The sequence below is a fragment of the Brevibacterium sp. W7.2 genome, assembly GCF_018137945.1.
In the GTDB taxonomy this organism is placed as follows: Bacteria; Actinomycetota; Actinomycetes; order Actinomycetales; family Brevibacteriaceae; genus Brevibacterium; species Brevibacterium sanguinis.
In genome coordinates this window covers 2,808,600-3,731,345 of the sequence record NZ_CP073089.1, presented here as the reverse complement: position 1 = coordinate 3,731,345, position 922,746 = coordinate 2,808,600, and the positions used below count along the sequence as shown (strand labels likewise).

At 68.2% G+C, this 922,746-nt stretch carries 801 protein-coding genes, 9 tRNA genes, 6 rRNA genes, 1 other RNA gene, 8 pseudogenes and 5 riboswitches (2 of these 830 running past the window's edge); of the genes and pseudogenes, 494 read left to right on the top strand and 331 right to left on the bottom strand.

The features are described from left to right. The 6 genes from J9315_RS16790 to J9315_RS16765 all read left to right on the top strand — a co-directional run. A protein-coding gene (locus J9315_RS16790; RefSeq protein WP_198500186.1) for a sensor histidine kinase crosses the window boundary here: on the top strand, window positions 1-1,136 show its 3' portion. Its footprint begins 106 nt before the window's first position; 1,136 of the gene's 1,242 nt are visible here — the last part of the coding sequence; the start codon falls outside the window, past its left edge; it ends in the stop codon at window positions 1,134-1,136. Further along, window positions 1,129-1,761 carry a response regulator transcription factor gene (locus J9315_RS16785; protein WP_198500187.1) on the top strand — a complete coding sequence of 211 codons (633 nt, stop codon included), beginning with the start codon at window positions 1,129-1,131 and terminating at the stop codon, window positions 1,759-1,761. Before J9315_RS16790 ends, J9315_RS16785 begins: the two co-directional genes overlap by 8 nt. Window positions 1,762-1,899: 138 nt before the next feature. Further along, the gene (locus tag J9315_RS16780) at window positions 1,900-2,694 is read left to right on the top strand and encodes an ATP-binding cassette domain-containing protein (protein ID WP_249120956.1); all 795 of its coding nucleotides are present in this window, start codon (window positions 1,900-1,902) and stop codon (window positions 2,692-2,694) included. A gap of 143 nt (window positions 2,695-2,837) precedes the next feature. Next, window positions 2,838-3,002 (top strand): hypothetical protein, encoded by a 165-nt coding sequence (locus J9315_RS16775; RefSeq protein ID WP_171006963.1) that lies wholly within the window; start codon window positions 2,838-2,840, stop codon window positions 3,000-3,002. An 88-nt stretch (window positions 3,003-3,090) separates the two neighbouring features. Further along, window positions 3,091-3,273: a hypothetical protein gene (locus J9315_RS16770; protein WP_211978434.1), complete on the top strand. Its 183-nt coding sequence runs from the start codon at window positions 3,091-3,093 to the stop codon at window positions 3,271-3,273. A gap of 16 nt (window positions 3,274-3,289) precedes the next feature. Next, a complete protein-coding gene (locus J9315_RS16765; protein WP_211978433.1) occupies window positions 3,290-3,691 on the top strand; it encodes an NUDIX domain-containing protein in 402 nt (133 codons plus the stop codon). Here the strand turns inward: J9315_RS16765 and J9315_RS16760 are convergent. Both J9315_RS16760 and J9315_RS16755 read right to left on the bottom strand, forming a co-directional pair. Continuing rightward, on the bottom strand, window positions 3,684-4,703 hold the full coding sequence (locus J9315_RS16760) for a serine/threonine dehydratase (protein WP_211978432.1): 1,020 nt from the start codon (window positions 4,701-4,703) through the stop codon (window positions 3,684-3,686). The genes J9315_RS16765 and J9315_RS16760 overlap by 8 nt on opposite strands. 158 nt (window positions 4,704-4,861) lie before the next feature. Further along, entirely contained in the window at window positions 4,862-6,202 is a 1,341-nt protein-coding gene (locus tag J9315_RS16755) for an MFS transporter (RefSeq protein ID WP_211978431.1), read from the bottom strand. 337 nt (window positions 6,203-6,539) lie between these two features. Here J9315_RS16755 and paaZ point away from each other — a divergent pair, with 337 nt between their 5' ends. Then, window positions 6,540-8,573, top strand: coding sequence for a phenylacetic acid degradation bifunctional protein PaaZ (gene paaZ / locus J9315_RS16750; RefSeq protein WP_211978430.1), 2,034 nt, complete (start codon window positions 6,540-6,542; stop codon window positions 8,571-8,573). A 16-nt stretch (window positions 8,574-8,589) separates the two neighbouring features. Here the strand turns inward: paaZ and J9315_RS16745 are convergent, their stop codons facing one another. From J9315_RS16745 to J9315_RS16725, 5 genes are all read right to left on the bottom strand, one after another. Continuing rightward, window positions 8,590-9,948 carry an MFS transporter gene (locus J9315_RS16745; RefSeq protein WP_249120955.1) on the bottom strand — a complete coding sequence of 453 codons (1,359 nt, stop codon included), beginning with the start codon at window positions 9,946-9,948 and terminating at the stop codon, window positions 8,590-8,592. A gap of 154 nt (window positions 9,949-10,102) precedes the next feature. Beyond that, window positions 10,103-10,876: a TetR/AcrR family transcriptional regulator gene (locus tag J9315_RS16740; protein ID WP_211978428.1), complete on the bottom strand. Its 774-nt coding sequence runs from the start codon at window positions 10,874-10,876 to the stop codon at window positions 10,103-10,105. A gap of 57 nt (window positions 10,877-10,933) precedes the next feature. Further along, on the bottom strand, window positions 10,934-12,229 hold the full coding sequence (gene paaK, locus J9315_RS16735; RefSeq protein ID WP_211978427.1) for a phenylacetate--CoA ligase PaaK: 1,296 nt from the start codon (window positions 12,227-12,229) through the stop codon (window positions 10,934-10,936). 106 nt (window positions 12,230-12,335) lie between these two features. Then, window positions 12,336-12,872: a hydroxyphenylacetyl-CoA thioesterase PaaI gene (gene paaI / locus J9315_RS16730; RefSeq protein ID WP_249120954.1), complete on the bottom strand. Its 537-nt coding sequence runs from the start codon at window positions 12,870-12,872 to the stop codon at window positions 12,336-12,338. A gap of 180 nt (window positions 12,873-13,052) precedes the next feature. After that, complete coding sequence (locus J9315_RS16725) at window positions 13,053-14,741, bottom strand: stealth family protein (RefSeq protein WP_211978426.1); 1,689 nt, start codon at window positions 14,739-14,741, stop codon at window positions 13,053-13,055. Between the two features lie 371 nt (window positions 14,742-15,112). Here J9315_RS16725 and paaA point away from each other — a divergent pair, with 371 nt between their 5' ends. From paaA to J9315_RS16680, 9 genes are all read left to right on the top strand, one after another. Continuing rightward, window positions 15,113-16,114 carry a 1,2-phenylacetyl-CoA epoxidase subunit PaaA gene (gene paaA, locus J9315_RS16720; RefSeq protein ID WP_211978425.1) on the top strand — a complete coding sequence of 334 codons (1,002 nt, stop codon included), beginning with the start codon at window positions 15,113-15,115 and terminating at the stop codon, window positions 16,112-16,114. Next, window positions 16,111-16,428 carry a 1,2-phenylacetyl-CoA epoxidase subunit PaaB gene (gene paaB, locus J9315_RS16715; RefSeq protein WP_211978424.1) on the top strand — a complete coding sequence of 106 codons (318 nt, stop codon included), beginning with the start codon at window positions 16,111-16,113 and terminating at the stop codon, window positions 16,426-16,428. The genes paaA and paaB overlap by 4 nt, the downstream gene beginning before the upstream one ends. Window positions 16,429-16,439: 11 nt before the next feature. Continuing rightward, window positions 16,440-17,417, top strand: a complete 978-nt coding sequence (gene paaC, locus J9315_RS16710) for a 1,2-phenylacetyl-CoA epoxidase subunit PaaC (RefSeq protein WP_198500203.1) — start codon at window positions 16,440-16,442, stop codon at window positions 17,415-17,417. A gap of 5 nt (window positions 17,418-17,422) precedes the next feature. After that, window positions 17,423-17,947 carry a 1,2-phenylacetyl-CoA epoxidase subunit PaaD gene (gene paaD / locus J9315_RS16705; protein WP_198500204.1) on the top strand — a complete coding sequence of 175 codons (525 nt, stop codon included), beginning with the start codon at window positions 17,423-17,425 and terminating at the stop codon, window positions 17,945-17,947. A gap of 1 nt (window position 17,948) precedes the next feature. Beyond that, window positions 17,949-19,058, top strand: coding sequence for a 1,2-phenylacetyl-CoA epoxidase subunit PaaE (gene paaE, locus J9315_RS16700; protein WP_211978423.1), 1,110 nt, complete (start codon window positions 17,949-17,951; stop codon window positions 19,056-19,058). A gap of 86 nt (window positions 19,059-19,144) precedes the next feature. Further along, entirely contained in the window at window positions 19,145-20,311 is a 1,167-nt protein-coding gene (locus J9315_RS16695) for a thiolase family protein (protein WP_211978422.1), read from the top strand. Window positions 20,312-20,436: 125 nt separating this feature from the next. Then, complete coding sequence (locus J9315_RS16690) at window positions 20,437-21,168, top strand: enoyl-CoA hydratase/isomerase family protein (RefSeq protein WP_249121093.1); 732 nt, start codon at window positions 20,437-20,439, stop codon at window positions 21,166-21,168. Window positions 21,169-21,218: 50 nt separating this feature from the next. Continuing rightward, complete coding sequence (locus J9315_RS16685) at window positions 21,219-22,073, top strand: 3-hydroxyacyl-CoA dehydrogenase family protein (RefSeq protein WP_282959881.1); 855 nt, start codon at window positions 21,219-21,221, stop codon at window positions 22,071-22,073. Between the two features lie 16 nt (window positions 22,074-22,089). Next, a complete protein-coding gene (locus J9315_RS16680) occupies window positions 22,090-22,866 on the top strand; it encodes an enoyl-CoA hydratase/isomerase family protein (RefSeq protein ID WP_211978419.1) in 777 nt (258 codons plus the stop codon). Between the two features lie 4 nt (window positions 22,867-22,870). On the opposite strand, the gene J9315_RS16675 is transcribed toward J9315_RS16680, so the two are convergent. The 6 genes from J9315_RS16675 to J9315_RS16650 all read right to left on the bottom strand — a co-directional run bounded on the left by J9315_RS16675 (window position 22,871) and on the right by J9315_RS16650 (window position 27,587). Further along, window positions 22,871-23,611: a TVP38/TMEM64 family protein gene (locus tag J9315_RS16675; protein ID WP_249120953.1), complete on the bottom strand. Its 741-nt coding sequence runs from the start codon at window positions 23,609-23,611 to the stop codon at window positions 22,871-22,873. Between the two features lie 42 nt (window positions 23,612-23,653). Then, complete coding sequence (locus J9315_RS16670; RefSeq protein WP_211978418.1) at window positions 23,654-24,262, bottom strand: DUF998 domain-containing protein; 609 nt, start codon at window positions 24,260-24,262, stop codon at window positions 23,654-23,656. A gap of 74 nt (window positions 24,263-24,336) precedes the next feature. Further along, window positions 24,337-24,762 carry a MarR family transcriptional regulator gene (locus J9315_RS16665; protein ID WP_211978417.1) on the bottom strand — a complete coding sequence of 142 codons (426 nt, stop codon included), beginning with the start codon at window positions 24,760-24,762 and terminating at the stop codon, window positions 24,337-24,339. Between the two features lie 163 nt (window positions 24,763-24,925). Continuing rightward, a complete protein-coding gene (locus J9315_RS16660; RefSeq protein WP_198500212.1) occupies window positions 24,926-25,096 on the bottom strand; it encodes a hypothetical protein in 171 nt (56 codons plus the stop codon). Between the two features lie 25 nt (window positions 25,097-25,121). Continuing rightward, window positions 25,122-26,495, bottom strand: coding sequence for an OFA family MFS transporter (locus tag J9315_RS16655; protein ID WP_211978416.1), 1,374 nt, complete (start codon window positions 26,493-26,495; stop codon window positions 25,122-25,124). Between the two features lie 342 nt (window positions 26,496-26,837). Further along, the gene (locus tag J9315_RS16650) at window positions 26,838-27,587 is read right to left on the bottom strand and encodes a SurA N-terminal domain-containing protein (RefSeq protein ID WP_211978415.1); all 750 of its coding nucleotides are present in this window, start codon (window positions 27,585-27,587) and stop codon (window positions 26,838-26,840) included. 114 nt (window positions 27,588-27,701) lie between these two features. Between J9315_RS16650 and J9315_RS16645 the strand changes: the two genes are divergently transcribed. Next, complete coding sequence (locus J9315_RS16645; RefSeq protein WP_211978414.1) at window positions 27,702-28,070, top strand: VOC family protein; 369 nt, start codon at window positions 27,702-27,704, stop codon at window positions 28,068-28,070. Window positions 28,071-28,133: 63 nt separating this feature from the next. Here the strand turns inward: J9315_RS16645 and J9315_RS16640 are convergent, their stop codons facing one another. Then, window positions 28,134-28,700, bottom strand: coding sequence for a dihydrofolate reductase family protein (locus J9315_RS16640; protein ID WP_211978413.1), 567 nt, complete (start codon window positions 28,698-28,700; stop codon window positions 28,134-28,136). Between the two features lie 115 nt (window positions 28,701-28,815). Here J9315_RS16640 and J9315_RS16635 point away from each other — a divergent pair, with 115 nt between their 5' ends. Next, entirely contained in the window at window positions 28,816-30,015 is a 1,200-nt protein-coding gene (locus J9315_RS16635; protein WP_211978412.1) for a M20 family metallopeptidase, read from the top strand. A gap of 101 nt (window positions 30,016-30,116) precedes the next feature. Here J9315_RS16635 and J9315_RS16630 read toward each other — a convergent pair whose 3' ends face one another. Next, window positions 30,117-31,796 (bottom strand): BCCT family transporter, encoded by a 1,680-nt coding sequence (locus tag J9315_RS16630; RefSeq protein ID WP_249120952.1) that lies wholly within the window; start codon window positions 31,794-31,796, stop codon window positions 30,117-30,119. 168 nt (window positions 31,797-31,964) lie between these two features. Continuing rightward, the gene (locus J9315_RS16625) at window positions 31,965-32,939 is read right to left on the bottom strand and encodes a flavin reductase (RefSeq protein WP_249120951.1); all 975 of its coding nucleotides are present in this window, start codon (window positions 32,937-32,939) and stop codon (window positions 31,965-31,967) included. A gap of 116 nt (window positions 32,940-33,055) precedes the next feature. On the opposite strand from J9315_RS16625, the gene J9315_RS16620 reads away from it, so the two are divergent. The 8 genes and pseudogenes from J9315_RS16620 to J9315_RS16590 all read left to right on the top strand — a co-directional run bounded on the left by J9315_RS16620 (window position 33,056) and on the right by J9315_RS16590 (window position 38,678). Continuing rightward, on the top strand, window positions 33,056-33,754 hold the full coding sequence (locus J9315_RS16620) for a GntR family transcriptional regulator (RefSeq protein WP_211978410.1): 699 nt from the start codon (window positions 33,056-33,058) through the stop codon (window positions 33,752-33,754). Further along, window positions 33,751-34,404 carry an amino acid synthesis family protein gene (locus tag J9315_RS16615; RefSeq protein WP_211978409.1) on the top strand — a complete coding sequence of 218 codons (654 nt, stop codon included), beginning with the start codon at window positions 33,751-33,753 and terminating at the stop codon, window positions 34,402-34,404. Before J9315_RS16620 ends, J9315_RS16615 begins: the two co-directional genes overlap by 4 nt. Further along, complete coding sequence (locus J9315_RS16610) at window positions 34,401-34,952, top strand: amino acid synthesis family protein (RefSeq protein ID WP_211978408.1); 552 nt, start codon at window positions 34,401-34,403, stop codon at window positions 34,950-34,952. Before J9315_RS16615 ends, J9315_RS16610 begins: the two co-directional genes overlap by 4 nt. Window positions 34,953-34,960: 8 nt before the next feature. Beyond that, window positions 34,961-35,776 carry an alpha/beta hydrolase gene (locus J9315_RS16605; protein WP_249120950.1) on the top strand — a complete coding sequence of 272 codons (816 nt, stop codon included), beginning with the start codon at window positions 34,961-34,963 and terminating at the stop codon, window positions 35,774-35,776. Next, a pseudogene (locus J9315_RS16600) lies at window positions 35,773-36,744 on the top strand (aldehyde dehydrogenase family protein); the annotation flags it as partial. The gene J9315_RS16605 and the pseudogene J9315_RS16600, both read left to right, overlap by 4 nt. A gap of 74 nt (window positions 36,745-36,818) precedes the next feature. Then, window positions 36,819-37,253 (top strand): aldehyde dehydrogenase family protein, encoded by a 435-nt coding sequence (locus J9315_RS17535; protein ID WP_249121091.1) that lies wholly within the window; start codon window positions 36,819-36,821, stop codon window positions 37,251-37,253. A gap of 4 nt (window positions 37,254-37,257) precedes the next feature. Beyond that, complete coding sequence (locus J9315_RS16595; protein ID WP_211978407.1) at window positions 37,258-37,455, top strand: tautomerase family protein; 198 nt, start codon at window positions 37,258-37,260, stop codon at window positions 37,453-37,455. 176 nt (window positions 37,456-37,631) lie between these two features. After that, window positions 37,632-38,678, top strand: a complete 1,047-nt coding sequence (locus tag J9315_RS16590; RefSeq protein WP_198500223.1) for an LLM class flavin-dependent oxidoreductase — start codon at window positions 37,632-37,634, stop codon at window positions 38,676-38,678. A 282-nt stretch (window positions 38,679-38,960) separates the two neighbouring features. Here J9315_RS16590 and fdhA read toward each other — a convergent pair whose 3' ends face one another. Both fdhA and J9315_RS16580 read right to left on the bottom strand, forming a co-directional pair. Beyond that, window positions 38,961-40,175, bottom strand: coding sequence for a formaldehyde dehydrogenase, glutathione-independent (gene fdhA / locus J9315_RS16585; protein WP_137826460.1), 1,215 nt, complete (start codon window positions 40,173-40,175; stop codon window positions 38,961-38,963). A gap of 523 nt (window positions 40,176-40,698) precedes the next feature. Continuing rightward, the gene (locus J9315_RS16580; protein WP_198500224.1) at window positions 40,699-41,631 is read right to left on the bottom strand and encodes a LysR family transcriptional regulator; all 933 of its coding nucleotides are present in this window, start codon (window positions 41,629-41,631) and stop codon (window positions 40,699-40,701) included. Between the two features lie 166 nt (window positions 41,632-41,797). Between J9315_RS16580 and J9315_RS16575 the strand changes: the two genes are divergently transcribed. The 3 genes from J9315_RS16575 (at window position 41,798) to J9315_RS16565 (ending at window position 47,172) form a co-directional block, all read left to right on the top strand. Beyond that, complete coding sequence (locus tag J9315_RS16575; RefSeq protein ID WP_211978406.1) at window positions 41,798-43,096, top strand: aromatic ring-hydroxylating dioxygenase subunit alpha; 1,299 nt, start codon at window positions 41,798-41,800, stop codon at window positions 43,094-43,096. Then, the gene (locus J9315_RS16570) at window positions 43,093-44,490 is read left to right on the top strand and encodes an iron-sulfur cluster-binding domain-containing protein (RefSeq protein ID WP_211978405.1); all 1,398 of its coding nucleotides are present in this window, start codon (window positions 43,093-43,095) and stop codon (window positions 44,488-44,490) included. Before J9315_RS16575 ends, J9315_RS16570 begins: the two co-directional genes overlap by 4 nt. Before the next feature lie 117 nt (window positions 44,491-44,607). Next, window positions 44,608-47,172, top strand: coding sequence for an FAD-dependent oxidoreductase (locus J9315_RS16565; RefSeq protein WP_211978404.1), 2,565 nt, complete (start codon window positions 44,608-44,610; stop codon window positions 47,170-47,172). Between the two features lie 179 nt (window positions 47,173-47,351). Here the strand turns inward: J9315_RS16565 and J9315_RS16560 are convergent, their stop codons facing one another. Then, window positions 47,352-48,800 carry an MFS transporter gene (locus J9315_RS16560; protein WP_211978403.1) on the bottom strand — a complete coding sequence of 483 codons (1,449 nt, stop codon included), beginning with the start codon at window positions 48,798-48,800 and terminating at the stop codon, window positions 47,352-47,354. Window positions 48,801-48,837: 37 nt separating this feature from the next. Between J9315_RS16560 and soxR the strand changes: the two genes are divergently transcribed. Further along, window positions 48,838-49,323: a redox-sensitive transcriptional activator SoxR gene (soxR, locus tag J9315_RS16555; protein ID WP_211978402.1), complete on the top strand. Its 486-nt coding sequence runs from the start codon at window positions 48,838-48,840 to the stop codon at window positions 49,321-49,323. A gap of 89 nt (window positions 49,324-49,412) precedes the next feature. Here the strand turns inward: soxR and J9315_RS16550 are convergent, their stop codons facing one another. Next, window positions 49,413-50,096, bottom strand: coding sequence for a YoaK family protein (locus J9315_RS16550; protein ID WP_211978401.1), 684 nt, complete (start codon window positions 50,094-50,096; stop codon window positions 49,413-49,415). A 411-nt stretch (window positions 50,097-50,507) separates the two neighbouring features. Here J9315_RS16550 and J9315_RS16545 point away from each other — a divergent pair, with 411 nt between their 5' ends. Together J9315_RS16545 and J9315_RS16540 are read left to right on the top strand one after the other, a co-directional pair. Then, entirely contained in the window at window positions 50,508-52,331 is a 1,824-nt protein-coding gene (locus J9315_RS16545; protein ID WP_211978400.1) for a gamma-glutamyltransferase, read from the top strand. Further along, on the top strand, window positions 52,331-53,038 hold the full coding sequence (locus tag J9315_RS16540) for a GntR family transcriptional regulator (RefSeq protein ID WP_211978399.1): 708 nt from the start codon (window positions 52,331-52,333) through the stop codon (window positions 53,036-53,038). Before J9315_RS16545 ends, J9315_RS16540 begins: the two co-directional genes overlap by 1 nt. A gap of 36 nt (window positions 53,039-53,074) precedes the next feature. Here J9315_RS16540 and J9315_RS16535 read toward each other — a convergent pair whose 3' ends face one another. From J9315_RS16535 to J9315_RS16525, 3 genes are read right to left on the bottom strand one after another with little or no spacing between them, the layout of a single operon-like run. Then, window positions 53,075-53,566, bottom strand: a complete 492-nt coding sequence (locus tag J9315_RS16535; protein ID WP_211978398.1) for an SRPBCC family protein — start codon at window positions 53,564-53,566, stop codon at window positions 53,075-53,077. A 60-nt stretch (window positions 53,567-53,626) separates the two neighbouring features. Beyond that, on the bottom strand, window positions 53,627-53,992 hold the full coding sequence (locus J9315_RS16530) for a metalloregulator ArsR/SmtB family transcription factor (protein ID WP_211978397.1): 366 nt from the start codon (window positions 53,990-53,992) through the stop codon (window positions 53,627-53,629). A gap of 38 nt (window positions 53,993-54,030) precedes the next feature. Next, the gene (locus tag J9315_RS16525; protein ID WP_211978396.1) at window positions 54,031-55,407 is read right to left on the bottom strand and encodes an MFS transporter; all 1,377 of its coding nucleotides are present in this window, start codon (window positions 55,405-55,407) and stop codon (window positions 54,031-54,033) included. Between the two features lie 85 nt (window positions 55,408-55,492). On the opposite strand from J9315_RS16525, the gene J9315_RS16520 reads away from it, so the two are divergent. The 3 genes from J9315_RS16520 to J9315_RS16510 all read left to right on the top strand — a co-directional run bounded on the left by J9315_RS16520 (window position 55,493) and on the right by J9315_RS16510 (window position 58,688). Beyond that, the gene (locus J9315_RS16520; RefSeq protein WP_198500235.1) at window positions 55,493-56,041 is read left to right on the top strand and encodes a CGNR zinc finger domain-containing protein; all 549 of its coding nucleotides are present in this window, start codon (window positions 55,493-55,495) and stop codon (window positions 56,039-56,041) included. 272 nt (window positions 56,042-56,313) lie between these two features. After that, window positions 56,314-57,750 (top strand): amino acid permease, encoded by a 1,437-nt coding sequence (locus J9315_RS16515; protein ID WP_198500236.1) that lies wholly within the window; start codon window positions 56,314-56,316, stop codon window positions 57,748-57,750. Beyond that, window positions 57,747-58,688: a universal stress protein gene (locus J9315_RS16510; RefSeq protein ID WP_198500237.1), complete on the top strand. Its 942-nt coding sequence runs from the start codon at window positions 57,747-57,749 to the stop codon at window positions 58,686-58,688. Before J9315_RS16515 ends, J9315_RS16510 begins: the two co-directional genes overlap by 4 nt. Window positions 58,689-58,702: 14 nt before the next feature. Here J9315_RS16510 and J9315_RS16505 read toward each other — a convergent pair whose 3' ends face one another. The 4 genes from J9315_RS16505 to J9315_RS16490 all read right to left on the bottom strand — a co-directional run bounded on the left by J9315_RS16505 (window position 58,703) and on the right by J9315_RS16490 (window position 62,067). Next, window positions 58,703-60,484 (bottom strand): hypothetical protein, encoded by a 1,782-nt coding sequence (locus J9315_RS16505; protein ID WP_198500238.1) that lies wholly within the window; start codon window positions 60,482-60,484, stop codon window positions 58,703-58,705. Between the two features lie 111 nt (window positions 60,485-60,595). Beyond that, the gene (locus J9315_RS16500; RefSeq protein WP_198500239.1) at window positions 60,596-61,555 is read right to left on the bottom strand and encodes an acetamidase/formamidase family protein; all 960 of its coding nucleotides are present in this window, start codon (window positions 61,553-61,555) and stop codon (window positions 60,596-60,598) included. 6 nt (window positions 61,556-61,561) lie between these two features. Continuing rightward, window positions 61,562-61,711: a hypothetical protein gene (locus J9315_RS16495; RefSeq protein ID WP_198500240.1), complete on the bottom strand. Its 150-nt coding sequence runs from the start codon at window positions 61,709-61,711 to the stop codon at window positions 61,562-61,564. A 74-nt stretch (window positions 61,712-61,785) separates the two neighbouring features. Further along, window positions 61,786-62,067, bottom strand: a complete 282-nt coding sequence (locus tag J9315_RS16490; RefSeq protein WP_137826198.1) for a hypothetical protein — start codon at window positions 62,065-62,067, stop codon at window positions 61,786-61,788. Between the two features lie 227 nt (window positions 62,068-62,294). On the opposite strand from J9315_RS16490, the gene J9315_RS16485 reads away from it, so the two are divergent. The 8 genes from J9315_RS16485 (at window position 62,295) to J9315_RS16450 (ending at window position 70,633) form a co-directional block, all read left to right on the top strand. Next, entirely contained in the window at window positions 62,295-63,575 is a 1,281-nt protein-coding gene (locus tag J9315_RS16485; RefSeq protein WP_198500241.1) for a CaiB/BaiF CoA-transferase family protein, read from the top strand. Between the two features lie 4 nt (window positions 63,576-63,579). Then, on the top strand, window positions 63,580-64,116 hold the full coding sequence (locus tag J9315_RS16480) for a dihydrofolate reductase family protein (RefSeq protein ID WP_198500242.1): 537 nt from the start codon (window positions 63,580-63,582) through the stop codon (window positions 64,114-64,116). A gap of 218 nt (window positions 64,117-64,334) precedes the next feature. Then, the gene (locus J9315_RS16475) at window positions 64,335-65,255 is read left to right on the top strand and encodes a hydroxymethylglutaryl-CoA lyase (protein WP_198500243.1); all 921 of its coding nucleotides are present in this window, start codon (window positions 64,335-64,337) and stop codon (window positions 65,253-65,255) included. Between the two features lie 13 nt (window positions 65,256-65,268). After that, window positions 65,269-66,510 carry a CaiB/BaiF CoA-transferase family protein gene (locus J9315_RS16470; RefSeq protein ID WP_198500244.1) on the top strand — a complete coding sequence of 414 codons (1,242 nt, stop codon included), beginning with the start codon at window positions 65,269-65,271 and terminating at the stop codon, window positions 66,508-66,510. 103 nt (window positions 66,511-66,613) lie between these two features. Beyond that, window positions 66,614-67,678, top strand: a complete 1,065-nt coding sequence (locus J9315_RS16465; protein ID WP_232623801.1) for a tripartite tricarboxylate transporter substrate-binding protein — start codon at window positions 66,614-66,616, stop codon at window positions 67,676-67,678. After that, window positions 67,675-68,268, top strand: coding sequence for a tripartite tricarboxylate transporter TctB family protein (locus J9315_RS16460; RefSeq protein ID WP_198500245.1), 594 nt, complete (start codon window positions 67,675-67,677; stop codon window positions 68,266-68,268). Before J9315_RS16465 ends, J9315_RS16460 begins: the two co-directional genes overlap by 4 nt. 14 nt (window positions 68,269-68,282) lie before the next feature. Beyond that, a complete protein-coding gene (locus tag J9315_RS16455) occupies window positions 68,283-69,797 on the top strand; it encodes a tripartite tricarboxylate transporter permease (protein ID WP_211978395.1) in 1,515 nt (504 codons plus the stop codon). A gap of 38 nt (window positions 69,798-69,835) precedes the next feature. Further along, complete coding sequence (locus tag J9315_RS16450) at window positions 69,836-70,633, top strand: helix-turn-helix domain-containing protein (protein WP_249120949.1); 798 nt, start codon at window positions 69,836-69,838, stop codon at window positions 70,631-70,633. Between the two features lie 25 nt (window positions 70,634-70,658). On the opposite strand, the gene J9315_RS16445 is transcribed toward J9315_RS16450, so the two are convergent. Then, entirely contained in the window at window positions 70,659-71,312 is a 654-nt protein-coding gene (locus tag J9315_RS16445) for an SRPBCC domain-containing protein (RefSeq protein WP_211978394.1), read from the bottom strand. Between the two features lie 107 nt (window positions 71,313-71,419). Between J9315_RS16445 and J9315_RS16440 the strand changes: the two genes are divergently transcribed. Then, the gene (locus tag J9315_RS16440; RefSeq protein WP_211978393.1) at window positions 71,420-72,178 is read left to right on the top strand and encodes an aldolase/citrate lyase family protein; all 759 of its coding nucleotides are present in this window, start codon (window positions 71,420-71,422) and stop codon (window positions 72,176-72,178) included. 19 nt (window positions 72,179-72,197) lie between these two features. Here J9315_RS16440 and J9315_RS16435 read toward each other — a convergent pair whose 3' ends face one another. Both J9315_RS16435 and J9315_RS16430 read right to left on the bottom strand, forming a co-directional pair. Further along, the gene (locus J9315_RS16435; protein ID WP_211978392.1) at window positions 72,198-73,370 is read right to left on the bottom strand and encodes a zinc-binding dehydrogenase; all 1,173 of its coding nucleotides are present in this window, start codon (window positions 73,368-73,370) and stop codon (window positions 72,198-72,200) included. Window positions 73,371-73,528: 158 nt separating this feature from the next. After that, the gene (locus J9315_RS16430) at window positions 73,529-74,350 is read right to left on the bottom strand and encodes a hypothetical protein (protein ID WP_211978391.1); all 822 of its coding nucleotides are present in this window, start codon (window positions 74,348-74,350) and stop codon (window positions 73,529-73,531) included. Between the two features lie 119 nt (window positions 74,351-74,469). On the opposite strand from J9315_RS16430, the gene J9315_RS16425 reads away from it, so the two are divergent. Together J9315_RS16425 and J9315_RS16420 are read left to right on the top strand one after the other, a co-directional pair. Continuing rightward, a complete protein-coding gene (locus J9315_RS16425) occupies window positions 74,470-74,883 on the top strand; it encodes an MmcQ/YjbR family DNA-binding protein (RefSeq protein WP_249120948.1) in 414 nt (137 codons plus the stop codon). A gap of 68 nt (window positions 74,884-74,951) precedes the next feature. After that, a complete protein-coding gene (locus J9315_RS16420) occupies window positions 74,952-75,803 on the top strand; it encodes an aldo/keto reductase (RefSeq protein ID WP_211978390.1) in 852 nt (283 codons plus the stop codon). Window positions 75,804-75,818: 15 nt separating this feature from the next. Here J9315_RS16420 and J9315_RS16415 read toward each other — a convergent pair whose 3' ends face one another. Genes J9315_RS16415 through J9315_RS17590 form a run of 5 tightly spaced genes read right to left on the bottom strand, consistent with a single transcriptional unit; the run spans window position 75,819 to window position 80,760 of the window. Then, the gene (locus J9315_RS16415) at window positions 75,819-77,336 is read right to left on the bottom strand and encodes a tripartite tricarboxylate transporter permease (RefSeq protein ID WP_211978389.1); all 1,518 of its coding nucleotides are present in this window, start codon (window positions 77,334-77,336) and stop codon (window positions 75,819-75,821) included. A gap of 9 nt (window positions 77,337-77,345) precedes the next feature. Continuing rightward, complete coding sequence (locus tag J9315_RS16410) at window positions 77,346-77,948, bottom strand: tripartite tricarboxylate transporter TctB family protein (protein ID WP_211978388.1); 603 nt, start codon at window positions 77,946-77,948, stop codon at window positions 77,346-77,348. A 16-nt stretch (window positions 77,949-77,964) separates the two neighbouring features. Then, window positions 77,965-78,993, bottom strand: a complete 1,029-nt coding sequence (locus tag J9315_RS16405; RefSeq protein WP_211978387.1) for a 4-hydroxythreonine-4-phosphate dehydrogenase PdxA — start codon at window positions 78,991-78,993, stop codon at window positions 77,965-77,967. A gap of 8 nt (window positions 78,994-79,001) precedes the next feature. Next, on the bottom strand, window positions 79,002-79,973 hold the full coding sequence (locus tag J9315_RS16400; RefSeq protein WP_211978386.1) for a tripartite tricarboxylate transporter substrate binding protein: 972 nt from the start codon (window positions 79,971-79,973) through the stop codon (window positions 79,002-79,004). 58 nt (window positions 79,974-80,031) lie between these two features. Continuing rightward, on the bottom strand, window positions 80,032-80,760 hold the full coding sequence (locus J9315_RS17590; RefSeq protein ID WP_211978385.1) for a GntR family transcriptional regulator: 729 nt from the start codon (window positions 80,758-80,760) through the stop codon (window positions 80,032-80,034). 151 nt (window positions 80,761-80,911) lie between these two features. Here J9315_RS17590 and J9315_RS16390 point away from each other — a divergent pair, with 151 nt between their 5' ends. Next, the gene (locus tag J9315_RS16390) at window positions 80,912-82,102 is read left to right on the top strand and encodes a CoA transferase (RefSeq protein WP_211978384.1); all 1,191 of its coding nucleotides are present in this window, start codon (window positions 80,912-80,914) and stop codon (window positions 82,100-82,102) included. Between the two features lie 70 nt (window positions 82,103-82,172). Continuing rightward, complete coding sequence (locus tag J9315_RS16385) at window positions 82,173-82,964, top strand: enoyl-CoA hydratase (RefSeq protein ID WP_211978383.1); 792 nt, start codon at window positions 82,173-82,175, stop codon at window positions 82,962-82,964. Window positions 82,965-83,055: 91 nt separating this feature from the next. Here J9315_RS16385 and J9315_RS16380 read toward each other — a convergent pair whose 3' ends face one another. From J9315_RS16380 to J9315_RS16345, 8 genes are all read right to left on the bottom strand, one after another. Continuing rightward, window positions 83,056-83,940, bottom strand: coding sequence for an NAD(P)-dependent oxidoreductase (locus J9315_RS16380; RefSeq protein ID WP_211978382.1), 885 nt, complete (start codon window positions 83,938-83,940; stop codon window positions 83,056-83,058). Between the two features lie 25 nt (window positions 83,941-83,965). Beyond that, a complete protein-coding gene (locus J9315_RS16375) occupies window positions 83,966-84,769 on the bottom strand; it encodes an SDR family oxidoreductase (RefSeq protein ID WP_211978381.1) in 804 nt (267 codons plus the stop codon). Beyond that, window positions 84,766-85,710 (bottom strand): TIM barrel protein, encoded by a 945-nt coding sequence (locus J9315_RS16370; protein WP_211978380.1) that lies wholly within the window; start codon window positions 85,708-85,710, stop codon window positions 84,766-84,768. Before J9315_RS16370 ends, J9315_RS16375 begins: the two co-directional genes overlap by 4 nt. Window positions 85,711-85,759: 49 nt before the next feature. Beyond that, window positions 85,760-86,515: a GntR family transcriptional regulator gene (locus J9315_RS16365; RefSeq protein ID WP_211978379.1), complete on the bottom strand. Its 756-nt coding sequence runs from the start codon at window positions 86,513-86,515 to the stop codon at window positions 85,760-85,762. Next, window positions 86,512-87,309 carry a triose-phosphate isomerase family protein gene (locus J9315_RS16360; RefSeq protein ID WP_211978378.1) on the bottom strand — a complete coding sequence of 266 codons (798 nt, stop codon included), beginning with the start codon at window positions 87,307-87,309 and terminating at the stop codon, window positions 86,512-86,514. Before J9315_RS16360 ends, J9315_RS16365 begins: the two co-directional genes overlap by 4 nt. Before the next feature lie 3 nt (window positions 87,310-87,312). Next, entirely contained in the window at window positions 87,313-87,768 is a 456-nt protein-coding gene (locus J9315_RS16355) for a ribose-5-phosphate isomerase (protein ID WP_211978377.1), read from the bottom strand. Beyond that, on the bottom strand, window positions 87,765-89,699 hold the full coding sequence (locus J9315_RS16350; protein WP_211978376.1) for a dihydroxyacetone kinase family protein: 1,935 nt from the start codon (window positions 89,697-89,699) through the stop codon (window positions 87,765-87,767). The genes J9315_RS16355 and J9315_RS16350 overlap by 4 nt, the downstream gene beginning before the upstream one ends. A 90-nt stretch (window positions 89,700-89,789) precedes the next feature. Continuing rightward, window positions 89,790-91,445, bottom strand: a complete 1,656-nt coding sequence (locus J9315_RS16345) for a PucR family transcriptional regulator (protein ID WP_211978375.1) — start codon at window positions 91,443-91,445, stop codon at window positions 89,790-89,792. A 112-nt stretch (window positions 91,446-91,557) separates the two neighbouring features. Between J9315_RS16345 and pxpA the strand changes: the two genes are divergently transcribed. From pxpA to J9315_RS16305, 8 genes are all read left to right on the top strand, one after another. Then, window positions 91,558-92,301 (top strand): 5-oxoprolinase subunit PxpA, encoded by a 744-nt coding sequence (gene pxpA / locus J9315_RS16340; RefSeq protein WP_211978374.1) that lies wholly within the window; start codon window positions 91,558-91,560, stop codon window positions 92,299-92,301. A 96-nt stretch (window positions 92,302-92,397) separates the two neighbouring features. Next, a complete protein-coding gene (locus J9315_RS16335; protein WP_198500267.1) occupies window positions 92,398-92,637 on the top strand; it encodes an acetyl-CoA carboxylase in 240 nt (79 codons plus the stop codon). A 67-nt stretch (window positions 92,638-92,704) separates the two neighbouring features. Then, a complete protein-coding gene (locus tag J9315_RS16330; RefSeq protein ID WP_211978373.1) occupies window positions 92,705-94,057 on the top strand; it encodes an acetyl-CoA carboxylase biotin carboxylase subunit in 1,353 nt (450 codons plus the stop codon). Then, window positions 94,054-94,962 (top strand): carboxyltransferase domain-containing protein, encoded by a 909-nt coding sequence (locus J9315_RS16325; protein WP_211978372.1) that lies wholly within the window; start codon window positions 94,054-94,056, stop codon window positions 94,960-94,962. Before J9315_RS16330 ends, J9315_RS16325 begins: the two co-directional genes overlap by 4 nt. Then, complete coding sequence (locus J9315_RS16320) at window positions 94,959-95,948, top strand: biotin-dependent carboxyltransferase family protein (protein WP_211978371.1); 990 nt, start codon at window positions 94,959-94,961, stop codon at window positions 95,946-95,948. Before J9315_RS16325 ends, J9315_RS16320 begins: the two co-directional genes overlap by 4 nt. Before the next feature lie 139 nt (window positions 95,949-96,087). After that, entirely contained in the window at window positions 96,088-96,729 is a 642-nt protein-coding gene (locus tag J9315_RS16315; RefSeq protein ID WP_249121090.1) for a hypothetical protein, read from the top strand. Window positions 96,730-96,894: 165 nt separating this feature from the next. Continuing rightward, the gene (locus J9315_RS16310; protein WP_211978370.1) at window positions 96,895-98,424 is read left to right on the top strand and encodes a PepSY domain-containing protein; all 1,530 of its coding nucleotides are present in this window, start codon (window positions 96,895-96,897) and stop codon (window positions 98,422-98,424) included. Window positions 98,425-99,016: 592 nt separating this feature from the next. Continuing rightward, the gene (locus J9315_RS16305) at window positions 99,017-99,499 is read left to right on the top strand and encodes a MarR family transcriptional regulator (RefSeq protein ID WP_211978369.1); all 483 of its coding nucleotides are present in this window, start codon (window positions 99,017-99,019) and stop codon (window positions 99,497-99,499) included. Between the two features lie 78 nt (window positions 99,500-99,577). Here J9315_RS16305 and J9315_RS16300 read toward each other — a convergent pair whose 3' ends face one another. Next, the gene (locus J9315_RS16300) at window positions 99,578-100,819 is read right to left on the bottom strand and encodes a glutaminase (protein WP_211978368.1); all 1,242 of its coding nucleotides are present in this window, start codon (window positions 100,817-100,819) and stop codon (window positions 99,578-99,580) included. A gap of 211 nt (window positions 100,820-101,030) precedes the next feature. Between J9315_RS16300 and J9315_RS16295 the strand changes: the two genes are divergently transcribed. From J9315_RS16295 to J9315_RS16235, 13 genes are all read left to right on the top strand, one after another. Continuing rightward, window positions 101,031-102,107 (top strand): pirin family protein, encoded by a 1,077-nt coding sequence (locus tag J9315_RS16295; protein WP_211978367.1) that lies wholly within the window; start codon window positions 101,031-101,033, stop codon window positions 102,105-102,107. An 86-nt stretch (window positions 102,108-102,193) separates the two neighbouring features. After that, the gene (locus tag J9315_RS16290; protein WP_211978366.1) at window positions 102,194-102,568 is read left to right on the top strand and encodes a GNAT family N-acetyltransferase; all 375 of its coding nucleotides are present in this window, start codon (window positions 102,194-102,196) and stop codon (window positions 102,566-102,568) included. 10 nt (window positions 102,569-102,578) lie between these two features. After that, window positions 102,579-103,112, top strand: coding sequence for a carboxymuconolactone decarboxylase family protein (locus tag J9315_RS16285; protein WP_198500276.1), 534 nt, complete (start codon window positions 102,579-102,581; stop codon window positions 103,110-103,112). 156 nt (window positions 103,113-103,268) lie between these two features. After that, window positions 103,269-104,585 (top strand): Nramp family divalent metal transporter, encoded by a 1,317-nt coding sequence (locus tag J9315_RS16280; protein ID WP_211978365.1) that lies wholly within the window; start codon window positions 103,269-103,271, stop codon window positions 104,583-104,585. A gap of 386 nt (window positions 104,586-104,971) precedes the next feature. Then, window positions 104,972-106,171 (top strand): DNA (cytosine-5-)-methyltransferase, encoded by a 1,200-nt coding sequence (gene dcm, locus J9315_RS16275; RefSeq protein WP_249120947.1) that lies wholly within the window; start codon window positions 104,972-104,974, stop codon window positions 106,169-106,171. A 34-nt stretch (window positions 106,172-106,205) separates the two neighbouring features. Next, entirely contained in the window at window positions 106,206-108,893 is a 2,688-nt protein-coding gene (locus J9315_RS16270) for a Z1 domain-containing protein (RefSeq protein ID WP_211978364.1), read from the top strand. Next, on the top strand, window positions 108,890-109,867 hold the full coding sequence (locus J9315_RS16265) for a PD-(D/E)XK motif protein (protein ID WP_211978363.1): 978 nt from the start codon (window positions 108,890-108,892) through the stop codon (window positions 109,865-109,867). Before J9315_RS16270 ends, J9315_RS16265 begins: the two co-directional genes overlap by 4 nt. Further along, entirely contained in the window at window positions 109,864-111,783 is a 1,920-nt protein-coding gene (locus tag J9315_RS16260; protein ID WP_211978362.1) for a hypothetical protein, read from the top strand. Before J9315_RS16265 ends, J9315_RS16260 begins: the two co-directional genes overlap by 4 nt. Then, window positions 111,783-112,667 carry a hypothetical protein gene (locus J9315_RS16255; RefSeq protein ID WP_211978361.1) on the top strand — a complete coding sequence of 295 codons (885 nt, stop codon included), beginning with the start codon at window positions 111,783-111,785 and terminating at the stop codon, window positions 112,665-112,667. Before J9315_RS16260 ends, J9315_RS16255 begins: the two co-directional genes overlap by 1 nt. Continuing rightward, on the top strand, window positions 112,667-113,434 hold the full coding sequence (locus tag J9315_RS16250; RefSeq protein ID WP_211978360.1) for a hypothetical protein: 768 nt from the start codon (window positions 112,667-112,669) through the stop codon (window positions 113,432-113,434). The genes J9315_RS16255 and J9315_RS16250 overlap by 1 nt, the downstream gene beginning before the upstream one ends. Then, a complete protein-coding gene (locus J9315_RS16245; protein ID WP_349251969.1) occupies window positions 113,431-113,859 on the top strand; it encodes a very short patch repair endonuclease in 429 nt (142 codons plus the stop codon). Before J9315_RS16250 ends, J9315_RS16245 begins: the two co-directional genes overlap by 4 nt. Window positions 113,860-114,123: 264 nt before the next feature. Then, window positions 114,124-115,119: a hypothetical protein gene (locus J9315_RS16240; RefSeq protein WP_211978358.1), complete on the top strand. Its 996-nt coding sequence runs from the start codon at window positions 114,124-114,126 to the stop codon at window positions 115,117-115,119. Continuing rightward, complete coding sequence (locus tag J9315_RS16235; protein ID WP_211978357.1) at window positions 115,116-116,087, top strand: hypothetical protein; 972 nt, start codon at window positions 115,116-115,118, stop codon at window positions 116,085-116,087. Before J9315_RS16240 ends, J9315_RS16235 begins: the two co-directional genes overlap by 4 nt. Window positions 116,088-116,097: 10 nt before the next feature. On the opposite strand, the gene J9315_RS16230 is transcribed toward J9315_RS16235, so the two are convergent. Further along, complete coding sequence (locus tag J9315_RS16230) at window positions 116,098-117,285, bottom strand: DUF2891 family protein (protein WP_249120945.1); 1,188 nt, start codon at window positions 117,283-117,285, stop codon at window positions 116,098-116,100. 77 nt (window positions 117,286-117,362) lie between these two features. On the opposite strand from J9315_RS16230, the gene J9315_RS16225 reads away from it, so the two are divergent. Genes J9315_RS16225 through J9315_RS16215 form a run of 3 tightly spaced genes read left to right on the top strand, consistent with a single transcriptional unit; the run spans window position 117,363 to window position 119,264 of the window. Next, window positions 117,363-118,346 (top strand): cation diffusion facilitator family transporter, encoded by a 984-nt coding sequence (locus J9315_RS16225; protein WP_211978356.1) that lies wholly within the window; start codon window positions 117,363-117,365, stop codon window positions 118,344-118,346. 55 nt (window positions 118,347-118,401) lie between these two features. Then, window positions 118,402-118,872 (top strand): XRE family transcriptional regulator, encoded by a 471-nt coding sequence (locus J9315_RS16220; protein WP_211978355.1) that lies wholly within the window; start codon window positions 118,402-118,404, stop codon window positions 118,870-118,872. Further along, complete coding sequence (locus J9315_RS16215; protein ID WP_211978354.1) at window positions 118,869-119,264, top strand: hypothetical protein; 396 nt, start codon at window positions 118,869-118,871, stop codon at window positions 119,262-119,264. The genes J9315_RS16220 and J9315_RS16215 overlap by 4 nt, the downstream gene beginning before the upstream one ends. 27 nt (window positions 119,265-119,291) lie before the next feature. Here the strand turns inward: J9315_RS16215 and J9315_RS16210 are convergent, their stop codons facing one another. Beyond that, the gene (locus tag J9315_RS16210) at window positions 119,292-122,390 is read right to left on the bottom strand and encodes a DEAD/DEAH box helicase (protein ID WP_211978353.1); all 3,099 of its coding nucleotides are present in this window, start codon (window positions 122,388-122,390) and stop codon (window positions 119,292-119,294) included. 39 nt (window positions 122,391-122,429) lie between these two features. Then, window positions 122,430-123,239, bottom strand: coding sequence for a LuxR C-terminal-related transcriptional regulator (locus J9315_RS16205; protein ID WP_211978352.1), 810 nt, complete (start codon window positions 123,237-123,239; stop codon window positions 122,430-122,432). A gap of 170 nt (window positions 123,240-123,409) precedes the next feature. Here J9315_RS16205 and J9315_RS16200 point away from each other — a divergent pair, with 170 nt between their 5' ends. The 4 genes from J9315_RS16200 to J9315_RS16185 all read left to right on the top strand — a co-directional run bounded on the left by J9315_RS16200 (window position 123,410) and on the right by J9315_RS16185 (window position 126,517). Beyond that, window positions 123,410-125,008, top strand: a complete 1,599-nt coding sequence (locus J9315_RS16200) for an AMP-binding protein (RefSeq protein WP_249120944.1) — start codon at window positions 123,410-123,412, stop codon at window positions 125,006-125,008. 22 nt (window positions 125,009-125,030) lie between these two features. Further along, window positions 125,031-125,699, top strand: coding sequence for a multidrug transporter (locus J9315_RS16195; protein ID WP_249120943.1), 669 nt, complete (start codon window positions 125,031-125,033; stop codon window positions 125,697-125,699). A gap of 291 nt (window positions 125,700-125,990) precedes the next feature. Continuing rightward, window positions 125,991-126,275 (top strand): GlsB/YeaQ/YmgE family stress response membrane protein, encoded by a 285-nt coding sequence (locus J9315_RS16190; RefSeq protein ID WP_198500289.1) that lies wholly within the window; start codon window positions 125,991-125,993, stop codon window positions 126,273-126,275. Between the two features lie 53 nt (window positions 126,276-126,328). Continuing rightward, on the top strand, window positions 126,329-126,517 hold the full coding sequence (locus tag J9315_RS16185; protein WP_137826597.1) for a CsbD family protein: 189 nt from the start codon (window positions 126,329-126,331) through the stop codon (window positions 126,515-126,517). 181 nt (window positions 126,518-126,698) lie between these two features. Here the strand turns inward: J9315_RS16185 and J9315_RS16180 are convergent, their stop codons facing one another. Together J9315_RS16180 and J9315_RS16175 are read right to left on the bottom strand one after the other, a co-directional pair. Next, a complete protein-coding gene (locus J9315_RS16180; protein WP_211978350.1) occupies window positions 126,699-127,868 on the bottom strand; it encodes a pyridoxal phosphate-dependent aminotransferase in 1,170 nt (389 codons plus the stop codon). Window positions 127,869-128,091: 223 nt separating this feature from the next. Next, window positions 128,092-129,543 (bottom strand): FAD-binding oxidoreductase, encoded by a 1,452-nt coding sequence (locus J9315_RS16175; protein WP_211978349.1) that lies wholly within the window; start codon window positions 129,541-129,543, stop codon window positions 128,092-128,094. Between the two features lie 171 nt (window positions 129,544-129,714). Between J9315_RS16175 and J9315_RS16170 the strand changes: the two genes are divergently transcribed. Then, window positions 129,715-130,110, top strand: coding sequence for a cupin domain-containing protein (locus J9315_RS16170; protein WP_198500292.1), 396 nt, complete (start codon window positions 129,715-129,717; stop codon window positions 130,108-130,110). Window positions 130,111-130,172: 62 nt separating this feature from the next. Here J9315_RS16170 and J9315_RS16165 read toward each other — a convergent pair whose 3' ends face one another. From J9315_RS16165 to J9315_RS16150, 4 genes are all read right to left on the bottom strand, one after another. Next, window positions 130,173-130,793 (bottom strand): TetR/AcrR family transcriptional regulator, encoded by a 621-nt coding sequence (locus J9315_RS16165; protein ID WP_198500293.1) that lies wholly within the window; start codon window positions 130,791-130,793, stop codon window positions 130,173-130,175. Between the two features lie 48 nt (window positions 130,794-130,841). Continuing rightward, complete coding sequence (locus tag J9315_RS16160) at window positions 130,842-131,936, bottom strand: Zn-dependent alcohol dehydrogenase (RefSeq protein ID WP_198500294.1); 1,095 nt, start codon at window positions 131,934-131,936, stop codon at window positions 130,842-130,844. Window positions 131,937-132,001: 65 nt separating this feature from the next. After that, window positions 132,002-133,456: a cytosine permease gene (locus tag J9315_RS16155; RefSeq protein WP_211978348.1), complete on the bottom strand. Its 1,455-nt coding sequence runs from the start codon at window positions 133,454-133,456 to the stop codon at window positions 132,002-132,004. After that, window positions 133,453-133,662 (bottom strand): hypothetical protein, encoded by a 210-nt coding sequence (locus tag J9315_RS16150; RefSeq protein WP_198500296.1) that lies wholly within the window; start codon window positions 133,660-133,662, stop codon window positions 133,453-133,455. Before J9315_RS16150 ends, J9315_RS16155 begins: the two co-directional genes overlap by 4 nt. A 170-nt stretch (window positions 133,663-133,832) precedes the next feature. On the opposite strand from J9315_RS16150, the gene J9315_RS16145 reads away from it, so the two are divergent. Continuing rightward, window positions 133,833-134,714 (top strand): carbon-nitrogen hydrolase family protein, encoded by an 882-nt coding sequence (locus J9315_RS16145; RefSeq protein ID WP_211978347.1) that lies wholly within the window; start codon window positions 133,833-133,835, stop codon window positions 134,712-134,714. 24 nt (window positions 134,715-134,738) lie between these two features. Here the strand turns inward: J9315_RS16145 and J9315_RS16140 are convergent, their stop codons facing one another. After that, entirely contained in the window at window positions 134,739-135,386 is a 648-nt protein-coding gene (locus tag J9315_RS16140; protein ID WP_211978346.1) for a TetR/AcrR family transcriptional regulator, read from the bottom strand. A 156-nt stretch (window positions 135,387-135,542) separates the two neighbouring features. Between J9315_RS16140 and J9315_RS16135 the strand changes: the two genes are divergently transcribed. From J9315_RS16135 to J9315_RS16120, 4 genes are all read left to right on the top strand, one after another. After that, window positions 135,543-137,045, top strand: a complete 1,503-nt coding sequence (locus tag J9315_RS16135; protein ID WP_249120942.1) for an APC family permease — start codon at window positions 135,543-135,545, stop codon at window positions 137,043-137,045. Next, entirely contained in the window at window positions 137,042-138,715 is a 1,674-nt protein-coding gene (locus J9315_RS16130) for a N,N-dimethylformamidase beta subunit family domain-containing protein (RefSeq protein WP_211978345.1), read from the top strand. Before J9315_RS16135 ends, J9315_RS16130 begins: the two co-directional genes overlap by 4 nt. Further along, on the top strand, window positions 138,712-139,065 hold the full coding sequence (locus J9315_RS16125; protein ID WP_211978344.1) for a cupin domain-containing protein: 354 nt from the start codon (window positions 138,712-138,714) through the stop codon (window positions 139,063-139,065). Before J9315_RS16130 ends, J9315_RS16125 begins: the two co-directional genes overlap by 4 nt. Window positions 139,066-139,203: 138 nt before the next feature. Further along, window positions 139,204-140,400 carry an aminotransferase class I/II-fold pyridoxal phosphate-dependent enzyme gene (locus tag J9315_RS16120; RefSeq protein WP_211978343.1) on the top strand — a complete coding sequence of 399 codons (1,197 nt, stop codon included), beginning with the start codon at window positions 139,204-139,206 and terminating at the stop codon, window positions 140,398-140,400. A gap of 19 nt (window positions 140,401-140,419) precedes the next feature. On the opposite strand, the gene J9315_RS16115 is transcribed toward J9315_RS16120, so the two are convergent. Beyond that, on the bottom strand, window positions 140,420-140,962 hold the full coding sequence (locus J9315_RS16115) for an AAA family ATPase (protein ID WP_211978342.1): 543 nt from the start codon (window positions 140,960-140,962) through the stop codon (window positions 140,420-140,422). Window positions 140,963-141,140: 178 nt separating this feature from the next. Here J9315_RS16115 and J9315_RS16110 point away from each other — a divergent pair, with 178 nt between their 5' ends. Then, complete coding sequence (locus J9315_RS16110) at window positions 141,141-141,824, top strand: DUF1345 domain-containing protein (protein WP_249121089.1); 684 nt, start codon at window positions 141,141-141,143, stop codon at window positions 141,822-141,824. Window positions 141,825-141,867: 43 nt separating this feature from the next. Here J9315_RS16110 and J9315_RS16105 read toward each other — a convergent pair whose 3' ends face one another. Then, entirely contained in the window at window positions 141,868-143,259 is a 1,392-nt protein-coding gene (locus tag J9315_RS16105) for a lipase family protein (RefSeq protein WP_211978341.1), read from the bottom strand. A 432-nt stretch (window positions 143,260-143,691) separates the two neighbouring features. Between J9315_RS16105 and J9315_RS16100 the strand changes: the two genes are divergently transcribed. After that, the gene (locus tag J9315_RS16100) at window positions 143,692-144,786 is read left to right on the top strand and encodes a Zn-dependent alcohol dehydrogenase (RefSeq protein WP_211978340.1); all 1,095 of its coding nucleotides are present in this window, start codon (window positions 143,692-143,694) and stop codon (window positions 144,784-144,786) included. A 66-nt stretch (window positions 144,787-144,852) separates the two neighbouring features. Here the strand turns inward: J9315_RS16100 and catA are convergent, their stop codons facing one another. The 4 genes from catA to J9315_RS16080 all read right to left on the bottom strand — a co-directional run bounded on the left by catA (window position 144,853) and on the right by J9315_RS16080 (window position 148,126). Beyond that, the gene (gene catA / locus J9315_RS16095) at window positions 144,853-145,722 is read right to left on the bottom strand and encodes a catechol 1,2-dioxygenase (protein WP_211978339.1); all 870 of its coding nucleotides are present in this window, start codon (window positions 145,720-145,722) and stop codon (window positions 144,853-144,855) included. A gap of 33 nt (window positions 145,723-145,755) precedes the next feature. Continuing rightward, a complete protein-coding gene (catC, locus tag J9315_RS16090) occupies window positions 145,756-146,031 on the bottom strand; it encodes a muconolactone Delta-isomerase (protein ID WP_211978338.1) in 276 nt (91 codons plus the stop codon). 62 nt (window positions 146,032-146,093) lie between these two features. Next, complete coding sequence (locus tag J9315_RS16085; protein WP_211978337.1) at window positions 146,094-147,194, bottom strand: enolase C-terminal domain-like protein; 1,101 nt, start codon at window positions 147,192-147,194, stop codon at window positions 146,094-146,096. Further along, window positions 147,191-148,126, bottom strand: a complete 936-nt coding sequence (locus J9315_RS16080) for a LysR family transcriptional regulator (RefSeq protein WP_211978336.1) — start codon at window positions 148,124-148,126, stop codon at window positions 147,191-147,193. Before J9315_RS16080 ends, J9315_RS16085 begins: the two co-directional genes overlap by 4 nt. 379 nt (window positions 148,127-148,505) lie before the next feature. On the opposite strand from J9315_RS16080, the gene hutU reads away from it, so the two are divergent. From hutU to J9315_RS16040, 8 genes are all read left to right on the top strand, one after another. Then, window positions 148,506-150,263, top strand: a complete 1,758-nt coding sequence (gene hutU / locus J9315_RS16075) for a urocanate hydratase (protein WP_198500312.1) — start codon at window positions 148,506-148,508, stop codon at window positions 150,261-150,263. Further along, on the top strand, window positions 150,263-151,513 hold the full coding sequence (gene hutI / locus J9315_RS16070) for an imidazolonepropionase (protein ID WP_211978335.1): 1,251 nt from the start codon (window positions 150,263-150,265) through the stop codon (window positions 151,511-151,513). Before hutU ends, hutI begins: the two co-directional genes overlap by 1 nt. 17 nt (window positions 151,514-151,530) lie before the next feature. After that, window positions 151,531-152,847, top strand: a complete 1,317-nt coding sequence (locus J9315_RS16065; RefSeq protein WP_198500314.1) for a YjiH family protein — start codon at window positions 151,531-151,533, stop codon at window positions 152,845-152,847. A 78-nt stretch (window positions 152,848-152,925) separates the two neighbouring features. Beyond that, on the top strand, window positions 152,926-154,611 hold the full coding sequence (gene hutH, locus J9315_RS16060) for a histidine ammonia-lyase (protein ID WP_211978334.1): 1,686 nt from the start codon (window positions 152,926-152,928) through the stop codon (window positions 154,609-154,611). A 1-nt stretch (window position 154,612) separates the two neighbouring features. Continuing rightward, entirely contained in the window at window positions 154,613-155,839 is a 1,227-nt protein-coding gene (locus J9315_RS16055; RefSeq protein WP_211978333.1) for an allantoate amidohydrolase, read from the top strand. Next, window positions 155,836-157,254: a formimidoylglutamate deiminase gene (locus tag J9315_RS16050; RefSeq protein WP_198500317.1), complete on the top strand. Its 1,419-nt coding sequence runs from the start codon at window positions 155,836-155,838 to the stop codon at window positions 157,252-157,254. The genes J9315_RS16055 and J9315_RS16050 overlap by 4 nt, the downstream gene beginning before the upstream one ends. Before the next feature lie 3 nt (window positions 157,255-157,257). Beyond that, window positions 157,258-158,034, top strand: coding sequence for an IclR family transcriptional regulator (locus tag J9315_RS16045; RefSeq protein WP_198500318.1), 777 nt, complete (start codon window positions 157,258-157,260; stop codon window positions 158,032-158,034). Window positions 158,035-158,220: 186 nt separating this feature from the next. Continuing rightward, the gene (locus J9315_RS16040; protein ID WP_198500319.1) at window positions 158,221-159,921 is read left to right on the top strand and encodes an AarF/UbiB family protein; all 1,701 of its coding nucleotides are present in this window, start codon (window positions 158,221-158,223) and stop codon (window positions 159,919-159,921) included. Window positions 159,922-159,951: 30 nt separating this feature from the next. Here the strand turns inward: J9315_RS16040 and J9315_RS16035 are convergent, their stop codons facing one another. Further along, the gene (locus tag J9315_RS16035; RefSeq protein ID WP_198500320.1) at window positions 159,952-160,332 is read right to left on the bottom strand and encodes a VOC family protein; all 381 of its coding nucleotides are present in this window, start codon (window positions 160,330-160,332) and stop codon (window positions 159,952-159,954) included. 60 nt (window positions 160,333-160,392) lie between these two features. Next, window positions 160,393-160,743, bottom strand: coding sequence for a hypothetical protein (locus J9315_RS16030; protein WP_198500321.1), 351 nt, complete (start codon window positions 160,741-160,743; stop codon window positions 160,393-160,395). A 143-nt stretch (window positions 160,744-160,886) separates the two neighbouring features. On the opposite strand from J9315_RS16030, the gene J9315_RS16025 reads away from it, so the two are divergent. Together J9315_RS16025 and J9315_RS16020 are read left to right on the top strand one after the other, a co-directional pair. Then, entirely contained in the window at window positions 160,887-161,192 is a 306-nt protein-coding gene (locus J9315_RS16025; RefSeq protein WP_198500322.1) for a nucleotidyltransferase domain-containing protein, read from the top strand. Then, window positions 161,182-161,538, top strand: a complete 357-nt coding sequence (locus J9315_RS16020) for a HepT-like ribonuclease domain-containing protein (protein WP_198500323.1) — start codon at window positions 161,182-161,184, stop codon at window positions 161,536-161,538. The genes J9315_RS16025 and J9315_RS16020 overlap by 11 nt, the downstream gene beginning before the upstream one ends. On the opposite strand, the gene J9315_RS16015 is transcribed toward J9315_RS16020, so the two are convergent. Both J9315_RS16015 and J9315_RS16010 read right to left on the bottom strand, forming a co-directional pair. Continuing rightward, window positions 161,535-162,746, bottom strand: a complete 1,212-nt coding sequence (locus J9315_RS16015; protein ID WP_232623807.1) for a methyltransferase domain-containing protein — start codon at window positions 162,744-162,746, stop codon at window positions 161,535-161,537. The genes J9315_RS16020 and J9315_RS16015 overlap by 4 nt on opposite strands. Before the next feature lie 48 nt (window positions 162,747-162,794). Next, window positions 162,795-164,243, bottom strand: coding sequence for a deoxyribodipyrimidine photo-lyase (locus tag J9315_RS16010; protein WP_198500325.1), 1,449 nt, complete (start codon window positions 164,241-164,243; stop codon window positions 162,795-162,797). 159 nt (window positions 164,244-164,402) lie between these two features. On the opposite strand from J9315_RS16010, the gene J9315_RS16005 reads away from it, so the two are divergent. The 3 genes from J9315_RS16005 (at window position 164,403) to J9315_RS15995 (ending at window position 167,690) form a co-directional block, all read left to right on the top strand. After that, complete coding sequence (locus J9315_RS16005; RefSeq protein ID WP_198500326.1) at window positions 164,403-165,854, top strand: amidohydrolase family protein; 1,452 nt, start codon at window positions 164,403-164,405, stop codon at window positions 165,852-165,854. Beyond that, window positions 165,851-166,561 carry a sulfite exporter TauE/SafE family protein gene (locus J9315_RS16000; RefSeq protein WP_198500327.1) on the top strand — a complete coding sequence of 237 codons (711 nt, stop codon included), beginning with the start codon at window positions 165,851-165,853 and terminating at the stop codon, window positions 166,559-166,561. Before J9315_RS16005 ends, J9315_RS16000 begins: the two co-directional genes overlap by 4 nt. Window positions 166,562-166,628: 67 nt before the next feature. Then, complete coding sequence (locus tag J9315_RS15995; RefSeq protein ID WP_198500328.1) at window positions 166,629-167,690, top strand: LacI family DNA-binding transcriptional regulator; 1,062 nt, start codon at window positions 166,629-166,631, stop codon at window positions 167,688-167,690. Between the two features lie 28 nt (window positions 167,691-167,718). Here the strand turns inward: J9315_RS15995 and J9315_RS15990 are convergent, their stop codons facing one another. The 5 genes from J9315_RS15990 to J9315_RS15970 all read right to left on the bottom strand — a co-directional run bounded on the left by J9315_RS15990 (window position 167,719) and on the right by J9315_RS15970 (window position 171,788). Then, window positions 167,719-169,104, bottom strand: a complete 1,386-nt coding sequence (locus tag J9315_RS15990; RefSeq protein ID WP_198500329.1) for a solute carrier family 23 protein — start codon at window positions 169,102-169,104, stop codon at window positions 167,719-167,721. A 169-nt stretch (window positions 169,105-169,273) separates the two neighbouring features. After that, entirely contained in the window at window positions 169,274-169,783 is a 510-nt protein-coding gene (locus J9315_RS15985; protein WP_198500330.1) for a hypothetical protein, read from the bottom strand. A 69-nt stretch (window positions 169,784-169,852) separates the two neighbouring features. After that, window positions 169,853-170,668 (bottom strand): methyltransferase domain-containing protein, encoded by an 816-nt coding sequence (locus J9315_RS15980; RefSeq protein WP_198500331.1) that lies wholly within the window; start codon window positions 170,666-170,668, stop codon window positions 169,853-169,855. Window positions 170,669-170,793: 125 nt separating this feature from the next. Further along, window positions 170,794-171,153: a DoxX family protein gene (locus J9315_RS15975; RefSeq protein ID WP_211978332.1), complete on the bottom strand. Its 360-nt coding sequence runs from the start codon at window positions 171,151-171,153 to the stop codon at window positions 170,794-170,796. Next, on the bottom strand, window positions 171,150-171,788 hold the full coding sequence (locus tag J9315_RS15970; RefSeq protein ID WP_211978331.1) for a TetR/AcrR family transcriptional regulator: 639 nt from the start codon (window positions 171,786-171,788) through the stop codon (window positions 171,150-171,152). The genes J9315_RS15975 and J9315_RS15970 overlap by 4 nt, the downstream gene beginning before the upstream one ends. A gap of 115 nt (window positions 171,789-171,903) precedes the next feature. Between J9315_RS15970 and J9315_RS15965 the strand changes: the two genes are divergently transcribed. Continuing rightward, window positions 171,904-173,169: an Nramp family divalent metal transporter gene (locus J9315_RS15965; RefSeq protein ID WP_249120941.1), complete on the top strand. Its 1,266-nt coding sequence runs from the start codon at window positions 171,904-171,906 to the stop codon at window positions 173,167-173,169. Window positions 173,170-173,255: 86 nt separating this feature from the next. Here the strand turns inward: J9315_RS15965 and J9315_RS15960 are convergent, their stop codons facing one another. Beyond that, on the bottom strand, window positions 173,256-174,776 hold the full coding sequence (locus tag J9315_RS15960; protein WP_211978329.1) for a lipase maturation factor family protein: 1,521 nt from the start codon (window positions 174,774-174,776) through the stop codon (window positions 173,256-173,258). 132 nt (window positions 174,777-174,908) lie between these two features. On the opposite strand from J9315_RS15960, the gene J9315_RS15955 reads away from it, so the two are divergent. The 6 genes from J9315_RS15955 to J9315_RS15930 all read left to right on the top strand — a co-directional run bounded on the left by J9315_RS15955 (window position 174,909) and on the right by J9315_RS15930 (window position 181,403). Continuing rightward, on the top strand, window positions 174,909-175,571 hold the full coding sequence (locus tag J9315_RS15955; RefSeq protein ID WP_211978328.1) for a hypothetical protein: 663 nt from the start codon (window positions 174,909-174,911) through the stop codon (window positions 175,569-175,571). A 225-nt stretch (window positions 175,572-175,796) separates the two neighbouring features. Then, entirely contained in the window at window positions 175,797-176,048 is a 252-nt protein-coding gene (locus J9315_RS15950) for a BatC protein (RefSeq protein ID WP_211978327.1), read from the top strand. After that, window positions 176,045-177,253 carry a cupin domain-containing protein gene (locus J9315_RS15945; RefSeq protein ID WP_211978326.1) on the top strand — a complete coding sequence of 403 codons (1,209 nt, stop codon included), beginning with the start codon at window positions 176,045-176,047 and terminating at the stop codon, window positions 177,251-177,253. Before J9315_RS15950 ends, J9315_RS15945 begins: the two co-directional genes overlap by 4 nt. A 20-nt stretch (window positions 177,254-177,273) precedes the next feature. Continuing rightward, window positions 177,274-178,224 carry a sucrase ferredoxin gene (locus tag J9315_RS15940; RefSeq protein ID WP_211978325.1) on the top strand — a complete coding sequence of 317 codons (951 nt, stop codon included), beginning with the start codon at window positions 177,274-177,276 and terminating at the stop codon, window positions 178,222-178,224. A gap of 4 nt (window positions 178,225-178,228) precedes the next feature. Next, window positions 178,229-178,894: a metal-dependent transcriptional regulator gene (locus J9315_RS15935; protein ID WP_198500340.1), complete on the top strand. Its 666-nt coding sequence runs from the start codon at window positions 178,229-178,231 to the stop codon at window positions 178,892-178,894. A gap of 543 nt (window positions 178,895-179,437) precedes the next feature. Further along, a riboswitch (SAM riboswitch) is annotated at window positions 179,438-179,548 on the bottom strand. Window positions 179,549-179,666: 118 nt separating this feature from the next. After that, window positions 179,667-181,403, top strand: a complete 1,737-nt coding sequence (locus J9315_RS15930; RefSeq protein WP_232623808.1) for a thiamine pyrophosphate-dependent enzyme — start codon at window positions 179,667-179,669, stop codon at window positions 181,401-181,403. Between the two features lie 53 nt (window positions 181,404-181,456). Here the strand turns inward: J9315_RS15930 and erm are convergent, their stop codons facing one another. From erm to J9315_RS15900, 6 genes are all read right to left on the bottom strand, one after another. Beyond that, a complete protein-coding gene (gene erm / locus J9315_RS15925) occupies window positions 181,457-182,554 on the bottom strand; it encodes a 23S ribosomal RNA methyltransferase Erm (protein ID WP_198500341.1) in 1,098 nt (365 codons plus the stop codon). A gap of 428 nt (window positions 182,555-182,982) precedes the next feature. Beyond that, window positions 182,983-183,441: a VOC family protein gene (locus J9315_RS15920; protein ID WP_211978324.1), complete on the bottom strand. Its 459-nt coding sequence runs from the start codon at window positions 183,439-183,441 to the stop codon at window positions 182,983-182,985. A gap of 26 nt (window positions 183,442-183,467) precedes the next feature. Further along, window positions 183,468-184,064: a DUF308 domain-containing protein gene (locus J9315_RS15915; RefSeq protein WP_198500343.1), complete on the bottom strand. Its 597-nt coding sequence runs from the start codon at window positions 184,062-184,064 to the stop codon at window positions 183,468-183,470. Window positions 184,065-184,127: 63 nt separating this feature from the next. Beyond that, on the bottom strand, window positions 184,128-185,318 hold the full coding sequence (locus J9315_RS15910) for a slipin family protein (protein ID WP_249120940.1): 1,191 nt from the start codon (window positions 185,316-185,318) through the stop codon (window positions 184,128-184,130). Between the two features lie 166 nt (window positions 185,319-185,484). After that, entirely contained in the window at window positions 185,485-186,306 is an 822-nt protein-coding gene (locus tag J9315_RS15905; RefSeq protein ID WP_198500344.1) for an aspartate/glutamate racemase family protein, read from the bottom strand. After that, on the bottom strand, window positions 186,303-186,992 hold the full coding sequence (locus J9315_RS15900; protein WP_198500345.1) for an HAD domain-containing protein: 690 nt from the start codon (window positions 186,990-186,992) through the stop codon (window positions 186,303-186,305). Before J9315_RS15900 ends, J9315_RS15905 begins: the two co-directional genes overlap by 4 nt. Window positions 186,993-187,346: 354 nt before the next feature. On the opposite strand from J9315_RS15900, the gene J9315_RS15895 reads away from it, so the two are divergent. After that, window positions 187,347-188,048: a helix-turn-helix domain-containing protein gene (locus J9315_RS15895; RefSeq protein WP_198500346.1), complete on the top strand. Its 702-nt coding sequence runs from the start codon at window positions 187,347-187,349 to the stop codon at window positions 188,046-188,048. A gap of 29 nt (window positions 188,049-188,077) precedes the next feature. On the opposite strand, the gene J9315_RS15890 is transcribed toward J9315_RS15895, so the two are convergent. The 3 genes from J9315_RS15890 to J9315_RS15880 all read right to left on the bottom strand — a co-directional run bounded on the left by J9315_RS15890 (window position 188,078) and on the right by J9315_RS15880 (window position 192,185). Then, window positions 188,078-188,479 carry a VOC family protein gene (locus tag J9315_RS15890; protein ID WP_198500347.1) on the bottom strand — a complete coding sequence of 134 codons (402 nt, stop codon included), beginning with the start codon at window positions 188,477-188,479 and terminating at the stop codon, window positions 188,078-188,080. A gap of 83 nt (window positions 188,480-188,562) precedes the next feature. Continuing rightward, the gene (locus tag J9315_RS15885) at window positions 188,563-191,133 is read right to left on the bottom strand and encodes an HNH endonuclease signature motif containing protein (RefSeq protein WP_211978323.1); all 2,571 of its coding nucleotides are present in this window, start codon (window positions 191,131-191,133) and stop codon (window positions 188,563-188,565) included. Between the two features lie 656 nt (window positions 191,134-191,789). Continuing rightward, complete coding sequence (locus tag J9315_RS15880) at window positions 191,790-192,185, bottom strand: thioesterase family protein (protein WP_198500349.1); 396 nt, start codon at window positions 192,183-192,185, stop codon at window positions 191,790-191,792. A gap of 172 nt (window positions 192,186-192,357) precedes the next feature. On the opposite strand from J9315_RS15880, the gene J9315_RS15875 reads away from it, so the two are divergent. Beyond that, window positions 192,358-193,599: a CaiB/BaiF CoA-transferase family protein gene (locus tag J9315_RS15875; RefSeq protein WP_232623810.1), complete on the top strand. Its 1,242-nt coding sequence runs from the start codon at window positions 192,358-192,360 to the stop codon at window positions 193,597-193,599. Between the two features lie 118 nt (window positions 193,600-193,717). After that, a complete protein-coding gene (locus J9315_RS15870) occupies window positions 193,718-194,467 on the top strand; it encodes an IclR family transcriptional regulator (RefSeq protein ID WP_198500350.1) in 750 nt (249 codons plus the stop codon). Window positions 194,468-194,572: 105 nt separating this feature from the next. Here J9315_RS15870 and J9315_RS15865 read toward each other — a convergent pair whose 3' ends face one another. Further along, complete coding sequence (locus J9315_RS15865; protein ID WP_249120939.1) at window positions 194,573-195,436, bottom strand: methylenetetrahydrofolate reductase; 864 nt, start codon at window positions 195,434-195,436, stop codon at window positions 194,573-194,575. Between the two features lie 265 nt (window positions 195,437-195,701). On the opposite strand from J9315_RS15865, the gene J9315_RS15860 reads away from it, so the two are divergent. After that, window positions 195,702-196,922 carry a glycine cleavage T C-terminal barrel domain-containing protein gene (locus J9315_RS15860; protein WP_198500351.1) on the top strand — a complete coding sequence of 407 codons (1,221 nt, stop codon included), beginning with the start codon at window positions 195,702-195,704 and terminating at the stop codon, window positions 196,920-196,922. Between the two features lie 154 nt (window positions 196,923-197,076). Here the strand turns inward: J9315_RS15860 and J9315_RS15855 are convergent, their stop codons facing one another. The 3 genes from J9315_RS15855 to J9315_RS15845 form a co-directional block, all read right to left on the bottom strand. Further along, on the bottom strand, window positions 197,077-198,075 hold the full coding sequence (locus tag J9315_RS15855; protein WP_211978322.1) for an LCP family protein: 999 nt from the start codon (window positions 198,073-198,075) through the stop codon (window positions 197,077-197,079). 34 nt (window positions 198,076-198,109) lie between these two features. Further along, a complete protein-coding gene (locus J9315_RS15850) occupies window positions 198,110-199,093 on the bottom strand; it encodes an SDR family NAD(P)-dependent oxidoreductase (RefSeq protein WP_211978321.1) in 984 nt (327 codons plus the stop codon). 64 nt (window positions 199,094-199,157) lie between these two features. Continuing rightward, window positions 199,158-200,339: a UDP-N-acetylglucosamine--N-acetylmuramyl-(pentapeptide) pyrophosphoryl-undecaprenol N-acetylglucosamine transferase gene (locus J9315_RS15845; RefSeq protein ID WP_211978320.1), complete on the bottom strand. Its 1,182-nt coding sequence runs from the start codon at window positions 200,337-200,339 to the stop codon at window positions 199,158-199,160. Between the two features lie 73 nt (window positions 200,340-200,412). Between J9315_RS15845 and J9315_RS15840 the strand changes: the two genes are divergently transcribed. From J9315_RS15840 to J9315_RS15825, 4 genes are all read left to right on the top strand, one after another. Then, the gene (locus J9315_RS15840) at window positions 200,413-201,087 is read left to right on the top strand and encodes a response regulator transcription factor (protein WP_211978319.1); all 675 of its coding nucleotides are present in this window, start codon (window positions 200,413-200,415) and stop codon (window positions 201,085-201,087) included. Continuing rightward, window positions 201,084-202,460: a HAMP domain-containing sensor histidine kinase gene (locus J9315_RS15835; RefSeq protein WP_211978318.1), complete on the top strand. Its 1,377-nt coding sequence runs from the start codon at window positions 201,084-201,086 to the stop codon at window positions 202,458-202,460. Before J9315_RS15840 ends, J9315_RS15835 begins: the two co-directional genes overlap by 4 nt. Before the next feature lie 76 nt (window positions 202,461-202,536). Beyond that, window positions 202,537-202,842 carry a nucleotidyltransferase domain-containing protein gene (locus J9315_RS15830; protein ID WP_211978317.1) on the top strand — a complete coding sequence of 102 codons (306 nt, stop codon included), beginning with the start codon at window positions 202,537-202,539 and terminating at the stop codon, window positions 202,840-202,842. 43 nt (window positions 202,843-202,885) lie between these two features. Next, on the top strand, window positions 202,886-203,194 hold the full coding sequence (locus J9315_RS15825; RefSeq protein WP_211978316.1) for a HepT-like ribonuclease domain-containing protein: 309 nt from the start codon (window positions 202,886-202,888) through the stop codon (window positions 203,192-203,194). A gap of 61 nt (window positions 203,195-203,255) precedes the next feature. On the opposite strand, the gene J9315_RS15820 is transcribed toward J9315_RS15825, so the two are convergent. Then, complete coding sequence (locus tag J9315_RS15820) at window positions 203,256-203,987, bottom strand: class I SAM-dependent methyltransferase (protein ID WP_211978315.1); 732 nt, start codon at window positions 203,985-203,987, stop codon at window positions 203,256-203,258. Further along, on the bottom strand, window positions 203,984-205,438 hold the full coding sequence (locus J9315_RS15815) for an APC family permease (protein ID WP_211978314.1): 1,455 nt from the start codon (window positions 205,436-205,438) through the stop codon (window positions 203,984-203,986). Before J9315_RS15815 ends, J9315_RS15820 begins: the two co-directional genes overlap by 4 nt. Before the next feature lie 189 nt (window positions 205,439-205,627). Here J9315_RS15815 and J9315_RS15810 point away from each other — a divergent pair, with 189 nt between their 5' ends. Together J9315_RS15810 and J9315_RS15805 are read left to right on the top strand one after the other, a co-directional pair. Further along, the gene (locus tag J9315_RS15810; protein ID WP_249120938.1) at window positions 205,628-206,929 is read left to right on the top strand and encodes a potassium transporter TrkG; all 1,302 of its coding nucleotides are present in this window, start codon (window positions 205,628-205,630) and stop codon (window positions 206,927-206,929) included. A 52-nt stretch (window positions 206,930-206,981) separates the two neighbouring features. After that, the gene (locus J9315_RS15805; protein ID WP_198500354.1) at window positions 206,982-207,716 is read left to right on the top strand and encodes a TrkA family potassium uptake protein; all 735 of its coding nucleotides are present in this window, start codon (window positions 206,982-206,984) and stop codon (window positions 207,714-207,716) included. A gap of 59 nt (window positions 207,717-207,775) precedes the next feature. Here the strand turns inward: J9315_RS15805 and J9315_RS15800 are convergent, their stop codons facing one another. Beyond that, window positions 207,776-208,576 (bottom strand): hypothetical protein, encoded by an 801-nt coding sequence (locus J9315_RS15800; protein WP_211978313.1) that lies wholly within the window; start codon window positions 208,574-208,576, stop codon window positions 207,776-207,778. Next, complete coding sequence (locus tag J9315_RS15795) at window positions 208,577-209,509, bottom strand: ABC transporter ATP-binding protein (protein ID WP_211978312.1); 933 nt, start codon at window positions 209,507-209,509, stop codon at window positions 208,577-208,579. It lies immediately after the preceding gene. 43 nt (window positions 209,510-209,552) lie between these two features. Here J9315_RS15795 and J9315_RS15790 point away from each other — a divergent pair, with 43 nt between their 5' ends. After that, window positions 209,553-210,197, top strand: a complete 645-nt coding sequence (locus J9315_RS15790; protein WP_211978311.1) for a TetR/AcrR family transcriptional regulator — start codon at window positions 209,553-209,555, stop codon at window positions 210,195-210,197. A gap of 49 nt (window positions 210,198-210,246) precedes the next feature. Here the strand turns inward: J9315_RS15790 and J9315_RS15785 are convergent, their stop codons facing one another. From J9315_RS15785 to J9315_RS15770, 3 genes are all read right to left on the bottom strand, one after another. After that, window positions 210,247-210,543, bottom strand: a complete 297-nt coding sequence (locus J9315_RS15785) for an antibiotic biosynthesis monooxygenase (protein WP_211978310.1) — start codon at window positions 210,541-210,543, stop codon at window positions 210,247-210,249. 126 nt (window positions 210,544-210,669) lie between these two features. Continuing rightward, window positions 210,670-211,920 carry a formamidase gene (fmdA, locus tag J9315_RS15780; RefSeq protein ID WP_211978309.1) on the bottom strand — a complete coding sequence of 417 codons (1,251 nt, stop codon included), beginning with the start codon at window positions 211,918-211,920 and terminating at the stop codon, window positions 210,670-210,672. Between the two features lie 762 nt (window positions 211,921-212,682). Beyond that, window positions 212,683-214,065, bottom strand: a complete 1,383-nt coding sequence (locus tag J9315_RS15770; protein ID WP_211978307.1) for a site-specific DNA-methyltransferase — start codon at window positions 214,063-214,065, stop codon at window positions 212,683-212,685. Between the two features lie 39 nt (window positions 214,066-214,104). Here J9315_RS15770 and J9315_RS15765 point away from each other — a divergent pair, with 39 nt between their 5' ends. Then, window positions 214,105-215,616 carry an FAD-dependent oxidoreductase gene (locus J9315_RS15765; protein ID WP_249120937.1) on the top strand — a complete coding sequence of 504 codons (1,512 nt, stop codon included), beginning with the start codon at window positions 214,105-214,107 and terminating at the stop codon, window positions 215,614-215,616. A 5-nt stretch (window positions 215,617-215,621) separates the two neighbouring features. On the opposite strand, the gene J9315_RS15760 is transcribed toward J9315_RS15765, so the two are convergent. Together J9315_RS15760 and J9315_RS15755 are read right to left on the bottom strand one after the other, a co-directional pair. Next, the gene (locus tag J9315_RS15760; protein WP_211978306.1) at window positions 215,622-215,882 is read right to left on the bottom strand and encodes a hypothetical protein; all 261 of its coding nucleotides are present in this window, start codon (window positions 215,880-215,882) and stop codon (window positions 215,622-215,624) included. Between the two features lie 105 nt (window positions 215,883-215,987). Continuing rightward, the gene (locus tag J9315_RS15755; protein WP_198500362.1) at window positions 215,988-217,439 is read right to left on the bottom strand and encodes a helix-turn-helix transcriptional regulator; all 1,452 of its coding nucleotides are present in this window, start codon (window positions 217,437-217,439) and stop codon (window positions 215,988-215,990) included. Between the two features lie 183 nt (window positions 217,440-217,622). Here J9315_RS15755 and aceA point away from each other — a divergent pair, with 183 nt between their 5' ends. Next, on the top strand, window positions 217,623-218,906 hold the full coding sequence (gene aceA / locus J9315_RS15750; protein WP_211978305.1) for an isocitrate lyase: 1,284 nt from the start codon (window positions 217,623-217,625) through the stop codon (window positions 218,904-218,906). Window positions 218,907-219,058: 152 nt separating this feature from the next. After that, on the top strand, window positions 219,059-220,663 hold the full coding sequence (locus tag J9315_RS15745) for a malate synthase (protein WP_211978304.1): 1,605 nt from the start codon (window positions 219,059-219,061) through the stop codon (window positions 220,661-220,663). A 156-nt stretch (window positions 220,664-220,819) separates the two neighbouring features. On the opposite strand, the gene J9315_RS15740 is transcribed toward J9315_RS15745, so the two are convergent. Next, the gene (locus tag J9315_RS15740; protein ID WP_211978303.1) at window positions 220,820-221,425 is read right to left on the bottom strand and encodes a DinB family protein; all 606 of its coding nucleotides are present in this window, start codon (window positions 221,423-221,425) and stop codon (window positions 220,820-220,822) included. 89 nt (window positions 221,426-221,514) lie between these two features. Here J9315_RS15740 and J9315_RS15735 point away from each other — a divergent pair, with 89 nt between their 5' ends. Further along, window positions 221,515-222,474, top strand: a complete 960-nt coding sequence (locus tag J9315_RS15735; protein WP_211978302.1) for a YafY family protein — start codon at window positions 221,515-221,517, stop codon at window positions 222,472-222,474. Window positions 222,475-222,518: 44 nt separating this feature from the next. Continuing rightward, on the top strand, window positions 222,519-222,908 hold the full coding sequence (locus J9315_RS15730; RefSeq protein WP_140955366.1) for a universal stress protein: 390 nt from the start codon (window positions 222,519-222,521) through the stop codon (window positions 222,906-222,908). 65 nt (window positions 222,909-222,973) lie between these two features. Here the strand turns inward: J9315_RS15730 and J9315_RS15725 are convergent, their stop codons facing one another. Further along, the gene (locus tag J9315_RS15725) at window positions 222,974-225,901 is read right to left on the bottom strand and encodes an FAD-binding and (Fe-S)-binding domain-containing protein (protein WP_249120936.1); all 2,928 of its coding nucleotides are present in this window, start codon (window positions 225,899-225,901) and stop codon (window positions 222,974-222,976) included. A 332-nt stretch (window positions 225,902-226,233) separates the two neighbouring features. On the opposite strand from J9315_RS15725, the gene J9315_RS15720 reads away from it, so the two are divergent. The 6 genes from J9315_RS15720 to J9315_RS15695 all read left to right on the top strand — a co-directional run bounded on the left by J9315_RS15720 (window position 226,234) and on the right by J9315_RS15695 (window position 231,943). Beyond that, entirely contained in the window at window positions 226,234-226,449 is a 216-nt protein-coding gene (locus J9315_RS15720; protein WP_140955364.1) for a hypothetical protein, read from the top strand. A 376-nt stretch (window positions 226,450-226,825) separates the two neighbouring features. After that, complete coding sequence (locus J9315_RS15715; protein ID WP_211978300.1) at window positions 226,826-227,830, top strand: inositol monophosphatase family protein; 1,005 nt, start codon at window positions 226,826-226,828, stop codon at window positions 227,828-227,830. 152 nt (window positions 227,831-227,982) lie between these two features. Further along, window positions 227,983-228,972, top strand: coding sequence for an ABC transporter substrate-binding protein (locus J9315_RS15710; protein ID WP_211978299.1), 990 nt, complete (start codon window positions 227,983-227,985; stop codon window positions 228,970-228,972). A 37-nt stretch (window positions 228,973-229,009) separates the two neighbouring features. Then, the gene (locus tag J9315_RS15705) at window positions 229,010-230,098 is read left to right on the top strand and encodes an iron chelate uptake ABC transporter family permease subunit (protein ID WP_249120935.1); all 1,089 of its coding nucleotides are present in this window, start codon (window positions 229,010-229,012) and stop codon (window positions 230,096-230,098) included. Window position 230,099: 1 nt separating this feature from the next. After that, complete coding sequence (locus tag J9315_RS15700) at window positions 230,100-231,191, top strand: iron chelate uptake ABC transporter family permease subunit (protein WP_211978298.1); 1,092 nt, start codon at window positions 230,100-230,102, stop codon at window positions 231,189-231,191. Then, entirely contained in the window at window positions 231,188-231,943 is a 756-nt protein-coding gene (locus J9315_RS15695) for an ATP-binding cassette domain-containing protein (RefSeq protein ID WP_211978297.1), read from the top strand. Before J9315_RS15700 ends, J9315_RS15695 begins: the two co-directional genes overlap by 4 nt. A 63-nt stretch (window positions 231,944-232,006) precedes the next feature. On the opposite strand, the gene J9315_RS15690 is transcribed toward J9315_RS15695, so the two are convergent. Further along, on the bottom strand, window positions 232,007-232,504 hold the full coding sequence (locus tag J9315_RS15690) for a hypothetical protein (protein ID WP_211978296.1): 498 nt from the start codon (window positions 232,502-232,504) through the stop codon (window positions 232,007-232,009). 60 nt (window positions 232,505-232,564) lie between these two features. After that, window positions 232,565-233,452 (bottom strand): type II CAAX endopeptidase family protein, encoded by an 888-nt coding sequence (locus J9315_RS15685; RefSeq protein WP_211978295.1) that lies wholly within the window; start codon window positions 233,450-233,452, stop codon window positions 232,565-232,567. 22 nt (window positions 233,453-233,474) lie between these two features. On the opposite strand from J9315_RS15685, the gene J9315_RS15680 reads away from it, so the two are divergent. Beyond that, on the top strand, window positions 233,475-235,337 hold the full coding sequence (locus tag J9315_RS15680) for an amidohydrolase (RefSeq protein WP_198500373.1): 1,863 nt from the start codon (window positions 233,475-233,477) through the stop codon (window positions 235,335-235,337). Window positions 235,338-235,492: 155 nt separating this feature from the next. Here the strand turns inward: J9315_RS15680 and J9315_RS15675 are convergent, their stop codons facing one another. Then, window positions 235,493-235,978 (bottom strand): DUF1990 family protein, encoded by a 486-nt coding sequence (locus tag J9315_RS15675; protein WP_211978294.1) that lies wholly within the window; start codon window positions 235,976-235,978, stop codon window positions 235,493-235,495. After that, window positions 235,975-236,571 (bottom strand): TetR/AcrR family transcriptional regulator, encoded by a 597-nt coding sequence (locus J9315_RS15670; protein WP_211978293.1) that lies wholly within the window; start codon window positions 236,569-236,571, stop codon window positions 235,975-235,977. The genes J9315_RS15675 and J9315_RS15670 overlap by 4 nt, the downstream gene beginning before the upstream one ends. 257 nt (window positions 236,572-236,828) lie before the next feature. Between J9315_RS15670 and J9315_RS15665 the strand changes: the two genes are divergently transcribed. The 17 genes and pseudogenes from J9315_RS15665 to J9315_RS15585 all read left to right on the top strand — a co-directional run bounded on the left by J9315_RS15665 (window position 236,829) and on the right by J9315_RS15585 (window position 257,896). Further along, window positions 236,829-238,667 (top strand): AMP-binding protein, encoded by a 1,839-nt coding sequence (locus J9315_RS15665; protein WP_211978292.1) that lies wholly within the window; start codon window positions 236,829-236,831, stop codon window positions 238,665-238,667. Further along, a complete protein-coding gene (locus J9315_RS15660; protein ID WP_211978291.1) occupies window positions 238,664-239,443 on the top strand; it encodes an SDR family oxidoreductase in 780 nt (259 codons plus the stop codon). The genes J9315_RS15665 and J9315_RS15660 overlap by 4 nt, the downstream gene beginning before the upstream one ends. Beyond that, window positions 239,440-240,783: an acyl-CoA dehydrogenase family protein gene (locus J9315_RS15655; RefSeq protein ID WP_211978290.1), complete on the top strand. Its 1,344-nt coding sequence runs from the start codon at window positions 239,440-239,442 to the stop codon at window positions 240,781-240,783. The genes J9315_RS15660 and J9315_RS15655 overlap by 4 nt, the downstream gene beginning before the upstream one ends. Further along, window positions 240,780-241,862, top strand: a complete 1,083-nt coding sequence (locus tag J9315_RS15650; protein WP_211978289.1) for a phosphotransferase family protein — start codon at window positions 240,780-240,782, stop codon at window positions 241,860-241,862. The genes J9315_RS15655 and J9315_RS15650 overlap by 4 nt, the downstream gene beginning before the upstream one ends. 207 nt (window positions 241,863-242,069) lie before the next feature. Beyond that, window positions 242,070-243,422 (top strand): MFS transporter, encoded by a 1,353-nt coding sequence (locus J9315_RS15645; protein ID WP_249120934.1) that lies wholly within the window; start codon window positions 242,070-242,072, stop codon window positions 243,420-243,422. Between the two features lie 199 nt (window positions 243,423-243,621). Further along, window positions 243,622-243,731, top strand: a riboswitch (glycine riboswitch). Between the two features lie 142 nt (window positions 243,732-243,873). Then, window positions 243,874-246,807: an aminomethyl-transferring glycine dehydrogenase gene (gene gcvP, locus J9315_RS15640; protein ID WP_211978288.1), complete on the top strand. Its 2,934-nt coding sequence runs from the start codon at window positions 243,874-243,876 to the stop codon at window positions 246,805-246,807. After that, the gene (gcvT, locus tag J9315_RS15635; RefSeq protein WP_211978287.1) at window positions 246,807-248,036 is read left to right on the top strand and encodes a glycine cleavage system aminomethyltransferase GcvT; all 1,230 of its coding nucleotides are present in this window, start codon (window positions 246,807-246,809) and stop codon (window positions 248,034-248,036) included. The genes gcvP and gcvT overlap by 1 nt, the downstream gene beginning before the upstream one ends. 92 nt (window positions 248,037-248,128) lie before the next feature. Next, entirely contained in the window at window positions 248,129-248,527 is a 399-nt protein-coding gene (gcvH, locus tag J9315_RS15630; protein WP_198500382.1) for a glycine cleavage system protein GcvH, read from the top strand. Window positions 248,528-248,741: 214 nt separating this feature from the next. Further along, window positions 248,742-250,343, top strand: coding sequence for an L-serine ammonia-lyase (locus tag J9315_RS15625; RefSeq protein WP_198500383.1), 1,602 nt, complete (start codon window positions 248,742-248,744; stop codon window positions 250,341-250,343). A gap of 261 nt (window positions 250,344-250,604) precedes the next feature. After that, window positions 250,605-251,843 (top strand): MFS transporter, encoded by a 1,239-nt coding sequence (locus J9315_RS15620; RefSeq protein ID WP_211978286.1) that lies wholly within the window; start codon window positions 250,605-250,607, stop codon window positions 251,841-251,843. Window positions 251,844-251,845: 2 nt separating this feature from the next. Beyond that, window positions 251,846-252,628: a cyclase family protein gene (locus J9315_RS15615; RefSeq protein ID WP_198500384.1), complete on the top strand. Its 783-nt coding sequence runs from the start codon at window positions 251,846-251,848 to the stop codon at window positions 252,626-252,628. A gap of 11 nt (window positions 252,629-252,639) precedes the next feature. Continuing rightward, complete coding sequence (locus J9315_RS15610; protein WP_232623884.1) at window positions 252,640-253,626, top strand: fumarylacetoacetate hydrolase family protein; 987 nt, start codon at window positions 252,640-252,642, stop codon at window positions 253,624-253,626. Between the two features lie 125 nt (window positions 253,627-253,751). After that, window positions 253,752-254,363, top strand: a complete 612-nt coding sequence (locus tag J9315_RS15605) for a TetR/AcrR family transcriptional regulator (protein WP_198500385.1) — start codon at window positions 253,752-253,754, stop codon at window positions 254,361-254,363. Between the two features lie 438 nt (window positions 254,364-254,801). Beyond that, a pseudogene (locus J9315_RS15600) lies at window positions 254,802-254,909 on the top strand (L-serine ammonia-lyase, iron-sulfur-dependent, subunit alpha); the annotation flags it as partial. 376 nt (window positions 254,910-255,285) lie between these two features. Further along, window positions 255,286-255,780, top strand: a complete 495-nt coding sequence (ectA, locus tag J9315_RS15595; RefSeq protein WP_282959862.1) for a diaminobutyrate acetyltransferase — start codon at window positions 255,286-255,288, stop codon at window positions 255,778-255,780. Window positions 255,781-256,009: 229 nt separating this feature from the next. Further along, window positions 256,010-257,299, top strand: coding sequence for a diaminobutyrate--2-oxoglutarate transaminase (ectB, locus tag J9315_RS15590; RefSeq protein WP_211978285.1), 1,290 nt, complete (start codon window positions 256,010-256,012; stop codon window positions 257,297-257,299). Window positions 257,300-257,494: 195 nt separating this feature from the next. Further along, window positions 257,495-257,896, top strand: a complete 402-nt coding sequence (locus J9315_RS15585) for an ectoine synthase (RefSeq protein ID WP_211978284.1) — start codon at window positions 257,495-257,497, stop codon at window positions 257,894-257,896. 360 nt (window positions 257,897-258,256) lie between these two features. Here J9315_RS15585 and J9315_RS15580 read toward each other — a convergent pair whose 3' ends face one another. Continuing rightward, a complete protein-coding gene (locus J9315_RS15580) occupies window positions 258,257-259,744 on the bottom strand; it encodes an alanine/glycine:cation symporter family protein (RefSeq protein WP_198500389.1) in 1,488 nt (495 codons plus the stop codon). A gap of 626 nt (window positions 259,745-260,370) precedes the next feature. Here J9315_RS15580 and J9315_RS15575 point away from each other — a divergent pair. Beyond that, window positions 260,371-261,186, top strand: a complete 816-nt coding sequence (locus J9315_RS15575; RefSeq protein ID WP_198500390.1) for a glycerophosphodiester phosphodiesterase family protein — start codon at window positions 260,371-260,373, stop codon at window positions 261,184-261,186. 52 nt (window positions 261,187-261,238) lie between these two features. Here J9315_RS15575 and J9315_RS15570 read toward each other — a convergent pair whose 3' ends face one another. After that, window positions 261,239-261,811: a hypothetical protein gene (locus J9315_RS15570; RefSeq protein WP_211978283.1), complete on the bottom strand. Its 573-nt coding sequence runs from the start codon at window positions 261,809-261,811 to the stop codon at window positions 261,239-261,241. Window positions 261,812-262,180: 369 nt separating this feature from the next. After that, the gene (locus J9315_RS15565; protein ID WP_211978282.1) at window positions 262,181-262,681 is read right to left on the bottom strand and encodes a DUF2000 family protein; all 501 of its coding nucleotides are present in this window, start codon (window positions 262,679-262,681) and stop codon (window positions 262,181-262,183) included. 49 nt (window positions 262,682-262,730) lie between these two features. On the opposite strand from J9315_RS15565, the gene J9315_RS15560 reads away from it, so the two are divergent. Beyond that, window positions 262,731-263,507, top strand: coding sequence for an AraC family transcriptional regulator (locus tag J9315_RS15560; protein ID WP_211978281.1), 777 nt, complete (start codon window positions 262,731-262,733; stop codon window positions 263,505-263,507). Between the two features lie 14 nt (window positions 263,508-263,521). Here the strand turns inward: J9315_RS15560 and J9315_RS15555 are convergent, their stop codons facing one another. Next, complete coding sequence (locus J9315_RS15555) at window positions 263,522-263,992, bottom strand: pyridoxamine 5'-phosphate oxidase family protein (RefSeq protein WP_211978280.1); 471 nt, start codon at window positions 263,990-263,992, stop codon at window positions 263,522-263,524. Between the two features lie 177 nt (window positions 263,993-264,169). Here J9315_RS15555 and J9315_RS15550 point away from each other — a divergent pair, with 177 nt between their 5' ends. After that, the gene (locus J9315_RS15550) at window positions 264,170-266,569 is read left to right on the top strand and encodes a DUF255 domain-containing protein (RefSeq protein ID WP_211978279.1); all 2,400 of its coding nucleotides are present in this window, start codon (window positions 264,170-264,172) and stop codon (window positions 266,567-266,569) included. 25 nt (window positions 266,570-266,594) lie between these two features. On the opposite strand, the gene J9315_RS15545 is transcribed toward J9315_RS15550, so the two are convergent. Next, a complete protein-coding gene (locus J9315_RS15545) occupies window positions 266,595-268,298 on the bottom strand; it encodes an ABC-ATPase domain-containing protein (protein WP_211978278.1) in 1,704 nt (567 codons plus the stop codon). Between the two features lie 96 nt (window positions 268,299-268,394). Between J9315_RS15545 and J9315_RS15540 the strand changes: the two genes are divergently transcribed. The 4 genes from J9315_RS15540 (at window position 268,395) to J9315_RS15525 (ending at window position 271,834) form a co-directional block, all read left to right on the top strand. Continuing rightward, complete coding sequence (locus tag J9315_RS15540; protein ID WP_211978277.1) at window positions 268,395-268,904, top strand: toxin-antitoxin system HicB family antitoxin; 510 nt, start codon at window positions 268,395-268,397, stop codon at window positions 268,902-268,904. Further along, on the top strand, window positions 268,892-269,740 hold the full coding sequence (locus J9315_RS15535; RefSeq protein WP_211978276.1) for a DUF4097 family beta strand repeat-containing protein: 849 nt from the start codon (window positions 268,892-268,894) through the stop codon (window positions 269,738-269,740). Before J9315_RS15540 ends, J9315_RS15535 begins: the two co-directional genes overlap by 13 nt. Window positions 269,741-269,900: 160 nt before the next feature. Then, the gene (locus J9315_RS15530) at window positions 269,901-271,007 is read left to right on the top strand and encodes an ATP-binding cassette domain-containing protein (RefSeq protein WP_211978275.1); all 1,107 of its coding nucleotides are present in this window, start codon (window positions 269,901-269,903) and stop codon (window positions 271,005-271,007) included. Continuing rightward, window positions 271,004-271,834: an ABC transporter permease gene (locus J9315_RS15525; RefSeq protein ID WP_211978274.1), complete on the top strand. Its 831-nt coding sequence runs from the start codon at window positions 271,004-271,006 to the stop codon at window positions 271,832-271,834. Before J9315_RS15530 ends, J9315_RS15525 begins: the two co-directional genes overlap by 4 nt. Window positions 271,835-271,912: 78 nt before the next feature. On the opposite strand, the gene J9315_RS15520 is transcribed toward J9315_RS15525, so the two are convergent. Then, the gene (locus J9315_RS15520) at window positions 271,913-272,758 is read right to left on the bottom strand and encodes an amidohydrolase family protein (protein WP_211978273.1); all 846 of its coding nucleotides are present in this window, start codon (window positions 272,756-272,758) and stop codon (window positions 271,913-271,915) included. A gap of 553 nt (window positions 272,759-273,311) precedes the next feature. Between J9315_RS15520 and J9315_RS15515 the strand changes: the two genes are divergently transcribed. Beyond that, window positions 273,312-275,462 (top strand): TRAP transporter fused permease subunit, encoded by a 2,151-nt coding sequence (locus J9315_RS15515; protein ID WP_211978272.1) that lies wholly within the window; start codon window positions 273,312-273,314, stop codon window positions 275,460-275,462. A 158-nt stretch (window positions 275,463-275,620) separates the two neighbouring features. Continuing rightward, a complete protein-coding gene (locus J9315_RS15510) occupies window positions 275,621-276,613 on the top strand; it encodes a TAXI family TRAP transporter solute-binding subunit (protein ID WP_009377359.1) in 993 nt (330 codons plus the stop codon). Between the two features lie 39 nt (window positions 276,614-276,652). On the opposite strand, the gene thiC is transcribed toward J9315_RS15510, so the two are convergent. Beyond that, window positions 276,653-278,443, bottom strand: coding sequence for a phosphomethylpyrimidine synthase ThiC (thiC, locus tag J9315_RS15505; protein WP_063250392.1), 1,791 nt, complete (start codon window positions 278,441-278,443; stop codon window positions 276,653-276,655). Then, window positions 278,440-278,550: riboswitch (TPP riboswitch) on the bottom strand. (Overlaps the previous gene by 4 nt.) Before the next feature lie 427 nt (window positions 278,551-278,977). Then, window positions 278,978-280,285, bottom strand: coding sequence for a M18 family aminopeptidase (locus J9315_RS15500; protein ID WP_063250393.1), 1,308 nt, complete (start codon window positions 280,283-280,285; stop codon window positions 278,978-278,980). Window positions 280,286-280,389: 104 nt separating this feature from the next. Between J9315_RS15500 and J9315_RS15495 the strand changes: the two genes are divergently transcribed. After that, the gene (locus J9315_RS15495) at window positions 280,390-281,886 is read left to right on the top strand and encodes a DUF1684 domain-containing protein (RefSeq protein ID WP_249120933.1); all 1,497 of its coding nucleotides are present in this window, start codon (window positions 280,390-280,392) and stop codon (window positions 281,884-281,886) included. A gap of 90 nt (window positions 281,887-281,976) precedes the next feature. Here J9315_RS15495 and J9315_RS15490 read toward each other — a convergent pair whose 3' ends face one another. Further along, window positions 281,977-283,974 (bottom strand): M13-type metalloendopeptidase, encoded by a 1,998-nt coding sequence (locus J9315_RS15490; RefSeq protein ID WP_162909101.1) that lies wholly within the window; start codon window positions 283,972-283,974, stop codon window positions 281,977-281,979. Window positions 283,975-284,027: 53 nt separating this feature from the next. Here J9315_RS15490 and J9315_RS15485 point away from each other — a divergent pair, with 53 nt between their 5' ends. Both J9315_RS15485 and J9315_RS15480 read left to right on the top strand, forming a co-directional pair. Further along, the gene (locus J9315_RS15485; RefSeq protein ID WP_211978271.1) at window positions 284,028-284,600 is read left to right on the top strand and encodes a low molecular weight protein-tyrosine-phosphatase; all 573 of its coding nucleotides are present in this window, start codon (window positions 284,028-284,030) and stop codon (window positions 284,598-284,600) included. Window positions 284,601-284,674: 74 nt separating this feature from the next. Then, window positions 284,675-285,307: a copper resistance protein CopC gene (locus J9315_RS15480; RefSeq protein ID WP_211978270.1), complete on the top strand. Its 633-nt coding sequence runs from the start codon at window positions 284,675-284,677 to the stop codon at window positions 285,305-285,307. A gap of 362 nt (window positions 285,308-285,669) precedes the next feature. On the opposite strand, the gene J9315_RS15475 is transcribed toward J9315_RS15480, so the two are convergent. The 5 genes from J9315_RS15475 to J9315_RS15455 all read right to left on the bottom strand — a co-directional run bounded on the left by J9315_RS15475 (window position 285,670) and on the right by J9315_RS15455 (window position 290,546). Beyond that, window positions 285,670-286,383, bottom strand: coding sequence for a GPP34 family phosphoprotein (locus J9315_RS15475; protein WP_211978269.1), 714 nt, complete (start codon window positions 286,381-286,383; stop codon window positions 285,670-285,672). Window positions 286,384-286,589: 206 nt separating this feature from the next. After that, a complete protein-coding gene (locus J9315_RS15470) occupies window positions 286,590-287,288 on the bottom strand; it encodes a response regulator transcription factor (protein WP_211978268.1) in 699 nt (232 codons plus the stop codon). Further along, the gene (locus J9315_RS15465; protein WP_211978267.1) at window positions 287,288-288,895 is read right to left on the bottom strand and encodes a histidine kinase; all 1,608 of its coding nucleotides are present in this window, start codon (window positions 288,893-288,895) and stop codon (window positions 287,288-287,290) included. Before J9315_RS15465 ends, J9315_RS15470 begins: the two co-directional genes overlap by 1 nt. A 76-nt stretch (window positions 288,896-288,971) precedes the next feature. Further along, entirely contained in the window at window positions 288,972-289,496 is a 525-nt protein-coding gene (locus J9315_RS15460; protein WP_211978266.1) for a hypothetical protein, read from the bottom strand. A gap of 114 nt (window positions 289,497-289,610) precedes the next feature. Continuing rightward, the gene (locus tag J9315_RS15455) at window positions 289,611-290,546 is read right to left on the bottom strand and encodes a LysR family transcriptional regulator (protein ID WP_211978265.1); all 936 of its coding nucleotides are present in this window, start codon (window positions 290,544-290,546) and stop codon (window positions 289,611-289,613) included. A gap of 77 nt (window positions 290,547-290,623) precedes the next feature. Between J9315_RS15455 and J9315_RS15450 the strand changes: the two genes are divergently transcribed. Continuing rightward, window positions 290,624-292,381, top strand: coding sequence for an FAD-binding protein (locus tag J9315_RS15450; protein WP_211978264.1), 1,758 nt, complete (start codon window positions 290,624-290,626; stop codon window positions 292,379-292,381). A 2-nt stretch (window positions 292,382-292,383) separates the two neighbouring features. Here J9315_RS15450 and J9315_RS15445 read toward each other — a convergent pair whose 3' ends face one another. Then, window positions 292,384-293,319, bottom strand: coding sequence for an AraC family transcriptional regulator (locus J9315_RS15445; protein ID WP_211978263.1), 936 nt, complete (start codon window positions 293,317-293,319; stop codon window positions 292,384-292,386). A 168-nt stretch (window positions 293,320-293,487) separates the two neighbouring features. Here J9315_RS15445 and J9315_RS15440 point away from each other — a divergent pair, with 168 nt between their 5' ends. The 8 genes from J9315_RS15440 (at window position 293,488) to J9315_RS15405 (ending at window position 304,609) form a co-directional block, all read left to right on the top strand. Next, complete coding sequence (locus tag J9315_RS15440) at window positions 293,488-295,149, top strand: bifunctional 3-(3-hydroxy-phenyl)propionate/3-hydroxycinnamic acid hydroxylase (protein ID WP_211978262.1); 1,662 nt, start codon at window positions 293,488-293,490, stop codon at window positions 295,147-295,149. Then, entirely contained in the window at window positions 295,146-296,309 is a 1,164-nt protein-coding gene (locus J9315_RS15435; protein WP_211978261.1) for an alpha/beta hydrolase, read from the top strand. The genes J9315_RS15440 and J9315_RS15435 overlap by 4 nt, the downstream gene beginning before the upstream one ends. 184 nt (window positions 296,310-296,493) lie before the next feature. Further along, window positions 296,494-296,736 carry a hypothetical protein gene (locus J9315_RS15430; RefSeq protein WP_211978260.1) on the top strand — a complete coding sequence of 81 codons (243 nt, stop codon included), beginning with the start codon at window positions 296,494-296,496 and terminating at the stop codon, window positions 296,734-296,736. Further along, entirely contained in the window at window positions 296,733-298,403 is a 1,671-nt protein-coding gene (gene kdpA / locus J9315_RS15425) for a potassium-transporting ATPase subunit KdpA (protein WP_211978259.1), read from the top strand. The genes J9315_RS15430 and kdpA overlap by 4 nt, the downstream gene beginning before the upstream one ends. A 1-nt stretch (window position 298,404) precedes the next feature. Further along, entirely contained in the window at window positions 298,405-300,591 is a 2,187-nt protein-coding gene (gene kdpB, locus J9315_RS15420; protein ID WP_211978258.1) for a potassium-transporting ATPase subunit KdpB, read from the top strand. Window positions 300,592-300,684: 93 nt separating this feature from the next. Next, a complete protein-coding gene (gene kdpC, locus J9315_RS15415) occupies window positions 300,685-301,278 on the top strand; it encodes a potassium-transporting ATPase subunit KdpC (RefSeq protein WP_211978257.1) in 594 nt (197 codons plus the stop codon). Further along, on the top strand, window positions 301,278-303,932 hold the full coding sequence (locus J9315_RS15410) for a DUF4118 domain-containing protein (RefSeq protein ID WP_211978256.1): 2,655 nt from the start codon (window positions 301,278-301,280) through the stop codon (window positions 303,930-303,932). Before kdpC ends, J9315_RS15410 begins: the two co-directional genes overlap by 1 nt. Continuing rightward, on the top strand, window positions 303,929-304,609 hold the full coding sequence (locus J9315_RS15405) for a response regulator (RefSeq protein ID WP_211978255.1): 681 nt from the start codon (window positions 303,929-303,931) through the stop codon (window positions 304,607-304,609). Before J9315_RS15410 ends, J9315_RS15405 begins: the two co-directional genes overlap by 4 nt. Before the next feature lie 180 nt (window positions 304,610-304,789). Here the strand turns inward: J9315_RS15405 and J9315_RS15400 are convergent, their stop codons facing one another. Next, complete coding sequence (locus tag J9315_RS15400; RefSeq protein WP_101624399.1) at window positions 304,790-306,028, bottom strand: MFS transporter; 1,239 nt, start codon at window positions 306,026-306,028, stop codon at window positions 304,790-304,792. 409 nt (window positions 306,029-306,437) lie between these two features. Here J9315_RS15400 and J9315_RS15395 point away from each other — a divergent pair, with 409 nt between their 5' ends. Beyond that, window positions 306,438-307,493 carry an LCP family protein gene (locus tag J9315_RS15395; RefSeq protein ID WP_009377310.1) on the top strand — a complete coding sequence of 352 codons (1,056 nt, stop codon included), beginning with the start codon at window positions 306,438-306,440 and terminating at the stop codon, window positions 307,491-307,493. Between the two features lie 151 nt (window positions 307,494-307,644). Here the strand turns inward: J9315_RS15395 and J9315_RS15390 are convergent, their stop codons facing one another. The 5 genes from J9315_RS15390 to J9315_RS15370 form a co-directional block, all read right to left on the bottom strand. Beyond that, the gene (locus J9315_RS15390; RefSeq protein WP_009377308.1) at window positions 307,645-307,986 is read right to left on the bottom strand and encodes an HIT domain-containing protein; all 342 of its coding nucleotides are present in this window, start codon (window positions 307,984-307,986) and stop codon (window positions 307,645-307,647) included. 113 nt (window positions 307,987-308,099) lie between these two features. Next, the gene (locus J9315_RS15385) at window positions 308,100-308,306 is read right to left on the bottom strand and encodes a hypothetical protein (RefSeq protein ID WP_009377306.1); all 207 of its coding nucleotides are present in this window, start codon (window positions 308,304-308,306) and stop codon (window positions 308,100-308,102) included. After that, window positions 308,299-309,123 carry a hypothetical protein gene (locus tag J9315_RS15380; protein WP_081590981.1) on the bottom strand — a complete coding sequence of 275 codons (825 nt, stop codon included), beginning with the start codon at window positions 309,121-309,123 and terminating at the stop codon, window positions 308,299-308,301. Before J9315_RS15380 ends, J9315_RS15385 begins: the two co-directional genes overlap by 8 nt. A gap of 258 nt (window positions 309,124-309,381) precedes the next feature. Beyond that, a complete protein-coding gene (locus J9315_RS15375; protein ID WP_197464193.1) occupies window positions 309,382-310,863 on the bottom strand; it encodes an MDR family MFS transporter in 1,482 nt (493 codons plus the stop codon). 5 nt (window positions 310,864-310,868) lie between these two features. Continuing rightward, window positions 310,869-311,234: a DoxX family protein gene (locus tag J9315_RS15370; protein ID WP_009377301.1), complete on the bottom strand. Its 366-nt coding sequence runs from the start codon at window positions 311,232-311,234 to the stop codon at window positions 310,869-310,871. A gap of 232 nt (window positions 311,235-311,466) precedes the next feature. Between J9315_RS15370 and J9315_RS15365 the strand changes: the two genes are divergently transcribed. After that, on the top strand, window positions 311,467-311,889 hold the full coding sequence (locus J9315_RS15365; RefSeq protein ID WP_223289975.1) for a helix-turn-helix domain-containing protein: 423 nt from the start codon (window positions 311,467-311,469) through the stop codon (window positions 311,887-311,889). 107 nt (window positions 311,890-311,996) lie between these two features. Here J9315_RS15365 and ykgO read toward each other — a convergent pair whose 3' ends face one another. The 3 genes from ykgO to J9315_RS15350 all read right to left on the bottom strand — a co-directional run bounded on the left by ykgO (window position 311,997) and on the right by J9315_RS15350 (window position 314,325). Then, on the bottom strand, window positions 311,997-312,119 hold the full coding sequence (ykgO, locus tag J9315_RS15360) for a type B 50S ribosomal protein L36 (RefSeq protein ID WP_009377295.1): 123 nt from the start codon (window positions 312,117-312,119) through the stop codon (window positions 311,997-311,999). A gap of 78 nt (window positions 312,120-312,197) precedes the next feature. Further along, window positions 312,198-313,853 (bottom strand): phosphoglucomutase (alpha-D-glucose-1,6-bisphosphate-dependent), encoded by a 1,656-nt coding sequence (pgm, locus tag J9315_RS15355; RefSeq protein ID WP_211978254.1) that lies wholly within the window; start codon window positions 313,851-313,853, stop codon window positions 312,198-312,200. A gap of 145 nt (window positions 313,854-313,998) precedes the next feature. Further along, a complete protein-coding gene (locus J9315_RS15350) occupies window positions 313,999-314,325 on the bottom strand; it encodes a rhodanese-like domain-containing protein (protein ID WP_144589196.1) in 327 nt (108 codons plus the stop codon). A gap of 298 nt (window positions 314,326-314,623) precedes the next feature. Here J9315_RS15350 and J9315_RS17620 point away from each other — a divergent pair, with 298 nt between their 5' ends. Beyond that, window positions 314,624-315,403 (top strand): pyridoxamine 5'-phosphate oxidase family protein, encoded by a 780-nt coding sequence (locus J9315_RS17620; RefSeq protein ID WP_131248588.1) that lies wholly within the window; start codon window positions 314,624-314,626, stop codon window positions 315,401-315,403. 90 nt (window positions 315,404-315,493) lie between these two features. Here J9315_RS17620 and J9315_RS15340 read toward each other — a convergent pair whose 3' ends face one another. From J9315_RS15340 to J9315_RS15315, 6 genes are all read right to left on the bottom strand, one after another. Continuing rightward, complete coding sequence (locus J9315_RS15340) at window positions 315,494-316,957, bottom strand: (2Fe-2S)-binding protein (protein WP_211978253.1); 1,464 nt, start codon at window positions 316,955-316,957, stop codon at window positions 315,494-315,496. After that, window positions 316,954-317,337 (bottom strand): (2Fe-2S)-binding protein, encoded by a 384-nt coding sequence (locus J9315_RS15335; RefSeq protein WP_009377286.1) that lies wholly within the window; start codon window positions 317,335-317,337, stop codon window positions 316,954-316,956. Before J9315_RS15335 ends, J9315_RS15340 begins: the two co-directional genes overlap by 4 nt. Next, the gene (locus tag J9315_RS15330; RefSeq protein WP_100227434.1) at window positions 317,334-318,599 is read right to left on the bottom strand and encodes an FAD-binding oxidoreductase; all 1,266 of its coding nucleotides are present in this window, start codon (window positions 318,597-318,599) and stop codon (window positions 317,334-317,336) included. The genes J9315_RS15335 and J9315_RS15330 overlap by 4 nt, the downstream gene beginning before the upstream one ends. A 13-nt stretch (window positions 318,600-318,612) precedes the next feature. Next, window positions 318,613-319,380, bottom strand: a complete 768-nt coding sequence (locus tag J9315_RS15325) for a GntR family transcriptional regulator (RefSeq protein WP_211978252.1) — start codon at window positions 319,378-319,380, stop codon at window positions 318,613-318,615. A gap of 35 nt (window positions 319,381-319,415) precedes the next feature. Next, window positions 319,416-320,423, bottom strand: a complete 1,008-nt coding sequence (locus J9315_RS15320) for a proline racemase family protein (protein WP_211978251.1) — start codon at window positions 320,421-320,423, stop codon at window positions 319,416-319,418. Window positions 320,424-320,526: 103 nt separating this feature from the next. Continuing rightward, window positions 320,527-321,456, bottom strand: a complete 930-nt coding sequence (locus J9315_RS15315; protein ID WP_211978250.1) for a dihydrodipicolinate synthase family protein — start codon at window positions 321,454-321,456, stop codon at window positions 320,527-320,529. Window positions 321,457-321,621: 165 nt separating this feature from the next. Here J9315_RS15315 and J9315_RS15310 point away from each other — a divergent pair, with 165 nt between their 5' ends. The 4 genes from J9315_RS15310 (at window position 321,622) to J9315_RS15295 (ending at window position 326,282) form a co-directional block, all read left to right on the top strand. Then, entirely contained in the window at window positions 321,622-323,142 is a 1,521-nt protein-coding gene (locus J9315_RS15310) for an alanine/glycine:cation symporter family protein (RefSeq protein ID WP_063250417.1), read from the top strand. A 160-nt stretch (window positions 323,143-323,302) separates the two neighbouring features. Next, window positions 323,303-324,589, top strand: coding sequence for an FAD-dependent oxidoreductase (locus J9315_RS15305; RefSeq protein WP_211978249.1), 1,287 nt, complete (start codon window positions 323,303-323,305; stop codon window positions 324,587-324,589). A gap of 78 nt (window positions 324,590-324,667) precedes the next feature. Continuing rightward, on the top strand, window positions 324,668-325,519 hold the full coding sequence (locus J9315_RS15300; protein WP_227006988.1) for an ABC transporter permease: 852 nt from the start codon (window positions 324,668-324,670) through the stop codon (window positions 325,517-325,519). Then, complete coding sequence (locus J9315_RS15295; RefSeq protein WP_211978248.1) at window positions 325,512-326,282, top strand: ABC transporter ATP-binding protein; 771 nt, start codon at window positions 325,512-325,514, stop codon at window positions 326,280-326,282. The genes J9315_RS15300 and J9315_RS15295 overlap by 8 nt, the downstream gene beginning before the upstream one ends. A 108-nt stretch (window positions 326,283-326,390) precedes the next feature. Here J9315_RS15295 and wecC read toward each other — a convergent pair whose 3' ends face one another. Further along, window positions 326,391-327,650, bottom strand: coding sequence for a UDP-N-acetyl-D-mannosamine dehydrogenase (gene wecC, locus J9315_RS15290; protein ID WP_211979340.1), 1,260 nt, complete (start codon window positions 327,648-327,650; stop codon window positions 326,391-326,393). 406 nt (window positions 327,651-328,056) lie between these two features. Between wecC and wecB the strand changes: the two genes are divergently transcribed. Continuing rightward, window positions 328,057-329,160 carry a UDP-N-acetylglucosamine 2-epimerase (non-hydrolyzing) gene (gene wecB, locus J9315_RS15285; protein WP_211979339.1) on the top strand — a complete coding sequence of 368 codons (1,104 nt, stop codon included), beginning with the start codon at window positions 328,057-328,059 and terminating at the stop codon, window positions 329,158-329,160. A gap of 34 nt (window positions 329,161-329,194) precedes the next feature. Here wecB and J9315_RS15280 read toward each other — a convergent pair whose 3' ends face one another. After that, on the bottom strand, window positions 329,195-330,859 hold the full coding sequence (locus J9315_RS15280; RefSeq protein WP_249120932.1) for a glycosyltransferase: 1,665 nt from the start codon (window positions 330,857-330,859) through the stop codon (window positions 329,195-329,197). Between the two features lie 649 nt (window positions 330,860-331,508). On the opposite strand from J9315_RS15280, the gene J9315_RS15275 reads away from it, so the two are divergent. From J9315_RS15275 to J9315_RS15210, 14 genes are all read left to right on the top strand, one after another. Further along, window positions 331,509-333,395, top strand: coding sequence for a polysaccharide biosynthesis protein (locus tag J9315_RS15275; protein ID WP_201671732.1), 1,887 nt, complete (start codon window positions 331,509-331,511; stop codon window positions 333,393-333,395). Further along, on the top strand, window positions 333,392-334,429 hold the full coding sequence (locus J9315_RS15270; RefSeq protein WP_211978247.1) for a hypothetical protein: 1,038 nt from the start codon (window positions 333,392-333,394) through the stop codon (window positions 334,427-334,429). Before J9315_RS15275 ends, J9315_RS15270 begins: the two co-directional genes overlap by 4 nt. 272 nt (window positions 334,430-334,701) lie before the next feature. Then, a complete protein-coding gene (locus tag J9315_RS15265) occupies window positions 334,702-335,694 on the top strand; it encodes a glycosyltransferase (protein WP_211978246.1) in 993 nt (330 codons plus the stop codon). After that, window positions 335,691-337,433, top strand: coding sequence for a glycosyltransferase family 4 protein (locus tag J9315_RS15260; RefSeq protein WP_211978245.1), 1,743 nt, complete (start codon window positions 335,691-335,693; stop codon window positions 337,431-337,433). The genes J9315_RS15265 and J9315_RS15260 overlap by 4 nt, the downstream gene beginning before the upstream one ends. A 23-nt stretch (window positions 337,434-337,456) precedes the next feature. Beyond that, window positions 337,457-338,311, top strand: coding sequence for an ABC transporter permease (locus J9315_RS15255; RefSeq protein WP_201671718.1), 855 nt, complete (start codon window positions 337,457-337,459; stop codon window positions 338,309-338,311). Then, complete coding sequence (locus J9315_RS15250; RefSeq protein ID WP_249120931.1) at window positions 338,298-339,674, top strand: ABC transporter ATP-binding protein; 1,377 nt, start codon at window positions 338,298-338,300, stop codon at window positions 339,672-339,674. The genes J9315_RS15255 and J9315_RS15250 overlap by 14 nt, the downstream gene beginning before the upstream one ends. Further along, complete coding sequence (locus J9315_RS15245; RefSeq protein WP_249120930.1) at window positions 339,671-340,561, top strand: DUF6270 domain-containing protein; 891 nt, start codon at window positions 339,671-339,673, stop codon at window positions 340,559-340,561. Before J9315_RS15250 ends, J9315_RS15245 begins: the two co-directional genes overlap by 4 nt. Window positions 340,562-340,785: 224 nt before the next feature. Then, on the top strand, window positions 340,786-342,609 hold the full coding sequence (locus J9315_RS15240) for a hypothetical protein (RefSeq protein ID WP_211978243.1): 1,824 nt from the start codon (window positions 340,786-340,788) through the stop codon (window positions 342,607-342,609). After that, a complete protein-coding gene (locus J9315_RS15235) occupies window positions 342,606-343,523 on the top strand; it encodes a hypothetical protein (RefSeq protein ID WP_211978242.1) in 918 nt (305 codons plus the stop codon). The genes J9315_RS15240 and J9315_RS15235 overlap by 4 nt, the downstream gene beginning before the upstream one ends. Window positions 343,524-343,525: 2 nt before the next feature. Beyond that, window positions 343,526-344,350, top strand: coding sequence for a hypothetical protein (locus J9315_RS15230; protein WP_211978241.1), 825 nt, complete (start codon window positions 343,526-343,528; stop codon window positions 344,348-344,350). A gap of 278 nt (window positions 344,351-344,628) precedes the next feature. Then, on the top strand, window positions 344,629-346,269 hold the full coding sequence (locus J9315_RS15225; RefSeq protein ID WP_211978240.1) for a hypothetical protein: 1,641 nt from the start codon (window positions 344,629-344,631) through the stop codon (window positions 346,267-346,269). Beyond that, a complete protein-coding gene (locus J9315_RS15220; RefSeq protein ID WP_211978239.1) occupies window positions 346,257-347,375 on the top strand; it encodes a glycosyltransferase family 4 protein in 1,119 nt (372 codons plus the stop codon). Before J9315_RS15225 ends, J9315_RS15220 begins: the two co-directional genes overlap by 13 nt. 221 nt (window positions 347,376-347,596) lie before the next feature. Then, window positions 347,597-348,463 (top strand): ATP-grasp fold amidoligase family protein, encoded by an 867-nt coding sequence (locus tag J9315_RS15215; protein WP_211978238.1) that lies wholly within the window; start codon window positions 347,597-347,599, stop codon window positions 348,461-348,463. A gap of 208 nt (window positions 348,464-348,671) precedes the next feature. Continuing rightward, window positions 348,672-350,237, top strand: coding sequence for a hypothetical protein (locus tag J9315_RS15210; RefSeq protein WP_249120929.1), 1,566 nt, complete (start codon window positions 348,672-348,674; stop codon window positions 350,235-350,237). Between the two features lie 27 nt (window positions 350,238-350,264). Here the strand turns inward: J9315_RS15210 and J9315_RS15205 are convergent, their stop codons facing one another. Together J9315_RS15205 and J9315_RS15200 are read right to left on the bottom strand one after the other, a co-directional pair. Continuing rightward, window positions 350,265-351,227: an LCP family protein gene (locus J9315_RS15205; protein ID WP_211978237.1), complete on the bottom strand. Its 963-nt coding sequence runs from the start codon at window positions 351,225-351,227 to the stop codon at window positions 350,265-350,267. 301 nt (window positions 351,228-351,528) lie between these two features. Further along, window positions 351,529-352,926, bottom strand: coding sequence for a cation:dicarboxylase symporter family transporter (locus tag J9315_RS15200; protein ID WP_211978236.1), 1,398 nt, complete (start codon window positions 352,924-352,926; stop codon window positions 351,529-351,531). Window positions 352,927-353,066: 140 nt separating this feature from the next. Here J9315_RS15200 and J9315_RS15195 point away from each other — a divergent pair, with 140 nt between their 5' ends. Then, entirely contained in the window at window positions 353,067-354,821 is a 1,755-nt protein-coding gene (locus J9315_RS15195) for a sensor histidine kinase (protein WP_063249991.1), read from the top strand. Beyond that, window positions 354,811-355,515, top strand: coding sequence for a response regulator (locus tag J9315_RS15190; RefSeq protein ID WP_211978235.1), 705 nt, complete (start codon window positions 354,811-354,813; stop codon window positions 355,513-355,515). Before J9315_RS15195 ends, J9315_RS15190 begins: the two co-directional genes overlap by 11 nt. 63 nt (window positions 355,516-355,578) lie before the next feature. Here J9315_RS15190 and J9315_RS15185 read toward each other — a convergent pair whose 3' ends face one another. Then, window positions 355,579-356,985, bottom strand: a complete 1,407-nt coding sequence (locus tag J9315_RS15185; protein ID WP_211978234.1) for a trehalose-6-phosphate synthase — start codon at window positions 356,983-356,985, stop codon at window positions 355,579-355,581. Between the two features lie 369 nt (window positions 356,986-357,354). Here J9315_RS15185 and J9315_RS15180 point away from each other — a divergent pair, with 369 nt between their 5' ends. The 21 genes from J9315_RS15180 (at window position 357,355) to J9315_RS15080 (ending at window position 379,565) form a co-directional block, all read left to right on the top strand. Then, window positions 357,355-357,627, top strand: coding sequence for a GlsB/YeaQ/YmgE family stress response membrane protein (locus J9315_RS15180; protein ID WP_009380367.1), 273 nt, complete (start codon window positions 357,355-357,357; stop codon window positions 357,625-357,627). Between the two features lie 309 nt (window positions 357,628-357,936). Beyond that, on the top strand, window positions 357,937-358,485 hold the full coding sequence (locus J9315_RS15175; protein WP_232254169.1) for a TetR/AcrR family transcriptional regulator C-terminal domain-containing protein: 549 nt from the start codon (window positions 357,937-357,939) through the stop codon (window positions 358,483-358,485). 136 nt (window positions 358,486-358,621) lie between these two features. Beyond that, complete coding sequence (locus tag J9315_RS15170) at window positions 358,622-359,674, top strand: acyl-CoA dehydrogenase family protein (protein ID WP_211978233.1); 1,053 nt, start codon at window positions 358,622-358,624, stop codon at window positions 359,672-359,674. Continuing rightward, window positions 359,671-361,059 (top strand): bifunctional PIG-L family deacetylase/class I SAM-dependent methyltransferase, encoded by a 1,389-nt coding sequence (locus J9315_RS15165; RefSeq protein WP_211978232.1) that lies wholly within the window; start codon window positions 359,671-359,673, stop codon window positions 361,057-361,059. Before J9315_RS15170 ends, J9315_RS15165 begins: the two co-directional genes overlap by 4 nt. Further along, window positions 361,059-361,820: a glycosyltransferase gene (locus J9315_RS15160; RefSeq protein WP_063249997.1), complete on the top strand. Its 762-nt coding sequence runs from the start codon at window positions 361,059-361,061 to the stop codon at window positions 361,818-361,820. The genes J9315_RS15165 and J9315_RS15160 overlap by 1 nt, the downstream gene beginning before the upstream one ends. Window positions 361,821-362,022: 202 nt before the next feature. After that, window positions 362,023-363,516, top strand: coding sequence for a hemolysin family protein (locus tag J9315_RS15155; RefSeq protein ID WP_249120928.1), 1,494 nt, complete (start codon window positions 362,023-362,025; stop codon window positions 363,514-363,516). After that, the gene (locus J9315_RS15150; protein ID WP_211978231.1) at window positions 363,513-364,538 is read left to right on the top strand and encodes a hemolysin family protein; all 1,026 of its coding nucleotides are present in this window, start codon (window positions 363,513-363,515) and stop codon (window positions 364,536-364,538) included. Before J9315_RS15155 ends, J9315_RS15150 begins: the two co-directional genes overlap by 4 nt. Before the next feature lie 397 nt (window positions 364,539-364,935). Then, window positions 364,936-366,120 (top strand): NADP-dependent malic enzyme, encoded by a 1,185-nt coding sequence (locus J9315_RS15145; protein ID WP_211978230.1) that lies wholly within the window; start codon window positions 364,936-364,938, stop codon window positions 366,118-366,120. Window positions 366,121-366,952: 832 nt separating this feature from the next. Beyond that, entirely contained in the window at window positions 366,953-369,490 is a 2,538-nt protein-coding gene (locus J9315_RS15140; RefSeq protein WP_249120927.1) for a SpaA isopeptide-forming pilin-related protein, read from the top strand. Window positions 369,491-369,600: 110 nt separating this feature from the next. After that, entirely contained in the window at window positions 369,601-370,992 is a 1,392-nt protein-coding gene (locus tag J9315_RS15135) for a SpaH/EbpB family LPXTG-anchored major pilin (protein WP_211978228.1), read from the top strand. A gap of 118 nt (window positions 370,993-371,110) precedes the next feature. After that, window positions 371,111-372,052, top strand: coding sequence for a class C sortase (locus J9315_RS15130; RefSeq protein WP_211978227.1), 942 nt, complete (start codon window positions 371,111-371,113; stop codon window positions 372,050-372,052). Between the two features lie 152 nt (window positions 372,053-372,204). Next, window positions 372,205-372,678 carry a sigma-70 family RNA polymerase sigma factor gene (locus J9315_RS15125; RefSeq protein ID WP_282959860.1) on the top strand — a complete coding sequence of 158 codons (474 nt, stop codon included), beginning with the start codon at window positions 372,205-372,207 and terminating at the stop codon, window positions 372,676-372,678. Next, window positions 372,675-373,343, top strand: a complete 669-nt coding sequence (locus tag J9315_RS15120; protein ID WP_211978225.1) for a zf-HC2 domain-containing protein — start codon at window positions 372,675-372,677, stop codon at window positions 373,341-373,343. Before J9315_RS15125 ends, J9315_RS15120 begins: the two co-directional genes overlap by 4 nt. A 79-nt stretch (window positions 373,344-373,422) precedes the next feature. After that, a complete protein-coding gene (locus J9315_RS15115) occupies window positions 373,423-373,941 on the top strand; it encodes a hypothetical protein (protein WP_211978224.1) in 519 nt (172 codons plus the stop codon). Between the two features lie 74 nt (window positions 373,942-374,015). Then, on the top strand, window positions 374,016-375,095 hold the full coding sequence (locus J9315_RS15110) for a glycosyltransferase family 2 protein (protein ID WP_211978223.1): 1,080 nt from the start codon (window positions 374,016-374,018) through the stop codon (window positions 375,093-375,095). After that, window positions 375,092-375,928, top strand: a complete 837-nt coding sequence (locus J9315_RS15105; RefSeq protein ID WP_211978222.1) for a hypothetical protein — start codon at window positions 375,092-375,094, stop codon at window positions 375,926-375,928. The genes J9315_RS15110 and J9315_RS15105 overlap by 4 nt, the downstream gene beginning before the upstream one ends. Before the next feature lie 69 nt (window positions 375,929-375,997). Then, window positions 375,998-376,456, top strand: coding sequence for a DUF3151 domain-containing protein (locus tag J9315_RS15100; protein WP_211978221.1), 459 nt, complete (start codon window positions 375,998-376,000; stop codon window positions 376,454-376,456). After that, complete coding sequence (locus J9315_RS15095) at window positions 376,453-377,208, top strand: class I SAM-dependent methyltransferase (RefSeq protein WP_211978220.1); 756 nt, start codon at window positions 376,453-376,455, stop codon at window positions 377,206-377,208. Before J9315_RS15100 ends, J9315_RS15095 begins: the two co-directional genes overlap by 4 nt. A 191-nt stretch (window positions 377,209-377,399) precedes the next feature. Continuing rightward, window positions 377,400-378,002 (top strand): hypothetical protein, encoded by a 603-nt coding sequence (locus J9315_RS15090; protein WP_211978219.1) that lies wholly within the window; start codon window positions 377,400-377,402, stop codon window positions 378,000-378,002. Between the two features lie 165 nt (window positions 378,003-378,167). Next, window positions 378,168-378,698 carry an RES family NAD+ phosphorylase gene (locus J9315_RS17585; protein WP_349251968.1) on the top strand — a complete coding sequence of 177 codons (531 nt, stop codon included), beginning with the start codon at window positions 378,168-378,170 and terminating at the stop codon, window positions 378,696-378,698. A 270-nt stretch (window positions 378,699-378,968) separates the two neighbouring features. Beyond that, window positions 378,969-379,565: a MarR family transcriptional regulator gene (locus tag J9315_RS15080; protein ID WP_211978217.1), complete on the top strand. Its 597-nt coding sequence runs from the start codon at window positions 378,969-378,971 to the stop codon at window positions 379,563-379,565. 135 nt (window positions 379,566-379,700) lie between these two features. On the opposite strand, the gene J9315_RS15075 is transcribed toward J9315_RS15080, so the two are convergent. From J9315_RS15075 to J9315_RS15050, 6 genes and pseudogenes are all read right to left on the bottom strand, one after another. After that, window positions 379,701-381,932 carry an efflux RND transporter permease subunit gene (locus J9315_RS15075; RefSeq protein ID WP_211978216.1) on the bottom strand — a complete coding sequence of 744 codons (2,232 nt, stop codon included), beginning with the start codon at window positions 381,930-381,932 and terminating at the stop codon, window positions 379,701-379,703. Between the two features lie 149 nt (window positions 381,933-382,081). After that, complete coding sequence (locus J9315_RS15070; protein ID WP_009380325.1) at window positions 382,082-383,563, bottom strand: catalase; 1,482 nt, start codon at window positions 383,561-383,563, stop codon at window positions 382,082-382,084. Window positions 383,564-383,829: 266 nt separating this feature from the next. Then, window positions 383,830-384,207, bottom strand: coding sequence for a fluoride efflux transporter CrcB (gene crcB, locus J9315_RS15065; protein ID WP_009380322.1), 378 nt, complete (start codon window positions 384,205-384,207; stop codon window positions 383,830-383,832). A 167-nt stretch (window positions 384,208-384,374) separates the two neighbouring features. Further along, a pseudogene (locus tag J9315_RS15060) lies at window positions 384,375-384,812 on the bottom strand (CrcB family protein); the annotation flags it as partial. Between the two features lie 192 nt (window positions 384,813-385,004). After that, window positions 385,005-385,334 (bottom strand): nuclear transport factor 2 family protein, encoded by a 330-nt coding sequence (locus J9315_RS15055; protein WP_063248929.1) that lies wholly within the window; start codon window positions 385,332-385,334, stop codon window positions 385,005-385,007. 69 nt (window positions 385,335-385,403) lie between these two features. After that, window positions 385,404-386,159: an SDR family oxidoreductase gene (locus tag J9315_RS15050; RefSeq protein WP_211978215.1), complete on the bottom strand. Its 756-nt coding sequence runs from the start codon at window positions 386,157-386,159 to the stop codon at window positions 385,404-385,406. A 125-nt stretch (window positions 386,160-386,284) separates the two neighbouring features. Here J9315_RS15050 and J9315_RS15045 point away from each other — a divergent pair, with 125 nt between their 5' ends. The 4 genes from J9315_RS15045 to crtI all read left to right on the top strand — a co-directional run bounded on the left by J9315_RS15045 (window position 386,285) and on the right by crtI (window position 391,124). Next, window positions 386,285-387,001, top strand: a complete 717-nt coding sequence (locus J9315_RS15045) for a TetR/AcrR family transcriptional regulator (RefSeq protein ID WP_119296797.1) — start codon at window positions 386,285-386,287, stop codon at window positions 386,999-387,001. Window positions 387,002-387,094: 93 nt separating this feature from the next. Continuing rightward, window positions 387,095-388,618: an SDR family oxidoreductase gene (locus J9315_RS15040; RefSeq protein WP_063248932.1), complete on the top strand. Its 1,524-nt coding sequence runs from the start codon at window positions 387,095-387,097 to the stop codon at window positions 388,616-388,618. Further along, window positions 388,615-389,526 (top strand): squalene/phytoene synthase family protein, encoded by a 912-nt coding sequence (locus J9315_RS15035; protein ID WP_119296796.1) that lies wholly within the window; start codon window positions 388,615-388,617, stop codon window positions 389,524-389,526. The genes J9315_RS15040 and J9315_RS15035 overlap by 4 nt, the downstream gene beginning before the upstream one ends. Next, window positions 389,526-391,124 carry a phytoene desaturase family protein gene (gene crtI, locus J9315_RS15030; RefSeq protein WP_211978214.1) on the top strand — a complete coding sequence of 533 codons (1,599 nt, stop codon included), beginning with the start codon at window positions 389,526-389,528 and terminating at the stop codon, window positions 391,122-391,124. The genes J9315_RS15035 and crtI overlap by 1 nt, the downstream gene beginning before the upstream one ends. A 142-nt stretch (window positions 391,125-391,266) precedes the next feature. Here the strand turns inward: crtI and J9315_RS15025 are convergent, their stop codons facing one another. Genes J9315_RS15025 through idi form a run of 5 tightly spaced genes read right to left on the bottom strand, consistent with a single transcriptional unit; the run spans window position 391,267 to window position 395,411 of the window. Next, on the bottom strand, window positions 391,267-392,946 hold the full coding sequence (locus tag J9315_RS15025) for an FAD-dependent oxidoreductase (protein WP_211978213.1): 1,680 nt from the start codon (window positions 392,944-392,946) through the stop codon (window positions 391,267-391,269). Further along, window positions 392,943-393,305 carry a lycopene cyclase domain-containing protein gene (locus tag J9315_RS15020; RefSeq protein ID WP_211978212.1) on the bottom strand — a complete coding sequence of 121 codons (363 nt, stop codon included), beginning with the start codon at window positions 393,303-393,305 and terminating at the stop codon, window positions 392,943-392,945. The genes J9315_RS15025 and J9315_RS15020 overlap by 4 nt, the downstream gene beginning before the upstream one ends. Continuing rightward, complete coding sequence (locus tag J9315_RS15015) at window positions 393,302-393,655, bottom strand: lycopene cyclase domain-containing protein (RefSeq protein WP_211978211.1); 354 nt, start codon at window positions 393,653-393,655, stop codon at window positions 393,302-393,304. The genes J9315_RS15020 and J9315_RS15015 overlap by 4 nt, the downstream gene beginning before the upstream one ends. Next, window positions 393,655-394,860 (bottom strand): cytochrome P450, encoded by a 1,206-nt coding sequence (locus tag J9315_RS15010; RefSeq protein ID WP_211978210.1) that lies wholly within the window; start codon window positions 394,858-394,860, stop codon window positions 393,655-393,657. The genes J9315_RS15015 and J9315_RS15010 overlap by 1 nt, the downstream gene beginning before the upstream one ends. Then, window positions 394,857-395,411 (bottom strand): isopentenyl-diphosphate Delta-isomerase, encoded by a 555-nt coding sequence (idi, locus tag J9315_RS15005; protein ID WP_211978209.1) that lies wholly within the window; start codon window positions 395,409-395,411, stop codon window positions 394,857-394,859. Before idi ends, J9315_RS15010 begins: the two co-directional genes overlap by 4 nt. Window positions 395,412-395,591: 180 nt before the next feature. On the opposite strand from idi, the gene J9315_RS15000 reads away from it, so the two are divergent. Then, the gene (locus J9315_RS15000) at window positions 395,592-396,878 is read left to right on the top strand and encodes an adenylosuccinate synthase (protein WP_211978208.1); all 1,287 of its coding nucleotides are present in this window, start codon (window positions 395,592-395,594) and stop codon (window positions 396,876-396,878) included. A gap of 352 nt (window positions 396,879-397,230) precedes the next feature. Here J9315_RS15000 and J9315_RS14995 read toward each other — a convergent pair whose 3' ends face one another. Then, window positions 397,231-398,502, bottom strand: coding sequence for an Nramp family divalent metal transporter (locus J9315_RS14995; RefSeq protein WP_232252554.1), 1,272 nt, complete (start codon window positions 398,500-398,502; stop codon window positions 397,231-397,233). A 169-nt stretch (window positions 398,503-398,671) separates the two neighbouring features. Between J9315_RS14995 and J9315_RS14990 the strand changes: the two genes are divergently transcribed. Continuing rightward, window positions 398,672-399,340 carry a GntR family transcriptional regulator gene (locus J9315_RS14990; RefSeq protein ID WP_101624453.1) on the top strand — a complete coding sequence of 223 codons (669 nt, stop codon included), beginning with the start codon at window positions 398,672-398,674 and terminating at the stop codon, window positions 399,338-399,340. Between the two features lie 58 nt (window positions 399,341-399,398). Continuing rightward, window positions 399,399-400,241 (top strand): DUF1989 domain-containing protein, encoded by an 843-nt coding sequence (locus J9315_RS14985; protein ID WP_101624454.1) that lies wholly within the window; start codon window positions 399,399-399,401, stop codon window positions 400,239-400,241. 149 nt (window positions 400,242-400,390) lie between these two features. Here J9315_RS14985 and araA read toward each other — a convergent pair whose 3' ends face one another. The 3 genes from araA to J9315_RS14970 are packed head-to-tail and all read right to left on the bottom strand — an operon-like array spanning window position 400,391 to window position 404,267. Beyond that, window positions 400,391-401,899: an L-arabinose isomerase gene (araA, locus tag J9315_RS14980; RefSeq protein ID WP_211978207.1), complete on the bottom strand. Its 1,509-nt coding sequence runs from the start codon at window positions 401,897-401,899 to the stop codon at window positions 400,391-400,393. A gap of 51 nt (window positions 401,900-401,950) precedes the next feature. Next, the gene (locus tag J9315_RS14975; protein ID WP_197907830.1) at window positions 401,951-402,661 is read right to left on the bottom strand and encodes an L-ribulose-5-phosphate 4-epimerase; all 711 of its coding nucleotides are present in this window, start codon (window positions 402,659-402,661) and stop codon (window positions 401,951-401,953) included. A gap of 52 nt (window positions 402,662-402,713) precedes the next feature. Beyond that, window positions 402,714-404,267: an FGGY-family carbohydrate kinase gene (locus J9315_RS14970; RefSeq protein WP_349251967.1), complete on the bottom strand. Its 1,554-nt coding sequence runs from the start codon at window positions 404,265-404,267 to the stop codon at window positions 402,714-402,716. Between the two features lie 353 nt (window positions 404,268-404,620). On the opposite strand from J9315_RS14970, the gene J9315_RS14965 reads away from it, so the two are divergent. The 15 genes and pseudogenes from J9315_RS14965 to J9315_RS14895 all read left to right on the top strand — a co-directional run bounded on the left by J9315_RS14965 (window position 404,621) and on the right by J9315_RS14895 (window position 421,047). Continuing rightward, window positions 404,621-405,565, top strand: a complete 945-nt coding sequence (locus J9315_RS14965) for an aldose 1-epimerase family protein (protein ID WP_180960635.1) — start codon at window positions 404,621-404,623, stop codon at window positions 405,563-405,565. Between the two features lie 32 nt (window positions 405,566-405,597). Continuing rightward, window positions 405,598-406,605 (top strand): LacI family DNA-binding transcriptional regulator, encoded by a 1,008-nt coding sequence (locus J9315_RS14960; RefSeq protein ID WP_211978206.1) that lies wholly within the window; start codon window positions 405,598-405,600, stop codon window positions 406,603-406,605. A 232-nt stretch (window positions 406,606-406,837) separates the two neighbouring features. Beyond that, complete coding sequence (locus tag J9315_RS14955) at window positions 406,838-408,247, top strand: sugar porter family MFS transporter (RefSeq protein ID WP_101624457.1); 1,410 nt, start codon at window positions 406,838-406,840, stop codon at window positions 408,245-408,247. A gap of 473 nt (window positions 408,248-408,720) precedes the next feature. Continuing rightward, window positions 408,721-409,365, top strand: a complete 645-nt coding sequence (locus tag J9315_RS14950; RefSeq protein ID WP_211978205.1) for a hydrolase — start codon at window positions 408,721-408,723, stop codon at window positions 409,363-409,365. Window positions 409,366-409,470: 105 nt separating this feature from the next. Next, window positions 409,471-410,238: an SDR family NAD(P)-dependent oxidoreductase gene (locus tag J9315_RS14945; protein ID WP_211978204.1), complete on the top strand. Its 768-nt coding sequence runs from the start codon at window positions 409,471-409,473 to the stop codon at window positions 410,236-410,238. Window position 410,239: 1 nt separating this feature from the next. Next, window positions 410,240-411,466 (top strand): annotated as a pseudogene (nhaA, locus tag J9315_RS17515) (Na+/H+ antiporter NhaA); the annotation flags it as partial. Next, entirely contained in the window at window positions 411,461-412,153 is a 693-nt protein-coding gene (locus J9315_RS14935; protein ID WP_282959879.1) for a thioredoxin domain-containing protein, read from the top strand. The pseudogene nhaA and the gene J9315_RS14935, both read left to right, overlap by 6 nt. Next, complete coding sequence (locus J9315_RS14930) at window positions 412,150-412,893, top strand: SDR family NAD(P)-dependent oxidoreductase (RefSeq protein WP_211978201.1); 744 nt, start codon at window positions 412,150-412,152, stop codon at window positions 412,891-412,893. The genes J9315_RS14935 and J9315_RS14930 overlap by 4 nt, the downstream gene beginning before the upstream one ends. A gap of 37 nt (window positions 412,894-412,930) precedes the next feature. After that, window positions 412,931-414,430 (top strand): cytochrome ubiquinol oxidase subunit I, encoded by a 1,500-nt coding sequence (locus J9315_RS14925; RefSeq protein ID WP_211978200.1) that lies wholly within the window; start codon window positions 412,931-412,933, stop codon window positions 414,428-414,430. Next, complete coding sequence (locus tag J9315_RS14920) at window positions 414,427-415,503, top strand: cytochrome d ubiquinol oxidase subunit II (RefSeq protein ID WP_211978199.1); 1,077 nt, start codon at window positions 414,427-414,429, stop codon at window positions 415,501-415,503. The genes J9315_RS14925 and J9315_RS14920 overlap by 4 nt, the downstream gene beginning before the upstream one ends. Beyond that, complete coding sequence (locus J9315_RS14915) at window positions 415,500-415,862, top strand: hypothetical protein (protein ID WP_211978198.1); 363 nt, start codon at window positions 415,500-415,502, stop codon at window positions 415,860-415,862. The genes J9315_RS14920 and J9315_RS14915 overlap by 4 nt, the downstream gene beginning before the upstream one ends. Then, window positions 415,852-417,804 carry an ATP-binding cassette domain-containing protein gene (locus tag J9315_RS14910; RefSeq protein ID WP_211978197.1) on the top strand — a complete coding sequence of 651 codons (1,953 nt, stop codon included), beginning with the start codon at window positions 415,852-415,854 and terminating at the stop codon, window positions 417,802-417,804. The genes J9315_RS14915 and J9315_RS14910 overlap by 11 nt, the downstream gene beginning before the upstream one ends. After that, entirely contained in the window at window positions 417,801-419,411 is a 1,611-nt protein-coding gene (locus J9315_RS14905) for an ATP-binding cassette domain-containing protein (RefSeq protein ID WP_211978196.1), read from the top strand. The genes J9315_RS14910 and J9315_RS14905 overlap by 4 nt, the downstream gene beginning before the upstream one ends. A 132-nt stretch (window positions 419,412-419,543) precedes the next feature. Next, window positions 419,544-420,419, top strand: a complete 876-nt coding sequence (locus J9315_RS14900; protein ID WP_211978195.1) for a helix-turn-helix domain-containing protein — start codon at window positions 419,544-419,546, stop codon at window positions 420,417-420,419. A gap of 79 nt (window positions 420,420-420,498) precedes the next feature. Further along, window positions 420,499-421,047: a VOC family protein gene (locus J9315_RS14895; protein ID WP_211978194.1), complete on the top strand. Its 549-nt coding sequence runs from the start codon at window positions 420,499-420,501 to the stop codon at window positions 421,045-421,047. On the opposite strand, the gene J9315_RS14890 is transcribed toward J9315_RS14895, so the two are convergent. Continuing rightward, window positions 421,023-422,279 (bottom strand): helix-turn-helix domain-containing protein, encoded by a 1,257-nt coding sequence (locus tag J9315_RS14890; protein WP_249120925.1) that lies wholly within the window; start codon window positions 422,277-422,279, stop codon window positions 421,023-421,025. The genes J9315_RS14895 and J9315_RS14890 overlap by 25 nt on opposite strands. Window positions 422,280-422,384: 105 nt before the next feature. Here J9315_RS14890 and J9315_RS14885 point away from each other — a divergent pair, with 105 nt between their 5' ends. Then, window positions 422,385-424,205: an NAD(P)/FAD-dependent oxidoreductase gene (locus tag J9315_RS14885; RefSeq protein ID WP_211978193.1), complete on the top strand. Its 1,821-nt coding sequence runs from the start codon at window positions 422,385-422,387 to the stop codon at window positions 424,203-424,205. Between the two features lie 159 nt (window positions 424,206-424,364). Here the strand turns inward: J9315_RS14885 and J9315_RS17510 are convergent, their stop codons facing one another. Further along, window positions 424,365-425,294: a hypothetical protein gene (locus J9315_RS17510; RefSeq protein ID WP_249120924.1), complete on the bottom strand. Its 930-nt coding sequence runs from the start codon at window positions 425,292-425,294 to the stop codon at window positions 424,365-424,367. Between the two features lie 467 nt (window positions 425,295-425,761). Further along, entirely contained in the window at window positions 425,762-426,283 is a 522-nt protein-coding gene (locus J9315_RS14875) for a TetR/AcrR family transcriptional regulator (protein ID WP_211978192.1), read from the bottom strand. Window positions 426,284-426,383: 100 nt separating this feature from the next. Between J9315_RS14875 and J9315_RS14870 the strand changes: the two genes are divergently transcribed. Beyond that, a complete protein-coding gene (locus J9315_RS14870; protein WP_249120923.1) occupies window positions 426,384-427,937 on the top strand; it encodes an MFS transporter in 1,554 nt (517 codons plus the stop codon). A 77-nt stretch (window positions 427,938-428,014) separates the two neighbouring features. Here J9315_RS14870 and J9315_RS14865 read toward each other — a convergent pair whose 3' ends face one another. Genes J9315_RS14865 through J9315_RS14855 form a run of 3 tightly spaced genes read right to left on the bottom strand, consistent with a single transcriptional unit; the run spans window position 428,015 to window position 431,302 of the window. Next, window positions 428,015-429,544, bottom strand: a complete 1,530-nt coding sequence (locus J9315_RS14865; RefSeq protein WP_211978191.1) for a tripartite tricarboxylate transporter permease — start codon at window positions 429,542-429,544, stop codon at window positions 428,015-428,017. Window position 429,545: 1 nt separating this feature from the next. Then, window positions 429,546-430,223: a tripartite tricarboxylate transporter TctB family protein gene (locus tag J9315_RS14860; RefSeq protein WP_211978190.1), complete on the bottom strand. Its 678-nt coding sequence runs from the start codon at window positions 430,221-430,223 to the stop codon at window positions 429,546-429,548. Then, window positions 430,220-431,302: a tripartite tricarboxylate transporter substrate-binding protein gene (locus J9315_RS14855; protein WP_249120922.1), complete on the bottom strand. Its 1,083-nt coding sequence runs from the start codon at window positions 431,300-431,302 to the stop codon at window positions 430,220-430,222. The genes J9315_RS14860 and J9315_RS14855 overlap by 4 nt, the downstream gene beginning before the upstream one ends. 238 nt (window positions 431,303-431,540) lie before the next feature. On the opposite strand from J9315_RS14855, the gene J9315_RS14850 reads away from it, so the two are divergent. From J9315_RS14850 to J9315_RS14830, 5 genes are all read left to right on the top strand, one after another. Then, a complete protein-coding gene (locus J9315_RS14850) occupies window positions 431,541-433,883 on the top strand; it encodes a S9 family peptidase (RefSeq protein ID WP_211978189.1) in 2,343 nt (780 codons plus the stop codon). Window positions 433,884-434,140: 257 nt separating this feature from the next. Continuing rightward, a complete protein-coding gene (locus J9315_RS14845) occupies window positions 434,141-435,124 on the top strand; it encodes an ABC transporter substrate-binding protein (protein WP_211978188.1) in 984 nt (327 codons plus the stop codon). Between the two features lie 168 nt (window positions 435,125-435,292). Beyond that, window positions 435,293-436,288, top strand: a complete 996-nt coding sequence (locus tag J9315_RS14840) for an ABC transporter permease (RefSeq protein WP_198500486.1) — start codon at window positions 435,293-435,295, stop codon at window positions 436,286-436,288. Between the two features lie 3 nt (window positions 436,289-436,291). Next, the gene (locus J9315_RS14835) at window positions 436,292-437,083 is read left to right on the top strand and encodes an ABC transporter ATP-binding protein (RefSeq protein WP_198500487.1); all 792 of its coding nucleotides are present in this window, start codon (window positions 436,292-436,294) and stop codon (window positions 437,081-437,083) included. Window positions 437,084-437,761: 678 nt separating this feature from the next. Continuing rightward, window positions 437,762-439,978 (top strand): BCCT family transporter, encoded by a 2,217-nt coding sequence (locus J9315_RS14830; protein WP_211978187.1) that lies wholly within the window; start codon window positions 437,762-437,764, stop codon window positions 439,976-439,978. 64 nt (window positions 439,979-440,042) lie between these two features. Here J9315_RS14830 and J9315_RS14825 read toward each other — a convergent pair whose 3' ends face one another. From J9315_RS14825 to J9315_RS14815, 3 genes are all read right to left on the bottom strand, one after another. Next, complete coding sequence (locus tag J9315_RS14825) at window positions 440,043-440,480, bottom strand: MarR family winged helix-turn-helix transcriptional regulator (protein WP_211978186.1); 438 nt, start codon at window positions 440,478-440,480, stop codon at window positions 440,043-440,045. Next, a complete protein-coding gene (locus tag J9315_RS14820; RefSeq protein ID WP_211978185.1) occupies window positions 440,477-440,902 on the bottom strand; it encodes a hypothetical protein in 426 nt (141 codons plus the stop codon). The genes J9315_RS14825 and J9315_RS14820 overlap by 4 nt, the downstream gene beginning before the upstream one ends. A gap of 119 nt (window positions 440,903-441,021) precedes the next feature. Further along, the gene (locus J9315_RS14815; protein WP_249120921.1) at window positions 441,022-442,068 is read right to left on the bottom strand and encodes an SUMF1/EgtB/PvdO family nonheme iron enzyme; all 1,047 of its coding nucleotides are present in this window, start codon (window positions 442,066-442,068) and stop codon (window positions 441,022-441,024) included. A gap of 164 nt (window positions 442,069-442,232) precedes the next feature. Between J9315_RS14815 and betC the strand changes: the two genes are divergently transcribed. The 3 genes from betC (at window position 442,233) to J9315_RS14800 (ending at window position 446,687) form a co-directional block, all read left to right on the top strand. After that, a complete protein-coding gene (gene betC / locus J9315_RS14810) occupies window positions 442,233-443,864 on the top strand; it encodes a choline-sulfatase (RefSeq protein WP_211978183.1) in 1,632 nt (543 codons plus the stop codon). A gap of 136 nt (window positions 443,865-444,000) precedes the next feature. Then, the gene (locus tag J9315_RS14805; protein ID WP_211978182.1) at window positions 444,001-445,401 is read left to right on the top strand and encodes a TIGR01777 family oxidoreductase; all 1,401 of its coding nucleotides are present in this window, start codon (window positions 444,001-444,003) and stop codon (window positions 445,399-445,401) included. Window positions 445,402-445,454: 53 nt separating this feature from the next. Further along, window positions 445,455-446,687 carry an ABC transporter permease gene (locus tag J9315_RS14800; RefSeq protein WP_211978181.1) on the top strand — a complete coding sequence of 411 codons (1,233 nt, stop codon included), beginning with the start codon at window positions 445,455-445,457 and terminating at the stop codon, window positions 446,685-446,687. A gap of 186 nt (window positions 446,688-446,873) precedes the next feature. Here the strand turns inward: J9315_RS14800 and purL are convergent, their stop codons facing one another. Continuing rightward, entirely contained in the window at window positions 446,874-449,240 is a 2,367-nt protein-coding gene (purL, locus tag J9315_RS14795; RefSeq protein ID WP_211978180.1) for a phosphoribosylformylglycinamidine synthase subunit PurL, read from the bottom strand. Between the two features lie 235 nt (window positions 449,241-449,475). Between purL and J9315_RS14790 the strand changes: the two genes are divergently transcribed. Then, a complete protein-coding gene (locus J9315_RS14790) occupies window positions 449,476-450,387 on the top strand; it encodes a rhodanese-related sulfurtransferase (RefSeq protein WP_211978179.1) in 912 nt (303 codons plus the stop codon). Here J9315_RS14790 and J9315_RS14785 read toward each other — a convergent pair. Further along, window positions 450,360-450,974, bottom strand: coding sequence for a hypothetical protein (locus J9315_RS14785; RefSeq protein ID WP_211978178.1), 615 nt, complete (start codon window positions 450,972-450,974; stop codon window positions 450,360-450,362). The genes J9315_RS14790 and J9315_RS14785 overlap by 28 nt on opposite strands. Window positions 450,975-451,047: 73 nt before the next feature. Between J9315_RS14785 and J9315_RS14780 the strand changes: the two genes are divergently transcribed. Beyond that, complete coding sequence (locus J9315_RS14780) at window positions 451,048-451,521, top strand: MarR family transcriptional regulator (protein WP_211978177.1); 474 nt, start codon at window positions 451,048-451,050, stop codon at window positions 451,519-451,521. A gap of 27 nt (window positions 451,522-451,548) precedes the next feature. Here J9315_RS14780 and J9315_RS14775 read toward each other — a convergent pair whose 3' ends face one another. Next, window positions 451,549-452,550: a DUF1731 domain-containing protein gene (locus tag J9315_RS14775; RefSeq protein ID WP_211978176.1), complete on the bottom strand. Its 1,002-nt coding sequence runs from the start codon at window positions 452,548-452,550 to the stop codon at window positions 451,549-451,551. A 439-nt stretch (window positions 452,551-452,989) separates the two neighbouring features. On the opposite strand from J9315_RS14775, the gene J9315_RS14770 reads away from it, so the two are divergent. From J9315_RS14770 to rrf (J9315_RS14760), 3 genes are all read left to right on the top strand, one after another. Then, a 16S ribosomal RNA gene (locus tag J9315_RS14770) occupies window positions 452,990-454,517 on the top strand. 394 nt (window positions 454,518-454,911) lie between these two features. Continuing rightward, window positions 454,912-458,022 (top strand): 23S ribosomal RNA (locus J9315_RS14765). 136 nt (window positions 458,023-458,158) lie between these two features. Continuing rightward, window positions 458,159-458,278: ribosomal RNA gene (rrf, locus tag J9315_RS14760) — 5S ribosomal RNA — on the top strand. The 16S, 23S and 5S rRNA genes sit together here, the layout of an rRNA operon. 305 nt (window positions 458,279-458,583) lie before the next feature. On the opposite strand, the gene J9315_RS14755 is transcribed toward rrf (J9315_RS14760), so the two are convergent. Together J9315_RS14755 and J9315_RS14750 are read right to left on the bottom strand one after the other, a co-directional pair. Continuing rightward, on the bottom strand, window positions 458,584-459,726 hold the full coding sequence (locus J9315_RS14755) for an MFS transporter (RefSeq protein ID WP_211978175.1): 1,143 nt from the start codon (window positions 459,724-459,726) through the stop codon (window positions 458,584-458,586). 3 nt (window positions 459,727-459,729) lie between these two features. After that, on the bottom strand, window positions 459,730-459,960 hold the full coding sequence (locus J9315_RS14750; RefSeq protein WP_151929171.1) for a hypothetical protein: 231 nt from the start codon (window positions 459,958-459,960) through the stop codon (window positions 459,730-459,732). Window positions 459,961-460,053: 93 nt separating this feature from the next. Here J9315_RS14750 and J9315_RS14745 point away from each other — a divergent pair, with 93 nt between their 5' ends. The 7 genes from J9315_RS14745 to rrf (J9315_RS14715) all read left to right on the top strand — a co-directional run bounded on the left by J9315_RS14745 (window position 460,054) and on the right by rrf (J9315_RS14715) (window position 468,376). Next, a complete protein-coding gene (locus J9315_RS14745; RefSeq protein WP_031742339.1) occupies window positions 460,054-460,449 on the top strand; it encodes a MerR family transcriptional regulator in 396 nt (131 codons plus the stop codon). A 24-nt stretch (window positions 460,450-460,473) separates the two neighbouring features. After that, window positions 460,474-461,007 (top strand): N-acetyltransferase, encoded by a 534-nt coding sequence (locus tag J9315_RS14740; protein ID WP_031742338.1) that lies wholly within the window; start codon window positions 460,474-460,476, stop codon window positions 461,005-461,007. An 81-nt stretch (window positions 461,008-461,088) separates the two neighbouring features. After that, window positions 461,089-461,382, top strand: a complete 294-nt coding sequence (locus J9315_RS14735) for a helix-turn-helix transcriptional regulator (RefSeq protein WP_211978174.1) — start codon at window positions 461,089-461,091, stop codon at window positions 461,380-461,382. Beyond that, complete coding sequence (locus J9315_RS14730) at window positions 461,379-462,620, top strand: type II toxin-antitoxin system HipA family toxin (protein ID WP_211978173.1); 1,242 nt, start codon at window positions 461,379-461,381, stop codon at window positions 462,618-462,620. Before J9315_RS14735 ends, J9315_RS14730 begins: the two co-directional genes overlap by 4 nt. Window positions 462,621-463,088: 468 nt before the next feature. Continuing rightward, window positions 463,089-464,616 (top strand): 16S ribosomal RNA (locus J9315_RS14725). A 394-nt stretch (window positions 464,617-465,010) separates the two neighbouring features. After that, window positions 465,011-468,120, top strand: a 23S ribosomal RNA gene (locus tag J9315_RS14720). A gap of 136 nt (window positions 468,121-468,256) precedes the next feature. After that, a 5S ribosomal RNA gene (gene rrf / locus J9315_RS14715) occupies window positions 468,257-468,376 on the top strand. Between the two features lie 74 nt (window positions 468,377-468,450). On the opposite strand, the gene J9315_RS14710 is transcribed toward rrf (J9315_RS14715), so the two are convergent. After that, window positions 468,451-468,915: a GNAT family N-acetyltransferase gene (locus J9315_RS14710; RefSeq protein ID WP_211978172.1), complete on the bottom strand. Its 465-nt coding sequence runs from the start codon at window positions 468,913-468,915 to the stop codon at window positions 468,451-468,453. Window positions 468,916-469,075: 160 nt separating this feature from the next. On the opposite strand from J9315_RS14710, the gene J9315_RS14705 reads away from it, so the two are divergent. Continuing rightward, a complete protein-coding gene (locus tag J9315_RS14705) occupies window positions 469,076-470,137 on the top strand; it encodes a DoxX family protein (protein WP_249120919.1) in 1,062 nt (353 codons plus the stop codon). 107 nt (window positions 470,138-470,244) lie between these two features. Here J9315_RS14705 and J9315_RS14700 read toward each other — a convergent pair whose 3' ends face one another. After that, entirely contained in the window at window positions 470,245-471,441 is a 1,197-nt protein-coding gene (locus tag J9315_RS14700) for a DUF6882 domain-containing protein (RefSeq protein WP_211978171.1), read from the bottom strand. Window positions 471,442-471,644: 203 nt separating this feature from the next. Between J9315_RS14700 and J9315_RS14695 the strand changes: the two genes are divergently transcribed. The 3 genes from J9315_RS14695 (at window position 471,645) to J9315_RS14685 (ending at window position 477,655) form a co-directional block, all read left to right on the top strand. Beyond that, window positions 471,645-473,378 carry an ABC transporter ATP-binding protein gene (locus J9315_RS14695; RefSeq protein WP_211978170.1) on the top strand — a complete coding sequence of 578 codons (1,734 nt, stop codon included), beginning with the start codon at window positions 471,645-471,647 and terminating at the stop codon, window positions 473,376-473,378. A 1-nt stretch (window position 473,379) separates the two neighbouring features. After that, on the top strand, window positions 473,380-475,665 hold the full coding sequence (locus J9315_RS14690; RefSeq protein WP_249120918.1) for an ABC transporter ATP-binding protein: 2,286 nt from the start codon (window positions 473,380-473,382) through the stop codon (window positions 475,663-475,665). Window positions 475,666-476,140: 475 nt separating this feature from the next. Beyond that, a complete protein-coding gene (locus J9315_RS14685) occupies window positions 476,141-477,655 on the top strand; it encodes a hypothetical protein (protein WP_211978169.1) in 1,515 nt (504 codons plus the stop codon). A gap of 108 nt (window positions 477,656-477,763) precedes the next feature. Here the strand turns inward: J9315_RS14685 and purQ are convergent, their stop codons facing one another. The 10 genes from purQ to purD form a co-directional block, all read right to left on the bottom strand. Beyond that, window positions 477,764-478,495, bottom strand: a complete 732-nt coding sequence (gene purQ / locus J9315_RS14680; RefSeq protein ID WP_211978168.1) for a phosphoribosylformylglycinamidine synthase subunit PurQ — start codon at window positions 478,493-478,495, stop codon at window positions 477,764-477,766. Then, entirely contained in the window at window positions 478,495-478,749 is a 255-nt protein-coding gene (gene purS / locus J9315_RS14675; RefSeq protein WP_137826828.1) for a phosphoribosylformylglycinamidine synthase subunit PurS, read from the bottom strand. The genes purQ and purS overlap by 1 nt, the downstream gene beginning before the upstream one ends. 91 nt (window positions 478,750-478,840) lie before the next feature. Next, window positions 478,841-480,253 (bottom strand): FAD-dependent oxidoreductase, encoded by a 1,413-nt coding sequence (locus tag J9315_RS14670; RefSeq protein WP_211978167.1) that lies wholly within the window; start codon window positions 480,251-480,253, stop codon window positions 478,841-478,843. Window positions 480,254-480,369: 116 nt separating this feature from the next. Next, a complete protein-coding gene (locus J9315_RS14665) occupies window positions 480,370-481,224 on the bottom strand; it encodes an ABC transporter permease (protein WP_232623832.1) in 855 nt (284 codons plus the stop codon). Between the two features lie 2 nt (window positions 481,225-481,226). Continuing rightward, window positions 481,227-482,132 (bottom strand): ABC transporter permease, encoded by a 906-nt coding sequence (locus J9315_RS14660; RefSeq protein ID WP_211978166.1) that lies wholly within the window; start codon window positions 482,130-482,132, stop codon window positions 481,227-481,229. After that, entirely contained in the window at window positions 482,129-483,289 is a 1,161-nt protein-coding gene (locus J9315_RS14655; RefSeq protein ID WP_211978165.1) for a spermidine/putrescine ABC transporter substrate-binding protein, read from the bottom strand. The genes J9315_RS14660 and J9315_RS14655 overlap by 4 nt, the downstream gene beginning before the upstream one ends. Further along, the gene (locus J9315_RS14650; RefSeq protein ID WP_211978164.1) at window positions 483,282-484,424 is read right to left on the bottom strand and encodes an ABC transporter ATP-binding protein; all 1,143 of its coding nucleotides are present in this window, start codon (window positions 484,422-484,424) and stop codon (window positions 483,282-483,284) included. The genes J9315_RS14655 and J9315_RS14650 overlap by 8 nt, the downstream gene beginning before the upstream one ends. A 50-nt stretch (window positions 484,425-484,474) precedes the next feature. Beyond that, window positions 484,475-486,076 (bottom strand): amidohydrolase, encoded by a 1,602-nt coding sequence (locus J9315_RS14645; protein ID WP_211978163.1) that lies wholly within the window; start codon window positions 486,074-486,076, stop codon window positions 484,475-484,477. 123 nt (window positions 486,077-486,199) lie between these two features. After that, window positions 486,200-487,696: an aminobutyraldehyde dehydrogenase gene (locus J9315_RS14640; protein ID WP_211978162.1), complete on the bottom strand. Its 1,497-nt coding sequence runs from the start codon at window positions 487,694-487,696 to the stop codon at window positions 486,200-486,202. 322 nt (window positions 487,697-488,018) lie between these two features. Next, window positions 488,019-490,295 (bottom strand): phosphoribosylamine--glycine ligase, encoded by a 2,277-nt coding sequence (purD, locus tag J9315_RS14635; protein ID WP_211978161.1) that lies wholly within the window; start codon window positions 490,293-490,295, stop codon window positions 488,019-488,021. 33 nt (window positions 490,296-490,328) lie between these two features. Between purD and J9315_RS14630 the strand changes: the two genes are divergently transcribed. Genes J9315_RS14630 through J9315_RS14615 form a run of 4 tightly spaced genes read left to right on the top strand, consistent with a single transcriptional unit; the run spans window position 490,329 to window position 494,171 of the window. Further along, on the top strand, window positions 490,329-491,354 hold the full coding sequence (locus tag J9315_RS14630) for an asparaginase (protein WP_211978160.1): 1,026 nt from the start codon (window positions 490,329-490,331) through the stop codon (window positions 491,352-491,354). Between the two features lie 2 nt (window positions 491,355-491,356). Next, on the top strand, window positions 491,357-491,758 hold the full coding sequence (locus J9315_RS14625; RefSeq protein WP_198500518.1) for a sterol carrier family protein: 402 nt from the start codon (window positions 491,357-491,359) through the stop codon (window positions 491,756-491,758). Continuing rightward, window positions 491,755-493,197 (top strand): aldehyde dehydrogenase family protein, encoded by a 1,443-nt coding sequence (locus J9315_RS14620; protein WP_211978159.1) that lies wholly within the window; start codon window positions 491,755-491,757, stop codon window positions 493,195-493,197. The genes J9315_RS14625 and J9315_RS14620 overlap by 4 nt, the downstream gene beginning before the upstream one ends. 50 nt (window positions 493,198-493,247) lie before the next feature. Beyond that, on the top strand, window positions 493,248-494,171 hold the full coding sequence (locus tag J9315_RS14615) for an EamA family transporter (RefSeq protein WP_211978158.1): 924 nt from the start codon (window positions 493,248-493,250) through the stop codon (window positions 494,169-494,171). Window positions 494,172-494,226: 55 nt separating this feature from the next. On the opposite strand, the gene J9315_RS14610 is transcribed toward J9315_RS14615, so the two are convergent. After that, a complete protein-coding gene (locus J9315_RS14610) occupies window positions 494,227-495,231 on the bottom strand; it encodes a universal stress protein (RefSeq protein WP_198500521.1) in 1,005 nt (334 codons plus the stop codon). Window positions 495,232-495,396: 165 nt separating this feature from the next. On the opposite strand from J9315_RS14610, the gene J9315_RS14605 reads away from it, so the two are divergent. Genes J9315_RS14605 through purM form a run of 3 tightly spaced genes read left to right on the top strand, consistent with a single transcriptional unit; the run spans window position 495,397 to window position 498,492 of the window. Further along, complete coding sequence (locus J9315_RS14605; protein ID WP_211978157.1) at window positions 495,397-495,861, top strand: hypothetical protein; 465 nt, start codon at window positions 495,397-495,399, stop codon at window positions 495,859-495,861. Between the two features lie 44 nt (window positions 495,862-495,905). After that, the gene (purF, locus tag J9315_RS14600; RefSeq protein ID WP_211978156.1) at window positions 495,906-497,387 is read left to right on the top strand and encodes an amidophosphoribosyltransferase; all 1,482 of its coding nucleotides are present in this window, start codon (window positions 495,906-495,908) and stop codon (window positions 497,385-497,387) included. A gap of 1 nt (window position 497,388) precedes the next feature. Beyond that, window positions 497,389-498,492 carry a phosphoribosylformylglycinamidine cyclo-ligase gene (gene purM / locus J9315_RS14595; RefSeq protein WP_211978155.1) on the top strand — a complete coding sequence of 368 codons (1,104 nt, stop codon included), beginning with the start codon at window positions 497,389-497,391 and terminating at the stop codon, window positions 498,490-498,492. Between the two features lie 75 nt (window positions 498,493-498,567). Here purM and J9315_RS14590 read toward each other — a convergent pair whose 3' ends face one another. Next, window positions 498,568-498,795, bottom strand: coding sequence for a DUF3073 domain-containing protein (locus J9315_RS14590; protein ID WP_137825870.1), 228 nt, complete (start codon window positions 498,793-498,795; stop codon window positions 498,568-498,570). A gap of 128 nt (window positions 498,796-498,923) precedes the next feature. Here J9315_RS14590 and J9315_RS14585 point away from each other — a divergent pair, with 128 nt between their 5' ends. The 3 genes from J9315_RS14585 to J9315_RS14575 all read left to right on the top strand — a co-directional run bounded on the left by J9315_RS14585 (window position 498,924) and on the right by J9315_RS14575 (window position 501,383). Next, entirely contained in the window at window positions 498,924-499,739 is an 816-nt protein-coding gene (locus J9315_RS14585) for a hypothetical protein (protein WP_198500525.1), read from the top strand. Window positions 499,740-499,899: 160 nt separating this feature from the next. After that, window positions 499,900-500,475, top strand: a complete 576-nt coding sequence (locus J9315_RS14580; RefSeq protein WP_211978154.1) for a hypothetical protein — start codon at window positions 499,900-499,902, stop codon at window positions 500,473-500,475. 2 nt (window positions 500,476-500,477) lie between these two features. Further along, window positions 500,478-501,383 carry a hypothetical protein gene (locus J9315_RS14575; protein ID WP_211978153.1) on the top strand — a complete coding sequence of 302 codons (906 nt, stop codon included), beginning with the start codon at window positions 500,478-500,480 and terminating at the stop codon, window positions 501,381-501,383. Here J9315_RS14575 and J9315_RS14570 read toward each other — a convergent pair. Continuing rightward, the gene (locus tag J9315_RS14570; protein WP_249120917.1) at window positions 501,304-502,239 is read right to left on the bottom strand and encodes a LysR family transcriptional regulator; all 936 of its coding nucleotides are present in this window, start codon (window positions 502,237-502,239) and stop codon (window positions 501,304-501,306) included. The genes J9315_RS14575 and J9315_RS14570 overlap by 80 nt on opposite strands. A 71-nt stretch (window positions 502,240-502,310) precedes the next feature. Here J9315_RS14570 and J9315_RS14565 point away from each other — a divergent pair, with 71 nt between their 5' ends. Both J9315_RS14565 and J9315_RS14560 read left to right on the top strand, forming a co-directional pair. Then, window positions 502,311-503,348 carry an EamA family transporter gene (locus J9315_RS14565; RefSeq protein ID WP_211978152.1) on the top strand — a complete coding sequence of 346 codons (1,038 nt, stop codon included), beginning with the start codon at window positions 502,311-502,313 and terminating at the stop codon, window positions 503,346-503,348. A gap of 76 nt (window positions 503,349-503,424) precedes the next feature. Beyond that, on the top strand, window positions 503,425-504,729 hold the full coding sequence (locus tag J9315_RS14560; RefSeq protein ID WP_211978151.1) for a hypothetical protein: 1,305 nt from the start codon (window positions 503,425-503,427) through the stop codon (window positions 504,727-504,729). Here the strand turns inward: J9315_RS14560 and J9315_RS14555 are convergent. Genes J9315_RS14555 through J9315_RS14545 form a run of 3 tightly spaced genes read right to left on the bottom strand, consistent with a single transcriptional unit; the run spans window position 504,713 to window position 508,812 of the window. Next, the gene (locus J9315_RS14555) at window positions 504,713-506,056 is read right to left on the bottom strand and encodes a DUF418 domain-containing protein (protein WP_249120916.1); all 1,344 of its coding nucleotides are present in this window, start codon (window positions 506,054-506,056) and stop codon (window positions 504,713-504,715) included. The two genes, J9315_RS14560 and J9315_RS14555, sit on opposite strands and share 17 nt — an antisense overlap. A 51-nt stretch (window positions 506,057-506,107) precedes the next feature. Continuing rightward, the gene (locus J9315_RS14550) at window positions 506,108-507,598 is read right to left on the bottom strand and encodes an NAD(P)/FAD-dependent oxidoreductase (protein WP_211978150.1); all 1,491 of its coding nucleotides are present in this window, start codon (window positions 507,596-507,598) and stop codon (window positions 506,108-506,110) included. Window positions 507,599-507,636: 38 nt separating this feature from the next. Further along, complete coding sequence (locus J9315_RS14545; protein ID WP_198500531.1) at window positions 507,637-508,812, bottom strand: hypothetical protein; 1,176 nt, start codon at window positions 508,810-508,812, stop codon at window positions 507,637-507,639. A gap of 53 nt (window positions 508,813-508,865) precedes the next feature. Between J9315_RS14545 and J9315_RS14540 the strand changes: the two genes are divergently transcribed. Beyond that, on the top strand, window positions 508,866-510,569 hold the full coding sequence (locus tag J9315_RS14540) for a dihydroxyacetone kinase subunit DhaK (protein ID WP_198500532.1): 1,704 nt from the start codon (window positions 508,866-508,868) through the stop codon (window positions 510,567-510,569). Window positions 510,570-510,609: 40 nt separating this feature from the next. Here J9315_RS14540 and J9315_RS14535 read toward each other — a convergent pair whose 3' ends face one another. Both J9315_RS14535 and J9315_RS14530 read right to left on the bottom strand, forming a co-directional pair. Continuing rightward, a complete protein-coding gene (locus tag J9315_RS14535) occupies window positions 510,610-511,281 on the bottom strand; it encodes a TenA family protein (protein WP_198500533.1) in 672 nt (223 codons plus the stop codon). Beyond that, window positions 511,278-511,382: riboswitch (TPP riboswitch) on the bottom strand. It overlaps the preceding gene by 4 nt. A 7-nt stretch (window positions 511,383-511,389) precedes the next feature. Then, complete coding sequence (locus tag J9315_RS14530; RefSeq protein ID WP_211978149.1) at window positions 511,390-512,400, bottom strand: alpha-L-glutamate ligase; 1,011 nt, start codon at window positions 512,398-512,400, stop codon at window positions 511,390-511,392. Between the two features lie 112 nt (window positions 512,401-512,512). On the opposite strand from J9315_RS14530, the gene J9315_RS14525 reads away from it, so the two are divergent. Next, entirely contained in the window at window positions 512,513-512,875 is a 363-nt protein-coding gene (locus J9315_RS14525) for a VOC family protein (RefSeq protein WP_198500535.1), read from the top strand. 60 nt (window positions 512,876-512,935) lie between these two features. Here the strand turns inward: J9315_RS14525 and J9315_RS14520 are convergent, their stop codons facing one another. Then, complete coding sequence (locus J9315_RS14520) at window positions 512,936-513,877, bottom strand: alpha/beta hydrolase (RefSeq protein WP_211978148.1); 942 nt, start codon at window positions 513,875-513,877, stop codon at window positions 512,936-512,938. Window positions 513,878-513,970: 93 nt separating this feature from the next. Between J9315_RS14520 and J9315_RS14515 the strand changes: the two genes are divergently transcribed. From J9315_RS14515 to J9315_RS14500, 4 genes are all read left to right on the top strand, one after another. Further along, window positions 513,971-514,525: a HutD family protein gene (locus tag J9315_RS14515; RefSeq protein WP_211978147.1), complete on the top strand. Its 555-nt coding sequence runs from the start codon at window positions 513,971-513,973 to the stop codon at window positions 514,523-514,525. A gap of 298 nt (window positions 514,526-514,823) precedes the next feature. Then, window positions 514,824-516,224, top strand: coding sequence for a hypothetical protein (locus tag J9315_RS14510; protein ID WP_211978146.1), 1,401 nt, complete (start codon window positions 514,824-514,826; stop codon window positions 516,222-516,224). A gap of 208 nt (window positions 516,225-516,432) precedes the next feature. Next, a complete protein-coding gene (locus J9315_RS14505) occupies window positions 516,433-517,602 on the top strand; it encodes a Cmx/CmrA family chloramphenicol efflux MFS transporter (RefSeq protein WP_211978145.1) in 1,170 nt (389 codons plus the stop codon). A gap of 20 nt (window positions 517,603-517,622) precedes the next feature. Continuing rightward, window positions 517,623-518,468, top strand: a complete 846-nt coding sequence (locus tag J9315_RS14500; RefSeq protein ID WP_211978144.1) for a DNA-formamidopyrimidine glycosylase family protein — start codon at window positions 517,623-517,625, stop codon at window positions 518,466-518,468. Window positions 518,469-518,785: 317 nt separating this feature from the next. On the opposite strand, the gene J9315_RS14495 is transcribed toward J9315_RS14500, so the two are convergent. Then, the gene (locus tag J9315_RS14495; RefSeq protein ID WP_198500541.1) at window positions 518,786-519,709 is read right to left on the bottom strand and encodes a LysR substrate-binding domain-containing protein; all 924 of its coding nucleotides are present in this window, start codon (window positions 519,707-519,709) and stop codon (window positions 518,786-518,788) included. A gap of 206 nt (window positions 519,710-519,915) precedes the next feature. On the opposite strand from J9315_RS14495, the gene J9315_RS14490 reads away from it, so the two are divergent. Beyond that, window positions 519,916-521,454 carry a DASS family sodium-coupled anion symporter gene (locus tag J9315_RS14490; protein WP_198500542.1) on the top strand — a complete coding sequence of 513 codons (1,539 nt, stop codon included), beginning with the start codon at window positions 519,916-519,918 and terminating at the stop codon, window positions 521,452-521,454. Between the two features lie 20 nt (window positions 521,455-521,474). Here the strand turns inward: J9315_RS14490 and J9315_RS14485 are convergent, their stop codons facing one another. Beyond that, window positions 521,475-523,379: a primary-amine oxidase gene (locus tag J9315_RS14485; protein WP_198500543.1), complete on the bottom strand. Its 1,905-nt coding sequence runs from the start codon at window positions 523,377-523,379 to the stop codon at window positions 521,475-521,477. A 122-nt stretch (window positions 523,380-523,501) separates the two neighbouring features. Between J9315_RS14485 and J9315_RS14480 the strand changes: the two genes are divergently transcribed. The 4 genes from J9315_RS14480 (at window position 523,502) to J9315_RS14465 (ending at window position 528,381) form a co-directional block, all read left to right on the top strand. After that, entirely contained in the window at window positions 523,502-524,161 is a 660-nt protein-coding gene (locus J9315_RS14480; protein ID WP_198500544.1) for a TetR/AcrR family transcriptional regulator, read from the top strand. Between the two features lie 5 nt (window positions 524,162-524,166). Continuing rightward, on the top strand, window positions 524,167-525,099 hold the full coding sequence (locus J9315_RS14475; RefSeq protein WP_198500545.1) for a helix-turn-helix domain-containing protein: 933 nt from the start codon (window positions 524,167-524,169) through the stop codon (window positions 525,097-525,099). A gap of 276 nt (window positions 525,100-525,375) precedes the next feature. Continuing rightward, window positions 525,376-526,842 (top strand): APC family permease, encoded by a 1,467-nt coding sequence (locus J9315_RS14470; protein ID WP_282959858.1) that lies wholly within the window; start codon window positions 525,376-525,378, stop codon window positions 526,840-526,842. Between the two features lie 123 nt (window positions 526,843-526,965). Further along, a complete protein-coding gene (locus J9315_RS14465) occupies window positions 526,966-528,381 on the top strand; it encodes an aldehyde dehydrogenase family protein (protein ID WP_198500547.1) in 1,416 nt (471 codons plus the stop codon). A gap of 202 nt (window positions 528,382-528,583) precedes the next feature. Here the strand turns inward: J9315_RS14465 and J9315_RS14460 are convergent, their stop codons facing one another. From J9315_RS14460 to J9315_RS14450, 3 genes are all read right to left on the bottom strand, one after another. Further along, window positions 528,584-530,560, bottom strand: a complete 1,977-nt coding sequence (locus J9315_RS14460) for an HNH endonuclease signature motif containing protein (RefSeq protein WP_249120915.1) — start codon at window positions 530,558-530,560, stop codon at window positions 528,584-528,586. 210 nt (window positions 530,561-530,770) lie between these two features. Next, window positions 530,771-531,304 carry a hypothetical protein gene (locus J9315_RS14455; RefSeq protein WP_140955678.1) on the bottom strand — a complete coding sequence of 178 codons (534 nt, stop codon included), beginning with the start codon at window positions 531,302-531,304 and terminating at the stop codon, window positions 530,771-530,773. Window positions 531,305-531,552: 248 nt separating this feature from the next. After that, complete coding sequence (locus J9315_RS14450; protein WP_211978143.1) at window positions 531,553-533,439, bottom strand: FAD-dependent monooxygenase; 1,887 nt, start codon at window positions 533,437-533,439, stop codon at window positions 531,553-531,555. A gap of 176 nt (window positions 533,440-533,615) precedes the next feature. Between J9315_RS14450 and J9315_RS14445 the strand changes: the two genes are divergently transcribed. Both J9315_RS14445 and J9315_RS14440 read left to right on the top strand, forming a co-directional pair. Further along, window positions 533,616-534,296, top strand: coding sequence for a GntR family transcriptional regulator (locus tag J9315_RS14445; RefSeq protein WP_211978142.1), 681 nt, complete (start codon window positions 533,616-533,618; stop codon window positions 534,294-534,296). 179 nt (window positions 534,297-534,475) lie between these two features. After that, window positions 534,476-535,609 (top strand): annotated as a pseudogene (locus J9315_RS14440) (IS1249 family transposase); the annotation flags it as partial. A gap of 96 nt (window positions 535,610-535,705) precedes the next feature. Here J9315_RS14440 and J9315_RS14435 read toward each other — a convergent pair. The 3 genes from J9315_RS14435 to J9315_RS14425 form a co-directional block, all read right to left on the bottom strand. After that, window positions 535,706-535,781 (bottom strand) — tRNA-Phe (locus J9315_RS14435). Window positions 535,782-535,849: 68 nt separating this feature from the next. Next, window positions 535,850-535,923: transfer RNA gene (locus J9315_RS14430), tRNA-Asp, on the bottom strand. A 37-nt stretch (window positions 535,924-535,960) separates the two neighbouring features. After that, window positions 535,961-536,033, bottom strand: a tRNA-Glu gene (locus J9315_RS14425). Between the two features lie 166 nt (window positions 536,034-536,199). Here J9315_RS14425 and J9315_RS14420 point away from each other — a divergent pair. Together J9315_RS14420 and ybaK are read left to right on the top strand one after the other, a co-directional pair. Continuing rightward, entirely contained in the window at window positions 536,200-536,547 is a 348-nt protein-coding gene (locus tag J9315_RS14420) for a metallopeptidase family protein (RefSeq protein WP_137825195.1), read from the top strand. A gap of 243 nt (window positions 536,548-536,790) precedes the next feature. After that, entirely contained in the window at window positions 536,791-537,297 is a 507-nt protein-coding gene (gene ybaK, locus J9315_RS14415; RefSeq protein WP_137825194.1) for a Cys-tRNA(Pro) deacylase, read from the top strand. A gap of 36 nt (window positions 537,298-537,333) precedes the next feature. Here ybaK and J9315_RS14410 read toward each other — a convergent pair whose 3' ends face one another. Continuing rightward, complete coding sequence (locus J9315_RS14410) at window positions 537,334-537,945, bottom strand: YigZ family protein (protein ID WP_211978141.1); 612 nt, start codon at window positions 537,943-537,945, stop codon at window positions 537,334-537,336. 119 nt (window positions 537,946-538,064) lie between these two features. Between J9315_RS14410 and J9315_RS14405 the strand changes: the two genes are divergently transcribed. Next, a complete protein-coding gene (locus J9315_RS14405) occupies window positions 538,065-539,429 on the top strand; it encodes an aspartate aminotransferase family protein (RefSeq protein WP_211978140.1) in 1,365 nt (454 codons plus the stop codon). Between the two features lies 1 nt (window position 539,430). Here the strand turns inward: J9315_RS14405 and J9315_RS14400 are convergent, their stop codons facing one another. Next, complete coding sequence (locus J9315_RS14400) at window positions 539,431-541,062, bottom strand: amidohydrolase (RefSeq protein WP_211978139.1); 1,632 nt, start codon at window positions 541,060-541,062, stop codon at window positions 539,431-539,433. 60 nt (window positions 541,063-541,122) lie between these two features. Continuing rightward, window positions 541,123-542,832, bottom strand: a complete 1,710-nt coding sequence (locus J9315_RS14395) for a thiamine pyrophosphate-dependent enzyme (RefSeq protein WP_211978138.1) — start codon at window positions 542,830-542,832, stop codon at window positions 541,123-541,125. Between the two features lie 115 nt (window positions 542,833-542,947). On the opposite strand from J9315_RS14395, the gene J9315_RS14390 reads away from it, so the two are divergent. The 6 genes from J9315_RS14390 to J9315_RS14365 all read left to right on the top strand — a co-directional run bounded on the left by J9315_RS14390 (window position 542,948) and on the right by J9315_RS14365 (window position 550,312). Further along, window positions 542,948-545,797 carry a beta-eliminating lyase-related protein gene (locus J9315_RS14390; RefSeq protein ID WP_211978137.1) on the top strand — a complete coding sequence of 950 codons (2,850 nt, stop codon included), beginning with the start codon at window positions 542,948-542,950 and terminating at the stop codon, window positions 545,795-545,797. 30 nt (window positions 545,798-545,827) lie between these two features. After that, window positions 545,828-546,187 (top strand): UBP-type zinc finger domain-containing protein, encoded by a 360-nt coding sequence (locus J9315_RS14385; protein ID WP_137825188.1) that lies wholly within the window; start codon window positions 545,828-545,830, stop codon window positions 546,185-546,187. Window positions 546,188-546,214: 27 nt separating this feature from the next. Beyond that, window positions 546,215-546,463: a DUF2630 family protein gene (locus J9315_RS14380; protein WP_137825187.1), complete on the top strand. Its 249-nt coding sequence runs from the start codon at window positions 546,215-546,217 to the stop codon at window positions 546,461-546,463. Beyond that, window positions 546,460-548,313: a GMC oxidoreductase gene (locus J9315_RS14375; RefSeq protein ID WP_211978136.1), complete on the top strand. Its 1,854-nt coding sequence runs from the start codon at window positions 546,460-546,462 to the stop codon at window positions 548,311-548,313. The genes J9315_RS14380 and J9315_RS14375 overlap by 4 nt, the downstream gene beginning before the upstream one ends. Before the next feature lie 252 nt (window positions 548,314-548,565). Further along, window positions 548,566-549,027, top strand: coding sequence for a GNAT family N-acetyltransferase (locus J9315_RS14370; RefSeq protein ID WP_211979327.1), 462 nt, complete (start codon window positions 548,566-548,568; stop codon window positions 549,025-549,027). Between the two features lie 283 nt (window positions 549,028-549,310). Beyond that, entirely contained in the window at window positions 549,311-550,312 is a 1,002-nt protein-coding gene (locus J9315_RS14365; RefSeq protein ID WP_211978135.1) for a hypothetical protein, read from the top strand. A gap of 15 nt (window positions 550,313-550,327) precedes the next feature. Here J9315_RS14365 and J9315_RS17505 read toward each other — a convergent pair whose 3' ends face one another. The 6 genes from J9315_RS17505 to J9315_RS14335 form a co-directional block, all read right to left on the bottom strand. Beyond that, complete coding sequence (locus J9315_RS17505; protein WP_249120913.1) at window positions 550,328-550,807, bottom strand: protein-tyrosine phosphatase family protein; 480 nt, start codon at window positions 550,805-550,807, stop codon at window positions 550,328-550,330. A 5-nt stretch (window positions 550,808-550,812) separates the two neighbouring features. Next, the gene (locus tag J9315_RS14355; protein ID WP_211978134.1) at window positions 550,813-551,595 is read right to left on the bottom strand and encodes an amino acid ABC transporter ATP-binding protein; all 783 of its coding nucleotides are present in this window, start codon (window positions 551,593-551,595) and stop codon (window positions 550,813-550,815) included. Between the two features lie 6 nt (window positions 551,596-551,601). Continuing rightward, on the bottom strand, window positions 551,602-552,393 hold the full coding sequence (locus J9315_RS14350) for an amino acid ABC transporter permease (RefSeq protein WP_198500565.1): 792 nt from the start codon (window positions 552,391-552,393) through the stop codon (window positions 551,602-551,604). A 134-nt stretch (window positions 552,394-552,527) separates the two neighbouring features. Continuing rightward, on the bottom strand, window positions 552,528-553,358 hold the full coding sequence (locus tag J9315_RS14345; protein ID WP_137825181.1) for an ABC transporter substrate-binding protein: 831 nt from the start codon (window positions 553,356-553,358) through the stop codon (window positions 552,528-552,530). A 242-nt stretch (window positions 553,359-553,600) separates the two neighbouring features. Next, the gene (locus tag J9315_RS14340; RefSeq protein ID WP_137825180.1) at window positions 553,601-555,037 is read right to left on the bottom strand and encodes an MFS transporter; all 1,437 of its coding nucleotides are present in this window, start codon (window positions 555,035-555,037) and stop codon (window positions 553,601-553,603) included. A 131-nt stretch (window positions 555,038-555,168) separates the two neighbouring features. Beyond that, on the bottom strand, window positions 555,169-556,380 hold the full coding sequence (locus J9315_RS14335; protein ID WP_211978133.1) for an MFS transporter: 1,212 nt from the start codon (window positions 556,378-556,380) through the stop codon (window positions 555,169-555,171). 151 nt (window positions 556,381-556,531) lie between these two features. On the opposite strand from J9315_RS14335, the gene J9315_RS14330 reads away from it, so the two are divergent. Continuing rightward, window positions 556,532-557,947, top strand: coding sequence for an MFS transporter (locus J9315_RS14330; RefSeq protein ID WP_211978132.1), 1,416 nt, complete (start codon window positions 556,532-556,534; stop codon window positions 557,945-557,947). A gap of 10 nt (window positions 557,948-557,957) precedes the next feature. Here J9315_RS14330 and pcaC read toward each other — a convergent pair whose 3' ends face one another. From pcaC to J9315_RS14305, 6 genes and pseudogenes are all read right to left on the bottom strand, one after another. Continuing rightward, complete coding sequence (gene pcaC / locus J9315_RS17500; RefSeq protein WP_232623894.1) at window positions 557,958-558,335, bottom strand: 4-carboxymuconolactone decarboxylase; 378 nt, start codon at window positions 558,333-558,335, stop codon at window positions 557,958-557,960. A gap of 144 nt (window positions 558,336-558,479) precedes the next feature. Continuing rightward, a pseudogene (locus tag J9315_RS17495) lies at window positions 558,480-559,250 on the bottom strand (alpha/beta fold hydrolase); the annotation flags it as partial. A 14-nt stretch (window positions 559,251-559,264) separates the two neighbouring features. Then, window positions 559,265-560,620 carry a lyase family protein gene (locus J9315_RS14320; protein ID WP_211978130.1) on the bottom strand — a complete coding sequence of 452 codons (1,356 nt, stop codon included), beginning with the start codon at window positions 560,618-560,620 and terminating at the stop codon, window positions 559,265-559,267. 55 nt (window positions 560,621-560,675) lie between these two features. Further along, a complete protein-coding gene (pcaG, locus tag J9315_RS14315; RefSeq protein ID WP_211978129.1) occupies window positions 560,676-561,248 on the bottom strand; it encodes a protocatechuate 3,4-dioxygenase subunit alpha in 573 nt (190 codons plus the stop codon). After that, on the bottom strand, window positions 561,241-562,041 hold the full coding sequence (gene pcaH, locus J9315_RS14310) for a protocatechuate 3,4-dioxygenase subunit beta (protein ID WP_211978128.1): 801 nt from the start codon (window positions 562,039-562,041) through the stop codon (window positions 561,241-561,243). Before pcaH ends, pcaG begins: the two co-directional genes overlap by 8 nt. A gap of 17 nt (window positions 562,042-562,058) precedes the next feature. Continuing rightward, complete coding sequence (locus tag J9315_RS14305) at window positions 562,059-563,255, bottom strand: 4-hydroxybenzoate 3-monooxygenase (protein ID WP_137825174.1); 1,197 nt, start codon at window positions 563,253-563,255, stop codon at window positions 562,059-562,061. Window positions 563,256-563,525: 270 nt separating this feature from the next. Here J9315_RS14305 and J9315_RS14300 point away from each other — a divergent pair, with 270 nt between their 5' ends. Both J9315_RS14300 and J9315_RS14295 read left to right on the top strand, forming a co-directional pair. Beyond that, entirely contained in the window at window positions 563,526-564,581 is a 1,056-nt protein-coding gene (locus tag J9315_RS14300) for a YeeE/YedE family protein (protein WP_211978127.1), read from the top strand. Beyond that, window positions 564,578-564,802: a sulfurtransferase TusA family protein gene (locus J9315_RS14295; protein WP_211978126.1), complete on the top strand. Its 225-nt coding sequence runs from the start codon at window positions 564,578-564,580 to the stop codon at window positions 564,800-564,802. Before J9315_RS14300 ends, J9315_RS14295 begins: the two co-directional genes overlap by 4 nt. A gap of 1 nt (window position 564,803) precedes the next feature. Here the strand turns inward: J9315_RS14295 and J9315_RS14290 are convergent, their stop codons facing one another. Further along, window positions 564,804-565,595, bottom strand: coding sequence for a class II glutamine amidotransferase (locus J9315_RS14290; RefSeq protein ID WP_211978125.1), 792 nt, complete (start codon window positions 565,593-565,595; stop codon window positions 564,804-564,806). Between the two features lie 28 nt (window positions 565,596-565,623). Between J9315_RS14290 and J9315_RS14285 the strand changes: the two genes are divergently transcribed. From J9315_RS14285 to J9315_RS14275, 3 genes are read left to right on the top strand one after another with little or no spacing between them, the layout of a single operon-like run. Next, window positions 565,624-566,157 (top strand): O-acetyl-ADP-ribose deacetylase, encoded by a 534-nt coding sequence (locus J9315_RS14285; RefSeq protein WP_211978124.1) that lies wholly within the window; start codon window positions 565,624-565,626, stop codon window positions 566,155-566,157. Between the two features lie 10 nt (window positions 566,158-566,167). Then, window positions 566,168-566,521, top strand: coding sequence for a VOC family protein (locus tag J9315_RS14280; RefSeq protein ID WP_211978123.1), 354 nt, complete (start codon window positions 566,168-566,170; stop codon window positions 566,519-566,521). Window positions 566,522-566,537: 16 nt separating this feature from the next. Further along, a complete protein-coding gene (locus tag J9315_RS14275; protein WP_211978122.1) occupies window positions 566,538-567,203 on the top strand; it encodes an SDR family oxidoreductase in 666 nt (221 codons plus the stop codon). A gap of 2 nt (window positions 567,204-567,205) precedes the next feature. On the opposite strand, the gene J9315_RS14270 is transcribed toward J9315_RS14275, so the two are convergent. Beyond that, entirely contained in the window at window positions 567,206-567,943 is a 738-nt protein-coding gene (locus J9315_RS14270; protein WP_137825167.1) for a GTP pyrophosphokinase family protein, read from the bottom strand. Window positions 567,944-568,076: 133 nt separating this feature from the next. Between J9315_RS14270 and J9315_RS14265 the strand changes: the two genes are divergently transcribed. Beyond that, complete coding sequence (locus J9315_RS14265) at window positions 568,077-568,637, top strand: dihydrofolate reductase family protein (protein WP_211978121.1); 561 nt, start codon at window positions 568,077-568,079, stop codon at window positions 568,635-568,637. A 3-nt stretch (window positions 568,638-568,640) separates the two neighbouring features. Continuing rightward, window positions 568,641-568,904 carry a DUF2277 domain-containing protein gene (locus J9315_RS14260; protein ID WP_211978120.1) on the top strand — a complete coding sequence of 88 codons (264 nt, stop codon included), beginning with the start codon at window positions 568,641-568,643 and terminating at the stop codon, window positions 568,902-568,904. Window position 568,905: 1 nt separating this feature from the next. Here the strand turns inward: J9315_RS14260 and J9315_RS14255 are convergent, their stop codons facing one another. Next, window positions 568,906-569,679 (bottom strand): IclR family transcriptional regulator, encoded by a 774-nt coding sequence (locus tag J9315_RS14255; RefSeq protein WP_137825165.1) that lies wholly within the window; start codon window positions 569,677-569,679, stop codon window positions 568,906-568,908. A gap of 133 nt (window positions 569,680-569,812) precedes the next feature. Between J9315_RS14255 and mdlC the strand changes: the two genes are divergently transcribed. From mdlC to J9315_RS14235, 4 genes are read left to right on the top strand one after another with little or no spacing between them, the layout of a single operon-like run. Continuing rightward, window positions 569,813-571,393 (top strand): benzoylformate decarboxylase, encoded by a 1,581-nt coding sequence (mdlC, locus tag J9315_RS14250; protein WP_211978119.1) that lies wholly within the window; start codon window positions 569,813-569,815, stop codon window positions 571,391-571,393. A gap of 32 nt (window positions 571,394-571,425) precedes the next feature. Next, window positions 571,426-572,889 (top strand): benzaldehyde dehydrogenase, encoded by a 1,464-nt coding sequence (locus tag J9315_RS14245; RefSeq protein WP_211978118.1) that lies wholly within the window; start codon window positions 571,426-571,428, stop codon window positions 572,887-572,889. 43 nt (window positions 572,890-572,932) lie between these two features. After that, window positions 572,933-574,183, top strand: a complete 1,251-nt coding sequence (locus J9315_RS14240; protein ID WP_211978117.1) for an aromatic acid/H+ symport family MFS transporter — start codon at window positions 572,933-572,935, stop codon at window positions 574,181-574,183. Further along, window positions 574,180-575,328 carry a PrpF domain-containing protein gene (locus J9315_RS14235; protein WP_211978116.1) on the top strand — a complete coding sequence of 383 codons (1,149 nt, stop codon included), beginning with the start codon at window positions 574,180-574,182 and terminating at the stop codon, window positions 575,326-575,328. Before J9315_RS14240 ends, J9315_RS14235 begins: the two co-directional genes overlap by 4 nt. Window positions 575,329-575,343: 15 nt before the next feature. On the opposite strand, the gene J9315_RS14230 is transcribed toward J9315_RS14235, so the two are convergent. The 7 genes from J9315_RS14230 to J9315_RS14200 all read right to left on the bottom strand — a co-directional run bounded on the left by J9315_RS14230 (window position 575,344) and on the right by J9315_RS14200 (window position 583,901). Further along, a complete protein-coding gene (locus tag J9315_RS14230) occupies window positions 575,344-578,178 on the bottom strand; it encodes an ExeM/NucH family extracellular endonuclease (RefSeq protein ID WP_211978115.1) in 2,835 nt (944 codons plus the stop codon). A gap of 148 nt (window positions 578,179-578,326) precedes the next feature. Beyond that, window positions 578,327-579,217 carry an endonuclease/exonuclease/phosphatase family protein gene (locus J9315_RS14225; protein ID WP_211978114.1) on the bottom strand — a complete coding sequence of 297 codons (891 nt, stop codon included), beginning with the start codon at window positions 579,215-579,217 and terminating at the stop codon, window positions 578,327-578,329. Next, on the bottom strand, window positions 579,214-579,891 hold the full coding sequence (locus J9315_RS14220; protein WP_211978113.1) for an HAD family phosphatase: 678 nt from the start codon (window positions 579,889-579,891) through the stop codon (window positions 579,214-579,216). The genes J9315_RS14225 and J9315_RS14220 overlap by 4 nt, the downstream gene beginning before the upstream one ends. Beyond that, the gene (locus tag J9315_RS14215; protein ID WP_211978112.1) at window positions 579,888-580,991 is read right to left on the bottom strand and encodes an ABC transporter ATP-binding protein; all 1,104 of its coding nucleotides are present in this window, start codon (window positions 580,989-580,991) and stop codon (window positions 579,888-579,890) included. Before J9315_RS14215 ends, J9315_RS14220 begins: the two co-directional genes overlap by 4 nt. Then, the gene (locus J9315_RS14210; protein ID WP_211978111.1) at window positions 580,988-581,890 is read right to left on the bottom strand and encodes an ABC transporter permease subunit; all 903 of its coding nucleotides are present in this window, start codon (window positions 581,888-581,890) and stop codon (window positions 580,988-580,990) included. Before J9315_RS14210 ends, J9315_RS14215 begins: the two co-directional genes overlap by 4 nt. Then, entirely contained in the window at window positions 581,875-582,762 is an 888-nt protein-coding gene (locus J9315_RS14205) for a spermidine/putrescine ABC transporter permease (RefSeq protein WP_211978110.1), read from the bottom strand. Before J9315_RS14205 ends, J9315_RS14210 begins: the two co-directional genes overlap by 16 nt. After that, window positions 582,759-583,901 (bottom strand): extracellular solute-binding protein, encoded by a 1,143-nt coding sequence (locus J9315_RS14200; RefSeq protein WP_211978109.1) that lies wholly within the window; start codon window positions 583,899-583,901, stop codon window positions 582,759-582,761. The genes J9315_RS14205 and J9315_RS14200 overlap by 4 nt, the downstream gene beginning before the upstream one ends. 256 nt (window positions 583,902-584,157) lie before the next feature. On the opposite strand from J9315_RS14200, the gene J9315_RS14195 reads away from it, so the two are divergent. After that, entirely contained in the window at window positions 584,158-584,949 is a 792-nt protein-coding gene (locus J9315_RS14195) for a GntR family transcriptional regulator (protein ID WP_211978108.1), read from the top strand. 103 nt (window positions 584,950-585,052) lie between these two features. Here the strand turns inward: J9315_RS14195 and J9315_RS14190 are convergent, their stop codons facing one another. After that, the gene (locus tag J9315_RS14190; RefSeq protein WP_211978107.1) at window positions 585,053-588,484 is read right to left on the bottom strand and encodes a bifunctional proline dehydrogenase/L-glutamate gamma-semialdehyde dehydrogenase; all 3,432 of its coding nucleotides are present in this window, start codon (window positions 588,482-588,484) and stop codon (window positions 585,053-585,055) included. Window positions 588,485-588,627: 143 nt separating this feature from the next. Here J9315_RS14190 and J9315_RS14185 point away from each other — a divergent pair, with 143 nt between their 5' ends. Next, a complete protein-coding gene (locus J9315_RS14185) occupies window positions 588,628-590,208 on the top strand; it encodes a GntR family transcriptional regulator (RefSeq protein WP_211978106.1) in 1,581 nt (526 codons plus the stop codon). Window positions 590,209-590,228: 20 nt separating this feature from the next. Here the strand turns inward: J9315_RS14185 and mgtE are convergent, their stop codons facing one another. Further along, window positions 590,229-591,560, bottom strand: a complete 1,332-nt coding sequence (gene mgtE / locus J9315_RS14180) for a magnesium transporter (RefSeq protein WP_211978105.1) — start codon at window positions 591,558-591,560, stop codon at window positions 590,229-590,231. A 224-nt stretch (window positions 591,561-591,784) separates the two neighbouring features. On the opposite strand from mgtE, the gene udk reads away from it, so the two are divergent. From udk to J9315_RS14165, 3 genes are all read left to right on the top strand, one after another. Beyond that, window positions 591,785-592,393, top strand: a complete 609-nt coding sequence (gene udk, locus J9315_RS14175) for a uridine kinase (protein WP_249120912.1) — start codon at window positions 591,785-591,787, stop codon at window positions 592,391-592,393. Window positions 592,394-592,467: 74 nt separating this feature from the next. After that, window positions 592,468-593,934 carry an HNH endonuclease signature motif containing protein gene (locus tag J9315_RS14170; RefSeq protein ID WP_211978104.1) on the top strand — a complete coding sequence of 489 codons (1,467 nt, stop codon included), beginning with the start codon at window positions 592,468-592,470 and terminating at the stop codon, window positions 593,932-593,934. 83 nt (window positions 593,935-594,017) lie between these two features. Beyond that, complete coding sequence (locus J9315_RS14165) at window positions 594,018-594,572, top strand: hypothetical protein (RefSeq protein ID WP_137825149.1); 555 nt, start codon at window positions 594,018-594,020, stop codon at window positions 594,570-594,572. 46 nt (window positions 594,573-594,618) lie between these two features. Here the strand turns inward: J9315_RS14165 and J9315_RS14160 are convergent, their stop codons facing one another. Beyond that, the gene (locus tag J9315_RS14160) at window positions 594,619-595,089 is read right to left on the bottom strand and encodes an SRPBCC family protein (protein ID WP_211978103.1); all 471 of its coding nucleotides are present in this window, start codon (window positions 595,087-595,089) and stop codon (window positions 594,619-594,621) included. 79 nt (window positions 595,090-595,168) lie between these two features. Then, a complete protein-coding gene (locus J9315_RS14155) occupies window positions 595,169-597,091 on the bottom strand; it encodes an FAD-dependent monooxygenase (RefSeq protein ID WP_211978102.1) in 1,923 nt (640 codons plus the stop codon). A 185-nt stretch (window positions 597,092-597,276) separates the two neighbouring features. On the opposite strand from J9315_RS14155, the gene J9315_RS14150 reads away from it, so the two are divergent. Genes J9315_RS14150 through J9315_RS14125 form a run of 6 tightly spaced genes read left to right on the top strand, consistent with a single transcriptional unit; the run spans window position 597,277 to window position 603,629 of the window. Then, window positions 597,277-598,746: a fumarylacetoacetate hydrolase family protein gene (locus J9315_RS14150; protein ID WP_211978101.1), complete on the top strand. Its 1,470-nt coding sequence runs from the start codon at window positions 597,277-597,279 to the stop codon at window positions 598,744-598,746. After that, window positions 598,728-599,432, top strand: a complete 705-nt coding sequence (locus J9315_RS14145) for a GntR family transcriptional regulator (RefSeq protein ID WP_249120911.1) — start codon at window positions 598,728-598,730, stop codon at window positions 599,430-599,432. The genes J9315_RS14150 and J9315_RS14145 overlap by 19 nt, the downstream gene beginning before the upstream one ends. Next, window positions 599,429-600,934 (top strand): 5-carboxymethyl-2-hydroxymuconate semialdehyde dehydrogenase, encoded by a 1,506-nt coding sequence (gene hpaE, locus J9315_RS14140; RefSeq protein WP_198500571.1) that lies wholly within the window; start codon window positions 599,429-599,431, stop codon window positions 600,932-600,934. Before J9315_RS14145 ends, hpaE begins: the two co-directional genes overlap by 4 nt. 11 nt (window positions 600,935-600,945) lie before the next feature. Then, window positions 600,946-602,058 (top strand): 3,4-dihydroxyphenylacetate 2,3-dioxygenase, encoded by a 1,113-nt coding sequence (hpaD, locus tag J9315_RS14135; RefSeq protein WP_211978100.1) that lies wholly within the window; start codon window positions 600,946-600,948, stop codon window positions 602,056-602,058. Window positions 602,059-602,067: 9 nt separating this feature from the next. Beyond that, window positions 602,068-602,853, top strand: a complete 786-nt coding sequence (locus J9315_RS14130; RefSeq protein WP_211978099.1) for a fumarylacetoacetate hydrolase family protein — start codon at window positions 602,068-602,070, stop codon at window positions 602,851-602,853. Beyond that, on the top strand, window positions 602,838-603,629 hold the full coding sequence (locus tag J9315_RS14125) for an HpcH/HpaI aldolase/citrate lyase family protein (protein ID WP_211978098.1): 792 nt from the start codon (window positions 602,838-602,840) through the stop codon (window positions 603,627-603,629). Before J9315_RS14130 ends, J9315_RS14125 begins: the two co-directional genes overlap by 16 nt. 38 nt (window positions 603,630-603,667) lie before the next feature. Here J9315_RS14125 and J9315_RS14120 read toward each other — a convergent pair whose 3' ends face one another. Then, on the bottom strand, window positions 603,668-605,554 hold the full coding sequence (locus tag J9315_RS14120; RefSeq protein WP_211978097.1) for an LPXTG cell wall anchor domain-containing protein: 1,887 nt from the start codon (window positions 605,552-605,554) through the stop codon (window positions 603,668-603,670). 370 nt (window positions 605,555-605,924) lie between these two features. On the opposite strand from J9315_RS14120, the gene J9315_RS14115 reads away from it, so the two are divergent. Together J9315_RS14115 and J9315_RS14110 are read left to right on the top strand one after the other, a co-directional pair. Then, the gene (locus tag J9315_RS14115; protein WP_249120910.1) at window positions 605,925-607,622 is read left to right on the top strand and encodes a PrsW family intramembrane metalloprotease; all 1,698 of its coding nucleotides are present in this window, start codon (window positions 605,925-605,927) and stop codon (window positions 607,620-607,622) included. Then, window positions 607,619-608,809 (top strand): MarP family serine protease, encoded by a 1,191-nt coding sequence (locus J9315_RS14110; protein ID WP_198500576.1) that lies wholly within the window; start codon window positions 607,619-607,621, stop codon window positions 608,807-608,809. The genes J9315_RS14115 and J9315_RS14110 overlap by 4 nt, the downstream gene beginning before the upstream one ends. Window positions 608,810-608,822: 13 nt before the next feature. On the opposite strand, the gene J9315_RS14105 is transcribed toward J9315_RS14110, so the two are convergent. From J9315_RS14105 to upp, 3 genes are all read right to left on the bottom strand, one after another. Next, on the bottom strand, window positions 608,823-609,764 hold the full coding sequence (locus J9315_RS14105) for an endonuclease/exonuclease/phosphatase family protein (protein ID WP_211978096.1): 942 nt from the start codon (window positions 609,762-609,764) through the stop codon (window positions 608,823-608,825). Between the two features lie 72 nt (window positions 609,765-609,836). After that, window positions 609,837-610,598 carry a winged helix-turn-helix domain-containing protein gene (locus J9315_RS14100; RefSeq protein WP_198500578.1) on the bottom strand — a complete coding sequence of 254 codons (762 nt, stop codon included), beginning with the start codon at window positions 610,596-610,598 and terminating at the stop codon, window positions 609,837-609,839. Window positions 610,599-610,833: 235 nt separating this feature from the next. Further along, complete coding sequence (upp, locus tag J9315_RS14095; RefSeq protein ID WP_198500579.1) at window positions 610,834-611,472, bottom strand: uracil phosphoribosyltransferase; 639 nt, start codon at window positions 611,470-611,472, stop codon at window positions 610,834-610,836. A 60-nt stretch (window positions 611,473-611,532) separates the two neighbouring features. Between upp and J9315_RS14090 the strand changes: the two genes are divergently transcribed. From J9315_RS14090 to allB, 12 genes are all read left to right on the top strand, one after another. After that, window positions 611,533-612,090 carry a tRNA adenosine deaminase-associated protein gene (locus J9315_RS14090; protein ID WP_211978095.1) on the top strand — a complete coding sequence of 186 codons (558 nt, stop codon included), beginning with the start codon at window positions 611,533-611,535 and terminating at the stop codon, window positions 612,088-612,090. Between the two features lie 59 nt (window positions 612,091-612,149). Further along, the gene (locus tag J9315_RS14085; RefSeq protein ID WP_211978094.1) at window positions 612,150-612,587 is read left to right on the top strand and encodes a nucleoside deaminase; all 438 of its coding nucleotides are present in this window, start codon (window positions 612,150-612,152) and stop codon (window positions 612,585-612,587) included. A 58-nt stretch (window positions 612,588-612,645) separates the two neighbouring features. Further along, window positions 612,646-612,736 (top strand) — tRNA-Ser (locus J9315_RS14080). A 250-nt stretch (window positions 612,737-612,986) separates the two neighbouring features. Beyond that, on the top strand, window positions 612,987-614,468 hold the full coding sequence (locus J9315_RS14075; RefSeq protein WP_232623839.1) for an NCS2 family permease: 1,482 nt from the start codon (window positions 612,987-612,989) through the stop codon (window positions 614,466-614,468). Window positions 614,469-614,661: 193 nt separating this feature from the next. Next, window positions 614,662-616,107 (top strand): FAD binding domain-containing protein, encoded by a 1,446-nt coding sequence (locus J9315_RS14070; RefSeq protein ID WP_211978093.1) that lies wholly within the window; start codon window positions 614,662-614,664, stop codon window positions 616,105-616,107. Next, the gene (gene xdhB, locus J9315_RS14065; protein ID WP_211978092.1) at window positions 616,104-618,449 is read left to right on the top strand and encodes a xanthine dehydrogenase molybdopterin binding subunit; all 2,346 of its coding nucleotides are present in this window, start codon (window positions 616,104-616,106) and stop codon (window positions 618,447-618,449) included. Before J9315_RS14070 ends, xdhB begins: the two co-directional genes overlap by 4 nt. After that, complete coding sequence (xdhC, locus tag J9315_RS14060; RefSeq protein WP_349251966.1) at window positions 618,446-619,231, top strand: xanthine dehydrogenase accessory protein XdhC; 786 nt, start codon at window positions 618,446-618,448, stop codon at window positions 619,229-619,231. The genes xdhB and xdhC overlap by 4 nt, the downstream gene beginning before the upstream one ends. A 40-nt stretch (window positions 619,232-619,271) precedes the next feature. Next, window positions 619,272-620,558: a guanine deaminase gene (gene guaD / locus J9315_RS14055; RefSeq protein ID WP_211978091.1), complete on the top strand. Its 1,287-nt coding sequence runs from the start codon at window positions 619,272-619,274 to the stop codon at window positions 620,556-620,558. Between the two features lie 113 nt (window positions 620,559-620,671). Next, window positions 620,672-621,472 (top strand): TIM barrel protein, encoded by an 801-nt coding sequence (locus tag J9315_RS14050; protein WP_211978090.1) that lies wholly within the window; start codon window positions 620,672-620,674, stop codon window positions 621,470-621,472. Continuing rightward, window positions 621,469-622,446: a 2-hydroxy-3-oxopropionate reductase gene (locus J9315_RS14045; RefSeq protein WP_282959878.1), complete on the top strand. Its 978-nt coding sequence runs from the start codon at window positions 621,469-621,471 to the stop codon at window positions 622,444-622,446. The genes J9315_RS14050 and J9315_RS14045 overlap by 4 nt, the downstream gene beginning before the upstream one ends. Further along, window positions 622,446-624,242 (top strand): glyoxylate carboligase, encoded by a 1,797-nt coding sequence (gene gcl / locus J9315_RS14040; RefSeq protein ID WP_211978088.1) that lies wholly within the window; start codon window positions 622,446-622,448, stop codon window positions 624,240-624,242. Before J9315_RS14045 ends, gcl begins: the two co-directional genes overlap by 1 nt. Window positions 624,243-624,356: 114 nt before the next feature. Further along, window positions 624,357-625,742: an allantoinase AllB gene (allB, locus tag J9315_RS14035; protein ID WP_211978087.1), complete on the top strand. Its 1,386-nt coding sequence runs from the start codon at window positions 624,357-624,359 to the stop codon at window positions 625,740-625,742. Between the two features lie 89 nt (window positions 625,743-625,831). On the opposite strand, the gene J9315_RS14030 is transcribed toward allB, so the two are convergent. Both J9315_RS14030 and J9315_RS14025 read right to left on the bottom strand, forming a co-directional pair. Further along, the gene (locus J9315_RS14030; protein ID WP_211978086.1) at window positions 625,832-626,299 is read right to left on the bottom strand and encodes a peroxiredoxin; all 468 of its coding nucleotides are present in this window, start codon (window positions 626,297-626,299) and stop codon (window positions 625,832-625,834) included. A 2-nt stretch (window positions 626,300-626,301) separates the two neighbouring features. Beyond that, window positions 626,302-627,441 (bottom strand): glycerate kinase, encoded by a 1,140-nt coding sequence (locus J9315_RS14025; RefSeq protein WP_211978085.1) that lies wholly within the window; start codon window positions 627,439-627,441, stop codon window positions 626,302-626,304. A 200-nt stretch (window positions 627,442-627,641) separates the two neighbouring features. On the opposite strand from J9315_RS14025, the gene uraD reads away from it, so the two are divergent. From uraD to aceE, 4 genes are all read left to right on the top strand, one after another. Beyond that, entirely contained in the window at window positions 627,642-628,136 is a 495-nt protein-coding gene (uraD, locus tag J9315_RS14020; protein ID WP_249120909.1) for a 2-oxo-4-hydroxy-4-carboxy-5-ureidoimidazoline decarboxylase, read from the top strand. Beyond that, the gene (gene uraH, locus J9315_RS14015; RefSeq protein ID WP_198500594.1) at window positions 628,133-628,456 is read left to right on the top strand and encodes a hydroxyisourate hydrolase; all 324 of its coding nucleotides are present in this window, start codon (window positions 628,133-628,135) and stop codon (window positions 628,454-628,456) included. Before uraD ends, uraH begins: the two co-directional genes overlap by 4 nt. Before the next feature lie 146 nt (window positions 628,457-628,602). After that, window positions 628,603-629,487, top strand: coding sequence for a factor-independent urate hydroxylase (gene pucL, locus J9315_RS14010; protein ID WP_211978083.1), 885 nt, complete (start codon window positions 628,603-628,605; stop codon window positions 629,485-629,487). A 112-nt stretch (window positions 629,488-629,599) separates the two neighbouring features. Beyond that, window positions 629,600-632,365 carry a pyruvate dehydrogenase (acetyl-transferring), homodimeric type gene (aceE, locus tag J9315_RS14005; RefSeq protein ID WP_211978082.1) on the top strand — a complete coding sequence of 922 codons (2,766 nt, stop codon included), beginning with the start codon at window positions 629,600-629,602 and terminating at the stop codon, window positions 632,363-632,365. Window positions 632,366-632,368: 3 nt separating this feature from the next. Here the strand turns inward: aceE and J9315_RS14000 are convergent, their stop codons facing one another. After that, window positions 632,369-633,154 (bottom strand): IclR family transcriptional regulator, encoded by a 786-nt coding sequence (locus tag J9315_RS14000; RefSeq protein ID WP_211978081.1) that lies wholly within the window; start codon window positions 633,152-633,154, stop codon window positions 632,369-632,371. A gap of 156 nt (window positions 633,155-633,310) precedes the next feature. On the opposite strand from J9315_RS14000, the gene J9315_RS13995 reads away from it, so the two are divergent. The 3 genes from J9315_RS13995 to J9315_RS13985 all read left to right on the top strand — a co-directional run bounded on the left by J9315_RS13995 (window position 633,311) and on the right by J9315_RS13985 (window position 636,937). Next, window positions 633,311-634,690, top strand: coding sequence for an NAD-dependent malic enzyme (locus tag J9315_RS13995; RefSeq protein WP_211978080.1), 1,380 nt, complete (start codon window positions 633,311-633,313; stop codon window positions 634,688-634,690). Between the two features lie 91 nt (window positions 634,691-634,781). Continuing rightward, window positions 634,782-636,131 (top strand): aldolase/citrate lyase family protein, encoded by a 1,350-nt coding sequence (locus J9315_RS13990; RefSeq protein WP_211978079.1) that lies wholly within the window; start codon window positions 634,782-634,784, stop codon window positions 636,129-636,131. After that, on the top strand, window positions 636,128-636,937 hold the full coding sequence (locus J9315_RS13985; RefSeq protein ID WP_211978078.1) for a bifunctional allantoicase/(S)-ureidoglycine aminohydrolase: 810 nt from the start codon (window positions 636,128-636,130) through the stop codon (window positions 636,935-636,937). The genes J9315_RS13990 and J9315_RS13985 overlap by 4 nt, the downstream gene beginning before the upstream one ends. Before the next feature lie 106 nt (window positions 636,938-637,043). On the opposite strand, the gene mqo is transcribed toward J9315_RS13985, so the two are convergent. After that, window positions 637,044-638,519, bottom strand: coding sequence for a malate dehydrogenase (quinone) (gene mqo / locus J9315_RS13980; RefSeq protein ID WP_211978077.1), 1,476 nt, complete (start codon window positions 638,517-638,519; stop codon window positions 637,044-637,046). A gap of 116 nt (window positions 638,520-638,635) precedes the next feature. Then, window positions 638,636-640,423 carry a sigma-70 family RNA polymerase sigma factor gene (locus J9315_RS13975; RefSeq protein WP_211978076.1) on the bottom strand — a complete coding sequence of 596 codons (1,788 nt, stop codon included), beginning with the start codon at window positions 640,421-640,423 and terminating at the stop codon, window positions 638,636-638,638. 454 nt (window positions 640,424-640,877) lie between these two features. Here J9315_RS13975 and J9315_RS13970 point away from each other — a divergent pair, with 454 nt between their 5' ends. Beyond that, window positions 640,878-641,954 (top strand): histidinol-phosphate transaminase, encoded by a 1,077-nt coding sequence (locus tag J9315_RS13970; protein ID WP_211978075.1) that lies wholly within the window; start codon window positions 640,878-640,880, stop codon window positions 641,952-641,954. Further along, window positions 641,954-643,336 (top strand): FAD-linked oxidase C-terminal domain-containing protein, encoded by a 1,383-nt coding sequence (locus J9315_RS13965; protein ID WP_211978074.1) that lies wholly within the window; start codon window positions 641,954-641,956, stop codon window positions 643,334-643,336. Before J9315_RS13970 ends, J9315_RS13965 begins: the two co-directional genes overlap by 1 nt. Here J9315_RS13965 and mmuM read toward each other — a convergent pair. After that, the gene (mmuM, locus tag J9315_RS13960; RefSeq protein WP_211978073.1) at window positions 643,314-644,273 is read right to left on the bottom strand and encodes a homocysteine S-methyltransferase; all 960 of its coding nucleotides are present in this window, start codon (window positions 644,271-644,273) and stop codon (window positions 643,314-643,316) included. The genes J9315_RS13965 and mmuM overlap by 23 nt on opposite strands. A gap of 21 nt (window positions 644,274-644,294) precedes the next feature. Here mmuM and tgt point away from each other — a divergent pair, with 21 nt between their 5' ends. After that, window positions 644,295-645,545, top strand: a complete 1,251-nt coding sequence (tgt, locus tag J9315_RS13955; protein WP_211978072.1) for a tRNA guanosine(34) transglycosylase Tgt — start codon at window positions 644,295-644,297, stop codon at window positions 645,543-645,545. Here tgt and J9315_RS13950 read toward each other — a convergent pair. Further along, the gene (locus tag J9315_RS13950; protein WP_249120908.1) at window positions 645,536-646,306 is read right to left on the bottom strand and encodes a queuosine precursor transporter; all 771 of its coding nucleotides are present in this window, start codon (window positions 646,304-646,306) and stop codon (window positions 645,536-645,538) included. The genes tgt and J9315_RS13950 overlap by 10 nt on opposite strands. Continuing rightward, a complete protein-coding gene (locus tag J9315_RS13945) occupies window positions 646,287-648,947 on the bottom strand; it encodes a M3 family metallopeptidase (protein WP_211978071.1) in 2,661 nt (886 codons plus the stop codon). The genes J9315_RS13950 and J9315_RS13945 overlap by 20 nt, the downstream gene beginning before the upstream one ends. Window positions 648,948-649,046: 99 nt before the next feature. On the opposite strand from J9315_RS13945, the gene J9315_RS13940 reads away from it, so the two are divergent. Further along, window positions 649,047-650,108 (top strand): AI-2E family transporter, encoded by a 1,062-nt coding sequence (locus tag J9315_RS13940; protein ID WP_211978070.1) that lies wholly within the window; start codon window positions 649,047-649,049, stop codon window positions 650,106-650,108. A gap of 18 nt (window positions 650,109-650,126) precedes the next feature. Here the strand turns inward: J9315_RS13940 and J9315_RS13935 are convergent, their stop codons facing one another. Then, a complete protein-coding gene (locus tag J9315_RS13935) occupies window positions 650,127-650,360 on the bottom strand; it encodes a hypothetical protein (protein WP_211978069.1) in 234 nt (77 codons plus the stop codon). Window positions 650,361-650,496: 136 nt separating this feature from the next. Then, window positions 650,497-651,489: an alpha/beta hydrolase gene (locus J9315_RS13930; protein ID WP_211978068.1), complete on the bottom strand. Its 993-nt coding sequence runs from the start codon at window positions 651,487-651,489 to the stop codon at window positions 650,497-650,499. Window positions 651,490-651,632: 143 nt separating this feature from the next. On the opposite strand from J9315_RS13930, the gene J9315_RS13925 reads away from it, so the two are divergent. Then, window positions 651,633-652,655, top strand: coding sequence for a helix-turn-helix domain-containing protein (locus J9315_RS13925; RefSeq protein WP_211978067.1), 1,023 nt, complete (start codon window positions 651,633-651,635; stop codon window positions 652,653-652,655). A gap of 221 nt (window positions 652,656-652,876) precedes the next feature. Here the strand turns inward: J9315_RS13925 and J9315_RS13920 are convergent, their stop codons facing one another. Further along, window positions 652,877-655,054 carry an HNH endonuclease signature motif containing protein gene (locus tag J9315_RS13920; protein WP_211978066.1) on the bottom strand — a complete coding sequence of 726 codons (2,178 nt, stop codon included), beginning with the start codon at window positions 655,052-655,054 and terminating at the stop codon, window positions 652,877-652,879. A 585-nt stretch (window positions 655,055-655,639) separates the two neighbouring features. Here J9315_RS13920 and J9315_RS13915 point away from each other — a divergent pair. From J9315_RS13915 to J9315_RS13900, 4 genes are read left to right on the top strand one after another with little or no spacing between them, the layout of a single operon-like run. Next, window positions 655,640-656,212 (top strand): GNAT family protein, encoded by a 573-nt coding sequence (locus J9315_RS13915; protein ID WP_211978065.1) that lies wholly within the window; start codon window positions 655,640-655,642, stop codon window positions 656,210-656,212. Beyond that, the gene (locus J9315_RS13910) at window positions 656,175-656,963 is read left to right on the top strand and encodes an HAD family hydrolase (protein WP_249120907.1); all 789 of its coding nucleotides are present in this window, start codon (window positions 656,175-656,177) and stop codon (window positions 656,961-656,963) included. The genes J9315_RS13915 and J9315_RS13910 overlap by 38 nt, the downstream gene beginning before the upstream one ends. Before the next feature lie 15 nt (window positions 656,964-656,978). After that, window positions 656,979-657,158 (top strand): hypothetical protein, encoded by a 180-nt coding sequence (locus J9315_RS13905; protein ID WP_211978064.1) that lies wholly within the window; start codon window positions 656,979-656,981, stop codon window positions 657,156-657,158. 19 nt (window positions 657,159-657,177) lie between these two features. Further along, window positions 657,178-657,642, top strand: a complete 465-nt coding sequence (locus J9315_RS13900; RefSeq protein ID WP_211978063.1) for a DUF779 domain-containing protein — start codon at window positions 657,178-657,180, stop codon at window positions 657,640-657,642. A 68-nt stretch (window positions 657,643-657,710) separates the two neighbouring features. Here J9315_RS13900 and J9315_RS13895 read toward each other — a convergent pair whose 3' ends face one another. The 6 genes from J9315_RS13895 to J9315_RS13870 form a co-directional block, all read right to left on the bottom strand. Continuing rightward, window positions 657,711-659,060 carry an alkylhydroperoxidase domain protein gene (locus J9315_RS13895; protein ID WP_211978062.1) on the bottom strand — a complete coding sequence of 450 codons (1,350 nt, stop codon included), beginning with the start codon at window positions 659,058-659,060 and terminating at the stop codon, window positions 657,711-657,713. After that, complete coding sequence (locus J9315_RS13890) at window positions 659,057-660,250, bottom strand: LLM class flavin-dependent oxidoreductase (protein WP_249120906.1); 1,194 nt, start codon at window positions 660,248-660,250, stop codon at window positions 659,057-659,059. Before J9315_RS13890 ends, J9315_RS13895 begins: the two co-directional genes overlap by 4 nt. A 79-nt stretch (window positions 660,251-660,329) precedes the next feature. Next, entirely contained in the window at window positions 660,330-662,120 is a 1,791-nt protein-coding gene (locus J9315_RS13885; protein WP_211978060.1) for an ABC transporter ATP-binding protein, read from the bottom strand. Further along, entirely contained in the window at window positions 662,117-663,043 is a 927-nt protein-coding gene (locus tag J9315_RS13880; RefSeq protein ID WP_211978059.1) for an ABC transporter permease, read from the bottom strand. The genes J9315_RS13885 and J9315_RS13880 overlap by 4 nt, the downstream gene beginning before the upstream one ends. Next, the gene (locus tag J9315_RS13875) at window positions 663,040-664,152 is read right to left on the bottom strand and encodes an ABC transporter permease (protein WP_344251404.1); all 1,113 of its coding nucleotides are present in this window, start codon (window positions 664,150-664,152) and stop codon (window positions 663,040-663,042) included. The genes J9315_RS13880 and J9315_RS13875 overlap by 4 nt, the downstream gene beginning before the upstream one ends. Before the next feature lie 2 nt (window positions 664,153-664,154). Beyond that, entirely contained in the window at window positions 664,155-665,870 is a 1,716-nt protein-coding gene (locus tag J9315_RS13870; RefSeq protein ID WP_211978057.1) for a TIGR04028 family ABC transporter substrate-binding protein, read from the bottom strand. A gap of 216 nt (window positions 665,871-666,086) precedes the next feature. Between J9315_RS13870 and J9315_RS13865 the strand changes: the two genes are divergently transcribed. The 3 genes from J9315_RS13865 to J9315_RS13855 all read left to right on the top strand — a co-directional run bounded on the left by J9315_RS13865 (window position 666,087) and on the right by J9315_RS13855 (window position 668,374). Then, window positions 666,087-666,806, top strand: a complete 720-nt coding sequence (locus J9315_RS13865) for a VOC family protein (RefSeq protein ID WP_211978056.1) — start codon at window positions 666,087-666,089, stop codon at window positions 666,804-666,806. Further along, entirely contained in the window at window positions 666,794-667,456 is a 663-nt protein-coding gene (locus J9315_RS13860; protein ID WP_198500621.1) for a VOC family protein, read from the top strand. Before J9315_RS13865 ends, J9315_RS13860 begins: the two co-directional genes overlap by 13 nt. A 132-nt stretch (window positions 667,457-667,588) precedes the next feature. Beyond that, window positions 667,589-668,374, top strand: coding sequence for a DUF3152 domain-containing protein (locus tag J9315_RS13855; protein ID WP_232623842.1), 786 nt, complete (start codon window positions 667,589-667,591; stop codon window positions 668,372-668,374). Window positions 668,375-668,436: 62 nt separating this feature from the next. On the opposite strand, the gene J9315_RS13850 is transcribed toward J9315_RS13855, so the two are convergent. After that, window positions 668,437-669,096, bottom strand: a complete 660-nt coding sequence (locus J9315_RS13850) for a MerR family transcriptional regulator (protein ID WP_198500622.1) — start codon at window positions 669,094-669,096, stop codon at window positions 668,437-668,439. Between the two features lie 123 nt (window positions 669,097-669,219). On the opposite strand from J9315_RS13850, the gene J9315_RS13845 reads away from it, so the two are divergent. Continuing rightward, window positions 669,220-669,690 (top strand): DUF4188 domain-containing protein, encoded by a 471-nt coding sequence (locus tag J9315_RS13845; protein WP_198500623.1) that lies wholly within the window; start codon window positions 669,220-669,222, stop codon window positions 669,688-669,690. Between the two features lie 149 nt (window positions 669,691-669,839). Continuing rightward, window positions 669,840-672,386: an ATP-dependent Clp protease ATP-binding subunit gene (locus J9315_RS13840; RefSeq protein WP_198500624.1), complete on the top strand. Its 2,547-nt coding sequence runs from the start codon at window positions 669,840-669,842 to the stop codon at window positions 672,384-672,386. A gap of 121 nt (window positions 672,387-672,507) precedes the next feature. On the opposite strand, the gene J9315_RS13835 is transcribed toward J9315_RS13840, so the two are convergent. Beyond that, the gene (locus J9315_RS13835) at window positions 672,508-673,293 is read right to left on the bottom strand and encodes a YidC/Oxa1 family membrane protein insertase (protein ID WP_198500625.1); all 786 of its coding nucleotides are present in this window, start codon (window positions 673,291-673,293) and stop codon (window positions 672,508-672,510) included. Window positions 673,294-673,623: 330 nt separating this feature from the next. Next, entirely contained in the window at window positions 673,624-673,926 is a 303-nt protein-coding gene (locus J9315_RS13830) for a hypothetical protein (protein ID WP_198500626.1), read from the bottom strand. A gap of 127 nt (window positions 673,927-674,053) precedes the next feature. Here J9315_RS13830 and J9315_RS13825 point away from each other — a divergent pair, with 127 nt between their 5' ends. Together J9315_RS13825 and J9315_RS13820 are read left to right on the top strand one after the other, a co-directional pair. Beyond that, window positions 674,054-674,713: an ATP-dependent Clp protease proteolytic subunit gene (locus J9315_RS13825; protein ID WP_211978055.1), complete on the top strand. Its 660-nt coding sequence runs from the start codon at window positions 674,054-674,056 to the stop codon at window positions 674,711-674,713. Then, window positions 674,713-675,294, top strand: a complete 582-nt coding sequence (locus J9315_RS13820; RefSeq protein ID WP_211978054.1) for an ATP-dependent Clp protease proteolytic subunit — start codon at window positions 674,713-674,715, stop codon at window positions 675,292-675,294. The genes J9315_RS13825 and J9315_RS13820 overlap by 1 nt, the downstream gene beginning before the upstream one ends. 148 nt (window positions 675,295-675,442) lie before the next feature. On the opposite strand, the gene J9315_RS13815 is transcribed toward J9315_RS13820, so the two are convergent. From J9315_RS13815 to J9315_RS13805, 3 genes are all read right to left on the bottom strand, one after another. Next, window positions 675,443-675,784: a helix-turn-helix transcriptional regulator gene (locus J9315_RS13815; RefSeq protein ID WP_211978053.1), complete on the bottom strand. Its 342-nt coding sequence runs from the start codon at window positions 675,782-675,784 to the stop codon at window positions 675,443-675,445. A 252-nt stretch (window positions 675,785-676,036) separates the two neighbouring features. Next, complete coding sequence (locus J9315_RS13810) at window positions 676,037-677,077, bottom strand: CNNM domain-containing protein (protein WP_211978052.1); 1,041 nt, start codon at window positions 677,075-677,077, stop codon at window positions 676,037-676,039. Next, entirely contained in the window at window positions 677,077-678,423 is a 1,347-nt protein-coding gene (locus J9315_RS13805) for a hemolysin family protein (RefSeq protein WP_140955727.1), read from the bottom strand. Before J9315_RS13805 ends, J9315_RS13810 begins: the two co-directional genes overlap by 1 nt. 255 nt (window positions 678,424-678,678) lie before the next feature. Between J9315_RS13805 and J9315_RS13800 the strand changes: the two genes are divergently transcribed. Beyond that, entirely contained in the window at window positions 678,679-679,707 is a 1,029-nt protein-coding gene (locus tag J9315_RS13800; protein ID WP_211978051.1) for an iron-siderophore ABC transporter substrate-binding protein, read from the top strand. Here the strand turns inward: J9315_RS13800 and J9315_RS13795 are convergent. Then, a complete protein-coding gene (locus J9315_RS13795) occupies window positions 679,637-680,710 on the bottom strand; it encodes a WYL domain-containing protein (RefSeq protein WP_211978050.1) in 1,074 nt (357 codons plus the stop codon). The genes J9315_RS13800 and J9315_RS13795 overlap by 71 nt on opposite strands. 107 nt (window positions 680,711-680,817) lie before the next feature. Between J9315_RS13795 and J9315_RS13790 the strand changes: the two genes are divergently transcribed. Continuing rightward, window positions 680,818-681,213: a RidA family protein gene (locus J9315_RS13790; protein ID WP_140955730.1), complete on the top strand. Its 396-nt coding sequence runs from the start codon at window positions 680,818-680,820 to the stop codon at window positions 681,211-681,213. Here J9315_RS13790 and J9315_RS13785 read toward each other — a convergent pair. The 5 genes from J9315_RS13785 to J9315_RS13765 all read right to left on the bottom strand — a co-directional run bounded on the left by J9315_RS13785 (window position 681,155) and on the right by J9315_RS13765 (window position 685,228). Continuing rightward, window positions 681,155-681,685: a MarR family transcriptional regulator gene (locus J9315_RS13785; protein ID WP_211978049.1), complete on the bottom strand. Its 531-nt coding sequence runs from the start codon at window positions 681,683-681,685 to the stop codon at window positions 681,155-681,157. The two genes, J9315_RS13790 and J9315_RS13785, sit on opposite strands and share 59 nt — an antisense overlap. Next, a complete protein-coding gene (locus tag J9315_RS13780) occupies window positions 681,685-683,166 on the bottom strand; it encodes an Ig-like domain-containing protein (protein ID WP_198500630.1) in 1,482 nt (493 codons plus the stop codon). Before J9315_RS13780 ends, J9315_RS13785 begins: the two co-directional genes overlap by 1 nt. 172 nt (window positions 683,167-683,338) lie before the next feature. Then, window positions 683,339-683,434: signal recognition particle sRNA small type (gene ffs, locus J9315_RS13775), an RNA gene on the bottom strand. A 55-nt stretch (window positions 683,435-683,489) separates the two neighbouring features. After that, the gene (locus tag J9315_RS13770) at window positions 683,490-684,803 is read right to left on the bottom strand and encodes a DUF6596 domain-containing protein (RefSeq protein ID WP_198500631.1); all 1,314 of its coding nucleotides are present in this window, start codon (window positions 684,801-684,803) and stop codon (window positions 683,490-683,492) included. Further along, the gene (locus tag J9315_RS13765; RefSeq protein ID WP_198500632.1) at window positions 684,803-685,228 is read right to left on the bottom strand and encodes a YciI family protein; all 426 of its coding nucleotides are present in this window, start codon (window positions 685,226-685,228) and stop codon (window positions 684,803-684,805) included. Before J9315_RS13765 ends, J9315_RS13770 begins: the two co-directional genes overlap by 1 nt. Window positions 685,229-685,509: 281 nt before the next feature. Here J9315_RS13765 and J9315_RS13760 point away from each other — a divergent pair, with 281 nt between their 5' ends. The 3 genes from J9315_RS13760 to J9315_RS13750 are packed head-to-tail and all read left to right on the top strand — an operon-like array spanning window position 685,510 to window position 688,585. Beyond that, window positions 685,510-686,580 (top strand): hypothetical protein, encoded by a 1,071-nt coding sequence (locus tag J9315_RS13760; protein ID WP_198500633.1) that lies wholly within the window; start codon window positions 685,510-685,512, stop codon window positions 686,578-686,580. A 44-nt stretch (window positions 686,581-686,624) separates the two neighbouring features. Next, entirely contained in the window at window positions 686,625-687,389 is a 765-nt protein-coding gene (locus tag J9315_RS13755) for an ABC transporter ATP-binding protein (RefSeq protein WP_198500634.1), read from the top strand. Next, complete coding sequence (locus J9315_RS13750; protein ID WP_198500635.1) at window positions 687,386-688,585, top strand: ABC transporter permease; 1,200 nt, start codon at window positions 687,386-687,388, stop codon at window positions 688,583-688,585. Before J9315_RS13755 ends, J9315_RS13750 begins: the two co-directional genes overlap by 4 nt. 110 nt (window positions 688,586-688,695) lie before the next feature. Here the strand turns inward: J9315_RS13750 and J9315_RS13745 are convergent, their stop codons facing one another. Then, window positions 688,696-690,213 carry an MFS transporter gene (locus J9315_RS13745; RefSeq protein ID WP_198500636.1) on the bottom strand — a complete coding sequence of 506 codons (1,518 nt, stop codon included), beginning with the start codon at window positions 690,211-690,213 and terminating at the stop codon, window positions 688,696-688,698. 101 nt (window positions 690,214-690,314) lie between these two features. On the opposite strand from J9315_RS13745, the gene J9315_RS13740 reads away from it, so the two are divergent. Continuing rightward, window positions 690,315-691,244 (top strand): helix-turn-helix transcriptional regulator, encoded by a 930-nt coding sequence (locus tag J9315_RS13740; RefSeq protein ID WP_198500637.1) that lies wholly within the window; start codon window positions 690,315-690,317, stop codon window positions 691,242-691,244. A 61-nt stretch (window positions 691,245-691,305) separates the two neighbouring features. After that, window positions 691,306-691,393, top strand: a tRNA-Ser gene (locus tag J9315_RS13735). A gap of 117 nt (window positions 691,394-691,510) precedes the next feature. On the opposite strand, the pseudogene J9315_RS13730 reads toward J9315_RS13735, so the two are convergent. From J9315_RS13730 to J9315_RS13715, 4 genes and pseudogenes are all read right to left on the bottom strand, one after another. Then, a pseudogene (locus J9315_RS13730) lies at window positions 691,511-692,644 on the bottom strand (IS1249 family transposase); the annotation flags it as partial. A 457-nt stretch (window positions 692,645-693,101) separates the two neighbouring features. Next, window positions 693,102-694,691: a SpoIID/LytB domain-containing protein gene (locus tag J9315_RS13725; RefSeq protein WP_211978048.1), complete on the bottom strand. Its 1,590-nt coding sequence runs from the start codon at window positions 694,689-694,691 to the stop codon at window positions 693,102-693,104. Window positions 694,692-694,821: 130 nt separating this feature from the next. Next, on the bottom strand, window positions 694,822-695,355 hold the full coding sequence (locus tag J9315_RS13720) for a type 1 glutamine amidotransferase domain-containing protein (RefSeq protein ID WP_198500638.1): 534 nt from the start codon (window positions 695,353-695,355) through the stop codon (window positions 694,822-694,824). Between the two features lie 230 nt (window positions 695,356-695,585). Then, the gene (locus J9315_RS13715; protein WP_198500639.1) at window positions 695,586-696,176 is read right to left on the bottom strand and encodes a TetR/AcrR family transcriptional regulator; all 591 of its coding nucleotides are present in this window, start codon (window positions 696,174-696,176) and stop codon (window positions 695,586-695,588) included. Window positions 696,177-696,393: 217 nt separating this feature from the next. Between J9315_RS13715 and J9315_RS13710 the strand changes: the two genes are divergently transcribed. Then, entirely contained in the window at window positions 696,394-696,891 is a 498-nt protein-coding gene (locus tag J9315_RS13710; protein ID WP_211978047.1) for a hypothetical protein, read from the top strand. Here the strand turns inward: J9315_RS13710 and J9315_RS13705 are convergent. After that, window positions 696,881-697,840 (bottom strand): NADP-dependent oxidoreductase, encoded by a 960-nt coding sequence (locus tag J9315_RS13705; RefSeq protein WP_198500641.1) that lies wholly within the window; start codon window positions 697,838-697,840, stop codon window positions 696,881-696,883. The genes J9315_RS13710 and J9315_RS13705 overlap by 11 nt on opposite strands. Before the next feature lie 189 nt (window positions 697,841-698,029). Between J9315_RS13705 and J9315_RS13700 the strand changes: the two genes are divergently transcribed. Together J9315_RS13700 and J9315_RS13695 are read left to right on the top strand one after the other, a co-directional pair. Next, complete coding sequence (locus J9315_RS13700; protein WP_198500642.1) at window positions 698,030-698,428, top strand: YciI family protein; 399 nt, start codon at window positions 698,030-698,032, stop codon at window positions 698,426-698,428. Between the two features lie 135 nt (window positions 698,429-698,563). Next, complete coding sequence (locus J9315_RS13695) at window positions 698,564-699,238, top strand: DNA alkylation repair protein (RefSeq protein ID WP_140955552.1); 675 nt, start codon at window positions 698,564-698,566, stop codon at window positions 699,236-699,238. Window positions 699,239-699,299: 61 nt separating this feature from the next. Here the strand turns inward: J9315_RS13695 and J9315_RS13690 are convergent, their stop codons facing one another. The 3 genes from J9315_RS13690 to J9315_RS13680 form a co-directional block, all read right to left on the bottom strand. Beyond that, a complete protein-coding gene (locus tag J9315_RS13690) occupies window positions 699,300-699,671 on the bottom strand; it encodes a transcriptional regulator (protein ID WP_198500643.1) in 372 nt (123 codons plus the stop codon). A gap of 29 nt (window positions 699,672-699,700) precedes the next feature. Beyond that, window positions 699,701-700,120, bottom strand: coding sequence for a hypothetical protein (locus tag J9315_RS13685; protein WP_198500644.1), 420 nt, complete (start codon window positions 700,118-700,120; stop codon window positions 699,701-699,703). Between the two features lie 131 nt (window positions 700,121-700,251). Beyond that, window positions 700,252-700,701 (bottom strand): NAD(P)H-dependent oxidoreductase, encoded by a 450-nt coding sequence (locus J9315_RS13680; protein WP_198500645.1) that lies wholly within the window; start codon window positions 700,699-700,701, stop codon window positions 700,252-700,254. A gap of 42 nt (window positions 700,702-700,743) precedes the next feature. On the opposite strand from J9315_RS13680, the gene J9315_RS13675 reads away from it, so the two are divergent. The 3 genes from J9315_RS13675 to J9315_RS13665 all read left to right on the top strand — a co-directional run bounded on the left by J9315_RS13675 (window position 700,744) and on the right by J9315_RS13665 (window position 702,983). After that, complete coding sequence (locus J9315_RS13675) at window positions 700,744-701,658, top strand: Sir2 family NAD-dependent protein deacetylase (protein WP_232623845.1); 915 nt, start codon at window positions 700,744-700,746, stop codon at window positions 701,656-701,658. Window positions 701,659-701,678: 20 nt separating this feature from the next. Next, window positions 701,679-702,257, top strand: coding sequence for a TIGR03085 family metal-binding protein (locus tag J9315_RS13670; RefSeq protein ID WP_140955476.1), 579 nt, complete (start codon window positions 701,679-701,681; stop codon window positions 702,255-702,257). Window positions 702,258-702,500: 243 nt separating this feature from the next. Beyond that, entirely contained in the window at window positions 702,501-702,983 is a 483-nt protein-coding gene (locus J9315_RS13665; RefSeq protein WP_198500646.1) for a DUF4190 domain-containing protein, read from the top strand. A gap of 99 nt (window positions 702,984-703,082) precedes the next feature. Here the strand turns inward: J9315_RS13665 and J9315_RS13660 are convergent, their stop codons facing one another. The 8 genes from J9315_RS13660 to J9315_RS13625 form a co-directional block, all read right to left on the bottom strand. Next, a complete protein-coding gene (locus J9315_RS13660; protein ID WP_198500647.1) occupies window positions 703,083-704,705 on the bottom strand; it encodes a polyamine aminopropyltransferase in 1,623 nt (540 codons plus the stop codon). A gap of 58 nt (window positions 704,706-704,763) precedes the next feature. Further along, window positions 704,764-705,192 (bottom strand): DUF350 domain-containing protein, encoded by a 429-nt coding sequence (locus tag J9315_RS13655; protein WP_198500648.1) that lies wholly within the window; start codon window positions 705,190-705,192, stop codon window positions 704,764-704,766. Between the two features lie 118 nt (window positions 705,193-705,310). Then, on the bottom strand, window positions 705,311-705,856 hold the full coding sequence (locus tag J9315_RS13650; protein ID WP_198500649.1) for a hypothetical protein: 546 nt from the start codon (window positions 705,854-705,856) through the stop codon (window positions 705,311-705,313). Further along, on the bottom strand, window positions 705,856-706,476 hold the full coding sequence (locus J9315_RS13645; protein WP_198500650.1) for a DUF2617 family protein: 621 nt from the start codon (window positions 706,474-706,476) through the stop codon (window positions 705,856-705,858). The genes J9315_RS13650 and J9315_RS13645 overlap by 1 nt, the downstream gene beginning before the upstream one ends. Continuing rightward, window positions 706,476-707,099 (bottom strand): DUF4178 domain-containing protein, encoded by a 624-nt coding sequence (locus J9315_RS13640; protein WP_232623846.1) that lies wholly within the window; start codon window positions 707,097-707,099, stop codon window positions 706,476-706,478. The genes J9315_RS13645 and J9315_RS13640 overlap by 1 nt, the downstream gene beginning before the upstream one ends. 43 nt (window positions 707,100-707,142) lie before the next feature. Continuing rightward, window positions 707,143-708,183 carry a GNAT family N-acetyltransferase gene (locus J9315_RS13635; protein WP_198500651.1) on the bottom strand — a complete coding sequence of 347 codons (1,041 nt, stop codon included), beginning with the start codon at window positions 708,181-708,183 and terminating at the stop codon, window positions 707,143-707,145. Between the two features lie 83 nt (window positions 708,184-708,266). Continuing rightward, window positions 708,267-708,461 (bottom strand): hypothetical protein, encoded by a 195-nt coding sequence (locus J9315_RS13630; protein ID WP_198500652.1) that lies wholly within the window; start codon window positions 708,459-708,461, stop codon window positions 708,267-708,269. Then, window positions 708,461-709,150: a DUF1707 domain-containing protein gene (locus tag J9315_RS13625; RefSeq protein WP_198500653.1), complete on the bottom strand. Its 690-nt coding sequence runs from the start codon at window positions 709,148-709,150 to the stop codon at window positions 708,461-708,463. The genes J9315_RS13630 and J9315_RS13625 overlap by 1 nt, the downstream gene beginning before the upstream one ends. A 140-nt stretch (window positions 709,151-709,290) precedes the next feature. Here J9315_RS13625 and J9315_RS13620 point away from each other — a divergent pair, with 140 nt between their 5' ends. From J9315_RS13620 to J9315_RS13550, 15 genes are all read left to right on the top strand, one after another. After that, window positions 709,291-713,007, top strand: a complete 3,717-nt coding sequence (locus J9315_RS13620) for a DNA polymerase III subunit gamma and tau (RefSeq protein WP_198500654.1) — start codon at window positions 709,291-709,293, stop codon at window positions 713,005-713,007. Between the two features lie 5 nt (window positions 713,008-713,012). Then, window positions 713,013-713,609 carry a recombination mediator RecR gene (gene recR / locus J9315_RS13615; protein ID WP_137825126.1) on the top strand — a complete coding sequence of 199 codons (597 nt, stop codon included), beginning with the start codon at window positions 713,013-713,015 and terminating at the stop codon, window positions 713,607-713,609. 214 nt (window positions 713,610-713,823) lie between these two features. After that, window positions 713,824-714,444, top strand: a complete 621-nt coding sequence (locus J9315_RS13610) for a hypothetical protein (protein WP_198500656.1) — start codon at window positions 713,824-713,826, stop codon at window positions 714,442-714,444. Beyond that, a complete protein-coding gene (locus J9315_RS13605; RefSeq protein WP_198500657.1) occupies window positions 714,444-714,701 on the top strand; it encodes a helix-turn-helix transcriptional regulator in 258 nt (85 codons plus the stop codon). The genes J9315_RS13610 and J9315_RS13605 overlap by 1 nt, the downstream gene beginning before the upstream one ends. Before the next feature lie 211 nt (window positions 714,702-714,912). Then, window positions 714,913-716,232: an aspartate kinase gene (locus tag J9315_RS13600; protein ID WP_137825063.1), complete on the top strand. Its 1,320-nt coding sequence runs from the start codon at window positions 714,913-714,915 to the stop codon at window positions 716,230-716,232. Further along, complete coding sequence (locus J9315_RS13595; protein ID WP_140955485.1) at window positions 716,229-717,281, top strand: aspartate-semialdehyde dehydrogenase; 1,053 nt, start codon at window positions 716,229-716,231, stop codon at window positions 717,279-717,281. Before J9315_RS13600 ends, J9315_RS13595 begins: the two co-directional genes overlap by 4 nt. Window positions 717,282-717,425: 144 nt before the next feature. Continuing rightward, a complete protein-coding gene (locus J9315_RS13590) occupies window positions 717,426-718,493 on the top strand; it encodes a zinc ABC transporter substrate-binding protein (RefSeq protein ID WP_140955486.1) in 1,068 nt (355 codons plus the stop codon). Next, window positions 718,493-719,458: an ABC transporter ATP-binding protein gene (locus tag J9315_RS13585; protein WP_249120905.1), complete on the top strand. Its 966-nt coding sequence runs from the start codon at window positions 718,493-718,495 to the stop codon at window positions 719,456-719,458. The genes J9315_RS13590 and J9315_RS13585 overlap by 1 nt, the downstream gene beginning before the upstream one ends. After that, complete coding sequence (locus J9315_RS13580) at window positions 719,455-720,369, top strand: metal ABC transporter permease (protein WP_140955487.1); 915 nt, start codon at window positions 719,455-719,457, stop codon at window positions 720,367-720,369. The genes J9315_RS13585 and J9315_RS13580 overlap by 4 nt, the downstream gene beginning before the upstream one ends. Window positions 720,370-720,379: 10 nt before the next feature. Next, the gene (locus J9315_RS13575) at window positions 720,380-721,282 is read left to right on the top strand and encodes a metallophosphoesterase (RefSeq protein WP_140955488.1); all 903 of its coding nucleotides are present in this window, start codon (window positions 720,380-720,382) and stop codon (window positions 721,280-721,282) included. 55 nt (window positions 721,283-721,337) lie between these two features. Further along, window positions 721,338-723,674: a transglycosylase domain-containing protein gene (locus tag J9315_RS13570; protein WP_211978046.1), complete on the top strand. Its 2,337-nt coding sequence runs from the start codon at window positions 721,338-721,340 to the stop codon at window positions 723,672-723,674. 186 nt (window positions 723,675-723,860) lie between these two features. Further along, on the top strand, window positions 723,861-724,016 hold the full coding sequence (locus tag J9315_RS13565) for a hypothetical protein (protein ID WP_171007136.1): 156 nt from the start codon (window positions 723,861-723,863) through the stop codon (window positions 724,014-724,016). A gap of 30 nt (window positions 724,017-724,046) precedes the next feature. Beyond that, window positions 724,047-724,520, top strand: a complete 474-nt coding sequence (locus tag J9315_RS13560) for a RidA family protein (RefSeq protein WP_140955489.1) — start codon at window positions 724,047-724,049, stop codon at window positions 724,518-724,520. Beyond that, the gene (locus J9315_RS13555) at window positions 724,510-725,484 is read left to right on the top strand and encodes a hypothetical protein (RefSeq protein WP_140955490.1); all 975 of its coding nucleotides are present in this window, start codon (window positions 724,510-724,512) and stop codon (window positions 725,482-725,484) included. Before J9315_RS13560 ends, J9315_RS13555 begins: the two co-directional genes overlap by 11 nt. Next, window positions 725,481-726,245 (top strand): MBL fold metallo-hydrolase, encoded by a 765-nt coding sequence (locus J9315_RS13550; RefSeq protein WP_140955491.1) that lies wholly within the window; start codon window positions 725,481-725,483, stop codon window positions 726,243-726,245. The genes J9315_RS13555 and J9315_RS13550 overlap by 4 nt, the downstream gene beginning before the upstream one ends. Before the next feature lie 157 nt (window positions 726,246-726,402). On the opposite strand, the gene J9315_RS13545 is transcribed toward J9315_RS13550, so the two are convergent. Beyond that, window positions 726,403-727,080, bottom strand: a complete 678-nt coding sequence (locus J9315_RS13545) for a Crp/Fnr family transcriptional regulator (protein WP_137827074.1) — start codon at window positions 727,078-727,080, stop codon at window positions 726,403-726,405. Between the two features lie 199 nt (window positions 727,081-727,279). Between J9315_RS13545 and nth the strand changes: the two genes are divergently transcribed. Further along, window positions 727,280-728,020, top strand: coding sequence for an endonuclease III (nth, locus tag J9315_RS13540; RefSeq protein WP_211978045.1), 741 nt, complete (start codon window positions 727,280-727,282; stop codon window positions 728,018-728,020). Then, the gene (locus J9315_RS13535) at window positions 728,017-728,790 is read left to right on the top strand and encodes a CoA pyrophosphatase (RefSeq protein ID WP_249120904.1); all 774 of its coding nucleotides are present in this window, start codon (window positions 728,017-728,019) and stop codon (window positions 728,788-728,790) included. Before nth ends, J9315_RS13535 begins: the two co-directional genes overlap by 4 nt. Before the next feature lie 365 nt (window positions 728,791-729,155). Here the strand turns inward: J9315_RS13535 and J9315_RS13530 are convergent, their stop codons facing one another. Further along, window positions 729,156-729,563, bottom strand: coding sequence for a phage holin family protein (locus J9315_RS13530; protein WP_140955493.1), 408 nt, complete (start codon window positions 729,561-729,563; stop codon window positions 729,156-729,158). A gap of 114 nt (window positions 729,564-729,677) precedes the next feature. Further along, on the bottom strand, window positions 729,678-731,612 hold the full coding sequence (acs, locus tag J9315_RS13525; RefSeq protein ID WP_198500663.1) for an acetate--CoA ligase: 1,935 nt from the start codon (window positions 731,610-731,612) through the stop codon (window positions 729,678-729,680). Window positions 731,613-731,901: 289 nt separating this feature from the next. Between acs and J9315_RS13520 the strand changes: the two genes are divergently transcribed. The 6 genes from J9315_RS13520 to J9315_RS13495 all read left to right on the top strand — a co-directional run bounded on the left by J9315_RS13520 (window position 731,902) and on the right by J9315_RS13495 (window position 739,597). Beyond that, window positions 731,902-735,126: a hypothetical protein gene (locus tag J9315_RS13520; RefSeq protein ID WP_211978044.1), complete on the top strand. Its 3,225-nt coding sequence runs from the start codon at window positions 731,902-731,904 to the stop codon at window positions 735,124-735,126. A 218-nt stretch (window positions 735,127-735,344) separates the two neighbouring features. Next, window positions 735,345-736,352, top strand: coding sequence for a septum site-determining protein Ssd (ssd, locus tag J9315_RS13515; protein ID WP_211978043.1), 1,008 nt, complete (start codon window positions 735,345-735,347; stop codon window positions 736,350-736,352). Then, window positions 736,349-737,518, top strand: coding sequence for a TadA family conjugal transfer-associated ATPase (locus J9315_RS13510; RefSeq protein ID WP_211978042.1), 1,170 nt, complete (start codon window positions 736,349-736,351; stop codon window positions 737,516-737,518). Before ssd ends, J9315_RS13510 begins: the two co-directional genes overlap by 4 nt. Further along, complete coding sequence (locus J9315_RS13505; RefSeq protein ID WP_198500666.1) at window positions 737,515-738,204, top strand: type II secretion system F family protein; 690 nt, start codon at window positions 737,515-737,517, stop codon at window positions 738,202-738,204. The genes J9315_RS13510 and J9315_RS13505 overlap by 4 nt, the downstream gene beginning before the upstream one ends. 6 nt (window positions 738,205-738,210) lie before the next feature. Continuing rightward, complete coding sequence (locus tag J9315_RS13500) at window positions 738,211-738,858, top strand: type II secretion system F family protein (RefSeq protein WP_198500667.1); 648 nt, start codon at window positions 738,211-738,213, stop codon at window positions 738,856-738,858. A gap of 142 nt (window positions 738,859-739,000) precedes the next feature. Then, the gene (locus tag J9315_RS13495; protein WP_198500668.1) at window positions 739,001-739,597 is read left to right on the top strand and encodes a GNAT family protein; all 597 of its coding nucleotides are present in this window, start codon (window positions 739,001-739,003) and stop codon (window positions 739,595-739,597) included. A 136-nt stretch (window positions 739,598-739,733) separates the two neighbouring features. On the opposite strand, the gene J9315_RS13490 is transcribed toward J9315_RS13495, so the two are convergent. Beyond that, on the bottom strand, window positions 739,734-741,092 hold the full coding sequence (locus J9315_RS13490) for an MFS transporter (protein WP_232623848.1): 1,359 nt from the start codon (window positions 741,090-741,092) through the stop codon (window positions 739,734-739,736). Window positions 741,093-741,306: 214 nt separating this feature from the next. Continuing rightward, entirely contained in the window at window positions 741,307-742,341 is a 1,035-nt protein-coding gene (locus tag J9315_RS13485) for an MBL fold metallo-hydrolase (protein WP_198500669.1), read from the bottom strand. Window positions 742,342-742,440: 99 nt separating this feature from the next. Between J9315_RS13485 and J9315_RS13480 the strand changes: the two genes are divergently transcribed. The 4 genes from J9315_RS13480 to J9315_RS13465 all read left to right on the top strand — a co-directional run bounded on the left by J9315_RS13480 (window position 742,441) and on the right by J9315_RS13465 (window position 744,599). After that, window positions 742,441-743,358 carry a LysR family transcriptional regulator gene (locus J9315_RS13480; RefSeq protein WP_198500670.1) on the top strand — a complete coding sequence of 306 codons (918 nt, stop codon included), beginning with the start codon at window positions 742,441-742,443 and terminating at the stop codon, window positions 743,356-743,358. 170 nt (window positions 743,359-743,528) lie between these two features. Then, window positions 743,529-743,912, top strand: a complete 384-nt coding sequence (locus J9315_RS13475; protein ID WP_198500671.1) for a DUF4244 domain-containing protein — start codon at window positions 743,529-743,531, stop codon at window positions 743,910-743,912. A 1-nt stretch (window position 743,913) separates the two neighbouring features. Beyond that, a complete protein-coding gene (locus J9315_RS13470; RefSeq protein ID WP_198500672.1) occupies window positions 743,914-744,285 on the top strand; it encodes a TadE family type IV pilus minor pilin in 372 nt (123 codons plus the stop codon). Further along, window positions 744,282-744,599: an Rv3654c family TadE-like protein gene (locus tag J9315_RS13465; RefSeq protein WP_198500673.1), complete on the top strand. Its 318-nt coding sequence runs from the start codon at window positions 744,282-744,284 to the stop codon at window positions 744,597-744,599. The genes J9315_RS13470 and J9315_RS13465 overlap by 4 nt, the downstream gene beginning before the upstream one ends. A 93-nt stretch (window positions 744,600-744,692) precedes the next feature. On the opposite strand, the gene J9315_RS13460 is transcribed toward J9315_RS13465, so the two are convergent. Then, window positions 744,693-746,969, bottom strand: a complete 2,277-nt coding sequence (locus J9315_RS13460) for a DEAD/DEAH box helicase (RefSeq protein ID WP_198500674.1) — start codon at window positions 746,967-746,969, stop codon at window positions 744,693-744,695. 41 nt (window positions 746,970-747,010) lie between these two features. Here J9315_RS13460 and J9315_RS17490 point away from each other — a divergent pair, with 41 nt between their 5' ends. From J9315_RS17490 to J9315_RS13440, 4 genes are all read left to right on the top strand, one after another. Then, the gene (locus tag J9315_RS17490) at window positions 747,011-749,071 is read left to right on the top strand and encodes a class I SAM-dependent methyltransferase (protein WP_232623849.1); all 2,061 of its coding nucleotides are present in this window, start codon (window positions 747,011-747,013) and stop codon (window positions 749,069-749,071) included. Between the two features lie 135 nt (window positions 749,072-749,206). Then, window positions 749,207-752,041, top strand: a complete 2,835-nt coding sequence (gene topA, locus J9315_RS13450; protein ID WP_198500675.1) for a type I DNA topoisomerase — start codon at window positions 749,207-749,209, stop codon at window positions 752,039-752,041. Window positions 752,042-752,356: 315 nt separating this feature from the next. Further along, window positions 752,357-752,650 carry a BrnT family toxin gene (locus J9315_RS13445; RefSeq protein WP_198500676.1) on the top strand — a complete coding sequence of 98 codons (294 nt, stop codon included), beginning with the start codon at window positions 752,357-752,359 and terminating at the stop codon, window positions 752,648-752,650. Continuing rightward, window positions 752,637-752,987, top strand: a complete 351-nt coding sequence (locus J9315_RS13440; RefSeq protein ID WP_198500677.1) for a ribbon-helix-helix domain-containing protein — start codon at window positions 752,637-752,639, stop codon at window positions 752,985-752,987. The genes J9315_RS13445 and J9315_RS13440 overlap by 14 nt, the downstream gene beginning before the upstream one ends. A gap of 312 nt (window positions 752,988-753,299) precedes the next feature. Here the strand turns inward: J9315_RS13440 and J9315_RS13435 are convergent, their stop codons facing one another. Continuing rightward, the gene (locus J9315_RS13435) at window positions 753,300-754,034 is read right to left on the bottom strand and encodes a lipoate--protein ligase family protein (RefSeq protein WP_198500892.1); all 735 of its coding nucleotides are present in this window, start codon (window positions 754,032-754,034) and stop codon (window positions 753,300-753,302) included. 262 nt (window positions 754,035-754,296) lie between these two features. Here J9315_RS13435 and tmk point away from each other — a divergent pair, with 262 nt between their 5' ends. After that, window positions 754,297-757,224: a dTMP kinase gene (tmk, locus tag J9315_RS13430; RefSeq protein WP_232623850.1), complete on the top strand. Its 2,928-nt coding sequence runs from the start codon at window positions 754,297-754,299 to the stop codon at window positions 757,222-757,224. Then, window positions 757,221-758,378 carry a DNA polymerase III subunit delta' gene (locus J9315_RS13425; RefSeq protein ID WP_198500678.1) on the top strand — a complete coding sequence of 386 codons (1,158 nt, stop codon included), beginning with the start codon at window positions 757,221-757,223 and terminating at the stop codon, window positions 758,376-758,378. Before tmk ends, J9315_RS13425 begins: the two co-directional genes overlap by 4 nt. A 69-nt stretch (window positions 758,379-758,447) precedes the next feature. On the opposite strand, the gene J9315_RS13420 is transcribed toward J9315_RS13425, so the two are convergent. Further along, window positions 758,448-759,539, bottom strand: coding sequence for a M20/M25/M40 family metallo-hydrolase (locus J9315_RS13420; protein WP_232623851.1), 1,092 nt, complete (start codon window positions 759,537-759,539; stop codon window positions 758,448-758,450). Window positions 759,540-759,818: 279 nt separating this feature from the next. Here J9315_RS13420 and J9315_RS13415 point away from each other — a divergent pair. Beyond that, window positions 759,819-759,891: transfer RNA gene (locus J9315_RS13415), tRNA-Thr, on the top strand. Between the two features lie 334 nt (window positions 759,892-760,225). After that, window positions 760,226-760,627 carry a hypothetical protein gene (locus tag J9315_RS13410; RefSeq protein WP_198500680.1) on the top strand — a complete coding sequence of 134 codons (402 nt, stop codon included), beginning with the start codon at window positions 760,226-760,228 and terminating at the stop codon, window positions 760,625-760,627. A 106-nt stretch (window positions 760,628-760,733) separates the two neighbouring features. Here the strand turns inward: J9315_RS13410 and J9315_RS13405 are convergent, their stop codons facing one another. From J9315_RS13405 to J9315_RS13390, 4 genes are all read right to left on the bottom strand, one after another. Beyond that, window positions 760,734-762,254: a hypothetical protein gene (locus J9315_RS13405; RefSeq protein WP_198500681.1), complete on the bottom strand. Its 1,521-nt coding sequence runs from the start codon at window positions 762,252-762,254 to the stop codon at window positions 760,734-760,736. Between the two features lie 73 nt (window positions 762,255-762,327). After that, on the bottom strand, window positions 762,328-763,194 hold the full coding sequence (locus J9315_RS13400; RefSeq protein WP_198500682.1) for a M48 family metallopeptidase: 867 nt from the start codon (window positions 763,192-763,194) through the stop codon (window positions 762,328-762,330). A gap of 222 nt (window positions 763,195-763,416) precedes the next feature. Continuing rightward, window positions 763,417-763,908, bottom strand: a complete 492-nt coding sequence (locus J9315_RS13395; RefSeq protein ID WP_198500683.1) for an HD domain-containing protein — start codon at window positions 763,906-763,908, stop codon at window positions 763,417-763,419. Between the two features lie 21 nt (window positions 763,909-763,929). Further along, a complete protein-coding gene (locus tag J9315_RS13390) occupies window positions 763,930-765,246 on the bottom strand; it encodes a C45 family peptidase (protein ID WP_211978041.1) in 1,317 nt (438 codons plus the stop codon). 191 nt (window positions 765,247-765,437) lie between these two features. Here J9315_RS13390 and J9315_RS13385 point away from each other — a divergent pair, with 191 nt between their 5' ends. After that, window positions 765,438-766,322, top strand: coding sequence for a hypothetical protein (locus tag J9315_RS13385; protein WP_211978040.1), 885 nt, complete (start codon window positions 765,438-765,440; stop codon window positions 766,320-766,322). A gap of 9 nt (window positions 766,323-766,331) precedes the next feature. On the opposite strand, the gene J9315_RS13380 is transcribed toward J9315_RS13385, so the two are convergent. After that, window positions 766,332-766,724, bottom strand: coding sequence for a hypothetical protein (locus tag J9315_RS13380; protein ID WP_211978039.1), 393 nt, complete (start codon window positions 766,722-766,724; stop codon window positions 766,332-766,334). 362 nt (window positions 766,725-767,086) lie between these two features. Here J9315_RS13380 and J9315_RS13375 point away from each other — a divergent pair, with 362 nt between their 5' ends. After that, a complete protein-coding gene (locus J9315_RS13375; protein WP_198500687.1) occupies window positions 767,087-768,295 on the top strand; it encodes an acetyl-CoA C-acetyltransferase in 1,209 nt (402 codons plus the stop codon). Window position 768,296: 1 nt separating this feature from the next. Further along, window positions 768,297-770,459 (top strand): 3-hydroxyacyl-CoA dehydrogenase NAD-binding domain-containing protein, encoded by a 2,163-nt coding sequence (locus J9315_RS13370; RefSeq protein ID WP_211978038.1) that lies wholly within the window; start codon window positions 768,297-768,299, stop codon window positions 770,457-770,459. Between the two features lie 97 nt (window positions 770,460-770,556). Here the strand turns inward: J9315_RS13370 and J9315_RS13365 are convergent, their stop codons facing one another. Continuing rightward, window positions 770,557-771,705 (bottom strand): putative glycolipid-binding domain-containing protein, encoded by a 1,149-nt coding sequence (locus tag J9315_RS13365; RefSeq protein ID WP_211978037.1) that lies wholly within the window; start codon window positions 771,703-771,705, stop codon window positions 770,557-770,559. A gap of 136 nt (window positions 771,706-771,841) precedes the next feature. On the opposite strand from J9315_RS13365, the gene J9315_RS13360 reads away from it, so the two are divergent. Further along, window positions 771,842-772,762, top strand: a complete 921-nt coding sequence (locus tag J9315_RS13360) for an NADP-dependent oxidoreductase (RefSeq protein WP_211978036.1) — start codon at window positions 771,842-771,844, stop codon at window positions 772,760-772,762. A gap of 42 nt (window positions 772,763-772,804) precedes the next feature. On the opposite strand, the pseudogene J9315_RS13355 reads toward J9315_RS13360, so the two are convergent. Next, window positions 772,805-773,098: pseudogene (locus J9315_RS13355) on the bottom strand (TetR/AcrR family transcriptional regulator); the annotation flags it as partial. A 251-nt stretch (window positions 773,099-773,349) separates the two neighbouring features. On the opposite strand from J9315_RS13355, the gene J9315_RS13350 reads away from it, so the two are divergent. Further along, window positions 773,350-774,813 carry a hypothetical protein gene (locus J9315_RS13350; RefSeq protein ID WP_198500691.1) on the top strand — a complete coding sequence of 488 codons (1,464 nt, stop codon included), beginning with the start codon at window positions 773,350-773,352 and terminating at the stop codon, window positions 774,811-774,813. A 189-nt stretch (window positions 774,814-775,002) separates the two neighbouring features. On the opposite strand, the gene J9315_RS13345 is transcribed toward J9315_RS13350, so the two are convergent. Next, window positions 775,003-775,599: a TetR/AcrR family transcriptional regulator gene (locus J9315_RS13345; RefSeq protein ID WP_198500692.1), complete on the bottom strand. Its 597-nt coding sequence runs from the start codon at window positions 775,597-775,599 to the stop codon at window positions 775,003-775,005. 113 nt (window positions 775,600-775,712) lie between these two features. On the opposite strand from J9315_RS13345, the gene J9315_RS13340 reads away from it, so the two are divergent. The 4 genes from J9315_RS13340 to cls all read left to right on the top strand — a co-directional run bounded on the left by J9315_RS13340 (window position 775,713) and on the right by cls (window position 782,353). Further along, complete coding sequence (locus J9315_RS13340) at window positions 775,713-777,326, top strand: carboxyl transferase domain-containing protein (protein ID WP_198500693.1); 1,614 nt, start codon at window positions 775,713-775,715, stop codon at window positions 777,324-777,326. 8 nt (window positions 777,327-777,334) lie between these two features. After that, window positions 777,335-779,392, top strand: coding sequence for an acetyl-CoA carboxylase biotin carboxylase subunit (locus J9315_RS13335; RefSeq protein WP_198500694.1), 2,058 nt, complete (start codon window positions 777,335-777,337; stop codon window positions 779,390-779,392). A gap of 59 nt (window positions 779,393-779,451) precedes the next feature. Next, on the top strand, window positions 779,452-780,624 hold the full coding sequence (locus J9315_RS13330) for an acyl-CoA dehydrogenase family protein (protein WP_198500695.1): 1,173 nt from the start codon (window positions 779,452-779,454) through the stop codon (window positions 780,622-780,624). A gap of 241 nt (window positions 780,625-780,865) precedes the next feature. Beyond that, window positions 780,866-782,353, top strand: coding sequence for a cardiolipin synthase (gene cls / locus J9315_RS13325; protein ID WP_198500696.1), 1,488 nt, complete (start codon window positions 780,866-780,868; stop codon window positions 782,351-782,353). A 108-nt stretch (window positions 782,354-782,461) separates the two neighbouring features. On the opposite strand, the gene J9315_RS13320 is transcribed toward cls, so the two are convergent. The 4 genes from J9315_RS13320 to J9315_RS13305 all read right to left on the bottom strand — a co-directional run bounded on the left by J9315_RS13320 (window position 782,462) and on the right by J9315_RS13305 (window position 786,458). After that, window positions 782,462-783,796, bottom strand: coding sequence for a DUF2254 family protein (locus tag J9315_RS13320; protein WP_198500697.1), 1,335 nt, complete (start codon window positions 783,794-783,796; stop codon window positions 782,462-782,464). Window positions 783,797-783,889: 93 nt separating this feature from the next. After that, window positions 783,890-784,663 (bottom strand): DUF899 domain-containing protein, encoded by a 774-nt coding sequence (locus J9315_RS13315; RefSeq protein ID WP_198500698.1) that lies wholly within the window; start codon window positions 784,661-784,663, stop codon window positions 783,890-783,892. Window positions 784,664-784,823: 160 nt separating this feature from the next. Next, window positions 784,824-785,645 carry an HAD-IIA family hydrolase gene (locus J9315_RS13310; protein ID WP_198500699.1) on the bottom strand — a complete coding sequence of 274 codons (822 nt, stop codon included), beginning with the start codon at window positions 785,643-785,645 and terminating at the stop codon, window positions 784,824-784,826. A gap of 204 nt (window positions 785,646-785,849) precedes the next feature. Further along, window positions 785,850-786,458: a TetR/AcrR family transcriptional regulator gene (locus J9315_RS13305; protein WP_198500700.1), complete on the bottom strand. Its 609-nt coding sequence runs from the start codon at window positions 786,456-786,458 to the stop codon at window positions 785,850-785,852. Between the two features lie 186 nt (window positions 786,459-786,644). On the opposite strand from J9315_RS13305, the gene J9315_RS13300 reads away from it, so the two are divergent. From J9315_RS13300 to J9315_RS13255, 10 genes are all read left to right on the top strand, one after another. Next, window positions 786,645-787,841 (top strand): MFS transporter, encoded by a 1,197-nt coding sequence (locus tag J9315_RS13300; RefSeq protein ID WP_211978035.1) that lies wholly within the window; start codon window positions 786,645-786,647, stop codon window positions 787,839-787,841. Between the two features lie 86 nt (window positions 787,842-787,927). After that, a complete protein-coding gene (locus J9315_RS13295; protein WP_211978034.1) occupies window positions 787,928-788,545 on the top strand; it encodes a MaoC family dehydratase in 618 nt (205 codons plus the stop codon). An 11-nt stretch (window positions 788,546-788,556) separates the two neighbouring features. After that, window positions 788,557-789,360 carry a CoA ester lyase gene (locus J9315_RS13290; protein ID WP_211978033.1) on the top strand — a complete coding sequence of 268 codons (804 nt, stop codon included), beginning with the start codon at window positions 788,557-788,559 and terminating at the stop codon, window positions 789,358-789,360. Window positions 789,361-789,384: 24 nt separating this feature from the next. Continuing rightward, window positions 789,385-790,050 carry a peptide deformylase gene (locus J9315_RS13285; RefSeq protein ID WP_211978032.1) on the top strand — a complete coding sequence of 222 codons (666 nt, stop codon included), beginning with the start codon at window positions 789,385-789,387 and terminating at the stop codon, window positions 790,048-790,050. Window positions 790,051-790,130: 80 nt separating this feature from the next. Then, on the top strand, window positions 790,131-791,294 hold the full coding sequence (locus J9315_RS13280; protein WP_211978031.1) for a hypothetical protein: 1,164 nt from the start codon (window positions 790,131-790,133) through the stop codon (window positions 791,292-791,294). A 114-nt stretch (window positions 791,295-791,408) separates the two neighbouring features. Continuing rightward, window positions 791,409-791,939, top strand: a complete 531-nt coding sequence (msrA, locus tag J9315_RS13275) for a peptide-methionine (S)-S-oxide reductase MsrA (RefSeq protein WP_211978030.1) — start codon at window positions 791,409-791,411, stop codon at window positions 791,937-791,939. After that, entirely contained in the window at window positions 791,940-792,788 is an 849-nt protein-coding gene (locus tag J9315_RS13270) for a nitroreductase family protein (protein WP_211978029.1), read from the top strand. Then, window positions 792,785-794,071, top strand: a complete 1,287-nt coding sequence (locus J9315_RS13265; protein ID WP_211978028.1) for an MFS transporter — start codon at window positions 792,785-792,787, stop codon at window positions 794,069-794,071. The genes J9315_RS13270 and J9315_RS13265 overlap by 4 nt, the downstream gene beginning before the upstream one ends. Before the next feature lie 450 nt (window positions 794,072-794,521). Beyond that, window positions 794,522-798,211, top strand: coding sequence for an efflux RND transporter permease subunit (locus J9315_RS13260; protein ID WP_211978027.1), 3,690 nt, complete (start codon window positions 794,522-794,524; stop codon window positions 798,209-798,211). Between the two features lie 29 nt (window positions 798,212-798,240). Continuing rightward, window positions 798,241-799,002 (top strand): CPBP family intramembrane glutamic endopeptidase, encoded by a 762-nt coding sequence (locus tag J9315_RS13255; RefSeq protein WP_198500895.1) that lies wholly within the window; start codon window positions 798,241-798,243, stop codon window positions 799,000-799,002. 316 nt (window positions 799,003-799,318) lie between these two features. Here the strand turns inward: J9315_RS13255 and J9315_RS13250 are convergent, their stop codons facing one another. Beyond that, on the bottom strand, window positions 799,319-799,963 hold the full coding sequence (locus J9315_RS13250) for a VOC family protein (protein ID WP_137824873.1): 645 nt from the start codon (window positions 799,961-799,963) through the stop codon (window positions 799,319-799,321). 184 nt (window positions 799,964-800,147) lie between these two features. Here J9315_RS13250 and lysX point away from each other — a divergent pair, with 184 nt between their 5' ends. From lysX to J9315_RS13235, 3 genes are read left to right on the top strand one after another with little or no spacing between them, the layout of a single operon-like run. Further along, window positions 800,148-803,357, top strand: coding sequence for a bifunctional lysylphosphatidylglycerol synthetase/lysine--tRNA ligase LysX (lysX, locus tag J9315_RS13245; RefSeq protein WP_198500709.1), 3,210 nt, complete (start codon window positions 800,148-800,150; stop codon window positions 803,355-803,357). A 2-nt stretch (window positions 803,358-803,359) separates the two neighbouring features. Then, window positions 803,360-804,064, top strand: a complete 705-nt coding sequence (locus J9315_RS13240) for a DUF998 domain-containing protein (RefSeq protein WP_198500710.1) — start codon at window positions 803,360-803,362, stop codon at window positions 804,062-804,064. Next, window positions 804,054-805,034 (top strand): alpha/beta fold hydrolase, encoded by a 981-nt coding sequence (locus J9315_RS13235; RefSeq protein ID WP_198500711.1) that lies wholly within the window; start codon window positions 804,054-804,056, stop codon window positions 805,032-805,034. Before J9315_RS13240 ends, J9315_RS13235 begins: the two co-directional genes overlap by 11 nt. Before the next feature lie 46 nt (window positions 805,035-805,080). Here J9315_RS13235 and J9315_RS13230 read toward each other — a convergent pair whose 3' ends face one another. Further along, window positions 805,081-805,569: an inorganic diphosphatase gene (locus tag J9315_RS13230; protein ID WP_198500712.1), complete on the bottom strand. Its 489-nt coding sequence runs from the start codon at window positions 805,567-805,569 to the stop codon at window positions 805,081-805,083. 147 nt (window positions 805,570-805,716) lie between these two features. Between J9315_RS13230 and dacB the strand changes: the two genes are divergently transcribed. The 3 genes from dacB (at window position 805,717) to tilS (ending at window position 809,462) form a co-directional block, all read left to right on the top strand. Continuing rightward, a complete protein-coding gene (gene dacB / locus J9315_RS13225; protein WP_232623854.1) occupies window positions 805,717-807,306 on the top strand; it encodes a D-alanyl-D-alanine carboxypeptidase/D-alanyl-D-alanine-endopeptidase in 1,590 nt (529 codons plus the stop codon). Next, window positions 807,303-808,319: a zinc-dependent metalloprotease gene (locus J9315_RS13220; protein WP_198500713.1), complete on the top strand. Its 1,017-nt coding sequence runs from the start codon at window positions 807,303-807,305 to the stop codon at window positions 808,317-808,319. The genes dacB and J9315_RS13220 overlap by 4 nt, the downstream gene beginning before the upstream one ends. A gap of 219 nt (window positions 808,320-808,538) precedes the next feature. After that, the gene (gene tilS / locus J9315_RS13215; protein WP_232623855.1) at window positions 808,539-809,462 is read left to right on the top strand and encodes a tRNA lysidine(34) synthetase TilS; all 924 of its coding nucleotides are present in this window, start codon (window positions 808,539-808,541) and stop codon (window positions 809,460-809,462) included. A gap of 563 nt (window positions 809,463-810,025) precedes the next feature. On the opposite strand, the gene J9315_RS13210 is transcribed toward tilS, so the two are convergent. Continuing rightward, window positions 810,026-811,297, bottom strand: a complete 1,272-nt coding sequence (locus J9315_RS13210; protein WP_198500714.1) for an amidohydrolase family protein — start codon at window positions 811,295-811,297, stop codon at window positions 810,026-810,028. Between the two features lie 304 nt (window positions 811,298-811,601). On the opposite strand from J9315_RS13210, the gene J9315_RS13205 reads away from it, so the two are divergent. The 15 genes from J9315_RS13205 (at window position 811,602) to J9315_RS13135 (ending at window position 828,217) form a co-directional block, all read left to right on the top strand. Further along, window positions 811,602-812,843 carry an MFS transporter gene (locus tag J9315_RS13205; RefSeq protein WP_198500715.1) on the top strand — a complete coding sequence of 414 codons (1,242 nt, stop codon included), beginning with the start codon at window positions 811,602-811,604 and terminating at the stop codon, window positions 812,841-812,843. Window positions 812,844-812,920: 77 nt separating this feature from the next. After that, window positions 812,921-813,472 carry a hypoxanthine phosphoribosyltransferase gene (gene hpt / locus J9315_RS13200; protein WP_009380922.1) on the top strand — a complete coding sequence of 184 codons (552 nt, stop codon included), beginning with the start codon at window positions 812,921-812,923 and terminating at the stop codon, window positions 813,470-813,472. Window positions 813,473-813,643: 171 nt separating this feature from the next. After that, window positions 813,644-815,809, top strand: a complete 2,166-nt coding sequence (gene ftsH, locus J9315_RS13195) for an ATP-dependent zinc metalloprotease FtsH (RefSeq protein WP_198500716.1) — start codon at window positions 813,644-813,646, stop codon at window positions 815,807-815,809. Next, window positions 815,809-816,423: a GTP cyclohydrolase I FolE gene (folE, locus tag J9315_RS13190; RefSeq protein ID WP_211978026.1), complete on the top strand. Its 615-nt coding sequence runs from the start codon at window positions 815,809-815,811 to the stop codon at window positions 816,421-816,423. The genes ftsH and folE overlap by 1 nt, the downstream gene beginning before the upstream one ends. Before the next feature lie 3 nt (window positions 816,424-816,426). Next, window positions 816,427-817,341 (top strand): dihydropteroate synthase, encoded by a 915-nt coding sequence (folP, locus tag J9315_RS13185; RefSeq protein WP_211978025.1) that lies wholly within the window; start codon window positions 816,427-816,429, stop codon window positions 817,339-817,341. After that, a complete protein-coding gene (gene folK, locus J9315_RS13180) occupies window positions 817,338-818,246 on the top strand; it encodes a 2-amino-4-hydroxy-6-hydroxymethyldihydropteridine diphosphokinase (protein WP_211978024.1) in 909 nt (302 codons plus the stop codon). The genes folP and folK overlap by 4 nt, the downstream gene beginning before the upstream one ends. Before the next feature lie 13 nt (window positions 818,247-818,259). Further along, window positions 818,260-818,721 (top strand): DUF3180 domain-containing protein, encoded by a 462-nt coding sequence (locus J9315_RS13175; protein WP_198500720.1) that lies wholly within the window; start codon window positions 818,260-818,262, stop codon window positions 818,719-818,721. Beyond that, window positions 818,718-819,188 carry a PH domain-containing protein gene (locus J9315_RS13170; RefSeq protein WP_198500721.1) on the top strand — a complete coding sequence of 157 codons (471 nt, stop codon included), beginning with the start codon at window positions 818,718-818,720 and terminating at the stop codon, window positions 819,186-819,188. The genes J9315_RS13175 and J9315_RS13170 overlap by 4 nt, the downstream gene beginning before the upstream one ends. Window positions 819,189-819,190: 2 nt before the next feature. Then, window positions 819,191-821,038 carry a PH domain-containing protein gene (locus J9315_RS13165; RefSeq protein WP_211978023.1) on the top strand — a complete coding sequence of 616 codons (1,848 nt, stop codon included), beginning with the start codon at window positions 819,191-819,193 and terminating at the stop codon, window positions 821,036-821,038. Next, window positions 821,035-821,931, top strand: a complete 897-nt coding sequence (locus J9315_RS13160; protein ID WP_198500723.1) for a DUF2520 domain-containing protein — start codon at window positions 821,035-821,037, stop codon at window positions 821,929-821,931. The genes J9315_RS13165 and J9315_RS13160 overlap by 4 nt, the downstream gene beginning before the upstream one ends. Window positions 821,932-822,046: 115 nt before the next feature. Next, a complete protein-coding gene (gene lysS / locus J9315_RS13155; RefSeq protein WP_198500724.1) occupies window positions 822,047-823,606 on the top strand; it encodes a lysine--tRNA ligase in 1,560 nt (519 codons plus the stop codon). A gap of 4 nt (window positions 823,607-823,610) precedes the next feature. Further along, a complete protein-coding gene (locus tag J9315_RS13150; RefSeq protein WP_171006995.1) occupies window positions 823,611-823,856 on the top strand; it encodes a hypothetical protein in 246 nt (81 codons plus the stop codon). Further along, window positions 823,822-824,157, top strand: coding sequence for an Lsr2 family protein (locus J9315_RS13145; protein WP_137824891.1), 336 nt, complete (start codon window positions 823,822-823,824; stop codon window positions 824,155-824,157). Before J9315_RS13150 ends, J9315_RS13145 begins: the two co-directional genes overlap by 35 nt. A 694-nt stretch (window positions 824,158-824,851) precedes the next feature. Beyond that, on the top strand, window positions 824,852-827,386 hold the full coding sequence (locus J9315_RS13140) for an ATP-dependent Clp protease ATP-binding subunit (RefSeq protein WP_137824892.1): 2,535 nt from the start codon (window positions 824,852-824,854) through the stop codon (window positions 827,384-827,386). 252 nt (window positions 827,387-827,638) lie between these two features. Continuing rightward, window positions 827,639-828,217: an amino-acid N-acetyltransferase gene (locus J9315_RS13135; RefSeq protein ID WP_198500725.1), complete on the top strand. Its 579-nt coding sequence runs from the start codon at window positions 827,639-827,641 to the stop codon at window positions 828,215-828,217. 35 nt (window positions 828,218-828,252) lie between these two features. Here the strand turns inward: J9315_RS13135 and J9315_RS13130 are convergent, their stop codons facing one another. After that, complete coding sequence (locus J9315_RS13130) at window positions 828,253-829,344, bottom strand: A/G-specific adenine glycosylase (protein ID WP_332839544.1); 1,092 nt, start codon at window positions 829,342-829,344, stop codon at window positions 828,253-828,255. A gap of 195 nt (window positions 829,345-829,539) precedes the next feature. On the opposite strand from J9315_RS13130, the gene J9315_RS13125 reads away from it, so the two are divergent. Next, window positions 829,540-830,214, top strand: a complete 675-nt coding sequence (locus J9315_RS13125; RefSeq protein ID WP_198500898.1) for a hypothetical protein — start codon at window positions 829,540-829,542, stop codon at window positions 830,212-830,214. Window positions 830,215-830,219: 5 nt separating this feature from the next. Here the strand turns inward: J9315_RS13125 and J9315_RS13120 are convergent, their stop codons facing one another. From J9315_RS13120 to J9315_RS13105, 4 genes are all read right to left on the bottom strand, one after another. Then, window positions 830,220-830,612 (bottom strand): VOC family protein, encoded by a 393-nt coding sequence (locus tag J9315_RS13120; protein WP_232623857.1) that lies wholly within the window; start codon window positions 830,610-830,612, stop codon window positions 830,220-830,222. 152 nt (window positions 830,613-830,764) lie between these two features. Next, window positions 830,765-832,123 carry a DNA repair protein RadA gene (gene radA / locus J9315_RS13115; protein ID WP_198500727.1) on the bottom strand — a complete coding sequence of 453 codons (1,359 nt, stop codon included), beginning with the start codon at window positions 832,121-832,123 and terminating at the stop codon, window positions 830,765-830,767. A gap of 86 nt (window positions 832,124-832,209) precedes the next feature. Continuing rightward, window positions 832,210-832,977: a type I methionyl aminopeptidase gene (gene map / locus J9315_RS13110; protein ID WP_198500728.1), complete on the bottom strand. Its 768-nt coding sequence runs from the start codon at window positions 832,975-832,977 to the stop codon at window positions 832,210-832,212. A gap of 71 nt (window positions 832,978-833,048) precedes the next feature. Next, window positions 833,049-833,309, bottom strand: coding sequence for a hypothetical protein (locus J9315_RS13105; protein WP_198500729.1), 261 nt, complete (start codon window positions 833,307-833,309; stop codon window positions 833,049-833,051). On the opposite strand from J9315_RS13105, the gene J9315_RS17485 reads away from it, so the two are divergent. Beyond that, window positions 833,273-833,572, top strand: a complete 300-nt coding sequence (locus J9315_RS17485) for a MerR family transcriptional regulator (protein WP_198500900.1) — start codon at window positions 833,273-833,275, stop codon at window positions 833,570-833,572. The two genes, J9315_RS13105 and J9315_RS17485, sit on opposite strands and share 37 nt — an antisense overlap. 26 nt (window positions 833,573-833,598) lie before the next feature. On the opposite strand, the gene J9315_RS13095 is transcribed toward J9315_RS17485, so the two are convergent. Beyond that, complete coding sequence (locus J9315_RS13095) at window positions 833,599-835,155, bottom strand: aldehyde dehydrogenase family protein (protein ID WP_198500901.1); 1,557 nt, start codon at window positions 835,153-835,155, stop codon at window positions 833,599-833,601. 108 nt (window positions 835,156-835,263) lie between these two features. Then, entirely contained in the window at window positions 835,264-836,415 is a 1,152-nt protein-coding gene (locus J9315_RS13090) for an FAD-binding oxidoreductase (protein ID WP_232623858.1), read from the bottom strand. Window positions 836,416-836,549: 134 nt separating this feature from the next. Between J9315_RS13090 and J9315_RS13085 the strand changes: the two genes are divergently transcribed. From J9315_RS13085 to J9315_RS13065, 5 genes are all read left to right on the top strand, one after another. Beyond that, on the top strand, window positions 836,550-837,425 hold the full coding sequence (locus J9315_RS13085; protein ID WP_198500731.1) for a LysR family transcriptional regulator: 876 nt from the start codon (window positions 836,550-836,552) through the stop codon (window positions 837,423-837,425). Window positions 837,426-837,493: 68 nt separating this feature from the next. Next, on the top strand, window positions 837,494-838,138 hold the full coding sequence (locus J9315_RS13080; protein WP_198500732.1) for an XRE family transcriptional regulator: 645 nt from the start codon (window positions 837,494-837,496) through the stop codon (window positions 838,136-838,138). A gap of 4 nt (window positions 838,139-838,142) precedes the next feature. Further along, window positions 838,143-838,745, top strand: coding sequence for a class I SAM-dependent methyltransferase (locus tag J9315_RS13075; RefSeq protein ID WP_198500733.1), 603 nt, complete (start codon window positions 838,143-838,145; stop codon window positions 838,743-838,745). A gap of 298 nt (window positions 838,746-839,043) precedes the next feature. Further along, window positions 839,044-839,220 (top strand): hypothetical protein, encoded by a 177-nt coding sequence (locus tag J9315_RS13070; RefSeq protein ID WP_198500734.1) that lies wholly within the window; start codon window positions 839,044-839,046, stop codon window positions 839,218-839,220. A 165-nt stretch (window positions 839,221-839,385) separates the two neighbouring features. Then, window positions 839,386-839,706 carry a putative quinol monooxygenase gene (locus J9315_RS13065; protein WP_198500735.1) on the top strand — a complete coding sequence of 107 codons (321 nt, stop codon included), beginning with the start codon at window positions 839,386-839,388 and terminating at the stop codon, window positions 839,704-839,706. Between the two features lie 10 nt (window positions 839,707-839,716). On the opposite strand, the gene J9315_RS13060 is transcribed toward J9315_RS13065, so the two are convergent. Next, a complete protein-coding gene (locus tag J9315_RS13060; protein WP_198500902.1) occupies window positions 839,717-840,025 on the bottom strand; it encodes a biopolymer transporter Tol in 309 nt (102 codons plus the stop codon). A gap of 69 nt (window positions 840,026-840,094) precedes the next feature. Here J9315_RS13060 and J9315_RS13055 point away from each other — a divergent pair, with 69 nt between their 5' ends. Further along, a complete protein-coding gene (locus J9315_RS13055) occupies window positions 840,095-840,637 on the top strand; it encodes a hypothetical protein (RefSeq protein WP_198500736.1) in 543 nt (180 codons plus the stop codon). A gap of 4 nt (window positions 840,638-840,641) precedes the next feature. On the opposite strand, the gene J9315_RS13050 is transcribed toward J9315_RS13055, so the two are convergent. From J9315_RS13050 to J9315_RS13030, 5 genes are all read right to left on the bottom strand, one after another. Then, the gene (locus J9315_RS13050; protein ID WP_232623859.1) at window positions 840,642-841,490 is read right to left on the bottom strand and encodes an energy-coupling factor transporter transmembrane component T; all 849 of its coding nucleotides are present in this window, start codon (window positions 841,488-841,490) and stop codon (window positions 840,642-840,644) included. Further along, window positions 841,474-842,976 carry an ABC transporter ATP-binding protein gene (locus tag J9315_RS13045; protein ID WP_198500737.1) on the bottom strand — a complete coding sequence of 501 codons (1,503 nt, stop codon included), beginning with the start codon at window positions 842,974-842,976 and terminating at the stop codon, window positions 841,474-841,476. Before J9315_RS13045 ends, J9315_RS13050 begins: the two co-directional genes overlap by 17 nt. Then, complete coding sequence (locus J9315_RS13040; RefSeq protein WP_198500738.1) at window positions 842,976-843,605, bottom strand: ECF transporter S component; 630 nt, start codon at window positions 843,603-843,605, stop codon at window positions 842,976-842,978. Before J9315_RS13040 ends, J9315_RS13045 begins: the two co-directional genes overlap by 1 nt. A 25-nt stretch (window positions 843,606-843,630) precedes the next feature. Continuing rightward, window positions 843,631-843,739, bottom strand: a riboswitch (TPP riboswitch). Window positions 843,740-843,811: 72 nt separating this feature from the next. Then, entirely contained in the window at window positions 843,812-844,774 is a 963-nt protein-coding gene (locus tag J9315_RS13035) for a universal stress protein (RefSeq protein WP_198500739.1), read from the bottom strand. A gap of 201 nt (window positions 844,775-844,975) precedes the next feature. Further along, window positions 844,976-845,515, bottom strand: a complete 540-nt coding sequence (locus J9315_RS13030; RefSeq protein WP_198500740.1) for a DUF4916 domain-containing protein — start codon at window positions 845,513-845,515, stop codon at window positions 844,976-844,978. A gap of 323 nt (window positions 845,516-845,838) precedes the next feature. Here J9315_RS13030 and J9315_RS13025 point away from each other — a divergent pair, with 323 nt between their 5' ends. The 4 genes from J9315_RS13025 to J9315_RS13010 are packed head-to-tail and all read left to right on the top strand — an operon-like array spanning window position 845,839 to window position 850,149. After that, window positions 845,839-847,335: an MmgE/PrpD family protein gene (locus tag J9315_RS13025; RefSeq protein WP_198500741.1), complete on the top strand. Its 1,497-nt coding sequence runs from the start codon at window positions 845,839-845,841 to the stop codon at window positions 847,333-847,335. Then, complete coding sequence (gene prpB, locus J9315_RS13020; RefSeq protein ID WP_198500742.1) at window positions 847,335-848,240, top strand: methylisocitrate lyase; 906 nt, start codon at window positions 847,335-847,337, stop codon at window positions 848,238-848,240. The genes J9315_RS13025 and prpB overlap by 1 nt, the downstream gene beginning before the upstream one ends. Then, window positions 848,237-849,358, top strand: a complete 1,122-nt coding sequence (locus tag J9315_RS13015) for a bifunctional 2-methylcitrate synthase/citrate synthase (RefSeq protein WP_198500743.1) — start codon at window positions 848,237-848,239, stop codon at window positions 849,356-849,358. Before prpB ends, J9315_RS13015 begins: the two co-directional genes overlap by 4 nt. A gap of 2 nt (window positions 849,359-849,360) precedes the next feature. Continuing rightward, window positions 849,361-850,149 carry an enoyl-CoA hydratase/isomerase family protein gene (locus J9315_RS13010; protein ID WP_198500744.1) on the top strand — a complete coding sequence of 263 codons (789 nt, stop codon included), beginning with the start codon at window positions 849,361-849,363 and terminating at the stop codon, window positions 850,147-850,149. 46 nt (window positions 850,150-850,195) lie between these two features. On the opposite strand, the gene J9315_RS13005 is transcribed toward J9315_RS13010, so the two are convergent. Further along, window positions 850,196-850,894, bottom strand: coding sequence for a hypothetical protein (locus tag J9315_RS13005; RefSeq protein WP_198500745.1), 699 nt, complete (start codon window positions 850,892-850,894; stop codon window positions 850,196-850,198). A 157-nt stretch (window positions 850,895-851,051) separates the two neighbouring features. Here J9315_RS13005 and J9315_RS13000 point away from each other — a divergent pair, with 157 nt between their 5' ends. From J9315_RS13000 to glpK, 5 genes are all read left to right on the top strand, one after another. Further along, complete coding sequence (locus J9315_RS13000; protein WP_198500746.1) at window positions 851,052-851,813, top strand: hypothetical protein; 762 nt, start codon at window positions 851,052-851,054, stop codon at window positions 851,811-851,813. Between the two features lie 30 nt (window positions 851,814-851,843). After that, window positions 851,844-852,809: a Ppx/GppA phosphatase family protein gene (locus J9315_RS12995; RefSeq protein WP_198500747.1), complete on the top strand. Its 966-nt coding sequence runs from the start codon at window positions 851,844-851,846 to the stop codon at window positions 852,807-852,809. 157 nt (window positions 852,810-852,966) lie between these two features. Then, entirely contained in the window at window positions 852,967-854,691 is a 1,725-nt protein-coding gene (locus J9315_RS12990; protein WP_198500904.1) for a glycerol-3-phosphate dehydrogenase/oxidase, read from the top strand. Window positions 854,692-854,739: 48 nt separating this feature from the next. Then, entirely contained in the window at window positions 854,740-855,462 is a 723-nt protein-coding gene (locus J9315_RS12985) for an MIP/aquaporin family protein (RefSeq protein ID WP_198500905.1), read from the top strand. A 104-nt stretch (window positions 855,463-855,566) separates the two neighbouring features. Further along, window positions 855,567-857,099 (top strand): glycerol kinase GlpK, encoded by a 1,533-nt coding sequence (gene glpK / locus J9315_RS12980; RefSeq protein ID WP_198500748.1) that lies wholly within the window; start codon window positions 855,567-855,569, stop codon window positions 857,097-857,099. Window positions 857,100-857,192: 93 nt separating this feature from the next. On the opposite strand, the gene J9315_RS12975 is transcribed toward glpK, so the two are convergent. Continuing rightward, the gene (locus J9315_RS12975; RefSeq protein ID WP_198500749.1) at window positions 857,193-857,726 is read right to left on the bottom strand and encodes a GNAT family N-acetyltransferase; all 534 of its coding nucleotides are present in this window, start codon (window positions 857,724-857,726) and stop codon (window positions 857,193-857,195) included. 104 nt (window positions 857,727-857,830) lie between these two features. On the opposite strand from J9315_RS12975, the gene J9315_RS12970 reads away from it, so the two are divergent. Together J9315_RS12970 and proC are read left to right on the top strand one after the other, a co-directional pair. Next, the gene (locus J9315_RS12970) at window positions 857,831-858,892 is read left to right on the top strand and encodes a sugar phosphate isomerase/epimerase (RefSeq protein ID WP_232623860.1); all 1,062 of its coding nucleotides are present in this window, start codon (window positions 857,831-857,833) and stop codon (window positions 858,890-858,892) included. A gap of 102 nt (window positions 858,893-858,994) precedes the next feature. Beyond that, complete coding sequence (proC, locus tag J9315_RS12965; RefSeq protein ID WP_198500750.1) at window positions 858,995-859,831, top strand: pyrroline-5-carboxylate reductase; 837 nt, start codon at window positions 858,995-858,997, stop codon at window positions 859,829-859,831. Between the two features lie 6 nt (window positions 859,832-859,837). Here proC and J9315_RS12960 read toward each other — a convergent pair whose 3' ends face one another. Beyond that, complete coding sequence (locus J9315_RS12960; protein WP_198500751.1) at window positions 859,838-860,731, bottom strand: LuxR C-terminal-related transcriptional regulator; 894 nt, start codon at window positions 860,729-860,731, stop codon at window positions 859,838-859,840. Window positions 860,732-860,842: 111 nt separating this feature from the next. On the opposite strand from J9315_RS12960, the gene J9315_RS12955 reads away from it, so the two are divergent. Beyond that, complete coding sequence (locus J9315_RS12955) at window positions 860,843-861,184, top strand: DUF485 domain-containing protein (RefSeq protein ID WP_198500752.1); 342 nt, start codon at window positions 860,843-860,845, stop codon at window positions 861,182-861,184. Further along, window positions 861,181-862,797 (top strand): cation acetate symporter, encoded by a 1,617-nt coding sequence (locus J9315_RS12950; protein WP_198500753.1) that lies wholly within the window; start codon window positions 861,181-861,183, stop codon window positions 862,795-862,797. Before J9315_RS12955 ends, J9315_RS12950 begins: the two co-directional genes overlap by 4 nt. A 303-nt stretch (window positions 862,798-863,100) precedes the next feature. On the opposite strand, the gene J9315_RS12945 is transcribed toward J9315_RS12950, so the two are convergent. The 3 genes from J9315_RS12945 to J9315_RS12935 all read right to left on the bottom strand — a co-directional run bounded on the left by J9315_RS12945 (window position 863,101) and on the right by J9315_RS12935 (window position 866,843). After that, window positions 863,101-864,156: a DUF559 domain-containing protein gene (locus J9315_RS12945; protein ID WP_198500754.1), complete on the bottom strand. Its 1,056-nt coding sequence runs from the start codon at window positions 864,154-864,156 to the stop codon at window positions 863,101-863,103. 628 nt (window positions 864,157-864,784) lie between these two features. Further along, the gene (locus tag J9315_RS12940; protein WP_198500755.1) at window positions 864,785-865,447 is read right to left on the bottom strand and encodes a TrkA family potassium uptake protein; all 663 of its coding nucleotides are present in this window, start codon (window positions 865,445-865,447) and stop codon (window positions 864,785-864,787) included. Then, on the bottom strand, window positions 865,440-866,843 hold the full coding sequence (locus tag J9315_RS12935; RefSeq protein WP_232623861.1) for a potassium transporter TrkG: 1,404 nt from the start codon (window positions 866,841-866,843) through the stop codon (window positions 865,440-865,442). The genes J9315_RS12940 and J9315_RS12935 overlap by 8 nt, the downstream gene beginning before the upstream one ends. Window positions 866,844-866,915: 72 nt before the next feature. On the opposite strand from J9315_RS12935, the gene J9315_RS12930 reads away from it, so the two are divergent. The 14 genes from J9315_RS12930 to ccsB all read left to right on the top strand — a co-directional run bounded on the left by J9315_RS12930 (window position 866,916) and on the right by ccsB (window position 881,250). Then, window positions 866,916-868,112, top strand: coding sequence for an acetoin utilization protein AcuC (locus tag J9315_RS12930; RefSeq protein ID WP_198500756.1), 1,197 nt, complete (start codon window positions 866,916-866,918; stop codon window positions 868,110-868,112). Window positions 868,113-868,261: 149 nt separating this feature from the next. Then, window positions 868,262-868,360: an AURKAIP1/COX24 domain-containing protein gene (locus J9315_RS12925; RefSeq protein WP_005504750.1), complete on the top strand. Its 99-nt coding sequence runs from the start codon at window positions 868,262-868,264 to the stop codon at window positions 868,358-868,360. 76 nt (window positions 868,361-868,436) lie between these two features. After that, the gene (locus tag J9315_RS12920) at window positions 868,437-868,682 is read left to right on the top strand and encodes a glutaredoxin family protein (protein WP_198500757.1); all 246 of its coding nucleotides are present in this window, start codon (window positions 868,437-868,439) and stop codon (window positions 868,680-868,682) included. Window positions 868,683-868,744: 62 nt separating this feature from the next. After that, on the top strand, window positions 868,745-869,437 hold the full coding sequence (locus J9315_RS12915) for a redox-sensing transcriptional repressor Rex (protein WP_198500758.1): 693 nt from the start codon (window positions 868,745-868,747) through the stop codon (window positions 869,435-869,437). After that, window positions 869,434-871,929, top strand: coding sequence for a glutamyl-tRNA reductase (hemA, locus tag J9315_RS12910; protein ID WP_232623862.1), 2,496 nt, complete (start codon window positions 869,434-869,436; stop codon window positions 871,927-871,929). Before J9315_RS12915 ends, hemA begins: the two co-directional genes overlap by 4 nt. Next, window positions 871,926-873,539: a uroporphyrinogen-III synthase gene (locus tag J9315_RS12905; protein ID WP_137825359.1), complete on the top strand. Its 1,614-nt coding sequence runs from the start codon at window positions 871,926-871,928 to the stop codon at window positions 873,537-873,539. Before hemA ends, J9315_RS12905 begins: the two co-directional genes overlap by 4 nt. 1 nt (window position 873,540) lies before the next feature. Then, a complete protein-coding gene (hemB, locus tag J9315_RS12900) occupies window positions 873,541-874,524 on the top strand; it encodes a porphobilinogen synthase (RefSeq protein WP_137825360.1) in 984 nt (327 codons plus the stop codon). Continuing rightward, window positions 874,521-874,988 (top strand): MarR family transcriptional regulator, encoded by a 468-nt coding sequence (locus J9315_RS12895; protein WP_137825361.1) that lies wholly within the window; start codon window positions 874,521-874,523, stop codon window positions 874,986-874,988. The genes hemB and J9315_RS12895 overlap by 4 nt, the downstream gene beginning before the upstream one ends. Then, complete coding sequence (gene hemL / locus J9315_RS12890; protein ID WP_211978022.1) at window positions 874,985-876,337, top strand: glutamate-1-semialdehyde 2,1-aminomutase; 1,353 nt, start codon at window positions 874,985-874,987, stop codon at window positions 876,335-876,337. The genes J9315_RS12895 and hemL overlap by 4 nt, the downstream gene beginning before the upstream one ends. Then, window positions 876,334-876,975 (top strand): histidine phosphatase family protein, encoded by a 642-nt coding sequence (locus tag J9315_RS12885; RefSeq protein ID WP_137825363.1) that lies wholly within the window; start codon window positions 876,334-876,336, stop codon window positions 876,973-876,975. Before hemL ends, J9315_RS12885 begins: the two co-directional genes overlap by 4 nt. Then, window positions 876,972-877,568, top strand: a complete 597-nt coding sequence (locus J9315_RS12880; protein WP_140955507.1) for a TlpA disulfide reductase family protein — start codon at window positions 876,972-876,974, stop codon at window positions 877,566-877,568. The genes J9315_RS12885 and J9315_RS12880 overlap by 4 nt, the downstream gene beginning before the upstream one ends. A gap of 5 nt (window positions 877,569-877,573) precedes the next feature. Then, on the top strand, window positions 877,574-878,329 hold the full coding sequence (locus J9315_RS12875) for a cytochrome c biogenesis protein CcdA (protein ID WP_137825380.1): 756 nt from the start codon (window positions 877,574-877,576) through the stop codon (window positions 878,327-878,329). Beyond that, window positions 878,329-880,083 carry a cytochrome c biogenesis protein ResB gene (locus J9315_RS12870; RefSeq protein WP_249120902.1) on the top strand — a complete coding sequence of 585 codons (1,755 nt, stop codon included), beginning with the start codon at window positions 878,329-878,331 and terminating at the stop codon, window positions 880,081-880,083. The genes J9315_RS12875 and J9315_RS12870 overlap by 1 nt, the downstream gene beginning before the upstream one ends. Before the next feature lie 141 nt (window positions 880,084-880,224). After that, entirely contained in the window at window positions 880,225-881,250 is a 1,026-nt protein-coding gene (gene ccsB / locus J9315_RS12865) for a c-type cytochrome biogenesis protein CcsB (protein ID WP_140955508.1), read from the top strand. 644 nt (window positions 881,251-881,894) lie between these two features. Here ccsB and J9315_RS12860 read toward each other — a convergent pair. After that, window positions 881,895-882,329, bottom strand: a complete 435-nt coding sequence (locus J9315_RS12860; RefSeq protein ID WP_140955509.1) for a PLDc N-terminal domain-containing protein — start codon at window positions 882,327-882,329, stop codon at window positions 881,895-881,897. Window positions 882,330-882,485: 156 nt separating this feature from the next. Between J9315_RS12860 and J9315_RS17480 the strand changes: the two genes are divergently transcribed. Then, window positions 882,486-883,007 carry a DUF4229 domain-containing protein gene (locus J9315_RS17480; RefSeq protein WP_232623864.1) on the top strand — a complete coding sequence of 174 codons (522 nt, stop codon included), beginning with the start codon at window positions 882,486-882,488 and terminating at the stop codon, window positions 883,005-883,007. A gap of 72 nt (window positions 883,008-883,079) precedes the next feature. Here J9315_RS17480 and J9315_RS12850 read toward each other — a convergent pair whose 3' ends face one another. The 3 genes from J9315_RS12850 to J9315_RS12840 all read right to left on the bottom strand — a co-directional run bounded on the left by J9315_RS12850 (window position 883,080) and on the right by J9315_RS12840 (window position 886,213). After that, window positions 883,080-884,012 (bottom strand): 1,4-dihydroxy-2-naphthoate polyprenyltransferase, encoded by a 933-nt coding sequence (locus J9315_RS12850; protein ID WP_140955510.1) that lies wholly within the window; start codon window positions 884,010-884,012, stop codon window positions 883,080-883,082. A gap of 70 nt (window positions 884,013-884,082) precedes the next feature. Beyond that, the gene (locus tag J9315_RS12845) at window positions 884,083-885,285 is read right to left on the bottom strand and encodes an AMP-binding protein (protein WP_232623865.1); all 1,203 of its coding nucleotides are present in this window, start codon (window positions 885,283-885,285) and stop codon (window positions 884,083-884,085) included. Window positions 885,286-885,295: 10 nt separating this feature from the next. Beyond that, window positions 885,296-886,213 (bottom strand): 1,4-dihydroxy-2-naphthoyl-CoA synthase, encoded by a 918-nt coding sequence (locus tag J9315_RS12840; RefSeq protein WP_198500760.1) that lies wholly within the window; start codon window positions 886,211-886,213, stop codon window positions 885,296-885,298. A gap of 91 nt (window positions 886,214-886,304) precedes the next feature. Between J9315_RS12840 and J9315_RS12835 the strand changes: the two genes are divergently transcribed. Then, window positions 886,305-887,390: an o-succinylbenzoate synthase gene (locus J9315_RS12835; protein ID WP_198500761.1), complete on the top strand. Its 1,086-nt coding sequence runs from the start codon at window positions 886,305-886,307 to the stop codon at window positions 887,388-887,390. A 6-nt stretch (window positions 887,391-887,396) separates the two neighbouring features. Here J9315_RS12835 and J9315_RS12830 read toward each other — a convergent pair whose 3' ends face one another. Together J9315_RS12830 and J9315_RS12825 are read right to left on the bottom strand one after the other, a co-directional pair. Then, entirely contained in the window at window positions 887,397-888,104 is a 708-nt protein-coding gene (locus tag J9315_RS12830) for a sensor domain-containing protein (protein ID WP_211978021.1), read from the bottom strand. Between the two features lie 104 nt (window positions 888,105-888,208). After that, window positions 888,209-889,747: an alpha/beta hydrolase family protein gene (locus tag J9315_RS12825; protein WP_211978020.1), complete on the bottom strand. Its 1,539-nt coding sequence runs from the start codon at window positions 889,745-889,747 to the stop codon at window positions 888,209-888,211. Between the two features lie 59 nt (window positions 889,748-889,806). Between J9315_RS12825 and menD the strand changes: the two genes are divergently transcribed. Beyond that, window positions 889,807-891,573, top strand: coding sequence for a 2-succinyl-5-enolpyruvyl-6-hydroxy-3-cyclohexene-1-carboxylic-acid synthase (menD, locus tag J9315_RS12820; RefSeq protein ID WP_249120901.1), 1,767 nt, complete (start codon window positions 889,807-889,809; stop codon window positions 891,571-891,573). Between the two features lie 167 nt (window positions 891,574-891,740). On the opposite strand, the gene J9315_RS12815 is transcribed toward menD, so the two are convergent. Together J9315_RS12815 and J9315_RS12810 are read right to left on the bottom strand one after the other, a co-directional pair. Then, entirely contained in the window at window positions 891,741-893,228 is a 1,488-nt protein-coding gene (locus J9315_RS12815) for an HNH endonuclease signature motif containing protein (RefSeq protein WP_211978019.1), read from the bottom strand. Between the two features lie 64 nt (window positions 893,229-893,292). Further along, window positions 893,293-894,657 (bottom strand): isochorismate synthase, encoded by a 1,365-nt coding sequence (locus J9315_RS12810; RefSeq protein ID WP_198500765.1) that lies wholly within the window; start codon window positions 894,655-894,657, stop codon window positions 893,293-893,295. A gap of 137 nt (window positions 894,658-894,794) precedes the next feature. Here J9315_RS12810 and J9315_RS12805 point away from each other — a divergent pair, with 137 nt between their 5' ends. Genes J9315_RS12805 through J9315_RS12795 form a run of 3 tightly spaced genes read left to right on the top strand, consistent with a single transcriptional unit; the run spans window position 894,795 to window position 897,840 of the window. Further along, window positions 894,795-895,487: a demethylmenaquinone methyltransferase gene (locus tag J9315_RS12805; protein ID WP_198500766.1), complete on the top strand. Its 693-nt coding sequence runs from the start codon at window positions 894,795-894,797 to the stop codon at window positions 895,485-895,487. Next, a complete protein-coding gene (locus J9315_RS12800) occupies window positions 895,484-896,785 on the top strand; it encodes a geranylgeranyl reductase family protein (protein ID WP_211978018.1) in 1,302 nt (433 codons plus the stop codon). The genes J9315_RS12805 and J9315_RS12800 overlap by 4 nt, the downstream gene beginning before the upstream one ends. A gap of 44 nt (window positions 896,786-896,829) precedes the next feature. After that, the gene (locus tag J9315_RS12795; RefSeq protein ID WP_211978017.1) at window positions 896,830-897,840 is read left to right on the top strand and encodes a polyprenyl synthetase family protein; all 1,011 of its coding nucleotides are present in this window, start codon (window positions 896,830-896,832) and stop codon (window positions 897,838-897,840) included. Window position 897,841: 1 nt separating this feature from the next. On the opposite strand, the gene rarD is transcribed toward J9315_RS12795, so the two are convergent. Continuing rightward, the gene (gene rarD / locus J9315_RS12790; protein WP_211978016.1) at window positions 897,842-898,765 is read right to left on the bottom strand and encodes an EamA family transporter RarD; all 924 of its coding nucleotides are present in this window, start codon (window positions 898,763-898,765) and stop codon (window positions 897,842-897,844) included. A gap of 175 nt (window positions 898,766-898,940) precedes the next feature. On the opposite strand from rarD, the gene J9315_RS12785 reads away from it, so the two are divergent. Both J9315_RS12785 and J9315_RS12780 read left to right on the top strand, forming a co-directional pair. Further along, window positions 898,941-900,353, top strand: a complete 1,413-nt coding sequence (locus J9315_RS12785) for an FAD-dependent oxidoreductase (RefSeq protein WP_211978015.1) — start codon at window positions 898,941-898,943, stop codon at window positions 900,351-900,353. 11 nt (window positions 900,354-900,364) lie between these two features. Continuing rightward, window positions 900,365-901,294, top strand: coding sequence for a RelA/SpoT domain-containing protein (locus J9315_RS12780; RefSeq protein WP_211978014.1), 930 nt, complete (start codon window positions 900,365-900,367; stop codon window positions 901,292-901,294). A 1-nt stretch (window position 901,295) separates the two neighbouring features. On the opposite strand, the gene J9315_RS12775 is transcribed toward J9315_RS12780, so the two are convergent. After that, the gene (locus J9315_RS12775; RefSeq protein WP_249120900.1) at window positions 901,296-902,081 is read right to left on the bottom strand and encodes an alpha/beta hydrolase; all 786 of its coding nucleotides are present in this window, start codon (window positions 902,079-902,081) and stop codon (window positions 901,296-901,298) included. A 45-nt stretch (window positions 902,082-902,126) separates the two neighbouring features. Between J9315_RS12775 and J9315_RS12770 the strand changes: the two genes are divergently transcribed. After that, entirely contained in the window at window positions 902,127-902,735 is a 609-nt protein-coding gene (locus J9315_RS12770; RefSeq protein WP_211978013.1) for a TetR/AcrR family transcriptional regulator, read from the top strand. An 18-nt stretch (window positions 902,736-902,753) separates the two neighbouring features. Here the strand turns inward: J9315_RS12770 and metE are convergent, their stop codons facing one another. The 3 genes from metE to J9315_RS12755 form a co-directional block, all read right to left on the bottom strand. Then, window positions 902,754-905,075, bottom strand: a complete 2,322-nt coding sequence (metE, locus tag J9315_RS12765; protein WP_211978012.1) for a 5-methyltetrahydropteroyltriglutamate--homocysteine S-methyltransferase — start codon at window positions 905,073-905,075, stop codon at window positions 902,754-902,756. A 38-nt stretch (window positions 905,076-905,113) separates the two neighbouring features. Beyond that, window positions 905,114-906,199: a methylenetetrahydrofolate reductase gene (locus J9315_RS12760; RefSeq protein WP_211978011.1), complete on the bottom strand. Its 1,086-nt coding sequence runs from the start codon at window positions 906,197-906,199 to the stop codon at window positions 905,114-905,116. 121 nt (window positions 906,200-906,320) lie between these two features. After that, on the bottom strand, window positions 906,321-906,812 hold the full coding sequence (locus tag J9315_RS12755; protein WP_211978010.1) for a YajQ family cyclic di-GMP-binding protein: 492 nt from the start codon (window positions 906,810-906,812) through the stop codon (window positions 906,321-906,323). A 159-nt stretch (window positions 906,813-906,971) separates the two neighbouring features. Here J9315_RS12755 and J9315_RS12750 point away from each other — a divergent pair. Further along, window positions 906,972-907,053: transfer RNA gene (locus J9315_RS12750), tRNA-Tyr, on the top strand. A 159-nt stretch (window positions 907,054-907,212) separates the two neighbouring features. Continuing rightward, window positions 907,213-907,764 carry a DUF1992 domain-containing protein gene (locus tag J9315_RS12745; protein WP_211978009.1) on the top strand — a complete coding sequence of 184 codons (552 nt, stop codon included), beginning with the start codon at window positions 907,213-907,215 and terminating at the stop codon, window positions 907,762-907,764. 28 nt (window positions 907,765-907,792) lie between these two features. On the opposite strand, the gene J9315_RS12740 is transcribed toward J9315_RS12745, so the two are convergent. Then, on the bottom strand, window positions 907,793-908,989 hold the full coding sequence (locus tag J9315_RS12740; RefSeq protein WP_211978008.1) for a M20 family metallopeptidase: 1,197 nt from the start codon (window positions 908,987-908,989) through the stop codon (window positions 907,793-907,795). Continuing rightward, entirely contained in the window at window positions 908,986-910,158 is a 1,173-nt protein-coding gene (locus J9315_RS12735) for a hypothetical protein (RefSeq protein ID WP_211978007.1), read from the bottom strand. Before J9315_RS12735 ends, J9315_RS12740 begins: the two co-directional genes overlap by 4 nt. A gap of 227 nt (window positions 910,159-910,385) precedes the next feature. On the opposite strand from J9315_RS12735, the gene J9315_RS12730 reads away from it, so the two are divergent. From J9315_RS12730 to J9315_RS12720, 3 genes are all read left to right on the top strand, one after another. Further along, a complete protein-coding gene (locus J9315_RS12730) occupies window positions 910,386-911,186 on the top strand; it encodes a glycerophosphodiester phosphodiesterase family protein (protein ID WP_137825452.1) in 801 nt (266 codons plus the stop codon). 148 nt (window positions 911,187-911,334) lie between these two features. Further along, window positions 911,335-911,407 (top strand) — tRNA-Thr (locus J9315_RS12725). 35 nt (window positions 911,408-911,442) lie between these two features. After that, a tRNA-Met gene (locus tag J9315_RS12720) sits at window positions 911,443-911,516 on the top strand. Window positions 911,517-911,903: 387 nt separating this feature from the next. On the opposite strand, the gene J9315_RS12715 is transcribed toward J9315_RS12720, so the two are convergent. The 3 genes from J9315_RS12715 to J9315_RS12705 form a co-directional block, all read right to left on the bottom strand. Further along, window positions 911,904-912,326: a DUF1232 domain-containing protein gene (locus tag J9315_RS12715; protein WP_211978006.1), complete on the bottom strand. Its 423-nt coding sequence runs from the start codon at window positions 912,324-912,326 to the stop codon at window positions 911,904-911,906. An 82-nt stretch (window positions 912,327-912,408) separates the two neighbouring features. Next, window positions 912,409-913,542, bottom strand: coding sequence for a DUF998 domain-containing protein (locus J9315_RS12710; protein ID WP_211978005.1), 1,134 nt, complete (start codon window positions 913,540-913,542; stop codon window positions 912,409-912,411). After that, window positions 913,535-915,274 carry a condensation domain-containing protein gene (locus J9315_RS12705; RefSeq protein WP_211978004.1) on the bottom strand — a complete coding sequence of 580 codons (1,740 nt, stop codon included), beginning with the start codon at window positions 915,272-915,274 and terminating at the stop codon, window positions 913,535-913,537. Before J9315_RS12705 ends, J9315_RS12710 begins: the two co-directional genes overlap by 8 nt. Window positions 915,275-915,334: 60 nt before the next feature. Between J9315_RS12705 and J9315_RS12700 the strand changes: the two genes are divergently transcribed. Continuing rightward, the gene (locus J9315_RS12700) at window positions 915,335-916,117 is read left to right on the top strand and encodes an alpha/beta hydrolase (RefSeq protein ID WP_211979315.1); all 783 of its coding nucleotides are present in this window, start codon (window positions 915,335-915,337) and stop codon (window positions 916,115-916,117) included. 29 nt (window positions 916,118-916,146) lie between these two features. On the opposite strand, the gene J9315_RS12695 is transcribed toward J9315_RS12700, so the two are convergent. Beyond that, the gene (locus J9315_RS12695) at window positions 916,147-917,220 is read right to left on the bottom strand and encodes a LacI family DNA-binding transcriptional regulator (RefSeq protein ID WP_140955519.1); all 1,074 of its coding nucleotides are present in this window, start codon (window positions 917,218-917,220) and stop codon (window positions 916,147-916,149) included. Between the two features lie 214 nt (window positions 917,221-917,434). Here J9315_RS12695 and J9315_RS12690 point away from each other — a divergent pair, with 214 nt between their 5' ends. The 4 genes from J9315_RS12690 to J9315_RS12675 all read left to right on the top strand — a co-directional run. Further along, window positions 917,435-918,895, top strand: a complete 1,461-nt coding sequence (locus tag J9315_RS12690) for an aldehyde dehydrogenase family protein (protein WP_249120899.1) — start codon at window positions 917,435-917,437, stop codon at window positions 918,893-918,895. Between the two features lie 66 nt (window positions 918,896-918,961). Continuing rightward, window positions 918,962-920,893, top strand: coding sequence for a 3D-(3,5/4)-trihydroxycyclohexane-1,2-dione acylhydrolase (decyclizing) (gene iolD / locus J9315_RS12685; protein WP_211978003.1), 1,932 nt, complete (start codon window positions 918,962-918,964; stop codon window positions 920,891-920,893). Next, window positions 920,881-921,669: an aldolase/citrate lyase family protein gene (locus tag J9315_RS12680; RefSeq protein ID WP_140955521.1), complete on the top strand. Its 789-nt coding sequence runs from the start codon at window positions 920,881-920,883 to the stop codon at window positions 921,667-921,669. The genes iolD and J9315_RS12680 overlap by 13 nt, the downstream gene beginning before the upstream one ends. A 52-nt stretch (window positions 921,670-921,721) precedes the next feature. Further along, window positions 921,722-922,746, top strand: the 5' portion of a protein-coding gene (locus J9315_RS12675) for a Gfo/Idh/MocA family oxidoreductase (protein ID WP_211979314.1). The gene runs 226 nt beyond the window's last position; only the first 1,025 of its 1,251 coding nucleotides appear in the window; the start codon lies at window positions 921,722-921,724; its stop codon lies off the right edge, out of view.

The following is a 922,746-nucleotide window of genomic DNA, read 5'->3' as shown; positions in this document are numbered from 1 at the left end:
GCTTCGCGGGCACCGCGGTCTTCTACGCCGTCGTCATCCCCTGGCCTGAGGCGCTGCTGGCGCTCGCCCCCTTGGCCGTCATCGTCGTCGCCTACTCGGTGCTCGTCATTCCCGACTGGCCGCCGCCGAACCGCGGGCGCGCCTATGTCCTCATCGTCATCGTCTGCTTCGTCGTCGCCACGATGCTGACTCCCTACGGCGCCTTCATGTACTTCTTCGCCCTCGGCCACATCTGGATGTTCTCCGGCGGACTGCGCGAAGTGGTCATCGCCTTCATCGTCCTCGCCGCGGGACTCACCGCGGGGATCGGCATCCGCACCGGAGGTCTCGATCCCGTCGATGTCTTCCTCCAAGTGGTGGTCCCGTGCGCGGCGAGCTTCGCCATGGGGCTGTGGATCGATCGGATCATCAGGCAGAGCGAGGACCGTGCCGAGCTGCTGCGGACGCTGCGGCGCACCCAGGACGAGCTCGCCCGCGCCCATCACCTCGCCGGGGCGGCGGCGGAGCGGGAGAGGGTCGCCCGCGACATCCACGACACCCTCGCGCAGGGCTTCACCTCGATCGTCCTCCTCTCCGAAGCCGGACTCGACCAGGTGCGCCGGCCCGCCGAGGCGGAGGCAACCCTGCGCGCGATCCGTCGGGTCGCCCACGACAACCTCGGCGAGGCCCGAGCGCTCGTCCAGTCCGGCCAGCAGCGGTGGGACGACTCCGCGTTCCTCGGGGCGCTCGAGCGCACATGTGCCCGAGCGCAGACGGTGAGCCCCGGCCGGATGGAGGTGCGGGCCGTCATCGACCAGTCCGCGACCGGACTCGACGTCAATGAGAAGATCATGGTCCTCCGCGGCCTCCAGGAGGCACTGGCGAACGTCCTCAAGCACGCCGAGGCCGCCTCGGTGACGGTGACCTTCACCGCTGATGAGGACACAGCGCGCCTGAGCGTCAGCGACGACGGCATCGGCTTCGATCCCGCCGCCGACCGGGGCGCGACCGACGGACACGGCCACTTCGGACTGCCCTCGATGCGGCAGCGCGCCGCCGAGATCGGCGCGGACCTCGCCATCGCCTCCCGGCCCGGGCAGGGCACCCGCCTCGACATCACGGTCGCGCGCACCGGAAGTGAGGACGGACATGCCTGATGTGCGAGTGATCCTCGCCGACGATCATCCGGTCGTGCGCAGCGGCCTCGTCGCGCTGCTGGCCGCGAAGGACGGCATCGACGTCGTCGCCGAGGCGGGTGACGGGCAGGAATGCCTCGCCGCGGTGGCGCGCCTGAGCCCCGACGTCGTGCTCATGGATCTGCGGATGCCCCGCCTCGACGGGGCCGCGGCGACCGCGGCGATCACCTCGGCGCATCCGGCGACGAAGGTCGTCGTCCTCACCACGTACGACGAGGACGCCGACATCGTCCGCGCGGTCGAGGCCGGTGCGGTCGGCTATCTCCTCAAGGACAGCGGTGCCGACCAGATCGTGCGTGCGGTGCGGGCTGCCGCGCGCGGGGAGACGGTGCTCGCGCCGCGGATGGCGACGACCCTGATGAACCATCTGCGCGCGCCGTCCGGGCCGGCGCTGTCACCGCGGGAGATCGAGGTCCTCGGCGGGGTCGGCGAGGGATTGAGCAATGCCGAGATCGGCAGGCGCCTCCACATCACCGAGGCGACGGTGAAGACCCATCTCGTGCGCGCGTTCGCGAAGCTCGGCACGCAGGATCGGACGCGCGCGGTGCTCGAGGCGATGCGGGCTGGGTACCTCCCCGGACCGTAAGGTCGCGGGCGGGGTCGGTGCCGCCCGCCGAGCCTTCCATCCACGATGCGGAACACGATCGCGGAAACGGTCGACCGCCTCGGCGATCGTCGGTCCTAGACTCGAACCGACCGTGACCGGACGATGAAAGGCGGCGCCGTGGCCGAAGCAGTCCTCGATCTGCGCGCAGTGACGTTCCGGCGCGGGGCGACGAAGATCCTCCACGGCATCGACCTGCGGATCGAGCGCGGCGAGCACTGGGTGCTGCTCGGGCCGAACGGGGCAGGGAAGTCGACGATCCTCTCGTTCGCCGGCGCCCAGGTGTTCCCGACCTCGGGGACCGTCGACGTCCTCGGGCAGCGGATGGGCCGGGTCGAGCTCGCGGCCCTGCGCCGGCACATCGGCCACGTCAATCCGCGCCATCCGCTGCGGTCGAACCTGCCCGTCCGCGACGTCGTCCTCACCGGTCTGACCGGGACGATCGAGCGACCTCTGCGCTGGGAGCCGACCGCCTCCGACCTCGCGCGCGCCGCTGCGATGCTCGCCGAGGTGGGGCTGACCTCCCGTGCCGACGCCGGGTGGCAGGTGCTGTCCCAGGGGGAGCGGGGTCGCGCTCTCGTCGCCCGGGCGCTCATCGCCGACCCCGAGCTCCTCCTCTTCGACGAGCCGACCACCGGACTCGATGTCGCCGCCCGCGAGCAGCTGCTCGAGACGATCGATGCCCTGTCGGTGACCTCGCCGGAGCTCACCACGCTGCTCGTCACCCATCATCTTGAGGAGATCCCCGAGACGACCTCGCACGCCGTGCTCATCTCCCGCGGCAGGCTCACGGCCGCTGGACCGATCGACGCGGTGCTCACCACCGAGGCGGTCTCGACGGCGTTCGAGCACCCGATCGCGGTCGGGCACGCCGACGGACGCTGGTCGGCGCGAACGGTGCGGGCGCGAGTGTGACGACGCTCCCTGCCTGACGACGCGGCTCACCTCTCGGCACGACCCGCGGCGATCCGACAAGGGGTCTGGCCAAGCCGGCCGCGGACGGGCAGACTGTGGGCACGGGCATGCTCAGCCCGACACGCAAGGGAAGTGAGGACGCCATGGGACACCACAAAAACAACGACGAACTCCGCGAAGAGCGCTTCGAGCAGGAGCAGCACCGCCAGGATCTGCGCGACGAGGTCTTCGCCGAGACGGACGGCGACGTCGACGACTCGGGTTCGCAGGATGAGCGCCGCAAGGAGGGGCTGCCGGCAGAGGAGTGACTGACGTCCGCCCCGGGGTGGGTCACCTCGGGGCGGGTCACCCCGCAGCGCATTGCGGCCGGCTGCCGCGGCGACCTAGGCTGGACTCATGAAGATGAGCACAGTCTGGAGCGTCGTCGGCGCGGTTCTCGCGATCATCATTGCCTGGTGGCTCGTCAATGCCGTGTTCTCGATCGCCTGGTTCCTCGTCAAAGCCCTCATCGTCGTCGCGGTCGCGACCGTCGTCTACGCCTTCCTCAAGGGCGCATTCCGCGCGAAGGACCGGCAGTAGCCGCACCCCGGCACCCGTGGAGACCATTCGCGCGGCCAGCGTCGTCATCGTCGACGAGCATGCTCGTGTGCTGCTCGTCCAGCGCGGCCGGGATCCCGGCCGCGGAAAATGGTCGGTGCCCGGCGGCAAGTGCGAGGCCGGGGAGACCTTCGCCGAGGCGGCCGCCCGGGAAGCGCGCGAAGAGACCGGTCTCGACGTGCGCGTCGACCGCGAGCTCTGGTCGCTGACGATCCCCGCGGCAGACGGCCGCGAATACGACGTCCACGACTTCGCGGCCACCGTCATCGGCGGCGTTCTTCAGGCCGGTGACGACGCCGCCGACGCCCGCTGGTTCACCAACGCCGAACTCGACGCCCTCGACCTCACCGATGACCTCGCCGGTTATCTGCGTCGGGCGCGGGTCTTCGACCCTAGGTGAGATCGCCGAGGCCGGTGTTCGCTCCGCAGAGGACGACCGCGACCTTCTCGCCGGGTTCCGGCGTGTACCCGCCCGAGCTGTGGACCCCGGCGAGCGCGGTCGCCGCCGCGTGCTCGACGACGAGTCGGTGCTCGGCCCACAGATGACGGCGGGCCGCGATGATGTCCGGATCGCTGACGAGCACCGAGGTGACGAGGTCGGTCTGCGCCGCCGCGAGTGCGAGCGGCGTCGCGCACCGTGCGCCGAGGGAATCGGCGGCGACGGAATCGACGGTGACGTCGACGGGAGCACCGGCCTCGAGCGCGGCATTGAAGGCGCGCGACCCCTGCGGTTCGACCGCAACCGTGCGCACCCCGTGGAACGTCGCCGCCGTCGCGACCCCGGCGAAGAGTCCGCCCCCGCCGACCGAGACGACGACGGTGTCGAGATCGGGCACCTGGGCGAGGATCTCCGTGAACACCGTGCCGGCGCCCGCGGCGATGAGCGGATCGTCGTACGCATGGGACGCCAGCGCTCCCGACGACTCAGCGAACTCCGCGCAGGCCGCGGCCGCCTCGGCGTACTCCGATCCGACGAGCCGGACATCGGCGCCGTAGGACCGCAGCCGGTCGACCTTGACGGCCGGGGCGGTCTCGGGCACGAAGACGGTCGCCCGCACCCCGGCCTCCCGGGCGGCCCACGCGCACGCGAGGCCGGCGTTCCCACCGGAGGCGATCGTCACCCCGGCGGCGGGGAACGAGCCATCGTCGAGGTGGGCACGGATGAAGTTCTGCGCACCGCGGGCCTTGAAGGTCCCCGTGTACTGCATGAACTCGAGCGCGAAGTAGAGCCCGGCGGCCGCGGGGTCGGCGGTCGGCAGCGCCACCCACGTCGCCCCGGTGTCGGTCTCGGCCTCGGGGCGACGGCCGTGCTGCGCGGCGGCCACGGACACCGCGCGCACGCGACCGGTGATCCGCTCGGCGGCCGCTTCGATGTCGGGATAGTCGAGCCGGGTGCGGGTGGGCTCGGTCATGGGCGCCTCCTCGGTGATCGTCACTGACGTGTCTCTCCACCCTAGACGCACGGGATCGAATCGCGGATCGGGCCGGGTGCTGAGGTGGCACGGCTACGGTCGGCCGCCTCGGCGCAGATCACGCTGTGGGCGAGGATCCCGCTGTGGACGATCCCGCGTCAGTGGTGCTTGGGCACGCGCAGCGGGGTGCCCTTCGTCTCCTTGACGAGGCTGACGCCGATGAGCGAGATGACGCAGACGATGGTGAGGTAGATCGCGATCGACAGGGAGTTGCCGGTCCGCGCGAGCAGGGTCTCTGCGATGGTCGGGGCGAACGCGCCGCCGAGGATCGCGCCGAGCGCGTAGCCGATCGACACGCCCGAGTACCTCACCTGGGGCGGGAACATCTCCGCGTACATCGCCGACATCGGGCCGTAGCTCAGACCCATGCCGACGGTGAGGACGAAGATGCCGATGCCGTACATCCAGATGTTCGCAGCGTCGATCATGAGGAACGTCGGGATGAGCCAGAGGATGAGGAGGATGTAGCCGATCTGGAAGGTGCGCACGCGCCCGAGCCGGTCCGACAGCGCCCCGCCCCACATCGTGAAGATCAGCCAGCCGAAGCTCGCGAGCGTCGTCGCCAGCAGCACCGGCGCGCGGTCGAGGCCGACGGTGCCGCCCTCGGCGATGGGGCGTGAGGCGTAGGCGGCGAAGAACGCGATGATCATGTAGCCCACGGCGTTGTTGCCGATGAAGATGATCGCCGAGAGCACGACCTCCTTCGTGTTCTTCCTGAACAGGGTGCCCAGCGGGGCCGAGGATTCGGCGCGGCGCTCGGCGAGTTCGGCGAAGACGGGGCTCTCCTCGACCTGTTTGCGGATGTAGTAGCCGACGAGGACGAGGACGACGGAGAAGAGGAACGGGATCCGCCAGCCGAAGCTCGCGAACTGCTCGGGCGTGAGGACCGTGGTGAGGATCCAGATGACGCCGGTCGCGAGGATCATGCCCACGGGCACGCCGATCTGCGGGTAGGCCCCGAAGATGCCGCGCTTGGCATCGGGGGCGTGCTCGACGGAGAGCAGCGCCGCCCCGCCCCATTCGCCGCCGGCGGAGAATCCCTGGAGGATCCGCAGGAGGGTGAGCAGGATGGGGGCGGCGACGCCGATCGCCGCGTACGTCGGCAGCAGACCGATGAGCGAGGTCGCCGCGCCCATGAGGATGAGTGTGAGGACGAGCATCCGCTTGCGTCCGATCCGGTCACCGAGGTGGCCGGCGATGATCGCGCCGAGCGGGCGGAAGAGGAACGAGATCCCCAGGGACGCCCACGCCATGATCTGGCCGAGCGCCGGATTGTCGGCGGCGAGCGGACCGAAGTACTGCACCGAGAGGATGAGGCCCGCGGCCTGCGCGTAGATGAAGAAGTCGTACCACTCGATGGTGGTGCCGACGAGGGTGCCGGCGAGGACTTTGCGCTCCTCGCGGGTGATCGGCGTCGCCGATGGTGTCGTGGTGGACATGGGTGATCTCTCCGTTGAAATCCGGGGCCCGCAGGTCGCAGGGTCCCTGCCGGTCTCCGGTGAGCGGCGAGGAGGCGACCTTTGGTGACTGTTTGGTCAGTTAATACGGATGATCATAGTCCACCGAGGTGACCCGCACCACCCGCGTTAACCCCGATGACAATTACCGACCGATTGGTTAGTATATGGACTGATCGGTGAGCTCGGACACACATTCCGGGCCAGGTTCGGAAACCATCACGTCCGGGCCGCGTTCGGGTGCGGATCCGGGCGCTGAACAGTCGACAGCGGCGACGGGGCACGAGCGGCCCCGAGCGTCGAGAATGCGGGAGACCCCATGACCGAGACCCTGAGCTCCTTTGCCGCCGGCACCTGGCACACCCCGGCCGACGACGCCGGGGCGCGCGATGTCCGCGATGCGACGAACGGGCAGCTGCTCCACCGCGTGTCCTCCGACGGCATCGACTTCACCGCCGTCGCCGACCATGCGCGCCTCGTCGGCCTCCCCGCCCTGCAGAAGCTGACGTTCCACCAGCGCGGCGTCATCCTCAAGCAGCTCGGCGCATACCTCATGGAGCGCGCGAAGGACTACCACGAGATCTCGTTCACCACGGGCACGACGAAGCGCGACGCGTTCGTCGACATCGAGGGCGGCATCGGCACGCTCTTCACCTACTCGGGCGTCGCACGCCGTCAGATGCCGAACACGACGGTCCTCCTCGACGGCGATGTCGAGCGCCTGTCGAAGAACGGCACCTTCGTCGGCCGCCACATCCTCACCTCCCGTCAGGGCCTGGCGCTGCAGATCAACGCGTTCAACTTCCCCGTGTGGGGCATGCTCGAGAAGTTCGCCCCGATGTTCGTCGCAGGTGTCCCCGTCGTCGTCAAACCCGCGACCGATTCCGCGCACCTCACCCGCGCCGTCGTCGCCGACATCATCGCCTCCGGACTCCTGCCCGAAGGGGCGGTTCAGCTCGTCACCGGCGACATCTCCCCGCTCTTCGACGAGCTCGCCGAACAGGACACGATCGCGTTCACCGGCTCGGCCGGCACCGCCCGTCGCCTCGCGTCGCTGAACTGCGTCACCGAGCGCGGCACCCGCTTCTTCGCCGAGGCGGACTCGCTCAACTTCTCCCTGCTCGGTCCCGATGCCGCTCCCGGCACCCCGGAGTTCGATCTCTTCGTCGACGGCGTCGTCGCCGAGATGACCGTCAAGGCCGGGCAGAAGTGCACCGCGATCCGCCGCACCTTCGTTCCCGCCGAGCACGCCGAGGCGGTCGGGGAGGCCCTGACGGCGAAGCTCGCCACCGTCACCGCGGGCGATCCGCGGGAGAGGTCGACGAAGCTCGGCCCCGTCATCTCCGACAAGCAGCGCGGTGACGTCCTCGACGCCGTCGATGAGATCGTCGCCGGCGGCGCCCACCTCCTCACCGGCGGCCGCGAGGCCTCCGATGCCCTCGCCGCCGAGCTCGGCGGATCGTTCATCGCCCCGACCGTCCTCCAGGCCGACGACTCCTGGGTCGACGCCGTCCACGACATCGAGGCCTTCGGTCCGGTGACGACGCTCATCACGTACTCGACCCTCGCCGAGGCGGTCGACCTCGCCGCGCGCGGGCGCGGGTCCCTCGTCGGTTCGGTCGTCACCCACGATCCCGCGTTCGCCGCGGAGTTCGTGCGCGCCGTCGCGCCGTGGCATGGTCGCATCCTCGTCCTCGACCGCGATGACGCCGAGGAGTCGACGGGACACGGGTCCCCGCTGCCCACCCTCGTCCACGGCGGGCCCGGCCGCGCCGGCGGCGGCGAGGAGATGGGCGGTCTGCGCGGCGTCACGCACTTCATGCAGCGCACCGCCGTCCAGGCCTCCCCGGACATGCTCACCGCGATCGGCGGGGAGTGGGTGACGGGAGCGGAGCGCCGCCTCGGCGACCATCCGTTCACGAAGTCGCTGGCGGACCTGCGCATCGGCGACGCCCTCGAATCGGAGTGGCGGGAGGTCACGCTCGAGGACATCGCGCACTTCGCGGAGTTCACCGGGGACACCTTCTACGCGCACACCGACGAGGAGGCCGCAGCGGCCAACCCGTTCTTCCCGGGTCGCGTCGCCCACGGCTACCTCATCGTCTCCTTCGCCGCCGGCCTCTTCGTCCAGCCGGATCCCGGCCCGGTGCTCGCGAACTACGGACTCGAGGGCCTGCGCTTCGTCACCCCCGTCTCCCCAGGTGACAAGCTCAAGGTGACGCTCACGGCCAAGCGCATCACCCCGCGCGAGACCGACGAATACGGTGAGGTCCGCTGGGACGCCGAGGTCGTCAACCAGGACAACGAGCCCGTCGCGAACTACGACGTCCTCACCCTCGTCGCGAAGGAGTGAGGGCAGGCGCGGGTGCTCAGGCCCGCGCTTCGTCCTCGGCGGGGACCTCGGGATTGCGGATGCCGGCCAGGGACACGAGCCCGCCGGCGATGAGGAGGACCGCCACGAAGACGGCCGCGCGGTGGAAGCCGGTGAGATCGATGGCCCCGCCGACGATGACGCCGACGATGGCGATGGTGATGAGGCCGGCCACGCGCGAGATCGCATTGTTCACGGCACTGGCGATGCCGCTGCGCTCCTCCGGGATCGCCCCGAGGACTGTCGAGGTCAGCGGGGAGACGGTGGCGGCGAGTCCGAGGCCGAAGACGATCATCGCCGGCAGCACCTGCCACCAGTAGTTGAAGTCCTCGCGGACGAGGAGCAGCATGAGCGACCCGACGCCCATGAGGATCGGACCGAGCGCCATGAACAGGCGCGGACCGAAGCGTCCGGCCAGGCGGCCGCTCGTGGAGCTGAAGAGGATCATCATGATCGTCGTCGGCAGGCTCGCGAGACCGGCGGCCGTGGCCGTCAGCCCGGCCTCCTCCTGGAGGTAGATGGCGACGACGAAGCCGTTGAGCGACAGGGCTCCGTACATGAGCGTCGTCGTGATGTTGCCGACCCAGAAGTTCCTGGCTCGGAAGAGATCGAGCGGCAGGATCGGATCGGTCACCCGCCGTTGGCGCAGCAGGAACAAAAGGAAGAGGGCGGCCCCGCCGAGGAGGGTGATCGGAATGAGCGGATTGCCCCACCCCAGCCGGGGCTGTTCGATGAGGCCGAAGACGAGGCCGCCGAGTCCGAGGATGGAGAGGATCGCCCCGAGGATGTCGATGCGGGCGTCCGGGCGGTGGGGCGGATCGGGCACCTTGCGCAGCAGCCACAGCGTGATGGCGATCGGGACGACGTTGATGAGGAACGCGAACCGCCAGCTCGCGAAGTCGACGAGGACACCGCCGATGAGCGGGCCGACGATCATCGCGCCGGTGGTCAGCGCGGTCCACGTGCCGATGGCCTTCGCGCGGGCAGCACCGGAGAAGTGGGCGCTGATGAGTGCGAGCGAGCTCGGCACGAGGAAGGCCCCGGCGGCACCCTGGAGCATCCGTGCGATGATGAGGATGAGCGGGTCGGGGGCGAGCGTGATGATCACCGAGGCGATGCCGAACCCGATGAGGCCGATGACCATCACCCGGCTGCGCCCGTAGGCGTCGCTGATGGAGCCGGCGACGAGCATGATGGCCCCGAGCGTGATGAAGTAGCCGTCGACGACCCACTGCTGGGTGACGAGCCCGCCGCCGAGTTCACGGTCGATCGCGGGCAGGGCGACGTTGACGATCGTGCCGTCGAGGAACGCCACGAACGAGGCGAGCACGGCGATCCACAGGATGCGAGAAGTCACCCTGTCAGAGTACGCCCTGAGGCAAGGCTGTTTGAGTTCTGTCGTGGCGCGTGACGTGGTGCGACTCGCACCCCGGACTTCAGGTCGCAGAGTGTCGATTTTTCTGCCCGCCATCGACACTCTGCGACCTGAAGACGGCGGATTCGCGGCTGCCTCACTTCGGGGGCGGGGCCTCCAGGCCGGTGAACGCCATCGCCGTCACTGCCTCGGCGATGGTCTCGGGGTCCACGGGGTAGCCGGGGCGGTACCACTCGGTGATCGAGTTGACCATGCCGAAGAGCAGGCGGGTGACGAGGCCGGGCGGGAAGTCCGCGCGGATGCCGCCCTCGGCGATCGCCTCGGCGACCAGCGCCCGGATCTTGTCGTCGATGCCGCGCCGCTGTTCGAGGGCTTCGCGTTCGACCTCGGAGTTGCCGCGCACCCGCAGGAGGAGGGTGACGGAGTGGTGGTATTCGATGAGAATGAGGACGCTGGCGTGGACGGCGAGCCGCAAGCGCTCGAGGGCGTCGGTGTCGGTGCGCCGGCTCTCGGTCTCGACCGCCGAGTCGAGGGCGCTGATGCCGCGGTTGATCGCCAGCCGCAGCAGCTCCTCCTTCGACTTCACATGGTGGTAGATCGCCGACTTCGTGATCCCGAGCTCGCGGGCCACGGTGTCCATCGACGTCCCGTCGTAGCCGCGGAGGACGAACACCTCGGTGGCCTTGTTGATGAGCGTCTCCCGGTCGTAGCCGGGACGGCCACGGCGCGGACGCGACTGTGTGGCCGCCTCGGCGACGATGCCACCGGCACCAGCCCCGCCAGCGGCACTCCCACCGGCACCAGCCCCGCCGGCGGCCTCATCGACAGGACCCCTGCGGGCAGCCGGAGGCACGACGGCCTCCTCAGCCGAGGTCGGCTGAGTCTGTGCAGGTGACGGGCTCTTGGACATGCGCACCAGTCTAATCAGCGAGGCGAGGCCGCTGCCGCGACACGGGTCACATCCGCCTCAGCGGATGTTCTCGCGGCGGTCGATGATGCGCTTGAGCTTGCCGACCGAGCGCGGCAGTGACCCGGGATCCTTGACGTCGACGGTCGAGGAGACGCCGAGGCGCTCCTTGATCCGCCGCGCCACGCGGCTGCCGAGCCCCTCACGTTGGGTCGCGTCGACGCCCTCGCGGCACTCGACCTCGACGGTCACCTCGTCCATCCGGCCCGGGCGGGTGAGGACGAGCTGGAAGTGCGGGCTGAGGTGCTCGAACTCGAAGAGCACGGACTCGACGTTGGCGGGGTAGACGTTGACGCCGCGGATGATGATGAGGTCGTCGGAGCGGCCGGTGATGCGGGAGATGCGGCGGAAGTTCGGGTGGGCGGTGCCCGGCAGCAGGCTCGCGAGATCGTGCGTGCGGTAGCGGATGATCGGCAGCGCCTCCTTCGTCAGGGAGGTGAAGACGAGTTCGCCCTCCTCGCCGTCGGGCAGCACCTCGCCGGTGAAGGGGTCGACGATCTCGGGGTAGAAGTGGTCCTCCCAGATCGTCGGGCCGTCCTTGGTCACCGCGGATTCGCAGGCGACGCCGGGGCCCATGACCTCGGAGAGGCCGTAGATGTCGACGGCGTCGATGTCGAAGGACTTCTCGATCTCGCGGCGCATCTCGTCCGTCCACGGTTCGGCGCCGCAGATCGCGACCTTGAGGCTCGTCGAGGTCGGGTCGATGCCCTGCCGGTGGAATTCGTCGAGGATCGTGAGCAGGTAGGTCGGGGTGGCGGTGATGATGTCGGGCTGGAAGTCCTGGATGAGCTGGACCTGGCGCTCGGTCTGTCCGCCGGAGATGGGGACGACGGTGAAGCCGTGGCGTTCGGCCCCGTGGACGCCGAGTCCGCCGGTGAAGAGTCCGTATCCGTACGCGTTGTGGAGCATCTGGCCGGGGCGTCCGCCGGCGCCGATGATCGAGCGGCGGATGAGGTCGCTCCACACGTCGAGGTCGTTCTGCGTGTATCCGACGACGGTCGGCAGTCCGGTGGTGCCCGAGGAGGCGTGGATGCGGGCGACGTTGTCGCGGGGGACGGCGAAGAGCCCGAACGGGTAGTTCTCCCGCAGGTCCTGCTTGCTCGTGAACGGCAGCTTCGCGATGTCGTCGAGACTGGTGATGTCCGCGGGAGTGATGCCGAGCTCGTCGAAGGCCTTCCGGTAGAAGGGGACCTTCTCGTAGACGGTGGACACCGTGGTCGTGAGGGTGGCCAGCTGATGAGCGCGCAGCTCATCGAGGCTCATCGTCTCACCGGCGTCGCTGGCGGTGGCGGTCATCGTGGTCTCCTGGCGGGTGTGTCGAATGGCGTGTGGATGTCCTGGAGCGCCGAGGTGGCGGCGCGTCGCGGGCGGCACCGGGTGAGCGCGGTCCGCGGGGTGAGGGTCAGGGGGCGGCGTCGGGCTTCGGGGCAGGAAGGGTGCGGGAGCGGCCGCGGTAGACGGCGATCGTCTCGTCGCCGCGCTTGACCTCGACGTCGTAGATGCCGGAGCGGCCCTGCCGGACGACCTCGCGGCCGTGGGCGACGAGTTCGTCGCCGACGCGGGTGGGCTTGAGGAAGGTGATGTCTCCGCCCGAGGCGACGGTGACCGATCCGGGGTAGTTGCAGGCCATCGCGAACGTCGTGTCGGCGAAGAGGAAGATGTAGCCGCCATGGGTGATCTCGTGCCCGTTGGCCATGATGTCGGTGACCGTCATCGAGCACTGCGCCCATCCGGGTCCGTGATCGTCGAGAGTGATCCCGAGGTGCTGGGAGGCGCGATCGTTGGCGTACATCGCCGCCGCTCCCGTGTGCGCTTCATTGCCGATGCCGGGCGCGGTGCGCTCGGGTGAGCCGGCTGTGCTCGCCGAGGCAGCCGGAGCCGGGGGAGCGGCCGTGTTGGTGCGGGCGGTGTTCGTCGCGTCGATGTCGGCATGTGCCATGTCGGGCTCCTCCTCGAGTCGCTGCGCTGCGAGGCGCGGGCAGGGTCGCCGTCTCAGAGGTGCCGCACGGCGGCATGAGAATAAACGACCATCTGGTCAATAAATATCGTTGTGATCGGCGTCTCTGTCAAGTCAGCGAGGAGGTGGCTGCACCCCGAGTATCGCTGACGGACGACGCTGTCACTGGTTCGCGACGGAGCTCTGCTGCTGAGACCCCGATGCCTGAGAACTCTGCTTCTCGAATGAGCTCGGCAGCGGGAACTTCTCCGAGAGGAACCAGTGCATGATCTCATCGAGGTGCTCCTGGGCCTCAGGGGTGGAATCCGTGTCATTGAGGCAGAGGACATCGAGGTTTCTCCGCCGCAGCAGTCGACGCATGTAGAGCTCGGCGTCGGGCCGCGAGATGTCCATGTAAGCGTAGCGAATGGGCGAATCGATCGCCTTGCCCCGTGCGTAGGCGTGGAAGTGATAGAGCGCCGAGGAGATCGAGTAGTCATCGGGATGCCGGAACTTCGACTGGGCGACATGGTCGAACAGCTGTTGATACTCGGCTTCGAAGTCGGACATCACCGACTTCAGCTGCGGGTGGGGTGTGTGCTTGAACTTGTTGCCGACCCGCCGACCGTGCTCGTTGAGCATGAAGTCACGCCCGTGTTTGGCCGCCGACAGCACCGGCATGTCCCGTGCGCTCGCCTCGGAGAGGTCGAGTGGGGCCGTCGACGGGAAGAAGCGGGACAGTCCGTTGCCGGTGAAGAAGAGCTCTGGGCTGGTGGGGCGCATGAAGAACAGGTCGTCATTCATGTAGATGTACTTCTCGCTCAGCCCCGGAATGTGGTGCATCTGCGATTCGATCGCGTGCGAATTGAAGACCGGGAGGTTGCCCTGGTCGGAGAAGATGTCCTTGTGGTCGATGACCGTGATCTTGGGGTGATCGGTGTCGAGCCAGTCAGGGACCTGGGCGTCGGTGATGAGATAGATGTGGTTGACCCAGCTCGCGTAGGCCTCGACCGACCGCAGTGAGTAGAGAAGCTCCTGCCGATCGGCGAAGCGCGATTCCGAGACCGCCGTCTCGTTGATCTGTCCCTCGCTGAGGTCGCCTTGGGCGCGCAGCTTCTTCGCTCGCCATTCGGGGTCGGAGCCGTCGACCCAGGTGTAGACGAGATCGACGGGGTCCGGAACGCCGTAGAGATCGGGGGCATCCGGCAGGATCGTGTGGTTGTCGTTGGCCAGGGACGCAGCCCAGACCTCGGGAGTGAAGTATTCGACGAGGGTGCGCGGCTGCTTCGCCACTCGGTGCAGGGTCCCCGGAATGTGCGTCGACCCGTCCACGCGTCGGCGTCGGGGCCCGAGGTCGGTCCATGCTTCGACGATGACGCCTTCGAATCCGGTGCTCAGCACGCGTCCGTTCGGCGCGACGACGCGGCGGTGGAGAATCATCGTCGCCACGGCGAAGGGGTCGCGGCGCTGTTTGCGCGGACTCGCCGACGCCCACGAATAGTATCGGCGGTACTGCGTCCAGCCCTCCGATGCCCGCAGCGAGGTGAGCGCCTCGAGTGCGTGCCGGGTCTGTGACTGCGGAATGACCAACCGCGCGCGATCCCGCGCGCGCCGCGGAAGCTCGACGAAGTCGACGCCGGCCGCTCTGAAGGCCGATCGCACGGCATCGAGGTTGCGCTGCTGAGCGGCGACGCTGTTGTGGACTTCGGTGGCGACGACCTGTGGTTGATGCGCCAGACTCGGCCGGAGCGTGGTGCGGATCCGCTGCTGCCAGTCCTTCTCGCCGTGACGGACCTCCGACAACCACAGCTTCTGGTCATTGCTGAGGAGATCGATCGCCTTCCTGCGAGTCCGCCGAGCGAGGATTCTCATCGCTTTACGACGACTGTTCACTGGCAGTACCTCCGCAGGTCATTGTCACGTCACTTTCAATTTAATGCGAAGTCATCTTTGCACCGCGGATTGACACGGGCAAATCAGATGTAGTGGATCACAGGAATAGTCGGAGTCAGAGCTGTAGTCCGACAGGAAGGGCCGGAAAGCAGCAATACTTGCCGACTGCTGGCGGCTGCCCATGCTCCCCGAGGTGGATCCCGCTCGATATTCGGCACGGAATCGAGCGGGATCCACCTCGGCGGGCATCCTGGGCGCAGGGTGCCCTATTGCGTGCGGGCGTGGGGTATGCCACACTGGTGGAGAACTTTACAGAACAAATGGTCAGTAAATGGTCCGATGGAGTGGTCATGACAACTGAAGCACAGCTCGAGGCGCAGTTCGCCGACACGATCGAAGCCAAGGATCGCATCGAACCGCGCGACTGGATGCCCGAGGCCTACCGCAAGACGCTCATCCGGCAGGTCGCGCAGCACGCGCACTCGGAGATCATCGGCATGCAGCCCGAGGGCAACTGGATCACCCGCGCCCCCTCGCTGCGCCGCAAGGCGATCCTGCTGGCCAAGGTCCAGGACGAAGCCGGCCACGGCCTCTACCTCTACTCCGCCGCCGAGACCCTCGGCGCCAGCCGCAACGAGCTCACCGAGAAGCTCATCGCCGGCAAGCAGAAGTACTCGTCGATCTTCAACTACCCGACCCTGTCGTACACCGATGTCGGCACGATCGGCTGGCTCGTCGACGGCGCCGCGATCTGCAACCAGGTGCCCCTGTGCCGGACCTCCTTCGGCCCCTACGGTCGCGCGATGATCCGCGTGTGCAAGGAGGAGTCCTTCCACCAGCGCCAGGGCTACGAGCTGCTCATGACGATGATGCGCGGCACCGACGAGCAGCGGGAGATGGTCCAGGAATCTGTCAACCGCTTCTGGTGGCCGGCGCTGATGATGTTCGGACCTCCCGACGACGACTCCCCGAACACCGCGCAGTCGATGGAGTGGGGCATCAAGACCCACACGAACGACGAGCTGCGCCAGAAGTTCGTCGACATGTCGATCCCGCAGGCCGAGGCCCTCGGCGTGACGTTCCCCGACGAGAACCTCAAGTGGAACGAGGAGCGCGGCCACTACGACTTCTCGACGCCGGACTGGGACGAGTTCTGGTCCGTCGTCAAGGGCAACGGTGCCTGCAACGACCAGCGCATCGCCCACCGCAAGCGCGCGTGGGACGAGGGCAAGTGGGTCCGCGACGCCGCGCTCGCCTTCGCTGAGCAGTCCGCCGAGGCGACCGCCGCCTCAGCCCCGTCCGGCACTGAGACCCCCGCCGCCGGCACGATGACCGAGGAGACCGCGAAATGACCGACACCACCTCGGCGAACACCCCCAGCGCCCGCGGAGAATGGCCCCTCTACGAGGTCTTCGTCCGCGGCAAGCGCGGCCTCAACCACGTCCACGTCGGCTCCCTCCACGCCCCCGACGACCAGCTCGCGCTCCGCCATGCCCGCGACGTCTACACCCGCCGCAACGAAGGCGTGAGCATCTGGGTCGTGCGCTCGGCCGACATCACCGCGTCGAGCCCCGACGAGAAGGACCCGATGTTCGCCCCCAGCGGCGACAAGGTCTACCGTCACCCGACCTTCTACGACATCCCCGACGATGTCCCGCACATGTGAGTGACGAGCAGATGACGAACGAACCCAACGCCCCCAAGGTCCACGTCGAACACGACGAGGCCGGCACCACCGTCGACCACGACTCGCACGAGAGCGCTTACTCCGGCCTGCTCGTCAACGACGCCCACTGGGCCTTCGGCACCGACTTCGAGGACCCGCTGGCCGGCGTCGACACGACCGTGCCCGAGGGCGTCGACCCGGCCGCGCTCGCCGCGTACTGCCTCATGCTCGGCGACGACGCCCTCGTCTTCTCCCAGCGCATCTCCGAGTGGTGCTCGAACGCCCCCGACCTCGAGGAGGACATCGCGCTCGCGAACATCTCCCTCGACCTCCTCGGTCAGGCCCGTCTCCTCCTCGCCCGCGCCGCCGCTGCCGACCCGAGCCTCGTGCCCGCGCTCCCGGCCTCCTCGCCGGTGCCCGACGAGGACCGACTCGCCTACTTCCGCGACGACATGGCCTTCCGCAACGTCCGGCTCGCGGAGGTGCCCAACGGTGACTTCGCCGAGGCGGTCGCGAAGATCCTCATCTACTCGACCTGGCGCCTGGCGATCTTCGAGCGCCTGACGGACAGCCGCGACTCCGTGCTCGCGGCGATCGCGGCCAAGGGCGTCAAGGAGATGTCCTACCACCGCGACTTCTCCGCCCGCTGGGTCCTCACCCTGGCCCGCGGCACCGAGGAGTCCCGGACCCGGCTGCTGGCCGCCCTCTCCGGCCTCTGGCCGCTGTGGGCCGAGCTCTTCGAGACGCACCCGACCGAAGCGGCCGTCGCCGCGGCCGGCATCGGCGTCGACCCCGCCGCGGTCGAGGACGAGGCCGGGGTCATCCTCGACCAGGTCTTCGCCGCCGCCGGCATCGACCGTCCCGACCGCGGGGCGCTCGCCGGCGTGCGCGGCAAGAAGGGCCGCGACGGCCTCCACACCGAGGCGCTCTCGCGCATGCTCGCCGAGATGCAGGTCGTCGCTCGCGCCCACCCGGAGGGGCAGTGGTGACCGCGATGCCCCTGACCCCGCTCACCGACGGCGCCGAGGCGGTCGACCGCGCCCGTGCCGCCGCCGCTCGCGTCACCGACCCGGAGATGCCGATGCTCACGCTCGTCGACCTCGGCGTGCTCCGGGACGTCACCGTCGAGGACGATCACGTCGTCGCGACGATCACCCCGACCTACTCGGGCTGCCCGGCGATGGCGACGATGCGCGATGACCTCCAGCGCGAACTCCAGGACGCCGGCTTCCCCGATGCGGAGATCCGCGTCTCGCTCACCCCTGCATGGTCGAGCGACTGGATCACCGAGGAGGGACGGGCCGCCCTCGCCGGTGCCGGGATCTCCCCGCCCGGGCAGGCTCCCCGTCGCCAGGGTCCGGTCGCCCTCACCCTCATGCCGACCCGCCGCGCCATCGTCTGCACCCTGTGCGGATCCGACGATGTGGCACTGACCTCGGAGTTCGGGCCCACCGCGTGCAAGGCGATGTACCAGTGCCGCACCTGCCTCGAACCCTTCGAACACGTCAAGGAGATCTGAGATGACCGACACGCTCGGTGCGAACGCGCCGACCTCCGCCGCCTCTCAGTCCGGTGACCGCACGGGCTTCCATCCGCTCACGGTCGCCTCCGTCGACCACCTCACCGAGGACTCCGCGGCCGTGACCTTCGACGTGCCCGCCGACCTCGCCGATCTCTTCGACTTCGCCGCCGGCCAGTCGCTCACCCTGCGCCGGATCATCGACGGCGTCGAACACCGCCGCACGTACTCGATCTGCGCCCCGGCGGGCACCGCCCCGCGCATCGGCGTGCGCGAGATCCCCGACGGACTCTTCTCCCGGTGGCTCGTGCGCGACGTCCGCCCCGGTGAGACGATCGACGTCCAACCGCCCAGCGGCAGCTTCCAGGCCGATCCCAGCCTCGGCGGGAAGCACCTGTGCATCGCCGCCGGCTCCGGGATCACCCCGATGCTCTCGATCGCCACGACCGTGCTGGCGAACCCCGAGGCGTCGGTGACCCTGCTCTACGGCAACCGGTCGACGAACACCGTGATGTTCGCCGAGGAGCTCGCCGACCTCAAGGACGCGCGCAACCAGCAGCTCGACCTCGTCCACGTCCTCTCCCGCGAACCCCGCGAGGTCGACCTCTTCTCCGGCCGCCTCGACGCCGACAAGCTGCGGCAGCTGCTGACCATGCTCGTGCCCATCGACGACGTCGACCACGTGTGGCTGTGCGGGCCCTTCGGCATGCTCAGCGACTCCCGTGCTGTCCTCGATGAACTCGGGGTGCCGAAGGAGAAGGTCCACTTCGAGCTCTTCTACGTCGACGAGCCCCCACCCGAGGTCGTCCACGCCGACAAGGTCCTCGAGGGGGCGACCTCCGAGGTCACGGTCATCCTCGACGGACGACGGACCACCTCGGCGATGTCGCAGGGCAAGACGATCCTCGACTCCGCACAGGAATCGCGGTCGGACCTGCCGTTCGCATGCAAGGGCGGCGTGTGCGGAACCTGCCGGGCCAAGGTGTGCGCCGGTGAGGTCGACATGGTCCGCAACTACGCCCTCGAGGACGCCGAGGTGGCCGCGAACTTCGTGCTCACCTGCCAGACGTTCCCCGTCAGCGACGACGTCACCATCGACTTCGACTCCTGAGCCCGATTCCGCAGAGTGACCCGTCCGGACGTCCGGACGGGCACCGCGCTACGATCATCACGTCTGACCCGAGAATAAGGAGCACCATGCCTGAGGCTTTCATCCTTGACGGACTGCGCACCCCCATCGGCCGCTACGGCGGAGTGCTCGCTGATCAGCGGCCCGACGATCTCCTCGCCACGACGCTCAAGGCCGTCGTCGACCGCACCGGGATCGACCCGGCGGACATCGACGAGGTGATCATGGGGGCCGCGAACCAGGCCGGTGAGGACAACCGCAACGTCGCCCGCATGGCCGTGCTGCTCGCCGGACTGCCCGTCTCCGTGCCCGGCTTCACCGTCAACCGCCTCTGCGCCTCGGGCCTGACCTCGATCATCCAGGGGCGGGCGATGATCGCCGCCGGCGATGCCGACGTCGTCGTGGCCGGCGGTGTCGAATCGATGACCCGCGCCCCGTGGGTGACCGAGAAGCCCTCGCGGGCCTGGGCGAAGCCCGGCAAGACCTTCGACACGTCGATCGGCTGGCGCTTCCCCAACCCGCAGTTCGACGCGGACACGACGCTGTCGATGCCGGAGACGGCCGAACGCGTCGCACAGCGCTGGAACCTCACCCGCGAAGAGCTCGACGCCTTCGCCTACGCCTCCCACCAGAAGGCGCTCGCGGCACAGGCTGCGGGGAAGTTCGACCCGGAGATCATGCCCGTAGGCGACGTCACCGCCGATGAGGGCCCGCGCGCCGACACGACCCCGGAGAAGCTCGCGAAGCTGCGCACCCTGCACGGCCCCGACAGCGTCATCACCGCCGGCAACTCGTCGTCGCTCAACGACGGTGCGGCCGTGACGATCCTCGTCTCCGACCGCTACGCGGAGAAGCACGGCCTCGACCCGCGCGCCCGCGTCGTCGCCGGCGCCAGCGCCGGAGTGCCGCCGGAGATCATGGGCATCGGTCCCGTGCCCGCCTCGGAGAAGGCGCTTGCGCGCGTCGGCTGGAGCGTCGACGACCTCGACGCCGTCGAGCTCAACGAGGCCTTCGCCTCCCAGTCGCTCGCCTGCATCCGCGACCTCCACCTCAACCCGGAGATCGTCAACGAGTTCGGCGGGGCGATCGCGCTCGGCCACCCGCTCGGCGCCTCGGGCACCCGCATCACCCTCACCCTCCTCAACCGCCTCGAGCAGGGCGAGGAGAAGCGCGGACTCGCGACGATGTGCGTGGGCGTCGGGCAGGGCTCGGCCGTCCTCCTGGAACGCGCATGAGCGAGACGACCGGCGCGGGCGCAGGGTCCACGGCGCACCCTGGCGAAGGGTCCGCGGCGCACACGGGCGCAGAGTCCGCCGCGGGCGGGGACTCTCCGCTGCTCATCGAGCGCGGGGAGAACCGGATGATCGTCCGGCTCAACCGCCCCGAGGTGAAGAACGCCATCGACCTGACGATGGTCGAGGCCCTCCACGAGGTGTGCGCCGAGCTCGAAGCACACCCGCAGGTCGCGATCCTCACCGGCACCGGCGGGACGTTCGCCGCCGGGGCCGACATCGGACAGCTGCGCGAACGCCGCCGCGACGACGCCCTGGCCGGGATCAACTCGAAGATCTTCAGCCGCATCCTCGACCTGCCGATGCCCGTCATCGCGCTCGTCGACGGCTACGCCCTCGGCGGCGGGGCCGAACTCGCGTTCGCCGCCGACTTCCGCATCGGCACCCCGAGCACGAAGATCGGCAACCCCGAACCCGGCCTCGGCATCCTCGCCGCCGCCGGTGCCGCCTGGCGCCTGCGGGAGCTCGTCGGGGAGCCGCGGGCCAAGGAGATCCTCCTCGCCGGACGCACCCTCAACGCCGATGAGGCCAGGGCCATCGGTCTCCTCAACGACGTCGTCGACCCCGATGAGCTCGAGGTCGCCGGGGAGGCGCTCGCCGAGCGGATCGCGAGCTTCGCGCCCCTGGCCGTGCGGCTGACGAAGTCGGCGTTCCACGCCCCCCGTGAGGCCCACCCCCTCATCGACAACATCGCCCAGGCGGTGCTGTTCGAAACCGACGAGAAGTACGCGCGGATGGATGCGTTCCTCGCCCGCCGCGACGCGAAGAAGCAGGCGAAGAGAGAGGCTGCAGACGAGTGAGCGACGAGACGACGACCCCCGCCGGACCCGGAACCGCAGTCGCTGGGACCGTGCCGGCGACCGCCTCGGCGAATGACCGCGCCCAGGTGCCCGACACTGTCGGCGTCTACGGCGGAGGACGGATGGGGGCGGGCATCGCTCACGCCTTCGCCACCGCCGGGGCCCGCGTCATCGTCATCGAGAGCACCGAGGACACCGCGGCCGCGGCCCGTGAGCGCGTCGACGCCTCGATCGCGAAGTCCGAGGCCAAGGGCATCGCCGTGCCCGGCCGGGTCGACGTCGTCCGCGACCCGACCCTCCTCGACGAGGCGCTCCTCGTCGTCGAGGCCGTGCCCGAGGACGCCGAGCTCAAGCGCACGATCCTCGCCGCGATCGCGAGGTACGCCCCGGCGGCGAGCATCGGCACGAACACGAGCGCTCTGTCGATCGACGAGCTCGCCTCCGCCCTGCCGCGCCCGCAGGCGCTCATCGGCCTCCACTTCTTCAATCCCGTGCCCGTGTCCGACCTCGTCGAGATCGTCGTCGGCTCCCAGACCTCACCCGAACTCGTCGCCGCGGCGACGAACTGGGTCGCGGCCCTCGGGAAGACCCCGATCACGGTGACCGACTCGCCCGGGTTCGCCTCCTCCCGCCTCGGCGTGGCACTCGCCCTCGAGGCGATCCGCATGGTCGAGGAGGGTGTCGCGAGCGCCGCCGACATCGACACCGCGATGACGCTGGGCTACCGGCATCCGGCGGGCCCGCTGAAGACGACGGACATCGTCGGCCTCGACGTGCGCCTCGGCATCGCCGAGCACCTCGAACGCGAACTCGGACCCCGCTTCGCCCCGCCCCAGCTGCTGCGCGACAAGGTCGCGGCCGGGGAGCTCGGACGCAAGACCGGCAAGGGCTTCTACGAATGGTGACCTGGAGGAACAGCCGATGACCGAGATCAGACTCAATGTCCGCGGACCGCTCGCCGAGATCGTCCTCGACGGACCCGACTCCCGCAATGCGCTGAGCGCCGACAACCTCGGTGAGCTGGCCGCAGCCGTCGGCAAGGTCGCCGAGGCGACGCCGGGCATGCGCGCCCTGCTGCTGCGCGGGGAGGGGAAGGTCTTCTCCTCCGGACGCGACATCTCCGCCGTCGACGTCGCCACCGACGATGCGTATGCGTTCCTCGAGGAGTCGTTCACCCCGGTGTTCCGCGCGATCCGCCGCCTGCCGATCCCCGTCGTGGCGCAGGTCCAGGGGGCCGCGCTCGGGCTCGGCTTCGGCATCGCCGCGGCCGCCGACATCATCTACGCTGCCGATGATGCGAAGTTCGGCTCGCCGTTCGCCGCGATCGGCGCGATGCTCGACTCCGGCGCCCACCACGTGTTCCTCGACCGCGTCGGCTACCACCGGACCATGGATCTCATCGTCACCGGTGACTTCATGACCGGCGCCGAGGCGGCCGCCACGGGGATCGTCTCCCGTGCGGTGCCCGCGGCCGAGCTCAGTGACTTCGTCGCTGAGAAGCTTCAGCGCATCGTCGCCGGACCCGCCGAGGCGTATGCGATGGAGAAGAGCTTCGTGCAGAAGCTCGTCGACGACCGCCCGCGCATCGCCGAGGTGCTCGAGGCCGAGGCGAAGCTGCAGGAAGCGGCCCGGCAGACACCGGACTACGTCGAGGGATTCCGCGCCTTCCAGGAGCGTCGCACCCCGAACTTCGGCTGAGCCGTCACTGCGGCGAGGCGCTGCCCGGGTCCGGTCCCTCGGGCGGTGGCGCGGGGTCGGGGTGCCGGGTGCCGCGCCAGCGCCGGAAGGACACGATCGTCAGGCCCCCGACGAGGAGCCACGCCACGCCCACGGCGATGCCGTTGGGGATCGTCGGGTCGCCGATGAACGCCCCGATCGCGACGAGGGAGAGCTGGCCGGGCAGGGATGAGATGACGGTGGCGATGACGAACGTGCGATTGTCGATCCCGAACGCCCCGCTGCCGTAGTTGACCGGCCAGTACGGGAAGCCCGGCATGAGCCGGAGTGTGGCGACGGCGTAGAGGCCACCGCCGTGGAGCTGGGATTCGACCGCCTCGGCGTGGGAGCCGAGCATCTTGGCAGCCGTCTGCCGCCCGAGCACCCGGGCGATCCAGTATCCGGCCCACCCGCCGAGGACGACGCCGATCATCGACAGCAGCGTGCCCAGCGGCAGGCCGAACGCGAGGCCGCCGGCGACGGCGACGATCGTCACCGGGATCGGGGTCGCCGCGACGACGGTGTAGAGCAGGACGAAGAAGCCGGCGCCCCAGACCCCCGCCTCGGCGATGTCCTCCCGGAGGTCACCGGGTCCGGGAAGGTGGACGTTGAGGACGAGCCACAGCCCGGCGAGGATGACGAGCGCGAGAGCGAGATTGCGCAGGATCGAGCCCCAGGGAAGGCGCGGGCGACCGCGCCTGGCGGGTCCGGGATTCGTCAGCGGCACGGGTCGAGTGTACGCCTCGGTCCCGGGCGGTCCCGCCTCGGCTCACACGGCCAGGAGTGCGAGGCCGACGGCGACGAGGGAGTAGAAGACGCTGACGGAGAGGATGAAGATCCGCTCGGAGATGCCGAAGACCTTCGGCCGCAGGACCGTGACGATGAGGACGAGGACGCTGATAGCCAGGGAGAGCGCCGCGATCCAGCCGATGACGGTGAGTGCGGTGCCGAGCCACGCGGGTCCGGCGGCGGTGAAGAAGCGCGAGAAGTTGCCCATGCACGCGTAGCTGATGGCGAACCATGCGATCGCCAGTACGTAGTGGAGGCGGCCGATGAGCGTCGGCGCCTCACCCTCGAGGGTCGTCGGGGCGAACGGGAGGACGGCGAAGATCACGGCGAGGACGATGAGGGCGACGACGATGCCCGTGGCGTCCGGCCAGTCGGGGACGCCGGTGGCCACCGCGGCGGCGAGCAGTGCCCAGAAGATCGCGGTCAGCCACGTCATCACGCTGCTCAGCCGCCTGGTCGGACCGACCGCGTAGTCGCTGACGGCATGGCCGACGATCGTGTAGTCGCTCGGCACGAGGTGCAGGGCGATGAAGACGCCGAGGCGGGCGAGGCCGAAGACGAGCGCGAGAAGGGCAAGGGTCAGTGCCATGGGTGCTCCTGAGGATCGGTGTGGGGGCGGGGTGCGGGAGGCGCAGCTGGTCAGCCGGCGGGAGGCGCGGCCGGTCAGCCGTCGGGGTGGCGGATGGTGCGGACCTCGTCATGGAGGTCGCGGATCGTGCGCGCGAGGTCCTGCGGATCGAGGCCGATCGCGCGGGCGTTGTCGTCGAGGGAGGTCCCGAGCAGGCGACCGCAATGGTCGGCCTTGGCCGCTCCCGCCTCGGTGAGGTGGAGTTCGCGTCGATTGCCCGAGCCCTTGGCTGCCTGGTTGTCGACGAAGCCGGCGCGAAGGAGGGCCTTGACGATGCCCGATCCGGCCGCCTCGGTGACGCCGAGCGCCGTCGCCAGGGTCCGTCCGGTGATGCCGGGATGCTGACCGAGGATGACGAGGGCGACGTACTGGTTGTAGGTGAGGCCCTCGGGCGCGAGGATCCGCTCGGCCGACCGGTCGAGGGTGCGGACGAGATCGTGGAGTTCGAAGGCGAGGTCCATGGCACTAAGTTAAGCACTTAAGTTAATGGCTCGCAAGGGGGTCCACTCGATGGGCTCACGGAATGCGACAGCGGCCCCGCCGCGGATGCCGGATCCGGGGCGGGGCCGCCTGTGAGGTGGGGCTGTGTGGTTCGGTGCTGTGCGGTTCGGTGCGGGCCCGGCGTCAGCCGGTGAAGATCGCGACCGCCCTGATGACGGTGAGGGTCAGCCCCCAGGCGAGGCCGCCGACGACGACGACGGTGAGGCCGGTGCCGATGACCTTGTACGCGCCGCCGGTGGGCGACTGCGGGGAGCCCTCAGCGGGAACCGATGACCACGATTCTGATGCGCTCATGAGTCTGTCTCCTTCCTTGAGTCGGTCAGTCGTTCTTCGGGGCGGTTGCCGTCGACGGGTTCGCGCCGCTCGACTCCGGTTCGAGGTACTTGTCGTTGACCGGGCGGACGAGGAGGTTCGCGACGAAGCCGATCGCCAGGGCCCCGACCATGATGAACATGCCCGGCGTGTAGAGCTCGGGTCCGGTCCTGCCGGCCTTGTCACCGGCCTCGACGACCGAGTTGACGATGAGCGGTCCGGCCACACCGGCGGCCGACCAGGCGGTGAGCAGGCGACCGTGGATCGCACCGACCTGGTAGACGCCGAAGAGGTCGCGGAGGTAGGCGGGGATCGTCGCGAAGCCGCCGCCGTAGAAGGAGATGATGAGCAGGGTGGCGACGACGAAGAGGACGATCGACCCGCCGCCGAAGAGTGCGACGACGAGGTAGAGGAGCGCACCGCCGCCGAGGTAGATCATGTAGTTGTTCTTCCGGCCCAGGTAGTCCGAGGTCGTCGACCACACGAAGCGACCGGCCATGTTGCCGATCGAGAGCAGGCCGACGAAGCCGGCGGCCGCAGCCGCGGTGATGCCGAAGTAGGCCTGGATCATCGGGGCGGCGTTCTCGAGGATGCCGATGCCGGCGGTGACGTTGAGGAAGAGGACGATCCACAGCAGCCAGAACTGCGGGGTGCGGATCGCGTTCTTCGCCGAGACGTTGCCCGTCGTCTGCAGGGGCTTCGCCTTGATCGTCGAGGGGTCGAATCCCTCGGGCTTCCAGTCCGGGTGCGGCACGCGGATGACGTAGGCGCCGGCGGCGATGACGACGGCGTAGACGACGGCGAGGGTGAGGAACGTCGGTGCGAGGCCGGCGACGAGGTTCTGCGGCTCGGAGCCGCCGCCGTAGAAGGCCATGAGCGCGTTCGACATCGGGCTGGCGATGAGCGCACCGCCGCCGAAGCCCATGATCGCCAGGCCCGTGGCGAGGCCCGGGCGGTCCGGGAACCACTTCATCAGCGTCGAGACCGGCGAGATGTAGCCGATGCCCAGTCCGATGCCGCCGACGAAGCCGTAGCCGAAGTAGACGAGCCACAGCTGGCCGGTCATGATGCCGAGGGTGGCGATGAGGAAGCCGCCGACCCAGCAGGAGCCGGCCGCGACCATCGAGGCGCGGGGCCCGGCCTTCTCGACCCAGGTGCCGAAGATCGCCGAGGAGATGCCGAGCATGAGGATCGCGATCGAGAAGATCCAGCCGATCGAGATCTCACCGGCGTCGAAGCGCGACATGAACGGGATCTTGAAGACGCTGAATGCGTAGACCTGGCCGATGCACAGGTGGATCGCCAGTGCTGCCGGCGGCATCAGCCAGCGGTTGAAGTCCATCGGCGCGATGATCGCCGAGCGGGAGAGTACGGAAGCCATGAGGACCCTTTTCGTCTGCGCCGCGTCCCCGGTCGCCGACGTCGGCGACCGGGGACGCGGATTGCTGCCAGCGGTTCCCGAGAACCGCGTTCGTCCCATACAGACTAGAGGCCTCTCACTGATTTTGCGAGATCCTGAAAGACATTCCCCAGAATCGTTGGAATCCGTGACCTACGGGCAGGTAGTTGAAACCTCCATGATGGCGGGGATCCGCGGGATGTCGGGGATCCCCGCCGAGGTTGTCCTCAGGTGGCCTTGTGCGCGCGGATTCCGCAGCGCCTCAGTCGACGGTGACAAGAGACGTTTCCGTGCGGGCGACAGGGCGGGGTGTCCCGGTCGGGCTCAGAGGTTGATCGTCACGTCGCCCTGATCCTGCAGCTCCCCGGCGTACTGCTGGGTCGCCTCGTTGGCCTTGTCGCTCCTGACCTGCTCCTCGAGCTGCGGGCGCATCTCGTCGATCGAGGGCACCTGCGCCTCCTGACCGGTCTGCGCGGCCATCTGCTCCTGCTGGTCCTTCGCCTGCTGGTAGGCCGCCCCGACCTCCTCGTCGGTGACCTCGAACTCTCCGAACTCGTCGGCGATGAGGCCCTCGATCTTCAGCTGGGTCTTCATCTCCTCATTCACCCGCGCTTCGTCCATGCCCTGGTCGTTCATCGCCGAGAGGAACTTCTCGGTGCTCATCTGCGAGGCCTGGGCGGTCTCGTCGAGGGCGGTGGCGACATCGTCGTCGGTGACCTCGATGCCGCGCCTGTCGGCTTCCTGCTTCAGCAGTTCGGTGCTCACGAGGTTGTCGGCGGTCTGCTGCTTGAGTGCGGCCTCGTCGACGGGCTGTCCGCCCTGCTGGGCGGCCATCATCATCTGCCCGTACTGGGTTTCGTAGAGGGGGACGAACTCGTCCTTCGTGATCTGCTCGCCGTTGACCTCGGCGACGACGTCGGGGATGTCGTCGGTGTTCGGCGCCCCGGCGTCGCTCTGCTCGGCGGCCGGGCTCGTCGGGGCGGCCGACGGGTCGTCACCGCTGGTCCCGCAGCCGGCGAGCGCGACGACGGAGACGGATACGGCGAGTCCCACCCACCACTTGGACTTGACCACAATCACTCCTGCGAATCGATTCAGCCCACCACGCTAACAGGCCGGGATCACTGCGGCCTGTGCGCACGCGGTCACAGCCTGGGCGCGCGGTGAGTGCGCGGCTAGACTGCAGGCATGACCGAACCCACGGAAACCCAGTTCCGCGGAGTGTTCCTCACCTGCGCGGATGTGGAGACCACGGCGGCGTTCTACCGGGACATCGCGGGACTCGCTCTCACCGCGGCCGGTGATGAGGAGTACAGCTACCAGCGCATCGACGTCGACGGGATCCAGATCGCCCTCCACGACGCCGAGGCGTTCGCCGACTACACCTCGCCGCCGCACCCGGCCTCCAACCTCACCCACCTCTACTTCCGCATCGCGGACCGCACGGCGTTCCTCGACCGCCTCGACGCGGCCGGGATCATCCCGGTCGCGGTCGACGACGTCGTCGTCACCGTTGCGGACCCGGACGGCCGGAAGGTGATGTTCGGGACGGCCTGACCGCCTCGGCGCGGGACGTGTCCGCCTGGGCACGGAACGGACGGAGCGACGAACGAGGCCGGATCACAGGCTCGTCGGGACCTCTCCGGTCGGGGCGTAGGCGGAGTAGACGACTCCGCTGCGGTGGAAGGGCCGGGAGTCGAGCAGGGAGAGCTGCGGCTGCGGGTGGCCGTCGGGGAAGAAGCCGCGTCCGCGCCCCTGCCACACGGGGTGGACGAACATCCGGTACTCGTCGACGAGGCCGGCGGTGATGAGCTCGTGGGCGAGCGTGATGCTGCCGGTGATGATGACGTCGAGGCCCGGTTCGCTGCGCAGGGCCGCCACCTCGAGGAGCGGTTCGGTGATGACCTCTGAGTTCGTCCACCCAGGTTCGGTGAGCGTCGAGGAGACGACGACCTTGCGGACCTTGTCGAGGTGGGCGGCGATGCCGGTCGTGTCGTCGGTCTGCTGCGGCCAGTAGCCGCGGAAGTCCTCGAACGTCTGCCGGCCGAGCAGGAGGATCTGCTCACGCGCGGACTGCGCCATCAGCTCGGCGACGAGCTCGTCGTCCTGGGCCTGCGGGTCGAACCAGTCGTCGAGCATCTCGACCCGTCCGTCGAGGGTGACGTTCTGCGTGATGATGATGCGCACGGTGGACTCCTTCGTCAGTGGCCCGGCGGGGCGTGTGCCCATCACGCTACGCACCCGGTGAGCGGGCGTAAAGACCCGGGCGACGGTGTCGTTCGGCCCGACTAGGATCGGGTCCATGACGACCCCCGACTTCCGCGCCGAGGCGACCGCCCTCCTTCCCGATCTCGTCACCCTGCGTCGCACGCTCCACGCCCACCCCGAGCTCGGCACGCAGCTGCCCTTCACGCAGGCCGAGGTGCTCCGGGCGCTTGCGGGGCTGGGACTCGAGATCACGACGGGGGAGTCGCTCACCTCGGTGGTCGCCGTCCTCCGCGGCCGGCGCCCGGGACCGGCGGTCCTGCTGCGCGGGGACATGGACGCCCTCCCGGTGACCGAGGAGACCGGGCTCGACTTCGCCTCGACGAACGGGTCGATGCACGCGTGCGGCCACGATATGCACACGGCCGGACTCGTCGGGGCGGCCCGGCTGCTCGCCGCCCACCGCGACGAGCTGCCCGGCTCCGTGATCTTCATGTTCCAACCGGCCGAGGAGAGCGAGGGCGGGGCGGAGCCGATGATCGCCGAGGGCGTCCTCGAGGCGGCCGGGGTGCCCGTCGTCGCCGCGTACGGCATCCACGTCGAAGCCGACGTCCGCGGCCGCTTCGCCACCCGCGGCGGTCCGCTCATGGCCGGTTTCGCCGACCTCGAGATCACCGTCCACGGCGCCGGGGGCCACAGCTCCCAGCCGCAGGCGACCCGTGACCCGGTGTCCGCGGTCGCCGAGATCGCGCTGGCGCTCAACACGATGACGACGCGTTCCTTCGACATCTTCGACCCCGTCGTCGTCTCCGTCACCCAGCTGCAGGGCTCGGCGGCGAACAACGTCATCCCCGACACCGCGTCGCTGGGAGCCTCGATCCGCTTCCTCTCCGCCGCATCGCTCGCCCTGCTCGAGGAGCGGATCACCGAGGTGGCCGAGGGCATCGCCCGAGCGCACCGGTGCACCGCCTCGGTGGACTTCGCAGTCGGGTTCCCCGTCACCGTCAACGACCCGGGTGAGACCGGCGTCGTCCTCGGACGCCTGCGGGAGCTGTTCGGGCAGGAGAGCGTCACGGTCCTCGACCACCCGCGGATGGGATCCGAGGACTTCTCCTACGTGCTCGAGCGGGTGCCCGGTGCCTTCGTCTTCCTCGGGGCGACCCCGGACGGGATCGACCCCGACGCGGAGACGAACCATTCGCCGAGGGTCCAGTTCGACGACGGACTGCTCGGCGATCAGGCCGCCGCACTCGCCCACCTCGCCTTCGCGCGGCTGCGCGACGAGGCGGGCGACTGAGCGACGAGATCGCCACTTAACGGCGAGACGGACGGTTATAACCGGCGGTCTCGGAGCGAAGTGGCGATCTCGGTGGATGGAGAGCTGGGGAGCGGGGGAACTCAGGTCTCGTCGGCGACGGCCAGCGGCGGCTCGAGATCCCGGCGCCGCACCGTGCGGTAGGCGTCGAACGTGTGGTCCTCGTGCAGGGTCTTGACGATGCAGATGCCGAGCAGCGCGACGATGACGGCGAAGGGCAGGGCCGAGAGCATCGCCGCCTGCTGGAGGGCGGCAAGACCGCCGGCGAAGAAGAGGACCATCGCCGTCGTGCCCGTGAGCGCGCCCCAGACGGTGAGCACCCAGCGGCTCGGTTCGAGCGTGCCGCGCGAGGTGAGCATGCTGAGCACGAAGGTGTTCGCGTCCGCCCCGGAGACGAAGTAGAGGACGACGAGGATGATCGCGATGACCGAGGTCAGCCCGGTCCACGGCAGCTGCCCGAGGGTCTCGAAGAACGCGGAGTTGACGTTGGCGGCCGCGGCCTGGCCGATCTCCCCGCTGCCGTCCATGTCGAGCTTGATCGCGGTGCCGCCGAAGACGGTGAACCATGCGAAGAAGACGAGGCTCGGCACTCCCATGACGCCGAGGACGAACTCGCGGACCGTGCGGCCCTTCGAGATCTTCGCGAGGAACACCCCGACGAAGGCGCCCCAGCTCAGCCACCACGCCATCATGAAGTACGTCCAGAACTGGTACCACTCGACATCCCCGGAGGCGAGCGGCGTGAGGAGGCTCGTCGTGAAGAACTCGCCGAGGTACTGGCCGGTCGAACGGAAGAAGAGGTTGCCGATGAACCCGGTCGGGCCGACGATGAGGACGAAGAGGCCGAGGAAGATCGAGAGCACCGCCGTCGTCTGGCTGAGGAACTTGATCCCCTTGTTGACCCCGGACAGCGCCGACAGCGTGAAGACGACGGTGATGCCGAGGATGATGATGATCTGGACGAAGAGCTCGTTGGGGATCCCGAAGACCCGGTTGAGGCCCTCGGAGATCTGGGAGGCGCCGAGGCCGAGCGACGTCGTCGTCCCGAAGAGCGTGGCGATGACGGCCATGATGTCGACGACCTTGCCCGGCCACCGGTCCATCGCGCTGCCGAAGAGCGGCTTGAGCATCGGGGAGATGAGCCCGGTGTTCCCGCGCTTGTGCGTCGAATAGGCGATCGCGAGCCCGAAGACCCCGAACACCGCCCACGCGTGCGGACCCCAGTCGAAGTACGAGTACTGGAGGGCGACGACCGCCGCCTGCGTGGTGCCCGCCTCGGCGAGGTCGTGCGGGGGAGTCGTGAAGTGCGAGATCGGCTCGGCGACGCCGTAGCTGATGAGCCCGATGCCCATGACCGCCGAGAGGATCATCGCCAGCCACGCCCACGTGCTGAACTCGGGACGGTCGTCCTCGGCGCCGAGGCGGACCCGACCGAAGCGGCCGAAGCCGAGGTAGACGAGGAGGCCGATGCAGCCGAGGGTGACGACGAGGTAGGACCAGCCGACGTTCGCGGCGACCGCGTTCATCGCCGTCGTCATCGTCGTCGACATGCCCTCGGGTGAGATCACGCCCCACAGGGTGAAGGCGGCGACGCCGGCGATCGAGATCCAGAACACCGACCCCGGCCGGTGGCGCAGGGCGTTGGCCTCGGCCATCGCCGGGGAGATCCCGGCATCGTATTCCATGCCGCCGCCGGGCAGCTGGGCGTGGCGGTGCGGGGGGCCTGATGAGGGGTCATCGGCGGGGCCGGGGACGTGTTCCATGGCGAACTCCACTTCCTTGTGAGTCAGTTCTTCGGGACTTCGGTGATCGGTCTGCGGGTGGTGCTGGTGGAGCTGCGGTGCTCAGGGGAGTGGGTGAGGGGGTGCCGGCGGGGACTCCGGATGCGGCATGGAGGGCTCGGCCGGTGGGGACGGCCGGTGGCATGACTCTCAGTCGAGGGACTTCAGGTCCTTGCTGTCGAAGAACTTGCCCGCCTTGTAGATCATCGGGGAGTCCTCCGAGGTCTCGGCGCTCTTGACCCGGCCGATGAAGACGGTGTGGGTGAGCGCCTGGAAGCGCTCCTTGATCTCGACCTCGATCGAGGCGGCCGAGCCGTCGATGAGCGGCGAGCCGCCGGCGGCGGGATGCCAGTCGAGGGTGGCGAACTTGTCGGGGGCCTTCGAGGCGAAGACGCCGATCGTGTCCCGCTGGTTGCGGCTCATGATGTTGATGCCCATGTGCGTCGAGCGGAACAGCGCCGGATACGTCGACGAGGTCTTCTGCACGCAGACGAGGACGAGCGGCGGGTCGAGGGAGACGGAGTTGTAGGAGTTGACGGCGAGACCGCGGGGCCTGCCCTCCTCATCGGTCGTCGTGACCACGGTGACGCCGGTGATGAACTGCCGGTTGAAGGCCTTGAGCGAATCCTTCGTCGGATTGCCCGTGAGGTCGGCGGTGACGACGTCGTCGGGGGCGACCTCGAACGCCGAGGACAGTGACTTCAGCCCGAGGTCGGCCAGCAGCTCGTGGGCGTCCCACGTCACCGTCTCCCGTGCGATCCGGTCGCCGTCGAGGGTGATGAGGTTCGAGCCGTGGGTCGTCACCTGCTGCCCGGTCGGCGGGATGTCGCCCATCGGCTCGGTGAACGTGCCGACGGAGTGCCAGTAGATCGCCCCCTCATCGTCCTCGATGAGGATGTGGTCGATCGTCGTCGTGAGATCGGGGAACGCGGCGCGGATCTCCGCGATCTCCTCCTTGATCGCTGCGGCGTCCTTCTCCTGTCCGGAGTTCGTCGAGACGCGGACGTAGTCGTCGGTGACGAGGGCGTCGAAGGCGTCGAGGTCATCGGTGTCCCAGACGGCGTGCCACGCGTCGCTGATGGTCTTCTTCACACCACTGAGGGCGGCATTCTGTGTTTCTTGCATACCAGAGACCATAGAATGGTCGACATGCATCCGTCAACAGATTCAGAAAACTCAGTGAAATCAAGGTTTCAATCATGCTGTTGACATGCTCGCATGTATGCAAGTAGATTTCTTGTATGCAACAGATCTCCAGCGACGCACAGACCGAATCGTTCCTCGACCGGGTCCGCACGCTCATCCTCAGCGACGGGTACGAACCGGGTGACATGATCCCCGAATCGACGCTCGCCGAGTCCTTCGGCGTCAGCCGCACCCCGGTCCGCGAGGCCTTCAAACAGCTCGAGCGCGAGGGTCTCGTCGAGATCCGGCCCCGGGTCGGAACCTTCCTCCGCCAGCCCAAGCGCCGGGAGATCGTCGAGCTCTTCCAGCTCAAGGAGTCCCTCGAGGGCCTCGCCGCGAACCTCTTCGCCAAGCGCGGGGCGATCCCCGAGCTCGCGATGCTCAAGGACAACTCCGACGCCTCCGACGCCGCGGCGCTGGCCGAGGACGCCGAGACCTACGCCCGGCTCGTCCACGAATTCCACTGGGCGCTCGTCCGCGGGGCCGACAACCGCAAGCTCACCGAGACGTACGAGCGCCTCATGCACCAGCTCGCCTACCACCGCATCGTCCTCAAGGCCGTGCAGCGGCCGGGCCGACTGAGCGAATCGGTCGGCGAACACCATGCCGTCATCGACGCGATCGAGAACAAGGACGCGATCGGCGCGGAGATCGCGATGCGCGAACACGTCAGCGCCTCCTCCCGTGCGGCCCTGCTCTCCCTGACCGAACAGGACCGGCAGACCGCCGGAGCCGGCACCGAGGAGGCGCAGTGAGCGCGGCAGCCCCGACCGAGAATCTGCCCGCGTCGTTCGACGACCTCGCCCGCCGCCTCGGCGTGCGCTCTCTCACCGTCCACCGCGAGGAGATCCTCTCCGAGGCCGGCACCGACCTCGATCGCCCGCTCGTCCAGGCGGCCGCTGTCGCCGTCGTCCCCAACCCGTGGATCGGGGAGGGGCCTGCGGCCGACCTCGCCGCCGCGACGCAGGAGCTCGCACCCGTGCTCGCGAAGGTGCTCACCGACCGTCTGCTGGCGGCCATCGGATCCGCCGAGGCGGTCGAGGCCTTCGGGAAGGGTGCGGTCGTCGGCACGGGCGGGGAGCTCGAACACGCCGGCGCCCTCATCCACACCCCGTACTTCGGCAACATCATGCGCGAACTCCTCGCCGGCACCTCGGTGCTCTGCTTCGCCGACGGCCGCGGACCGGCCGGGACGACGATCCGCGTGCCGCTGTGGCACAAGACCCACGCGACCTCGCGCGACCACTACCAGTCGATCGAGGTCGCCCTCCCCGACGCCCCTCACGCCGACGAGATCTGCGTGATCGCCGCGGCCTCGAACGGGCCCCGGCCCTTCGCCCGCATCGGCGACCGTCGCACCGACGGCGCCGTGACCACCGACATCCTGAAAGGACTCATCTCATGAAGGTTCGCAAGATCACCACCATCGTCGAAGACGTGCTCACCGAGGGCGGACGCGACGTCAACCCGATCACCCGCGTCGCCGCCGTCGCCGCGGTCATCGAGAACCCGTGGGCGGGACAGGGCTTCGTCGACGACCTCGGGCCCGGCATCGACGCCACGGCCAGCGACCTCGGTGCCCTGCTCGCCCCCCGCGTCATGGAGGCCCTCGGCGGGCAGCTCGAAGCGTACGGGAAGGCGGCGATCGTCGGACTCGGCGGAGAGATCGAGCACGGCTCCGCCCTCATCCACACGCTGAAGTTCGGTGACCACTTCCGCACGGCAGCCTCGGCGAGCACCCTGCTGCCCGCCGTCGAGAAGCGCGCGGACGCGGGAGCGACGTTCGACATCCCGCTCAAGCACTTCACGGATGCGACGATCCGCTCGCACCACCAGACCTTCGAATGGCGCGTCTCCGATGCCCCGCACGCCGACGAGATCCTCGTCGCGCTCGCCGGTGCCACGGGCGGACGGCCGCAGGAGCGGCTCGCCCCGCTCTCGGCGGACAAGTAGTCGGCGCGATGACGGCTGAGGATGCGGGCACCCCCGTCGTGCTCCTCCACGGGGTCGGTCTCGACCGGACCGTGTGGGCGCGCGTCGAGGACCGCCTCGACCGCCCGACGGTCGCCCTCGACCTGCCCGGGCACGGGGAGCAGCCGCCGCTGACCGCGCCGACGACCCTGGAGGACATGGCCGCCGACATCGCTGCGCGCATGCCCGCCGGTCCCGTCCACCTCGTCGGGTTCTCCCTCGGCTCGCTCATCGCGCAGCAGCTGGCGGCGACGCTGCCCGGGCGCGTGCGCACCCTGACGTGCGTGAGCTCCGTGGCCGCGCGCACCGCCGAGGAGGCCGCGGCGGTCCGGGCCCGCCTTGAGACCGCGTACGAGGACTTCGCGGGCAGCATGGAACGGGCGCTCGACCGCTGGTTCCCCGCCGGGGAGAGCCCGGAGACCGCGGACTGGCGGGCGGAGACGCGAGCGGTCCTGCTCGCCAACGACCCCGACTCCTACCGGCACGCCTATGCGGTCTTCGCCACCGGCGACCGCGCGATCGCCCCGCGGCTGCCGGCGATCACCGCCCCGACCCTGGCGATCACCGGGGAGCAGGATCCCGGGTCGACCCCGGACATGAGCCGTCGCCTCGGCGCGCTCATCACCGGCACCGAGGTGGTCATCGTTCCCGAGGCCCGCCACATGCTTCCCGTCACCCATCCCGAGACGCTCGCCCGCCGGGTGAGCGCGCTCATCGACGACAGTGCTGTTCCCACGGATCGCAGTGCTGTCCTCGACGACGGCAGTGCCGTTTCCCATGACCACAGCGAAAGGAGTCAGCGATGACGCTGCGACTCGACCACTTCATCGGCGGGGAGCACAGCGCCCCGGCCGACGGCGGCTACCTCACGAGCACGAACCCGGCGACGCTCGAGACCCTCTACGAATTCGCCCGCGGCACGGCGGCCGACGTCGACCGGGCCGTCGACGCCGCCTCGCAGGCCTTCTCCTCACGGATCTGGCGCCGGACGACACCGACCCAGCGGGGGCACCTGCTGCGGCGGTTCGGCGACCTCATCACGGAGAACGCGGACGAGCTCGCGCGGCTCGAGAGCCAGGACAACGGCAAGCTCCTGCGGGAGATGGTCGGCCAGCTCGCCGGGCTGCCCGAGTACCTCTACTACTTCGGCGGGCTCGCCGACAAGGTGCAGGGGTCGCAGATCCCGACGAACTCGCCCGAGGTCATCAACTTCACGCAGCGGGAGGCGCTCGGCGTCGTCGGGCTCATCACCCCGTGGAACTCGCCGATGACGCTGACGCTGTCGAAGCTCGCACCGGCACTGGCGGCCGGGAACACCGCGGTGATCAAACCGAGCGAGTACACCTCGCGCACGATCCTGCGCCTGGCCGAACTCGCCGATGAAGCCGGGTTCCCCGCCGGCGTCGTCAACGTCGTCACCGGCCTCGGCGCCGAGGCGGGGCAGGCGCTCGTCGACAACCCGAAGCTCGCGAAGATCTCCTTCACCGGATCGACGCGCACGGGGTCGGCCATCGCCTCGGCGACGGCGGGACGGTTCATCGGCTCGACCCTCGAACTGGGCGGGAAGAGCCCGAACATCGTCTTCGACGACGCCGACGTCTCGAACGCCGCGATGGGCGTCATCGCCGGCATCTTCGCGGCCGCCGGGCAGACGTGCATCGCCGGGTCCCGGGTGTTCGCGCAGCGCGGGATCTACGACGAGTTGCTCGAGAAGGTCACCGCCCGGGCCGCGTCCATCGTCATCGGCGACCCGATGGCCCCGGAGACCGAGCTCGGGCCGCTCGCCTTCGAAGCGCAGCTCGGCAAGGTCAAGGAGTACGTCGACCTCGCGTCTCCGAGGGCGGACGGATCGCCTACGGCGGGGACCGGCCCGACGTCGACCTCCCCGGCTACTTCTTCCAGCCCACCGTGCTCACGGACACGACGAACGACATGCGCGTCGTCCAGGAGGAGATCTTCGGACCCGTCGCCGCGGTCATGCCCTTCGACACCGAGGAGGAGGTCCTCGCACTCGCCAACGACACCCACTACGGGCTCGCCGCCGGGGTGTGGACCCAGAACCTCGCCCGCAGCATGCGGATGTCCCAGCAGCTCGAGGCCGGCACGATCTGGATCAACATGTACCGCGCGATGTCGCCGATGTCGCCGCGGCAGGGGTTCAAGAACTCCGGGGTGGGCATCGAGCACGGCATCGAGTCGATGCACGAGTACACGCGGCTCAAGAGCATCTGGATCAACACGGACGAAGGCCCGGTCGCCGATCCCTTCGTGCTGGGGAGGTGAGGACATGCCGCTCATCGACATCTCGATCGGCCGGGGCCGCACGCCCGAGCAGCTGCGCGCCCTCATCGCCGGCGTCCACGACGTCGCCGCCCACACCACAGGTGCTGCGGACGAGAACATCACGGTGATCGTGCGCGAAGTCGACAAGGAGCTCTGGTCGCGGTCGAACACGACGATCGCCGAACGCGAAGCCTCCGCCTGACCTGCTGACAGCGGTGGGACGGGCCTCCGGCGGCCGCCTCGGCGAACTCATCACCACGACCACACCACCCCGCTGAACCCTCCACCACCTCGGCGAACCGACCACAACGACAGCACCCCGCTCACCTCACGAGCAGAGATCCGCCAGGCGCCGCCTGCGGATGGAAAGGACCAACGATGCGCTTCTCGCTCTTCCTCCACATGGAACGCTGGGACGACTCGATCAGCCCCGAACAGCACTGGGCCAACCTCGTCGAACTCGTCAAGATCGCCGAGGCCGGAGGCTTCGGCACGGTGTGGATCGGCGAACACCACTCGATGGAGTACGTCTCCTCACCGAGCCCGATGCCGCAGCTCGCCGCGCTCGCCGCGCAGACCTCGACGATCCGGCTGGGGTCGGGCACGATCATCGCCCCGTTCTGGCACCCGCTGCGCGCCGCCGGCGAGGTCGCGCTCCTCGACGTCATCAGCGGTGGGCGCGCCGAGGTCGGCATCGCCCGCGGCGCCTACCAGTTCGAGTTCGATCGGATGGCCGGCGGCATGCCCGCGGCCGACGGCGGTGAGTACCTGCGCGAACTCGTGCCCGCGATGCGCGCCCTTCTCCAGGGCGACTACGCCCACGACGGCGAGCACTGGCAGTTCCCCGTCTCGACGGCGGTGCCCAAGCCGGTGCAGCAGCCGACGCCGCCGATCTGGCTCGCCGCCCGCAGCCCCGAGACCCACGACTTCGCCGTCGCCAACGGCTGCAACGTCCAGGTCACACCGCTGATGAAGGACGACCGCGAGGTCGAGGACCTCATGAACAAGTTCGAGACGGCGCTCGCCGCCCACCCCGAGGTCGAGAAGCGCCCGGAGATCATGGTGCTGCGCCACACCTACCTCCACTCGCCCGAGGACCCGGAGGGCTGGAAGGTCGGGGCTGCCGGCATCAACAAGTACTACCGGACGTTCTCCGCGTGGGCGTTCGGGAAGAAGGACCCCGTCGACGGCTTCCTCGACCCGACCCCCGAGGAGCGCTTCGCCGACCGTCCCGAGTTCGAACTCGAGTCCCTCCACCGGTCGGCGATGATCGGCACCCCCGCCGAGGTGACCGAGCGGATCAGGCACTACGCGGACCTCGGCTACGACGAGTACAGCTTCTGGTCGGACAATGCGCTCAGCCACGAGGAGAAGAAGGCGTCGCTGCAGCTCTTCATCGACGAGGTCGTGCCGAACTTCAGGTGATCGGGGCTGTCGGGGCGGGTGCGCGGTGCAGGTTGATGCGTGTCGCTGCGACGTGCCCCGGCTCCCGGGCGCTCGGGTACGTCTGTGCTCGGCGTGAGCCCGCGCGCGGAGTGAGCTCAGGTGCGGCGTGCCCCGGAGGTGGATCCCGCTCGATTTCTGCTCCGGAATCGAGCGGGATCCACCTCGGGGACGTGCTCGGTCGTGCGAAGCCCAGCAGCCCTGCCGACCCGCAGCCCTTCTGACCAAGGGCCGCAGCCCACCCGCGACTGCGGCCTCAGCCCGTCACGCGCTGATGAGGCCGTGGGGGTCGAGGACGAACTTCTTCGCGACGCCCGAGTCGAAGTCGGCGTAGCCCTGTGGGGCGTCCTCGAGCGAGATCGCCGTGGCGTTGACGTTCTTCGCGATCGAGACCTTGTCGTGGAGGATCGCCTGCATGAGGCCCCGGTTGTACTTCATCACCGGGCACTGGCCGGTGACGAAGACGTGCGACTTCGCGAACCCGAGGCCGAAGCGCATCGACAGCGAGCCCTCCTTGGCCGCCTCGTCGACGGCCCCCGGATCACCGGTGACGTAGAGCCCGGGGATGCCGAGGCTGCCGCCGGCCCGCGTGATGTCCATGAGCGAGTTGAGCACGGTCGCGGGTGCTTCGTGCCCCGCGTCCTTGCCGTGTCCGCGGGCCTCGAAGCCGACGGCGTCGATGCCGCAGTCGACCTCAGGGGTGCCGAGGATCTGCTCGATCTGGTCCTTCGGGTCGCCCTTCGAGACGTCGACCGTCTCGCAGCCGAAGCTCCGCGCCTGCGCCAGACGGTCCTCGTTGAGGTCGCCGACGATGACGACGGCGGCACCGAGGAGCAGCGCCGAGGTGGCCGCCGCGAGACCGACGGGACCGGCGCCTGCGACGTAGACGGTCGAGCCGACCTGCACTCCCGCCCCGACGGCGCCGTGGAATCCGGTGGGGAAGATGTCCGAGAGCATCGTGAGGTCGAGGATCTTCTCCATCGCCTGCTCTTTGTCCGGGAACTTCAGGACGTTCCAGTCCGCGTAGGGGACGAGGACGTATTCGGCCTGTCCGCCGACCCAGCCGCCCATGTCGACGTAGCCGTAGGCCGAACCGGGACGATCGGGGTTGACGTTGAGGCAGATGCCCGTCTTGCCCTCCTTGCAGTTGCGACAGCGGCCGCACGAGATGTTGAACGGCACCGAGACGAGGTCGCCGACCTTGACGAACTCGACGTCCCGGCCGACCTCGACGACCTCACCGGTGATCTCGTGCCCGAGGACGAGGCCTTCGGGAGCAGTCGTGCGGCCCCGGACCATGTGCTGGTCGGAGCCGCAGATGTTCGTGGCGACGGTCTTGAGGATGACGCCGTGGTCGACCTTCCGGCCGACGTTGGCGGGATTGACGCCGGGGCCGTCCTTGAGGACGAATTCCGGGTACTCGGTGTCGATGACCTCGACCTTGCCGGGACCTGCGTAGCTGATTGCCCTGTTGCTCATCCTTGAGCCTCCGTTCGGAGCTGATGGTGAGGACGTGATCGGCGGGAGAACCGATCGGCCTCCTGAAATATCAGTCTTGTATCAGACGTGCTGTCAGTCTTGCCGGGCGTCTCCGTCCGTGTCAATACCCCAGTTCGGACTGTGCGACTCCTCCCAGGACCTCGCCGAGTCGCCGCGACGCGCGGCGCGGCGCACCCTGCCCGGCAACCTGACTTGGCGGTCGCGGCGACGGTCGGCCGCCTCGGCGCGTGGGGTCGGCCGGTGCGTCATCGGCCAGGTATTCCTTTGACGCCCTCGACCGACAGATACGCCCTGCGCTAACGGCGTATTTGTCGGTTCACCGCGTCGAAGCGTCAGCGGGCGGCAGGTGACGGCGTATTTGTCGGTTCAGGGCGTCGGTGTGGGGCCGGAGGAAGGCTGCGCTCGCCTCCTCGCACGGGGTCGCACTGCGCGCAATCGTTGCGGGCTGGACCGGCCTCCGCGCAGCCAGCCGTCCCACGCAACCGCCCACACCCCCGCGCTCTCAGTCGGATTCGCCGAGGCGGGTGGCGAGGATCCGCTGGGACGTCGCGCGCAGGTGGCGGAGGGATTCGCGGATGAGCGGCGAGCCGCGGCTGCCGGTGCGCACGGCGGCGATGATCCTCCGCGAGAGCCGGGCCGTGCCGGTCAGCCGCACGCGCCTGACGTTGTCCTCACCGGAGAGGTTCGCGAGCCGGGGGACGAGGCTGACCCCGATGCCGGCGCCGACGAGCGCGGCCGAGGTCTCCCACTCGACGGACTCGTGCGCGATCGTCGGCGTCAGCCCGGCCGCGGTGAACGCGGCGATGAAGAGCGCGTGGTAGGGCGAGCCGGGCACCGCGGTGATCCAGTCCTCGCCGGCGAGGTCCGAGAGATCGACCGCGTCGAGGCCGGCGACCGGGTGGTCGGAGGGCACCATGACATCGAGCGGATCGTCGAGGAGGTCGACCTTCTCGAACCGCGCGTCGTTCTCCGCCCGAGTGTCCCCGCGCGGGGAGACGACGACGGCGAGGTCGATGCGCTCGGCGACGAGGAGGTCGAAGCAGCGGCTCGGACTCGCCTCGATGACGTGGACCCTGACCTCCGGATGGGTGGTGCGCAGGTTGGCCGCGAGCGGGGCGAGGAGATTCGCCGAGGCGGTCGAGAACCCGCCGATTCCGAAATGGGAAGGCGCCTGGTCACCGGCGGTGAACGAGGAGGCGCGGATCTCCTCCCACACGGAGATCAGCCGGTCGGACCGGCGGACGAGATAGCGGCCCGTGGCCGTCAGGCGCAGGCCGCGCCCGTCCTTGGTGAGAAGCGTCATTCCCAGCGCATTCTGGAGGTCGCGCAGCTGCGCGGACACCGCCGAGGGGGAGTATCCGGTGAGCTCTGCGGTGGCCGCGATCGTGCCCGCTTCGGCGAACGTCCGCAGCGTGATGAGACGCGGATCAAGCATGCTGACATTATGCACCGATTCCGCACGTTGATCTCCAGAATCTCGCGCTTTTCCCGCAGTGTTCGCCCGGTCTATCGTGACATCAGCGAGGCGGCGGGGCTGGGCGATGGGTCGGCCACGCCCGAGGGGCCGCTCGCCTTCATGAGCGCATCAAGGGAGATCGGAATTGACCGCTACCAACCTGGCACCGACGAAGAAGGGATTCCCCGCGGGGATCAGCGAGGAGAGGCTCGATGAGATCCGCCTCCTCCTCGACACCAGGCGCCAGGGCTTCTCACTCGAAGCCCCGTTCTACACCGACGACCACCTCTTCAACCTCGACATGCAGGGCATCTTCGGCCGGCACTGGGTCTTCGCGTGCAGCGTCGCCGAGATCCCCGAGCCCGGTGACTACATCACCGTCGACCTCGGGCCGTACTCGCTCATCGTCCTGCGCACCGACGACGGCGGGGTCAACGCCCTCCACAATGTCTGCCGCCACCGCGGCGCCCGGGTCCTCACCGAGTCCTCGGGCACGACGGGCAACCTCGTGTGCGGTTACCACTCGTGGACGTACTCGCCCGACGGCGAGCTCATCCACGCCTCGGCGCCGGGGGAGATGTCCTTCGACAAGGCCTGCTATGCGCTCAAGCGCGCCCACGCGAAGGTCGTCGCCGGCCTCGTCTTCCTCTGCCTGGCCGAGGAGCCGCCGGAGGACTTCGCCGAGGTGGCCGACCTCTTCGCGCCCTACGTCGGTCCGCACGAGCTCGCGAAGACGAAGGTCGCCTACCAGCAGAACATCGTCGAGGAGGGCAACTGGAAGCTCGTCATGGAGAACAACCGCGAGTGCTACCACTGCGACGGCCACCCCGAGCTCGCGTGCTCGCTCTTCCCGACGTGGGGGCTGAGCGACGAGACCGTGCCCCCGCACCTGAACGAGGTGTGGGAGCGCAACCAGCAGGCCCAGGCCTCGCTCGAGTACCGCTGCCGGCGCTACGGCCTGCCCTACGAGGTCATCGAGGAGCTCGACACCCGGGTCGCCGGCATCCGGATCTCCCGGGAGTCCCTCGACGGGGAGGGCGAGTCGTTCTCCGCCGACGGGCGTCGGCTCGTCAAGAAGCTCCTCGGCGATCTGCCCGACTTCCGGCTCGGGCGGTGCTCGATGCACCTGCAGCCCAACAGCTGGTTCCACCTCCTCGGCGACCATGTCATCACCTTCGCCGCGTTCCCCATCAACGCCCACCAGACGCTCGTGCGCACGACGTGGCTCGTCGCCGATGACGCGGTCGAGGGCGTCGACTACGACCTCGAGACGCTCACCCACACGTGGAAGCAGACGAACCTCCAGGACAAGGCGTTCGTCGAGCTCTGCCAGCAGGGCGCGGCCAGCCCGATGTACGAGCAGGGCCCGTACATGAAGAGCGAGTACCAGGTCGAGGCCTTCATCAACTGGTACGTCGGCCGGATGCGGGAGCACGTGGAATGAGGTCGCTCGCCGACCCGACCATCCCGCTCGCGCAGCGGATCCGCGGCCTCGAGATGCCGTGGAACCGGGTCCTCGGCTCGACCGCGGGCCCGGCCGGTGCCGCCACCGCGCTCGGACCGTGGCATCCGCAGGAGTTCACCGCCGAATGCGTCGAGACGATCCCCGAGGCCGGGGACATGATGACGTTCGTCTTCCGCCGCACCGACGGCGCACCGCTGGCGTTCCGGTCGGGACAGTACGTCAACATCGACTTCCCCATCTACGGCGCCGAGGCGGAGCCGGAGTCCCGCAGCTACTCCCTGTCCTCGGCGCCCACCGAACCGTGGACGTTCTCCGTGACGATCAAACGCGATGACAACGGACTCGTCTCACCGTGGGCGCACGAGTCGATCAGGCCGGGCACGGTGCTCGAGATGCTCGGTCCCGTCGGCGCCTTCCACCTCGCCGACTGGGACCGGCGGGCCCGCTACCTGCTGCTCGCGGCCGGGGCCGGGATCACCCCGCTGATGTCGATGATCCGCACGATCCACTCGCTGCCCGGGCAGGCCGACGTCATCCTCCTCTACCACGGGTCGGAGCCCGACCGCTTCGCCTTCACCGACGAGCTCGACTTCCTCGAGAAGGCCGACTTCCGGATCCAGGTCGTCTACTGCCTCGGCGATCGGGCGCAGTCGGCGTCGGCGGAGGCGTGGACGGGACGGACCGGTCGGCTCTCGGCCGAGCTCCTCGACGAGGTCGTCCCCGACGCCAACGGCCGCCAGGTCTTCGCGTGCGGACCGGAGGGCTACCTCAACACGGCCACGGAGTGCCTGAGCCGGGTCGGCGTCGACGACACCTCGGTCTTCATGGAGTTCTTCTCCGGTGACCGGGCGACCCGCCTCGAATACGCCGAGGAGGTGGCGCTGGCCGGAGAGATCGCCGGGGAGATCGCCTCGTCGACCGAGGAGTACTGGGAGCAGCAGCCTGCGGCGTTCGACCTCTACGAACCCGAGTACGACACCGAGGGCGCAGTCGAGACCGGCGGCGTGCCCCTCGAGGCCGTGCCCGCCGACGTCGAGACCACCCCCGACAGTGCAGATGATGGCGAAACGAGACCCGCGGACCCGGACAGCTTCGCTACCGTGGGAGAAGGCGAACTCACCATGGCCTTCCTCCGCACCGGGGTGAATGTCCGCATCGCCCCGGAGGCCAACATCCTCGAGGCCGCACGGCGGGCCGGGGTGCGGATCGGAGCGAACTGCCAGGAGGGCATGTGCGGTTCGTGCAAGGTCGTCAAGCTCGACGGGGAGGTCGACATGAACCACCAGGGCGGCATCCGAGCCCGCGAGATCGACGCGGGGAAGTTCCTTCCCTGCTGCTCGACGGCGACGACCGATCTCGTCATCGACGCCTAGGCCACCGTGTCCACGGTCCCGGCACCCGCCTCGGCGCGGGACGGGACGGGGCGACCACCTCGGCGAACACATCACCACACCTGTCCATCGCAGCGTCACCACAGCAAGGAGAACCCAGTGTCGAATTCCTCACCGCGGGTCGTCATCATCGGAGCGGGCATCGTCGGGGCGAACCTCGCCGATGAGCTCGCGCAGTTGGGCTGGACGAACACGCTCGTCATCGAACAGGGGCCGCTGTCCATCCCCGGCGGATCGACCTCGCACGCCCCGGGACTCGTGTTCTCGTCGAATCCGTCGAAGTCGATGACGGAGTTCGCGCAGTACACGATCGCGAAGCTGACGTCGCTGACCGGGCCCGACGGACGGGGATCGTTCCTGCCCGTCGGCGGCCTGGAGATCGCGACGACCCCCGAACGGCTCGCCGACCTCGACCGGCGGGCCGGCTGGAACCGCGCGTGGGGCGTCGACGCCGAGGTGGTCGACGCCGACGAGGCGGTGCGGCTCTTCCCGATGCTCAACCGCGACATGGTCTCAGGCGGACTCTTCACCCCCGGCGACGGCCTGGCGCTGGCGGCGCGGGGCACACAGCTCGTCATCGAGCGCGCCCAGGCCGCCGGGGTCGAGTTCCGCGACCGCACGGTCGTCACCGACATCGAGCATGCCGGGGGCAGGGTCGCGGCGGTCATCGCCGGCGACGAGCGGATCCCCGCCGACATCGTCGTCTCGTGTGCGGGGTTCTGGGGACCGAAGATCGGGGCGATGGCCGACACCCCGATCCCGCTGCTGCCGCTGGCCCACCAGTTCGCATGGTCGACTGAGGTCCCGAGCCTCGTCGGGAAGAACGAGCTGCCCAACGGTGCGCAGGCACCGATCCTGCGCTACCAGGACGAGGACCTCTACTACCGGGAGTGGGGCGAGCGGATCGGGATCGGCTCGTATGCGCACCGACCGATGCCCGTCGACCTCGACGAGCTGCCGGCGTACGACCCGGACGAGATCACGTCCGAGCGGATGCCCTCGTCCCTCACCTTCACCCCCGAGGACTTCGAGCGCGAGTGGGAGCTCAGCCGGCAGATCCTTCCGGAGCTGGCGCAGACCGACATCCAGCGCGGGTTCAACGGCATCTTCTCCTTCACCCCCGACGGCGGGTCGCTGGTCGGGGAGTCCCGGAACGTCAACGGCTTCTTCGTCGCCGAGGCGGTGTGGGTCACCCACGGGTGCGGCGTCGCGAAGGCCGTCGCCGAGCTCATCGCCCGCGGGCACTCGTCGACGGACCTGTCCGGGCTCGACCTCAACCGTTTCGAGGACGTCCAGACGACACCGGAGTACGTCAGCGAGACCTCGCAGCAGAACTTCCGCGAGATCTACGACGTCCTCCACCCGCTCCAGCCCCGGGTCTCACCGCGCGACGTGCGGCTCAGCCCGTTCAACGAGCAGCAGAAGAAGCTCGGGGCGGTGTTCCTCGAGGCCGCGGCGTGGGAGCGCCCGCACTGGTACGAGGCGAACGCCGCGCTGCTCGACGAACTGCCCGAGGAGTGGCGGGCCCCGGAGCGGGAGGCGTGGGCCGACCAGTTCCATTCCCCGATCGCCGCCGTCGAGGCGTGGAAGACGCGGACGAACGTCGCGATGTTCGACATGACCCAGCTCAAACGCTTCGAGGTCAAGGGTCCCGGGGCCGGCCGGCTGCTGCACGGGCTGACGACTTCGTCGATGCTGCGCAAGCCCGGGGCGGTGAGCTACACGCTGCTCCTCGACGAGGCCGGCGGCATCACCTCGGACATCACGGTGGCGATCCTCGACGAGGAGACCTACCAGGTGGGGGCCAACAGCAACATCGACCTCGCCTACATCTCCCGGGCCGCGCGGCGGCAGACCGAGGAGGACCCGAGCCAGTGGGTGACGGTGCGGGAGACGACGCCGGGCACGTGCTGCATCGGCCTGTGGGGACCGCTCGCCCGCGACGTCATCGCCGCGGTCAGCGACGACGACCTCTCCGATGAGGGGCTCAAGTACTTCCGGACGAAGCCCATCACGATCGCGGGGATCCCGGTCACGGCGATGCGGCTGTCGTATGTCGGGGAGCTCGGCTGGGAGCTCTACACCTCGGCGGATCTCGGGCACCGGCTCTGGGATGTGCTGTGGGAGGCCGGACAGGAGTTCGGGATCATCGCCGCCGGTCGGGAGGCGTTCAACTCGCTGCGGCTGGAGAAGGGCTTCCGCTCCTTCGGCACGGACATGACGAGCGAGCACGAACCCGAGCAGGCCGGTCTCGGCTTCGCCGTCAAAGCGTCGAAGACCGATGACTTCGTCGGGAAGTCGGCGCTCGCGGCCCGTGCCGCGGCGGCGGAGAAGAAGCTCACCTGCCTCACCCTCGACGAGCCGAGCGACATCGTGCTCGGCAAGGAACCCGTCTACGTCGGGCGGTCGGACGGCGACGGTGGTGCGGCGGGTGGCGGTGCTGCGTCGGGGTCGGGTGCGGCCTCGGGCTCAAGTGCGGCCGACGGGTACGTCACCTCGGCGGCGTACGGGTACACGATCGGGAAGGCGATCGCCTACGCGTGGCTGCCGAACACCCTGTCCGTCGGTGATCCCGTCGAGATCGAGTACTTCGGGCGCCGGGTGCCGGCCACCGTCACCGCCGAACCCCTCTACGACCCGGAGATGACGCGCCTGCGCGGGTAGTGCGCGAACCGGCGCGCTCCGCCTGTGAGCGCTCGTTCCACACTTCGCGTGAAAATCGCGTCCTCGGAGGGCCGTTTTTCACGCGAAGTGTGGAACCAGGGTGCGGGGGCTCCGCGCGGCGGTGTTCTGCGCGCGAAGTGCTGAACGACGGCGCCGAGGTGGTGGAGCGGGACGGGCCGTCACCTCGACGAGCGGGTGCGGAAGGTGAGCACGGCGATGACGGCGCCGACGGCACCGAGGGCGGCAAGACCGGCGCCCATCGTCGTCGACCCGCCCGCACCGGGACCGCCGACAGCGACCAGCACGCCGACGAGGGCCGAAGCGATCGCGTTGGCGATGAGCTCCGCGGTGCCGAGGCCCGCGGCCGCCTTCGAGCCCTCGACGGGGTCGTCGCTGCTGCTCATCGCGGCGACGTTGAGGTGGGGGAAGGCGAGGCCGATGCCGGCTCCGGCGACGACGAGACCCGCCGCCCAGACCCACGCGATCCAGGTGCCGGTGACGTGCTGCGTGACCGCGAAGACGGTGAGACCGGCGGTCACGAGGATCGGCCCGAGCACCATGAAACGGCGGGCGAGGCGGGGGCTGTCGACGCTCGCGCTGACGATCTGGACGAAGCTCCAGCCCACGGAGATGGCCACGCCGAAGACGGCGGCGACGAACGGGGACATCCCGATGAGCTCTTGGCCGAACTTCGGCAGGAAGATCTCGATCATCGCCGCGGAGGAGAGGATGCCGAGGACGAGATAGATCCACTTGAGCGGGTTCCCGCGGCGGTAGGCGAGGTGGGGGAGCACCGACGACGGCGAGCGGCGGTCGATGAGGACGAAGCCGACGACGAGGCCGACGCCGAGGACGAGGGCGACAGAGGTCGGCAGGCCGACGGGGACGACCGCCGCCGCGCTGAAAGCCGAGGCCGCGAGGACGAGCACGGTGAGGGAGGCGTACGGCAGCGGTCCGAAGTCGGGGTGATCTGCGGAGCGGCCGGGCAGGCTGCGCAGGGCCATGACTCCGAGGACGAGCGACATGATCGTCAGCAGCCAGAACGCTCCTCGCCAGAAGTCGAACTGGGCGAACAGTCCGCCGACGGCCGGGCCGACGAGGGTGCCGAAGCCCCACATCGCCGAGACGAGCCCGGTCGCGCGGGTCCACAGCCTGCGGGGGAGGGCGTCACGGATGACCGCGTAGCCGAGACCGGCGAGCAGACCGCCGCCGGCGCCCTGGATGATGCGGGCCCCGACGAGCAGCTCCATCGTCGGTGCGAGGGCCGCGCCGAGCGAACCGACGGAGAAGAGCATGAACGCGAAGAGGTACGCGCGGGCGGCACCCCAGGCTCCCAGTGTGCGGGCGACGAGCATCGAGGTGAGCACGGACGCGACGAGGAAGGCCGTCGTCACCCAGGCGAAGTAGCGTTCGCCGCCGATGTCGGCGATCGCGGAGGGCAGGAGGGCGGCGGTGACGAAGGTGTTCATCGCGTAGACGGCGACACCGCCGGCGAGTACGAGGGAGGCGGTGAGATGGTCAGGGCCGAAGAGTTCGCGCCAGCTGCCGGTCTCGCTCGGCACGCTAGTCGCCGGATCGGGAGTCATCGTCGGGTCGGAGGCGGTTGAGGGCCTGTCGTCGTCTCTCATATCGGCTACGCTAAAACCTCAACCAAAGTTGAGGTCAATGATGGATGTGAAGAATTCTCACGACGTGAAGCCCTCGCCCACCGATCTGCTCTCGGTCGGTGAGGTCGCGAGGCGCGCGGGCGTTGCCGTCTCGGCACTCCACTTCTACGAGCGTCAGGGGCTCATCTCCGCGACGCGGACGTCCGGCGGTCAGCGGCGCTATGCGAGGCACGTCATCCGCAGGGTCTCGGTGATCCAAGTGGCCAAGCGGATGGGCATCCCTCTCGTCGAGGTCGCCGAGGTGTTCTCCGACCTGCCGTCGGACCGGATGCCCGGCAAGGCGGACTGGCGACGGATCAGCGAGCGCTGGCGCGGCAGGCTCGAGGCCAGGCGCAGGGAGATCGAGCGGATGGAGAGCGAACTCGTCGAGTGCATCGGGTGCGGATGCGTGTCGCTGAAGAGCTGTCGCGTGCTCAACCCCGATGACGAACTCGGGACGAGCGGCTCGGGCCCCCGGCTGCTGCCGGAGATCCCGGCGGAGTGAACGGGAGACGGCTCACGCGACTGACACGGTGACGGCTGCGGCCCGGCCCGCCTTTCACTATTGCGACCGACGAACCCGGCCTGCGCGGATCAGGCGGCGACCGCCTCGGCGAGGGTGCGGCGATGCATCGCACGGTGGCCGATGACCGCGGCGACGGCGATGATGACGGCGACGAGGGCGATGCCGATCCACTGGTTGATGAGCAGGGAGGCGGCCCCGGCGAGGGCGCCGATGAGGATGAGCGCGACGGCGAGGCCACGGCGGATCCAGTTCGTGCTGTCGCCGCCGGCGAGCCGAGAGTCTGCGGCGAGACCGACGATCGTCGAGGTGACGACGACGGTCGTGACGTCGGCGATCTTCATCCGCCGTGCCGCGGCGGCCTGCGCGCCCATGAGCGTGGAGAGCGCCGAGGTGAAGATCGTGCCGGCGGCCCCGAGAGCCGGATCGGGAACAACGGCGACGTAGACGGACAGCGCCGCGCAGCCGAGCGCGACGAGCGTGAAGATCAGCGTCGTCCGGTGGTGCCAGGCCTCGCCGCGACGGCCGAGGATCCGTCCGCCGAGTGCCGCGCCGACCATGAAGAAGGCGAGCGCGAGCGCCGGGCGGAGGACGGGCAGGTCGTCGGCGCCGGTGAGCGCCATGCCGAGGATGACGACGTTGCCGGTCATGTTCGCGGTGAAGATCTTGTCGAATCCGAGATAGCCGATCGCGTCGACCATCCCTGTCGAGAAGGTGAGGACGAGGAGCATCGCGAGGTCGAGGCGGCGATTCATTGCGCCCCTTTCGTCGGGAGGGGTCCACGCGCAGGGGCGGGTCCGCCTGCCGGGAGGGGTCCACGCGCGTGCTCTCGCACGCGCGTGGGGGTGAGGGTGAGTCGTACGTGTTGTCGTCTCATTGCTGAGCCGGCACTTGTTCGGCCAGGTCATGGCCGGCCGAGCACGCGGCTCTTTCGACTGGCGCGGTGCCTGCGAGTTGCGCAGTGCCGGGCACAGACGCGGGCCGGCTGGGAACCGGCCCGAAACGGGTCTCCCACGGTGCGGGAGACCCATTGGGTTTGTATACAAAAAGCATAACCGTCGATAGATTGTATGCAAACGGAAGGCCGGAAACGATCTCCCGATTGCCTACGATGGCCTCAAGGCCGAATTCCCGACGCGCCACCGGTTCCACGGAGGAACACCGATATGACCTTTACCGCGCCCGCCGCGTTCACGACCCGCCCGACGCTCGAAGGCCACTTCGGAATGTCGGCATCGACGCATTGGCTCGCGACCGCCTCGGCGCAGGCCGTCCTCGAACGCGGCGGCAACGCCTTCGACGCTGCGGTGGCCGGAGCCTTCGTCCTCCACGTCGTCGAACCCCACCTCAACGGACCCGGCGGTGACATGACGGGGGTGTTCGCCACGGCCGATGACCCGTCCTCCCCACAGATCCTCATGGGCCAGGGCCCGGCTCCGGTGGCTGCGACCATCGAGCACTACCGCGGTGAGGGGCTCGACATGGTCCCCGGAGCGGGTGCCCTCGCCGCTGCCGTGCCCGGCTCCGTCGACGCATGGCTCGCCCTCCTCGAGGACCACGGCACCTGGGAGCTCGCCGAGGTGCTCGCCTACGCGATCGACTACGCCGAGAACGGGCACCCCGTCCTCGCGCGGGTCGCCGGAACCATCGAACGGGTGCAGGAGCTCTTCACCGACCATTGGCCGACCTCGGCGCAGCTGTGGATGCCCGAGGGCCGGATTCCCGAACCCGGAGAGATCATCGTCAACCCGGCCTACGCCGAGGTGCTCCGACGGCTGATCGCCGCCGGTGACAGTGCTGCCCCCGGTGAAGGCGCGGAGGCCCGGGCCGCGCGGGTCCGTGCCGCCCGGACGGAGTGGAAGACCGGATTCGTCGCCGAGGCGATCGCCGAGTTCGTGCGGACCCCGCACCGCCATTCGACCGGCGGTGACCACGCCGGAGTCCTCACAGTCGCTGACATGGCCGGTTTCGACGCAGGATACGAGACGCCGGTGACGATCGACTTCCGGGGATATGAGATCGCGAAGATCGGACCGTGGGGACAGGGACCGGCACTGCTCCAGGCGCTGACGATCCTCGACGGATTCGACGACGACCGCCTCGACCCATCGACGGAGATCGGCGCCCACACGATCCTCGAAGCCCTCAAACTCGCAATGGCCGACCGCGACGCCTACTACGGAGACGCCGCTGTCGACCTCGACTGGCTGCTCAGTGACGAGTATGCCGCGAGCCGCCGCGACCTCGTCGCCGACACCGCCTCGGCGGAGTTCCGACCAGGGCCGAACCGGGCCGGCGAGGCTCCGACGTTCACCCCGCCGCTCGTCCCCGAAGGCGCGGACCGGGAGGAGCTCAGCAGAGCGGGAATCGGTGAGCCGACCGTCCAGAAGAACGGAGTCAACAACGGCGACACCTGCCACATCGACGTCGTCGACCGCTGGGGCAACATCATCTCCGCCACGCCGTCGGGAGGGTGGCTGCAGTCGTCGCCGGTCGTGCCCGAACTCGGCTTCTGCCTCGGCACGCGCCTGCAGATGACGTGGCTCGACGCGGACTCGCCGTCGGCGCTGACGCCGGGCAAGCGCCCGCGGACGACCCTGACGCCGACGCTCATCTCGCAGAACGGGCAGCCGATCATCGCGCTCGGCTCCCCGGGCGGCGACCAGCAGGAGCAGTGGCAGCTGCTGATGATCCTCCGCATGCTCGTCGGCGGATACGCGCCCCAAGAGGCGATCGACGCTCCGGCTCTGCACACGACGGCGCTGGCCGGCTCGTTCTGGCCCCGCACCTGGGTGCCGGCGGGCGCCGTCGTCGAGGACCGCCTCGGCGAGGACGTCATCGCAGGACTCATCGAGCGCGGACACGCGGTGACACGGGCCGGCGACTGGGAGCTCGGCCGGCTGTCATGTGTGACCCGCGAACCGACGACGGGCACGCTCGCGGCGGCGGCGAATCCGCGCGGTGCCCAAGGCTACGCGGCGGGGCGATGATGAGCGGCTCGAGTGCCGCCGCCGTCGGTGCGCTGCTGCGTCACGACATCATCGCCGGTGTGCTCCCACCCGGCACGAAGCTGCGGGAGGCGGCGCTCGCCACCCACTACGCGGTGTCTCGCATCCCCATCCGCGAGGCGCTGCGGGCGCTCGAATCCGAAGGGCTCGTCGAATCCCGGCCGTACGTCGGCAGCGTGGTCGCCCCTTCACCGGTCGACGACGCCGAGGACCTCTTCGAGATCCGCAACGTCCTCGAATCCGCGACAGCACGGAAGGCGGCGAAGCGGGCGGCAGCGCAGAGCAGCGGCGGGGCGACCGATGCGCAGTGGCTTCGGGTGCGCAAGGAGATCACGGTGATCCTCGACGACGGTGATGCCGTGATCGCGCAGCAGCGTTTCGACGCGCTCGCCGAACTCAACATGCGCTTCCATTTCGCCATCGCCGAACTCAGTGGAAGCCTGTCACTGACCAGCCTGCTGCGACAGATCTCGGGCAAGATCGAATGGCTGTATTCGCTCAACGTCACCACCCGCGGGTCGCAGGCGTGGTCGGAGCATCGGGGGATCCTCGCCGCCGTCGACGCCGGTCAGGAGGCAACCGCCGCTGACCTCATGTCCATCCACGTCTGCCGGAGCCGTGATGCGTACTTCGCGATGGTGGCCGAGGCCGCCGACCGCTCCCGGGAGAGCCCTGCCGCCGGCAGCTGACTCTCCCGGGAGCGGTCCCGGGCATGCCTCCTCTGCTCACCCCGCCTCGGCGAGCAGGGCGTCGAGCTTGTCATAACCCTCGACGATTCCGGTCTCCATACCGGAGGCGACCATGCCGTCGCGGGACTCGACGGAGTCGAAGATCGCCGTCGAGCTCAGCCGGGTGCGTCCGTCGCCGAGGTCGGTGAGCGTGAGGATCTCGAGGCTCACGGCGTCGGGGAAGCCCTCGTACGTGAAGGTCTGGACGATGCGCTCGTTCTCGCGCACATCGTGGAACGATCCGAAGAATCCGTACTCGCCGTTGTCGTCGGTGGAGACGTAGCTCCAGTTCCCGCCGGTCGTCGGATCCCATGCGCGGATCGTGTTCGTGGTCTCGGCGGGGCCGTTCCACTGCATGAACAGCTCCGGGTCGACGTGCGCCCGGAACACCTTCTCCGGCGGTGCCTGGAAATCGCGGGTGATCGAGACGGTCTGGACGCCCTCGGGCGCCTCGATCCTCGTCGTGCTGAAATCGGTGTCGGTGGTCATGTCATGCTCCTTTGCATCAGTGTCGGTCGGTCGTTTCCTGTGGTGTGGTCGTACTGGAGATCAGCTCGCCGAGGCGGTCCCCGGGTTCGCGTCCTCCCCGTCCTCGTCCGCGGTCATCGCGTCGAGCACCGCGTCGAGGCGCTGGTAGCGCTCCTCGGCTTGGCGCTGGTATCGCTCGATCCATTTCGTCATGAGATCGAAGACGTTGTCCTCGAGGTGGACCGGTCGACGCTGGGCATCGCGGGAGCGCGTGACGAGTCCCGAGTCCTCGAGCACCTTGAGATGCTTCGACACCGCCTGGACGCTCACGTCGTAGGGTTCGGCGAGTTCGCTCACCGTGGCATCGGCCACGCTGAGCCGGGCGACGATGTCCCTGCGAGTGGGGTCCGACAGTGCCGCGAACACCTTCGACAGCTGGTCGGTCACCGCACCTCCTCCGGCTGCAGTCGACGGTGAACAGTTTCTCAACCATTCGGTTGATTGCAACGGTAGGACTGCGCCGGCCTGTTGTCAACCATTTGGTTGAATAAAGGGTTAGCCTTCGTGCGCTGAGGTTCGGAGGCAGCGATGTTGATCCGGGTCGCTGTCTTCGGCAGGCGCGCGGCGAACCACAGCGACACGACTATGGCGAAACCGCTGGCGATCCAGAGCACTGGCTGCACGCCCAGGGACGTGACGCCGATCGCGGCCAATCCGGCTCCCAGCGGCAGAGCGCCCCAGCTGATGACCCGCGACGCCGAGTAGACGCGACCGAGCAGGTTCAGCGGTGTCGTCCGCTGGCGAACGACGGAGACGATGATCCGCCAGACTGTCGACCCGGCGCCCGCGATGATGATTCCGGCGGCGATGACCGGAACGGGGGCGCCGAGCGCAGCCGGGAGGACGAGGCCCGCAGTGCCCACGGTGTCAACGAAGAGGAGGGCGGCAGGAGGCAGCAGTCGTTCAAGCCGCGAGGTCAGCATCGAAGCGACGATGCCGCCACCGGCCATGCTCGCGAGGAGCAGGCCGTACGCTGCCGGCGAGAGGCCGAGGGGGCCGGGTGACACGGCGAAGAGAACGAAGACCGATGTCCAGGCGCCCCACACCACACTCATGGCGGCCGTCAGCACGGTGAGTTCGCGCTGAAGCCGATGGTTCCAGAGGAAGCGCATTCCGCCGAGGACTCCGCGCGGAGGTGTGGTGCTGCCGGCTGATTGCTGTCCGTGATCCTTTCCTGCGTCATCGGCGGTGGAGGCGGCCGGAAGTCGGGAGGGATGATTCGATGCCAGGCGATTGTCGCTGCTGAGCGTGATCGCCAATCCCACCGCGGCTATCGCCGCCAGCGCGTAGAGACCCGACCCGACTGCGGTGGCCGCAAGGCCCGACAGTCCGATGAGGAGCCCGGCGAGCGGGGGTCCTGCGAGCTGGTTGGCGACATTGATCGTCGCCTCGAGCCTGCTGTTGGCCGCGGTGAGCTGCCCCTTATCGACTGTTCGGGGGACGGTGGAGATCAGGGCTGTGTCGACGAGTGTCTCTGCGACGCCGTAGACGAACGCGGCTCCGACTGTGAAGGCGAAGGTCGCGAAGTCGGTGGTGAGCGAGACGGCAAGAGCGGCCAATGCAAGGACTCGTGCGACGTTGACGGTGACGAGCAGCGTTGCCGGAGAGGCTCTGTCGACCAGCCATCCAGCGTGGAGTCCGAAGAGGGGCCAGGCGATCGTCGCTGACACGGTGACCAGTGCGACCTGCCCCGGCGGGGCACCTGCGGCCACGGCGATGAGCGGCAGTGCGGTAACGGTGATTCCGTCACCGAGGTTGGCGGCACCCGAGCCTGCCCAGAGCCATCGAAATGATGCGCGCATTCTAACCACCTAAATCTCGTTTGAAGGTCAAGTCTTCTCCGAACGTCCTAACCAGTCAAGAGTCTGTGAGTGGTAAAGTTGGCGCATGGACTTCGAGCATGTCGGAAACGCCCACTGCTTCGAGCTGGTGAACTCGGTGCCGAACCGCCAGGACGGTGGAGACCGGGACTGGCTGTGCGACGTGGATACCGCCGAGGCATGGGCGCAGACGCTCGGACTGGGGCCGGTGCAGCGATTGACCCGAGACGAGCTGGCCAGCCTGCGGTCGTTGCGCGAGAAGATCCATGCCGTCTTCACGGCGGTCGTGAGCGACGTCGATATCCCTGTGGCTGAACTCAACGCGGTGACCGAGGCTCACGCGGCGGGGCTATCGCGGTACGGCTATGCGCCGACATCCACCGGAATCGCTCGAGCCTGGCCTGATGTCTGGGATGCAGAATCTCTCACCGCGCTTTTCGCTGAATCCGCCATCGAGGAGCTCAACGGTCCTCGGCTCGACCGAGTCAAATCGTGTCCGAACTGCCAGTGGCTCTTCGTCGACACCTCGCGGAACCGAAGTCGACGGTGGTGTTCGATGCGCACGTGCGGGGGGCGCGACAAAGCCCTGCGGCACTACCGGAAGACATCGGGCTGAGCTCGGCCATCATGCGGCGGCGCAGTCGGCTGCGGGACGACGCGCTGGTCGACGATCCGCACCTGCGGTGGCGTCCGCTGACGGATCGTGAACCGGCGCTCAACTGAGCCGACCCGCGGGGACATCGCATCAATTCGCCTCCAGCGCCCGCCGAGCGGGCCGCGGTCGGCTAAGGTCTGCAGAACAGAAGTGACTTGCGCGGCCTGCTGTGACCGATCGGCGGTTCGGCGTCGCGCCCTGCAACAACGACGACGACGTCGGGAAGGACAGTCATGAGCTCTCTGCGACAACAGCTCTTCCGAGTGAAACCGGTGCCGCGCGACAGTGAGGAGGCCGGCAGCGACCTCAAGCGCACGATCGGACTCTTCTCCCTGACGATGATCGGCGTCGGATCGACGATCGGCACGGGCATCTTCTTCATCCTCTCCGAATCGGTGCCCGTCGCCGGTCCCGCCGTCATCTGGTCGTTCGTCATCGCCGGCGTCGTCGCCGGTCTCGCGGTGATCTGCTACGCCGAACTCGCCGGCAGCGTGCCCGTCTCCGGATCGTCGTACTCCTACGCCTACGCCACCCTCGGTGAGCTCCCCGCGATGGGCGTGGCTGCGTGTCTCCTCCTCGAATACGGCGTCGCCGGTGCCGCCGTCGCCGTCGGCTGGTCGCAGTACGTCAATCAGCTGCTCTTCAACCTCTTCGGCTTCCAGATCCCCGATGCGCTCGCCTACGCCCCCGAGGAAGGCGGCATCGTCAACCTTCCCGCGATCCTCCTGCTTGCGATGTGCTGCTTCCTCCTCGTCCGCGGCACCGGCGAATCGGTCGTCGTCAACACGATCATGGTGTGCATCAAGGTCGCCGTTCTCGTCTTCTTCATCGTCGTCGGCCTCACCGGCTGGAACTCCGACAACTTCGCGAACTTCGCCCCCTTCGGCCTCTCCGGAGTCGTCTCCGGTGCCGGCATCATCTTCTTCAGCTACGTCGGCATGGACGCCGTCGCCACGGCCGGCGATGAGACGAAGAACCCGAAGAAGACGATGCCCAAGGCGCTGATCTCCGCGCTGCTCATCATCACCACCGTCTACGTCCTCGTCGCCGTCGCCGCCCTCGGCGCACAGCCGTGGGAGGAGTTCGAGGGGCAGGACGCGGGGCTCTCGGCGATCCTCGAGAACATCGTCGGCTCGACGTGGCCGGGCACCGTCGTCGCCGCGGGTGCTGTCATCTCGATCTTCAGCGTCACCCTCGTCTCGATCTACGGTCAGAGCCGCATCCTCTTCACGATGTCGCGCGACGGGATGATGCCCAAGCTCTTCCAGGACGTCAACCCCCGCACGCTCACCCCGGTCAAGGGCACGATCGTCGTCTCCGTCGTCATCGCCATCCTCGCCGGCTTCATCCCGATCAACTTCCTCGCCGAGATGACGAGCATCGGCACCCTCGTCGCCTTCGTCGTCGTCGCGCTCGCCGTCATCATCCTCCGCGTGCGCGAACCGAACCTCGAACGCGGCTTCAAGGTGCCCTTCTACCCGGTCCTGCCGATCCTCTCGATCCTCGGCTGCCTGTGGATCATCAGCAGCCTGCGCCCGATCACGATCGTCGTGTTCGTCGTGTGGACCGCCGTCATCATCGGCCTCTACCTCGTCTTCGGCCGCAAGAGCTCGGTCCTCGGCAAGCAGATGGCCGCGGCCGACCGCGATGCCGCAGGAGGTCAGCGATGAGCATCGTCGTCGGTGTCGCCCCAGGTCAGGACAATACCTCGGCGGTCGAACTCGGAGTCGTCCTCGCCCGTTCGTACAGCAGGTCGCTGACGCTGGTGTCGGTGAGTTCGACGGCATGGCCGCCGAACCGGGACAAGATCGATCAGGAGTTCCAGTCCTACATCCGCACCGTCGCCGAGGCGTCTCTTGAGGAGGTGCGCCCGCTCGTTCCCGACGACATCAGTACCGACTATGTCGTCCACGCCGCCCGCTCCTCCCGGCGCGGTCTGCTCGAGGTCTGCCGTCGCGTGGGAGCGTACCGGCTCGTCGTCGGCTCGGCCGCCGACGGCAGGGACGGGCGGATCACGCTCGGCTCGGTGACCAACGGCCTCCTCCACAGTGCGGAGCTGCCCGTCGTCCTCGCCCCCATGGGATTCCGCGCCGAGGCGGGGGCCAAGCTCAAGCGGATCACGGCGGCCTACAGTGGGTCGACCACCTCGGCGGAGCTCATCCTCGGTGCCGCGTTCGTGTCCCAGGAAACCGGGGTGCCCTTCCGCATCGCGTCGTTCGCTCCGCGTTCGCGCGTGCTGTCGGCGGCGAGCATCGGGCTCAACGCCGAGGCGGGGATCGTCGACGAGTGGACGAAGGTCGTCCGCCGCGACACCGATGAGATCCTCTGCTCGATCGACCAGCTCCACATCAACCCGGGGGAGACGGAGGTCGCGATCGGCACCGGCCCGAACTGGGCGGCCGCGCTCGAGAGCATCGGCTGGGAGCATCCCGAGGTGATGATGCTCGGGTCCTCGGGGCTCGGCACCCTCAAGCGGGTGTCACTCGGCAGCCACGCGATGCGGATCCTGCAGAACTCCCCGGTCCCCGTCGTCGTCGTTCCCCGCCGTGCCAAGGCCGGCTACATGTCCCAGGCGCGCGACCGCACGGACCTCGGCGGGGAGGGGTAGTCCGGTCCGCGGCGTCAGTATTCGGATTGGTACCAGGCGCGGCGTTCGAGGAGCTCGGCGCGGAATGTCGATGTCAGCAGGCGGGGATCGGGGATGTGCACTCGGGAACCGGGGCCTCTTGGGTGTCCGAGTGCCGCAAGAAGGGTGTCAGCCCGCTGGCTCGGCGCCGACTTCGCACCGAGGTGGCTCTGCAGGTCCTTGATGCGCAACGGGGTGCGACCCGCGGTCGATGCGAAAAATGTCTCATTGATTTCCCCTGCGATCCAGAACAGTGCCGCGAGCAGCGCCGGATCGGAGAACCGGCGCCGGAAGACGGTCGGTTCACGGCGGGCCACCTCGGCGAGGATGCGGAAGGCGACGGTGGCGAACTCCGGGTCGCCGAAGAACTCCTGTGCCGTTGTCGTCACCTGAGGCAGAAGAGGGCGGAGCCGATCGACGACATCGTCCGGGATGCCCGTGGCATCGAAATCCTCGGTCGGCAGCGGGTCGATGGTGAGCGAATCGAGGTTGGCTCTGCCCCCGACGGTCTCTTCGAGAAGGGCGAGTTGCCGTGTCGCGAACTGCTCGTCGGCGACGAAGCGCGCCTGCAGTGCGTCGATGAGTTCCGGCGGCAGATCGACACCGTCCGGCAGCTCGGCGAAGGGGAAGCCGATCGTGTCAGGCTCCGCCCGTCCGGTGACGAGGCTGACGTAGTCGGCACGTCCTGCCTCGATAGCGTTCAAGGCATTCTGCGTGAAGCCGGGATCGACGCCGGAGCGTTCGTTGGCGTACTGGACGAGCGCTGTCAAGGTCGTCGGCATCGACAGCATATATGCGTCATCGGCGACGACCTTGCGGGGATAGAGATCATGGAGGATGCGGTCGGTGAAGCTGCCCGACCAGCGCAGAGGATCGTTGTTGCCGTAGTTCGCCTGGAATTCTAGGAGCAAGTCGGCGTGCCTGAGCTCGTCCCCAGTGAGGTCTGCGGCCCACGGCGAGGCGGCGAAGTCGTCGGCGATCTCCTTGATCTCCTCGGGCGTCCACTCTTTGAGGTCGTACCCGATTCCGCCGGTGGGCATGAGTCTGAGCATCCAGGTCAACATCGCGCGGGTGCCAGGCCAGGTTTCGGTTGCCGGTGCTGGAATGATGGTGTCGCTCATGTCGAGGGCCTCGATGATTCGAGCCCGCGCATCGGCAGGGCTGAGCTCGACCCGGTCGACGTCGATCTCTGGGTTGACGGCGATTCCCGACATCACGGTGTCAAAGGACTCGGGCGTGAGGTAGGCGTCCTCGATGAACGGGGCCCCGCTGCGTTCGATGCCGATGGCGAGCGTGCACGACCGGGCCGCCGTGCTGATCTCGACGACGATCGTCTCTTCGATGAGCACGGGCGAGACGATCGCCGCAGCCCTGCGCGGGGTGACCTCGTCGATGCGTCGGACCCATTCGGGCTCCCGGCGATCGGCCGGTGGCAGCTGCCGTCTGATGCGTCGGCGGAACAGTTCGTCGTCGATCATCTCCGCCCATATGCGCACCAGCGACTCGGTTTCCTGACCGGCAGGGTCGAGCATCGACAAGGCGATGTCCTGGAGCCTGCTCAGGTCGCCGACATCGGGAATTGCCCTGTTGATCCGGTTGGCCTCTCGGAAGTCGAGGTCGGTCCCGGTGTCCTCACCATCGCTGCCGACGATCGCTGCGACCAACGTGCTCGCCAGTTGCAGGAGCGGGACCGGATCGGTCGGATCGGCGGTTGCCTCGGCAACGATGCGGATGAGGTCGAAGTCCGCGGGGCCGTGGGGTCCAGGAGGTCGGGCCATGCCCACACGCTACGCGATCGGGGCGGGCAGATGCGAGACTTCGGGGGGACCGGCTCGCGTCCGGGTGACCTGCGAATTGGTGCTCCGGTTCGGCGTGAGGGGACAAGGGAATCAGCCGAGCACCGATCTGGGGAGTCGATGCACGGTGACGGCTCCTTTCGGAGTCATCGGGTGCAGAGGGTCGGGCGCGGTGGATCCGGTCGGACCGCCGAGTTCGGAATCGGCCAACGCGCTCATGACCACGTAGGCATCGGCTGACGACCAGCCATGGTCTCCGACGAGGAAGTCGAACATGTCCTCGTAGCCGCGGGCGATCGATTCCTGCACCGGGTCGCCGAGTCCCACGAAGATCCACTCATCGGTGGTCTCGATCCGTGGCGCGCGCAGATTCGTCATCGTCGACCCTTGGTGGTCTCTGGCGCGCAGGAGATCGATGGAGACGATGGCCGTGCCCTGCGCCTCGATCGCCACGAATGAGGATTCTCCCCGGGCCATGAGCGCATGAATGTCGCCGATGCTCAGCAGGGCGCCGGGAACTTCGACCGGCAGGTAGACCGTCGAGCCCGGCTTGGCATCCGTGAGGTCCATGTTCCCGCCGAATCCGTAGCTGGGCATGATCGTCGAGCCTGTCCCGACCGCCGGTGCGGTTCCAATGCACCCGATCATCGGCTCGACGGGCGCCGTGAGCGAATCCGTGAGCACCACCTCGGCGCCGTTGATCGGTATCCGGTACGCTCTGGTCTCGCCTCCCATCCTGTTCGCAAGGGCGCCCGTCCCCGGCAGGTAGACCGACCACCCGTAGTCACCGAGGTCGATCCGGTGGATGGTCACGGCGAGCGTATCGCCGGGTTCGGCATCCTCGACGAAGACCGGCCCGGTCACCGGGTTGATCGGTGCCGTGACCGCCTCCAGGCTGCCGCGCTCATGGATCTGCGCATAGGCCGCGTCGTCGGTTTCGAATCCGATCGTCTCCGAGGTGCCCGGACGGATGGTCAGAGCAGGCTCGGCCTGGGCGTCGAATGCCGGTTTTCCGAAGGATCTGTCCAGGAGATGGGTTGGTGAGTCGGGCATGGTCACTCAGCCTCCTTGTGAAAGCGATGTTGGGAAGGGTGCTGAGATCCCGGCACCCTTCTTGCGATAGATGAAGAATACGATGGCGCCAAGAATGAGCCATGCCAGGCCGTCGATCAGCACGAAGCCATGCATCAAGGTGCCCTCCGAGATCACCGGGCTATCTCCACACTCAGTGATCCGGGGCCGTGCCGATCGTCGGCACAGCCCCGGATCACGTAAGCGCGACGTCAGTCGGTCTCGGGCTGCTGCGTCCCGCCGAATCCCTCGTCCTCGCTCTCCTCGAGGCGTCGACGGTCCTGCCCGTCGCCGAGGCCGTCGCCCTCGGGTCGGCCCGCCTGCTGTCCGTCGAGGCCGCCGACGCCGCCGCGGTCGCCCTGCGGCTGCCCGCCGGTGTCCTGCTCGCCGAACTCGGACTGGCTGCCCGGACCCGGATGGCCCTGCTGTGACTCCTGCGGATCCTGTCCCTGCTCGGAGTTGAAGCCGCCGTTGCCGAAGTTCTCCGATGTCATGTCCCACTCCTTCTCTGGTGTCGAACCGTCGCACTGTGCGACATGTTCGTCAGTCTTGGCCGTCTCCTCCAATTCGGCAAGGAGGTTTGTGCAATACTCATCGAACTCTGAGTTTGCGGACACGCAGGACTCCGCGCCCGCGACCATGACCTGGCACCATGGGAGGTCAAGCGACCATCGTTCGCCCGGCGGCGCCTGTCGCGGCCGCCCGAGAACAGGAGCCACCCATGACTACCAGACGCCTCCCGCTCGACGGTGTGCGAGTCCTCGAACTCGGCAACTACATCGCCGCGCCGACCGCCGGGCGCATGCTCGCCGACTTCGGCGCCGAGGTCATCAAGGTCGAACGTCCCGGCACCGGTGACGAACTGCGCAACTGGCGGCTGGCGGCCGGCACGACGTCGATGCTCTACCGCACGATCAACCGCAACAAGAAGTCCGTCACCCTCGATCTCCGCACCGAGGCAGGGCGGGAGGCCGTGCTCGAACTCGTCCGCCGCAGCGACATCGTCCTCGAGAACTTCCGACCCGGCACCCTGGAGAAGTGGGGGATCGGCCCCGACGTCCTCGAAGAGGTCAACCCCGAACTCATCCTCGTGCGCATCTCCGCATTCGGTCAGACCGGCCCGCTGTCGGCCCGACCCGGCTTCGCCGCCGTCGCCGAGGGATACTCCGGCTTCCGCGAACTCGTCGGCGACCCCGATCGCCCGCCCGTGCGCGTGGGCGTCTCGATCGGCGATTCGATCGCGGGCATGCAGGCGGCCTTCGGCGCCGTGATGATGCTCTTCGACCGTCAGCAGCAGAGGATCCACGGAGCCGCCGAGGCGGTCGTCGGATCCGAGACCGGCTTCGAAGGAGAGGGCCCGCTCGCCGACCGCACGGTCGACGTCGCGCTCAACGAGGCGATGTTCTCCGTCATGGAGTCCCTCGTGCCCGACTACTCCGCCTTCGGCGAGGTGAGGACCCGCACCGGCGGTCGCATGGAGGGCATCGCACCGTCGAACGGCTACCTCTGCGCCGGTGGGAAGTCCGTCGTCATCGCCGGCAACGGCGACGGCATCTTCACCCGCCTCATGGCCGCGATCGACCGCCCCGACCTCGGTGCTGACCCCGACCTGCAGACCAACGCCGGACGGTGGGCCAGACGCGACGAACTCGACGAGGCGATCGGCGCCTGGTGCGCGACCCGCGAGGTCGACGACGTCGTCGCCGTCCTCGACGCCGCCGGGGTGCCCGCGGGGCCGATCTACACGGCCGAGGACCTCGTCGCCGACGACCAGCTGCGCGCCCGCGGAATGATCCAGCACCTCGACGTCTCCACCGGCGAGGAGACGCTGACCGACGTCGCCTTCCCCGGGATCACCCCGGTCATCGGCACCGCCTCGCTGCCGATCGATCACCTCGGCCCCGACCTCGGCGAACACACCGATGAAGTCCTCGCCTGGCTCGGACTGAACCGCCCGGACGACGACGGCGGCGGCACCACCGAACAGACGGACGCGGACTGAGCCCATGGCCGCGCTGCGCTACGCCATCAACGTCACCATCGACGGCTGCGTCGACCACCGCGAGGGTGTCGTCGACGAGGAGCTCCACCGCCATCACGCCGAGAACCTCCTCCGCGCCGACGGTCTCCTCTTCGGCCGGACCACCTACGAGATGATGGAAGCGGCCTGGCAGAACCCCGCACCCGAGATCGCCGACGACCCCTTCGTCCAGGCGATCAACGCCGCGCAGAAGTTCGTCGTCTCCCGCACCCGCACCGAGGTCGGCTGGAACTCGCGGCTCATCACCGGTGACCTGAGGACGGAGATCGAACGCCTCAAGGCCGACTCGACCGACGGCATCGCCGTCGGCGGCGTGACTCTGCCGGCAGCGCTGGCGCAGCTGGGACTCATCGATGAGTACCAGTTCGTCATCCACCCCCGCGTCGCCGGCCACGGACCCTACCTCTTCGCGGGCCTCGAGCCGCGACTCGACCTCGACCTCATCGGACGGTCCGAGCTCGGATCCGGCGCTGTCGTCCTCGACTACCGCCCGAGACGCTGAGCGAGGCCGACCGGCCCAGACGCCGAGCGTCGCAGCCTTTTCCCGAAGAACGGGAACTGCGACGATGAGTTTCCCGTTAGCTCTCACATACCGACCGCTGCGTCTTCCCCGTGTGCGCAGGGCTATGGTAATCCTGACACCAGCACGCGACGAGGCGTGCAGTACCAGGCATTCCGGCCGGCCGTCCCGCTGACCGGGAGCCACCCCGAAGGAGTCTCATGGTTCGGCCGACCGCGGTCCACATCCTCGATACGACGCTGCGCGACGGCCTCCAGATCGAGTCGACCATCGTGCCCACCGACGTCAAGGTCGAACTCGCCGAACGGCTCATCGCCGCAGGCCTCACCCAGCTCGAAGTCGGCTCCTTCGTCAACCCGAAGAAGGTCCCGCAGATGGCCGACACCGACGACGTGCTGCGCCGCCTCCAACCCTATGAGGACCAGGGCGTCGAGCTATTCACCCTCGTCTTCAACCTCAAGGGAGCCCAGCGGGCCGTCGACGCCGGGGCGAAGAACATCAAACTCGTCGTCTCCGCCTCGGAGGGCCATTCGCAGGCGAACTCCGACGCCCCGATCGCGCAGGCCACCGAACGCCTGCTCGCCGCCGCCGACTACGCCACCGAGCACGGACTCCGCTGGGACATCACCACGGCCGTGAGCTTCATCTGCCCCTTCGACGGCATCACCGACTCAGGCCGCCTCGTAGAGGTCCTCCGTCCCTTCGTCGACGCCGGCGCGCACAGCATCGGGGTCGCCGACACCATCGGCAACGCCAACCCCTCGCTCGTGGCCGCGAACACCTCGGCGGTCATGGGGGCCTTCCCCGGCAAGCCGGTCAGCCTCCACCTCCACGACACGTACAACTTCGGTATGGCCAACGTCATCACCGCCCTCGACCTCGGCATCGAGAACTTCGACGCCGCGATGGGCGGCCTCGGCGGATGCCCGTTCGCCCCCGGTGCCGCCGGCAACATCGGCACCGACGACCTCGTCCACCTGCTCCACCGCGAAGGGGTCGCCACCGGCATCGACGTCGACGCGCTCGCCCAGGTCCGCGCGCCGCTGACCGCGGCCGTCGGCCACGACCTCACCTCGAGCCTGTCCCAGATCCCCGCGGTTCCCGCGAGCCTGACGAGCTGATCGGGGCCGGGCCATGAGCGCAGAGGACACGACCACGAGCACCGAACCGCTGCCGCTCGAGGGCATCCGCGTCATCGAGTTCTCCCACATGGTCATGGGGCCGAGCTGCGGGATGATCCTCGCCGACCTCGGCGCCGAGGTCATCAAGATCGAACCCCGCGGAGGCGGCGACAAGACCCGCTACCTGCCCGGTTCGGGCTCGGGGCTTTTCCCCGCGTTCAACCGCAACAAGCGCAGCGTCCAACTCGACATCGCCGAGGCGGTCGACCGCGACATCGCCCTCACCCTCATCGACTCCGCCGACGTCGTCCTCGAGAACTTCCGCGTCGGACGGATGGAATCCCTGGGCTTCGGCTACGAGGAGCTCTCCGCGCGCAATCCGCGCCTCATCTACTGCTCGCTCAAAGGCTTCCTCACCGGTCCGTACGGTGAGCGGACCGCCCTCGACGAGGTCGTCCAGATGCTCGGCGGGCTCGCCTACATGACCGGGCCGCCCGGCCAGCCCCTGCGCGCGGGAGCGAGCGTCAACGACATCATGGGCGGCATGTTCGGGGTCATCGGGATCCTCTCGGCGCTGCGAGTCCGGGAGCGGACCGGCCACGGGCAGGTCGTCAACTCCGCGCTCTTCGAGAACAACGCGTTCCTCGTCGGCACGCACATGGCCCAGGCGCAGCTGAGCGACGAACCACTGCGGCCGATGCCCACCCGCCGGGCGACCTGGGCGGTCTATGACATCTTCCGCGACCGGGACGACAGCCAGGTGTTCGTCGCCGCCGTCAGCGACGGACAGTGGCGCGACCTCTGCGACGAATTCGGACTCACCGAACTCGCCGATGACCGCGCCCTGGCCGACAATCAGGGGCGGGTTGACAACCGCGACCGGATCCACCGCGTCCTCCAGGCCGCGCTGTCCCACCTCAGCCTCGACGAGATCGTCGAGAAGTGCACGCAGCGCGGCCTCCCGGTCGCTCCCGTCAACACGCCCGCCGATCTCACCGCCGACCCCCACCTCGTCGCCTCCGGGGCGCTCGCGGCGACAGCGCTGCCGACCGGTGAGCGCGTCGACGTGCCGCTGCTGCCGCTGACCTTCGACGGTGCGCATCTGCCGAAGCGCAGCGACGTGCCCGCGCCGGGAGAGCACAACGGAATCTACCGCGACGGCGAGCCGGAGACGGCACACGACCGCGATGACGACGTACCCGACCGCGAGGAACACGCACCCGACCGCACCGAGGAGAGGGTGCAGTCGCCATGAGTGATGCGGTCATGGACTCGGACAGAAGCAGGCTCGGACTCGGACAGAAGCAGGAAGGACACTGCAGGCGACTGCAGCCGGTGAAGGAGTGGCAATGCGATCAATGGAGATCACACGTCGGACAGGGACGACGGGCGGCGCGGCGACCGCCTCGGCGCCGAGACGGGGGAGGAGACGCTGGCTTGGGATCGGTGCCGCGGTGGCGACGACGGCGCTCGTCCTCTCGGGGTGCCAGGGCAAAGCGCAGCCGCCCGGTGAGAGCGGGGACTACCCGAGCGGCCCGGTGACGGTGACGGCTCCGGCCGAACCCGGATCGGGATGGGACACGACCGCGCGCGCCGTCGTCGAGGCGCTGCAGCGCGACGAACTCGTCACCTCGCCGCTGCCGGTGCAGAACCGGCCGGGCGGCACGGGCTGTTCGTGGCTGACGACGATGATGCAGCAGGACAAGGGCAAGGACGACCAGATCGCCATCACGTCGCTGGCGAGCCAGACGATGAAGGCGCGGGGACTGTGCGAGTACGGCCCCGAGGATGCCACCCTCATCGCCACCCTCTACGTCGAGGACTTCATGGTCGTCGGCCCGAAGGACGGCGACATCAAGAACCTCGAGGACCTCGTCGCCGCACTCAAGGACGACCCGCAGAAAGTCACCGTCGCCGCAGCCGGTGACGACACGCTGCCGTTCGCGCTCTTCGCCCAGGCCGCCGGGGTCGAGCCCGCCGACGTCAACTTCGTCAACTACGACGGCGGCGGCGAGCAGACGACGGCGATGCTCAACGGCGATGCGAAGGTCGCGATCGCCGGGCTCAGCGAGTTCCGGTCCGTGCTCGAAGCCGGCGACATCGTCCCCCTCGTCACATTCGCGCAGCAGCCGCTGGCGGCTCCCTTCGACACGGTGCCGACGGCGATGGACTCCGGGTACGACGTCACCCTCGGCAACTGGCGCGGGGTCTACGGTCCCGCGGACATGCCGCAGACCGCCGTCGACTACTGGGCGACGACGCTCGAGGAGATGAGCACATCGCCGACCTGGGAGGACACGGTCAAGAAGAACCAGTGGGCACCGGAGTTCAAGACCGGCGAGGACGCGCAGGCCTACGTCAAGGAGGCCGCGACCACCGTCGACGAGGGTGTCAAAGCCACCGGCATCGGTTCGGAGAAATGACCGCGACGAGACGCGACCTCGTCACCGGGGTCGTCGTCGCCGTCATCGGCGTCATCTACTACATCGCGACGTTCTCCATCCAGGAGACGACCGACATCGTCACGCCGCGGACGTTCCCGGCGATCGTCGGGGCAGGGCTGATCATCCTCGGTCTCTTCCTCGCCGGTCAGGCCCTGTGGCAGGGGAGGACGGCGGCCGCAGACGCGGCGGCTGCTGACGCTGTGCCTCGAGACGGGGTCACGGCAGACGCAGCCCCCGGCGACACGACAGCCGCAGACGCGACGCCGGCAGACACGGCACCCGGCGACACGGCGCCCGAACCCGCCTCGGGTGTCGTCCTCCCCGCGCCCGAGGACCCGCCGGCCCGCAGGGTAGTGCTCCAGTTCGCGCTCTTCTTCGTCTACCTCGCGATCGTCATTCCCGTCGGCTTCCTCCTCTCGACGGCGGCGTTCCTCATGGCGGTGACGAGCCTCTACGCCCCGGAGAAGTGGATCCGCAACCTCCTCTACTCGGTGCTGTTCTCCGTCATCATCTACGTCGCCTTCGTCTACGGGCTGCAGGTCTACCTGCCCGTGGGAATCCTAGGGTAGAGGGAGGCACGGACATGGACACTCTCAGCGACCTCGCCGGCGGTTTCGCCGCAGCGGTGCAGCCGGCCAGCCTCGCCTTCGCCCTCCTCGGCGTCCTCCTCGGCACCGTCGTCGGCGTTCTGCCCGGCATCGGACCGATCTCGGCGATCGCGATCCTCATCCCCGTCTCCTTCGGCATGGAGCCGGTGCACGGGCTCATCCTCCTCTGCGGCATCTACTACGGGTCGATGTACGGCGGGTCGATCACCGCGACCCTCATCAAGACCCCGGGTGAGGTCGCCAGTGCGGTGACGGCGATCGAAGGCTACGAGATGGCCCGCCGCGGTCGGGCCAAAGCCGCGCTCGCGACCGCGGCGATCGGGTCGTTCCTCGCCGGCACGCTCGCCATCGTCGGGCTGACGTTCCTCTCCCCGCTGCTCGTCCAGCTCGCGAACTACTTCGGCGCCACCGAGTACTTCCTCCTCATGGCCACCGCCCTGCTCCTCGCCTCGACGATGTCGGCGGGGTCCCGGGCCAAGGCGCTCATCTCGATCTTCATCGGTCTTGCCGTCGGTCTCATCGGCCTCGACTTCCAGACGGGACTGCCGCGCCAGACCTTCGGTGTCGGGCTCCTCTCCGACGGCGTCGACTTCACGATCTTCGCGATGGCGCTCTTCGCGATCCCCGAGGCGATCCGCAACCTCGCCCTCGGGCGCGGGGCGAAGGAGGAGATCCAGAGCTTCGGCAGCGACAAGTGGATGACCAGGGAGGACTGGCAGCGCTCGGCGGGACCGTGGGCGCGCGGGTCGGTCCTCGGCTTCATCATCGGCGTCCTGCCCGGGGTCGGGCCGTCGCTCGCGTCCTTCATGTCCTACATCATGGAGAAGCGGATCTCGCGGCGGAAGCACGAGTTCGGGCACGGGGCGATCGAAGGCGTGGCCGGTCCCGAGGCGGCGAACAACGCCGGCGTCGGCGGGGCGATGATCCCGCTCTTCAGCCTCGGCATCCCGGGATCGGCGACGACGGCGCTGCTCCTCTTCGTCTTCACGATGTACGGGCTCCAGCCGGGACCGCTGATCTTCCGCGACGATTCGGCGCTGATCTGGACGATCATCGCGAGCATGTACATCGGCAACGTCGCGCTCATCATCCTCAACCTCCCGCTCGTCGGCGTCTTCGTCAAACTGCTCAAGATGCCCAAGGAGATCCTCTTCTCCGCGATCCTCGTCCTCGTCGTCATCGGCGCCTACGCGATCGAGTTCAGCCTCTTCGGCCTTCTGCTGCTCGGCATCTTCGGGGTCATCGGCTACCTCATGGAGAAGGGCGGCATCCCGCTCGCGCCGTCGATCCTCGCGCTCGTGCTCGTGCCGCTCCTCGAGGACAACTTCCGCCGGATGCTCCAGATCTCCGGCGGTTCGGTCGCGCCCCTGTTCACCCGGCCGGTGTCCCTGGCGATCATCATCCTCATGCTCGCCGGCATCATCGGTCCGTTCCTCTTCCGCTGGTGGGTGCGCCGGCGGAAGCTCCTCGCCGACGTCAGCGTCGGCTGACCCGACCGCACACCGTCAGACACGAGAGGCAGGCTCCCATGGCACGGTCCATCGACACGGCAGAGGCGAACCCCATCGCCGAGGTGCGCGCCGGGCCGGACCCGGACCCGCCCGACGGCGGCAACCGCAGGTCCGCGGAGGCCTCGCCGGTCGGTGAGGCCCAGGAGGTCGGGGTGATCGCCCGCAGTGCGGCGATCCTCACCGCCCTCCAGGACTCGCCGCTGACCGCCGCCGAGGTGTGCCGACGGCTCGGGTACTCGAAGTCGACGACCTACCGGCTGCTCGCCGACCTGCGCACCCACCGGTTCATCGTCCGCGACCCCTCGGGTCTGCTGCGGCTGGGACCGTTCCCCGGGCGGCGGAGCATCGCGACGACGAACTCCGTGCTCGAGCACCTGCGGACGCGGGCGAGCGAGTCCGTGCAGCTGTGGGTCCGCGTCGGCGAGGACCGCGTGTGCGTGCGCAATGTCGAAGCCGACCACGAGCTGCGGGTCACGCGCAGCGTCGGCACGATCCTCCCGCTCGTCGACGGCGGGTCCGCGGCGCTCGCCCTGTGCGGGCCGGGCAGCCCGCAGGAGTTCTACGCGACGAAGCAGGCCCGGGTCAAGGGGACCGCCTCGGCGAGTGTCGCGTTCACGGTCGGACCCACGGTCTTCGCGCTCTGCGTGTCCTATCCGCTCTCCCGCGAACCCGACAACGTCGCCGGGGCCTACCGCGGACTGCTCACGAGTGCCGCGACCGAACTGAAGTCGCTGCTCGACGGCAGCGAGGAGCTCAACGTCCTCCGCGACATCGCCCGCCTCTCGGTCGGAGCGGCCCGCGGCGGGCCGCGGTGACCCCGTCAGTGAACTCGGTGCCGGGTCAGCTGTCGTCCTCGCCGAGGTAGAACGCCGTCGTGCGCTCCGCGGCGGCGCGTGCCTCGTCCGCAGGGGTGCCGGCCAGCCGGGACGCCTCGGCCCAGCGATCGCTGACGATGCGGATGAAGTCGTGGGCGGGTTCGGCGTCGAACGTCGCCGCGTCGCGGGGCTCATCGCTGCGGGACTCGAGGTAGAGGGCGAGACCGAGGAAAGAGAGGTCCCAGCCGACCCCGCCGGCACCGGGACCGAACTGCGTCCAGAAGTCGGCGTCGGCCTCGGCGGTGAAGCGGTGTTCGAGGGTGAGCCGGGAGTGGTGGCCGTCCTTGGCCATGCGCACGGCGACCTCGCTCTCATCACCGGCGCTCTCCCACGTCAGGGTGAAGGATTCGCGGGGTTCGCAGGCCGTGATCGTGCCCTCGGCGTTGTCCTCGACGACGTAGCGGCCGCCGAGCCGGAAGTGACCGGCCACGGGCGCGAACCACTTGCCGAGGCGCTCGGGATCGGTGCACGCCTCCCAGAGGTTCTCCAGCGAGGCGGGGAACGTCTGGGTCAGCGACTGCGCGGTGTGCCGGAGGCCGTCGGCGACGTCGACGGTGAGGGTTCGGGCGACGGAATCGGGTTGGGCGGCGATGATCTCGTCATCCGTGCGGTGCGCCATGCGTGCTCCTTCGGGTCGGTCGCCGGTGGTCGGCGCTTCTCATCATAGGCCCGCCCGGATCGCGGTCGTCGCCACCCCTCGGCGCCGGGGTGTGGTTCGATGATCCCATGACTGCTGCACTCGAGACCCATCGCGCCCGCCTCGGCGACGGGGCGATCTACAACGGCCTGTGGATGATGTCGGCGGCCCCGGAGCTCGCGACGATCGGGGCGGCGGCCGGGTTCGACTACGTGTGCCTCGACCTCCAGCACGGTCTCGCCCGGGCCGGTGACGTCGTGCGCCTGTCCGATGCCGTCCGCGCGCACGGAACCGCGCTCGTCACGGCCCGAGTCGCGGCGAACCGGTTCACGGAGATCGGGCTGCTCGCCGACGCCGGCATCGAGGCGATCATCATTCCCCTCATCGATTCGGTTGCCGACGCCGAGGCGGCCGTCGCCGCGCTCGACTACCCGAGCCGCGGTGGGCGCCGATCGTGGGGTCCGACCGCGGAGATCCTCACCGGCCAGGTGCGGGACTCCCGAGCCGCCCGTCCGCTCCTCTTCGTCATGATCGAGACCGCCGAGGCGCTCGCCGCCGTCGAGGACATCTGCGCGGTGCCCGGCGTCGACGGGGTCTACGTCGGCCCGGCGGACCTCGCGTTCGCCGTCGGCACGGTACCGGGCCGGCCCAACGACGCCCACGCCGAGGCGCTCGTGCGCATCCGCACCGCCGCGGACGCCGCCGGCATCGTCCCGGGCATCCACTGTTCGACCGGGGCGGAAGCCAAGTTGCGGGAGGAGCAGGGGTTCCGGTTCATCACCTCGGCGAGTGACATCGGGGCCGCTGGCCGGGCGCTGCGGGAGGATCTCGAGGCCGCCCGCAGCTGACACCGGCCGGAGTCTGCGGTCAGCGGCGGAGATCGACGACGGTGCGCAGGCCCGGGGTGGGGTGGGCGAACTCCGCCGACAGATCGTTGAGCCCGATGGGTCCGCCGAGGATGTCGTCCCAGGGCAGCGCCGAGCCGGCGGCGGCGAGGAAGTCGACGGCGGCGGTGAGGTGCCGGGGTTCGTAGTTGTGGACCCCGGTGATCGTGCGCCATCCGCGGACGATGTGTTCGGGGTCGACGGGGACGTGCGGGCCGGGCGAGACGCTGCCGACGAGGACCGCGGTGCCGCCGATGCCGAGCGCGTCCAGGCACGTCCGGACCCCCGCCTGAGCGCCGGAGAGTTCGATGGCGACGTCGACGTCGGCAGGGGTGTCCCCGTCACCGGTGACGAGGACGTCGGCGCCTGCCGCAGCGGCGAGGGTGCGACGGTCAGGGGCGGGATCGAACGCGGCGACCTCGGCAGCACCGCGTGCCTTCACGGCCGCGACCGCGGCGAGCCCGAGCATCCCGAGGCCGTTGACGAGCACCCGCCGTCCGGCCAGCTCTCCGGCGGCGTCGAGGGCGGCCATGACGGTGGCCACCGCACAACCGGCGGTCGCCGCGACGGCATCGGGCACGTGGGCGGGCACGGGAGCGACCGCGACTCCTGCGGGCAGGAGGATGTGCGACGCGTAGGTTCCCGACAGGGCCCAGCCGGAGTCGGTCGCTTCGTGGCCGACCTTGGCGACCGCGGCGCATTTCGCGCTCAGTCCGCGCCGGCAGTTCTCACACGCCCCGCACACCGAGGTGACGGCGAAGACGGCGCGCTCGCCGACGGTGAGATCGCCTCTCGTCGCCTCGATGACGCCGACGCCCTCATGGCCGAGCACCGACGGGCAGGCACCGGAGCGATGGCCGGAGACCGTGTGGCGGTCAGATCCGCAGACGGTTGCGGCACTCAGGCGCACGAGGCTCTCCCCGTCGGCGAGGACCGGGATCGGCAGGGTCTGCCGGTCGAAGCGATCGCCGCCGAGCCAGACGAGCGCCTCGGCGGTCGTCGCCACCGGGCCGGAAACAGGGTCAGACGCGGCGGCGGGGAGATCCGCGGTGCGATCCGCAGAGGGTGCCGGGGTCGCGGAGGCAGTCGGGGCGGTCCGGGTCGCGGTGGCGCGGCGGCCGGCGCCCGCAGTCGCAGTCGAGGTCTGGTCGTCCATAGACGACCAGTTGACCAACCTCGGCGTGACTTGTCTACACAAGTCGCCCGAGTTCACGTCCGCGCCACGATGATTTCATGCGCCGTTGTGACAGTTCACGGCCTGGCGTCATCGCCTGATCCACCACTGCGGGCCCGGTGTCCCGGCAACGCCTCGGCTCAGTGAACGACGGGTTCGTCGCGCGATTCCTCGGGAGAGACCATCCCTGTTCGCGCAGCTCTCACCCGTGCGGTGATGACAAGGGCGAGCCCGACAACGATCATCGTCATGCAGGTGACGAACACGGCGAAGGGAAAACCGACATGCGTCGTCGTGAATTCGACGCCGGTCACGGTGTCGCCGTGGCACTTCAGATACGGCAGAAGATAGTTGGAATCGATTCCGAAACCGAGGATCTCCTCACCCTGAAACGAGGACGGGCAGACGGGCGAGCCGTCACCGGAGTTCGACGCCCGATACCACGCCGCGTACTGGGCGAGGATGCCGAAAGGACCGATGACGCACGCCGCCATGAGCAGCCCGACGCCCCACCTGGCCATCCGCCCTGCGGATCGAGGCGCTCCCCACGTGACCAGCGCTTTCACGGCGACTGCGCAGAAGACACCGAAGAGGGCGACAGTGCTGATCACAGCAATCGCGATCGCGAAGAATGTGAGAATCGAGAGATTGCTGAACTCCGTGACGCCGAAGCCGCCGTCGGAGAACGTAGCTTCGCACGCATAGCCCCACACCCCGCGGCTGACGATCTCCATCTCCTTCACCTGGCCCATCGAGGCGAGGTCCGCGCACACGACGTCGACTCCGCGACTGCGTGCGTCGGAGAGTTCGACGAAGGAGAGAAACGACTGCACGGCACCGAGAATCACGGCGACGACGAATCCGAGGCCGGGCAGCAGAAAGCCCCATTGGAGCAGGGTCAATCGGGGCAGCCTGCGCCGGTTCTCCGGTCCGGTCTGCCGCACGTCGCGCTTCCTTCTCACGAGCTCACCCTAGCCGACGCTGACGCCCGGTCCCGAGGACGCTGCCGCGGATTCCCGAACCCCCTGACCTTGCGGTCCACGGGCCCCGCGCCCCGCCTCGGCGGGAGTATCGTGAGGACATGGCGCACGCGCAGATGTTCGACGACGATGACCCGGTGCTCGCGCGGTTCCGGACGCTCGCGCTCGGGTATCCCGCTGCGCAGGAGAAGGTCTCGCACGGTCGCCCCGCGTTCTTCACGAAGAAGGTCTTCGCGTACTTCGGCGGCACGGAGAAGCACGTGACCGGACAGCTGGAGCAGCATCCGCACGCCGTCCTCCTCCTGCTCGATCCCCTCGACGCCGAGGTGATGCTCGAGCGGAACGACACGTTCGTCCCGATGTACCTGGGTCCCACCGGATGGATCGGCATCGACATCGACGATCTTTCCGACGAGGAACTCCGCGAGCTGCTCACCGATTCGTACCGCAACACCGCCCCGACGCGTTTGGCTCGGCTCGCCGAGGCGGAGCCGGAGGCGGACTCGCAGTCCTGAGACGGCGCCGACTCCTGCGGGTGACGGAAACGGGTGCGGTCGTGCGCTGACGGTCGTAGGGTGGAAGCATGACTGAATCCGGCAACGGCACCCCGATTCCCACCGTCGACCTCAACGATGGACGCCCGATCCCGCAGATCGGCCTCGGCACCTACGCGATGACCGGTGACGAGGGCGTTGCGGCGATCGACGCCGGCATCGCCGGCGGCTACCGACTGCTCGACACCGCGGTCAACTACCAGAACGAACGCGAAGTCGGTCGTGCGATCGCCGAGAGCCCCGTCGCCCGCAAGGACCTCTTCGTCACGAGCAAGATCCCCGGCCGCCACCACGGCTTCGACGAGGCGATCGCGAGCACCGAGGAATCCCTTGCCCGGCTTGGCCTCGACCATCTCGACCTCCACCTCATCCACTGGCCCAACCCCAGCGTCGGCAAGTACGTCGACACGTGGCGCGGCCTCATCGAACTGCGCGATCGCGGACTCGTGACGTCGATCGGCGTCTCGAACTTCACCGCGGACATGCTCACCGAGCTCATCGAAGCCACCGGCGTGACCCCGGCCGTCAACCAGGTCGAACTCCACCCGTACTTCCCGCAGACCGCGCTCGTCGACTTCCATCGGTCGATCGGCGTCCAGACCGAATCGTGGTCACCGCTCTACCGCGACGGCGGGCTGTTCGCCGAAGACCCCATCACCGAGGCGGCGGCCGCCCACGGCGTCGAACCGGCCCAGGTCGTCCTGCGCTGGCACGTCGAGATCGGCAGCATCCCGATCCCGAAGTCCGCGAACCCGGCCCGCCAGCGGACGAACGCCGACATCTTCGGCTTCAGCCTCACCCCCGCCGAGGTGGTCGCGATCTCCGGACTCGAGCGCGGCCGGATGAAGGACCGGGACCCGCTCACGCACGAAGAGATGTGACCGGTCGCCCGGGCCTCAGCGGGTCACGGTCTCCCGCGCCTTCGCATCCGCCCGCCGGGTCCGCAGGTTGCGGATGACCGCGGCGACGAGCGGGTAGGCGAGTGCCACGAGGGCCGCGAGGGTGAGGATGAGCGAGAGCGGCTGCTGGAACATGATGAGCAGGCTGCCGTTGCCCAGCGCCGAGGTCTGCACGAGGTACTTCTCGAGCAGCGGGCCGAGCACGAGGCCGAGGACGAACGGTGCGGCGGGGAAGTCGAAGCGCTTCATGAAGTAGCCGAGCAGCCCGGAGAAGAACACGATCCACAGGGTGAACATGTTGTTGCCGAGCGCGAAGGCCCCGATGAAGCTCATCATCAGCACGATCGGATAGAGGTAGACGTAGGGGATCCGCAGGATCTGCGCGAACACCGGCGCCATCGGCAGGTTGAGCACGAGCAGGATGAGGTTGCCGAAGAAGAAGCTCACGAGCAGACCCCACACGAGGTCCGGCTCCTGCTGGAAGAGCAGCGGGCCCGGCTGCAGACCGAAGATGACGAACGCCCCGAGGAGGACCGCCGTCGTGCCGCTGCCGGGAATGCCGAGGGCGAGGGTCGGGATGAAGCTCGCGTTCGCGGCCGCATTGTTCGCCGCCTCCGGAGCCGCCACCGCTTCGGGTGCGCCCTTGCCGATGAACTGCCGGAACCGGCTCACCTGCTTCTCGACACCGTAGGCGAGGAACGTCGCGAGCGTCGCCCCGGCGCCGGGCAGGACTCCGACGGTGAAGCCGAGCCCGGTGCCGCGCACCGTCGACGGGAACGCCCGCCGCAGCTCCTCCTTCGTCACGAGCAGATCCCGGAAACCGGCGCGGATGGGCTTCTCCCCGCCTCGGCGGATCTGGTGGAGGACCTCACCGACGGCGAAGATGCCGATCATCACGGCGACGAAGTCGAGGCCGGAGAGGAGATTGACGCTGCCGAACGTGAACCGGGCCGTGGAGAATCCCGAGGCGACCCCGACCATCGACACGAGCAGCCCGGCCGCGGCCATGGTGATGCCGCGCAGGATGTTCTCCCCGGCGAACGACACGATCGTCGCCATGCCGAGGAGGATGATCGCGAGGTTCTCGGCCGGACCGAAGTTGAGGGCGAACCGGGCGATCGGCTGGGCGAGCGCGATGAGGCCGATGAGGGAGACGATGGCGGCGAAGAACGATGCGAGCGCCGAGATCGCCAGCGCCGCGCCGGCTCTGCCCTTCCGCGCCATCTGATAGCCGTCGATCGTGAGCACGACGCTCGAGGAGTCGCCGGGCGTCGAGATGAGGATCGAACTGATCGACGACCCGTACTGGGACCCGTAGTAGATGCCGGCGAGCATGATGAGCGCGGTCACCGGGTCGAGGGTGAGGGTGACGGGCAGGAGGATCGCGACACCGGTGGTCGATCCGAGGCCGGGCAGCAGGCCGATGACGGTGCCGAGCAGCACGCCGACGAAGCACCACAGCAGATTCTCCGGGCTGACTGCGGTCTCCAGCCCGAGCATGAGATTGTCGATCATGAGCACTCCTCAGATCAGGCCGAGCATCCCCGTCGGCATGGGAACCGAGAGGACGAGGCCGAAGACGATGTAGACGAACACGGCGGCCCCGATCGTCGCCGCCGCCGAGGTCCACCACTTCTGCTTCTCCACGACGATGAGGAGGAAGAGGATCGCCAGGGACAGCGCGATGATGAGGCCGAGGACCGGAACGAGGGCGAGAGCGACGCCGAAGGTCGCGAAGATGACGAACGGCGCGCGGTTGCGCTGCTTCTCCGTGCGACCGAACGTGTCGACCTCGTCCCCGTCGGCCGAGACCGCCTCGGAGGCGGAGTCGATCGACTCCGCGGCCGTGGCCTCGATGTCCTCGACGGCGGACATGATCCGTCCGCCCGAGGTCCCGACGCGGGCGAAGAAGAGACGGAAGATCTCCGCCACCGAGGCGAGGAAGATGAAGGTGCCGGTGAGGAACGGCAGCAGCCCCGGCCCCACCTCGCCGCTGTCGACGCTCAGCCCGTAGCCGATCCCCATGACCGCCGCCACGGCGCCGACGACCCCGAGGATCGCGGTGCCGATGACGTCGGAGACCTCCGGTCTGTTGCGCGGCGGATTCTTCGCGGTGACCGTGTTCATGTCTCCTCCATTCCGTTCATCGCGTCTGCGCCGGCGCCGAGGCGGTCGCCCCGGTCGTCGGGGCATCCGCGGTGGCCGCGTCCCGGCGCGAGGCGGCCATCGCCACAGCGAGGTCGAACGCGTGCTGACTCGGGCTGAGATCGGCGGTGCGGGTGCCGACGATCCCGTGCGCCGTGCCGTGGGCGGGCGTGGCGATGGGGATGGGCAGACCCCCGTGGACGGTCACCCCCTGGTCGAAGCCGAGCAGCTTCATCGCGATCTGCCCCTGGTCGTGGTACATCGTCACGACCCCGTCGTAGTCGCCGCCGGCGGCCCGGCCGAAGAGCGTGTCGCACGGGAACGGCCCCTCGACGTCGATGCCGCGGGTGCGCGCCAGCTCGATCGCCGGGGCGATGTCCTCGATCTCCTCCCGCCCGAACTTCCCGCCCTCGCCGGCGTGCGGGTTGAGCGCGCAGACGGCCAGCCTCGGTGTCGGGGTCCGCGTCTCCCGGACGACGCGGTCGAGGAGTTCGATCGTCTCGAGCACCCGGCCGGCGCGGATGCCCGCGGCGATCCGGGACACCGGCACATGGGAGGTGACGCGGGCAGTGACGAGCGAGGAGATGAAGTTGAGTTCGGAGGTGAAGCCGGTGAAGCCGATGCGCTTGGCGAACCACCGCAGCTCATCCTCCTCGGTCATCCCGGCCTGCCCCATCGCGCCCTTGTTGAGCGGGAGGAAGAGCACCCCGTCGGCGCGTCCGGCCGCCCACAGGTCGAGCGCGGTGCCGAGGTCGGAAAGCGCCCGCTCGCCTGCTGCCGTGCTCACCACTCCGGGCGGAATCTCCGGACCGTCATAGGCGGTGCCGAGGAACTCGATGGCATCGACGTCGGGGATGCTCACCCCGGCGGTGTCGGCGAAGGCCGCGAGCTCCTCGGGCGTCGCGGTGATGAGGACGTCGGCCCGCGCGCGGTTCTCCGGGTCGGCGAGCAGCCGGGCGAGGAGCTCGGGGCCGACCCCGGAGAGGTCGCCGGGCACGAAGACGAGGCGAGGGAGTGTCGCGGTCATCTCGGCGCTCACTGTCCGATCGCCTCACGCAGCTCCTGGTCGTTCTCCCCGAGGTACGTCGTGAAGTCGTCCCCGTAGGCGACATTGGGCTGCATCATGTTGTCCTCGATGTACTTCGTGTACGCCTCGGACTCCGCGAACTTCTGCGACTGCTCGATCCAGTACTGCTTCGCCTCGTCGGGGATGTCTCCGGGGGCGATGACGCCGCGGAACTGGGCGAACGCGACATCGATGCCCTGCTCCTTCGCCGTCGGGATGTCCTTGAGCGCGTCGTACTCGTAGCGCTCCTCGGCGGCCGCGCACAGCGGTTTGAGATCGCCGGACTCGAGCTGACCGGAGACCTCGCCGGGGTTGACGGAGATCGCCTCGACCTGACCGCCGAGGACGGCGGTGATCACCTCGGCGCCGGATTCGAAGGGCACCCGGTCGAACTTCGCCCCGGTCGCCTTCTCCATGAGCGTGAATGTGATGTTGTCGAGGCCGGTGGCACCGGAGATCGCGACGACCGTGCGCTCGTTCTGCGCCTTGTCAGTGAGGTCCGAGCACGTGTTGAGCGGGGAATCGGCCTTCGTGACGATGAGCGTGTAGTCGTCGCCGAGCTTCATGATCGGCGTGAAGCTCTCGTACGTGAACTCGACGTCCTGGGTCGCCGGCAGGGCGAGCATCGCCGTCTCCGTCGCCAGCAGGTAGCTCGGGTCCCCGCTGCGACCGAGGAACTCCGAGTACCCGACCGCGCCGGAGCCGCCGTCGATGTTCTGCACGGTGATCGTCTTGCCGGTCGCCTCCTCGAGTCCCGAGGCCGTCGCGCGACCGGCGATGTCGCTGCCGCCGCCGGCGGCGAAGGGCACGATCATCGTGACATTGCCGGGGGGCTCGTACCCGCCGTCGGATGAGCCCGAGGACCCCTGACCGCACGCGCTGAGGGCGAGCGTCAGGGTGCCGGCCACGGCGGCAGCGGTGAGCAGTTTCTTCGAATGCATGTCCATCTCCTTTGACAGAACGTCCAGATCGGTGGTGCCGGTGGTGCCGGAGCGAGGGTCACTCCGCGGTGGGCAATGAGGCACGCACCTCCTCGAGCCAGCGGTCGGATTCGGGAGTCGCCCCGTCGAGGCGGTCGACGACGTCGATGAGGAACGAGAGGTTCCCGTGGTTGTCGAGTGCGGTCTCGATCTCGTCGATGTCGCCGCGCAGGATGACCTCGAGCATGTGGGCGTGCCGAGCGACGTTGCCGTCGAGATCCTCGATCTCCCGGCGCGCCTGGTTATTCAGGGCCATGCACATCTGCAGCTGCATCGCCATCGCCCGGTACGTCGATTCGATGCGGGCGTGGCCGGCGAGGCCGACGACGGCGTAGTGGAACTCGAAGCCCGCCGCGACCATGTCGCCCTCGGACCCGGAGTCGGCGATCTCGCGCATCGTCTCCAGTGCCGCCTCGCACCGGGCGACCCGGTCGGGGACGAGGGTCGGCAGGGCGAGGCGCAGCGCCATCGACTCGAGTTCGCGGCGCAGGGTGGCGATCTCGAAGACGTCGTGCTGGGTGATCGACATGATGCGGACCCCCTTGCGGGGAGTGTGCTCGACGAGTCCGGTGTGGGCGAGTTCCTTGAGCGCCTCGCGCAGCGGCGGACGGGAGATGCCGAGCTCTGCGCACAGGCGCTCCTCGACGAGACGCTCACCGGGAAGGTAGTTGCCTTCGAGGATGGTGCGTTCGAGAGCCTGCCGTGCCTGCACCGACAGGCTGGGCTGGGAGGGAAGGAGAGTCGACACTTTTGAATAGATCCTCTTTTGTATACAGTAGCGCAAAGACTGTAACGCGGATCACAGTACGAATCAATGGGGTGTTTCGGCGAAGTGTCGCCTCGCAGCGACTCGGCGGCAGGTGATTCCTACAGGATCGATGGCGATGTGAGGAGATCTCATGAACGAGGATGCGACAGGCGGGGGAGCGCTGGCCGGGGTGACGGTCCTCGAGCTCGGGGTCTTCATGGCCGGGCCGTTCGCGACGATGCAGCTGGCCGACCTCGGCGCCCGGGTCATCAAGATCGAGAACCCCGACGGCGGCGACCAGACGCGGAGCACCGGACCGTACGTCAGCGGTGAGAGCGTGCCGAACATGCTCCTCAACCGCAACAAGGAGTCGATCACCCTCGACCTCAAGGACCCGACCGGTCGGGAGGCATTCATGCGCCTCGTCGAGCGCGCCGACGTCGTCGTCGAGAACATGCGACCGGGGGTCATGGCCCGCCTCGGCACCTCGTACGAGGAAGTGGCCGCGCGCAACCCCCGCATCGTCTACGCCTCGGCGTCGGGCTGGGGGCAGGACGGGCCACTGGCGCCGCTCGCCGGCCTCGACATCATGGCGCAGGCCCGCAGCGGGCTGATGAGCATCACCGGGTTCCCCGACTCCCCGCCGGCGAAGGTGGGGGTGCCGATCTGCGATCTCACCGCCGCGATGTACGTGGCCCTCGCCGTCACCGCAGCACTCGTCGAACGGGACCGATCCGGTCAAGGCCAGCACATCGACGTCTCCCTCTTCGAAAGCGGAGTCTCCTACGCCGTGTGGGAGGCCGCCGCGTACTTCACGGACGGGACGATCGGGCGCCCCAACGGCTCGGCCCACCAGAACCAGGCGCCCTACCAGGCGGTCCACTCCGCCGACGGGTTCGTCACCGTCGGGGCGAACACCCCGCGGAACTGGGAGCGGTTCTGTGCCGCCCTCGGACTCGAGGACCTGCTCGACGACGCGCGGTTCGGCCAGTCCTACGACCGTCTCACCCACCGGGAGGCCCTCATCGCCCGCATCGAGGAGAAGACGCAGGCGATGACGACCGACGAGATCGTCGAGGTCCTCAACGCGGCCGGGGTTCCCTGCGCGCCGATCAGCGACTACGGCGAGGTCTTCACCGACGACCATCTGCAGGCCCGCGACTTCTACTGGGACTCCGACCATCCGGTCGCGGGAACCGTGCGGCAGATCGGCTCGCCGATGCGCCTCTCGCGCACCCCCGCCCGTCGCGGTCCGGCCGGCCCCTCCCTCGGGGCCGACAACGCCCTCCTCGACGACCTCGGGTTCACGCCCGAGGAGCTGACGAAGCTCAGGGGACAATGAGCGAGACGACTGACGAGCACCCGGATCCAGCGTCCCGGGTGACCACGACGACGAGCGAAGGAGCTCGACCATGACCGACCATGCCCCCGACACGGCCACCGAGGACCTCCTCGTCGACCTCGACGACGGCGTCCTGACGATCACCTTCAACCGACCCGCGGCGCGCAACGCGATGACGTGGGACATGTACATGGGCCTCGCCGAGGCGTGCGAGGAGGCCGACTCCGACGCGGCGGTGCGCGTCATGGTGCTGCGCGGCGCCGGTGACAGGGCGTTCGTCGCCGGCACCGACATCGCCCAGTTCACGGACTTCGACGGCCCCGCCGGCGTCGCCTACGAACACCGGATCTCCGAGGTGCTCACCCGCCTGCGCGCCGTCGACGTGCCCGTCATCGCCGCGATCGACGGCTACTGCGTGGGCGGGGGACTCGGCATCGCCGCGTGCGCGGACCTGCGGGTGGCCTCGCCGACCTCACGGTTCGGGGTGCCGATCGCCCGCACCCTCGGCAACTGCCTCTCCGGGGACACCCTGAGCCTGCTCATCGAGCTCCTCGGCCGCGGCCGCGTCGTCGACATGCTGCTGCGCGCCCGCTTCATCGAGGCCGACGAGGCGCACACCGCCGGGTTCCTCGGCCTCGTCACCGCCGATGTCGATGCGGCGGCGGCCGAGTGGGCGGAGACGCTCAAAGGGCACGCCCCGCTGACGATGTGGTCGGTCAAGGAGGTCGTCCGACGCCTCTCGGACTCCGGCGGGTCGATCGACGACGCCGATGTCATCGAGCGGATCTACGGCTCCGAGGACTTCCACGGCGCGGTCCGCGCCTTCATCGCCAAGACCCCGTACGAGTGGACGGGACGCTGAGCCTGCGTCACTGAGCCTGCGTCGCTGAGCGGCCCCCGGCGACCGGCGGCCCTCAGTGACCGGCGGCCCCTCCCGCACCCGGCCGCGTCACTCACTGCGGGTCGTAGGTGCGGATGACCTGCGAGTCGTCGCGGCGGGCGAGTCCGGCGTCGGCCGCCTCGGCGAACTTCCTCCCGGCCACCGGCAGCAGGGCGAGGTCGATGTCGAGGTCGGCGGCCACCTCGGCGACGAGATCCGTGTCCTTGACGAAGATGCTCACGGCACTGGCGACGGGGGCCTCGAGGCCCTCGAGCATGCGCGGCCCGCGGTCGCCGAGCATCCACGACTGCCCGGCACCGGCGGTCATCGCGGCGAGCACGGACTCCTCGTCGAGGCCGAGCCGATCCGCCAGGGACAGGGCCTCGGCGGCGGCGACGATGTGGACGGCGCACAGCAGCTGGTTGACCGCCTTGTACGCCTGACCGTCACCGACCCGCTCACCGCAGTCGATGAGCGTGCCGAGTGCTTCGAGCACGGACCGGCGCGACTCGAGCACCGCGGGCGGACCGGAGGCGAGGAGGCGCAGGGTGCCGGACCGGACCCCGGCGATGCCGCCGGTCACGGGCACGTCGAGGACGGCGATGCCGTGGGCGGCGGCGGACTCGGCGGCACGGCGCACGGCGTCGGGGCCGACCGTGCTCATGATGACGAGCACGGACCCCTCAGGCATGAGCGCGAGCAGTCCGGGGGTGTCGGTGCTCGGGTCGCCGGTCAGGGCGGCCTCGAGCTGCGCGCCGTCGGCGACCATGACGATGACGGTGCCGGCCGTCGCCGCCGACAGCGGCTGCGCTGCAGTCGTCAGCCCCGCGGCGGCGGCACGCTCCCGCGGACCGGGGAACGGGTCGACACCGGTGACGGTGAGACCGGCGGCGTGCAGGCGCAGCGCCATCGGCAGGCCGATGGCTCCGAGGCCGAGGAACGTCACGTGATCGGACATGGATCCTCCCGTGGATCGGTGGGGTCTAGTGGAAGTAGAGGCCTCCGTTGATGCTCAGCGTCTGGCCGGTGATGTGGCCGGCGCCTTCGCTGATGAGGAACGCGACGGTCGCGGAGACGTCCTCGGGCACGGAGATGCGCCCGAGCGGAGTGGCCGCCCCCATCGCGTCACGGCGCGCGTCGTCGAGGGGACCGCCCATGATGTCGGTGTCGACGGGTCCCGGGGCGATGGTGTTCGCGGTGACCCCGTGCGGCCCGAGCTCGAGGGCGACCCCGCGCATCAGCCCGATGATCCCCGCCTTCGCCGCGGCGTACGCGGTCTTCGAGAACGTGCCGCCGCCCTTCTGCGCCGTCACCGAGGAGAGGCCGACGATCCGGCCGAGCCCGTTGGCCGCCATGATCCGGCCGAACGCCTGGGTGACGAGGTGGGTGGCCGTGAGGTTGTTCGCGATGACCCGGGCCCACTCGTCGTCGGTGATCTCGAAGTAGGTCACTGAGGAGGAGACACCGGCGAAGTTCGCGAGCGCGACGATCTGGGGCAGGTCGGATTCGAAGGCGGCGGCCGCCTCGGCGATGGCCGTCGAATCGGTGACGTCGACGCCGGCGCCGCGTGCCGCGATCCCGTGGGCCGCGGTGAGCTCGGCGGCGAGTGCCGTGGCCTCGTCCTCCAACCGGGCGATGAGGCCGAGGTTCCAGCCGGCTTCGGCGAGCCGGTGGGCGGTGTGCCGGCCGATGCCGTTGGCGCTGCCGACACCGGTGAGCACGGCGGTCCGCTCGGCGGGGAACGCGGGCCCGGGCTGGGCCGATCCTGTCTGGGCGGATTCGGTCATGGGGTGACACCTTTCGTCGACGGCGCGGCGGGGCGGGGTGAGGTCGCGAGCAGGCCTTCGAGGTACGTCCGGTTCTCCGCACAGACGCCGAGGCTGTCGCCGCCGTACTGCTCCATGAGGAACGGCCCGTCGAATCCGAGCTCGACGGCGCGGGCGACCATCGCGCGGTAGTCGATGAGGCCGTCGCGCAAGGTGGTCGGATGGGCGGTGAACCACGAGCCGTCGGCGGCTTCGTCGCGCTGGTAGTTCTTCATGTGCCAGTAGTTCGCGTACGGCAGTGTCGCCTCGTGCATCTCCCGCCAGTCCTCGATGGGCCGGTGGAGGCGGATGAGGTTGCCGATGTCGGGGTTGAGGCCGACGGTGTCGAGCCCGATCTCCTCGATGAGGCGGACGGCGGAGGCGGCGGTGCCGAGGTAGGTGTCCTCGTACATCTCCAGCGACATCGGCAGCCCCACCTCGGCGGCATGACGGCCGAGCTCACGCAGCCGGGTCACGGCGAGCGCGCGGACCTCGGGATCGTCGGGGTCGGTCCAGCCCGGTGCCGTCCAGAACCACAGCGCCCGCTTCTGCGCGGGGGTGAAGGGCTGGTGGAGTCCGGTGGAGAAGACCCGGCAGCCGAGTTCCGCGGCGGCGTCGATCGTCCGGTGGGCGTAGGCGAGGTTGTCCTCGCCGTGGACGGGGTCGATGACGGACCGGCGCTGGACGTGGACGGCGGCGAAGTCGATGCCCGCCGAGGCGGCTGCGGCGGCCATGTCGCCCCGCCGCTGCGCGGTGAGGTCGCCGGGTCGGATGTGGCTGTCGGCGATCTCGAGGGCGGTGAATCCGAGACCGGCGACGGTGTCGGCGACGTGCTGCCAGGCCGTGGGGTCGGCATCGTGGAGGGCGAGGCCGTCGCGGTCGACGGGGGAGAAGCCGTGCATGCAGCAGGCGATCATACTCATGTGTCCTCACTCTTCTTCATGCCGGGACTCCTCTTCGTCCCGGGCCGGGTCAGGCGTCGGGTGGCTGCGGGTCCTCGACGAGGGCGCGGTGGGCGACCATGCGCAGGTGGTGGCGCATCGCGGCCTCGGGGGCGGTGGGGTCGGGGGAGGCGAAGGCATCGAGGATCGCGCGGTGTTCGGCGATCGCCTCGTCGACGTCGGTGATGCCGTGGGGCAGGGCCTGGCGCAGGCGGTGGACCTGGGCGCCGAGGTCGGACGACATCTTCATGAGGTACCGGTTGCCGCAGCCCTCGAGGATGACGCTGTGGAAGGCGCGGTCCTTCGCGTAGTAGTCCTGGGCGGCGGCGACTTCGATGCGGCGGGCGGCGTCGGGATCCTCGGCGGAGTCCGCGGCGGTCTGCGCGGCCTCGCGGACGCGGGCCCCGGCCTGCTCGTGGTCGGCATGGGCGTCCTCGAGCGCGCGGAGGAAGACGTCGTCGGCGGGGGTGGCGAGTCGTGTCGCCGCGGTCTCGATGGTCTCACGGGCGACGAAGAGCTCGTCGAGCTGTCCGCGGTCGAGGGGCGGTGCCACCCGGTAGCCGCGGAGGGCTTCGCGGACGACGAGGCCGGTGCGCTCGAGGTCGACGAGGGCTTCGCGGACCGGGGTCGGGGAGACGTCGAGGAGCCGGGCCAGGCCGTCGATCGACACGCGTTCGCCGGCGGTCAGCTCACCGGTGAGGAGGATCTCGAGGATGTGGTCGTAGACGTGGTCGCGCAGGCCTCGCCTCTCGATGTCGGGGCGGCGGATCTCGGGGAGTGAACTCATGGGGACAGCTTAATGACGTCGGGAAGCTCGTCGAGGATCGCCGGGATCGCTGCCGGGTCGTGGGCGAAGCGGCCGAGGAAGAGGCCGTCGACGGCCGCCCCGAGGCGGGTGAGCAGGCCGGGGCGGGCGCTGCCGCCGTAGATGAGACGGAAGTCGAGGCCGGGGTATTGGGCGCGGGTGCGCGAGCGCACGACGGTGCACACCGCGGCGATGTGGTCGACATCCGCCGGTTCGGCGGCCCCGATCGCCCACACCGGTTCGTAGGCGATGACGACGGTGAGCGGGCGGGGGAGGTCAGCGGTCGCGGTCGGCAGTGCCGAGCGGATCTGGACCATCACCTCGGCGGCGGCCTCCTCAGCCGGGACCGCGTCGACCTCCCCGACGCAGAGGACGGGGATGAGTCCGTGACGCAGGGCGGTCGCGGTCTTCTCCCTGATGAGGCCCTCGGTCTCGGAGAAGTGACGGCGGCGCTCCGCGTGTCCGATCTCGGCGAACCGGCACCCGAGTTCGGCGAGCACGGCGGCCGAGACCTCGCCGGTCCAGGCCCCGGAGTCGCGGGCGGCGACGTTCTGCGCGCCGATGAGCACGGGGCCCGCGACCTCGAGGCACGCCGGGATCGAGGGGAACTGCGGGAGGAGGAAGAGCCCTGCCGCACCCGAGGTGAGCGCCGGGTGATCACGGGTCAGTGCGGTCACCTCGGCGAGCCAGTCGAGGGTCCGCCGGTGGCCGAAGTACATCTTCAAGCTGGTGCCGAGGAGCCGATCGGGCAGGGGAGAGGTGACCGCGTCGTCCATGGGTCAGCGGGACTCGTACGCGCTGATCTCGGCGACCTTGTCGTTCGAGGCGCTCGTCGGGTCGAACGTGTAACCCATCCACTCGCGTGCCAGGCGCCGGGCGAGTTCGACGCCGATGACGCGCTGGCCCATGCAGAGGACCTGGGCGTCGTTGGAGAGCACGGAGCGTTCGACGCTGAAGGAGTCGTGGGCGGTGGCCGCGCGGATTCCCTTGACCTTGTTCGCCGCGATCGCCACGCCCAGTCCGGTCCCGCAGATTAGGATCGCGCGGTCGGCGTCGCCGCGGGCGACGATCTCCGCGGCGGCGGTCGCGATCGAAGGATAGAACGTGTGCGACTGTGCGTCGACGCCGACGTCGGTGACCGCGGAGATGCGCTCATCGGCCTCGAGGTCGGCCTTGATGACCTCTTTATAGTCGAACCCCGCATCGTCGGAGCCGACGACCACTCGCAGTGTCATGATCGGGTTGCCTTTCGTTCGGTCGGTGCCAGGGGCGGTGATGTCGTCAGTGGGGCGGCGCGGCGGGTGAGCTCCTCGGCGACGACCGAGGCGATCATCGCCAGCGAGACCGCGCCGGGGTCGGGGGTGCCGAGGCTCTTGTCCCCGTGGGAGCGGGCGCGGCCGCGGCGGGCGACGAGGTCGGCGGTGGAGTCGGCGCCGCGGTCGGCGGCATGGGCGGCGCGGGAGGCGGCCGCGGCGATGAGGGGAAGCGGGCTGGTGCTGTCTGGGGCGGTGTTGTCCGAGCTGGTGGTGTCCGGGGTTGTGCTGTCCGGGGCGACGCTGTCCCGGACGGGTGCGGCGGCTTCAGCGACCGCCTCGGCGAATTCGTCGGCCAAGGGGGCCAGGGCATCGACGAGGGTCTTGTCGCCGACCTCGACCCTTCCGAACGCGCGGACGTCGTCAAGGGTCGTCGCCAGCACCGCGGCGACGCCCTCGGGGGTGGGGTCGTCGTCGACGGCTGCGGCGAGGGAGTTGAGGATGCGGCCCCAGATGGCGCCGGAGGTGCCGCCGCCGACGTCGGCCCAGGCCTCACCGGCGACGCGGAGAACGGCGCCGGCCGACTGGTCGTGGGCCGCGGCCGCTTCGGCTTCGAGGGCCGCGGCCTTCGAGCCACGCTGCATGCCGATCCCGTGGTCGCCGTCGCCGGCGATGCTGTCGAGGTGTCCGAGGTCGTCCGCGGCGTCGTCGACGGTCACGGCGATGCGAGTGAGGACCGCTGCGATCTCCCGGCCGAGCGCCCGCGACCGGGCGGTGGGGCGGGGACTGCCGGCATCGCCGCCTGCCGCCGCTGCCGGCGCGGACGTGTCGGGCGCGGCGGTGTCTGGGGCCGCGGCGTCTCGATCTCCCGCGTCTGCCGTCGTCGCGTCGTCGTCCTCGACTCTCTCGTGGGTGAGGCCGAGGGCGCCGCGGGTGAAGGCCGCCGAGGAGCAGGGGGCGTCCCAGAGGGGCGCGAGTTCGTCGTCGAGCCACACGAGGGTGAGGGAGAGGCCGGCCATGTCGAAGCTCGTGCAGAACTCGCCGACCTCGGGGTCGACGATGACGAGTCCGGCCTCGCGCAGGAGCGGGTCGATGAGCCCGTAGAGGAGGTAGAGCTCCTCGTATTTCACGGTGCCCAAGCCGTTGAGGATGGGCACGACCCGTCCCGAGGTCACGGGCGCCTCGGCGAGGAGTCGGGTGACGAGGAGATCGGCGAGCTCCGATGCGGTGGGGAGGGGGACGTCGTCGATGCCGGGTTCCCCGTGGATGCCGAGGCCGACTGCCATGCGGCCGTCCGGGACGGTGAAGAGGGGAGCGTCGGCGCCGGGCAGGGTGCAGCCGGAGAAGGCGACGCCGATCGAGCGGGTGCGGTCGTTCGCCGAGGCGGCCAGGCGTTCGACCTCGGAGAGGTCGAGTCCCGCTTCAGCGGCGGCGCCGGCGATCTTGAAGACGGCGAGGTCACCGGCGATGCCGCGGCGGCGGTCGATCGCGTCGGCCGGGGCGCTGAAGATGTCGTCGGTGACGACGACGGTGCGGGTGTCGATGCCCTCGGCGCGCAGCTGCTCCTGGGCCTGGTCGAAGTTGAGGACGTCGCCGGCGTAGTTGCCGTAGCTGAAGAGGACGCCGCGGCCCTGGTCGCTCGCGCGGGCGACGGAGAGGATCTGCTTCGTCGACGGGGAGGCGAAGACGTTGCCCATCGCCGCGCCGTGGGCGAGGCCGGGGCCGACGAGGCCGGAGAACGCGGGGAAGTGTCCGCTGCCGCCGCCGATGACGAGCGAGACGGTCGGTGCGGGAGCGCGGGTCGAGCGCACGACCCCGCCGGGCACTGCGCGCACCCAGCGCGCGGCGGCAAGGCTGAGTCCGCGTGACATGTCGGCGACGAAGTCATTCGGGTCATTGAACAATCGGGCCACGAGCTCCCCTTCGAACCAGTTCCTATTTCAAAGATCCTATAGGATTATTCGCCGGACGCAAGACCCGGGGGTTGCGCGGACGTCGACGCGTCAGGGCATCAGCGACAGTGCGACTGCGCAGATGGTGCGATCCTCCCCGCTCGCCAGATCCATCCCGAGTGCATCCTCGAGCTCTCTGCGGTGTGAACGGGCTGTGTTCCGATGGGCGCCGAGCCGAGCGGCCGCCCGAGCCACGGACGGCGAATCGACGAACGCCGCCAGAGCGTCGAGCAGAGCGGTTTCGTCTCTGCGCCCGCGAATCGGACCGAGCACTGCCTCGGCGATCGCTGTGGAATGGGCGGGCGGCACGAGGAGGCCGAGGTCGCGCAGCCGTGGCGGGCCGACGAAGCGAACTCCGGCAGATCCTCGGTGTGAGGACGGCGCAGGGGCCGCATGCTCGGGCACATCGTCGTCAGGGCTCGCCGGATCGACGTGGAGACCGACGAACAGTGACAGCGCCGAGGTGTGACGCACGGCTTCGCTGACAAGCACGCTGTCTCCGGCTTCCGCATTCACCGCCTCGACGAGTTCGTCGAGATGGGTTTCGGATTCCCCAGCCTCACGGCCGTTGCGGGCAGCGGGCAGGCCCGCTGCGGCCGCGGTTTCCGAGCCGTTCCGAAGTGGGTCGGTCGGCTTCGACGCCGACCACCGCACCGCGGAGAACGGGGCCAGCAGGAGCAGCACGGTGCGCTCGGTCTCCACCGGGAAGACGACGACGTGATCGTGGAGAATCCGCATCAGGCGCCAGGTCAGGAGGTGACGGCGGATGGGACTCCGAGCGCGGACGCTGAGCATTCGCATGCCCGTCGTGCTGTCGACGCCGAGGTCCGCGAGCGCTGTCATGATCTCCGCGGATGCGTGGCTGCCCGTCTGCCGCAGGGCCGCGAGAAGAGCATCGGACTTCTCGCTCCGCGGCAGACCGATGCTCAGACTGCGAGCGAGCACCATTCCCAGGATCGCGGCCGCAGGCGTGAGTGCGGTGCGCAGTGTGGTGGGAGTGAACACCGGCGCCGGAGTCCCGGACTGCACTGTGCTCGGCGGCGGACTGTCGAGGCAGTGCAGGTGCCATTGCTCGTCCTCGCCGATGTTGAGGGGCAGCGAGAGCAGGGGAGCGGAGTCGGACTTCCTCCCTGCGGAGCGGTCCGAGCCGGGCATGCGGTCGGTGGACACGAAGACGGCGTCCTCATCGTCGACCACGCGCAGAGCATGTCCGATGCGAGACGCTACGCGTTCGAGCAGCGGGGCGAATTCGAGACCGTCGGCCGCAAGCTTCGTGCACTCCTCGGCGATCGACCAGGCGTGGTGCGATGCCTGGTGCTCGTCCTCGGAGAGCGCGCGGAGGACGAGGTTCTGGAGGCGGAGAAACGGCACATCGGGCGGGACGAGCAGAATCGGCAGACCGCGGGCGTCCGCGGCATCGATGAGTCCGTGCGGCACCTGCTGGTGCGGCTTGCCTTCTCCGAACGCGATCGCCGCCGTGCCGGCGGCGACCAGCCGTTCGACATAGCCGTCCCAGATGCGAGCATCGTCGAAGTTGAGCGCCATTCCGGTGGTGAGGACGAGCGTGCCCGGCGTGAGGTAGGCGGCGGGATCAATGGACTCCGTGGCCACAGCGGCGCCGATCGCCGTCTGGAGGCGCTCCTGTGAACTCGGGGTGGCGAGTTCGAGGCGGAGCATCGGGTCGGCGATGAGGTCGATGAGTCTCATGCGCTGAATCTACGAGCACTGTGCACTGTGCACAATAATCTGCGGCGAATTTGATCATCGGCGTGGTGCAGGTCACATCCGGTTTCCATACGGTTGTGCCAGGAGGTCACCGATGACGAAGACAATCAATGCCGATCTCGGCGAAGGAATCGGTCTGCACGCATTCGGCAACGATCCTGAGCTGATGACGCTCATCGACGTCGCCAATGTGGCATGCGGGTTCCACGCTGCCGACCCGCACATCATCAACACGACAGTCGAACTCGCAGCGGAGAACCAGGTGAAGGTGGGAGCGCACCCGGGGCTGCCCGATCTCGCCGGATTCGGGCGCAGACCGATGGTGCTCAGCGCCGACGAGGTCGAGGACATCGTCACCTACCAGGTCGGGGCGCTCTCGGCCTTCCTCGACCGACACGATCTTCGGCTCAACCACATCAAACCTCACGGGGCGCTCTACGGCATGGTCGGCCGCGACCCCGAGCTCATGGCCGCGGTCGCCCGAGTCGCGCTCGTCCACGGCGTCCCGATCTTCGGATTGGCGAACACCGCGCACAAGACCGTCTGCGACGAGCTCGGCGTTCCCTTCGTCGCCGAGATCTATGTCGACCTCGGCTACGACGCCGAGGGCAGACTCGTCATCGAACGCGCTCCCCAGCCGGCAGTCCCTGCCGAGGCCGCTGCGCGGATCACCTCGGCGATGACAGACGGCACGATCCGCGCCAACGACGGAACGGAGCTCACCGTCGATTTCGACAGCGTCTGCGTGCACTCAGATCCTGCCAATGCCGCCGAAGTCGTTCGGGCAGTCAGAGCCGCCATCGACGCCGCCGAGGAAGAGGATGCCGACAGCCGCTGACGGTCCTCGCAGATTCCCAGACCCCTCTCCAGACATTCCCCACCCAATCGGACGCTGACGTCCGGCCAGTGAAGAACAACGAAAGCAGGAACCGACATGGCTGAGATCATCTCCCCACTCCCCGGTGTCTTCTACCGGAAGCCCGCCCCCGGAAAGGACGACTTCGTCGAGATCGGCGACACCGTCGAAGCGGGACAGACGATCGGAATCGTCGAGATCATGAAGCAATTCACCGAGGTCAAAGCGGAGACCGCCGGTACCGTCGCCTCCTTCAACGTGGAGAACGAGGGCACGGTCAACCCGGGCGACGTCATCGCCGTCATCGACGAGGCCTGAGGCCGCCCGGGTTCCTATCCCGGCCGATCCCGAGAATTCCCATCCACCCAGAGCTGGAGACCCTCTCATGGACCACCTATTCATCGCCAACCGTGGCGAAATCGCGGTGCGCATCATACGCACCGCCCGACAACTCGGAATACGCACGACCCTCGCCGTCAGCGAGGCGGACACGGACTCCCTGGCCGCTCAGATGGCCGATGACACCGCACTCGTCGGTCCCGCACCGGCCACCGCTTCCTATCTCAACGGAGAAGCCGTACTGAAAGCCGCCCGCGATTCCGGTGCCGACGCACTTCATCCCGGCTTCGGCTTCCTCTCCGAGAACGCCGACTTCGCCCAGATGGTCAGCGACGCCGGGATCATCTGGGTCGGACCCGATCCGGAGTCGATCCGCCTGATGGGCAACAAGGCCGCGGCTCGCGCAGCGGCCGTCGACGCCGGCGTCCCCACCCTCGCCGGGTCCGATGGCGCGCTCGCCGCCGACGCCGACGTCACGGCGATCGCTGCGGAGATCGGGTATCCGCTCGTGGTCAAGGCATCGGCAGGCGGAGGCGGCCGCGGCATTCGTCGAGTCGAGTCGGCAGAGCAGCTGTCCGGAACGATCGACATCGCCCGGGCAGAGGCCGCCGCGGCATTCGGCGATGACGCTCTGTACATGGAGCGCTTCGTCGACCGCGCCCGACACGTCGAAGTCCAGGTCCTCGGTGACGGGGAGCGGTACATCCACTTGGGTGACCGTGACTGCTCGATGCAGCGACGCCAGCAGAAGGTCATCGAAGAGGCAGAGGCGCCGAGTCTCCCCGACCACGTTCGTGACCTCATCCGCTCGTCGTCCGTCGAGTTGGCACGGCGGTCAGGCTACAAAGGGGCGGGAACCGTCGAGTTCCTCTACGACCCGGCTCGCGAGACCGCCGCCTTCATCGAGATGAACACCCGTCTGCAGGTCGAACACCCCGTCACCGAATTCGTCACGGGAATCGACATCGTCGCCGAACAGCTGCGGATCGCCGAGAGCCGCGGACTGTCGGTCACGCAGGACGAGGTCGCCTTCGACGGGCACGCGATCGAGGTGCGCATCAACGCGGAAGACCCCGCACACAACTTCATGCCGTCGCCGGGGACGATCACCGCACTGCGTTGGCCGGACGGGGAGGGAGTGCGGATCGACTCCGGCTTCGTCGAAGGCGGAGTCGTCGCCCCCTTCTACGATTCGATGCTCGCCAAGCTCATCGTGCACGCGCCGAACCGCGACCAGGCCATTGCGAAGATGCAGCGCGCGCTCGACGACACCGAGATCGACGGGGTGAAGACCACGGTTCCCCTGCTGCGCGCGCTCATCGCCCGCGAGGAATTCGCCGCCGTCGACCACTATTCGACCTTTGTGGAATCCGCCGACATCCTTCTGGAGACGCTATGACCACGACCATTGAACTCGGACCAGCCCGCTACACGTTCGGAGGCGACGAATTCCTCTTCGTCGAGGTGTCGGAGGAGATGAGCCTGCAGGCCAACTTCCGGGCGATGCTCATCGCCAGGACCCTCGCCGAACGCATCGACGGGGGAGAGCTGCCCGGGATCGTCGAACTCTGCCCCGCCAACGCCTCACTCCTCATCCGGTTCGACCCCGACGTCATCGCCCCGGGCACGCTCGAGGCGGCCGTCAGAGAAGTCGAGGAGTCGGTCATCCATTCCGACACGACGACGCTGGAGACGCGCATCGTCGAGGTCCCCGTCTGGTACTCCGACCCCTTCACCGCCGAGGTGGGCGAGCGTTTCCGTGAGGGCTACCACCAGGACCCGTCCGGCACCGATCTCGACTATGCGGCCGCCGTCAACGGCTTCGCCGGCGCCGACGAGTTCATCCAGGCCCACCACTCCTCGCCGTGGTTGGTCACGATGGTCGGCTTCGTGGCAGGGCTGCCGTTCATGTATCAGCTGGTGGACCGCGACCATCAGCTCGAAGTCCCGAAGTACTTGGCCCCGCGCACCGACACTCCGAAACTGACGATCGGGCACGGCGGGTGCTTCTGTGCCCTCTACTCCGTGCGGGGAGCAGGCGGATACCAGATGTTCGGAGTGGCCGCGGCGCCGATCTTCGAACCCGAGCAGAAGGGCCCTGACTTCGCCGATTTCATGATCTTCTTCAAGCCCGGAGACATCGTGCGCTTCCGCCCCATCGACGAGGCCGAGTACAACGAGATCCAGAAGGAGGTCGACGCGAACACCTATGCGTTCAAGCAGGCTGCGGTCACCTTCGACCTGGAACGGGCACTGGCAGAAGGACCGGCGTACAACGCAGAACTCCTGGAGGCACTGAAGTGAGCGCGACGACACCCTCAGACCGAGCGACCTTCGAGGTCCTCACCCCCGGCCTGTCGACGACAGTTCAGGATCGGGGCCGCTTCGGCTACTACAACGTCGGACTGCCGCAAGGGGGATCCCTCGACAACTACTCATCGCAGGCGGCGAATATGCTCGTGGGCAACTCGCCGGACGAAGCGGTCCTCGAATGCACCTACATGGGTGCGAACCTGCGCTTCGACTCGGCCGCCACGATCGCCGTGACCGGAGGCGACATCGATGTGACGGTCAACGGCGAACCCGCACCGACATGGCAGACGGTGGAGGTTCCCGCCGGGGGCACCGTCGAATTCGGCATGCTGCGCTCCGGGGCTCGCTTCTACATCGCCGTCCACGGTGGTGTCGATGTGCCCGTCGTGCTCGGCTCACGGTCGACCTATCCGCTGGGGCAGATGGGCGGATTCAACGGCCGCAAACTCGAAGCGGGAGATGTGCTGCCGATCGGCGCGGGCAGCGGTGAGGCTCCGAACAGAACCGTCGTCGAAGAAGCGGCGCGGCCGTCGTTCGCCAAACAGCAGGATGTGCGCATCCTCATGGGCCTCTACGATTTCCGGCTGACGGAGACGGGCAAGCGCAACCTCGTCGAGGGCGAATGGGAGCTGACCCCGGTCGCCGACCGAGCCGGCCTGCGCTACAAGGGGCCCGGAGTGGAGTGGGTGGAGCGCGAGCAGCCCTTCGGCGCGGGTTCCGACCCGTCGAACATCGTCGATGCCGGCTACGCCGTGGGTTCGATCCAGATCCCCGGCGGCACGCAGCCGATCGTCCTTCACCGTGACGCCGTCTCAGGCGGCGGCTATGCCATGGTGGCCACGGTCATCAGCGCGGATATGGATCTCGTCGCCCGGGCCACTCCCGGCACGAAGACACGGTTCGTCGAGGTGACGATGGAGGAGGCGCTTGCCGCGCGCAGAGAGTACAAGGATGCCGTGGCGGCGCTGTGGGAATGAGGCGCTGTGGAAATGACAGAGTCGACGCTTCTGCCACCAGGCTCATGCGGAGCCCAATGCGCCTTGCATCCCGGGCATCGCACCCCGGCAGTCGGGTGAGAACGGCCGGCTCACTCGTGTGACAATGGTGGGCGTGAAGATGGACAGGCGCCGCCAGCGCGCCCTGCGGGGCACTGCTGCCGCGGTTGCCGCTACCTTCCTCGCGCTCACCTCTCACATCCTCGGCGGTGGGTCGATGCCGACGCTCATGGGCATCGTCGCCCCGCTGGCGCTTTCGATGCTCGTCTGCGTGCTCCTCGCCGGGCGGCGGATGACCCTGGCCCGACTCGTGCCCTCGGTCTTCGTCAGCCAGGGCCTCTTCCACGGTCTCTTCTCCGTCTTCACCCCGATGCATCCGATGGCGATGGGCGCCACCGCCGTCGAACGCCAGGCCATGGACCATGCGGGCATGGACGGCTCGGGGGCGATGGCGGGACAGATGGCCGCCTCGGCGGGACAGATGAGCCAGATGCATTCGCACTTCTCCGTGCCGATGACGATCATGCACTGCGTGGCGGCGATCGCGACGATCGCCCTCATCTACTGGGCCGAGACCCTGCCGGTGCGGCTGCTCGCCTTCGTCCGCCTCGTCGTCCGCGCCCTCGTGCCGGCCCTCGGCACCGTTCGCGCGCTGCCCGAGCGCCCCCGTCTGGCCGTCCCGGTCAGCGATTTCGTGCCCCCACCGCTGGGCGTGCTGCGCTCACCGGTGCTCAGGCGCGGACCCCCGCTTCCGGCTTTCTGATCACTGACCTCCACGGCTCGGCCGCCCTGCCCGATGCCGTGGCATCGCCGTGCCACGACCGACTCTGTGCCACGGTGCTGCCGCGCGTGCCCGGGACCGCCGTCGAGCCGGCGAAGCGCGCCCGAATGCGCCCTTCGCCGACCATTCCACACAGAAAGCTTGACCATGACAGGACTGTCATCACCCCTGCCCGAAAACTCGGGCACCGCCACCCAGCCGCCCACCCGGCGGCCCGCTCCCGACCGCCGGCAGCCGTGGTTCTCCTCGCTCCTGCGCCGCCTGCACTTCTACGCCGGCATCCTCGTCGGCCCCTTCATCCTCATCGCCGCCCTCAGCGGTGCCGTCTACGCGATCAGCCCGCAGATCGAGCGGGTCGTCTACGCCGACGAACTCACCGCCTCGACGGAGGGACCGGCGCTGCCGCTGTCCGACCAGGTCGAATCCGCGAACGCCTACATCGGGGAGGGTCAGACGATCGCCACCGTCCGTCCCGCCCCGGAACCGGGCATGACGACCCGGGTCATGTACGAGGACCCGACGCTCGACTCGAGCGACTACCGGACGATCTTCGTCGACCCGACGACCGCTGAGGTGAAGGGCGACCTTCCCGTGTACGCGGCGTCGAGCACCCTGCCGGTGCGGACGTGGATCTCCCGCCTCCACACCGACCTCCACCTCGGCGACGTCGGGCGGTACTACAGCGAACTCGCCGCCTCGTGGATGGGGATCATCGCTGCCGCGGGCCTGTGCCTGTGGATCGTGCGGGCGCGGAAGGCGAAGAAGATCAGCTCGATGCTCAAGCCCTCCCGCAAGCACAAGGGGCTGCGCCGCACCCTGTCGTGGCACGCCTCGACGGGTGTGTGGATCGCGGTCGGGATGCTCTTCCTCTCCGCCACCGGGATCACGTGGTCCCAGCTCGGCGGCGGGAACGTCGGAGCGCTGCGCGAAGCACTGAACTGGACGACGCCGTCGGTGTCGACGGAGCTCAGTGAGGATCCCGGCACCGAGGCAGACGCCGGTGGCGCTCATGCCGGCCATGGTGCCGCATCCGGGGGCACCGAGGCGGCTCCGGCCGGCACCCCGAATCCGGCGGACTTCGACATGATCTCCTCGATGGCCGAGAACGCCGGCTTCACGACGTCGTACATCGAGATCGTGCCGCCGGCCGATGCGGACACCGCGTGGCTCGTCGAGCGCTATCAGCACAACTACCCGGACAACACCGGCACGGTGTCCGTCGCCTACGACATGGCGACGATGGCCGAGACCGACCGCGTCGAGTTCTCCGACTACGGGGTGGCGGCGATGCTCACGAGTGTGGCCATTGACCTCCACATGGGGACGCTGTTCGGTCTGCCCAACCAGATCGTCCTCTTCGTCCTCGCCCTCGGCATCGCCTCGATGGTCGTGTGGGGATACACGATGTGGTGGCAGCGCCGACCCAAGCACGACACCTCGCGCCGCTTCGGGATCGCTCCGGCCCGCGGAGCGCTCAAGCAGGCGCCGTGGTGGGGTGTGGCTCTCGTCGTCCTCGCCGCCGTCGGCATCGGACTCTTCCTGCCGCTGGTCGGCCTCAGCCTCGTCGCGTTCCTCGTCCTCGACGTCATCCTCGGGCTCCTCGCCCGACGGAAGGTGCGGGCACAGTCCGGTGCCGGGAAGGAGATGGCACCCGCGTCGCGGAGCTGGCCTGAGTAAGGAAGCGGACGACTGCCTCGGCGGGGGAACCATCCCTCGCCGAGGCGGTCGGTGCTTTGCGGGGGAAACCGAAGGCGTCTTGTGAGAAATCCGTGGTGAGAGGCGCACGCGCAGACGCATTTCCCTGGACAGGGCAGAATCTGTGGATATGCTGGGAGAGAACTCTGACGTGCGGCGTCCGCCCGGACGCCGCACGTCAGCCCAAAGCGGGGAAGGTGCGGGGATGCATCGGGTTCGCTCGTGGGGCTGCCGGAATTCTTCGGGGAACTACGCCCGTCGGAATGCCGAACAGTTCCATTGAACAATGAAAATGTTGCTGAGGCAACAAATGTTGAGAAGAGTTCATCTCCGCCATCATCCTCACCCCACAAGCGGGATTGCTGGTTATCCGCAAGTGGGATTGCCGATTCGTCATCACAGTGCCGTGCCCGAATGTCTGCAGGAGTTGTTATGTTCTCTTCCTCCCATGCCGCTCGAAAGTCGCAGCACCGCGCCTCGCAGCCGGTGTCCTCCACCTCCCTGCCAACGGACGTCGTCCGCGCACGACACAGATCCTCGACCCGGAGCCGAATTGCCGGGTCGGGGGTGGAGCATGACTGAGACGACCCCAGTGAGCACGATCCTCAAGAAGATCGCTCCGATCCAGATCGCCGCCTGGCGCCTCATGATGGAGAAGCATCAGGACTTCATCGTGCGATTCTCCGCCGGCTTCCGCGACCGCCATGACCTCACCGTCAACGAATTCGACGCGCTCATCAACACTCCGCCGGACGAGCAGATCCGCCAGCGCGATCTGCTCCAGCTCATGGTGCTCAGTCGCAGCGCCCTCAGCCGTCTGCTCCGCCGGCTCGAAGCCCGCGGTCTCGTCACACAGACCCCGGATCCCGAGGACCAACGCGGGGTGCTCGTCGAACTCACCGAGAAGGGGTTCGCGCTCCGCGACGAGGCGGCGCAGACGAACGCTGAGATCATCCTCGACGGGTTCTCCGGGCTCACCGACGCCGAAGCCGATCAGCTCTTCGCGCTCGTCAGCAAACTCAAACCGCTCAAGCCGCAGGCGATCGCACCGGAGTGAGCCAGCGCCTCGGTGCCGCCCCCGCGCCGCGCTGAGGCACCGCGAGAAACCGGCGCCTCAGGCGGCGGTCCCAGCTGTTCAGGCGGCGTCGAAGGGACGGTTGCCGTCGCCCATGTCCGGGTCGGGCAGCTTCGACTCGGGGTCGAAGAGCCCGACCTCGAGTCCGTCGAGGGTGAGCCGGCGCATCGCCTCGAGCACCATGCGGCGACCTACGTCGGTGAATGCGTCGACCCGGCTGACGTCGACGACCACGGTGCCCGACGGCGGGGCGGTGCCGTCGAGTTCGTGGAGGATCGCCTCGGCGCCGCTGAAGTTCACGGTGCCCTGGAGGTCGACGGTCGTCGTGTCCCCGTCCGTGCGGATGTCGCGCAGCGCCCGCGATCCCGTCGTCTCGACCTCCATGAGATGGAAGCCCATGTCCTTGGACATCCGGCTGAAGAGTTCGACGCCGCGCACACTGTTGCCGTGCTCGTCGAGTCGCGGGGAGAACGCCCCGAGCCCGATCTGGCCGGGCAGTGCGCCGAGGAGGCCCCCGGCGACCCCGCTCTTCGCGGGGATCCCGACATCGCTGAACCACGAGCCCGCCGCGTCGTACATGCCGGCCGCCGCCATCGCCGACAGCGTCTGCCGGGCCACGGGCTTCGCGATCACCCGTTCCCCGGTGACCGGTTGGACGCCACCGGTGGCCAGGGTCGCGGCCATCGTCGCGATGTCGGAGACCGTGACGAGGATCGAGCACTGCGCCGTGTAGCCCTCGACCGCCTCGTGGGCGTCGTCCTCGATGATCCCGTAGTTGTGGAGCATGTGCGCGATCGAGAGGTTCCGGTCGGCGGTCTCGAGCTCCGATTCGTAGATCGTCTCGTCGATGCGCAGCTGTCGGCCGGCCAGCGTCGAGAAGAACGCGAGGGCCCGCTCGACCCGCTGGTCCCGGCTCGCTCCCTCGCCGACGAGGAGGCTGTGGGCGGTGATCGCGCCGGCGTTGATCATCGCGTTCTTCGGCCGGTAGGTGCCCGTCTCCAGGGAGAGCTCGTTGAACGCCTCACCCGAGGGTTCGATGTCGATGCGGCCGTCGACGAAGGTCGTGCCCCGGTCGGTCAGCGCTGCCGCGTAGGCGAAGGGCTTCGACATCGACTGGATGGTGAACTCGACGTCGCTGTCGCCGGCGGCGTAGGTGCGTCCCTCGACCGTCGTCAGGGCGACGGCCAGGCGGTCGGGATCGGCGGAGGCGAGTCCGGGGATGTAGTCCGCGACGGCGCCGCGGTCGTCGTCGCGCAGGTCGTCGAGGATCTCGTTGAGGTAGTCGGGAATGGGAGTGCGCATGGGTCTGCCTCTCTGCGATTTCGGCCCGGCGGGCCGCCTCTGTACGCAACCTTACATGTGTGGGATTGTTGAGATCGCAACGACTTCGACGCCCTTCCCGCGCCGAGGTGGGACCGATGTGACCCCTGGTGGCACCATAGAGGCAACCTCGGTCGGGTCGACCGCCTCGGCGGGGGAGGATCTGTCGGAGCAGGCAGGAGTGGAGGTGTCCATGAGCAACGTCGAGACCCGCCCGGACCAGGTGGTCTGCCGGTCAGGCGGCTTGCCGGGTCCGCAGTGCGATCAGCAGGGCCGGGCTCCTGTCGAGATCATCACCGCCCGTGACGTTCCGCTCGGCGGACCGCGGGCGATGACCGTCCGCCGCACGCTGCCGCAGCGGCAGCGCTCCCTCATCGGCCCGTGGTGCTTCGTCGACCATTACGGTCCCGAGGACGTCTCCCGCTCGGGCGGGATGGACGTCGCCCCGCACCCGCACACCGGTCTGCAGACCGTGAGCTGGCTCTTCGAGGGCGCGATCCAGCACATCGACTCCGGCGGCAATGCCGGGCTCGTGCTGCCCGGCGAAGTCAACCTCATGACCGCCGGTCGCGGCATCTGCCACTCCGAGGTCTCGACGGAGGAGACGACGACCCTCCACGGCGTCCAGCTGTGGCTGGCACTGCCCGACTCCTCACGGCACCAGAAGGAACGGGCATTCGAGCACTACGCTCCGCAGGTCAGAGCCGTCGACGGCGGAGAGCTCCTCGTCTTCCTCGGTGAGCTGTGGGGCGAGTCGTCTCCGGTGACGACGCATTCGCCCCTCCTCGGCGCGGAGATCCGGCTGAACCCCGGGGCGAGCATCGATCTGCCGGTCAATCCTGAGTTCGAGCACGGCCTCCTCGTCGACGCCGGCGACGTCGCGCTCGAGAACGTCGCCCTTCCGGTCGCCGCGATCGGCTACACGGGGGTCGGGCTGAATGAGCTGCGCATCGCCAACCGCGGCGAGACACCGGCCCGCCTCGTCCTCCTCGGCGGAGAGCCGTTCACCGAGGAGATCGTCATGTGGTGGAACTTCGTGGGCCGCAGCCACGAGGAGATCGTCGAGTACCGGCAGGAATGGCAGGACCATTCGGACCGCTTCGGCGTCGTCGAGGGCTACGTCGGTCGCGGCGGGCCCGGTCGCAACGCCGAAGGATTGGGCCGGCTGCCTGCTCCCGACCTGCCCGAGACCCCGATCCCGGCGCGGAAGAACCCGCCGCCGCAGGTTCAGGGCGGGGAGGACGAGACGTTTGAGGAGACGCAGTTCTGAGCGGCTGAGCGCCCACCCCATCCCGATCCCCGGACACCTAACCAGCCGACCACTCACCCCGCACCACCGACACAAGGAGAAGAACGATGAACGATGCACTCAAGGACTCCACCGGAGAGGACGTCACCGTCGAACTCGACGAGGCGGGTCTCGCCTACGACATCAAGGTCGCTGACGGGGAGGTCGCCGGTCGGGCGCACTACCTCGTGGGAGCGAAGGACCCCAACGAGCGGATCTTCTATCACACGACCGTCGATTCGAAGTTCGGCGGCCGCGGACTCTCGAAGATCCTCGTCAACGAGGCGCTCAAGGACGCGCGGGAGAAGGGCGAGACCGTCGTCGCGATCTGCCCGCTCTTCGTCAAGAAGCTGCAGGAGTCCGGCGATGAGTACATCGCCGAGGGCGGCAAGATCCGCAACCCCACGGGCGCGGACTTCGATCAGGTCAAGCAAGAGGCCTGAGCGCAGCGGAATGCACGCGAACAGACCCTTCATCGACAAGGCCAATCCCGAGATCTACAAGGCCGCCGTCGCCGCCGCGCAGGCGACCCGGAAGGCGGCGGTGGCCGCAGGCCTCGACGTCGCGCTCATCGAGCTCGTCAACTCCCGTGTGTCGCAGATGAACAGGTGCCACACGTGCCTGAGCATCCACGTGCCCGCCGCGCGGAAGGCCGGGGTCGACCAGCTCAAACTCGACATCCTCTCCGCGTGGCGGCATGCGGAGATCTTCAGTGATGTCGAACGCTCTGCCCTGCTCCTCGCGGAGTCGCTGACGGACCTCAGCGTTCCGGTCGACCATGAAGCGGTCGCCGCCGAGGTGGGACAGCATCTGAGCACGGAGCAGATCTCAGCGATCGAATGGGTCGTCACGCTCATCAACGCGTTCAACCGCATCTCGATCGCGAGCAACCATCCCACTGTCGGGGGTAAGCAGCTCGCGGCGATGCTCGCCGCCGGGGGCGGAGCGCCGCCGAGCTCCGGCGGAACGAAAGCCGCGGACGACTGACCTGCGCAAGACTGACCTGAGCACGCCTGACGCGCCCAGCCTTTGAGACCGTCGGGGCACCGGCGGTCGGCTCCGGGCACACTGATGGTCGCACCTCGGCGCATTTCCGGCCGAGGGGCGACCGTTCTGCGCCGACCTGAGGAAAGTCACGAGAGAATGCCAGCCGAACCGACACCGCCGTCGACCACCGAGCCCGCGACCGCCTCGGCGCCGGTGAACCTCACCGCACGCCTGCGGCTCATCGGACCGGGGATCGTGCTCGCGCTCGCGAGCGTCGGGGCCTCGGACATGATCACGACGATGAACTCCGGGGCCGAGTACGGTCTGGCTCTCATCTGGGTCTTCACGGTCGGGATCGCCCTGAAGTTCGTCCTCTCCGAAGCGGTGTCGCGGCTGCAGATGAGCGGTGACCGGTCGCTGCTCTCCCACCTCACCCGGTTCGGGGGACGACTGTTCCCCGCGCTCTTCCTCATCGCCGAACTCCTCGTCGGACTGTTCTTCGGCGCCGGCGTCGTCGCCGTGAGCGCGAACATCCTCCAGGCGATCTTCCCCGTCCTGCCGTTCTGGCCGACGGCGATCGTCGTCCTCCTCTCCGCGGCGATCCTCGTCGGGATCGGCCGCTACGGCATCGTCGAGAAGGCGATGATGGGCTTCGGCATCATCATGTTCTTCGGGATCATCGCCCTCGCGTTCTCCGTCTTCCAAGGTCAGGGTGCCCAGGAGATCGCTGCGGAGACGATCGTGCCGGTCTTCCCGCAGACGTCGATCATCACGGTGATGTCGCTCATCGGCGGGGTCGGCGGGGCGACGGGGATCCTCGCGTACTCGTTCTGGATCCGGGAGAAGTCGTGGCGCAGTGCCGACTGGAAGCCCGTCGTCCGCCTCGACCTGCTCATCAGCTACGGTCTCGTGTTCGTCTTCGCCGTCGCGATGAGCGCGGTGGGCGCGTTCATCCTGTACGGTCAGGGCTTCACGATCGCCGACAACGACGCCCTCTTCGCGATCGCCGACAGTCTCATCGCCTCGATCGGCGACGTCGGGCGGCTGATCTTCCTGCTCAGCTTCCTCGCCGTCGTCTACACGAGCGTGCTCGGCGGGTTCTCCGGCATCGCCTACGTCACCGCCGACTGCATCCGCGTGCTCCGCCGCTACCCGCACCAGGACGAGGCGCGGTACGAGATGTCGGCGACGTCGATCGAGTTCCGCGTCGTCCTCGTCTACCTCAGCGTCGCGACGCTCATCATCATGGGCCTCGGCAGGCCCGTTACCCTCGTCCTCGTCTACGCCGCGATCAGCGCGTTCATCCTCCCCGTACTCGCGCTCGCCCTCCTCGTCATCCTCAACCGCTCCTCAGTGCCGGTCTCCCTGCGCAACAGCTGGTGGTCGAACGTGCTGCTGGCCGTGTGCCTCGGCCTCTTCGGGTTCCTCGCCGTCCTCCAGGTCATCGAGTCCGTATCGGGGTTCGTGGGGTAGGGCGGCGAGGGGTCGGCGTCCAAGTGGAAAAGCACGCGTTTGCGGTGTCGGCGCCGGCGCAGATCATTCCATGCAGGAACTGTCCTCAAGAGGTCGGTTTCGGCAGGGAAGCGGCATTCGAGGGCAGGACGGCGCGGATACCTGTTCCAATTCGGAACAGAAGTTCTGCACCGATTGACGCCAGTAGCAGAGCTTTCCGGCTGTGTCAGTGTCAGGTGCCATGCTCTTGACCAGACGTCCGAAACCTTTGGTCTGATGAGCTGCGAACGCTCGGTGAAAGCTGCGTAGCTGGGTGAAGTTCGATATGCTGCAGAGCAGATGCGTGGGGCGAACGTCTCGGCGGTCGACGTTGGCTGTAGTGTGCTGGTGAGGAAGGTTGGTGGAATGTGATCAGGTACAAGCTGGGTGAGTTCTTCTCGGGTCCCGGGGGGATGGCGCTTGGTGCCCACCATGCAGTGGACCCAGAGCATGGCGGTGATCCCGACCTGGTCGGTCGGGTGAAGGTCGAACATGCGTGGGGTGTTGACTATGATCGGGACTCGGTTTTCACTTACATCGCCAATATTCCGGGCGCATCAAGCGCGAGCATGCATGCCGAAGACGCGCGCGTGATGGCGTCGTCTGAACGGCTTGACCAGCTCGGCGATATCGACGGATTCGCATTCGGATTTCCATGCAACGACTTCAGCCTCGTCGGAGAGCACAAAGGGCTGGCGGGTGATTACGGGGGTCTGTACCGAACTGGACTGGAAGTCCTCGTGGCAAAGCGACCCAAGTGGTTCGTAGCGGAGAATGTCAGCGGAATACGGTCGGCTAATTCAGGAACAGCCTTCAAGCAGATCCTTCACGATCTGTCGATGTACTCGGATGACGGTGAACCGGAGTACATGCTGACCACTCATCTGTACAAGTTCGAGGAATACGGTGTCCCGCAGAAGCGTCACCGCGTGATCGTCGTCGGAATTCACAAGTCCCTGGCCGCAATGGGCATAGAGTTCAGAGTTCCAGCTCCGACCCACGGCCCGGGGCGCGGTTCGAAGTTCGTCACAGCAGGACACGAGTTGGGAAGGGAATTTCCGCCCGGCACCACCCACATGGATCAGACACGGCAATCGCCACGGGTTGTGGAACGTCTCAGCTATATCAAACCTGGCGAAAATGCCTTCACCGCTGCGGAAAGGATGCCAGCGGACCTGCGTCTCAACGTTCGCGGCGCGACCATCAGCCAGATCTACAAGAAGCTGCGCGAAGAGGAACCTTCCTACACAGTCACCGGATCGGGAGGAGGCGGAACCCACATGTATCACTGGGCGCAGAACCGGGCGCTTACGAATCGAGAGCGTGCGCGCCTGCAGACATTTCCCGACGACTTCCAGTTCCACGGGCGGCGAGATTCCGTGCGCAAACAGATCGGTATGGCAGTCCCAGTGCGCGGAGCTCAAGCGATCTTCGCCGCCTTGTTCAAGAGCTTGAATCATATCCCGTACGACAGCATTGAACCGAATATCGCAAGCACCACTGTCCGTAGAGACTCGACAGCCATTCGAGGCCAAGAACTCATGACGCGTCCCACTCGAATGTCCTGAACACGAGCTGAAAAGAAGAAGGGAATCCGCCGCCGTGGATAACAAGAACCGGTCTATCGTCGAAGAATATCTCGAAGGCCGCCTTCATCACATGAACTTCAATGACGCGGTCAAGCAAGTAAACGAAAAACTCGGTGACCTGATAGATGACATGGACGAGATTCTTCAGGCGATTGTTCGGGAGCGCGAGGAGCAGGTTACAGCATTCACGAAGCTCACTGAAGTGGGGATATCGCGCCGTCAGGATCTGCGAGAGGTCGGCTGGTATACCGGAGTAGAAGGCGACGGCGTCTGGAGCGCATTGAAGGAGCTGATGGAGAATGGGGGACTTGGCAAGGCCCTCACGTCCATCGATGCCTCGTCGGACGAAATTGTCGCAACTTTGGCGGAGCCCAAGGTCGACGGGGACAAGAGGCTCGGCTTGGTAGTCGGCAACGTTCAGTCAGGAAAGACGGCGAACTATTCAGCTGTCATAGCAAAAGCACTGGACTCCAAGTATCAATTGGTGCTGGTTCTGTCGGGAGTGCACAATAACCTTCGGAAGCAGACTCAACAACGGCTGGATCGTGATCTCGGTGTCATCGAGAACTCTCGGGACTGGTACCAGTTGACGAGCGACGAGGCTGACTTCGGTACTGCGTGTATCACGAACGCATCTGCGATCGCCAGAAACAACAAACGCATTCTCGCGGTGGTGAAGAAGAACGGCAGCCGTTTGCGCAACCTGCTGAATTTCCTTCGCGCAGTTGACGAGGAGACCAAGAAACGGTTGCCCATTCTCATCGTGGATGATGAGTCTGATCAGGCGACTCCGGACTCTTCACCGGACAAGGATTCAGACCCAACGGCCATCAATCAGCTGATGCGTGAAATCTGGGCGGAGGTTCGCAACGGAACCTATGTCGGATATACCGCAACTCCTTTCGCCAATATATTCATGGATCCGAACTCCCAGCAGGGCAGTAAATTGGAGGAGCTTTACCCTAAGGACTTCCTGCATGTCATGCCTACGCCGGCAGAATACTTCGGGGCTGAGCGCATCTTCGGCCTAGGAGAAGTCGCCGATGAGAAAACCGATGTGCCTGATGTTGTACGAACGATTCCACAGGACGAAGTCGAAATCCTGGTGCCGAAAGGCAAAGGCGCGGACCTTTCATCCCAAGTCGTGACGCGGTCGCTGGGAGAGGCAATCAGGTGGTTCGTCGTGGCGTCCGCTGTTCGACGGGTGAGAGGGCAGACAGAGAAGCACTCGACGATGCTCATCCACACCACGCATAAGACGGAGCCCCACTTCGCCATGCGCGAAGCTGTTGAAGAGTTTCTCGAGCCTATTCGTCAACTCGCTCTGAACGACGACGTTGAGTCATTCCGGGAAGTGTTCACAAAGGAGATGAGCCGCGCTGGACATCTCTTCCATGGGGACGCATCTACGTCAACATGGAAACATGTTTCACGAGAGATACCTGCGGTGCTTCACAGCCTGAGAGTGGCGGTTGATAACAGCAAGGCTGAGGATTTCGAACGACTTTCGTATCCGGACGATCAACCGCAGACCGTCATTGTGATCGGTGGTGGCACACTTTCCCGTGGACTGACTCTCGAAGGCCTTTTCGTCTCATATTTCTGTCGAACATCGAACACATACGACACGTTGCTGCAAATGGGGCGCTGGTTCGGCTACCGCAAGGGATACGAAGACCTGCAGCGAATCTGGCTGAGTCCAGGATTGGACCTTGATTACCGTTTCTTGGCCTCTGTCGAATCCGATCTGCGCAACGACATGGAGCTTATGACCAGACTCGGGCAGACTCCCGCCGAGATCGGGGTGCGTGTCCGCCAGCATCCTGGTCGCTTGCAGATCACCAATCCGTCGAAGATGAAGCATACTGACCGGGTTGCCGTTGATTTCGAAGGCTCGCGGATGCAGACAACGCTCTTCGACGTGTCCGATGAGGATGTCCTTCGAACGAACGCTCGCACGACTGAATCGCTGATCAATCGGATCTCTCCGTACCAGCTGAGTCCTGAGCGCCAACTTTTCAGAGATGTTCCCCTCGAAGAACTGACGGAGTTCTTCAACGACTTTACGGTGCACGAGCGCTTTCGCGAGCCCTTTGCCGATGCCGTCAAATGGGCGGCGGACAAGCTCCCAGATACTCCCTGGAACGTCGTAATCGCCTCTGGAAAGGGAGTCGACTTCATTACGGGCAACGGAGTGAAGATCGGTTCGATCCAACGCGCTCCGATCCAGAAACCGGATGAAGAAGTCAATGCCGAGGCCATCAATATTCGCGCGTTGATGAGCGGTGAGGACATCGTTTCCGACATCAGGTTGGACGGCAGACTCAAATCCCTCAAAGACGAGCGTGGGTCCAGTCGCCTCAGCAATAAGGCGCAGTACGATCTGCGCAAGGCATCCGACGGCGCAGATGGTCGTGGCCTGCTGGTCGTGTACCCAGTCAGTCGCTTCTCAAAGCCGGACCCCGACAGTAAGGAGCGAATGCCTATGGACGACGCGCTTCGCGCCGTCGACGAGAAGCTGGTAGACGACGGCCTTCCTCCGATGTTGGGGATTGCAGTAATCGCTCCTTTCGACAGCGCTGGAAAGGTGAAGGACAAGGGCACTTTCATCGCGGTTCAGCCGATCTTCAACGACCATGAAGAGCCTGTAGTCGAGCTCACCGTCGATGCGGAGAAGGACTTCGAAGGCGATCCGAGATGAGCGCCGGGGAGTATTTCGAAAGAGCTTTGAAAGAGGGAGGGGCTCTCGGCTGGCAACAGGCTCAAGTTCTGCCTGTCAACGGCCTCTCTGCTCCAAGACGGGCTTGGTTGGGGGTCGACGTCGATTCGCTGTCAGTTGCCTACTTCGAGGTGGATGACCCTGGGGAAGTCAGCTTCTCAGTGAGTCAGGTGATCAGCGTCCAAACGGTGGAAGTCAACGAAGCCGAGACCCGCGAGACGGTGTCCACGGTCAAACTTACTTGCCTTGAGAATCGACTCCGGGAAGTGTTCTACGTCTTCATCGACGAGACTCTTTCACGCCTGGAGAACTGCCAGTCTGTTGTCCAAGTGATCAGATCTTCGGCAGAAGAATGGCGGAGCCTGTTACAGGTTGCTCGAGGCGGCCTGGACGTCTCTACTGCCGCTGGAATATACGGGGAACTGGTCTTCTTGGAGGATGGGTGCCGGCAGGTCGGACCCGAAATGCTGGGGTGCTGGCAGCGCACACCTCAGGACGTACATGATTTCGTAGGAAATTCGGCGCGTGTCGAAGTCAAAACATCGTCCTTTCAGTCGCGAGCTGTCGTCGGAATTCATGGGCTCCGGCAGATGGAGCCTCCCGTGGACGGCACGTTGACGCTTGCCGTAGCTGAAATCGGGAAGCACAGCGGAGAAACTCTCGACGCGATCGTCGATCGGTTGCTCGACCTCGGGGTCAATGCCGACGACCTGACCGAGAAACTTGCCGATTCGGGATTCGTCCGAGGAATGCCCGGAGCTGCGGACTGGAAATTCGAAGTGATCGAGACGAGGTTCTGGGAGATCACCGACGAATCGCCGGTTCTGCGCCGTTCCGCAGTTTCCGGAGTTGTTGCAGACGCCGTCTCAGAGGTCACCTATTCGCTGTCGCTCAGCGCCTTGGGCGACTGGAGTGGCGAATTCGATTGGCACCGATTGAAGGAGATCCGCGGATGAGGTTTCGGCAGCTTTCGCGATATTCGAAACCGCGCCGTCCGGGGGACCAGACAAGTGGGGGGCGCGGCAAGCTTCTTCGCGCGACTGCGGACCTGACGAGGATCGAATTGCTGATTCGTGAGACGCTTCAGAACTCGTGGGATGCTCGAGAGGAAGATTGGTATCCGGCCTACGGCGTCAGACTCGATCGATTGGACAAGTCAAAACGTGTTCTCCTTCTCGACCATGTGTTCACTGATCTGCCCGAGTCTCTGGAGCAGATTCGAGCGAGTTTGAGCTCGCCTGATGTTCACGTTGTCGAGATCTATGACAGGGGGACGACTGGACTCGACGGCCCATTCCGTGCTTCGGAAGAGGCCGTTGACGGAATGCCGAATAACTTCAACTCGTTCGTCTTCGACATCGGAACGACAAGTGATTCCGAAGTCTCCGGTGGAACTTTCGGCTTCGGAAAGACTGCGACGTTCGAAGTCTCAAAGGCCCACAGCGTCGTGTATTGGTCGCGGTGCCGCGGGCTCGACGGCGAACTCGAGTATCGGCTTATCGCGTCGTCCTTGCATGACGATTATGCGGAAGGCGGCAAGCGCTACACCGGAGCCCACTGGTGGGGTGTTGCGACGAATGACGATGTGGTGCCATTGCGAGGACATCAAGCTGAGGAACTCGGCAATGCTCTGTTCCAGAAGTCGTTCGGAGAGGACGAGACCGGAACCTCAATCCTCATCATCGACCCGGAGATATCATTCACCGGCGACAGCGATGGCCCCTTGAACGAACGTACGCCAGTGCGAACCGACGAACAGGGCGATGAATTGATTCAGCAGGTGTCGGATGCACTTGCCTACAATGCATGGCCGAAGACGATCTCTGCGGACGGCGTTCACCCTCCGATGATCTTCGAACTGTTCCGAAATGACCAGTCGCAAGAGGTCGCGGCGAAGATCAGAAGCAGTTGGTCTCGGTGGGCCGACGCGCTCATTCAGGTGCGGAGGCATCAAGAGCAGCAGAGCGAAGAGACGATGCCTGAGCGGCCGGCTGGAGTCATAAGAGAAGTGACCGAACCTATTTCACTTCGTCCACGGTCATTGAACGCGACTCGTGAAGAGGTCTTCGGAGATCGAACGGACACTGTGGTCGGTCATCTCCACCTCGTTTCGAGCATCGGTGAGACAGGTCCGCAGGTTAACTCTGTTCCGAAGAACAAGCTCTGCATGATGCGTTCCGGAGCAGAACTGGTAGTCAGATACGAAGAGTTCGCTGACAGTGAAGACGACGGTCTTCAGTGGCATGGGGTGTTCAAGCCGACTCCCCAGTGCGATCGACATTTCTCTGCGACCGAACCTTCTACTCATGACAGTTGGAATCCTCGCGCTGCTGAGAAGGAGGTCTCCACCTACGTGGTCGAGAAGGCCCTGCAGCAGGTGCGTCTCAAGACCAGGAAGTTCCTTTCTGATTCAGGTACTGAGCAACGGGATGGAGAACGGTCTGTTCGAATGGTTGCACTGGCTTTGCGCTCCTTCATGCCTCTAGGCGAAGGCCCTGACGAGGAGCTGGTCGGAGGTACTGGCCCGAGTGGCAGACGTCGGAGTAGCAAGCGCCGCGCAGACCCTGGCGCGTTCCTGACCGTGATGAGCGCTGAACCTCTCGAGCAGGGCAATGGTCAGCAGATGTCGATCATGCCTGAATCCAAAGCTGGGAGAACGACGATCTCTGCAACCGCGATGGTCTATGCGAAGACTTCCGAGGGCCGAATGCTCCTGAACGACAGCGAGATTTCGGTCTCCTGGTTCCCCCACGGAGGACCACCGGTGTCCGGAAACAGATGCGCTCTAGAGGCGGGACGACCTGTTCGATTGGAGCTCCGCACCCTGGTTCCTATGGCGTTGGAAGTCGACCTGAACGCTGAGGAGGCCTGATGGCGAAGGTAGTTCTCTACCCGTATCGGAGATTCCAAGCGGCTGATGTGACTTGGAATGATTGGGTGGCTTCGCTTGATGGGAGAGTCGTTCGCATCGAGGAAGTCGCTGACAGCTGGGATCCCAAGACGCAGCTCAGATTCTCTATGGAAGCGAGCATCAGGTCGGTTTCGCTCGAATCGATAGGAGGCGGAAGGCCCAAGCTCGTATTGACTGCCGCCAGCCACGACTGTGCCTCGACCTTCAGCGCTTCGACAGACTTCATCACGTCGGGCGAATCCTTGACTGCGGGCACTGAGGTAGTGGTACCCGGAAATGCCATTGCGCAGTCCCTCGAACTCAACGCTCGCATTCTGCTCGCTGTTCCGGGCCCATCTGGCACGAAGACATTGAGCCGACGCATAGTTTCCGAGATTCCGTCCACTCGTGTCGCGTTGGACTCAACCGTGGAAGGATTCCCAACATCGGCATACTCGTTTGAGAAGCACAAGCTACCCGAAGCGCCGTGGCGTCTCGCGATTTCGGCTGAAGATTTGGAATCCCCATTCAGCCACTCGGTGCGTCTGCACCTCAACGAGGACTATGCGGCAGTGAGGGGGCTTATCGACGGAAGCCCTAAGAAGCATGTCGAACAGGAATTGACTGCGACTATTGCTCGCGTTCTGATCGGAACAGTGGCGCGGTTGGCAGCCGACGACGCGCAGAACCGAAGCCTGGACGCGGTAGCCGCGGAGTTTCCCGACTCTTTGGCCGCCGGCGCTCAGGTGGCGGCGAACAGGTACCTTCGGAAATCCTTGGACGCGGCAGCCTCGGATTATCGGAAGCGTCCAGAGGGATTTGAGTACGCGATCTACGGCGGCGTCGGTTCGCTGAAGGGGACGTGATGAGGGAATTCATCCTGCTTCCACGACTTGATCCGCTGATCGCAGAGCAGCGCCGGAGCTCTGTCCAATCGCTCGAGCAGGGCCATGAACTGTTCAGCATGGTGGACTTCCACGAAGCTCTCGCTGATCCGCATGCATTTCCGCCGACTGGAGGTCGTCAGGTAGATCCGACCGATCTTCTCGCGCTTCGTGAGCGATGTCTGCACGCCGTGGAGTCTGCTGAGACGCTGGAAAGGGCGCGATTCGCCCAGTCCTTCGACATTCGCATCGGAAGGATCCTGTACGAATTCGGAGTGGAATCCGTCAGCGACATGGGGCACCCGCGAGTGTGGAACTTTCTCACTCTGATTCTCCTCCCGGATATCGCAATCAAGCGAATCTTCGTAGGAAAGACGAACGAGGAGATTGCCCGAACGAGTTCCGCAAGTCGCTTGACCGGCGGAGACCGTCGGCACGTCCTGCAGCGCCTGTGGCGCAGATGGAAGGTTTTCGGTCCGGATCTTGTCGAACGCCAGAAACTGACAGAGGATGATTATGTCGCGCTTTTGGAAAGGCGCCTGACCTTGGGGCAGAGTCGCGTGGCAGTGACTGCAGCGGAGGCGATACTCAGCTCGTCCTTCACCGGCAGTGCGCGGCGAGAGTACACGCGAATCCTGATGCGAAATCTTATTGCCCTCTCCGGAGTCGTCCACATCGGTGACGATGATCCCGAGCATCTCGAGGAAGTGTTCAATCATCTGCATGAACAGACTCTCGAAATGATGTGAGCTCGGTGGTTGACTCGTGGGCCTCATCGGAGCATGCTCGGCGAACGATGCGTGCGAACAGGCGCCGAGACACCGGCCCGGAAATGCGGGTTCGTCGCGCCCTGCATCATAAGGGACTGCGGTATTTCGTTGATCGCGCTCCTATCAAAGGGCTCCGTCGTCGTGCTGATCTTGTCTTCCCGAAAGCGCGTATTGCTGTTTTCATCGACGGCTGCTTCTGGCACGGATGCCCGCACCACTTCGTGGAGCCTAAGACCAACGTCGACTATTGGAGAGCCAAGATCGATCACAATGTGATGCGTGACAGAGAAACCGACAGTCGTCTGGAAGCTGAGGGATGGATTGTTATTCGAATCTGGGAACATGAACAGCCTGCAGTGGCAGTTGACCGTATCATAGCGGCATGGTCACAACGGCGAAGCTAGACACATGGGACTCTTCGGGAACAGAATCGGACGATTGAAATACGGTCGCGGCCCACGTCGCGGGTTCCGGAGACCTGCGACGTCGCATGTGCGACTGCTCAGCCGAGTACGAGGACACTGACGCGGCCCGCTGATCGCTGTTGCGACTCGCAATCACGGCAACCAACGATTTCCAAGGTCGGAGGTTCGTTTGTTGAGAAGGCGAAGAGAAGCGTTCTGTAGGATTCCTCTGTTCGCGTCCGTGCCGGAGGCCATGATTGTGTCATGGATGAGTACAGGTTCATGCCCGGTTCGGACTTCCTGGGGCATTTTCGGTTGGAACCTCCCATAGCCGGCGCCGAGTTGATCGGCGTGACTCTTGGAGTCGATTCGCGTGCGCTGTGCACGTGGCTCGCGGGCACGGACGACGGTTTTGATGCGCCTCCTGCGGATGTCGCAGCCGGACACCTTCGGCCTGCGGCCAGTCCAGTCACCGTCACTCTCCAGGACAAGGAGGCTGGGGTTGTCCAAGTATGGGACATTCCGAATCCGATGGAAGGTGCGTCCTACCGTGTACTGCCTGAAGGCCACCTCTTTGCATGCGCCTACTATCTGACGATCATCGAAGAGAGCTTTCGCCGGAGAGCAATTGTCTACGACCGCAACAGTGCCATTGTCACGATGGGGTCGTTACGCGTTGAAGCCGATGACGTTCGAACAACAGGAGACGGTGCCATCTGGGTAGCCAACAAGGCGATTATCTTCGAAGATTTCTGGATCCCTGTCCCTGGTCTGGAACGCTTTTCCGCTGATCTGAAGCTCCAGTGGGAGCCCAATGAAGGTCTGCGATTCAGCCCGGGGCCCATGTCAGTTCTCGGCGACGGTGTAGTCTTCTTCGACCACGAGCACGGCGCACCATACCTCAGTGCTGATGAGAGTTGGTTGGCGGATCAGCCCGATGCTTCCGGTTGGGTTCTCCACGACCCCGAAACTCAACGATGGGGATTCGTCGAACTTGAAGCTGCCGGACAGTTGTATGTGACTCTTGGATGGATGGCCTTCCACGGCAGATGGAAGCCCTTCTCGAAGGGGTCGATTCCAGTTCCATTCGCGTCGCCGATGGAGAGCACCCATGTCGAATGCGATGCATCATCCGTCCACGTCTGGATAGGGCAGCGGTGGTATTCGTTGACTCTCAGCGACCTCTTCGACGACAGCATCAAATCGGTCGCTCCGAGGCTGCCAGATGTCGCGCCGGAGGAAGAGGAACCGGCGCAATGATCGCTGACCAAGTAGAGGCGCAATTCGGACCTGGTCGGCAATTGCGGATTCCACAGATGAGCCGCCCTTATCCGGGCCTCTCACTGGACGTTGTCGATGTGACGGGCGGACCGCAGGGAAGCTTGCTTGCAACGTGGGTGGATGCTGTCGAGCGACGGGAGCTCGACCGACTGACCAGCGGCCACGTCATACCGTCGGAACGTACCCGCATTCACTTGGAGGTTGTAGCTCAATACCTTCCTACAGGAGAGATAGCCGCTCAATGGGCGATCTGGACCGACGAGCCAATGCTCGAGTACCGGGTTCTGACAGAAGGAAAACTTCTCGGGTTCACCCGAGAATCAGTCGATCGCGACAACGTCTTCGTCTTCGAAACTGACGGCACCAAAACCCGGTCGGGCCGCCTCAACCCAGGCGTCACGGATGTCGGCATACTGAGCGACAGCGCGATCCTCATCGCCTACGATCGGTACTTCGAAGATGACCAAGGTGTAGTGCTCGGGCTCGCCATGTACACCACCACATTTGAGAGGACAGATTTCGGAGACGGTGCGGGATACCTGCCGGCCAAACTCGCGATCGGCGAGAACGAGGTGACGTTCTGGGACCGCAGCAGTTCGACCATCATGTCTTCGAAGCAGAATCGACCCATCTGGCCCGATCTGAGTCGACGGTTACCCGGCCGTCTCGAACCGGAGTGGGTTTTGCACACGCCCGGAACCAACCGATGGGGTCTTGTCGAGCAGACAGTATCGGGGCCCGTGGTCGTGCTCGGGTACGTCGAAAATGTCCGATGGACGACAGTGGGCGAACTCAAGGTCCTGGAGTCGGAGCGGTTCGCTCATCAGGCGTCCAAGGTCTTCTGCGACACGGAGACATTGAGCTGGTGCGCCGGACGGAAGTGGTATTCCATGTCGATTGACGAGATGTTCAGAGATCTGCGCGCCGAGTCGGAGCCCGGCGGCTGAACACTCACTGTCACCGCTCCCGCAGCTCGAGCGCCTCCCACGCGAACGTCGCCACCCAGTGCGACGACATGTACTCATCTGACACGGCAGCCCCAAGCCCTGGTGCCATGAGCGCATCGACACGGGTCAGCATACCTTTGGCCAAGGAGTCGAGGTCTGGCCTGTCGTGTCGTTGGGCAATCGCCTCGAGCTGTGGAGCGAGCCTCATGATCGAAGCCGCGACCGACAGCCCCAAGCCATAGAGGTGACTCTGCTGACCGTCGGTAGGGTCGAGCACCTCGACCGGTGAGAGCGCAGGCGACTCGGGGGACAGCTCCGAGAGGAACGCCGGCAGCCACACGGCGAGCTCATCCTCGGTGAGGATCTCCGACATCAGGTCGGCCTCGCACAGTCCCGCCGAGAGGAAGTCCTGACCGCTGCGCTCCTGACGGAAGTTCCATGCCTCGTCCTGGGCATAGAAGCGTCGCGCCGCACCCGCGATGACATCGACGACGTCCCGACGACCCTCTGCGCGAGCGCCGAGGAGGATCCGACGCAGACCGAACGCAGTGTTGGAATGCACCCCGTGCCGAACAGGCTCGGGAACCTTCGGCAGCCACGCGACCACGAGATCGAACACCGTGTCCGCGAGAACTTGCGCGCCCTCGGCTAATTCGCGCAGCTGCGGGTCCGAGCTGGTCCGCAGCGCCTCGACGAGTTCGACCGCCCACGCCCATCCGTACGGCCGTTCCCACCCCGGATGGTCGCGCAGGAACGCGGCCTCCGCAGTGAGTTTCACGGCACTGAGGTGCAGCTGCAGCAGCTCGATCGCCTCGTCGCGCCACGGCGCGTCCTGCGCCGCCTCGGTGTCGAGGAGCTTCACGAGCAGATAGTGCATGTGAACGCTCGAGTGCCAGTCGAACGAGTTCGCGAACGCCGGGTGCTTCTCGCTCGCGGGCACGATGTCGGCAAGGCTGTTCGCCACGTGATGCGCCGCGTAGGGATAGTCCTGCGTGATGTTCGTCAGCGCGACCTGCGCGAACGGATGAACGAAATCGGCGGGTGCAGTCATGCGGGAGTCCTCTTCGGCTGGGGTAATCCAACTGTAGTCGAGTGAAGTCGGATGAGCCGACCAGACCAGCAAGCGTCGTTGACGTGAAACAGCCCCTCCGCCGAGGCGGTCGGACGTAAGCTGGTCCCCAACGGTTCGACCGCCCACCGAGAGGACGCTGCCATGACGAGTTCGACCGCAGGGAGCCCTGCCGCCCAGGCTGTGTCCCTCCTCGAGGTTCGGGCATGACCGCGAGCACTGGCGGCGTCGATACGGAGGCCCACAAGGCCGCCGGCGGCAGCTGGCTCACCGTCATCATCGCCTTCGCGGCGAACCTCGCCGTCGCGATCGCGAAGACGATCGCCGCCGGCATGACCGGCTCGGCTGCTCTCGTCGCCGAGGCGGCCCACTCCTGGGCCGATGCCGGCAACGAAGTGTTCCTCCTCATCGCCGAACGCAAGTCCTCCCGCCCCGCCGACGCCAAGCATCCCCTCGGCTTCGGGCGCGAGGCCTACGTGTGGTCGATGTTCGCGGCGTTCGGCATCTTCACGGTCGGCTCCGCCGTCTCGATCTGGCACGGGGTCCAGTCGCTGTTCTCCCACGAGTCCAATGACAGCAACTACCTCGTCGGGTACATCGTGCTCGCGATCTCGTTCGTCCTCGAAGGATTCTCGTTCCTGCAGTCGGTGCGCCAGGCCAGAGGCCGGGCGGCGGAACTGCGGCAGCCGGTCCTCCGCTATGTCCTCAAGGGCTCGAACCCGACGTTGCGGGCGGTCTTCGCCGAGGATGCCGCGGCCCTCATCGGACTCGTCATCGCATTCCTCGCCATGTTCCTTCACCAGATCACCGGCATCGCCGCCTTCGACGCGATCGGTTCGATCCTCGTCGGCATCCTCCTCGGGATCGTCGCGATCGTCCTCATCGACCGCAACCGCCGCTACCTCGTCGGCGAGAACGTCACCCCGCGCATCCGCGACATGATCCTCCGCGCCCTCCTCGAGGACAAGGACATCGTCGAAGTCACCTATCTCCATGTCGAATTCGTCGGCTCGGGCAAGGTCTACGTCGTCGCCGCCGTCGACCTCGTCGGCGATGCGAAGGAGAGCCAGCTCGCGGTGCGCCTGCGCACCGTCGAACGCCACCTTGAGGAGAACCCCATGGTCCAGGAAGTCGTCCTCACCCCGTCGGCTCCCGGGGAGAAGCCGCTCGTGCCGCTGACGGTTGACTGAACACATCTCCCAGAACTGCTGGAACTGCTTTATAGCATGTAGCTATATTTGATTCATGGGACGGTTTGACTCCGACGATGCACGCGATCTCGTCCGGACCGCTCGGCTCGATGCTGGGTTGACGCAGACAGAGCTCGCCGAGCGCGCCGGTATGCGTCAGCCGACGATTGCCCAGATCGAATCGGGCAGTCGGAAGATCTCTTCGGAGATGCTGGAACGGATCCTGCAGGCAGCCGACTATCGACCGGCGCTCGCCCTCGAACGAGTCGTCAGTCAGGTGCGGGACATCGCATCGGAACTCGGTCTGCGCAACGTCAGGGTGTTCGGGTCGGTGGCACGCAACGAAGACGGCTATGACAGCGATATCGACCTCGTCGTCTCCGCCGACGATGGGGTGGACCTGTTCGATCTGGCGTATTTCGGTGAGCGGGTCCGCCAGATCACCGGCTTCCCCGTTGACGTCGTCGTCGACAACGGGCCCGTGCCACCGGGCTGGGACGTCCTGCGTGAGGCGGTTCCGGTATGACCGGCCCCGACTCGTCCAGGCACGATTACTCGGCCGGGCGGCGCCGCAGTCGACGGAACAGCCCGAACTTCGACCGCGAGAACATTCGGGAGGAGCTGGCTCGAATTCTCCAACGCGCACAGGCCGTCGCCTCGACCCCGCGCCATGAGTTCGTCGACGGGGCGCCGTCCTACGATGTCGCGAGCATGGTGATCATTCGCCTGGCCTCATTGACTGAACGTGCAGAATTCGCTCCGTGGCTTGACGAATTGACCCCGATGGAGGTCACCGCGATCAGGGCGACCCGGAACATTGCCGCCCACGCCGGGTATACGGCAGTGAACAACGAGGTCTTCTGGAACGCTGTGACAGTTCGTGTTCCGGAGATCATCGGCCGTCTGCTCAAACGCTGAAGTTCGAACGATGTTCCCGCCTGACCCTCACCCGTCGAAGAGATCCCGGATGTCGTCTGCGGTGATCTCCCTGCTGAACGCCTGACCGTCGCCGCCGGAAGCCCCCGCCGCCGGCCCACCCGACGCCCCCGACCCTGAACCCGAACCGGGCGCCACCTCGTCGCCCTCACTCATCAGCGAGTCGAAGAGCTCCGCCTTCCGCCGCTGCAGCCCGAGCACCTTCTCCTCGATCGTGCCCTCGGTGACATAGCGGTAGACGATGACGTGCTTCGTCTGCCCGATCCGATGCGCACGGTCGATCGCCTGATTCTCCGCCGCCGGATTCCACCACGGATCCATGAGGAAGACGTAATCCGCCTCGGTGAGGGTGAGACCGAACCCGCCGGCCTTGAGACTGATGAGGAACACCGGCGCCGCCCCAGCCCGGAACGACTCGACGACCTCGGCGCGATTGCGGGTCGACCCATCGAGCACGACGGAGGGGACACCGCGACGATCGAGCTCCTCGGCGACATGATCGAGGAACGACGTGAACTGACTGAACACGATCGACCGATGCCCTTCGGCAACGACCTCGTCGAGGTGGTCGAGGAGCGCAGTGAGCTTGCTCGAGGGCACCGCGGCGTGCTCGGCATCGACGATGCGCGGATCGAGTGCGAGCATCCGCAGCAGGGTCAGCGACCGGAAGACGATGAACCGCTGCCGGTCGTAGTCGGATTCGATGAAGCCGAGGATCTTCTTCCGCTCCTTCTGCAGGATCCGATCGTAGAGCTTCCGGTGCGCGGCCGAGAGCTCGACGGTGATGACCTGCTCCTGCTTCTCCGGCAGATCGGCGGCGACGAGGTCCTTCGTCCGGCGCATCATGAACGGCCGGATCCGTCGCTGCAGACGCTGCATCCGCCCCGGATTCTCCCCGCCTTCGATCGGCCGCACGTACTCCTCCTCGAACCGGTGCGGCGAGGGGAAGAGACCGGGTGCGGTGATCGCGAGCAGCGACCAGACGTCGCGCAGCGAATTCTCCAAGGGCGTGCCCGTGAGCGCGAGGCGGAACGGCGCCCGCACCGCCTTCGCCGCCTGGTGGACCTGCGAGGACGCGTTCTTGACGAACTGCGCCTCATCGAGGATGAGCCCCGCCCATTCCAGGCCGGCGATCTCGTCCTCATCGAGGCGGAGGATCGCGTACGAGACGACGATGACATCGGCACCGGCGGCCACCTCGGCGACGGACGTGCCCCGCTTCTTCGTCGACTCCCGGACGACGCGGACATCGAGGTCAGGGGTGTGCATCCCGGCCTCCTGGGCCCAGACCGGGACCACCGAGGTGGGGGCGACGACGAGGAACGGCGGCTCGGTGCCGGTGGCCTGACGACGCGCATGGGCGATGAGCGCGAGCGTCTGCAGGGTCTTGCCGAGCCCCATGTCGTCGGCGAGGATCCCGCCGAGGCGGCACCGGTGCAGCAGCGCGAGCCAGCGGAACCCCTGCACCTGGTACGGCCGGAGGGTGACCCCGTTCAGGTGCGGCACCGGGGTGGCGGGAAGCCGGTCGAGCTCGGTGAGTGCCTGCGCGGACTCCCGCCAGGTCACGGCGGGTTCGGCCTCGTCGGCGAGGTCCTCGAACTCCGACCACAGACCGACGTGGAGGCGACTGATCTTCGGGGCGCCCGGTTCCCATTCGGGGATGAGCTCCGCCTCGGCGAGGAGGGCCTTGATCCGGTCGAAGACGGGCCGGTCGAGGGTGAGGAAGGTGTCGTCGACGACCTTGATCTTCTTCGCCCCCTTCGCGAGCGCGGTGAAGAGCGTGGCGAAGGGGATCGGCTTGCCGCCCACGGTGATCTGGAAGCCGAGGTCGAACCAGTCGTTCTTCTCCGACTCGACCGAGGTGATATTCACGCTCGGATCGCCGCCGAGCTCACGGTACGGCTGCCGCCTGCCGCGGGTGATGACCGTGACGTGGTCGATCACCTCGAGGCCGGGGAGGATGTTCGCGACGAAATCCGCGGTGTCGGCGTCGTCGAGGTCGACGTCGGTCGGGGTGGTGGGGAACTCGGTCCCAGGGTCGGTCAGCGCGAACCGGGCGAGGTGGGTGCTCACCTCGGCGAGGACCGCGGCTTCGTGCTCGTGGTCCCGACGCTCCTCGCCGAGGCGGTTGTCGCGGAGGCGGTCGACCGGCCGGACCGGGAGCCTGCGACGCGGCCCCGAGTACTCCCAGTACCAGCGCACGCTCAGCCGGTCCGCGGTCCCGAAGGTGAGGAAGAGAACGAGACGGGGGTCCCTGAAGTGCGGAAACGTCACGGAATCATCGGAGCTCACGACCTGCGCGGAGGTGCGCAGCAGTGGGTAGTACTCCGCGAAGAACTCCTCGGACTCGGCGGCGGGAATCGTGATCGGGCCGGGGGAGGAGAAGACCGGCAGCGCCGAGGCGGTCGTCGGCGCCGCCGCCGGCGCGAGGGTGACGGTGAAGCCGGTGCGGGTGTCGACGCCGAAGAATCCGTGCGTCCAGATCGGCTTGGCCAACCCCGTGGCGAATTCGCGCTCATCGATCGTCACCTGCGGTTGGACGCGGAGGCGACCGGGCACCCGGGCGACGTCGATGAGGGCGTTGGCACTCCGCCCGATGCGGACGTCCATGCCCTGGTTGACGCCGACGAACGCGATCCCGAGTTCGGCCCCGTGGGCGAAGATGTCCCAGATCAGCGGGGTGTGGAAATCGCCGAGGTGGTACGGCGCACCGTCGGGCGTGAAGTCGGTCTTGTCGCGGGTGCGCAGGCCCGCGAGCTGGGAGAACCACTCCTGATGGCGCGGGTCGACCCCGAACTGCGTGGTCATCCGGTCGATCGTGCGCCACGTCAGCGACTTCTTCACCCAGTTCCCGGACTCGCTGAGGACGAGCGGCCGGATCGCCAGCGTCGGGTTCGCCCGCGGACTCACGGCATTCCGCGTCAGGAGCACCGAGCGCTGCGGTTCGTACCACGTGCGGGGCACGACCTCGATGAGCTCGAATCCGAGGGCCACGGGCGTGTGGTCCTGCGGCGTCACCTCGGCGAAGGAGGCGAACGTCGTGCGCCAATCGGTGGGAACGCTCTCAGACCGCCGAGGCTGCGGCGAGGTCGGACGATCGATAGGCACGACCCCATCTTCTCACCCCGGCCTGACACGGGGCCGCTGCTACGGCAGCAGGCCCGTCTCCTGCGCCTCGATGACCGCGGCGTACCGTGTGCGGGCGTTGAGCTTCGCCATGAGCGCCTTCATATACGCCTTGACGGTGAGCACGGTGAGACCGAGCGCCTCGGCGACCTCCCGGTTCGTCATGCCCGTCGCCACGAGCGCGAGGACATCGGTCTCCCGCTCGGTCAGCGACACCGGCACCGTCGGCTCACGCCTCTCCGGCAGCGCGAGTCCCTCGGCGATCTCGCGCAGCTCCCGGCGCAGGCGACCGTCGGTGACCGCGGCACTGAGTGCCCGCAGCTCCCCATGGACGGCGCGGATCCGGGTAAGCAGAGCGCGGGCCGCCTCGGCGTCGCTCTCGAGCCGCTGCGCACGGGCGACGATGAGCGCGTGCTCGAGTTCGCGGGCTTCGTCGGTCAGGGTCGAGAGGATGCGGTCGGCGATGACGGCGTCGCTGCGGAACGCGGCATAGAGAACGACGGTGGTCTCACGGTCGACGACGACCGGGGCCGCAGCGATCGCCCGCAGGCGCTCAGCCCGGATCACCCCGTCGTAGTGGTGGGAGATCGCCTCCGAGGCGACATAGTCGGCCACGGCCAGAGGCCGCCGCAGGGCGACCGTGCGACCGCCGAGCCCCGCATCGTAGGACAGCGTGACACCCGGAAGCGCACCGACGGTGGGGCCGAAGAAATGGGAGAGGAGCAGACCGCGGGAGTCGTCGACCACCCCACCGAAGGCGAGGTCGACACCGGTGCCGGTGCGCACGCGATCGAGCGACCGTCGAATGCGCTCGTCGTGCTCCGTGCCCATCGCCGCCCCGTCCTCGCCTCATCGCCTCGGCAGCAGCCACTGCCCACTTCGGAGGGTAGTCAACGATGCGCGCCTTGCCTAGTCTCGCTTCAAACGTCTCGCTTCACCGGCGCACGGGACCACGGTGCCGTCGAGACAGGACGATGACGACCGAGACTGAGGAGAGCGCAATGAACGAGGCAATGACGACCGGGCAGGTGGACGAGGACGTCGCGGCGGCGCCCGCCCCGTGGCAGGACCATCCCGACATCGTGGCCGAGGTCGAGGAGCTGCGCCGCCGATTCTCGGTGGCCGATCTCTGCCTCGCCGAGGTGCTCTGTGACAGCCGTCCGGCAGCCGACACCGCGTTCGTCTGCGTCGACGAGCGACTCGACCCCTACCGCCTCACGTTCGGCGAACTCGCCGATCGCTCCCAGCGCCTTGCCGCACTGCTCCGCGAACTCGGCGTCGGACGCGGATCGCGAGTCGGTGTCCTCATGGAGAAGACGCGGCAGCTGCCGATCGTCCTCATGGCACTCTGGCGCCTCGGCGCGGTCGAAGTCCCCCTGTTCACCGCCTTCGCCGGACCGGCGATCGCGACCCGAGTGACCGGGGCCGATGCCGTGCTCATCGTCGCCGACGCCGCCCAGCAGCCCAAACTCGAGGGCATCGATGTTCCCGTGCTCGGGACGGGTGCCGACCTCGACCGGGAGATCGCTGCACGTCAACCGCTCGAGTCCGCCGAGGCGATCGGCGGGGACGGTCTGTTCCTCCAGCTCTACACCTCCGGCACCACGGGCACCCCCAAGGCCGTGGGGGTCCCGGGCTCGGCGCTCGCCGCGTTCATCGCCTACATGCGCTACGGTCTCGGCGTCGCCGAGGACGATGTGTTCTGGAACGCGGCCGATCCCGGCTGGGCATACGGCCTCTACTACGGCATCGTCGGACCGCTCGCGATCGGTGTGCCCAACATCCTCTTCGCCGGCGGCTTCGACCCCGCGACGACCGGGCGCCTGCTCGACGAGCTGCAGGTGTCCAACCTCGCAGCCGCGCCCACCATCTACCGGGCACTGAAGAAGACGGGCATCACCGCTGCCGCACCCCTGCGCGCAGCCTCCTCGGCGGGAGAGCCGCTGACGGCAGACGTCGTCGACTGGGCACCGGGTGCGCTCGGGGTGACGGTGCGCGACCACTGGGGGCAGACCGAGCAGGGAATGGCCATCGGCAACGCGTGGGACGCACGTCTGCGCTCCACGGTCGCCGACCGGTCGATGGGGCAGGTGCTGCCCGGGTTCGTCGCCGGCACGACCGGCGGGTCGATCACCCTCTCGGTCGAGGACAGTCCGCTGATGTGGTTCACCGGCTACGTCGACGCCCCGCGCCAGACGGCGGAGCGCTTCAGCCCCGACCGCCGGTGGTATTTCACCGGGGATATGGGCCGTGCGGAGGGACCGGACTTCTTCTTCGCGTCCCGCGACGACGACATCATCCTGGCCGCCGGCTACCGAATCGCCCCGTTCGACATCGAGAGCATCCTCGTCACCGACGACGCCGTCATCGAGGCTGCCGTCGTCGGGCGCCCGGACGAGGTCCGCGGCGAGGTCATCGAGGCATTCGTCGTCCTCGGGGAGTCCGCGGGCACCGACGATCTGGTCACGCGGCTGCAGAACGCCGTGCGCACCACGTACGGCGCACACGCGTATCCGCGCCGAGTCCACATCGTCGACGAGCTGCCGAAGACGCCGAGCGGGAAGATCCAGCGATTCGTCCTCCGAGATCTCGAAGTCTGAGCTGCCCCGTAGGATGGTGGGGATGACGGATGCAGCGCGCGACAGATCCCACACCCCCACTCCTGCGGTGCTCGGGGCCCTGCTGCTCGCGACCGCGCGCACGACCGACCCGGCATCGACCGACCCTGGACCGGCGGGCACGGCGCCGACCGACGCCGCTGGACGGCTCGAGGCGCCGGATGAGACGATCCTCGCCGAGGTGGAGGCGACGCTGTCCGCCCAGTTCCCCGATGATGCGGCACTCGTCGCTCGCACCGTCACCGAGGTGGCCGAGGCGATCGGCTCCATCCGCCGTCGTGACGCGAAGCCCGGTCTGACCGCGGCACGCTACGACGCCGAGCGCACCGCACTGCTGCGCCACCTCGGGATCGGCTCGGGCAAGGGCGCGAGCGTCTGGCCGCCGACGAGCCAGACCGCCGTGCAGCGGTTCGGATCGTGGAACGATGCGCTCACGGCGGCGGGACTGGCGACGAGCAGCACGGGCCGGGCGAAGGGGCAGCTGCGCTTCGACGCCGCTGCCTACGATCGGGCGATCGCGGCGTTCGTCGCCGACTGCGAATCCCGCGGCGTCGGCGCCACGTACAAGGAGTACGGGGAGTACGCGACGGCGCACAAGGGCGAGGTGCCCTCGGCCGCCGCGGTGCGGAAGTTCTACGGAAGCTGGAACGCAGCGCTCGCCTCGGCGACCTGACCCGATCGCGGGACCGCCGCCGCGGCGGGATCGACAACATCGATTTCTGCCCGATCTGTCGGCGGCGACGGCCTGACCTCGACGGCCGCATGCCCCGTGATCGCGGGGCACACGCCGGGAAACGCCCGACCGCGTGATCCGACACGGCAAGTTCACCTGGGTGAAACTCCGGGAAAAATCCTTGAAAAATGTGCGTGAGGTTTGTAGTGTCACTGCGTCTGTACAGGTGGAATGGAACCAAGCAGGCCTGCCGGTCTGCAGGCTCCGTTCCCTAGAGAGAAGGATGGAAACATGGTTGTCATCGGCTGGATCATCGTCGGACTGCTCGCGGGAGCGCTCGCGAAGCTCATTCTGCCCGGCAAGCAGGGTGGTGGCTGGATCAGCACCATCATCCTCGGTGTCATCGGCGCCTTCGTCGGTGGACTTCTCTTCGGCCTCTTCGGCGGCAAGGGAATCGGCGCAGTCTTCTCGGATCCCTGGTCGTGGGGTTCGTTCTTCATCGCCGTCATCGGCGCGATCGTGTTCTCGTTCATCTGGGGACTGATCATCAAGAACCGCAGCAAGAACGCTGCCTGACCACGATCCGGTCTCTTCCGGATCACCTGTTGGAACAACGAAAGGAAATCGCCATGAGCGCGAAGGACAAGTTCGACAACAAGGCCCAGGAGCTCAAGGGCAAGGCCAAGGACGCCACCGGCAAGCTCATCAACAACGAGCAGATGCAGGCCGAGGGCAAGGCCGACCAGGCCGCCGCCGGCACCAAGCAGGCCGGTGAGAAGCTCAAGGATACCGCGAAGGACGTCACCGACCGTCGCTGAATGACGGGCGCTGATCTCTGATCAGTGCGTCCTGGCTCCGGTGATCGCACACCGGGCACCGACCCGGTCGCGCCGTGTCTTCCGCGGCGGTCCGGGCAGCGCAGGGGCGAGTGCACTTAAGTGCACTCGCCCCTGTCGCGTTCTCGGCCTGCTGAAGTCACAGCGTCACTGCGCCACCCTGTCACCGCGTCGCGGCGAAGTCCGCGAGGCGTCGGCACGCCTCCCTGATCGTCTCCGGGGACACGGCGAACGTCAGCCGCAGATAGCCCTCCCCGGCGGGGCCGAATGCCGACCCGGGAATCGTGGCGAGCCCGTGGTGCCTCAGCAGCTCGAGTGCGACGTCCCACGAGCTCAGACCCCAGTCCTTGACGTTGGCGAACGCGTAGAACGTCGCCTCGGGGCGCAGCACGCTCATTCCGTCGATGGCGTTGACCTCGTCGACGATGAGGTCACGGCGCTGCGCATACGACTCGACCATCTCTCCCACCACCGACTGCGGGCCGGTGAGCGCGGCGATCGCCGCCTCCTGGACGAAGCCCGGCAGACTCGAGGTCAGCCCCTCCTGGAGCAGCGGCATCGGTGCGATGAGATCGGCAGGGGCGATGACGAACCCGCACCGCCACCCCGTCATCGCGTAGGTCTTCGAGAAGCTGCCGATGACGAGGTGCCGATCGAACCCGGGCCGCACCTCGGCGATCGAGGTGAACGTCGCATCGTCGAAGACGATCTCGTCGTAGACCTCATCGGAGATGATCGTGAACCCGAACTCCTCGGCGAGGTCGACGATCCCCTCGAGATCGCCCCGATCGATGACCGAGCCGAGCGGATTCGACGGGGAGTTGAGGATGATCGCCGCGGTCCGCTCGGTGACGGCGGCCCGGACATCCTCGGCGCGGACCTTGAAGCCGCTGTCCTCGTGCACGGGCACGGGCACGGCAAACGCGCCGAGGCGGTGGATCTGACCGCGGTAGTTCGGGAAGCTCGGATCGGCGATGATGACCTCCTGCCCGGGCGAGACCGTGGCATCGAGGGAGAGGGTGAGCGCCTCCATCGCCCCGAAGGTGACCATGACGTTCTCGACGCCGACCGGCCGTCCCCAGCGGGCCGCGTACTTCTCCGCGATCGCCTCGCGCAGCCCCGGGATCCCGGCATTGGCGACGTAGCTGGTCTCATTGTTCTCGATCGCCCGGATGCCGGCGGCCTTGATGTGCTCCGGCGTGGGGAAGTCCGGTTCGCCGACAGTGAGCTTGACGGCCTCGGGGTGATCGAGCGCGAGGTTGAACATCCTGCGGATGTCCGAGGCCGGGTACGTCTGCGCCATCGGCGAGATGCGCTGGTCCGGGGTCGTCATGGTCGCACTCCTTCATCGTCGCTGCCCTCTCACTGAGTCTGGCAGATCTCAGCCCGGCCGTGTGACAGCAGCACGGCCCGCGCCGCGCCGCCGTTTCCCGGACGCAGAGTGTCGATGATCGAGTCCGAAATCGACACTCTGCGTCCGGAGAGCGGCAGAGGTGCACCGCACACCTCAACCCGCCGCCGGATTCTCTGCCTGGAACGACCTGAAGTCGGCACCGCTACTCCGCGAGGCCGGCGAGCCGCGCGCCGAAACGGGCGAGGAGACTCGTCCGCTGCGCGTCGGTGATGCGCTCCCACTCATCGGCGAGGTTGAAGATCTTGTACATCGACCGGATGCCGAGCCACCGGATCGGCTCGGGCTCCCACTGCCCCGAGACGTGGTCGTTCCACGGCAGGGCGGTCAGCGGCGTCGGCGTGCCGGCCGCCCGGTCGAGCAGCGTCTTCGCCGCCAGATGCGTCGCCGTCACCCCGTGTCCGGCATACCCGCGCGCCACGCCGATGCGCTGTGCGGGGTCGAAGAAGATTCCGGCGCACCAGTCGCGCGTCACCCCGAGTGCACCCCGCCACGCGTGGGCGACCTCGACGTCGAGGGTCGGGAAGAGCGAGGACAGGCGCGTGCGGAGCAGGTCGACCACCTCGGCGGGGACCCGTCCATCACCGGGCAGGCCCGAGCCGAAGGCATACGGCGCACCCCGGCCGCCGAGGGCGATCCGATCATCGGCGGTGCGCTGGGCGTAGATGAAGGTGTGCGCGGCATCGCCGAGGCACTCCCTGCCCTCCCAGCCGATCTGCTCCCACGCCTCGGCCGGCAGCGGCTCGGTGGCGATCATCGAGGAGAACACGGGAATGACCTGGCGGCCCTCGAGGCCGGGCAGGTCTCCGGCGACGGTGTCGGAATACCCTTCGAGGCAGACGAAGATCGTCTCCCCGCTGACCGGGCCGCGTTCGGTCGACACGAGGCCGGTGCCGATGTGCCGGGCCCGCGTGCCCTCGCAGATCGTCACGCCGCGCTCGCGCAGAACGCGGGCGAGTCCTTCGGTGAGGAGCGCCGGGTCGATGCGCGCGGTGCCGGGCACGAAGACGCTGCCCTGCGCGTTGTCGACGTTGATCCTCGCCCGCGTCTCGGCGGCGTCAAGGACCTGCATGTCCTCAGGCCCGTACCCGAACCGGCGGTTGCCCTCGACGAGGTCGTGGAGGCGGGCCATCCCTGCCGCGGACTGGGCGACGTCGATGTGCCCGCCGCGCACCGCCTCGGCGTCGATGCCCTCGGTCTCGAGCACGTCGAGGACCTCGTCGATCGAATCGAAGAGCGCGGACTGGAAGGCCCGGACGCTCTCGACGCCGGTCCGTCGGGCCGAGCCGACCGGGCCGTCCGGGTCATCGATGACGGCGCGGTCGACCGCCTCGGCGAAGCGGGCCCGATTGCCGGGCATGAGCGTGGAGAGCCACCCGCCGTTGCGGCCCGAGGCGCCGTAGCCGACCGTCTTCGCTTCGATGACCGTGATCGCCCAGTCGGGGTGGGCCTGGCGGGCGCAGTAGGCCGACCACAGCCCGGTCATGCCGCCGCCGACGATGACGAGGTCCTGCTTGGCAGAGGGGAGTGGGGTGGGGATGGGCGCGGCCGGCGACTGCGCCAGCCAGAACGACGCCTCACCGTTGAGGTAGGTCAATGGAGCTCTCCTGATCGAGTGCGCCCGCCCGCTGCGAGCGTACGGATTCAGTTCTATCCCATGGCTAGTCGTGCTGTAAACAGCAGCTGGACGTCGTATTGGCATATGTAATCGCCGAGGCGGCTCCGAATTCCGTGCTCGTGTTCCGGTTCCGCTCGCTACACTGGGCGCATGAGCGCAACGGAGCCGATCGACACGACCACCTACCCCCTCGACCACGAGCCGATCGAGGAGTGGCAGCGCCTCGACCCCGCCGGGACTGACGCGCCCGGCGACGCTGGGGCGCCCGCCGCGGAAACGACGACAGCGTTCGCCGAGCTCGGAACGATCGGCGACGTCGACTACGGACTGTGGGAGATGAGCACGGGCGCGATGCGCGATGTCGAGGGCGACGAGGTCTTCCTCGTCATCTCCGGTGCCGGTCGCATCGAATTCGACGACCCCGCGCAGGAGCCGGTCGTGCTGGCACCCGGCTCCCTCGTCCGCCTGACCGCCGGGATGAAGACGCGGTGGTACATCGACAAGTCACCGCTGCGGAAGCTCTTCATCGCCCCGAACGAGGGGTGACTCCGAGCCCGGCTCGCGGACAAGGCTGACGCCGACCCTCAGGCTGCAGACGACACCAACCCTCAGGCCGCCTCGGCGATGAGGGATTCGATCGCAGCGACAGCACCGGTGATCGCGAGCTCGAGACCCCTGGCCGAACGGTCATCATCATCCCCGAACGGCGCCGCACGCTGCAGGTGCGGGACCGCATGATCGCCCGGCTGCCACATCGGCACCGGGGCACCGCGATCGAGCGCCGATCCGAGGACGACCGCGTCGAGCATCGAGACGACGTCGACTTGGTCCTCGGCGGGGATGCCGATCTCGTCGAGGATCGCGAACGCGACCTCGTAGATCCGCAGCGTCGGCAGGTCGTCGACCGGGGAGCCGACGAGCAGCGGCATCGCGGCGGGCAGCTTCGCCATGTTCGCCCGGTAGCTGCGGATCCACGCCCGCAGCCGGTCCTGCCACGGGGCGCCCTCCGCGGTCGCCGCACGCAGGTCGATGCGACCGTAGAGCGCCTCGCGCATGAGGTTGATGATCTCGTCGCGACCGCCCCGGACGTGGTGGTAGAGCGATGACGGGTTGACCCCGAGCTCCTTCGCGATCCCGGGAATCGTGAAATCGTGATCGCGCTCGACCAACGTCAGGGCCGCCTCGGCGATGATGCTGGGGGAGAGGATGTTCTTGCTCGGTCGCGCCATGGCGCCATTCTCTCAGAGCGTCGCGCATCCCCTCCCGTCAGGAGGCGGTCAGTGGACGATGACCGTGCGGCCCTGAGCCCCCGCGCGCATCGCGTCGAAGGCCGCATTGGCCTCGTCGAGGCCGACCCGATCGGTGATGAGGCGGTCGATCGGCAGCTTCCCCGCGCGGTAGAGCTCGGCGAGGAGCGGGAAGTCGCGACCGGGAACCGTCGACCCGTAGTTCGAGCCGACGAGCCGCTTGCCCTCTTCGGCCAGGAGCAGGGCGTCGACGGAGACCGGATCGTCCTCCGGGGGCAGTCCGACGACGACGGCGGTGCCGCCGGGCATCAGGCACTCAGGCATCTGCTCGATCGTCTGGCGCCGGCCGATCGCCTCGAACGCGTAGTCGACGCCGGTCCCGGTGAGCGCGGCGACCTCGGCGGCGAGGTCGGGTCCCGATGTCAGCGTGTGCGTGGCGCCGAACGATGACGCGAGGCCGAGCGCCTCGTCGGAGATGTCGGCGGCGATGATCGGGTTCGCCCCGGCCAGGGCGAGGGACATGATGATGCTCAGCCCCACCCCGCCGGCGCCGATGACGAGCGCCGAGCGGCCGGGTTCGACCGCGGAGTCGTTGACGACGGCGCCGAAGCCGGTGGCGATCGAGCAGCCGATGAGGGCGGCGACGTCGAAGGGGACGTCGTCGGGGATCTTCACCGCCGCCTGCTGCGCGACGACGGTGTACTCGCTCATCGACCCGACGGCGAGGTACGGGTAGACGGGGGCATCGTCCTGCGCGAACGCCGTCGTCCCGTCGGGCAGGAGCCCGGCCGAGGCGCCGCTGCCCGTGCACACCCACATGCGGCCGGCGCGGCAGGCCGCGCAGTGCAGGCAGGGGTAGAACCAGCTGAGGACGACGTGGTCGCCGACGTTGAGGTCGGTCACGCCCTCCCCGGTGGCGACGACGGTGCCGGCTCCCTCGTGGCCCATGACGGTGGGACTCGGCAGGTTCCAGTCGCCGTCGAGGACGTGCCGGTCGGAGCCGCACACCCCCGAGGCGCCGAGCTTGACGAGGACCTGGCCGGGACCGGGGTCGCGGACGACCACCTCGGCGATGGTGAGGTCGGGTCCGGCGGTGTGGATGGCGGCACGTGAAGCGGTGGGCATGTCTCTCCTTGGTGGTGATGGCGCATGGTGCGGTGGGCTGGAGGGCTCGCCGAGGCGGTCGGTCCTCAGCGGGCCGGATGCCGGGAGGCGTAGGCGACCCGGAAGATGAGGAGGTAGATGAGGCCGGCGACGAGTGCGGCGGGCAGGGCGGCGGTGATGACCGAGAACGCCGGTGCGGTCTCGAGCGTGACGGGGTTGTAGAGCCACACGTAGAACGCGGCGCCGGCGATCACGGCGACGATGCCCGCCCAGTTGACCCCGCCCGTGTACGCGTAGAGCCGGCCGTGCCCGCCGAGGTGGAGCTCGCGCAGGTCGATGTGCTGGCGGCGGAGGACGAAGTAGTCGGCGAGTGCGACGCCGCAGATCGCGGTGAGGAAAGCGCCGGAGAACGACACGAACACCATGAACTGCTCGTACATGAACTGGGGGAAGAACGTCATGATCGCGGGCAGGACGAAGAAGGCCGCCGTGAGCGCCTTCCACTGCACCCGTCTCAGCGCGTGACCGGCGGACTGGCGGATCGCGAGGATCGTCGAATAGACGATCGAGGACATCGACGTGATGTTGGCGAACCCGATGAACGCGAGCACGGCGACCCCGAGGACAGGACCGCCCAGCGGCACCATCCAGTACGTCGGATCGGAGTCGCCGATCGTCAGGGCCGCGGCCATCCCGACGGCCTGGGCGATGAGGGTGGCGAAGAACAGGGCGCCGAAGGCGGGCCAGACGGCTGCTCGGCGGCTCTTCGTCATCCGCGCGAGCGAGCCCATGACCGGGTACCACGAGACCCCGACGCCGACGTTGAACTCGACGGCGACCATGAAGTTGAGCGTCGGATCGTCGAACGGCGCGAGCGGGGACGCGTCCCGCAGGGTGTCCCACGAGGTGGTCGCCACGAGGACGATCATCATGACGACGGTGATGATCGCCAGCCCCGGGGCGACGAACTTGTTGAACTTCCCGATCGTCACCGGACCGCGGGAGAGGACGAACCACGCGATGCCGATGGCGACGAGGCCGCCGATCGTCACGAGCGGCCCGTACTGATCGAACTCCGCTCCGACGAGCGTGCCCGCGACCTGGCTCGTCGCGCGCCCGGCCATGACCGCGAGCAGAGACGACCAGCCCATCTCCGTGACGAGGATGATCGTGAAGACGATGAGGCCGACCCCGACGACGCCGAACGCGCCGCGCAGCAGTGTGTACTGCTCGGAGCCGTAGCGCTGGGAGGCCGGCACGGAGGCGAGCACCATGAAGCACAGGCCGATCGCGTTGCCGATGATCATCGCCGCCACACCGTCGGCGAACCCGACGAGCAGGGCGGTCGAGCCGCCGACGAGGAACGCCCACGTGGCGATCGCGAGTGCTGTGTTTACCCACGTGAAGTCCCAGCCCGACCAGGTCCGCTCGGATTTCAGCAGCGGGAACGTGCCGTAGATGCGCTCCTGCTGCAGTTCGCGGCTGACCGGGTCCTCGGCGGCCGTCGCGGACCCGGCCGTGTGATCCGGTGCCCCGTTCACAGCGCCACCACCAGCAGGCCGATGAGGCAGGCGGCGACGGCCGACCCGGTGTAGACGGTGAGCTCTGTCGCCGACAGCGGCAGACGCGAGGGATCGGCCGCCTCGGTGGATTCGACGATCGCGATTCTGCGCTCGATCTCCTCGGCGACGGCGGGTGAAGTGCCGTTCGCGGCCATGGTGGACGCGAACTCGCTGTGCGGTGTCATCGGTGACTCCTCGGGCTCTCGGTGGCGGGTCGAGGGCAGCGGCTGCGATGCGCTCGACGAACCGGACGGCCAATAAACCAAATCCGATTTGGTTTATAATTGTCACTGACCGGCGAAGGTGCCGTCAATGGTGGCGGGAGGAAAACTTCCGCGCGGAGAGGGGATGCTCCATGAGCGAACAGCGCACACCGGGACGTGTGGCCAGTGCGAGCCCGGCCAGCGCGGGTCCGGCGGGCGCGGGTCCGGCGGTGGCGATCGGGATCGTCCAGGCGGCCGCCCGCATCGACGACATCGACGGCAACCTGCGGACATTGCGGCGCGGAGTCGCGGAGGCACGGGACGGCGGCGCCGAGGTGGTGGTCACGCCCGAGCTCTTCGCCACCGGCTATGACCCGGCTCGGGCCTGGACCCATGATGGGGAGCGGGTGCGGGAGGGACTCGCCGGCATCGCCGGTGACCTCGGTGTCGCGCTCGTCGCCTCGAGCGTCGACGAGGTCGGTGCCCGCCGGTTCATCGCGGCCTCGTTCTTCGACGACTCCGGCACCGAGCTCGCCCGGGTCCACAAGCGTCATCTCTTCGACATCGAACGCGACTTCTTCACGCCGGCCGACCGCTGCGGCGACCTCGTCGACTGGCGGGGCATGCGCTTCGGCATGGGCATCTGCTACGACATCGAGTACCCGGAGTTCGCCCGCGCACTCGCCGAGGCGGGAGCCGAGGTGCTGCTCGTGCCGACCGCCGTGCCCGCATCCTCCGGTGACGAGCCCCGCGACCCGGCCCTCGCGTTCTCGCCGACGCAGACCTCGACGCTGCTCGTGCCCGCGCGGGCCCTCGAGAACGGTCTCGCGATCGCCTATGCCAACCACAGCGGCGAGGGCTTCACCGCCCACAGCTGCCTCGTCAACCCCAACGGCCGCATCGTCGGCCTCCTCGACCGCGGCGCCGGCGTCGCCGTCACCGTGATCAGCGCGGCGGAGATCGCCGAGGCGCGAGCCCGCAACCCCTACCTCGCCGACCTCAGGCGCCTGCGCGGCCGAGGCGCTCGCCCCTGAGCCGCGGACGGTCGCCCGGTGACCTCAGCCGGGCGACCCCGACCCGCGCGCAGGTCCGCCCGCCCGGGCGACCACCTCGGCGATCGTCTGCGGGTCGGAGATGACGAGGCGGAGCTGCACCTTCGCGATCGTCTCAGGAGGGACGTCGGGGGTGTCGTGGGGCCAGAACATCGCTTCGTTGGCCACAGCGTCGAAGAGCTCGAGGACGGCGTCGGGGTCCTCGGCGATGAACTGGCCGGCGGCGATGCCATCCCGGAGGACCGCGTCCATCGTCGCCCGGGCGGCGTCGACGGCGGCACCCCAGGCGGGGAACTTCTCACCGAGGGCCGGCGGCAGGCGGAAGAGCCAGCGCGTGTCGAACTCCCCGCCGAGCTCGATGGCCATCTCATCGCGGAAGAGCCGGAAGAGGTCGACGGCCGGATCGTCGGCGGTCCGTGCGAATCCCCCGCTGAGCAGGGGAGAGGCCGACACACGGGCCGCGATGAGCTCACGGCCGATCGCCTCCTTGCCCGCGAAGTAGTGGAAGAGCGAGGGCTGCCGGATGCCGACCGCCTCGGTGATCGCCCGCGTGCTCGCCCCCTGGTAGCCGAGTTCGGAGAAGAGGCGGGCCGCTTCGCGCAGGATGCGCTCCCTCGTGTCGCCGGTGCTGCTCGCATTCGTCGGCCGCGCCATCGCCGTCCTCTCGTGGTCGTCGTCTCGACTCAGCCTAACGGCTCTTCCCAGGGAACCTATCGGGTGATAGATTATCGTTCAACCTATCGACTGATAGGTTAATTCGCCGGGCGCAGCGCCGCGCCCCGACCCCATCTCCTTCCGAAGGGACGCACCGTGGCTCTCCCTCCCGCCGACACCGCACCGAACCCGATCGTCCGCACTCGCGGCATCGGCACTCCCGGACTTGTCTTCTTCGTCCTCGCGGCCGCCGCGCCGCTGACGATCCTCGCCGGCTTCGTGCCCCTCGGCATGCTCGCCGGCGGGGACGCAGTCGTCCTCGGCTTCTTCTATCCCGGTCTCGTCTACCTCCTCTTCGCCGTCGGCTACACGACGATCGCCCGCCACGTGCCCGGCGGCGGGGCCTTCCTCACGTACATCGCCGCCGGCCTCGGCGCCCGCACCGGCTCAGTGGCGGGAATGGTCGCCTACGTCGGCTACCTCGGCGGACAGATCGGATTCACCGCCTCGGCGTCGGTCTTCGCGTCCCTGACGATCGAGGGGATCACCGGTCTGGCGATCCCGTGGCTGCCGATCGCCCTCGTCATCACCGGCGCCGTGCTCATCCTCGGCCTGCGCCGGGTCGGGGTCGGCGCGATGACCGTCGCCGTCCTCCTCGTCGCCGAGGCGGCGATCCTCGCGATCTTCGCCGTCGCCGTCCTCGCCCAGGGCGGCTACGAGGGGCTGACGCTCACCGCCTTCGCGCCGGAGAAATGGGTGAGTGCGGCCCTGCCCGGCGTCTTCGTCCTCACCTTCGTCGCGTTCGTCGGCTTCGAGCAGACGACGGTCTATCGGACCGAGACCCGCAACCCCAACCGCACGATCCCCCGCGCCACCTACCTCGCCGTGACCGTCCTCTTCCTCGGCTACACCTTCGGTGCCTGGGTGATCCTCCAGGCTGCCGGGCAGTCCCGCATCGACTCCCTGCTCGCCGGCGATCCCTCCCAGCTCGTGTTCTCACTCAATGACGAATTCGTCGGCACGGCGATCACGCCGATTATGCTCGTGCTCGTCGTCACGAGCTTCTTCGCAGGAGTGATCGCACTGCAGAACACCTCGTCCCGGTACCTCGTCAACCTCGCCCGCGGCGGCCTCATGCCCGCCGGCCTGTCCCGGCTCGCGTCCTCGGGAAGCCCGCTGACGGCGAACTTCGTCCAGACCGGCCTCGTCCTCATCGTCCTCTGCCTCTTCGCCGCCGTCGGCGCCGACCCCTACACGCAGATCGTCACCTGGACGAACACGCCGACGATCATCGCCGTCCTCCTCCTGCAGATCCTCACCTCGCTCTCCGTCGTCGTCTTCTTCCGGCGCCGAGGCGGTGGAGAGCGGGCGTGGAACCGGATGATCGCCCCGCTCGCCTCCGCTCTCCTCCTCACCCTCGCGCTCATCCTCCTCATCTCCCAGATGGGCGCCCTCACCGGACTCGGCCCGGCCGGCAACGCCTGCGTCATCGCCCCGCTCGTCCTCGCCGCGGCCTGGGGTCTCCTCCGGGCCAACCGGATCGACGCGGCGCGGGCGACGCTGGCGACCCTCGGCGCCGACGCCGCGATCGACCCCGACACCCCCAACCCTGACTCCAGCCCCGACCCCCACCCCGACCGAAAGGACCCCACCCCATGAGCGCACGCATCGACTACGCCTGGTCGACCCCGAGAGGGCTCATCGAACGCCCCGGCGAATACCCCGACACCACCGAACTCTGGGGCTACAGCGACCGGTTCGCCTACCGGTCCGGGGAGACCGTCGACCTCCGGGTGCACACGACGGCGGAGACCTTCGATGTCGCGATCATCCGCGACGGCGCCCGCCCCGAAACCGTCTTCACCGCCACCGGCCTGCCGGGAACACGGCAGGAGACCCCCGCGGACGCGTACGCGAGCGGGTGCGGGTGGTCGAGCTCGCTGCAGGTCGAGCTGAGCGCGGACTTCGCTCCCGGATACTACCTCGTCGTCTTCTCCACGACCGATGACCACGGTCGCGACGTCGAGCACGAGTCCTTCTTCATCGTCCGCCCGGCCGGTCCCGCCGACGTCGACGTCCTCCTCGTCCACGCCACCTCGACGATGCTCGCCTACAACGACTGGGGCGGCGGCAACCACTACCGGGGGCTGCCCGACGGCGACCGCAACGACATCCCCTCCCCGTACTCGTCGATGCGGCGCCCGATCGCCCGCGGCATGCTGCGCAAACCGGTCGGCGCACCCCGCAACGCCCACCTCGACGTCAGCGTGCCGATCGGTTGGGAGCCGCGGCATCCGACGTACGAATGGGCGTGGCAGCGCGGGTACTCCCGCCACCACAACGACGCCGGCTGGGCGACCTACGAGCGTCCGTTCACGGTGTGGGCCGAGGACCAGGGCTACCGGGTCGGTCACATCACCCAGGTCGAACTCCACGCCGAACCCGACGTGCTCGACGGGTACGGCTGCGTCGTCATCGTCGGCCACGACGAGTACTGGTCGTGGGAGATGCGCGACACCCTCGACGCCTACGTCGAGGCCGGCGGTCACGTCGCCCGGTTCGGCGGCAACTACGTGTGGCAGGTCCGCCTCGACCTCGATGAGGGCGTGCAGACGTGCTTCAAGGACCCGACGGCCGACCCGATCGCCGAGACCGACCCGAGCCGGCTGACGACAGCGTGGGATGCCCCGGCGATCGGCCGACCGGGGGCGGCGACGATGGGCCTGACCGGGCTCGGCGGCGCGTACATCCGGTACGGCTCGGCGGTGCCCCGCGGCAGCGGCGGCTTCACCGTCTACCGGGAGAACCACTGGTCACTGGCTGGCACCGACCTCTACTACGGCGACGTCTTCGGCCAAGCGCCCCTGTGCATCGCGGCCTTCGAGGTCGACGGCTGCGACTACACGTTCCGCCACGGCCTGCCGTATGCCACCGGCGATGACGGGGCACCGGAGAACCTCGAGATCATCGCGATGGCCCCCGCGGTCTCCGGCGGGGAGGACCGGTGGGGCGGCCGCGTCCCGATCGGGGCGCCCGCGGCCGAGCTCGCCGATCTCTTCGCCGGCATCTACCCCGACGGCCCACCCCCGCACCACCAGGGCAACGGCTACGGCTCGGCGATGATGGCCGCGTTCACCCGCGGCGACGGTGAGGTCTACTGCGCCGGCACGACCGACTGGCCCTACGGCCTGGCCGCGAACGACCCGTTCGTCACGACGATCACCCGCAACGTCCTCGACCGCTTCATCGGTTCCGGGACCACCGGCGCCGCCCACGCCGCCGAACTCCACGCCGCCGAACACACCGCATCAGAGAAGGAGACCTCATGACTGCCACCGTCCAGACACTCACCGAGGCGGCCGACCGGGCCGTCATCCCCGACCTCGCCGACTACGACGCCCACTCCGAGGGGTGGACGGAGACGGAGTTCCGGGTCGAGACCGGGCCGACCAGCGTCGCCGGACGCTGGGCGGGCGAACCCGGCTGGGTCGAGTTCGACTCGTGGCCGTACCGGGAATTCTGCGTCATCGTCTCCGGTCGGGTCGCCGTCGAGAGCCGCGATGGCACCGAGCGCTTCGAGTACGGCCCCGGTGAGGCGTTCACGATCCCGCAGGGCTTCGCCGGGCGCTGGGTGACGCTCGAACCGACGCGGAAGGTCTTCATCGGCGTCACCGAGTGAGGACCCCTTGACGCGGTCGTCTATCGTGTGAGGAAGGCGCCGCCCACTGCTCCGCGCGGAGTGCGTCGCCTCCCACCAGCTGCACCACCGTTCCTTCCGGCATCGCTGCCGGGGAGCGGGCGTTCGAAGGAGCCGCCGATGAAGACTGCCCAGCGACTGAATGACCTCGGCACGGAAACCGCTTTCCGCGTCGCCCAGGCCGCCGCCGATTGGAAGGCGCAGGGGAATCGGGTCTATCCGTTCCACCTCGGCGATCTCGATTTTCCGATGGCTCCGCACATTGTCGAGGCGATGAACCGGGCGATCACGGACGGCAGGACCGGGTACTGTCCGGGGCCGGGGATCCCCGAGCTGCGGGCCGCGCTCGCTGAGGACATCGGATCCCGGCGCGGTCTCGACATCGATCCCGCCGAGGTGGTCGTCACCACCGGGGGCAAGCCGGTCATCACGAAGTTCCTCCAGGCGGTCATGGATCCCGGTCAGTCCGTGCTCTACCCGAATCCCGGATTCCCGATCTATGAGTCGCAGATCGAATACCTCGGCGGGCGGGCGCTGCCGTACCGGTACGTGCCGACCGCCGACGGGTTCGCCATCGACCTCGACCATCTGCGGGCCTCGATCGACGAGACGACGGTGGCGATCATCTACAACGATCTGCAGAATCCCATCTCCGCGGAGTCGACGCCGGGGGAGCGGGAGGCGATCGCGCAGATCGCCGCCGAGCATGACCTCTGGGTGCTCTCCGATGAGGCGTACTTCGAGATGCGCTACGGCGGCGAGTCCGCGTCGATCGCCGCCCTGCCGGGGATGCGCGAGCGCACCGTCATCCTCTACACGTTCTCGAAGAAGTTCGCGATGACCGGGTCCCGGCTCGGGTGTGCGGTGGCCCCGAAGGAGGTCGCCGAGGCGATCTCGACGATGAACACGAACGACGAATCGTGCACGACCCACTACGTCCAGTGGGCGGGGATCTCGGCGCTGCAGGGTCCGCAGGAGCCCGTCGCGGAGATGCTCGACGTGCTCCGCGCCCGCCGCGACGCCGCGTGCTCGCTCATCAACGCGATCCCCGGCATGGAGGTCGCCGTGCCGGAATCGACGTTCTACATCTTCCCCGACGTCACCGAGGCGATGGCGAGCAAGGGGATCGCGACCCTCTCCGACTTCTCCACCCAGGCCCTCCACGACACCGGGGTCTCGTTCTGCACCCGCGAGCACTTCGGTCGCCCGCAGCCGGGGGAGGAGCAGAAGTACATCCGGCTCGCCTACTCGGGCATCGGCGAAAGTGACATCGTCGAGGGGCTGACGAAGCTCAGGGAGTGGGTCGAGGCCGGATGAGCCCAGTGCAGCAGCGTCGTCACCGCAGGCGGAACGTCGCCGTCCCCACGGCGTCGCGGACAGCGGCGAGCGTCTGCTCCGAGGTCTGAATGCTGCTGTCGATGACGTGGTCCTCCAGCTCGCCGAGGTGGCTGAACTGATCCCACATCGTCGTGATCGGCTCCTCGTCGGTGAGGTCATCGGGACCGGTGCGCGCGGTGGCGCGGTCGAGAGCGACCTCTCGGCTCGGACGGAGGATGAGGTAGTGGACGGGCAGAGGATCAGGGTGCCGGGTGAGAACCCGGAAGTGATCGAGCATCCACGGTCCGACGATCCCATCGACGATGACGGTGTAGTCGCCCCGCGCGTAGATCGCGGCAGCGTGGACGATGACCTCCATGACCGTGTGGTTCTGCGCCTCGGACTCCGGCAGGTAGGGCGGGATGGCGCCGGCGGCGATGAAATGCCAGAAGTCGTCGGTGTGCAGGTGGACGGACCGTGGGAAATCGTGCGCCAGGGCGCGGGCTGTCGTCGACTTCCCGGCTCCCGGAGGTCCGGCGAGGATGATGACGTCGGCGCTCATGGTCGTCAGTGTACGGTCCGCGGCATGTCAGAGCCGAGTGGCTGACGGAACCACCGGGTGCTGGTCGACTAGGGTGAGTTGACCAGCCGACATCGAGTGAACCGGAGCCGTCCTGCGCCTGCGACCCCGCCACAGCCAGATCATCACGATCTCCGATGACACGCGCTCATCGGTGAGCATGATCCCCGCCCTGCTCGTCGGGGTCGTCGTCATCGTCGGTCTCGGATTCTCCCCTTTCGGCGCCGATTCAGCCGGTTTCGTCGATGCGACGCAGCGACTCATCGCCGTCTTCCTCGTCGCGTGGCCGGTGTACGCGCTGGTCTACCTCCTCTGGACCCATGCCGGACTGCAGGACCTCACGGAGACGGAGCTCACCGTCCACTCGCGCTGGGCCATCGCACGCAGGCGCCGCTGGACGTCGATCCTCTTCGGCGGCGGCGGTGCCGTGTCGTGGACGCTCGTCGCCGCCTTCGTCGCCATCATGCTCAACGTCTACCTCGTCACCCTCGGATCGAGCGAGGAGACCGTCATCGCCGGTGCCCTCGGCGTCGCCAACGTCATCGCCTCGTGGGCGGTCATGGTCTACTCGTTCGCCCTCGACTACATGCGCCTCGACCTGCGGGACGGCGGAAGCCAGGCGGCACGCCACCTCGAGTTCGACATGGAAGAGGATCGGGCCTTCAGCGACTACCTGACGTTCTCCGTGCTCACCTCGACGATGACGGCGGCGCTGCCGGGCCGAGCCATCACCCGCGCCGGGTGGAGACTCGTGCGCACCAACGTCATCGTCGCGTTCGCCTTCAACTCCGTCGTCGTCGCCACACTCGTGTCGATGATCCTCTCCTACGTCATGGAGGCGTAGCCGAGCCTCCGGCCGGCTCGGATGCTCGGCTGAGCCCGCGGGATCAGAGCCGCCAGCAGCTGTTGAGCGGTGACCGACCGGCGAAGGTCGTCGACGTGAACGCCTCGACGCGCGGCAGCGAGGCGAGGTACCCGCCGATGTGCGTGGGCGCGAGATTGTCGGCGAAGGTCACCGACCTGCCCGCATCGCACCAGGCCGCGGCGAGCCCCCGGCCCTGCGCGAAGGGCACGACGTCGTCGAGGCGGCTGTGGTTGACGAGGACGGGAATGTCCGGGATCGCCGCCGTGCCCAACCGCTGCTCGTCGAGGACTGCGGTGAACTCCTCCTCGACGAGCTGCTGGAAGTCCCCGCCGTTCTTCGTCAGCGTGCTCGTGTCGACGAAGGCGTTGGTGAGAACGGCTTCGACCGTGCACTGGCCGGCGGCGCGCTCGACCGTCTCCTGGCCCTGCTCGTTGAGGTGCTCGCTGAGGTCGATGCTCGCCTGCTCCGCGAACGAATCCGCCCCGAAGAGGAGGAAACCGGTGTAGACGCCCGAGAGGCTGCCGACGGCGTCGTTGAGGTCGGTCGGAGCGGCCCCCGCCGAGGCGGAGGTGAGGTTGAGCTCGGGCGCCCACTCCGCGGCGAGTTCGAGGGCCGCCGCCGTCGCCTGCCCGCCCTGGGAGTAGCCGCGCAGCTGCAGCTGCGTCTCCGCATCGATGCCGCTTCCCTCGACCTGTTGGACGGCGCGGGCGGCGTCGAGCACGGCTCGGCCCTCTTCGACGCGGTTGAGGTAGCGGTGCGGACCCTCGGTGCCGAGTCCGATGTAGTCGACGACGATGACCGGACGGTCGGCGGCCAGCGCCGAGGTCACCCCGATGCCCTCGTACTCCGTGCCCATGCTCAGCTGTCGGCTGGGAGCGCACTTGTCGGCAGTGCCCTGCGTGCCCGGGGCGATGACGACGGCGTCCTGCGCCGGGCCGTCGGAGTTCGCGGGGCTGAGCAGGGTGGCGGTGGCGGCACGGGCAGTGCCGCGTTCGTCGGTGGTGCGGTACATGAACGTCGTCGTCTTCGCGTTGTGCCTGATGAGCCGGACGGGGTCGAGGTAGAAGTCGGATTCGGCCTGCCTGACGACTGCGCCGTTCTCCTCCGGCAGCGTGGCGGGAGTCTCATAGAAGTCCGCGGGGACACCGGATGCCGGGAGGTCCTCGACGGCGGCCGCGTATTCGACATCGGCGACGGTGATCTCGTCGGAGGATTCGACGACCGACCGTGCCTGTTCGACGCTCACTCCGGCGGGAACGCTGCTGCGATCGAGTTCGGCGGGATCCTCGGCGGCCCGCTCGTCATTGAGGCGTTCGGCTTCGGCGTCCGTCGTCGGAACGGGGTCGGCGGCGTGGGCCGGGGTCGCGATCGTGCCCACCGCCAGCGCGAGGCCGGCGACTGCGGCGGTGCCCATCGTGGTCAGTCGTCGCAGGGGCGGAGTCATTGTCGGTCGACGTGTGCTCATAGGTCTGCATTCCTGTTCTGTCGTGGATCTCGGCGGTGAGAGTGCGCGAACAGCCGACCGCCCGGGCTTCGGTGGAGCCGCGGGGGTCGACCAGGACGGGGTGCCCGTATGGTGACCGGCGCCACACATCCTACCGAACAGAACGACTGATCGGTAGTAAGTCCTCGGTCGGCCCGGTAAGCCCATCGCCCCGCGGCAGGGGCCGCGCACCGACTGATCACCGGCAATTCATCGACACTGACCCTGATCGGGCGTACGCTCAAAATCGGGTGCCGACCGTTGTGTCACTGCTCTGCCTGCGTGATCGTCGGCTGGTCACCGCGAACCGGCGGACGTCATCGCCACCGGTTCGATCACCGCCACGATTGCAAAGGAGCAACCATGCGAGCATCTGTGTCCGAGGGCGTCGGCGCACCGTTCACCACGCGGGACGTCGACATCGACGAACCGCGCGAGCGCGAGGTCCTCATCGATGTCAGGGCGTCGGGTCTCTGCCATTCCGACCTCCACATCGTCGAGAGCGGCTACGGCTTTCCCTTTCCCGCCGTGTTCGGCCATGAGATCGCCGGAGTCGTCGAGGCGGTCGGCTCCGAGGTCACGACGATCGAAGTCGGCGACCACGTCGTCGGCTGCCTCATCCAGTTCTGCGGGGTGTGCACGACGTGCCTGTCGGGGCGCACCTACGAGTGCCCGAACCCGCAGGCGACGGTGCGCGGACCGGACGAACCGTCGCGCCTGAGCGCCGAGGACGGCACGGCGATCGCCTCGGGGTGGGGTCTCGGCGGCTTCGCCTCCCAGGCGCTCGTCCACGAGAACCAGCTCGCCGTCGTCCGCGACGATCTCCCGTTCCCGCAGGCGGCGATCATCGGGTGCGCGGTCGTCACCGGGGCCGGATCGGCGATCAACACCGCCGGTGTGCGCGTCGGCGATTCCGTGGCCGTCATCGGCACCGGCGGGGTGGGGCTCAACGTCATCTCCGGCGCGCTCCTGGCCGGAGCCACGCACGTCATCGCCATCGACATCATCGACGCGAAGCTCGAGGTCGCGAAGAGCTTCGGCGCCACCGAGGTCATCAACTCCTCACAGGTCGACGCCGTCGAGACCGTCAGGGAGCTCACCGGGGGAGGGGTCGACCACGCGTTCGAGGTCATCGGACTGCCGGCCACCCAGGAGCAGGCGATCGCGCTGCGCCGCGTCGGCGGGCACGCCTACCTCATCGGCATCGCCAAGCCCGATGCCACGGTCACCCTCGACACCTCGCTCGCCGCCCTCGTCAGCCATGCCAGTGTGCAGGGCGTGAGCATGGGATCGACGAACCTCAAACGCGACATCCCGATGTACGCCGACCTCTACATGCAGGGGCGGCTCAACCTCGACGGGCTCATCAGCCAGGAGATCTCCATCGACGACGTCGACGAGGCCTACGACAAGCTGAAGAAGGGCGAGGTCATCCGCTCGATCATCACGCGCTTCTAGACGCTGACGGCCGCCTCGGCGATATTCCCCGCCGAGGCGACCGTCAGCTCAGCGCGCGAGGAGTCCTCAGGCGGGATCGAGGACGAAGTCGTAGACGGTGACCTCTCCCTCGCCGTCGGGGTTCGGCTGCGGATCGAGGAGGAGCTCGGGCTTGACCGCCGAGGCGATGTCGTCGTCGTTGTGCGGATCGCCGGGGAAGTAGAGCTGCGAGGTGATGAGCTGGTGGTCCGGCGCATGCACCTTGAAGTGCAGGTGAGCCGGCCGCCACGCATGCCACCCGGCGGCCGCGATGAGCTGGCCGCAGGCCCCGTCGGTGGGGATCTGATAGGGCGCGGGCCGGATCGTGTGGATCTCGTACTCGCCGTTGTCATTGGCCGTGAACGTCCCCCGCAGGTTCCACTCCGGCAGTCCCGGCGCGAACTGCGAATAGAAGCCGAGATTGTCGGCATGCCAGAGCTCGAGCTTCGCCCCCGGCAGTGGAGTGCCGTCGACCGCGGTGACCTGGCCCTTGAAGACGAGCGGTGTCCCCGGTTCGTCCTCGCGCATCGGGATCGTGCCGTTCCACTCCAGCTCCGGTGAGCCGCCGAGGTAGTACGGCCCTTCGATCGTCCCCTTCGACCCCTCCCGGTCGGCATTGGCGACCTCTTCGACGGAGTGCTCGAGCCACACGTCGAGGAAGAGCGGCCATTCGCCGTCTTCCCCGACCTTGATGAGCCACGCCTTGAACGCGTTGTACTCCTCGTAGCTCAGCTGCTCCTCGATGACGAGGTCGTTGAGCGCCTTGATCGCCTTGCCGGCGAGGAGGGCGACGCGCTCCTGGTCGACGGCGGCGGTGCTGCCGCCCTGCGCCTGCCTTTCGCGGAAGCGGGCCGAGGCGTTGGCGCCGGATTCGGCGGCCTTCGCCGTGACTTCGGACTGGAAGCTGTTCTCGGACATTGTCTCTCTCCTTCGGGTGATGTGAGTGCGGTGTCAGATGTGGGAGGGGTGGGTGGCCAGGGGTGTGACATGGATGCGCATGTGCGGGAAGAGCGGCAGGCCGCTGAGCAGCTCATGGAGTTCGTCGTTGTCGGTCACGTCGAAGACCGAGTAGTTCGCGTACTCCCCGACGATGCGCCAGATCTCCTTCCACCGGCCGTCGCGTTGCAGCTCCTGGGAGTAGGCCTTCTCGCGGGCGAGCAGCTCCGTCGTCTCTGCCGCGGAGAGGTCGGTGGGAAGGGTGACGTCCATTCTCACGAGGTACAGCATGGGAGGCTCCTTCGGTTGTCGACTCTGCGTCGTCGTCGGGCGGGACAGCGGAGTCGGGCGGGTCAGTCGATGCGGTAGTGGGCGAGCTTGTCCTCATCGACGACCGTGCCGACCCCCGGGTCGGTGGGGGCGGCGACGCGACCGTCGACGATGCGCAGCGGTTCGGCGGCGAGGTCGTCGGCCATGTCGAGGAAGTTCGAGAGCTCCGCGGGGTAGCGCGAGGAGTGCTCGAAGGCGGCACCGAAGGTCACGGTGGCGATGCTCCCGAGCTGCGTGTCGATCTGGTTGCCCATGAGGACGTCGAGGCCGAGCGCCTCGGCGAAGGCGAGGATCTTGCCCGACTCCGTGAACCCGGTGCGCGCAGTCTTGATCGACAGGGCGCTCGCCCCTCCCGTGTGGATCTCCCGGGCCGCCGCGCCGAGATCGGGTGCCGACTCGTCGGCGACGATCGGGATCGGGGAGGTCGCGACGAGGCGCCGGCGGCCGAGCACCTCGGCGGCGTCGTCGGGCTCCTCGAAGAACCGCAGATCCGCCCCGGGCGTGGCCGCGAGCATCTGTGCGGCCTCGGTGGCCGTCCACCCGCGGTTGGCGTCGAGGTAGAGGAGGACATCGGGGCCCACGGCCTCCCGCAGCGCGGTGACGAGGTCGACGTCGACGCCGACCGGGCGCCTGCCGACCTTGATCTTGAACGACCGCACCCCGTGCGTGTCGATGAACGCGAGCGCCTCGTCGACGACCGCCTCGGTGGGGGCGAACCCGAGCATGTGGGTCACCGCGAGCGACTCGCAGTACCCGCCGAGGAGCCGGTGCACGGACACTCCGGCCGCCTGCCCGATGAGGTCCCAGAGGGCGACGTCGATGCCGCCCTTCGCGGTCTGGTTGCCGACGGTGCGGCGCAGGTGGGCGTGGATGCCGGCCCGGTCGAGGGGATCGGCGCCGAGGAGCGCCTCGGCGAAGACGCCGTCGATGACGGCGATGACGGAGGCCAGGGTCTCCCCGTACGTGTAGGGCCGGGGCGGGATGTCGGCGCAGCCGGTCAGCCCGTCGTCGGTGTGCAGGCGGAGCAGGACGTGCTCGATGTGGTCGACGGCGCCGCTGGCGAACGCGAGCGGTTTGCGCATGGGGATGCGGTAGGGCACGGTCTCGACGGCGGTGATCCTCATGACGCGTCCTCCTCGGCGATCGCCGCTGCGACAGGGGGCTCGGCGATGGCCGCGGCGACGACCTCGGTGATGATCGCCGTCATCCGCTCCGTCGCCCGGGAGTCGTCATCGGCCCGCCGGGCCAGGGAGAGCTCGGTGCGCGGGGCGTCGACGATGGTGCGGAATTCGACGCCGGGGATGGCCAGCGCCGAGGCGGTGCCGGGGACGATCGCCATGCCCAGTCCCGCGGCGATGAGGGACATGAGCGTCGAGGTCTGGGATGCGCGGATCGCGTAGTCCGGGGTCCGGCGGTGAGCGCCGAGGAAGTTCGCCGTCGTCGTCGACATCACCGAGGTCTCCGGGTAGCCGACGAGGACGCGGCCGCTGATGTCGGCGGCCGTGATCGCGTCGGCGTCGACGAGGTCCGAATCCGAGGGGAGTGCGGCGATGCAGGGTTCGGAGCCGATGGTCTGGCACTCAAGCCCCGTCGCCGGGGTGGTGCCGCGCAGCAGGGCGATGTCGACGGTGCGGTCGAGCAGCTGGGTGACGAGCTGCGGGGTGATCATCTCGCCGCTCACGCTCAGCTGGAGGCGGGGTGCCAGCGCCGCGGTGCGGCGCACCACCTGCGGCATCACCCCGTACGTCGTCGAGCCGGTGAAGCCGAGGCGCAGCGGGCCCTGGAGTCCGGAGCCGATGAGACCGACCTCGGTGCCGAGGGTGTCGAGTTCGGCGAGCACCCGCTCGGCCTCCTCGAGCAGGTGGGCGCCGGCCGGGGTGACGGTGACCGAGCGCGTCGTGCGGTGGAGCAGGGTCGTGCCGAGCTGGCGTTCGAGTTTGCGGATCTGCTGCGAGAGGTAGGGCTGGGCGAGGCCGAGGCGCTCGGCGGCCCGCCCGAAATGGCGTTCCCTGGCGACCATCGCGAAGTTCTGCAGCTGGCGGGTCTCGAGCATCATGCCCGCACGGAGGTGAGCGGGCCGCGGGTCGGCGCGGCGGGCGTGGGTGGGATGAACATCGTCGTTCCTCTTCCAGTGATCTCGAGGGTTCTCCGTCAGACTATGCGCGGGCACAGGACTTTTAAAGAACCGATTTCGTCTTGATTGAGACTCCACAGTTATCAATGAACAGCCGGCGGATAGTGTCCGAAATATCGGACAGAACTTGAGCCAGACCACTTCCGTCCGTGCTCCCAGCGGACACAATGGAAGGGTAGTCAAAGACGATTCGGCCCCCACGGCCTCTCGCCGTCGGGCCGCGATCGGGAATCCACTCCGTCGGACACACCGGTCGAACTGAGCTCAGGTCCCCCTGCGGGACCCCACGAAAGGGAATCCCATGACCGCCACGTCCGAAACCGACGCCGCGACCACCTCGGCGACCACACCGTCGTTCACCCAGCACGACCCCACCCGGGTCATCCGCGCCGACCGCGGACCCGAGATCACCGCGAAGAGCTGGCAGACCGAAGCCGCGAAGCGGATGCTCATGAACAACCTCGACCCCGAGGTCGCCGAACGCCCCGAAGACCTCGTCGTCTACGGCGGCACCGGCCGTGCCGCCCGCTCGTGGGAGGCCTACGACGCGATCGTGCGGACGCTGGACGACCTCGAAGACGATGAGACGCTGCTCGTCCAGTCCGGCAAGCCCGTCGGCGTGCTGCGGACCAACGAATGGGCACCGCGCGTGCTCATCGCGAACTCCAACCTCGTCGGCGACTGGGCGAACTGGGAGCACTTCCGCGCGCTCGAAGCCGAAGGCCTGATGATGTACGGCCAGATGACCGCGGGCTCCTGGATCTACATCGCCACCCAGGGCATCCTCCAGGGCACGTACGAGACCTTCGGGGCGATCGCCCGCAAGCGCTTCGACGGGACGCTGGCCGGCACCCTCACCGTCACCGCCGGCTGCGGCGGCATGGGCGGCGCCCAGCCGCTGGCCGTCACCCTCAACGGCGGGGCCTGCCTCATCATCGACGTCGACCGGACCCGCCTCGACCGCCGCCAGGCCAAGCGCTACCTCGACGAGGTCGAGACCGACCTCGACACCGCGCTCGCCAAGGTCATCGAGGCGAAGAAGAACGGGCAGGCGCTCTCCGTCGGACTCGTCGGCAACGCCGCCGAGATCCTCCCGCTCATCCTCGACCGTCCCGAAGCCGCCGAGGTCGACATCGTCACCGATCAGACCTCGGCCCACGACCCGCTGTCCTACCTGCCCCTGGGCGTCAGCCTCGACGACTGGCAGACCGAAGCCGAGCAGGACGCGGAGAAGTTCACGCTGCGCGCCGAACAGGCGATGGCCGCCCACGTCAAGGCCATGGTCGAGTTCCAGGACCGCGGCGCCGAGGTGTTCGACTACGGCAACTCGATCCGCGACGAAGCGCGCAAGGCCGGCTACGACCGCGCGTTCGCGTTCCCCGGCTTCGTCCCCGCCTACATCCGTCCCCTCTTCTGCGAGGGCCTCGGACCGTTCCGCTGGGTCGCGCTCTCCGGTGACCCGAAGGACATCGAGGTCACCGACGCCGCCCTCAAGGAGCTCTTCCCGGAGAACGAGTCCCTGCACCGCTGGCTCGACGCCGCCGCCGAATACGTCGAGTTCGAGGGACTGCCGGCCCGCATCTGCTGGCTCGGCTACAAAGAGCGCCACCAGGCCGGTCTGCTCTTCAACCAGCTCGTCGCCGAGGGCAAGGTCTCGGCCCCGATCGTCATCGGCCGCGACCACCTCGACTCCGGGTCCGTCGCCAGCCCCTACCGGGAGACCGAGTCGATGCTCGACGGCACGGACGCGGTCGCCGACTGGCCGCTGCTCAACGCGCTCGTCAACACCTCCTCGGGCGCCACGTGGGTCTCGATCCACCACGGCGGCGGCGTCGGCATCGGCCGGTCCATCCACGCCGGACAGGTGTCCGTCGCCGACGGCACGGAGCTCGCGGCGAAGAAGCTCGCCCGCCTGCTCACCAACGACCCCGGCATGGGCGTCATCCGCCACGTCGACGCCGGCTACGACCGCGCCGTCGAGGTCGCAGAGGAGCGCGGCATGCGCATCCCGATGATCCCCGAACTCGACGTCCGCGACGAGGAATCGGCAGCCCAGTGATGAAGCTCCTCACCGGCATCAGCGAACTCGTCACGAACTCGGACCCCACCGAGCTCATGGCCCGCCCCAGCCTCGGCGCGGGAGATCTCTTCTCCCTCACCGACGCCGCGGTGATCATCGACGGTGAGACCATCGCCTGGTCCGGTCCCGCCGCCGAGGCGGACGCCGCCCTGGCAGCGCTCCTGCTCACCGCCCCCGACGCCGAGGTCGAGACCGTCGACCTCGGCGGGCGGGCGGTCCTGCCCGGCTTCGTCGACAGCCACAACCACCTGATCTTCGCCGGTGACCGCTCGGCGGAGTTCGCCGCCCGGATGGCGGGGGAGAAGTACTCAGCCGGAGGCATCGCGACGACGGTCGCGGCGACCCGCGCGGCCAGTGACGAGGAGCTCGAGGCCAACCTTGTCCACCTCCTCGACCAGGCCACCCGGGCCGGCACGACGACGTTCGAGATCAAGTCCGGCTACGGACTCGACCTCGCCGACGAGATCCGGGCGCTGGAGATCATCGGCCGCCACACCCCGGAATCAACGCTCATGGCAGCCCATGTCGTGCCGCCGGAGCACAAGGACGACCCGGAGGCCTACGTCAGCCTCATCATCGACGAGATCATCCCCGCCGCGTCCGGCCTGGCGAAGTGGATCGACGTGTTCTGCGAAGAGGGCGCGTTCGACGAGGACCAGACCCGGCGGATCATCGAGGCCGGCGTCGCCGCGGGACTGCGGCCGCGCCTCCACGCGAACCAGCTCACCGCCGGTGGGGCGCTCCAGCTCGGGGCCGAACTCGGCTGCGTCTCCGTCGACCATGCGACCTTCGCCTCCGATGAGGACCTCGCCGTCCTCGCCGCCGCGGGCACCGTCGTCACCCTCCTGCCCGGCGTCGAGTTCTCGACCCGTCAGCCCTACCCCGACGTCCGCCGCTACCTCGCGGCCGGGGTGCGCATCGCGATCGCCACCGACTGCAACCCCGGGTCGTGCTTCACCAACAGCATGCCCTTCTGCATCGCCGTGGCCGTGCGCGATATGCACTTCACCGTCGACCAGGCCGTGTGGGCGGCGACCGCCGGCGGCGCCCACGCCCTCGATCGCACCGACATCGGCCACCTCGGTGCCGGGGCCCGGGCCGACCTCACGGTCCTCGACGCCCCCAGCCACCGGCACCTGGCCTACCGGCCCGGCGTCCAGCTCGTCGACCGCGTCTACCGCGGCGGCCAGCTCGTCGCCGACAACCGTCCGACCACCTCGGCGGACTGAGGATTCGAAGGAGAATCATGACCACCCCGACCACGCCGTCCCGGACGAGGCCCGCCGGCACCTGGCGGTTCTTCGCCTACAGTGCCATCGGGATCGTCATGTTCTTCGTTCCCGTCACGATCGCCGGGGTCTCGACGATCCCGCTCGACCACATCGTCACCGCCATCCGCACCTTCGCGGGCCCGGTCGTGCCGTTCATCGTCCTCGCCCTCATCCTCCTCGGCGCCGTTCGCCCCTTCGTCACCGGGACGTGGAAGTCGTCGGTGACGAAGGGGATCTTCGCGGTCCTCGGCGTCGTCGGCCTCGTCGTCGCCGTCCTCATTCTCACGGTCCCGCCCGCGTGGCTCGCCGCCGAGGACATCGGTCCGTTCCTCTGGGACAAGCTCGTCATCCCCGTCGGCCTCATCGTCCCCGTCGGCGCGATCTTCCTCGCCCTCCTCGTCGGATACGGGCTCATGGAGTTCATCGGCGTCCTCGTCCAGCCGATCATGCGCCCGGTGTTCAGGACGCCGGGCCGCTCGGCCATCGACGCCGTCGCCTCGTTCGTCGGCAGCTACTCCCTCGGTCTGCTCATCACCAACCGGGTCTACAAGGAGGGCAAGTACACGGCGCGGGAGGCCGCGATCATCGCGACCGGGTTCTCGACCGTGTCGGCGACGTTCATGATCGTCGTCGCCAAGACGCTCGACCTCATGGACCACTGGCTCCTCTACTTCTTCTTCACCCTCGTCGTCACGTTCGTCGTCACGGCCATCACCGTCCACCTGCCGCCGCTGCGATCGATCCCCGACACGTACTATCCGGGGGCGACCCCGCAGCCGGAGGAGAAGGTGACGAAGCACCGCTTCCGCGTCGCGTGGCGGGAGGCGAAGGCGACGCTCGCCGAGACGCCGAGCCTCGGCCGCAACCTCTGGCTCAACTTCCGCGACGGTCTGCTCATGGCCGCCTCGATCCTGCCCTCGATCCTCTCCGTCGGGCTCATCGGCCTGCTCCTGGCGAAGTACACGCCGATCTTCGACTGGCTCGGATGGATCTTCGTGCCCTTCACGTGGGTCACGCAGCTGTCCGATCCCGTGCTCGCCGGCAAAGCCTCGGCGCTCGGCCTCGTCGAGATGTTCCTGCCGGCCACCCAGGTCGCCGGCTCCGACGACCTCGTGCTGCGCTTCACGATCGCCGTCGTCTCCGTCGCCGCGATCATCTTCTTCTCCGCGATGGTGCCCTCGATCCTCGCCACGGAGATCCCGATCTCCGTCGGCGCGCTCGTCATCATCTGGTTCGAACGCGTCGTCCTCACCATCCTCATCGCCGCCCCGCTCGCCCACCTGCTGCTCTGACAGCGACTACGCTGTGAGCGCCCGCCCCACCGACCATCCATCCGCCATCTGTTTCCCGCCCCGACGAAAGGCCCCTAGATGTCCGCTGTCATCGATCTCGATCCCGATACCCTCACCTTCGCCGACGTCGTCGACGTCGCCCGCCACGATGCGAAGGTGGCCCTGAGCGAGACGACCCTGGCTCGCGTCGGGAAGTACCGGGAGGCGATCGATGCGCTCGCAGCGGCGCCGAAGCCCGTCTACGGCGTCTCGACCGGTTTCGGGGCGCTCGCCCAGCGGCACATCCCCGCCGAGCTGCGCACCCAGCTGCAGAAGTCGCTCATCCGCTCCCATGCCGCCGGTGTCGGCGCACCCGTCGAACGCGAGGTCGTGCGGGCGCTGATGCTCCTGCGCGCCCGGACGCTGGCGACCGGGCGCACCGGTGTCCGCGCCGAGGTGCTCCAGACCTACGTCGACCTGCTCAATGCCGGGATCACCCCCGTCGTCCACGAATACGGGTCCCTCGGGTGCTCCGGTGACCTCGCGCCGCTGTCGGCGTGTGCGCTCGTCGTCATGGGCGAGGGCGTCGCCGAAGGTCCCGACGGCGTCGCCGGACCTGCCGACGAGATCCTCGCGCAGGCCGGGATCACGCCGGTCACGCTCGCCGAGAAGGAGGGGCTCGCGCTCGTCAACGGCACCGACGGCATGCTCGGCATGCTCATCATGGCGCTCACCGACCTCGAGAGCCTGCTCACCGCCGTCGACGTGTCCGCGGCGATGAGCATCGAAGGGCTCTTCGGCACCGACGCCGTCTTCGCCCCCGAACTCCACTACCCGCTGCGCCCCCACGACGGGCAGGCCGCCTCGGCCGCCAACATGCTCGCCGCCCTCCACGGGTCGGGCATCACCGCGAGCCACCGGGACTCGACCCACCTCGTCCAGGACGCGTACTCGATGCGCTGCGCCCCGCAGGTCAACGGCGCCGCCCGGGACGCCGTCGCCTTCGCCACCCAGGTCGCCGAACGCGAGCTGCGGGCCGCGATCGACAACCCCGTCGTGCTCACCAACGGCATGGTCTCCTCGAACGGCAACTTCCACGGCGCCCCGCTGGCCCACGCACTCGACTTCCTCGCGATCGTCGCCGCCGATGTCGCCTCGATGGCCGAACGCCGCACCGACCGCCTCATGGACGTCGCCCGCAACCAGGGGCTGACCCCGTTCCTCGCCGACGACGCCGGAGTCGACTCCGGTCTGATGATCGCCCACTACACGCAGGCGGCCATGGTCTCCGAGGCCAAGCGCAATGCCGCCCCCGCCTCGGTCGACTCGATCCCGTCCTCGGCGATGCAGGAGGACCACGTGTCGATGGGCTGGTCGGCGGCGCGCAAGCTGCGCACGGTCGTCGACAACCTCGCCAGCGTCATCGGCATCGAGCTATACGCGGCGTCCCGCGCCTGCGACATGCGCGAGGCTGATCCGGCCCCGGTCACCGGCGCCGTCATCGCCGCACTCCGGGAGACCGTGCCCGGCCCCGGCCCCGACCGGTTCCTCTCCCCGGAGCTCGCCGAGACCATCGCAAAGGTCAAGGACGGGTCCCTCGTCACCGCCGCCGAGGCGGTCACCCCGCTCACCCACACCGTCACCGCAGCCGCCGGCACGTGGCAGCCCGTGGGCGGCGGCCCGGCCGTCAACGATCCCGACTTCACCGCGCTCGGCAACCTCGAGGCCGCCGCGGAGGCCTCGGGCACGGCCGCGGCGACGACCGAGTACCACGAGGACAAGTGAGATGAGCGACGTCGTCTCCCTCCTCACCCAGATCGCCGACACCGGTCGGGATCCGCGCGGACCCGGGTACCAGCGGCCCGGGTTCTCCGCCACGGAACGGGAGCTGCGCACGTGGTTCCTCGCCGAGGCGGACCGCCGCGGTCTCGACACCGAGATCGACGCGAACGGCATCACCTGGGCGTGGGCGACCGAACCGGGCGACGACGCCGTCGTCACCGGCTCCCACCTCGACTCCGTCCCCGGCGGCGGGGCGTTCGACGGACCGCTCGGGGTCGCCTCGGCGCTCGCGGCCTTCGATGACCTCAAGGCCTCCGGGGCGCTCGACGCGGCCGGCCGACCGCTCGCGCTCGCCGTCTTCCCCGAGGAGGAGGGGTCGCGGTTCGGGGTCGCGTGCCTCGGTTCGCGGCTCATCACCGGTGCGATCGACTCCGACCGGGCCCTCGGCCTCCGGGACGCGAACGGCGACACCTTCGCCGATGTCGCGCGCGGCTACGGCCTCGATCCCGCGCGCATGGGCGCGGACCCGCAGCGGCTGCAGGGCATCGGCTCGTTCATCGAACTCCACGTCGAACAGGGCATCGGACTGGCCGGCACTGATCAGGCTGTGGCCATCGGCTCCTCCATCATCGGACACGGTCGGTGGCACTTCGCGTTCGCCGGCCAGGGCAACCACGCGGGGACGACCCCGATGAGCCACCGCGCCGACCCCGTGGTCGCGGCCTCCCGCGTGATCGGCGACATCCCGACCCTAGCGGCCGCCACTGACGCGACAGCCGTCGCCACCGTCGGGCGCACCCTCATCCACCCGGGCGGGACGAACGTCATCGCCTCGGCCATGAGCTTCTGGCTCGACATCCGCCACGAGGACGATGCCGTCGTCGAACAGGTGCTCGAGGCGATCACCGCCCGCGCCCGGGACCACGCTGCGGACACCGGTGTGAGGGTCGAGGTCTCGCAGGAGTCGTACTCTCCGACGACGCGCTTCACCGCCGCGCTCAACGACCGGCTGCGCGCGGTGCTCCCCACCGCCCCGATGCTGCCCTCGGGGGCCGGTCACGACGCGGGCATCCTCGCCCCGCACGTGCCCTCGGCGATGCTCTACGTCCGCAATCCGACCGGCGTCTCGCACGCGCCGGAAGAGGCGTGTGAGGACGATGATGCGCGGGCGGGCGTCGACGCCCTCGTCGCCGTCCTCGAGAGCGAACTCGGCGTCGGCGGTGACCGATGAGTACCGCATTCTGGTGCGAGTCGGCCTGGGTCGATGGCGCGGTCGCCACCGGCGTCCTCCTCACCGTCGATGACACGGGCACGCTCACCGCGGTCGACACCGGCATCGCCGTCGCGCCGGAGGGCGCCGAGGTGGTCCCCGGCCTCGTCCTGCCCGGCGGAGTCAACGCCCACTCCCATGCGTTCCACCGGATGCTGCGCGGCCGCACCCACGGTGACGGCGGCACGTTCTGGACGTGGCGGGAGGTCATGTACTCGATCGCCGGCCGACTGACCCCGGAGAACTACGAAACCGTGGCCCGGGCCGTCTTCGCGGAGATGCTCGCCGGCGGATACACCTCGGTCGGCGAGTTCCACTACGTCCACCACGCCCCCGACGGCACCCCCTACGGCAGGGATGCCGGCTCATCCCCGCACGCGATGGAGCGGGCGCTGGCCCGGGCGGCCGCCTCGGCGGGCATCCGTCTCCGCCTCCTCGACACCGCCTACCTCACCGGCGGCATCGGCGCCGATCTCACCGCCGAGCAGGCGCGCTTCGGCGATGGGACGATCGCCGGCTACCTCGAGCGTCATGCGCGGCTCGGCGAATATCTCGCCGCCGAGTTCCCCGTCGGTGCGCCCGGGGAGAGCTTCGTCCACCTCGGTGCCGCGATCCATTCGGTGCGTGCGGTGGCCGCCGCGGATCTGCCGCGCTTCACCGAACTGTCCGGACCGCTGCACGTCCACCTCTCCGAGCAGCCCGCGGAGAACGAGGCGTCGGTCGCGGCGTACGGGACGACGCCGACGCAGGTCCTCGCCCGGGCCGGAGTCGTGAGCGAGAGACTCTCACCCGTCCATGCGACGCATCTGTCCGACGCGGACGTCGCGACCCTCGGGCAGAGTGGGACGACGATCGTCATGTGCCCGTGCACGGAGGCCGACCTCGCCGACGGGATCGGTCCGGCCCGGGAGCTCGCCGAGGCGGGGGCGACGATTGCGCTCGGCTCCGACCAGCACGTCGTCCTCGATGCCCTGCGGGAGACGCAGGGACTCGAGGCCGGGGAGCGGCTGCGCAGCGGCCAGCGCGGCCGGTTCTCTCCGGCCGAGCTCATCGCGGCTCTGACGACCGGGGGTGCGCGCAGCCTCGATCTGCCCGTCGGCGAACTCGTCCCCGGGGCGGCGTGCGACTTCATCGCCGTGGCCACCGACAGCATGCGGACGATGGGGTCACTCGGCGAGCAGATCGTCCTCACCGCCACCGCCGAGGACATCCGCATGACGGTGAGCGGCGGCATCGTCCGCATCCGCGACGGCGTCCACACCGAGCTCGGTCCGATCGCCGATCTCTACGCCGCGGCGTTCGCTGCCCTGGGAATGACGACGGCTGTATCCGGGACGCGTGTGTCCGGGACGCATGCGTCCGGGACGGCTGGCTGAGTCGTGGCTGAGGTTCCCGCGCTGCGCCGCTCGGTGGCGATCCTGCGGCACCTGGCGGCGTCGAACCGGGCGATCTCCGCGGGTGCCCTCGTGCGCGCCCTCGACCTGCCGCGCTCGAGCGTCTACGAGCTCCTCGCGGTCCTCGAGGAGCTCGGCCTCGTCGTCCGCACCGAACCGGGGTTCGTCCTCGGGCCCGGGGTTCACGAGCTCGGCAGCTCGTACCTGCGGATGAATCCGCTGCAGCGGCTCGCCCAGCCCGTCGTGCGGCAGCTCGCCGAGGACACGGCGGCGACGGCCCAGCTCGCCGTCATCCGCGGGTGGGAGACGGTCTACGTGCTCAAGGAGCAGTCGCTGAAGTCCGTCGCCGTCGTCACCGCGACCGGGGTGCGGATGCCGAGCTATCTCACGGCCACCGGGCGGGCGATCCTCGCCCAGTTGCCGAAGTCCGAGGTGCTCGCGATGTTCCAGTCCGAGTCCGCCTTCGTCACCCGCACGGGCCAGGGGCCGACCTCGGTGCGGCAGCTCGGCGCCCTGCTCGCGCAGACCAGGCGTGCCGGGTGGGCGATCGAACACGGGGAGGTGACGCCGGGCATCTCGACGCTCGCCGCCCCCGTCTACGATGTGCTCTCCCGCCCGATCGCCGCGATCGGCCTCTCCGTGCCCGCGCCCGAAGCGCCGGCCCCCGGAGCCGGTGAGGCCCCCGCGACGCCCGCAGTGCCCGACGATCTCGTCGCCCAGGTCCTCACCGCCGCCGCCGAGGTCACCGCGAAGCTGCGCTGACCGCGAACCTGCGCTGACCGCGTTCGCCGCGCACCGCCTCGGCGATTGTCCTTGCTGACATCAGACACCGATGCTGACATCCGGCACCGATGCTGACATCCGGCACCGATGGGCGGCGGTTACACTGTGCCCACCCCAGACCGCAGCGGAGCCGATGGAGGGTTCGCGCGAGACCCAGGAGCAGGCATGGAATCCCCACATCTGACAATGTTCGGCAGCGACGCCGGACGCGCTCGGGAGATCCTCGAGGTGCTCGCGCGCTACGGCATCGCCGAACGATCCGCGCGCACGCTCGCCGCCGCGGACGGCAGCACGAACCTCGCGACGCGGTTCGCCGATCCCGACCTCGTCAAACTCGCGCCCGGTGCACGGCTGACCGCGGCCTTCACCGAACTCGGGACGACGTGGATCAAACTCGGCCAGTCGCTGAGCATGCGCGGCGACCTCGTCGGCGCCGATATCGCCGAGGCGCTGTCCGGGCTCCAAGCCGAAGTGCCCGCCGATCCGCCGGGCAGGGCGAAGGAGCGGGTCGAAGCCGACCTCGGTGCCCCGGTGAGCGAGCTCTTCACCTCCTTCGACGTCGAGCCCTTCGCCTCGGGATCGGTGGCGCAGGCGCATCACGCGGTGCTCACCGACGGCACCCCGGCCGTCGTCAAGGTCCTCCACTCCGGTGCCGAGGAGAAGGTCCGCGGCGACCTCGACCTCATGAAGAAGGTCGCGCGGTTCGTCGAATCCGCGGACCCGGAGCTCGCGCGCTTCAACCCGGCGCAGATGGTCGACGAGTTCGCCGAGATGATGAGCCAGGCGATGGACCTGACCAACGAGCTCCGGGCGATGCAGCGTTTCGCACGGGAACTCGACGAACTCGACTGGCTGCTCGTGCCCACGCCCTACCCGGAGCTCAGCGCGACAGGGGTGCTGACGATGGAGCAGATGCCGGGCGTTCAGACGAAGACCAGCGCGGATGTCACGGGCGCCGGGTGGAGTGTCGACGATCTCACGAAGCACGTGACGAACGCGTGGATGACGATGATCTTCGACAACGGCCTCTATCACGCCGACCCGCACCCGGGGAACTTCCTCATCCCCGATGCCGAGCACGTCGTGCTCCTCGACTACGGGGACGTCGGCTACCTCGCCGGCCCACGGCGCAACGACGTCATCCGCCTCCTCACGGCCGTCGTCGGACGTGACGTCTCCGACCTCACCGACATCCTCCTCATCGTCTGCAACGCCCCCGCCTCGACGGACGTCAAAGACCTCGAGATGGCCGTCGACAAGTGGATGGCGCAGTACCTGCCCGAGGACACGGCGTCGACGGACATCGACCTCAACGCCGCGATGACCGCGTGCATGCAGCTGCTCCACGACAAGGAGTTGAGCTTCCCGAGCGACCTGGCGATGCTCGTGCGCGTCATGGGGCGGCTCGAGGGATTCGGCATCCAGCTCGGCAGCACCGTGACGATGGAGGAGTACCTCGGGCCGTACCTGCGTGAGCACATGATCAGGGAGAACAGTCCGAAGAAGATGCTCGAGCGGCTCGTGCGGTCGACGACGAGCTGGACCCGGATGGCCCGTGAGCTGCCCCGCGACATCGAGATCCTCGTTCAGCAACTGCGCAAGGGCGAGACGCGGTTGGAGATCAACCTGCGCGACCCCGAGGAGCTCACCGACAAGCTCATCGACGGCCTCATGGCGTCGTCGTCGTTGCTCGCCGCCTCCCAGCTGCTGGCGAACCGGACGGGACCGACGGTCAAGGGGGTCTCGATCGCCGGTCTCGCCGCGGCCGGGGTCTCCGTGGTGACGTGGCGGAACCTCACGGTCCGGCGCAACAGTCACATCACCGTCACCGAGGAGCTCATGAAACTGGCCCGCCGCGTGCGGTGAGACCGCCAAGGCTGCTTCGCGCCGCGCCGCTCAGAGATAGGGCCGCGTGATGAGCTCGAGGTAGTGGCCGGCCGGGTCGAGGAAGTAAACGCCGCGACCGCCGTGTTCGGTGTTCGTCTCCAGCGGGCGCGTCCGCTGCGGATCGGCCCAGAACTCGAGGCCGCGCTCCCGCAGCAACGCCATGGCACGGTCGAATTCGTCGTCGGTGCAGAGGAACGCCATATGCACGGGCGAGATCTCAGACGGCGGCGGGGGAGCGGCGAACTGGAGCATCACTCCGCCCGTGAGCATGATGTTGGAGAAGACGCCCCACGACTGGGTGTGCTCCGCGCCGAGGATGTCGACGTAGAACTGTGCGGACTCGACCGGGTCCGTGGCGGCGATGATGGTGTGGTTGAACGTGGCTGACATGTGGGAATGACCTGACTCTGTGATGTGCGTGGGGCGACTCAGCCGTGGGATCTCAGGCCGTCACCGGCCGTCGTCGATGAGGGTGAGCAGCTCTTTCGCCGCCTTCTCGATCTCGCCGTGCTTGTACTCCCCGGCGCGCGATTCAGCGGCGATGACACCGGCCCGGTGGACGACGACGAAGTCGCCGTACGGGAACGAGTAGGCCTTCTTCGTGCGCGGGTCAGCCGATTCGTCGATGCCGAGGTGCCACTTCGCGTAGGCGTCCCACCCGTTGTCGGAGATGAAGACGTCCTCGTCTTCGGCGCTGGGGCGATCCTTCGACCAGTCACCGCGATCGTTGCGATCGACCTTGCCGTCTCGGATGAGGGTGCGCGCCTGTTCGACGCCCTGGGTGTTCACTGCGATCGACATGCGGGTACTCTAACGCGCCCACCGGGCACTGACCACCCTGCAAGCTGTGGCTGGGGTCCATTGAACTGTCGGTCCGGTCAAGGCGTCTCCCGCCGATGAGAGTTGTCTGGCGGCGCGTGCCAAGGGGTGAGAGAATTGACGACGTGAGCGGTGACCTGCCTTTCGACGAAGTTGCCATCGCACGTGTGTGCGAGCAATTCGGTGTCGCACGTCTGAGCGCATTCGGCTCGGTGCTCCGAGACGACTTCGATTCTGAGACCAGCGACGTCGACTTTCTTGTCGAGTACAAGCCGGACGCAGACCTGACGTTCTCGTCCTACTTGGCATTGCGCGCAGAGCTGGAGGCAATCGTCGGTCGACCAGTGGATCTCGTGGATGTCCGCACGCTCCGAAATCCCTACTTCACCCGAAATGCACTGTCGACATCGCGCGAAGTCTATGCCGCCTGAGACCGGGGCATATCTGTGGGACGCCCTCGAAGCCGCTGAGTTCGCGCAGTCAATCGCAGAGAAATCCTCCCGCCGTGAGTTCTCCGACGATTGGATTCTCCAAGCGGCCGCAGAACGCAAGTTGGAGATCCTCGGCGAAGCGCTCAACCGGATTCGCCAGACCGATCTTCCGACTGCTCTGCGCATCCCATCGGTCAACGAGATCATCGCCACCAGACACGTCATCGCTCACGGCTATGCGACTGTCGACTCCGAACGGGTCTGGAGGATGATTCGGGACGACCTTCCCCAGCTGATCGTCTCACTGAGGAATCTCCTGGAGGAGTTCGGACCCCCGCCGCGCTAGACCGCTCCCGCCCGGCGGCGCAGGAGGACTGCGACCTCGAGGTGCTTCGTGTGCGGGAACATGTCGAAGACGCGGGCGCGGGTGACTTCGTAGCTCGGCATCCGGTCGAGATCCTTCGCCAGGGTGAGCGGATTGCAGCTCGAATAGACGATGTGCTCGACCCCGGAGGTCTCGAGCGCGGTCGACAGCCGCGACCCGATCCCTCGCCGAGGCGGGTTGACGATGATCGCGTCCGGGCGCTCCCCGGCACCGAGGCGGGCCTCCGCGACCTCGGTGGCATCCCCGGCGATGAACTCCGTGATGTCGTCGACGCCGAGTTCGACGGCACTGAGCTTCGCCGACTCGATCGCCTGGTCGCTGATCTCGATGCCGGTGATGCGCCTCGGCGCCAGCCTGCCATCGTCGCTGCCGGCCGCACTCCACAGGGCGAAGCCGCCGACCCCGCAGTAGAGGTCCCACAGTGCGGCCGGTGCGATCTCGTCGACCCAGTCCGCGACCTGATCGCAGAGCGCGGTGGCGACCCCGGTGTTCGTCTGGAAGAAGCTCTGCGGCCGCAGGTGGAGGTCGACGCGCTCGAGGTTCATCCACAGCGACTCACCGACGAGCATGACCTCGCGGCTGCCCTCAAGTGCGGCCTTGTGCTCGGGGAGGAGGTTGACGGAGACGACGGACGCCTGCGGGATCGCCGCGCGCAGCGTCGCGGTCCGGGAGGCGATGACCTCGAGCCCGAACTGCGAGCGGACGACGAAGCGGACCATGAGCTCCCCCGAGGGCGCCGCGGTGACGTGGACGAACTTCAGCTCGCCTCGGCGGGCGGAGACATCGTAGGGGTCGAGGCCGGTCGCGTCGAGGAAATCGGCGAGCACGGGGATGACGGCGCGGATCGTCGGCACCTGGATCCCGCAGTCGCGCAGGTCGACGCCGTGGAAGTCCCCGTCGAGGATGCCGAGCGTCACCGCACCCGCGACCCCTCCGACGGCGAGCTTCGCCCGGTTGCGGAAGTCGTGGTCGGGACCCGAGGCCGCCGGCAGCCACGCGGCGGGGGCGTGGGCGGCGAGGACCTCCCGGCACCAGGCCTCCTTGTCCGTGATCTGCTCGTCGTGCGGGGTGCCGAGCAGCGCGCACGACCGACACCGGTCGGCCTCGAAGTAATGGCAGACCAGGCGTCCGTCCACGGTCGTGGCAGGAGCGAGCGGCAGCGTGGTCATGCCTGCCATTTTACGCGGCACCATCGCCGGCACCCGGCGGGAGTGGGCTCAGTCCTCCGCGGTCGCGCTCTTCATCGCATCGTAGGCGGCGAGCGCGGCATGACGGGACTCGCCGAGGTCGACGAGCGGGTCGCCCGCGTCCCCCGACGCACCGAGCCATCGCCTCACGTACACCCCGTCGGGGTCGAAGCGGATCCGCTGCCGTTCGGGATTGAAGACCCGGAAGAAGGGGGAGGCGTCGGCACCGCACCCGGCGACCCACTGCCAGGACACGGGATTGTTCGCCTCATCGGCGTCGACGAGGGTGTCCCAGAACCACTGTTCCCCGGACTGCCAGGCCAGCAGCAGGTTCTTCGTCAGCAGGCTCGCCGTGACCATCCGGACCCGGTTGTGCATCCACCCGGTCTCCCACAGCTGCCGCATCCCCGCGTCGACGAGGGCGATCCCCGTCCGGCCCGCCTGCCATGCGTGCAGCGCCTCGTCATCGTCCTCGTAGGGGAAGTGCGCGAACTCCGGCCGCATCGGCCGCCAGTCGAGGTCGGGCACATGGTGGGTGAGGTGCCACGCGAACTCCCGCCAGTACAGCTGCCGCACCCACGCCTGCCGATCCGCCGCCCCGACATCGGTGAGGTCCGCGACGGCGGTGAGGAGCTGCCGCGGCGAGACCTCACCGAAGCGCAGGCGCGGCGACAGCGCCGACGTCCCCTGAGGATCACCGGGGACGTCCCGGTCCTCGGCGTAGCCGTCGATGCGCTCGCCGAGGCGGTCGAGCGCCTCCGCGGCAGCGACGACCCCCGGTGTCCAGTGGGCGGCCACGGTGTCCGTCCACCACGGAAACCCGTCCTGGTCGCCGGAGGCCGGATCACCGGCCACGGCGTCGAGCAGGCGAAGGTCGGCGACGCCGGTGAGGAGGTGGGGACTGTCCTGCCGGACGCGGGCGAGACGCTCGGCGGTCGCAGCGCTCGGCGACTGCGCCTCGATGACCGGCAGCGGCGGGTCGACGGGGATCTCCCGGGCGGCGTTCCAGAACGGGGTGAAGACCTTGTAGTGCTCACTCGCCGAGGACGGCGTGACCTCCCACGGTTCGACGAGGAGGGCGCCACGCGAGCCCTCCGCCGCGATGCCGCGAGCGCTCAGCGTCCCGGCGACGACCTCGTCGAGGGCGCGGGAGGCCGGGGCGTACCGGCGTGACCAGCGCACCGTCGTCGACCCGAGGCCCTCGGCGACGTCGGGAATGATGTCGGCGGCATTCCCCGCGGCGAGGAGCAGCGGGATGCCGAGCGACTCGAGTTCCCCCTCGAGGACCCGGAGGGATTCATGGGCCCACCAGCGCGCTGCCGCCCCGAGCGGCCGCGGCCCGCGGCCCTCGGCATCCCGGGTCTCGCGGATCCAGATCGCCACGACGTCGCCGGCTTCACGGGCGGCGGTGAGCGCTTCGTGGTCGGCGACGCGCAGATCATCGCGGAACCAGACGAGGGTGAGAGGGTGGGAGGCCATGACAGGGATTATTGCACTGTCACCGTCATGGTGAGTGCCGTTGACCGACGCGATTCGGAGGCCTACAATTGAATGAACCAAATCGATTTGGCCACGATCGTACGGCACCCCGAGATCCCGCGATGCTGCGGGTCGGACCGCCAGAGCCCGAAGGACGATATGAATCCCCTGCGCACCCTCGACGACACTGCGACGCTCCTCGTCCCCGAACAGCTGCTGCTGCCGACCGGACCGCAGCGGGATCACGCCGTGCTCATCGAGAACGGCCTCATCGCCGCGGCCGGTCCGACCGCCGAGCTCGCAGCGACCGCCGCCGGTCGCACGGCTCGGCGGATCGAGCTTCCCGGCCGCCTCCTCATGCCCGGCTTCGTCGATGCACACCATCACCTCTCGCAGTCCTTCGGCAAATCCCTCGTCTTCGGCGAACCCTCGGAGATCTTCTCCCGCGTGTGGGTGCCGATGGAGGGGCAGATGGATGCCGAGGCCCTCGACGTCGCCACCCGGTTGGCCGCATGGGAGTCCCTGCGCGGCGGCTTCACCACGGTCGTCGACGCCGGAACCCGGGCCGCCGCCGACGTCGGAGCGATCGCCGAGGCGACCGTCGAGGTCGGGATGCGCTGCGTGCTGGGACTCATCGGCAACGACCTCGGCGGCGGGGTGCGCACCGCGTCCGTGCCCGAGGTGACGGCAGCGGCTGCCCACCATCTGAGTCGCTGGGAGTCGATAGAGCTCGTCCACCCGTCCCTGGCGGTCTCGATCCCCGAGGTCGCCTCCGATGAGGCGCTCATCGCCTTGGCGGGGCTCGCCGGTGAGGCCGGCGCCGTCCTCCAGACCCACCTCAACGAGCACCTGGCGGCAGTCGAGCGCTCCCTCGTCGCCGGTGGCGAGCGACCGCTGGAACGTCTCGCGCGCCTCGGCGTGCTCGGTCCGCAGCTCCTCGCCGCCCATGCGACGCTCCTGACTCCGCGAGAGATCCGCCTGCTCGCCGACACCGGCGCGGCGATCGCCTACAACCCGGTGGCGAGCTCGTGGAAGGGCAATGCCGTGGCGCCCGCCCTCCTCCTCCACGAACTCGGGGCCCGGCTGGGGCTCGGCACGGACGGCACCCGCTCCGATGCCTTCCGCCTCCTCGACGCCGCCGAGACAGCCCAGCGCCTGACCGCCGGCCTCGCCGCGGGAGATTCATCGACCGGCGGCGGGTGGACCTGGCTCGAGCTGGGCCTGCGCGGGGGAGCCGACGCCGTGGGCCTCGCCGGGCGAGTCGGCGAGATCACCCCGGGGGCCTACGCGGACCTCCTCGTCGTCGACCTCGAGACGCCGGAGTTCGCGCCCTCGTGGGACCTGCCGTGGGAGCTCGTGCGCCTGGGCAATCGCGACCAGATCGAGGCTGTCATCGTCGGCGGTCGTCTGCGCCTCGAGCGCGGATGGCCGGTCGACTGGGACGGACGTGCTCTGCTCGGACGGGTGCGGGAGATCGCCCAGCGGGTCGTCGAGACCTCGCCGATCACCCGCGTCGACCCGCTCTCGGCCGACCATCGCGCTGCGTGGGTGAGAGAGCATGCCGCCGACGCGGCGCGGGCCACCGCGCACCCTGTCGAGGTCGCACAGTGACGCTCCTCGCCCTCGGCATCATCGCGGGCACCGTCCTCGTCTCGGCGTTCGTGCAGGGCTCGACGGGCATGGGGTTCGCGATGATCGTCGCCCCGGTCGTCAGCTTCATCGACCCGAGCCTCATCCCCGTCATGCTCCTCGTCCTCATGATCCCCTTGAATCTCTACGTCGCCGCGCGCGAGCGCAGCGCCATCGACTGGCACGGCGTCAAGTGGATCAGCGTGGGGCGCTTCGCCGGGACCTTCGCGGGATTGTGGATCCTCCTCATCGTCAACCTCCAGCAGCTCTCGCTGCTCATCGGCTGGTCGACCCTCGTCGCCGCCGTCATCGCCCTCCTCGCTCCGAAGTTCACCCCCAACCGCACGGTGCTGGCCTCCGTCGGCCTCGTCACCGGGGTCACCGAGACCTCGACCGGCGTCGGCGGACCGCCGTATGCTCTGGCCTACCAGCACAGTCCCGGTCCGGAGCTGCGGTCGACGGTGGCTGTGTGCTTCCTCGTCGGCGAGGTCATCTCCCTCGTCGTCCTCGCCATCAGCGGTCAGGTCACGGGCGCCACGCTGCAGACGACGCTCATCATGCTGCCCTTCCTCGCCATCGGCTCGTTCATCAGCCGCTACGTCCACCATCGCCTCGACGGCCCGGTGCTGCGCTACATGGTCCTCGGCTTCGCGATCATCTCCGGTGCCATCGTCATCATCCAGGCGTGAGAGCCGACGGCGCTCGGCCGGGACCATCCGCTCCGGGCTGCGCGACCCCGTCCAGTACGCTGAACCCATGTCAGCACCCACCCGGCGGCCCCGCGCCACGATCGCCGATGTGGCCCGTGAGGCCGGCGTCTCCCGGACGACCGTCTCCCATGCGCTCAACGGCCTCGGGAAGGTCAACCCGCAGACCCGCGAGCGGGTCCGGGCCGTCGCAGAGGCCCTCGACTACCGTCCGAGCGTGCGCGCCCAGGGCCTGCGCAAAGGCCGGTCTCGCGCGGTGGCCCTCCTCTCGTCGATGCCCGCAGCCGTGTCGGCTGGGCCCTCCCAGCTCGGCTTCTTCACCGAACTCGCGATGAGCTGCGCCCGCACGGCCCTGCTCAGCGGCTATGTCTTCGTGCTCGCCCCACCGGCGGACGGCGACAGCCCCGTCGACCGGCTCGACATCGACGGAGCGATCCTCCTCGAACCGGAGGCCGACGATCCGATCGCCGCGGCGCTGACCGCTCGCGGCATCCCCTTCGTCACGATCGACGGACCGGAAGCGGTCGACAGCCCCCAGGCACGCGCCTCGGTCGATCTGCATCACACGCAGACCGCGACGCTGCTCATCGATCACCTCATCGCCCAAGGGGCGCAGGCGCCTGCGCTCATCGTCGGCACGAGCGATCGCGGGGCGCAGGTCGCCGCCCGCGACGTCTATCTCTCCGCGGCGGCCGCCCACGGCTTCACCCCGATCATCGCCGAGGCGGATGAGGCCGACGGCGAGGACGGCGGAGCCCGGGCCGCCGCCGAGGTGCTGGCCGACCATCCGCGCATCGATGCCCTGCTCGTGCCCATCGACACATTCGCCGCCGGAGCGGTGCGGGCGGCCGCCGAGGCGGGACGCCGGGTCGGCAGCGACCTGCTCATCGCCACGCGCTATGACGGTCTGCGGGCACGCACGAGCACGCCGCCCCTCACTGCGGTGCATCTCGGACTCGATGCCGTCGCTCAGAGTGCCGTGGAGTCGCTGCTGTCCGTCCTCGACGCCGAACCCGAGGAGGCGAGCGAGCCTGCCACGGCGGAGCCGCCGGCACCGACCCTCATCCCGCGGGCCTCGACGGCCGGCGGGATGAGCGCCGGCGGGGCATGAAGGCCGGTCAGCCGCCTCGGCGCAGGAATCAGATCCGATAGTCGCCCGGTCGCTGTTCGAGCGCGCTCGGGTCGTCAATGGGGGTGCGCGCCTTGGGATGGCGATTGCGCTTGCCCGTGTGATGGAAGAGGAGATTGAGGAGGACGGAGACGAAGGCGGCCATCGCCACGCCGCTGCCGAGCAGTGAGGCGACGTTCGGCGGGAACTGGGAGTACATGCCGGGGATGAGGACGGGCAGCAGTCCCGCGGCGAGACCGACGGTCGCGGTGATGAGGCTGCCGGTCTGAGTGAAGTCGACCCGGGCGAGCATCTGGATGCCGAGCACCGCGATGATCGCGAAGACGACGACGGCGGTGCCGCCGACGACGGCCGGCGGGATCCCGTTGAGGATGCGGGCGAGCGGGCTGAGGCCGATGAGGATGAGGAGGATGCCGGCGAACGCGGTGACGTAGCGGCTGCGGACCCCGGAGGCGCGGACGATGCCGACGTTCTCGCCGCTGGTGACCATCGTCGGAGTGCCGAAGAGGCCGCCGGCGAGTGTGACGAGGCCATCGGCGCGGATGAGGCGGGGGACGTCGCGGCTCGGCTCGACCTTCTTCTCGACGATCTCGCCGTTGATGATCGTCTGTCCGGTGGCCTCGGCCATCGAGGCCAGCGCCCACAGGAGCATGGGGATCGCCGCGATGAGGTCGAAGGTCGGAGGACCGAAGGGGAAGAGCGTGGGCACGGCGACGACAGGACCGTCGAGCTGGCTCCCGAACGTCGTCATTCCCATGAACCCGCCGACGACGGTCCCGCCGACGAGGCCGATGGCGATCGAGAGCCGGCCGGCCATGCCGCGGAGGAAGCGGAAGGCGAGCACGGTGATGAGGATCGTGATGAAGCCGAGGAAGAGGTTGCGCGGGTCGCCGAACGAGTCGCTGCCGGGTTCGCCGACCATGAGTCCGCCGGTGACCTGGATGAGGTTGATGCCGATGACGACGACCATGATCCCGATGACCAGCGGAGGGAAGAATTTGAGGAGTTTGACGAAGAGCGTCACGGCGACGATGTAGAAGACGCCGGTGATGAGGACGGCGCCGACGGCGGTGGAGGGGTCGGTGTCCTGGCTGATGGTGATGAAGAGGATCGTCGCGGCCCCGCCGGGAAGCATGACGAAGGGCAGGCGCACCCCGATCTTCCAGACGCCCACGGACTGGAGGATCGAGCCGAGTCCGGAGAAGACGAAGACCGCGGAGAGGATCGCCGAGGTGGTCCCCGCCGGCAGCGACAGCGCTGAGGCGATGAGGAACACCGAGGAGATCGGTGTGGCGACCATGACGAGCACATGCTGGATCGCGAACGGCAGGAGGCTGTGCACCGGGCGCAGCCTGTCGACGGGGTGGATCTCTGAGGCAGTGGTGTCGGCGGACATCGAATCAGTTCTCCTTCGCTCGTGGCTTCGTCGTCGAAGCCCATCGCGTCCAGCGCCGAGGCGCACGAGTGGCCTGTTCACTGCTGCGGCCAAATCGATTTGTTCAATCGTGCACGGGCAGCGGAGAACTGTCAAGGAGAATTCTTCAGGCGGACGTCCGCCCGCCGGCTCACAGGAGGGCGAAGCTGAGGATGAGGAAGAGCGCGAAGGAGATGACGGGGGCGAAGATCGCGACGGCCGTGGCGATGATGCCCTGCGTGCGGCCGCGGTCGGCGGCGGTCGCGATGATTCCCATGACGAGGCCGCTGAGCCCGGCCAGCGTGCACAGGCCCTGGAGGGCGAAGAGGGTCGTGCCGAGCACCGTCAGCCACGCCGGTGCGTCGGAGAAGTAGCGTCCGTTCGCGGCTTCGGCGGGCCCCGCGGTGGCCCCGAGGATCATCGAGGCGATGAGGGAGAGTGCCGCAGCGCCGACGGTGAGTCCGAGCGCCCACTTCCCGAGCCGCGGCGACGGCGCACCCACCGGGGCGGACCCGGGCACTGGGTCGACAGGGCCGGGCACTGGGTTGACAGGGCCGGGCACTGGGGCAGACGACGTGCGGAGGGCGGAGGGTGCGGCCGGCATCTGCGCGGCCAATTCGTCATCGGTGGGCTGCGGAAACGAGAAGTTCGGCGAGGTCATGTCCCCGACGCTACGGAACCGCGATCCCGGGGCCCAGACGGCTTCCCAATGGGTGGGGTCGGGATATCCTCACTCCTTGATCGCGGCGATGAGGAAGCGCTTCTGCGTCACCTCGATCGGGCGGCGCTCGGCGGCGAGGCGCTCCAGACCGCCGAGGTGGTCGCCGACGACGAAGTCGGGCACGTCCCACGGCACGTACGCGAGGTACTCGATGACGGCCTCGACATCGGTGAAGCGCATCGTCCCCTGCCAGCGGCGGGCCGCCTCGACGCGCAGCCCCTGCTCCTCGACGGCGTCGACGCACGGTTCGAGCTGGATCTCCGGATGCTCGGGCTCCCCGCCGAACCAGTTGCGGAACTCGATCGCCTCGGTGCCGTCGACCTGCTGGGTGAGGAAGAGTCCGCCGGGGGAGAGGACACGGGCCACCTCGGCGATGTCATAGCTCTCGTGCCGGTTCATCACGACGTCGAAGGAGGCATCGGGCCACGGCAGCGGCTCGCCGTCGCCGCTGTCGTAGTCGCTGACCTCGATCCCGAAGGGCTCGAGCGCGGCGGCGGCCACCGGCACGTTCGGCGCCCAGCCCTCGGTGGCGACGATCGAGAGGTCGGGCGCGGTCCCGGGGTGGCGGCCGCGGAAGCGTTTGACGAGGGCGATGAGGCGCTCGCCGCCTCCCGTGCCCATGTCGAGGACGGTGCTCGCGTCGTCCCAGGCCTCGAGGCACATCGTGTCGAAGTCCCACGGGGGATCGTCGGCGACGAGGCGGCCCTCGAGGGCGGTGAAGTTCCACCCGGTCATGGCGGCGGTCTCGTGGATCCAGGTCCACCGGGAATGGCGTTCGGCCGGGGATTCGGCGCGAGCGCGGCTGCTGTCGGCGAATTCGGGCATTTCCACACTCCTTCGTCTGGCGTGGCGGCCGTCACTTCGAGCCTAGCCGAGTCGTCGTGCGATCCGAAGCACCGCAATGTTGCAATCGGTTCACGGTCGTCACGACAGTTCCGCGGGCGGCGAGCTCACACGAGGAAGCACCCGATGAGGACGAGGACGGTGAGGGCGAGCATGCCCAGGCAGTTGAGCCAGAAGTCCCGGCCCGTGTAACCGGCTCGGAGGTGGGCGCCTGCTGCGGTGAGGAAGTAGACGACGAGCCCGGCCATCGCGGCGAGTCCGACCCCGGGAATCCAGAAACCGGCGATGAGACCGGCGACGGCGGTGACCTTGACGACGGCGAGCACCCACCACCAGTCCCGCGGCAGGCCCACCCCGTCGAGGCAGGCGGCGATGAACGCCGGCGGGCGGAACGTCATCGCCGCATCGCCGGCCACGATGACGGCGATGACCGCGACCGGCCACCACGGATCGGGCAGCAGCGTCACGGCGTCCTCCGGAAGCGGGTGTGGAAGGCGATGATGTCCGACAGCGCTGTGACCGCGTCGGCGGCGCTCATGTCGCTGGCCGCCCAGCGGAAGATCACGCCCATGTAGGAGTCGTAGAGGGCCGCGGCGCTCGCCCGAGCATTGTCCTCACTGATCCCGATCGACACGAGGTTGTCCCGCAGGGCCGCCTGCAGATCCCGGGCGAGGCCGTCGAAGACCTGCGGTCGACCGTGGATGCGGATGAGCGCGGCCGCATAGTCCCGGGAGAGGTCCTCATGGGCGGCGAAGAACTCGAGGAACGGCAGGAAGATCCCGAGCAGATGGTCCTGCACCGCCGAGGCGGTGCCCGTGCGCGCGATCGTCGCCGGGACCTCCGAGGTGCCGTCCTGGAGCTGCCCGATCCACCGGTCGTAGCACGCGATGAGGAGAGCGTCCTTGTCCCCGACCGCCATCACCCGGCCCACGGACACCCCGGCAGCCTCGGCGACCCTGCGGATGGTCGTCGCCCGGTATCCCGCGGCGAGGAAGAGCTCGGCGGCGGCCGTGACGATCCGGTCCTCGGTCCGTCGGCGCTGGAGTGAGCGCGGGGATTCCGCGGCGCGCGGAGAATTTGAGTGAACACGTTCACTGGACATGGCTCCACGATACGCCGCCTGTGCGCGGGTGCCAAGGCGCCGAGGTGAATGCTCGGTGACGATGCTGCCGACCGTCCGGGTTGCCGGCCGATGAAAGTTAATGTACCTTAACTTTATGCGCAGGACCTCTCCGTCGGCTCACACTGCGAGCCCCACGACCCCACGGGCGCGGCCCCGCTCGTCGCTCGTGCTCCTCCTCGGTCCTGCCTTCGTCGCCGCCGTCGCCTATGTCGATCCCGGCAATGTCGCGGCCAACCTCACGGCCGGCGCGCAGTACGGCTACCTCCTCGTCTGGGTGCTCGTCGCCGCGAACCTCATCGCCGTCCTCGTCCAGTACCTGTCCGCGAAGCTCGGACTCGTCTCCGGGCGGTCGCTGCCGGCCCTCCTCGGCGATCGCCTCGGCCGGAGGTCACGGCTCGCGTACTGGGGGCAGGCGGAGATCGTCGCGGTCGCCACCGATCTCGCCGAGGTGGTCGGCGGTGCCATCGCCCTGAAGATCCTCTTCGACGTGCCCCTCCTCCTCGGCGGGGTCATCGTCGGCGTCGTCTCCCTCGTCCTCCTCTCCATCCAGTCGACACGCGGGCAGCGTCCCTTCGAGTTCGTCATCATCGGCTTCCTCGCGATCATCGCGATCGGCTTCCTCGCCGGACTCGTCGTCGGCGACGTCGACTGGGGGCAGGCCGCCGGAGGCCTCGTCCCGCAGCTCGAGGGCACGAACTCGCTCGTGCTCGCCGCCTCGATGCTCGGGGCCACGGTGATGCCGCACGCGATCTACCTCCACTCCGCCCTCGCCGTCGACCGGCACGGGATGGTGCCGCGGGCGGAGATTCCGCGACTGCTGCGGGCGAACCGGTGGGATGTCGCGCTCTCCCTCGTCGTGGCAGGCTCCGTCAACATCGCGATGCTCCTGCTCGCAGCAGCCGCGCTGCGCGGGGAGTCGGGCACCGACACGATCGAAGGGGCGCATGCGGTCGTCACGGCCAACCTCGGCGAGGTCGTCGGCCTCCTCTTCGGCATCGGCCTGCTCGCCTCCGGGCTCGCCTCCTCAGCGGTCGGATCCTATGCGGGGGCCTCGATCATGCAGGGTCTCCTGCGCATCGACGTGCCGATCGTGTGGCAGCGGGCGGTGACGATGCTCCCGGCCCTCGCCGTCCTCGCGATCGGCGTCGACCCGACGTGGGCGCTCGTGCTCAGCCAGGTCGTCCTCAGCCTCGGGATCCCCTTCGCGATGGTCCCGCTCGTGCGGCTGACGAGGATGCGCACGGTCATGGGCGAGTTCGCCAACGGGCGGGCGATCACGGTCGCCGCGCTCGCCGCCGCGAGCCTCATCATCGTCCTCAACGTCGTCCTCATCGCCCTCCTCGTCGCCGGCATCGACTAGGTCGAGGAGCCGGGCACCGCACCTGAGGCCCGCCTCGGCGGAGGTACATTGGCGGCCCCGCAGGGAGTCAGCGACCCCGCGGGGAGTCAGCGGTCGCGCAGCGATACGGGCCGGACGATCGTCACCGGGTCGGAGCGGACCCACCACGGCACGGGCTCGCCCGCCGCCCGCGCCGCGCGCCGCTCTTCCCGTGTCGCATACCGGTAGGTGAACATCCGGGCGCGGATGAGGGCGGGAGCCTCCCCGTCGAACGGGTCGGGGCCGAGCAGCCGACGGATGAGCGGATCTCCGGTCGCGAGGCGTTCGAGGAGCACGAGGAACCAGGAATCCCGGTAGTCGCCGAGGGCGGCGAACCACATGAGCCAGTCGAGCCGCAGATGATAGGGCGCGACGATGGGTCCGCGCCGGGTGACGTCACCGGGCTTGCCCTTGAAGACGTATTCCTTCCACCCGTGTGTGCCCGAGGGGTCGAGCGTGCCTTCGATGGCGATCTCGTGGCGGGTCTCCGACATCGACCCGAACGCCCCGTACGCGTTGCCGAGTCCCCAGCGGTTGAAGTGCGCGTTCATCAGCTGCCGCGGCGAGAAGAGGTTGCGCAGCGCCGGGATGTTGAGGATGGCCTGCCAGATGACGAACGCGGTGGTGAGGAGCACCCACCACAGCGGGGACGGCGGGTAGGCAGCGGAACTGCCGGCCGCCTCGGCGATCGTGCTGACGGCGGCGTCGATGCCCCACTCCGGCCACGGCCCGCCGATGATCCAGCGGAGGAAGGAGTCGCTGATGCCCGCGCACGCGAGCAGGATCGTCGCCCAGTTGAGCCACGCGTAGTTGCCGGTGATGACGAGCGCGAGCTGGGTGATGATGATCGCGGTCGCGGCGAACGAGGCGATGGGCTGGGGGAGGAAGAGCAGCCACGGGGCGATGAGCTGGACGATGTGGCTGCCGAGCGTCTCTCCCTTGTGCCACCATGTCGGTTTGAGGTGGGCGCTGCGGCTGAGCGGACCGGGCATCGGCTGCGTCTGATGGTGGTAGTTCATCGCCGTGAGGTCGCGCCACGAACTGTCCCCGCGCATCTTGATCATCCCGGCGCCGAACTCGACGCGGACGGTGAACCACCGCAGCAGGAGGATCATGAGCAGGGGCGGGGCGACCGCGTGGGAGCCGAGGAACCCGACGAAGAACCCCGCCTCGAGGAGCAGGCTCTCCCAGCCGAAGCCGTAGAAGCGCTGCCCGATTGCCGAGATCGAGAAGTAGAGCCACCACATCATGAGGAACACGGGAATCGGTGCCCACGCGGGACCGGCCTGGGGGAGGCCGACGATGACGGTGAGGGCGAGGACGATGCCGACGGCGCAGACGATGCGGAGGTTGCGATCGGAGTACGGAGTGCGTCTCCAGCGGAAGAGGCTCGGGGCCTGCCGTGCCGTCGTCAGGGCGATGAAGCGCGGCGCGGGGAGGAGGCCGTGCTCGCCGAGGAGGGGCGGAAACTGGTTCCAGGCGTTGACGAAGGCGATGAGGAAGAGGACCGCGAAGCCGCGTTGGAGGATCTCGCGGGCGATCGTGTAGTCGCCCGCGTCGAGCAGGGGAAGCAGAGCGGTGACGTCCACGGGATCCTCCTCGCCTCGCAGGTGCCCTTGCAGTCGACTATCGCGCGAATCGGGGATGGGGGCAACAGCGAAAAGCGGCTATTGTCGGGGCTGAGGCGCGATCCCCGCGCTCATCACACCCCAGGAGGCATCATGAGCGATCATCCCCAGAAGACCAAGGAGTCCATCCTCGGCCATCCCGCTCCGCGCGACATCGAGTGGAAGCACTTCATCACGATGTGGGAGAACTATGCCGATCGGGTCGAGCAGGAGTCGGGTGACCGCCTGGCGGTGAACATGAACGGCCACCGTGTCGTCTTCCGCCGTCAGCACGACGGGCTCGTGAGCATCGAGGACGTCGAACGCGCCCGTCACCTCTTCGCCGCCCACGAATCGACCGAGGGCGAGGGGCACCTGTTCGTCGTCACGCTCACCGACGAGGACGCGCGCTTCTACGACTTCGACCTGAGCGCCCATGATGTCGAGGTCGACCAGCACGAGCACGAGAAGAACCCGGACTCCCGCGGCCACCACATGCGCACGGTGGAGAAGAAGACCGGTCGTGACGACAAGCAGGACCTCGACCGGTTCTTCGACGACCTCGTCACCGAGATCGACAAGGCCGCGGCGGGACGCGACTTCGTCCTCCTCGGCCACGGCACGGGAACCTCGAACGCCGCCGACGACTTCGAGAAGTTCCTCGCCCACCGGCACGAGCCGCTGCACGAGCACATCATCGCCGCAGGCGTCATCGACCTCAGCGCCGCCGGTGAGCCGGAGATCGAGAAGAAGGCGCAGGAGCTCGCCGGACGGTGACTGTCTTCGTGCTGCGCGGACTGCCTCGGCGCTGCGGAGACGGCATCGGACCGGGCTGGGTGAACTCGGCGGAAATCCTTGTCCGCCCTGTTCACAACGGCGGGTTTGACACGTAGCCTGTCAGCAAGGCGGCTCGTCCCAACCGGGGACGACGCTGGCCCGCTCCCGGCCAGATCTCAGTGCCGATCGGGTGCCGCCGATGCCATGCGATATCAAGGAGGAATCATGACGGAATCCAACTTCGATCCCAACGAAACCGAAGGCCCGGCCGACGGCGGTGCCGCGGGCACGCCTGGCGTTCACGACGGCGGTGCTGACGGTGGCGCCGAGGGTCCGGCCGACGGCGGAGCCTCGGGCACCCCGGGTGTCCAGGACGGTGGCGCCGACGGCGGTGCCGAAGGTCCGGCCGACGGCGGAGCCTCGGGTGAACCCGGTGTCCACGACGGCGGTGCCGACGGTGGAGCCGACCGGTCTTGAGCAGTCCCACCACTGAGGTCCAGCACCCCGACGCCGCTGCAGGCGCCGGGGTGCTGGAATCCCGGCTCATCGACTGCTCGCGCGAGACCTTCGCCAAGGACTACTGGGGCAGGCGGGCGCTGCTCAGTCGCGGAGTCTCCGACTTCTCCGACCTCTTCTCCTCCCGCGCCGTCGACGAGCTCATCTCCGCCCGCGGCCTGCGCTCCCCGTTCCTGCGCGTCGCCAAGGACGGCGCGACCCTGCCGACGGCGTCCTTCACCTCCCCGGCCGGGGTCGGCGCGACGATCGGCGACCAGCTCGACGACACGAAGCTGTGGAAGCAGTTCCATGCCGGAGCGACCCTCGTCCTCCAGGCTCTGCAGCGCACATGGGAGCCCATCGGCGAGTTCTCGAGCGCGCTCAGCCGCGAACTCGGCAACCCGGTCCAGGCGAACGCCTACATCACCCCGCCGCAGAACCAGGGCTTCGACGACCACTACGACGTCCACGACGTCTTCGTCCTCCAGATCGAGGGCACCAAACGGTGGGTCATCCACGCGCCCGTCTTCGATGCGCCGCTGCGCGACCAGCCGTGGACCGACCGACGCGAGGCCGTGGGCCGGGCGGCGCAGACCGACCCGGTCATCGACGCCGTGCTCGAACCCGGTGACGCCCTCTACCTGCCGCGCGGCTGGCTCCATGCCGCCACCGCCCAGGGCGAGGTCTCCATCCACCTCACCCTCGGCATCCACAACTGGACGCGGTACGGGGTCGCCGAACAGCTCGCGCAGGCGGCGCTCGCCCAGCTCCAGGACGATCCCGCGATGCGGGCGAGTCTGCCGCTCGGGGAGAGCCACCCGAGCCCCGAGGTCCTCGAGGCGATCCGCCAGGCAATGGTCTCCGCGCTCACCGCGGCTGACCCCGGTCCGAGCATCGACCGGATCAGTCGGTCGCAGGCCCGCCCCGCGCCCCTGGGTCCCCTCGCCCAGCATGCGGCGATGCGAGACCTCGACGACGCGTCGCCGCTCACGCTGCGCGCCGGCCTCGATGCCACCCTCGAGGGGAACCGCCTGCGCACCCGGATCGGCTGGTTCGACTTCAGCGACGCCGAGCTGCCCGTCGTCCGCACCCTCCTCGACGGCGATCCGGCGTCGGTCGCCGACATCGGTCGGCCGTTGGCGGAGCGGCTGCTCGCTGCCGGTGCGCTCGTGCCCGCGCTCGGCTGAGCACTGGGGTTGAGGTGACGATGAGCGAGGTCCGGGGCTTCCGCTGCTCGAACGCCGCCCGTGACCGCGGCGACAGCATCGTGGGCACGGCCCCGCGGGGGACGTACTGGGTGCTCATCGAACACCGAGGCGGCTGGCCGATCAACGGCTTCGAGGGCCTCGACATCGACTGGCGCGTGCGGTCCGAGGTCTTCTATGCCGCACAGTCCCTGCGCGCCCGCATCCTCCTCATCCGCCGACCCGGACGGCGCACCCGCGGTGGGCCGGGTGTCTGGGGTGTCATGCACCTCGAGGGTCCCGGCCGCCTCCACCAGATGTGGGGAGAGTGGGAGGACGACTCCGACCTCCTCGCGATCGTCGAGGCACTCGAGGCCTGTGCCGCGCAGTCCGAGACCTTGCAGTCCGAGACCTCACAGTCCGAGACGGGATTGCTGCCGCCGGTCGTCCTCGTCTGCGCCCATGGGCAGCACGATGTCTGCTGTGCGGTGCGTGGGCGACCCGTGGCCGCCGTGCTCGCAGAGCGGTGGCCGGATCTCGTGTGGGAGTGCACCCACGTCGGCGGGGATCGGTTCGCGGCGAACATCCTCGTCGTGCCCGACGGCGTCTACTACGGGGATCTCGATGAGGACACCGCGGTCGACGTCATCGCCGGGCACCTCGCCGATGAGATCGACGGCTTCCACCTGCGCGGCTACACGGATCTCAACTCGCTCGAACAGGTCGCCGTCGCCGCGGTGCTCAAGGAACGGGGCCCGGCCGGACGCTTCGCCTACGGGATCGGCGGCGTCGACTCGGCCGACGGGGTGTGGACGGTGCGGGTCATCGATCGGCGGACCGCCTCGGCGAACGTCGACGTCGACATCACGGTGTCCCGGTCGGACCCGCACTTCCTCACGTGCCGCGGCGTCGAACGCGCCGTCGCCAACGTCTTCACCGTGGTCGGGATGCGTCCCGGCGATCCGCTACGCTGACGACATGCGCGCAGGGGAAGTGTCGGAGGTCAGCCAGGACTATCTCAAGGCGATCTGGTCGGCACGCGAATGGGGCGGGGATCCGATGACCGCGACCGAGCTCGCGCAGCGCTTCGGGACGACGAAGGCCAACGTCACCGAGGTGCTCAAGCGCCTCGACGACCTCGGCCTCGTCAACCGGGTGCCCTACCGGCCACCGGAGCTGACGGCGGCGGGGGAGGAGATCGCGGTGGCGATGGTGCGCCGGCACCGACTCATCGAGACGTTCCTCGTCGAGTCGCTCGGCTACAGCTGGGACGAGGTCCACGATGAGGCGGAGGCGCTCGAGCATGCGGCATCGGACCTGCTCATCGACCGGATCGATGCGTTCCTCGGCCACCCCACCGCGGACCCCCACGGCGATCCGATCCCGGGATCCGATGGGGCTGTGCAGTGCCATGACTCCTCGCTTCTCCTCGCCGAGGCGGTCCCCGGGTCGTACGAGGTCCTGCGGGTCTCCGACGCCGACCCCGAGGTGCTCGCGACCCTCGCCGAGGCGCGCGTGCGCCCCGGCTCGACCGTCGTCGTCAGACGCGCGGCCGCGGGCGGGACGGTCGAGATCGCCGTCATCGGCGCCGCCGGCACCTCCGTCATCGACGCAGCCGCCGCCTCGGCGGTGTATCTGGCCTGAGCGCGCCCCCTCAGGATTCCGGCACGTACTCGAAGACGGCGCCGAGGCACTGCGGAAGGTATGGCGGCGATCAGCCCCTGCGGTGAGGGAACAGCCGCTCCCCATAGAGCAGACACAGAGTCGTGGCATCCCGCGGAGAGAACTCTTCGTCGAGGACGAGCCGCGGCCACGGCTGCCACAGCACTGACTCATACGGAGTGCCCGGCAAAGATCGTGGGTGCGTGACCTGGCGACGGTGCGGGTGCGACGTGAACGCGCTGGCCTCGATCGATGTGAAGGTTCGGAACAGCGATTCGTAGAGGACCGGCGTGAATCCGTCGTCTCGAGCGGCGGTCGCAACTGTCACCCACGCGGGAACTCCCAGGGGTCGACCCTCTTCGAGAGTCGTCCACATCACCGCTTTGATCCCCGCCGGACGAGGATCAGGCGAATGGCGAATGAGGACTCGGCACCAGTGCAGAGCGTCCTGCGGGGAGAAGTCGGTCCACATGTCATGGCGTTCTGGCAGCATTGTGCGGCCTTTCTCGGGTGACGGGCCACCCGGATCGAGTCTTGCCCTGCCGTGCGGCGCGGGCCCGTTCTTCCCCTGGGGCACCCGGTCGATGACGGGTTGCCGTGTGGCCGGCCAGGTACCGTTGGCCACAGCTCGCGAACGTGATACCGATGCTATCCCACCCCACTGTCACGGTCAGGTCACTCACCGACAACCCTCTTCAGAAGTTCGAAAATCAGGACTAGGCTCGAAGACAACGTCGAAAGTGAGGGACAGATCATGGCGCGAACAGTGGCTGACGACCTATGGCACATGCTCATCCAGGCCGGCGTGAAGCGATGCTACGGAATCGTCGGGGACGCACTCAATCCGACGATCGATGCACTCGCCCGACACCCGGAGATCGAGTTCATCCACGTCCGACACGAGGAGTGGGGCACGTTCGCCGCCTCGGCGGACGCCCAGCTCAGTGACGGTCCCGTCGTCGTCTGCGGCACGGCAGGCCCCGGTGTCACCCACCTCCTCAACGGCCTGCTCGACGCCTTCCATGAGATGGCCCCGGTCATCGCGATCGCCGGTGACGTCGAGACGAACATCATCGACACCGAGGCGATCGAGGAGGTCAGTCCGTACGACCTGTTCCGCACGGCCTCGCTCTACACCGGTCGCGTCGTCAACCCGACCCAGGCGCGCGCGGTCTTCCAGCAGGCGATCACCGTCGCCACCGAGGAGCACGGTCCCACGGTCATCGCCCTGCCCGGTGACGTCGCCCATGCGAAGTCGCCGCTCGCAGAGCCCGCGGTCTACGCCTCTTCCCGCGGTTCTGTCCTCACCCCGCACGACGAGGACGTCCAGGCCGTCGCCGATCTCATCAACGGCCACGACCGGGTCTTCCTCTTCGGCGGCAACGGCACGGCCGGGGCCGTCGACCTCGTCAAGCAGCTCTCCGACAAGGCCAAGGCGCCCGTCGGCTTCACGCTCAAGGGCAAGAACTGGCTCGAGGCCGACAATCCCAACGCCGTCGGCATGACCGGCCTGCTCGGATACGGGGCGGCGGCCGACTGCATCAAGCACGCCGATGTCATGCTCATGCTCGGGGCCGACTTCCCGTTCCCCGACTTCCTCGACCGCGGTCACGCGGCGATCGTCCAGGTCGACAACACCCCCTCCCACCTGGGTCGTCGAGTGGCACTCGAGCTGGCGATCCCCGCCGACGTCGGCGTCTTCCTCGAGAAGCTCCTCCCGCTCATCGAGCCGAAGCGAAACGACGAGTTCCTCCGCACCGCACAGCACGTCACCGAGAGCTGGCGGAAGCGCCTGCGCCACTACGTCGACGGGGGCGAGAAGCGCTCGCCGATCCGACCCGAATACCTCGCGTCCGTGCTCGACGACCTCCTCGACGACGATGCGATCGTCACCGCCGACACCGGCACCTCGGTGATCTGGGTCGCCCACCAGATGAGCTTCGGCGGTGATCGGTTCCAGTTCGGGTCGTACTCATGGGCGTCGATGGCCGACGCCTCGCCGTATGCGTTCGGGGCGACCAAGGCGCTGCCCGGACGGCAGGTCGTCGCCCTCTGCGGGGACGGCGGGTTCTCGATGCTCGGCCTCGGCGACCTGCTCACCGAGCGCCAGCACAGGTCGCCGATCGTCCACGTCATCCTCAACAACGAGGAGCTCGACTTCGTCAACATCGAACAGCAGGAGGCCGGGTTCCGACCCTGGGGCACCGAGTTCCCGGCCGCGAACTATGCGGCGATCGCCGAGGGATTCGGCGTCAAGGGCATCCGCTGCGAGGACCCCGCGCGCCTGCGCGACCAGATCGCCGAGGCGCTCGCCCACAAGGACGGACCGGTCGTCGTCGATGTCGTCGTCGACAAGCGCGCGCTCGCCCTGCCGTCGACCATCAACGCTGACCTCGTCGGCAAGTTCACTCTCAGCGTCTTCAAGCGGGCCCTCCGCGGGGAGATCCCCGAGCTGTGGGACGAGGCGAAGGACAACATCAGGCTGCTGTGAGGGCGGAACAGCCCTGCGGGTCCACCCGATCCGGATGGACCCGCAGGGTCGGCTCACCCCTGGCGGCGCGGCAGGTTCCAGCGCGGCTGCGGCTGGGACCTCTTGCCGTGCTGGGGCATGTAGCCGCGCTCGGCCTGGAGATGAGCCTTGTCATGGCTCTTCGCCGAGTTGTCGGCACCGGGGATCGGAGCCTCGAGCCGAGCCGGCGCCTCGGCGCCGACAATGGGCATCTCCCCGGTGATCACCGGCTGGGATCCGGTGATCGGGGCGGACTCCGCGACCGCCTCGGCGAGGGATTTCTGGTCTGCGGGCTTCTTCGCTCCGCTGCCGTTCTTCTTCTGCATTGTCTCTTCCTTTCCTTGTGCCGTCGTCGGCGTGGTGGTCCTGTCAGCGGCCAGCGCCGTATAGAGTCCGGCCCACTGTGCGGGGGTGAGTTCGCGTGGCAAGGCGTCTCCTCTGATGTCGTTGCGGTCCATGGTCGATTGCAGGTGGGGTCGATCGGTGAGCTTCATGTGCGTGAGGATCCCTTTCATTCCGCGTCCGCGACCGGTGAAGGCCGCTCGGACGAACTGCTGGTAGGAGGCCCGATCCCGGTGCGGGACCAGTCCGGTCGCGAGGCGTTCGACGGTGAGCAGGCCGCCGTCGACGCTCGGTCTGGGGGTGAACGCGTGCGCGGGCACGCGGGTGATGAGGCGGAAGTCGAACCACGGACTCCACTGCGCGGTCATCATCGTCGATCCGCCGATCCCGGCGCGCTTGCGCGCGACCTCCCACTGCGTGAGCAGGATCGCCGACTGCCACGTGCGGGCACGGAGCAGGCGCCGGAGGATGGGCGTCGTGAGGTGGAAGGGCAGGTTGCCGACGACCACCTCGGCGTCGAGGTCGGTGCTCAGAGCATCGGCGTGCCTGACGCGGGCGCGGGGGAAACGGTGGGCAAGGGTCTCAATCCTCGTTTCGTCGATCTCCACGAGCGTGAGCGGTCGGCCGAGCCGGTCGAGCTCCGCAGTGACCGCTCCGGCCCCGGGTCCGATCTCGAGGATCGAACCGCTGGTGGCCCGGGCGAGGCCCGCGATCGTGGCGATGGTCTGGCGTGAATGCAGGAAGTTCTGGCCGAGTTCGTGTCGGCCGCCTGCCTGGGAATGGGGTCGCATGATGTGGCGCTCCAGAAGTGGAATGGAGAGCACCCAAGGCTGCGCGCTGCGTCGTCGCTGGTGACAGCGGTTCAGCGGAGGCCCGGATGCCGATGGTCTTCCGGGAGGACAGCGCGCAGCAGCGTTATCGGTGACGAACCGATCCGATGGATCGGGAGTTCCTGACGGTGTGGCTGTCGGGGACAGTCACGAGGGACCGCCTCGGCGAGGTCGGCGGGGAGTCGGGCCCTGAGCCGGGCTCAGCGGCGGACTCGGTCGAACGACCGGAGGAGGTGAGGAACGTGCGCGCTGTCAGGCGCGGCGGTCACGGATGTAGGCGATGCCGGACGCAGTCACTGCGCAGCGAATCAATGTACCCATGGTCATCAAGCTAGCACAGGTCCGCGCACGGGGGCCAGGGTGATCGCCGAGGTGGCCGGCGGTCGCGATCATTCCGCAGCGTCGGGACCGGTACCGGCCTCGCGGCCGTCGGCGTCCGGATCCGGTGCGACGAGGTTGAGCTGCCACGACACCCCGTACCGGTCGTTGAGCCACCCGAAGGGCCCGAATCCGTAGTCCCCGAGCGGCATGAGCGCGCGCCCCTCCTCGCCGAGGAGGCCGGTCCACAGTCGGTCGAGCTCGGTCTGCGAGGTCACGCGGTAGAACAGGGACGTCGACGGGGTGAAGTCGAAGCCGTGCCGGACCGAGCTGTCGATGATGGCGATCTGCTCGTCGGCGATCGCGAACCGCGCGAGCCGCACCTTGCCGGCCATGCCGGGAGTCTCCGGCCCGTACCGGTCGATCATGAGGAGCTCACCGCCGAAGAGGTCGATGTAGAAGTTCAGGGCCTCCTCGGCGCGGCCGTTCTGGAACATGAGGAACGGGGCGAGCTGCTGGATGTCCGACATCGGTGAGGGTCCTGTCGCTGAGGGAGTCATTCGATGACTTCGCCGCTGATGATCTCTCCGCCGCCGTCGCCTCGGCGGTTGATGTGCGGGTCGGCGGCGATGCGGGCTTCGAGTTTCCGCAGGCGCCAGCCGAGCCAGACGAGGGCGATGCCGACGAGGGCGATGAAGATCGAGAGGGTGACGACGAGGGCGGCGATGCCGGCCTCGGGGGCGAAGAGGAAGAAGCCGCCGATGACGATGCCGACGACGCTGATGATCGTCAGCAGCCACCACGCACGCACGCCGAGCTGGCGCACGAAGACGGAGATGCCGATGCCGAAGGTGCTCACGGCGATGATCGTCAGGCCCGCGAGGACGGTGACGACGGCGGCGAAGAGCATCGGGGCGAGGAAGACGATGACGGCGAAGGCGAGCATGAGGATCGTCCGCAGGATGCGACCGCCGCCGCGGGTGCCGCGCGGGGCGAGGACGAGCGAGGTGATCGCGATGAGCGCGACCCAGCAGGCGAAGATCCGGGCGACCACCTCGGCGGTCGCGCCGGGCCAGACCATCATGAGGACTCCGACGGCGAGGGCGATGACGCCATTGACGATGACGGCGGTTCCGGTGCGTTTGAGGTCCATGGACCAAGCGTAGTCAGCGGGGATGGAAGGAGTCTGAACGCTGGGAATCCGGGACGGTCTCGGTCACGTCGGCTGGCGGTGGTCCCTCGTCACCGAGTCCCAGCCGACGACGGGCGGCGGTGTGGGTTCGGAGCCGACGGCCGGTCCGAAGCACGGTGCCTGGGCGGGAGGTGCAGGTGTGTCCGCCGAGGCGGTCGGCTCGTCTGCGCTCTGTGCCTCGTGATCCTGCCCGTCCTCGTCGCCGGCGTCGGAGCGCACCGACTGCGACAGTGCGCGGACCATGCTGTCGAGCTCCTCGAGGGAGTAGCCGGTCGTCTTCATGAACTCGGCGATGGTGATGTCGCGGGTGCCGGTCAGCCCGGTGAGCCGGTCATGGTCACCCGCTGCGGTGTCGATCGCCTCACGGACGCGCTCAGCGACCGGTGCGTCTGAGTCAGCCGAGTGGTCCGAGCCGTCCGCGCTGTCGGCGGCACGGCTCTGACGGTCCGCCGGCCTCGGTGAGTTCGATTCGAGGAAGCGGAGCAGTTCGACGGGGAACGGCAGGACGAGTGTCGAGTTCCGCTCGGAGGCGACTTCGACGATCGTCTGCAGGAGCCGCAGCTGGAGGGCTGAGGGCGTTTCCGACATCGCGCTCGCGGCCTGGGCGAGTTTGTTCGACGCCTGGAGTTCGCCGTCGGCGACGATGATGCGCGAGCGGCGTTCGCGTTCGGCTTCGGCCTGCCGGGACATCGAGCGCTTCATCGCCTCGGGCAGGGCGACGTCCTTGATCTCGACGCGATCGATGTGGATGCCCCAGTCGACGGCGGGGCTGTCGATCATGATCGCCAGACCCTGGTTGAGGCGTTCGCGGTTCGTCAGCAGGTCGTCGAGTTCGCTCTGGCCGATGATCGACCGCAGCGAGGTCTGGGCGACCTGACCGACGGCGAGCCGGTAGTCCTCGACGTCGACGATCGCGCGGCGCGGGTCGACCACTTTGAAGTAGATGACGGCGTCGACGCGGACGGTGACGTTGTCGCGGGTGATGCCGTCCTGTGCGGGGATCGGCATCGTGATGATCTGCAGGCTGACTTTCTGCAGGTGATCGACGAACGGGATGATCGCGGTGAGCCCGGGATCCCGCGCATCGCTGGTGACGCGGCCGAAGCGGAAGACCACGCCGCGTTCGTACTGTTTGACGATCTTGAGGCTGTTGCCGAGCGTGATGGCTCCGACGGCGACCAGTCCGAGAAGGATGTAGAGGAACAACATCGTCATCGCCCCCTTGCGACGCTTGCTGGTCCTTTCAACGGTAGCACCGCTCTGGTCAGATGAACCCATCTCATCTACAATGCCCGGCGGATTGTCGACAGGTGTGAAGATTCGGCGGTGACGTGAATCCGCCGCTCACGCAGAGGTGCGGAGTCAGGCAGCGGGGGCGGAGTCAGGCAGCGGCTTCGCGGGCGAGGAGACGACGCCCTGCTGGGTAGGCGGCCAGGGACTCGGGGAGGCGGATGCGCCGTCCCGAGGCATAGGTCGCGATGATCTCGCCGAGGCGGACCTCGGGTTCCGCTCCCACCTGACCGTCGGCGGTCACGATGGGGATCTGTGCCGTGGCGGTCTCGACGCCGAGGCGGCGCAGCGTCTGCTTGGCCACGGGCACGGGGGAGTCGAAGAGGGTGATGCCGGCGCGGGCGGCCATGATCCGGTCGGCGACGAGTCCGTAGTGCGTGCACCCGAGGACGATCGCCTCGGTGCCGGGGTCCATCTGGGCCAGAGCCGCGTCGATGGCGGCGTCGATCGTCGGCATGTCCGCGTCGTTGATCGCCTCGGCGAGTCCGGGGCAGGCGATCTTCGCCACCGTGAGGTCGCCGGCGAAGGAGTCGATGAGGTCCTGCTGATAGGCGCTGCCGGTCGTTGCCGGGGTCGCCCAGATGGCGAAGTCCTCGCCGGTGCCGGCCGCCATCTTCACGGCGGGCACGGTTCCGATGACGGGAATCGTCGGTTCGTAACGGGCCCGGACCGCGTCGAGGGCCTGCACCGAGGCGGTGTTGCAGGCGATGACGATCGCGTCGGGTTCCCAGTCGGCGAGCACCGCCGCCGAGGCGAGGGCCCGCTCTTCGAGGGTCTGCGCGCTGAGGCTGCCGTAGGGGGTGAAATCGGGGTCCATGGCGAGGACGAGGTCGGCCTGCGGGGCGAGGCTGAAGAGAGCGTCGGCGGTTCCGAGGAGCCCGAGACCTGAGTCGAGCAGTCCGATGCGCGTCATGATTCCTCTTTCGCGGCGGAATCGGTGGGGGCATCGCCGCGGGAGGGAGCGTCCGCCTCTGCGGCAGTGTCGTTGTCGCTCTGGTCCTCGCGGATGTTCGAGTCCTCGCGGACGATCGGCTGCGTGCGGGGGTGCGCGAAGTCCTTGATCTCCTTGAGGTGGGCGCGGGTGAGCCCTTGGGCGAACTCGGGGGCGATGATCTTCAGGCGGTCGGAGGAGTAGCGGTCGACGAAGTACCGCCGTGTCGTCGGGGCGGCGAGATCGTCGTCGACCCACACGGCCTTCTGCGGTTCGTGGGTGTCGAGCCAGTCCTCCATCGCCCGCGCCTTCCACCACAGCTGCGGGTCGTTGGCGTAGCGGTTGTGGGTGTCGTCGGGCATCTCGATGACGTCGAAGGAGTTGCGCATCCCGAACTTCGGTTCGAGCTCGGTCTTGCAGCGCTGCGACCACGTCGAGAGCCAGACGATGTCGACCTCATGGGTCTCGACGAGGCGATCGAAGAAGGCGATGACCGACGGTCGGTAGTGGAGTTCGTAGTCCCACGCCTGGAGCTTCTTGCGCCCTTCGGTCATGAGGCGCAGCGCCGGCACGGGGTAGGAGTTGAGCACTCCGTCGACATCGAGGAAAACGGTGACGTGGCGGGCCTGCCGACGCGCCGAGACCGGCGACGATGATGCAGCTGCCATCGTTCCTTCCTGTGTCGAGGGCGACCCGGTAGCCTGGCGGCAGGTCTGTGATCGGATCAAGATTCTGTCATCTGATCCGGAATCTTTGATCCCAATCAGAATACCGTTCGAAGCTGAGGACTGAGGAAGTCGGGGCGCCGTGCACCGAGACGAGCTGGCATGTATCGCGAGGTGAGGATCCCGCGACTCCGTGCGGTGCTGTGGGTGTCCGGCCCTGATGTGGGAAGGCGTCCTTTGTTGTCCGATGGGATTGACCGATCGGTGGCGGAGAACGGGACAACGGCGACCGGGACAACGGCGTCGGACCATGGCGAGGACGGCGTCACGGCCGATGTCATCGTCCCCGATGGGTGCATGGATCTCATCGCCCTCGACTCCGGAATCGTCATCGCAGGTGCAGATTCCACCGCTCGCCGAATTGCTCCTGCGCGGAACCCCGCGGTTGGTCTGCGCTTCGATTCCGGCGTTCTGCCGCAGCTGCTGACGATTTCGGCCGCGGAACTCGCTGACCGCGTCACCCCGCTCGGAGACGTCGTCCGTCTGAGGCCGTTGACATCGGGATCGCGCGGTACCGGTCCGATGATGTCCGCCGCGCCCACGTCGAGCACTCTCGCCGAGGTGGCTCGAACGTGGGTCGACGGTGCGTCAGGTCTCTGGAATGACCGCGGGTTGCCGGGTGGCGACGGGGGCACGCAGGCTGCGGTGTTCGGAGAGAGCGTGGAGAGGCTCGTCCGACTAGGCGAAGCACTCGTCCGCGGCACGGAGATCGATCGGCGCCCGCTCGACTTGGCGACTGCCCTCGCTTTCTCTCCGGAGGCGCCGGCATCGACGATCGCCGAGGTGGCCGCCGACTTCGCCTATTCCCCGCGGCAGCTGCGGCGGCTCTCAGGAGCGTGGTTCGGGTATGGGCCGAAGCATCTCGCGAAGATCCTGCGGTGGAGGACTGCCCGCGAACTCCTGGATGCGGGCCACACGCGCACGAGCGCGGCGGTCCGTGCCGGTTATGCCGATGCCTCCCACTTCTGGCGGGATGAGCGCTCGCTGCTGGGTCGGTGAGAGCCTGAGTTCAGGTCAGTGCGTGGGATTCAGTTCTGCGCTGCGAAGAGGTCGATGGTGTTCCCGTCGGGGTCGGAGATCACGGCGTAGCGCTGTCCCCAGAAGGCGTCCCAGGGTTCCTTGACGACTGCGGCCACCGGGTCGCCGTCGTCGCTGCCCTCGGTGAGCTGGGCGAATGTCGCATCGACGGCCTCGGCGGTGGAGCAGTCGAAGGCGAGTGACATCTTGTGGCCGCCGGTGGGCCACGTCCACTGGGGGTCGATTCCGAGCATGACCTCTTCGGTGTCGAGGAGGACACGGAGGCCGCCAGTCGAGAGCTCGGAGTGCGGTGCTTCCGAACTTCCGTCGACGAGGTTGAGGCCGAGAGCCTGATAGAAGGCCAGTGCCTTGGCCATGTCTGCTGTCACGATGGAGATGGCGTCGAGTTTCATACCGACAACGCTAGGGCCGAGGCGCCTGGCTGGGCATGAATGATTCGGCCATGTTCGGGGTGAACCAGATTCGAGGCAGCGGTTCAGAAGGGTGGGGGTTCGCCGTTGTCCCAGACCCATTCCTGTTTCGCGGGGTTCTTCCATCGGATGCCGCCTGCTCGTGGCATCCACCCCGGGGTCCCGTCCTCGCCACCTGCCGGCCCTGGGCATTCGGGTCCGGTGCGCACTTCGCCATGGGGCGGCGTTGAATCTGGTGGGTCAACGACCAGTGGTGGGATGCCGGGAACATCGAGATCGTCATCGAGGTTGCTCACGCCGGGACTGCTCATGCCGGGACTGCTCATGCCGGGACTGCTTGTGAATGGGTCGTCCGGGTCTCCGGCGAGGCTGTTCGTGTCGGAAACATCGGGGCGGCTGACAGTGACGGGGTGATCGCTGGCGCTGCTGGTGGTGCCGGTGCTGCTGGTGAGGGTGTTGATGAGGCGTGCGTTCTCGACGTTGACAGGGTTGTCCCCTGGGCGTGCGGTGACGCGGGTGCCGTGGGCGAATGTGTACTCGGCGATCCCCGGGGTGCTCATTTGCACGGTGAGGAGCCGGTCGGTCTTCTGCTGGTGGTGCTGTTTGCAGAGGGGGTGGAGATTGCCGAAGACGGTCAGGCCACCGTCGTCCGGGTTGTCGTGATTGAACGGGTCGATGTGGTCGATTTCCGCGGTCGCGGCACGGCGACGGCATCCGGGCACAGTGCACCATTGCCATTGCGCGGCCAGCGTCGTTCTCACGGGTGTGGGGATGTGGTACGTCTTGGCTTTCGCGTTGATGGGGGTGCCGGTGGCGGGATCGGTGAGGATTCTGGTCCAGGTACGGCAGGTCCCGGCGATGAGTCGGGCTTGGTCAGCGGGCAGAGGGGTGCCGTCGGGCAGGGTGCCGGGCAGATTGCTGTGGCCGGAGAGGGTGGTGCAGGGCACGGAGATGAGCATGCGTGCTTGCATGGCCATCCAGTAGGGGCTGGTGGGCGCTTCGAGGGTGAGGGAGAACAGAGATCGGCCCTGGTCGTCGAGTCCGGCGTCGGTGATGCGGGTCAGAGCCGCCCGCAGCGCGGCACTCGGTGACCGCGGCGGCGGTGGCGACTCTTCGTCGGATGTGTTGCCGTCGTGGCCAGCTATCGCGGAGATTTTTGGTGCTGATGCCGTGGCATGATCGTCCGAATGACTCAAACCGACTTCGGCATCCTCGGTGGGTGCTGTCTCAGTGGCGGCGGCGACCGCCTCGGCGGTGGTGTCGTCTGTCGGGCCGGCGTTGCCGGGAGGAACCTCGTGGTGGGGCAGGCCTGCTGCGTCGGCGGCAGCGGTGATGGCGGTGGCGATGTCGTCCATCGTGGCGGCGGTGTCGAGGTCGAGAGGAATGCTGCGGTCCGCGGTGGCTCCGGTGTCGGTGTCGTGGGCGCGGATGGTCAGGTTCAGGCGCGGGGTGGTGCTGGTGAGGATGTCGAACATGAGGGCATCGATGCTGCGGACGTCCTCGATGACGGAGTCTTCAGGCAGTTGGTCGGCGAATGCGGTGGTGTTGCCGGCGCGGATGGCTTTGGCGAAGGCTTCGATGCGCAGGTAGCAGGCGTGGAGTTCGAGGGCGGATCCGGTGAGCATCAGGCATGCGGTGCCGTCGTCGTGGGTGGTCAGTGACACTCGTCGGCGCTGATGGGCGGTCTGGGTGCGGTCGTCTGCCGGTTCGATGACGTTGATCTTCAGGGACAGTGACTTCCTGAAAGTTTGGATGGTCACGTCGGGGCGGCGGTGGCACAGGTAGTCGTCGATGAGGGGCAGGTGGCGGAAGGCGACGTTGCCGCAGAGGCGGGTCGCTGCCAGGGCGTGCTCGATGGTGAAGTCTCCGGCTTGGCAACGAGCGTGGAATTTCGGGAGGCCGTGGATGAGGGTCATGGCGTCGGTGACGTGGCTGTAGGTGTGCGCGATGGTGGTGCCGCGGATAGCGGTGAGTTCGGCGATGTCTTCGGCGTGGGAGTAGGTGTGGACCCAGGCGTTGAAGGTGCGGTCGGGGGCGAAGCGGGGAAATCCGGGCAGCGCTGGTGACGTGGGCTCCTGGGCCTGCGGGTCCGGGGTGGAGTCGTCTGCCGAACTGGCCTGCGAGTCGGTGCCGACCTTGCCCGCGCTATCGGGGTCGGTTGTCGCGGGCGCATCGGGAGAAGGTGGTGCGCCGGCAGCGGAGGGTACACCGGTTGCGGGACGGTCGTCAGTGCTGAGGACGCCGGTGCCACCGGCAGCATCGTTCCGACCACCGGGAGCATCATCGCCACCACCGAGAGCGGCTTCTCCGTCACCGGTGTCAGCGTCGCTGTCGGTCTCGTCGTCGGTGACCCAGTCGGCAGTGCAGCCCTGAGCTCGGGCGAAGCGGCGGACGGTCTCGGTGAAGGCGGCGTGTTCGTAGGGGGTGCCGGGACGGGGATTGAGGAGATTGAGGTGGGTGATCGTGTCGGTGAGGAAGAGGCTGGCGGTGGTCTCGAGCGCGGCGAGTTGGGCCTGGTCGCTGGCGGCGTAGACGGTGAAGGCCGCGGCGTAGGGGGAGGAGGCGTCGATGTCGACACGGGCCGGAAGAGGGCCAGGCGTGTCCCCGGAAGGAGCGGATGCGATTGTGTCGGTCACTGGGTTTCACCTGTCTTCCCACGTCAGCGTGGCTGATGACAATAGTGTAGTTCACGTCACATCCGATGTCAATGGGTAGTTCGAAACTCGTTCGAACGGAAGATTCATTCGTTTCGTTGTGCTCAGTGATTTTCAGGCGCGAAAATCATCGTCGTGAGGTGCTGTGAAGGTGTGCTCAGCGATCGTGTGTGGCGCCGTGAGAACGTGGCAGCGTGCGAGCCGATCCGGGGGCTGTGCCGTGATTGTGAGGCCTCTTAGGCGAGCCTGATGAGAGTGCGAGCGGGAGCGAGCAGGGGCAGCGGATTCCTCCTGAGCAGGGATCCCTCAATGCGTCGGCCGAAGGCCCGCACTCGATTCAGCTGCCCTGCTCGTGTTCACTCTGCTCGCGGTGCGTCGCGTCGGCTCGTCGAGGGCCGAGCGCATCGGTCCCTCGTGGCAGTTCTGGCCCGCTGATTCGCGCGGGCGCGGCAATGCTCCGCAAGGCCGCCATTCCGCGTTGCCCCGCAGGGCCGCCGTTCCGCGCGATCGCCGCCGTTCCGCGTTGCCCCGCAGGGCCGCCGCTCCGCGCAGCCGCGCTGCAGCTCCCCGCACCTGCAACTCTGTACCGCGCAGCCGCAACCCTGCCCCGCCCGCGCAAGTGCAGCGAAGCCGCTGCCCTACTCCGCGAGGTAGGGCTCGAAGACGGCGCGGACCTCGTCGGTGAGGGGAGTGGGCCGGCCGGTCTCGCGGTCGATGTGGACGAGGACGACGTCGGAGTCGAAGACCTTCCGTCCGCTCTGGTCGCCGCGGGTGCTGATCGTGAACGACGAGTTTCCGATCTTCTTGACCACGGCGGTGAGCTTGAGCTCCGGGCCGTACATGACGGGCACGAGGTAGTCGATCGACTGGTGGGCGACGAGCAGTCCGCCCGAGGTGATGTGCGATGCCCTGACGTGGTGCATCCAGCGGACCCGGCACTCCTCGATGAGTGTGATCATCCGGGCATTGTTGACGTGGCCGAGCAGATCCTGATCGGACCACCGCACCTCGGGAGAGTACTCGAACGTCCTCACGGCCACCCCTTCCGTTCCTGTCGGGCACGACACTTCGCGTGTCGGCAACGACGATTACTTCGCCTGTCGGCAACGACGATTCCGCCGCTGTGCGTCATTGTCGAAACTGATCGAACGTTCTACAGTAAATCAGGATCTGTCGGCGAAGGTGAAATCGACGAAAGGGAGATCAATGGAGATGCCACCAGGAGCGGGCCCGTCGAGCGCAGGAGCAGGCTCGGCGAGCGCCGACGACAATGACGCGAACCGTGCCCCCGCGACCTCATACGGCACAAACCCTGCCCCCACCACCCCGTCCCCCGGCATGCTCGCCGGGGTGCGCGTCCTCGACCTCGGCGGTATCGGACCGGGTCCGTTCGCGACGATGATGCTCGCCGACCTCGGCGCCGAGGTGATCCGCCTCGACCCGCCGACGAGCATCGGTCAGCCGATGAATCCCGTCCTCGACCGGGGCAAGCGCTCGGTGACCGCGGACTTCAAGACCGCCGAGGGCATCGCGCTGGCCAAGGCGATCGCCGCCGGCAGCGACATCGTCGTCGAGGGCTTCCGGCCCGGCGCTGCCGAGCGCCTCGGCCTCGGGCCCGACGACCTGCGCGCTCTCAACCCCGCCCTCGTCTACGGGCGGATCACCGGCTACGGACAGGACGGCCCGAAGGCCCAGAAGGCCGGCCACGACCTCGGCTACATCGCCTCGACGGGACTCCTCGCCCAACTCGGCCGCGCCGACGGACCGCCGCAGTTCCCGGCCAATCTCCTCGGCGACTTCGGGGGAGGGGGCATGCTCCTCGTCGTCGGCGTGCTCGCCGGCCTCACGCATGCCCGCGCCACCGGCGAGGGCACCGTCGTCGACGCCGCGATGGTCGACGGCGCCAACCTCCTCTACGCGATGATGCACGGGTTCGCCGCGATGGGCATCTGGCGCCACGACGCCCGCGGCCGCAACCTCCTCGACTCCGGGGCGCCGTTCTACGACGTCTACCCGACTGCCGACGGCAGACACCTCTCCGTCGCCTGCATCGAGCCGCCGTTCTTCGCCGCGTTCGTCCGCGCGCTCGACCTCGAGGACGATCTCCCCGAGCCGCTGGGCACCCTCGACCACTGGAACCCGCAGCACTGGCCGGCCCTGCGCGCCCTCATCGCCCCAGCGATCGCCGCCCGCAGCCTCGCCGAGCTCGACGACCTCTTCACCGGTGTCGACGCGTGCGTCGAACCCGTGCTGACGATGGCCGAGGCGAAGCACGACGAGCACAACCGGGCCCGCGGTCTCTTCGCAACTGATGCCGCCGGTGTCGACCAGCCCAGCCCCGCCCCGAGGTTCGGTGGCACGAGTGCCCCGGAGCCGCCTCGGCGCGCTCCGCAGATCGGGGACGACACCGCCGCGGTCGCCGCGGAACTCAGCGCAGACCGCACGTGACCTGCAACGCAACCGTGTGCCAATCGTGACCTGCGGCCCAAATCGGGTGCGGTAGTGTGAATGGCGCCGGAGGGTCGAGAACCGCCCGGCGCCCCTTTCCCCGACGGAGCGAAGCAGTATGAGCAATGGGACCCAGTCGATCGATCGAGCCGCAGAGATCTTGTCGCTGGTCGTCAAGGCCGACGACCCGATCTCGTTCACCGAGGTGGTCGAGGCCACGGAGCTCGCCCGGTCGACCGTCTCCCGCCTGCTCTCCGCGCTCGAGCGCAACGGCCTCGTCGAACGCAACGCCGAGGGTCACTTCCGCGGCGGCTCCCTCTTCGCGACGTACGCCTCCCGCTTCGATCGGGTCGAGGCGCTCGTCGCCGCCGCCGACCCCATCCTCCAGCGTCTGAGCGAGGAGACCGGCGAGACCGTCAACCTCGCCGTGCCGAGCTCGAACGCCGTCGTCCAGATCGCGCAGGTCGACTCGACGTACGTCCTCGGGGCGACGAACTGGGTCGATGTGAAGGTGCCCTCCCACGCCTCGGCGCTGGGGAAGGTGATGTTCGCATTCCGCGCGATCCCCGTGCCGACGGGGCGTCTCGAACGCCTCACCCCGCGCACGCTCGGATCGCGGAAGGAGCTGCTCGCCGACCTCGCCGAGGTGCGCGACCGCGGGTTCGCGATCGTCCACGAGGAGTTCGAGCCGGGTCTCGACGCCCTCGCCGCCCCCGTGCTCGGCACCGATGACCAGGTCATCGCCGCCGTCGGCATCTCCGGCCCGACGATGCGCATCGCCGAGCACCACGACCGGTTCGGTGAGCTCCTCATCGCCGAGGCGGGGCTGCTGTCCCGCAGCCTCAAACGCAAGGTCAGCCACCGGTAGGCTCGGCGGGGAGGTGCGGGCGTCGTCCCGCACCGAGGCGGTCGATCGTGTCGTCCGGAAGTGCGGTCGACGACTAGAACCTCACCGATTCAGAACCTCACCGGCTTACGACGTCACCGAGGCGGGATCGGGGTCGCCGAGCAGCTCGAGCTGCCTGCGTCGCCACGCCTCGGTGTCCTTGACCTGGTTGAACGTGTAGATGTGCAGTCCCGAGACCCCCATGTACGGGTCGGCGAGGACGGGGGAGAGGCGGTCGAGGAACTTCCGGGGGTTGTAGCCGCCGGGCTTGGCCATCCGGGTGAACGTCGCCGTGTTCTTGCGCAGGAACCGCGTCGATTCGCCGACGCCGATCTTCGTCGCGACCTTGGCGAGCTTCGCGAGCTCGACCTTGCCGGCGATGCCGAGGATGAGGGGCATCTCGATCCCGCGCGCCCGCACGCGGGCCAGCCACGTGCTGACGATCCCCGGGTCGAAGCAGAGGTTCGAGACGATGTGCGTGGCGTAGTCGCGCTTGTCCCACATCGCCTGGACGGTGACGTCGTCGGGGATGAGCGGGTGTGACTCGGGGTAGGCGGCCACCCCGATCTGCGAGATCGGCGGGGCGAGGCTCGTGAGGTCGATGAGGAGGTCGAGCGCACTCGCATAGCCTCCGGCCGGCGGCGTGGCATCCCCTGCGGGAACGAAGATCGTGTCGATCCCGGCGCGCCCGAGGCGATCGATGATCTCCTCGAGCTCGGTCCGGCCCTGGACCATGCGGGCGGCGATGTGCGGCACGGCGGTGTAGCCGCGGGCCTGGAGCGCCTCGGCGGTGGACAGGGTCGCATCAAGGCCCATGCTCGTCGATGCGGTCACCGTGATCGTCCGACCTGGGGCGACGTGGTCGCTGATGCGGTCGACGATCCCGGCAGTGGGGAGGACCTCGTAGCGGGCGGACTTGAGAAGTGTGCGAAGAGCGGACACGGACACCATTGTCTCCTTCCGGCGGGGCAGGGACCCGATCGCGGCGGCAGCCGATCCGCCGTCTTGCGCGCCGGCCAAATTACCGGTCGGAAGTCCTTGCTTCTGCTGTGCCGACGATTCTACACTCAAATCACCCATAATATGGGAGTTGAGTTCCATAATATAAAACTGTGGAAGCAGGGGGAAACCCATGGACAACAATGTTCCAACCGTTGATCAGAGCGACAGAGGCGTCCCGATCAACCTGAGGCAGTCCGGCCCGACCCCAGTGGAGATGCTCATCGACACCCGCGTGCGGAAGTCCCCGTACTGGGAGCTGTCGATGGAGCAGGGGTGCTGGCGGGCATCGATCTACAACCGCATGTACCACCCGCGCGGCTACATCTCCCGTGAGGACGGCGGGATGATGGCCGAGTACCAGCCCCTCGTCAACGACGTCACCCTGTGGAACGTCGCCGTCGAACGGCAGATCCAGGTCAAGGGCCCCGACGCCGAGGCGTTCGTCAACTACGTCATCACCCGTGACGCGACGAAGATCCCGGTGATGCGGGCCCGCTACGTCATCCTCTGCAACGAGCAGGGCGGCATCCTCAACGACCCGATCCTCCTCCGGGTGGCGATCGACGAGTTCTGGTTCAGCCTCTCCGACACCGATCTCATGCTCTGGCTCCAGGGCGTCAACGTCGGGAAGAAGTTCGACGTCACGATCCAGGAGATCGACGTCGCGCCCGTGCAGGTCCAGGGCCCGAAGTCAGTCGACGTCATCGCCGATCTCGTCGGCGACGAGGGGCGCGACCTCCCGAGCTACGGCCTCATGGAAGCCCAGGTCGGCGGCCACGACGTCATCATCTCCCAGACGGGATTCACCGGGGAGAAGGGGTACGAGATCTACCTCAAGGACGCGACGAAGTACGCCGAGGACATGTGGAACGCTGTGCTCGCCGCGGGCGTGCCCTACAACCTCCGCGTCGTCGCCCCGAGCCACCACCGGCGGATCGCCGCGGGCATCCTCTCGTGGGGCCAGGACATGGACTTCGAGACCCTGCCGTTCCAGGTCAACCTCGGCTATCAGGTGCCGCGGAAGAAGGAAGCCGACTACATCGGCAAGGCACGGCTCGAAGAGGTCCGCGAGCAGATCGAGGCGGGCGACCCGCCGTATCGGACGCAGCTCGTCGGACTCGTCCTCGGCGGCAATCCGATCACGGACTACGCCCCGGACTTCTGGCTCGTCAGCGAGGATCCCGAGTCCGATCCCGTCGGCTACGTGACCTCGCCGTGGTACTCGCCGGAGCTCGAGTCGAACATCGCGATGGCTCACGTGCCCGTCGGCAAGGCGGAGCTGGGCACCGAATTCTGGGTGCACCTGCCCGAACCGTATGCGGACACTCCCGGAGTGCCGGTGCGCGCCGAGGTGGTCGAGATGCCGTTCCGTCCGAGCGTCAACCCCAACCAGCGTGAACGCCTCAAGGTCAGGGGACTCGACGCCGCGATCTGAGCCGGCGCTCCCGGACAGTCCGGCAGGCTGTCCCACCGATCCGGGCGCGGTCACTGTGCGAGAAGCCGGTGGCCGCGTTCGCACGTCCGACAGGCGGGCTCTCGACCTGTGGGCCGGTCCTCAGACCGCGGCGTCACTCAGCCCGTGACCTGCCTCAGCCCGTGACCGGAACGTCCTTCCTGATGTCGGCGAACAGCGTCGCGGCCTCGGGAGAGGGCACCACGCGGTTGGGATCCTCAGGGGCGGGCTGCCACGGCATCGTCACGACCGTGATCCGGTTCGCATCGACCTGCGCGAGGCGGGTGAAGACCGACGCCAGGGCCGCTGACGTGCCCAGGTCGCTGTCGACCGTGAGTGCCTCGGCAGCGGAATCGGCGAGGTCGAGGACCCGGTCCGGGCGGGTGAGGAGGTTCTGCTCCCTGACCCGGTCGACGATGGCGGCGATGACCTCCTGCTGGTGGGACAGGCGGGAGATGTCCGAACCGTCGCCGATCGAGTGCCTGGCCCGCGCCCAGGCCAGGGCCTGCCTGCCGTCGAGGACCTGGTCTCCCGCCGGCAGGTCGAGGTCGGCCGCGGTGTCCTTCATCGGCGCGTCGAGGCGGACGGGCAGACCGCCGATCGCGTCGATGACGGAGGCGAAGCCGTCGAAGTCGACGAGCGCGAAGTGCTGGATCGGCACCCCGGTGAGCTCTTCGGCCGCCTGCACCGAACACGCCGGTCCGGCGTTGAGCGCCGAATTGATCATCATCGTCGTGCCGGACGCTCGGCCGGTGCACTGCGGGGCCTCGACGAGGGTGTCGCGGGGAATCTGCACGGCGGAGATCCGCGAATCGTCCTGCGAGAGGTGAACGAGGAGCATCGAATCGCTGCGCTGGGCCCCGTCGTCCTTCCCGTAGCGCTCTGTGGTCAGTTCCCGCGAGTCGGAACCGAGGACGAGGATATTCAGCCCGGGCCCGTCCTCTTCGGCGAGCGAACTCGTCAGCAGCGGCTCGGTCCGGATCCTCTCCTCGACCCGGTTGAGGGCGATCACGGCGCTCCCTGCCAGCAGCAGGATCAGCGCCCCGCCGATGATCGCCGTCCTCCGCGTCCAGCGCAGCCGGCGCGATGACGAACGGCGGGGTGAACGGTGTGACGGTGGGCGATGGTCTGACATGGTCTCGTCCTTTCGCGGTGATGGTCGGGGCTGGTCAGCGCTCATAGCCGAGCGGTTTGACGGGCTGGCGCTGGACCCATTCCCAGGTCCTCTCCAGCCCGTCACGCAGGCTCGTCGTCGGAGCCCACCCGGTGAGCTCGCGGGCCAGCGAATTGTCGGAGAGCAGACGGTCGACTTCGCTGCCGGCGGGACGGATGCGCTCTGCGTCCTGCTCAAGGGCCACCTCGGCGCCGGAGATCTCGACCAGACGGGTGATGAGGTCGCCGACGGAGATCTCGTGTCCGGTCCCGAGGTTGAGGGTGCGACCGATGGCCGCGTCCGCGGCGGCGATCGCCATGAAGCCGGCCGCGGTGTCCGTGGCATAGGTGAAGTCCCTCGTCGGCGTCGTGGAGCCGATGCGCAGGGTGCGGGCTCCGGCATGGATCTGCCCGAGGATCGCCGGGATGACGGCGCGGGCGCTCTGCCGGGGACCGTAGGTGTTGAACGGTCGGCAGACGGAGACGGGGGTCTCGAAGCTGTGGAAGTACGACATCGCCATCATGTCGGCGCCGATCTTCGACGCCGAGTACGGTGACTGCGGCTGCAGCGGATGGTCCTCGCTGATGGGCACGGTGATCGCGGACCCGTAGACCTCGCTCGTCGACGTGTGCACGAGGCGGCGGACATCGTGACGGCGGACCGCCTCGGCGACATTGCGGGTCCCGGCGATATTGGTCTGCAGGTAGGAGTCGGGGGCGACGTAGCTGTACGGAATGCCGATGAGGGCGGCGAGGTGGAAGACCGTGTCCGCCCCGGCCACGACGCGCGAGACCTGATCGGCGTCCCGGATGTCGCCGCCGACGAGTCGGACGTCATCGAGGAGATGGGCGATGTGGCCGTTCTCGCCGTAGGGCTTGTAGTGGGCGAAGACGGTGACGTCCGCTCCGGCGCTGAGGAGCGATTCGACGAGGTGGGAGCCGATGAATCCCTCGCCGCCGGTGACGACGACGCGGCGGGAGGAGAAGAAGCTGGTGTCCATGATGAGTCCTGTTCTGATTCGTGATCGATGGTGCGGGGTGGGAAGGGGTGGGGCGGCGCAGAGCTCAGCGCCGCGGGGCGGGAAGGAGCGCGAGGAGCGAATCGGCCAGGGTGGCCGCCGCCCTCGCGTGGATCGAGTCGGCGGTGCCCCCGGCCGCCTCGCCGCGGTCCCTGTTCCGGAGTTCTCCGGTCCGGGCGAGGAGGTCGGTGATCGCCGCGTCGAGGCGGGAGGGGCTGAGCTCGTCCTCGGCGATGACGTCGGCGAGGCCCTGCGACCGCAGGTGGTCGGCATTGGCCTGCTGATGTCCGCCCGCCGAGGTGGTCAGCGGCACGAGGACCGCGGGAAGTCCGAGATGCTCGAGCTCCGCGACGGTCGAGGCGCCTGCGCGGGCGACGATGAGATCGGCGGCGGCATACGCGAGGTCCATGCGGGAGAGGTAGTCGACCGTCGTCACCGCGGTGGAGTCGACGTCCCTGGCGGCTGCGGCGCCGGTCTTGATGAGGAAGTGGATCCCCGGGTCGCCGTTCCGGGCGACTCCGAGCTCGAGTGCGGCGTCGTTGACGGCCTGTGCGCCGAGGCTGCCGCCGGAGACGAGCACGAGGACGCCGGATTCGGGCACCCCCAGCTGCTTCCGCGCGCGGGTGCGCAGCGACCGGCGGTCGAGGCCGACGAGCGCCGGATCGATCGGCATTCCGGTGATCGCCGCCGCCCGCTGCCCCGCTGTGCGCGACACGGCGGCGAACCCCCGGGCGGCGGCGGTGCTGCTCACCGCCACCTCGGCGCCGAGGCGGGCTGCGGTGCGATTGGCGAGGCCGGGCACGCAGTTCGATTCGTGGACGAGGGCCGGCAGTCCGAGCAGCCGTGCGGCGATGAGCGCCGGCATCGACGGGTAGCCTCCGGTTCCGAGGACCGCCTCGACCCCGGCGCGGCGCAGGGCGCGAGCGCTGCGCATGACCGCCGCGGACAGCGTCCCCGGCAGGGTGAGGGCCGAACGCGGACCGGTGAGACCGTGGATGCGCGAGGTTTCGAGGTGATAGCCCCGCGCGGGGACGATGCGGTTCTCCATCCGGTCGTCGCTGCCGAAGAAGATGACGTGATGACCGCGTGCCCGGAGTTCGTCGGCGACGGCCAGCCCGGGATAGATGTGTCCGCCGGTTCCGCCTGCGGCGATCGCGATGGTCCGGGGGCGGTCCGCGCTCGAGGTGCTGATGTGCCCGTCGTGCCGGGCGCTGCTGAGGATGCTCATGCCCTCAATGGTGGGAAGGGGACATAAGACGGATATAAGAGCAGCGGATGCGGCCGGTCCTACGATGGGGTGCATGAGAATTGCGATCGTCGATGACGAGCCCCGGATCGTCGAGGCCGTCTCCGCAGCGGTGGCACTCGCCGGGCATGAGACGCTGAGCGCCGGCAGCGGGGAGGACGCGCTCGTCCTCATGGCCGAGCACGACGTCGATGCTCTGGTCCTCGACGTCTCGATGCCGGGTCTGTCCGGGCTCGCCGTCGCCAGGGCGCTGCGCGCGGCGGGGGACCGGCTGCCGATTCTCATGCTCACCGCCCGCACGAGCGTCCGCGACCGCGTCGACGGTCTCGATGCCGGGGCGGATGACTACCTCACGAAGCCCTTCGACATGGAGGAGCTGCTCGCTCGCCTGCGCGCCCTGCTGCGCCGCGTCGACGATCCGGCCGCCGCGCAGCTGCGATTCGGCGATCTCGAGTTCGATCCCGGTGAGCGGACCGGTCAGCGGGGAGGTCGGCGGATCGACTTCACCGCCACCGAGGCGGCCATCCTCCGGCTCCTCATCACCGCCCCCGACCGGGTCTTCACCCGCGCGCAGATCGCCGAGGAGGTCTGGGACCGCACCTTCGACCCGGGATCGAATTCGCTGACCGTCTACATCGGCTACCTGCGGCGCAAGCTCAACGCCGACGGGGACGAACCGCTCATCCAGACGGTCCAGGGACTGGGCTACCGGCTGGGGGTGCGCGCATGAGGGTCCCCCTGCGCCGGCGCCTGGGGCTGACGCGCGCTCTCACCCTCACCGTCGCCGCGGTCATCGGCCTGCTGCTCGTCCTCGCCCTGCTGGGCGCGTACTGGCTCGTCTCCCGGGAGAGCTATCGGAGCCTCGACCTCACGCTCGTGCGGTCGGCGAATGCCGTCGTGCTCGAACAGCGGCAGGGTGAGGAGATCCCGACGACGACGGACTGCCGGTGGTTGGGCGCACCCGCGTGCACCGAGGTCGCCGTCACCGGTGACCCGGTCCCGCCCGGCGGTCTCGTCCTCCCCGACGACCGCGCCGCGATCGCCAGCGGCGAGGCGCCTCCGGAGTTCCACACCGAGACGATCGCCGGTGCGCACTACCGCCTCTACACCGCACCGCTGGCGGATCGGTCCGGCACCGTCACCGTCGCCTACCGGGCCGACAGCGTGGAGACCTCGCTGCAGCGCACACGGTGGCTGTTCCTCGCCCTCGGCGGAGCGAGCGTGCTCGCCAGCCTGCTCATCGGTGCGCTGGTGTCGCGCGCGCTGCTGCGGGATCTGCGGTCGGTGACCTCGACCGCCGAGGCGATCGCGGAGAGCCGGGACACCGAGCTGCGGCTGAATATGCCGGGCACCGACGAGCTGGCTCAGCTCGGACGGTCCTTCGATTCCATGGTGGCCGCGCTCGACACCTCGCTGCAGGCCCAGCGGCAGCTCGTCGCCGACGCGTCCCACGAATTGCGGACGCCGCTGACCGCGATCAAGGCCAACGCCCAGTTGGCGACGAACCCGCAGCTCGATCAGCGCCGCCGCGAGTCGGCCGAAGCGAACCTTCACGAGGCGATCGACGAGATGTCCGGTCTCGTCTCCGATGTGCTCGACCTGGCGCGCGGTGCCGAACCCGATCCCTTCGTCGAGCCCCTGCGCCTCGACGCCGTCGTGGAGTCGGCAGTGACCTCACTGCGCGCGGCCTGGCCGGAGCGCACGATCCGCGTCGACGTTCCCGAGGTCGTCATCGTCGGCAGCGAGCCGGATCTCGGGCGCTTGGCGGGCAACCTCGTCGCCAACGCCCTCAAGTACTCCCCGGGGGCCGTCGACGTCACGGGCGTGCTCTGCGGACCCGACGGGCACGCGGCCGCAGCCGACTCGGCGGACAGTGTGATGCTCCGGATCAGGGACGAGGGTCCCGGCGTCTCCGTTGAGCACCGCGAGCGGATCTTCGACCGCTTCTATCGCGCCCCGGACAGCGGAGGGCAGACCGGCTCGGGGCTCGGACTCGCCGTCGCCCAGCAGATCGCGGCGGCCCACGGAACGCGCATCGTCGCTGACTGGCCGGCCGCGGGCGGCACGCTGATGAGCATTCGCTTCCCCCTCGCCGCCGTGTGAGACCGGTGCGGCCCTCAGCGGCGGGACGAACACCGAATCTCTCGCCGAGTCGTGCCAGATCTGCCAGACTGTTGGTATGAAGCCCGCCGACCGACTGGATATCGAGGCGATTCGTCGTGCGTGTGAGCGCTACGGCGTGAAACGGCTTCGGGTGTTCGGCTCGTATGCCACCGAGAAGTTCGATCGCGAAACGAGCGATGTCGACTTCCTTGTGGTCTTTCAACCCGGGCGTGAGAACGTCTACCATGACTACTTCGATCTGAAGTTCGAGCTGGAGAGAATCGTCGGCAGACGAGTCGACCTCGTAGTCGAGCGTTCTGTGAGGAATCCATTCTTCAGGGCATCCGCTTTCGCCAATGCACAGGACGTCTATGCGGCCTGAGGCAGGGGCGCACCTGTGGGATGCGGCGGACTCGGCCACGAATGTGAGGGACTTCGTCGACGGCAGGACCGAGACCGAGTTCAACTCCGACCTTGTCCTCCGGTCGGCGATCGAGCGTCAGCTGGAGATTCTCGGAGAGGCTCTGAATCGGCTGCGGAGGGACGACAGGGAGACGTCAGAGAGGGTGCCGGGACTCGAGAAGATCATCGGAATGCGGAACATCATCGCTCACGAGTACGGGAACATCGATTACGAGATCGTGTGGCGAGCATCGACGACCGATATCCCCGCGCTGGTCCCTCTACTCGTTGAACTTGTCGATGAAGCTCGGGGCGCTGCCGAAGCACAGTAGCTGAAATGACGTCATCGACCGGTTCGCGAAGTCGACGGTCCTGCCCACATGACTGTGGCGCTCACCGCCCCGGCTTGGTCCACTCGAGCGTGTACCTGAACCCGACCCTGTGCCGGAACCGCGCGCCGGGCAGGTGACGGCGGGCCGCCTCGGCGATCTCATCGAACGTCATCGTCGGATCCGTCACCGGGAACGGGTCGCGCGGACCCGCGGACGTGGGAGGGTTCCCGTCCGGTCCGCCGACCCGGTCGTCCCCTCGCCGAGGTGGGGCGTTCTTGACCATGCCGATGAGCGGGTTCGTCACGACCGAGATCCCCTCCCAGAGGAAGTCCCGGGGAGTCGCCGAGAGGGCGAGGCCGACGATGAGGAGCCGACCGCCGGGGGTCAGGAGGCGGGCCGCCTCGGTGAAGGTCTCCTCGACATCGAGGTGATGGAGCGCGGCGACCATCGTGATGAGGTCGATCGGCTCCGGTTCGGTGCCATGAGCTTCGGTGCCATGAGCTTCTGTCCCGGGATCGAGGTCGCGCAGCTGGGCGGCATCGATGGTGACGTTGCCCAGGCCCGCGCAGCGCCGGAGCGAATCAGCGCGCATCGCCGCCGAGGTGTCGGTGCCGTGGACGTGCCGGAACTCCCCGGCCAGTCGGGCCAGGAGTGCGCCCTGCCCGCAGCCGACCTCGATCGCACCGCGCCTGCGAGCAGGCAGGCTGGCAACGATCCATGGGTGGAAGTGGTCGTTGTGGCTCCACGGGAACCGGTCGTTGAGCCGTCGCAGCGTCCGGGCGAACGGGGTCACCGCCGCATCCGCGCCTTGACCTTGGACAGCAGCTCCGCCTCGGCGTTGGGCCCGGCCTTGACCCCACCGGGCAGACGGAACATGTAGAAGACGCCGACGATGAGCCAGGCGGCGAACATCACCCACGACTGCCAGGCCAGCTGCGCGGAGAACGGGGTGATCGGCAGGTAGAGGACGAAGAGGACGAGGGTGAGGATCGCCGAGATCACCCCGATGACCATGCCGCCGCTGCCGCGCCCGCCGATGCGCAGGGGACGGGCCATATCCGGTTCGTTCCGCCGCAGCACGATGAAGGCGAGGCTGACGAGGAAGTAGGCGATGACGATCGCCGGGGAGCCGGCGTCGACGATCCAGCCGAGCGCCGCCGCCCCGAGGAACGGGGCGAGGGCGGAGAGGACGCCGATGAAGATGATCGCGTTGACCGGGGTCCGGTACTTCGGGTGGAGCCGGCCGAACCAGGCGGGGATCATCCCCGCCACGGCCATCGCCCACATCAGCCGCGAGGAGCCCATGAGGAACGCATTCCACGAGGTGATGATGCCGGCCAGGCCGCCGGCGATGACGATCTGGCCCCAGACCGGGGAGCCGAACATCGCCGAGAGCGCATCGGCGGTGACGAGGTCGTGGGCGGTCAGCTCGGTGGCGGGGATCGCCAGCGACGTCATCCAGATGATGACGATGTAGAAGACGATCGCCATGAGCACCGAGATGACGACGAGCTTGCCGATCTTCGCCGCCGGCAGCTTGATCTCCTCGGCCGACTGGGGGATGACGTCGAAGCCGACGAAGAGGAATGGGACGACGGCGACGACGCCGATGAAGCCGGCCGCCCCGCCGGTGAACAGCGGTTCCGTGTTCGCCGGATCCCCGCCGACGATGCCGCCGGTGAGCAGGAGGAGGGCGACGATGATGAGGAACGAGACGACGAACGTCTGGACGAGGGAGGCAAGTCGGACGCCGCGGATGTTGATCCACGCGATGACGATCGCCGTGACCGTGCCGATGAGCGCCCACGTGAGGTAGACGTCCTCGCCGGCGATCGTCCACAGCTTGATGTACTCGAGGTCGGGGAAGAGGTAGAGCGCGGTCCGCGGGACGGCCACGGCCTCGAACATGACGACGCTGATGTATCCGCCGGTGATCGCCCACGACCCGAACAGCGAGATCTTCGGGCCCATCGCCCGGATGAGGTAGTTGTGCTCGCCGCCGGCATGGGGCATCGCGGCGACGAGTTCGGAGTAGACGGTGCCGACGAAGCACATGATGATGCCGCCGACGGCGAACGCGAGGATCGCCCCCAGGGTGCCCGCCCCGGTCAGCCATTCGCCGGTGAGGACGACCCAGCCGAACCCGATCATCGCCCCGAACCCGATGAACAGCGCATCCACCGTGCCCAGCGCCTTGACGAAGCCGTGCCCCCGGTCCTCGGTCTCTGTGTGCTGAGTGCTCATGACTCGCCTTCCTCATCGTCGGTCCATGCCCCACCGAGGTGGCCGGCAGCAGTGCCGATCCCGTGGGTATCTGCACAGTAACAGCACAGGGAGCGTCTACCCGGCGGTATGACAGGGATTTCCCACGTCCGCCGAGGCGGGTGCTAGATTTCCTCTGTGCACAGCACACATCGAAATGCGATCGTCCGAGTGGTCACGGGGTACCTGTCCGCGCTGATCGTCGGGGCCGGTCTCCTCATGACTCCCGCCGCGACCGTGGCGCCGGGCGGGATCTCCCTGCTGTCCGGACTCTTCACGGCGACCTCGGCGCTCAGCGTCACCGGCCTCGTCGTCCTCGACACCGGGCAGGACTTCACCTTCTTCGGCCAGCTCGTCATCCTCATCCTCATCCAGGCCGGTGGGCTCGGCGTCATCCTCCTCACCACGCTGCTCGCCCTTGTCATCGCCGGGCGCGCCGGACTCAAGCTGCGGCAGTCGGTGGCCTCGGAGACGAAGAGCTCCGACATCGGCGGCGTCATGCCGATGGTGCTGCGCATCACCGCGCTGACGCTGAGCACCGAATTCGTCGTCGCCGTCCTACTCTACCTCCGGCTGCGCTGGTACTACGGCGAGGCGAACGGCGACGCCGTGTGGAGCGCGATCTTCCATGCCGTCTCCGCGTTCAACAACGCCGGCTTCGGCCTCAACCGCGACAACCTCATGGCCTACGTCGCCGATCCGTTCATCACCGGACCCATCGCCCTGTCCGTCATCCTCGGCGGCCTGGGCTACCCCGTGCTCATCGAGCTCTTCCGCAAGTACCGGTTCCCGCTGACGTGGAGCATGACGACGCGCGCCGTCGTCGTCGTCACCCCGATCCTGCTCATCTCCGGCACGATCTTCATCGGCGCGATCGAATGGAACAATCCCGGCACGCTCGGCCCCCTCGACTGGTGGGGCAAGATCCAGGCCGCGGCCTTCCAATCGACGATCACCCGCACCGCGGGATTCAACACCATCGACATCGGGCAGATGCACCCGGCGACGTGGTTCGGGATGGACATCCTCATGTTCATCGGCGGCGGTCCCGCCGGCACCGCGGGCGGTGTGAAGATCACGACCTTCGTCGTGCTCGCGGCGATGACGTGGACGGAGATCAGCGGCGGTCGCGCCGTCAACCTCTTCGGCCGTCGGGTCTCCCGCTCGGTCCACCGCCAGGCCACGACCGTCATCGTCCTCGGTCTCGGCCTCATCGTCGTCTCGACGATGGCGATCATGCTCGATGCGCAGGAGCTCGGGTTCGACCGGATCCTCTTCGAGGTCGTCTCGGCGTTCGGCACCGTGGGCCTGTCGACCGGGATCACCGCGCAGCTGCCGCCGTTCAGCCAGGCCGTCCTCATCGTCACGATGATCTTCGGTCGCCTCGGGCCCGTCACCGTCGCCTCGGCGCTGGCCCTGCGCAACCGCCCCATCCGCTACGAACTGCCGAAGGAGCGCCCGCTCATCGGCTGATCGCGCTCGCCTCCACTGACACACGTCCGCATCGCAAGGAAAGGACACCGCAATGAATGAGAAGACCTGGCTGGCCCGCTCCGCCGCCTTCTTCGCCGGCGACTCCGAGCCGATGGCCGAAGCCGGGGCGGTCGCCGTCATCGGCCTCGGTCGCTTCGGCGGCTCGCTCGCGCTCGAGCTCGCCAAGCACGGAGTCGACGTCATCGGCATCGACAACGACGAGGCGGTCGTCGCCGAATACGCGGACAGGCTCGCGTTCGCGACGCGAGCCGATGCCACCGACGAGGTGGTCCTCCGTCAGCTCGGCATCGACGAGGTCAGCCGGGTCGTCATCGCGATCGGCAGCGACCTCGAGGCGAGCATCCTCGCTGCCTCCCGCATCCTCAAGATCGGCTGCCAGCACATCTGGGCCAAGGCGATCAGCGAGACCCACGGCGAGATCCTCCACCAGCTCGGGATCAAGAACGTCATCCGGCCCGAGAACGACATGGGGCGCCGGCTCGCGCACCTCATCCGCGGCCACATCTCCGACTTCCTGCCCATCGACGACGACTTCGTCCTCGCTCGCACGACTCCGCCGGTGCGCGTCGCCGATGTGCCGCTCGCGAGCCTCGGCGTGCGGGCCACGTACGGGGTGACGATCGTCGCGGTCAAACGGGCCGGCAGCAGGCAGTGGGACATCGCCGACCGCGACATGACCCTCTACGCCGACGACGAGATCCTCATCGCCGGCCACCCCCGTGAGGTCGAGCGGTTCAGCGAACTCGACAAGGATACGGACAACTGAGACTCGGGGTGGGGTGAGGCCGGTGCCTCGCGTGGGGCGAAGCCGCTCGGGTGGGGTGGTCAGAAGTCCCGTCGCCGCAGCCGCCACGCGGCGAGGATCCAGCCGATCGCCACCCACGCTGCGAGGACGATCACCGCTGGGACGATGCCGAGGAACTCCGTCGACCCCGCCTCGGCGGCACCGCTGATCGTGTGGACGGCGGCCAGGGGCAGCACGGGCGCAACGACCGCGGCAGCGCCGGCCGGCAGCCAGCCGGCGAGCATCGAGGCGACGATGAGGCCGAGCGCGCCGAGGACGCCCGCCGCCATCGACCCGAAGGCGAAGGCGGCGAACGCGGCGAGCAGAGCGAAGACCACGGGCATGAGCGCGCTGCCGAGGAGCAGCCGGAGATGCTCGGGTGAGACCGCCGCAGTCAGGGTCTCCGACCAGCTCGCACCGGTCAGCGTGGCCGCGAGGGCGACGGCGACAACGGTGAGGGCGAGTGCCGCGATCACCGCGGTGAGCACGGTGACTGCGGCGATGACGAGGGCCTTGGCGGTGATGACCGCGGAGCGGCGGGGCAGGCGCAGGAGCGCCTCGGTGATCGCGCCGGTGCGGAACTCGATGCCGACGAACCACGCGGCGAAGACGACGAGGACGATCGCCGCGACATCGACGCCGAGCACGCTGGCGGTGAGGACATCGGTCAGCGGGGCGCGGTCGAGCGCCGTTCCCTGCGTGACGGGGAAGCTGAGGATGAAGACGGCGGCGGAGACCGCAGCGAGCACGACGGCCGTGCCGCCGAGCATGCGCGGGGCGCGCAGGGCCTGCAGCTTCGCCCATTCTGCCGATGCGGCGCGGGCTTGCGGGGTTGTCGACATTCAGCGTGCCTTCCGGGTGGTGGTGAGACGGAGGAAGACCTCTTCGAGGCCGGGTTCGTCGAGGCGGAGCTCATCGAGGTCGACGCCGAGGCGGACGCTGTCGCGGAAGATCTCGCGCGGTTCGGCGTCGGCGATGACCGCGCCGGTTCCGTCCGGGGTCGGCGTGCTCGGTCGGCCCGCCGCCGCTTGGCTGGCCAGCAGGGCAGAGAGATCGGGACCGCGGACGACCACCCCGGCCTGTGCGTGGGAGACGAGGTCGGCGAGCGGGAGGTCGGCCACGAGGCGACCGGCGCGGATGATGACGACGTGGTCGGCTGTGAGCGCCATCTCGGTGAGCAGGTGGCTGGAGAAGAGGACGGTGCGCCCCGAGGCGGCGAAGCGCTTGAGGAACGTCCGCATCCACGTGATCCCCTCGGGGTCGAGGCCGTTGAGCGGTTCGTCGAGGAGGAGCACCTGCGGGTCGGTGAGGATCGCGGCGGCGAGGCCGAGGCGCTGGCGCATGCCGAGCGAGAGCGCGGAGATGCGACGGGTCGCTGCGGACTCGAGCCCCACCTCGGCGAGGACGGCGGCGATTCTCGTCGTGCGCTCGTCGCCGGTCAGGCCCGAGAGCCGGGCCGCCCACTCGAGGTGCGCGTCGACGGTGAGGCCGGGCAGGAGGCGTTCGGTGCCGAGCAGCGAGCCGGCGACGGTGGCGGGGTTGGGGTGATCGCTCAAGGGTGCACCGGCGACGAGCGCGGTCCCCGCGTCGGGAGCCGTCAGCCCGAGGATCATCTGCAGGGTCGTCGACTTCCCGGCGCCGTTGGGGCCGAGGAAGCCGGTGACGTGGCCGGGCATGACGTCGAAGCTGAGATCGTCGACGTCGGTCGCCGTCCCGAAGCGCTTCGTCAGACCGCGGACGCTGACACCCGCATCGTCGTTTTGCAATATGTTCATACCGCAATAGTGATACAAGTTGATCGTATTGTAAAGTGGCGGAATGCCGAAGATCGTCGACCATGCCGCCCGCCGCACCGAGATCGTCCACGCGCTGTGGCTCGTCATCTACACCCGGGGGATCGATGCGGTGACCTTCAGGGCCGTCGCCGATGCCGCGGGGATCTCGATCGGTCGCGTCCAGCACTACTTCCCGTCGCGTGAGGCGCTCGTCCTGGAGGGGTGCCGGCAGCTCGTCGCCGGGGCCGAGATCGACGACGAGGTCGAGGCCGTTGACGAGGCCGGGGACGTCGCGGGAACCGATCCGGTCGATGCCCTGCGGACGTTCGTGCGCGCCTTCATCCCCGCTGGTGAGGCGATGCGGGTGGGGGCGTCGGTGTGGTTCACGTATGTCGCGAAGGCCGTGGGCGACCCGCTCATCGCCGAGATCGTCGTCGACAACGATCGGCGGACGGCGGAGGCGGCGACCCGGCGGGTGGCGCGGGTGCTCGCGCGGGGGAGCAGGTCCGGGCAGGTCGCGTTGGGCGCTGAGTCGGCAGAGTCAGCCGCCGAGGCGGCGGTGCGGCTCGTGGCGCTCGCGAAGGGTCTGGCTCAGGACGTCATGCTCGAGGTGCGGACCCCGGAGGCGGCCTACGACATCCTCGACCGCGAGATCGCCGGCATCGCCACCGCCTCGGCGCAGGACTGAGCCGACGAACGGCGCCGTTCGTCAGCTCAGTCAGAGGTGAAGTGTGGTGTCAGTCTCCGAGGTCGACGACCTCGAATTCGAGGAGCTCCGCCGCGCTCGAGACGGGTGCCTGACCGTTCGACTCGTGGGCCGAGGATCGGTTGGCCTTCCAGTTCTCGAAGTCCTCCTTCGTCGCCCACTGCGTGTAGACGAAGTAGCGGTCGCCGCCGGCCGTGGGACGCAGCAGCTGGAAGCCCTCGAAGCCGGGCGCGCTGTCGACGGAGTGCTTGCGGGCGGCGAAGCGCTTCTCGAGTTCCGGGCCGGCGTTCTCGGGAACCGTGAGGGTGTTGATGGCGACGACGGACATATCTGCTCCTCCGTGGGGTCGGCGATGAGTGTCTGTCCTCCCGACCCTACGACCGCACCCTGGATCCACGCTGGGTTGTCCGGATGCGGTCGCCGTGCGTCTCGCGCCGACTCCACGCGCTGACTCTCACGGGGTGGTGCGTGCGGCGCCGATGCCCGGGTCGATCTGCACGGGGCCGTCGGAGTTCGGTGTGACGTCGAAGTCGAAGATCGCGGTGGGCAGGTAGACCGTGGCGCACGAGTTCGGGATGTCGACGACCCCGGAGAACCGTCCCTCGATCGGGGCGGCGCCGAGCAGCAGGTACGCCTGCTCGGGGCTGTAGCCGAACTTCGTGAGGTAGTCGATCGCGTGGAGGCAGGCCCGCTGGTACGCCAGCTGCGAGTCGAGGTAGCGCTGCTCGCCGTCGAGGGTGACCGAGGTGCCGGAGAACGCCAGCCACTCCGAGTACTGCGGGTCGGAGTTGCCGGGCTGGAAGATCGCGTTCTCGCTCACCCCGTAGGTGTCCATGCCGCCCTTGATGAGGTCGACGCGCAGATCGATGAATCCGCCCATCTCGATGGCGCCGCAGAACGTGATCTCACCGTCGCCCTGACTGAAGTGGAGGTCGCCGACGGAGAAGTTCGCACCGTCGACGAAGACCGGGTAGAACACCCGGGTGCCCTTCGTGAGGTTCTTGATGTCCTGGTTGCCGCCGTTCTCCCGAGGCGGGGCCGTGCGGGCGCCCTCACCGGCGACCCGGTCGAAGTCCTCCCCGGTCAGCGACCCGAGGATCGCGCCGTTGGGCTCGGGCGGCAGGGCCAGCGGTGGTTCCCGATCGGGGTCGGTGGCGATGAGCGCGGCTTCACGGGTGTTCCATGTCCCCAGCAGATCGGCGCTCGGGGCCGTGCCCATGAGGCCGGGGTGGACGATTCCGGTGAAGGACACGTGCGGGACGTGGCGCGACGTCGCCGTGCCGCCGGAGAAGTCCCAGCACGCCTTGTAGGCATCGGGGAACTGGTCGACGAGGAACGAGCCGCCGTTCTCCTTCGCGAAGATCCCCGTGTAGCCCCAGCCCTGCCCGGCGAGCGGACCCTCCTCCTGCGGGATCGGTCCGACGTCGAGGATGTCGACGATGAGCAGGTCACCGGGCTTCGCCCCTTCGACGCCGACCGGTCCGGAGAGGGCGTGGACGATGTCGACCGGCGCATCGCGGACGTCATCGGCGCTGTCGTCGTTCTTGATGAACCCGTCGAACCATTCCCGGCAGTCGAGCCGGAACGATTCCCCGGGCTTGACGTGGACGGCCGCGGGAATGTCCGGGTGCCAGCGGTTGTGGCCGGTGATCTTCTGGTCGGTGAACGGCTTGGTCGAATCGAGGGGAAAGATGACGTCTGGCATGGCGTGTCCTTTGCGTGGAGTCGACAGTGACGGGCGGCGGTGCAGGACGGTGCTGATGGAGCAGCTGGGCGGTGCAGGACGGCGGAGCGGCGGCGAGCGGTGTCAGGCGCGTGGGAGGGTCTGGTGCCGAGGATCTTGGCTCACCCGCCTCGGTGCGCGTGGTGAACCGGGCAGACGATCGACGACGGGAGGGGCGTCTGCGGTCCGTGCGGTCGCATCGAGGAGTCGGTGGGCCGTGGTGTTCCCCGCGCCGAGGTGGGGCGAACTCACCACCGACCGTGCCGTCCCAGCGCAGCGGGGGCAGGCGATCGTCGACGGCTTCTCGAGCATGGGGAAGGTCTGCTCGGTGTCGCCGCACGCATCGCAGCGGTAGACGTATGTGGGCACTGCATCACCCCTGACTTCGCTGGTGGAGGGCCTGATGTGACCGTACAAGCATTCTGTCAGCGCGGCGAGAGCCTGGGAAGACCTGTTGGGACATTCGCAGCGCGAGTGAGCGGCCGCCTCGGTGCGGGAGAGTGGCCGCGCCAGGGCGGGAGCGTGGCCGCGCCAGGGCGCCCGCTCACCGATTTCGCTGAAATCGAGGACGCAGAGTGTCGATTTCAGCGCCTCGAATCGACACTCTACGACCTGAACTCTCGCGGGGAGGCATCTGCGCCACCTCCACAGCGAGTGTGCGCCACGTCCATGGCGATTTGCGCGCAGATTCCACCCCCAGCCTGGCGCAGAACACCAGCAGCGGCCCGGGAAGCGGCGCGGAGGTCAGGAATCGGCGATGGTGACCTCGGTGAAGGTCAGTCCGGGGGCGAGCTCGTCGGCGGCGCGGCGGATGCGCTCGGCGGTGAGGTCGCTGATCGTCGCGAAGCCGCCCGCGCGTGCGCTGTTGCTCGCAGCTCCTGTGCCAGCCGCGCTTGCTCCCGCCGCAACTGCGGCCTCACCGGTGTCCGCAGCCCCAGTGTCCGCGGCCCCAGCCCCGCCTGCCCCTGCGCCGCTGCCGTCGCCCGCCTCACCCGACGCGCGCACGCCGCGGCCGCCGCATTTGCCGCGCAGCTTCTCTGGGAGCTGGACGAGGACGAACGACCGTCGTCCCTCGTCACGTCGGTTGGCCTCCATGACCGCCTGGGCCGTCGTCCCGGAACCGGCGAAGAAGTCGAGGACGATGGCCTCGGGGTCGAAGAACGTCTGTGCGGTGATGAGCGTCTTGACGAGGTCGACGGGCTTCGGATACCCGAACACCCCGCCCAGACCGAGGTCCTCGAGGTCGTTCTGCCCGCCGAGGGCCTTGATGATCGAGTAGAGCTTCGAGCTCGCGAGCTCGTACGGCGTCACCCGCACCACCGCGTGCTTGCCGGGACCCCAGGGCCGGAGGATGTACTCGCCCGAGGCCAGCTTCGCGTCCACCTCGGCGAGCTTCCGCTCACCCTTGACCGCGCGGATGTCCTCGTACATGAGCCGCCGCTCCGACCCGCGCGCATACCGGCCGAAGCTCGCCCGCAGCACATCGGTCTCGACGAGCATCTTCCGCCCGTCGATGACCTCGACCTTCGCCGGGGCCTTCTTCTCCGTGAGGAACGCCCCCGCCGCGCGCGCGTCCCGACCCCACACGTGGATGTAGTCGTGCCCGCGGACGAACGACGGGGAGTTGCCGCCGCCCTTCGCACGCTGGTGGATGAGGGTGCCGAGCGAATTCGCCTCCCCGAAGACCTCGTGCCCGAGCAGCTGCGCCCACGCGCTCTCCCCATCGTCGAGGTGGAGGTAGAGCACGCCGTCATCGCGCATGAGCTCCCGGGCGAGGATGAGCCGCGGAGCCATGAAGTCGAGCCAGCTGCCGTGATCGTAGCCGTCGTCCTTGTACGCGTGCGCGTTGCCCGTGTTGTACGGCGGATCGATGTAGACGACCTTGACCCGGCCCCGATGCGTGGCGAGCAGCGACTGCAGCGCGGGCAGATTGTCCCCGACGACGAGGAGGTTCTCGTGCGGGTCGGGCACGTGGGTGCGCAGGCTGTGCTCATCCGTCCCCGGCAGTCCCGCGCCGAGGCGGCCGCCGGGAACCGTGAACCCGGCCCCCGGCGTGCGGCTCAGGTGGTGACCGAGCGCGAACGACTCCTCTTTGCCGGGCCAGGTCAGGGCGGTCACGGTCGTCATCACCTCGCTTGATCGTCTCGACGGTGCCAAGATGGCTGTATGAGTATTTCACGAGTGGCAGCCGTCGGCGCAGGCATCATCGGTGTGGCTCTCGCCCGTGAGATCACCCGCCGGTTCCCGGACGCCGAGGTGACGGTCCTCGACCGCGCCGACCGCGTCGCGGCCGCCCAGAGCGGGCACACCGCGGGCATCGTCCATGCGGGACTGACGGAGGCGCCGGGCACGCTCGAGGCGAAGCTCGCCCGCCGCGGCCTCGAACTCCTCATCCCCTACGCCGCCGGGCAGGGGATCGCGCTGCGCGAGTGCGGGCAGCTTGTCATCGCCCAGGACACCGATGAGGTCGAACGCCTCGAGGACCTGCTCACCCGGGCCGAGAAGACCGGCGTGCCCGGGGTGAGGGTGGTCGATCGAGCCGAGATGCGCGAGATCGAACCGCAGGCCAGGGGCGTGCAGGCCCTCTACTCACCCCATACCGCGATCACCGACTATCGCAGCCTCGCCGAGGCGCTCGCCGCCGACGTCCGGGAGGCCGGGGGCCGCTTCCGCTTCGGCACGGAGGTCACCGGCATCGACGTCATGAGCAACGAGGTGCGGGTGCGCGCCCGCAACGCCCCGACCGACGACGAGGACGGCTCTGAGTCGAGCGAGACCGGCTATTCGACCGACCTCGAGACCATGCCCGGCGAACGGCCTCACACCGACGACGACCAGGTCGTCGACCGGCCGCGCACGTATCGCGGTGACGACGGAGAGCCGCAGGTCGAGGCCGGCAGGGGCGGACGCGGCGGCCGGCTCGGGGAAGAGCTGCACCGCCGGTTCGGGGACAAGGACTGGTTCCGCAGCGCCGAGGACAAGATCGACGAATGGACCGGCACCAAACCCGTCGACCGGAACCGGCCGACCCCGCCCGCGGAGTTCGACGCCGGGGTCTTCGACCTCGTGTTCGTCGCCGTCGGGCTCCAGTCGGATCGGCTCGCCGCCGCGGCCGGCCTCGACCCCGAACCCCGGGTCGTGCCGTTCGCCAGCAGCTATTCGCAGCTGGTGCTGCCCGCCGCCGAGGCGGTCCACGGGATCATCGGCTCCGTGCCCGACCCGGATGATCCCCTCGAGGAGACGATGCTCGTGCGCACCGTCGACGGTGCGCTGCTGCTGGGCCCGACCACGCATATCGCGCTCGGTCGCAATGCCGGGTCGGCCCGTGACATCGACTTCGGCGACCTCGGCTCGTCCTTCGGGTTCTCCGGATTCTGGAAGTTCGCGAAGCGCAATGTGCGCTCCGCGGCCGAGGGTGTGCGGTCGGCGACGAGCACCTCGGCGCTCGTCGAGCGGATCAGGCGCTTCGCTCCCGATCTCGACACGGCGGAGATGACGGCGGGACCGCGCGGGATCCGCGCCGCGACGATCGATGCCAAGGGCGACCTCGTCACCGGACTGACCGTGACCACCCGCGGCCGACTCACCCAGGTCCGCAGCGTGCCCGCATCAGGGGCGACGATGGCGCTCGCGATCGCCGAGCACATCGTCGAGCGCGCGCAGGCAGCGGGGCGCTGAGGGGCTCAGCCCTCGGAATCGCGCTTGCTCGTCGACCGCAGGGCACAGATTGCGGCGAGGGCGATCCCAGAACCGATCGGCGCGCCGATCATCGTGGGAAGGACCCGTTGGAAGCCTTCGCTCATGCTGCCCGTCAGCATGCCGATGATCGGCCACGCCACGACGGGAACCAGGCAGATCCCGATCCAGGTGAGGACGAAATCGATGGGGCGTTCGGGCCGTGCGGTGAAGAACCGCCGCAGCGCGCCTGTCTCGGACGAGGACACCGCTCAACCTCCTCAATGCTCGGGCCCACCAGTGTAGTTGCAGGTCAGAGGCCGATCAAGGATCTCGTCGAACGCGCGCAGGCTGCAACCGGGCGCTGAGGCGGCTCAGCCCGAGTGGCGTTCGAGGAACTCGAAGACCTCGGTGTCGTCGACGCCGGGGACCGCACCGGGTGGGACGGCGGCGAGCAGCGAGGCGTGCATCTTCGCCGACGGCAGCGAGTTGTCCTCCCACTTCGCGGCGAGGTCGTCCGGGGCCGTCCGGCAGCATGAGGGGTCCGGGCAGCGCGACTGCGAACGGATCGGCGACTCCCGACCCTCGAACCACTTGACGTGGGCGAAGGGGACGCCGACGCTGATCGCGAAGTCACCGCCGGGCAGCACCCGGGCGGTGCACCAGAACGAGCCCTGCGGGGTGTCGGTGTACTGGTAGTACGGGCTGAACCGGTCGGCGACGCGGAACACCGTGCGCGAGGTGAAGCGCTTGCACGCGAACTGCCCTTCGATCGCCCCGAGCGGATCGGTGGGGAACGGCAGGCCGTCGTTCGAGTACGCCTTGTGGATCGTCCCCGAGGTGTGGACCTTCATGAAGTGGACGGGCAGGTCGAGGTGCTCGGTCGCGAGGTTGGTGAACCGGTGCGCCGCGGTCTCGTAGCCGACGCCGAACATGTCGCGGAGGTATTCGACGGACAGCTGCCGCTTGCGCTTGGCCTCGGTGAGCACGGGCACGGCCTCACTCTCCGGCAGCAGCACGGCTGCGGCGAGGTAGTTCGCCTCGACGCGCTGCTGGAGGAACTCATGGAAGTCCTTCGGCGAATCATGGCCGAGCACATGCGGGGCGAGGCTCGTGAGCAGGTGCGTGCGCGGATCGAATGCGGCATCTGCGTTGGGCAGGTAGATGCGGCGGTTCGCCGTGTCGGAGATCGACCGGGTCGAACTCGGCAGATCCGAGACGTAGTGGAGGCTGAAGCCGAGCTTCTCGGCGATCGTCGCCGTCTCCCGCTGCGACACCGTTCCCGATTCGTACCCGGCGAGGCTGAGCAGCTCGGCGGCCTGCTTCTCGAGATCGGCGAAGTAGTTGTTCTTCTCGCGCATCATCTCCCGCAGCTCCCGGTTGGCCCGCCGAGCCTCCTCCGGGGTCGCCGCTCTCCGGGTGAGCACCTCGGCGAGCTGCCGCTGAAGTCCGACGATCGCCTCGAGCGCATCCTGCGGCAGGGACTTGATGCGCACCTGCGGCAGGCCGAGCGAGGAGTACATCGGCGAGGCCTGATTGCGTTCGGCCTCGAGCTCGAGCGCCTGCCGACCGTCGACGGGAGTCGGGTCGATGAGCTCGGCGACCTCGGTGCCGAGCGCCGCTGCGATCGCGGCGAGGAGCGTGACAGAAGTTTCCCGCTTGCCGTTCTCGATCGTCGAGATCTGCGAGGCCGCACGCCCCACCCTCTCCCCGAGCTCGCTCAGCGTCATCCCCGCCTGTTTGCGAAAAAATCGGATTCTTCTGCCGATGCTGAGGCTGTCGACGGGCTGGTCGAGATCGGTTCCCTGCGTCTGTGTGCTTGTCACAACGGCCTCCGAGGCGTCGAATCGGCGAGTGATGCGCGAGTGTGACCAGTATGACAGAACTGAGATTTTTCACCAATGGGAAAAGCGCAGAATATTCTTCCCACTTTCCTCTGTCGCACCCCTTGCGGCCCCACCAAGATGGATGACACGAACCACCTCGGCAAGCAATCAGGAGTGAGAACAATGAGCGCCAACGAACTGCACGACATCGAAGCGATCCGCCGCGACTGGGCGACCAACCCCCGGTGGCAGGGAGTCGCCCGCGAGTACTCGCCCGAGGATGTCGTCAAGCTGCGCGGATCCGTCATCGAGGAGCACACGCTGGCCCGTCGCGGAGCCGAGAAGCTCTGGGAGGAACTCCACGATCTCGACTTCGTCAACGCCCTCGGCGCGCTCACCGGCAACCAGGCCGTTCAGCAGGTCAAGGCCGGGCTCAAGGCCATCTACCTCTCCGGCTGGCAGGTCGCCGCCGACGCGAACCTCTCCGGCCACACCTACCCGGACCAGTCGATCTACCCGGCGAACTCGGTGCCCGCGGTCGTCCGCCGCATCAACAACGCCCTGATGCGCGCCGACCAGATCGAGCATGCCGAAGGCGTGCAGACCGTCGAGGACTGGATGGTCCCGATCGTCGCCGACGCCGAGGCCGGCTTCGGCGGCCCGCTCAACGCCTTCGAGCTCATGAAGGGCATGATCAACTCGGGTGCGGCCGGTGTCCACTGGGAGGATCAGCTCGCGAGCGAGAAGAAGTGCGGCCACCTCGGCGGCAAGGTCCTCATCCCGACCTCGCAGCACATCCGCACCCTCCAGTCGGCCCGCCTGGCCGCCGACGTCGAGAACGTCCCCTCGGTGATCATCGCCCGCACCGATGCCGACGCCGCGACCCTGATCACCACCGACGTCGACGAGCGCGACAAGCCCTTCCTCACCGGGGAGCGCACCGCGGAGGGCTACTACAAGGTCCGCAACGGCCTCGAGGCCTGCATCGCCCGCGGCAACGCGTACGCTCCGTACTCGGATCTGCTGTGGATGGAGACGTCGCTGCCGGATCTCGAGATCGCGAAGCAGTTCGCCGAGGCGATCCATGCCGAGCACCCGGACCAGATGCTCGCGTACAACTGCTCGCCGTCGTTCAACTGGAAGAAGCACCTCGACGACGACACGATCGCGAAGTTCCAGCGCGAACTCGGTGCGATGGGCTACAAGTTCCAGTTCATCACCCTCGCCGGCTTCCACGCCCTCAACTACTCGATGTTCGACCTCGCCCACGGCTACGCCCGTGAGCAGATGAAGGCCTACGTCGAGCTGCAGGAGCGCGAGTTCGCCGCCGAGGACCGCGGCTACACCGCGACGAAGCACCAGCGCGAGGTCGGCACCGGCTACTTCGACCTCGTCTCGACCGCCGTCAACCCGGAGGGCTCGACGCTGGCCCTGTCCGGGTCGACCGAAGAGGCTCAGTTCCACTGAGCCGATCCGGCCCACAGACTCGGCGCGGATCGACGGTGTTTTCACGGGGTTTGCACCGCCGATCCGCGCCGGCACCTCCTACTTCCCCAGCCCCGCACCATCACCATCTCATCAGTCCCGCACAGCACTCACGACGAGTGAGGAGAAGTCCCATGTCACGCATCACGATCAACGCCCCTCTCGACTCCGGTTCCGACGCGATCCTCACCGCAGACGCGCTCGACTTCGTCGCCGACCTGCACGAGAAGTTCGGTGACCGCCTCGGCGCTCTGCTCGCCAAGCGCGACAACCGTGCGGCCGTGATGAACGACGGCACGCTGCCCCGGTTCACCCCCGACTACGCAGCCGTCCGCGCCGACCGCACCTGGCAGGTCGCCGGGTCGACGAGCGCCCCGGGACTCGAGGACCGCCGCGTCGAACTCGTCGGCCCGGTGACCGAACCCGAGGTCGTCGCAGCGCTCAACTCCCAGGCCAAGGTGTGGCTCGCGGACTTCGAGGACTCGACGTCCCCGACGTGGGCGAACATGATCGGCGGTCAGCACGCCCTGTACCTCGCGATCCGCGATCGGCTGCCCGGGGTGAGCAACCGCAACCAGCCGACGATCGGCATGCGCCCCCGCGGCTGGCACCTGCCGGAGAAGCACCTCATCGTCACCGCTGAGAGCGGCGAGCAGTCGCCGGCGATCGGGGCGCTCGTCGACTTCGGCCTCTACTTCTTCCACAATGCGAAGCAGCTCATCGACTCCGGATCGGGACCGTACTTCAACCTCCCGAAGCTCGAGTCCTCGCTCGAGGCCCGCCTGTGGAATCAGATCTTCGTCTTCGCCCAGGAGGCACTCGGCATCGACCAGGGCACGATCCGCGCGACCGTGCACATCGAGACGATCGACGCCGCGTTCCACATGGAGGAGATCCTCTGGGAGCTGCGCGACCACTGCGCCGGCCTCCAGGCCGCCGGCTGGGACTACCTCTTCTCCGTCGTCAAGAACCTCCGCCACTCCCCGGAGTTCGTCCTCCCCGACCGGGAGCGCCTGACGAACGCGCTGCCGCTGATGAAGGCGTTCACCGACCGCCTCGTGTGGACGTGCCACCGCCGCGGAGCCCACGCGATCGGCACGATGAGCAACCTCATGACCGACCACCCGGACGAGGCCTTCGTCGCCTCCGAGTTCGCGCGGATGCGCGAGGACAAGGCCCGGGAGGCCTGGCAGGGATTCGACGGCACGTGGGTGGCCGATCCCGGCCTCGTGCCCGCCGCGCTCGCCGTCTACGATGCCGCCCTCGGTGAGCGTCCGCACCAGTTGGACAACCTGCGACCCGACGTCCGCGCGTGCGCCGAGCATCTCCTCGACATCACCGGTCTCGAGCCGATCGTCACCGAGGAGGGGGTGCGGGTCAACATCCGCGTCGCCATCGGCTACCTCAACGAGTGGCTCGGCGGCAACGGCAACGTCGCGCTCGAGAACCTCCTCGAGGACGTCTCGACCGCGGAGATCTCCCGTTCGCAGATCTGGCAGTGGATCCACCACGAGGTGACCCTCGACAACGGACAGCAGGTGACCCGTGAGCTCGTCGAGCGCTACCTCGGTGAGGAGCTCGCCGTCCTCGAGCAGCAGCCCGCTGACCACCTCGCCGAGGCGGTCGAGATCTTCCGTGCCAGTGCCCTGACCGACGAGTTCCCCGAGTACCTCACGGTCCCGGCCTACACCGAGCACCTCGTCGACCGGGTGGCCAAGGGCGCCGTCCACGCCGCCTGAGCCCTTCGGCTCGACCGGCCCCGTTCAACCGGCCCGGTTCGACCGGCCCGCACAACTGAAGAGCTCAGCCCCGATCCGCATCGGCACCCTGAACCCGTCCGACTCGTCCTGCACAGCGAGTCGTCACGGGGCGCGGGTGCCGATGTGCGTCGGGGCTCAGCTCTCGTCTCCGCCCCAGCCCTCCGGCGGCCACGGCTGGCCCTCGGCCTGGGCGTTGAGCTGGTAGGAGATCGCACCGTCGAGGGATTCGCGGATGATGTCGGCATGACCGGCGTGCCGGGCGATCTCCGTCGTCAGGTGGTTGAGGATCCAGCGCAGACTCATGTCGAAGTCCGGCGGCATCCACGGATTGGCCACGGTCACCCGTGTGTCGAGGTCGATGCCGGAGTCCGCGACGTCGCGGCGGGCGGCGGCGATCTCGGTGACGGCGCGGTCGAAGGCGGCGAGCACCTCGGCGAGTGTCTGGTCCGGCAGGGTCCCGCCGTCGAATGAGCCGGAGAGCCCGAGCTCCGCATTGAACGCGGCGTAGTCGGCCTCGGTGGGGACGAAGTCCGGACGGCGGACCTGCTGCAGCCAGCTGTAGACGACCTGGGCGCTGTGGGCGAGCAGCCCCATGATCGACAGGGCGCTGACCGTGGGCGTGCTGCGCGCCTGCTCCTCGGTGAGGTCGAGGGCGGTGAGCCGCAGCTGCCCGCACTGCTGCTCGAGGAACGAGAAGAGGGCGTCGGCTTCGGTGGTCACGGACGGGGCGAAGAACGGCATGGCTGACTCCTTGGCGGTTGAGCGGTCGGACAGTTGGCACTGATCGAACACCACAAGCGTCTGCGGTTTTGCGGACATATGATGTCCGCATGCGAACCGAGGTCAGACTGCTGCGCATGCTCGCGCTGCTGAGCTCCGGGCGCGGTCTCACCGCGGCCGAGCTCGCCGCCGAATTCGGCGTCACCACACGCACGGTGCGCCGGGACATCACGGCGCTGCGTGATCTCGGGTATGCCATCGACGCGGCGCCCGGCGTCGCCGGCGGCTACCGTGCGCACAGCCGGACCCTGCTCCCGCCGCTGCAGCTGGCGGCCGGGGAGGCGATGGCCACCGGCCTCGGACTCGCCCTCCTGCGCGGGGCCGGACTGAGCACGGCGACCGCCGAGTCGGCCGGGCGGAAGCTGACAACGATGCTGCCGCCGACGATGGCCGCGACGGTCCGTGCCGTCGAGACCGCGGTCACCGTCGCCCCCGGCCACGCACCCGACGTCGACCACGAGACCGTCGTGACGATCGCCTCGGCGATCTCCTCCCGCCACCGCGTGACGTTCGCGTATGCGAAGCCGTGGACCGACGCCGAGGCGGAGCAACGTCGCGTCGAACCCGCCCAGCTCGTCGTGCTCGGGGCCCACTGGTACCTCTTCGGCTGGGACCTCGACCGCGAGGACTGGCGCGTCTTCCGCCTCGACCGGATGAGCGCGGTCCGGGCGACGACGTTTCCGATCCCGGCCCGCACGGTCCCCGACGCCGAGGCGGCCGTCCGGCGCGCCGTCACCGCCGCCGCGTACGAGCACACGGTCATCCTCGACGTCGATGCTGTCAAGAGCGAGGCCGAGTCCTGGTTCCCGACCCGGGCCGCGACGATCACCGAGGTGCCCGGCGGTGTGCGCATCGAGTTCGGGGTCACCGACCTGCGATGGGCGGCCGCGCTGACCGGGAGCATCCCCGCCGCCTGCCGGATCATCGCGCCCGGTGAGCTCATCGCCGAACTGCGCGCGCTGCGAACCCGGGTCGACGCGATGTGCAACGCCGAGGTGTCCGGGAAGTGACCGCGCGGTGAACCGCCCGTGCGGTCATCCATATACTTGAACCCATGACGATACTCATCGGCTATCTTCCTGCCCCGGAGGGCGAAGCGGCACTGCGTGCGGGATTCGCGGAGGCGGCACTGCGCTCCTCGAGCGCGGTCGTCGTCAACTCCCAGCGACGCGGAGCCAGCGGCGCTCCCACCGAGATCGACCAGGACGACATCGATCGCATCGTCGCCCTCGGCGAGGAGTCTGGTGTCGCCGTCAGCGTCCTCCAGCCCGACCACGAGGACGACGTGCCGGGCACCCTCAACGACCTCGCCGCCGAGCATGACGCCCAGCTCATCGTCATCGGGCTGCGGAAGCGCTCGGCGATCGGGAAGTTCATCCTCGGCTCACAGGCTCAGCGCATCCTCCTCGAAGCCGAAGTCCCCGTCCTCACCGCGAAGGCCTGAGTCTCACCGCAAAGGCCTGAGTCTCACCGCGAAGGCCTGAGCCCGACTGTCCCCGGAGGCACAGCTCACGGGCGGGGTGTGTCGAGGCCGTGACCCCACGCGAGGAGTTCGGCGAGTGAGACGCCCTGAGCGTCGCTGAGATCGGCGATCTGCGTGCGGCACGAATAGCCGTCGGCGAGGACGACGATGAGCTCGCGGTCTGCTCCGCCTTCTGCTCCGCCGTCGCCTGCGTCGCGCAGCGCCGGGAGCAGGGCCACCTCGGCGACGGCGACCGAGGTCTCGTAATGGCCCTCCTCGACTCCGAAGTTCCCCGCCAGCCCGCAGCACCCGCCGAGGAATCGCGCCGTCGCCCCGGCCCGGGAGAGCAGCTCGCGATCGGCGGCGGTGCCGAGCACCGCGGACTGGTGGCAGTGCGGCTGCACGGTCGCACTCACCCCGCGCAGATCCGGCAGTTCGGCTCCGACGGAGAGGAGGAACTGCGCGAGCGTCTGCACGCGCGATCCGACCCGGGCGGCGGCCTCCCCGCCGAGGAGTTTCTGCGCATCGTCTTTCAGCGTGGCCAGACACGAGGGCTCGACCCCGACGATGGGAACGTCGCCCGTCGCATCGAGGGCCGCGATGGTCTCACCGAGGTTCGTCCGCGCGACATCGAGCTGACCGGTGGAGATGAGCGGCAGACCGCAGCACACCGTCTGCTCGACGACCCGGACCGTGACGCCGGCGTGCTCGAGGACCGCGACGGCCGCACCGAGGATCCGCGGGGAGAAGTGATTCGACCATGTGTCCGCGAAGAGGACGACCTCGCCGAGGCGGTCCGCACGGGCCGCGGCGCCCGCACGGGATCTGCCCGCCCCCGCCTCGGCGAGGGAGGACCACCACGACCGGAATGTCGTCGACGCGAACACGGGAATCGTCCGGCGGGCGTCGATCCCGGCCAGCCGCTTGCCCACCGTGCCGATCCCGGGCAGCCGCGCCACCCGGTTGACCAGGGACGCGAGCGGGGTCACGGCCCGCGCCAGCTGCGGGAGGAACCCGAGCGAGTAATGCGAGCGCGGCCGCAGCCGTCCCCGGTAGGACTGGTGGAGGACCTCGGCCTTGTACGTCGCCATGTCCGTGCCGGTCGGGCATTCGCTGCCGCACGCCTTGCACGACAGGCACAGGTCGAGCGCCTCGGCGACGGCGGGGGAGTCCCACGCGGTGGCGAGCAGATCGCCGGAGACCATCTCCTGGAGCACCCGTGCCCGGCCCCGCGTCGAATGCTTCTCATCCCGTGTGGCCTGGAACGACGGGCACATGGTCCCACCGGTCGCGGCGGAATCCGCGCGGCATTTGCCCACCCCGGTGCACCGGTGGACGGCTGAGGCGAAGCCGTCGGCGTCCCCGGGATAGGCGAACGCGAGCTCACCGGGGAGCCGCTCGCGCTCGGGCAGCCGGGTCAGCCGGATCGCTGCGTCGAGCGGATCGGGATCGACGATGACGCCGGGGCCGAGGAGATGCCGCGGGTCGAAGAGCTCCTTGACCGCGCGGAAGAGGTCGATGACCTCGGGCGGGTAGAGGAGCGGCAGCAGCTCCGACCGGGCCCGTCCGTCGCCGTGCTCGCCGGAGACCGACCCGCCGTAGCGGGCGACGAGCCGCGTCGCGGCGACGAGGAAGTCCCGCATCACCGTCGTCCCGCCGGCCGCCTCGAGCGGGAAGTCGACGCGCATGTGCAGGCACCCGTCCCCGAAGTGCCCGTAGGGGATGCCCCACAGACCGTGCTCGTCGAGCAGATCCATGAGATCCCGGAGATAGTCGCCGAGGTGCTCGACCGGGACCGCGGAATCCTCCCACCCCGCATGGGCGTCCCGTCCGTCGGGGGTGCGGGAGACGAGTCCGGCCCCGTCGGCGCGGATCGCCCACACCTCGGCAGCGGCCTCGGCATCGAGGACTGCGGCATCGCCGGCACGCGCCTCGGCGATGAGCCGCTGCGTCTGACCGGCGAGCACGGCCTCGTCGTCGCCGGTGAGTTCGACGACGAGCCAGCCCGCGCCGTCCGGCAGCGCGGGAACCGCCTCGGCGCCCTTGGCCGCGACGACGCGATCGAGCATCCGCGAATCGAGCCCTTCGCACGCGGTGACGGGGAAGTCGCTCAGCAGCGGCGCGTCATGGGCGGCGGCGACCATGTCCGGGTACCCGAGGACGACCGCTGCGGTGTGGGCCGGTTCCCTGACGAGCTGCATCTTCGCCGCGAGCACGATGCCCCACGTGCCCTCGGAGCCGGCGAAGGCGCGACGGACGTCGAAGCCGTTCTCCGGCAGCAGGGCCTCGAGTCCGTAGCCGGAGACCTGCCGGGAGAACGTGCCGAGATGGGTGCGGATGACGCCGAGGCGGTCGGCGACGAGCGCGTGGAGGCGCGGGAAGAGCGCTTCCGGGTTCGTCTCGTCGAGGTCGACGATCGTGCCGTCGACGAGCATGACGGTGAGCGCCAGGAGGTTCGCGCCGGTCCGGCCGTAGCCGAGCGCGCGCGGGCCACACGCGTTGTTGCCGATCATGCCGCCGATCGTGCAGCGCGTGTGCGTCGAGGGGTCGGGTCCGAAGCGCAGACCGTGGACCCGGGCTGCCGCCTGCAGGGTGGCGTGGACGCAGCCGGGCTCGACCCAGGCCGTCTGCGCGGCCGGATCGAGGTCGAGGACCGCGGTCATATAGCGGGAGAAGTCGAGGACGATCCCGGTGCCGATCGCATTGCCGGCGATCGACGTGCCCGCACCCCGACTCGTCACGGGCACGCCGAGGCGGCGGGACACCGCGAGGACCGCCGCGACGTCGTCGGCACCCCGCGGGAAGACGATGGCCGCCGGCACGAGACGGAAGAGCGAGGCGTCGGAGGAGTAGGCGGCCCGGTCGGCGGGATCCGCCGTGACCTCGAGACCGGCCCGGGCGAGTTCGGCGACGATGTCCGCGACGGCGGGAAGAGCGGCAGACTGCCCGGTGAGCGGGCGCTCCGAAGTCGTCATGGTGTGCATTCTGCCACCGTCAGCGCAGGCGATCGAGTGCACCGAATGGGCAAATAGCGTTGCCATAAGGTGCAATTGCACTCCGTTACCGTTTTGTAACTATTCGGTGGAGCATAAGCTCCCCCGCTTCCAGTATTCGGGAAAAATTGGCGTCGCATAGGCGTCGTGGTATTTAATGGAAGGACATTTTCCTGTGGCGGTGGGCCACATGTGCAGGCAAGGAAAGAACAATGTCACGTCGCGCTCGTGAATTAACAGTAGATCAGACAGCCCTGGTTGCGGCTGTGAGGAGAATTTCCCGACAGCGGACCAAGATCAACACGAATTACGTCATGTCGATCCTCCGCGCTCGCGAGGAGGGAGCGACCTTCGGCGCCATCGCCGAGGCCGCCGGCACCTCGTCTCAGGCGGTGCAGGAGATCGTGCGGCGTCATGGTCGCGTCAAACGCGCAGAGAACTCTGGTGAGAAGGCCGGATCGCAGGCCGGAGCGGCTGGCTCCGGTGCCTCGGTCCCGGCCGCTGAGACATCGGCCGTCGCTGCCGAGTGAGTCATGTGAACGCGTGAAGCGCGGGGCCGCCGTCGGCGACCCTGCGCTCGCGCGCGCTCTCCGGCGCCCGGTGCGGCGCGGAGGCGGCACCGCGGGATGCGGAAATCGACAGTTCCCATGTATTGTCCCGGAATAATCTCTCCGAGTTTTCCGAATTGATATTTACACGGTAAAGCAGGATTAATTCTCGGCGTTAAACTAACCCATTCCGCTGGACTTTGAGTGGACGGAAGCTGAGCGTTCGATCCATGTCAGGTGAACGATAGCGTCGCGGAGATTCCGCGCGTCCGAGAATTTCCGATTGTGATGATCGTGTGACATTCGGCGGGCTCGGGCGGCCCGGCATGCGCGTGCGACCGCGCGTTAAGGTGGCCGCATGACAGCATCCGGTTCGCTGCCGCGCAGCCTCTCCGATCACCCGCTCGTCCGCATCGCGGCAGATCTCTCCGTCATCGCCTGGGAGCAGATGTCCCAGTGGCGTGCCGTCCTCGGCGCCGACCTCGATGCCTCGGTCGTCGACACGAAATCGTCTCCGAACGATCTCGTCACGGCCGCGGATGCCCAGATCGAAGCGCTCGTGCGCGGATATCTGCGCGCCGTGCGCCCGGGTGACCTGATGATCGGCGAAGAGGGCGCCGAGGCGATCGGCCCTGTCGACTTCTTCGGCCGCGTCCTGCTCGGGCGGCTGAGCTTCTTCGACCCCGGAGCCGGCGCGCTCGTCGCGGCCGACCTCGATGGCGATCAGCAGCTCGAGTGGCACGTCGACCCCATCGACGGCACGGTCAACTTCGTGCGCGGCATCGAGCACTTCGCGTTCTCCGTCGGCGTGCGCCGCGGTGCCGACGCGAACTTTGAGGGCACTGACCCTGAGGCCGCTGTGCCCGGAAGCGAGGACGAGGGCTGGCTGATCGGGCTGGTGGCGTCCCCGGGACTCGGGGCGACCTGGCTGGCCGGCCGCGGACACGGTGCCTACCGCGTCGACGGCCGCCTCGTCGATCGGCTCCCGGAGCCCGGCGACTCCGCTGCCGTGATTCCGGCGACCCGTCTGACCGGTGAGCCTGCGGGCTTGAGCGGGAGACTGCTCGCGACGGGATTCGCCTACACGGAGGAGGGGCGGGCGGCCCAGCTGGCGAAGCTGCCCGAACTCCTCTCCGGCTACAACGACATCCGCCGGTGCGGATCTGCGGCGATCGACCTCTGCATGGTCGCCGAAGGCAAGGTGACGAGCTACGCCGAGCGCGGACTCGGGATCTACGACTACGCCGGGGGAGCGCTCATCGCCGAGGAGTCCGGCGCTGCTGTGCGCCGGGGAGGCAGTCGCGGCGCGACCGCTGCCGCGGATTCGCCCGCCGAGCTCGACCGCCTCCTCGCCGTGGTCTGAACCCTGCCGGAGTCTGAGGATCCCCGCGCGGGAAACTGTGACCTGAATAACGCAATATCGACGTCGTCTATTTCTTGAAGCTTAGGCTAAGCTAATGCGCAGATGGTTCACATCTGACCACGCACGCTGTCCCCTGAAGGAAGTAGAACACGATGATCTCGACCCGCCTCCGCCTCGGTGCCGCTGTCGGCGCCCTGGCCCTGGCCCTGTCCGGTTGCGCTGCCAGCGCCGAATCCAGCGAGCAGAGCACCTCGGGTGCCGGCACCGTCGAGGTCGAGGACAACAACGGCACGCAGACCGTGACGACCCCGCCGACCTCCGTCGTGGCCACGGACAACCGCACGTTCGAGACCCTCGACTCGTGGGGCGTCGAGCTCAGCGGCGCCGCCGTCAGCCTCATGCCCGAAGGCCTCTCGTACACGACGGACGAGACCATCAAGAACCTCGGCAACCACCGCGAACCCGACCTCGAGCAGGTCGCTGCCGCGAAGCCCGACCTCATCGTCAACGGGCAGCGCTTCGCCCAGTACCACGACGACCTGCAGAAGCTCGCTCCCGAGGCCGTCGTCCTCGAACTCGATCCGCGTGACGACCAGTCCTTCGACGAGGAGCTGCGCCGCCAGACGACGACCCTCGGCGAGGTCTTCGGCAAGCAGGACGAAGCAGCCAAGCTCGTCGAGGACTTCGACGCCTCGATCGAGCGCGCGAAGGCCGCGTACAACGGCAGCGACAAGGCCATGGGCCTCATCACCACCGCCGGCGAGATCGGCTACTCCGCACCCGGCGTGGGACGCACCGTCGGCCCGGTCTTCGACATCCTCGATCTCGAACCGGCCCTCGAGGTCGAAGACGGCAGCGATGTCGACAAGGGCGACGACGTCTCCGTCGAGGCGATCGCCCAGTCGCAGCCCGACCTCATGCTCGTCCTCGACCGCGACGCCTCCTTCGCTCCCGACGAGCGCGAGAAGGGCTCGGCCCCGGCGGCCGAGGTGCTCGAGAAGTCCGAGGCGCTCAAGGACGTGCCGGCGATCAAGGACGACAAGATCGTCTACTTCCCGCAGGACACCTACCTCAACGAGGGCATCCAGACCTACACCGAGTTCTTCAACTCCTTCGCCGACAAGCTCGAAGCGGCGAAGTAAACCGGCAGGCCGCCGCGGCACAACGGGAAACGGCAGGATGACGACACCAGAGAACACGTCCCGGTCACGGGTGACGGCGACCGCCTCGGCAAATGGGGATTCCCCCGCCGAGGCGGTCGCCGCCGTCGCCGGTCCACGCCCCATCCGATCAGCCGGGTCCACCGGCACCGCGGGCGGGAACCGGCTGCTGAGCTGGAAGCTCGTGCTCGCGACGATCGGGGTGCTCGGGCTCATCGCCGCCTCCCTGCTCACCGGGGTCTACGACATCTTCGGCGCCGCCGACGGTGCGGAGATGTTCCAGATCACCCGGGTGCCGCGCACGATCGCGCTCATCCTCGCGGGCGCGGCGATGGCGATGTGCGGACTCGTCATGCAGCTGCTCACGCAGAACCGCTTCGTCGAACCGACGACGACCGGCACGACCGAGTGGGCGGGCCTCGGCCTCATGCTCACCGTCATCATCTACCCCGACGCGACGATCGTGCAGCGGATGATCGGCGCGATCCTCGCCGCATTCATCGGCACGATCGTCTTCTTCCTCTTCCTCCGCCGCGTCTCGCTCAAGTCCTCCCTCATCGTCCCGATCGTCGGGATCATGCTCGGGGCGGTCGTCGGGGCGGTCTCGACGTTCATCGCGGTGCGCACCGACATGCTCCAGAGCCTCGGCATCTGGTTCGCCGGCAGCTTCACCTCGATCCTCCGCGGCCAGTACGAAGTCCTCTGGATCGTCGCCGTCGTCGTCGTCGCCGTCTTCATCACCGCCGACCGCTTCACCGTCGCGGGCCTCGGCAAGGACATCTCGACGAGCATCGGACTCAAGTACAACCAGGTCATCCTCATCGGCACGATCCTCGTCGCGATCGCCACCGGCGTCGTCACCGTCGTCGTCGGCTACCTGCCGTTCCTCGGCCTCATCGTCCCCAACGTCGTCTCGATGGTCCGCGGCGACGATCTGCGCTCGAACCTGCCGTGGGTGTGCCTGCTCGGCATCGCGATCGTCACCGTCTGCGACCTCATCGGCCGGGTCATCATCGCCCCGTTCGAGGTCCCGGTCTCACTCATCCTCGGCATCGTCGGCGCGGCCGTCTTCATCGCCCTCCTCCTGCGTCAGAGGAGGCGCGGCTGAAATGAGAGACACGAGCATGAACGCCCCCGACCCCCGTCCCCGGCTCAGCGCGGAAACGGTCCCGGGCCCCGCCTCGGCGCCCAGGACGACACCCCGGCACTCCGGTGCGCTGACGACCCCACGGGCCCGGCGCCGGTACTGGACGATCATCGCAGTCCTCGCCGTCGCCGCGATCGCGATCGCCTTCGGGCTCCTCGCGTGGGACAACCCGCTGCCGATCACCGACGAGGGATTCTGGCTCATCGCGGGCCTGCGGGGGCGCAGCCTCGTCGTCCTCATCATCGTCGCCCTCTGCCAGGCCTTCGCCACCGTCGCCTTCCAGACGGTGACGAACAACCGGATCATCACGCCCTCGATCATGGGATTCGAGTCGCTCTACGTCGCGATCCAGACCTCGGCGATGTACTTCTTCGGGGTCACCGCCATCGTCGAACTCCGCGGCCTCGTGCCCTTCACCGTCCAGCTCGTCGTCATGGTCGGGCTCTCGCTCGCCCTCTACGGCTGGCTGCTGTCGGGGAGGTACGCGAACGTCGAGGTCATGCTCCTCGTCGGCGTCGTCATCGGCGGCGGGCTGGGATCGGTGGCGACGTTCATGCAGCGGACCCTGACGCCGAGCGAATTCGACGTCCTCTCCGCCCGCCTCTTCGGGTCGATCGCGAACTCCGACGCCTCGTACCTGCCCGTCGCGATCCCGCTGTGCCTGGTCGCGTGCGCGGCGATCTACCTCCGCTCCTCGCGCCTCAACGTCCTCGCCCTCGGGAAGTCCGTGACCGGCAACCTCGGGCTCAGCCATTCCCGCGAGACCATCACGATCCTCTTCTTCGTCTCGATCCTCATGGCCGTGTCCGTGTCGATGATCGGGCCGATGATCTTCCTCGGGTTCCTCGTCGCGATGCTCGCCTACCAGCTCTCCGACACCTACGACCACCGGTACGTCCTGCCGATGGCCGCCCTTCTCGGGTTCGTCATCCTCGGCGGCGCGTACTTCATCCTCAAGAACATCTTCTACGCCGAGGGTGTCGTGTCCATCATCATCGAAGTCATCGGCGGAGGCGTGTTCCTCTTCGTCATCATGCGGAAGGGTCGACTGTGATCACACTGTCCGGCGTTGCCAAGAACTACAGCGAAGCCACGCAGATCGGCCCCGTCGACCTGCAGATCCCCGCCGGCGGGGTGACCGCCCTCGTCGGCCCGAACGGGGCGGGGAAGTCGACGCTGCTGACGATGATCGGGCGCCTCCTCGGCCTCGATGCCGGAGCCATCGAGGTCGCCGGGTTCGACGTCGCGGCGACGAAGTCGAAGGATCTTGCGAAGATCGTCTCGATCCTGCGCCAGGAGAACCACTTCATCACCCGGCTGACGATCCGCCAGCTCGTCGGCTTCGGCCGCTTCCCGTACTCGAAGGGCCGGCTCACCGTCGCCGACGAGGAGATCGTGTCCCGGGCGATCGACTTCCTCGAGCTCGGCGAGCTCGAGGACCGGTTCATCGACGAGCTCTCCGGCGGCCAGCGGCAGCGCGCTTACGTCGCGATGGTGCTCGCCCAGGACACCGACTACGTCCTCCTCGACGAACCGCTCAACAACCTCGACATGAAGCACTCGGTGCAGATGATGCAGCACCTGCGCCGGGCGGCCACGGAGATGGGGCGCACGATCGTCATCGTCATCCACGACATCAACTTCGCCGGCCACTATGCCGACCACATCTGCGCGGTGAAGAACGGCGCGGTCGTCGAGTTCGGAACGCCGGAGGAGATCATGACCACCGAGGTGCTCAGCCGCGTCTTCGACACTCCCGTCGAGGTCGTCGACGGTCCGCGGGGGCCGCTTGCCGTTTACTTCTGAGGGGGACTGCCCTTAGCGCCGCCCTCAGCGGGGCCGTTGTTCTCGGGCTTTCGCGCGTCTCCGTCAGCGGTTCGCGGTCGGAGCGGTCGCCTCGGCGGGGGCGGGGATCGAGGTCCGCACGGCGAGGATGACGAGGGCGATGAGCCCGACGATGAGGAGTCCGTCGGCCGCGATGTAGGCGAGATGGAGTCCCGACCCGCCGTCGTCGACACCGGCGAGGACGGCATCGGTGCGCTCGTTGAGCAGCGGTCTGATGGCCGCGACCTTGACGATGAGGACGCCGATGACGGTGCAGGTGAGCGCCCGGAACGCGGTGCCGACACCGTCTTTGAGGATCGCCCAGAGCAGGACCGCGGCGATGACGATCTCCACCCAGTTCATCGCCGTGAAGACGAGGCGGCCGATGCCGAGCCCGAGCGGGATCGTGATGCCCGGCGCCTGGAACTTCAGCGGCGCCTCGATGAGCGAGATGCCGATGATGAGGCCGAGCCACACGGCCGGCAGCACGACGCGCGCACCCGCGGACAGTCGCGAATCCTGGGGACCGAGAACATTGACCATGCCCAGGATTCTACTCCGCGTAGAAAACCGGTCGGCTTGTGTCTCACAGGTCGACGGCGGTCAGTTCGCAGCGGTCGGCGAACCGCCTCGGCGCCGCCAGAGGATGACGCCGAGGACCAACGCGCCGAGCGCGAAGAACGGGGTCGACGCGAGATCGGGGAACGAGAGGTTGTCGGGATCGGCGACGTCGCGGAGGCCGAGGCCGCGCTGGCCGACGGCGAAGAAGACGACGTTGTAGCCGCCGTGCACGCCGATCACACCCCACAGGTGTCCCTGGATGATGACGAGGAGGGCGGCGAAGAGCGCGAAGACGATGACGAAGAGCGCATAGAGCGGGGTCATCGTCGGATTGCCGAGGTGGAGGGCGACGAAGAGGAGCGCCTGGACGGCGACGGCGGGCCACAGTCCGATCCACCACGCCGTGCCGCGCAGGAGGAAGCCGCGGGAGACGATCTCCTCGCCGGCGCCCTGGAGGACGTAGGTGAGCAGGTAGAGCAGTGCGACGAGGACGAGTGCGGCGCCGCCGGGCATCTCCGCCGGCTGGGTGGGCCGGACGAGGTCGCTCGACCAGGCGATCGCGGTGCCGAGTCCGCTGATCGCCGCCCCGAGGAGGAGGCCGGTGGCGAAGGCGCCCCAGCGCGGTCGGCTCAGACCGATCGACGCGAGCCCGACCCCCAGACGCGCCCGCAGGTAGATCGCGATGACGGCGACGGTGCCGAGCACGCCGACGAGATAGCCGATGGCGCGGGCGGAGGCGTCGGTGAGCGACCACGGCAGCGGGTCGATGACCCCGGCGGCGAGGAACGGGATGAGGCCGATCGCGTTGAACGCGAAGCCGAAGACGGATAGCACGGCGGCGATGATGAGGATCTCGGTGACGCCGAGCACGCGGCGGGGGAGTCGAGCGTCGGAGGCGGCCGCGGGGATGGGGAGGGGAGGGGCGGTCATCGGCCCATCATAGACTGAGCGCATGCGTCTGTTCTCCCACGCCGTCGTGCGCACTCTCGACCCTCCCGCGCCGACTCCGACCGCACCGGCGGACGCGATCCTCGTCGACGGGGGAACGATCGTCGCGATCGGGACGCGGGACGAGCTGCTCGCCCTCGCGACCGCCGGAGCCGAGGCGGCGACAGGGGTGCTGACCTCGGACGATGGCGGGGCGACCGCCTCGGCGGGGGCCGCTGCGGGGGTCGAGGAGATCGACTGCGGGGGACGGGTCATCCTCCCCGGCCTCGTCGATGCGCACATGCACTCCGTCGCGTATGCGGCCTCGCTCGTCGACCTCGATCTGTCGGGGACGACATCGCTCACCGAGGCGGTCGCAGCCATCCGCGAGCGCGCGCAGACCCTGCCGGTGGGCACCTGGGTGGTCGGCTCCGGCTGGGACCTCAACCGCTGGGCGGACCCGCGGTATCCCGACCGCGCGCTGCTCGACGCCGAGGTGCCCGACCACCCGGTGGCGATGTGGTCGATCGACCTCCACACGGTGTGGGCGAACGGGCACGCGCTCGAGATCGCCGGCATCGACGAGGCGACCCCCGATCCGTCCGGAGGTGAGATCGTCCGTGACGCCGAGGGCATCGCCACGGGTCTCATCAGGGAGGACGCTGCGGATCTGCTCATTCGCTTCATCCCGGAGGTCTCCCGGGAGGAGCAGGTCGAGATGCTCGACCGGACGCAGCGGCTCTTCCTCTCCCTCGGGCTCACCGGGATCCACGACTTCGACGGCATCGCCTCGACGCTGGGGTGGAACGATCTGCGCGAGGCCGGCCGGCAGGACATCCGGGTGACGAAGTTCCTCCGCGGGCCCGAGGTGCCGTGGGCGATCGAGACCGGGTGGCAGACCGGCGGCGGGGACGACTGGCTGCAGCACGGCGGGCTCAAACTCTTCGCCGACGGGGCGCTCGGCTCGCACACGAGCCACATGTCCTCACCGTTTCCGGCACCGGAGCCGGCCGGGGTGGGCGTCCACGGCGCCGAGGCGCGGGAGGCGGCAGCCGATTCGGCCGTCGCGTCAACCGGTGCGGGGACGGCGGCGCCGGTGGCCGAGACCCACCTCAACTACGGCATCGCGCAGATGAGCGAGGACGAGCTCTTCGAGCAGGCGCGGATCGCGACGGAGGCGGGGATCTCCGTGGCGATCCATGCGATCGGCGATCAGGCGAACCATCATGTGCTCGGCGTTTTCGAGCGGCTGCGGCCGATCACGCTCTCAGTCGAGGCGCGTCTGGGCAGGCGCCTGCGGCACCGGGTCGAGCACGCGCAGTTCATCCAGCCGGCTGATGTCGCGCGGTTCGCCGCCCTCGACGTCACCGCGTCGATGCAGCCGCGCCACTGCATCTCCGACCTCCACCTCCTCCACCTCATCGACGAGTCCGCGCAGCTTGCCGCGTATGCGTGGCCGGATCTCGTGCGGGCCGATGCCGCGGTGATCTTCGGCTCCGACGGGCCGGTCGAGCATGCGAATCCGTTCGCGGCGATCTACGCGGCGATGACGCGGGCCGACATCGCCGGCGATCCGACGACGACGTTCCAGCCCGAGCGGCGGATGTCGGCCGTCGAAGCGCTGCGACTGCACACCCGGGCACCTGCGGTCGCCGCCGGCCTGGGCGAGCGGCGGGGACGGCTGGCACCGGGCATGGATGCCGACTTCATCGCCGTCGACACCGATCCGTATGTCGCCGACGGCCTCATCGACGCCGAGGCGCCGGCCGGTCCCGTCGGTCTGCTCGGCTATGTCTCGGAGGCCGCGCTCTTCGCCCACGCCGAGGCGATCCGCGACACCCGTGTCACCCTCACCGTCGTCGGCGGCGAGGTCAAGCACTCCGCGTGAGGCGCGCTGGCTCGGGAGGCGCGTCGCCACGCCGGCTCATGTCGGCCAAAAGTGAAATTGCCACTCGACTGGTCGAGCGCATTTGCACTTCTGGCCGACAGACACCGCGTGTCGCGCCGCGCCGCCGCTCATGGTTCGTCACCGACCGCCGCCGCTCACCCCGCCGCCCGCTCCACCAGCCGCTCGAGGGCGGCGGCGTAGCGGGCGGCCATCATCTTCTGGGAGGCCACCGACACGGGTTCGACCGCCTTGAGCAGCGGGTTGCCGGGCACCGACCGTGCGGTGATCGAGGCGATGAGGCGCTCGTCGTCATCGATCGAGACGAGGAACGTCTCCACGCCCGTCTCGAGATGACCGGGCAGCGTGCGGTAGACGAAACCCGCCTGCCGGTCGGTGTCGATGACGTCCTCGACGATGCACGAGCCGACCGGCACGATGAGGTCCTCACCGCGCAGCCGCCTCGGCGGGGCGGGCCAGAGCGGATTGAGCCAGAGGTCGACGATCATCCCCTGACGCACGGGCCGCTGCGGGCGGACGATGACGCCGGCACCGGCCTGCAGCTGCCACGAGAGGATCGCCTCGCGCGCGATCGGGAAGCCTGCGGCCGGGCCGATGTCGCGGATGTGCTCGAGAGCGTTCACGGCGCCACCCCGGCCGCGTCGCGGCAGATGTCGCCGTAGCGGGCGGCGACCCCCTCGGCGTCGAGTTCCCCGCCCGGGCGATACCACTGCGCGACACCCGTGCAGATCGTCGTGATCGCCCGCGCGGCATCCCGCGGGAACGGCGTCGTGAACACGCCCGCGGCCACGCAGGCGGCTACGGCATCGTCGAGGAGCTTCTGCTGGCGGTCGCGGGCGGCGATGTGGGACTCCCTGGCATCGGCGGGCAGGCTGCGGATCTCACTGAACGCGATGAACGCGATGTCGGCCTGGTGGGCGTGGAAGAGGAGGAGGTTCTCGACGAGGCGGTCGAACCGCGAGAGCGGATCCTGCGGGCCGTCCGCGAGCGCCGCAGTGCTCCGCGCCCACAGATCGGACATGGCCAGGCGGTCGATCTCCGTCAGGATCGCCTGCTTCGAGGCGAAGTGATGGTAGAGACCGGGCACCGAGAGGCCCGCGGCCTGCGCGACCTGGCGGATCGAGGTGCCGTGGAAGCCGCCGCGGACGAAGCAGTCGAGAGCAGCGGTGAGGAGGGGAGGGAAGAGGGGAGTGTCGTAGGTTCTCCAGGCGGCCACGTCGTCATCCTTGTCTTGAGCCGGCGGGTGGGGCGCCGGCGAGCGTGCGCGAAGCAGCCCGAATCCGGTGCTGCCTCCGACACCAATCTACGTCCCCGGTGCCCGGTCGGCGGAGTAGGGGAGCAGGAATGTCGCCGAGGCGGTCCGGCGGATCCGAGAACGACCCTTGTGCCGGACCGGAATGTGACCTAAGCTACATCAGTAACCGAGCGAGCGCTCGGTCGGGCAGGTGCCCGAGACTGCGAAGTGGAAGTTCGATGACGAGTCAGCAAAGCGGATCAGCCCTCAGCGCTCCCGTGTGGACGCAGCTCTACCCGGATCGCGTCGACGTCGACCTCGACGTCCCCTGGGAGTCGGTGGCCCACGCGTGGAACGCCCGGGTCGCCGCCGCCCCCGCCCAGACCGCCGTCCTCTACCGCGGACGGGCCATGACGACGACGGAGGTCGACACCGACGCCGAGGCGCTCGCCGCGGGCCTGTTCGACCTCGGCTGCCGGGCCGGGACGATCGTCGGCTTCTACCTGCAGAACGTCCCGCAGTTCGCCATCGCGCTGCTCGCGGCGTGGAAGATCGGCGCCGTCCCGCTCGTCCTCAACCCGATGTACCGCGGACGTGAGCTGTGCGCCCTCATCGACGACTCCGGGGCCGCCGGCCTCATCTGCGACGCCTCCGACGCCGAGGCGGTCACGACGACCCTGTCGGGCAGCTCCGTCTCGTGGGTGCTCACGACGACCGACGACGAGTACGCCCCGCCGGCTGTCGATGACAACGCCTCTGCGGCCGGGACCGAAGTCACGCCGCCGACCGCGGCGGTGAACAGGGCTGCGATCACCGCGATCGCCTGGGCAGACCTCCTCGACCGCCACCGCCCCGCCTCGGCGAACGGCACCGCCGACCCCGCCGCCTCGGCGGGCTCATCCGAGCACCGGGCCGACCTCCTTCCCGGACTCGACGATCCCGCGCTGCTCACCTACACCTCGGGGACGACCGGCCCGGCGAAGGGGTCGGTCGCCACCCACTGGAACGTGCTGTCCGTCGCCCTCGGGTACGGGCAGTGGCTCGGCCTCGATGATGGTGACGTCATGCTCGCCGTCGCGCCCCTCTTCCACATCACCGGCGCCGTCGCGTGCGCGGCGACCTCCCTCGTCTTCCCCGTCGCCCTCGACTTCATCGGCCGTCCCGACGCCGAGTCGATCGTCTCCGCCGTCCGCGACGACGGCGTCACCGTGACGATCGGATCGATCACCGTCTTCAACGCGCTCCTCGAGCACCCGAGCGCTGCCGCAGCCGACTTCGCCTCCATCCGGTACCTCTATTCCGGCGGGGCACCCGTCCCACCGGCCACGGTCGAGCGGTTCCGGGAGCGGTTCGGGCACTACATCCACAACATCTACGGGATGACGGAGACCGCCTCGGCGGTCATCGGGGTCCCGCCCGACACCGCCGCGCCGGTCGACCCGGCCACGGACACGCTCGCGATCGGGGTGCCGTTCCCGGGCCTGAGCGCCCGCGTCGTCGACGTCGCCACCGGCGCCGTCATCACCGACGGGACCGCCGGCGAACTCGAACTCCGCGGACCCCAGGTCACCCCCGGCTACCTGCACAACCCCGAGGCGAACGCGCGGGCCTTCGACGACGGCTGGCTGCGCACCGGCGACGTTGCCGTCATCGACGATGCCGGGTGGATCTACCTCGTCGACCGGATCAAGGACCAGATCAACGTATCCGGGTACAAGGTGTGGCCGCGCGAGGTCGAGGACGTCCTCTACGAACATCCCGCCGTGCTCGAAGCCGCCGTCGTCGGCCAGCCCGACGACTACCGCGGCGAGACCGTCGTCGCGTTCGTCTCGCTGCGGGCCGGGGAGACGACGACGCCGGCCGACCTCATCGCCTTCGCCAAGGAGCGCCTGGCAGCGTACAAGTATCCGCGCCGCGTCCACATCATCGGCGACCTGCCGAAGACCCACACCGGCAAGATCCAGCGACGCCTGCTCCGCGATTCCGGCACCGAGGCGGCCCCACCACCGGACACAGCCGCAGACCCGGCCGGCTCAGCCGGCCCACCGACATCGACCACGACAGAGGAGACATCATGACCGAACCCACGAGCGGCCGCCGATTCGACGGTGAGATCGCACTCGTCACCGGCGCCAGCCGCGGCATCGGACTCGGCATCGCGCAGCGCCTGGCCGCCGAAGGCGCGACCGTCGTCCTCACCGCCCGCAAACCCGACCCCCTCGCCGAGGCGGTCGCAGCCTTCCCGGAGGGCACCGCGGTCGGCATCGCCGGGAAGTCCGACGACCCCGCCCACCGCGCGGAGGTGTTCGACACGATCGCCGAGCGCTTCGGCCGCCTCGACGTCCTCGTCACCAACGTCGGCATCAACCCCGTCTACGGGCCGACGATCGACATCGACCTCGACGCGGCGCGGAAGATCCTCGACGTCAACGTCATCGGCACCCTGGCCTGGGTGCAGGGCGCCGTCCACCACCCCGCGCTGCGCTTCCGGGAGAACCGGGGGCGGATCGTCAGCATCTCGTCAGTCGCCGGAATCGTCCCGAGTCCCGGCATCGGGTTCTACGGGATCTCGAAGGCCGCGGTCTCCCACCTCACGCAGACCCTCGCCGTCGAGCTCGGCCCCGACATCCGCGTCAACGCCGTGGCCCCGGCCGTCGTCAAGACCCAGTTCGCCGCCGCCCTCTACGAGGGCCGCGAAGCCGAGGTCGCACAGACCTATCCCGCCGGTCGCCTCGGCACGCCCGAGGACATCGGCGCGGCCGTCGCCTACCTCGCCTCCGCTGACGCCGACTGGATCACCGCCCAGGTGCTCACCGCCGACGGCGGACTCGTCACGGCAGGGGGAACGGCATGACCGCGCTGCCCCCGGACGTCGAAGCGCTGCGGGTGCGCACACGGGACTTCATCCGCGACATCGTCATCCCCGCCGAACCGCGACCCGGCGTCTACCTCGCCGAGGAGGTGCTCTCCGACCTGCAGGCACAGGCCAAGGCCGCCGGTGTCTTCGCCCCGCATGTGCCGACCGAATGGGGCGGCCAGGGGGTGCCGATCGAGCACTGGTCGCCGATCTTCCAGGAAGCCGGCTACTCGCCGATCGGTCCCGCCGTGCTCGGCTGCATGGCCCCCGACGAGGGCAACATGCACATGCTCGCCCGCATCGGCACGCCCGCGCAGCAGGAGCGGTACCTGCGTCCGCTCGCGGCCGGCGACATCCGCTCGAGCTTCGCGATGACCGAACCCCATCCCGGTGCCGGGTCCGATCCCTCGGCCCTGGCGACCCGGGCGGTGAGAGACGGCGACGACTGGGTGATCACCGGCGACAAGCGGTTCATCTCCGGCGCCGAGGTGTCCGGCTTCTTCATCGTCATGGCCGCCACCGACCCGACTGGAGGCACCCCCGCCGAGGCGGCTGCCGGGTCCGGGTCTGCGCAGGAGCGGCGCGGGCAGGCGGCGACGATGTTCCTCGTCGACCGCGACACCCTCGGCGTCGAGGTCGGACGGTCGATCCGCACCGTCGATCGCACGATCGCCGGCGGGCACCCCTATGTCCGCTTCGATGGTGTGCGGGTGCCGTCGTCTGCCGTCCTCGGCGAACCGGGCAAGGGGTTCGCGTACGCGCAGGTCCGCCTCGCCCCGGCGCGCCTGACCCATTGCATGCGCTGGCTGGGCCTGGCCCGGCGCGCCCTCGACATCGCCCTCGACCGGGCGGAGCACCGGGAGGTGTTCGGCGCGGTCCTCGCTCGTCAGGGGCTCGCCCAGGAGCTCATCGCGCAGTCGGTCATCGACATCGAGACCGCGGACGCGATGATCACGAAGACCGCCCTCGTCCTCGAGGGCGACCAGGCCGAGGCGAACTCGCTGTCGTCGATCGCGAAGGTGTACTGCTCCGAAGCCGTCTACCGCGTCATCGACCGGGCCGTGCAGCTGACCGGCGGGGACGGAGTCTCCGACGAGCTGCCGCTCATCCAGTACCTCAACGAGGTGCGGCCGTTCCGGATCTACGACGGGTCGACCGAGACGCACAAGTTCGCGATCTCCCGCCGTGCGTCCTCACGGCGGCGCCGAGAGGTCGCCGCCGGAGCCCCGCGTCAGGACGTCGTCGCCGGGCCCGAGGCCGCTGGCGCTGACGATGGCGGACCTGACTCGGCCGGGCCGGAGGCCGCTGATTCTGCCACGGCGGAGGTCGCACGATGACCGCGCAGCTCGTCGATGTCGTCGAGACCTCGGCCCAGGCCGCCGAGCTCGACGCCCCGCCGCTGCTCGTCCTCGACGCGGTCACCGACCACCTCGATGCCCGCGGCATCGGCACCGGGCCCGTGCGGTGGGAGCGGATCGGGGAGGGCCAGTCGAACGTCACGTTCCGGATCCGCCGCGACGACGTCGACATCGTGCTCCGGCGCGGGCCGCGTCCGCCGATCCCGCGCTCGACCCATGACATGGTCCGCGAGGCGAGGATCCAGACCGTGCTCGGCGGGCAGGGCATCGCGGTGCCGACGATCGTCGACGTCTGTGAGGACGAATCCGTCCTCGGCGTGCCGTTCTACCTCATGGACTTCGTGTCCGGAACCGTCGTCACCGACACCCTGCCGGCCGTCCTCGAGAGCCCGGACCGGCGCCGTCGGTTCGGCGAGGCCCTCGTCGACCAGTTGGCGGCCCTCCACGACGTCGACGTCACCGTCCCCGCGGTCGCCGACCTCGGCCGACCCGAGGGCTACCTCGAGAGACAGGTCGCACTCTTCTCCTCCCTGTGGGAGAAGAACACCCGGCGTTCCCTGCCCGCGGTCGGCCGCCTCGGCGCCTGGCTCGAGGCGAACCGACCGGACACGCAGCGTCATTCCGTCGTCCACGGCGACTATCGGGCGGGCAACGCGATGATCGCGGTGCAGCCTCCGGTCGCCGTCGCGGCGATCCTCGACTGGGAGATGTCGACGCTCGGGGATCCGCTCGCCGATCTCGGGTACTTCCTCGCAACGTACTCCGACGGGAGGCATCCGCGCACGGTCATGGACCTCACCCCGGTGACCGGGCAGCCCGGCTTCCCCTCGCGGGCCGACCTCACGGCGCGCTACCGGGACCGGACTGGCCTCGATCTCACGTGCCTGCCGTGGTACCAGGCGCTCGCCCTGTGGAAGGCGGCGATCTTCTCCGAGGCGATCTACACGCGCTGGCTCGCCGGTGAGGCCCCGGCGGCCGGTGACTTCACGGGCACGCTCGAACACGGGGTGCCCGCCCTCCTCGACGCGGCATCGGAGGTGGCGGCGACGCTGACGTAGCCCGCGCACGACCGCACCCTCACCACCTCGGCGCCGCTGCCGCACATCACCACCGCGGTGCGCCAACATCGCCGGGCACCACCTCGGCGCGCACCACCTCGGCGCCGCCGTACACCACCACCACGGCGATCCTCCGCGCCCTGAGCACACCGTGCTCGGGCGGGGGCGGCGGCCGACCGAACCGGAACACCCAGTGGAAGGACAGACATGACCGCACAGATGGCGGGGACGACGGTGTCCCTGCGCGAGAAGAGGAAATCGGTGGCGGCGAGCACCGTCGGCAACATCCTCGAATGGTACGAGTGGAGCGCCTACGCGGTCTTCACACCATTCATCGCCGCCGCGATGTTCAACAGCGAGGACAGCGTCTCGGCGGTGCTCGCGACCCTCGGCGTCTTCGCCGTCGGCTTCCTCATGCGACCCCTCGGCGGGATCGTCTTCGGGCGCATCGCCGACCGGAAGGGGCGCAAATTCGTCCTCATCACGACGATGCTCATCATGGCGGCGGGATCGCTCATCATCGCCGTCATGCCCGGCTACGCGCAGATCGGCGCCGCGGCCTCGTTCATCCTCCTCCTCGTGCGCGTCGCCCAGGGCTTCGCCCACGGCGGGGAGTCGGCGACGGCGAACTCCTACATCGCCGAGATCGCCCCGGCCCACCGCCGCGGCCTCTGGGGCAGCATCGTGTTCATCGCGATCTTCGGCGGCTCCGTCCTCGCCTACACCGTCGGCGGAGCAGTGACCAACCTCTTCTCCGCGGACGCCGTGTCCGAGTGGGCGTGGCGGATCCCGTTCGCCCTCGGCGCGCTGCTCGCCCTCGTCGCCCTCTACATGCGGCGCGGAATGATCGAAAGCGACGTCTTCGCAGCCGCGAGCGCCGGCGGTCAGGACGGCGCCGCTGCCGCAGTCGGGAGCGCGGGTGCCGGTGACGCCTCTGCCGGTCGTTCCGTCACCGAGGCGGCTCCGCTCGATCGCGGGCGCGTGACCCGGTCGATCATCCTCGTCGTCCTCATGACCTCCGGCATCACCGCCGCCCACTACACCTGGTCGTCCTATGCCTCGACGCTCGCGATCACCGAGCGCGGCATGGATCCGCAGGCGGCCTACTGGGCGACGGTCGGGGCGCAGGTCATCGCGCTCATCTCGCTGCCGTTCTGGGGTGCGCTGTCCGACCGGATCGGCAGACGACCCGTGCTCATCGGATTCGGGGTCCTCATGGCGGTCCTCCAGTACCCGCTCATGGGCATGATCACCTCGGCGGGATGGACGCTCTTCGCCGCCTCGGCGATCGCCCTGCTCGTCGTGTCGATGGCAGGCGCCCTGCTCTCGGCGGTGCTGTCCGAGGCGTTCCCGACGAAGGTGCGCACGCAGGGGATCGGCTTCGCCTACTCCGTGTCCGTCGCCGTCTTCGGCGGCACCGCGCCCTACCTCAACGGGCTCTTCAACTCCCTCGACCTCCGGTGGCTCTCGAGCGGCTGGGTCATCCTCCTGTGCCTGGCCACGATCATCGCGGTCGCGCTCCTGCCCGAGACGAAGGGAAAGGATCTCGGCGAGATCTGACCCGACACCACCCGAAGGGTGCTCTGCGCGGCGATTGCGGCAGAGCACCCTGCGGGGTGCCGGGAGACCCGCGCCGTCACGCGGATGGGCGGCCGTGCGGGACGGCTGCGGCAGGTGCTCGCGTCCGTGAGCGCGCACCCCGGTTGTCGCCGCGTGCTCCGGGTCATACAATGGGTGCGGACAATTTCATACGCCGTTACGACATGACGTGGGAGAGCTGCCGGAGCTCCGCAAGGAACTCGCCAGGGCAGCGCCGTAGGTGCAATTCCCTCCCCGGGAAACTCTCAGGCCCAGTACCACCGAATGCAGGCATATCTGGAGGACTGCCGCACGCCGCCGCGCAACCCGCGACCGCGTCGCTGCAGAGCAGATCCGACAGATCGGGGAGGACTCTGCACCGCTCAGTGCGTCCTCCCACCGGAGGGCGCCGGACCGAAGGACCAGAACGGCAATGACCAGTTCACTCGCCCACACCACGCAGGCGACGGGAGACACGGCGCGACCGTTCTCCGACCGTCACATCGGCCCCCGCGCCGACGACACCGCGGAGATGCTCGCCGAACTCGGCTATGACTCCCTCGAAGCACTCTCCGAGGCGGCCGTCCCCGCCTCCATCCAGATCGACGGCCTCGATCTGCCCGGCGGCAGGACCGAGACCGAGGTGCTCGCCGACCTCCGCGACCTCGCCTCCCAGAACGTCATGCGCAAGCAGATGATCGGCCAGGGCTACTACGACACGGTCACCCCCGCCGTCATCCGCCGCAACCTCGTCGAGAACCCCGCCTGGTACACGGCATACACCCCGTACCAGCCGGAGATCTCCCAGGGCCGCCTCGAAGCGCTGCTCAACTTCCAGCAGGTCGTCGAGGACCTCACCGGCCTCGACATCGCCAACGCCTCCCTCCTCGACGAGGCCACCGCCGTCGTCGAGGCCGTCCTCCTCATGCGCCGGTCCGTGAAGAAGGGCTCGACGGTCGTCCTCGACTCCGAGCTCCACCCGCAGGTCATCGCCAACGTCCACGTCCGCGCCCGCGCGCTCGACTTCAACGTCACCGTCGCCGACCTCTCCCAGGGGCTCGTCGGCGAGGACATCTTCGGCATCGTCTGCGCCCAGCCCGGCACGACCGGCGTCATCCGCGACTTCTCCGCCGCAGTGGCAGGCGCGCACGAGCGCGGCGCCCTCGTCACCTTCGACTCCGACCTCCTCGCCCTCACCCTGCTCAAGGACCCGGCCTCGCAGGGGGCCGACATCTCCGTCGGCTCGGCCCAGCGCTTCGGCGTCCCCCTCTTCTTCGGCGGACCGCACGCGGCGTTCATGGCCGTGAAGTCCTCCCTCCAGCGCCAGCTGCCCGGCCGCCTCGTCGGCGTCTCGAAGGACGCCCAGGGCAAGCCCGGCTACCGCCTGGCCCTGCAGACCCGTGAGCAGCACATCCGCCGTGAGAAGGCGACGAGCAACATCTGCACCGCCCAGGCCCTGCTCGCCAACGTCGCCTCGATGTACGCCGTCTACCACGGCCCCATCGGCCTGACCCGCATCGCCTCCCGCATCCACCGCCTCGCGCAGGCGTTCGCGACCGCCGCCGACACCGCCCCCGGCGCCGAGGTCGTCTCCCGGGAGTTCTTCGACACCGTGGCCCTGCGCGTCGCCGACGCCGAGGCGGCCCGCGCCGTCGCCGAGGCCGCGGGCTTCAACATCCGCGTCATCGACCCGACGACGGTCGGCGTCTCCTTCGGCGAATCCCACACCGTCGCCGATGCCAACGGCCTGCTCGAGGCCCTCGGCATCATCGCCCGGATCGATGCCGATGACTACGAGGCCGCCTCGGCGGGGACCTTCGGGGCCAACCAGGTCCCGGCCCCGCAGTTCGCCGCCGACCTCCACCGGGACACCGAGTTCCTCACCCACCCGATCTTCAACACGCACGGCTCCGAGACGTCGATGATGCGCTACCTGCGCACCCTGGCCGACCGCGACCTCGCACTCGACCGGACGATGATCCCGCTCGGCTCGTGCACGATGAAGCTCAACTCGGCCATCGAGATGGAGCCGATCACGTGGCCGGAGTTCGCGACGATCCACCCGTTCGCCCCGATCGAGCAGACCCAGGGATGGCGCACGCTCATCGGCCGCCTCGAGGACTCCCTCGTCGAGGTCACCGGCTACGACCGGGTCTCCCTCCAGCCCAACGCCGGCTCCCAGGGTGAGTTCGCGGGCCTGCTGGCGATCCGCCTCTACCACCGTGAGAGCGGCAACCCGCAGCGCACCGTCTGCCTCATCCCGCAGTCGGCCCACGGGACGAACGCCGCCTCCGCGGTGCTCGCCGGTCTCGAGGTCCAGGTCGTCGCGACCGCCGAGGACGGGTCGATCGACCTCGACGACCTCGATGCGAAGATCGAGAAGAACGGCGACCGCCTGGCCGCGATCATGATCACCTACCCGTCGACGCACGGCGTCTTCGAGTCCGAGGTCCGCGAGGTCTGCGACAAGGTCCACGCCGCCGGCGGTCAGGTCTACGTCGACGGCGCGAACCTCAACGCCCTCGTCGGACTGGCCAAGCCCGGCGAGTTCGGCGGCGACGTCTCCCACCTCAACCTCCACAAGACCTTCTGCATCCCCCACGGCGGCGGCGGTCCCGGTGTCGGTCCGGTCGCGGTCCGCGAGCACCTCGCCCCGCACCTGCCCGGCAACCCGGTCAACCCCGACCTCGTGTCCGGGGACATGTCGACGACCGACCTCCCGGTCTCCGGATCGCTCTACGGCTCGGCCGGAGTCCTGCCGATCAGCTTCGCGTACCTTGAGCTCATGGGCGGCGAGGGCCTGCGCGAGGCGACCCGGGCGGCCCTCCTCGGCGCGAACTACATCGCGAAGAAGCTCGGCGACGTCTTCCCGGTCCTCTACTCGGGTGAGAACGGGCTCGTCGGCCACGAGACGATCCTCGACCTCCGGGAGATCACCGCGAAGACCGGTGTGACCGCCGAGGATGTCGCCAAGCGCCTCATCGACTTCGGCTTCCACGCCCCGACGCTCGCGTTCCCCGTGCCCGGCACCCTCATGGTCGAACCGACCGAGTCCGAGGACAAGGTCGAACTCGACCGGTTCATCGAGGCGATGCGGACCATCCGCGCCGAGATCGACGCGATCGGCACCGACTACGAGTACGCGGAGTCGCCGCTCAAGGCGGCCCCGCACCCGGCGACCGTCGTCATGGACGACTGGGACGGCAAGTACTCGCGCGAGACCGCGGTCTTCCCCGTGCCCGGCCTGCGCCTGACGAAGTACTTCCCGCCGGTCAGCCGCATCGACGGCGCGTACGGCGACCGCAACCTCGTCTGCTCCTGCCCTCCGCCGGAGGCCTTCGAGACCACCGACACCGAGGAGAAGTGATGACAGAGACCGACACCCAGGCAGCCGGCCAGATCAAGGAGACGCCGCTGCATGATGCGCATGCGGCGCTCGGGGCGAGCTTCACCGACTTCGGCGGCTGGGACATGCCCCTGAAGTACGGTTCCGAACTCGCCGAACACCGCGCCGTGCGCGAAGCGGCGGGGATCTTCGACCTCTCCCACATGGGCGAGGTCCGGGTCACCGGCGCCGGTGCCGCGGCCTTCCTCGACTACGCGCTCGTCGCGAAGTACTCGACGATGAAGGTCGGCAAGGCGAAGTACGGGGTCATCGTCAACGCCGAGGGCTACCTCCTCGATGACCTCATCACCTACCGGATCGGTGAGGAGGAGTTCCTCATCGTCCCCAACGCCTCGAACACGCCGGTCGTCGTCGCCGCCCTCACCGAGCGTCTCGAGAATTTCCTCACCGAGGTCGAGCCTGGCGCGGACGTGCGCATGGTCGACGAATCCGGGGACACCTCCCTCATCGCCGTGCAGGGACCGAACTCGCAGGACATCATCCTCACCGCCCTCGACAAGGGTGCCGACGGAACCTTCGGACCGCGGACCACCTCGGCGGATGCGGCCGATGACGCCGAGACGCGCACGGTCGGCGAGGCCGTGGCCGAACTCGGCTACTACGCGTGGATGCCGGTGACGATCGCCGGCATCGACCTCGTGCTCGCCCGCACCGGCTACACCGGCGAGGACGGGTTCGAACTCTACGTCCCCAACATCGCCGCGACCCGCCTGTGGGACACGCTGATGACCGCCGGTGCCGGCCACGGGCTCGTGCCCGCGGGCCTCGCCGCCCGCGATTCGCTCCGCCTCGAAGCGGGCATGCCGCTCTACGGCAACGAGCTGACGCTCACGACGACGCCGTTCGACGTCGGCCTCGGCCGGATGATCGGCTTCAAGACCAAGGGCGATTTCGTCGCCCGCGAAGCACTCGCCGCGCTCGGGGAGACCGAGCCCAGCCGCGTCCTCGTCGGGCTCGTCTCCGAAGGCAGGCGCGCCGCGCGGTCGGGATCGGCGATCATCTCCGACGGTGCGGAGGTGGGTGTCGTGACCTCGGGGCAGCCCTCGCCGACGCTCGGCCATCCCATCGCGCTCGCATTCGTCGACCGTGAGCTCAGTGATCCCGGCACCGAGGTGGCCGTTGACATCCGCGGCAAGTCGCACGATTTCACCGTGGTCGAACTGCCGTTCTACAAGCGTTCGGGAAACTGATGCTTATCGACCAGTGAGACTTGTCCGGATGACTCGTACACTGGTCACACCTGCTCGCCACAACCGCTGTCCCACAGCAGAAAGGGAAGATCATGGCTGATCTGCCAGCACTTCCGAAGGACTTCTCCTACTCCGCCGAACACGAATGGGTCAACCAGGGTCCCGACACCATCGCCGGACAGACCGTGAAAATCGGCATCACCGCGGTGGCCGCCGACGCCCTCGGCGAGGTCGTCTACCTCAACCTGCCGAGCGTCGGCGACGGCGTCAAGGCCGGGGAGACCTGTGGTGAGGTCGAGTCGACGAAGTCGGTCTCCGACCTCTACTCGCCCGTCGGCGGCGAGGTCACCTCGATCAACGAGAAGGTCCTCGACTCCCCGGGTCTCGTCAACTCCGATCCCTACGGCGAGGGCTGGCTCTTCGAGGTCAACGTCGACGAGGTCGGCGTCGTCATGGACGCCGACAGCTACGCGAAGAACAACTCGCTGTAACGCGTTCTCGCCGCCTCGTCGTCGCTGGTGACGGCGTCGGTGGCTCAGCAGTGTGACATACCGACGGGGTCGGTCATATCCGAAGAAGTCCGGATGGGACCGACCCTGTCGTCTGTCCGAAACGCCCTCCCCTCACCCCGTCATCCCGCCCCGTCGTCTCGCCCCCTTCTTCCCTGTCACGAATGCTCCCTCCTCAAGAAACGGTGGACCCACCATGCCACTGAGCGTCTTCGATCTCTTCACCGTCGGCATCGGCCCCTCGAGTTCGCACACCGTCGGCCCGATGCGCGCGGCCGTGAGCTTCCTCGATCTCATCGGCGATGACCTCGACTCCGTCGCGAGTCTGCGCGTCGACGTCTTCGGCTCGCTCGCCGCGACCGGCGCCGGCCACGGCACCTTCGACGCGATCCTCCTCGGCCTCGAGGGCTGCCGCCCCGACGCCGTCGACGGCAACGAACTCACCGCCCGCCGCACCCGGATGGCCGAGACCGGTGAGATCATCCTCGGCGACTCGACCGGCAACGGCGTCGAACTCGAGTTCACCGAGGCTGACATGGTCAAACGCCCACTGACCGTGCTGCCGCGGCACACGAACGCCCTCACCCTGGCCGTCTTCGACGAGGCGGGTCAGACCCTGGCCGAGGAGACCTACTACTCCGTCGGCGGCGGCTTCGTCACCTCGGAGACCGAGTTCGTCGAGAAGGAGCAGGCCGCCGAGGCGCTCGTGTCCACCGAGACCGCGCTCGCCGAAGCGGCTGCCGACGAGGGCGTCGCGGCGCTCACCGACGATTCGCTCTACGTCGAGGACGCCGACGATGCCGATGAGGGGTTCGACGACGATCCCGATGACCCGTCGAATGCCGATGAGGATCAGGAGTTCGCCGTCGCCGAGGCGGTCGTCGACGCCGAACTCGAAGCCGCGAGCGAGGAGCTGCCCTTCCCGTTCCACTCCGGCGTCGAACTCCTCGAGCAGTGCCGGACCAATGAGCTGTCGATCGCCGAGCTGATGCTCGCCAACGAGCGGACGATGCGCGACGAGGACGAGATCCGCCACGGCCTCCTCCACATCTACTCCGTCATGGAGGAGTGCGCGTCGAACTCGCTCGACCGGTCGGGTCACCTGCCGGGCGGGCTCAAGGTGCGCCGACGCGCCCACGACTGGTACCTCAAGCTCAAGGCCGAGGATCCCGACCGCGATCCGAAGTTCTACCTCGAATGGGTCAACCTCGTCGCGATGGCCGTCAACGAGGAGAACGCCTCGGGCGGTCGGGTCGTCACCGCCCCGACGAACGGCGCGGCCGGCATCATCCCCGCCGTCCTCCACTACGCGCTCAACTACGTCGACGAGGTGACCGCCGGGGGAGAGGCCGCCAAGCACGACGCGATCATGACGTTCCTTCTCACGGCCGCCGCGATCGGCGTCCTCTACAAGGAGCGGGCCTCGATCTCCGGCGCCGAGGTGGGCTGCCAGGGCGAGGTCGGATCAGCCTCGTCGATGGCCGCCGGGGGATTGGCCGCGGTCATGGGAGGCACCCCGGAACAGGTCGAGAACGCCGCGGAGATCGCGATGGAGCACAACCTCGGGCTGACCTGCGACCCGATCGCCGGACTCGTCCAGGTCCCGTGCATCGAACGCAACGCGATCGCCGCGGGCAAGGCGATCAACGCCTCCCGGATGGCGCTGTGGGGCGACGGCCAGCACCGAGTCAGCCTCGACGAGGTCATCGAGACGATGCGCCAGACCGGTGCCGACATGTCCTCGAAGTACAAGGAGACCGCGCTCGGCGGGTTGGCCGTCAACGTCGTTGAATGCTGAGGACAGAGCGCTGAGAGCAGCGAGTTGAGGGCAGCGGACTTGCGGGCGGCGTGCTGAGGACGGCCGGTAGCGCGGGGGCGTCCGCCTGTCGTTTGTGGTCACAGAACCAAGGAGATGGAGCCGATTCGCACCGTCGGCCTCGGTTCTGTGAGCACAAACGGGGCGGCAGCCTCGACGCGAATACCGCACCCCTCGGGAGGATATTGACTTCTAAACTGGACGTACGTACAGTTGGAGAACTTTCTTCCACAGAAGGACTCAATGATGCATTCTTCTTACAAATGGGTCGTGCTCTTCGGCTCATTCATCGTCTACCTCTTCGATGCCCTCGAGATCTCGATCCTCTCGTTCGCCATTCCTGCCGTCTCTCAGGAGTTCGGCCTCGAACCGTTCCAGGCTGGACTGCTGGCGACTGCGACGCTGCTCGGCATGGGTGTGGGCGGCCCGCTCATGGGCTGGCTCGCCGATGCCAGGGGGCGCAAGACCGCGCTCATCGTGTGCCTGACGATCTTCGTCGTGCTCACCAGTGCTGTCGCCCTCGCACCGAGCTACGCAGTATTCCTCGTGCTGCGGTTCTTCGCCGGGATCGGCCTTGGCGGTGTGTGGAGCATCCTCTCCGCGTTCGTCCACGAGGCATGGCCGCCGGAACGCCGGGGAATCGCCGTCACCTTCGTCCTCTCCGCGTTTCCATTCGGCGCGCTCGTCGCCGCCCAGCTGAGCGGTCTGCTCCTCCCCGACTGGCGCCTCCTCTTCCTCATCGCCGGCCTCGGCGGAATCCTGCCCCTGCTCATCATCGTCTTCCTCTTCGTCGAATCCGCGGTCTGGCGCACCGATCGTCAGAAGGCTGCCGCGGAACCAGGCGGTCAGGAGACTGCGGCGATCGGTGAGATCTTCACTGGTCCGCAGTTGCGGATCACCATCATCGCCAGCTGCGTCGCGGCCCTGGCCTTCATCAGCTACTACGGGGTGACCACCTGGCTGCCGAGCTATCTCGAGCTCGAACGCGGACTCGACGCGAAGGCGGTCGGGCAGTACATGACCTGGCTCAACCTGGGAATGTTCGTCGGCTATCTCGTCTTCGGCTGGCTCGCCGACAAGGTGGGCAAGCGGTCCGCGCTGGTCGCCTCGCTGCTTGGCGCGGGAGTGCTCATGCCGGTCTACGGCCTCGTCACCGATCAGTCCGCGCTGCTGTGGCTCGGGCCGCTCTATGCATTCTTCATGACGTTCGCCGGCCTCTTCGGCCCCTACCTCGGCAGCCTCTATTCGACCCGGATGCGGGCCACCGGCGCCGGATTCTGCTTCAATGTCGGACGGGGAATCTCGGCCTTTGCCCCGATGATCTTCGGCGCCATCGCGGCCGTCGCCTCGTTGGCGGCAGGACTGGTCATCAGCGGCGGACTCTTCCTCATCGCCTCCGTCCTTGTGCTCTTCCTCCCCAAGATCCCCAACGACCACAACCGCGCACAGGATGCGCCCGCGACCGCACTGCAGAAAGGCTGACAATGCCCGAGATCATCGACCTCTCCGTCGCTCTCACCGCGGGAATCGCCTCCGACCCGCCCGGTTACGAGCCGAAGATCACCTACATCGACCACCAACAGTCGGCCGACGATGTAGTCGCTTTCTTCCCCGGCGCCTCGACAGAGGATTTGCCCGACGGTGAGGGTTGGGCGATCGAGAAGATCGAGGCGAGCACCCACACCGGCACGCACCTCGACGCTCCCTACCACTTCGCGACGACGATGGACGACGGTCAGCGTGCTATCACCATCGACGAGGTGCCGCTGGAGTGGTGCTTCCAGGACGGAGTCAAGCTCGACTTCCGGCACTTCGACGACGGCTACGTCGTCACCCCCGACGACATCGACGCCGAGTTGGAGAGGATCGGATATAAGATCAAACCGCTCGATATCGTCGTCATCAACACTTCGGCGGGCGTCCGCTACGGTGCGGAGGACTACGTGTCGAAGGGCTGCGGCATCGGACGAGAAGCGACCCTGCACCTGCTGCGCCAGGGTGTTCGCGTCACCGGGACCGACGCGTGGAGCTGGGATGCGCCGTTCGTCTTCACTGCCGCCCGCTTTGCCGAGGACGGCGATCCGAGTGTCATCTGGGAAGGTCACAAGGCCGGCCGGGAGATCGGCTACTGCCACATCGAGAAGCTGCACAACCTCGAATCGTTGCCGCCCTTCGGCTTCCGCATCTCGTGCTTCCCGGTGAAGATCGATGCGGCATCGGCGGGGTGGACCCGAGCAGTGGCGATCGTGGAAGGAGGCGGAGAATGAGGTTGGCATCGATGATCGTCGGTGGTCAGCGCCGGTTCGGCCGGTTTGACCCCAGCGGTGCCGGGACCAGTCAAGCCGAATCTGGTGGGGGCAACCTCGGCAGCTTTGCACCGCTTGAGCGTGGTCTCGACCCGCGCATGCTGCTCGACCCGGATGCGGAATCAGCCCTCGCGTTCGACCGTTCGGTTCAGGTCGACGCAGGCGAGCCGTTCGAGGTGCCGGTGCCAGTCGCTTCGGTAAGGGACTTCATCACATTCGAACAGCACACGGCGGGTTCGCTGCGGGCGGTCTCAGGCACGAGCGACATCCCGTCAGCCTGGTTCGAAGCACCGGTCTTCTACTTCACGAACCCGCACGCGCTCATCGGCTCGGGGCACCCGGTGCCGATGCCGCCGGGCAGTGAGCGTCTGGACTTCGAACTCGAGGTTGCCGCGGTGATCAGCCGCGACGGCTTTAACCTCAGTGTCGACGAGGCGTGGGACCACATCTTCGGATTCACCGTGTTCAACGACTGGTCGGCCCGTGATTTGCAAACGCGTGAGATGAAGGTCGGGCTGGGGCCAACGAAGGGCAAGGACACGGCGACCACGGTCGGTCCGGTGGTCGTCTCGCTCGGCGAACTCGCACCTCGGCGTCAAGGTGATCGCTTCGATCTGCGCATGGACGTCGCCGTCAACGGCACGCCGATCGCCGCCGATTCGCTGGCGAACATGGCGTGGTCGTTCGCCGAGCTCGTCGCCTACGCAAGCCGAGGGACCTGGGTGCGACAGGGGGATCTCATCGGCAGCGGCACCGCCGGTGGGGGCTGCCTCGCCGAATTCTGGGGATGGTACGGACAGGATGTGCTGCCGGCCATCGGTGTGGGCGACACCGTGACGATGACCGTTGAGGACATCGGCACGATCAGCAATCAAGTCGTCGCCGGACCCGAACTCCACCCGATTCCCGAAGCGCGGCGGATCCCGTGGAAGCAGCCGCCGCTGCCTGAACAGGGTTAGGGGGAGCGGGGTAGGGCGATTCAGCGACGCCGGCAATGCAGGGATGGGAGCCACTTAGGGAATCGCCTCGGCGACGGTTCAGTACCTGCGCATGGGTGTCTCCTCTCAGATGAGACACTGGGTCAATGGCTGCAGTGAATCGCAAGGACCTCGCTCTCCAAAGTGCTGAGAAGATCTTCGCCGACTTCGGCTACGACCGTGCGACAATGCGGATGATTGCCGACGACGCGGACCTCAAGCTTGCGCTGCTCACCTACCACTTCACGACAAAGCTCAATCTCTACCGGGCGGTCTTCGAGGAACATCAACACCTCAATGAGCTGCGCCGGGAGCGGCTGCGGGAGGTCGATCTTGCAGCGCCCCAAGCACTGGAGGAGATCGTCGATGCCTTTCTCGTTATCGGCGATGCCGCCGAGGAAGGAGTCCGGAAGGAGCGGTATCTCAAGCTTGTCCTGCGTGAGGCCGCGGATCCGCGCGCTTACGAGCGCGGCATCATCGCGGACCTCTTCGATCCGATGGCCGCAGAGTTCATCGAGGCGCTGGGAGCGGTTCTGCCCGGGAAACCAAAGTCGTTCGTTCGGTGGGACTATCTCTTCTCGGTCGGGGCACTGATCATGTCCAATTCCGATGACCGGGCGCGCGCGCTCGGTGGCGGCGAAAGCGACGCCGTTCATCGCTTAGAGCACCTCAGGGAGTTCATCGTTGCGGGCCTGCGAGCCGGTACAGCCGGAAGCTGAATTCGTGCGGAAGAGGGTAACGCCGGACGCAGGGCTCGCGCTCGGAAGGACAGTCGTCGCTCAGCTGGCCCTATCGCGGGTGAGCAGTCTATGAGCTGGCGGGTCGCGGCTTCGACCCGAACCGGATTCTGGCTATCGAGTGCACCGGAGTGCACCACCTGAGCGACGTTGTCTTCTCGACCGTCGCCGTAAACGACGGAGCGGTCGAAGTTGGCGGCCCCGCCGTGTTCTCGCGGAGAGAATCGAGCTCGGACTTCTTCAATGCGACGAAGTCCTCGAGTCCGGGGAGTCGACGTCAATGCCGTTGTTGCCAAGCACGTGGGCTTCGTGGCCACCGGCATTCTCGCGACGATTCCGGAACGCCTCTCTACGCGACCAGGTGAAGTTGACCGCGCAATTCACGGAATCCGGACACCCGAAAGGCGGCCACAGGGGTACAGCCTCGACGAGGTCATCGAGACGATGCGCCAGACAGGTGCCGACATGTCCTCGAAGTACAAGGAGACCGCGCTCGGCGGGCTCGCCGTCAACGTCGTCGAGTGCTGAGGACAGAGCGCTGAGGGCAGCGCGCCGAGGGCATCGGGCTGCGGGCGGCGTGCTGAGGACGGCCGGTGGCGCGGGGGCAACAACCTCGGTGGGGTGACCGTGGACGGGACTGCAACGTCTCGGTCGGCGGATCGCCGTTCCTCATTCGGCTGGAACTCGTGTTCCACGTCTTGTGAAATGTAACGAACGGATAACGAAGGGTGCTTCGCCACGCAGCCGTAGTGGTGAGCACGACGATCCCCAGAGATGCCACGGGGAAACCCCGGGACCGCCTCGGCGAGGTTCTTATCCCCACCCCCGCGCTGCGGGTGCGGAATCGGGGTGAAATCGCCGAAGTGAGATTGACGCTCATGCTCATCTCGTTAGGTTTGTGGGCGTGAGAAACGCACTCGCTCAACCGAAGACGGAAACCGACGTCCGCCCTCCCTCGCTCGAGGACGGACAGCATCTGTGGCGGCTGGCGAAGGACTCGGCCGTGCTCGATCTCAACTCCTCCTACTCGTACCTGCTGTGGTGTCGTGACTTCGCGGACACCTCGGCGATCGCCTGGATCGACGGCGAACCCGCAGGGTTCGTCACGGGCTACACCCGTCCGGACAACCCGGACACCCTGATGATCTGGCAGGTCGCCGTCTCCGAGGCGTTCCGCGGACGCGGTCTGGCCTCGACGATGCTGCACGCGCTCGCCGACCGGACCGGAGCGCTGCGGCTGGAGACGACGATCACCGACGACAACGCGGCCTCGAACCGCCTGTTCCAGGCGTTCGCCGAGCAGCGCGGAGCCGGGCTCGACCGGCGCCCGCTGTTCACCCCGGACCTCTACCCGGACGGCCACGACACCGAATACCTCTACGAGATCGCCCCGCTCTGAGCGCGAGTCGGGACCGGCCCCTCCTCTGATGGAGTACGGGGCGTTCCTTTGTCTGCTCGACTCCAGCTCTCAACGGACGATCTCCCGCGGACCTCGTACGGGTGGGTCCGCACCCGCAGGCTGACCGGCTCAACTCTGCACCTCGCAGGCTGACCAGCTCAGCTCTGCACCTCGCAGGCGCGCCCTGCATCCGCAGTCGAATCTGCACCATGTCGAAAGGAATCATGCGATGACTGACACCACGACGACCACCCCTGACATCTTCGAGACCCGCGAATCCGCGGTGCGCGGCTACTCGCGTTCGTGGCCGGCGACCTTCGCCAAGGCCCAGGGCCCGCGGCAGTGGGACGAGGACGGCAACGAGTACCTCGATTTCTTCTCCGGGGCCGGTGCCCTCAACTACGGGCACAACAACCCGGCGCTGATGAACCCGCTTGTCGAATACCTCCAGTCCGGTGCCGTGCTCCATTCGCTCGACATGAAGACCCCGGCCAAGCGGGAGTTCCTCGAGACGTTCGAGAAGCTCATCCTCGAGCCGCGGGGACTCGACTACACGGTGATGTTCCCCGGACCGACGGGGACGAACACCGTCGAGGCGGCGCTCAAGCTCGCCCGCAAGGTCACCGGTCGCCAGCACCTGCTCTCGTTCACGAACGCGTTCCACGGCATGACCCTCGGCTCGCTGTCGGTGACCGGCAATTCGATGAAGCGCGAGGGTGCGGGCATCCCGCTGACGAACAGTTCGAAGATCCCCTACGACGACTACTTCGACGGGGAGACCCCCGACTTCCTCTGGCTCGAGAAGGTCCTCGAGGACTCGGGCTCCGGAGTCGACAAACCGGCGGCGATCATCGTCGAGACGGTCCAGGGCGAAGGCGGTGTGCGGGCGGCTCGGGCCGAATGGCTGCGGGAGCTTTCGGCGCTGTGCAAGAAGCACGACATCCTCCTCATCGTCGACGACGTCCAGGCCGGCTGCGGTCGCACCGGCACGTTCTTCAGCTTCGAAGACGCCGGCATCGAACCGGACATCGTCTGTCTGTCGAAGTCGATCTCCGGGTCGGGACTGCCGATGGCGCTCACCCTCTTCCGTCCCGAACTCGACGCGTGGGAGCCCGGTGAGCACAACGGCACCTTCCGCGGCAACAACCCCGCGTTCGTCACCGCGACCGCGGCGCTGAAGAATTTCTGGGCCGACAATGCGTTTCAGAACGAACTCGCCGACACGATCGCCCACCTCCACCAGCGCCTCGACGCCATCGCCGCGAAGGCCGAGGGCGCGACGGTGCGCGGACGCGGTCTCCTTGCCGGGCTGCTCTTCGACGACCCGGAGGCGGCAGGGAAGATCGCCGCCGAGGCCTTCGCCACCGGCCTCCTCATCGAGACCTCGGGCCCGCGCGACGAGGTCGTGAAGATCATGCCGCCGCTGACGATCACCGAACACGATCTCACCGCCGGACTCGACATCCTCGAAGCCGCTGTGCTCAAGGTCGCCCCGGCCGCGACGCCGGCGATGGCCTGAGCCTTGCCGGCGCCTCGCTCGAAGCTGGGGGAGCGGGCCCGCTCGTGGAGGGACCGCCTCGGCGCCGTGGGCTGGATCGCCTGCGGAGGACGACCTCGGCTGGAACGGACTGGACCGCCTCGGCGATATCGGGGTGAACCGCCTCAGCGAGGAGCTCAGGGATACGACCCCACTGACGATACGAAGGGACACGATATGTACGTAGTCAATCGCGATGACCTCAACGGAACCGACCGGGACGTCCAGTCGGAGACGTGGCGGAGTCGGCGGATGGTGCTCGGCCGGGAGGGAGTCGGATTCTCCTTCCACGACACCGTCATCTACGCGGGCACCCGCTCGACGTTCCACTACCAGAACCACATCGAAGCCGTGTACTGCGTGCAGGGCGACGGCACGCTCACCGACGAGGAGACGGGCAAAACGTACCCGCTCACCGACGGGACGATGTACCTGCTCGACGGGCACGAAAAGCACACCGTCGTCGCGAACACCGAGCTGCGCATGGCCTGCGTGTTCAACCCGCCGGTCACCGGCCGCGAAGTCCACGACGAGAACGGCGTCTACCCGCTCATCATCGGGGAGACCGCCGCCGTCTGAGTGTCCGGTGGTCGGCCTGCTGGCGTCCGGGGGCGCGGTCGGACGGCCAGTTGGCTTCCCCGCCGGTGGCATCAGGCCGACCTGCTGGCGTCTCGACCGACTGCGGCTCCCTTCAGTTTGAGGGGCTCACGTTTTGGCGTGAGCCCCTCAAACTGAAGTGAGCCCAACCCTGCGAACCGGCGGCTCGAACTCTCTGCTCGGCCTCACGGCCGGGCCCTACCCACGAAAATGGCCAGTCTGATCTGAGATGGACACATATTTACCTGTCCATCTCAGATCAGACTGGCCAATTCGATGCCGAGGTTGAACCGAGAGGCGCGGGGGAGGCTGGTTGAGCCCGCCCCCCCGCGGCCCCTCGCCTCACTGGGTCTTCGCTGCCTTCTTGGCGTCCTTCTTCGCGTCCCAGTAGGCGCGGGTGGTGACCTCGTCGGAGCCGTCCCAGGCGTCGATGCCGTCGACGCCGGGCAGGTCGTCGCGGTTGAAGACCGGCTCGAGGCCCTGCTTGCGCTGGTTCGTGTAGTTCTTCAGCACCTTGAGCGCGATCCCGCCGAGGAGGAAGACGGCGACGAGGTTCGTCAGCGCCATGACCGACATGAACACGTCGGCTGCGGACCACGCGAGCGGCAGGGCGATGACCGAGCCGGTGAACACGGCGGCCATGACGATGATCCGGTAGATGATGATCGCCGGACGCGCGTTCTTCTTGAACAGGTAGGAGATGTTCGCCTCGCCGTAGTAGTAGTTGCCGAGGATCGAGGAGAACGCGAAGAGGAAGATCGCCACGGTGAGGAAGTGGACCGCCCACGAACCCAGCTGGGAGGCCAGCGCGGTCTGCGTCAGCGACGCACCCTGCGCCTCGTCGTAGACGGGGTTGGAGAGCAGGACGATGAACGCGGTGATCGAGCAGACGAGGATCGTGTCGAAGTAGACCCCGAGGCTCTGCACGAGGCCCTGCTTGGCCGGGTGGGAGACCGACGAGGTGGCGGCGGCGTTGGGCACCGAACCCATGCCGGCCTCGTTGGAGAAGAGACCGCGGCGGATGCCCTGGAGGATGACGATGCCGATGCCGCCGCCGACGACGGATTCGATGCCGAACGCGTTCCTGATGATGAGCATGATCATGTCGGGCACCTCGGTGATGTTCATCGCGACGACGAGAACACCGAGGAAGAGGTACGCGACGGCCATGACCGGGACGATGACCGAGGACCAGGCCGAGATCCGCTGCACTCCGCCGAGGAAGACCGCCCCGGTGACGAGCGCGAGGAAGATGCCGAGGCCGACGGGCAGCCAGAAGCTCTGCGTGGTGTCGATGTTGAGGCTCGTGGCCGTGGCGTCGACGATCGAGTTCGCCTGCAGCGAATTGAAGACGAGGCCGTAGGTGACCGTGATGATGACGGCGAAGAACGCTCCCATCAGCGGCTTCTTCAGTCCCACGCTCATGTAGTAGGCGGGGCCGCCGCGGTAGGAGTCCTTGTCCTTGACCTTGTAGAGCTGGCCGAGCGTCGACTCGACGAAGGCGGTGGCGGCACCGAAGATCGCCATGAGCCACATCCAGAAGACGGCTCCCGGGCCGCCGATGGAGATCGCCAGGGCGATGCCGGCGATGTTGCCGGTGCCCACGCGGGAGGCGGCGGAGATCCAGAACGCCTTGAACGACGAGATCGACTTCGTCCCGTCCTTGTTGCTGCCGGGGCTCTCGCCAATGACGCGGAACATCTCCGGCAGCAGTCGCAGCTGGACCATGCCGGTGCGGATGCTCAGGTAGAGGGCGACGCCGATGAGGACGACGATGAGCACCCACCCGAGTCGGTCATTGACGAATGCGATGAGGTCTTCGAGGGACATGCCGATCGTTCCAATGCTTGTGCGGTGTTGTGCGTTTTCACAACTCATTGTGCCACCACTCACATCATCGGGTGCGCGGCAGGGGCGTGCGCAGTGCGGCAAGAGGGATTGCATCGCCGAGGCGGTTCGCCGCGACCGCGTCCACCCCACTTCAGACGTGGTACTATTCCTGTGATCTGCCGCACTTCGAAAGACCTGTACCGTGCCGACGACGCTGACTGGGATTCCTGCTCCCTGGGCCGCAATCGCCCGTTCCCCTGTGGAGGAGTCTCGTTGAGGACCGTTCGTCGCGCGCCCGCCGCTGAGCCTGATGCTCGCGGATCCGCCGGTTCAGCATTCGTGCGCCCACGCACCCTGTCGCGTTCGCCCTCCTGTCCCGCACCGAGGCGGTTCGCCGTCACCGCGCACCGAGGCACTCAGCGCGGGGTTCCCTGGGGCAGATCCGTGCACAGCGAACTCCCGACGGAAATCAGCCGACTCCGATCCCGGATTCACCGGCACGCAACCCTGACAACACCCGGGCATTGCCCGCAGCGCCTAGGATAATCCGCAATCGCCCTTGAGGTAACACGTTGACGGCTCCACCGGCACCGCCTCGGCGAACATCCCCATAAGGAGTACCCACCATGCCGATCACCGTTCTCACCCATCCTCCCGCAGGCGGCGTCAGGACCCCGGTCCCGCCGCTCGTCATCGCGCACCGCGGCGCGTCGCAGGGGTGGCCGGAGAACACGATCCCGGCGTTCGTCGCCGGCATCGACCAGGGCGCGGACATGATCGAGGTCGACGTCCACATGAGCGCCGACGGCGAACTCGTCGTCGTCCACGACATCACGTTCGATCGCACGACCGATGTGCGCACGGTCTTCCCCGACCGCGCCGACACCCACGTCTCCCAGATGACCGCTGCCGAGATCGCCCGGCTCGACGCGGGCAGCTGGAAGCACGAGGCATTCGTCGGTCTGCAGGTGCCGACCCTCGCCGAGGTGCTCGCCCTCGTCCATACGACGCGCACCGGGCTGCTCCTCGAGGTCAAGCATCCCGAGCTCTACCCCGGGATCGCCGAGGCGATCGTGGCCGCCTGCGACAACGTGCCCGACTACCTCGACCGGTCGCTGGCCGCGGGGCTGCTCGTCGTCCAGTCCGCCGACTGGGACTTCGTCCGCGAGTTCCACGAGCTCGCTCCCGAGGTGCCCGTCGGGCTCCTCGGCCGTCCGACGCCCGAGCAGCTGCGGGACTTCGCCGCGTGGGTCGATCAGATCAACCCCGAGTACGTCGACGCCGACGCCGAGTACCTCACGCTCATCCACGAGCTCGGCATGTCGAGCCTCGTGTGGACGATCGACGCCGTGCCCGACATGGAGACGGCGATCGAGAACGGTGCCGACGGCATCATCACGAACGTGCCCGACGTCCTCGTCGAGGTCGTCGAGGAGCTGTAGCCGGGCGCACAGATTTATGCACAAGCGCCGGGAGTCTATGTGACGCAGCGGCTCAGGGAATGAAGCGGTTGGGCGATGCGGTCGCGAGTCTGCTGCGCAGCTGGGGCCCGACGATGCCGAGGTACGTCGCGCCGATGACGTAGCCGGCGAGCGCGCAGAGCAGAAGCAGGATGTCGCCGATGCCGGTGCCGATCGTGTCGAATCGCGTCGCCGTGGCGAGGATGCACAGATGCATGCCGCAGACGAGTGCGACGAACCCGGCGATGCGGTAGATCGTCGTCGCGGTGCCTCCCGGTGGGAACTTCTCGTAGGCCCTGAGGGCGACGATGGCGACGAGAAGTCCGAGGAACGCGACCGCGGACACCAGCGCCGAGAGTGCGATCCCAGACGAGTCCCAGTCGAAGGCCGTTGCCATCATCGAAGAGAGAAACGGACTGAAGACGAGCACGAGCACGGTGGCGATGAGGGTCAACCCACTCGCCCGGTTCGCTGGCACGGGCTGATTCGGCACCGCGCGTCGGTCGGCCGTTGCCGATTCGTGAGCTCGGCGGAGGACGGCGGCTGCAATGAGGAAGGGAACGATGAGCGTCGCCGCGTACGGGAACGGCTGCCCGATGGTCCACACCCAACTGTCCTGAGATGCTGGAACCAAGCTGTAGGCCGCCTCGGCGATTCCGGAGATCCCGTACGCGGCGACGATGACGACGGTGACGAGATTCGCGGCAGCGGCGGTTCGCGGCGAACGATGAGGACGGCGGCGACCAGGGCGATCAGCGCGAAGGCACAGAGCGCATACCCCGACCATGCCCCGAGGTCGGAGCTGAGCGTTGCCGTCTTGAGCGAGCAGAACGCCGTCCACGCGATGAGGTGGATGGCGAACGCAGCGAGGAGAGGTGCGATCCGACTCGACGGCAGCCGCGTTCGGGTCGGGGAAGTCTCAGCCATGCGGCTATCGTCTCACGGCGCTCCTCGCCGAGGAGGCGTCTCGGCAACGTCACGGGTGCATGCGTGCGCCCTTGACCGTGCGGTCGACGGCGTTCTTCGGTCCGTGCAGGGCAACGCCGACGAGATTGAGGTCGACGGCGGCGACGGAAGCGACGGCGGCGCGGTTAGCGGCGTCATGGCCGGTGGCGAACAGCTCTTCCGTGTAGACGGCGAGCGGAATGCCGCGGTTGACGGCCTTGGTGCGGATCGAGGCGAGCCGTGAAGCGTCCGCGGTCATGACCATGACGGGTTGGCGCAGCATGGGCAGATAGTCGTTGCCGTCGGCGTCTCGGTAGCGGTCTCCGACGAGGTCGTCCGTGTTCGTCGCGACTCCGGAGATGAGGAACGCCGTGACGTTGAGCTCTTGCCAGGGCAGCAGGTCGTCACGGAGGACGACGACGACCTTCGTATCGAAGCGCACCGCCCTCTCCGGGGCGCTCGACGGTTCGGGTGCGGTCGCCTCGGCGCTGGAGTCGGTCGGTCTCTGATGCAGGGTATCGGTGGTGTCCATGCCTCCAGACTCCACGGGCGAGGTTGTCCGAGTCTTGTACATTTGTTGCATGGCCGAGATGATCCGCGCTTGGCACCCGCCGGTGCCGCTCGTGCAGGAGGTCCTCCATGCCCGGTTCGAGCACCACGCCTACCCGTCGCACACTCACGATTCATGGGCGGTTCTGCTCGTCGACGACGGCGCCGTGACCTATGATCTCGACCGCCATGACCACCTCGCCACTTCGGCCGCCATCACCCTGCTGCCGCCGCGGGTGCCCCATGACGGGAGGTCGGCGATACCGGAGCGCCCGTTTCGCAAGCGCGTCCTCTACTTGGAGGCGGACTGGCTGCCGGAGGATGCTGTCGGCGCTGCGGCGGACTCACCGACGCTGACCGGCACCGACGTCCTCTCCGCCGTCGAGGATATCCACGCGTCTCTGGGCCACCCGGCGGATGTGCTCGCCGCCGAATGCGGGGTGCTCGCGCTGCGTGACGTCGTGCTCGGTCATCTGCGGTCCCCGGCTGACGTGTGCGCTGACGTTCCGCTCGCCCGGCGGCTCCGTGACATGCTCGATGACCGTCTGCTTGAGACCGTCACCATCGCCGAGGCGGCTGCCGAGTTCGGGGCCAACCGCAGTCACCTCGTCCGAGTCTTCACGAACGCCTACGGCATCGCTCCGCACCAGTACGTCCTCGGGCGCCGGGTCGACCGCGCTCGCCGGCTCCTGCTCGCCGGCCTCACGCCCACCGAGGTGGCCACGGCGGTGGGGTTCCATGACCAGTCACACCTCACCAGGCATTTCCGGCGGACTCTGGGCGTGACACCGGGGGCCTTCGTCGCATGAGGTGAGGGGGCGCCTCACTCCCGTGGGGCGCGCTGGGTGCCCGTCAGCGGGGAATCCCAGGTCCCGGGCTCGGTCACGGGGAAGCGGCGGCCGGTGACCTCCTCGGCGAGGATGCGCACGAAGCGATTCTTCTTCCCCGCCTGCCACGGGGTGACGTCGAGGGAGATCGTGTCGAGCAGCTCATCGGTGCGGTTGATCGGCTTCGCCGTGCCCTTGACGACGACGCTCCACGCCTCCCCGGCCTCAGGGTCGAAGCCGTCGACCTCGAAGGCCACCTGCGGGTGGTCGTGGATCGCGTCGATCTTCGTGCCCTCCCCGGAGCGGAAGACGATCGACGAATGTTCGAGAGCGTAGTTGACGGGGAAGATCTCCGGGTGGAGGTTCTCACCCTCGCCGACGATGACGGCGAGGCAGCCGATCGTCGTGCTGCGCAGGCTCTCCCAGGCTTCGTCCGCGTCGAGGACCATGTTCGGATCAGCGTTCATCGCGTTGCCTTCCCTTCGGCGCGGGCGGCGGGACGTCGGAATCGCTCGCCATCGCCGCGCTTTTCTACAGAGTGTAGAAGAGTTGGCGGAGGAGCGATAGAGCATGCCGCGATGCGACCTCAAGAGTCTCGAAGTCGCCCCCTCGCGGTCTCCGGCGCGAAGTGAGAGGGTGGAGACATGGCCAACGAACTTGCCGCATCGACGAGCCCGTACCTCCGCGCCCATGCCGACAATCCAGTCGACTGGCGGATGTGGACGAAGGAGTCCCTCGCCGAGGCGGCCCGCCGCGACATCCCCCTCCTCATCTCGATCGGCTACTCCACCTGCCACTGGTGTCACGTCATGGCCCACGAGTCCTTCGAGGACCCCGCCGTCGCCGAGATCATCAACGCCGGCTTTCTCCCCATCAAGATCGACCGCGAAGAGCTGCCCGACGTCGACTCCCACTACATGAACGCCCTCCAGGCGATGCGCGGGCAGGGCGGCTGGCCGATGACGATCTTCGCGACCCCGACCGGCAGCCCGTTCTACGCCGGCACGTACTTCCCGCCGTCCCCGCGCGGCAACGTCCCCTCGTTCACGCAGGTCCTCGACGCGGTGTCCCAGACGTGGACGGACCGCCGCGCCGAGGTGACCGAGATGTCCCAGCGCATGGACCGCGGCCTGGCCGACATGGCCACCGCCGTCACCGATGCGATCCCCGCCGAGGCGGCTGCCGAGGCCCTGACGCCCGAGGAGCTCGACGCCGCCGCCTCGGCGCTGCTCGACTCCTACGATCCGGCGTGGGGCGGATTCGGCACTGCGCCGAAGTTCCCGCCGTCGATGAACCTCATGCAGCTGCTCGCGACGTTCGTCCGCCACGGCGGAACCACCTCGGCGAGGGCGACGGAAGGGCTCGCCGTCCTCGGCGCCGACGGCCATCTCACCGGCGAGCTCGCTCTCGACTGCCTCATCGCCGCCCGCAGCACCTTCGCCCACATCGCCTCCGGCGGCATGCGCGACCAGGTGCGCGGCGGCATCGCCCGCTACAGCGTCGACCGGCAGTGGTTCGTCCCGCACTTCGAGAAGATGCTCTACGACAACGCTCTCTACCTGCGGGCAGTCGTGCGCTGGGCCGAGGTCGAACGCGCCCTCGACCCGGCTTCGAAATGGCTCGCGCTCGCCGAGCGGGAGCTCGCTGACACCGCCGATTTCATGATCGCCGACCTCACCGCCGGGGACCGGTTCATCGCCGCCCTCGACGCCGATTCGCCCGGCACCGACGGGCGGCTCGAAGAGGGGGCCGCCTACGTCGTCACGCAGGACGAATTCGCCGAGGTGGGCGGGGTGGGAGTGCTCCAGCTCGTCGATTCCCCGGCGGGCGCAGACCTGCCCGGCCTCGTCGTCGCGGCCCCGCGGATCGTCGACTGGCTCGGCATGGACGATGTGCCCTTCGACGCCGACCATCCCGCACCGTGGGCGACCGACGCGACGCAGGCGCAGGTCACAGCATTGCGGACGCTCCTCGACGCGCGGCCGCAGCCGGCCAGGGACGAGAAGACGATCACCGAATGGAATGCGCTCGCCATCACCGCACTCGCCGAGGCGGCCCTCTACTCCCATCCGAGTGCGGCGTCGACGGCGTGGGGGAGCGTCGCGACGATCTTCTGGGAGTCGATGGTCAACCGCTTCATCACTGGTTCCGGCGATATCGAGTCCGAACCCGCCGAGATCGTGATTCCTGACGTGCGCGACCTGCCGGTGCGGCGCAGCTTCACCGGTGCCGATCCGGGCCCGGGGGCGGCGGGGTTGACGGACTGGGCGCAGATGATCGTCGCCGGTGCCACCGTGCTGCAGCTGCGCAACGCGGGCCTCGCCGAGGGTGCCGGCAAGCGAGCCGACACCGGTGTCGCGCTCGACGACACCCTTCTCACTCCGGCCGGGCTCGCCGAGCTCGGCACCGAAATGCTGCGGAGGTTCACGAACTGGGACGCCGAGGAGGAGGCCGGGCGCGCGGCACCGGTGGCCGGAGCAGGTGCTTCGGGCGGCGGCGACGATGCCGCCCGGACTCTCGAGGTCTTCGACGCTGAAGCCGACGACATCCTCGGCGTGCGCGGATCCGACCCCGTCGACAATGCCACGCCCTCGGGGCGCGCGGCCGCTGCGGAGGCGATGCTGCTGTTCGGCGAGCTGGGAGTCGACGGCGGCACTCCTGCTCGGAGCCGCCTCGGCGAGACGAATCCGCCCGTTGATCAGTCCGAGGGAATGCTCACGAGCAGCCAGGCGATCGATGTGCGCGATCGTCTGCTCGGGGTCTACCGGGCGCTGGCCGGTCGGGCGCCGCGCGGAGCCGGGCATGCGCTGTGGCAGGCCGAGCGCGCCCTTGCCCCGGTCCGGGTCGCCAGTCGCGACGACGCTCTGCTCGCGCTCGCCGCGAAGCACCCCGCGGTCACCCTCCTCACCGACTCGACCGGTGTGCCCGGGCCCGAAGGGGACGAGATCCCCGTGCCCGAGGGGGCGGCGATCGTGTGTCGCGGCACGGTCTGCTCGCTGCCGGTGACGACGACGGCGGAACTCGCCGCGCTGCTCGACGGGTGAGGGCGAGGGGTGAGGGCGAGGCCCCTCATTCGGGGATGAGGCTGAGCCCCCGGTAGCGGTTGAGCGCGGCGGCCATCTCCTGTGCGCGCGGCCGGGCGACGTGACCGGGATGCTTCCGGTGCCCGGTGAGGCCGTCGATGCCCTGCGCGTCGAGCATCGCCTCGATCTCCGCGAGCGCCTCGACGACGGAGACCTTCCCATCGAAGATCCTCGCCATGTACTCGAGCGACTCGGCGATGCCGTTCGTCTGCTCGGGGTCGACGAGCTGGGAGACGGCGGCGAGGTCGATGAAGCTCTTCCCGAACTGGATGAGGTCGAGCCCCTTCGCCTTCGCCGTCTTCGTCTTCCCCGCGGGATGGAGGGCATCGGCCGTGGGGATCCGCGGGGGCGGATCGCCGAAGACATCGGGCCCGGCGTCCGAGCTCTCGATGGCCAGCTGATCAGGCGTGACGCCGACGAGTTCGTGGGCCTGCTGCGTGACGTCGGCGGGCACGTAGGCATTCATCGCGATGACGAGGTCGGCGACTTCGAAGAACGCACTCGACCCGCCGGCGACGAGCACCGTGGAGACCCCGCGCTCCCCGAACAGGGGACGAACCCGGTCGACGAACGGGGTGATCGGCTCCCGGTCGGCGGGGATGAGCGCGCGCATCCGCTCATCGCGGATCATGAAGTTCGTCGCCGAGGTGTCCTCGTCGATGAGGAGGGAATGCGCGCTCGCCTCGACGGCTTCGACGAGGTTCGCCGCCTGTGAGGTCGAGCCGCTGGCGTTCGTCGTCGAGAAGAATCTCGTGTCCGTGCCGGATGGCAGATTGTTGATGAACGGTGAGATGTCGTCACCGGTCACTGCGCGTCCGTCCTCGGCCCGGATCGCGGTGGCCGTCGGCTCGGTGATGACCCATTCCCGCCCGTCACCGGCGACGTGCGGATAGACGCCGCGCTCGAGCGCGCGCAGAATCGTCGATTTGCCGTGGTACCCGCCGCCGACGATGACGGTGACACCACGGGGGATCGCCATGCCCGTGACCCGGCGTCCGCTCGTCAGGTCGAACGTGCGCTCGAGGCTCGCTGGGCTGCGGAAGGGCACGGCAGCCGCAGCGTCCATGGGTCGATCCGAATCACCCGAGCGGCGGGGCAGGAGCGCGCCGTTGCCGACGAAACCGACCAGGTCATCCTCGCCGAGGCGGTCCCGCAGCTCCGTCTGATCGCGCAGGAGCTGCACGTGGTCGGCCAGCGTCTGGCCGTCGATGTTGTCGTAGAGGAACATCGCCCGGGCGAGATCGATGACGTCGCGGGTGACGGTGTCGGCGGCCTGGTGACCGAGGATGCGGCGTCCGCGGGCAGGCAGATTGACGAGCAGGCGGGCCTCGAAGCCGTCATCGTCGATGATGACGTTCGTCCGTTCGAGCACCTCCTGGCCCGGGCGGCCGAGGTTGATCGACCGCCCATGGTCGCGCCGGATGACACCACTGCCCACCCGCAGGAGGTAGTCGGAGGCGGCGATCCGATCGAGGCGGCCGGTCGTGAGGTCGGCGGGGAACCCGGCATCGGCGCGTTTGACGCGCGCGCGCACCTTCGACGGAGAGGCGAAGGGATCGACCTGGACGCGATCGACGATGAGGGTGACCGGGCCGAACGTGTACTGCCCGGTGATCTGCTTGTAGTTGCCGTAGCTCTTGCCGTCGAGACGATGGAGGGTATCTGCCAGCTGCGATCGTTGGGGACTCATCTTCGCCATGCTACGCGACAACTGTCGTTGCGCACCGAGAAATTTCTGGTGTCATCGGCCTTGCATGTGACACCATAATGGTGTCACAATGGATCCATGAACATCACGCGCCATGTCGAGCAGCTCCAGAACCAGCTCACCGCCGCAGCCGCAGCCGGCGATGACACCACTCGCGATGTCGCCGAGCGACTCGTCACCGCCCTCGAACCTGCGGCGCGCGTGACGATTCTCGATGCGCTCACCGATGCCAGTGCGGAACTCACCTCGGCGATCGCCCCGGCCGTCATCGATGTCCGCCTCCGCGGGCGTGACATCGACTTCGTCGTCGACGGGCTGCCCGCGCCTCGGGGCGACGAGGACGATGCGACGATCGCGCAGCCGGGGGCTGAACAGGCCGCCGCCGACGTTCCCGTCGACCTCGACGACGCCAGCACCTCGCGGACGACGCTGCGGCTGCCCGACTCGATCAAGGCGCGCGCGGAGCAGGCGGCGAAGGCCGAGGGCATCTCGCTCAACGCATGGCTTGTCCGTGCCGTCGCCGCAGGTCTCGACACTCGCGGCACCGAGCGAACCCGAACCAGCAGAATCTCAGGATGGATGCGATGACTCAGTACACGACCATGACACGACCGGCGATCACCGTCGACATCCCGGCCGGCGCTCTCCTCGTCACCGCAGGTGAGCGCGACGGCGTCGACGTCACGATCGAACCGACGAACCCCGACCGCGCCGTCGACCGCGAGGCTGCCGAGCGGATCTCCGTGACCGAGGGCGAGGGCACTCTCGGCATCGTCGGGGAGAAGCGGCTCCTCCTCGGCGGCAAGGGCTCGGCAGATGTCCGACTGGAGGTCCCCACCGGGACCGACCTCGACGTGGCGATCGGCGCGGGATCCATCCGGCTGCGCAACCACGTGGGCGCCGTGAGAGTGAAGGCCTCCGCCGGCGACGTCACGGGTGACACCATGGTGTCACTCACGGCGAAAGTCAGCGCGGGAAGCCTCGCGGTCGACGAGGTGACCGACCGCGTCGATGTCCGACTCTCCTCCGGGGATGCCCAGCTCGGACGGATCGGCGGGGAGGCGCACATCAGGTCGGCCCACGGGTCGATCCGCGTCGGCGAGTTCGCCGGCACGGGAGAGCTCGCCACCGCGACCGGCACCATCAGCCTCGACAGCGTCGACGGCGATGTCAGGGCCGCCTCGGGGCACGGCTCCGTGCGGGTGCGCCGGGCCGGCAGCGGCCGCCTCGATCTCGAATCGTCGTTCGGCACCATCGAGGTCGGCGTCGCGGCCGGCGCGCCGGTGTGGATCGACGCGGACTCGAAGAACGGAGTCGTGCGCACCGACCTCGAAACCGACTCCGGACCGCTCGGCGACGAACTGCCCGTCGAAGTCCACGCCCACACGAAGTTCGGCGACATCATCATCGACCGCGCCCAGTAGCCCATCCCACCGACCTCCCCGAGGTCGAACCCATCAGCCGCTGTCGCGGCACATCATCACAGCGCACCAGGTCAAGCGACCGGGCGTGGCGTCGTGCACCCGAAAACAGGTCGGCGCACCGCCGCCGGCCCCCAGAAGACCATGAGAACAAGGAGGATCCATGTCGGATCTCGCCACCGAATCCGGAACCACACCGACGACCAGACCGGCCATCAGCGTCCGAGACCTGCGGAAGGCCTACGGCGACAAGACCGTCCTGGCAGGCATCGACCTCGAGGTCGCCCGCGGCGAGGTCCTCGCCCTGCTCGGTCCCAACGGGGCCGGGAAGACGACGACGGTGAACATCCTCTCCACACTGCAGCGCCCCGACAGCGGACGCGCCGAGGTGTTCGGTCGTGACGTCGTGTCCGCAGGGGCCGATGTCCGCCCGCTCATCGGTCTGACCGGGCAGTTCTCCGCCGTCGACGGTCTGCTCACCGGCCGGGAGAACCTCGCCCTCGTCGCTGCCCTCGCCCACCTTCCGGCAGCGGAGCAGAAGGCGCGGGTCGACGAGATGCTCGAACGCTTCGACCTCGGTCCCGCGAGTCGACAGCAGGCATCGACGTACTCCGGCGGCATGCGCCGCAGACTCGACCTCGCGATGACGCTCATCGCTCGGCCGAGCCTCGTCTTCCTCGACGAGCCGACGACCGGCCTCGACCCGCGCAGCCGCCGCACGATGTGGGACATCGTCGGCGAGCTCGTCGCCTCCGGGGTGACGATCTTCCTCACGACGCAGTACCTCGACGAAGCCGATGAGCTCGCGGATCGCATCGCCGTCCTCGACGGCGGGAAGATCGTCGCGAACGACACCGCGGACGGGCTCAAACGGCTCATCCCCGGTGGTCGCATCGACCTCGCCTTCGCCTCGGCGGCCGATCTCGATCGAGCGCAGAGCCTCTGGCCGCAGGCCGCCGGCCGGGCCGAGGCGCTCGCGCTCTCCGTCCCCGGTGATGGGGGAGCGGCACACCTGCGGCAGGTCCTCGGCGGATTGGAGTCCGCCGGCATCGAACCGCGCGGACTCACCGTGGAGACCCCCTGCCTCGACGACGTCTTCTTCGCTCTCACCGGGCACGGGGCACGCACGGCCGGTGCCGATGCCGGCCCGAGCGACACCGGAGACGGCGAGGTCGATGCGGCCGCGGATCCGGTGGACAGCCTCGGCGAGAGGACTGATGGCACCCACCCGACCGGCACCTCGACACGACACGGAAGGACCGAACGATGACTCAGACCCCCACGACACCGCTGACCGCGGCAGCTCCTGAGCCGGCGCGCCACCCGATCCGCTGGGCATGGGCGGACACGGCGACGATGGTCAAGCGGCAGTTCGTCCACGCGGTGCGCTACCCGGTGTTCATGTTCCTCGTCGGTGCCCCGATCGTCATCCTCCTGCTCTTCGTCTACGTCTTCGGGGGAACCCTGGGGCGAGGGCTCGGCGGTGATTCCGGTGACTACCTCGCCTACGTCATGCCCGGCATCATCGTGCTCACCTTCGTCGGCGGCATGCAGCTGACGGCGCTGTCGATGTCGCAGGACATGAACGAGGGGATCGTCACCCGGTTCCGGTCGATGTCGATCTCGCGCGGCGCGGTCATGGCCGGTCACGTCATCAGCAATGGCCTGCAGCAGGTCGCTGCCGTCCTCCTCGTCCTCGGTCTGGCGCTCATCCTCGGCTTCCGGCCGGCGGCGGACGGACTCGACTGGCTGGGCCTCGTCGGCTTCTGCCTCCTCCTCATCGTCTCCCTCGGCTGGCTGTCGGTGGCACTCGGCGTCATGGCGAAGTCGGTCGAGACGGCGAGCAATGTGCCGATGCTCTTCATGCTCCTGCCGATGGTCGGCTCCGGGTTCGTGCCCACGGACACGATGCCGCGCTGGATGCAGATCTTCGCCGACGCCCAACCGTTCACGCCGATCATCGAGACGATCCGCGGACTGCTCATGGGCACGCCGCCCGGCAGCAGCTGGTGGATCTCGTTGCTCTGGATCGTCGGCCTCGGCGTGCTCGGCTATGTGCTCGCCCGGGCGGCGTATGAGAGGCGGGCCGCCGAATAGGGCGGGTCGGCGACGGGATCGTCCCCGGCGATTCTCAGTCCGTTCCGGACGGGTGCCGGGTCAGCTCGTGCGGGCGCGTCATCCGAGGTAGAAGTCGGCGGCGTTGGACCAGAAGACGGCGTCGAGTTCTGCGGGCGTGAGCACCTCGCGGACGAGGTCGAAGTCGGAGTCGGCGAACGGGCGGCGAGCCCGCGTCGACGGCAGATCGGTGCCGACCATGAGCGCGGACGGATCAGTGTCGACGATGCGGCGGATCGCCTCGGCGGGGTCGAGGTCGACCCGACCGAACCCGGTCGCCTTGACGTTGACGCCGCGATCGACGAGGCGGAGGAGAGTGTCGACGCCGTCCCGGTGCATCCCGAGGTGGTCGATGCTCACGGCCGGCAGAGCCGCGATCCGGGCGGCAAGATCGTCGTCGATCGTGCGCGCGTCGATGTAGAGCTCGGTGTGCCAGCCGGCGAGGTCATGGACGCGGCGGGCGAAGCGATCGAGGTCGCCCAAGCCCGCCGAGCCGCCGCGGGCGACATTGAAGCGCAGGGCGCGGATGCCGGCGGCATCGAGGGCGAGGATGCGCTCGTCGCTCGTGTCGGCAGGCAGCTGCGTGACTCCGGCGAAGGTCGGGCCGAGCTGCTGCAGCGCCTCGACGAGGTAGCCCTGGTCGAAGGCCTGGAACGACCCCGAGACGATCGCGCCGCCGGCGACGGCGACGGAGGAATCGCTGAGGCCGGAGGTGGGCTCGGCGTCGGCGGGGTCACTGGTGCCGGCGTCGGGGGTGCCGCGTCCACTGTCGCTGAGTCCACCGACGCGCGCGACGTAGTCGGCGACCGTGAACGGGTCGGGCAGATACCCGTTGTTCTCGACGAGCGGGTGCGCCGGGTCGATGATGTGGAAGTGCGCGTCGAAGACCTGCTGAGTTTCGGCCATGGTCCCAACCTACACAGGAGCTGGGTGACGTCTGCGCCGCTCGTTCAACAGTTGGCGTGAACATCGACGGGTTGCGTGCGGCAGTGGCCGCTCGTTCAACAGTTGGCGTGAAAAAGTGATCCCCGAAGACGACTTTTTCGCGGCAAGTGTTGAATGACGCCCGGTGCCGACATCGACGCGCAGCTCACGCTTGCACTGCACGCGCCCAGTGCGCTCACCCACTCCACACCCACCCCGCCGGCACCCACTCAGTCCCGAATAGCGGCACCCTGCGTAACGATCACGCTAAATCCCGCCCCGATCGTCCCGATCCGCCGGAACTGGCGGGTCCTCTCGGTATATTGTGAGTCAACTCACATTCTCAAGTGCGGTGACCAGCGCCGGTCGACGCCACGAGGAGGTGAGCCGACCCGTGCCGACCGACCACCACACGCCACCACACCACCATCGCCCCACACCATCGCCCCACACCACCACCGCCCCACACCACCACCGCCCCACACCACTTGCACACCACCCCATCCGCCAGCCCAGAGAGACCGAAGGGACACCGATGTCCGAGCGTCCGTCCGCGACTGCCACCAGTCCGCTTCCCCAAGCGAACGTCGACGACCTCATCGCCCAGTACGACGAGGAACTCCCGCAGCGCAGGCTCACGCGCCGACTCGACCTGGGTGTGAGCATCGTCTGCTTCCTCATCTCCCTCTACGTCCTCAACCAGGTGTTCTTCCCGCTCCGGCAGGGCAACCAGTACTACCTCATGTGGTTCCTCGCCTTCGTCCTGCCTCTCGTCTTCATCTGCTACCGCCCCGGGTTCGGCCGGCGGAAGGAAGCGGGCGCGCATGCAGCGGAGGCCGCTGCGGAGGCGACCACCTCGGCGCCGGGGACGGCACGGAAAGCGAAGCCTGCCCGCACCACGGACAACCCCTCGGTCATCGACTGGATTCTCGTCGTCCTCACCTTCCTCACCTGCGCCTACCCGGTGCTGCCGTTCTTCTCCGGCGGGTTCAACGAGTTCCTCAACCGGCAGGGCTCCCTCGACCCGCTCGACGTGACGATGGGCGGCATCCTCATGCTCCTCATCCTCGAGGCGACGCGGCGGACGACCGGCCTCATCCTCCCGATTTTCTGCGTCGTCTTCTTCCTCTACAGCTACTACGGGGCCTACATTCCCGTCGGCTGGCCCGGCGCGCACGCGGGACAGAACTTCGACCAGATCATCAACGCGCTCTACAACGACGCGTCGGGCTTCTACGGCATCCCGCTCGACGTCGCCGCGACCTACATCGTCCTCTTCACGATCTACGGCGCGGTGCTCGACAAGACGGGCGCGGCGAACTTCTTCATCGACCTCTCATTCTCACTCTTCAAGAAGTCGAAGGCCGCGCCGGGACGCACGGTCGCGCTCTCGGGCTTCCTCCTCGGCACGGTGTCGGGGTCGGGCACGGCCACGGCCGTCTCGCTCGGCGCGGTGACGTGGCCGGTGCTCAAGAAGGCCGGCTACCCGAAGGAGAATGCCGGCGGCATGCTCGCGGCCTCGGGCATCGGCGCGATCCTCTCTCCGCCGACCCTCGGCGCCGCGGCCTTCATCATCGCCGAGCTCCTCAACGTCTCCTACGGCCTCGTCCTCCTCTGGGCGGTCGTGCCCACCCTGCTCTACTACCTGGGGATCTTCCTCGCCATCGAGATCGACTCGCGCAAGATCGACGTCGACTACCGCCCGCCGCCGGGCCTGCGCTCGTGGCCGATCCTCAAGAAGGGCTTCTACCACTTCATCTCGCTCGGCATCATCGTCGTCTTCCTCGCCCTCGGCATGGCCCCGTTCAAGGCCGTCGTCTACGCGACGCTCGTCGGCATCGGCTTCGGCGTCATCGAGATCGTCCTCACCCACCGCGGGCAGCCGACCGCGATCCTTCGGGCGATCTGGGACGTCATCTTCGGTGCCCTGTCGACCGGCATCCGCTCGGTCCTGCCGGTGACGAGCGTGTGCGCGGCCGCGGGCATCATCGTCTCGACTATCACGAAGACCGGGCTCGGCCAGGTCATCTCCGACATCCTCGTCAAGGGCGCGCAGGCGATCTCGACGAACCCGACCGCCGTCCTCGTCTTCACGTGCATCTTCGCCGCGATCGCCGTGACCGTACTCGGTCTCGCGGTGCCCGTGACCGCCTCGTTCATCATCAGCTGGGTCATCGTCGGTCCGGCCCTCATCACCCTCGGCGTCCCCGAGGCGGCGGCCGCGATGTTCATCTTCTACTACGCCGTCCTCTCCGAGGTGTCCCCGCCGACCGCGCTCGCCGCCGTCGCCTCCTCGGCGATCACCGGGGGCCGGGTCATCGCGACGATGTGGCAGGCGTGCAAGTACGCGATCCCCGCCTTCCTCGTCCCGCTCGCCTTCACCTTCACCCCCGAAGGCGCCTCCCTCGTCGCGCAGGGCGGATTCCTCGGGGCCCTGTGGACCGGTGCCGTGTCCGCGTGCGCCGTCGCCGCGCTCGCCGCCGGGGCCGGCGGCTGGATCATCCGCCGAGCCGGCTGGCCCGAACGCGTCCTCTGCTTCATCGCCGCCGGCGCGCTCCTCTACCTCCAGCCGCTGTCGATGACCATCGGCTTCGCCGCCCTCGCCCTCGCCGTCATCGTCCACCTCGTGCTCCGACGTCGACCTCGGAGTCCGCAGGACACCCCCGCCGAGGCGGCCCACCCATGACCTCGCACCTGACCTCCCAGCCCGGTGCGGGGACCGGACGGCCCAGCCGCCCAACCGCCGACGCCAACTGCTGGCACCAACCGCTGGCCCCCGATCGTCCACTGAAGCCGCTGTCACCAGACCTCTACTGAGACACCCACTGAGAAAGGGAAGAGCCCATGAAGAGAACGAAGATGTTCACCGTCACCGCGGCCGCGATCGCCGCGGTCCTGGCCCTGAGTTCGTGCGGCGGCAAGCGCGAGAACACCCCTGCCGCCGAAGGCGGGGACGGCTGCACGGCGGCGTCGGGCCAGATCACGATCGCCACCGGCAATTCGACGGGCGTGTACTACGTCCTCGGCGGCGGTCTCGCGCAGCTGATCTCCGACAACACCGAGCTCAAGGCCACCGCCGCCGAGACGGGAGCCTCGGTGCAGAACCTCCAGCAGCTGGCGAAGGGCGACTACGACATCGCGTTCTCGCTCGCCGACACCGCAGCCGATGCCGTCACCGGCAACGCCGACTTCGACAAGCCCGAGGAGATCTCGGCGCTCACGCGCATCTACGACAACTACACGCACGTCATCGTCCGCAAGGATGCGAACATCAAGTCCGTCGAGGACTTCAAGGGCAAGACGATCTCGACCGGGTCGCCGAAGTCCGGCACCGAGGTCATCGCCAACCGCCTCATCGAATCCGCGGGCCTCGCCGACGGTGATGTGACGAAGCAGCGGCTCGACCTGGCCAAGACGGTCGACGGGATGAAGGACGGGACGATCGACGGCATGGTGTGGTCGGGCGGTCTGCCCACCGCAGGCGTCACCGACCTCTTCACCTCGAACGGCGGGGACGTCGAGTTCGTCGACATCTCCGGGCTCGAGAGCAAGATGAAGGAGCTCAACCCCGTCTACGAGGTGGCCGAGATCCCCGCCGACACCTACAAGGGCGCGGGCACGGTGAAGACGATCGTCACCCCGAACGTCCTCATGGTCCGCAACGACATGGATGAGGGCACGCAGTGCGCGCTGACGAAGCTCATCTATGACAAGAAGGCCGACCTCGAGAAGGTCCACGCGGCCGCGAAGGACATCACACTCGACACTGCGGTGCCGCCGGAGCCGATCACACTCGCACCCGGCTCGCAGAAGGCCCTCGACGAGCTGCAGAAGTGAGGGACTGAGTCACCCGACGCTGGCAGCGCCCCCGGCGCCTCAGCCTCGGCGGGGGCCGACCGTCGGCTCGGGAAGGTACACCTGGGCCCCGCGCTCGAGGAACTCCCGACTCTTGGCCTGCATGCCCGCGATCGCGGCCTGCGCCTCGGCGCTTCCGTAGGTGTCGCGGATGTCCTGGGAGATGCGCATCGAGCAGAACTTCGGCCCGCACATCGAGCAGAAATGCGCGGTCTTCGCCGGTTCGGCGGGCAGGGTCTCGTCGTGGAATGCCTCCGCTGTCTCCGGGTCGAGGCCGAGGGCGAACTGATCGCGCCAGCGGAACTCGAACCGCGCCTTCGACAGTGCGTCGTCACGGGCGCTCGCCCCGGGATGTCCCTTCGCGACGTCGGCGGCGTGCGCGGCGATCTTGTACGTGATCACGCCCGTCTTGACGTCCTCGAGGTCGGGCAGGCCCAGGTGCTCCTTCGGGGTGACGTAGCAGAGCATCGCGGTGCCGTAGCGGGCGATCTCCGTGGCCCCGATCGCCGAGGTGATGTGGTCGTAACCGGGAGCGATGTCCGTGACCAGCGGACCCAAGGTGTAGAAGGGCGCGCCGTCGCACAGCTCCTGCTGCCTCTCGACGTTCTCCCGCACGAGGTGGAGCGGAATGTGGCCGGGACCTTCGACCATGACCTGGACGTCGTGGGCCCACGCGCGCTTCGTCAGCTCGGCGAGGGTGTCGAGTTCGGCGAACTGTGCGGCGTCGTTGGCGTCGGCGATCGATCCGGGACGCAGCCCGTCGCCGAGGGAGAAGGCGACGTCGTACTGGGCGAAGATCTCGCAGAGCTCGTCGAAGTGGGTGTAGAGGAAGTTCTCCTCGTGGTGGGCCAGGCACCAGCCGGCCATGATCGAGCCCCCGCGAGAGACCATGCCGGTGACCCGGTCCGCGGTGAGCGGGACGTAGCGGAGCAGCACGCCGGCGTGCACGGTCATGTAGTCGACGCCCTGCTCGCACTGTTCGATGACGGTGTCGCGGTAGATCTCCCAGGTGAGCGCTTCGGCGTCGCCGTCGACCTTCTCAAGCGCCTGGTAGATGGGGACGGTGCCGATGGGGATCGGGGAGTTGCGGATGATCCATTCGCGGGTGGTGTGGATGTCGTTGCCCGTCGAGAGGTCCATGAGGGTGTCGGCACCCCACTTCGCGGCCCACTGGAGCTTCTCCACCTCCTCGGCGATCGAGCTCGTCACCGCAGAATTGCCGATGTTCGCGTTGATCTTGACGAGGAACGCCTTGCCGATGATCATCGGTTCGGACTCGGGATGGTTGATGTTCGACGGGATGATCGCCCGGCCTGCGGCGACCTCGGAGCGGACGAGTTCGACGTCGCACTGCTCGCGGATCGCGACGTAGCGCATCTCCGGAGTGATGATGCCCTTCCTGGCGTAGTGCATCTGCGTGACGGTGCGTCCGTTCTTCGCTCGCCGAGGTGACCGTTCCGGACCCTGCCACTGCTGAGAGGGCGCCCCGCGACGGACGGCGGCTCGGCCGTCGTCTTCGATGAGGTGTCCGCGCGCCTCGTAGGTCTCGGTGTCGTCGCGGTCGTCGATCCAGGGCGCGCGGTGCGGCGGAAGCCCGTGTTCGGGAACGGCGCCGGGGCCGACGGTGCGGTAGACGTGGACGGGTTCGTTGGGGCGGCCGTTCGTGTCCTCGAGGTCGATGCGGGTGACCGGGACGCGGATGCCGTGCTCGCTGTCCTCGACCCAGGCGAGCGAATGCGAGGGGTACTGCTCGAGGGAGTAGTCCTCGGCGGGCGTGGTGTTTTCGGGTGTGTCAGGGGTAGGCGCAGTCATCTGCGATCCTCTCTTCCTCCGCCGGTATCAACCGGATCAGGTTCAACGGTCTCGAGCGGCCTTAGCCCGATCTCAGCCTCCTGCCGGAGGCCCCCGTGGGGTCACACAACGACTATCACAGTGTGCGCGTCGCCACAAAACAGCGCGTCTCGTCGACCGCCCGTCGACCGTTCGGCGACCACCTCGTCGACTGTTCGGCGGCCGCCTCGTCGACCGCCTTGTCGACGGTTCGGCGGCCACCTCGTCGACCGCCCGGCGACTGCCGATCGCCCTCGATCACCGCGTACCCGGTCGCGCTCGATCAACGCGGCGGGAGAAAATCGATGCTCCCGCGAAGTCGGTCGCTCTCGATCAACGCGCAGCCGGAATTCCGCGTCTTGGGCGACGCGGAATTCGGGCCCAGCGTGGATCGAGGCTGGAAGTGTCGGCTGCGCGTGGATCGGCGTACGGAGTGGCGGCGCCGATCCCGCCCGGACCGACGCCAGAGAGCGCCGATCTCGCCCGGACCGACGCGTGGAGTGCCGGCGCCGGCCCCTACGCTCCCTGGAGGAAGGCCTTGGCGGCGGCACCGAGGGCGACGACGTCGCTGATCGCGCACATCTCCCGCGCCGAGTGCATCGAGTAGAGCGCCGGTCCCACGTCGACGGTCGTCATCCCCATCCGCGTCGCCGTCAGCGGTCCGATCGTCGACCCGCACGGCACGGAGTTGTTCGACACGAAGTCCTGGTACTCGACCCCGGCCGCAGTGCACGCCTTAGCCCACACCGCGGTGCCCACGGCGTCGGTCGCATACCGCTGCTGCGCATTGTGCTTGAGCAGCGGTCCTCCGCCGAGTCGGGGCCGCACCTGCGGGTCGTGCCGCTCCTGATAGTTCGGGTGGACGGCATGACCGGCGTCCGAGGACACGCACACCGACCCGGCCAGCGCGGCGAGGTGGTCGCTGCGCGTCGCGTCGGGGTAGAGGGAGGCAACGATGCGCTCGGCGACGTCGGCGAGGAACGGTCCGCTCGCCCCGGACCGAGAGTTCGACCCGATCTCCTCGTGGTCGAACCCGGCGAAGAGGGCGAGGTGGTCGAGCGCCTCGGCGTCGAGCCCGACCATCGCGGTGACCCCGGCGTGGACGGAGAGGAGGTTGTCCAGCCTCGGCGAGGCGAAGAACTCGTCCGCGGCACCGAAGAGCGCAGGCTCCTGGACGGGGATCGTGTAGACGTCGTGGCCGACGATGAGCTCGGGGTCCACCTCGGCGGAGGCGGCGAGGAGCTCGAGGACGTCGGCCTCGGCGAGATCAGCAAGACCGACGATCGGGGTCGTGTGGCGCTGCTTGTCGAGGGTGAGGCCCTCGTTGACCTGCCGGTCGAGGTGGATGGCCAGCTGCGGGATGCGCGCGATCGCCCCGGTGCGCGCGAGAACGACGGTGCCGTCGGCGAGGCTGAGGCGCCCGGCGAACGCGAGCTCCCGGTCGAGCCACGAGTTGAGCAGCGGCCCGCCGTAGATCTCGACGCCGACCTGGCGCACCCCGGCGGTCGTGAACTCCTCACCGGGCTTGAGCTTGAAGGCGGGGGAGTCGGTGTGCGACCCGAGGACGCGGAACGGCGGGATCACCGAGGTGGTCTCTGTCGGGGTCATCCACGCGATGATCGCACCGTCGCGGACGACGAAGTATCCGCGGCCGGGTTCTAGCGCCCAGGAGTCGCGTTCGTCGAGCCGGTGGAAGCCGGCGGCGCCGAGACGGTCGGCGGCGGCAGCGGTGGCATGATAGGAGCAGGGAGAGGCAGAGACGAATTCCGAGAGATCGGCTGCGACCTGCGCGTTTGCTGTCTGGTCGGTGGGAGGAGTGCTCATTTTCTCAGCCTATCCTTTGCGGTAGCTTTGATCACAGGTGCTTTGATCACAGCTCCGAAGCGGCAGACGCGGGACGACGAATGAGATTGCGAGGGGACTTCGACGTGAACCAGTTCGTGGCCGAATGGAACACCTGGCGGGACTCGCGGAACTCGTCGTTGGCGACCCCCTTCGGCTGGCTCAGCGTCGTCGGCCTGCACTGGCTCGATGAGGAGTCGACCTGGCCCGACGCCCCCGGCACCTTCACCGTCGACGACGACGGCTGGGTGCGCCTCGCGCTCGACCCGAGCACGAAGGCCGGCCCCGCCGCACAGACTTTGGACCTCCTCTCCCGCCCCGCCGAGGACAGATCTACCGCTGAGGACGGAGCTTCCGCCGAGGACGGAGCTACCGCAGGGGAGGCCCCCGCCGACGACTCGCCCCAGGTCAGGGTCGAGGACACCGGTTTCAGTGCGAAGCTGCCGCCGGGCGGTTCGCTCGGCTGGTTCACCGTCGGGCACGTGCTCTACGAGCTCATCGACCGCGGTGGGCGGATCGGTGTGCGGATCCGCGACGCGAAGTCGCCGCTGCTGAGCAAATTCGTCGAGGTCCCCGTCTACGACCCCAACCGTGAGTTCGTCTTCCTCGGTCGCTTCACCCCCTATGAGCAGCCGCAGGCACAACCGGTCTCCACCGCGCAGGAGGGTCTCGAGCTGACGACGACGGTCGTCGGCGAGGTCACGTTCACCGGCCCCGACGGCGAGGTCACGCTCATCGCCTCCGGGTGCCCGGCGACCGGACTCCAGCTCGACTTCCACGATGCCACGAACGGGAGGACCACCTCGGCGTGGCGGACCCTCGATCTGGGCATCCCCAACGCCGACGGATCGCTCGTCGTCGACTTCAACCGCGCGGTGAACTACCCGTTCGCGTTCTCCGCGTTCGCCACGTGCCCGGCTCCGGTGCCGGGCAACGTCGTGCCCTTCGCCGTCACCGCCGGAGAACGGCGGCCCCCGTTCTTCTACTCGGAGGCCGGCATCAATGTCCCCTTCCTCTTCTACCGCTGGTGGGACGAGGCGAGCGCCGAGGCGACCCGACCGTGGTACGCGCGTTTCGGCCTCGACATGACCGTCCTCAACCCCAACGAGGATGAGATCGACCAGTCGCTCGTCGGCTTCGACGGGGTCGCGATGTCCGGCGGCGATCTCGCCCCGCTCACGCGCAAGGCGCGCTCGCGGTTGGTCAGGGTCGCCACCGATGCGCTCACCTCACGGCTGCCGGTCATCGGGATCGGGGCGTTCGCGGAGTTCGTCATCACCGCCCAGCGGGAGCTGCGCGACCAGCAGGGCCACACCGAGGCGACCCCCGAACCGCCCGCGACGACACCCGGTCGGGTGCCGATCGTCATGAACAACGAACTCGACCCTGCCTCGGTGGGACTCGACGTCGTCGGCACCGACTCGACCGGACTCATCTACGCGGAGGCGGACATGACGCTGCCGCTCGAATCGACGTACCGCGAGATCGGCGAATTCGAGGCGGCGCTGGCGGCGAAGGCGCCGATCGGCAGCTGGGAGGAGTTCGACTTCCGCGTCGTCACGATGGTCCGCCGGCACCGATAGAGGCGCGGCGACCCCGATTCCGGCAACCCTCCGGCGCTCGGCAACCCCGCGCAGGGTTGCCCAGCGCCCGGAGGGTTGTCGGGACGAGACCTACCAGATGGTCACGCGGGCCTCGGGCGCGAGGTACATGGCATCGGACTCGCTCACGCCGAAGGTGTCGTGGAAGGCCGTCATGTTCTTCACGACCTGGTTGCACCGGAACTCCTCCGGCGAATGCGGGTCGATGCTCAGCCTGCGGACGCGCTCCTCGGTGCGCATCTTCGTCCGCCACGCCTTCGCCCATGCGGCGAAGAACTCCGCGGCCTCCGCTTCGGTGGGGGTGCGGCCGAGTTCGAGTTCGAGCGCCTTCCACCCGATCGACAGTCCGCCGAGGTCGCCGATGTTCTCTCCCACGGTGAGTGCCCCGTTGACGTGCTGACCGGCCTCGAGACCGGCGGGAACGAGCGCGTCGTACTGGTCGATGAGGGCCTTCGTGCGCTCCTCGAAGCGCTCCCGATCCTCGGCCGTCCACCAGTCGACGAGGTTGCCGTCGCCGTCGTAGCGCGAGCCCTGATCGTCGAAGCCGTGTCCGATCTCGTGGCCGATGACCGCGCCGATCGCCCCGAAGTTCGCCGGCACCGAACCCTCGGCGTCGAAGAACGGAGGCTGGAGGATCGCGGCGGGGAAGACGATCTCGTTCATCACCGGGTGGTAGTAGGCGTTGACCGTCTGCGGGGTCATCAGCCACTCGGTGCGGTCGATCTCCCCGCCGATGCGCGTGATCTGGCGGGCGTGCTCGGCTCGGGCGGCGCGGCGGACGTTGCCGACGAGGTCGTCGGCGGCCATCTCTGCCGGGTACTCGCGCCACTTGACCGGGTAGCCGACCTTCGGCGTGAACTTCGAGAGCTTGACGAGCGCCCGCTGCTTCGTCTCCTCGCTCATCCAGTCGAGTTCGGTGATCGACTTCTCGTACGCCTTGATGAGCATGTCGACGAGGTGGTCGATCGCGTCCTTCGCGGCAGGCGGGAACTCGGCTTCGACGTAGAGCTTGCCGACCGCCTCGCCGAGGAGGGACTCGACGAGCCCGACCCCGCGCTTCCAGCGGTCCCGCAGCGCCGGAGTGCCCGAGAGCGTGCGGGAGTTGAAGTCGAAGTCCTCTTCGACGATCTCGTCGGTGAGCAGGGACGCCGTCGAGGTGAGCACCGACCATCGCAGCCACACCTTGAGCGTCTCGAGGTCGGTGTCCTCCCACACCTGGGCCATGCCGGCGACGTACGAGGGCTGGCCGACGACGACGGTCTCGAGTTCGCCGTCGATGTCGGCGGCGACCGCGGCGAACCACGCATCGAAGTCGAACCCGGGGCCGAGCTCGCGCAGCTGCGCGAGCGTGTGCTTGTTGTACGTCTTCTCGGCATCACGGGTGGCCACGCGGTCCCAGTGGTGGCGGGCGAGTGCGGTCTCGAACGCCATGACCTTCGCGGCCACCTCGGCGTCGGTGATCCCCGCAGCCTCACCGAGGCCGGCGAATCCGGACATCCTCTGCACATGCGCGAGGAACTTCTCCCGCACCTCGGCGAAGTCGTCGTTGAAGTAGTAGTCCTCGTCGGGCAGGGAGATCCCGGCTTGGACGAGGTAGAGGGCGTAGATGTCGGAGTCCTTGGCGTCGGCGGTGACGTACCCGCCGAGCAGCCCCCCGATGCCCTCGGTCTCCAGCCGCCCGAGGAGGTTCGCGAGCTCCGCCTTCGACTCGGCTGAGTCGATGGCGGCGAACGTCGCCTCGAGCGGGGTGATGCCGAGCTCGTTGATCCGCTCGAGGTCCATGAACGAGGAGAAGAGGTCCGCGACCTTCTGCCCCTCGCCGCCGGCCTCCTGCGGGTCGTCGACGACGGAGCGGATGATCGAGCGCACCTTCGTCTCCGCGGTGTCGAAGAGCTCGCGCATGGCTCCGTCGCCGGCGCGGTCGTCGGGGATCGTGAACGCGTCGATCCACCGCCCGTTGATGTGGCGGAAGAGGTCGTCCTGCGGGCGCACCGACTCGAGGGGAGCGATGTCAGCAGAGGCTCCCGCGGACTCGGGATTCACCGGTGACGTCGAGGTGTGAGAAGTCATGGTGCAACAGTATCGTGGACGGTGGCCTTGTCCCCTGAGTGAGGAGTGAGAGTATGGCTCTGCCGTCCGTCGTGTTCGTGTGCACCGGCAACATCTGCCGGTCCGTCACCGCCGAACGCGTCCTCGAACGTCACTTGGAGACCATCGGCGCCGAGGCGGTCGTCGACTCAGCCGGCATCAGCGACGAGGAGGAGGGCAACCCCATCGACCCCCGGCAGGCGCGGGTGCTCGCCGCCGCCGGCTACCGCACCGACGACCATGCCGCCCGGCAGATCACCGCCGAATGGCTCGCCGACCGCGACCTCGCCGTCGCGATGACCGCCCGCCACTACCGCGCCCTTGAGCGTCTCATCGCCGACCTTCCCGCCGAGGCGCGCCCGGAGCTGCGCATGCTGCGCGAGTTCGACCCCGAGGCGTCGGTCGACCCCCGCCGAGGCGGGACGGCGGATCCGTACGGGAGCGGGGGCCGCCTCGGCGGGGGAGACGATGACGCACCCGCTCCTGACGTCGCCGACCCGTGGTACGGCGGCCGGTTGACAGATTTCGAAGAAACTCTTGAGACAATGGTGAGGTCCGTGCCGGGAATCACAGATCACCTGCACGTCGTCGCCGGGCAACCTCGGTGATACTGACACCAGGGACGAGGTTGCCGGCCGGCTGGGCGTCAAGGCACCCGAACATCGTTGAAGGAGAAACTCGCATGACTCGCACACAGTGGTCCGCTCTCAGGCTGGTCTTCGCCGCACTCATCGTCGCCGCCCTGAGCGTCGTCGCGGCGGCACCGGCCAGCGCCCACGACCAGCTGATCTCGACGAACCCCGAGAACGGGGCACAGCTCGACAAGCAGCCCGAGTGGCTCGAGATGAACTTCTCCGGCGAGATCCAGGCCGTGGGCTCCGAAGTCATGGTCAAGGTCGACGGCACCGACGTCTCCGCAGGTGAGCTCACCGCCGAAGGCAAGAAGCTGTCCGTCGCCCTGCCCGACAACCTCAAGCCCGGCGCGTACACCGTCGTGTGGCGCGTCGTCTCCTCCGACGGCCACCCGATCTCCGGCAACTTCGCGTTCACGATCGGCGACGCCGAGGGTGCCGGCGGCTCCGTCGAGCAGACGACGCAGGCAGGTCTCGGCGGCGCTGTCGTCGACGAGCCGGGTCAGAACACCGAGACCCGCGGTGAGATCGGCGAATCGACCGGCAGCGACACCGGCATGTCGATGCCGATGATGGTCCTCCTCGGCGTCGGTGCCCTGGCGATCATTGTCATCGTCGTCCTCCTCATGCGCCGCAAGGCCCAGGGCCTGCCCGGCACGAAGGACGACACGACGAAGGACTGACGCACGAGTCGTGGCGTGGTGCGCCGCGCCGCTCCGTGCGGCGCGGCGCGGGCGATGCGGCGCAGGGCGCGGCGCTCGAAGCGTCGCGGCCAAACGAAGCGGCATGTCATACCGCGCTCGAAGCGTCGCAGGGCGCGTGACGCGGCACAAAGCGCACTGCGAGGCACACCAGGTCCCCGGATGAACGCATTCGGGGACCTCGTGCATTCACGGACGCCTGTCGATCCACGCGGAGCTCGAATATCGATGCGTCCGCGAATCGCGGCTCGCCCGATCCACGCGGGGCCGGAAATCCGCGTCGCGGGCGACGCGGAATTCGTGCCCGGCGTGGATCGACGGTGGTGAGGCGAGGCGCGGTCGGCTCAGCTGTCCGGGCCCGCGGAGGCGCGGGCGACGCGGGCTCCGGTCGCCCGGTCGCGCGCGGATGCCGTGCTCGACGTGTGCCTCGCCGAGGCGGCCGCCGCCTCGACGATGTCCCGCACAGGTTCCGACGCCCACGCTGCCATCGCGACCTGCTGGGCCACCTGCGCATCCCAGGTCAGGGGCGGGGAGACCTCGTCGGCCGCCTCGGCGGCATGGAGGAGGGCGATGATCGTTTCGGTCCGCACATCCGGCTGGGCCCCGCCATCGAGGACCGCGGTGAGCGCTGCCCGCAGCCGCTCTTCCGGGCCCGGGTCGACGACCTCCCACGACGAGGTGGGGAAGAGGCCGAGGAAGCGCGAGCGGTGATGGTCGAGGATGCCGTGGTTGCCGAGCCGGACGAGGAGGACATCGTCGAGGCGGGGGAGCAGGATCGGCAGCGCCGAGGCAAGCGGACGCTCCTTCTGCCCGAGGAGTGCGATCGCGTTGACGAACATCGGATCGGTGGGGCGAGGGACCTCGGCCGGTCGGATGAACGGCGAACTCGGATCGGGTCCGGGGAGGATGTCGACGAACCCGGCCTCGGCGAGGTCGACGAGAAGGGCGCCGGTGAGCGCGGACTCGAGGCCCGGGGTGATCGTGGGGACCTTCCCGCTCTCGGGCAGGAGGAGCAGCATGAGGTCCTCGCTGATGAGGAGGGTGCGGCGAGCGGTCATCGTCGGGTCCTTCGTCCGTGGGCTGGAGGGCTGGTGTACGTGGGCTGGAGTGCGGGTCTCCGTGGGCTGGTGGGTGAAGCGGCGCGGATCGAGTGCAGCGGCGTCCGCGTTCCGTGGGAGTCAGTGTAGCCTCCTGCCGGTTCGGTCCGAGGGAAGATCGCGGGAGACCCAAGGCTCATCGCGGAGACACAGTTGGTCGCAGAGTCTCAGGGGCGGTCGCGTCGGGTGTCGGGTCGCTCATGGTCGTCTCCCATTCGTGCAGGGGGAAGACCGCCCTCTCCGCGGGCGAGGGCGATCGCGTCGCTGCGCCGGCTCACTCCGAGCTTCGCGAAAAGCGAGTTGATGTGGGACTTCACCGTCGAGACTCCGAGGAACAGGTGCTCGGCGATCTCTGGGTTCGTCGCTCCTTCGGCCATGAGCCGGAGGACATCGGCCTCTCGCACCGTGAGTTCGGGGAACCGTTCGTGCAGCGAAACGGGGTGGGCTTCGGGGAGGCCGGCGACGACCCGACCGGCGATGCGCGCATCGAGCGGAGTGCCTCCGGCCGCCGTCGCCCGGATCGCGGCGATCATCTCCTCCCGGCCGGCATCCTTCGTGAGAAATCCGGCGGCCCCGGCTCGCAGCGCCGAGTCGATGCTCGCATCGTCGCCGAAGGTGGTGAGCACGAGAACCCGCACCCCCGGACAGGACTGCGCGAGCCGCGCGGTCGCCTCCGCCCCGCCGAGGTTGGGCATCCGCAGGTCCATGAGCACGACGTCCGGGGTGAGCTCCTCGGCGAGGGCGACGGCCTCGATGCCGTCGGAGGCTTCGCCGATCACCTCGATGCCCTCGGCGAGGGAGAGCACGGTGACGATGCCGTCGCGGACAAGGGCCTGGTCGTCGGCGACGAGGACGGTGATGCTCATCATTCGGCTCCCACCTGGGTGGTGGACGCATCGGGCGAAGCGGGGTCCACGGCAGTCGAGGGTGTGAGTGGGATCCACGCGGTGGTCTCGAAGGTCCGTTCGTCGACGAGGTGTCCGTGCGCTCCGCCGCCGAGTGCCTCGCAGCGCTCCCGCATGCCGCGCAGCCCGAATCCGTTGGGCCCGCTCGTCGCGGCGGCGACAGCACCGGGCGGAGTCGAGGCAACGGGCGAGGTCGAGACGCCGGTGATAGTCGTGGCACCGCTGGGAATCGAGGAGTCTGAGGGAGCTGGGAATGTCGGCGAATCACCGACGACGGGGTTGCGGGCAGTCACGCGGACGACCGGGACGATGTCGGCTGCGGAACCGTTCATGCTGTGCCCGCGCGTGGCGGGCCCGGAGGCGCCAGCGTCCCGGGTCCCAGCTTCGCCAACCTCGGCGTCCTCGACTCCAGCGTCGCCAACACCGGCATCCTCAACCGCCGGGCCATCAGCTCCGGGCCCGAATGGTCCCCGGTCGATCCGTACCTCGAGGGTGACCGGTCGGCCGGGGGCATGACGGCGGGCGTTGGTGAGCATCTCCTGGACGGCGCGCAGCAGAGCCTCGGTGCTCGACGGGCTCAGCCGCTCGAGAGCCCTGGCCTGACTGTCCGGCACAGCGCCGTCCTGCCCACTCGGCGCAGCCCCGGCCGGCCCTTCAGGCACAGCCTCACCCTGCCCCTCCGGCAGCGTCGATTGAACCTCACCGCCGCTGTCCCGGTGGGCGCGCAGCAGTTCGCGGGTGCCGTCGAGCAGATCCTGCTGCGGCGTTTCGCGGAGCGCCGCGACGGCTCGGCGCGATTCGCCGAGGCCCTCGGCGGCCAGCCCGCGGGCCCGGTCGATCCGGGTCTCGAGTTCGCCCCAGCGCCTGGCCTGCGCCAGAGCGGCGGCCGCATCGAGCTGGAGCGTCAGCGCACCCAACGAGTGCGCGAGCACGTCGTGGAGATCGCGGGCGATCCGGGCGCGTTCGGTCAGGGCGGCCGTCGTCGCCCGTTCCCTCTGCAGGGTCAGCTGTTCCTCGAGAAGCTCCCGCGCCTGCCTCTCGGACTGGATGCGACCGGCACGCAACCGGGTGAGCAGCCCCACCCCGGCGCCGACGAGGAGATTGATGATCACGAGCTCCGTCGGCGCCCCCACGACGAGAGCCGACACCGTCAGGCCGCAGACGTCGGCGACGATGGTCAGCGTCACGAGGATCACCGAACGGTCGGACCGGCGCAGGAGTCGGACGAGCCCCGCGATCGCCAGGGGCACCATCGTCGTCTCGGGGGCGAAGGCCAGAGCACACGCCATGACCTGGGAGACGACGAGGAGCAGGGTGCCCGTCGTGTGCTGCCTCGGCGAGGCCTCCCGGTAGTCGTCGGTGAGCGCCCCGAGGAACATCTCCGCCACCCACAGGGCGACCGCCGCGAGAGCCGCCGCGCGCAGTGCGGGTCCGGTGACCTGCCAGGAGTTGACGGCGAAGAACACGCCGAGCACGATGCCGAGGCCGAAGGTCAGCGCCTTCGCCTGGCGGGATCGAAGCCGGATGCCTCCGCGCACGTCGTGACGGCGGGAGGGATCCGGCTTCATGGCGGCGATCATACCGCACCCCGGTGCGTCCGAGTCTCCACTGACGATCATGTCGACCGGCTCGGGATCAGCGGGGTCACTGCCCGCTCTGGGCGGCAGCGGGAACGGTGTGCGTGAGGCCCGAGTGCGCCCGCTGGACGGCGATCTGGGTGCTCGTAAGACGGGCGAGGCCGAGCGAGATGAGGAACAGGCCCGTGACCGAGACGAGCTGAGGTGAGATCAGGGCGGCGATCCCCACGTTCATGCCGATCCGAACGATGATGAAGCCGATCCACAGGCCGACCCCGAGCCAGCCTCCCCGGACCCGGACCTGGCCTGCGGCATCCGTCTCGACCGCGGAGAGCCTGCCCATGACCCATCCGCCGGCCAGCGAGACGAGGACGGTGAGCGCGATGACGAGCATCGCCGAGACCAGCGAGGCTTTGCTGCCCTGCAGCTGGAGCGGCAGACTTGCTACTCCGATGATGATGACGACCACGGCGATGCGCGTCATCCTCGCGGCGCTGCGCCAGCTGAGCTGACGGAAGAGGATGAGAGCGAGCACCACTGCGATGAGGAGGACATCGACGATCGACATCCAGGGGACGGTGGAGAGATTCATGACTGGGCCTCCAGACGGGCGACGGGATCGCCCGGTGCGATCCACTGCCCCCATCCTTCGCCGCGCCGCCGCCCACGCGAACCACCCGCGGGTGGAGATCCGGGTGGAGAAGCCCTAGACCTCCATCCGCACGTACCGGGCGAGCTCGGAATCAGCGGCGGTCAGTGCCCGTGCCGTGCTCAGCACCGTCCTCTCCATCGCCGAGGCGGCCGCCGTGGGCCGGACGTCCGCGCGGGAGGCGAGGCTGACGATGCGGGAGAGACCGGGATCGACGAGGCGGATCGACCGCAGGCGGGGCCGGTCGACGAGGACCATGGCCGGGACGATCGCGAGCCCGAGTCCGCGTTCGACGAACCGGATCGCCGCATCCATCTCGACGCCTGCGACGACGACATCGGGGGTCAGTCCCGCCGCCTCGAATGCCGCCGAGGTGGCCTCCCGGAGGTCGTACCCGTGATGGAAGACGACCTGCGGACGGGCGGCTACCTCGGCGAGGGTGATCGTGTCCCCATCGTCCCCGTCATCGCAGGCGGTGATGACGACGAGGTCCTCGCGGAGGACCTCCTGCATCTGCAGCCTGGGTGTCTGCGCGCCGAGGTCGACGGTGCGGGTGATGAGCGCGAGGTCGAGCTGCCCGGCGCCGAGGGCCTCGACGAGTTCGCGCGAGCCCTTCTCCACGACCTCGAGCTCGATCCCGGGATGCTCGGCATGGAACCGGCTGAGCGCCTCGGCGACGAGGCTCACGCACAGCGTCGGGGTCGCGCCGAGGCGGACCCGGCCCTGACGCAGACCGGCGAGCTCGTCCATGTCGAGGCGGATCGCCTCGGCGTCGGCGAGCATCCTTCGCGCGGTCGGCAGCAGGGCAGCCCCGGCCGCGGTGAGCGTGATGTGACCGCGGGCGCGGTGGAAGAGCTCGGCACCGAGCTCCTTCTCCAGCGTCGAGATCTGCCGGGACAGGGACGGTTGGGCGAGGTGGAGGGTCGCGGCGGCCTTCGTGAAGTGCCCGGTGTCGGCGACCTCGACGAAGCTCGCGAGCTGTTCGAGATTCATAGCAATAGCGTATCGCTATCGTGTTGAGTCAAACAATGCATTGGACGTATCGAATAGGCAATCCTAACGTGGAACGCATGAGCAGAGAACAGGGCAATGCCCGAAAGAGAGAACACTCGCTGTCGACCTCGGTGCTCGTCATCGGCACCGGCGGCTCCGGCCTCCGCGCGGCCATCGAGGTCGCCGAATCGGGCGCCGACGTCATCGCCGTGGGCAAACGGCCGAAGTCCGATGCGCACACCTCGCTCGCCGCAGGCGGAATCAACGCCGCCCTGTCGACGATGGACCCCGAGGACTCGTGGCAGCAGCACGCGGCCGATACGATCAAGGAATCCTACGACCTCGCCAACCCGCGCACCGTCGAGATCGTCACCCAGGGCGCCGAACAGGGCATCGCCGACCTCGAACGCTACGGCATGAACTTCGCCCGCGAAGAGGACGGGCGGATCTCCCAGCGCTTCTTCGGCGCCCACACCTGGCGGCGCACCGCCTTCGCCGGGGACTACACGGGACTCGAGATCCAGCGCGCGCTCATCCACCGCGCCGAAGAGCTCGACATCCCCGTCCTCGACACCGTCTACATCACTAAGCTCCTCGTCGCAGACGGCCGGATCTTCGGCGCCTACGGCTTCGACCTCGTCGACGGCACCCGGTACCGCATCCACGCCGATGCCGTCATCCTCGCCGCCGGCGGACACAACCGGATCTGGCGGCGGACCTCCTCGCGCCGGGATGAGAACACCGGCGACTCCTTCCGCCTCGCCGTCGAAGCCGGCGGCCGTCTCCGCGACGCCGAACTCGTCCAGTTCCACCCCTCGGGCATCCTCGAACCCGAGAACGCCGCCGGAACCCTTGTCTCCGAGGCCGCCCGCGGCGAGGGCGGCATCCTCCGCAACGCCCTCGGCGAGAGGTTCATGGAACGCTACGACCCCGAACGGATGGAGCTCTCGACCCGTGACCGGGTCGCGCTCGCCGCGTACACGGAGATCGCCGAGGGCCGCGGGACGGAGAACGGCGGCGTGTGGCTCGACGTCTCCCACCTGCCGCGCGAGACGATCATGACCCGGCTCCCGCGCGTCTACCAGACGCTCATGGAGACCCAGATGCTCGACATCACGACGAGCCCGATCGAGATCGCCCCGACCGCGCACTACTCGATGGGCGGGGTGTGGGTCGACCCCGTCGACCACAGCACCGACGTCGAGGGACTGTGGGCCATCGGCGAGGCCTCGTCCGGTCTGCACGGGGCCAACCGCCTCGGCGGCAACTCCCTCATCGAGCTCCTCGTCTTCGGTCGCATCGTCGGCCGCTCCGCCGTCGCGTACTCCGATGAGCTCGAAGCGCAGGTGCGGTCCCAGGAGTCCCTCGCCGAGGCGCGCGCTGAGATCGATGACCTGCTCGCCTCCGATGGGGCGGAGAACGTCCGGGCCCTGCAGCGCGAGGTCCGCAACCTCATGACCGAACACGCCGGCGTCGTCCGCGACGAGGCCGGTCTGCTGGCCGGACTCGAGAAGCTCGCGGCGATCGAGGAGCGCATGGCCGGCGTCGGCATCCACCCTGACATCGCCGGATTCTCCGACCTCGCCCACGCCTTCGACCTCAAGTCCTCGGTGCTCGCGGCCCGGGCGACCCTGGAATCGGCACTCGAACGCCGGGAGACCCGCGGCTGCCACAACCGCAGCGACTTCCCGGAGCTCGATCCGGAGCTCACGGTCAATCTCGTATGGTCACCGTCGACCGGTGTCGTCCGGGAGACGATCCCGGCCGTCGACCCCGAGGTCGCCGAGCTCATGCACACCGGTGAGATCAGCCAGGAGGGCAAGCTCGTCGAGTGAGGTCACCGCCCGGCGCGGGTCTGCGAGGGCTGTTCGCCGAAGACGCGCCGGTAGGCGGCGGCGAAGCGGGAGGGATGCGAGAAGCCCCACCGGAACGCGATGTCGCTGATCGGCTCCTCCCCGGCGAGGATGTCCGCCCGTGCCGCATGGAGACGCTCCTGCTGCACATGGTCGAGCGGGGAGGTGCCGAGCTGTTCGCGGAATGCCCGTTGCAGGGTGCGCACGCTCAGGCCGGCCGCCTCGGCGATGTCGGTCACGGTCAGCGGTTCGCCGAGGTGGTCGGCGATGTGATCGAGGGCCAGCCGCACCCGCTTCGTCGTCGCCGGACCCGCGCTCGCCGCGGAGTCCTCCGCAAGCCCGAGGTCGGGGTGGCCGAGGACGAGCTGGGTGAGGAGGAGGTCCTCGACGGATTTCGTCATCAGCTCAGGCATGTCACCGCCGGCACGGCCACCGGACACGAGTCCCTGGAGGACCCCGAGCCACGCGCCGAACCCCGGGCCCAAAGGCAGGGAGTGGCTGCGGAAGCGGGGCGACGGAGGTGCCGCGCGACCGAGCACGGACTGGCTGTGGGCGCGCAGCACCGCGGGGTCGACGCGCAGGTGGATCTGGTCGTACTCGGCGCCCAGGGGCATCCGCACCCGGGCGCCGGGGAGGAGGATCGCGGCACTCGAGGCGGGGGCGACGGGGATCGAGTCGGATCCGATGTCGACGCGGGCACTGCCTCGGCGGGCGATGAGGAAGCCGAGGTAGTCCTCGTGTTCGGGCAGGTCGACCCTGACCTCGGTGCCGAGGGAGAACTGGAGGATCCGCAGCCGTTCAAGGTCGAGCTTCCAGACTTCGGGCGCGAAGGAGCCCTCGTCGACGCCGAGCAGCCGGTGCGGGCTCAGCGAACGACCGACGTCGCGTTCGAACTCCCCGACGCCTGCAGGCTTGGTCACCCCGGTCATGGTCCCCGATATTACCGCGCGGGTGTTGCGCAGCTCACAGATTCGTGTCGCAGATCGGACAGCGGTGTCGCACATCGTGTCGTCGGGGGCGTGAGGGATTCCTATCGTGAGGACACGGTTCTAGAGAGAACCTGCCATGTCAGACACGAAGGAGTGCCCATGAGCACCACCGATCAGCGCACCGTCGGAAGCGATCCCACCGAGGCGGCCGCGTCGACGACCTATGACGTCGCCGTCGTCGGCTACGGTCCCTCGGGACTCGTCCTCGCCTCGGCGTTGGGCCGGCGCGGCCACCGCGTCGTCGTCATCGAACGCTGGAAGACCCTCTACGGGCTCCCGCGGCTCAACCACATCGACGGGGAGGTCGCGCGCATCATCCAGAACGTCGGCGACGTCGAGGTCGCGCTCAAGGGATCCGCCCCGGCCGACGAATACGTCTGGCGCAACGGCGCGGGCGAGAAGCTGCTCACCGTCGACTGGTCGGGGGAGTCCTCGGGCTTCGCGGCGCACTACACGATGTACCAGCCCGACATCGAGGACGCGATCGACGCCGACGTCCGCACCCGCGACAACGTCGACGTCCTCCAGGGGTTCAAGGGCATCGACTTAAGCCAGGACGCCGACGGCGTGACCCTGCGCGTGCGCCCGTGGTCGCGGGACGATGAGACCGCAGCCGACCACGGTGAGGACGACCTGATCATCCGCGCGAAGTACATCGTCGGCGCCGACGGGGCGAACAGCTTCGTGCGCACGGCGCTCGGCATCGACCGCGACGACCTCGAATGCAACGACGTGTGGCTCAACCTCGACACCGAGAAGGTGCGCGATCTGCCCGAGCGCTTCGACGTGAGCACCCAGTTCTGCGACCCCCTGCGCCCGAACATGTCCATGCCCATCGGGCCCGGGCGGCAGCGCTTCGAGGTCGCCGTCCTGCCCGGTGAGAACCCGGAGGAGGCGCTGACCGAGGAGCATGCGTGGAAGTGGTTCCGCGAACGCCATGACCTCGGTCCCGAGGACGTGCGCATCCTCCGGCACATCGTCTACGTGTTCTCCGCCCGCACCGCGCACCGGTGGCGCGACGGCCGGGCCTTCCTCATCGGGGATGCCGCCCACACGATGCCGCCCTACATGGGGCAGGGCGCGTGCTCGGGCATGCGCGACGGGCTCACGCTCGCGTGGAAGCTCGACCTCGTCCTCCGCGGGCACGCCGACGAGGCCTTCCTCGACACGTACGAGGAGGAGCGTCGCCCCCACGTCGCCGCGATCCAGGCCGGAAGCATCGCGCTGGGTAAGATCGCGAACATGCTCGACGTCGATGCCGCGAAGGCCCGCGATGAGGCGTTCTTCGCCGGTGAGACGCTCGATGCGCCGCCGTTCCCGACGATCGAGTCCGGGTACCTCGCCCGCGGTGAGCAGCCGTATGCCGGCACCCTCTCCCCGCAGGGCAGGATCGCCAAGGACGGTGCCACGGCGCTCTTCGACGACATCATCGGCAACGGCCTCCACCTCGTGACCTCGGGTGATCCCGCGACCGTGCTGTCGGCGGAGCAGTTCGACCGCCTCGCCGAGGTGGGGGCCGCCGTGGTCTCGACCGCGCCGGGCACCCCGTGGTCGGTGACCGATGTCGACGGCACGTACCGCGACTACTTCGCCTCGACGGACTCAGAGGTGTTCATCGCCCGCCCCGACTTCGTCGTCTTCGGCACCGGGGCGATGGCCGATGCGCCGGCCCTCGTCGACGACATGATCGCCCAGCTGCGCTCGGGTGGGCAGGATGCGGCGGCGTCGCGTTCGTCACTCGCCGAGGTGGGGGTGCGATGACGCGAGCCGACCATCCGAGCAGCGGGGTGTGGCGCCGACCCGATGTGTGCACGTTCGCGGCACACGCTCCCGACGAACACGGCGGCGAGCGGCACGGCGCAGACCAGCCAAGCGCTGAGCTGCGCAAGGAGCTCGACGCGCACTGGCGGGCCATGCCCGCCCAGCGGCTCCTCGACGGCGGCATGGTCCACGGTGACGTGCTGCGCCTGCAGGCCGCCACCGACTCGGGACAGCGGTGGGACGAAGCGGCCGAGCGCCTCGGCGAGGCGCAGGTGCTCCGCGCCGAGGCGGCCGCCGGCGAGGGCCGCTCCCGCACCGCGATCGACGCCTACCGGGCCGCGGTCGCCGACTTCCTCTTCGCGCAGATGCCGCTGCCCGACGGCGACCGGAAGTCCGCGCTCTACTCTCGGGCCAGGGCGGCACTGACCGCGATCACGCAGATCCCCGCCTCGTACCTGCAGCGCATCGAGGTGCCGTTCGCCTCGGGCTCCCTTGTCGGCTGGCTGCGCGTGCCCGCCGAGGCGCGGGCGAGCGTCATCGTCTTCGGCGGTCAGAGCGGCTGGGGTGCGACGTACTACCGCCTCTCCGATGCGCTCGCCGACCGGGGGATCGCCACGCTCATGGCCGAAGGCCCCGGTCAGGGGGAGAGTCGGCTCGTCTCCGGCATCCACCTCGACGTCGACGTCCCCGCTGCCTTCTCGCGTTTCGTCGACGCCCTCGAGGCCGTCCCCGAGCTCACGGGGCGGCCCGTGGGGATCTGGGGCAACAGCCTCGGCGGGACCTTCGCCGCGATCACGGCCGCGGCCGACCATCGGATCACCGCGACCGTCGTCAACGGGGGATTCGCCGCCCCGACGCTGCTGCCGTTCCAGACCTTCCGGGAGCAGGCGGCGATGCTCGGCTCCGACGACGAGGCGGCGATCGAGGCGAACTTCGCCCGCCTGGCCTTCGACCCGGAAACCGACCGGGTCAACGGCGGGATCCTCGTCATCCACGGCGGTGCCGACCCTCTTGTCGACCGGGAGGACCAGACGCCGTTCCTGAAGGCGAGCGAGGACTCGACCCTCCTCGAATGGCCGGCCGGGGACCACACGATCTACAACGACAGCGAAGCACGCACCGCCGCGGTCGCCGACTGGCTCGCCGACCGCCTGAGCTAGGGCGCAAGCCAGGTCGCAACGCCCGATCCTGGAGGTGTCAAAAGTGCGTTAGGAGGTGTTAAGACGGTGTCAAGATCGGCCCCGACGGCCTCGGGGCGCATGTGAGATGGGTGAGTACCGCACGACGGCGCACTGCGCCGCCGTGCACTGATCGCCAGCTCACGAGAAACCGAGGCCCCACCGTATGGATGCCCCCTTCGCCGATCTCCTCTTCCTCCTGCTCGCCCTCGCGACGATCGTCGGGCTCGTCGCCCTCGCGAAGGTCTTCGAGAAGGTCACCGCCGAGAGCGCGAGAACCGCGCGCGCCGCCGACCCGACCACCCCCGGCACCCAGCCGGGCGCAGGTTCCCCCGGCTTCCAGCCGGGAGCAGGCTCCCCCGGCTCCCAGCCGACCACCCCCGGCACCACGGGGGAGGCCCGCGCATGACCTGGCTGACCGGCATCACTCAGATCCTCCTCGTCCTCGGCCTCCTCGCGGCCGTGCATGTGCCCTTCGGCAACTACATGGCCGGGGTGTTCCTCTCGACCAAGGACACGAAGGCCGAGTCGCTCTTCTACCGGCTCACCGGCGTCGACCCGAAGTCCGAGCAGCGGTGGAAGACCTACTTCCTCTCCGTCCTCGGCTTCTCCCTCGTCTCCATCGCCGTCCTCTACGGTCTGCTCCGCCTCCAGGAGTTCCTGCCCCTGTCCAACGGCAAGACCGCGGTCGCGCCCGACCAGGCATTCAACACCGCGATCTCCTTCGTCACGAACACGAACTGGCAGTCCTACTCCGGTGAGGCGACGATGGGCTTCCTCACGCAGATGGCCGGCCTCGCGGTGCAGAACTTCGTCTCCGCCGCCGTCGGCATCGCCGTGGCCGTTGCCCTCATCCGCGGGCTTGCGCGCCAGCGCTCGCTGTTCATCGGCAACTTCTGGGTCGACCTCACCCGCACCGTCATGCGCATCCTCCTGCCGATCTCCGTGATCTTCGCGATCCTCTACATCGGCCTCGGCGTCATCGACAACCTCACCCCCGACCAGGTGGTGCGCACCGTCGCCGGCGGTGCCGAGGCCACGCAGACGATCCCGGGCGGGCCGGATGCCAGCCAGGAGGTCATCAAGCACCTCGGCACGAACGGCGGCGGCTTCTTCAACGCGAACTCCGCGCACCCGCTCTCGGCCCCGAACGCCCTGGTCAACCTCGCCAACGTCTTCCTCATCCTCCTCATCCCCTCCGCCCTGCCGCGCACCTTCGGCGTCATGGTCGGCAGCCGGAAGCACGGGTGGGCGATCCTCGGGGTCATGGCCACGTTCTTCGTCCTCTCGCTCACCGCCGTCATCCTCACCGAGACCACCCTGTCCACCCCGGCCACCGATGCCGCCGGGGCGGCGATGGAGGGCAGGGAGACCCGCTTCGGCGTCATTCCCTCGGCTTTCTTCGCGGTCTCGACGACCCTGACCTCGACCGGTGCCGTCGACTCCTTCCACTCGAGCTACTCGGGGATCGGCGGCGGGGTGCTCATGCTCAATATGATGCTCGGCGAGATCGCTCCCGGCGGGGTCGGCTCGGGCCTCTACGGCATGCTCGTCGTCGCGATCGTCGCGGTCTTCGTCTGCGGCCTCATGGTCGGCCGGACCCCGGAGTTCCTCGGCAAGCGGATCGGCCGCACGGAGATCACGCTCGCCTCCGCCGTCATCCTCATCACCCCCACCCTCGTGCTCGCGGGCACGGCCGTGGCGACGATGTGGCCCGGTGCCGCCGACTCGATCCTCAACACCGGCAGCCCCCACGGCCTCTCCGAGATCCTCTACGCCTTCACCTCGGCGGCGAACAACAACGGATCCGCGTTCGCCGGGCTGAACGCGAACACACCGTTCTTCAACACCGCCCTGGGTCTGGCCATGCTCATCGGCCGGCTCGCCCCGATCTGCGCGGTCCTCGCCCTGGCCGGTGCGTTCGCCGCCCAATCCACCGCCGAGGCGACCCCCGGCACCCTGCCCACCCACCGACCCCTGTTCGTCGGGGTCACCGTCGGCGTCGGACTCATCGTCAGCGCCCTGACGTTCCTGCCCGTCCTCGCCCTCGGCCCGATCAACGAAGGACTCCTCTGAGATGAAGACCGACCTGTCCACCACCTCCACGCCCCACCTCGTCGAGGACACCCCGACGCCCGCTCCCGGCGCAGACCACCGGACCACGGCGACCCACCGGCCGACGAGCACGGGCCGTTCGATCACCCTGCCCGCCCTCGCCCAGGCCACCGTCCTCGGGCTGAGGAAGTTCGACCCCAGGGTCGCGTGGCGCAACCCCGTGATGTTCCTCGTCGAGATCGGCGCGGTCGTCACACTGGTCCTCGCGATCGCCGATCCGACCCCGTTCACGTGGGCGATCAGCGTGTGGCTGTTCCTCACCTGCGTCTTCGCCAACACCGCCGAGGCGCTCGCCGAGGGCCGCGGCAAGGCGCAGGCCGACTCCCTGCGGGCGAGTCGGGTGAGCGCGAACGCGACCCGCATCCTGCCCGGCGGCGCCCGGGAGACGATCCCCGCCTCCCAGCTGCGGGCCGGGGACACCGTGCTCGTGACCGCCGGTGAGGTCATCCCCGGCGACGGCGACGTCGTCGAGGGGGCCGCGACCGTCGACGAGTCGGCGATCACCGGCGAATCCGCGCCTGTCATCCGGGAGGCCGGCGGCGACCGGTGTGCGGTGACCGGGGGGACGAAGGTCCTCTCGGATTCGATCACCGTCTCCGTCACCGCGAGCCCCGGGGAGTCCTTCCTCGACAAGATGATCGCGATGGTCGAAGGCGCGAGCCGGCAGAAGACCCCCAACGAGGTGGCCCTCGGCGTCTTCCTCTCCGTGCTCACCCTCATCTTCATCCTCGTCGTCGCCACCCTCGCCCCGATCGCGGCGTTCTCCGGCGCCCCGCAGTCGCTGACGGTGCTCATCGCCCTCCTCGTCTGCCTCATCCCGACGACGATCGGGGCGCTGCTCTCGGCGATCGGCATCGCCGGCATGGACCGGCTCGTCGCCGCGAACGTGCTCGCGAAGTCCGGTCGCGCCGTCGAGGCCGCCGGTGACGTCTCGACGCTCCTGCTCGACAAGACCGGGACGATCACGATGGGCGACCGGCAGGCCACCGACTTCGTTCCCTTCGGGGAGACCACCGATGAGCAGATCGCCGAGGCGGCCCGCCTGTCCTCGCTGGCCGACGAGACCCCGGAGGGCCGGTCCGTCGTCGCCCTGGCCGAAGGCGAGTTCCGCATCGACGAAGCCGGACTCGAGGCCTTCCCCGACGCCGAGTTCATTCCGTTCTCTGCCGCAACCCGGCTCTCCGGCATCGTCCTCCCCGCCGAGGTGGGCGCCGGGTCCCGCACGGTCGTCAAGGGAGCGGCCCGGGAGGTCATCGCGTGGGCGATCGACCGCGGCGCGGACATCCCCGCCGAGGCGAGTGCTGAGGTCGAACGCATCAACACGGGAGGCGGCACCGCCCTCCTCGTCGCCGAAGCCGTCGACAGCGCCGCCACCGACACGACCGTCGCGAACGGCACGACCGCCTCGGCGCGGGCCCGGGTCCTCGGGGTCATCGACCTCCGCGACATCGTCAAGGCGGGCATGGCCGAGCGCTTCGCCCAGCTGCGGGCCATGGGCATCCGCACGGTGATGATCACCGGGGACAACGAACTCACGGCCCGGTCGATCGCGAAGGAGGCCGGGGTCGACGACTACCTCGCCGAGGCCACACCCGAGGACAAGCTCGCCCTCATCCGGTCCGAGCAGGCAGGCGGTCGGATGGTCGCGATGACCGGGGACGGGACGAACGATGCGCCCGCGCTCGCGCAGGCCGACGTCGGGGTCGCGATGAACACGGGCACGACCGCGGCGAAGGAGGCCGGCAACCTCGTCGACCTCGATTCGGATCCGACGAAGCTCATCGACATCGTCCAGGTCGGCAAGCAGCTGCTCATCACCCGGGGTGCGCTGACGACGTTCTCGATCGCCAACGACGTCGCGAAGTACTTCGCGATCGTGCCTGCGATGTTCCTCCTCGCCTTCCCCGGACTCGGGGCGCTCAACATCATGGGCCTGCACAGCCCGGAGTCGGCGATCCTCTCCGCGGTGATCTTCAATGCGCTCATCATCCTCGCCCTCATCCCGGTCGCCCTGCGCGGGGTGCGGTTCAAGGCCGCGACCGCCTCGGCGCTGCTGGGCAAGAACCTGCTCGTCTTCGGGCTCGGCGGGCTCATCGTCCCCTTCATCGGGATCAAGCTCATCGACCTCGTCATCAGCCCGTTCCTCTGACCGGTCACCACACCCCCGTCCGCGGCGGCCGGGTCTCACGCCGCCGCGGCGCCCCATCAAACCCGCATCCGCACCTCACAGTCAGGACCTCCCATGCTCATCCGTCAGGCCTTCACCGGGCTCCGGGCCCTCCTCGTCTTCACCCTCCTCCTCGGCCTCGCCTACCCGCTGGCGATGGTGCTCATCGCCACAGTCGTGCCCAGCCAGGACTCGGCGATCCGGAACGCCGACGGCGTGGTCGTCGGCTCCGCGCTCATGGCCCAACCGGTCACCGGCGACGACTGGTTCTACCCCCGGCCGTCCGCCGGGGACTACGACGGACTGTCCTCGGGCGGGTCGAACCTTGCGGCGACGAACCCCGAACTCGTCACTGCGATCACCACGCGGAGGGCTGAGATCGCCGAGCGCGAAGGCGTCGATGAGGCCTCGATCCCCGCGGATGCGGTCACCGCCTCGGCGTCCGGTCTCGATCCGGAAATCAGTCCTGAGTATGCTCGACTGCAGATCGCTCGGGTCGCCAAGGAGACCGGGCTGAGCAGGGAGGAAGTCGAGACGATGGTCGAAGCCAACACGAAGCAGCCGCTGCTGGGCTTCATCGGCGTGCCCCGCGTCAACGTCGTCACCCTCAACAACGACCTCGCGAACAACACCGGCGCCCGCATCGACCTCGCGGATCCCCAGAACTGATGGGCACACCTCGGCGGGGGAAGCTCACGGTCTTCCTCGGGTATGCACCCGGAGTCGGCAAGACCGTCGCGATGCTCGAAGCCGCCGCCGGGGCCAGGGACGCCGGCCGGGACGTCGTCGTCGGCATCGTCGAGGACCACGGTCGCGCCCACACGGCCGCGCTCGCGCAGGGATTCGAGACCCTCGACCGCGCCCAGGTGCCCTACCAGGGACGGACCTTCGAGGAGCTCGACGCCGAGGCGGTCATCAATCGGGCCCCGGAACTCGTCGTCGTCGACGAACTCGCCCACACGAACGTGCCCGGGTCGGGGGAGCGGGAGAAGCGCTGGGAGGACGTCGCGGCGATCCTGGCCGCAGGCATCGACGTGTTCACCACCGTGAACATCCAGCACCTCGAATCCCTAGGCGACGTCGTCGGGTCGATCATCGGCCGCGTCCAGCACGAACGGGTCCCCGACCCGTTCCTCCGCACCGCCGACGAGATCGAACTCGTCGACATCTCCCCGGTCGCCCTGCGCGCCCGCCTGTCCGAGGGCAACATCTACGCCGCGGCGAAGGTCGATGCGGCGATGTCGAACTACTTCCGCCTCGGCAACCTCACCGCGCTGCGCGAACTCGCGCTGCTGTGGTTGGCCGACCGCGTCGACGAAGGCCTCGAGGAGTACCGGGACGCCAAGGGCATCCGCGACACGTGGGCCGCCCGCGACCGCATCATCGTCGCCGTCACCGGCGGGGCCGAATCGGTCACCCTCATCCGCCGCGGCCTGCGCATCGCCGGGCGGGTGGCCGGGCGCGAACTCCTCGTCGTCCACGTCGTCGAACCCGACGGCACCCGTTCGGCCACGGCCCCTGACCTCATGCGGGCCCGCGAACTCGCCGAGGGCAACAACGCGACCTGGCACACCGTCGTCGGCGACGACGTCGCGAAGGCCCTCGTCGAGTTCGCCCGCACCGTCAACGCCTCCCAGATCGTCCTCGGCGTCTCCCGCACCCCCTGGTACGGCCGCATCTTCGGTCCCGGCGTCGCCGGCCGCGTCATCAGCACCGCCGCCGACATCGACGTCCACATGGTCACCCACGCCCAGGCCGCCCGCGTGTGGCGGCCCAGCCGGGAGACCCGGCCGGCCAACCCGATCTCGAAGGTGCGCCGGATCGCAGGCTGGGTCATCGGTGCGCTCGCCCCCTTGGCGCTCACCGCCCTGTTCATCTCGCTCGGCCCCGGGGCGGCGTCGCTGAGCATGAACTTCCTCAGCTTCATCACCGTCGTCGTCATCGTCGCCCTCATCGGCGGACTGTGGCCGGCACTCATGACCGCGCTGCTCGGCACCGCGCTCATCAACTGGTTCTTCACCCTGCCCATCGGCTCGTTCACGATCGCCGAGGTCGAGAACATCGTCGCGCTCATCATCTTCATCGCCGTCGCCGTGGCCGTCGCCACCGTCGTCGACCTTGCCGCCCGCCGGTCGCGGCAGGCCCAGGCCGCCGAACACGAGGGCTCGGTGCTCAGCGAACTCGCCCGGTCGATGATCGCCGAGGGCGACAGCCCCGACTCGATGGTCGAGAACATCCGCACGACCTTCGTCCTCGACGGCGTGGCCGTGCTGACGAAGGATGAGGCCGGTGCGTGGGCGGTGACCGCCTCGGCGGGGGAGCCGGTGACCACGCGGGCCGAGGCGACCGAGACCTTCGACCTCGACGACGACACCGCCCTGATCCTCAAGGGCCAGCCGCTCAGCGCCGGCGAACAGCGGATCCTCGACGCCTATGCGGGCCGGCTGCTCCGTGTCCTCACCGAATCCGAACTCGCCGCGACCCGCTCGCGGGCCCGGGAGCTGTCGGCCGGCAATGCCGTGCGCACGGCGCTGCTCACCGCGGTCTCCCATGACCTGCGCACCCCGCTCGGGGCGATCAAGGCCGCCGCCTCGACGCTCATGCTCGAGGAGATCGAGCTCAGCCCCGAGGACGAACGGCTCATGCTCGCCACCATCGACAACGGCACCCAACGGCTGGAGAAGCTCATCGACAACCTCCTCGACATGAGCCGCATCCAGTCCGGTGCGGTGACGATCTCGACATCCCCGGTGCCCGTGGCCGATCTCGTCTCCTCCGCCCTCGCCGAGGTGGGGGTCGACGAGGTGCCGAACGACGTCACCGTCGACATCGAACCTGATGCGTGGGTCGACGTCGACTTCGGGCTGCTCGAACGGGTGCTCGTCAACATCGTCGAGAACTCGCTCAAATACGGTGGGGGAGCGCCGGTGACGATCGATGCCTCGACCGGCGCCGAGGCGGTCTACCTGCGGATCGCCGACTCCGGTCCCGGGGTGAGCGACGAAGCCCTGGAGACGATCTTCACCCCGTTCACCCGCCTCGATGAGTCGAATGCGAAAGGACTGGGCCTCGGGATGGCCGTGGCACTGGGGCTGTGCCGGGCGATGGGCATCGACCTGACCGCCGAGCACACTCCCGGCGGCGGGTTCACCGCGGTGCTCACCTTCCCCCGGTGCGCACAGACCGCCTCGGCGGACGGTGTTGACCCCGCACCGGCGGAGAACGACATGATCGGCAGGGTCCCGGGAGCCGCCTCGGCGAGAGACGACGAACTGCCGGCAGGAGCCGATGACGAACTGCCGGCAGGGGGACGGGGCCGATGAAACGAGTGCTCATCGTCGAGGACGACACGGATATCGCCACGGCTGTGGGGATCGGTCTGCAGGCGAAGGGACATGAGGTCGTCGTCGCCGGCACCGGTCGGCGGATGAACGAGGTGCTCAGCGAGTCCGAGATCGACGTCATCCTCCTCGACCTCGGGCTGCCCGACGTCGACGGGATGGAGCTCATCGCCCAGGTGCGGCGGTGGAGCGAGGTTCCTATCGTCGTCGTCTCGGCCCGGCACGATTCGCACGGGAAGATCGCGGCCCTCGACGCGGGTGCCGATGACTATGTGACGAAGCCGTTCTCGCTCGGCGAAGTGCTCGCCCGGTTGCGGGCGATCGAACGGCGCACGGGGAAGACGGGGGAGACCGGTCTCGTGCGCACGGCCGATGGTCGCGTCGTCATCGACCTCGCCGCCCACCTCCTCGAGGTCGAGGGCGAACCGGTGCACCTCACCCCGATCGAGTGGAAGATGCTCGAGGTCTTCGTCAAGCACAAGGGCGCGCTCGTCGAAGCGCAGACCCTGCTCACCGAGGTGTGGGGGCCGGAGTTCGGCAAGGAACGGAACTATCTGCGCGTCTACATGTCGCAGCTGCGCTCGAAGCTCGAGGCCGATCCGGCGCGCCCGCAGTACCTCCACACGCAGATGGGCATCGGCTACCGCTTCACCCCGTAGGTTCCGGAGCGATTTGCTGGTCACTCCACCGAGGTGCCCTTTGACTTGCTGGTCGCTCCACCGAGGTGGCTGGGCTGATTTCGGCCGCGCCACCTCGGCGCCGTGACCAGTGATTGTCACGCCACCTCGGCGCAGTGACCAGCAAATCGCCAGGCCGGTCTCCCAACCCGCCCGGCGGCCTCACTCCTCGACGCGGGCCCTGCGGCGGTCCTTCTCGATGCGGACTTCGTGGCTCGACCGCGACGGGTTGAGCAGCTTGAGTAGCGAGAGCGCGAGGATCGCCCCGAGCACCGCACAGCCTGCGGGCAGAAGCATCGCGGTGTGCGCCCCGTAGTGGTCGATGAGATTGCCGGCGATCGCCGACCCGAACGCGACGCCGAAGCCGAGCGAGGTGCCGAGCCACGCGAAGGCCTCGGTGAGCCGCCTCGGCGGGGCGAGCTGCTGGATGACGGAGTTCGCGCCGACGAGGCTCGGCGCGATCGTGAAGCCGACGATGAAGAGGATGAGGCCGAAGGTGAACATGTCGCGGGCGAGCAGCATCGTGCACGTGCCGATCGCCAGCAGCGAGACCGTCACCCCGAAACGGTGGTGGGTCGCGGAGTTCCAGTTCCTCGCCCCGTAGATGGCACCGGAGATGAGGGATCCGAGCGCGAACGCACTGAGGAGGAAGCCGGCGAGCGACTTCACGCCCTGCTCGTCGGAGAACGCGACGGCGATGACGTCGATGGCGCCGAAGTTCACGCCGAGGAAGACGTTGACGATGATGATCGTGAAGATCCCCGGGTTGGAGAAGACGTGGCCCTTCGCCTCGGTGGATCGTTCGATCGGAGGCGGCTCGGTCGACTTCTGGATGTAGAGCAACGCGGATCCCACACCGGCGGAGATCATCGAGAGGATGATGCCCGCGGGCGGCCACACGGCGGTCGCGAGCACCGTGGCGAGCACCGGTCCGGAGACGAAGAGCAGCTCGTCGGCGACGGATTCCCAGGAGAACGCCGTCTGCAGCTGGTTCGGCGAGTTCACGAGGTGCGACCAGCGCGACCGCACGAGCGATCCGACGGAGCCGACAGTGGCGCCGCCGATGCCGGCGAAGACGAAGGTGAGACCGACCCACCAGTCGAGGTAGACGGAGACGATGAGGAGGGTGAGCGCGATGAGGTGCGTGATGACGATGGGCACCATGACCTTCGCCTGGCCGCGACGGTCGACGAGGCGCGCGATCCCGGGACCTGCAAGGGCTTGGACGATCATGTACACGGCGGCGACGATGCCTGCCAGGCCGTACGAACCGGTGACGCCTTGGATGAAGAGGACGATCCCGAGTCCGAGGACGGCGATCGGCATCCGTGCGACAAGACCTGCCAAGGAGAACTTGAGAGCACCGGGAAGCGACAGAATTTCCCGATAGTTTGTGAACATCAGACGAGTCTATCTCCGCCCTTGCGACCCGCAACCGCGGATCCCGCAGGTTGAGTGGCATCTCACCCTGCGATCTCGCCGGGATCCGTCGCCGTTCCGTCCTCTTCCGTCGGATCCTTCTGCTCTCGGTGCGGAATCCGTGCCCGGCGTCGTAGGTGGACATCCCCTCGCCGAGGTGGTCCTCCGACCGGCATTGCCCCTTGCCGACCCGTCCCTCCAGGACGCCTGACGGCCCCCGCCGCAACCGGCTCCCGACCCGGCAAGCAGCCCTGCCATCAGGGGTTCGACAGGCCACGCGAATCGGCAGAGTGGGTCATCGGGACGTCATCGGACCCCTATACAATGAGCGGGATTGCCCACTCTCCTCTGCCGGCCCCTGCGCCGCCCCGAACCCAGATCCGGAGCGCCGATGACGGACAACAACCCGTTCGATGACATCTTCACCAACGACAACGACAGTGAGGAATCCCGGCGACCGCGACGGAAGAAGAAGCGCGTGTGGCGCAAGGTCCTCGTCGGCGTCCTCGTCGTCGTCGTCCTCGGCGTCCTCGGTGTCGGTGTCTACCTGTGGAACGTCGGTCGGTCCTTCGACGACAATGCCAATCAGCTCAGCGATGAGCAGGTCTTCGGTTCGCAGCGCCCCGAGGCGAAGAATGAGGAGGGCGGAACGAACATCCTCCTCCTCGGCTCCGACGAGCCGATGAAGGACGTCGACGTCAACTCCTCGCGCGGCCTGCGCTCGGACTCGATCCTCGTCATGCACCTGCCTGAGAACGGGTCGAACGTCCAGATCATGTCGATCCCGCGCGACAGCTGGGTCGACATCGAAGGCCAGGGCAAGGCGAAGATCAACGCGGCACTGTCCTACGGCGGACTGCCGTTGGCCGTGAAGACGGTCTCTGACTTCATCGGCACCCCCATCGACCACGTCGCCATCATCGACTTCGAGGGCTTCAAGGGACTCACCGACAGCCTCGGCGGGGTCCGGGTCAACTCCGAACAGGCGTTCACCCAGAACGGGTACACGTTCGAGAAGGGCGAGAACCTCCTCAACGGCGACGAGGCGCTCACCTTCGTGCGCGAGCGCAAGAGCTTCAAGGACGGCGACTTCCAGCGCGCCCGCAATCAGCAGGCGTTCATCAAGGGCCTTATCAATGAGCTCATCTCCGCCGACACCCTGTCGAATCCGGCGAAGATCCAGGAGATGGTCACCGAGTTCGCCCCGTACATGTACGTCGACTCCGGTCTCAACGCCCAGTACATCTCCTCGACCGCGTTCGCGATGCGCGACGTCCGCCCCGGCGACATCGAGTTCTTCACGTCCCCGACCGCCGGCGTCGGCCGTTCGGCCGACGGTCAGTCGATCGTCAACGTCGACCAGGACGAGCTGAAGAAGCTCCAGGACGCGTTCAAGAACGACACCGTCGACGAGTACGTCAAGTCTGCGCCCGAAGCGCACCTCTGATCATTTCGGTTCCGACGGCCCCTCGCCGAGGCGGTCCCGTCCTGGCCGTCGACGCGCAGTGACAGCTGAACCCCGTTCCGGGTGATCCTGGCAGCGGGGTTCTGCTGTGTGCCGCAGGCCTCCGCTCAGCTTCCCGGTGCCGCAACAACCTTCAGCCGAGCTGATCGGACAGCGACCGTCCACCGAGGAGATGAAGGTGCGGGTGCGTGATCTTCTGGTTCGTGTCCGGCCCAAAGTTCCAGGCGAGCCGGTATCCACGAGACTCGAAGCCCAAGGTGCGCGCAGTCTGAGCGGCCCGGCGCATCAGACGTCCGGCCCCCTCTGGCGAACTGTCGAGATACGAAGGCAGATCGGCTGCGTGCTCGCGCGGGAACAGGAGAACGTGTGCCGGGGTCATCGGGCGCAGTGGAGTGATGGCCAGACAGTCGTCATCTTCGAAGATGATCTCGGCCTCTTCGGTCCCGTTGGCGATCGCACACAGGATGCATGTCATGCCTCAATTCTGGCACCTGTCGAACCACAGTCTGATGACGCGACTGAACTCGCTCGAGGATGTGAGTCGTAGACAGACCTGGTGAGGGCCAGCCTCATGGCACGTCAAATGCGTCAAACTGATGAGGCGAAGTACCTCTGATGTGTCGAGCGCAGAGTCTCTTCATCTCGGCTCGTGAGAACCGCCAATTCCCAGTCGGAGCCGAAGTGAGTTTCGGCCAGCTCCATACGCCGTCGGACGGCGTCCTTGGACTCACCGAACTTCTCCAGAACCACGAGCTCAGCGGTGCGCTTGTTATAGGCGAGGACGAATTTAGTCATCACGGTCCCCTCTCACTAACGCGAGTAGCCTTTGCTCCATGTCGTGCAACGACCGCAGGATCGGCTCCTCACCCTTCTTGTCTTCATTGTACTTGGACGCCAGGATCTTGCGTGTGGCTTCGTCGACTGATTCGGAAACGTGAGACAAGTGACTGAGAAGGTTCAGGCGACCCTCGAACTCTGCGATGGTCCGTGATTCTTGCAGCATCGACACTACGAGGCTTCGCCCGGGAGCATTTGACGGCATACCTCCGTAGCGAATCTCTCGTCCCACAATCATCGCGAGAAGTTCATACGCGTTGGCCCATGCGCTCTGAAGCTGCGTTCGAAGCTGAATTTCGCATCGGCCCGCCGGATACTTGGTCAAGACGTGGACTGCACGATACCCACTGTGTTCGCCTCCACGCAGATCTTTAATGAAGACGTTCGCATCACCAACCTCGTCGCGAATTGTGGCCGCGACCGAATCAGCGAACGCAGTTTGCACCGAAAGAGACATATCGGCGTCGATGCGAACCCCTGCCAGGTCGCCGATGTTCTGCAATGGAGTCGAGCGATCTCGCCGGAGTTTTTCGATCAAAGTGCCAACTGTCTTTGGGCGCGATGTTCCGGGCGCCGCTGCCAATCCCAGTGGCGACCAATCGAGGCCCTCGAGGTGCTCCAGGACATCGCCAGAGAAGTCGAGGTACCACGCAAGTACCTCCTCATAATCTGGTGCCCTGCCTGGGGGCGTTGTTCCATCCCGGAGTGCCTTCCCGAGCGCCCTGAGGTCGTTTTGAGACCAAGGTGGCGTCTGCAGCCGAGGTGGATTGGCCATTTCGCAACTATAACCGGATGATCATCTGGCCTAGGGTCTTCGCGTGGCCGCAATCGAAATTCCTCCCAGACACAGCGAACCCCGTCCCAGGTGATTCTGGGGCGGGTTTTTGCTGTGTACCGCGGCATCCGCTCAGTCTCACCGAGGCGGTCGTCCGGAACCGTGCGAACCCCGCCGAGGCGGGTGATCACAGCAGAGCGCCCCGCCCCGGATTCCTCCGGGACGGGGCGCTCTGCGCTGCTCAGCTCTCTGGCCGGTTCATTTCGCGGCCGGCGACGCTGGGGCGGCGAGCGGGGCCGGGTTGCGGACGAACCAGCTGCCGACCACGGCGATGAGCGAGAGCACCGCGCCGGCGAGGAATGCCACCGAGACCCCGTCGGCTTGCGCGGCGACCGAGGCCGCGCCCGAACCGGCGGCCTGGACGGTGCCGATGCTGAGCACGGTGATGAACAGTGCCGTGCCGATCGCCCCGGCGACCTGCTGGATCGCGCCGACCGTCGCCGACCCGTGCGAGTAGAGCTGCGGGGTGAGCGATCCGAGCGCCGAGGTGAGCAGCGGCGTCATCATGAAGGCGACGCCGATCGAGAGCCCCATGTGTCCGAGGAGGACGAACCACGCCGGTGAGTTCTCGTCCAGCTGGGTGAGCGACCAGAGCACGGCACTGGCCATGAGCGCCCCGGGGATGACGAGCGGTCGCGGACCGAAGCGGTCGAAGAGGCGACCGACGATCGGCGCGGCCAGGCCCATGACGAGGCCACCGGGGAGCAGGAGCATCCCGGTCGTCACCGAATCGAGGGCGAGGACGTTCTGCAGGTAGATCGGCAGGAGGATGATCGAACCGAACATCGCCGCCATCATCACGACGACGAGGCCGATGGCCAGGGCGAACGTCCGTGACCGGAACACTCGCAGATCGAGCAGGGCCCGGTCGTCCCGCTGGAGGACGATCTGCCGCCAGATGAACAGTCCCAGGCTGAGCACACCGACGGCCAGGGCGGTCAGCGCTTGAGGGGCGGAATCGGGCGTGGCGCTGCCGAGGGTGCTGAACCCGTAGACGAGTCCACCGAAGCCGAAGGCGGACAGCGGCAGGGAGACCCAGTCCAGCGGTGAGTGGCTCTGTTCGCCGATGTTGCGCAGACGCAGCGCCCCGATGATCATCATGAGGATCGCCACGGGCAGGATCGTCCAGAACAGGAAGTGCCAGTTGAGCACGTTGAGGATGAACCCGGACAGCGTCGGTCCGAGGGCCGGGGCGACGGCCATGACGATCGTGATCCGTCCCATGAACCGACCGCGTTCGTGCGCGGGAACGAGGGTCATGATCGTCGTCATGAGCAGCGGCATCATCATCGCCGTGCCCGAGGCTTGGATGACGCGAGCGACGAGGAGGACGGAGAACTCCGGTGCGAGTGCGCCGAGCAGCGTTCCGGCGGTGAAGAGGCTCATCGCCAAGAGGAACACCTGTCGCGTGCTCAGGCGCTTGAGCAGGTAGCCCGTCGTCGGGATGACGACGGCCATCGTGAGCATGAAAGCCGTGGTCGTCCATTGGGCGAGGGTGAGCGTGACGCCGAGGTCGGTGACGAGGTGCGGGATGGCGACACCCATGACCGTTTCGTTGAGGAGGGTGACGAAGGCGGCGCCGAGGAGGAGCCAGATCACCCCGGTGCCTTTGCGCGGGGTCGCTGACTCGGGAGTCGGGTCAGCGGCCGCGGCCCGGTCGACTGCAGTGGATTCCCTCATCGTCATCAGACCCCTGCGATGCGCAGAACAGCGACAGCGAGTGCGACGACCATAACGATGATGTTCATGGTGAATGCCTCGTTGTGCTTCCTGTGGGCGAAGATCGCGAGGAACTGGATGAGGGCGAGCCCGAGTGCGGAGACGACGGTGAGCCAGGGGAGGATGCCGAGGAGTGCGGGCAGGATGATGCCGATCGCCCCGAGGACTTCGACGATGCCGATCCACCGGACCTGACCGGGTGTGTAGTCGAGGAGGGTGGGCATCGGCTTCGTCGAATTGTGCGGGCTGCGCACCTTGGCGAGGCCGGCCATGAGGAAGAGTGCGGCGAGGAGGCCGGAGAGGGCCCACGTGATGATGGAGAGAACGAGCATTGTGCCCCTTTCGGACGGTTCGTACTGTCAATAGTTACCAGTGGTAACCTAGATACCGTCGGTAATTATTCCGCAGGGTGTGGCACGCACAGCAACGTCACCGAGTCACACGGAGGTAACCATTTGACCTGGCCAGGGACGATCTCTGGGGTGGGTCGCCTCGGTGAGGAGGGGCACGACAGGGCCGCCGCACCGAGGCGAGTCGGCAGTGCGCGGGGAGGAGAGTAAGGCGATGACTGACCCATCAGTGAGGAACGATGCCCGTGGAGGCGTCGACGAACCGCGCATGGAGGCGATCTGTGAGGGTCCGAACGTCGACCCGGAGGTGTTCCGATCGATCCTCGCCCGCGTCGGCGACAAGTGGTCGATGATGCTCATCGGCATGCTGCAGGAGGGTCCGCGGAGGTTCTCCGAGCTCAAGTCGATGACTCCGGGGATCTCGTCGCGCATGCTCACGCAGACGCTGCGTCAGCTCGAGCGCGACGGTCTCGTCGAGCGGGAGATGTTCGCGGAGATCCCTCCCCGCGTCGAGTACCAGGTGACGCCGTTGGGCCTGTCCCTCGTGCCCGCCGTCCTCGCACTTGCCGAATGGGCGGCCACCCACACGGCCGAGATCGCTGCCAACCGCGACGCCTACGACGCGGCAGCAGAGTGAGAGACGTCCCCGCGGGGACGTCCTGGGCCGTCTCGCCGACGACCGCACACGAGAAGGGCGCCGGTTCCCGAGATGGGAACCGGCGCCCTTCTGCATGTCTCAGCTGATCAGCCCTGGCGCGACTTGAAGCGCGGGTTGAGCTTGTTGATGACGTAGGTGCGTCCGCGACGACGGACGACCTGCGAACCCGGCTGCTTCTTGATCGAGCGAAGGGAATTCCTGGCCTGCATGACTGCCTCCTAGTTGACGATTGAATGAGTCAACGGAGAACCAGGCGAGAGTATTCCGCAGGCCCTAGCGTCCGAGCCTCACCCCTGCGGCTGCTTGCCGAGCACCCCGTCGACGAGGGTGCGTGCATCGTGCTGGACGGCGCGCAGGTGGTCCTCGTCGCGCAGGGACTCGGCATAGATCTTGTAGACGTCCTCGGTGCCCGACGGTCGCACGGCGAACCAAGCGTTGTCGGTCGTCACCTTGAGTCCGCCGATCGGCGCGTCGTTGCCGGGTGCCGAGGTGAGCACCGAGGTGACGTCCTCCCCGCCGATCGTCGATGCGGTGACCTGCGAGGGTTCGAGGGCGCCGAGGCGGGCCTTCTGCTCGCGGTTGGCCGGCGCGTCCTGGCGGGCGTAGGCGCTCGTGCCGAACTTCTCGGCGAGCCCCGCATAGCGCTGTGACGGTGTCTGCCCGGTCTTCGCCGTCATCTCCGAGGCGAGCAGGGCGAGGATGATGCCGTCCTTGTCCGTCGACCACACCTTGCCACCTCGGCGAAGGAAGGACGCGCCCGCGGATTCCTCACCTCCGAACGCCAGGGTCGAGTCGAGGAGGCCGGGGACGAACCACTTGAAGCCGACGGGGACCTCGAAGAGGCGGCGGCCGTGGGCGGCGACGACCCGGTCGACGATCGAGGAGGTGACGAGCGTCTTGCCGATGGCCGCCTCGGCGGGCCAGTCGGGACGGTTCTCCAGGAGGTAGTCGATGGCGGCGGCGAGGTAGTGATTGGGATTCATCAGCCCGGCGTCGGGGGTGACGATGCCGTGGCGGTCGGCGTCGGCGTCGTTGCCGGTGGCGATGTCGTAGTCGTTCCTGGAGGCGATGAGCCCGGCCATCGCGAACGGCGATGAGCAGTCCATGCGGATGTTCTCGTCCCAGTCCAGCGTCATGAACGACCAGGTGGGGTCGAGTTCGGGGTGGACGACGGTGAGGTTGAGGTCGAAGTCCTCGGCGATCGCCGCCCAGTAGTCGACGCTCGCCCCGCCGAGCGGATCCGCACCGATCCTCAGTCCAGAGTCGCGGATGAGGTCCATGTCGATGACCGAGGAGAGGTCGCCGACGTAGTTGGAGATGAAGTCGAAATTCTCGGTGTTGTCGAGATGGAAGGCGCGCTGGAAGCTCGTGCGCGGGATCTTCTCCCACCCGGATTCGAGGTAGGCGTTGGCGCGGTCGGCGATCCACTTCGTCGCCTCAGTCCCGGCGGGCCCACCGTGGGGCGGGTTGTACTTAATACCGCCGTCGGCCGGAGGGTTGTGGCTGGGGGTGATGATGATGCCGTCGGCCTGGGCGTCGCCGATCGACTTGCCCGCATTGAAGCCGAGGATCGCATGCGAGAGCGCCGGAGTCGGCGTGTAGCCGTCGCGTTCGTCGATGAGCGCCGGGACGTCGGCGGCGGCGAGGACCTCGAGGGCGGTGAGGAACGCCGGTTCGCTCAGCGCGTGGGTGTCACGGCCGAGGAAGATCGGCCCGCGCACACCGTGATCCTTGCGGTAGTCGACGATGGCCGCGGTGATCGCGGCGATGTGGGCTTCGTTGAAGGCCCGATTGAAGCTCGAGCCGCGGTGCCCCGAGGTCCCGAAGCTCACGGCCTGTCCCGGCACCGACGGATCGGGGACGAGGTCGTAATAGGAGTCGAGGAGTGCGGGGACGTCGATGAGGTCCCCGTCCTGGGCGAGCTGGCCGGCACGAGTAGTCATATGCCTACCTTGCCAAACACGTCCGCCTCGACACAGTCAGGGCCCCCGAGTTCTTGCATCGTGGACGCAGACGCCCATGCATGAGGGCAGGTCACAGGCCGTGGTCAGCCCACGTCCAGGGTCGCGGCGTCGTGCCGCGACCGCCTCACTTCACCCAGGGTTCCTGGCCGGTCTCCGAGACGATGGGCTTGCCGTTGTCGATGTTCCACGAGCCCATGCCGCCTTCGACGTTGTAGGCGTCGAAGCCGTTGAGGTTGAGCCACGCCGTCGCCCGCAGCGACCGTCCGCCGGTGCGGCAGATGATGTACATGTCGTCGTCGAGCGGCAGATCGCCGAGGCGTTCGGGCAGTTCACCGAGGGGAACGTGGATCGCGCCCTCGATGTGTCCGGCCTCCCACTCGTCGTCCTCGCGTACGTCGATGATCGCGGCGCCGTCGGGGATCTCGGTCACGGTGACAGATGGTTCGCTCATGCCTCCCAGTGTAGGACCGTGCCCTGACGCTCGCATCAGGCCCATCCCCTCGCCGAGGCGGTCGGACCGTCCCCGGTGGGTCCGCGGTTCCGCAGTCGCAGCGTTTCGCCGAGGTGACCGAACGCGCGCAGGCGAGTGCGGTGCGCCCGCTGCCAGTTGAGAACCGCCAGTTGAGACAAGGCCACTGTTGTTTTCGACGCGCTCGTGTGAGAATGACGGCATGACCGTCCGTGGCCTGCCGGGCAACCGCTCGAGTGCAGGCACTCGGGGTCGGAATCCGTCTGCGAAGGGGAGAATCATGAGCCGCAACAGGAATGAGTCCAACGGAGAAGAGACGGCACGCGACGCCGCCGCCGGCCTCGACCACGCCACTGAGAAGATCGGCGGCACCGCCGACATCGAACAGGGCGCGAAGGTCGGCTACACCGAGGAGAACGTCGAAGCCCGCGCTCAGGAGACCGCGACCGCGGAGGGCTTCACTCTCTACCGCAACCCCGACGGCTCGCACACCGCGATCGACGAGTCCGCGACCGTCGGATACGCCTCGACCGGCCCGCAGCGCGATGCCACTGACCGCCGCCACCGACGGGAGGAGTCCGCAACTGACGGCCTCGACCAGCGCGACGTCGTGCGCATCCTCCGCGACGCCAAGTACGTCATGCTCACAACGGCGCTCGCCGACGGCAAGCTCCTCGCCCACCCGATGGCGCCGCAGCAGGTCACCGACGATGCCGACGTCTGGTTCTTCATCGGCCTCGACGGCGATCAGGCCGGAGCCCTGCGGCAGAACCCGCACGTCAACATCGCCGTCTCCGAGGCCGGGAACTGGCTTTCGGTAGCCGGCATGGTCGAATTCGTCGACAGCCAGGCGAAGATCGACTACCTCTGGAACGACGATGCGGCCACATGGTTCGAGGGCGGCAAGGAGGACCCGAACCTCGGCCTCCTCCACGTCGTCACCGACTCCGCTCAGCACTGGGGGCTCAAGGGCGGGAAGGTCGCGGGCCTTGCGCAGATGATCAAGGCCAAGGTCACCGGCCAGCGTCCCGAAGGCGGAAGCCAGACGACGGAGCTCTGAGTCCGGCCCTCGGTCAAGCCGGAGCGCACTTTTCGACGGTTCCTCGCTTCGATATGTGCGCTCCGGCTTGACCGAGGAGAGTCTTCGGCTTCACAGGTCGAAGAACGTCGACAGGGGCACCGGCTGGGCGACCGGCCGCTTCATCGTCTGCGACAGTGACGCAGCTGCATCCTCGGCACGCTCCGGATGGCCGGCACCGGGTGGAGCCTGGCCGCCGCGACCGGACAGGCATGTGACCGCGTACCCGCACTCGCGGCCCTGGCACCAGCCCATGCCGGCACGCGTCATGTTCTTCTGCGACCGGGCATCGGTGGCGGCCAGCTCGACGCGGGCGCGGGTGATCTCCCCGGCCCGCACCTCCTCGCACCGGCAGACGATCGTCTCCTCGCCGAGGCGGTCCTCCCACCCAGCAGGCACCGGATGAGCCCGGTGCATCGCTGCGGCGAACGCCCGGTGGCGCGCGATCGTCGTCCGCTCGGCGCGCAGTCCCGGCGCCGTCCGACCGGTCACCTCGGCGGCGGCGACGGCACCAGCGACCCTGCCCTCGGCGACCGCGAGCACGGCACCGCCGACCCCGGTGACCTCACCGGCGAGGAGGAGCCCGGGCACCGAGGACCGCTGACCCTCGTCGACGATTGCGACGAGCGACCCGTCGACATCGACCCGTGTGGCCGCCCCGAGGGACACCGGCAGCTCGAGCTGCGGGGTGAACCCCCACCCCAGACCGACCGCGTCGATGTCGTCGAGGATCCGTTCAGTGCCGGACACCGCCTCGCCGAGGCGGTCGATCCGTGCCGTGCGCACGGCCTCGACCCGGTCGTCGCCGAGGATCTCCGTGACCACGGTCTGGGTCCGATAGGGGATGCGCTCGCGGAGGAACGTCCACGCGTAGCCGGCGCCCTCGAGCGCCTTCTCCGGCACCCCGGCGGCCGACCTCACGTGGGGAAGCCATCCGGTGAGGCGGGAGGATTCGAGGACGGCGGCGACCTCGCCGCCGAGCCGGACGACGGTGTCGGCGACGGGGAGGAGGAACGGGCCGGTGCCGGCGATGACGAAGCGCCTGCCCGGCAGCAGGTCGTTCTGCTTCGCGAACCCCTGGATGCCGCCGGCGGCCATGACCCCGGGCAGGTCCCAGCCGGGGATGGGGATCTGCCGGTCGTAACCGCCGGTGGCGATGATGAGGCGCGACGCCCGGACGACCGGGTCGGGAGACTGTCCGGGGCCGTGGCTCGGGGCGAGCCGCAGGATGAAGCCGTCCTCGCCCGCTGCCACCGCCCACACCGAGGTTGAGGGCCGGAAGTCGATGACGCCGGTGGCGATGCTCGCATCGAAGGCCGCCCGCAGAGCGAGGTAGTCGTCCCACCCGTGGTGGAGGTGCCCGTCATCGCCCGCCGAGGCTTCGGTGCGGTGCCGCCAGAACTGACCTCCCGGTTGGATGGCCGAATCGACGACGAGGATGGTCGACGCTCCGCCGGCGGCAGCGGCATTCGCTGCCGCGAGGCCGGCCGGCCCGGCTCCGATGACGGCGATGTCTGCCGTGAGAGCGGGACTCATCGTCTGCCCCGATTGTCGGCGGTCGTCCCATCGTCACCGCGGGGAGGTGGGCCGTCGGCGCGGGGAGGTGGGCCGTCGGCGCGGGAAGGCCGACCGCCACCGCGGGGTGTCGGACGCACCCGACGAGCGTGTCCGCCCGCACTGCGGATGTCCATGCCCTCGGCGAGCGGGATCATGCACGCCCGCTGCCCGGTCTGACCGTCGATGTCGACGAGGCAGTCGAAGCACACGCCGATCCCGCAGAAGAGTCCGCGCGGCCGACCAGCCCGGGTCGTCCGCCAGCTCGTGCGTCCCGAAGCGAGGAGGGCGGCGGCGACGCTCGCTCCCGCGGGCGCGCTCAGCGGGGATCCGTCGAAGGACGCGGTGACCTCATCGCTCATGCCGACTCCTCCCTCCATGTGGGGACAGCATTTCGCCCTGTCGCCTCGACCCCCGCCGGCCCGACGATCCCCGAATCCCCGGTGACTTCTGCCGGCCCGTCGAGGAGTCCCGACTGCTCGAACCGTTCGGGGGCGAACGGCGTGAGGTCGCGGTCCGCGTCCTCGCCTGCCATCGCCTGGGCAAGGAGCTTGCCCGTGCCCACCGACAGTCCGATGCCCGCACCTTCATGACCGCACGCATGCCAGAGCCCCGGCGCTCTCGGATCGGGTCCGATGACCGGCAGGTGATCGGCGCAGTACGGGCGGAAGCCGTGGTAGTGGCGGAGGATGCGGGTGTCTGAGAGGAACGGGAAGAGGGCGGCGGCGTTGCGGGCAATCGCCCCGAGCGCCTCACTGCTCACCCGTTCGTCGAAGCCGACGCGCTCCCGGCTCGAACCGACGAGGATCGTCCCGGCCGGGGTTCCCTCGACGACGGGGCTCGCCTGGAGGTCGTCGGCGGAGCTGCCGACATTGTCGATGTACTCGGCGGCGTAGACCTTGTGGGCGATCATCGGCGGCAGGGGTTCGGTGACGAGGACGAAGCCGCGCCGCGGCAGGACGGCAAGCTCGATCCCGGCCATCGCAGCGATCTCGCTCGCCCACGTCCCTGCGGCATTGACGATGTGCCCGGCGGAGTACGACCCGGTCGGCGTCCGCACCCCGGTGACCCGATCGCCGGCACGCAGCAGCTCGACGACGGGGGAGTCGGTGACGAGCCGCGCCCCGCGGTCCTCGGCAAGGGCGAGAAGATGGCCGGCGGCGAGCATGGGCTGGACCTGGGAGTCATCGGGATAGAACGCGGCCCCGAGCGCCTCGGCGGTGATATGGGGTTCGAGCTCGCGCAGCTGATTCGGATCGAGGGGGATCGCTTCGACGCCGAAGGCCCGCTGGGCGGTGGTCACCCGGTCGAGGGAGGCCAGGCTCGATTCGCGGGAGGCGACGATGATCCCGCCCTTGGCCTCGAACTCCCAGCGGTCGGCGAACTCGGCGAGTTCGCCCTTCCACAGGCTCAGCGAATACTGGGTGAGCGCGAGCTCGGGTCCGAGTTCCTTGTCGGAGACGAGGAGGTTGCCCTCACAGCGGGACGAGGTTCCCGAGGCGGGCAGACCGCGCTCGACGACGGTGACGCTCAGTCCCGCCCGGGTCGCATAGTAGGCGATCGCGCTGCCGACGATGCCGGCGCCGATGACGAGAACGTCGCTGGTCCCGTCCGGCCGCCTCATGCGCCCGAGCCCATCACGGTGAATCTCCCAGGCCGCCCGAGCCTCCCGCGCCGCCTCCCAAACTCGCACCGCCGGCACTCCTACCACTGGCACCCGTACCGCCGACACCCCTAGCGTCGCCCGCCTCGCCGCCGGTCGCCCAGATCGAGCGGGCATGGCCGATGTGGGCGCGCATGAGCGCTTCGGCGCCGGCCCCGTCACGGTCGCGGAGGAGACGGATGAGCTCATGGTGCTCCTGTGCCGAGGCGACCAGCCTGCCCTGGCGGGCGAGCGCGGCGATGCCGTAGAGGCGGGTGCGCAGGCGCAGGGAGGTCGCGAGTTCGGTGAGCTGCGGGTTGTCGGCATAGGAGAGGACGCGCGCGTGGAAGCTGCGGTCGTGGGCGAGGTACTCGGCGAGGTCCTCCTCGGCGGCACCCCGGGCGCACGCATCGGCGAGTGCCGTGAGCTCGGCGAAGGCCTCCTCGGTGATGTTCTCGGCGACTGCGTGCATGACGGGCGGTTCGATGAGGAGGCGGATCGCGGCGAGGTCGTCGAGGTCCTTGTCCGTCATCGTCGTCACCCGGAAGCCCTTGTTCTTCACGGTCTCGACGAGGCCCTCGCGGGAGAGGTCCATCATCGCCTCGCGCACCGGGGTCGCCGAGACCCCGAGCTGCTCGCCGAGCACCGGTGCCGAGACGAGCTCCCCCTCGGCGAGGTCGCCGGTGATGATCGCCGTGCGCAGGCGGCCCAGCACGGTCTCGCGCAGGTTCTTCGGGCGATCGAGGCGGGGGAGATCCGGCACGGGAGAGTCCTTTCGTCGGCTGACTACGAGGATACTCATAGGAGGAATCCCGCCGGGAACGGATCGGACGGATCGAGGAAGTACTGCACGGTGCCGGTCACCCAGGCCCGGCCGGTCACGGTCGGCACGACCGCCGGACGGCCGCCCACCGTGGTCTCCCCGACGAGGCGGCCGACGAACCGGGACCCGATGTAGGACTCGTTGACGAAGTCGGTCTCGAGCGGCAGCTGCCCGCGCGCGTGGAGCTGCGCCATCCGCGCACTCGTGCCCGTCCCGCACGGGGACCGGTCGAACCAGCCCGGGGAGATCGCCATGGCATGCCGGGACCGCCGGGCATCCGAGCCCGGGGCCATGAGGTAGACGTGGTGGAGGCCGCTGATGTCGTCGCGCTCCGGATGGACGGGCGGATCGGTCGCGTTGACCGCGTCCATGATCGCCAGCCCCGCCGCGAGCAACTCGTCCTTGTTGCTCCGGTCCTCCCGGAACTCGATGCCGAGGCTCTCGGTGTCGACGATCGCATAGAAATTGCCCCCGAACGCGAGGTCGTAGGTGACCGTCCCGAGGCCCGGCACCTCCACCTCGGCGCCGAGGCGGTCGGAGAAGGAGGGGACGTTCGTGATCGTCACGGCATCGGCGTGACCGTCGGTGACGGCCACCTCGGCGAGGACGAGCCCTGCCGGGGTGTCGAGGCGGATCGTCGTCACCGGTTCGCTCACCTCGACCATCCCCGTCTCAACGAGGACGGTGGCGACGCCGATCGTGCCGTGTCCGCACATCGGCAGGCATCCGGAGACCTCGATGTAGAGGACACCCCAGTCCGCGTCGGGGCGGGTCGGGGGTTGGAGGATCGCCCCCGACATCGACGCGTGCCCGCGGGGTTCGGTCATGAGCAGGGTGCGCAGCTCGTCGCGGTGGGTGATGAACCATGTGCGGCGCTCGGCCATCGTCGCTCCCGGGAGCACGCCGACCCCGCCGGTGATGACGCGGGTGGGCATGCCCTCGGTGTGCGAGTCGACGGCGTGAAAGACGCGGGACGTGCGCAAGGCGGCCTCCTCGTTGATGGCCGGGGTCCCCTCGGCGGTGAGGGGGTGGGGTTCGGGTGACCGGGTCCCGGGAGGTCCCCGGGATCCGGTCTTCGCATGATATCTAGAGCGCCGAGGCGGTCGCCCGGGTCTCGGTCGCGTATCCCTTGGCGGCCGCGGCCTCGGTGTCGGCGACGATGCGCTCGACCAACGGCTGGGACAGCGGCAGGCGCGGGGGACGGCAGAGTCCGCCGCGCAGGCCGAGGACGTCCATCGAGAGTTTGATCGCCTGAACGAACTCGGTCTTCGAGTCCCAGCGCAGGAGCGAGTGGAGGTCGCGGTAGATCTCCTGGGCGCGGACGAGGTCGGCGACGTCGCCGGAGGTGCACAGCTCGAAGAGCTCGATGCACGCGCGGGGGATCGCGTTCGGGTAGCCCGAGACCCAGCCGACGGCACCGGCGAGGCCGACCTCGAGGACGGTGTCGTCGGTGCCGATGAGGATGTCGAGGGTGGGGGCGAGCTCCTTGATCTCGTAGATGCGGCGGGGGTCGCCGGAGAACTCCTTGACGCCGACGACGTGGCCGGCGGCGTGGATCTCGGCGATGAGGGAGGGGACGAGGTCGACCTTCGTGTCGATGGGGTTGTTGTAGGCGACGACGGGCAGGCCGACGGTGGCGACCCTTGCGTAGTGGTCCTTGACGATCTCGGCATCGGCTCGGTAGGTGTTCGGCGGCAGCTGCATCACCGAGGTGGCGCCGGCCTCCGCTGCCTGCTCCGCCCACCGCTGGGACTGGAGGGCACCGTAGGCGCCGGTGCCGGCCATGACGTGGAAGCCTGTCGGGCTCGCCTCGGCGGCGGTGGCGATGACCCGGGCGCGTTCGTCGTCCGAGAGCGTCTGGTACTCGCCGAGCGACCCGTTGGGGGCGACACCGTCGCAGCCGTGGGCGGCGAGCCACGCGACGTGCTCGGCGAAGGCGTCGTAGTCGACGGCGAAGTCGTCGGTGAACGGCAGGGCGGTGGCGACGATGACACCGTGCCAGGGCTTGGTCGACATGGGTTCTCCCTCTGGTTCGATCGCATCTTCATTAATGCGGTGTGACATGTTACTGTGCAATGGTACACACACGGAGTGGCGTGTGTCACGTTCCCTGGTTCACAGTTCCACAGTCCCGTTTCCGCAGTCCCTGTCACTGAGTCCATGTCACAAAGGAGTCGACCAATGGACGACCTGCTCGACGTCATCGGCACGATCAACACCGGCATCTGGAATCCCATGGCCTATATGGCCCTCGGCCTCGGCCTGCTCTACACGATCTGGACGGGGGCGGTGCAGATCAGACGACTGCCCGATCTCGTGAAGATCCTCAAGGAGAGCTCCGCCGGCGACGAGGGAGGGATCTCGAGCTTCCAGGCGCTCGCCCTCACCCTGTCGAGCCGCGTCGGCGTCGGCAACATCGCCGGTGTCGCCACGGCGATCGCCGTGGCCGGGCCCGGTGCCCTGTTCTGGATGATCGTCATGGGCATCCTCGGCGGGGCGACGGCGTTCGCCGAGTCGACGCTCGCCCAGGTCTTCAAGCGCCGCATCGACGGCGAGTACCGCGGCGGCATCCCCTACTACATCGAGCGCGGCCTCGGACAGAAGTGGCTCGCCGTCATCGCCGCCGCTGCCACCGTCATCCTCTACGCGATCCTCGCCCCCGGCGTGCAGAGCTTCAACATCGCCAACAGCGCCAACGTCGCCTTCGGCACCCCCGAATGGGTGACCGGCCTCATCGTCGCCGTCGTCTTCGGCATCATCGTCATCGGCGGGACGAAGCGGATCACCGCGGTCGCCGACAAGGCGGTGCCGTTCATGGCCGCCGGTTACATCCTGCTGGCGGTCGTCGTCATCGTCGTCAATCTCGACAAGGTGCCCGCGGTCATCGCGCTCGTCTTCAGCTCGGCGTTCGGCGTCCACGAGGTCTTCGGCGGCATCGTCGGCGCGGCCGTGGCGTGGGGTGTGCGCCGGGCCGTGTTCTCCAACGTCGCCGGCGTCGGTGAGGGCACCTACGCCTCGGCGGCGGCATCGGTCTCCCACCCGGCCAAGCAGGGCATCGTCCAGGCGTTCTCGATCTACGTCGACACGGTCCTCGTGTGCTCGGCGACGGGGATCATGATCCTCATGACCGACAGCTACAACGTCGTCACCGAGGCGGGGCGGATCCTGGTGGAGAACATGCCCGGGATTGAGCCCGGCACGGAGAACACCCAGGTCGCCCTCGACTCGGTCTTCCCCGGCTTCGGCTCGGTCTTCGTCGCCCTCGCCCTCTTCCTCTTTGCGTTCACGACGCTCATCGCGTTCAACTACATCTCCACCTCGGCGGCCGCATACCTCTTCAAAGGTGCCGCGCTGCGGATCGTCACCCGCATCCTCCAGGTCCTCATGGTCGTCATCGCGTTCCTCTCCGCGATCCTTCCCGCGGACCTCATCTGGGGCATCGGCGACATCGGCTACGGATCGCTCGGCTGGATCAACATGATCTGCCTCGTCTTCCTCGCCCCGCTCGTCTCGAAGGTGCTGCGCGACTACACGGCGCAGAAGAAGGCGGGACTCGACCCGGTCTTCGATCCGATCAAACTCGGCATCCGCGGCGCCGACGCGTGGACGGGGGAGAACCCGCCGGCGGCCGTCGCCGTGGCCCGCGCGAACAATGAGCGGCTGCAGAAGACCGGCGTGGATGCGCCCCAGCGGCATCAGTGACCCTCTCGCTCAAGCCGGAGCGCACTTTTCGACGCGAGGAACAGTCGAAAAGTGCGCTTGTGCTCGAGCGGACCAGCCACCCGCCAGGCAGTGACGACGCTCACTCCTGAGCCTGCTTCACCCGGTCTGACATGGGGCGGTCCCGGTCTAGCATGGAGCTATGGGGAAGCAGATCGTCATCATCGGTGCCGGCTTGGCCGGGACCACCGCCGCCAGAGAACTCAGCCAGGCGGGCCAGCGCGTCACCCTCATCGACCCGGATGCGGGTGACACGTACGAACGCCCGCCCCTGTCGAAGCACCTCTTCGACGACGCCCGCTACCACCTGCCGTACCACCTCGAATCCGATGAGGCCATCACCTTTGTCCGGCATCGGGCCGCGTCGCTCACCCTCGCCGAGGCGGGGGCCCAGATCGCCGGAACCGTGCACCTGGCCTCGGGGGAGACCCTCGACTTCACGCACTGCATCCTCGCGACGGGAATGGAGGCCGACCGTCCGGAGATCCCCGGATACCCGGATGCGCTGCCGGTCTACAACCTCGGCGAGGCGGAGTGGATTCGCGACTTCGTCGCTGAGGCGGGCGACCCTCTCGACGTCGGTGTCCTCGGGTCGGGGTACCTCGGGATCGAGGTCGCCAGTGCCGCGGTTGCGGCCGGGCACAAGGCGACGGTCTACCTGCGCGGGACCGAGCCGTTGCGTCGGCAGCTCTCGGCGCCGGTGCGTCAGGCGCTCTTCGCCAAGCACAGGGAGGCCGGCGTCCGCTTCGTCACCGAGCACACCGATGCCGCGGCGATCCCGCAGGGCGTCCACGATCTCTTCGTCACGAGTGTCGGCGCCCGCCCGGTGCGGATCCCCATCAACGGGGCTCTGCCGACGACCGACGAGCATCCTGCCGATCCCGAGGGCACGGTGTCGGGAGAGGCGCCGACGTTCGCATGGGACGTCGACGCGCACCTGCGCACCGCCTACCCGGGAGTATGGGCGGCAGGTGATTGTGCCCACATCACCGGCGGCCGGTTCCCGCTCGACCATCCGTGGGCGTGCGAGCCGGTGGCCGAGAGCCACGGGAAGTACCTTGCCGAGCAGATCCTCGCCGAGGATGCCGACAGTGGCGTACGGGACTGGACGACCGCCTCGGCGGGGGTGGAGCCGTGGGACGACGTTCCGTGGCACTGGAGCTTCCAGGGTCCGGAGAAGGTCTTCACGGCGGGTCTGACCAGCCCTGATGCCACTGACACGATCGTCCGCAGCGATCCCAGTGGCGCGAAGTTCCAGGTCTTCCACTTCGAAGGACCGGAGCCGGAAGCTGAGCTCGTCGGCGTCGAAACGCTCAACTGGCCGCCGATGCAGGCCGCGGCCCGGCGGGTCCTCGCCAGTTCCAACCGTCCCACCCGAGCGCAGCTTGAGAATCCCGAATTCGACTTCAAGGCTCACAGTCGCTTGTGAGATCGGCAGGCAGTCATCGCGTAGACTTCCTGTGTTCAAACCCCCATTGTCGACGAGAGAATCTTTACCTACATGGACATGGCCAAGCTTGCTGCCGAGCATGGACTCGACAGAGTGGGTGGGCGGCCGTCTCTCCCCCAATACATCAAGCAGCTGTGGAAGCGCAGCGATTTCACGCTGACGCTGTCCCGGTACCGGATTCAGTCCGAGAATGAGCGCAACCGGCTCGGCATGCTCTGGGTCGTGTTGCGACCGACGTTCTCGGCGATCATCTACGGCGTGATCTTCGGCGTGATCCTCGGCGGTGCCGGAATGCGGCCGGATGATTTCGTGCCCTTCGTCGTCATCGGCGTCTTCATGCTCGAGTTCTTCAACTCGTCGATGAACGGCGGCGCGAAGTCGATCATCTCGAACGCCTCTCTCGTCCAGTCCCTGCCGTTCCCGCGCATCGTCCTACCGATCGCGACGGTCATGCAGAACCTGCTCAACTTCATGCCGACGATGGCGCTGATGATCATCGTCGCGGTCATGTGGGGGGCGAGGCCTTCGTGGGAGTGGCTGCTCTTCATCCCGCTCATCATCCTCTTCTGGATCTTCTGTCAGGGTATTGCGTTCATCTTCGCGCGTATCACCGTCCATTTCAGGGACCTCAGTCAGGTGACGCCGTTCATTTCTCGGATGATCTTCTACACGTCCGGCGTGTTCTTCTCCCTCAACGAGATGATCGCGAAGACCTATCCCTCGCTGCAGCCCTTCGCGGATTGGCATCCGCTCAACGAGGTGCTCTCGATCTCGCGCGGCATCCTTATGAAGGGCTACGAGATCCCCTATGAGTATTTCGGGTACTTCGCCATCTGGGCCTTCGGCATCTTCATCTTCGGGTTCGTCTTCTTCTGGCAGGCTGAGGAAAGGTACGGTCGCGATGAGTGAGGCAGAGAAGGTCCACGACGAAGTGCACGAGTCCACCCCGCCTGTCGTTATCGCCGATGATGTCCACGTCATCTATAAGACTCTGGCCACGGGCAAGAAGCTCAAGCTCGGCGGTGCCGGAGGCATGCTTCAGAAGACCCGCGGACTGCGCGAGGTCCACGCGCTCAAGGGCGTGAGCTTCGTTGCCCACGCCAATGAGTCGATCGGCGTCATCGGCAGCAACGGTTCGGGCAAGTCGACGCTCATGCGGGCGATCACCGGATTGACTCCGACGACGCAAGGCGCGGTCTATGCAAGTGCCCGGCCGAACCTCCTCGGTGTCGGTGCCGCGCTCATCCCCGACCTCTCAGGTGGACGCAACATCGTCCTCGGCGGTCTGGCTTTGGGCCTGTCGCGGTCGCAGATCGAGGAGAAGTTCGACGACATCGTCGACTTCACCGGCCTTGGCGACTTCATCGACATGCCGATGCGCACGTACTCCTCAGGAATGTCGCAGCGCCTCAAGTTCGCCATCGCGACGGCGGTGCAGCACGAGATCCTCATCGTCGACGAGGCGCTCGCCGTGGGCGATAAGAAGTTCCAGCAGCGCAGTGAGGGGCGGATCCGCGAGATCCGCGAGAACGCCGGTACGGTCTTCCTCGTCTCGCACTCGATGCGCTCTATTCGCGACACGTGCAATCGCACGCTGTGGATCGAGAAGGGCGTTCTGCGGGCCGACGGTCCCACCGACGACGTCGTCAAGGAGTACGAGTCGTTTAAGTAGGGGAGTGGTCGTCGACCGAGCTCAGGTCGACGATCAGTTGACCGAACGACTGTGGGCGCCCGGATCATCCGGGCGCCCACAGCCGCATTCAGTTAGTTTGAGAGGCGGTCAGTTCCACACGCCTCGGGTGTCGTGGACGATCTTCTGGGCGAGCAGCGAACGGTCAATGCGTGCGAACTCGGTGTGGTCGACGAGCAGCAGGACGATGTCCGCGTCCTTCACAGCATCGTTGAGATCGGTGAGGGTGACATTGGCCCGCTCAGCGAGATCGGACGGCAATTCGTCGATGTTCGGCTCGACAGCCATGATGGTCGCGTCGGGAAGCTTGTCCGAGAGCTCATTGACGATCTGACGGGCCGGGCTCTCGCGAAGGTCGTCGATGTTCGGCTTGAACGCGAGGCCGAGCGCGGCGATCTTGACATCCTTGATGCGGTTGGCCTGCGGAAGGAGCTTGTCGAGGACGAACTGCGGCTTCGAGTCGTTGACCTCGCGGGCGGTCTTGATGAGCGAAGAGAAGTCGGGAGTCGTGGCGACGATGAACCACGGGTCAACGGCGATGCAGTGTCCGCCGACTCCTGGACCGGGCTGAAGGATGTTCACTCGCGGGTGGTGGTTGGCGAGGTCGATGAGCTCCCAGACGTTGATGTCGAGCTTGTCGGCGATCATCGACAGCTCGTTCGCGAAGGCGATATTGACGTCGCGGTAAGCGTTCTCGGTGAGCTTCGACAGTTCTGCGGTGCGAGCATCGGTCATGAGGAACTCGCCCTCGCAGAAGAGCTGATAGAGGTCGCGTGCGCGCTCTCCCGCGTTGCCGTTGAGGGTACCGACGATTCGGTCGTTCGTGCGGAGCTCGATCATGATGCGGCCCGGAAGCACACGCTCCGGGCAATGCGCGAAGTAGATCGACTGCGCCGTGCCCGGCTTGAGGGTGAGGTCGGGACGAGCTGCGATGATCGTCTCGGCGAGGAACTCCGTGGCCCCAGGGGGAGACGTGGATTCGAGGATGACGAGTTCGTTGCCCTCGAGCAGGGGCGCGATCTGCTTACCGGCTGCCTCGATGTAGGAGAGATCGGGCTTGTGCCCATCGGTGAACGGAGTCGGAACCGCCACGATGTAGTTGTCGGCGTGGGGAGTATCAGTTGTTGCCCTGAGGAAGCCCTGCGAGACCACACCGGCGACTGTGGTCGCCATGTCCGGTTCGACGAACGGCACCTGGCCCGCGTTGATTACGTCGACGTTCTTCTGATTAATGTCGACTCCAACGACATCCGCACCGGTGCTCGCGAGAATCGCTGCGGTGGGAAGGCCGATGTAACCGAGGCCGATCACGGCAACGGACGGACGTGCGGTGTCCACGGGGGCATTCATGTGGTTGGGCTCCAAATGGTCGAGGCGCGATGGGCTGCTGGACGAATCGCCAGCGGGCAACTCAGCGCCGTTGGTTGGTGATGCGATGAACTTCCCATTCTGCGAACGAAAGCTGACACCACTGAAATCAGGCTCAACTATATCAACGACGCCGAGATGAAGTATTTTCGTCGTACACGTGAATAGAATTCTGCGCGGGAAAAGCGACATCAACGCCCGATGCTATTCTGTCCCGGGGATCGACGGGCACCTTTTCGACGCCCCGCCGCGCTGGGCTTTGGGCCCAATCGCTAAAATCAGCACAAGTGCTGGTCATCCACCGGTAACCAATGGATCATTGAAGCCCGACAACGGGGGTAGAGGAGTAGCTGTGAGCGAAGTCGAGGCGGCCGCGAAGCCGACGGTCATGGTTGTCTACGGGACGCGCCCTGAAGCGATCAAGGTGGCCCCGGTGATCAAGGCTCTCGAAGAGGATCCTCGCCTGACGCCGGTGGTCGTCGTCACCGCCCAGCATCGAGAGATGCTCGACCAGGTCAACGAGGTCTTCGACATCACTCCGAACGTCGATCTCAATCTCATGGCACATGGGCAGACTCTCAATGGGATTGCCGGGACGGTCATCTCGAAGATCGACGAAGTTCTCGAAGCGCACAAACCCGACGCCGTTATTGTGCAGGGCGACACCACAACTGTCATGGGAGCGGCAATTGCTGCTTTCAACCGCGAGATTCCCGTTGTTCACCTTGAGGCGGGACTGCGCAGCGGAGACATCAATTCTCCGTTCCCGGAGGAGGCGAATCGCAAGATCGTTTCGCAGATCGCCCGGATCCACCTGGCCCCTACCGAGGTGTCCCGAGCCAACCTCCTCGCTGACGGGGTGCCTGATGAGAACATCCACGTCATCGGCAATACCGTGATCGACGCTCTGCATTGGGCGGTCGCTCGCCCCACAGAGAACACCATTCCCGAGCTTGAGGATAGCGCGGTCGAGGACAGGCGCGTGCTTCTCGTGACCACTCACCGCAGAGAGAATCTCGGGGATAACATGGTCAATATCGGTCGAGCGATGAGGCGCCTTGCGCTTGATTATCCGGACCTCCTCATCGTCTGGCCGGCACACAAGAACCCGAAGGTCAGGGCATCCATCGCTCCGCAGATCGCTGACCTCGACAACGTCGTATCAATCGAACCGGTCGAGTACGGCGAGTTCTCACACCTCATCGCTCGCTCGGACATCGTCCTCACAGATTCCGGCGGGATCCAGGAAGAGGCGCCCAGCCTCGGAAAACCGGTACTCGTCCTCCGGGAGAACACTGAGCGGCCGGAAGCTGTCGATGCAGGAACGGTCAAGCTCATCGGCACGGATACCGAGCGGATCGTCTCGGAGGTCTCCAACCTGCTCGACGATGAGTCCGCCTACAAAGAGATGGCAAACGCAGTGAACCCCTACGGAGATGGACTCTCTGCGGGCCGGAGCGTGGAGATCCTCAACTCACTACTTGTGAGGTGAAAACCTAGCTGGACCCACTTTGCGTCGGCTTCGCTCAGAACAGGTAATGATCGGGTGAGAATCCGAAGGAGTGGACGTTGCTGTTGGCCAACAGGAGGTCATCTTCGACGGACCAGGTATGCGTGTGCTCACCCCGCACCTGGACGAAGTTGAATCGGTCTGCCGAATAGATGCGCGCGCCAGCGTCGACGATTCTCCGTTGGAACTCGGTGTCCTCACCCAGCGTGCGTTCCGCGAACGGATGCGTAAGGAACAGTTCGCGATCGCCTACGAGGGTCGGACCCATGACGAGATCTGTGAACCGATGTTCGCGTTCGGGGAATCGGCACATGACGATGTTCCGGCTGCGCAGGTGCAGGTAATGCGCTTGTTTTCCGACAAGATCCGCTCCGGAGTATCGCAGGGCGGCCAACTGATCCGCCAAATAGTGTCGTCCGTAGAGGTCGTCGTCATCCATCTTGGCGATGATGAGTCCATCGGCGGCTTGGATGCCTCGGTTGAGGCAGGCGCCCAGCGTCTCGGAGGCGTCGACGCGAACAACCTCCAACTGGTCGATACCAATGTCGCGTGCCCTCGCGATGAGGTCTGTCGGAACGTCGATGCCATGCGCGACAAGGATCAGCTGCCTCTGCGAAAAGCTCTGCTTGGCGTGGGTGTCGATGATGTCGGATAGGTGATCCGGGCGATTGGTGGAGACGATCGCGGACACGGTGGTCCGCAGCGGATCATCGAAATCGATGCCGACGGAGTTCATGACAGTCATTGCCCTGTGACTGTACGTGTGTTCGTCCCAGATGCGGCGCTGCGCCTTGTGAACGATTCGATTGCGCAGTTCCGGGCTGCGCACCAGAGCGCGAAGCGTCCATTCGGCGTCTTGTTCCGTGTCCGGCTGCGGCACCTCGTCCTGCTCGAAGAATTCTCTTGTCGCGGCACTGGGCGTCGTCACGACAGGAGTCCCGGAGGCAGAAATCTCAAAGATCCTTCGTGCGCACATACTGGGCGAATCCACAACGGAGTTGACGTTGAGGAAGACCTTGTAGTTCTTGTATGCGGTGAGCAGATTGCGATACGGCAGTGAACCGACCACCCGGTCGGCGAGCCTGCCCGGAAATTGGTAACGTTCGTCGTCGCCGAGGAACCGCGAGAAGATCTCCAGCCCGTAGTCCATCCGATCCGAGACTGCGTCCGCTGCTCCCAGCAGGAGGTCCATCTGTTCCCTGCGCTCAGGGAACTTGTGGGCGAAGTACATCCCAGCGAACGCGATGTCGCGGGCCGCGAAGCCTCGAGCCGGCCGCGCCGGCGAATGGATTGCCGGTTGTGCGGCAAAGGGCAGGACGCCAACCCTGTCATGTCCCAGCTCCGCGCGGTACCGCGGTATCAAGCGCACGTCACTCGTGAAGACGACGTCGCAACGTTCTGCCAGTGGAAGGAAATCGTCGAAGTGCGGAGGATCCTCCTTGTTCCAGAACACCGTCGCGATTCCCCGGCGCCGACATTCATCCAACAGTGCGATGACGTCTGGTTTGAGCCCGGAGTCGCCAGTGAGCTGATACTTCCATTCTCCCTGGTTGCCGTTCCACGCAGATTCGATGAAGACGAAGTCAAGCTCGTCGAGCTGTCTGTGCCAGCCAGCGCGTGTGAGCGGTTCCAGGGTCCATTCGTAGCCGAAGCTCTCGGCTGAGAACTCGTCGAGAATCACTCCAACTTTGATATCGCCGAAGACTGGGAGTTGAGCTGACCGCGGCATCGCCGGAAACTGTTCAGTCAGAGACACGGCGCCCAGCTTGGTTGCTTTGGCCGCTGGGGCGACCTCTACGATTGGTTGCAGGATGCGCTGCCTTCGTCGCCAAGTCTTCAGTTGGCGAACCCCTCCGTGCCTGAGATGCCACAGTGCGGTCCTGACTGTGCGCAGTCGCGTCGCAATCAACGTTCATGTCCCTTCTGAGCCGACAAGCTCATTTCGCTCGTTGAACGATGCAAACATGAACTCGAATCGAAATCTTCATGCTGAGGCTGACCTCGTGAACGTTATGACCGTCGGAAAACCCATCGCTGATGGTGACGTACCACGTGTTTCCGTTCTATCGAATTCATCTCAGGCACGACCACTGTATCTGGCCTATCCGGATCAATAGTACAATCGTGGAGTTGATCGGCGCTGGCCTGCAACCTCGAGAGCTCTAGGCGACAGGGGTGTTGGTACGACAGTAGCGCTTTGGCTGAAAGAAATGAGGATTGTGGGACGCAGTATTGGGCCCGACGCCTCAAGTGCCCGTGTTGCCAAGGGCCTACGGGCTGTAGTCCGATCGTTGGCGGATGGCCTTATATTTGCACTGATTGTCTGTGCAATGGTGCTCTTCCGTTTCGACTTCCACCTAACCTCGTTAAGTCTTGCCGGGATGCTCGTCTCCGCGGGAATCGCAGTGATTGTCTTCCTGATCTGTGGACCGCTTGCAGTTTATCGCGGGCGCTATTATAACGGTTCTCCGGATCAGTTTGCTGCAATTGCGGGCACCGTCGCTCTAGGTGTCGGCCTCATGTGGGTTGCCGAATTCGCGTTCGTTTCCCGTCTGCTCATTCCGACTAGTGTCCCTATTGCTGCAGGCGCAATGATGCTTGTAGTAAAAAGTTTGGAGAACTGGATTCGGCGAAACTATCGGCAGAGGCTGCGTTTGGGGTCTCGCTCGTCCAAACCGGCACTCGTCATTGGGGCGGGGACCCAGGGCATGCGGGCTCTAGACATGATCGCTGAAGACCGCAATCATGAGTATTCGGCTGTTGGCCTGCTCGATGACGATCCCCATAAGCGACATCTGCGCTACAACGGAATTCGCGTCGTCGGTCCAATCTCAGACCTCGCCAATCAAGTCGACCGAACCGGGGCTACGGTCGTCATCATCGCAATTGCGGATATTCCTCCCGAGATGCTTCAGCGCGTTGCTTCGAGTCTCGACGGTCGACCCATCGAGATCAAGATCCTCCCGACAATCGCCGAATCTGATCTCGGTCGTCAGGAATCGCACTCAACTGCGGTGGCAGATCTGCGTTCCAAAAACTTCCGCGATATTAGCCTCGAAGACCTAATCGGACGCAAACCGATCTCAACAAATATTGACGACATATCAACTGCGATCAGCGGTCGGGTGGTCCTTGTCACCGGAGCCGGCGGATCGATAGGATCCCAACTTTGCAGGCAGGTCGCGCGGTTTGCGCCCGCTAGATTGGTGATGACCGACCGTGACGAGTCCGGCCTGCACGCAACGCAGCTCGGGCTTGAAGGATCGGCCCTTTTGACTAGCGACGATCTCGTGCTGGGGGACCTCAGAGACACCGCATTCATCGACGCTCTGATCGCAGATACCAGACCCGACATCATCTTCCACGCGGCGGCGCTCAAGCATCTAACCTTCCTCGAGCGGTTTCCCGAGGAAGCAATTCGCACCAACGTCGGCGCTAGCCTGGATCTGCTCAATGCCTCCCTCGCCAATGACGTCGAATCGTTCGTCCATATATCGACGGACAAGGCTGCGAATGCGATGTCGGTCCTTGGTCGGACAAAGTTCTCCATCGAACGCGCCATTGCCTCGGTCGCCGCTGAATCGGGTCGTCGCTATATGTCCGTTCGATTCGGCAACGTTCTTGGTTCTCGGGGGTCGGTCCTTGAGACGTTTGTCGCTCAGGTCGCAGCTGGCGACCCGGTTACGGTGACGGATCCGGAAGTCTCTCGATACTTCATGACTGCGGACGAAGCTTGCGAATTGGTACTGCAGGCCGCAGCGATCGGTCAACCGGGTGAAACGTTGGTTCTTGATATGGGAGTGCCCATCAAGATCGACGACCTTGCTCGTCGAGTTATTGCATTAAGCGGGCGGTCAGACGCTGAGATCGTCTATACGGGGCTACGCCCAGGTGAGAAGCTTACTGAGTCGCTTCTGTCACCCGGTGAAGAAGACATCCGACCAGTGCACCCGCTGATAACGCAGGTGAAGATCGTCCCTATCGAGATTTCTGCTCTGCGCGACTTAGTGTCTCACGCTCGTGAAGCTAGCTCTTACGGGCGTCGCGACAGTTTGGCGTCTGAACTCGCGAGTGCCCTCGATATTACCGATCTCGGAGCCGACGGCGAGCCTTCAGGTGGGTCCGCCCCACCAGTGGAGAATAGGTGTTCGCTCACCGGAAAAACGGCAGAGGTCGCTCCCGATGATGGTATGGGTGTGGGAGACACGGCCAAATGACCGTGCTGTCCGTTGTTGTGCTTATCGTCGCGGCAACAACGACGATCGGCACCGCCTTAGCAGTGTTCCCTCTACTCCGCCGTGCGGGAGTTGTTGATATTCCGTCGCACAGATCTTCGCACACCGAGGTGACTGTGCGCGGTGGAGGGATCGCGATCGGTTGCGGTGTCACTATTGCGACACTCGTCGCCACTGTGTGGAATGTTCTTGAGAACGGGGTTTTCGGCCTCGGGGGCATCTTTATGTCGGTTGGATTCCTCGTCCTGACGTGGTGCTATTCGGTCATCGGAATGAGCGACGATCTCGATTCGCTCCAACCGGTCGCACGTCTGATCGGTCAAGTGGCACTGGCTCTCATCTTCAGCGGATGCATCACTCTTGTCTCGGACCATGGAATCTCACAGGTCTTCGTCTTCGCGGCAGTTGGCGTGACACTAGTCAACGCCGTAAACTTCGTCGACGGACTCAACGGTTACGTAACGGGCTGGACGATCGTCACCGGAGCCTGGTATGCGTTCGTTGCTTCGTGGACTGGGCAAGACGACGTCATGATGCTCGCACTGGCATTGACCGGATCCGCGTGCGGCTTCCTACCGTTCAACGTTGGGAGTGCCCGCGCGTTCCTCGGAGATACAGGAAGCTACGGGATCGGGGCGGCAGTGTTTGCCCTTGCGGTATGGCTTTTCGTCTCGGAGGTGCCTATCGTCGTTGTTGTCGCTCCTCTTGTTTTCGTTCTGTTCGATGTCGGTTCGACGATCGCGTGGCGACTGTTTCAGGGGGAGAACATCCTGCTCCCCCATCGCAAACACATCTATCAGCGGATGCAACAGGCCGGATGGTCTCACGGGTCCGTTTCACTATTCCACGCGGCACTTACAGTGGTTGCGTGTGTGCTCGCCGTTCCGACCCTCATTTCAGGCAACACACCGTCGACGTATCCGGCTCATGTGTTCTGGGTCGGGCTCCTCGCGCTTTATGCACTTGTTCCTCTATGGCTGCGTCGGCGGGCCTCGACCTGGGCGGTGGCGTCGTGAGGATCCTTTTGCTCTCGCACTACTATTGGCCGGAGGTTGGTGCACCACAGCGGCGGTGGAGCACTATGGTCAGTCATCTAGTCGCCAAGGGCCACGAGATCGTTGTTGCAGCCCCACATCCTCACTATCCGTACACGTGTCGCGACGAGTTTTTCGGTTCAGGTGTGGGGCGTCGACGCGCTCGCGTACGTGCGAGTTTGGCAGGAAGTTGGGACACCGGGGAGTTCGGCGAACGGGTCATCCGCGTGCCTTATCTTCGCAGTGGGGCATCCATGGCCCGACAAATTCTCGACCAGGCCGTAGCCGCCTTCGGGGCAGTGAGCACGTCGCTGAGGATCATGCGCGGAGCGAACCGTCCCGATGTCATCATCTCGACGACGCCGGGGTTGCCGACGCTGCTGGCCGGCGACTTCCTATCTCGGGTACTCGGTGTGCCCCATGTCGCTGAGGTGCGCGACGCATGGCCAGATCTCATCCACGAGCTGTCCCTGGTCACGAACGCAACAGGACGGTTCTTGCCGAAGATGCTGACTGGGAAACTCGAGGACACCGTGCTGCCCGGGTTACTCACTCGAGCTCAGCAACGAGCTGCGGCCGTCGTAGTAACCACCGATAGCTTCTGCAAGCGCCTGCAGGATCGAGCAATCAACGCGACAGTGGTCCGGAGCGGAGTGGGCCGCGCGGAGATCGAATCAGATCCATTTGAAGCCAGTAGCCCCCTGCGGCCTCGGAGCGGAGTGAACCTTCTTTATGTAGGCACGGTCGGCTGGTCACAGGATTTGAGAACGGCCGTTCGCGCCGCAAGCAAGGTGCCTGGGGTGCGGTTGAGAATAGTGGGAGACGGCGCGGACAAGGTCGCGCTCGTCGCGCTGGCGCAGGAACTTGGTGCTCCTGTGAACTTCTACCCCCAATCAACCGGTACGGAACTGGCATCACACTGGGACTGGGCGGAGGCTGGCTTAGTCAGCCTCGGCGACCTTCCCGCACATACTCGTACCGTGCCGTCGAAGTTGTACTCGCTCATGGTTCGGCGGGTGCCCATTCTGGGCATCGTTGCTGGCGAGGCAGCCGAGATTATCACTGCAAACGGTGCTGGAACTGTGGCGCATCCAGGCGACGTCGACTCGGTCGCCAATGCGATGAGGCTCTTCGTCACTTCCGTCGTCGAGCCAAGCCACCGTGCGCGTCAGTGGGCGATCGACCATGCTTCGGTGGAAATCATGGGCCGGGCCTACGAAACACTTCTGGAGGACGTGTGCCGATGAATCCACTCTTCTTGGGCCGCCAGATCATCAACGCGATCGCCACAACCACAGCTCATGTGCGTGAGGACAGAGTCTTCTTCGGAATGCAGCTTGCCCGACGCCTGCCATCCGCGGCGTCAAAAGTCGTCGGCCGGATTCTTGGCCACCTACCTGATCCCGCCTCACGAACTGCTGCGGCATGGCTCCTCGGGCACGAATCCCACGCACGCGAACTTGTCCTCGACTATGAAACGACTCGACCTTCACGTCTGCTCGGCGAGATCGCGTTGAATCTTGGGCAATTTGAATCGGCATCGCGGATCGCCGATAGCGTCGCCGGCGGCGCCTCGTTGCGTTCGCGAATCCTCTGGAGCGATGGTCGCATCGATGAAGCGATCGCTGTACTCCGCGACGGCGGCAGGCGCCGGCGTCTCGTCGCTGAGAAGCGGTCTCTCGAACCCGGATGGTGGCCGGAGGTCTCCGGCAGGATCCTAGGGGCCCACGATATTGCTGGTCATCGTCCTGAGTCTCCGACGTCGTTGCATGTGCTGACCAATTCCCTCCCGCACACGCGCTCGGGCTACGCCTACCGCAGCCATCTCATCCTCAAGACCCTGCAGGATTCTGGTCATACAGTGATGGCTGCGACCCGCCCGTCGTACCCGATGACGATTGGGAGACTCAGCTCAACCCCCCTCGAGACGGTGGACGGAGTCGAATATCTTCGTCATGTCCCGCTGCTTCCGACAGCTACCCCTACGGCTCGACTGTCTCAACAAGCACGGTGGATCGCCGACCGGGTTGCCCAGGGAGGTGTCGATGTTCTGCATACCACTACGCATTACGTCAACGGTCTGGCCACCGGTGCAGCGGCACGCGCTACTGGAATTCCCTGGGTGTACGAAGTCAGAGGCGTACTAGAAGAGACCTGGGCGGCGTCCGGTGGCGGAGACGCTGAGCGCGTTGCCCGGCGAGCCAGCCAGCGCTTTGCCATGATGCGGGAGAAGGAGATCGAGGTTGCTCGAGCCGCCGACGCCGTGATCACGTTGGGCGAAACCATGCGCGCGCATCTCGTTGACAACGGAATCCCCGCCGACGCAATCACTTTGATTCCCAATTCCGTGTCGGAAGCCGTAGTCGGCGCGGAGGTCACAAGAAGGCCGGCCGAATTGCGAACAGAACTCGGCCTTCCCGAGGGCGGCGTCTGGGTCGGCACGGCGGCGTCTATCGTCGGTTACGAAGGTCTTGATGACTTAGTCGACGCTGTAGCCATCGCCCGTGCGCAAGGAGTCGATCTCCGCCTCCTAATCGCTGGGGACGGTACAGCGCTTCCCTCGTTGCGCGAGCGAGCGAGACCACTCGGGGACAACGCGGTTTTCACAGGACGTGTCTCTCAGAAGTCTGCGATTGCACATCAGCTTGCCCTTGATGCGATCGTAGTGCCTCGGAAAGACGAACCGGTATGTCGTCTCGTCACCCCAATCAAACCTGTCGAGGCCATGGGTTTGGCCCGCCCCGTTGTCATCTCCGACCTACCCGCTCTGAGAGAATTGGTCCCGGCTAGTGCCGGACTGTGGACAGAGCCGGAGAATCCGCAGTGCTTGGCCGCTGTGTTGGCCGAGCTCGCTCTAGATGCAACGACTAGAGAGAGCTTGGGAAATAATGGTCGGGAACATGTTTTGTCAACGAGGCGATGGAAGGACATCGGTCAACGCTATGGAGAAGTCTATTCTCGGCTCGTGGGAGCGAACGCGAAGTGAGTGATCCTCGTAATCCACTCGGCTTGACGTCCATCCCGTCGGTTTCGAGTGAGGGGCTAGTTCCGGTCGGCAAGCGAACGAGCCTGCGCAGCTACCTGTCGAGCCTGTGGGACCGACGGCACTTCATTGTCGCAGAATCCAGGGCAAAAGTGTCCGGATCGACACGCAAGAACCTCCTTGGCTATGGTTGGATGTTCCTCAATCCGATGCTGTCAGTCCTCGCGTTCTGGTTCATCTTCGGCTTCATCTTGCAATCTTCCGAAGGTATCGAGAACTTCGTCGGGTACCTCGTAATCGGCGTGTTCTTTTTCCAGTACACAGGCAAGAGCATGACCGGGGGCACGAACGCTATACGGTCGGGATCATCGATGATCAAAGGGTTCCAGTTTCCCCGCGCAGCGCTCCCAATCTCCACGGTTGTGCGGAACTTCCTCGACTTCATTCCAAGCTTTGTCGTCATGGTGCTCCTGATTGTCATCGTCCCACCACCGGAAAATATCACGTGGCGGGTCGTTCTGATCCTCCCGGTCATCATTCTGCAGACGGTGTTCAACATCGGACTGGCGTGTCTGCTCGCGAGAATCGGGCACAAAATCCCCGATTTAAGCAACGTTATGACGATCATTAGCCGATTCTGGCTCTACGGTTCGGGAGTATTCTTTTCCTTAGAAGACCGATTGGCGCAGTATCCTGAGCTCCTTACTGTGATGCAGCTCAATCCGATGCATTCCTTCCTGACTCTGGCGCGGAATTCATTGCTCTACGGAATCGATTCGCCACTGTGGATGTGGCTCATCGCCGCAGCGTGGTCCTTCGGGCTGCTGACGGTAGGGTTCCTGTATTTCTGGCGGGGGGAGGAGAGTTATGGTCGGCTCTGACCTAGACGAACCGAACATTGTCGCTGAGAACGTCCAAGTTCGCTACACGGTCAACACAAATGACCCTACGCAACGACCAAAGAACTTAATGCAGCTTCTTGGGCGCACAGTAACCGGGCGTGGCGGAACGACGACAGTCCGAGCTCTGCGAGGGGTGAACTTCGTCGCACGCGAGGGCGAGATGGTGGGCATCGTCGGCACAAACGGCTCGGGCAAATCGACGTTCCTACGCAATGTCGCGGGGGTTGAACAGCCTGACCGAGGACGAATTCTCGTGCGTTACCAACCGCTGCTTCTCGGAGTGAGTGCCGCTTTGCAACCTGCACTATCAGGCAGCGAAAATGTCCGTCTGGGTTGCCTGGCTATGGGGCTCACTCCCGAAGAAGCCGCGAATGCATTTGATTATGTCGTCGAACTGTCAGCTTTGGGATCCGCGATCCACCGTCCAATGGGTACATATTCGTCGGGCATGGGATCTCGACTGAGGTTCGCCATCGCCCTGGCCGCAAGGCCTAAAATCCTCCTCATCGATGAGGCATTGTCGACTGGTGACGCAACCTTCGCCGAGCGGAGCGAAAGAGCCATGGACGAGCTCCTTGCTGAGGCGGGGACCGTGCTGCTTGTCAACCACGCAGCGAAGGTGATCCAGGAGTTGTGCACCCGCGCTGTATGGATGCACAAAGGTGAGATCCTCATGAACGGTCCCGCCGAGGCTGTCGCCGAGAAGTACCGGTGGTGGGCCTGGAATGTAGCAAAAGGCAATGAGGATGTTTCCGATAAACTGCTCCATGACGTGATGAGCAATGCGCAGCACGAAGGGATCAATATACTTGAGCCCGAGTTGGTCAAGAATCCCGTTCCGCGCCACGCCACTAGGCCAGCGGCTGTAAGAAAGAAGGGTTCAAGCGCCGCAAGACACGTTCGTCGCCAGAAGCACAAAGCCGAAGTCGAAGAGGCTCCACTCGAACTACTTGCCTCGGCAGAGTCTCAAGTATGGCCGGACCACATCCAATCGCCGATGCCACAGGCGAAGTTTCCGGTTCTTCCGAAGCCAGCATCGGACGCTGTCAGCGCCCAGACGAAGTACGACGACCCGCCGCCCCTACGACTTCGCCCTGGCGACAAGAAGGTAGTTCTCCGGGCAGCCGATCCAAAGGATCGCGCGTCTTCGGTCGCCGAGGACAATGACTTGGCGGGCCGCCGTCTCGCGTCCCAGGCACGTAAATTCGCTGATCAGAGATATCAGGAACGGCAGCGGCGCAGAGCATTGGATGGCAGCTCGCCCGCTCCGGACCTGGCTGCCGAGCACGCGAACTCTCGCGACCAGAAAACGGTCCGAGCTGGGCGGGGCAGCTCGAAGTGAATATCGCGATCTTCGGCTCCTGTGTCAGTAGGGACACTTCCGAATTCATTCCGGACGCGAACGTAATTGCCTACGTCGCGCGTCATTCCGTGACCAGCCTCGAGACACCACACGGGGCAGAGGGCGTCGACCTTGGGCAACTGAGGTCGTCCTTCCAAAAGCGTATGGTTACTAGCGACCTCCTTGGTAGTGGACTCAAACAGGTATGTGACGGCCGCGACGCTGTGGATCTAGTTCTAATTGACCTCGTCGACGAACGACGCGGATTTTGGAGCTTTCCCAACGGTACGACTATGACAAACTCACTTGAAGTTGAAGCTTCCGGTGCGGGAGAAGCGGCCGAAAAAGCAGGAGCACGGCTCGTTGTATTTGGCTCTGATGAGCACTTCGAAGCGTGGAGTCGGGGTTTCGCCGTTCTTGTCGAAGGCTTGAGAGGCGCTGGCTTGTGGGAGAAAACTATCATTCTCGATGTCGAGTGGGCGTGTGCTGTCGACGGAGCCCTCCACCCGCAGTCTCACCGGATGAACAAGCTGGGGCGTAAATGGCGAAGATTGCAGCGAGGCGTGAAGGAAGCGAACCGTGTACTTACCGATAGGCGCTCGATTCGCGAAGCGTTGACCAGCCTCACCGACGTGGCGCCCACTGAGGCGGAGGTCTTCGCAGATAGAGCAACCGCCGCTAACCGCGAATACGTCCGGTACCGAAATCTGGCGCGGTCGCAGTTACGGTTCGCCGTCGTACGTTCGAGCAGCGACGTCCGAATAGATCGTGACCATAAATGGGGGCCTGAGCCCTTTCATTACCGCCGCGAAGATTATGAGTCGATCGTGCAATCTATTTCAGCCATTATGAGTGACGAAATGGATCGCCCCAAAAGTGACGGGTAAGAACCCAAGAAAGCTCTTGTTAACTCAATATTCATCAAATAGTGCATTGTCGGAGAAGATTTCAGAAAATGCAGTCGATCGGGAAGCGAGCGTTGGGAACGGCAATTGTGAATGATGCTGTATTGTAGTCGGAAGCATGTCGTTTTCATGCGCCCACTACCTCGGGCCGACCTAGCTAGACGATGCGATGAACCCTGCCCCGATGAGACGAATTGGAGAATCATGTGACTGACGAATGGTCCGACCCGGTGGTGCTCTTTGCGGAATCAAAAGAGCTGGCACCTGGCCAGGCGATTCCGCTGGCCAGCTACAAATGGAACGGCGATACGAATCCAGGAGCGGTGCTGCGGTGGGGTTTCCGTACCGACGGGGCACCTTCTCCAGATCAAGTATCAGTGGAGTACTTGAACGCGGCCGGCAAGGTGCTGAAGAGTGGAAGGCCATCGTTTAAGATCACCCGGGATGCCGATGGCCTGTTCGCCGTCGCGATGGAGGTCTCAGTACCCGCAGACTGTGCTTCTCTAGTGCTGAGCGGCACGGATAAGGGCCGGCACATAGCAATGATCGGGCCGGTTGGAAGGGAAGAATTTTCTTCATCCCGCAATAGGGCGTTTCTTGGTCGGACTGCCTCGTTCAATATTCCAGACGGCCAGGGAAGCCTGCAATTGGAGAGCCTGGTCGTAAGCGGTGAAGATAGCACTCCCGTCCATTTCGCAATTCAATTCTACAACTCGTCAGGCATGGAGATCATGCCTAGTTCCGAAACCAGTATCAGCCCGATTCTCGGATCCTACGTAGTTTTGGACAAAAACGAGTCAACCAGCTGGACCGCGCGACAAGTGTTACTTCCTGAGGGCACTTCCAGCGTTACTGTATCGGCGTTGAAGTCTCGACCCGAAACTGGTGTGGCGTGTGGGCTGCGGGTTCGGACCCGCTCCCGATCGGCCGAGTCGCTGATTGCATTTTTGGAAGAACTGCCTTCAGGAACGCCTTTGATCTTTATTGATTCCACTGCACCACCTTTAGGATCTGGCTTAATTACTATCCGACCGAATAATATGTCGGTCCAGTACACCTCGTTGGGGTACGCTGTCGTTTCTGTAGGCTACGGGGGGCTCAATGGCGTAGACCGTCGCGCGATGGATTTGTTCTATCAAGCTCCTCGTGACGAATTTGGTGAAGTGATCGAGACACTTTCCGACGAAAGTCGTCGCCGAGAATGTCTATATGTTTGCAGTTCCTTTCCGTCGCCGACCGCGGCAGTTGCTGTAGATACTCTTCGACGAAAAGGTTGGAAGACGTTGTACGAAATTCGAGACGATATGGAGGAGTTTAAGCGTGTCGGATATTCGAAATGGTACACACCGGAAGGTGAAAGCCTGATCTGTCGGCGCGTCGACTACATTACGACCGTGAGCCCGGCGTTGGCGCACAAGGCATCCGCCCTCTCACTGCAGCGTATTGATCCGAAAGTTATTCCCAATGGGATCCAGCCGAGGTTTATTGACAAGGCAGTACCACTTCGGTCCCTGGAAGTCGTGGAAAGAAAGCGATTGAACGGTGTCGTCGGTTACGTCGGTCATCTTACAGATGCGTGGTTCGACTGGGACTATGTGCTGCGGTGTGCTGAGGCGTTGCCTAATAATCGGTTTGAAATTATTGGTCCTGGAAAGCCCGATTCATTGCGTTTGCCTGCAAATGTTGAGTACCTGGGCCCGCAACCACAGGAGTTGCTCCAGGATTTTACCGAGAATTGGGCGGTCGGTCTGGTTCCATTCAAGAAATCGCCGTTGACTCGAGCAGTTGATCCAAATAAGTTGTTCGAGTACGTTGCCTGGGGTATGAGGACGGTCGCTGCCCAGATGGGCTCTATAGATGAGTGCCCAACTGCTACGTCTTATCACACTTACGAAGAAATGATCGCGGGTGTACGAGACGCTCTGAATCGTCCCTGGACGCAGCACGAATTGGATTTGGCTGAGCAATTTCTGCTCGAGTCGACGTGGAGACGTCGCGCTGAGGCTACGTTGGAGGTAGTTGGACTGTGACCGCGATTTTGAGAATTGCCACTGATCTGGGAATGGACGAGCTTCGAGATTTGTCGTCAAATCACGATTTTTCGGTTGCCGTTGTGGGCAATACCGAACAAGTTGCACCACATCGAGGACTGACGTGGCGTCATGTCACACGTGCAAGGCTCGAGAACATGGCTCGTGCTTGCAGCGGTGTTCGGGCATTCAACGAGGTGAGAATTTCGGACGACGCGAAAGTTGCAAATGCGGTCTTCGGAAGTAAAGGGCTTAAAAGTCGGTTGAATACCTGGATGGTTCGGTCGACTGAGGCTGGTCGAATTCAAACCGAGATCGACGCTCTGGATTTTACCCATGTTGATCGTGTATATGCTACGTCTGTTACGGCTGCAAACTTCCTCAAACGCAGAGTGCCTCCGGAAACGATCATTGAAACTTTGTCGCCGTCGCGATTGAGCGGTGTCGGTATCTCGAACCAGCCAGTTGAGCGTCTTAGTTGGATCGGCTCGGCCAATCCGGATGAAGGGTTACAGGACTTCTTGCGCATCGCGGCGCAGGTAGATCTGCCAGTAGAGATTGTGTGGACGCGCACTCCGGCGCCTACTGAGTTCACTTCTGCCGTATCATCGATTTCCATGCTCGGTCTCGAGGACAGGGTTGAGTTCGGTGTTCCCGGTACTTTTGAAGCATTCGAGCAATTGGGCAGGACATCCTCAGAAGTAGGCAGATTGTGGTTCTTGGCGGCGCGAGACTATCCGGCCCGGTCGGGTTACGAGCTGTTGGTCCAGCTGGGAGCGCGTGTGATGGCTTTCGACAGCCTTTACGCTCGTAACCTTGCCGCTTTATACCCTGGCCGTATTGAGCTTGTATCTGAAGGGGATGTACTTGAGGCGGCCGACTCGATTGAAATCGCACGGAAGGCGGTCGCATAGTGATGAGTACTGTCGAGGCAAAGGTTCTTGGAGGAATCGTTGCTGTCACTGCTGTTCTCGCCGTTGCCGCTATAATTGCAGGTCTATGGCAAATTTCAGGGATTCTTGCGGTCTGTTTGATACTTGCGTCAGTACTGCTAATGCTTGTTGTGTTACGGCGCATAAGCAATCTGTCATCAACTCAAGGTAAAAACACGAAAACTCGGTTGGCGCAATTGAGCGAGACCACGAACCAGATGCGGTCATCTGTCTCAGCGCTGGATGCGAAGGTCGCGCGGGTAGAGTCCGCTCAGTCTGCCCTGAAGAGCTCGCTGGGCGACATGAAAAAGCAAATCAGTCAGACAGCGAACTCTGGGTCGTTGCCACAAGCAACTGGGTCCGCAACGCGTACCAAGAAGACGACGATCTCTGTGATTCCGGAATCCGGGAAGACCCGTAATGTGGCCGACGTGGATATCTACACCGTTGGTAGACGACCCGACGACACTAGTCTCGGGACAAGTGGAGTAGTGCAGATCTACCCGTCGTCAATCCCGGCGCCGGCAACGGTGAAAGCTGGCTCAATTGTTCTGATCGATGAGTCAGGCTTCCAGCGGGGGGCATGGAAGAGCTTCGGACAGCAGCACGACTCCTATTTGCTCGGCGCATTGAACGACTTGCAGCGCCTTGTTCAGAACCGAGGCTTGGAGGTACATACAGTAGTTGTCGACGATACGCCAGGTCCGTTCAGAGTCACACGCAGCTGGGGAGAAGTAGTCAGCTCTGTAGAGCAGTATCTAGACATGCGATCCCGGGTTCAGAATGTGCGGCTTAGTGCTCACAAATGACGCATCCAGATACGGCTTATGTGACTTGAAAGGTTCGTATACATCCTTGGGTGATATAGTCGGTCATATTTTGGAAACTTCCATTCGCCCGGATTTACTGTGGGTTCGTCAAACGGCGCTTATGCGAGCGTGGAGGGCAAAACGTTCGCCCACAAAAAATAAACTCCGAACGAGTTTATGCAAGCTTCCAAGACAGCAAAGAAGGGTAGTTCGGCGTGCTGAGTGATGAACCCGCGGTTACACCAGAATACGGATTCTCGTCTCTAGATTCCGCAGAGATGATTATCGACCTGGGAGGAATGGACTCGCAAGCGGTCGAGTCATATCTACGGGACGTCAGACGGGGTGCCGGCCTCCATACGTTCAGCTTGATAGTAATCGTTGATGAGCTGCCCGCAGAGTTAGATGACGTCGATGTGACATTCGTCGAAGCGGGACAAAACTTCGACGCTACAGAACGTCTCAGTCTTGCATTTCAGATGGTGTCATCCGAACGGGTAATTGTCTCGAACTCAGCGCTTGAGTTTGATGCCAGAATGATTGACTCGCTTCTTGATGGTTTGGATCGTGTTTCCGTTGTGGAAGCCGATATACCGACCAAGGTTCCCACACAGGATGGCATGCTCGATGTCCGATCCTCACGGACAGTGGTCTTCGGGATAAGCTTCGATCTGTATTGCCAGATTCGAGGCTTCGATCTAAGAATCAGGACTGCTCGTGATGCTTTCGGCGATCTTGTACGGAGGGTGCGACAATGGCACGGCACATACGAACGTCTATCGTTCGAGAACGTTTGGGCATGGGCTCCAAAGACAATACTACCTTCAAAGCCCCAGTCTTTCGCCTTCTGGAAATCGAGCTCCATCTTCGTCAATCTTCCTAGATGGAAATTCATGCCTTTCCACGCGAGAAGCTTTGTCGACGTGGTTCGTATTAATCACACCCCGGTTTCGGATTTCGATGGCATTGAAGCACAAAGTATCGACGGTTACACGATTGTCGATTTGACGGCTGGGCCCGGAGACGAGCTCAATGTGCTGAGATCCTATTGTGCTGAGAACGGTGATAGACTTATAGCTCCGGTATTCAGTAACCAGGTAATTCCGCCGTGGCGGATAGTCGAGCAGATTCAGCAGATCCGGACCGGAAGTACTTATTGTGTGGCCCGGGCAGCCATCTCACAGGACTCTCAAGTCGGAGTGATCTCCGCATCGCAGACCGACCAGCCGCTGACTGCCCCCACAATCACCGCATTGACCACGGTACTCGCTCGCGCCGACGATATGGTCTCGCTTATCGAGGGGCGCCCCCAGTCAGATTTGAAAAGGGTTCAATCGAATTCCATCGTGGTGGCTGGCGACCCCGAACTGATGTGGGATGGTTGCGCTGTACCTGCCACAAATACGGAAAAGTCACGCCTCGCTCCGTACCTTGACGGGATCAATTCTGAACGCTATTTGATTTTCGATCAGTACACTGTCGGTCGTATTGACTACGTCGACGGATATGACCGAATAGACGCGTTGGTAACGCTGATCGGTGAAGACGGCCAACCAAAGCGAGAAGTCGCTGCTATCTCAGCTCCGACTCAACAAGATTTGGATACCTTAGCGAAGTTGGGTCTGCCTTTCAGTCTTATGGGGCTTAATGAATCGGAATCCGATATTGTTGGCATTCTTGCGAATGAAGTTCTTACCAAGCATTTTCGTAACGATACGCTCCTGCAAGCGGTTCCGGCCGGCAGTAAGGCCCAAACATTGGCCACTTCTCACCCCCATCCAATGTTATTCTGTAAACGCTACCCTGGCGATTTCAAAATCTTTGAACTGCGAACTGAAAGCGCACCCGCGCTTCCCTCAACGATCGACAACATAGATCTCGGCTTGCTAGATAAGGAAGTTGCCGTATGGATGGCGTGATGGAGCAGAAGTTTCATATTCTGTTGCCCGTACACACAGTTGCTGATTGGGGAGGACTCCAGGACTGGACGGTCGGCATGGTCAAGGGTCTGGTCGCAAACGGAGCCACAGTTACCTTGGTCTCAAATAATTCCCGAATAATCAACGAATGCCGAGGATATGTTGCCGGTTCGTACCTCGTAGATTGGAATAAGTGGGACGCGCCGGCGAAGCGTATTGCAAAAGAATCCGATTTCGACATCATCTTCGCCCAGCCATTCAAATCGCGCGAACTTGCGTTGGAACTTCGCAGGATGACTGGTGCCCCGGTCGTGTACATGTTCCACGGAAACAACTCCGATTACGCATACCTCTGGAAAGACGAGGTGCAAAAGTTTCTTGTGGCGAGTTCCTCCCTAATTCCAATGCTCACAGATTTTTGCCAGACTGGATCGATACCAATTGAGGTGTTGCCTAACGGCGTTCCGTCGAAGCTTTTTCTTGAGGACACAGTCGGCTACGAGACTCGGATGGCGGAGGGATCCTATGACTTTGTTCTGGCCGCTCGTCTGATGCCGGATAAAATTTCGCAGGTTGAGGGTCTCGTTCAAATAGCAAGCACTCTTCTTGATAACGGGATTATTCCGCGTGCAAGCGTGCATGTCATGGGAGGGGGGCCGTCTCGTGGTGAATTCCAGTCACGACTGAACGCATTCGCGGACCGGATGGGCGTGGTTGATGTTCAATTTCACGGTTGGGTTCCACAGAGCACTGTCCTCGATTATCTTCGGGCAGCAGTGTTTTCGGTTGCTGGTGGCGTTACCGGGGCTCAGAGTGTGGCACTTGGCACCCCGTGTCTTGGTGCCGGCATTCGGGGGATCTGTGGTGTATCGACTCCAAATAACATTGACCGAGTGCTTGGTAGCAATTTTGGTGATCATAGCGCGAGATTGAATATGACCAAAAAGGAAATAATTACTGATTGTCAAGCCATACTTTCTGAATCGAATTTTGAATCGTTCCAGAATACTTATGTGCCATTGATGCGTGAGCAGAGAACGCATGAAGCGATAGCAGCCCTGGCGCTCGATCAAATTTTAGATGCTTACAATTCTGTTACATACTGATATTAAGATTTGAGGACGTCTATTGCGGATTCCCTGGCTGTCTTTATCTTAAATTATGTGATTTCCTCGTTTTGGTCGCCCTTGTGCGGCCCCAGTTTGTTGTCACAAAGGGTGCAGGCTCAACGGTAGGCAATCCAGGGTATTGCGCCCAACGCTAAGACTCCACGAACAGATGGCGGTTTTGAATCCCTGCTGTGTACAGTTTCGACTAGAATGGACTCATGGACTACTTCGAACGAATGCAACGCCGCCTCGACGGCAAAGAGCCGTTTGTCCCTGGATTTCTCGGCGCTAAGAATAGGGTGCGTCAGATCGCCGATCTGATGGGTGTTCGCACTCCTCGGATACTCAAATCGGGGTCGATTGCCCAGTTGATGGATGGGGACCTTCCCAATGAGTTCGTCCTCAAGCCATCGTTTGCCTCTACGTCGTTGGGCGTCCGTCTTCTTCGGAAAACACGGGACGGTTTCAGGGATCTCGTTACTGGGGATGATCATTCGCGTGAGGAGATAATCGGTAGCGCCAACGAAATCAATACGCGCTATTTTGGAGAAGGCGAGGGCGGTGACTTCTTTATCGAAGAGCTGCTTTTAGACCGGCAAGGAAACTTCCCTCCAGACGATATTCGCGTATATAGCTTCCAAGGGGAGGTTGGGATGGTGCTGATGGAGCAGCACCTTTCGAGCCCTGCTAAAGCCATGTATTACGATGGCGACTTCTTGCCGTTTCCTGACGTGCATTTGCGATACGGTGTGGCCGACAATCAGGAGCATTTGGAAGAAATAGTCGAGGCGAAGACTCCTGAACACTGGCGGGAAATCTTGAACGTCGCTCGTCGAATTTCATGTGCAATGCCGACTGCTTTCTGTCGTGTTGATCTATACGACACGCCTAATGGGGTTTATTTGGGCGAGATAACATTTTATCCCGGTACCTTTATTACTCGTACCCGGAAGATCATGAGTCAGTCTGAAGCTGAGCGGCTGGGTAGGATTTGGGGAGATGCTGAAGATAGGTTGTCGGGTAGTCTGGAATTGAAGTACGGTTCGCAGATTCGTGACGTCGTTCGCACTGACAGTTCGAAGTAACCTATTTGGACGGTCGGTTTCGCCCTGAGGATCGCTCTTTCGTTGGGGTTTGTCTGAGTTACTTTTTGCGTTGAGGCGTAGGTTTTAAACCGGCTGCTTTGATGTGGTCTAGTGGCGGTTGTTGGCACAATTGGGGGGCTCACCCGCGGGGGCGAACCTGACGGGGTGTCGAACGTCATCGGACACTGATTTTCGGGGGTGGTGAAGTGTGAAGCGAACGCTGCATATCGTTGGCGCTTTGGCCTCAGTGCTGGTGATCGCAGGATGTTCGTTCAACCCTGCGACGAGGGACTCCGCGACGGAGTCGTCGGCGTCGTCGCTGAGCCCGACTTCGACGGCGTTCGCTCAGAACCTCGGCCCCAGACCGACCGGCGATGCCGGCACGATTGCCATCTCCGAAGACGGATCGGGCGAGGACTTCGGCGCGTCAAATATCGGCATCTCGTTCGAGGCGACCGACCTCGCTGATCCCCGACTCGACCCGGCGGCCTCCAACCTTGACGATCTGCTTGTTTCCCTTGGCAGTCCGGCGTTGCGGTTCGGAGGTAACGGACTCGACCGACGGACCTTCTGGACGTCGACGGGAGAGACCCCGCCGACGGCCGAGCAGGTGGCTGTTACCCCTGACGATTTCAAACGGTTGAAGAAGCTTGTCGACCTTACGGGTTCCACCGTGACGATCGGTATCCCTCTGGGTGAGTATGACCCTAGACGCGGCGCTGATATGGCTGCCAATGCAATCGACATTTTGGGCGAGGCCCTGGTTGGAATTTCCGTTGGCAACGAGCCGAATGGCTACACGGTCGAAGATGTTCCAGGTGGTGCTGTTCGAGGTGACGACTGGGACAAGACGAAGTACGTCGAACAGCTGAATGCGTACGTTGAAGCAATTCGGTCTCAACGTCCAGACGCGCCCATCATCGGGCCGGATGCGTTCGACGGAGCATGGATGGACGCTTTCCTCGGCGCAGATGTTGAGAATACCGCTGCACTCGCACAGCACTGGTATCAGCTTTACGATTGCGATTCTGATGTTGTTCCGGGCCGTGGTCCCGAACCGGAGAATCTTCTGGACCCGTCCGCCAAGGAGGCCGCAAAGAAGAATATCGGCATCGGCCTGGCCAAGGCCGACGCCGCCGGCCTCCCGCTCTGGCTCGAGGAGACCGGCCCGACGAGCTGCGGCGGCACGAACGACACCTCTCTGACCAACGCGATGTCCCTGTGGGCTGCCGACTTCACGCTCTACGCAGCCTCCCTCGGCGTCGACCGCCTTGCCATGCACTCGATGCTCGGTGCCTGCAACGGCGGTGCCCCGATGTCGCTCGTCTGCGACCCCGCCGACCACGGCACCGCCTCGAATACGTTGCAGGGTCGCCCGCACTTCGCGGCGATGCGCCTCCTCGTCCCGAGCATCGGCGGCACTTTCACGAAGACGGACATCGACGGCGGCGGGAACATGAGCGCCTACACCGTCACCAAGAACGACGGCCAGAGCCTCGTCACCACGGTCATCAACGCCAACGACGCCGCTGACATCGGCGGCAACCCGGTCACACTCGAGATCCCCGACGGCTTCTCCATCGACCGGGCCTCCCAGATCTACGGGCCTTCGAACGAGGCGAAGAACGCCACCCAAGTCATCCCCGCCAACCCGCTGCCGGACACTGTGCCCTACAGCGGGCCGGCTCCGACGGCGAGCCCCACGGACGACAACGAGCTGCGCATCGATCTTGCCGCCAGCTCAGCGACCGTGTTCATCATGAGCAAGGACTGACCCGGCTAGCACTCTCGCGGCTTCGCCTCAGTACCCGAGCGACGCGACGTAGCGGAGGAACTCCTTGAGGTCGTGCCCGCTGAGGGCTTGCCGCAGAGCGGGCAGCGCCTCGGCGTCGAAAGCCACCCTTACCGTCCCGTCCGCCAACCGCTCGGATTTCGCCGGCACCGTCACGGCGATGACGTCGTCCTGCGGGATCTGCCGGATGACATTGGCGAGCTTGCCCAACTCGATCGTCGTCAGCCCTCGATCGGTGCGGACCCCGGCTGACACCGCGTTGAGCACCGCCGTGAGCTTCGCCGGATCCTTCGCCAGCCCGCCCTGTCGCAGCGCCTGGACGAGCGCGCGCAGCAGAGCCCGCTGGTTGCGGGTGCGCGTCTGTCCGGCATCGTCGACGGCGGCCGCCGAGGCGAACGTCACCGCGGCGGCGCCGTCGAGTGAGTTCGTCCCCTCGACGAACGACGTGCCTTCGGCCTCGAACGGGGTCCTGCCGTAGACGGCTACGGGGCCGATGACGTCGATGACGTTGCCGAGCGCCTCGGCGGAGAGCTCGACGACATGGTCGACGCGGACACCGAAGACCTCCTCGGCGATGGCGACGAAGACCGGCCATCCTCCCTCGTCGACGAGGGAGGCGAGGCTGCGTCCGGATTCGATCTCGACGGACGGGTTGAGGACGAGGAATCCTGCCGTGTCACCGGTCGCGGGCACATGGACGAGGGCGAAGAGGTCGTTGACGCTCGAGTCCGCCGCCGCGGCGGGTTCGGCCGGAGCCGTGCCGGGCACGGACCCAGCCGCCTCCCCGGGCACGGTCGGAGTGGTGACGCGCAGAGCAATCGTCCGCGCGTCGCTGGCCGTGGGGCGGATGTCGGCGGGTGGGAACGCCTGCTCGTCGGCGAGCTTGCGGGAGGAGTCGTCGAACGCAGCCCGAGCCTTGTTGATGTCTCCCAGCGACCCCAGGGCCGATGCCACCGTCTTGAGCTTGACCATCGCCGTACCCCTCTCAGCGCATTTCGATTCTTCACGTCGGTGAGCCGGATCCGTGAACCCGACGACCATCGGCTCCGCCCGGGCTCGCAGCCTCATCGCCGACCACGGACGAGATCCTGGTGGAAGGGGAGGTGAGAGGCTCACTGACGCACCTCAAACTCTATCGCCACCGGCAGGGCAAAGGGAGCGAACACGACGGGGGCGGAGACGCAATCGCGCCTCCGCCCCGCCGGGTCTCTCACAGTTCAGTCCGCCGTCACCTCGCGCTCACGTCCGCGATAGCGTTGCGGGCGCGACAGCCTCACGTCCGCGACAGCGTTGCCGGTGCCCCGGACGCCGGTGCCTCGGACTGCGGTGACCCGGACTCCGGTGCCTCCACCTCGGGCGATTCGACGGTCCCGCCGTGGTTCTCCGGGTCGAGGCTGAGCTCGTCGAAGGGACTCGACCCGTTCAGTGCCGCCCGCGCCTGGTCGAGGTCGAGCTCCTTCGTCCACCGGCCGATGAGCAGGGTGGCCACGGCGTTGCCGGTGAAGTTCGTCAGCGCGCGGGCCTCGGACATGAACTTGTCGATGCCGACGATGACGCCCATGCCGTCAAGCAGCTCGGGCCGGTGCGCCTGGAGGCCTGCGGCGAGGGTGGCGAGTCCGGCGCCGGTGACACCGGCTGCCCCCTTCGAGGCGATGATCATGAAGACGAGGAGCGAGATCTGCTGCCCAAGGTCCATCGGCATGCCCATCGCACTCGAGACGAAGAGCGCGGCCATCGTCAGGTAGATCGCGGTCCCGTCGAGGTTGAACGAGTACCCGGTGGGCACGGTGATGCCGACGACCGGCTTCGAGACCCCGGCATGCTCCATCTTCGCGAGCAGCCGCGGCAGCGCCGACTCCGAGGACGAGGTCGAGAAGATGAGCAGGTACTCGCGGGCGAGGTACTTCATGAGGAGGAAGATGTTGAGTCCGGTGACGATCTTGAGCAGACCGCCGAGGACGATGACGATGAAGAGGGCGCACGTGAGGTAGAAGGCACCCATGAGCACGGCCATCGACCCGATCGCCGCCCACCCGGTGGCGCCGACGACCGCGGCGATCGCACCGAACGCGCCGACGGGGGCTGCCCACATGATCATCATCATGAGCTTGAAGACGACGGCCTGGATGTGGCGAATGCCGGTGATGACCGGTTCGCCCGCCTTGCCCATCGACTGCAGGGCGAACCCGACGAGGAGCGCGAGGACGAGGGTCGGCAGCACCGGGATGTCCCCGGGGATGAGGCCGAGGAGGAAGACGACGGTGGCGTTCTCCTCCCCGCCGGCAGCATCCTCGTAGGGCTTGAGCTGGAGTCCGGTGCCGGGGTGGATGAGGTTGCCGACGACGAGGCCGATGATGAGCGCCAGGGTGGCCATGCAGAGGAAGTAGATCATCGCCAGGCCCCCGACCTTGCCGACGGTCGCGGCCTTCGCGACCGACCCGACGCCGAGGACGATCGTGCAGAAGATGATCGGGGCGATGATCATCTTGATGAGCGCGATGAACGCCGTGCCCAGCGGCTTGAGCGCGATGCCGACCTCAGGGGCGATGAGGCCGATCGCGGCGCCCGAGACCACGGCGACGATGACCATGATGTAGAGCCAGTGGGTGCGGTCCCGCTTCTTCGCAGGAGTCTGCGCTGTGGGCGCGGGGGTCGTGTTCTCAGGCGGCATTGCCTTGTCTCCTCATTGAGTGATCGATGGGTCTTTCGCTCACCCAGAGTGGCAAGGGCCGTGACGCCTGTCACGGTTGCGTTCATAGTGTTCATGGCCGGGCGGGCGTGCGAAGCTTGTCTCGGTGGGAAGGAGAGACGATGGCGACATCACGCACGTCCGGGCGTCGGTCGGTGCCCTTGGCGCGGCGGCTCTTCGTCCTCCAGCTCGTCCTCATCGTCGCCGTGTGCGCGGTCCTCAGCGTCACGAGCTACCTCACCGCCCGTGACTCTGCGCGGGATGCGACCGCGGACCGGGTCCTCAGCATCGCCGAGACCCTGGCCAACGACCCCTTCGTCGCCGAGGCGGTGACCGGCCCCGACCCGTCCGCCCGGCTCCAGCCGTACGCGCAGACCGTCGTCGACACCGCCGACGTCGACTTCGTGACGATCATGGACCGCGACCGCACCCGCTACACCCACCCGGATCCCGACGAGATCGGCCGGCCCTACATCGGCAGCATCGACACCGCCCTGACCGGGCGGGCCGAGACCGAGGAGTACGTCGGCACGCTCGGCCCCTCGGTGCGGGCGATCGTCCCCATCGTCGACGACACCGGTGGAGTCACCGCGATGGTCTCCGTCGGCGTCACCCTGGAGACGATCTCGCTCACCCACGCCGCGGCGCTGCCGCAGATCCTCATCATCGCCGCCGTCGCCATCGCCCTCGGCGGGCTCGGCGCGTGGATCCTCAGCCGCTACCTCCGCCGTGTCACCCTCGGCTACGGGCCCGAGGAGCTCAAACGGCTCTTCGCGTTCTACGACTCCGCGCTCCATTCGCTCCGTGAGGGCCTCATCCTCGTCGACGACCGGGGACAGCTCGTCCTCTACAACGATGAGGCCGCCGCCCTCCTCGACCTTCCCCGTCCCACCGACGATGAGCCGGTTCCCCTCGCCGAGGTGGCCCTGCCGACCTCGATCCGTGACCTCCTCGACTCCGGTCGGGTCGCCGTCGACGAAACCCACCTCACCGCCGATCGTGTCCTCGTCCTCAACCAGAAGCGGGCCGCACAGCCTCACGCTCGCGTGTCCCGGGACGGGGAGGCTTCTGCGGCGAGCGGCACCGTCGTCACCCTGCGCGACCGCACGGACCTCACCGAACTCACCGGTGAGCTCGAGACGATGCGGACCCTCTCCGAGGCGCTGCGCGCGCAGACCCATGAGCACGCCAACCGCATGCACACCGTCTCGACGCTCATCGAGCTCGGGCGCAGCGCCGAGGCGGTCGACTTCGCCGTCCGCGACGAACAGGAGTCCCAGCGGCTCACCGACACCTTCGTCGGCTCCCTCGACGAACCCTTCATCACCGCGCTCATGGTCGGCAAGGCCGCCCAGGCCCACGAACGCGGCATCGAACTCACCGTCTCCGCGACCGGGGAGCTGCCGCCGGGCAGCCTCGACGCCCGCGATCTCGTCACGATCGCCGGCAACCTCATCGACAACGCCCTCGACGCCGCCGCGGACTCGGAGGAACGGCACGTGTGGGCGGACTTCGTCGCCGCCGACGGCGAGCTCATCATCACCATCGCCGACTCCGGTGCCGGAATCGACGAGACGGAGATCGAGGCGATGCTCCGCCTCGGTGCCACAGGCAAAGCCGAGGCCGCGCACCCCGGCGGGCGCGGCTTCGGCCTCGCGCTCGTCCGGCAAGCGGTCGCCCGCCTCGGCGGACAGCTCACGGTTGAATCCGACGGAGGGGCGATCGTCACGGTGACGCTGCCGGTGACACGGGCCGACGATCCGGCGGCAGGGAACGATCGCCTCGGCGGGGGAGATGAGGCGACGACGGAGACAGATACAGAGACAGAGACAGAGACAGGGACAGGGAAGGGGCGGGAGCGCACGGATGGCCGCTGAGAAGAACGACCTGCGGGTCCTCATCGTCGAGGACGACCCGATGGCGGTAGAGGCCCACGCGGACTTCGTCCGGCGGATCCCCGGCTTCACGGTGGCCGGGATCAGCCTCGGCGGGACTGCGGCACTCGAGCGCTTCGACGCGTTGACCGCGGAGGGCAGGCCGGTCGACCTCGTCCTCCTCGACATGAACCTCGTCGACGCCCACGGGCTGGAGGTGGCCAAGCGGATGACGAGCCGGAACACCGGGGTCGACATCATCGCGATCACCGCGGTGCGGCATCTGCCGGTGATCCGCTCGGCGATCGCGGTGGGGATCACGCAGTACCTCATCAAACCGTTCGCGTTCGCCGCGTTCCGGGAGAAGCTCGAGAACCAGCGGGCGTTCCGGCAGGGCCTGAGCGGGGGAGGGGAGCTCGCGACGCAGGAATCGGTCGACAGCGCGCTCAGCGCCCTCCGGTCGGTCGCCCCGGGCCGCCTGCCCAAGGGTCTCATCGAGGAGACGCTCGAGACGGTCTCGGCGGCGGTGCGGGAGGCACCGGCACCGGTGTCGGCGACCGAGGTGGGGCGGGAGCTCGACCTCTCCCGGGTCACGGTCCGTCGCTACCTCGAACACCTCGTGACCACCCGGCAGGCGGTCAAGCAGCCCCGGCACGGCACCCCGGGCCGCCCCGAGTACGAGTACCGCTGGGCGTAGGGGCGCGCGGAGAGGACCGGCAGCGCGGCGGCAGGTCACCGTCGGCGCGTCACTGCCTGCCCCTCACTGCAGGGCGCTCAGCCTCGGCAGGGCTCCGGGGGTCTCGTGGACCGCGGCCTCGAGGTCGTCGAGGAACCGGGTGGCCCACCGGCAGAGACTGTGATCTGCCACCGTCGTCGCCATCGCCTCGATGCGCGAGTGCGCGCTCGCCGCCTCCGTCGCCACCGCCTCGGCGATCGCGTCCTTGAGCGCATCGCGGTCATGCGGGTTGACGATGAGGGCCTCGGTGAGCTCATCGGCGGCACCGGCGAACTCCGAGAGGACGAGCACCCCGCCGCGGCCGCGCCGGGCGGCGACGTATTCCTTGGCGACGAGGTTCATCCCGTCGCGCAGCGAGGTCGCGAGCAGGACATCGGCGGTGAGGTACCACTTGACGACGTCGTCGAACGGGTACTCGCGGTGGAGGTAGTGGATGCTCGCCCCGCCGAGGCCGCCGAACTTCCCGTTGATCCGCCCCACCGTCCGCTCGACGTCGGCGCGCAGCTGACGGTAGGCCGGGATCGCCTCGCGTGAGGGCACGGCGATCTGGACGAACCGTGTCGTCGCCGGGTCGAGGGTGCCGTCGTCGAAGAGCTCCTCGACGGCGAGCAGCCGCTCGAGGATCCCCTTCGTGTGGTCGAGTCGGTCGATGCCGAGGAGCACGGTCTCCGGATCGCCGAGCTCGGACCGGATCCGGGACGGTGCCCCGTCGCGCACGGCGCTCTTCGCGAGCGTGCCGATGTGCTCGGAGTCGACGGAGACCGGATAGGCGCCGACGATGGTGCCGTCCTCGCGCGGGTCGACGCCGAGGATGCGGGTGCACGCGGCGATGAAGTTCTCGACGTCGGCCTGCCGTTGGAAGCCGATGACGTCGGCGCCGAGGATGCCCGAGAGCACCTCGGTCCGCCATGGCAGCTGCGCGAAGAGCTCGACGGGCGGGAACGGGATGTGCGAGAAGTACCCGAGGCGCACATCGGAGCGCATCGAGCGGACGAGTCCGGGAACGAGCTGGAGCTGATAGTCATGGACCCACACGAGCGCATCGGGTGCCGCCGAGGTGGCGACCTCCTCGGCGAAGCGACGGTTGACCCGCTGGTGGGCCTCCCACCATGACCGCTTGAACTGCGGGGCGACGACATGGTCGTGATAGAGCGGCCAGATCGTGCTGTTGGCGAACCCTTCGTAATGGGATTCGACCTCGTCTGCGCTCAGCCGCACGGGGATGAGCGCCATGTCGGACTGCTGCTCGGGTTCGGTCTCGTCGTCGGCGACGCCGGACCAGCCGACCCACGCGCCGCCGTGGCGCTGGGCGACGGGGGAGAGGGCGGAGACGAGACCGCCGGGAGAGGACCGCCAGGCGTCGGCGGCCCGCTGGCAGGGCAGACGGTTGGCGACGACAAGGAACCTGTGGCGCTGTGATTCTGTGGACACGATGATCTCTCAGCGACGGCCGGACGGCTGCCGCGATTCTCGGGGCCGGGCGCACCGGGAGGCGCTGCCTGTTCGCGACGAGAATACCGCCCTCTACTTTACGTCGTAAAGCCGAAAAAATGAACCCTGGTCGACTTGCCGGTGAATCGCCTTCTCGCGGCGGTCTCATGGCTTTTGTTGGCATTGGGATCCCAGTGGGATTACAGTGTAAGAAAGCAGCGAGGCGGCTTGTCTCCGCGCTGATCTCCTGGCCCTGGAAACCAAGGCCAGGCCGCTGATCCGCGACTCCTGTGAGCACGAGCGACCGAAACGGTCGCGGCGGACTCAGAGGCCCACCGGATCCCATTATGCAGTTGAAGGAAGTTACTTATGGGTTTCATCGCTTATCTCATTCTCGGCCTCATCGCCGGTGCCATCGCCAAGGCCATCCTGCCCGGTCGGCAGGGCGGCGGCTGGATCGCCACCCTCATCCTCGGCGTCATCGGCGCCCTGGTCGGCGGCTGGCTCGGCGGCCTGATCTTCGGCGCTGAGATGAACGCGTTCTTCTCGCTCTCGACGTGGCTGTGCGCCATCGGCGGTTCGATCATCGTCCTCCTCATCTGGGGACTGATCACCGGTCGTTCGCGCGCGACCAACGCGTGAGTCGCTGACCTGTGAACACTTGGTCGCAGGTCATCCCGGCGGGCGCGTTCAGTGCACTAAACTGGGCAGTGAACGCGCCCGCCGCCGACGCCGGTCCGACGGTTCGGGCACGAACGAGGACCTCGCGACAGATCGCGGTCGGGGAGGCCGACGCCTCCCCAGCCGAGATCAGTGATTCCAGGAGTAGTAATGGCCCGTCAGCGCTTGCGCCAAGAGGACATCGTCCGGGCAGCGATTGCCTTCATCGATGAGTTCGGTGTGCAATCGCTGTCCATGCGCAGACTGGGGATGTCGCTCGAGGTGGAGGCAATGGCCCTGTACAACTATGTCTCGGGACGCGAAGAGCTCGTCTCGCTGGCCGTCGATGAGCTCATCGACGATCTCTTCGACGACGAGCTGATGCAGGAGCAGCCCGCATCATGGGAGGCGTATCTGCGGTTCGTCGCGAACGCGATGCGCGACCTCGCGCTCAGCCATCCGCGGATGTTCCCGCTCATGATCACCCAACCCCCGGAGGCGCCGTGGCTGCGCCCGCCGCTGCGCAGCGTGCGCTGGGTCGACTACTTCCTCTCCACCCTCCAGGACTACGGCTTCTCCGACGACCGCGTCGTCGACGCCTACAAGGCCTTCACGAGCTTCCTCCTCGGTCACCTCGTCCTCGAGGTCTCAGCACTCGGCATCGACATCGCCTCCGAGATCGACGAGGACGCCGACGGGGGCGAGGGCGGCGAGAGCCTCGGCAACTACCCGACCCTCAACCGGCTCCAGGACATGCTCGCCGAAGACCACTCCGACCGCGAGTTCGATGACGGCCTCGACGACCTCATCGAACGCATCCGCGCGACCAAGGATGCGTGAGGAGACGATCCGGTCCCCGCGCGATCAGGCTGTGACCCCCGCGCGCTGACGCCGTCTCACTCCGCCGGCCCCGCGGCTGCAGGCTGACCTGCCGACCCCGGACCCGCCCCACCGATCGAAGGGATGAGTCCCGCCCATGCACACACCGCTCGTCGGAGCCCTCACCGAACTCACCAAGCCCTGGTACCGGCCGGGCACCGATTCGCCCCATGAGGACGAATTCCTCAAACTCGTCACGAGCACCGCGCCACTGACCACGCGGCTCGCAGCACTCCAGGGGTTCTGGAACCTCACCGGCACCTCCTCGGCGCTCAAGCAGTGGGATGCGCTCACCGCGATCGCCTCCGCTGATGTCGCCGTCGCCCGCATGCTCGAACCCCACATCGACGCCCTCGGCATCCTCGCCGAGGCGGGACACCCCACCCCGGCGCCCGACACCTCCTGGGGCGTCTTCGCCGCCGAGATCCCCGGCAGAGTCGTCACCGCGACCCCTACGGCCGACGGCACGCTCGTCCTCCACGGGGAGAAGGCCTGGTGTTCGCTCGCGACCGAGCTCACCCACGCCATCGTCTCCGTCCGCCTCGGTGAGGCCCGGCAGATCGTGGCCGTCGACCTCACCGGACCCGGGGTCCACCCCGCCGAGGCGGACTGGCCGGCCCTCGGGCTCGCCGAGATCCCCAGCGGCCCCATCGTCTTCGACGGCGCGCGTGCCACCGCAGTCGGCCCGCCCGAGTGGTATCTGCAGCGGCCCGGTTTCGCGTGGGGCGGCATCCGCGTCGCGGCCTGCTGGTTCGGCGGTGCGCTCGGGCTCGCCCGCAACGCAGCCCAGCGCCACTTCGGCCGGCCCCAGCCCTCACCCCTGGGGGCGATGACGCTGGGACAGATCGACACGGAGATCACGGCCGCCCGCACGGTCCTCGCCCACGCCGCTCAGCTCGCCGGCAGCGGTGACATCGACTCCCACGACGACTCGTGGACCCAGGCCCTGCGGGTGCGCACCATCGTCTACCGCGCGTGCCAGCGCATCCAGGAGCTCAGCCGCGAACTCGCCGGTCCCGCAGCGCTCACCGGCGACCGGGAGTTCGCGAAGGCCGACGCCGACCTCACCGTCTACCTCAGCCAGCACCACGGACCCCGCGACGAAGCCTCCCTCGGCGAAGCGATCGTCGCTGACGCGACACCACGATGACCTTCACCCACCTCGACGAGACGACCCCGGAGGACGCGTGGACGGAAGCCGGGGTCGCCGAGCTGCCCCTGTTCGCGCCGGACACCCTGCCGGGCGGGTCCGTCGTCGTCCTCCTCGCCCACCCCGACGACGAGGCCCTCGGCTGTCCGGGACTGCTCACCCGCCTCGGCGCGGAGGGCCGTGAGGTCGACGTCCTTCTGTGTACGGCCGGGGAGAACTCCCACCCGCAGTCCCCGACGCACACCCCCGCGCAGCTGCGGGAGATCCGCCTCGCGGAGTTCGACTCCGCCCTCACCGGGCTGGGAGGGTCGATCACGGCGCGGTACCTCGACCTCGGCGACGGTGGGCTTCCGGCCCGGTATGAGGAGATCCTCGCCGAGGTGGACGCCGCCGTCGCCGCCCTGCCCGCCCCGGTGACGATCGTCGCCCCGTACAGCCGTGACGGCCACGGCGACCACGAGACCCTCGGGCGGGCGGCCCTCGAGGTCGGCCGACGGCGGTCGGCGACGGTGCTCGAGTTCCCCATCTGGTACTGGCATTGGGCCGACCCCGCCGACCGTGCGTGGCGGGAGTGGGAGTTCCTCCCCGATCCGGCGGGCCTCGACCGGCGGGCACTGTGGCCGCACTATCCCTCGCAGATCCGACCGCTGTCGGACCGGCCCGGCGACGAGGCGATCCTCCCGGCAGAGTTCCTCGCCCACTTCGCCCGCGGCGGGGACACGTTCGCCGTCACCCGGTTCGGATCCGCCGACGACCACACCGGAACCGGTCGGGTGCGGGAGACGAACGATGCCCGCACCGCCGAGGCGGTCTTCGATCGCGTCCACACCGAGCGACCCGACCCGTGGGAGGTGCGCACCTCGGCCTACGAGATCGCCAAACGCCGCGCCCTCATCGCTGCCCTGCCGGAGGGACGGTTCGACCACATCCTCGAGATCGGCTGCTCGATCGGCGAGCTCAGCCGTGCCCTCGCCGAGGTCGCCGACCACGTCACCGCGGTCGACGCGAGTTCCGCAGCGCTCGCCGAGGCGCGTCGCCGGCATTCCGGGCACGGCATCGACTTCGTCCACGGCACCCTGCCCGACGATTGGCCGGCAGGCCGCTTCGACGCCGTTGTCCTCGCCGAGACCGGCTACTACCTCACACCCGTGCAGCTCGAGCAGACCCTCGACCAGATCGCGGAGTCGACCCGCGACGACTTCATCCTCGTCCTCTGCCACTGGACCGGGGAGATCGAGGACTGGCCGCTCGACGCCGCGCAGGTCCACGCGATCTGCCTCGACCGCTGGCCGGATGCCCTTCGCCTCCACCACGATGTCGGCGAGTACCGGCTCGACGTCCTCCACGTCTCCCGCACGGTGCGCGTCGGAGGGGAGGAGGCGTGATGATCGACCACGTCGCCGTCGTCGTTCCCGCCCACAACGAGGAAGCGGAGATCCTCGGCTGCCTCACCGCGCTCGTCGCCGCCGTCGAGGCCGCGAGCCCCCTGTCCTCTGTGCAGATCATCGCCGTCGCCGACAGATGCGCCGACGGCACCGCCGACCTCATCGAGCGCTTCGCCGCCAGGCACCCCGTCGTCACTCCTATGACCGTGCCCTTCGGCAACGTCGGCCGCGCCCGCGACGCCGGGGCACAGGCGGCACTCGATGCGATCGCCGCGGTCAATGCCGACGAGGCTGTGCTCGAGCGCACGTGGCTCGTCTTCACCGACGCGGACACCCGGGTGCCCGAGAACTGGATCACCGCGCACCTCGACCATGCCGGACAGGGCGCGGACTGTGTCGTCGGCACCGTCGAACCCCGGGCCGACGTCGGCAACGACGACCTCATCGAGGCATGGTTCGCCGCGCACCACCTCGGCGAGGGACACGACCACGTGTTCGGAGCGAACCTCGGGATCCGGGGCTCCCACTTCGTACGGATCGGCGGATGTCCGCCGCTGCGCCTCGGCGAGGACGTCGCGATGGTCCACGCCGTGACCGCGGTCGGGGGCACCATCCGGCGGACCGACGACTGCCGGGTCGTCACCTCGGCGCGGATGCTCGGTCGCTGCCACGGAGGATTCAGCACCTACCTGCGGGAGCTCGCCGACGAGACGGACGGCCGCCTCGGCGACATCGATGCTGAGAAGTCCCACGCAGGATGATGTGAGAATCCTGTCGCGTCAGGGGAACTTGGTACGCTGGGGAGAGTTGACTTTTCAAGAACCGAAATGGAGTGAAGCCGCACGTGGGAACCACCGCGGATATGGGGTCGTCGTCCGACGACCCCGGCGACTGTTGGATTTGTGAACTGAGCGCGCATCGTCGCGCCTCTGATCGGCCGGCCGGGGCGGGGGTGAGCGCCCCATGGGCTCCGAACTCCTGATGCTGGCGATCGGCTGCGTCCTCGTCCTCATCATCATCGCCGCGAACGGGTACTTCGTCGCCCAGGAATTCGCGTACATGTCCGTCGACCGCTCGCGGCTCGCAGCCCGCGCGGAGACCGGGGACCCCGCCGCCAAGCGGGCGCTCGCCGTCACCAAACGCACATCGTTCATGCTCTCCGGCGCGCAGCTGGGCATCACCGTCACCGGTCTGCTCGTCGGCTACGTCGCCGAACCGATGATCGGCCAGTCGCTCGGCGCGCTCCTCGGGGGACTCGACATCCCGCCGGCGGTCACCGTCGCCGTGACGACCGTCGGCGTGCTCCTCGTCGCGACGATCGTGCAGATGGTCTTCGGCGAGCTCTATCCGAAGAACCTCGCGATCGCCGCCCCCGAGACCCTCGCGCTCGCCCTCGCCCGGTCGACGCAGATCTACCTCGCCGTCTTCGGCTGGCTCATCGCGATCTTCGACGTCGCCGCGAACCTCTTCCTCAGGCTGTTGCGCGTCGAACCCGTCCACGACGTCGACCCGAGCGTGTCCGCCGACGAACTCCGCCGCGTCATCGAGGAGTCACGGCAGACCGGCGACCTGCCCGCCGACCTCTCGCTCCTCATCGACCGAGTGCTCGAGTTCCCCGACGCCGACGTCGAGCACGCGATGATCCCCGGCTCCCGTGTGGCCACGGTCGACCACGAGGTCACCCTCGGGGAGCTGCGCGAGCTCATGGCCCACGCGCACAGCCGCTACCCGGTCCTCGACGAGACCGAGGCGCCGGTCGGAGTCGTCGAGCTCGTCGACCTCCTGCGCACGCGTGAGCCGATGGACGCTCCGGTGACGACGATCATGCGTCCGCCCGTCGTCGTCCCCACCCTCATGGCACTGCCCGATGCGCTCGCGGAGATGAACCGCGGCGATTCGCAGCTCGCCTGCGTCATCGACGAGTACGGCGACCTCGCCGGAATCCTCACGACCGAGGACATCGCCGAGGAACTCGTCGGCGAGATCACCGACGAACACGACGAGGAGAGACCCACCGCGATGGTCGAAGAGGCCCCGCGGACCTGGATGGCCGACGGAGGCATGCCGCTCGACGAGGTGCGCCGCATCGTTGGCTACGACCTTCCCGAAGGCGACTTCGAGACGCTTGCAGGGCTCGTCATCGCCACGAGCGGCGGGTTCCCCGAGGCGGGCGACCGCGTCAGGGTGCCCGTCCTCGCCGAGGCGTCCGACCTCCTCTCCGACGATCCCGTCGAACGCGAACTCGATGTCGAGGTGCTCACCGTCGACCGCCGCGTGCCGGGGCAGATGCGGGTGACGCTCATCGAGACCACAGGCAATGGCTCGGACACGGACGCCTCCGACGTGGACGGCTCCGCCGCCGGGGACCCCGCTGCCGAACGCGGGGTCGACTCCGGACCTGTCCCTGGTGGCGTCGTTGACGGGGACATCGATTACGAGGAAGGGAGCGACCGATGACCGGCTCACCGCTCTTCGTCATCGTCGGCACCGCCGCGCTCATCGTGCTCAGCGCGTTCTTCGTCATCATCGAGTTCTCTCTGCTCGCAGCCCGCCGCCATCGTCTCGAGGAGCAGGCATCGACGTCGGCACCCGCTCGGGCGGCGCTGCGCGGAATGAACGAGCTGACGATCATGCTCGCCGTGGCGCAGTTCGGGATCACGATCTGCACCTTCGCCCTCGGTGCGATCACCAAGCCCGCCGTCGACGCATGGCTGGCCCCGATCTTCAGCGCGGTGGGCGCACCGTTCTGGCTGGCCGACTCGGCCGCCTTCGTCCTCTCCCTCCTCTTCGTCACCTTCCTCCACCTCGTCATCGGCGAGATGGCGCCGAAGTCGTGGGCCATCGCCCACCCGGAGCTCGCAGCGACGATCGTCGCTCTGCCGGCCCGAGCCCTCGCATGGCTGCTGCGACCCCTGCTCGTGTGGGTCAACGGCGTCGCCAACAGACTCGTCTCCGCGAGCGGATACACGCCCGCGGAATCGCGGGCCCTCGGTGGGCAGGACATCGACACGATCCGGCAGCTCGTCGAGCACTCGGCGGCCGCCGGTGAACTCGACGACGCCTACCGCGAGCAGCTCACCCATGTCTTCGAACTCCAGCGGATGAGCGTGGGCAGCCTGCTGCCCGGCGGGACGCCCGCGCTGACCTCGGTGCCGGAGACGGCGACGGCCGGCGAGGTGCGCGATCTCGCTGCGCAGTCCGAGCACATGCGCATCCTCGTCGATCGAGCGGGGACGGCGCCGGGGGTCGTCCACGTCCGTGACGTGCTCCTCGTGCCCGCCGACCACGGGATCGAGGAGTTCACCCGCGACTGCCTCGTCCTCGACGCCGGGCTGCCCGTCCACGAGGCGCTCACCCTCATGCGCGACGAGGCTGAGCAGCTCGCCGTCGTCACCCAGGGCGAGCGCATTCTCGGGGCTGTGACGATGGCCGACATGCTCCGGCGGATCCTTCCCGACGGGTCGAGCATCACGCTCTGAGACCGAGCGGTAAGCCTCGGTTCGACTCGGGCTGTGGGCTGCCGGGGGTGATTGCGGATCGGGCCGCGACCGCGGAAGCGAGCCGGGCGGAGAGCCCAGGTGCGCACGGAACGGGCAGGCCGCCTCGGCGAGGTGAGCAGGGACACCTTCGCGTCCGATCCATGGGTTATGCTGGCACGACGACCGACCCAGGAGGTCCGCGCCCGCCGCCGGCGGGCCGGTCGTGGAACGCGCGATCGTCCGACCCACACCCGGGTCGACGGGATTCGCGCGGCGTCACCGGCCACCCTGCGGCGACCGCACCTGCGTCCGGCCGCCACACCGGTCCGACCTGCGATTTGAGACCACGACGACGGCCGCCGAGGCGGTCCGTCCCCACTGACGACGAGGATCATCGATGACGACACCGACCGCTGACGACAAGGGACAGGCTCCGGCCGCCGCCATCACCGACGACGAGATCTTCGCCGGGCACCACCACGGCAAGCTCGCCGTCGAACTCTCCCGCCCGCTCGAGACCCAACGCGACCTCTCGATCGCCTACACCCCCGGCGTCGCCCGCGTCTGCACCGCGATCGCCGAGGAACCCGAACGGGCGAAGGAGCTGACGTGGACCGGGCGCCTCGTCGCGGTGATCTCCGACGGCTCTGCCGTCCTCGGCCTCGGCGACATCGGCGCGAGTGCGTCCCTGCCCGTCATGGAGGGCAAGTGCGCCCTGTTCAAGCGCTTCTCCGGGCTCAACGCGATCCCCATCGTCATCGACACCAACGACGTCGACGCGATCGTCGACACGATCGTGCGGATCTCCCCCACTTTCGGCGCGATCAACCTCGAGGACATCTCCGCGCCGCGGTGCTTCGAGATCGAGGACCGGGTCAAGGCCGCCCTCGACATCCCCGTCATGCACGACGACCAGCACGGGACCGCGATCGTCGTCCTCGCCGCGCTGATGAACGCCGCTCGCGTCGTCGGCAAGGACATCACCGACCTCAAGGTCGTCATCTCCGGTTCCGGCGCCGCAGGCGTCGCCGTGACGAAGATCCTCCACGAGGCGGGTGTCTCCGACATCGTCGTCCTCGATTCGAAGGGCGTCGTCGAATCCGGGCGCAGCGATCTCACCCCGACGAAGCAGGCGATCGCCGCGGACTCGAATCCGCGGGGGATCAGCGGGGGAGTGGAGACGGCGCTCGATGGAGCCGACGTGTTCATCGGGCTCTCATCCGGCACGATCGACCCGGAGCTGCTCTCGACGATGGCCGACGACGCGATCATCTTCGCCCTCTCGAACCCCAACCCCGAGGTCGCCCCCGACGTCGCCGCCCGGTACGCCACGGTCGTCGCCACCGGTCGCAGCGACTTCCCGAACCAGATCAACAACGTCCTCGCCTTCCCCGGGGTCTTCCGCGGGGCGCTCGACGCCGATGCCACGTACATCACCGAGGAGATGAAGCTCGCCGCCGCGAGTGCGATCGCCGCGCTCGTCGGTGAAGAGCTCGCACCGGACTACATCGTCCCTGGAGCTCTCGACGAGCGGGTGGCTCCCGCTGTCGCGGCCGCCGTCGAGGCGGTGGCGCGGGTGTAAGACGCCTCCCTAGGAAGCGCAAACGCCGTGTACCGCTAATGACCGACGAGTGACCCTCGAATGGGCGCGATCTCATTTGTCCATCTGCGCTCGTTCCATTGCCGTATGCGGACCATCGCTCGACGTGCCGACACTCCCATCTGATCGGTTGACCGGCCAATTGGGGGCAGACGCCGAAACCAGCGTCAGCAAGGTCGTCGATCGCGACTGCATACCCTTTGAGTCCACTGAAAAGTCAGCCGAATCACAGGGAATATTGTGAATGTTATGAATTCGTGACATAAATCAAGCAACTGCATAGTAGATTAACCGCGGACGGTACGAAGAGAACTTTCGATGTCAGCAACCCAGCGCATCGCATCATCCCCAACTTCCTCTCACTCTTCGATTCACTGTGCAGCACCCAGCAGTATCACGATTGAGGACCGATATGGCGTCAGCCCAGCCCATATTCCCCGCGAATCCCCAGCGGAAGTCGAGCAGCGCACCGCGTGGCCGAGCGGCGCTCTGCGCTGTCGTCGTGCTTCTGCTCGTCTTGGCGATGAGCGGAATCCTCACTGCGCCCGATGCGGCGCGCGCTGCTCAAACACAGTCATCAGAATCGGCGGCCTCGGGGCTCGGCTCGGGACCGGAGTCGAAGAGTGAGACTCCCACCTCGACTGAGAGCGCATCACCGAATGAGCAGCCCGAAGGCGGCCTCACCGATAACGGGGGCGAAGAGTCTGCCCCCGTACCCAGTGAGACCACTACGCCGGAGCCGACGGAATCACAGGCCCCGCCCAGGGTCGACCGACAGGCCCTTATCGCCTGTACCCCGGGCAATGTCTACTCAGTGAGCTCTCCCGGCCAGTTGCAGCACATCTCGTGGTCGGGCACCGGCACCGCCACCGTCACGAACCTCGGTGCTCCCCCGGCAGGCGGTGTCACACATATGAACGGAGTCGGAGTGTCATCCGGCGGCACCGTCTACGCCTACGACCGCACCGGTACCACCAGGACCGCGAACATCTACGCCTTCAACAATGCCACCGACACATGGGGCCGGATCGGCAACTCGTACGATACTTCGCTCGCGGCCAACGGCAGCTACAACGGTCAGCTGACCGCCGGTGCCGTCGACCTGTCGAACGGCAACTACTTCTTCGGCGGGTACACGGCCGACTCCCGCCAGTTCAAACTGTGGCGCTTCACTCCGTCGACCGGCGCCTTCAGTTATCTCGGTTTCGTCGACACTTCCGTCGGCGCAGCCGCCTCCAACGGCGACATCGCCTTCGACGCTCAAGGCAATCTCTTCATCGCCCGCGGAATCGGCACGTCGACGACGATCTACAGTGTGACGAACGATACGCTCGCCGCCGCGAACGGCGGCCAAATAGCCGCGGCCGGTTCCCGCAGTGTGACCACATTGTCCGGCATCAACGGTATCGCCTTCGACGCCCAGGGCCGGGCATACCTCGGCGGCGGCACCACTGTGACAGCCTTTGACATGCCCAACTTCACCAATCCACGCACCGTGACTTCGAGTGCTCCGACGACCGACCTTGCCTCCTGCTCCTCGCCGGCCACGATCACGATCGAGAAAGACGTCAAGAACCGCGTCAGCTCCGGTGACCAGTTCGTCCTCTCGCTCAACTCCGGGTCGAACTTGCTCGGTACTGCGACGACGACGGGCTCGTCCAACGGCGTGCAATCGCAGCGAGTAGGCCCTCTCCCTGTCGCACGTGGCACCTCTATCTCGATCAGCGAGGCCGCTTCGGGGACCACGGACCTGGCGCGGTACGCCTCGAGCTACAGCTGCACGGCTGACGGGGCCCCGATCAACATCTCGGGCACCGGCACGTCGCGGACCTTCACTATTCCGGCGACCGGCAACGAGATCATCTGCCGGTTCGTCAATTCGCCACTGACAGCGAACGTCACCGTCAACAAGCAGACGCAGAATGCCGACGGCAGCAATCAGCAGAATGCTTCCGGCTGGACGGTCGGAGCGAGAGCGACTGCGACCTCCGGCACCGTCTCCCAGGCGCCTACGGCGAATACGCAGCAGACCGGCACGGACGGCAACGCGAAATGGTCTCTCAATTTCAATGACCCCACCGCCCGCGCCAATCTCGCGGTGCTCGAACAGCAGCAGTCCGGTTTTGAGTTCGTCAGCGCCTCATGCAAAATCACACGTCTCGACGGGACATCGACGACCGTAACACTCAATAGTGCCAGCGAGCAGACGCTGTCCTCCGCGATTCAGCCCGGTGACCAAGTCGACTGCGGGTACGTCAACAAGAAACGCAGTGCGGACGTCACCGTCAACAAGACGTGGAACGTCAACGGTCAGGAATATCCCAACGGCAGTCAACCCGACGGCATCAGTGCTGCGCTGATTCTCGATCCCGCAGGATCACCTTCGGGCAGCCCTTCCTTTGGTCAACGCCGGACCGGGTTCGCCGTCGGCGACTCCGTGAAGATCGGCGAGACGACGACGATCGATCAGCAGAAGTTCCCCGGCTGCACGCTCAAGTCGAAGACGATATCGGGTCCGGGAATCACCGGCTCTGTGCCGTTGACGGACAATTTCAGCACTCAGCTTCCGAATACGTCGAACACGTACTCGGTGACGAACACCGTCGAATGCCAGTCGTTGACGATCGTGAAGAACGTCGACAACGACAACGGCGGAACCCTCGCGGCCGCCGATTGGAACCAGAAGCTCTTCGCCACGCCGAGCGGCGAGACCCGACTCACCTTTAACTCGGGTGAGAAGAAATTCGTTCCCACGGGATCGTTCGTCATCTCCGAGGACAGCCAGGTCGGCTATACCCAGAGGTCGATCGCCTGCACCGGCGGGACATACAACGATTCGACGAAGACCGTAGCGATCGCGGCGGGACAGAGCGCCGTGTGCACCGTGACGAACGAGGACTCCCCGGGAACCGTGTCCTGGAAGAAGACGAACGCCAGCGGTGACGCCCTCGACGACTCCGAATGGGTCATCCGCGACGGCGACGGCACCGAGATCGCCCTCGATGACTGTGTCGCTGCGTCGGCTGACGGCTGCACGGGGCGCGACCGCGACCCAGCTGTCGGCGCGTTCCGTGTCGAGGGTCTTGATTGGGGTGGCTACACCCTCGTGGAGACGCGAGCCCCGGCCGGATACGTGCTCGACGAGACCGAACATGACTTCACCATTTCCCGCGAACGGCTCGACCACCAGTTCGATGCACCGTTCGTCAACCCCCAGGCCGATTCGCCTCAGCTGCCACTCACCGGCGGCACCGGAACGATCGGTTTCGTCATCGCCGGGGCGGCAATGCTCCTCGGCTGTGGGGCGGGAGCCTATTGGCTCAATCGCCGACGCAGGCACGGAAGGAGTTGACCACCCATCTCTGCACCTGACCGGTGCATGGCTGAGATGAACCTCAGCTCACCTGTGCAACGCAACCGCGACTTCGTGATCTACGAAAACACCGAAAGGAACAACCACTCATGAAAGTGAATCTGTTCAAGCGGATGAGGTGGATTCCCACGCTCGCCGCAGCAGCTGCGCTCAGCCTGGTCGGCGTCAGCATCAATGCGCCTGCGGCTGAAGCAGCGGGAAACATCAACCCGGACACACCGTCTTCGTTGAGGATCAACAAGTATGACGGAGATCAGGGCCCCCGTGGCGACGGCACAAAGATCGATGACCCATCGAGCTTAGGCACCCCGCTCGCCGGCGTCGAGTTCACAATTACTCCGGTCGAGACTCGGAACGGTCAACCGATCGATCTCGATACCGAAGCGGGCTGGAACCTCATCGACGGGGCTACCATCGACAACGTCACGGAGGCGAACGGCTACACCTTCGGCGACCCGATCACAGTAGTGACTGGCGCTGACGGTACGATCACTCAGTCGCTTCCCCACGGCTACTACAAGGTCGAGGAAACCGATCCGGGCCCGAACAATGTTGTCTCGCCTGCGCAGCCCTTCCTCGTCACTCTGCCGCTTCCGCAGTCGGGCGGCAAATGGCTCTATGATGTCAACGTCTATCCGAAGAACAAGACCAACTCGACGACGCCGACCAAGGAAATCTCTGCCCCGACGAAGCTTGTTCTCGGTAGCGACGTGACCTGGACAATTACCGCACCAGTCCCGCCCAAGGCTGCCGACGACACCTATCGGTCATTCACCATCACCGATAGCTTGGATCCTAGGCTGACCTGTAAGTCGATTACCGTCGACGGTTTCACCGAAGGCACCGATTACACGGCCACGTGCAGTGGGCAGACGGCGAATATCGAGTTCACATCGACTGGCTTGGGCAAGCTGCAGGCGGGCAACAATGTCGTCATGAATGTCGTCACAACAGTCACTTCACTCGGCGACAACGGCGTGATCGAAAATGAGGCCGTCGTAACGACCAACGGCTCAACGGTCACGACTGGTAAGCCGTCGACCAACTGGGGTGCACTTGAGATCCTCAAGTATGCCGACAACGACAAGGCGGCTACACTCGCTGGCGCGCGCTTCGAAGTGTACGACTCCCGCGACGGTCAGCCTATCGCTGAAATCACGACAGGCGTCGACGGAACTGCATCGATCAGTCTCTGGGTCGGAAGCAACGATGTCACCGCTAAGGACTACTACCTCAAAGAGATCGAAGCTCCTGCCGGTTACACCCTGCCGCAGGATCCGTGGACCGGGCCGATCTCCGTCCAGGCCGGTGGTGAGAACAGCCCGACAACGATCGACATCTCCAATAAGCAGAAGGACCGCGGTGAGCTTCCGTTCACCGGTGCCAACGGCCAGCTCATGCTGACCATCCTCGGCATCGCCCTGCTGCTGCTGGCGATCGGCGCCGCCGTGATGCGCTACACCCGGGCCCGCAAGGGCTGAGGACAACGCCGCATGTCGAGGTGGCGATGATTCAGCCGCCTCGGCGTGAGGAAGGGCGGGGCCGAGAGACGATCACGTCTCTCGGCCCCGCTTGCACAGATCATGAAATGTTGGAGATATGACGGCGACCCTCACTGATCCCACACCAGCGGATCCGACACCGCCGAAGCCCCGGTGGAAGCTGTCGGTGCCCGCGGTGATCATCGCGGTGCTCTTCCTCGTCGGCACGTGCGTGTGGACCTACCCGTCGATGGCCGCCTGGTTCTCCCAGCTCGACCAGTCGGAGGTCCTCAAGAACGAGACGACGACCGAGGACCCCAACGCCCCGCTCAACGCGGAGCAGCTCAGACTCGCCGACGAGTACAACAAGAAGCTGCAGGCCGGAGGCGCGCGGATCAACGCCGGACAGCGTCTGCCCCAGCCCGGTCAGAGCGCAGGCAAGGATCCGAGCGGCACGCTCGGCTACAACGACATCCTCACCTCCCCGTCCAGCGACGTCATGTCGCGGATCCAGATCCCCAAGATCAACGTCGATCTGCCGATCTACCACGGCACCTCGGACGAGACCCTGCTGCGCGGCATCGGCCACCTCGAAGGCACGGCGCTGCCCGTCGGCGGCGTCGGCATGAACACCGTCGTCACCGGTCACCGCGGCCTCGCCGAAGCGGAGATGTTCACCAACCTCGACAAGATCGGCAAGGGCGACTACTTCACGTTCAACACCTTCGGCCGGGTCGTGACCTACCGGGTCATCGAGACGAAGATCGTCGACCCGGACCAGACCGAGACTCTCGACCCCGTCGCCGGCAAAGACCTCGCCACGCTCGTAACGTGCACCCCGCTGGGCATCAACACCCAGCGCATCCTCGTCATCGGCGAAAGGGTCATCCCGACCCCGCCCGACGCTCTCAAGGACGCCACCGAACCGCCGGACATCCCCGGCTTCCCCTGGTGGATCGTCATCATGGCAGGCGGTGCCGTCGCCGGTGCCGGATACGTGTGGTTCGCCGGCCGACCCGTCAAGCCCAAGCCCCGCCCCGCTCGCAAGCCCGCGCACTGACCGACCCGGCGCTCGCCTCGGCGAGGTCATGAGGACCGAACCCCCGCCGAGGTGAACCCTGGGTGGGTCTGTTCCGTGTACTCTGCGGAGGCCCGCTCCGATGTGGGGGTGACGAGTTGGTGAGAGGACGCCGAGCCCAAGCGCTCAAGGACGTGCACGATCAGCACGCCGCGCCGCTGTGGCGCTACGCGATGTCGCTGACTGGCAGCGCCGCCGAAGCCGACGACGTCGTCCAGGAGACCCTGCTGCAGGCATGGAAGACGAGCCGCATCCTCGCCGAACCGCCGGACCAGGTCGGGGGCTGGCTCTTCACCGTTGCCCGCAACATCGTCATCGACAGGTCCCGCAGCGCCGTGAGACGGCGGGAGACTCTCGGCGGGGATCTGCCGGAGGAGCCGGTGTCCGACCGCGTCGACGAAGTCCTCGACGCGATGATGGTCCACGAGGCTCTGGCTTCGCTGAGCGAACCCCATCGGACCGTCATCGTCGGCGCCTACTACCGGGCGCGCACGGTCGCCGACCTGTCCGAGGAGCTCGGCATCGCCGAGGGGACCGTGAAGTCCCGGCTGCATTACGGGATGCGCGCGCTGCGCCTGGCGCTCAAGGAGAAAGGGGTCAGCAGATGACCGGGGACCACGAGGAATACGCGGATTGGGACGGTGCCTTCGTCCTCGGCGCCCTCTCACCCGAGGACCGGCGACGCTTCGAGGCTCACATGGAGGACTGTGAGCGGTGCCGGGCATCAGTGGCCGAACTCGCAGGACTCCCCGGCCTCCTCGGCCGTGTCGGACCCTACGCTGAGGTCACCGATCCGGCACCGGACCACGCCCTCTTCGAGAAGGCGGTGCGACGGGTCGAGGACCACCGCAGCAGGCGGCGGAAGGTCTGGACCCTGGCTGCCGCTGTCGCTGCCGTCCTCCTCGTCGCCGCGCTCGTGTTCGTGCCGCGAGCGGTCACCGCCGATGCTCCGGATGCGACGATCGCCCTCGACCCGATGGTGACGACCTCGATGACCGCGGGCCTCGAACTGCGGGAGGTCGCGTGGGGGACGAAGATCCGGATCTCCTGCGACTACCCCGACGCGGGAGGGCGGACGACATCGGATGGGCCTCCGGCCTACGTCCTCGAGATCACCGACCGGGAGGGCAGGACGAGCGAGGCCGCGTCGTGGAACGCGGTGCTCGGCAGGACCGTGACCATCGACGCCGCCACCGCCGTGCCACTCGACGACATCGTCACGATCGCCATCCGCACCGCCGCAGGCAGGATCATCCTCGAAAAGGACGTGTGAGCGGTGAACCGACCGGACGGCGGTCTCGTGTATACGGCAACCGCGCCTGCGGTTGCACCGTGACGGAAGGATCGAACCCATGTCCACGAAACTCACCGCACTCCTCGCTGCCTCCACCCTCATCATCGCAGGGCTCAGCGGATGCGGGTCCGGAGACGGAGGAGGCGGCTACGGCGCCCCCGCCTCGGACGACGCACCCGCCTCGGACGGGGCCAGCACCTCGGGCGGAGGTTCCGACGTCGGGGCAGGAGCGGGCACGCTCACGACGGCGGAGACCGACCTCGGCGAGATCATCGTCGACGGCGAGGGCATGACGGTCTACCAGTTCGCCAAGGACACCCAGGGCGCGACCGCGTCCGCGTGCGAGGGCGACTGCGCGGCGAAGTGGCCCGCGGTTCCCGGCGGTGCCCAGGTCAAGCTCGACGGCGTCACCGGGGACCTCGCGACGATCACCGGGGTCGACGGGAAGCCGCAGCTCACTCTCGACGGCTGGCCGCTGTACTACTTCGCCGACGACACCGCGGCGGGTGACACGAAGGGCCAGGGCCTCATGGACGCCTGGTGGGTGCTCTCACCCGAGGCGAAGCCCATCAGGTGAGGGTCCCGACGGACCGGTGAGGCTGAGGACCGCCTGCACGCCCGCCGAGGCGGGGGTATGGGAGGATTGAGGGCGTGCCGAACGTTCTCACCCCCCTCACCCCCGAAGGGCTGCCGCCGTTGGCGGAGAAGCCCGGAGTCTCCTACATCATGCCCGTGCTCAACGAAGCCGAGCACATCAGGCAGGCGATCACGACCGTCCTCTCCCAGGACTACGACGGTGAGAAGGAGGTCGTCCTCGCCCTCGGCCCCTCGACTGATGACACGGATGCGATCATCTCGCGCATGGCGGAGGCCGACCCGCGCATCCAGACCGTCGACAATCCCGAGGGCGCCACCCCGATCGGGCTCAACCGCGCGATCCGGCACACCCGGCATCCGATCGTCATCCGCGTCGACGCCCACTCGGGACTCGAACCCGACTACACCCGCCAGGCCATCGAGACCCTGCGGGAGACGCGGTCGGCCAACTGCGGCGGGCTCATGCGCGCCCGCGGGAAGTCGCCGTTCCAGAAGGCGGTGGCCAGGGCCTACATGTCCCCGATCGGGCTCGGAGGGCCCGCCTACCACTCCGGCGACGAGGCGGGCGAGTCGGAGTCGGCCTACCTCGGCGTCTACCGCCGGGAGGTGTTCGACCACCTCGGCGGGTTCGATGAGGACATCCGCCGCGGACAGGACTGGGAGCTCAACCTGCGCATCCGCTCGGCTGGGGGACGGATCTGGTTCAACCCGGACATGGAGGTCACCTACTGGCCGCGGGGGACATGGTCGAAGATCGCCCGACAGTTCTGGGCGACGGGCATCTGGCGTGCCGAGCTCATCCGCCGGTACGGGTCGAAGAACTCCCTGCGGTACTTCGCCCCGCCGCTGCTCGTCCTCGGGATGGCCGCGAGCGTCATCGAAGCCCTCCTCCAGCTGACCGGGCGCACGAAGCGGTGGCCCAGACCCGTCCGCCGCTTCACCTCCCTCGTCCACGTTCCCAGCGTCACCTACATCGCCGGCATCGTCGCCGCGGCGGGCACCGCGAAGGACTGCGGCCGCCGGGAGCGGTTCTGGTTCGGCCTCATCCTGCCGACCATGCACCTGTGCTGGGGGGCGGGCTTCCTCCGCGGCCTCGTCGCCGGGGCCGGATCGACGAAGGACGGCAGCCGATGAGCGAGGATCGCATCCCGATGCCCGAACAGCCGGAGCCGAAGAAGTTCAACGCGCCCCTGTGGGCCGGCGCCGTCGTCGCCCTCGGCCTCATCGTCGTCCTACTCGTCAACGTCTTCGGCGACAAGGACAGGCTCACCGTCGACGATCTCACCCCGCCGGCCGTCGCCGCCCTCGACGGCGGGTCCGAGGTGTACCCGCCCAACTCGAAGCTCGCCTTCACCGAGAACGTCAAGTTCGGCTACCTTCCCGCCCCGACGCTGGCCACCCTCGACGACGGCACCGTCGTCGCCGCCGACCCCGAGACGACGGCTGAGACGCTGGGGCTGCCCGACGGCCTCGGCGGGCTCACCGTCGATCAGTTCGCGGAGAAGACGATCACACCCCCGCGCAAGGGCACCGAACCGGGCACGCCGATGACGTGGCAGCAGGTGCTCGACACCGTCGCCGGCAGCACCGTGGTCGTGCCGCTCATCCCGGATCAGGCCACCGCGGAACCGGCCCTGGCCGCGATCGCCGAGGCGGACATGGCGGCCTCGACGATCGTGCGCACCGCCGACGCGGAGGTGGCCCGCGCCGCCGCCGACGCCGGGATCGATGCGATGTTCGTCGGTGATACGACCGCCACGGCGGAGAAGGAGCTCGCCGATCAGGGGTACACGATGGTCGCCGTCGACGCCGCCGACGCCGGTGACTGGACGGACTCGGGTCTGGGGGTCTGGGCGACCGGAGTCGCGGACAAGAAGCAGCTCGATGAGCTGGCCTCCCAGGGGGTCATCGGCGCGCTGGCCACGAACCCGTACGCGGTCCTGCCCTCGACCGTGAAGACGAACTGAATGTGACACGATGACGGGGGACCCGCCTCGGCGGTCCCGTGTCTACGATCCCGCGAACAGGAGACGACCATGACGCAGCCCATCGGCAATCCCTCCCACATCGGCAACCTCGACGCCGGTCAGCTCGGCCCCCAGCCGACGTTCCTCCCCGACGACCACCCCGATGTCGAGGCGCAGCGCCGCCTCGATGCCGGTGAGGAGGCCCTCGACATCGTCGCCGACCTCCCCGCCTCCTCGCTCGCGTGGGCGGTGCTCGCCGATGAGGCCCACGCCGAAGGGCGGCTCGTCGACTCCTACGCGTACGCCCGGGTCGGCTACCACCGCGGACTCGACGCTCTGCGGGCCGCCGGCTGGCGCGGAGCCGGACCGATCCCGTGGTCGCACGAGGTCAACCGCGGATTCCTCCGCGCGCTCTACGCCCTCGGCCGCGCCTCGGCGGGCATCGGGGAGAGCGAAGAGGCCGCGCGCATCGAGGAGTTCCTCCGGTCCTCCGACCCGACCGCGATCGACGCCATCGTCGCGGGGTGAGCACTTCCTTCGACGATCTCATCGCCCTCGGCGCCGACGCCGACGTCTCCGGGTGGGACTTCGCGTGGCTCGAGGGCCGCGCCACTGAGGAGCGGCCCCCGTGGGGCTACGCCCGGCAGCTGGCCTCGAGGTTGGCTGCCGCTTCGGCGTCGCTCGACATCCAGATCGGTGGGGGAGAGGTCCTCGCCGAGGCGGCCCGGTTCCCGCCGACGGCCGTAGCCACCGAGTCGTGGCCGCCGAACATCGCACGGGCCACCAGCCTCCTCCATCCCCGCGGGGTGGTCGTCGTCGCCGATCCCGACGAACCCCCGCTGCCCTTCGCCGATGCCGCCTTCGACCTCGTGACGAGTCGACACCCGGCGACGATCTGGTGGGCGGAGATCGCTCGCGTGCTCCGACCGGGTGGGACGTACTTCGCCCAGCACGTCGGTCCGGCGAGTGTCTTCGAACTCATCGAGTTCTTCCTCGGCCCCCAGCCTCAGGCCAGGCGGGCGCGGCACCCCGACTACGAGGCCGCTGCCGCCGAGGCGGCGGGCCTCAAGATCGTCGACCTCCGGACCGCGGACCTGCGCATCGAGATCCACGACGTCGCCGCCGTCGTCTACCTCCTGCGCAAGGTCGTCTGGTGGGTGCCCGGCTTCACCGTCGAGGGATACCGGGACCGCCTGCGCGAACTCCACGAGCGCATCGCATCCGACGGCCCGTTCGTCGCCCACTCGACCCGCCATCTCATCGAGGCGCGGCGGGTCTGAGGCGTCTCCCCGAGGAGGATCGAGTTCGAAATCGGGCTGGGATTCGAACCGGATCCTCCTCGCGGACGCGCTTTGTCGCCCTGCCGGGCTGTCTTCCCGCCACCTCGGCGACGCCCAGTGGTTCGATCGGTTCCCTTCGTGCAGTTAAGGCAATAGAATGGAATGCACGATACGCACGATTGGAGTGGGTGATGGGCGCAGTTTCCGGGTCGCGTGCGGACACCGATGGCGGACAGCCGGTCCACGACGCTGTCAAATCTCTGCGCGCTTCGCTCAGAGGACTGTCTCCCCACGCTGCGATCACCCGTCTGAACGAGCTCGAAGACGATCTGCGCCTGCTGCGATTCGAGGTGCTCGAGGGCGAACTGCAGAGCAGCATCGCGAGTGCGCAGTCGAGCCCGGCCATCGCTGCGGGCTTGGCGGCATCCCAGCGACGACTGGCCGCGCTCGAGGGCAGTGACGAGACGCGTCTGCTCAGTGCGGGTGAGATGGCTGAGTATGTCGGCCGCGGTCGCAACTGGGCAGCTCAGCGCTCCAAATCCGGCAGCCTCATCCGCGTCGAGCATGCAGGAAGGACGCTCTATCCCGCCTTCCAGATCGATCCCGAAACCCGAGCCGTCCGTGATTGGGTCGCTCCGATGGCTGCCATGCTCGACGAGCTCGGGTTAGCCGGTCGAGACTTTGCGATCTGGGCGGCCGCGCCCTCTCCGAGGTTCTCAGGCGACCTGCCGGCGCGGAGCGCGGGAGACCCCGAGTTCCTCTCCACGGCAGCGGCCGCCCTCGCGGACGTCTGATGGCGCCACCGGTGGCGACGCCGCCAGACCCTTTCGAGCCCGCCGAGGATCTGGTTTCCGCAGGGACCGTTCTCCTGCGCGTGTACTCGCCGGGACCATCGAACCGTGCGCCGAACGACTTCAATCCGGGAACGTCCTTGGCAGTCCAGGCGACGCAGAGGGACGATGTCTTCCCAGTCTCGCGGTTCTCGTTCTTCCTCGATGATGCAGAGCCCGCGAGGCCGGTCCCGACGCTCTTTGCGTCGCCTTCAGAGAACGTCGCGCTCTGGGAGACGCTGCTTCGCGACCGCGCGCCTGACGACACCGAGGCCCTTCCACGCGCTGTTCCGCGGTCGGGTGTTGGCCCAGGTCCGTGCGAGCCGGGACCTCAGGGTGGCCTCTCTGGCAGGCGCTGACATGCACACACTGAACCTGCCGCCGGACGAACTGACATCTCCCGGGTCGGACCGATATGCGGAGACGATCCCCTGGGCGCGCGCCGCCTGGCGAGCGGGCTTCGACGGAATCCGCTATGTGTCGCGGCGAGATCCCTCGGGACTGGCCTTCGTCTTCTTCGACTCGGGGCAGTCGGCCCCATCGTTCGAACGAGCCCGGCCAGGGGACCTGCTGCAGTCGTTCGATGACCTCAGTGACGGTGGCGGCTTCGACTGGCTTGCGGCCCGACTCGCCCGTTGGGGCATCGTCACCGAACTCTGACCCGCCGCCGGAGCGAGGAGTGGGGGAGCCAGAGGTTGCGGTGGGCCGCCGCGGCGGGTCTGAGGAGTCGCCCCCGAGGAGGATCGAGTGCGAAATCAGGCTGGGATTCGAACCGGATCCTCCTCGCGGAGAAAGCCGACGGTGGGGCGAGGGCAGACGTGGGCGCTCCTGGCGAAGGAGGTGGAGGCTCGGAAACCCCGCTGTAGCATGGATGGGAGACTCACGGGGTGCGATGGGCCCCGGAATGGCGAGGCAGAGTGGGAGCAGAGCGTGGCGAGCGAAGTCGTCGAGAGATCGGCCGTCTATGACGTCGACGCCAGCGACCCGCAGCAGAGCCTCGTCGACCGCTCCGGCATGGACCCCGCCGACGTCGAGCAGATCACGGAGCTCATGACCGCCTTCGGTCAGCTCCGCGACACCGAGCAGGAGCTCTCCGAGGCCTCCCGTCGCTATATGCGCCTCGGCGCCACGGACATGAAGGCGCTTCACTACCTCATCGTCTGCCGTCATCGCGACATCCTCGGCACACCCGGCGGAATCGCCGCACACCTGACCATCTCACCGGCGGCGACGACGAAGCTCCTCGACCGGCTCGAACGCGGCGGCCACATCACCCGCGCCCCGCACCCGCACGACCGCCGCGCGCAGACCGTGTCGATCACGCAGGGAACCTACGCCTCGGCGATGGAGACCGTCGGTCGGCAGCAGGCGAGGCGCTTCCACGCCGCAGCCCGACTCACCCGGGACGAACGTGAGGTCGTCATCCGCTTCCTCCGCGACACCCGCGAGGAGATCGCCCTGAGCGGGCAGGGCTGGGCAGAGGCCGACGCCGAGTCAGACTCCGCCTCCGACCAACCGGGCACCTGACTCAACCCCAGCGGACTGGGTCGACGCTTGAGTCCGAAGTGCTTCGAGTGCACACAGCTGCACTCGAAGCCCAGCACAGGTCCCTGCCCTGGCGGTCGCCACGCCGCCCTTGCGTTCAACACTCAGCCACGGCGTTCAGCGCCGCGCCAGCAGCCTCGTCGCCGACGACTCGTCCGCGGCCGTCGTCGCTGAACGCGCATCGGGGCGGCGCGGACGTGCAAGCCGCGAGGGCCACCACAGTCGGTCGCCGATCCAGATCGCCAGCGCCGGCACCAGCAGGGTGCGGACGACGAGGGCGTCGAGGAGGACGCCGAGGGCGACGATGATCGCAAGCTGGAGGAGGAACTGGATCGGGATGACGACGAGGGCGGCGAAGGTCGCGGCGAGCACGATGCCCGCGCTCGTGATCACCCCTCCGGTCACCGACAGACCCCGCAGCGTCCCCTCCTTCGTGCCGTGGTCGAAGGTCTCCTCACGGACCCGGGTCATGAGGAAGATGTTGTAGTCGATGCCGAGAGCGACGAGGAAGACGAACGCATAGAGCGGCACGGACGGATCCGACTGCGGCTGGCCGATGACCTGGAAGATGAGCGCACTGAGCCCCAGCGCCGTGCCGAAGCTGAGCACCGTCGTCGCAAGCAGGACGAGCGGCGCGACGAGGGAGCGCAGAAGCAGGGCGAGCATGATCGTGATGACGACGAGCACGATCGGGATGATCACCGACCGGTCGGCCGAGGAGGTCTCGTTCGTATCGAGGTCGACGGCCGTGCTCCCACCCACTGCCGCATCGTAGGGGCCCAGCTCAGCCCGGAGGTCGCGGACGGTCTGTTCGGCCTCGAGGGAGTCCGCAGGATCTGAGAGGGTGACGGAGAACATCACCTCACCGTCGATGACGGTCGGCTCGGCAGCCGGGGCCTGCGCGCCGCCGGGACCGCCTCCGGCCGGGCCTGCGCTCTCGACCTCGCCGGAGTCGTCGACGGGAACGGTTCCGGACGGCGAATCCTGGGCGATGAGCGCGACCCCGTCGATTCCGGGGGTCCGGGCGATCGCCTCGGCGACGTTGTCCCGTTCCGAATCATCAGCGAGGACGTAGGCGGGGGTGCCCGATCCGCCGGGGAAGTGACGGTCGATGACGACCTGCCCGTCACGGGCCTCGGACTCGCCGAGGACGAACTCGCTCTGCGGGACCCCCTCGGCGTCGAGGACGAGGAGACCGCCGCACCCGAGGACGAGGACGACCGTGACCCCGGCGGCCATCCGCTTGGGACCTGCGGCGACGACACGGCCGATGCGGGACCAGGGCCCGGTCGCCTCGGGGCCGGTGAGGACAGGGTGAGCGGTGCCGAACCGCGGGGCCCGGGGCCAGAACGCGACACGGCCGGTGACGGCGAGGAGGGCCGGGAGGAACGTCAGCGAAGTGAGCATCGCGCAGACGATGCCGATCGCGGCGACCGGGCCGAGAGCCGAGTTCGACCCGAGATCGGACAGGAGCAGGCAGAGGAGACCCGCGATGACAGTGCCGCCGGAGGCGGCGATCGGCTCGAGCACACCCCGCACCGCCCGCCACGCGGCCGTGCGCGGCGACTCGGTGTCGCGCAGCTCCTCCCGGTACCGGGCGATGAAGAGGAGGGAGTAGTCCGTGGCCGCGCCGATGACGAGGATGAAGAGGATCCCCTGCACCTGGCCGTTGAGCGTGACGACGTCGGCCCGGGCGAGGGCGACGTTGAGGAGGACGGCGGCGCAGAGCGCGGTCATCGACTCGAGGAGGACGAGGATCGGCAGCAGGGGGGAGCGGTAGACAATGACGAGGATGACGAAGACGACGGCGAGGGCGACGAGGAGGAGGATGCCGTCGATGCCGCTGAACGCCTCCTGCAGGTCGGCGGTGAACCCGGCGGGCCCGCTCACCCACACGCCGAGGTCATCCGGCAGGACCGTCTGCGCCTCGGCTTCCAGCGCGGTGACGGCGTCGCCGACCTCGGCGTCGGAGGGAACAGCGACGACGATCTCCACTGCCTGCCCGTCCTCGGAGGGGATGACCGGGGACGCCGACGCCCCGGGGACCGTGGTTGCCGCGCTGTCGGCGAGCTCCTCGAGACCTGTGCGGTCCGCCTCGGCGAGGCCGTCACGGCGTTCGGCGACGATGATCGCGGGAACGGCATCGGATCCGGTGAACTCCGTGATCTCGTTCTGCACGCGGGTCGACTCCGCGCTGTCGGGGAGGAAGCTCGACCGTTCGTCGGAGGAGACCTCGCTGATGTCTGAGAAACTCGCGCCGCCGAAGCCGAAGACGGCGAGCCAGGCGAGGATGAGCACGATGGGGATGAGGATGCGGAGGGCGCCGGGTGATCGAGGGGAGTCCTTCATGGAGTCAGTATTTCACCAAGTTAACTAAATTGCCAGACGACGAAGCGCCCGAACGCCGAACCGCTTCCCGTGGGGGAGGCGGATCGGCGCTCGGGCGCTCGGACCGGGCCGCGGCTCACCCGACGGTGGGCCGGGTGCCCGTGGGCGAATCAGCCCTGGCGGTAGCCGTCCTCGATAGCCTGGCCGACCTCTGCGTCGATGTTCTTCCAGTAGGCGAACACGTTCGAGAGGACCGGTTCCTCGAGATCGGACTTGAGCATGTCGACGACCGTGTTGACGAGCTCCTGGCGCTCCTCCTCGGAGTAGACCTCGCGGACGAGGGTGTGCGCCTGGCCGAAGTCGTCGTCATCCCGGTGCAGGGTGTAGGCCATGCGGACGAGCTCGCCGTCGGCCTCCCACCCGTTGTCGACGACGCCCTGCGTGTCCTGGTAGGCGCGACCGTACGAGTTCGGAGCGTACACAGGTGCAGCACCGGTGTGGTGGTACTGCATGTGCCCTTCCTTGTCGTAGTTGTTCGTCTTGACGACGGGAGCGTTGACCGGCAGCTGGTTGAAGTTCGTGCCGACGCGGTTGCGTTGCGCATCCGGGTAGGAGAACACTCGGCTCAGCAGCATCTTGTCCGGGGAGACTCCCGTGCCGGGCACGGTGTTCGACGGGCTGAACGCGGCCTGCTCGATCTGCGCATAGTGGTTGATCGGGTTCTGGTTGAGCGTGAACCGTCCGACCTCGATGCGCGGGTAGTCGTTCTTCGACCAGATCTTCGTCAGGTCGAAGGGGTTGAACCGGTAGGTCTTCGCGTCCTCGTACGGCATGATCTGCACGTGCAGCGTCCACGACGGGAAGTTGCCGTCCTTGATCGCGTCGAAGAGGTCGCGACGGTGGACGTCGGCATCCTCACCGGCGAGCTTCGCGGCCTCCTCGTTCGACATGTTCTCCACACCCTGGTCGGTGAGGAAGTGGTACTTGACCCAGAACTTCTCGCCGTCCTCGTTGACCCACATGTAGGTGTGCGAGGAGTAGCCGTTCATGTTCCGCCACGTCTTCGGCAGGCCGCGCGGTCCCATGAGGTAGGCGACCTGGTGGGCCGACTCGGGCGAGAGCGACCAGAAGTCCCACTGCATGTTCGGGCTGCGCAGACCCGAATCGGGCAGGCGCTTCTGCGAGTGGATGAAGTCGGGGAACTTCATCGGGTCGCGGACGAAGAACACCGGGGTGTTGTTGCCGACCATGTCGAAGTTGCCGTCTTCGGTGTAGAACTTCAGGGCGAAGCCGCGGACGTCGCGCCACGAGTCCGGCGAACCGAGCTCACCAGCGACGGTGGAGAAGCGCGCGAGCATCGGGGTCGTCGTCCCGGGCTGGAGGAACTTCGCCTTCGTGTACTTCGAGACGTCGCCGGTGACGACGAACTCGCCGAACGCGCCGGAGCCCTTCGCGTGCGGGCTGCGCTCGGGCACGCGCTCACGGTCGAAGCGGGCGATCTTCTCGACGAGGGCGACATCGTGAAGGAGCAGAGGGCCGTCAGGACCCACGCTCAGCGAGTGTGCGTCTGACTCCCGCTTCGTTCCCACCTCGGTCGTCGAGGGCTTCTTCGGATCGAACCACTGGTCGACCTGTTCTTCGGGCGTAGGCATATTCGTTCTCCATTCGCTTCGATGCTGAAGAGGAGTGACACGCGTATGACTGCAGGTCACACGGCAACCTCTGTTCCCACTCTAGGCATGTCAGGCCGTGACAGTAAAGGCCGGTGAACCTGCCGTTCTCACCAGGCAAGATGACTGCCGTGATGCGGTGAGGGTGGGGGCATCTGCGGAGATTTGAGCAGAACGTGCATTGCCGGAAAGAAGGCTGAGGATCCGCCGGTGGGCGGTGGTTGAGATGATCAGCCCGCCGAGGCGGATCAGACCAGCCCGCCGAGCAGGAGCCCGAGGCCGGCCGCAGTCGTGGCGAGCACGAGGGTGCCGAGCCCGCTCATCGCGCTCGCCCACCACGCGCGCTGTTCGAGGAGGCGGATGGTCTCGTAGCTCGCCGTCGAGAACGTCGTGTACCCGCCGAGGAAGCCCGTGCCGATGATGAGGAACCACTCCGTGGGCAGGAGGTTCCCTGCCGCCAGCCCGGTGAGGAATCCGAGCACAAGAGAGCCCGAAACGTTGATCGCGATCGTCCCCCACGGGGTGGCCCCTGCCAGCCGCGATCTGATGAGTCCGTCGAGGACCATCCGCGCCGCCGCGCCGATCCCGCCGGCCACGGCGATGCCTGCGAAGAGCAGCGGCGTCATCGGCGGTCACCGTCCCGTCGGCCCGTCCCGGCGGCGCCGGAATCGTGCGGATCCGATTCCACCGGAAGGACCGCCTCGGCGGGGGAGCCTGTCGCCTCCGCGCGGCTCCCCGCCGTACGGGTCGCGGTCGTGCGAGTCGCAGCGTGCGGGCACTGGGCTCGCGTGAGCGCGCCGATGGCGATCCCCGCCCATGTCGCGAGCCCGCCGATGATGACGGTCGCGAGCCCATAGCCGACGCCGATCCCGGTGGAGGCGGTGACCGCGGGGACCCCACCCGCCGACTCCGTTCCCGGCACCCCGCCGAGGAAGAGCGCCGCATCCGTGGCCAGCGCACTGTACGTCGTGAACCCGCCCATGAACCCGGTGCCGACGAGGAGGCGCACCCGGCGTCGAGCGCCCTCATCCGGCCCGCGCCGGGCGAGGGCGGAGAGGAGGAGTCCGAGGAGGAACGCGCCGAGGATGTTGATGCCGAAGATCGCCACCGGGATCCCCGCGAGGGAGGGAACGGTGAGACTGATCGCCTCCCTGGCTGCCGTCCCGAGCGTGCCGCCCGCAGCGACGAGGATGAGGGAGGACGCTCGCAGGTGGGTGGGGGCGGTGCTCATGGTCTCTCCTACCTTTCGGGCATGCTGGCGCCGGTCGAGGTAGGGACTGTTGTCGGAGCGGACTGCTCCGAGGTTGGGTACGGCGAGCCCCACCGCCGTGACGGATGCGCGTCTCTGTCATTGTGGCACATGCGTCGAAGCGGTGGGGCTCGCAGCGATCATCGTGGGGCGGGGTGTCGGCCGCCGATGTGGTCAGCCCTCGCGGATCGTCATCGAGGTGAGCTTGTCTCCCTTGGTGGTGAACCTGAACGAGGACCGCCCATTGGCGTAGTTCGACTTCCAATCGCCGACCACGGTGACGGAGTCGTCGTCAGCGCTGACTTCCTCAGGGGTGAGGACGCCCTGTGAGCCGATGAACTCCTTGTCACTCCAACCTTTGATCTCGTCACGGCCGGTGAAGGTGCGACCCCAGTCATCGACGAACGCGTCATCGGTGAATGAGTCGAGGAAGCCTGCGTCGTCATGGGCGTTGACGGTGGCGATGAAGTCGGCGACGGGCTGGGGGATGGACTGGTCGGTCATGATTCCTCCTGGGTCGGCTGGTCTCAGCCTAGGGGCTGGGGTCGCAGCGGTGAACGGGTGGACGCGGGCTCAGCGGGTGCTGAAGCCGCCGTTGGGGAAGATCGTCTGGCCGGTGATCCACCAGCCGTCGGTGGTGAGGAAGCGGACGATCGGGGCGATGTCCTCGATCTTCGTCAGCTGGTCGCCCATTGCCTGCGACTTGAGGAACTCGACGCGCTCAGGCGTCTCCTGGCCGTAGAGGAACGGAGTGTCCATCGGACCGGGGGCCAGGGTGACGACGGAGATGCCGCGCTCTGCATACTCCTTCGCAGCGGCCCTCGTGAAGTGCTCGACCGGGGCCTTGCCGCCGGCATACGTCGAGTACCCGTCGGTGAATGCCGCGAGCAGCGAGGTGGCCATCGTGACGATCTTCCCGTTGTCGGCGAGGTTCTTGCCCGCCTCCTTGATGAAGAAGTACGCGGCCTTGGCGTTGACGGCGAACATCTCGTCGAACTCCTCCTCCGTTGTCTCGACGATGAGCTTGCGGAGCACCTTGCCGACGGTGTTGAACGCGATGTCGATCGGGCCCAGCGCCGAGGCGGCATCGGCGAAGAGCTTCTCGACGTTCGCCGGCTGGGTGAGATCCCCGGTGAGGAGAACGCCCTTGACACCTGCGGCTTCGACCGCCGCCAGGGTTTCCTCGGCATCCGGACGGGAGGATTCGGAGTTGTAGTGGATCGCGACGTTGGCCCCCGCCTCGGCGACCTGCCGGGCGACGAGGCCGCCGAGGTTCTTGCCGCCGCCGGCGATGAGGACGTTCTTGCCTTCGAGGGTGTGGGTGGTCATGTCTGCTCCTGATCGGTCGTGACGATAGGGACTCTGCGGCGGGTGCCTCGCGGAGGCTTCCCGCAGAGACGAGATGTAGCGTCGGTACATCTCGTTATATCGACAGTACACGATAGTATTGCGATATGACAGAGGGATCTTCGCTCGATACACAGGCGGTCGATACACGCACCCGCCTCCTCAACGCCGCGGCCGACCTCATCGCCGCCGCGCCGGGAGAGGACTTCTCGCTGCGCGCCGTGTGCGACGCGGTCGGGGTGAAGATGCCGACGCTCTATCACTTCTTCGGCAGCAAGCAGGGACTCATCGACGCCGTCATCGAACGCGGATTCGACATGTACCTCGCTGAGAAGTCCGCAGCAGAGCCGAGCCACGACCCCATCCAGGCGCTGCGCCAGGGCTGGGACGCCCACGTCGCGTTCGGGCTCGAGAATCCCGGCTTCTATACGCTCATGTACGGCAAGGTCCGGCCCGGCCATTCGCCCGACAAGCAGTCGAGGCCCGGCGAGATGCTTCGGGCAGTGACGAAGCGCGCCGAGGAGGAGGGGCGACTCGTCGTCGGCTACGAGGAGGCGGCCGCCCACATCATCGCGACGAACATCGGGGTGACGCTGCGCCAGATCATCCTCGGCGAAGCCGATCCCGACCTCTCAGCGCACGTGCGCGAAGGCGTAATCGCAGCGATCACCGGGACCGGGCCAGCCGGGGCGGGCGACGAGGCCGATGCCCGCCTCGGGCACGCGGTCATCGAACGCGCCGCCGCGAACCCGGAGATCCTTGGCGAGACGGAGACTCAGCTCCTCATCCAATGGATCGGTCGCCTCGGCTTGGAGATAGGGTAGTCTGATCCCACAGTGTCCCCGCTGCCGATCCGGACGCAGGGGCCCGCACCGAGACGCAGCGACGCGCCTCGCCTACCCATCAGCGAGGACCCGATGGCCGCGACCGATCTCACCGAGACCATCCCGTCAGCCCGCCATCCCCGCTCTGTGCTCGTGCTCGGGGCCACCGGCTACATCGGCGGCCGCCTCGTGCCCCGCCTCCTCCAGGCCGGGCACGCCGTGAGCGTGGGCGTGCGCTCGCCGGACAAACTCAGCGCGGTGCCCTGGGCCGATGAGGTCACCGTCCACACCGTCGACCTCGACGACGGCACCGGCCTGAAGGCGGCGATGGAGGGCATCGACGACGTCTGCTACCTCGTCCACTCGATGAACTCCGGCCGCGACTTCGAACGACACGAAGCGCAGGCGGCGACGAGACTCGTCGAGGCCACCGCTGCGGCCGGGGGCCGGCAGATCATCTACCTCGGCGGCCTCCACCCCGAGTCGGCGAAGCTGTCGATGCACATGCGCTCCCGAGCGAAGGTCGGGGAGATCTTCCTCGCCTCGAGCACCCCGGCGATCGTCTTCCAGGCTGGGATCATCATCGGCTCCGGGTCGGCGTCGTTCGAGATGATCAGGCACCTCGCCGACGCCCTGCGCTGGATGCCCGCGCCCGACTGGGTGGCCAACCGGGTCGAACCGCTGTCCGTCCGCGACGTCCTCTACTACCTCGTCGCCGCCTGCGACCTCCCGAAGCCGGTCAACCGCGCCTTCGACATCGGCTCCGGAGACGTCCTCACCTACGCCGAGGTGATGAAGGACTTCGCGCGCATCCGCGATCTGCCCCCACGTCACGTCATCGCCCTCCCGCTGCCGGCCCCGACGCTCTCAGGCATCTGGGTCGGGCTGGTCACCCCGCTGCCGTTCGCGCTCACCCTCCCGCTCGTCCAGTCGCTGCAGGAGGACGCGGTCACCCGCAACGACGACATCGACGCCGTCATCCCGCCGCCGAGTTCGGGACTGCTCAGCTACGACCAGGCGGTCCGGCTCGCCCTGCGCCGGGAGAAGGAAGGGGCGGTGGCGACGAACTGGGACGCCGATTCGGGGGAGCTCGAACAGGCGGCGAAGCCGTTGCCCAACGACCCGCAGTGGGCAGGCAAGAAGGCGTTCGTCGACGACCGCCGGCGGCTGCTGCGCGACCTCGCCGTCTCCGACATCTGGCCGGTCATCGTCAGCATCGGCGGGCGCAACGGCTGGTACTCGTGGCCGCTGGCGTGGAAGATCCGCGGCCTCTGGGACAAGATCGTCGGCGGGGCCGGTCTTAACCGCGGACGCCGACTGCCCGATGCCCTGCGGGTCGGCGATCCTGTCGACTGGTGGCGGGTCGAGGAGATCGTCCCCGACCACAAGCTCCTCCTGCGCGCGGAGATGAAGGTCTCCGGAGACGCATGGCTCGAGTTCACCGTCGACCAGGTCGGCCCCGACTGCGAATACCGGCAGCGGGCGATCTTCTTCCCCCGCGGCATCCGCGGCCGCCTCTACTGGGCGTTCGTCTCACCCTTCCACCGGTTCATCTTCCCGGCCATGGCCTGCAACATCGAACGGGCTGCTCGGCGCAACGAGAGGCGTCGGCGATGAGTGAACGCTCCTCCCTCGAGACCTATTCGCGCACCGCCGAGCGGGCCGCGAAGTCCGTCATCGACGGGTATTCGACGTCGTTCGGCGCGGCGACGGCGCTGCTGGGCCCCTCCCACCGGTCCCACGTCCGCAACGTCTACGCCCTTGTCCGCGTCGCCGATGAGATCGTCGACGGGTTGCCGAGCAGTGCCGGGGTGGGGCCCGACGAGGTGGGGGAGATGTTCGAGGACTTCGTCGCCGAGACCTATCGGGCGCTCTCGCGCGGGGTGAGCACCAATCTCATCATCCACGCGTTCGCCCGGACGGCGCGGCAGACGGGGATCGGCAGCGACCTCATCGAACCGTTCTTCGCCGCCATGCGCTCCGATCTCGACGCCGAATCGCCTGCGGGACACCCGGCGGCACCCGGGGTGCGGTGCCTGAGCGCCGGGGAGCATGCGGACTATGTCTACGGATCCGCCGAGGTCGTCGGCCTCATGTGCCTGCGCATCTTCCTCCACGACAACCCCCGCGACGACACTCAGCTGCCCATCCTCGAGTGCGGGGCCCGCCGCCTCGGCGCGGCCTTCCAGAACATCAACTTCCTCCGCGACCTCGCCGACGACCGTGACCGCCTCGGTCGCAGCTACCTCACCGAGGAAGCGCGCCTGAGCACGAGTGCGCGGGACGCTTGGATCCTCACCATCCGTGATCAGCTCGCCGATGCCGAGGCTGCGATCCCGCTCCTGCCCTACGACGCGAGGCTCGCCGTCGGCGCCGCCACCGCGCTCTTCGCCGCGCTCATCGACACCATCGCCGCCGCCCCCGTCGAGCGGCTCTACCGGGAGCGGATACGCATCCCCGGCCACGTCAAGGCGCGTCTCCTCGCCCGCTCGACCCTGGGCACCCTGCGCGGCCGGAGTTCGTGATGGCGCAGGTGAGCGTCATCGGGGCGGGTGCCGCAGGACTCGCCACCGCCGCCCTGCTCGCCCGAGACGGTCACAGTGTCGACGTCTTCGAGAAGAACGCCGAGGTGGGCGGGCGCATCGGTCGGATCGTCCGGGACGGGTTCCGCTTCGATACGGGCCCGTCCTGGTATCTCATGCCCGAGGTCTACGACCACTTCTTCGCGCTCATGGGCACGAGCGCGGCGGTTGAGCTCGACCTCGTGTCCCTCGATCCCGCCTACACCGTGTTCACCGACCCGGACGCGTCGACCGCGCCGAGCGTCACCGCCGAGGCGGCACCGGTGAGTGTCCCGCTGGGACGGGACAGAGTCGTCGCGGTCTTCGAGGACCGCGAGTCCGGCGCGGGCAGGCGCCTGCAGGCCCATCTGCGCTCGGCCGCCCATGCGAAGGCGATGGCCGAGCGGCTCTTCCTCTACAACCCGTTCACCTCTCCGCTCTCCGTCCTCGACCGTTCGCTCCTGCCCTCGATTCCGTCCCTGGCCCGCCTGCTCACGGAGAGCCTGAGCAGACGGGCCGAGCGAACCGTGTCCGATCCGCGTCTGCGGCAGATCCTCCAATACCCTGCCGTCTTCCTCGGCACCGACCCGCGCCGGGCACCGGCGATCTATCACCTCATGAGCGCCCTCGACCTCGACGAGGGGGTGGACTACCCGATGGGCGGTTTCCGCACGGTCGTCGACGCTTTCACCCGTCTCGCCGAACGCGCCGGGGTCCGCATCCACACTTCGGCGGAGGTCGAGGCGATCGAGACCGAGACCACCGGTCGCAGGCGACCGCGGGTGACCGGGGTGACCTGGACCGATGCCCGATCAGGTGCCCGGCGTACGGGGGCTGATATCGTCGTCTCCGCCGCCGATCTCCACCACACGCAGACCCGGCTGCTCCCTCCCGCTCTCCGCGGTCGTTCGGAGGACCGGTGGTCGCGGATGGTCAGCGGCCCAGGGGCGGTGCTCGTCTTCCTCGCCGTCACCGGCGACCTTCCGCAGCTGCCCCACCACTCTCTCTTCTTCACCCCGGACTGGACGGAGAACTTCGACGCGATCTTCGGCCCGCGCCCGCGGGTGCCCCACCCGGCTTCGCTCTACGTCTGCCGTCCCAGCGCCACGGACCCGACCGTGGCACCGCCGGGATGCGAGAACCTCTTCGTCCTTGTCCCCGTCCCCGCCGATGCCGGGCTCGGGGGCGGTGGTCCCGAAGGCAGCGGCGATCCCCTCATCGAGCGCGCCGCCGATCGGGCGATCGCGCAGATCGCGGAGTGGGCGGACATCCCCGACCTCGCCGAGCGCATCGTCGTCCGCCACACGATCGGTCCGACCGACTTCGCGCGCGACTACAACTCGTGGCTCGGCGGCATGCTCGGGCCCGCGCACACTCTGCGCCAGTCCGCGATGTTCCGGACGCAGAACGTCTCCCGCACCGTCGACGGCCTCTACTTCGCCGGTGCGACCACGGCGCCGGGGGTGGGCGTGCCGATGTGCCTCATCAGCGCCGAGCTGGTCCTCAAGCACATCCGCGGCGACTCGAGTCCCGGTCCACTTCCGGCCGGGGACGGCGTCTAGGGGTGCCTGCCCGCGCGGCCCTGTCTGGGCCGTGTGGGCCGCCAGTGCCGCCGCACATGCCGCCTGAGCACCGTGCCGCCTCTGCGGCGTGCCATCTCCCGCCGTGCCGTAGTTTCCCGCCGTGCCGTGGTCTCCCGCCGTCTCAGCCGCGCGTCGTCGTCCGCCGCATCCGCCCGAGCAGGCCGCGTCGGAGCAGGCCGCGCGGGGGCGGTGACCACAGGTCGGTGCCCGCGACCCGCCACCGGGCGAGCAGAGCGTTCGCGGCGAGCGCACCGGTCGTCGCCGCGCGCTCCATGAGGGCGACGGGCGCATCGCAGCGCACCCAGTCCCCGGCGAGGACGAGTCCGGTCAGCGGGGTCTCGACGCCAGGCCGCTCGTGCCACGGGCGCGGGTCGGTGAGTCCGCAGTCGTCACGGATGAGCAGCTGCGACTCGCGGGCGGTCAGTCGCGACGTCTCCGGCCAGACGGTGTGGAGGTCGGCGAGCAGCCGGTCGGCGATCGCCTTCTCAACCACCGCCCGTGGAGCCACCGCGCCCTGGGACGCCCCACCCTGGGGCATCGCGGTCTCCGGCACCGCGGTCTCCGACACTCCGGCCCCCGACACCGCGGTCTCCTGCAGCGCAGTCCCCGTCAGCGCGTAGGCGTGGAGTTCGACGACGGACCCTCCGTGCTCGCGCACCCAGTCCGCGGCGCCGGCCTCGAAGCGGTCGAGGCGGGAGACGTTGTCGAGGAGGTCGAAGCCGCTCGTCCCGAGGAAGGCGGGACGGTCGGGGTCGACGGGTCCGTCGAACCACAGTCTGAGCACCGCGAACGGGGGCGCGTTGCGGGTGGCGGCGACCCGGCTCGCCCACTCGGCCTCCGCGGGCTCGTCAGCGCGCAGCGTGGCGACGAGTCTGCGGGCCGCGGCCGGATCGGCGGCGAGGACGACGGCGTCGGAGTCGACCTCCCGGCTGTCCGTCGTCACCGTCCACCTTCTCGGGCCACATCTGAGCGCGGTCGCGGTGCGGTCGGTCTCGATGCGCACGCCGAGGTCGGCGAGATGGTCCCCGAGCGGTGCCCACAGCGCGGTGTCGTAGTCGTCGGTGGGGACGTCGAAGAGGAGGCCTTCGGAGGAGCCGGCGAAGTACGTGTGGAACATCGCGACGAGTTCGCCGGCGGAGAAGTCATCGGGGTCAGCGAAGAACGACCGGGCGAACACCTCGAGTGCGAGATGCCGGGCCTCCGCCGGGAAGCGCAGGCGGTCGAGGAAGGCCGCCGCCGATTCGCCGTCGTACCGGGCGAAGGAGTCGGGGAAGTCGACGTCGATGAGTTCGAACGCCGCCGCGGTGTCGATCTCGGTCAGTCCCGACAGCGGGAACGTCGGGCTCGAGAGGACGAACCCGGCGAGGTTGAACGGCGGTGTCGTCGGGATCGCGGCGAACGAATCGGTGGCCCCGCCTCGGCGGGTGAGGGGATAGTCCGCGAGCGGACGCAGACGGGAGAGGTCGGGATCGGCACGGCGGAGCAGGTCGCGGAGGTTGTAGTACTGCCGGAAGAACGCGTGGAACCCGCGACTCATCGTCCGCCCGTCGGGCAGCGGCCATGCACTCACCCGCCCGCCGAGGCGGGGGCCCGATTCGAGGAGCACGACGTCGACTCCGCGTTCGGCGAGGACGGCGGCGGCGTTGAGTCCCGCGATCCCGCCGCCGATGACGGTCACGCTCTTCGGCCGCAGCGGCCGCGACCTGCCGGGGGCGGCCGGGAGCCGGACGGCATGCCGGTCGGCGGGGCGGAGACGGCCCTCGGTGCCGGCACCGGAACCGGTGCGGGTCCGGGCGGTCATCCGTCCGCCTCGGTGGGGGAGTCCGCCTCGGCGGGGGAATCCGCCTCGGCGCTGCGCCGGTTGAGGTTCCACTGCCAGAGCATGAGGACCGCGGTGATCATTGCGAAACCGAACCCGAAGTCCTCGATGGGGATGTCGAAGGGGACGCGGATGCCAGAGGACATGTCCGGGTTGTAGACGACGATGGGGTCGCGCAGCTTCGTCAGCCAGCCGTCGACGAGGCATTGGAAGAAGAGGCAGATCGTCAGCGCGGCCCAGTACTGGGCGCGTCGGAAGATGCCGCTGCGGAAGACGAAGAGTTCGAGGGCGATGACGAGGACCATGCCGGCGACCGTCATGACGGTGTATTCGGGGATCACCGCTCTTTCCTCCTCGTCAGCCGCGCCCACCAGTGCGGGGCGCGGGCAAGCACCGTGCCGACGGCCTCGTAGCTGAGCAGGGCGCAGATGGGGATGACGACGAAGAACACGAGCTCTTCGAGCGGCAGGGCACCGAATTCGATTCCCGTGACGAACTCCGGGTTGTAGGACCAGTGCTCGCGGGCGATCGCGATGAGGTCCCAGACCGCGAAGACGATGACGACGGGGATGAGGGCGGCGAGCAGGAGCCTCCACCGGCGATAGACCCGCGCGTCGAACGCGAACTCGAGGGGCAGGGTGATGAGCACACAGGCCGCCATGAGCGCCAGGTACTCCCAATGGCCGAACATCAGCGCCGCCGCGGACGGGACGGGACGGTGAAGCCGAGGTCGAGACCGCGCAGGCGGGCCCCGGCGATGGCGGAGTCGTGACCGACGATCGGGGTCGTGAGGAGGGTGGGTTCGCACGCCAGGAGGCGGTGGAGGAGAGCGTCGGCGACGACGAGCGCCATGGGCTGTCCCGGGCAGCGGTGGGCCCCGTCGCTGAAGCTCAGTCCCGCGGGAAGCGCTGTCCGCGGGCGGCCGGGGACGCGACCGCGCTCGGTCCGGGCCGGACAGACCGCCTCGGCGGCCGTCCCGAACGCGGACGGATCGACGTTGGCGGCTGCGACGTCGATGTCGACGAGATCGCCGGCGGGGATCGTCGTCGCCAGTCCGTCGATGTCGACGGTGAGATCGTCGGTGACGCGCCGGTAGAGGTGGCCGACGATGGGGTCGAGGCGGATGACCTCCTCGAGCATCGCCAGCCGGGCGTCCCGGGCGGCGCCGAAGTAGTCGTGGCGGAGCTCATCGTCCCTGAGCAGCCGCCACGCGGCGAAGGAGATGAACTCACGTGTGGTGACCATTCCCGCGGTGCCGTAGGTGACGCATTCGACGAGGATGTCCGCGATGCCGGCACCGGTGTCGAGGAGGTGGGAGATGATGTCGTCGCGAGGACTGCGCCGGTGGTCGCGGATGGCGGGCAGCACGTCGCAGACGTGGAAGGCGGTGAGTGGGAGGAGCCCGTTGACGGCGGCCTGCAGCCATTGGCGGTTGGTCCGCCCCCAGTTCGGGGCGGCGAGGTCGACCGGGGGCTGCCGGAAGAACGCCGTGAGCCGCGAGGCGAGGGCCGGGACCGGGGACGCGGTGAGGCCGACGATCCCGGCGGTGACGCCGACGGTGTAGAGCAGAGCGGCGTCGTCGAGGCGGCAGCGACCGGTGACGACGGCCTCATCGACGATCGCCTGGGCCTGCGCCTCGATGTCTGCCGCGTACCGTTCGTCGACGACAGACGGGGCGAAGAAGCGGGCGAGGGCACGCCGCTGCTCATCATGCGAGGGGCCGTCGGAGATGAGGATCGGGTGGCGGCGGAACCATCCGCGGGGGATCCGCTCCGCGGTGAAGCCGGCCTGGACCGTGGAGCGCCGGGCCCGGAGGACCTCGCGAGCAGCCGCAAACGAGCGGATCCGGTGATAACCCGGGGCGGGGTCGGCGCGCGCGGAGACGTGCCCTCTCACGGCCGCAGGCTCTCGAAGACGCCCTCGGCGAACTGATCGACCATCCACGGGCTGAAGACGAACGGTGTCGCACTCAGCGCCGCACGAACCTCAGCGATCGGAGTCCAGGACCATTCGGCCACCTCGGCGGGGGAGGGGTCCAGCGGCGAGGCGATCCGGGCGACGTAGACCGGGCACACCTCGTTCTCGACGATGCCGCCGGCATCGACGGCACGGTAGCGGAAGTCGGGGGCGATGACCGTCACGGCGCTCACGGTCGTGCCGAGCTCCTGGTCAGCCCGCCGGACGAGGGCGTCCTCGATGTCCTCCCCGGGCGCCGGATGACCGCAGAAGCTGTTGGTCCACACGCCCGGCCACGCCGCCTTCGTCAGGGCGCGGCGGGTGAGGAGGATGCGGTCCTCGTCGTCGATGAGATAGCAGGAGAACGCGGAGTGCAGCGGGGTGTCGGCGGTGTGGACCTCGGACTTGGGCATCGACCCGATGGGGCGGGCCGCCTCGTCGAGGAGGACGACGCGTTCGACGGCAGTGTCAGCGGTGTCGGGAGTGGTCATCGATCATCAGCTCCTTCGAACACCGGATGGTCTACCCCATGCTACCGGTGCGAGGGCCGTATCGGGGTGGGGTCGCGGTCGGAACGGGGCGGGGCCGTGGACGGAACGGGGGCGATGTCATGACCAGCAAGTAGACTGTGGAGGTAATGATCCCCTTCTTTCACTTGAGGTGAAACACTCATGCCAGCAATCGTTGTCGTCGGCGCTCAGTGGGGCGACGAAGGTAAAGGGAAGACCACCGACATCCTCGGCACCAGCGTCGACTACGTCGTCAAGCCCAACGGCGGGAACAACGCTGGTCACACGGTTGTCGTCGGCGGTGAGAAGTACGAGCTCAAGCTCCTTCCCGCGGGGATCCTCTCGCCCAACGTCACCCCCGTCATCGGCAACGGCGTCGTCGTCAACCTTGAGGCGCTCTTCGAGGAGATCGACGCTCTCGAATCGCGTGGCGCCGACACCTCAAAGCTGCGGATCTCGGCGAACGCGCACCTCGTCGCCCCCTACCACCAGACTCTGGACAAGGTGACCGAGCGCTTCCTCGGCAAGCGCGCGATCGGGACGACCGGGCGCGGCATCGGCCCGGCGTACATGGACAAGATCGGGCGCCTCGGCATCCGCGTCCAGGACATCTTCGACGAATCGATCCTGCGCCAGAAGATCGAGGGCTCGCTGCACCAGAAGAACGAACTCCTCGTCAAGGTCTACAACCGTCGCGCCGTGAGCGTCGAGGAGGTCGTCGACTACTTCCTTCCCTACGTCGAACGGCTGCGCCCCTACGTCGCGGAGACCGAGCTCATGCTCAACGACGCCCTCGACCGCGGGGACGTCGTCGTCATGGAGGGCGGTCAGGCGACGATGCTCGACGTCGACCACGGCACGTACCCCTTCGTCACCTCCTCGAACCCGACAGCCGGCGGATCGTGCGTGGGCTCGGGCATCGGACCGACTCGGATCAATCGAGTCGTCGGCATCGTCAAGGCCTACACGACCCGCGTCGGCGCCGGGCCCTTCCCGACCGAGCTCTTCGACGAGATGGGCGAGTACCTCCAGAAGGCCGGCGGCGAGTTCGGCGTCAACACCGGCCGCCCGCGCCGCTGCGGCTGGTACGACTCGGTCATCGCGCGCTACTCGGCCCGCGTCAACGGGTTCACCGACTACGTGCTCACGAAGCTCGACGTCCTCACCGGCATCGAGCAGATCCCCGTCGCCGTGGCCTACGAGGTCGATGGGGAGCGCTTCGACGAGATGCCGATGACGCAGACCGACTTCCACCACGCGACCCCGATCTTCGAGTACTTCGACGGCTGGACCGAGGACATCTCCGGCGCCCGGACCTTCGAGGACCTGCCGGAGAACGCGCAGAAGTACGTCCTCGCGCTCGAGGGGCTCTCCGGGTGCCGGATCTCCGTCATCGGCGTCGGCCCCGACCGCGAGCAGTCGATCGTCCGCCACGACCTGCTCGACTGACGGGCGGGTGGCCGGGCGTCTGTGACCGGCGGCCCGGCTCGGTCGGGCTTCGGCGTCGAGGCTGGCGGCCCGGCTCGACGAGCCGCTGAGCTGCGGCTCGGGTCGCTGAGCTTCGCCGCCAATCCACGCGCAACCGGACGGCCGAGTGCCGATCCACGCGCAGCCGGGATTCCGCGTCGCGGGCGACTCGGAATTCGAGCCTCGCGTTGATCGAGCGCGCGGCGATTCGTGGGAGGCGCGGATTTCGAGCCTCGCGTGGATCGAGACCATACAGCCGTTCCGGCAACCTGATGCGCTGGCCTGGTCGGGTGGAGGCGCAGCACCTGCTCATCGACGATGAAGCCCCATGGTGCTAACCCCACGCGCCAAAGAGGTCTGCCAGCTGGAACACGGCCAAGCCGGTGACGACGAGGCAGATGAGCCACCCGAGGATGTTCGCGACCACGCCGTTGCGGTAGCGACCCATCAGCCGGCGATTGTTCATCACGATCATGAGAAAGGCGGCGATGATCGGCAGGAGCAGCCCATTCGCCGCCTGAGCGAGGATGATGATCTGCACCGGGTTGATGCCGGTCACGGCGAAGATCCCGCCGATGACGAGCACGCTGATCCAGATGATGCGGGCAGGCTTCGCCTTGAGGTCGGTGCTCAGCCCGAGGGTGCCGCTGATCGCATAGGCGGCGCCGAGCGGACCGGCGACCGCCGACGTGAAACCGGCTGCGAACAGGCCGGTGGCGAAGACCCACGGGGCGGCGGAGCCCAGAAGAGGTTCGAGCGCCTGGGTCATGTCCTCTGCGGTCTCGGCGGTCATCCCCTTGACGTACATGCCGCCGAATGCCGTGGCCATCACGGCGAGCGTGATGACTCCACCGACGGAGATCGAGAGAACGGTGTCTCGACGGGACTCCTTGAGAGATTCTTCGACGGCGCCCTTACCCCATTTCTCCTGCACGAGGCTGGACTGAAGGAACATGTTGTAGGGGACGACCGTCGTGCCGATGAGCGCGATGGCGACGAGGAGGCTACCCGAGGGGATCGTCGGTACGAACAGTCCCTCGAGCATCTCGCTGATCGGCGGGCGGACCACGAATGCGGTCATCACGAAGATTACTCCGAGGATGACGACGAAGATGGTGAGGACGACTTCGATGGCCTTGTAGCTGCCGGTCCAGAGCAGCGCCCCGATGAACGCGATGACGACGATGACGATGAGCCTCTGGTCGATGCCGGTGACGGTGGACAGCGCCAGAGCCGTTCCCGTCGTGTCTCCGCCGGCATAGCTCGCCCCGCCGATGCCGATGGCGGCGACGACGAGGACGACCATCGCCATGCGCGCAATCCGGGACGCGAAGACGGTGCGGAGCGCCTCGCCGAGGCTGAGGCGGGTGGCGATTCCCAGTCGGCCGCTCATCTCCTGGAGGATGATCGTCGCGATGATCGAGAAGAGCACCGTCCAGGCGAGGGCGAATCCGTACGATGCGCCGGTGACGACCGAGGTGGTGATCGTTCCGGGGCCGATGAACGACGCGGCGATGATGAGGCCAGGGCCGAAGCGCAGTCGCCGCGATCGGCTGGTATCTCTCTCGGCCCTCGGGAGTGGGCGGCCGGCATCGGTCTCGTTCAACGCGTTCTCCTTCGAAAGGCGTCCAATTACCCGAAAGCCTATAGATGGTTCAACCATCTGACAATAGGAGAAGTTGATCCTTCCGCTGAGAAAGGAGATTCTTCCTGTTCAGAGTCGAGTGCAGAACTGGATTTTCTGAAGTTTGGTTGAACTCTGCTATCTTCGTCGTATGGCAACGAGTGCAGACAATGAAAGTGCCTCGGGGATGGTGCGCACGCGCCTTCGCGACCAGATCCTGCGGGGAGAGCTGCCACCCGGTACGCGGTTGAGGGATCGGGTGCTGTCTGCGGAGCACGAAGTGTCGAGGAACAGCGTTCGAGAGGCCCTGCGTTTGCTCGTCAGCGATGGGCTCGTCACTCTCACCGTGAATTCCGGAGCTGCCGTGCGCGTGCTCACCACGGAGGACGTCGCCGACATCTACGCCGCTCGTCGACTTCTCGAGTTCGGCGGAATCCGTGCCAGCAGTCGCGCTAGCGACGCAGAGCTGGCCGAGATCGACGTGGCAGCCGACACGGGGATTCGACAGCGAGCGCAGAAGCGGTGGCAGCAGACGGGAACTGCCAGCCTGGAGTTCCATGCCGCAGTCGTTGCGTTGGCAGGTTCCGAGCGGGTCAACCACTTCTTCGCGGCCCTCGCTGCTCAGCTTCGTCTGGCATTCGCGATCATGCCCGACGAGGCCGAGTTCCAGGCCTTGTGGGTGGACCGTGACAGGGTGATCGCCGATCTTCTCCTGGCAGGGCGACGAGACGCGGCCGAAGCCGAACTGATGGCCTACCTCGCCGATTCGGAGGCGGCGATCGTCGATGCCGTTCGCGGCGCGGCGATCGCGCGGCCCTGATGGCTCTGCCCTTCGACGACTGCCGACCAAGATGCCCGAGATTTCGAGAGGAAACATGATGACGAACAACCCACGACTGACCGAAGCCGCCTACCAAGGCGACGCCCTCGAGGTCGACCGGGATTTCTACGGCCGCCTCGGCGAGCTCACCGATTCCCGCACCGTCGTCTCCGAGCTCACCGTCGAGATCCGCTCGGGTGAGGCGTGGGAGATTCCCGCGGGGCACATCTGCCGGATCTCCTCGGTCGAGGGGCCCCAGGTCGGGGACCTCAATCTGTGGAACAGGAACGACCCGCGGGAACGTTTCTGGGCGTCGCGGACTCGTCAGCTCCAGGCCGCCCACGTCTCGACGTTCGACCGGCTGTGGTCGACCCTGCCGTTCCTCCGTCCGATGGCCACCATCGTCGGCGATACCCTCGCAGACTATGGCGAGGACAGCGAAGGCGGGCGCCTGCACGATACCTTGGGCACCCGGTGCGACCCGTACGTATCCCAGATGCTCAACGGCGTCGACTTCGACTACCACTGCCACTCGAACCTCGTGCGTGCGATCCTCCCGTTCGGGCTGACCGAATTCGACGTCCACGATGTGCTCAACGTGTTCCAGTGCACAGGCCTGAACGACGACGATGAGTACTTCATGAAGACCTGCCCGGCGCAGCCCGGTGACTACTTCGAGTTCTTCGCCGAGCAGGACCTGCTCGCGGCACTCTCCGCATGCCCGGGCGGCGACCTGTCGCAGCCGATGTTCGGTGAGGACGGCGACGATGCCGCGGAGAACTGCCACCCGCTCAAGGTCACGGTCTATGCGGTCTCGGACGACCTCCTCGAGGGCTGGACCGAACCGCAGTCGCCGCGATACCGCGGTGCGCACGGCCTGAGCGCTCAGTCCTGGAGCTGAGCCGCCGGCGGTTCGGGCAGCCGTCGATCCACACGCAGCCGGAAATCCGCGTCGCCCCGGACGCGGATTTCCGGCTGCGCGTGGAACGAGCGCGCGCGGTTCGCGGGCAGGGGACCTGAATACCTCGCCCAATGGGCTTTCGTTCGGATTCAGAACCCCTGTGAGATCCGGTAGTAGACGTCGTTCCACCGCAGCGCGTCCTGGAAGCCGTGGACTGTCGTGTCTTCCGCGATGACCGCGAGTTCGACCCCAGCGATGGTTGCGAAGTCGCGCCAGGCCTCGATGCCGACTGCGGTCGTCATCACGGTGTGGTGTGCCGCGCCGGCGGTGAGCCAGCATGCTGTTGAGGTCGAGAAATTCGGCAATGGCTCCCAAACCGCCCTGGCCACCGGCAGCTTTGGCAGTGGCTCGTCTGGCTCGACCACGTTGACGACGTTGGCAGTAAGCCGGAATCGGTCGCGTATGTCTGAGAGTGCCAGCACTACGGCCTCTCCTGGGTCAGCCTCAAAAACGAGTCTCACCGGATCCTCGCGGTCGCCGATGCCAAGCGGGTGGATTTCGAGTCGGGGCCGGCGCGAGGTCAACGTAGGACAGACCTCGAGCATGTGAGCGCCCAGGATCTTCTCAGCGCCGGGCTCGAGGTTGTAGCTGTAGTCCTCCATCAGGCTCGCACCTCCCTCGAGGCCGTAACCCATCACCTTGGCGATTCGTATGAGCATTCCGGTCTTCCAGTCACCTTCTGCCCCGAAGCCGTAACCATCGGCCATCAATCGCTGCACAGCCAGACCGGGCAGCTGTCTCAGGTTGCCGAGGTCTTCGAAGGAGTCGGTGAATGCTGACGCATCATGGCTCTCCAGGAAATCGCGGATCGCGATCTCCTGCTTGGCAGCGTACCGAAGTGATTCGTGTCGGTCTCCGTCCGGCAGAAGCTCGGAAGCGACCTCGTAGGTCTGCGCGTACTCTTCCACCAATCTGTCGACTGATGATTCAGCAACGGAATCGATCGCTGACGCCAGTTCGTTGACGCTCCAGGTGTTCACGGAGACTCCGAAGCGAATTTCTGCCTCTGTTTTGTCGCCCTCCGTCACGGCGACGTTGCGCATGTTGTCGCCGAACCGGACCATCGTCATGTGCTGAGCATCATTCCAAGCGGCTGCGGCCCGGGACCATACGCCAATTCGTCCAGTCACATCAGAGTGAGTGACATGTCCGACAACGGTTACTCGAGGAACGTTGAGGCGAGTGAGGATGTAGCCGAATTCGCGATCTCCATGGGCAGCTTGATTGAGATTCATGAAGTCCATGTCGATCTCCGCCCAGGGCATGCGCTCATGCACCTGCGTGTGCAAGTGGAGCAGCGGCTTGCGCAGTGCCTCCAGTCCGCGGATCCACATCTTGGCCGGAGAGAAGGTGTGCATCCACGTGATGACTCCGACGACGTCGTCGTCGGCTCCTGCCTCCACGATGGCTCGTTCGATGGATGCCGAATCCGTGAGCGTGGGCTTCCAGGTGATGCGGACCGGAATGTCCGCGGCGGCGTCGAGCGTGCGAACCATCTGCTGCGACTGCTCGGCCACTTGGGCCAGGGTCTCCGGACCGTAGAGATCCTGGCTGCCGGTGAGAAACCAGATCTCTTTTCCCTCGAATGGGTTGCGCATGTCAGATGCTCCTCTGTGATGGTCGCGTGTATCGGGTCGTCGGAGTGCGATTCATTGCCCATAGACGTGCTGGTATCGGTCATAGAGACGCGTGACGGTTTCATCGGGGATCGGATGCGGCAGACCGAGTTGCTGCGAGACGTGGACGGTCTTGGCGACTTCCTCGACCATGACAGCTGCCTTGACGGCGTCGGAGGCTGTCGCGCCGATGGTGAACGGGCCGTGGTTGCGCATGAGGACGGCGGGACTGCGCGACTCGGAGAGCGTTTCGACGATGCCGCGCCCGATCGAGTCATCGCCGATGACGGCGAACGGACCCACCGGGATCGGTCCGCCGAACTCATCGGCCATCATGGTCAGGACACAGGGGATCTCCTCGGCGCGAGCTGCCCACGCCGTGGCGTAGGTCGAATGCGTGTGCACGACCCCTCCGACCTGCGGCATCTGACGATAGACATACGCGTGTGCCGCAGTATCGGACGAAGGTGTGAGCCCTCCGGAGGACAGCTCCTCGACGAGACGGCCGTGCAGGTCACACACGACCATCGTGTCGGCTGAGAGCTCGTCATAGCGCACTCCCGAGGGTTTGATGACGAGGAGATCATCTGCCCCCCGAGTGCCGGTGGGGTCGACCACGACACGCTCGGACACATTGCCTGCAGTCCAGACGACCAGGCCCCAGCGCGGCAGCTCGGCGTGAAGCTCACTCACGCGCTGTCGTGCATTCGAGACCTGTGCTCGAATGTGTGCGGAAATCGTCACGGTGATCCTCCGAAGATCTGTGCTGGAACGGGCGATTGCAAGGCGGTAGGAGTTATGAGAGGAGTTCTGCGGCCGCTGCCTCCACGGGCAGCCCGCGTCGGTATCGGTCGAGGAACGAGCGGAACCCCGCCATATCAGAAGGTGTGGGAGTGACGGTGTGGGTCCAGGTGCCGGAGAAGACGGCGCAGTCGAGGAACTGTGCCAGCGGCTTGTCGGCGTGGTCGAGATAGGCGGCGAGCAGGGCGATGCCCCAAGCGCCTCCGTCTCCGGCGCTCTCTGACACGACGGTTGGCGTTCCGGCAGCGGCTGCGAGGAACCGCTGGGCGATTCCCGCCGTTCTGAAGATTCCGCCGTGCGCGTTGAGGGAATCGATCTCGACACCTTCACCCCCGAGCACCTCCATGCCAATAGCCAAGGACGCGAAGACGCTGTAGACCTGGGCGCGCATCAGGTTGCCGAGGTTGAGCTGCGATCCGGGACTTCTCACCATCAGCGGAAGGCCATCCACGAGTCCTGTGACCGGCTCACCCGCGATGTTGTTGAAGATCACGATGCCGTCGGCATCGGCGGCACTGTCCTCGGCGGCAGACAGGAGGACGCGGAAGGCGTCGTCATCGGCGATCGAGTGTTGCCCGCCCAGTGCCACGGCCGCCTGCTTGAACAAGCTGACCCACCGCCTGAGCTCGTCGGCTCCGTTGTTGCAGTGGACCATCGCCACCGTCGCTCCGTCCGGAGTGGCGACCAGGTCGATCTCGGTATGGAGAGCCTCCACAGGGCGTTCGAGCACCACCATAGCGAAGATCGAGGTGCCGACGCTCACATTTCCCGTGCGGGGACGCACAGAATTCGTCGCGACCATTCCGGTTCCCGCATCGCCTTCCGGCGGGCACAACGTCGTTCCCGGCCGAAGAGCACCGCTGGGATCGAGGAGCTCTGCGCCGCGCGCGGTCAGCGTCCCCGCCCTGGTTCCTGCGGACATGACGCGGGGAAGGAGAGAGCGCAGGCTGCGGCGAAGTGGAGTCCCACCGAGCCGCGAGTCGAACTTCGCCAACCTCTCGGCGTCGAAATCGCCTGTCTGCGGGTCGACAGGGAACATGCCGGAGGCGTCGCCGATGCCCAGGACCTTCTCGCCGGTGAGCTGCCAGTGCACGTATCCAGCGAGAGTCGTGAGGTAGTCGACGCCGGCCACATGCTCTTCGCGGTCCAGGATCGCCTGATAGAGGTGTGCCACCGTCCAGCGCATGGGAATGTTGATGTCGAGGAGCTGAGTGAGTTCCGCGGCCGATCGGGCCGTCGTCGTATCGCGCCACGTGCGGAACGGCACCAGCAGCTGATCGTCGGAGTCGAAGGCCAGGTATCCGTGCATCATGCCGGAGACACCCAGGGAGGCCAGTGAGGTGAGTTCGGCGTCGTAGGCGTCCTGCACCTGTCGGCGAAGGTCGGCGACAGCACCTGCCACTCCGCTCCAGACGTCGCCGATCCCGTAAGTCCAGTGCCCGTCGACCAGGCGGCTCTCCCATTCCGAGCTCCCGGTGGCCAGGCTGACGCCTTCGGGAGCGATCAGGCAGGCCTTGATCCGCGTTGAACCCAGTTCGATGCCGAGCACCGCAGTGCCGCTCTCGATGAGCCGCTTCGTCTCCTGATCAGTGCCTCTGATCGAGGTCCGCTCTGATTCCATGCTGGTGGCCTTCCGCGCCCTTGCGTCAGGAACCGGGGGGTTCCTGCTCCTGAATGTTAACGCTAACATTCATGTCGTCCGACCATAATGCCGCACCGGAAGTCTGATTGCAAGAGGCGGGAATGGCTCCGGCGGACATGCCTTCCCTCGGGCGAGTCGGTAGCCTTGCAGGTGACGGCAGGGAGGGCGGCAGTCCGCCCGGTCGGCGACCGCGGAGTGAAGCCATGCGGAGTCTAGCGCGGTCAGGGTGCTCCGACGGATGCGGATGAAACGAGTGTTGAGTGAACGGTGAGTGTGCGCGAAGCGGGCGGCAGGTCCGCATCGTGGGAGGCGGCTACAGCGCTGAGATCGCGTCAGTGGGTGCGACCCTGCGCTCTCTTAGCTATCACGGCAGGCACCTGACGAGCAGCTTCGAGGCCGATGAGGTGCGTCCGGCGTCGTTGGGCACCTGCCTTCTGCCCTGGCCCAACCGCATTGCCGACGGAAAGTACGAATTCGGAGGGTGCGCAGAGCAGCTGCCGATCACGGAGCTGTCGCGCGGAAACGCCATTCACGGCCTGGCAGGTTGGCTCGATTGGGAGGTCCTCGAGGTCGACATCGATCGAGTGAAGCTGGCCGTGCGCATCGCTGCGCAGCCGGGGTATCCGCACACGCTTGAGGCAACGGCCGAGTTCGCAGTCGATCACACCGGCCTGCAATGGACTGTCGCTGCGGCCAACGTCGGCTCGACGGCAGCCCCATATGGAATCGCCACCCATCCCTACCTCGTGCTGCCGACGGGAAGGCCCGATGACTGGGAACTGCATGTGCCGGCGTCATCGGTGCTCGACGTCGATGAGGAGAGGAAGCTGCCTCGGGGCCTACACTCTGTGGCCGACTTCCGGGACGGGGCCTTCGATTTCACCTCTCCGCGGCAGATCGGCTCTGCGGTGATCGATCACGCGATGACCGACATCAAAGCGGAGAACGGGATTGCAGCCGTGCGCCTCGGTGCGGAGGGCGCGGCAGGGGTGTCGCTGCGCTGGGATCCACAGGTGCTGCCCTGGGTGCAGATCTTCACCGGTGACCTGCCGAATGACCCCGGCCGTGATCGGCGTGCGGTTGCTGTCGAAGCGATGACCTGCCCGCCGGATGCATTCAACTCCGGAACGGACCTGATCGTTCTCGAATCGGGTCAAGAGCACCGCGCGACCTGGCATATTTCGGCTACCGGGGAAGAAGATTGAGTTCAGTGGGGCGTACTGACGGAAGACCGAGCATGGCGGAAGTTGCTGCCCATGCGAAGGTCTCGCACCAGACCGTCTCGAGGGTAGTAAATGGTGGGGTTGGGGTGAAGCCCGCAACTCGCGAGCGCGTGGAGGCTGCGATCCGCGAACTGGGATACCGTCGCAACAATGCAGCTCGGACCCTGGTGACTAGTCGGTCTGGCCTGATCGGGGTGATCGCGGTCGGATCTTTCCTGTATGGCCCCACCAGGACGCTTGTGGGTATCGAAGAGGCGGCGCGCAGTCGGGACTTCACCATCTTGCTGGCAACAATTCGCTCGAACGGCGACGCCGAACTCTCCGAGCAGTTCGAGCGAGCCATCGACACCTGTCTCGATCGCTCGGTCGAAGCGATCATTGTCATCGCAGCTCAAGAGGACGTCGTCAGGCAAGTTCAGATCTTCAACGTCGACGTCCCGCTGATTGTGGTCGGGCCCCCTCGCTCCCACCTGCCTGGATTGCTGACTTTCAGTGTCGACCAGCGACGGGGAGCCAGAGAGGCCGTTTCTCATCTCGGCGAGCTGGGTCATTCCCAGATCTTGGTGCTGACCGGGCCCGGAAAATGGATCGACGCACAGGAGCGTCGAACGGGAGCTCTTGACGAGTGCGCCGCGCGGGGGCTGGCCGCCGAAGTCATTGCCGGAGACTGGAGCCCTGCGAGCGGTTATCAGGCGGGTCAAGCGTTGGTCGCCAGGCCAGGTGAGATGCCAACAGCAATCTTCTCAGCAAATGACGCTATGGCTCTCGGTGTCCTCGCGGCGTTCAACCACGCGCAGGTGAAAGTCCCTGACGAGGTCTCGATCATCGGCTTCGACGACATACCGGAGGCGGCCTACTTCAGTCCTGCGCTGACTACCGTGCATCAGGACTTCACCACTCTCGGGCATCGAGTCCTCGAAGCTGCAGTGGCGGCGATCCGCGGAGAGGAGCCGGATATGACCCCGGTTGCGCCCGTGCTCGCCCTGCGTGATTCGACAGCTGAACCTGCGAAGAGGAGCTAAGGCCGGCGGCGTCGGGACTGTCGTTCCACCGTTGCGCCCCGGCGTCGACTGCCCGTCAGACATCGCGCGACCGTGCGGGAGGGCAGCTCCAGGCATTGACACTCGATCGAGCTTCCAATAGCGTGAAGTAGGACAAAATGTTAGCGCTAACTTTTCGCGATCGAAGGCTATGTCGTTGAACTCGCCAAAGCGAACCGCGCTGGCTCTCCACCCAGGAAAGGGCGTTGTCAACGTGGACAATGACAAGAAGATCTCCGGTGCGTTCATCTACTTCTTCGGCGCCTTCGGAGGAATACTCTTCGGATACGACATCGGCGTGATGACTGGAGCTTTGCCGTTCTTGCAGAATGATTGGGGCCTGCGCGATGAAGCAGGCGTGATCGGGTGGATCACCTCAGGGGTGATGTTCGGTGCAATTTTCGGCGGAGCCATCGCCGGCCAGCTCTCGGATCGCTTCGGCCGCCGACGGATGATCCTCGCGGCTGCGCTTGTATTCGTTCTCGGATCGATACTCTGTGCGGCAGCCCCGAATGGGGGGACGCTGTTCCTGGTTCTCGTCCGCATCTTCCTCGGCCTCGCGGTCGGTGCGGCCAGCGCATTGGTCCCTGCGTATATGGCTGAGCTTGCCCCGGCCCGACTCCGAGGTCGATTGTCCGGCCTCAACCAGACCATGATCGTCTCCGGCATGCTGCTCTCCTATGTCGTCGACTACCTCCTCCGTGATCTACCGGAGGCGTGGGCATGGAGGACGATGCTCGGCGCGGCTGCGGTTCCGGCGGTAATTCTGTTTCTGGGAGTGCTTCGCCTGCCTGAATCGCCACGCTTCCTTGTGAAGAATGGATTCGATGAAGATGCGCGCCGGGTGCTGAGTTACATTCGCAAGCCGGAGGAGTTGGATGATGAACTTGGTCTGATCAGGAGGACGGCTGCGCAGGAGAAGAAGGCCTCATCAAGCACTTCGTGGTCCACCCTCCTGGCAAGTCGGTATCGCTATCTCGTGATCGCCGGAGTTGGTGTCGCGGCGTTCCAGCAGTTTCAGGGAGCCAATGCGATCTTCTACTACATTCCGCTGATCGTAGAGAACGCCACCGGCAGCGCGGCTGAGTCTGCGCTGATGTGGCCGATCATCCAGGGCGTGATCCTTGTGCTGGGCTCGCTGTTCTTCATGGCCATAGCCGAGAGATTCAACCGACGTCTTCTCCTGATGGTCGGCGGACTCGTCATGGGTGCTTCATTTCTGTTGCCCGCAATCGTCAACACCTTGGTTCCGAACGCTGATCCGATGATGATCGTCGTGTTCCTCAGCATCTACGTCGCTTTCTACTCCTTCACTTGGGCACCACTCACCTGGGTCATCGTCGGTGAGATCTTCCCGCTGGCGATTCGTGGACGCGCTTCGGGACTGGCGAGTTCGTTCAACTGGATCGGTTCATTCTTGGTCGGCCTCATGTTCCCGATCATGACGGCCGGCATGAATCAGGCGGCTGTGTTCGCGATTTTCGGAGCAGTGTGCATCCTTGGAGTTCTTTTCGTTACGTTCCGTGTGCCCGAAACACGCGGGCGTACCCTCGAGGACATTGAAGCGAATGCCGTCACGCGGCAGACGAACAGCGCCCCAGAGAGCGCGAGTGTCTCCGAGTGAAGGCAGTTCAGGGGAGTCGAGTTGCGTTGCACGGTGAGTGTGTTCGCAGACGCGCCAATCTCTAGGCTGGGTCGGCAGACACCCAGGCGTCAGTCCACGCGCAGCCGGATTTCCGCGTCGCGGGCGACTCGGAATTCGTGCCTCGCGTTGATCGAGTGCGCGGCGATTCGTGGGAGACGCGGAATTCGAGCCTCGCGTTGATCGAGAGTGAGAGGGCGCGCGGGTATCGGGTGCGGCTCGCGGTACGGTGCGGGACCAGATTCGCCGAGGCGGCCGCAGCGACTCCGCGTGGATCGACATCGCGCGTTTGGCACGCGGATCGTGTCACCAAGCGGTACTGCTGCGCCGGCTTCTCCCCGACCGATGCCGTCCCTCCGCAGATCAGGCATACTTGACGCCAAAGTCGTTGAAAGATGATAGATTTGCCTCCCCGGTGATCGCAGCGATCGACCTCATTCCCTCAGGAGGACGCCATGCCGAAGAACCAGCCCGAACCCGTCCGCGATCCGGCCAGCGACCACCTGCTCACCCCGAGCAACTGCGCCATCGCGCTCATCGACTATCAGCCCGAGCAGTTCTCGACAGTCGGGTCGACGACCCGCGATGAGATCCTCCTCGGCGTCGTCACCCTGGCCAAGCTCTCCCGCGCCTACGAGATCCCCACGGTGCTCTCGACCGTCGGCGTCGACCTCGGCGTCAACACCGGCACGATCTCCGAGATCAAGGACGAGCTCCCCGACCTCGAGGAGATCGACCGCACAGGCGTGAACTCGTGGGAGGACGCGGACTTCCGCGCCGCCATCGAGGCGACCGGTCGGAAGAAGATCGTCCTCGCCGGCCTGTGGACCGAAGTCTGCCTCACCTTCCCCACCCTCGACCTTCTCAAAGAGGGCTACGAGGTCTACCCCGTCATCGACGCAGTCGGGGGAGTCTCGGACGACGCCCACAACTCGGCGGTGACGAGGATGGTCAGCGCCGGAGCGCATCCGATCACCTCGCTCGCCTTCGGAGCCGAGCTCATGCGCAACTGGGCCCGGTCCGACTCCGACCGCTACCGCACGATCATCAACGACTACTTCCAGCGTCGACGAGCGATCGGCGACACCTTCGGGAACTGAGGCGGCAGCGCCCGGACCGCCCCAGGCAACCGGGAGGCCGCAGCAGCGAACCCCGCCGCTGACGACAACTGAATCGCATTACCGCTGACCAGGAGAGATGACCGCATGACCGACCCCGCTCAGGCCCCTCCCGAAGAGCGCATCGCCCTGGTCACCGGAGCGACCGGTGCGATCGGCGCTGCTGTGAGCAGAGCTCTCGTCGGCCAGGGGATCCGGACCGCGATGCTCGCCCGCAACCTCCGTCGACTCGAGCGGCTCGCCGAACAGCTCGACGCGCCCGACCTCACCCTGCCGGTCCGCGCCGATGTCACCCAGCCCTTCGACCTCGTCGAGGCCCGCGACGCCATCCGTGACCGCTTCGGTGCTGACCCGGACCTCGTCATGGTCTCAGCCGGCGTCATGCGCGCCGGCGACTTCGAGCAGGCGGTGCCCTCGGAGTGGAAGGCGATGATCATGACGAACGTCGAGGGTGCCCTCTACACCGCGCAGACCTTCGCCGACGGGCTGCTCCGGATCGGCGAGACCGGGCACCGGGCCGACCTCATCTTCGTCGGCTCGGCCCCGGCACCGCAGCGCGCGAAGAGCTACGCGGTCTTCTCTGCGATGGCGACCTCCGTCGAACAGCTCGCCAAGCACCTGCGCGCCGAATACGGTGAACGCGGTGTGCGGGTGCACCACATCGCCCCGTTCTACGTCTCCTCCGAACTCGGCGCCGACATGAGCGACACCGAGCACTACCAGCGGTTCCTCGAACGCGCCGACGAGTTCTCCTCGATCGACCCGGGAAGCGTCGCTCACCTTGTGAAGTTCATGATCGGCCTTCCCGCACGGTCGAACCTCGCTGCCGCCACCATCCGACCGGTGAGGAGCTGACATGGTCACACGCTTGAGCAGAGGACTCGCCGCGTTCTTCCGTACGGAGAGCGCCGGCGCCGTCGTCCTCCTCGCGGCCACGGTGATCGCGCTGCTGTGGGCCAACCTCTCCCCGGACAGCTACAACACGGTCATCAAGACGGAGTTCGGCTTCGTCGCCGGTGGATCCGAACTCGAGATGTCGCTTCAGCACTGGATCAACGATGCCGTGATGATGGCCTTCTTCTTCCTCGTCACCCTCGAGGTGAAGAAGGACGTCGTCCTCGGCGAACTGCGGTCGTGGAAGCGCGCGGCCCTGCCGATCGTCGGCGCGGTGGCCGGCCTCATCGTCCCCGCCCTCATCTTCGTCGCCATCACCCGCGGCACCCCCGAGGTGGGGGCGTGGGGTGTCGTCATCTCCACAGACACCGCGTTCATCGTCGGCATCCTCGCCGCCTTCGGTTCCCGCATCCCCGCTCAGCTGCGGGTGTTCATCCTCGCCCTCGCGGTCGTCGACGACATCGGGGCGCTGGCCGTCATCGCGTTCTTCTACACCGAGGACATCGACCTGCTCTGGCTCGGCATCGCCGCAGCCCTGGCGGCGGTGACCTGGTTCGTCCAGAGGATGCAGGCGTGGCGCGGCCTCGTCTACGCGATCCTCGGCGTCTTCCTCTGGTTCGCCGTCCTCCAGTCCGGGGTCCACGCCACGATCGCCGGTGTCATCCTCGGCCTGATCCTGCCCGTCTTCCCGCCGAAGCACTAGCTCGTCGACGAGGCGGAGGACCTCACGCAGAGCTTCCGCCGCAGCCCCAACGCCGAACGCGGGATGTCCGCCGCCGAGGGCATCCTCCGCTCCGTGTCGATCAACGACCGGTTCCAGCTCTCCCTGCGCCGCGTCGTCAGCCTCGTCATCGTCCCGGTCTTCGCGCTCGTCAACGCCGGCGTCCTCATCACCCCGGAGTCACTGTCCCACGCGTTCGGGTCGGCTCTGACCTGGGGCGTCATTGCCGGTCTTGTCTTCGGCAAGTTCGTCGGCATCTTCGGTGCGACAATGCTCGGGCGTCGCCTGCACATCGGCGAGCTCTCCGAGGCGCTGCGCCCCCGGCACATCGCCTCGGGTGCGATGCTCACCGGCATCGGGTTCACGATCTCCCTCTTCATCGTCGACCTCGCGATCACCGACCCGGTCGCCCAGTCCGACGCCCGCATCGGCATCCTCACCGCGTCGGCGCTCGCCGCGCTCATCGGTGTCATCAGCCTGCAGCTGACCGCCCGCTACGACCGCCGGCACGCGCCCGCCCGGGTCCAGCTCAACCGGCCGATCGACCCCGAGCGCGACCACATCTACGGACCGCCCGAGGCGAAGAACTCCCTGACGGTCTACGGCTCCTTCGGCGGCCTCGATGACGCGAACACGGAGGAGATCCTCGACCAGGTCATCGACCACTACGAGGGCGACATCAACTTCGTCTTCCGCCACATCCGCCCCACCGCCGAGGGCGCGCCCGAGCAGACCGCCGAAGCCCTCGAGGCCGTCGCCGCCCAGCAGCGCAAGCTCTTCTGGCCGATGCGCCACGAACTCAACGAGATCAGTGAGGAACGCAGCTTGGACAATCGCGAACTCCTGCGCGCCAGCGTCAACATCGGCGCCAACCTCAGCCGCGTCGAAGACGACCTGCGCCGCGGCAACCACCTCGGCCGCGTCGACGAGGACTACCTCGACGCCGAGAATATGGGGCTCACGCGCGGTCCCGTCCTCTTCGTCAACGGTCTGCTCTACAAGGGGGACATGGAGCCGAACGCGATCATCGCCGACCTCGACGCGACCCGCGCCGAGGCCCCGGATCCGAAGACCCGACCCGACCACATCCTCACCTCGGACTGCGCCGTGCAGGGCGGCGCACCCGTCCAGGCGAGCGCAGGGAGGTCAGCATGACGGAGTCGACGACCGCCTCGGCGGAGGTCCCCCACGTCATCACCGGAGGAGCCCGCGGTGTCGGCCTGGCCACGGCCAAACGGCTGCTCGACCGGGGGGACTCGGTCGTCGTCATCGACCGGAACCCGCTCCCGGATGAGTTCGCCGACCATCCGAAGCTGACGTACTTCGAGCAGGACGTCGCCGATCTGGCGGGCCTGGCCGAGCTCGGCGCCACGATCCGGCAGCGGTGGCCGCGATGCGCCTCGGTGATCGCGTGCGCCGGCGTCACCTATGTCGGCTCCTTCCCCGACACCGAGTTCGCGAAGTGGAACGAAGTGCTCACGACGAACATCACCGGCGCCGTCCACATCATCCACGCCGTCCTCCCGTCGTTGGAGGCCACCGCCGAGGCGGGGGAGCGGGCCGACGTCATCACGATCGGATCGATCGCCGACCAGGCCTACTTCGACGATGCGACGATCTACGGCGCGTGCGCGGCGGCGCTCAAGGCCTTCGCCGACCACCTGCGCATCGAACTGCGAGAGCGGAACGTGCGCGTGTCGAACATCGCGCCCGGGTACATCCGGGGAGCGTTCGCCGAATTCCTCGGCGGGCTCGAGCAGGAGTACACGCAGCTCGGCGAAGGTCTGCTCCTTCCCGACGACGTCGCCCACGTCATCGAGTTCACGCTTGACCAACCTGCCGGGGTCCACCTCGGCGACCTCGACATCGTCGCGACCGCACAGGGCTGGGCATGACCATGCGACGGCCAACCCGGCGGGGAGGGCGAGGGCGATGACCCTCGAGGACCTCTCCCGGCTGCAGTTCGCGCTCACCGCGATCTTCCACATCATGTTCCCGGCGATGACGGTGGGGCTCTCGGTGTTCCTCAACGTCGTCTACGGGCTGTACTGGAAGACCAGGCGTCCGGTCTATCTGCAGATGTTCCGGTTCTGGCGGCGGATCTTCGGGGTCGGCTTCGCCCTCGGCGTCGTCGCCGGTGCCGTGCTCACCTTCGAGTTCGGACTCAACTGGGGCGTGTTCTCCCGGGTCACCGGTCCGATCATCGGACCGATCATCGCGATGGAGGTCGTCACCGCGTTCTTCGTCGAAGCAGGATTCATCGGCGTCCTCCTCTACGGCGACGGGCGGGTGAAGGAGCGGACGATGTTCGTCGCCACCCTCCTCGTCTCGATCGGCACCCTGCTGTCGACGACATGGATCCTCATCGCGAACTCGTGGATGCAGACTCCTGCCGGCTTCGCCATCGCCGAGGACGGCACCTTCGTCCCGACGAACTGGCTCGAGATCGTCTTCAACCCGTCCTTCCCGCTGCGGTTCCTCCACATGTTCCTCGCGGTGCTCATCTCCGCGTCGACCTTCATCATCGGCATCGCCGCGTGGTACCTCATCCGCGGGCGCTCGCTGCCCTTCGCGAAGCGGTCGTTCTCGATGGCGATCGGCGTCCTCGCGGTTCTTCTGCCCATCCAGATCTCCGTCGGCGATGACGTCGCCCTCGAGGTCGTCGTCGAACACCAGATGCCCAAGTTCGCGGCGATCGAGGGACACTGGCAGACGGACAGCAACGGCTACAACCTCCTCATCGTCACCGATCAGGCCGACCAGGAGAACCTCGCGGACGTCGAGGTGCCCTTCCTCGGCGCCCTCATCGGACAGGATCTCACCGGGCAGAACTTCCTTCCCGGCCTGAGCGACGTCGAACCCGATCCGGACCTGCAGCCGCCGATGTGGATGACGTTCTGGGGCTTCCGGCTGATGTTCTACGGGTCGATGGTCCTCTTCGGCATCGCCATGGCCGGCGTCGTCCTCCGCCTGCGCGGGCGCCTCTTCACCTCCCATCGCTTCCACAAGGTCTGCCTGTGGTCGGCACCCGTGGGGATCCTCGCGATCATCGGCGGCTGGGTGACCGCGGAGACCGGACGCCAGCCGTGGGTCGTCTACGGCCGTCTGCGCACCGAGGATGCCGTCTCCGACCTCGCCCCCGCCCACCTCGTCTTCTCCGTCATCGGGTTCGTCGTCCTCTACGCCGTCATGCTCGCCGCCTACATCGGCTACATCGTCTGGGCCGTGCGCCGCGGACCCGAGCATGATCGTCCCGGAGCGATCATCGCCGACGACGATGATCTCGATGATCTCGACGCCGAGGCGGCCGCCGGGTCCACAGGTGCCGCCGCTTCCGCGTCGGTGGGGAGCAGGGGCACCCAAGTGGGCGGCGGGAGCACCCCGGTGACCGGCGAGAAGACCGAGCCGACCGAGGGGAGGGAAGGGTCATGACCATCGCCGACGTGTGGCTCATCGTTCCCGTCCTCTGCCTGACGATGTACATCGTCCTCGACGGCTACGACCTCGGCATCGGCATCCTCATGCTCGTCGAACGCGATCGTCGGCGCCGCCGCGAGGGCGTCGAAGTCGTCGCGCAGACGTGGGACATCAACGAATCGTGGCTCATCCTCCTCGGCGTCTCCCTGTGGGCGGGATTCCCCGCCGTCTACGGCGCGGCCCTGCCCCACCTCTACCTCCCGCTCATCGTCATGCTCTTCTGCCTCATCGTCCGCGGCTTCTCCACCGAGCTCATCTCGCACCGGCACGACACCGCCGAGGTGTGGGTGCGGGCCTTCGCGGTCGCCTCGCTCGGTGCGGCGATCGCCCAGGGTGTGGCGCTCGCGGGCCTCGCGCGGGAGCTCACCCTCGACGCCGAGGGCGACTTCGTCGGTCCGACCACCCCGTGGGACGCCGCTTCGGTGCTCTTCACGATCGTCGTCGTCATCGGCGTCGTCGCCGTCTACACGGCACTCGGGGCGGCATTCATGCGCACCAAGGTCGACTCCCCGCTCGCGGTGCGCACGAGCCGCTCGCTCGTCGCCGCGGCGGCCGTCGTCCTCGCCCTCATCGTCGCTCTGCTCGGGACGACGGCTGCGCCGCTGACGTGGTCGGGAGTCCAGGGTGTGCTCGTCATCGCCCTGCTCGCCCTCGCTCTGGCGGCGGCGATCCTCGCATGGCGGCAGCTCGGCCCGGGGCCGCGGCGCACCGGGGGATACCGGGCGGCCCTGACCATGGTCGTCGCAGTGCTCGCCGCGATCGTCGTCGGTCGCTATCCCGTCATCCTCAGCCCCGGCGTCACCGTCGAGGACGCAGCGGCGCCGAGCCTCGCCCTCTACGCCCTGCTCATCGGGGTGGGCATCAACATGCTCCTCATCGTCTTCTACACGATCTTCGCCCACCGCACGTTCTCCGGTCCCCTCTACCAGGACGCGATCCCAGGCAGCACCGAGGCGGGGAGCACGCGCCCGGCGGGGAGCGTGCGGGCGGCGGGACGCACAGGCGAGAGGGAGGTGCCGCGACCATGAGCGACCCGAGCCCACACGAGCCGGAGCAGCGGGAGCCGGAGCCGCGAAAGCCTGGCGGGCACGGCCCGGAGCAGTCGGGGTCGTCTACGCACCGGTCGGAGTCGTCGACGCATCGGTCGGGCACGCCCGGTGCGACGGCCGGGCGTGGGAAGCGGATCCTCCGTCGCATCGGCCTCGTGCTTCTCGGCATCATCCTCTACACGATCAGCATGAACATGTACTCCGGCTACCCGGAGGTCGGTTCTCAGTGGTTCAACCGGGCAGCGATCCTCGCCATCGTCGTCTTCGCCGCCGTCGTCTTCATCCGCGACGAACGGCGCCGCGCCCACGAGGACGACCACGACGACGATGGCGCCTGATCGGGGAGCAGCCACCTCGGCGACCTCCCAGCCTCCTGCCCCGATGCGGGACGCGTCGGCGATGGAGTGGATCGCCTCGCAGGCGGGACCGGGTCGGACGCAGTTCCGGCTCTCGGGACTCACCGAGGTCGCCGCGACGGTGGCGCTCATCGGCCAATGGGCATTACTCGGCGCCGGGGTCACGGCGTGGATGACGGGAGCGGGCAACGTCGTCGGCCTGCTCATGGTCGCCGCGACGGCCGCGCCGATGCGCCTGCTCTTCCGGGCGCTCGCCGCGCGCCTGGCGGCAGCCGGACGCGAGCGGGTGAGCACGCGGATCCGCACCGACCTCGTCCCCGCCCTCCTCGCCGCGGCGGGACGGACACCCGCGACGGAGGCCGCCGACGTCCTCATCGACCACGCCCCGGTCGTCGCCGGCTATCTCTCGGGAACGCGGCCGCTGCGCGTCGCGGCCGTGCCGTCGACGCTGCTCATCCTCGGTGCCGTCGCCCTCGTCCACTGGCCGGTCGCGGTCCTCCTCACCGTCTGCACACTGCTGCTGCCGCTCAATCTCCGACTTGCCGGCCAGGCGACGGTGACCGCAGGGGAGAGGCAGCTCGCCGCAACCCGCCGACTCTCGGCCGTCATCACCGAGAGCGTGCGCGGCCTGCCGACCCTCGTCAGCCTCCGCGCAGTGGCTCGGAGGCGCGCGGTCCTCGACCGGTCGTCCACGCGGCTCGAGGCTTCGACCTTGAGAGTCCTCTCCTACGCGTTCCTCTCCGGGGCGGTCATGGACGTCGCGGTGACGTTCGCGATCGCGGTGTCGGCGACGTACACGGGTCTCGTCCTCCTCGGCTTCGTCGCCCTTCCTGGGGCGCCCGGCCTCGACCTCGGCGAGGCGCTCTTCGTCCTCCTCCTCTGTCCCGCGTACTTCGCTCCCGCGCAGCGGGCGGCCAGGGGCTTCCACGATCGTGACGACGCGCTCGTCGCCGCGCGCGCGATCCGCGAGGCTGCGCGGGTCGAGGACGAAACGGCGGGGGTCGGGGACGAGGCGGCGGGGGACGAGGACGAGTCCGCACGGCCAGGCTCTGCCGCCGCGGAGCCACGGCCCGATGCCCCCGAGCCGAACCCCGATGCCGCGACGGGCACGACCCCGGTGCCGTACCCCGGTGCCGAGCCCGCCCCCGGCACGACTCTGACCCCGGAGGGCGGCACCGACCCCGGACCTGACCGGGTTTCGGCCCCGCGTCGCGCCGCGCTCGCCCCGCGTGTCGACCTGCGAGGCGTGAGAGTCGTCGAAGCAGATGCCGTCATCCTCGACGACCTCGACTTCACGATCCCGGCCGGGGAGTGGACGGCGATCAGCGGACCGTCCGGGTCGGGCAAGACGACGCTGCTCCAGCTCGTCGCCGGCACCCGGATTCCGACGGCAGGGTCGGTCGAGGTGATGAGGCGCGGGGCCGGTGCCATGCACAGTGGGGACACGTCCGACGGCGGTCACGGATCGGGCACCGCCCACGGCTGGCTCGGAGCGGACACCGTCATCCTCGAGACCACCCTCGCCGAGAACATCGGACTCGGCGATCCGACGATCAGCCCCGACGTGATCCGCACGGCTGCCCACGACGCCGGCCTCGAGCAGGTGCTCGCCGATCTGCCCGAGGGCATCGACACCGTCCTCGGCCGCCGCGGCCGCGTGTTCTCGGCCGGGGAGAGGCGGCGCGTCGCGCTCGCCCGCCTCCTCGCCGCCGACCGCGACCTCTGGGTCCTCGATGAACCGACCGCCCACCTCGACCACGAGACGGAAGCGGAGATCCTCCGCACCCTGCGCCGGGTCGGGGCGGGACGCACCGTCGTCATCGCGACCCACTCGCCGGCGGTGACGACTGCCGCCGAGCACGCCTGGGAACTGCGTGCCGGACTCCTCGACGTGCAGACCCGAGTGGGCGGGGGCACGGCATGAGGAACCGACCTCGCAGGCACGTCCTCGCGCTCACCGTCGCCGTCGCCGCCGAGCTCTGCGCGCTCGGTCTGCTCGCCGTCTCCGGGTGGTATCTCGCCGCCTGCGCACTCGCCGGTCTCGGCCTGTTCGCGACCTTCTCCTATCCGACGCCGAGCGGCATCGTCCGCCTCCTCGCCCTCGGCCGCATCGGCGCCGGTTACGGACAGAACGTCCTCCTCCACCGAGCAGCCCTCGCCGACACGACCCGCGACCGCCTCCGCGTCTTCGACGACCTCGCGGCCGCCGGTGCCCGACCCATCGACGACCGGACGGTCGACCGCCTGCTCACTGAGGCCCAGGACGAAGGGGAGCGGGTGCTCCGCGTCACCGCCCCGCTCGTCGTCACCGTGAGCGCGATCCTCACGGCGGTCGTCGTCATCCTCCTCACCGCTCCGCTCGCTGTCATTCCGCTCGTCATCGGGGCGGTGACCCTCCTCGCGCTCGCGCTCCTCCCCGCCGAGTCCGACCCCGGCCGCGGTCGCCTGCGCGCCGAGGTGCTCGCGAGCATGGACGCCGCCCCCGAACTCGATTCGATGGGAGCTGCGCCCCTGCTGCGCGCGCGGATCCTCGACCAACTCGCCGACCTCACCGCCGCCGAGCAGCGCCGCGATTCCCGACAGCTGCGCCGACAGGTGGTCGCCGCGCTCGCCGGTGGTCTCGCGTTCGGCGCCGTCATCGTCGCCAGTGCCGCCTCGCTCGGGGTCGGCGATCTCGCCGTGGTTCCGCTCTTCGTCATGATCGTCTGCCTCGCGTTCGGCGTCCTCGAGCGCACCGTCGCGATCAGCGGCATCGTCCCCCACCTCGAACGTCTCCGCGGACACCGGGCCCGCCGAAGCAGCGATCCCAGCCGTGTCCCCGTGCCCCCGCGCCCGGTCGACGTCGCCGCTGACGGCACGATCACCCTCGGGACTGGTACCGGTTCGGCCACGCTGCTCACGATCCCGCCCGGTGGGAGCGCGGCGATCATCGGTCCGTCCGGCGCGGGCAAATCGACCCTGCTCACCTCCATCGCCGAGGCGGTGCGCGGTGCCGGGAATGCGGCCGCCGCCGAGCGCACCGCCGCAGACGCCGAGCGCACTGCCGCGGTCCCTTCCGTCGCGCACGTCGCCGACGACGAGTTCCTCTTCACCGGCACGATCGCAGCGAACCTCCGCCTCGGCGCGCCGACCGAGCTCACCCCGGCTGACCTCGCCGGGGTCCTCACCGCCCTCGGGCTGGACGATGACATCACCCCGGACACGCGCACGGGAATCGGCGGGCGTGCGCTCTCCCGCGGAGAGACGCGGCGCATCGTCATCGCCCGCGCCGTCCTCACGGCACCGGATGTCCTCCTCGTCGACGAGCCCGATCTCGGTCTCGACACCGACTCGTTCGTGCGGATGCTCGAGTTCATCCGCTCCCGACTCCCGGCCGCGACGATCATCGTCGCCGCCCACCGGAGCCCACCGGGAGTCGAGTTCGTCCTCGACCTCAGCCGCAGCGAAGCTGCCGGAACCCGCGTGCCCGCCGGCACCGACGTGCCAACCGGCACCGACGGGCCGACCGATGACCCGCGACCTGGTCAATGACCGAGTGCCCCACTGACCCGCGTCCCGGCCGGATCAGTGACCGAGCGTCACGCTGACCTGCATCCCTGCCGGTGACCTCCGCGCTCGTCGGCGCCCAGTGACCCCGCGCCGCGAGCGGGTTAGACTGCCCCCATGTCCGCACCGGACGACGACCGGATCCGCGCTCCGCATCCGCGGCTGCGTCCCTACCTCGGCGACTATGTCGGCTACGACATCAGCGGCGTCCCCGCGGGGACGCACCTCGGTCTGCCGTCGGGGGCGCTGACGTTCATCGTCACGATCGGCGAGCCGCTGCGCCAGGTCGATGCGGGACGCTTCGACGTCCTCCTCGCGGGCCTCCACCTGCGCCCGACCCGCATCCGCCACAACGGGACGATGGCGGGGATCCAGATCAACGTCTCCCCGTTCGCCCCGCGCGCCCTCTTCGCCCTCACTGCCGCCGAGCTCACCCACCGGACCGTCGGCCTCGACGCCGTCTCCCGCCCGCTCGCCGCCGAACTTCACGACCGCGTCAACGCCGCCGCCACCTGGGCGGATCGGTTCGCTGCGGTCGACGCCGTGCTCCTGCGCGTGCTCAGCGACGATGCCTCCCCGCGGCCCGAGGTCGGCCGGGCCTGGACCCAGATCGTCCGCAGCCGGGGTCGTCTCCCGATCGGTGCCCTCGCCGAGGAGGTCGGGTGGAGCCGCCGTCACCTCAGCGCCCGCTTCCGCGCCGAGCTCGGCATCGGCCCGAAAGAGGCCGCCCGTGTCATCCGGTTCGACCGGGCCAGGCGGATGATCGCCGGCAGCGCTGGGAGCACCGGCCGGGACGAGAGTGCAGGCCGTGCGGACGGTGCGGGCAATGGTGCGTCCCCGACCCTCGCCGAGGTGGCCGCCGCCTGCGGCTATGCCGACCAGTCTCATCTCGACCGGGACTTCGCCGCCTTCGCGGGGACCTCCCCGACCGCGTGGCTGCGCTCTGACCCCGTGGCCGCGCGCGGGTCCAGCGCCGAACTCGCCGCACGCTGACCGGTTCCCATTCGTCCAAGACGCCGGCGGGCACGGTGCGCGAGGCTGGAGCCATCCACCAACGATGAGAGGACGAACCATGACGACGAACCCCACGACCGACCCGACGACGACCGATGAGAACCGCACGACCGACGGGAACCCCACGGCGGCCTCGGCGGGCGACGGGAACAAAAGGAGCACCCAGTCCACGACCGATGCGAACGGCACGGCCGCCTCGGCGAGGGGAGAGGCGAACATCTGGCCGGCCTTCCGCTACCGGGACGCGAAGGCGGCGATCGCCTTCCTCCGCTCGGCATTCGGCTTCGAGGTCACCGCCGAATACACGAACCCCAAGGATCCCGGTCTCGTCGACCACGCCGAACTCACGTGGCCGGGCGGGGGAGGGATCATGCTCGGGTCCGCCCGCGACGACGGGAGCGTGATGTCCGACGTCGGCATCGCCAGCGGCTCGGTCTACATCGCCGTCGACGACGTCGATGCGCTCTTCGATCGGGCCGTCGCCGCCGGGGCCACTGTGGTCAGCGGTCCGAGCGAGAAGGACTACGGGTCCCGGGACTTCAGCGTCACCGACCCCGAGGGCGTGCTGTGGAACTTCGGCACCTACCGGGGCGCCGGCCGCGGCTGAGCACCCTCGATCCGGGCGTTCACACCCTCGGCCCACCGGTAGGGGCGGGTGGCGATGAGGGCGCCGATCGAGCGGCGCAGACGCGAGACCTCGGCACGGACGGTGACGACGTGGTCGCCATCCCCGTAGAGGAGGGTGCTCAGCGCCGAGGCGCTCACGCCCGCCTGCCCCGCCGAGGTGATCGCGGCGAGGATCTGCGCGCGGCGCGGGGTGAGGGGGACGACGAGCGGATCCGCTGAGGAGGCGACGTCGAGGACCGCGGGATCGGTCTCGAGTCGCAGAGTCACCGAGGTCTGCCGGTCTCCCGCAGGACGCAGCACCCAGCCGCCGGTCACCCGCTCGGGCAGGCAGAGTCCGGCACCGGGGATGAGTACGGTCCGTTCGGGCATCGGCGCCTCGATCCGCTCCCGCGTCGTCACGCCCTGCCGGTAGGCGACCCAGCCGTCGTCGTCGACGATGAGCGCCGGCTCCCTGCTGGCGCTGAGCATCGGCGAATACCGGTCGCGCAGACCGCCCAGGCGCTCCTGATGACCGAGGAGGAGCCGCGCCTCGGCGAGCCGGACGGCCGTGGTGACCAGGGACTGCACCGTCGGATGGAGGGTGAGGGCGGGGCCGCTGATGTCGACGACTCCGAGCAGCTCGCCGTCGCTCGGGTCGTGGATGGGCACGGCGCTGCAGTACCAGGGGTGCTGGGAGGTCTCGAAGTGCTCGGCGGAGAAGAGCTGGACTGGGGCCTCCTCGGCCAACGCGGTGCCGATCGCGTTCGTCCCGACCACCGATTCCGACCAGTGGGCGCCCTCGACGAAGCCGAGTCCGTCCGCCTGCCGCTTGGCCCGGGAGGCGCCGTCGCGCCAGAGGATGACGCCGTCGGCGTCGGTGACGACGAGGATGAAGCCCGCCGAGGCGGGGGCGCGGAGGAGGACCGACCTGAGCTCGTCGACGATGAGGCGCAGCCGCGAACGATGCCTGCGGGACTCGACGTCCGCCTCGGCGGAGTGGACCCGACGATTGCCCCCGCCGGGGTCGAGGCCCAGGCGGAGCATCCGCTCCCACGAGCGCGCAACGATGTCCCGCGGCGGCGACGGCGGCGGACCGCCGGTGACCACGGCATCGTGGATCCTGGTCAGATCCCTGGCGAGATGCGCCAGGTCCGGCTGAGGCAGCCACGAGTATAGGGCCTCGGCAGCGGCGTGCCCATGGGATCGGTCGGCGCACCGCCTCGGCGCGTGCATGGAGCCGGGGCTCGGGCAGCGGTGATGCAACCGAGTGCAACCCTTTCGACGGCGGACCCCGGAGCATAGCGTGATCGCACACCGCTCAACGACGAGGAGTGCATCATGACAATGACAGTGGACCGTCCCCAGCTCACGGCCGACGACATCGCCACCGGATGGCTGAACGACTTCGCCTCGACCCTCGGCAACCGGGACATCGAGGCAGCGGTGGGGCTCTTCGCCGCCACCAGCTTCTGGAGGGACCTCGTGTCCTTCTCATGGAACCTCACGACCACGGAGAACCACGACGGGATCCGTGACCTCCTCCAGGAGACCCTCGACCGCGTCGACCCGAGCGACTTCGCGCTCGCCGAGCCCGCGGAGACCGCCGACGGCGTGACGACTGCCTGGTTCACCTTCGCCACCTCGGTGGGGCGGGGCAAGGGACTCGTCCGCCTCATCGACGAGGACGGGACGAAGGCGTGGACGTTGCTCACCTCGCTCCAGGAGCTCACCGGTCACGAGGAGCCGCGCGGCATCCGCCGGGTCAAGGGCGCCGAGCACGGGGTCGATCCGCAGCGGAAGAGCTGGTCGGAGAAGCGCGCCGAGGAGGACGCCGCGTGGGGCGAGACCGCTCATCCGTACGTGCTCGTCGTCGGCGGGGGACAGGGCGGGATCGCGCTCGGGGCCCGACTGCGGCAGCTCGGGGTGCCGGCGCTCGTCATCGACCGCTGGGAGCGGCCGGGGGACCAGTGGCGGTCGCGGTACAAGTCGCTGTGCCTGCACGACCCGGTCTGGTACGACCATCTGCCCTACCTCAAGTTCCCCGACAACTGGCCGGTGTTCGCGCCCAAGGACAAGATCGCGGACTGGCTCGAGTTCTACACCCGGGTGATGGAGATCCCGTACTGGTCGTCGACGACGGCCACCTCGGCGAGCTATGACGAGGAGACCGGGCAGTGGACGGTCGAGGTCGAACGCGACGGGGAAGTGATCACCCTCAATCCCACGCACCTCGTCATGGCCACGGGCATGTCGGGCAAGCCGAACATCCCGAGCTTCCCTGGCAGCGAGGTCTTCCGGGGAGAGCAGCAGCACTCCTCCCAGCACCCCGGCCCGGACGCGTACGCGGGGAAGAGGGTCGTCGTCATCGGCAGCAACAACTCCGCCTTCGACATCTGCGGCGCCCTCTACGAGAACGGCGCCGACGTGACGATGGTCCAGCGCTCGAGCACGCATATCGTCAAGAGCGATTCGCTCATGGAGATCGGCCTAGGCGCGCTCTACTCGGAGGAGGCGGTCGCCGCCGGAGTGACGACGGAGAAGGCCGACCTCATCTTCGCGTCCCTGCCGTACCGGATCATGCACGAGTTCCAGATCCCGCTCTACGAGCAGATGAAGGAGCGCGACGCCGACTTCTACCGGCGGATGGAGGAGGCCGGGTTCGACCTCGACTTCGGTGACGACGGGTCCGGGCTGTTCCTCAAGTACCTGCGCCGAGGCTCGGGCTATTACATCGACGTCGGTGCCGCCGAGCTCGTCGCCGACGGCAAGGTGCGCCTCGCCAAGGGGCAGGTCGACCACCTCACCGAGGATGCCGTGGTGCTCGACGACGGCACTGAGCTGCCCGCCGATCTCGTCGTCTACGCCACCGGGTACGGGTCGATGAACGGCTGGGTCGCCGACCTCGTCGACCAGGAGACCGCCGATCGGGTCGGCAAGTGCTGGGGACTGGGCTCGGACACGACGAAGGACCCCGGCCCGTGGGAGGGCGAGCAGCGCAACATGTGGAAGCCCACCCAGCAGGAGAACCTCTGGTTCCAGGGCGGCAACCTCCACCAGTCGCGGCACTACTCGCTCTACCTGGCCCTCCAGCTCAAGGCCCGGTTCGAGGGGATCGACACCCCGGTCTACCGGCTGCAGGAGGTCCACCACCTCGGGTGAGAGCGGGGTGGCCGCTCTGGGGTGGGGTGGCTGCTTCTGGGGTGGCTTTCGCCGTTAGGGTGTGGTCGCCCTTGGGGTGGAGCTGAGGACGCTGGGTGTCGATTCGCTGGTGGCAGATCGACACTGAGCGTCCTCGGCTCGTGTCTGTTCCGGGGCCGCTCAGGGCAGGCCGAGGTGATGACGGATCTTGGCCTCGAGCTGGCGGTAGTCCGTGCGGCCGGTGACCCTGAAGACCGTCCACCCCTCGAGGCGCATCGCCTCGTCGCGGGCGATGTCCCTGTTCCACTGGTCCTTCGAGGTCCGGTGGTGGTCGCCGTCGTATTCGAGCGCGAGCTTCTCGTTCTCGTAGCCGAGGTCGGGTTCGACGGCGCGGTCGATGCTCGGGCAGAAGATGCGCGGATGGACCGTGGGTTCGGGCAGGCCGACCGAGCGCGCCCACAGACGCAGGTCGGTCTCCCGCGGTGAGTCGACCGTGGGGCGGACGAGCGCGAGCGCGTCGAGCAGGTGGCGACGGGAGCGGATCCCTCGCGTCTCGGACACGTAGGCGCGCAGTTTGTCGAGGTCGATCTGGGGTGGCCCATGCCAGTTGCCCACCGCGGCGTCGCCGAGTCTCACGAGGTCGTGGAGAGACAACGCTGGTCCGAGAGTGACGAAGACGCACAGGGGTATGACCACCGGCAGACCGAAGTACTCGCAGGCGACGAAGACCTTCGTCCGGTGAAGGCGAACGCCCGGGAGGCGGATGCGCATGTTCATGTCGTCAGAGCACACATCGAGTTCGGATGTCTGCAGAGCTCTCGGCAACGGCCAACCGAAGAGCCGGGCCGCTGTGGCGAAGCCGGCGGCGACTTTCGGGTACTTGAGACTCAAGGCTCGCAGCCGCTGGGCGTCGTCGATCCAACTCTGATCGGCCCACTGTGGCGTCGGGTAGGCGACTGTCGATTCGCGATCCATGCGGACACCGGCGACGACGACAGGATAGCGATCCGTGTGAAAGAGCTTGTGCCGTGAGATCCCGCGCTGCTCGGCAGCGTTCGCGCGGAAGAGTGGGGCGTAGTCGCGGAACTCCCAAGGGCCTGGGGTGAACATGCCGTTGATGCTCCGCGAAGAAGACAGTCGTGGGAAGCGACATTCGCGTGCTTGTGGAAACGGTCTCGTCGCCCACAGGCGATCTGCACACGAGTCGGCTCACCGACCATCTTCGTCTGCACACAAGTGGCAGGCGAGATATGCAATGTCGGCAGCAATCGGCACGGCGGCCTGAGACCTGGACGTTTCAGACTGGTTTTCCGCTCCAGAACCTGCCCAGATTGACCAGGAGCCACCTGTTGAAGTCGTGGGCAAAGAGAGGTGAGGCCGCGCTGGATAGGAGTGGTGTCCACAGGCATTCGCGCACGAGTGCGGTGCGACGCAAGCCTGGCGACGTCTTCACTCGAGGGGGCATCGGGCACAGCGGTCGAGTCCTGGACGTTCTAGGCAGAGAATCGGCGCGGAAACCTGCCTAAAACGTCCAGACACCCGGCGGGCCCGGCGCGGTGTCCGCCACCCGCCGCGCCCTACAGCCCGAGGCGGGCGAGGACGTTCTTGACGTGGACGAGCGCCTCGGACTCCGCGAGCTCGAAGTTCTGGTTGAGGTACATCCCGTCGCCGATGAGCTGGATCGTCATCGCCAGGTGGGGATCGCCGAGGTGGTCGTTGAGGACGGCGAACCACTGCTCGTGCGTCTCCCGCAGCGCCACGCGCGCCTCTTCGTGCTCCTGCGCCAGGCGGCTCGCGGCGATGAGGCTGAGGTCGAGCGGCGTGCCCATCTCCGCCGAGGTCTCGAGGTAGTAGATGTGCGGCCCGAGGTCGGAGGAGCGCATCTGCTCGATGTCGGCGTCGACGTTGCGGCGGAGACGGTCGAGGCTGCCCTCGACGAGCTTTGCCTTCGACCCGAAGTGATAGAGCAGTCCGCCCTTGGACACTCCGGCCGCGGCGGCGACGGCGTCGAGCGTCGCCCCTGCGGTGCCGTGCTTCTCGAGCAGCCTGTCGAAGGCGTCGAGGAGCTTCTCCCTGGTGTCGGCGGAATTCCGTGCCATGGACACGAGCCTAGCCGAGAACCTGCGCACCGACTGTGAGTCCGACCTCACCAGCGGTCCAGCCCTTGGAACTATACCGTCTAGACGGTACAGTGGAGGCATGTTCACCACACAGACCCCACGGATGCGCGCCGGCCGGCGCGAATGGCTCGGCCTGGCTGTGCTGATGATCCCTGTCCTCCTCATCTCGATCGACAACACGGTGCTCGGCTTCGCGCTGCCGGCGATCAGCACCGGCCTCCACCCCACCGGCACGCAGCTGCTGTGGATCGTCGACATCTACGCCCTCATGCTCGCCGGCCTCCTCGTCGCGATGGGCAGCATCGGCGACCGCTTCGGGCGCCGGCTCCTCCTCGTCATCGGCGCCACCGGCTTCGGGGCTGCCTCCCTGCTCGCGGCGTTCTCGACGACCCCGGAGATGCTCATCGTCGCCCGCGCCCTCCTCGGCGTCTTCGGTGCCACGCTCATGCCCTCGACCCTGTCGCTCATCCGCAACATCTTCCACGACGCGAGGGACCGGCGGATCGCGATCGCGACGTGGGCCGCGCTCTTCGGCGGCGGTGCCGCGCTCGGCCCGGTCGTCGGCGGCGTCCTCCTCGAGCACTTCCACTGGAGCTCGATCTTCTTCATCAACCTCCCCCTCATCGCGCTCTTCATTCCGGCCGCACTCCTCCTCCTGCCGGAATCGCGCGACCCGAACCCGGGCCGCATCGACCCGCTCTCGATCGTCCTCTCGATGCTCACGCTCACCCCGCTCGTCTTCGCGATCAAGCACGGGATGTCCGAGGGCCTCGACTGGCTCCTCCTGGCCGCCGTGGTCGTCGCGCTCGCCGCCGGGTCCCTCTTCGTCCGCCGCCAGCTCGCGAGCGAGAACCCCATGCTCGACGTCCGGCTCTTCGCCAACGCCGTGTTCACCTCGGCGGTGACGGCGAACCTGCTCAGCCTCATGGGCCTGGCCGGGTTCCTCTACTTCGGCACCCAGGTCCTCCAGCTCGTCCTCGGCCTCTCCCCGGTTGAGGCCGCGCTCGCCCTGGTCCCGGGCCTCATCATGTCGATCGCGGCCGGCTACCTCGCCGTCCCGCTCGTCGCCCGGATCCAGCCGCGCATCGTCGTCCCCGCGGCGCTCGCCCTCAACGCGACCGGCCTCGGCTTCGTCGCCTTCACCCCCGAACCGAGCGTGCCCGGCATGATCGTCTCCTTCATCGTCCTCGGGGCCGGCATCGGCACCGCCGAGGTGATCACCAACGACCTCATCCTCTCCGCGGTCCCCGCGAACAAGGCCGGAGCCGCCTCGGCGATCTCCGAGACCGCGTACGAGTTCGGATCGGTCATGGGCACGGCCGTCCTCGGCGGCCTGACGACGATGGTCTTCGGCCGCCAGCTCGCCTCCCACCTCGGCGAGCGGGCCCAGGACCCGGCGTTCGAGACGCTCGGATCCGCGCTCGAGCGCGCCGGTGAGATCGGCGGTCGCCTCGGCGATGAACTCGCCGACACCGTCGTGCGCGCCTTCGACCTCGGCGTGCAGTGGGCGGCCGGCGGTGCGACCGTCGTCGTCCTCGCCGCAGCCGTCCTCACGGCCGTCGGTCTCAAGGGCGCCGGCCGCGGACCGCAGACCGAGGAATCCGAGGTGCGGGAACCCGTGTCCGCGCACTGACACTCAGAAGCGCCGAGGTGGGGCGGGCCTGGTCGTCCGCCCCACCTCGGCGCTTCGGTGCCTCACATCCCCCGGGGTCAGCGACCGGCGAGGGCCTCGGCCTTCGCCCGCTGCCGCCGGCGGGCGAGCACCCGGCCGGTGCCCGTGTAGACGAGGGCGGCGATGAGGATGATGTAGAGGACGATGGCGATCGGCGAGGAGACGAGGACCGAGAGGTCGTTGCCCGAGGCGAGCAGCGCGTCGCGGAGGTTCGTCTCGGCGAGCGGGCCGAGCACCATGCCGATCATCAGCGGCGCCAGGGGCACCCCGTAGCGCTTGAGGACGAAGCTGATGATCGCGATCCCGAGGAGGACGAAGAGCTCGAATGTCGACGCCGAGGTCGCATAGATGCCGAGGCCGCAGAAGACCGCGATGCCGCCGTAGAGGTAGGGCTCGGGGATCGTCAGCAGCTTCGCCCACAGCGGGGCGAACGGCAGGTTGATGATGAGGAGGACGATCATTGCGATGAAGAAGCTCGCGATGAGCGCCCACACGAGCTCCGGGGCCCGGTCGAAGAGCAGCGGTCCCGGCTGGAGGCCGTACTGGCGGAAGGCGGCGAGCATGATCGCCGCGGTCGCCGAGATCGGCAGTCCGAGCGCGAAGAGCGCGCCCATCGCGATGCCCGTCGTCGCACTGCCGGCGGCCTCGGGGGCGGCGAGGCCGCGGATCGCGCCCTTGCCGAACTGCGGGTCCTTCCGGCGGGAGTCGAGCTTGCGCTCGAGCCCGTAGGCCATGAACGTCGGCACGTCGGCACCGCCGACGGGGACGACGCCGAAGGGCAGGCCGATCGCCGTGCCGCGCAGCCACGCCGGCAGCGCCTCCCGGAACTCCCGCCCGGAGAGGAATGGGCGCCCCGAGGCGTTGATCGTGTTGTCGCTGGCCTGCCGCCGGATCCGGGAGGCGATGAAGAAGACCTCGCCGAGGGCGAGCATGCCGACGGTGACCGTGACGAGCGAGACGCCGTCGAAGAGCTCGGGCACCCCGAACGTGAACCGCTCGGTGCCCGAGACCGAGTCGATCCCGATGACCGAGATCCCGATGCCGAGGATGAGCGCCATGAGCCCCTTGAGCACGGAGTCGGCGACGACCGAGGAGGTCGCGACGAAGGCGAAGAGTGCGAGCGCGAAGAACTCGGCGGGACCGAAGTTCGCCGAGAGGTCCGCGAGCAGGGGCCCGATGAAGACGACGAGGAAGCACGAGACGAACCCGCCGATGAACGCCCCGATCGCCGCCGTCGCGAGCGCCTGCGGGGCCCTGCCGGCTCGGGCCATCTTGTGGCCTTCGAACGTCGAGGCGATCGCCGAGGCCTGGCCCGGGGTGTTCATGAGGATCGCCATCGTCGAGTCGCCGAAGAGACCGCCGAAGTAGACGCCGGCGAACATGATGAACGCCCCCGTCGGGTCGAGCGCGAACGTCATCGGCAGCAGCAGGGCGACCGCCATCGACGAACCGAGGCCCGGCAGCACGCCGACCGCGGTGCCGAGGAAGCAGCCGATGAGCACCCAGAGCAGGTTGATCGGGGTGAGGGCGTGGGAGAAGCCTTCGAAGAGTGAGGCGAGAGCATCCATGTCAGAGACCCCCTCCGAGCAGGCCCGAAGGCAGGTTGAGTCCGAGGAGGACCGCGAACGCGAGGTAGACGAGCGAGGAGAACGTCAGCGCGAGCGTGAGATCGAACAGCGGCTTCCGCGACCCCATCGCCCGGGCCACGCACCAGAAGAGGAGGGCTGCGGCGATGATCCAGCCGGCGAACTCGAGGATCGCTGCGAACGCGGCGAAGCCGCCGATCGCCCAGGCCAGGGAGGTGAAATCGGAATGGGTCCGGTGCCTGGCATCCTCAGCGCGCGCCTCGGCGAGGGCCCGACGATCCGCGCTCGGCTCGTCCTCCTCGTGCGGGGAGAGCCGGGAGGCGGCGACGGCCGAGGTCACCGGGGTGGAGAACGCCTTCTCCTCCCTCGCCTCGGCGGGGGCGGCCGTGTCAGCGTCGACGGGTTCGGGATTGCGGATGATCGCGAGGACGAGGAGGACCGTGATCACGTACCCGAGGACCATGATGATCATCGGGAAGAACTGCGGGCCGGGCGGATCGGAGTCCTCGGCGACCTCCATTGTGAGGATCCCGATGAGCAGGTACGTCGAGAACGCACCGAGGATGAGCGGGACGAGCAGACCCGAGCGGCCGTGCCACCAGGTCCCCTCGCCGAGGTGGCCCGTCCGGGTCCGTGCGGGTGTGTCCGTTGTCGTGCTCACAGTCCCAACTCCTCAAGGAGCGCTTCGATGCGCTTGGTGTCTTCGACGATGAAGTCGGCGAACGCCTGGCCGGTCAGCCAGACGTCCGTCCACTGGTTGCGGGTCAGGGCGTCCTTCCATTCGGCGCTGTTGCGGGTCGCCTCGAGCATGCCGACGAGCTCCGCGGTCTCGTCGGCGGTGATGCCGGGGGCGCCGAGCCAGCCGCGCCAGTTCGTCAGGGTGACCTCGAAGCCCTGCTCGCTCATCGTCGGGATGTCCTCGAAGCCCGGAAGGCGTTCGGGGGCGGCGATGCCGATCGCCTTGACGCGCCCGGCCTCGATCTGGTCGGAGACCTCGTTGAACCCGGTCGAGGCGAAGTCGGTGGTGCCCGAGAGCAGGGTCTGGATCGACTCGCCGCCGCCGGACTTCGGGATGTAGGTGATCGACGAGCCGGGGATCCCGCCGAGCTGTGCGAGCTGGGCGATCGTGAGATGGTCGACCGAACCGGCCGAACCGCCCGTCCACACGAAGCCTTCGGGGTCCTTCTGCCATGCGGTCATGACGTCCTCGAGCGTGTCATACGGGGAGTCGGCGGCGGCGATGAGGACGTCGTAGTCCTCGGCGACGCGGGCGAGCAGCGTCGTGTCGTCGAAGCCGACGGGGGAGTCGTTGAGGGCGATTCCGCCGACCATCGCGGTGCCTGTGGCGAGGATCGTGTCCGCGCGTCCGTGCATCGTCGAGAACTTGCCGAGACCGATGGTCCCGCCCGCGCCGGGGATGTTGACGACCTGCGCGTTGTTCGCCGTGCGGGTCGCCCGCATCGCCTGCTGCGTCTCGCGGGCGAATCCGTCCCAGCCGCCGCCGGCGCCGGCCGGGGCGATGAGCGTGAGATTCGAGGAGAGGTCCCCGGTCGCCGAGGCGGAGCGGATCGAATAGCCGGTCGCCGTGCCGATCGCCGCGACGGCGATGACGCCGTAGGCGACCTTGCCGAACAGGCGACGGGAGACGCCGCCGGATCTGTGTGGGTCCCCGGAATCGGGGGCGGTGCCGGAGTCGGGGCCGCCGGGCGGCCCTGCGCTGCCGGATGACTGCATCATCATTGAGCAGATGTCCCTTCTTCATCGTCGAAGAACGCCTTCACCTGCGAAGACGTACGTAATCCTCAGTCTAGTGTGGCGTGGGTCACCGTCCGAGGTTGAGTGCAATAAACCCGTTTGCCGCGTTCTGCGCCTTCTGCGCATTCTGCTCACCGTGGAGTGTGCTGGGGTGTGCTGCGGTGTGCCGGGGTCGGCGGTCCCTCGTGTTGGGACCCCTTGCGCGGGTGGCTAGGGTGGGCACATGACGTCTTCCGATTCCCCGCACCCCGATCCGACCCCCGCCGAGGCGGCCGCCCCCGACGCCGTGACTCCCGCACCGGGCGACGCGACCCCCGACGCAGGAACCCCGACCGCGGCCGACGCGGGCACCCCGGCCCCCGCCCCCGCCTCGGCGCCGGTGGCGAAGAAGGTCCCGCACGAGCGCACCCATCACGGGCACACCTTCGTCGACGACTACGAATGGCTGCGAGACAAGGAATCTCCCGAGGTCATCGCCCACCTCGAAGCGGAGAACGCGTGGACCGAGGCGCAGACGGCCGACATCGCCGGGCTGCGGGAGGCGATCTTCACCGAGATCAGGACCCGCATCAAGGAGACCGACATGTCGGTGCCGACCCGCCGCGGCGGGTACTGGTACTTCACGCGGACCCGGGCCGGACTCGACTACGGCATCCACGTGCGCGTGCCGATCGCCGACTCGCAGGACTGGACGCCGCCGGAGGTCGGGGACGCACCGCTGCCCGGCGAGGAGGTCATCTTCGACTCGAACGAGGCGGCGCAGGGCTCGGACTTCTTCTCGCTCGGGACGTTCTCGCTCACCGATGACGGTGCCCGCCTCCTCTACGGCGTCGACACCGCCGGCGACGAGCGCTACGTTCTGCGCATCCGCGACCTCGCCACGGGCGAAGACCTGCCGGATGTCATCGAGAACACCTTCGCCGGGGCCTCGATCGACCCGACCGGCCGCTTCGTCTTCTACACCACCGTCGACGACGCGTGGCGCCCGGAGAAGGTGTGGCGCCACGCGGTGGGCTCCGATGCCGCCGACGACGTCTGCATCTTCCACGAACCCGACGAGCGCTTCTTCGTCGGCGCCGGCTTCTCCCGCTCCGGGCGCTTCCTCTTCATCGTCACCGGGTCGAAGACGACGACCGGCTACTGGACGCTGCGGACGAGCGACCTCGAGGCGGCCCCGGCCGAGGTGTGGCCCCGCGTCGACGGCGTCGAGTACTCCGTCGAACACGCCGTCATCGACCACGAGGACCGCTTCCTCATCACCCACAACCGCGACCGCGCCGACTTCGACATCATCGACGTGCCCGCCGCGAACCCGACCGGCGACGCCACGGAGACCGCCGACGCCGCCGACGCCCCCGCCGGCACGAGCCTCGACCCGACGACGACCGGCCGCCGCGTCCTCGTCGACGTCGACGGCCTGCGCATCGAGGAGGTCGACGCCTTCGTCGGGTACATCGTCATCAGCTATCGCCGAGGCGGCTTCGCCCGGGTCGGCATCGTCCCCCTCACCGGGGCGCCGAGCACTCCGTTCGGTCCGCTCGAGGAGCTGCCCTTCGACCGGGAGACCGGCACGCTCGGCCTCGGGCCGAACCCCGAGTTCGAACAGCCGGCGATCCGCCTGACGTTCACGTCGATGTCGACGCCCGCCGTCGTCTTCCAGCACGACATCGCCACCGGAGCCGACACCGTCCTCAAGCGCCAGCCCGTGCTCGGCAGCGTCGACCTGGCCCAGTACGGCGAATCCCTCGTCTGGGCGCGGGCCGATGACGGCACCGAGATCCCCGTCTCCCTCGTCTACCGCACCGACCTCGTCGATGTCGGACCCGACGGCCGCCTCGGCGCCCCGGCCCCGCTCGTCCTCTACGGCTACGGCTCGTACGAGATCAGCGTCGACCCGTACTTCTCCGTCGCCCGGCTCTCCCTCCTCGACCGCGGCGTCGTGTACGCGATCGCGCACGTGCGCGGCGGCGGCGAGATGGGCCGCCACTGGTACGACGAGGGCAAGACCACGGTGAAGACGAACACATTCACCGACTTCATCGCCGTCGCCCGCCACCTCATCGCCGAGGGCTGGACGACCCCGGAGCGGCTCGTCGCCACCGGGGGCTCGGCCGGCGGGCTCCTCATGGGGGCGGTGACGAACATGGCGCCCGAGCTCTTCGCGGGCATCAGCGCCCACGTGCCGTTCGTCGACGCGCTCACCTCGATCCTTATGCCCGAACTCCCGCTCACCGTCATCGAATGGGAGGAGTGGGGCGATCCGCTCCACGATCCGGAGGTCTACGAGTACATGCGCTCGTACACCCCCTATGAGAACGTCGCCGAGGCGGCCCACCCGCAGATCCTCGCCGTGACCTCGCTCAACGACACCCGGGTCCTCTACGTCGAACCCGCGAAATGGGTCGCCAGGCTGCGTGAGGTCGGCGCCGATGCGCTGCTGCGCACCGAGATGGCCGCCGGTCACGGCGGTGCCTCGGGACGCTACGACGCGTGGAAGGAGACGGCGTTCGACTTCGCGTGGATGCTCCGCGTCCTGGGACGATCGGACGTGGAGGTAGCCCCCTGAGCGGACGCGTGGCTGTGCAGATAACGATCTGCAGACGAAACGTCTCCCGATGTGTGATTTCGACTACTGGTGTCAGAGGCGCCGAATAGAGTTGATAGCATCACAGTCGTCCAGCACCGACCCGTCCTCGACGCCGAGGACACCCGGGGTCGGTCAACGGTTGGACTGATGCTCGACCGCCCCGAAGCGACGGGGCGGTCATCGGTTCGCCCCGGAGCCTTCAAGCCCCGGGCCGATATTTTTCAAAGGGGAGAAGTATGCGTCTCAAGCAACTGGCCGTGGCCCTCGTCGCCATCGGTTCGATGGCCGCGGTCTCGGCATGTTCCGGCGGCGACAGCGGCGGAGGTGAGGGCGGCGGGGACTCCTACAGCATCGGCATCTCCCAGCTCGTCCAGCACCCGGCCCTCGACGCGGCGACCGCCGGGTTCAAGAAGTCCTTCGAGGACGCCGGAGTCGAAGTCGACTGGGACGAGCAGAACGCCAACGGCGAACAGGCCAACGCCACGTCGATCGCGCAGAACTTCGCGAGCTCCGACCTCGACCTCGTCCTCGCCGTCGCCACCCCGGCGGCGCAGGCCGCGGCCCAGGCTATCACCGACAAGCCCGTCCTCTTCACCGCCGTCACCGACGCGGTCGAGGCCGGCCTCGTCCAGTCGAACGAGGCGCCCGGCGGCAACGTCACCGGCACCTCCGACCTCAACCCGGTCGCCGATCAGCTGCAGCTCGTCAAGGACGTCAAGCCCGACGCGAAGACCGTCGGCATCGTCTACAGCTCCGGTGAGGTCAACTCGCAGGTCCAGGTCGACCTCGCGAAGGAGGCCGCCCAGGGCATGGGGCTCGAGATCAAGGAGGCGACGATCGCGAACTCGAGCGAGCTCGGCCAGGCCGTCGACTCCCTCGGCAAGGTCGACGCCTACTACGTGCCCACCGACAACAACGTCGTCTCGGCTGTGACGACGATGGTCCAGGCCGCTGAGAAGAACCAGGCGCTGCTCGTCGGCTCCGAGGCCGGACAGGTCGAGCAGGGCGCGGCGATCACCCGCGGCATCGACTACACGAAGCTCGGCGAGCAGACCGGCGCGATGGCGCTGCAGATCCTCCAGGACGGGGCGACGCCGGCGGACATGCCGGTCGAGACGAGCGAGACCCTCGAACTCGTCGTCAACCCCGAAGCGGCGAAGAAGCAGGGCGTCGAGATCCCGCAGAACCTCATCGACGAAGCCGACAAAGTCATCGAATGACGCCGAGGCGGGTCTGCGGTGAGTGCTCACCGCAGACCCGCGTCGTGTTCCCTCCCACCAACCCTCTCACCAACCGCAGGCGGCGTGAGTCGCCTGCGCAGCGCCCGGGACGAGTCCCCGGGTGGCACGGCAACCAGGGCGATGCCCTGACGATCTGATCGGACAGCAATGTACGGAGCGCTGGAGCTCGGGCTCATCTACGCAGCCATGGCCTTGGGTGTCTACCTCACCTTCAAGGTCCTCAACTTCCCCGACCTCACCGTCGACGGAAGCTTCACCACGGGAGGCGCCACCGCGGCCTCCCTCATCATCGCCGGGGTCAACCCGTTCCTCGCGACGCTCGCCGCCGTCGGCGCCGGCCTCATCGCCGGGTTCATCACCGGCCTCCTCCACACGAAGGGCGGCATCGACGGACTGCTCGCCGGCATCCTCACGATGATCGGCCTGTGGTCGATCAACCTGCGGATCATGGGACAGGCCAACCTCTCCCTGCTGCGCGAGGACACCGTCTTCACCCCGCTGCGGGCGAACATGTGGCTGGGGACGTGGGTGTCGATCGCGATCCTCATCGCCTTCGTCCTCGTGCTCAAGTTCCTCGTCGACTGGTTCCTCACCACCGACCTCGGACTCGCCATCCAGGCCACCGGCAACAACCGCGAGATGATCCGCAGCCTCGGCGTCAACACCGACAACACGACGATGCTCACGCTCGCGCTGTCGAACGGACTCGTCGCCCTCTGCGGCGCGCTCATCGCGCAGTATCAGGGGTTCGCCGACATCAGCATGGGCATCGGCCTCATCCTCGTCGGTCTCGCCTCGGTCATCCTCGGCCAGGCGATCTTCGGCAACCGGAACATCGTCATGGCCAGCCTCGGCGCGATCCTCGGATCGGTCATCTACCGCATCATCATCTTCCTCGCGCTGCGCGCGGGCCTCAACACCGATGACATGAAGCTCACGACCGCGCTCCTCGTCATCGTCGCGCTCCTGCTGCCGCGGTGGGGCTTCCTCAAGCGGATCCCGTCCCTGCGCTCGCGCGGCAACCGGGCTCCGGCGAAGCTGCCCGAGGGCACGACCGACGATCCGGCCGTCGTCCATGCCGCACAGGGTGGCGTCTCCGCGGGGACTGCCGGTCCGCGCTCCTCGACCGTGAAGGAAGGCTGAGCCATGCTGACGATCGACGCGATCTCGAAGACCTTCTTCCCCGGCACCGTCAACGAGCGCAAAGCGCTGCAGAACCTCTCGCTCACCCTCGCCGAATCCGATTTCGTCACCGTCATCGGGTCGAACGGGGCGGGCAAATCGACCCTGCTCAACACGATCTCCGGTCGACTGCCCATCGATTCCGGGTCGATCACGATCGACAGCGCCGAGGTGGCGAAGAAGCCCGAATATCGCCGGGCCGCCTACCTCGGGCGCGTGTTCCAGGATCCGATGGCCGGGACCGCACCCGACCTGACGATCGAGCAGAACCTCTCGCTCGCGCTCAAGCGCGGACGGTCCCGGGGGCTGGGGCGGGGGACCACCTCGGCGCGGCGGGAGCGCTTCCGGACCGAACTCGCGACCCTCGAACTCGGGTTGGAGAACCGCCTGAAGACGAAGGTCGGGCTGCTCTCCGGTGGGCAGCGGCAGGCGCTCAGCCTCCTCATGGCCGGATTCACGCAGCCGCGGATCCTCCTCCTCGACGAGCACACCGCTGCCCTCGACCCGCAGCGGGCGGCACTCGTGACGGAGCTGACGGAGAAGATCGTCGCCGCCGACGGGCTGACGACGCTCATGGTCACCCACAACATGGAGCAGGCGATCTCGCTCGGCAACCGGCTCATCATGATGCACGAGGGCCGCATCATCTACGAAGCCGACGCCGAGAAGAAGAAGACGCTGACGGTCGAGGCCCTGCTCGGGGAGTTCTCGAAGCTCAAGGGCGCCTCGCTCGGCGATCGCGCGCTCCTCAACTGAGGTTCGACGCAGCGCTCACTTGAGTTTCGGCGCAGCGCTCGCCTGAGGTTCCGCGGGCTCGATCGAGGTTCGACGCAGCGCTCGACTGACGCTCCGCTGACCAGCACGGTTTCCATCACCGACCGTGCCGGTCAGCGGAGCGCACTGCATTCCGGCAGGAGCGCGCGTTGCATTCAGGCAGGAGTGCGCGCTGCATTCCGGCAGGAGTGATTGCCGTTTCGCTGGATGACGATGTCCCTTTGAGATGGTTCGCAGAAGCTGTTAATCTCCCACACCATGGGCAGTTCCAGGAGCTCGAGATCACACCGCCGTGGTCGAACGACCCCGGAAACGCCATCCTGGCAGCCGCAATCCCGGCAGCGGCATCGGCCGTATCGGCAGCCCCCGCAACGGCAATCCCCGCAGCGGCGGGAGCCGGCAGGCATCTGCTCGAGCGGTGGAGACCCCTGACCGCTCGACACCGCCCCACGCAGACGAAGTGCGCCGGAGCGCCGTATTCCTCCCCGCCGGCCACGACTCCGGCGACCAGCTCTGCTGCGCCCCCGAACTCCGCTGACCCGCCGAGCTGAGCTGCCGAACGCGCTGCCGCAGAGCAGACCCACCACCGGATCACAGCCCACCACCGGACCACCTCCACCTCCCGTCACCGAGACCGACCACTGAGAAAGGCCCATCGTCTTGTCCCGCGACTCGACCGACGACCGTCACGCCACGCCCGACACCACGCCCACCGACGCGGCCCCCGAGCACTCTTTGTCGCTGCGCACCCCGGCCCGCCGTGCCTCCCGCGACCGGATCAGAGCCGACGCCAAACGGGTCGGCCGCGACGCCAAGCGGGTGAGCCGGGATGCCGGCAAGGGCCTCGGCGCCCTCGACTACGCACGGCCCAAACCGGCAGGCGGAACCACCTCGGCGCCGGCGGACGGTATGGGCGGGGAGGCGTCGACGCAGTACCCGCATGACATCCACCCGATCCTCGTGCCGGGCATCGCGATCGACGAACAGCGGCGCCGGTACTCGATCGACAAGGTGATCTTCGCGATCGCCGGCGGCCTCACCGTCGCGTTCGTCATCTGGGGCATCGCCGACCCCGGCAGCGTCTCCACCGTCGCGAAGGCCGCCTTCGACTGGTCGACGCTCAACGTCGGCTGGTTCTTCAACCTCGTCGCGATCGTCGTTCTCGTCGCCCTCCTCATCATCGCGTTCTCGCCGTACGGGCGGATCCCGTTGGGCAAGGACGGGGAGAAGGCGGAGTTCAGCACGTTCGCGTGGGTCGCGATGCTCTTCGCCGCCGGCATCGGCATCGGCGTCCTCTTCTTCGGCCCCTCCGAGCCGCTCACCTACTTCATCACCCCACCGCCGCTGACGAACGACCCGGAGACCATCGAAGCCCTCCACGGCTCGATGGCCCAGACCTACTACCACTGGGGCTTCCACGCGTGGGCGATGTACGCCCTCGTCGGCGGGGCGATCGCCTACGCCGCCTACCGCCGCGGCCGTTCTCTCCTCCTCTCCTCGATCTTCCGCAGCCTCTTCGGCAAGCGCCAGACCGAGGGCTTCGCCGGCCGCCTCGTCGACATCTTCGCGATCGTCGCCACCCTCTTCGGGACCGCGGCCGCACTCGGCATCGCCGCGATGCAGATCGGCACCGGTGTGACGATCGTGTCCGGGGCCGGCCCGATGACGAACACGATGCTCGTCATCATCATCTGCATCCTCACCGTGGGCTTCATCATCTCCGCGGTCTCCGGCGTCTCCCGCGGCATCCGCTACCTCTCGTCGATCAACATCGTCCTCACGGTCGGCATCGTCGCGCTCGTCCTCTTCCTCGGCCCCACCCTCTTCCTCCTCAACCTGCTGCCCTCGGCGCTCATGGAGTACCTCGGCTCGTTCTTCGACCTCATGGGCCGGTCCCTGTCGTGGGGATCGGAGACGCAGGAGTTCCAATCGGTGTGGACCGTCTACTACTGGGCGTGGTGGATCTCGTGGTCGCCGTTCGTCGGCACGTTCATCGCCCGGATCTCCCGCGGCCGCAGCATCCGCCAGTTCATCCTCGGCACGATCTTCATCCCCTCGACCCTCCTCTTCGTCGCGTACGGCATCATGGGCGGCACGTCGATCTGGATGTACCGGGAGGGCGCGGCCGGGTTCACCGAGACGATGGAGGCCCCCGAGGTGTTCTTCACCCTCATCGGCAATCTGCCGGGCATCGGCTGGCTGCCGGCCGTCGCGATCGTCGTCCTCGCGATCTTCTTCATCACCTCCGCCGACTCCGCGTCGGTGGTCATGGGCATGCTCACGAGCCGCGGCGACCAGACGCCGAAGAAGTGGGTCGTCGTGTTCTGGGGCCTCGTCATGTCGGGCATCGCCGTCGTCATGCTCCTCCTCGGCAACGCGAGCGCCCTCGAAGGCCTCCAGCAGCTCGTCATCGTCACCGCCGTGCCGTTCGCCCTTGTCATGATCCTCATCATCGTCGCGTGGGTGAAGGAGCTGCGCACCGACCCGATCGCCCTGCGCCGCAAATACGCGCAGAACGCGGTCGACAACGCCGTCGTCGCCGGAGCGGAGACCTACGGCGACAACTTCGCCCTCCACGTCGTCCCGACCGAACCCGGGGACGGGGCCAACGGCGACATCGACTCCGAGCACGAGGACTACACCGACTGGTACCAGCGCACCGACGAGGACGGCGCACCCGTCGGCTACGACTACGAGACCGGCCAGTGGGCCGACGGGTGGACCCCGGAGTCCGCGGACTCATCGGACAGTGAGACGGACATCCCCGCCGAGGCGGCCGCCGGGTCCGACTCCGACCCCACCGAGGCGACTGCCGGGTCCCGCCTCAGCGGTGCCGTGGAGACCGGGGGTGAGCCGGAGGCCCGTCCGCGTGACTGAGGCGCCGGCGCCGCCACGGTGGTCAACGAGGGCGCCCTGACCGCTGCGATCTCCTCAGGCAGCGTCAGAGTCCGAGGCGGTCCGCCTCGGCGACGATCTCGCCGAGGTCGGCGATGAAGCCTGCCCGGCGGTCATCGGGCCACTGCGCGGTGAGACGAGCGAGCATCTCATCCTGCCAGGCGAGCGCCTCGGCGAGCATCGACTCCCCAGCGGGAGTGAGGACCGAGGTGCGCCGTCGCCCGTCGGCGGAGGAGACTGCGGTGCGCACGATACCTGCCTCGGTCGCCGTTCTCAGCAGGCGCGAAGCCCCGGACTGATCGATTCCGAGGTGCGATGCCACCGCGTTGACCGTGGCATCGGCACCGCGCGACGTCAGGGCATCGACCGCCTCGGCGACGAGGGCGAGTCGGCCCTGCGCCGCCGTGGCGGCCTCATGGCCGGGCAGCTGTCCGAAGCGACGGACGAACGCGAACAGCGCCCGACCGGGATGGTCGGCGCTCATGCGAGCGGGTCGGCGGTGTGGTCGGTGGCCGCCATCTCCCGGCAGATGAAGGCAAGGTCGAGAGCTGACCGGAGATTCGGCTGACGGAGCGCCGCGGTGACGACGGAGCCCCGTGCGGCATCGCTGGTGCGGAAGACGGTGGCCACCCGGGTCGGAGTCGGGTTCTGCGGCCACGTCGCCTCCTGCTCGACGACCATGAGGCGCTCGCTGATCGGGTGCCAAGATCGCGGGGTCATCCGGATGCCGGAGCGGTCCACCCAATCGGCGAACTCCGCCGGGGTGATCGGGCCAGCGCCCTTGGGGCCGAGGACGACGATGGGGTCTCCGACGGCTCGGACGCAGCGGGCGCGGTCACCCGAGTTCACCGCCGCGTGCCATTCGCTGATCGCGGCCTCGACGGCCGGCGTGTGCTGTGAGGTCATGCGGGCAATTATATGCACGGCGCATACGAATTGTCGTCAACGGCATCGCCGCAGACGTCGACGACCGGCGCCGCGCCGGGTGGGCCGCCGGGTTCGGCCGCCTGCACCGGGCGGATCGTTCAGAGAGTGAGGGCGAGTCGGAACCCCGTGTGCGCGAGTGACGTGTCGGGGGTGACCGCGGTGCGCGCCGAGGTGCGGTACCGGCGGCAGTAGGAGGCGTGGCACAGGTGGGAGCCGCCGCGCAGGACGGCGCGGTCGTCGTGAGGTGCGACGACCCCGCTCGTCCACTCCCAGACATTGCCGGTCATGTTGTGCAGCCCGAAGCCGTTGGGTGCGAAGGCATCGGCGGCGACGGTGCCGACCGGTTCGGTGGGACCGTCGGGGAAGGTGCCGACGAAGGTCTTCATCCGCGGGACACCGCCCGGTTCGCGGTCCGACCCCCACGGGTAGGGCTGCTGGTCGAGTCCGCCGCGGGCGGCGTACTCCCATTCGGCCTCGGTCGGCAGGCGGGCGCCGACCCACGCGGCGTAGGCCTCGGCGTCACGTCGCGTCACATGCGTGACGGGATGGTCGGGGAGTGCGACGATGGGCCCATGACCCTCCACCCGTCCCACCGCGGCTGCTCCGCCGGTGCGCCCAGCGACACCGGACTCAGCGACACTGGACTCAGGGGCATCGGGTCCGGAAGCACCGGGCCCGGGGGCGCCGGGCCCGGGGGCGCCGGGACCTGCCGGGTGCAGCCATGTGGCGCCTGCGACCTGACGCCACCACGGGGTCGCGGCCACGGCCGGGGACTGTGCGCGTACCGCCTCGGCGAGATGACCGGCGAAGACGAGCGAATCGCCGTGGACCTCCGCCTCCGTGCGGTGCCCGGTGGCGAGGACGAACGCGGCGAAGGAGGCGACGGTGACCGTGGTCGCGGCGATCGCGAACGGGGCGACGGCGACCGCACGCACGGGACCCTCACCGTCGGCGGGGTAGGCGAGGGCGTCCTCGCTGCCCATGCGGAACGTGCCGCCGGGCAGTCCGATGAGGCGCAGGTCCTTCGGTGCGGAGGCGGCGAGACTCGCGATGAGCCCCGCGTCGTCGATGAGCCCCGCGCGTTCGGTCGCATTCCGGCCCGGCACAGCCACCTCGGCGGGGGTTTCTTCTGCGCGAACGCCCACCTCGGATGGGGTCTGCCGCGGCGCACCGGCAGCGGACGGCGATGTTCTCGACGGACCGCAGCATGAGCTCATCACGCACCCCTTTCACTCAGGCTTCACCGCCACCCTAGATCCGGCGCGCCCGCGGACGGTCGCGCCCTGACACACAAGGACGTGACCCCAGTATGCAACCGCCCAACATCGTCGTCATCCAGGCCGACCAGATGGCGGCCGACGCCCTCGGCGCCTACGGCAGCGATGCCGCCCGCACCCCCAACATCGACGCGCTCGCCGCCGCCGGCGCCGTCTTCGACCGCGCCTACTGCGCGACCCCGCTCTGCGCGCCGTCCCGGGCGGCGATGATGACCGGGCGCCTGCCCTCGGAGATCGACTGCCTCGACAACGGCGACGACTTCGCCGCCTCGGTGCCGACGTTCGCCCACCGGCTCCGCAAGCTCGGCTACCACACCGCGCTCATCGGCCGGATGCACTTCATCGGCCCCGACCAGCACCACGGCTTCGAGGAGAGGCTGACGACCGACGTCTACCCGGCCGACCTCGACATGGTCCCCGACTGGACCCGGCCGCTGGCGGAACGTCTCCAGTGGTACCACTCCGCCGATCCCGTGTTCACCGCCGGTGCGGCCACGGCGAACGTCCAGCAGGACTTCGACGACGAGGTGCTCTTCCGCACCCTGCGCCACCTCAGCGATCGGAAGCGGGCGAACCAGGCGGCGGGGGAGGACCGCCCGTTCCTCATGGTCACCTCGTTCATCCACCCGCACGACCCGTACGAGCCGCCCCGGGAGCACTGGGACCGCTTCGCCGAGGCGGCCATCCCCGACCCGGCCCACCCCACCGTCCCCGACGCGGCCTCCGACCCGCACACCCACCGGCTGCGGACGATGTGCGGATTCGACGAGAGGGAGCCGACGCTCGAGGAGGTCCGGCGGGCCCGGCGCGCGTACTTCGCCGCGGTGAGCTATGTCGATGACCACATCGGACGGATCACGTCTCGGTTGGCGGAGCTGGGCCTGGCCGAGAACACCGTGGTCATCGTCGTCAGCGATCACGGGGACATGCTCGGGGAGAAGGGGCTGTGGTACAAGATGTCCCCGTACGAGCAGTCCGCCCGCGTCCCGCTCATCATCTCCGGGCCCGCCGAGGTGGTCGCCCCCGGACGGTACACGACGCCGGTCTCGCTCATCGACCTCGCCCCGACGATGCTCGAGATCGCGCGCACCGGGGCGCTCGCCGGCGACCCGGCGGGGCGGGACCCCGGCGGCGAAGGGGCCGCGCAGTCCGCGGACGCCGATGACGTCGCGGCCGTGCCGCGGGTGCGGGTGAGCGACGTCGATGAGGGGCTGAGCGGGATCTCCCTCCTCGAGACGGCGCGCCGGGAGACGGCGGGGGAGTCGGGTCCGGCGGAGCGCGACATCGTCATCGAGTACTTCGCCGAAGGCACCCGCCGACCGCAGGTGACGATCGTCCGCGGACCGCTCAAGCTCACCGTGTGCCCCGGCGACCCCGACCTGCTCTTCGACCTCGACTCCGACCCCGACGAACTCGACACCCGGGCCGCCGATCCCGCCTACGCGGACGTCCACACGCGGCTGCGGGCGGAGATCGCCGCGCGCTATGACCTCAGCCAGGTCGAAGAGCACGTGCTCGGTTCCCAGCGGAGCCGGCAGCTCGTCGCCGATGCGCTGCGGATCGGTCGGGTCCGGCACTGGGACTTCGACCCGGTGGTCGAGACCGGGTACGTGCGCGGTGACTTCTGGTCGGCGTTCCGCTACGGGAAGATCCCCGCCGAATGAGGCAGGGATGCGGCCGGTGATGGCGTCGCCGCGACGGTGAGGTCGCCGGCCGCTTCCCATTCACTCACCATTCCGCGCGTTGTGGATCGCACTTTGAGCTTGGGGTGGCATCATCGGAAGGAACAGGAGGGAAGCCATGACCAAGTTCGAGTGGACCTCGGAAGTCCCGCTCGCCGCCGAGACCACATACGACTGGCACGCACGACCCGGAGCGCTGACCCGCGTCTCACCGCACTGGGCACAGGAGATCGTCGAGGAGGGCTATCCGCCGCTCGCGCCCGGGTCGGTCGCCCAGATCAAGGCGAGCCTGCCCGGCAGCTACGGACTCGTGCGGCGCCCGTTCACCGCGGTGCACTCCGAGGGGCCCTCGCGCTTCTCCTTCGTCGACGAGCTCATGAAGGGTCCGCTGAGCCAGTGGAAGCACACCCATGAGTTCACCTCGGAGGCCGGCGGCTCGCAGATCTCCGACACCATCGAGTTCTCGATGACGCCCCAGGGGTTCGAGACCATCGACCGCGCGATGAGCCACTATCTGCAGGCGACGTTCGAGGCCCGCCAGCGCAGGCTCCTCATGGACTTCGCGTTCCTCGAGCGGATGAACGCGCCGCTGCTGCGGTCGAGCACGCCCAAGCACATCCTCATCGGCGGCGGCAGCGGGCTCGTCGGTCGGCAGGTCGCCGCGCTGTTCTCGACCGCCGGCCACTTCGTCCGCCTCCTCGTCCGGCGGACCCCGAAGTTCGAGTACGAAGTGCACTGGGATCCCGAGCTCGGGATCATCAACCCCCGCGACCTCGCGTGGGCCGATGCCGTCGTCCACCTCGGCGGGAAGTCGATCGCGACCCGGTTCACGAAGAAGGCCAAGGAGGAGATCCGCTCCTCCCGCCTCGATTCGACGATGCTGCTCGCGGAGACGATGAAGGCGCTGCCGGAGGCGAAGCGGCCGGAGGTGTTCGTCTGTGCGTCGGCCGTCGGGGCCTACGGCGCCGAGGCGCAGCGCCCGGTCGATGAGTCCGCGCCCTTCGGCGAGGGGTTCCTCGCCGAGCTGTGCCGGGACTGGGAGGCTGCGGCGGCGAGCGTCGAGGAGGCGGGCATCCGCTGGGTCTCGATCCGGTCGGGCATCGCGCTGACCACCCTCGGCGGGTTCCTCAGGGTGCAGGCGCCGCTCTATCTCGCCGGTGCCGGGGGTCGGCTGGGCAGCGGTGATCAGGGGCTGGCGTGGGTCTCGCTCGATGACCTTGCCCGGTCCTACGTCCATGCGGCGCTGACCGACTATGTGCGGGGTCCGGTCAACGCGGTGGCCCCGCATCTGGTCACGCAGAAGGAGTTCGCCGAGGCGCTCGCCGCCCACCTGCACCGCCCCGCGGTGATCCCGACGCCGGGATTCGTCACCGAACTCGTCCTCGGACGCGACGGCGCCAGGGAGCTTGCGCTCGCCGACCAGAAGGTCATGCCGACGAAGCTCGAGGAGACCGGGTATCAGTTCGCGCAGCCCACGCTCACCGACTGCCTCGACGAGGAGCTCGGCACCGGGGCCTAGAGTTTTCCGGTGATCTGCCGCCTCGGAACCCCATGTGCGCATAGAGTGGCGGCATGAGTGAGCAGTGGCCCGGCCCGATGCCGCCCGAGAACCGCGGCCAGCCGTATGTGCGCAATGTCGGAGTTCCCGGTCACGTGCCGGAGCATCAGCCCGGAACAGGTCCCGGCGACCAATGGTCCCAGGGAGGGCAGCGGCCGTGGTCCCAGGGAGGGCAGCGCCCGGCAGCGGCGTCGGCCGCCGTCGACCCCGGATGGCGCGCGCGGATCGTGTTCTGGGTGTCGATCCTCATCGACCGACTGCCGGCGATCATCATGCTGCCGTTCCTCTATTCGACGTCGATCGCGGACGGGCTCCCGGATCTCGCCGCGATCTATTCTGTGGTGGTGCTCATCGCCGGCATCATCGCCTGCCTCGTCGGGGTTCTCGCTTTCCTCCTCGTGCGCAACACGAGTTGGGTGCGACGGATGATCGGCGGCGGCATCTATCTCGTCGCCGTCATCCTCGGCATGACGGTGCCGCCGGTGCTGTCGCGGCTGATCACGGAGTACGTCTATCGGATGAACATGGACTACTCGCTGTTCTCGTTCGTCTTCGCCGCCTTCTCGATGGTCGTGACCGCCGCTCTGCTCATCGCCTGGAACATCGTCCGCAACCGGTCGTGGTGGGTCCACCTCGTCGCCGTCGGTCTCGCTGTCGTCTCCGCCTTCGTCGTCGCCGTCACCCAGTACGTCATCACTCTCCAGGCACCGGCCTTCGGCGTCGCTGCAATCGTCCCGCAGGTGCTCTCGCTTCTCCTGTTCTTCGCCGCGCTCGGACTGCTCCACGTCTGCGGTCGCCTGCGCGGCGGGTCGGTGCCCGTCGTCGCTCAGCCGGCCCTCGGAGAGCGTCGACGGCTGCAGCCGGGACCGGCGGCGGGCGGTCAGTATTCGGGAGCGCAGTTCGCGGGAACGCAGTATCCGGGAGCGCAGAGCTGGGGTGACCAGTTCTCGGGCGGACAGCATTCGGGCGGTCAGCACCCGGGAGCCCCGAACTACGGAGGTCAGCCCCCGGGGGCACCGAACTACGGCGGACAGCATTCGGGTGCCCTATACGCGGGCGCCCCGAACCAAGGCGCCCAGTATCCGTATGACGCGCAGTATTCGGGCGCGCACGAAGCCTACGGCTCCCGGCAGACGTCCGGCCCGAACTCAGCAGGTCAGCCCTACGCGGACGGCCGACACTACGACAACCGCTGGAATGACGGCCAGCATGGAGCCGGCGACCCGCCGCGTCGCCCGCGGCACTGAACAGCAGTCGCCGCCGAGCCCGGAAGGGTCCCAGGCAGACACGAAGGAGCCGCGTGGATGACCACGCGGCTCCTTCGCTGCTCAGCCCCGAGGCCGAACCTTGCCCAGCGCAGAGGGCTGGCCGCTGCTCAGCGCAGAGGGCCGAACCCTGCTCAGCCCAGCGGGCCGGCCGCTGCCGATCTCACCTCAGCCGAAGTGCTCCGGCAGGGTCTTCTCGTGCGCGTCGCGGAGTTCGTTCAGACCGATCGAGAAGTGATCGACGAGCTCGAGCTGCGGCTCACCGTCGCCCGTGTCGGTCATGCCGATGCGGATGAACGGGAAGCCGCGGGCGGTGCACATGTCCTTGAACCGGACCTCCTCCGACCGCGGCACGGCGACGATCGCCCGTGCCGTCGACTCGGAGAACAGGGCGGTGAAGACGTCGATGCCGTCGCGTTCGCAGAGTTCGTCGAGCCAGATGCGCGCCCCGGTGTCGAACCGCAGGCTCGCCTCGACGAGCGCCTGGGACAGGCCGCCTTCTGAGAGGTCGTGGGCGGCATCGACCATGCCGTCGCGCGAGGAGTTGATGAGGATCTCACCGAGTTCGCGTTCGGCCTCCGGCTTGTACTGCGGGGGAACGCCGCCGAGGTGGCCGGCTGTGACATCGGCCCACGCCGAACCGTCGAGTTCGGCCGCTGTGGTGCCGAGCAGGTAGATCGTCTGACCCGGCTCGCTCCAGCCGCTCGGGGTGCGACGGGCGACGTCGTCGAAGACGCCGAGCACACCGACGACCGGGGTCGGGTGGATGGCCACGCCGCCGGTCTGGTTGTACAGCGACACGTTGCCGCCGGTCACGGGGATGCCCAGGTCCTGGCACGCCTCGGCGAGGCCTTCGACTGCGGCGGCGAACTGCCACATGATCTCCGGGTCCTCGGGCGAACCGAAGTTGAGGCAGTCGGTGACCGCGCGGGGGATGGCCCCTGCGGTGGCGACGTTGCGGTAGGCCTCGGCCAGCGCCAGCTGGGCGCCGCGGGCCGGGTCGAGGTAGCCGTAGCGGCCGTTGGCGTCCGTCGCGATGGCGACACCGAGGCCGGACTCCTCGTCGACGCGGATGACGCCGGCGTCGTCGGGGAAGGCCTGGGCGGTGTTGCCCTGGACGTAGCGGTCGTACTGGGTGGTGATCCACTCCTTCGACGCGAGGTTCGGCGCGGCCGCGAGCTCGAGCACGGTCGCCCGCAGCTCGTCATCGGTGGTGGGCGTGACCAGGCCGGCGGTCTCGACGGAGTTCGCGGCCACCTCGGCGGTCCAGGAGGGCTCGGTCATCGGACGGTTGTAGACGGGTCCGTCGTGGGCGACCGAGCGCGGGGGCACATCGACGATGACGTCGCCGTGCCATTCGATGATGAGGCGACCGGTGTCGGTGACCTCGCCGAGGACGGAGGTCTCGACATCCCACTTCTCGACGATCTTCATGAAGTCGTCGAGGCGGTCGGGCCGGACGACGGCCATCATCCGCTCCTGCGACTCGGACATGAGGATCTCTTCGGGGGTGAGGGTGTCATCGCGCAGCAACACGTCGTCGAGGGCGATGTGCATGCCGCCGTCACCGTTCGAGGCGAGCTCGGAGGTCGCGCAGCTGATGCCCGCGGCGCCGAGGTCCTGGATGCCCTCGACGACGCCGGCGCGGAAGAGCTCGAGGCAGCATTCGATGAGGACCTTCTCCGCGAAGGGGTCGCCCACCTGGACGGCGGGCCGCTTCGAGGGCTTCGTGTCGTCGAACGATTCGGAGGCGAGGATCGAGGCTCCGCCGATGCCGTCGCCGCCGGTGCGGGCGCCGAAGAGGACGACCTTGTTGCCCTTGCCGGAGGCGTTGGCCAGGCGGATGTCCTCGTGCCGGAGAACGCCGACGGCCAGGGCGTTGACCAGGGGATTGCCCTGGTAGACGGAGTCGAAGACGGTCTCGCCGCCGATGTTGGGCAGGCCGAGGGAGTTGCCGTACTGGCTGATGCCGGCGACGACGCCGTGGACGACGCGGGAGGTGTCGGGGTGGTCGATCGCGCCGAAGCGCAGCTGATCCATCACGGCCACGGGGCGGGCGCCCATCGAGATGATGTCGCGGACGATGCCGCCGACGCCGGTGGCCGCGCCCTGGTGGGGTTCGACGTAGCTCGGGTGGTTGTGCGACTCGACCTTGAAGGTCACCGCCCAGCCGTCGCCGATGTCGACGACGCCGGCGTTCTCGCCGATGCCCACGAGCAGGTGCTTCTTCATGTCGTCGGTGACGTAGTCACCGAACTTCGACAGGTGGACCTTCGAGGACTTGTACGAGCAGTGCTCGGACCACATGACGGAGTACATCGCCAATTCCGCCGAGGTGGGGCGACGACCGAGGATCTCCCTGATCCGGGCGTATTCGTCGGCTTTGAGGCCGAGTTCGGCGAACGGCTGGTCGACGTCGGGGTTCGCGGTGGCGAACTCGACCGTCTCCTTGACCTTCTTCGAGGTCTGATCGACCTCCTGGGCATCGTCCGCGCGAGCAGACTCGGAGTTCGCGGAGATGAGGTTTTCAGACATGTCCTCTGGGTGGCCCTTTCGTACGACACGGAGCTCAGCGTCCATCTTATCCGGGCCGGGTTCGTCCCGCGCGCCCGCCCGGGGGAGGGGCCGCCTCGGCGAGGGCATCGACGCATGCTTCGGTGACGCTGTCACGGTGCGCCACCTCGGCGAAGACGGCTGCGGTGAGGTCCGCTGACAGGGTGACGACCTCCGCTGTGGCAGGGGAACCGGGCCGCGAAATAGAATGGGGGCCATGGCCACTCCCAAGATCGTGCTCTTCTATGTCTTCACGCCGCTGCCCGACCCCGAGGCCGTCCGGCTCTGGCAGCACACCCTCGCCGAGAGCCTCGGGCTCAAGGGACGCGTGATCATCTCGGAGCACGGGATCAACGCGACGCTCGGCGGTGACATCGGCGAGGTCAAGGCCTATGTGCGGGCGACGAAGTCGTACGAGCCGTTCCGGGGTGCCGACATCAAATGGTCGAACGGGCAGGGCGATGACTTCCCGCGGCTGAGCGTCAAGGTCCGCCCCGAACTCGTGACGTTCGGAACCGACGACGAGATCACGGTGACTGCCGACGGCGTCCAGGGCGGGGGAACCCACCTCAAACCCGGCGCTCTGCACAAGCTCATGGACGAGCGCGGCGACGAGGTCGTCTTCTTCGACGGACGCAACGCGATGGAGGCGCAGATCGGGAAGTTCCGGGACGCGATCGTGCCCGACACGGAGACGACGCGCGACTTCATCGCCGAGATCGAATCCGGCAAGTACGACGACCTCAAGGACAGGCCCGTCGTCACCTACTGCACCGGCGGCATCCGCTGCGAGGTGCTGTCCGTGCTCATGAGGAACCGCGGGTTCAACGAGGTCTACCAGCTCGACGGCGGCATCGTCCGCTACGGCGAGACGTTCGGCAACTCGGGGTACTGGGACGGTTCGCTCTACGTCTTCGACAAGCGCATGCACGTCGAGTTCGGTGCCGGCGCCGAATCGATCGGCCGCTGCGTCGCATGCGGGGAGTCGACTCCGGAGTTCGTCAACTGCGCCGACCCCGCCTGCCGCAAGCAGTATCTGCGGTGTGCGGAGTGCACCGCGGCCGGTCGTCAGCCCCGCTGCACCGAGTGCGTGGCCGCGCCCTATCCCGCCGAGGCGGCCGCCGGCTGACCGCGATCCGCTGACCGCGGGCGCGCCCCACGGGCCGAGACGAGCAGGGCGGCCCCGATCTGGATGACGACTCCGTAGCGGGCGACTTCGCCGAAGCCGACGGTGGCGAGCATCGCGATGAGGTAGCACAGAAGCATTCCGGCGGTGAGTTTGCCGGCCCAGCGCCACTGCGGGCCGAGAATGAGCATGACGCCGAGGCCGACCTCGGCGAGAGTGGCCATGACGGCCGCGCCTGTGACGAGGGCGTCCGGTGCCCACGGCAGAAGGATCCCGGTGTACGTCGTGAAGGCGCCCCAGCTTCCCCACGAGACGCCCGGCTCACCCGGTGCGTCGAGGACTCCGAAGCGATCGGCGACCGAGAGGACGAGCTCGATGCCGAGTGCGACGCCGAGGAGCCGTCCGGCGAGCCACCGTGCCCACGCGTGCCCGGTCAGCGCGGCCACGGCGGCGATGACCGTCAGGGTCGAGAGCGCGATGACGACGGGTCCCGGCGGTCTCCCGAGGAACAGTCCCCAGACGAGGGCTCCGAGTCCGAGCGCGGTCCAGATCCAGCCGCCGATGAGGCGCGGGTGATCCATCGATTCCATGAGCAGTCCTCTTCCGATGCCAGCCGAGATGGTAAGGTGCTTGACTGTTATCACGTTAGGAGGTCTCGCTGAGATGGTCAAGAGCCTTACTAATCCACTGCAGGATCGGCCGCTGCCGCTCGGCTCCCTGCTCGCCGCGACCGCACAGCATCTGCTCGCCGGATTGGACGACGCCCTCGCCGAGGCAGGGCTGACCGGAATCCGCTCCGCGCACGCCCCGCTGTTCCTCGTCATCGACCCCGAGGGGACTCGGGCCTCGGTGCTTGCGCAGCGGGCGCGGATGACGAAGCAGGCGATGGGGGAGCAGGTCCGCCACCTCGAGCGGCTCGGCTATGTCGAGGTGGTGCCCGACCCGGACGACGGGCGGGCGCGACTCGTGCGCCTGACCGAGGCGGGGTGGAAAGGGGTCGAGATCGCCGGGCGGGTCATCGATCGCTTCGATGCGTGGCTCGACGAGCGGATCGGCGCCGAGGTCGTCGCCGAGCTGCGTGCGACCCTCGGGGAGGTCCTCCTCAGTGAACCGTCGGAATGGGAAGCGCGTCCCTGAGTCGAGCGCTATCGCCTCGCCCCGTCATCAGCGCAGCAGACTCTTCACTGCGGCCCCGACGTCGGTCCAGCGGAAGTCGAAGCCGGCGGCTTCGAGCTTCTCGGGCAGCACCCACCGGCTCTTGAGGACGAGTTCGGACTCCTGCTGGAGGACGAGCATTCCGGTTTCGAGCAGCCACCGCGGCGCGGGAATCCCGATCGGCATCCGCACGGCTCGCCGCAGCGCTGCCATGAGTGCCCTGTTGTCCGAGACGCCGGGGCTCGCGAGGTTGATCGGACCCGAGAGCTCCGGGTGCGCATCGATGAACCGGATAGCGGCGATGAGGTCCTCGATGTGAATCCAACTGAAGCGCTGATGACCATGGGTCGGCTCGTGTCCCCGCCAAACCGTCGGTCCCGACGGGGTCGGGCCGATTCCCCGGTAGCGCCGATGCCCGAACCAGCGGCCCTCGAGCTGAGGTCCGCCAGCACCGAAGCGGGCGGCCGTCGCGAGCATGGTCAGCGCCGCGCCGTCACCGAGGACGATCGCCATCCGCGCGGCCACGCGCCGAGTGCGCGGCAGATCGCCGCGGAAGAGCTCAGCCTCCCAGCCGGTCGCGACGTCGACGGAGAAGCCCGCCCCGATCTCGCCGGTCGATTCGGTCTGCGGGCGATCGGTGGCGTGCCGGTAGATCGTCGCCGTGCTCGCGTTGATCCACAGTCGCGGCGGCGCCGAGGCGGCGGTGACTGCGTTGTGGAGTGCTCGGGTCGTGAGGATGCGGGAGTTCCAGATCTCGTTCCGGTTGCGGTCGTTGTACCGACATCCGACGCTGCGGCCGGCGAGGTTGATGAGCAGATCGGCTCCATCGACCGCTGCGGCGATGCCAGCAGGGTCCTCCCATGTGGTGTCCGCTGACGCACCGCGCCCGATCGTGCGCACCCGGTAGCCCCATTCCTCGAGCGGACCGAGGAGCGAGCGGCCGACGAACCCGGATGCGCCGGCGATGACCGCGATGGGAGGGTGGGCCAGTGGTTCCGCAGGATCGCTCATGAGGCCACCGTATCCCGCGTGTTTTCAGCGGTGACGGTTGTCACAGGCCGAATCCGGGTCAACGAGTTGCGGGCAGCCTCTGCGGTGGTCTAGAGTTATATCTCGTTCGCCTCACCGGGAACACCACGGTCAAAGGGTGTCCCCACCGGGTGTGACCAGCACAAACAAGGGTTTGATGCGGTGGGTCACAACACGGTTGGAAGTGAGTGCGGGCAGCCTGTGGATGCCCCCGGTTGATCACGCGGAAAACATTTCGTGTGATGGTTGGGTGTGTGTTTGTGGTTTGAGAATCCAATAGCGTGTTTGTTTGAACAATGTGATGCCAGAAAATTTTTTCTGGTAAGACAACCACACAACCGTCATGGTTGTGGATGGGTCACCGTGTCCACCCCCGTGGGCGTGGTGACTGTCTTGCCGGGATCACTGAAATAAGAAGTTTTTTATGGAGAGTTTGATCCTGGCTCAGGACGAACGCTGGCTGCGTGCTTAACACATGCAAGTCGAACGCTGAAGCCCCAGCTTGCTGGGGTGGATGAGTGGCGAACGGGTGAGTAACACGTGAGTAACCTGCCCCTGACTTCGGGATAAGCCCGGGAAACTGGGTCTAATACTGGATACGACCTGTCCTCGCATGAGGGTGGGTGGAAAGTTTTTTCGGTTGGGGATGGGCTCGCGGCCTATCAGTTTGTTGGTGAGGTAATGGCTCACCAAGACGACGACGGGTAGCCGGCCTGAGAGGGCGACCGGCCACACTGGGACTGAGACACGGCCCAGACTCCTACGGGAGGCAGCAGTGGGGAATATTGCACAATGGGGGAAACCCTGATGCAGCGACGCAGCGTGCGGGATGACGGCCTTCGGGTTGTAAACCGCTTTCAGCAGGGAAGAAGCGAAAGTGACGGTACCTGCAGAAGAAGTACCGGCTAACTACGTGCCAGCAGCCGCGGTAATACGTAGGGTACGAGCGTTGTCCGGAATTATTGGGCGTAAAGAGCTCGTAGGTGGTTGGTCACGTCTGCTGTGGAAACGCAACGCTTAACGTTGCGCCTGCAGTGGGTACGGGCTGACTAGAGTGCAGTAGGGGAGTCTGGAATTCCTGGTGTAGCGGTGAAATGCGCAGATATCAGGAGGAACACCGGTGGCGAAGGCGGGACTCTGGGCTGTAACTGACACTGAGGAGCGAAAGCATGGGGAGCGAACAGGATTAGATACCCTGGTAGTCCATGCCGTAAACGTTGGGCACTAGGTGTGGGGGACATTCCACGTTCTCCGCGCCGTAGCTAACGCATTAAGTGCCCCGCCTGGGGAGTACGGTCGCAAGGCTAAAACTCAAAGGAATTGACGGGGGCCCGCACAAGCGGCGGAGCATGCGGATTAATTCGATGCAACGCGAAGAACCTTACCAAGGCTTGACATACACCAGACCGGCCTGGAAACAGGTCTTCCCCTTTGGGGTTGGTGTACAGGTGGTGCATGGTTGTCGTCAGCTCGTGTCGTGAGATGTTGGGTTAAGTCCCGCAACGAGCGCAACCCTCGTTCTATGTTGCCAGCACGTGATGGTGGGAACTCATAGGAGACTGCCGGGGTCAACTCGGAGGAAGGTGGGGATGACGTCAAATCATCATGCCCTTTATGTCTTGGGCTTCACGCATGCTACAATGGCTGGTACAAAGAGAAGCGAACCCGTGAGGGTCAGCGAATCCCTTAAAGCCAGTCTCAGTTCGGATCGTAGTCTGCAATTCGACTACGTGAAGTCGGAGTCGCTAGTAATCGCAGATCAGCAACGCTGCGGTGAATACGTTCCCGGGCCTTGTACACACCGCCCGTCAAGTCACGAAAGTCGGTAACACCCGAAGCCGGTGGCCTAACCAGTTTTCTGGAGGGGGCCGTCTAAGGTGGGACTGGTGATTGGGACTAAGTCGTAACAAGGTAGCCGTACCGGAAGGTGCGGCTGGATCACCTCCTTTCTAAGGAGCACACCAGTATGGTGCCCACCGATCAGAACCCGATCGTGGTTCGGGTGGGCTGCTCAAGGGTGGAACATCACATTTGTCGCTCGTCCAACCAGCGTTGTCGGGGTGATGTGCCTCGGGTGACGGTGGTGTGGGTGGCGGATAGAACGAGCACGCTGTTGGGTCCTGGAACCGCAAGTGTGGTTCCACAGGCCCCAACCCAACCCGCTGCTGGCAGTACTGCTGCCTGGTGTGGGGTGGTGTTTGGTAGTGGTTTGAGAATCGTATAGTGGACGCGAGCATCAAGCACCAGCCTTTTGGCTGGTGTGTAGTGTGATTTTCTTTGAGTCAAAAATTCTTAGTGTGATATTTTCGCGCACACACACATAACCGACCCGGATCGGGTGGTGTGTGAGTGTGTAAGAGCGCATGGTGGATGCCTTGGCATCAGGAGCCGATGAAGGACGTGGAAATCTGCGATAAGCCTCGGGGAGCCGATAAACGGGCTGTGATCCGAGGATGTCCGAATGGGGAAACCCCGCCACATGTGAGTGTGGTGACCCGCATCTGAATATATAGGGTGTGTGGAGGGAACGCGGGGAAGTGAAACATCTCAGTACCCGTAGGAAGAGAAAATAAGAATGATTCCGGGAGTAGTGGCGAGCGAAACTGGATGAGCCTAAACCCTGACAGTGTGAGAGCGTGCTGGTGTTGCTGTTTGGGTGTTGTGGGGTGTGTGTGTTCGGTTCAGCATGACCGAGACGCTGATGTGTGTGATCTGTAGTCGAACCTGGTGGGAAACAGGACCGCAGTGGGTGAGAGTCCCGTAGACGAAACAGGTCACCCCGGTGTGATGCATGTCCCCGAGTAGCACGGAACTCGTGGAATTCCGTGTGAATCTGCCAGGACCACCTGGTAAGGCTAAATACTTCCTGATGACCGATAGCGGATCAGTACCGTGAGGGAATGGTGAAAAGTACCCCGGGAGGGGAGTGAAAGAGTACCTGAAACCATGTGCTTACAATCCGTCAGAGCCACCATTGGTTGTGGTGATGGCGTGCCTTTTGAAGAATGAGCCTGCGAGTTAGCGGTGCGTGGCGAGGTTAACCCGTGTGGGGTAGCCGTAGCGAAAGCGAGTCCGAACAGGGCGATATCAGTCGCGTGTCCTAGACCCGAAGCGGAGTGATCTAGCCATGGGCAGGGTGAAGCAGCAGTAAGATGTTGTGGAGGCCCGCACCCACTTCAGTTGAAAATGGAGGGGATGACCTGTGGTTAGGGGTGAAAGGCCAATCAAACTCTGTGATAGCTGGTTCTCCCCGAAATGCATTTAGGTGCAGCGTTGCGTGGTTCTTGCCGGAGGTAGAGCTACTGGATGGCTGATGGGCCCCACCGGGTTACTGACGTCAACTAAACTCCGAATGCCGGTAAGGTTCAGCGTGGCAGTGAGACAGTGGGGGATAAGCTTCATTGTCGAGAGGGAAACAGCCCAGACCATCAACTAAGGCCCCTAAGCGTGTGCTGAGTGGGAAAGGATGTTCAGTTGCGAAGACAACCAGGAGGTTGGCTTAGAAGCAGCCACCCTTGAAAGAGTGCGTAATAGCTCACTGGTCAAGTGATTGAGCGCCGATAATGTAGCGGGGCTAAGTACACCGCCGAAGTTGTGGCAGCACCACAGATAGCCGTAATGGTGTGGTGTTGGGTAGGGGAGCGTCGTGTCGCCAGTGAAGTCGCCGTGTGAACGAGTGGTGGAGGCGTCACGAGTGAGAATGCAGGCATGAGTAGCGAAAGACGGGTGAGAAACCCGTCCACCGGATGACCAAGGGTTCCAGGGCTAGGCTAATCCGCCCTGGGTAAGTCGGGACCTAAGGCGAGGCCGACAGGCGTAGTCGATGGACAACCAGTTGATATTCTGGTACCGACACACAACCGACAATACCAAAACACATGACACTAACTCCCCCGCGTGCCCGTGGTGCCTTCGGGTGCCTGGTTGGCATTGTGGGCGAGGACCTGAGTGTGGAGTCGGTCAGCGTGAGGTGTGACGCAGAAAGGTAGCCAGGCCACGCGATGGTTGTCGTGGTCTAAGGTCGTAGCACGTGGGGGTAGGCAAATCCGTCCCCACACGAGTGTGAGAGCTGATGGGCGCCCCACAATGGTGGGGTGATCTGGTGATCCTCTGCTGCCGAGAAAAGCATCGACGTGAGGGTGTGTGTTGCCCGTACCCTATAACCGACACAGGTGGTCAGGTAGAGAATACTAAGGTGATCGAGAGAATCGTGGTTAAGGAACTCGGCAAAATGCCCCCGTAACTTCGGGAGAAGGGGGGCCATCCTGGTGAAACACCCACGCGGTGTGGAGCTGGTGGTGGTCGCAGAGGCCAGAGAGAAGCGACTGTTTATTAAAAACACAGGTCCGTGCGAAGATGTAAGTCGATGTATACGGACTGACGCCTGCCCGGTGCTGGAAGGTTAAGAGGACCCGTTAACCCGTAAGGGTGAAGCGGAGAATTTAAGCCCCAGTAAACGGCGGTGGTAACTATAACCATCCTAAGGTAGCGAAATTCCTTGTCGGGTAAGTTCCGACCTGCACGAATGGCGTAACGACTTCTCTGCTGTCTCAACCACGAACTCGGCGAAATTGCATTACGAGTAAAGATGCTCGTTACGCGCAGCAGGACGGAAAGACCCCGAGACCTTCACTATAGTTTGGTATTGGGCTTCGGTGTGGTTTGTGTAGGATAGGTGGGAGATGTTGAAGCCTGGTCGCCAGATCGGGTGGAGTCGGCAAGTGAAATACCACTCTGACCATTCTGGATTCCTTAACTTCGGACCCTGATCGGGTTCAGGGACAGTGCCTGATGGGTAGTTTAACTGGGGCGGTTGCCTCCTAAAGAGTAACGGAGGCGCCCAAAGGTTCCCTCAGCCTGGTTGGCAATCAGGTGTCGAGTGTAAGTGCACAAGGGAGCTTGACTGTGAGACGGACGTGTCGAGCAGGAGCGAAAGCTGGGACTAGTGACCCGGCCATGGCTTGTGGAAGCGTGGTCGCTCAACGGATAAAAGGTACCTCGGGGATAACAGGCTGATCTTGCCCAAGAGTCCATATCGACGGCATGGTTTGGCACCTCGATGTCGGCTCGTCGCATCCTGGGGCTGGAGTCGGTCCCAAGGGTTGGGCTGTTCGCCCATTAAAGCGGTACGCGAGCTGGGTTTAGAACGTCGTGAGACAGTTCGGTCCCTATCCGCTGCGTGCGTAGGAAATTTGTGGAGGGCTGTCCTTAGTACGAGAGGACCGGGACGGACGAACCTCTGGTGTGCCAGTTGTACCGCCAGGTGCATGGCTGGTTGGCTACGTTCGGGAAGGATAACCGCTGAAAGCATCTAAGCGGGAAGCCTGCTCCGAGATGAGATTTCCATCCCTATTGGGGGGAGGTGCCCAGGAGAACACTGGGTTGATAGGCCGGGTATGGAAGCACTGTAAGGTGTGGAGTTGACTGGTACTAATACGCCGATCACTCACACAACCCATTAACGGGTTGGTGTGTGCGGGAGAAACATTAACGAGTTTTTGATTTGATCACATTGTGGTGTTCGCGTTCGCTGTGCGGTTCTTGGACCATTACCACACACAAGAGACGTGTGTGGGTGGTTTGTTGGTTTTGCGGTGGTGATAGTGGTGGGGAAACGCCCGGTTAACCGTTCCGATCCCGGTAGCTAAGCCCATGTCATGCTGATGGTACTGCAACTTGGTGGTTGTGGGAGAGTAAGTGACTGCCGCAATATTCTTTGGTGGGGGCACTCCTTTTTGGGGGTGCCCCCACTTTTTGCATTCACGCACCGGACCGGACTTCGTGCCGGTGTGGTGGTTGGGGGACCGGTAAGGTCCCCCTTTCCTGCATTCAAGCACCGGACCGGAATTCGGGCCGTCAGGGGGTGCCTGCTGCGGTCAGCTGGGGGTGTCGAGTCCGAGGAAACGGGGGACTGCCTCGGTGCCGGTGACCTCAACTGGCTCGGGCCCGCGGATGATGTCGGCAGCCGGCAGCACCAACTGGTGATCCGTGTGCGCGATTCGACGTCGGCCCTGGCTAACTGTCGGCGATTGTCGCGCGGGCGTCCAGGGGACGAGCAGCCACGACTGCGCCGAGACCGAGGAGTGCCAACAGCGCGAACAGTGCGAACAGGCCGGCTGCGGCACCCGCGATCGAGGGCAGGGCTGAATTGACGACGATGCCGCCGATAGCGGCCGCGAACGCTTGGCCGAGTTGACTGACGATGGGAATGGCTGCGGCGGCGATTCGGCCGTCTGCCTCGCTCGAGCTGCTCGACATCACGCGCACGGACAAGTGCGGGTTCGCCATCCCGACGCCCACACCAGCGAGGATCAACGCCAGTATCCAGCCGATGATGACCATCGGCTCGGCCAGCGGAACGATCTGCAGAACGAAGAGCACCGCCATCGCGACCGTCGTCACGGCCGGCCCAAGGACAAGCAGACGCGCCTGCACAGCTGGGCGTTCGGCTCGGGAACTCCAGATGGCAGCGACTGACCAGCCGATCGACACGGTCGCGCCGAGGAAACCGGCGGCTGACGGGGCAAGGTCGAACAGACGCTGCCCGAACAAAGGAGTGAACGCCTCGCTGGCCGGCGCGGCCGTGGTCAACGCGAGGGCAAGGTAGATCCATTTCAGCGACCCTCGCGTGTAGGCCAGGGGCGGCAGAACACCGACCCGCGCTCTTCGGTCGACGGCGATGAAGGCGACCAGCACAATCGCCGCAGACACGACCCCGACCCACACCCAGGCGCTTGGGAGGACGCTGGTGATGCTGAGCGCAGCGATGGCGACGATGAGAATGATCATCGACGTCAGCGGCAGCCGGGTCAGGTCCACTGATCGCTGCGACCTAGGCAGAGTCAAGGGCGCGGCGATCGCGAGAATGACACCCGCGGCGGCCACCGAGGCAAACGCGAGCCGCCAGGCATCCAGCTGTGCGAAGGCCCCGCCAGCGGTCGGGCCGACAATCGTCCCGACTCCGAACATCGCCGACACGACTGCGGTTGCTCGCGCCCACGCTGTCTCCGGCAGCGCCGTCCGGATGAGAGCGAACGCCAAACCGGACAGCAGTCCACCGCCGACGCCCTGCGCCGCGCGGCCGATCAGGAGAACCTCCATGCTCGGTGCTGCGGCGGCAACAGCACTGCCGACCGCGAACGCACCCGCACCGAGCACATATTAGCGGTGAGCACCGAGCCGGCCCAGCGCCGCTGGAGTCGCCACCGTTGCGGCTACCCCCGCGACGATGAACACCGTCGTCACCCACGCGTAGTACACCTCGCCGCCGACCTCGGCGACGGCGCTCGGCATCAGAGCGCTGGTGAGGTACATGGTGACTGCCTGCAGCAGAATTCCCGCCGCGAGCACCGTCGTCACCCCGGCGGAGGATCGGGCGGTTCCGCGATTCATGGAATTCGCTGTACTCGATGTGGTGTCCATGGGCGCCACGCTAGAACTTCAACATATATTGAAGTCAAGACCTGAATCTGGGAGGCTCTCCCTATGACGACGACATCATTCATCGACACACAGCATCTCCTGACTGTGCGGGATGTTGCCGTGGACAGCGGTGTCGCCCCTTCTGCGGTCCGGTTCTATGAACGGCACGGGGTGATCACCGCAGTGCGCACGCCGGGCAACCAGCGACGGTTCGCTGCAAGCGCCGCATGCCAGGTCAGAGTGGCGAAACTCGCGCAGCGCGTCGGGTTCACTGTGCGGGAGATCGCCGAGATCTTCGATGATCTGCCCGACGACCCGCAGCCCCGGGATTGGAACCGCATCTCCGAGCATCTCGTCGCGAGTGCGGAACGGCGCCTGGAGGAACTCACCCGTGCGGTCGACTCCATGCGTGCGGAAGGGCGACTCTGCGACCTCAACGATGCTCTCGAGGCGGAATGAGAATCCGGGGGTAGTCTCAGAAGAATGATCATCCGTCGTGAGACCGAATCAGACATCAGCGCCATTCGCTCCGTCACCGCAGAGGCATTCCGCAGCGCCGCTCACAGTGCACCCCCGGTCGCCCCGGGCGGAGACCCCGGAGAGGTCACTCTCATCGAGTGGCTGCGAGACGACGAGTCCTGGATTCCCGAGCTCTCGCTCGTCGCCGTCATCGACGACACCGTGGTCGGGCACATCGTCGCCACTCGTGCTCATGTCGGTACCGCGCCGGCAGTCGGGATCGGCCCGGTCAGCGTGCTCCCGGCCCACCAGGGCAAAGGGATCGGCTCCGCGCTGATGGAGTTCGCTCTCGGCGCTGCCGACGCGCTCGGCACCCCGGTCGCCGGCCTCCTCGGCGATCCGAACTTCTACGGTCGCTTCGGCTTCGTCCCCGCCTCAGCGATGGGAATCGAATCTCCCGACCCCGCGTGGGGCGACTACTTCCAGATGCGAGCTCTGTCGACCTATGCCGGCGAACACGGGAGTTTCCGCTACGCGGAGCCATTCACTCGTCTCTGACGCCTGTCAACGTACTGTTATGAGTAGTATCATGGCCGTAATTACTGTTAGTGGGTGGGATACAGTCAGTTAGGGGACGTTATGGATGTCACGCGCGCGGTGGGGCGTCGCCTCGGTGACGTCGGCGGATCGATCCGCAGGTGGCGTCTCATGCAATCGCTCAAAGCCGCAGAACTCGCGCAACGCGCAGGGATCTCGAGGACGACACTGCAGAAGATCGAACGCGGCGATCCCGGAGTCTCGATCGGCGCGGTGATGTCGGTGATGCAGGCACTCGGACAGCTCGACCACGTCGCAGAGTCGTTCGACCCGTTGAGCACAGATGTCGGCAGGCTGCGTTCGACGGAATCTCTGCCTGAGCGGGTTCGCCGATGAATGCTGATGAGGTGCTCGTCGATCTCGACATCAACGGTCGCACCGAGCTCGTCGGCACTGCCTATTTCCACGTGGCCCGCAATGAGGTGTCGACCACGTTCGTCTACTCGCCGGGCTACCTCGCCCAACGGTGGGCGTTCCCGATCGACCCTCAATTGCCCTTGTCGACCGGATCGTACACGATCGCCGGCCTGCCGGGGGCGTTGAGCGATTGCGCTCCGGATCGTTGGGGCCGCAATCTCGTCGCCAAGCAGCACCAGAGGCTCGTTGCCTCAGGGCAGGCGCGCCACCGCCGGCTCACCGAGGTCGACTACCTCATCGGAGTCAGTGATGTCACCCGCCAGGGTGCTTTGCGATTCCGCAGTCCGGAGTCCCCGTCACACCTGGCAGCCGGAGCTCATGTTCCCCCGCTCATCCGACTGCCCGAGCTCCAGAGGGCGGCCGACGAGGCCGCCGATGGCTCCGATGCCGCGGCCAAGCGCCTCCTCGACGCCGGAACCGGGTCGCTCGGTGGCGCTCGACCGAAGGCCTCCGTCCTGGGGGACGGAGGCCTGATGATTGCGAAGTTCTCCCGACCCACAGACGATTGGTCAGTCATCGCATGGGAGGGGGTCGCTCTCGAGCTTGCGTCACGTGCCGGCATCTCCGTCCCCGGTCGGCAGCTGCTCACTCTCGATGATCGACCCGTTCTCGTCGTCGACCGGTTCGACCGAGGCGGTGGGTCTCGGGTTCCGTATCTGAGCGCGATGACGGCGACCGAGCGGCGCGACGGCGAGCCAGGCGACTACCTCGACATCGTTGAAGCGATCGAGGATCTCAGCCTCAACTGGAGGCGAGACTGCGCGGAGCTGTTCCGGCGCGTGGTGTTCTCCGCAGCCATCCACAACACCGACGACCATCTGCGCAATCACGGGTTCTTGCGGCGGCCCGCAGGATGGGAGCTCAGTCCGGTCTTCGACATCAATCCCGAGCCAGATGTCGACACCGAACGGCAGACCGCGATCAACGGAGCCCGGTCGGCTGACGAGGAGATGTCCGCGCTTCTCGACTTCGGGTCGCTCTGCCACCTCGATAGTCGGCAGGCACGACGCATCATGAGAGACGTCGCCGAGGCGGTCGGCCAGTGGCGCAGCGTCTCCCACGCGCGCGCATTGCCGACGTCGGAGATCGCGATGTTCGGTGACGTCTTCGACCGCCAGGTCAACGCGGTTCTGCGTGCCGCCGGAGGGCCGATATAGGCGTAGTCGCCCTGTTTTCCGGGTGGTTTTCGCACCCCTTTGCTTCGTGTGGTGGTTGTCACCCCGGAATGGTCGATTTCGGGGTTGCGTGAGGGGTCTGCAGTGGTCTAGAGTTATATCTCGTTCGCCTCACCGGGAACACCACGATCAAAGGGTGTCCCCACCGGGTGTGACCAGCACAAACAAGGGTTTGATGCGGTGGGTCACAACGCGGTTGGAAGTGAGTGCGGGCAGCCTGTGGATGCCCCCGGTTGATCACGCGGAAAAATTTTCGTGTGATGGTTGGGTGTGTGTTTGTGGTTTGAGAATCCAATAGCGTGTTTGTTTGAACAATGTGATGCCAGAAAATTTTTTCTGGTAAGACAACCACACCATGACCCATTGCCTGGGTTGTGGTGGTATGGGTCACTGTGTCCACCCCCGTGGGCGTGGTGACTGTCTTGCCGGGATCACTGAAGTAAAAAGTTTTTTATGGAGAGTTTGATCCTGGCTCAGGACGAACGCTGGCTGCGTGCTTAACACATGCAAGTCGAACGCTGAAGCCCCAGCTTGCTGGGGTGGATGAGTGGCGAACGGGTGAGTAACACGTGAGTAACCTGCCCCTGACTTCGGGATAAGCCCGGGAAACTGGGTCTAATACCGGATATGACCTGTCCTCGCATGAGGGTGGGTGGAAAGTTTTTTCGGTTGGGGATGGGCTCGCGGCCTATCAGTTTGTTGGTGAGGTAATGGCTCACCAAGACGACGACGGGTAGCCGGCCTGAGAGGGCGACCGGCCACACTGGGACTGAGACACGGCCCAGACTCCTACGGGAGGCAGCAGTGGGGAATATTGCACAATGGGGGAAACCCTGATGCAGCGACGCAGCGTGCGGGATGACGGCCTTCGGGTTGTAAACCGCTTTCAGCAGGGAAGAAGCGAAAGTGACGGTACCTGCAGAAGAAGTACCGGCTAACTACGTGCCAGCAGCCGCGGTAATACGTAGGGTACGAGCGTTGTCCGGAATTATTGGGCGTAAAGAGCTCGTAGGTGGTTGGTCACGTCTGCTGTGGAAACGCAACGCTTAACGTTGCGCCTGCAGTGGGTACGGGCTGACTAGAGTGCAGTAGGGGAGTCTGGAATTCCTGGTGTAGCGGTGAAATGCGCAGATATCAGGAGGAACACCGGTGGCGAAGGCGGGACTCTGGGCTGTAACTGACACTGAGGAGCGAAAGCATGGGGAGCGAACAGGATTAGATACCCTGGTAGTCCATGCCGTAAACGTTGGGCACTAGGTGTGGGGGACATTCCACGTTCTCCGCGCCGTAGCTAACGCATTAAGTGCCCCGCCTGGGGAGTACGGTCGCAAGGCTAAAACTCAAAGGAATTGACGGGGGCCCGCACAAGCGGCGGAGCATGCGGATTAATTCGATGCAACGCGAAGAACCTTACCAAGGCTTGACATACACCAGACCGGCCTGGAAACAGGTCTTCCCCTTTGGGGTTGGTGTACAGGTGGTGCATGGTTGTCGTCAGCTCGTGTCGTGAGATGTTGGGTTAAGTCCCGCAACGAGCGCAACCCTCGTTCTATGTTGCCAGCACGTGATGGTGGGAACTCATAGGAGACTGCCGGGGTCAACTCGGAGGAAGGTGGGGATGACGTCAAATCATCATGCCCTTTATGTCTTGGGCTTCACGCATGCTACAATGGCTGGTACAAAGAGAAGCGAACCCGTGAGGGTCAGCGAATCCCTTAAAGCCAGTCTCAGTTCGGATCGTAGTCTGCAATTCGACTACGTGAAGTCGGAGTCGCTAGTAATCGCAGATCAGCAACGCTGCGGTGAATACGTTCCCGGGCCTTGTACACACCGCCCGTCAAGTCACGAAAGTCGGTAACACCCGAAGCCGGTGGCCTAACCAGTTTTCTGGAGGGGGCCGTCTAAGGTGGGACTGGTGATTGGGACTAAGTCGTAACAAGGTAGCCGTACCGGAAGGTGCGGCTGGATCACCTCCTTTCTAAGGAGCACACCAGTATGGTGCCCACCGATCAGAACCCGATCGTGGTTCGGGTGGGCTGCTCAAGGGTGGAACATCACATTTGTCGCTCGTCCAACCAGCGTTGTCGGGGTGATGTGCCTCGGGTGACGGTGGTGTGGGTGGCGGATAGAACGAGCACGCTGTTGGGTCCTGGAACCGCAAGTGTGGTTCCACAGGCCCCAACCCAACCCGCTGCTGGCAGTACTGCTGCCTGGTGTGGGGTGGTGTTTGGTAGTGGTTTGAGAATCGTATAGTGGACGCGAGCATCAAGCACCAGCCTTTTGGCTGGTGTGTAGTGTGATTTTCTTTGAGTCAAAAATTCTTAGTGTGATATTTTCGCGCACACGAACATAACCAACCCAGACTGGGTGGTGTGTGAGTGTGTAAGAGCGCATGGTGGATGCCTTGGCATCAGGAGCCGATGAAGGACGTGGAAATCTGCGATAAGCCTCGGGGAGCCGATAAACGGGCTGTGATCCGAGGATGTCCGAATGGGGAAACCCCGCCACACGTGAGTGTGGTGACCCGCACCTGAATATATAGGGTGTGTGGAGGGAACGCGGGGAAGTGAAACATCTCAGTACCCGTAGGAAGAGAAAATAAGAATGATTCCGGGAGTAGTGGCGAGCGAAACTGGATGAGCCTAAACCCTGACAGTGTGAGAGCGTGCTGGTGTTGCTGTTTGGGTGTTGTGGGGTGTGTGTGTTCGGTTCAGCATGACCGAGACGCTGATGTGTGTGATCTGTAGTCGAACCTGGTGGGAAACAGGACCGTAGTGGGTGAGAGTCCCGTAGACGAAACAGGTCACCCCGGTGTGATGCATGTCCCCGAGTAGCACGGAACTCGTGGAATTCCGTGTGAATCTGCCAGGACCACCTGGTAAGGCTAAATACTTCCTGATGACCGATAGCGGATCAGTACCGTGAGGGAATGGTGAAAAGTACCCCGGGAGGGGAGTGAAAGAGTACCTGAAACCATGTGCTTACAATCCGTCAGAGCCACCCTGGTTGTGGTGATGGCGTGCCTTTTGAAGAATGAGCCTGCGAGTTAGCGGTGCGTGGCGAGGTTAACCCGTGTGGGGTAGCCGTAGCGAAAGCGAGTCCGAACAGGGCGATATCAGTCGCGTGTCCTAGACCCGAAGCGGAGTGATCTAGCCATGGGCAGGGTGAAGCAGCAGTAAGATGTTGTGGAGGCCCGCACCCACTTCAGTTGAAAATGGAGGGGATGACCTGTGGTTAGGGGTGAAAGGCCAATCAAACTCTGTGATAGCTGGTTCTCCCCGAAATGCATTTAGGTGCAGCGTTGCGTGGTTCTTGCCGGAGGTAGAGCTACTGGATGGCTGATGGGCCCCACCGGGTTACTGACGTCAACTAAACTCCGAATGCCGGTAAGGTTCAGCGTGGCAGTGAGACAGTGGGGGATAAGCTTCATTGTCGAGAGGGAAACAGCCCAGACCATCAACTAAGGCCCCTAAGCGTGTGCTGAGTGGGAAAGGATGTTCAGTTGCGAAGACAACCAGGAGGTTGGCTTAGAAGCAGCCACCCTTGAAAGAGTGCGTAATAGCTCACTGGTCAAGTGATTGAGCGCCGATAATGTAGCGGGGCTAAGTACACCGCCGAAGTTGTGGCAGCACCACAGATAGCCGTAATGGTGTGGTGTTGGGTAGGGGAGCGTCGTGTCGCCAGTGAAGTCGCCGTGTGAACGAGTGGTGGAGGCGTCACGAGTGAGAATGCAGGCATGAGTAGCGAAAGACGGGTGAGAAACCCGTCCACCGGATGACCAAGGGTTCCAGGGCTAGGCTAATCCGCCCTGGGTAAGTCGGGACCTAAGGCGAGGCCGACAGGCGTAGTCGATGGACAACCAGTTGATATTCTGGTACCGACACACAACCGACAATACCAAAACACATGACACTAACTCCCCCGCGTGCCCGTGGTGCCTTCGGGTGCCTGGTTGGCATTGTGGGCGAGGACCTGAGTGTGGAGTCGGTCAGCGTGAGGTGTGACGCAGAAAGGTAGCCAGGCCACGCGATGGTTGTCGTGGTCTAAGGTCGTAGCACGTGGGGGTAGGCAAATCCGTCCCCACACGAGTGTGAGAGCTGATGGGCGCCCCACAATGGTGGGGTGATCTGGTGATCCTCTGCTGCCGAGAAAAGCATCGACGTGAGGGTGTGTGTTGCCCGTACCCTATAACCGACACAGGTGGTCAGGTAGAGAATACTAAGGTGATCGAGAGAATCGTGGTTAAGGAACTCGGCAAAATGCCCCCGTAACTTCGGGAGAAGGGGGGCCATCCTGGTGAAACACCCACGCGGTGTGGAGCTGGTGGTGGTCGCAGAGGCCAGAGAGAAGCGACTGTTTATTAAAAACACAGGTCCGTGCGAAGATGTAAGTCGATGTATACGGACTGACGCCTGCCCGGTGCTGGAAGGTTAAGAGGACCCGTTAACCCGTAAGGGTGAAGCGGAGAATTTAAGCCCCAGTAAACGGCGGTGGTAACTATAACCATCCTAAGGTAGCGAAATTCCTTGTCGGGTAAGTTCCGACCTGCACGAATGGCGTAACGACTTCTCTGCTGTCTCAACCACGAACTCGGCGAAATTGCATTACGAGTAAAGATGCTCGTTACGCGCAGCAGGACGGAAAGACCCCGAGACCTTCACTATAGTTTGGTATTGGGCTTCGGTGTGGTTTGTGTAGGATAGGTGGGAGATGTTGAAGCCTGGTCGCCAGATCGGGTGGAGTCGGCAAGTGAAATACCACTCTGACCATTCTGGATTCCTTAACTTCGGACCCTGATCGGGTTCAGGGACAGTGCCTGATGGGTAGTTTAACTGGGGCGGTTGCCTCCTAAAGAGTAACGGAGGCGCCCAAAGGTTCCCTCAGCCTGGTTGGCAATCAGGTGTCGAGTGTAAGTGCACAAGGGAGCTTGACTGTGAGACGGACGTGTCGAGCAGGAGCGAAAGCTGGGACTAGTGACCCGGCCATGGCTTGTGGAAGCGTGGTCGCTCAACGGATAAAAGGTACCTCGGGGATAACAGGCTGATCTTGCCCAAGAGTCCATATCGACGGCATGGTTTGGCACCTCGATGTCGGCTCGTCGCATCCTGGGGCTGGAGTCGGTCCCAAGGGTTGGGCTGTTCGCCCATTAAAGCGGTACGCGAGCTGGGTTTAGAACGTCGTGAGACAGTTCGGTCCCTATCCGCTGCGTGCGTAGGAAATTTGTGGAGGGCTGTCCTTAGTACGAGAGGACCGGGACGGACGAACCTCTGGTGTGCCAGTTGTACCGCCAGGTGCATGGCTGGTTGGCTACGTTCGGGAAGGATAACCGCTGAAAGCATCTAAGCGGGAAGCCTGCTCCGAGATGAGATTTCCATCCCTATTGGGGGGAGGTGCCCAGGAGAACACTGGGTTGATAGGCCGGGTATGGAAGCACTGTAAGGTGTGGAGTTGACTGGTACTAATACGCCGATCACTCACACAACCCATTAACGGGTTGGTGTGTGCGGGAGAAACATTAACGAGTTTTTGATTTGATCACATTGTGGTGTTCGCGTTCGCTGTGCGGTTCTTGGACCATTACCACACACAAGAGACGTGTGTGGGTGGTTTGTTGGTTTTGCGGTGGTGATAGTGGTGGGGAAACGCCCGGTTAACCGTTCCGATCCCGGTAGCTAAGCCCATGTCATGCTGATGGTACTGCAACTTGGTGGTTGTGGGAGAGTAAGTGACTGCCGCAATATTCTTTGGTGGGGGCACTCCTTTTTGGGGGTGCCCCCACTTTTTGCATTCACGACTGTCTCTGCCCCTATCGTCATGTCGTCAGCGACAGTGTCATGAAGACACTGTGCGGATCCGCTCGGTAGTTCCCGAAGGGCTCGGTTTCGACGAATCCGGCCTTGCGGTACAGGGCCCGCGCCGGCGCGAAGAACTCCATGCTCCCCGTCTCGAGGGACACCCGTTCGACCCCTCGCGAGCGCGCGTCACCGAGTGCATGCTCGAGCAGTCGGGACGCGACCCCTCTCCCGCGATGCACCGGAGAGGTCCGCATGCTCTTGATCTCCTCATGCCCGGGCTCAAGCTCGGCCAAGGCGATCGTGCCGACGAGGAAAGGCTCATCGTGTGCCGCCCACAGTCGCACACCAGGGCTCTGCAAACTGCTCGCATCGAGGGCATGCCGTGATTCCTCCGGGGCCGTCGGGGACATATCGGCGAGGTGCTGCTGGAGGAAATCGAGAAGGGCCGGATCGGAGAAGTCGGCCGGAGCGATCGTGATCATGGCTTCATTCAACGGTGCCACCGTCCCAGGGTCAATCCGCGCAGAACTCCATTCAGGCCCTCTCCTTCCTCTGGGCCCGGAACAGGGTGGGGTTTTCCCGCCCCTGGTCGGTGTGGATTCCGGATGGAGGGGACCGCCTCGGCGCGCATAGCCTGAAGCCATGCGCAACGACACAGCACCCACTCAGGTCCAGCCGGATGCCGACGATGCGGCGGCACGGCCATCACGGGCACGGTCGATCCTCCGCAGCGCACTCTGGGCGGCCCACTGGGTGCTCCGCATCTGGCTCGCGGGGTACCTGCTCATCTACGGCTGGTCGAAGGTCTACCTCGTCCAGATGGGCTACGCGGACTTCTCCGACGCTCTCGTCCAATACGGTGAGATGAGCCCGATGGGCGTGCTCTGGCGATTCATGGCATTCTCTCCCACGGTCCAGGTGCTCGCCGGCCTCGCCGAGGTGCTCGCGGCAGTCCTCCTCCTCTTCCGGCGCACCGTGTGGCTCGGCGCGCTCCTCGCCGCTGTCGACATGTCCGTCGTCTTCCTGCTCAACCTCACCTTCGACGTCCCGGTCAAGCAGCTGTCGGGCATCATGGCAGTCGCCGGAATCGTGCTGCTGGCCCCGAACCTCGTCCGCCTCGGCCGCTTCCTGCTCGGGCTGCCCACCGGCCGGCCCGTCCACGGCCGCATCTCGTCCCACCGGATCTTCGTCGCCGTCACGAAATGGACGTCACCCGCCCTCGCGCTCGTCCTCATCATCGGGTCGGGGGTAGCCTTCGGGCTCCGCGCGAACTGGGGTCAGCCCGACCCCGTGCCCGCAGTCGCCGGGGTCTACCGGGCGACGGACAGCGGCAGCCGCACCCTCGAGGGTGCCGAGATCAGCCAGGTCGCCTTCGGACAGAACGCGTTCGACGGCCGAGCGCGTCTGAGCATCCGCTACGCCGACGGGAGCTTCCAGGACGGCGGGTACACGGTGAGTGCCGCCGACACCGGGCCCGACGACAGCGGCCGGCTCGACGTCACCCTCTTCCCGAAGCTCGAAGGCGATCAGGGACTCGTCCGCGATCCGGTGCTCGAGACCACACTCGACTACGCGATCGACTCCTCGGGGCAGGTGCGGCTGACCGGCGACGGACTCGACGTCACCCTCGTCACCGACCCCGAACGGCGCTACCTCTTCGACCGCGAGTTCAGCTGGGAGCCGAGCGAGCCGATCAACCGGTGATTGACCGCGGTCCCGCGAAGCTGTGCGCGTATGACAAGCGATCCGCAGAGCGACTGAGGCGCCGCACCATCCGGTGCGGCGCCTCAGTGTCGGCAGCGGGGCGATGCTCAGCGGCCGAAGAGCCGCGAGAACAGCCCCTTCTTCTTCCCCTTGGGCTCGTCCGTCGTGGACTCCGCATCAGCTCGCTCAGCGGCATGCTCGTCCCGCTGAGCGGCGGGAGTCTCAGTCGGTGCCTCGGCCTCGGTGCGATCAGCAGGCGGCGCGGTCTCGGCTGCGGGAGCAGCCTCCTCGGTGGAGGACTCGCCGGCGGACGGCTGCCGCGACTCCGCAGGCTCGCTGCGACGGTCCGCGGCATCCTCGCCGACACCCTGCGCCGTGGACCCTGCCGGAGTGCCGACCCCTGTCGTCTCCGGGGCCCGCTCGTCCGCCGCGTCCCCTGCCGACGCCGCTGCCGCGGTCCCGGCCGACGCCGCTGCCGCCGGGGAGCGGTCCGCGTCGGCGGCCGCCGCGCGGTCCTGGGACCCAGCCGCAGGGGTGCCGGCGGCGGTCGACTGCTCCTGCGGCGCCGCCTCGGTGACGGTGATGCCGGTGATCCGGGAGAACTGGTCGGCCGCCTCGCCCTCGAGCGGGGCATGGACTTCGCAGTTGGAGATGCGGCTCTGCTCGTCGAAGCTGAGATCGGCGCTGCCGTCGGCGAAGAGCATGCGGACACCGCCGTCGGGCAGCTCGGCGGTCGGAATCCCGCGCCGGTCGGTGTACGCCGTGAGCGCGGCCCGATGATCGTCGACCGTCGTCTGCGTCAGCCCCTGCATGAGCGCCCGCACGGACGCCTTGACGGAGGGTGCGGGCAGGGCGAGGGCGGGGGAGTCGACGAGCACCCACACGGTCGTGCCGGCACCGGCGGCGGCCGGATAGTGCGCCCACTTGCCCGTCGCCTCCTTCGCCGCGAGCGTCAGCCGCAGGGCGAGCTCGTCGTCGAGGTCGATCTCCGGCGTGACGAGATCGCTGATGCCCTTCGCGGCACCGAACTTCCGCACCTCATGGGCGAGGCCGACGACCGCCTCGGGGAACCCGTTGATGTTCTCCCAGCCCCACAGCCACGTGCCCTGCGAACTCGATTCGGAGCCGACGAGGTGGGGGCGGGTGCGCAGCGGCTCCCCGCCTTCGACGTCGAAGGTCAGAGTGGGGTCTGCGGAGAAGTCCACCTCCCAGGCGGCGCCGGCGATGACGCTGCCGAAGTGCGTCTGCATCTCCGTGGAGAGGAAGACGGCGCGATTGACGAGATCCTGCAGTGTTGTGCTCATGATTTCCAGCCTACGGGGACGTGTCGAAGATGCGAGGAGGCACGCGGAACCGGCGTCCGTGTCAGTGCCGCGTGGTCCACTGGATTCGAGAACAGTACCATGGCACGCTCTTGCGAAGGAGGACGATCGATGTAGGATGGTTCGTTGCGCTCTTCCAACTCATGACGCCCTCAAGTCGGCTTCTCACATCCAGGACGGACACTGTGGCACTTCTGCGCCTCACCCTGAAATACGCGAAATCCTATTGGCTCTTCATCGCCTTCGTCGTCATCCTCCAGCTGGCCTCGACGATCGCCGCTCTCTACCTGCCCAGCCTCAACGCCCGGATCATCGACGAAGGCGTCGCCGCCGGCAACACCGACTTCATCTGGTCGACGGGCATGACGATGCTCATCGTCTGCTTCGTCCAGGTCATCACCGCGGTCACCGCGATCTTCTTCGGTGCCCGCACCGCGATGGGCGTGGGCCGCGACATCCGCCGCGCGATCTACAGCCATGTCGACAGCCTCTCGACCCTCGAGGTGGGGAAGTTCGGCAGCGCGACCCTCATCACCCGCAACACCAATGACGTGCAGCAGGTGCAGATGCTCGTGCTCATGACGCTCAACTTCATGGTCTCGACCCCGATCATGTGCATCGGCGGCATCATCATGGCCCTGCGCGAGGATGCGGGACTGTCCTGGCTCGTCTGGGTCTCCGTGCCGACCCTCTTCATCGTCGTCGGCATCCTCGTCGTCCTCCTCATGCCGCTCTTCCGCCGCATGCAGGATCAGGTCGACGACATCAACGGCGTCCTCCGTGAGCAGATCACCGGCATCCGCGTCATCCGCGCCTTCGTCCGCGAGCCCTTCGAAGCCGACCGGTACGCCGACGCGAACCGCGCCCTGACCGAGACCTCCGTCAAGGTCGGCAACCTCTTCGTCCTCATGTTCCCCGCGATCATGATGATCCTCCACATCGCCACCGCCGCCGTGCTCTGGTTCGGCGGCCACCGCGTCGATGCGGGTCAGATGGAGGTCGGCTCGCTCACCGCGTTCCTCCAGTACCTCCTCCAGATCCTCGTCGCCGTGATGATGGGCGTGTTCATGATGATGATGATCCCGCGCGCCGTCGTCTGCGCCGAGCGCATCTGCGAAGTCCTCGAGACCACCTCGTCGATGGTCGTCCCCGACGGCGTCGACGAACTCCCGCGCCGAGGCGAGCTGGAGTTCCGGAATGTCACCTTCGGCTATCCCGGAGCCGAGGTCCCCGTCCTCGAGGACCTCTCGTTCACGGCACGACCGGGCACGACGACGGCGATCATCGGATCGACCGGTTCCGGCAAGTCGACGATCGTGGGACTCATCCCGCGCCTCATCGACCCGCAGTCTGGTCAGGTGCTCATCGACGGAACACCGGTCAGCGCCTTCAACCGTCACCAGCTCGCCGAGGTCGTCGGCCTCGTGCCGCAGAAGCCCTACCTGTTCTCCGGCACGATCGCCTCGAACCTGCGCTTCGGCAGCGAGCACGCCGACGACGCGCAGCTGTGGGAGGCGCTGGAGACCGCGCAGGCCGCGGACTTCGTCGCCGAGAAGCCGGGCGGGCTCGACGAGAGCGTCTCCCAGGGCGGCACGAACTTCTCCGGCGGCCAGCGGCAGCGCCTCTGCATCGCCCGCGCGCTCGCCGCGAAACCGCTCGTCTACGTCTTCGACGATTCGTTCTCCGCGCTCGACGTCGCCACCGACGCCCGACTGCGCGAGGCCCTGGCCGAGACGACGGGGGAGGCGACGGTCATCGTCGTCGCCCAGCGCGTGTCGACGATCCGCGAGGCCGACCGGATCCTCGTCCTCGACGACGGGAAGATCGTCGGCCGCGGCACCCACGACGAACTGCTCGAGACGAACCCGACCTATCAGGAGATCGTCGAATCCCAGCTGACCGCGGAAGGAGTGAACTGACATGGCGAAGAAGGATCCCGTCGACACGACGACCGCAGAGACGTCCGGCACGACCGCTGCCGCCACCGCCGAGGCCGAACTCGCCGAGGACTTCATCCCCTCCGAGGCCGACGGAGACATGTTCGGAGGCACCCCGCCGCGGAAGGCCAAGCACTTCTGGCCCTCGGTCAAGCGCCTCTTCGGACTCATGGCCGACGAGAAGGCGGGACTCGTCAAGGTCGTCCTCCTCGTCATCGGCTCGGTCGTCCTCACCGTCATCGCCCCGAAGGTGCTCGGCAAGGCGATGGACGTCGTCTACTCCGGAGTCATCGGCTCCCAGCTGCCGGCGGGCGCGAACATCGAGGACATCATCGCCGGTGCCCGTGCCGAAGGCCGCGACGACTACGCCGACATGCTCGCGACCGCCGGCGTCGTCCCCGGTCAGGGCATCGACTTCACGGCACTCGGGCAGATCATCATCATCGTCCTCCTCATGTACCTGGTCGCCTCGATGCTCATGTGGGCGCAGGGCTACATCCTCAACGCCCTCGTCATGCGCGTCGTCTACCGCCTGCGTGAGGACATCGAGCGCAAGATCAACCGGCTCCCGCTGCGGTACTTCGACACGCGGCAGCGCGGCGATGTCATGTCGCGGGTGACGAACGACGTCGACAACATCCAGCAGGCCCTCCAGCAGGCGTTCTCCCAACTCGTCCAATCGGCGCTGACGATCGTCGGCATCGGCGTGATGATGTTCATCGTCTCGTGGCAGCTCGCGCTGCTCGCTTTCATCGCCCTGCCGCTGTCGGCGATCATCGCCGGCGTCATCGGCTCCCAGGCGCAGAAGAAGTTCAAGGCGCAGTGGAAGTACACCGGTGAGGTCAACGGCCACGTCGAGGAGTCGTTCTCGGGGCTCGACGTCGTGCGGGCCTTCGGCCGCGACAAGGTCATGCTCGACGAGTTCGACCGCCGCAACGAAGAGCTCTACGCCGCATCGTCGGGGGCCCAGTTCGTCTCCGGGATGATCATGCCCTCGATGCAGTTCGTGTCGTACCTCAGCTACGTCCTCATCGCCGTCGCCGGCGGCCTGCGGGTCGCCTCGGGACAGATGACGCTCGGCGATGCGACCGCGTTCATCCAGTACTCGCGGGAGTTCTCGCAGCCGATCTCGGAGATGGCCGGAGTGGCGAACATGCTCCAGTCCGGTGTCGCCTCGGCCGAGCGCACCTTCGAACTCCTCGACGCCGACGAGGAGGAGCCCGACGAGGCGACGGCCGCGCTGCCTCCGCGGACTCCCGGGCGAGTCGACTTCTCGCATGTCAGCTTCCGCTACACCGAGGACACCCCGCTCATCGAGGATGTCTCCTTCACCGCTGATCCCGGCCACACGGTCGCGATCGTCGGTCCCACGGGCGCCGGCAAGACGACGCTGGTCAACCTCGTCATGCGCTTCTACGAGCTCACCGGCGGGACGATCTACCTCGACGGGGTCGACATCCGCGACCTCACCCGTGCCGACCTCCGGTCGCACGTGGGCATGGTGCTCCAGGATGCCTGGCTGTTCGAAGGCTCGATCCGCGACAACATCCGGTACGGACGACTCGACGCCACCGACGAGGAGGTCATCGACGCCGCGAAGGCGACGATGGTCGACCGCTTCGTCCGGCAGCTGCCCGACGGCTACGACACCGTCATCGACGCCGACGGCGGCAGCGTCTCCGCCGGTGAGCGCCAGCTCATCACGATCGCCCGGGCGTTCCTCGCCGATCCCTCGCTGCTCATCCTCGACGAGGCGACCTCGTCGGTGGACACCCGCACCGAGCTGCTCGTGCAGCAGGCGATGGCGGCCCTGCGCACCGACCGGACGTCGTTCGTCATCGCGCACCGGCTCTCGACGATCCGCGATGCCGACACCATCCTCGTCATGGAGAACGGTGCGATCGTCGAACACGGCAACCACGAGGAGCTCCTCGCCGCCGAGGGCGCGTACTACCGCCTCTACATGTCGCAGTTCCGAGGTGAGGATGCCGAGGAGCACTTCACCGCTGAGGTCCTCGCCGAGGCGGAGACCGAGCCGGGGCTCGCCGCCGATGCCGCGGCGCTGGCCGATGACGCCGGCGACGCCGCAGTGGCCGAGGAGCCTACCGCTGGGTCGACGGAGCCTGCTGCTGGGTCGACGGAGGCTGCCGCTGGGGCGGGGGAGTCAGGCGAGGTCGGGGACGAGTCCGGCGTGCGGAACGACGCAACGACCGACCCGGGCGGGCGCTCGGAGGCTCAGCCGCCGCTCGGCGGGAGGGGAACGGACTGACCGAACCGAGGCGCTGACGCCTGCAGCAGGCCCCGACCAGCGGAGCAGCCGGCCTCGTCCCGTGGGTGCGCACACCCCCTTCGCGGCGCGCATGTCAACAGGTTCCGGTGGTAACGATTTTCCGGCTCCGACGGCAGGGTCTGCCGAATCGTGATCTCGGCATGGCGGCCTGTGCGAAGTCCTCGGATCGTCCGACACCGGCAGTCCGACGGCCTGCGGATCGAGCGGAGAATCCGGTGCCACCTGGGCCACCGGGTTGCCGGCGTGCGAGCAGCGCCGAGGCCCGCGACGGACCCCGCCGTGCGCGCCGATCATCCGAACAGTGACGAAACAATAACAGCACGCCGTGACCTGCATCACAGAATCGTCATGAACTCAATGTTCATAAGTCCCCGGTCGCGGCGCACAGACGTAGTGTCCTCGACAAGCAGCCACGAGCACCGTGGCAGCTCCAGGCCCCGCTGGAAGGACGATCATGAAACGCCTCATCCTCGCGACGACGGTGGCACTCGCCGTCGCCACCATGGGCTCCCTCCCGGCCGCCGCCTCCCTGGCAGCGGACGGAGCAGCGGGGCAGACAACCCTCATGGCGATGCCGGATCCCGACGGCACCGCCGACGGCGGAACCCCGCCCGGCGACACCACGGACACGGGCACCGACACCGGCACGGACACCGGCACCGATGACTCCACGTCGCAGGGAACCGACGACAGCTCCGGCGGTGACATGAGCACTGCCGATACCTCGGGCAGCGACGACTCCACCGGCGGCGATGACTCGTCCGGCGCGACGGACGAAGCCGCGACCGATGGCTCCACCGATCCCTCGACTCCCGCAGAAGCGGACGTCGAAGGCACCCCCACCGAGACCCCGACCGAATCCCCCACAGATGAGCCGATCGACGCCACCATGTACCTCGAGTCCGATGAGGTCACGGTGTCGGACCTCAACGACCCCGACAAAGGCATTCGATTCTTCGTCGACGGTGTCCTCGCAGGAGATGACATCGGATGGGGCGACGGCGACGGCACTCATGCAACCGTGGACTCCGACGGTTCGTTCACCGGTGTGTACTACACCGAGGGCGCCTACGAGCCCGGCGACACCGTCACGGTGACCGTCAGCGTTCAGCGCGGCGACCAGAACGAGACGTATTCGGCCAGCGCCACCGTCGTCGGTGACGAGACCGAGCCGCCGCCATCGGGCACGACTCTCGACATCACCCCGGGTTCGCAGCAGGTCTCCGACTTCCTCACCAGCGGTGTGACCGTGATGATGTCCGGCTGCCGGATGGATTCCGACGTCAACATCATGATCACCACCGCCTATGACCCGGATACCGTGGTCTTCGAAGCGAGCCAGGAAGCTGGTGAGGACACCGCCGCCGTGGTGACCTGGGTGCCCGAGGTCGGCGATACCGACCCGGTCGCATTCATCGGGCGATACCTCGTCACGGCCGATTGCGGTGACATGTTCCAGGAGGGCACGTTCACCGTCACCGCGGACGGCGATGAGACCCTTGAGCCGACCCTCTCGGTCTGGCCTGAGACGATCTCCGGCGCCGACTTCGTCAACCGCGACAAGGGCGTGACGATGGCAGTCGTCGACTGCCTGGTCGCCGATGAGGTCCGCTTCCAGGTCTGGAACAGCAGCGACGTCCTCCTCTACGACCGGACGGCCCCGGCCGACGGCGGCGATGTCGCCGCGGTGCAGACCTACGGTTTGGAGAACGATCCCGCGGCGTACGTCGGCAAGTACACCGTCCAAGCCACCTGCGGCGACTACGTCATGAACAGCGGGTTCACGGTCACCGGCTCCGGTGGCGGTGGCGGCGGCGGAAACGGCGGGGGCGGTTCCGGCGGCGGCAACAACGGGTCGATGCCCCGCACCGGTGCAGAACTCACCGGCCTCGGCGCCGGCGCCATCCTCATCCTCGCAGGAGCGGGAGCGGTCCTCTTCGCCCGCCGCCGCGGACAGATGAAGGGATGACAGAACTCCCGTCAGGTCGGTGACTCGTCCCGGCCGGACGGCGAAACGAGATCGGTCCCGGTCCCCGAGGTTGAGTCGGGGAACCGGGACCGATTCGCGTGTCTGCGCTCAGCGGGACGCGAGCAGAGTGCGCACGGCGGACGAGAAGAACCCCTGCCCGTCGACGCCGGTGCTCGCGGGGCCGTAGCCGGCCTCGACCGCGTGCTCGGGATGGGGCATGAGTCCGACGACGTTGCCCGCTTCGTTCGTGATGCCGGCGATGTCGCGCAGCGAGCCGTTGGGGTTGAGGCCCTGGTAGCGGAAGACGACGCGACCGGTCGCCTCGAGCTCGTCGAGCACCTCGTCGGTGGCGACGTAGCCGCCCTCGCCGTTCTTCAGCGGGATCGTGATCGTCTGGCCCTGCTCGTAGTCGCCGGTCCACGCGGTGTCCGCGTTCTCGACGAGGAGATCCTGGTCGCGGCAGACGAAGTGCTGCTCCTCGTTGCGGATGAGCGCACCGGGCAGAAGATGGGACTCGCAGAGGACCTGGAAGCCGTTGCAGATGCCGAGCACCGGCATGCCGGCGTTCGCGGCCGCGACGACGGCGTCCATGATCGGGGCGAAGCGGGCGATCGCTCCGGCCCGCAGGTAGTCCCCGTAGGAGAACCCGCCGGGCAGGATGACTGCATCGACGCCGGAGAGCGTCGAGTCGGCGTGCCAGAGATTGACCGCCGAGGCGCCCGCGAGGGTGACCGCGCGCGCTGCGTCCCGGTCATCGAGGGTGCCGGGGAACGTGACGACGCCGATCCTCGGACCGGACGCCGAGGCCGTCGCGGAGTCGGTCGCGGCGGTGGCCGTCATCAGGCGTCCTCGGCGACGCGGACGGCGACGACGTTCTCGATGACGGGGTTCGACAGGAGAGTCTCGGCGGCTTCGCGCGCCTGGGCGAGCACCTCGTCGGTGGCTTCTCCCTCGACCTCGAGTTCGAAGCGCTTGCCCTGCCTGACCTCACCGAAACCGGGGAACCCCAGTCGAGCGAGACCACCGGAGATCGCTTTGCCCTGCGGGTCGAGGATCTCGGGCTTGGGCATCACTTCAACGACGACACGTGCCATGCGTGTTTGACTCCTTCACAACGGGGCGCGGGAGCTCCTCCCGCGCTCGGCAGAAGTCTATCAAGCGCGCAGAGGAGCCCCGCGGGGAGGCTCAGGAGTCGAAGCCCATGCCGACGGCGTCGAGGACCTTGAGCAGCGGGCCGCGCCTGCCCTGGTTCTCATCGGCCTTGATGAGAGCGTTCGTCGTCATCCTGATGCCGAGCCACGCCACCGGTTCGGGCGGGAACGGCAGCGGCCGCCTGCGCACCATCTCCAGCTGCGTCAGCTCGGTCTCCTCACCGGAGAGCAGGTCGAGCATGACGGTGCCGGCGAACCGGGAGGCACCGACGCCGAGGCCGGTGAACCCGGCCGCCATCGCGACCTTCCGGTCGTAGGCGGTGACGAAGAACGCGAAGAACCGGGAGCACGTGTCGATGGCCCCACCCCACTTGTGGGTGAACTTCACGTCCGCCAGCTGCGGGAACGTCTCGAAGAAGTGCCGGGCGAGGGTTTCGAAGGTCTCCCGGTTCTGGTCGTACTTCCACGACACCTGCCGCCCGTAGTGGTAGACGGCGTCCCAGCCGCCGAAGAGGATGCGGTTGTCGGCCGTGAGCCGGTAATAGTGGAAGCGGTTCGCGCAGTCGCCGATGCCCTGCCGGCCCTCCCAGCCGATCGCCGCCATCTGGTCGTCGCTGAGCGGTTCGGTCATCAGCGCATAGTCGTAGACGGGCACGGTGTGGAGGCTCGCTCGCTTGAGGAGGGAGGGGAAGACGTTCGTCGCCAGCGCCACCCGCTGCGCCGTGATCGTCGCCGCTCCGGCCGCCGTGGCGGCACCGGAGACCGGTTCGGTGGTCACCGCGACCGTCTGCTTCCGGTCGCTGACGTCGGTGACCTTCGTGCCCTCGTAGACCTCGACGCCGAGGTCCCGGATGACGCGCAGCAGCTCCCAGCACAGCTTCGCCGGGTTGAGCATCGCGACCTCCCGCGAGTCCCACAGCGCGCCCTTGTACGTCGGGGACTTCACGATCGTCGCGAGCTCCTCCTGGGTGAGGAAGACGAACCCGGCATCGGGGTCGTGGGCCTCCCGCAGGCCGGGGACCTGGTAGTCCTCGGTCGCGACGTCGAGTTCGCCGGTGCGTTCGAACTCGCAGTCCATGCCGTAGCGGGAGACGGCGGCCTCGATCGCGTCGAGGTTCTCCCGGCCGAGGGCTGCCAGGCGCTCGTTCTCCGCCGGCAGGTGCGACTCGCCGTTGTCGTAGCCGTGGGTGAGGCTGGCTGCGCAGAACCCGCCGTTGCGGCCTGAGGCCGCCCAGCCGACGGTGTTCGCCTCGAGGAGGACGACGTGCCGGTCGGGGTCGCGCTCCTTCGCCTGGAGGGCCGTCCACAGCCCGGTGAACCCGCCGCCGACGACGACGAGATCGGCCTCGAGGTCCCGTGCCAGCGGCGGCAGCGGCTGCGGCCGGGCGTCGGTGTCGAGCCAGAACGGAACGGTGGAGGCGTCGGCCAATGCGGCTTTGACGTCCATGTCACTTCGCTTTCTGCCTTGCGGCATCGCTTCTGCCTGCCGACGGTCGGTCCGCCGAACGGCACTGGTGGTGCTGGAATGATGGTCGCTGGTGGGGATGCGCACCGCCTCGGCGCTCATCCTGCCATGGTCTTGATGATCTCCGTCGAACTGCCGCCGGACCGGCGCAGCGCGAGCGCGCAGATCGCCAGGGCGATGAGCGTGAGGACGAACATCAGCGTCGAGATCGCCGCCACCTCGGGGCGCAGGGCCACCTTGACGGCGGAGAAGATGTAGACCGGCCACGGCGTCGAGCCCGGCAGCTGCACGAAGCTCGAGAGGATCGTGTTGTCGAGGCTGAGCGTGAACGCCATGAGGGCGCCGGCGAAGATGCCGGGGGCCGCGATCGGCAGGGTGACCGAACGGAACGTCGCCCACGAGGTCGCCCCGAGATCCGCCGAGGCCTCCTCGAGCTGCCGGTTCATCCCCGCCAGCCGCGCCCGCACGATGAACGTGACGACGGCCATCGAGAACATCGCATGGGAGATGATGAGGCGGACCATGCCGGAGTTGAACGGGGTGAGGCCCCAGTCGACGCCGAGGGTGACGAACCACGGCAGGAACGCGATGCCGTCGACGATCTCCGGGGTGAAGAGCGTGATGCCGAGGACAACGGTGAGGCCGACGGCCCACCACACGCCGCTCTTCGCCCGGGCCAGGGCGACCCCGCCGAGGGTGCCGAAGAACGTGGCGACGAGCGACGAGCCGACGGCCGCCTGGAGGCTCGTGATCACCGAGTTGACGATCGTGTCGTTGCTCAGGCCCGAGGTGTAGGCGCGGAAGCCGAACTCGTCGAAGTTCGCGAGCACCGTGCCGTTGTTGAACGAGTACGCGACGATGACGATGATCGGCAGGAAGAGGTAGATGAAGACGAGGACGCCCCAGATCGTGAGCAGCCGGTCGGTGAGCGGTCGATGTGCTGTGAACGCCATGGTCATGCCTTCCCGTTGGTCAGCGGAACGCTGTTCGTGCGCGCCGCGATGAGCTGCCCGACCTTGAGGATCGCGAAGCCGACGCCGACGACGATGAGCGTGGAGATGATGAGGATGACCGCCATGGCCGCCCCGAGCGCCCAGTCCTGAGCGGCGTTGAACTGCTCGGCGATGAGCTGCCCGACCATCGATCCGCTCGCCCCGCCGAGGACCGTCGCAGTGACGTAGTCGCCGTTGAGCGGGATGAAGACGAGCAGGCAGCCGGAGATCACGCCCGGCATCGCCATCGGCAGGGTGACCCGGAGGAACGTCTTCACCTTGCCCGCGCCGAGGTCGTAGCTGGCTTCCCGCAGCTTCTGGCCCGACCGGTCGATCGCGACGAAGAGGGGCAGGATCATCAGCGGCAGGTAGTTGTAGACGACGCCGATCTGCACCGCGGCATGGGTGTAGAGGATGTCGAGCCGGTCCTCGGTGAGGCCGAGGCTCATCAGCCCCTCGGAGACGAACCCGTTGGGGGAGAGGATGATCTGCCAGCCCAGGGTGCGCACGAGGAAGTTCGTCCAGAACGGCACCATGACGAGGGCGAGAGCCAGCCCCCGGTGGGCCGGGGCGATCTTCACCGCGATCCAGTAGGCGAACGGCAGGGCGATGATGAGGCAGAGGAACGTCCCGAGCAGGGAGATCCGCAGGGTGGCGAGGAACGTCGAGATGAACGCCGGGGTGAGCGCCTCGGGGAAGCGGTCGAAGCTGAGCTCATCGAGCGAGACCGCGGTGTAGATGTCGGGTTTGTACCCGAAGCTGAAGAAGATCACCATCGCCACCGGGATGACGAAGAAGAAGACGACGTAGGCCCAGGTCGGGAACGACAGGGCCGCCGCCCCGAAGATTCTGTTGCGCAGCGGGATCATGCTCCCGACCTCCTCTTGGCCTCGGTGAGTGTGTCGACGAGCAGCTGGATCTTGTCGTTGAAGACCCCGGCCTCGAGCCGGTCGAGGACCTCCTGCGGCGGGAAGATCATGTCGAGGCCTTCGACACCGGCTTCCTTCGCCTTCTCCTCGGAGCCCTGCACGCCGATCGGGTAGCCGATGTACTCGATCTGCTCGAGCGAATTGGCGGGATCGATCATGAAGTTGATGAACGCATGTGCCGCGTCGGGATGTGGTGCCCCCGTCGCGATCGCCCACGTGTCCATCCAGAGGTTCGCCGAGGGAGTCGGGAAGACGAACTTCCAGTTCTCGGGATCCTCGACCTCGCCGAAGCCCTGCCGGGCGTCGCCGTTGTAGGAGTGCATGAGCGTGAAGCTGCCCTGGATGATGCCCGTCGAGGCGCTGCCGAAGTACGCCCGCACATGCGGGGCGACCTGGTCGACGATGATCGCTCGCGCCTCGGCGATCTCCTGTTCGTTCGTCGTGTTGATGCTGTAGCCCAGGCTCGTCAGACCGATCGAGGAGACCTCGAGCGCATCGTCGAGGAGCGAGGTCTTGCCCGAGGCCTCGTTCTGGGCGGCGTCGATGAAGTCCTGCCACGACGTCATCTCCCGGGTGATGACGTCGGTGCGGTACGCGTACCCGGTCGTGCCCCACGCCTTGCAGATCGTGAACTCGTTGTTCGGGTCGACGTCCTGGTGGATGAAGTTCGGGTCCATCGTCTGGAAGTTCGGGATGAGGGAGAGGTCGAGCGGTTGGAGGAGATCGTGGCTGGTGAACCGGGAGAGCTGCGAACCGGTGGGGACGACGACGTCGTAGCCGGAGGTCCCGCGGCTCGAGGAGAGCTTCGCGATGAGCTCCTCGTTCGACCCGTACGAGTCGACCTGGAGGAGGACGTCGAAGTCGTCGCGGAATCTCGAGAGCAGGTCGGGGGAGTCGTAGTCGCCCCACGTGTAGAGGTTGAGCTTGTCCTCGAGCTCCCCGTCGGTGGGCGGGGAGGCGGCCATGCCCGTGGAGCTGCCGCAGGCGGAGAGCGCCCCGAGGCCGATGACGCCGATGCCCGCGAGCGCTGCCCGGCGGGTGATGCGCCGGGCGGCGGCCGGTGGGGCGAGGACGGAGACGGGCTGCTGCTCACTCATCGGCGAACACCGCCACGGCATCCTCGTCCCACGACAGGGCCACCTCGTCGCCGTGATCGAAGATCGTCGCCCCCGACGCCGGCACCCGGGCGAGGAGCTCATCATTCGACCCGGCCTTGACCATGTACTGGAGGACATCGCCGAGGTAGGACGTCGAGATGACGGTCGCGACCGCCGTGTTCGGGCGGGTCCCCGCACTCGGGTCGACCGCGGAGACGCGCAGCCGCTCGGGCCGGATCGCCGCGCGCACGGTCATTCCCGTCGTCAGGGGAGCCGTCGTCTCAGCGGTCGCGGTGCCCGCCGTCGCGGGCCGCTGGGCCAGCGCCGAGGTGCGCAGGACCGCGTTCTCACTGCGCAGATCCGCATGACCGGGCCCCACCTCGGCGACGGTGACGGGAACGAAGTTCTGCTTGCCGATGAACCCGGCGACGAAGCCGTTGTTCGGGGCCGCGTAGATCTCCTCCCCGGAGCCCACCTGCTGGACGACGCCGTCGTACATGACGACGATCCGGTCGCTCATCGCCAGCGCCTCCTCCTGGTCGTGGGTGACGAAGACGAAGGTCGTGCCGAGTCCCGCGTGGAGGCGCTTGAGCTCGAGCTGCATCTCCTCGCGCAGCTTCCGGTCGAGGGCGGACATCGGCTCATCGAGGAGGAGCACCTTGGGCCGGTTGACGAGCGCCCGGGCCAGGGCGATGCGCTGCTGCTGGCCGCCGGAGAGCTGTTCGGGCTTGCGCCCGGCGAACTCCTCCATGCGCACCAGCGAGAGGACCTCGCGGACCCGGTCGGCGATCTCGGCCTTCGGGGTCTTCGACTGTTTGAGCCCGTAGGCGATGTTGTCGGCGATGTTCATGTGCGGGAAGAGCAGGTAGGACTGGAACACCGTGTTGACCGGCCGCTTGTGGGGCGGACGGCCGACGAGGTCGGTGCCGCCGAGGAGGATCTGGCCAGCGGTCGGGTACTCGAAGCCGGCGATCATCCGCAGCAGCGTCGTCTTCCCGCAGCCCGAGGGCCCGAGGAGGGAGAGGAACTCGCCTTCGCGGACCGTGAGATCGAGCTTCTCGATCGCGGTCACGCCGCCGAAGTCCTTCTTCACTCCGCGGATCTCGAGATCCCCGGATCGTTCTTCTGTGGTCATGGCTGCCTTTCGCAGAGGGTTTCGCAGAGGGTTTCGCAGAGGGTGCTGGGTCACGCCCGGTGGACGATCCGGCCGCCGGAGACGGTCAGCCGGTTGGTGACGGTGTGGAGGTCGGCGGGGTCGAGGGCGAACGGGTCCGCACTCGCGAGCGCGAGGTTCGCGGGCTCGCCGAGGCGGATGCGGCCGTTGTGCTCGGCGCGCAGCAGGTGCGCGGAGCCTGCGGTGTAGGCCCGCAGGGCGGTGAGCACGTCGATGGCCTGGTCGGGTCCGAGCGGTGCGGGGTCGGCCTCCTCCGGGTGGGAGCGGTTGACGGCGACGTGGACGGCCTGCCACGGATCGGGAGTGGAGACCGGCCAGTCGGATCCCATCGCGAGGTGGGTGCCCGCCTCGGCGAAGGACCGGAACGGGTACTGCCACGCCGCCCGCTCCTCACCGAGGCACGGGATGTTGAGGTCGATCATCTGCTGATCCCGGCACGCCCACAGGGCCTGGAGGTTCGCGGTGATCCCGAGTTCGGCGAAGCGCGGCACATCGGCGGGGTCGACGACCTGGACGTGGGCGATGTGGTGTCGGGCGTCGGGTCGGAGCCCGGCATCCGAGCCGGCGACGGCGGCGAAGGCGTCGAGGGCCGCGGTCACCGCGGCGTCGCCGATGGCATGGCAGTGGATGTCGAAGCCGGCGGCGTCGAGGGCGGCGAACGCCGCGTGGAGGTGGTCGCGGGTGAAGTACGACGTCCCGAAGCCGCCGCACGCGCACGTGTACTCAGCGCTCATCGCCGCGGTCCGGGACTCGACGATGCCGTCGAGCATGAACTTCACCGAATGCGTCCGGAACGCCCCGGCGGTGCGCTTGCGCTCGAGGAACGTCGCGACCTGGGCGTCGACGTCGGTGACGTCGCGGGGCCACCACAGGCTGCCGACGACCTCGGCGGCGAGTTCGCCGGCGTCGACGGCGCGCACGTACGTGTCGAAGGCGTCGCGGTGCCCGGAGTAGTCGCCGATGATCGCGTCCATCCAGCCGGTGATGCCGAGTGCGAGGAGCTCCGCCTGCCCGGCGAGCAGCCCCGCCCGCATCTCGGCGTCGGTGGGGACGGGCAGGTGGGCGCCGACGATGTCCATCGCCGATTCGTGGAGGCAGCCGGTGGGTGTGCCGTCGTCGTCCTTCTCGATGACCCCGCCGGCCGGGGTCGGCGTGTCCGCGTCGAGGCCGGCGAGCGCCATCGCCGCCGAGTTCACCCACGCCGAGTGGTGGTCGGCGCTGACGAGCATGATCGGACGGTCGGGGCTGAGCTCGTCGAGGAGGTCCGCGCGGGGCGCCCCGCCGGGGAAGTCGGCCATCGACCAGCCGCCGCCGGTGAGCCAGCCCTCCGTCGTCTCCAGGTGCGCGGCGATCCGCGCCCGCACCGCGTCGACGCCGACGGCGTCGCTGAGATCACACGTCAGCGATTCGAGGCCGCCGCCGGACGTGTGGACGTGGGCGTCGACGAACCCGGGGGTGAGCAGGCCTCCGGCCCCGTCGATCGTCTCCGCCGCGGGGCTATCGGCCGGTCCGGTGCCGATCTCGCTGATCGTTCCGCCGCGGATGCTCACCCGATTCCCGGGCACGATGTCGTGTCCGTCGAAGATCGTGACATCGAGGATGTCAACGTCCATGTGTCCTCCCGACTGCTCTGTCGCTGTGATCCGCGCACGCCCATGGCGGCGCGAGGTGGTGGGGTATGAGGGGGTGCTGGGAATCCGGGCGGGCAGGATCGGCTGCCGGGGCCCGGGTGTCCATCACGTCGTGAAGATCGTGTCCTGCCACGCGTGATGCGGGTCCTCATGCTGGTCGATGAAGACGTGTTTGATCTGCGTGTACTCGTCGAACGAGTACTGGCTCATGTCCTTGCCGAACCCCGAGGCCTTGTACCCGCCGTGGGGCATGTCGGAGACGATGGGGATGTGCTCGTTGATCCACACGCAGCCGGCCTCGATGTCCGCGGCCGCCCGCAGGGTGCGGTTCGTCGACCGCGTCCACGCGCTCGCCGCGAGCCCGTACGGGGTGTCGTTGGCCAGCGCGATCGCCTCGTCGTCGGTGTCGAAAGGGACCGCGACGAGCACGGGTCCGAAGATCTCGTCGCGCCACACCTCGGCGTCGGTGTCGATCCCGGTGATGAGCGTCGGTGCGTAGTACGCGGTCGTCTCCGGGGTGCCCGGCAGATCCTCGCCGAGGCGGTTCGTCGTCGGGATCGTCCCGCCGGTGCGGATCGTCGCCCCGGCGTCCGCGGCGCGGGCGACCATGGCGGCGACGCGGTCGCGGTGGGGGAGTGAGATGAGCGAGCCCATGTCCGTGGCCGGGTCGGCGGGATCGCCGAGGCGGACGCCGCCCATGAGCTCGGCGACCCGGTCGGTGAACGCCTGGAAGTGCTCGGCGGCGACGATCGCCCGGGTCGCGGCGGTGCAGTCCTGCCCGGAGTTGATGAGCGAGCCGGCGACGGCGCCGCGGGCGGCGGCTTCGATGTCGGCATCGGCGAAGACGACGAGCGGGGCCTTGCCGCCGAGCTCGAGGTGGACGCGGCTGCCCTTGGCGGCGGCGAGCTCCATGATCCGCCTGCCGACCGGTGTCGAGCCGGTGAAGGAGCTCATGACGACGTCGGGGTGGGTGACGAGGGTTTCGCCGGCCTCCCGGCCGTCACCGGCGATGACGTTGATGACCCCGGGCGGGAAGCCCGCTGCGGTGGCCGCCTCGGCGAGGATGAGCGAGGTTCCCGGCGTCATCTCCGAGGTCTTGAGCACGATCGTGTTGCCCGCCGCCACGGCGGGCAGGATCTTCCATGCCGCCATCTGCAGCGGGTAGTTCCACGGGGCGATCGAGCCGATGACGCCGAGGGGTTCGCGGCGGATCATCGACGTCGACTGCTCCCAGTACGTGCCCGCCGACAGCCCCGTCAGCGCCCGGGCGGCCCCGGCGAAGAAGCGGGCGTTGTCGATCGAGCCGGGGACGTCGAATTCGGTGGCGAGTCGGATCGACTTGCCGGTCTGCTGCGATTCGAGCGCGGCGAGCTCGTCGCTGCGCTTCTCGAGTTCGTCGGCGAGGCGCAGCAGGAGGTCGGCGCGCTCGCCGGGGGTCAGTGCCTTGAAGCCGGGGTAGGCGGCCTTCGCCGCGGCGACGGCGTCGCGGACATCGGCGGCGTCGGCGAGTGCGTACTCGCCGGTCGCCTCACCGGTGGCGGGGTTGGTGAGGGTGAACGGTGCTCCGCGTCCCTCGTGGTGTTCGCCGTTCCAGTAGTGCATGCATATCGATTCCCGCCTTGTGCGTGTCGACCCGGTGCCGACGGAACGTGTGGCACGGATCACTGTTGCCGATCACTGTAACGGATTTCGATGGTGAGGTCTACTAGATCCGTTGTTCGAGACAAGGGGCCCGCTGTGAACGGTGATGGTCCGCATGGAACACCTGCGAAACCAGTGGCATCGCGGGAGCGCGGCACGGCCCGGCGCCGCGCGGGCCGGCGGGGCCGCCGCGGCTGCTCTCAACAGACTTCAGGACGCAGAGTGTCGACGACGGCGTGCGTCGTCGACACTCTGCGTCCTGAAGTCGGGCGGGTCTCCTCGCTCAGGCGGGGAAGGTCTCGCCCGTGAGCGTCTCGAAGGCCTCGATGTAGCGTGCGCGGGTCTTCTCGACGACCTCGGCGGGCAGGGCCGGCGGGGGAGTGTCCGACGCCCTGTCCCAGCCGGACTCCGTCGTCAGCCAGTCGCGGACGAACTGCTTGTCGAAGCTCGCCTGCGCGGTGCCCGGGGCGTAGCTGTCGGCGTCCCAGAAGCGCGAGGAGTCGGGGGTGAGCACTTCGTCGGCGAGGACGATCGTGCCGTCGGACAGGGTTCCGAACTCGAACTTCGTGTCGGCGAGGACGATGCCGCGTTCCCGGGCGATGATCTCGGCGCGCCGGTAGATCTCCAGGGTGAGGTCGCGGATCGCGCTCGCCTGCTCCTCGCCGATGGTCTCGGCGACCTGGTCGAAGGAGACGTTCTCGTCGTGGTCGCCGAGCGCGGCCTTCGTCGCCGGGGTGAAGATCGCCGGTTCGAGCCGGTCGGCCTCGTCGAGGCCGGCGGGCAGGGCGACCCCGCACACGGCGCCGGTCGCCCGGTAGTCGGTGAGCCCGGAGCCGGTGAGGTACCCGCGGGCGACGGCCTCGACGGGGATCATCGCGAGGTTCCTCACGATGAGTCCGCGTCCGCGCACCGCGTCGGGGACGTCGGAGCTGATGACGTGGTTGCCGATGACGTCGGCGAGCTGGTCGAACCACCACAGGCTCAGGCCCGTGAGCACGCGGCCCTTGTCGGGGATCTCGGAATCGAGCACCCAGTCGTAGGCCGAGATCCGGTCGGAGGCGACCATGAGGAGACGGTCGGCCGAGGCGATGTCCGCGGCATCCGCGGGGATGTAGAGGTCGCGGACCTTGCCCGAGTACGCGTGCGTCCACCCGGGCAGCGTCGGGGCGTCCGTCCCGAGGCCCGCGGCAGGAGCATTGCCCGTGGCAGGAGCGGCACTCCCGTAGACGGGAGCGAGCGCGATCCGCCCCCGGGCGGCCGCCTCGGCGATGTCATGGCGGTGCTGCTCGCCGTCCCACGAGATCTCGTCGACCGCGGCATACGCACGGGCCCGCGCCTCGTCGAGGTCGGTCCCGAGCGCGACGACGGAGAGCACCCGCCCGCCGGCGGTGACGATGTCCCCGGTCTCGGCGACGTCCTCGGTGATGATCGTGTCCTCCGGCGCGTATCCCGCGCCGGGTCCCGTCGCGAGCGCCGTGCCGGCGTGAAGGACGTCGATGCCCTCGCGCGCATCGGCGGCGTCGAGACCGCGGATGATGTCCCCGGTCGTCGGCCGGTCGGGGTAGTTCTCGGCGGCCATGACGACGGTCACCGAGGTGCGCGGATCCCAGTCGAGCTCCCCGACCTCGTCGAGGCGGCCCTCGGCGGCGGCGAGCAGCGTCTGCCCGAGCGGGGTCCTCAGGCGGGCGAGGACGGACTGCGTCTCGGGGTCGCCGAAGCGGACGTTGAACTCGACGACGCGCAGGCCCTTCGAGGTCAGCGCGAGACCGCAGTAGAGGAGGCCGGAGAACGGGGTTCCGCGGCGGGCCATCTCGTCGACGACGGGCTGGGCGACGGTGGTGACGATGTCGTCGACCATGCCCGCAGGCGCCCACGGCAGCGGCGAGTACGCCCCCATGCCGCCGGTGTTCGGTCCGGTGTCGCCGTCGCCGATGCGCTTGAAGTCCTGCGCCGGGGCCAGCGGCACCGTCCGGGTGCCGTCGCAGAGGACGAAGAGGGAGACCTCGGGGCCGTCGAGGTAGTCCTCGATGACGACGCGGTCGGAGACCTCGAGGCACGAGCGGGCATGGGCGAGCGCTGCCTCCCGGTCGTCGGTGACGACGACGCCCTTGCCCGCGGCGAGACCGTCGGCCTTGACGACGAAGGGGGCACCGAAGTCGTCGAGGGCCGCGGCCGCCTCGTCGAGGGTGTAGGCGACGACGGTCCGGGCCGTCGGCACGCCCGCTGCCTCCATGATCTCCTTCGCGAACGCCTTCGACCCCTCGAGGTGCGCGGCGGCCGCGCTCGGACCGAACACGGGGAACGAGGCCTCCCGCAGGGCATCGGCGACACCGGCGACGAGCGGGGCCTCGGGTCCGACGACGACGAGATCGACGTCGAGGCGCTCGGCCAGCGCGGTCACCTCGGCGGCATCGGAGGCGTCGACGTCCGCGGTGTGCGCGATGGCCGCGATCCCCGGATTTCCGGGGGCGGCGATGACGGCGTCGACCTGGGGGTCGCGGCTGAGAGCAAGGACGAGGGCGTGTTCGCGGGAGCCCGACCCGATGACGAGAACCTTCACACGACCAGCCTATAAGGTCGTACGCTTGAGTGCGTGAGTCTCTCCACCTTCACACCCGCTGAGGCGGCCTGCCTCGCCGTCGTCGAACGCAGCGGATTCGTCGAGTCGCGCCACAGCGGATCCGCCGTCGTCGTCGGCCCCGACGGCACCGAACTCCTCCGCCTGGGCGCCCCGGGAGCCCCGGTGTTCACGCGCTCGAGCCTCAAACCGCTCCAGGCGCGGGCCGCGCTCTCCCTCGGCGCGCAGCTGGCAGGTCCGTCTGCCGCTCTCGCGACCGCCTCCCACCGCTCCGAGGCCGGACACGTCGCCGTCGTCGAAGCGATGCTCGCTTCCGCGGACCTCAGTGCCGCCGACCTCCGGTGCCCGTCCGTCCATCCCGCCGACGGGGCCTACCGCCGCAGCCTCGCCGCGGCCGGCGACCCCCGCTCACCTGTCCACTTCAACTGCTCGGGCAAGCACGCCGCGTTCCTGCTGGCCGCCCGCGCCCAGGACGCCGACACCGCGACCTACCTCGACCCCTCCCATCCCGTGCAGCAGCGGGTCGCCGAGGTGGTCGCCGACTTCGCCGGTGAGACCCCGGCAGCGGTCGGCGTCGACGGGTGCGGGGCGCCCGTGTTCGCGCTCAGCCTGACCGGCCTCGCCCGCGCCGTCGGCCGGGTCGTCGGCCCCGGTGCCGACGCGGACTCCCGGACGATCACCGACGCGGTCTTCGCCGACCCGTGGGCGATCGAGGGGCACGGGCGACCGAACACGACGGTCATCGACCGCCTCGGCGTCTTCGCCAAGGGCGGCGCCGAAGGGGTCATCGTCATGGCCACCCGCGACGGTCACGCCGTGGCGCTCAAATGCCTCGACGGGTCCTCCCGGGCCACGGGCCTCGTCGCCCTCACCCTGCTCGACCGGGTCGGGGCGCTGTCCGACATCCCCGCGGCCGATCTCGCCGAGGTGGCGGCGGCGATAACCGACCCCGTCACCGGCGGCACGGATTCCGAGGGGCGGACAGCCGTGGTCGGCACCGTGCGGGTGAGCGAAGATGCAGCTGAAGGAGCGAGGTTCTGACGATGGCGATTCGACGACGAATAGACCCTGAGCAGGGACGACGCGCACTCGAGATGTGGGTGGCCCACAGCGATGCCGACGGCGCGCCGGCGGACCGGACGACGGTGGCGACCGCGGTGCGCTTCACCCTCGAGGAGCTCGCCTCCCGCGCCGAGGGCAACAGCGTCGAAGTCCGCGTGCCGCCCTTCGGGGTCACCCAGTGCATTCCCGGCCCCCGGCACACCCGCGGCACCCCGCCCAATGTCGTCGAGACCTCCGCCGAGGTGTGGCTCGGCCTCGTCACCGGGCGGGTCGGCTTCGCCGAGGCGCTCGCCGCCGGCACGGTCGACGCCTCGGGCACGCGCGCGGACCTCAGCGACCACGTGCCGCTGTTCACGACCGCGGACCTGGAGGGACCCCGATGAGTGCGCAGATCACCCAGACGACCTCGTTCATCGGCGGCCGGCATGTGCCCTCGCTGACGACGTACGCGAACATCGATCCGGCCACCGGCGACCACCTCGGCGATGTCTCCCGGGGCGGGGCCGAGGAGATCGATCGGGCGGTGACGGCGGCGACGAAGGCCCAGCGGGAGTGGCGGCGTTCGAGTCCCGAGCAGCGTTCCCGCCTCCTCGTCGCCACCGCTGCGGCGATCGGCGCCCACCGTGACGAGCTCGCCCGGATCGAATCCGAGGACACGGGCAAACCGCTCTCCCAGGCCTACGCGGACGTCGACGTCTGCGCCCGCTACTTCGAGTTCTACGGGCACACGATCGAGGCCTACCACGGCCAGACGATCCCGCTGCGCGACGACATGCACGCATACACCCGCCGTGAGCCCTATGGGGTGACCGGGCACATCGTCGCGTGGAACTATCCGCTCCAGCTCATCGGCCGGGCCGCGGCGACGAGCCTCGCCACCGGCAACTGCGCGGTGGCGAAACCCGCCGATGAGACGCCGCGCTCGACTGTGCGGCTGGCCGAGCTCATCCACTCCGTCGGCTTCCCCGCCGGGGCCTTCAACGTCGTCACCGGCCTCGGCGCCGAGGCGGGTGCGGCCCTCGCGCAGCATCCCGGCATCGCCCACCTCGGGTTCGTCGGGTCGACGCAGGTCGGCTCGCAGATCGCCCACGCCGCCGCGGACCGGGTCGTGCCCACCGTCCTCGAACTCGGCGGCAAGTCCGCGAACCTCGTCTTCGCCGACGCCGACGTCGACCAGGCGATCCCCTCACTCGTGCGCTCGATCATCCAGAACGCCGGACAGACGTGCTCGGCCGGATCCCGCCTCCTCGTCCACCAGGACATCCACGCCGAGGTCATCGAGAAGACGGCGGCGGCGATGGCCGAGGTGACGATCGGCCACGGCCTCGACGACCCGATGCTCGGCCCGCTCATCTCGACCCGGCAGCAGGAGCGCGTCGAGGGCTTCCTCTCCGACATCGGAGCCGCCCGCATCGTCACCGGCGGCTCCCGCCCGACCGGGCTCGCCGCCGACCTCGCAGGCGGCGCGTTCATCGCCCCGACGATCGTCGACAACGTCGCCCCCGGCTCGACGATCGCCCAGCAGGAGGTGTTCGGCCCCGTCGTCGTCGCGATGACCTTCGCCGACGACGATGAGGCCGTGGCGCTGGCCAACGGGACCGACTACGGGCTCGTCTCCGCGCTGTGGACGCAGAGTCTGTCCCGGGCGCATCGGCTCGCCGCCGAGGTGGAGGCCGGGCAGGTCTTCGTCAACACGTACGGGGCCGGTGGGGGAGTCGAACTGCCCTTCGGCGGGTTCAAGAAGTCCGGATACGGTCGCGAGAAGTCGATGGAGGCCCTCGATGAGTACACGCAGACGAAGACCGTCGTCATCAAGCTCTGAATGACTCTGTTCTCTCAAGCCCTGCCCTCCACTCAGCGACTCGGGCGCAGATGACGCCGGGAGTCCTCGCGCTCGTCCTCGGCGCCGCGGTCGCGCACGCCGTGTGGAACCTCGCAGCGAAGACGGTGGCCGGCCGCGGCTACGCGTTCGTCCTCGCCTACCACGGTCTCAGTGCGCTTCTCCTCGCCCCGGTCGCGATCTGGCTCGTCGCCTCCGGGCAGCAGTCGATCGACGGGAGCCTGCTCGCCGCGGCCCTGCTCAGCGCACTCCTCCACATCGGATACTCGGTGTCGCTGCAGGCAGGCTACGATCATGCGCCGCTCGGCGTCGTCTACCCGAGTGCCCGCGGCATCGGGCCGGTGCTGACGATCATCGTCGCCGTCACCGTCCTCGGGGAGCGGCTGACGGGTGTCGAGATCATCGGGGCGCTCACCGTGCTCGCCGGCATCGCCGTCGTCACCGTGCGCCCGCGGGGCCGGGATCACCCGCCCGGCCCCGCTCATCTGCCGAGTCGGGATCACGCGTCCGGCGGGGTGGCTCGCGGCCTCGCGTGGGGCGGCCTCATCGGGACGTTCATCGCCGGGTACACGCTGTGGGACGACTTCGCCGTCAACCATGTGACGACCTCGCCGCTGCTCTACTTCGCCGTCTCCGAGGCCGTCGTCGCTTGTCTCATGGGCGCCGGTCTCGTCACGCTGCCCGGCGGCCGTGCCCGACGCGCCGACCTCCGCGCCGTCGTCGGTGAGCACCGGTGGGCGCTCGTCACCGTCGCGGTGCTCTCACCCCTGGCCTATCTCCTCGTCCTCTACGCGATGCAGTCCGCGCCCGTCGCGCTCGTCGCGCCCGTGCGGGAGACCTCGATCATCATCGGCACGCTGCTCGCCTGGTGGCTCTTCGGAGAGCGGAACATCGCCGCGAAGCTCACCGGCGCCGTCATCGTCGTCGGCGGCATCGGACTCATCGCCCTCGGCTGAGCACAGCATCGCCCTCGGCTGAGCTCAGCCGAGGGCACAGGCCCGAACCCGGGCCTCAGCCCTGGGCGGCCTTCGCGTGCTTGTCCGCCTTCGCCCGCCGTCCCACCCGGACGACCCGGGTCGGGCAGAGCGAATGGGCGAGCACGCCCTGCGAGGTCGACCCGAGGAGCGTCGCGACGAAGCCGCCGCGCCCCCGGGAGCCGATGATCATCTGGTCGGCGGTCTGCGACGCGGACACGAGCACCTCGGTGGCCGGGGCGTCGAAGACCGACCAGCGGATGTCGAGGTCGGGGAACTCGTCGCGCAGGGTCGCCACGGCGAGTTCGTCGGCCGCGGCCGCCTCGTCGTAGAGCTTCGTCAGGTGCTCTTCGCTCGGCAGCCATTCGGGGGAGAGGATGTGCGCGGCGGTGACGCCGACGATGTGGAGCGGCTTGCCGTAGAGCTGCGCCTGCACCGCGGCCTCCCGCAGCACCGGGCTGTCGGTGTCGAACGGGTCGACGCCGGCGACGATCTGACCGGTGAAGTCGGGGCGCTCCTTCGAGTCCTGCGAGGCATCGACCCGAGGACCGTCCTGCGAGGTGCGCACGGGCTGGTCGATCGGCTGGTGCTCATCGGCGGCGGGACGGTCGGGCCACGTGCTCGGGATGACGACGGTGGGGCTGTGAGCGTGGGCGGGCATCGCGAGCGCGACCGAGCCGAGCAGGCGACCGGAGAATCCGCCGTGTCCGCGGGCGCCGACGACGGCGAGATCGGCCGTCGACGAGCTGTCGATGAGGACTCCCGAGGCGTCGCCGACGGCGACGATCGTCGTCACGGGCACACCCGCCTGCCGGGCCACCTCGGCGGCGGACTCGCAGAGCTGCCTGGTCGAGTCCTTGACGGAGTTGTCGAAGTCGGCCGGGTAGACGATGTCGGCGCGGCTCATGTTCATGCCGGGCACGGTGTAGGCGGCGACGAGGCGCAGCTGCGCGCCGGTGAGCTTGGCATGGTCGATCGCCCAGTCGAGGGCGCAGCGGCTGTTGGCGGAACCGTCGATTCCGACGATGATCGTGTGTGACATGTCCACCCCTGTGTGTGAGAGCCCATCCGTGTCCTCCTGCCAGTCTATGGGAAGTGGCGGTCGCTGTGGGATTGTCTGGGAGCGGGCCTGCGGGGCCTCGTCTAGACTGGAGTCGATCGAAACCGCCGGTTCCCCCGGCACCACTGACCTTGCCCCAAGGAGATCATGAAGGACCAGATCGACGTCTCGGTGCGTCGCAGCCCCAAGTTCGCGGCATTCATGGCCGTCGGTGCGATCGCCGGCGTCCTCCTCGCGGGACTGCTCACCCTGGTCATCGACCCCAGCGAGGTCCCCGCCGAGTACACGGTGGCCAAGGGTGCGGGTCTGCTCCTCGTCGTCCTCGGCGTCGGCGGTCTCTTCGTCGGCGGTCTCGTCGCCCTCATCCTCGACTGGAGAGGGCGCAAGCGGGCCCGCGAGTACCGGGTCGAGGCGCAGATCGACCTCGTCGACGACCCCAAGGTCATCGCCCAGCGGCGGATCGCTGAGATGCGGGGTGAGCAGATCCCCGCCGAGGCGACCCCTGAGTCGCCTGCCGAAACGACGTCCGCGACCTCCACCGAACCCCCTGCCGACGACCGGCGCACCACCGGTGACCAGGGCGGCTCCACTCGCCCGACGACCGGGTCCTGAGGCGGCGGTCAGCCCCTTCGCGCGCGTGTGAGACAATTCTTTCCGTGGCAAGAGGAGACGGGCAGCTGACCCACGAAATCGACCCCCTGGACCGCGGACCGCAGGATGCCTGTGGGGTATTCGGAGTCTGGGCTCCGGGCGAGGAGATCGCCAAACTCACCTACTTCGGGCTCTACGCCCTCCAGCACCGCGGGCAGGAGTCCGCGGGCATCGCCGCGAGCAACGGCAGCCAGATCCTCGTCTACCGGGACATGGGCCTCGTCTCGCAGGTGTTCCACGAACGCGATCTCGAACTCCTCCAGGGCCACATCGCCGTCGGCCACACCCGGTACTCGACGACGGGATCGCCGTCGTTCGAGAACGCGCAGCCGACGCTCGGCCCCACCCCGTTCGGCACCGTCGCGCTCGCCCACAACGGCAACCTGACGAACTTCGACGAACTCGAGCAGCTCGCCGACTCCCGCCGCGACCACGCGAACAAGGTCGTCGCCGAGGCGACGAAGAAGCGCAGCCGCACCCGCGCCTTCCGCGACTCCTCGAACGACACCTCACTCGTCACCGAGCTCTTCGCGACCGAGCCGGGCGAGGACCTCACCGATGCCGCGCTCAAGCTGCTCTGCGAGGTCGACGGGGCGTTCTCGCTCGTCTTCATGGATGAGAACACCCTCTACGCCGCCCGCGATCCGCAAGGGGTCCGCCCGCTGTCGCTGGGCCGACTGTCCAACGGCTGGGTCGTCGCCTCGGAGACCGCTGCCCTCGACATCGTCGGCGCCTCGCATGTGCGCGACGTCGAACCCGGCGAGCTCATCGCCATCGACGAGGACGGGCTGCGCTCGTTCCGCTTCGCCGAGGCGAAGCCGGCCCGCTGCGTCTTCGAATACGTCTACCTCGCGCGCCCCGACAGCGTCCTCGACGGGCAGATCGTCCACGGCGCCCGGACCGAGATGGGGCGCAAGCTCGCCCAGGAGTTCCCCGTCGACGCCGACCTCGTCATCGCCACCCCGGAATCGGGCACGCCCGCGGCCGTCGGCTACGCCGAGGAATCGGGCATCCCCTTCGGCCAGGGGCTGATGAAGAACGCGTACGTCGGCCGGACGTTCATCCAGCCCTCGCAGACGCTGCGGGAGCTCGGCATCCGCCTCAAGCTCAACCCGATCCGCGAGAACATCGAGGGCAAGCGCCTCGTCGTCGTCGACGACTCGATCGTGCGCGGCAACACGCAGCGCGCCCTTGTGCGGATGCTCCGGGAGGCCGGGGCCAAGGAGATCCACATCCGCATCTCCTCCCCGCCCGTGAAATGGCCGTGCTACTACGGCATCGACTTCGCCACCCGGGCCGAGCTCATCGCCAACGGCCTGAGCACCGAGGAAATCTGCACCTCGCTCGGCGCGGACTCGCTCGGCTACATCTCGCTCGACGGGATGATCGAGGCGACGAAGCAGGAGCGCAGCCAGCTGTGCACCGCGTGCTTCTCCGGCGAGTACCCGATTCCCGTCAACACCACCCCCGCCGACAAAGGATGCTGAGTTGAGCCCAGACGAGACCGACACCGCGAAGACGACGACCTATGCCGCCGCCGGCGTCGATGTCGAGGCCGGCGACAGGGCCGTCGAGCTCATGAAGTCAGCGGTCGCCGCGACCCACAACGCCAACGTCATCGGCGGGGTCGGCGGCTTCGCGGGACTCTTCGACGTCTCCGTGCTCAAGGACTACGAGCGTCCGCTGCTCGCCTCGTCGACCGATGGTGTGGGCACGAAGGTCGCGATCGCCCAGGCGCTCGACAAGCACGACACGATCGGCTTCGACCTCGTCGGCATGGTCGTCGACGACATCATCGTGTGCGGGGCGAAGCCGCTCTTCATGACCGACTACATCGCATGCGGCAAGGTCGTGGCCGAGCGCATCGCCGACATCGTCCGCGGCATCGCCGAGGCGTGCGCGCAGGCCGACGTCGCCCTCGTCGGCGGCGAGACCGCGGAGCACCCGGGCCTCCTCGGCGTCGACGACTACGATGTCGCCGGGGCCGCCACGGGCGTCGTCGACGCCGACAAGCTGCTCGGACCCGACAAGGTCGCGGCCGGTGACGTCCTCATCGCGCTGCCGTCCTCGGGCATCCACTCCAACGGGTACTCCCTCGTCAGGCACATCATCGCCGAGGCGGGCTGGGACCTGGACCGGGAGGTCCCGGAGTTCTCGCGCAGCCTCGGCGAGGAGCTCCTCGTGCCCACGCACGTCTACACGGGCGAACTCAACGCCCTCTTCACGGCGTTGCCGGGTGCCGTCCACGCCGTCTCCCACGTCACCGGCGGAGGCCTGTCGGCGAACATCGCCCGGGTGCTGCCGCCCGGTCTCGTCGCGACGATGTCGCGGGACTCGTGGGAGATCCCTGCGGTCTTCACCGTCCTCGGCGACCTCGGCGGGGTGCCGCGCGCGGACCGCGAACGGACGTGGAACCTCGGCGTCGGCATGGTGCTCGTCACCGCCGCCGATCGCGTCGACGAGGTGCTCGCGGCGAGCCCGGGATCGTGGATCCTCGGTGAGGTGCGCTCCGACGACGGTTCGCTGTCCGGGGAGCTCGACTACGTCCAGGGCGCCAAGGGCGTCGACGGCGGGGCCGCGATCCTCCGCTGAGACAGCAGAGTCCAGACAGATGAGGAGGGGCGGAGACTTCATGTCTCCGCCCCTCCTCATGCGTTATGGGTCAGCTCAGGAGCGGCGCTCCGTGTACTCGTCGTCGCCGTCTTCGTCGTCGACGTTGTACTTGTCCGCGTACTCCGAGTAATCGGGTTCGTCGTCGTAGGCATCGGTTGAGGAGGACTCATGGGAGTCCGTGCCAAGTTCCTGTTGGAGACGATTGAGATCAGTGTCGGGGCTGTAGTACTTGAGCTTCCGAGCTACCTTGATCTGCTTTGCCTTTGCGCGGCCGCGACCCACTGGCGTGACCCCCTCCGTCGTCATGTGGGGCAGCTCGCCCCAGACTAGATCTCTGCTATGCGCTTAAATCCTACCTGTTCGCGGTGGGAAGTTCCATTTCGGGAAGCGACCTTGGATAGGCTGAACCCATGTCCTACAGTCGCGAATATCTCGTCTCCCTGCGGATCTTCGAACCCACGGTGGTTCATTCCGAATTGCAAGACAGGCAGGTCGAGGACAACCGTGCGCGCATCGAAGCGCAGGTGGCGGCGGACGCGGATCAGCGCCTGATCTCGCTTCCCCCGAACCCGGTGGCCGAGTCGTTCCGCAACACCCCGATCTTCCTCCCGGCGTCTCAGACCCCGGACGGCGTGGACCGCTTCAGCCCCACTCAGGAGGACATCCGCGGCTGGGAGGCGCTCGAGTCGCTGACCGAGCACACGTCGAAGGCGACGCTCGACATCATCGCCCCGAAGTCCGCCCGGCGGCGGGCGGCCGGGCACCGCGCCGAGTGGCTCCAGGACACGAAGGACACCCGCATCTTCACCCGGGTCTCGGCCTGGGATGTGCCCCCGGCATGGTGGCTCTTCTTCTCCCTCGGGGAGGACCAGGTCATCACCGAGGACACCGAGGCCGGGATGCGGGTGCTCATCCGCACCGACATCCTCGCCGCCTCGGCGCGCATGGAGTGGGCCGCGGAGACCATCGCGGAGAAGTCGAAGGTCGTCGACATGGTCGAGCAGACCGGGGTGCTCGCGCAGTGGATCGACAGCTTCGACATGAACTCGATCCTCGAACTCGACCTCGGCGGGATGAGCGAGGTGCTGTGGCCGAACGAGGGTCCGGAGCTCGTCGACTCGTGGGTGACGGCGCTGAGCAACGACGACATCGAGTCCGCGACCGCCGCGTTCCAGAAGTACGCCGCGGCGTGGGAGCAGCTCAACCTCTACGCCCGCGGTTCGTGACGGCACCGCTTGCTGAGCGTCGGTGCTGGTGCGAAACGCTACGATTGTCTCCGAGATCGCCGAGGTGTCCGCCCCGGCATCGTCTGAGCAGACCGTCCGCGCACCCGGAGTGCCGGACCGGGCGACCGACCGCGGCACGAGAGGATGAGCCCCGCAGCACATGGACGAGAAGAAGCGCCGACTCCTCACGAGCACCCCGCCGGGCAGCGCGAACGAGCCAGGCAGCGCACCCGAGCCCGCTGACGCACCCGGGCCCGCTGACGCACCTGGGCCCGCGACCGCCTCGGCGAGGGCACCGCTGTCGCGGATCGGGACGGGCTGGCGGATCGCGGTGACCGCGGTCGCCCTCGTCATCCTCACGGCGGGGCAGTTCCTCAACACGAACGACTTCTTCCCGCTCGGCTCCCTCACCCAGTACGCGACGGCGAAGGACCTCAACGGGGAGGTCAACTCGACGTGCATCGCGGCGCGGTTCCCCGGCGAGGACGAACCGACGCGGCTCGCGTTCAACACGGCCACCGTCGGCATCGAACGCGGTGACGTCGAATCCCAGCTGCAGCGGGTCATCGACAATCCCGAGCTGCTCCAGACGCTCGCCGACTCCTACATCCGGCTCCATCCCGGTCAGCCCGAGCCCGAGGAGATGATCCTCTGCCGTGACACGACGCAGCTCGACAACGGCCGCAGCGTCGGCGATCCTGTGACCCGGACCCTCGCGACGTGGGAGGTGCAGTGACCATGGCCTCCTCGACCACGACTCCGCCGACCGCCGGGACTCTGTCGCCGACCCTGCCCGACCACCGCAATGCCTTCCTCCGCTGGTTCATGCCGCAGGTGCCGCTGGCGCGGGTCGCGGTGTTCCGTTTCATCATCTACGTCTTCATCATCATCGACGTCCTCACGATCTCCGGTGACGTCATCCCGCACGGGTGGACGCCCGAGCTCTACCAGCCGCTGTGGCTGGCCCGGGTGCTCGGCATCCCACCGGTGAGCGTGCTTGGCGCGCAGATCCTGCTCGCCCTCATCATCACCTTCTGCGTGCTCGCCGCGATCGGGATCCTCCAGCGCACGAGCGGGATCATCGTCGCGATCACCTTCGGGGCGTGGATGTTCTACACGCAGGGCTACGGGTACGTCGCGCACGACCACATGGCGCTCGTCATCGCCGCCGTCGTCCTCCCCACGGTCGGCGTCGCCCGCTTCCGGGACGTGGGGGCCACCTCGGCGAAGGCGGGCTGGGCGCTGCGCGTCGTCCAGATCTCCGTCGTCCTCACGTACTTCTACTCGGTGCTCATGAAGTGGATCGCCTCCGGCGACATCACCGACTGGGCCAACGGCGCGGTCATCATCTGGGCGCTCATGCGCCGCGGGGCGGAATGGTCGAAGCCGTTCCTCGAGATGCCCGGCCTCCTCATCGCCGCCCAGTGGGCGACGCTCGTCTTCGAGTTCCTCTCGCCGATCGCGCTGTTCGTAAAGGGCAAGGCGATTTACTTCATCGTCGCCTTCTTCTGCCTCTTCCACCTCATGACGTACTTCGCGCTCGGGATCCACTTCCTCCCGACCGTCATCTGCTGGGCGGCGTTCCTGCCGTTGGAGAAGCTCGTCCCTCGTCGCTTCGCGTCAGCGCCTCGAGCACGCGCCTGACCGCGACGCGTTCGGCGGTGTCCGGGCGCATGACGGCGACGACCCAGCGCATCGTCGTCACTCCCGACAGCGGGACGAGGGTGAGCCCGGCGTCCCGCGGTGTCGTGAACCGGGGGAGGAGGGCGAGCTGATCGCTCGAGGCGACGATCGCCTCGATGAGCCGGTTGTCGCGGATGCGCTGGACGACGTCGAGGTCGCGGCCGGTGACGTGGGCGAGGGAGAGCAGCACCGAGTTGAACGGGTACCCGTGCGGCACCCCGACCCACGGCCAGTCGACGACATCGTCCGGGGTGAGCTCGGTTCTCGCGGCGAGCGGGTGGGCCGTGGCCATCGCGACGTCGATCGGCTCCCGCGCCAGCGGCACGACGGTGAGGCCGTCCGTGCCTGCCGGTCGGTCGGAGACGAGGCTGTGGGCGATGACGATGTCGACATCGCTGGTCAGGGCCGCGAACTCGTGTTCGGCGAGGTCGACGTCCGAGGTCCGCAGCCGCAGTCCCGGATGCGTCCGGTGCAGTTCGCGCAGGGCGTCGGGCAGGAGGTAGGTGAGTGCGCTCGGGAGGCCGGCGAGGGTGATCTCTCCGATGGGCTCGCCGAGGTGGCCCTCCCAGTCCGCCTGCACGCGCGCGAGCGTGCGGGCGAGGTCGCGACCGCCCGCGGCGAGCAGCCGCCCCGCCGGGGTGAGGGCGAGTCCGCGTCCGGCCGGTTCGACGAGGGCGTGCCCGAGTTCCCGAGTCGCCTGCCTCAGCTGCTGGGAGACCGCCGAGGGGGTGCGGTGCGTGACGCGCGCGACCTCGGTGACGCTGCCGCGCTCATCGAGGAGGCGGAGGAGCTCGAGGTGCCGCGGATCGATGACCATGAAGCAATGCTACAAGGACACTTCAGATCTTTGCGATTGTGCTAATGAGTGGGCCGCTCAAGAATGGAGTCATGACTGCCAGACACTGCCTCCTCGCCGCCTCGGTGGCCGTGATGTGGGGACTGAACTTCCTCGCGATCGACCTCTCCCTCGACCAGTTCCCGCCGTTCTTCCTCGTCGCGCTGCGCTTCTCCCTCCTCGCGATCCCCGCACTCCTCTTCGTCCCCATGCCGCGGGTGCGGTTCCGGTGGATCCTCGGCTACGGGCTCGGCTTCGGCATCCTCCAGTTCGCGTTCCTCTACTGGGCGATGGCCGCCGGCATGCCCGCCGGACTCGCCTCCCTCGTCCTTCAGGCCTCGGGGCCGTTCACCGTCCTCCTCGGGATGACGGTTCTGCGGGAGCGGGTGCGCGGCTCGCAGATGGCGTTCCTCCTGCTCGCCATGGCCGGGCTCGGTGTCGTCGGGTGGCAGCGGCTCGACTCGAGCGCGAGCTTCCTGCCGTTCCTCCTCACGCTCGCCGGCGCCTTCGGCTGGGCGATCGGCAACATCTGCAACCGGCAGGCGCATTCGGTCGAACCCGTGAAATTCACGATGTGGATGTCGGTCGTCCCGCCCGTGCCCATGCTCCTCCTCGCCCTGCTCGTCGAAGGCCCCGACCGGATCGGGGCCTCGCTGACGACACTGGCGACGCCGACCGGCCTGCTCGGCATCGCGGGGCTCGTCTACACCGTCGTCATCGCCACGGTCATCGGGTCGGGCGTGTGGTCGTGGCTGCTCTCGCGCAACCCCGCCGGCGTCGTCGCCCCGTTCTCGATGCTCGTGCCCATCGTCGGCATGAGCGCGGCGTGGTTCGTCTTCGGGGAGACCGTGACCGTCGGCGAGCTCTGCGGGGCGGCACTCGTCATCATCGGCGTCCTCGGGGCCGGTCTGCGGGCAGGCGCCGGGCTGCGGGCAGGTGCCGGGCCGCGCGCGGTCGCGGGGACGATCGCCGAGGCGGCGGTGCCCGACCCCGTGCCCATCGTGCTGGAATCGGCCGACCCCGAGGCTGGTGTCGGGTCGGAGAGCGAACCCGACGAGGGCGTCCCCGCAGGGACGCCGTGCACCCGGTGAGCCTGCCGAGGCGCGATTCGATCACGGTTCTTCTCGCTCCGGTCGTGCGCAGGTCCAGGCCGTCTAAGGTGAGACCATGCCTGACGACCACCACGCTTCGGGTGCCCAATCGCCCGCCTCATTCCACCTCGGCGGGCCGCTGAGGGTCGATGACCTGCTCGCGTCCCCGCGGGGACGGTCACTCGTGCTCAACCTCGTCACCAGTGGCGAGAGCCCAGACTCGGACCAGACGGTTCCGCTCGCTGTTTTCAGCGAAGCGATGCACCGTGCCGTCTGCGTGCTTGACAGGCAGCGAGGGATCGACTCGGTCGTCTACGGCGGCGATGAGGGTGAGATCCGTCGCCGCAACGTGCAGCCGGCCGAGGTCGCTCAAGCATTGCGAAGCCTCGATCCGGTCGCACCGACTCAGGCCGACCTCGAACACGCAATGGCCGCGGTCATCGGTGGAGCGATGTACTGGCAGCCGCCGCATTCCGATGCGGTCCTTGCCGAGGATCCGGAGATGGTCGATGCTCTGCGTCCGTGGGCCGAAGCCGTTGTCCACAGTGGACTCCTCGAGACATGGTCGCGTGGTCCCGATGTCGACGACCAGTGGGAGCTGACGTGGGACGACCCGCCCAACCGTGACGCGACGAGGCGGGTGCTCGGTGCGGATCCGACCGCTCTCCTCGGTCCTCTCGGCGGTGAGGAGCCGTCGCTGCCGACCGGTGAGGCGGCGACGAGTCTGGCTCAGTGGCGTGCAGGAGTGATGGCCGAAGAGGAGTCGTCTCGCCGCGCCTACCGTCTCAGGCCCTTTGGCATCGGCGCGAGGGAGTGGTGGTCGACCCCTGCGGTTGAGCTCTGGTCGACGACCGGAACGTGGCCGAGCGGAGAGCCCATCGGCCTTGGCCTGGTCGAGGACGATTTCGGACTCGAACGAGCGAGAGCGCGACGGGTGCGTCTGCGGGACACCTCCCGCGTGTTCACCGTCAGCGGTCCGGAGCAGTGGGCTGCGCTCTGCCGGAAGTTTCCGCTCGATGTCACCGCGCAGCGGCGAGAGGTGTGGTTCGAAGCCACCGGACGCAAGGGTCGCTGGGTCATCCCCGACTGGTCACGTGTGGCTGAGCAGTTCGACGGCGTCCATGTCAGCCTGGCCGGGTACCTGCGCACCGCCGGTGTCGTCATCGATGTGAGCGACGACAGCATCGTGGATGGACGAGGTGATGCGCCCTTCCGCGGCAACACCGACTGCAACACGGCGAGTCTCATTGCCGGATGGAACCCGGACACGACGTACTGGCTCACCGACGCGATCAGCGGCATCACCGAGGTCGTCGATTGGTCGTTCGACGACGATGCGTACGCGTGGGTGGCTCACCCCGGTCTCACCGTCCGTAGGTGAGCCGGCGGAGCACCACCTCGGCGGGGCCTTTGGCGTTCTTCCTCTCCAACCACGTCGCGAGGCCGAGCGAGACGAGCCAGACGCCGATGGCGAGGAGGAACGCCGGGGTCGTGTTCCACGCTCCGCCGAGGCCGAAGCCCCATGCGGTGAGCAGTGGGGCGAAGATCACCGACTGGAGGAGGTAGAAGCTCAGCGAGCGCTTCCCGAGGTAGGCCACGGGCAGCAGAAGCCTCGGCGGACGGTTCTGGACGCGCAGTCCGATGAGGCCGAACAGGGCCGCGTACCCGATGCCGGCGAAGGCGCCGGTGAGGGAGCCGAGTCCGCCGAAGAGCTGGACGAACGCCGCGTCCTCCGGCACCCAGCCGAGGTACGCGAGAGCCCGCGGCAGCGCCCCGAGGACACCGACGGGAATGCCGATCGCGGCGACGAGGCCGAGACGGAGACGGCGGACCGCCTCGGCGTTGGGTGCCGTCCCCGAGTCCGTCGGTCGCGGTTCGATCCACCAGTGCCGGGCGGCGAGTCCGCCGAGGATGATGGTGATCGGCACGGTGAGCGCGAGCATGCTGAGCACGGTCGCCATCACCCAGACGAGGAGACGGATGCCGGCGGCCAGCAGGTAGTTCGGTTCGTCCGCACCCTGGGTGAGCAGGCTGCCGAGGATCGCATTCGCGGCGACGACGTCCTCCCCATCGGACTCGGCGGCCACCTCGGTGCCGGTCCCGCCGCCCAAGGCCAGCGCCAGTGCGACGAACCCGATCTGGACGAAGACGAAGAGGACGAGGACGCCGGTGAGCACCCACACGGTGATGGTGAGGATGCGGTCGCGCGCGTTGACGATGAGGTAGCCGAGGGCGAGACCGCACAGGCCGTATGCACCGAGGATGTCGCCGCCGAAGAGGAGCGCGGCGTGGACGAAGCCGAAGATGACGAGCCAGAGGTGGCGGCGCAGGAGCATCCGCGTGATCGACTGGGGGCTGTCGCCGGCGGCCGTGCGGTTGCGGGCGAACTGGACGATGCCGTAGCCGAAGAGGAACGCGAACATCGGGTAGATGCTGCCGTCGACGAAGAGGATCGTGAGCACGGACAGCACGATGTCGAGGGCGGAGTCGCTCGGCGGATGGCCGGTCAGCGAGTCGGCGCTCGATGTGCCCCACAGGTACGCCGAGACGTTGGCGATCCCGATGAGGCAGAGCATGAAGCCGCGGGCGAGGTCGGGAGCGAATGCGCGCCGAGGCGGTGCCGCGGTGGGTGGGGGAGCGGCCTGAGGGTGCGGTTGCAGGTGGGCCTGCTGGTGCGGATGATGGTGAGGCTGTGGCGGATGGCTCATGCGGTGCCTAACGTGCGGGGAGGGGCAGAGTCTGAGTCGTTGGTGGTGCGGTTACCGGCTCACGGTCTCCGGGGCGAGGCTCGGGGTCTCGTCGATGCCGAAGCGGTGCTTGAGCGCGCGCTGGGCGGCGAACCAGCCGTTCATGCCGTGGACGCCGGGGGCCGGTGGGGTCGCCGCGGAGCAGAGGTAGGCGCCGGGCACGCCGAGGCTGTAGTTGTCCCAGTTCGTCCGCGGGCGGGCGAGCATGCGGTAGAAGGTGATGATGCCGGTGGCGATGTCCCCGCCCTGGTAGTTCTGGTTGTGTCCGGCCATCTCCGAGGCGGGCACCGACCGGTAGTCGACGATCGTGTCGCGGAATCCGGGGGCGAAGCGCTCGAGCTGCCTGATGATGTAGTCGGCGGGGTCGATCGGGCAGTCGAAGGGGACGTGGCAGTACGTCCACAGCGGCCGCAGACCGTTCACCTCGCGGGAGGGGTCGAAGACCGTCGGGTCGGAGACGAGGCAGACGGGGTGGGCGGGCATGCGGCCGGCGACGACGTCGCCCTCGGCCTCGGCCATCTGCGCCCGTGTGCCGCCGAGGTGGACGGTGCCGGCGCGGGCGACGTTCGGATCGGCCCAGGGGACGGGACCATTGAGCACGAAGTCGACCTTCGCCGCGGCGTTGCCGTGTTTGAAGGCCCGCAGGGCGCGGTCGACGTGGGCGGGCAGGAGGCCGGAGAAGATCTGGGCGGCATTCAGCGCCGAGGTGTCGAGGATGTAGGCGCGGGCCGCGGGCATATCGGAGACGTGGCTGATCCGGGCGTCGGCGGTGACCCTGCCGCCGTGGGCTTCGAGGTCGGCGACGAGTTCGTCGGTGATCGCCTGCGACCCGCCGATCGGAGACGGCCAGCCGCCGGCGTGGGCGATCGTCGCGAGCATCGTCGCCGTCGCCGCGGTGCCCATGCCCGGCAGGGGGCCGATCGCGTGGGAGCCGACACCGGTGAAGAGCGCCTGCGTGGTCTCGTGGGAGAGCGGAATGTTCCACGCGGGGCTCGCCTGCGAGAGCAGCCGCATCCCGAACTTCACGATGTTCGCGATCCCGTCGACGTCGCGCAGGGTCGGGGGAATCGAGCGCTTGTCGCCGAGGGAGAGCCAGATCGTGTCGTCGACGCGGTCGAGGAGGGGACGGAAGAACCGGTCCCATTCCGGGCCGGCCTCGCCGAGGTGGTCGACCGTCGTCGCGAGATCGTGGAAAGCCAGCGCGGCGGGCTGACCGTCGAGCGGTTGGGCGTAGGAGATCTCCGGGGTGGTGAACTCCAGGCCGCGGGCGCGCAGGTCGAAGTCGACGAAGAAGGGGCTGGCGATCGCGAGCGGGTGGACGGCCGAGCAGATGTCGTTCGTGATGCCCGGGGCGAGCCCGAGGTCGAGGGTGCGCGCTCCGCCGCCGATCGTCGGCTGGGCCTCGAAGACCTCGACGGACAGCCCTGCCCTGGCCATCGTCACGGCGGCGGCCAAACCGTTGGGACCCGATCCGACGACAGCGACATCCAGCTCAGTGCTCATGGGTTCAGTCTCTCATGCGCCAGAACGTCGCTTGTGCCTCAGAACTCGCCGAGGCCGTTCTGGAGGAGGTCGCGCAATGCGGAGCGGGCGAGGCCGAGCTCTTCGAAGCCGTCGTACTCGACATCACCGATGGCGACCGCATCCGGTGTCGTCACCCAGTCGCAGAGGACGGTGCTCGACCCGAGTCGATCGGTGCCGAAGAGGAGGAGACTCGCGACGATCGGGGTCTCACCGGCGGGCAGGGCCCGCGTCGCGAGCGTGGCGATCCGCGGATCGAGCGGACGCGTCGGTGAGTCGTCGGGGACGAGGGAGCTCAGTTCGGGCAGCGTCTCCCGCGTCAGCCGCGCGGGGTCGTCGTCATCGTCGAAACTGTCGAGGAGGCCCGCCTCGACTTCGAACACCATCCGCGCCAGGGCACCCGCGAGCACGTTCTCATCGAGCAGCGGCGTGCGCCGGGTGTATCGCTGGATTCCGCCATCCGAGCCGGTGGTGAGGATGAGCGACCAGACGGCGCTGACGTCGACGTCATCCGGCAGAGGCAGGAACACCCAGCCGGCGAAGAGCTCACCGAACGTCGTCACGCCCGGGAGGGAGTCGTCGGGGGCATCCGGGGTCGTCACAGACGGGCCGGCGCTGCCCTCGTCTTCGTCCGATTCCTCGTCATCGTCGTCGAAGGGACTGAACGAGAGCGTCTCGGCGAACCGCGCCTGAGCCACACGGAGCAGCCCCTCGACGAGCTCGCTGCTGACATCCTCGGTGAGGAGTTCGACGTTGCCGGATTCGAACGGGTCGTCATCGCAGATGAGGGCGACGTAGCGGCCGGTGGCCTCATGCCCGGGCGGCAGCGGGAAGACCGTGAGCTGGGACAGTGCCGCCGAGGCCTCTTCGACGAGGACATCGCCGCTGAGCTGGGACAACGTCCTGTCCTGCGCTTCTCCATCCTCCGCGCTGTCATCATCGATCGGCACCTCGTCATCGACCCACGCGTTCGCGGCTTCGGTTTCGACGAGGAAGCCCGAGATCTGCGAGAGGATCGTCGCGTACGACGCCCCGTCGGAGGTGCGCTCGATCCACCCGGTCTCCCCGTCCGCGTTCTCCGTTTCGAAGTACCCCCACACGGTGGTGGGGAAGAACCGCGGCGGGACGGTCTCGATGATCTCGGGGCAGAACAGCCCGAACGGAATGCGTCCGGACTCGGCAGGGGAATCGTTCATCGGTCAATAGTGCCACGTGGTGCCCGGCATCACCGGACGTTAGGCTGGCCGTCATGAACGCGTTCTTCGTCTCGTCCACCCCGATCCCCTCAGCGCTGCGCGGGTTCGCCCGGGCCCACAGCGATCTCGTCGCGCTCACCGAGGATCCCCTGTTCGTGAGTTCGACAGCGCAGTCCCCGACGCGGACCGTCGGCCTCGTCTCCGGCGGCGGCTCCGGTCACGAACCGATGCACGTCGGCTTCGTCGGCCCGGGCATGCTCGACGCCGCCGTCCCCGGTGAGGTCTTCGCCTCACCGCACAACGCGCAGATCTTCGCGGCGTCGCAGGCGGTGGCCGGCCCCGACGGCGTCCTCCACATCGTCAAGAACTACACGGGCGACGTCATCAACTTCGGCATCGCCGCCGAACGTCTCCGCGCCGCCGGCATCCCCGTGGCGACCGTGCTCGTCGACGACGACATCGCCACCGACAGCGACGACACCGAGACCGGCCGCCGCGGCACCGGGGCGACCGTCATCGTCGAGAAGATCCTCGGCGCTGCCGCCGACGCCGGGTGGGGTCTCGACGAGCTTGCCGACCTCGGCGCCGAGGTGGTCGCCCGGTCCCGGAGCCTCGCCGTGGCCGCTCGCGCCCAGACCGATGCCCACACCGGTCGGCCCGCGTTCGACCTTCCCGAGGGCACCCTCGAATACGGCGTCGGCATCCACGGTGAGCGCGCAGCGACCTCGATTCCGCACGACGGCTTCGAGGCTCTCATCGACCGGATGTGCCGTGAGCTCCTCGCCGCGGTTCCCGGCACCCCGGCCGACGACGAGCTCCTCGTCCTCGTCAACGGACTCGGCGCGACGACCCAGATCGAACTCTTCAATGTCCACGACGCCCTCGGTGCCGCCCTCGAGACCGCAGGCGAGTCGATCGCCGCGTCCCTTGTCGGCAGCTATGTCACCGCGCTCGACATGACCGGGTTCTCCCTCACCGTCACCCGCCTGCAGCCGTCCTGGCTCGACTGGTGGAACGCCGCCTCCCGCACCGCGGCGTTCCCCACCCGCGGCGGTGAGTCCGCGCACGCCGAGGCGGTGCCGACGGCAGCGGCGACGCGGAGTGCGCAGGAGCCGACGTCGACCGCCGACTCTCTGCGGCAGCGGACGGCAGCCGGTGGGGACACGGATCTCGAGACCGCGGTGCTCCGCCGGTTCGCCGAACTCGTCGAGGAGCAGCACGCCCATCTGACGGAACTCGATCAGGTGGGCGGTGACGGGGACTTCGGGGACAACCTCCGCGGTGGACTGCGCCACGCCACTCGACTCGTCGACTCCTCCGAGGCCGCGGGATTCGCCGCAGCCGAAGCGGCGTTCCTCGGCGGCGTCGGCGGCACGAGCGGACCGCTCCTCGGCCTGCTCTTCCACGAGCTCAGCGCCGGTTACGCCGAACTCGACGCCGACACCCACCGCGAGACCGCGTCTGACCTCTGGAAGCGGGCGACGGCGGCCGGATGCGCGGCGATCCAGCGCGTCGGCGGCGCTGAGACCGGGGATCGGACCGTCGTCGACGTCCTCCATCCCACCGCCTCGGCGTTCGGGAAGGGATTCGCCTCAGCGGCGCAGACCGCCGCCGAGGCGGCACAGGCGACGGCCGACATGCAGGCGAGGCGGGGTCGGGCGAGCTACGTCGACGGCCGCGGAGCCGGCACACCCGACGCCGGAGCCGTGGGCATCTCGCTCCTCTTCTCCGCTGCCGCCGAAGTCTACGAGAAGTAGCCCTAGCCGGTACGAGAAGCAGCCTGGCCCGGCAGCGCGGTCACCGGTACGCCTCGTCGAAGAACGCGCGTTCGAGCCCGACGGCCCGCTGCCACAGATCGGCCAGGCGCTGCCGGGCGGCAGCCGATGCCGCATCGTCCCCGCGCGGGTACACCCGTTCGAGTTCGTCGACGAGGAACTGCACCCAGCCGGTGAAGGCCTCCCCGCGGTGGAGGTCGATCCACCCGGTGTGGAGGTCGCGGCTCGGCATGGCCCGATCCTGCTCGCCCCACTCGAGGTAGAGCCATTCGGCGATGACGAGGACGACGAGGACGTCGGGGTACGACGCCGCGGCGACCGCCTCGCGCATGACGTCGCGGAACCCCGCGGTCACCTCGGTGAGCTGGGGATCGGTGTAGTCCGCGGGCTCCACCCCCACCTCGGCGAAGGCGCGGAGGAAGTACGAATCCTCATCGGCGGCGAGGAACCCGAGCTGCTGGGCGAACCGGAGCTTCGCGGTGATGGTGTCGGCGTGGGCGACGCTGGCGCCGAGCATCGAGAGGAAGTCATCGAAGAACTGGTAGTCCTGGACGAGGTACTTCGCCATCACCGCGTCGTCGACGGTGCCCGCGAAGAGCTCGGAGACGAACCGGTGATGGGTCGCCGCGGTCCACTCCGCCTCGGCGCTCGCCCGCAGCTCGGGCACGGCTCCGCCGGTCGCGACTGTGATCATGATGAGCCTCCATCTTCCTCCGCCGGTGTCACCCGGATCAGGTTCTAAGGGTCTGCGTGCGCACTCTCAGCGCCGGTCGCGGCGCTCCCCTGTGGTGGTTCGAGACTATCAGCCGACCGGTGCCGCCACAGCTGCGTCATGATGGGCGGCCTCGAGCTTCGCGCCGAGCACCTCGGCCAGCCGGACGGCGGCAGGCTGACGGCCGGCCGCACGCTCGCCGGCCTCGACCTCGGCGTTGTAGTTCGTGTTCGTGTTGATGTCGTAGACGACCTGGCGACCGTCGGCGGTGTCGATGAATTCGACCCCGGCGAAGTCGATGCCGAGTTCGGTGAGCAGCGCCTCGAGCCGACCGATGAGCGGGGTGTCCGCGGTGATCTCGTCGCGCCGGGTGAACTGACTGTCGCCGAGGCTGCCGGCCGTCCCGGGAACGGCGCAGGCATCGGCGGGGCAGAGTTCGAAGGAACCGGCGGAGACGTCGACGGCGACCGCGTAGTGGAAGCGGCCGCCGATGAACTCGGCGCGCGTGATGAACGGCGCGGTCGGCTGCAGGTACTCCTGGACGAGGGTGATGCCGTCGATCGGCTCGGTGGACCCTCCGGGGGCGAAGTCGGCCACGGCGGCCTCGAGCTCGGCGTGCGAGTCGAAGCGGCGCACGCCCAGTCCCTTGCCGCCCTGGTTGTGCTTCGTGATGAACGGGGTCGCGAACCCGGCGGCCACCTCGGCGATCGCCGCTGATCCGAAGGCCGCCGAGGTGGCCGGCACGTCGATTCCGTGCGCGGCGAGCACGCGGTGCTGGCGGATCTTGCTGACCTCGAGCTCGAGGACCTGCGAGCCGTTGACGACGGTGCGGCCCGCGGCCTCGAGCCACGCGAGGACCGCGCGTCCGTACTCCTTGACGTGGGGGTCCGTGCGGGTGTGCGACGATGCCGAGAGTCGGGACCAGAAGACGCCCTCGGGCGGGGCGGCGGCGAGGTCGATCGCGGCACCGGGCAGCAGCCACTCGACGAGCTCGACGCCGAGGTCGGCGAAGGCGTCAGCGAACGGCGGGATCCACTCGGGATTGTCGTGGATGACGTAGACCGCGGGACCGTCCGCGACCGGCAGGGTGTGCGTGCTCATCGAAGTCCTCTCATGCGCCGTGGCTCTGGAAGCTGCGCTGTTATTGCTCAACAATTCTATCCAGGCGGTGATTCCCTGGGTCGTGTCCGCCCTGCGGCGTAGACTCGGGACCATGGCTATCGCAAAGCAGCCCGTGGTCGTTCTCGATGCTCCGGATGCTGGTGAGCTCGCCCAGTTCTACGGCGAACTCCTCGACTGGCAGGTCCGCGTCGACGACGACGGCACATGGGCCGAGATCACGTCCGATTCCTGGCCGCCCATCTGCTTCCAGCAGGTCGAGGACTACCACGCCCCGAGCTGGCCCAGCCAGGAGCACCCGCAGCAGATGCACATCGACGTCATGGTCGATGACCTCGATGCCGCCGAGGCTGAGGTCATCGGGCTCGGCGCCGGGAAGGCAGCCGTCCAGCCGGGGGAGACGTTCCGCGTCTTCCTCGACCCGGCCGGTCACCCGTTCTGCCTGTGTGTCAATTGAAACGCGGCGTCAATTGAAACGCTGCGTCACCTGAGACTCAGCCTCGGCTGAGACTCTGCGTCAACTGAGACTCAGCACGTCGTCGACGGCGTCGATGACGGCATCGGGACGCTCATGGGTGATGAGATGCCCGGCGTCGTCGAGGACGACGAGCCTGCCCTGCGGCATCGCGTCGACGATCGTCGCCGCGGCCGCGTTCTGACGCGTGCGCATCCGCCGCTCGAGCGGTCCCCGCTGCCGACCGCCTTGGAGGACGACGCCGGGCACGTCCGGTCCGCCCTTGCGTTCGAGCATCCGCATGAGCGCGATCGACGAGGTGACATGCCGTTCCTCGCGCAGCGCCATGCGCATCGCCCGCTGGGTGAGCGAGTCGCGCCAGAACAGGGCGAGGTCCGCCTCGGCGATCAGCGGTGATGCCCCGTCGGGCAGAAGTGTTCGGGTGAAGCGATCGCCCTGGCCGGTCCGGATGAGCAGCGACCCGAGCCGCATCGAACCGGCGTTGAGGGCCGCGACCGTGGGGGAGAGGATCGCCGAGGCGGTCGCATCGACGAGCACCATCCCGGCGATCCGCTCGGGGTTGAGGTGCGCGAAGAGTCTGACGATCGGTCCGCCCCAGCTGTGGCCGACGAGGACGACCGGCTCGTTCCCGGCGACCTGGTCGACCACCTCGGCAAGGTCGTCGACGATCCGCTCGAGACTGCGCGGACTCCGGTCGTCAGCGCTGCCGCCGATGTTCGCGCGGTCGTAGGACACGGTGTGGGCGCGGGTGGCGACGTCTCGTTGGATGTGCGTCCACGCGGCGGCCGAGGCACCCATGCCCGCCTCGAAGACGACGCACGGACCAGTCGCGTCACCTGCGGTGACGGTGCGGATGCGGCGGCCGTCGCTGAGCGTGACGACCTCCTCGGTGAGGCCATCACCGGGATCGAGGTGCGGCGGGCCTGACGTGTCAGATGAATCTGCTGACTTGTCAGACGAGTCAGGGCGGGGCGGAACGGTCATCGCTGCTTCCTTGCCGGAGGTCCGTGTGTTCCCAGGCTAGCCCCTCGCCCGTGATAGCGACCGACGACGGCGGGCGCACCTACGATGGATGCCATGGAGATCATCGCGTCGTTCGCCGACATCGTCCCTGTTCCCTGGGCCAACGGCGCGGGCGAGACGACCGAGCTCGTCGCTCTCGACGCCTCCACGGCGCTCATTCCCGACCGGCGTCCGTGGCGGCTGAGCATCGCCCGCCTCGAGCGGACCGGTCCGTTCTCGTCCCTGCCCGGGCTCGACCGGACGTTCCTGCCCACCGACGCCGAGGTGGTCCTCGACATCGCCGGTACCCCGCACCGGGCCGGCCCCGGATCTCCGCTGCGCTTCTCCGGGTCCGATGCCGTCGCGCTCACCGACCTCACGGGCCCGACCTTCGCCGTCAACCTCATGGTCGTCACCGACGAGGCGGCAATGCCGCCGCTGACGATGATCCCCGACCCCACCGTGACGGCAGAGGCCGGAGAGTCTGCTCGGCCCGGCGAGTCCGCTCGGCCGCGGTTCGCGCTCGCCCTCACCGACGGCCCGCACTGGCGCCGCTTCGATCTCCTCCGCCTCGGCGAGGGCGATGCCATGGTGCCGGGGGACCGCCTCGGCGGGATCGGTTTCGCCTGACGGGTGACAAGGTTCCTGGACAAACCATGTCAGTCGCCTGTTCCGCCCGTCACACGACCGCGCATCGGTCCAGGTCATGGGGGACGGGCCAGGCGTCGGCGTCCAGACGGTTCTCAGGTTCGGGGGACCCCGGTCAGCGTCTCCGGACCTCGGCAGAGAATACTGGGGAGAGTCACACAGTCTTGGAGGTACGTTGGCGCCGCAGAACAGAGATCCGCATGACCCGAACGATCCCGCAACGGGGTCGACTCCGCAGGAGAGCCGGCCGTCCCAGGCCCTGCCGATGGTCACGGAGGAGATGACGGCTGCCCATCAGCCGGTCCTGCCACCCAACCCGATTCGTCGCGACGGTCCCGTCACCGAGAGCCGGCCGGCGCACACCGAGCCGGTCCACGCCCAGCAGACGGCCGCGCAGCCGACGTCAGTGCATCCGACATCTGTCACTCAGCCGACATCAGTCGCACCCGCGGTCGCCGCGGAGACGACGACCCTCGACACCGCGGACGGTGATGAGGGCACGGACGAGAAGAAGGAGAAGGGCGGCAACGGGATCTCCGCGACCCAGCTGCTCGCCGGTGCCGGTGCGGCCGCGACGTCGTCGATCGTCGGCGGTCAGCTCGGTGTGGCCGGAACCGTCATCGGGGCGGGCATCGCGAGCATCGTCACCGCGCTCGCCGTCAGCATCTACAGCAAGAGCATCGAGAAGGGCAAGGAAGCCGTCAAGGAGGTCGGGTCGAAGCTCGCTCCTGCCGTGAAGAAGGGCGCGACCCTCCCGCTCGTCGGCCCCGGTGCCGGTGCCCCCGGCAGCACGAACCCTGACGCCCCCGGCAGCGACCAGAACGCCGTGTACGGCACGGTTCCCGGCAGCACAGTACACGACAGCACAGCACCCGGCAGTGCAGGCCCCGACGGTGCAGGCCCGGAGGCCACGGCGGTCTACGGTGCCGTCGACGGCGATCCGTCGCGCACCGATTCGGCGTTCGGCAACCTCGACGAGACTGAGGCGAACGCCGAGGCGGCCGCGGGCACAGATGCCGACGACGAGCCGAAGTCGTGGCTGCAGAAGCTCAAGCGCAAGCGCGTCCTCTACCCGGTGGCCATCGGCGTCGCCGCGTTCGGCATCGGCCTCGGCGGCGTCGTCATCGCCGAGAACCTCACGCAGGCCGACATCTCTCCGGGCACCTCGCAGATCTCGCGATCGGTGACCGGCGACTCCGGCAGCGGCGACGAGTCCGGATCGTCATCGAGCGACGGCGGCAGCGACGGCGGCTCGAACTCCGGGAACTCGAGCGGGGAGAGCGGCAGAAGCACCAGCAGCGACAGCAGCTCGTCGACGTCGGGGGAGAGCGACCAGAGCTCGACGTCCTCGTCGAACAGCGATCAGACCGGCACGGAGCAGGGCACGAACTCGAGCAGCGACACGAGCGGCACGTCCTCGGACACCTCCGGGTCGAGCAGCTCGAGCTCGGACTCCTCGTCGACCTCGGACGGCTCGGGCAGCAGCACGAGCAGCGACTCGGGAACCTCCGGTTCGGGCAGCAGCGGCAGCGGCTCGGATTCCGGTGGCAGCGGCTCGAGCAGCGGATCCGGCTCGAGCGGCAGCGGGTCGAGCGGGTCGGGCGGTTCCGGCAGCGGCGGCTCCGGATCCGGTTCAGGCAGCAGCGGCTCAGGCGGCAGTGCCGCCGGCTCCCAGGGCTGACCCGCACCACACCCGGGACCCGCCTCGGGGCGTGATCCGCCCCGGGGCGTTGCTGTTCCCCCACGCCCCCGTTAGCCTTGGACGCGTGAGCACACCAGAAGCATCCAGGACCGGGCTGTCGGCACGCCGATAGCCCGGAGATCCTCATCCCGGCACCGGCAGTGCCAGACGGTTCATCCCTCTACTGCTGCGTCCGAAAGGCTGCTTCATGCCTGTGCTGCTCTATCTCCTTGCCCTCGCCGTGTTCGCGCAGGGCACCTCTGAGTTCGTCCTCGTCGGTCTGCTCACCGACATCTCCCGTGATCTCGACGTCTCCCTCGCCGAGGCGGGGCTGCTGACCACCGCATTCGCCGTGGGCATGGTCGTCGGCGCCCCGGTGATGGCGGCGGCGAGCCGACGGTTCTCGCCGCGGTCGGCACTGGCGGGCTTCCTCGTCGTCTTCGTCCTCGCGCATGTCGGCGGTGCGCTCACCGACTCGTTCCCCGTCCTCGTCGCCACCCGCAGTCTCGCCGCTGTCGCCAATGCGGGGTTCGTGGCGGTCACGCTCGCGCTCATCCCCCGACTCGTCGCCCCCGGACGACAGGGTCGGGCGATCGGGGTCGTCCTCGCCGGGACGACGCTCGCGCTCATCGCCGGGGTGCCGGCGGGGGCGTTCCTCGCTTCCGGCTTCGGCTGGCGGTCGGCGCTGTGGGTGATCGCCGCCCTCTGCGTGCCCGCGCTCCTCGGCGTGCTCGCGGCTGCCCCGGGAGGGACCGCGCACGCGGCCGACCGGATTCCGCTGCGCGCCGAGTTCGCGTCGCTGCGCTCCCCGGACCTCCTCGTCGTCATCGCTGTCGCGGTGCTCGTCAACGCCGCGACGTTCGGGGCGTTCACCTATCTCGCGGCGGTCACCGAGGTCGCGCACGGTCTCACCGGTGCCGCCGTGCCCGTGCTCCTCGCGGTGTTCGGCATCGGTGCCTTCGGCGGCGTCAGCGTCGCCGGTCGCTTCGCCGATGCGCAGTGGAGGCGGCTCCTCGGGGCGCTCGGACCTCTCCTCGTGCTCACCTGGATCGGGCTCGCCCTCACGGTCACGGGTGCGGGGACGGACGGCCGCCTCGGCGCGGTCATGCTCTGGGTGCTCACCCCGCTGGTCGGATTCCTCTCGTTCGCGATCGGCAGCACCCTCATTGCGCGCATCGTCGCCACTGCCGCCGGTGCCCCCACACTCGGCGGGTCGTTCGCGACGGTCGCGCTCAACCTCGGTGCGGCGGTCGGACCGGTCCTCGCCGGGCTCGCCCTGCAGCGGTTCGGTCCGGTCGGGCCGTTCGGTGTCAGTGCCGTCTGCGCGGGTCTCGGCATCGTCGTCATCCTCCGGCGGCTGTCCCTTGTGCGGGAGTGAGGCGGGCGCATACTGGACTCATGCCGGAACTGCCCGAGGTCTCAGCGCTCGTCGACTTCCTCACCCCGCGTCTCGTCGGTGAGTTCATCGCGCAGGTCGACATCGCCGAGCTCTCGCTGCTGCACACCGCCGACCCGCCGCTCGAGGCCGTCATCGGGCTCGAGATCACCGGGGTGAGGCGCGTCGGCAAAGCGCTCGTCATCGACTTCGACGGGCTGTCCCTGGTGTGCCGATTCGCCCGCGCCGGCTGGCTGGTCTGGCACGATGTCATTCCGTCGACGCCGGTGCGGATGGGGAAGGGGCCGCTGGGGATGCGGGTCACGTTCGCTTCTGGTTCAGGGTTCGACCTCACCGAGGCGGGGACGAAGAAGAACGCGTCCGTGTCCCTCGTCCGCGACCTCGGCGACCTCACCGCGCTCGCCGATGCCGGTCCCGACGCCCTGGAGGTCACCGCGGAGCAGTTCGCCGTCGCGCTCGCCGGGACGACCTCGCGGATCAAGACGGTGCTCGACGATCAGAGCGTCGTCGCGGGCATCGGCAACGCCTTCTCCGACGAGATCCTCCACACCGCGAAGATCTCCCCGTTCGCGACGGCGAACAAGGTCGATGCCGACGCCGTGTTCGCGGCGATGACCTCGGTGCTCACCGCGGCACGGGATGCGCTCTCGGGACTGCCTCCGGCGAAGATCAAGGCCGCGAAGAAGAAGCTGCTGCGCGTGCACGGGAGGACCGGTCAGACGTGTCCGGTGTGCGGGACGACGATCGCCGAGGTCTCCTTCGCCGACCGGTCGCTCCAGTACTGCCCCGGGTGCCAGACCGGTGGGAAGCGACTGAGCGACCGACGCATGGACCGCCTCCTCAAATAGCGGCGGCTGAGGCCGAGGGGTCGATGATGACGAAGCAGCCCCACAGCCGAACACCACCGACCGTGACCCGCAGCGACGTGGGCGCCAGGATTCCGAGGTCGAGCTGGCGGTGAGCACCGTGGAGTGCGCGCCGGTACGAGCCTCGGGCCCAGCCACTCTGAGAGTCCCGCTGCGGCACCTTTCGGACCGAACCGCAGAGCGGTGTTGAAGCACTGGCTGAAGCGGTGCTCGTCCGGTGGAGCCAGCGTGTCTCCTCAGCGACCGGGCGGGATTGCCGACGCAATCGATCCTGGGGAAGCAGTGGTCTTCTCGCGTTGTCAGGCGTTGTCGCGCAGGTGCGCGGAGGCAGCTCTGGTCAGGTTGGCAAACGCCGACTGGAGCGGCGTGATGGCGTGGCTTCCGTGGTCGCCGTGAGCGCGTCGGGCAACGGCGAGGCCGATGGTGAGCTGCTCAGCCAGCGGTCGGACAGCGATCGATGTCCGCAATGGCAGTCCTGAGGGATCCGGGATCAGTGCGACCCCCAAGCCGGCGCTGACCATTGCAATGAGAGTGGAGGTCTCCGTTGCGGTCTGGACGATGCGAGGGCGGAACCCCAGTTGTCGGTAGAGCTCCCAGACTGCAGACGCCACCGTGGAAGAGCGGGGATAGCTGACAAGGCCGGTGTCGGCCAACTCTGCCACGCTCACCGGATGCCCTTGAGGAGAACGGCAGATCGCGGGATGGTTCATCGGGAGAATCGCCACGATCGGAGTCTGTTCGAACTCGTCGAGTATGAGTTCGCCCGATTGCACTGGCGGCCGCAGTACAGCGATATCGATGCGGTTCTCAAGCAGGGCGTTCTCCATCTGGGGTGTGAGCATCTCACCGGAGATCTGAAGACGCACATTGGGGAGCTCGGTCTGCGCGCGTCTGACGACCTCAGGCATGAGCCTGTATGTTGCCGTTCCCGAGAACCCGACCCGGAGAACACCGGCGGCACCGCGGCCCACTTCCGCAACGTCGAACTCTGCGGCTTCGACGTCGGAGAGCAGCTGCCGGGCTCGATCCATGAGGAGCAGCCCCGCCTCGGTGACCTCGACTCTGCGCGTCGTTCGCTCGAACAGTGTGGTGCCGAGTTCGGCTTCGAGCTGTTTGATTTGGTTGGAGAGCGGAGGCTGGGCCATGTGCAGTCGATCTGCAGCGCGCCCGAAATGCTTCTCCTCTGCCACTGCAAGGAAATAGCGCAGGTGTCTCAGTTCCATAGGGGTTCCAATCACGGTTGACGCACGCGAGAAATCAAGCCCGGCGTGATCATTGCCGAACGGCCTCTCGGACCTCGATTCATATCGTCATCATATGAAAAGAGGAAAAACCTGTACTTCTGTATCTTGATCGTCAACTCTACAGTGATTGAGATCACTGGGAATCCTCGCTGTGATTCTGCGCGGGGACCGAGCTGGGAGATGACATGACTGACGCAACGACGCATCGGACGGGAAGCCACGAGACGAACCCCGAAGACACGCTGGACGGCGGACGGAGGCGCAACTGGTGGCTCGTCACACTTGGACCGCTGGCTGGTCTCGTCCTCGCCGCAATCCTGCCTGACTCCCTCTCGTTCGAGGGCCGGGCTGTGGCCGGGTGCGGGCTGTGGATGGCGCTGTGGTGGATGACCGAGGCTGCGCCCATCCCAGTGACTTCGCTTCTCCCGCTGGTGCTGTTTCCCCTGTTCGGAATGGGAGAGATGAAAGCCGTGGCGGCCCCTTACGCCGATCCGGTGATCTTCCTGGTCCTGGGTGGCGTCATACTCGGTCTGGCTGCTGAGAAGTCTCGGTTGCACCTGCGTGTCGCGCTCGTGACCATTCGCCTGGTGGGCACCAAGCCATCGCAGATAGTCCTCGGACTCATGATTGCTTCTGCGTTCGTTTCTGCGTGGGTCTCGAACACCGCCACCGCAGTCATCATGGTTCCCATCGCCGTCTCGATCATCGATCTCGTGCGGAGAGTGAACAGGCAGGCAGTCGGTCCGAAGTTCGCCGCGTCGATGCTTCTCGGTGTTGCCTACGGAGTGACGATCGGATCGACGGCAACGCTGATCGGCCAGCCCCCGATGGCGCTCATGAAGGGCTATCTCAGTGAGGCCTATGACTTCGACATGGGGTTCGGCACCTGGATGCTCATCGGGATCCCGTGGGCGATCGTCATGCTGTTCATTGCATGGGCGGTTCTCACCAAATTGGTGTTCCGTCCAGAGGTCGACAAGCTCCCAGGAGGTGAGGGTGTGATCCGCGAGGAACTCGCGAAACTCGGGCGAATGACCACCGCGGAGCGCCGAGTGTCGGTGATCTTCTTGGTGGCGATCTTCTTCTGGGTCGCTGTTCCGTTTCTCGCGCAGATTCCGTGGCTGGCCGCCAACGCCGCCTTTCTCGGGTCAATCGATGACGCGCAGGTTGCAATGGCTGCGGCGATCGCCTGTTTCATCGTGCCCGCTGGGGGCGGCACGAACGGCAGCGACGGGCGGGCGCTGTTGCGATGGTCGGACGCGAAGGAGGTCCCCTGGGGCCTGCTGCTGCTCTTCGGCGGAGGCCTGTCCCTGTCGGCGATGTTCACTGCCACGGGTTTCTCAGGATGGGTGGGAGAGCAGGTTGCCGGTCTGACGGGCCTGCCCCCATGGCTGATCATCGTCGCAGTCATTGTCGTAGGTCTCGGCTTGACCGAGCTGACATCGAACACCGCTACCGCAGCGGCGTTCCTGCCGATCTTCGGTGCCGTCGCGGTGGGGGTCGGCCTCGATCCGCTATTCATGACGATTGCGGTGACCCTCGCTGTCTGCTCCGCCTACATGCTTCCAGTCGCGACGCCCTCCAACGCCGTGGCGTTCGGCACGGGTGAAGTCTCCATCAAGCAGATGATGCGTGCGGGACTGTGGTTGAACGTCATCTCACTCGGGTTGATCATGATCGTCATGTATACGCTGGTTCCAGTCGTCTTCGGGGTCTCTCTCTGATCGTGTGACCCGCCCGCCCCTCACTCCGCGCAGCAGTGGCCGCCGGAGTCGGGGGCCGGCACGTCGAGGACGGGGGAGCGGTCGAAGAAGCCCTCGGGGCGCAGCTTGAAGCCGACGGTATCGACGGGCATGATCGGCCAGTCCTCGACGCGTGGAAAGTGCGTGAGCCCGAACGTGTGCCACACGACGATGTCCTCACCGTCGACGCTGCGGTCGGCCTGCGTCCATGTCGGCAGGCCGGCATGACCGGCGTGCTGGTTGGGGAAATCGCCGGTCGGGTACCGCTCGTCGACGTCGTACTGGCTCACCCACAGCGCCTTCGACGCGAACGTCGCCCGCTTGTGGACCGAGGACTCCTCGGCGGCGAGCAGCGTCGGCAGACCGGCCGGATGGAGTTTGTAGGCGACGGGCTCGCCGAGGCGGTTGATCGACTCCGGGTTCGACACCACCCACGTCCGGGCCACCGACTGGTCGGCGTCGCGCTGGGCCGCGAGCTCCGTGGCGAGCAGGGTGCGCTTGCGGGTGAAGGCGTTGCCGCGCGGGTTCTCATCCGAGACCGGCAGCCGGACGACGTCCTCCTCCTCGACCCGGCAGCCGCCGCCGTCGAGGGCGAAGTCGAGGCGGGCGCCGAAGAGATGCTGGTGGAACGGGGCGCCGAGCCCCGGTGCGATCTCCGAGGCGAAGTCCGTCGAGCCGTTCGGCAGCGCCGAGGTGAAGACCACGCCCGTCGCCTTCGCCTCGAACTCGATCGTCCCGTCGAGGTAGAGGTACCAGTAGAACCCGTAGTCGTAGTTGCCGACGGTGGTGAAGAACGAGACGACGAAGCGCCGGTTGCGCCGCGTGTAGGCGACCCCCGACCACAGGTCCGAATGCTTCGCGAGCACCCCGGCATCCTCCTCGTGCATGCAGATGCCGTTGCGGATCTGCCGCGGCTCGCCGAGGTTGTTGACGACCCACGGGGAGAGGTAGGTGATGTCGCCGAGGCAGTCGCACCCGAGTTCGAGCGAGTTCGCCCACTGGCCGACGAGGTATTCGCCGGTGTCGAAGTAGTTCTGCCACGACCGCACCGGGGAGGGATCGCCGTAGGGGACGACCATCTCCGCGATCGCGGCCCGGTCGAGGATCCGCCGGGTCTCATCCCCGTCGGTGAACGCGATGTTGTGGAGGACGAGACCCTCGCGCATGTCGAAGCCGACGTCGAAGGACCACTTCTCCCAGTCGATGTGGTTGCCGTCGGTGACGGTGAAGCTCGGTCCCTCGGGCTGGGTGATCGAGATCGGCTTCTGTGTCGTGCGCAGCGGACCGGTGAGCTCGGGGTCGGTGTAGTTGCCGTGCTCGGCCGGGATCGGCACGTCCTCGAGGTCGAGGACCTGGTCGACGCTGCGGTTCGTCACATCGACGTAGGCGACGAGGCCGTCGATGGGGTGCGCCCACGCGCTGTCGGAGGCGTGCTGCTGGTGGAACGCGAGCCCGCGGAGGATCCGCCGTCCCGCCTCGTCGGGGTATTCGAAGACACCGGCCGACAGGGGAGCGACCCGGACCTCGTCGAGGGCGAGACCGCGCCGGGCGATCGCCTCCTGCCACGCGGGATCCTCGCTGAGCACCTGTTCGACGATCTCGAACTCCTCTTCCATGACGGGGAACTCGCCGGCGACGGCGGAGTCGACCTCGGTGACGGATTCGACGCTGCGGTGGGTCGCGGACACGACGATGTCACGGGCGGTGCCGGCTTCCTTGTCGCTGACGAGGACGCGGAACCGGCGATCGACGGTGCTGGCGTCGCGCGCGGTGCCGCGGACGGGATCGAGGAGCCCGAGGTAGGCGATCCGCGCCGCGGCGGGGAAGAGATCGGCGTCGCGGAGCGTGTCGACGACCGTCGTCATCTCGTCATCCGTGGCCAGGGAGTAGGGGGTCTGGGGAGTCATCGTCCACCTCTGCGGTCTGAGGGTTCCAGGAATCTGGGGGTTGGCGATCAGGGGTTGGCGTGAGCCGGATCACGTTATAATCTACACTCGTAGGAAATAAAGTCAATGGGGATGGAGCACCGGTGCCGAAGATCGTCGACTACGCCCAGCGTCGCCGCGACATCGTCGACGCGACGATGCGGATCATCGCGCGCCAGGGCCTGCCGGGGGCGACGATGCGCGACATCGCCGCCGAGGCGGGGTTCGCCAACGGCGTCGTCAAGTCCTACTTCGGGTCGAAGGCCGACCTCCTCGCCGCGACCTATGTCGACGTCTACGAGGCGACGAATCGCCGCGTCGTCATCGCCACGGCGGGCCGGAGCGGGCTGACCGCGCTGCACGCGTTCGCCGCCGAGGTCGTTCCCCTCACCCCCGAGCTCCGCGACGAGGCCCGCGTCGTCCTCTCCTTCCTCGCCGAGGTGGCCCAGGATCCGGTCCGGGCCCGCGAGGTGCGGGCGACGATGGCCCGCTGGCGGGAGTGGATCCGCGGGTGGCTCGCCGAGGCGGCCGCTGCGGGGGAGATCTCCGCTGAAGTCAGCATCGACGTCGAGACCGACATCCTCCTCACCTACCTCTACGGGGCGCAGACGACGTCGATCCTCGGCGGGGAGAGCTTCGACTTCGAGGGATTCCGGACCCAGCTGAGCTACCTCATCGCGCGGCTCGACACCAGGCATGTCGGAACCCGGCATCTCGCAACCGGAACGCGCGAATCCAAGGAAACGGCACAGGCAGGCAGGTGAGAGCGATGACGCTGATGGAGAGCACGGCCGCGGACTTCGACGATTGGCGCAGCCTCGTCTCCGACTCGTTCGTGCCGCTCGAGACCGACCCGCAGCGCCGCGGAGCCTTCGCCGGCTCGATCAGCGCCCGAGACTACGACGCCGTCGTCATGTCCCACATCTGCGCCAACCCCCACGCGGTGCTGCGCACCCCGCGGCTCATCGCCGGCGGGGGAGAGGACTACTACAAGGTCTCCCTCCAGGTCAGCGGGCACGGTCTCCTCGTCCAGGACGGCCGCGAAGTGCCTTTGGCGCCGGGCACTCTCGCCCTCTACGACACGTCCCGGCCGTACACGCTCAGCTTCGACACCGACTCGACGTCGTACGTCATGATGTTCCCGCAGTCGCGGGTCACCCTGCCGCAGGACAGCGTCGCCCAGCTCACGGCGACGGCGATCGGCGCCGGCCACGACCTCGGCGCCGTCGTCTCCGATGTCATCGTCCGCGCCGGCACGATGCTGCCGACCCTGACCCGCTCGGTGGGGATCAGGTTCGCCGGCAATATCGTCGACCTGCTCACGACGGTCATGGCCGATGAGCTCAGCGACGGCGCCGAGGTGCCCGATGAGCGACAGCGGCTGTGGACTCAGGTCATCGCCCACATCGACGACCACCTCGGCGATCCGACGCTGTCACCGGCGACGATCGCAGCCGCGCACTTTATGTCCGTGCGCGCCCTCCACCAGCTGTTCGCCGGTGGGGAGAGTGTGGCCGGGGAGATCCGCCGACGGCGCATCGACCGCTGCCGGGTCGACCTCGCCGATCCCCTGCAGAGGCACGTGCCGGTCGCCGCGATCGGCGCGCGGTGGGGGCTGCCTGATCCGGCGCACTTCTCCCGCCTCTTCCGCAAGGTCGTCGGTCAGCCGCCCGCCGTCTTCCGCCGCACCCACCTCGAATGACCACTGTCGTTGCGTGACCCAGGTTGCCGGGTGACCCTGGCCGCCGGGTGAGGCTGTGCACGGGAGGTCAAGGGGACTGCTCGGAAAGCCAAGACGCGCCGGCTGGTGGCGCGGCAGGGTGGGGAGAACAATGACGTCTGTGAGGTGAACGACATGAGCGCTGCCACCGGGAATTCCCACGGCCCCGGCCAGTCCAGCAGTTCCGGCCATGCCGGCGGCGCTGGTGGTCCGGGCGGCCCTGGTGATCGCAGCGGCATCGGTCACTCAAACGGTCCCGTGCGTTCGCACGGTCACGGTCCGGCGGCTGCGAGCCTCGATGCGCGGAGGATCGGCACCCCGGCACTCGTCTTCATGATCATCGCCGCCTCGGCGCCGCTGACGGTCGCCGCCGGCGGACTGCCGAGCAACTTCGCGGTCACCGGACTCCTCGGGATCCCGCTGTCATTCATCATCCTCGGCGTCATCCTCATCCTCTTCGCGATCGGCTACGGGGCGATGAGCCAGCACGTCCACAATGCGGGCGCGTTCTTCGCCTACATCGCCAAGGGGCTGGGCAAGCGGATCGGCGTCGGAGCCGCGCTGACGGCGCTCATGTCGTACAACGCGATGCAGATCGGCATCGTCGGGATGTTCGGCTTCGTCTTCTCCTCACTCCTGAACTCGTTCTTCGGGCTCACCGTCTCGTGGGTCGTGTGCGCGCTCATCGGCTGGGTCGTCGTCGGTCTCATGGGCATCGCCCGGGTCGATTTCTCCGCGAAGATCCTCGGCATCATCGTCACCACGGAGTTCCTCGTCGTCGTCATCTACGACGTCATCGGACTCTCGAACAGCCCCGAGGGGCTGTCGACGGCCGGCTTCGCCCCCGGTGACCTCTTCGTCCCGGGGATCGGCGCGGTGCTCGCATTCTCGATCGCGGCGTTCATGGGCTTCGAGTCCGGGGCGATCTACAACGAGGAGGTCAAGGATCCCAAGCGCACGGCCGGACGGGCGACGATCATCGCGGTGTGCCTCATCGCCGTCTTCTACGCCTTCTCCGGCTGGGCGATGGTCATGGCCGAAGGTCCCTCGCAGCTCGTGCCCCGCGCCCAGGAGCTCGGTCCCGATCTCATGTTCGCCTACCTCGGCGAGCACGCCCCGGTGTGGTTCGTCGACCTCGCGAACCTCCTCTTCCTCACCTCGCTGCTCGCCGCTCTCGTCGCGTTCCACAACATCGTCGCCCGGTACTTCTTCGCCCTCGGCCGCGACAGTGTGCTCCCGTCGTTCCTCGCCCGCACTTCACGACGGTCAGGCGCGCCCGTCGCGGGATCGCTCACGCAGTCGGCGCTCGCCCTCATCGTCATCCTCGTCTTCGCGGCCGCGGGCGCCAGCAGCACGGATCCGCTCTTCCCCGTCGTCACCCTCTTCACGTGGCTGACGAACATGGGGGCGTTCGGCCTCGTCCTGCTCATGGCGCTCACCGCGCTCGCCGTCATCGGGTTCCTCCGAACCCAGCGCGCGGAGTACTCGACGTGGGTTCGGCTCATCGCGCCCGGCATCGCGGCCATCGGACTCTTCGTCCTCTTCTTCGCGATCGTCGCGAACTTCGACGTCCTCATCGGCACGACGGAGCCGACCGTGCTCTCGTGGCTGCTGCCGCTCCTCGTCCTCGTGCCCGGGCTCATCGGCACCCTCTGGGCCTTCTGGCTGCGCGGCAGCCGGCCCGAGCTCTATGCAGGAATCGGATCCGGTGGAAGTCTGGGATGAGGACCTGCATGAGACGAGGATCTGCATGAGACCCCGCGACCCTGACAGTCGGCGTCGACCCGACCGTTGGCTTCCACCCGACCGCACCCGTCCCACTCACCGAATCCGAACCGAAGGAGCATCATGAGCACCGACCTCACGACCTACGATGGACTGCTCGCCGCGATCAACGACCCGGCGGGTCGCGAGATCACCGACCCGGCGACCGGTGATGTCATCGGCTGCACCCACGAGGGCACCGTCGCCGACATCGACGCGGCCGTCAGCGCCGCGGTCGCAGCGCAGCCGGCGTGGGCCTCGCGCCCCGTCGCCGAACGCAACGACCTGCTCAACAAGGCCGCCGACGCCATCGAGGCCTCCGCCGAGGCGCTCGCACAGCTGCTCTCCCGCGAGGCGGGCAAGCCGCTCAACGGGCCCAACGCGCGCTTCGAGGTCGGCGCCTGCGCGGCGTGGCTGCGGGCGAACGCGGCCTTCGTGCTCGAACCCGAGGTCCTCGTCGACGAGGACGGCACGCACGCCGAACTCGTCTACGACCCGGTCGGCGTCGTCGGCGCCGTCGGTCCGTGGAACTGGCCGATGATGATCACCGTGTGGCAGCTCGCCCCGGCCCTGAAGATGGGCAACGCCGTCGTCGTCAAGCCCTCGGAGTACACACCGCTGTCGGTCCAGGGCCTCATCGCCGTCATCAATCAGGTGCTGCCCGCCGACGTGCTCTCCGTCGTCGCCGGTGACGGGGCCGTCGGTGCGGCGCTGACCGACCACGACGACGTCGACAAGATCATGTTCACCGGCTCGACGAAGACCGGGCAGGCGATCATGCGCTCGGCCGCTGACAACCTCGCCCGGCTCACCCTCGAGCTCGGCGGCAATGACGCGGGCATCGTCCTCGAGGACGCGGACCCCAAGGCAATCGCCACCGACCTCTTCTGGGGCGCGTTCATCAACACCGGTCAGACCTGTGCGGCGATGAAGCGACTCTACGTCCCCGAGTCCCTCTACCAGGAGGTCTGCGACGCCCTCGTCGAGGTCGCCGCGCAGATGCCGATGGGTGTCGGCCTTGACGAGAACAACGTGCTCGGTCCTCTGCAGAACAAGCAGCAGTACGACATCGTCGCCCGTCTCGTGCAGGCGGCAAAGGACGGGGGAGCGACGGTGCTCGTCGGCGGAGACCCGCAGGAGGGCCAGTCGGGATACTTCTACCCGACGACGATCGTCGCCGACATCGACAACGACAACCCGCTCGTGGCCGAGGAGCAGTTCGGTCCCGCCCTGCCGATCATCAAGTACACCGACCTCGACCAGGCGATCACCTGGGCCAACGAGCTCGAAGTGGGGCTCGGCTCCTCGGTGTGGGGGTCCGACCTCGACGAGGCCAAGCGGGTCGCGGCGCGACTCGAAGCCGGCTCGACGTGGATCAACAAGCACGGCGCCATCGATCCTCGCGTGCCCTTCGGCGGTGTCAAGAAGTCCGGTTACGGCCTCGAGTTCGGTCTCGAGGGCCTCAAGCAGGTGAGCGTCCCGCACGTCATCTCCTGGTGACCAGTCGTCTCCTGGGGTGTGCTAGCTCCTAGGTGATGGCGACATTCGGCCGTCCGGCCGGGTCCGGTTGATCTGATCCCGGGCCCGGTCGGGCCATATCTGGGGTTGGGTTGCCTCTCGGAGTGGCAGACTCTTCCGGCAACACGGCGACGCCGTACAACAGAGCGCCTCGATCCTTCGGCCACGCGGCAGTGCCCGCAACTCAGAACGGTGGCGGCTCGCCGTTGTCCCAGACCCATTCCTGCTGAGGGGACGCCGGCCGCCGGACGATTCCCATGCGCTTGACCCAGCCGGGTCTCCCGATTTCGCCCTGCGGACCGGGACAGTCGTCGGAGATGCGCGTGTCTCCCGATTCCGGCAGCGATTGCTCGGGCGGCGGTGGTTCCGGCGGCGGTGGTAGCTCGGGAGGTGGCGCAGGTGGCGACTCGGGCGGTGGCTCGGGTGGTGGTTCGACCGTGGCGAACTGCCTGGCGTGCTCGACGTTGACAGGGTTGTCCCCTGCAACGAGAATCGCGCTCACTCCGTGGGCGAAGCGGTACCGGAGGAGGCCGGCGGACTCCATCCACACGGCGTACTTCCTGTCCGTCTTCGCCTGGTGGTGCGATTTGCAGAGGGGATGGAGGTTGCCGAACACGGTGAGTCCGCCGTGTTCGGGGTCATCGTGGTCGAACGGAATGATGTGGTCGACTTCTGAGGATTCCGCTCGCCGTCGGCATCCGGGGACGGTGCACGACTGCCATTGGGCGATGAGCGTCTGTCTCACCGTCTGCGGAATGTAGTAGCTCTTGGCCTGGGCATCGACCGGAGTGCCGGTGGCCGGGTCGGTGAGGATCCGCGACCACGTCGAGCAGTGGCCGGCGACGCGTCGCGCCATGTCCGCCGGAACCGGTGAGCCGTCGGAGAACGTCCCCGGCAGCTCGGACTGGTCGAGCAGTGACATGAGCGGCACCGTCATGATCATCCGGGCCTGATTGGCGAACCAGAACCCTGTGGTCGGCAGGGAGAGATTGAGACCGAGGAGAGGGCGACCCTCCTCGTCGCGGTCGACGTCGGCCGCTTCCTCGAACCGATCGGCCGCCGCGGTGAGGGCATCGGCGATGTCGGCGACGCTGCGCACGTGCTCGGTGTCGAAGGGGATCTCCCGTGTGGTGACCTCGCCGGTGTCGGTGTCGTGGGCCCGCACCTCGATGCCGACCTGGGGCCTCGTCTGGGTGAAGATGTCGAACATCAGAGCCATGATCGTGCGGTCGTCTTCGATGACGGCACCGGACGGGAGCATGTCGGCGAACGGTGCGGTGCTGTTGTTCCGGATCGCTTTGGCGAAGGCTTCGATGCGGAGGAAGCAGGCTTGGAGTTCCGCTGAGGGGCCGGTGATCGTCAGGCACGACGTGCCGTCCGGATGGGTGGTGAGGTCGACGCGGCGGTGGTCGAAGGCACGCTCGCTGCGCTCCTCGACGGGTTCGACCACGCTGATCTTCATGGCCAGGGACTTGCGGAAGGTCTCGATCGTGACGTCGGCGCGACGCCGCGCAAGGTAGCAGTCGATCTCCGGCAGGTGGGCGAACCCGATGTCCTTGCACAGGCGCGCGGCGGCCATGACGTGGGCGTAGGTGAAGTCGCCGGCGAGGCAGCGCTCGTGGAACTTCGGCAGTCCGTGGATGAGGAGCATCGCCGTGGTGATGTGGGTGTAGGTCGTGGTGATCGAGTTGCCGAGGATGGTCGCGAGCTCCGCGATGTCCTCGGCGTGGGAGTGCGCATGGACCCAGCCGTCGATCGACTGGGTCTCGCGGAAGCGCGGGAAGCCGGGCAGGAATGCCGTGTCAGGGAGTTCCGCAGAGCCGAGCTCGCCGGCATCGCGTTCCGCAATCTCAGCGGGACTGTCCGATGCCGTATCAGCCTGGTCGTCGCGGGTGCGCGCCCGCGCGAAGCGCCGAGCGGTCTCGGTCAGGCTCGCGTGCCGGTACGGTTCGTTCGCATCGGGATTCATGAGGTTGAGGTGGTCGATGACCTCGTCGTGGAAGAGCGCGGCCGTCGTCTCGAGCGCGGTGAGCTGAGCGCGATCACACGCGGAGTAGACGTCGACGGCAGCGGCGAAACGGGAGTCCGGATCGACGTCGATTCGCCGGCTGTTTCGGCCAGGCTGGGCTCCGGAGGGGACTGATTCGGTTGTGTCGGTCACGGGGATTCACCTGTCTTCCCACGTCAACGTGGTTAATGACATTAGTGTAGTTCACGACGCAGATGAAGTCAATGGGTTTCTCGAAACTGATTCGAACGCAGAAATCGATAGATTGACTGTGCTCAGCGATTTTCGGAGCCCGCGATGACATGCGAACGCCCTCCCACCTCGGCGAACGAGGGGAGAGGGCGCGCGGATGGGAGGGGAGGGTCAGTCCTCCCGGTAGGCGTTGTCGATCGTCTCCGGCATGCCGTCGATGACGTCGACCTCTTCGACGTGATCGTCGGCGAGGGCGTCGACGTCGAGGTCGTCGCCGCTGAGCTCGGCGACCTCGGAGTCGTCGTCGCCGTAGGAGACCATGTCGTCCCCGTCGCGGTTGCCCTGTTCGGCGGCGGTCGTCGGGTCGGTGTCGAGGTCGCCGTCGAGCGCAGGGGCGTCCTGTTCGTCGTCCCAGCCGGCGTCGGCGATGAGGGCGTCGTCGGCGCCTTCGATGCCGGTGCCCTCGGGTCCTTCGGCGCCCGGTTCGACGTAGGGTTCGCTGTCCTCGTCGTCGATCTCGTCGAAGTCGTCCGATTCGGCGTCGTCCTCGGCTTCGTCGGCGGTCTCTTCGAGACCGGTGAGGTCGACCCCGGTGGGCTCGGCGTCGTCCTCTTCGAGCTCTTCCTCGTCGAACTCGTCGTCCTGCGTGAGGAAATCGTTGTCAGCGGGATCGGTGTCGTCTGCCCAGGTGTCGCCGGTGCTCATGGTCGCTCCTTGGTTCGGGTCGGTACATCCTTATTCTTGCACCGTTGCGCGGCGGTGGGGACAGGCAACGGAAAGTGCTGAGGAATCGGTCGCGCAGGACGGATCCCCTGCAGAGATCTCCGGGATCTCCCCAGCTCGCCGAGGTGGTCCTGCGGTTCCCGCGACCGCCCGGTCCCGCGCCCGCCCGGTCCGGGGCCGGCGCGGTTGAGGAAGCTCCGCACCGGGCCCTCTCCACGTCTCGAGCGTCCTCAGACAGTCACGCCGTTGACTCCTGCCGCCGCGACCCCGTTCGACTCGGATGCGCCGAGGCGCGACCCTGACCCTGCAGCCGACCCCGCACCCTGAGACCCCGGCGTCACCGCGAGCAGCGAGTCGAAGACCCTTCCGAGCTCGCCGTCGGCGTCGGGCACGCCGGCGACCGAGCGGTAGGCGACGTAGCGGTCGGGGCGGACGATGACGACGCCTGAGGAGCTGATGCCGCGGTTCTTCATCCACGCCATCCGCACGTCGACGAAGTCGCAGCCCTCGAGTCCGACGGTGTGCGCTCTCAGCGGCAGGCCGCGCTCGGCGGCCAGGCGGTTCGCCGCATCGACCCAGCCCTGGCCGTCCTCGCCGGCGAGGACGAGGAAGTGCCCACCGGCGACGAGGTCACCGAGCGCGATGCGCTCGTTCGACTTCTCGACGAAGGCGTGGGGGAGCGGATGGCCCGGTTTGGTCGAGGGCTCGTAGAGCCGCACGGGGTCGATAGGGGAGTAGTCGGGCGATCCGTCGGAGACGATGGCCGCGGAGTCGTACCGATACCCGAACTCGACGTTGTGATGGCGGAACTCCATCGTCTGCGTCCCGATCGCCTTGTTGAGCGCGTGGCGCTTCTCTGCGGCGTTGGGCAGCGAGTCGTCCCAGATCGGCTCGAGTTCGGCCCAGTTGTCCGCAGCGGAGGCTTCGGGGGAGAGGTTGAGCGCCTTGTCGATCGTGAAGTGATTCATCGCCGAGGCGACCGCGGCGTCGACATTGTCCTGATCGACCGGCTGGCGCTCGGCTTCGTAGGTGTCGAGCAGTGAGTCGTCGGCCTTGCCGGCGAGGACGAGGGAGAGCTTCCAGGCGAGGTTGTACCCGTCGTGGATTGCGGAGTTGAGCCCGAGTCCGCCGGTCGGCGGGTGGCGGTGGGCGGCGTCGCCGATGAAGAAGACGTCACCGGCCCGGAACTTCTCGGCCACGACTCCCTCCATGATCCACGGCGAGACCTTGTGGACCGTGAGCGCCGAGCGGTCGACGCCGAGGACGGTGCACAGGCGCTCGATGACGAGATCGTCTCTCAGGGCGTCCTTGTCGTGCGTCGCGTAGTCGAGATGCACGACCCACTCCTCCGAGGTCGTGCCCCAGTGCTCCGGTCCCATCGCCACGAGGACGCCGGAGGACCACGACCCGCCGAACTCCGGATTGACGAGCCAGCGGATGAGCACATCGTCGTCGCGGGCCGACTGGGAGAGGTCGGCGGAGAAGTGGACGGAGACCATCATCATGAGGTCCGTCGGACCGGTCATGCCGACGCCGAGGGCCGGGCCGATCGTGCGCCCGCGGTCGGCGGCGATCGCGTAGCGGGCGCGCACGGTGTACTCGGTGTCGGTGTCCTTGTCGAGCACCGTCGCGCGCACGCCCTCGTCGAGCTGCTCGATCGCGGTGACCTCGTGATTGAAGCGCACGCCTCGGGGGTCGGGATGGAGCTTTCGGGCGTGGTCGAGGAGGAGCGGTTCGAGTCGGATCTGGGGCAGATTGCACGTGCGCTTCGCGCTCGCCGCGATGTAGTCGGGGTCGGTGTAGCCGCCGCCCCACACTTCGAGATGGCCGAGTCGGCGCCCGGAGTACCGGTGGTCGCCGACGAGGCCGGCGTACCACCCGGTGGCCTTCATGTTCTCGGCGGGCGTGCTGCGCTTCTCGACCTCAGGGGCCACGCCGACCTCCTCGAAGATCTCCATCGTGCGCTGATTGAGCACGTGGGCCTTCGGCAGCTTCGAGGTGTAGGGCAGCGAGCTGACGAGCAGGTGATCGACGCCGAGCTTCGACAGGTTCATCGAGGCCGACAGTCCGGCTCCGCCGCCGCCGATGATGAGAACGGGTACTTCGATATCAGCCATGGTGCCTCCTTGCATCCCGGCATCGGCGTTGCGATGCCACAGGCTCTGATCCGACTTCTGCGCCACGATCGGTCGTCGCGTGGTGTCCACCGTATGAGCTGAATCACGACATTGCAAGAGAAAAAAGATATTTTCAGCAAACGTCGACAGATGGCTGTTCCATCTATACTGGCGCTATGCCTGCACCTCGAGCCGGAAGCACGCTCTCCGCGGAAGCCTATGATCGCCTGCGCGCCGAGCTGCTGCGCGGAAGCTTCACCCCGGGCTCGAAGCTGCGCATCGGCGAGATCGCCCGCGGATTCTCCGTCAGCGCCTCGGTGCTGCGGGAGGCGATGACCCGACTGGCCCAGGACGGGCTGCTCAGCGCGAGTCCGCAGCGCGGCTTCTCGGTTCCCGAGCTCACCGTCGGAGCGCTCGAGGATCTCACCCGTGCCCGCCGGATCATCGAGGCCGCCGCCCTGCGCGAGTCGATCGCCGATGGGAGCCTGTCGTGGGAGTCGGATGTGCTCGCGGCTCACCACATGCTCGAGCGCACGGCCTTCACCGACGGGGGCGGGCACATCACCGAGGAGTGGGGGCATGTGCACCGGGCGTTCCACGAGGTGATCCTCGCCGGCGGCCGCAGCGAGACGCTGGCGAAGGTGGCGACGGACCTGCGGGCGCGCTCGGCGCTGTTCGTCCACTGGTCGCGCGAGCTCGTCGTCGACGAGTCCCGTGACGTTCCCGCTGAGCACCGGGAGATCGCCGAGGCGACGGTGGCCCGTGATGTCGAGCGCGCGGTCGATGCCCTCGAGTGCCATATCCAGCGGTCGGCCGATGTGCTCATCGCCAGCGTCACTGCGAAGGCGAGTGCCTGAGCCTCGCGCCTATGGCAGCCGCACGCCCCTGGCAGCGGCACGCCCCTGGCATCCGGGGGTTATAGGCCAAAAAGTGTGTCCGTGATCGTCCCGGATCCCAGCCACACCAAGGACAATCACCTGATTGCTTAGCTCTGATCGCTTAGCATTCGTAGGGTGCTTGCAATCGACCGAAATGTCAGATCTGTCAGACAACGCTGAAGAAGAACGGCACGACCAAGGCCGGAACCACCCGGTACAGGTGTCCCGCCTGCGGAGCCTCCAGCAGCGCCAAACGCCGAGGATCGACACAACGATTCGAACTGCGCGCCTTCCTCGACTGGCTCCTGGGACCAGCACCACAACCAGCCCACACACCACTGGGCAGCCCCCGAACGTTCCGGCGCCGCACATCCTGGTGCTGGACGATCCACCCAACAGTGTCCCCGACCTCTGAAATCCATGATCAGATCATGCTCGATGGCACCTACACCAACGGGTGGTGCGTCCTCATCGCCTACACCGGCACTCACGTCATCGACTGGCAATGGTGCGACCACGAAAAGACCGCGTCCTGGACGGCACTCATCTCAACCATCCCTGCACCCCGCTACGCCATCGTCGATGGCAACGGGCCGTTGACAACGACGATCGAGAGACTCTGGCCACAGACACGAATCCAACGCTGTTACTTCCATATCCAGCACGCCTGTAACACGCATTTGACGAGGACGCCGACCCTGCCGGCGAACAAGGAACTTCAAGCGATCTACCGGGCCCTGTCGAAAGTCCAGACGTGGGATCAGGCTGCAGCGTGGCTGGCCGAGTTCGCGACATGGGAAGCGAAATGGGACCGTATGCTCAAACAGCGAACCTATGCCCGCTCCAGCACGAGCAGACCCGCCCACGTCAGGCCCGGGCAGACATGGTGGTACACGCATCTGCGCACGCGCCGGGCCCACGGGTTCCTGGCCAAACTCATCGCGAAGAACCATCTGTTCACCTGGCTCGAGGCCGCCGACGAAGGGGTCGTGATCGCGAAGACGACGAACGCGTTAGAAGGCGGTATCAACGCTGGCATCAAGCATCTCAAACGTCACCACCGCGGACTGTCTGAAGACCACGGACGACGAGCCGTGGATTGGTACTTATGGGACCGAACACAGGCCCACAGTGACCCGTGGACTCTGGCGAAGTCGCAACTGAAAACGCTAGCGACAACGCCTCTGAAGGAGCCGGTCGCCGAGCCTGTAGGTCCCGCCGTCTATGACACGGGGTTCTCGTGGGAAGACGGGATCGGTATCCAGTCAGGATGGGGCGGACGACGTCGGTGACACACCCGGCACGGACACACTTTTTGGCCTATAACCCGCATCCGGGCACCCCTGAGACACAGAAGAACCCCGCGGAATCCGCGGGGTTCTTCGTGGTGGTGGCTCCGACCGGCGTCGATCCGGTGACCTTTCGATTTTCAGTCGAACGCTCTACCAACTGAGCTACAGAGCCTGGCCGCCGACATACGCAAGTATGCCGAGAGAAACAAAGGCTCTTCCGAAGAAGAGCCTTATGCTCCGCGACCCTGACGGGACTCGAACCCGCGACCTCCGCCGTGACAGGGCGGCGCGCTAACCAACTGCGCCACAGGGCCTTGCTGTTGTGGTGACAGACCTTTCGATCCTACACCGTACCCCCAACGGGATTCGAACCCGTGTCGCCGCCGTGAAAGGGCGGTGTCCTAGGCCTCTAGACGATGGGGGCCTAGTTTGCTCTCGGATTCCCCGTGGGCAACGACGTTAAGCTTATCCCAACCTTTTCGGAGAATGCAAAACAGATCGCGGTGTCCTCCGTCACAGAATCCCGGCCCGTTTCGCGGGCCTCACGCACCCGGATTCCCGTGTCAGATCCGCCCGTTAGGATCGGGGCCATGGAGCAGCTGAGCGACGAGGAATTCGATGCCATCCTCGAGGAGGCGGTCGAATCGCTGCCTGCCGGAGTCACCGACGAACTCGACAACGTCGCCCTCTTCGTCGAGGACCGTCCCGAGGACGGCAGCCGCACCCTGCTCGGCCTCTATCACGGGATCCCGATCGGCGAGCGCGGTCAGAGCGGACTCGAGATGCCGGACACGATCTTCCTCTACCGCGACAACCTCATCGCCTTCGCCCGGGACCGCGACGACCTCCGCGAGCAGCTCGTCATCACGATCGTCCACGAGATCGCCCACTTCTACGGCATCGACGACGACCGGCTCCACGAAATCGGTTGGGGGTGAGGCCGGCTGACAAGGTGCCCGAACGCGATGATCCCGTGTGAGCTGGACGAAGGCTCGCTACCGGCAAGTTCGGTTTGCCTTCATTGATTGGCGCTGGGCTTGACGGTTCGCCTATTGTGGGCGGGTACCCAATCAGTAACCGATACAACATTCCGTCCGTATCGAGCTGGGAAGAGCGCGAGGCTCCGGCAGTCGCGCTCTGCGTCTCCCTCTCGACCCGCGGGCAGGAGGCACGACCCCCTTATGACAGTTGCATCTGCATCCAAATCGGCCAGCGCGGCTACCCCGGCCGTTCGCGTTCTCAATCTCGCGGGCATCGACTACAGCCTGCACAGCTTCGAGCACGACCCCGCCACCCGGCGCTACGGCTCGGAAGCCGCTGACAAGCTCGGCGTCGGGTCCGACCAGGTCTTCAAGACCCTGATGATCCAGGTCGACGGCGCGCCCGTCACCGCTCTCGTCCCCGTCTCGGGACAGCTCGACCTCAAGGCCCTCGCCTCGGCGCGCAGCGCGAAGAAGGCGCAGCTGGCCGGGGTCGCGGAGACCGAGCGTCGCACCGGCTACCCGGTCGGCGGAGTCTCCCCGTTCGGGCAGCGCCACGCCGTGCCCGTCGTCATCGACCGCACCGTGCTCGAGCACGCCTCGGTCTTCGTCTCCGCCGGCCGCCGCGGCCTCGAGATCGAGATCCGACCCGAGGACCTCGTCATGCTCACGAACGCGCAGGTCGCGAAGATCGCCGCGCTCGACTGAGCAGAACCACCGAGCAGAAACACTGGGGCGACAGCCTCACACCCACTCCACATCGCCGACCTCTGGCTGGGCCCGCCCCGCTGTGAGGTCGGCGAACATCGTCAGGGCCGGATCCACCTCGGCGACGGGGACGAGGACGTCGAGCGTCACCTCCGCGCCGTACTCCGCCCGCACCGACCAGCCGCGGACCCCTGCCGCGCGCTCGAGGACGTTCGCCTGCGCGTAGTCGACGGTCGCCCGCACCGGCACGAGCTCCTGCTTCGTGATGATCGATGCCTCATCGACCGCCGCCGAGGCGGCCTGCCCGTAGGCGCGCACGAGCCCGCCCGCACCGAGCAGGGTTCCCCCGAAGTACCGGGTGACGACGGCGAGGACGTACGTGAGGTCGCGGCCGGCGAGGACGTCGAGGATCGGGGCGCCCGCCGTGCCCGCCGGCTCCCCGTCATCGCTGAAGCGCTGCGTGCGCGCATCGGGATCGAGGATGAACGCCGTGCAGTGGTGGCGGGCCTTCGGATGCTCCGCGCGGCGGGCGGCGATGATCTCCCGCGCCTGCGCCTCGGTCTCCACCGGGGCGATGAGGCCGAGGAACCGGGACTTCCTGATCTCGATCTCTGCTGCGGCGGGGCGCGCGATCGTCCGGTAGGGCATGAGGTTCACTGTAGTCCGCGGACCTGGCCTCCCAGTGCTCTACCCTTGAGCGTAGGCGGCGCCGAGGCTGCGCCGCGTGCCCCGGTCAGGGGCCCGGACGAGCGCGAGAGGTGACGATCATGGAGCAGTTCAGCGACGCGGAGCTCGCGGAGATCAGGGACGAATCCGCCCGCGCCTACGACCTCGACCGGGCCCACGTCTTCCATTCGTGGTCGGCGCAGAGGACGCTCGACCCGATGACCGTCTCCCGCGCGGCGGGCTCGTACATCTACGACGGTCAGGGCCGGCCGCTGCTCGACTTCTCCTCCCAGCTCGTCAACACGAACATCGGCCACCAGCATCCCAAGGTCGTCGCCGCGATCAAGGACCAGGCCGATCTGCTCTGCACGATCAGCCCCGCCTACGCCAACGCCGCGCGCTCGGAGGCCGCCCGCCTCATCACCGAGCGCACCCCGGCCGGCCTCGACCACGTCTTCTTCACCAACGGCGGGGCCGACGCCAACGAGCACGCGATCCGCATGGCCCGCCTCCACACCGGCAGGCACAAGGTCCTCTCCCGCTACCGCTCGTACCACGGGGGCACGCAGACGGCGATCAACGTCACCGGCGATCCGCGGCGGTGGAGGAACGACCTCGGCGATTCCGGTGTCGTCCACTTCTTCGGGCCCTTCCTCTACCGCTCCGAGTTCGCCGCGACCACCGAGGCGGAGGAGACCGAGCGCGCCCTGCGCCACCTCGAGCGCACGATCGAACTCGAGGGCCCGTCGACGATCGCCGCGATCGTCCTCGAATCGATCCCCGGCACCGCGGGCATCATGATCCCGAGCCCGGAGTACATGCAGGGCGTGCGGGCGCTCGCCGACGCCCACGACATCGTCCTCATCGCCGACGAGGTGATGGCCGGCTTCGGCCGCACCGGCAGGTGGTTCGCCTTCGAGCACTTCGACATCGTCCCCGACATCATCACCTTCGCCAAGGGCGTGAACTCCGGGTACGTCCCGCTCGGCGGCGTCATCATGGACGATGCCATCTACGACACCTTCGCCGAGGTGGCCTATCCCGGAGGTCTGACGTACTCCGGGCATCCGCTCGCGTGCGCGGCCGCGGTCGCGACGATCGACGCGATCGAGAACGAGGGCATGATCGCCCACGCCGCCCGGATCGGCGAGGAGATCATCGGACCCCGCCTGCGGCAGATCGCGGAGAGCTCGAAGCACGTCGGCGAGGTCCGCGGGACCGGGGCGTTCTGGGCGATCGAACTCGTCTGGGACAAGGAGACGAAGGAGCCGCTGGCCCCCTACGGCGGCGGCTCACCCGAGGTCGCCTCGGTGCTCGCCGCCCTCAAGAAGCACGGCCTCGTCGCGTTCAGCAACTACCACCGCATCCACGTCGTCCCGCCGATCAACATCAGCGAGGACGACCTCGAGAAGGGCCTCGGCATCCTCGAGACGGTCCTCACCGACCTCGACTTCCCGCCCCGCTGAGCTACCGAGCGTCGTGGGTGAACGCGCCGCCGAGGACGGTCGCGCGGACGGGGATGGCGGCGATCTCGTCGGGGGCCACCTCGGCGGGATGGGCGTCGAGGGCGACGAAGTCGGCGAGCTTCCCCCGGGTCAGCGTGCCCTTGTCCGCACCCTGCCCCGAGGCGACGGCGGCGACCGAGGTGTAGGCGGCGACCGCCTCGGCGGGGGTGAGCCGCTCGCTCGCTGCACCCATGACGTCGCCGTCCCGGGTCGCGCGGGTGACGAAGGCCTCGATGCCGCGCAGCGCCGTGCCGTCGGCGCACGGGCGATCCGAACTGCCGGGCAGCAGGACCCCGGCGTCGACGAACGACTTCGCCCGGTAGAGCAGGCGGCGGCGCTCGGGTCCGAGCGACCGGTTCATCCCGTCGCCGATCGCCTCGGCGAACGCGGCCTGCGGGGTCACCGCGATGCCGTGCTCGGCGAGCGTCGCCAGGTGCTCGTCGTGGACGAGTCCCGCGTGTTCGATGCGGTTGGGCACCGCCCGCCTGCCGTGCAGCGTCTGCGCTTCGACGATGTTCGCGATCGCCGCATCGACGGCGGCGTCGCCGATCGCGTGGACGGCCAGCGACCACCCGGAGGCGTACGTGTCGAGGATCTGGCGGCGCAGCACCTCGGCGTCGGCCTGGAGATACCCGCGATGATCGCGGCCCGCGTAGTTCTCCCGCAGGGCGGCGGTCTCCCCGCTCATCGCCCCGTCCATGAAGAACTTCACCGGGCCGATGCTGATCATGTCGTCGCCGAGGCCGGTGCGCAGTCCTGCGTCGAGGCCGATCCCGAAGCCGTCGGCCGGGTTCGCGGCGATCGCGTGGAGGCCGTCGGCCTGCGGCATCAGCTGCGCCCGGGCCCGCAGCCGCCCCTCCTCGCGCGCCCGCAGATACGCGGAGATCTCGATGGGGGAGTGGCCGATCCAGCCGTAGGCGATGCCGCATTCCCCGAACGAGGTGATGCCCTCCTTCGCGTACTGCGTCGTCGCGAGATCGAGGGCCTCGACGATCGTGTCGAGCGAATACGGGCGGATGAGGTCCTGGACGAGGCCCTGCGCGGTCTCCTCGACGAGTCCCGTCGGGTGGCCGGCGGCGTCGCGGACGACCTTCCCGCCGACCGGGTCGGTGAAGCCTCGGTCGAGGATGCCCGCCCGGCGCATCGCCTCGGTGTTGACGATCGCCGCATGCCCAGAGGTCTGGCGCATGAAGAGGGGCCGACTGCCGGTGATCGCATCGAGGCGGGCCAGCTCCGGGTACTGCCCGTCGTAGTCGCGGTGGGCGAAGCCGGTCGCCTCGATCCATTCGCCCTCGGGTGTCGTCGCCGCCGCCTGCTCGAGTGCCGCGTAGACGTCGGGCAGGCCCCCGGGCATCGCCGTGACGTCGACGGAGGCGAGCGTGAGACCGAACCACGTGGTGTGGCAGTGGACGTCGTTGAAGCCCGGCAGCACGGTCGCCCCGCCGAGCGATTCGACGCGGTCGGCGGTGACGCCGTCGAGTTCCTCGTCGACGCCGACGATCCGACCGGCGAAGACCCCGATCTTCGTCGCCCGGCGGCGGGCGGGGTCGAGGGTGTGGGCGTCGAGATCCGTGAAGATCGCGTCGATTCTCATGGGGCTGCCTTCGTCGTGGACGTCGCTGTCACCGGTGACCCGGTCTCCTCGAGTCTGCCATCACAGCCGGGCACCGCGGATCGCGGGGTCGGTGACGCAGTGGACGAGCGCCGGGCCCCGGTGGTCCAGCGCGGCGGCGAAGGCCTCGCGGAAGTCCGCGGTCCGCTCGACCCTGATGCCGAGTCCGCCGAACGCCGTGGCCATCGCCGCGAAGTCGGGGTTGTCCAGTGCGGTGCCCGTCGCCCGGCCCGGGTAGTCGCGGTCCTGGTGGCCGCGGATCGTGCCGTAGACGGAGTTGTCGTTGACGACGATCGTGAGGTCGATCCCGTACTGCGCGGCCGTCGCGAGCTCCTGGCCGTTCATGAGGAAGTCCCCGTCCCCGGCGATGCAGAAGATCGTTCGGTCGGGGGCGACGAGTCCCGCGGCGACGGCGGCCGGCACCCCGAAGCCCATCGAGCCGTTGCGCGGCCCGAGTGCCGAGGGGAAGGAGTGCGTGGGCAGGAACCGCGTCGCCCACCCGGAGAAGTTCCCCGCCCCGTAGGTGACGATCGCATCCTCCGGCAGCAGCTCCCTGACGTGGGTGAACGCCTCGTCCATGTCGACGAAGCCGGGGCCTGCCTTCGCTTCGGCCGGCGCGGTCCTCGGCACCCGCCACGCCTCGAGCTCGGCGCGGGCCGCGGTGATCCACGCGGGGAGCTCGGGCGCGGCCGCGCCGCCGGACTCCCCGTCCGCAACCTCGTTGACGTCGCCGTCTGCGGTCACCGCGTAGTCCGGGGTCCCGTCCGCGGCGACGAGTCGGGCGGCGAACCGGCTCACCGAGGTGACGATGTGCTCATCGAGGCGCCCGAAGTGACCGTGAGCATCGGGGTCGGGGCCGATGACGATCGTCTTCTGCTCCGTGCCGAGCGTGAACCCGTCGGTGGCGACGTCCGTGCGGACGCAGCCGAGGAAGATGTGGAGGTCGGCCTCGGCGAACACCCGCTCGGCCACCGGGGCCGCCCCGTACCCGAGGATGCCGAGGAAGTTCGGGCTGTCATGGTCGATCCCGTCGTAGGCGCGGAACGTGCCGAGCACCCCGAGACCCCGGTCGGCCGACCAGCGGGCGATGCGCTCGGCCGTGGCCTGCGGCCAGTCCTCCCCGCCGATGATGAGGACGGGACGCTCGGCCTGATCGATGCGGGCTCGCACCTCGGTGAGGTCGCCGTCGTCGGGGGCGGGCACCCCGACGGTCAGGGGCGGCAGCGCCGAGGCGGTCGTGCGCTGGGTCAGCACCTCCTCGGGCAGGCCGACGACGACGGGACCCGGCCGGCCGGTGACCGCGGTGTGCAGGGCGTCGGCGACCACCTCGGCGGCCTTGTCCGGATCATCGAGGACGAGGACCTTCTTCGTCGTCGAGCCGAACCACCCGGTGAGGTCGAACTCCTGGAAGGACTCCCGACCGCGGTGGGAGGTGGGGATGAGGCCGACGAAGACGACGAGCGGGGTCGCGTCCTGGTGGGCTGTGTGGACGGCGGCCATGACGTTCGCGGCGCCGGGACCGCGGGTGACCATCGCGACCCCCGGGACCCCGGTCATCCGCCCCTCGGCCACGGCCATGTACCCGGCCCCGCCCTCCTGGCGGCAGACGATCGGGGTGATCGGCGAATCGTGGAGTCCGTCGAGGACGTCGAGGTAGGACTCGCCCGGGACGAGGTAGGCGCGGCGGACGCCGTGGGCCTCGAGCTCGCGGACGATGAGGTGGCCGGCGGACAGCGACTCCGATGTATCCATTCCTCATGCTTATCACTCTTTCGTCTCAAGTGGGCACCGCGGTGGCGAAACGGATGAGGGCAGGCCGTATGATCGTCAGCACAACGGATTTCGCACCACGCCAGGAGGCTCCAGCATGACCGGCATCGACTCCGACGATCTTCCGGGGCGGGCGATCTTCACGCCCGAACCGTCGGCTTCCGGAGGAGGTGCGCGAACGCCGCTGCGACCGGGGTTCCTGACGAGACCGGAGAAGGCGAAGCTCGAACGCGACCCGGGGATGCCGGCGAGCACGTGGCGGCTGCGCTCGGACGCGTGGGAGTACCTCAAGTACGCGATCAAGCGCCTCGTGATGAGCGGCGGGGACTTCTCGATGATCGCCGCCGACGGCGAGGTGTGGCGGTCCCTGCGGTCGCTGAAGACCATCGAGCTCTACTGGGGCGGGTTCGGGCAGCGCTACGTCGAGGAGATCGCCGAGCTCCTCTCCGACGGCGAGTTCGACCGGGCCCACGACATGATCACCCGCGCGGTCAACCGGCTGCGCGGGACGACGGTGCCCGACCTCCTCGAGGACGAGCTCACCGAGGAGGAGCGCAACGAGCTGCGCGACCGGCAGGACCAGCGTCCCCGGTTCGAGGTCCTCATCGTCGACGAGACGACCGAGGGCGGGCGCGACGAACTCCACTCCGACCTGCTCAAGCTTCGCAGCCCCTCCGACCAGTTCATCTACGACTACGTCATCGTCCCCACCGCCGATGACGCCGTCGTCGCGGCCCTGACGAACCCCAACCTGCTCGCGTGCGTCATCCGGCCCGGGTTCACCGACCGCACCCGCGAGGTGCTCAGCCGTGACCTCCGCACCGCCGTGGCCTACGCCCACGAGGGGACGACGTCGTCGCCGACCGGCCCGATGAGCCCGCTCAACTCGGTGCGCCGGGTGCTGCGGCTGGCCGACACGCTCGCCGGCATCCGCCCCGAACTCGACCTCTACCTCATGGCCGGGGCGCACATCGAGAGCCTCGCCGGGGCGCTCACCCACCGCTTCCGCCGCGTCTTCCGCCGGGAGGACCAGTTCGAGCTCCACCTCTCCCTGCTCCGCCGCGTCCAGCACCTCTACGACACCCCGTTCTTCGCCGCGATCCAGGAGCACGCCCGGCGCCCCGCCGGGGTCTTCCACGCCCTGCCGGTCTCCCGCGGCGGATCGGTCGTCGGGTCGAAGTGGATCAGCGACTTCGTCGACTTCTACGGACTCAACCTGCTGCTCGCCGAGACGAGCGCGACCTCGGGCGAACTCGACTCCCTGCTCGCCCCGGTGCGCACCCTGAAGAAGGCGCAGTCCCTGGCCGCCCGCGCGTTCGGCGCGAAGCGCACGTACTTCGTGACGAACGGGACGTCGACGGCGAACAAGATCGTCCACCAGGCCGTCGTCGCCCCCGGCGAGGTCGTCATGGTCGACCGCAACTGCCACAAGTCCCACCATCACGCGCTCATGCTCACCGGGGCCCGGGCCGCCTACCTCGAGGCTTACCCGCTCAACGACTTCGCGTTCTACGGCGCGGTGCCGCTGTCGCGGATCAAGCAGCTCCTCCTCGACTACCGGGCCGCCGGTCGCCTCGACGAGGTGCGGATGATCACGCTGACGAACTGCACGTTCGACGGCATCGTCTACGACCCCGAGCGGGTGATGGCCGAATGCCTCGCGATCAAACCCGACCTCGTCTTCCTCTGGGACGAGGCGTGGTTCGCCTTCGCCCGCTTCCATCCCGTCACCCGCAAGCGCACCGCGATGGTCGCGGCCGAGCGGCTCGATGAGAACCTGCGGACGAACGCCCACGACGCCGCGTACCGGGAGCAGCGGAAGCGGCTGTTCGACCCGGTCACCGGGGAGCCGGCGCCGGACGAGGTGTGGCTGAACGAGACCCTGCTCGCCCCGCCGGACGCGACGATCCGGGTGTATGCGACGCAGTCGACGCACAAGACGCTCACCGCGCTGCGGCAGGGGTCGATGATCCACGTCTACGACCAGGAGTTCGGGGCAGGCGCCGAGGAGGCCTTCCACGAGGCGTACATGACGCACACCTCGACGTCGCCGAACTATCAGATCCTCGCCTCCCTCGACCTCGGTCGCCGGCAGGTCGAGATGGAGGGCTTCGCGCTCGTCCAGAAGCAGCTCGACCTCGCCGTCAGCCTCGCCTCGGCGGTGGCCCGGCACCCGCTTTTGAAGAAGACGTTCCGCGTGCTCACCGCCAAGGACCTCATCCCCGCCGAGTACCGGGAGACGACGCGGTCGATGCCGCTGCGCGACGGCCTCGGGACGTTCTGGAGCGCGTGGACGACGGACGAGTTCGTCGTCGACCCGAGCCGGATCACCATCGAGATCACCGGCACCGGCGTCGACGGGGACACGTTCAAACACGAATACCTCATGGACCGCTACGGGATCCAGGTCAACAAGACGAGCCGGAACACCGTGCTCTTCATGACGAACATCGGCACCTCCCGGTCGGCCGTCGCCTACCTCATCGAGGTGCTCGTCAAGATCGCCGAGAAGTTCTCCGACCCGCACGCGCTCACCCGGGCGAACGCGGCGACGGAACTCGCCGCCGTGATGCCGCCGCTGCCCGACTTCAGCGCCTTCGCCCCGGAATACGCCGCCGAGGTGCCGGCCGAGGATCCCGAGGCGCAGCTGCCCGACGGGGATCTGCGGTCCGCGTACTACGCGGGTCTGCGGCAGAAGTCGGTCGAGTACGTCCTCCCGCACGAGCTGCGTCGCCGCGTCGACGCCGGGGAGACCCCCGTCTCGGCCGGGTTCGTCACCCCGTATCCGCCCGGCTTCCCGGTGCTCGTGCCCGGTCAGGTCATCACCGCCGAGGTGCTCGACTTCATGTCCGCGCTCGACACCCGGGAGATCCACGGCTACGACGCGCGACTGGGCTATCGGGTCATCCTCGCGGAGGTCGCCGGGGAGTCGGAGACGACCGGCTGAAATCAGTGTGACTTGTGCCATACTCGGTGCATGGACATTCAACTCGAACCCGGAGACATCGACACCGCGGTTCCGCCCTCCGGACCCGGATGCGTCGAATGCGAAGCCACGGGCGGCTGGTGGGTGCACCTGCGCCGGTGCGCGGCCTGCGGTCACATCGGGTGCTGCGACACCTCTCCGTCGCAGCATGCGAGCAAGCACGCCGCGGAGACCTCGCACCCGGTCATCCGCAGCTACGAGCCGGGCGAGACGTGGTTCTACGACTTCCGCACCGAGCAGGTCTTCGACGGACCCGAGCTCGCGCCGCCGGAGTCTCACCCCGAATCCCAGCCGGTGCCCGGGCCGGCAGGCCGTGTTCCCGCGGACTGGATGGACAAGGTCCACCGCTGAGCGCCCCCACCCACGAAAGGTTCCGTCATGGCCAGTGACAAGTCGATCCATCAGCAGATCAACGACGCCGTCGAGGAGGAGCGCGAACTGCGCCGCCGCCTCGGTGCCGGTGAAATCACCGAGGAGCAGGAGCACCAGCGCATCGCCCAGCTCGAGGGCGAGCTCGATCAGCTCTGGGATCTCCTCCGCCAGCGGCAGGGGGAGCGCGACGCCGGACGCGATCCCAACCTCGCGAAGGAGCGTCCCGTCAGCGAAGTCGAGAACTACCTCCAGTGACGGACACCGCCGCCCCTGAGACGACCGCCGATTTCGTCGTCGTCGGGTCGGGGGCGGGCGGCGGACCGCTCGCCGCCAACCTCGCCGCGGCGGGCTTCAGCGTCATCGTCCTCGAAGCCGGCCGCGATCACCGGTGCCGGTACTACGACATCCCCGTCATGCAGGCCTATGCCAGCGAGGACGTCGACATGGTGTGGAACTTCTTCGTCTCCCACTACGACGATCCCGACCGCGGAGCACGCGATTCGAAGTGGGTCGACGAGGAGGGCGGGATCCTCTATCCGCGGGGTAGCACGCTCGGCGGCAGCACGGCGGTCAGCGCCCTCGTCCACATCGCTCCGCAGCCGCGGGACTGGGATGCCCTGGCGTCGCTGACCGGGGACGAGACCTGGGGCAGTGCGCACATGCGGACGATCTTCGAGCGCATCGAGGACTGGCAGGGCGTCGACGCCCGTCCCCTGCCCGGCGACACCGAGGCCGAGCGCGACCGGAAGGCGCACCACGGGCACGGCGGATGGCTGCCGATGACCCGGGCGGATCCGGCGATCGCCGGTCGCGAACCGCGGTTCCTCGACATCATCAACGCCACCGAGGCGACGAGCCGGGAGAGGTTCGACATCCCCGCCGAGGTGTCCCTGCCGCGTGACATCAACGCCGCCGACACCCCGCCGGAGTACCAGGGCATGTCGTTCGTGCCCGTCGCCGCCGGCGGCGGGCACCGCAACGGCGCCCGGGAACGGCTGCTCGCTGCGCGGGATGCCCACCCGGAGAACCTGACGATCATCGAGGATGCGCTGGCCACGCGGGTGGTCCTCGACGGCACCCGGGCCGTCGGGGTCGAGTACCTGCCCGGTGCCGGACTCTACCGGGCGACCCCGGAGGAACGCCGGTCCGCGGAGGCGTCGCCGGCGGCCCGCATCGTGCGCGCCCGCCGCGAGGTGATCATCGCCGGCGGGGCGTTCAACACCCCGCAGCTGCTCAAGCTCTCCGGGATTGGTCCGGCCGCCGAGCTGCGGGAGCTCGGCATCCCCGTCGTCGTCGACCTGCCGGGGGTGGGGGAGAACCTCCACGACCGCTACGAGGTCTCGGTCGTCAACGAGCTCGACGCCGACTTCCCGATCTTCGACGGGTCGACGCTCGACCTGCCCGCACCGGGGGAACCCGATGACCACCTCATGAAGGAGTGGAAGGACGACCGCGGCGGCCCGTATTCGACGAACGGGTCGCTCGCGGCCCTCGTCGCCCGCACGAGTGCCGCCTCCGACGACGGCACCGATGTCATCGTCTTCTCCCTCGCCGCGGACTTCCACGGGTACTACCCGAACTACTCGTACGACGCGAAGCCCCACCACAACCGGATGAGCCTGCTCGTGCTCAAGGGCTGGACGCGGGATCGCGCAGGGTCCGTGCGGCTGCGCTCGGCCGATCCCCGGGATGTCCCCGACATCCGGATGCGCTACTTCGACGAGGGATCCGAGGGTTGGGAGACCGACCTTGACGGCGTCGTCGACGGGATCGAGCTCGCGCGGGAGATCGCCTCGAACATCGAGAACACCCGCATCGTCCGCGAGCTCGTCCCCGGCGCCGAGGCGGACACCCGGGAGAAGCTGCGCGACCACGTCATGGCCGAGGCCTGGGGCCACCATGCGTGCGGCACCGCGAAGATCGGCACCGCTGACGATCCGCTGGCGGTGCTCGACGGGGACCTGCGGGTGCGGGGCGTCGAGGGCCTGCGCGTCGTCGACGCGAGCGTCTTCCCCGACATCCCCGGCTACTTCATCGCCAGCGCCGTCTACATGGTCAGCGAGAAGGCCTCGGATCAGATCATCGCGGAGTACAGCGGCCGCTGAGGCGGCACCTGGCGCCTCCGCCGCCGAGACGACCACTCCGCGCCGAGATCGCCGCTTATAACCGGTGGTCTCGGCGTTAAGTGGTGGTCTCGATGAGGAAGGAGACCCATGAGCACCATGGAGTACACGCGGATTGACGCGTCGCACGCTGCGGCAGCGCGCACGACGATCACTCGTGCCTTCGCCGCGGACCCCCTCCTCGAGTGGCTCTTTCCTGCCGAGTAGTGGGAGGCCAGTGAACGCCTTGACGCGATCGCGACCTTCTACTGGCCGAGTGTCGAATCCTATGCCGCTCGGAGCGCCGGGCATGTCGCTGTCGATGAGGGCGCGGTCGTCGGTGTCGCCGTGTGGCGCATCCCCGACAAGGGCTCTCCAGGACTGACTCTGCCCAGTGCGTCCGGTATCGCGCGGCTGCTCTTGGGAGACAAGCTGAGAGCGCTCGCGGAAGGGATGCGTGAGGCTCGCGGAGACTCGGCGCTGCCGAGCGGTCCGTATCTCCACGATCTGGCAGTGACTGCCGATCGTCGAGGGGAGGGAATCGGGACGGCACTCATCGAGGCCGGCCTTCGCGAGTTCGGTGCAGAGGGCGCATGGCTGGAGACGACGAACCCGAACAACCACGGACTCTACGAGCGTGCTGGCTTCGAGGAAGTCCACGCGGGCGCGGTCGGCGACTCAGGGGTGACGATGACGCGGATGGCTGTGGCTCGCTGAATTGCCGAGACCACCACTTTGCGCTGAGACTGCCACTTCTGCCCGGCGGTCTCGGCGTTAAGTGGTGGTCTCGATGAGGAAGGAGACCCATGAGCGCCATCGAGGAGGGGTGACGATGACGCGCATGGCTGTGGCTCGCTGAATTGCCGAGACCACCGCTTGGCATCGAGACCGCCATTTATAACCGGTGGTCTCGGCACGAAGCGGTGGTCTCGATGGGGGCTCAGAAATTTTATGTGGTGCTTGCATTCATTTGAAGCTGTTTGGTGGCTATTGTGAGTTCATGGTCACTGTGTTCAGCTCGAGTGAGTTGCGCGACCTCGGCGTCGGGGCCGACACGTTCGACGAGTGCATCGGCAGAGTTCGGCGCGGTTGGTTCGTGCTCAAGAAGCCATGCGAGAACACGGCCCATGAAGTCCTCCACGAGATCCATGAGGCGTCGGGGCATCCGTACCCGCAGACCTTCGGGGACATCCGTGACAGCACGGAGCAGCTCAAGACGCTCATCCGCTCCTACGCGCGGGAACTGCTTCCGGGGAGCTTCTTCTCCCACGTCTCGGCAGCCATCATCCACGGACTCGATCCGCCGTTTCCCACGACGACAGCGGCCGAGCTCATCCGGTCCGGGTATGGGAAGAGGAAGCCGACTGTCCACTACCGGAATCGTGAAGTCGCATCTGCCGATCGTGCCCGCGTCGGCGACCTCCCCGTGACGTCGATGAGGCGGACGCTCCTCGACCTTGCCCATGACTATCCGAGCGATGTCTCGGTCCCCTTCATCTCCCAGGCTCTGCGCGAGGGGAAGGTGTCGAAGGAGTCACTGACGAGCGGCATCCGCCTCGGCGGCAGGGGGTGCAGGAATGCGCAGCTGGCGCTCGAACTGGCGAGCCCGCTGCACGAATCAGCGGGCGAAGCGCTGTGCGCGGTCAGGTTCCACCGCTTCGGAATCACCGGCATGATTCCGCAGGTCGACTCGTTTGATGCCAGCGGCTCCTGGATCGCCCGCAACGACTTCCGACACGAGACTCTGCCGCTCGTCGTCGAGTTCCACGGGCTGGGCAAGTACTTCCTCAACGAGGGCGGGCCCGACCGGGCGAGTGCGAAGAACCACGAGCGTCACATGAAGCTGCTCAACTCGGGGCTGCGGGTGTTCAACCTCGTATGGGGAGACCTCTTCCGCGCCCAGCCGTTCATGGAGATCAAGGCAGAGCTCAAAGCGCTTGCCTCATCGAGATCACCACTCCGCACCGAGACCGCCACCTATAACCGGCGGTCTCGGAGTTAAGTGGTGGTCTCGGCGTCAGTCGGTGCCATTGAGGTCGAATCGCTCGACGAAGCGGCGCTGCCACGGGGTTTCGACGGCGCGGACATCGTAGTGGGTGCGGACGAAGGCGACCGCCTCGGCGGGAGGCACCCCGTCGAGGACCGCCAGACACGCCAGTGCGGTCCCGGTGCGCCCGCGCCCACCGCTGCAGGCGATGCCGACGCGCTCGAACTCCGCTCGCCTCCAGCACTCGACGAAGGCATCCGCGGCATCGTCCCGGTCCTTCGGCAGGGCGAAATCGGGCCATGCCACCCACCGCAGATCCATCGCCGGCGCGGGACCATGCGTCTCCGACTCGAACTCGCGCTGCCTGCCGAGGAGGATGAGCTCGAAGTCCGCAGCCTCCGGTCGGTCATCTGCAGCGGCGCGTCTCGACCGCGCCAGGGAGCGCCCGCGAACCAATCGACCCGACGGCAGCGTGAGGACGCCCTGACTCGTCGGGTCCCAGCTGCTCACGTCTGCTACTCCAGCTGTCCCGGGTGGAGGACGCGGGAGAGGAAGTCCTTCGTCCGCTGCTCCTGCGGATTGCCGATGACGTCCCTGGCGGGGCCCTCCTCGACGACGACCCCGCCGTCCATGAAGACGACACGATCGGCGACCTGGCGGGCGAACTCCATCTCGTGGGTGACGACGACCATCGTCATCCCCGCCTCGGCGAGGCGACGCATGACCTGGAGGACATCGCCCACGGTCTCCGGGTCGAGCGCTGAGGTCGGTTCGTCGAAGAGCATGAGGTTGGGGTCCATCGCGAGCGCGCGGGCGATCGCGACGCGCTGCTGCTGGCCGCCGGAGAGCTGATCGGGGTAGCGCTCGGCGAAGCCCTCCAACCCCACCTGTGCGAGACGGTCGAGGGCGATCCGCTCCGCTTCCGCTTTGCCCCTCTTGAGCACCCGGCGCTGCGAGATCGTGCAGTTGTCCATGACCGTCAGGTGCGGGAAGAGGTTGAATGCCTGGAACACCATGCCCACGTGTCGGCGCAGACTGTTGATCTCGACGTCGGGGTCCGTCGCGTCGTAGCCCGCGACGGTGATCGTCCCGGCGTTGGGCTGCTCGAGCAGATTGACGCAGCGCAGCAGGGTCGACTTCCCGGATCCTGAGGGCCCGATGAGGCAGACCACCTGACCCGGCTTGACGTCGAGATCGATGCCCTTGAGCACCTCGACATCGTCGTAGGACTTGTGCAGGCCGGTGATCGTGCACCCTTCGGCGTGGATGTCCTCGGTCGGTTTCGATGCAATCGACATATCGTCCTACTTCTTGATCTTGGCGGTGCGCGACTCGAAGCGCCGGGCGAGGATCCCCAACGGGACCGTGATGACGAGATAGCAGACACCGGCGACGACGAGCGGTGTCAGCCCCGCCTCCGGATTGGAGATCGCCTCTCTGCCGAACTTCGTCAGCTCGTACTGGGAGGCGGTGAGTCCGAGGATGTAGATGAGCGAGGAATCCTTCGTCATGAGGATGATCTCGTTCGTCAGCGGCGGCAGGATGATGCGGAACGCCTGCGGGATGACGATCGTGACCATCGCCCGCGTGTGGGACATGCCCAGCGACCGCGCCGCCTCGTACTGGCCCTTCGGCACCGCCTGGAGCCCTGCGCGGATCGTCTCGGCGATGTAGGCGGACTCGACGATGCCGAGCGCGAGCATCACGGTGACATACGTGTCCATCCGGATGCCGAACGCGTAGGGCACCGCGTAGCCGAACGCGAGGAAGACGAGGAGGGCGGGCACGCCGCGGAAGAGCTCGATGTAGGCCGTCGCGATCCACCGGTAGGGAGCGACCGACGAGATCTTCATGAGCGCGAGGAGGATCCCGAGCGACAGCGCGAGCACGAACCCGAGCGCCGTGTAGATGATCGTGTTGACGAGCGCAGTCGTGATGATCTCGGGGAACTGCGCCGCGATCACGTCGGGATTGAAGAACTTGAGGTAGATCGTCTGCCAGTCGGCGAGGAAGACGGCGAGAAGGACGGCGACGATGAGGATGCCGTATTGGATGCCGCGGGATGTTCGCTCGCGCTGGCGCACGCTGAGAGCCAAAGTGCCTCCAGAATTCTGGGCCCGTTGTGAGGAGCCCTCATGCATCCGGCAGGGTGGGCCGCATGCGGTGTCGGTGAACGGGAACCTGTCGAGGCCCGGCCGGCATCACGCCGACCGGGCCTCGTGGCTGGGCGTCAGGGAGTCGTCGCCGCCCGATCCGCTTCGGGGATCCGCGCGGCATCGGCGACGTCGCCGAACCACTTGTCGACGGCGGCGTCGTAGGCGCCGTCGGAGTAGAGGCGCTGCATCGTCGTGCCGAAGGCGTCGAGCATCGGCTGATTGCCCTTCTTCACCGCGGCGCCGAGGACCTCGCCGGTGTCGTACTCCTCGACGAAGACGAGGTTGTCGTCAGCGGCGACGGCGGTGGAGATGATGGAGATGTTGCCGATGACCGAATCGACCTGACCGGTCTGGATCGCCTGGGTCATCAGCCCCGAATCCTCGAACTGGACGGGTGTGGCGCCGTTGTCCTGGGCATAGGTCTCACCGGTCGTCGCCTGCTGCACGCCGACCTCCTTGCCCTTGACGTCGGCGATTCCCTTGATGCCGGACTCCTTCGTCGCCATGAGCCCGAGGTTGTCCTTGAGGTACGGCGCGGAGAAGTCCATCTTCGTCTTCCGGTCCTCCGTGATCGACATGCCCGACAGGGCGATGTCGCACTGAGCGGTGTCGAGCGCCGACCCGGACTGGATGGCCTCGAAGGCGGTCGTGATGACGTTGAGCTCGACGCCGAGGTCGTCGGCCAGGCCCTGGGCGAGGTCGATGTCGAAGCCGACGTTCTCGCCGTTCTCGACGAACTCGAACGGCTCATAGGGAATGTCGGAGCAGACGGTGAGCTGTCCTTCGCTGACGAGGGGAACCCCGCCCTCGGCCGTCGGTTCCGAACCCGATCCTCCACCTCCGCATGCGGACAGGGCGAAGAGAGCGCCAGCGGCCACGGCGGCCATGGTCAAGCGTCGTTTCATGGATCCTCCCAGATCGTCGGTGACGGCGATGTCACACGCATGTGCGCCGCTCAGCAACCGAATTCTGAGCGGCATCTGTGAGGAATCGTACCGTGTCCTGTGTCACATCGATGTTTCGTCGGCCCTCGCCGAGGTGGTCGTTGCCAAACCGTTGCACGAAGCGCCGAGGCGGACCTGCGGGTCCGCCTCGGCGCTGGGTGCTGCTCTGCTGGGTTCAGCTCTGCGTTCGGCTGAGTCGGGACTCAGCTCAGTTCGGCCTCGATGTCGAGGTCCGCGGTCTCCTTCGCGAAGTAGAGCGCGACGAACGTGAGGAACGCGGCGGCGACGATGTAGAGGCCGCACCAGAAGATCGTGCCGCCCTCGGCCTGCCACAGCGCGACCATCGCGAACGGTGCGGGACCGGCGCCGATGACGCTGGCCATGTTGTACGACACCGCCGAACCCGTGTAGCGGACGTTGGCGGGGAAGAGCTCGGGCAGGTACGCGGCCATCGGCCCGAACGTCAGACCCATGAGGGTGAAGCCGATGATGAGGGCGGCGACGACGCCGACGGTGCCCGCGTTGAAGAGCACGTTGACGGCGAGCCCGTAGACGGCGATGAGCACCGTGACGCCCATGAGCATCTTCCGGCGCCCGAGCTTCTCCGCGAGCGGTCCGGAGACGACGGTGAAGATGCCGAAGAACACGACGCCGATGATGAGGTAGGTGAGGAACTCGTTCTTCTCATAACCGAGCCCCGCGACGAAGCCCGCGGGATCGAAGGGCTTGCCGGCCGCCTCGGCGGCGGTCTCCGCCTGCTCCACCGTCGCCGGGGACGTGCCGTACGTGAGCGTGAACGCGGTCATGAAGTAGAAGATGACGTAGGTCGCGAGCATGATGAACGTGCCGAGCAGCAGCGGCAGCCAGCTGCCGGTGAAGACGCGGCCGATCGGGGCCCGGGAGATCTGCTGGCGCTGCTCGACGAGCTGGAACGCCGGGGTCTCCATGAGCGAGAGCCGGACGTAGAGACCGACGGCGACGAGGAGGGCCGAGAGGAGGAACGGGATCCGCCAGCCCCACGCGAGGAACGCCTCGGGCGAGAGCCACGAGTTGAGACCGACGAAGAGGAGGTTGGCGAGGATGAAGCCGACGGGCGCGCCGAGCTGCGGGAACGTTCCCCAGATCGCGCGCTTGCCCTTGGGGGCGTTCTCCGTCGCCAGCAGCGCCGCGCCCGACCATTCGCCGCCGAGGCCCACGCCCTGGGAGAAGCGGAGGAGGACGAGGAGGAGCGGGGCGAGGACGACCCAGCCGGGGGTCTCGGCGGTGGGGAGGAGGCCGATGAGGAACGTGCCGATGCCCATGATGAGCAGGGACGCGATGAGCGTCTTCTTCCGGCCGATGCGGTCGCCGAAGTGACCGAAGATGATCGACCCGACGGGGCGGGCGACGAAGGCGACGCCGAAGATCGCGAACGAGCTCAGCAGCTGCGTCGTCGAGGTCTGGTTGGGGAAGAAGAGGGCGGGGAAGACGAGTGAGGACGCCGTCGCGTAGGCGTAGAAGTCGAAGAACTCGATGGTCGTGCCGACCATCGAGGCGCTCAGCACCTTGCCGCGCGTGTTGTTCTTCCTCGTCGCCGCGATCGCCTCGGACTCGGCGGCGGACTGCGCGGGCGCGCCGTCCGGCTGTGTTTCGGTGGACATGTTCTCTGTGCTCCGCTGTGGTGGTGAAGACGGGCAGTCGTGCTCGTGTGGACGGACCGACACTACGCTCGTCTCAGCAGGCGCACAGCCTGCGTCTCAGGGATTGAGATCGCAGGCCTGGGCGCGGAGGATCACAGGTCGAGCGTCGTCCGGCTCGACGACGCGGCCGGGCCCTTCCGGCGCAGGACGATCGCGATCGTCAGCACGATGAGGCCGGCGATGCACAGGCCCACTCCCACCCACGCGGGTGCCCGGTAGCCGAGACCGGCGGTGATGACGATGCCGCCGAGCCATGCGCCGAGGGCGTTGGCGAGATTGAACGCCGCGTGGTTCATCGCCGCCGAGAGACTCGGGGCGTCGGTCGAATCGCGCAGCAGCCGCATCTGCAGAGAGGTCGTGATCATGGACCCTGCGATGCCGATGAAGAAGAGCGCGACGATCGCGACCGCGGCGTTCTCCGTGAACGCCCCGAACGCGGCGAGGACGAGGGCGGAGAGGATCATGCCGCCGGTTCCCGACCGTTCGATCGACTTGTCGACGAGCGGACCGGCGATGAGCGAACCCGCCGTCATGCCGAGACCGTAGACGGCGAGCACCCACGGGATCGCGGTCTCCGGGACATGGGCGACCTCGGTCATCGTCGGGGTGATGTAGGTGTAGACGGCGAACATGCCGCCGAAGCCGATCGAACCGGCGAGCAGCGTGAGGATGATCTGCGGCCGCGCCAGCGCCTTGATCTCCCCGCGGGCCGAGGGTGCTTGGGAGAGTCTCACCGTGGGCACTGCGATGGCGACCATGATGACGGTGAGGATGCCGAGCGCGGCGACGAGCGCATAGGCGCTGCGCCAGCCGAAGGCGTTGCCGAGGGCCGCGGCGACGGGCACGCCGACGATGTTCGCGATCGTCAGACCGAGCATGACCCTCGCCATCGCCCGGCCGCGGCGGCCCACCGGCACGAGCGAGGCCGCGACGATCGCGCCGATGCCGAGGTAGGCGCCGTGGGGGAGGCCGCTGACGAAGCGGGCGATGTTGAACAGCGCCGCATTCGGCGCGAGCATCGAGGCGACATTGCCGAGGGCGAAGAGTCCCATGAGGCACAGGAGCAGGAGCTTGCGGTCCATGTGCGCGGCGATCGTCGTGATGAGCGGGGCGCCGACGACGACGCCGAGGGCGTAGAGGGACACCGCATGCCCGGCCTGCGGGACGGTGATGCGCAGCTCGGCGGCGATCTGCGGGAGGAGACCCATCGTGGCGAACTCGGTGACGCCGATCCCGAACGCGCCGATCGCGAGGGCGAAGACGGCGAATTTGTAGGTCCGGCGGGGCACGGGCGCATCGCTCATGGCTGTCCTCTGGGATGGGGTGCGGATTCTCACCGACGGCAGGGCGGCCGCGGCAACCGCACCAGCCTAGTGCCCGCGACCGGGCACCGGTAGTCCGCGCCGTCACAATGTGATCGGTCCCATGTCAGTGCGTCGGGCTACTGTGAGAGACATGACGGAGATGAGCGACGATCCCCATGCGGCTGACCCCGAACCGCCGCCGGGCGGGCAGCGGACGTTCCTCCATGTCCTCGTCAACACTGCCATCGCCAACGTCACGACGAGCTTCCTCTGGTTCGCCCTGACCTTCTGGGTCTACCTCGAGACCCGATCGGTGCTCGCCACCGGGGTCATCGGCGGGGCGTACATGCTCCTCGTCGCTCTCTTCTCGATGTTCTTCGGCACCGTCGTCGACCGGTTCCGCAAGCTTCGGGTCATGGTCGTCGCCACGGCCGGCACGCTCGTCCTCTTCACCGTCACCGGGCTCATCTACCTGGCGGTGCCGAATGCGATCCTCCTCGACATCGGCGGACCGTGGTTCTGGGTCTTCAGCCTCGTCATGCTCGCCGGGGCCGTCGTCGAGCAGCTGCGCGGCATCGCCCTGTCGACGACCGTGTCCCTGCTCGTGCCCGGGCCCAAGCGCGCCAATGCGAACGGGCTCGTCGGCACGGTCCAGGGCCTCGGCTTCCTCGTCACGAGCGTCTTCAGCGGACTCGCCGTCGGGTTCCTCGGGATGGGCTGGTCGATCGCCATCGCCGTCGTCCTCATCGGCCTCTCCCTCCTCCACCTCCTCACCCTGCGGATCCCGGAGCCGGTCATCGTCGCCTCCGCGGGACAGCCGGGCTGGGTCGACATCCGCGGCGGCCTCGCCGCGGTCCTCGCCGCCCCCGGGCTCTTCGCGCTCGTGCTCTTCACGACGCTCAACAACCTCGTCGGCGGCGTCTACATGGCGCTCACCGACCCCTACGGGATCGAGGTCTTCGGGTCCGCTCAGGCCTGGGGCATCGCCCTGGCCGTGGTCTCGACCGGGTTCATGATCGGCGGCGGACTCGTCGCGAAGTTCGGTCTCGGGCGCAACCCGATCCGCACGATGCTCCTCTTCTGCTGCCTCATCGGACTGCTCGGCGCGGTCTTCGCGCTGCGCGAGTCGTGGCTCCTCTACGGCCTCGGGCTGTGGGGCTTCTTCCTCATGCTGCCGGTCATCGAGGCCGCCGAGCAGACGGTCATCCAGCGGGTCGTGCCGTTCCGTCAGCAGGGTCGCGTGTTCGGCTTCGCCATGACCTTCGAGGCGGCCTCGGCGCCGATCACCGCGTTCCTCATCGCCCCGATCGCGGAGTTCTGGGTCATCCCGTACATGCGCACCGATGCGGGCGCCGACCGCTGGGGCTGGCTGCTCGGCGAGGGAGACGTGCGCGGCATCGCGCTCGTCTTCCTGTGGACGGGCATCGTCTCGATCGTCCTCGCTCTCGCCGCCTTCGGCACGCGCGCCTACCGGATGCTCTCAGCCCAGTACCTCGAGGTCGCGGCCACGGACGGCGCGACCACGGACGGTGCTGCCAAGGACGGCGCGGCCAAGGACGGCGCCTGAGCGCTTCGTGTCAGTCGAGTCCGTCGGCGTCGACCTCGGCGAGGGCCTCGGCGGCGACGGCGAAGGCGGTGTTGGCCGAGGGCACCGAGCAGTAGATCGCGGACTGGAGGAGGATCTCCTTGATCTCGTCGCGGCTGAGCCCGTTGCGCAGCGCGGCCTTGACGTGCATCTTCAGCTCCGCCTCGTGTCCGCCGGCGATCATCGCCGTGAGCGTGATCGCCGAGCGCATCCTCCGGTCGAGGCCCGGACGCGTCCAGATCTCACCCCACGCGAAGCGGGTGATGAGGTCTTGGAAGTCGGCGGTGAAGTCCGTGATCGCGGCGTTCGCCCGGTCGACGTGGGCATCGGAGAGGACCTCGCGGCGCACTCCCATCCCCGCCTCCCACACGGCGTCGCGGTCGGCGTCCCGCGGGCCCGCGGCCGTCGGCCGGGGCACATCGGCAGCCGCCCCGGTCGCTGTCCCGCTCGTGCCGCGGCCGGCGAGGAAGTCGGAGAGGAGTCCCGCGGTGACGACGGGTGCCTCGATCGGCACGAGGTGCGCGGCGCCCTCGATGATCTCGAGGAGAGCACCGGGGACGGCATTGGCGATCTCGGCGAGCTTCGTCGGCGGGGTCGGAGTGTCGTGCTCACCGGCGACGGCGAGCAGCGGCAGGCCGATCTCGGACAGGCGCCCCCGGATGTCGAAGTCGGCGAGCGTGTAGCAGAGCGCGGCGTAGGAGAACCGGTCGGCATCCTGGAGGGAATGGAGAAGCGCCGCCGAGGCCTCGGGTTCGCGTTCCATGAATCCGGGGCCGAACCACCGTTCGGCCGATCCGATGACCTGCGTCGGGGTTCCGGAGATCGCGACGGTCTCCGCGCGCTCCTCCCAGCCCTGGGCTTCGCCGATCTTCGCCCCGGTGCAGAACACCGCCGCCCTCTCGAACCGCTCCGGATGATCGAGGGCGAGCTGGAGGGCGATGGCGCCGCCGATCGAGTCCCCGGCCAGCGACACGGCCACCTCCGAGTCGCCGCCGACATCGGGAAGGACACGGTCGACCGTCGTGAGCACCGCCTCGGCGAGATCGGCCATCGACACCCGGGGAACCTCCGAGCGCGACGCGCCTGCCCCCACGTCGAGGGCGGGGGAGCGGCCGTGACCGGGCAGGTCGATGCCGATGACCGCGGTGTCGGGGGCGATGTCGGCCAGGGCGCTCGCCGCCTGCTGCCACAGCGCGCCCACCGAGGTGCCGAGCGAGGGCAGGGCGATGACGACCCGGGCAACGGGGGCGGTCGGGGTCGTGAGGACTGAGGCGGTGAGTTCCACGGTGGTCGCTTTCGTCAGGGGGTGGTCGGGTCGGTCGTGCGGATGATCGTCTCCCGGATGCCCTCGGCCTCGCCGAGGTAGGACGACGGTGCGAAGAATCCCTCCAGCTCCGCGGGGTCGGGCACCGGCCCGGGGGTCGCGGCGAGGGCGGCGCCGAGGCGCTCGGCGGGGTCACCGGAACCGGAGAGGATCTCCGTGATCGCGTCCTTCGACAGGCGGTCGCCGAAGACGATCGTGAGCTTCTCGCCGTAGATGCCGGGACCGGCGGCGTCGAGGTTGCGGCGCATCGCCTCGGGGCGGGCGCTCAGTCCGGTGACCATCTCCTCGAGGAGGGCCAGGGAGGACAGGGCGAGGACCATGAGCGCGGACAGGGCCGGCCATTCGGCATGCCAGGCGCCGTCGGAGCGCTCCTCGACGGCTTCGGCGCCGGTCGTCGCGACCGTGGCGAGCAGACCGGGGGCGCGCATGCCGTTGCGGTGGAGGAGGACGGCGACGGTGGGGTTGGTCTTCTGCGGCATCGCCGAGGAGCCGCCGGTCGCGGCGAGGGCGAGTTCCCCGACCTCGGGGCGGGTGCCGATGAGGACGTTGCGCGCGATCGAGGAGCCCACACCCACGCACTGGGTGAAATGGGTCGCCCAGGTCAGGACGCGGACCCGGTCGGTGTGCCAGGGAACGGGGGTGGGGGAGAGGGCGGCGTCGGGTCCGCGCAGCTGGACCTCGAACTCCCGCAGCAGCGCCTCTGTGCGGTCCCCGGCGAACTCCCGGATCGCCGCACGCGTGCCGGCGGCCCCGCCGACCTGGACGGCGTCGCTGCGGGGCGTGAGAGCGGCGACCTCGGCGACCTCCGCCGCCCACGTCGCAACCCGCAGACCGAACGTCGTCGGCAGCGCCGGCTGGGTGAGGGTGCGGGCCAGGCACAGGGTTTCGGCATGGGCCTCGGAGAGGGAGCGGAGCGCCTCGGTGATGACGTCGAGACGCGCCCGGGTCTCGGCGATCGTGCGGGTGACGAGGAGGCCGAGCGCGGAGTCCATGACATCCTGGCTCGTCAGCCCCCGGTGGAGGGCACGGCCCGCCTCGGGAGTGAGGCGGGCGCGCACTCGGGTGAGGAACGGGATGACGGGATTGCCGCCTGATTCGGCGTCCGCAGCAAGCCCTGCCAGCGCTTCCGCATCGGCCTGGAGCTCCCACGTCACGGCGTCGACGGCCCCGGTGACCGCAGTCCGCGTGTCCGCGGAGACGAGGCCGGCTGCCGCCTGCGCGGTCACCCACGCGCTCTCGACCTCGCCGATCGCCCCGACGAGCGCCGCATCGTCGACGCTGTCGGCGCCGCGGAGATCGCCGGGGGCGAAGAGCAGCCGGGTGCGGCTCATGCAGTCTCCTCTGTCGTCTCAGTCGGTGTCATCTCAGTCTCGGTCGACGGCCGTCTCAGTCGGTGTGGCCGGGGAACCGGAGGAACGGGGTCTCGTCCTCTCCCTGCAACCGTATGTCGAAACGCAGGGTCCCGTCAGCCTCCCGGGTCGCGATGAGACGCTCCCGGTCGGCCGGATCGAGGGAGGACAGCAGCGGATCGGCGGCCAGCGCCTCGGCGTCACCGGGGATGTAGACCCGCGTGAAGAGCCGGTTGAGCAGGCCGCGGGCGAAGACGACGACGCTGATGAAGGCGGCCTTGCCCGCCTCGGTGGGGCCGGGTACGACGGTGGAGAAGCTGAACCGGCCCTCGGGGTCGCAGGCGGCGCGGCCGAACCCGGTGAACGTGAAGCCGTCACGGCGCAGCGACCCCGTCGCCCGGGAGACCGTGCCGGTCTCGTCCGGCTGCCAGATCTCGAGGATCGCATCGGGCACGGGCACCCCCGCGCCGTCGTAGACGACCCCGGCCAGCTGCACGGCGTTGGCCGCGCCGGGCGGGACGAGCGCGCTGTCGCCCGGGTAGGGCAGGGCGTAGCCGTAGAAGGGCCCCACGGTCTGACCGGGGGTGGCGGTGTACTCGGTCTCAGGCATCGTCGTCCTCTTCCATCCAGGTCCGCTCGGCTCCCGTGAGGACGATGTCCCACGAGTAGCCCATGAGGAATTCGTGTTCGGTGATGTCGTGGTCGTAGGTGGCCACGAGGCGCTCGCGCGCCTTCTCGTCGGTGATCGACTGGAAGATCGGGTCGAGGGCGAAGAGCGGGTCACCGGGGAAGTACATCTGCGTGACCATCCGCTGCGTGAATTCGGTGCCGAAGAGCGAGAAGTGGATGTGCGCCGGCCGCCATGCATTGTGGTGGTTCTTCCACGGGTAGGGGCCGGGTTTGATCGTCGTGAACGAGTACGATCCGTCCGGTCCCGTCAGGGTGCGCCCGACCCCGGTGAAGTTCGGGTCGATGGGGGCCGGGTGCTGGTCGCGTTTGTGGATGTAGCGGCCGGCGGAGTTCGCCTGCCAGATCTCGACGAGCTGACCGGCGACCGGCCGGCCCTGGCCGTCGAGGACCCGGCCGGTGACGCGGATGCGCTCGCCGATCGGCTCCCCGCCGGCCTGGATCGTCAGATCCGATTCGAGGGTGCCGATGTCCCGGTGGCCGAACGCCGGGGAGTACAGCTCGATCGTCTCCGGGTCGGTGTGGCGGGGATCCTTCGTCGGGTGCCGCAGCAGCGAGGACCGGTAGGGCGGGTAGTCGAGTCGCGGCTGCGTCTCGACCGGGGCGCCGGCTGCCACGGCGTCTTCGTACTCGCGGCCGATCTCATTGATCTCCGCGCTCAGCGTCGCCTGGGATTCGGCGGCGTCGTCGGGACCGGAGAGCTTCTGTGCGCTCATGGTCTGACCTCTCTTCTTCAGGGGATGGTGGTGGTGTGCGGCCAGCCGGTGTAGCACTCGGCCAGGTACCGGCGGCCGTGGTCGGAGGTGAGGATCGAATCGAGCTCGCCGAGGCTGCGGCGGGCTTCGAAGGGATCCGCGGTGGGGTCGGTGTGGAGCATCCTCGTCATCTGATACGAGAAGTTCTGGGCCTTCCAGACGCGCTTCGTCGCGGTCGCCGAGTACCGGGCGAGCGCCTCGGCGTCGGAGTCCTGCAGGGCGCGCACGAGGGCGGGGGCGAGCACCGCGACGTCGGCGAAGGCGAGGTTGAGGCCCTTCGCGCCGGTCGGGGGGACGGTGTGGGCGCTGTCGCCGGCGAGGAAGAGGGAGCCGTGCTGCATCGGCTCGGTCACAGCGGAGCGGAAGGGCAGGACCGTCTTGTCGATGATCGGACCGGTCCGGAGCGCGAAGCCGTCGGGGCCCTCGACGCGGGCCTGGAGTTCGGTCCAGATGCGGTCGTCGGACCAGTCGGCGACCTCGGTGTCGGGTGGGGCCTGGAAGTACATCCGCTGGACGGTGTCGCTGCGCTGGGAGATCAGGGCGAAGCCGCGTGCGGAGCGGGAGTAGATGAGGACCTCGTGGCTCGGCGGCGCCTCACAGAGGATCCCGAACCATGCGAACGGGTACTCGTGGAAGAACCGCTTGCGCGTGGTCTCGGGGATCGATGCCCGGGAGGGGCCGCGGGAGCCGTCGGCGCCGACGACGTACCGGGCGGTGACGGTGAGCGGCTCACCGTCGTCGGTGACGGCACGCACCTGCGGGGACTGCGATTCGACGGCGTCGAGGCGGGTGTCGGTCACCGCATGGAACGTCGGTCGTCCGGTGCGGGCGCGGGCGGCGGCGAGGTCGACGTAGATCTCGTTCTGCGGGTAGAGCCACACGGATTCGCCGACGAGGTCCGGGAAGTCGAGAGGGTGGCTGACCCCGTCGACGCGGATGTCGATGCCGTCGTGGCGATGGCCTGCGGTATGGACGCGGGAGTCGATGCCCGGGGTCTCGAGCATCCGCACCGAGGCGGCCTCGAGGATGCCGGCGCGATGGGTCGTCGCGATGTCGTCATGGCTGCGATTGTCGACGACGACGGAATCGATGCCGGCGACGTGCAGGAGATGGGCGAGCATGAGGCCCGCGGGTCCTGCGCCGACGATCGCGACATCGGTGTGGAGATCTGGCACTGAGGCCTCCTTGCCTGTCAGGGTTCACCTCAGTGTGCTCCGCACCACGAAACCGGCGCGACAACTTTCTCATTCAACGGCGTCCGTGGGTGACGACACATGACGCGGCATTGACGCGGCGAGCGTGATCGCTCAACAATAGTGGGCGGTGCAGGCGGGTGTTTGCTCAGTTCTCTCGGGTTGGGATCGCCTGTTCTGCACTGCAATGCTCAACACCTGGGCACCGTCATCGCAAGACGGCCCGGGTGCACATCGTCAGGAAGGCCATCCATGATCATCACCGGACTCGTCGTCGGGCTGCTGCTCGGATTCGTCCTGCAGCGCGGACGCTTCTGCGTCACCGGCGCCTTCCGCGATCTCACGCTCACCGGCAACACCCGGTGGTTCTCCGCGCTCATCGTCGTCATCGCCGTCCATGCGATCGGTCTCGCCGCCTTCAGCTCGCTCGGGTTCATCACCCTCGAGCAGTCGGCGTTCCCGTGGCTGGCCTCCATCCTCGGCGGACTGATCTTCGGGGCCTCGATGATCCTCGCCGGGGGCTGCGCCACGGGCACGTACTACCGGGTCGGGGAAGGACTCGTCGGCAGCTGGATGGCGCTGATCTTCTTCGCCCTGACCGCCGCGATCATGAAGACCGGCCCGGCAGCGGGACTCACCGAAGGGCTGCGGTCGATCACCGTCCCCGACGGCGCCCTGAGTGCGACGACCGGGCTGAGCCCGTGGGTCTTCGCGATCGCGCTCTCCGGCGTCGCCGTGTGGCTGACGATCCGCCACAACCGCAAGCTCACCACCCCGGTGGCCACGCTGCCCCCGCGGCGGACCGGACTGGCCCACCTCCTCTTCGAGAAGCGGTGGAACCCGTTCGCCACGGCCGCGATCATCGGCGTCATCGCCACCCTCGCCTGGCCCCTGTCGGCGGCGACGGGACGCAACTCCGGGCTCGGCATCACGACCCCCTCGGCGAACCTCGTCACCTACTTCGCCACCGGGGACGTCACCCTCGTCGACTGGGGAGTCATGCTCGTCATCGGCATCCTCGTCGGCTCGTTCATCGCCGCGAAGGCCTCCGGGGAGTTCCGGATCCGCGTGCCCGACCGTGAGACGCTGCTCAAGGCGATCGCCGGCGGCGTCGGGATGGGCATCGGCGCGGCGATCGCCGGCGGCTGCACCGTCGGCAACGCCATGGTCTCGACCGCACAGTTCGAATACCAGGGCTGGGTCGCGACGTTCTTCATGATCGTCGGCGCGGCCATCGCCGCGAAGGCCACCATCAGACCACGCAGCGCAGCGGGCACCCCGGTGCCCGCAGGAAGCAGGACAGCATGAAACAGATCCTCGAGACCAACGGGCTCGTCTGCCCCTTCCCCCTCGTCGAGGCCAAGGACGCGATCAGCGGCTTGAGCGTCGGTGACGAACTCGTCATCAACTTCGACTGCACCCAGGCCACCGAGGCGATTCCCCAGTGGGCGGCGGAGAACGGCTACCCGGTCACGCACTTCGACCGGACCGGCGACGCCTCGTGGACGATCACCGTCCAGAAGGCGTAGGTCACAGCCGCACGATCGTCTCCGCACCGTCGGCGACGGTCAGGCGCATCGCGGTGTTCTGCTCGATCCGGCTCCACCCGGTGTGGCTGAGCCCCGAGCTCGTGACGATCGTCGCCCCGTCCGCGAAGCGCTGCCAGCTCATCCGGTAGTAGTGGCTGCGATGGTCGAGCGGGAGCCGACCGCCGGTCTCGGACGTGTCGAAGCTCGCATAGGGCACCTCGGTGCCGAGTGTGGCATGGACGACGATGAGCTCGGTCCGGGTGAGGATGAGCAGATTGATGCCCGGGTGGTCGAACTCCGCGCGGATCTCGCGCACCGTCTCGACGACGGCCTCGAGGAGCGGGGTGCCGGCATCGACCCGCCGGAGGATGAGGGCGAAGAGGAGGGCCGAATCCGTCGTGCCGCCGATGCGCGCGATCTCAGCTTCGGTGACCCGCGCCCGCAGCTGCTCGACCGGGTGGATCGACCCGTTGTGCGCGAGCGCGACGCTGTCGGCGAGGAACGGGTGCGTGTTCTCGACGAGGTCGGCCATCCCCGTCGTCGCCATCCGCAGGTGGACGATCCGCCCGCGCGCCGCCGCATCGTCGAGCGCCGCGGTGAGACGGGGGTCGTTCGTGCCCTCGTGGGGCGTGCGGAACCGGTCGAGCGCCTCGGTGGCCGGATCGATCCACGCCGTGCCCCACCCGTCGTCGTGGAGTCGGCCGAGGTCCTGCCACTGCCGGCACTGGGCGCGGCCGATCAGTCCCGCCGCGCTCACCGGGGTCGGTGAGATGAATCCGAGAAGCCTGCACATCCGCCACCGTCCTGACTAGACTCGCTCCATGAAGATCACGGTACTCGAAGGCGATATCACCGAGGTGAGCGTCGACGCGATCGTCAACGCCGCGAACTCGAGTCTCCTCGGCGGAGGCGGCGTCGACGGGGCGATCCACCGCGCGGCGGGACCCGCTCTCCTCGAGGCGACGAGGGAGCTGCGGCGCACGAGCCTGCCGCGCGGTCTTCCCCCGGGTCAGGCCGTGGCCACCGAGGCGGGTGAGCTGCCGGCGCGGTGGGTCATCCACACCGTCGGCCCCAACCGGAACGCCGGCGAGGCCGACCCGGAGGTCCTCGAGTCGGCGTTCGAATCGAGCCTCAACGTCGCCGAGGAGGTCGGGGCCGCCTCTGTGGCGTTCCCGGCGATCGGCGGAGGGGTCTACGGCTGGTCGCCGCGGGACGTCGCCGAGACGGCGCATGCCGTCATCGTCGACGGGCGGGCCCGCGGGCGCTGGGAGACGATCACCGAAGTCCAGTTCGTCCTCTTCAGCGACGCGATGACGAGCGTCTTCTGCCAGGTCTTCGACCACGACCAGTGGTGAAAGGGGAGCCATGAGAGTCCACAGCATCATCGCCGATCTGCCGGTCGCCGACATCGCCGCCGCGCGCGACTTCTACACGTCCTACCTCGGGCTGGCGACCGAGGAGTTCAACCTCGGCTGGGTCGCCCGGTTCACCTCACCCGAGACGGGCGCGCATCTTCAAGTCGTCACCGCGGACGCGACTGCACCGGTCGACGCGGCCGCCTCGATCAAGGTCGACGACGTCGACGCCGCCTACGCCGAGGCGGTCGAGCGCGGATTCGAGATCATCCACCCGCTCACCGACGAGGAGTGGGGCGTGCGGCGCTTCTTCGTCCGGGCGCCTGACGGCAACGTCTTCAACATCGTCGCCCACCGGGAGTAGGCACTACCCTCGAACCATGCCCCTTGCGCTCATCACCGGTGCCGCCCGACCCGACAGCATCGCCGCCGGCATCGTGCCGCGACTCGAAGCCGACGGCTGGGACGTCGTCACCAGCGACCTCGACGGCACCGACCGTCCCTGCGACCTGTCGACGCCGACGGGTCCCGACGCGCTCATCGCGGCCGTGACCGCCGAGCACGGCACCCTCGACGCCCTCGTCCTCAGCCATGCCCACGGCGTCGAATCGGGCATCCTCGACACGACGGCGGAGAGCTTCGACCGACATGTCGCCGTCAACGCCCGGGCCAGCCTCCTCCTCATCGCCGCCTTCGCCCGGCAGATCGGCCCTGACGGCGGAGCGGTCGTCGCGTTCACGAGCGACCATGTCACCGGCAACCTGCCCTACGGGGCGTCGAAGGGGGCGCTCGATCGCATCGTCATCTCCGCAGCCAGAGAACTGGGGCCGCGGGGAATCTCGGCGAACGTCGTCAACCCCGGCCCCATCGACACCGGGTGGATGGACGAGGACCTGCGGGCCGCTCTGCTCCCGGCCCAGCCGCTCGGTCGCCTCGGCACGCCGGCCGACATCGCCGGCATCGTCGCGTTCCTGCTGTCACCTGCCGGTCGCTGGGTCTCCGGGCAGCTCATCAGCACCGACGGCGGATTCTCCGCCCGGTTCTGACCTCACTCCTCGTCGCGGCTGAGGTTCCACAGCAGGCGGAGGAGCTCGGCGTCGAGGTCGTTGCCGTGGTCGGTGGCATCGGCGTCGCGGACCTCGTTGTGGAGCTGCTCCATCTTGAGGTCGAGCTCACCGGCGACGGCGGCGGCGCGGGTGAGTTCGGCGACGAGGCGGTCGGGTACGTCGCCTGCGTACTTGTAGTGGATCTTGTGCTCGAGGCTCGCCCAGAAGTCCATCGCGATCGTCCTCACCTGGACCTCGCAGATGATCGGCACCGGACCGTCGGAGAGGAAGATCGGGATCTCGAGGATCGCGTGGAGGCTCTTGTAGCCGTTGGGCTTCGGATGGGCGATGTAGTCCTTGATCTCGATGACCCGGATGTCGTTCTGTGAGGTCAGCGTCTCGAGCACCCGGTAGGTGTCGGCGATGAAGCTGCACGTGATGCGGATGCCGGCGATGTCGGTGATCGCCGTGCGGATGACGTCGATGTCGAGCGGCAGACCGCGCCGAGTGATCTTCTCGAGCAGGCTGCGCGGGGTCTTCACCCGCGAGCTGATGTGCTCGATCGGATTGTAGCGATGCAGGGTGAGGAACTCCTCGCGGAGGATCGAGACCTTCGTGAGCACCTCGTCGATCGCGAACCGGTGATGCATGAGCAGGCGCGAGAAGTCCGTGCGCAGCCGCTGGACCTTCTCCGCCTGGGCGGGGGTGAGCGGTTCGGCGGGCTCGCCGGGGACGACCATCGATTCTCCTGGGGTTCGGAACCACCTCGGCGGTGGTCAGGCTCAGTCTACGTCGGGGGTTCTCCCGGCGCCGGATGTGTGGTTGACTGAGCACACCAACCAATTGCATTCTGCAAGCACTCAAGGGGGAGTGATGGGAACAGTGGCATGCTCGCTCGACGGGTTCATCGCCGGTCCCGGACACGACATGTCGTGGCTCTCGACGGCCGAGTTCGCCGAGGGCACCACCGAGAGCATGGCCTCCGAGGTCGCCGTCATCATCTCCGGCAGGCGGGGCTACGATGCGGCGCGGGAGCAGGCCGACAGCCGCGACGAGTTGACGGCCGAACCGTACGGCGGAGCATGGTCGGGCACCGAGATCATCCTCACCCACCGCCCCGCGGAGCTGGCCGGCGATGATTCCGTCATCGCGCTCGACTGCTCGATCACCGAGGCGATCGACCGTGCCCGGGCCCTCGCCGGGGACGGCGACATCCAGATCATCAGCGCCGACATCGCCCGGCAGGCGCTCGAAGCCGATCTCATCGATGAGCTCCAGGTCTTCGTCGCCCCGGTCTTCCTCGGCGACGGCACGCGGATCTTCGACGTCCCCGGCGGCCGTCGCATCGACTGGGAGCTCGTCGTGATCGATGCGGCGAACGCCCGCAGCTGCGGCCGGACCTATCGTCCGCGGCGGTCGGCGGCGTACCGTTGAGCCATGTGCCGGAACATCCGAACCCTCCACAATTTCGCGCCCGCGGCCACCTCGGAGGAGGTCCACGCCGCTGCCCTCCAGTACGTGCGCAAGATCGCGGGGACGACGAAGCCCTCGAAGGCCAATGCCGAGGCCTTCGAGGCCGCCGTCGAGGAGATCGCCCACATCACGCAGCACCTCCTCGACTCCCTCGTGACGACCGCGCCGCCGAAGGATCGCGAGGTCGAGGCCGAGAAGCGCCGCGCCCGCTACGCCGCGCGAGCATGAGCTAGTCCGTGACCGACCGGCCCTGGCTGATGAGGTCCTGAGTGATCCCCGCCGAGGCGGCCCGCAGTGCCTGCATGATCGCCGGCATCCCGACGTTGCGCTCGGAGTCGACGACGACGCCGAGGCCCGCGATCGTCAGCCCGCTGCCGTCGAAGACGGGCACGGCCACACCCGTCGTGCCGTCGTCGATGTGACCGACGAGCTCAGCGCAGTGATAGGTCCGGATCGTCTGGAGCATCCGCCGCAGCACTGTCGGATCCGTCGTCGTGCGCTCCGTGAACGCCGTGAGCGCACCCCGCAGATACGCCTCGCGCACGTGCCGGGGCGCATGCGCGAGGAGGACGAGTCCGCACGAGGAGGCGTGCGCGGGCAGTCGACCGGCTGTGCGCGAGCGGTTGATGACGGCCATGGGCTTCGACATCCGCTCGATGAAGAGGACCTCCCGCTCCCGGAGGATGCCCAGCTGTGTGTTCTCCCCGACGAAGTCGTGGACGGCGATCATGTGCGGCCGCGCCAGGGACGCGAGCTCGACGGCGTCGGAGGCGCGGTTCGACAGCTCCCACATCCCGACCCCGATCCGCACCCGCCCGCTCGGATCCCGCTGCAGGAGGTCGTGGGACATCATGTCGTTGATGAGGCGATACGCCGTCGACTTCGGCAGCTGGGCGCGGCCGGCGAGCTCCTCGGTGGTCAGGCTCGGGTGATCGGGGTCGAAGGCCCCGAGGACGCGAACGAGCCGATCGATCATCGAGTCGCCCGAAGGTGAGTTCGCCATACCAGCATCGTAGCCGCGCGAACCTGTGCGTCCCAATGAATGGAATAACCGTAGCCAGACGTGTCGCCGCTCACTAGCGTGGCGATTATCGGCGGGGCGTCCCCACCGTCCGTCTCGAAGGAGAGCATCGTCCATGGCAGCAATCACGGTCCGGCAGGCAGTCCACGACCTCATGGCATTCCACGGAATGACCGTCCTCTTCGGCAATCCCGGATCGAATGAGCTGCCGTTCCTCAAAGACCTCACCGCCCGCTACATCCTCGGGCTCCAGGAGGCCGCCGTCGTCGCCATGGCCGACGGCTACTCCCAGGTCACCGACCGTCCCACGCTCGTCAACCTCCACGCCGCCTCCGGCTCGGGCAACGGCCTCGGCGCCCTGACGAACGCCGCGATCTCCCGTTCCAAGCTCGTCGTCACCGCAGGTCAGCAGGTGCGCAGCATGGTCGGCCCCGAGGTCATGCTCGCCAACGTCGACGCCACGATGCTCGCGAAACCCCTCGTCCACCGCTCCCTCGAACCGCTCGCGGCCGCCGATGTGCCCCGCGCGTTCTCCGAATCCGTGCTCGCCTCCCAGCGCGGTCCCGTCTACCTCTCCGTGCCCTACGACGACTGGGACGCGGAGGTCGAAGAGAGCGTCGTCGGCCAGCTCTCGCGCACCGTGACCCCCGGTTCGGCCCCCGACCCGACCGTCATCGCCGACCTCCGCGACCGGCTGGGCGCAGCCGAGGCCGCGGTCCTCGTCCTCGGCCCCGACGTCGACACCCCGGAGGCGTGGGCGGCCGCGATCGCCCTCGCCGAGGCCCATGACCTTCCCGTATGGGCCGCCCCGTCCCTGCCGCGCCTGCCCTTCCCCAACCAGCATCCGCTCTTCCGCGGGGTGCTGCCGGCGGCGATCGGCCCGATCGGGGAGATCCTCGGCGCCCACGACCTCGCCCTCGTCATCGGCGCCCCCGTCTTCCGCTACCACCAGTGGCAGCCCGGAGAGTACCTGCCGGAGACGACGCATCTCGTCCAGATCGGCGACGACCCGGACGCCGCCGAGCGCGCCCCCTTCGGCGATGCGCTCGTCACCGATCCCGTCGCCGCTCTCGTCGCGCTCGCCGAGGCGGCCCCCGCCCCCGGCACACCGCGGACGTGGGAGCCGGAGATCGAGCCCGCGACCGCCTCGGCGACGCCGGGCACCCTCCACCCCGAGGAGGTCTTCGCGACCCTGCGGGAGACGATGCCCGTCGACACCCGCTACGTCGTCGAATCGACGTCGACGAACTCCGCGTTCTGGTCGCAGATGGACCTCCGCGAGTCCGGATCGTACTTCTTCCCCGCCTCCGGCGGGCTCGGGTGGGGCCTGCCCGCCTCGATGGGCGTCGCGCTCGCCGATGCGCACCGACCCGTCGTCGCCATCATCGGCGACGGCTCCGCCCACTACTCGATCGCCGCCCTGCGCACCGCCGTCGAGGAGGGCATCCCCGTGACCATCGTCGTCCTCCGCAACTCCACGTACGGGGCGCTCGTGTGGTTCGCGGACATGCTCGACGCGGGCACGGTGCCCGGGCTCGACCTCGGCGACGTCGACTTCGTCTCGATCGCCCGGGGCTACGGCATGACCGCCGTCCACGCGGACTCGACCGCCCATCTCGCCGAGCTCCTCACCGAAGCCCACGGTGCCGGCCGGCCCACCCTCATCGAGATCGACACCGAGAAGACCACCCCTTGACACCCCCACCACAACCCCAAGGAGACACCGCTATGAGCACTGAGACCTTCCTCGGCACCGACTGGAACGGCCGGATCTTCACCGGCGACTGGGTCGACGGGTCGGCCGACCCGATCCCCGTCGTCGAACCCGCCACCGGTGAGACCCTCGCCCGGATCGGCATGGCCTCGTCCGACGATGCCGTTGAGGCGGCACGACGGGCGGCCGCCGCGCAGCGCGACTGGGCGAAGACCAAACCGACGGAACGGGCGGCGGTGATGCGCCGTGCCGGTGAGCTGTGGGCCCAGCACGCCGCGGAGATCAACACGTGGATCATGCGCGAATCCGGTGCGATCGCGGCGAAGGCCACCTTCGAGACCGACTATGCGGCGGCCACCTGCTACGACTCCGCAGCGCTGCCGACCCACCCGAAGGGGCACGTCCTGCCCTCGGACGAACCCCACTGGTCGTTCTCCCGCCGCGTGCCCGCGGGCGTGGTCACCGTCATCGCCCCGTTCAACTTCCCGCTCATCCTCTCCATCCGCTCCGTCGCCCCGGCGCTCGCCCTCGGCAATGCCGTGATCCTCAAGCCGGATCCGCGCACCGCGGTGTCCGGAGGCGTCACCCTGGCGAAGATCTTCGCCGAGGCGGGGCTGCCCGAGGGCGTCCTCCAGGTCCTGCCCGGCGGCGGTGACGTCGGCGAAGCCCTCGTCGCGGCCCCCGAGGTCTCGGTCATCTCGTTCACCGGGTCGACCGCGGCGGGACGGATCGTCGGCGAGAACGCCGGCCGCCTCCTCAAGCGCTGCCACCTCGAGCTCGGCGGCAACAACGCCCTCATCGTCCTCCCCGGCGCCGATCTCGAGGCAGCCGCCTCGGCGGGCGCCTTCGGATCGTGGTTCCACCAGGGTCAGATCTGCATGACCACCGGTCGTCACCTCGTCCACGACAGCATCTACGACGACTACGTCGCAGCACTGGCCGAGCACGCCGCGAAGCTGCCCGTCGGCGACCCGAGCACCGAGGAGGTCGCCCTGGGGCCGATCATCGACGAGAAGCAGCAGACGCACGTGCGCGACATCATCGAGAAGGCTCAGGCCGACGGCGCCCGCCTCGTCACCGGCGGCGTCGGCGAAGGCCCGTTCGTCCCGGCGACGGTGCTCGCCGACCTCTCGCCGACGAACCCCGCGTGGACGCAGGAGATCTTCGGTCCCGTCGCCCCCGTGGGACGGTTCTCCACGCTCGAGGAGGCCGCGGACATCGTCAACGACAGCGAGTACGGGCTGTCGGTGAGCATCCTCGGCGACCTCGGCACCGCGATCGACCTCGCCGATCACATCGACTCGGGCAAGATCCACATCAACGAGCAGACCATCGCCGATGAAGGGGACGTCCCCTTCGGCGGCACGAAGGACTCGGGCAACGGCTCCCGCATCGGCGGCGCCGAGGCCAACATCGAGTCCTTCACCGAGGTCCAGTGGATCACGATGCGCTCGCAGATCGCACCGTACCCCTTCTGACCACCGACACAATCACCACCGAGAACACAGACCGGAGACAGCGTTGTCCGCATCGCCCACCGCACCATCCCGCCCCACTCCCGCGGACACCCGCTGGCCGGCCGTCCTCTGCTGGCTCGCCGTCGCCCTCGAGGGCTTCGACCTCGTCGTCCTCGGGGCGGTCATCCCGCAGCTGCTCGCCACCCGGGCGCTCGGCTTCACCCCCGAGGCGGCGACGCTCGTGGCGACGATGAGCCTCGTCGGCGTCGGCCTCGGGGCGGCCGTCGTCGGGCCGATCGTCGACCGAGTGGGCCGGCGGGTGACGATCATCGCGTGCGTGATCATCTTCTCCGTCTTCACCCTGCTCGTCGCCTTCGCTCCGAACGTCGCGCTGTTCACGGTGTTCCGGTTCATCGCCGGTCTCGCGCTCGGTGCGGTCATGCCCAGCTGCCTCGCCTACATCAGCGAGCACAACCGCTCGGGCAAGACCGGCAAGGCGACGACGCTGACGATGACCGGCTACCACGCCGGCGCCGTGGCGATCTCGCTGCTCGCGGTCTTCTACTCGCACAACTGGCATCTGCTCTTCATCGCCGGTGGCGTCGCGGGGCTCGTCATGGTGCCGCTGCTGTGGTGGAAGCTGCCGGAATCGACGGCGTTCCTCGCCGCCCGCTCGGAGCAGAGCACGGAGACGGCGGCGCCGAAGACGGGGATGCGCGGTCTCTTCACCGGCAGGTTCGCGCTCGTGACGATCGGCGTGTGGGCCGCGAGCTTCATGGGACTCCTCCTCGTCTACGGTCTCAACACGTGGCTGCCGCAGCTCATGGCCGATGCCGGATACGAGGTCTCCGACTCCCTCGTCATGCTCTTCGTCCTCAACCTCGGCGCCGTCGTCGGCCTCGTCGTCGCCGGGTGGCTCGCCGACCGGCACGGGACGAAACCCGTCGTGCTCCTCTGGTTCGTCCTCGCCGCGGTCTTCCTCGCGATCCTCAGCATCCCGATGACGAGCCAGCTGCTGCTCAACCTCGCCGTCTTCATCACCGGCGTCTTCGTCTTCTCCGCGCAGGTCCTCATCTACGCGTTCGTCTCCGCGATCTACCCGGCGACCGCGCGCGGCACGGCGCTCGGCATGGCCTCGGCGGTCGGCCGGATCGGCGCGATCGTCGGACCGTTCATCACCGGCACCCTCGTCGCCGCCGGCATCGCCTACCCCTGGGGCTTCTACCTCTTCGCCTTCGTCGCCGTCCTCGGCTTCCTCGCGATGGCGATCGTGCCCTCGGTGGTCAACACGAGGAACGCTACCCTGAGGGCATGACACGCTGGATCGACGCCGCCTTCGTCCGCGGAGGCACGAGCAAGGGCCTCTTCTTCCGCGCCGCGGACCTGCCATCGGTCGGCGACGGCGAGGAGCGGACGGCCTGGGACCGGATCTTCACCTCGGCGATGGGCTCGCCCGATGCCTTCGGTCGGCAGCTCGACGGGATGGGCGGGGGCATCTCCTCCCTGTCGAAGGTCATGGTCGTCTCCGCCTCCGACCGCGACGGCGTCGACCTCGACTACACGTTCGCGCAGGTGGAGATCGCCGAGGCGGCCGTCGACTACTCGGGCAACTGCGGCAATCTCTCCTCCGGGGTCGTCCCGTTCGCGCTGCTCACCGGGCTCATCAGCGCCGGTGACGGGTGGCATGTCTTCCGCCTGTTCAACGTCAACACGGGCAAGCTCGTCGACGTCGGCCTCACCGTCGAGGACGGACAGGCCGTCGTCGACGGGGACTTCGTCCTCACCGGGGTGAGCGGGAAGGCCGCCCCCATCGAACTCATCTACCCCGATCCGGCCGGCAGCCGCACCGGTGCGCTCCTGCCGACGGGAAACACCTCGGATTCCCTGACCGCCGGCGGGTTCCTCATCGACGCCACCCTCATCGATGCGACGCTGCCGCTCGTCATCGTTCCGTGCACAGCGGTGGGGCTCACGGGCACCGAGCTGCCCGAGCAGATCGACGCCGACTCCCGGGCGCTGGGGCTCATCGAAGAGCTGCGCCGGGCCGCCGCGGTGCGGATGGGACTGTGCCCGACCCCGGAGACCGCGCCGCAGGTCGTGCCCAAGGTCGCCGTCGTCAACGCGCAGGCCGACACGCGCCTCCTCGACGGCACGCGGCTCCCCGCCGCCGACGCCGACCTTCCCGTGCGCGTCATCTCCATGGGGCAGGCCCACAAGGCGGTGCCGGGCACCGCGGCGATGTGCCTGGCTGCGGCCGCGCTCGTCCCCGACACGATTCCCCACCGGATACTCACCCGCAGCGCGCACCCGCGCTCCGGGCCGGAGGTGCGGCTCGGCACTCCCTCCGGGGTCGTCACCGCCTCGGCGGTGCGCGATACGACCACCGGGGAGGTCACCGCCACCTCGCTCTACCGCACCGCGCGCGTGCTCATGCGCGGCGCGGTGGCCGTCGCGGACTGACGCGACGGCCGATCCTCAGTGCTCGGCACCGCCCTCACGGCGGCGCCGGGCGATGATCACCGAGGCGGCCCCGACGAGGAGGAGTCCCGCGGCGATCGAGACGGGCAGAGCGAGCTCGGAACCGGTGCGCGGCAGGTTCCCGCCGGGTCCCGCGGTGTTCTGCGCGTTCTCGTCACCGGCGCCCTGGGAGCCGGAGCCGTTGTCGTCGGCTTGGGAACCGCCGTTCTCGTCGGCATCGTTCTGACTTCCGTCGGCGTCATCCTGGCCGTCGTCGGCGCCTGAGTTCCCGTCGTCGGCACCTGCGTCCCCGCCGTCGCCTGCGTCCGCGCCGCCGTCAGCCGCTGCTGCCGCACTCGCACCCGCACCCGCGTCTGCGTCCGCCGAGGCCTCCGCGTCCTCACCGCCGGTGCCGCTCTCGGGGTCGAAGATCCCGACGAGGACGGGATCGTGGTCGGAGGCGCGGTAGCGGTCGGGGGAGTAGAGGTCGGTGACGTTGTAGTTGAACCGGCTGTACTCCGAGGCGATCGGCTCGACGGAGTTGATGTCCCAGATGTCGGCACCGGTGACGGCGTCGAACGCCGTCTCGGCGTCGCCCGCATCGAGGGCGAGCACGTGGTCGAGGCTGCCTGCGCGTCCCTGGAAGACGTACGTCGACCCGTCGGTCATCTCCGCGGCGACGTCCTTGTATCCGGCGTCGTAGAAGACCTGCATGGGGTCCTCCTGCGTGTACGAGTTGAAGTCGCCGAGGAGGTAGACGTAGTCGGTGTCGGCCGCCGTCTGCTGCTGGCCGGCGAAGTCGACGAGGGCGTTGGCCTGCTTGACGCGGTCGGCGTTCGAGAAGCCCTGACCGTCGCCGGTGTCCTCGTTGCCCGGGCCCTCGCCCGAGCCCTTCGACTTGAAGTGGTTGGACACGGTGACGAACGTCTTCTCCGTCTCGGCGGTGCCGGAGTCGTCCTTCGGCGCGAACGCCTGGGAGAGGGGTTCGCGGGCATTGGAGAACGCGTCCTCATCGTCGAGGATGACCGATTCGCCCTGCGGGGCCACCTCGGCGATCTGATAGATGAGGGCGGTGCGGATGACGTCCTCTTCAGCGGGAACGTCGGCCGGGGAGGGGACGAACGCCCACTTGTCTCCACCGGCCGCCTCGTTGAGGCGGGTGACGAGGGTCTGCAGGGCGGAGTCTCGGTCCTTGCCGAAGCGGGCCGAGTTCTCGATCTCCATGAGGGAGACGACCGAGGCGTCGAGGTCGTTGATCGCCTCGACGATCTTCGTCTCCTGCCGCTCGAGGCTCTCCGCGTTGGCCGCGCCGCGGGCATCGCAGCCGCCGCGGACGGTGATCGGGTTGCCCTCGCGGTCCTCGTAGTAGGTGCAGCCGGAGAGCTGGTCGCCGGTCGTCGTGAAGTAGTTGAGGACGTTGAAGCTCGCGAGGCTGACCTGGCCGCCGGCCTCCTCGGGGGCCGCGCTGCGGGTGTCGGAGAACGCCGCCGGCTGGACCGCCTCGGCGTTGTCGCCGGTGAGCTGCGTCGTCGGCTGGAACCGCCACTTGTCGAAGCCGAATCCGAGGACGACCGGTGAGGTGAAGGTCGCTGCCGCGCCGACGCGCACGTGGGCGTCCTGACTGAGGTAGGGCAGGGGCACGTCCTGGTCGCTGTCGAGGTAGTCGACGGTCGCGCCGTCGTCGAGGATGACCTCGCGGGCGAGGTTCTCGGCCTCGATCGCCTCCGCCTCGGCGCTGCCGGGTCGGGCAACGTCGGTGGGCTGGCGCAGGACGCCGTCGCCGGTGGCGAGGGCGATCTCGCCGTACGTGTTCGCGTTGTAGTTGTCGGAGACGGTGAGCTCGCCGGAGGGCTGGACGAGCATGCCTTCGAGGGCCTCGCGCTCGGCGGCATCGTCGGGGAAGGCGCCTTCGACGGCCTTGACCGCCTCGGCGGGTTCGTCGAGGCGGGTCATCCCGGAGGCGGAGACGGTCAGCTGCGTCTGCCCGTAGCGCTCCGAGGCGGTGCCGGTGAGTTCGAGGAAGTCGCCGATGCTGACGTCGGCCACGGTGTCGGGGGAGTAGACGAAGATGCCGTCGGAGGCACCGGGTGTGGCGTCGTCGGCCCCGCCGGAGCCCGCGGTCTGGACGAAGTAGCCGCCGAGTCCGCCGGTCGGATACACGGCCGTGACGACTCCGCGGGTCTTCACCGTCTCACCTTGCATCGGGCTGTCGTCCTCGGTGCCCTGGATGTCGGCGATCGGGGTGACATCCTCGGGTGCCGGGTCGCCGCCGTCACCGCCGTCGTCTGGCAGGGCGTCCGGGGTCGGCGGGGCCGCGCTCCAGGCCCCGTCGATGAGCTGGATCGACTGACCGCCGGTGGCCGTGGCTCCCGTGGGGGTCGCCTCCTCGCCGACGACGGGGTCGGGGGTGTGGGTGTTCGCCCTGCCCGTCACGCCTCTGCCGCCGGTGACGCCGCCGATCTGGTCGAAGGAGACGAGCGTGCCCGCGTCGTCGATCGCGAACGCCGAGGCCCCGTAGCTGCCGTCGGCGGCCGATCCGGAGTTCACGGAGTTCGTGATCGGCACCTCGACGGCCAGGGCACCGGAGTCGCCGACGGTCGTGCCGTCGGGGACCGTGGTGACGTTCTCCGCCGCCTGGACGCTGCCGCCGCGGGTCACCGAGCCGACGGTCCATCCCGAGAGGTCGGTGCCGGGGTCGGCGGCGATCTCGATGAAGTCGGTGTCGAGGGTGTAGCCGATCTCGCTGATGTGCGGGGCGGTCGCAGCACTCGCCGAGGCGGTCGGCAGGACGAGTCCGAGACTGGCGACGAGGCCGAGAGCGGCGGCGGAGGCGAGGGAGGACGAGGCTTTCATGGAGGCCTTTCGGGATCAGTGGGCACACGCGGACGTGACGGACGGATCCCTTGCACCCTATCGGCCCACTGGTCGACGCCGACGGCAACCATGTGAACGCGATGTGAACACTCGGGCAGTCCACTGAACGCGCTGACTGTGACCGAGCCTACACTCCGGGACCGACACGGAACGCGAACCGCGTCTCGACGAGCTGATGGTCGGAGGGAAACCGATTGTCCCGCTGACCGGGGATGAGTGCGCAGCGTCCGCCGACATCGGCGAACCCGGAGCGCGGGTGCTCCTCGCCGGCGGCCACGCAGCCGCGGACCACCGCGTCGAGCACGTCGAGTCCGCGGGAGAAGACGAAGTCGATCCTGTCCCGCGGTTCGCCGCCGCCGTCTCCTGTGGGGAGCGGTTCGATCGGGGACCACGTGTCGGCGGGAGTCGCGGCCGGGTCCGGGTGGATGTGCCGATAGGTGTCGACGAACCCGGCGGCGAGCACGGCGTCGGTGCTCGCCCACCGGGTGTTCGGCCGGTCCGCTCGCGCGTGCCAGTCGAGCGTCGCCGGGGCATTGAAGTCGCCGCTGATGACGACGGGCATCTCCGGGTCGCCCGCGGCGGTGAGGATGCGCTCGGTCTCTGCGAGCACCGCGGTGATCTGGGCGAGGCGCTCAGCCTCCTCGGCGTCGGCGATCTCCTGTCCCCGGCCGGCCAGCGCCTGATAGGGACCGTACGGGTAGGGCGCGAGGTGGACGGACCACACGAGGACCTGCGGGCCTTCGGGCACCGGCCGGACGAGGGCGGCCTGCGCGAACGGCATCGTATCGGTGTCGACGGCCGTGGCCTCCCCGGTGCTCAGCACTGCGACGTCCGGGCCGGACTGGGCGAGGGCGGCGGTGAGCTTGGGGGCGAGCGCTTCGGCCGCGGCGCCCCAGCACTCCTGGACGGCGAGGATCTCGGCGGGGAACTGTGCGGCGATCGCGTACTGCTTGTCCTGGCCGAAGTCCACCTCCCGGCCGCCGAACCACACGTTCCAGGTCTGGAGGGTGAAGGTCATCGGTCGTCGCCCCTTCGGGAGTCGAGGTGGAGGGTGGAGGTCGCAGGATCGAAGCGCAGCTGCGTGAGGTCCGCCAGGCGCACGGCGGAGACGAGGGCGACGGACGGATCGGCGTTGACGCCGATGACGGTGCATCCGGCGGTGTGAGCGGCCTGCGACCCGACGCGCGAGTCCTCGAACGCGACGGCCGCGGCGGGGGTGAGGCCGAGCGCCCGGGCGGCCTGCTCGTAGATGTCGGGGAACGGCTTCCCGCGGTCGACGTCGTCGATCGTGACGACCTCGTCGAAGTGCGGCAGCAGTCCCGTCCGGTCGAGCAGCCCGCGCACGTCCGCGCGGCGACCGTTGCTCGCCACCGCGATCGGCACGGCGCCGGAGAGCGCGCGCACGAGCTCGGGCACCCCCGGCATCGGGGCCGACACCGCGGTCAGGGCCGCACTGTAGGCGCGGTCGACCTCGGCGACCGCGGGAACCGGGGCGGTGCCGGTGCGCGCTGCGTCGAGACGGGCCACCGCCTCGGCGGCGGTGAGACCGCGGAAGGACTCCGCGGCGGTACGGTCGGCGCCGAGCCGCTCGAGATGGAACGCCATGAGGTCGAGCCAGGGCCGCTCCGAGTCGACGAGGATGCCGTCGCAGTCGAAGATCGCCGCACGGACGGGCAGAGCGGTGTCGATCACGCCCACGCCCCACCCGCCTCGGCGCGCGGAACCCGCAGCGCAGGAGCGGCGGTGACCCGGGCGCTGACGCGATCCCCGGGGCGCAGCTGCGCGGCGTCGGCCGAGGACAGCGACGCCGACCAGGTGCCCGGCCCGGCACCGAGGCGGTCAAGGCGGCCGAGCCGGACCATCGTGCGTTCGCCGGTGTAGGTCGTGCCGGTGACCGCCAGCGTCCCGTCGGGCGAGGGCGTGATCGCGAGGTGCTCGGGACGGACGAAGACGACCTCGGTGCCGTCGGGGTCAACCGGCAGACGATCGTCCGGGCGCCAGGTCGCGGGGACGGCGAACTCGTTGACGGTGCCGACGAAGCGGGCGACGAACGGCGTGGCCGGGCGGGCGTAGACGGTCTCGGGAGCCGAATGCTGTGCGATGCGTCCGGCGCTCATCACGGCCACGCGGTCGGCGATTGCGAGCGCCTCGCCCTGATCATGGGTGATGAAGACCGTCGTCGTGCCCAGGGACTGCTGCACCCGCCGGATCTCGTCGCGCAGAGCGGCGCGGACCGTGGCGTCGAGTGCCGAGAGGGGTTCGTCGAGGAGGAGGACCTGCGGCTGGGTCGCCAGTGCCCGGGCGAGTGCCACGCGCTGCTGCTGACCGCCGGAGAGCTGGTGGGGGAAGCGGGGACCCATATTGCCGAGGCCGCAGATCTCGAGGAGCTCGTCGCGGCGGGCGGCGCGCGCGCCGGCATCGACCTTCCGGATGCGCAGACCGTATTCGATGTTCTCGCTCACCGTGAGGTTGGGGAAGAGGCTGTAGCCCTGGAAGACCATGCCCATGTCGCGGCGGTTGGGCGGGAGCCCGAGGACGGATCGCCCGCCGACGAGGACATCGCCGGAGTCGACGGACTCGAATCCGGCGAGGATGCGCAGGGTCGTCGTCTTCCCGCACCCGGAGGGCCCGAGGAAGCTCACCATCGACCCGGCGGCGATGTCGATGTCGACGTCGGTGAGCACGCGGGTGGTCCCGAAGGACTTGACCACACCGCGGAAGGTCACGGACTTCGGGTCGGAGGCAAGTGGTGCGGCCGGGCGCGAACGCTCCGGAGCGGTCGTCTGGATCATGCGGGCTGGGTCTCCTTCTGCGGCGCGGCGGCCGGGGCGGCGGGGGCTGCCGCGTCGCCGAGGCTGCGTCGGTCGAATCGTGAGGCGCTGATGGTCGCGGTCGCGAGCAGCAGCCAGGTGGTGAGGTTGAGCAGGACGGACAGGGTGATCGACCCGCGGAAGTTCGCGTCCGAGAGGGTGTTGAGGAACACGGGCAGGGTGTTGATCGAGAGGGTGGCCGCGATCGTGTACTCCCCGATCGAGAGCGCGAAGGCGTAGAACGCGGAGAACATCACCGACCCGCGGATGTTGGGCACGACGACGCGCGCCAGGGTGGTCCGCAGGCTCGCGCCGAGGGAGGCCGAGGCCTCGTGGAGGGTGCGCAGATCGAGGGAGGAGAGTCCTGCGTCGATCGAGCGGTAGGTGAACGGCAGGCAGAGGATGACGTAGGTGCCGACGAGCACGAGCGGCAGGTTCTCCGCCTGGAGGAGGAGGTTGATCTCCATGCCGAGACTGCCCCGGCCGTTCGACGCGAGTCCCCGCAGCACCGTCGTCATGCCCGCGGCGATGGCGATCGCGGGGATGACGAGCGGCAGGGTGCAGAGGATGGAGAGCAGCGACCGCAGTCGGGGCGCCCAGAGGTGGACGGCGACGACGGCGGGGACGAGCGTGCCGATGAGCACGAGGGAGGTGAGCGCGGCGATGAGGAGGCTGCGGATGAGCGGGGCGACGATCGCCCCGGAGTCGGCCAGTCCCGTCAGCCCGTCCGTGGTGAACGTGCCGTCGGTCCGGAAGAACGCATACGTCAGCGAGCTCAGCTGCGGGGTGAGCACGAAGATCGCCAGGGCGATGAGCGGCAGCCAGGTGAGGGTGCGGGCGGTCCTGCTCTCGCCGAGACGGGGGTTCAGCGATCGAGCCATGCGGCGCTCCTCTTCGTCAGGGCGTTGAAGGCGATGAGCACGATGACGGCAACGACTCCGGTCGTCACGCCGAGCGCCATCGCCGTGCCCTCGCCGCCGGTGGCCGCGGAGCTCGCGAGCTGCCCGGCGATCTCGAGGGGGATGAGCGGGAACGCTCCGGTGCCGATGAGCACCGCCGCCGAGGCGTGGGTGCCGAAGGCGGCCCCGAACATCAGCAGCCATGCGCCGAGTACGGCGGGGGTGAGGACCGGGATCCCGACCCGGCGCCAGAAGACCCACGACGTGCCCCCGAGGGACGCGCTCGCCTCCCGCCACTCCCGCTTGAGGGCGATGAAGCTCGGGAGGGTGAGCAGGATCATCGTCGGGATGAGGAAGTACTGGTACATGAGGATGAGGCCCTTGACGCTGTAGAGGGTGAAGGACGGATCGAGCGCGGTGAGCAGCGAGACGAAGTAGCCGGTGTTGCCGACGGCGACGATGAAGGAGAACGCCAGCGGCACCCCGCCGTCGTTGGCGAGCACGCTCGAGACGACCGCGGCGATCGCGCCGACGACCTTCGACCGCACGGCTGAGAGCGCCCATGCGCAGATCCCGCCGGCGACCATCGCGACCGTCGCCGCGGCGAAGGAGAGGATGAGGCTGTTCTGCAGGGCCAGCGACCGAGAGCCCGAGCCGAGCGAGGCGAAGTTCGCGAACCCGAGGCTCGGCTCCTGCCCCGCGTCACCGGGGACGAGCAGCGAGGTGACGACCATGCCGATGACGGGCACGGCGAAGAAGACCGTGAGGATGAGCGTCAGCGGTGCCAGGGCCGCCCAGGCCGGCGAGAGGACTCGCCGACCCGGACGGGAGGGGGCTGCGGTCGGCAGGGTCATCCGACGGCCTGGGCCCAGTTGTCGGCGAGCACCTGCTGCTGCGAGGCGCGCTGCTCCTCATTCGGCTGCGGTGCCGGTTCGCTCGTCGCGGCTTCGGGCAGCTTGCCGAGCGCCTCCTCGTCGACGGTTCCGGCGTCGACCATCGCGTCGAGGCGGCCGGGCTTGACGTAGCCCTGGAGGAGGAGGTTCTGCCCCTCGTCGCTGAAGACGAACTCCTGCCACAGGCGGGCGACAGCCGGGTGCGGGGCGTCGGCGTTGACCGAAGCGGCATAGTACGAGGACACGGTCCCGTCGGAGGGGATCGTCGTCGTGAGGTCGACGCCGGAGTCCCGGACGTCGTCGGCCCACTGCAGCAGCAGGTAATCCCAGTTGAGGACGATCGGCGTCTCCCCGGTCTCGACCGTGCCGGAGACCGCTTCGGACGGGATGAGGTTGCCCGAGTCGGAGAGCTGCGCGAAGTAGTCGATCCCGGGCTGGATGTCATCGAGGCTGCCGCCGTTGGCCAGTGCTGCGGCATAGACGATCATGAAGCCCGACTCACCCGTGGTGGGATCGCCCGGCAGCGCGACCTGGCCCTCGTACTGCGGGTCGAGGAGGTCGGCGAAGCTCGTCGGGCAGGTCTCGACGGCGGCGGCGTCGCAGCCGATGCCCACCGTGCCGCCGAGGTGGTTGTACCACGTGCCGTCGGCGGACTTCATGGTCTCCGGCAGGTCACCGGCGGTCTCCGGGGTGTAGTTCGCGAGCAGCTTCTCGTTCGTCGAGGTCACGGCGAAGGACTCGCCGGTGTCGAGGTAGTCGAGCGAGGTGTCCTGGCCGACGCGGTTCTTCACCGCATTGATCTGGTCCTGGCTCGAGCCGGAGGACGTGTCGTTGTTGATCTCGATGCCGTACTTCTCCGAGAACGCGTCGAGCAGGCCCCCGTAGTTCGCCCAGTCGGGGTAGAGGCCCATGACGTTGAGGGTGCCTTCGGCCTGTGCCGCGGAGATGAGGGCATCCATGCCCCCGCCCTCGGCGACGGAGGTGGCCTGGCGCCAGTTGGCCGACTCATCGGATTCGGCGGCGGCGGATCCGCATCCTGCGAGAACGGCAAGGGTTCCTGCGGCTGCGACTGCTGTGAGCGTGCGCGTGATTCTGGACATGGTTGAACTCGCCTTTCGGACTGTGTGCGCAGGGCGCACTCGGGTCGTGCGGAAGGGGCGGAACGATTCCCACCCTAGAAGATGTCGGGCGGATCACACAATGAGTTCACTGGTGAACTTGAGTGCGACAGTTGTACTTCACCAGTGAACATTGACGGTGGAGTGGAAGCGTGGTGACGACTCGGTGAATTCGCGGACCCGGGTTCCGGGCCCGTTCTGGCAGAGTGGAATGATGGCGGGAGTGGAGAGGGGGCCCATGACCACGGGACAGGCGGCGGCGAACGGCCAGACGGGTGCGCGCTACGAGCAGATCGCCGAGCAGATCCGTGACGCGATCCGCGACGGACGACTGGCGGTCGGGGACAACCTGCCCGCCGAGACGGTGCTCGCCGAGGAGTTCGGCGTCGCTCCCGGCACAGTGCGCGAATCGCTGAGACTGCTCGTCGCCGAAGGCACGATCAGCGGCCGGCGCGGCGTGCGCAAATCGGTGCTCAGGGTGCCCCGGCCCGCCGCGATCGCCGAGGAGTTCCGCAGCTTCGCCCAATGGGCCAGCGCCCACGGACGGACTCCCGGCGGACTCGTCGTCGAGCAGAGCTGGGAGATCGCGGGCGAGCGGACCGCTGCTGCGCTCGGCGTCGATCCGCGCGCCCGGGTGCTCGCGGTGCTGCGCGTGCGCACGCTCGACGGGGAGAAGGTCATGGTCGAGCGCACCCGCTACCCCGAGAGCCTCGGGCAGATCATCGAGGCGCTGCCCGCGGACCTCGGATCGGTCACCCGTCACCTCGCCGACGTCCACGGCATCGTCTTCGCCGGAGCCGACCACGTCTTCTCCGCCATCGTCTGCGGCATCCAGGATGCGGCGCTGCTCGACGTCGCCCGCGGCCGCCCCCTGCTGCGCCACGTCCGTCGCAGCCGGGACGCGGCGGGCCGCCCGCTCGAGGTCTCCGAGGACCGCTACCTGGCGAACAACCTGTCCGTGGCGATCACCAACGGACGCAACGTCAATCCCCTCAGCTGGCTGACGTCCGACGACGTCGACTGGGCCTGAGGGAGTCGACTGGGCCTGAGACAACGGCGAAGGGCGCTCAGCCACCTGGGTCAGAGGTGGCTGAGCGCCCTTCGGTGTGTCCGCGGCGATCAGGCTCGGATGATCACGCCTTGAGCTCGGCGGCGAGCTCGTGGAAGTCACGGCTCGGGTTGCCGAAGCGGTGCAGCGTCATCGACACGGCCTGCTCCTGGACGTAGTAGCGCAGCTCGACCCGACCCGAGGAGGTGACGGGCTCGTCGATGACGGCGACCTCGGGGCGCTCTGCTGCGACCGCGAGCAGCTCCGGCTCGTACGTGCCGAGGACGCGGATGCGCGCGCCCACGGTGTCGTCGTAGCGGCCGTCGGCGACCATCGATGCGAACGCCTCAGCCGATTCGACGCGGGAGGCCGCACCGGAGCGCTCGACGGCGATCTTCACGTCCGCGGAGATGTCCGTGGCCACGCTCAGCTGCACCGTCGAGCCGACGGTCTGCGCGGCCGAGAGCGAGCGCTCGAGGTCGAACGCCGTCGCCGCCGCGGTGACGCGCAGGGTGACCGGGCGCGGACGGTAACGGAAGATGTTCGCCTCCGAGCGCAGTCCCGTGTGGTCCTTCGCGGCACCGAACTCGGCATCGAACCAGCGGCGGTCATCGGCCTGGGCGCGCTCGAGGCTCTGACCGTCGCCGACCGAACCGGGCAGGGTCGCCGGATCGTCGGTGTAGTGGCCGAAGAGCATGAGGTAGTTCGGGCCGCCGGCCTTCGACCCCAGACCGACAGACGACTGCTTCCAGCCGCCGAAGGACTGGCGCTGGACGATCGCGCCGGTGATGCCGCGGTTGACGTAGGCGTTGCCCACCTCGACGCGGTCGAGCCACTGACGGACCTCATCGGGATCGAGCGAGTGGACGCCGCCGGTGAGACCGAAGTCCACGGCGTTCTGGAACTCGATGGCCTCGTCGAGGTCGCGGGCGTGCATGAGGCCGAGGACTGGACCGAACACCTCGGTGAGGTGGAAGAACGACCCGGGCTTGACCCCGTCCTTGATGCCCGGGCTCCACAGGCGGCCGGTCTCGTCGAGCTGCTTGGGCTCGAGCAGCCACGACTCGCCGGGCTCGAGCGTCGTCAACGCGCGACGCAGCTTGTCCGAGGGGTCCTCGGTCAGCGGACCCATCGTCGCCGACAGGTTGGCCGGCCAGTCGACGACCATCGAGGACGCGGCGTCGATGAGCTGCTTGCGGTAGCGCTCGGAGTCGTACGTCGACCCGACCATGATGCCGAGCGACGCCGCCGAGCACTTCTGCCCGGCGTGGCCGAACGCGGAGTACACGAGGTCGGCCACGGCGAGGTCGCGGTCAGCGGCCGGGGTGATGACGAGGGCGTTCTTGCCCGAGGTCTCGGCGTTGACGTGGAGTTCGGGGCGGAAGGACTTGAACAGCGCGGCCGTCTCCGAGGCGCCCGTGAGGATGACGCGGTCGACATCCGGGTGGGAGACGAGGTGCTGACCGAGCTCCCGCTCGATCGGCGCGCTGAGCTGGAGGACGTCGCGCGGGACGCCGGCCTCCCACAGGGCATCGACGATGAGCGCAGAGCAGTACGGGGTCGGGCCCGAGGGCTTGTGGATCACCGCGGAGCCGGCGGCGAGAGCCGCGACGGTGCCGCCGGTCGGAATCGCGATGGGGAAGTTCCACGGCGGGGTGACGACGACCATCTCATCGGGCGTGAACGTCGCCCCCTCGAGCTTCTCGAGTTCGAGGGCGTGGAGCGCGTAGTAGCGGATGAAGTCGATCGCCTCGGAGATCTCGGGATCCGACTGGGACGGCATCTTCCCGACCTCGGCGGCCTCGACGGCGATGAACTCGCCGCGGCGGGCGGCGAAGATCTCGGCGGCGCGGTGGAGGATCTCCCCACGCGCCGCCGCGCCGAGGGCACGCCAGTCCGCGGCGGCGGTGCGACCGCGGGCGATCATCGCATCGATCTCCTCGGTCGATTCGATCGTCGGAGCGGCCGGACGGGAGTCGAGGTAGCCCGGTGCGGTCGCCTCGGCGATGATCGACCGGATCCACTTCTGGTTGGCCGGCAGCGACGGGTCGGTGTCGGGTTCGTTGGCGAAGACGACCTGAGCGGGCCCGGCGACGTGCGCGGCGGAGCGGTCCTGGGTGCGGTTCGGCAGCGGTGCGGCCTCGCCGTCGCGGGCGAGCTCGGACTCGAGCTGCGCGACCGAGGCGCGGAAGCGGTCGGCTTCGCGGTCGAAGATCGCATTGCCGTTGGCGAGCTCGAAGATGCCGGACATGAAGTTCTCCGTCGCGGAGTTCTCCTCGAGGCGGCGCACGAGGTAGGAGATCGCGACGTCGAACTCCTTCGGGTGCACGGCGGGCACGTAGAGGAGGAGGTCCCCGACGTCCTCGGTCACGGCGGCCGCCTGTTCGGTGGCCATGCCCTGGAGCATCTCGAACTCGACGCGGTCGGTGACCTCGCGGGCGACGGAGAGGTGGTGGGCGAAGGCGATGTCGAAGAGGTTGTGGCCGGCCACGCCGATGCGCAGACCCTCCATGCGCTCGGGGGTGAAGAGCCAGTGGAGGACGCGCTTGTAGTTCGCGTCGGTGCTCTGCTTCGAATCGCACGTCGTCGTCGGCCAGCCGGCGACCTCGGCGTGGACGGTCTCCATCGCGAGGTTCGCGCCCTTGACGAGGCGGACCTTGATCCCGGCGCCGCCGGCGGCCACGCGCCGGCTCGCGAACTCGCTGAGCCGCTGGATCGCCCCGAGCGCGTCGGGCTGATAGGCCTGGATGACGATGCCGGCCTCGAGGTCGGTGAACTCCGGTTCGGAGAGCAGGCGGGTGAACACGGCGAGCGTGAGCTCGAGGTCCCGGTACTCCTCCATGTCGAGGTTGACGAACTTCGCGCCCGTCGGGGCCTTCGCGGCCTGCGCGTAGAGGGGGCGGAGGCGGTCGACGACGTAGTCGACGGTCTCGTCGAAGGCCCACATCGACAGCTGCGAGGCGACCGAGGAGACCTTGACGGAGACGTAGTCGACGTCGTCGCGGGCGAGCAGGCGGTGCGTCTCTTCGAGGTGGTGGTCGGCTTCGGCGTCACCGAGGACGGCCTCGCCGAGGAGGTTGATGTTGAGGCGGTGGCCCTCACCGGTGAGCTTGGCGACGGTCGAGCCGAACGGCTTGTCGCGGGCGTCGACGACCATGTGGCCGACCATCTGGCGCAGGCGGGTGCGGGCGGCGGGCACGACGACCTGTGGCATCACCTTCGCCAGGGCCGCGCCGGCCTTGATCTGCGCGCGGTCGAGCTTCGACATCGTCTCCGGGGCGAGCCTGCCGACCTCGGCCAGCGCATCGGCGGCGGCGTGGACGTCATCGGTGCGCACGACGCGGTCGACGAACCCGACGGTGAAGTCGAGTCCGTTGGGGTCGGAGAGGACGGCCGAGAGGCGTTCGGCCGCGGGGTTCTTCGCAGCGGTCTTGTTCGTGGCCACTCGCAGCCATCTGCGGACGGTGTCGACCGAGGCCGCGGTGAGCTGTTCGAGGTCGGTGTCTGTGTGCAGCAACGTGGGTCGTCCTTACCTGTTGTGACGGGGTTCCAGCGGGATTTCCCTCAGTATGCGCCGCCCCGAATGCGGGGTGAATGGCTGGCGACCGCCCGCAGAATAATTTGAGTCAGAAGTCGTGAGCGCGCGGGTAGAATCGGGTCATGTACACGCCCGAGTTCCGTCGTCAGACCGTCGTTCGCGCGGCGGTGACCTCGATCGCCGAGGCGGCCGCGGAGGCGGGGGTGTCCGAGTCGAGTCTGCGTCGCTGGGTCCGCCGCACCGACCTCGGCGACCGTCCCCGCAGCGGGCGGCCGCAGATCCAGAGCACCGCCGCCCAGGTCGTCGAGGCGCTCGTGGGAACCGCGGGCGCCCGCATCTCCGGACCGGACTTCTCGACCCGGGCGCTCGCCGAGGCGACGGGCCTGAGCCAGAGCATCGTGACCCGGGCGATGCAGGACCTCACGGTGTCCTCGGCCCGCCTCGCCGAGGTCCGGACGGCCGGGGGCGGCGGTGACGAGGTCGTCGCCGCGGTCGGCGGGTTCCCGCTCATCGTCGTCGGCTTCCGCGGGCGCCAGGGGGCCGAGCCCGGCCCGGCGGTCCCGGCCAGGCGGATCCAGCGGCGCATCGCCGGGCTCGTCGCCGCGCTGCGCTCGGCCGGGGTGGCCCGGTGGTCCCAGCGCTTCGGCAGCGAGCACCGGCAGACCGATGAGGCGGCGATGACGATCATCCGCGACGGCGTGCCCGGGGTCGCCCCGAGCGCCCTGCGGCTCGTCGTCTTCGACCCCCTCGGCGAGGCCGCCGAGGTCGTCGCCGCATCGTTCGAGCACGCCACGCATCTCAGCCACGTCTCCCTCCACCGCGACATCGACGCCTTCGTCACCGCGCTCAAGGAGGCGTTCGCGCACAGTCAGGACATTCCCGGCTCGCTCCTCGACCTCGTCTCCGGCCGGGTGCGCCACGGCTTCGAAGGGGTGAACTGGCAGGCCGGGCGGCAGACCGAGGCGCCGAAAACTTCCACGAGTTCTGACTCAATGGAGATCTCCTCATGGCTGCCGAGCGCGACCCGCTCGATCACCGAGCACCTCGCGATCGCCCTGCGCGAGGAGATCATCGACTCCGGCTACGAACCCGGGGACCGGATCAGCCCGAAGCTGCTCTCCCGCCGCATGGAGGTGCCGCGGTCCTCGGTCGATGCCGCGCTGCGGCGGATGGTCGACGACGGACTGCTCGACGGCACCCGCGGCGGGGCGAGGATCCCGCTCATCACGACCGTCGACGTCCTCGACCTCTATGCGGCGCGGATGGCCGTCGGCGAGGTGCTGCTGCGGTCCCTCGCTCTGCGTCCGCAGCGGTTCCTCGTGCCCGTCCAGCTCGCCCTCCGGCAGGTCGAGGCCTCGGCGGCGACGCGCAGCGGCATCGACGTCGAGGACGCCGACCTCCACTTCCAGCAGGAGCTCGCGCGCGCCTCGGGGCTGCGGCAGAGCGCGCGGGCCTTCGAATCGCTCACCCTGCGTCTGCGCCTCTTCATCTCCGTTTTGAGACTCGACTACTCCCCGGCCAGCGACCGGATCCTCGCCGACGACCGCGGCATCTTCCGGGCACTGTCCCGCGGGGATGCGCGGGAGGCCATCGAGGTGTGGCGGGGCAAGGTCGACAACGCCGTGCGCCACATGTCCGGACTCCTCGCCCGCCGTCGCTTCGACCACGAGCTGTGGGCGCAGCTGACCCAGCACTTCGGCTGACCCGGCCTTCCGCGCAGCGCTCACAGGCCCATGATCGTGATCGCGATCGTGAAGTAGACGAGCAGTCCGCTGGCATCGCAGAACGTCGAGATGAACGGGGTCGACACGACCGCCGGATCGACGCGGCACGCCTTGGCGGCCAACGGGATCGACCCGCCGACGAGGGCGGCGATCGGACAGTTGACGATGAGGGTGAGGCCGATGATCGTCCCGATGTCGAGGCCGTAGAGCGGGGAGGCGATCGCGAACGCGGGGACGGCGAGGAGGACGCCGAGGGCCAGGCCCGTCGTGAACTCCTTGGCCGCGACCCGCGCGAAGTCCCGCAGCCCCACCTCGTCCATCGCCAGCGCCCGCGTCACGGTCGTCGCCGCCTGCGAACCGGTGTTCCCGCCGATCCCGGTGAGCAGGGGGATGAAGAGGGCGAGGGCGACCACCTCGGCGAGCGTCGATTCGAAGATCTCGAGGACGTGGACGGTGAGCACGGCGGACACGGCGAGGACGAGGAGCCAGACGATGCGGGTGCGGGCGATCGTGAGGATCGGGGTCGGCAGGTACCGGCGGTAGAGCGGCTGGGTGCCGCCGGAGAGCGCGAAGTCGGCTTCGTCGGCCTCGGCGATGATCCGGGCCGCGTCGTCGATCGGCACGATCCCGACGAGGCGGTTCTCGCTGTCGCACACGGGCAGGACGGGCACGCCGTCGCGCAGGGCCGCCCGGGCCGCCGTCTCCTGGTCCTCGCTCGTATGCGTGACCGTCTCGAGCGGGTCCATCGCCGAGGTGACCGGGGCGTGCGGGTCGCACCGGAGGAGTGCGAGCGCGTCGAGGGTCCCGATGAGGGTGCGGTCGGCGGTGAGGACGGGGAGGAGGCGGACGTCGGCGAGATCGACGTCGGCGGCGCGGATCCGGCCGGCCACCTCGGCGACGGTGTCGTCTGCCCAGGCCACGACGGCTGTCGGAGACATCCGGCGGGCGATCGAGTTCCGGTCGTAGCCGGCGACGGCCATGACCGCGTCGAGGTCGGCAGGGGCGACCGCGGAGAGCAGCTTCGTCGCGACACCGGCGGGGAGCTCGTCGATGAGGCGGCTCTGGTCCTCGGGGTCGAGGTCGGCGAAGATCGTTGTCAGCTCCGTGGTGCCGAGCGCGGTGATGAGGTCGGAGCGCGTGCCGCGGTCGAGGCGGTCGAAGACGTCGACGGAGACGGTCTTCGGCAGGAGTCGGAAGACGACAGCCGCCTCGGTGGCGGGCAGCTGTGCGATGAGGTCGGTCGTCGCCGATGGGCCGAGGCGGCGCACTGCAGCGGCCAGGCGCGGCAGCTCATGGTCGGCGGTCAGGGTGCGGATGGTGGACGCGTCCATATTCGTCTCCGGGCAGTCGTCGATCGACGCCTGCGGAGGAGAGATCGGACGGCAGGCGTCAGGGCATGGGGGAGGGGCGGCACAATCGAGAGTCGGAATCCATCGACGACCACCTCCTTGACGCGGCTCCGGCAGCTTTCCTCCACCCTATCGAAGGGGTCGGACACGAGCCGCATCGGGTAGATTTGGGGAGACATTCGGGCGAGACGAGGGAATATGCGACCGTGGAGATTCTGACTGTGGGCGTGGCCGGGGGCACCGGCAGCGGGAAGACGACGCTGACCCGGGCGCTGCTCGCCGAATGCGTCGGCGTGTCCTCGGTGCTCTACCACGACAACTACTACCGCCGGCAGGACGACCTCACCTTCGCCGAGCGCGAGCGCGTCAACTACGACGACCTCGACGCCTTCGACAACGACCTCTTCGTCGACCATCTCCTCGCGTTGCGCAGCCAGCGGGCGGTCGAGAGCCCGATCTACGACTTCTCCAACCACAACCGGAGCACGGACACGACCGTCGTCCAGCCCTCCCCGGTCATCATCGTCGAGGGCATCCTCATCCTCGCCGAGCCGCGCATCTGCGAACTCCTCGACATCAAGCTCTTCGTCGACACCGATGCCGACGTCCGGCTCCTGCGGCGGATCAAACGCGACGTCATCGAACGGGGCCGGACGCTCGAATCCGTTGAAGAGCAGTACCTCGGCACCGTCAAGCCGATGCACGAGCTCTACGTCGAGCCCTCGAAGCGCAACGCCGATCTCATCGTCCCCGAGGGCGGCCACAACATCGTCGCGATGGACATGATCATGCGGAGGATCAAAGCCGGGGCGTGACGCCCGGTTGGAGTGTCGTCCCAGGTCACCTGGGTCGGAGATCTCATGTCAGGACCGTGCCCTAGGGTGCGGTCATGGAGATCGGTCCCGCTCCGGAATCGCCGTCGGACTACCTCGCCGAGGTGGCCCGGCTGGGCGGGTTCCTGCGCGGTGCCGCGGCGGCGGAGTCCGAGGACGACGCGCTCGCGCGGATCACCGCGCTCGAGGAGCTCACCGCGACGATCGCCGCCGCTCAGTCGGCTGAGGCCGTCGCCTTCGCCGAGCTGCGCCGGGACCGGGACCGGCTGAACGGTCTGCCCGTCCAGGAGTGGGGTGTGCGCGCCGGGGACGAGGTGGGGCTGGCGAAGCGGGTCTCACCGGGGTCGGGGCGGAAGTTCCTCACCGCCGCCCAGGCGCTCGTCACCGAACTGCCCGGCACGTATGCGGCGCTGGAGGCCGGAGAGATCTCCGCGGACCGGGCGCGGATCGTGGTCGAGGAGACGGCGACGCTCGACCCGGGGGACCGGCGCCGCGTGGATACGCGGATGCGGGAGAGCCTCGGCCAGTCGGGTCCTCGCGGTCTGCGCACCGAGGTGCGGGCACTGGCGATGCAGGTCGACGCCGCGGATGCCGCGAAGAAGGCGGAGCGTGCCGCCGCTCACCGGCGGGTGTCGATGACAACGCTCGCCGACGGCATGGGGCGGGTGAGCGCGATCCTCCCGCTGCCGCAGGCCGTGGCCGTGTGGACGGGGCTGAAGGCCGAGGCGGATGCGGTGATCGCCGCCGGGGAGGCGCACGGTCGGCGGCACCCGCAGATCATCGCCGACGGCTTCGTCGAGCGGCTGACCGGGCAGTCGAGGGCCGCGGCGGTGCCGACGGAGGTCCACGTCGTCATCGACGCCGAGTCGCTCTTCGCCGACGGGATGGTGCCGGCGTGGATGCCCGGATTCGGGCCGCTGCCGGCGGAGTCCGCGCGGACGTTCCTCGCCGCGAACGAGGCGGAGGTGTTCATCAGGCGGATGTTCACGAGCGTGACCGACGGTCAGCTCGTCGGCACCGAATCGCGCTCGCGGGCCTTCACTGGGCGGCTGCGGCAGATGGTGATCTTCCGCGACGATCGGTGCCGGACCCCGTGGTGCGATGCCCCGATCAAGCACGCCGATCATGCTCAGCCGTTCGCCGCCGGCGGTGACACCTCGTGGGAGAACGGCTCGGGACTGTGCGCCTCCTGCAACTACGCGAAGGAGCACCCCGGGTGGTCGCACGAGGCGACCGCGACGGGCCTGACGGTGACGACCCCGACCGGGCGGAGGTACGCGACGACGACCCCGCCGTTGCTCATACGGATGAAGCATCCGCGGCGGTCGAACCGCGGGATGGCCGGCGCCGGTCCTCCAGACGGCGGTGCGAGTGACTGGCGTCGGGTCTTCGCCGGTCTGCTCGAGCCGGACGCGGCCCCGGCGTGGTCGGTGAGAGACCCGGTGCGCCCGCCGCCGCGGCGACGCGCCCGCTCCCACGCCGAGGAGGTCCTCCGCACGCAGATCCGCGCTCGCGCCGGATGACGCGGCCGGGTGAGACGGCCGGGTGACAGTTCTGCAACATCCTCGTCACCGGCCGGCGGCAGGTGAAACCGAGGATGGTGGTCATGAACACCGTGGACCGCCCCGCACCCGTCGGCACGCAGCTGCTGCCGCGCGGTCGACGGTCGCGGTGGGTGGCGCGGTGGCTGCCGCTCGTCGCGCTCGCGTCCTGGGTGGCGATGATCTGGGTGCCCGTGCTCGACAGCGGGAACCATGAGGGTCCCCGCCTCGTCATCACCTCGCTCGGCGAGCAGCCGATCGCCCCGGAGACGAGCGATGTCGCGTTCCTGCTGCCGTGGATCGCGATCATCGCGTGCGCGGTCACCGCATGGATCTCACGCTCACTCGTCATGTGGTCCCCGGCGGCGGTGATCCTCGGGCTCGTGCTCCTCGTGGCGCTCACCCTCATGCTGCTCGACCCGCCGTTCTTCATGTGGGACGGGATGGACGAGCAGGGTCGCTGGGTCGGCGGGATGGAGATCGGCTATCCGGCGCCCGGGGCGGTGCTGTGGGCGCTCGGCAGCACGGCCCTCATCGTCGGCGGCATCTTCGGCCTCTACGGCAGCCGGCACTGCCGTCACCGCAGGCACGCCGAGAAGTACTCGGGCTCGCGCTTCTGAGGTCGACAGTCGGAGACGGCGGTGTCGCCTGCCGAAAGTGGCTGCGTCAGCTCCCGGAGACGGCGGCGGCCAAGCGGTTGAGCGACTCGTCGAGCTGGTCCTCGCTGACGACGGGGAACAGGGAGAGCAGCTTCGGGTCGTCGACCTTCGACCAGTCGTAGGTCAGCGTCACCTCGGTGCTGTCGGGGCCGACCGCATTGAGCTCGTAGACCCATTCCCAGCCGCCGGGCTCCTTCGGATTGTCCGACTGAGCCGGCTGCCACCCGACCATCTTGTTCGCGTCGTACGCGGTGACATGGTTGTGCATCCGGTAGTCGCCGCCCATCGCGTCGGCGAACATGTTCATGACGAAGACGTCGCCGACGCCCTGGATGCGCTGGGACTTCTCCGCCGCCCGCACCATCCCCGAACCGTCGAACTGCTCGTGGTTCTCCGGGAGGGTGAGGACGTCGAAGATCTCCTGTGTGGGGTGGTCGATGACACGGGTGACTGTGATGCTCTTCTCATTCGTAGCCATACGACCACCCTGCCACAGGCGCAGTGCCAATCCGAGGCCTTCGCCCCGGTCATCAGCCAGCTCTCAGACAGGCCGGCTCTCAGCTCTCGGGGAGGAAGACCCCGGCGAAGAACTTCCCGATCTCCTCACGGGCGCTCAGCGGGTAGATGCCGGCGACGTACTGGTCGGGCCGCACGACGACGACGGCACCGTCACGGCTGATCTCGCGGGTGTCGAAGATGTCGTCATCGGGCAGGGCCGCGTAGATGTTCTCGAGGTACTCGAGGCTGTACTTCCCGACGAAGGGGCGGAAGACCGGGGGCACGTCGGTGAAGTCGAACTCCGTGTGCGGCTGCTGGTAGATGACCTTGAGCTCGACGAGGGCGTCAACGTCCTCGCCGGTGCGGCGGTAGGCCACGAGCGGGGAGGCGGGATCGGATTCGAGCCAGTCGGCGAGGCCGGGAACTCCGTTGAGCGCCTCGGCGTCGGTCTCCTGACCCGGGGTCGCCCCGTCGGCGAAGACGTAGATCCGCCAGCGGCCGTCGGCCTTCGCCTCGTGCCCGAGGTGGAGGGGGTAGGAGTCGACGACGCGGTTGACGCGCGCGGACTTGAAGCGCTTGCCGACGGGGAAGCCCGCCGCGAGCTCCTGGTTGGCCGTCGAGGCAGTGATCATCGACTCCGTGTACTCGGTCATGAAGCCGGCGGGGAACTCCGCGGTCTTGACGTAGAAGTCCTCGAGGTAGGCCTTGTCCGGCAGCTGATCCTGCGGGGTGGCCATGAGCGTCGACCACTCCTTGTCGAAGTCGATGAGGTTCTTCGCGGTGACCTGGCGCTCAGCGGAGTAGGTCCGCAGCAGCTCGGACGACGACCGGCCGGTCGCGACCTGCCCGAGCTTCCAGGCGATGTTGAAGCCGTCCTGCATCGAGACGTTCATGCCCTGACCGGCCTTCGCCGAGTGCGTGTGGCAGGCGTCGCCGGTGATGAACACGCGCGGGCACGGGGAGTCCGGGACCGACTCGTCGGTGTCGTCGAAGGCGTCGGTGAGGCGGTGGCCGACCTCGTAGACGCTGTGCCACGCGACGTTCTTCACGTCGAGCGAGTAGGGGGCGATGATGGCGTTCGCCTTCGCGATGATCTCCTCGATGCTCGTCTGGCGCACCTTGCGCGCATCATCGACGGGCACCTCGCCGAGGTCGACGTACATCCGGAAGAGATGACCGCCCTCGCGGGGGATGTGGAGGATGTTGCCGTGCTTCGACGAGATCGCGCACTTCGTGCGGATGTCGGGGAAGTCGGTGTTGGCGAGAACGTCCATCACGCCCCACGCATGGTTGGCCTGGTCACCGGACATCGTCCGGCCGATCGCCGAGCGCACCCCGGAGCGGGCGCCGTCGCTGCCGATGACGAAGCCGGCGCGGATCGTGCGCTGCTGGCCGGCGCGCTCACCGGCGGTGTAGCGCACGGTCACCGACACCGGGTGCTGGGGATCGGCGGCGGTGGCGGGATCCTCGACGGAGAGGTCGACGAACTCGATGCCGTAGTCGGGTTCGATGCGGGCCGGGGACTGCTTGGCGAACTGCGCGAAGTAGTCGAGAACGCGGGCCTGATTGACGATGAGGTGCGGGAACTCGCTGACGCCGGTCTCGTCGTCCTTGGGACGGCCGGTGCGGATGATGTGATCGGGGTTCTCGGGATCCGGATTCCAGAAGGCCATCTCCGTGATGTGGTAGCCCTCGCGCATGATCTCCTCGGCGAAGCCGAACGCCTGGAACGTCTCGACCGAGCGCGCCTGGATGCCGTCGGCCTGGCCGATGACGAGGCGCCCGTCGCGCTTCTCGATGATCCGGGTGTTGACCTCGGGATATTGGGCGAGCTGTGCGGCGGCGACCATGCCCGCCGGTCCGCTGCCGACGATGAGGACGTCGACCTCGTCGGGCAGGGCTTCGGGTCGGTCGATGCCGTACCCCGCCGCCTCCTCGATCCGCGGATCCGCGGACACGTAGCCGTTCTGATGGAAGTGCATATCAGCCTCCGGTTTCTCACACACCCTCGTGCGTCTCGAGTGATCCATCACGCACACTGTGATTGAGATCGTATCAGTTCATATACGATCAAGCACGCGAATCCAGGAAATCACGACAAGCCCTTGTCCAGTGGCAAAGCATCGTATACGATTCAATCAATCAACGACGAGAGAACGAGGTTTCGATGTCGACTGCAGTGCCCTCCCGCCCCGGCAAGATCATCGCCGTCCACGTGGCGTACGAGTCCCGTTCGGCCCAGCGCGGCAAGCGCCCCGCCGCACCCTCGTACTTCCTCAAGGCCGCGAGCTCGGTCGCCCCGAGCGGAGCGACGATCGAGCGCCCCGCCGGCACGAAGCTGCTCGCGTTCGAAGGCGAGATCGCCGTCGTCATCGGCAGCCCCGCCCATCGGGTCACCGCGCATGAGGCGTGGGATCACGTCGCCGGCGTCACCGCGTCCAACGACTTCGGTCTCTACGACCTCAAGACCCCTGACAAGGGGTCGAACGTGCGCTCGAAGAGCCGCGACGGCTACACCCCGCTGGGTCCGAACCTCATCCCCGCCGCCGAGGTCGACCCGCAGGAGCTGACGATCCGGACGTGGGTCAACGGCTCCCTCGTCCAGGACGACGACACCGGCCCCGACCAGCTCATCTTCCCGCTCACCCAGATCATCGCCGACCTCAGCCAGCACTTCACGCTGGAATCCGGGGACGTCATCCTCACCGGCACCCCGGCCGGCTCGACCGTCGTCGCCCCCGGCGATGTCGTCGAGGTCGAGGTCACCGGCGCCTCCTCGGCGTCGGGGGAGCAGCTGAGCTCGGGACGCCTGCGCACCGAGGTCGTCGAGGGTCCCGGCGACTTCGACGCAGCGCTGGGCAGCACTCCGGCCGTCACCGAGGCGCTCGCCGCCGATGCGTGGGGCTCCCGCGAGGAGGCAGGCCTCCCGCCGGAGGACGACGGATCCCTGCCCGCTGGGCTGCGCGAGAAGCTGGAGAAGGCGCCGACCGCGGGTCTGTCCGCGCAGCTGCGCGCCCGCGGCCTCAACAACGTCGTCATCGACGGGGTCCGTCCGCTCAAGCCGGGCACGACGCTCGTCGGGGTCGCCAAGACCCTGCGCTTCGTCCCCAACCGGGAGGACCTCTTCAAGTCCCACGGGGGAGGCTACAACGCGCAGAAGCGCGCCTTCGACTCCCTCAAGCCCGGCGAGGTCATCGTCATCGAGGCCCGCGGCGAGTCCGGATCGGGCACGCTCGGTGACATCCTCGCCCTCCGCGCGAAGTCCCTCGGCGCCGCCGGGGTCGTCACCGACGGGGGCGTCCGCGATGCCGCCGAGGTGGCCGGCATCCTCCCCGTGTTCGCGACCGCGAAGAACCCCGCGGTGCTCGGTCGCAAGCATGTGCCGTGGGAGTCCGATGTCGCCGTGGCCTGCGGCAGCGCCACCGTCCTGCCCGGCGATGTGATCGTCGGCGACGACGACGGGGTCATCGTCATCCCGCGTGACCTCGCCGAGGAGGTCGTCGACGCAGCGCTGGAGAAGGAGACCGAGGACGGCTGGGTCGCCGATCAGGTCGCCGCCGGCAATCCCGTCGACGGTCTCTTCCCGCCGACCGGTGAGTGGAAGGCGAAGTTCGAGGAATGGAAGAGCTCACGATGACCGCCGAGGCCGCCCCGCTCGGCCAGCGCCTGAGCAAGGCCGAGCTCGCGTACAACTGGATCCGCGAGCGCATCGGGGACCACACGTTCGACGCCGGCGACAAGCTCGTGCTCTCGCAGATCGCCGTCGACCTCGACACCTCCGTCGTGCCCGTGCGGGAGGCGATCCGCAGGCTCGAAGCCGACGGTCTCGTCACCTTCGAGCGCAATGTCGGAGCGCGGGTGGCGATGGTCGACCACGGGTCGTACGTCCAGTCGATGGAGGCCGTCGCGATCCTCGAGGGCGCGGCGACGGCGCAGGCGCTCACCCACATCACCGATACTGACCTCGCCGCCGCCGAGGCGCTCAACGAGCAGATGCTCGCCCTGCTCGACGACTTCGACCCGGTCGAGTTCACGCGGCTCAACCACGAGTTCCATGCCGCGCTCTTCGCCCGCTGCCCCAACGATCGCCTCCGCACGCTCGTCGGCGTCGAATGGGACCGGCTCGCCCACCTGCGCAACTCGACGTTCTCCTTCGTTCCCGAACGCGCCCGGGAATCCGTCGACGAGCACTCCCGGATCATCGCACTCATCCGAGCGGCCGCCTCGGCGGATGAGGTCGAACGCGTCGTCCGCGCCCACCGCACCGCCACCCTGCACAGCTACCAAGAAGCCACCACAGCAACAGAGAGGGACAAGTCATGACTGCGTCCACCACTGCTCCCGCCAACCTGCCGGAGAAGATCCGCCACTACATCGACGGCGAGTTCGTCGACTCCCTCGACGGCGACGAGTTCGACGTCATCAACCCCGTGACGAACCAGCCCTACATCAAGGCCGCCTCGGGGAAGAAGGCCGACATCGATCGCGCCGTCGCCGCGGCGAAGAAGGCCTTCGAAGAGGGTCCGTGGCCGACGATGCTCCCGCGCGAGCGGGCCCGCGTGCTCAACCGCATCGCCGACATCGTCGAATCCCGCGAGGACGAGCTCGCGGCCATGGAGTCCTACGACTCCGGGCTGCCGATCACCCAGGCCAAGGGCCAGGCCCGCCGGGCCGCGGAGAACTTCCGCTTCTTCGCCGACCTCATCGTCGCCCAGACCGACGACGCCTACAAGGTGCCCGGACGGCAGGCCAACTACGTCAACCGCAAGCCCAAGGGCGTGGCCGGGCTCATCACCCCGTGGAACACCCCGTTCATGCTCGAATCGTGGAAGCTCGGCCCGGCGCTGGCGACCGGAAACACCGTCGTGCTCAAGCCCGCCGAGTTCACCCCGCTCTCGGCGTCCCTGTGGCCGGGCATCTTCGAAGAGGCCGGCCTGCCCACAGGCGTGTTCAACATGGTCAACGGCTTCGGCGAAGAGGGCTTCGCGGGCGATTCCCTCGTCAAGCACCCCGACGTGCCGCTCATCTCCTTCACCGGTGAGTCCTCGACCGGCCAGGCGATCTTCGCCAACGCCGCCCCGTGGCTCAAGGGCCTGTCGATGGAGCTCGGCGGGAAGTCCCCGGCCGTCGTCTTCGCCGACGCGGACCTCGACGCCGCCGTCAACGCGACGATCTTCGGGGTCTTCTCCCTCAACGGTGAGCGCTGCACCGCCGGGTCGCGCATCCTCGTCGAGGACTCGATCTACGACGAGTTCGTCGAGCGCTATGCCGCCCAGGCGAAGCGGGTCAAGGTCGGTCTGCCCTCGGATCCCGACACCGAGGTGGCCGCTCTCGTCCACCCCGAGCACTACGAGAAGGTCATGTCCTACGTCGAGCTCGGCAAGGAGGAGGGCCGCCTCGTCGCCGGCGGCGGACGCCCCGAGGGCTTCGAGGACGGCAACTTCGTCCAGCCCACCGTCTTCGCCGACGTCACCCCCGACGCGCGCATCTACCAGGAGGAGATCTTCGGCCCCGTCGTCGCGATCACGAAGTTCTCCTCCGACGAGGAGGCGCTCGAGCTCGCCAACGACACGAAGTACGGGCTCGCCGCGTACATCTGGACCTCGGACCTCAAGCGCGCCCACAACTTCGCGCAGGCCGTCGAATCCGGCATGGTGTGGCTGAACTCGAACAACGTCCGCGACCTGCGCACCCCCTTCGGCGGCGTCAAGGCCTCGGGCCTCGGCCACGAGGGCGGATACCGCTCGATCGACTTCTACACCGACCAGCAGGCCGTGCACATCAACCTCGGCGAGGTCCACAATCCCGTCTTCGGGAAGCAGTGAGAGGAAAACCCATGTCCGACCCCATCACCACCCCCACCGTCCCCGCGCCCGACGTCGTGCGCTGTGCGTACATGGAGATCGTCGTCACCGACCTCCAGCGCTCCCGCGACTTCTACGTCGACGTCCTCGACCTGCAGGTCACCTGGGAGGACGAGAACTCCGTCTACCTGCGGTCGATGGAGGAGTTCATCCACCACAACCTCGTCCTCCGCAAGGGTCCCGTGCCCGCGGTCGCCGCGTTCTCCTTCCGGGTCCGCAGCCCGGAGGAGGTCGACGCCGCCGAGGCGTTCTACCGTGAGCTCGGCTGCCCCGTCGAGCGGCGCAAGGACGGCTTCGTCCGCGGCATCGGCGACTCCGTGCGCGTGCAGGATCCGCTCGGCTTCCCCTACGAGTTCTTCTACGACGTCGACCACGTCGAGCGGCTCGCATGGCGCTACGACCTCTACTCGCCCGGTGCGCTCGTCCGCCTCGACCACTTCAACCAGGTCACCCCGGACGTGCCGCGCGCCGTGAACTACATGGAGGACCTCGGCTTCCGCGTCACCGAGGACATCCAGGACGATGAGGGCACCGTCTACGCGGCGTGGATGCGCCGCAAGCCCACCGTCCACGACACCGCGATGACCGGCGGCGACGGACCGCGCATGCACCACGTCGCGTTCGCCACCCACGAGAAGCACAACATCCTCGCGATCTGCGACAAGCTCGGCGCGCTGCGGATGTCCGACTCGATCGAGCGGGGACCCGGCCGGCACGGGGTGTCGAACGCCTTCTACCTCTATCTCCGCGATCCCGACGGGCACCGCATCGAGATCTACACGCAGGACTACTACACCGGCGACCCCGACAACCCGCGGGTGACGTGGGACGTCCATGACAACCAGCGCCGTGACTGGTGGGGCAACCCGGTCGTGCCCTCGTGGTACACCGACGCCTCGACGGTCCTCGACCTCGAGGGCAACCCCGTGCCGCTCACCGCCCGCACCGACGACTCCGAGCTGGAGGTGACGATCGGCGCCGACGGGTTCTCCTACACGCGCCGGGAGGACGCCGAATCCGACTTCGGAGCCCACTCGGGCGCCGAGGACGGCGAAGAGGAATTCAAGCTCGGCCACCAGCTCTGAGGAGGGGACATGCTCGAAGACGCCGTCATCGCGGGCATCGCCGATGAGCTCGCGGAAGCGGAGAGGACGCGGTCGAAGATCGGTCTGCTCACCGCCGCCCACCCGGACATGACCGTCGAGGACTCGTACGCGGTCCAGCGGGAGTGGCGCCGGCGCGGCGAAGCCGCGGGACGGCGGATGGTCGGGCACAAGATCGGTCTGACGTCGAAGCCGATGCAGCAGGCCACCGGCATCACCGAACCCGACTACGGGACGATCTTCGCCGACCAGGTCTATGAGACCGGCGCGGTCATCGACCACGCGCAGTACTCGGGAGTCCGCATCGAGGTCGAACTCGCGTTCGTCCTCGGTGCCGACCTCACCGGCCCCGACGTCACGCTCGTCGACGTGCTGCGGGCCACGGAGTACGTCGTCCCGGCGCTCGAGGTCCTCTCCTCGCGCATCGAGATGGAGGGGCGCACGATCGTCGACACGATCTCCGACAACGCGGCCCTCGGCGCGATGGTCCTCGGCGGGCGGCCGGTGGCCGTCGACGCCGTCGACCTGCGCTGGGTCGCAGCCCTGCTCTACCGCAACGAGACGATCGAGGACTCCGGTGTCGCCGCCGCCGTCCTCGACCATCCGGGCCGCGGCATCGCGTGGCTGGCGAACAAGCTCGCCGACCACGGGGACAGCCTGCGGGCGGGCGAGACCGTGCTCGCCGGCTCATTCACGCGACCGATGTGGGTCCACCCCGGCGACACCGTCCACGCCGATTACGGAGATCTGGGAGCCATCACATGTCGTTTCGAGTAGACCTGCCGCCGACGTTCGCCGACCGGATCCGCGGGCTCGCCGACGGCGACCACCTCGCGGGGATGTGGGTGAGCTCGGGGTCGCCCGTGGCCGCCGAGATCGCCGCGTCCTCCGGGCTCGACTGGGTCCTCATCGACGGTGAGCACTCGCCGATCGGCCTCGAGACGACGACCCGGCTCCTCCAGGCGATGAACGGCTATCCGGCCACCCCCGTCGTCCGCGTCCCCGTGTGCGATCGGGTCCTCATCAAGCAGCACCTCGACCTCGGCGCCCAGAACCTCCTCGTGCCGATGGTCGACACCGTTGCCGACGCCGAGGAGGCCGCCCGGGCCGTGCGCTACCCGCCTGCCGGGGTCCGCGGGGTCGGGTCCGCGCTGGCGCGGGCCTCACGCTGGAACACCGTGCCCGACTACCTCACCCGGGCGGCCGACCTCGTGTCCCTGACCGTGCAGATCGAGTCGGCGACGGCCGTGGAGAACGCCGCGGAGATCGCCGCCGTCGACGGTGTCGATGCCGTCTTCGTCGGGCCCTCCGACCTCGCCGCCTCGATGGGGCTGCTCGGTCAGCAGACGCACCCCGATGTCACCGCGGCGGTGCGCGCGACTTTCGAGGCGGTGCGGGCCGCGGGCAAACCCGTCGGCGTCAACGCCTTCGACCCGGTGCAGGCGCGGGCCTACCTCGATGCAGGGGCGTCGTTCGTCCTCGTCGGCGCCGATGTCAGCCTGCTCGTCGCCGGTGCCCGCCGCTGGGCCGAGGAGTGGTCCGGTCGGGACTGAGTCAGCGGCGCTCCGCGACCTCTTCCGCGCCGGTGGCCTCATCGTCTCCGCCGACCGGTGACGAGCAGCGTCGCCGCTCCCACCCCGATGAGGACGATGCCGGCGCCGATGAGCAAGCCATGGCCGGTCGCTCCCGTTCGCGGCAGCTCTGAGACAGGGCCCGGGGCCTGAGGCCGGTCCGCGACCGGAGTCGTCGGGGGAGAGCTCGGCGGCACAGGTTCCTCCGAGGGCACAGGTTCCTCCGGTGGCGCCGGCTGCTCCGGGGGCGAGGGCGCGGTCGGGGGAGGACTCGCGGTGCCCTCCGCCACCCGTTCCACGGTCTCGGCGGGGATGCCCCATTCGCTCGTCCAGCCGCGGTGGACGTCGTCCTCGGCAATCGTCGTCACGAACGTCACCCAGCCGACGGGCATATCGATCGGCTCCGTGCTCACCGTCGCGCTGCCCTCCTGATCGGCGACGACGGTGATGTCCTGGGCGGCGATCTCGGTGCCCGACGGTGTCGCCGACTGCTCCGGTTCCTCGTCGGTGCGATAGGCCGTGACCGTGAGCCTCGCCTCGGCGCCGGGCCGCAGCCCGGTCACCGCGACCTCGTCGGTCACGGTGTCGCCGTCGAGCCGGGCCTGGGTCTGCGCTGTCGGGGTCCACGGGGTGAAGCCCGTCTCCTTCGGCTGGCCGTGGATGCCCGTCCACTCCCTCGTCGAGTCGTCGGCGGCGATGGTCTCGGTGAAGTAGACCCAGCCGCGGAAGTCCGCGGGGATCCGAATGCCGGGGGACTCGTGGGTGCCGTTGCCGACGTCCGCCGACGTCACGGATCCGACCACCTCGGCGTCGTCGTTCCTCTTCCCCACCTCCGGCTTCGACGTCGTCGCCCACAGCTCGTGGACGACGTCGACGGTGTGGTCGCCGATGAGACCGGACACGGTGAACGTGTCGGTGACCGTGTCCCCGGGGGAGGGGTTCGCCTCCGAGATCTCCGTGACCACCCGCGGCTGCGAGGTCAGGTCGACCTCGGCGGAGTCGGTGAGCGTGATGGGTTCGCCCGGGGTGATGACCCGCTGCACCCGGGTGCCCGACGTCGGCTCGTAGAGGGCGACGGTGTCCGGGGCGACGCTCGCCGAGGCGCTCACCCTCACCGTGCCCGGACCCTCGGCGGTCAGCGTCGTCGTCGCCGGAGCCGTCCCGCTCGTCAGACTCGCCGGGCCGTCGGCGCCGGTGACCTCGAGCGTGATCGGCACATCGGGCACCGCGGTCCCCGACGCCGTCGTCAGGGCGGCGGTGAGCGTGACCCGGTTCGTCGTCGGGAACGACGGCGTCGGGTCTGCGGGGGCGCGAGCGAAGTCCCCCTCGCCCGCGGCATAGGGTTCGAGGATGGGGATGTCGAGGACCGGTTCGAGCGCGATGGTCAGCGTGTAAGGTCCTGCCATCCGCTTCGCCTCGGCCATGATCGTCTCGTACTGCTGCGCGGCCCCCTCGAACTCCGCACCGAGGTCGCCCGGCTCCTGCGGCGGGACCGTGTGATCGTGGTCGATGCGCTCATCGGTCCGGGCGATCGCGCTCAGCGCCGCCTGCACATCGGGATCCGGTGAATCCGCGTACGTCGCCAGCGCCCACGCCGTGACCGGCGCCGTGACCTCCTGCGCCGTCGCGTCGGCGAAGAACTCCGGCAGCGGCGACTGCTTCCCCGCGTCGATGCAGTACGCGAACGTGTCCGGGAACGTCCGATACGCCCCGTACCAGGTCTTTCCCTCGGGCGCTTCGTGCCAGATCCCGGGACCGTAGGCGTCGGCGCTGCTGAGCATCGGCACCTCGCCGAGCTCGGCACTCGCCCCGTGCGCGGGCCCGGGGGAGAGCCCGGCGCAGGAGAGGACGGCGACGATGAGGAGGACGAGGACGGACAGGGGCGTGGGTCGTCTGCGAGTTTTCATGCCCCGATTGGACGCCCCACGACAGAGTCCTGACCAGACCCCGACAACCCCCTGTGGAAACCGGTGCCGGCGTCCACAGGAGAATGAGCGCGAGTCGACAAGGCAGGTTCACGGCTGGGGACGCGAGTCGGCGGCGCGGCCGGGCGCGGCCGGCGGGCTCCTCAGCCCTGCAGAATCGGGCAGCGACGACGGCACGGCCCTCCCGCCTCGGTGCCGGGAATCCACAGTCAGATGCACGCAAGTGACCGGTGCCGGCTGTTGCTGAACGGACACGTCGCTTTAGGGTGCGTGTCAGTGTTCGACCGTAGACTGATGGGGCAGTCAACGCTCTGAACAGCGGCTTCGAGCGCCCCATGGAGAAGGACGGACTATGTCGGAACAGGTCGGCCCAGGACAGGCGGGCTCGAACCAGGGCCCCGGCCCGCACGGGAACGGCCCGCACGGGAACCGCCCGCACGGGAATCCGCAGCCCGGACCGCGGCAGGCGATGGGCCCGCAGCAGTTCCCGGGACGACCGCCGATGGCAGGCCCGCCGATGGCAGGCCCGCCCGTGGTCGGGCCGCCGATGGCAGGACCGCCCGGTTTCGTCCGGCCGCCCCAGGTCGACCCGCGGCGCAGCGATGAGCGCTTCCGCCCGCGCCCGCAGGAGGAGCAGCGCCCGCAGGAGGAGCAGGCCCGACGCCCGCAGCAGCGCCGCGGCGATCCCGCCGGTCGACCCGTCTATCCCGGCCCCCCGGTCCACCACAGGCAGCCGGTCGGCTCGCAGCCGGGGATTCCGCACCCGGGGCAGGGACCCCGCCGAGTCTACGAACAGCCGCGCTTCGCCCCGACCGTGACACAGGAGATGCGGGTGCGCGCGTCGATGCAGACCCCCGATCACCGGGTGTCGGAGACCCCGTGGACGGGAGCGGTGCGCCGCACCCAGCCGCCCGAGGAGCCCGGTTCGACGACGAACGTCGTCCGGCTCGCGATCGCGATCCTCGCGCTGTGCGCCCTCGTCTTCGGCCTCCTCGTCATGGCCGTCGCCGGCGGCTTCCAGTTCGGGGCCAGGCTCTTCGCCCTCATCGGGCTCTCGGCGATCCCGCTCGTCGGGATCATCGCCTACGTCCTGTGGCTCGACAGGTGGAAGCCGCAGCCGAAGATCCTCCTCGGCCTCTGCCTCCTCTGGGGCGCGGTCGCCTCGGTCATCCTCACCCTCTTCGTCTCCCTCGTCGGCGAGGTCGCCCTCTTCCTCGTCGGGGTCGGCGAGATGCCCGACGTCTTCGCCACCGTCGTGCAGGCCCCGATCGTCGAGGAGACGATGAAGACCTCCCTCCTCGTCGTCCTCGTCCTCGCCGCCCGCCGGCACTTCGAAGGCCCCCTCGACGGCCTCGTCTACGGTGCCCTCATCGGCGCGGGCTTCGCCTTCACGGAGAACATCCTCTACCTCGGCACCGCATGGCAGGAGAGCACCTCGGGGCTGTGGGTCACCTTCGTCCTCCGCTGCCTGTGCTCGCCGCTGCTCCACACCGCGTTCTCGAGCTGGGCGGGGGTGACGATCGGCTTCGCCGCCCGCAAGTGGCCGTGGTGGGCCGTCGTCCTCATGTGGCTGCCCGGACTCTTCATCGGCATGTGCCTCCACGCGATCTGGAACGGGTCGATGACCGGCCTCCAGCTCATCAGTCCGATCGCCCAGATCGTCGGACTCATCGTCCTGAGCTTCATCCTCACGACCTGCTGGGTCGTTCTCGGGCTGCTGCTGCGCCGCAGCGAGCGCCTCCACACGCTCAACATGCTCGGCGACTACGCGAACTCCGGGTGGCTCTCCCACGCCGAGGCGGACATGCTCGGCACGTGGAAGGGCCGGAAGTCCGGCCGCCGGTGGGCCAAGTCGTTCCCCGGCGGCAAGGCGGAGATGGCTGAGATGATCCGGCTCGCCGGGAAGCTGTCGACGACGCGCATGCGCCTGCTCGCCGGCATCGGCGGCGGTCGTGAGAAGGAGATCGAGAACTTCGAGCTCCGCGAATTCGCCGGAGCCCGCGACCGGCTGCTCGCCGCCTCCCGCGGCGAGGCGAAGGCCGTGTCATGATCATCGTCGACATCATCATCGTCCTCCTCGGCATCGGCGCCCTCTTCGCCGGATTCCGGCAGGGCTTCGTCGTCGGACTGTGCACGGTCGTCGGCTTCGTCGTCGGGTGGATCGCCGGACGGCTGCTCTCCCCGCTCGTCGAGAACCTCTCCGCCGGCACCTCGGCGATGGAGAATCCCGGCGTCGTCGCGCTGCTCGCGGCGATGCCGCTCGTGCTCAGCGTCCTCTTCGCCTTCGCCGGCAACGGGATCGGCACGTGGATCAAACGCGCGATGGACTCCGAGCTCGGGCAGGGCATCGACGCGATCGGGGGCACCGTGACCGCTGGCGTCGTCTACGTCCTCGTCATCTGGCTCGCCGCCGGCTTCATCCGCGCCACCCCGCTCGTGGGGCCCAACCAGTGGGTCGCCGACTCCGGCGTCATCGCCGCGATCGACCGGACGATCCCGTACTCCTCGCAGAGCGCGCTCGGCGATCTCGCCTCGACCCTGCGGGCCACGGGCTTCCCGCAGGTCTTCTCCGGGCAGACCGAGGAGATCCGCGGGGTCGGCGAACCCGACGCCGACATGGTCGAGGTCGGACGCAGCGTCGAGGAGTCGGTCGTGAAGATCACGACCACCACGACGACGTGCCGGGCCGGCTCCGAGGGCTCCGGCTTCGTCTACGACGACGGGCTCGTGGCGACGAACGCCCACGTCATCGCCGGATCGACGAGCCTCGCCGTGCAGGTCGGCGGGACCGGGCGCCCCTATTCCGCCGAGGTCGTCGAATTCGATCCGGAAGCCGACGTCGCCGTCCTCCGGGTCCCCGAGCTCGACGCTCCCGCCCTCGAGTTCGGCAGTCCGCTCGGACCCGGGGACGACTCCGTCGTCGTCGGCTTCCCCGCCAACGGCCCCTACACGATCTCCCCGACGCGGGTGCGCGAGCAGATCAACGCCCGCGGCCTCGACATCTACGACCAGAGCAGCGTCGTGCGCGACGTCTACTCGCTGCGCGGCATCGTCCGCGAGGGCAATTCCGGGGGACCGCTCATCGACTCCGGCGGCAATGTCGTCGGCATGGTCTTCGCCCGCTCGGCCACCGACGAGGAGACCGGCTACGCGCTCACCCGCGCCGAGATCCGCGACGAACTCCAGGCCGGCGCGGCGAACACGACCCCGGTGCCGACGGGACAGTGCACGAGCTGAGCCCGCGCGCAGCTCAGGCGAGATCGAGCCCGGCGATGACCGCGCGGTGGTCGCTCGTGCCCTCCCCGAGGACCCTGTCCGAGGTCGCGGTGAACCCGCGGTAGAGGATGTGGTCGAGGCGGGTGACGGGGAACTGCGCCGGCCACGTGAAGCCGAAGCCCCCGCGCGCCTCGACGCGGGTGTCCTGAAGCGGCGGGACGAGCTCGTCGAAGTTCCGATCCGTCGACGCGGTGTTGAAGTCGCCGGCGACGATGATCTGCTCCGCGTCATCGCCCTCGATGACGGTCGAGAGCCGGCGCAGAGCGGCGTTGCGCATTCCCTCCTGGCCCGGCCGCACCGAGGGCATGTGGACGGCGTAGAACCGGATGTCGCCGTGATCGGTGGCGATCGTCGTCGCGAAGGCGCGCGGCCACTGCAGTCCGAGGTCGATCTCCTCCGGCGTCGACATCGGCCACTTCGACCACACGCCGAGGGTGTCGATGACCTCCGAGTGGGCGAACGAGGCATTGAGCTCGTCCTGGATGATCTGCCCGGACAGTGACGCGAGCTCCTGCATCGTGACGATGTCGGGATCGGCGGCGACGATGTTCTGCGCCGTGGCCGTCGGCTCCGGCAGGCGGGCCCCGACGTTCTGCGTGGCGACGGTGAGGTCCGGGGTGCCGGCATCGCGCGCCGGCAGGAGCGGACCGCCGAACATCACGCCCCACACGAGCGCGGGGACGACCACGCCGATGACCGAGAGCACGGAGAACCGGAAGAGCATCATGAGCAGGACGAGCCCGATGATGATCCCCGTCCACGGCAGGATGCTCTCGACGAGCAGGGCGATGCCGCCGCGGGCGGGCAGCAGCTCGTGGAGGACGAGGAACGCGGCGTAGAGAAGGCCGAGGACGAGTGCGGTGATGCCCTTCGCGGACTTCCGTGCGCGAGCGGGCCGGGAATATGGCTGATTCATCGATTAGGAATCCTAACCGCGAACCCTGGCCTCCTGCTGGACGGGCCGTGCGACGTGCGTCTCAGTGCTGGTTCACCGATGGGCGGTGGCCGACCACACGGTGACGTCGGGATGCGTGTCGTAGCGGTAGCCGGCGCCGCGCATCGTGCGGATGACCGAGGAGTGCTCGCCGAGGCGGCGGCGCAGACGGCGGATGTGGACGTCGACGGTGCGCTCGTCCGGTTCCTCGGCCCCCGACCACACGGCGGCGATGAGGGCCTCGCGCGGCAGCGTCTCATCGGCATGGGAGACGAGGGTGGCGAGGAGGTCGAACTCCTTCGTCGTGACATCGACGAGATCGCCGTCGATGCGGACCTCGCGGCGCGGGATGTCGATGCGCAGACGCTCGGCGGGTCCGGCCTCGGTCTCGCGCAGGGTCGGCGGATGGATGCGGTTGGGAATCCGGGAGCGCACCGGGCCGTGGCTGCCGGCCGGGGTTCCCGACGCGGCGGGGGAGCCGTTGGCGACGGCGCGCACGGCGTCGATGTCGCTGCCGCGGCCCTCGGGGGCCAGGGCGATGACGGCCTGGGTCTCGGCCTGGGAGGCGAGTTCCTTCGCGTACGCCTGGAGCTCACCGGCGATCGCGGAGAGGTTCGTGCCGTCCGCGGCGGCCTTCGACTCGTCGAGGCCGATGTAGACGATGATGCCGCGCGCCGCCTTCGGCGAGGGCACGACGCCGGAGGGGCCGTAGGTGTGCGGCGGGTTCTGCGGGTCCACGGCGCTCAGCCTGGCACCGGCGCGACGCACCGCGACAGCGCTGCGGGGGTGGACGTAGTTCGGTTCGGGATTCGGCATGTCTGTCCTCTGGGTGATGCGATGGAGTCCGCTGCGCGACGTGTCTGCACTCGTTCGCAGCCGGACAGCGGAAGGGCGATCACCGACGACGAACGCAGGGCATACACATCGATGCCGCGCGCATTCGCGCTTCGTGATTCGCAGAGGTCATGCCTTCATTATTCGTCACATGCGCGCACCCGGGCAAAGGATCGCCGGGTTCTGAGACGAGTGTGACGTTTTGTGACGCGTTTGCTCAGTCGACGATGCCGTACATCCGGTCGCCGGCGTCGCCGAGGCCGGGCACGATGTAGCCGAGCTCGTTGAGGCGCTCGTCGAGGGCGGCGGTGTAGATCTCGACGTTCGCCGAGGCCCCGTAGTCGCGTTCGATGCGCTCGACGCCCTCGGGTGCGGAGACGAGGCAGACGGCGGTGACGTCGCGGGCGCCGCGGGCGAGCAGGAAGTCGATGGCCATCGCCAGGGTCCCGCCGGTGGCGAGCATCGGGTCGACGACGAAGATCTGACGTCCGCTGAGGTCGTCGGGGAGGCGATCGGCGTACGCGGTCGGCTCGAAGGTCTCCTCGTCGCGGACCATCCCGAGGAAGCCCACCTCGGCGGTGGGGAGGATGCGCAGCATCCCGTCGAGCATGCCGAGGCCCGCGCGCAGGATCGGGACGACGACGGGACGGGGTTCGGCCATCCGGGTCCCGGTGAACGTCGCCACCGGGGTCGTGACCTCCCGGTCCTCAACGGCCAGGGACCTGGTCGCCTCGTAGGCGAGCAGCATGACGAGCTCCTCGGTGAGCTGCCGGAAGCGCGCGGAGTCGGTGTTCTCATCTCGGAGAACGCTGAGCTTGTGGGCGATGAGGGGGTGGTCGGCTACGTGAAGGCGCATACTCAGATGGTACGGGAATCGGCTGTGGTGAAAGCCGGGGGAAGAGTCCACAATGGAGTCATGTCCTACTTCACTGAGATCCTTGCCGAGTCGAGCGACGGCTTCCGCGCTCTCGATGTCGACGTCCGCGACGCCACGGACCTCGACAGCCTTGTCGACATGATGCGGAGTGCGGGAACCGATGACGGGGAGGCCGTCGCCGTCATCGAACACGAGGACGAATGGTTCGGTCTCGTCCGCCTCGCCGCGGACAACGAGGTCAAGGTCTTCATCTCGGATCTCGGCGCCGTCGAGCTCAGCCCGTTCGCGGAGATCTTCGCCGACTACCTCGACTCCCCGGACGATGCGTACGAAGCCGAACCCGAGGAGGAGTTCGGGCTCGATGCGGAGGAGCCGGACGCCGATGACGAGGACGACGACGTCGAGGACGAGGTCGAGATGCTCGACTTCGACGGCGACGGCGAATGGGGCGGCGACGCCGACATCTTCGCCGACCGCGGACTCGCCCCCGCCGACCTCATCGAGCAGGTCGAGAAGTACCCCTCGGATCCGGCGCGCGTCGTCGCCCACGTCGGGGAGACCGTCGGCTTCGCCGATCAGCTCGAGGCCGCACGCTGAGCCACGACACCCGTGCCGATGAGCTCGGCTTCGGCGGGCATCCGCACTTCTCCGCGTGGATGGCCCTCGCCCTCGCCGAGGCGGCCCGGGCACCCGCGCACGACGACGTTCCCGTCGGGGCCGTCGTCCTCGACTCCGAGGGTCGGGTCATCGGGACCGGCCACAACCGGCGGGAGGTCGACGAGGATCCGCTCGGCCATGCCGAACTGCTGGCCCTGCGGCAGGCCGCCGCGACGACCGGGCGGTGGCGCCTCGACGGGTGCACCCTCGTCGTCACCCTCGAGCCGTGCGCGATGTGCGCCGGAGCGCTCATCGGCGCCCGGGTCGCCCGCCTCGTCTTCGGGGCCTTCGACGAGAAGGCCGGAGCAGTCGGGTCGGTGTGGGATCTGCCGCGCGATCGGGCGGCACTCCACCACCCCGAGGTCTACTCCGGGGTGCAGGAGAGCGCGGCGGCGGCCCTGCTCAGCGACTTCTTCACGGCCAAGCGGGGGACGTGACCGCACTCACCCCGATCCGATTTGGCCCGCTCCCGGCACCGACTGTATTGTTGTCGGCGGTGGCGTGTCCGAGCGGCCGAAGGTGCAACACTCGAAATGTTGTGTACGGTAACCCCGTACCGTGGGTTCAAATCCCACCGCCACCGCCAATGAAAACCCCTGGTCAGCCGGGGGTTTTCGTGTGTCCGGGCCCGTCACGGCCAGGGTCTCGAATGGGTTGCACTTCGCCTGTGACGATTGACACACCGACCGTGAGACGCGAGACTGTCGGGATGAAATAGAAATATTTTTCCGCATCATGGAAGGATATTTCTCTTTCGTTGCGCACGTTCAAGGCGCAGGGCTGCGACGACGATGTCACAGCCGACCAAATCGAACAGTTTGAGGTGGTCCATGACAATGGCAGACAAAGAAGTGTCGAACGACGACCAGCGGCAGGACACGGACGCCGCCGCCCGCAGCTCGGGCGCACTGGACAGATTCTTCGAGATAACCAAGCGCGGTTCCTCGGTCAAGCAGGAGATCCGCGGAGGCATCGTCGCCTTCGTCGCGATGGCCTACATCGTCGTGCTCAACCCGCTCATCCTCGGCGGCTCCGCCGACGTCGCCGGCGGCACGCTCGACTTCGCTCAGCTCACGGCCGTCACCGGGCTCGTCGCGGGACTCATCACGATCCTCTTCGGCGTCATCGCCAAGCTGCCGTTCGCGCTCGCCGCCGGCCTGGGGATGAACAGCTTCCTCGCCGTCTCCGTCGTCCAGGAGGTGACCTGGGCCGAGGCGATGGGACTCGTCATCATCAACGGCATCATCATCGTCCTCCTCGGCGCCACCGGCATCCGCACGGCGATCTTCAACGCGGTTCCCCACGCGCTCAAGATCGCCATCACGGTCGGCATCGGCCTCTTCATCGCGTTCATCGGGTTCGTCAACTCCGGCTTCGTCACCCGCACCCCGGCCGGTCCGCCCGTGCAGCTGGGACAGGACGGGTCGATCACGTCGCTGCCGACGCTCGTGTTCATCGGCGCCCTCATCCTCATCGGCGTCCTCGTCGCGCGGAAGGTGCCCGGCGGCATCCTCATCGGCATGATCGTCGCGACGATCGCCGCGATCATCATCCAGGCGTTCGCGAAGCTCGGCACCGTCGGCGACCCGGTCAACCCCGACCCGGCCGGCTGGAACCTCAGCGCACCGCAGCTGCCCGACCAGATCGTCGCGCTGCCCGACTTCGGGCTCATCGGCGCGTTCGACCTCTTCGGAGCCTTCGAGCGCATCGGCGTGCTCGCTGCGACGATGCTCGTCTTCACCCTCGTGTTCACGAACTTCTTCGACGCGATGGGCACGATGACGGGTCTGGCCCGCAGCGCGGGACTCCAGACGAAGGACGGCATGTTCCCCCGCATCCGCAGCGCCTTCGTCATCGAGGGCCTCGGCGCCGTCGCCGGCGGTGGCGCGTCCGCCTCGTCGAACACGGTGTTCGTCGACTCCGCCGCCGGCATCGCCGAAGGCGCGAGAACCGGACTGGCCGCGATCGTCACCGGTGTACTCTTCCTCCTCTCGATGTTCTTCGCCCCGCTCATCGGCGTCATCCCGATGGAGGCCGGCGCCGCCGCCCTCGTCGTCGTCGGCGCCATGATGGTCACGCAGATCCGCGAGATCGACCTCAGCGACTTCCGCACCTCGCTGCCGGTCTTCCTCACCATGGTGACGATGCCGCTGACCTACTCGATCGCCAACGGCATCGGCGTCGGCTTCATCTCGTGGGCGCTCATCCACGCGTTCAGCCGTCGCGGACAGCACGTCCACTGGCTGCTGTGGATCGTCTCCGCCGGATTCGTCCTCTACTTCGTTCGCGGCCCCATTTCGGCTATCTTGGGAGGATGAGCATTGTGACGGAGCACACCGCGTGGGGGAAGGGACAGATCGCCCACGGCGACTGACGCCCGCGGGGCGATGACGCCCCGCCGACCGCTCTCCGCTGCTGTTCGCATGGATAACCAGAAGTCTCGGAGAGCCAGCGCAACTGTTCCAACCATGCACTGTGCGCCTCCTCGCTGAGGCGCAGGAGGTGAGTGCGATGTCAGCGTCGACCACAGAACGCTCGGCCTGTCGGATCTCGGTCAACGGCACCGATCGCGACTTCGACGGTCCCACCCATACCAATGCCCTCGACTTCCTCCGCGGCGAGGGCCTGACCGCAGCCAAGGAAGGCTGCGCGGAAGGCGAATGCGGAGCCTGCGCGATCCTCATCGCGCGACCCGACGGCGACGGCACGACCCGCTGGACGTCGGTGAATTCCTGTCTCCTGCCGGCCGCGGCCCTCGACGGCCAGGAGGTCATCACGGCCGAGGGACTCTCGGCCGGTGACCACATCCACCCCGTCGCCGAGGAGATGGCCGTGCGCGGGGGATCCCAGTGCGGCTACTGCACACCCGGCTTCATCTGCTCGATGGCCGCCGAATACTACCGCCCCGGACGGGAGGAGTTCGATCTCCACGCGCTCTCGGGCAACCTCTGCCGCTGCACCGGATACCGTCCGATCAAGGACGCCGCACAGGCACTCGGCACCCCAGAGGCCACCGACACCCTGGCCGCCCGGATGGCCGACCCCGCCCCCGCCTCGGCGCCCACCGATCTCCACCGCCCCGACACCCCGACCGGGGAGCTGGGCCGCTATCGCCGCCCCGCCGACCTCGCCGAGGCGCTCGGCATCCTCGCCGACGACCCCGACGTCCTCCTCGTCGCCGGCGCCACCGACTGGGGTGTCGAGGTCAACATCAAGGGCGTGCGCGCGAAGTCGCTTCTCGCCATCGACCGGCTGCCCGAGCTGCGCGGCATCCGGCGCACCGCCGACCACATCGAGATCGGCGCCGCCCTGACCCTGAGCGAGGTCGAACGCGGACTCGCCGGCAGCGTGCCGCTGCTCGGCAAGCTCTTCCCGCAGTTCGCCTCCCGCCTCATCCGCAACGGGGCGACGATCGGCGGCAACCTCGGCACCGGATCGCCGATCGGGGACACCCCGCCGGCCCTCCTCGCCCTCGAGGCCGAGCTCGTGCTCGCCTCGCGCGACGGTGAGCGCACCGTGCCGCTCGCCGACTACTTCACCGGCTACCGGCAGACCGTGCGGCAGCCCGGCGAACTCATCTCCGCGGTGCGGATCCCCCTGCCGCTGACACCCCTGACGTCGTTCCAGAAGATCGCGAAGCGGCGCTTCGACGACATCTCCTCCGTCGCGATCGGCTACGCCGTCGACGTCGTCGACGGGGTGGTGGTCAAGGCCCGCATCGGCCTCGGCGGAGTGGCCGCGACACCGCTGCGGGCCCGGGCGACGGAAGCCGAGCTCGAAGGCCGGCCCTGGACGCTCGAGACCGTCCACGCGGCGGCGGAGACGCTCGCCGCGGAGGGCACGCCGATGGACGACCACCGGGCGAGCGCGCAGTACCGCACGGCGATGCTCCGCTCCTCCCTCGAGCGGTTCTACGCCGAACAGCTCGCCGCGATGACCGAGGAGGCCGGACGATGAGCCAGCTGTCCCAGCGCCCCGCCGACCCCGTCGTCGGCGAGAGCCACCACCACGAAAGCGCGTTCGGCCACGTCACCGGCGCCGCCCTCTACACCGACGACCTCGTCGGGCGCCTGACCGGCGTCCTCCACGCATTCCCGGTGAGGTCCGAGCACGCGCACGCGCGCCTCGACTCCCTCGACACCGCACCCGCCCTCGCGGTGCCCGGGGTCGTGCGGGTCATCACCGCCGCGGACATCCCCGGCGTCAACGACCAGGGCGTCAAACACGACGAGCCGATGCTGCCCGTCGACGAGATCATGTACTTCGGCCAGCCCCTGGCCTGGGTCCTCGGAGAGGACCTCGAAGCCGCGAAGGCCGGAGCGCAGGCCGTCACCGCCGAGGTCACCCCGCTGCCGTCGCTCGTCACCGTCCCCGAGGCGATCGCCGCCGGCAGCTTCCACGGCATCCAGCCGACGATCGACAAGGGCGACGTCGACGGGGCCTTCGCCGACGCCGCGCACGTCTTCGCAGGAGAGTTCGAGTTCGCCGGCCAGGAGCACTTCTACCTCGAGACCCAGGCCTCGCTCGCCCACGTCGACGAGAACGGCCAGGTCTTCATCCAGTGCTCGACCCAGCATCCGACGGAGACCCAGGACATCGTCTCCCATGTCCTCGGGATCCCCGCCAACGAGGTGACCGTCCAGTGCCTGCGGATGGGCGGAGGATTCGGCGGCAAGGAGATGCAGCCCCACGGCTACGCCGCCCTCGCCGCCCTCGGCGCGAAGCTCACCGGCCGCCCCGTGCGGCTGCGGCTGAGCCGCACCCTCGACATCACGATGACCGGCAAGCGCCACGGCTTCCACTCGACCTGGCGGATCGGGTTCGACGACGACGGGCGGATCCTCGCCCTCGAGGCGACGCTCACCGCCGACGGCGGGTGGAGCCTCGACCTCTCCGAACCCGTGCTCACCCGCGCGATGTGCCACATCGACAACGCGTACTGGGTGCCCAACATCCGCGTCCACGGACGCATCGCGAAATGCCACAAGACCTCGCAGACGGCGTTCCGCGGGTTCGGCGGACCGCAGGGGATGCTCGTCATGGAGGACATCCTCGGCCGCGTCGCCCCGCAGCTGGGCATCGACGCCGCCGAGCTGCGCCGACGCAACTTCTACCAGGCCGGACAGGACACCCCGTACTACCAGCCCGTGCGCCATCCCGACCGGATGGAGGCGTGCTGGGATCAGGTGCTCGCCGCCGGCGACGTCGAGACCCGGCGGGCGGAGATCGCCGAGTTCAACGCCGCCCACGACGACGTCAAGCGGGGGCTGGCGATCACGCCGGTGAAGTTCGGGATCTCCTTCAACCTCACCGCCTTCAACCAGGGCGGGGCCCTCGTCCTCGTCTACAAGGACGGCTCCGTCCTCGTCACCCACGGCGGCACGGAGATGGGGCAGGGCCTGCACATGAAGATGCTCCAGGTCGCGGCCACGAGCCTCGGGGTCCCGCTGTCGACGGTGCGGCTCGCGCCCACGCGCACGGACAAGGTCCCCAACACCTCGGCGACGGCGGCGAGCTCCGGCTCCGACCTCAACGGGGGAGCCGTCAAGGACGCGTGCGAGCAGATCCTCGGTCGGCTCAGGCACGTCGCCGCGGGCCTCCTCGGGGCGCCCGCCCACGAGGTCGAGATCAGCCGCGGCATCGTCAGCGCCCTCTCGTCGGCGAAGACGATCACGTGGGAGGAGCTCATCAACACCGCGTACTTCCAGCGGATCCAGCTCTCGGCCTCCGGCTTCTACCGCACCGAGGGACTCCACTGGAACCTCGCGGAGATGCGCGGGGAGCCGTTCAAGTACTTCGCGTACGGGGCGGCCGTCAGCGAGGTCGAGGTCAGCCGCTTCGACGGCTCGTACACGCTGCGCCGCGTCGACATCGTCCACGACGTCGGGGATTCGCTCTCCCCGCTCATCGACCTCGGCCAGATCGAGGGCGGCTTCGTCCAGGGCGCCGGGTGGCTCACGCTCGAGGACCTGCGCTGGGACGACAGCGACAAGCCCAGCCGCGGACGGCTGGCGACGCAGGCCGCGAGCACGTACAAGATCCCGAGCTTCTCCGAGATGCCCGAGGTCTTCAACGTCGCGCTGCTGGAGAAGGCCCATGAGGAGGGCGCGGTCTACGGCTCGAAGGCCGTCGGCGAACCCCCGCTCATGCTCGCGTTCTCCGTCCGCGAGGCCCTGCGGGAGGCCGTCGGCGCCTTCGGGGCCCCGGGCACCGTCGTCGAACTCGCATCCCCGGCGACCCCGGAGGCCGTGTTCTGGGCACTCGAGGCCGTCCGCTCCCGGGAGCCCGTGCCGTCATGACCTGGATGGACACCGCAGCCGAGCTTCGCAGCGCTCGGGTGCCGGCCGTCCTCGTCACCCTCGCCTCGGTCCGGGGACACGCCCCCCGGGAAGCCGGCGCGAAGATGATCGTCTCCGCCGATGACCTCTTCGGGACCATCGGCGGAGGCAATCTCGAGATGACGGCCGTCACCCGTGCCCGCGCACTCCTCGACGGCGGGGAGAGCGAACCCGAGATGCTCAGCCTGCGGCTCAACGACAAGGCCCCGGCGCAGTACGGGCGGCAGTGCTGCGGGGGAGAGGTCACCCTCCTCCTCGAACCGCTGCCCGTGCCCGCCGTCGTCGCGATCTTCGGGATCGGCAACATCGGGCTCGAACTCACCCGCATCCTCGCCCGCCACGACATCGACCTCCATGTGTCCGATTCGCGGCCAGAGCAGCTGAGCGAACTCGACCATCTCGAAGCCCCGGTGGCCGCCGTGACCCGCCACTTCGCCGTCGTCGGCGAAGAGGTGCTGATGAGCCTGCCCGCCGGCGCGCACGTGCTCATCATGACCCACGACCACGCCGAGGACCTCCACCTCTGCGCCGCCGCGCTCACGCGCGGAGACCTCGGCTCCATCGGCCTCATCGGCTCGAGCGCGAAATGGCAGCGCTTCCGCCGGGCCCTCCAGACCGAAGGGCATGCGCCCGAGGCCGTCGACACGATCATGTGCCCGATCGGCCTGCCCGCAGTCAGCGGCAAGCGCCCGGCGACGATCGCCGTGAGCGTCGCCGGCGACCTGCTCAGCCGCCTGCCCTGACCCGATCCATTCCACCTTCCAGACTTCAGGAGTCCACCCCATGCAGATCTTCCGTGCCCGCATCCTCGACACCCCGACCGATCCGTTCACCGGCGGCACCCTGCGCAGCGACGCCGATGTCGCGCTCGTCGTCGACGCCGGCCGCATCGTCGCCCGCACCGACTTCGCGACCGCGCGGGAGCGCCACCCCTACGCCGAGGTCGCCGACCTCCGCTCAGGGGTCCTCCTGCCCGGGTTCGTCGACACCCACGTCCACTACCCGCAGGTCCGGGCGATCGGCCACCTCGGCAAGCCGCTCCTCGACTGGCTCGACGAGGCGGCCCTCCCCGAGGAGTCGAAGCTCGGCGACGACGCCTACGCCCGTGCCGTGGCCCACGAGTTCCTCACAGGCCTGACCTCGGCGGGGACCACCTCGGCGATGGTCTTCGGATCGCACTTCGCCTCCGCCGTCGACATCCTCTTCGCCTCCGCCGCCGAGGTGGGGCTGCGGATGACGACGGGACTGGTCACCAGCGACCGCAACCTCCCCGAGGTCCTCCTCACCGACGTCGACCGCTCGGTGACCGAGAGCCAGGAGCTCATCGACCGCTGGCACGGGAGAGGGCGGCTGCGCTTCGCGGTGACCCCGCGGTTCTCCTTCTCCGCGGGACCCGAGCTGCTCGCCGCCGGCGGCGGTCTCGTCAGGGACAACCCGGGCATCTGGGTGACCTCCCACCTCAACGAGAACCGCGACGAGATCACCGGGGTCGCAGAGATCCACCCCGAGTCCCGCGACTACCTCGACACCTACGATCGGGCCGGGCTGCTCGGCGCGCAGACGATCCTCGCCCACAACGTCCACCCCACCGACCGGGAGCTGACGCGGATGGCCGAGGTCGGAGCGGCGGCCGCGCACTGCCCGACGTCGAACTCCGCCCTCGCGAGCGGGTTCTTCCCGCTGCGCCGCCACCTCGACGCCGGAGTGAGGGTCGCGCTCGGCTCCGACGTCGGCGCCGGCATCGGGTTCTCCCTGCTCAAAGAGGGCGTGCAGGCGTACTTCATGCAGCAGCTCGACCCGGCCGGGGGAGTCCCGCTGACGTCGACGCACCTCCTTCACCTCGCCACCTCGGCCGGGGCCGCAGCGCTCGGACTGGACGCCGAGGTCGGCGACCTGTCGGTGGGCAAGCGCTTCGACGCCGTGTGGATCGACCCCACGGCCGGGCAGCCGCTCGACGTCGGCATCGCGCATGCGGGCTCCGATGAGGACGCGCTCGCGAAGATCTTCGCCCTCGGCACCCCCGCCGACGTCTCCCGCGTGTGGATCGACGGCGAGCTCGTCAAGGGCTGAGTCTTCGGTGCAAGGGTCTTGACTCTCCGCGCCGACGATGCGTATGCTGATTTCATCCAACGGAAACTAACTTCCGTAATACGGAAACTCGCAGAGTCGCGAAGGAGACCCCGATGTCGTTCGACTTCACTCAGGCAGACAGCTACATCCTCAACTGCTCCACCCTGCTCACCGAACTCCCGGTGCTCGAGCGCGCCCAGGCGGCGAAGGACGCAGGCTTCGACAAGGTCGAGTTCTGGTGGCCCTTCGACGGCAACCCGACCCCGAGCCAGGACGAGGTCGACGCCTTAGTCGCCTCGCTCGAGGACGCCGGGGTCGAGCTCAAGGGGCTGAACTTCTGGGCCGGCGACATGGCCGGCGGCGACCGCGGGATGATCTCGATCCCCGGCGCGCAGGCCGACGTCGCCGCGAACGCGGCCATCGTCGCCGAGATCGGCCGCCGCACCGGCTGCCGGGCGTTCAACGCCCTCTACGGCCTCCGAGTCGACGACTCGAGCCCGGAGGAGCAGGACGCCGTGGCACTGGAGAACCTCGCCGTCGTCGCCGCCGCGGTCGAGGGCACCGTCCTCGTCGAGCCGATCTCCGGGGCCGAGGCCTACCCGCTCAAGACCGCGGCCGAGGCCGCCGCCGTCGTTGACCAGGTGCGGGCCGCAGGCACGGAGAACATCGCCGTCCTCGCCGACTTCTACCACCTCGCCGTCAACGGCGACGACGTCGCCGCGGCCATCGAGACCGGGGCCGCGAGCTTCGGACACATCCAGATCGCCGACGCCGAGGGCCGCGGGGCACCGGGCACCGGGCAGCTCCCGCTCGAGGCGTGGATCGCCCGCTCCCTCGAGCTCGGCTACTCCGGCGGCATCGCCCTCGAGTACAAGCAGGACCGCGATACCGCCTTCGCGTGGCTCGCCCGCTGACCCATCGACTACGACCAGTAAGGACTTCCATCATGAGCACAACAATCGGATTCATCGGACTCGGCATCATGGGACTGCCGATGGCGAAGAACCTCGTCAAGGCCGGCTTCACCGTGCGCGGCTACAACCGCACCCCGGCGAAGGCGCAGGAGCTCGCCGCCGCCGGCGGTGAGGCCGCGGACTCGATCGCCGAGGCGGTCGCCGGCGCCCAGTTCATCATCACGATGGTCCCCGACTCACCCGATGTCGAAGCCGTGCTCACCGGCGACGACGGCATCCTCGCCGCCGCCGACGCCGGTGCGACGTGGATCGACTTCTCGACGATCCGTCCCGATGTCGCCAAGGATCTCGCCGCGCAGGCGAAGGAGGCGGGCCTCAAGCCGCTCGACGCTCCCGTCTCCGGCGGCGAGCCCGGCGCGATCGACGGCGTGCTCTCGATCATGGTCGGCGGCGAGGAGGCCGACTTCGACGCCGCCGCGGACGTCTTCGACGCCGTCGGCAAGACGATCGTCCGCGTCGGACCCTCGGGCTCGGGGCAGACCGTCAAGGCCGCGAACCAGCTCATCGTCGCCGGCAACATCGGACTCCTCGCCGAAGCGGTCGTCTTCCTCGAGGCCTACGGCGTCGAGACCGCCTCCGCGCTCCAGGTCCTCGGCGGCGGTCTCGCCGGATCGAAGGTGCTCGAGCAGAAGGGGCAGAAGATGCTCGACCGCGAGTTCGCCCCCGGCTTCCGCCTCGCGCTGCACCACAAGGACATGGGCATCGTCACCGCCGCCGCCCGCGAGGCCGGCGTGGCGATCCCGCTCGGCGCCGCCGTCGCCCAGCTCGTCGCCGCCACCGTCGCCCAGGGCAACGGCGGCCTCGACCACTCCGGTCTCCTCACCGTCGTCGAACAGCTCTCGGGTTCGGGCGACACCGCCGCGGACGACACCGCCGCGGCGCAGGAGACCACGGCTCAGGAAGGGGCGGCGTGATGACGAGAATGCGCGCAGTCGACGCGATCGTCCTCATCCTCGAAAAGGAGGGCGCGACCGAGACCTTCGGCCTGCCCGGTGCCGCGATCAACCCGCTCTACTCGGCGATGCGGGCCCACGGCGGCATCCGCCACACGCTGGCCCGCCACGTCGAGGGCGCCTCGCACATGGCCGACGGCTACACCCGGGCAGCGGCCGGCAACATCGGCGTGTGCCTGGGCACCTCGGGCCCGGCCGGCACGGACATGATCACCGGACTCTACGCCGCGGCCGCTGACTCCCAGCCGATCCTCTGCATCACCGGGCAGGCGCCGGTGGCCGTGCTCGACAAGGAGGACTTCCAGGCCGTCGACATCGCCGCGATCGCCGCACCGGTGACGAAGATGGCGAAGACCGTCCTCGAAGCCGGTCAGGTGCCCGGCGTGTTCCAGAAGGCGTTCCAGCTCATGCGCTCGGCCCGCCCCGGACCCGTCCTCATCGACCTGCCGATCGACGTCCAGCAGACGGAGATCGACTTCGACATCGACACCTACGAACCGCTCGGGGTCGACAAGCCGGCAGCCACCTCGGCGCAGGCGGAGAAGATCCTCGATCTCATCGCCGCGGCGAAGCACCCGCTCATCATCGCCGGCGGCGGGATCATCAATGCCGATGCCGCGGATCGCCTCGTCGAATTCGCCGAGCTCACCTCGATCCCCGTCTCGCCGACGCTCATGGGCTGGGGGACGATCCCCGACAGCCACCCGCTGGCCGCCGGCATGGTCGGCATCCAGACGCATGTGCGCTACGGCAACGCCTCGTTCCTCGACTCCGACCTCGTCATCGGCATCGGCAACCGGTGGGCCAACCGCCACACCGGCGACCTCGCCGTCTACCGCAAGGGTCGGACGTTCGTCCACATCGACATCGAGCCGACGCAGATCGGGCGCGTCTTCGCGCCGGACTACGGCGTCGTCTCCGACGCCGGTGCCGCCCTCGACGCCCTGCTCGCGGCCGCGCGGGCACGCACGGGCGCCGCGGCGCTGCCGGACTTCACGGAGTGGGCCGGCCAGTGCACGGCGCGGAAGGCGACGGAGCACCGGAAGACGAACTACACGGAGAAGCCGATCAAGCCGCAGCGCGTCTACCAGGAGATGAACGCGGCCTTCGGCGAGGACGTCACGTACGTCTCGACGATCGGGCTCAGCCAGATCGCGGGCGCGCAGATGCTCCACGTCTACCGGCCCCGGCACTGGATCAACGCCGGCCAGGCGGGTCCGCTCGGCTGGACGGGACCGGCGGCGCTCGGCGTCGCGAAGGGCAAACCGGGGGAGACGGTCGTCGCGCTCTCCGGCGACTACGACTTCCAGTTCATGATCGAGGAGCTCGCCGTCGGGGCGCAGCACAAGATCCCCTACGTCCACGTCGTCGTCAACAACTCCTACCTCGGCCTCATCCGGCAGTCGCAGCGCGGATTCGAGATGGACTATCAGGTCTCGCTCGCCTTCGACAACATCAACGCCTCCGGGGAGTCCGCGGGCTACGGCGTCGACCACGTCGCCGTCGCGCAGGGGCTCGGCTGCAAGGCGCTGCGCGTCGAGGACCCCGAGCTCATCGGCGAGGGTCTGCGGGTGGCCAAGGAGCTCATGGAGGAGCACCAGGTGCCCGTCGTCGTCGAGATCATCCTCGAGCGCGTCACGAACATCTCGATGGGTCTCGCGCTCGACGCGATCAACGAGTTCGACGTCCTCGCGCAGACCCCGGCCGATGCCCCGACGGCGCTCACCCCGCTGAGCGAGCTCGTCGCGGCGAAGTGAGGAGCACCGCACCGGTGCTTCGGTATACCATGGCCCCGTGAGCGGGGCAGCCGACGGTCGGCGGGACACTGAGTCGCCGGGACACTGAGTCGTCGGGACACTGAGGAGGAATCCATGAGCACACCCACCACTGCGACCGATGCCGGGACCGGCACCGAGGCGGTCGATCTCATCATCCGCGCCCGCCGGGCGATCCTGCCCGCAGGCGTCGGACCCGCCGAGGTGGCGGTCAGGGACGGCGTCATCGTCGCGGTCGCCGCCGACGGCGAGGACCTTGCGGCGACCGCCTCGGCGGACACGCGGATCGTCGAGGTCGACGACACCCGCGTGCTCCTGCCCGGGCTCGTCGACACCCACGTCCACGTCAACGACCCCGGCCGCAGCGAGTGGGAGGGATTCGCCTCGGCGACCCGGGCCGCGGCCGCCGGCGGGGTGACGACGATCGTCGACATGCCGCTCAACTCCCTGCCGCCGACCGTCGACGTCGCGGCGCTGGAGACGAAGCGGGCCGTCGCCGGTCCCAAGGCCTTCGTCGACGTCGGCTTCTGGGGTGGGGCGATCCCCGGCAACCGCGACGATCTGCGCCCCCTCCACGACGCCGGAGTCTACGGGTTCAAGTGCTTCCTCGAGGACTCCGGAGTCGAGGAGTTCCCGCCGCTGACGCCTGCGGAGATGACGGCCGACCTCGCCGAGATCGCGAGCTTCGACGGTCTCCTCATCGTCCACGCCGAGGACCACGGAGTCATGGCCACGGCGCCGACGGCGCACGGCCAGAAGTTCGCCGACTTCCTCGCCTCGCGTCCGCGCGAGGCCGAGAACGTCGCGATCGCCCACGTCATCGAGGCGGCGCGGGAGACCGGCGGGCGGGCCCACATCCTCCACCTGTCCTCGGCCGACGCCCTGCCGCAGATCGCCGCGGCGAAGGCCGAGGGGGTGAGGCTCACCGTCGAGACGTGCCCGCACTACCTCGTCCTCACCGCCGAGGAGATCCCCGACGGGGCGACGACCCACAAGTGCTGCCCGCCGATCCGGGAGGAGTCCAACCGCGAGGCGCTGTGGCAGGGACTCATCGACGGGACCATCGACTGCATCGTCTCCGACCACTCGCCGTCGACGGCCGAGCTCAAACTCCTCGACTCCGGTGACTTCGGTGCCGCGTGGGGCGGGATCTCGTCCCTGCAGCTCGGCCTCTCGCTCGTGTGGACGGAGGCGGCGCGGCGCGGCATCGATCTCGCCGAGGTGGTCCGCTGGATGTCCGCGGCCCCGGCCGCCGTCGCCCGTGTCACGGGCAAGGGCGCGATCGCCGTGGGCGGCGACGCCGACTTCGCCGTCTTCGCTCCCGACGAGGAGTGGACGGTGTCGGCGACCGAGCTCTACCACCGCAACCAGATCACCGCGTACGATCAGCGCGTCGTCCGCGGCCGGGTCACCGACACGCTGCTCGGCGGTGCTCCCGTCGACTTCACTGTCCCGCACGGCAGGCTCCTCACCGCTCGCTGAGCGCCGAGCGATCCCGCCTGAACAGCCCTCCGGGCGCTCAGTCACGCGGCTGAGCGCCCGGAGGGCTGTCTCGGGTCAGACGTCTCGGGTCAGACGTCGAGGGTCTCGCGGAGGCGGCGGACGTGGCCGTCGGCGGAGACGTTGTACTCGGCGAGGCTGAGCGCACCCGACTCGTCGACGACGAAGGTCGAGCGCAGCGTGCCCTCGACGGTCCGATCGCCGATGGTCTTCTCCCCGTAGCTGCCGTAGGCCTTCGCGACGGCCGCATCCGGGTCGGAGAGCAGCGGGAAGGTCAGCGATTCGTCTGCGGCGAAGGCCTGGAGCGCCTCGGGGCCGTCGGGGGAGACCCCGAGCACCTCGAAGCCCGCCGCGGTCAGCGACGCGAGGTTGTCGCGGAAGTCGCACGCCTCGGTCGTGCAGCCCGGCGTCGCCGCCTTCGGGTAGAAGTAGAGGATGAAGCGCTTGCCGCTCAGGTCCGCCTTCGAATGGGTCCGTCCGTTCGCATCCTGCAGGGAGAAGTCCGGTGCCTGCTGTCCGACAGTGAGTGTGTTCGCCATGATCAGTGCCCTTTCTGTTGGTGTCCGGCCGCCACGAGCGCACACGCGTGCGCGGCGGTCGCTTCGATGAGCTCCTCGGCGCGTGCCGAGAGTTCGGGGAGGTCCGCCGGTCCGGGCGCGATCGAGAGCGCGGCGGTGATGCCGGCCTCCCGGCACTCGGCGGGGGTGAGTCCGACGCGTCCGGCGACGACGATGATGCTCGCCGAGGCAGGGCTGTGGTCCCGCACGGCCGCGACGACCTTGCCCCCGAGAGACTGGGAGTCGAACGATCCCTCGCCGGTGAGGACGAGGTCGGCGCCGGCGAGGGCCTCGGTGAGCCCGACCGCCTCGGCGACCATGCGCGAGCCCGGGACGACCTCGGCGCCGAGGAGCGCGGTGAGCGCCAGCGGGATCCCCCCGGCCGCCCCGAACCCGGGGGTCGCGGCATGCTCGCTGCCGAGCACCTCGGCGAAATGGGCGAGGTTGTCATCGAGGCGCGTCACGGTCGCGGCGTCGGCGCCCTTCTGCGGGCCGAAGACGGCCGCTGCCCCGCGCGGGCCGGTGAGCGGATTGTCGACGTCGACGGCGATGCGCCACGACACGGTGCGGGCGCGCGGGTCGAGACCGGAGGCGTCGACGGCGGCGAGTCCGGAGAGTCCGCCGCCGCCGGGGGCGATCGGCTCCCCGGCGGAGTCGGTGAGGGCGGCGCCGAGGGCCGCGACGATCCCGGCGCCGCCGTCGGTGCTCGCCGAGCCGCCGATGCACAGGAGGATCTCGTCGACGCCGTCGTTAAGCACCTGGGCGGCGATGAGGCCGACGCCGTACGTGCCGGCGCGTTCGGGGTCGAGGGGGACGTCGGAGACCTGGGGGAGGCCGTTGGCCTGGGCGGCTTCGATGACCGCGGTCCTGCCATCGGCGGAGAGCCCGTAGCGGGCGGTCGTCGGACGGCCGAGGGCGTCGACGACGTCGACGGTGCGCGCCGGCGTTCCCCACACCGCGAGGAGGGCCTCGAGGGTGCCCTCGCCGCCGTCGGCGAAGGGCAGCTCGGTGATCGTCGCGGCCGGGAAGGCCTGCCGGGCCCCGCGCGCGAGCGCCGCCGCGGCCGCGGGTGCGCCGGCGGAGCCCTTGAAGGAATCGGGGGCGCAGACGATCGTCGGAGTCATAGCCACATTCAACCTCACCGATTCTCTCGACACCACTGTCGATGGCACCGCGATCGGCGCCGTCGCTGTTCATGATACGGAAGAAACTTTCCGAAATCGACTGCGCGGTGCGGAAAAAGGATTTGACATCCCGGCGAGAGGCAGGCCACACTCGTGGAAACGAATGGAAGAGAACTTCCGAGATGCGAAACGAGGTCGATGTGGACCTGATCGAATTCGATCGGCTGCCGGCGGGCGAGGCCCGCGACGTGGTGCGCCCGTGCCTCGACGTCGACCGCTGGATCGACACCGTCGTCGCCGGTCGCCCCTTCGAGTCGGTCGCGGCGGCCGCCGAGTTCGCCCGCACCGCCGCCTCGCCCCTGCAGCCGCAGGAGATCGAGGCCGCGCTGGCCCATCATCCCCGGATCGGGGAGAAGGCCGAAGGCGACTCCGCCGAGGCGGCCCATTCCTCCCGTGAGCAGGCGGGCCTCGGCGCGCTCGAGACCGACGTCGAAGAGCGTCTGCGCGCCGGCAACGCCGCGTACGAGGAGCGCTTCGACCGGGTCTTCCTCATCCGCGCCGCGGGCCGCACGCCTGCGGAGATCCTCTCCGAACTCGACCGCCGGATGGCCAATTCCGATGACGAGGAGATCGCCGAGGTGGGCGCTCAGCTCATCGAGATCGCCGTCATCCGACTGGAAGGAATCCTCTCGTGAGCTTCATCTCCGCCCACGCCCTCGACTCGACCGCCGGCACCCCCGCCGCCGACCTCGCCGTGACGCTGCTCAGCGGTGAGGAGACGCTCGCGCAGGCGCGCACGGACGCCGGCGGGCGGGTCTCCGAACTCGGCCCCGAGACCCTCGATCCCGGCACGTACCGGATCGTCTTCGGCACCGGCGAGTACTTCACCGCCCGCGGCCAGGACCACTTCCACCCGCAGGTGACGATCGACTTCACCGTCGCCCCGGGCGAGACCCACTACCACATCCCGCTTCTGCTCAGCCCCTTCGCCTACAGCACGTATCGGGGCAGCTGAGGCCCGCACATCGTCATCAGGGGAAGCAGGCCCCCTGCAGGATCTCCATCCTCAACAAACCGCCGAAGCCGACCGGGAGACAACCGGCGGCCTCGTCAGATATCCGGGCTGTCGCGCACGCGCGGCGGCACTACGAGGAGTACGCAATGAGCACTGTGAAACTGACGACGAACCAGTACGGCAAGGCGGAGAACCGACTCATGCGGGTCTACCGCGACTCGGACCGCCATGAGATCCGCGACCTCAATGTCACCTCCCAGCTGTGGGGCGACTTCGAGACCGCGCACACCGAGGGCGACAACGAGCACGTCGTCGCCACCGACACCCAGAAGAACACGATCTTCGCGAAGGCCAAGGAGCTCGGCGTGTCCTCGCCCGAGCAGTTCCTCCTCGGGCTCGCCGACCACTTCACCGGCAGCTTCGACTGGGTGAGCGGCGGACGCTGGGAGGCCGAGGAGTTCGGCTGGGACCGCATCAACGACCACGACCACTCGTTCTACCGGGCGGCCCCGGAGATCCGCACGGTCGTGCTCACCCGCGACGGCGACACGGACACGCTGATCTCCGGCTTCCGCGACCTCACGGTGCTCAAGACGACGGAGTCGGGCTTCGTCGGCTACCCGAAGGACAAGTACACGTCCCTGCCGGAGACCGAGGACCGGATCCTGGCGACCGACATCGCCACCCGGTGGATCTACAACACCACGGACCTCGACTTCGACCAGACGTATGAGAAGGTCAAGGGCATCATCCTCGAGGCGTTCACCGACCACTACTCGAAGGCCCTCCAGCAGACCCTCTACATGATGGGCGAGAGGGTCATCAGCGAGGTCCCGGAGATCGACGAGATCCGCTTCTCGTGCCCGAACAAGCACCACTTCCTCTACGACATCGAGCGCTTCGGCCTCGAGAACCCGAACGAGGTCTTCATCGTCGCCGACCGTCCCTACGGCCTCATCGAGGCGACCTTCACCCGTGACGGGGTGGAGGAGTCGAAGAGCGCCTGGACGAACATCGCCGGGTTCTGCTGACCCGTTCCCATCACCGCCGAGGCGGGACGGCCGAACCTGCGCCGTCCCGCCTCGGTGCCGCACCCTTCGGACCCGCCCCTTTACGCGGTGGGCCACTGAGAGGCAAACCCCTATGACCGCACTGTCATCACGCCCTGATGCCGCCCTGTCCACGAGTCCCGCCGACGAGGAGGTCGACGAATGGCTCGAGTCCTGGGAGGGACTCGTCGCCGCCCGCGGCACCGCGCGGGCCGGAGAGATCATGGAGGCGCTGCGCCGCCGCGCGGCGACGAACTCCGTGGCCGCGCCCAAGGTCACGACGACCGACTACGTCAACACGATTCCCGCCGACCAGGAGCCGGCCTACCCCGGTGACGAGAGGCTCGAGCGCCGCTACCGGAAGTGGCTGCGCTGGAACGCCGCGATGCTCGTCCACCGCGCGCAGCGCCCCGACGTCTCCGTCGGCGGCCACATCTCGACGTATGCCGGGGCCGCGACCCTCTACGAGATCGGGCTCAACAACTTCTTCCGCGGCCAGGACCATCCCGGCGGCGGCGACCAGGTCTTCTTCCAGGGCCACGCATCCCCGGGGATGTACTCCCGGGCGTTCCTCGAGGGCAGGCTCACGGAGGCCCAGCTCGACGGCTTCCGACAGGAGGCGTCCCGGGCTCCGAACGGCCTGAGCTCGTATCCGCATCCGCGGCTCATGCCCGAGTTCTGGCAGTTCCCGACCGTGTCGATGGGCCTCGGCCCGATCAACGCGATCTACCAGGCGCAGATGAACCGCTACCTCCACCACCGGGGCATCGCCGACACGAGCGACCAGCGGGTGTGGGCCTTCCTCGGCGACGGGGAGATGGACGAGCCCGAATCGCGCGGGGCCCTCCAGCTCGCGGCGAACGAGGGGCTCGACAACCTCACCTTCGTCGTCAACTGCAACCTCCAGCGCCTCGACGGGCCGGTGCGCGGCAACGGCAAGATCGTCCAGGAGCTCGAGGCGACCTTCACCGGGGCCGGCTGGGACGTCATCAAGGTCCTCTGGGGCCGCGAATGGGACGAGCTGCTCGCCGCCGATCGCACGGGAGAGCTCGTGCGCATCATGAACGAGACCCTCGACGGGGACTACCAGACGTTCAAGGCCGAGTCCGGCGGGTTCATCCGCGACAACTTCTTCGGCCGCTCACCGGTGACGAAGAGCCTCGTCGAGCACCTGAGCGACGACGACATCTGGAACCTCAAGCGCGGCGGCCACGACTACCAGAAGGTCTACGCCGCCTACGATCGGGCAGTCGCGGTGACCGGCAGGCCGACGGTCATCCTCGTCCAGACGGTCAAGGGCTACGGGCTGGGCACGAGCTTCGAGTCGCGCAATGCCACGCACCAGATGAAGAAGTTCACCGCCGCCGACATCAAGGTCTTCCGCGACCGGATGGACATCCCGATCAGCGACAAGGTCATCGACGACGATCCCTGCGCCGTGCCCTACTATCATCCGGGCGCGGGCGACGAGGCGATCGAGTACCTTCTCGAGAAGCGGCGGAGCCTCGGCGGCTTCGTCCCCGAACGGCGGCGCTCCCGCTCGCAGATCGCCCTGCCCGCGGTCAGCGACAAGGCGTTCGCGCAGGCTAAGAAGGGCTCGGGCCACCAGCAGGCGGCGACGACGATGGCCTTCGTCCGCCTCCTCAAGGACCTCATGCGCGAGAAGGGCGTCGGCGAGCGGATCGTGCCGATCATCCCCGACGAGGCCCGCACCTTCGGCATCGACGCGTTCTTCCCGACGGCGAAGATCTACAACCCCAACGGCCAGAACTACCTCGCCGTCGACCGGGAGCTCTTCCTCTCCTACAAGGAGGCCCCGACCGGGCAGCTCCTCCACGTCGGCATCAACGAGGCGGGGGCGGCGGCCGGGTTCACCGCGGCGGGCACCGCGTATTCGACGCATGGGCAGCCGATGATCCCGATCTACGTCTTCTACTCGATGTTCGGCTTCCAGCGCACCGGCGACGCGTTCTGGGCGGCGGCGGACCAGATGACCCGCGGGTTCATCATCGGCGCGACCGCGGGGCGGACGACCCTGACCGGGGAGGGGCTCCAGCACGCCGACGGGCACTCGCCGGTGCTCGCGGCGACGAACCCGGCGCTGCGGATCTACGATCCCGCGTACGGCTACGAGATCGCCCACATCGTCCGCGACGGCCTCCACCGGATGTACGGCGAGCACGACCTCGGCGACGACGAGCGCAACGTCATGTACTACCTCACCGTCTACAACGAGCCGATGCTCCAGCCGGCCGAGCCCGAAGGCGTCGACGTCGAGGGGATCCTCGCCGGCATCCACCGCATCGCCGAGGCGGGGGCCGGTGAGCCGTCCGACGCCGACACTGGGCGGCCGCAGGCTCAGCTGCTCGCCTCGGGCGTGGCCGTGCCGTGGGCGCTCGAGGCCCGCGAGCTGCTCGCCGCCGACTGGGGCGTCGACGCGGCCGTGTGGTCGGTGACGTCGTGGGCGCAGCTGCGCCGTGAGGCGCTCGACTGCGAGGCGCAGCGTCTCGTCGACGTCGCGGCGGAGCCGCGCGTGCCGTATGTGCGCCGGCGCCTCGGGTCGGAGCCGGGGCCGATCATCGCGACGAGCGACTTCGATTCGACCCAGCCCGATCTCCTCCGGCCGTTCCTCACCCAGGACTTCGCGACGCTCGGCGCCGACGGCTTCGGCTTCTCCGACACCCGGGCCGCGGCGCGCAGGCACTTCAGGATCGACGCGCACTCGATGGTCGTGCGCACCCTGCAGCTCCTCGCCGACCGCGGCGAGGTCGACCGGGGAGCACCGGTCGAGGCCGCGGCGAAGTACCGCCTCAGCGAGGTCACAGCGGGCACCTCGGGCACCGCCGGCGGGGACTCCTGAGGCTCAGGCCCCGGGCTGCATGTCCGCGGCGATCTGCTCGGCGACCGAGCGCAGGAGCGGGATCGCGCGGGCGGCGAAGTCGTCGTCGACGCGGCTGATCGGACCGGACACGGAGATCGCGAGCGGCGAGGGGGCGCCGGGCACCGACATCGCGAAGCAGCGGACGCCGAGCTCCTGCTCCTGCTCGTCGATCGAGTACCCGCGCTCCCGGATCCGGTCGAGTTCGGCCTCGAGCTCCTCCAGGGTGCCGATGCTGTGCTCGGTCGGCGTCGGCATCCCGGCGGTCGCGACGATGCTGCGGACCTGCGCGGGGTCGAGCTGCGCGAGGATCGCCTTGCCGACTCCTGTGTCGTGCATGTGCGTGCGGCGGCCCACCTCGGTGAACATCCGCATCTGCCGCTCCGAGGCGACCTGATCGACGTAGACGACCATGTCGCCGTCGAGGGTCGCGACGTTCGCCGACTCCCCGAGTTCGGCGACGAGGGTGCGCAGGTGGGGGCGGGCGATCGCGCCGAGCTGCGCGCCGGCGAGGTTGCCGAGGCGGACGAGTCCGGGGCCGAGCGCGTACCCGCGGTTGGGCAGCTGCCGGACGATGCCGAGGCTGACGAGCGTGCCGAGCAGACGGTGGATCGTCGGCAGCGGCAGGTTGACGTCGGCGGCGATGTGGCTGAGCGTCGCCGAGCCGGCGGAGTTCGCGATGCACTCGAGGAGGCCGAATGCGCGTTCGACGGATTGGACTCCGCCCTTGGTCTGGCGGACCGCAGGGGTCTCGGCGTCGTTCGTGGTCATCCGTTGTCCTCTTCCTTGAAGTGGGCGACACTTCCGCACAGTCTAGCGTCGAATGGAAGAAAGTTTCCGTTCGCCGCCGCCGCCCGCTAGATATTCCGCAATACAGAAGCTAACATCCATAATACGGAAATGATTCCATCAGAGAGGATGACAGTCATGGCTGTTCCCAGTCCCGGATACTCCATCACCCTGCGCGTCGCCACCGCCGTCGGCCAGTCGTCGACGTCCGACCTCGTCGCGGCCGCGGCGAAGACGGGAGCCGGCATCACCGCGCTCGACGTCGTCGAATCCACCCCCGACACCGTCGTCATCGACGTCAGCGCCGACACCCGCGACGTCCCCCACGCCGAGGAGGTCGCGAGCGAACTCGGGTCCCTGCCCGGCGTCGACGTCAGGAAGGTCTCCGACCGCACCTTCCTCCTCCACCTCGGCGGGAAGCTCGAATCGACCCCGAAGGTCCCGCTGCGCAACCGCGACGACCTCTCCCGCGCCTACACCCCCGGGGTCGCCCGCGTGTGCAAGGCGATCGCGGAGAACAAGGACGACGCGAGGCGCCTGACGATCAAGCGCAACACCGTCGCCGTCGTCACCGACGGCACGGCCGTCCTCGGCCTCGGCGACATCGGCCCCGAGGCCGCGATGCCGGTCATGGAGGGCAAAGCCGTGCTCTTCAAGCAGTTCGCCGGGGTTGACGCGTGGCCGGTCGCCCTCGACACGAAGGACACCGAGGAGATCATCGCGATCTGCAAGGCGATCGCCCCGGCCTACGGGGGGATCAACCTCGAGGACATCTCCGCGCCCCGCTGCTTCGAGATCGAACGGCGCCTGCGCGAGGAACTCGACATCCCCGTCTTCCACGACGACCAGCACGGCACGGGCATCGTCACGCTCGCGGCGCTGAAGAACGCGCTCACCGTCGTCGGCAAGGACATCGGCGACGTCCGCATCGTCGTCTCCGGCGTCGGCGCCGCCGGCCACGCCATCATCCGCCTCCTCCAGGTCGCCGGCGCCCGGACGATCATCGCGTGCGGACGCGACGGGGCGATCGGCCCGAACTCGACGGTCGACACCGAGCACAAGCGGTGGCTGCAGGAGAACACCAACCCCGAGGGGTTCACCGGAACGCTCAAGGAGGCGGTCGTCGGCGCGGACGTCTTCATCGGCGTCTCCGCCCCGAACATCCTCGACGGCGCCGACATCGCGGCGATGAACGAGGGCGCCCTCGTCTTCGCGATGGCCAACCCCGATCCGGAGGTCGACCCCGCCGAGGCGCTCAAGCACGCCGCGGTCGTCGCCACCGGGCGCAGCGACTACCCCAACCAGATCAACAACGTCCTCGCGTTCCCCGGCATCTTCCGCGGCCTCCTCGACGCCGAGGCCACCGATGTCGACGAGAACATCATGGTCGCCGCCGCCGACGCGATCGCCTCGTGCATCGCACCCGAGGACCTCCACCCCGGCTACGTCATCCCCTCCGTCTTCGACCCGGAGGTCGCGAGCAGGGTCGCCGAGGCGGTCGCCTCGGTGTCGAAGTGAGCGGGAGGGCGCAGAGATCAGACATGAGCGACAATGGGGTGGTCCCGGCATCGTGGCCGGGCTCGCACCGACAGACAGGGAAAGAGGAACAGTGAAGCAATCCACGCTCGATGACATCGATGCTCTCCTCACGGACACCGACGAGGTGCTGAGCACGCGTTATCCGGGCGATCGGGACGTCCGCCAGCCCATCCACACGGTCTACGTCCCAGGTCACCAGGTCACCCCGACGCTGCCGCGGGAGTGGAGTGAGCAGGCGCTGGCGGCCGTCGAGGCCGGCGGCGGCATGGTCCAATTGGCCGAACGCGTCATCGTCGCCTCCCGCAAGGAGATGGGGGAGAGCTTCGGGGCCGTCCCGCCGAGCCTCCACCAGGTCGCCCGGGAGGCCGAGCAGCTCGCCGAGGCGGTGACGACGAAGCTTGCGACCGAGCCGATCGAGGATCTGCGCATCGACTTCGAGGACGGCTTCGGCAGCCAGGGCGACGCCGCCGAGGACGCGGCCGTCATCGCCGCCGCGCGCACCGCGGTGGCCGGTCGCGCCGAGGCCGGGGCGCCGGCCTTCGTCGGCATCCGGTTCAAATCGCTCGAGGCAGCGACCCGGGCGCGCGGACTGCGCACGCTCGACCTCTTCGTCACCGAGGTGCTCGCCGCGAACGGGGGAGCGCTGCCGACCGGGCTCGTGCTCACCCTGCCGAAGGTGAGCACCGTCGACCAGGTCAGCGCCATGGTGCTCGCGGTGCGCAGCCTCGAGGAGGAGCACGGCCTGCCCGCCGGATCGATCACCTTCGAGGTCCAGGTCGAGACCCCGCAGATCGTCCTCGGCGCCGACGGCACGGTGCCGCTGACCCGGACGCTCGACGCCGGGCAGGGCCGGATCACCTCCCTCCACTACGGGACGTACGACTACTCGGCGTCGCTCGGCATCGCCGCAGCCTACCAGTCGATGGAGCACCCGGTCGCGGACTTCGCGAAGAACCAGATGCTCCTCGCCGTCGCCGGGACCGGGGTCCACCTCTCCGACGGGTCGACGAACATCCTCCCGGTCGGCGACCCCGAGGCGATGCACCAGGCGTGGAGCCTCCACGCCCGCCTCGTCCGCCGCCACCTGCGCCGCGGCATCTACCAGGGCTGGGACATGCACCCGCACCAGCTGCCGACCCGGTTCCTCGCGACCTTCCGGTTCTACCGGGAGGGCCTCGAACTCGCCGCCGCCCGCCTGCGCAACTACGTCCACGCGACGGATTCGGCGGTCCTCGACGAACCCGCGACGGCGAAGGCGCTCGCCCGCTACCTCAGCCGCGGCCTCACCTGCGGCGCCCACACCCCCGACGACATCGCCGAGCGCACCGATCTGTCGGCCGGCGACCTCGAGCTGCTGGCCCGGACGGGAACGCTGACCGGTGAGCCGCTGTCCACGACGACGAAGGAGACGCACGCATGACCACCTACTGGGCCCCGACCGGGGGACACCCGCCGCAGACCGATCTGCTCACCGACCGGGCGATCGTCACCGAGGCCTACACCGTCATCCCGCGCGGCGTCCTGCGCGACATCGTCACCTCGGCGCTGCCGGAGTGGACGGACACGCGCTCATGGGTGCTCTCGAAGCCGGTGGCCGGGGGTGCGGTGACGTTCTCGCAGACGATCCTCGAGGTCGCTCCCGGCGGCGGGTCGGAGGCCCCGGAGCCGCAGCCCGAGGTTGAGGGCTTCCTCTTCCTCATGGCCGGCGAGCTCACCGTCACCCACGAGGGCACCGAGCACGTGCTCACCCCCGGCGGGTTCGCGTACCTGCCGGCCGCCTCGGCGTGGAGTGCGCGCTCGACCGGCACCGAGGCGGCCCGCTTCCACTGGGTGCGCAAGCGCTACCAGCCGGTTGCGGGGCTGACCCCGGAGGCGGCCTTCGGCAACGAGGCCGACGTCGAGCCCGCGGCGATGCCGGGCACCGACAACCGGTGGCGGACGACGCGGCCGCTCGATCCGGCGAACCTCGCCTACGACATGCACGTCAACATCGTGACGTTCGAACCCGGCGCGGTCATCCCGTTCGCGGAGACGCACGAGATGGAGCACGGGCTCTACGTCCTCGAGGGCAAGGCCGTCTACCGCCTCAACGGCGACTGGGTCGAGGTCCAGGAGGGCGACTTCATCTCGATGCGCGCGTTCTGCCCCCAGGCCTGCTACGCCGGTGGTCCCGGACCCTTCCGCTACCTGCTCTACAAGGACGTCAACCGGCAGGTCGAGCTGTAGGGCTCTCGGACTCACAGACGACTGCCGCCCTGCGGCTCGGACGAGCGGCAGGGCGGCAGAGGAGCTGCGCAGAGGAGCTGCAGAGTCTCCGATGAGGCGCAGGGCCTCAGATGAGCTGCAGGGTGCGGGCGGTGTACTCGGAGAGCTCGGTGAGCAGGGTCTCGTCGTCGGCGAGGTCACGGCCGAGCGAGGGCACCATGTCCTTGAGCGCCGGCTCCCAGCCGTCGTACTGACGCGGGAAGCACGTCTTGAGCAGACCGAGCATGATCGCCACGGCCGTCGACGCTCCGGGAGAGGCGCCGAGGAGGGCGGCGATCGAGCCGTCGGCCGAGGACACGAGCTCCGTGCCGAAGCCGAGGACGCCGCCCTTGCCCGGGACGTTCTTCATCACCTGGACGCGCTGACCGGCCTGGATGAACTCCCAGTCCGAGGGGTCGATGGAGGGGATGAACTCGTTCATCGACTCGAAGCGGGCCTTCTTCGAGGACGCGAGCTCCGAGAGGAGGTAGGTGACGAGGTCGGTGTTGTCCTTCGCGACGCCGAGCATCGTGCCGAGGTTGTTGCCGCGCACGGAGAACGGCAGGTCGGTGAAGCGGCCCTGCTTGAGGAACTTCGGGGAGAACCCGGCGTAGGGGCCGAAGAGCAGGTACTCATCGCCGTCGACGACGCGGGTGTCGAGGTGGGGCACCGACATCGCCGGGGCGCCGAAGGACGCCTGGCCGTAGACCTTCGCCTGGTGGCGGGCGACGAGGTCGGGGTTGGCGGTGCGGAGGAAGATGCCGGAGACGGGGAAGCCGCCGTAGCCGCGACCCTCGGGGATGCCGGACTTCTGGAGCAGCGGGAGGGCGCCGCCGCCGGCGCCGATGAAGACGAACTTCGCCCCGATCCTGTGGGTCTCCCGCGAGAGGAGGTCGCGCACGGTGACGGTCCAGCCGTCGGAGGAGCGGTCGAGGTCGGTGACCTGGTGGCTCGTGCGGATCGTCGCGCCCTTGTCGGCCATGTAGCGCAGCAGCTGGCGGGAGAGCGATCCGAAGTCGACGTCGGTGCCGATCTGGGTGCGGGAGATGCCGTTGACCTGCCCGGGGCCGCGGCCGTCGAACATCAGCGGCAGCCATTCGGCCTGCGTGGCCGGGTCGTCGGTGAACTCCATCTCGGCGAACAGCGGGTTGCGCACCATCTGCTCACGACGGTTCTTGATGTAGTCCCGTCCCTTCTCACCGCGTCCGTAGCTGATGTGCGGGACCTGGTTGATGAAGTTCTTCGGTTCGGGCAGGACGCCGTTGTCGACGAGGTGCGACCAGTACTGGCGTGAGTGGTGGAACTGCTCGTTGATCTGCGCGGCCTTCGTCAGGTCGATGTGGCCGTTCGCGTCCTCGGGGGTGTAGTTGAGTTCGCAGAGAGCGGCGTGGCCGGTGCCGGCGTTGTTCCACGGGTCGGAGCTCTCCTTCGCGACATAGTCGAGCTTCTCGTAGACCCGGATGTCCCATTCGGGCTGGAGTTCGGTCAGCATCGCGCCGAGGGTGGCGCTCATGATGCCGCTGCCGATGAGGACAACGTCGACCTTTTCCTGCGTTGAGGGCATTTCCACTCGCAATCTTCGTCAGAGGCGTGAAGTATCGACCTTCAGACTACTCCGAGCACAGGTTCAACCCGAAGTCGGGGGACGCGCGCACCGGTGTCAGGAGACGAGGATCACTCTCAGTGGCAGTGCCATCCCCATCCGAGGTCGTGGCAGCGGCCGCCCGGGTCCGTCGGCGTCGGCGTCGGCGTGGGCGTCGTCGGCGGCGGAGACGTTGGCGGCGGAGACGTTGGGGGAGGAGACGTCGGTGGCGGCGAGGTCGGGGGCGGCGAGGTCGGCGGTGGGCTCGTCGGCGGCTCCGTGGTCGGCGGATCTGACGGTGAGGGCGGAGGCTGAGTCGGCGGCTGGGTCGGCGAGGGCGGCTGCGGGGGATCGGTCGGCGGAGCCGGGGGAGGCGCAGGCTCCCCGGGGCCTGGGTCGCCGGGGCCGGGATCGCCGGGTCCCGGGTCGCCGGGCCCGGGATTGTCGGGACCGGGGTTGCCGGGGTCGCGCGGTGCCGGCGGTTCGGCGTTCGGCCCGCCGGGATCTCCCGGGGCCGGGGGTGCCGGGATACGCGGCTGCGCAGGAACCGGCGCCTCGTTCCGGGGTCCCTCGTCCTCGGGCCCTGCGGGGTTTTCCGCGTCGGGAGACCCGGCCTCCGGCGGTGCCGCCGGTGAACGCACATCGTCACCGAGGTCGTCGTCGGTCAGGCCGGTCTCCGGCTGCACCGGAGACGACGTCGGCCCTTCGGCCTCCGGAGTGCCCCGGTTCGGGTTGAGCGCCCAGACGCCGGCGGCGATCGCCACTGTCGCGATGAGGATGCCCGCGGCGATCTTGAGGCCGAGAGCGAACCCCGAATGCGACCCGGCCGACCCGCTGCCGGAATCGGGACTGAAGAACACGGCCTCGGAGTTCTCTGCGACAGGCGCCTCCACGTCAGGTGCCTCGGCGGCCGGAGACTCAGTGCCGCCGGGTGTCTCAGTGCCGCCGGCGCCCCCAGCAATGATCTCCGGGACGGCGGGGAACTGCTCGGACTCGATGAGGGCGGCGGCGAGGACGGAGGGGGTCAGCCACGCGCCGAGCTTCGTGTTGATCTTCGTCAGCAGCACGGACTGGCGGCGACAGTAGCGGCAGTGGCGCAGGTGCGTCTCGACCGACTTGCCGCGTTTGATGCCGAGCTGATTGCGGACGTAGCGCGCGAGCTCCGAGGAGTACTCCGCACACGACGGCTTCGCCGGTTCGACGTGCTCCTGCAGGTACGCCGTCCGCAGACCCTCCCGGGCACGGTGGAGGAGCGAATGGAACGAGTTGACCGACAGTCCCAGTGCCTCCGCGGCGGCAGCGGTAGGGGTGCCGTCGATGTCGATCATTGTGATTGCCGTCTGCCACGTCGCCGGCAGAGTCCGGAAGGCGCGGCCCAGCTGGTCGCGTTCGGAGACCTCGCTCGCATGGTCCCGGCTCGTGCCGCCGGCGAGGAACGCGAGGACATCGGGTTCGACGGTCGTCGTCGCCCCCGTCATCGCGGTGAGCCGGAACGACTCCGACCGCACCGCGGTCATGAGGTAGGACTTGAAGGACTCCTGCGGGCCGGCGCCGTTGCCCCACGCGCGCCAGATCTTCGCGAACGCCTCGGCCACGGCATCCTCGGCGCGGGTGTAGTCGCCCGTCAGCCGCAGAGCGAAGTGGAGGGCCGGCAGGCGGTGGCGGGCGTAGAGCTGCGCAAACGCGCGACGGCCGGCGTCGGAATCGGGGCCGCGGTCGACGATGACGGCGCAGAGCTCCGCGTCGGCGGCCTCGCGCTCCGCGGTGTCGGGGTCGCACGTGACGGATGCGGAGGATTCTGAGTCGTGTTCGGCGTCGTGTTCGGCCGCGCGCGCCGATGATTCCGGGTCGTCGGAAGCAGGGTCGGGGATCCTGGGATCGGACATCGGTTCTCTGCCTCGGGTGGGGATCAGGGCGTCGCTGCTCACGGGGAGGACGCAGCGTCGGCGGCGGGCGCGGATAGCGGGGAAGCGCTGATTGAATATTCTAGTTTCCCCACTGCCATCCCACAATCGCCTGAACCCGATCGCCGGCAGGAGGCCAGGGATCGTCGGCAGGAGGGCAGGGATCGCCGGCAGGAGGGCAGGGATCGTCGCAAGGGACGTGACTGTGACGAAGAATTCACCCGATCTCGCGAACGAACGTCGCCTCCCGCGGGTCTACTTCAGCAGAAGGGGCCGCCACCCACGGTCGCTTCGCATCCGGCGGCGACCATCCACCGAGTCCGGATGCCCCTCGAGTCCGCGACTCATCCCCGGTGGCCCTGCAGAATCACGTGACTGCAGGGCCATCTTCGTCCCCGCCGTGCCGCGCGTCTGTTGTGTGTGTCACGATAAGACCATGTCGAAACGATTCCTCCTTCGTGATGCGCTGTCCCAGTTCCCGCCGTACAAGCCGGGCAAGCCCCCGGCGGACGCCCCGGGACTGACCCCGTACAAGCTGTCGTCGAACGAGAATCACCTCGCACCGCTGCCGGGCGTCCATGAGGCCGTCGTCGCGGCCACGCAGACTCCGGCGGCCTACCCCGATCCGAAGTCGACGGGTCTCGTCGCCGATCTCGCCGCCCACCTCGACGTCGACCCCTCCGAGGTCGTCACCGGGGCCGGGGCCTCGGAGATCCTCTCGGCCCTGACGAACATCACCCTCGAGGCCGGCACCTCCGTCGTCTACCCGTGGCCGTCGTTCGAGATGTACCCGATCCTCGCCGCCGCCCGCGGGGCGGAGAAGCGGGCGGTGCCGCTCCTGCCCGACGGTCGGCACGACTTCGCCGGGATGCTCGCGGAGATCGACGAGACGACCCGCCTCGTCCTCCTCTGCTCGCCGAACAACCCCACCGGTCCGTCCGTGCGCACCGCGGAGCTCGAGGGCTTCATGGCCGAGGTTCCCGCTGACGTCATCGTCGCCCTCGACGAGGCGTACTGGGAGTTCGCCACCGACGCCGAGGCGGTCGACGGGCTCGCGGCCTTCCGCGAGTACCCCAACCTCGTCCTCGCCCGCACGTTCTCGAAGGCGCACGGGCTCGCGGGCCTGCGCGTCGGCTATGGGGTCGCCGACCCGGAGATCGCGACCGCGCTGCGCCAGGTCGTCGCCCCGTTCAGCGTCACCGCCGCCGCCCAGGCCGCGGCCGCGGAGTCGCTGGCCCGCACCGATGAGGTCCTCGTCCGGGCCAAGGAGGTCGCGGCCACACGTGACCAGTTCGCCGCCGACCTGCGCGCCCTCGGGTTCGACGTCCCCGACGCGCAGGGCAACTACGTGTGGATCGCGCTCAGCGATGAGGACGCCGAGGCCTTCGAAGAGGCATGCGGTGCTCAGGCCGTGGCGATCCGCCGGCTGGCCGGCGGGGTGCGCGTGAGCATCGGCGCCGACGAGGCGCTCGACCGGGTGCGCGCCGTCGCCGCGGACTTCGCTGCCCGCTGATGGCCGAGCTCGCCGACCTCGCCGCGCAGCTGAGCCCCGGGGCACTCGTCACCGACCGTGATGTCGTCGACGGCTACCGCTTCGACCGGGCCCTCTTCTGTCCGGCGGGGGAGGCGCTCGCCCTCGTCCGCGCCCGCACCGTCGACGACGTCGTCGCGGTCATGCGCTTCGCCACCGCGCACCGCATCCCGGTCGTCACCCAGGGCGCGCGGACGGGACTGTCCGGCGGTGCCAACGCCGTCGACGGGGCGCTCCTGCTCAATGTGGCGGGGCTGACGGAGATCCTCGAGATCGATTCTGTCAACCAGCTCTGCCGCGTCCAGCCCGGGGTCATCAACGCTGACCTCAAGCAGGCGCTCGCCGCCGAAGGGCTAGCCTACCCGCCGGATCCCGGGTCGGTGGCGATCTCGACGATCGGCGGCAACGTCGCGACGAACGCCGGGGGCATGTGCTGCGTCAAGTACGGGGTGACGAAGGACTACGTGCGCGCGCTCACCGTCGTCCTCGCCGACGGCACGCTCACCCGGCTCGGCCGGGAGACGGCGAAGGGGGTCGCCGGCCTCGACCTCGCCGCGCTCTTCACCGGATCCGAGGGCAGCCTCGGCGTCATCGTCGAGATCACCCTCGGACTCACCCCGGCTCTGCCCGCACCGGTGACGGGGGTCGGGATCTTCCCCGACACCGAGGCGGCCGGGGCCACGGTCTCGGCGTTCATGGCGGCCGGGGCCGCACCGTCGATGCTCGAGTTCCTCGACGGGGCGACGATGGCGATGATCAACGCCTACGGCGACTTCGGTCTGCCCGCCGATGCCGGTGCGCTCCTCCTCGTCCAATCCGATGCCCCCGGCGACGACGGCCGGGCCGAGCTCGCCCGGTTCGCGGAGATCGCGACCGCGCACGGGGCCACCGAGGTCGTCGTCTCCGACGATCCCGCCGACAGCGACCTCCTCGTCGCCGCCCGGCGGGCCGTGGCGCCGGCGATGGAGCAGTACGCGACCGGGATCGGCGGCGGGGAGCTCATCGACGACGTCTGCGTGCCCCGGTCCCGCCTCGGCGAGTTCTTCCGGCGGCTGCGGCTCATCGACGAGAAGTACGACGTCGAGGTCGCCACGGCCGGTCATGCCGGGGACGGGAACATGCATCCCAGCGTCGTCTTCGACGCCCGGGACGAGGCGATGGTCGCGCAGGCGCAGGCGGCGTTCGCCGAGATCATGGAGCTCGGCCTCGACCTCGGTGGGACGATCACCGGCGAGCACGGGGTCGGCTACCTCAAACGCGAGTGGCTGGGCCAGGAGCTCGATGCGGGGGCGGCGCGGATGCACCGGGCGATCAAGGACGCGCTCGACCCGCAGGGCATCCTCAATCCGGGGAAGATGCTCTGAGCCGACGGGCAAGGACGGCGATGTCGTCCGGGGTCGTCCGGCAGCAGCCGCCGATGAGGCGGGCGCCGAGGTCGGTCCACGTCTGAACGGGCCACGCGGCCGGAGTCGCGGTGCCGGTCCTCCACGTCATCGTTGCGGCGTCGTAGGTCTCACCCGAGTTCGGGTAGGCGACGAGCGGCAGGTCGGTGGCCCGGCCGAGCGCCTTAAGCGCGGGGGCGACGAGGGACGGGCGGACGCAGTTGACGCCGAGGCCCCGGATCAGCGGGGTGCCCGCGACCGCCTCGGCGACGGTCGACAGCGGGGTGCCGTCGGGCAGGTGGGTCCCGTCATCGGAGAGGGTGACCGTGAGCCAGGCCGGCACGGCGTGGGCGTCGACGAGCTCGGCGAGGACCCGGATCTCCGGCAGGCACGGCTGCGTCTCGAGCGCGAGGAGGTCGACCCCGGAGTCGACGAGAGCTGCGATGCGGGGACGGTGGAAGGCGGCGAACTCCGCGGCGGTGAGCCGGTAGGCGCCGGTGTACTCCGAGCCGTCGCCGAGGGCGGCGCCGTACGGTCCGACCGAGCCGGCGATGAGTGCGGCACCGGCCCCGGCCTCCTTCGCCGCTGCCTCCCTGGCCGCTGCCTCCCTCGCCGCTGCCTCCCTGGCCACAGCGACGCTGTCGGTGATGAGCGCCCGCCCCGCGGCCGGTGAGAGACCGGCGCGGGCAAGACCGAGCGGGCTGATCTGATAGCTCGCGGTCGTCAGCACCCGGGCACCGGCGGCGGCGAAGGCGGCGTGCACCTCGGCGAGGATCTCCGGTCGGTCACGCACCAGCGCCGCCGACCACAGGTCGTGGTCGAGGTCGAGCCCGCGCGCCTCGAGCGCGGTGCCGAGCCCGCCGTCGAGGACGGTGGGGCGGGAGGAGGCGTCGAGGACGGCGCTGACGGTCGGAGCCATTCACCCAGTTAAACTTGGCGGGTGACCGAAATCGAATCGCCCGCAGCATCTGAGACAGCGCCCATCAACGACCGTTCGCAGTTCGGCTTCGAGGTCGGCACACGGCTCGAGACGGGCGGACGCACCGGCGTCATCACGACCCCGCACGGGCAGATCCGCACCCCCGCGTTCATCCCGGTCGGCACGAAGGCCACAGTCAAGGCCGTCAAGCCCGAGGACGTCGCGGCCCTCGGCGGGCAGGCCGTCCTCGCCAATGCCTACCATCTCTACCTCCAGCCGGGTTCGGACATCGTCGACGAAGCCGGCGGTCTCGGCCGGTTCATGAACTGGCCCGGCCCGACGTTCACGGATTCCGGCGGATTCCAGGTGATGAGCCTCGGTGCGGGGTTCAAGAAGGTCATCTCGATGGAGGTCACCGGCGAGCAGAACGACGATGCGATCGCCGTGGGCAAGGAGCGGCTGTCGAACGTCGACGACGACGGGGTGACGTTCAAGTCGCACCTCGACGGGACGATGCACCGCTTCACCCCGGAGGTCTCGATGCGCGTCCAGCATGAGCTCGGCGCCGACATCATGTTCGCCTTCGACGAGCTGACGACGCTCGTCAACACCCGCGGCTACCAGGAGACCTCGCTCGAGCGGACCCGGCTGTGGGCGATCCGCTGCATCGAGGAGCACCGGAGGCTCACCGCCGAGCGGACCCACCGGCCGTATCAGGCGCTCTTCGGGGTGCTCCAGGGGGCGCAGTACGAGGATCTGCGGCGCAAGGCCGCACGTGACCTCGGTGCGATGGACTTCGACGGGTTCGGCATCGGCGGGGCCCTGGAGAAGGAGAACCTCGGCACGATCATCCGCTGGGTGTGCGAGGAGCTGCCGGAGGACAAGCCGCGGCACCTGCTCGGCATCTCGGAGCCCGATGACCTCTTCGAAGCGATCCGCACCGGTGCGGACACCTTCGACTGCGTCTCGCCGTCACGGGTGGCGCGCAACGCCGCGATCTACACCCGCGACGGACGCTACAACCTCACAGGGGCGAAGTACCGCCGGGACTTCGGGCCGCTCGATCCCGAGTGCACGTGCTACACGTGCGAGAACTACTCCCGCGCGTATCTTCGGCATCTCTACAAGGCCAAGGAGATGCTCTTCTCGACGCTGTGCACGATCCACAACGAGCACTTCGTCGTCAGCCTCGTCGCCGAGATCCGGCAGGCGATCGAGGACGGCCGCTTCGCCGAGCTCGAGGCCGAGGTGCTCGGCCGGTACTACGCGTGACCCGGTGACGCGGGGCCCGGCTGCTCGTGGCTCTGCTGCCCGGGGCCCGGCTGCGCGGGGTCGGGTGACCCGTAGCTCGGTTCGTGGCGCTTGACGACCGTGATCACCCGGTAGGTCACCGGCAGGAGGATGACCTCGACGGCGACCTTGTAGACGAAGCCGACGACGACGTAGTTGACGAAGTCCCAGCCGGGGATGACCCCGGCGAAGGCGATCGTGCAGAAGATGAGCGTGTCGACGAACTCGCCGACGCCGGTCGAGGTGAGCAGCCGGACCCACAGCTTCGACTCGCCCATCCGCTTCTTCACCGCGACGAGGACGTAGGAGTTGAGCAGCTGGCCGACGAAGTACCCGGCGAGTGAGGCTGCGACGATGCGCGGATAGAAGCCGAGGACGGCGGCGAAGGCGTCCTGGTTCTCATAGCCGGGTCCCGGCGGGGAGATGAGGACGAGCCAGAAGACGAAGGTGGCGAGGATCTGCAGAGCGAAACCGGTGATGACGGCCTTCCGGGCGGCCCTGAAGCCGTAGACCTCGCTGATGACGTCGCCGAGGATGTAGGCGATCGGGAAGAGGAACGCCCCGCCGTCGGTGACGATGGGGCCGAAGCCGATGACCTTCGTCGCCGAGATGTTCGAGATGATGAGGACCGCGCAGAAGATCGCGAGGAAGATCGCGTAGTAGCGACCCCGGGACGAGGCGAAGGCGGCGAGGCGGTGGCTCGGCTGGTCGAGATGATCCTGCTCAGGATTCGTCTGCGACAACGTCGATCTCCTTCCCGTCGGTGAGGTCGACGAGCTGGGCGTAGGTGAGGGGCATCATCGAGTTCGGGGTGCCGGCGGCGGCCCAGAGCTCCGGGTAGCCGCGCAGTGCGACGTCGATGTACGTGGGAATCGGGGCGGGGTGGCCGACCGGGGCGACGCCGCCGATGACCTGGCCGGTGGCGGCCCGGACGAGGTCCTTGTCCGCCCGGTCGAGCGCGTCGACGCCGATGAGGCGGGCGACGTGGTCGGTGTCGACGCGGTGCGCGCCCGAGGTCATGATGAGCACCGGGTCGCCCCCGGCGGAGAAGATCAGGCTGTTGGCGATCGCCCCGACCTCGACCCCGACCTTCTCCGCCGCCGAGGCGGCCGTGGGCGTGGCCTCATCGAAGAGTCGGACACGGGGGACGATGCCGTGGGTCTCGAGGATCTCGGCGATGCGGGTGTTGTTCGCGTGGTGCTTCAGGTCGGGGGTCGCAGGGGTGTCGGCTGCGTCCGCGTTTGTGACTTTCGCGGCTGCGGCCGGGTCAGCAGCGTCCGCCTCAGAGCCGGCTGCATCCGCCTCAGTATCCTCAGCCTCCCCCTCGGCGCTTGCTGCATCGCCGGCGACCGGTTCGGCGAGTCCGCGGCGGCGCAGGAGCGGGGCGACGTCGGGGCGGACGCCGAAGAACTGCTCGATCGCCGTCATCGGGTCGACCGAGTAGCCGGGGGCGAGGATCGCCTCGCGGAACGCCTCACCGGCCTCCTGGTTGAGTCCGCCCTGGGACTCGAACCATTCGCTCACCCACGCGGCGATGACCTCGGAGTAGAGGTACGAGTAGTAGCCGGCGGCATAGCCGGAGGCGAAGATGTGGCCGAAGTACGTCGTGCGGTAGCGCGGCGGGACGAGCGGGGAGAACCCGGAGGCCGCGAGGACCTCGGATTCGAAGGAGAGGACGTCGGTGATGTGCTCACCGGCTTCGAGCGAGTGCCAGGAGAGGTCGAGCATCGCCGCGGCGAGGTATTCGATCGTCGAGAACCCCTGCCCGAACGCTTCGCTGTCGATGAGGGCCTGGACGAGGTCCTGCGGCATCGGCTCGCCGGTGTCGACGTGCTTGGCGTAGTGGGGGAGGACCTGCGGGTGGAAGCGCCACATCTCGTTGAACTGCGAGGGGAACTCGACGTAGTCGCGGGGCACGGAGGTGCCGGCCGTCGACGGGTACGTCGAGTTCGCGAAGAGACCGTGGAGGACGTGGCCGAACTCGTGGAAGAGGGTCGTCAGCTCGGTGGGGGAGAGGAGCGTCGGCCGTCCGGGACCGGGCTTGGCGAGGTTGAGGGAGAGGGTGACGACCGGCAGGTGGCCGGTCAACCGGGAGGCGGGGACGAGCTGGTCCATCCAGGCGCCGCCGCGCTTCGTGTCACGGGCATAGGGGTCGATGAGGATGAGCCCGAGGGTGCGTCCGCCGAGGTCGGTGACCTCGACGCTGATGACGTCGTCGTGCCAGCCGACGGTCCCGTCGCGCCGGGCGAACGTGATGCCGTAGAGACCGGTGGCGGCGCGGAAGACGCCCTCGGTGAGCACGGAGTCGAATTCGAAGTACTGCGCGACCTCGTCGGGGTCGACCCCGAATTCGTCGGCCCGGTACTTCGCGAGGTAGTGCATGACGTCGGCGGGGGCCACCTCGGTGAGGCCGTAGCGCTGCCTGACCGTGTCGAGTTCCGCGCTGAGCTGGGCGTTCGCGGGGGCGATGAGGGAGGAGACGATGTCCGCGGCGGCGTCGGGACCGCCGGCGGTCTGGTTGTCGATCGCGTACGAGGAGTACGACGGGTAGCCGAGCAGCTTCGCCTGCAGGGCGCGCAGGGCGGTGATGTCGGCGACCTGGGTGCGGGTGTCCCCGTCGCCGCCGCGGGAGCCGCGGGCCATCGAGTTCGTCAGGACGTGGTCCCGGGTGGCGGGGTCGTCGAGCGACCCGAGGACGAGCTGCTGGGTGAAGTTGTTGAGTGGCAGGAGGAAGCCGTCGACCTCGCGCTCGCCGGCGCGGGCGGCGGCAGCCGCGATCTGGTCCTCGCTCAGGCCGGTGAGCTGGACGGCCTCGCCGAGGTGGACGGCGAGCTCGCGGGTGTCAGTGCCGAGCGCACGGGAAAAGGATGTCGAGAGGGCGGTGAGTTCGGCCTCGATCGTCGCCATCTGCTCGCGCTCCTCGTCGCCGAGGCGGGCCCCGGCGCGGACGAAGTTCTCGATCGTCAGCTCCTGTTGGCGCTTGTCCTCGGGGTTGAGGTCGGTGGTCGGGACCTGCTCGATGCGGTGGAAGAGGTCGACATTGAGCAGAATCGCGGTCCGGGTCGCCGACAGCCGTGCCCACACCTCGGCGACGGCGTCGGTGAGGTCGGCGGTGAGGTGGTTGGATTCGACGGTGCGGACGAGAGCGGCGAGCCGGGCCATCGGCACGGTCGCGGACTCGAAGCGGACGGTCGTCGTCGCGAACGTCGGGTCCGCCTCGTCGGCGACGATCGTGTCGACCTCGGACAGCGCGAAGGAGGCGGCCGCCTCGGCGGCGGTGAGGAGGGACTCCGCGGTCACCGCGGTGAAGTCGGGAAGTGAGAAGTCGCCTTGTGGGTCGAGGAGGGAGTCCCAGACATCGATGGCGGTGGATTCGGAACTCATCGTCGACGTTTCGCTTTCTTGATGGTCTTCTCAGGTTTCGCCTCCGATCCTAACGCGTGGCGGCGGCTGAGCGCATGGCTCCTGGCTAGACTGGGGCGCATGACCAGCGCATCCCTCCCCATCACCAGCGCCTTCCGCGTCGGGTTCACCGGCACGCTCGGCGTCGGTCTGGCCATCGCGCTCATCACCGCACTGCAGTCGGTGGGCACGGTGATCATCTACATCGGGCTGGCGCTGTTCCTCGCGCTCGGGCTCGATCCGATCGTGCAGTGGCTCGTGGCGCGCAAGCTCTCGCGGACCTTATCGGTCATCGCCGTGGTGCTCGCCTTCATCCTCGTCGTCGCCGGGATCATCCTGCTCATCGCGCCGACGCTCATCGCGCAGATCCAGCAGTTCATCGGGGATCTGCCGGGGATCATCTCCCGGCTGTCGACGACGGAGTGGGTCAACGAGCTCGAGCGGCGGTTCACCGGCTCGGTCGATCTCGACGCGATCTTCGCGAGCGTGAGCTCGTGGGTCTCCGATCCGCGCAACGTCCTGTCCGTCGGCGGCGGCGTCGTGTCCGTGGGAGCGGGGATCCTCAGCTTCCTCACCGGGGTCATCATCGTCGTCATCCTCACGATCTACTTCGCCGTGACCCTGCCGACGATCAAGGCGGCGATGCTCTCGCTCGTGGCGAAGAGCTCGCGGGAGACCGTCGACTCCGTCACCGAGGAGGTCACCCGATCGATCGGACGCTACGTCCTCGGGCAGCTGTCGTTGGGTGTCATCAACGGCGTGTGCTCGGCGATCTTCCTCACGATCATCGGGGCCCCGCTGCCGGCGCTGCTCGCGTTCGTCGCGTTCCTCGCCTCGCTCATCCCGCTCATCGGTCCGATCTCCGGAGCGATCGTCATCACGGCGTCGTGCCTCATGGTCTCGCCCGGTCTCGGCATCGCGGCGGGCATCTACTACCTCATCTACATGCAGGTCGAGGCGTACCTGCTCAGCCCCCGCATCATGAAGGCCGCGGTCGATGTGCCCGGTGCGCTCGTCATCATCGCCGCGATCGCCGGCGGCACCCTCGGCGGTGTGCTCGGCGCGGTGGTCGCCGTGCCCGTGGCCGCGTCGTTCCTCATCGTCATCCGCAAGGTCGTCATCCCCGCCCAGGACAGGAAATAGGGGGCGGTCGTCGTCGGGTCAGGGCTTGGTGGGGGTGTCATCGTTATCCTCGCCGAGGCTGTTCCCCCGTGAGGCGAGACGCTCGATGACGAACCGGCTGAGGTAGAAGGTCGCGAAGTACGTCAGGACGATGACGAGCACGGCGAACAGAGCTTCGCCGGCACCGAATGCCGGAATCCCCGCAAACACGGCCACCGTGATGGCCAGGAGATAGGGGATGAGCCGGAGGACGGGGCTCAGTTCGCTGCTCATGACACGAGCCTAGCAACGAGGGTGGGCCAGTGGCCCACCCTCGTGCTCATCCGTCGGTGACAGACGCTCGTCAGCTCGCGGCTCGCGTGCCAGCTCTGTCAGCCTACGGCTCGCGAGTCAGCTCTTGACTGATCCGTCAGCTCGTGAAGGGCTTCGCCTCCTCGTGGAGGGCGTTGTGGAGGAAGTCGATGGCGACGGTCCTGGCGAGGTTCGCGGCCTTCGTGTCGCGCAGGCTGTCGAGGAGCAGGAAGTCGTGGACCATGCCGGCCACCCGCATCGAGGTGACGGGGACGCCGGCCTCGCGCAGCTTGTTCGCGTACTGCTCGCCCTCGTCGCGGAGCACGTCGGCCTCGTCGGTGATGACGAGGGCCTCGGGCAGTCCCTTGAGATCCTCGAGTGAGGCCTGCAGCGGTGAGGCGTACTTCTCCTTCCGCTGTGCCTCGTCGGTGGTGTAGGCGTCCCAGAACCACTTCATGCCGTCGCGGGTGAGGTAGTAGTCGTCGGCGAACTGGATGTAGGACGGGGTGTCGAAGTCGGCGTTCGTCACCGGGTAGAGCAGGGCCTGGGCCTTGAGCTCGAGGCCGCCGCGATCCTTGTTCATCAGGGCGAAGACGGCGGACATGTCACCGCCGACGGATTCGCCGGTGACGGCGATGCGCGAGGTGTCCATGCCGTGGTCGGCGCCGTTGGCGGCGACCCACTGGCCGACGGCGTAGTTCTGCTCGACCTGGGTCGGGTACTTCTTCTCCGGGGCGCGGTCGTAGACGGGGAAGACGCCGACGGCGTTCGCGCCGACGGTGAGTTCGCGGAACAGTCGGTCATGGGTCTTGTCGTCGCCGAAGACCCAGCCGGCGCCGTGGATGTAGAAGAGGACGGGGAGGTCGCCGGTCGCGCCCTTGGGGCGGATGATCCGGGTCTTGACGGTGCCCCATTCGCCGGCGTCGACGTCGACCCATTCCTCGTCGACATCCGGGCGTTCGACGCCCTCGCCGCTCTGGAGGTCGAGGAGGATCTTGCGGCCCTCCTCCGGCGGGACTTCGTAGATGCGCGGATGCGGTGCGGTCGCCTCGGCGAGGTCCTTGGCTTCGGGCTCGAGATACGGGGTGACGGGCTGGGGGATCTCGGTCATGGGAATCATGCTCCTTCGTTGTCATCAACGGCGTCGGTTCATCGTGGTCGGCGATGCCGGGTCCACGTGAACGACGGGGTCGGCGGGTGGATGCTGCAAGCCGACCTGTGCATTCAGCCTACGGAGGGGGATATCATTCCGCTATGGTCACAAACGACACGTACCAGGGAGATCGCGACAGGCGGAGTCCGGAGATCGCTGTTGTCCGCTACGGTGACTGTCAGTTGGCGGCGGTGTATGGGCTGACCGATGTGTTCCGGGTGACGAATGAGCAGCTCGAGCTGCTCGGCGGTGATGAGCGGCGCGTACGGGTCAGTCATTGGGAGTGGAACGGGGACGGGGTGACGTGCACCTTCGATTCGCATTCGGGAACGCCGCATGCTCCCACCCATGTCATCTTCCCGCCGAGTCTCGTGGCCCCGGAGCTGATGGGGGAGTCCGGGATTCTGCGCGATTGGGCGCTGGCGCAGCGGGCGGACGGGGCGGTGCTGTGCGGTCTGTGTGCGGGGGTGTTCGTGCTGGCGGAGACGGGACTCCTCGATCATCGGCGGGCGACGACGCATTGGGCGTTCGTCGATGAGTTCGCGCGGCGGTTTCCGCGCGTGCGTCTTGATGCCAGTCGGATGGTCATCGACGAAGGTGATGTCATCACGGCGGCGGGGATCATGGCGTGGCTCGATTTCGCGCTGTCGTTGGTCGAGGCACTGTTCGGGCCGAGCATGATGATCCGGACGTCGCGGTTCATGCTCGCCGATGCGCCGCGGACCGAGCAGCTGCCGTACATGGCCCAGCTGCCGTCGACGGCGCATCAGGACGAGGTGGTTCTGGTCGCGCAGGAGACGATCGATCGGGAGCTCGCGTCGTCGCTGACGCTGAGTCGGCTGGCTGCGGTCACGTCGACGCACCCGCGGACGCTGCAGCGTCGCTTCAAGACGGCGACGGGGATGACCGTGACGCAGTACGTTCAGAGGCTGAGGGTCGAGCGGGCCAATCATGCGCTTGCGACGACCGGTGACACCTTCGAGGCGATCGCGCGGTCGGTCGGCTACGACGATCCGACGACGCTGCGTCGGCTCATCCACCGCGAGACCGGTCTGACTCCGACCGGTTACCGGCAGCGTTTCGGTGCGAAGGGGATGCTGGAGGACCGAACCGACGCGCCGTAGCGGAGAGCTGGGGCCGGCCGGGTTCGGGCCGAACCGCATCGGCCATGATCTGCGTCGTCGCAACGCTGCGGGACTGAGGTGGTCGATCGGTCCGGACGAGAGCAGGCTGGGACTCGAGGAGCTTCGGATTCGGGCGGATGTTCACAACAGCGGTGATCCAGAACGGCGGCGGGTCAGTACGGCGGCTATTCAGAACGACAGTGGTTCGGAATGGCAGTGGTTCAGAACGGCGGAGGCTCGCCGTTGTCCCAGACCCACTCCTGTTTCGCGGGGTCCTTCCTTTGAATCGAACTCGTGCGCTTCGTCCATCCCGGGAATCCTCTGTCAGCGGCCGGCCCCGGGCAATCCCTGGAGGTCCGCACCTCCCCGGGAGCTGGGGCAGTCGAGTCCCCCTGGGGTGGGCCGGGGTCAGGAGCTTCATGTTCGGGGTCGGGGGTGGCTGAATGGTCGGCGGTGTCGGCACGATCGGAGGTGTCTGCGTCCCCACGAGTCTCGATGAGGCGGGCGTTCTCCGCGTTGACAGGGCTGTCCCCGGGGACTGTGGACACACGTGTCCCGTGGGCGAACGTGTACTCCAACACTCCGTGGCGGTTCATCCGGACCGAGTATCTGCCGTCCGTTTTGCCCTGATGATGCTGCTCGCACATCGGGTGGAGGTTGCCGAACACCGTGAGCCCGCCTGCGGCGGGATCGTCGTGGTTGAACGGGATGATGTGGTCGATCTGGGAGGACTCGGCACGCCTGCGGCATCCGGGCATGGAACACCACTGCCATTGGGAGACCAGTGTGTTCCGGACTCCTTCGGGAATGTAGTACGACGTGGCTTTCGCATCGATCGGAGTGCCGGTGGCAGGGTCGGTGAGGATCCGCATCCACGATGAGCAGTTCCCTGCGATCATTCGGGCGGTCTCGGCGGGGACGGGTGTGCCGTCGGAGAAGGTGCCGGGCAGGTCGCAATCGCCCATGAGGCTCATGCACGGGACAGTGATCATCATGCGCGCCTGCCCTGCCAGCCAGTAGGGGGCCGTCGGGCTGACGAGGACGAGGGAGAACGCAACTCGCCCCTGCTCGTCGCACTCGATGCCGTCCAGGCGCGTCATCCGGATACCGGTCGAGGGCTTGAGCTTCCGATCGTCCGGCGTCGTCTCGTTGTGGGCGGCGGTGCCGCCTACCCCAACGTTGAGTGAGGTGGCAGGATCGCCGGAGTCGACCATTCCCTCGGTGCCGCTCATCTCCGATTCACCTGACGACCCCTCATTGTCGGCCGCAGAGACAGTGCTGGCCGCAGGATTCATGCCGTCTGCTGAGTCGATGCCGATCGCCGTGTGGATCGCGGCAGCCATGTCGTCGACTGTTTGCACGTTCTCGAGGTCGAGCGGGATGTCGCGAGTCGTCGTCGACCCCGTTTCGGTGTCCCGGGCTCGCACCTGAACGCGCAGCTGGGGAACGCTGCTGGTGAGAATGTCGAACATCAGTGCGTCGATGCCGCGCAGATCGTCGAGGCAGGCACCCTCGGGCAGTTGATCGGCGAAAGCCGCGGTGTTGCCATTCCGAATCGCCTTCGCGAATGCCTCGATGCGCAGGTAGCAGGCCTGCAGCTCGGCAGAGGATCCGGTGAGCATCATGCACGCGCTGCCGTCGGGGTTCGTCATCAGAGATACCCGTCGCCGCTCGTGCGCCGTTTGCGTACGGTCCTCGGGCGGCTGCAGGATGCCGATCTTCATGCTCAGTGACTTCTTGAAGGTCTGGATCGTGACATCCGGGCGCCGCTGGCACAGGTATTCGTCGATGACCGGCAGCAACGAGAAGTGCACGTTCTCGCACTGACGGGTCGCGGCGATGACGTGTTCGATGGTGAATTCTCCGGCCAGGCAGCGGGCATGGAACTTGGGGAGCCCGTGGATGAGCGTCATCGCGTGCGTGACGTGCGCGTACGTGCTGCCGATGGTGGTTCCGAGGATTGAGGTGAGCTCGGCGATGTCTTCGGAGTGGGAATGCATGTGGACCCAGCCGTCGAAGGTCTGCGTGGGCCGGAAACGGGGAAATCCGGGCAGCTTCGCCGAGGTGGTGCCGGGCATCCCTGCCGACGCATCCTCGGCGTCGTCGGCAGTGACCCAGTCGGCGGTACAGCCGGCGTTCTTGGCGAATCGATGCACGGTCTGGGAGAAGCTCGCGTGCTCATAGGGCCGATCGGGGTCGGGGTTGAGCAGGTTGAGGTGCGCAATGACGTCGGCGAGGAAGAGCTTCGCTGTGACCTCGAATGCCGTGATCTGGGCCCGATCGCTGGCGGTGTAGAAGGCGACGGCCTCGGCGTAAGGAGATGAGGGATCGATGTCGAGGCGTGACGGTGTGCGGCCAGGTTCGTCCGCGGAAAGAGCGGATTCGGTTGTGTCTTCCACGGCTGGTCACCTGTCTTCCCACGTCAGCGTGGCTGATGACAACAGTGTAGTTCACGTCACATCTGATGTCAATGAATATTTCGAAACTCGTTCGAACGAAGAATTCATTCATTTCGCGGTGCTCAGTGATTTTCGGTCGGTGGAAGATCGTCTCGGTTGGGTGTGATGGGGGTGCGTCCAGAGGTCGTGTGGGTCGGTCTGGGGGTGTGCGAGCGTGCTCGCCGACCCTGGGAGTGGGTCAGATTTCTGTGCGCCGAGAGGGGCACCGCGGATCGTGTGAGCATGGCCGGTGCCAGCGTCATCAGGACTGACGGTTCGAGTGACAGCCACCTCACACGCCGGTACCCTCGGGGAGAACACGACAGGGACCCGGCGAGCGGTTTCGGGAAAGCATCGGTGACGGCGCGGAACGTCGGCAGCCAGACTTCAAGAGGAGGCGCACATGCACTGTCTTCCGCGAAGTGCGCTGATTGAGCGCCTTGCGGCTGGGGGCTTTTGTTCGTACCGGATGTCCGACGGAACATCCTCATCTCGACACCGGTCGACTGGCCCAGGGATTCCGACTGCCGCGAAGAAGCCTCCGTCATGACGGGGAGTCCGTTGCCGCCGTGGCCGAGTCGCGCGCCGACGTTCGGAGGAGTTTCACTTCGTGCCGTTGACGAGCGCGACGTCGCGATGGCCATGGAACTGTCGACCGACCCGTACGTGCCGCTGACGGGATCTCTACCGCACAATGCTGCTGACGACGATGCTCGGGCATGGACGATGCGCCAACAACGGCGATATGCCGAGGGCACCGGCTTCTCGTTTGCCATCGTCAGCGTTGACAGCGGAAAGTCTGTCGGCCATTGCGGTCTTTGGCTGAGGGAGCTCGATGATGGTCGCGGTTCGGCCGGGTACGCCATCGTGCCGTCCGCTCGAGGTCGAGGTTTCGCCGCCGATGCGCTGAGCGCTCTGACATCATTCGGGTGGACTCTGCCCGAACTTCACCGCATCGCTCTCTTCATCGAACCGTGGAACCATGCGTCTGTGCGAACTGCGAAGCGAGCGGGGTATCGTCGGGAAGGACTTCTCGCGAGTCATCAGCGCATCGGCGGCGAACGCAAGGACATGCTGCTCTATGCTGCCATCAAGCCCGTTCGGGCATCGCGATCGTGAGATCAAGAACCTGCTTGGCGATCGGGAATTCATGGGTGTGACCGCGCCGAGGCGGTCGGGAATCCTTCGCTATGTGGATGGGGAACGTGGATGGGGGAACTCTGTGGAGTCGAACGACGGTGACGTGATCCGAGCAGTCGTCTTCGACGTAGGAGAGACGCTCGTCGACGAAACGAGAATGTGGACTGCTCTGGCCACGTCGGCCAATGTCCAACCTCTCACACTGTTCGCTGTATTGGGGTCGATGATCGAGCGCGGTATCGACCATCGTCGCCTCTGGAACGAGCTCGGAGTGCGAGCCCCCGATATCACGCACCGCCTGGAGCCCTCCGATCTCTACCCGGATGCGCTGCCGTGCCTGAACGCTGTGCGGAATGTCGGCTATCTCGTCGGCATCGCCGGGAACCAGCCTGCGGGTGTCTGCCGTCAATTGGAGACGCTCGGATTCGAGGCTGACTTCATCGCGTCTTCGGCGGAGTGGGGCGTGGAGAAGCCCGATGCCGAGTACTTCGACCGGATCATCGACGCGACCCGGATGCGACCTGCACAGATTCTCTACGTCGGTGACCGAGTCGACAACGACATCATCCCTGCGCATCGAGCCGGGATGGCCACGGCATTCCTCCTTCGCGGACCATGGGCGCATATTCATGTGCGGAGCCCCGAGGCGGCGCTCGCCGACCTGACCGTCAATTCGCTCGACGACCTCGAACGCGTACTGACAGACGCCGACTTCTCTCAACCTCGCTGAGGTGCACAGCTCGACGTGATCAGAACAGCGATCCACGACGTTCCGCCGGTGGACCAGCTTTCGACACTCTCTGCGATGTCGTGGACGGTGCGCGGTGGGCACAGCACCTATTGTTCGATCGGACCGGTCACCCTAGGCTGGAAGAACGTCGGTGGCGTTCTCGACTTCGAAGATCGCCGCTCGGATGACGAATGATGCAGCACGAAGGAGTGCCATGACCGATACCCCCGAACAGACGTCGACGACGCCCGAGCAGACGTCCGTTGCGGTTCTCGACTCCGCGCCCACGATCGAGGGGGAGTCGAAGTCACGGGTCGCGATGACGCAGGCCGCCGTCGACCTCCTCGGCGATCTCGTCGCCAAGCACGGCCAGCTGATGTTCCATCAGTCCGGCGGCTGCTGCGACGGATCTTCGCCGATGTGCTTCCCCGAAGGCGACTTCATCACCTCCGACGCCGACGTCCTCCTCGGCCACTTCGAGCTGCCGCTGCCCGCGCCCAACGCGAAGGGGGAGACGACCTCGGGCATCGACTTCTGGATGTCGGCCGAGCAGTTCGAGTACTGGAAGCACACCCACCTCACCGTCGACGTCGTCCCCGGCCGCGGCAGCGGATTCAGCGTCGAATCGCCGACCGGCAACCGCTTCCTCATCCGCTCGACGCTCATGGACATCGCGTGAGCTCGACACCCGACGTCTGACTCGCGCCGGCCCAGCAGCCCTGCTTCCGCGCGTAGGACTCCCGCGCCCTACTTCCCCGGCGCGATGAGCTCGGGTTCGCCGAGGGAGAGCATGAGCCGGTTCGCCCAATTGAAGAACGCCGCCCCGCCGAGCACATCGACGATCTCCGCATCATCGAGGCCCGCCTCGCGCAGCGCCCCGACGCGCTCGGGCCCGAACGCCGACGGCGTGAGGCTGAGCGCGACCGAGGCGTCGACGATGGCATCCCACACCGGATCGCCGAGGCGCGACGCCGTCCCCGTCCCCTCGTCGAGCAGCGCCTGCACGAGGTCCCGCCGCCCCGACTCCTCGGTCGCGCGGTCGGCATGGATCGACGCGCAGAACAGGCACCCGTTGAGCCGTGAGGCCGCCGTCGCCGCGAGCTCCCGCTCCGCCCGCCCGACCCCGTCGCTGACGTTGAAGAAGATGTCGAGATCCGTCAGCGTCCGCGCCCGCAGCGCCGCCGGATCCCGCGCGAGCAGACGGAAGTAGGGATTCTTCGCCCGTCCGGCCTCGATGAGGGCAGCGCGCTGAGCCTCGGTGAGATCCGCCTCGGCGACCGGCGCGATCCACGGCACCCACCCGAGCCCCGCCTGCTGGAACACCTCGGGCCGCCTCAGCTCGGGATACGTGCTCACCCGGGCGCGCGCCTCGGCGATGTCCGGGGACTCCTTCCCGGTGGCAGAGGTCCGATCAGCCGCCGAGGCGGTGGACCGATCCGGGGCCTCCGCGGGAGTCAGCGGGCGCAGCGGGACCTGCTCCTCGGCCGCCGCCGGCGCGTGAGAGAGCGCGGTCAGCCCGACGCTCAGCCGGATCTGGAAGTTAAGGAACGACACGAGCTGCGCGAGCGTGACGATCCCGTCCTCATCCCAGCCGGCCGCGAGCAGCCGCACGAGATCCTCCGGCCCGGCATCGCGGGGATGGAGCACGAGCAGGTGAGCGAACTCGAGCGCCGCCGAGGTGACCGGACCGAGCGTCTCCCGTGACTTCGCGTCGACGACGAGCTCCGGCCCGGGAACGCTCTCCGCGGCCAGGGCCGCAGAACCGTAGGACCCGAAGGGCCCTCGCACGGGACCGCTGGCATCGAGGTCGACGACGACCTCGTCGAGGAGCTCCGCCACGGCCCACGAGGCGGCCTCGTCCTCGTCGCGGAGGAGATCGCGGTAGAACTCCTCACCCGCGCTCGATCCGAGCAACCCCGCGGTGAACGCGGCGACGACGTAGCGATCGCGGTGGGAGAAGTCGCCGGGGTCCTCGGGTTCGAGGAGCGCCTCGAAGCTCAGCTGCGCATTCTCCTTCGCCTGCGCGCGGTGGTCGCGGACGAGATCGAGCGGGTCACCGGGGGCGATGCCCGCGAGCGTGTTGATGATGTCGGTCATGGCGCGACCCCTGCGGATTCTGCGATTCCCGCTGACCGTGCGCCTCCCGCAGACTCTGCGACCCCCGCGGACTGTGCGATCCCCGCAGACTCCGCCGGAGCCGCCCCGTCGACGCGCAGGCCGAGGGCGGGGGCCACCTCGGTGGCGAGCAGCTCGATCGAGCGCAGGGTGTGCGCGTTCGTCGCCGGCACCGAATGGACCTGGAAGCTGACATCCGACACCCGCCCGAGCACCCGGTCGGCCGCGAGCCGCTCGATGATCTGCTCCGGCGTGCCGAGGTAGGTGTCCGTCGCGGTGAGCAGCTCGTCGAGGTCGAGGCCCGAGGTGTCGTACCCGACGAGCCGGTCCGCCTCGGCGCGCAGTGCGGGTTCGGTGAGCGCGCGCAGACGGGGCAGGTCCTCGGCATCGGCGACGACGGCGGTCCGCGACGCGAGGATCCGCGGTGCGACACCCGCCGGCAGCGCCTCGAGGTACGTGTCGATGACGGGCAGTTGGATCTCATCGAGGCTCGCCCCGAGGTTGTCGCCGGGTCGCGGCTGCGTGCGCGAGAGCATGAGGCCGTCCCCGGCAGCTCCCGCAGCACCGGCCCCACCGGCGGAGAACGTCGCCTGCCAGAGCCGATCACCGAGGCCGCGCCGAGTCTGCGAGCCATCCGAGGCAGACCCGGCCGCCGACCCACCCGCCTCACCGGGGGCCGCCCCGCCATCCGCCGACCCAACGCTGTCCGGTCCCGGATAGAGGAGGTGACCGGTCTCGAGCGCATCACCGCGGAGCAGCGTGCGCAGGGTCGCGAGGTTGTCGGCGAAGACCTCGCGCCGCTCATCGAACGTCGTGCCGAAGGCCGGGAACGATCGGGGATTGCCGCCCGAGCCGAGGCCGATCTCCAGCCGTCCTGCGGCGAGCACGTCGACGACCGCGGCGTCCTCGGCCACGCGCACCGCGTTCTCCATCGGCAGGGTGATGATCGCCGTGCCCAACCGGATCCGGTCCGTCCGCGCGGCGGCGTGGGAGAGGAAGACGAGCGGGGAGGGCAGTCCGCCCTCGGCGGCGGAGAAATGGTGCTGGGCGACCCATGCCGTGCCGAATCCGAAGCGCTCGGCCTGCTCGATCTGCTCGAGCGCGAAGCGATACCGCTGGTCAGCCGGAGCATCCTCGAGGAGGCGGGTGAAGAACCCGAGCGTCGGGCCCACCGGTGTGGTGTTCGTGGTCTCAGTCGCAGAGTTCCCAGTCGCAGAGTTCTCAGTCGCAGAGTTCTCAGTCATCGGTGTCTCAGCTTTCTGTCGGAGCGGAAGGAGTGGAGGCGGCAGGGGCTGGCAGGTCCAGCGGCCGGGGGATCGCGTCGAGGAGCGAGCGCGTGTAGGCGGTCTGCGGTCGGGTGAAGAGGTCCTCCGTCCGACCGCTCTCGACGAGGTGTCCGCGCGACATGACGGACACGGTATCAGCGATCTGGCGCACCACGGAGAGGTCGTGGGAGATGAAGACGTACGTCAGTCCCAGCTCGGTCTGCAGCTGCCCGAGGAGGTCGAGGATCTGCGCCTGCACCGTGACGTCGAGAGCGGAGACCGCCTCGTCGAGGACGACGAGCTCGGGTCCGGCGATGAGCGCACGGGCGATCGCGACGCGCTGCAGCTGCCCGCCCGAGAGCTCCCGCGGCCGCCGATCGACGAACGCCGTCGGCAGTGCGACTCGCTCGAGCATCGCGGTCACGCGCGCACCGCGCTCGGCCCGGGTTCCGATCCGGAAGTTCCGCAGCGGTTCGGTGAGGATCGCCCCGATCGACTGCTGCGGGTCGAGCGCCGAATACGGGTTCTGGTGGACGAGCTGGACGGTCCGCCGCAGGCTCCGCAGCCGCGCCCGGCGGTCCCGGCCGACGCCGAGGTCCGCGGCATCGATCTCTCCGATCCGCACCGTCCCGGCCTGCGGGGTGAGGAACCCGGCGAGCGCCCGACCCGTCGTCGTCTTCCCCGACCCCGACTCCCCGACGATGCCGTGCGTCGTCCCGCGCGCGACCGTGAGCGAGACGTCCTCGACCCCGATGACCTCGCCGAGGCGGCCGGCAGTCCCGCTCTCACCATCAGTCCCGTTCTCACCGGCAGTCCCGTTCTCACCAGGAGCGTCGTCCCCGCGGGCGTAGATCTGCGTGAGCCCCTCGACCGCGACGAAGGGGCTCTCACCAGGCTCACCAATATCGCGGGCCACCCGGTCCCGGAGCCCGGTCCGCGCGTGCAGCGCGGGGGCGTCGGCGAGGAGCCGGGCGGTGTAATCGGCCGCCGGACGGGAGAAGATGTCGGCCGCCGTCCCGGTCTCGACGACGCGGCCTGCGCGCATGACGACGACCTCGTCGGCCCGCTCACCGGCGACCGCGAGATCGTGGGTGATGAGGAGGACGCCCATGCCCGTCTCCGCGCGCAGCTCGTCGAGGAGGTCGAGGATGCGCTTCTGCACCGTGACGTCGAGAGCCGAGGTCGGCTCGTCGGCGATGAGCAGCCGGGGCCGCAGCGCGATCGCCGCCGCGATGAGCACCCGCTGGCGCATGCCCCCGGAGAGCTCGTGCGGATACTGGTCGGCGCGCATCATGGGCCGGTCGATGCCGACGCGTTCGAGGAGGTCGATGACCTGGGCGCGAGCGGCCCGGCGGTCGGCCCGCTTGTGGATGCGCAGCGCCTCGGCGACGGACGTCCCCACGGTCTGCAGCGGGTTGAGCGAGTTCCCGGGATCCTGCGGCACATACCCGATCTGCGCCCCGCGCACCCCGCGCCAGCCCTGCCGGGACAGCGTCGTGAGATCGACGTCGCCGAGGCGGATCCCTCCTGAGGTCACCCGCGCGGTCTCCGGGAGGAGGCCGAGGACGGCGTTCGCCGTCGTCGATTTGCCCGACCCGGACTCGCCGACGACCGCCGTCGTCTCACCCGGACGGACGACGAGGTCGACGTCGTCGACCGCGGGATCGGCGGAACCGCCTCGGCGGGAGTAGTCGACGGTGAGACCGCGGACGGCGAGCAGCGCAGCGGACCCGGCGGGAGCCGGCGCGGTGACAGCGGGAGCGGTCGAGAGGGTCATGAGGTGACCTTTCGCAGGGTGTTGCCGATCTGGTGGGTGGCGAGCACGACGGCCATGACGACGAGGCCGGGCAGGACCGTCAGCCACCATGCGGTGGCGACGAAGTTGCGGCCCTCGGCGATGATGAGGCCCCATTCCGGGGTCGGCGGCGGGGTGCCGTAGCCGAGGAAGCCGAGCGTCGAGATCTGGAGGATCGCCGACCCGATCTGGAGGACGGCGAGCGTGAGGACCGGGGAGATCGAGTTCGGGAGGATGTGGCGCCCGAGCACCGACCAGTACGTGCCGCCGGACCCGTAGGCCGCGGCGACGTAGTCACTCGTGTTGATCCGCACGGCCTCTGACCTCGTCAGACGCGCGAACTGCGCAATCGCGGTGACGCCGACCGCGATCGCCGCGTTGATCGTGCCGAAGCCGAGGACGATGACGATCGAGAGGCTGAGCAGGATCGCGGGGATCGAGAGGAGGACGTCGACGGCGCGCATGAGCACGTCATCGACCCAGCCGCGGCGCGTGCCGGCGATGAGCCCGATCCCGGTGCCGACGATGAGCCCGACGCCGACGGCGACGAGGGCCGCCAGCAGCGACTGGGACGCGCCGTGGACGACCCGGGCGAAGACGTCGCGGCCCGTCTGATCGGTGCCGAACCAGTGGTCGGCGCTCGGCGCGAGAAGGGCCGCGGTGTCCCCGCCGTCATTGGGATCGTACTGCGTGAAGAGACCGGGCACGAGCGCCCAGGCGACGGCGATGAGGAGCACGAGCGCCGACACCGCGGTCGCCGGCCCGATGACCGCGCCCGCCGCCCCGAGCCGAGTGACGCTGAAGCGAGTGCCGCCGGACCGACTGCCGCGGGACCCGTCGGGGCCGGTGCCGTCACCGGTCGGTCGGTTGAGGCTCGTGCGGGTGAGACTCGAGATGAAGCTCATGGCCTCGCCTTCCTCGTCGCATGATCGTCGGTACCCCAGTCCAGCTCGACGCCGACGCTGCTCGCGCTCGCCGCCAGGGCCTGCTTCGTCCGGTCGTCGGGTGTCCGTTGTCGTGTCGCCGTCTGCGATGGTCTCCGCAGTCCCCGCGCCGAGGCGGTTCCCCGGCCGCGTCGGAGTCGGACGTCGACGACGGGGTAGAGGAGGTCGACGACGAGGTTGATGACGACATAGCCGAGCGTGGCGAGGACGACGACGGCGAGCAGGATCGGATTGTCGCGGTTCGTCACCGCCTGCGCGGTGATCTGGCCGATGCCGTTGCGGCCGAACACGGTCTCCGTGACGACGGCGCCGGCGACGAGTTCGCCGAAGATCAGGCCGACGATCGTCAGCCCCGGCAGCAGCGCGTTGCGGGCGACGGCGTGGACGAGGATCCACAGCTCGGAGGCCCCCTTCGCGGCCGTCACCTTGACGAAGCCCGCGGCCTTGACCTCGGTGATCGAGCGGATGAGGACCTGCGCGATCGGGGCCGACAGCGGGACGGCGACGGTGAGCGTGGGGAGGACGAGCGCCTCGGCGGGGCCGGGGGAGACGACGGAGACGAAGCCGAGCTGGAACGAGAACACCTGGATGAGGAGGATCCCGAGCCAGAACACGGGGATCGAGATGAAGAGGCTCGGCACGGAGTCGAGGACCCGGCGCACCCACGCCCGCGGGCCGGTCGTCGGGCCGAAGGTCGCGAACACCGCGATGAGCACGCCGAGGACGACCGCGGTGAGGAAACCGGAGACCGCGAGTGCGAGCGTCGAGGGCAGGGCGGCGGCGACGATCGTCGACACGGCGGCTCCCGTCTGCACGGAGAACCCGAAGTTCCCGGTGAGGAACCCGCCGAGCGTGATGAGGTAGCGGGTGAGCAGCGGTTCGTCCGCGCCGGTCTCCGCGCGGATCGCCGCGACCTGGTCGGCCGAGAGTCCGAGCGCGGGATCGGCGAAGCGGGCGGTCACCCCGTCCCCGGGGATGACGGAGAGGAGGACGAACGCCGCGGTGAAGGCGAGCAGCAGGACGAGGAGAGCCTGTCCGAGCCGCAGCCAGAGGTATCTCAGGTCGATCATCATCAGCTCGCAATCCAGGTGCTGTAGAAGTCGGGGCGGCCCACGGGTTCGGTGGCGAAACCATGGACGCGGCGGCGGAAGGCGAAGACCTGCGGCTCCTCGAAGAACGGGAGGACGTAGGCCTGGTCGACGAGGTAGGACTGGACCGCCTCGGCGGCGGCCTGGCGACGCGCCGTCGCCGGTTCGGAGGCCAGGGCGTCGAGGAGACGGTCGATCTCCGGGTCGACGGTGTCGTCCGCGGCGTCGTCGCGGCCGGCGGCGTTGAGGAAGACGTCCCGGTTGACCGAGGCGTAGTTCGACCGCAGGTTGTCGTAGTCGGCCCGGGCGACCATCGAGTGGTAGATCTGGATCGAGTCGAGGTCGAGGGCGTCGAGCGTCTGCTTCGCCTGGTCGCCGGGGTTGATCGACAGGCGCACCCCGACGCGGCGCAGCTGCTGCTGGACGAGCGTCTGCACCTCGTTCGACCGCGGCTGCGGCAGTGCCGTGTTGACGGTGAGCGCGAGGACCTGTCCGTCCTTGACGCGGTACCCGCCGGCCCCGCGTTCGGCCCAGCCCGCCTCGTCGAGGAGGCGGTTCGCCGCGGCGGGGTCGTAGACCCAGGCCCCGGTCTGGTCCGTGTAGCCCATCGCGCCCTGCGCGAGCAGCCCCGTGGCGAGCGGGTAGTTCGGGGTGAAGAGCTTGTCGACGATCTCCTGGCGGTCGATCGCCGAGATGAGGGCCCGGCGGACGCGGATGTCGGCGAGCAGGGGGTGGCGGAAGCGGAAGTTGATGCTGTTGTTGATCCCGTTCGTCGCCTTCGCATAGAGGCGCAGCCCCTGCTCGGACACGCGCGGCTCGTCGGGGGCCTGGACGTCGCGGACGCCGTCGGCCTGGCCGGAGAGCACTGCGCCGATGCGCACCGAGTACTCGCTGTTGACGAGGTAGTCGATGCCGTCGAGGTACGGCCGGCCCTGATGCTTCAGGTGCGGCGGCGCCCAGTCGTAGTCCTCCCGGGCGCGGATCGAGAGCTTCGTCCCGATCGTCTCGGCGGTGATGCGGAAGGGACCGGCCGTGTGGATCTTCGTCGCGCTGCCGGGACCGAAGCCCTCGGCGTCGAGGTCGAGGGTGGAATCGGCGAGGAGTCCCGCGTTCATCGTCGATGTCGCCTGCGCGAAGCCGGGGGAGGGCGCGGTGAAGTGGAAGCGCACGCGACGGTCGTCGAGGACCTCGGCACGGTCGTAGTTCGAGATCTGCTCGGACACGGGCAGGGTGCGCGATTCGTCGCCGCGGCCGAAGAGGTCGAAGTTCTTCGCGACGTTCGCCGCCGTCAGCGGGGACCCGTCGGAGTACGTGACGCCCTGCCGCAGGGTGAACGTGAACTCGGTGGCGTCGGCGCTGATCTCCGGCAGCGCGGTCGCCAGCCACGGGAAGAGCTCGAGGGTCTCAGGGTCCTGCCAGAGCAGGCGCGCGGAGATGTTGTTCATGATCCCGCCGTTGGGGTAGAAGCCGACGGACGGCGGGTAGAGGAGCGTCCACGTCTGCGGCTCGAAGTACGTGAGCACCCCGCCGTTCACGGGCGGACCGTCGGTGAGCGGATCGGTGTCGGTCGGGGTGCAGGCGCTCAGTGCGGCGAGCGCCCCGAGGCCGAGACCGACGCCGAGCACACTGCGCCGGGTGGTTCCGCCGAGGCGGGCAGCAGGCACAGCGGTCGCGCGGTGCCGGGGACGGAGGTCCGTCATGGTGGTGAAGTCCTTCGAGCAGGCGGGGCGGTGTCAGTGGGGCTGCGGAGATCGCGGCGCCGGTGGAGCTTTTTAGCTCAACAATCGACGCGGTGAATCGATTCCGCGTCGGCGCACATCGGCATTCGCCGTGTCGCGTCCCAGGTGGTCGTCTGCATGCCCTGAAGTCAATCCCATCCGCGTCATGACTGTCAATTCGTGCCTTAATATTGAGACATGATGCTGCCTGCGACCTTCGATCATCTCGTCATCGCCGTCCCGGATCTCGCGCAATCTGTTGAGCAATGTGAGGCGATTCTCGGTGTTCGTCCGGTGTCCGGAGGGGCGCACCCCGGGCGCGGCACCGCGAACGCGCTGCTCGGGCTCGAGATCGCCGGGACCCGGACCGAGCGCGGCTACCTCGAGCTCCTCGGGCCCGACCCCGAGCAGAACCCCGATCCCGCCGCTGACCCGACGGCGCCGGACCCGACGGCCCCAGACCCGACGGCACCCGACCCGACGGCGCCCGCACTGCCCCCGGCGCTCGCGGGGGTCACCGCACCGCTCGTGCAGCGGTGGGCGATCCATCCGCGGGGATTCGACCGGGCCGTCGCGGCTGCCGCGGAGGCGACGGATCCGCCCGTCGACCTCGGCGCGGTGTTCGATATGTCCCGCCGGACACCGGATGGTGAGACCCTGCGGTGGCGGCTGACGCGACGGACTCCGCTCGCGCTCGGCGGGATCCAGCCCTTCCTCATCGACTGGCTGGACACCCCGCACCCGGCGAGCCGCGCGATGCCGACCGTCGCCCTCGCCCAGTTCTGGGCGACGAGCCCCACGGTCGCGGACACCCGCGCCGTGCTCGCAGCTCTCGATGCGAGAATCGAGGTCGAAGCGGGGGAGACCGACGCTCTCCACGCCCGACTGGAAGGACCCGGTGGCACATGGCTGCTCTGATCCCCGCCCATCTCGACCACCTCGTCGTCACCGTCCCCGACCTGCCCGCGGCGGTCGCGGAGATCGAACGGGCCACCGGAGTGCCGGCCGTGCCCGGCGGCCGGCACCCCGGACTCGGGACGGCGAACTTCCTCATCGGGCTGGCACCGGCTGGCCGGCCGGACGGGGCGCACACGTATCTCGAGATCCTCGGACCCGATCCCGAGCAGGAGGCTCCGGCCGACGGCACGCTGCCGCTCGACGCGCATCTCGCGACCGCCCCGACCCTGCGCACGTGGGCGATCCACCCGCCGGCCATGGCGGCGACGGTCGCCGCCGTGCGCACCGCGGGCATCGACGTCGGCGAGGTCAGGGACATGTCGCGCGAGACCGCCGAGGGGAACCTCCTCGCGTGGCAGCTGACGAGCCGGTCCCCGCTCCCGCAGGAGGGGATCCAGCCGTTCCTCATCGACTGGGGTGACTCGGTCCATCCCGCCGAGGCGGCCCTGCCCTCCCTCGATCTCCTCGAGTTCATCGTCGAGGTGCCCTACGTCGCTGCGACGCGGAGCATGCTCGAGGTCCTCGGGGCCGGTGACACCGAGGTCGCCACCGGGCCCGAGCGCCGCCTGCGGGCGCGGCTGCGCGGTCCGGGCGGGGAGCTGACGTTCTGAGCGTACGGTGCCCGTCGCTTCGAGACTCGGCAGAGACCGCGATCCGGCAGAGACCGCGATCCGGCAGAGACCGAGATCCGGCAGGGACTGAGATCCGGCAGAGAGAGGGAACCCGCGGCTAGACTCGCAGGTGTGATTCCGCCCCTCATCCCCACCGGCCGCAGTCCGCGCGCTGCACGGATCGGTCGCGCCGCCTCGGCGTTGGTCGTCGCTGCCCTCCTCACCGCCGTCAGCGCGTGCGCGCCCGAGGAGGCCGAGGAGACCCGGCCGACACCGCAGGCGGTCGAGACGATCGCTGCCCCGTCGGTGACCGACCCGGCCGATCTCCCAGGACCGACGGCCACGGGACCCGGCGGTGATTCGGCCGGTGCGGTCGGCGTGACCGAAGGCGACATCGAGATGCAGGGCAGCGGAAAATGGGCGCGCCCGGCCGCTGAGGTCGGGCCCAACCGCGACGGCGGCAGGGCGTTCACGGTCGCCGTCCGGGTCGAGGACAATCTGCCCATCGACGTCGATGGCGCCTCCGACTTCATCATCGCGACCCTCCAGGACGAGCGCGGCTGGCAGGACATCGACGACGTGTCGATCGAACTCGTCGATTCGGGGCAGGACGCGATGATCAGTATCGCGAGCCCGAACACCGTCGATGAGATGTGCCTGCCGCTCAAGACGCTCGGGAAGCTCTCGTGCCGCAACGGCCCGAACGTCATCCTCAATGCCAAGCGCTGGGTGAGCGCGACTCCGGAGTTCGACGACATCACGCAGTACCGGCAGTACCTCATCAACCACGAGGTCGGGCATGCGCTTGGTCACGGCCACGAATCGTGCCCGGGTTCGGGGGAGACCGCCCCGCTCATGCAGCAGCAGACGAAGGGCCTGTCCGGCTGCACGCCCAACGGCTGGCCGTCCCAGGGGTAGTGGGTTCGGCCGCCTCGGGGATGACCGGCCGACTGCGATTGACGACAAGCTGAGAGTCGAGGTCAGCCCTCCCTGAACCGTCTGATCGCAACGTCCTGTTGGGCGAGGCGGCGCAGGGCGAGCAGTACCGGTTCGAGGAGCAGGGTGCCGAGCACCGCCTGCCGCACGGCGCTGTCGATCTCGGCGGTGGGCACGGTGTCGACCTCCGCCTCGGCGAGGTCGTGGACGGTGCGCCCGTAGCGAGCGAGGCCGCCGTCGATGAGGTCGATGCCCGCCGCATCGAGAGCCCGCAGCGCCGTGGCGAGCTGGTCGACTTCGACGCTGTCGGGGTCGATCGTCCACCCGAGTTCGGCGACGAGGCCGAGGGCCGCCTCGGTGCTGGTTCCCTCTGGCCCCTGACGGGACGAGCCTGTCTGACGGGGTGGGCCTGCTTGACGGGGGGCCTGCGCGGGCATCGTCGCGTGCTGTGCCGCGCCGAGCACCTCGGAGAACGTCTCCGGCGGATCGTCGATGACGCCGAGCACGCGTTTGGCCGCCTCGATGCTCAGTCGGGCCGGGCCGAGGAGGGCGCGGATGAGCTCGAGACGGTCGACGTGCGCCTCGGAGTAGACCGCCTGCGTCGCCGACGTCCGCTCGCCGGCCGGCAGCAGTCCCTCCCGCAGGTAGTACTTGATCGTCGCCACCGGCACGTCGCTGCGTCGCGACAGCTCAGAGATCCGCACAGAGTCCTCCTTCTTGCGTCTGATCCTTCTTCCGGCTGATTCCACCCTCCGTCCCCTTGACATTGGACAGTATAACTATCCAATATTGGAGAGTGCAGGTATCCATTATGTCAGGAGCTCACGATGACGACGACTCGACTCACCCATGATTACGACGGCGAACTCGTCGTCTTCCACATCGGCATGCGCATCCGTCAGTGGTGGCGCCCCGACCTCTGGCTGCCCGTCTTCCAGGCGATGCCGCCGATGCTCCGCGAGCTCTCGCAGGACCCCGACTCCGGACTCCTCGGCTTCCGGCTGATCGCCGACCCGCGCGGTCCGTGGACGGTGCAGTACTGGAGTTCGCTCGAGAAGCTCTATGCCTACGCCTCCGATCCGCAGGCGTCCCACCGACCCGCATGGTCGGCCTTCAATCGGCGCGCGCGGAATGCGCCGCGTGCCGTCGGCGTGTGGCATGAGACCTACCCGGTGGCCGGTGCGGAGTCGATCTACGTGGGCATGCCCCCGATCGGACTCGCCGAGGTGGTCGGATCCCGCCCGGTCACCGGTCGCAGCCATCGCGCGGCCGACCGCCAGGCCCGTCTGGATCGGTGAAATCACTGGTCAGAGCCTTGGTTCCGATGGGTAAGCGAGACCTCCATCACGCCGGGGAGGGACGGGGAATATCACCGGGAGGATTCTCGTTGATTGAGTCAAACAGACGTATATGAGTCACCCTGGCTCAACTTCCAAAGGAGACCGTTTTGGCTAACTTCTTCGGACCTTCCAGTGGTGGCGAAGGCTCTTTCGACGAGTTCCTCGCCCGCTATCTGCAGGGTCAGAACACACCACGGCAGGGCCGTTCCGTCGACATCAACCGGTTGCTGTCCAAGCGCACGCGTGAAGTCGTCGATGGCGCTGCCGAGTACTCGCGGCGGCGCGGACAGGAAGAGGTCGACGCCCTCCACCTGCTGCGCGTGATGGTCGATTCCGAGCACGGCTCGGCGTCCCTGCGCCAGGTCGGCGCGGACCCCGAGGCGATCGCCCGGGCCATCGACGAGCGCCTGCCCGAATCCGCCGAGGCACGCGAGACCGAGGGCGCGCCGACACTGACCGGCGCTGCCCAGAAGTCGCTGCTCGACGCCTACCAGGTCGCCCGCGCGTTCGGCTCGACCTACATCGACCCCGAACACCTCTTCTTCGCCTTCGTCCTCAACCAGGAGATGCCCGCCGGGCGGATCCTCGCGCAGGCCGGGGTCACGCAGGCGACCCTGCAGGCCGGTGCCCAAGCGGCCGAAGCCAAGCAGACGCAGGGCGGGACGACCGAGTCCGGTGAGGGGGAGTCGATGCTCGAGAAGTTCGGCACCGACCTCACGGCGCTCGCCGCTGAAGGCCGGCTCGACCCGGTCATCGGTCGTGCCACGGAGATCGAGGAGACCATCGAGATCCTCGCCCGCCGCACGAAGAACAACCCCGTTCTCATCGGTGAGGCCGGCGTCGGCAAGACGGCGATCGCCGAAGGACTGGCGCAGGCCATCGAATCCGGCGACATCCCCGCTCAGCTCCTCGGCAAGCGGGTCATCGCCCTCGACCTGCCCGGCATGCTCGCCGGCACCCGCTACCGCGGTGACTTCGAAGAGCGTCTGACGAAGACGCTCGACGAGATCGCCGAGGACGGAGACACGATCGTCTTCGTCGACGAGCTCCACACCCTCGTGGGAGCAGGCGGCAGCGGCGAATCGAATTCGATGGACGCCGGCAACATCCTCAAGCCGCGCCTGGCCCGTGGGGATCTCCACCTCCTCGGCGCGACGACGCTGCGTGAGTTCCGCACGATCGAGAAGGATTCGGCGCTCGCTCGCCGCTTCCAGCCGGTCATGGTCGGCGAACCGACCATCGAGGACGCGGTGACGATCCTCGCCGGACTCGCCGATCGGTACGCCGAGCACCACGGTGTCACCTACGACGCCGAGGCGATCCGCGCCGCCGTCGAACTCTCGCACCGCTACATCACCGACCGGTACCTGCCGGACAAGGCCATCGACCTCATCGACCAGGCCGGCGCCCGGCTCTCGCTCAAGCGGGGTCCGGTCGTCGACACGGCAGCGATGCGCTCCGAGCTCGGCGAGCTCGAGGCGGAGAAGAACTCGGCGATAGCGGCCGAGAACTTCGAGCGGGCCGGCGAGATCCGCGATGAGATCTCCCACCTCACCGATCGGCTCGAGGAGATCCTCAACTCGAGGACCACCTCGGCGAATGACGGGGAGGACGGCGTCGTCGACGCCGAGCAGATCGCTCAGGTCGTCTCCCGGGCCACCGGGATCCCGGCCTCGTCGATGACGCAGGAGACGAAGATCCGGCTCGCAGGACTCGAGGACATGCTCCACGGTCGCGTGGTCGGTCAGGACGACGCCGTGTCCGCGGTGTCGAAGGCCATCCGCCGGTCGCAGACCGGGATGGGCGATCCCGCCCGGCCCATCGGCAGCTTCCTCTTCCTCGGCCCCACGGGCGTGGGCAAGACGGAGCTGGCGAAGGCGCTCGCGTCGACGCTGTTCGACGACGAGTCGGCGATGATCCGGTTCGACATGAGCGAGTTCGGGGAGCGGCACACCGTGTCCCGTCTCGTCGGCGCCCCTCCCGGGTACGTCGGCTACGACGAGGCCGGTCAGCTCACGGAGCAGGTCAGGCGCCGTCCGTACTCGGTGATCCTCCTCGACGAGGTCGAGAAGGCGCACCCGGACGCGTTCAACCTGCTCCTCCAGGTCCTCGACGACGGTCGGCTCACCGATGGTCAGGGACGCACGGTCGACTTCCGCAACACCGTCATCATCATGACGTCCAACCTGGGCTCCGAGTTCATCGGGGCATCGACGCCGCTGGGCTTCACCTCGGCCGATGCCACGGTGACCGAGCGGGACCTCAAGGCGAAGGTGATGGGTCGGCTCAAGGAGGTCATGCGGCCGGAGTTCCTCAACCGGATCGACGACACCGTGATGTTCACCCGCCTCGACCGGGTGCAGCTGCGGGAGATCGTCGGGCTCCAGCTCGAGCAGTCGATCGATCGGCTCTCGCGCCAGGGCATCGCCCTCGAGGTGTCTCAGGACGCCATGGACTGGCTCGCCGAGGCCGGTTACGAGCCCGAGTTCGGTGCGCGGCCGCTGCGCCGCGTCATCCAGCGCGAGCTCGATGACCGGATCGCCGACATCCTCGTCACCGAGGCTGTCGCCGAAGGCGGAACCGTCGACGTCACCGTCGTCGACGGACAGCTCACGGTGGCTCCTCGCACCGAGGCGGCTCCGCTGGCGGCCTGACCGGTCGCCGGCGCGAGGCGCCACCCTCTTCGACGCGGTGATCCGACATTTACGCCCTTTGCAAAGGGCGTAAATGTCGGATCACCGCGTTGTTGTGTCTGCAGGGCGTTGAAGGCGCTGCCTAGGCCCGTGGGGCGCCCGTGTGATCGACGCCGAGGGCGCGGTTGATCGTGATCCGCTCGACGAGTGTCCACGCGGTCGTCGTCATGAGGTAGAGGGTCGCGGCGAGCGGCACGAACGCGGCGAAGACGGCGGTGAGGAACGGCATGAAACTGAGCATCCGCGTCATCCCCGACAGGTCGACCCCGCCGGGCAGCTGGGTCGCGGAGTCGGCCGCCGAGGTGGTCGGCTGCGGCATGAGCAGGTGGCGGGAGAGCGCGGCGACGACGGCGATCGCGACGATGAGCCCGGCATAGAGCAGTCCCGCGACCCAGGTGAGGTCGCCTGCGCCGATGAGACCGACGAGGCTCGAGCTCAGCGGAATCCCGAAGAGCGTGTGCCCGAGCAGCTCGTTGGCCTGACCGCCGATCGTCGGCTGGACGAAGAGGCCGTAGACGGCCATGAGCACGGGAATCTGCAGGAGCACCGGCAGGCAGCCGGCGAACGGGGAGGCGTTCTCCTCCCGATAGAGCTCCATGAGCTTCTCCTGCATGACCTGCTGGTTCCCCTTGTGCCGCTTCTGCAGCTCGGCGATCTTCGGGGCCAGGCGCTTCCGTGTGATGCCGGCCCTGACCTGCGAGAGGCCGACGGGGATGAGGAGGGTGCGCACGGCGAGGGTGAGCACGATGACGGCGATCGCCGCACTGCTCTCACCGGCGAGCGGTTGGAGGAGGTCGCTGAGCGCGGTGACGAGCCAGTACGCGCCGGAGACGAGGAGTTTGATGGGTGGGAATTCGTAGATGTTCACAGACGGTGTCCTTCGTTCGTCCGGGTGAGCACGGAACCGGGCTCACGCGGCGTGCACGCGCACTGCGACAGTGCTCGGGCACAGGGGTGGGGTCGTCACCTGAACGAGGAATAAGCTGCTGGACTCCCGCGCCGAGGCGGGGCAACGGGGCCGTGCCAACAGGACAGCACCGAGGCGGGGCAACGGGGCCGTGCCAACGGGGCAGCACCGAGGCGGGACAACGGGGCCATGCCAACGGGGCAGCGCCGAGGTGGGGCAACGGGGACATGCCAACAGCGCAGCGCCGAGGCAGGGGGCAGTCCCGTCAGAGCATCGCAGAGGAGTCGTCGTTCAGGCGTGGGCTGAGACGACGAAGGACGGCGCTCTGGCCATCACGGTGCCCGGGGTGCCGGGTGCGGCCGGCATGCGGAAGTCGCGGACCGCCGAGGGCTCACGGCGCATCCACGGACCGTGCGGGGCCAGGGAGAGCACGCGCACGAGCGCACTCGCCGCCCACACCCCGACGGGAGTGAGGAACGCGGCACCGAGGAGGACGAGGACGAGAAGATGCGCCGGCGACTGCGGAAGCACCGCATCGACATCGGCGCTGAGCACGACGACGATGAGCTGGATCGCCATCCACAGACTCAGCATCGCACCCGCCTTCCCCCAACAGTTCCTGCGCTGTCGACGATAGCACGCGCGTCTGCCCACGGCAGGCACGATCCGCTCCCGGCAGAATCCGCACCGGCGACCGCCTCGGCGCTGTCATCGTGGGGACATGTTCACACTCACCGCTCCACCGGTCTGGGACGAGAACGACGACGTCCCCACCGTGACCCCCGTCCCCGAATCCCAGCGCATGCTCTTCGCCCACCGCTCGGTCGTCTTCAACGGCGAGCTGCGCGACGACAACGGCATGGAGATCGCCTCCCGCCTCATCCTCCTCTCGGCCGAGGACCCGGCCGCCGACATCTTCCTCTGGATCAACTCCCCGGGCGGGTCGGTGCCGATGATGCACGCGATCGCCGATGTCATCGCCGCCCTGCCGAACGATGTCGTGACGATCGCGTTCGGGTGGGCCGCCTCGGCGGGGCAGTTCGTCCTCACGATGGGCACGCCCGGCAAGCGCCTGGCGCTCCCGCACGCGAAGATCCTCCTCCACCAGGGGTCGGCGGGGATCGGGGGCGCGGCCGCCGACATCGAACTCCAGGGCGGGGACCTGCGCGACGTCCGCGACTCCGTCCTCACCCGCATCAGCGAGGCGACCGGGCAGACCTTCGACCAGGTGTTCCACGATTCCCTGCGCGACAAATGGTTCTCCGCCGAGGCGGCCGTCGAGTACGGCTTCATCGACCGGGTCGTGTCCGCCTCCTCCGAGCTCTTCGCGCCGCTGGGACCGGGGCGCACGCACGGACTCGCGACGGACGGAGCCCGGTGATGAGCCAGTACACGATCCCCCACGTCGTCGACCGGTCGGGGAACTCCGAGAAGATCGTCGACGTCTACTCGCACCTGCTCGGCAATCGGATCATCTACCTCGGCGTGCCGATCGACGACGGCGTCGCCAACACCGTCATCGCTCAACTCCTTCACCTCGAAGCGTCCAGCCAGGAGGTGCCGATCCACCTCTACATCAACTCACCGGGCGGTTCGCTCACCGCGATGACCGCGGTCTATGACGCGATGTCGCACGTGTCCGCGCCGGTCGCGACGACGTGTGTCGGACAGGCGGTCGCCGACGCCGCGGTGCTGCTCGCCGGGGGAGAGGCGGGGCAGCGGTCGATGCTCGCCCACGCCCGGGTCGTCCTGCGGCAGCCGCACGCGGACGGGGCGCGGGGGACGATCCCGGACCTCATCGTCGCCGCCGACGAGATCGTCCGGCAGCGCCGAGAGGTCGAGGCGATGCTCGCCGCCGACACGGGGCGGACTCCCGAGCAGATCCACGCCGATCTCGACCGTGACCTCGTCCTCGACGCGACCGCGGCGAAGGCGTTCGGGATCGTCGACCAGATCGTGTGAGGCGGGTGCGCCGCGCTGGAGGTGGGTTGGGGTGCCGGGCGCGAGGTGGGACGCCGGGCTGGCGGCTTGCCGAGCTGTGGGATTGACGTCCTGTGGGTTCGGTATGGCGGAGGTTCGCCGGGCTGTGCGTTCGCCGTGCTGCAGGGGCTCAGGCCGCGAGTGAGAGCTGAGCCTGGCCGGTGCTCCGCGCGGGTGCGGGAGCCTGGGCGAGGCGGGCGAGCTGGAGCGAGCCGGCCTGGAGATCGGCGGCGGCGAGCACGAGGACCTGAGGGAGGGAGAGGCCGAGGACGGCGGCGATCGCCTCGATGACCTCCGAAGAGGGATCCTTGAGGCCGCGTTCGATCTCGGAGAGGTACTGCGTGGAGACCCCCGACAGCTTCGAGACGGCGGCGAGGGTGAGCGCGAGCTCCGTACGCCGCACCCGCAGCACGCGGCCGAGGGTCTCTCGCCAGAGCCGGGGCGGGGTCACGGGGGCGCGTTGGTCGTCCATGCTGTGAGCCTAGGCCGACCGACGTCGGCTCGCGAGGCTTTCCGCTGTGAGCAGACGACCGCGGCAGCAGCGCGGGAGGTCGCGCCAGCCTCGCGCGAGGTCGATTCGGCATCGCGTGGGGCTAACGCGGCACCGCGGGAGGCGCCTCGAGGTGGATTCCGCTCGACTCTCGCGTCGATCTCGAGCGGAATCCACCTCGGGAGCACTCTCAGCTCACGTCACCGAGCCCGACTCACGTTACCGAGTCCCGACTCATTTCGTCGGGGCGTCGGCGACGGTCGAGTCCGCGCCCGCGGAGAGCAGGTAGCGGAGCACGTCGGTGGCGGTGACGACACCGAGCGTCCCGTCGGCGCGCTCGACGAGAGCGAGCTGTGAGCCCTCCTCCTTCATCACGGCGAACGCCTGAATGACGGTCATCGTGCCCGGCAGCACGGTGACCGGTCGCAGCGCCTCGGTGACGGGGTCGGCGTCGTCGAGCATGAGGACGTCGCGCACGTGGACCATGTGGGTCGGGGGTCCGTTCTCCTCCGACCGCACGAGGATGCGGCGGTGCCGCTTCTCGTGTGAGGCGCTGCGCACGTCCCCGGCGGTGGCTCCGGGGCCGACGACCGTCGGCGCCCCGTGCCCGGCGACGAGGTCGTCGAGCGTGAGCTTCGACAGCGCCAGGGCGCTGAGCAGGGAGTCCGAATCGTCCTTCTCGAGCGTCCCGGCCTGCGCCGAATGCTGGAGCAGCTGCCGCAGATCGTCGGGGTTGTGCGACTGGTCGACCTCGTCGACGGGTTCGACGCCGACGCGCTTGAGGCACCAGTTCGCCGCGTTGTTGAGCGCGATGAGCAGCGGCCGGGTGACGAACATGAACGCCCGCATCGGCAGGGCGAGCATGATCGCCGACCGCTCCGGGTGGGCCACGGCCCACGACTTCGGCGCCATCTCACCGACGACGAGGTGGAGGAACGTGACGATGACGAGCGCGAGGACGAACCCGATGACGTCGGCGAGCCACAGGGGCAGGCCGGCCGCCTCGGCGATCGGGGTGATCCAGTAGTGGACGGCGGGCTTCGTGATCGCACCGAGGGCCAGGGTGCAGGCCGTGATGCCGAGCTGGGAGCCGGCGAGCAGCACCGAGAGCTCGGTCGAGCTGCGCAGGGCCGCCCGGGCCGAACGGCTCGTCGGGGCGGCGTCCTCGAGCCGGTGGCGCTTGGCCGCGATGAGGGCGAACTCGACGGCGACGAAGAACGCGCTGAGTCCGATGATGAGGATGGTCAGGGCCGCGACGACCCACGGGTTGCTCATCATGAGGCCTCCTCGATGGTCACGGTCAGGCGGGAGGGCACGTGCGAATCGACCTCCACGACTTCGGCGGCGAGCACCTCGGCGACGGGCGGCTCGGCACCGGCGAGATCACCGGGATCGATCGGCAGGGGGATCTCGAAGCGGTCTCCGACCTCCGGGAAGCCCTTGGCGTGCTCGACGACGAGACCGGACAGGGTCTGCGCACTCGTCTCCGGCAGCTCGCGCTGCAGGGCCCGCTCCACCTCGTCGAGCGGGATGACGCCGGGGGCCGACCAGCGGCCGGGCACGATCTCGACGATCTCCTCGACGACGGCGTCGTGCTCGTCGACGATGTCGCCGACGATCTCCTCGCCGAGGTCCTCCATCGTGATGACGCCGGCGAAGCCGCCGAACTCGTCGACGACGCACGCCATCTGGGCGTGGTTGTCGGTGAGCACCCGGACGGCGTCGGGCAGCGGCAGCGACTCGGGCACGAACACGGGGTCCTTCATCAGCGACGCGAGATCCGCGTCGTCCGGGTCGGCGGCGATGACGTCGAGGAGGTCGATCGTGCCGATGACCTCGTCCTCGTCGGAGAGCACCGGATAGCGGGAGTGCCCGGTCTGCATGAGCGCACGGATCTCGCGCAGCGGGGTGCCCTCGTCGATGACGTCGACACGGGAGCGGGGCACGACCGCATGGTCGACGGTCTGCTGCGGGAAGTCGAGGATGCGGTCGAGGACGAGGGAGTCCTCGTCGACGAGGTCGCCGCTCTCCCGCGACTCCGCGACGATGTGCTTGAGGTCGCGCCGGTTGACGGCGTGATCGACGTCGTGGACGGGTTCGATCCCGAGCACCTTGAGCAGGGCGTTCGAGGAGGCGTCGAAGATCTTGATGAGCCACCCGAAGATCGCCAGATAGATCGAGGTCGAGCGGGCCAGCCACAGCGCCAGGGCTTCGGGGCGGGCGATCGCGAGGTTCTTCGGGAAGAGCTCGCCGAAGAGCATCTGGATGATCGTCGAGACGACGAGCGCGAGCACGGTGCCGATGAGGACGCCGGTGCCGGTCGGGATCGGGGTGCCGCCGAGGGCTTCGCCGACGGCGGTGCCGATGAGCGGCTCGGCGACGTAGCCGACGAGCAGACCCGTCACGGTGATGCCGAGCTGTGCGCCCGAGAGCATGAAGGAGGTGCGGCGAGTGATGCCCAGCGCGCGATCAGCGGCGCGATCGCCTCCAGCGGATCTGGCCGCGAGGCGGGAGCGGTCGACGGCCATGTAGGCGAACTCCTGGGCCACGAAGTAGCCGGTGGCCACCGTGATGAGGAGAACGACGATGAGGCCGATGAGCAGAGAGAGCAGCCAGGTCATCGTCGGCCACCTGCCTCTGCAGGATGAAGTTGTCGAGTGTGGTGCGAAGTGATGTCCCAGCCGGGACTTCGATAGTCGTCCATGTTCCTTCCGAAAGAGACTGTGGCAACGGCTGAGCACGATTATCCGGGTGTCAGCTGGCAAAAAGCTGAGTCGATGACGGCCGGGGTTTCAATTCTCTTGAAAACTTAAGTTAGGCTGTCCTTGTCAAGCACACGGACCGCGTCGCGGTCCACCACTGTCGAAAGGGCAGGGATGTCGATTCCATTCGCGCGCCGGGCACTCGCCGCGGGCACCATCGTCGCACTCGCGTTCACCGCGAGCGCATGCAGCACAGACTCCTCGGCGTCGGAGGCCACCGCGTCCTCGGACTTCACCCCGGTGACGATCGAACACGCACTCGGCCAAGCCGTCATCGAGGAGGAGCCGCAGCGCGTCGTCACGCTCGGACAGGGGTCGACGGAGACCGCGATCGCCCTCGGCAAGACGCCGGTCGGCATGGAGGAGTACGCGTGGGGCAGCGATGACACCGGCTACATGCCGTGGATCTACGAGGCCGTCCAGGAGCGCGGCGACGAACTGCCCGAGCAGTTCCAGGGCGCGACCGAACTCGACGTCGAGAAGATCGCCTCGCTCGAACCCGACGTCATCCTCGCCCCATGGTCGGGCATCACCGCCGACCAGTACGAGCAGCTCGACGCGATCGCCCCGACGGTCGCCTACCCGGAGCAGCCGTGGACGATCGAATGGGACGACCAGATCACGACGATCGGCAAGGCGCTCGGGCAGGAAGAGGAGTCGCAGCAGCTCGTCGAGGACGTGCAGAGCCAGCTCGACAGCGCCAAGCGCGATGAGTACAAGGACCTCACCTTCTCCTTCATCTACAACGACGGCCCGGGCACCCTCGGCGTCTTCTACCCGCAGGAGCAGCGCGTGGCCATGGTCTCGGCGCTCGGTCTCACCCCCGATCCCATCGCCGAGGAGCTGCGCGCCGACTACGATGCGCCGGGCACCGATTCCGCGCTCATCGGTCTGGAGAATGCCGACAAGCTCAACAACTCCGACCTCATCTTCACGTTCTACTCGGATCCTGCGAGCCGCAAGGAGATCGAGGGGCAGAGCGTGTACGCGAACATTCCCGCGATCAAGGCCGGTGCCGTCGTCGCCCCTGAGGACCAGTCGTTCGTCACCGCGTCCTCGATCATCAACCCGCTCACCGTGCCCTGGGCGCTCGAGCGCTACGTCCCGATGATCGACGCCGCCGTTGAGAAGGTGCAGAAGTAAGATAGCGCGCCGCCATCGCTCGGGCCCGATCGCCGAGGTGGTCCCGGATGTCGTCCGGGGCGATGACCTCGGCATCGGGCCCGAGCTGCCACAGCGCCCAGATCGCGTGCTCGGCATCCTGGAAGGTCACGGTGAGGTCGAGTTCACCGCCTGCGACCGTGCTCTGCCCGGGAGGCCGCTGCTCGACCGGCCGCGCCCGACCGAGGTCGATCGCCGTCGCGCGCAGGGCCGCGGCGCCGGCGCCTGACGTCCGCACCGTCACCTCGACGGTGTCACCGGCCGTGCGGAAGCGCTCGCTGCGCTCGCGCCACAGCGCCGGCAGGTCGACGGTCTCGGGGCGGTCGGCCACCTCGGCGAGGAGTTCAGCGGCCTGGATCCGCGACAGCCGGTACGTCCGATCCTCCCCGCCGGCCAGGGCGAGGAGATACCCCCGACCCCGCGCGGAGACGAGTCCGACCGGATCGACGATGCGCCACCTCGGTGAGCGCTCGGGTGAGCCTCCCGCGGACCGATAGAGGAGCCGGAGCCTGCGGCCGCGGAGCACACCGAGGCGAACGGACTCGAGCACCTCGGCCGGCACCGTCTCCGATGCGCGGGGCCTGGCGAGGAGGTCGATGTCGGGGTCGATGAGGATCCGCTCGCTCACCGTCGTCGCCTGGGAGCGGTGACTCTCCGGCAGCGCGTCGACGAGTTTGCGCATCCCCGAGCCGAGAGCCGGAGCTAGCCCGAACAGCTCCTCGCCGCGGGGGAGACCGGCGGTGAGCAGCGCGAGCGCCTCATCGTGGCGCAGGCCGGTGAGCTCGGTGCGGAAGCCGGGCAGAAGGGAGAAGCCGCCGTGCCGACCCCGCTCGGCATAGACGGGCACGCCTGCGGCCGAGAGCGCGTCGATGTCGCGCAGCACCGTGCGCGTCGAGACCTCGAGTTCGCGGGCGAGCGTCTGCGCCGACAGTCGGCCCCGCTGCCGCAGCAGGAGGACGAGGGAGACGAGCCGGTCCGCACGCATGTCGTCACTCTATGCGAATACCTGACAGGAGATGTCGTGATTGTCGGACAGCCTTGAGGGACGGGGCGTCGACCACGGCGTCCTCACACCCACCTTCAGGAGGAACGATGGACCGCACGGCAGTCAATCCCGTCACCTGGTCGACCGAGCTCGGCTTCAATCAGGGCGAGCTTGTCACCGGGCCCGCCCGCACCCTCTTCATCTCCGGTCAGACGGCCATGGACGCCGAGGGCCGACCCCAGCATGAGGGCGACATCGCCGCACAGCTGCGCCTCAGCCTCGACAATGTCGAAGCCGTCCTCGCCGCAGCGGGCATGGGGTTGAGCGATCTTGTGCAGCTCAACGTCCACACGACCGACATCGACGGGCTCTTCCCGCACTACGGGGAGCTCGCCGGGCGCCTCGCCGCGGCAGGCGTCGCCCCCACGACGACGATGCTCGAGGTCAGTCGGCTTGCGGTGCCCGGCCAGCTCGTCGAGCTCGAGGGGATCGCGCTTGCGTGAGCGCGGCTTTGTGCGTCTCCCACGCCGCAGCGAGGTCGACGTCGTCGATGAGCCACGACATGTAGTCGTGCATGTTCGTCACCCGGGCATGGGCGTCCGTGCCCGGGGCGACGCGCTCGAGCGCCGAGGCGGCAAGGCTGCGCTGGGCGCGCAGGTAGGCATACTCGCGCTCGAGGAAGCCCGCCCACACATCCTCGTCCATGATGAACCGGTCCGCCCGGGTCCCCGGACGGCGCACCCGGCGGACGAAGCCGGAGTCGACGAGGCGGCGGGTCGCCGTCGACACGGTGCCCGCACTGATGCCGAGGGCCTCGGTCAGCTCGGCCGCGGTCACCCCGCCGGAGGAGTCGAGGAGCAGGTAGCCGGCGATCCGGCCCTCGAGGACCGAGGCCCCCGACATCGCCCACATCGTGCCGAAACGGGTGCTGAACTCGATCCGGAAAGCGCGGCCTGCGGTACTGTCGTCGGACATCAGCTCAGCGCGCTCAGCTTCTTCCATTCGTCCCAGGAGTACACCCAGTCCGAGATGTCGCTGTCCTCGGTCGACAGGTCGACCGAGGAGTCCTTGATGATGACCGGATCCCCGTAGATCGCGGAGTCGTAGTACTCCTTCGCCCGCTGCGTCGTTAAGTTGATGCACCCGTGGGAGACGTTCTGCGACCCCTGGACGCCGGCCGACCACGGGGCGGCATGGACGAACTCGCCGTTGTTGTGGATCCGCACGGCCCACTGCACCGGGGTCGTGTAGCCCCACCGCGCCGAGGTCATCGTGTAGTTCGCGTGCTTCGACATGACGACATGCGTGCCGTTGTACGACGGCGCCTTCGCCGAGCCGAGCGACGTCGGGAAGTCCATGACCTCCTTGCCGTCGCGGGTGACCGTCATGCGATGGGTCTTCGCGCTCGCCTCGGTGACCTGCTCACGGCCGATCTCGAAATCCAGGGTGAGATCATTGGCGCCGATGCGGCCATCGGCCATCGGCACGTTCTTCACCGGCGCATCGACGGAGACCTTCGAGTACGCGGGCCAGTACTCCTTCGGGCGGAAGTGGAGACGCGACTCCGGATCGTTCGGCAGCCATGCCCACGACCCTTCGACCTCGCGCTTCTTCCCGTCCTCGTCGGTGACGTCGACGGAGAGCCGATGCTCGACATCGTCCCGGTACTCCTTCGCGACCGTCGACCCGAAGGTGAGGACGATGGGCGCTGCGACCCCGACGGTCTGGTCGTCGGAGAGCACGGTGCGCATCGTCATCGGCTCACCGTCGGCCGCAGCGACCGTGGCCGTGGCCTCGAAGTCGTGGTCCTTGCCATCGGGCGTCGTCGCCGTCGCGCTCACCTCGTACGTGCTGTCGGCGACGAGATCGAAGTCCGAGGTCCACCCCGCTGCGCTGTCCGGTGCCGTCACGGTGTCGGCGTCATTCGGCGCCGAGGCGGTCGACGGGCTCTCCGACGACTCCGGCGCCGAGGTGGCCGACGGGGACGGCGCGTCCGTGTCCTCCGGTGAGGTGAGTCCCCCGGCGGTCGGGTCGCCTTCGCTCTCGAGTTCCGTGCCGGCGGCGTCGACGAAGGTGCCGGGATCGACGGCGATCCTCGGGTGGTCGGGATCGACGAGGCTGACGTCCTTGAGCACCGCGCCGTCGACGCTGAGGACGAGGCGCTTGCCGGAGTCGACGTCGATGTCGGCACCGGTCTGCACGGTCTCGCCGACGGAACTGCCGGTCGCGGTCGGGGAGGCGCTCGCCTCGGAACCGTCCGCCTCGGCGGAGTCATCCGCTTCGGAGGCAGCGCTGTCGGCGACGGTGCCGATGCGGAACTCGGGTGCGGGGGAGACCTCGGCGGACGTCGAGTCCTCACGGGTGTCAGAGGGGTCGGAGCTCGACGGGGTGCAGGCGGCGAGGAGGGCCAGAGCGGAGACGGCGGCGATCGCCCCGGAGATCTTCGTGCGTGACAAAACAGGGAACCTCGTTCGGAAGACAGAGAAGGGGAGCGGAATCAATGCTATTGATGCGAAATCACGAAAGTATTGAGAATGCGTGACAAAGCCCGCGTGGAATTCCGCTTAACGCCTCTCACCTGGGGAATCGGTGCGTCAGGGAGTTGTGGAATCGTGATGTGGAGGGGAATCGAAGGACTCCCCGTGCACCCGCCAGAGCTCGCTTACCCTTGCTGCCTTCCGGCCCTGGGGGAGTTCACAAGATGACGCCGCACGGGGAGCCACCGACCAGTCTAGGCGAGGTCGCGGGCTGCGGACAAAATGAGCGCGTGCGAGGTCGATCACTGCAGCCGGCGCGCCTTCGCCAGCAGCACCTCCCGCTCCCGGTCGTTCGTCGCCAGCGCGGCCGCCCGCTCGAACTCGGCCACCGCCTCGGCGCTCCGTCCGGCCCGGGCGAGGAGCTCACCGCGCACGCTCGGCACATGATGGAACCTCGGCAGCGCCGCGGTCACGCCCCGGTCGGCGATGTACTCGAGCCCCGCCTCGGGGCCGTGGGCCTCAGCGAGGGCGATCGCCCGGTTGAGCGTCGTGATCGCCGACGGGGCGGCCAGTTCGAGGTCGCCGTAGAGGGCGGCGATGCGCTCCCAGTCCGTGTCCGCGAGCGTCCGCGCTCGCGCATGGACGGCGGCGATCTCCGCCTGCAGCGTGTACGTTCCGCGGGTCTCGCGCAGGGTCAGCGCCGTCGTCAGCGAGGCCTCGCCGAGGCGGATGAGCGACCGATCCCAGCGCGTGCGGTCCTGGTCGGCCAGAAGGACGGGTTCGCGGTCGGGGCCGAGCCGGGCGGGGAAGCGCGCGGCCGTCAGCGCCATGAGGGCGACGAGTCCGTGGACCTCGGCCTCCCGCGGCAGGAGACCCGCGGTGATGCGGGTCAGTCGCAGGGCATCGAGCGACAGCTCCGGCTTCATCCAGTCCGGACCCGAGGTCGCCACGTGGCCCTCGGAGAACATGAGATAGAGGACGGCGAGCACCCCGGTGATCCGGCCCGGCCAGGCGTTCGCCGGCGGCAGCTCGAAGGGGACCTCGGCGGCGGCCAGCGCCTTCTTCGCGCGGACGATGCGCTGCTGGATCGTCGGAACGGGAAGGAGGAACGCCCGGGCGATCTCCTCGCTCGTCAGCCCGCCGACGACCCGGAGGGTGAGCGCGAGCTGCGCCTCCCGGGAGAGCACGGGATGGCACGAGATGAAGATGAGGCGCAGCACGTCGTCGTCGATGGCATCGGGATCCCACGGCAGGGCGGTCGCCGTCGTCTCCTGCTCGTCCTCGAGATCCTCTCCGAGGGCGGCGATCCGCTCGGCGAAGCGCTCCTGCCGCCGCCACGTGTCGATCGCCCGGCGTTTGGCCACGGTCATCAGCCAGCCGGCGGGGTTCGCGGGGATCCCCGCCTCCGGCCACGCACTCAGCGCCTCGGCCACGGCCTCCTGCGCGAGATCCTCGGCGAACCCGAAATCGCCGACATGGCGGGTCAGGGACGCGATGATCTTCGCCGCCTCGATCCGCCACGTCGCCGCGACCACCCGAGCCGCCGCCTCGGCGGTGCTCCGGTGGTCGCGGTCGGTACCGCCGGCAGTCGGCGCCGCGGTCTCCGGTGGGGACATCAGTTCCCGGCGAGCCGGCCCTCGGCGATCCACTCCTGTTCCTTCTGCACCCATTCGTTGTCCTGAGGGAAGTCATCGGGCCCGGTGACGCGGCGGACCTCGATCTGGGAGCCGGCGCTCAACGGTGCGCGCTTGGCCCATTCGACGGCCTCCTCCTGCGAGGAGACCTCGACCATCCAGAATCCGTTGAAGAGCTCACGCAGCTCCCCGTAGGGCCCGTCGGTGACGACGGGATCGTCCTCGCTGAAGTCGACGACCGCGCCCTCCGAGGCGTCGGTGAGCCCGGCGCCGTCGGCGAGGACACCGGCCTCGATCATCGATTCGTTGTACCGTCCCATGGCGGCGATGACCTCGTTGAAATCGGCCTGTTCGAAGGCGTCGACGGCGGCCTGGTCGACGGCCCGCATGATGAGCATGTACTTCATGATGACTCCTAGCAGTCAGATGAACCTCGGAGAGTCCCGGTCGAGACCCTCTCATGCACTACGTCGAACAAGCCTAGAGCGGATCGACAGGGTGGCGAGGAAAACTTCGAGAAACTTTTCCGGCGAGGTGTCTCCTCTGCGCGTGTGGGCGACGTCACCGGCCGAGACCACAGTGTTATCACCTCGTGACCCCGCCGCAACTGCAGATGGTGTGACCTCTGCGTAGGGTGGAGTGTCCCTCCCGTCGATCCCCGTCCCCGATCCCCGCCGTCTAAGGAACCATGCAGATCTTCCGCCGCGTCATCCTGCCCAGCGCCTTCCTCTTCGTCCTCGTCGTCATCGCCGCGATCCTCGCCTGGATCGCCTTCAAACCGGCGCCCGAGGACGGCTTCGACGCCGCCTCGGCGACGGGTGAGCCGGTCGGCTCCTCGGTCTTCGCCGAACGCGGATCGATCGCCAACACCCTCGAGCTCAAGGGCTCCATCGCCGTCGACAAGCCGACCGCGGTCAAGGCCGGACGTGAGGGCACCGTCAACCACTTCTTCGTCAAACCCGGCGACGAGGTGCTCAAGGGCGCCCAGCTGTTCCAGGTGAGAAGCGAAGGTCAGCCCGCCGAGGCGGCCGCCGGTGACGCTGCCGACGGCGCAGGCGACGGGCAGGAGGCTCCCGCGGCCCCGGCGCCCAAGCCGAGCTATCACACGGTCGTCGCTCCCGACGACGGCACCGTCGGCGACTTCGCGGTCGAGAAGAACGACACCGTGACCGCCGACACCGAGGTCACGCAGCTGCTCAAGGACTCCTTCACCGCCCAGGCCGACATCCCCGCCGTCGACCTCTACCGGGTGCCGAAGCTCCCGGAGACCGCATCGATCGCCATCACCGACGGGCCCGAACCCTTCGACTGCACGGCCCTGCGCCTCGACCAGGGGTCCTCGGTCAAGAGCGCCCCGAAGCCCGAGGACGCCGGTGCCGAGGACGGCACCATGCCCGAGGACGGCGGGGCAGGAGCCGCCGGTTCCGGAGACGGGCCGAAGCTCATCTGCGGCATCCCGGACAAGCAGACGGTCTACAACGGACTCGCCCTGACGATGACCGTCGAGGCGGGCAGTGCCGACGACGTCCTCGTCGTCCCCGTCACCGCGGTGCGCGGAGTCACCGACTCCGGCACGGTCTGGGTCGTCGGCGAGGACGGCAGCCAGGAGGAGCGTCCGGTCGAGCTCGGTCTCAACGACGGCGCGATGGTCGAGGTCAAGTCCGGTCTCGAGGAGGGTGAGGAGATCGAGGAGTTCGTTCCCGGCGCCGAACCCGAGGACGAGGACGACATGTCCGGCGGCGAAGAGTTCGACTTCTGATGGGGGCGACGCCAGACATCCCCGCCCCGCCCGGAACCGCACCAATGACAGAGGAGTCCACGGCCGCCTCGGCGCCCCTGCTCTCGCTGCGCCACGTCGCGCGCACCGTGCCCATCGGTGAGGGCACGCTGCTGACGATCCTCTCCGACATCAACCTCGACGTCCGGCCGGGTGAGCACATCGGCATCGTCGGGCGTTCGGGCACCGGCAAATCGACGCTGCTCAACATCCTCGGCCTCCTCGACCTGCCGACGGCAGGGGAGATGGACTTCAACGGGGAGCCGGTGCAGTCGATTCCCCGCAATCGCGCGGCGAAGATGAGAGGCCGGGACATCGGCTTCGTCTTCCAGCAGTTCAACCTTCTGCCCGGCCGCACCGCCGTCGAGAACGTCGAGGCGCCGCTCATGTACGGCACCGGCAGCGAATTCCGGAACCGGCGGAGGATCGCTTCCGAGATGCTCGAGCGGCTCGGTCTCGGCGACCGGATCGATGCGAAGCCGAACCGGCTCTCCGGCGGCGAGCAGCAGCGGGTTGCGATCGCCCGCGCCCTCGTGCGCCGGCCCAAGCTCGTCCTCGCCGATGAGCCGACCGGCGCCCTCGACGTCGAGACCGGCAGGACCGTCATGGGCCTCCTCGACGGCATCACCCGCGAGTCGGGTGCCGCGCTCATCACGATCACCCACGACCTCAGCATCGCGAACATGGCCTCCCGCCGCTACGCCCTCCACCGGGGCGAACTCCAGGCGATCCGCAACGACGCGACGGCGCAGGCGCTCTCCGGCGCGCCGGCGGCAGGAGGTGCCCGATGATCTCAGCATTCCTCGCCTCGATCGTCGAGGCCTGGCAGGAGCTGCGCGTCCACAAGGTCCGGGTCCTCATGTCGCTCATCGGCGTCGGGGTCGCCGTCTGCGGCCTCACCCTCGTCGTCGGCTTCGGCAACATGATGCAGAAGGGACTCGTCGACGACTTCGAGCGCTCTGGCGGTCGTGATTCGACGTACATGTTCTCGGTGATCAGCCCCAGCGGCGAGACGAGTTCGGCAGACGCGGAGAAGATCTCCGACGCGATCGAAAAGACCCAGAGCCGGTTCGACATCGACTACGTGTCGGCGACCGGGCAGTCGGACCTGCGGCTGCAGAGCCCGACGGGCAGCATCGACGCGACGCTGACCATCGTCGATGCCGACTACGAGGTCATGCACAGGGTGCGGGTCGAGCACGGACGATGGTTCACCGCAGCCGACGCCGAGAACATGGCCCCGGCGATCGTCGCCGATCAGGTGTTCCTCGACCAGTACGGCCTCGACGCCGGTGCGCTTCCTGCGACCGTCGACCTGCCCGGGCATCAGGCGGGAGTGGCCACCGTCATCGGGTCGGTCGCCAGCCCGAGCTATGCGGAGATGGGCACCTTCTACGCGCTGAGCGCGCAGGCGGAGAAGTTCGGACCGACGGTCTCCCGTCCCACCGAGTTCGAGATGTGGCTGCCCCCGGACGTCGCGCAGCAGCTGAGCAAGCAGGTCACCTCCGACCTCAAGCGGCAGCTCCCCGGGTACACCATCGACAGCTATCGCAGCGATTTCGCCGAGGATGCCGCCGGCGCGCTCGGCCCCGTGCAGAACGTCCTGCTCGCCATCAGCATCCTCATCCTCTTCATGGGCATGCTCGGGCTCATCAACATCTCGATGGTGACGATCCAGCAGCGGATCAGGGAGATCGGCATCCGCCGCTCCTTCGGCGCGACGAGCCGGCGGATCTTCTTCTCCGTGATGATGGAGAGCGTCGTCGCGACGACCGTGGCCGGCGCGATCGGCGTGCTCATCGCCGTCCTCGTGCTCAAGGCCCCGATCGTCGGGCAGGTGCTCTTCGACGGCATGGTCACCCCGCAGGTGCCGTTCTCCGCAGTCGTCGTCGGCATGCTCGTGTCGATCGGGATCGGGGCGCTCGCCGGACTCGTCCCCGCGCTCGTGGCGATGCGGGTGCGCATCATCGACGCCATCAGGGCGTAGCGCGCGGCGGGAGCCAACCGCCGGGCGACGGGAGCCATACGCCCGGTGACTGCTGCGAGCCCGGACCGAGACGATCGGTCCGGGCTCGCGGCGGTTTCGAGCCGGTGCGCTCAGGCTGTGATCGTCCGCCTCGCTTCACGGAGCAGGACGAGGGCGCCGATGCCGAAGATCACGCTCATTCCGATCTGGGCGAGGCTCGCGACGGCGAAAGCCGTGTCGAAGCCGAAGCCGGCCGCCACCGCGTGGAAGAGCGCACCGAGGAGGGCGACACCCACGGCGATGCCCGCCTGCTGCATCGTCGCGATGAGTCCGCCGCTCAGGCCCGCCACCCGGTCGGGCACGGCGCTGACGACCGTGCCGACGAGCGGACCGAACTGCAGCGCCTGACCGACGCCGAGGAAGATCGAGGGGAGCTGGATCCACAGATTGAAGGCCTCGCCGGCGGCCGCGGCTGCCCAGGCCACCCCGAGCAGGCCGATGACCTGGAGCAGCGTGCCGAGCAGCATCGTGCCCGGGCCGGTGAGCCGCCGGACGACGCGGGGGACGGCGAGCGAGGTGAGGAGGAAGGCCGCGGCGAAGAGGCCCAGGGTGAGCCCGGAGATGTAGGCGGGGTCGTGGTGACCGGTCTGGCTCGTCTGCGCGAAGTTGTACATGAAGGTGCCGAACCCGCCGAAGAAGACGAACGACATGACCATGCCGACCCATGCCGCCGGCATGCGCACGACCTGCGGAGGGATGAGCGGATGGCGGTCGGTCGCCTCGGCGCGGGCCTGCCAGGCGACGAAGGCGCCGAGGGCGAGGACGGCCGTGACGAGGAGGATCACGGGCAGCGGCAGCCAGCCGGTCACCGGTCCCAGGGCGAGGCCGATGACGAGGCAGAGCATGCCGATGCCGAGCAGTCCCGCGCCGCGGAGGTCGAGCGGCACCGGATGAGGAGTCCGGGACTCGGTGAGCCTCAGAGAGCCGAGGAACGCGGCGAGGGCGACGACGGCGCAGCTGAGGAATGCCGCGCGCCAGCCCCACGCCGCACCGAAGAGGGAGATGAGGCCGCCGCCGATGACCTGACCGCTGACGGTGCCGACCCCTGAGAATGCCCCGAAGAGGCTGATCGCCCGCAGCCGCGCCGCACCTGCGAGGGCGTGCTGGATGCTTGCGAGGATCTGCGGCATCATCAAGGCCGCGGCCAGACCCTGCCCGGTGCGGGCGACGAGGAGAGCACCGGTCGTCGGAGCGAGACCCACGGCGAGGGAGACGATGACGAGGGCGGCGGTGCCGATCGTGAAGAGGCGACGCCGGCCGAAGCGGTCGCCGATGCGGCCGCTGAGGATGAGCCCCGCGGCGAACGATGCGGAGAACAGGCCGACGACGAGGGCGGAGGCGGAGTCACCGGCGCCGAGGTCGGCCTTGACGGCGGGGATCGCGATGTTCGAGACGGAGAACATGTAGGTCGCGAGGAACGCGCCGACGTGCAGCGGCCACAGAGTCGCCTCGGACTCCGAGGTCGCGGTCGGTTGGGGGCGCGATGGCGGCTGCGTCGACGATGCGGTCGGGGCGGTCGCCTCGGCGGGGTTGTCGTTGTGGACGGGAGCACTCGATTCTGCCGTGGCGGCACCGGGAGAGATTCTCATGCTCCCATTGTTCGGTCGCGGTGACCAAGGTGGGAGGGCGTGGTCATGGTGGTGGTCGCGCCACCTGGATGCGGGCGGGGGAGTGGGCGGAGAATGAGGGCATGGCACAGGAGAGGACAAGTGAGCTGGGGCGGTTCCTGCGGTCGCGGCGCGATCGGGTGCGGCCCTGCGATGTCGGGCTGGCGAAGGGGACGAGGCGGCGGGTGCCGGGTCTGCGGCGCGAAGAGGTCGCGGTGCTCGCGAACATCGGCACGAGTTGGTACACGTGGCTCGAGCAGGGGAGGGAGGTCCACCCCTCCGAGTCGGTGCTCGAGGCGATCGCCGAGGCGCTGCTGCTCGACCGTGAGGAGCGCGCGCATCTCTTCCTCCTCGGCGGATACCCGGATCGGGCGACGAATCCCGGCGATTCGGAGGTCGGCGAGCAGCTGCGGATGATGCTCGACGAGGTGCTGCCGCTGCCGGCGATGGTCACCGATCCGACGTACACGATCCGCGCGTACAACGAGGTCGAACGGTATCTCACGACCGATCTCGCCGAGGTGGCCCCCGCCGACCGCAACTGCGTCATCCAGGCGTACGAAAACCCCGAGTGGGCCTCGATCTTCCAGCCGATCGACGAGCACAAACGGCTGCTCGTCGCGAAGATGAGGGCGGCGTACGCCGAGTCGCTCGAGGACCCCGAGTGGGGTCCCCTGCTCGAGCGGCTGAGCCGGTACCCCGACTTCCGAGCGCTGTGGGATTCGGGCAATGTCGGGCGGACGCCGGGCCGGACGAAGGTCGTCGAGAACCCCTACGTCGGCACCCTCAACCTCACGATGGCCACGCTCATCGCGCAGGAGAACCAGCGGCTGACGCTGTCGGTGTATCTGCCGGTCGACTCCGTGACCCGGGCGCGGCTGGAGACGCTGCACGGGTGGATCAGGGACGGCAGCATCGAGAAGAAGCGCGCCGAGGTCGTCGCCGAGCATGAACGGGCGCTCGCAACCGCGGCTGATGGGGGCGATCGGCCTGTTCACCTGCGGGTCGTGTGATGGTTCACACTGGGCCTCTGCGATTTCGCATTGCGGTCACGACTCCGATAAGCTGATCCGCGGAGGATTCGCCTAGTGGCCTATGGCGCTCGCCTGGAACGCGGGTTGGGTTAACGCCCTCAGGGGTTCGAATCCCCTATCCTCCGCCAGCAAGCGCAAGCCCCTCACCTGGGAAGATTCGGGTGAGGGGCTTCTGCGTGCCGGGGTGCCCGCGCGACACGGGGCATCGGGGTTATAGGCCAAAAAGTGTGTCCGTGCCGGGTGTGTCACCGACGTCGTCCGCCCCATCCTGACTGGATACCGATCCCGTCTTCCCACGAGAACCCCGTGTCATAGACGGCGGGACCTACAGGCTCGGCGACCGGCTCCTTCAGAGGCGTTGTCGCTAGCGTTTTCAGTTGCGACTTCGCCAGAGTCCACGGGTCACTGTGGGCCTGTGTTCGGTCCCATAAGTACCAATCCACGGCTCGTCGTCCGTGGTCTTCAGACAGTCCGCGGTGGTGACGTTTGAGATGCTTGATGCCAGCGTTGATACCGCCTTCTAACGCGTTCGTCGTCTTCGCGATCACGACCCCTTCGTCGGCGGCCTCGAGCCAGGTGAACAGATGGTTCTTCGCGATGAGTTTGGCCAGGAACCCGTGGGCCCGGCGCGTGCGCAGATGCGTGTACCACCATGTCTGCCCGGGCCTGACGTGGGCGGGTCTGCTCGTGCTGGAGCGGGCATAGGTTCGCTGTTTGAGCATACGGTCCCATTTCGCTTCCCATGTCGCGAACTCGGCCAGCCACGCTGCAGCCTGATCCCACGTCTGGACTTTCGACAGGGCCCGGTAGATCGCTTGAAGTTCCTTGTTCGCCGGCAGGGTCGGCGTCCTCGTCAAATGCGTGTTACAGGCGTGCTGGATATGGAAGTAACAGCGTTGGATTCGTGTCTGTGGCCAGAGTCTCTCGATCGTCGTTGTCAACGGCCCGTTGCCATCGACGATGGCGTAGCGGGGTGCAGGGATGGTTGAGATGAGTGCCGTCCAGGACGCGGTCTTTTCGTGGTCGCACCATTGCCAGTCGATGACGTGAGTGCCGGTGTAGGCGATGAGGACGCACCACCCGTTGGTGTAGGTGCCATCGAGCATGATCTGATCATGGATTTCAGAGGTCGGGGACACTGTTGGGTGGATCGTCCAGCACCAGGATGTGCGGCGCCGGAACGTTCGGGGGCTGCCCAGTGGTGTGTGGGCTGGTTGTGGTGCTGGTCCCAGGAGCCAGTCGAGGAAGGCGCGCAGTTCGAATCGTTGTGTCGATCCTCGGCGTTTGGCGCTGCTGGAGGCTCCGCAGGCGGGACACCTGTACCGGGTGGTTCCGGCCTTGGTCGTGCCGTTCTTCTTCAGCGTTGTCTGACAGATCTGACATTTCGGTCGATTGCAAGCACCCTACGAATGCTAAGCGATCAGAGCTAAGCAATCAGGTGATTGTCCTTGGTGTGGCTGGGATCCGGGACGATCACGGACACACTTTTTGGCCTATAACCCGGGCATCGTTGCAGAGGCACACGGCGTCGGTGCGGCGACACGCTGCGATCGGCACGGCGCAGGCGCGACACGGGGCAGATGTCGGGCAAAAGTAAAATTGCCCCACGACTAGTCGCCTGCATTTTCACTTTTGGCCCGCAGGGTGGCGTGCACACTAGCGTTCGCTCGGTAGCCGGTAGCCGGTAGCCGGTAGCCGGTAGCCGGTAGCCGGTAGCCGCCGGCCGGGCCGTCCCTGCGCGCGCCGCAGCTCGCGAAGCTCAGCCGCTCGGGAGCGTGGGCGCTCCGGAGCGGTCTCCGCCGGACGCCAAGCGCCGGCAGTGCTGAACCCCGCCGCTCACCCCATGGTGAACGATGCGGACTTCAGCTTGAGCGCACTGCGCAGCTCGGCGCCGGAGCGGGTCGCGGTCGCCCCCTTCGTCGAGGTCGCCTTCGCCGAGGTGACGAGCCCCGCCTTCGTCCGGGTCAGCGTCACCGTCGCGACGTCGGGCAGGCCGAATGCCTTCGCCATCGCCGCCTGCGAGGGCGTCACCGTCCACGCGGCATTCGGGTTCCCGGCGGCTTTCGACTTCGACGCCGCATCGTCACGGGACTGCAGGTAGGGGACATCGCTGCCCCACACCTCGGCGGCGGAGTTCGTCACCCCCGCCGAGGACGAGGAGTACACGGCGTCGATGAGTGCACCCTTGTACATGACGACCTTCGCGTTCCTCACGTTCGCCCCCGATCCCGACTGCGTGGCCTGGACGGCCCTGCGCCAAGGACCGCTTTCGCGAGCGTTCTCGTGCGCCCAGCCCTTGAAGTGCTGCGAGGTGACCTCGTCGTAGACGTTGCACGCGCAGTCGGCCTTGAGCGGCCCCAGATTGCGGTAGGCATACGTCCGCGCGGCGATCGCCTGCGCCTCGAGCGCAGGCGACTGCCAGGACGCGGGGACCTCGGCGATGCCCGGCAGGTACTCGGAGTTCGTCCGCATGACGCCGAGGACGTTGAGCGCGTTCTTCAGCTGCCGGATCTCGATCTTCCCGTGCCGATAGGTCCCCGTCGACCCCGACTGGGCGCGGCTGACCGCGACCGTCGTCGCCTGCGACCCCGACCAGTAGCGCGTGTTCTGCCACTCGACGGTCATCCACGAACCCTCGTAGGACTGACCCCCGACCTTCGCCCTGACTCTGCCCGACGACGTCCGCTCGACGGTGATCGCCGAGCCCGACTCGACCGTCGTGCGCCCGACCTTGACCCGCAGGCGGCCCGCGGACGGGGTGAGCGTCACCGACTTCTCCCCGGCGAGCAGCTGGACGGTGATGTCGGAGTTCGCGTTCGCCGAGGTCTGCGTGACCGTCGCCGGGTTGTAGTAGTGCTCGAGGATCTGCGTCGCGCTCTTGCCGGCGGCGGCCATCCCGCGGGCCCCGTACTGGCTCATCCCGACCCCGTGGCCGAACCCGGAGCCCTTGAGGGTGAACGACGACGGCGCCGTGGTCAGCTCGATCTTCGCCCCGGCGGCGCTCGTCCACGTGATGCGCCCGTTCTCGAAGTCCTGCCGGGTCACCGAACCCGCCCTGTACTCGTTGCTCGTCGGGTACCCGAGCGGCCCGTTCTCCCAGCCCGACTTCTGCCACGCCGTGCGGATCGCACCCCACGTCGCGTGGGCCCCGGTCGCCTTCGTCCAATGGATCGTGCCCGCCCTGAACGTCTGGTAGCACCCGCCGTCCCTGAGCGTGCACCGCTCGGGGCTGACCGCCGGGCCCAGCCGTCCGGTGTCCCCGCCGAGCGAGCGGTGCATCGCACCGATGCCGCCGCCGGTGGGATAGGCCGCCGCGGCCGGCGCGGGCACGGTGACGGTGAGCGCGCCGGAGACGGCGACGAGGAGAACGGTGAGCAGACAGGAGAGGACGCCGGACGGCATACGCCCGGTGGAGGAAGCACGCATGTGATGATCATATGCGCAGGTGGCGCGTCCACGGACACACCGAGGTGAAACGCAGACGAACTCCCCGGAACCGCGGTCCCGGGGAGTTCGCGCGCCGAGGCGGCTGGCTCAGCTCAATCCGCCAGCCGGTTCACTTGAGGGCATCGGCGATCGCGGCGTTGAACGCGTCGAGATCGCCGGGGTTGCGGGAGGTGATGAGGTTGCCGTCGACGACGACCTCGGAATCGCTCCAGTCGGCTCCCGCGTTCTCCAGATCGACCTTCGTCGACTCGAACGACGTGAGCTTCCGGTCCTTCGCGAGGTCGGCCTGCGCGAGGATCCACGGGGCATGGCAGATCGCGGCCACCGGCTTGTCGGCGGCGAAGAACGCCTTGACGAGAGCGACGGCGTCCTCATCGGTGCGCAGGGTGTCGGCGTTGATCGTGCCGCCGGGCAGGACGAGCGCGTCGTAGTCGTCGGCGTTCGCCTCGGCGACGGGCACGTCGACGGTGAACGTGTCGCCGTGGTCCCAATCGTTCTCCATCGCCTGCAGGGTGTTCTCCGAGGGCGAGATGATCACGGTCGTCGCGCCCGCCTCATCGAGTGCCGTCCGCGGACTCGTCAGCTCGACTTGTTCGACGCCGTTGGTGAGCAGGAATGCGATCTTCTTGTCGGATACGGCCATGGTGGCTCTCCTTCTCTGGTGCACTGCTGTCGGACACGGGCCGGCGCGATGCCGGTCGACCCGAAGGCTGCGCTTTGACGCAACTCGGGTTGTCTCCATTCAACAGCCTGACCCTGGGAGAACATTCCGAACATCGGCCGGCGGGTCAGGGCAGATGATCCGCGGCGTCCTGGTCAGAGCGTGGGGACCGCGCCGGTCGGGGCGGGGGCGCGAGATCCGCGGGGTCCCGGTCAGGGCGGGGGATCGCCGAGGCGGACGATCGCCTCAGCGGAGGCGGCGACAGCGTCGTCGACCCAGTCGGGGATCGCCGTGCCGATGAAGGGGCGGACGATGCCGTAGGGGGCCAGGCGCGTTCCCATCGAGAGGAGTTCGCGCCGGTGGGGCGTCGGGTCGCCGAAGCGCCGGGCGAGGAGGCCGTCCATCGCCGCGTCGATGTCGTCGTTGATGTGCGCGGCGTCGTCGCGGACGCCGAGCGGGCCCTCGGCGGCGAGTGCCGACTGACGGAAGAGGAGCATCGAACGCGCCTCCTCGGGGTGAGCGCGGCAGAACGCCGGGATGTGGCGCGCCGCGGCCCGTACGGCCTCGTGCGGATCGTCGAGGTCGTACGCGGCGAGGAGGCCGACGTGGAAGCGGCCGATCGAACGCAGCCAGAGGCGGGCGAAGACATCGTCACGGGAGGGGAAGCGGTGATAGATCGATCCCGTCGGGCCGCCGATGCTCCGGGCGACGTCGGCGATCGTCGCCCGGGGGCCGCTGACGGAGAGCGCATGAGCGGCTCCGTCGAGGATGTCGTCATCGGAGAAGCGCGCAGGTCTTGCCATGGCACCCGATCATAGCTAGTTTTAGAGCATGAGTTTTAGAACGAAGGATTTAAAACCGGCGAGGCGGGAGGCGGAGGACGGGGAGCCAGAAGGCAGGCGGTCAGGCAACCGGGAGCCGCAGAGCCGAGAGCCACGGAACCGAGAGCCGCAGAACCGAGAGATCCCCCGCTGGGCGCTCATCGCCGGCTGGGGCGCGCTCGTGCTCCCGCTGCCGAGCGTGGCTTGGCGGATCGCGCTGCTCGCCGGTCTCGATGTGGGATTCGGCCTCGCGGACGAGGTGCGGTTCTCCGCTGGCGGCGTCGTCTACGTCCTCGGCCTCGAGGTGCTCACGCTGCTCGTCGCCGTGGCGGGCTTCGGACTCATCCGGCCGTGGGGCGAGGTCGTTCCGCGGTGGGTGCCCCGCCTCGGCGGGAGGACGATCCCACCCCTGGTGCCGCTCATCGTCGGCGGCATCGGCACCGTGGTCCTGCTCGGGCTTATCGGGTCCGTGCTCGTGAAGTTCGTCCTCGCCTGGACCGGGGTCGTCCCCGGCTGGACGCCCGATGTGGGGATGAGCGCGGGGGAGCGGGCCGTCCTGCTGGCCTGCTACATCCCGTTCTTCGTCTGGCCCGTCGCGATCGCTGTCGCGCTTATCGGCTACGGGCGCAGACGCCTCGGGGCCCGGTCCGCGCGCGTGTCTGCGGACCGGACCCCGGGGTCGGCCGTCACTGTGTGAGGTAGTCCGTCTGCTCTGCGGTGAAGGGCTTCGGCTCCATCCGCAGCAGCACCTTCCCGACGGGGTGGCCGCCGGTGAGGAACCCGTAGGCGGCGCGGACGTCGTCGAGGTCGAACACCCCGCCGATGGGCACGACGACGTGGCCGTAGGCGATCGCCATCGCCAGCCAGGGGAGGTCGTCGCGGCGGGCCTTCGCCTGGCCGTCGGTGTGGACGCCGTACTTATCGGCGACCTGCGGGCCGGCGGCGATCGAGTTGATCCGCGCGGCGGGAACGCCGAGGCCGAGGAGCATCTCGATCTCATCCTCGCCGCGCGTCGAATACGCGGCCTGGATGCCGTCCGGGGCGGCTTCGCGCAGACGCTCCTCGAGCTCGGGACCGTATTCGACGGCGTCGATGCCGAGTCCGTCGAGCAGCTGGACGTTGCCGGGGCTCGTCGTGCCGATGACACGGGCGCCGAGGCCGAGGGCGAGCTGGGCGGCGATGATGCCGACCCCGCCCGAGGCGCCGGAGACGAAGATCGTCTCGCCGGCCTGCGGGGCGATCGCGCGGATGCCGGCGACCGCGGTGCTCCCGGCGACGTTGAGGCCGCCGGCGACATCGGTGCCCAGTCCCTTGGGGATCTTGTTGAGATGCTTGGCGGGATCCTTGACGAGGACGTAGTCGGCCTCCGACTGGTTGGGGACGCCGCCGAAGACGAGGTCGCCGGGGGAGAAGTCCTCGACGCCGTCGCCCACCTCGGCGACGACACCGGAGAAGTCCATGCCGAGGCCGCGAGTGCCGCTGCCGGACCCGAAGCTTCCCGAGAGGATCGCGAGGTCGACCGGGTTGAGGCCGGCGAAGCGGACCTGGACGCTCACCTGTCCCGGGCCGACCGTGGGGGACTCGACGTCGACGACCTCGAGTTCGTCGGTCGTGCCGTGATTGTCGTACTGGACGCGCTTGGTCATGCTGCACTCCTCAAATGGTGGGAATCGCTCGCGGTCGGGACCGTGGCGCAGGCTGAGCCCTGCACTGTCATCAACGACGCACACGCGGGTCGCATTCCCGGGACGCGGGCCTACCCTGGGAGGTGGGAAGGGGCAGATCGGGCTCGCCGAGGTGGTCCGGCGCTCCCGTGATCGGAGGAGGAGCCAGCGATGGCCAAGTACCAGATCTTCAAGCACTACCGGGGGACGCCGGAGTACATCGACTTCGTGCCCATGGACCAGTGGACGCCCGCTGAGGTCGACGCGCACGTCCAGTACATGAACGATTTCGCCGATCGGCTGCGCGAGTCCGGCGAATTCGTCGACTCGGCGGCGCTGTCGCCGGACGGCGCCTTCGTCCGGGCGTCGGGGCCGGACCTCTCCCCGGAGGTCAGGTCGCCGTTCCCCGATTCGAAGGACCTCGTCGCCGGGTGGATGATCATCGACGTCGCCGACTGGGATCGCGCGCTCGCGCTCGCCGCCGAACTCTCCGCGGCCCCCGGCTTCCAGGGTGCCCCGATCAACGAATGGCTCGAGGTCCGGCCCTACCTCGGCGACGACGCGCACTGACGGTTTGACGACGCGCGCTGACGGTGCGACGCCGGTGCGACGACGCGGAGTGACGGTGCGACGACGCGCGGCGAACACGCGATGTGGGGCAGAATGAGGGTGCGCGGCAATGGGAACGACAGCGAGGGGACGAGCATGGTCGAGGCGACGGTGGCTGGTGTCAGGGCGGAGCTCGCCGAGCTCGAGGACCCCAAGGCTCGTGCGGTCAATGAACGGCACGGCGACGACCACGGGGTCAACCTCACGAAGCTGCGCGGCATCGCGAAGGAGCTGAAGAAGAACGACGACCTCGCCCGGCAGCTGTGGGCGACCGGGGACACCGCCGCCCGCCTCGTCGCGATCCTCATCATGCGTCCGCGCAGCTGGGACGCGGCCGAGCTCGACGCGATGCTCCGGGAGTCGCGGGTGCCGAAGGTCCACGGGTGGCTCGTCAACTACATCGTCAAGAAGTCGAAGCACGCCGAGGCGCTGCGGACGACGTGGATGGCCGACCCCGATCCGGTTGTCGCCTCGGCCGGATGGGCTCTGACCTCGGAGAGGGTGGCGAAGGATCCCGAGGGCCTCGATCTGCCAGGCCTCCTCGACGTCATCGACGCCGAGATGAAGGAGGCACCCGAACGCCTGCAGTGGGCGATGAACGAGACGCTGGCGTCGATCGGCATCGAGAACCCCGAGCTCAGGGACCGTGCGCTCGAGATCGGCGAGCGCCTCGAGGTGCTCAAGGACTATCCGACGCCGCCGAACTGCACCTCGCCGTTCGCCCCGATCTGGATCACGGAGATCGTCCGCCGCCGCGCCGAGGGGAAGTGACGGCCGGCGCGACGATCGGGCGGACCGGCGACCGGACGACCAGCGTCTGACCGGCGCGGCCTCAGCGTCCGCTGGCGAGTTCGCGCAGCGCCTCGACGTGACCGTCGAGGCGGGCGGCGCCGTCCTTCGTGATCGAGACCCAGGTCCGCGGCCGTTTGCCGACGTAGCCCTTCGCGACCTCGACGAGACCGGCCTTCTCCAGTGCCGTGATGTGTCGGGAGAGCACGGAATCCGAGACTCCGAGCGAATCGCGCAGCAGCTTGAACTCCGCGCGATCGCGGTTCTTCAGGCTGGCGACGAGTCCGAGCCGGGTCGGGTTCCCGAGGTCCGGATCGATCCGGGAGAGGGTCTCGCCGAGGTGGGGGATCGTCTCCTCGGGCGCGGACTCCGAATCGGCTCCCGTGCCGTCGGTGGGGGCGGTGGAGGGGGTCATCGTGGTCTCCTCATTCGTCTCTGCGCGCCTCACCGGCGCAGTCCGATGAGAGCACCGAGGATGCCTGCGACCCAGACGACTCCGGCGGCGGCGACCGTCACCCACGATCCCGCGGTGAGGCTGTCGGCGATCACCCCGGCGATGAAGGCGAGGACGATGACCGGCAGCCAGGTCAGCAGCAGGAGCGTCGACCGGCGGCTCCAGCTCAGGGCGGAGACGAGGTAGACGACGAGCGCGGCGGCGAGCCACGCGGCGCTCGCCCCGAGGAGGGTGAGCTGGGTCGTCGAATCGTCGATGAGCGCCATTCCGACGAGCCCGATCGAGGCCGCGGCGCTGATGACGAGGAGGAAGAGGACGAGCGGCCACGCATCGGTGCTGCGGGCCTGCTTCTGCGTCGAATCGATCTGGGCGAGGAGGTCGGTGGCTTGCTGCGGGGTGGGCGTGGTCATGGCTGCTCCTTCGATGCGATTGCGGATCCGCCGAGGCGGCCGATCCAACGAGATGACCGTTGACTTCCGGTGGAAGTGATTTCACCCTACCAACTACTTTCTATATTGGAAAGTAGTTTCTCGGAGCAATCTCAGAGCGTCGAGGCGGCCACCGTCGCGGCGAGCTCCGTCGCGGTCTCGAGATGCTCCTCGTCGACCGCGCCGGTGAGGACGAGCGGATCGAAGACGAGCGACCATCCCAGCCCGGTCGTGATCTGCGTCATCGCGGTCTCCGCGCCGGTCGTGTCATAGCCGCCGTGTATCCAGTAGGAGAACGGCCGACCAGCCGTGGGCTCGCGCACCGCGTCGTACGTGGTGTCGAAGAAGTGCTTGAGCGCCCCGGAGATGTAGCCGAAGTTCGCTGTCGTCCCGAGCACGTAGGCGTCGGCGGCGAGCACGTCGTCGACGGTGGCCTCGAGGGCGGGTCTGACGGTGACGTCGATGTCGCCGAGCTCGGGCAGGCGCAGTCCGGCCTCGGCCGCCTCGGCGATTCTCTGCGTCGATGGTGACGGTGAGTGATGAACGAGCAGTACGCTGACCATACGGCCACGATAGACGCAGTCGATGGGGACTGGGGAGAGAGAATGAGCAAGGAGACCGAGGAGACCATGGCAGTCATCGTCGATCCGCTGCGCGGGCGCACCCGTCCGGTGGCCAGCCATACCGACTCCGAGATCATCGACGTCCTCACCACGGGGTACGACCCGAGCGACTGGGCGGTGCTCACCGGGGCGGGGATGAGCACGGATTCGGGAATCCCGGATTACCGCGGCCCCGATGCCGCGCCCCGCCGGCCGATGACGATCCAGAACTTCCTCTCCTCGCCCGAGCAGCGTGCTCGGTACTGGGCGCGGTCCTGGGTGGGCTGGCCGCGGATGGAGTGGGCGGATCCCAACCCCGGTCACCTCGCGCTCGCCCGTCTGCCGGTCGCCGGCATCATCACTCAGAACGTCGACGGGCTCCACCAGACCGCGGCGCGGGAGGTCGGCAGCCGGAGTCCCGTCATCGACCTCCACGGCAGCCTCGACCGAGTCGTGTGTCTGAAGACCGGCCACACCTTCGACCGCGACTGGGTGCAGGACGAGCTCACCGCCCTCAACCGCGATTTCATCGCGCTCACCGGCATCGATCCGATCGACGTCGAGACCGCACCCGACGGCGACGTCGACCTCGAGGAGACCGCGCACTTCCGGGTCCTCGACTGTCCGATCTGCGGCGGACTCCTCAAGCCCGATGTCGTCTACTTCGGCGACGCCGTCCCGCCCGATCGCGTTGCCGAGGCGAATCGGATCTCTGATTCGGCGGCGGGTCTCCTTGTTCTCGGATCGTCGCTCGCGGTGCTCTCGGGGCTGCGCTTCGTGCGGTCGGCGGCGAAGGAGGGCAAGCCGGTCGTCATCGTCACCGACGGCCCCACCAGGGGAGATGACCTTGCCGATTACCGGTCGATCTCCCGGGTCACCGACTTCGTCAGAGAGTGGGCGTCCAGAGAAATCCAATGAGGCAATGACAGACTGCCACCATGACCAGTCTTGCTCGCGCAGAACGACTGCGCCTCGTTGCCGCTGCCCGCGCCGCCGGTGAGGACGCGCCCACCCTCTGTGAGGGGTGGACGACCAGGGACCTCGCCACCCACCTCGTCATCCGCGAACGCGAACCCGTCGCGGCCATGGGGATCATGGTCCCCGCGTTCGAGGGCAGGCTCGAGGACAAGGAGCGCGACTACGCGTCGATGCCGTACTCCGAGCTGCTCGGCCTCGTCGCCGCCCCACCGAAGTGGACCCCGGGAGCGTGGCCCGGCGTCGGCTCGGTGATGAACACGACCGAATACCTCGTCCACCATGAGGACATCCGCCGTGCCGAACTCGAATGGTTCCCCCGCCGCCTCTCCCGGAAGGACAACGCGACCGTGTGGGCCCAAGCCCGGTTCGCGCTCCTGCCCTACGCGGCGAAGGCGAAGGGCCGCACCGTCATCGTCAGTCCCGGCTTCGGCACCCACGCCGCCGGCCGCGGAGAGACGACGACCGTGACCGGCGAACCCGTCGAGGTCCTCCTCTGGCTCCTCGGCCGCACCGACCACGCCCTCGTCGACGTGCGCTGAGACCCGCCGAGGCGGGGCGAAATGCCGGTGTTGACCGCCCGCCGAGGTGGTGCCGGGCGCCCGCCGAGGAGGTGTCGGGCGCGCGCAGAGGAGAGGCCGGGCGCCCGCCCGATGAGCCTGTCGGATGCGACCGGGGGAAAACCCCCGCCGAGGTCGACGGATAGGTCCCTTTCCCCTCACCGGTCCGGTTCCTAGGCTGAAGCCATCAGCCTGGAGTTCGGACCACACGAGAGAGGCACCGCGATGAGCACACCGGTCGCACCCCAACCCGACAATCGATTCGACCCGACCGGAACAGGCCAGCTGGGAGCCCGGCCGGACGTGACCGATCCCGACCGGCAGTCGGCCTACCCGCAGCGGCCCGACGCACCCCGGTCGTACGCCCAGGGGCCCTACGCCCAGCCGCATGCCGATCAGCCCTATCCCGATGAGCCCTACGCTGATCGGCTCTACCCGGCCCAGCGAGCGGCAGAGGATCCGGGCAAAGTGCTCGGCATCATCTCGCTCGTCGCGACCCTGTCGACGTTCATCGGCTTCAACTTCATCGGCCCGGCCATCGGCATCGTCACCGGGTACATGGCCCGTCGCGCCTCGAAGGAGGCGGGCTTCGGCGACAACGAGTTCGGCAAGTGGGGCTTCATCCTCGGCCTCGTCTTCATCGGCATCGCCGTCGTCGGCGGCTTCCTCGGCGTCTCGCTCAGCGTGCTCGCCGCGATGATGTCGTAGCCGCGATGATGTCCTAGCCGCGACCGCAGCAGAGGGCCCGCGCCCGGTCACCCCGACCGCGCGCGGGCCCTCTGCCGTGCTCAGCACCCGACCTTGCACTCAGTACCCGACCCAGGCTCCGCGCTCCTGGTCGAGGACCTTCGGGTGGAGGAGGGTCGAGGCTTCGACGTTCCTCACCGACGCACGGTCGCGGTCGGGCGGGAACGTCGTCGAGGCGCTGAGCACCTCGGGGGTGACGAACCTCAGATCCGTCGGCGCATCCGGCGCCAGGGCGACGATCGGACCGGTGCCGCCGTCGGTCCCCGCCGGAGTGCCGCTGCTGCCGGCATCCCCGGGAGCCGCGGCGAGGAAGTAGCCCCAGTCGCCGAAGCTCGGGACATCGACGTGGTACGGCGTCGTCGCCAGTCCCGCCTCGGTGACGGCCTGCCCGATTCCCCAGTACGCCTCCGGGGCGAAGTACGGGGAGCCCGCCTGGACGACGAGACGGGCCCCGGGGGCCATGACCTGCCTGATGAGCCCGTAGAACTCGACGCTGTAGAGCTTCGAGGTGGCGACGTCATCGGGGTCGGGCAGATCGGCGATGACGGCGTCGTAGGCCGGGTGCTCGGTCTCCCGCAGCCACGTGAACGCATCGGCGGCGACCGTCGTCACCCGCGGATCGTCGAGCGAGTTCTCATTCGAGGCCGTGAAGTGGGGCGAGGTGCGGGCGAGGTCGACGACGCGGGGATCGAGGTCGACGAGGGTGACGGTTTCGACGTCGGGGTACTTGAGGATCTCCCGCACGGCGAGCCCGTCGCCGCCGCCGAGGACGAGGACATTGCCGCGGGGCCCGTTCATCAGCGGATGGACGAGGGACTCGTGGTACCGGTACTCGTCGACCGAGGCGAACTGCAGGTCCCCGTTGAGATAGAGGCGGGTGTCACCGGTGCGCAGGGACTCGGTGACGACGATCTCCTGGTAGTCGGTGCGCTCGGAGACGACGATGGGGTCGCGGTAGAGGCGCTGCCGCGTCGTCACCTCGATGTCGTCGGTGAAGACCCACACGACGGTGAGGCCGCCGACGATGAGGACGAGGAGGCCGGCGAGCAGGACCCGGGTGCGGCGGGCCACCTCGGCGCGGAAGAGCCAGAGGACGATGAGGATGCCGACGACGGTGTTGGTGATGCCGACCGCGAGCGCCCCCTTCGTCAGCCCGAAGAGGGGGAGGAGGACGAACGGGAAGGCGAGTCCGCCGACGAGGCCCCCGACGTAGTCGGCGGCGAAGAGATCGGCGACGGCGCTCGAGGCCCGCTGCGCCCGGATGCGCTGGACGAGCTCCATGAGCAGGGGGATCTCCGCGCCGATGAGCGCTCCGATGAGGAACGCGAGCCCGACCATCGCCACCGTGTAGACGTCGGCGAAGGCGAAGGCGAGGTAGAGGAGGATGACGGAGAGGCCGCCGATGATGCCGAGGGCGGCTTCGATGAGGGCGAACGCGACGGCGGCGAAGCGGGTGAGGCGCTTCGTCGCGAGCGACCCAATGCCCATCGCGAAGACCATGACGGCGAGCACGATCGAGGCCTGGACGATCGTGTCGCCGAGGAGGTAGGACCCGAGCGCGACGAGCGCGAGCTCGTAGACCATCCCGCAGCTCGCGCAGATGAAGACGGCGAGAAGGACGAAGAAGCGGGCAGGACCCGGTTGCAGCGGGAGCGTCAGCGGTGCCGGTGCGGTCGTGCTCAATGCGGTCGCATCCTGCGGGCAGCGCCCGTGCCGGGCCGGGCAGACGGTGGGGCAGGGGTCACAGGAGTGCGGCGGCCATGATGCCGGCGATGCCGATGTGCGCCGAGGCGTTGACCCACACCTCGGGGTGGAGCGTGGTCGCGTTGACGATCTCACCGCGCTTGCCCGGGGTGAGGGCGTCGATGAGGAGGAAGCTCGCGGCCATGAGGATGATGCCGATGATGCCGAAGAGCAGCGTCGTGACGATGCCGGCGCCGAGGTCGTCGGCGCTCGCGCGGATCGCGGCGATGACGATGATCGCGACACCGAGGAGGTCGGAGGCGACGAGGACGGCGGCGTTCGGCGACTTCTGCTCCCAGAGCACGACGTGGAGCTTGCCCGGGGTGAGGAGGTCGACGACGAAGTAGCCGATGAACATGAGGAGGATTCCGCTCGCGGCATACGCGAGGACGACCCCGGTCTCGTAGAGGAGCATGTCGAGGATCATGGCTGCCTTTCCTGGTGCTGTCGTCGCTGGTTCGGTCGCTGTCTGGTCATCTGGCCGAGGTGGTTCGACCGGCCGGGGCGGCGCCTCGGGGTCGTGCCGCTCCTCTGGGTCGTGCCGCTCATTTGCCCGACCCCGGTCCGCCGCCGCGGAAGTTCGAGCCGTCCCCGTAGTTCGACCCGGTTCCGCCCGAGCCGCCGCCGAAGAAGAACGGGAAGAAGAAGAATCCTCCGCCGCCGGAGCGGGAGGCGTCGCATCCGACGTAGTCGTAGTTGTCGCCGTTCTTCACGTAGTCGCCCTGGCCGGGGTTCTCCACGTACTGGTTGTCGACGAGGTCGTAGTCCCCGCAGTTCGCGCCGCCCGAACTGCTCCCGCAGCTCTGGAACATCATCGCGACGAGGAGGAGGACGACGACGAGTCCGATGACGGCGCCGCAGCCGAAGCGGCGCGGCTTCCTCCCCGAGCCCCCACCCGAGCTTCCGCCGCCCCGTCCACCGGGGCCATTGCCGAAGGGACCGTTGCCGACGGGGCCGTTGCCACCTGGTCCGCCGCCCCGTCCGCCGGGGCCGTTGTCGAAGGGCCCGCCTCCGAACCGGTTGCCGCGGTTGTGCTCGGCGTCGAAGTCGAAGGAGCCGCCGCCGGTGGAGATGTTCGGATTGTTCGACATCACCGCCCACCCCTCGCCGAGGCGGTCGCCGGCTCCGGTGCGCCCGTGAGCGCGGTCGTCGTGCGGACGATCTCCGCGTGCTGCGGGTAGACGTGCCACGTCTCCCACGCGAGGTGGCCCTGGCCGGCGGTCGTGAGCGCGAGTGCGGTGAGCGCATCGCGGTCACCGGGGAACCGGGCGATGACGTGACGGTCATGGGCGCGGACACGATCGTGCACCTCGGCGACGGACGTGCGGAACTCCGCCGGATGCGCCGTGCGGGTGCACCGGAACTCATGGCGGGTCAACCCGGCCCACGCACCACGGGTCCGCACCGGGGCATCCCAGCTCGGCAGGGCCGTGACGGTGGTCGGTGCTTGAGCCGGCACCTCGGCCGGCGGGCACGCGAAGGTTTCGATGAGGAGGTCACGGGCCGCGGTGGCGAGGATGACCTGATGCGAGGAGCCGATGACGTGGAGCTCGAGCCGCAGCCCCGCACCGGTGACGCCCGCCGGCTGAAGGTCGACGATCTCACTGGCCAGCGGCGCGATCCGCGGACGGTCCAGGGAGAACCGGAGGTCGTCGGCGCTCGTGTCGGCGAAGGGGACGTCGACGGTGACGTGAGGGGCGGTCAGGCTCATCAGCTGCTCGAGTAGATCGTGAAGGAGCCGACGGGGACGGGTTCGCCGGTGCTGACCTCCCAGCGGCCGTGGTCGAAGCGCTCGAACGCCAGCAGCTTCCCGTCGGGGGACTCGTAGTCGACGTAGTCGAGGCCGCCCTTCTCGTTGAGCCCCGTCGTGCCCTCGGAGCGGTAGGTGGCGGTGCCGTGTTCGACGAGGCTGTAGTCGGTGCCGTCGATCGTGATCGACTTCGACGTCGGTTCGATGTCGAGGTCGGGTCGGTCGCGCCAGCGCGAGACCTGGAGGTCGGGGTCGTGCTCGACGGTCAGCCACAGGCGGGTCGCGGAGTCGTCGGACTGGAAGAAGTGCTCAGCCCAGTCGTAGCCGCCCTCGGAGATCCGCAGGGTGCCGCGCACGAAGTACTTCTCATTGCCGAACTCGAGGAGGTCGCCGGCCTTGATCTGGGCGGGGTCGCCGCCGGTGTTCTGGTCGGCGGCGAAGGGGTCGCGCGGGGTGCTCGGGGCAGAGTTCCGCGCCTCGCGCTCCCTCTGCGCCTTCTTCGCCCGCGACCGCACGATGAGGATCGTGACGATGACGACGATGATGAAGACGACGATCATGATGATGACGTTGGAGGAGGACACGGTAGCCTGCTTCGCTTCGATAGCCGGTGCGGTCAGAGTCAGTCTAATCGACAACCGGGCTTTCGAGAGCGGTCATCGTGTCGGCGACGACGAAGCCGAGCTCTGCGTTGAGCGCGAGCATCGCCTCATTGTCCGTGGCCGTGTACGTCTGCAGCCAGCGGACCGCGGCGGCCTCCGGGAGGTCGTGGAGCTGGCGCAGGTTCGCGATCTTCAGCGCCCGCCCGATGCCGCGGCCGCGGTACGCGCGGTCGACGAGGGTGTCCTCCTGGACGGCGATCTCCGGGGCGTGCCGGGAGACCATGATCTCCGTGTACCCGACGGCCAGCGGCTCGTCCCCGGTCATCTCCGCCATCGAGCTGACGAGGACCCAGCCCTGTTCGTCCATCCGCTCCTCATGGCTGCGGATCGCGGCGACGTCGGCGTGGTGGTCGGTGCGGGTGAGAGCGCCGAGGGGGACGTCCTCGTCCATCTGCTTGCGCAGGGTCGCCCACGCCTCGACGAGCTCCTCGGGGCACATGCCGATCCACGAGACGATCGACCAGTCGGGGTCGGGGTGGACCTCGGTGGGATCGGCGGGACCGACGTCGGGGGCCGGAGCGGCTCGGGACTTGTAGCGGTTGGCGTCGGCGTCGAGATAGGCGGGCAGGTCGAGGAGCAGACGCTGCTCGGCGTTGCCGACGTGCATGCCGCGGGATTCGGCGAAGGCGATGCCGGCAGGCGAATAGGTCTCCGTCTGGACGATCGTCGCCGCGGAGTCGCGGAGGATCCCATCGACCGCCTCGGCGATCGTCGTGCCGTGGCCCTGCCGGCGGTGGGCGGGGAGGACGGCGAGTTCGACGAGGGCGGGGGAGTCGGAGACGAGGGTGATCTCCGCCCCGCCGATCGCCTCGTCGCCGAGGCGGGCGAGCAGGGCGATGTCGGTCCTGTCGTGGCGGGGGTGGGCGAACTGGACGAGCATCGACTCCTCGCTCTGCCACCACACGGCGGTTCGATCGTCCGTGTAGCCCTCGCGCATGATCGTCAGCCACTGCCTGAGACCGTCGGCGTCGTCGGCGTCGAGGCGGGTCACGATGAGCTCAGCCATGCAATGAGTGCATCATGTGACGCGTGCCATTGCAAGGGTTATCCCCGGTCAGGTGGGGTGTTCGGGCAAATGCCCTTGCCGTGTCAGCGGTCCTTCGGGCCTGGGTGCGTGGGGCCCTTTCCGGGACGCTGCTCGCCGTCGTGGCCGTCCTTGGGCAGGCGGGAGCCGATGTGCGTGCCCGGCTTCGTCATCACCCGGTGGACGAGGAAGAAGCCCACGCTGAAGACGATGACGATGGCGATCGTGAGGAAGATGATGGCGCCGAGTCCCGGAGGCATCACTTGGCCAATCGCCGGCGGTCGAAGAAGTTCGCGTACCGGGCGCGGAAGCTGCCCATCCCGATCGACCCGCCGACGACGATGGTCGGGGCGCGTCCGGTGGGCACCGCGTCGACGAGGGTCTTGACCGAACCCCACGACTTCGAGAGATCCTCGACGTTGACGGCCCAGTCCTCGGGGACGACGACGATGAGCGAGCCCATCCCGGCGACGACCTCGATGTCGATCGTCGCCAGCGTCGTGTCGGCCTCGAGGAAGTTGAGCTCGATGTTCGACATCGACGGTTCGGCCCGGATGTAGGGCGGGACCTGCCAGCGGCCTCGGCGGTGCTCGGACTCCCACGTCGCCTTGACGACGAGCGGATCGGACGGATCCCAGCCGCGGGTCTGCTGATGGGGCGGGAGCCGGCGGGCCGGTGCGGAGGGCGGGGTTCGGCGGGCCACCTCGGTGCGGGGACGGTAGCGCTCCGAGGGCAGCTGAGTCGTGAGATCGGAGAGGACCTCATCGAGGTCGATGGGGAACTTCGCGCGCTGGACGAGCTCCATCCTCTCGTCGAGCTCCTCGACGGTGATCCGGCCGTCCCCGGCGGCTTCGCGCAGCATCTCGATCGCCTCGTCGCGCTCCTTGTGCCCGATCCGGAAGGTGCGGGCGGGATCGGAGTCCTCGGGCGGAGAGACGGCGTCGGTCATACGCACTATCGTGCCCGACATGGGGCCAGGGTCACAACGGGGACCGGTTCACAACGGGGACCGGGGCGAGGGACCGGTCGACGGACTGGTTGGCGACGATGACCGTGTCCTACGTCAGGGGGTGGCATTAGGCTTGTCCTGTGTCCACCGCACTGTACAGACGTTACCGCCCAGAGACCTTCGACGAGGTCATCGGTCAGGAGCATGTGACCGAGCCGCTCAAGGCCGCGATCGAACGCGGTCGCATCAATCATGCCTACCTGTTCTCGGGGCCGCGCGGCTGCGGAAAGACCACCTCGGCGCGAATCCTCGCGCGCTGTCTCAACTGCGAGAAGGGGCCGACCCCGATTCCGTGCGGTGAGTGCCCGAGCTGCCGCGACCTCGCCAACGGAGGACCCGGGTCGCTCGATGTCGTCGAGATCGACGCGGCCAGCCACAACGGCGTCGATGATGCCCGTGACCTGCGCGAACGCGCGATCTATGCGCCGGCCCGCGACCGGTACAAGGTGTTCATCCTCGACGAGGCGCACATGGTGACCTCGCAGGGCTTCAACGCTCTGCTCAAGATCGTCGAGGAGCCGCCGCCGCACATCAAGTTCATCTTCGCGACGACCGAACCCGAGAAGGTCATCGGGACGATCCGGTCGCGGACCCACCACTACCCGTTCCGGCTCGTGCCGCCCGAGGCGCTGGGGAACTATCTCGAAGAGCTCTGCGCGCGGGAGAACGTCCAGGTGGACAAGGGCGTGCTGCCGCTCGTCGTGCGTGCCGGCGGCGGGTCGGTGCGAGACACGCTGTCCGTGCTCGACCAGCTCATCGCGGGGTCCGGGCCCAACGGCGTCGACTATGCGACGGCGGTGGCGCTGCTCGGCTACACGCCGGACTCTCTGCTCAGCGACATCGTCGACGCGTTCTCCGCCGGGGACGGTGCAGGCGTCTACCGGGCGATCGAGCGCGTCATCGAATCGGGGCAGGATCCGCGGCGGTTCGTCGAGGACCTGCTCGAGCGGATGCGCGATCTCATCGTCATCCATGCCGCTCCCGAGGCCGCGCATGCGTTCCTGCCCGAGGTGCCGCCGGACCGTCTTGAGCGCCTCACCCTGCAGGCGCGCGGGTTCGGCCAGGCCGAGCTCTCCCGTGCCGCGGACATCCTCAACCAGGGCCTGACGGAGATGTCGGGGGCGACCTCGCCGCGGCTCCAGCTCGAGCTCATCTGCGCCCGCATCCTCCTGCCCGCCACCACCCGCAGCCGCGATGCCGTGCTCAGCCGCGTCGAGCGGATGGAGCGCCGGATCGGCATGTCCGCCTCCGGGTCGGGTGGGACGATTCCGCAGGCTCCCGTGCAGGCTGTTCCGCAGACTCCCGCCGAGGCGGTCGGTCCGGGTGCCGGGGCTGCCGGTCAAGGCGGTGCGCCGGTTGGTGACGGTCGGTCGGGTGCGCCGGTTAGTGGCGGCCAGGGCGGTGCCGGTGGTCAGGGTGGTGCGCCGGCTGGTGCCGGCGGTGGCGGGTCGGCGCAGGGCGCTGGGCCTTTCACGGATTCCGCCCCTGACGATTTCGACGAGCTCACCGCGATCGCGGCGGCGGCCGAATCCATGCTCAATGACGTGCCGGCGGCGGACTCCGCTCCGCACGCGGGTTCCGCTCCCGAACCGGGGTCGGCTCCTGCTGGGAACTCATCTCCTGCTGGCAACTCTGCTCCTGAACGCTTCGCGTCCGAGAACCCTGCTCCCGGAGGAGAGGGGGCTCGTAGCTCGAGCGGTGCCCCGGCGGGCCACAGGACGAATGCGGATCATCACGGATCACCTCGTCCCGGGTCGAACGCGCCGTCCGAGCGCAGGTCGTCCGAGTTCGGACCTGCCGAGCATGGGCCAACCGGGCGCGGGTCTGCCGACGCGCGGTCCGCTGACTCGCCTCCCAATGACCCGCGATCTGCCGACTCGCGATCTGCCGACCCGCGACAGGGTCAACCGCAGCAGTCGGCCGAGCAGCCCCAACAATCGGCAGGTCGGCCACAGCAGGACGCGCCGATGCACGCGCACCCGGGACCGCAGGGTCCCGGCGACAGTCAGCGCTCTGGTTCGCCGGAATCCGCTCGACAGAGCGACGGTGGCGAGCAGCGTTCCACGACTCAGCCGGCCGATTCTCGGCCCGCGTCGCCGTCTGCCGATCGTCCGTCGCACCCTGATGTTCAGCGCCCTGACCCGGTCGCCGACGAGAGTTCAGCGAATTCGGCACCGGCGGCATCGGGTGCCGGAGCCGGCGGCATCGGCGGAGAGATCGAAGCGATCCGTCGCGCCTGGCCGAGCATCCTCGCAGCGGTGGAGAAGCGCAGCCGCCTGACCCGCGCGATCATCGCTGCGAATGCGATCCCTCAGTCTTTCGCCGACGGCGTCGTCTACCTCGGCTTCAACAACGCCGGTTCGGTCCAGGGGTTCCAGCAGCGCGACCACGCGGCGAAGCTCGCCATGGCGATCAACGATGTCCTCGGCATCGAGGCTCGCATCGACATCGGCGACGTCGGACGCATCGGCGGCAATCAGGGCGGGAACTCAGGCGGACACGACCAGTCCGGACATGGCCTGAACCCGGCCGGCGGCAACCGCGGGCCGAGTGCTGACTTCCGGCGGCCGAGCCCGCAGGAGGTCGCCGCTGTCGTCGGGACCCGCGAGGTCGACAAGCCCCAGGTCGACCATGAGAAGTTCTGGGAGACCGGCGACTCGCCGCAGGGTCCCTGGTCCTCCGACGACGAGGAGGGGGAATCACCGGCTCAATCGGGTGCGTCGGAGAACTCTGCCGAGGCAGAGGACGCCGCCGATTCGACCCCCGCGGCACCCTCCGCTGACGAGCCGACTTCCGTTGACCGGTCGACTTCAGCCGACGATCCGGCCGCAGGAGTCGACACGGAATCCACCCCGGCCGATCCCGATTCGACCGCTGTGGCCCCCGTCGCTGACGGACTGGTCGGAGGCGTCGATTCCGCTTCCGCTCAGTCTGATTCCGCTCCGGCTGATCCGGACACCGGCGCTGCTCCCGTCGATCACGGTGTTGCTGCCGTCGACTCCGACATCGTCGTTCCCGACCTGTCCGATGAGGACTTCTTCGGTCCGCCCACGACCGGTGCCGGCCTCGGCGCCCCGGACGGCGGAGACTCAGCCATCGGAGAAGCAGCGTCGTCAGCGGTCGCGACGAACGCTGCGACGGACTCGCGAGCCGACGAGAACAGCACTGCGAGTTGGACTGATTCCGGGACTGGGGCCGGTGCTTCGACGTCTGCCGCCGATGAGTCGGCCGATGAGCCGATGGAGTACGTCCAACCACGGTGGGAAGAACCCGTCTGGCACGATGCGCCGCAGCGTTCGGGTCCAGCAGCCGCGGACGTCGACTCGACGAGTGCCGGCAGCGGTGCCGTCGACGTCGGGGCTGTCGTCGTGCCTCCTCCCGAGGACGACGATCTCGACTACCTCGGCGCGTATGCAGATCCCGATGTCGACTTCAGCGGACAGGGCAGTGCGGGCCAGCCGGCGCCGAATTCGACTCCCACGCCGGCCCCGACGGGAGGCGCCGGTGCGGTGAAGCCCTTCAAATCCCGCTTCGCCGCGATCGCCGAGCGCCACGGCATGGACACCGGCGGTTCGGTCGCACAGAACCCGCGCGGTGATGTCGGCGCGCCTGCCAGCCAGGCGCCAGGTGGCTTCGCCCCACAGCGCGCCGCCGCCCCGGAACCCTCGTCCACCGGGTCGATGGAGGACGAGTATGATCCGGAAACGGACCTCGACATCTCCGACGCCCCGCAGGTCGGGGTCTCGGTGATCGCCAAGGTCCTCGGCGGAGAGATCATCGATGAGAGAGACGTATGAGCGCAGTGTATGAAGGTGCCCTCCAGGACCTGGTCGAGGAATTCGGCAAGCTCCCGGGCATCGGGCCCAAGTCGGCCCAGAGGCTGGCGTTCCACATCCTCCAGGCCGACTCCGGCGATGTGAACGCGCTCGCCCAGGCGCTGAGCGCGGTGAAGAAGCGCGTGCGCTTCTGTGAGATCTGCGGCAACGTCTCCGAGGAGGCCGAGTGCACGGTCTGCCAGGATCCGCGTCGCGATCGCACGATGATCTGCGTCGTCGAAGAGCCCAAGGACGTCGTCGCCATCGAGCGCACGCGCGAGTACCGGGGCCTCTACCACGTCCTCGGCGGAGCGATCGATCCGATGGCGGGCATCGGGCCCGACAACCTGCGGATCAAGGAGCTCATGCCCCGTCTCCAGGACAGCGAGGTCGACGAGGTCGTCATCGCCACCGACCCGAACCTCGAGGGCGAGGCGACGGCGACCTACCTCGTGCGTCTGCTCGGCACCCTCGGTGTCACGGTCACCCGCCTGGCTTCCGGCCTTCCTGTCGGCGGCGATCTCGAGTACGCCGACGAGGTCACCCTCGGCCGGGCGTTCTCCGGCCGCCGCGAGATCGACTGAGCAGATTCCGCCGCGGCAGGCGTCCGCGACGGCACCCACGATCGGTCAGCAACGGCGGCTGTGACGCCACATGACTCCTCAGAATCCCTTGACTCCCGAGTGCGCACGGTGCAACATATTGATTATCGATATATCGATGATCGATAAGGTGACACGTGTTGCCCGGCAGCGGGATTCCGGACGTGTCCAGGTGATCACGAGAGCGGAGGCAGTGATGGAAGAGAACGCTCGACGACGCGAACCGGACGAACGAAAAGGGCTGCCCGCTGGAGGGGTGTTCCTCATCGCCTTCGCTCCCGGCATCTACGCCGTCTATCTGATCGGCCTCTTCGTCGCAGGGATCGTGCGATCCGAGATCACCGTACGGTTCGATCTGTCGAATTCGGACGTCGCCTCACTCGATCTCGCTGGCCATTCGGCGAATCTCAGCGGCCTCACGCAGGTCACGCTGTCAACCGGAGATCTGGCGACGGAGACGATGGTGTTCCTCATCATCGCGAAGCTCTCGCTGGTCCTCACACTCCTCGGCGCAGCAGTCGCCCTCGTTCCGGTGGTCAGGGCGATCTCGGCGGGCAATCCATTCACCCCTGCGGCTCTCCGGGCTCTGGGCGTTCTCAACTGGGTGCTCATGGGCGGCATCATCACGTACTTCATTTCGACGACTCTTGGGACGAATCTCGCCTCCCGAGATCTCAACATCGCGGACGAAGTGGGCTCCAGTGCGTCGATTGCGCAGACGTACGTCATCGTCGGCATCGTCGGCGTCATCGAGCTCCTCCGACGCAGCTTCGTCTCCGGGCGGAAGGCACAGGAAGAGCTCGAGGGGCTCGTCTGATGCCGGCCGACCTCGGCGAGGGGCGCGTGGTCTGCCATCTCGACGCGCTGCTCGTTCAGAGGGAGATGACGCTCACCGAACTGTCGAATGCCGTCGGCGTTTCGCTCGCCAACCTGTCGGTGCTCAAGAACAACCGCGCGAAGGCGATCCGGTACTCGACGCTCGTCGCCCTCTGCGCCGCGCTCGACTGCCAGCCGGGCGACATCTTCACCGTCGTTCCCTCCTCCCGGCCGCCGGCCGAGCCGGGCCAGGGATGACGCCACCTCGCGCCGCGGACACCGACACCCCGAAAGATGAGACGACTGTCTGCATGACGGGCACCCCCACGAGCGGCGGGAGCCACCTCCTACAATGGTGGGGACGCCGGTTCGCCGACGCCGCCTGCACGTACGAGCATCATCGCGGGCATCGGCACCGCGAGAGCATCGACCGGCGCAGTCCGCACACGCGAACAGGAAGAGACTTTCAGTGAGCATTGTCGTCCAGAAGTTTGGCGGGTCCTCCGTTGCCGACGCCGAGTCGGTCAAACGGGTGGCCCAACGCATCGTCGAATACCGGCAGGCCGGCCACGAGGTGGTCGTGGTGGTGTCGGCGATGGGGGACAGCACGGACGACCTCATCGACCTCGCCCAGCAGGTCTCCCCGCTGCCGCCGGCCCGCGAACTCGACATGCTGCTCACCGCCGGTGAGCGGATCTCCATGGCCGTGCTCGCGATGGCGATCGCCAACCTCGGCTTCGAGGCCCAGTCCTTCACCGGTTCGCAGGCCGGCGTCATCACCGACGAGCAGTTCGGCAAGGCGCGGATCATCGACGTCACGCCCGGCCGCATCCGCTCCGCCCTCGACGACGGCAACATCGCCATCGTCGCGGGCTTCCAGGGAGTGAGCCAGACGGCGAAGAACATCACGACGCTCGGCCGTGGCGGCTCGGACACGACCGCAGTCGCACTCGCGGCCGCGCTCGGCGCCGATGTCTGCGAGATCTACACCGACGTCGACGGCGTCTTCACCGCCGACCCGCGCATCGTCTCGACAGCGCGCAAGATCGACGAGATCGGGTTCGAGGAGATGATGGAGATGGCCGCCTCGGGGGCCAAGGTCCTCATGCTCCGCTGCGTCGAATACGCTCGCCGCTACGACGTGCCCGTCCACGTGCGCTCGTCGTTCTCCCGCAAACAGGGCACCTGGGTCACCGACTCGCCCGTCCCCGAAGCATTTCTGCCGGCACGCAGTGCGAAGGCAGCGGAATCAGAAACGGAGTCCACCATGGAACAGGCAATCATCTCCGGTGTCGCCCACGATCGCTCGGAGGCCAAGGTCACGATCGTCGGCGTGCCCGACATCCCCGGCAAGGCGGCGGAGATCTTCAAGACGATCGCCGGCCAGGAGATCGACATCGACATGATCGTCCAGAACATCTCCACCCGGGAGCCCGGCAAGACCGACATCTCCTTCACCCTGCCGAAGACGGACGGGTCGAAGGCGATCGAGGCCCTCGACGCCGCCAAGGCGAAGATCGGCTTCGACCAGGTCCGCTACGACGACCAGATCGGCAAGCTCTCCGTCGTCGGCGCCGGCATGCGCTCCCACCCGGGTGTGACCGCGACGCTCTTCGAAGCGCTCAGCGACGCTCAGGTCAACATCGACATGATCTCCACCTCGGAGATCCGCATCAGCGTCGTCACCAGGGCCGACCTGCTCGACGACGCCGTCCGCGCCGCACACGCGGCGTACGGACTCGACAGTGACGAAGACGAAGCAGTGGTCTACGGAGGGACAGGACGATGAGCGTTTCAATCGGAGTGGTCGGAGCAACCGGCCAGGTGGGCGGGGTCATGCTCGACCTCCTCGCCGATGATCCCGGGTTCGAGATCGACACCCTGCGCCTCTTCGCCTCGGCGCGCTCGGCCGGCAAGGTCGTCGAATTCCAGGGCCGTGAGATCGTCGTCGAGGATGCCGCCGAGGCGGACCCGACCGGTCTCGACATCGCCCTGTTCTCCGCCGGCGGAGCGACCTCCCGGGCGCAGGCCGAGCGCTTCGCCGCGGCCGGGGTCATCGTCGTCGACAACTCCTCGGCGTGGCGCTCGGACCCCGAGGTCCCACTCGTCGTCAGCGAGGTCAACCCCGGCGCCCTCGACTCCGTGCCCAAGGGGATCATCGCGAACCCCAACTGCACGACGATGGCCGCGATGCCCGTGCTCAAGGCCCTCGACGCCGAGGCGGGGCTCAAGCGCCTCATCGTCGCGACCTACCAGGCGGTGTCCGGCTCGGGTCTCAGCGGCGTCGAGGAGCTCGCCGGTCAGCTCGAAGCCGGCGTCGCCGATGCCCGCAAGCTCACCCGCGACGGCAGCGCCGTCGACCTTCCCGAGCCGAACAACTACGTCGAGCCCATCGCCTTCAACGTCCTGCCGCTGGCGGGCAGCATCGTCGACGACGGTGAGCTCGAGACCGACGAGGAGAAGAAGCTGCGCAACGAGAGCCGGAAGATCCTCGACCTTCCCGACCTCCTCGTCGCCGGCACGTGCGTGCGCGTTCCCGTGTTCACCGGGCACAGCCTGAGCATCCACGCGGAATTCGACGGGGACATCACCCCCGAACGCGCCACGGAGATCCTCGGCAGCGCGCCGGGTGTCGTCCTCGACGAGGTGCCCACCCCGCTCAAGGCGGCCGGGAACGACCCGAGCTACGTCGGGCGCATCCGCGCCGACCAGTCGGCTCCCGCGGGCAAGGGGCTCGTGCTCTTCGTCTCCAACGACAACCTGCGCAAGGGTGCGGCGCTCAACACCGTGCAGATCGCGGCGCTCCTCGCCGAGAAGCTCGCGACCCAGGCGGCCTGAGCGCAGAGCGCCCGACGGGCGCAGGCGGCAACCTGAGCTGACGCATAAACAGGTTGCTATATATAAATATTTATATTAGTGGCGGGCCCTTCGGCTGAGTAGTGTGAGCGACAGCAACGCTCACCTGCAACCGAAAGGCCCGCCATGCGCTTGTCCCGTCTTCCCCTCCGCAGCGGGGCGATCCTGCTCTCCTGCGGCCTGCTGCTCGCCGGGTGCGGAGGCGGTTCGGCCACCGGATCGAGCGAACTCTCGATCGTCACCTCGACGAACGTCTACGCCGACATCGTCTCCCAGGTCGCCGGCGATGCGGCGAGCGTGACCGCGATCATCGACGACCCCAACCAGGATCCCCACTCGTATGAGGCGACGACCAGGGACCGGCTCAAGCTCTCCAAGGCCGACCTCGTCGTCATCAACGGCGGCGGGTACGACAGCTTCATGACGACCATGCTCGAGGCCTCCGACGCGACACCGGAGATCATCGACGTCGTCGCGATCTCCGGACTGCCCGGCTCCGAGGACGTCAGCAGCGCGCCCCATTCCCACGGTGACGGCGAGGATGAGTCTGCGGGCGGCGAGCACACCGGGCACACCGAAGCCGACGGTCATGATGCCGACGGCGACAGCCACGAGGGCCACGACCACGGCGAGGCCGGCCATGAGGGTCACGACCACGGCGAGTTCAACGAACACCTCTGGTACTCGGTGCCGACGATGGTCAGGCTCGTCGACGACGTCGCCGTCCACCTCGGCGAGGCCCTGCCGGACCGCAAGGACGACATCGCCGCGAACGCCGAGGCCTACAAGGAGCAGCTCGGCGGACTCGAGACGACGATCGACGCGATCAGGACCGACCACGGGGGCGAGAAGGTCGCGACGACCGAACCCGTCCCGCTGTGGCTCTTCGACGACATGGGGCTTGACAACATCACGAGTCCGGAGTTCCTCGCCGCCGTCGAGGAGGGCAATGATGTGCCGCCGCTCGTGCTCAAGGATGCCGAGGAGCAGATCTCCTCCCGGGAGGCGGTCCTCCTCGGATACAACACGCAGGCGGCGGGGCCGCAGGCCGAACAGCTCAAGGCCACAGCCGAATCCTCGGACGTCCCCGTCGTCGACCTCGCCGAGACGATGCCCGCAGGCGTTCAGTACACCGATTGGATCGGGGAGAGCATCGACGCGATCTCCCAGGCACTCGAAGGACACGATCACTGATGAACGCTGAGACGAACACGGCCGCCCTGCCGCAGAGCATCGCCACCGCACCGGGCGCGCCGCCTTCCGGCGGGGACGGTGCGGAGGTCAGACAGGCCCCGGTCATCGAACTCCACGATGCCGAGCTGCGCTTCGGCGACCGGGTGCTCTGGCACGACCTCAACCTCGAGGTCGCGCCGGGGGAGTTCCTCGCCGTCCTCGGCCCCAATGGGACGGGGAAGACGACGCTGCTCAAGGTCCTCCTCGGCGAACATCAGCTCCACCACGGCAGCGCGGAGATCGACGGCCGGCCGATCCACGCGGGCAACCCGGCGATCGGCTACATCCCGCAGCAGCGGGGAATCGACCCGCACACCCCGATGCGCGGGCGCGACATCGTGCGGATGGGCATCGACGGCTACCGCTGGGGGCCGGGATGGCCGTCGCGGAAGCGGCGCAAGCACGTCGACGAACTCCTCGCCTCCGTCGGCGCGACCGCCTACGCCGACGCCCCGGCGGGCACGCTGTCCGGGGGAGAGCTGCAGCGGCTGCGCGTCGCGCAGGCCCTGGCGAGCAACCCCTCGGTGCTCCTGTGCGACGAACCCCTGCTCTCCCTCGACATGCACCATCAGCAGGTCGTCGCCGGTCTCATCAACGAACAGCGTGAGACGCGCAACGCCGCCGTCCTCTTCGTCACCCACGAGATCAACCCGATCCTGCCGTACGTCGACCGCGTCCTCTACATCGTCGGCGGGCATTTCCTCATCGGCACCCCCGCCGAGGTGATGACCACCGAATCGCTCACCCGGCTCTACGGCTCACCCGTCGAAGTCGTCCGCGTCGGCGGGCGCCTCATCGTCGTCGGCGGCGAGGACGAGTGCATCGACCACCACGTCCACCCCGGCCACCACGCCGGCGGCGAGACCGCGGACACGGGTGCTTCGGCACATACGGGTGCCGGCGCGAGCCGAGGAGCGCACCGATGACCGTCACCGAGATCTTCGGCAGCCTGTTCTCCTTCGAGGACTACGGCGAACTCGTCGCCCTGCTCGCCAACTCGCTCATCGCCGCCGGCCTCCTCGGCGTCGTCGGCGGCCTCATCAGCGTCTTCGTCATGGCCCGTGACATCCCCTTCGCCGTCCACGGGATCTCCGAGCTCTCCTTCGCCGGCGCTGCGTTCGCCCTCCTCGTCGGCTTCGACGTCGTCACCGGGTCGATCGTCGGTTCGATCCTCGCGGCCCTCATCATCGGCGTCGGCGGGGCCAGAGCCTCGGAGAAGAACGCGATCATCGGCGTGCTCATGCCCTTCGGGCTCGGCCTGGCGATCCTCTTCCTCGCCCTCTACGACGGCCGCTCGGCGAGCAAGTTCGGGCTGCTCACCGGGCAGATCGTCGCGATCACCCCGGGCCAGATCACCACGCTCGTCGTCTGTGCGCTCATCGTCCTCGCCGTCCTCGCGTTCGTCTGGCGCCCGCTCCTCTTCGCCAGCCTCGACCCCGAGGTCGCGCGGGCGAAGGGGGTGCCCGTCTCCGTGCTCACGATCGTCTTCATGCTCACCCTCGGCCTCGCCGTGGCCCTGAGCGTCCAGATCGTCGGGGTCCTCCTCGTCCTCGCCCTCCTCATCACTCCGGCCGCCGCGGCCACCCAGGTCTCGGCGTCGCCGGTGTGGGTGCCGGTGCTCAGCGTCATCTTCGCGGTCACCGCCTCGGTGGGCGGCATCCTCATCGCCCTCGGCTCACCCGTGGTCCCGATCAGCCCGTTCGTCACGACGATCTCCTTCCTCATCTACCTCGTCTGCCGGGTCATCGGCCACCGACGCTTCACCGCGCTGCACCGTCGCCGGGTCGCTCGGGCGGGACGAGCTCGGACGTCGGCTGAGCCTGCGGCGACCGCCTAGACTGGGGCGAATGAAGAAACGCGCACTTGTCGCCGGTGCCCTCGCCGTCCCCGCGGCCGCCGGCATCTGGGGAGCGGGCATCGAACCCCACCTCTTCACCGTCCGCCGCCACACCCTGCCGCTGCTGCCGGCCGGTGCCGAGCCGATCCGCATCCTCCACGTCGCCGACCTCCACCTCACCTCGTGGCAGAGGCATCGGGCCGCGTGGGTGGCGGGTCTGACGAGGCTCGAGCCCGACCTCGTCGTCAACACCGGAGACAACCTCTCCGCCGACATCGTGCCGACCGTCCTCGACGTCTTCGACGGCCTGCTCGATGTCCCCGGCGTCTTCGTCCTCGGATCCAACGACTTCTTCTCCCCGCAGGCGAAGAATCCCGCGAAGTACCTGCGCTCGCCCTCGGAGGTCAAGCACCGCACCGAACCCGACCTCGACGTCAGGTCCCTGGTCCGCGGGTTCGAGGACCGCGGGTGGGTGTTCCTCGACAACGCCGAGGCGGTGCTGGAGATCCGGGGGACCCGCATCGGCTTCGCGGGGCTCGGCGATGCCCATATCGATCGTGACCGGATCCGCCTCGACGCCGCCGGCGAGCTGGTCTTCCCGCACTTCGATCCTGCGGCGGAGCTGACGATCGGCGTCACGCACGCCCCCTACTCCCGCACCCTGGAGGCGTTCGCCTCGGCGGGAGCCGACCTCATCATGGCCGGACACACTCACGGCGGTCAGATCCGGGTGCCGTTCTGGGGCGCGCCGGTGACGAACTGCGACCTCGATCGGACACGGGCACGCGGAGTGTTCCCATATCGTGATGCAATCGTCGAGATCTCCGCCGGCCTCGGGTTCTCACCGTTCTCACCGGTGCGTTTCGCCTCACCACCGGAAGTCGCACTGCTCACCCTGGTGCCCCGCCCCTAGGGTTTTCACCGTTCTTTGAGTGAGCGCTCATCTGCGGTTGGTTAAACTTGGTTTCATGGTGTCTCCTGAGTCAAATGCTGAACCGACCAAGATGGCGGCCTTCCTCCAGTTCGTCGCGGTGAGCGCGGTGGCTGGAATCGTGGCCGCCGGTCTTGCCATCCCCGGAGTCGGTGTCGCCACCGCCAGCGCGAATAGCGCGGTCGACATCTTCAACGCCCTTCCCGCGACCCTCGAGGAACGCGACCTCGGCGAGAAGTCGACGATGCTCGCAGCCGACGGCTCGAAGATCGCCGACTTCTACTGGCAGAACCGCGTCGAGGTTCCCCTCGAGGAGATCTCGCAGCCGATGCAGGACGCGACGATCTCCGTCGAGGACTACCGGTTCTTCGACCACGGCGGCATCGACCTCGAGGGCATCGCCCGCGCGGCCGTGCACAACATGGTCTCCTCGACGACGCAGGGCGGATCGACGCTGACTCAGCAGTACGTGAAGAACGTGCTGGCGGAGAACGCCAACGCGGAGTCGAACCAGGCAGGCATCGACGCCGCGAAGGAGTCGGAGGGCACCGCCGGCTACGCGCGCAAGCTCCGTGAGGCCAAACTCGCCGTGGCGGTCGAGAACAAGTACAGCAAGCAGGAGATCCTCAACCGCTACCTCAACATCAACAACTACTCGGGCTCGCCGAACGTCTACGGCGTTCAGGCGGCCGCGTATCGGTACTGGGGCATCGACGCCAAGGACCTCAACATCCAGCAGTCGGCGATGCTCGCCGGCATCGTCCAGAACCCTGCGGCGTTCAACCCGCAGCGATTCCCCGACGCCGTGCTCGAACGTCGCAACGTCGTGCTCGGACAGATGCTCAAGTACGGCCACATCACGCAGGCGGAGTATGACGAGGCGGTCAAGACGGGCCTCGACCTCAACCTCAAGGAGACGCCGAACGGCTGTTCCGCCGCTGAGAACAACGCGGAGTTCTTCTGCGACTACGTCTCCAACGTCATCAAGAACGACGAATCCTTCGGTGAGACCGTCGAAGACCGGCTCGCGCTCCTCCAGCGCGGCGGTCTGACGATCACGACTAGCCTCAACCCCGACATCCAGAAGATCGCGGACAAAGAGGTCAAGAAGCGCGTTCCCGTCGGCGACCCCTCGGGTGCCGGCCACGCGCTGGTGACGATCGAACCCGGCACCGGCGAGGTCATCGCCATGGCCGAGAACCGTGAGTACACGGTCGGGGAGGTCAGCGAAGAGGACAAGAACACCAAGACGAGCATCAACTACACAGTCGACAAGAAGCACAACGGCGGTGGTGGGTTCCAAGTCGGATCGACATGGAAGCCGTTCGTGCTCGCGACATGGCTCAAGGAGGGCAAGAGCCTCAACGCGACGGTGAATGCGACGAAGCGCAACTTCCCGGCGAGCTCGTGGAAGTACAGCGGCTGCCCCGCGATGGGCGGCGACTGGGATCCGAACAACGCCGGTGACGGCGGCGGCAACGGCTCGATGTCCGTGCTCGAGGCGACCAAGAAGTCGGTCAACACCGGTTACGCCGCGATCGGCAACCAGCTCAACATGTGCGAGATCATGAACACCGCGACGGATCTCGGCATCCGCTACGGCAGCGGCGCACCGCTGGACCAGGCTGACGACGCCGGCTTCATCCAGGCGCTCTCGCCCTCGTCGATCCTCGGAACGACGGAGACGACCCCGATCGCCATGGCGGCCGCGTTCGCGACGTTCGCCAACGACGGAGAGTTCTGCGGCCCGAAGCCGATCCTCGAGATCACCGACCGCAACGGCAAGAACATGGACGTCCCCGGTGAGGGTTGCAAGCAGGTGCTCGACAAGGACGTCGCCCGCGGCGTCGCGTACGCGCTGTCGCAGACGTTCAACGGCGGCACGACGAGCAGCCTCGGCATCGGCGTTCCGGCCGGCGCGAAGACCGGTACGACGAACTTCGAGGTCGGCCACACCTGGCTGCTCGGCTTCACGAAGACCCTGTCGACGGCCGTGTGGACCGGTGACCCCAGCGGTACCCGCGACTGGCGCAAGAACAGCAAGGGCAAGGTCCGCGGCCAGATCTACGGTGCGACGATCTCCGGTAAGACCTGGCAGTCGTACATGAGCAAGGCCGTGAAGTACACGAAGGGCAACACCGGGTTCCCCAAGCCCAGCTCGAAGTACTTCCAGGGCGGCGGCAGCGGCGGTGGATCCGGCAGCGGCGGCAGCTCGAACGGCGGCGGTGGAGGCACCGGCAGCGGAGGCGGAGGCGGCGGCACCGGTGGCGGTGGCGGTGGCGGCGGCTCCCAGAGCGGTGGCGGTGGCGGAGGCGGCACCGGCGGCGGAGGCGACGGCGGCGGGGACGAAGCTCCCGGCCTCGGCGGCAACTGAGCCAGACCCAGCGGGGCGAGACGACAGACCATGTCGTCTCGCCCCGCTTCGCATGTGTCGGCGATGCCCCACGCCCAGCGCATCTCCGCTAGTGTGGGGAGCGGCGTCGTCGCGGGTCCTCCGGGCACCGACGACGCCCGATCCCGCCCGGGCGACCCGGGCGACGACAACCAGGCAAGGAGAGCCATGACCAAGTGGGAATACGCCACCGTTCCGCTAATCGTCCACGCGACGAAGCAGATCCTCGACCAGTGGGGTGAGGACGGCTACGAACTCGTGCAGGTCGTGCCCGGACCGGACAACAACGGACTCGTCGCCTACCTCAAGCGCCCCAAGGCCTGACCCACCGCACCTCGTCGAAGGAGACCACCCATGTCGAAAGTGCTCGACCGCATCGCCGAACTCGACCTTGAGCTGCCCACGGTCGCCGCCCCCGCCGGCGTCTACGTCCCCGCGCTGCGCACCGGCAACTACGTCTACACCTCGGGTCAGCTGCCGGTCGTCGACGGCTCCCTGCCGACGACGGGCCACCTCGGCGCCGAGGTCGACGTCGACACCGGCTATCAGCTGGCCAGGATCGCCGGGCTCAACGCCCTGGCGGCCATCGCCTCGGTGATCGGGGATCTCGACAGGATCGTCCGCGTCGTCAAGGTCACCGGCTTCGTCAACTCGACCGACGACTTCACCCAGCAGCCGGCCGTCATCAACGGCGTCTCCGAGCTCTACGGTGAGATCTTCGGCGAGAAGGGCCAGCACGCGCGCAGCGCCGTCGGCGTCAACACCCTGCCCCTCGGCACTCCCGTCGAGGTCGAGGTCGTCGTCGAGGTCGAGGACGATGCCGCTTAGCGGACGCAATCTGCCCGTCTCCTCGGAGCTGACCTGGCTGCTCGATCTCTGGCGCACCGAGGGGCGGCGGCCCGTTCCCGAGCCTCCGCGTCCCGCCTCGGCGATCATCCTCGTCCGGGACACCCGGGAGGGGCTCGAGACGTTCGTGACCCGCCAGCTCGACGTGCGCGGGGTCGAGGACCGCAACCGGCTCGCCTACCCGGTGGGGGAGCTGCGGCCCACCGACCTGCGCAATGTTCCGGTGACCGGGTGGAAGTCGACGCGCTGTGCGCGGACGCTGGCGCTGGAGAACAAGTCGCGGGCGCTGCAGCAGTTCTCGGCGGCCGCACGGGTTGCGTTCGCGGCGACCGGCGTCATGCTCGCCGAGAACGTCGACCATGACCTCGTCGCCTCGCCGCAGACGGACTGGCAGTCCGTCCGGTACAAGCTCCTGTCGAATGAGATCGGCTGGACGCAGGTGCTGCGCGAGCGCGATCTCAAGCTGCGCCCGGATCTGCTCAAACCGTGGATGCGGTGGATCAACACCGCCACGCAGCTCCACCGCTTCGACACGACGTACTTCCTCGCCGCGGTGCCGTTCGGTCAGGAGGTCGACTTCCTCACCTCGAACGAGAGCTCGGGGCGGTGGCAGCGGCCCGAGGAGATCCTCGCCGATGCGGCCGACGATCCGAACCGGATCAGTGCGAGCACCCGCCTCATCGTCGAGAGCCTCGTGCCCGTCCACAGCGTCGGTGCCGCCATGGCGCAGGTGCGCGACATCCACCCGCTGCGTCCGGAGATCATCGACGAGGACGGGGAATGGCGGCTGATCATCCAGCCCCGCCGCGACTTCCATCGCAAGGGAACGCTGCGCGACAACGAGGTGGCCGTCGGCGACGACGAGAAGGACGAGAGCCCGAGCCTCATGAGCCTGGGCGGCGAGGACGACGACGCCGTGGTCGACGAGGAGAACGAGGACACATGAGGATCCGCGCGAACAATCCCTCACCGATGACCCTGACCGGGACGAATACGTACGTCATCGCCTCGGCCGATGACACCTCGGCGGTGGTCATCGACCCGGGACCGGAGCTGGCGGAGCACCGGGAGGCCATCCTCGCCGAGGTGGGGGACCGGAGACTGACCGCGATCGTCCTCACCCACCAGCACGCCGATCATTCCGATATGCTCGGGTCCGTCGACGAATGGGCGCCCGAGGTGCCCGTCTATGCGGTGCTCGACCGATTCGCCCGGCACACCCCGCCGGTGCGCGATGGGCAGCGGATCGCGTTCGGCAGCGATCCTGCCGATGTCCTCGAGGTCGTCGCGACCCCGGGGCACACGAGCGACAGCATCAGCATCATTTACGACGGCGTACTCTTCAGCGGCGACACGATCCTCGGGGAGGGGACGACGATCGTCACGTACCCGGAAGGCTCCCTCGGCGACTATCTCGACAGCCTCGATCGCCTCCGTGCGCTTCTCGATGCCGGTGCGTACACCCGGATCGAACCGGCGCACGGACCGACGATCGACAATCCCGCCGAGGTGATCGACCACTACCGCACCCACCGGCAGGAGCGCATCGGCCAAGTCCGCGCCGCTCTCGCTCAGGGTGCGACGACGGCGGCTGAGGTCACTGACATCGTCTACCACGACGTCGATCCCAGCGTCCGCGGGGCCGCCGAGCAGATCGTGCGCGCCCAGCTCAGCTACCTCGGTGAGCTCGCTGCCGAGGACGCGTAGGAGGTCAGCGGACGACCGCCTCGGTAGCCTGACCGCCGGCGGGCGACGAGGACGCTCATCGAGAGACCTGGACTTATCGGACGGACGACGAACGCCCCGACTGCTGTCGGGGCGTTCGTCTCACTCTGGAGGCCGGTTAGGGGCCTGCGGGGTGTGATCAGCGGGCGCGGTTGCGCATGCGCTCCATGTCGAGGATGACGACCGAACGCGCTTCGAGGCGGATGAAGCCACGGGCGGCGAAGTCGGCGAGGGCCTTGTTCACGGTCTCACGGGAGGCACCGACGAGCTGGGCGAGCTCCTCCTGCGTGAGGTCGTGCGCGACAAGCACACCGTCGGGAGCCGGCTTCGAGAAGCGTGCGGCGAGGTCGAGCAGCGCCTTGGCGACACGACCGGGAACATCGGAGAACACGAGGTCGCCGACCGTCTCGTTCGTCCGGCGCAGTCGCTGGGCCAGCGCCTTGAGCAGGTTGAGTCCCGCCTGCGGGCGATCCTTGAGCCACGTCGTGAGGTCCTCGTGCTTGAGGCTGAGCAGCTCGGACTGGGAGACCGCGGTGACGGTGGAGGAGCGCGGACCCGGATCGAAGAGGCTGAGCTCGCCGATGATCTCACCCGGTCCGACGACGGAGAGCAGGTTCTCGCGGCCGTCGGAGGACTCGCGGCCGATCTTGAGCTTTCCGGTGGACACGATGTAGAGCTCGTCTCCGGCATCGCCTTCGTGGAAGAGCACGGTGCCCCGGCGGAGGCTCCGCGGGTTCATGAACTTCATCAGCGCGCTCGTCGATTCGTCATCGAGTCCGGCAAATAGTGTTGCGCCCCGCACAACTTCTGTATCCACAATGTCCTCCTTGTGATGGTCTCCACACATAAATCTACCTGGTCAAGGGTACCTATACCACCAAATGCGCGCGTGTGGGCGGATGAATGAGGAATATGAGGGTGTGTTGTCGTTTCCTGGAGACTGCCTCGCTTGGGTCCCCTTCATGTGTGAGCGGGACAACTGCGGTTTCGATTCCCGCGGATTAGGATGGTGAGTCGTGTTGACGGTGGCAGAGAAGAGCGCGCGGAAGTTCGCGAAGGAGACCCCGCTGGGGAAGAAGCGACGTGCCCGGAAGATGAACCGGATCCTCGCCGAGGTGTACCCCAACGCCCAGGTCGAACTCGACTTCGCGACCCCGTTCCAGCTCCTCATCGCCACCGTGCTCTCCGCGCAGACGACGGACATCCGCGTCAATTCGGTCACCCCCGGGCTCTTCGCCGCCTTCCCCGACGCGCACGCGCTCGCGGTGGCCAACCTCGGCGAGGTCGAGGAGCTCATCCATTCGACCGGGTTCTACCGGGCGAAGGCCCGCAACATCGTCAAGCTCGCCGGCGATCTCGTCGAGAAGTACGACGGTGAGGTGCCGCGGACGATGGAGGAGCTCGTCGAGCTCGCCGGCGTCGGACGGAAGACGGCGAACGTCGTCCTCGGCAACGCCTTCGACACCCCGGGCATCACCGTCGACACCCATATGGGCCGCCTCGCCCGCCGGTTCGGGTGGACGACGGAGACGGACCCGGTCAAAGCCGAAGAGGACATCGCCGGACTCTTCGAGACCAAGGACCTCACCCTGCTCTCGCACCGGGTGATCTTCCACGGCCGTCGCATCTGCCACTCCCGCAGGCCCGCGTGCGGAGCGTGCCCGCTCATGACCCTGTGCCCGTCGTTCGGCATCGGCGAACTCGACCCCGAGAAGGCCCGTGAGATGTTCCGGTACGAGATGGCGCCCTTGGCATGAGCGATTTCCTCCACGGGCTCCACGATGCCGACCGTACGGGATCGGGGTCGACCGGCGCCGAGGCGGCAGGCAGTGACAGCCCTGCCGACGCCGAGCTGCGCGACCAGCTCACCCGCCTCGCCGCCTCTAAGGGATCGCCGCTGTGGCTGCGCCGGGCGAAGGCCCGCGGCGATGCCGTCGTCCGCGACGCCGCCGTCCTCATGCTCTTCGGTCGCGGCGGGAAGCCTCGCACCGCCGCCGGACGCGACGTGCTGCCGGCTCTGGAGGACAAAGGCGTCGCCGACGTCGACCTCGTGCTCCTCCAGCGCGCGAGCACGCTGCGACACCACCCCGGTCAGGTCGCCTTCCCCGGGGGCGGACGCGATCCCGAGGACGACTCGCTCATCGCCGCAGCCCTGCGCGAAGCCGAAGAGGAGGCGGGCATCGTCCCCGCCAGCGTCGACGTCCTCGGCCAGCTCGAGCCGCTCTACATCCCGGTGAGCAAGTTCCAGGTCACCCCCGTCATCGGCTACTGGGCGGTGCCCGGCGTCGTCGCCGTCATGGACGAGGCCGAGTCCTATTCCGTCTACCGCGTCGCCATCGCAGACCTCGTCGCCCCGGCCAACCGCGGCAGCTTCTCCCGTCCCGACCTCGCGCTGACGACCCCCGCCTTCGACGTCGGCGTCTTCAAGGTGTGGGGCTTCACCGCCGGCATCCTCGACTTCGCCCTCGACGAGCTCGGCTGGGCCGTCGACTGGGACCGCGACGCCCACATCGACATTGACTTCTGAGGACGCGGTCTCGGGGGAGGGCTTCGCAGGCCCGGAGCCGCCTCGGTGGGTGGGCTCCACCGAAACGTCCCCGCGGGGACGTGGGTGGGCAAATGTCGTTCTGCTGGCGAAACGTCGTTCTGCCGGTCAGAGGTTTCGCGCTGACAGTGAATGATGGCGAAAAGTCGAAATGCCCCACAACTTGTCGACCGCGCGAGTACTTCTGGCCGACACGATCTCGGCGCTGCCGGCGAGTCGCGCAGGCAGTGCCTGCCGGACGCGACGCGAGGCGAACCCGGGTGGGACGCGAATGGCGCCGAGCTCCCGGGGGAGTCTCGGCGCCATTCGCCTGCTTGCTGTCGGTGCCCCGGTCGCGGGGCACCGGCTCAGTAGCGGGGGCCGGAGGGGTTCTTCAGGGCCCGCTTGACGGCGGCGACGAGTGCCTGCGCCGAGGCGATCGCCCCGCCGGGCACCGGGTTGCCCTTCTTGAGGATCGGCACCGCGATGAGCACAAGGATGATTGCGAGCACCGCGAGGATGCCGAAGATCATGAGGAAGCTTCCCCACCACGGCCATCCGAGTCCCTCACGGAACGCCGAGGCGCCGGCGAAGATCACCATGAACGATGACAGGAACAGGAAGAACAGGGCGACGAGCGCGAGTGCCGAACCGATGCCCAGATTCTTCGCACCGGCGGTGGCCTCGGCCTTCGCCAGGGCGAGCTCCTCCTCGGCGATCGCCTTGGAATCGTCGCCGATGTCCTTGATCAGTTCGCTGATCGACCTCTCGGCCATGAGTGCTCCTATCGACAGAACGGTGTGACAATCTTCCTTAAGAGTAGTCTCAACGTTCGTGCTCGCCAAAGACGTTGCGGACTGAATTCGGCCCGCGCCGATCCCACCGTCGGATCAGGACTTCGCCACCGATTCCTCGATGAGCTTCATCACCGAGGAATCGGCGAGGGTCGTGGCGTCCCCGACCTCGCGGTTCTCGGCGACATCCTTGAGCAGGCGCCGCATGATCTTGCCCGACCGGGTCTTCGGCAGCTCGGAGACGATGTGCACCTGCTTGGGCTTGGCGATCGGTCCGATCTCCTTGCCGACGAACTGGCGCAGCTCCTCGGCGGTCTCCGGGCTGTCCTCGACTCCGCCGACGGTGATGACGAACGCGATGACGGCCTGCCCGGTCGTGTCGTCGGCCGCACCGACGACCGCCGCCTCGGCGACGGAGGGATGGGCGACGAGCGCGGACTCGATCTCAGCGGTCGAGAGCCGATGGCCGGAGACGTTCATGACGTCATCGACCCGGCCGAGGAACCAGATGTCCCCGTCTTCGTCGCGGCGCGCCCCGTCACCGGCGAAGTACGTGTCGGGGAACCGCGACCAGTAGGTCTCCTTGAAGCGCTCGGGGTCCTTCCAGATCCCGCGCAGCATCGACGGCCACGGCTGGCGGATGACGAGGAGGCCGCCTTCGGGTCCGGCCGGGTTCTCACCGGTGTCGTCGACGACGTCGACGGCGATGCCGGGGATCGGACGCTGAGCCGACCCCGGTTTGGTCGCGAGCACGCCGGGCAGCGGCGCGATCATGTGGGCGCCGGTCTCCGTCTGCCACCACGTGTCGACGATCGGGCAGCGACCGCCGCCGATGACCCGGTTGTACCAGCGCCAGGCCTCGGGGTTGATCGGTTCGCCGACGCTGCCGAGCAGGCGCAGGCTGGACAGGTCGTACTTCGCGGGGATGTCCTCACCCCACTTCATGAACGTGCGGATCGCCGTCGGTGCCGCATAGAGGGTCGTCACCTTGTTCTTCTCGACGATCTCCCACCAGCGACCCTGATCGGGAGTGTCGGGGGTGCCTTCGTAGATCACCTGGGTCATGCCCATGGCCAGCGGGCCGTAGGCGACGTAGGAGTGTCCGGTGATCCATCCGACATCGGCGGTGCACCAGAAGACGTCGGTCTCCGGCTTCGCATCGAAGACGGCCTTCATCGTGTAGAGGACCTGCGTGAGGTATCCGCCCGAGGTGTGGAGGATGCCCTTGGGCTTGCCCGTCGTGCCGGAGGTGTAGAGGATGAACAGAGGGTTCTCCGCGTCGAAGAACTCCGCCTCGTGCTCGGGGCTCGCCTTCTCCACGGTGTCGTGCCACCACATGTCGCGGCCCTCGGTGAAGTCGACGTCCTGGCCGGTGCGGCGGACGACGAGGACGGATTCGACCGGGGTGTCTCCCGTCGACAGGGCCTCGTCGACGGCGGGTTTGAGGCTCGTCTCCTTCCCGCGACGGTAGCTGCCGTCGGCGGTGATGACGACCCGCGCCTCGGCGTCGATGATCCGCGAGCGCAGCGCATCGGCGGAGAACCCGCCGAAGACGACGGAATGAGCAGCGCCGAGGCGGGCCGACGCGAGCATCGCGATGACCGCTTCGGGAATCATCGGCAGGTAGATCGCCACGCGATCGCCGGCTTTGACGCCGAGCTCGGTGAGCGTGTTCGCCGCCTTCGACACCTCGGCGAGGAGCTCGGCATAGGTGTATTCACGGGAATCGCCGGGTTCGCCTTCGAACTTGATGGCGACCCGGTCGCCGTTGCCGGCGAGCACATGACGGTCGAGCGCGTTGTAGGCGACGTTGAGCTTGCCGTCGGCGAACCACTTCGCGAAGGGCGGATTCGACCAGTCGAGCACCTCGGTGAAGTCCTGCTGCCAATCGACGAGGTCACGCGACTGCTCCGCCCAGAACGCTTCGAAGTCGTCGGAACCGCGCTCATAGGCGTCTGCCTTGACGTTGGCTGCGGCCGCGAACTCCTCGGGCGGGGCGAAGGTTTCGGTCGCCTCGGTGCTGTCGGTCATGATTCCCTCCGGCTTCTTTGATGGAACGAAGATTCTCTCTGCACTGTATACCCGGGCCAGGCGGTGCGGTCACCGCCGTTCAGGCGCTGAACAGCGTCAGTCGGGGGTAGTCATCGGCACCCTGCTGTGCTAAGACTTGCCGGGTTCGCACGGTCGCCGGCGGTCGGACAAGGGGACTGTCGGTGTCGAATGACTGCACATGAGGGCCGAGGTCTGCAAGGATGGCCCTAGGCCTGCGGTGATGGACGCTGCAGACATGACCTTGTTCCCCGATCGACTGGAGCCCGCGATGAGTTCGCCGCAATACCCCAACGGCCAGGGAGTGCCGCCGTGGCATGACCAGAACGCGCCGAATGCAGGGCCGAACAATCAGCCGCCTGCGGGACAGGCGGGAGCCTACGGCGGTCAGCAGTTCGGCGGTCAGCCCGCCGGCGCCGGACAGTACGGTTCCGGCCCCGGACAGTACGGTCCCGGGCAGGGCGGTCAGCCGGGACAGTACGGTTCCGGACAGCCCGGAGCTGCCCAGGCCGGATCGGGTCAGTACGGATCTGCCCAGTACGGTTCCGGTCCATCAGCGTACGGGCCGCCCGCCGGCGGCCAGCCCGGTGCTCAGCCAGGGCCTTATGGCTCGGGCCCCTCCCAGTACGGGTCAGGTCCGGCTCAGTACGGTTCAGGACCGTCGCAGTACGGTGCGGGTCCGGGACAGTACGGCTCCGGACCGTCGCAGTACGGCTCCGGACCATCGCAGTACGGGTCGGGTCCCGCCCAGTTCGGGCCGGGAGCGCCCGGGCAGCAGCGACCACGGCGCTCGGGTCCCGGCCTCATCGGCCCGCTGACGCTGCGTGATCTCTTCCTGCTCTTCGCGGGACTGCTCGCTCTCATCGTTCTCTTCGTCCCGTTCAAGAGGTTCGAGTTCATCCCGCTGCCGCTGTGGTCGTGGAACATCGATGCGATGGGCACTCTCGTCTTCAATGTGCTCGCGATCCTCCTCATCGTCGCGGCGGTGCTCGTCAACAAGCTCGGCAACGGCGGCCTGCGGGTCGGATCGCTCGGTATCGACCAGTTCATCTCCGTGCTCGCCGCCGTCGCGTTCACGTACGCGTTCGTCGATCTCGTCACCTCGGTGCCGTACTGGCATGTCGGTGCCTACCTCGCGTTCTTCGCCGCTCTCGTGGCGTTCTTCGCCGGGGTCTTCACGATGCTGCCGTTCTTCGGCAAGGAATTCGACGCGCGCGAGAGCGTCCAGGCGCACCCCAAGGCGCGACCGGTGGGCAAGCGGGCACAGCACCCGGCTCCCCAGGCCAATGTGCCCGGCGCTCAGGCTGCCGCATTCGGCAGCGCACCCGGCCAGGACGGCTGGGGCGCACAGGGCCAGCCGGGACCGCAGGGTCAGTTCGGTGCGCAGGGCCAGTTCGGTGGACAGGGCCAGGAGCAGGTTGGTGGCCAGTCGGGTCAGTTCGACAGCCAGTCCGGGTCGGGCTCATTCGACCCCCAGGGCCAGCAGCAGTTCACCGCGGATCCCACGGCACACGGACAGGGATACGGTGCCACCGGCGCCTCCGACCAGCCGGGGTATTCCGCCCAGCCCACCGGCGGCGAACAGGGACACGCAGGGCGTCACTCCTACCCGTCGTCGGACTACAGCGGTTCCGCGGGGCGGTCGGATTCGTCCTTCGCCCCGCCGGCTGCCGGATCCGAGGAGCAGTCGGTGCAGAGCACCGGGTCGGGACAGACCTACCTCGGCGCTCAGCATCCGCGCGATCCTCAGCATTCGCAGAGCGAGCCGACCCAGACCTTCGGGTTCGGTGCGCAGCGCGAGGAGGAGTCGTGGGAATCGGAGACCGTGGTCTCGGACGAACCGCTCGTCGGCGATGATCCGACCGGTGCCGGGGCCGCCGGAACCGACGGTCGCGCAACCGACGCCGGCCAGGGTGACCGCCGTGATTCCGGCCAGGATGACCACCGTGGCTCCGACAATGCCGGTGTCGCCGCAGGTGCGTCAGTAGCCGCCGGGGCTGCCGGTGCGGCAGTCGCTGCCGGGGCCGCCTCGACGCGATCCGGCGACGTCTCGACGAGTGACAGCGCCGGAGCAGACGGTGTGCCTGCCGACCGGGCTGCCTCGGAAGCCGGCACCGCCGACCGTGGTGGTGCCGACAGTGCTGTCTCTGACGGTGCTGTCGCGGGCGGCGACACCTCGGATCGGTCCGCCGAGCGCGGACCCGATGACACCGTCGCGATCAGCAAGGCCGTGAGGAACGACGATTCGGCGGACGCCGGCTCGGAGCGGATCACCTCGGTGTCCGAACGTCGCCGCGGACGCCACGCCGCACCTGACGCGGACTCGGCCACGACCGCCTCGGCGACAGGAGAATCGGCCACGTCAGGGTCGGCCTCGACGGCCACCGAGGCGGCACGCGGCACCGGGCAGACGGATGCGGAGAGGTCGGCGACGGCCACGAGCTACGAATCCGCAGGGGACCGAACGCCCGCTGATTCCGAGACCACCGCAGCGGCCCGGTTCGCCGACGGCAACACCGTGGCCTCCTCGACAGCGACCGGCGAGGACGAGCCGGGTCCCGGTCCGATGGGGATCTTCGTCGGCGGCCCCGGCGGTGTGACCGAGGAGAGCACCGAGACGACCGTCGTCGACGAGACGGCGACCCCGGACGGCGATGAGACGAACATCCGCACGACGGAGGCGACCGTCGTCACCGCTGACGGACACATCGATGAGGCGCCCGGCGCCGATCCGACCGGCACCGATGTCGCCGACGACCGCCGGTCGTCGGACTCCTCGAGCTCCGCGACGGGAGCTGCCGGCGCGACGACCGCGGCCGCGGGCGGCTCCGCAGGTGGAGACTCGGCGACAGCTGGCCCGTCGGCCGGCACGGACGCCGATGTCACCCGGGATGATGACGCGACTGCGCGATTCGACGCGGCCGCCGTCCGGGACGTTGCCGCATCCGGTGGCGACCGCACCGCAACCGCGGGCACGGACGCTGATCGCACGGAAACCGCGGGCACCGACTCTGCCCGCACGGAAGCCGGGGCGGACACTGCCCGCACGGACACCACCCGCTCCGCCGCCCCGAGCGAGCGCGACGGTGCTGCTGGCAGCGGAAGCAGCGAGCGGACGACTCCGCCCGACTCGGACGAGCCGACGCAGTACGTGCCGATGGCGAACTACCGGGAGGACTCCGACAGGGACGCCCGCACCGGTGCGCCTGCGGCCGGCACGGGTGCCTCGTCTGCCGACTCGGCGTCGACCGATGCGGCTGCCTCGAGCGACCGCAGCGGTGCGGACGAGGGTGAGCGGGGGGTCATCCAGGCCTTCTGGTTCGCCGTGCCCGAGCCGCGGGAGGCCGTCGACGAGAAGACCGGCCTGCCGGTCTTCACGATCTACCCCGGCGAATGGTTCCTCGCGCTCGAGGATCGCGGAACGACGTTCACGGTCCGCGATTCCGACGGCAAGGAGGGCCTGCTGCGCAACATCGAGGGCATCCAGCGCGGCTGACTCGTGTGCTGGGCCTGTGGACGGGCCCAGCGCACAGCGCGGGTCGATCCCGCCCGGGCCGTCCACGCTCAGCGCCGTCACCAGTGGTGATGCGCGCATCGTCGCCGAAGGGGCGGCTCCTGTGACTCAGATGCACAGGAGCCGCCCCTTCTCCGCTCTGTCCACAGGCCCACTCCCGACCCTGGCGGGGAGGGGACCGCCGGGGGCAGGCTGTGCGCATGCAGATCGCCCTCATCACCAACCTCGGCGCCATCACCGAGGAGTGCGCCCGCGTTGCCGAGAGCATCGGCATCGAGCTCACGGTGCTGCCACCGGACTCCGGCGGCTGGCAGGGCGCGGCGCTCATCCTCCTCGGCGAGGACGTCCGCGAGGTCCCCATGACCGACCGCGCCGACCGCATCCTCGTCGTCCTCGACGGAGACGAACCCGCATCGGCCTGGCGGCGAGCCGCGACCCTCGGCGTCGAACAGCTCGCGATGCTGCCCTCGGCCGCGGAATGGCTGAGCCAGCGGATCATCGCCGCCGTCGAGCCCCCGGTCACTCCCGGGGTGACCGTCGGCATCGTCGCCGGCTGCGGGGGAGCGGGCGCCTCGGTGCTCGCCAGCGCCCTGGCCAGACGCGCCGCGAAGGAGGTCTCGACGGTCCTCGTCGACGCCGACCCGCTCGGCGGCGGACTCGACCTCGTCCTCGGCGCCGAACAGGTGCCCGGCCCTCGCTGGGCGGACCTCAGCGCCTCCCGCGGCCAGCTGCGCCCCTCGGCGCTGCGCCACGCCCTGCCCGTCCACGACGGACTCGCGATCCTCTCCTGGGGACGCGATGACACCCTCGATCTCGCCCCGGAGGTGTTCGACGACGTCCTCGCTGCCGCCGGTCAGGCCTTCGATCTCGTCATCGTCGACCTGCCTCGCCACGCACCGCCGCAGTGGACGCGGCGCTGCCACCACGTCCTCCTCGTCGCCCCCGCTCGGGTCCGCTCCGCGGTCGCCGCCTCACAGGTGGCCAAACGGCTCTCCCACTCGCACCCGGATGTGCGCCTCGTCGTCCGGGAGACCGGAGCCGGCGGCCTCGACTCCGACCTCCTCGCCGACTCGATCGGACTCGGTCTGGCCGGCAGCATCCGCGACGATCGCGGACTCTCCGCCGCCGTCGACCGCGGTGAGGGCATCCCCGGCGGGGCGCGCCTGGGCCGCCTCGTCGATCGGCTCCTCGGGGAGTGGGTCGGATGAGCGAATGGCTCGACGCCTCCCTCGTCGCCGAGGTCCGCAAGACCCTGCTCGACAATCCCGGACCGGTGACGACCGCCGCCGTCGCCGAGGCGGTCCAGCGCACCGGCCGGGTGCTCGGTTCGGCGGCCCTCCTCGATCTCGTCACCCGCCTGTCCGCGCAGCTGTCCGGTGCCGGTCCGCTCCAGGCCGTGCTCGAGGTGCCCGGCACCACCGACGTCTTCGTCAACGGCCCGCGTGAGATCTTCGCCGACACCGGATCCGGGCCGACCAGCCTCGACCTCTCCCTCGGCTCCGAGGACGACGTGCGCTCGCTCGCGGTGCGCCTGGCCGCGCTCGGCGGGCGTCGCCTCGACGATTCGAGTCCGTTCGTCGATGTCCGCTTGCCCGACGGGGTGCGGATGAACGCGATCGTCCCCCCGATCTCCGGGGACCACACGACGATCTCCTTCCGGGTGCCTCGACGGTCCGGGTTCACCGTCGCTGACCTCCTCGGCGACGGCTTCATCCCGGCCGCCGTGCACGACCTCCTCGCCGAGGCGGTGCGCTCGCGGGCGAACATCCTCATCTCCGGGGGCACGGGCACCGGCAAGACCGTCCTCCTCGGCGCGCTCCTCGGACTCGTCGACCCCGCCCACCGGATCGTCGTCGTCGAGGACTCCCGCGAGCTCATCATCGGCCACGGTCATGTCGTCCAGCTCTCGGCCCGGCAGGCCAATGTCGAGGGCGGGGGCGAGGTCACGCTCACCGATCTCGTCCGCAACGCCCTGCGGATGCGTCCGGACCGCCTCGTCGTCGGGGAGTGCCGCGGTCCGGAGGTCAGGGACATGCTCACCGCGCTCAACACCGGGCACGAAGGCGGGTGCGCGACGATCCACGCGAACACCGCCGAGGCGGTCCCCAGTCGCCTGGCCGCGCTCGGGGCGCTCGCGGGGATGAGTCCGCAGGCCGTCCATGCGCAGTTCGCGACCGCGATCGACCTCGTCGTCCACCTCCGCCGGGTCGGCTCCGACCGCGGGCTCACCGAGCTGGCGATCCCGACCGGGCCGGAGGGGGAGACGATGACGATGGAACCGGTGTGGGGTCGACCCTCCCCGCGGTCGGCCGGGGAGTTCAACCGGCGTGCGCTCGCCCGCTTCGAAGCCGTCCTCGAGACGCGGTCGGCATGATCGTCCTCACCGTCGCCGTGCTCATCGCCGCCGGGATCGTGCTCGCGGCCCCACCCGATCCGCGGGCGCGCTTGGCCCAGCTCCTGGCGGCAGACCCTCGCCGAGGCGGCCCGCCGGGACCGCGATCACTGGCGCGGCGCGGACGGGAGGAGGCCGAGGCCGACCAGCTGTGGGCGATCGGGGCGGTGGAGAGCTGCGCGCATCTGCTCAAGGTGGGGATGACCCCGCAGGCGGTGATGGCGACGCTGGCCGGGCAGGACGATCGCCTTCGTCCGATCTCCCGGGCGATCGCGCTCGGTGACGATCCCGGGCGGGCGATCGCCGCCCGCGGTCAGGGTCTGCCCGCCGCGGCCGCCGAGGTGCTCACCGGGATGGCTGCGGTGTGGACGGTCTCTGAGCGGTCGGGGGCGCCCGCGGCCGACATGATCCTCCGCTACGCCGCTGCTCAGCGGGATGCCCTCGATGCGAGCCGGGAGCGGCGGATCGCGATGGCCGGACCCCGTGCCACCGTGCGGGTCCTCAGCTGGCTTCCCCTCATCGGCATGGGCCTCGGCCTGCTCATCGGCGTCCGCCCGCTCGCGCTCCTCACCGGTCTGCCGGGGCAGCTGAGCATCGGCGGCGGCATCGTCCTCTACGCGCTCGGCCGGTGGTGGATGATGCGGATGATGACCCGGGCGGAGCGCTGAGGGACGATGGCTGCGATCCTCGTCGGACTCCTCGTCGCCGCGGCCGTGCTGCTGTGGACCGCCCGCCCCGCGGGACGGCTGGAGATGCTGCTCAGCGGTGGTGTCCGGGCGGGCCGCCGGTCCGGTCCCGGTCCTGGGACGACCGGTCTGACGGCCGGTCAGACGGCCGGTGGGGCTGCCTCGGCGAGGAGCGGGGACGGGGGCACCGCCTCGGCGAATGAGCGGACCGCGGTCGCCGACGAACAGCTCGCATTCGACCTCGACCTCGTCGCGATCTGCCTCACCGCCGGACTGCCGATCCCTGTGGCGCTCACCCTCACCGCCGAGGCGACGGGCGACCGGTCGGGGCTGCTGCGGATCGCACGGGCGAAGACGATCGGCGGTGACGACCTGTCCGAGGACGACCGGCTGCGACCGGTCCTCGACGTCTTCGTCTTCTCCGAGCACACCGGGGTCGGACCGGCCCCGCTCATCGAAGCCGTCGCCGGGGAGCTGCGGGACTCCTCACGGCGCAGGCGGCAGGAAGCGGCCGCCGCACTCGGGGTGCGCCTCGTCGTGCCGCTCGGCGTGTGCATCCTGCCGGCGTTCCTCCTCCTCTCCGTCGTGCCCGTCGTCATCTCCCTGCTGACCGATCTCACCTCGGTGTTCTTCTGACTCGGTGCCGGGGCAGACAGTTTCGCTCAGCGGTTCATCGTGGACTCCTGCGCCAGTGATCCATGCGCCGGTGATCCACGCGGTGGGGGACGCGGCTCGCAGCTGGATCGGACCCCTCGGAAGCTCTTGATAAGGTCGCCCCATGCCTTCAGTTCCACCGTTCCACTGCCTTGACGATGTCGACGAGGCCGCACAGTACGCGCAGAGCCTCTTCGCCGGGCAGTCCGTTCGGCTGCGTCCCCTGCGCGAGGAGGACCTGCCGTACCTTGAACAGTGGTGGTTCGATCCCGCAATCGTCGTGCTTCAGAATGCCACCGTTCTGCCGCGACCCGAAGGTGCGGTGTCTGAGCAGTTCCTGCAGTGGAGTGCGAATACCGACAGCAGCTCCGTGGGCTTCAGCATCGAGCTCATCGAGAGTGGTGAGTTCATCGGTCACGTCACGCTATTCGGGCGCAACGCCATCAACCAATCCGCCACCCTGGCGATCATCCTCGGACCTGAATTCCACGGGCGCGGCTATGGCACCGACGCCGTCCGTCTGACCCTGCGTTACGGCTTCCTGCAGCTGGGACTAAACCGTGTCGAGCTGCGCACCTGGGCCTTCAACACTCGCGGGATCGCCGCATACGCGAACGCCGGATTCGTCGAAGAGGGCCGCCTGCGCGAGGCGGTGTTCTTCAACGGCCGCCGCCACGACGAGGTCATCATGGCGATCCTGCGCGACGACTGGTCCGGCTGACTCGCAAGAATGTTTCTGGGCGCAGCTGCCGGTCCGAGGGGGCGTCCCGGGATCGGGACGCCCCCTCGGACCGGCAGCTGACGAGGTTCGGCGGCAGGGCACCTGAAGCGTGAGCCGCCGGCCTCTGATGCCGACCTCAGCGCTTGATGCCGTGGCGGTCCATCGTCACCGGTCGCGAGGTGTGCACCATTGCCGGGCCGGACTTCGGGGCGACGATGAGCGAGAGGACCGTGATGAGCGCGACGACGATCCACAGGAAGCCCAGCGGCAGGACGCTGCCGGCGAAGGCGACGGCCAGGGCCGCTGCGACGGTCGGGGCGAGCCCGCCGAGGGTCGAGGCGATGTTGTAGACCAGCGCGGTGCCCGTGAAGCGCACGGCCGTCGGCAGGCGCCGGGCGATGAAGGCCGCGAACGGTCCGTAGAGAGCGCCCTGGATGATGACGTTGCCGAGCACGATCGCGAGCACGAAGCCCCACACGGTGCCGTTGCTGAGCATGAGGAGGATGGGGATCGCGAGGACGCCGCCGGCGATGGCGCCCATCATCAGCACCTTCGTCGTGCCGATCCGGTCGCTGAGGCGGGCGAAGAGGACCGTGGTGAGCATGAGGCCGAGCGCTCCGCCGGCCTTGAGGTAGAGGGAGTCGGAGACGTCGACGCCGTTCTGGGTGGCCAGGGCGAGACCGTAGACGGTGACGATCTGCTGGGTGAAGACCATCGAGGTGTAGACGCCGACACCGATGAGGATCGTCTTCAGGTGCTTGCTGAAGACGTCGAGGATCGGCAGGCGCTTCTCCTTCTTCTCCTCCTCGAGCTGCTCGAACAGCGGCGACTCGGTGACCTTGAGGCGGATGATGAACGCGGCGACGACGAGGACAGCGCTGAGGAGGAACGGCACGCGCCATCCCCAGACGAGGAAGTCATCGCCGGAGATGACGGCGGTCGTCGCGACGACGAGGGCGGCGAGCACGGTGCCCGCGGGACCGCCGGAGACGGCGATCGCGCCGGCGAAGGCGCGGCTCTTCTCCGGGGCGTGCTCGACGGCCATGAGGGCGGCTCCGGTCATCTCACCGCCGACGGCGATGCCCTGGAGGACGCGGAGGAAGACGAGGGCGAAGACACCGAAGTAGTTGCCGTCCTGCGTCGTCGGCAGCAGGCCGATGCCCACCGAGGCGACGCCGATGAGGGCGAGGGTGAAGACGAGGATCGGCTTGCGTCCGATCTTGTCGCCGAAGTGACCGAGGATGATGCCGCCGAGCGGACGGATGAGGTAGCCGACGGCGAGCGTGGAGAACGACGCGAGCAGCGCCCCCTGCGGGCCGAGACCGGAGAAGAAGAGCGGCCCGAAGACGAGGCTGGCCGCCGTCGCGTAGAGCATGAAGTCGTAGTACTCGAGCATCGTCCCCATGAAGCCGGAGGCGAGCACGGTGCGCACTTCCTTGGGGTCCGGGGTGTGTGCGGGCGGATTTTCGGGCAGGGGTGCAGAGGGCTGGGTCACGGGATTCTCCTCGGATCGTGCGGAATTCTCTGCCAGGAGTGCAGATCGTCGAACGTGCAGGCAGGCATCGGCGCAGGGTGGAGCGTCAGCGCGGTGTGCGGCGACGGTGCGGGTGCGGTGGCCCGGTGGTGCGGCCGGTCAGTGGTGCGCTGGGTCGGCACCGTCGTGATGGTGATCCGGAGTCGCTCGCCGAGGTGGCGGCTCCGAACCGGTGTCAGCGCAGGATGAACTCGTCTCGGTCGTGTGGGATGGATGCCCGCGAGTTCCGAACCGCGGACAGCTGCGCCTGGATGCTCGACCGGTTGTTACCGGGAACGATGTGATGGAGGAGGAGCTGCTTGGCTGAAGCGGAGTCAGCCACCCTCAGTGCATCGGCGACAGTCGTGTGGGACCTCAGGTGGTGGGCCCGTGAGGCGCGGGCGACGGGGTCGGTCGGCGAGCCGTGGACGGCGTCGATCCACTCTTCGTCGATCGCCTCGTGGAGGAGGATGTCGGCATTGTCGGCGAGCGCGATCATGTTCGGGGTGAACGTCGTATCCCCGGAGATCGCAACGACGCCGTCATCGGTCTCGATGCGGAAGCCGAACGCCGGTGCCACGGGTGGGTGGAGTGCCAGGGTGGCGAGGACTCGGACGCGATCGTCCTCGTAGATCGCGAACGGTCTGATCTCCGGGGCCGGATCGTCATCGGGGTGATAGCCGATGGTCGTGGGCACCGCGATGTCGGAGGCGGTGAAGAGCTGCTTCGCGGTGGGTTTGAGCCCGTCGAGGTAGCGGTCGTTGAGGTCGGTGGCGAAGGCGCGGAAGAGCAGGTCGACCATGTCTGCGGTGCCCGGCGTCGGCTTCTCCGGGTAGAGCGGGGTGCGGGCGGCCGTGCCGTCGGACGCTGCGGCGTGCTCCGACAGAGGAGGGGGTGTGCCGCGGTCACCGGGGCCGATGATACGGATCGGGTCGCTGTTCTCGCTCTTGGCTTCGTAGCTGCTGAAGAGGAGCAGGCTCGGGAGGGCGGCGACATGGTCGGAGTGGAGGTGGGTGAGGAACATCGCCCGCATCCGCTCCATCGGCAGGCCCGCCCGGACGAGGTTGCGGCCGGTGCCCGAGCCGGCGTCGATGAGGTAGAAGGCGTCGCCGACGACGACGGCGGTCGCAATGCCCGAGGGCTCTTCGGAGGCGGTGGCCGGCCACCAGCGGGGTCCGCCTGCCACGCCCAGGGTGATGACGCGGGTGGCAGTGGAGCTGGTGGATGGCATGGTGGTGACCTCTCGTCGGTGTCGGGGTTTCATCCAGTGTGGCCGAGGTCATAAAATTGATCCAATTAATTAAATGTCGAACGCACATAGGGAATCTCAATGAGCGACATCACGCTGCGCCAGCTCGAATACTTCCTCGCCGCCCTCGACGACGGGTCGATCACGGCTGCGGCGCGCACGTGCAGCGTCACGCAGGCGACGGTGTCGACGGCGCTCAACGAACTCGAGCGGGCCGTGGGCACCCGTCTGCTCGTGCGCAGTCGCACGGCCGGGGTTCGGCCGACGAGCGCGGGGACGGCCCTGGTGTCGCGGGCCCGGGCGATGCTCGATCTGGCCCGCGAGATCCCCGACGTCGCCATGGGGGACCAGTCGACGATCGTCGGTTCGGTCCGGGTCGGGTGCATCTTCCCGCTCGGGCCGTATCTGCTGCCGCAGCTGATCAGTGATTTCGCCGAGGCGCATCCCGGGTTGGACATCTCATTCACCGAAGGGGCGACCGGGGATCTGCGGCGAGAGCTCGACGTCGGTCGCCTCGATCTCGTCCTCACCTTCGGCGGTCAGCTTCCGCCGACGGTGCCGGCGCAGGAGATCGCGAGCTTCCGCCAGGTGATCCTCCTCGCGGCCGACCATCCGCTGGCCGGCCGCAAGGAGATCGCCTTCCGCGAGGTCGCCGAGATGCCGGTCATCCTCTTCAACCAGCCGCCGTCGCGGGACAGGGTCGAGGCGATGATCCGCGGGGCCGGAGTCGAGCCCGATGTCCGCTGGGAGAGTGCGAGTCCGGAGACGGTGCGCGGACTTGTGCGCCGGGGGCTGGGCTATTCGGTGGGCAACATCGGCTCGGAGGCCGAGGGCCGGGACTCCGACGACGGCATCGCCTACATCCCCATCGATGATCCTCAGGCGCCGAACTCGATCGTCGCCGTCTACGAGACCGGGCATCCGGTGCCGCGGCGGGTGAGCAGCATCGTCGACTACTTCATCGAGCAGAGTCCGACCTGGGAGTGGCTCGCGTACTGACTTGCGTGCAGTCGCCTGTGGACGAGTCGCGAACTCGTGTGCGCTGGGCCTGTGGACGCTCGAGCGGAGTCCACAGGGGTGTTCTCGGGCCTCGACCTCCGCGGTGCTCGCTGACCAGTCTGGAGGTCCGTCCGCGCAGAGTGTGCGGAACCGTCCTCGAGGAGGAGACCATGAGCACAGACACCACCGGCACAGACACATTCCGCACAGGCACCGCGCCGACTTATCCCGCGTGGGGGAGTGGACCCGCACCGGCGGCCGGCGGCGATTCCGTCGGTTCCGGGACGAGCGCCGACACCGCGTCGTCGCTCGAATCGGCGCCGCGAACCGACCGCCTGCCGGCCGACCACTCCGGAGCGGATGACCACCTCGACGGTGCGCTGCGGGCAGACGCGGGGTGGGGTGCCGACACCGGGGCGACGACGGCGGAGTACGCGATCACCACGCTCGCGGCCTGCGGCTTCGCCGCGCTTCTCGTCGTCATCCTCAAATCGGAGCCGATCAAGGAACTCGTCACCGGCGTCATCCAGGCAGCCCTCGGCCTCGGCGCCTGACATGCGCGCGCCCGGGTCCCGCGGTCACGACGACGCCGGCACGGCGACCGCGGAGTTCGCCGTCGTCCTCCCGGCCCTCGTGTTGCTCGTCGTCGTGCTCGCGGGAGCCGCCGCCGTGGGATTCTCCCAGCTGAGAGCCTTCGACGCCGCGCGGTCGGCCGCACGTGAGATCGCTCGCGGCGAACCGCGGGCCGCCGTCGTCGACGAGGCGAAGAAGCACGCGGGTACGTCCTCGACGGTCACCGTCGGCACCGACGGCGGGTATGCGACCGTGACCGTGACGATCGCCCTGCCCGACGCGATCTTCTTCCTCGACGAGGTCAGCGCCGAGGCGACGGCGCGTTCCGAGGGCGGACGGGGAGACGGGTCATGACGAACATCGTCATCGGGCTGTGCGGGATGATCGTCGCCTTCGTCACGGCGATCGGGGCCCTCAGCCAGGCGTTCGTCGCCCACAGCACGGCTCAGGCCGCCGCCGATCTCGCAGCGCTTGCCGCCGCGGACGCCGCGCGGGGTCTGACCACCGGCGACCCCTGCGAGACGGCGAAGGAGGTGGCCGAGCGCAACGGTGCGACGCTGCGGGACTGTCGGGCCTCGAGCGCGCAGCAGAGTGCGTTCGTCGAGGTCGACGTCGACATCCCCGGTCCTCTGCCGGCGGTGCGGGAGGAGGCTGTGGCGGGACGGTAGGGAATGGGCTGTCGTTGCGGGGCCCTGGCGTCGGGTGCGGGCGACCGCGACCTCAGGTGTCGATGACAGCGTCCGGTGTCGACGCCGGTGGCCTCAGTCGAGGACGCCGCGGAGCAGGCGCAGGGCGGCCGCCTTGTCGAGCGGTTCGTTGCCGTTGCCGCACTTCGGCGACTGCACACACGACGGGCAGCCGTCGACGCACTCACAGGCCGCGATCGCATCCCGGGTGGCGCCGAGCCACTCCTCGATGACCTCGCTGCCGCGCTCGGAGAATCCGGCCCCGCCGGCCAGTCCGTCGTAGACGAAGACCGTGGCCATGCCGGTGTCGGCGTGCAGCGCCGTCGAGACCCCGCCGATGTCCCAGCGGTCGCACCCGGCGAAGAGCGGCAGCAGGCCGATCGAGGCGTGCTCGGCGGCATGGACGGCTCCGGGCAGATCGGCCTTGAGGACCTCCGTCTCCTCGAGGAGAGCCTGCGGGATCGTCCACCACACCGCCGAGGTCCGCAGGGTGCGCTCGGGCAGGTCGAGGTCGTGTTCGGCGATGATCGCACCACCGCGCTTCGCCCGCATCCGGTAGGCGATGACCTCATCGGTGACGTCGACGGTGCCGCTGGCCACGGTCACCCCCGACGGCAGGGTGCGCTGGGAGGCGGTGTCGACGATGGAGATCTCCGTCGTCGACCGCGGCTGCGTCGTGTAGTCGACCTCGGCGCGCTCGATGAACGCGACTCTCTCGTCGAGATCGAGGTCGGCGACAAGGAAGTCCGTGCCCTGATGCGTGTAGACGGCTCCCGGGTGGGCACCGGTGTGCGCGCCCGCCTCGTCGACGGTGCCGAGCAGCGTTCCCGTGCTCGCCTCGACGAGGCGGAACTGACCGCCGCCGGTGCCGCGGATGTCGGCGAGGTCGGTGGCGGGCATGTCCTTGGCCCAGAACCACCCGGCAGGCCTTGCCCGCAGCATCTTCCGTTCGACGAGGTCGTCGACGACCTCGGCGGCATTGTCGGGGAAATGGGCGAGGTCGGCCGGTGTCAGCGGCACCTCGGCCGCGGCCGCGCACAGATGCCCGCTGAGGACATACGGGTTTCCGGGGTTGATGACCCCGGCATCGACGGGAGCGTCGAAGATGACCTCCGGGTGGTGGACGACGTACGTGTCAAGCGGGTCGTCCCGGGCGATGAAGACGGCCATCCACTTCTGTCCGGCCCGGCCCGCACGGCCGGCCTGCTGCCACAGCGAGGCCAGAGTGCCGGGCCAGCCGGAGATGATGACGAGGTCGAGTCCGGAGATGTCGATGCCGAGTTCGAGGGCATTCGTCGATGCCACCGCGAGCAGACGCCCCGACCGCAGAGCCGCCTCCAAGGCGCGGCGCTCCTCCGCGAGGTATCCGCCGCGATAGGCGGCGACCTTGCCGGTCAGGGAGTCATCGACGGCTCCCACCTGCTCGCGGACCGTTGACGCCAGCGCCTCCGAGCCGCGGCGGGAGGCGATGAACGCGATCGAGCGGAAGCCTGCGCACATCGCGTCGGTGAGGACGTCGGCCGCCTCGGCGAGTCCGCTGCGACGATCACCGTCGGGTGACACCGGCGGCTCCCACAGCGCGAAGCTGCCCGCGGCACGCGGGGAGGCGTCCTCGGTCACCGGGTGCGCCGGCCGCCCGGTCAGCCGCGCGAACGCCGCATCCGGCTGCGCCATCGTCGCCGAGGCGCCGATGACGACCGGATGCGCGCCGTAGTGAGCGGCGATGCGCAGGAGCCGCCTGAGGATGAGCGCGACATGGGAGCCGAACACGCCGCGATACCGATGGGCCTCGTCGACGATGATGAAGCGCAGGGACTTGAACAGCCGGGCGAAGCGCTCGTGCTGGGGAAGGATCCCGCGGTGGAGCATGTCCGGGTTGGTGAAGATGATGTTCGCGTGCCGGCGCGCCCAGTCCTTGGCCGCCTGCGACGTGTCGCCGTCATACGCCGCCGGGCGGACACCGCGGACGATGAGCTGCTCGAGCTTCGTCAGCTGATCGGCGGCGAGTGCCTTCGTCGGAGCGATGTAGATCGCCGAGGAGGTCCGCAGACCCTCCCGCGTCGTCTGGATCGACTCGAGCACCGGCAGCCAGAATCCGAGCGACTTGCCCGAGGCGGTGGGGGTGGCGATGACGACGTCCTCGCCGTCACGGGCCGCCTGCGCCGCCTCGACCTGATGCCGCCACGGGCGGTCGACGCCGATCGCGTGGGTCGCGTGCCGCAACTCCTCATCGACCCACTCCGGCCAGTCCGACTCGTGTTCGAACCGCTGTGGAATATCGCGGGTGTGGACGATCCGATCGTCCCTGACACCGAACCCGGAGACGATGTCGTGGAGAGGGGAATCGGCCATGATCCCAGTATGGCGCAGTCGCCTGTGACTAGGATTCACCTGTGACCGAAGAGACAGCAGATGTGAGCCGCACCCCCGACGTTCGCGATACCCCTGACGTTCGTGACACCCCGGACAGTCGTGACAACTCTGACAGCCGTGCCACCACTGTGGTGGGGAACCGCGGTGACGGGAGCGGGACTCCGTCCCTGAGCGCCGAGCAGCGTGCCGGCGCGGAACGGCTCGGTGCTGCGCTCTATGCGGCGGGGTACACCGAGCCTCGGCTGCGGCAGTTCTGGGGAGGACCCGTCTCCGACGCGCTCGCCCGCAACAACGCAGCCCCCGCCCTCCGCCACTGCCGGCAGGTACTCAGGGCGAGGGGCGCGGACACCGGGCCCGGTGGCGGCACGGACTCGCCGAGCAGCTCAGACTCGCCGAGCGGCGCGGGTGAGGCTTCCGCCACGGAGGCGGCGTCGGCGGACCTGTCGTTCGACGAGCGGCTCGCCGTGCTCGCGCTCACCTTCCTCCTCCGCGACACTCTGCCGACCGCCCTTCTCGAGGCGGCGCTCGGCGCAGCCGACTGTGCGACAGCATTCGACCTCGGCCTCCTCGCTGACGCCTCCGGTCCGGGCACCGGCGATGACCGAGACCGGGACTCCTCCACACGGGACGCCTCCGCCTCATTCGTCACCGCCCCGTTCGCCGTCGCCCCGTTCGACCTTCCCGTCGGCGTCCCGCGCGGTCTGCGACCGGGGGATGAGAACCTCTACCTCGTCAGCGACCACGGCACCCTGACCAGCCCGGACGTCCTCGACGGTGACTTCGTCCTCGGCGTCGGGGGCGCGGGACGGACACTTGTCTCTCTCACCCCGCGCGACCACGTCGCGCTCGCCGCAGACATCGGCACCGGCTGCGGCATCCAGGCACTCCTCCTCGCCCGGCATGCCGACCGCGTCATCGCCACCGACATCTCCGCCCGTGCCCTGCACCTGACCGCACTCGGCGCCGCGCTCAACGGGGTCACCAACCTCGACCTGCGTCAGGGATCGCTGCTCGACCCCATCGACAGCACCGTCGACCTCCTCGTGTCGAATCCGCCGTTCGTCATCACCCCGCGCGGTGCGGAGGCCGATGCAGCGCTGCCCGCGTTCGACTACCGGGACGGCGGGATGCGCGCCGACCGGCTCGTCCGGGAGCTCTTCACCGAGATCCCCTCCGTCCTTGCCCCCGGCGGTCGAGCCGTGTGCCTGGGCAACTGGGAGGTCACGCCCGATTCGACGAGCGGTCCGGAGACCTGGGTCAGCAGCACTGCCGACGGGACTCGCGAGCCCACCGCCTCCCACGACACCACCACTGCGACTGCTGCCTCCCATGACACCGCCACTGCCACCCCAGCCAGGGACTCCCGCGACACCTCTACCGCGGCCGCGGAGACCTCCGTGTTCGTCATCGAACGCGAGATCCTCGACCCCGTCACCTACGCCGAGACCTGGATCCGCGACGGCGGCATCCCCCGCGCGAGTGCCGAGTGGAACGCAGCCACCTCGGCGTGGTTGGACGACTTCGCCTCCCGGAAGGTCACGGAGATCGTCTTCGGCTACGTCCTCATGCACCGGGCAGATAACGATTCCTCATCACTTTCCCCGCAGGCCACCGGCACTACCCTGGGTCGGACCGACCTCGCCGAGGCGGGGGCTGTGCCGGCGTTCCGCGCGCGGGTGCGCATCACCTCGGCGCCGGCGACGAACCCCCACGGAATCGGCGCGTTCGTCCAGACGATCCACGAACTCGGTGCCTGGGCGGAGTCCGCCGGTGACGAGGAGATCGCGGCCACCGCATTCACCCGCTCACCCGACCTCGTCGAGCATCGGCACTTCGTGCCGGGGGAGACGGACCCGACGTCGATCACCGTCGAACAGGGCATCGGCTTCGGACGCGTCATCGACGTCGACACGGCCCTGGCCGGGTTCCTCTCCGTCGCCGACGGCAGTCTCACTCTGCGCCAGACCGCCGCGGCGCTCGCCCAGCTCCTCGGCGTCGACGAGGCGGCGCTGGGGAACCAGCTCATCGCCCAGGTCAGAGGGCTGGTCGCGGCCGGCATGCTGCTTCCCGGCGGCGATTGACACGACGGGACGCGGATGCCACAGTATGGGCCACCGCCAACGCACCCCGGGAAGAACCCGGACAACAACAGTGTTACATTGGCTCGGATCGACCATCTCGTCGATCACCCCGTGCCCCGAAAGGAATGAGTGAGCGTGGCCACAACCGAGAAGAAGCCCCGTCGTCTCGTCATCGTCGAGTCCCCGACGAAGGCGCGCACGATCGTCGGGTACCTCGGCGACGGCTACGACGTCGAGGCCTCAGTCGGACACATCCGCGACCTCCCGACGCCGTCGGAGCTGCCCGCCGACATGAAGAAGGGGCCGTACGGGAAGTTCGCCGTCGACGTCGACAACGGCTTCGACCCCTACTATCGTGTCGATCCGGGCAAGAAGAAGAAGGTCACGGAACTCAAGCGCCTGCTCAAGGACGCCGACGAACTCTTCCTCGCCACCGATGAGGACCGCGAGGGCGAAGCCATCGCGTGGCACCTCAAAGAGGTGCTCAAGCCGAAGATCCCCGTCAAGCGGATGGTCTTCCACGAGATCACCCCCGAGGCGATCTCCCGGGCACTCGAGAACACCCGCGAGATCGACATCGACCTCGTCGACGCGCAGGAGACCCGCCGCGTCCTCGACCGCCTCTACGGATACGAGGTCTCCCCGGTGCTGTGGCGCAAGGTCCGCGCCGGCCTGTCCGCCGGCCGCGTCCAGTCGGTCGCGACCCGGCTCGTCGTCGAACGCGAACGCGAGCGCATGGCGTTCGTCTCCGCCGACTACTGGGACCTCGACGTCGATCTCGGACTGCCCGACGGGTCGAACCCGTTCGCCGCGAACCTCACGACCCTCGACGGGTCGCGGGTGGCCAGCGGTCGCGACTTCAACGACAAGGGCGAGCTGAAGACCAAGTCCGCCGTCGTCGTCGACCAGGCGAAGGCCGAAGAGCTCGCAACCCTGCTCGCGGGGCCGGCGAAGAACGCGCTGACCGTCTCCGGCGTCGAATCGAAGCCGTACTCGCGGCGGCCCGCCGCCCCGTTCACGACCTCGACGATGCAGCAGGAGGCCGGCCGCAAGCTGCGGATGAGCGCCCGCCAGGCGATGCGCACCGCCCAGTCGCTCTACGAGCACGGCTACATCACCTATATGCGCACCGACTCCTCGGCGCTGTCCGGGCAGGCGATCGCCGCGGCCCGACGCCAGGTCACCGAGCTCTACGGTCCGGAGTACGTCCCGCAGTCCCCGCGCCAGTACGCGAGCAAGCAGAAGTCCGCGCAGGAGGCCCACGAGGCGATCCGTCCCGCCGGAGACTCGTTCCGCACGCCTGCGCAGGTGGCGAAGTCGCTCAGCGGCGACGAGTTCCGTCTCTACGACCTCATCTGGAAGCGCACCGTGGCCAGTCAGATGGCCGACGCGAAGGGCTCGACGGCGACGATCAAGGTCGCAGCCGACCTCGGCGACGGCCATGAGGCAGGTTTCAGCGCCTCGGGCACCGTCATCACCTTCCGCGGCTTCCTCGCCGCCTACGAGGAGGGTCAGGACGCGAGCCGCTACGACACGAAGTCCGGCGAATCCCGCCTGCCGCAGGTCGAGCAGGGCCAGAAGCTCTCCGTCGTCAAGGTCGCCGCCGACGGTCACACGACCGCCCCGCCGCCGCGCTTCACCGAGGCGAGCCTCGTCAAGCAGCTCGAAGAGCTCGGCATCGGCCGCCCCTCGACGTACGCCTCGATCATCTCGGTCATCCAGGACCGCGGCTACGTCACCTCCCGCGGCAATGCGCTCGTGCCGAGCTGGCTGGCGTTCTCCGTCGTCCGCCTGCTCGAAGATCACTTCACCGAACTCGTCGACTACGAATTCACCGCCGATCTCGAATCCGAACTCGACCGCATCGCGATGGGCGAAGAGGATCGCAAGGCCTGGCTGGCCCGGTTCTACTTCGGCGGGAAGGGCCTCGACCGCGAGGGTCTCAAGGAGATCGTCGACGACCTCGGCGAGATCGACGCCCGCGAAGTCAACACGGTGCGCATCAGCGACGGCGTCGCCCTGCGCGTGGGACGCTACGGCCCGTACCTCGAGGTCACCTCGGGGGTCGAGGGCGAGGACCCGAAGCGCGTGTCGATTCCCGACGATCTCGCTCCCGATGAGCTCACCGCCGCCAAGGCTGCCGAACTCATCGAGAACCAGGGCGACGGCGACCGTGAACTCGGTGTCGACCCGGAGACCGGGCACACGATCGTGGCGAAGAACGGCCGGTTCGGCCCCTACGTCACCGAGGTGCTGCCCGAGTCCGAGGAGAAGCCCAAGCGCGGCGCGAAGAAGCCCAAGCCGCGCACCGGTTCGCTCTTCAAGTCGATGGACGTCGGCACGATCGACCTCGAGACCGCGCTCAAGCTGCTCAGCCTGCCCCGCATCGTCGGCCAGGACGAGGAGGGCACGGACATCACGGTGCAGAACGGCCGGTACGGCCCGTACCTGAAGAAGGGCACGGATTCGCGGTCGCTGACCGATGAGGAGCAGATCTTCACGATCACCCTCGAGGAGGCGCTGAAGATCTACTCGGAGCCGAAGCAGCGCGGCGGACGCACGGCCAAGCCCCCGCTCAAGGAACTCGGCGAGGACCCGGAGACGAAGAAGCCGATGGTCGTCAAGGACGGTCGCTTCGGCCCCTACGTCACCGACGGGGAGACGAACGCGACCCTGCGCAAGGATGACGACGTCGAGTCGATCACTCCAGCGCGTGGCGCCGAACTCCTCGCCGAGAAGCGTGCGAAGGGCCCGGCGAAGAAGAAGGCACCGGCGAAGAAGGCTCCCGCCAAGAAGACGGCGGCGAAGAAGACGACTGCAGCCAAGACGACCGCGGCGAAGAAGTCGACGACGGCGAAGACCACCGCGGCGAAGACAACTGCGGCGAAGAAGTCGACGACGTCACGGACCACGGCGGCGAAGAAGACCACGGCTTCGAAGACGACTGCGGCCAAGCCGAAGACCCCCTGAGCCGGGCGGCCTGAGGCCGGCGGCGAGGCAGGACTCCTCGAGTCAGGCGACTGCTCTGCGTTCTGCGCGTGCGAGAGCCCCTGGGTGCGTTCCCGGGGGCTCTTCACATGCTCAGCGGTCGGCGGACCGCCGAAGAGCGGCCTCACATCGAAGGTGTGCCGCATCGACGGTGATTGTGTGCCAGCTCCAAGGTGAAATCGGAGCTGATTCCACCCTGAACCTGGCGCACAATCCGGCTGACTGCCAGTGGGCAGTAGGAAACTCTGCGGCGTAAAGGGCTATTGCACTGTATAACGAATGTCATACACTTTCTGTGTGACGGCGATCGAGTGGGATTCGCGCGCAGCTGCACACATGTGGCGGCGCCATGGTGTCACGCAGACAGAGGCAGAGGAGGCAATCGATGATCCGGAAGCCCTCCTGCTGACGCCTGATCCGGCCAGCAGATCCGGCAAATCTGATCGATACATCGGGTGGAGTTCCACGCGGGCAGAGGTGCTGGTCGTCATCGTTGTCAGGCACGAAGGTCTGCTCTACGGCGGCAATGCTTGGCCCGCCAATGAATCGCATCGCAAGCTCTACGAAGGAAGCCGTCATGACGAAAGGTAGTGTTCCTCCCGAGGCGCGCGCAGCACTGCGCGCCGAATTGGATGCCGATACCGCTGATTACCGGGACAAGTTGGCAGAAGGTGAGTGGCGCAAATCGAATCGAAGTGCCTCACCGCTGCTGACCGTGCGAGTCCCTGTTGATGTTCTTGAGAAGCTCCAGGCGCTCGCGGAGGAGTCAGGAGTGTCCGTCTCAGCGCTCACGCGACAGTTCATCGCCGAGGGACTGTCGAATCGCGGCGACGAAGATCTCGTTGCGGCACTGGACCGGTTGGAACGCGATGTGGCGGCAGTGAAGGCGCGAGCTCAAGCAGGCTGCGTAATCCCCGGCCAGCAGTGAAGACGCAGACTCCTCGAGTCAGGCCGCTGCTTCACGCAAGTGAGAGCCCCCGGGTACGTACCCGGGGGCTCTTCACATGCTCAGCGGTCGGCGGACCGCCGAAAAGCGGCCTCACATCGAGTGTGCGCCGCAACGACGGTGGTTGTGCGCCAGGTTCAGGGTCAAATCGGAGCAGATTCCACCCTGAACCTGGCGCACAATCCGGGGTGGCCGCGGAAGGCCGCCGTGAAGTCCGTTTGCGTCTCCCCGCCACCGGACGCCCACCCGGACCCCGCGTGCAGAGCATCTCCCAGGGCACCGCCGCCACCGTCTTCAGAGCACGTGTCCGGCGGCCTGTGCGGGCAGGGCGGCGAGTTCGTCTGCCGTCGGCGAACTGGGCGTGAGCGCGAAGTCGCGGGCGAAATAGGAGGCGAACGCCTCGGCGACGGCATCGACCGTGATCTCCGGGTGCACCTCACTGATCGCCCCGCCGGTCAGCGGATCCCACGTCACGCCCAGTGCGGCCTCGACGTCGGTGAGGACGGCGCGGATCGGATCGGGGTCGGTGACGATGACCGAGGACGAGAACAGCCACGCCCCGGAGACGACGCGCTGCGCGGTGCCGATGGCCTTGATCCGTCCGGCGACGTTGACGCTGTACTCTCCCGGGCAGTATTCGCCGGGGATCTCGCCGAGGCGGGCGTCGACGCCGATGCCGCGCAGCACTGAGACATAATCTTCGCCGAAGCGGCTGAAGCGCGCGGAGGTGTTCGTGATGAAGGAATCGCTCGGTTCGATGTGATCGATGACGAGAGAGCCCTCATGGTAGGCGGCGGCGCGTCCGCCGAGGCTGCGCAGAGCGGGGGTGAACCCGTGGTCGCGGGCGGCTTCGACGGCGGCCGGGAAGCCGGGGAGGAAGCGGTCGCGGGCACCGAAGGCCACGGTCGGGGCGGGACGGTAGAGCCGCAGCGTCGCGCCTCGGCGCCCGGCCTTGACCGAGTCGAGGAGGACACGGGCGAACGCGAGCTCGTCGATCGGGGACAGGCCCTCGGTCTCGACGCGATCCATCGGGGTGCGGGAGTCGTCTCCGGTCGTGGGGCCGGCATCGTCCGGTGCGGGTTCACGGTCTGTCGTCACGGATCAAGAGTAGAGGATGGCCCACACACGCCGGACACTGGCGGCGACCGCGCACCCGACACCGGCGGGACTCACCGGAAGGCCAGCCGAGACTCACGGGGCTTCCAAGAGATATGTCAGCACCTGAAGATAGGGTAGTGGCGTGAGCATGTTGACGACTACAGGACATCGACTTCCCGGCGCTCCTGGCCGGTTGGTCACCGAAACCGCGGTGTGGGGCGCCCTCATCGTCCTTGCCGCGATCAGCTACGTCGTAGCCGGCACCAGCGGGTTCTTCACGACCGTCAGCGGTCGCGCGTTCACGACGCTCGCCGACACCCTCGGCGCCGGCGAGTTCGACAATCAGGCCGGCAGCCTGTCCCTGCTCATCGTCTTCGTCCTCGCCTGTGCGGGTCTCTTCATCCCGTCGAAGGTCTTTGCCGGTCGGGGGCCGGCCGTGCGCAAACGGGCCCTGAGCATCTCCGCCGTCGTCGAGGCGGCCCTCCTCATCGTCCTCAGCCTCGCCCCGAGCGCGTGGCTGACCTGGGTGACCGGTCTCGTCCTCGGTGCTGTCATCGGCCTCCTCATGAGCCTCACCCCCTTCACGAACGAGAAGCCGTGGCGCCGGGTCGGCGTTCCCGCCACCGTCCTCCTCTTCCTCGCCTGCTCCTTCCAGATCATGGGCGGGGCGGTGGCCGGAACGAGTGCGCTGGGCTGGATGAGCCTGCTCGTCGGCATCGCCATGGTCATCGGCGCCGTGATGATCTACCTCACGCCCGAACGCGCACTGCACGCGGAATCGTCGACGACCGGGTCGTTCCCGGTCGCGAAGGCGCGGGTCGCCAGGCCCCCGGCGAGCATCGAGAAGCCGTGGGTCCCGATCGCCCTCTTCGGCGTCCTCGGTGCGACCTTCATCCTCGCCGAACCCACCGCCGTCGAACACGAGTTCGGTCAGGCCGGGTACGCGCTCATGCTCGTCGTCGCCCTCCTCGGATGGGCCATCGGCTTCGAGATGGGGCCGACGTTCGCGCCGGGCATGTCCCGCCCGCGCGTCTCGGCGTTCGCGCTCACGGTCTCCGGTGTCCTCCTCATCGCCACGGGCGCCATCGACGAACTCTCCGGCAAGGTCGTGCTCGCCGGCGTCGTCGCGTTCCTCGTCGGCATCGGCGTGCGCTCCCAGGTCTACGTCTTCTCCCGCCGCATCGGCGCTGTCGGCGGTGCCCTCATCGCCCTCCTCATCAACGCCGCCGACATCACCGTGGCCCCGATCAGCACCGACGCGATCTTCACCCTGCCGCCGGCCGATGTCGCGTTCGTCGTCATCGGGTTCGCCGCGCTCGTCGCCGGCATCATCGGCCTCTGCATCTTCGACCCGCACGGCATGCAGGGACTCTCGGTCGACATCGTCCACGGCTTCCGCCCGCCCAGCCAGTCCGAGGACGCGAACAAGGACGGCGTCGGCGCCCTCGCCGACCGCTTCGGCCCCGGGTTCTTCATCGCCATCGAAGGCGGCGACGGATCGGGCAAGAGCACGCAGATCACCCGACTCTCCCGTGAACTCGCCGACGAGGGCTACAGCGTCGAGGCGACCCGGGAACCCGGCGGCACCGAACTCGGGCGAAAGATCCGCTCGGTGCTCTTCGACGCCGAACCGCCGAGCGCCCGCACCGAAGCCCTCCTCTTCGCCGCCGACCGCGCCCACCATGTGGCCTCGCTCGTCGATCCCGGCCTCGAGGCAGGAAGCATCGTCATCACCGACCGCTACATCGACTCGACCGTCGCCTACCAGGCGGCCGGCCGCGAGTTCGACCCGAAGACGATCCTCGCGCTCAGCCGCTGGGCCACTGAAGGACTCATCCCGCACCTGACGATCGTCCTCGACATCGACCCCGAGGTCGCCGCCGCCCGGATGAGCGCCCGCGGGGAGTCGAACTACCTCGACCAGGAGAACCAGCAGTTCCATCAGCGGGTCCGTCAGACCTACCTCAACCGCGCCCAGAAGGACCCCGAGCGCTATGTCGTCCTCGACGCGTCCGTGACCCAGGAGGAGCTGGCAGGGCAGATCCTCGCAGCCGTGCATGCGCGCCTGCCGCACACCCTGAGGAAGGGCTCCGTCGCCGAGGCGGTCCCCGGTTCCGCGACCGACGCCGAGTCGGCGACGCCGGCCGTCGGAGGCGCGGCGGCCGCCGCAACACCCAGGCCGCAGAGCGACGGGCCGGACAGCGCTGAGACCACGACGCCCTCACCCGCCGGTGGCGCGGACGACGATTCGCCCAGCCGCGATGAGGCTGGCCGGGGGACCGGCGAGCGCGTGCTGCCTGCGACGCAGGCCGCCCCGTTAGTGCCCGAGGACTCGCCGACCGTCGGACAGTCGACCCGCACCGCCGAGGGCGACGCGGCAGACGATGCGTCTGCGGCAACGGCCTCGGAGGAGCGACCGTCACGTGAGTCCGCCGACGGTCCGCGGGCGCGTTTCGTCCCCGTCAGCGAGGTCGGATCACCGACCGATGATGACGATAGCGTTCCCACCGACAAGGTCGACCTCGGTGCCGACCTGCGTGAGGATGCCGACGAGACGACTGCCGACCGGAGCGAGCCGTTCCTCGGTCGCAGCACCGAGGACCGGGGCAGCACAGACGACGAGACCAAAACCAACGATGACGCGCGGACACCGGAGTCGGCAAGCGATGGTCCCGACGCAGAGGATGGCGATGAGGGACCGCTCGTCACCGACGGTGAGGCAGAGACCCGAGTGCACTCGGTGACCGAAGCCGCCCACGTCGTCGGCGATGACGACGCCGTCGAGATCGAGCAGCGCACGAGCAGCGCAGCGACGCCGGATGAGCGAGAGGAAGCCGAGACCACGGTGCTCTCGGCAGGCACGTTCCGGCCGCAGGCACCGGTGACCGACGAGGACGATCCCGATGAGGCGCCGACGACGATCATCGAGACCTCGGCGACTGAGGAGTCGAACGGCTCCGACGAAGCGGCCACGACTGTGCTTCCGGCCCGCAGCGCCCGGCAGATGAGCCGCGAACGCCTCCAGGCACAGGCTGAGATCGAACGGCAGGCCCGGGAGCGTGTGCGCCAGCAGCGGGAGCGCAACCGCAACCGCTTCAACGGTCCCGGAGGGTCCCGGTGAGCGTCTTCGACGAACTCGTCGGACAGGACGACGTCGTTCGCCAACTCGAGTACGCGCTTCATTCGCCGGCGGCGATGACGCATGCGTGGCTCTTCACCGGTCCGCCCGGCTCCGGTCGGTCGAACGCGGCCAGAGCGTTTGCGGCCGCGCTCATCTCCGGCGGTGAGGCGCCCAATGATGTCACGGCCAGGGTGATGTCCGGCCACCACGAGTCGCTGACGATCATGTCGACGCAGAAGTCGGTCATCGCCATCGACGAGGTGCGCGAACTCGTCGGCAAGGCCCAGACCGCACCGGTCAACTCCCCGTGGCGCGTCGTCATCATCGAAGACGCCGACCGGATGACCGAGCGCACCGCGAACGTCCTCCTCAAGGCGATCGAGGAACCCCCGCCGGCGACCGTGTGGCTGCTCTGCGCCCCGAGCCCCATCGACGTCCTCACGACCATCCGATCGCGGTGCCGTCCCGTGCGCCTGCGCATTCCCTCACGTGAGGCCGTGGCGAGCCTGCTCATCGACCGCGACCATGTCGATCCCGAGCGGGCGCGCTGGGCCGCGGCCGTCGCCCAGAACCACATCGGTCGGGCGAAGTACATGGCGCTGAGCGACTTCGCGGCCGACGAGCGGAGGAAGATCCTCGCGATTCCGGGCAAACTCACCTCGGTGGGGGCGACGATCCGGCTGGCCGGGCGCATCGTCGACGAAGCCGCGGAGACGGCGAAGGCCCGGGTCGAGGAGCGCAATGCGAAGGAGCGCAGCGACCTCATGGAGACCCTCGGCATCGCCGGGGAGAAGACCGTTCCGCCGTCGGCGCGAGCGCAGATCCGCAAGCTCGAGGAGGAGCAGAAGCGGCGGTCGGTGCGGGCCCGCAATGACGAACTCGACCGGATCTTCCTCGAGCTCATGAGTCTCTACCGCGACATCCTCATGTACCAGCTGGGCATGCGGGACGGGTGGATCAATGCCGGCGAGGACGAACTCATCACCGAACAGGGCAACCGGGACACTGCGGACACCACCTTGCTGCGCATCGATGCGATCGCCGAGGCGCGGCGGCGTCTGGCCACGAACATGTCACCGGTGCTCATCGTCGAATCGGCGTTCGTGCTGCTGTCGAATCCCTGGCTGCTCACCGACCGCGACGGTGCCGCCTGAGTCTTGCCCGTCCTCTGCACGAATGGAGCCGGACTCGGAGCGGCGGATGCCGTGAACAGTCTGCTGTGGTCAGTCCTCGTCGAGGAGTTCGCCGACGAGGGCAGCGGTGAGTTCGACGCGGCGGGGGATCCACACCTGCAGGGCGTGTTCGGTGCGTGCGTGGGAGCCGCCGCCGACGGTGCCGAGACCGTCGAGGGTCGGTGTCCCGACTCCGGCGGTGAAGTTGCCGTCCGAGCCGCCGCCGACGGCCACCGACCGCAGCGGCGGGTGGCCGAGGTGCGAGGCGAGGCGCTGCGCGCGGGCGTAGAGGCCGAGTGCCATCTCCTCTTCGAGCGGACCCCGGTTGATCCCGCCCTTGAGATCGAGTCGGGCACCGGCGACGGTGGGGGTGAGCGCCCGCAGTTCGGCGTCGATGCGCTCCTGTTCGGCGACGGTTGCGGCACGGGAGTCGATGCCGACGACCGCCTCGGCGGGGACGGTGTTCGTCGTCGAGCCGCTGCGCATGACGGTGGGCACGACGGAGGTCCCGACTGTCGGGGCGTGGAGGGCGGCGATCGACACGACCTGGTTGGCGATCTCGACGGTGGCGTTGATGCCCTTCTCGGGTTCGACTCCGGCGTGCGCGGCGAGACCGGCGACCTCGAGAGAGTAGATCGCCACGCCCTTGCGGGCGATCTTCACCGAGCCGTCCGGGGCGCCGCTTTCGAAGACGAGGGCGGCTTTCGCGCCGCGCGCTTCGTCTTCGATGATCTGCCGTGACCCGGGGGAGCCGAGCTCCTCATCGGAGGTGATGAGCACGCTCACGCCGTCGAGGCTGCCGCGTTCGGAGCGGAGTCGGGCCATGGCGTAGAGGGCGATGAGGATTCCGCCCTTCATGTCATCGGCACCGGGCCCGCGGACGACCCCGTCGGCCACGGAGAAGGGGAAGGACTCGATCGTGCCGGTCGGCCAGACGGTGTCGTGGTGGCCGATGAGGACGACCTCGCGCTCTCCGGAGCCGAAGCGCCACAGCAGGTGCGGATGGCCGTCGGTCTCGATGACGTGCGGCGCGGCTCCGAGGAGGCCGGTGCCGATGCGGGAGATGAGCTGGGCGCTGCGGGCCAGCGCCGCGGGGTCATGGGAGAACGATTCGCACTCGATGAGCGCTTGGAAGTCGCTCATGAACTCTGTCGAATCGAACTCTCTCACGTAATCGGCCTCTCAGTTTCGCAGTCGGTATCACCCAAGGTTAGCGGGTCGGTTGAGTGTGACACGTGTCGCACCCGTTCTCACCAGCAGATGGAGGTCGTGGGAGAGTCGCGGATCACCGTCGTCGGGGCGGTTGAAACCGCAGATCAGCGGCATGCACGCGCACGTGTGGGGTGGGTGGTTCCAGGCACCGAGGTGGTCCGTAGTCCGTTTTGACCCGCGGTGCTCGGATTGGCTAGAGTTGGTGCGGTTGCCGCCTTAGCTCAGTCGGCAGAGCGATTCACTCGTAATGAATAGGTCGCGGGTTCGATTCCCGCAGGCGGCTCGGCAACAGGCCGGTTGACCAGCAGACATGCTGAGTCAGCCGGCCTGATTCGTCCCCCAGACCCTGCAACGCGACGGGACCTCACCGCACGTCGACCTTCGTGCTGTGCGCACGGTTAGCTATGTCAAGCGTGCCGATGCCGAGTCACGCGTCGGCGGCGTGCGGGCCGGTGATGACGCACCGGATCGGCGCAGCAATTGACCATGCCGAAGCCACCTGCTTACGGTGAATGACGTGAAGACATGGCCGACGACGGCGAGAGGACACTCCGGCTCCCAACAGGCCCGGCGGACGACGCGCCACGGGCCCGTTTGAACGAAAGGCGCGCAACCGTATGACGTCGAAGACCTGCACCGTGCTGCTCGGTGTCACCACGCTGTGCGCATGGGGGTCTCTCGCGGAGATCGTGAAAGCGCTGCTTCGCCAGCAGCCGATTGTGAACGGCATAGGGGTCCTCATGGTCCTCTCGACGCTCGCCGCCGGAGGTGTCTGGTGGTACTTCCGATCCAGGGGCCTCCGGCCCGAGGTCAAGAGCTTCGTCGGCAGCGTTCCGCAGGGTGCCGCACTGCTGAGCGTTTGCGTTCTCGCGTTCGTGGTTCCAGGCTTCTTCAGTCGTGGTACCGACATCATCGATCTGGTGGTCACCGCGGTCATTGCCGGCGCCGTCGTCTGGCTTGTCCTCCATCTCCTTCGGAGGCGCTACTTCACGCCGCCGGACAGCCCCTCGGACCTCTGACAGTCACCAGCCCGACAGGGTCCAGAGAATCTAGGGGGAGACGGGTATGCGTACGACGGCAACACCAGAGAGCACCGTCATGTCGACCGTACGACGCGACGGAACCTCACCGCACGTCGACCTTCGTGCTGTGCGCACGGTCGTAGAAGCGGGTTCCGACAACGCCAGCCACTGCAGCGACGACCGTCGCGACGGCGAATCCCAGCAGCGTCGGCACGATCTCGGCGAGCAGGGTCGTCGGGCTTCCCAATGACACGAGCATCTCCAGCTGAATCGCCAGGTCGAGATCGCTGACGGGAAGGGTGAGGAGGCGGGGCAGTCCCGAGTTCGCCGCGACGACGATGACCGCAGCCAGGGCAGCAAAGCCACCGAACACTGTGCCGGCCAGGTCGTTGCTCGCGAGCACGATGCTCACGAGCATCGCGGATACCACACCGCTGAAGACGAGGACCGCGACGAAGCGCACCTCCGCATGTCCACCGGCATGCTGGAAGACGAACGTGCCGATACCGGTTGCCGCGATGGCCGCGGCCAGACCGAGCACCACCGAACCGACCGCTCCGATGAGCAGCTTGATCTTCAGCAGAGTCTGCCGGGGGAACGGTCGCTGCGTGCGCATCGTGCGCCACGGACCGACGAGGACGATGCTCAGCCCCGCCGCCCGATTGACGACGAACGACGCCGTCAATGCCAAGGTCAGTGCCGCGAGCGCCGACGCGATGACCACGGACGGCATCCACGCGGACGACGCCCACGCAGGCTCATCACTGACAACATCCTCGGCGACGGGGTTGACCTGGGCGGTCGCCTCAGGCGGGTCCCCAGCCGACGGCATCGCTGCCGCACCGTCAGCGTCCGGGCCGAAGTAGTCGACCGGGTCAGGGCCCGACACCTCGTCGACGGTCGTCGTGAATGGGCGCTCGAACGCCCGCGCGGTCTCATCGGTCGACCGGGCACAGTCGAGGCTGCTGCCGGCAGGATCGCACGTGAGCTCGCCGGCGACGGTGCGGATCTGGTCGGCGACGAACTCATTGGCCTGCCGAACCACCTCGTCCTCGTACTTCGAGACGATGAAGCGGTCCTCGTTGAGGGCCTGCGGTCCGGCGACGATCGTGATCGGATACGTCGGTGCCTCAGCGAGCCGTCCCGCGGAGTAGTCGCGGATGTCCGACAGCACCGTCGGTGTCAGCTGCGCCGGCAGGACCACCGCGAGAACGGACGTCCCGTCCTCGACCTGAGCGCGGGCCCCGGCGGGGGAGAGCACACGCTCCTCGGTTCCGAACTCCTCAACCAGGGCACCCTCCTTGAGGCGCTTGGCATACTCGTCGGAGAACGCGAGGTAGTCGACCATGGCGCTCTGCAGGGCCGGCATCTCTGAGACCGTGTCATCGACCCCGACGGCGACGGAGAAGCTCGGCGGCGATTCGACGCTCACCGCCGCGGACTCGTCCGCCGGAGGCCCGGGCTGACTGCTCGCGGCGATGGAGCGTTCGAGCTGCGCGAGCGCGGGGGCGAGAACCGCCAGCGCAAGGATGAAGACTGCGACGGCGGCGAGCAGAGGCCACAGCAGCAGACGCAGAGGACGACCGGATCCGAGGGCATTCGCCGAGACGAGGACTGAGCGCACGCCTTCATTCTTCCACCCCGGCGTGTGTCAGTCATCACATACAGGCTGGGAGGCTCGTGAGCCTCGGCCGGCCTCAGAGCATCTTGCCCTGCACATTCCACCCCTGGGTCTTGACGAGACTGAGCGCCTTCATCCGGCGGAACCCGACGGCATGACCGGCGAGGAAGTTCGACAGACGCAGCCAGAACCCGTTCTTGTGCCGATCGACCGAGCGGATGTAGGCGTCGACGTCGACGTGCTTGGCCATGTTCTTGCCGGCGAAGAGGGCGATGAGCTTCATCGCGTCCTGCGGGGCGTAGAACGACGCGGTGCGATCAGCCGTGTACTCCTGGGCGCGCGACAGCGTCGGCGAGAGCCGCAGCAGGGCGAGGATCGGCTGGATGCCGTTGCGCCACAGGTTCACGTGACCGCACTTGATGTGCCCGAGCTCGTGGGCCATGATGAAGCGCAGCGCCCCGAAGTCACCGTACATGTACGCGAGATCGACGATGTCGCTGTAGACGACGACATAGCCGCGCTGCAGCTGGCACTTCGATGCGTAGGCGTTCATCATTCCGTTGCCGTTGATGACGTAGATCTGCGGGATCGTCGACATCCGTCCCGTGCCGGCACCGAAGCCCATCTCCACGGCGAGATCGTGGTAGACCCGGTAGAGCTCCGGGAACTGCTCATCCGTGACCTCGACGCCGTTGGAGATCTGCGACCAGAAGAGATAGCGGATGTAGATGAAGCTGACGATCGGCGCGAACAGGCCGATGAGGATGCCGACGGCCCACTCATCGAGGCGCAGGCCCAGGAGCAGGTAGGTGAGCGCGCCGATGGAGACGATCGCAGTGAGCACGATGCCGAGGACGAGCATCGGCATCTCGGCACGGTGGCGGAGCTGACTGACCGAGGGGCCGTAGGCTCTCACCGGGGTGGGAGTCTGGTTGGCTGTCATGGATCTGTGTCCTCTTCGTCGTCGACTCGAGGCGAGCCGGGGGATGGGGATGAGAGCGCCGAGGCGGCAGGGACCACCCGTCAGGCGCCGGGCTCACGGACGGGGCCGTCCGGCCGAAAGCCTGCGAAACACTAACACAGAACACCGCAACCACCATTGCCGATGCGAGGGTGCCTCAGCGCGGTTCCCGACAGCACCGCCTGCCGCGGGTCGTCGACGGGCTCAGTCGGCGTCCTCCCCGAGCAGGTCGACGCCGAGCAGCTCATAGGCCCGACGGTACTTCGCGGCCAGGCGCACGCGCGTCTCATCGTCGAGCGCGGCCTGCCGGGCGGGGTCGGTGTTGTCGGCGAGGTCAGCGGTCTTGACGATGACGGCCAGCCGGTCGGCCCGGACCCTGGCGAAGTAGTCTTCGACGGCCTCGCCGCTGCGCTTCGTCACCGCGTCGACCGCGTCGACCACCTCGGCGGGGAACTCACGACGCAGATCCTCCGCGCTCACCGAGGTGTCCTCGACGACATCGTGGAGCCACGCCGCCGCGATCGCGAACTCGGCATCGGCGGAGTCCAGACCCTGCTCTTCGGCGATGGCGGCGGCGTTGGCTGCGACCCGCCGCGGATGGTCGATGTAGTCCTGGCCCGCCTTGTCGACCTGGCCGGTGTGCGCCTTCCGAGCGATCGCTTCGGCGCGGGTGATGAGATCCTCGGTGCCGTTCATGGTGCCTCCTGACGGGTGCGATCAGCGCCAGCGTTGCCAGGCGGCCTGGCGGCTGACGTCGGCGAGTTCGGCGACGCGGGCCCACGAATTGTGCTCGGCGAGCAGGCGGGCGCTCGTGCCGAGTGCCTCCCCGACTTCGGAGGACAGGGAGATGAGGGCGGTGAACGCCGCAGGGTCGGGGGAGTGGGCGAGACCGTTGATCGCCTCCCGCGCCGAGGCGATGAGCTCGGCCACCGCCTCCACTCCGGGATCGGCATGCGCATCGGCTGCCGTGAACCGGGTGCCGCCTCCGGAGTGCGCGCTGCCGGCCGTCCCCGCGTTGGAGGACGCGGTGCCGGAGTCGCTGAGATCCACCGGTTCGGTGCTGTCGTCGTCGAGTGTCACAACGATCATCTCCTCTGGAGAGTTGAGGCTGCGGGTCCAACTGCGGGAGTGCCAGCGGTATTCGACCTCGCCCCTCAGGGGCCGATAGACGGCAGTGTACAGGGTGCCGAATGCGTTGTCGTAGTCTCCGCTCCAGACTCCCGGTGCGAGCATCGCCTCGGCCATCTCCTCGACTCCGCGCCCGTCCTCGAGTGCCTCGGTGAGCAGCTCCTGACGCTCGACGCTGCGGAACCGGCGAGCGTGGTCGGGGTAGTCCGGGTGCCGTCCCCGATGGTTCGTCGCGACCGGATCCTCGATGATCTCCGGGGCCATTCCCGGCCCGACGTACGCGGTGACGGTCCTGCCGGTCGCATCGACCATCGTGAGGTTGTAGTACATCGACACCGGAACGGTCTCGAGCCGGCGCAGGGCCTCGGGCACATCGCCGGCGACCTCGAGGAGGAAGCGGACGACGAGCGGCGCGGCGAAGCCGTCCCCGTCGCCGGGCCGTCCGCCGAAGGCGAGGGACACGGCCAGCCCGTCCTCGTTCAACCCGTCGAGCAGACCCCACAGGCAGTCGGAGGTGCCGATTACCCGTCGGGTGCCGTACCGGGTGGAGGCGTGGACCTGTTCGAAGAGTTCGAGGCCGTAGTCGTAGTTGCGCAGCAGCGCCGGTTCGGGAGAGGACATGGCGACCTGGGAGCAGCCGGGCAGGAAGCGCGGCGGGTTCCACAGGGTGAGCATCCGCGCGGCCGTCTCATCGTCGCCGGTGAGTTCGACGAGGCGCTCCCACGTCGGCACGAGCTCGGGCATGTGCTCACGCAGCTTGGCCTCCGCGGTGGCCAGATCGGGCCGGGCCCAGTCGCCCTCACTGAGGTACCAGGCGCGGTAGGCCGGCCACACGGTGTCGAACAGTGCCTGCCAGCGGGTCGAGGGGCGGTCTTCGGTGATTCCGTAGAAAGTGAAAGAAGTCATGTGTCAAGGCTAGGTTGACACTCTGTCGAGTGTCAAGAAAATATTGACAACTCTACGCGAGGTATGGGCGGATTGCGGTGTTCTCCGTGGTCACCGGGCCTGTGGCGGCGTCATTGACCCCGAGGCTGTGTACCCTTGAGGGCAAGCGGCCTGGGCATCATCGGCTCCGGTCGAGGCGAACGGAGAATGACATGTCGCTGCTGGTCCACCTCGTCGTCCTGTGCGGACTGTTCATCATCATGGGCATCCTCACGACCCCGCCGGGCAACCGCGACTGGAAGCGGATCGGCGGGTTTCTCGGCGCCATCGGCCTGGGCCTGGCGATGACCGTCGTCGGGATGGTCATCCTCATCGTCGTGCTCGGCCTCTACATCGTCGGCGTCGCACTCATCAACATCGGTCCCGGCCTCTTCCTCGGCGTCATCTCCGTGGCTCTGGCGTCGGGGATCATCATGTTCCTCATCGTTCAGCCGATCTTCAAGCGCGCCGGCGTCGGCCTGGAGATCCTCACGATCACCGAGTACTACATCCAGTGGTTCCTCATCTACGTCACCGTCTACCAGGTGATCTTCGACCAGCTCAACGGCCTCGGCCGCGTCGTCAACGAGCGCGACCTCACGCAGGAGCTCAACTCCTACCTCTCCTCGATCCTCGACCCCTCGGCCCTCATCGCGATCCTCCTCCCGGTGCTCCTGTCGATCTGGGTCGCCGTGGCGATCGCGAAGATCCGCCTCGATGCCCCGTTCTCCACCGACGACGACAGCGCGACGGCTGCGGTGCCCGCGTCCTCCGGCGCCGAGGCGGCCGACCGGACCGGGGAGCCCGGGGCGGGTCGAGTCGTGCAGGTCGAGCGACTGACCGTCACAGAGGACCCCTCCGGCGCCGAGGCGGGGGAGAGTGCCGAGGTCACCGAGCGCACCGAGCAGGTTGAGGGCAGTGCCGGCGCGGAACCGGCCCCGCGCGCAACAGAGCCGATCTCGGAAGCGCCGACGCCGGAAACGCCGACCCCGGAAACGCAGAGTCCCGCCGATCCGGAGAGGACCGACGGGACCGGGCGGCACAGGCCGAAGCACTGAGGCGGAAGGCTACTTCTTCTTCGGGGTGAACGACGTCGAGCACGACCAGGACGTCTTGCCCTTCTTCGCCGTGACGGTGACCTTGACCTTCTTGCCCGGGGTGGCGCCCGAGATGTAGTAGTCGAGGTTCGCCGCGCCCTTCGTCGAGGCGGTCGCGTTCTTCTTCGTCTTCGTCGTCTTGTAGTGCGCGGTCGTCGTCACCTTCGCCTTCGCCCCGACCTTCGAGACCTTGACCGTCGTCCACGAGTACTGCTTCGGCTTCGAGTTCGACATCGAGACCTTGCACGACTTCGTCGCCGCCTCGGCGGGGGTCGCGTCGAGGGCGATCGGGCCGGCGAGGAGACCGGCGGTGAGGATGAGGGCGAGGCCCGGGCGCAGGCGGGCAGGGGTGATCGCGGACATGAGTCTCCTGAGGGATGAGTGCGGGATGAGGCGACTGCTCGGACAGGGCGGTCGCCTCATCATAAGCACTGCGGCTGTTGTCAGACGAGTCCGGAGGCGGGCCGGCACTGAGACCTTCGTCACAGTGCCACGGATGCCCGGCGACCGCCTCGGCGAGGGGTGAGTCCGGTGTGTTGACCATCACAGCGATGCAGTGTTCAATGGTGACCGTGAGTATTAGTGAACGATCGATCAGCTTCGATCGAGCGTGAGCGCCGTCGGACGGCGCATGCCGCCCGACACCCCGATTCACCACCATTTGCAGGGATCCGCACGGGCGATCACACGGTCGCACTGCGCGCCCTCAAGACTGTGAGGACCACATGAGCGAAGCGTTCATCTACGACGCAGTGCGCACGCCGCGCGGGAAGAACCGCGGCGGAGCGCTGCACGGCACCAAACCCATCGACCTCGTCGTCGGACTCATCGACGCCCTGCGCGAGCGCAACCCCGACCTCGATGATGCCGCGATCGACGACATCGTCCTGGGCGTCGTCTCCCCGGTCGGCGAACAGGGCTCGGACATCGCCCGCACCGCGGCACTGGTGGCCGGGCTCGACGAATCGGTCGCCGGCGTCCAGGTCAACCGGTTCTGCGCCTCGGGGCTCGAAGCCGTCAATCTCGCCGCCCAGAAGGTCGGCAGCGGCTTCGAATCGCTCGTGCTCGCCGGCGGCGTCGAATCGATGTCGCGGATTCCGCTCGGCTCCGACGGCGGCGCCTGGTCGCAGGATCCGACGACGAATTACGACACCTACTTCGTGCCGCAGGGCATCGGCGCCGATCTCATCGCGACGACCGAGGGCTTCACCCGCGACGACGTCGACGCCTACGCCGCCGAATCCCAGCGCCGCGCCGCCGAGGCGTGGGAGGACGGACGCTTCGACGGCTCCGTCGTGCCCGTCAAGGACCTCAACGGCGTGACGATCCTCGACCGCGACGAGCACATGCGCCCCGGCTCGACCGTCGACTCCCTGTCCCAGCTGCCCCCGGCGTTCGCGAAGCTCGCCGAGCAGACCGGCTTCGACGACGTCGCCCTGCAGAAGTACCACTGGGTCGAGGAGATCGACCACGTCCACACCGCCGCGAACTCCTCGGGCATCGTCGACGGTGCCGCGCTCGTCGTCATCGGCGACGAGGAGGTCGGGAAGACGATGGGGATGAAGCCGCGCGCCCGCATCGTCGCGACCGCCGTCGTCGGCTCCGAACCGACGATCATGCTCACCGGCCCCACCCCGGCCACGCAGAAGGTCCTCGACAAGGCCGGACTCACCGTCGACGACATCGACCTCTTCGAACTCAACGAGGCCTTCGCCGCCGTCGTCCTCAAGTGGATGAAGGACCTCGACATCCCGCACGAGAAGGTCAACGTCAACGGCGGGGCGATCGCCATGGGCCACCCGCTCGGCGCGACCGGGGCGATGATCCTCGGCACCGTCCTCGACGAGCTCGAACGCCGCGACCTCAATCGCGGCCTCATCACTTTGTGCATCGGTGCAGGCATGGGCATCGCGACGATCATCGAAAGGGTCTGACATGACGAACGCTCACTACTCCCGCACCACCGACGCCGACGGCATCGTCACCGTCGTCCTCGACGACCCCGATTCCTCGGTCAATACGATGAACGACCACTTCGGCGCCGCCCTCGAGGAGACCGTCGACTGGCTGGAAGCCAACGTCGACGACATCACCGGTGTCGTCATCACCTCGGCGAAGAAGACGTTCTTCGCCGGTGGCGACCTCGACCGACTGCGCCGGGCCGATCCGGAGAACGCCGAGGCGGAGACCGCGCAGGTCGAGCACATCAAGTCGCTCCTGCGTCGGCTCGAGAAGCTCGGCAAGCCCGTCGTCGCCGCGATGAACGGTGCGGCGCTCGGCGGCGGCCTCGAGATCGCGCTCGCCACCCACCACCGGATCGCCGCCGACGACGTGAAGTCCGCGCGCTTCGGACTGCCCGAGGTCACCCTTGGGCTGCTGCCCGGAGGCGGCGGAGTCTCGCGCGTCGTGCGGATGATCGGCCTGCAGAACGCCCTGCAGAAGGTCATCCTGCCGGGCACGAAGTTCACCGCCGCCGACGCCCAACAGCTCGGTCTCATCGATGAGCTCGCCCCCGCTGCGGACCTCGAGGACCGCGCGAAGGCCTGGATCAAGGCCAACCCCGAGGCGGTGCAGCCGTGGGACGTCAAGGGCTTCAAGATCCCCGGCGGCGCCCCGACCTCACCGTCGATCGCGATGCTGCTGCCCGCACTGCCGTCGACCCTGCGCCGCCAGCTCAAGGGCGCCCCGATGCCGGCCCCGCGCGCGGCCATGGCCGCCGCCGTCGAAGGTGCGCTCGTCGACATCGACACCGCGCTGACCGTCGAGACCCGCTACTTCGTCAGCCTCACCCACACCGCGGTGGCGAAGAACATGATCAAGGCGTTCTTCTTCGACCTCGGCCACATCAACTCCGGCGGCTCCCGACCCGACGGCATCGAACCCCGCCAGGTGAAGAAGCTCGGCGTCCTCGGCGCCGGGATGATGGGGGCCGCGATCGCCTACACCGCCGCACGCGCCGGCATCGACGTCGTCCTCAAGGACGTCGAACTCGCCGCCGCGGAGAAGGGCAAGGCCTACGCGGTCAAGCGCGAAGAGGCGGCGCTGGCCAAGGGCAAGACGACCCCGGAGAAGTCCGAGGCGGTGCTCGCGCGCATCCACCCGTCGGCCTCGGTCGAGGACTTCGCCGGCGTCGACTTCGTCATCGAAGCCGTCTTCGAGTCCGTGCCCGTCAAGCACCAGGTCTTCGGTGAGATCGAGAACATCGTCGCCCCCGACGCCGTCCTCGGCTCGAACACCTCGACCCTGCCGATCACGGAACTCGCGACCGGGGTCGAGCGGCAGGCCGACTTCATCGGCGTCCACTTCTTCTCACCCGCGGACAAGATGCCGCTGGTGGAGATCATCACCGGGGCGAACACCTCGGATGAGACGCTGGCCGGGACCTTCGACTTCGTCCAGCAGATCCGGAAGACCCCGATCGTCGTCACCGACTCCCGCGGATTCTTCACCTCGCGGGTCATCGGGACCTTCATCGCCGAGGCGGTCGCCGCCGTGGGCGAGGGCGTCGAACCTTCCAGCGTCGAACAGGCGGCCCTCCAGGCCGGCTACCCGACCGGTGCGCTCCAGCTCCTCGACGAGCTCACGCTCACCCTGTCGCAGAAGATCCGCCAGGAGACCCGGGCCGCGGTCGAGGCCGGCGGCGGCACCTGGGAGGAGCACCCCTCCGAGGCGGTCATCGACTGGATGGTCGATCAGGGTCGCACCGGACGCAAGGACGGTGCCGGATTCTACGAGTACGACGAGACCGGCAAGCGCACCCACCTGTGGCCCGGCGTGCGCGAGCACTTCGACTCCGGATCGAGGGAGGAGCCGTTCGCCGACCTGCAGGAGCGGATGCTCTTCGCCGAGGCGATCGAGACGATCAAGTGCCTCGACGAGGGCGTGCTCACCTCGGTGCCCGATGCCAACATCGGGTCGATCTACGGTATCGGGTTCCCCGCCTGGACCGGCGGCGTCCTCCAGTACGTCAACCAGTACGAGGGCGGGCTGTCCGGATTCGTCGAGCGGGCGAAGGAACTCGCCGCGACCTACGGTGAGCGGTTCACCCCGCCGGAGTCGCTCATTGCCCGTGCGAAGTCGGGGGAGACCTACGAGTGAGCTGACGTCAGCGGCTCGGTGAGATTCCGACGGCGCTCACAGACCGGAGGCCCTGACGACGCGATTCGTCCGGGCCTCCGGTGTGCTCGACCCAGAGTCAGGCCGGACGGTCGACCGCCGTGCGATCGGCCAGCTGCGGGTAAGTGCGCACCAGTCCGTCCTCATCGATCGTGAGGTCCGCCGTGAATTCCCGCGTCCCGCTCGTGTACCGGACGCGGTCGGCGTCGATGCCGGTGTAGATCTGCGGGCTGGCGATGACATTGAGGGAGGGCATGTCGATCCACGCCATCGTCAGCGAGTGCTCGGCCGTCGTGTCGGTCTGCAGGGACAGCCGGCGGATCGGCATCGTGTTCGTCAGCGGACACAGTCCGAGGTCGCAGTCGAGCGCACCGTCGAGGGCATCGGCGTCGGCGATGCCCGGCGACGGCAACGGGACGGGCGGCGTCCCCGACTGCTCGGTCTCACTCGACCAGCGACCCGTGTCCGGATCCCGCGTGAGGCTGAGCGTGCGCGACCAGCCGCGGCCCTGCACGGCGACCGCGACGGTCCTCGTGATCCACCCGTCGCGGGCGTCGACCGTCCACGCCGCCGTGTAGTCATCCGTGACCTGTCGCCCGACAGCGTGGAGACCGTCGGCGAGGAGCACCTCGGCGTTGTCGCGGCGATCAGGATCGTCGAGACCCCTCCAGGCGACCTGCCGTGAGCGTGCATCGGCAGAGGTCGCCTCGAAGTGATCGATCGTCGTGTCGTAGTACCTCGTGGTGGCACCGAGCGGAGTCATCCCGATGCGCCGAGCCACCGCCTGTGAGGCGGGATTGTCCGGGCGGACGACGGCGATGATCCGGTCGAGTCCGCCGGCGAATCCGGCAGCGAGCAGCAGCGCCCCCGCCTCGGCGGCATACCCCCTGCCCGCGTGCGCGGCATGGGACCGCCAGCCGATCTCCACATCGTCACCCGCTTCTCCGGTGCTGTAGCGGATCGGCTTGAGGACCGCAGCGCCGACCGGGGTGCCGTCGTGGAGGGTCGCGCACCACCAGCCGCGTCCCGGCGACGCCGACTCGTTGACCGTCGAGATCCACGCGGCGGCGTCCTCGATCCGCGGCATCGCCGCCGTCGGGATGAAGCGGAGGAGATCCGGATTCGCATGGAGGTCGTGGACGAACGGCGCATCGGCATCGTCGAACCGCCTGAGGATGAGCCGGTCGCTGACATAGTCCGGTGGCGGAGGATCCGCGAGCACAGTCATGTCATGAGCCTACGCCGGGGCACTGACATCGTCGGGGACTCCGGTGGAATAGCGGGCGGGCCGGGGACGTTGTGCGTCGCACGGGCGCACAACGGTGCCCGCACATCTGACTCGACAGCCCCTTTGAGGAGGCGCGATGCGCGCAGCGGTCTATGACCAGTTCACCGATGACTTCGACGACATCACCGTCCGAGAGATCGAGGATCCGAAGGTCCCGCCGGCCTCCGTCCTCATCGAGGTCAAGGCCGCGGGGGTCAACCCTGTCGACTGGAAGCTCGTCGGCGGCGGACTCGAGAAGTTCCTGCCCACCCAGTTCCCCGTCATCCCCGGCTGGGACGTCGCCGGCACCGTCATCGGCCTCGGCTTCGACACTCCGGAGTTCGAGATCGGCGATGAGGTCGTCGCCTACGCCCGCAAGGACGTCCTCGGCGGCGGCACCTTCGCGGAGAAGGTCGCCGTCCCCGTCCACGCCGTGACGAAGAAGCCGGCGGGACTGACCTGGGAACAGGCCGGAGGACTGCCGCTGGCCGGCAACACCGCCCTGCGCACCCTCGACGCCCTCGGCGACCTCGAGGGGAAGACCGTCCTCATCCACGGTGCGGCGGGAGGCGTCGGCAGCATGGCCGTCCAGATCGCCAAGGCCGCCGGCGCCCGCGTCATCGGCACCGCCTCGGAGCGCAACCACCACTGCCTGACGGGGCTCGGGGTCGAACCCGTCACCTACGGCGAGGGCCTGGCCGAGCGGGTCACGGAGCTCGCGGGCGGTCCCGTCGACGCCGTCGCCGATTTCGTCGGCGGACAGCTCGAGACCACGCTCGCCGTCCTCGCCGACGACGGAGCACACGCCTCGATCGCCGACCCGACCGTGACCGAGCACGGCGGCCGCTACATCTGGGTGCGTCCCGATGGAGCGACGACGGCCCGGCTCACCGAGCTCGTCGACGCGGGCAAGCTCACCGTCGATGTCGCGGAGATCTTCCCCCTCGCCGAGGTGGCCGACGCGTTCCGCTCGAGCGCGACCGGGCACACCCGCGGCAAGCTCGTCATCGTCCCCTGACCGGCCCGCACCCCGGCCGGCGGACGCGTGCGCCGGCCGGGGTCAGCCGATCCCCAGCGCCGCGGTCGCCGCCGTCCGCAGCTCGCGGCGGACCACCTCGGCGCTGGAGCTGCGGGCGAGGTACGGCGTCGAATTCATCATCCCGAACGCCGCGTGGACGCGCACGGTCGCGGCCTCGAGCGACCAGTCCGGGTGGGCCTGCGCCGCGACGGCCGCCCATTCGCTCACGTACTGCCGCTGCAGACGCCGCACCGTGCGCCGCGACCCGTCGGGCAGGGCGGCGAAATCGCGGTCCTGGATGCGGATGAGATCGGGCTCGGACATCGCGAAGCCGAAAAATGTACGTACGCCTCATGGCGCGCCTCGCAGGGCTCCCTAACCAAGTCACCGTAGCTTCGGCATAGGCAATACTGGAGATACCGATACGCTTGTAGACATTGGCCGCGCTCGTGCCTGGAGAGCCAGCTTCTCAAACGGCAGAGGAGTTTGAACTGCTGTCGGCCGAAATTTTCGCCATCAGTAGTCGCCTAGAACTTGACTCAGACTTTCGTTCACGCCCTGGCGCGCCGACGGTCTAGACTAACGAAATGGCGAAGAAGACATCCCCGCGCGAACTCTCCCCGAAGTTCAGTGATCTCAACTTCGGAGACATAGATGCTACTCAAGAAGCAATCGACGAGCCCGAACTACTGTTAAACGGTTACTTCGATTATCGTGAAGCGGCATACGGCATCGAAACTCGCAATCTTTGGTTATTGCTTGGCCCGAAGGGATCAGGAAAAACGGCAGTTCTAGAGCATATTAGGCTCAAATGGCAAGGCGACCCGAACCGGTTCTTTATGCTCTGGGATCTCGCCGGCTTCCCGGTTAACGATGTCACAGGCTTCGGAAGCGGACAATCGCTGGGCGCTTCGAGGACTCAATCTGGATGGGAATTTTTGCTTTTGTTGAGGCTGTTGTCCTCGCTATCGAATGATGTAGGTGCGACTTCCGCCCATCGGCAACTTGAGCAACTAATTTCTGGACTGCGTAAGCAAGGATACATTACAAATGATTGGATCGGGGCGGTAACAAAGTGGAAAATGGGTCCGATCAAGATGGATCTCAAATTTCTTAGCAGTGAATTTGGCAGGTCCGAAAAAAACAACGAATTTACATCTCAGGGCCCATTGGAGGCCTCGGCGTTCATTAAGGAAACCTTGATCGAGAATCCAAGTGAAAGTCGGCATTTGATTGCACTGGATGGATTGGATTCGTTCTTCTTTGAAGATCATGACGAGTGGAATTCTCTTACCGGTTTGATCCAGGCGATCAATTCTCTGAACAAGTGGTCGAAAGCTAGTCGGCTGCCGTATTTGTTTGTTACCGCAGTTCGCTCAGATATTTTTGATGTGCTTTCGGGGCCCGATCTGAACAAGATGAAGCAAAAAGCGGTCCACCTAGACTGGAATGCTGGCGGCATTGGGCCTCAGAATGATCTTTGGAACTTGGTTCAAGGAAAAACATCCGTGCGCCATCCTCAGATTAATCTGGTAAAACAGTACTTTGCCAATCACAGGGCGTGGATATATCCCGACATTCCAACCGCGATCCTGGATCATACCCGTCTATTGCCGCGTGACATTATCGCGGCATTGAATTACATGAAACTTGAATACGGTGGACGTTCGGCAATCCCGCAGGCGATTGCTGAGAGTGCGTTAAAACGCTACTGCATTGAGTATTTCGTGGGTGAAATATTCGACAACCTTGCGGGAGTTTTGCCGCCGAATAAGACGCCTCGCCTAAGAAGTTTTGAGGATGTGTTGCGAACAAGCCCTAGGCGCATGTTTTCTTTCGAGTACCTCCAGCGAGAGCTAGAAGGTGAAATTGAAACACATGAAATCCGTCAACTGCTGAAACAGCTGTTCGATGTTGGGGGAATAGGTATGCGCAATGGAAAGTATACTGACTTTGCTTATCGCAATGTCAGCGGTGCCGGGTTTAGCCGTCATCATCAATATATGCTTCATGATGCATTGACACGAGCCTGGAATCGACCGTGGACCTGAACGTGCTGGTATCTCTGTGATTGAGGTTGGGTGGCGAAATGTGGGCTCGTTTAGAGAGAACTCAGTTCAAGCAACGGATGCTTCTGACGTGAATCTTTCTTGCAGTTTCCGTGCACGTACATTTGACCTCGTCCTGGTTTTGTTGCCTATAGGGCACCGTGGCGTCCGACGAGAACTCGATAGATACTCTTACTTTGATAGCCCCAGCGCCGCGGTCGCTGCCGCCCGCAGCTCGCGGCGGACCACCTCGGCGCTGGAGCTGCGGGCGAGGTACGGCGTCGAATTCATCATCCCGAACGCCGCGTGGACGCGCACGGTCGCGGCCTCGAGCGACCAGTCCGGGTGGGCCTGCGCCGCGACGGCCGCCCATTCGCTCACGTACTGCCGCTGCAGGCGCCGCACCGTGCGCCGCGACCCGTCGGGCAGGGCGGCGAAATCGCGGTCCTGGATGCGGATGAGATCGGGCTCGGACATCGCGAAGTCGATGTGGAAGTCGACGAGCGCCCGCAGCGTCGGCACCGCCTCGGCGTTCCGGGAGGCGATCGCATCCCCGCCGGTCTGCAGGTACTGGGAGATCCCGACGAGGAGCTCCTCGAGGACGGCCTCCTTCGACTCGAAGTGCCGGTAGACCGCGGGTGCGGAGATGCCCACGCCCTTGGCCAGGTCCTCGAGGCGGACCCCGTGGAAGCCGTGCCGGGCGAAGAGCGTCTTCGCCACCGCGAGCAGCTGCTCGCGCCTGGCCGCCTTCGCCGCCGCGCGCGGCGACGTCGCTTCCGTCTGCTTCATTCCCACTCACATTCGTGCTCGGTGGTCGTGCGCGTTGTCACACTCGACCGTGAGCAGTATCATAGCAGTCAGTTAATCACCATTAACTGAAACTGCAGTGAGGGGACCAGGGAATGAGAGCAGTGGGAACTGCGGCCAACCCGGCGGCCGGGCAGGCCAACGCCGACGCGCACGCCGCGCTCATCGCCGAACTCCGGGACCGCATCAGCGCCACCGCGCTCGGCGGACCCGAGAAGTCCAGGCAGAGGCACATCGACCGCGGCAAGCTCCTGCCCCGCGATCGCGTCGAGGCCCTCCTCGACCCCGGCACCCCCTTCCTCGAACTCTCCCCGCTCGCGGCGAACGGGATGTACGACGACGCGAGCCCGGGCGCCGGGATCATCACCGGCATCGGCCGGGTCGCCGGGCGCGAATGCGTCATCGTCGCCAACGACGCCACCGTCAAGGGCGGGACCTACTACCCGGTGACGGTGAAGAAGCACCTGCGGGCCCAGGAGATCGCGAAGGACAACCGGCTGCCCTGCATCTACCTCGTCGACTCCGGCGGTGCGAACCTGCCCAACCAGGACGACGTCTTCCCCGACCGCGAGCACTTCGGTCGGATCTTCTACAACCAGGCGACCCTGTCCGCCGCGGGCATCCCGCAGCTCGCCGCCGTCCTCGGCTCCTCGACCGCCGGCGGCGCCTACGTCCCGGCGATGGCCGACGAATCGATCATCGTCTCCGAACAGGGCACGATCTTCCTCGGCGGCCCGCCGCTGGTCAAAGCCGCGACCGGCGAAGAGGTCAGCGCCGAGGACCTCGGCGGCGGTGCCCTGCACTCCCGGGTCTCCGGCGTCACCGACCACCTCGCGGCCAACGACGCGCACGCACTCGAGATCATGCGCGACATCGTCTCCACCCTCGGACCGAAGCCGGCGCCGAACTGGGACGTCATCGAACCGCAGGAACCGCTCCACTCACCGGAGGAGCTCACCTCGATCGTCCCCGTCGACTCGAAGGTCCCCTATGACGTCCACGAGGTCATCGCCCGCCTCGTTGACGGCTCGCAGTTCCACGAGTTCAAGGCCGAGTACGGCACGAGCCTCGTCACCGGCTTCGCCCACATCGACGGCCACCCCGTCGGCATCATCGCCAACAACGGCATCCTCTTCGGCGAATCCGCCCAGAAGGGCGCCCACTTCATCGAACTCTGCGACCAGCGGACGATCCCGCTCGTCTTCCTCCAGAACATCTCCGGCTTCATGGTCGGCCGCGACTACGAGGCCGGCGGCATCGCCAAGCACGGGGCGAAGATGGTCAACGCCGTCGCCACCGCCCGCGTCCCGAAATTCACCGTCGTCATCGGCGGATCCTTCGGCGCCGGCAACTACTCGATGTGCGGGCGCGCCTACTCCCCGCGCTTCCTGTGGATGTGGCCCAACGCCCGCATCTCCGTGATGGGCGGCGAACAGGCCGCCAGTGTCCTCTCCACCGTCAAACGCGACCAGATCGAGTCCCGCGGCGAGACGTGGTCGGCCGAGGCCGAAGACGAGTTCAAGCAGCCCATCCGCGACCAGTACGAAGCCCAGGGCAACCCGTACTACTCGACGGCCAGGCTGTGGGACGACGGCATCATCGAACCTCAGGACACCCGCGAGATCCTCGCGCTCGCCCTCGACCTCGCCCGCTTCTCGCCCCTGAGCCGACCGCTCGACGCCGCCGGCTACGGCGTCTTCAGAATGTGAGCTGACCAATGTTCGACACCATCCTCATCGCCAACCGCGGCGAGATCGCCCTGCGCGTCATCCGCACCGCGAAGCGCCTCGGCATCCGGACCGTCGCCGTCTACTCCGACGCCGACGCGCACGCCGCCCACGTCAGGGCCGCCGACACCGCCGTGCGGCTCGGTCCCGCCGCCGCCTCGGAGTCCTACCTCGACATCGACAAGGTCATCGCGGCCGCCCAGGCGACCGGGGCCCAGGCCATCCATCCCGGCTACGGCTTCCTCTCCGAGAACGCCGACTTCTCTGCCGCGTGTGAGGCCGCCGGCATCGTCTTCCTCGGTCCCGGACCCGAGGCGATCCGGACGATGGGCGACAAGATCACCGCGAAGCAGGCCGTCTCCGCCCGCGGCGTGCCGCTCGTGCCCGGCACGAAGGACGCCGGGCTGAGCAATGAGGCGCTCATCGCCGCCGCCGAGGACATCGGCTACCCCGTCCTCATCAAGCCCTCGGCCGGTGGCGGCGGCAAGGGCATGCACGCGGTCTTCGAGCCCGCAGCTCTGCCCGCCGCTCTCGAGACCGCACGTCGCGAGGCCGCGAACTCCTTCGGCGACGACACCCTCTTCCTCGAACGCCTCGTCGCCACCCCGCGCCACATCGAGGTCCAGGTCATGGCCGATGCGCACGGGAACGTCATCCACCTGGGCGAACGCGAATGCTCCCTGCAGCGCCGCCACCAGAAGGTCATCGAGGAAGCTCCCTCGGCCCTCCTCGACGCGGCGACCCGGGAGCGGATCGGCCAGGCGGCGATCGAGACGGCACGGTCCGTGGGCTACCGCGGCGCCGGCACCGTCGAATTCATCGTCGGCGCCGACCGGCCCGACGAGTTCTTCTTCATGGAGATGAACACCCGCCTCCAGGTCGAGCACCCCGTCACCGAGGAGGTCACCGGGGTCGACCTCGTCGAACTCCAGCTGCGCGTCGGCGCGGGGGAGGAGCTGCCGCTGAGCCAGGACGACATCACCCTGACCGGGCACGCGATCGAGGCCCGCATCTACGCCGAGGATCCCGCCCGCGGATTCCTCCCCACCGGCGGCCGCGCGCTCGACGTCGTCTTCCCCGCCGGGGAGGGCATCCGCGTCGACTCCGGACTCGACGCCGGTCAGCGGGTCGCCTCCGACTACGATCCGATGATCGCCAAGCTCATCGTCTCGGGCCCTGACCGAGCCACCGCCCTCGCCCGCCTCGACGCCGCGCTCGCGGCCTCGGCGGTGCCGGGTATCGTGACGAACATCGACTTCCTCCGCACCCTGGCCACCCTCCCCGAGGTCGTCGCCGGTGACCTCGACACCTCGCTCATCGACCGCCTCGGCGAGGATCAGCTCGCCCACACAGCCGGGGAGATCGACCGGCAGATCGCGACCGCCGCCGTCCTCCGCACGCAGGGCCGGGCCGGCACCGAGGTGACCGGGGAGCTCACCGCGGACGCGCTGGGTCGGGGGACCGCCTCGGCGTGGGCGCGGGCGCTGCCCTTCCGCACTTCGCGTCCGGACTTCCGCCCCACGGTCGCCCTCACCGTCGACGGGGAGACGGTCGACGTCACGAGCGCCGTCGACGACGTCAGCGTCGGCGACGACGGCACCTGGCACGTCCTCATCGACGGCACCCAGCACACCGGCCGGGTCTTCTCCGACGCCGCTGACCGGTCGATCTGGGTGACCGGCGACCGCGGCATCCACGTCTTCACCCGCCCGCAGGCCGACACCTCGCTCACACCCGGGGCCGGCGGGGCAGAGGTGCTCGCCCCGATGCCCGGCTCGGTCGTCGACGTCAAGGTCGAATCCGGCGCCCATGTCGAGGCGGGCGACGCGATCGTCGTCGTCGAGGCGATGAAGATGGAGCACGTGCTCACCGCCCCGGCCACCGGCACCGTCACCGTCACCGCGGTGCCCGGCGCCCAGGTGGCCCTCGACGAGGTGCTCGCCACCGTCGTCGACGACAGCGCCGCCGACCTCGACACGGCCGCCGCGGATTCCGCGACTGAGACGGAGACGGCGGTCGCGGTCGTCGGGAAGGGCGGCGCCGCATGACCACCGCACCACAGACCGCACACACCAGCGAAACCACGCCCACCGGCGGAGAGGACACGATGAGCACTTTCGTCCCGGGCATGCTGCCCGAAGAATACGAGGATCTGCGTCAAGGCGTTGCGAAGTTCGCCGACGAGGAGGTCGCCCCCGTCAGCGCCGAACTCGACGCGAAGCACGAGTTCCCCTACGACCTCGTGGCGAAGATGGGGCAGATGGGCCTCTTCGGCCTGCCCTTCGACGAGGAGTACGGCGGCATGGGCGGAGACTACTTCGCGCTGTGCCTGGCGATCGAGGAGATCGCCCGCGTCAACCAGTCCCTGGCCATCACCCTCGAGGCCGGGGTGTCGCTCGGCGCGATGCCGATCTACCGGTTCGGCACCGAGGAGCAGAAGCGGGAATGGCTGCCGAAGCTCACCGACGCCTCCGGGCTCGCCGCCTTCGGACTCACCGAACCCGAAGCCGGTTCCGACGCCGGGGGCACCCGGACGAAGGCGACGCTCGAGAACGGCACGTGGACGATCAACGGGTCGAAGTCCTTCATCACGAACTCCGGCACCGACATCACCCGTCTCGTCACCGCCACGGCTGTGACCGGGACGAAGACCTCGAAGTCGGGCCGTGAGGTGCCGGAGATCTCGACGATCATCATCCCCGCAGGCACCCCCGGCTTCACCGCCGAACCCCCGTACGACAAGGTCGGCTGGAACTCCTCGGACACGCACCCGCTGACGTTCGACAACGTCGAGGTCCCCGAGGAGAACCTGCTCGGCGAACGCGGCCGCGGCTACGCGAACTTCCTCCGCATCCTCGACGAGGGCCGCATCGCCGTCGGCGCGCTCTCCGTCGGCGCCGCCCAGGGCTGCGTCGACGAGTCCGTCAAGTACGCGAAGGAGCGTCAGGCGTTCGGCCACCCGATCGCCGACTTCCAGGGCATCCAGTTCAAGATCGCCCGCATGGAGGCCCGCGTCGTCGCCGCCCGCGCCGCGTACTACCTCGCCGCCTCCCGCATGCTCGCGGGTCTGCCGTTCAAGAAGGAAGCGGCGATCGCGAAGATGATCGCCGGTGACGCGGCCATGGACAACGCCCGCGACGCCACGCAGATCCACGGCGGCTACGGCTTCATGAACGAATACCTCGTCGCCCGCCACTACCGCGACTCGAAGATCCTCGAGGTCGGCGAGGGCACGACGGAAGTCCAGCTCATGCTCATCGCCCGCGAACTCGGGCTCTGACCTCGTCGGGCGCAGGTTCTGCGGCGCCGCCGGTGCCGATGTCGCGGTGCTGGGATTGAGGTGCCGCCGGGGGACGCTGATTCCGTGACCCGGTGGTGACGTCGGCCCGGGCACGCCGCTCAACATCGCCCCGCCGAGGCGGTTCCCACCGCTGCCCCGTGCGATCCTGTGCGGGCGTGCGGGCTCCGGGGGCCGCCTCGGCGGTTAGGGTTGACCTCAACCCCACGAACGGAGGCTGCGGGTGAACACCATCGATTGGGCGACCATCAATTGGGCGACCGTGGCGTCGGTGACGTGGATCGTCATCGAGTACATCGTGAAGATCATCGCGATCGGCGTCGTGCCGGAGAACCGGCGGCCGTCATCGTCCTCGGCGTGGCTGCTGCTCATCCTCTTCCTGCCCATCGTCGGCATCCCGCTCTTCCTCCTCATCGGCAGCCCCTACATCAACCGGCGGCGCGCCCGGATCCAGGCGATGGCGAACGAGCTCATGCACAAGGGCGCCGACGACCTGCCCGATGTGCCGCCGTCGCTGAAGGCCCCGCGCGACTTCGACCTCATCGCCGAACTCGGTCGCAACCTCACCGCGCTGCCGATGGTCACCGGCACCAACCACGGCATCACGATGGACTACGATTCGACGATCGAGCGGATGGCCGAGCTCGTCGACGGGGCGCAGAAGTACGTTCATGTGCAGATCTACATCATGGCGTGGGACCAGACGACCGACGTGTTCTTCGAAGCCCTCAAGCGTGCAGCGGCCCGCGGCGTCCACGTCCGGGTCCTCTACGATCACATCGGGTCGCGGAAGTACCCGGGATTCCATTCGCTCGGCAAGCGGCTGACCGCGGCCGGGATCGAATGGCACCTCATGCTCCCGTTCATCCCGTGGCGGGGCAAGCTGCGGCGGATCGATCTGCGCAATCACCGCAAACTCCTCGTCGTCGACGGGAAGCGGGCGATGATGGGCTCGCAGAACATGATCGACTCGACCTACGACATGAAGGCCAACATCAAGGTCGGGCGGCATTGGCACGACATCATGGTCGAGGTCAGCGGCGAGATCGTCGCCTCGATCGAAGCGGTCTTCGCCACCGACTGGTACTCCGAATGCGGTGAGGAGCTGGGCATCCGCGACTACGAGGGCACTGCGCCGGAGCCGGACGTCGGGGGAGACGTCTGCGGAATGCAGCTCATCCCATCGGGGCCCGGGTTCACGACGGAGCCGAACCTCAAGGTCTTCAACTCGCTCTTCTACCTCGCTCAGAAGAAGCTCTCGATCGTCAGCCCCTACTTCATCCCCGACGAATCCCTGCTCGCCGCGATCAACACCGCGTCCTACCGCGGCGTCGACGTCGAGCTCTACGTCAGCGAGGAAGCCGACCAGTACGTCGTCGGCCGCGCCCAGGCCTCGTACTACCAGGCCCTCCTCGAGGCGGGGGTGCGCATCTACCTCTACCCGAAGCCCGCGGTCCTCCACACGAAGTGCTTCGTCGTCGACGGCGAGTACGGGGTCATGGGGTCCTCGAACATGGACATGCGCTCCTTCGGACTCAACTACGAGATCAGCCTGCTCACGACCGGCGGCAACCTCGTGCCCGACATCTCCGCAGTCATCGACGACTACCGGGAGAAGAGCCACGAGCTCACCCTCGACGAATGGATGAAGCGACCGTGGACGCGCCGGTACATGGAGTCGGCGATGCGGCTGATGTCGGCGCTCGCGTAAGGACTCGGCACTGCGTGGCGGCTTCGGCGTGCCAGGCTCGCTGTGCTGGGCTCGACGTACGGGCTCGACGTACGGGCTCGGCGTGCGGGGCTCGGCGTGCGGGCCGATTCAGTCGTGTTCGGCTCCGCCGATGCCCTCGGGATCCCTGACCGTGGCGAGCCTGCGGTCGAGCGGGTCGTGCCACCAGCGGTCCGTGCCGCGGTCGAGCACAGCCACGCGGGCCTCGAGCGGAGGCCGCTGGGATTCCGGGACGACGGAGGACAGGGTGGCGAAGAGCGCCCGCAGACGCCGCTGGATCTGGATCGACGACGTCCCGAACTGGCGGATCTCGTCGGTCGCCGCTTCGATGTACTCGGTCCAGCTGCGGGTCCAATCCCGCAGCACCGAGGCGTCTGGGCTGGCCGCGAGCGTGCGCTCCTGCTGTGCGACCAGGGGTGAGAGGCCGATGAGGATGGCCTCGATCTGGTCGAGGGCCTGCACCGCCCGGGACGGGTCGTTGACCGCCGGTGACAGCGCTTTGAGTGCGATGTCGACGATGGTGCGGATCGCTCCGAACGGTCCGTTCGCGGCGGATTCGATGTCGCCGAATGCGACGGCCTTCTCCAGCTCGGCGGCCTGCTTGCTGCTCAGTTCGACGCTCGTGCGGAAGAGGAGGGTGCGCACCGGCACGGGGGAGCCGACGGTGGGGACGAGTTCGATCGTGCAGTGCCACGCGTCTTCGAAGTCGAGCAGGCGCGGGGTGTTGACCGCCAGCAGCGCATCGCCGCCCCGGCCGGGGCGCTGCCGGTGCACCGGATGACCGTCGGGCACGGAGCGCTGGGACACCGCAGCCGCCTCGGCGGGGAATTTCTTCGGCAGATAGCGGGTGGCTCTCCAGCCGTCCCGGGCGAGTTTGCGCAGCAGGGCACCGGAGGTGAGGAGCTGGCAGACGCGGACGACGAAGGCGAGGAACATCACCGCGCACGCGAGGGTGGCGGTCACGGCACTGATCGTGCCCGCCCATGGCTTGTAGCTGTCCTCGCCGAGCGCGATGCTCAGGGCGATGAGCAGCGCATAGACGAAAGTCGCGATGAACGAGCCGAGCGCCCACTGGACGACGCGATCGGCTTGGAGCAGGGGAGCCAGGCGCACGGACATCGCCGTGATGCCGAGGCTCATCGCCGTTGTCAGGGCGGCGAAGGCGAGGCCGGCGAGGGTGACCATGGCGCCTGAGATGATGCCGAGCAGGGAGCCGACGCTGCCCGAGTCGAGGTCCGGATAGGAGTTGAAGACGGTCGCGAGCTGACGGTCGACGAGCGGGGTGAGCACGCCGAGGACCGCGGCGGCGATGAGGAGCCTGAGCGGGACGCCCCACATCGTCGCCGGCCGCAGGTGCCGACGGATCCTGCGCCATTCCCGCCGGTCGGAGGCGGTCTCCCGGATCTCGGTGTGCTGCCGCGGCATCGGGCCTCCTTGCGTCTCCGTCGTCGGCCGCTGGGCCGGGTGGTGGAGAGTCTATCCCGGCCGCGGGCCGGCGGGGAGGTCCGCGGGTGCCGCTCACTGAGCGACGGTCTCCGGACTGAGCACTCCGGCATCGTGGCGGAAGAGGACGGGTGCGCGTCCGGCAGGCTCCTCCCAGCTCTCCTGCCGGCCGAGGGCGGTGAGATCGAGCATGCCGTAGGCCGGCATCATCACCTCGAGCCCGCGGGCGTAGACCGAATAGGTGTGGAAGATGTCGTCGCCGTCTCGGAGGAAGACGCTGATCCCCGGCTGCTCGCCCCGATAGGTCGTCAGCCATTCCTGACCGGCCGCGATGAGCTCGTCGGCGGAGCGGAAGTTGTAGTTCGGCGGTGCCGCCTCGGGGTTGAGGGTGACGTGGAAGTCGAGGTTGAAGTCGCTGTCCGCCGAGGAGAACCACGGGAACGACCAGCCCCGCGCCGTCCGGTAGGCTTCGATCTTCTCCAGCGGTGCGCGGGAGACCGCGGCGAAGGCAGTGCCCCGTTTGGCCAGTTGGTCGAGGACGGCGGGGTGGGCGGAGCTGTCGGCCATCGCCGTGCAGCTCGTACAGCCCTGGTCCCAGCTGGGATCGAACATGAAGTGCTGGACGATGAGCTGCGGCGAATCGCCGAACAGCGCGCGGAGCGTGACCTCCCCGTCGGGGCCGGTGAGACGGTAGTCCTTCTCGACTTTCACCATCGGCAAGCGGCGGCGCGCGGCATTGACGGCGTCGATCCGCTTCGTCAGGTCCTTCTCCTCGTCGAGCAGGCGCCGGCGTGCGGTGACCCAGGTGTCCTCGTCGACGATCTCGGGATAGCGCATGGTGACCTCCATCACATAACTTTTATGATGAAAGTGAGTCTAGGGCTGCTTGGGCCGGTCGCGCCGAGTGATGCCGGCCCCCGAGGTGGATCGAGCTCGAATCTGCGTCGAGAATCGGGCGCGATCCACCTCGGCGAGGCTCTGACCCGTGATGCGGGTGCCGGGCGTCAGCTCACGCGGAGCCGGTGACGTCGGCGCCGAGGTCGGTCTGCTGATCGAGCGGGACGTCGAGGAGGTCGTAGACGCCGTCGAGGATCTCGTCGGGGCGGAACGGATAGCGGCGGACATCCTCGGCGGTAGAAATCCCTGAGAGGACGAGGACGGTGTGCATGCCCGCCTCCATGCCGGCGATGATGTCGGTGTCCATGCGGTCGCCGATCATCGCGGTGGACTTCGAGTGCGCGCCGATCTTGTTGAGGGCCGACCGGAACATCATCGGGTTGGGTTTGCCGACGACGTAGGGTTCGCGGTTCGTCGCCTTCGTGATGAGCGCGGCGATCGCACCGGTGGCCGGCAGGACCCCCTCGGGGCTCGGTCCGGTCGCATCGGGGTTGGTGACGATGAAGCGCGAGCCGGAGTCGATGAGCCGGATCGCCTTCGTGATCGCCTCGAACGAGTAGTTGTGGGTCTCGCCGACGACGACGAAGTCGGGGTCGTTCTCCGTCATGATGAACCCGGCTTCGTGGATCGCGGTGGTCAGACCCGCCTCACCGACGACATAGGCCGAGCCGTGGTCGACCTGGTGGGAGAGGAAGTCCGCGGTCGCCATCGCCGAGGTCCAGATGTTGTCCTCGGGAACCTCGAGACCGTTCGAGCGCAGCCTCGCGGAGAGGTCACGGGCGGTGTAGATCGAGTTGTTCGTCAGGACGAGGAACGGGATGTCCTTGCGCCGCCACTGCGCGAGCAGCTCCGAGGCACCGGGCAGGGCGTTGTTCTCCCTGACCAGGACGCCGTCCATGTCGGTCAGCCAGCAGTCGATCGAATCGCGGTCCATCGCTCTCCTCGGTCTCGGGTGCGGTTGCCACTCGGTGGGCCCGTTGCCTTCAGCCTAGTCGGATTCCGCGGGGAAAGGGCGGGCTGGCCCGGGTGGACTTCGCCTCATTCGCCGAGGTGGTCGACCGCGGCGAGGGACTGCAGCGTGCGATTGCGGAAGGTGTCATCCTCCCGCAGCTCAGGGGCAGGCGGGAGGCCTGGTGATTCAGGCGAGGAGATCGCCGATGAGGGCCCGGGCGCTCTGCAGGCGGTGGTCGTCGCCGTCGAGGCCGCGGTGGACGATCGCGCCTTCGAGGATGAGGAACACATGCTCGGCGAGGGCTTCGGGTGCGGGGTGTCCGCCGGTGTCGAGGATACCGGCGAGGAGATCGACGACGCGCGCCTTGTGCGCCCGGATGACAGCGCGGCCGGGATGGTCGGCGGGCAGTTCGGCCGCGGCGTTGACGAACGCGCACCCGCGTTCGGCCGTCGTATCGGCGTCGAGTGAGTAGGAGTCGACGACGGCGAGCACGCGGTCGCGGGCTGCCGACCTCTCGTCGATGTCGTCGACGTCGAGCGCTGCGAGCCGCTGCTCCAGGCGCGACCACCAGGTGTGGTGCCTGACCTGCAGGTACGTGACGACGAGGGCGTCCTTCGAGCCGAATCGGTCATAGAGCGTCCGCTTCGTCCTCCCCGACTCGTGAGCGATCGTGTCGACGCCGACGGCATGGAGGCCGCGGGAGTAGAAGAGACCCGCAGCTGTCTCGAGGATGCGCTGCGCCCCGGCGGTGAGCTGCGGGGGAGTGAGGGGGTCTTCTGCCGTCGTGGTCGTCATCAGTGTCCTCCTGTCGCGGGGGAGTCGTGCGGGATTCCGTCCGGCGCGGCCGGGCGTTGCGCCGTGCGACTGCGCTCCCACTTTACAGATCAGTGTACTTGTGATCACACTAGTTCACAGACCTGTGAAGTTGCCTGGCGGCACTGTTCGCCGGCGACTCGACGACGAGCCCCGGAGATCTCCGCAATGACCTCGACCGACACCGGCGCAGCACTCCTCGGCCGCCGCGGCACTCTGGCCCTCGCGGCGGCCGGACTCAGCCTCATCGCCGCCTGCTACGGCCTCGCGCGCTTCGCCTTCGGACTGTTCCTCCCGGCATTCCGCGCGGACTTCGGACTCGACGCACAGACGGCCGGGGCAATCGCCTCGGGGTCGTACATCGCCTACTGCCTGGCGATCGTCGCCGCGACGATCCTCACCCCGCGCTGCGGTGCCCGTCCCATCGCCGCCTGCGCCGGGATCATCGCGACGATTGGCACCGCGCTCATCGCCGCAGCCCCCACCACGACGATGCTCGCGATCGGTGTCCTCATCGCCGGATCGAGCACCGGTGTCGCCTCACCGCCGCTCGCCCAAGCCGTCGCGCAGTCCGTGCGCTCGTCCGTCCGCGGTCGGACCCAGACGGTCATCAACGCCGGCACAGGACTCGGCGTCGCCGTCGCCGGACCGATCGCCCTGCTCACCCTCGGCCAGTGGCGCTGGGCATGGATCGCCTTCGCCGTCCTCTCCGCCCTTGTCACCCTCTGGATCCTGCGCGCCGTCCCCTCACCCGGCGGTGCCAGGGCCGCGACACCCTCACCGCGCCGGCCCGGGATCGCCGAGCCCGCTTTCCTGCCCCGCCCGCTCCTCCCGCGCGGAAGCACGCCGCTGATGACCGCCTCGGCGCTCATGGGATTTGCGAGCGCCGCCGTGTGGACGTTCGGCCGCGACCTCCTCGTCGGCGTCGGCGGCATGGGGGAGACCGCCTCGGCGATCGCCTGGATCCTCCTCGGCACCTTCGGCATGCTCGGTGCCGTCTCCGGGGACCTCGCCGCGACGGTGGGACTGCGCCGCGGCTGGCTCGTCGCGATGCTCATCCTCGCCGCATCGACCCTGCTCTTCGCCGCCGTGCCCGGCAGCATCGCCGGTGCCTGGGCGGCCGCCGCGGTCTTCGGGGCCGTCTACATCGCCCTGACCGGGCTCCTCCTCGTCTGGGGCACCGAGGTCTACGACCGGGCGCCCGCGGCCGGCGTCGGACTCGCCTTCCTCCTCATCGCCGTCGGCCAGGCCCTCGGCGCACCGCTCCTCGGGGCCCTCATCACCGGGCTCGGCGCCGGTCCCGCGTTCGCGGTCGCCGCCGGCACCGCCGTGGTCGGAGCATTCCTCGGACCGCCTCGGCGGTGATCGTGCGGGCCCGGGGCAACCGCACCTGCCGCAGACTGTGATCCAGCTGACGGGTAAGCTCGAAACATCACGACGAAGGAGCGAGAATGAGCGAGAGCAAGGTCATCGAACAGCGCGGACTGTGGCTCGACGAGATGGAAGTCGGCACCGTCTACAAGCACGCGCCGGGCCGGACGATCACCGAGGCCGACAACACGTGGTTCACCGCGGTGACGATGAACACGCAGGCCCTCCACCTCGATGCCGCCTTCGCCGAGACCGAGCCCTTCGGGCAGCGCCTCGTCAACTCGATGTTCACCCTCGCCACGCTCATCGGCCTGTCCGTCTCCCAGCTCACCCAGGGCACGATCGTCGGCAACCTCGGCTTCTCCGAGGTCAGCTTCCCCGCCCCGCTCTTCCACGGCGACACCCTCTACGCAGAGACGACGATCCTCGACAAGCGCGCCTCGAAGTCCCGCCCCGGACAGGGCATCGTCACCCTCGAACACCGCGGCTACAACCAGAACGGCCAGCTCGTCGCGAAGGCCGTGCGCCAGACGATGATGTTTGACTCGTCCCATGCCAAGCCCGCCGAGGCGACCGCGGGGTCCGCGACGACACCGCAGACCGCGGCCTCCTCCGAATCCCCGCAGGCCGCGGCTTCGCAGGCCGAATCCCCGCAGACCGAATCCCCGCAGGCCGCGGCCTCGCAGACGGAGAAGTGAGGAGACCGACCATGGCACTCGAATTCGCCCCCGCCTGGCTCTTCGTCCCCGGCGACCGGCCCGACCGGTTCCAGAAGGCCGCCGAACGCTCCGACATCGTCATCCTCGACCTCGAGGACGCCGTCAACGACGCCGACAAGGACGCGGCGCGCGAAGCGATCATCGACTTTCCGCTCGATCCCACCCGCACCGTCGTGCGCGTCAACGCCCGCGACTCCGCGCACCTCGCCGACGACCTGCGGATGCTCGCGAAGACCGACTACACGGCCGTCATGCTGCCGAAGACGGAGTCGGCCGATGACCTGACGATCCTGACCGGGTACGAGGTCATCGCCCTCATCGAAACCGCGCTCGGCGCCCTGCACGTCGCCGAGATCGCCGCCGCCGACAACACCTACGGCCTGATGTGGGGCTCCGAGGACCTCATCGCCGACCTCGGCGGCGGCTCCTCCCGCCGGGCCGACGGGACGTGGCGCGATGTCGTCGCCCACGTGCGCAGCTCGACCCTGCTCGCTGCCCGCGCCCATGGGAAGTACGCGCTCGATTCGATCTGGGCCGACATCCCCGACCACGACGGTCTCGCCGCCGAAGCCCACGACGCCGTCGAATCCGGCTTCAGCGGCAAGGTCTCCATCCACCCCAACCACGTGCCCGTCGTCCGTGAGGCCTTCCGCCCCAGCGACGACCAGCTCACCTGGGCCAACGCCGTCCTCGAGCGTGCGAAGACGGAGAAGGGCGCGTTCGCGCACGAGGGCAAGATGATCGACGCCCCGCTGCTCAAGCACGCCGAGCTCATCGTCGCCCGCGCCCGCTGACCCTCACGCCTCCAGGAGAACCCAGTGCAGCTGACCGACCGTCTCGTCGCCGACCAGATCCATGCCGTTCTCGCGGCCGCCGAGGCGGGCGGCGGCATCGCCCCCATCGTCGATGCCGGCGACCCGATCCTGCGGACCCCGGTGCTGCCGTTCTCCGGACAGGTCGACGATGCGACGCTGTCCCGCCTCGCCGAGGTGATGCGAGCGACCATGCACGCCGCCCCGGGCGTCGGCCTTGCCGGCCCCCAGGTCGGTGTCGGACTGTCCCTCTTCGTCGCCGAGGACCCCGCCGCCGTCAGTCCCGAAGCCGCCGCGGTGCGCGAGCGGGAGCCGCTGCCGTTCCGCACCATCGTCAACGCCTCCTACGAGCCATCGACATCAGAGCAGGTCGCCTTCTACGAAGGCTGCCTCTCGATCCCCGGCTACCAGGCCGTCGTCGCCCGCCCGCGGACGATCGCCCTGCGCGGTGAGGAGCTCGACGGCACCCCCATCGCCGAGGAGGTCACCGGCTGGTCAGCGCGCATCGTCGCCCACGAGACCGACCACCTCGGCGGGATCCTCTTCCTCGACAAGGCCGAGATGCGGTCGCTGGCGACGAACGAGGCGGTCGCGCGGCTGTGGAACCAGCCCTCGACGCAGACGGCCGCCGCGGAACTCGGATTCACCCTGCCGAGCTCGCTCGTGCTCTGAGCCTTCGCCGTCCGGCGAGCGTCGCCGTCCGGCCAGCGAGTTCACACCCGCGCTTCAGGTGCGCGTGATTCGATGTGGACATGCGCCTCCCCGATATCCCACAACGCCATCGCCTCCTCGTCCGCGCCGTCTCCACGCTCGGCTCCGGAGCGCAGAGCATCGTCCGCCGCCGCGACTTCACCGCCGGTCAGGAACCCGTGGTCCGCGCCGCCTACGCCGTGGCCACCGCCGCCCTGACCTGGCTCGGAGGCACGAAGGCCTTCGCCGACCAGGACGCCGCGTTCGCCGATGACGACACGGCATTCGGGCAGCTCGATGTCGACGGTGAGGACACCGAGGCGTGGACGGTCGAGGCCGACACGTGGAAGTCGCAAGCCGTGCTCAACGCTGCCGCCGCGGTCGCCGCCGGAGTCGCGAGCTGGGCCCTGTGGACGCCGATCCAGGACATCAAGGACCGCTGGGATGCGAAGCTGCCGGCCGGCGTCGGCCGGGGGCTCAACGCCGCGGTGAACTCGACGGTCATGGCCGTCACCGCCTTCGCCCTCGACAAGGCCGAGGAGTTCGTCGCGGCCGAGGCGATCGACGGGCACCCCGACTTCGCCCCCGTCGAGATCGAACTGCCCTCCCACATCCGAGCCTCCGTCGAGGCGATTCTCGACCAGCCGCACCCGCAGTCCCAGGACGTCGCCGAGGTGATTCGCGCCCAACTCGAGCACGCGCGGTTCTTCGTGTGGGTGCCGTACTCGACGAAGCAGTTTCCCGGCAGCGATCCGATCGAGCTCAGCGACGAGGACCTGGCGGCCCTGCTCGCCGAGGAGGACATCACGAGCATCGACGTCTACCTCGACTCGGACGCGCCCGCTGCGGTGCCCGCCAACCAGATCTACCCCGTCGTCGGCGTCGTCGAGGCCGGGGAGGCGCTGACCGACGCGACCGGCGACGATGAACCCACGGCACTCGAGCTCAAGCTCGATGTCCACCGCGGACTGCTCAGCGGCATCGCACTCTTCACCGCCGAGGACGGCGAGGACCTCGTCCTGGCGGCGGAGACCGCCGAGCGCCTCGACGCCTCGGCACCGGGAACCCTCCACCCCGACGGCGTGGACGCCCACCAGGGGCCCCTCGATGAGGAGGACATCGACGGCGCTGCGGTGGTTGTCGACGACGCCCCGGAACCACCGCCGCTCACGCTCGCCGACTGGCCGCGACCGGCCGATCTGACGTTCCGCACCGACCGCAGCTGAGCGGACAAGCACCGAGCCGTCGAGCACCACGCCGTCGACTACACTGCTGAACGATCCCGGGCGGCTCTAACGCCGGCCCGGGAATACGCTGAACCGAAAGCCGTTGTACCAACTATGAGCGAACTTCGCACTCTCACGCTCGGCGCCGGATGCTTCTGGTGCCTCGATGCCGTCTACCAGCGCACCAAGGGCGTCACCTCGGTGGTCTCCGGATACACCGGCGGCGACACCCCCGACCCGCACTACCGGGAAGTCGCCGGCGGAACGACCGGCCACGCGGAGGCCCTCCAGGTCACCTTCGACCCGGAGATCGTGCCCGAGAGCATCATCCTCGGCCTCTTCTTCACCGGCCACGACCCGACGAGCCTCAACCGCCAGGGCTACGACGTCGGCACCCAGTACCGGTCGGCGATGTTCTACCGCGACGACGAGGAGAAGGCCGAGTTCGAGCAGGCGATCGCCGAAGCCCAGGAGTACTTCGACGATCCGATCGTCACGACCCTCGAACCGCTCGGCACCTACTACCCGGCCGAGACCGTCCACCAGGACTTCTACACGAACAACCCCGACAACGGCTACTGCCGGGTGATCATCGACCCGAAGCTGTCGAAGGCGCGGAAGGCCTACGCGAACTGGGTGAGCTGAGTGGGGAGCAAGAAGAAGTCCGGCTGTGGGAAGAAGGCGGCGAAGAAGCCGAAGCGCTCGATCGCCGAGCGTGAGCTCGCGCGCACCCATTTCCTCGACGGGGAGACCGGTCCGTGGGCGAAGAGGCTCGCCGCCCAAGCCGTGAGAACCGCCGCCGGACCGTCGGATGAGACCGCGCCCACCGAGTCCGGGGATCCGTTCCCGACCGCGGTGGGGCCCACCCTCGCCGAGGCGGGGGAGGAGTCGCGCACGGGACCGGACTATTCGCAGCCGAGCTCGATCGACGCGCTCACCGACCCGGTCCTCCACGCCCTCGCGACACGGCGCTCGATCTCGAAGGTCGACCCGGAGACCCCGAGCGACTCCGATCTGCGGGAGATCATCCGCATCATCTCCTCCGTCGCCGACCACAAGGCACTCAAACCGTGGCGGTTCGTCATCATCCGCGGGGACGACCGCCTCCGCCTCGGCGCCGCCCTCGACGAGGCCGCAGGCGTCACCCGCGCGCCCGGTGAGGTCAACACGAAGCTCCTGCGCGCCGAGCTCCTCCTCGCGCTCGTCGCCTCGCCGACACCGCACCCCAAGGTCCCCGAATGGGAGCAGCACGCGACCGCGGCCGGTGCCGGACACCTGCTCGAACTCGCCCTGTGGCAGGCCGGCTGGGGTGTGATGTGGCGCAGCGGCACCCTGACGAACGCACCCGCCGTCCGCCGCCTCCATCGGCTGAACGACAGCGAGCTACTCATGGGCTGGTTCTACATCGGGGCCGTGCCCGAGCGCTATCGGGCCCGTCTGATGACGAGCACGCGCCCCCTGCCCGATCCCGACCAGTTCCTCGACACCCTGTGAGAGGCGAGGAGGGGCAGCGCGACGAGGCGGCCGCCGACCTCGACGGCACCGCTCCCGCCGCCGACCGTCGCCTGCCGAAGGAGATCTACGTCCTCGTCGCGGCCGCGTTCATCGTCGCGCTCGGCTACGGCATCATCGCCCCCGTCCTCCCGCAGTTCGCGGCGAGCTTCGACTTCGGGGTGACGGCGGCGACGATCGTCGTCTCCTCCTTCGCGTTCTTCCGGTTCGTCTTCTCCCCGACCTCCGGTCGCCTCGTCGACGCCTTCGGGGAGCGGCGGATCTACATCACCGGGCTCCTCGTCGTCGCCGCCTCCACGGCGGCGGTCGCGTTCGCCCAGAACTACTGGCAGCTGCTGATCTTCCGCGGCCTCGGCGGCATCGGCTCGACGATGTTCACCGTCTCCGCGATGGCGCTCATCATCCGTCTCGCCCCCGTCGACGCCAGGGCGAAGGCCTCGAGCACGTACGCCACCGCGTTCCTCGTCGGCGGCATCGCCGGACCCGTCCTCGGCGGACTCATGGCCGGGTGGGGGATGCGCCTGCCCTTCCTCATCTACGCGATCGGACTCGTCATCGCCGCCGCCGTCGTGCGGATGTTCCTCGCCTCGACCGCCTCGGCGGGGTCGGCGACGAAGTCCGGGCGGGCACGGCGCGAGGCCGCGCAGGACGAGCCCATCCAGGAGGTCACGACGTTCCGGCAGGCGTGGCGGGACTCGGCCTACCGCGCGGCGCTCGTCTCCGCGTTCGTCCAGGGCTGGTCGGCGATGGGCATCCGCGTGGCCATCTACCCGCTCTTCGCGATCCAGATCCTGCGCGCCGACACCGCCGTGGCGGGACTGGCGCTGACGATGTTCGCGATCGGCAACGCCTCGGCCGTCGCCGTCGTCGGCCGCTTCGCCGACACGTACGGCCGCAAGCCGTTCATCCTCTGGGGTCTCACCGTCCTCGGGGTCTCGACCGCGGCCCTGGCGTTCACGGAGACGATCTGGCTCTTCTTCGTCCTCTCGATCATCGCCGGCATCGGCTCGGGGCTCGCCAATCCCGCCCAGCAGGCCGCGGTCGCCGACGTCATCGGCCGTGACCGCAAGGGCGGCCGGGTGCTCGCGAAGTACCAGATGGCCCTCGACGGCGGGGCGATCCTCGGCCCCGTCATCGCCGGCGTCGTCATCGACCACGCGAGCTACTCCGCCGCGTTCCTCCTCACCGGCGCCCTCGGCCTCATCGCCGCAGCCGTCTGGCTCACCGGCCGCGAAACCCGCCCGCGAACGGCGGCCGCGGAGTAGACGCGTTCGCGGTCTGCGCCGGCGCCGTCGCCGCCGCGCCACTGACGCCCTCAACCGACAAATACGCTCTGCGCTGACGGCGTATTTGCAGGTTCAGTGCGTCGGTGGGAATTCAGAGCGTCGGTGCAGGTTCACGGCGTTGGTGCGGCAGGGGCAGGTCGACGGCGTCGGTGGGGACTCAGCGTCGTCGCGCCATCGACGCCCTCAACCGACAGTTACGCGCTCAACCGACACCGTCGCCAGCGGCCCAGTCATCATCGACGCCCTCGACCGACAAATACGCTCTGCGCTAACGGCGTATCTGCAGGATCAGGGCGTCGAAGCGGATTCTGGGAGTCGGCGCGGCAGGGCCGGTGACCTCGTCGGGCGCACTCACAGTCCCGGTCACTAGGATGACCGTGGTGTCGTATGTCGCGGCTCCGGTCGGCTTCCCGAGAAGAAAGTCCACGAGTGAGTTTTCTGACCCGCCTGAGTCTGAAGAACCGTGCGCTCATCGCACTCATCTCCGTCGTCGCCGTGATCTTCGGCGTCATCGGGGCCGGAGCGCTCAAGCAGGAGCTCTTCCCCTCCCTCGACAATCCGCAGGCCACGGTCACCGCGACGTACGAAGGTGCGACCCCGCAGGCGGTCGAAAGCGAAGTCACCGACCCGCTCGAAGGAGCGCTCGCCCCGCTCTCCGAGGTCGAGGACATGACCTCGGTGTCCTCAGCCGGGTCGTCGACGATCACCGTGAGCACAAGGTACGGGGTGAACTCCGACGACATCGTCCGCACCCTGCAGCGCGCCGTGTCCCAGGTGCAGTCGCAGCTGCCCGAGGGCGTCGAACCCAATGTGCTGACGCTGAGCACCGACGACATCCCCGTCCTCGCGCTGTCGGTGACCTCGGATGCCGATGAGGACAGGCTCGCCGCTGACCTCAACGACATCGTCGAACCCGAGCTGTCGAAGGTCGACGGCGTCTCACAGGTCCAGATCGCCGGGGCCCGGACGAAGCAGGTCGACATCCGCATCCGCCAGGACGACCTCGAGGACGAGGGCGCCAGCGTCGATGAGATCGCCTCGCTTCTCCAGTCCAACGGCATCCCCACCTCGGCGGGTGACCTCAACAGCAGCGCGGGCACGGCACCGGTCGAGGTCGGCAGCCGACTGCGCTCGGTCGAGGCGATCGAGAACCTCGCGATCAACGGCAGCGACGGACCGATCACGCTCGGCGACGTCGCCGATGTCGCGATCGCCGACGCTCCCGTCGAATCGATCTCGCGGACCAACGGCCAGCCGTCGCTGTCGGTGTCGGTGATGAAGGAATCCGACGCGAACACCGTCGACGTCTCCCACGCGGTGGCGGAGCGGCTGCCCGACCTCGAGGGGACGATGGGCGACAACACGCAGTTCGTCTCCGCGTTCGATCAGGCCCCCTTCATCGAGCAGTCGATCGAGGACCTGCTCAACGAGGGCATGCTCGGCCTCATCTTCGCCGTCCTCGTCATCCTCGTCTTCCTCCTGTCCGTGCGCGCGACGATCATCACCGCGATCTCGATCCCGCTCTCCCTCCTCATCGCCCTCATCGGCCTGTGGATGGGCGGGGAGACGCTCAACATGCTCACCCTCGGTGCGCTGACGATCTCCGTCGGCCGCGTCGTCGACGATTCGATCGTCGTCATCGAGGCGATCCGTCGTCGGCATGCCGCCGGCGGTGACAAGTTCGCCAACATCCTCGCCGCCGTCGCCGAGGTGGCCGGAGCCATCACCGCCTCGACCCTGACGACGGTCGCCGTCTTCCTCCCGCTCGCGTTCGTCACCGGGCAGACGGGGGAGATGTTCCGTCCCTTCGCGCTCACCGCGACGATCGCCCTGCTCTCGAGCCTCTTCGTCGCGCTGACGATCGTGCCGGTCCTCGCGTACTGGTTCCTCCGGCAGCGGGAGTCGACCGTCAAGCTCACCCGGGAGGAGAAAGCGGAGATCCGCCGCAGCCGCAGGCAGATGCTCGGGCAGTGGCGCACCGAGCGGAGAGCGGCGCGCAAGGCGGCGAAGAAGCAGAGCATCCTCACCGCCGGACGCTACGACGCCGGCGGCGCCGTCGAGACCGACGACGGACTCGTGCCCGCGGGGTCGGGAGCCGTCGGTGGGGGATCGCGGGCGAGGTCAGGGTCCGGGGGAGTCTCCGCGTCCGGTGCCGCGGGGTCGGCATCGTCGGCCTCAGCGGGGCGCGAAGCGGCGGAGGTCGACGAACTCGCCGCCCTCCACTCCCCGGTCACGCGCCTGCAGAAGACGTACATGCCGGTGATCTCGTTCTCCACCAAGCATCCGGTCATCATGATCCTCGCCGCGGTCATCATCCTCGTCGGCACCGGATTCATGGTGCCGCAGCTGAAGACCGAGCTCTTCGGCGACACCGGCCAGGAGCAGCTGCAGGTGAGCCAGACCTTCGAACCCGGCACCGACCTCACCGAGGCCTCCGACCAGGCGCGGCAGGTCGAGGACATCCTCGCCGGTGATGAGAACATCGAGTCCTATCAGGTGTCGATCGGCGGGTCGAACTTCGGCTTCGTCGACGATTCGGGCCTGACGGGCACGTACATCGTCAACGCGAAGGACGGTGTCTCGGCGCAGTCGATCACGACCGAGCTGCAGAACGCGTTCGACGCCCTCGAGGGCGTGGGGCAGGTCGAGGTCGAAGATCAGAGTTCGACACCGGGTGCGCAGACGATCGACGTCACCCTGACGTCGACCGACACGCAGGTCCTCGAGGAGACGACGCAGACCGTCGCCGACCGGCTCGAGCAGGTGCCCGGCACCCAGTCCGTGACGAGCGACGTCGAGGCCGTCCAACCGGTCATCGAGGTCACGATCGACTCGGAGCGGGCCGCCGAGGAGAACCTCACCGAGGCGGCGATCGGCCAGTACGTCCAGCGGGCGATGCGCGGGCAGACGATCGGCGACGTCGTCATCGACGACGTCACCCATTCCGTCCTCCTCTTCGACCGCGAGGCGACGACGGTCGACGAGCTGCGCAGCCTCGAGATCCCCGCCGCACCCGAGACGCCGACCGCCCCCGGTGGTGCCGGAGCTGGAGCCGGCGCCGGAGCGGGAACGGGAGCCGGTGCGGGCGCTGGCACCGATGCTGGTGCAGGCACCGGGGCGGCGGCGCCGGCCGAACCGCAGTACATCGAACTCGACGAGGTCGCCGACGTCAACGAGGTGAGGACCGCACCGAACATCCGCCACACGAACAGTCAGCGTTCGACGACGGTGTCGGTCACCCCCTCCGGAGACGACCTCGGCACGCTGTCCGCCGATGTGCAGGCGGCGCTCGGCGAGGTCGACATCCCCGACGGCGTCACCGTCGACACCGGCGGTGCCACCGAGGAGCAGGAGGACGCGTTCTCCCAGCTGGGGCTGGCGATGCTCGCAGCGATCCTCATCGTCTTCGTCATCATGGTCGCGACCTTCAAGTCGCTGCTCCAGCCGCTCATCCTCCTCGTCTCGATCCCGTTCGCGGCGACCGGTTCGATCGCGCTGCTCCTCCTCACCGACACCGCGATGGGGCTCACGGCGATGATCGGCCTGCTCATGCTCATCGGCATCGTCGTGACGAACGCGATCGTCCTCATCGACCTCATCAACCACTTCCGCGCCCGCGGGGTCGAGCTGCGGCCGGCGATCGTCGGCGGCGCGCGCCTGCGCTACCGGCCGATCCTCATGACCGCGGCGGCGACGATCTTCGCGCTCGTCCCGATGGCGCTCGGGCTCACCGGCGGGGGCGTGTTCATCTCGAAGCCGCTCGCGATCGTCGTCATCGGCGGACTCGTCAGCTCGACGATCCTCACGCTCATCCTCGTCCCCGTCCTCTACCTGCTCCTCGAAGGGGCCAAGGAGCGCCGGGCCGAGAAGCGGCACGTGAAGAACATGGCCCGCGGTCAGGTCCTCGACGTCGCCGAGGCGCGCGCCGCCGACCGTGAGACCGCGACGGTGGGCGCCCCGGCCGGGTCCTCGTCGGACGGTCCGCCATCGACCGGCTCGACGTCCGGCGGGTCAGCGTCAACCGGTTCCGCGCCGACAGACGCAGCGTCGACTGGATCCGAGTCCGAGGCGGGTCCGCAGGCGGGTCCCGCCGAGGGCCGCGACGAACCGAAGCACTGACAACGAGACGGAGGAGAACGACGGTGAGCATGGAGACCGCGACCGACCCGCGGGAGCGCAGGCGCCTGTGGATCGAGCTCGGGCTCGTCGCCGCCCTCTCCCTCGGCCAGTCCGCGGTCTACGCGGTCGTGCGGTTGGCCGACATCATCACCCGCGGCCCCATCAGCGACGCCGAGGCGAAGCTCAACACCTCCCTCAATCCGCGGCCGTTCTTCGACCTCGTCTACCAGCTCCTCGACATCGGGTTCTCCCTCGTCCCCGTCGCGCTCGCCCTCTACCTCCTCACCCGCGACTCCGACCGGCGGCCCCTGAGCGAACGCCTCGGCGTCCAGGGGCACCGAGTCCGCGACTTCGCTCAGGGTGCGGGCCTCCTCCTCGTCATCGGGATCGGGACCCTGGGGATTTACGCGGGCGGCAGGGCACTCGGGATCACCGCCGAGGTGCAGCCAGCCAACCTCGGCGACCATTGGTGGACGATCCCCGTGCTCATCCTCGCGGCGGCGAAGAACGGGATCCTCGAAGAGGTCCTCCTCTTCGGATTCGGCGCCGAGCGTCTCCGGGAACTCGGCTATCGGCCGTGGACGATCATCATCGCCCTCGCCCTCTTCCGCGCGAGCTACCACCTCTATCAGGGGATCGGGCCGTTCCTCGGGAACTTCGCGATGGGCATCATCTTCGGGTGGTTCTTCATGCGCACCGGCCGACTCATGCCGCTCGTGTGGGCCCACACCCTCATCGACGTCGTCGGATTCCTCGCCCCCGGGGTGCTCGCCCTCGTCGACCCTCGGTGATCCGGCGCGGATCCTGCGGCATCCACCTCGCGTTCGCCGTTGCGTCGGCTGGTCGTCGCGTCGGCTGAATGACGATCGGCGCTGGGGCCCCACCCCGGTCTGAGGACGCGTTCGTGATCACAGAACCGAGGGATTCGAGCCGATTCAGCGCAATCACCTCGGCGATGTGACCGCAAACGGGCAGCCGGACAGGCAGCGCGGCGGGGACATGACACAGCCGCGCACGGCCCGAAGGGGGCTGTGCGCGGCTGCACTATGGGACGGGCAGACCTCTCTCAACGTCTGCTGAGTCTGCGGCGGTTCCGAAGCGCCCGGGTCAGATCGTGACGAGGCCGTTCTTCTCGGTCTCGAACGTCACCGACATGATGCCGGGGGCGCCGTGCGGGGCCGACCAGTCGATGTGGATCTCCGGGATCGGCTTGGCATCGTCGGTGCCGAGCCAGTCGCGCAGGCGGTCACGGTCGCCCGCGATCTGGAGGGTGTCGATCGAGACATCCTCGTTGGTCTTGTACGAGGAGGGGTGCTGAGACGAATCGGCGGACCACTTGATGAAGAACGGCAGCTGGGGATCGGCGATGAGCCCCTTGACTCCGATCTGCAGCCACTTGAGCTCTTCTCCCGACTCGGGCGTGCGATTGCCGTCGACGGCCTTGCGTTCGAGGCGCGTCTCGACCTCGGAGAGATCGTCGACGGACACGCACCAGCCCATCCAGCCGCCGCCGAGTTCGGAGCGCGTCCGCACAGCTTGGCCGAAGGGGGTCGAGAGAGCGGCCGGGTGCTCCAAGGCTTCGACGACTTCGAGGTAATGGCCGCCCGCAAGCGGGAAGATGAGATTCCGAGTACCGAAACGCGGATGCACCCCGCCGTCGTAGGGAACCACTCCGAGCTGGTCCGAGATGCGCTCGGCAGTCGCTCGATAGCCGTCAGGTTCACTGGCGAAGGACACATGGTCGAGTTTCATGTCACGAGAATTGCACACCCTGGCCCACACTTCTCATTAGGGTAACCTAATCTGAAAACTCACGGTCGTCCGTCACTGCAAGCGGGCTTTCCTGTGACACCATATGTGACCTGGGCAACAGGCGTGATGTGGTGCGGCTCGCACCTGAGGGTCCAGGTCGGAGCAGTGTGAAAGGATTCCCCCTATGCCCCCCTCAGACATCTCCTCGGCGAAGGGCACCCCGTTCTTCGTGCGCTGGCTGCCGCGCGTGCTCACCATCCTCGCCGTGCTCATGCTCATCAACCTCATCACTCCCGAGGACAGCTGGCTCGGCCGAGTCCTCAGCTTCGTCTTCGACTGGATCGTCCCGATCACCCCGGTCGACTTCGTCTCCTCGGTCATCCTCTTCCTCCTCGCGGCCGCCCTGAACATCCGCAAGCGCCTGGCGTGGTGGATCCTCCTCGTGTTCCTCGCCGTCATCCTCCTCCTCTACATCCTCATCGTCATCGCGGTGTACTTCACCGCCCCCGACCTCCTCGCCTGGGACCTCGCCTCCGGCATCGCCGTGCCGGTGATCGTCATCATCGCCCTCCTCGTCTACCGCCGGTGGTACGTCGCGAAGACCCAGCCGCGCGGGTTCCTCAAGGCGCTCGTCGTCCTCGCCGCCGGCCTCGTCCTCACCGTGCTCATCGTGCTGACCTGCCAGTACGTCACCGGCGGCCTGACGATGATCCAAGCCCGCCAGATCCTCGCCGAGCTCTTCGGCGTCCGGCAGAACACCGCGTCGAGCTGGATGATCACCCTCTTCGGCTTCGGTTCCGGTGCGAGCATCATCCTCGCCTTCTGGACCCTGCTGCGGTCCTCGCGCGACGCCGAGCGCATCGACATCGACCAGGAGCGCCAGGTCCGCGAGGGCCTGGCCGACCATCCCTCGGACTCGCTCGGCTACTTCTCGACGCGGCGGGACCGGTCGGCGTTCTTCGCCGACGACTGCGTGCTCACCTACCGCGTCCAGGCCGGCGTCTGCCTCGTCGCGAGCGACCCGATCGGACCGCCCTCGCAGTGGGCGAGTGCCGCCCGTGCGTTCGTCGCCTACGCCGAGTCCTACGGCTGGGTGCCCGCCGTCCTCGCCGCCTCGAAGCAGGGTGCGCAGGCCTATCACGAGGCCGGACTCAAGGTCCTCCACGTCGGCGACGAGGCTGTGCTCTACACGAAGGACTTCACCCTCTCCTCGCTGCCCGAGGTGCAGCGGGCCGTCTCGAAGCTCTCCGGCCTCGGCTACACGCTCCGCATCCGCCGGCAGGGAGAGATCCCCGCCGACGAGCTCGCAGGCCTCTCCCGGTTCGCGGACGAATGGCGTGACGGGGACACCGAACGCGGCTTCTCGATGGCGCTCGGACGCTTCGGCGACCCCGCCGACGCCGACGGGCTCGTCGTCGAAGCGCTCTTCCCCGCCGACGCGGGAACGCTGGCCGAGACCACGGCGGGACTGCTCTGCTTCGTGCCGTGGGGCCGCTCGGGAGCCTCCCTCGACCTCATGCGTCGCCACCCGTTCGCGGAGAACGGCGTCACCGAGTTCATGGTCGCCGGCCTCATGCGCGAGGCCCCCGATCAGGGGATCGCCGAGGTCTCACTCAACTTCGCCGTCTTCCGGTCCGCGTTCGAACAGGGCAAGGAGCTCGGCGCCGGTCCGATCAAGCGGCTGTGGCGCAACGTCCTCCTCTACCTCTCCCGGTTCTGGCAGCTCGAGTCCCTCTACCGGTCCAACGAGAAGTACCACCCGACGTGGGTGCCCCGCATGCTCTGCTACCCGGAGGGCTCGGACCTCGCCCGCATCGGCCTCGCCGTGAGCATCGCCGAGGGATTCCTCACCCCGCCGAAGATCTTCGGCAAGGGCCAGCACGAACAGCCGATCTACACCCCCGAGGAAGCGGCCCCGCTGCTCGGGATCACCGCCTCGGCGCCGGCCTCGGACACTGCGTCCCGGATCCCCGATCAGGTCCGCCACCGTCTCGACGTGCGCGAGCGGATGCTCGCTTCCGGGGTCGAGCCCTATCCCGCCGAGGCGGCCGCCGACGCCGTGCCCGGCACCGTCATCGACGGGCGGGTGCTCGGCATCCGCGACCACGGCGGCGTCGTCTTCCTCGACCTGCGCACGCAGGGCCACGACGTCCAGCTCGTCTGCGAACGGGACAACCTCGGCGCCGAATCGCTCTCCCAGCTGCAGTCGTGGCTCTCCCGCGGTGACCGGATCTCCATGACCGGCTACGACGGCGTCTCCCGCACCGGCACCCCGTCGTTCATCGTCACCGGGTGGACGATGACGGCGAAGTCGCTGCGCCCGTGGCCGAGCCTCCACGAGGGGCTGACCGACCCCGAGGCGAAGGTGCGCCAGCGCTACCTCGACTTCACGATGAACACCGGCCAGCGCGACCTCATGGTCGTCCGCTCGCTCGCGTTCCAGACGATCAGGGAGACCCTGCAGTCGCGTGACTTCCTCGAGGTCGAGACCCCGATCCTCCAGACCGTCCACGGCGGAGCGAACGCGCGACCGTTCCTCACCCACATCAACGCCTACAACCTCGACCTCTACCTCCGCATCGCCCCGGAGCTCTACCTCAAGCGCCTCCTCGTCGGCGGCTTCGACCGGGTGTTCGAGATCGGCCGGAACTTCCGCAACGAGGGCGTCGACGCGACCCACAACCCGGAGTTCTCGATGCTCGAGGCCTACCAGGCCGGCGGCGACTACACCACGATGCGCGAGCTCACCCGCACGATGGTCATCAACGCCGCCCAGGCATCGCTCGGGACGACGATCGTGCGCGGGACCGTCGACGGCGTCGAACACGAGATCGACCTCGCCGACGAATGGACGACGATCTCGCTCACCGACGTCGTCTCGCAGAAGATGGGCGAGGAGGTCACGACCGACACCTCGATCGAGGCGCTGCGCACCCTGGCGCGGAAGGCCGGGGTCACCGTCAACCCGAAGTGGGGGTGGGGCATGCTGCTCCAGGAGATCTACGAGGAGGTCGCGGAGTCCCAGACGGTCGCCCCGACCTTCTACACGGACTTCCCCGCCGAGACCTCACCGCTGACCCGGCAGCACCGGACGGACCCGATGCTCGCCGAGAAGTGGGACCTCATCATCTTCGGCTCAGAGCTCGGCACCGCGTACTCCGAACTCGTCGACCCCGTCGTCCAGCGGCAGCGGCTCACCGCACAGTCGCTGGCCGCCGCCGGCGGCGACCCCGAGGCGATGGAGCTCGACGAGGACTTCCTCCGGGCCCTCGAGTACGGCATGCCGCCGGCCGGTGGGCTCGGGATGGGACTCGACCGGCTCGTCATGCTCTTCACGCAGCAGACGATCCGCTCGACGATCACCTTCCCGCTGGCCAAACCGCGCGGATACTGAGCATGCGCCGCACCCTTGCCGTCCTCCTCGCCGCTGCCGTCCTGCTGTCCTACGACTCGTGGGTCCTGCTGGCGCTCAGCCCGCAGCCGTACCCGCTGGCCGGGTACGTCTCCGAACTCGCCGCGGCCGATCAGCCGTACTCGTGGGTCTTCCGCACCGGTGATGCGATCGCCGGGACCCTCATGGTCCTCATCGCGGGCCTCGGGGTGCGGGGGTGGCGGGCGCGCTTCGGGCGGATGTCGGTCTGGGTGGCGGTCGCCGTGGCGGTCACGGGTCTGGGCACGATCGGCGATTCCATCGCCGCGCTGCCGTGCGCGCAGAGCTTCGACGACGTCTGCTACGCCGAGTACACCGCGAACCCGCTGCGGCCCGACTTCCTCCTCCACACGATCGCGTCCTCCCTCGTCGCGTTCGGGGCCATGGCGAGCATGGTGCTCGCCTACCTCGCCCTGCGCCGGCAGGGGAGGGGGCGCACGTTGTACGCCCGCGGCGTCGTCATCATGCTCGCTGCCCTCTTCGCGACGAATGTGTCCTCGGTCGTCATCGAGACGCTGTGGCGGACCGGGCAGGGCTACGTCCAGGCCATCGCCGTGCTCCTCATCGCCGCGTGGGCCGCGCACCTCGGCTACGTCGCCGTCATCGACCGCGGCACGGCAGGGCAGAAGGGCGCCGAGGCGGTCGCCGGTGAGGACAGCCGTGTCAGCTGAGAGCCGGTTCGCAAATCTCGCGACGACCGTCATCGACGGGTACACGGTCTATCGGCGCCCGGGCACCGCCTCGGTTGGGGAGACCGCCGCGGTGGGGGAGTCAGGCGACCGTGACACGGCACTCCCGGCGCACGACGACAGCCGGCCCGCAGGGGACGTCGGGCCCGGGGCCGCCGGTCCCGCCGCCCTGCCGGTGCTCCTGCTCAACGGCTGCGCGATCGCGGCGGCGAGCTGGGCCCCGGTCATCGAGGCGATGCCCGACCGCGAGGTCATCGCCATCGACCGTCCGGGCTTCGCGGGCACGCCCTGGCCCGGTGTCCTGCCCGACCTCGCCACCGAGGTCGCGGCGATGGAGCGGGCGATCGGCGAGCACGACGAGGTCGTCATCGTCGCCCATTCGATGGCGTCGTTCCGCGCCGAGGCGTTCGCCAGGCTGCACCCGGAGCGCGTGGCCGGCATCGTCCTCGTCGACCCCTCGATCGAGGACTACCGGTACCGGGGCAGCGCCGGAGCGCTCTCCCGGGCGACGCTGCTGCCCGTCCTCGGAGCACTGACGACGCGCATCGAGATCGGACAGCTCGCCTCGCTGGTCTCCCACCGCGGATTCTCCAAGCAGTCGGGGTCGGGGCGCGCGCTCGACCAGGCGGCATTCAAGGACCCCTACGCCGATCCCGACACCCTCAAGGCCTCCCTGGCGGAATGGCTGAGCTACCGCAGCCAGGGGGCTGACCTGCAAGCTCTGCGGACGTCGACGGACCCGGTGGCCGCACCCACCTCGGCGCTCGAGGCACCTCCGCTGTCGAACCTGCGGCGCGAGCGGATCCTCGGGCAGGCGTTTGCGGATCTGCGGAAGCGGGAGGTCCTCGACTCCCGGCACCTCATGATGATCGACCGCCCCGACGTGATCGTCGAGGCGGTCGATGAGGTCAGCCGTGAGGCGCGCGCCGCAGGGGCCGGTTCGAAGGACTGAGCCGCGGGCTCAGTTCGAAAGGGCTGAAGCCGCGGTCAGCGCCGACTCAGTGGTCGCTTGACTTGAAGCGCTCGATCGAGGCGTTGACCTCGGCTTCGGCCTCGGCGCGGCCGACCCAGTTCGATCCCTTGACGAACTTGCCGGGCTCGAGGTCCTTGTAGCGGGTGAAGAAGTGCTCGATCTCGTCGAGGGTGAACTGATTGACATCGGCGATGTCCTGGTAGGAGTCCCAGCGCGGATCGCCTGCGGGCACGGCGAGAACCTTGTCGTCGCCACCGGCTTCGTCCTCCATCTGGAACATGCCGATCGGGCGGACGTCGACCTGCACACCCGGGAACAGGGGCTCGGTGAGCAGCACGAGCACATCGAGGGGATCCCCGTCGTTGCCGAGGGTGTCCTCGATGAAGCCGTAGTCCGCGGGGTACTGCATCGAGGTGAAGAGGTAGCGGTCGAGCTTGACCCGGCCGGTCTCATGGTCGACTTCGTACTTGTTGCGCGAACCGCGGGGGATCTCGATCGTGGCCAAGAGTTCCATAGTGCTCCTTACGCGTTAGGGTGGCATCACTAGGATAGTGCCTATGCGTCCCCACCGCCGACACGCCTTGACCCTCCCCAGCCGGCCCCCGCACCGGCACCAGATGCGAGGGCGGACGTGCCCGACGACACGAACAGGAGCCCGCGTTTGACCCCCACGACGCCGCAGGACTCTCAGCCCCAGGAGGAACCGCGGGCAGGTTCCGGTTCGACGGGCACCGGTTCGACGAGCACGGGATCGACGGGCACGGGCGGTGCGGGTTCACGCGGTGAGCGGAAGCGGTCGGGCAAGCGGCTCGCCGCCGGCATCACCGCAGGCGTCCTCCTCGCCGGTGCCCTCGGGTACGGGGTCGCCGACGCCGCCGACGTCGTCCCCGGCTTCCTCACCACGGAACCGGCGATCGAGGTCGACCCGCTGCCGCAGCCGGTCGCCGCCGGACAGGACGTACCCGCCCCCGCCTCGGCGCTCACCGACTCCGCCCCGATCCCGACGAACGCCGGCAGCGAACTCGAGCGCATCCTCGGCGACGCGCAAGTCAAGGGCTTCGGCGTCGAGGTCCGCGACGCCCTGACCGACCAGGTGCTCTTCGCCACCGACGAGAACCGGGCGCGGACACCGGCCTCGGTGACGAAGGTGCTCACCGCCTCGGCCGCGCTGCTCGCCATCGGCGGTGAGCAGCGACTGTCGACGACGACCGCCTTCGACCCGGCGACGTCGACGGTCACGCTCGTCGGCGGTGGGGACGCCCTCCTCGGCGCCGGCGAATCCCAGCCCGGTGCCGTCAACGGCCACGCGGGGCTGGCGACCCTGGCGGAGGAGACCGCGGCGGCGCTCACGGAGCGGCAGGTCACCGAGGTGGCGCTCGCCGTGGACACGAGCCGCTACCCGGGCAATGACTTCAACCCGAGCTGGGAGCGGGCGGACATCGCCAAGGGCGTCATCACCCCGATCCAACCGCTCATGGTCGACAGCGGGTACGTCGGGGATCCGTCTGCGGCGTGGCGGGGCCGCAGCGAGAACCCGTCCGCGGATGCCCTCGCCGCGTTCCGCAGCGCCCTTGAGACCGCGGGGATCACCGTCACCGATCAGCCGGCGGCCGCCAGCGCCGCGGACACTGCGGGGACGACACCGAACCCGACGGACACCTCGGCGGCAGCGACGAACACCGAGGAACCCGCGACGCTCGCAGCGGTGGAATCGGCGACGATCTCCGAGATCGTCGAGTACGCCCTCGTCCACAGTGACAACGTCGTCGCCGAGGTGCTCGGCAACGAGGTCGCGATCGCCGAAGGCATGCCCGGCAGCCTCGAGAACGGACCGAAGGCCGTCGTCGCCGCACTCGAGGACACCGTCGACCTCGGGCAGACGCAGCTCTACGACACCTCGGGACTCGACTACGGCAACCGGATCAGTCCGCACGATCTCACGACGGTCCTCCAGGCCTCGGTCGTCGCCAAGGACTCGCTCTCGAGCCTCATCAGCTACTTCCCCGTCGGCGGGCTGACCGGCACGCTCACCGACCGGTTCGGCGACGATCCGAATGCCGCGGGCGTCGTGCACGCGAAGACGGGAACCCTGTCGACGGTGACCTCGCTGGCCGGGGGAGTCCTCGACGCCGACGGCCGCTACCTCGTCTTCAGCCTCCAGATCGACGGGGTCGACCGGGCGAAGATCCTCGAGGCCCGCAAGACCGTCGACGACGCCGTGTCCGCGCTGGCAGATTGTGGGTGCTCATGATCATCGACGAGAACTTCGCCGTCCGCACGGCCCGCGAGGTCGTCTCCGCTCCGAAACCGCCGGCGGCGGGCAGACTCGAGGAGCTCGTCGGCGGGATGAAGGACAATGCGCTGACTGCGCAGGACCTCGTCGTCGATTCGTTCCTGCTGGCCCCGGACCACGCCGACGACGTCCGCACCCGCCTGGCAGCAGGATCCGTGCTCGTTCTCGACCAGGTCGGCTGGATCAAGGCGAACGCCGAGTCGCTCAACGGGATGGTCGACGTGACCGCCCTGCCGGGGGTCCCCGGTCCGGCCTCGCAGCGGGCCGCAGCCGTCGAGGTGGCGAGTGTCCTCTCCCTGCTCTCGACGCGCGTGCTCGGCCAGTTCGATCCCTTCGCCCGGGAGTCCGGGCGGCTGATGTTCATCGCCCCGTCGGTGCTCATCGCAGAAGAGGCGATGAAGGTCGACCCCCGGGACTTCCGGATGTGGGTCGCCCTCCACGAAGCCACCCACCAGGTCCAGTTCGCCACCGCGCCGTGGCTGCGCGAGCACATGCGGGGGCTGCTCTCGCAGTTCGTCTCGACCCCGCTCTCGACTCCGGGGTGGTCGACCGTCGCCGAGGTGTTCGCCACCTTCGGACGCATCATCCGCGGTCAGGCGAGCATGGTCGACCTCATCACGAACGAGGGGATGAAGACGGCGCTCACCGACGCCTCGGCGATCCTCAGCCTGCTCGAAGGCCATGCCGACGTCGTCATGGACGAGGTCGGCATCGGCGTCATCCCCAGCGTGCGCAAGCTGCGCCGCCGGTTCGAGGCGCGTCGGGACGCCGGACAGGGAGGGTTCCTCTCGAATCTGCTGGGGATGAACCTCAAGCTCGCGCAGTACCGGGACGGAGCGAAGTTCGTCCGCGAGGTCCGGTCCGCGGTCGGCCAGTCCGGGTTCGGCGCAGTCTACGCGAGCGCGGAGAACCTGCCCACGGCCCCGGAGATCCAGACGCCGAGGCTGTGGCTCGACCGCGTCCACGGGTGAGGGGCTGCGAGAGTGACTCGAGTGAGTGGCGACGCGGGTGAGCCGGGGCGTCGGCCGACGCTCGACCCGGCGAGTGCCGCGATCCGCGCCGCCGTCCGCGCGACGCTGGCAGATGCGGGGGATCGAGGGCGGTCGCGAGCGGACGGGGAGTCACGCCGATCTGTCGAATCGCTGGCTTCCGGGGAGTCGCATCTTTCCGGGCAACCGCGCGCGGAAGCCGTGCCGCGTCTCATCGTCGCGGTCTCCGGGGGTGCCGATTCGATGGCGCTGCTCCACGCGTGCGCCTTCCTCCATCGACGCGGCGAGGTCGAGGCGCTTGCCGTCACCGTCGACCACGGCCTGCAGGCGGAATCCGCCGAGGTGGCCGCGACCGTGGCGGGCACCGCCGAGTCGTGGGGAGTGCCCGCGAGGATCGTCGCCGTCACCGTCACACCCGGAGCCGACGGCATCGAGGCCGCGGCGAGAGACGCCCGCTATGCCGCGCTCGAGACCGCTCGGACAGCCCATGACGCGGACTGGATCCTCACCGCCCACACCCGCAGCGACCAGGCCGAGACGGTGCTCCTCGGACTGCTCCGCGGTTCGGGCACTCGGTCGCTGGCCGGCATGGCGGTGCGGTCAGGGCATGTGCTGCGCCCCCTGCTCGACATCGACCGGGCCGCGACCGAAGCCGCGTGCCGGGCGCAGGGGATCGCCGTGTGGGACGACCCGATGAATGCCGATGCCGCATTCGCCAGGGTGCGGGTGCGCAGTCTGCTCGGCACGCTCGAGGCCGAGCTCGGCCAGCCGGTCACCGACAATCTCGCCCGGACGGCGGAGCTCTGCCGCGCCGACGCGGACTTTCTCGACGCGGCCGCCGCGGACGTCCTCGCCGAGATCCGGGGAGCGTCCGAGATTCCGCTCGACCGCCTCGGCGATCATCCCGATGCGATCCTCTCCCGCGTGCTGCGCGGGTGGCTGCTCTCACTCGGAGTGCCCGCGCAGTCCTTCGGGTCGACCCGGATCCGCGATCTCATGGCGCTCATCAGGGAGGATGCCGGGGCCGGTCGGGTGGGCCGTCTGTCCTTCCCGGGCGATACGGAGGTCGTCGTCAGTCGCGGCACCGTGCGCTTCGGCTTCGCCGCCAAGCACCCGGACTCGTAGCGTCCGTACCTCTGCTGTCGACCGCCGCTGTCCGCAGGTACCCCCGAGCCCCACGCACACTCAACGCCGAGCTTCACGCATAGCCCCGTGCTTCACGCACAACCAGGCACTCCACCCGCAACCCCGCGTAGCACAAAAGACCTCGCGCTCCACCCGCAACCCGCAGCTCGGCACACGCAACCCCGAGCCTCGAGCACTACGCGCAGCTCCGCACGCACTCCGTGGAGCCGCGAATCCGCCGCGTGCACAGGTTGTGCAACGAGTTGCGTGTGTGGGATTCGCGGCGACGGATACCGGGACGCTGAACTCAGGCGTGCTCGCACTCCGGGGAGCGCGATATCGCCGGTGCGGCGGCACGCACAACCCCGAGCCTCACGCACTACGCGCAGCTCCGCACGCTCTCCGTGGAGCCGCGAATCCGCCGCGTGCACGGGTTGTGCGTGACGCTCAAGGTGCCGGTGGGGGAGCGGCGACGCCAGCGGACGCCGCCGCTCAGCAGGGGAGTAGAGCGCGCGGCGGCGGATGGGGGAGAACGCCGCGCCGCCGGTGGGGAAGCGACGGGGTCAGCGGAGGCCGCCGAGGAGCTCACCGCCGGAGGCGACGAGCCTCCCGCCCTTGTAGACGTCGCGCTCGAGCGGACAGTCCATGACCGCCGAGGTGACCGTGTCGGCGTCGAGGAGCAGGAAGTCCGCAGGCGCCCCGACACCGAGGCCGTGGTCCGCATCGTCGGTGAGCGCGGTGCCGTCGGGGCGCGTCCCGGCCATCACCTGGGCACCTCCGCGGGAGGCGATGTCGAGGCAGTGCTCGATGTCCTCGTCGCGGCGGAAGCCGTTCGTGAACGCCAGCTGCCACGTTCGTCGCAGCAGGTCACCGTCACCGTAGGGACTCCAGTAGTCACGCTGCCCGTCCTCGCCGAGGCCGATCGCCACCCGCTGCTCACCGAGGATGTCCTGCGGCAGGCTGCCCTTCTGCGGGGCCACGGTCGTCACGGAGATGCCCGCTTCGGCGAGGAGCTCCGCCAGGCGACGGACGACGGGTTCGGGGTTCGTGTTGAGGGCGAAGGCATGTGAGATCGTCACCTTCCCCTGCAGGCCGAGCGTCTGCGTCCGGTGCGCGATCTCCTCGAACGAGAAGACACCGGCCGTGCCGCCCTCGTGGAGGTGGATATCGACGCCTTTGCCGTGCTTCTCGGCGAGATCGAAGACGATGTCGAGATGCGTCTTCGGGTCGCGATCGTACTGGACGGGGTCGAGGCCGCCGACGAGATCAGCGCCCTCGGTCAGGGCCGCGTCGAGAAGATCCCGGACGCCCTTCTCCCGCACGATGCCCGCCTGCGGGAACGCGACGATCTGCGAATCGAGGACGTCCGCATGAGCGGCGAGGGCATCGCGGACCCCGGTGAAGCGCTCGAGCCCGGTGTCGGAGTCGATCTGCGCGTGCGAGCGGATCCGCGATCCACCCGAGGCGATGATCGCGGCGATCGCGAAGCTCGCCTGGTCGCGCACCGACCGTTCGCCGCTGCGCCAGTTCGCGCGGTCGTTCATGATGTAGCCGTGCAGCGTGCCGTCGGCGGTGTGCGGGCGGAAGGTCTGCCCGAGGCGGTTCGAATCGAGGTGCGCATGGACATCCCCGAGGCTCGGCAGCAGCACTCGTCCGCGCCCCTCGACGATCTCGTCGGACGCTGCGGCGCCCGCTTCGCCGGCCCCGGCTCCCGCGCCGCCGGCCTCGCCGGCAGGCGTGATCGCCGCGATCCGACCGTCGGCGACGACGACGTCGACGGCCGCCTCGTCCGGATAGCGCGGGAAGAGGCGGACATCGGTGAACGTGGTGGCCATGGGCTGCCTCGGCTTTCTCTCTGCTCTCCGATGGTCGGGGAGAGCGCTCTGCTGGTCGGGGAGAACACTCTGCGGGTAGGAGAGGTCTCTGCGGGTGGGAGACGGTGAGCTGCAGGCCCGGTCGGAGCCCTCGACTCAAACGGTATACCATTGTTCGGGCGGCTGCCCACCCCGGCTCCACCCGTGCAGCCGTCCACCCACCAGTGAACCCCCTTCCGGGACCCAGGCGTGAGAGACCGCCGGGTGTGAGACCGAGGGGTGAGAGACCGACGAACGACGGAGCACCGTCTGAGAGGATGACCGCATGAGCACCACTCCCGGGACCGCGAACGCCACCGGCCCGCGGATGGGCCCCGGCCTCGACGTGCTCGCCCTCATCTGCCTCGTCCTCATCGCCTCCTCGCTGCGTCCCGCGGCCTCCTCACTCGGCCCCGTCCTCGCCGAGGTCCAGACCGCCTTCGGCCTCGCCGAATGGCAGACCGGCCTGCTCACCGCCCTGCCCGGTCTCATCTTCGCCGTCTGCGGCTTCCTCGCCGTCCCGCTCCTGCGGCGCGTCGGACTCTTCACCTCGCTGACGATCGCCTGCGTGCTCATCGCCGGCGGCATCGGCGCCCGCGTCCTCGTCGACTCATGGGTGGCGTTCGCCGCCCTGACGATCGCCGCCCTGGCCGGGATGTCGCTCGGCAACGTCATCCTCCCCGTCTTCGTCAAGACCCGCTTCCCGCACCGGGCCCACCTCGGCGCGACCGCGTTCACCGTCTCCCTCGGCCTCGGCGCGATGTTCCCCGCCCTCCTCACCGCGCCCCTGACCGAGCACTTCGACGACTGGCGGGTCGGCCTCGGCGCCTGGGTGCTCGTCCCGCTCACCGCCCTGGCTACATGGATCGTGCTGCGCGGTCTCGGCTCCGTGCCCGTCTTCCGCACCGCCGGAACCGATCGCAGCGCGACACCGGCACCGAGGCGGCACATCCACACGACCGCGAAGGCGCGGTACATGGCGCTGTTCTTCGGCCTCCAGTCTGTCAACGCCTACGTCCAATTCGGGTGGCTGCCGCAGATCTACCGGGATGCCGGTCTCGACCCCGTCGCCGCCGGCGTGATGCTCACGATCGTCACCCTCGGCGGTCTGCCCGGCGGCTTCCTCGCCCCGCAGATGATCATGCGCGGGATCGCACCCCGCGCCTTCCTCGTCTCCTTCGCCGTCAGCGCCGTCGCCGGCTACACGGGCCTCCTCCTCGCCCCCGCCTCGGCGCCGGTGCTCTGGGCGGTGCTCCTCTCCTACGGCGGATTCGCGTTCCCCGCCGCCCTGGCCCTCATCACCAGCCGCACCCGTGACGTCTCGGTCACCGCCCGCACCTCGGCGTTCGTCCAGTCCTCTGGCTATGTGCTCGCCGCCCTCGGCCCGCTCGCCGTCGGCGGACTGCTCGGCCTCAGCGGCGCGTGGACCCTGCCGCTCATCCTCATGATCGCCGTCTCCGTGCTCATGGGCATCACCGGTTATCTCTCCGCGGCACCGGGCACCGTCGACGACGAGCTGGCCCAGTGACCGCGCGGGTGGCTCCGCGGCCGTCCCGTCGCCCATAATGGAGTCACAGCCACCCCACACGAGGAGAATCGACACCAGTGGACATCAACGATCTCGGCAATGACATCGAAGAAGTGCTCGTCTCGGAAGAACAGATAGCCGCCCGACTCGTTGAACTGGCCGCCGCCATCGATGAAGACTACAAGGACAAGGACATCCTCCTCGTCGGCGTCCTCAAGGGCGCGGTCATGGTCATGGCCGACCTCGCCCGTGCCCTGCACTCGCCGGTGACGATGGACTGGATGGCCGTCTCCTCCTACGGCTCGGGCACGAAGTCCTCCGGCGTCGTGCGGATCCTCAAGGACCTCGACACCGACCTCACCGGCCGCCACGTGCTCATCGTCGAGGACATCATCGACTCCGGACTCACCCTGTCCTGGCTCGTGCAGAACCTGCGCTCGCGCGGAGCCGCCGACGTCGAGATCTGCACGATGCTGCGCAAACCCGAGGCCGTCAAGGTCGACATCGACGTCAAGTACGTCGGCTTCGACGTCCCCAACGAGTTCGTCATCGGCTACGGACTCGACTACGCGGAGAAGTACCGCAACGTCCCGTTCGTCGCGACGCTGGCACAGCACGTCTACAGCTGAGCACCGGTGAGCTGAGCGCCCACCGCGCGTTGCCTGGAATTTGCTTCCGCCGGGGAACAAAACCTCTCTGATTCCCGCTATGCCACTGGTACGTACTAGGCTGTGGGGGATGCTCCCAGGCAGCCGCGGCGGCCTGCACGGGCTGCCCAGACTGAAATCCTGAGAGGATCTATGGCCGAGTCCAAAAAGCGACGTCCACTGCTCAACAAGGCGACGAGAGGTCCCTTGATCTGGATCGTCATGGCGCTCCTCGTGGTGTCCATCGGAGCGCTCCTCTTCAGCCGTGTGGGCTTCAGCCAGATCGACACCGAGCAGGGACTCCAACTGCTGGCCGACGATCAGGTCGAACAAGCCAAGATCGTCGACCGCGACCAGCGCGTCGACCTCACCCTCAAAGAGGACCTCACGGTCGACGGCCAGGAATACGGCAAGAAGGTCCAGTTCTACTACGTCGAACAGCGCGGCGACCAGATCGTCGAGGCCGTCACCGAGGCGAACCCCACTCAGGGCTACACCGACGAGGTGCCGCAGCAGAGCTGGCTGATGTCGCTGCTGGGCACCCTCATCCCGTTCGTCATCATCTTCGTCGTCTTCTGGTTCCTCATCTCGCAGATGAGCGGCGGGAAGATGATGAACTTCGGCAAGTCGAAGGCCAAGCTCGTCAACAAGGAGAACCCGGACGTCACGTTCAAGGACGTCGCCGGGGTCGACGAGGCACTCGAAGAGCTCGAGGAGATCAAGGAGTTCCTCGCCGAACCCGAGAAGTTCAAGGCCGTCGGGGCGAAGATCCCCAAGGGCGTCCTCCTCTACGGTCAGCCGGGCACCGGCAAGACCCTGCTCGCGAAGGCCGTCGCGGGTGAGGCGGGCGTGCCGTTCTACTCGATCTCCGGGTCCGACTTCGTCGAGATGTACGTCGGCGTCGGCGCCTCCCGCGTGCGCGATCTCTTCGAACAGGCGAAGGCGAACGCCCCCTGCATCATCTTCATCGACGAGATCGACGCCGTCGGCCGCCAGCGCGGGGCCGGCATGGGCGGCGGGCACGACGAGCGCGAGCAGACGCTCAACCAGCTCCTCGTCGAGATGGACGGCTTCGACGTCAAGACCAACGTCATCCTCATCGCCGCGACCAACCGGCCCGACGTCCTCGACCCGGCGCTGCTGCGCCCGGGCCGCTTCGACCGGCAGATCCCGGTCGAGGCCCCGGACATGAAGGGCCGGAAGAAGATCCTCGAGGTCCACGCGAAGGACAAGCCGCTGGCCCCCGACGTCGACCTCGGCCAGATCGCCAAGCGCACCCCCGGATTCTCCGGCGCCGACCTCGCCAACGTCCTCAACGAGGCGGCCCTGCTCACCGCGCGTGAGAACGCGAAGGTCATCGACAACCGCATCCTCGACGAGGCGATCGACCGCGTCATCGCCGGACCGCAGAAGCGCACGCGCCTGATGAACGACAAGGAGCGCCTCGTCACCGCCTACCACGAGGGCGGCCACGCCCTCGTCGCCGCGGCGATGAACAACACCGACCCGGTGACGAAGGTGACGATCCTGCCCCGCGGCCGCGCCCTGGGCTACACGATGGTGCTGCCGAGCGAGGACAAGTACTCGACGACCCGCAACGAACTCCTCGACCAGCTCGCCTACGCGATGGGCGGACGCGTCGCCGAGGAGGTCGTGTTCCACGATCCGACGACCGGGGCGAGCAACGACATCGAGAAGGCGACGAACATCGCCCGGAAGATGGTCACGCAGTACGGCATGAGCGAGAAGCTCGGCATGGTCAAGATCGGCGACGACCAGTCCGAGCCCTTCGCCGGCCGCGGCTACGGCGCCGGCGACGAGTACGGCGATTCGACGCTGTCGGCCATCGACAAGGAGGTGCGCGCGCTCATCGACACCGCGCACGCCGATGCGTACTGGGTGCTCACCCACAACCGCGACATCCTCGACGCCCTGGCCTACCAGCTGCTCGAACGCGAGACGCTCGACCAGGCCGCCCTCGAGGAGATCTTCGCTCCCGTCCTCAAGCGGCCACGCCGCGAGGTGTGGCTGGCCAACGACGAGCGCCCGGTCTCCGACCGCGGCCCGATCGTGCCTCCCGCCCCGCAGGGCGGCCGCAGCGCCGGCGGCGATCAGGACGGCACCGGCCACTCCGGTGGTCCGGGTCCCGACACGACGGACCTGCCCGGTGCCGGACCGACCGGCACCCACGGCCCCGATGTGCCGCACAACCCGCCGGGACCCCGTGACCCCAACGGTCCGGTCGGACCCGCCGGACCCACCGGACCGGCAGGACCGAACTCCGGTCTGTCCGGGGACGAACCGGGAGGCCAGCGCTGATGACCGATTACGTGTTCGACGACCTCGGCGAGACGACCGCGGGCAAGCCCACGGTCGATCATGAGCGCATCGCCGCGGCAGTCCGGGAGATCCTCTTCGCCGTCGGGGAGGACCCCGACCGCGACGGTCTCATCGAGACCCCGGCCAGGGTGGCCCGCGCCTATGAGGAGTTCTTCGCCGGCCTCCACCACGACCCGGCCGAGATCCTCTCCGTGACCTTCGACATCAGCCACGAGGAGATGGTCCTCGTCCGCGACATCGACCTCTACTCGATGTGCGAACACCACCTCGTGCCGTTCCACGGCGTCGCCCACGTCGGCTACATCCCGGCGAAGAACGGCAAGGTCACCGGCCTGTCGAAGCTCGCCCGCCTCGTCGAGGTCTACGCCCGCCGTCCGCAGGTCCAGGAGCGGCTGACCTCGCAGATCGCCGACGCCCTGATGACCTACCTCGAGCCCCAGGGCGCGATCGTCGTCGTCGAGGCCGAGCACCTGTGCATGACGATGCGCGGGGTCCGCAAGCCCGGCGCCTCGACGATCACCTCAGCGGTGCGCGGTCAGCTGCGCGAACCGGCGTCCCGGGCGGAGGCGATGAGCCTCATCCTCCGAGGCTGAGCGATGACAGGGACACCTGCTGTCGAACCGACCCCTGCCGCGGGGCAGCCGTCTGCCCTCGGGGCTCCGGCGCGCACGCAGATCATGGGCGTCCTCAACGTCACGCCCGATTCGTTCTCCGACGGCGGCCGCTACTTCGACCACGCCAAGGCGATCGCCCACGGTCTCGCACTGACGACCGCGGGCGCTGACATCATCGACGTCGGCGGGGAATCGACCCGACCCGGCGCGGTCCGCGTCGACGAGGACGAGGAGCTGCGCCGGGTCGTGCCCGTCGTCCGTGAACTCGCCGCTGCCGGCGTGCTCATCAGCGTCGATACGATGCGGGCCGCGGTGGCCTCGGCGGCCATCGACGCCGGGGCGCACATCATCAACGACGTCTCGGCGGGCCTGTCGGATCCCGGCATGCTCTCCGTCGCCGCGGACACCGGCGTCCCGATCGTCCTCATGCACTGGCGCGGTCATCTCGACCGTGCGGATGCGACGTTCCACTACGACGATGTCCTCGCCGAGGTGGTCGCCGAACTGCGCGAGCGCATCGACGCGGCCGTGGCCGCCGGCATCGACCCGGACGCGATCATCGTCGATCCGGGCCTGGGCTTCTCGAAGAACGCCGACCACAACTGGCAGATCCTCGCCGGGCTCGACGCGTTCTCCGCGTTCGACCAGCGCCTCCTCGTCGCCGCGAGCCGCAAGCGCTTCATCTCCTCCCTCGTCTCGCCGGAGGATCCGACGCGTGCCGAGGAGGCAGCGAAGGACCAGGCCACGGCCGTGATCTCGGCGTTCGCCGCGCAGGCAGGGGCCTGGGCGGTGCGCGTCCACGACCCGGCCGCCTCGGCGCTGGCCTGCCGGGTGGCTGCGGCCATCGCCGACCACGCGGTCCCGGGCACCTCCCCGTGGAAGCCCGGCCGGGCATGAGCGGACAGCCGGACCGGATCGAGCTGCGCGGCCTGACGGTGCGCGGCAACCACGGCGTCTTCGACTTCGAGAAGTGCGAGGGTCAGGACTTCGTCGTCGACGTCGTCCTCCACACGTCGACGGCGGCTGCGGCCGGGACCGATGACATCGCCGACACCATCCACTACGGCGACCTCGCCGAGGCGGTCGCCCACATCGTCGAGGACACGACCTTCGACCTCATCGAGACTCTCGCCGAGGCGATCGCCGACCACTGCCTGACCCTGACCGACCATGTCGAGGTCGTCGTCCACAAGCCGAGCGCCCCGATCGAGCGGACCTTCGCCGACGTCACCGTCACCGTCGACCGGCACCGCGCGGACGCGGGTCCTGCCGAGGCACCGGCCGCGGTCGCCTATCTCAGCCTCGGGGCCAACCTCGGCGATCCCGCGGCCACGCTCGACGACGCCGTCGCCGCCCTCGACCGGCACCCGGCGATCACGGTCGTCGCCCGGTCCTCGCTCTACCGGACCGCACCGTGGGGCGGGGTCGAGCAGAACGACTTCCTCAACCTCGGCGTCCTCATCGAGACCACCCTGCCGGTCGACCAGCTCCTCGGGGTGGCCCAGGGCATCGAGGTCGCCGCCGGGCGGACCCGGGAGCTGCGGTGGGGACCGCGGACCCTCGACATCGACCTCATCAGCCTCACCACCGAGGCAGGCGAGCTCCGCGCAGCGACTCCGACGCTCACCCTGCCGCACCCGCGCGCTCACGAGCGGGCCTTCGTCCTCGTCCCGTGGGCGGAGCTCGCACCGGAGACGACGGTCGCCACGGCCACCGGGCGCCTGCCGATCGCCGAGGTCATCGCCGCACTGGCCGATCAGGAAATCACCCGGGTTCCCTCCCCGCAGACGCCGGAGATCTGAAAGACTGAGGAGCATGCAGCGAACCTCCTCAGGCATGCTCGTCATCTGGGCGACCGCCGGCGTCGTCCTCGGCGTGCTCGTCGACGTGCTCCTCGAGAGCCAGGGGTTCGCGCTGCCGGGCCAGCCGTGGTTCCCGATCATCGGCATGCTCATCCTCGCCGCCGTCCTCCTCGTCCTCGGCTACCCGATCAAGAAGTGGAACGACGGGGACCGGACCCGCGAGATCGACCCGCTCCAGGCCGCCCGCGTGGCCGTCATGGCCAAGGCGAGCGCTCTGACCGGAGCCGGGCTGGCCGGCTGGTACCTCGGCAACGCCGCCTACTACTTCCTCTCGGCCCCGGGCATCCGCAACGACCTCGCCGCCGGCATGCTCTTCGCCGCGATCGCCGCCGCTGCCCTGATGATCGTCGGGATCATCGTCGAGATCTTCTGCACCCTCCCGCCCCACGACCCACCAGGAGCCGAAGCCGCATGACCGACCCGATCTACACCCGAGTCAGCCCGAAGTACTGGCGCAAGGAGACGATCTCGTCGCTGACGTTCTTCGTCCCGCTGCTCGCCGTGGCGATCGCACTCGCCGTGATCTTCCCGTCCCAGTGGTGGCTGCACCCGCTGTGGGCGGCGATCCTCGTCTGGGCCGTCGTCTACCTCGTCGTCCTCTACCGGCAGGCGAAGGTCATCGGGTACGCCGAACGCGATGACGACCTCCTCATCCGCCGCGGCATCATGTTCCGCCGCACCACCGTCGTGCCCTACGGCCGCCTCCAGTTCGTCGACGTCGATTCCGGCCCCATCGACCGGATGTTCGGACTGGCCACCGTCAAACTCCACACCGCCTCGGCGGCCACCGATGCGACGATCCCCGGCCTGCCGCGCCCCGACGCCGACCGCCTCCGCGACAGCCTCGCCGGTCGCGGACAGGCGAACCTGGCAGGGCTGTGACGATGAGCTCCGACCACGACATCACCGAGGAGACCGGGCAGTCCCAGCCGGCAGCGGAGTCCTCCGTCGCCGAGGTGGCCGCCCTGGAGGTCTGGCATCGGGTCCATCCGCTCACCCCGGTCCTCGAGAGCCTCGGCGTCATCGTCGTCCTCTTCGTCGTCGCCGGGTACGCCGGGCAGAACTTCATCCAGCAGGCGCTCAGCGACCTCGCCGCCGGTGACGGCGTCGACCTGTCGATGGCCGGCTGGGTCGGCGCGCATCCGCTCGTCATCCTCGCCGGCCTCGGCGGGGTCCTCCTCGTCCTCGCCGTCGCCGGTGTCTACAGCTGGCTCGCCTGGCGGGTCATGGGCTACCGCGTCGACGCCGAGGCGATCTACGCCCGCTCGGGCCTGCTCGCGAAGAAGCTGCGCAAGGCCCGCCTCGACCGGGTCCAGTCGATCGACCTCCAGCAGAAGCTCGTGCCCCGCCTCCTCGGACTCGCCGAGCTCGTCTTCGACGTCGCCGGTGGCAAGGGCGCGAACGTGTCGCTGAAGTACCTCAGCCGGAAGAAGGCCGACGCCCTGCGCGACGAGCTCCTCGCCGCAGTGCGCGAAGTCAAGCAGGGCGGTGTCGCCGGCAGTGCCGCTGCTGCCGGCGCCGGTGATGCAGGAGTCCCGGGAGGGCCCGCTGGGCTCGACAGCCCTGCCGGTTCCCCGGTCGGCCAGGCGGCCTGGGCAGGCGAGGACGGCACGGTCGACAGCCTCGGCGCGGGCCAGGGTCCAGGTGAGCCGACGGTCGATCTCAGCGCCCCCGAACGCGCCGGTGACAGCATCGGTGTGCGGCTGAGCAAGCGCCTGAGCCGGTACGCGGGGGAGGCGATCGGGGAGGCCGAGGACAGCCTCAACGACATGCTCGCCCCCTACGGCGTCTCGACCAGGCTGACGGAGGAGGGCGAGATCATCCGAGTGCCCGTCCACCGGGTCATCCTCTCCTCGCTGCTCAAGACCGACTTCCTCATCGGCGTCCTCGTCTTCCTCGCCGTCATCGTCGCGGCCATCGTCCTCTTCCTCACCGGTGTCCGAGAAGCGGCGGTGCCGATGCTCTTCGGCGTGCTGCCCGCCGGCATCGCGGCATTCGCCTCGGTGAAGAAGGACCTCGACAACGCGAACTTCGTCGTCCGCCTCACCGACTCGGGCCTCGCCGTCAGCCACGGGCTCGTCTCGACCTCGCGGAAGGTCATCCCCCTCGACCGGGTGCAGGCGGTGTGCCTGCACCAGCCGCTGCTGTGGCGCATCGGCGGCTGGTGGAAGGCCGAGTACAACATCGCCAGCGCCGGCGACAAGGGCGAATCCAACCTGCTGCTGCCCGTCGGCGACATCGACCAGGCGCTGACGATGATCGGCCTCGCCCTGCCCGCACCGCAGGTCGACGACGAGGTCAGCGCCCGCAGCCTCACGCTCTCGGCGATGTACGACACCGACTCGCCCGACCCGCAGGCCGCGCGCGCCGAGGAGGCCTTCCACCCGCAGCCGCGCTCCTCCCGATTCATCGACCCGCTCGTGTGGAAGCGGCGGGCGTACGCGATCACCGAGGCCCTCCTCATCATCCGCCTCGGCCGCCTCGAGCGCCGCGTCGACTTCGTCCCGCACGAACGCGTCCAGTCGATGGAGTACCGGCAGGGTCCGCTCCTGCGGTCACTCGGTCTCGCCTCGGTGGCGGTGCACTCGACGGCAGGGCCGATCACCCCGCAGGTCACCCACCAGGACGCCGAGGAGGCGCGGCGGTTCTTCGCCGAACACGCCGAACGCACCCGGCTGGCCCGTGAGCACTTCGACGAGCAGCGCCGCACCGGGAAGGGGATCGACGCATGACCGCACCGCCCCCGGACGCCCCGCGACTGGGCATCGGCATCATCGGCGCCGGCCGCGTCGGCGCCGTCATCGGAGCCGCCTGGCGAGCGGCCGGACATGCGATCATCGGGGTCAGCGCCACCTCGGCGGCCAGCCTCGAACGCGCCGAGGACATGCTGCCCGGCGTGCCCGTCCTCCCTCCCGACCAGATCGCCGAACGCGCCGAACTCCTCCTGCTCGCCGTGCCCGACGACGAGATCGGCTCGCTCGTCTCCGGTCTCGCCGCGCTCGGTCGGATCCACGCCGGTCAGATCGTCGTCCACGTCTCCGGACGCTACGGCACGGACATCCTCGAACCGGCGACCGGCGTCGGGGCGCTGCCGATCGCCCTGCATCCGTCACTGTCGTTCACCGGCACCGCCGTCGACCTTCCGCGCCTGCGACAGGCCACCGTCGCCGTCACCGCACCCGGACCGATCCGCCCGGTGGGCGAGGCCCTCGTCGTCGAGATGGGGGCCGAACCGCTCGAGATCGCCGAGGCCGACCGGCCGCTCTACCACGCCGCGATCACGCACGCGTCGAACCACTCGATCACGATCATCGCCGAGGCCCTCGAGATGCTCACCGAAGCCGGTGTCGAGGACCCCTCGCGGGTGCTCACCGCACTCGTCGACGCGAGTGTCGCCAACACCCTGCAGAACGGGGCGAAGGCGCTGACCGGACCGGTCGCCCGCGGCGACGTCGGGACGCTCGCCGCGCACCTGGCGGCCCTGAGCGAATACAGCCTTGCCGTCTCCCATCCGGGCACCCGCGACAGCTACATCGCACTGGCCCGGTCGACGACGGCGAAGGCGCTGGCCCTGGGGCGGATCACCGAGGCGCAGGCCCAGGAGATCCTCGCCCTCCTCGGATGAGCTGACAGGGGCGGGTCGGCCTGTCCTGCGACCCGCGACGCACGGGGTGTGGCGGGGGCCTCAGGACGGTTGCGCGAATTCCCCCGCGGGGTGCTGGCGCGGTAGCCTTGAGGGCATGGCAGAAACTGAGTCGATCGCCCCTGACACCGCTGAGTCCGCACCGGAACACCTCGATCCCGAACAGATCAGGATCCGCAAGGACAAGCGGCAGCGGATGCTTGACTCCGACACCGAGGCCTACCCCGTCTCCGTGCCCCGCACGCACACTCTCGCGCAGGTCCATGCTGCCCACCCCGACCTCGAAGCCGGTGACGAGACCGACGATGTCGTCGGCGTCGTCGGCCGCGTCGTCTTCGTCCGGACCACCGGCAAGCTCGCCTTCGTCACCCTGCAGGCCGGTGACGGCACCCGCCTGCAGGGGATGCTCTCCCTGCGCGAGGTCGGCGAGGAGCGCCTGGCCGACTTCAAGGCCGACGTCGACCTCGGCGACTTCCTCTTCCTCCACGGCAGGGTCATCAAGTCCAAGCGCGGGGAGCTCTCCGTGCTCGCCGATGCGTGGCAGATGGCGTCGAAGGCCCTCCGCCCGCTGCCGGGCCTGCACACGGAACTCGCCGAGGACACCCGCGTGCGCCAGCGCTACCTCGACCTCATCACGCGGGAGGCCGCACGGACGACGATGCGCACCCGCGCCGAGGTGATGGCCTCGCTGCGGCGGACGTTCGCCGACCAGGACTTCATCGAGATCGAGACGCCGATGCTCCAGGTCATGCACGGGGGAGCGGCGGCCCGCCCGTTCAAGACGCACATGAACGCCTACGACATCGACATGTACCTGCGCATCGCCCCCGAGCTCTTCCTCAAGCGGGCCATCGTCGGCGGCATCGACAACGTCTTCGAGATCAACCGGAACTTCCGCAACGAAGGCGCCGACTCGACGCACTCGCCGGAGTTCGCGATGCTCGAGGCCTACCAGTCCTACGGGGACTACCATTCGATCGCGGAGCTGACGAAGACGCTCGTCCAGAACGCGGCCCAGGACGCGACGGGTTCGCTGCTCGTCACCCTCGACGACGGCACCGACTACGACTTCGGCGGCGACTGGGCGGTCGTGAGCATGTACGAGACGCTCTCGGCCGAATCCGGTGTCGAGGTCACGCCGCTGACCGGCATCGAGGAGCTCGAGAAGATCGCTGCGGACCACGACGTCGATCTGGGCGGAGTCTTCCGCTCGCACGGCAAGTACGTCGAGGAGCTGTGGGAGCACTTCTACAAGGACAAGCTGTGGGCGCCGACCTTCGTCACCGACTTCCCGGTCGACACCTCACCGCTCGTGCGCGAACACCGGGACAAGCCCGGCGTCGTCGAGAAGTGGGACCTCTACGTGCGCGGCTTCGAGCTGGCGACCGGATACTCCGAGCTCGTCGACCCCGTCATCCAGCGGCAGCGCTTCGAAGCCCAAGCCGCCGACGCCGCCCGCGGTGACGATGAGGCGATGGGCCTCGACGAGGAGTTCCTCACCGCGATGGAACACGGCATGCCCCCGACCGGGGGAATGGGCATGGGCCTCGACCGTCTGCTCATGGCGCTCACCGGTCTGGGAATTCGCGAAACCATTCTCTTCCCCTTCACCAAACCGATCGCCGCGGCGAATTCGGACTCCACAGAGGAAGGCTGAGACCGTGTTGGATCTCATCAAGGCGCTGCTTCCGTCGATCTGCATCGCATTGCTCTTCTGGTACGTGATGCGCGGCATTGTTCGCGCAGATCGGACAGAACGCGAGCAGATCGAGAAATTCTATTCCGAGCATGAAGTTAGCGAATTGGACGATAATGGGGATTCGGGTGTTATGCTTACACCCGTAAAGTCGTCTGAAAATGAAAAGAGTGAACATGGCACGGGAGATGCGACTCGTTCTCACGGATGATTTCGACGGTTCGGAAGCAGCCGAAACCGTTCGGTTCAGCCTCGACCAGGGGACTTATGAACTGGAACTGTCCACGAAGAATGCCGAAGAGCTGCGTGAGACCTTTGCTCCCTATATCGCCAAAGCCCGCCGTGTGGCCAACCCCGGTTCACGCGGACGCCGCGGAGGATCGACCGGCTCGGGCCCCAAGCGGGACACCGCGAAGATCCGCGAATGGGCGCAGGAGAACGGCTACCAGCTCGGTGATCGCGGACGGATCCCCCAGGAGATCGTCCAGGCCTACGAAGCCGCAGGGAACTGAGCACAGGCACAACTGAACGACAGCCCCCTGACAGGGGCGCCGATTCGCCGAGGGACCGATGACACAAGCATCGGTCCCTCGGTCTTTTCGTCGCCTGGGCTTGATCGGTGCGTGCGCTGCGCCGGATCGCGGGGTCCGCGCCTGCATCCGACCATCCGTGCAGGTGACCGCGAATCTGCGGCGGCGGTGGCGCGGTTAGCGATTAGCCGCGCAAAGCGACTTTCTTGAGAATTGTCTGAGCGTCGCGCGAGCCGATTTGTTTCTCCGCAGGCGGCTTTCCACGCGGCAATCCTGGTGGCGGAATATCGGCAACGCCGTGTGCGTTGCGTGTGGTGTTTGAGGGTGCCGTCACCGATTGCCGGGAGGATGACAATCGCCGAGGCGGTCAAAAGGACTTTGGAAGAGACCAGGTCCGCACCCATCCGGAAACCCGGGGACTCCGAATATACAGTGTAAGCACGGAAGCGCTCGGTTGGCGTTCGACGTGGGCGCGGTGCCACGTGCGCCGGTCGCGGCAGCGTCCGAACGGGGCGGCCGACCGGCCGCGGTGGACCGGGTTCCGACCGACCGCCTCGGCGCAGGATCAAGGGATTTCGCCCTGAGCCGAACGGTTTCGGCTGATGGCGAAACGTGCAATAGATCCCGAGGTTGGGTCGTTACGCTCTACAGATACCAGAACTCCAGGAGGGTGAATATGTTCGAGCGGTTCACTGACCGAGCCCGCCGAGTGGTGGTGCTCGCCCAGGAAGAGGCCAAACTCCTCAAGCATAACTACATCGGAACCGAGCACATCCTGCTCGGCCTCATCCACGAGGGTGAAGGCCTGGCGGCCAAGGCTCTCGAGGGGATGGACATCTCCCTCGAACAGGTTCGCGATCAGGTCCAGGAGATCATCGGGCAGGGACAGCAGGCGCCGAGCGGGCACATCCCGTTCACTCCGCGCGCGAAGAAGGTCCTCGAGCTCAGTCTCCGTGAGGCCCTGCAGTTGGGCCACAGCTACATCGGCACCGAGCACATCCTGCTCGGTCTCATCCGCGAGGGTGAGGGCGTGGCCGCTCAGGTCCTCGTCAAGCTCGGCGCCGACCTCGGTCGGGTGCGCCAGGAAGTCATCAAGCTGCTCTCGGGCTACCAGGGCAAGGAGCCGGTCGCTGCCGGCGGTCGCGAAGAGGGCACGCCCTCGGGCTCGCTCGTCCTCGACCAGTTCGGCCGCAACCTCACCGCCGCCGCCCGTGAGGGCAAGCTCGATCCGGTCATCGGTCGGCACGAGCAGATGCAGCGCGTCATGCAGATCCTCTCCCGCCGCACGAAGAACAACCCGGTTCTCATCGGCGAGCCCGGCGTCGGCAAGACCGCCGTGGTCGAGGGTCTGGCGCAGGCGATCGTCAACGGCGAGGTTCCCGAGATCCTCACCGACAAGCAGCTCTACACGCTCGACCTCGGCTCCCTCGTCGCCGGCTCCCGGTACCGCGGTGACTTCGAGGAACGTCTGAAGAAGGTGCTCAAGGAGATCCGCACGCGCGGTGACATCATCCTCTTCATCGACGAGATCCACACGCTCGTGGGTGCCGGTGCCGCCGAAGGCGCCATCGACGCCGCATCGATCCTCAAGCCGATGCTCGCCCGCGGTGAGCTCCAGACGATCGGTGCGACGACCCTCGACGAGTACCGCAAGCACATCGAGAAGGACGCTGCGCTCGAGCGCCGCTTCCAGCCGATCCAGGTGCCCGAGCCCTCGCTCGCGCACTCGATCGAGATCCTCAAGGGCCTGCGCGACAAGTACGAGGCGCACCACAAGGTGACGATCACCGAGGGTGCTCTCGCGGCCGCCGTCAACATGTCCGATCGCTACATCAACGACCGGTACCTGCCGGACAAGGCGATCGACCTCATCGACGAAGCGGGAGCGAAGCTGCGCATCTCGCGGCTGTCGGTGCCGCAGGAGATCCGCGACCTCGAGGAGAAGATCCTTGAGGCCCGTCACCGCAAGGAAGCTGCGATCGACGCTCAGGACTTCGAGCTGGCTGCCTCTGAGCGGGACTCGGAGATGAAGCTCCAGCACGAGAAGGACGAGCAGACCGAGGCCTGGCGCAAGGGCGGCAAGGACACCTCCGCGACCGTTGACGCCGATCTCATCGCCGAGGTGCTCGCCTCTGCCACCGGCATTCCGATCTTCAAGCTCACCGAGGAGGAGTCCTCGCGTCTGCTGCGGATGGAAGACGAGCTGCACAAGCGCATCATCGGCCAGAACGATGCGGTCAAGTCGATCTCGCGGGCGATCCGCCGGACCCGTGCGGGTCTGAAGGATCCGAAGCGTCCGTCGGGTTCGTTCATCTTCGCCGGTCCCACCGGTGTGGGTAAGACCGAGCTCGCGAAGGCTCTCGCGGAGTTCCTCTTCGGCGACGAGGATTCCCTCATCAGCCTCGACATGTCGGAGTACTCGGAGAAGCACACCGTGTCGCGTCTCTTCGGTTCGCCTCCCGGCTACGTCGGCTACGAAGAGGGCGGTCAGCTCACGGAGAAGGTGCGTCGCAAGCCGTTCTCCGTCGTCCTCTTCGACGAGGTGGAGAAGGCCCACTCGGACATCTTCAACTCGCTGCTGCAGATCCTCGAGGACGGCCGACTCACTGACTCGCAGGGTCGTGAGGTCGACTTCAAGAACACGATCATCATCATGACGACCAACCTGGGTACGCGCGACGTCTCCAGCGGTCTGCAGATGGGATTCCAGGTCGAGGGTGACACCAAGACCAACTACGACCGGATGAAGCAGCGGGTCAACGAAGAGCTCAAGCAGCACTTCCGTCCTGAGTTCCTCAACCGCGTCGATGACACGATCGTGTTCCCGCAGCTGAACAAGGAAGAGATCATCGAGATCGTCGACCTGTTCCTCGAGCGCCTCGACACGCGTCTGGCGGATCAGGGCATGAAGGTCGAGCTCACCGATGCGGCCAAGAACCTGCTGGCCGATCGCGGCTACGATCCGGTGCTCGGTGCACGTCCGCTGCGCCGCACGATCCAGCTCGAGATCGAGGACCAGCTCTCGGAGAAGATCCTCTTCAAGGAGATCGGCCGCGGTCAGACGATCAAGGTCGACATCGAGGGCGAAGGCAAGGACGCGCAGTTCACCTTCGAAGGCGTCGAGACCGAAACGTTCCCGACCTCCGGATCCGACGATTCGTCCTCCGGCGGCGAGCTCGCCGGCGCCGGGTCGACCGGTTCGGCGTCCTGACCGGCAGCGGTCCGCTGACTGACAGCGGTCCGCTGAGCGAATAGTCACCCTCCGCAAGCGGCCCCGGGCCCGAGAACTTCGGTTCTCGCCCGGGGCCGCTTCGTGTTGTCCGGGCCGCCCCGCGTTCTGCGCCAGGTTCATGGCGATTTCAGGCTCGAGATCACCCTGGAGGCGGCGCACAATCGCCGTCACTGTGGCGCAGACCTGAGTGGACGCACCGTCGGCCTGCGCGCGATGGTGTTGAATGAGGGGATGAGCTCAGCCACCTTCGACCACGGACTCGTCGCCTCCGACCACCACCAGACCCACGGACTTCCCAGTGGGCTGCGGCTGCGACGGGCCCGGACGTCCGACGTCAAGGGAATCGAAGCGCTCGTGGCCCCGTTGGCCGAAGAGCGCATCCTCCTCGCGAAGGACACGGTGACGTATTTCGAGTCGCTGCAGGAGTTCTGGCTCGTCGTCGACGAGCGACCCGACGGCAGCGAAGTCCTCGCCGGCTGCGCGGCCCTCCACATCATCTGGTCCGACCTCGCCGAGGCGCGCACCGTCGCGACGTCCCCTGACTACCGGGGCAGGGGAGTGGGCAAGGCCCTCATCCGCCAGCTCCTCGCCGACGCCGAGGAGATCGGGGTCGACAGGGTCTTCTGCCTGACGTTCGAAACCGGATTCTTCGGCTCCCTCGGCTTCGAGCCGATCAAGGGCATTCCCGTCTCACCGGAGGTCTACGTCGAACTCCTCCACTCTGCTGACGAAGGTGTGGCCGAGTTCCTCGACCTCGCCAGGGTCAAGCCGAACACTCTCGGCAACACGCGAATGATCAAGTACCTGTAGATCCGGCCGCCGGAATCGGGCCGGGTGCCCGGCCGTCACCGCGGCAGGCTGAGGCGGTCCCCGCTGCGGTGCGCCAACCCGTCGGTGACGAGATCGGCGATGAGTCGTGAGATGCGGTCGGCGTCCGCGCTGAGATCGCGCATCGTCGTCAGCTTCACCGAGGTGGCCGGGCCCAAGGCGGCGAGGCATTCGTCATCGAGGTCGGCAGTCGGTGCCGTGAAGAGATCGACCGCGACAGCATCGGTCGCGGCGGACCTGCGACCTGCGGCTGCGCTCGCCGCCCCTTCGACCACCGAGGACCCGTCGGCAGCCGATGAACTCTCGGCCACCGAGACCCCCTCGACGACCGAGGTCGACCGATCGCCCGCCTCGGCGGCTTCTGCATGCGCGGCCTTGAGCACGTCCATGATCGCGCCGCGCAGCTGTCGGTCCGTGCCGGCCCACTTCTGGGTCTTCGGTTTCGACGCTGAGACCGGGCGTCCGGCGAGGTTCCAGGCGCAGATGTCCGCGAGCGGGCATTCCTCGCACTTCGGACTGCGGGCGGTGCACACGAGGGCACCGAACTCCATGACCCCGGCGTTCCAGGCCACATGATCGGTCGCGGGAACGAACTGTTCGGCCCAGACGGTCTCCCTGCGGCTCGGTGACACCGTGGGCCGGTCGCGGCCGGCGAAGACGCGGATGAGGACCCGGCGCACATTCGTATCGAGGACAGTGGTGCGCTCGCCGTGGGCGAACGAGGCGACGGCTGCCGCCGTGTACGCGCCGATCCCCGGCAGCGCCTCGAGAGCGGCAGCAGTGTCCGGCACCTGGTTGTCGTGGTCGTCGGCGATGACTCTCGCGGCTTCCTGCAGTCGCAGCGCACGACGCGGGTAGCCGAGGCGATCCCACCGCTGGAGCACCTCGGCGGTGGGGGCTGCCGCAAGGTCAGCGGGGGTGGGCCAGCGCTCGAGCCATTCGCTCCAGCGTGGGGCGACGCGGGAGACCGGGGTCTGCTGGGACATGATCTCGCTGACGAGGACCGCCCACGCCGAGGTGCCTTCTGCCCGCCATGGCAGGGGTCGGGCGGTTGCCGCGAACCAGTCGATGATCGTCGTCTGGACGCGTTCGATCGCGGACTCGGACACGTCCGGAAAGCCCGGTGCTGTGGGGGTGATCCCAGTTTCGGCAGAGGTGCGGTGTGTCATTTGGATGCGCATTCGCAATTGCCTAGGCTCATTGCGATGACTCCTTCCGATCGTGGTTCGCAGCCGAAACAGCCCCGCCAGTCTAGCGGCAAGCTGCCTGCGCACGTTTACCGTCGGCGGAGGATCACCCTGGCGGTGCTCAGCCTCGTCGTCATCGGGCTCATCGTGCTCGGCGTCGTCGGCATCACGAAGGCGATCGGCGGTCTGTCCGATCAGGAGCCGACCGCCGCTGACGCTCCCACGAGCGCCTCGCCGACACCTCAGGCTCCGGTCCCCGACGCGCAGGCGGCCAGCGGTGCCTGCCCGCCGGACTCCGTCTCAGTGAGCGCGAAGGCCGACAAGAAGAGCTACGACGAGAACACGAAGCCGAAGTTCGAGATGGTCATCGGCAACACCCACACGGCGACCTGCCTCATCGAGGTCGGCACGAAGCAGCAGGAATTCGTCGTCGAGCAGGAAGGGGACGTCGTGTGGTCCTCGAAGTACTGCGCAGCCGACGACGATGAGAACGCCGAGGCGCCGACGGAGTTCGCACCGCAGTCCCAGAAGACCGCCCAGTTCGAATGGAACCGCGTCCGCGTCGACAAGAACTGCAACAAGGCGAGCAAGGGCTTCGAACCGGGCACGTACGATCTCATCGTCAAACTCGGCGACACAGAGAGCAAACCCGTGCCCTTCGAACTCGAGAAGGACGAGGCGACGAAGGCCAAGGAGAAGGAAGCCGCCGACAAGAAGAAGGCCGAGGAGGAGAAGAAGGCGACCGAGTCGCCGACTCCGAAGCCCACGGAGACCGAGAACTCCGACGGCTAGCCCGCTCAGACGCCGCGGTACGAGCCCACACCCCACGAATTGCCGTCGTGGTCGCGGAACGCGAACTCCCGTCCGCCGTAGGACTGCGTGGCCACCGGCCTCACAATCGCATGCCCGAGCTCGCGGATCTCACGGTAGAGCCGGTCGACCTCCCGTTCGGTGGGGACGACGACGTAGATCGCCGCCCCGCCGACGCTGTCGAGGGCCGAACCGTCATGGCGCACGGACCCGATCATCACTCCGCCGGTCTCACCGAGCGCGTATTCGGCATGGAGGACGAGGCTCGGGTCGTCCTCGTCCCGCACCGTGACGCGCTCGACGAAGCCGAGGGTGACGAGCATGGCGGTCGTCGCCGCGATGTCCGTCGTCCGCAGCGCCGGAAACACTGTCGTGGTCATCTTTCAAGCATGCCCTGTTTAGCTGCGGAAGTCTCGGATTTTCTCCCGTCCGCAGTCCGCGACATCACGCGCCGGCCACGCCGTCCGCGACATCACGCGCCGGGCGCAGCGGCCGCCCCGTCACGACCGGCGACCACCGCCCGGCCACCCGCTCACTTGTCCTTGTCGTTGAGGACGAGCTCGACCGCCTCGGCGACGTGCTCGCATTCCTTGACGACCATGCCGTCGGGGATCGAGACGTTGCGCAGCGCGCCCCGGGCGACGATCGCCCGCGTCATGCCCAACCGTGCCGCTTCGCTGAGCCGCTGGCCGAGGTTGGGCACATTGCGGATCTCACCCGAGAGGCTGATCTCGCCGATCGCGACGAACTTCGCGTAGAGGGCCCGCCCCAGTGCGGCCGAGGCCAGGGACAGGCAGATCGCCAGATCATTGGCCGGTTCGACGAGCTTGGCCCCGCCGACCGTGGCGACGAAGACATCGGACTTCGCGAACCCGGCCGCGGAGACCTTCTGGCTGAGCACGGCGATCATCATCGCCACCCGCGACGAGTCGACCCCCGACACCGAACGCCGCGTCTGACCTGCCGCGGCCTCGGTGACCAGGGACTGCACCTCGACGAGCAGCGGCCGTTTGCCCTCCTGATTGACCGTCAGGCACGTGCCCGCCGGCGTGGACCCCGATGCGCGGGAGAGGAAGAGGCCGGAGGGGTCTTCGAGGCTCTTGATCCCGTTCTCCTCCATGTCGAAGCAGCCGACCTCGTCGGTGGGACCGAACCGGTTCTTGATCGCCCGCAGCATCCGCAGCCGGGAGTGCTTCTCGCCTTCGAACGTGCACACGACGTCGACGAGGTGCTCGAGGAGGCGGGGTCCGGCGATCGTGCCGTCCTTCGTGATGTGGCCGACGAGCACGGTCGACAGGGACCGGGACTTCGCTTCCCGGATGAGGGCGGCAGCGACCTCCCTGACCTGGGTGACCCCGCCGGGCACTCCGTCGACCTCCGAGGAGGCCAGCGTCTGGATCGAGTCGACGATGAGCAGGTCGGGGTTCTCGGCTTCGATGAGGCCGAGCACGGCGCCGAGGTCGGTCTCCGCGGCCAGCAGCAGGTTCTCCTCGAGGGCGTTGATCCGGTCGGCGCGCAGTCGCACCTGGCCGGCCGACTCCTCACCGGTGACGTAGAGGACCGTCGACTCGAACTTCGCGGCGCGCGCAGCGACGTCGAGGAGGAGAGTCGACTTCCCGACTCCGGGCTCCCCGGAGAGCAGGATGACCCCGCCGGGGACGATGCCGCCGCCGAGCACTCGGTCGAACTCGTCGACGAAGGTCCGCTTCGCCACCGCAAGGGTCGTGTCCACCTCGGTGATCGACTTCGCCCCGCTCGACTTCTTCACCTTCGTCTTCACCGACGTCGAACCGGCGCCCTTCTCCTCGAGAGTGCCCCAGGCCTGGCATTCGGGGCATCGCCCCAGCCACTTCACGGTCGAGTATCCGCATTCGGTGCAGGTGAAAGACATACGGCAAGTCTGGCATGCGCCACGGACATGACGTGTGCGCCACGGACATGACGCGCACCCCACGGACATGACGTCCGGGGCAGACCTCAGTCGGCGACGGTGAGCACCCGGGGGCCGTCCTCGGTGATGGCGATCGTGTTCTCCGAATGGGCGCCGTTCGAGCCGTCGGCCACCCGCAGGGTCCACCCGTCCTGGTCGACCTTGAGCTTCTTCGACGTGAACGACCACCACGGTTCGATCGCCAGCGTCAGGCCCGGCTTGAGCACCATGCCGCGCCCGCCCTTGCCGCGGTTGGCGACGTGCGGGTCCTCGTGCATCGTGTGCCCGAGGCCGTGACCGCCGAAATCGAGGTTGACCGGGATGCGCTCGGCATCGGCGACGTCGCCGATCGCCTGGGAGATGTCGCCGAGGCGGTTGCCGGCCTGCGCGGCACCGATCCCCGCCTCGAGGCCGGCCCACGTCGAGTCGATGAGGCGCTGGTCCTCCTCGGTGCCGGTGCCCACGATGACGGAGCGGGCGGCGTCGGCGACCCAGCCGTCGATGGACACGGCGAAGTCGAGGGTGAGGAGGTCACCGTCGGCCATGACGTAGTCGTGGGGTTTGCCGTGGAGGACGCCGTCGTTGACGGAGAGGCAGATGACGTTGCGGAACGGACCCGACCCGAACGAGGGAGCATAGTCCCAGTAGCAGGACTTCGCTCCGGCCTGCTCGATGAGCGTGCGAGCTCGCTTCTCCAGGTGCATGAGGTTCATGCCGGGTTCGGCGGTCTGAGACAGTTCGGCCAGCGTGTTCGCCACGAAGCGACCGGTCACCGCCATCTTGTCGATCTCGGCGGGTGTCTTCAGCTCAATCACGGGTGCTCTCCTCTGGGGTCTGGGCTCACCGGCCAGTCTAGTTCCCCGCGCCGGCCGGCGGACCTTCCGGGTCAGGTCACCGATGCCCTGCTGCTCGACCGTGAAGTCCCCGTGGTGGCGAGGATGAACGGCAGGGTGAGCACCGCGAGTCCCAGGCAGAGCAGCGGCGGAAGGGCGCCGGCGCCGAGGCTGACTCCACCGGCCCAGGTGCCTGCGACGATGCCGGCCTGGAAGGCGATGACATAGACGGCGGAGAGCACCGTGGCCTCGACTCCGCCGAGGCGCACGACGCTCGATCCGGCATTACGAGGACAGAGGTCTGCTGGTCTCATCGCGCACGTCGACAGGGTATCGCGAACACGGCGCCGAGGCGGTCGGCACGGTTGCGCGCATCCGCCGGCTGCTCGGTGCCGGGTTCAACCTCGACGCGATCGCGGTGATGCTGCCGTGCCTCGGTGAGCACCCGGATCTGCCGATCGGCATGTGCCCGCAGGTCGCGGCCCGGATCCGGGAGAACGTCGCCCGGATCGAGACTGAGTCGGCCGATCTCGCCCGGCGCAGAAGGGCCATCGAGAAGCTCATCGCATTGCGGTGAGGGGCCGGTGACCGCCGACTGCCGCCTCAGTGGAACTCGACGCCCTGGGCCAGGGGCAGCTCGCCGGAGTAGTTGATCGTGTTCGTCGCCTGCCGCATGTAGGCCTTCCACGCATCCGAACCGGATTCGCGGCCGCCGCCGGTCTCCTTCTCACCGCCGAACGCCCCGCCGATCTCCGCACCCGAGGTGCCGATATTGACGTTGGCGATGCCGCAGTCGGAACGGGAGAGGAAGGTCTCCGCCTCGGCGAGGTCGGAGGTGAAGATCGCCGAGGACAGCCCCTGCGGCACCCCGTTGTGGAGGGCGATCGCCTCGTCGAGGTCGCTGTAGGTGACGACGTAGAGGATCGGGGCGAAGGTCTCCGACTCCATCACCGAGGTCTGCGCGGGCATCCGCACGAGCGCGGGTTCGACGTAGTGGGCGTCGGGTCGCTCCTCGGCGAAGACGCGACCGCCGCCGGTGAGCACGGTTCCCCCTTCGGCCTCTGCCTGGCCCAGCGCCGACTGCATCGCCTCAAAGGCGCCTGAGTTGATGAGCGGCCCGACGAGCACCCCATCGTCCGTGGGCGAGCCGATGCTCAGGGTCGCGTAGGCGGCGACGATCCGCTCGACGAACTCCTCGGCGATCGACTCATGGACGATGAGGCGGCGCAGGGTCGTGCACCGCTGCCCGGCGGTGCCCGCGGCGGCGAAGACGACCCCGCGCAGCGCGAGGTCGATGTCCGCGCTCGGGGTGACGATCGCGGCATTGTTGCCGCCGAGTTCGAGCAGGACGCGTCCGAAGCGCTCGGCGACGACCGGACCGACCTCACGGCCCATGCGCACCGACCCCGTCGCCGAGACCAACGCCACGCGGTCGTCGCGGACCATGGCGTCGCCGATGTCGCGACCGCCGACGAGGACGGGCACGAGACCCTCCGGTGCCCCCACCTCGGCGGCGGCCCGGGCCAGCAGCGACTGCGCCCCGAGGGCGGCGAGCACGGCGTTCTCCGAGGGCTTCCACACCACGGCGTCTCCGGCGACGAGCGCGAGGGCGGTGTTCCACGAGTACACGGCGACGGGGAAGTTGAACGCGGAGATCACGCCGACGACTCCGAGCGGATGCCACGTCTCCATGAGTCGGTGACCCGGACGTTCGCTCGGCATCGTCTTGCCCCACAGCTGGCGGGACTGGCCGAGCGCGAACTCGCAGATGTCGATCATCTCCTGGACCTCGCCGGCGGCTTCGGAGGGAGTCTTGCCGGCCTCGACGGTGACGATCTTCGCCAGCTCCTCCTTGTGCTCGGCAAGCAGCTGACCCCAGCGGCTGACGAGCCGGCCGCGGACGGGAGCGGGGACGTCCCGCCAGGTCGCGAAGGCTGCGGCTGCCTGCCCGATCTTCGCCGCGGCGGTCTGCGGGGAGTCGGCGGCGATCGTCGCGAGCACCTGCCCGGTGATCGGGGAGCGAGCGGTCAGCGTCTGCCCGCTCGTCGAGTCGGGGGCGAGCACGGCGGCGTCGACGCCGCAGGCGCGCAGCCCCTCGTCGAGGAGGGCGGCGACGGTGTCATCGGTGGGAAGAGCGGTGGCGGTGGAGGTCGTGGTCATCATGGTCCTCACTGTGTCTCAGGCGGATGGGTGTGTCAGTGGCGGATGGGTGTGTCAGTGGCGGCGGCTAGGGTGCGAGCATCGAAGCGGGAGGAAGGGGAGTCATGGTCACACGATGTTGAGCTCCTTGCGCAGGCCCGTCAGGGAGAAGCGGTCCTTGTCGAGCGGGGAGACGTCGACGAACGGGGTGCGGCCGGTGAGGAGGTCGGCGACGACCTCGCCGACGGCCGGGCCCATGAGGAACCCGTGGCCGGAGAACCCGCACGCGTAGGTGAAGCCCTCGAGTTCGCGGGCCTGCCCGATGAGCGCGTTGTGGTCGGGGGTCATCTCGTAGAGGCCCGCCCAGCCGCGTCGGATGTCGACGTCGGCGAGGTCCGGGGTGCGCCGGTCGATGAGCTCGGAGAGCCGGAACAGCCACTCCGGGTCGCGGCGGTCGTCGAACCCCCACCGGTCCTCGGCATCGGGACAGCCGAAGAGGAGTCCGGGGCCTTCGGGGTGGACGTAGTAGCTGGTGGCGAAGTCGATGGTGAACGGCATCGCGGAGGTGTCGAACGCCACGGGTTCGCTCACCATGATCTCGCGCCGCAGAGGGGTGACGGGCAGGTCGACGCCTGCCATCTCGCCGATCAGCCCCGACCAGGCGCCGGCCGCGCAGACGACCTGTGAGCACGCGATCGGGCCCGCCGTCGTCTCCACCGAGGTGATCGTCCGCTTCCCGGCGGCGCCCTTCGTGAGGATGCCGGTGACCTCGCAGGACGTGAGCACGGTGACGCCGCGGTCACGGGCGGCGCCGATGTAGCCGGCGACGACGGACTCGGGGGTGCAGTGCCCGTCACCGGGGTTGAACGCCCCGGCGACGAGACCCGCGGTGTCGACGTAGGGGGCAAGGGCTGCGACCTCGGCGACGGTGAGCATCTGCGAATCGAGGCCGAGCGACCGCTGGAGGTCGACGTTGCCGGCGAACGTGCTCGCCGCCTCGGGGGAGTCGAGGAGGAAGAGGTAGCCGTTGGAGACGAGATCGATGTCGATGCCGAAGCGCGATTCGAAGTCGCGGAGGATCTCGAGGCTGCGCACGGACAGGGCGATGTTCACCTCGTCGGAGAACTGACAGCGCACCCCGCCGGCGGCCTTCGACGTCGACCCGGACCCCGGAACGTCGCGTTCGACGAGGACGACGCTCCCTGCCCCCGCGGCGGCGAGGTTGAAGGCGATCGACGCGCCCATGACGCCGCCGCCGATGATGACCACATCTGCGTTCACACTGCACCTCAGCTGGTTCGGGGCCGACACCGTTGTCGGCTTGTCCACCATTGTGCGACCGAACACATTTAAGGACAAGGCAGAGTCTGTGAAGACTGTTTTCACGATTCCTTAAAAACCGCTAGTCTGTGCCCATGACCTGGACGCTCGGGCAGCTGCAGACGTTCGTCGTCGTCGCCGAACGCGGTTCGATGACGCGTGCCGCCGAAGCGCTGGGCTACAGCATCGGGGCGGTCTCCCAGCACATGAGCGCGCTGCGGCGCACCGTCGGCTCCGACCTCGTCATCCGCCGGGGCCGCTCGCTCGTGCTCACCGAGGCCGGCCGCACCCTGCTCCCGCGCGCCCGGAGCATCCTCGCCGCCCAGGCGCAGGCGGAGCTCGCGATGCTCGGCCGCGACTTCGAGCGCGAGGCGATCGTCACCCTCGGGGTGTTCGGGTCGACGTCGACCATCGGCCTGCCGCTCATCGTCCGTCTGCTCGCCGAGCGCCACCCCGACATCGTCGTCCGCGCCCGGGAGGTCAACGTCGAGACGATGTCGGCCGCCGTCATCGACGGTGCCATCGACCTCGGCATCGGCATCGACTACCCGGCCGTGCCGCTGCCGCCGATGCGCGGCCTGACCTGGACGACGGTGGCCGCCGAGGACTTCGGCGTCGTCACCCCGGCCGGCCGGCCGCTGCCGTCACCGGGCGAGCTCGCCGAGGCGGACTGGATCCTGCCGCCGGCGACCGATCTCTTCGGGCGGGCGATGCGGCTGGCCACCTCGGCGCTGGGGATCCAGGCGAAGGAGAGCCACATCGTCACCGACACCGCCGTCGCCCTCGCGCTCGCCGGCACCGGCCTCGGCCTCACGCTCGCGACCCCGATCATGATGTCCCTCGGCGGACCCGACGTCGCCCTTCATCCCGTCACCGGGGCCGGCGGCCGGGAGATCATCGTGCTCACCGTGCCCGCCCCGAGCGCGCCGGTGGCCGCCGTCGCCGAGGTGGTCGCCGAGGTCTTCGCATGAGCGAGCCGGAGCGGTCGCGCCTCGCAGCGGACCGGGCCGCCGCCATGAGACCGCTACAGTGAGGAGCCATGGACAGTTCACCCCGCGACCCGCACGGCAGAGTCGATGTGCACGGCGCCGGCGGCTCGTCTCACGGCACCGACGGTGATGCGCTCGACCCCGTGCTCGAAGCGATCGGCCCGCGGCTGCGGGAGACCCGGACCGCGCGGGGACTGACCCTCGCCGAGGTGGCCGAGCAGATGGATGCGTCCGTGAGCACGCTCTCCCGCCTCGAATCGGGACGGCGGCGGCCCACCCTCGACCTGCTCATCGCGCTCGCCCGCATCTACCGGGTCGCCCTCGACGACCTCGTCGGAGCGCCGTCGACGGGCGACCCGCGGATCCGCCCGACCCCGATCCGCGCTCACGGCATGGTGTTCCTGCCGCTGACCAACCGGAATGCGCCGGTCGAGGCCGTCAAGATCGTCCTGCCCGGGCACCGGCCGGGGGATCCGATCACGCAGCGAGCGCACGGCGGGTACGAATGGCTCTACGTGCTCAGTGGAACCGTCGACCTCAAACTCGGGGCCACGGTGACCACTCTGGCCACGGGGGAGGCCGCCGAATTCGACACGCGGGAACCGCACGGGATCGCCAGTGCGACCACCTCGGCGGCGGAGGTGCTCACCCTCTTCTCCGCCGAGGGAGAGCGCATCCACGTGGGCCTAGACTGAGGCGATGAGCTTCGATCACCAGTGGAACCGCATCCGCGCGAACAACCCCGACCATTCGGCGAACTACGCCCAGCGCTGGCGCAACCTCGTCGATGCCGGCCATGACATCGGGGGAGAGGCGCGCTTCGTCGATGCGATGGCGCCCCGCGGCGGACGCATCCTCGACGCCGGCTGCGGCACCGGTCGTGTCGGCGGTCTGCTCATCGGCGCCGGGCACACGGTCTACGGCGTCGACCTCGACGAGTTCCTCATCGCCGTCGCCGAGGAGGACTTCCCGCGCGGCGAGTGGCACACCGGCGACCTCGCCGACTTCGACTTCGCCGCCGCCGGGATCACGGACATCGACGTCACGGTGTGCGCCGGCAACGTGCTGGCGTTCCTCGATCCGGCGTCGCGACGCCAGACACTGACCAACATCAAGTCGACGCTCAAGCACGGCGGGCGCTTCGTCGCCGGCTTCGGGGCCGGACGCGGCTACGACTTCGCCGACTTCATCGCCGACATCGAGGCAACAGGCATGATCGTCAGCCTCAAGCTCTCGACGTGGGAGATCCACCCCTTCGAACCCGACAGCGGCTTCCTCGTGCTCATCGCCGAACGCCCGTAGGTTTTGGCGCTGGATTCTGCACCATTGCCGGTCCGCAGTCGGCCTGCTGCTCCGCGATCGTTCGCCGCGCGCTGCGCGACTGAGCGCTCCAGCGAGGTGGATTCCGCTCGATTCTTCGGTGTTTCTCGAGCCGGATCCACCTCGCTGGGAAGCACACCGCTGTGCGCCAGTCGCTTCGCTGGGCCCGGTCGCCGCGCTTCGCGGCGGCCGCACCGTCGACCGTCGCGCTGCCTCCGCGCTCCGGCCTGTTGACCACAGGCGACGTTGCTCGATAGCGTCGAAGGAGAGAGGAGTGTCGATGACCCGACTGCTGATGGTGATCCTGCCGGTGCTGGCCGGTCTGTGCTTCGTCCTCGCGACTCTGCCGGCCGGTTCCGGGTATGCGCTCTGGCTGTGGGCTCTGGGCATCGTCCTGCTCATCGTCGCCCTGCTCATCGCCGTTCGTCGCGTCCGGCGCGGCGCCCCGCGCGACTGAGCGCGACTGACCGCCGGTGCGCCAGACGCAGCCCACCTCGATGAGCGCTCGGACTCGTCAAACCACGGTGATCGTGATTGGGTGGAGACACGGCCGATCGGCCCAGGCGACCGTACCTGCAACCCGGTGCGGTCGGACCACCGTCACCACGCGCAGAGGAGAATCATGATCTTCATCGTCGTCAAGTTCGACGTCAAGCCCGAGAACGCGGAGTCCTTCCCCGAGGTGGTGCGCGACTTCACCGAGGCGACCCGCGCCGAACCCGGCAACCTCTGGTTCGAATGGTCGCGCAGCCTCGAGAAGCCCAACGAGTACGTCCTGCTCGAAGCATTCACCGACGACGGCGCCGAGCCGCATGTCACCAGCGATCACTTCGCCGCCGCGCTCGAATCGATGCGCCCGCTGCTCGCCTCGACGCCGAAGATCGTCTCCCGCAAACTCGACGGCGACGGCTGGGACGAGATGGGCGAACTCGTCATCGACTGACGAGGTCAGCTCAGCGATCGAGTTCGCTCAGCGCCTCCTCGGCGCGGGCGAGCCGATCGGCACGCGGCATCTCCCACCACTTCTCGCCCCGCTCGCCGAGGCCTTGTTTGGCCACGCCGACGCGCTCTCGAGCCGCCCGCAGCGCTGTGTCGTCGGCTGCCGTCTTCGCCGCCCGCACCGCGTTGCGAGCCCGCCCGAGGTGGCTCTTCAGCCGCTCGACGAGAGCGTCGGGAAGTGCGGGATCGGTGCGCCGCCACCGGCGTCCGCGCACGACGAGCCACTTCTCGTCCTCCGTGTACCCATCCGCATCCGTCACGATCGCAGTCTAAGCCGCGCAGTCTAGGCTGCTCGGCCGGATCACCGCGCCCGGGCTGGCTACACTGACACCATGGCGACGCGAGCACAGAACATCGAGTCCATCGAGAAGGCCCTCGGCGAGCCCTGGTCGCAGACCAGGCAGCGGCTTGAGAAAGCCGGGGGCAAGGACGCGAGCCACAAGGAACTCGCCGATGCGCTCTACCCGCAGTTCGACGGCGTCGTCGACAACCACGGCTGGTGGGTCCAGGGTGCCGTCGTCGCCTACGAGCAGGAGATCGGCCGCCGGGTTCCCGGCCAGCGCGCCGACGGCACCTTCGACGTCGCCGTCTCCCGCACCGTGACCGGACAGCGCGGAGACGTCATCGACCGCTTCGCCGCCCTCGTCGACGGCTCACTGGGCGGAGTCGACCTCGCCGGTGAGCCCCGCCCGTCGACGACGGCAAAGCGCTCGTTCTGGCGGGCCGACCTCGCCGACGGGACGAAGATCGAAGCCGCCGCCGAACCGAAGGACGACGAGCGCACGCGTCTCACCCTCACCGCCGCGAAGCTGCCGAGCGCCGAGGCGCTCGAGGAGTGGCGCGCCCACCTCAAGGACCTCATCGCCGAGGTCTGAGACGTCAGCCCGGAATGATCGGGTTCCACGTTCCGAGCACCAGCGCCGAGGCGACCGCGACGACTGCGACGACGACGGCGAGGACGAGGACGACCGCATCAGCGGTGCCGAACCTCGAGCGCCTGCGCCACGTCCTGCCCGGCCGCCCGAACGCCCGCCCCTCCATCGCCATCGCCAGGGTCGTGCCACGGCGGATCGACTGGACGAGGAGGACGAAGATGCCTGCGAAGAGACTGCGGGTGCGCCGCAGCACCGACCCGCCGGCGAGTCCTCTGGCCCGTCTGGCCATCGACAGGGTCTGCCATTCGAGGACGAGGAGTCCGAGCAGGCGACTGGCCGCGAGGATCGAGATGACGACGGTCTCGGGCAGACGCAGATGCTGGACGAGGGCATCCGAGAGGTCCCTGGGATCGATCGTCGAGGCGAGGACGACGAGCGGGATCGCCAGTGCCAGGGCGCGCACGAAGATCGCCGCAGCCGACTCCAGCGACCCGGTCGTCATGAGGATCGGACCGACGTCGACGACGGTGGCGCCCGTCTTCTCGGCGAGGATCGCCGTGCCCCACGCGGCGAGGAGCGCGCCGACCGGCAGGAACCACAGCCGTCTGAGCGCCGCCTTGAGGTCGAGGCCGGTCAGCGGCAGGGCGAGGAGTGAGAAGCCGAGGATGATCCCCGCGGAGACGACGTCGATGCTCAGCAGAGCTCCGACCATGAGGATGAGCGCGACAGCGATCTTCGTCAGCGGGTTGCAGCGCACGAGCGCCGTGCGGCGCACCACCGGGATGAGCTGACCCGGATCCTCGACGGTGACGCGCTCACGAGTCAGGGTCGTCCGCTCACTCAACGCGCTCACCCCGCAGAGGCTGCGCCGACGTGCCGAGGGTGAAGCGGCGGGCTCCAATCGCGTCGAGGAAGTCGAGGTCGTGGCTGACGGCGATGACCGCGCTGCCGTGGTCGAGGACGTCGAGGAACAGTGCGACGAGTCCCGCCCACGTCAGCGCGTCCTGCCCGAACGTCGGCTCATCGACGATGAGGACCTGGGGGCGCGGAGCGATCATCGCCGCCACCGACAGGCGACGCTTCTCCCCGCCGGAGAGACCCTGCGGGTGGGCCTCGGCGATGTCGGACAGTCCCAGCGTCTCCAGCAGGTCGGTCACCCGAGCGTCGACCTCGGCCGCCGACCAGCCGGCCAGTCGCGGACCGAGGGCGAGCTCCTCGGCGACGCTGGGTTTGAGGAACTGATGCTCGGGTTCCTGGAAGACCATGCCGATGCGCGGGGCGAGGAACTTCGAGGGCCAGGTGTACGGCCGCGCCTCCTTCGCCCCGGCGGCAAGCGGCCCCGCTGCGCGCACCTCACCGGAGAACTCGGGGATGAGGCCGGCCAGGGTCAGCGCTGTCGTCGACTTCCCGGCCCCGTTGGCGCCGACGATGCCGAGCGCCTCACCCGCCCGCACCTCGAGGTCGAGATCGGTCGCTGCGGGCACGGCTGCCCGCGGCCGGGCGACGCCCAGGCGCTCGCCGACGAGCACGGGGGACCCGAGTCGGTCCTGCGCTCCAGTTCTGCCCGGCATCGTCCAGCGGTCGGGGGCGGTGCGGGACCCGGATTCGGGCAGCCAGATCCCGGTGGTCCTGAGCACCTCGGCGAGTGCGGGGTCACCGAAGACCTCGTCCGGGGTGCCGTGGGCGACGACGCCTGTGCGGCCGAGGACGATGACGGTGTCGACCTCGTCGCTCCACAGGCTCACCCGGTGCTCGACGACGATCATCGTCGCCGCAGTGGACTCCTGGACCGTGAGGACGGCATCGCGGACCGCCCTCGCCGAGGCGGGGTCGATGTTGGCCGTCGGCTCGTCGAGGACGATCACCTCGGGTGCCATCGCGTGGATCCCGGCGAGCGCGAGGCGCTGCTTCTGGCCCCCGGACAGCGCCGCCGTCGGGTGGGACTGGGGAAGGTCGAGGCCCATGGCGGCCAGGGAGGCGTCGATCCGCGCGTCGACCACCTCGGCGGGCAGACCGAGGTTCTCCATTCCGAACGCGACATCGTCACCGATGCGGGAGAAGATCACCTGCGAATCGGGGTCCTGGAGGACGAGCCCGGTGACGCCTCGGCGGGGGTCGGGTGGGGCGTCGCCGACGAGGAGATCACCGGCTGACTCCCCGGCCTCAGTGGGAAGGACCCCGGCGATCGCATGGAGGAGCGTCGACTTACCCGCCCCCGACGGCCCCAAGAGGAGAACCTTCTCACCTGGGGCGATGTCGAGGTCGACGGGGCCGACGGCGAGGCTGTCCCGATCGGCGTGCCGCCACGAGTATCCGTGGGCGCGGATCGGCAGGCCCATCAGCGCACGCGGCCGGAGGCGAAGGAGCTCAGCGCCCCGGTCTTCGCGATCGCGCGGTAGGCGTACCAGGCGCCGATGCCGGAGATGACGACGCCGGAGATCATCGCGCACACCGCGTAGGCGAGCTGGAAGTCGAACTGCCATTCGGCGTTGTAGAGGATGTTCTCGCTCACGGCCATGAAGGTCGCGGCGACGAGTCCGGACAGCGCGGTCACCCACAGGGTGAACTTCCGGTAGCCGAAGGCGGCGAAGACGAGTTCGGCGCCGAGGCCCTGGAGGAAGCCCGACAGCAGCACGGTCGCCCCGAAGTGGGAGCCGAGGACGCCTTCGACGGCGGCGGCGAGGAGTTCGCACAGCAGCGCGGCTCCGGGTTTGCGGATGATCGCCCCGGCGAGCGGACCGGCGAGCACCCAGAGGCCGGCGATGAGGCCGATCGAGGGCGGGAAGGCCTGGAAGGCGAGCTCGATGCCCTTCCAGCTGGCGGCGAGCACCCAGAAGATCAGGCCCACGGCGATGCCGAGGACCGCGGTGACGACGTAGTCGACGACCCGCCACTTCTTCGTCGGCGGGGCCTGGGTGAATGCCGGTGCCGTCGTCGAGCGGGAACCGGGCGTGGTCGTGTTCGGCATAGCGCCTCCTCGTGTCTCAAGGAGGGGTAGAAGAGTCTCGACTTCCTTCGGCGGTGCTAGCCGCATCAGGTTCGAGGGTCTGCAGCGTCATCTGCACTCTCAGCGCCCTTGGCGGCGCTCCCCTGTCGTGTGCGCTCCACTGTACAACACCTGACGATCCCCGGCACCGCACGTCCGCGGGGCCGGGGATCTGGTGCGAACGGGACTCAGGCCGGAACGACCATGACCGGACCCTCGGCATGGTGGAGGACCCCGCGGGAGACCGATCCGAGCAGCGCGGACTTCACGGCCCCGCGGCCCCGGGTGCCGAGGACGGTGAGCTGCGCGGTCTTCGTCGCCGCGGACAGCAGCGCGGTGGCATCGCCGATGAGCGCCGAGGTGGACACCTGGAGCCCGGGGAACTGACTGCGCAGCTCTTCGGCGTCCTTGTCGAGTTCGGCTTCGATCTGCTGCTGCCGGCGGTCGGCGACGTCACCGCCGAGTTCGAGCTCCGGGTACCAGTAGAGCCATTCCTCCCCGGCCGGCAGCACCGTGACGATCTCGAGGTCGGCGTTGCGCGAAGCGGCCGCCTCGGCGGCGGTGAACATCGCGATCCGCGCGCCCTCGGACCCGTCGACGGCGACGACTACCGGGCCGGTCGTGTCCCCGCGGTGCGCCGAATGGCGGGGGACGACGATCGTCGGGCAGTGGGCGTGCGGCGGCAGCGCGGTCGAGACCGACCCGAGCATGCGGCCCATGAAGCCGCCGCGTCCACGCGCCCCGACGATGATGACATCGGCGTTGGCGCTGAGGTTGACGAGCACACCGGCGGCGTCACCGGATTCGACGGCGTACGTCACCGGTCCGGGATGATCGGCGAGGAGTTCGGCCGCCTCGGCGAGGGTCTTCTCCGCTGCCCGCATCGCGGCTTCGTCCTCGGGTTCGGACGGGATCGAGGCCATGTTCGGGTAGATCATCAGGGGCATCGTGAAGGCCGTGACGACGGTGAGGGGAACGTCTCGGTGCAGCGCCTCGGCGGCACCGTAGCGCAGGGCAAGGGCTGCGAGCTCGGATCCGTCGAAGCCGACGAGGACGCCGAGGTTGTCGGTGAGTCCGGAATCGGAGGCGCGGGTGTCGGTCGGGCGGGCCTCGGCCGGGTTCGCGGCGGACGAGCGGGAGTCAGCAGTCATGGCAGTCCTTCCATCGGGGCCTGACCAACCCTGACGGGGACGACGGCCCCGAAAACCGTGTGCCGTCCTCGTCGCCCTCAGTGTACCCAAGTGTTTTCTACAACGTGTAGAAGACCGCGAGGCGGACGGATTCCTCTCGCGTGCGGCGCGTGCCCACGGCCTCGGCGCGTGCTCACGGCCTGCGCCAGGGGGAGGGGTGCGTCAGACGGCGAAGCCGAGGTAGCTCAGGGCTGAGCGGATGATGTGCTCCTGGCCGTGGGAGAGCTCGGCGACGATGTCGGAGCGCAGCGCCTCGGTGGGGGTGAGCCAGTCGAGGCTGAGCGCATCGGCGCGCGGGGTGCATTCGCCGCGGACCTCCATGACGAAGCACATCGAGATCGCGTGCTGGCGCGGGTCGTGGAGGAGCGAGGTGCCCTCGGTGGGGAAGTACTCGGCGATGTGGAACGGGGCGATGGCCGGCGGGACGACGGGCAGCGCCATCGGGCCGAGGTCGTTCTCGGCATGCCGGAGCAGGGCCTGGCGGATGCTCTCGTGGTAGCGGATGCGTCCGCCGACGACCTCGCGGCCCAGGGTGCCGTCGTCGAGGCGGCGCAGCAGGAGGCCGATCTGCTCGACGTCCCCGGCCTCGCCGACGCGGACCGGAATGGCATTGACATAGGGGATGGGGAGACGGCGGCGAAGCTGGGCGAACTCGTTGTCGTCGAACCAGTTCTCGTCGAAGTCGAGGGCAGTGCGGGTCATATCCCGATTGTGTCACAGTTCACCTGCCCGGGCGGCGGTCGCGGGCCTGCTCGGTCAGCGGTCGCGGGCCGGCTCGGGCAGGGGCGTCACCACGGCTTCCAGCGTCCCGGCACGGCCCGCCCACCTCGGCGTTCGTCTGCCCGCCCACCCGGGGTGGTGTCGGGCGTCACCGCTCGGGTAAAGTATCTTGATGTCAAGATAAAACTCTGGCCGGGCCCGCGGACGCAGCAGTGACGTGGCCTACAGTTGAGACAACCATTCCCCAGGCCTGCAGCGGTCGCGACATGGCCAGCGGCGGTCAAGGACGATTGAAGGGATTGCCCATGATTGATCATGAAGTCCGTACCCACAAGAGCTCAGAGAACCTGGCTCGTGAAGACCAGCTCGCCTGGAAGATCGCAGAAGTCGCCTCCGACACCACCCCGGTTGATGCCGATGTCACTGAGATGGTCATCAACCGCGTCATCGACAACGCCGCCGTCGCGGCCGCCTCGGTCAACCGGTCGGCGCCCACCCACGCCCGCGAACAGGCGCAGGCGCATCCGTTCAGCCCCGGCGCCACGATCTTCGGTCTGCCGCTGGGCGACCGCTTCTCCCCGGAATGGGCGGCCTGGGCCAACGGCGTGGCCGTGCGCGAACTCGACTTCCACGACACCTTCCTCGCCGCCGAGTACTCCCACCCCGGTGACAACATCCCGCCGGTCCTCGCTGTCGCCCAGCACATGGGCATCGCCGGTCCCGACCTCATCAACGGCATCGCCACCGGATACGAGATCCAGGTCGACCTCGTCAAGGGCATGAGCCTGCACCAGCACAAGATCGACCACGTCGCCCACCTCGGGCCCTCGGCCGCCGCCGGCATCGGCGCGATGCTCCACCTGCCCACCGAGGTGACCTTCCAGGCGATTCAGCAGGCCCTGCATGTGACGACGGCGACCCGCCAGTCGCGCAAGGGCGAGATCTCCTCGTGGAAGGCCCACGCTCCGGCGTTCGCGGGCAAGATGGCCGTCGAAGCCGTCGACCGCGCGATGCGCGGCGAGGGTGCCCCCAACCCCATCTACGAAGGCGAGGACGGCTTCATCGCCTGGATCCTCTCCGGCCCCGAGGCCCGCTACACGATCCCGCTGCCGGCCAAGGGCGAGGCCAAGCGCGCGATCCTCGACACGTACACGAAGGAGCACTCCGCCGAATACCAGGCGCAGGCGCTCATCGACCTCGCGCGCAAGCTCGGCGGGGAGATCGAGGATCTCACGAAGATCAAGCGGATCGTCATCCACACCTCCCACCACACCCACAACGTCATCGGCACCGGCGCCAACGATCCGCAGAAGATGGATCCGCAGGCCAGCCGTGAGACCCTCGACCACTCGATCATGTACATCTTCGCCGTCGCGCTCGAGGACCGCGGCTGGCACCACGAGGACTCCTACACCCCCGAGCGCGCCGCGCGCCCGGAGACGGTCAAGCTCTGGCACAAGATCGAGACGACCGAGGACCCCGAGTGGACCCGCCGCTACCACTCGACCGATCCGAACGAGAAGGCCTTCGGCGGTCGCGTGGAGATCGAGTTCGAGGACGGCTCGACGCTGACCGACGAGATCGCCGTCGCCGACGCCCACCCGCTCGGCGCTCGCCCGTTCGTCCGCGAGAACTACGTCGAGAAGTTCCGCACCCTGTCCGAGGGCATCCTCACCGACTCCGAGCAGACCCGCTTCCTCGACCTCGCCGAGAACCTCGAGAGCCTCGACGCCGCCGGCGTCGGCCAGCTCAGCTTCACCGTCGAGGGCCTCACCCACAGCGGTTCGAAGGGGATCTTCTGATGCTCGGCGCGACCGCGACCCCGGCCGAGCGCCGGAAGCAGTTCCGCGACCTCCTCGCCGGCAGCGAGATCGTCCAGTTCCCCGGCGCGATCAACCCGCTCAACGCGCAGATCATCGAGCAGACCGGGTTCGAGGGCGTCTACATCTCCGGAGGCGCGTTCTCCGCGGCCATGGGACTGCCCGACATCGGACTGACCACCCTCACCGAGGTGGCCGATCACGGCCGGGCGATCGCGCGGGTGACGAACCTGCCGACGTTCATCGACGCCGACACCGGGTGGGGCGAGGCGATGAACGTCGCCCGCACCGTCCAGGAGTTCGAGGATGCCGGTCTCTCCGGCATGCACCTCGAGGATCAGGTCAACCCGAAGCGGTGCGGCCACCTCGACGGCAAGGAGGTCGTGACGACGGCCGAGATGAACCAGCGCATCGCCGCCGCCGTCCGGGGCCGCCGGGACGAGAACTTCGTCATCTGCGCCCGCACCGACTCCCGCGCCGGTGAGGGTCTCGACCGGGCGATCGACCGGGCGAAAGCCTACGCCGACGCCGGGGCCGACATGATCTTCCCCGAGGCCATGCGGGACCTCAGCGAATTCGAGCGCTTCGTCGCGAGCGTCGACGTGCCGATCCTGGCGAACATGACGGAGTTCGGCAAGAGCGAGCTCTTCACGACCCAGCAGCTCGCCGACGTCGGGGTGAAGATGGTGATCTACCCGGTCACGACCCTGCGTCTGGCCATGGGTGCGATCACGGCGGGGCTGCAGACGATTCGGGACGAGGGGACTCAGGTCAGCCTCGTCGACCGGATGCAGACCCGCGCGGACCTCTACGACACCATCGACTACGCCGCGTACAACGAATTCGACTCGGCCGTATTCAACTTCTCACAGGAGGGTCACCAGTGACCGAAGAAATCAAGAAGGGACTCGCCGGCGTCGTCGTCGACACCACCGCGGTCTCGAAGGTAGTCCAGGAAACGAACTCGCTCACCTACCGGGGCTACCCGGTGCAGGAGCTGGCGGCCAAGCGCAATTTCGAGGACGTCGCCTACCTCATCTGGAACGGCGAACTGCCCACCGAGGAGCAGCTGGCGGAGTTCAAGGCCCGCGAGCACGCCCAGCGTGAGATCTCGCCCGAGCTCGTCGACATCATCCTCGGCCTGCCCAAGGACGCCCACCCGATGCACGTCGTCCAGACCGCGGTCGCCTACCTCGGCGCCGTCGACCCGGATGCGGACACGGAAGGGGAGGAGGCCAACCTCGAAAAGGCGGAGCGCCTCTACGCGCAGCTGCCGACGATCGTCGCGATCGACCACCGGCGCCGGCACGGCCTCGACCCGGTCGCCCCGACCACCGACCTCGACTACGCCGCGAACTTCTTCAAGATGGTCTTCGACGAGGTGCCCGCCGAGGAGGTCGTGCGCAGCTTCGACATCTCGATGATCCTCTACGCCGAGCACTCGTTCAACGCCTCGACGTTCACCGCCCGCGTCATCACCTCGACGACCTCCGACCTCTACTCCGCGGTCGCCGGAGCCATCGGGGCGCTCAAGGGGCCGCTGCACGGCGGGGCGAACGAAGCGGTCATGGCGATGCTCGAAGAGGTCGGCACCGCCGACCGGGCGTCGGCGTGGATCGACGATGCGCTGGCGCGCAAGGCGAAGATCATGGGCTTCGGCCACCGCGTCTACAAGAACGGCGACTCGCGCGTGCCGACGATGCGCAAGGCGTTCGAGGACATGGCGGCGGTCAAGGGCGCGAACGATCTGCTCGACCTCTACAACACCTTCGAAGAGGACTTCGTCTCCCGCAAGGGCATCTACCCCAACCTCGACTACCCCTCGGGGCCGGCGTACCACCTCATGGGCTTCGACACCGATCAGTTCACGCCGATCTTCGTCATGTCCCGCATCACCGGGTGGACGGCGCACATCCTCGAGCAGCAGGCGAACAACGCCCTCATCCGTCCGCTGAGCGCGTACGACGGCGAGCCGCAGCGCGAAGTCCCCGACGCCAGGGGCTGAGCATGAGCGCGGACGAGCCCTATCGTCCGACCGCACTCGAGGGTTTCGACTTCACCGTCAGCGGTGGGGTCGGAACCCTCGTTCTCACTCGGACGGACAAGCGCAATGCGCTCTCGCGCGCGATGTGGCGCGCGCTGCCGGAGATCATTGCAGGCGTCGACGCCGATGATTCGATCGGCGCGCTCATCATCACCGGTGCCGGTGGTCACTTCTCCGCGGGCTCCGACATCGCCGACCTCGACGTGCCCATCGCCGATTTCTGGCAGCTCAATTCCGCCGCCGAGGCGGCCGTGGCGGGCTCCCGGACCGTGACGATCGCGGCGATCGAAGGCAACTGCGTGGGCGGGGGCACGGAGATCGCCGCGGCCTGCGACATCCGCATCGCCGCCCCCGGGTCGAAGTACGGGGTGACCGCGGCCAAGCTCGGTCTCGTCTACCCGCCCGGACCCACCGAGAGCCTCGCCCGGGTCCTCGGGGACGCGTGGGCCAGGTACCTGCTGCTCACCGCCTCGATCGTCGACTTCGACCAGATGCACCGGCTCGGGTTCTTCCATGAGGTCGCCGAGGCGCCGCTGCGTGCCGCGCAGGCGCTGGGGGAGCGGGTCGCCGGTCTCTCCCGGCTCAGCCAGCTCGGGGCGAAGTCCGTCCTCGGCGGCACGCTCTCCGACGACGTCGCGCCGCCTCGGTGGCTCGATGAGGCGTACCGGGCGGAGATCGCGCGCGGACAGGAGGCGTTCTTCGCCAAACGCGCCCCCGAGTTCGGGTTCGGCGCCGGCGACTGGCAGGACTGAGGACGCGGGCGCTGCGAGGGGCCAGCACAGGCTGATCCGCGGGCCGTCAATTCCTTTCATGGTTCCACCAGAGAATCGCTTTACCTGGCCCGGAGTTCAACCAGCTGTCAGTGAGTCTGCTCGCCCAATCTCCCGGTGATTTGACAGTGAAGGCTACCTGACTACCGTGCGCTGCGGACAGCGTGCTGTCGATTCCGGTGATCTCCCGGCATGAGGCGATCCAGCCTCCAACGGAGATGACCAGTGGGATCGTCGCACCTGCCAGTGCTGCCTGCTCTACGATCTGCCGATTACGCAGCGTAACCGGCCAGAACATCCGAGTAGCGTTGTCTTGTGCGGCGCGTTTTGCGGGGTCGGTCGAACGATCGAAGAGGCGGTCGAATCCATACCAACTGCGTTCGACGGAGTCTTGGCGTCGAGGAGCGGCTTGGCGAAGCACAACGGTCGGTAGGGCGGGAAACTCCGGGGCAGTCACTTGCAATAAGTCATGCTTGTCGAGCCGTGGTGCGCGCGAAAGTTCATCGATATCTGATCGCAGGTAGTACGTGGTTCCACTGGAAGTGGTGAACGACCGGCCGAGCAAGTGTGCGCCGGACATCATCTGCATTTGCGCCAGCGGACGCCTGAGCAGTTCCGCCGCCTCGCGAATTGAACAGATGCGTAGAGGCTCGTCTTCATCCGAGTGAAGCAATACCGCGCTGAGATCGTGGCTCTCGAATGGCAAATCGTGTGCCGAAGTGGGCATGTTCGACTTTCCTTCCGGGCTCCCTGAAGTCTGGGTCCATCAGTTCATAACCTATAGCTTCAACATGTCTGGTCAAATTGACTAGACATAGTTTCCCTATCTTGCGAGACTGTTCAGCAGATGCGGGTTGAGTCACCTTGAAGGAAGAGGAACTGGGATGAGCACGTATCTGTATATCTACGAGAGTTCGGATAGGCGCGAGGTCTATATCGGCATCGCCGACAGCATGCGTCGTGTCTGGGAGCCGCATAACGAGAACGCGCAGGCGTTGCGTGGTCGAGCAGGCTCGCGCATTCTGCAGACAGTCGAGCCGTTTTCGACCCGGGAGGATGCTCGTAAGGCGGAAGCCATAGCCATCTACATCGCCGCTCGCGCTGGGCAAACTGTGCGCCACTCAGACGAGACGGACGGTCGGTCAGGAGTGATTGGCATCGAGGTGCAAGACAACGGTCTCTCCTACACGAACCGCGCGGGCACTAAGTCAACGACTGTGCTCGGCCCGGCGATCTATTACAGGCCGGGGGAAACCGTTGACTACGAAGACTTGACGAATACCGCCATCGTTCGAATTGCCGCAGACTCGATTGACGATCGGCCATCGCCATTCGGTGGACTGGGAGGGGCCCAGTTTGCCGATCGTGCGCGAAAATGGTGGCCGCTCGGCGCGGCCAGTCGCGAGCACCGTCCAGTCCGGAGGCTCTTGGCAGTGCTGAAAGGTGAACAGACGGTTCTTGGTCACTGGCGACTGGCAGCCCCTTGGTTCACAGAGGAGGAACGAGGGTGGAGCTTCGTACTCGAAGATGCCGGAGATGATGACGTCGACGGTCTCAAAGGGAGGAAATTGACGTTTGACGAGCCTTACAAGTTCCAGCTTGTAGGGTTCTCGCCAGATCTGCGACCGGATCCCGCACACGACTGAGGCGAGCGATCCGCGGGATACACTGAGCGAATGCGCCTCGCAGTCCTCGATATCGGTTCCAACAGCGTCCACCTCCTCGTCGTCGACGCTCATGTCGGGGCACCCCCGCTGCCGGCGACCTCGCACAAGGAGGTCCTCCGGCTCGCCGAGTACCTCCGGCCCGACGGGTCGATCGACGACGCCGGTCAGCAGCGGCTGCGGGACTTCGTCGCCGAGGCGGTCGAGATCGCCGAGGACCAGGGCGCCGAGCAGATCCTCGCGTTCGCCACCTCGGCGGTCCGCGACGCCCCCAACGGGGAGGCGCTCATCGACTCGATCAGCGCGCAGCTCGGGGTCACGCTCAACGTCATGTCCGGCAGGGACGAGGCGCGCGTGACGTTCCTCGCCGCCCGCCGCTGGTTCGGCTGGTCGGCCGGCAAGATCCTCCTCCTCGACATCGGCGGCGGTTCGCTCGAGATCGCGGCGGGCCAGGACGAGTACCCGCAGGCGGCCGTGTCCGTGCCGCTGGGCGCCGGACGCACGTACGCCGACTTCATCCCCGACCCGATCCCGACGGCCGAGGAGATCCACCGGCTGCGGAAGTACGCGCGCTCCCAGATCGGCCGGATCGCCGGAGACATCAACCGCGTCGGCACGCCCGACCACGTCGTCGGGTCCTCGAAGACGTTCCGCTCGCTCGCCCGGATCGCCGGCGCCGCCCCGAGCGGCGACGGGATCTACGTGCCCCGCAAGCTCTTCCGCCGCGACCTGCCCGGCATCATCGACACCCTGTCCAGCCGCACCCCCGAGCAGCGGGCGACACTGCCCGGCGTCTCGGAGGCCCGTGCCGGTCAGGTGCTCGCCGGAGCCATCGTCGCCGAGGCGGCCTTCACGATCTTCGACGTCTCCGTCATGAGCATCTCCCCGTGGGCGCTGCGCGAGGGCATCATCATGCGCAAACTCGACTTGCTGGATTCCGCCGAGGCCACCTCGGCGATGCGCGCAGCCGCGGATTAGGTCACGGTTCGACACCGCTTTCGACAATGGCCGGAATCACCCTCGCAGCGGTTCACATTTGTCTCCGCCGCCTGCTAGCTTGAGATTACCGGCCGGTCACCTCTCGGCCGTATCTCGAACGGGGCCTCTCGCCCCGAGCTCTGGAGGCATGACGGCAATGCGAAACGGCGAGCTATCCCCCTCGTTCCGTGAAGAGTCCCTGTCCGCGATGGCGGCCACGACGCCCGAGGATCCGCTCGACGTCTTCGTCGTCGGCGGCGGGGTCACCGGGGCCGGCGCCGCCTTCGACGCGGCCACCCGCGGACTCAAGGTCGGCGTCGTCGACGCCCATGACTGGGCCTCGGGCACGTCGTCCCGCTCGTCGAAGCTCATGCACGGCGGTCTGCGCTACCTCGAGATGCTCGACTTCAAACTCGTCGCCGAGGCGCTCAAGGAACGCGACCTGCTGCTCACGCACACCGCACCCCACCTCGTCGAACCCGTCGCCTTCGTCTTCCCGTTCGAACACCGCCTCATCGACCGGGCCTTCATCGGCTCCGGCGTCCTCCTCTACGACACGATGGCGACCCGGCCCGGCCGCAAGCGCGCCGTGCCCATGCACCGCCACCTGGGCAAGAAGACGCTGAGCGCGCACTTCCCGGGACTCGCCGACGACGCCGCGGTGGGCGCGCTCGAATACTACGACGCGAAGGTCGACGACGCCCGCTTCGTCATGACCCTCGTGCGCTCGGCGGCGAGCTTCGGGGCCGCGGCGGCCAACCACGTCTCCGTCATCGACTACCTCCACGACGGCGACCGCGTCATCGGCGTGCGCGCCCGCGACGGCATCTCCGGCCGCGAGTTCGACGTCTACGCCCGCCGCACCATCCTCGCCGGGGGAGTGTGGACCGAACAGCAGCAGGACCTCGCGAAGGCCGACGCCGGGCTCAAGGTGCTCGCCTCGAAGGGCGTGCACATCACCGTCGACCAGGACAAGATCAAGGCCGACCCGGACACCGGCATCATCTCGAAGACGGAGAAGTCCGTCCTCTTCGTCATCCCCTGGGATGGCTACTGGGTCATCGGCACCACCGACACCCCGTGGAAGGAGGACGTCGCGGCCCCCGTGGCGACCTCCGACGACATCGACTATCTCCTCGAGCACGCGAACGCGATCCTCGAGAACAAGCTCACCCGCGACGACGTCATCGGCGTGTACTCGGGTCTGCGCCCGCTCCTGCAGCCGGTGCAGAAGGACGGCGAGGCCTCGACGAAGGTCTCCCGCGAGCACACCGTCATGGAGGTCGAGCCCGGGCTGTCGGCGATCGCCGGCGGCAAATTCACGACCTACCGGGTGATGGCCGAGGACGTCGTCGACTTCGCCCTCGGCGAGGACGCGAAGGACCGGACGTCCCTGACGGAGTCCGTGCCGCTCATCGGCGCCCAGGGCGTCGGCGCGGTGCGCCGCGGCCAGGCGAGCATCGCCGAGCGCTACGGCTGGGACGAGACCCGGGTCAAGCGGCTCATCCGCCGCTACGGCACCCTGCTCGAAGACCTCCTCGACCTCATCGACGACAACCCCGAACTCGGGCAGCCGCTGCCGGGAGCCGACCGCTACCTCGGCGTCGAAGCCCACTACGCCGCCAGCTGCGAAGGCGTCGTCCACCTCGACGACGTCCTCGAACGTCGGATGCGGCTCAACTACGAGGTCCGCGACCGGGGGCGGGCCGCCGCCGCACCGGTGGCCGAGATCGTCGCTGAGGTCCTCGGCTGGGACGCCGAGCGCGTCGCCTCAGAGATCGCCGCCTTCAACGCCCACGTCGACGCCCAGGTCGCCGCCGAGTCGACGCACGACGACGCCGCGGCCGCAGCCCTGGTCGAAGCCAGCTGGGGGACCCGCTAGCCCGTTCCATCCCCATCTCAACAAAGGAGTTCACACACAATGGGACAGATAGGCACAATCCTCCTCCATGAGACGGCGGGCACGGCAATGCTGCTGCTGCTCGGCGTCGGCGTCGTCGCGAACGCCATCCTCGCGAAGACGAAGGGCAACGGCGGCGGCTGGCTGATGATCTCGTTCGGCTGGGGCCTCGCGGTTTTCGCCGGCGTCTACGTCGCCTACAAATCCGGCGCGCACCTCAACCCGGCAGTGACGCTGGGCATCCTCGCCAGCGGCGCCGACCAGTACGCCCCGGGCATCGACATCACGGTCGGCACGACGTTCGCCTACCTCATCGCGCAGCTCGTCGGCGCCACCATCGGTGCGATCCTCGCGTGGCTCGTCTACAAGAAGCACTACGACGCAGAGGGCGAACCGGGCAACATCCTCGGCACCTTCTCCACCGGCCCCGAGGTCCGCAGCTACGGCTGGAACGTCGTCGCCGAGGTGATCGGCACCTTCGTCCTCGTCTTCATCATCCTCCTCTTCGGCGGCACGCCGAGCGGACTGGGACCCCTGGCCGTGGCCCTCGTCGTCGTCGTCATCGGCGCCTCCCTCGGCGGCCCCACCGGCTACGCGATCAACCCGGCCCGCGACCTCGGACCGCGCATCGCGCACACGATCCTGCCGATCCCGAACAAGGGCAGCTCCGACTGGGGCTACGCGTGGGTGCCGATCGTCGGCCCCATCCTCGGCGGTGTCATCGCGGGCCTCGTCTCGCAGGCATTCATCTGAAGCCGTGCCCAACCGCGCCAGGCCGTGACATGCTAGAGGGCAACTGGTGCACCCACCCACTCAAGAGCGGTGCCCACCGGCACTGATCGGACACAGGAGTCTCCATGAGCCAGGACAAGTACATCCTCGCGATCGACCAGGGAACCACCTCGTCCCGGGCGATCGTCTTCAACCACGACGGGCAGATCGTCTCGAGCGGCCAGCTCGAGCACGAGCAGATCTTCCCCCGCGCCGGCTGGGTCGAGCACGACCCGAAAGAGATCATCCGCAACACCACCGAGGCGATCGGCCAGGCGCTCTCGCGGGCCAACATCAACCGCCACCAGCTCGAAGGCGTCGGCATCACCAACCAGCGCGAGACGACCCTGGTGTGGAACAAGAACACCGGCGAGCCCGTCTACAACGCGATCGTCTGGCAGGACACGCGCACCCAGAAGATCGCCGACGAACTCGGCGGCGAGGAGGGCGCCGACAAGTACAAGGACCGCGTGGGCCTGCCGCTGGCGACGTACTTCGCGGGACCGAAGGCGAAGTGGATCCTCGACAACGTCGAGGGTGCCCGGGAGGCCGCCGAAGCCGGTGACCTCCTCTTCGGCACGATGGACACGTGGGTGCTGTGGAACCTCACCGGCGGAGTCAACGGCGGCGTCCACGTCACCGACGTCACGAACGCCTCGCGGACGATGCTGATGAACATCGACACCCTCGACTGGAACGAGGAGATCGCCGCGGACATGGGCATTCCGATGTCGATGCTGCCGGAGATCAAGTCGTGCTCGGAGATCTACGGCTACGGCGCGAAGAACACGCTGCTCATCGACACCCCGATCTGCGGCATCCTCGGCGACCAGCAGGCGGCGACGTTCGGGCAGGCCTGCTTCGAGAAGGGGCAGGCGAAGAACACGTACGGCACCGGCAACTTCATGCTCATCAACACCGGCACCGAGCCGGTGGCGAGCAAGAACGGCCTGCTCACGACCGTGGCCTACAAGATCGGCGAGGACGACGCCGTCTACGCCCTCGAGGGCTCGGTGGCCGTGACCGGCTCGCTCGTTCAGTGGATCCGCGACAACCTCGGACTCATCAAGGACGCCCCCGAGGTCGAGGTGCTCGCCAAGCAGGTCGAGGACAACGGCGGCTGCTACATCGTGCCCGCGTTCTCCGGCCTCTTCGCCCCGCACTGGGAATCCGACGCCCGCGGCGTCATCGTCGGCCTCACCCGGTACGTCAACAAGAACCACATCGCCCGGGCCGCGCTCGAATCGGTGGCGTTCCAGTCCCGTGAGGTCCTCGACGCGATGAACCTCGACTCCGGTGTCGAGCTCACCGAGCTCAAGGTCGACGGCGGCATGGTCGCGAACGAGACGCTCATGCAGTTCCAGGCCGACCTCCTGGGCGTGCCCGTCATCCGTCCCGAGGTCATCGAGACCACGGCACTGGGCGCCGCGTACGCCGCGGGCATCGCCGTGAAGTTCTGGAACGGCGAAGAGGACGTGAAGAAGAACTGGCACGAGGACAAGCGCTGGGTGCCGGAGATGGACGACGAGACCGTCGCCCGCGTCTACCGTCTGTGGAACAAGGCCGTCGACAAGTCGAAGGGCTGGGTCGACGAGGACGTCGAGGAGCTCTACGGCTGATAGCCGCGCCGTCTGAGCCGCTATCCGGGCGCTCAGTCACCCCGCTGCGGGTGGCTGGGCGCCCTTCGCATTGCCGCGCCGAGGCGGTCGGGCTCAGAGCTCGGCGATGAAGACCCGTTCGGGGAGCGGGGGAGCGCCGTACGTGTGGGTGACATCCGTGCGCTGCCACCCGTGCTTGGCGTAGAAGCGCATGGCCCGCTCGTTGCCCTCGGCGACCATGAGGTAGGCGCGGACGAAGCCGTCGGCCCGCAGCTCGTCCTCGAGCCGTTGGAAGAGCACCGAGGCGACCCCGGTGCCGAAGGCGGCCGGGTCGAGATTGATGTGGGCGAGCTGGCCGAGACGGTCGGTGGTCGGGAGGCGATCGAGCACCTCGGCGGGGTCCCGGGGCGCACTGACGCCGCCGAACCCGAGGACCCGACCCGCAGCCTCGACGACGAAGTTCCGGACGCGGTTGTCGGGCGTGCTCAGCGCCTGCACCCAGTTCGCCGCGAAGTCGGCCGGATCGAGCCCGGCGAGGAACTCCGCCGACATGATCCCGGGGTAGGCGGCGCGCCACGCGGCGACGTGGATCTCGCCGAGGCGGGGCGCATCGTCGAGATGCGCCGGGCGCACGATCGGTTCGCTCATGCGCTCACCCTAGCCGAGCGGCGCGACGCGGACGGGGAGGGGCGCAACCGACTGTGAGGGAAACCGGAGCCGCAGGCGCGGCGATGAGGACTAGACTGACGAGAGTGAGCAAGGCGAAGAAGACGAAGCCGGGACGAAAGGTCCTCACCGCGAAGAACTCTGCGCGGTCGAACTCTCGGCGGCACCGGGAGTACTTCGCGACGAACGCGGTCTACGACCACGACACCCACCATGTCTCCGACCATCCCATCCGGGTGGGCCTCTCGTCGTCCTCGGTCTCCCCGATGACCGTCGAGGAGACGTTCACGCAGGCCGCCGCGATCGGCTACGACGGCGTCGAGATCATGGTCACCCACAATGCCGAGACCCGCGACGTCGACCTCATCAACGGCCTCGCCGCCGACACCGGCCTCGAGGTGATGTCGCTCCACGCGCCCACCCTGCTCTTCCTGCCGCGCGTGCTCCACAAGGACCATTGGGAGAAGCTGCGGATCACGGCGAACCTCGCCCGTGAGGTCGGCGCGACCACCGTCGTCCTCCACCCGCCCTTCCGCTGGCAGGGCGCCTACGCCCGCGGCTTCGTCGACGGCGTCCGCAAGGTCACCGAGGAGACCGGTGTCGTCCTCGCCGTGGAGAACATGTACCCGTGGCGGGCCGGGGTCAGGGAGATCCTCGTCTACTACCCCGACTGGAACCCGCTCGACGAGGACTACGACGCTCTGACCTTCGACTTCTCCCATGCCTCGACGGCGGGTATGAACGCTCGCGACACCGTCGCCGAGATCTTCCCCCGCCTGCGCCACGTCCACCTCACCGACGGATCCGGATCGCTCAAGGACGAGCACCTCGTGCCCGGCGCCGGAACGATGCCCGTGGCCGAGACGCTCCAGTACCTCGCGAAGCACAACTGGTCCGGCGATGTCGTCCTCGAGGTCAACACGCGATTCGTCGCGAAGAAGTCGACGCGGGAGCAGATGCTCGCCGATTCGCTCGCCTTCGCCCGGCAGCACCTCGGCCTCAACGGCGCGAACGGAAAGAACCCGGCGAGCCCGATCGGACCGGAGCGCACCGGCTCGGGGTCGGACTCAGCCCCCGCAACCGGGACCGGACGCCGTGACGGCGGGGCCGCCTCGGCGCGGGACAACGTCCGTGAAGACGCCCGCTGACACAGCCCGCTGACCCTGCGGTTCTCCCTGCCGGGACCGTGCCCGGTACGATACTCAGCGGCACGAATGCCCGCACCAGCACCGCACGAAAGGCAGGTCCTCATGACCACGATCGCATCCATCGGCACGGGAAACATGGGCACGGCGCTCATCACGGGGATCCTCACCGCGGACCCGAGCATCGAGGTGCGGGCGACGACGCAGTCGGCCGCCTCGGCGCAGACGCTCGCTGCGGCCCTGCCGGACGCCGTGGTCACCTCCGTCGAGGAGAACCCCGAGGCCAATCGGGAGGCGGTCGCCGGCGCGGACTTCGTCTTCCTCGGCGTCAAGCCGTGGATGATGGCCGAGACCCTGCGAGAGCTCGCCCCCGCCCTGTCCCCGGACTCGGTGCTCGTGTCGATGGCCGCGGGCGTGGCCGCCGCCGACCTTAAGAAGCTGGCACCCGGCAGTCCGATCGTGCGGATCATGCCGAACACCCCGAGCTCGATCGGGTACGGCGTCATCGCGCTCGCCCCTGCCCCCGGCGTCGACCCGACGGCCACGGCCACCCTGCGCACGCTGCTGTCCGGAGCCGGCCTCGTCGTGCCGCTGGCAGAAGCGGAGATCCCCGCGATGACCGGGATCTCCGGGTCCGGCGTCGCGTACTTCTTCCTCCTCGCCGAGGCGATGATCGAGGCCGGAGTCACGCTCGGTCTCACCGCGGAGACGGCGGCGAAGATGGTCGTCGCCACCGCCGACGGCGCCGGCCGGCTGCTCGCGGACAACCCGGACCCCGCCGTCCTGCGTCAGGCCGTGAGCAGCAAGGGCGGGACGACGCTGGCGGCGCTCAACACATTCATCGACGCCGGGATCTTCGACATCACCGAGGCGGCCGTGACCGCCGCCGCGGACCGGTCGCTGGAGATGGAGCGGGAGAACGCCGCCGCGATCGACGGCTGAGACCCTTTACGGCAGCGCGCCCGCCGAGCGGGCGATCGACACCGCCTCGTGCCTGCTGCGGGCCGAGAGCTTGACCATCGCCGTGTTGAGATAGGACTTCACGGTCGACTCCCGCAGTCCGAGCGCCTCGGCGATCCGCGCATTCGACCACCCGAGCGCGACGTGGGAGAGGATGTCGGTCTCCCGCGGGGCGAGCGTCACCGCGGGGGCCGGCGTCGGCGCGGACTCCGGACTGTGGCCGGAGAGGATGTCGGCGAGCCTGGCCTCGATCGTCGTCAGCCGCTCCCGCGTCACCTCGTCGGAGACGTCCGAGCGGAGCGCCCGCAGCTCGGCGAACGTATGGCGCAGAGCCTCCCGGCTCGAGGCGTCGAGGTCGGCATACGGCGCCGGCGCGGGAGCCGCCGGGACGGCCGGTTCGGCACGCAGCGCCCCGTGGCCGATGCGCCCGAGGTCGACGGACAGCTGGCGCACCCGACGCACGAGGTCACCGGTCTGCGGGGCCGCCTCGGTGAAGGCCTTCCGGTGTCCGCAGTAGACCATGCCCGTCACCTCGCCGCCGAGCAGGGTCGGCACCGCGATGAGGACCTGGATGCCCTCGCCGAGGATGACCTCGTCGTAATGGTGGGTGATGAACGGATCGATCTCGTAGTCGCGGGTCAGCTGGGGTGTGCCCTCGGTCAGGGCACGTCCGCCGAGGCCCCGACCGGTGCTGACGATGAGCGAGGCGAGACCGTTCTCGCCCGCCCCGGCGACCGCTTCGACGGTGACGGCACCCTCCTCGACGAGCCCGCCGAACACGACGTCGCCGGTGCCGTTCGCGTGGAGGGAGTCGACCGCCTCGGCGAAGAGACGGCGGGATTCGGATCTGCGCGCCCGAGCTTCCTTGGCCATGACGTTCATGGGAATACGCTACCAACTTTCGGTGGTATTACCCAGGACCGAGCGGACGATAGGTTGACAATGTGTGATTCAGACCACTGACGCTCGAACCACATCTGAAATGGAGAAACGATGTCCGATCCGACGCCGACTCGGGTGGATTTCCTCGCTGAAGAGGACAATCCCGAATTCAAGGCCCTCAAGCGCAAACGATTCTCAGTGGTGATCCCGCTGTCGATCGCCTTCCTCGCGTGGTATTTCCTCTACGTCATCCTCAGCACGTACGCGCACGACTTCATGTCGACGAAGGTGATCGGGGAGATCAACATCGGACTCGTGCTCGGGCTTCTGCAGTTCGTCACGACCTTCGCGATCACGATGTTCTACGTCTCGTTCGCCAACAACAAGCTCGACCCACCGGCCGCTGCCATCCGTGAGCGCCTCGAGCAGGAATCGGAAGGAGCGAAACGATGATCGAGTTCCTCGCCCAAGCGACCACCGAGGTGGAGAACAACCCCGTCCTCAACATCACGATCTTCGCCGCGTTCGTCGCGGTCACGCTCTTCATCGTGCTGCGGGCCAGCCGCAACAACAAGACCGCCTCGGACTACTACGCCGGCGGCCGGTCCTTCAGCGGGCCGCAGAACGGCTTCGCGATCTCCGGCGACTACCTCTCGGCGGCGTCGTTCCTCGGCATCTGCGGGGCGATCGCCGTCAACGGCTACGACGGGTTCCTCTACTCGATCGGCTTCCTCGTCGCGTGGCTCGTCGCCCTCCTCCTCGTCGCCGAGCTGATGCGCAACACCGGCAAGTTCACGATGGCCGATGTGCTCTCGTTCCGTCTCAAACAGCGTCCGGTGCGGATGGCCGCGGCGATCTCGACGCTCGCCGTGTGCTTCTTCTACCTGCTCGCGCAGATGGCCGGCGCCGGCGGACTCGTCTCCCTGCTCATGGGCATCGACGGGAAGCTCGGGCAGTCGCTCGTCATCGCCGTCGTCGGGGCGCTGATGATCCTCTACGTCCTCGTCGGCGGCATGAAGGGCACGACGTGGGTGCAGATCGTCAAGGCGGTCCTCCTCATCGCCGGTGCCGGAGCGATGACGATCTGGGTGCTCGCACTCAACGGGTTCAACCTCTCGACGCTGCTGTCGAACGCCGTCGACAATGCCGCGGCCGGCGTGGGAGAGGGGATCCTCAATCCCGGGCTGCAGTACGGGGCGAACCCGCTCGACTTCATCTCGCTCGCACTCGCCCTCGTCCTCGGCACCGCGGGTCTGCCGCACGTGCTCATGCGCTTCTACACCGTGCCCACCGCGCGGGAGGCTCGGAGGTCCGTGGTCTGGGCGATCTGGCTCATCGGCGCATTCTACCTCTTCACGCTCGTCCTCGGCTACGGGGCGGCGGCGATCGTCGGCGCCGATGCGATCCAGAACGCGCCGGGCGGCGTGAACTCGGCTGCGCCGCTGCTCGCCCTGCAGCTCGGTGGGCCGCTGCTCATGGGCTTCATCTCCGCGGTGGCGTTCGCGACGATCCTCGCCGTCGTCGCCGGTCTCGCGATCACTGCAGCGGCTTCGTTCGCCCATGACATCTACGCGAGCGTCATCAAGAAGGGCAAGGTCGAAGACCCCGACGCCGAGGTGAAGATCGCCCGCCGCACCGTCGTCGTCATCGGCGCGGTCGCCATCCTCGGCGGCATCGGGGTGCAGGGTCAGAACATCGCGTTCCTCGTCGCCCTCGCGTTCGCCGTGGCCGCGAGCGCGAACCTGCCGACGATCATCTATTCGCTGTTCTGGCGTCGGTTCACCACCCGCGGTGCCGTGTGGTCGATCTACGGCGGGCTCGGTTCGGCGATCATCCTCATCGCGTTCTCACCCGTTGTCTCCGGGTCCGAGACCGCGATGATCCCGGGCGCCGACTTCGCGATCTTCCCCCTGTCGAACCCCGGCATCATCTCGATCCCGCTCGGGTTCATCCTCGGATGGCTCGGCTCGATCACCGACAAGACGGTGGAGAGTCCGGAGCTGGCAGCGGAGATGGACGTCCGCGCCCACACCGGATTCGGCGCCGAGGCGGCCGTCGAGCACTGACGGTCCGTCCGCTGGGCACGCGCTCAGTCCGAAACGCGGTGCGCCGCCCCACAAGTGGGGCGGCGCGCTGGCGTCGCTGGTCGGTGGCTCGGCCTCGCAGAAGTGCTCCGGCGCACTCAACGTCGTCATGCAGGCCGAAAGTGCACGCGCGGGCGAGACGTTCGCACTGCCTCGGCGACACGCGCCCTCTGTCGGCGAGAAGTGAATCTGCAGGCAACCAGTCGATGGGCAATTCGATCTTTGGCCGTCACCTGGGGTGTGTCGCCTCCGGGCTCGACGTGCCGCGCCGCTGGACTGCGGCGGTCATCGGGTGACGAAGCTGCGCAGCGCGGGACATTGCCCGAACAGTTTGGTCGCGAAGGCCTCGAGGTCGAGGACCTCCTGGAAATTCACGCGGATGACGGTGTAGCCGAGCGCGGTCAGCCGGTTCTGCTGCTCGGTCTCCTTCTTCATCAGCGCAAAGCCGTGGTCGACGTACTTCGAGACACCGTCGATGAGGACGATGACTTTCGCTTCACGGTGCATGAAATCGACGCGGGCGACGAACCGATCGCCGTCCCAGACCACCACCTGGGGTTCGAACCCCTCGATGCGAAGGATGAGGAAGTTGTGCCGACCGCGGCTCTCGGCGTAGCTCTCGGACAGCGCGCTGACCTGGTCGACGAGTCGGATCGCCCGCGAACGGTGGGTGGTCATGCGCTCGGCGGTGGGTCGCAGAATCGTGTCGATGACCTGTTGGCTGCGGTCGGCGATGTCCGGCGGATAGCCGAACCGCGCGGCCGCGTCGGCGGCGTTGTCCGAACCGAAGACTGCCTGGCGGACGACCGTGTCCAAGGCGGCCAGTGCCGCGGACTCGCCCATCTGCGGGATGAGTTCGAGGGCGGCTCGCGCAGGGCTGGTGAGAATCAGCTTGCCGATCGTTACGGTGTCGCCAACGGGGACTGTGCGGGCGACGCGGGTGAGCAGCGGACCCCGATGGCGCGCCGACGGGTGGGCGACGACGATGCGGTTGAGGTGCGGCCGGTAGAGGGGGAGGTTGTGGAAGACCGCGGATGACACCCCGATGAGCACATCCTCGGCGCGGAAATGCGGATACGACGAGATCCGAATCTTTCCCATCAGCACGGCGAACTCCGGGTCGTCAGCAAGGGAACCCTGTCGACGGTCGTCGTTGCGCTGGATCCACTCGTCATCGGTGATGAGCGTTCGGATCCGCGCATGGCGGGGTTCGGCACAGCGCCGCACGATCGTGTAGACGCCGAATGACAGTTTGGTGAGGCAGCAGGACTGCGCCTCCTTGACGAGCGGACTGGTCAATCCGGCGGCTCTGAGCTGGGCGGTGCGAACGACGTTGTACATGCGCATCAGGGTTGCGCCTCTCCGCTCTCACGACAAGGGTGGATTTTCAGGCTGTGGACAGCGTTCGGGCGTCCACAGGAGAATGCGCTGAAGTCCGGACCTTGTGATACTCCCTCCTATGCCACCCAGTCGCTTGGGGCCGAAATCCCATCTGCAGTCGCAATTCCCCTTCACAGAGCGGAACGCGCGGCTTACAGGAGTGAGGAATTGCGCAACGATCAGAATGCGAAGCGCATTCCGTGCGCCGTGGAATAGCCGAAACAGGGGCGAATAGGGACACGTTGTCCACAGGCCGGTGAACGCGAGATCGGGTGTCGGTGTCGTGTGACAGGCGCCGATCGTCCGCGGTGCGACACGCGTTGTCGCATAGGTTGTGTCGGCCAGAAATCCTGACGTGCTCGACTAGTTCCCGCGCAATTTCACTTTTGGCAGACAATTGCGGAAGCCGCGAAATTTCTCGCCCGCGCCAGTGCTTTTGGCAGGCAGAATGACGTTTCGTCACCGGCACCGCCGCGCAGAGCAGTCGATGGCAGCGCCACCCGTCGAATGGTCGACGGCAACCGACGCCGCCACCGTTTCAGGCAGCCAGCGCCACCCGGCACGCAACCGTTGCCACCAGCCCCGCCCCCTACGGCCGCCCGGCGAAGCGGCTGAGGAGTTCGACGTTGCCGGCGACGATGAGGAGGTCCTGTTTGCCGACGCGGGTCGTCGGTTCGGCGTAGGTGAAGTCGCGGCCGGGGCTCTTGATGCCGACGATCGTCACGCCGTACTTCTCGCGGACCTTCGCCTCGGCGAGGGTGAAGCCCTGGATCTCCCGCGGGGGACGCATCTTCACCACCGCGAAGTGGCCCTCGTCGAACTCGATGTACTCCATCATCCGGGAGCTCACGAGGTGCGCGACGCGGATGCCGGCATCGGACTCCGGGTAGAGCACATGGTGGGCGCCGATGCGGTGGAGGATCTTGCCGTGGGCGGGCGAGATCGCCTTCGCCCAGACCTGCGCGACCCCGAGGTCGACGAGGTTCGCCGTCGTCAGCACGCTCGCCTCGATCGACGTGCCGATGCCGACGACCGCGGTCTGGAAGTCCGCGGCACCGACCTGGCGGAGGGCGTCGATGTTCGTCGAATCGGCCTCGACGACGTGGGTGAGCTTTCCGCTCCAGTCCTTGACGAGCTCCGGGTTGTGCTCGATCGCCATGACCTCACGCCCCAGACGGGTGAGCGTGACCGCGGTCGCCGACCCGAAGCGTCCGAGTCCGATGACGAGGATTGCGGAGTTCTCGTTAGCCAACGACGGGCCTTTCTTCGGGGTAGCGGTAGAGGCGCACGGAGTCCTGCATCGACAGGGCTGCGGCCAGTGTAATCGTACCGAGGCGTCCGATGAGCATGAGCACGGACAGACAGTACAGCGCCGGTTCCGACGCCGAGGCGGACACCCCGGCGCTCAAGCCCACGGTGCCGAACGCGGAGATCACCTCGAAGAGCACCCGGTCGAGCGGCTCATCGGTGATCTGGAGCATGACGAGCGTGCCGACGAAGACGATCGCGGCGCCGGTGAGGAGGACGGAGATCGAGAGCTTGATCGTCGAGGCGGTCAGCCGGCGGTTGAAGACGTTGACCTCGGCGAGACCGCGCGCCTCGGCGAAGGCGGCGAGGAAGAGGACGGCGACGGTCGTGACCTTGATGCCGCCGGCCGTCGACGACGACCCGCCGCCGATGAACATCATGACGTCCATGAGCAGGTGCGAGGCCTGGCTCATGTCGGCGATCTCCATCGTCGCGAACCCGCCCGAGCGCGGCATCACCGCCATGAAGAGGACCTCGACGAAGGTGTGGCCGGCGTTCTTGTCCCCGAGCGTCGCCGGATTCGCCGACTCGAAGAGGAGGAGGAAGAGGAACCCGACGGCGAGGACGATCGTCGTCGTCGTCAGCGTGAGCTTCGTGTGCAGGTCCCATTTGCTCGGCTTGTTCCAGTTCATCGCGATCATCAGCACGACGGGGAACCCGAGCGCCCCGACGAACACGCCGATCATGATGAGCGAGAGGATCCACGGGTCCTCCGCGAAGTAGGCGGCCCCGCCCGGGTGGATCGTGAAGCCGGCGTTGTTGAACGCGGAGATCGCGTAGAACACGGAGTACCACAGCGAGTCCCCGACGCTGTCGCCGCGCATGAGGAAGCGGGGGAAGAGGAGGACCGCGAGCACCGCCTCGGCGGTGAGGATGGTGATGAACACCGTCTTGAGGAGGGTGCCGACCTGACCCAGATTGAGCGCCGAGGTGGCCTGCTGGGCGATGAGGCGCTGCCGGACCCCCAGCCGCCGCGAGACCGCCATGCCCAGCAGCGAGGCGAGGGTGAGGATGCCGAGACCGCCGACCTGGATGCCGGCGGTGATGACGGAGATGCCGAAGTCCGACCAGTAGTCCTCGGTGACGACCGGGGTCAGTCCGGTCACGCAGACGGCGGAGACGGCGACGAAGATCGCGTTGGCGATGTGCTCCGAGGTCGAGACCGACCCGGGTTCGCGCATGCTCGCCGGGAGCATGAGGAGGAGGGCGAAGACTGCCACGACGGCGATGAACGAGACGATCGCCAGGCGGGCCGGCGAGGCGACGGCGATGTCATCGACGAAGTCGCGGACCCAGCGCCCCGGACGCAGAAATCGGTCGAGGCGCTGCGGAGAATTCATGGACACAACCTCCATGGTAGGACGGACCGGGGCGAATCTCCGGAAGTGAGCCGCGCCATATAGCATTGGCCCATGGCCGATAGCGATGTCTATGTCGTCTGGGACGAGGCGGTGACCGGGTACAACTTCGGTCCCAGCCATCCCATGCACCCCCTGAGGCTCGACCTCACCGCGAAGCTCGCGATCGACTTCGAGCTCTTCGACGCCCCCCACGTCCACGTCAACCCGATCGGCGACCTCGACGAGGCGGCCCTCTCCCGCGTCCACGACGACGACTACATCGCCGCGGTCAAGGCCGCCGGCAGCCCCGAAGGCGCCGACCCCGAGGTCGCCGAGCGCCACGGTCTGGGCACCGACGACGTCCCCGTGTTCGAGAACATGCACGCCGCCTCGGCGATGCTCTTCCAGGGCTCCGTCGACGCCGCCCGCGCGATCATCTCCGGCGACTACCGGCGGGCGGTGAACTTCTCCGGCGGCATGCACCACGCGATGGCCGACAAGGCGAGCGGGTTCTGCGTCTACAACGACGTCGCCGGGGCGATCAACGAATTCCTCGACGCGGGATACGAGCGCATCGCCTACATCGATCTCGACGCTCACCACGGCGACGGCGTCGAGCAGCTCTTCTGGGACGACCCGCGCGTGCTGACGATCTCCATCCACGAGTCCGGGAAGTACCTCTTCCCGGGCACCGGCTACCCGGCCGACATCGGGGGACTGCGCGCGGCCGCCTCGGCGGCGAACATCGCCCTGCCCCCGCGGACGACCGACGAGGACTGGCTGCGGGCCTTCGACGGCACCGTGCCTGCGCTCATCGCCGCGTTCTCCCCGCAGATCATCGTCTCCCAGCACGGATGCGACGGGCACCGGATGGACCCGCTCACCCACATGCGCCTGTCCGTCGACGGGATGCGGGTGGCGACCGAACGCGTCCGGGCGCTCGCCGAGGAGCACGCCGAGGGCCGGTGGCTCTCGACCGGGGGAGGGGGCTACGCGATCATCGACGTCGTCCCCCGCGCATGGACGAACCTCATCGCGATCGCCGCCGACGCCGACCTCGACCCAACCGCCCGGATCCCCGGCCGCTGGGCCCACTACGCGCAGACGAAGACCGGACGCGAGGCCCCGCTGTCGATGACCGACGGCTTCGACGGGACGTTCACCCCGTGGTCGCACGGCTTCGACCCGGAATCCGAGCTCGACCGCGCGGTCATGGGCACCCGGAAGAACCTCTTCCCGTTCTTCGGTCTCGACCCGTACTTCGACTGATCCGCGCCCTGCCGGGCACAGTTGAGGCCCCGCTGTGGATCTCGACACAGTTTTGGGAAAGAACGGGCCGGGGCGATAGAATTGCACGGTTAGTTCAAAGGGTGGGCACCTGACGTTCACCTCCACCGACGATCACAAGGGGTACCCGCGTGGGCTCAGTCATCAAGAAGCGCCGGAAGCGTATGTCGAAGAAGAAGCACCGCAAGCTGCTTCGCAAGACTCGTCACCAGCGTCGCAACAAGAAGTAAGACCGCACGGTCCTACGCCCCCGCTCGAATCCCATTTCGGCGGGGTTTGTTGTCACCTTCGACTCAGGAGTGTGCCGTGGTCGGACTGACCTTCCTCACGCGCGCCGGATGCCATCTCTGCGAGACCGCGCAGGCGACCATCGCCGAGGTGGTGGCCGGCCGGGACGTCACCGTCACCGAGATCGACATCGACACCGATGAGGATCTGGCCGCGCAGTACGGCTGGGATGTTCCCGTGGTGCTCCTCGAAGGACGACAGCACAGCTTCCACCGGGTCGACCGGGACAGGCTGTCGCAGGCCCTGACCGCGCTGGGCGCCTGAGGCGCCCAACCGGTTCGCAGGCCTGAGGCAGCACGAGCAGATTGAAGGAGTGACACGTTCACGTGAGCGAGATTCTCTCCGCCGGCAGCATCGAGGGTGTCGTTCGCAAGGACGTCCCCGAGCGCGTCATCTCTCGACTCCCGATCTACCTGCAGGCGGTCGAGACGATCGCCGCGATCGGCCAGACCACTGTCTCCTCGGAGACCCTGGCGGCCCAGAGCGGCGTGTCTCCCGCGATCCTGCGCAAGGATCTCTCCCAGCTCGGCCGCTCCGGACGCCGCGGGGTCGGCTACTCGGCGCAGGACCTCGCCGCGACCCTGCGATCGTTCCTCGGCCTCGACCGGGCGCAGAACGTCGCGATCATCGGCGCCGGACGCCTCGGCTCGGCTCTGGCCGACTATGCCGGCTTCCAGCGGCGCGGTCTGCGCCTGACGGCGATCTTCGACAGCGACGAGGGCAAGGTCGGCACGACGATCGGCGATCTCACCGTCTCCGCGATCGCCGACCTCGCCACGTGGGCCGACCCCATCGACCTCGTCGTCATGGCCGTGCCCGCCTCCGCGGCGCCCGCGGCCGCCCGCATCGCCGCCGAGGCGGGAGTCCGCGGCATACTCAACTTCGCGCCCACCGTGCTCGACACCCCGGAGACCGTGCGGGTCCAGCAGGTCGACCTGGCCAGTGAGCTCCAGGTCCTCGCGTACTACTCGGCGCTCGAAACGGCTACGGCCACTCCAGTGGAGGAGCACAGCAATTGACTCTCTTGGTTCTCGGCATCTCCCACCAGTCGGCGCCGATCGACATGCTCGACGCGCTCGCGTTCGGGGCCGACGACGTCGACCGTCTGCGCACCGACGCCCTCGACGGGGCGAGCGTCGACGGACTCGCCGTCCTCTCGACGTGCAACCGGCTTGAGCTCATCGCCGACGTCTCCGCCTTCCACGGGGGACTCGCCGACCTCGGCAACGCGCTCGTGTCCTCGATCGGACGCGACTGGCAGGACATCGCCGGGCACTTCTACGCCCACTACGACAACCAGGCGCTCGGCCACCTCCTCAAGGTCGCGTGCGGGCTCGACTCGATGGCGATCGGCGAAGCCCAGATACTCGGCCAGCTGCGCTCGACGTTCACCGATTCGATGAGCGCCGGAGCCCTGACCTCCGACCTCTCCCACGCCCTGCAGCAGAGCCTGCGGGTGGGCAAGCGCGCCCACTCGGAGACCGGACTCGACGAGGTCGCCCGCTCCCTCTTCGGCGCCGCCCTCGAAGCCTCCCAGGCCCACATCGGGCCGCTGCACGCCGCGAACGCGCTCGTCATCGGCGCCGGCGCGATGTCAGGCCTCGTCGTCGCGACCCTCCACCGAGAGGGCGTCAACCACATCACCGTGCTCAACCGGACCCTGGAGAAGGCGGAGCGCCTCATCGCCGAGGTGGGCGGTCGGGCCCGCGAGCTCACCCCCCGGTCGCTCGCCGAGGAGATCGCCGACGCCGACCTCATCGTCTCCTCCACCGGCGCCCGCGGCGTCGTCGTCACCCGCGACGACATCGTCGCCGGTCTCTCGCAGAACTCCAAGAGCGCGGCGAACAAGGCGTTCGTCGACCTCGCCCTGCCCCACGACATCGATCCGAGCGTGCGCGAGTTCGAACACGTCGCCCTCTTCGGACTCGGCGACATCCGGAAGCTGCTGTCGACCTCGTCGAACCAGCGCGACGCCGCCGTCGTCGAGACCGTCGAAGCGGTGCGCGCGATCATCGCCGAGGAGACGGAGAAGCTCGAGTCCGGCGCCAAGGAGCGGGCGGTGGCCCCCACGGTCACCGCGCTGCGCACCCACGCCAAGGACGTGCTCGCCGCGGAGACCGAGCGCCTGCAGCGCAAGATCGGCGACCACGTCGACGACAAGGTCTTCGCCGAGGTCCGCAAGTCCCTCCACCGGGTCGCGGAGAAGCTCATCCACACCCCGACGGTCAAGGTCAAGGAGCTCGCGGTCTCCGACTCCGACGTCGACTACGCGCAGGCGCTCATCCAGCTCTTCGACCTGCCGACGATCAAGACCCCGCACGCCGTGCCGACCCCGGAGGCGAAGGTCGCCAAGGCCGCGAGCCCCGACCACATCGAGGCCGACGGTCTCCGGCCGGTCGCCGACCACACCCTCGACGTCGTCGAACCCGAGCACCCGACGGGCCGCACGGTGCGCCTGGGCACCCGGCGCTCCCAGCTCGCCCGCTCGCAGTCGACGGCGATCGCCCACCAGATCGCGGCCCTGACCGGCTGGCGCGTCGAGATCGTCGAGGTCGTCACCGAAGGCGACGTCAACATGTCCCCGCTCGCGGGCTTCGGCGGCACCGGCGTCTTCGTCTCCGCCGTCCGGCAGGCCCTGCACCAGGGCCAGATCGACATCGCCGTCCACTCGCTCAAGGACCTCCCGACGACCCCGGAGCCGGGCATCCAGCTCGCGGCCATTCCGCCGCGCGTCGATCCCGCCGACGTCCTCATCGGCCGTGACGGCCTCAGCCTCGCCCAGCTGCCCGCCGGCAGCGTCGTCGGCACCGGGTCGCCGCGCCGCGCCGTCCAGCTGCGCGCCGCCCGCCCCGACATCGAGGTGCGCGGGGTCCGCGGCAACGTCGACACCCGCATCGCCCACGTCCGCGACGGCCGCCTCGACGCCGTCGTCCTCGCCGCCGCCGGTGTCCGTCGGATCGGGCGGCTCGCCGAGGCGACCGACCTCCTCGACTTCGACACCATGCTTCCCGCTCCCGGCCAGGGGGCGCTCGCGGTGGAGACGCGCGGAGCCGACAGCCCGTACACGCAGGACGAGGCTCTGATGGCCGGTGACGTCGAGATCCGCGCGGCCCTGCGCCGACTCCACGACGAGGCGACCGACCTCGCCGTGACGTGCGAACGGGCGATCCTCTCCCGCGCCGAGGCCGGCTGCTCGGCTCCGATCGGGGCCCTGGCGACGATCACCGGGACGCAGCTCGTCGTCGCGGCGATGATGGCCGACGACGACGGGAGAATCGCCCGCACCCACATGAGCGCGCCGCTGCCGCTCATCGACGACGCCGATCTCAGCTCCCGCGACGATCACGCCCTGCCGATCGCCGGCAAGGAGATCGCCCGGGTCGCCGACGAACTCGGCACCGCCGCGGCCGAGGATCTGCTGCGCCGCCTCGACATCGACCCCGCGCGCTCCGCCGACCACCTCACCCCGGTCAAGGCCGCCGCCCGGTCCCGGTCCGAAGGACAGTCATGAGCGAGCAGCCTGAGACCCAGGGCACCGGCCAGGTCCAGCCCCGGCGGCTCCTGCCGGTGGGCCCGCGCGTCGTCTTCATCGGCTCCGGTCCCGGTGAGGCGGGACTGATGACCGCCCGCGGCGCCGACATCCTCGCCGACGCCGCGCTCGTCGTCTACGACGCCCACGTCCACTCCGAGATCGTCACCGCCTACGTCCCGCAGGCCGCCGAGGTCATCGACGCCGCCGAACTCGGCCAGTCGCCCTCGACCCGCGGCCGCCGGCTCGCCGAGCTCGCCCGCCCCGACAAGACCGTGGTGCGGCTGAGTTCCGACGACGGTCTCCTCTTCACGACGACGACCACCGAGGCGGCCGTGTGCCGCAAGGCGGGCATCGACGTCGAGATCGTGCCCGGGGTCGGTCTCTCCGCGGCGACCGCCGCCTACACCGGCACCGCGCTGACGACGAACCGGGTCCGCTCGGTGCGCTTCATCGAAGCCGGACCGCAGACCCACGTCGACGTCTCCAAGCACCGCAACACCACGCACGTGCTCACCGGCACCGCCGCGCAGGTCGAGGAGGCCTTCCGGGCCCTGCTCGACGACGGCTGGGACGCGGAGACGAAGGTGCTGCTGGGCTGGGGCATCTCGACGACCGAGCAGACGAGCGTCGAGACCACCCTCGGGCAGGCCCCGGGGCTGTGCCGCAATGCCGGGGACCGCCTCGTCGTCATCATGGGCCAGGGCGTCGACTCCCGCGGCGAGCTCGCGTGGTTCGAGACGAAGCCGCTCTTCGGCTGGCAGGTGCTCATTCCCCGGACGAAGGAGCAGGGCACGTCGACGGCCGAGGCGCTCGCCGAACTCGGCGCCGTCGGCACCGTCGTCCCGACGATCGCCGTGCAGCCCCCGCGCACGCCGACGCAGATGGAGAAGGCGATCCGCGGACTCGTCGACGGCTCCTACGAATGGGTGGGCTTCACCTCCGTCAACGCGGTGCGCGCCGTGCGCATGTGGTTCGAGGACTTCGGTCTCGACGCCCGCTCCCTGTCCGGGGTCAAGGTCGCCGCCGTCGGCGGTCGCACCGCCGCGGCGCTGACCGACTGGGGCATCACCCCCGACCTCATCCCCGACGGCGAGCACTCGGCCCGGGGTCTGGCCGCGGCGTGGCCGGACTACGTCGACGACATCGACCCGATGAACACCGTCCTCCTGCCGCGTGCCGACATCGCCACCGAGGTGCTCGTGGCCGGACTGCTCGAGAAGGGCTGGGACGTCGACGACGTCACCGCCTACCGCACCGTGCGCGCCTCCCCGCCGCCGGCGCCGATCCGCGAGGCGATCAAGGCCGGTGACTTCGACGCGTTCCTCTTCACCTCGTCCTCGACCGTGCGCAACCTCGTCGGGATCGCCGGGAAGCCGGCAGCCACCTCGGTGATCTGCTGCATCGGCCCGGCCACGGCGAACACCGCGGAGGAGCACGGCCTGCGGGTCGACGTCCTCGCGGAGGAAGCGAACCTCACCTCACTCATCGACGGTCTCGTCGCGTACGCCACGCGCATGCGCGAGGCAGACCTCACCGCCGGGGTCACCCCGGTGCGCCCCAGCCAGAAGCGTCGCAGAAAGAAGGCCTGACATGGCTCCCATCGTCCGTCCCCGTCGCCTGCGGTCGACCGCGGCCCTCCGCCGCCTCGTCTCCGAGGTCCACCTCACCCCCGCCGACCTCATCCTGCCGATGTTCGTCAAGGAGTCACTCGAGGAGCCCGCGCCGCTGACCGGGATGCCCGGCGTCGTCCAGCACACGCTGACGTCGCTGCGGGAGGCCGCCCGCGAGGCCGTCGACGCCGGCGTCGGGGGACTCATGCTCTTCGGCATCCCCACCGTCCGCGACGAACGCGGCTCGGCCGCCGATGACCCCGAGGGCATCCTCAACCGGGCGCTGCGGATGCTGCGCGACGAGTTCGGCGACGACACCGTCATCATGGCCGACCTCTGCCTCGACGAGTTCACCTCGCACGGCCACTGCGGCGTGCTCGACGAGGCCGGCCGCGTCGACAACGATGCGACGCTCGAACGATACGCTTCGATGGCCGTCGCGCAGGCCCGCGCCGGTGCCCACGTCCTCGGGCTCTCAGGCATGATGGACGGACAGGTCGGCGTGTGCCGGGAGGCGCTCGACGACCACGGCTTCACCGACGTCGTCGTCATGGGCTACACCGCGAAGTACGCCTCGGCGTTCTACGGACCTTTCCGCGAAGCCGTCGACTCCGAGCTCGTCGGGGACCGCAAGACCTACCAGCAGGATCCGGCGAACGGGCGCGAGGCGATGCACGAACTCGACCTCGACCTCGCCGAGGGCGCGGACATCGTCATGGTCAAACCCGGCCTGCCCTATCTCGACGTCCTCGCCGAGGTGGCCGCGGAGTCCCCGGTGCCCGTGTGGACGTACCAGGTGTCGGGGGAGTACGCGATGATCGAATTCGCGGCCGCCGCCGGGGCCATCGACCGCGACCGCGCGATCGAGGAGTCCCTCATCGCGTTCAAACGGGCCGGCGCCGATGCGATCCTCACGTACTGGGCGACCGAGGTCAGCCGGTGGCTGAGCGGAGGTCGGCGATGAGCGAGACACGTTGGCTGTCCCCGCCGGACCAGCGCGCCTGGCGCTCCTACCTCACCGGCAGCTCCCTGCTCGGGGCGAAGCTCGAGGCCGATCTGCGGGAGAACTTCGGCATCGGCCTGCCCGAATACGAGATCCTCGTGCGGCTGAGCGAACACGAGGGACGATCGATGCGCATGGCCCTGCTCGCCTCGGACACGACGATGTCGCGCTCGCGCCTGACCCACAGCGTCGCCCGGATGGAGAAGAAGGGCCTGCTGTCGCGCTGCCCGATCCCCGAGGACGGCCGCGGCGTCAACTGTGCGATGACCGACGCCGGCTGGGACCTCCTCGTCGCCGCCGCCCCCACCCATGTCGAGAGCGTGCGCAGCAACCTCGTCGACCTCCTCACCCCTGAGGAGATGGCGACGCTCGGCGTCGCGTTCGGCAAGGTCGCCCGCCACCTCACCGCGAAGGAGAACTCATGACCGACGCCTCACCCACCCAGAACTCGGCCGCCCTCTTCGCACGGGCGGAGCGCGTCATCCCCGGCGGAGTGAACTCCCCGGTCAGGGCGTTCCGGGCGGTCGGCGGGACCCCGCGCTTCATCACCTCGGCGACCGGGGCGTGGCTGCGCGACGCCGACGGCAACGACTACATCGACCTCATCGGGTCGTGGGGTCCGATGATCATGGGCCACTCCCGCCCCGAGGTCGTCGCCGCCGTCCAGGAGGCCGCGGTCAAGGGCTTCTCGTTCGGCACCCCGTCGGTCGGCGAGGTCGAACTTGCCGAGGAGATCGTCTCCCGCATCGACCCCGTCGACGAGGTGCGCCTCGTCTCGTCGGGCACCGAGGCGACGATGAGCGCGATCCGCCTCGCCCGCGGCTACACCGGCCGGAACAAGGTCGTGAAGTTCGCCGGCAACTACCACGGTCACGTCGACTCCCTGCTCGCCCAGGCCGGTTCGGGGCTCGCGACGTTCTCCCTGCCCGACACCCCGGGGGTCACCGGGGCGCAGGCCGACGACACGATCGTCGTCGCCTACAACGACGCTGAGGCGCTGCGGGCGGTCTTCGCCGAGCACGGCGAGTCGATCGCCTGCGTCATCACCGAGGCGAGCCCCGGCAACATGGGGGTCGTGCCCCCGCGCGACGGCTTCACGAACACGATCCGCGAACTCACGAAGGCCCACGGGGCGCTGATGATCAGCGACGAGGTGATGACCGGCTTCCGCGTCTCCGCCGCCGGCTGGTACGGCTACGAGTCCGAGACCCTGGGCTACCCGCACGGGCCCGCCGATCTCTTCACCTTCGGCAAGGTCATGGGCGGCGGGTTCCCGGCCGCGGCGTTCGGCGGTCGCGCCGACGTCATGGCCCACCTCGCCCCCGCCGGACCCGTCTACCAGGCGGGCACGCTCTCGGGCAATCCCGTCGCCACCGCCGCCGGACTCGCCACGCTCAAGCTCACGACCGAGCTCGACGTCTACTCGCACCTCGGGCGGGCAGCGGACATCCTCCGGCCCGCCGTCGCCTCGGCGCTCGAGGCCGAAGGGGTCGCGCACACGATCCAGTCGGCGAACTCGATGTTCTCCGTCTTCTTCACCGACGGCGAGGTCGTCGACTACGACGATGCCCGCGCGCAGAACGTCGACCGGTACTCCGCGTTCTTCAATGCGATGCTCGACTCGGGCATCCACATGCCGCCGAGCGCATTCGAGGCGTGGTTCCTCTCCTACGCCCACACCGATGAGATCCTCGAGCGGATCATCGCAGCGCTGCCGGCGGCTGCGAAGGCCGCTGCCGCCGTCCCCGATGCGAACGGAGAGTCGAGCCGATGACCACGATCCACCTCGTCCGCCACGGCGAAGTCGACAACCCCGAGGGCATCCTCTACGGCCGGATCCCCGGCTTCGGGCTGACCGAGCGCGGGCATGAGATGGCCCGCCGGGTCGGCGAGCACTTCGCGCAGGAGGACAATGCCCCCGACGCGCTTGTGGCCTCACCGCTGCTGCGCGCGCAACAGACGATCGCGCCCCTGGCGGAGAACCTCGACATGCCCGTCTTCACCGACGACCGCGTCATCGAGGCGGCGAACTCCTTCGAAGGGCAGACGATGAACGCCCGCACGCTCGCGCAGCCGCGGAACCTCGTGCGCCTCTACAACCCGCTGGTGCCCTCGTGGGGTGAGCCGTACCGCCAGATCGCCCTGCGCACGCAGGCGGCGATGGCGAGCCTGCGCGCCCGCCTCGAGGGACACGGGCCCGAGGCGAGCGGCGTCATCGTCTCCCACCAGCTGCCGATCTGGATGGCGCGCCTGGCCGGCGAAGGGCGACCGCTGGCCCATGACCCGCGCAAACGGGAGTGCGCGCTCGCGTCTGTCACGAGTTTCACATTTGAGAAGTCCACACTGGTGTCCGTGAGCTATGAGAATCTCTGCGCGGATCTGCAGCCGGGCCACGCGGTGGCGGGAGCATGATCGGCGGCAACGGACAGTACGGTCGCCGGGCGGTCCTCACGGGCATCATCGCCGGCACGGCAGTCGTCCTCAGCGCATGCACCCAGAACGATGAGCTCGCCGCACAGGCGGGCTCCGACCAGGGCTACGTCTCGGGTTCCGGCGTCGTCTCCCAGGTCGCGGTCAAGGATCGCGGCGAACCCCTCGACCTGACCTTCGAGACCCTCGACGGCTCGCAGCTCTCGCTCGCCGATATGCGGCCGACCCCGGTCGTCATCAACCTCTGGTATGCGGCGTGCCCGCCGTGCCGCGTCGAGGCCCCCGACCTCAAGGAGGTCTCCGAGGAGTTCGGCGACTCCGCCCAGTTCATCGGCGTCAACGTCCGTGACCAGGCGGCGGAGGCCAACGCCTTCATCTCGAACTACCAGATCCCCTACCCGAACATGCTCGACACGAACGGCGACATGGTCGCCCTGCTCTCGGGCGTCCTGCCCCCGCAGGCGACGCCCTCGACCGTCATCCTCGACGCGCAGGGACGGGCCGCGGCCCGTGTCGTCGGCGCCGTCGACAAGTCGACCCTGCAGGGACTCATCGAGGACGTGCAGGCGGAGTGAGCGGCATCGGGGCGGAGTTCGCCCAGGCGGTGCTCAGTGGTCCCCTCCTGCTCGCAGCCGGGGCCGCGGCACTCGCCGGGCTCGTCTCTTTCGTCTCCCCGTGCGTGCTGCCGCTCGTGCCCGGCTACGTCGGCTACGTCACGGGCCTGAGCGGCTCGTCGCTGCGAGACAAGGCGACGTGGCGGGTGATCACGGGCATCACGCTCTTCGTGCTCGGCTTCACCGTCGTCTTCGTCATCCTCGGCACGGGCTTCTCCGCCCTCGGGGCGATGTTCTCCCAGTTCCAGGACATCCTCATCCGCATCCTCGGTGTCGGGGTGATGATCGCCGGACTGGTGTTCATGGGCGCGTTCGGCTTCCTCCAGAAGGAACGGCGCATCCACGCCCGGCCCAAGGCGGGACTGTGGGGTGCTCCCGTGCTCGGGGCGACGTTCGCCATCGGCTGGGCCCCGTGCGTGGGCCCCACCCTGTCGGCGGTGCTGACGATGTCGCTGAGCTTCGGCTCCGACGGCACCCTGTGGCGGGGCGCGTTCCTCGCCTTCGTCTACTGCCTCGGGCTCGGCATTCCCTTCATCCTCCTGGCGATCGCCATCCACAAGGGTGCCGGTCGGCTGAACTGGGTGCGCGAGCACCAGACGACGATCGTCCGCATCGGCGGAGTCATGCTCATCGCACTCGGCTTCGTCATGGCCATCGGACTGTGGAACCAGTGGATGAACTCGCTGCAGGGTCTCATCTCCGGATTTGAAGTGGTGATCTAGTGGCAGACAAGACTGCTGGCAACACGACGGACGCAGCCCCCGAGCAGGCTGCCGACACCTCGGGCACCGCCGAGGCGCAGCCTCGCCGGGAGCAGCCGGCCGCGGACCGCGCGAAGGCCGCGCCTGCCGGGAAGGCCGGCGCCGCCTCGAAGGCAGGGACCGCCTCGGCGAAGGGAGCGGGCAAGCCCGATCGGTCGGAGGTGACGCAGCCGCAGCTCGGCTTCATCGGCATGTGCCGGTGGGCATGGCGGCAGCTGACGACGATGCGGGTGGCCCTCATCCTCCTCCTCGTCCTCGCGCTCGCCTCGATCCCCGGCTCCCTGCTCCCGCAGCGGATCCAGGACCCGGCCCGCGTCAACACCTTCCTCGAGGAGAACGGGGCGTGGGGAGCGTTCCTCGATACGATCGGCATGTTCGACGTGTACTCGTCGATCTGGTTCTCCGCGGTCTATCTCCTCCTCATGATCTCGCTCGTCGGGTGCATCGTCCCGCGCACCTCCCAGCACTGGAAGGCGATGCGCTCGGCTCCGCCCAAGGCGCCGAGGCGGCTGGGACGGATGCCCGGATACGTGGCGTTCACCTCGGCGGAGGTCAAGGACGGGGAGCTTGACGATGAGGAGTTCCTCGACGCCGCGCAGGCCCGCCTGAAGAAGCTCGGGTACCGCACCTCGCGCCACGGCGACCATGTCGCGGCCGAACGCGGCTACCTGCGCGAGACCGGCAACCTCGTCTTCCACATCGCGATCCTCATGACGACGCTGACGATCTCGATCGGGTCGCTCTTCGGCTACGAGGGGCAGCGCATCCTCGTCGAAGGCGACACGTTCACGAATTCGCTCGTCGCCTACGACTCGTTCGACCCGGGCACGTACTACAACGCGGACAACCTGCCGCAGTTCCGCCTCACCCTCGACCAGTTCACCTCGAGCTTCGACGATGCCGCGCCGGGCAACCAGTTCGGTCAGCCCCGCACCTTCGAGGCCACGGTGACGACCTCGGCGGACGGGGTGGAGAAGACCGAGCAGCTCAAGGTCAACGAGCCCATCCGCGTCGCCGACACCGGCGTCTACCTCACCGGCAACGGGTACGCCCCCGAGGTGACGGTGCGGGATGCGACCGGCCAGGTCGTCCGGTCCGGGCCGCAGGTCTTCATCCCCGCGAACGGGGACCCCGGGTACACCTCCGAGGGTGCGATCAAGGTGCCCGATGCCGCGGGCACGCAGATGGGCTTCGTCGGGGTGCTGCTGCCGACGGCCACGCAGAACGAGCAGGGCGACCTCGTGTCGAACTTCGCCGAGCTGCGCAACCCCTACCTCGTGATGAGCGGGTACACCGGCGACCTCGGCCTCGACTCGGGGGAGCCGCAGTCGGTCTACACCCTCGATGCCTCGAATATGACGGAGATGACGGATGCCGCCGGCAACCCGCTCGTCATCCAGCTCGTGCCGGGGGAGACCCAGGAGCTGCCCAACGGCGGTTCGGTGACCTTCGACGGGGTCAAGCGGTTCATCGCCGTCGACATCTCGCAGGATCCGACGCAGCTGCTCATGTTCGTCAGCTCCGTCCTCGTCCTCCTCGGACTCGGACTGTCCCTGTTCATCCCGCGCCGGCGCGTGTGGGTGCGGGTCAAGGACGGCGAGGTCGAGGTGGCGGCCCTGGCCCGCGGTGAGGATCCGATGGTCGAGCGCGCGGCGACGGAACTCGCGAAGGACCTCGGCAGTGAGAGTGCCGAGGATGAGGAGAAGAAGGACTGAGCGGCCGCAGTGCGGGCCTGCATGGTCGTCGCGGCTTCAAACTGGGGTACTACACGGAGTAGAATCGGGGACGTGCGCCTGAGACGGGCACGCAGATTCACTGACGCAAGGAATTGAGCACCCTCACGGTGCGGAGGATACATGGACGTCAACACCGACCTGGCGATGTGGTCGAATCAGCTCATCGTCTCCGCGATGATCGTCTACGCGGTCGCGATGATCTTCTCGGCCTTCGATCTCTTCGGGGGGCGGGAGCTGAAGAAGTCGAAGTCCGACACGGTGGCGGCCGGCGCGAAGTCGAGCACGGTGCGCCGCACCAACCGGAAGACCGCGACGGCGCTCCTCGACCGTCCCGGCGCTGATGACCACGCCGGAGACAACGGCACCGGCGAGGAGCTGTCGGCCTCCGATGCCAAACGGCGCCGCGCGGCGCGCATCGGCACGTCGCTCATCGTGCTCGCCGTCGTCCTCCACATCGGCTCGGTCATCACCCGCACCCTCTCGGTGATGCGCGTGCCGTGGGGCAACATGATGGAGTACGTCCTCACCGCCACGGCGATCACCGTCCTCGTCTACCTCATCGTGCTCACCCGCAAGGACATCCGCTACCTCGGCACGTTCGTCTCCGGCGGCGTCCTGCTGTGCCTGGGTCTCGCGATCACGGTCTTCTACACTCCGGCCGCCCAGCTCATTCCCGCCCTCGATTCGTACTGGATCGCCATCCATGTGCCGATCGCGATCCTCTCGACGGCGCTGCTGTCGATCTCGGCGATCCTCGCGGTCTTCCAGATCCTCAAGACCGTGAGCGAGACGAAGGACCCGAAGTGGCTGCGATTCATGCGCCGTCTGCCCTCGAGCACCGAGCTCGAGCGGTTCTCGTACACGATCGCGGCCGTCGGCTTCATCACGTGGACGTTCACCCTCATCGCCGGCGCCATCTGGGCCGAGGTCGCCTGGAGCCGCTACTGGGGCTGGGACACGAAGGAGATCTGGACGTTCGTCGTCTGGGTCGTCTACGCCGCGTACCTCCACGCGCGGGCGACCCGCGGGTGGGGCCCGACGAAGGTGGCCGTGCTCAACCTCATCGGCATCGCCACGGTGTTCTTCAACTTCACCGTCGTCAACGTCTACTTCAACGGCCTGCACTCGTACTCCGGCCTCGGCTGACGGTCGTGGGCGGACGGTGATCGGGCCGACGGCCTGACGTCCGCTGTGGGGCGCCGCCCGCCGGCCTGACCGCCTGACCTCAGTTGCGCGGCCCCTGCTGTGCAGTCCCGCCCATCGGTCCTTGAGCAGTGACGTCCCCGGGTCTTCAGCGCGTCGGATGTTTCGCAGTTCCGCCTGGCCTCTGCTGTGCAGTGCCGAATGTGGTCACAGAACCGAGGAGATCGTGCCGATCCGGCGCTTCTCCCTCGGTTCTGTGACCACATTTCGCTGTCTGCCGCGCGACGGGGACCGCTGTGCCCGTCGGCGCGCGACGGGGAACATCACCGGTCAGGCGGGCGGCCGCTGGCGCTCGAAACCGGAACCGCACACGAGACCATGCTGCGACTGAGCCTCTGACCGAAGCGGGTGGATGCGAAGCTGTATCCGGAACGACCGGACTGCGCGGAGAACAACGGCGCGCTGATGCGTGCCTGCTCACGGCAACGGAGGATCTGCGCAGTGATTTGCTCACGCCGTCAGACTCGGTTCGCCCGCAGGATCGTCAGCGGTGTTGTACGCGGGAAGCCTAAGGACTCTACGTCGGGTCACGGACCTGCGACCGGTTCGGGCTGAGCCAGCCGTCTTCTCGAGCAGGCCGTCAGTGCTCAGTTCGAGTGGCCGCGGCCCTCGCCCTTGCTGCCTTCCGAGCCGTGCTCGTCGCCGGACTCCTGGTCATCGGGGCGGTCCTCGGGATCGAGGGTGTCACCCGGGGGAGGGGTCTCGGAGTCCGTGGGTTCGTCGTCCCGGGGACGATGCTTGCCGAGCTTGACCTCGCGGTCGACCTGGCGGAGGTAGTCCTCATCGTCGTCGGGAGCGGTCGGGCCGCTGCGCCTCGGTGACGGGTCGGGCTTGGCCTCGGAACCGCGTCCGAAGATGTACCAGAGGACGAAGCCGATGATCGGAATGAGGAGGATGATGAGCGCCCAGACAGGCTTGGGCAGGACTCGGACGAGACTCCGATCGCGCAGCAGACAGTCGAAGAGTCCGTACAGTGTGATCGCTGCCGCTAGGACTATCCCGGCAATGAGTACTCGAGCCATGCATCAAGGATAGTCGACTAACCTGAAGACCAGCTCAGTCGCAGGGCGACGGGTTTCGACAGGCAGTGTTGCCATTTCGTCGGGCCTCGTCCTCGTCGCCGATGCCGGCCCGAGTTCTGAGAATCCATGCAGACAGACCCGACTAGAATAGGTGCAATGCGCAGCTTCTGGATCTACACCCTCGCCCGGCTGGGAATCATCGTCGCCGTCGGGCTCGTTCTCCAACCCTTCCTCGGGTTCACACTCGTCATGGCCGTCGCGGCGATCTTCATCGGCGCGCTCATCAGCTACCTTGTGCTCGGCGGAATGCGGGCGAAGGTCGCAGGCGACATCGAGAACCGGCTGGCTAAGCGCGCGAAGACGAAGAAGCGCAAGGGCCAGGACGAGTCGTTCGAGGACACCCTCGTCGACGAGAACGTCTCCGCCCAGGACGCCGTCTCCGCCCAGGATGCCGAGACGGCTGAATCGGTGACGAAGCCGAACTCGGCAAAGAAGTCCGCAGCTGACTCCTCGGCTGAGGCCGCCGAGGCGAAGGCCGAGACCCAGAACCCCGCCGAGACCCAGCGTCCCGCAGAGTCGGGGAATACCACTGACACCCAGACCGCCGCAGGCTCAACCAAAGCGCCGACCCCCGACCGCACGACCGATGCCGAGGCTCCCGACGCCAAACGGCGCTGATCCTCATCCAACGCAGTCGGCCGGTGTCCCCGCGGGGACACCGGCCGACTGCGTTTGGGGGCACGCCCCGATCTACAGCGCCAACCCGAGCGCCATGAGCGCGGCGAAGCACAGGGCCGTCAGTCCCGTCGACTTGATCGTCGGAATGAGACCGGCACCCGTCGTCCCTCCCAGCACCGTCTTCAGCGGTGAGAGCGCGGGCACGAGCGCGAGGATCGCCAGTGCCGCTGCCGGATGTCCGTCGAGGATCGCGAGCGCCAGCAGCGCGAACGGGGCGAGGACGAGCACGGCGTAGGCGACGCGTGCCCGCTGGTCGCCGAGGCGCACGGCCAGGGTGATCTTGCCCGCCTCGGTGTCGGTGGGGATGTCACGGAGGTTGTTGACCATGAGCACCGCCGAGGCGAGCAGCCCCATCGACACGGCGCCGGCCCATCCGCTCAGGCTCAGCGTCCCCACCTGCATCCACATCGTCCCGAGCGTGGCGACGAGCCCGAAGAAGATGAAGACGAACACCTCGCCGAGGCCCATGTACCCGTACGGGCGCTTCCCGCCGGTGTAGAACCACGCCGCGGCTACCGCGGCGGCGCCGACGATGAGGAACCACCAGGCCTGGGAGATCAGCACGAGGGCGATGCCGACGAGCCCGGCGATGCCGAAGCAGAGGAACGCGGCCCGCTTGACCGTCGCCGGCTCCGCCAGCCCGGTCGCGGTCAGCCGCACGGGACCGACGCGCACATCGTCGGTGCCGCGGATCCCGTCTGAGTAGTCGTTGGCGAAGTTCGAGCCGATCTGCAGGCAGAGCGAGACGATGAGGGCGAGGAGGCCCTTGAAGAGGATCGAGGACAGCGACACGTCGGGGCCGCTCGTCGAGTAGTCGCCGATGATGAACGAGGTGAAGCCCCCGACCGAGCCGATCGCCGCTCCGGTGCCGATGAGCACGGGGGCGACGGCGAGCGGCAGCGTCCGCAGTCGCGCTCCGGAGATCCATTGCGCGGCAGTTGCCATAGGGGTCGAGTGCCTTCCTAGCGATTCGGTGAACCGTCTCATATTACCGAGAGATCATTTGATGCGAAATTCAACTATGGGGTCGGGCAAGCAGGCTTTCGGCCACCTCGGCGGCCCTCCTGCGGTCGGGTTTGCCGATCGAGCGGGCCGGGATCTCGTCGACGACGATGACCTCGCGGGGAAGCATCGTCCCCGCCTCGGCGGGCGCCAGGGCGCGCAGCTGCCGGCCGCGTTCGGTCGGGGACAGGCCGCGCAGCTGCCCGGCACCGGCGGTGTCGTCGTCGAGGCGGACGAGGGCGACGATGCGCCGCCCCCACTCTGCGTCCGCGACCGCGGTGACGAGCACCTCGGCGACACCGTGGGGCTGCCACACCGGCAGCAGTGCCGTCTCGAGCGCGTGCGGGGAGACGTTCTCCCCACCGGAGACGATGACGTCGTCGACCCGGCCGAGGACGCTGAGGACACCGTCGTCGAGGTGCCCGAGATCACTCGTGTGGATCGTCCGCCTGCCCGCCGGGCCGGTCAGGGCGGGGGAGTCGCGGGGGACGATGGTCCCGTCCGCTGTGACGTCGACGTAGGCGTCGGCGACGACGGGTCCGGTGAGGTCGATCGTGCCGGCCTCGGTGATCGTCACGGTGACCCCGTCGAAGGCGACGCCGTCGTAGACGCAGCCGCCCGCGGTCTCCGACATCCCGTACGTCCGCACGATCCGCAGGTCCGCGGCCGCTGCCGCGTCAAGGAGAGCAGGCGAGATCGCGGAGCCGCCGAGGAGGATGGCCGTGAACGTCGCCGCCGCCGAGGCGGCCGCGGGGTCGGCGAGGACCCGGTGCAGCTGCGTGGGCACGAGGGAGGTGTAGCGGGGGCGGTCGTCGCCGCGGGCGACGAGCTCGGCGACCTCCGCGGCGAAGCCTTGTGCGGTGAACGGGCCCGCAGCCGCGCGCACCGGATCCTCCCCGGCCAGCCGGGCGCGGAGTTCGACCTGGAAGCCGGCGATGTGGTTGACCGGCAGCGTGAGGTGCCAGCGGCCGGGTCCGGAGAGGAATCGTTCGGTGGCCCGCGCCGAGGCGGTGAGGGCGTGAGCGGAGAGTGCGACGGCCTTCGCCGCCCCCGTCGACCCCGAGGTGAAGAGGATGAGCGCGGGGGCGTCACCGGGGCCGGCCCAACGGTCGGGGGCCACCTCGGTGACGGCACCGGTTCGGGTCTGCGGGAGGATGAGGATCGACTCCCCGGCCAGGGCCCGGTCGATCGCGTCCGGAAGGTCGAGCGGGGTCATGGGCAGCAGTTCAGTAGTACCAGGGGTAGGACGACCAGTCGGGGTCGCGCTTCTCGAGGAAGGCGTCCCGGCCTTCGACGGCTTCGTCGGTCATGTAGCCCAGTCGCGTGGCCTCACCGGCGAAGACCTGCTGGCCCATGAGGCCGTCGTCGACGAGGTTGAAGGCGAACTTGAGCATCCGCTGCGCGTTCGGGGACTTGCCGAGGATCTCGTTCGCCATGTCCAGTGCCGCGGTCTCGAGGTCGGCGTGGTCGACGACCTCGTTGACCGCACCCATGTCGGCCATCTCCTGGGCCGAGTAGGTGCGGCCGAGGAAGAAGATCTCGCGCGCCTTCTTCTGCCCGACCATCTTCGCGAGGTAGGCCGAGCCGTAGCCGGCGTCGTAGGATCCGACGTCGGCGTCGGTCTGCTTGAACTTCGCATGCTCGCGTGAGGCGATCGTCATATCGCACACGACGTGGAGGCTGTGCCCGCCGCCGGCGGCCCACCCGGGGACGACGGCGATGACGACCTTGGGCATCGTGCGGATGAGGCGCTGGACCTCGAGGATGTGGAGGCGTCCGGCACGGGCCGGGTCGACGGTCTCGCGGGTCTCGCCCTCGGCGTACTGGTAGCCGGAGCGGCCGCGGATGCGCTGGTCGCCGCCGGAGCAGAACGCCCAGCCGCCGTCCTTCTGACTCGGGCCGTTGCCGGTGAGGAGGACGGCGCCGACGTCCGGGGTCTGGCGGGCGTGGTCGAGGGCCCGGTAGAGCTCGTCGACGGTGTGGGGGCGGAAGGCGTTGCGCACCTCGGGCCGGTCGAAGGCGATGCGGACGGCGCCGATGTCCTGGCCGTCCGCGTCGATCGCCCGGTGGTAGGTGATGTCGGTGAAGTCGAAGCCGGAGACCTCGCGCCACCGGGTGGGATCGAAGATGTCAGAGACGGTCATGACCTCAAGCCTAACGCGGCGGCAGGCATCGCTCGGACGGGGGCGGGGACGGCTCACACCGCCGAGGTGGACTCCCGGATAGGCTGGGCGCATGACCGCCCTTCCCGCCTCCTTCGCCGACCTCGTGCCCCGCGTCCATGTCCTGCGGCTGCCGATGGTCACGCGCTTCCGGGGCATCACCGAACGCGAGATCCTCCTCTTCGAGGGGCCTCTGGGGTGGGCGGAGTTCTCCCCGTTCGTCGAATATGATGCCCGCGAATCCTCCCGCTGGCTGCAGGCGGCCCTCGAGTTCGCCGGGCTCCCGGTGCCGGGACGGGAGCCGATACACGGTGCCCCCGGCGATGTTCCCGAAAACCGTGCCGATGAGCCCGCGTTCGTCGAGGTCAATGCCACCCTCCCGGCGGCCGGCGTCGATGAAGTCGAGCCGATCCTCGCCCGCTATGGGGCCGTGAGCACGGTCAAGGCGAAGGTCGCCGAGCACGGTCTCGCCTCGCTGCCGGAGGACCTCGCCCGGCTGCGCGAGCTGCGACGGCTCTTCCCCGACGTCGTCCTCCGGCTCGATGCGAATGCGAAGTACACCCTCGCCGAGGCGGTCGAGGCGAGCGAGGCGTTCGCGGAGTTCGATCTCCAGTACTTCGAACAGCCCGTTCCCGGGGTCGAGGACCTCGCCCGGCTGCGCGAGCGGCTCGCCGCCCGGGACCTGCCGGTGCGGTTGGCGGCCGACGAGTCGATCCGCAAGGCCGAGGACCCGCTGCGGGTCGCGGCCCTCGGGGCGGCCGAGGTCGTCATCGTCAAGGTCCAGCCGCTCGGCGGGGTCGCCGCTGCCGCGGAGATCGTTCAGCGGTCCGGACTGCCGGCCGTCGTGTCCTCGGCGCTCGAGTCCTCGGTCGGACTGGCCGCCGGGGCCGAACTCGCCGCGCGGCTGCCGCGCACGCCGAGCAGCCGGGACATCCTCGGTGAGCATCCTGCCTGCGGGCTGGGCACGGCGCGTCTCTTCGCTGCCGATGTCGTCGCCGATGGGCTGGTGCCGGTCGACGGGCGGATCCCGGTGACGCGGATCGCCCCGGATCCGCAGCGCCTGAAGGCGTTGGCTGCGGATCCGGGGCGATCGGCGTGGTGGGCGGCCCGAGCTCAGGAGTGCTGGGACGTCCTGCGCTCGGTCAGCCTCAACGGCTGAGGCTCGTCAGCCGGCGGCCTGGACGGCCTTGACGGCTTCCTCGGCGACCTTGACGGCGTCCTGCTCGTCGCCGTTGGGGGACATGTTCGCTGCGGTGACGACGGTGTTGCCGACGCGGGCGACGACGGTCTGAGTCGACATCGCCGACTGGCCGCCGGCCTCCATCGACGTCGTCGTGCCCACGGCTTCGTCGGCACCCGGGACGGTGGCGTCGAAAGTCTCGGACTTCATGTTCATCTCCATGCCCGACATCGTCATCGTCACATCGCCGCACGTCTCGGCCATCTTGCTCGAGGTCGAGAACTGGTCGGAAGTGGCCGCTTCGTCGGGGAAGCTCGAGAGGCCGATTGACATCGAGTTATCGGACGCAATACCTGCGACGGTCGTGCCGTCGGTCGCCTGTGCGGCGTTGAGTCCGGCCATCGCAAGGTCCTTGCATTCGGCGGGTTCGAACTCGGCCTGTTCGAGGGCCTTCGCGGCCTCTCCGCTCGAGATCGCGCCGGTGTCGACCGTCTTGAAGGTCTTGCCGTCGAACTGGGTGGTGTCGATGATGTTCTTCAGAGCAGCCTCGTCGAGCTGGGTGGACTGCTGGGTCTCCTCAGCGGCCGGCTGCGAGCCGGAGCCGGAGTCGTCGGAGTCGGACGAACCGCCGCTGGTGCAGCCGGTCAGGGCGAGTCCGGCGGCGAGTGCGATGACGGGCAGTGCGCGTTTCATTGGTCGACCTTTCGAGTCAAAGTTCGGCCAGCACGGTCGGCTGGAGGGGGTAGTAGCTGGGAAACCGCTGGGTGGTGCGGTTGAGTTCAATCGTAGTCGAGGCCTCAGCGCGCATTCCCGCGCGATTGTGCCGGATCAGGCACATCCGTCTTCGGGTCGGACACATCGGCCAACCGGGCCTGGTGGTCGGCTGAGTCAGGACGGGCGGTGTCTGCGCTGGTCACCTCCGTCTCCGGTTCCGGCGCCGAGGCGATCCGGACCGTCGTGATCTCTTCCTGCCCGTGGGTGGCGAAGTGCTGCGTGCGCTTGCCCGGGATGATCGGGTCGTGCATCGCCGCGGCGAGGCGACCGGTGAACGTCAGCCGCCCCTTCTTGTCCGCCCGCTGCGGATACTCGTTGATCCCGGTCGGGCCCGTCACGGTGATGTCGTACTTGCGTCCCGGTTGGAAGAGGTCGGGGGTGCGCACGCGGAAGCTGCCGGTCCCGGTGAGGGAGAAGCCGGCGGCCGACACCGAGCCGAAGCGCACGATCTGTGCGCGGCGCCGGGAGATCTCGACCCGCCAGCCGTGGATGTCGAAGAGGGCGTGGCCGGTGAGGTAGGAGAACTCGCCTCCGTCGGCGACGCGCGAGCTCTCGTTCCCGCGGCGCCGGGAGGTCTGCGAGCTCTCATAGTTCCGGTGCCGGTCGAGGGTCGTCAGCCATGCCCCGAGTTCGCGCTGCCAGCTCGTCCAATTGTGCAGACCGGTGCTGCGGGGGAACCACGAATGCCGGATGCCCAGGGCGTTGAGGCGGGCGGAGAAGCGCTCGCCCTGCTGGTTGACGAGCGTCTCGAGGAGGTCCCGGTCCTTCGTCTCCTCGAGACTGCCGGATCCGGCGCTGAACCACAGGTCGATGTCGCGGAGGTTCTCAGCCAGCCCGTAGGGCGAGTTCGCGATCCATTCGCTGCGATCGGCGTCGCGATCGCCGAAGACCGACATCGACCGGGCGCCCTCGCGCATCGCGATGATGTCGAAGGCCGGCACCGCGGTGAGCGGGTCGAGCGGGGAGGAGAACGCCGCGGCCGCGCCGTAGCGGTCGGGATGCCAGGCCGCGTACTTCATCGCCCCGTACCCGCCCATCGACAGGCCGGCGAGCAGCTGGGACTCCCGGTCGGCGTCGATCGAATAGGTCTTGGCGAGGAACTCGGGGATCTCGGTGGTGTGGAACGTCGGCCAGTCGTGGACCTCGCTGCCGACGGCGACCCGCGAATAGGTGCCGGCGCCGCCGTCGGGCATGACGACGAGGTAGGGGGTGTCGGCGGTGAGCTCCTCGGCGGCACCGAAGTCCGTCCACGAGCGGAAGTCGTCACCGCCGCCGTGGAAGAGGTGGATGACGGGACTGACCTCGGCGGGGATGCCCGGCAGGAGGACGCGGACTCCGACGGTGCGGCCGAGGGCGGGGGAGTAGAGGAAGAATTCGCGCAGCCTCGGTGAGAGTTTGCGTTTGTCGCGGATGTGCCACCTGCGGGCGTCCTTGCCCCGGGGCTCGGGGCCGAGGAAGGCACTGTTCTGGTCGCGGACGGGGAAGCGGCCGCGGTATGAGCGGGCGGCCGTGAGCGATCGGACGGCGCGTGCTCCAACCGCTAAGAGGATCGATCGGCGCATGGAGCGAGCCTAGAGGGTCAACGTGAACCGCAGGTGGGTAAGTGGTTGAATATCGGGTGATGTCGAATTCGAGCGCAGTGGCGCAGCAGATCGCCCGCAGTCTGGTCGCAGCCGGAGTCAGGGAGGTCGTCCTCGCCCCCGGGTCCCGGTCCGCACCGCTCGTCTACGCGCTCGCCCCCCTCGCCGAGGCGGGGGTCATCCGCACGCACGTCCGCCTCGATGAGCGCGACGCCGGGTTCCTCGCGCTCGGTCTTGCGCGGGGTCTGCGGGTGAGGGGTGCGCAGACCGGAGAAGTCGCGTCTGCCGTGGCGCTCGTGACGACGTCCGGCTCGGCAGTGGCCAACCTCCATCCCGCTGTCCTCGAGGCCGCGTACGGGCACCTGCCGCTCATCGCCCTGACCGCGGACCGTCCCGCCAGGCTCCGAGGGACCGGCGCCAACCAGACCATCGATGACCAGGCGCAGGTGCTCAGCGATGTCCGTGCCCGTATCGATGTCCCCGCCGGCGAGGACACGGACGTTGTCGGCCGGATGGTGACCGGAGCGGTGCGCACCGCGGTGGGTCCGGTCGGTGGGACCGGCACCGAGGCGGCCGGACCGGTCCAGGTCAACGTCCAGTTCGACACCCCGCTGGTCCCGACGTCCGACGAACTGCGGGCGTGGACCGATGAGATCGCGGGATGGGATGGTGCCGGGACAGATGCTGCAGGGACGACGGCAGCTGCGCAAACTGAGGCTCCCTCGTTCGAGGTGACTGTCACCGAGGGAACCGTCATCGTCGCCGGCGATGCCGGCGGCCACTCTGCCGACCTGCTGCGAGCGCTCGCTGCCGATCGCCATCTACCGGTGCTCGCCGAACCGTCGAGTCCGCTGACACGGCCCATGGCGGGTGTCGCGACCTTCGTCCCGGCACACGCTCGGGTGCTCAGCGAACGGACGGACCTGAGAGATGCGATCCGGACGGTCATCGTCCACGGCAAGCCGACCCTGACGAGGCCCGTGGCCGCATTGCTCGCCGACAACTCCGTGTCGGTGCAGCGCGTTCCCGATGACATCGATGCGACCGTGCTGACTGTGTCTGACGACAAAAGAGCCGATAACACGGGAGCCGACGACAAAAGAGCCGACGACAAGCGAGCTGACGAGACGGCCTGGCTGCGCGACTGGATCGAGGCGGGAGAGGCCTTCGTCTCCTCCGCTGCGGAAAGCCCGTCGGCCGCGCAGACGAACCCTCCGTCGACCCCGCAGGCGAGTCCCCAGTCGACCGCTCGGGCGATCACCGAGCACCTCGCAGCCGAGGACATCACCCTTTTCGTCGCGAGTTCGAACTCGGTGCGCTACCTCAGCGACGCCACCGATCTCCCCGCCCGCATCCATGCGTCGCGGGGTTTGGCGGGCATCGACGGGCTCGTCTCCACGGCGACAGGGCTGTCTCTCGGACTGGAGGAGCGGGTCGTCCTCCTCATCGGCGATATCGCGCTGCTCCATGACGTCGGCGGGCTGCTCACCCCGGCGCACGAGCAGGCCGGCGACGTCGTCATCGTCGTCCTCAACGACGACGGCGGTGCGATCTTCTCAGGACTCGAACACTCGCAGGACCACATCATCGACCGCCTCGAGCGCTACTTCACGGTGCCCCACGGCAGACGCTTCGCCGACCTCGCCGCCGCGTACGGATGGGACCATGAGCAGGTGTCCACGCTCGAGGACTTCTCCGCCGTCTTCGCCGACGTCCAGGCCTGCTCGCAGTCCGCCGGCGGGCCCGGCACCCGCCGGACGATCATCGAAGTCGATCTCACCTCACCGCCGACCGATCACGACGCCTGACGCACCGGGCAGAGTTGTCGTGTTCACCCCGCACGGCAGCGACGGTGGCCACCATGCACGGCTGACCCGGCATCGCCGAGAACTTGCCCGGCGTCACACAGAGCTCGTCAAGCGTCGCCGAGAACTTGTCCGGCGTCGCACAGAGCTCGTCAAGCGTCGCCGAGACCTCACCCAGTGTCCCGCAATATCAACTCGCGATAGACCGACTCGACGGTGCTCGGTGATTCGACTGTGCTCGGCGCCTTGGCCTCGACACTGTCCGGCCTGATGGGAACAACTTCGACGGTCGGGACCTCACCTCCGGGCCGCCTCGGTGGGCCGTCTCGATTGCTTGGCGTGCTCCGGCCCCGGGCGCGCAGCTTCGTCACGAGCGGTGGTGTGTCCGTCCGGTAGCTCTCCCCGGTCGGGGTGGTGACGATGAGCGTGTCCGGAGTGGCCTCGTGCTTCCAGCCGGCCTTCTCCTTCGCGTAATTGCAGGCCGCACACAGTCCGGACGCGTTCTCCCACTCCGTGGTGCCCCCGTTGGCCACTGACTGCGCATGGTCGACGTGCTTGATCGGAGCGTCGCATCCCGGGGACCGGCACACGTCGTCGCGGAAGATCACCATCTTCCGCAGCTGACCGGTGAACTTCCGCGACTTCGAGTCCATGCCGACCAGCTGCCCGGTCGTCGGGGAGGTGAAGACCCGCCGGAGGAAGGTCTGCGCGTCGGATGCCGCGAGGAACTCCCGCGCCGTCTTCGCCGGCAGGGGACCATAGCCCGGGAGCCAGGCGGGCACTCGCCCGTCGGAGAAGAGGCTTTCGGCCTCCATGACCACGGCGACCTCGACCGGCACGTCGCCGGCTGCGCCCTGCCCGGTCAGCCGTTCGACGAAGAGGTCGGCCATGAGCTGCTTCTCATTGCGGCCCTCGGCCTCGCCGTCGGCGATTCGACTCAGTGCGGACTGGCGGAGGTGGTCGACGACGGCGATGCCTTCGACCATGGGCAACAGGGCGCTGATGCGGGCCATGCCGTCCTCGAGGTCGGCGAAGGATACGTGCCGGTCTGCCACGGCGACGTTGGAGCTCTCCCATTCGTAGGCGGGATCGTCGTCGACGCGGGCCTCATACGCGAGTGCCCGCACCTCACGGCTCAGGCGTCTGTTTCCGGCGTGGGTGAGGCGGTCCTTGAGCTCGTCATCGATGCGGATCCGCTGCTCGTGGGTGAGTCCGGCGGTGCGCTCGGCGACGGTTCGGGCGCGACTCTGCGGGATGTCCCCGCGAGCGAGGGCGGCGAAGGTATGCGGGAGATCGTCGACGAGCGCATGGGCGGTCGAAAGGAATCTCCGTCCTGAGGCCGGTGCCGTGTTCTTCGCATAGGCGACTTCGTGCCCGGCATACGTGCCGCGTTTGCTGGCAGGCACCTGATTCGCGGTGTCCTCGGCGACCCGATGGGCGTGCAGTGCGACGGCCTCGCTGGCTTGGACGGCGGCGATCGTCGCGGTGAGACGCTCGAGAAGACGGATGCGGTCCTGAGCCTCGCAGGCATTGGCCGAGGCGGCCAGATCGAGGAGCATGGCGGCGAAGCCTTCGACCTCACCGGCGAACTTCGGCGCGGCGAAGGAGAGTTCGGGTTCACCGTCCTCCGGAACAGCTGTGCCATCCTTCGCGTCCATACGACAACGCTACAGACCGGTCCTGACACGAGCTCAGAACTGACATGAGATCAGAACCGACCCCCTACTCCAACCCGAGCGCCCTCCGCATCGGGGCGAACTTCGCCTCCGTCTCGGCCACCTCGGTGGCGGGATCGGAATCGGGCATGATCCCGGCCCCGGCGAAGAGACGGATCCGGTTGCGGTCCTCGAGCTGTCCGCAGCGCAGCGCGATGCCGAACTGCCCGTTGCCGCGATCGTCCATCCAGCCCACCGGACCGGAGTAGCGGCCGCGGTCGAGGGGTTCGAGTTCGTCGACGCGTGCGACGGCGCTGGCCTGCGGGTATCCGCCGACGGCGGCGGTCGGGTGGACGGCGGCAGCGACGTCGAGGGCGTTGAGCCCGGAGTCCGCCGGCAGCTGCCCGGTGGCATCGGAGGCGGAGTGGATGACGTTGGCCAGGGGCAGCAGGTGGGGGCGTTCGTCGACGGAGACCTCGTCGGCGACGGATCCCAGGCTGCGCTGCAGGGAGGCGATCGCGAAGGCGTGCTCGGTGCTGTCCTTGTGCGCACTGAGCACCTGGCGGGCCGCGGCCATCTCCGTCGTCGGGTCGTTCTCGACTCGGTACGTGCCGGCGAGCACCCGGGAGGTCACGCGGCCGTGGTCGACGCCGATGAGCAGCTCCGGGGTCGCGCCGATGAGCCCGGCGACGTCGAACGTCCAGCAGCTCGGGTAGCTGCGGTTGAGCGCACCGAGCACGGAGCGCACGTCGATCTCCTCGTCGGTGGTGACGACCTCGTCGCGGGCGAGGACGACCTTGCGCAGGGTCGGGTCATCGGAGTCGGCATCGACTTCGGCCGCCCCGTCGACGGGGGTGAGCATGGCCGAGACGGTGGCGACGAGACGTGCCCACGTGTCCTCGTCGAGGTCGCCGGGGGAGGCGTGCGCCGAGGTGACCGGTCGCAGCGGCTGTTCGCGCAGAACCGGGGGTGCCGGGGTCGCGTCCTCGGTCGCGATCGTCGTCATCCACACGCGACCGCCTCGGCGCCCGATGACGAATTCGGGGATGTGGATGAGGGAGTCGACGGCGGAGTCCTGCGAGTACGTCACCGTCGCGAAGCACATCAGTCCCGACCCGAGGAGGTCGACCTCGTCCTCGATCACCGCGGCCGCGGTGATCGCCTTCCACGCGTCCGAGAGCTGCCGGAACCGGTCGCGTCCCCGCGCCCGGATGCGCAGGGTGCGGCCGAAGCCGATGAGTCCGGAGGTGTCTCGGACCCAGCAGGAGAACGCCGAGGTGGGCAGCAGTGCCAGCGTCTGCTCGACGGTCGTGGGCAGGTCGGATCCGAAGGGGAAGCCGGGCCCGGGGTCGACGTCGTCGACGAAGCGGGAGCGGACCTGCAGACGCGGGGTCGCGGTGGCGATGTCGGAGGCGGAGAGCGTCGTAGTCATGGCATGGCCACTGTATCCGAGCCTGCTCGCCGATCGCGGCACAGGGTCGGGCCCGGGTGCGCGGCTCGGCGCCGGGTGTGTGCAGGTGCACAGCGACTGATTCGCCCGCGGGCACCTCGTGTTGAGAGAATGAGGCCATGAACCGTGCCCAGCTGGACAAGCAGCCCGCTGACGTCGCCTCGATGTTCGACGACGTCGCCTCCCGTTACGACATCACCAACGACGTCCTCTCGCTCGGGCAGGCACGTGCGTGGCGGCGCAGCGTCTCCTACGCCGTGGCCGCAGGGCCGGGGGAGCGGGTCCTCGATCTCGCCGCCGGCACCGGCACCTCGTCGATGTCGTTCACCCATCACGGCGCCGAGGTGGTCGCCGGGGACATCTCCGAGGGCATGCTCGCCGAAGGTCGGCGCCGGCACCCGAAGATCGACTTCGTCTATGCCGATGCCCTCGATCTGCCGTTCGAGGATGAGAGCTTCGACGTCGTGACGATCTCCTTCGGCATCCGCAACGTCCATGACGTCGATCGGGCGCTGGCCGAGATGCTGCGCGTGCTCCGGCCCGGCGGCCGGCTCATCGTCTGCGAATTCTCCACTCCGACGTTCTCGCCGTTCGCCCGCGTCTACAAGGAGTACCTCATGCGGGCGCTGCCGCCCGTGGCCACCGCGGTGTCGTCGAACCCTGAGGCGTATGTCTACCTCGCTGAGTCGATCCGCGCGTGGCCCGACCAGGACGAGTTCGCCGTCCAGATTCGCGACGCCGGATTCGACCAGGTGAAGTACCGCAACCTCTCCGGCGGCATCGTCGCCGTCCACCACGCGCTCAAGCCGTGAACGAGTTCGACGCCGACGTCATCGTCGTCGGGGCGGGACCTGCGGGGTCGGCTCTCGGCACGTATCTCGCCCAGGCCGGGCACGATGTCGTCATCCTCGAGAAGTCGGGGTTCCCGCGGGACAAGATCTGCGGTGACGCGCTCACCCCGCGGGCGGTCAAAGAGGTCGGCTTCCTCGGCCTGCAGACTCCGGAGGACGAAGGCTGGCACCGCAACCGGGGACTGCGCCTCATCGGCGGAGGCCACCGGCTCGAGATCGCCTGGCCCGACATCGACGGCACGCCGAACTACGGGCTGACCCGCCCGCGGATGAGCATGGACGAGGCCTTCGCTCGGCATGCCCAGCGCTCGGGTGCCCGCCTGTTCGAGCAGGTCAAGGCCCTGAGCCCGGACATCGGCGAGGACGGATGGATCCGCGGAGTCCATGCCGCCGGAACCGATCATCGCGGTCGGCGGGTCGGACCCGACGCCCACTTCCGGGCGCCGATCGTCGTCGCCGCCGACGGCGTCTCCTCCCGCCTGGCCGTGGCGATGGGTCTGGAGAAGCGCGACGACCGGCCGATGGGAGTGGCGGTGCGCGCCTATCATTCCTCGCCTCGGCATGCCGATGACTTCATCGAGAGCTGGGTCGAGATGCGGTCGACGAACGCCGAGGGCCAGTCCGAGGTGCTGCCCGGCTATGGGTGGCTCTTCCCGATGGGCGACGGCACGATCAACATCGGCGCCGGTCTCCTCGACACCTCACCGCAGTTCGGCTCCGTCGACCTGCGGGCGGTGATCGGGCGGTGGATCGCCGACATGGGCGGCGAATGGGGGATCGACGAGACGACGGCGCTCGGGCCGATCAAGTCCGCGGCCCTGCCGATGGCGTTCAACCGCACCCCGCACTTCCACAAGGGTCTCCTCCTCATCGGCGATGCCGGGGGGATGGTCAACCCGTTCAACGGGGAGGGCATCGACTACGCCCTCGAATCCGCCCGCACCGCCGCCGAGGTGATCTCGACCTATGCCCGCTACCCGGAGCGGATCATGCGCAGCAAGCTCACCGAATACCCGGCGCTCATCGGGGATTCCCTGGGCGGTTACTTCACGTTGGGCAGGGTATTCGCTGCGATCATCGGCCATCCGGCACTGATGCACTTCGGAATCAAGTACGGTATGGGTGTTGACGTTGTGATGGAGTTCGTCGTCAGACTGCTGGCGAACCTCTACCGCGACCCCACGATGACCGAAGCCGATCTCATCGACCGGGTGATTGCCACCCTCACCCGGATCGTCCCGGCCACGAGCAACGCGTGAGCCCTGCAAGGTACCCTGCGATAACTATGACGAATGACGAGGACATGAGCCACCTAGCCTCTCCGGTGACTTTCATCGGTGCCGATGCCCAGCTCGCGGCCGACATCGCCGCACAGCTCGACATCGTCGAGCGGCGTCTCTACGCGGTCACCGACCAGACGCGGAAGCTGCCCGACACCGCTTCGAAGCATCTGCTCGCCGCCGGCGGCAAACGTGCCCGCCCGAACCTCGTCCTCCTCACCGCCCGCCTCGGGCAGCCGCAGTGCGACGAGGTCATCGAGGCCGCCGTCGCCGTCGAGCTCATCCACCTCGCCTCCCTCTACCATGACGATGTCATGGACGACGCCCCCGTGCGCCGGGGTGCCCCGGCCGCCCACGAGGTGTGGGGCAATTCGGTGGCGATCCTCACCGGCGACCTCCTCTTCTCCAAGGCCTCGCTCGTCACGGCGGGTCTCGGACCGGAGGCCGTGAAGATCGAATCGGAGACCTTCGAGCGCCTCGTCCTCGGGCAGCTCGCCGAGTTCGCCGGTCCCACCGAGGACGAGGATCCGATCGCGCACTACATCGACGTCCTGGCGGACAAGACGGGGTCGCTCATCGCCGCCTCGGCGCAGTTCGGCGTGATGTTCTCCGGTGCCGATCCGGCGCTGGTCGAACCGGTGCGGATCTTCGGGGAGAAGGTCGGCATCGCCTTCCAGCTCGCCGATGACATCATCGACCTCACGACGACCGGTTCCCAGTCGGGGAAGACGCCGGGCACCGACCTGCGCGAGCGCGTCCCGACCCTGCCCGTGCTCTACGTGCGTGCCGCGGCGGAGAAGGGCGACGCCGAGGCGGTGCGCATCGTCGGTCTCCTCGACGCCGATCTCAGCTCGGACGAGGCGCTCGAGACCGCCCGCGCTGCGCTCGCCGCGCACCCGGTGACGGATGAGGCCCGCGCCGAGGCGGTGCGCTGGTCGCAGGCGGCCAAGGATGCCCTCGCCCCGCTGCCGGAGGGCATCGTCAAGGACTCCCTCTTCGAGTTCGCCGACTCCGTGGTCTCCCGCTCGCGCTAGATCACCCTGTCGTCGGGGGCCGGCGGCTCTGCCGGATCATGTCCGTGCACAGGAGGATGACGGCGATCCAGATGATGAGGAAGCCGATCCAGCGCGTCACCGACATCGACTCGCCGAGGATGGTGATGCCGATGATGAACTGCAGCGTCGGTGCGATGTACTGGAGCATGCCGATCCACGACAGGGGGATCCGTCTGGCGGCGGCACCGAAGAGGATGAGCGGAATCGCCGTCGCCGGTCCCGTCGCGAGGACGATGACGACGTGGAGGGCGCCGAAGCCGGTGAACGTCTGCGTGCCGGCCGCGGCGAGGAAGCCGAGGTAGGCGAGGCTGGGGATGGCGAGGATCGCCGTCTCGACCGTCATCCCCTCGAGCGCGCCGATCCTGCCGCCCACCTTGTTCTTCACGAGCCCGTAGAACCCGAAGGACAGGGCCACGGAGAACGCCAGGTAGGGCACGCGGCCGAGCCCGAGACCGACGATGATGACGGCGACGAGCCCGAAGCCGACGGCCGCCCACTGCAGGGGCCGCAGCCGCTCCCCGAGGAAGACGACGCCGAGGCCGATCGAGATGAGCGGATTGAGGTAGTAGCCCAGGGAGATCTCGACGAGGTGGCCGGTGTCGATGCCGTAGATGAACGTCGTCCAGTTGATCGCGATGAGCACCGCGGCCAGCGCGAGCAGCCAGAACGTCCGGCCGGAGCGCATGATCGCCCACGTCCGGGCGAAGCCGCGGGCGAAGACGAGGAGGATCGCGCAGAAGATGAGCGCCCAGATCACCCGATTGGCGACGAGTTCGAGCGCGCTCGTCGGAGCCGCGGCGGCGAAGAGCAGCGGGAGCAGACCCCAGAGCAGGTACGCCGACGAGCCGTAGATGAGTCCGAGGCGCCGGAAGGCGCTCTCGTCAGGAGCGGCAGGAGTGTTCACAACGAAAGTCTAGGTTTCTCTCAGAAATTCGGTGACCACCGTCTGCTCGACGGACGGGCCCTGCTCTGCCGGGGCCGAGTCCGCCGTGACCAGGCGTGCGACGTTCGTCACGTGAGTGTTAGGAGAACCTATATAGGCGATAGAATCGTATCCGAATGTCTAGAGAGGTGTGAGAATGACTCGTCCGTTCCGTGTGGCCATTGTGGGTGCTGGTCCTGCCGGTATCTATGCGGCTGATCTGCTGACGAAGGCTGAGCGTGATTTCGACGTCAGCATTGATCTCTTCGAGCGTCTGCCGACGCCGTTCGGTCTGGTCCGGTACGGGGTGGCGCCGGATCATCCGCGGATCAAGGGCATCATCAACGCCCTGATCAAGGTCCTCGACAGGGGAGACATCCGGATGTTCTCCAACGTCGAGTACGGAGTCGACATCGCCCTGGACGAGCTCACCGATCGCTACGACGCCGTGATCTTCTCCACCGGCTGCTTCGTCGATGCCCCGCTCGACCTCCCCGGCGTCGACCTCCCCGGTTCCTACGGTGCTGCGGACTTCGTCAACTGGTACGACGCACACCCCGATGTGTCCCAGGACTGGCCGCTCGAGGCTGAGCAGGTCGCGGTGATCGGCAATGGCAACGTCGCACTCGACGTCGCTCGCGTGCTCGCCAAGCAGGCCGATGACATGCATGACACGGAGATCCCGGACCATGTCTACGAGGGTCTGAAGTCCTCGAAGGTCACCGACGTCCATGTCTTCGGGCGCAGGGGTCCGGCGCAGGCGAAGTTCACCCCGCTCGAGCTGCGGGAGCTGGGCCATGTCGCCGACGTCGATGTCATCGTCTACCCGGAGGACTTCGAGTTCGATGAGGGGTCGATGGCGGCGATCGAGTCATCGAATCAGGTCAAGCAGGTCGCGAAGACGCTGACCGATTTCACGATGCGCGAACCCACCGGGGCGAAGCGTCGGCTGCATCTGCACTTCCTTCACGCACCCGCGGAGATCCTCGGCGATGGGAAGGTCGAGGCTCTGCGCACGGAGCGTCAGGAGCTCGACGGGACGGGGAACGTCCGGGGCACGGGCGAGTTCGTCGACTGGCCGGTCCAAGCGGTCTACCGCGCCGTCGGCTATGCCGGCTCCGCACTGCCGCAGCTGCCGTTCGATCCGCGCCGCGGGGTGATCCCGAACCATGAGGGTCGCGTCGTCGACGCCGTGGATCAGAGCGAGGCGGCCGAGTCCGATGTCGTCGCCGGCGTCTACAGCACCGGGTGGATCAAGCGGGGCCCGGTGGGTCTGATCGGGCACACGAAGGGCGATGCCCTCGAGACGATCTCCCACATCCTCGCCGACCGCGCCGCCGGCGTGCTCGCCGAGCCGGTCGCTCCCGCCGAGGACTCGATCGTCGAACTGCTGCAGGCCAAGGGCGTCGAGTTCGTCGACTGGCAGGGCTACCACCGGCTCGATGCCGCCGAACGGGCCGCCGGAGCCGTCGAGGGCCGTGAACGGGTGAAGATCGCCACCCGCGAGGGAATGCTGGCCGCCGCCCGCGACCACGCTGCAACCGCCTCGGCGCCCGTCTCCGGTCACTGAACCGACCCCGCGTGAACGCCGATTCCGACCTCCGACGACACGTCGATGCCGCCTACGCTGAGCGGCTCGACGTGTGGGAGGCGACGGCGACGCGGATCAAGGTCTGGCTCAAGGAGCAGCAGCGGGGCCTGCTCAAGGACAAGGACATCTCGCGACTCGACGTCGACGGTCACCGGATCAAGGATCCGGCGCGCACCCTCGCCAAGCTCGCAGAGAAGGTCGCTGCCGAACCGGACGTCACGGTCACCTCGGCGATCGATGTCGAAGACCAGATCAGGGACATCGTCGGGGTCAAGGTCCTCTGCAAGTCCCCGCGGGACCAGAAGATGATGTTCACCTCCCTCTGCGACCCCGCGCAGCTGGGAGCGTTCGAACTCATCGAAGAGAAGAACTACGTCGATCACCCCAAGGCCAGCGGCTACCGCGCGTGCCACGTCACCCTGCGCATCCCCTCCGACCACGGGGAACCGGTGTACGCGGAGGTCCAGGTGAAGACGCGGCTGCAGGATGCGTGGGGCGAGCTCACGCACGAGGACATGTACAAGCCGGGCGCGGCGATGAAGCCGAGCGAGCTCCACGGCGAGTTCGCCCGTGCGATGGCGAACATGCTCGCGACCGTCGACGAGATGGCCGACACCCTGGCCGTCGAGCTCTCGGCGCTGACGAACCCGGAGCCCGAGACCGGTGTGCTCGCCGGGGCCGAGGAACGCCGTGCCGTCGACGTTCGGGTCCGGGCGACCGGCCCGAAGTACGCGCTCGCCGTCGACTCCGACGGCCGTCAGGGCCTCATCCCCGCGTTCGCGGTGCGCGAGCTCAGCGGGGAGAAGGGCACGATCAAGGTCAGCGACTTCGTCCGCGTCGACGATCGCCTTCATGTCAGCGTCGAAGAGGACTCGAAGGGCCTCTACTACATCCCCACCGAGCTGTCGCGCGGAGCGTAGCTCACCGCAGAGCGTCGACGAGGGCCGCGAGTCCGCTGGGATCCTCGAGATGCGCCATATGCCCCTGGCCGGGCACGGTGTGGGTGCGTGCCCGCGGGGTGAGGCTGAGGACGTCGGCGACGCTCGTCCCATAGGGGGCGGCGCCGAGGTCGTCCTCCCCGACGAGGACATCGATGCGGTGCGCGCGGGCCCCGAATTCGGCCGGCACCGCGGCGGTGGCGATCGCGCGCAGTTCCGGATAGAGGGGGCGTGCGAGCTCCTCGAGCATCCGCCACGCCCGTTCGTTCGCGCGCAGGCCCGCGACATGGTCGGCGTCGAATCCCGAGACGTCGACGTTGATGATCTCCACGGCCGCGTCCCAGTCCTCGGCCTCATGGGCTGCCTTGAGCACTGGCAGTGCGTGCTCACCGAAGGGCGCCATGACGGGTTCGTAGGCGATGACGTGGTCGAGGCGGCGATCGTTGGCCGTGTGCAGGCCGACGAGTCCGCCGAAGCTCCACGCGAAGAGCTGCCGGGCAGCGAAGACGTCGAGGACAGCACCGAGGTCGGCCACCTCGGTGAGGAGCGAATGACCCTCCGGCAGCTCCGACGACGGGGCCCGCCCGCGCCGATTGACGACGATGACGCGCGCCCAAGCGGTGAGGGCTGCGGCGAACCGACGCCATGCCCGCGCATCGCTCATCACCCCGGGCAGAACGACGAGCGAGTCGGCCGGTTCGCCCTCGGGATCGCCGTAGACGTCGACGGTGAGATGGCCGTCGGCAAGAGGAATCGTTTTCTGAATCATCTGCTCCATAAGTCAATTATGGACCGACTGCTCTAGAATTCAAGGATGATGCGTGGACGACCTCCGGCCTTCGAGCGGGACCAGGCGCTGCTCGAGGCGGCGCGGCTGTTCTGGCGTCACGGGTATTCCGGCACGTCGACGCGGGCGCTCACCTCGGCGATCGGCATCTCGAGTTCGAGCCTCTACGCCGCATTCGGGAGCAAGGCCGGTCTCTTCGCCGAGGCGGTCGAGGTCTACGCTCAGCGCTATGCCGAGATCTACCGGCGAGCCGTCGCCGCGGATGCGATCGGCGAGGTCGTCGAGACGCTGCTGCGGGAGTCGATCATCGAGTTCACGCAGGATCCCGCGGTCCATCCCGGGTGCATGGTGACGAGCGCGATCATCACGGACTCGGCGGAGGCGAGCGATGCGGGAGAGATCATCAGCGCCATGCAGGCGGAGAACGCGCGGCTGCTGCACGCCCGAATCACCCGGGCCGTCGAGGACGGCGAGCTGCCGGCCGACGCGTCCCCGACAGCGCTCACCGACGCCGTGCAGGCCGTGTGGCTGGGGCTCTCCGCCCAATCGAACCAGGGCATGAGCCGCGAGCGGCTGCTGCGCGCAGCCGATCTCGCCGCCCATGCCCTGTGGGGGACCTGCACCGCCGAGGCGTGAGCGCGACTCAGCCCGGGATCACCCGGAGGCCCGGCCTGCCCGGACGCCGGTCAGCACCGCGTCCCGTGCCGCCACGAGGTTCGCCAGAGCCGGCTCCACCTCGGCGTACCCGCGGGTCTTGAGGCCGCAGTCGGGGTTGATCCACAGCCGCCTGGCGTCGACGGACTCGAGCGCGGTCTCGATGAGCTCGGTGAGCTCGACGACGCTCGGCACCCTGGGGGAGTGGATGTCGTAGATGCCCGGCCCGATGCCGCGGGCGAAGTCCGCCGCGGCGATGTCGGCGAGGACCTCCATGCGCGAGCGGGCGGCTTCGATGCTCGTGACGTCGGCGTCGAGGGCGTCGATCGCCTCGATGATCTCCCCGAACTCCGAATAGCACAGATGGGTGTGGATCTGCGTGGCCGGCGCCGCCTGAGCTGCGACGAGGCGGAACGAGCGGACCGACCAGTCGAGGTAGGCCGCGCGATCGGCCCGGCGCAGGGGCAGGAGTTCACGGAGCGCCGGCTCGTCGACCTGGATGATGCCGATGCCCGCGGCTTCGAGGTCGGCGACCTCATCGGCCAGCGCCAGCCCGATCTGATCCGCGGACTCCTGGAGGGTGACGTCCTCGCGGGCGAACGACCACGCGAGGATCGTCACCGGGCCGGTGAGCATGCCCTTGACCGGCTTCGTCGTCCGGGACGCCGCGTACGTCGACCAGGCGACGGTGATCGGCTCCGGGCGGGAGACGTCACCGAAGAGGATCGGCGGCCGCGTGCAGCGGGACCCATAGGACTGGACCCAGCCGTTCTCCGTCGTCGCGAACCCGTCGAGGTGCTCGGCGAAGTACTGGACCATGTCGTTGCGCTCGGGTTCGCCGTGGACGATGACATCGAGACCGAGGCGCTCCTGGAGGTCGACGGCACGGTCGATCTCCGCCCGCATCGCCGCTTCGTAGGCCGCGGCGTCGATCCGCCCCGCACGATGGTCGGCTCGGGCCCGCCGCACCTCGGCGGTCTGGGGGAACGAACCGATCGTCGTCGTCGGCAGCACCGGCACCGCGATGGCCTCCTGGGCGAGGGCCCGGTCTGCTGCCGCGCCGCGGCGACCGTCGTGGCCGGCCACCGCGGACACGCGTGCCGCCACGGCCGGGTTGTGGACCCGGGCGGATTCGCGGCGCGTGCGCAGCGCCCGGTCGGCCCGGGCGAACGCCGTCTGGCGGGCCTGCTGGCCGTCACGGAGGGCGGCGGCCAGCGCCTCGACCTCGGTGACCTTCTCCTCGGCGAAGGAGAGCCACCCGGCGACGTCGACGGGGAGATTCGGCTCGTCGGCGACCGTGTGGGGGACGTGGAGCAGGGACGTCGACGTCGAGACGCTCACCTCATCCCGACCCAGCCCGGTGAGGACGTCGAAGGTCGCGGTGAGGTCGTCGGCCCAGATGTTGCGACCGTCGATGGCTCCGGCGACGAGGCGGATCGACGCGGGCACTTCGGCGGTGATCCGGTCGAGCCAGGTGGGATCGAGGCGGCGGGTGGCCGCGGAGACGTCGACCCCGAGGGCGGCGATCCCCGAGTGCGCGAGTGCCGGCAGACCCGCCTGGAGCGAGCCGTATGGGGTGACAACGAGGAGTTTCGTGTGCGTGAGCGCTGCGGTCAGGGTGCCGTAGACCCGGGCGGCCGCCTCGGCGAGTTCGTCATCGCTTGACTCGTTCGCATCGGCGACGAGGGCGGGTTCGTCGAGCTGCACCCATTCGACGCCGGCCGCGGCGAGGACGCTGATGACGTCGAGGTAGACGGCCGTGAGCTCGTCGAGGCGGTCCAGCGGTGCCGTCGTCGTGCCCGGTGCGGTCTTCGCGAGGGTGAGGAGCGTGACCGGGCCGACGAGGACGGGACGGACCCGGTGCCCGGCGGCGCGCGCCTCGGAGACGAGGGTGAGGAGGTGCTGCGGGTGGGCCTTGAACTGCGTCGAATCCTCGAGTTCGGGGACGAGGTAGTGGTAGTTCGTGTCGAACCACTTCGTCATCTCCAGGGGCGAGCGGTCGGCGGTGCCGCGGGCCAGGGCGAAGTATTCGCCGAGGTCGAAGTCGGTGCCCAGCGTCGCCGACGGGATGAGGCCGACGGTGAGCGCGGTGTCGAGGACGTGATCGTAGTGGCTGTAGGTCGCGGGGATCGCGTAGTCCTCGGTGAGGCCGAGTTCGGCGAGGCGGTGGTAGGTCTGGACGCGGTGGGCGCGCACGGACTGGGCGAATTCGTCGGCGTCGATGCGGCCGGCCCAGAACCGTTCGAGCGCGGTCTTGAGTTCGCGCCGGCGGCCGATGCGGGGGTAGCCGGTGATCGTTGCGGTGGGAAAGGGGGTCGTCATGATGTCTCCTTCGCAGAGTGGGGTGGATGTGGTGCGCCTCAGAGCGCGGGCACGGGGGTGGGGTGGAGTGAGACGCCGAGGCGGTCGAGCGCTGCGAGCAGGTCGATCGTCGTCGTCCGGTCGTTGAAGGTGTAGAAGTGCAGTCCGGCGGCGCCCTGGTCGAGGATCGTCGCGACGTGCTCGGCGGTCATCTCGAGTCCGATGCGGCGCTGGGCCTCTGGGCTCGCGGCTCCGTCGAAGCGGGCGAGGAGGTGGTCGGGCACCGGGAGTTCGGCAAGCCTGCTCATCGTGTGCAGGCGGCGGATGTCGGTGATCGGGAGGATGCCGGGAATGATCGGCATGGTGATCCCGGCGAGGTCCGCACGGCGGCGGAGCCGGGCGAAGTGGCCCGGGTCGAAGAAGAGCTGAGTGATGGCGAAGTCCGCGCCGAGGCGCTGCTTGGCGGCGAGGACATCGAGGTCTTCGTCGGGACCGGAGGACTGTGCGTGCCCGGACGGGTAGGCTGCGACCCCGATCCCGAGGCGCCCGGCGGCGAGTTTGGCCGTGTGCTCGGCTTCGATGGTCCGCAGCAGGTGGACGAGGGCGTCGGCGTGGGGGAGGTGCCCGGCGGGGACGCGGTCGGTGCCGGTGGGGAAGTCCCCGCGAATGGCGAGGAATCCGCGCACTCCGGCGCCGAGGAGGTGGCGGATCCAGCCGCGCAGCTCGTCAGCGGTGCCGGCGGTGCAGGCGAGGTGGGCGAGCGGCCGAAGCTCCGTGGTCTCGCTGATGATGCGGATGAAGTCGGCGGTGCCGTGCAGCCAGTTGCTCTTCGCCGAGCTCGTCACCGCGAGATAGTCGGGGTGAAGCTCATCGAGGAGGGCGAGGAGTTCGAGGGTGCCGGCCGCCTGCGCCGCACTGCGGGGCGGCATGACCTCGAAGGAGAGCGCGAGGGGGTGGCGGCGCTCGGAGTCGGGTTCGGGGTGGGGGAGGCTGACCGGCGCCGAGGCGGAGGCGCGGGGCTCGCGGACCGCTGCGCCGGCGTCGGGGTGGGGTTGCGATGGGCGACGGTCGATCGGCGGTCGCCGGTCGACGTCGCGGAATGAGGAGTCGAGGGCAGGATCCGGATGTGTCAGTGATGTGGACATGCCGACATCGTGCCAAGGTCGGCATGTCCACCGCGCCGCTCATGGCGCACGGCGTCACGGTTCGACTTATGTCGGACGCACGCGGTCGCGCGAGGTCATGAACGGTCGGAATCCGTCATGGTCACCGGTAGTTGGTGAACTGCAGGTCGACGTCGAGGTCCTTGCCCTTGAGGAGGGCGATGACCTCCTGGAGGTCGTCGCGCTTCTTCGAGCTCACGCGCAGCTCGTCGCCCTGGATCTGCGCCTTGACCCCCTTGGGTCCTTCGTCGCGGATGATCTTCGAGATCTTCTTCGCCTCGTCCTTGTCGATGCCCTCCTTGAGGGAGGCGTCGATGCGGTACTCCTTGCCTGATGCGTAGGGCTCACCCGAGTCGAGGGACTTCAGGGAGATGCCGCGCTTGACGAGCTTCGACTGGAAGACGTCGAGGACGGCCTTGACGCGTTCGTCGCTGTTGGCCTTCATGAGGACGGCTTCCCCGCTCCACGCGATCGAGGCGTCGGTGCCGCGGAAGTCGTAGCGGGAGTTGACCTCCTTCGCCGCCTGGTTGAGGGCGTTGTCGGCCTCCTGGCGGTCGACCTTGCTGACGATGTCGAATGATGATTCGCTGGCCATGGAAGCTCCTTCTTCAGGTGATAGCGATGCCGGTCGGAACCCGTGCCTGGTCTGCAGTCGAGTCTAGTCGAGAGGGGCCGGTGTGACCTGCGTCAACCGAGTTGGCAATCGCGACACGGGCCTAGTATTCTTCTTGAGTGCTCTTCGAGCGCCAACTGCGGCAGATTGCCCGAGCGGCCAAAGGGAGCTGACTGTAAATCAGCCGGCATTGCCTTCGCAGGTTCGAATCCTGCATCTGCCACGCAGACTCACAGGGCCCGATGTTCAGCGGAAACGCGTGACCATCGGGCCCTGTGGCGTTCCCGCCTAGTTCAGCTCTGATTCCGACATCGGCTGCCCCGCATTGTCAGGCCCGAATCCACCCCCTACCGTGGAGAGCACCACAGTGGAGGGGGCAGCGATGGGAGCGAAGGAACCACCTCGGCGGATGAATTCGCTGGCCGACCGAGACGCGGTCGCGGAATCCGCGATCGACAAGGCCGTCAGACGCGGCGACTTCGACAACCTGCCGGGCATGGGCAAGCCGCTCAAAGGCCTCCACAGCTCCGAGGACCCCGACTGGTGGATCAAGCAGAAGCTCGACGCCGAGGACATCAGCGGCGTCGCCCCCGCCGCCTTCCAGGTGCGCAAGGAGAGCGCCGTCCTCGAGGACACGCTCGATGCATTCGCCAAGGAGTCGGATGTCCGCGACTATCTCACCGGGTTCAACGCCCGGGTGCGCGAAGCCGTCCTCGACCTCCGCACCGGACCGCCGGTCTTCACCCCGCCCCGCGACATCGACGCCGAGGTGGTCGCCTGGCGACAGCGCCGCACCGCCCTGCGCGCGGCAGCCGAATCTGCGGCCGCAGACTCTGCCGCAGCTGAGGACCCAGCGCCCGCCGAGGAGCACATCGACCCTGATCAGCCGGGACGCCGACGACCGCGGTGGTGGCGCCTCCGCCGGAAGCGCTAGGCCGGGCGCCGGAAGCCCTGGAGCAGCCCTAGGCCAACCGCGTGATCGCGAGGTGGCTGAGGATCGCGGCCTGCTCGGTGAGCACCGTGTCGTCGAAGATGACGAACGGGGAGTGGTTGTCGCCCTGCTGCTCTGCCGGCACATCGGTGCGCCCGGCACCGAGCATCATGTACGTTCCGGGCACCTCGGCGAGGACGAAGGAGAAGTCCTCACTCGCCATGATCGGCTGCGCAACCACCTCCACCCGATCGGCGCCGAGGAGGTCACGCAGCCGGTCGACAGCCCACGCGGTCTCGGCGTCGTCGTTGACGGTGACGGGATACTGGACCTCGAAGTCCACCTCGGCGGTGCACCCGTGGGCGGCCGCAATGCCCGTGGCCAGCTGCGTCGCCTGATCCCGTACGGTCTCCAGCGAGGCCTGCGAGAGCGTGCGCACCGTCGCCCCCAGCGATGCCTGCTCCGGGATGATGTTGACCGCCTCGCTGCCGCTCAGCTGCGTGACCGTGAGCACGACGGGATCGAAGAGGTCGACGCGCCGGGTGACCATGGTCTGCAGGCCGGTGACGATCTCCGCGAGCGCCGGCACCGGATCGACGGCCTGGGTCGGCTGCGAACCGTGCCCGCCGCGCCCGTGCACCGTGACCTGCAGGACGCTCGAACCGGCCTGCAGGGTTCCAGGCTTCGTCGAGACGATCCCGCGCTCACTGGTGTTGACGTGCACGCCGAAGGCGGCGATCGCCCGTGACCCGGCCGCGTCGAGCACGCCCTCGTCGATCATCACCGAGGCCCCGTTGAACCCCTCCTCGCCGGGCTGGAACATCGCGACGACATCGCCTCTGAGTTCGTCGCGGTGGGCCGCGAGCAGGCGCAGCGCTCCGACGAGACCGGCGGTGTGAAGGTCGTGGCCGCATGCGTGCATCGCCCCGTTCGTCGCCGCGAACGGCTCGGCGGTCGCCTCGGTGAGCGGCAGGGCGTCCATGTCCCCGCGCAGCAGGACCGCGGGTGCGTCGGCGCTGCGGTCCGGGTGGGTGCCTCGGAGGACGGCGACCACCGAGGTGGTTCCCGTTCCCGTCGTCACCTCGACGTCGAGGTCGGCGATCGCCTCGAGCACCGCGGCCTGTGTCCGCGGCAGGTCGAGACCGACCTCGGGGTGGGCGTGGAGGTCGCGCCGCAGCGCGGTGAGGTCGGGAAGGAGGGCGGCCGCCTCGGCGAGGAGATCTCTCACAGCAGACCCACGAGGACGCTGGCGATGACGACGGACCCAGCGCTCACCGAGGTGAATCCGCCGACGAGCATCGGCGGGAGCATGACGTTGAGGAGGGCCTCCTTCTCATCGTCGTCGCGGGCGATCGACCGGGCGACCTCATTGGTGAGCAGGTAGTCGGCGGGGAAGCCGTACATCGCCGTCAGGGCCACGGACATGCCCAGCGGCGCCCGCCAGCGCAGCAGCTTCGTCGCGATGAACCCGCCGATGACGATGCCGGCGCCGCCGACGACGAGGATCGTCACGGTCGGCAGGAAGGCGCGGAGGACGTCCTCGACGGACGCGGTCACGAGCGGGGCCATGACGATCGCGATGACACCGGCCATCGCGATGCCGAACGAGTTCGAGCGCTCCATCGCCCTGTCCGGGGACAGCCCGATCGCGGTGGCGAGGATGCCGAGGATGAGCGCGAGGATCGACGACGGGATCTGCGTGGGAATCGCGAGCAGGGTGGCCAGGGAACCGCCGACGAGGATGAGGAAAAGCATGAACAGCTGATTGTCGACGAGGTAGGAGGGCAGGGTGATGAGCTTCTTCTTAGTCGCCGCCTCCTGTTCCTCCTCGTGGTGGGCCAGCGCCATCTCGTGGAGTTCGCCGCTGTCGCGCAGCTTCGTCGCATACCGGCGCAGGAGGAAGTTCGTCAGCGGCATCGACGGCAGCGACTGGAGCATGAGGACGAGCGCCGGGAGGACGATGATCGACGAGGCGGCGCCCGCGGCGGTCAGGCCCTCGGTCGTCAGGCTCGTGGCGACGATGCCGCCGGCCAGCGGGCCGGACCCGGCGACGAATGTCTCGAAGCCGAAGAGCGGCGCGACGATGAAGAGGATGAGGAGGACGGCGACGAGCATGCCGGAGACAGCGATGATGACCGAACGCCACTGCTTGAGCATGATGCGCAGGGGGATGAGAGTGCCCATGTGGAAGAGCAGCGGGGCGACGAGGATCGTGTAGATCTGGACGAGCATCGAGTCGTCGACGACGGATTCGGGCACGATGCCGATCTTCGCGAAGATGAAGACGCCGAGCATCGCGACGAGCAGGCTGGGAATGCGGGCCTTCGACCAGATCGAGACCAACTCGCCGAGGGCGATGAAGGCGAGGAGGATCGTGGCGGCGAAGATGGCCTCCATGGCGAACCTTTCGTCAAGCGACAGGGTGGTGGAGCGGTTGCGGACTGCGGTGGTGCGGTGTCGGATCGGAGAATCGCCATCCCGGATTCCGAGATGTTCACCGATTCTCAGAAGCGTACGTTACTCCTGGGCGGCGGGGATAGAGCACCGAGTATCCAGAATGCAAGATCGGCGATGTTCTCCGATTCGCGTGCGTGGCATGACTGCTTTGGAATTAGGGTGGAGGCATGAGCTTTCTCCAGTTCCTGCGCGAGCGGGGCATCACCGAGCGACCCGGCTCGGGCACGCGCCCGCTCGTCATCGCCCACCGCGGATATTCGGCCGTCGTTCCCGAGAACAGTCTGGCCGCCGTCGATGCTGCGCGAGCGCTCGACGTCGACTTCATCGAGGTCGACGCCTCGACGAGTGCCGACGGGGTCCCGGTCATCCTCCATGACCCCGACCTCGACCGGACGACGAACCGCAAGGGCCCGGTCGTCAAGCTCACGGCTGAGGAGCTCTCGTTCGTCGACGCGGGGTCGTGGATGGGACCGGGGTTCATGGGCATCCGGATCCCGACGCTCGCGGCGGTGATGCGCGACATCCAGCACCGAGGCGGCGAACTCCTCCTTGAGCTCAAGGGGGAGTGGTCGCCGGGGGCGGTGGCGAGGATCTCCGAACTCGTCGTCGAGACCGGCACCGCCGATCGCATGGTCGTCCAGGCGTTCAACACCGACACGCTGGCCACATGCCGTGACCTGCTGCCGATGGTCACCCGGTTCCTCCTGCGCATGGTGCCCCGGCCCGAGGACATCGCCACGGCCCGCAGCCTCGGTGCGGTGGCGATCAATCCGTCGTTCAGGGGATTCTCGCTGCGGAAGTCGATCGTCAAGGAGATCCGGGACAACGACCTCGGGGTGTTCGTGTGGACGGCCGATGAGATGAACGAGTGGCGGGAGCTCCTCGACGCCGAGGTCGACGGGATCATCACGAATCATCCGGGCCGGCTCCAGGGGTTCCTCGCGGGTCGGTTCGACCCCGTGAAATAGGCATCCGAGCGGGGCCGAGCGGCGGCACCGATGGTGCTGCGGCTCCGGCGCGACGCAGGGGAGGGGCCTGGGCGGGGTGGCCTGTGAGTGAGGTCACCGGGGACGGATTTGCCCCGGTCGCGCAACCCCGTGTAAATTCTTACCTGTTGCCCCGATAGCTCAGTCGGCAGAGCATCTCCATGGTAAGGAGAAGGTCAAGGGTTCGATTCCCTTTCGGGGCTCTCGTGCCGCGTGAAAACCGCGGCGCTTGATTCGAGGCGCGGTAGCTCAGCTGGTTAGAGCGCACGACTCATAATCGTGAGGTCGGGAGATCGAGCCTCCCCCGCGCTACTCGATAAGCCCCTCACCTGGGAAGATTGTTCCGGGTGGGGGGCGTTTTCAATTCTCAGCCACCGCCGATAATGCGGTTACGATGCGCTTTGAAACCACTCGTCAAGTACATCCACAACACCCCGCGGGCCGGCGCTCGAGCGGCCCTGAATCGACAGGGCGGCCCCTCGATCAACAGTTCGCGTGAAAATGTCGTCCCCGAAGGCGCGATTTTCACGTCAAGTGTTGAACGAGCGGCCGCGGCGTCGCCGGAGCGGTGATGAACGCGCCAAGTGTTGAACGAGCGGCGGGATACCAGCGTGGAGCGTACCTGGGGCGTACGTTCACGCGCGTGTTCGTCCGTTCCCGTGGCTGTTCGCTCACCCGATCGCTGACCCGCGCGTCCGCCTACCCCTGCCGTTTCGCGTTCGTCAGCGTGAGCAGGCTCTGCAGACCCGCCTCGGTGCCGGGCCAGTGCTTCTCGATGCTTTCCATGCCCGCATGGCGGATCGCGAAGCGCAGGACGATGACGACGGCGATCGCATCATCGGCGTACCCGAGCACCGGGATGAAGTCGGGCACTACGTCGATCGGCAGCAGCAGGTAGGCGAGCAGTCCGCCGAGCATCCACCGCGTGCCCGTCGGCGTCTGCGGATCGGCGGCCAGACGCCTGATGAGGCGGACGACGTCGGGGACGAGACGCACGATCTCCCGCCAGTTCACGGTCCTGCCGAGGCGCCGCTGCTGGACCCACAGGATGACGATGAGGGCGAGCCAGAGCACGAGCAGTCCCGCGATGACCGAGAGGACGATGACGAGCCAATCTGGCACAGTGCGCTCCAGGAGTGAGGACGGGCGGTTCAGGCAGGCGGCCTCGCACACGTGCGCGAGTCTGCCGAGCCCGTCAGCGAGTCTAAGCCGTCACCGGCGGCTCCGCATATGCGCGCGTCATCCGCGCGAGCAGGAAGAGCCACGCGAAGAGGACCCCTGCGGCCATCGTCTCCATGCCCGTGAGGTTGTAGTAGCCCAGCGGCACCCACAGTGCGATGGACACGGCGATCGCGGCGATGACCGTGAACGACGTCGCCGTGAAGTCGCGGGGGAGACCGGGAATCATCCGGAGCAGGGTGAGGAAGAACGCGACGAAGGCCACGACCATCCCCGCCCCCGCGCTGACGTGCACGGGGAAGTTCACGGCGTCGGGAACCAGCCCGACGACGATCATGCAGATACCGATCGCCGCGAACTCCCACGTCAGCACGGTCACGCGCCCTGGCTCCCGGATGCCGCGGTGCCGCAGCCCGAGGTCGATGTCGCGGCCGATGAAGTTCGCCAGCGTCGTCAGCAGCAGACCGGTGATGAGCAGCGAGACGTTGAACTGATACCCATTGACGCCGGTGTCATTGCCCAGCCGCGAGAAGTGGAACTGCCACCACGTCGCCTCCGGGGACTGGATCATCGACGCCAGCGTGCCCATGAACAGCCCCGTGACGACGAGACCGACGACGACCACGCTCGTCACCTCATCGCCGATGACCACGGCGAAGTACGTCATCACAGAGGCGGCCGCCCCGGCCAGTGCGGCACCGCCGAGCCAGTCGACTTCGAGGCCGAGGAAGCCGAGCTGGAAGACCTGGAAGATCGCGTGCATCGCGATGTTGGCGACGAGCGCCACCGCCGAGGTGAGGGCGAGGAGATCGAGGGCGCGTTTGACCAGCGGCAGCCGTCGTCGCCACGCCAGCTCCGTCCGCCGGCCCGCGAGGAGGTACGACAGGCCGAATCCCAGTCCCGCCGTCAGTGCTGTCCACCATCCCGTCAGTGCGCCGAGGGAGTCCTCCCCGCCGAGCGGAATGGTCTCACCGCGGATCGAGACGCCCACCCCGAGCGCGACGATGACGAAGGCGATGACCGACAGCCTCGTCGCCAGCGACTCGAGACGGGTGCGCGAGGAGCGCCCAGGGCGTGTCGTCCGTGTCCTGACCGACCGCGAACCGTCGGCTGAGGTCAGGAGCCGGGGACCGCCTCGGCGAGGATCGGAGTCACCCATCGTCGTCACCGGCCAGTCGGCGGACGAACCGCCCCTGCTCGGGCGTGTAGCCGAGGGCGGTGACGAGCTCCGAATCGACCTCCGTCGTCATCTGCGCGACATCGGCCCCGCGGTTGCGGCCCTGCTCATGCGCCCACGCGAGCATCGCCTCCCCGAGTTCGTACGAACGCGCGCGGAACCCGGCGATCTCCAGCCGCAGCGCCCCGCCGTGGGAGAACCCGGGAACGAACGTCAGCTGCATTGTCCCGGCGACCTCGGCGCGCTCATCGCGGACGACGGCGAGGTAGTGGGCGCGATCCCGGGTGATCGCGGCATGGAGGCGGTCGAGCACCTCGGCGCCGGGAGCATCGCCTTCGAGGAGAGTGAGGATCGCGGGCACGTCACCGCGGCGGGCCCGTGAGACGCGGAACTCCTCGCCGGCCACGCGCAGGGCGTCGCCTGAGGATGTCGCGGCGATGTCCTGCATCCGGGCGACGAGCGCATCGAGCCACCCGCCGACGTTGGCACGGGCCTGCTCGGAATCGGGGTACCGGCACCGCAGGTGGAGGCCGTTCTCGTCGAGGATGAACCACAGCATCACCCCGTCGGTGCGGATCGTCGCGCCCACGTACTGGGCGTCGAGCCCCGTCGAATCGATGCGCACCGGCAGCCTGCGCAGGTCGAGCCAGGAGATCGCGAACATCCCCGGGGCCTCGGGCATGCCGCCCCACGGTGCGAGCACCTCGGCGAGGGGATGGGAGCCGAGGTCGATGGCCTCCCGCACCGCTGCCGCGCTCGCCCGCGGGGCCGGGTCGGTGATCTCGAGGACCGAGTTCGTGATGAACCAGCCGACGGCGTCGTTCCACCGCTCCTCATACCGGCTGTGGACGGGGAAGACCGCGCGCAGCGGACCGCCGCCGACCTCCCGGGTGATCTCCGCCATCGCCGAGAGCGCCAAGGTCAGGGTCGAGACACCCTCGGCCCGGGCCTCGGCGGAGAACGCCGCCGAGGAGTGGACGTCGAAGACATCGCGGACGACGACCCGCTCGAGGTGCGCGGTCGACTCACCGAGGGGGAGCGGGAAGCGGGGCATGAAGCCCCCACCGGCCTCGAGGATCTCCCGCCACCGCGAGCTCACCCGCTCCGGCGGGGGTCCCGGTTCGGACAGGGCCAGGGTGTGCTCGTAGAACGCCGGGGCGGGATCGAGGTCGGGGTCCTCGCCGAGGGTGATCGCCGAGAGTGCGGAGAGGAGATCACGGGCGATGACGAGCATCGACCACATGTCGACGTGCGCATGGTCGGCCCCGATGATGACGGTCGACCCGGCCGCGGTCTCGAGCACGCAGAGGCGGTGGGAGGGCCGGGCGAACGGGGTGCACGCCTCATCGAGGACGCTGCGCAGGGCGCTGTTGACGGCCTCGCCCTGGGCGATCGCATGCTCACGCCAGCCACCGGACAGGAGCTCGACCTCGGCGAGACCCACCTCGTTGTCGTCATCGGTGAAGAACGCCGTGCGCAGGGTGCCGTGCCGTTGCATGACCGCCCACCAGGCGGCGGCGAGAGCATCGCGGTCGACGTCGCCGGGCAGGCGCAGCGAGAGCGCCATCCACGATCCGGGGCGGGCCCCGGCGGCCACATGCCGCTGCTGGTCGAACGAGATCGGGCGCCTGCGTCCGAGCGGCCCGGTCACGACGTCGTAGCCGTAGAGGCGGCCGAACGGGAGGTTGAGGTGAGACACGTTGGTCAAACGCATGTCGCTACTCTAACGTGAGAGCCACGGCAGGGAGCCGCAGGTGGGGAGGTCTGGTCCGTGATGTCGAGACATGCCGTCGACGGTGCCGACATCGCCGCCGAGCTCAGCGACGAGGGCGGACGAGCTGTCGTCCAACTCCACGGTCTGACGTCGTCGCGCGCTCGCGACCGCGTGCTCCACCTCGACCTCGGCGTCGGCCTCAGCGGCACCCGTCTGCTGCGCTACGACGCGCGCGGCCACGGGGAATCGACCGGCCGCAGCGCGGCCATCGACTATCGCTGGTCCCGTCTGGCCGTCGACCTCCTCACGCTCCTCGACCTCCACTTCCCCGGGGAGACGGTTCACGGAGTCGGCCCGTCGATGGGTGCAGCCACCCTCCTCCACGCCGCGGTGGCCGACCCGCGGCGCTTCTCCGGTCTCACCCTCGTCGTCCCGCCCACGGCCTGGCAGACGCGTCCGGCGCAGGCCGAGGTCTACCTCGAAGCGGCCGACCTCGTCGCCGGCGGCGGCATCGCCGAGTACCTGGCCGTCGGGGCGAGCGCCGTCCGACCCCCGGCGCTCGCCGACGCACCGGAGACCACTCCGCAGGTTCCCGAACGTCTCCTGCCCGCGGTGCTCCGCGGTGCCGCGGCCAGCGACCTGCCCACCCCCGAGGCGCTCGCCGGGGTGGAGACGCCCACGACGATCCTCGCGTGGGCCGATGATCCCGCCCATCCGCTCTCCACGGCCGAGGCTCTCCACGCGGTGCTCCCGCACTCCGAGCTCATCGTCGCCCGGACACCGGCCGACCTCGCTGAGTGGCCGGGGATGCTCGCCGCCGATGTGGCTCGACACCAGACCTGATGGCTGGGATCACTGTCTGCTCAGCGGTGTCAATCGGATGGCGGGGCTTCCTGCGGCCGGTGGGCTAGCGTCGAACCCCGAATCACGAGGTCGGGAGTGATGAGTGATTCAGACGGCGGAGTTCCTTGTGCTCCGAGAAGTTCGAGCACGGCAAGGGCCGACAAGCGACCGATCTCTCGGTTCTGCGGGTCCACCGAAGTCAATGAGATGCGATTGAGGTCGGCAAGTGGGATGTTGTCGAACCCGACGACGGCGAGTTCGTCCGGCACGACCACGCCTGCATCATCGGCAGCAGCGAGAACTCCGATCGCTGAAATGTCGTTGACGCAGACGACGGCGCTGGGCCGCCGGTCCCGGCTGAGAAGGTCATTTGCCGCGCGATAGCCCTCAGCTTCCGAAAAGCCCGCCGGCTCGACCACTGCTTCCAATCCGCGGGATTCCATCTCTGTGATGAAAGCCCGGGCTCGTCCGGCGGAGACCGCTCCGCCACGACCGCCGATGAATCCGATTCTCGTATGGCCCAGTGAGACGAGATGGTCGACGGCGAGCTCCATGCCTTTAGCGTCGTCCATGCGCACAGAGGAGTGTTCGGTGTTCGGCCTGGGTGCTGCACTTGCGTACACCGTTGGTATTCCGCGGAACATCGCCTCCTCTTCCGGCACCGTTCCGACGACGATGAGTGCCTTCGGGCGCAGATCCTGCAGCATGCGAACAACCCGCGGATCGATGCGACCGTAGCTGTTCGGAAGGTCATCCGAGTCGGTGATCGCGGCGCTGGTGATCAGCCCGTATTCGCCGTTGAGATCTAGCTCTTGACGGACTGCCTCGGCGATCTCGGCAAAGATCGGGTTGCGCAGATTGACGACGAGGATTCCGACGAAGGGCGCGGAGTCCCTGGCCAACGAACGAGCCAGGAAGTTCGGCTCGTAGCCGAGAGCCTGAGCGGCTTCGAGGATGAGTTCCCGGCGCTGAGGACCGACCTTCTGTGGATCGGTGAAAGCGAGTGAGACCAGTGATTTGGAGACTCCGGCGCGCGCGGCGACATCGCGGATAGTGGGCCGTGACCGCTGACCCGACGCAGAATCTGCCCCCGTGTTCGCCATGACAACATCATCACACACGCAGGATCTCCGCCTGATGGACGGGCGATCCGCGACAGCGCGAAATCGGATCCGCGCTAGGGGGTTGACAGCATGAGGCGGGTCACACTAAGTTCGCATTGTCTCCGTATTGGACCGGTCCAAAAATGCCTTGCGGAACTTCTTGCGAACGAATTGGACCGGTTCAAAGTGGAGGGAATGCAATCGAGTTGGAAGTTTGGAGTACGCGATGGTGCGTCATGAGTTGCTCATCGGTGGACGGTGGCAGCGCGGCAGTGGGCCGGGGGCGATGCGCGACGTCGTCTCGCCTTACGATCACCGTGTCGTGGGGCAGTGTTCGATCGCCGGCGCCGACGATGTCAATGCGGCTGTCGAAGCTGCGGTCGTCGGGGCTGAGACGTGGCGGGCCACTCCTGCGCACGAACGCTTCTCGATTCTCATGCGCGCTGCGGACCTGGCCGACGAACGAGCCGAGGAGATCGCACAGACGCTGTCGGCAGAGAACGGCAAGACGCTCAAGGAGGCGCAGGGGGAAGCCAGCCGTTCGGGATCGATCATCCGACTGGCCGCGTTCGAGGGCACCCAGCTCTACGGCGAGAGCCTTCCGCTCGATGCCAATCCCGGAACCGGGCTCGACAAGGTCGGCTTCACTCTGCGACAGCCCGTCGGCATCGTCGCTGCGATCACGCCTTTCAACTACCCCGCCTTGCTCGTCAATCACAAGATCGCCCCGGCGCTGGCTGCAGGCAACGCCGTCATCCTCAAACCGGCCAGTACGACACCGCTCACGGCACTGGCCCTGGCCGAGTGTTTCGTCGATGCGGGACTTCCGGAAGGAGTGCTCTCAGTGCTCACCGGACCCGGGGGAGAAATCGGCGACAGGCTTTCTTCGGACCAGCGGATCAGGAAGGTATCCTTCACGGGATCCACTGCAATCGGCCGCCATATTGCGGAAGTGGCCGGGGTGAAGAAGCTCTCGCTCGAGCTGGGTTCGTCGGCCCCTGTCGTAGTTCTGCCGGATGCGGATATCCCGCTCGCTGCCGCGGCCGTCGCCGCCGGCGGCTACACGAATGCAGGCCAAGTCTGCATCTCGGTCCAACGTGTCATCGTCCACGAAGCGGTGCACGGCGATTTCCTCGACGCCCTCCGCGCCGAGGTCGCTCAACATCGTACCGGTGATCCGAGCGCGGCTGAGACAACAGTCGGAACACTGATCTCCGAACGCGAAGCGACGCGCGTCCATGAGTCCATTCTGCGCGCCGTTGAAGACGGCGCGTCCTTGGAACTCGGCGGCGATCGATCGGGAGCCATTGTCGAGCCGGCGATCGTCAGCGGAGTCGATCCCCACTCGCGTTTCGCGCAGGAGGAGATCTTCGGACCCGCTGTGGCCGTGACCGATGCACCTGATACGGCGACTGCGATCGCTCTGGCGAACACGACCGAGTACGGCCTATCCGCCGGCATCTTCACCAATGACATCGACGCCGCCATCCGATACATGCGCGACGTCGACGCCGGAAGCATCCACATCAACTGGACGCCTCTCTGGCGAGCGGATCTCATGCCATACGGGGGACTCAAAGCCAGCGGAATCGGCAAAGAGGGACCGCGGGCCGCAGTCGAAGAGATGACAGAGGCGAAGACTGTCGTCCTCCACGGTCGGCCGTGGCGGTCGTAGCCCGACCCATCGAACAGCGAATCCATGCCGATCACCCAGCACCATTCGAGTCAACAGGGAGCACCAATGAAGAACGAACCGACAGTGCGACTGACCGTTGCTCAGGCCGTCGTCCGCTACCTCATCAATCAGCATTCTGTGCTCGATGAGCATCGACAGCGCTTCATTCCCGCGGCCGCCGGAATCTTCGGACACGGCAATGTCGCCGGATTCAGTCAGGCATTCGCCCAGTACGCCGACGACATGCCGTTCATCCAGGGACGCAACGAGCAGGCGCTCGGCCACGCCGGCACTGCCCTCGCGAAAGCCAGCAGTCGCCTTCAGACATTGGCGGTCACTGCCTCAATCGGCCCGGGCGCTATGAATCTTGTGACAGCCGCCGCGACCGCGACAGTCAATCGACTGCCGCTGCTTCTGCTCCCCGGAGACACCTACGCCACCAGACGACAGGGGCCCGTGCTTCAGGAGCTCGAGAACCCGCAGGATCCCAGCTTGAGCGTCAACGACGCGTTTCGGCCGGTGTCGACATTCTTCGACCGCATCACACGTCCCGAACAGCTCGTCACCGCATTGCCCAAGGCATTCCGTGTGCTCGCCAACCCTGTCGAGACCGGCGCTGTCGTTCTCTCATTGCCTCAGGACGTCCAATCCCACGCCTTCGACTACCCGTTGGAGATGTTCTCTCCCCGGGATTGGGAGATCCGACGCACCATCCCTCAGCCGACTGACATCGCAGAAGTCGCAGGACTCGTCGCCTCCTCGACCAAGCCGCTCATCATCGCTGGGGGAGGGGTTCTCTACTCGCAGGCGCAGACAGCTCTGGCCCGATTCTCCGACGCGACGGGAATCCCTGTTGCGGAGACGTTCGGCGGCAAGGGAGCCGTGCAGAGGGCGGCACCGTGGGCGCTCGGCGGGATCGGACTGGAGGGGAACCCTGCAACGAATCGGCTCGTCGCACAGTCCGATCTCATTATCAGCGTGGGCACTCGGCTGACTGACTTCGCAACGGGATCGCAGACGATTTTCGCGAACCCCGAAGTGCGCTTCGCGTCGATCAACATCGCAGAACTCGACGCGATCAAGCAGGGTGCTGCCGCCGTCGTGGCAGATGCCCGCCTCGGCATCGATGCGCTCGCAGAATCCCTAGGCGGCTATCGGGTCAGCGGATCGTGGGCAGACGAGATCGCTGCACACAAGGATCGGTGGGCTCCGATCCGCCAGGCCGCCCTCGACCCCGACACGCAGTTCGACAAGGATGCAGCTGAGCACGCCCACCCCAACATTCCCGACACGGACGCCGTAATCACCCAGGGCCAGCTAATCGGTCTTCTTCAGGACCACGCCCGTCCCGGAGACACCATCATCGCCGCAGCCGGAGGTCCGCCCGGTGACCTCCTCAAAGTCTGGGACGCCACGGATGATCGCCGTTGTCACCTGGAATTCGGATTCTCCTGCATGGGATACGAGATCCCAGCCGGCATCGGTGTCCGCCTCGCTGATCCGCAGAGTACCGGGCGGGTCACGGTCTTCATCGGCGACGGCACGTTCCTCATGAACCCCACGGAGATCCTCACGGCTGCCCAGGAACGCCTCGACATCACCTACGTGATCTCCGAAAACCACGGATTCCAGGTGATCAGGCGCCTGCAGATGATGAAGTTCGGCGAGCAGTTCGGCAACGACTTCCGATACCGCAACGATGAGGACCGCAGACTGTCCGGAGATTACCTACGCATCGACCTGCGGGAGATCGCCGAGGGTCTCGGCGCTCAGACCTACAGAGTCGAGACCTCAGATGAGGTGCGCGATGTCCTCGAACGGACCCGTTCGGCACGCGGTCCTGTCGCCATCGTCGTTCCGACGATTCCCCTGGTTGATCTGCCCGGGTCGGAAGTGTTCTGGGACGTCGCTCCCGCCGAAGTCGCCGAACAGGCAGGAGTGCATGAACTCCGAGCCGACTACGAACAGGGATTGGAGAAGCAGCGATGGCACGTGTGAGCACGTTCCGGACACCACTCGATCAGGGAGCACTCGCCGGCCGCATCCGCAAGGGGGAGACGACTCTGGGATCCTTTGCAGGCTTGGGATCGGCTATGGCCGTGGAAGTGCTGGCGGCGTCAGGGCTCGACTGGGTGCTCATCGATCTCGAGCACGGGGGCGGAGACGAACGATCTGTCGGCGATGCCGTGAGCACGGCAGGAGCCTACGGCACTCCAGTGCTGGTTCGTGTTGAGACGCCTGACCGAATCAGGATCGGTCGGGTCCTCGATGCCGGAGCCGCAGGTGTCATGCTTCCCCGAGTCGACTCTGCCGAGGAGGTCGAAGCGATCATCCCGCACCTGCACTATCCGCCCACAGGAGATAGGGGAGTGGCCACGTACAACCGGTCGGTCCGTTGGGGAATGGACCGAGAAGCGTTGTCGGCGGCGAACGGCGATGTCCTCACCATCGTCCAAATCGAAACCGTCGGGGCACTCGCCGATGTCGACGCGATCGCCGCGCATCCGGACGTCGACGTGGTCTTCGTCGGTCCGCTCGATCTCTCCTACGCCCTGGGAGTTCCCTTGGACTTCGACGCACCCGAGTTCCAGGAGGCGCTGTCGGCCGTCGTGACCGCCGCGCGACGACATGGCACTGCCGCAGGAATCCTCTGCGCCGATGCCGACGCGGCTGCCATGCGAGCAGATCAGGGATTCAGCTTCCTGCCGGTGGGCTCGGATTCCACTCTCCTGGCCGCCGCAGCTCAGAACCTCGTCTCAGTGTTGAGACCCTGAGCCGCACCTACGTCAACCTCACTCTGCTACCTAAGGAACTGCCTTGAGCACCATGTACACTCCACAGCACGAAATCGGCGTCGGACTCATCAGCGTCGGCTGGATGGGTCAGCTCCACAGCCGCGCCTACTCCAGTCTTTCGGTCGTCTACCCCGAACTCGGCATCAGGCCGCGCCTCGTCATCGCCGCCGACACAAACCGGGACCGCGCCGACTACGCCGTCGATGTGCTCGGCTATGAGTCCGCCACAACGGATTATCACGAGGTCCTGGAACATCCCGACGTCGACGTTGTCTCCGTCTGTGCACCGAACTTCCTACACGAGGAGATCGGCACAGCTGTCGCCAGAGCAGGCAAGTCCCTGTGGATCGAGAAGCCGGTGGGTCGGTCCGCCGAAGAGACGGAAACGGTGGCGCAGGCCGCAGACGATGCGGGCATCGTCACCGCCGTCGGCTTCAATTATCGCAATGCTCCTGCCATCGAATATGCCCGTCGGATCATCGCCGAAGGTCAGCTCGGTCGGATCATCAATGTACGGGGAGCATTCTTCGCCGACTACTCTTCTGAACCCAACGGCGCACTGTCATGGCGTTTCGTGCGCAGACTCGCCGGTTCGGGCGTGCTCGGCGACCTGCTCGGTCACTTGACCGATCTCGCTCACTACGTCGTCGGTCCCATCGACCGAGTCACAGGGGTGTCGAACACCGCCTACGCCGAACGGCCCAAACTCGAAATGGGCAGCGGCACGCATTTCTCCGTCGTCGAAGGTGGGGAGATGGCCCCCGTGGAGAACGAGGATTACGCGGGACTGCTCGTGCAGTTCGGCCCCGATGCCCAGGGCGCAGGAGCCGTCGGCACTCTCGAAGCGTCACGCGTGAGCGTCGGACCTCGTGCTGAGTACTCTTTCGAGGTCTACGGGACCGAGGGTTCTCTGCGGTGGAACTTCGAGAGGATGAACGAGCTCGAACTGGCTCTGGGATATCGCGGACCCCATGTCGGCTTCACGCGGATCATGGCCGGCCCGGAATTCGGAGACTTCTCGAAATTTCAGCCCGGGGCCGGCACCTCGATGGGCTA

Coding starts and splice junctions, on each gene's coding strand:
- J9315_RS16535 (WP_211978398.1), bottom strand. CDS start 53,566: ATGACCACCGACACCGATTTCAGCACGACGAGGATCGAGGCGCCCGAG.
- pucL (WP_211978083.1), top strand. CDS start 628,603: ATGAGCACTGTGAAACTGACGACGAACCAGTACGGCAAGGCGGAGAAC.
- J9315_RS15490 (WP_162909101.1), bottom strand. CDS start 283,974: ATGACTTCTCACACCTCGACGTCACCGGTGAATCCCGAGTCCGCGGGA.
- gcl (WP_211978088.1), top strand. CDS start 622,446: ATGACGAGAATGCGCGCAGTCGACGCGATCGTCCTCATCCTCGAAAAG.
- J9315_RS15985 (WP_198500330.1), bottom strand. CDS start 169,783: ATGACCTCGCCGAACTTCTCGTTTCCGCAGCCCACCGATGACGAATTG.
- J9315_RS14950 (WP_211978205.1), top strand. CDS start 408,721: ATGCCGAAGAACCAGCCCGAACCCGTCCGCGATCCGGCCAGCGACCAC.
- J9315_RS15970 (WP_211978331.1), bottom strand. CDS start 171,788: ATGTCCAGTGAACGTGTTCACTCAAATTCTCCGCGCGCCGCGGAATCC.
- J9315_RS13745 (WP_198500636.1), bottom strand. CDS start 690,213: ATGAGAATCTCTCCCGGTGCCGCCACGGCAGAATCGAGTGCTCCCGTC.
- J9315_RS15740 (WP_211978303.1), bottom strand. CDS start 221,425: ATGCCGTTCTTCGCCCCGTCCGTGACCACCGAAGCCGACGCCCTCTTC.
- J9315_RS13300 (WP_211978035.1), top strand. CDS start 786,645: ATGACCTCGACCGACACCGGCGCAGCACTCCTCGGCCGCCGCGGCACT.
- J9315_RS15950 (WP_211978327.1), top strand. CDS start 175,797: ATGACGGAATCCAACTTCGATCCCAACGAAACCGAAGGCCCGGCCGAC.
- J9315_RS14920 (WP_211978199.1), top strand. CDS start 414,427: ATGACCATCGCCGACGTGTGGCTCATCGTTCCCGTCCTCTGCCTGACG.
- J9315_RS16160 (WP_198500294.1), bottom strand. CDS start 131,936: ATGCCCACCGCTTCACGTGCCGCCATCCACACCGCCGGACCCGACCTC.
- J9315_RS16315 (WP_249121090.1), top strand. CDS start 96,088: ATGGACAGGCGCCGCCAGCGCGCCCTGCGGGGCACTGCTGCCGCGGTT.
- gcvT (WP_211978287.1), top strand. CDS start 246,807: ATGACAGAGACCGACACCCAGGCAGCCGGCCAGATCAAGGAGACGCCG.
- aceA (WP_211978305.1), top strand. CDS start 217,623: ATGAGCGCCAACGAACTGCACGACATCGAAGCGATCCGCCGCGACTGG.
- wecB (WP_211979339.1), top strand. CDS start 328,057: ATGGTTGTCTACGGGACGCGCCCTGAAGCGATCAAGGTGGCCCCGGTG.
- J9315_RS14515 (WP_211978147.1), top strand. CDS start 513,971: ATGGAGATCATCGCGTCGTTCGCCGACATCGTCCCTGTTCCCTGGGCC.
- J9315_RS14685 (WP_211978169.1), top strand. CDS start 476,141: ATGAAACGCCTCATCCTCGCGACGACGGTGGCACTCGCCGTCGCCACC.
- J9315_RS14495 (WP_198500541.1), bottom strand. CDS start 519,709: ATGGAACTGAGACACCTGCGCTATTTCCTTGCAGTGGCAGAGGAGAAG.
- J9315_RS15680 (WP_198500373.1), top strand. CDS start 233,475: ATGCGTCTGTTCTCCCACGCCGTCGTGCGCACTCTCGACCCTCCCGCG.
- J9315_RS15870 (WP_198500350.1), top strand. CDS start 193,718: ATGAGCAATGGGACCCAGTCGATCGATCGAGCCGCAGAGATCTTGTCG.
- J9315_RS15300 (WP_227006988.1), top strand. CDS start 324,668: ATGGCCAAGCTTGCTGCCGAGCATGGACTCGACAGAGTGGGTGGGCGG.
- J9315_RS13770 (WP_198500631.1), bottom strand. CDS start 684,803: ATGTCCCCACCGGAGACCGCGGCGCCGACTGCCGGCGGTACCGACCGC.
- J9315_RS13005 (WP_198500745.1), bottom strand. CDS start 850,894: ATGCCCACTTCGGCACACGATTTGCCATTCGAGAGCCACGATCTCAGC.
- J9315_RS15075 (WP_211978216.1), bottom strand. CDS start 381,932: ATGAAGGACTCCCCTCGATCACCCGGCGCCCTCCGCATCCTCATCCCC.
- J9315_RS13930 (WP_211978068.1), bottom strand. CDS start 651,489: ATGACCGAGATCCCCCAGCCCGTCACCCCGTATCTCGAGCCCGAAGCC.
- J9315_RS15730 (WP_140955366.1), top strand. CDS start 222,519: ATGACGATACTCATCGGCTATCTTCCTGCCCCGGAGGGCGAAGCGGCA.
- paaI (WP_249120954.1), bottom strand. CDS start 12,872: ATGGCACATGCCGACATCGACGCGACGAACACCGCCCGCACCAACACG.
- J9315_RS16220 (WP_211978355.1), top strand. CDS start 118,402: ATGGGACGGTTTGACTCCGACGATGCACGCGATCTCGTCCGGACCGCT.
- J9315_RS13965 (WP_211978074.1), top strand. CDS start 641,954: ATGGCCGAGCTCGCCGACCTCGCCGCGCAGCTGAGCCCCGGGGCACTC.
- J9315_RS15035 (WP_119296796.1), top strand. CDS start 388,615: ATGAGTGAACGCTCCTCCCTCGAGACCTATTCGCGCACCGCCGAGCGG.
- J9315_RS14665 (WP_232623832.1), bottom strand. CDS start 481,224: ATGGCGTTCACAGCACATCGACCGCTCACCGACCGGCTGCTCACGATC.
- prpB (WP_198500742.1), top strand. CDS start 847,335: ATGCTCGGCGCGACCGCGACCCCGGCCGAGCGCCGGAAGCAGTTCCGC.
- J9315_RS14835 (WP_198500487.1), top strand. CDS start 436,292: ATGCTGACGATCGACGCGATCTCGAAGACCTTCTTCCCCGGCACCGTC.
- J9315_RS16345 (WP_211978375.1), bottom strand. CDS start 91,445: ATGAGACTCATCGACCTCATCGCCGACCCGATGCTCCGCCTCGAACTC.
- J9315_RS13340 (WP_198500693.1), top strand. CDS start 775,713: ATGAGAGCAGTGGGAACTGCGGCCAACCCGGCGGCCGGGCAGGCCAAC.
- J9315_RS16055 (WP_211978333.1), top strand. CDS start 154,613: ATGAGCGACGTCGTCTCCCTCCTCACCCAGATCGCCGACACCGGTCGG.
- mdlC (WP_211978119.1), top strand. CDS start 569,813: ATGGCAGCAATCACGGTCCGGCAGGCAGTCCACGACCTCATGGCATTC.
- J9315_RS15310 (WP_063250417.1), top strand. CDS start 321,622: ATGGACGACCTGCTCGACGTCATCGGCACGATCAACACCGGCATCTGG.
- J9315_RS15200 (WP_211978236.1), bottom strand. CDS start 352,926: ATGCCGCCTGAGAACACGACCCCCGCGCCCACAGCGCAGACTCCTGCG.
- J9315_RS15220 (WP_211978239.1), top strand. CDS start 346,257: ATGGATGGCGTGATGGAGCAGAAGTTTCATATTCTGTTGCCCGTACAC.
- J9315_RS13135 (WP_198500725.1), top strand. CDS start 827,639: ATGAGCTCAGCCACCTTCGACCACGGACTCGTCGCCTCCGACCACCAC.
- J9315_RS16370 (WP_211978380.1), bottom strand. CDS start 85,710: ATGAGTATGATCGCCTGCTGCATGCACGGCTTCTCCCCCGTCGACCGC.
- J9315_RS13900 (WP_211978063.1), top strand. CDS start 657,178: ATGACCGATACCCCCGAACAGACGTCGACGACGCCCGAGCAGACGTCC.
- J9315_RS15370 (WP_009377301.1), bottom strand. CDS start 311,234: ATGCTCGTTCTCTCCATCATCACGTGGGCCCTCTCCGGCCTCCTCGCC.
- J9315_RS13075 (WP_198500733.1), top strand. CDS start 838,143: ATGAGCTTCGATCACCAGTGGAACCGCATCCGCGCGAACAACCCCGAC.
- J9315_RS14945 (WP_211978204.1), top strand. CDS start 409,471: ATGACCGACCCCGCTCAGGCCCCTCCCGAAGAGCGCATCGCCCTGGTC.
- J9315_RS13795 (WP_211978050.1), bottom strand. CDS start 680,710: ATGCGTGCGGACCGGCTCGTCTCCCTCGTCCTCCTGCTGCGGCAGCGG.
- J9315_RS12995 (WP_198500747.1), top strand. CDS start 851,844: ATGCGCCTCGCAGTCCTCGATATCGGTTCCAACAGCGTCCACCTCCTC.
- J9315_RS13375 (WP_198500687.1), top strand. CDS start 767,087: ATGAGCGAAGCGTTCATCTACGACGCAGTGCGCACGCCGCGCGGGAAG.
- J9315_RS14925 (WP_211978200.1), top strand. CDS start 412,931: ATGACCCTCGAGGACCTCTCCCGGCTGCAGTTCGCGCTCACCGCGATC.
- J9315_RS13820 (WP_211978054.1), top strand. CDS start 674,713: ATGAGCCAGTACACGATCCCCCACGTCGTCGACCGGTCGGGGAACTCC.
- J9315_RS13940 (WP_211978070.1), top strand. CDS start 649,047: ATGACCAGCGCATCCCTCCCCATCACCAGCGCCTTCCGCGTCGGGTTC.
- J9315_RS14865 (WP_211978191.1), bottom strand. CDS start 429,544: ATGGATGCTCTCGCCTCACTCTTCGAAGGCTTCTCCCACGCCCTCACC.
- J9315_RS15365 (WP_223289975.1), top strand. CDS start 311,467: ATGACTGACCCATCAGTGAGGAACGATGCCCGTGGAGGCGTCGACGAA.
- J9315_RS12735 (WP_211978007.1), bottom strand. CDS start 910,158: ATGGAGGCCATCTTCGCCGCCACGATCCTCCTCGCCTTCATCGCCCTC.
- J9315_RS14255 (WP_137825165.1), bottom strand. CDS start 569,679: ATGGCGAACTCACCTTCGGGCGACTCGATGATCGATCGGCTCGTTCGC.
- J9315_RS16510 (WP_198500237.1), top strand. CDS start 57,747: ATGAGCATCGTCGTCGGTGTCGCCCCAGGTCAGGACAATACCTCGGCG.
- msrA (WP_211978030.1), top strand. CDS start 791,409: ATGAGCGAACTTCGCACTCTCACGCTCGGCGCCGGATGCTTCTGGTGC.
- J9315_RS16480 (WP_198500242.1), top strand. CDS start 63,580: ATGGCCGCGCTGCGCTACGCCATCAACGTCACCATCGACGGCTGCGTC.
- J9315_RS13875 (WP_344251404.1), bottom strand. CDS start 664,152: ATGATCGACCTGAGATACCTCTGGCTGCGGCTCGGACAGGCTCTCCTC.
- J9315_RS15585 (WP_211978284.1), top strand. CDS start 257,495: ATGTACGTAGTCAATCGCGATGACCTCAACGGAACCGACCGGGACGTC.
- hpaE (WP_198500571.1), top strand. CDS start 599,429: ATGACTGCGTCCACCACTGCTCCCGCCAACCTGCCGGAGAAGATCCGC.
- lysX (WP_198500709.1), top strand. CDS start 800,148: ATGCCCCCCTCAGACATCTCCTCGGCGAAGGGCACCCCGTTCTTCGTG.
- J9315_RS13070 (WP_198500734.1), top strand. CDS start 839,044: ATGACCCGACTGCTGATGGTGATCCTGCCGGTGCTGGCCGGTCTGTGC.
- J9315_RS15155 (WP_249120928.1), top strand. CDS start 362,023: ATGGGCTCCGAACTCCTGATGCTGGCGATCGGCTGCGTCCTCGTCCTC.
- J9315_RS14550 (WP_211978150.1), bottom strand. CDS start 507,598: ATGAGCACTGAGCTGGATGTCGCTGTCGTCGGATCGGGTCCCAACGGT.
- J9315_RS16515 (WP_198500236.1), top strand. CDS start 56,314: ATGAGCTCTCTGCGACAACAGCTCTTCCGAGTGAAACCGGTGCCGCGC.
- J9315_RS14905 (WP_211978196.1), top strand. CDS start 417,801: ATGAGGAACCGACCTCGCAGGCACGTCCTCGCGCTCACCGTCGCCGTC.
- hutU (WP_198500312.1), top strand. CDS start 148,506: ATGACCGCCACGTCCGAAACCGACGCCGCGACCACCTCGGCGACCACA.
- J9315_RS14640 (WP_211978162.1), bottom strand. CDS start 487,696: ATGCACTACTGGAACGGCGAACACCACGAGGGACGCGGAGCACCGTTC.
- J9315_RS13605 (WP_198500657.1), top strand. CDS start 714,444: ATGCCGGCCGACCTCGGCGAGGGGCGCGTGGTCTGCCATCTCGACGCG.
- J9315_RS14730 (WP_211978173.1), top strand. CDS start 461,379: ATGAATGCTGATGAGGTGCTCGTCGATCTCGACATCAACGGTCGCACC.
- J9315_RS13250 (WP_137824873.1), bottom strand. CDS start 799,963: ATGAAACTCGACCATGTGTCCTTCGCCAGTGAACCTGACGGCTATCGA.
- J9315_RS13410 (WP_198500680.1), top strand. CDS start 760,226: ATGACGTCGAAGACCTGCACCGTGCTGCTCGGTGTCACCACGCTGTGC.
- J9315_RS15145 (WP_211978230.1), top strand. CDS start 364,936: ATGACGACACCGACCGCTGACGACAAGGGACAGGCTCCGGCCGCCGCC.
- J9315_RS13495 (WP_198500668.1), top strand. CDS start 739,001: ATGCCTTCAGTTCCACCGTTCCACTGCCTTGACGATGTCGACGAGGCC.
- J9315_RS14660 (WP_211978166.1), bottom strand. CDS start 482,132: ATGATCCCGCTGCGCAACAGAATCTTCGGGGCGGCGGCCCTGTCGTTC.
- J9315_RS15575 (WP_198500390.1), top strand. CDS start 260,371: ATGCCGATCACCGTTCTCACCCATCCTCCCGCAGGCGGCGTCAGGACC.
- J9315_RS13220 (WP_198500713.1), top strand. CDS start 807,303: ATGATCATCGACGAGAACTTCGCCGTCCGCACGGCCCGCGAGGTCGTC.
- J9315_RS15305 (WP_211978249.1), top strand. CDS start 323,303: ATGGGGAAGCAGATCGTCATCATCGGTGCCGGCTTGGCCGGGACCACC.
- J9315_RS13560 (WP_140955489.1), top strand. CDS start 724,047: ATGTCGAAAGTGCTCGACCGCATCGCCGAACTCGACCTTGAGCTGCCC.
- J9315_RS15265 (WP_211978246.1), top strand. CDS start 334,702: ATGGCCCGACAAATTCTCGACCAGGCCGTAGCCGCCTTCGGGGCAGTG.
- J9315_RS13320 (WP_198500697.1), bottom strand. CDS start 783,796: ATGCCGCGGCAGCACACCGAGATCCGGGAGACCGCCTCCGACCGGCGG.
- J9315_RS13715 (WP_198500639.1), bottom strand. CDS start 696,176: ATGGCAAGACCTGCGCGCTTCTCCGATGACGACATCCTCGACGGAGCC.
- J9315_RS15930 (WP_232623808.1), top strand. CDS start 179,667: ATGGCGCGAACAGTGGCTGACGACCTATGGCACATGCTCATCCAGGCC.
- J9315_RS15700 (WP_211978298.1), top strand. CDS start 230,100: ATGAGAGACACGAGCATGAACGCCCCCGACCCCCGTCCCCGGCTCAGC.
- J9315_RS14870 (WP_249120923.1), top strand. CDS start 426,384: ATGTTCACCACACAGACCCCACGGATGCGCGCCGGCCGGCGCGAATGG.
- J9315_RS13830 (WP_198500626.1), bottom strand. CDS start 673,926: ATGCTGAGTCTGTGGATGGCGATCCAGCTCATCGTCGTCGTGCTCAGC.
- J9315_RS15485 (WP_211978271.1), top strand. CDS start 284,028: ATGGCTCTGCCGTCCGTCGTGTTCGTGTGCACCGGCAACATCTGCCGG.
- J9315_RS14555 (WP_249120916.1), bottom strand. CDS start 506,056: ATGAGCCATCCGCCACAGCCTCACCATCATCCGCACCAGCAGGCCCAC.
- J9315_RS16625 (WP_249120951.1), bottom strand. CDS start 32,939: ATGCAAGAAACACAGAATGCCGCCCTCAGTGGTGTGAAGAAGACCATC.
- J9315_RS16115 (WP_211978342.1), bottom strand. CDS start 140,962: ATGAGCGCCGACGTCATCATCCTCGCCGGACCTCCGGGAGCCGGGAAG.
- hemL (WP_211978022.1), top strand. CDS start 874,985: ATGACCGACGCCTCACCCACCCAGAACTCGGCCGCCCTCTTCGCACGG.
- J9315_RS14930 (WP_211978201.1), top strand. CDS start 412,150: ATGACGGAGTCGACGACCGCCTCGGCGGAGGTCCCCCACGTCATCACC.
- J9315_RS16130 (WP_211978345.1), top strand. CDS start 137,042: ATGAGCGCACGCATCGACTACGCCTGGTCGACCCCGAGAGGGCTCATC.
- hutH (WP_211978334.1), top strand. CDS start 152,926: ATGTCCGCTGTCATCGATCTCGATCCCGATACCCTCACCTTCGCCGAC.
- J9315_RS16425 (WP_249120948.1), top strand. CDS start 74,470: ATGGCGCACGCGCAGATGTTCGACGACGATGACCCGGTGCTCGCGCGG.
- J9315_RS14780 (WP_211978177.1), top strand. CDS start 451,048: ATGGTCAAGAGCCTTACTAATCCACTGCAGGATCGGCCGCTGCCGCTC.
- J9315_RS14270 (WP_137825167.1), bottom strand. CDS start 567,943: ATGGTCGTCCCCGGCGAGCCCGCCGAACCGCTCACCCCCGCCCAGGCG.
- crcB (WP_009380322.1), bottom strand. CDS start 384,207: ATGACGCCGCTGCTCTTCGCAGGCATCGCCGTGGCCGGCGGGATCGGC.
- J9315_RS13885 (WP_211978060.1), bottom strand. CDS start 662,120: ATGACCCTCTCGACCGCTCCCGCTGTCACCGCGCCGGCTCCCGCCGGG.
- pgm (WP_211978254.1), bottom strand. CDS start 313,853: ATGACTACTCGTGCCGGCCAGCTCGCCCAGGACGGGGACCTCATCGAC.
- J9315_RS15610 (WP_232623884.1), top strand. CDS start 252,640: ATGATCGTCGGTGGTCAGCGCCGGTTCGGCCGGTTTGACCCCAGCGGT.
- paaD (WP_198500204.1), top strand. CDS start 17,423: ATGCCCCTGACCCCGCTCACCGACGGCGCCGAGGCGGTCGACCGCGCC.
- J9315_RS16660 (WP_198500212.1), bottom strand. CDS start 25,096: ATGAGCGCATCAGAATCGTGGTCATCGGTTCCCGCTGAGGGCTCCCCG.
- J9315_RS14275 (WP_211978122.1), top strand. CDS start 566,538: ATGCCCCTTGCGCTCATCACCGGTGCCGCCCGACCCGACAGCATCGCC.
- J9315_RS13895 (WP_211978062.1), bottom strand. CDS start 659,060: ATGACCGACATCATCAACACGCTCGCGGGCATCGCCCCCGGTGACCCG.
- J9315_RS16325 (WP_211978372.1), top strand. CDS start 94,054: ATGACCACGACCATTGAACTCGGACCAGCCCGCTACACGTTCGGAGGC.
- J9315_RS16455 (WP_211978395.1), top strand. CDS start 68,283: ATGGACACTCTCAGCGACCTCGCCGGCGGTTTCGCCGCAGCGGTGCAG.
- J9315_RS13240 (WP_198500710.1), top strand. CDS start 803,360: ATGCGCCGCACCCTTGCCGTCCTCCTCGCCGCTGCCGTCCTGCTGTCC.
- J9315_RS16610 (WP_211978408.1), top strand. CDS start 34,401: ATGAAGGTTCGCAAGATCACCACCATCGTCGAAGACGTGCTCACCGAG.
- J9315_RS13555 (WP_140955490.1), top strand. CDS start 724,510: ATGCCGCTTAGCGGACGCAATCTGCCCGTCTCCTCGGAGCTGACCTGG.
- J9315_RS14960 (WP_211978206.1), top strand. CDS start 405,598: ATGGCGGAAGTTGCTGCCCATGCGAAGGTCTCGCACCAGACCGTCTCG.
- J9315_RS16560 (WP_211978403.1), bottom strand. CDS start 48,800: ATGAGAGACGACGACAGGCCCTCAACCGCCTCCGACCCGACGATGACT.
- J9315_RS14105 (WP_211978096.1), bottom strand. CDS start 609,764: ATGAATCAGCCATATTCCCGGCCCGCTCGCGCACGGAAGTCCGCGAAG.
- J9315_RS13040 (WP_198500738.1), bottom strand. CDS start 843,605: ATGCCGAACACGACCACGCCCGGTTCCCGCTCGACGACGGCACCGGCA.
- J9315_RS13550 (WP_140955491.1), top strand. CDS start 725,481: ATGAGGATCCGCGCGAACAATCCCTCACCGATGACCCTGACCGGGACG.
- catC (WP_211978338.1), bottom strand. CDS start 146,031: ATGCTGTACCTCGTGAGAATGGACGTCACCCTTCCCACCGACCTCTCC.
- J9315_RS15525 (WP_211978274.1), top strand. CDS start 271,004: ATGACTCAGACCCCCACGACACCGCTGACCGCGGCAGCTCCTGAGCCG.
- J9315_RS15735 (WP_211978302.1), top strand. CDS start 221,515: ATGCGAACCGAGGTCAGACTGCTGCGCATGCTCGCGCTGCTGAGCTCC.
- J9315_RS15430 (WP_211978260.1), top strand. CDS start 296,494: ATGGATGCCCCCTTCGCCGATCTCCTCTTCCTCCTGCTCGCCCTCGCG.
- J9315_RS13475 (WP_198500671.1), top strand. CDS start 743,529: ATGAGCACAGACACCACCGGCACAGACACATTCCGCACAGGCACCGCG.
- J9315_RS13575 (WP_140955488.1), top strand. CDS start 720,380: ATGAAGAAACGCGCACTTGTCGCCGGTGCCCTCGCCGTCCCCGCGGCC.
- J9315_RS14545 (WP_198500531.1), bottom strand. CDS start 508,812: ATGAACGATTCCCCTGCCGAGTCCGGACGCATTCCGTTCGGGCTGTTC.
- J9315_RS14785 (WP_211978178.1), bottom strand. CDS start 450,974: ATGGAATCGATGGATCACCCGCGCCTCATCGGCGGCTGGATCTGGACC.
- J9315_RS13685 (WP_198500644.1), bottom strand. CDS start 700,120: ATGACCACGCCCACCCCGCAGCAAGCCACCGACCTCCTCGCCCAGATC.
- J9315_RS17510 (WP_249120924.1), bottom strand. CDS start 425,294: ATGTTCACCCCAGGCCCTTGGGAGTTCCGCGACTACGCCCCACTCTTC.
- J9315_RS14170 (WP_211978104.1), top strand. CDS start 592,468: ATGGAGATCGGTCCCGCTCCGGAATCGCCGTCGGACTACCTCGCCGAG.
- J9315_RS16255 (WP_211978361.1), top strand. CDS start 111,783: ATGGCGAAGGTAGTTCTCTACCCGTATCGGAGATTCCAAGCGGCTGAT.
- J9315_RS16385 (WP_211978383.1), top strand. CDS start 82,173: ATGACCGACCATGCCCCCGACACGGCCACCGAGGACCTCCTCGTCGAC.
- J9315_RS14990 (WP_101624453.1), top strand. CDS start 398,672: ATGGCAACGAGTGCAGACAATGAAAGTGCCTCGGGGATGGTGCGCACG.
- J9315_RS15160 (WP_063249997.1), top strand. CDS start 361,059: ATGATCGACCACGTCGCCGTCGTCGTTCCCGCCCACAACGAGGAAGCG.
- J9315_RS13395 (WP_198500683.1), bottom strand. CDS start 763,908: ATGAACGGCACCGAGGATCTCATCACCCGCGCCGAAGCGATCGCTCGG.
- J9315_RS13570 (WP_211978046.1), top strand. CDS start 721,338: ATGGTGTCTCCTGAGTCAAATGCTGAACCGACCAAGATGGCGGCCTTC.
- J9315_RS13350 (WP_198500691.1), top strand. CDS start 773,350: ATGGCGAAGAAGACATCCCCGCGCGAACTCTCCCCGAAGTTCAGTGAT.
- J9315_RS15535 (WP_211978276.1), top strand. CDS start 268,892: ATGGATGCGATGACTCAGTACACGACCATGACACGACCGGCGATCACC.
- J9315_RS14790 (WP_211978179.1), top strand. CDS start 449,476: ATGGCCACTCCCAAGATCGTGCTCTTCTATGTCTTCACGCCGCTGCCC.
- J9315_RS13470 (WP_198500672.1), top strand. CDS start 743,914: ATGCGCGCGCCCGGGTCCCGCGGTCACGACGACGCCGGCACGGCGACC.
- J9315_RS13460 (WP_198500674.1), bottom strand. CDS start 746,969: ATGGCCGATTCCCCTCTCCACGACATCGTCTCCGGGTTCGGTGTCAGG.
- J9315_RS12905 (WP_137825359.1), top strand. CDS start 871,926: ATGAGCGAGCAGCCTGAGACCCAGGGCACCGGCCAGGTCCAGCCCCGG.
- paaK (WP_211978427.1), bottom strand. CDS start 12,229: ATGACCGCCACCGCCAGCGACGCCGGTGAGACGATGAGCCTCGATGAG.
- J9315_RS15350 (WP_144589196.1), bottom strand. CDS start 314,325: ATGAGCGAACCATCTGTCACCGTGACCGAGATCCCCGACGGCGCCGCG.
- J9315_RS13530 (WP_140955493.1), bottom strand. CDS start 729,563: ATGGCCGAGAGGTCGATCAGCGAACTGATCAAGGACATCGGCGACGAT.
- J9315_RS15040 (WP_063248932.1), top strand. CDS start 387,095: ATGGCCGCGACCGATCTCACCGAGACCATCCCGTCAGCCCGCCATCCC.
- ccsB (WP_140955508.1), top strand. CDS start 880,225: ATGGACGTCAACACCGACCTGGCGATGTGGTCGAATCAGCTCATCGTC.
- J9315_RS16375 (WP_211978381.1), bottom strand. CDS start 84,769: ATGACCGAATCCGCCCAGACAGGATCGGCCCAGCCCGGGCCCGCGTTC.
- J9315_RS12755 (WP_211978010.1), bottom strand. CDS start 906,812: ATGGCCAGCGAATCATCATTCGACATCGTCAGCAAGGTCGACCGCCAG.
- J9315_RS13705 (WP_198500641.1), bottom strand. CDS start 697,840: ATGACCAAGCGCGTCCAGTACGACAATCACGGCACGACCGACGAACTC.
- J9315_RS16310 (WP_211978370.1), top strand. CDS start 96,895: ATGACAGGACTGTCATCACCCCTGCCCGAAAACTCGGGCACCGCCACC.
- J9315_RS13810 (WP_211978052.1), bottom strand. CDS start 677,077: ATGAGCAACCCGTGGGTCGTCGCGGCCCTGACCATCCTCATCATCGGA.
- J9315_RS15165 (WP_211978232.1), top strand. CDS start 359,671: ATGACCTTCACCCACCTCGACGAGACGACCCCGGAGGACGCGTGGACG.
- J9315_RS14895 (WP_211978194.1), top strand. CDS start 420,499: ATGACGACGAACCCCACGACCGACCCGACGACGACCGATGAGAACCGC.
- thiC (WP_063250392.1), bottom strand. CDS start 278,443: ATGACTGCGCCTACCCCTGACACACCCGAAAACACCACGCCCGCCGAG.
- J9315_RS12700 (WP_211979315.1), top strand. CDS start 915,335: ATGTCGAGACATGCCGTCGACGGTGCCGACATCGCCGCCGAGCTCAGC.
- J9315_RS13860 (WP_198500621.1), top strand. CDS start 666,794: ATGGCTGCTCTGATCCCCGCCCATCTCGACCACCTCGTCGTCACCGTC.
- J9315_RS15555 (WP_211978280.1), bottom strand. CDS start 263,992: ATGAACGCTGATCCGAACATGGTCCTCGACGCGGACGAAGCCTGGGAG.
- J9315_RS15645 (WP_249120934.1), top strand. CDS start 242,070: ATGACCGCACAGATGGCGGGGACGACGGTGTCCCTGCGCGAGAAGAGG.
- J9315_RS12960 (WP_198500751.1), bottom strand. CDS start 860,731: ATGAACGTCATGGCCAAGGAAGCTCGGGCGCGCAGATCCGAATCCCGC.
- J9315_RS13535 (WP_249120904.1), top strand. CDS start 728,017: ATGAGCGATTTCCTCCACGGGCTCCACGATGCCGACCGTACGGGATCG.
- J9315_RS14025 (WP_211978085.1), bottom strand. CDS start 627,441: ATGACTCCGACGATCGTCTGCGCCCCCGATTCCTTCAAGGGCTCCGCC.
- J9315_RS13815 (WP_211978053.1), bottom strand. CDS start 675,784: ATGGACGACCAACGCGCCCCCGTGACCCCGCCCCGGCTCTGGCGAGAG.
- J9315_RS14405 (WP_211978140.1), top strand. CDS start 538,065: ATGGAGCAGTTCAGCGACGCGGAGCTCGCGGAGATCAGGGACGAATCC.
- xdhB (WP_211978092.1), top strand. CDS start 616,104: ATGAGCCAGCTGTCCCAGCGCCCCGCCGACCCCGTCGTCGGCGAGAGC.
- araA (WP_211978207.1), bottom strand. CDS start 401,899: ATGCGCAACCCATTCGAGGGAAAAGAGATCTGGTTTCTCACCGGCAGC.
- J9315_RS13595 (WP_140955485.1), top strand. CDS start 716,229: ATGAGCGTTTCAATCGGAGTGGTCGGAGCAACCGGCCAGGTGGGCGGG.
- purQ (WP_211978168.1), bottom strand. CDS start 478,495: ATGACGGCCACCGCCGCGACCGACTCCGCGACGGCCTCGGCGTCCGGT.
- J9315_RS14120 (WP_211978097.1), bottom strand. CDS start 605,554: ATGAAAACTCGCAGACGACCCACGCCCCTGTCCGTCCTCGTCCTCCTC.
- J9315_RS13330 (WP_198500695.1), top strand. CDS start 779,452: ATGAGCACTTTCGTCCCGGGCATGCTGCCCGAAGAATACGAGGATCTG.
- J9315_RS15545 (WP_211978278.1), bottom strand. CDS start 268,298: ATGAGTCCCCAACGATCGCAGCTGGCAGATACCCTCCATCGTCTCGAC.
- J9315_RS13140 (WP_137824892.1), top strand. CDS start 824,852: ATGTTCGAGCGGTTCACTGACCGAGCCCGCCGAGTGGTGGTGCTCGCC.
- J9315_RS16240 (WP_211978358.1), top strand. CDS start 114,124: ATGGATGAGTACAGGTTCATGCCCGGTTCGGACTTCCTGGGGCATTTT.
- folK (WP_211978024.1), top strand. CDS start 817,338: ATGAGCGGACAGCCGGACCGGATCGAGCTGCGCGGCCTGACGGTGCGC.
- J9315_RS15260 (WP_211978245.1), top strand. CDS start 335,691: ATGAATCCACTCTTCTTGGGCCGCCAGATCATCAACGCGATCGCCACA.
- J9315_RS15375 (WP_197464193.1), bottom strand. CDS start 310,863: ATGAGGGAATCCACTGCAGTCGACCGGGCCGCGGCCGCTGACCCGACT.
- J9315_RS15915 (WP_198500343.1), bottom strand. CDS start 184,064: ATGGACCTCAAACGCACCGGAACCGCCGTCATCGTCAATGGCGTCATC.
- J9315_RS14300 (WP_211978127.1), top strand. CDS start 563,526: ATGATCATCACCGGACTCGTCGTCGGGCTGCTGCTCGGATTCGTCCTG.
- J9315_RS13590 (WP_140955486.1), top strand. CDS start 717,426: ATGCGCTTGTCCCGTCTTCCCCTCCGCAGCGGGGCGATCCTGCTCTCC.
- J9315_RS14910 (WP_211978197.1), top strand. CDS start 415,852: ATGGCGCCTGATCGGGGAGCAGCCACCTCGGCGACCTCCCAGCCTCCT.
- J9315_RS13345 (WP_198500692.1), bottom strand. CDS start 775,599: ATGAAGCAGACGGAAGCGACGTCGCCGCGCGCGGCGGCGAAGGCGGCC.
- ectB (WP_211978285.1), top strand. CDS start 256,010: ATGACTGACACCACGACGACCACCCCTGACATCTTCGAGACCCGCGAA.
- J9315_RS14850 (WP_211978189.1), top strand. CDS start 431,541: ATGACGTCTTCCGATTCCCCGCACCCCGATCCGACCCCCGCCGAGGCG.
- J9315_RS13785 (WP_211978049.1), bottom strand. CDS start 681,685: ATGTCCGACGACAGTACCGCAGGCCGCGCTTTCCGGATCGAGTTCAGC.
- purS (WP_137826828.1), bottom strand. CDS start 478,749: ATGGCACGTGTCGTCGTTGAAGTGATGCCCAAGCCCGAGATCCTCGAC.
- folE (WP_211978026.1), top strand. CDS start 815,809: ATGACCGATTACGTGTTCGACGACCTCGGCGAGACGACCGCGGGCAAG.
- J9315_RS16630 (WP_249120952.1), bottom strand. CDS start 31,796: ATGGAACACGTCCCCGGCCCCGCCGATGACCCCTCATCAGGCCCCCCG.
- J9315_RS16015 (WP_232623807.1), bottom strand. CDS start 162,746: ATGACCACGCTGCCGCTCGCTCCTGCCACGACCGTGGACGGACGCCTG.
- J9315_RS16140 (WP_211978346.1), bottom strand. CDS start 135,386: ATGGCGCGGCCGACGAATGCGAGCAGCACCGGCGACACGAGGGAGCGC.
- J9315_RS12775 (WP_249120900.1), bottom strand. CDS start 902,081: ATGATTCAGAAAACGATTCCTCTTGCCGACGGCCATCTCACCGTCGAC.
- J9315_RS16100 (WP_211978340.1), top strand. CDS start 143,692: ATGCGAGCATCTGTGTCCGAGGGCGTCGGCGCACCGTTCACCACGCGG.
- J9315_RS15225 (WP_211978240.1), top strand. CDS start 344,629: ATGATTATCGACCTGGGAGGAATGGACTCGCAAGCGGTCGAGTCATAT.
- J9315_RS13610 (WP_198500656.1), top strand. CDS start 713,824: ATGGAAGAGAACGCTCGACGACGCGAACCGGACGAACGAAAAGGGCTG.
- J9315_RS14530 (WP_211978149.1), bottom strand. CDS start 512,400: ATGAGCACGCACACCCTGCCGGTCGCGGACGGTCCCGCGGTCTACGTC.
- J9315_RS14210 (WP_211978111.1), bottom strand. CDS start 581,890: ATGGCTCGATCGCTGAACCCCCGTCTCGGCGAGAGCAGGACCGCCCGC.
- J9315_RS14735 (WP_211978174.1), top strand. CDS start 461,089: ATGGATGTCACGCGCGCGGTGGGGCGTCGCCTCGGTGACGTCGGCGGA.
- J9315_RS15100 (WP_211978221.1), top strand. CDS start 375,998: ATGACGCAGCCCATCGGCAATCCCTCCCACATCGGCAACCTCGACGCC.
- J9315_RS15275 (WP_201671732.1), top strand. CDS start 331,509: ATGGTGCTCTTCCGTTTCGACTTCCACCTAACCTCGTTAAGTCTTGCC.
- J9315_RS13565 (WP_171007136.1), top strand. CDS start 723,861: ATGACCAAGTGGGAATACGCCACCGTTCCGCTAATCGTCCACGCGACG.
- J9315_RS15475 (WP_211978269.1), bottom strand. CDS start 286,383: ATGACCGCTCGCCGCACCCTCCTCATCAGCGAGGACCTCATGCTGCTC.
- J9315_RS15015 (WP_211978211.1), bottom strand. CDS start 393,655: ATGTTCGGCCATTGGGAGTACCTGGCGCTCATGGCGGCCTGTGTGCTC.
- hutI (WP_211978335.1), top strand. CDS start 150,263: ATGAAGCTCCTCACCGGCATCAGCGAACTCGTCACGAACTCGGACCCC.
- J9315_RS13440 (WP_198500677.1), top strand. CDS start 752,637: ATGACGAAAGGTAGTGTTCCTCCCGAGGCGCGCGCAGCACTGCGCGCC.
- fmdA (WP_211978309.1), bottom strand. CDS start 211,920: ATGCCAGACGTCATCTTTCCCCTCGATTCGACCAAGCCGTTCACCGAC.
- J9315_RS13305 (WP_198500700.1), bottom strand. CDS start 786,458: ATGACGACCACGACGGCAGAAGACCCCCTCACTCCCCCGCAGCTCACC.
- J9315_RS15480 (WP_211978270.1), top strand. CDS start 284,675: ATGACTCGCACACAGTGGTCCGCTCTCAGGCTGGTCTTCGCCGCACTC.
- J9315_RS13845 (WP_198500623.1), top strand. CDS start 669,220: ATGACGACGACTCGACTCACCCATGATTACGACGGCGAACTCGTCGTC.
- J9315_RS13880 (WP_211978059.1), bottom strand. CDS start 663,043: ATGAGCTTCATCTCGAGTCTCACCCGCACGAGCCTCAACCGACCGACC.
- J9315_RS16120 (WP_211978343.1), top strand. CDS start 139,204: ATGAAGACTGCCCAGCGACTGAATGACCTCGGCACGGAAACCGCTTTC.
- J9315_RS15050 (WP_211978215.1), bottom strand. CDS start 386,159: ATGACCACCCACACCCTCGAAGGCAAGAACGTCCTCATCGCCGGCGGC.
- J9315_RS15800 (WP_211978313.1), bottom strand. CDS start 208,576: ATGTCGACAACCCCGCAAGCCCGCGCCGCATCGGCAGAATGGGCGAAG.
- J9315_RS13510 (WP_211978042.1), top strand. CDS start 736,349: ATGAGCGAATGGCTCGACGCCTCCCTCGTCGCCGAGGTCCGCAAGACC.
- J9315_RS15250 (WP_249120931.1), top strand. CDS start 338,298: ATGGTCGGCTCTGACCTAGACGAACCGAACATTGTCGCTGAGAACGTC.
- J9315_RS16440 (WP_211978393.1), top strand. CDS start 71,420: ATGACTGCTGCACTCGAGACCCATCGCGCCCGCCTCGGCGACGGGGCG.
- J9315_RS16760 (WP_211978432.1), bottom strand. CDS start 4,703: ATGACCGAGCCCACCCGCACCCGGCTCGACTATCCCGACATCGAAGCG.
- J9315_RS16400 (WP_211978386.1), bottom strand. CDS start 79,973: ATGCATTCGAAGAAACTGCTCACCGCTGCCGCCGTGGCCGGCACCCTG.
- J9315_RS14195 (WP_211978108.1), top strand. CDS start 584,158: ATGACCACGGGACAGGCGGCGGCGAACGGCCAGACGGGTGCGCGCTAC.
- J9315_RS15400 (WP_101624399.1), bottom strand. CDS start 306,028: ATGTTCACAAACTATCGGGAAATTCTGTCGCTTCCCGGTGCTCTCAAG.
- J9315_RS14150 (WP_211978101.1), top strand. CDS start 597,277: ATGTCGACTGCAGTGCCCTCCCGCCCCGGCAAGATCATCGCCGTCCAC.
- J9315_RS14465 (WP_198500547.1), top strand. CDS start 526,966: ATGAGCACCGACCTCACGACCTACGATGGACTGCTCGCCGCGATCAAC.
- J9315_RS13910 (WP_249120907.1), top strand. CDS start 656,175: ATGCTGCCATCAAGCCCGTTCGGGCATCGCGATCGTGAGATCAAGAAC.
- J9315_RS13915 (WP_211978065.1), top strand. CDS start 655,640: ATGACGGGGAGTCCGTTGCCGCCGTGGCCGAGTCGCGCGCCGACGTTC.
- paaE (WP_211978423.1), top strand. CDS start 17,949: ATGACCGACACGCTCGGTGCGAACGCGCCGACCTCCGCCGCCTCTCAG.
- fdhA (WP_137826460.1), bottom strand. CDS start 40,175: ATGAGCAACAGGGCAATCAGCTACGCAGGTCCCGGCAAGGTCGAGGTC.
- pxpA (WP_211978374.1), top strand. CDS start 91,558: ATGACGAAGACAATCAATGCCGATCTCGGCGAAGGAATCGGTCTGCAC.
- J9315_RS16285 (WP_198500276.1), top strand. CDS start 102,579: ATGCACGCGAACAGACCCTTCATCGACAAGGCCAATCCCGAGATCTAC.
- paaB (WP_211978424.1), top strand. CDS start 16,111: ATGACCGACACCACCTCGGCGAACACCCCCAGCGCCCGCGGAGAATGG.
- J9315_RS13630 (WP_198500652.1), bottom strand. CDS start 708,461: ATGCCTCCGGGACTCGGCGCCATCATCTTCCTCACGATCGCCATCGTC.
- J9315_RS14535 (WP_198500533.1), bottom strand. CDS start 511,281: ATGATCACAGTCGCGACCGGCGGAGCCGTGCCCGAGCTGCGGGCGAGC.
- catA (WP_211978339.1), bottom strand. CDS start 145,722: ATGTCCGAGAACAGCTTCCAGTCCGAAGTCACGGCGAAGGCCGCCGAA.
- J9315_RS14620 (WP_211978159.1), top strand. CDS start 491,755: ATGAGTGCGCAGATCACCCAGACGACCTCGTTCATCGGCGGCCGGCAT.
- J9315_RS14165 (WP_137825149.1), top strand. CDS start 594,018: ATGAACACCGTGGACCGCCCCGCACCCGTCGGCACGCAGCTGCTGCCG.
- J9315_RS14410 (WP_211978141.1), bottom strand. CDS start 537,945: ATGCCCTACCGGACGATCGCGCGCCCCGCCGCAGCAGAGATCGAGATC.
- J9315_RS14125 (WP_211978098.1), top strand. CDS start 602,838: ATGTCGTTTCGAGTAGACCTGCCGCCGACGTTCGCCGACCGGATCCGC.
- J9315_RS15115 (WP_211978224.1), top strand. CDS start 373,423: ATGTCCACGAAACTCACCGCACTCCTCGCTGCCTCCACCCTCATCATC.
- J9315_RS13865 (WP_211978056.1), top strand. CDS start 666,087: ATGATGCTGCCTGCGACCTTCGATCATCTCGTCATCGCCGTCCCGGAT.
- J9315_RS15790 (WP_211978311.1), top strand. CDS start 209,553: ATGCCGAAGATCGTCGACCATGCCGCCCGCCGCACCGAGATCGTCCAC.
- J9315_RS14585 (WP_198500525.1), top strand. CDS start 498,924: ATGTCCTACAGTCGCGAATATCTCGTCTCCCTGCGGATCTTCGAACCC.
- J9315_RS13505 (WP_198500666.1), top strand. CDS start 737,515: ATGATCGTCCTCACCGTCGCCGTGCTCATCGCCGCCGGGATCGTGCTC.
- J9315_RS15150 (WP_211978231.1), top strand. CDS start 363,513: ATGACCGGCTCACCGCTCTTCGTCATCGTCGGCACCGCCGCGCTCATC.
- J9315_RS15195 (WP_063249991.1), top strand. CDS start 353,067: ATGGCGACATCACGCACGTCCGGGCGTCGGTCGGTGCCCTTGGCGCGG.
- J9315_RS15135 (WP_211978228.1), top strand. CDS start 369,601: ATGAAAGTGAATCTGTTCAAGCGGATGAGGTGGATTCCCACGCTCGCC.
- J9315_RS16520 (WP_198500235.1), top strand. CDS start 55,493: ATGGACTTCGAGCATGTCGGAAACGCCCACTGCTTCGAGCTGGTGAAC.
- J9315_RS15615 (WP_198500384.1), top strand. CDS start 251,846: ATGCCCGAGATCATCGACCTCTCCGTCGCTCTCACCGCGGGAATCGCC.
- J9315_RS16145 (WP_211978347.1), top strand. CDS start 133,833: ATGAGCGAACAGCGCACACCGGGACGTGTGGCCAGTGCGAGCCCGGCC.
- J9315_RS12815 (WP_211978019.1), bottom strand. CDS start 893,228: ATGGACGCGAAGGATGGCACAGCTGTTCCGGAGGACGGTGAACCCGAA.
- J9315_RS15055 (WP_063248929.1), bottom strand. CDS start 385,334: ATGACCGACCAGTCCATCCCCCAGCCCGTCGCCGACTTCATCGCCACC.
- J9315_RS15665 (WP_211978292.1), top strand. CDS start 236,829: ATGACGAGTCAGCAAAGCGGATCAGCCCTCAGCGCTCCCGTGTGGACG.
- J9315_RS15650 (WP_211978289.1), top strand. CDS start 240,780: ATGACCGCGCAGCTCGTCGATGTCGTCGAGACCTCGGCCCAGGCCGCC.
- J9315_RS15765 (WP_249120937.1), top strand. CDS start 214,105: ATGAGTATTTCACGAGTGGCAGCCGTCGGCGCAGGCATCATCGGTGTG.
- J9315_RS14890 (WP_249120925.1), bottom strand. CDS start 422,279: ATGCACGCGCCGAGGCGGTGCGCCGACCGATCCCATGGGCACGCCGCT.
- J9315_RS12710 (WP_211978005.1), bottom strand. CDS start 913,542: ATGGGTGACTCCGATCCTCGCCGAGGCGGTCCCCGGCTCCTGACCTCA.
- J9315_RS13295 (WP_211978034.1), top strand. CDS start 787,928: ATGAGCGAGAGCAAGGTCATCGAACAGCGCGGACTGTGGCTCGACGAG.
- J9315_RS15190 (WP_211978235.1), top strand. CDS start 354,811: ATGGCCGCTGAGAAGAACGACCTGCGGGTCCTCATCGTCGAGGACGAC.
- J9315_RS13805 (WP_140955727.1), bottom strand. CDS start 678,423: ATGACCTGGCTGCTCTCTCTGCTCATCGGCCTCATCGTCGTTCTCCTC.
- J9315_RS13010 (WP_198500744.1), top strand. CDS start 849,361: ATGAGCGCGGACGAGCCCTATCGTCCGACCGCACTCGAGGGTTTCGAC.
- J9315_RS16680 (WP_211978419.1), top strand. CDS start 22,090: ATGACCGAGATCAGACTCAATGTCCGCGGACCGCTCGCCGAGATCGTC.
- J9315_RS13680 (WP_198500645.1), bottom strand. CDS start 700,701: ATGGTCAGCGTACTGCTCGTTCATCACTCACCGTCACCATCGACGCAG.
- J9315_RS15840 (WP_211978319.1), top strand. CDS start 200,413: ATGAGAATTGCGATCGTCGATGACGAGCCCCGGATCGTCGAGGCCGTC.
- J9315_RS14000 (WP_211978081.1), bottom strand. CDS start 633,154: ATGACCACGAACGACGCCGAGACCCCTGCGGTCCGCCAGACCAAGGGC.
- J9315_RS14185 (WP_211978106.1), top strand. CDS start 588,628: ATGTACACGCCCGAGTTCCGTCGTCAGACCGTCGTTCGCGCGGCGGTG.
- J9315_RS14390 (WP_211978137.1), top strand. CDS start 542,948: ATGACCGGCATCGACTCCGACGATCTTCCGGGGCGGGCGATCTTCACG.
- J9315_RS16415 (WP_211978389.1), bottom strand. CDS start 77,336: ATGATCGACAATCTCATGCTCGGGCTGGAGACCGCAGTCAGCCCGGAG.
- J9315_RS14580 (WP_211978154.1), top strand. CDS start 499,900: ATGGACGAGAAGAAGCGCCGACTCCTCACGAGCACCCCGCCGGGCAGC.
- J9315_RS15845 (WP_211978320.1), bottom strand. CDS start 200,339: ATGAGCATCCTCAGCAGCGCCCGGCACGACGGGCACATCAGCACCTCG.
- J9315_RS14365 (WP_211978135.1), top strand. CDS start 549,311: ATGGTCACTGTGTTCAGCTCGAGTGAGTTGCGCGACCTCGGCGTCGGG.
- J9315_RS16265 (WP_211978363.1), top strand. CDS start 108,890: ATGAGCGCCGGGGAGTATTTCGAAAGAGCTTTGAAAGAGGGAGGGGCT.
- kdpB (WP_211978258.1), top strand. CDS start 298,405: ATGAAGACCGACCTGTCCACCACCTCCACGCCCCACCTCGTCGAGGAC.
- J9315_RS14650 (WP_211978164.1), bottom strand. CDS start 484,424: ATGACCACAGAAGAACGATCCGGGGATCTCGAGATCCGCGGAGTGAAG.
- J9315_RS16005 (WP_198500326.1), top strand. CDS start 164,403: ATGAATCCCCTGCGCACCCTCGACGACACTGCGACGCTCCTCGTCCCC.
- iolD (WP_211978003.1), top strand. CDS start 918,962: ATGAAGAACGAACCGACAGTGCGACTGACCGTTGCTCAGGCCGTCGTC.
- J9315_RS14610 (WP_198500521.1), bottom strand. CDS start 495,231: ATGTCACACACGATCATCGTCGGAATCGACGGTTCCGCCAACAGCCGC.
- J9315_RS15745 (WP_211978304.1), top strand. CDS start 219,059: ATGTCACGCATCACGATCAACGCCCCTCTCGACTCCGGTTCCGACGCG.
- J9315_RS16665 (WP_211978417.1), bottom strand. CDS start 24,762: ATGGACCTCGCCTTCGAACTCCACGATCTCGTCCGCACCCTCGACCGG.
- J9315_RS15230 (WP_211978241.1), top strand. CDS start 343,526: ATGAGTACTGTCGAGGCAAAGGTTCTTGGAGGAATCGTTGCTGTCACT.
- J9315_RS15980 (WP_198500331.1), bottom strand. CDS start 170,668: ATGCCCGAATTCGCCGACAGCAGCCGCGCTCGCGCCGAATCCCCGGCC.
- J9315_RS14875 (WP_211978192.1), bottom strand. CDS start 426,283: ATGGCACGGAATTCCGCCGACACCAGGGAGAAGCTCCTCGACGCCTTC.
- J9315_RS16655 (WP_211978416.1), bottom strand. CDS start 26,495: ATGGCTTCCGTACTCTCCCGCTCGGCGATCATCGCGCCGATGGACTTC.
- J9315_RS14400 (WP_211978139.1), bottom strand. CDS start 541,062: ATGAGAATCGACGCGATCTTCACGGATCTCGACGCCCACACCCTCGAC.
- J9315_RS15565 (WP_211978282.1), bottom strand. CDS start 262,681: ATGGACACCACCGATACCCTGCATCAGAGACCGACCGACTCCAGCGCC.
- J9315_RS14510 (WP_211978146.1), top strand. CDS start 514,824: ATGACGGCTGCCCATCAGCCGGTCCTGCCACCCAACCCGATTCGTCGC.
- guaD (WP_211978091.1), top strand. CDS start 619,272: ATGCAGATCTTCCGTGCCCGCATCCTCGACACCCCGACCGATCCGTTC.
- J9315_RS13585 (WP_249120905.1), top strand. CDS start 718,493: ATGAACGCTGAGACGAACACGGCCGCCCTGCCGCAGAGCATCGCCACC.
- kdpA (WP_211978259.1), top strand. CDS start 296,733: ATGACCTGGCTGACCGGCATCACTCAGATCCTCCTCGTCCTCGGCCTC.
- J9315_RS14475 (WP_198500545.1), top strand. CDS start 524,167: ATGACGCTGATGGAGAGCACGGCCGCGGACTTCGACGATTGGCGCAGC.
- gcvH (WP_198500382.1), top strand. CDS start 248,129: ATGGCTGATCTGCCAGCACTTCCGAAGGACTTCTCCTACTCCGCCGAA.
- J9315_RS15315 (WP_211978250.1), bottom strand. CDS start 321,456: ATGTCGACCAAGCCCTGGCACGGTGTCATCGTCGCCACCGCCCTGCCG.
- J9315_RS17480 (WP_232623864.1), top strand. CDS start 882,486: ATGCGCAGCTTCTGGATCTACACCCTCGCCCGGCTGGGAATCATCGTC.
- crtI (WP_211978214.1), top strand. CDS start 389,526: ATGGCGCAGGTGAGCGTCATCGGGGCGGGTGCCGCAGGACTCGCCACC.
- J9315_RS13030 (WP_198500740.1), bottom strand. CDS start 845,515: ATGACCCGCACTGCCCTCGACTTCGACGAGAACTGGTTCGACGACAAC.
- pcaG (WP_211978129.1), bottom strand. CDS start 561,248: ATGCCTGAGACCGAGTACACCGCCACCCCCGGTCAGACCGTGGGGCCC.
- J9315_RS14330 (WP_211978132.1), top strand. CDS start 556,532: ATGACGGAGATGAGCGACGATCCCCATGCGGCTGACCCCGAACCGCCG.
- J9315_RS13035 (WP_198500739.1), bottom strand. CDS start 844,774: ATGACTGCTGACTCCCGCTCGTCCGCCGCGAACCCGGCCGAGGCCCGC.
- J9315_RS16360 (WP_211978378.1), bottom strand. CDS start 87,309: ATGGACGACGCGGTCACCTCTCCCCTGCCCGATCGGCTCCTCGGCACC.
- J9315_RS13700 (WP_198500642.1), top strand. CDS start 698,030: ATGGCCAAGTACCAGATCTTCAAGCACTACCGGGGGACGCCGGAGTAC.
- J9315_RS15860 (WP_198500351.1), top strand. CDS start 195,702: ATGCTCATCGACACCCGCGTGCGGAAGTCCCCGTACTGGGAGCTGTCG.
- J9315_RS16035 (WP_198500320.1), bottom strand. CDS start 160,332: ATGTCAGCCACGTTCAACCACACCATCATCGCCGCCACGGACCCGGTC.
- J9315_RS15460 (WP_211978266.1), bottom strand. CDS start 289,496: ATGAATCTCTCCACCGTCCCCTGGATGTCGATCGTCGATGTCCTCCTC.
- J9315_RS14690 (WP_249120918.1), top strand. CDS start 473,380: ATGGCGAAGAAGGATCCCGTCGACACGACGACCGCAGAGACGTCCGGC.
- J9315_RS14700 (WP_211978171.1), bottom strand. CDS start 471,441: ATGAGCACAACACTGCAGGATCTCGTCAATCGCGCCGTCTTCCTCTCC.
- J9315_RS14245 (WP_211978118.1), top strand. CDS start 571,426: ATGAGCACTGAGACCTTCCTCGGCACCGACTGGAACGGCCGGATCTTC.
- J9315_RS12705 (WP_211978004.1), bottom strand. CDS start 915,274: ATGCGTTTGACCAACGTGTCTCACCTCAACCTCCCGTTCGGCCGCCTC.
- J9315_RS16390 (WP_211978384.1), top strand. CDS start 80,912: ATGAACGAGGATGCGACAGGCGGGGGAGCGCTGGCCGGGGTGACGGTC.
- J9315_RS16040 (WP_198500319.1), top strand. CDS start 158,221: ATGGAATCCCCACATCTGACAATGTTCGGCAGCGACGCCGGACGCGCT.
- J9315_RS15995 (WP_198500328.1), top strand. CDS start 166,629: ATGTCAGCACCCACCCGGCGGCCCCGCGCCACGATCGCCGATGTGGCC.
- J9315_RS13280 (WP_211978031.1), top strand. CDS start 790,131: ATGCGCCTCCCCGATATCCCACAACGCCATCGCCTCCTCGTCCGCGCC.
- J9315_RS14915 (WP_211978198.1), top strand. CDS start 415,500: ATGAGCGACCCGAGCCCACACGAGCCGGAGCAGCGGGAGCCGGAGCCG.
- J9315_RS13675 (WP_232623845.1), top strand. CDS start 700,744: ATGAGCAAGGAGACCGAGGAGACCATGGCAGTCATCGTCGATCCGCTG.
- J9315_RS16170 (WP_198500292.1), top strand. CDS start 129,715: ATGAGCGCAACGGAGCCGATCGACACGACCACCTACCCCCTCGACCAC.
- J9315_RS15795 (WP_211978312.1), bottom strand. CDS start 209,509: ATGAACATATTGCAAAACGACGATGCGGGTGTCAGCGTCCGCGGTCTG.
- J9315_RS15410 (WP_211978256.1), top strand. CDS start 301,278: ATGGGCACACCTCGGCGGGGGAAGCTCACGGTCTTCCTCGGGTATGCA.
- J9315_RS15205 (WP_211978237.1), bottom strand. CDS start 351,227: ATGGTCAAGCTCAAGACGGTGGCATCGGCCCTGGGGTCGCTGGGAGAC.
- J9315_RS13790 (WP_140955730.1), top strand. CDS start 680,818: ATGGACCGCACGGCAGTCAATCCCGTCACCTGGTCGACCGAGCTCGGC.
- J9315_RS14345 (WP_137825181.1), bottom strand. CDS start 553,358: ATGAAACGACGCTTGACCATGGCCGCCGTGGCCGCTGGCGCTCTCTTC.
- J9315_RS13690 (WP_198500643.1), bottom strand. CDS start 699,671: ATGACCCCCTCCACCGCCCCCACCGACGGCACGGGAGCCGATTCGGAG.
- J9315_RS15215 (WP_211978238.1), top strand. CDS start 347,597: ATGGACTACTTCGAACGAATGCAACGCCGCCTCGACGGCAAAGAGCCG.
- J9315_RS15450 (WP_211978264.1), top strand. CDS start 290,624: ATGAGCAGAGAACAGGGCAATGCCCGAAAGAGAGAACACTCGCTGTCG.
- J9315_RS16545 (WP_211978400.1), top strand. CDS start 50,508: ATGACCTTTACCGCGCCCGCCGCGTTCACGACCCGCCCGACGCTCGAA.
- J9315_RS14085 (WP_211978094.1), top strand. CDS start 612,150: ATGGCCCTCGCCCTCGCCGAGGCGGCCCGGGCACCCGCGCACGACGAC.
- J9315_RS16460 (WP_198500245.1), top strand. CDS start 67,675: ATGACCGCGACGAGACGCGACCTCGTCACCGGGGTCGTCGTCGCCGTC.
- J9315_RS14985 (WP_101624454.1), top strand. CDS start 399,399: ATGACGAACAACCCACGACTGACCGAAGCCGCCTACCAAGGCGACGCC.
- pcaH (WP_211978128.1), bottom strand. CDS start 562,041: ATGAGCGCACAGAAGCTCTCCGGTCCCGACGACGCCGCCGAATCCCAG.
- J9315_RS15905 (WP_198500344.1), bottom strand. CDS start 186,306: ATGACGCGCATCGGACTGCTCGACTCAGGTCTCGGGCTCCTCGGAACC.
- J9315_RS16475 (WP_198500243.1), top strand. CDS start 64,335: ATGGTTCGGCCGACCGCGGTCCACATCCTCGATACGACGCTGCGCGAC.
- J9315_RS16010 (WP_198500325.1), bottom strand. CDS start 164,243: ATGGCCTCCCACCCTCTCACCCTCGTCTGGTTCCGCGATGATCTGCGC.
- J9315_RS14885 (WP_211978193.1), top strand. CDS start 422,385: ATGACAATGACAGTGGACCGTCCCCAGCTCACGGCCGACGACATCGCC.
- J9315_RS16405 (WP_211978387.1), bottom strand. CDS start 78,993: ATGACCGCGACACTCCCTCGCCTCGTCTTCGTGCCCGGCGACCTCTCC.
- J9315_RS13655 (WP_198500648.1), bottom strand. CDS start 705,192: ATGATCCTCGACATGCTCCTCTACGAGACCGGGGTCGTCCTCGCGTAT.
- J9315_RS14160 (WP_211978103.1), bottom strand. CDS start 595,089: ATGGCTACGAATGAGAAGAGCATCACAGTCACCCGTGTCATCGACCAC.
- J9315_RS14200 (WP_211978109.1), bottom strand. CDS start 583,901: ATGTCCAGAATCACGCGCACGCTCACAGCAGTCGCAGCCGCAGGAACC.
- J9315_RS16550 (WP_211978401.1), bottom strand. CDS start 50,096: ATGAATCGCCGCCTCGACCTCGCGATGCTCCTCGTCCTCACCTTCTCG.
- J9315_RS16595 (WP_211978407.1), top strand. CDS start 37,258: ATGCCGCTCATCGACATCTCGATCGGCCGGGGCCGCACGCCCGAGCAG.
- mqo (WP_211978077.1), bottom strand. CDS start 638,519: ATGCCCTCAACGCAGGAAAAGGTCGACGTTGTCCTCATCGGCAGCGGC.
- J9315_RS14575 (WP_211978153.1), top strand. CDS start 500,478: ATGGCCTCCTCGACCACGACTCCGCCGACCGCCGGGACTCTGTCGCCG.
- J9315_RS16470 (WP_198500244.1), top strand. CDS start 65,269: ATGAGCGCAGAGGACACGACCACGAGCACCGAACCGCTGCCGCTCGAG.
- J9315_RS15560 (WP_211978281.1), top strand. CDS start 262,731: ATGGCCGAGATGATCCGCGCTTGGCACCCGCCGGTGCCGCTCGTGCAG.
- J9315_RS16225 (WP_211978356.1), top strand. CDS start 117,363: ATGACCGCGAGCACTGGCGGCGTCGATACGGAGGCCCACAAGGCCGCC.
- J9315_RS13205 (WP_198500715.1), top strand. CDS start 811,602: ATGAGCACCACTCCCGGGACCGCGAACGCCACCGGCCCGCGGATGGGC.
- J9315_RS14395 (WP_211978138.1), bottom strand. CDS start 542,832: ATGGATACATCGGAGTCGCTGTCCGCCGGCCACCTCATCGTCCGCGAG.
- gcvP (WP_211978288.1), top strand. CDS start 243,874: ATGACCAGTTCACTCGCCCACACCACGCAGGCGACGGGAGACACGGCG.
- J9315_RS14075 (WP_232623839.1), top strand. CDS start 612,987: ATGGCAGACAAAGAAGTGTCGAACGACGACCAGCGGCAGGACACGGAC.
- J9315_RS15620 (WP_211978286.1), top strand. CDS start 250,605: ATGATGCATTCTTCTTACAAATGGGTCGTGCTCTTCGGCTCATTCATC.
- J9315_RS16605 (WP_249120950.1), top strand. CDS start 34,961: ATGACGGCTGAGGATGCGGGCACCCCCGTCGTGCTCCTCCACGGGGTC.
- J9315_RS13085 (WP_198500731.1), top strand. CDS start 836,550: ATGACCTGGACGCTCGGGCAGCTGCAGACGTTCGTCGTCGTCGCCGAA.
- J9315_RS16445 (WP_211978394.1), bottom strand. CDS start 71,312: ATGGCGCACCGCACGGATGACGAGATCATCGCCGCCCAACCCGATTCC.
- J9315_RS15070 (WP_009380325.1), bottom strand. CDS start 383,563: ATGCCTACGCCCGAAGAACAGGTCGACCAGTGGTTCGATCCGAAGAAG.
- J9315_RS13380 (WP_211978039.1), bottom strand. CDS start 766,724: ATGTCCGCGATCACCCCTGCCCGCCTGCGCCCGGGCCTCGCCCTCATC.
- J9315_RS16215 (WP_211978354.1), top strand. CDS start 118,869: ATGACCGGCCCCGACTCGTCCAGGCACGATTACTCGGCCGGGCGGCGC.
- J9315_RS16200 (WP_249120944.1), top strand. CDS start 123,410: ATGAACGAGGCAATGACGACCGGGCAGGTGGACGAGGACGTCGCGGCG.
- J9315_RS14855 (WP_249120922.1), bottom strand. CDS start 431,302: ATGATGATGCAGTCATCCGGCAGCGCAGGGCCGCCCGGCGGCCCCGAC.
- J9315_RS14845 (WP_211978188.1), top strand. CDS start 434,141: ATGCGTCTCAAGCAACTGGCCGTGGCCCTCGTCGCCATCGGTTCGATG.
- upp (WP_198500579.1), bottom strand. CDS start 611,472: ATGCGCCTTCACGTAGCCGACCACCCCCTCATCGCCCACAAGCTCAGC.
- J9315_RS13120 (WP_232623857.1), bottom strand. CDS start 830,612: ATGACCACGACAGTGTTTCCGGCGCTGCGGACGACGGACATCGCGGCG.
- J9315_RS15465 (WP_211978267.1), bottom strand. CDS start 288,895: ATGAAGCCGGATCCCTCCCGCCGTCACGACGTGCGCGGAGGCATCCGG.
- J9315_RS13750 (WP_198500635.1), top strand. CDS start 687,386: ATGATCTCAGCATTCCTCGCCTCGATCGTCGAGGCCTGGCAGGAGCTG.
- J9315_RS14505 (WP_211978145.1), top strand. CDS start 516,433: ATGCCTGTGCTGCTCTATCTCCTTGCCCTCGCCGTGTTCGCGCAGGGC.
- glpK (WP_198500748.1), top strand. CDS start 855,567: ATGAGCCAGGACAAGTACATCCTCGCGATCGACCAGGGAACCACCTCG.
- J9315_RS15685 (WP_211978295.1), bottom strand. CDS start 233,452: ATGACCGCCCCTCCCCTCCCCATCCCCGCGGCCGCCTCCGACGCTCGA.
- J9315_RS15660 (WP_211978291.1), top strand. CDS start 238,664: ATGACCGAACCCACGAGCGGCCGCCGATTCGACGGTGAGATCGCACTC.
- J9315_RS16065 (WP_198500314.1), top strand. CDS start 151,531: ATGACCACCCCGACCACGCCGTCCCGGACGAGGCCCGCCGGCACCTGG.
- J9315_RS16380 (WP_211978382.1), bottom strand. CDS start 83,940: ATGTCCGATCACGTGACGTTCCTCGGCCTCGGAGCCATCGGCCTGCCG.
- J9315_RS13065 (WP_198500735.1), top strand. CDS start 839,386: ATGATCTTCATCGTCGTCAAGTTCGACGTCAAGCCCGAGAACGCGGAG.
- J9315_RS14030 (WP_211978086.1), bottom strand. CDS start 626,299: ATGGCGAACACACTCACTGTCGGACAGCAGGCACCGGACTTCTCCCTG.
- J9315_RS15170 (WP_211978233.1), top strand. CDS start 358,622: ATGCACACACCGCTCGTCGGAGCCCTCACCGAACTCACCAAGCCCTGG.
- J9315_RS15500 (WP_063250393.1), bottom strand. CDS start 280,285: ATGAGCACTCCTCCCACCGACCAGACAGCAAACGCGCAGGTCGCAGCC.
- J9315_RS16620 (WP_211978410.1), top strand. CDS start 33,056: ATGCAACAGATCTCCAGCGACGCACAGACCGAATCGTTCCTCGACCGG.
- J9315_RS13045 (WP_198500737.1), bottom strand. CDS start 842,976: ATGGGCCTGCCGATCCGCGCCCACGGATACTCGTGGCGGCACGCCGAT.
- J9315_RS14050 (WP_211978090.1), top strand. CDS start 620,672: ATGTCGTTCGACTTCACTCAGGCAGACAGCTACATCCTCAACTGCTCC.
- paaA (WP_211978425.1), top strand. CDS start 15,113: ATGACAACTGAAGCACAGCTCGAGGCGCAGTTCGCCGACACGATCGAA.
- J9315_RS13945 (WP_211978071.1), bottom strand. CDS start 648,947: ATGAGTTCCGAATCCACCGCCATCGATGTCTGGGACTCCCTCCTCGAC.
- J9315_RS16335 (WP_198500267.1), top strand. CDS start 92,398: ATGGCTGAGATCATCTCCCCACTCCCCGGTGTCTTCTACCGGAAGCCC.
- J9315_RS12785 (WP_211978015.1), top strand. CDS start 898,941: ATGACTCGTCCGTTCCGTGTGGCCATTGTGGGTGCTGGTCCTGCCGGT.
- J9315_RS14820 (WP_211978185.1), bottom strand. CDS start 440,902: ATGACCTCACAGCACACGCCGGCCGTCGAGGCCGCGATCAGCGAATGG.
- J9315_RS15705 (WP_249120935.1), top strand. CDS start 229,010: ATGACGACACCAGAGAACACGTCCCGGTCACGGGTGACGGCGACCGCC.
- J9315_RS16420 (WP_211978390.1), top strand. CDS start 74,952: ATGACTGAATCCGGCAACGGCACCCCGATTCCCACCGTCGACCTCAAC.
- J9315_RS16465 (WP_232623801.1), top strand. CDS start 66,614: ATGGAGATCACACGTCGGACAGGGACGACGGGCGGCGCGGCGACCGCC.
- J9315_RS14420 (WP_137825195.1), top strand. CDS start 536,200: ATGGAGCAGCTGAGCGACGAGGAATTCGATGCCATCCTCGAGGAGGCG.
- acs (WP_198500663.1), bottom strand. CDS start 731,612: ATGACCGACAGCACCGAGGCGACCGAAACCTTCGCCCCGCCCGAGGAG.
- J9315_RS15965 (WP_249120941.1), top strand. CDS start 171,904: ATGCGCAGGACCTCTCCGTCGGCTCACACTGCGAGCCCCACGACCCCA.
- J9315_RS12805 (WP_198500766.1), top strand. CDS start 894,795: ATGAACCGTGCCCAGCTGGACAAGCAGCCCGCTGACGTCGCCTCGATG.
- J9315_RS14355 (WP_211978134.1), bottom strand. CDS start 551,595: ATGTCGATTGCATCGAAACCGACCGAGGACATCCACGCCGAAGGGTGC.
- J9315_RS13970 (WP_211978075.1), top strand. CDS start 640,878: ATGTCGAAACGATTCCTCCTTCGTGATGCGCTGTCCCAGTTCCCGCCG.
- hemB (WP_137825360.1), top strand. CDS start 873,541: ATGGCTCCCATCGTCCGTCCCCGTCGCCTGCGGTCGACCGCGGCCCTC.
- J9315_RS15710 (WP_211978299.1), top strand. CDS start 227,983: ATGATCTCGACCCGCCTCCGCCTCGGTGCCGCTGTCGGCGCCCTGGCC.
- paaZ (WP_211978430.1), top strand. CDS start 6,540: ATGACCGAGACCCTGAGCTCCTTTGCCGCCGGCACCTGGCACACCCCG.
- J9315_RS16030 (WP_198500321.1), bottom strand. CDS start 160,743: ATGTCGATCGCAGTGAACACCCAGGGCGTCGAACAGGCGCGCACCCTC.
- J9315_RS15815 (WP_211978314.1), bottom strand. CDS start 205,438: ATGAGCACTCAGCACACAGAGACCGAGGACCGGGGGCACGGCTTCGTC.
- J9315_RS14385 (WP_137825188.1), top strand. CDS start 545,828: ATGGACATTCAACTCGAACCCGGAGACATCGACACCGCGGTTCCGCCC.
- J9315_RS12895 (WP_137825361.1), top strand. CDS start 874,521: ATGAGCGAGACACGTTGGCTGTCCCCGCCGGACCAGCGCGCCTGGCGC.
- menD (WP_249120901.1), top strand. CDS start 889,807: ATGTCGAATTCGAGCGCAGTGGCGCAGCAGATCGCCCGCAGTCTGGTC.
- ybaK (WP_137825194.1), top strand. CDS start 536,791: ATGACAGTTGCATCTGCATCCAAATCGGCCAGCGCGGCTACCCCGGCC.
- J9315_RS15850 (WP_211978321.1), bottom strand. CDS start 199,093: ATGGACACCAGCTTCTTCTCCTCCCGCCGCGTCGTCGTCACCGGCGGC.
- J9315_RS14825 (WP_211978186.1), bottom strand. CDS start 440,480: ATGAGCGCCGACCATCCCGGTCGGGCGCTGTTCGCGTTCGTCCGTCGC.
- J9315_RS14485 (WP_198500543.1), bottom strand. CDS start 523,379: ATGACTCCCCAGACCCCCTACTCCCTGGCCACGGATGACGAGATGACG.
- J9315_RS14740 (WP_031742338.1), top strand. CDS start 460,474: ATGATCATCCGTCGTGAGACCGAATCAGACATCAGCGCCATTCGCTCC.
- J9315_RS15890 (WP_198500347.1), bottom strand. CDS start 188,479: ATGAAACTCGACGCCATCTCCATCGTGACAGCAGACATGGCCAAGGCA.
- J9315_RS16050 (WP_198500317.1), top strand. CDS start 155,836: ATGAGTACCGCATTCTGGTGCGAGTCGGCCTGGGTCGATGGCGCGGTC.
- J9315_RS13290 (WP_211978033.1), top strand. CDS start 788,557: ATGGCACTCGAATTCGCCCCCGCCTGGCTCTTCGTCCCCGGCGACCGG.
- J9315_RS13925 (WP_211978067.1), top strand. CDS start 651,633: ATGGTCACAAACGACACGTACCAGGGAGATCGCGACAGGCGGAGTCCG.
- J9315_RS15295 (WP_211978248.1), top strand. CDS start 325,512: ATGAGTGAGGCAGAGAAGGTCCACGACGAAGTGCACGAGTCCACCCCG.
- J9315_RS16635 (WP_211978412.1), top strand. CDS start 28,816: ATGACGACCCCCGACTTCCGCGCCGAGGCGACCGCCCTCCTTCCCGAT.
- J9315_RS16365 (WP_211978379.1), bottom strand. CDS start 86,515: ATGAGTTCACTCCCCGAGATCCGCCGCCCCGACATCGAGAGGCGAGGC.
- J9315_RS15835 (WP_211978318.1), top strand. CDS start 201,084: ATGAGGGTCCCCCTGCGCCGGCGCCTGGGGCTGACGCGCGCTCTCACC.
- J9315_RS16180 (WP_211978350.1), bottom strand. CDS start 127,868: ATGACGACCCCGGACCAGCGCATCTCGCCGATGGCGCAGACGTACCCG.
- kdpC (WP_211978257.1), top strand. CDS start 300,685: ATGCTCATCCGTCAGGCCTTCACCGGGCTCCGGGCCCTCCTCGTCTTC.
- J9315_RS15395 (WP_009377310.1), top strand. CDS start 306,438: ATGACGGACAACAACCCGTTCGATGACATCTTCACCAACGACAACGAC.
- J9315_RS13755 (WP_198500634.1), top strand. CDS start 686,625: ATGACAGAGGAGTCCACGGCCGCCTCGGCGCCCCTGCTCTCGCTGCGC.
- J9315_RS14130 (WP_211978099.1), top strand. CDS start 602,068: ATGCTCGAAGACGCCGTCATCGCGGGCATCGCCGATGAGCTCGCGGAA.
- J9315_RS15390 (WP_009377308.1), bottom strand. CDS start 307,986: ATGACATGCATCCTGTGTGCGATCGCCAACGGGACCGAAGAGGCCGAG.
- J9315_RS13625 (WP_198500653.1), bottom strand. CDS start 709,150: ATGACCGACGCCGTCTCTCCGCCCGAGGACTCCGATCCCGCCCGCACC.
- J9315_RS16290 (WP_211978366.1), top strand. CDS start 102,194: ATGAACGATGCACTCAAGGACTCCACCGGAGAGGACGTCACCGTCGAA.
- J9315_RS13760 (WP_198500633.1), top strand. CDS start 685,510: ATGCAGATCTTCCGCCGCGTCATCCTGCCCAGCGCCTTCCTCTTCGTC.
- idi (WP_211978209.1), bottom strand. CDS start 395,411: ATGACCACTCCCGACACCGCTGACACTGCCGTCGAACGCGTCGTCCTC.
- J9315_RS13145 (WP_137824891.1), top strand. CDS start 823,822: ATGGCACGGGAGATGCGACTCGTTCTCACGGATGATTTCGACGGTTCG.
- J9315_RS14570 (WP_249120917.1), bottom strand. CDS start 502,239: ATGGTCATCGATCCGCGGCACCTCGAGCTCCTCCGCCTCCTCGATGAG.
- J9315_RS14285 (WP_211978124.1), top strand. CDS start 565,624: ATGAAGATCACGGTACTCGAAGGCGATATCACCGAGGTGAGCGTCGAC.
- J9315_RS15580 (WP_198500389.1), bottom strand. CDS start 259,744: ATGTCCCTCGAAGACCTCATCGCATTCGTCAATGACCGACTCGGGTGG.
- J9315_RS14705 (WP_249120919.1), top strand. CDS start 469,076: ATGCGCAACGACACAGCACCCACTCAGGTCCAGCCGGATGCCGACGAT.
- J9315_RS15530 (WP_211978275.1), top strand. CDS start 269,901: ATGTCGGATCTCGCCACCGAATCCGGAACCACACCGACGACCAGACCG.
- J9315_RS12825 (WP_211978020.1), bottom strand. CDS start 889,747: ATGCGCCGATCGATCCTCTTAGCGGTTGGAGCACGCGCCGTCCGATCG.
- aceE (WP_211978082.1), top strand. CDS start 629,600: ATGACCGCACTGTCATCACGCCCTGATGCCGCCCTGTCCACGAGTCCC.
- J9315_RS13435 (WP_198500892.1), bottom strand. CDS start 754,034: ATGGATCGCGTCGAGACCGAGGGCCTGTCCCCGATCGACGAGCTCGCG.
- J9315_RS16740 (WP_211978428.1), bottom strand. CDS start 10,876: ATGTCCAAGAGCCCGTCACCTGCACAGACTCAGCCGACCTCGGCTGAG.
- J9315_RS15830 (WP_211978317.1), top strand. CDS start 202,537: ATGAAGCCCGCCGACCGACTGGATATCGAGGCGATTCGTCGTGCGTGT.
- J9315_RS15900 (WP_198500345.1), bottom strand. CDS start 186,992: ATGGCAGCTGCATCATCGTCGCCGGTCTCGGCGCGTCGGCAGGCCCGC.
- J9315_RS14335 (WP_211978133.1), bottom strand. CDS start 556,380: ATGAGCGATGCGCCCGTGCCCCGCCGGACCTACAAATTCGCCGTCTTC.
- J9315_RS13580 (WP_140955487.1), top strand. CDS start 719,455: ATGACCGTCACCGAGATCTTCGGCAGCCTGTTCTCCTTCGAGGACTAC.
- J9315_RS12945 (WP_198500754.1), bottom strand. CDS start 864,156: ATGTACAACGTCGTTCGCACCGCCCAGCTCAGAGCCGCCGGATTGACC.
- J9315_RS16570 (WP_211978405.1), top strand. CDS start 43,093: ATGAGGTCGCTCGCCGACCCGACCATCCCGCTCGCGCAGCGGATCCGC.
- J9315_RS16185 (WP_137826597.1), top strand. CDS start 126,329: ATGAGCGCGAAGGACAAGTTCGACAACAAGGCCCAGGAGCTCAAGGGC.
- J9315_RS13695 (WP_140955552.1), top strand. CDS start 698,564: ATGGTCGAGGCGACGGTGGCTGGTGTCAGGGCGGAGCTCGCCGAGCTC.
- J9315_RS12730 (WP_137825452.1), top strand. CDS start 910,386: ATGAGCTTTCTCCAGTTCCTGCGCGAGCGGGGCATCACCGAGCGACCC.
- J9315_RS12935 (WP_232623861.1), bottom strand. CDS start 866,843: ATGAATTCTCCGCAGCGCCTCGACCGATTTCTGCGTCCGGGGCGCTGG.
- J9315_RS13825 (WP_211978055.1), top strand. CDS start 674,054: ATGTTCACACTCACCGCTCCACCGGTCTGGGACGAGAACGACGACGTC.
- ssd (WP_211978043.1), top strand. CDS start 735,345: ATGCAGATCGCCCTCATCACCAACCTCGGCGCCATCACCGAGGAGTGC.
- J9315_RS16235 (WP_211978357.1), top strand. CDS start 115,116: ATGATCGCTGACCAAGTAGAGGCGCAATTCGGACCTGGTCGGCAATTG.
- ftsH (WP_198500716.1), top strand. CDS start 813,644: ATGGCCGAGTCCAAAAAGCGACGTCCACTGCTCAACAAGGCGACGAGA.
- J9315_RS15955 (WP_211978328.1), top strand. CDS start 174,909: ATGAGCGATCATCCCCAGAAGACCAAGGAGTCCATCCTCGGCCATCCC.
- J9315_RS12885 (WP_137825363.1), top strand. CDS start 876,334: ATGACCACGATCCACCTCGTCCGCCACGGCGAAGTCGACAACCCCGAG.
- J9315_RS15270 (WP_211978247.1), top strand. CDS start 333,392: ATGACCGTGCTGTCCGTTGTTGTGCTTATCGTCGCGGCAACAACGACG.
- J9315_RS16590 (WP_198500223.1), top strand. CDS start 37,632: ATGCGCTTCTCGCTCTTCCTCCACATGGAACGCTGGGACGACTCGATC.
- J9315_RS13335 (WP_198500694.1), top strand. CDS start 777,335: ATGTTCGACACCATCCTCATCGCCAACCGCGGCGAGATCGCCCTGCGC.
- J9315_RS14090 (WP_211978095.1), top strand. CDS start 611,533: ATGTCCTACTTCACTGAGATCCTTGCCGAGTCGAGCGACGGCTTCCGC.
- J9315_RS14295 (WP_211978126.1), top strand. CDS start 564,578: ATGAAACAGATCCTCGAGACCAACGGGCTCGTCTGCCCCTTCCCCCTC.
- J9315_RS15940 (WP_211978325.1), top strand. CDS start 177,274: ATGAGCGAGGTCCGGGGCTTCCGCTGCTCGAACGCCGCCCGTGACCGC.
- J9315_RS15520 (WP_211978273.1), bottom strand. CDS start 272,758: ATGGCCGAAACTCAGCAGGTCTTCGACGCGCACTTCCACATCATCGAC.
- J9315_RS13385 (WP_211978040.1), top strand. CDS start 765,438: ATGTCGCTGCTGGTCCACCTCGTCGTCCTGTGCGGACTGTTCATCATC.
- J9315_RS13645 (WP_198500650.1), bottom strand. CDS start 706,476: ATGAGCCTGACCGCCCCTCACGTCACCGTCGACGTCCCCTTCGCCGAC.
- J9315_RS13080 (WP_198500732.1), top strand. CDS start 837,494: ATGGACAGTTCACCCCGCGACCCGCACGGCAGAGTCGATGTGCACGGC.
- J9315_RS15455 (WP_211978265.1), bottom strand. CDS start 290,546: ATGAATCTCGAACAGCTCGCGAGCTTCGTCGAGGTCGCCGACACCGGG.
- J9315_RS14615 (WP_211978158.1), top strand. CDS start 493,248: ATGACGCCGGGAGTCCTCGCGCTCGTCCTCGGCGCCGCGGTCGCGCAC.
- J9315_RS13935 (WP_211978069.1), bottom strand. CDS start 650,360: ATGAGCAGCGAACTGAGCCCCGTCCTCCGGCTCATCCCCTATCTCCTG.
- J9315_RS15550 (WP_211978279.1), top strand. CDS start 264,170: ATGGCCAACGAACTTGCCGCATCGACGAGCCCGTACCTCCGCGCCCAT.
- J9315_RS13650 (WP_198500649.1), bottom strand. CDS start 705,856: ATGTCGAACAATCCGAACATCTCCACCGGCGGCGGCTCCTTCGACTTC.
- J9315_RS16020 (WP_198500323.1), top strand. CDS start 161,182: ATGCCGCCTGAGACCGGGGCATATCTGTGGGACGCCCTCGAAGCCGCT.
- J9315_RS13985 (WP_211978078.1), top strand. CDS start 636,128: ATGACCACCTACTGGGCCCCGACCGGGGGACACCCGCCGCAGACCGAT.
- J9315_RS16485 (WP_198500241.1), top strand. CDS start 62,295: ATGACTACCAGACGCCTCCCGCTCGACGGTGTGCGAGTCCTCGAACTC.
- J9315_RS13055 (WP_198500736.1), top strand. CDS start 840,095: ATGGCGACGCGAGCACAGAACATCGAGTCCATCGAGAAGGCCCTCGGC.
- J9315_RS15855 (WP_211978322.1), bottom strand. CDS start 198,075: ATGTCAGACCATCGCCCACCGTCACACCGTTCACCCCGCCGTTCGTCA.
- J9315_RS13465 (WP_198500673.1), top strand. CDS start 744,282: ATGACGAACATCGTCATCGGGCTGTGCGGGATGATCGTCGCCTTCGTC.
- J9315_RS16105 (WP_211978341.1), bottom strand. CDS start 143,259: ATGGGCACCGCCGCAGTCGCCGGCCTCGCGCTGGCGGTGGGCACGATC.
- J9315_RS14290 (WP_211978125.1), bottom strand. CDS start 565,595: ATGTGCAGGCTTCTCGGATTCATCTCACCGACCCCGGTGAGCGCGGCG.
- J9315_RS12930 (WP_198500756.1), top strand. CDS start 866,916: ATGGCCGATAGCGATGTCTATGTCGTCTGGGACGAGGCGGTGACCGGG.
- J9315_RS15725 (WP_249120936.1), bottom strand. CDS start 225,901: ATGACGACTTCGGAGCGCCCGCTCACCGGGCAGTCTGCCGCTCTTCCC.
- J9315_RS16490 (WP_137826198.1), bottom strand. CDS start 62,067: ATGACATCGGAGAACTTCGGCAACGGCGGCTTCAACTCCGAGCAGGGA.
- J9315_RS14155 (WP_211978102.1), bottom strand. CDS start 597,091: ATGCACTTCCATCAGAACGGCTACGTGTCCGCGGATCCGCGGATCGAG.
- J9315_RS14235 (WP_211978116.1), top strand. CDS start 574,180: ATGACACGCTGGATCGACGCCGCCTTCGTCCGCGGAGGCACGAGCAAG.
- J9315_RS16300 (WP_211978368.1), bottom strand. CDS start 100,819: ATGCGCACTCCCATTCCCGACTACCTCAACGAGATCCTCGACGACCTG.
- J9315_RS15935 (WP_198500340.1), top strand. CDS start 178,229: ATGCGCGCAGGGGAAGTGTCGGAGGTCAGCCAGGACTATCTCAAGGCG.
- J9315_RS13720 (WP_198500638.1), bottom strand. CDS start 695,355: ATGGCCGTATCCGACAAGAAGATCGCATTCCTGCTCACCAACGGCGTC.
- J9315_RS15540 (WP_211978277.1), top strand. CDS start 268,395: ATGAACATCACGCGCCATGTCGAGCAGCTCCAGAACCAGCTCACCGCC.
- J9315_RS16690 (WP_249121093.1), top strand. CDS start 20,437: ATGATCGTCCGGCTCAACCGCCCCGAGGTGAAGAACGCCATCGACCTG.
- folP (WP_211978025.1), top strand. CDS start 816,427: ATGACAGGGACACCTGCTGTCGAACCGACCCCTGCCGCGGGGCAGCCG.
- J9315_RS14560 (WP_211978151.1), top strand. CDS start 503,425: ATGCCTGACGACCACCACGCTTCGGGTGCCCAATCGCCCGCCTCATTC.
- J9315_RS14500 (WP_211978144.1), top strand. CDS start 517,623: ATGCCGGAACTGCCCGAGGTCTCAGCGCTCGTCGACTTCCTCACCCCG.
- J9315_RS15715 (WP_211978300.1), top strand. CDS start 226,826: ATGACAGCATCCGGTTCGCTGCCGCGCAGCCTCTCCGATCACCCGCTC.
- proC (WP_198500750.1), top strand. CDS start 858,995: ATGACCACGATCGCATCCATCGGCACGGGAAACATGGGCACGGCGCTC.
- J9315_RS16645 (WP_211978414.1), top strand. CDS start 27,702: ATGACCGAACCCACGGAAACCCAGTTCCGCGGAGTGTTCCTCACCTGC.
- J9315_RS16755 (WP_211978431.1), bottom strand. CDS start 6,202: ATGTCCACCACGACACCATCGGCGACGCCGATCACCCGCGAGGAGCGC.
- J9315_RS14525 (WP_198500535.1), top strand. CDS start 512,513: ATGGCTATCGCAAAGCAGCCCGTGGTCGTTCTCGATGCTCCGGATGCT.
- J9315_RS13255 (WP_198500895.1), top strand. CDS start 798,241: ATGGAGACCGCGACCGACCCGCGGGAGCGCAGGCGCCTGTGGATCGAG.
- J9315_RS14445 (WP_211978142.1), top strand. CDS start 533,616: ATGCCTGCACCTCGAGCCGGAAGCACGCTCTCCGCGGAAGCCTATGAT.
- J9315_RS16150 (WP_198500296.1), bottom strand. CDS start 133,662: ATGACACCGCACAGCGAGTTCGCGTCCACCATGGCCGCGAACGGCACT.
- J9315_RS15385 (WP_009377306.1), bottom strand. CDS start 308,306: ATGACTAAATTCGTCCTCGCCTATAACAAGCGCACCGCTGAGCTCGTG.
- J9315_RS15655 (WP_211978290.1), top strand. CDS start 239,440: ATGACCGCGCTGCCCCCGGACGTCGAAGCGCTGCGGGTGCGCACACGG.
- J9315_RS16195 (WP_249120943.1), top strand. CDS start 125,031: ATGACGGATGCAGCGCGCGACAGATCCCACACCCCCACTCCTGCGGTG.
- J9315_RS14540 (WP_198500532.1), top strand. CDS start 508,866: ATGAACGCGTTCTTCGTCTCGTCCACCCCGATCCCCTCAGCGCTGCGC.
- J9315_RS14900 (WP_211978195.1), top strand. CDS start 419,544: ATGTCCGCACCGGACGACGACCGGATCCGCGCTCCGCATCCGCGGCTG.
- J9315_RS14490 (WP_198500542.1), top strand. CDS start 519,916: ATGACTGACGCAACGACGCATCGGACGGGAAGCCACGAGACGAACCCC.
- J9315_RS15130 (WP_211978227.1), top strand. CDS start 371,111: ATGACGGCGACCCTCACTGATCCCACACCAGCGGATCCGACACCGCCG.
- J9315_RS13420 (WP_232623851.1), bottom strand. CDS start 759,539: ATGAGCGACTTCCAAGCGCTCATCGAGTGCGAATCGTTCTCCCATGAC.
- J9315_RS16305 (WP_211978369.1), top strand. CDS start 99,017: ATGACTGAGACGACCCCAGTGAGCACGATCCTCAAGAAGATCGCTCCG.
- J9315_RS14215 (WP_211978112.1), bottom strand. CDS start 580,991: ATGATCCAGACGACCGCTCCGGAGCGTTCGCGCCCGGCCGCACCACTT.
- J9315_RS15175 (WP_232254169.1), top strand. CDS start 357,937: ATGGCCCTGTACAACTATGTCTCGGGACGCGAAGAGCTCGTCTCGCTG.
- J9315_RS14565 (WP_211978152.1), top strand. CDS start 502,311: ATGACTGCCAGACACTGCCTCCTCGCCGCCTCGGTGGCCGTGATGTGG.
- J9315_RS14520 (WP_211978148.1), bottom strand. CDS start 513,877: ATGACCGTTCCGCCCCGCCCTGACTCGTCTGACAAGTCAGCAGATTCA.
- J9315_RS14380 (WP_137825187.1), top strand. CDS start 546,215: ATGGCCAGTGACAAGTCGATCCATCAGCAGATCAACGACGCCGTCGAG.
- J9315_RS14070 (WP_211978093.1), top strand. CDS start 614,662: ATGTCAGCGTCGACCACAGAACGCTCGGCCTGTCGGATCTCGGTCAAC.
- hpaD (WP_211978100.1), top strand. CDS start 600,946: ATGTCCGACCCCATCACCACCCCCACCGTCCCCGCGCCCGACGTCGTG.
- J9315_RS13165 (WP_211978023.1), top strand. CDS start 819,191: ATGAGCTCCGACCACGACATCACCGAGGAGACCGGGCAGTCCCAGCCG.
- J9315_RS13995 (WP_211978080.1), top strand. CDS start 633,311: ATGGCTGTTCCCAGTCCCGGATACTCCATCACCCTGCGCGTCGCCACC.
- J9315_RS14750 (WP_151929171.1), bottom strand. CDS start 459,960: ATGAATCGCGGAACCGCCCGATCCTCCGCCGGGGTGACGACGGTGCTC.
- J9315_RS14710 (WP_211978172.1), bottom strand. CDS start 468,915: ATGATCACGATCGCTCCGGCCGACTTCTCCGATCCGGCCCTTCTCGAT.
- J9315_RS15470 (WP_211978268.1), bottom strand. CDS start 287,288: ATGAGCATCACCGTCCTCGTCGCCGACGACCAGGCCCTTGTCCGCGAC.
- J9315_RS15000 (WP_211978208.1), top strand. CDS start 395,592: ATGCCAGCAATCGTTGTCGTCGGCGCTCAGTGGGGCGACGAAGGTAAA.
- metE (WP_211978012.1), bottom strand. CDS start 905,075: ATGACGACCCCCTTTCCCACCGCAACGATCACCGGCTACCCCCGCATC.
- J9315_RS14145 (WP_249120911.1), top strand. CDS start 598,728: ATGGAAGAGCTCACGATGACCGCCGAGGCCGCCCCGCTCGGCCAGCGC.
- J9315_RS16280 (WP_211978365.1), top strand. CDS start 103,269: ATGCCAGCCGAACCGACACCGCCGTCGACCACCGAGCCCGCGACCGCC.
- J9315_RS16355 (WP_211978377.1), bottom strand. CDS start 87,768: ATGACACTGCGAGTGGTCGTCGGCTCCGACGATGCGGGGTTCGACTAT.
- J9315_RS15515 (WP_211978272.1), top strand. CDS start 273,312: ATGTCCGAGCGTCCGTCCGCGACTGCCACCAGTCCGCTTCCCCAAGCG.
- J9315_RS12760 (WP_211978011.1), bottom strand. CDS start 906,199: ATGTCCACATCACTGACACATCCGGATCCTGCCCTCGACTCCTCATTC.
- J9315_RS14340 (WP_137825180.1), bottom strand. CDS start 555,037: ATGTCCACCGAAACACAGCCGGACGGCGCGCCCGCGCAGTCCGCCGCC.
- J9315_RS14805 (WP_211978182.1), top strand. CDS start 444,001: ATGACCAAGTTCGAGTGGACCTCGGAAGTCCCGCTCGCCGCCGAGACC.
- J9315_RS14645 (WP_211978163.1), bottom strand. CDS start 486,076: ATGGACGTTGACATCCTCGATGTCACGATCTTCGACGGACACGACATC.
- J9315_RS15785 (WP_211978310.1), bottom strand. CDS start 210,543: ATGTCCGTCGTCGCCATCAACACCCTCACGGTTCCCGAGAACGCCGGC.
- J9315_RS13390 (WP_211978041.1), bottom strand. CDS start 765,246: ATGACTTCTTTCACTTTCTACGGAATCACCGAAGACCGCCCCTCGACC.
- J9315_RS16450 (WP_249120949.1), top strand. CDS start 69,836: ATGGCACGGTCCATCGACACGGCAGAGGCGAACCCCATCGCCGAGGTG.
- J9315_RS17585 (WP_349251968.1), top strand. CDS start 378,168: ATGTCTTCCCAGTCTCGCGGTTCTCGTTCTTCCTCGATGATGCAGAGC.
- J9315_RS12950 (WP_198500753.1), top strand. CDS start 861,181: ATGATCGAGTTCCTCGCCCAAGCGACCACCGAGGTGGAGAACAACCCC.
- J9315_RS16500 (WP_198500239.1), bottom strand. CDS start 61,555: ATGCCCGACTCACCAACCCATCTCCTGGACAGATCCTTCGGAAAACCG.
- J9315_RS15920 (WP_211978324.1), bottom strand. CDS start 183,441: ATGTCGGACATCCAGCAGCTCGCCCCGTTCCTCATGTTCCAGAACGGC.
- J9315_RS13025 (WP_198500741.1), top strand. CDS start 845,839: ATGATTGATCATGAAGTCCGTACCCACAAGAGCTCAGAGAACCTGGCT.
- J9315_RS15405 (WP_211978255.1), top strand. CDS start 303,929: ATGAAACGAGTGCTCATCGTCGAGGACGACACGGATATCGCCACGGCT.
- J9315_RS14100 (WP_198500578.1), bottom strand. CDS start 610,598: ATGCCGAATCCCGAACCGAACTACGTCCACCCCCGCAGCGCTGTCGCG.
- purL (WP_211978180.1), bottom strand. CDS start 449,240: ATGTCTGAAAACCTCATCTCCGCGAACTCCGAGTCTGCTCGCGCGGAC.
- J9315_RS14625 (WP_198500518.1), top strand. CDS start 491,357: ATGGCGATTCGACGACGAATAGACCCTGAGCAGGGACGACGCGCACTC.
- J9315_RS15910 (WP_249120940.1), bottom strand. CDS start 185,318: ATGACGATGTTGTTCCTCTACATCCTTCTCGGACTGGTCGCCGTCGGA.
- J9315_RS15330 (WP_100227434.1), bottom strand. CDS start 318,599: ATGAGGCGGCCGGACGGGACCAGCGACGTTCTCGTCATCGGCGCCGGC.
- J9315_RS12745 (WP_211978009.1), top strand. CDS start 907,213: ATGGGAGCGAAGGAACCACCTCGGCGGATGAATTCGCTGGCCGACCGA.
- lysS (WP_198500724.1), top strand. CDS start 822,047: ATGGCAGAAACTGAGTCGATCGCCCCTGACACCGCTGAGTCCGCACCG.
- soxR (WP_211978402.1), top strand. CDS start 48,838: ATGATGGATGTGAAGAATTCTCACGACGTGAAGCCCTCGCCCACCGAT.
- J9315_RS14450 (WP_211978143.1), bottom strand. CDS start 533,439: ATGGCTGATATCGAAGTACCCGTTCTCATCATCGGCGGCGGCGGAGCC.
- J9315_RS12835 (WP_198500761.1), top strand. CDS start 886,305: ATGACCGCCCTTCCCGCCTCCTTCGCCGACCTCGTGCCCCGCGTCCAT.
- J9315_RS15690 (WP_211978296.1), bottom strand. CDS start 232,504: ATGGTCAATGTTCTCGGTCCCCAGGATTCGCGACTGTCCGCGGGTGCG.
- J9315_RS12795 (WP_211978017.1), top strand. CDS start 896,830: ATGAGCCACCTAGCCTCTCCGGTGACTTTCATCGGTGCCGATGCCCAG.
- J9315_RS16670 (WP_211978418.1), bottom strand. CDS start 24,262: ATGGCACTGACCCTTGCCCTTCTCGCGCTCGTCTTCGGCCTCGCCCGC.
- J9315_RS16580 (WP_198500224.1), bottom strand. CDS start 41,631: ATGCTTGATCCGCGTCTCATCACGCTGCGGACGTTCGCCGAAGCGGGC.
- J9315_RS13520 (WP_211978044.1), top strand. CDS start 731,902: ATGAGTTCGCCGCAATACCCCAACGGCCAGGGAGTGCCGCCGTGGCAT.
- paaC (WP_198500203.1), top strand. CDS start 16,440: ATGACGAACGAACCCAACGCCCCCAAGGTCCACGTCGAACACGACGAG.
- J9315_RS16190 (WP_198500289.1), top strand. CDS start 125,991: ATGGTTGTCATCGGCTGGATCATCGTCGGACTGCTCGCGGGAGCGCTC.
- J9315_RS14225 (WP_211978114.1), bottom strand. CDS start 579,217: ATGACCTTCACCCTCCAGACCTGGAACGTGTGGTTCGGCGGCCGGGAG.
- mgtE (WP_211978105.1), bottom strand. CDS start 591,560: ATGGACGCGTCCACCATCCGCACCCTGACCGCCGACCATGAGCTGCCG.
- J9315_RS14775 (WP_211978176.1), bottom strand. CDS start 452,550: ATGAGCGATCCTGCGGAACCACTGGCCCACCCTCCCATCGCGGTCATC.
- J9315_RS15340 (WP_211978253.1), bottom strand. CDS start 316,957: ATGAGTCCCGCTCTCACGGCAGACATCGCCGTCATCGGAGCCGGGCCG.
- J9315_RS16330 (WP_211978373.1), top strand. CDS start 92,705: ATGGACCACCTATTCATCGCCAACCGTGGCGAAATCGCGGTGCGCATC.
- ykgO (WP_009377295.1), bottom strand. CDS start 312,119: ATGCAGGCCAGGAATTCCCTTCGCTCGATCAAGAAGCAGCCGGGTTCG.
- J9315_RS13315 (WP_198500698.1), bottom strand. CDS start 784,663: ATGGAGGTCACCATGCGCTATCCCGAGATCGTCGACGAGGACACCTGG.
- J9315_RS13095 (WP_198500901.1), bottom strand. CDS start 835,155: ATGACCACGACCTCCACCGCCACCGCTCTTCCCACCGATGACACCGTC.
- J9315_RS15120 (WP_211978225.1), top strand. CDS start 372,675: ATGACCGGGGACCACGAGGAATACGCGGATTGGGACGGTGCCTTCGTC.
- J9315_RS16770 (WP_211978434.1), top strand. CDS start 3,091: ATGAAGATGAGCACAGTCTGGAGCGTCGTCGGCGCGGTTCTCGCGATC.
- J9315_RS15510 (WP_009377359.1), top strand. CDS start 275,621: ATGAAGAGAACGAAGATGTTCACCGTCACCGCGGCCGCGATCGCCGCG.
- J9315_RS12880 (WP_140955507.1), top strand. CDS start 876,972: ATGATCGGCGGCAACGGACAGTACGGTCGCCGGGCGGTCCTCACGGGC.
- J9315_RS15025 (WP_211978213.1), bottom strand. CDS start 392,946: ATGACCGCCCGGACCCGCACCGGTTCCGGTGCCGGCACCGAGGGCCGT.
- erm (WP_198500341.1), bottom strand. CDS start 182,554: ATGCGACCCCATTCCCAGGCAGGCGGCCGACACGAACTCGGCCAGAAC.
- J9315_RS12860 (WP_140955509.1), bottom strand. CDS start 882,329: ATGGCTCGAGTACTCATTGCCGGGATAGTCCTAGCGGCAGCGATCACA.
- J9315_RS14655 (WP_211978165.1), bottom strand. CDS start 483,289: ATGAGTGAGCAGCAGCCCGTCTCCGTCCTCGCCCCACCGGCCGCCGCC.
- J9315_RS12840 (WP_198500760.1), bottom strand. CDS start 886,213: ATGACCGTCTCTGACATCTTCGATCCCACCCGGTGGCGCGAGGTCTCC.
- mmuM (WP_211978073.1), bottom strand. CDS start 644,273: ATGGCTCCGACCGTCAGCGCCGTCCTCGACGCCTCCTCCCGCCCCACC.
- J9315_RS13485 (WP_198500669.1), bottom strand. CDS start 742,341: ATGCCATCCACCAGCTCCACTGCCACCCGCGTCATCACCCTGGGCGTG.
- J9315_RS15045 (WP_119296797.1), top strand. CDS start 386,285: ATGACAGAGGGATCTTCGCTCGATACACAGGCGGTCGATACACGCACC.
- J9315_RS16110 (WP_249121089.1), top strand. CDS start 141,141: ATGATCCCCGCCCTGCTCGTCGGGGTCGTCGTCATCGTCGGTCTCGGA.
- J9315_RS16295 (WP_211978367.1), top strand. CDS start 101,031: ATGAGCAACGTCGAGACCCGCCCGGACCAGGTGGTCTGCCGGTCAGGC.
- J9315_RS16525 (WP_211978396.1), bottom strand. CDS start 55,407: ATGCGCGCATCATTTCGATGGCTCTGGGCAGGCTCGGGTGCCGCCAAC.
- J9315_RS16435 (WP_211978392.1), bottom strand. CDS start 73,370: ATGGACGACCAGACCTCGACTGCGACTGCGGGCGCCGGCCGCCGCGCC.
- J9315_RS13170 (WP_198500721.1), top strand. CDS start 818,718: ATGACCGACCCGATCTACACCCGAGTCAGCCCGAAGTACTGGCGCAAG.
- J9315_RS15440 (WP_211978262.1), top strand. CDS start 293,488: ATGAGCACCACCGATCAGCGCACCGTCGGAAGCGATCCCACCGAGGCG.
- J9315_RS13765 (WP_198500632.1), bottom strand. CDS start 685,228: ATGAAGTACATGCTCATCATGCGGGCCGTCGACCAGGCCGCCGTCGAC.
- J9315_RS16775 (WP_171006963.1), top strand. CDS start 2,838: ATGGGACACCACAAAAACAACGACGAACTCCGCGAAGAGCGCTTCGAG.
- J9315_RS13740 (WP_198500637.1), top strand. CDS start 690,315: ATGGCACAGGAGAGGACAAGTGAGCTGGGGCGGTTCCTGCGGTCGCGG.
- J9315_RS13500 (WP_198500667.1), top strand. CDS start 738,211: ATGGCTGCGATCCTCGTCGGACTCCTCGTCGCCGCGGCCGTGCTGCTG.
- J9315_RS14205 (WP_211978110.1), bottom strand. CDS start 582,762: ATGACCCTGCCGACCGCAGCCCCCTCCCGTCCGGGTCGGCGAGTCCTC.
- J9315_RS12680 (WP_140955521.1), top strand. CDS start 920,881: ATGGCACGTGTGAGCACGTTCCGGACACCACTCGATCAGGGAGCACTC.
- J9315_RS15435 (WP_211978261.1), top strand. CDS start 295,146: ATGACGCGAGCCGACCATCCGAGCAGCGGGGTGTGGCGCCGACCCGAT.
- J9315_RS15090 (WP_211978219.1), top strand. CDS start 377,400: ATGGGCGCAGTTTCCGGGTCGCGTGCGGACACCGATGGCGGACAGCCG.
- J9315_RS16085 (WP_211978337.1), bottom strand. CDS start 147,194: ATGAGGATCACCGCCGTCGAGACCGTGCCCTACCGCATCCCCATGCGC.
- J9315_RS14800 (WP_211978181.1), top strand. CDS start 445,455: ATGAGTGAGCAGTGGCCCGGCCCGATGCCGCCCGAGAACCGCGGCCAG.
- J9315_RS13310 (WP_198500699.1), bottom strand. CDS start 785,645: ATGGACCGCGATTCGATCGACTGCTGGCTGACCGACATGGACGGCGTC.
- J9315_RS14265 (WP_211978121.1), top strand. CDS start 568,077: ATGGGAACAGTGGCATGCTCGCTCGACGGGTTCATCGCCGGTCCCGGA.
- J9315_RS13480 (WP_198500670.1), top strand. CDS start 742,441: ATGAGCGACATCACGCTGCGCCAGCTCGAATACTTCCTCGCCGCCCTC.
- J9315_RS15720 (WP_140955364.1), top strand. CDS start 226,234: ATGTCGATCCTCCGCGCTCGCGAGGAGGGAGCGACCTTCGGCGCCATC.
- radA (WP_198500727.1), bottom strand. CDS start 832,123: ATGTCTTTCACCTGCACCGAATGCGGATACTCGACCGTGAAGTGGCTG.
- J9315_RS13665 (WP_198500646.1), top strand. CDS start 702,501: ATGAGCACACCGGTCGCACCCCAACCCGACAATCGATTCGACCCGACC.
- J9315_RS14840 (WP_198500486.1), top strand. CDS start 435,293: ATGTACGGAGCGCTGGAGCTCGGGCTCATCTACGCAGCCATGGCCTTG.
- J9315_RS13175 (WP_198500720.1), top strand. CDS start 818,260: ATGCAGCGAACCTCCTCAGGCATGCTCGTCATCTGGGCGACCGCCGGC.
- J9315_RS13635 (WP_198500651.1), bottom strand. CDS start 708,183: ATGGCTGAGCTCATCGTGACCCGCCTCGACGCCGACGACGCCGACGGT.
- J9315_RS14115 (WP_249120910.1), top strand. CDS start 605,925: ATGTCGGAACAGGTCGGCCCAGGACAGGCGGGCTCGAACCAGGGCCCC.
- J9315_RS15875 (WP_232623810.1), top strand. CDS start 192,358: ATGGAGATGCCACCAGGAGCGGGCCCGTCGAGCGCAGGAGCAGGCTCG.
- J9315_RS13210 (WP_198500714.1), bottom strand. CDS start 811,297: ATGGCCACCACGTTCACCGATGTCCGCCTCTTCCCGCGCTATCCGGAC.
- J9315_RS14670 (WP_211978167.1), bottom strand. CDS start 480,253: ATGGACGTCAAAGCCGCATTGGCCGACGCCTCCACCGTTCCGTTCTGG.
- J9315_RS12810 (WP_198500765.1), bottom strand. CDS start 894,657: ATGACTACGACGCTCTCCGCCTCCGACATCGCCACCGCGACCCCGCGT.
- J9315_RS16505 (WP_198500238.1), bottom strand. CDS start 60,484: ATGGCCCGACCTCCTGGACCCCACGGCCCCGCGGACTTCGACCTCATC.
- J9315_RS13160 (WP_198500723.1), top strand. CDS start 821,035: ATGACCGCACCGCCCCCGGACGCCCCGCGACTGGGCATCGGCATCATC.
- J9315_RS14455 (WP_140955678.1), bottom strand. CDS start 531,304: ATGAGCACCGGCGACACCTGGGCAGACGACACCGATCCCGCTGACAAC.
- J9315_RS13105 (WP_198500729.1), bottom strand. CDS start 833,309: ATGAGACCAGCAGACCTCTGTCCTCGTAATGCCGGATCGAGCGTCGTG.
- J9315_RS13400 (WP_198500682.1), bottom strand. CDS start 763,194: ATGACAGCCAACCAGACTCCCACCCCGGTGAGAGCCTACGGCCCCTCG.
- J9315_RS12975 (WP_198500749.1), bottom strand. CDS start 857,726: ATGAGCGAACCGATCGTGCGCCCGGCGCATCTCGACGATGCGCCCCGC.
- J9315_RS16125 (WP_211978344.1), top strand. CDS start 138,712: ATGACTGCCACCGTCCAGACACTCACCGAGGCGGCCGACCGGGCCGTC.
- J9315_RS13365 (WP_211978037.1), bottom strand. CDS start 771,705: ATGACTGTGCTCGCGGATCCTCCGCCACCGGACTATGTCAGCGACCGG.
- xdhC (WP_349251966.1), top strand. CDS start 618,446: ATGACCTGGATGGACACCGCAGCCGAGCTTCGCAGCGCTCGGGTGCCG.
- J9315_RS14320 (WP_211978130.1), bottom strand. CDS start 560,620: ATGAGCCGCACCCGGCTGCTCTTCGCCCCCGGCGATCTCCGCGGCGCC.
- J9315_RS12955 (WP_198500752.1), top strand. CDS start 860,843: ATGTCCGATCCGACGCCGACTCGGGTGGATTTCCTCGCTGAAGAGGAC.
- J9315_RS15865 (WP_249120939.1), bottom strand. CDS start 195,436: ATGGTGTCCGTGTCCGCTCTTCGCACACTTCTCAAGTCCGCCCGCTAC.
- J9315_RS16205 (WP_211978352.1), bottom strand. CDS start 123,239: ATGGGCACGGAGCACGACGAGCGCATTCGACGGTCGCTCGATCGCGTG.
- J9315_RS15380 (WP_081590981.1), bottom strand. CDS start 309,123: ATGGCCAATCCACCTCGGCTGCAGACGCCACCTTGGTCTCAAAACGAC.
- J9315_RS12830 (WP_211978021.1), bottom strand. CDS start 888,104: ATGAAACGCGCACTGCCCGTCATCGCACTCGCCGCCGGACTCGCCCTG.
- J9315_RS16260 (WP_211978362.1), top strand. CDS start 109,864: ATGAGGTTTCGGCAGCTTTCGCGATATTCGAAACCGCGCCGTCCGGGG.
- J9315_RS15990 (WP_198500329.1), bottom strand. CDS start 169,104: ATGTCCGCCGACACCACTGCCTCAGAGATCCACCCCGTCGACAGGCTG.
- J9315_RS16695 (WP_211978422.1), top strand. CDS start 19,145: ATGCCTGAGGCTTTCATCCTTGACGGACTGCGCACCCCCATCGGCCGC.
- J9315_RS14230 (WP_211978115.1), bottom strand. CDS start 578,178: ATGAAAGCCTCGTCCTCCCTCGCCTCCGCCGCCGCTCTCGGCCTCGTC.
- J9315_RS15895 (WP_198500346.1), top strand. CDS start 187,347: ATGGATCTCATCGCCCTCGACTCCGGAATCGTCATCGCAGGTGCAGAT.
- J9315_RS13800 (WP_211978051.1), top strand. CDS start 678,679: ATGTCGATTCCATTCGCGCGCCGGGCACTCGCCGCGGGCACCATCGTC.
- J9315_RS13975 (WP_211978076.1), bottom strand. CDS start 640,423: ATGTCCGATCCCAGGATCCCCGACCCTGCTTCCGACGACCCGGAATCA.
- J9315_RS14745 (WP_031742339.1), top strand. CDS start 460,054: ATGACGACGACATCATTCATCGACACACAGCATCTCCTGACTGTGCGG.
- J9315_RS13370 (WP_211978038.1), top strand. CDS start 768,297: ATGACGAACGCTCACTACTCCCGCACCACCGACGCCGACGGCATCGTC.
- allB (WP_211978087.1), top strand. CDS start 624,357: ATGAGCACACCCACCACTGCGACCGATGCCGGGACCGGCACCGAGGCG.
- J9315_RS14280 (WP_211978123.1), top strand. CDS start 566,168: ATGAGAGTCCACAGCATCATCGCCGATCTGCCGGTCGCCGACATCGCC.
- J9315_RS16250 (WP_211978360.1), top strand. CDS start 112,667: ATGAGGGAATTCATCCTGCTTCCACGACTTGATCCGCTGATCGCAGAG.
- J9315_RS15805 (WP_198500354.1), top strand. CDS start 206,982: ATGAATGAGAAGACCTGGCTGGCCCGCTCCGCCGCCTTCTTCGCCGGC.
- J9315_RS15770 (WP_211978307.1), bottom strand. CDS start 214,065: ATGACGACCGTGACCGCCCTGACCTGGCCCGGCAAAGAGGAGTCGTTC.
- J9315_RS16725 (WP_211978426.1), bottom strand. CDS start 14,741: ATGAGAATCCTCGCTCGGCGGACTCGCAGGAAGGCGATCGATCTCCTC.
- J9315_RS15605 (WP_198500385.1), top strand. CDS start 253,752: ATGGCTGCAGTGAATCGCAAGGACCTCGCTCTCCAAAGTGCTGAGAAG.
- J9315_RS15105 (WP_211978222.1), top strand. CDS start 375,092: ATGAGCGAGGATCGCATCCCGATGCCCGAACAGCCGGAGCCGAAGAAG.
- J9315_RS13360 (WP_211978036.1), top strand. CDS start 771,842: ATGCGCGCAGCGGTCTATGACCAGTTCACCGATGACTTCGACGACATC.
- J9315_RS12770 (WP_211978013.1), top strand. CDS start 902,127: ATGATGCGTGGACGACCTCCGGCCTTCGAGCGGGACCAGGCGCTGCTC.
- J9315_RS13725 (WP_211978048.1), bottom strand. CDS start 694,691: ATGCGTGCTTCCTCCACCGGGCGTATGCCGTCCGGCGTCCTCTCCTGT.
- J9315_RS13870 (WP_211978057.1), bottom strand. CDS start 665,870: ATGACGGACCTCCGTCCCCGGCACCGCGCGACCGCTGTGCCTGCTGCC.
- J9315_RS15335 (WP_009377286.1), bottom strand. CDS start 317,337: ATGAGCGATGAGGTCACCGCGTCCTTCGACGGATCCCCGCTGAGCGCG.
- J9315_RS16785 (WP_198500187.1), top strand. CDS start 1,129: ATGCCTGATGTGCGAGTGATCCTCGCCGACGATCATCCGGTCGTGCGC.
- J9315_RS12990 (WP_198500904.1), top strand. CDS start 852,967: ATGCGAAACGGCGAGCTATCCCCCTCGTTCCGTGAAGAGTCCCTGTCC.
- J9315_RS16540 (WP_211978399.1), top strand. CDS start 52,331: ATGAGCGGCTCGAGTGCCGCCGCCGTCGGTGCGCTGCTGCGTCACGAC.
- J9315_RS16410 (WP_211978388.1), bottom strand. CDS start 77,948: ATGAACACGGTCACCGCGAAGAATCCGCCGCGCAACAGACCGGAGGTC.
- J9315_RS14605 (WP_211978157.1), top strand. CDS start 495,397: ATGAAGGACCAGATCGACGTCTCGGTGCGTCGCAGCCCCAAGTTCGCG.
- J9315_RS12845 (WP_232623865.1), bottom strand. CDS start 885,285: ATGACCCCGCTCGACCTTCCGGACGCGATCGACCGGGCCCTGGCCGGG.
- J9315_RS14110 (WP_198500576.1), top strand. CDS start 607,619: ATGATCATCGTCGACATCATCATCGTCCTCCTCGGCATCGGCGCCCTC.
- J9315_RS13000 (WP_198500746.1), top strand. CDS start 851,052: ATGAGCACGTATCTGTATATCTACGAGAGTTCGGATAGGCGCGAGGTC.
- J9315_RS14260 (WP_211978120.1), top strand. CDS start 568,641: ATGTGCCGGAACATCCGAACCCTCCACAATTTCGCGCCCGCGGCCACC.
- J9315_RS15625 (WP_198500383.1), top strand. CDS start 248,742: ATGCCACTGAGCGTCTTCGATCTCTTCACCGTCGGCATCGGCCCCTCG.
- J9315_RS12695 (WP_140955519.1), bottom strand. CDS start 917,220: ATGGCGAACACGGGGGCAGATTCTGCGTCGGGTCAGCGGTCACGGCCC.
- J9315_RS13670 (WP_140955476.1), top strand. CDS start 701,679: ATGACCAGTCTTGCTCGCGCAGAACGACTGCGCCTCGTTGCCGCTGCC.
- betC (WP_211978183.1), top strand. CDS start 442,233: ATGCAACCGCCCAACATCGTCGTCATCCAGGCCGACCAGATGGCGGCC.
- J9315_RS16080 (WP_211978336.1), bottom strand. CDS start 148,126: ATGATGCTCGAGACCCGCCAGCTGCAGAACTTCGCGATGGTCGCCAGG.
- wecC (WP_211979340.1), bottom strand. CDS start 327,650: ATGAATGCCCCCGTGGACACCGCACGTCCGTCCGTTGCCGTGATCGGC.
- J9315_RS13230 (WP_198500712.1), bottom strand. CDS start 805,569: ATGGAACTCTTGGCCACGATCGAGATCCCCCGCGGTTCGCGCAACAAG.
- J9315_RS16165 (WP_198500293.1), bottom strand. CDS start 130,793: ATGGCGCGACCGAGCAAGAACATCCTCTCCCCCAGCATCATCGCCGAG.
- J9315_RS15180 (WP_009380367.1), top strand. CDS start 357,355: ATGGGTTTCATCGCTTATCTCATTCTCGGCCTCATCGCCGGTGCCATC.
- J9315_RS12850 (WP_140955510.1), bottom strand. CDS start 884,012: ATGGCAACTGCCGCGCAATGGATCTCCGGAGCGCGACTGCGGACGCTG.
- J9315_RS17620 (WP_131248588.1), top strand. CDS start 314,624: ATGAGCCGCAACAGGAATGAGTCCAACGGAGAAGAGACGGCACGCGAC.